This is a genomic window from Variovorax sp. PMC12, assembly GCF_003019815.1.
In the GTDB taxonomy this organism is placed as follows: Bacteria; Pseudomonadota; Gammaproteobacteria; order Burkholderiales; family Burkholderiaceae_C; genus Variovorax.
In genome coordinates, this window is record NZ_CP027774.1 from 170487 (window position 1) to 1070091 (window position 899605).

The 899605-nt window shown below is 67.9% G+C and carries 806 protein-coding genes, 7 pseudogenes and 1 other annotated feature (2 of these 814 only partly in view); of the genes and pseudogenes, 424 read left to right on the forward strand and 389 right to left on the reverse strand.

The window, feature by feature from the left end; all coding sequences use genetic code 11:
• Positions 1 to 1235, forward strand: partial view of a sensor histidine kinase gene (locus C4F17_RS28300; protein WP_234383120.1) — the 3' portion only. Its footprint begins 823 nt before the window's first position; the window shows 1235 of its 2058 coding nt (coding positions 824-2058); the start codon falls outside the window, past its left edge; the stop codon is at positions 1233 to 1235.
• A gap of 96 nt (positions 1236 to 1331) precedes the next feature.
• On the opposite strand, the gene C4F17_RS28310 is transcribed toward C4F17_RS28300, so the two are convergent.
• The 9 genes and pseudogenes from C4F17_RS28310 to C4F17_RS28345 form a co-directional block, all read right to left on the reverse strand.
• Positions 1332 to 1547, reverse strand: a complete 216-nt coding sequence (locus C4F17_RS28310) for a hypothetical protein (RefSeq protein ID WP_159053757.1) — start codon at positions 1545 to 1547, stop codon at positions 1332 to 1334.
• Between the two features lie 60 nt (positions 1548 to 1607).
• A complete protein-coding gene (locus C4F17_RS28315) occupies positions 1608 to 7301 on the reverse strand; it encodes an autotransporter outer membrane beta-barrel domain-containing protein (RefSeq protein ID WP_106937833.1) in 5694 nt (1897 codons plus the stop codon).
• Positions 7302 to 7592: 291 nt separating this feature from the next.
• On the reverse strand, positions 7593 to 7913 hold the full coding sequence (locus C4F17_RS28320) for a type II toxin-antitoxin system RelE/ParE family toxin (RefSeq protein ID WP_106937834.1): 321 nt from the start codon (positions 7911 to 7913) through the stop codon (positions 7593 to 7595).
• Positions 7913 to 8191, reverse strand: a complete 279-nt coding sequence (locus tag C4F17_RS28325; protein WP_106937835.1) for a type II toxin-antitoxin system Phd/YefM family antitoxin — start codon at positions 8189 to 8191, stop codon at positions 7913 to 7915. The genes C4F17_RS28320 and C4F17_RS28325 overlap by 1 nt, the downstream gene beginning before the upstream one ends.
• 160 nt (positions 8192 to 8351) lie before the next feature.
• Positions 8352 to 8569, reverse strand: a pseudogene (locus C4F17_RS32990) (IS3 family transposase); the annotation flags it as partial.
• Positions 8570 to 8690: 121 nt separating this feature from the next.
• Positions 8691 to 10100, reverse strand: a complete 1410-nt coding sequence (locus tag C4F17_RS28330) for an efflux transporter outer membrane subunit (RefSeq protein WP_106937836.1) — start codon at positions 10098 to 10100, stop codon at positions 8691 to 8693.
• 4 nt (positions 10101 to 10104) lie between these two features.
• A complete protein-coding gene (locus C4F17_RS28335; RefSeq protein WP_106938487.1) occupies positions 10105 to 13248 on the reverse strand; it encodes a multidrug efflux RND transporter permease subunit in 3144 nt (1047 codons plus the stop codon).
• 10 nt (positions 13249 to 13258) lie between these two features.
• Positions 13259 to 14446, reverse strand: a complete 1188-nt coding sequence (locus tag C4F17_RS28340) for an efflux RND transporter periplasmic adaptor subunit (protein ID WP_106937837.1) — start codon at positions 14444 to 14446, stop codon at positions 13259 to 13261.
• A gap of 364 nt (positions 14447 to 14810) precedes the next feature.
• Entirely contained in the window at positions 14811 to 15332 is a 522-nt protein-coding gene (locus C4F17_RS28345; protein ID WP_234383175.1) for a helix-turn-helix domain-containing protein, read from the reverse strand.
• 307 nt (positions 15333 to 15639) lie between these two features.
• Between C4F17_RS28345 and C4F17_RS28350 the strand changes: the two genes are divergently transcribed.
• Positions 15640 to 15912, forward strand: coding sequence for a helix-turn-helix domain-containing protein (locus C4F17_RS28350; RefSeq protein ID WP_106937839.1), 273 nt, complete (start codon positions 15640 to 15642; stop codon positions 15910 to 15912).
• Positions 15913 to 16174: 262 nt separating this feature from the next.
• Here C4F17_RS28350 and C4F17_RS28355 read toward each other — a convergent pair whose 3' ends face one another.
• Together C4F17_RS28355 and C4F17_RS28360 are read right to left on the reverse strand one after the other, a co-directional pair.
• Complete coding sequence (locus C4F17_RS28355; protein WP_106938488.1) at positions 16175 to 16369, reverse strand: YqaE/Pmp3 family membrane protein; 195 nt, start codon at positions 16367 to 16369, stop codon at positions 16175 to 16177.
• Positions 16370 to 16561: 192 nt separating this feature from the next.
• Positions 16562 to 17083: a helix-turn-helix domain-containing protein gene (locus C4F17_RS28360; protein ID WP_234383121.1), complete on the reverse strand. Its 522-nt coding sequence runs from the start codon at positions 17081 to 17083 to the stop codon at positions 16562 to 16564.
• Between the two features lie 25 nt (positions 17084 to 17108).
• Between C4F17_RS28360 and C4F17_RS33780 the strand changes: the two genes are divergently transcribed.
• The 4 genes and pseudogenes from C4F17_RS33780 (at position 17109) to istB (ending at position 20793) form a co-directional block, all read left to right on the forward strand.
• A complete protein-coding gene (locus C4F17_RS33780; protein ID WP_325003167.1) occupies positions 17109 to 17651 on the forward strand; it encodes a helix-turn-helix domain-containing protein in 543 nt (180 codons plus the stop codon).
• 149 nt (positions 17652 to 17800) lie between these two features.
• Positions 17801 to 18336, forward strand: a pseudogene (locus tag C4F17_RS28370) (transposase); the annotation flags it as partial.
• Positions 18079 to 18195 (forward strand) — a sequence feature (AL1L pseudoknot). It overlaps the preceding pseudogene by 117 nt.
• A gap of 106 nt (positions 18337 to 18442) precedes the next feature.
• A pseudogene (gene istA, locus C4F17_RS28375) lies at positions 18443 to 19997 on the forward strand (IS21 family transposase).
• Positions 19987 to 20793, forward strand: coding sequence for an IS21-like element helper ATPase IstB (gene istB / locus C4F17_RS28380; RefSeq protein WP_106937841.1), 807 nt, complete (start codon positions 19987 to 19989; stop codon positions 20791 to 20793). The pseudogene istA and the gene istB overlap by 11 nt, the downstream one beginning before the upstream one ends.
• 67 nt (positions 20794 to 20860) lie before the next feature.
• Here the strand turns inward: istB and C4F17_RS32995 are convergent, their stop codons facing one another.
• From C4F17_RS32995 to C4F17_RS28395, 3 genes are read right to left on the reverse strand one after another with little or no spacing between them, the layout of a single operon-like run.
• Positions 20861 to 22111, reverse strand: coding sequence for a hypothetical protein (locus C4F17_RS32995; RefSeq protein WP_159053759.1), 1251 nt, complete (start codon positions 22109 to 22111; stop codon positions 20861 to 20863).
• Positions 22108 to 22410, reverse strand: coding sequence for a hypothetical protein (locus C4F17_RS28390; RefSeq protein WP_106937843.1), 303 nt, complete (start codon positions 22408 to 22410; stop codon positions 22108 to 22110). The genes C4F17_RS32995 and C4F17_RS28390 overlap by 4 nt, the downstream gene beginning before the upstream one ends.
• Positions 22407 to 24503, reverse strand: a complete 2097-nt coding sequence (locus C4F17_RS28395) for a LysM peptidoglycan-binding domain-containing protein (protein WP_159053760.1) — start codon at positions 24501 to 24503, stop codon at positions 22407 to 22409. The genes C4F17_RS28390 and C4F17_RS28395 overlap by 4 nt, the downstream gene beginning before the upstream one ends.
• Between C4F17_RS28395 and C4F17_RS28400 the strand changes: the two genes are divergently transcribed.
• The 4 genes from C4F17_RS28400 (at position 24480) to C4F17_RS28415 (ending at position 29144) form a co-directional block, all read left to right on the forward strand.
• Entirely contained in the window at positions 24480 to 26291 is a 1812-nt protein-coding gene (locus C4F17_RS28400; RefSeq protein ID WP_159053761.1) for an ATP-binding protein, read from the forward strand. The genes C4F17_RS28395 and C4F17_RS28400 overlap by 24 nt on opposite strands.
• Positions 26292 to 26416: 125 nt before the next feature.
• On the forward strand, positions 26417 to 27238 hold the full coding sequence (locus C4F17_RS28405) for an alpha/beta fold hydrolase (protein WP_106937846.1): 822 nt from the start codon (positions 26417 to 26419) through the stop codon (positions 27236 to 27238).
• Between the two features lie 224 nt (positions 27239 to 27462).
• Positions 27463 to 28170, forward strand: coding sequence for a VOC family protein (locus C4F17_RS28410; protein WP_159053762.1), 708 nt, complete (start codon positions 27463 to 27465; stop codon positions 28168 to 28170).
• A complete protein-coding gene (locus C4F17_RS28415; protein ID WP_106937848.1) occupies positions 28167 to 29144 on the forward strand; it encodes a Bug family tripartite tricarboxylate transporter substrate binding protein in 978 nt (325 codons plus the stop codon). Before C4F17_RS28410 ends, C4F17_RS28415 begins: the two co-directional genes overlap by 4 nt.
• Before the next feature lie 38 nt (positions 29145 to 29182).
• Here C4F17_RS28415 and C4F17_RS28420 read toward each other — a convergent pair whose 3' ends face one another.
• Positions 29183 to 30532 carry an amidohydrolase family protein gene (locus C4F17_RS28420; RefSeq protein ID WP_106937849.1) on the reverse strand — a complete coding sequence of 450 codons (1350 nt, stop codon included), beginning with the start codon at positions 30530 to 30532 and terminating at the stop codon, positions 29183 to 29185.
• A gap of 125 nt (positions 30533 to 30657) precedes the next feature.
• Here C4F17_RS28420 and C4F17_RS28425 point away from each other — a divergent pair, with 125 nt between their 5' ends.
• Positions 30658 to 31332, forward strand: a complete 675-nt coding sequence (locus tag C4F17_RS28425) for a TetR/AcrR family transcriptional regulator (RefSeq protein ID WP_106937850.1) — start codon at positions 30658 to 30660, stop codon at positions 31330 to 31332.
• A 36-nt stretch (positions 31333 to 31368) separates the two neighbouring features.
• Here C4F17_RS28425 and C4F17_RS28430 read toward each other — a convergent pair whose 3' ends face one another.
• Both C4F17_RS28430 and C4F17_RS28435 read right to left on the reverse strand, forming a co-directional pair.
• Positions 31369 to 32337: a LysR family transcriptional regulator gene (locus C4F17_RS28430; RefSeq protein WP_159053763.1), complete on the reverse strand. Its 969-nt coding sequence runs from the start codon at positions 32335 to 32337 to the stop codon at positions 31369 to 31371.
• Between the two features lie 73 nt (positions 32338 to 32410).
• Positions 32411 to 33391 (reverse strand): LysR family transcriptional regulator, encoded by a 981-nt coding sequence (locus C4F17_RS28435; RefSeq protein ID WP_106937852.1) that lies wholly within the window; start codon positions 33389 to 33391, stop codon positions 32411 to 32413.
• A 111-nt stretch (positions 33392 to 33502) separates the two neighbouring features.
• Between C4F17_RS28435 and C4F17_RS28440 the strand changes: the two genes are divergently transcribed.
• A complete protein-coding gene (locus tag C4F17_RS28440; protein ID WP_081270939.1) occupies positions 33503 to 34723 on the forward strand; it encodes an MFS transporter in 1221 nt (406 codons plus the stop codon).
• An 11-nt stretch (positions 34724 to 34734) separates the two neighbouring features.
• Here C4F17_RS28440 and C4F17_RS28445 read toward each other — a convergent pair whose 3' ends face one another.
• Positions 34735 to 36075, reverse strand: coding sequence for an MFS transporter (locus C4F17_RS28445; RefSeq protein ID WP_159053764.1), 1341 nt, complete (start codon positions 36073 to 36075; stop codon positions 34735 to 34737).
• Positions 36076 to 36487: 412 nt separating this feature from the next.
• Here C4F17_RS28445 and C4F17_RS28450 point away from each other — a divergent pair, with 412 nt between their 5' ends.
• From C4F17_RS28450 to C4F17_RS28505, 12 genes are all read left to right on the forward strand, one after another.
• Positions 36488 to 37738: an ABC transporter substrate-binding protein gene (locus C4F17_RS28450; protein WP_106937854.1), complete on the forward strand. Its 1251-nt coding sequence runs from the start codon at positions 36488 to 36490 to the stop codon at positions 37736 to 37738.
• 33 nt (positions 37739 to 37771) lie between these two features.
• Positions 37772 to 38632, forward strand: a complete 861-nt coding sequence (locus C4F17_RS28455; protein ID WP_081270942.1) for a branched-chain amino acid ABC transporter permease — start codon at positions 37772 to 37774, stop codon at positions 38630 to 38632.
• On the forward strand, positions 38629 to 39564 hold the full coding sequence (locus C4F17_RS28460; RefSeq protein WP_106937855.1) for a branched-chain amino acid ABC transporter permease: 936 nt from the start codon (positions 38629 to 38631) through the stop codon (positions 39562 to 39564). Before C4F17_RS28455 ends, C4F17_RS28460 begins: the two co-directional genes overlap by 4 nt.
• The gene (locus C4F17_RS28465; RefSeq protein ID WP_106937856.1) at positions 39561 to 40301 is read left to right on the forward strand and encodes an ABC transporter ATP-binding protein; all 741 of its coding nucleotides are present in this window, start codon (positions 39561 to 39563) and stop codon (positions 40299 to 40301) included. Before C4F17_RS28460 ends, C4F17_RS28465 begins: the two co-directional genes overlap by 4 nt.
• A complete protein-coding gene (locus C4F17_RS28470; RefSeq protein ID WP_199852018.1) occupies positions 40291 to 41016 on the forward strand; it encodes an ABC transporter ATP-binding protein in 726 nt (241 codons plus the stop codon). Before C4F17_RS28465 ends, C4F17_RS28470 begins: the two co-directional genes overlap by 11 nt.
• A 40-nt stretch (positions 41017 to 41056) precedes the next feature.
• Complete coding sequence (locus tag C4F17_RS28475) at positions 41057 to 42199, forward strand: amidohydrolase family protein (protein WP_081270946.1); 1143 nt, start codon at positions 41057 to 41059, stop codon at positions 42197 to 42199.
• A 22-nt stretch (positions 42200 to 42221) separates the two neighbouring features.
• Positions 42222 to 43334, forward strand: coding sequence for an NADH:flavin oxidoreductase/NADH oxidase (locus tag C4F17_RS28480; protein ID WP_106937858.1), 1113 nt, complete (start codon positions 42222 to 42224; stop codon positions 43332 to 43334).
• Between the two features lie 35 nt (positions 43335 to 43369).
• Positions 43370 to 43852, forward strand: a complete 483-nt coding sequence (locus tag C4F17_RS28485) for a (2Fe-2S)-binding protein (protein WP_106937859.1) — start codon at positions 43370 to 43372, stop codon at positions 43850 to 43852.
• Positions 43849 to 45963, forward strand: a complete 2115-nt coding sequence (locus tag C4F17_RS28490; protein ID WP_106937860.1) for a xanthine dehydrogenase family protein molybdopterin-binding subunit — start codon at positions 43849 to 43851, stop codon at positions 45961 to 45963. The genes C4F17_RS28485 and C4F17_RS28490 overlap by 4 nt, the downstream gene beginning before the upstream one ends.
• A 53-nt stretch (positions 45964 to 46016) precedes the next feature.
• Entirely contained in the window at positions 46017 to 46487 is a 471-nt protein-coding gene (locus C4F17_RS28495; protein ID WP_081270950.1) for a VOC family protein, read from the forward strand.
• Positions 46484 to 47734, forward strand: a complete 1251-nt coding sequence (locus C4F17_RS28500; protein WP_106937861.1) for an FAD binding domain-containing protein — start codon at positions 46484 to 46486, stop codon at positions 47732 to 47734. The genes C4F17_RS28495 and C4F17_RS28500 overlap by 4 nt, the downstream gene beginning before the upstream one ends.
• A 127-nt stretch (positions 47735 to 47861) precedes the next feature.
• A complete protein-coding gene (locus C4F17_RS28505; protein WP_106937862.1) occupies positions 47862 to 48191 on the forward strand; it encodes a cell envelope biogenesis protein TolA in 330 nt (109 codons plus the stop codon).
• Between the two features lie 15 nt (positions 48192 to 48206).
• On the opposite strand, the gene C4F17_RS28510 is transcribed toward C4F17_RS28505, so the two are convergent.
• Positions 48207 to 49136, reverse strand: a complete 930-nt coding sequence (locus C4F17_RS28510; RefSeq protein ID WP_106937863.1) for a LysR family transcriptional regulator — start codon at positions 49134 to 49136, stop codon at positions 48207 to 48209.
• Positions 49137 to 49227: 91 nt separating this feature from the next.
• Here C4F17_RS28510 and C4F17_RS28515 point away from each other — a divergent pair, with 91 nt between their 5' ends.
• The 7 genes from C4F17_RS28515 to C4F17_RS28545 all read left to right on the forward strand — a co-directional run bounded on the left by C4F17_RS28515 (position 49228) and on the right by C4F17_RS28545 (position 56907).
• On the forward strand, positions 49228 to 50685 hold the full coding sequence (locus C4F17_RS28515) for an NAD-dependent succinate-semialdehyde dehydrogenase (protein WP_106937864.1): 1458 nt from the start codon (positions 49228 to 49230) through the stop codon (positions 50683 to 50685).
• Between the two features lie 33 nt (positions 50686 to 50718).
• Entirely contained in the window at positions 50719 to 51714 is a 996-nt protein-coding gene (locus C4F17_RS28520; protein WP_081270955.1) for a Bug family tripartite tricarboxylate transporter substrate binding protein, read from the forward strand.
• Positions 51715 to 51728: 14 nt separating this feature from the next.
• Entirely contained in the window at positions 51729 to 52715 is a 987-nt protein-coding gene (locus C4F17_RS28525; RefSeq protein ID WP_106938489.1) for an NAD(P)H-quinone oxidoreductase, read from the forward strand.
• Between the two features lie 156 nt (positions 52716 to 52871).
• The gene (locus C4F17_RS28530; RefSeq protein WP_106937865.1) at positions 52872 to 53432 is read left to right on the forward strand and encodes a hypothetical protein; all 561 of its coding nucleotides are present in this window, start codon (positions 52872 to 52874) and stop codon (positions 53430 to 53432) included.
• Positions 53433 to 53520: 88 nt separating this feature from the next.
• Positions 53521 to 53862, forward strand: a complete 342-nt coding sequence (locus tag C4F17_RS28535) for a carboxymuconolactone decarboxylase family protein (RefSeq protein WP_081270958.1) — start codon at positions 53521 to 53523, stop codon at positions 53860 to 53862.
• Positions 53863 to 53873: 11 nt separating this feature from the next.
• Complete coding sequence (locus C4F17_RS28540; RefSeq protein WP_159053765.1) at positions 53874 to 55934, forward strand: FUSC family protein; 2061 nt, start codon at positions 53874 to 53876, stop codon at positions 55932 to 55934.
• A 274-nt stretch (positions 55935 to 56208) separates the two neighbouring features.
• Complete coding sequence (locus C4F17_RS28545; protein ID WP_106937867.1) at positions 56209 to 56907, forward strand: HAD-IA family hydrolase; 699 nt, start codon at positions 56209 to 56211, stop codon at positions 56905 to 56907.
• A 36-nt stretch (positions 56908 to 56943) separates the two neighbouring features.
• On the opposite strand, the gene C4F17_RS28550 is transcribed toward C4F17_RS28545, so the two are convergent.
• The 4 genes from C4F17_RS28550 to C4F17_RS28565 form a co-directional block, all read right to left on the reverse strand.
• Positions 56944 to 57438, reverse strand: a complete 495-nt coding sequence (locus tag C4F17_RS28550; protein WP_007828485.1) for an Lrp/AsnC family transcriptional regulator — start codon at positions 57436 to 57438, stop codon at positions 56944 to 56946.
• 67 nt (positions 57439 to 57505) lie between these two features.
• Positions 57506 to 58909 (reverse strand): aspartate aminotransferase family protein, encoded by a 1404-nt coding sequence (locus tag C4F17_RS28555; protein WP_106937868.1) that lies wholly within the window; start codon positions 58907 to 58909, stop codon positions 57506 to 57508.
• Between the two features lie 157 nt (positions 58910 to 59066).
• Positions 59067 to 59999, reverse strand: coding sequence for a 2-hydroxyacid dehydrogenase (locus tag C4F17_RS28560; protein WP_106937869.1), 933 nt, complete (start codon positions 59997 to 59999; stop codon positions 59067 to 59069).
• Between the two features lie 59 nt (positions 60000 to 60058).
• Complete coding sequence (locus tag C4F17_RS28565; RefSeq protein WP_106937870.1) at positions 60059 to 60937, reverse strand: GNAT family N-acetyltransferase; 879 nt, start codon at positions 60935 to 60937, stop codon at positions 60059 to 60061.
• Positions 60938 to 61158: 221 nt separating this feature from the next.
• On the opposite strand from C4F17_RS28565, the gene C4F17_RS33000 reads away from it, so the two are divergent.
• The 11 genes from C4F17_RS33000 to C4F17_RS28615 all read left to right on the forward strand — a co-directional run bounded on the left by C4F17_RS33000 (position 61159) and on the right by C4F17_RS28615 (position 74277).
• Positions 61159 to 61365: a hypothetical protein gene (locus C4F17_RS33000; protein ID WP_159053766.1), complete on the forward strand. Its 207-nt coding sequence runs from the start codon at positions 61159 to 61161 to the stop codon at positions 61363 to 61365.
• Between the two features lie 87 nt (positions 61366 to 61452).
• Complete coding sequence (locus C4F17_RS28570; protein WP_081270965.1) at positions 61453 to 62118, forward strand: haloacid dehalogenase type II; 666 nt, start codon at positions 61453 to 61455, stop codon at positions 62116 to 62118.
• 31 nt (positions 62119 to 62149) lie between these two features.
• Positions 62150 to 63442 carry an NAD(P)/FAD-dependent oxidoreductase gene (locus C4F17_RS28575; RefSeq protein ID WP_081270966.1) on the forward strand — a complete coding sequence of 431 codons (1293 nt, stop codon included), beginning with the start codon at positions 62150 to 62152 and terminating at the stop codon, positions 63440 to 63442.
• 72 nt (positions 63443 to 63514) lie between these two features.
• Positions 63515 to 65137 (forward strand): ABC transporter substrate-binding protein, encoded by a 1623-nt coding sequence (locus tag C4F17_RS28580; RefSeq protein ID WP_106937871.1) that lies wholly within the window; start codon positions 63515 to 63517, stop codon positions 65135 to 65137.
• 161 nt (positions 65138 to 65298) lie between these two features.
• Positions 65299 to 66255, forward strand: a complete 957-nt coding sequence (locus tag C4F17_RS28585) for an ABC transporter permease (RefSeq protein WP_081270968.1) — start codon at positions 65299 to 65301, stop codon at positions 66253 to 66255.
• 10 nt (positions 66256 to 66265) lie between these two features.
• Complete coding sequence (locus C4F17_RS28590) at positions 66266 to 67171, forward strand: ABC transporter permease (protein WP_106937872.1); 906 nt, start codon at positions 66266 to 66268, stop codon at positions 67169 to 67171.
• On the forward strand, positions 67171 to 68808 hold the full coding sequence (locus C4F17_RS28595; RefSeq protein ID WP_106937873.1) for an ABC transporter ATP-binding protein: 1638 nt from the start codon (positions 67171 to 67173) through the stop codon (positions 68806 to 68808). The genes C4F17_RS28590 and C4F17_RS28595 overlap by 1 nt, the downstream gene beginning before the upstream one ends.
• 11 nt (positions 68809 to 68819) lie before the next feature.
• Positions 68820 to 69908, forward strand: a complete 1089-nt coding sequence (locus tag C4F17_RS28600) for a tartrate dehydrogenase (protein ID WP_106937874.1) — start codon at positions 68820 to 68822, stop codon at positions 69906 to 69908.
• A gap of 22 nt (positions 69909 to 69930) precedes the next feature.
• Positions 69931 to 71436, forward strand: coding sequence for an NAD-dependent succinate-semialdehyde dehydrogenase (locus C4F17_RS28605; protein ID WP_106937875.1), 1506 nt, complete (start codon positions 69931 to 69933; stop codon positions 71434 to 71436).
• A complete protein-coding gene (locus C4F17_RS28610; RefSeq protein WP_106937876.1) occupies positions 71433 to 72875 on the forward strand; it encodes an aldehyde dehydrogenase family protein in 1443 nt (480 codons plus the stop codon). Before C4F17_RS28605 ends, C4F17_RS28610 begins: the two co-directional genes overlap by 4 nt.
• A gap of 76 nt (positions 72876 to 72951) precedes the next feature.
• A complete protein-coding gene (locus tag C4F17_RS28615; protein WP_106937877.1) occupies positions 72952 to 74277 on the forward strand; it encodes an NAD(P)/FAD-dependent oxidoreductase in 1326 nt (441 codons plus the stop codon).
• A gap of 42 nt (positions 74278 to 74319) precedes the next feature.
• Here C4F17_RS28615 and C4F17_RS28620 read toward each other — a convergent pair whose 3' ends face one another.
• The 4 genes from C4F17_RS28620 to C4F17_RS28635 are packed head-to-tail and all read right to left on the reverse strand — an operon-like array spanning position 74320 to position 79598.
• Entirely contained in the window at positions 74320 to 75657 is a 1338-nt protein-coding gene (locus tag C4F17_RS28620; RefSeq protein WP_106937878.1) for an MmgE/PrpD family protein, read from the reverse strand.
• 56 nt (positions 75658 to 75713) lie between these two features.
• Positions 75714 to 77813, reverse strand: a complete 2100-nt coding sequence (locus tag C4F17_RS28625; RefSeq protein ID WP_106937879.1) for an acetate--CoA ligase family protein — start codon at positions 77811 to 77813, stop codon at positions 75714 to 75716.
• A gap of 4 nt (positions 77814 to 77817) precedes the next feature.
• On the reverse strand, positions 77818 to 78609 hold the full coding sequence (locus C4F17_RS28630) for an enoyl-CoA hydratase/isomerase family protein (protein ID WP_106937880.1): 792 nt from the start codon (positions 78607 to 78609) through the stop codon (positions 77818 to 77820).
• Between the two features lie 32 nt (positions 78610 to 78641).
• Positions 78642 to 79598, reverse strand: a complete 957-nt coding sequence (locus C4F17_RS28635) for a tripartite tricarboxylate transporter substrate binding protein (protein WP_442805207.1) — start codon at positions 79596 to 79598, stop codon at positions 78642 to 78644.
• Positions 79599 to 79791: 193 nt separating this feature from the next.
• On the opposite strand from C4F17_RS28635, the gene C4F17_RS28640 reads away from it, so the two are divergent.
• On the forward strand, positions 79792 to 80592 hold the full coding sequence (locus C4F17_RS28640) for an IclR family transcriptional regulator (protein WP_106937881.1): 801 nt from the start codon (positions 79792 to 79794) through the stop codon (positions 80590 to 80592).
• A 46-nt stretch (positions 80593 to 80638) separates the two neighbouring features.
• On the opposite strand, the gene C4F17_RS28645 is transcribed toward C4F17_RS28640, so the two are convergent.
• Entirely contained in the window at positions 80639 to 81583 is a 945-nt protein-coding gene (locus tag C4F17_RS28645; RefSeq protein ID WP_106937882.1) for a LysR family transcriptional regulator, read from the reverse strand.
• A gap of 102 nt (positions 81584 to 81685) precedes the next feature.
• On the opposite strand from C4F17_RS28645, the gene C4F17_RS28650 reads away from it, so the two are divergent.
• From C4F17_RS28650 to aroQ, 6 genes are read left to right on the forward strand one after another with little or no spacing between them, the layout of a single operon-like run.
• Positions 81686 to 82615, forward strand: a complete 930-nt coding sequence (locus C4F17_RS28650; protein ID WP_106937883.1) for a ketopantoate reductase family protein — start codon at positions 81686 to 81688, stop codon at positions 82613 to 82615.
• Positions 82612 to 82995: a VOC family protein gene (locus C4F17_RS28655; RefSeq protein ID WP_081270979.1), complete on the forward strand. Its 384-nt coding sequence runs from the start codon at positions 82612 to 82614 to the stop codon at positions 82993 to 82995. Before C4F17_RS28650 ends, C4F17_RS28655 begins: the two co-directional genes overlap by 4 nt.
• A 43-nt stretch (positions 82996 to 83038) precedes the next feature.
• On the forward strand, positions 83039 to 83491 hold the full coding sequence (locus tag C4F17_RS28660; protein ID WP_081271075.1) for a MaoC family dehydratase: 453 nt from the start codon (positions 83039 to 83041) through the stop codon (positions 83489 to 83491).
• Positions 83488 to 84717: a CaiB/BaiF CoA transferase family protein gene (locus C4F17_RS28665; protein WP_081270980.1), complete on the forward strand. Its 1230-nt coding sequence runs from the start codon at positions 83488 to 83490 to the stop codon at positions 84715 to 84717. Before C4F17_RS28660 ends, C4F17_RS28665 begins: the two co-directional genes overlap by 4 nt.
• Positions 84718 to 84727: 10 nt before the next feature.
• The gene (gene aroE, locus C4F17_RS28670) at positions 84728 to 85549 is read left to right on the forward strand and encodes a shikimate dehydrogenase (protein ID WP_106937884.1); all 822 of its coding nucleotides are present in this window, start codon (positions 84728 to 84730) and stop codon (positions 85547 to 85549) included.
• A gap of 23 nt (positions 85550 to 85572) precedes the next feature.
• Positions 85573 to 86016 (forward strand): type II 3-dehydroquinate dehydratase, encoded by a 444-nt coding sequence (gene aroQ / locus C4F17_RS28675; protein ID WP_081270982.1) that lies wholly within the window; start codon positions 85573 to 85575, stop codon positions 86014 to 86016.
• Between the two features lie 15 nt (positions 86017 to 86031).
• On the opposite strand, the gene C4F17_RS28680 is transcribed toward aroQ, so the two are convergent.
• From C4F17_RS28680 to C4F17_RS28700, 5 genes are read right to left on the reverse strand one after another with little or no spacing between them, the layout of a single operon-like run.
• A complete protein-coding gene (locus tag C4F17_RS28680) occupies positions 86032 to 86847 on the reverse strand; it encodes an SDR family NAD(P)-dependent oxidoreductase (RefSeq protein WP_106937885.1) in 816 nt (271 codons plus the stop codon).
• A 44-nt stretch (positions 86848 to 86891) separates the two neighbouring features.
• Complete coding sequence (locus C4F17_RS28685) at positions 86892 to 87710, reverse strand: enoyl-CoA hydratase/isomerase family protein (RefSeq protein ID WP_234383122.1); 819 nt, start codon at positions 87708 to 87710, stop codon at positions 86892 to 86894.
• Between the two features lie 17 nt (positions 87711 to 87727).
• Positions 87728 to 88882 (reverse strand): thiolase family protein, encoded by a 1155-nt coding sequence (locus C4F17_RS28690; protein ID WP_106937886.1) that lies wholly within the window; start codon positions 88880 to 88882, stop codon positions 87728 to 87730.
• Positions 88879 to 89307, reverse strand: coding sequence for a Zn-ribbon domain-containing OB-fold protein (locus C4F17_RS28695; protein ID WP_106937887.1), 429 nt, complete (start codon positions 89305 to 89307; stop codon positions 88879 to 88881). Before C4F17_RS28695 ends, C4F17_RS28690 begins: the two co-directional genes overlap by 4 nt.
• Before the next feature lie 50 nt (positions 89308 to 89357).
• Positions 89358 to 90344 (reverse strand): Bug family tripartite tricarboxylate transporter substrate binding protein, encoded by a 987-nt coding sequence (locus C4F17_RS28700; RefSeq protein WP_106937888.1) that lies wholly within the window; start codon positions 90342 to 90344, stop codon positions 89358 to 89360.
• Positions 90345 to 90534: 190 nt separating this feature from the next.
• Here C4F17_RS28700 and C4F17_RS28705 point away from each other — a divergent pair, with 190 nt between their 5' ends.
• From C4F17_RS28705 to C4F17_RS28730, 6 genes are all read left to right on the forward strand, one after another.
• Positions 90535 to 91359, forward strand: coding sequence for an IclR family transcriptional regulator (locus C4F17_RS28705; RefSeq protein WP_106937889.1), 825 nt, complete (start codon positions 90535 to 90537; stop codon positions 91357 to 91359).
• Between the two features lie 65 nt (positions 91360 to 91424).
• The gene (locus tag C4F17_RS28710; protein WP_081271077.1) at positions 91425 to 92543 is read left to right on the forward strand and encodes an acyl-CoA dehydrogenase family protein; all 1119 of its coding nucleotides are present in this window, start codon (positions 91425 to 91427) and stop codon (positions 92541 to 92543) included.
• Between the two features lie 21 nt (positions 92544 to 92564).
• Positions 92565 to 94691: an acetate--CoA ligase family protein gene (locus C4F17_RS28715; RefSeq protein WP_106937890.1), complete on the forward strand. Its 2127-nt coding sequence runs from the start codon at positions 92565 to 92567 to the stop codon at positions 94689 to 94691.
• Positions 94688 to 95791 carry a CaiB/BaiF CoA transferase family protein gene (locus C4F17_RS28720; RefSeq protein ID WP_106937891.1) on the forward strand — a complete coding sequence of 368 codons (1104 nt, stop codon included), beginning with the start codon at positions 94688 to 94690 and terminating at the stop codon, positions 95789 to 95791. Before C4F17_RS28715 ends, C4F17_RS28720 begins: the two co-directional genes overlap by 4 nt.
• The gene (locus C4F17_RS28725; RefSeq protein WP_106937892.1) at positions 95788 to 96792 is read left to right on the forward strand and encodes an NAD(P)H-dependent flavin oxidoreductase; all 1005 of its coding nucleotides are present in this window, start codon (positions 95788 to 95790) and stop codon (positions 96790 to 96792) included. Before C4F17_RS28720 ends, C4F17_RS28725 begins: the two co-directional genes overlap by 4 nt.
• Positions 96789 to 97739, forward strand: coding sequence for an NAD(P)H-dependent flavin oxidoreductase (locus C4F17_RS28730; RefSeq protein ID WP_081270991.1), 951 nt, complete (start codon positions 96789 to 96791; stop codon positions 97737 to 97739). Before C4F17_RS28725 ends, C4F17_RS28730 begins: the two co-directional genes overlap by 4 nt.
• Before the next feature lie 20 nt (positions 97740 to 97759).
• Here C4F17_RS28730 and C4F17_RS28735 read toward each other — a convergent pair whose 3' ends face one another.
• A complete protein-coding gene (locus C4F17_RS28735) occupies positions 97760 to 98785 on the reverse strand; it encodes a substrate-binding domain-containing protein (protein ID WP_106937893.1) in 1026 nt (341 codons plus the stop codon).
• Positions 98786 to 98917: 132 nt separating this feature from the next.
• On the opposite strand from C4F17_RS28735, the gene C4F17_RS28740 reads away from it, so the two are divergent.
• The 9 genes from C4F17_RS28740 (at position 98918) to C4F17_RS28780 (ending at position 105769) form a co-directional block, all read left to right on the forward strand.
• Positions 98918 to 99775 (forward strand): SDR family NAD(P)-dependent oxidoreductase, encoded by an 858-nt coding sequence (locus tag C4F17_RS28740; protein ID WP_081271078.1) that lies wholly within the window; start codon positions 98918 to 98920, stop codon positions 99773 to 99775.
• Positions 99776 to 99783: 8 nt separating this feature from the next.
• Positions 99784 to 100776 carry a Bug family tripartite tricarboxylate transporter substrate binding protein gene (locus C4F17_RS28745; RefSeq protein WP_106938492.1) on the forward strand — a complete coding sequence of 331 codons (993 nt, stop codon included), beginning with the start codon at positions 99784 to 99786 and terminating at the stop codon, positions 100774 to 100776.
• A gap of 7 nt (positions 100777 to 100783) precedes the next feature.
• Positions 100784 to 101356, forward strand: coding sequence for a carboxymuconolactone decarboxylase family protein (locus C4F17_RS28750; RefSeq protein WP_106937894.1), 573 nt, complete (start codon positions 100784 to 100786; stop codon positions 101354 to 101356).
• A gap of 18 nt (positions 101357 to 101374) precedes the next feature.
• Positions 101375 to 102349, forward strand: coding sequence for a Bug family tripartite tricarboxylate transporter substrate binding protein (locus C4F17_RS28755; protein ID WP_106937895.1), 975 nt, complete (start codon positions 101375 to 101377; stop codon positions 102347 to 102349).
• The gene (locus tag C4F17_RS28760) at positions 102346 to 103176 is read left to right on the forward strand and encodes an SDR family NAD(P)-dependent oxidoreductase (RefSeq protein WP_106937896.1); all 831 of its coding nucleotides are present in this window, start codon (positions 102346 to 102348) and stop codon (positions 103174 to 103176) included. The genes C4F17_RS28755 and C4F17_RS28760 overlap by 4 nt, the downstream gene beginning before the upstream one ends.
• 65 nt (positions 103177 to 103241) lie before the next feature.
• On the forward strand, positions 103242 to 103748 hold the full coding sequence (locus C4F17_RS28765; RefSeq protein ID WP_081270996.1) for a nuclear transport factor 2 family protein: 507 nt from the start codon (positions 103242 to 103244) through the stop codon (positions 103746 to 103748).
• Entirely contained in the window at positions 103745 to 104536 is a 792-nt protein-coding gene (locus C4F17_RS28770; RefSeq protein ID WP_106937897.1) for an SDR family NAD(P)-dependent oxidoreductase, read from the forward strand. The genes C4F17_RS28765 and C4F17_RS28770 overlap by 4 nt, the downstream gene beginning before the upstream one ends.
• 166 nt (positions 104537 to 104702) lie before the next feature.
• A complete protein-coding gene (locus C4F17_RS28775; protein ID WP_106937898.1) occupies positions 104703 to 105422 on the forward strand; it encodes a cupin domain-containing protein in 720 nt (239 codons plus the stop codon).
• Between the two features lie 20 nt (positions 105423 to 105442).
• Entirely contained in the window at positions 105443 to 105769 is a 327-nt protein-coding gene (locus C4F17_RS28780; protein ID WP_081270999.1) for a hypothetical protein, read from the forward strand.
• A 43-nt stretch (positions 105770 to 105812) separates the two neighbouring features.
• Here the strand turns inward: C4F17_RS28780 and C4F17_RS28785 are convergent, their stop codons facing one another.
• From C4F17_RS28785 to C4F17_RS28795, 3 genes and pseudogenes are all read right to left on the reverse strand, one after another.
• Positions 105813 to 107945 carry a putative bifunctional diguanylate cyclase/phosphodiesterase gene (locus C4F17_RS28785; RefSeq protein ID WP_106937899.1) on the reverse strand — a complete coding sequence of 711 codons (2133 nt, stop codon included), beginning with the start codon at positions 107943 to 107945 and terminating at the stop codon, positions 105813 to 105815.
• Between the two features lie 63 nt (positions 107946 to 108008).
• A pseudogene (locus C4F17_RS28790) lies at positions 108009 to 109482 on the reverse strand (aminotransferase-like domain-containing protein).
• Positions 109483 to 109803: 321 nt separating this feature from the next.
• Entirely contained in the window at positions 109804 to 110772 is a 969-nt protein-coding gene (locus C4F17_RS28795; protein WP_106937900.1) for a LysR family transcriptional regulator, read from the reverse strand.
• 102 nt (positions 110773 to 110874) lie between these two features.
• On the opposite strand from C4F17_RS28795, the gene C4F17_RS28800 reads away from it, so the two are divergent.
• Entirely contained in the window at positions 110875 to 111861 is a 987-nt protein-coding gene (locus C4F17_RS28800) for a Bug family tripartite tricarboxylate transporter substrate binding protein (RefSeq protein WP_106937901.1), read from the forward strand.
• Between the two features lie 17 nt (positions 111862 to 111878).
• The gene (gene ggt / locus C4F17_RS28805) at positions 111879 to 113495 is read left to right on the forward strand and encodes a gamma-glutamyltransferase (RefSeq protein ID WP_106937902.1); all 1617 of its coding nucleotides are present in this window, start codon (positions 111879 to 111881) and stop codon (positions 113493 to 113495) included.
• 7 nt (positions 113496 to 113502) lie between these two features.
• On the opposite strand, the gene C4F17_RS33785 is transcribed toward ggt, so the two are convergent.
• From C4F17_RS33785 to glgX, 7 genes are all read right to left on the reverse strand, one after another.
• Positions 113503 to 114840, reverse strand: a complete 1338-nt coding sequence (locus tag C4F17_RS33785; RefSeq protein WP_106937903.1) for a methyl-accepting chemotaxis protein — start codon at positions 114838 to 114840, stop codon at positions 113503 to 113505.
• 106 nt (positions 114841 to 114946) lie between these two features.
• Entirely contained in the window at positions 114947 to 116422 is a 1476-nt protein-coding gene (locus C4F17_RS28815; protein ID WP_106937904.1) for a helix-turn-helix transcriptional regulator, read from the reverse strand.
• Positions 116423 to 116506: 84 nt separating this feature from the next.
• The gene (locus tag C4F17_RS28820; protein ID WP_106937905.1) at positions 116507 to 117487 is read right to left on the reverse strand and encodes a hypothetical protein; all 981 of its coding nucleotides are present in this window, start codon (positions 117485 to 117487) and stop codon (positions 116507 to 116509) included.
• Between the two features lie 29 nt (positions 117488 to 117516).
• Positions 117517 to 117765, reverse strand: coding sequence for a CsbD family protein (locus C4F17_RS28825; RefSeq protein ID WP_081271008.1), 249 nt, complete (start codon positions 117763 to 117765; stop codon positions 117517 to 117519).
• 54 nt (positions 117766 to 117819) lie between these two features.
• The gene (locus C4F17_RS28830; protein ID WP_081271009.1) at positions 117820 to 118011 is read right to left on the reverse strand and encodes a CsbD family protein; all 192 of its coding nucleotides are present in this window, start codon (positions 118009 to 118011) and stop codon (positions 117820 to 117822) included.
• Between the two features lie 217 nt (positions 118012 to 118228).
• Positions 118229 to 119920 (reverse strand): lactonase family protein, encoded by a 1692-nt coding sequence (locus tag C4F17_RS28835; RefSeq protein ID WP_106937906.1) that lies wholly within the window; start codon positions 119918 to 119920, stop codon positions 118229 to 118231.
• A gap of 204 nt (positions 119921 to 120124) precedes the next feature.
• Positions 120125 to 122269: a glycogen debranching protein GlgX gene (gene glgX, locus C4F17_RS28840; RefSeq protein WP_106937907.1), complete on the reverse strand. Its 2145-nt coding sequence runs from the start codon at positions 122267 to 122269 to the stop codon at positions 120125 to 120127.
• A gap of 192 nt (positions 122270 to 122461) precedes the next feature.
• On the opposite strand from glgX, the gene C4F17_RS28845 reads away from it, so the two are divergent.
• Genes C4F17_RS28845 through C4F17_RS28855 form a run of 3 tightly spaced genes read left to right on the forward strand, consistent with a single transcriptional unit; the run spans position 122462 to position 125777 of the window.
• Positions 122462 to 124180 (forward strand): molecular chaperone HscC, encoded by a 1719-nt coding sequence (locus tag C4F17_RS28845; protein WP_106937908.1) that lies wholly within the window; start codon positions 122462 to 122464, stop codon positions 124178 to 124180.
• A 5-nt stretch (positions 124181 to 124185) separates the two neighbouring features.
• Positions 124186 to 125514 carry a J domain-containing protein gene (locus tag C4F17_RS28850; protein ID WP_159053767.1) on the forward strand — a complete coding sequence of 443 codons (1329 nt, stop codon included), beginning with the start codon at positions 124186 to 124188 and terminating at the stop codon, positions 125512 to 125514.
• A complete protein-coding gene (locus C4F17_RS28855) occupies positions 125511 to 125777 on the forward strand; it encodes a hypothetical protein (RefSeq protein WP_106937910.1) in 267 nt (88 codons plus the stop codon). The genes C4F17_RS28850 and C4F17_RS28855 overlap by 4 nt, the downstream gene beginning before the upstream one ends.
• Positions 125778 to 125790: 13 nt before the next feature.
• Here the strand turns inward: C4F17_RS28855 and C4F17_RS28860 are convergent, their stop codons facing one another.
• Entirely contained in the window at positions 125791 to 128229 is a 2439-nt protein-coding gene (locus C4F17_RS28860) for a catalase (protein ID WP_106937911.1), read from the reverse strand.
• Positions 128230 to 128354: 125 nt separating this feature from the next.
• Here C4F17_RS28860 and C4F17_RS28865 point away from each other — a divergent pair, with 125 nt between their 5' ends.
• From C4F17_RS28865 to C4F17_RS28880, 4 genes are all read left to right on the forward strand, one after another.
• Positions 128355 to 129527, forward strand: a complete 1173-nt coding sequence (locus C4F17_RS28865) for a PAS domain-containing sensor histidine kinase (protein WP_106937912.1) — start codon at positions 128355 to 128357, stop codon at positions 129525 to 129527.
• 182 nt (positions 129528 to 129709) lie between these two features.
• The gene (locus C4F17_RS33005; RefSeq protein WP_159053768.1) at positions 129710 to 130156 is read left to right on the forward strand and encodes a DUF2934 domain-containing protein; all 447 of its coding nucleotides are present in this window, start codon (positions 129710 to 129712) and stop codon (positions 130154 to 130156) included.
• A 2-nt stretch (positions 130157 to 130158) separates the two neighbouring features.
• On the forward strand, positions 130159 to 130491 hold the full coding sequence (locus C4F17_RS28875; protein WP_081271019.1) for a hypothetical protein: 333 nt from the start codon (positions 130159 to 130161) through the stop codon (positions 130489 to 130491).
• Positions 130491 to 132236 carry a RecQ family ATP-dependent DNA helicase gene (locus C4F17_RS28880; RefSeq protein ID WP_106937913.1) on the forward strand — a complete coding sequence of 582 codons (1746 nt, stop codon included), beginning with the start codon at positions 130491 to 130493 and terminating at the stop codon, positions 132234 to 132236. The genes C4F17_RS28875 and C4F17_RS28880 overlap by 1 nt, the downstream gene beginning before the upstream one ends.
• A gap of 9 nt (positions 132237 to 132245) precedes the next feature.
• On the opposite strand, the gene C4F17_RS28885 is transcribed toward C4F17_RS28880, so the two are convergent.
• Both C4F17_RS28885 and C4F17_RS28890 read right to left on the reverse strand, forming a co-directional pair.
• Positions 132246 to 132953 (reverse strand): NAD(P)-dependent oxidoreductase, encoded by a 708-nt coding sequence (locus C4F17_RS28885; protein WP_106937914.1) that lies wholly within the window; start codon positions 132951 to 132953, stop codon positions 132246 to 132248.
• A 41-nt stretch (positions 132954 to 132994) separates the two neighbouring features.
• Positions 132995 to 133861 (reverse strand): SDR family oxidoreductase, encoded by an 867-nt coding sequence (locus tag C4F17_RS28890; protein WP_106937915.1) that lies wholly within the window; start codon positions 133859 to 133861, stop codon positions 132995 to 132997.
• A gap of 99 nt (positions 133862 to 133960) precedes the next feature.
• On the opposite strand from C4F17_RS28890, the gene C4F17_RS28895 reads away from it, so the two are divergent.
• Positions 133961 to 134857, forward strand: a complete 897-nt coding sequence (locus C4F17_RS28895) for a LysR family transcriptional regulator (protein ID WP_106938493.1) — start codon at positions 133961 to 133963, stop codon at positions 134855 to 134857.
• 37 nt (positions 134858 to 134894) lie between these two features.
• On the opposite strand, the gene C4F17_RS28900 is transcribed toward C4F17_RS28895, so the two are convergent.
• Positions 134895 to 135209 carry a hypothetical protein gene (locus C4F17_RS28900; protein WP_172839955.1) on the reverse strand — a complete coding sequence of 105 codons (315 nt, stop codon included), beginning with the start codon at positions 135207 to 135209 and terminating at the stop codon, positions 134895 to 134897.
• A 251-nt stretch (positions 135210 to 135460) separates the two neighbouring features.
• Between C4F17_RS28900 and C4F17_RS28905 the strand changes: the two genes are divergently transcribed.
• From C4F17_RS28905 to C4F17_RS28925, 5 genes are all read left to right on the forward strand, one after another.
• Positions 135461 to 136177 carry a glycosyltransferase gene (locus C4F17_RS28905; RefSeq protein ID WP_106937916.1) on the forward strand — a complete coding sequence of 239 codons (717 nt, stop codon included), beginning with the start codon at positions 135461 to 135463 and terminating at the stop codon, positions 136175 to 136177.
• A gap of 22 nt (positions 136178 to 136199) precedes the next feature.
• Complete coding sequence (locus tag C4F17_RS28910; RefSeq protein ID WP_106937917.1) at positions 136200 to 136574, forward strand: response regulator; 375 nt, start codon at positions 136200 to 136202, stop codon at positions 136572 to 136574.
• A gap of 54 nt (positions 136575 to 136628) precedes the next feature.
• Complete coding sequence (locus C4F17_RS28915; RefSeq protein ID WP_106938494.1) at positions 136629 to 137045, forward strand: hypothetical protein; 417 nt, start codon at positions 136629 to 136631, stop codon at positions 137043 to 137045.
• A 69-nt stretch (positions 137046 to 137114) separates the two neighbouring features.
• A complete protein-coding gene (locus tag C4F17_RS28920; RefSeq protein ID WP_106937918.1) occupies positions 137115 to 137540 on the forward strand; it encodes a CopG family transcriptional regulator in 426 nt (141 codons plus the stop codon).
• 28 nt (positions 137541 to 137568) lie between these two features.
• Complete coding sequence (locus C4F17_RS28925; protein WP_106937919.1) at positions 137569 to 138642, forward strand: extracellular catalytic domain type 1 short-chain-length polyhydroxyalkanoate depolymerase; 1074 nt, start codon at positions 137569 to 137571, stop codon at positions 138640 to 138642.
• A 133-nt stretch (positions 138643 to 138775) separates the two neighbouring features.
• On the opposite strand, the gene C4F17_RS28930 is transcribed toward C4F17_RS28925, so the two are convergent.
• From C4F17_RS28930 to C4F17_RS28960, 7 genes are all read right to left on the reverse strand, one after another.
• Positions 138776 to 139186 carry a hypothetical protein gene (locus C4F17_RS28930; RefSeq protein ID WP_081271026.1) on the reverse strand — a complete coding sequence of 137 codons (411 nt, stop codon included), beginning with the start codon at positions 139184 to 139186 and terminating at the stop codon, positions 138776 to 138778.
• Positions 139187 to 139365: 179 nt separating this feature from the next.
• Complete coding sequence (locus C4F17_RS28935) at positions 139366 to 140238, reverse strand: glucose 1-dehydrogenase (RefSeq protein ID WP_106937920.1); 873 nt, start codon at positions 140236 to 140238, stop codon at positions 139366 to 139368.
• 115 nt (positions 140239 to 140353) lie between these two features.
• Positions 140354 to 142966 (reverse strand): excinuclease ABC subunit UvrA, encoded by a 2613-nt coding sequence (locus C4F17_RS28940; RefSeq protein WP_106937921.1) that lies wholly within the window; start codon positions 142964 to 142966, stop codon positions 140354 to 140356.
• A gap of 9 nt (positions 142967 to 142975) precedes the next feature.
• A complete protein-coding gene (locus C4F17_RS28945; protein WP_106937922.1) occupies positions 142976 to 143377 on the reverse strand; it encodes a response regulator in 402 nt (133 codons plus the stop codon).
• Complete coding sequence (locus tag C4F17_RS28950; protein WP_106938495.1) at positions 143374 to 143883, reverse strand: low affinity iron permease family protein; 510 nt, start codon at positions 143881 to 143883, stop codon at positions 143374 to 143376. Before C4F17_RS28950 ends, C4F17_RS28945 begins: the two co-directional genes overlap by 4 nt.
• 98 nt (positions 143884 to 143981) lie before the next feature.
• Positions 143982 to 144470 carry a hemerythrin domain-containing protein gene (locus C4F17_RS28955; RefSeq protein ID WP_106937923.1) on the reverse strand — a complete coding sequence of 163 codons (489 nt, stop codon included), beginning with the start codon at positions 144468 to 144470 and terminating at the stop codon, positions 143982 to 143984.
• Between the two features lie 131 nt (positions 144471 to 144601).
• Positions 144602 to 146905: an FdhF/YdeP family oxidoreductase gene (locus C4F17_RS28960; protein ID WP_106937924.1), complete on the reverse strand. Its 2304-nt coding sequence runs from the start codon at positions 146903 to 146905 to the stop codon at positions 144602 to 144604.
• Positions 146906 to 147122: 217 nt separating this feature from the next.
• Here C4F17_RS28960 and C4F17_RS28965 point away from each other — a divergent pair, with 217 nt between their 5' ends.
• The 6 genes from C4F17_RS28965 (at position 147123) to C4F17_RS28990 (ending at position 153692) form a co-directional block, all read left to right on the forward strand.
• On the forward strand, positions 147123 to 147905 hold the full coding sequence (locus tag C4F17_RS28965; protein WP_081271033.1) for an exodeoxyribonuclease III: 783 nt from the start codon (positions 147123 to 147125) through the stop codon (positions 147903 to 147905).
• A 154-nt stretch (positions 147906 to 148059) separates the two neighbouring features.
• Entirely contained in the window at positions 148060 to 148566 is a 507-nt protein-coding gene (locus tag C4F17_RS28970) for a 2Fe-2S iron-sulfur cluster-binding protein (protein ID WP_081271034.1), read from the forward strand.
• Complete coding sequence (locus C4F17_RS28975; protein WP_081271035.1) at positions 148563 to 149552, forward strand: FAD binding domain-containing protein; 990 nt, start codon at positions 148563 to 148565, stop codon at positions 149550 to 149552. The genes C4F17_RS28970 and C4F17_RS28975 overlap by 4 nt, the downstream gene beginning before the upstream one ends.
• A complete protein-coding gene (locus tag C4F17_RS28980; RefSeq protein ID WP_199852019.1) occupies positions 149549 to 151864 on the forward strand; it encodes a xanthine dehydrogenase family protein molybdopterin-binding subunit in 2316 nt (771 codons plus the stop codon). Before C4F17_RS28975 ends, C4F17_RS28980 begins: the two co-directional genes overlap by 4 nt.
• Before the next feature lie 34 nt (positions 151865 to 151898).
• Positions 151899 to 153197, forward strand: coding sequence for a cation:proton antiporter (locus tag C4F17_RS28985; RefSeq protein WP_106937925.1), 1299 nt, complete (start codon positions 151899 to 151901; stop codon positions 153195 to 153197).
• Positions 153198 to 153356: 159 nt separating this feature from the next.
• Positions 153357 to 153692, forward strand: a complete 336-nt coding sequence (locus C4F17_RS28990; RefSeq protein WP_106937926.1) for a hypothetical protein — start codon at positions 153357 to 153359, stop codon at positions 153690 to 153692.
• Positions 153693 to 153702: 10 nt separating this feature from the next.
• Here C4F17_RS28990 and C4F17_RS28995 read toward each other — a convergent pair whose 3' ends face one another.
• Both C4F17_RS28995 and C4F17_RS29000 read right to left on the reverse strand, forming a co-directional pair.
• Entirely contained in the window at positions 153703 to 156906 is a 3204-nt protein-coding gene (locus C4F17_RS28995; RefSeq protein ID WP_106937927.1) for an EAL domain-containing protein, read from the reverse strand.
• Positions 156907 to 157021: 115 nt separating this feature from the next.
• Positions 157022 to 157198, reverse strand: a complete 177-nt coding sequence (locus tag C4F17_RS29000) for a hypothetical protein (RefSeq protein WP_199852020.1) — start codon at positions 157196 to 157198, stop codon at positions 157022 to 157024.
• Between the two features lie 256 nt (positions 157199 to 157454).
• Between C4F17_RS29000 and C4F17_RS29005 the strand changes: the two genes are divergently transcribed.
• The 4 genes from C4F17_RS29005 to C4F17_RS29020 all read left to right on the forward strand — a co-directional run bounded on the left by C4F17_RS29005 (position 157455) and on the right by C4F17_RS29020 (position 161360).
• Positions 157455 to 157775: a hypothetical protein gene (locus C4F17_RS29005; protein WP_155742661.1), complete on the forward strand. Its 321-nt coding sequence runs from the start codon at positions 157455 to 157457 to the stop codon at positions 157773 to 157775.
• Between the two features lie 62 nt (positions 157776 to 157837).
• Positions 157838 to 158266 (forward strand): universal stress protein, encoded by a 429-nt coding sequence (locus tag C4F17_RS29010; RefSeq protein WP_081271040.1) that lies wholly within the window; start codon positions 157838 to 157840, stop codon positions 158264 to 158266.
• Positions 158266 to 160842, forward strand: coding sequence for a cation-translocating P-type ATPase (locus C4F17_RS29015; RefSeq protein ID WP_106937929.1), 2577 nt, complete (start codon positions 158266 to 158268; stop codon positions 160840 to 160842). The genes C4F17_RS29010 and C4F17_RS29015 overlap by 1 nt, the downstream gene beginning before the upstream one ends.
• A gap of 89 nt (positions 160843 to 160931) precedes the next feature.
• Positions 160932 to 161360: a universal stress protein gene (locus tag C4F17_RS29020; RefSeq protein ID WP_106937930.1), complete on the forward strand. Its 429-nt coding sequence runs from the start codon at positions 160932 to 160934 to the stop codon at positions 161358 to 161360.
• 62 nt (positions 161361 to 161422) lie between these two features.
• Here C4F17_RS29020 and C4F17_RS29025 read toward each other — a convergent pair whose 3' ends face one another.
• The 6 genes from C4F17_RS29025 to C4F17_RS29050 all read right to left on the reverse strand — a co-directional run bounded on the left by C4F17_RS29025 (position 161423) and on the right by C4F17_RS29050 (position 168822).
• Positions 161423 to 162829, reverse strand: coding sequence for an ABC transporter ATP-binding protein (locus C4F17_RS29025; protein ID WP_106937931.1), 1407 nt, complete (start codon positions 162827 to 162829; stop codon positions 161423 to 161425).
• A complete protein-coding gene (locus C4F17_RS29030) occupies positions 162826 to 163662 on the reverse strand; it encodes an ABC transporter permease (RefSeq protein WP_106937932.1) in 837 nt (278 codons plus the stop codon). Before C4F17_RS29030 ends, C4F17_RS29025 begins: the two co-directional genes overlap by 4 nt.
• Complete coding sequence (locus C4F17_RS29035) at positions 163659 to 164624, reverse strand: ABC transporter permease (RefSeq protein WP_106938497.1); 966 nt, start codon at positions 164622 to 164624, stop codon at positions 163659 to 163661. Before C4F17_RS29035 ends, C4F17_RS29030 begins: the two co-directional genes overlap by 4 nt.
• Positions 164621 to 166177, reverse strand: coding sequence for an ABC transporter substrate-binding protein (locus C4F17_RS29040; RefSeq protein WP_106937933.1), 1557 nt, complete (start codon positions 166175 to 166177; stop codon positions 164621 to 164623). Before C4F17_RS29040 ends, C4F17_RS29035 begins: the two co-directional genes overlap by 4 nt.
• Position 166178: 1 nt before the next feature.
• Positions 166179 to 168347, reverse strand: a complete 2169-nt coding sequence (locus C4F17_RS29045) for a TonB-dependent siderophore receptor (RefSeq protein ID WP_106937934.1) — start codon at positions 168345 to 168347, stop codon at positions 166179 to 166181.
• 103 nt (positions 168348 to 168450) lie between these two features.
• The gene (locus tag C4F17_RS29050) at positions 168451 to 168822 is read right to left on the reverse strand and encodes a DUF2946 family protein (RefSeq protein ID WP_106937935.1); all 372 of its coding nucleotides are present in this window, start codon (positions 168820 to 168822) and stop codon (positions 168451 to 168453) included.
• Between the two features lie 71 nt (positions 168823 to 168893).
• On the opposite strand from C4F17_RS29050, the gene C4F17_RS29055 reads away from it, so the two are divergent.
• The gene (locus C4F17_RS29055; RefSeq protein ID WP_106937936.1) at positions 168894 to 169253 is read left to right on the forward strand and encodes a DUF2946 family protein; all 360 of its coding nucleotides are present in this window, start codon (positions 168894 to 168896) and stop codon (positions 169251 to 169253) included.
• A 123-nt stretch (positions 169254 to 169376) separates the two neighbouring features.
• The gene (locus C4F17_RS29060; RefSeq protein ID WP_106937937.1) at positions 169377 to 171710 is read left to right on the forward strand and encodes a TonB-dependent receptor; all 2334 of its coding nucleotides are present in this window, start codon (positions 169377 to 169379) and stop codon (positions 171708 to 171710) included.
• A gap of 22 nt (positions 171711 to 171732) precedes the next feature.
• On the opposite strand, the gene C4F17_RS29065 is transcribed toward C4F17_RS29060, so the two are convergent.
• The 9 genes from C4F17_RS29065 to C4F17_RS29100 all read right to left on the reverse strand — a co-directional run bounded on the left by C4F17_RS29065 (position 171733) and on the right by C4F17_RS29100 (position 183638).
• Positions 171733 to 173094: an ABC transporter ATP-binding protein gene (locus tag C4F17_RS29065; protein WP_106937938.1), complete on the reverse strand. Its 1362-nt coding sequence runs from the start codon at positions 173092 to 173094 to the stop codon at positions 171733 to 171735.
• A gap of 2 nt (positions 173095 to 173096) precedes the next feature.
• Positions 173097 to 174839 (reverse strand): ABC transporter permease, encoded by a 1743-nt coding sequence (locus tag C4F17_RS29070; protein ID WP_081271051.1) that lies wholly within the window; start codon positions 174837 to 174839, stop codon positions 173097 to 173099.
• Positions 174840 to 174953: 114 nt separating this feature from the next.
• The gene (locus C4F17_RS33235) at positions 174954 to 175115 is read right to left on the reverse strand and encodes an HHHH-motif protein (RefSeq protein WP_172839956.1); all 162 of its coding nucleotides are present in this window, start codon (positions 175113 to 175115) and stop codon (positions 174954 to 174956) included.
• Positions 175116 to 175254: 139 nt separating this feature from the next.
• Positions 175255 to 175599, reverse strand: coding sequence for a chorismate mutase family protein (locus C4F17_RS29075; protein ID WP_081271052.1), 345 nt, complete (start codon positions 175597 to 175599; stop codon positions 175255 to 175257).
• Between the two features lie 11 nt (positions 175600 to 175610).
• A complete protein-coding gene (locus tag C4F17_RS29080; RefSeq protein ID WP_106937939.1) occupies positions 175611 to 176660 on the reverse strand; it encodes a Bug family tripartite tricarboxylate transporter substrate binding protein in 1050 nt (349 codons plus the stop codon).
• Positions 176661 to 176937: 277 nt separating this feature from the next.
• A complete protein-coding gene (locus C4F17_RS29085; protein ID WP_106937940.1) occupies positions 176938 to 178785 on the reverse strand; it encodes a phage integrase family protein in 1848 nt (615 codons plus the stop codon).
• A 47-nt stretch (positions 178786 to 178832) separates the two neighbouring features.
• Positions 178833 to 179099 carry a hypothetical protein gene (locus C4F17_RS29090; RefSeq protein ID WP_106937941.1) on the reverse strand — a complete coding sequence of 89 codons (267 nt, stop codon included), beginning with the start codon at positions 179097 to 179099 and terminating at the stop codon, positions 178833 to 178835.
• 1980 nt (positions 179100 to 181079) lie between these two features.
• Positions 181080 to 182165 carry a ParB/RepB/Spo0J family partition protein gene (locus tag C4F17_RS29095; RefSeq protein WP_106937942.1) on the reverse strand — a complete coding sequence of 362 codons (1086 nt, stop codon included), beginning with the start codon at positions 182163 to 182165 and terminating at the stop codon, positions 181080 to 181082.
• A gap of 318 nt (positions 182166 to 182483) precedes the next feature.
• Complete coding sequence (locus C4F17_RS29100; protein ID WP_234383125.1) at positions 182484 to 183638, reverse strand: AAA family ATPase; 1155 nt, start codon at positions 183636 to 183638, stop codon at positions 182484 to 182486.
• 635 nt (positions 183639 to 184273) lie between these two features.
• Between C4F17_RS29100 and C4F17_RS29105 the strand changes: the two genes are divergently transcribed.
• From C4F17_RS29105 to C4F17_RS29125, 5 genes are all read left to right on the forward strand, one after another.
• Positions 184274 to 185644: a replication initiation protein gene (locus C4F17_RS29105; protein WP_081271059.1), complete on the forward strand. Its 1371-nt coding sequence runs from the start codon at positions 184274 to 184276 to the stop codon at positions 185642 to 185644.
• Positions 185645 to 185872: 228 nt separating this feature from the next.
• Positions 185873 to 186208 carry a hypothetical protein gene (locus tag C4F17_RS29110; protein ID WP_234383127.1) on the forward strand — a complete coding sequence of 112 codons (336 nt, stop codon included), beginning with the start codon at positions 185873 to 185875 and terminating at the stop codon, positions 186206 to 186208.
• Between the two features lie 117 nt (positions 186209 to 186325).
• Positions 186326 to 186766 (forward strand): Hsp20/alpha crystallin family protein, encoded by a 441-nt coding sequence (locus C4F17_RS29115; RefSeq protein ID WP_081271060.1) that lies wholly within the window; start codon positions 186326 to 186328, stop codon positions 186764 to 186766.
• 13 nt (positions 186767 to 186779) lie between these two features.
• A complete protein-coding gene (locus C4F17_RS29120) occupies positions 186780 to 187187 on the forward strand; it encodes an Hsp20/alpha crystallin family protein (protein ID WP_106937944.1) in 408 nt (135 codons plus the stop codon).
• Positions 187188 to 187448: 261 nt separating this feature from the next.
• Positions 187449 to 188321, forward strand: a complete 873-nt coding sequence (locus C4F17_RS29125) for an IclR family transcriptional regulator (RefSeq protein WP_234383129.1) — start codon at positions 187449 to 187451, stop codon at positions 188319 to 188321.
• A gap of 32 nt (positions 188322 to 188353) precedes the next feature.
• Here the strand turns inward: C4F17_RS29125 and C4F17_RS29130 are convergent, their stop codons facing one another.
• From C4F17_RS29130 to C4F17_RS29150, 5 genes are read right to left on the reverse strand one after another with little or no spacing between them, the layout of a single operon-like run.
• Positions 188354 to 189358 (reverse strand): Bug family tripartite tricarboxylate transporter substrate binding protein, encoded by a 1005-nt coding sequence (locus C4F17_RS29130; RefSeq protein ID WP_106937945.1) that lies wholly within the window; start codon positions 189356 to 189358, stop codon positions 188354 to 188356.
• A gap of 37 nt (positions 189359 to 189395) precedes the next feature.
• The gene (locus C4F17_RS29135) at positions 189396 to 190379 is read right to left on the reverse strand and encodes a Bug family tripartite tricarboxylate transporter substrate binding protein (protein ID WP_106937946.1); all 984 of its coding nucleotides are present in this window, start codon (positions 190377 to 190379) and stop codon (positions 189396 to 189398) included.
• Between the two features lie 37 nt (positions 190380 to 190416).
• Positions 190417 to 191385: a Bug family tripartite tricarboxylate transporter substrate binding protein gene (locus tag C4F17_RS29140; protein ID WP_106937947.1), complete on the reverse strand. Its 969-nt coding sequence runs from the start codon at positions 191383 to 191385 to the stop codon at positions 190417 to 190419.
• Between the two features lie 35 nt (positions 191386 to 191420).
• The gene (gene gstA, locus C4F17_RS29145; RefSeq protein WP_106937948.1) at positions 191421 to 192068 is read right to left on the reverse strand and encodes a glutathione transferase GstA; all 648 of its coding nucleotides are present in this window, start codon (positions 192066 to 192068) and stop codon (positions 191421 to 191423) included.
• Between the two features lie 28 nt (positions 192069 to 192096).
• Entirely contained in the window at positions 192097 to 192711 is a 615-nt protein-coding gene (locus C4F17_RS29150) for a glutathione binding-like protein (protein ID WP_234383131.1), read from the reverse strand.
• Between the two features lie 514 nt (positions 192712 to 193225).
• On the opposite strand from C4F17_RS29150, the gene C4F17_RS29155 reads away from it, so the two are divergent.
• The 12 genes from C4F17_RS29155 to C4F17_RS29210 all read left to right on the forward strand — a co-directional run bounded on the left by C4F17_RS29155 (position 193226) and on the right by C4F17_RS29210 (position 205445).
• On the forward strand, positions 193226 to 194212 hold the full coding sequence (locus C4F17_RS29155) for a Bug family tripartite tricarboxylate transporter substrate binding protein (protein WP_106937950.1): 987 nt from the start codon (positions 193226 to 193228) through the stop codon (positions 194210 to 194212).
• 49 nt (positions 194213 to 194261) lie between these two features.
• Positions 194262 to 195821 carry an acetolactate synthase large subunit gene (locus C4F17_RS29160; RefSeq protein WP_106937951.1) on the forward strand — a complete coding sequence of 520 codons (1560 nt, stop codon included), beginning with the start codon at positions 194262 to 194264 and terminating at the stop codon, positions 195819 to 195821.
• Positions 195822 to 195862: 41 nt separating this feature from the next.
• Positions 195863 to 196657: an SDR family NAD(P)-dependent oxidoreductase gene (locus C4F17_RS29165; RefSeq protein WP_106937952.1), complete on the forward strand. Its 795-nt coding sequence runs from the start codon at positions 195863 to 195865 to the stop codon at positions 196655 to 196657.
• A gap of 25 nt (positions 196658 to 196682) precedes the next feature.
• Positions 196683 to 197720, forward strand: coding sequence for a glycosyl hydrolase (locus C4F17_RS29170; RefSeq protein ID WP_106937953.1), 1038 nt, complete (start codon positions 196683 to 196685; stop codon positions 197718 to 197720).
• Between the two features lie 16 nt (positions 197721 to 197736).
• Positions 197737 to 198246 carry a VOC family protein gene (locus tag C4F17_RS29175; RefSeq protein WP_106937954.1) on the forward strand — a complete coding sequence of 170 codons (510 nt, stop codon included), beginning with the start codon at positions 197737 to 197739 and terminating at the stop codon, positions 198244 to 198246.
• A gap of 55 nt (positions 198247 to 198301) precedes the next feature.
• Positions 198302 to 198904 carry an amino acid synthesis family protein gene (locus C4F17_RS29180; RefSeq protein ID WP_106937955.1) on the forward strand — a complete coding sequence of 201 codons (603 nt, stop codon included), beginning with the start codon at positions 198302 to 198304 and terminating at the stop codon, positions 198902 to 198904.
• 20 nt (positions 198905 to 198924) lie between these two features.
• Positions 198925 to 199797 carry an alpha/beta fold hydrolase gene (locus C4F17_RS29185; RefSeq protein WP_106937956.1) on the forward strand — a complete coding sequence of 291 codons (873 nt, stop codon included), beginning with the start codon at positions 198925 to 198927 and terminating at the stop codon, positions 199795 to 199797.
• A complete protein-coding gene (locus C4F17_RS29190) occupies positions 199794 to 200090 on the forward strand; it encodes an NIPSNAP family protein (RefSeq protein WP_106937957.1) in 297 nt (98 codons plus the stop codon). The genes C4F17_RS29185 and C4F17_RS29190 overlap by 4 nt, the downstream gene beginning before the upstream one ends.
• A gap of 47 nt (positions 200091 to 200137) precedes the next feature.
• The gene (locus C4F17_RS29195) at positions 200138 to 201820 is read left to right on the forward strand and encodes a bifunctional 3-(3-hydroxy-phenyl)propionate/3-hydroxycinnamic acid hydroxylase (RefSeq protein ID WP_106937958.1); all 1683 of its coding nucleotides are present in this window, start codon (positions 200138 to 200140) and stop codon (positions 201818 to 201820) included.
• 63 nt (positions 201821 to 201883) lie between these two features.
• On the forward strand, positions 201884 to 203311 hold the full coding sequence (locus C4F17_RS29200; protein ID WP_106937959.1) for an NAD-dependent succinate-semialdehyde dehydrogenase: 1428 nt from the start codon (positions 201884 to 201886) through the stop codon (positions 203309 to 203311).
• An 11-nt stretch (positions 203312 to 203322) separates the two neighbouring features.
• Entirely contained in the window at positions 203323 to 204774 is a 1452-nt protein-coding gene (locus tag C4F17_RS29205) for an NAD-dependent succinate-semialdehyde dehydrogenase (RefSeq protein WP_106937960.1), read from the forward strand.
• Positions 204775 to 204854: 80 nt separating this feature from the next.
• On the forward strand, positions 204855 to 205445 hold the full coding sequence (locus C4F17_RS29210) for a nitroreductase family protein (RefSeq protein ID WP_106937961.1): 591 nt from the start codon (positions 204855 to 204857) through the stop codon (positions 205443 to 205445).
• Positions 205446 to 205471: 26 nt separating this feature from the next.
• On the opposite strand, the gene C4F17_RS29215 is transcribed toward C4F17_RS29210, so the two are convergent.
• The 6 genes from C4F17_RS29215 to C4F17_RS29240 all read right to left on the reverse strand — a co-directional run bounded on the left by C4F17_RS29215 (position 205472) and on the right by C4F17_RS29240 (position 214405).
• Positions 205472 to 206500: a WD40/YVTN/BNR-like repeat-containing protein gene (locus C4F17_RS29215; protein ID WP_106937962.1), complete on the reverse strand. Its 1029-nt coding sequence runs from the start codon at positions 206498 to 206500 to the stop codon at positions 205472 to 205474.
• Between the two features lie 20 nt (positions 206501 to 206520).
• Entirely contained in the window at positions 206521 to 208917 is a 2397-nt protein-coding gene (locus C4F17_RS29220; RefSeq protein ID WP_106937963.1) for an efflux RND transporter permease subunit, read from the reverse strand.
• A gap of 28 nt (positions 208918 to 208945) precedes the next feature.
• On the reverse strand, positions 208946 to 210610 hold the full coding sequence (locus tag C4F17_RS29225; RefSeq protein WP_106937964.1) for a DUF1302 domain-containing protein: 1665 nt from the start codon (positions 210608 to 210610) through the stop codon (positions 208946 to 208948).
• A gap of 53 nt (positions 210611 to 210663) precedes the next feature.
• Entirely contained in the window at positions 210664 to 212064 is a 1401-nt protein-coding gene (locus C4F17_RS29230; RefSeq protein ID WP_106937965.1) for a DUF1329 domain-containing protein, read from the reverse strand.
• A gap of 213 nt (positions 212065 to 212277) precedes the next feature.
• Positions 212278 to 212907 carry a cytochrome b gene (locus C4F17_RS29235; protein ID WP_106937966.1) on the reverse strand — a complete coding sequence of 210 codons (630 nt, stop codon included), beginning with the start codon at positions 212905 to 212907 and terminating at the stop codon, positions 212278 to 212280.
• 43 nt (positions 212908 to 212950) lie between these two features.
• A complete protein-coding gene (locus C4F17_RS29240; RefSeq protein ID WP_106937967.1) occupies positions 212951 to 214405 on the reverse strand; it encodes an aldehyde dehydrogenase family protein in 1455 nt (484 codons plus the stop codon).
• A 362-nt stretch (positions 214406 to 214767) separates the two neighbouring features.
• Here C4F17_RS29240 and C4F17_RS29245 point away from each other — a divergent pair, with 362 nt between their 5' ends.
• On the forward strand, positions 214768 to 215727 hold the full coding sequence (locus C4F17_RS29245) for a helix-turn-helix domain-containing protein (protein WP_106937968.1): 960 nt from the start codon (positions 214768 to 214770) through the stop codon (positions 215725 to 215727).
• 150 nt (positions 215728 to 215877) lie between these two features.
• Entirely contained in the window at positions 215878 to 217350 is a 1473-nt protein-coding gene (locus tag C4F17_RS29250; protein ID WP_106937969.1) for an APC family permease, read from the forward strand.
• A gap of 16 nt (positions 217351 to 217366) precedes the next feature.
• On the opposite strand, the gene C4F17_RS29255 is transcribed toward C4F17_RS29250, so the two are convergent.
• On the reverse strand, positions 217367 to 217915 hold the full coding sequence (locus C4F17_RS29255) for a GNAT family N-acetyltransferase (RefSeq protein ID WP_106937970.1): 549 nt from the start codon (positions 217913 to 217915) through the stop codon (positions 217367 to 217369).
• A gap of 164 nt (positions 217916 to 218079) precedes the next feature.
• Between C4F17_RS29255 and C4F17_RS29260 the strand changes: the two genes are divergently transcribed.
• Positions 218080 to 218820 carry an IclR family transcriptional regulator gene (locus C4F17_RS29260; protein WP_106937971.1) on the forward strand — a complete coding sequence of 247 codons (741 nt, stop codon included), beginning with the start codon at positions 218080 to 218082 and terminating at the stop codon, positions 218818 to 218820.
• A 34-nt stretch (positions 218821 to 218854) separates the two neighbouring features.
• Here the strand turns inward: C4F17_RS29260 and C4F17_RS29265 are convergent, their stop codons facing one another.
• The 7 genes from C4F17_RS29265 to C4F17_RS29300 form a co-directional block, all read right to left on the reverse strand.
• Positions 218855 to 220231: an aspartate aminotransferase family protein gene (locus tag C4F17_RS29265; RefSeq protein WP_234383133.1), complete on the reverse strand. Its 1377-nt coding sequence runs from the start codon at positions 220229 to 220231 to the stop codon at positions 218855 to 218857.
• A gap of 225 nt (positions 220232 to 220456) precedes the next feature.
• Complete coding sequence (locus tag C4F17_RS29270; RefSeq protein ID WP_159053769.1) at positions 220457 to 220654, reverse strand: hypothetical protein; 198 nt, start codon at positions 220652 to 220654, stop codon at positions 220457 to 220459.
• A gap of 371 nt (positions 220655 to 221025) precedes the next feature.
• Positions 221026 to 222219, reverse strand: a complete 1194-nt coding sequence (locus C4F17_RS29275) for a sensor histidine kinase (protein WP_106937973.1) — start codon at positions 222217 to 222219, stop codon at positions 221026 to 221028.
• Complete coding sequence (locus C4F17_RS29280; protein WP_106938500.1) at positions 222216 to 222911, reverse strand: response regulator; 696 nt, start codon at positions 222909 to 222911, stop codon at positions 222216 to 222218. The genes C4F17_RS29275 and C4F17_RS29280 overlap by 4 nt, the downstream gene beginning before the upstream one ends.
• A 921-nt stretch (positions 222912 to 223832) precedes the next feature.
• Entirely contained in the window at positions 223833 to 224810 is a 978-nt protein-coding gene (locus C4F17_RS29290) for a ChbG/HpnK family deacetylase (protein ID WP_106937975.1), read from the reverse strand.
• 4 nt (positions 224811 to 224814) lie between these two features.
• Positions 224815 to 225987, reverse strand: a complete 1173-nt coding sequence (locus tag C4F17_RS29295; RefSeq protein WP_234383142.1) for a glycosyltransferase family 2 protein — start codon at positions 225985 to 225987, stop codon at positions 224815 to 224817.
• Complete coding sequence (locus tag C4F17_RS29300) at positions 225974 to 227377, reverse strand: glycosyltransferase family 39 protein (protein ID WP_325003251.1); 1404 nt, start codon at positions 227375 to 227377, stop codon at positions 225974 to 225976. Before C4F17_RS29300 ends, C4F17_RS29295 begins: the two co-directional genes overlap by 14 nt.
• Positions 227378 to 227909: 532 nt before the next feature.
• Between C4F17_RS29300 and C4F17_RS29305 the strand changes: the two genes are divergently transcribed.
• From C4F17_RS29305 to C4F17_RS29335, 7 genes are all read left to right on the forward strand, one after another.
• Positions 227910 to 229094 (forward strand): efflux RND transporter periplasmic adaptor subunit, encoded by a 1185-nt coding sequence (locus C4F17_RS29305; protein ID WP_199852021.1) that lies wholly within the window; start codon positions 227910 to 227912, stop codon positions 229092 to 229094.
• A complete protein-coding gene (locus C4F17_RS29310; RefSeq protein WP_106937978.1) occupies positions 229088 to 231049 on the forward strand; it encodes a MacB family efflux pump subunit in 1962 nt (653 codons plus the stop codon). The genes C4F17_RS29305 and C4F17_RS29310 overlap by 7 nt, the downstream gene beginning before the upstream one ends.
• Positions 231050 to 231107: 58 nt before the next feature.
• Positions 231108 to 232454 carry an efflux transporter outer membrane subunit gene (locus C4F17_RS29315; RefSeq protein ID WP_234383144.1) on the forward strand — a complete coding sequence of 449 codons (1347 nt, stop codon included), beginning with the start codon at positions 231108 to 231110 and terminating at the stop codon, positions 232452 to 232454.
• Positions 232455 to 232577: 123 nt separating this feature from the next.
• A complete protein-coding gene (locus C4F17_RS29320; protein WP_159053770.1) occupies positions 232578 to 233312 on the forward strand; it encodes an alpha/beta hydrolase family protein in 735 nt (244 codons plus the stop codon).
• 247 nt (positions 233313 to 233559) lie between these two features.
• On the forward strand, positions 233560 to 235257 hold the full coding sequence (locus tag C4F17_RS29325; RefSeq protein ID WP_106937981.1) for an EAL domain-containing protein: 1698 nt from the start codon (positions 233560 to 233562) through the stop codon (positions 235255 to 235257).
• 83 nt (positions 235258 to 235340) lie between these two features.
• Entirely contained in the window at positions 235341 to 236063 is a 723-nt protein-coding gene (locus C4F17_RS29330; protein WP_159053771.1) for a winged helix-turn-helix domain-containing protein, read from the forward strand.
• A 296-nt stretch (positions 236064 to 236359) separates the two neighbouring features.
• Positions 236360 to 237601, forward strand: coding sequence for a D-alanyl-D-alanine carboxypeptidase family protein (locus C4F17_RS29335; protein WP_081269193.1), 1242 nt, complete (start codon positions 236360 to 236362; stop codon positions 237599 to 237601).
• Positions 237602 to 237671: 70 nt separating this feature from the next.
• Here C4F17_RS29335 and C4F17_RS29340 read toward each other — a convergent pair whose 3' ends face one another.
• The 10 genes from C4F17_RS29340 to C4F17_RS29385 form a co-directional block, all read right to left on the reverse strand.
• Positions 237672 to 238145 (reverse strand): VOC family protein, encoded by a 474-nt coding sequence (locus C4F17_RS29340; protein WP_106937983.1) that lies wholly within the window; start codon positions 238143 to 238145, stop codon positions 237672 to 237674.
• A 39-nt stretch (positions 238146 to 238184) separates the two neighbouring features.
• On the reverse strand, positions 238185 to 239066 hold the full coding sequence (locus tag C4F17_RS29345) for a DMT family transporter (RefSeq protein ID WP_106937984.1): 882 nt from the start codon (positions 239064 to 239066) through the stop codon (positions 238185 to 238187).
• 26 nt (positions 239067 to 239092) lie between these two features.
• Positions 239093 to 240118 carry a phosphotransferase enzyme family protein gene (locus C4F17_RS29350; RefSeq protein ID WP_106937985.1) on the reverse strand — a complete coding sequence of 342 codons (1026 nt, stop codon included), beginning with the start codon at positions 240116 to 240118 and terminating at the stop codon, positions 239093 to 239095.
• A 54-nt stretch (positions 240119 to 240172) separates the two neighbouring features.
• The gene (locus C4F17_RS29355; protein WP_106937986.1) at positions 240173 to 240637 is read right to left on the reverse strand and encodes a hypothetical protein; all 465 of its coding nucleotides are present in this window, start codon (positions 240635 to 240637) and stop codon (positions 240173 to 240175) included.
• A 116-nt stretch (positions 240638 to 240753) separates the two neighbouring features.
• Positions 240754 to 242127, reverse strand: coding sequence for an FAD-dependent oxidoreductase (locus C4F17_RS29360; protein WP_234383181.1), 1374 nt, complete (start codon positions 242125 to 242127; stop codon positions 240754 to 240756).
• A 32-nt stretch (positions 242128 to 242159) separates the two neighbouring features.
• Positions 242160 to 242609, reverse strand: a complete 450-nt coding sequence (locus tag C4F17_RS29365) for a GNAT family N-acetyltransferase (RefSeq protein WP_106937987.1) — start codon at positions 242607 to 242609, stop codon at positions 242160 to 242162.
• Complete coding sequence (locus tag C4F17_RS29370; RefSeq protein ID WP_106937988.1) at positions 242606 to 243172, reverse strand: phosphonate degradation HD-domain oxygenase; 567 nt, start codon at positions 243170 to 243172, stop codon at positions 242606 to 242608. The genes C4F17_RS29365 and C4F17_RS29370 overlap by 4 nt, the downstream gene beginning before the upstream one ends.
• 6 nt (positions 243173 to 243178) lie before the next feature.
• Positions 243179 to 244627 carry a phosphonoacetaldehyde dehydrogenase gene (gene phnY, locus C4F17_RS29375; RefSeq protein WP_106937989.1) on the reverse strand — a complete coding sequence of 483 codons (1449 nt, stop codon included), beginning with the start codon at positions 244625 to 244627 and terminating at the stop codon, positions 243179 to 243181.
• A 14-nt stretch (positions 244628 to 244641) separates the two neighbouring features.
• Entirely contained in the window at positions 244642 to 245868 is a 1227-nt protein-coding gene (phnA, locus tag C4F17_RS29380; protein WP_106937990.1) for a phosphonoacetate hydrolase, read from the reverse strand.
• A gap of 1 nt (position 245869) precedes the next feature.
• Complete coding sequence (locus C4F17_RS29385; protein ID WP_106937991.1) at positions 245870 to 246598, reverse strand: phosphonate utilization associated transcriptional regulator; 729 nt, start codon at positions 246596 to 246598, stop codon at positions 245870 to 245872.
• A 160-nt stretch (positions 246599 to 246758) separates the two neighbouring features.
• On the opposite strand from C4F17_RS29385, the gene C4F17_RS29390 reads away from it, so the two are divergent.
• From C4F17_RS29390 to C4F17_RS29415, 6 genes are all read left to right on the forward strand, one after another.
• The gene (locus C4F17_RS29390) at positions 246759 to 247799 is read left to right on the forward strand and encodes a putative 2-aminoethylphosphonate ABC transporter substrate-binding protein (protein ID WP_106937992.1); all 1041 of its coding nucleotides are present in this window, start codon (positions 246759 to 246761) and stop codon (positions 247797 to 247799) included.
• Between the two features lie 127 nt (positions 247800 to 247926).
• Positions 247927 to 249069: a putative 2-aminoethylphosphonate ABC transporter ATP-binding protein gene (locus tag C4F17_RS29395; protein WP_106937993.1), complete on the forward strand. Its 1143-nt coding sequence runs from the start codon at positions 247927 to 247929 to the stop codon at positions 249067 to 249069.
• The gene (locus tag C4F17_RS29400; RefSeq protein WP_106937994.1) at positions 249066 to 250820 is read left to right on the forward strand and encodes a putative 2-aminoethylphosphonate ABC transporter permease subunit; all 1755 of its coding nucleotides are present in this window, start codon (positions 249066 to 249068) and stop codon (positions 250818 to 250820) included. The genes C4F17_RS29395 and C4F17_RS29400 overlap by 4 nt, the downstream gene beginning before the upstream one ends.
• 52 nt (positions 250821 to 250872) lie before the next feature.
• On the forward strand, positions 250873 to 252003 hold the full coding sequence (locus C4F17_RS29405; RefSeq protein ID WP_106937995.1) for a 2-aminoethylphosphonate--pyruvate transaminase: 1131 nt from the start codon (positions 250873 to 250875) through the stop codon (positions 252001 to 252003).
• A 132-nt stretch (positions 252004 to 252135) separates the two neighbouring features.
• A complete protein-coding gene (locus C4F17_RS29410) occupies positions 252136 to 254517 on the forward strand; it encodes a DNA polymerase II (RefSeq protein ID WP_106937996.1) in 2382 nt (793 codons plus the stop codon).
• Between the two features lie 78 nt (positions 254518 to 254595).
• Positions 254596 to 255813, forward strand: coding sequence for an acetate/propionate family kinase (locus tag C4F17_RS29415; protein WP_106937997.1), 1218 nt, complete (start codon positions 254596 to 254598; stop codon positions 255811 to 255813).
• A 94-nt stretch (positions 255814 to 255907) separates the two neighbouring features.
• Here the strand turns inward: C4F17_RS29415 and mrdA are convergent, their stop codons facing one another.
• Together mrdA and C4F17_RS29425 are read right to left on the reverse strand one after the other, a co-directional pair.
• Positions 255908 to 257896: a penicillin-binding protein 2 gene (gene mrdA / locus C4F17_RS29420; RefSeq protein ID WP_106937998.1), complete on the reverse strand. Its 1989-nt coding sequence runs from the start codon at positions 257894 to 257896 to the stop codon at positions 255908 to 255910.
• An 81-nt stretch (positions 257897 to 257977) separates the two neighbouring features.
• Positions 257978 to 259189 (reverse strand): MFS transporter, encoded by a 1212-nt coding sequence (locus C4F17_RS29425; RefSeq protein ID WP_234383146.1) that lies wholly within the window; start codon positions 259187 to 259189, stop codon positions 257978 to 257980.
• 104 nt (positions 259190 to 259293) lie between these two features.
• Here C4F17_RS29425 and C4F17_RS29430 point away from each other — a divergent pair, with 104 nt between their 5' ends.
• Positions 259294 to 259809, forward strand: coding sequence for a winged helix-turn-helix transcriptional regulator (locus C4F17_RS29430; RefSeq protein WP_106938502.1), 516 nt, complete (start codon positions 259294 to 259296; stop codon positions 259807 to 259809).
• On the opposite strand, the gene C4F17_RS29435 is transcribed toward C4F17_RS29430, so the two are convergent.
• Together C4F17_RS29435 and C4F17_RS29440 are read right to left on the reverse strand one after the other, a co-directional pair.
• On the reverse strand, positions 259742 to 260533 hold the full coding sequence (locus C4F17_RS29435) for a YoaK family protein (protein WP_081269201.1): 792 nt from the start codon (positions 260531 to 260533) through the stop codon (positions 259742 to 259744). The two genes, C4F17_RS29430 and C4F17_RS29435, sit on opposite strands and share 68 nt — an antisense overlap.
• Positions 260534 to 260616: 83 nt before the next feature.
• Positions 260617 to 261144, reverse strand: coding sequence for a hypothetical protein (locus tag C4F17_RS29440; protein ID WP_106937999.1), 528 nt, complete (start codon positions 261142 to 261144; stop codon positions 260617 to 260619).
• Between the two features lie 294 nt (positions 261145 to 261438).
• On the opposite strand from C4F17_RS29440, the gene C4F17_RS29445 reads away from it, so the two are divergent.
• Positions 261439 to 261636 carry a hypothetical protein gene (locus tag C4F17_RS29445; RefSeq protein ID WP_081269203.1) on the forward strand — a complete coding sequence of 66 codons (198 nt, stop codon included), beginning with the start codon at positions 261439 to 261441 and terminating at the stop codon, positions 261634 to 261636.
• A gap of 39 nt (positions 261637 to 261675) precedes the next feature.
• On the opposite strand, the gene C4F17_RS29450 is transcribed toward C4F17_RS29445, so the two are convergent.
• Positions 261676 to 262800 carry a sigma-54 interaction domain-containing protein gene (locus C4F17_RS29450; RefSeq protein WP_106938000.1) on the reverse strand — a complete coding sequence of 375 codons (1125 nt, stop codon included), beginning with the start codon at positions 262798 to 262800 and terminating at the stop codon, positions 261676 to 261678.
• Positions 262797 to 263972 (reverse strand): acyl-CoA dehydrogenase family protein, encoded by a 1176-nt coding sequence (locus tag C4F17_RS29455; protein ID WP_199852029.1) that lies wholly within the window; start codon positions 263970 to 263972, stop codon positions 262797 to 262799. Before C4F17_RS29455 ends, C4F17_RS29450 begins: the two co-directional genes overlap by 4 nt.
• A 305-nt stretch (positions 263973 to 264277) precedes the next feature.
• On the opposite strand from C4F17_RS29455, the gene ssuD reads away from it, so the two are divergent.
• From ssuD to C4F17_RS29515, 12 genes are all read left to right on the forward strand, one after another.
• Positions 264278 to 265450, forward strand: coding sequence for an FMNH2-dependent alkanesulfonate monooxygenase (gene ssuD / locus C4F17_RS29460; RefSeq protein WP_106938001.1), 1173 nt, complete (start codon positions 264278 to 264280; stop codon positions 265448 to 265450).
• Positions 265447 to 266637, forward strand: a complete 1191-nt coding sequence (locus C4F17_RS29465) for an acyl-CoA dehydrogenase family protein (RefSeq protein ID WP_106938002.1) — start codon at positions 265447 to 265449, stop codon at positions 266635 to 266637. Before ssuD ends, C4F17_RS29465 begins: the two co-directional genes overlap by 4 nt.
• Before the next feature lie 346 nt (positions 266638 to 266983).
• The gene (msuE, locus tag C4F17_RS29470; RefSeq protein WP_081269206.1) at positions 266984 to 267586 is read left to right on the forward strand and encodes an FMN reductase; all 603 of its coding nucleotides are present in this window, start codon (positions 266984 to 266986) and stop codon (positions 267584 to 267586) included.
• 32 nt (positions 267587 to 267618) lie between these two features.
• Positions 267619 to 268755, forward strand: a complete 1137-nt coding sequence (gene sfnG, locus C4F17_RS29475; protein ID WP_081269207.1) for a dimethylsulfone monooxygenase SfnG — start codon at positions 267619 to 267621, stop codon at positions 268753 to 268755.
• 59 nt (positions 268756 to 268814) lie between these two features.
• Entirely contained in the window at positions 268815 to 269654 is an 840-nt protein-coding gene (locus C4F17_RS29480) for an ABC transporter ATP-binding protein (protein WP_234383184.1), read from the forward strand.
• 14 nt (positions 269655 to 269668) lie between these two features.
• Positions 269669 to 270550, forward strand: coding sequence for a branched-chain amino acid ABC transporter permease (locus C4F17_RS29485; RefSeq protein ID WP_199852030.1), 882 nt, complete (start codon positions 269669 to 269671; stop codon positions 270548 to 270550).
• A gap of 3 nt (positions 270551 to 270553) precedes the next feature.
• Complete coding sequence (locus C4F17_RS29490) at positions 270554 to 271558, forward strand: branched-chain amino acid ABC transporter permease (RefSeq protein WP_106938004.1); 1005 nt, start codon at positions 270554 to 270556, stop codon at positions 271556 to 271558.
• Positions 271559 to 271608: 50 nt separating this feature from the next.
• The gene (locus C4F17_RS29495) at positions 271609 to 272931 is read left to right on the forward strand and encodes an ABC transporter substrate-binding protein (protein WP_106938005.1); all 1323 of its coding nucleotides are present in this window, start codon (positions 271609 to 271611) and stop codon (positions 272929 to 272931) included.
• 31 nt (positions 272932 to 272962) lie between these two features.
• Positions 272963 to 274222 carry an SfnB family sulfur acquisition oxidoreductase gene (locus C4F17_RS29500; RefSeq protein WP_106938006.1) on the forward strand — a complete coding sequence of 420 codons (1260 nt, stop codon included), beginning with the start codon at positions 272963 to 272965 and terminating at the stop codon, positions 274220 to 274222.
• On the forward strand, positions 274209 to 275003 hold the full coding sequence (locus C4F17_RS29505; protein ID WP_106938007.1) for an ABC transporter ATP-binding protein: 795 nt from the start codon (positions 274209 to 274211) through the stop codon (positions 275001 to 275003). Before C4F17_RS29500 ends, C4F17_RS29505 begins: the two co-directional genes overlap by 14 nt.
• Before the next feature lie 198 nt (positions 275004 to 275201).
• A complete protein-coding gene (locus C4F17_RS29510; protein ID WP_081269213.1) occupies positions 275202 to 275363 on the forward strand; it encodes a DUF2256 domain-containing protein in 162 nt (53 codons plus the stop codon).
• A gap of 94 nt (positions 275364 to 275457) precedes the next feature.
• Positions 275458 to 276999, forward strand: a complete 1542-nt coding sequence (locus tag C4F17_RS29515; RefSeq protein ID WP_106938008.1) for a cryptochrome/photolyase family protein — start codon at positions 275458 to 275460, stop codon at positions 276997 to 276999.
• A gap of 23 nt (positions 277000 to 277022) precedes the next feature.
• Here the strand turns inward: C4F17_RS29515 and C4F17_RS29520 are convergent, their stop codons facing one another.
• Complete coding sequence (locus C4F17_RS29520) at positions 277023 to 277943, reverse strand: LysR family transcriptional regulator (RefSeq protein ID WP_106938009.1); 921 nt, start codon at positions 277941 to 277943, stop codon at positions 277023 to 277025.
• 140 nt (positions 277944 to 278083) lie between these two features.
• On the opposite strand from C4F17_RS29520, the gene C4F17_RS29525 reads away from it, so the two are divergent.
• Together C4F17_RS29525 and C4F17_RS29530 are read left to right on the forward strand one after the other, a co-directional pair.
• Positions 278084 to 279526 carry an MFS transporter gene (locus tag C4F17_RS29525; protein WP_106938010.1) on the forward strand — a complete coding sequence of 481 codons (1443 nt, stop codon included), beginning with the start codon at positions 278084 to 278086 and terminating at the stop codon, positions 279524 to 279526.
• 173 nt (positions 279527 to 279699) lie between these two features.
• Positions 279700 to 279969 carry a hypothetical protein gene (locus C4F17_RS29530; protein ID WP_172839882.1) on the forward strand — a complete coding sequence of 90 codons (270 nt, stop codon included), beginning with the start codon at positions 279700 to 279702 and terminating at the stop codon, positions 279967 to 279969.
• Between the two features lie 28 nt (positions 279970 to 279997).
• Here the strand turns inward: C4F17_RS29530 and C4F17_RS29535 are convergent, their stop codons facing one another.
• The 3 genes from C4F17_RS29535 to C4F17_RS29545 form a co-directional block, all read right to left on the reverse strand.
• A complete protein-coding gene (locus tag C4F17_RS29535) occupies positions 279998 to 280636 on the reverse strand; it encodes a phosphatase PAP2 family protein (RefSeq protein ID WP_106938011.1) in 639 nt (212 codons plus the stop codon).
• Positions 280637 to 280702: 66 nt separating this feature from the next.
• Positions 280703 to 281221, reverse strand: coding sequence for an H-NS family nucleoid-associated regulatory protein (locus C4F17_RS33580; protein WP_234383147.1), 519 nt, complete (start codon positions 281219 to 281221; stop codon positions 280703 to 280705).
• A 145-nt stretch (positions 281222 to 281366) separates the two neighbouring features.
• On the reverse strand, positions 281367 to 282311 hold the full coding sequence (locus tag C4F17_RS29545; protein WP_106938012.1) for a LysR family transcriptional regulator: 945 nt from the start codon (positions 282309 to 282311) through the stop codon (positions 281367 to 281369).
• Positions 282312 to 282406: 95 nt separating this feature from the next.
• On the opposite strand from C4F17_RS29545, the gene C4F17_RS29550 reads away from it, so the two are divergent.
• Entirely contained in the window at positions 282407 to 282931 is a 525-nt protein-coding gene (locus C4F17_RS29550) for a carboxymuconolactone decarboxylase family protein (RefSeq protein ID WP_106938013.1), read from the forward strand.
• A gap of 31 nt (positions 282932 to 282962) precedes the next feature.
• Positions 282963 to 283922 (forward strand): Bug family tripartite tricarboxylate transporter substrate binding protein, encoded by a 960-nt coding sequence (locus C4F17_RS29555; protein ID WP_106938014.1) that lies wholly within the window; start codon positions 282963 to 282965, stop codon positions 283920 to 283922.
• A 94-nt stretch (positions 283923 to 284016) separates the two neighbouring features.
• Here C4F17_RS29555 and C4F17_RS29560 read toward each other — a convergent pair whose 3' ends face one another.
• The 3 genes from C4F17_RS29560 to C4F17_RS29575 all read right to left on the reverse strand — a co-directional run bounded on the left by C4F17_RS29560 (position 284017) and on the right by C4F17_RS29575 (position 286331).
• Complete coding sequence (locus tag C4F17_RS29560; RefSeq protein WP_106938015.1) at positions 284017 to 284421, reverse strand: hypothetical protein; 405 nt, start codon at positions 284419 to 284421, stop codon at positions 284017 to 284019.
• Positions 284406 to 284663: a hypothetical protein gene (locus C4F17_RS29565; RefSeq protein WP_106938016.1), complete on the reverse strand. Its 258-nt coding sequence runs from the start codon at positions 284661 to 284663 to the stop codon at positions 284406 to 284408. The genes C4F17_RS29560 and C4F17_RS29565 overlap by 16 nt, the downstream gene beginning before the upstream one ends.
• Before the next feature lie 540 nt (positions 284664 to 285203).
• The gene (locus C4F17_RS29575) at positions 285204 to 286331 is read right to left on the reverse strand and encodes a branched-chain amino acid ABC transporter substrate-binding protein (RefSeq protein WP_106938017.1); all 1128 of its coding nucleotides are present in this window, start codon (positions 286329 to 286331) and stop codon (positions 285204 to 285206) included.
• 133 nt (positions 286332 to 286464) lie between these two features.
• Here C4F17_RS29575 and C4F17_RS29580 point away from each other — a divergent pair, with 133 nt between their 5' ends.
• Positions 286465 to 287109, forward strand: a complete 645-nt coding sequence (locus C4F17_RS29580; protein ID WP_234383148.1) for a TetR/AcrR family transcriptional regulator — start codon at positions 286465 to 286467, stop codon at positions 287107 to 287109.
• Between the two features lie 166 nt (positions 287110 to 287275).
• Here the strand turns inward: C4F17_RS29580 and C4F17_RS33010 are convergent, their stop codons facing one another.
• A complete protein-coding gene (locus C4F17_RS33010; protein WP_159053772.1) occupies positions 287276 to 287575 on the reverse strand; it encodes a hypothetical protein in 300 nt (99 codons plus the stop codon).
• A gap of 28 nt (positions 287576 to 287603) precedes the next feature.
• Between C4F17_RS33010 and C4F17_RS29585 the strand changes: the two genes are divergently transcribed.
• The 13 genes from C4F17_RS29585 (at position 287604) to C4F17_RS29645 (ending at position 301976) form a co-directional block, all read left to right on the forward strand.
• Complete coding sequence (locus C4F17_RS29585; protein ID WP_234383149.1) at positions 287604 to 288086, forward strand: MaoC/PaaZ C-terminal domain-containing protein; 483 nt, start codon at positions 287604 to 287606, stop codon at positions 288084 to 288086.
• Positions 288083 to 288865 carry an enoyl-CoA hydratase/isomerase family protein gene (locus C4F17_RS29590; protein ID WP_106938020.1) on the forward strand — a complete coding sequence of 261 codons (783 nt, stop codon included), beginning with the start codon at positions 288083 to 288085 and terminating at the stop codon, positions 288863 to 288865. The genes C4F17_RS29585 and C4F17_RS29590 overlap by 4 nt, the downstream gene beginning before the upstream one ends.
• Before the next feature lie 9 nt (positions 288866 to 288874).
• On the forward strand, positions 288875 to 289252 hold the full coding sequence (locus tag C4F17_RS29595; protein WP_205368046.1) for a Zn-ribbon domain-containing OB-fold protein: 378 nt from the start codon (positions 288875 to 288877) through the stop codon (positions 289250 to 289252).
• Positions 289252 to 290406, forward strand: a complete 1155-nt coding sequence (locus tag C4F17_RS29600; RefSeq protein WP_106938022.1) for an acetyl-CoA acetyltransferase — start codon at positions 289252 to 289254, stop codon at positions 290404 to 290406. The genes C4F17_RS29595 and C4F17_RS29600 overlap by 1 nt, the downstream gene beginning before the upstream one ends.
• A 7-nt stretch (positions 290407 to 290413) precedes the next feature.
• Positions 290414 to 292066 (forward strand): phenylacetic acid degradation protein PaaN, encoded by a 1653-nt coding sequence (paaN, locus tag C4F17_RS29605; RefSeq protein WP_159053773.1) that lies wholly within the window; start codon positions 290414 to 290416, stop codon positions 292064 to 292066.
• Between the two features lie 34 nt (positions 292067 to 292100).
• Positions 292101 to 293462: a phenylacetate--CoA ligase family protein gene (locus C4F17_RS29610; protein WP_106938024.1), complete on the forward strand. Its 1362-nt coding sequence runs from the start codon at positions 292101 to 292103 to the stop codon at positions 293460 to 293462.
• 141 nt (positions 293463 to 293603) lie between these two features.
• Positions 293604 to 294701, forward strand: coding sequence for a hypothetical protein (locus C4F17_RS29615; RefSeq protein WP_234383150.1), 1098 nt, complete (start codon positions 293604 to 293606; stop codon positions 294699 to 294701).
• 20 nt (positions 294702 to 294721) lie between these two features.
• Entirely contained in the window at positions 294722 to 295735 is a 1014-nt protein-coding gene (locus tag C4F17_RS29620; protein ID WP_106938506.1) for a 2Fe-2S iron-sulfur cluster binding domain-containing protein, read from the forward strand.
• Between the two features lie 48 nt (positions 295736 to 295783).
• Positions 295784 to 296950, forward strand: coding sequence for an ABC transporter substrate-binding protein (locus C4F17_RS29625; protein WP_106938025.1), 1167 nt, complete (start codon positions 295784 to 295786; stop codon positions 296948 to 296950).
• A 22-nt stretch (positions 296951 to 296972) separates the two neighbouring features.
• A complete protein-coding gene (locus C4F17_RS29630) occupies positions 296973 to 298010 on the forward strand; it encodes a branched-chain amino acid ABC transporter permease (protein ID WP_106938026.1) in 1038 nt (345 codons plus the stop codon).
• Positions 298007 to 299794, forward strand: a complete 1788-nt coding sequence (locus C4F17_RS29635; protein ID WP_106938027.1) for a branched-chain amino acid ABC transporter ATP-binding protein/permease — start codon at positions 298007 to 298009, stop codon at positions 299792 to 299794. The genes C4F17_RS29630 and C4F17_RS29635 overlap by 4 nt, the downstream gene beginning before the upstream one ends.
• Positions 299791 to 300555, forward strand: a complete 765-nt coding sequence (locus C4F17_RS29640) for an ABC transporter ATP-binding protein (RefSeq protein WP_106938028.1) — start codon at positions 299791 to 299793, stop codon at positions 300553 to 300555. The genes C4F17_RS29635 and C4F17_RS29640 overlap by 4 nt, the downstream gene beginning before the upstream one ends.
• 11 nt (positions 300556 to 300566) lie before the next feature.
• Entirely contained in the window at positions 300567 to 301976 is a 1410-nt protein-coding gene (locus C4F17_RS29645) for an FAD-binding oxidoreductase (protein WP_106938029.1), read from the forward strand.
• Between the two features lie 9 nt (positions 301977 to 301985).
• On the opposite strand, the gene C4F17_RS29650 is transcribed toward C4F17_RS29645, so the two are convergent.
• The gene (locus C4F17_RS29650) at positions 301986 to 302480 is read right to left on the reverse strand and encodes an Lrp/AsnC family transcriptional regulator (RefSeq protein ID WP_106938030.1); all 495 of its coding nucleotides are present in this window, start codon (positions 302478 to 302480) and stop codon (positions 301986 to 301988) included.
• Positions 302481 to 302598: 118 nt separating this feature from the next.
• Between C4F17_RS29650 and C4F17_RS29655 the strand changes: the two genes are divergently transcribed.
• The 5 genes from C4F17_RS29655 to C4F17_RS29675 all read left to right on the forward strand — a co-directional run bounded on the left by C4F17_RS29655 (position 302599) and on the right by C4F17_RS29675 (position 309449).
• The gene (locus C4F17_RS29655; protein ID WP_106938031.1) at positions 302599 to 306105 is read left to right on the forward strand and encodes an indolepyruvate ferredoxin oxidoreductase family protein; all 3507 of its coding nucleotides are present in this window, start codon (positions 302599 to 302601) and stop codon (positions 306103 to 306105) included.
• 15 nt (positions 306106 to 306120) lie between these two features.
• Positions 306121 to 306459: a YciI family protein gene (locus C4F17_RS29660; protein ID WP_106938032.1), complete on the forward strand. Its 339-nt coding sequence runs from the start codon at positions 306121 to 306123 to the stop codon at positions 306457 to 306459.
• 125 nt (positions 306460 to 306584) lie between these two features.
• Complete coding sequence (locus C4F17_RS33585) at positions 306585 to 306983, forward strand: Rid family hydrolase (protein WP_234383151.1); 399 nt, start codon at positions 306585 to 306587, stop codon at positions 306981 to 306983.
• Positions 306984 to 307006: 23 nt separating this feature from the next.
• Positions 307007 to 308311: an MFS transporter gene (locus C4F17_RS29670; RefSeq protein WP_106938033.1), complete on the forward strand. Its 1305-nt coding sequence runs from the start codon at positions 307007 to 307009 to the stop codon at positions 308309 to 308311.
• Between the two features lie 28 nt (positions 308312 to 308339).
• A complete protein-coding gene (locus C4F17_RS29675; protein ID WP_106938034.1) occupies positions 308340 to 309449 on the forward strand; it encodes a M14 family metallopeptidase in 1110 nt (369 codons plus the stop codon).
• 348 nt (positions 309450 to 309797) lie between these two features.
• Here the strand turns inward: C4F17_RS29675 and C4F17_RS29680 are convergent, their stop codons facing one another.
• Positions 309798 to 310352 (reverse strand): DUF427 domain-containing protein, encoded by a 555-nt coding sequence (locus tag C4F17_RS29680; protein ID WP_106938035.1) that lies wholly within the window; start codon positions 310350 to 310352, stop codon positions 309798 to 309800.
• Positions 310353 to 310775: 423 nt separating this feature from the next.
• On the opposite strand from C4F17_RS29680, the gene C4F17_RS33015 reads away from it, so the two are divergent.
• Both C4F17_RS33015 and C4F17_RS29690 read left to right on the forward strand, forming a co-directional pair.
• Positions 310776 to 311183, forward strand: a complete 408-nt coding sequence (locus tag C4F17_RS33015; protein ID WP_159053774.1) for a hypothetical protein — start codon at positions 310776 to 310778, stop codon at positions 311181 to 311183.
• A gap of 444 nt (positions 311184 to 311627) precedes the next feature.
• On the forward strand, positions 311628 to 311957 hold the full coding sequence (locus C4F17_RS29690; RefSeq protein ID WP_106938037.1) for a hypothetical protein: 330 nt from the start codon (positions 311628 to 311630) through the stop codon (positions 311955 to 311957).
• A gap of 705 nt (positions 311958 to 312662) precedes the next feature.
• Here the strand turns inward: C4F17_RS29690 and C4F17_RS33020 are convergent.
• The 4 genes from C4F17_RS33020 to C4F17_RS29710 form a co-directional block, all read right to left on the reverse strand.
• Entirely contained in the window at positions 312663 to 313208 is a 546-nt protein-coding gene (locus tag C4F17_RS33020; protein WP_159053775.1) for a hypothetical protein, read from the reverse strand.
• 100 nt (positions 313209 to 313308) lie between these two features.
• Positions 313309 to 313818 carry a hypothetical protein gene (locus C4F17_RS29700; protein ID WP_159053776.1) on the reverse strand — a complete coding sequence of 170 codons (510 nt, stop codon included), beginning with the start codon at positions 313816 to 313818 and terminating at the stop codon, positions 313309 to 313311.
• A 158-nt stretch (positions 313819 to 313976) separates the two neighbouring features.
• Entirely contained in the window at positions 313977 to 314312 is a 336-nt protein-coding gene (locus C4F17_RS29705; RefSeq protein ID WP_106938040.1) for an SMI1/KNR4 family protein, read from the reverse strand.
• A gap of 108 nt (positions 314313 to 314420) precedes the next feature.
• The gene (locus tag C4F17_RS29710) at positions 314421 to 315581 is read right to left on the reverse strand and encodes an IS30 family transposase (RefSeq protein WP_106938508.1); all 1161 of its coding nucleotides are present in this window, start codon (positions 315579 to 315581) and stop codon (positions 314421 to 314423) included.
• Positions 315582 to 316023: 442 nt separating this feature from the next.
• Here C4F17_RS29710 and C4F17_RS29715 point away from each other — a divergent pair, with 442 nt between their 5' ends.
• Genes C4F17_RS29715 through C4F17_RS29745 form a run of 7 tightly spaced genes read left to right on the forward strand, consistent with a single transcriptional unit; the run spans position 316024 to position 323863 of the window.
• The gene (locus C4F17_RS29715; protein ID WP_106938041.1) at positions 316024 to 317394 is read left to right on the forward strand and encodes an aromatic ring-hydroxylating dioxygenase subunit alpha; all 1371 of its coding nucleotides are present in this window, start codon (positions 316024 to 316026) and stop codon (positions 317392 to 317394) included.
• Positions 317395 to 317425: 31 nt separating this feature from the next.
• Positions 317426 to 318064, forward strand: coding sequence for a hypothetical protein (locus C4F17_RS29720; protein WP_106938042.1), 639 nt, complete (start codon positions 317426 to 317428; stop codon positions 318062 to 318064).
• On the forward strand, positions 318061 to 318930 hold the full coding sequence (locus C4F17_RS29725; RefSeq protein WP_106938043.1) for a branched-chain amino acid ABC transporter permease: 870 nt from the start codon (positions 318061 to 318063) through the stop codon (positions 318928 to 318930). The genes C4F17_RS29720 and C4F17_RS29725 overlap by 4 nt, the downstream gene beginning before the upstream one ends.
• Positions 318927 to 319886, forward strand: coding sequence for a branched-chain amino acid ABC transporter permease (locus C4F17_RS29730; protein WP_106938044.1), 960 nt, complete (start codon positions 318927 to 318929; stop codon positions 319884 to 319886). Before C4F17_RS29725 ends, C4F17_RS29730 begins: the two co-directional genes overlap by 4 nt.
• A complete protein-coding gene (locus C4F17_RS29735; RefSeq protein ID WP_106938045.1) occupies positions 319883 to 321499 on the forward strand; it encodes an ATP-binding cassette domain-containing protein in 1617 nt (538 codons plus the stop codon). Before C4F17_RS29730 ends, C4F17_RS29735 begins: the two co-directional genes overlap by 4 nt.
• Entirely contained in the window at positions 321496 to 322704 is a 1209-nt protein-coding gene (locus C4F17_RS29740; RefSeq protein ID WP_106938046.1) for a DUF1116 domain-containing protein, read from the forward strand. The genes C4F17_RS29735 and C4F17_RS29740 overlap by 4 nt, the downstream gene beginning before the upstream one ends.
• Positions 322705 to 322723: 19 nt before the next feature.
• Positions 322724 to 323863, forward strand: coding sequence for an ABC transporter substrate-binding protein (locus C4F17_RS29745; protein WP_106938047.1), 1140 nt, complete (start codon positions 322724 to 322726; stop codon positions 323861 to 323863).
• Positions 323864 to 323889: 26 nt separating this feature from the next.
• On the opposite strand, the gene C4F17_RS29750 is transcribed toward C4F17_RS29745, so the two are convergent.
• The gene (locus tag C4F17_RS29750) at positions 323890 to 324837 is read right to left on the reverse strand and encodes a LysR family transcriptional regulator (RefSeq protein ID WP_234383153.1); all 948 of its coding nucleotides are present in this window, start codon (positions 324835 to 324837) and stop codon (positions 323890 to 323892) included.
• A gap of 44 nt (positions 324838 to 324881) precedes the next feature.
• Here C4F17_RS29750 and C4F17_RS29755 point away from each other — a divergent pair, with 44 nt between their 5' ends.
• Genes C4F17_RS29755 through C4F17_RS29770 form a run of 4 tightly spaced genes read left to right on the forward strand, consistent with a single transcriptional unit; the run spans position 324882 to position 328505 of the window.
• Positions 324882 to 325649 carry a class II aldolase/adducin family protein gene (locus C4F17_RS29755; RefSeq protein ID WP_106938048.1) on the forward strand — a complete coding sequence of 256 codons (768 nt, stop codon included), beginning with the start codon at positions 324882 to 324884 and terminating at the stop codon, positions 325647 to 325649.
• Positions 325646 to 326260, forward strand: a complete 615-nt coding sequence (locus C4F17_RS29760; protein ID WP_106938049.1) for a zinc-binding dehydrogenase — start codon at positions 325646 to 325648, stop codon at positions 326258 to 326260. Before C4F17_RS29755 ends, C4F17_RS29760 begins: the two co-directional genes overlap by 4 nt.
• The gene (locus tag C4F17_RS29765) at positions 326257 to 327567 is read left to right on the forward strand and encodes an amidase (protein ID WP_234383155.1); all 1311 of its coding nucleotides are present in this window, start codon (positions 326257 to 326259) and stop codon (positions 327565 to 327567) included. The genes C4F17_RS29760 and C4F17_RS29765 overlap by 4 nt, the downstream gene beginning before the upstream one ends.
• Entirely contained in the window at positions 327564 to 328505 is a 942-nt protein-coding gene (locus C4F17_RS29770; protein WP_106938051.1) for a PDR/VanB family oxidoreductase, read from the forward strand. The genes C4F17_RS29765 and C4F17_RS29770 overlap by 4 nt, the downstream gene beginning before the upstream one ends.
• 87 nt (positions 328506 to 328592) lie before the next feature.
• On the opposite strand, the gene C4F17_RS29775 is transcribed toward C4F17_RS29770, so the two are convergent.
• The 7 genes from C4F17_RS29775 to C4F17_RS29800 all read right to left on the reverse strand — a co-directional run bounded on the left by C4F17_RS29775 (position 328593) and on the right by C4F17_RS29800 (position 335118).
• Positions 328593 to 329357, reverse strand: coding sequence for an SDR family oxidoreductase (locus tag C4F17_RS29775; RefSeq protein ID WP_106938052.1), 765 nt, complete (start codon positions 329355 to 329357; stop codon positions 328593 to 328595).
• Between the two features lie 66 nt (positions 329358 to 329423).
• A complete protein-coding gene (locus C4F17_RS29780; protein ID WP_106938053.1) occupies positions 329424 to 331148 on the reverse strand; it encodes a cytochrome c biogenesis protein DipZ in 1725 nt (574 codons plus the stop codon).
• 25 nt (positions 331149 to 331173) lie between these two features.
• Positions 331174 to 332211 carry an alpha/beta fold hydrolase gene (locus C4F17_RS29785; RefSeq protein WP_106938054.1) on the reverse strand — a complete coding sequence of 346 codons (1038 nt, stop codon included), beginning with the start codon at positions 332209 to 332211 and terminating at the stop codon, positions 331174 to 331176.
• A 252-nt stretch (positions 332212 to 332463) separates the two neighbouring features.
• Positions 332464 to 332595 (reverse strand): hypothetical protein, encoded by a 132-nt coding sequence (locus tag C4F17_RS33680; protein WP_267898749.1) that lies wholly within the window; start codon positions 332593 to 332595, stop codon positions 332464 to 332466.
• Positions 332596 to 332599: 4 nt separating this feature from the next.
• Positions 332600 to 333349: a response regulator gene (locus tag C4F17_RS29790; RefSeq protein ID WP_106938055.1), complete on the reverse strand. Its 750-nt coding sequence runs from the start codon at positions 333347 to 333349 to the stop codon at positions 332600 to 332602.
• Positions 333346 to 334674, reverse strand: coding sequence for an ATP-binding protein (locus C4F17_RS29795; protein ID WP_106938056.1), 1329 nt, complete (start codon positions 334672 to 334674; stop codon positions 333346 to 333348). Before C4F17_RS29795 ends, C4F17_RS29790 begins: the two co-directional genes overlap by 4 nt.
• Positions 334675 to 334695: 21 nt before the next feature.
• A complete protein-coding gene (locus C4F17_RS29800) occupies positions 334696 to 335118 on the reverse strand; it encodes an organic hydroperoxide resistance protein (RefSeq protein ID WP_106938057.1) in 423 nt (140 codons plus the stop codon).
• 250 nt (positions 335119 to 335368) lie between these two features.
• Here C4F17_RS29800 and C4F17_RS29805 point away from each other — a divergent pair, with 250 nt between their 5' ends.
• Positions 335369 to 336211 carry a dienelactone hydrolase family protein gene (locus tag C4F17_RS29805; protein ID WP_106938058.1) on the forward strand — a complete coding sequence of 281 codons (843 nt, stop codon included), beginning with the start codon at positions 335369 to 335371 and terminating at the stop codon, positions 336209 to 336211.
• Here C4F17_RS29805 and C4F17_RS29810 read toward each other — a convergent pair whose 3' ends face one another.
• Complete coding sequence (locus C4F17_RS29810; protein ID WP_234383157.1) at positions 336212 to 337384, reverse strand: PQQ-dependent sugar dehydrogenase; 1173 nt, start codon at positions 337382 to 337384, stop codon at positions 336212 to 336214.
• Positions 337385 to 337446: 62 nt separating this feature from the next.
• Positions 337447 to 338103 carry a dihydrofolate reductase family protein gene (locus C4F17_RS29815; protein WP_081269270.1) on the reverse strand — a complete coding sequence of 219 codons (657 nt, stop codon included), beginning with the start codon at positions 338101 to 338103 and terminating at the stop codon, positions 337447 to 337449.
• A gap of 199 nt (positions 338104 to 338302) precedes the next feature.
• On the opposite strand from C4F17_RS29815, the gene C4F17_RS29820 reads away from it, so the two are divergent.
• Together C4F17_RS29820 and C4F17_RS29825 are read left to right on the forward strand one after the other, a co-directional pair.
• Positions 338303 to 338590, forward strand: coding sequence for an HU family DNA-binding protein (locus tag C4F17_RS29820; RefSeq protein ID WP_081269271.1), 288 nt, complete (start codon positions 338303 to 338305; stop codon positions 338588 to 338590).
• A 186-nt stretch (positions 338591 to 338776) separates the two neighbouring features.
• On the forward strand, positions 338777 to 339277 hold the full coding sequence (locus tag C4F17_RS29825; RefSeq protein WP_234383158.1) for a C40 family peptidase: 501 nt from the start codon (positions 338777 to 338779) through the stop codon (positions 339275 to 339277).
• Positions 339278 to 339304: 27 nt separating this feature from the next.
• Here the strand turns inward: C4F17_RS29825 and C4F17_RS29830 are convergent, their stop codons facing one another.
• From C4F17_RS29830 to C4F17_RS29835, 3 genes are all read right to left on the reverse strand, one after another.
• Positions 339305 to 339664, reverse strand: a complete 360-nt coding sequence (locus C4F17_RS29830) for a hypothetical protein (protein ID WP_106938060.1) — start codon at positions 339662 to 339664, stop codon at positions 339305 to 339307.
• A 1-nt stretch (position 339665) separates the two neighbouring features.
• Positions 339666 to 339794 (reverse strand): hypothetical protein, encoded by a 129-nt coding sequence (locus C4F17_RS33685; protein WP_267898750.1) that lies wholly within the window; start codon positions 339792 to 339794, stop codon positions 339666 to 339668.
• An 85-nt stretch (positions 339795 to 339879) separates the two neighbouring features.
• A complete protein-coding gene (locus tag C4F17_RS29835; RefSeq protein WP_234383159.1) occupies positions 339880 to 341178 on the reverse strand; it encodes an FAD-dependent oxidoreductase in 1299 nt (432 codons plus the stop codon).
• A gap of 212 nt (positions 341179 to 341390) precedes the next feature.
• On the opposite strand from C4F17_RS29835, the gene C4F17_RS29840 reads away from it, so the two are divergent.
• The 10 genes from C4F17_RS29840 (at position 341391) to C4F17_RS29885 (ending at position 352572) form a co-directional block, all read left to right on the forward strand.
• Positions 341391 to 343457, forward strand: coding sequence for a carbon starvation CstA family protein (locus tag C4F17_RS29840; RefSeq protein ID WP_106938062.1), 2067 nt, complete (start codon positions 341391 to 341393; stop codon positions 343455 to 343457).
• Between the two features lie 4 nt (positions 343458 to 343461).
• Entirely contained in the window at positions 343462 to 343668 is a 207-nt protein-coding gene (locus tag C4F17_RS29845; protein WP_081269276.1) for a YbdD/YjiX family protein, read from the forward strand.
• 126 nt (positions 343669 to 343794) lie between these two features.
• Positions 343795 to 345075, forward strand: a complete 1281-nt coding sequence (locus C4F17_RS29850) for a M20/M25/M40 family metallo-hydrolase (RefSeq protein WP_234383160.1) — start codon at positions 343795 to 343797, stop codon at positions 345073 to 345075.
• Between the two features lie 139 nt (positions 345076 to 345214).
• A complete protein-coding gene (locus tag C4F17_RS29855) occupies positions 345215 to 345634 on the forward strand; it encodes a sel1 repeat family protein (RefSeq protein WP_106938063.1) in 420 nt (139 codons plus the stop codon).
• Between the two features lie 46 nt (positions 345635 to 345680).
• Positions 345681 to 346700, forward strand: a complete 1020-nt coding sequence (locus C4F17_RS29860) for a LysR family transcriptional regulator (RefSeq protein WP_106938064.1) — start codon at positions 345681 to 345683, stop codon at positions 346698 to 346700.
• A 124-nt stretch (positions 346701 to 346824) separates the two neighbouring features.
• Positions 346825 to 348414: an AMP-binding protein gene (locus C4F17_RS29865; RefSeq protein ID WP_106938065.1), complete on the forward strand. Its 1590-nt coding sequence runs from the start codon at positions 346825 to 346827 to the stop codon at positions 348412 to 348414.
• A gap of 17 nt (positions 348415 to 348431) precedes the next feature.
• Positions 348432 to 349667 carry an acyl-CoA dehydrogenase family protein gene (locus C4F17_RS29870; RefSeq protein WP_106938066.1) on the forward strand — a complete coding sequence of 412 codons (1236 nt, stop codon included), beginning with the start codon at positions 348432 to 348434 and terminating at the stop codon, positions 349665 to 349667.
• Between the two features lie 35 nt (positions 349668 to 349702).
• Positions 349703 to 350701 carry a Bug family tripartite tricarboxylate transporter substrate binding protein gene (locus C4F17_RS29875; RefSeq protein ID WP_199852023.1) on the forward strand — a complete coding sequence of 333 codons (999 nt, stop codon included), beginning with the start codon at positions 349703 to 349705 and terminating at the stop codon, positions 350699 to 350701.
• 99 nt (positions 350702 to 350800) lie between these two features.
• Positions 350801 to 351898, forward strand: a complete 1098-nt coding sequence (locus C4F17_RS29880) for an alpha/beta hydrolase (RefSeq protein WP_106938067.1) — start codon at positions 350801 to 350803, stop codon at positions 351896 to 351898.
• Positions 351899 to 351987: 89 nt separating this feature from the next.
• Positions 351988 to 352572 carry a lipocalin family protein gene (locus tag C4F17_RS29885; RefSeq protein WP_106938068.1) on the forward strand — a complete coding sequence of 195 codons (585 nt, stop codon included), beginning with the start codon at positions 351988 to 351990 and terminating at the stop codon, positions 352570 to 352572.
• A 15-nt stretch (positions 352573 to 352587) separates the two neighbouring features.
• Here C4F17_RS29885 and metC read toward each other — a convergent pair whose 3' ends face one another.
• The 4 genes from metC to C4F17_RS29905 all read right to left on the reverse strand — a co-directional run bounded on the left by metC (position 352588) and on the right by C4F17_RS29905 (position 357203).
• Positions 352588 to 353802, reverse strand: coding sequence for a cystathionine beta-lyase (gene metC / locus C4F17_RS29890; RefSeq protein ID WP_106938069.1), 1215 nt, complete (start codon positions 353800 to 353802; stop codon positions 352588 to 352590).
• 44 nt (positions 353803 to 353846) lie between these two features.
• On the reverse strand, positions 353847 to 354872 hold the full coding sequence (locus C4F17_RS29895) for a Bug family tripartite tricarboxylate transporter substrate binding protein (protein ID WP_081269285.1): 1026 nt from the start codon (positions 354870 to 354872) through the stop codon (positions 353847 to 353849).
• Positions 354873 to 354936: 64 nt separating this feature from the next.
• On the reverse strand, positions 354937 to 356526 hold the full coding sequence (locus C4F17_RS29900) for a rhodanese-like domain-containing protein (protein ID WP_106938070.1): 1590 nt from the start codon (positions 356524 to 356526) through the stop codon (positions 354937 to 354939).
• A gap of 86 nt (positions 356527 to 356612) precedes the next feature.
• A complete protein-coding gene (locus tag C4F17_RS29905; protein WP_106938071.1) occupies positions 356613 to 357203 on the reverse strand; it encodes a cysteine dioxygenase family protein in 591 nt (196 codons plus the stop codon).
• A gap of 106 nt (positions 357204 to 357309) precedes the next feature.
• Between C4F17_RS29905 and C4F17_RS29910 the strand changes: the two genes are divergently transcribed.
• Complete coding sequence (locus tag C4F17_RS29910; protein ID WP_106938072.1) at positions 357310 to 358203, forward strand: LysR substrate-binding domain-containing protein; 894 nt, start codon at positions 357310 to 357312, stop codon at positions 358201 to 358203.
• Positions 358204 to 358249: 46 nt separating this feature from the next.
• Entirely contained in the window at positions 358250 to 360349 is a 2100-nt protein-coding gene (locus tag C4F17_RS29915; protein WP_106938073.1) for a TonB-dependent receptor, read from the forward strand.
• On the opposite strand, the gene C4F17_RS29920 is transcribed toward C4F17_RS29915, so the two are convergent.
• From C4F17_RS29920 to C4F17_RS29940, 5 genes are all read right to left on the reverse strand, one after another.
• Positions 360337 to 361923 (reverse strand): GGDEF domain-containing protein, encoded by a 1587-nt coding sequence (locus tag C4F17_RS29920; protein ID WP_234383161.1) that lies wholly within the window; start codon positions 361921 to 361923, stop codon positions 360337 to 360339. The two genes, C4F17_RS29915 and C4F17_RS29920, sit on opposite strands and share 13 nt — an antisense overlap.
• A gap of 118 nt (positions 361924 to 362041) precedes the next feature.
• On the reverse strand, positions 362042 to 362899 hold the full coding sequence (locus C4F17_RS29925) for a fumarylacetoacetate hydrolase family protein (protein WP_106938075.1): 858 nt from the start codon (positions 362897 to 362899) through the stop codon (positions 362042 to 362044).
• 49 nt (positions 362900 to 362948) lie between these two features.
• The gene (locus C4F17_RS29930; protein WP_234383163.1) at positions 362949 to 363701 is read right to left on the reverse strand and encodes an IclR family transcriptional regulator; all 753 of its coding nucleotides are present in this window, start codon (positions 363699 to 363701) and stop codon (positions 362949 to 362951) included.
• 18 nt (positions 363702 to 363719) lie between these two features.
• A complete protein-coding gene (mhpA, locus tag C4F17_RS29935) occupies positions 363720 to 365201 on the reverse strand; it encodes a bifunctional 3-(3-hydroxy-phenyl)propionate/3-hydroxycinnamic acid hydroxylase MhpA (RefSeq protein ID WP_234383165.1) in 1482 nt (493 codons plus the stop codon).
• A gap of 10 nt (positions 365202 to 365211) precedes the next feature.
• Positions 365212 to 365769 (reverse strand): VOC family protein, encoded by a 558-nt coding sequence (locus C4F17_RS29940; protein ID WP_275892593.1) that lies wholly within the window; start codon positions 365767 to 365769, stop codon positions 365212 to 365214.
• Positions 365770 to 365917: 148 nt separating this feature from the next.
• On the opposite strand from C4F17_RS29940, the gene C4F17_RS29945 reads away from it, so the two are divergent.
• Complete coding sequence (locus tag C4F17_RS29945) at positions 365918 to 366907, forward strand: Bug family tripartite tricarboxylate transporter substrate binding protein (RefSeq protein ID WP_106938077.1); 990 nt, start codon at positions 365918 to 365920, stop codon at positions 366905 to 366907.
• Positions 366908 to 366959: 52 nt separating this feature from the next.
• Here C4F17_RS29945 and lplT read toward each other — a convergent pair whose 3' ends face one another.
• The 12 genes from lplT to C4F17_RS30005 form a co-directional block, all read right to left on the reverse strand.
• Positions 366960 to 368165: a lysophospholipid transporter LplT gene (lplT, locus tag C4F17_RS29950; RefSeq protein ID WP_159053777.1), complete on the reverse strand. Its 1206-nt coding sequence runs from the start codon at positions 368163 to 368165 to the stop codon at positions 366960 to 366962.
• Positions 368162 to 369004 (reverse strand): GNAT family N-acetyltransferase, encoded by an 843-nt coding sequence (locus C4F17_RS29955; protein WP_106938079.1) that lies wholly within the window; start codon positions 369002 to 369004, stop codon positions 368162 to 368164. Before C4F17_RS29955 ends, lplT begins: the two co-directional genes overlap by 4 nt.
• Before the next feature lie 9 nt (positions 369005 to 369013).
• On the reverse strand, positions 369014 to 370108 hold the full coding sequence (locus tag C4F17_RS29960; protein ID WP_106938080.1) for a hypothetical protein: 1095 nt from the start codon (positions 370106 to 370108) through the stop codon (positions 369014 to 369016).
• Positions 370108 to 371058: a methyltransferase gene (locus C4F17_RS29965; RefSeq protein ID WP_106938081.1), complete on the reverse strand. Its 951-nt coding sequence runs from the start codon at positions 371056 to 371058 to the stop codon at positions 370108 to 370110. Before C4F17_RS29965 ends, C4F17_RS29960 begins: the two co-directional genes overlap by 1 nt.
• Positions 371052 to 371948, reverse strand: coding sequence for an iron-containing redox enzyme family protein (locus C4F17_RS29970; protein WP_081269299.1), 897 nt, complete (start codon positions 371946 to 371948; stop codon positions 371052 to 371054). The genes C4F17_RS29965 and C4F17_RS29970 overlap by 7 nt, the downstream gene beginning before the upstream one ends.
• 116 nt (positions 371949 to 372064) lie before the next feature.
• A complete protein-coding gene (locus C4F17_RS29975; protein ID WP_234383167.1) occupies positions 372065 to 373258 on the reverse strand; it encodes a HupE/UreJ family protein in 1194 nt (397 codons plus the stop codon).
• On the reverse strand, positions 373245 to 374426 hold the full coding sequence (locus C4F17_RS29980) for a hypothetical protein (protein WP_106938083.1): 1182 nt from the start codon (positions 374424 to 374426) through the stop codon (positions 373245 to 373247). Before C4F17_RS29980 ends, C4F17_RS29975 begins: the two co-directional genes overlap by 14 nt.
• A 5-nt stretch (positions 374427 to 374431) precedes the next feature.
• Positions 374432 to 374719 (reverse strand): hypothetical protein, encoded by a 288-nt coding sequence (locus C4F17_RS29985; RefSeq protein ID WP_106938084.1) that lies wholly within the window; start codon positions 374717 to 374719, stop codon positions 374432 to 374434.
• A 13-nt stretch (positions 374720 to 374732) separates the two neighbouring features.
• The gene (locus C4F17_RS29990) at positions 374733 to 376244 is read right to left on the reverse strand and encodes a DUF4331 domain-containing protein (RefSeq protein ID WP_106938085.1); all 1512 of its coding nucleotides are present in this window, start codon (positions 376242 to 376244) and stop codon (positions 374733 to 374735) included.
• Positions 376245 to 376448: 204 nt separating this feature from the next.
• Positions 376449 to 377279, reverse strand: a complete 831-nt coding sequence (locus tag C4F17_RS29995) for an urease accessory protein UreD (RefSeq protein WP_106938086.1) — start codon at positions 377277 to 377279, stop codon at positions 376449 to 376451.
• Positions 377280 to 377303: 24 nt separating this feature from the next.
• Complete coding sequence (locus C4F17_RS30000; RefSeq protein WP_081269304.1) at positions 377304 to 377834, reverse strand: nucleoside deaminase; 531 nt, start codon at positions 377832 to 377834, stop codon at positions 377304 to 377306.
• The gene (locus tag C4F17_RS30005; protein WP_106938087.1) at positions 377831 to 378868 is read right to left on the reverse strand and encodes an ABC transporter substrate-binding protein; all 1038 of its coding nucleotides are present in this window, start codon (positions 378866 to 378868) and stop codon (positions 377831 to 377833) included. Before C4F17_RS30005 ends, C4F17_RS30000 begins: the two co-directional genes overlap by 4 nt.
• Before the next feature lie 336 nt (positions 378869 to 379204).
• Between C4F17_RS30005 and C4F17_RS30010 the strand changes: the two genes are divergently transcribed.
• The gene (locus C4F17_RS30010; protein WP_106938088.1) at positions 379205 to 380284 is read left to right on the forward strand and encodes an aromatic ring-hydroxylating dioxygenase subunit alpha; all 1080 of its coding nucleotides are present in this window, start codon (positions 379205 to 379207) and stop codon (positions 380282 to 380284) included.
• Here the strand turns inward: C4F17_RS30010 and C4F17_RS30015 are convergent.
• Together C4F17_RS30015 and C4F17_RS30020 are read right to left on the reverse strand one after the other, a co-directional pair.
• Positions 380259 to 381545: a diguanylate phosphodiesterase gene (locus C4F17_RS30015; RefSeq protein WP_106938089.1), complete on the reverse strand. Its 1287-nt coding sequence runs from the start codon at positions 381543 to 381545 to the stop codon at positions 380259 to 380261. The two genes, C4F17_RS30010 and C4F17_RS30015, sit on opposite strands and share 26 nt — an antisense overlap.
• 117 nt (positions 381546 to 381662) lie before the next feature.
• On the reverse strand, positions 381663 to 382964 hold the full coding sequence (locus C4F17_RS30020) for a D-amino acid dehydrogenase (RefSeq protein ID WP_106938090.1): 1302 nt from the start codon (positions 382962 to 382964) through the stop codon (positions 381663 to 381665).
• A gap of 128 nt (positions 382965 to 383092) precedes the next feature.
• On the opposite strand from C4F17_RS30020, the gene C4F17_RS30025 reads away from it, so the two are divergent.
• The 3 genes from C4F17_RS30025 to C4F17_RS30035 are packed head-to-tail and all read left to right on the forward strand — an operon-like array spanning position 383093 to position 384517.
• On the forward strand, positions 383093 to 383560 hold the full coding sequence (locus C4F17_RS30025) for a winged helix-turn-helix transcriptional regulator (protein ID WP_081269309.1): 468 nt from the start codon (positions 383093 to 383095) through the stop codon (positions 383558 to 383560).
• A gap of 32 nt (positions 383561 to 383592) precedes the next feature.
• Positions 383593 to 384087, forward strand: coding sequence for a GNAT family N-acetyltransferase (locus C4F17_RS30030; RefSeq protein ID WP_081269310.1), 495 nt, complete (start codon positions 383593 to 383595; stop codon positions 384085 to 384087).
• 28 nt (positions 384088 to 384115) lie between these two features.
• On the forward strand, positions 384116 to 384517 hold the full coding sequence (locus C4F17_RS30035; protein ID WP_106938091.1) for an OsmC family protein: 402 nt from the start codon (positions 384116 to 384118) through the stop codon (positions 384515 to 384517).
• 23 nt (positions 384518 to 384540) lie between these two features.
• On the opposite strand, the gene C4F17_RS30040 is transcribed toward C4F17_RS30035, so the two are convergent.
• From C4F17_RS30040 to C4F17_RS30050, 3 genes are read right to left on the reverse strand one after another with little or no spacing between them, the layout of a single operon-like run.
• Complete coding sequence (locus C4F17_RS30040) at positions 384541 to 385722, reverse strand: serine hydrolase domain-containing protein (RefSeq protein WP_106938092.1); 1182 nt, start codon at positions 385720 to 385722, stop codon at positions 384541 to 384543.
• Between the two features lie 21 nt (positions 385723 to 385743).
• The gene (locus C4F17_RS30045; RefSeq protein WP_081269313.1) at positions 385744 to 386103 is read right to left on the reverse strand and encodes a winged helix-turn-helix transcriptional regulator; all 360 of its coding nucleotides are present in this window, start codon (positions 386101 to 386103) and stop codon (positions 385744 to 385746) included.
• Positions 386104 to 386132: 29 nt separating this feature from the next.
• On the reverse strand, positions 386133 to 387260 hold the full coding sequence (locus C4F17_RS30050) for an alpha/beta fold hydrolase (protein ID WP_155742569.1): 1128 nt from the start codon (positions 387258 to 387260) through the stop codon (positions 386133 to 386135).
• Positions 387261 to 387418: 158 nt separating this feature from the next.
• Here C4F17_RS30050 and C4F17_RS30055 point away from each other — a divergent pair, with 158 nt between their 5' ends.
• The 3 genes from C4F17_RS30055 (at position 387419) to lpxO (ending at position 390522) form a co-directional block, all read left to right on the forward strand.
• A complete protein-coding gene (locus C4F17_RS30055) occupies positions 387419 to 388102 on the forward strand; it encodes a response regulator (protein ID WP_081269315.1) in 684 nt (227 codons plus the stop codon).
• On the forward strand, positions 388099 to 389526 hold the full coding sequence (locus C4F17_RS30060; protein WP_081269316.1) for a sensor histidine kinase: 1428 nt from the start codon (positions 388099 to 388101) through the stop codon (positions 389524 to 389526). The genes C4F17_RS30055 and C4F17_RS30060 overlap by 4 nt, the downstream gene beginning before the upstream one ends.
• A 99-nt stretch (positions 389527 to 389625) precedes the next feature.
• A complete protein-coding gene (gene lpxO, locus C4F17_RS30065) occupies positions 389626 to 390522 on the forward strand; it encodes a lipid A hydroxylase LpxO (RefSeq protein WP_081269317.1) in 897 nt (298 codons plus the stop codon).
• Positions 390523 to 390526: 4 nt separating this feature from the next.
• Here the strand turns inward: lpxO and C4F17_RS30070 are convergent, their stop codons facing one another.
• Positions 390527 to 391216, reverse strand: coding sequence for a phosphatase PAP2 family protein (locus tag C4F17_RS30070; RefSeq protein WP_234383168.1), 690 nt, complete (start codon positions 391214 to 391216; stop codon positions 390527 to 390529).
• Positions 391217 to 391326: 110 nt separating this feature from the next.
• On the opposite strand from C4F17_RS30070, the gene C4F17_RS30075 reads away from it, so the two are divergent.
• From C4F17_RS30075 to C4F17_RS30085, 3 genes are read left to right on the forward strand one after another with little or no spacing between them, the layout of a single operon-like run.
• The gene (locus C4F17_RS30075; RefSeq protein WP_106938093.1) at positions 391327 to 392016 is read left to right on the forward strand and encodes a response regulator; all 690 of its coding nucleotides are present in this window, start codon (positions 391327 to 391329) and stop codon (positions 392014 to 392016) included.
• Positions 392013 to 393365 carry a sensor histidine kinase gene (locus C4F17_RS30080; protein WP_081269319.1) on the forward strand — a complete coding sequence of 451 codons (1353 nt, stop codon included), beginning with the start codon at positions 392013 to 392015 and terminating at the stop codon, positions 393363 to 393365. Before C4F17_RS30075 ends, C4F17_RS30080 begins: the two co-directional genes overlap by 4 nt.
• A gap of 13 nt (positions 393366 to 393378) precedes the next feature.
• Positions 393379 to 393600 carry an oxidoreductase-like domain-containing protein gene (locus C4F17_RS30085; protein ID WP_081269320.1) on the forward strand — a complete coding sequence of 74 codons (222 nt, stop codon included), beginning with the start codon at positions 393379 to 393381 and terminating at the stop codon, positions 393598 to 393600.
• Between the two features lie 49 nt (positions 393601 to 393649).
• Here the strand turns inward: C4F17_RS30085 and C4F17_RS30090 are convergent, their stop codons facing one another.
• The 4 genes from C4F17_RS30090 to C4F17_RS30105 form a co-directional block, all read right to left on the reverse strand.
• Positions 393650 to 394420 carry an ABC transporter permease gene (locus C4F17_RS30090; RefSeq protein WP_081269321.1) on the reverse strand — a complete coding sequence of 257 codons (771 nt, stop codon included), beginning with the start codon at positions 394418 to 394420 and terminating at the stop codon, positions 393650 to 393652.
• A 13-nt stretch (positions 394421 to 394433) separates the two neighbouring features.
• Positions 394434 to 395297, reverse strand: coding sequence for an ABC transporter ATP-binding protein (locus C4F17_RS30095; protein WP_081269322.1), 864 nt, complete (start codon positions 395295 to 395297; stop codon positions 394434 to 394436).
• A complete protein-coding gene (locus C4F17_RS30100; protein WP_106938094.1) occupies positions 395297 to 396331 on the reverse strand; it encodes an ABC transporter substrate-binding protein in 1035 nt (344 codons plus the stop codon). The genes C4F17_RS30095 and C4F17_RS30100 overlap by 1 nt, the downstream gene beginning before the upstream one ends.
• A gap of 269 nt (positions 396332 to 396600) precedes the next feature.
• Complete coding sequence (locus C4F17_RS30105; RefSeq protein WP_106938095.1) at positions 396601 to 398904, reverse strand: NADP-dependent malic enzyme; 2304 nt, start codon at positions 398902 to 398904, stop codon at positions 396601 to 396603.
• A 188-nt stretch (positions 398905 to 399092) separates the two neighbouring features.
• On the opposite strand from C4F17_RS30105, the gene C4F17_RS30110 reads away from it, so the two are divergent.
• A complete protein-coding gene (locus tag C4F17_RS30110) occupies positions 399093 to 400430 on the forward strand; it encodes an NAD(P)/FAD-dependent oxidoreductase (protein WP_106938096.1) in 1338 nt (445 codons plus the stop codon).
• A gap of 304 nt (positions 400431 to 400734) precedes the next feature.
• Here C4F17_RS30110 and C4F17_RS30115 read toward each other — a convergent pair whose 3' ends face one another.
• The 3 genes from C4F17_RS30115 to gcl are packed head-to-tail and all read right to left on the reverse strand — an operon-like array spanning position 400735 to position 404263.
• Positions 400735 to 401643, reverse strand: coding sequence for a 2-hydroxy-3-oxopropionate reductase (locus C4F17_RS30115; protein ID WP_106938097.1), 909 nt, complete (start codon positions 401641 to 401643; stop codon positions 400735 to 400737).
• 27 nt (positions 401644 to 401670) lie between these two features.
• Positions 401671 to 402456: a hydroxypyruvate isomerase gene (hyi, locus tag C4F17_RS30120; protein WP_106938098.1), complete on the reverse strand. Its 786-nt coding sequence runs from the start codon at positions 402454 to 402456 to the stop codon at positions 401671 to 401673.
• Between the two features lie 13 nt (positions 402457 to 402469).
• Positions 402470 to 404263: a glyoxylate carboligase gene (gcl, locus tag C4F17_RS30125; protein WP_106938099.1), complete on the reverse strand. Its 1794-nt coding sequence runs from the start codon at positions 404261 to 404263 to the stop codon at positions 402470 to 402472.
• A gap of 111 nt (positions 404264 to 404374) precedes the next feature.
• On the opposite strand from gcl, the gene C4F17_RS30130 reads away from it, so the two are divergent.
• Positions 404375 to 405277 carry a LysR family transcriptional regulator gene (locus C4F17_RS30130; RefSeq protein ID WP_106938100.1) on the forward strand — a complete coding sequence of 301 codons (903 nt, stop codon included), beginning with the start codon at positions 404375 to 404377 and terminating at the stop codon, positions 405275 to 405277.
• A gap of 91 nt (positions 405278 to 405368) precedes the next feature.
• Here the strand turns inward: C4F17_RS30130 and C4F17_RS30135 are convergent, their stop codons facing one another.
• From C4F17_RS30135 to C4F17_RS30155, 5 genes are all read right to left on the reverse strand, one after another.
• On the reverse strand, positions 405369 to 406865 hold the full coding sequence (locus C4F17_RS30135; protein ID WP_106938101.1) for a carotenoid oxygenase family protein: 1497 nt from the start codon (positions 406863 to 406865) through the stop codon (positions 405369 to 405371).
• A gap of 10 nt (positions 406866 to 406875) precedes the next feature.
• Complete coding sequence (locus C4F17_RS30140) at positions 406876 to 407313, reverse strand: DUF2141 domain-containing protein (RefSeq protein WP_106938102.1); 438 nt, start codon at positions 407311 to 407313, stop codon at positions 406876 to 406878.
• 132 nt (positions 407314 to 407445) lie between these two features.
• Positions 407446 to 408573: an AI-2E family transporter gene (locus tag C4F17_RS30145; RefSeq protein WP_081269332.1), complete on the reverse strand. Its 1128-nt coding sequence runs from the start codon at positions 408571 to 408573 to the stop codon at positions 407446 to 407448.
• 161 nt (positions 408574 to 408734) lie between these two features.
• Positions 408735 to 409439 (reverse strand): GntR family transcriptional regulator, encoded by a 705-nt coding sequence (locus tag C4F17_RS30150; RefSeq protein ID WP_106938513.1) that lies wholly within the window; start codon positions 409437 to 409439, stop codon positions 408735 to 408737.
• Positions 409440 to 409448: 9 nt separating this feature from the next.
• Positions 409449 to 410795 carry a C4-dicarboxylate transporter DctA gene (locus C4F17_RS30155; RefSeq protein WP_106938103.1) on the reverse strand — a complete coding sequence of 449 codons (1347 nt, stop codon included), beginning with the start codon at positions 410793 to 410795 and terminating at the stop codon, positions 409449 to 409451.
• A 235-nt stretch (positions 410796 to 411030) separates the two neighbouring features.
• Between C4F17_RS30155 and C4F17_RS33025 the strand changes: the two genes are divergently transcribed.
• Positions 411031 to 411537 (forward strand): hypothetical protein, encoded by a 507-nt coding sequence (locus C4F17_RS33025; RefSeq protein WP_234383032.1) that lies wholly within the window; start codon positions 411031 to 411033, stop codon positions 411535 to 411537.
• Between the two features lie 1241 nt (positions 411538 to 412778).
• Here C4F17_RS33025 and C4F17_RS30160 read toward each other — a convergent pair.
• A complete protein-coding gene (locus C4F17_RS30160) occupies positions 412779 to 414473 on the reverse strand; it encodes an S-layer protein (RefSeq protein ID WP_106938104.1) in 1695 nt (564 codons plus the stop codon).
• A gap of 187 nt (positions 414474 to 414660) precedes the next feature.
• Between C4F17_RS30160 and C4F17_RS30165 the strand changes: the two genes are divergently transcribed.
• A complete protein-coding gene (locus C4F17_RS30165; RefSeq protein WP_106938105.1) occupies positions 414661 to 416712 on the forward strand; it encodes a putative bifunctional diguanylate cyclase/phosphodiesterase in 2052 nt (683 codons plus the stop codon).
• A 26-nt stretch (positions 416713 to 416738) separates the two neighbouring features.
• On the opposite strand, the gene C4F17_RS30170 is transcribed toward C4F17_RS30165, so the two are convergent.
• Genes C4F17_RS30170 through C4F17_RS30185 form a run of 4 tightly spaced genes read right to left on the reverse strand, consistent with a single transcriptional unit; the run spans position 416739 to position 421402 of the window.
• A complete protein-coding gene (locus C4F17_RS30170; RefSeq protein WP_106938106.1) occupies positions 416739 to 417965 on the reverse strand; it encodes a M20 family metallopeptidase in 1227 nt (408 codons plus the stop codon).
• Between the two features lie 17 nt (positions 417966 to 417982).
• Positions 417983 to 419761, reverse strand: coding sequence for a 2-oxo-4-hydroxy-4-carboxy-5-ureidoimidazoline decarboxylase (gene uraD, locus C4F17_RS30175; RefSeq protein WP_106938107.1), 1779 nt, complete (start codon positions 419759 to 419761; stop codon positions 417983 to 417985).
• The gene (gene puuE / locus C4F17_RS30180; RefSeq protein ID WP_106938108.1) at positions 419758 to 420720 is read right to left on the reverse strand and encodes an allantoinase PuuE; all 963 of its coding nucleotides are present in this window, start codon (positions 420718 to 420720) and stop codon (positions 419758 to 419760) included. The genes uraD and puuE overlap by 4 nt, the downstream gene beginning before the upstream one ends.
• A 7-nt stretch (positions 420721 to 420727) precedes the next feature.
• Positions 420728 to 421402: a GntR family transcriptional regulator gene (locus C4F17_RS30185; protein WP_106938109.1), complete on the reverse strand. Its 675-nt coding sequence runs from the start codon at positions 421400 to 421402 to the stop codon at positions 420728 to 420730.
• A gap of 92 nt (positions 421403 to 421494) precedes the next feature.
• Here C4F17_RS30185 and uraH point away from each other — a divergent pair, with 92 nt between their 5' ends.
• The gene (gene uraH / locus C4F17_RS30190) at positions 421495 to 421845 is read left to right on the forward strand and encodes a hydroxyisourate hydrolase (RefSeq protein WP_106938110.1); all 351 of its coding nucleotides are present in this window, start codon (positions 421495 to 421497) and stop codon (positions 421843 to 421845) included.
• 133 nt (positions 421846 to 421978) lie between these two features.
• On the opposite strand, the gene C4F17_RS30195 is transcribed toward uraH, so the two are convergent.
• Positions 421979 to 422476, reverse strand: a complete 498-nt coding sequence (locus C4F17_RS30195; RefSeq protein WP_081269341.1) for a hypothetical protein — start codon at positions 422474 to 422476, stop codon at positions 421979 to 421981.
• A 56-nt stretch (positions 422477 to 422532) separates the two neighbouring features.
• Here C4F17_RS30195 and xdhC point away from each other — a divergent pair, with 56 nt between their 5' ends.
• From xdhC to C4F17_RS30215, 4 genes are all read left to right on the forward strand, one after another.
• Positions 422533 to 423342, forward strand: a complete 810-nt coding sequence (gene xdhC / locus C4F17_RS30200) for a xanthine dehydrogenase accessory protein XdhC (RefSeq protein ID WP_106938111.1) — start codon at positions 422533 to 422535, stop codon at positions 423340 to 423342.
• 215 nt (positions 423343 to 423557) lie between these two features.
• The gene (locus C4F17_RS30205) at positions 423558 to 424766 is read left to right on the forward strand and encodes a urate hydroxylase PuuD (protein ID WP_081269343.1); all 1209 of its coding nucleotides are present in this window, start codon (positions 423558 to 423560) and stop codon (positions 424764 to 424766) included.
• Between the two features lie 72 nt (positions 424767 to 424838).
• On the forward strand, positions 424839 to 426179 hold the full coding sequence (locus C4F17_RS30210; protein WP_106938112.1) for a glycerate kinase type-2 family protein: 1341 nt from the start codon (positions 424839 to 424841) through the stop codon (positions 426177 to 426179).
• 162 nt (positions 426180 to 426341) lie between these two features.
• Entirely contained in the window at positions 426342 to 427784 is a 1443-nt protein-coding gene (locus C4F17_RS30215) for an NAD-dependent succinate-semialdehyde dehydrogenase (protein WP_081269345.1), read from the forward strand.
• A gap of 15 nt (positions 427785 to 427799) precedes the next feature.
• Here the strand turns inward: C4F17_RS30215 and C4F17_RS30220 are convergent, their stop codons facing one another.
• From C4F17_RS30220 to C4F17_RS33590, 5 genes are all read right to left on the reverse strand, one after another.
• On the reverse strand, positions 427800 to 428516 hold the full coding sequence (locus C4F17_RS30220; RefSeq protein WP_106938113.1) for an MgtC/SapB family protein: 717 nt from the start codon (positions 428514 to 428516) through the stop codon (positions 427800 to 427802).
• Between the two features lie 421 nt (positions 428517 to 428937).
• A complete protein-coding gene (gene mgtA, locus C4F17_RS30225) occupies positions 428938 to 431703 on the reverse strand; it encodes a magnesium-translocating P-type ATPase (RefSeq protein ID WP_106938114.1) in 2766 nt (921 codons plus the stop codon).
• Between the two features lie 224 nt (positions 431704 to 431927).
• Positions 431928 to 432131, reverse strand: coding sequence for a hypothetical protein (locus tag C4F17_RS30230; protein WP_106938115.1), 204 nt, complete (start codon positions 432129 to 432131; stop codon positions 431928 to 431930).
• 369 nt (positions 432132 to 432500) lie between these two features.
• Positions 432501 to 432953: a hypothetical protein gene (locus C4F17_RS30235; RefSeq protein ID WP_199851999.1), complete on the reverse strand. Its 453-nt coding sequence runs from the start codon at positions 432951 to 432953 to the stop codon at positions 432501 to 432503.
• Positions 432954 to 433043: 90 nt separating this feature from the next.
• The gene (locus C4F17_RS33590) at positions 433044 to 433598 is read right to left on the reverse strand and encodes a hypothetical protein (protein ID WP_234383034.1); all 555 of its coding nucleotides are present in this window, start codon (positions 433596 to 433598) and stop codon (positions 433044 to 433046) included.
• Positions 433599 to 433787: 189 nt separating this feature from the next.
• Between C4F17_RS33590 and C4F17_RS30245 the strand changes: the two genes are divergently transcribed.
• Complete coding sequence (locus C4F17_RS30245; protein ID WP_234383036.1) at positions 433788 to 434207, forward strand: low molecular weight protein-tyrosine-phosphatase; 420 nt, start codon at positions 433788 to 433790, stop codon at positions 434205 to 434207.
• Between the two features lie 28 nt (positions 434208 to 434235).
• Here C4F17_RS30245 and C4F17_RS30250 read toward each other — a convergent pair whose 3' ends face one another.
• The 8 genes from C4F17_RS30250 to C4F17_RS30290 all read right to left on the reverse strand — a co-directional run bounded on the left by C4F17_RS30250 (position 434236) and on the right by C4F17_RS30290 (position 443870).
• Positions 434236 to 434934, reverse strand: coding sequence for a hypothetical protein (locus C4F17_RS30250; RefSeq protein ID WP_106938117.1), 699 nt, complete (start codon positions 434932 to 434934; stop codon positions 434236 to 434238).
• A 552-nt stretch (positions 434935 to 435486) separates the two neighbouring features.
• Positions 435487 to 435915, reverse strand: coding sequence for an acyl-CoA thioesterase (locus C4F17_RS30260; RefSeq protein ID WP_106938119.1), 429 nt, complete (start codon positions 435913 to 435915; stop codon positions 435487 to 435489).
• Positions 435915 to 437216: a TRAP transporter large permease gene (locus C4F17_RS30265; RefSeq protein ID WP_106938120.1), complete on the reverse strand. Its 1302-nt coding sequence runs from the start codon at positions 437214 to 437216 to the stop codon at positions 435915 to 435917. The genes C4F17_RS30260 and C4F17_RS30265 overlap by 1 nt, the downstream gene beginning before the upstream one ends.
• A complete protein-coding gene (locus C4F17_RS30270) occupies positions 437213 to 437737 on the reverse strand; it encodes a TRAP transporter small permease (protein WP_234383038.1) in 525 nt (174 codons plus the stop codon). Before C4F17_RS30270 ends, C4F17_RS30265 begins: the two co-directional genes overlap by 4 nt.
• 3 nt (positions 437738 to 437740) lie before the next feature.
• Positions 437741 to 438790, reverse strand: coding sequence for a TRAP transporter substrate-binding protein (locus C4F17_RS30275; RefSeq protein ID WP_106938515.1), 1050 nt, complete (start codon positions 438788 to 438790; stop codon positions 437741 to 437743).
• Positions 438791 to 438827: 37 nt separating this feature from the next.
• Positions 438828 to 440069 carry an alpha-hydroxy acid oxidase gene (locus tag C4F17_RS30280; RefSeq protein ID WP_106938121.1) on the reverse strand — a complete coding sequence of 414 codons (1242 nt, stop codon included), beginning with the start codon at positions 440067 to 440069 and terminating at the stop codon, positions 438828 to 438830.
• Positions 440070 to 440082: 13 nt separating this feature from the next.
• The gene (locus C4F17_RS30285) at positions 440083 to 441699 is read right to left on the reverse strand and encodes an indolepyruvate oxidoreductase subunit beta family protein (RefSeq protein ID WP_106938122.1); all 1617 of its coding nucleotides are present in this window, start codon (positions 441697 to 441699) and stop codon (positions 440083 to 440085) included.
• Between the two features lie 11 nt (positions 441700 to 441710).
• Positions 441711 to 443870 (reverse strand): thiamine pyrophosphate-dependent enzyme, encoded by a 2160-nt coding sequence (locus C4F17_RS30290; protein WP_106938123.1) that lies wholly within the window; start codon positions 443868 to 443870, stop codon positions 441711 to 441713.
• A 77-nt stretch (positions 443871 to 443947) separates the two neighbouring features.
• On the opposite strand from C4F17_RS30290, the gene C4F17_RS30295 reads away from it, so the two are divergent.
• From C4F17_RS30295 to C4F17_RS30385, 19 genes are all read left to right on the forward strand, one after another.
• Positions 443948 to 444862: a LysR family transcriptional regulator gene (locus C4F17_RS30295; RefSeq protein WP_106938124.1), complete on the forward strand. Its 915-nt coding sequence runs from the start codon at positions 443948 to 443950 to the stop codon at positions 444860 to 444862.
• A gap of 79 nt (positions 444863 to 444941) precedes the next feature.
• Positions 444942 to 446195 carry an NRAMP family divalent metal transporter gene (locus C4F17_RS30300; protein ID WP_081268965.1) on the forward strand — a complete coding sequence of 418 codons (1254 nt, stop codon included), beginning with the start codon at positions 444942 to 444944 and terminating at the stop codon, positions 446193 to 446195.
• Between the two features lie 22 nt (positions 446196 to 446217).
• Positions 446218 to 446997, forward strand: coding sequence for a sulfite exporter TauE/SafE family protein (locus tag C4F17_RS30305; protein ID WP_081268964.1), 780 nt, complete (start codon positions 446218 to 446220; stop codon positions 446995 to 446997).
• A 174-nt stretch (positions 446998 to 447171) separates the two neighbouring features.
• On the forward strand, positions 447172 to 448794 hold the full coding sequence (gene xdhA / locus C4F17_RS30310; protein WP_106938125.1) for a xanthine dehydrogenase small subunit: 1623 nt from the start codon (positions 447172 to 447174) through the stop codon (positions 448792 to 448794).
• Between the two features lie 2 nt (positions 448795 to 448796).
• A complete protein-coding gene (gene xdhB, locus C4F17_RS30315) occupies positions 448797 to 451247 on the forward strand; it encodes a xanthine dehydrogenase molybdopterin binding subunit (protein WP_106938126.1) in 2451 nt (816 codons plus the stop codon).
• Positions 451248 to 451409: 162 nt separating this feature from the next.
• Positions 451410 to 452390 (forward strand): LysR family transcriptional regulator, encoded by a 981-nt coding sequence (locus tag C4F17_RS30320; protein WP_081268961.1) that lies wholly within the window; start codon positions 451410 to 451412, stop codon positions 452388 to 452390.
• 75 nt (positions 452391 to 452465) lie between these two features.
• Positions 452466 to 453866: an NCS2 family permease gene (locus C4F17_RS30325; protein WP_081268960.1), complete on the forward strand. Its 1401-nt coding sequence runs from the start codon at positions 452466 to 452468 to the stop codon at positions 453864 to 453866.
• A 114-nt stretch (positions 453867 to 453980) separates the two neighbouring features.
• Positions 453981 to 455507, forward strand: a complete 1527-nt coding sequence (locus C4F17_RS30330; RefSeq protein WP_106938127.1) for an ABC transporter ATP-binding protein — start codon at positions 453981 to 453983, stop codon at positions 455505 to 455507.
• A complete protein-coding gene (locus C4F17_RS30335) occupies positions 455500 to 456648 on the forward strand; it encodes an ABC transporter permease (RefSeq protein WP_106938128.1) in 1149 nt (382 codons plus the stop codon). Before C4F17_RS30330 ends, C4F17_RS30335 begins: the two co-directional genes overlap by 8 nt.
• A gap of 1 nt (position 456649) precedes the next feature.
• Positions 456650 to 457570: an ABC transporter permease gene (locus C4F17_RS30340; RefSeq protein WP_081268957.1), complete on the forward strand. Its 921-nt coding sequence runs from the start codon at positions 456650 to 456652 to the stop codon at positions 457568 to 457570.
• A 49-nt stretch (positions 457571 to 457619) separates the two neighbouring features.
• Entirely contained in the window at positions 457620 to 458795 is a 1176-nt protein-coding gene (locus tag C4F17_RS30345) for a BMP family ABC transporter substrate-binding protein (protein WP_081268956.1), read from the forward strand.
• Positions 458796 to 459140: 345 nt separating this feature from the next.
• A complete protein-coding gene (locus tag C4F17_RS30350) occupies positions 459141 to 463181 on the forward strand; it encodes a TOMM system kinase/cyclase fusion protein (protein WP_106938129.1) in 4041 nt (1346 codons plus the stop codon).
• A gap of 20 nt (positions 463182 to 463201) precedes the next feature.
• A complete protein-coding gene (locus C4F17_RS30355) occupies positions 463202 to 463993 on the forward strand; it encodes a BMA_0021/BMA_0022 family TOMM bacteriocin (protein WP_081268954.1) in 792 nt (263 codons plus the stop codon).
• A gap of 16 nt (positions 463994 to 464009) precedes the next feature.
• Positions 464010 to 464858 (forward strand): class I SAM-dependent methyltransferase, encoded by an 849-nt coding sequence (locus C4F17_RS30360; RefSeq protein WP_234383040.1) that lies wholly within the window; start codon positions 464010 to 464012, stop codon positions 464856 to 464858.
• Complete coding sequence (locus C4F17_RS30365; RefSeq protein ID WP_106938130.1) at positions 464851 to 467070, forward strand: TOMM precursor leader peptide-binding protein; 2220 nt, start codon at positions 464851 to 464853, stop codon at positions 467068 to 467070. The genes C4F17_RS30360 and C4F17_RS30365 overlap by 8 nt, the downstream gene beginning before the upstream one ends.
• Before the next feature lie 23 nt (positions 467071 to 467093).
• Positions 467094 to 468032, forward strand: a complete 939-nt coding sequence (locus tag C4F17_RS30370; protein ID WP_106938131.1) for an FHA domain-containing protein — start codon at positions 467094 to 467096, stop codon at positions 468030 to 468032.
• Between the two features lie 104 nt (positions 468033 to 468136).
• Positions 468137 to 468796 (forward strand): hypothetical protein, encoded by a 660-nt coding sequence (locus C4F17_RS30375; protein WP_081268951.1) that lies wholly within the window; start codon positions 468137 to 468139, stop codon positions 468794 to 468796.
• A 17-nt stretch (positions 468797 to 468813) separates the two neighbouring features.
• A complete protein-coding gene (locus C4F17_RS30380) occupies positions 468814 to 469305 on the forward strand; it encodes a hypothetical protein (RefSeq protein WP_234383041.1) in 492 nt (163 codons plus the stop codon).
• 125 nt (positions 469306 to 469430) lie between these two features.
• Entirely contained in the window at positions 469431 to 470498 is a 1068-nt protein-coding gene (locus tag C4F17_RS30385) for a hypothetical protein (RefSeq protein ID WP_159053779.1), read from the forward strand.
• Positions 470499 to 470516: 18 nt separating this feature from the next.
• Here C4F17_RS30385 and C4F17_RS30390 read toward each other — a convergent pair whose 3' ends face one another.
• From C4F17_RS30390 to C4F17_RS30410, 5 genes are all read right to left on the reverse strand, one after another.
• Positions 470517 to 470909, reverse strand: coding sequence for a nuclear transport factor 2 family protein (locus C4F17_RS30390; protein WP_081268949.1), 393 nt, complete (start codon positions 470907 to 470909; stop codon positions 470517 to 470519).
• A gap of 92 nt (positions 470910 to 471001) precedes the next feature.
• Entirely contained in the window at positions 471002 to 472282 is a 1281-nt protein-coding gene (locus C4F17_RS30395; protein WP_106938133.1) for an NAD(P)/FAD-dependent oxidoreductase, read from the reverse strand.
• A complete protein-coding gene (locus tag C4F17_RS30400) occupies positions 472279 to 473040 on the reverse strand; it encodes an amino acid ABC transporter ATP-binding protein (RefSeq protein WP_106938134.1) in 762 nt (253 codons plus the stop codon). The genes C4F17_RS30395 and C4F17_RS30400 overlap by 4 nt, the downstream gene beginning before the upstream one ends.
• Complete coding sequence (gene ehuD, locus C4F17_RS30405; protein WP_081268946.1) at positions 473037 to 473708, reverse strand: ectoine/hydroxyectoine ABC transporter permease subunit EhuD; 672 nt, start codon at positions 473706 to 473708, stop codon at positions 473037 to 473039. The genes C4F17_RS30400 and ehuD overlap by 4 nt, the downstream gene beginning before the upstream one ends.
• 14 nt (positions 473709 to 473722) lie before the next feature.
• Positions 473723 to 474490: an ABC transporter substrate-binding protein gene (locus C4F17_RS30410; protein ID WP_106938135.1), complete on the reverse strand. Its 768-nt coding sequence runs from the start codon at positions 474488 to 474490 to the stop codon at positions 473723 to 473725.
• 182 nt (positions 474491 to 474672) lie between these two features.
• Between C4F17_RS30410 and C4F17_RS30415 the strand changes: the two genes are divergently transcribed.
• Together C4F17_RS30415 and C4F17_RS30420 are read left to right on the forward strand one after the other, a co-directional pair.
• On the forward strand, positions 474673 to 475476 hold the full coding sequence (locus C4F17_RS30415; RefSeq protein WP_106938136.1) for an IclR family transcriptional regulator: 804 nt from the start codon (positions 474673 to 474675) through the stop codon (positions 475474 to 475476).
• Between the two features lie 82 nt (positions 475477 to 475558).
• Positions 475559 to 476620: an adenosine deaminase gene (locus C4F17_RS30420; RefSeq protein WP_199852000.1), complete on the forward strand. Its 1062-nt coding sequence runs from the start codon at positions 475559 to 475561 to the stop codon at positions 476618 to 476620.
• Here C4F17_RS30420 and C4F17_RS30425 read toward each other — a convergent pair.
• Positions 476581 to 477891 carry an MFS transporter gene (locus tag C4F17_RS30425; RefSeq protein WP_106938138.1) on the reverse strand — a complete coding sequence of 437 codons (1311 nt, stop codon included), beginning with the start codon at positions 477889 to 477891 and terminating at the stop codon, positions 476581 to 476583. The two genes, C4F17_RS30420 and C4F17_RS30425, sit on opposite strands and share 40 nt — an antisense overlap.
• Positions 477892 to 477998: 107 nt before the next feature.
• On the opposite strand from C4F17_RS30425, the gene C4F17_RS30430 reads away from it, so the two are divergent.
• Together C4F17_RS30430 and C4F17_RS30435 are read left to right on the forward strand one after the other, a co-directional pair.
• Positions 477999 to 478952 (forward strand): LysR substrate-binding domain-containing protein, encoded by a 954-nt coding sequence (locus C4F17_RS30430; protein ID WP_106938139.1) that lies wholly within the window; start codon positions 477999 to 478001, stop codon positions 478950 to 478952.
• A 95-nt stretch (positions 478953 to 479047) separates the two neighbouring features.
• Positions 479048 to 479839, forward strand: a complete 792-nt coding sequence (locus C4F17_RS30435; protein ID WP_106938140.1) for a helix-turn-helix domain-containing protein — start codon at positions 479048 to 479050, stop codon at positions 479837 to 479839.
• A 158-nt stretch (positions 479840 to 479997) separates the two neighbouring features.
• On the opposite strand, the gene C4F17_RS30440 is transcribed toward C4F17_RS30435, so the two are convergent.
• On the reverse strand, positions 479998 to 480579 hold the full coding sequence (locus C4F17_RS30440; RefSeq protein WP_106938141.1) for a TetR/AcrR family transcriptional regulator: 582 nt from the start codon (positions 480577 to 480579) through the stop codon (positions 479998 to 480000).
• Between the two features lie 96 nt (positions 480580 to 480675).
• On the opposite strand from C4F17_RS30440, the gene C4F17_RS30445 reads away from it, so the two are divergent.
• Positions 480676 to 482085, forward strand: coding sequence for an amidase (locus tag C4F17_RS30445; RefSeq protein WP_106938142.1), 1410 nt, complete (start codon positions 480676 to 480678; stop codon positions 482083 to 482085).
• A 491-nt stretch (positions 482086 to 482576) separates the two neighbouring features.
• Here the strand turns inward: C4F17_RS30445 and C4F17_RS30450 are convergent, their stop codons facing one another.
• The 3 genes and pseudogenes from C4F17_RS30450 to C4F17_RS33595 all read right to left on the reverse strand — a co-directional run.
• Entirely contained in the window at positions 482577 to 483818 is a 1242-nt protein-coding gene (locus C4F17_RS30450; RefSeq protein WP_106938143.1) for a cation:proton antiporter, read from the reverse strand.
• A 5-nt stretch (positions 483819 to 483823) separates the two neighbouring features.
• A complete protein-coding gene (locus C4F17_RS30455) occupies positions 483824 to 485155 on the reverse strand; it encodes a DUF2254 domain-containing protein (protein ID WP_159053811.1) in 1332 nt (443 codons plus the stop codon).
• 24 nt (positions 485156 to 485179) lie between these two features.
• Positions 485180 to 485505 (reverse strand): annotated as a pseudogene (locus C4F17_RS33595) (transposase); the annotation flags it as partial.
• Positions 485506 to 485728: 223 nt separating this feature from the next.
• Here C4F17_RS33595 and C4F17_RS33035 point away from each other — a divergent pair.
• Together C4F17_RS33035 and C4F17_RS30460 are read left to right on the forward strand one after the other, a co-directional pair.
• A complete protein-coding gene (locus tag C4F17_RS33035) occupies positions 485729 to 486025 on the forward strand; it encodes a proteophosphoglycan ppg4 (RefSeq protein ID WP_159053780.1) in 297 nt (98 codons plus the stop codon).
• 14 nt (positions 486026 to 486039) lie between these two features.
• Positions 486040 to 486750, forward strand: coding sequence for a L,D-transpeptidase (locus C4F17_RS30460; RefSeq protein ID WP_234383043.1), 711 nt, complete (start codon positions 486040 to 486042; stop codon positions 486748 to 486750).
• A gap of 537 nt (positions 486751 to 487287) precedes the next feature.
• Here the strand turns inward: C4F17_RS30460 and C4F17_RS30465 are convergent.
• A complete protein-coding gene (locus tag C4F17_RS30465; protein WP_106938146.1) occupies positions 487288 to 487704 on the reverse strand; it encodes a MarR family winged helix-turn-helix transcriptional regulator in 417 nt (138 codons plus the stop codon).
• Positions 487705 to 487930: 226 nt separating this feature from the next.
• On the opposite strand from C4F17_RS30465, the gene C4F17_RS30470 reads away from it, so the two are divergent.
• From C4F17_RS30470 to C4F17_RS30485, 4 genes are all read left to right on the forward strand, one after another.
• A complete protein-coding gene (locus tag C4F17_RS30470) occupies positions 487931 to 488419 on the forward strand; it encodes a tripartite tricarboxylate transporter TctB family protein (RefSeq protein WP_106938147.1) in 489 nt (162 codons plus the stop codon).
• A gap of 10 nt (positions 488420 to 488429) precedes the next feature.
• A complete protein-coding gene (locus C4F17_RS30475) occupies positions 488430 to 489944 on the forward strand; it encodes a tripartite tricarboxylate transporter permease (protein WP_106938148.1) in 1515 nt (504 codons plus the stop codon).
• A gap of 2 nt (positions 489945 to 489946) precedes the next feature.
• Complete coding sequence (locus C4F17_RS30480; protein ID WP_106938149.1) at positions 489947 to 490474, forward strand: murein hydrolase activator EnvC family protein; 528 nt, start codon at positions 489947 to 489949, stop codon at positions 490472 to 490474.
• Between the two features lie 325 nt (positions 490475 to 490799).
• Entirely contained in the window at positions 490800 to 492674 is a 1875-nt protein-coding gene (locus C4F17_RS30485) for a WD40/YVTN/BNR-like repeat-containing protein (protein WP_106938150.1), read from the forward strand.
• Positions 492675 to 492796: 122 nt separating this feature from the next.
• On the opposite strand, the gene C4F17_RS30490 is transcribed toward C4F17_RS30485, so the two are convergent.
• The gene (locus C4F17_RS30490) at positions 492797 to 494143 is read right to left on the reverse strand and encodes an MFS family transporter (RefSeq protein WP_234383046.1); all 1347 of its coding nucleotides are present in this window, start codon (positions 494141 to 494143) and stop codon (positions 492797 to 492799) included.
• Between the two features lie 253 nt (positions 494144 to 494396).
• Here C4F17_RS30490 and C4F17_RS30495 point away from each other — a divergent pair, with 253 nt between their 5' ends.
• The 7 genes from C4F17_RS30495 to fusA all read left to right on the forward strand — a co-directional run bounded on the left by C4F17_RS30495 (position 494397) and on the right by fusA (position 503654).
• Positions 494397 to 496196 carry an FAD-dependent oxidoreductase gene (locus tag C4F17_RS30495; protein ID WP_106938151.1) on the forward strand — a complete coding sequence of 600 codons (1800 nt, stop codon included), beginning with the start codon at positions 494397 to 494399 and terminating at the stop codon, positions 496194 to 496196.
• Positions 496193 to 498019, forward strand: coding sequence for a 2-oxoacid:acceptor oxidoreductase subunit alpha (locus tag C4F17_RS30500; protein WP_106938152.1), 1827 nt, complete (start codon positions 496193 to 496195; stop codon positions 498017 to 498019). Before C4F17_RS30495 ends, C4F17_RS30500 begins: the two co-directional genes overlap by 4 nt.
• Positions 498016 to 499071: a 2-oxoacid:ferredoxin oxidoreductase subunit beta gene (locus tag C4F17_RS30505; RefSeq protein ID WP_081268932.1), complete on the forward strand. Its 1056-nt coding sequence runs from the start codon at positions 498016 to 498018 to the stop codon at positions 499069 to 499071. Before C4F17_RS30500 ends, C4F17_RS30505 begins: the two co-directional genes overlap by 4 nt.
• A gap of 45 nt (positions 499072 to 499116) precedes the next feature.
• Entirely contained in the window at positions 499117 to 499554 is a 438-nt protein-coding gene (locus C4F17_RS30510) for a CBS domain-containing protein (RefSeq protein ID WP_106938153.1), read from the forward strand.
• 11 nt (positions 499555 to 499565) lie between these two features.
• Positions 499566 to 500087 carry a gluconokinase gene (locus C4F17_RS30515; protein WP_081268930.1) on the forward strand — a complete coding sequence of 174 codons (522 nt, stop codon included), beginning with the start codon at positions 499566 to 499568 and terminating at the stop codon, positions 500085 to 500087.
• The gene (locus tag C4F17_RS30520; protein ID WP_106938154.1) at positions 500088 to 501470 is read left to right on the forward strand and encodes a GntT/GntP/DsdX family permease; all 1383 of its coding nucleotides are present in this window, start codon (positions 500088 to 500090) and stop codon (positions 501468 to 501470) included.
• A 123-nt stretch (positions 501471 to 501593) separates the two neighbouring features.
• Positions 501594 to 503654, forward strand: coding sequence for an elongation factor G (fusA, locus tag C4F17_RS30525; protein WP_106938155.1), 2061 nt, complete (start codon positions 501594 to 501596; stop codon positions 503652 to 503654).
• A gap of 21 nt (positions 503655 to 503675) precedes the next feature.
• On the opposite strand, the gene C4F17_RS30530 is transcribed toward fusA, so the two are convergent.
• Positions 503676 to 505112, reverse strand: a complete 1437-nt coding sequence (locus tag C4F17_RS30530; protein WP_106938518.1) for an aminotransferase-like domain-containing protein — start codon at positions 505110 to 505112, stop codon at positions 503676 to 503678.
• Here C4F17_RS30530 and C4F17_RS30535 point away from each other — a divergent pair.
• The 4 genes from C4F17_RS30535 to C4F17_RS30550 all read left to right on the forward strand — a co-directional run bounded on the left by C4F17_RS30535 (position 505111) and on the right by C4F17_RS30550 (position 509632).
• On the forward strand, positions 505111 to 506466 hold the full coding sequence (locus C4F17_RS30535) for a pyridoxal phosphate-dependent aminotransferase (RefSeq protein WP_234383048.1): 1356 nt from the start codon (positions 505111 to 505113) through the stop codon (positions 506464 to 506466). The two genes, C4F17_RS30530 and C4F17_RS30535, sit on opposite strands and share 2 nt — an antisense overlap.
• A gap of 389 nt (positions 506467 to 506855) precedes the next feature.
• Positions 506856 to 507449 (forward strand): hypothetical protein, encoded by a 594-nt coding sequence (locus C4F17_RS33040; protein WP_159053781.1) that lies wholly within the window; start codon positions 506856 to 506858, stop codon positions 507447 to 507449.
• 87 nt (positions 507450 to 507536) lie between these two features.
• On the forward strand, positions 507537 to 507827 hold the full coding sequence (locus C4F17_RS30545) for a hypothetical protein (RefSeq protein WP_106938158.1): 291 nt from the start codon (positions 507537 to 507539) through the stop codon (positions 507825 to 507827).
• A 464-nt stretch (positions 507828 to 508291) separates the two neighbouring features.
• Positions 508292 to 509632, forward strand: coding sequence for a serine hydrolase domain-containing protein (locus C4F17_RS30550; RefSeq protein ID WP_106938159.1), 1341 nt, complete (start codon positions 508292 to 508294; stop codon positions 509630 to 509632).
• Between the two features lie 122 nt (positions 509633 to 509754).
• Here the strand turns inward: C4F17_RS30550 and C4F17_RS30555 are convergent, their stop codons facing one another.
• Positions 509755 to 510528, reverse strand: coding sequence for an SDR family oxidoreductase (locus tag C4F17_RS30555; protein WP_081268917.1), 774 nt, complete (start codon positions 510526 to 510528; stop codon positions 509755 to 509757).
• 219 nt (positions 510529 to 510747) lie between these two features.
• Between C4F17_RS30555 and C4F17_RS30560 the strand changes: the two genes are divergently transcribed.
• Positions 510748 to 511629, forward strand: coding sequence for a LysR family transcriptional regulator (locus C4F17_RS30560; protein WP_106938160.1), 882 nt, complete (start codon positions 510748 to 510750; stop codon positions 511627 to 511629).
• Between the two features lie 942 nt (positions 511630 to 512571).
• Here C4F17_RS30560 and C4F17_RS30570 read toward each other — a convergent pair.
• The 5 genes from C4F17_RS30570 to C4F17_RS30595 form a co-directional block, all read right to left on the reverse strand.
• Positions 512572 to 512955, reverse strand: coding sequence for a nuclear transport factor 2 family protein (locus tag C4F17_RS30570; RefSeq protein WP_106938519.1), 384 nt, complete (start codon positions 512953 to 512955; stop codon positions 512572 to 512574).
• Between the two features lie 30 nt (positions 512956 to 512985).
• Positions 512986 to 513414 (reverse strand): hypothetical protein, encoded by a 429-nt coding sequence (locus C4F17_RS30575; RefSeq protein ID WP_081268914.1) that lies wholly within the window; start codon positions 513412 to 513414, stop codon positions 512986 to 512988.
• Position 513415: 1 nt separating this feature from the next.
• Positions 513416 to 514030: a response regulator transcription factor gene (locus tag C4F17_RS30580; protein WP_081268913.1), complete on the reverse strand. Its 615-nt coding sequence runs from the start codon at positions 514028 to 514030 to the stop codon at positions 513416 to 513418.
• Positions 514027 to 516210, reverse strand: coding sequence for a sensor histidine kinase (locus C4F17_RS30585; RefSeq protein WP_106938161.1), 2184 nt, complete (start codon positions 516208 to 516210; stop codon positions 514027 to 514029). Before C4F17_RS30585 ends, C4F17_RS30580 begins: the two co-directional genes overlap by 4 nt.
• 98 nt (positions 516211 to 516308) lie before the next feature.
• The gene (locus tag C4F17_RS30595) at positions 516309 to 519851 is read right to left on the reverse strand and encodes an indolepyruvate ferredoxin oxidoreductase family protein (protein WP_106938162.1); all 3543 of its coding nucleotides are present in this window, start codon (positions 519849 to 519851) and stop codon (positions 516309 to 516311) included.
• A 279-nt stretch (positions 519852 to 520130) separates the two neighbouring features.
• Between C4F17_RS30595 and C4F17_RS30600 the strand changes: the two genes are divergently transcribed.
• Entirely contained in the window at positions 520131 to 521018 is an 888-nt protein-coding gene (locus C4F17_RS30600; RefSeq protein WP_081268972.1) for a LysR family transcriptional regulator, read from the forward strand.
• A gap of 10 nt (positions 521019 to 521028) precedes the next feature.
• On the opposite strand, the gene C4F17_RS30605 is transcribed toward C4F17_RS30600, so the two are convergent.
• The 4 genes from C4F17_RS30605 to C4F17_RS30620 form a co-directional block, all read right to left on the reverse strand.
• On the reverse strand, positions 521029 to 522279 hold the full coding sequence (locus tag C4F17_RS30605) for an MFS transporter (RefSeq protein ID WP_106938163.1): 1251 nt from the start codon (positions 522277 to 522279) through the stop codon (positions 521029 to 521031).
• 103 nt (positions 522280 to 522382) lie between these two features.
• Positions 522383 to 523132, reverse strand: coding sequence for a hypothetical protein (locus C4F17_RS30610; protein WP_106938164.1), 750 nt, complete (start codon positions 523130 to 523132; stop codon positions 522383 to 522385).
• A 21-nt stretch (positions 523133 to 523153) separates the two neighbouring features.
• Positions 523154 to 523933: a hypothetical protein gene (locus C4F17_RS30615; RefSeq protein ID WP_106938165.1), complete on the reverse strand. Its 780-nt coding sequence runs from the start codon at positions 523931 to 523933 to the stop codon at positions 523154 to 523156.
• Between the two features lie 237 nt (positions 523934 to 524170).
• Positions 524171 to 525424, reverse strand: a complete 1254-nt coding sequence (locus tag C4F17_RS30620; protein WP_106938166.1) for an MFS transporter — start codon at positions 525422 to 525424, stop codon at positions 524171 to 524173.
• Between the two features lie 105 nt (positions 525425 to 525529).
• On the opposite strand from C4F17_RS30620, the gene C4F17_RS30625 reads away from it, so the two are divergent.
• Positions 525530 to 526189, forward strand: a complete 660-nt coding sequence (locus C4F17_RS30625; RefSeq protein WP_106938167.1) for a hypothetical protein — start codon at positions 525530 to 525532, stop codon at positions 526187 to 526189.
• A gap of 17 nt (positions 526190 to 526206) precedes the next feature.
• Here the strand turns inward: C4F17_RS30625 and C4F17_RS30630 are convergent, their stop codons facing one another.
• Entirely contained in the window at positions 526207 to 526461 is a 255-nt protein-coding gene (locus tag C4F17_RS30630) for a hypothetical protein (protein ID WP_106938168.1), read from the reverse strand.
• Between the two features lie 218 nt (positions 526462 to 526679).
• Here C4F17_RS30630 and C4F17_RS30635 point away from each other — a divergent pair, with 218 nt between their 5' ends.
• Positions 526680 to 527792 (forward strand): BMP family ABC transporter substrate-binding protein, encoded by a 1113-nt coding sequence (locus C4F17_RS30635; RefSeq protein ID WP_106938169.1) that lies wholly within the window; start codon positions 526680 to 526682, stop codon positions 527790 to 527792.
• A gap of 55 nt (positions 527793 to 527847) precedes the next feature.
• Here the strand turns inward: C4F17_RS30635 and C4F17_RS30640 are convergent, their stop codons facing one another.
• The 8 genes from C4F17_RS30640 to C4F17_RS30675 are packed head-to-tail and all read right to left on the reverse strand — an operon-like array spanning position 527848 to position 535925.
• A complete protein-coding gene (locus C4F17_RS30640) occupies positions 527848 to 528930 on the reverse strand; it encodes a CaiB/BaiF CoA transferase family protein (RefSeq protein ID WP_106938170.1) in 1083 nt (360 codons plus the stop codon).
• Positions 528927 to 529388, reverse strand: coding sequence for a Zn-ribbon domain-containing OB-fold protein (locus C4F17_RS30645; RefSeq protein WP_106938171.1), 462 nt, complete (start codon positions 529386 to 529388; stop codon positions 528927 to 528929). The genes C4F17_RS30640 and C4F17_RS30645 overlap by 4 nt, the downstream gene beginning before the upstream one ends.
• Positions 529385 to 530566: a thiolase C-terminal domain-containing protein gene (locus C4F17_RS30650; RefSeq protein WP_106938172.1), complete on the reverse strand. Its 1182-nt coding sequence runs from the start codon at positions 530564 to 530566 to the stop codon at positions 529385 to 529387. The genes C4F17_RS30645 and C4F17_RS30650 overlap by 4 nt, the downstream gene beginning before the upstream one ends.
• A complete protein-coding gene (locus C4F17_RS30655) occupies positions 530563 to 531855 on the reverse strand; it encodes a CaiB/BaiF CoA transferase family protein (protein WP_106938173.1) in 1293 nt (430 codons plus the stop codon). Before C4F17_RS30655 ends, C4F17_RS30650 begins: the two co-directional genes overlap by 4 nt.
• 11 nt (positions 531856 to 531866) lie before the next feature.
• Entirely contained in the window at positions 531867 to 532847 is a 981-nt protein-coding gene (locus C4F17_RS30660) for a Bug family tripartite tricarboxylate transporter substrate binding protein (protein ID WP_106938174.1), read from the reverse strand.
• Between the two features lie 53 nt (positions 532848 to 532900).
• Positions 532901 to 533635, reverse strand: coding sequence for a FadR/GntR family transcriptional regulator (locus C4F17_RS30665; protein WP_106938175.1), 735 nt, complete (start codon positions 533633 to 533635; stop codon positions 532901 to 532903).
• Between the two features lie 14 nt (positions 533636 to 533649).
• Entirely contained in the window at positions 533650 to 534609 is a 960-nt protein-coding gene (locus tag C4F17_RS30670; protein ID WP_106938176.1) for a PDR/VanB family oxidoreductase, read from the reverse strand.
• Positions 534606 to 535925, reverse strand: a complete 1320-nt coding sequence (locus C4F17_RS30675; protein WP_106938177.1) for a Rieske 2Fe-2S domain-containing protein — start codon at positions 535923 to 535925, stop codon at positions 534606 to 534608. Before C4F17_RS30675 ends, C4F17_RS30670 begins: the two co-directional genes overlap by 4 nt.
• 170 nt (positions 535926 to 536095) lie before the next feature.
• On the opposite strand from C4F17_RS30675, the gene C4F17_RS30680 reads away from it, so the two are divergent.
• Positions 536096 to 536806: a nitroreductase gene (locus tag C4F17_RS30680; RefSeq protein ID WP_106938178.1), complete on the forward strand. Its 711-nt coding sequence runs from the start codon at positions 536096 to 536098 to the stop codon at positions 536804 to 536806.
• Between the two features lie 31 nt (positions 536807 to 536837).
• Here C4F17_RS30680 and C4F17_RS30685 read toward each other — a convergent pair whose 3' ends face one another.
• The gene (locus C4F17_RS30685) at positions 536838 to 537809 is read right to left on the reverse strand and encodes a Bug family tripartite tricarboxylate transporter substrate binding protein (RefSeq protein ID WP_159053782.1); all 972 of its coding nucleotides are present in this window, start codon (positions 537807 to 537809) and stop codon (positions 536838 to 536840) included.
• 148 nt (positions 537810 to 537957) lie between these two features.
• Here C4F17_RS30685 and C4F17_RS30690 point away from each other — a divergent pair, with 148 nt between their 5' ends.
• Positions 537958 to 538686, forward strand: a complete 729-nt coding sequence (locus C4F17_RS30690) for a FadR/GntR family transcriptional regulator (RefSeq protein ID WP_106938179.1) — start codon at positions 537958 to 537960, stop codon at positions 538684 to 538686.
• A gap of 6 nt (positions 538687 to 538692) precedes the next feature.
• Here the strand turns inward: C4F17_RS30690 and C4F17_RS30695 are convergent, their stop codons facing one another.
• Entirely contained in the window at positions 538693 to 540945 is a 2253-nt protein-coding gene (locus C4F17_RS30695) for an acyl-CoA dehydrogenase (protein ID WP_106938180.1), read from the reverse strand.
• Positions 540946 to 541086: 141 nt separating this feature from the next.
• Between C4F17_RS30695 and C4F17_RS30700 the strand changes: the two genes are divergently transcribed.
• From C4F17_RS30700 to C4F17_RS30720, 5 genes are all read left to right on the forward strand, one after another.
• Positions 541087 to 541971, forward strand: a complete 885-nt coding sequence (locus C4F17_RS30700; RefSeq protein WP_106938181.1) for a FadR/GntR family transcriptional regulator — start codon at positions 541087 to 541089, stop codon at positions 541969 to 541971.
• 134 nt (positions 541972 to 542105) lie between these two features.
• Entirely contained in the window at positions 542106 to 542903 is a 798-nt protein-coding gene (locus tag C4F17_RS30705; protein WP_106938182.1) for a CoA-transferase subunit beta, read from the forward strand.
• A gap of 11 nt (positions 542904 to 542914) precedes the next feature.
• Positions 542915 to 543805 (forward strand): CoA transferase subunit A, encoded by an 891-nt coding sequence (locus C4F17_RS30710; protein ID WP_106938183.1) that lies wholly within the window; start codon positions 542915 to 542917, stop codon positions 543803 to 543805.
• Positions 543806 to 543815: 10 nt separating this feature from the next.
• A complete protein-coding gene (locus C4F17_RS30715; protein WP_106938184.1) occupies positions 543816 to 545015 on the forward strand; it encodes a CaiB/BaiF CoA transferase family protein in 1200 nt (399 codons plus the stop codon).
• Between the two features lie 38 nt (positions 545016 to 545053).
• Positions 545054 to 546082, forward strand: coding sequence for a Bug family tripartite tricarboxylate transporter substrate binding protein (locus C4F17_RS30720; RefSeq protein ID WP_081268889.1), 1029 nt, complete (start codon positions 545054 to 545056; stop codon positions 546080 to 546082).
• Between the two features lie 71 nt (positions 546083 to 546153).
• On the opposite strand, the gene C4F17_RS30725 is transcribed toward C4F17_RS30720, so the two are convergent.
• Together C4F17_RS30725 and C4F17_RS30730 are read right to left on the reverse strand one after the other, a co-directional pair.
• Positions 546154 to 546552, reverse strand: a complete 399-nt coding sequence (locus C4F17_RS30725; protein WP_106938185.1) for a Zn-ribbon domain-containing OB-fold protein — start codon at positions 546550 to 546552, stop codon at positions 546154 to 546156.
• A 1-nt stretch (position 546553) separates the two neighbouring features.
• The gene (locus C4F17_RS30730; protein WP_106938186.1) at positions 546554 to 547723 is read right to left on the reverse strand and encodes a thiolase domain-containing protein; all 1170 of its coding nucleotides are present in this window, start codon (positions 547721 to 547723) and stop codon (positions 546554 to 546556) included.
• A gap of 136 nt (positions 547724 to 547859) precedes the next feature.
• Between C4F17_RS30730 and C4F17_RS30735 the strand changes: the two genes are divergently transcribed.
• From C4F17_RS30735 to C4F17_RS30775, 9 genes are all read left to right on the forward strand, one after another.
• Positions 547860 to 549434, forward strand: coding sequence for an AMP-binding protein (locus C4F17_RS30735; protein ID WP_106938187.1), 1575 nt, complete (start codon positions 547860 to 547862; stop codon positions 549432 to 549434).
• Positions 549421 to 551064 (forward strand): long-chain-fatty-acid--CoA ligase, encoded by a 1644-nt coding sequence (locus tag C4F17_RS30740; protein ID WP_106938188.1) that lies wholly within the window; start codon positions 549421 to 549423, stop codon positions 551062 to 551064. The genes C4F17_RS30735 and C4F17_RS30740 overlap by 14 nt, the downstream gene beginning before the upstream one ends.
• Positions 551065 to 551121: 57 nt before the next feature.
• Entirely contained in the window at positions 551122 to 551895 is a 774-nt protein-coding gene (locus C4F17_RS30745; protein WP_106938189.1) for an SDR family NAD(P)-dependent oxidoreductase, read from the forward strand.
• 10 nt (positions 551896 to 551905) lie between these two features.
• Positions 551906 to 552874: an NAD(P)H-dependent flavin oxidoreductase gene (locus C4F17_RS30750; protein ID WP_106938190.1), complete on the forward strand. Its 969-nt coding sequence runs from the start codon at positions 551906 to 551908 to the stop codon at positions 552872 to 552874.
• A 121-nt stretch (positions 552875 to 552995) separates the two neighbouring features.
• Positions 552996 to 554033 carry a DUF7064 domain-containing protein gene (locus C4F17_RS30755; RefSeq protein WP_106938191.1) on the forward strand — a complete coding sequence of 346 codons (1038 nt, stop codon included), beginning with the start codon at positions 552996 to 552998 and terminating at the stop codon, positions 554031 to 554033.
• Positions 554030 to 554824 (forward strand): enoyl-CoA hydratase/isomerase family protein, encoded by a 795-nt coding sequence (locus tag C4F17_RS30760; protein ID WP_106938192.1) that lies wholly within the window; start codon positions 554030 to 554032, stop codon positions 554822 to 554824. Before C4F17_RS30755 ends, C4F17_RS30760 begins: the two co-directional genes overlap by 4 nt.
• A 39-nt stretch (positions 554825 to 554863) precedes the next feature.
• Entirely contained in the window at positions 554864 to 555742 is an 879-nt protein-coding gene (locus tag C4F17_RS30765; protein WP_106938193.1) for a MaoC family dehydratase, read from the forward strand.
• The gene (locus C4F17_RS30770; RefSeq protein WP_159053783.1) at positions 555739 to 556707 is read left to right on the forward strand and encodes an NADPH:quinone oxidoreductase family protein; all 969 of its coding nucleotides are present in this window, start codon (positions 555739 to 555741) and stop codon (positions 556705 to 556707) included. Before C4F17_RS30765 ends, C4F17_RS30770 begins: the two co-directional genes overlap by 4 nt.
• Before the next feature lie 57 nt (positions 556708 to 556764).
• Entirely contained in the window at positions 556765 to 557901 is a 1137-nt protein-coding gene (locus C4F17_RS30775) for an acyl-CoA dehydrogenase family protein (protein WP_106938195.1), read from the forward strand.
• A gap of 50 nt (positions 557902 to 557951) precedes the next feature.
• Here C4F17_RS30775 and C4F17_RS30780 read toward each other — a convergent pair whose 3' ends face one another.
• Genes C4F17_RS30780 through C4F17_RS30795 form a run of 4 tightly spaced genes read right to left on the reverse strand, consistent with a single transcriptional unit; the run spans position 557952 to position 561951 of the window.
• Positions 557952 to 559091 (reverse strand): acyl-CoA dehydrogenase family protein, encoded by a 1140-nt coding sequence (locus C4F17_RS30780; protein WP_106938196.1) that lies wholly within the window; start codon positions 559089 to 559091, stop codon positions 557952 to 557954.
• Positions 559088 to 559411 carry a DUF6285 domain-containing protein gene (locus C4F17_RS30785; protein ID WP_106938197.1) on the reverse strand — a complete coding sequence of 108 codons (324 nt, stop codon included), beginning with the start codon at positions 559409 to 559411 and terminating at the stop codon, positions 559088 to 559090. Before C4F17_RS30785 ends, C4F17_RS30780 begins: the two co-directional genes overlap by 4 nt.
• Before the next feature lie 7 nt (positions 559412 to 559418).
• Positions 559419 to 560426 carry a phosphotransferase family protein gene (locus C4F17_RS30790; RefSeq protein WP_234383050.1) on the reverse strand — a complete coding sequence of 336 codons (1008 nt, stop codon included), beginning with the start codon at positions 560424 to 560426 and terminating at the stop codon, positions 559419 to 559421.
• A gap of 1 nt (position 560427) precedes the next feature.
• On the reverse strand, positions 560428 to 561951 hold the full coding sequence (locus tag C4F17_RS30795; protein WP_199852001.1) for an acyl-CoA synthetase: 1524 nt from the start codon (positions 561949 to 561951) through the stop codon (positions 560428 to 560430).
• A gap of 216 nt (positions 561952 to 562167) precedes the next feature.
• Here C4F17_RS30795 and C4F17_RS30800 point away from each other — a divergent pair, with 216 nt between their 5' ends.
• The 9 genes from C4F17_RS30800 (at position 562168) to C4F17_RS30840 (ending at position 572135) form a co-directional block, all read left to right on the forward strand.
• Entirely contained in the window at positions 562168 to 563325 is a 1158-nt protein-coding gene (locus C4F17_RS30800) for an acyl-CoA dehydrogenase family protein (protein WP_106938199.1), read from the forward strand.
• 25 nt (positions 563326 to 563350) lie between these two features.
• A complete protein-coding gene (locus C4F17_RS30805) occupies positions 563351 to 564172 on the forward strand; it encodes an SDR family oxidoreductase (protein WP_106938522.1) in 822 nt (273 codons plus the stop codon).
• An 83-nt stretch (positions 564173 to 564255) separates the two neighbouring features.
• Complete coding sequence (locus C4F17_RS30810; RefSeq protein WP_159053784.1) at positions 564256 to 565371, forward strand: AraC family transcriptional regulator; 1116 nt, start codon at positions 564256 to 564258, stop codon at positions 565369 to 565371.
• 40 nt (positions 565372 to 565411) lie between these two features.
• Entirely contained in the window at positions 565412 to 566956 is a 1545-nt protein-coding gene (locus tag C4F17_RS30815; RefSeq protein ID WP_106938201.1) for an acyl-CoA synthetase, read from the forward strand.
• Positions 566957 to 566981: 25 nt separating this feature from the next.
• Positions 566982 to 567725, forward strand: coding sequence for an SDR family NAD(P)-dependent oxidoreductase (locus C4F17_RS30820; protein WP_106938202.1), 744 nt, complete (start codon positions 566982 to 566984; stop codon positions 567723 to 567725).
• A 29-nt stretch (positions 567726 to 567754) separates the two neighbouring features.
• The gene (locus C4F17_RS30825) at positions 567755 to 569050 is read left to right on the forward strand and encodes an acyl-CoA dehydrogenase family protein (RefSeq protein ID WP_106938203.1); all 1296 of its coding nucleotides are present in this window, start codon (positions 567755 to 567757) and stop codon (positions 569048 to 569050) included.
• A 5-nt stretch (positions 569051 to 569055) separates the two neighbouring features.
• Positions 569056 to 570129, forward strand: a complete 1074-nt coding sequence (locus tag C4F17_RS30830; RefSeq protein ID WP_106938204.1) for a phosphotransferase family protein — start codon at positions 569056 to 569058, stop codon at positions 570127 to 570129.
• 99 nt (positions 570130 to 570228) lie between these two features.
• Entirely contained in the window at positions 570229 to 571383 is a 1155-nt protein-coding gene (locus C4F17_RS30835) for a CaiB/BaiF CoA transferase family protein (RefSeq protein ID WP_106938523.1), read from the forward strand.
• Complete coding sequence (locus C4F17_RS30840) at positions 571380 to 572135, forward strand: SDR family NAD(P)-dependent oxidoreductase (protein ID WP_106938205.1); 756 nt, start codon at positions 571380 to 571382, stop codon at positions 572133 to 572135. Before C4F17_RS30835 ends, C4F17_RS30840 begins: the two co-directional genes overlap by 4 nt.
• Here the strand turns inward: C4F17_RS30840 and C4F17_RS30845 are convergent, their stop codons facing one another.
• Both C4F17_RS30845 and C4F17_RS30850 read right to left on the reverse strand, forming a co-directional pair.
• Positions 572136 to 572468: a hypothetical protein gene (locus C4F17_RS30845; RefSeq protein WP_234383051.1), complete on the reverse strand. Its 333-nt coding sequence runs from the start codon at positions 572466 to 572468 to the stop codon at positions 572136 to 572138. It lies immediately after the preceding gene.
• 10 nt (positions 572469 to 572478) lie between these two features.
• Positions 572479 to 573264 carry an enoyl-CoA hydratase-related protein gene (locus tag C4F17_RS30850; RefSeq protein ID WP_106938206.1) on the reverse strand — a complete coding sequence of 262 codons (786 nt, stop codon included), beginning with the start codon at positions 573262 to 573264 and terminating at the stop codon, positions 572479 to 572481.
• Between the two features lie 178 nt (positions 573265 to 573442).
• Here C4F17_RS30850 and C4F17_RS30855 point away from each other — a divergent pair, with 178 nt between their 5' ends.
• The gene (locus C4F17_RS30855) at positions 573443 to 574423 is read left to right on the forward strand and encodes a Bug family tripartite tricarboxylate transporter substrate binding protein (RefSeq protein ID WP_106938207.1); all 981 of its coding nucleotides are present in this window, start codon (positions 573443 to 573445) and stop codon (positions 574421 to 574423) included.
• An 88-nt stretch (positions 574424 to 574511) separates the two neighbouring features.
• Here C4F17_RS30855 and C4F17_RS30860 read toward each other — a convergent pair whose 3' ends face one another.
• The 4 genes from C4F17_RS30860 to C4F17_RS30875 all read right to left on the reverse strand — a co-directional run bounded on the left by C4F17_RS30860 (position 574512) and on the right by C4F17_RS30875 (position 580041).
• Positions 574512 to 576656, reverse strand: a complete 2145-nt coding sequence (locus C4F17_RS30860; RefSeq protein WP_106938208.1) for a 3-hydroxyacyl-CoA dehydrogenase NAD-binding domain-containing protein — start codon at positions 576654 to 576656, stop codon at positions 574512 to 574514.
• A 10-nt stretch (positions 576657 to 576666) separates the two neighbouring features.
• Positions 576667 to 577872, reverse strand: coding sequence for an acetyl-CoA C-acetyltransferase (locus C4F17_RS30865; protein WP_106938209.1), 1206 nt, complete (start codon positions 577870 to 577872; stop codon positions 576667 to 576669).
• Positions 577873 to 578044: 172 nt separating this feature from the next.
• Entirely contained in the window at positions 578045 to 579040 is a 996-nt protein-coding gene (locus tag C4F17_RS30870) for an NADPH:quinone oxidoreductase family protein (RefSeq protein ID WP_106938210.1), read from the reverse strand.
• Between the two features lie 26 nt (positions 579041 to 579066).
• The gene (locus tag C4F17_RS30875) at positions 579067 to 580041 is read right to left on the reverse strand and encodes a tripartite tricarboxylate transporter substrate binding protein (RefSeq protein WP_106938211.1); all 975 of its coding nucleotides are present in this window, start codon (positions 580039 to 580041) and stop codon (positions 579067 to 579069) included.
• A 266-nt stretch (positions 580042 to 580307) separates the two neighbouring features.
• On the opposite strand from C4F17_RS30875, the gene C4F17_RS30880 reads away from it, so the two are divergent.
• Genes C4F17_RS30880 through C4F17_RS30895 form a run of 4 tightly spaced genes read left to right on the forward strand, consistent with a single transcriptional unit; the run spans position 580308 to position 584955 of the window.
• On the forward strand, positions 580308 to 581333 hold the full coding sequence (locus tag C4F17_RS30880) for a PDR/VanB family oxidoreductase (RefSeq protein ID WP_106938212.1): 1026 nt from the start codon (positions 580308 to 580310) through the stop codon (positions 581331 to 581333).
• Positions 581334 to 581371: 38 nt separating this feature from the next.
• The gene (locus tag C4F17_RS30885; protein WP_106938213.1) at positions 581372 to 582667 is read left to right on the forward strand and encodes a cytochrome P450; all 1296 of its coding nucleotides are present in this window, start codon (positions 581372 to 581374) and stop codon (positions 582665 to 582667) included.
• Positions 582664 to 584103 (forward strand): aldehyde dehydrogenase family protein, encoded by a 1440-nt coding sequence (locus tag C4F17_RS30890; RefSeq protein ID WP_199852002.1) that lies wholly within the window; start codon positions 582664 to 582666, stop codon positions 584101 to 584103. The genes C4F17_RS30885 and C4F17_RS30890 overlap by 4 nt, the downstream gene beginning before the upstream one ends.
• A 45-nt stretch (positions 584104 to 584148) precedes the next feature.
• Positions 584149 to 584955 carry an SDR family NAD(P)-dependent oxidoreductase gene (locus C4F17_RS30895; protein ID WP_106938214.1) on the forward strand — a complete coding sequence of 269 codons (807 nt, stop codon included), beginning with the start codon at positions 584149 to 584151 and terminating at the stop codon, positions 584953 to 584955.
• On the opposite strand, the gene C4F17_RS30900 is transcribed toward C4F17_RS30895, so the two are convergent.
• From C4F17_RS30900 to C4F17_RS30915, 4 genes are read right to left on the reverse strand one after another with little or no spacing between them, the layout of a single operon-like run.
• Positions 584948 to 585991 carry an AraC family transcriptional regulator gene (locus C4F17_RS30900; RefSeq protein ID WP_106938215.1) on the reverse strand — a complete coding sequence of 348 codons (1044 nt, stop codon included), beginning with the start codon at positions 585989 to 585991 and terminating at the stop codon, positions 584948 to 584950. The two genes, C4F17_RS30895 and C4F17_RS30900, sit on opposite strands and share 8 nt — an antisense overlap.
• A complete protein-coding gene (locus C4F17_RS30905; RefSeq protein ID WP_106938216.1) occupies positions 585964 to 586839 on the reverse strand; it encodes an enoyl-CoA hydratase-related protein in 876 nt (291 codons plus the stop codon). The genes C4F17_RS30900 and C4F17_RS30905 overlap by 28 nt, the downstream gene beginning before the upstream one ends.
• The gene (locus C4F17_RS30910) at positions 586836 to 587969 is read right to left on the reverse strand and encodes an acyl-CoA dehydrogenase family protein (protein ID WP_106938217.1); all 1134 of its coding nucleotides are present in this window, start codon (positions 587967 to 587969) and stop codon (positions 586836 to 586838) included. The genes C4F17_RS30905 and C4F17_RS30910 overlap by 4 nt, the downstream gene beginning before the upstream one ends.
• 6 nt (positions 587970 to 587975) lie before the next feature.
• Positions 587976 to 589148, reverse strand: coding sequence for an acyl-CoA dehydrogenase family protein (locus C4F17_RS30915; protein WP_081268872.1), 1173 nt, complete (start codon positions 589146 to 589148; stop codon positions 587976 to 587978).
• Between the two features lie 192 nt (positions 589149 to 589340).
• Here C4F17_RS30915 and guaD point away from each other — a divergent pair, with 192 nt between their 5' ends.
• The 4 genes from guaD to C4F17_RS30940 all read left to right on the forward strand — a co-directional run bounded on the left by guaD (position 589341) and on the right by C4F17_RS30940 (position 593954).
• Positions 589341 to 590627 carry a guanine deaminase gene (gene guaD / locus C4F17_RS30920; protein WP_106938218.1) on the forward strand — a complete coding sequence of 429 codons (1287 nt, stop codon included), beginning with the start codon at positions 589341 to 589343 and terminating at the stop codon, positions 590625 to 590627.
• 163 nt (positions 590628 to 590790) lie between these two features.
• Positions 590791 to 591357, forward strand: a complete 567-nt coding sequence (gene dcd, locus C4F17_RS30930; RefSeq protein ID WP_056519644.1) for a dCTP deaminase — start codon at positions 590791 to 590793, stop codon at positions 591355 to 591357.
• A gap of 111 nt (positions 591358 to 591468) precedes the next feature.
• On the forward strand, positions 591469 to 592356 hold the full coding sequence (gene ypfJ / locus C4F17_RS30935; RefSeq protein ID WP_081268870.1) for a KPN_02809 family neutral zinc metallopeptidase: 888 nt from the start codon (positions 591469 to 591471) through the stop codon (positions 592354 to 592356).
• A 131-nt stretch (positions 592357 to 592487) separates the two neighbouring features.
• The gene (locus C4F17_RS30940; RefSeq protein WP_081268869.1) at positions 592488 to 593954 is read left to right on the forward strand and encodes a DEAD/DEAH box helicase; all 1467 of its coding nucleotides are present in this window, start codon (positions 592488 to 592490) and stop codon (positions 593952 to 593954) included.
• A 59-nt stretch (positions 593955 to 594013) separates the two neighbouring features.
• Here the strand turns inward: C4F17_RS30940 and C4F17_RS30945 are convergent, their stop codons facing one another.
• The 5 genes from C4F17_RS30945 to C4F17_RS30965 all read right to left on the reverse strand — a co-directional run bounded on the left by C4F17_RS30945 (position 594014) and on the right by C4F17_RS30965 (position 598831).
• Positions 594014 to 594238 carry a hypothetical protein gene (locus C4F17_RS30945; RefSeq protein ID WP_081268868.1) on the reverse strand — a complete coding sequence of 75 codons (225 nt, stop codon included), beginning with the start codon at positions 594236 to 594238 and terminating at the stop codon, positions 594014 to 594016.
• 123 nt (positions 594239 to 594361) lie between these two features.
• Positions 594362 to 596005, reverse strand: coding sequence for a rhodanese-related sulfurtransferase (locus C4F17_RS30950; protein ID WP_106938219.1), 1644 nt, complete (start codon positions 596003 to 596005; stop codon positions 594362 to 594364).
• A complete protein-coding gene (locus C4F17_RS30955; RefSeq protein ID WP_106938220.1) occupies positions 596002 to 596607 on the reverse strand; it encodes a cysteine dioxygenase in 606 nt (201 codons plus the stop codon). The genes C4F17_RS30950 and C4F17_RS30955 overlap by 4 nt, the downstream gene beginning before the upstream one ends.
• Positions 596604 to 597590 (reverse strand): ABC transporter substrate-binding protein, encoded by a 987-nt coding sequence (locus C4F17_RS30960; protein WP_106938221.1) that lies wholly within the window; start codon positions 597588 to 597590, stop codon positions 596604 to 596606. The genes C4F17_RS30955 and C4F17_RS30960 overlap by 4 nt, the downstream gene beginning before the upstream one ends.
• The gene (locus C4F17_RS30965; protein WP_106938222.1) at positions 597587 to 598831 is read right to left on the reverse strand and encodes an acyl-CoA dehydrogenase family protein; all 1245 of its coding nucleotides are present in this window, start codon (positions 598829 to 598831) and stop codon (positions 597587 to 597589) included. Before C4F17_RS30965 ends, C4F17_RS30960 begins: the two co-directional genes overlap by 4 nt.
• Positions 598832 to 598940: 109 nt before the next feature.
• Here C4F17_RS30965 and C4F17_RS30970 point away from each other — a divergent pair, with 109 nt between their 5' ends.
• From C4F17_RS30970 to C4F17_RS30990, 5 genes are all read left to right on the forward strand, one after another.
• The gene (locus tag C4F17_RS30970) at positions 598941 to 599942 is read left to right on the forward strand and encodes an ABC transporter substrate-binding protein (protein ID WP_081267550.1); all 1002 of its coding nucleotides are present in this window, start codon (positions 598941 to 598943) and stop codon (positions 599940 to 599942) included.
• Between the two features lie 33 nt (positions 599943 to 599975).
• Positions 599976 to 601097, forward strand: a complete 1122-nt coding sequence (locus tag C4F17_RS30975) for an LLM class flavin-dependent oxidoreductase (RefSeq protein ID WP_081267551.1) — start codon at positions 599976 to 599978, stop codon at positions 601095 to 601097.
• Positions 601098 to 601242: 145 nt separating this feature from the next.
• Positions 601243 to 602067 carry a class II aldolase/adducin family protein gene (locus tag C4F17_RS30980; protein ID WP_081267552.1) on the forward strand — a complete coding sequence of 275 codons (825 nt, stop codon included), beginning with the start codon at positions 601243 to 601245 and terminating at the stop codon, positions 602065 to 602067.
• 29 nt (positions 602068 to 602096) lie between these two features.
• Positions 602097 to 603071, forward strand: coding sequence for an ABC transporter substrate-binding protein (locus C4F17_RS30985; RefSeq protein ID WP_081267553.1), 975 nt, complete (start codon positions 602097 to 602099; stop codon positions 603069 to 603071).
• A 17-nt stretch (positions 603072 to 603088) separates the two neighbouring features.
• Positions 603089 to 604048 carry an ABC transporter substrate-binding protein gene (locus tag C4F17_RS30990; protein ID WP_106938525.1) on the forward strand — a complete coding sequence of 320 codons (960 nt, stop codon included), beginning with the start codon at positions 603089 to 603091 and terminating at the stop codon, positions 604046 to 604048.
• Here the strand turns inward: C4F17_RS30990 and C4F17_RS30995 are convergent.
• A complete protein-coding gene (locus C4F17_RS30995; RefSeq protein ID WP_234383052.1) occupies positions 603990 to 604565 on the reverse strand; it encodes a glycine-rich domain-containing protein in 576 nt (191 codons plus the stop codon). The two genes, C4F17_RS30990 and C4F17_RS30995, sit on opposite strands and share 59 nt — an antisense overlap.
• A 72-nt stretch (positions 604566 to 604637) precedes the next feature.
• Positions 604638 to 607958: a bifunctional diguanylate cyclase/phosphodiesterase gene (locus C4F17_RS31000; RefSeq protein ID WP_106938223.1), complete on the reverse strand. Its 3321-nt coding sequence runs from the start codon at positions 607956 to 607958 to the stop codon at positions 604638 to 604640.
• 260 nt (positions 607959 to 608218) lie between these two features.
• Between C4F17_RS31000 and C4F17_RS31005 the strand changes: the two genes are divergently transcribed.
• Entirely contained in the window at positions 608219 to 608923 is a 705-nt protein-coding gene (locus C4F17_RS31005) for a fumarylacetoacetate hydrolase family protein (RefSeq protein WP_106938224.1), read from the forward strand.
• Positions 608924 to 609000: 77 nt separating this feature from the next.
• Entirely contained in the window at positions 609001 to 609915 is a 915-nt protein-coding gene (locus C4F17_RS31010; protein ID WP_106938225.1) for a helix-turn-helix transcriptional regulator, read from the forward strand.
• On the opposite strand, the gene pdxR (C4F17_RS31015) is transcribed toward C4F17_RS31010, so the two are convergent.
• Positions 609912 to 611405 (reverse strand): MocR-like pyridoxine biosynthesis transcription factor PdxR, encoded by a 1494-nt coding sequence (gene pdxR, locus C4F17_RS31015; RefSeq protein ID WP_106938226.1) that lies wholly within the window; start codon positions 611403 to 611405, stop codon positions 609912 to 609914. The two genes, C4F17_RS31010 and pdxR (C4F17_RS31015), sit on opposite strands and share 4 nt — an antisense overlap.
• A 99-nt stretch (positions 611406 to 611504) precedes the next feature.
• Here pdxR (C4F17_RS31015) and C4F17_RS31020 point away from each other — a divergent pair, with 99 nt between their 5' ends.
• A complete protein-coding gene (locus tag C4F17_RS31020; RefSeq protein WP_106938227.1) occupies positions 611505 to 612218 on the forward strand; it encodes a GNAT family N-acetyltransferase in 714 nt (237 codons plus the stop codon).
• Positions 612219 to 612242: 24 nt separating this feature from the next.
• On the opposite strand, the gene C4F17_RS31025 is transcribed toward C4F17_RS31020, so the two are convergent.
• Entirely contained in the window at positions 612243 to 613088 is an 846-nt protein-coding gene (locus C4F17_RS31025; RefSeq protein ID WP_106938228.1) for a symmetrical bis(5'-nucleosyl)-tetraphosphatase, read from the reverse strand.
• 23 nt (positions 613089 to 613111) lie between these two features.
• Between C4F17_RS31025 and C4F17_RS31030 the strand changes: the two genes are divergently transcribed.
• The 7 genes from C4F17_RS31030 to C4F17_RS31060 all read left to right on the forward strand — a co-directional run bounded on the left by C4F17_RS31030 (position 613112) and on the right by C4F17_RS31060 (position 619853).
• The gene (locus C4F17_RS31030; protein ID WP_106938229.1) at positions 613112 to 614425 is read left to right on the forward strand and encodes a hemolysin family protein; all 1314 of its coding nucleotides are present in this window, start codon (positions 613112 to 613114) and stop codon (positions 614423 to 614425) included.
• A 10-nt stretch (positions 614426 to 614435) separates the two neighbouring features.
• Positions 614436 to 615422 carry a serine/threonine-protein kinase gene (locus C4F17_RS31035; RefSeq protein ID WP_106938230.1) on the forward strand — a complete coding sequence of 329 codons (987 nt, stop codon included), beginning with the start codon at positions 614436 to 614438 and terminating at the stop codon, positions 615420 to 615422.
• Between the two features lie 36 nt (positions 615423 to 615458).
• The gene (locus C4F17_RS31040) at positions 615459 to 616439 is read left to right on the forward strand and encodes a hypothetical protein (RefSeq protein WP_081267564.1); all 981 of its coding nucleotides are present in this window, start codon (positions 615459 to 615461) and stop codon (positions 616437 to 616439) included.
• Between the two features lie 7 nt (positions 616440 to 616446).
• A complete protein-coding gene (locus tag C4F17_RS31045) occupies positions 616447 to 617790 on the forward strand; it encodes an adenylosuccinate synthetase (protein ID WP_106938231.1) in 1344 nt (447 codons plus the stop codon).
• A gap of 136 nt (positions 617791 to 617926) precedes the next feature.
• The gene (locus tag C4F17_RS33825; RefSeq protein ID WP_275892602.1) at positions 617927 to 618238 is read left to right on the forward strand and encodes a diguanylate cyclase domain-containing protein; all 312 of its coding nucleotides are present in this window, start codon (positions 617927 to 617929) and stop codon (positions 618236 to 618238) included.
• Entirely contained in the window at positions 618210 to 619139 is a 930-nt protein-coding gene (locus tag C4F17_RS31055; RefSeq protein WP_159053785.1) for a hypothetical protein, read from the forward strand. Before C4F17_RS33825 ends, C4F17_RS31055 begins: the two co-directional genes overlap by 29 nt.
• Positions 619140 to 619196: 57 nt before the next feature.
• A complete protein-coding gene (locus tag C4F17_RS31060) occupies positions 619197 to 619853 on the forward strand; it encodes a restriction endonuclease (protein ID WP_106938234.1) in 657 nt (218 codons plus the stop codon).
• 337 nt (positions 619854 to 620190) lie between these two features.
• On the opposite strand, the gene C4F17_RS31065 is transcribed toward C4F17_RS31060, so the two are convergent.
• Both C4F17_RS31065 and C4F17_RS31070 read right to left on the reverse strand, forming a co-directional pair.
• The gene (locus C4F17_RS31065) at positions 620191 to 621399 is read right to left on the reverse strand and encodes an amylo-alpha-1,6-glucosidase (RefSeq protein WP_106938235.1); all 1209 of its coding nucleotides are present in this window, start codon (positions 621397 to 621399) and stop codon (positions 620191 to 620193) included.
• A complete protein-coding gene (locus C4F17_RS31070; protein WP_106938236.1) occupies positions 621396 to 622301 on the reverse strand; it encodes a LysR family transcriptional regulator in 906 nt (301 codons plus the stop codon). The genes C4F17_RS31065 and C4F17_RS31070 overlap by 4 nt, the downstream gene beginning before the upstream one ends.
• A gap of 221 nt (positions 622302 to 622522) precedes the next feature.
• Between C4F17_RS31070 and C4F17_RS31075 the strand changes: the two genes are divergently transcribed.
• The 3 genes from C4F17_RS31075 to C4F17_RS31085 all read left to right on the forward strand — a co-directional run bounded on the left by C4F17_RS31075 (position 622523) and on the right by C4F17_RS31085 (position 624177).
• Positions 622523 to 623131 (forward strand): FMN-dependent NADH-azoreductase, encoded by a 609-nt coding sequence (locus tag C4F17_RS31075; protein ID WP_106938237.1) that lies wholly within the window; start codon positions 622523 to 622525, stop codon positions 623129 to 623131.
• Between the two features lie 34 nt (positions 623132 to 623165).
• Positions 623166 to 623750, forward strand: coding sequence for an NADPH-dependent F420 reductase (locus C4F17_RS31080; protein ID WP_106938238.1), 585 nt, complete (start codon positions 623166 to 623168; stop codon positions 623748 to 623750).
• Between the two features lie 79 nt (positions 623751 to 623829).
• Positions 623830 to 624177, forward strand: a complete 348-nt coding sequence (locus C4F17_RS31085) for a hypothetical protein (protein ID WP_081267792.1) — start codon at positions 623830 to 623832, stop codon at positions 624175 to 624177.
• Positions 624178 to 624189: 12 nt separating this feature from the next.
• Here C4F17_RS31085 and C4F17_RS31090 read toward each other — a convergent pair whose 3' ends face one another.
• The 10 genes from C4F17_RS31090 to C4F17_RS31135 form a co-directional block, all read right to left on the reverse strand.
• Entirely contained in the window at positions 624190 to 624657 is a 468-nt protein-coding gene (locus C4F17_RS31090; protein ID WP_106938239.1) for a GNAT family N-acetyltransferase, read from the reverse strand.
• A 63-nt stretch (positions 624658 to 624720) separates the two neighbouring features.
• A complete protein-coding gene (locus C4F17_RS31095; RefSeq protein WP_106938240.1) occupies positions 624721 to 625698 on the reverse strand; it encodes a CobW family GTP-binding protein in 978 nt (325 codons plus the stop codon).
• 7 nt (positions 625699 to 625705) lie between these two features.
• Complete coding sequence (locus C4F17_RS31100; protein WP_106938241.1) at positions 625706 to 627385, reverse strand: amidohydrolase; 1680 nt, start codon at positions 627383 to 627385, stop codon at positions 625706 to 625708.
• Positions 627382 to 628419: an ABC transporter ATP-binding protein gene (locus C4F17_RS31105; RefSeq protein WP_106938242.1), complete on the reverse strand. Its 1038-nt coding sequence runs from the start codon at positions 628417 to 628419 to the stop codon at positions 627382 to 627384. Before C4F17_RS31105 ends, C4F17_RS31100 begins: the two co-directional genes overlap by 4 nt.
• Complete coding sequence (locus C4F17_RS31110; protein ID WP_081267576.1) at positions 628416 to 629465, reverse strand: ABC transporter ATP-binding protein; 1050 nt, start codon at positions 629463 to 629465, stop codon at positions 628416 to 628418. Before C4F17_RS31110 ends, C4F17_RS31105 begins: the two co-directional genes overlap by 4 nt.
• Positions 629465 to 630358, reverse strand: coding sequence for an ABC transporter permease (locus C4F17_RS31115; RefSeq protein WP_234383191.1), 894 nt, complete (start codon positions 630356 to 630358; stop codon positions 629465 to 629467). Before C4F17_RS31115 ends, C4F17_RS31110 begins: the two co-directional genes overlap by 1 nt.
• Before the next feature lie 14 nt (positions 630359 to 630372).
• Positions 630373 to 631350 (reverse strand): ABC transporter permease, encoded by a 978-nt coding sequence (locus C4F17_RS31120; protein WP_409196881.1) that lies wholly within the window; start codon positions 631348 to 631350, stop codon positions 630373 to 630375.
• Positions 631351 to 631371: 21 nt separating this feature from the next.
• A complete protein-coding gene (locus C4F17_RS31125) occupies positions 631372 to 632985 on the reverse strand; it encodes an ABC transporter substrate-binding protein (RefSeq protein ID WP_106938244.1) in 1614 nt (537 codons plus the stop codon).
• A gap of 204 nt (positions 632986 to 633189) precedes the next feature.
• Positions 633190 to 634674 carry an NAD(P)/FAD-dependent oxidoreductase gene (locus tag C4F17_RS31130; RefSeq protein ID WP_081267579.1) on the reverse strand — a complete coding sequence of 495 codons (1485 nt, stop codon included), beginning with the start codon at positions 634672 to 634674 and terminating at the stop codon, positions 633190 to 633192.
• Positions 634675 to 634705: 31 nt separating this feature from the next.
• Entirely contained in the window at positions 634706 to 635119 is a 414-nt protein-coding gene (locus C4F17_RS31135; protein WP_106938245.1) for a nuclear transport factor 2 family protein, read from the reverse strand.
• Between the two features lie 139 nt (positions 635120 to 635258).
• On the opposite strand from C4F17_RS31135, the gene pdxR (C4F17_RS31140) reads away from it, so the two are divergent.
• The 4 genes from pdxR (C4F17_RS31140) (at position 635259) to C4F17_RS31155 (ending at position 639958) form a co-directional block, all read left to right on the forward strand.
• The gene (pdxR, locus tag C4F17_RS31140) at positions 635259 to 636794 is read left to right on the forward strand and encodes a MocR-like pyridoxine biosynthesis transcription factor PdxR (protein WP_106938246.1); all 1536 of its coding nucleotides are present in this window, start codon (positions 635259 to 635261) and stop codon (positions 636792 to 636794) included.
• Positions 636795 to 636962: 168 nt separating this feature from the next.
• Complete coding sequence (gene tauA / locus C4F17_RS31145) at positions 636963 to 637973, forward strand: taurine ABC transporter substrate-binding protein (RefSeq protein ID WP_081267582.1); 1011 nt, start codon at positions 636963 to 636965, stop codon at positions 637971 to 637973.
• 307 nt (positions 637974 to 638280) lie between these two features.
• Positions 638281 to 639069 (forward strand): taurine ABC transporter ATP-binding protein, encoded by a 789-nt coding sequence (locus tag C4F17_RS31150; protein WP_081267583.1) that lies wholly within the window; start codon positions 638281 to 638283, stop codon positions 639067 to 639069.
• A gap of 31 nt (positions 639070 to 639100) precedes the next feature.
• The gene (locus C4F17_RS31155; protein WP_081267794.1) at positions 639101 to 639958 is read left to right on the forward strand and encodes an ABC transporter permease subunit; all 858 of its coding nucleotides are present in this window, start codon (positions 639101 to 639103) and stop codon (positions 639956 to 639958) included.
• Here C4F17_RS31155 and C4F17_RS31160 read toward each other — a convergent pair.
• Together C4F17_RS31160 and C4F17_RS31165 are read right to left on the reverse strand one after the other, a co-directional pair.
• Positions 639876 to 640892, reverse strand: a complete 1017-nt coding sequence (locus C4F17_RS31160; protein ID WP_106938248.1) for a LysR family transcriptional regulator — start codon at positions 640890 to 640892, stop codon at positions 639876 to 639878. The two genes, C4F17_RS31155 and C4F17_RS31160, sit on opposite strands and share 83 nt — an antisense overlap.
• 170 nt (positions 640893 to 641062) lie before the next feature.
• On the reverse strand, positions 641063 to 641956 hold the full coding sequence (locus tag C4F17_RS31165) for a LysR family transcriptional regulator (RefSeq protein WP_106938249.1): 894 nt from the start codon (positions 641954 to 641956) through the stop codon (positions 641063 to 641065).
• A 120-nt stretch (positions 641957 to 642076) separates the two neighbouring features.
• Between C4F17_RS31165 and C4F17_RS31170 the strand changes: the two genes are divergently transcribed.
• From C4F17_RS31170 to C4F17_RS31180, 3 genes are all read left to right on the forward strand, one after another.
• On the forward strand, positions 642077 to 643024 hold the full coding sequence (locus C4F17_RS31170; RefSeq protein ID WP_106938250.1) for an alpha/beta fold hydrolase: 948 nt from the start codon (positions 642077 to 642079) through the stop codon (positions 643022 to 643024).
• 63 nt (positions 643025 to 643087) lie between these two features.
• Positions 643088 to 643879 carry an SDR family NAD(P)-dependent oxidoreductase gene (locus tag C4F17_RS31175; protein ID WP_081267585.1) on the forward strand — a complete coding sequence of 264 codons (792 nt, stop codon included), beginning with the start codon at positions 643088 to 643090 and terminating at the stop codon, positions 643877 to 643879.
• Between the two features lie 271 nt (positions 643880 to 644150).
• Positions 644151 to 644507: a hypothetical protein gene (locus C4F17_RS31180; protein WP_106938251.1), complete on the forward strand. Its 357-nt coding sequence runs from the start codon at positions 644151 to 644153 to the stop codon at positions 644505 to 644507.
• 31 nt (positions 644508 to 644538) lie between these two features.
• Here the strand turns inward: C4F17_RS31180 and C4F17_RS31185 are convergent, their stop codons facing one another.
• From C4F17_RS31185 to C4F17_RS31210, 6 genes are all read right to left on the reverse strand, one after another.
• On the reverse strand, positions 644539 to 646452 hold the full coding sequence (locus C4F17_RS31185) for a CHASE2 domain-containing protein (RefSeq protein WP_159053786.1): 1914 nt from the start codon (positions 646450 to 646452) through the stop codon (positions 644539 to 644541).
• A 53-nt stretch (positions 646453 to 646505) separates the two neighbouring features.
• Positions 646506 to 647828 carry a FecR domain-containing protein gene (locus C4F17_RS31190; RefSeq protein ID WP_159053787.1) on the reverse strand — a complete coding sequence of 441 codons (1323 nt, stop codon included), beginning with the start codon at positions 647826 to 647828 and terminating at the stop codon, positions 646506 to 646508.
• Between the two features lie 17 nt (positions 647829 to 647845).
• Complete coding sequence (locus C4F17_RS31195) at positions 647846 to 648589, reverse strand: response regulator transcription factor (protein ID WP_159053788.1); 744 nt, start codon at positions 648587 to 648589, stop codon at positions 647846 to 647848.
• A gap of 23 nt (positions 648590 to 648612) precedes the next feature.
• Entirely contained in the window at positions 648613 to 649416 is an 804-nt protein-coding gene (locus tag C4F17_RS31200; protein ID WP_234383053.1) for an OmpA family protein, read from the reverse strand.
• A gap of 69 nt (positions 649417 to 649485) precedes the next feature.
• Positions 649486 to 651651, reverse strand: coding sequence for a YadA family autotransporter adhesin (locus C4F17_RS31205; protein WP_234383056.1), 2166 nt, complete (start codon positions 651649 to 651651; stop codon positions 649486 to 649488).
• Positions 651652 to 651972: 321 nt separating this feature from the next.
• Positions 651973 to 652863, reverse strand: a complete 891-nt coding sequence (locus C4F17_RS31210) for a LysR family transcriptional regulator (RefSeq protein WP_106938257.1) — start codon at positions 652861 to 652863, stop codon at positions 651973 to 651975.
• A gap of 82 nt (positions 652864 to 652945) precedes the next feature.
• Between C4F17_RS31210 and argC the strand changes: the two genes are divergently transcribed.
• Complete coding sequence (gene argC / locus C4F17_RS31215; protein ID WP_106938258.1) at positions 652946 to 653872, forward strand: N-acetyl-gamma-glutamyl-phosphate reductase; 927 nt, start codon at positions 652946 to 652948, stop codon at positions 653870 to 653872.
• On the opposite strand, the gene C4F17_RS31220 is transcribed toward argC, so the two are convergent.
• The 4 genes from C4F17_RS31220 to C4F17_RS31235 all read right to left on the reverse strand — a co-directional run bounded on the left by C4F17_RS31220 (position 653856) and on the right by C4F17_RS31235 (position 656653).
• Complete coding sequence (locus C4F17_RS31220; protein ID WP_081267589.1) at positions 653856 to 654146, reverse strand: DUF1330 domain-containing protein; 291 nt, start codon at positions 654144 to 654146, stop codon at positions 653856 to 653858. The genes argC and C4F17_RS31220 overlap by 17 nt on opposite strands.
• Positions 654147 to 654217: 71 nt before the next feature.
• The gene (locus tag C4F17_RS31225) at positions 654218 to 655222 is read right to left on the reverse strand and encodes a DUF2891 domain-containing protein (protein ID WP_106938259.1); all 1005 of its coding nucleotides are present in this window, start codon (positions 655220 to 655222) and stop codon (positions 654218 to 654220) included.
• Positions 655223 to 655329: 107 nt separating this feature from the next.
• Positions 655330 to 655875 (reverse strand): hypothetical protein, encoded by a 546-nt coding sequence (locus C4F17_RS31230; RefSeq protein WP_155742465.1) that lies wholly within the window; start codon positions 655873 to 655875, stop codon positions 655330 to 655332.
• Positions 655876 to 656023: 148 nt separating this feature from the next.
• A complete protein-coding gene (locus C4F17_RS31235; RefSeq protein WP_106938260.1) occupies positions 656024 to 656653 on the reverse strand; it encodes a carbonic anhydrase in 630 nt (209 codons plus the stop codon).
• A gap of 229 nt (positions 656654 to 656882) precedes the next feature.
• Here C4F17_RS31235 and C4F17_RS31240 point away from each other — a divergent pair, with 229 nt between their 5' ends.
• From C4F17_RS31240 to C4F17_RS31260, 5 genes are all read left to right on the forward strand, one after another.
• Positions 656883 to 657827 carry a class I SAM-dependent methyltransferase gene (locus C4F17_RS31240; RefSeq protein WP_106938261.1) on the forward strand — a complete coding sequence of 315 codons (945 nt, stop codon included), beginning with the start codon at positions 656883 to 656885 and terminating at the stop codon, positions 657825 to 657827.
• Between the two features lie 234 nt (positions 657828 to 658061).
• Positions 658062 to 659021: a Bug family tripartite tricarboxylate transporter substrate binding protein gene (locus tag C4F17_RS31245; RefSeq protein ID WP_106938262.1), complete on the forward strand. Its 960-nt coding sequence runs from the start codon at positions 658062 to 658064 to the stop codon at positions 659019 to 659021.
• Positions 659022 to 659780: an SDR family NAD(P)-dependent oxidoreductase gene (locus C4F17_RS31250; RefSeq protein WP_106938263.1), complete on the forward strand. Its 759-nt coding sequence runs from the start codon at positions 659022 to 659024 to the stop codon at positions 659778 to 659780.
• Between the two features lie 23 nt (positions 659781 to 659803).
• Positions 659804 to 660970: an acyl-CoA dehydrogenase family protein gene (locus C4F17_RS31255; protein ID WP_106938264.1), complete on the forward strand. Its 1167-nt coding sequence runs from the start codon at positions 659804 to 659806 to the stop codon at positions 660968 to 660970.
• Positions 660971 to 661009: 39 nt separating this feature from the next.
• Positions 661010 to 662221, forward strand: coding sequence for a CaiB/BaiF CoA transferase family protein (locus C4F17_RS31260; RefSeq protein WP_106938265.1), 1212 nt, complete (start codon positions 661010 to 661012; stop codon positions 662219 to 662221).
• A gap of 27 nt (positions 662222 to 662248) precedes the next feature.
• Here the strand turns inward: C4F17_RS31260 and C4F17_RS31265 are convergent, their stop codons facing one another.
• Positions 662249 to 663205 (reverse strand): Bug family tripartite tricarboxylate transporter substrate binding protein, encoded by a 957-nt coding sequence (locus C4F17_RS31265; RefSeq protein ID WP_106938266.1) that lies wholly within the window; start codon positions 663203 to 663205, stop codon positions 662249 to 662251.
• A 138-nt stretch (positions 663206 to 663343) separates the two neighbouring features.
• Here C4F17_RS31265 and C4F17_RS31270 point away from each other — a divergent pair, with 138 nt between their 5' ends.
• Positions 663344 to 664225 (forward strand): SMP-30/gluconolactonase/LRE family protein, encoded by an 882-nt coding sequence (locus tag C4F17_RS31270; RefSeq protein ID WP_106938267.1) that lies wholly within the window; start codon positions 663344 to 663346, stop codon positions 664223 to 664225.
• On the opposite strand, the gene C4F17_RS31275 is transcribed toward C4F17_RS31270, so the two are convergent.
• Entirely contained in the window at positions 664222 to 665157 is a 936-nt protein-coding gene (locus C4F17_RS31275; protein ID WP_234383057.1) for a LysR family transcriptional regulator, read from the reverse strand. The genes C4F17_RS31270 and C4F17_RS31275 overlap by 4 nt on opposite strands.
• A 75-nt stretch (positions 665158 to 665232) precedes the next feature.
• Here C4F17_RS31275 and C4F17_RS31280 point away from each other — a divergent pair, with 75 nt between their 5' ends.
• From C4F17_RS31280 to C4F17_RS31330, 11 genes are read left to right on the forward strand one after another with little or no spacing between them, the layout of a single operon-like run.
• Positions 665233 to 666324, forward strand: coding sequence for an LLM class flavin-dependent oxidoreductase (locus tag C4F17_RS31280; RefSeq protein WP_081267615.1), 1092 nt, complete (start codon positions 665233 to 665235; stop codon positions 666322 to 666324).
• Between the two features lie 21 nt (positions 666325 to 666345).
• Entirely contained in the window at positions 666346 to 667281 is a 936-nt protein-coding gene (locus C4F17_RS31285; RefSeq protein WP_081267616.1) for a flavin reductase family protein, read from the forward strand.
• A gap of 28 nt (positions 667282 to 667309) precedes the next feature.
• Positions 667310 to 668470, forward strand: a complete 1161-nt coding sequence (locus C4F17_RS31290) for an acyl-CoA dehydrogenase family protein (RefSeq protein WP_081267617.1) — start codon at positions 667310 to 667312, stop codon at positions 668468 to 668470.
• A 3-nt stretch (positions 668471 to 668473) separates the two neighbouring features.
• Entirely contained in the window at positions 668474 to 669586 is a 1113-nt protein-coding gene (locus tag C4F17_RS31295; protein WP_106938268.1) for an acyl-CoA dehydrogenase family protein, read from the forward strand.
• Entirely contained in the window at positions 669583 to 670344 is a 762-nt protein-coding gene (locus C4F17_RS31300; protein WP_081267619.1) for an enoyl-CoA hydratase/isomerase family protein, read from the forward strand. Before C4F17_RS31295 ends, C4F17_RS31300 begins: the two co-directional genes overlap by 4 nt.
• A gap of 1 nt (position 670345) precedes the next feature.
• The gene (locus tag C4F17_RS31305) at positions 670346 to 672478 is read left to right on the forward strand and encodes an acetate--CoA ligase family protein (RefSeq protein ID WP_106938269.1); all 2133 of its coding nucleotides are present in this window, start codon (positions 670346 to 670348) and stop codon (positions 672476 to 672478) included.
• Positions 672475 to 673233, forward strand: a complete 759-nt coding sequence (locus tag C4F17_RS31310; RefSeq protein ID WP_081267621.1) for an SDR family NAD(P)-dependent oxidoreductase — start codon at positions 672475 to 672477, stop codon at positions 673231 to 673233. The genes C4F17_RS31305 and C4F17_RS31310 overlap by 4 nt, the downstream gene beginning before the upstream one ends.
• On the forward strand, positions 673230 to 673610 hold the full coding sequence (locus tag C4F17_RS31315) for a VOC family protein (protein WP_106938270.1): 381 nt from the start codon (positions 673230 to 673232) through the stop codon (positions 673608 to 673610). Before C4F17_RS31310 ends, C4F17_RS31315 begins: the two co-directional genes overlap by 4 nt.
• Complete coding sequence (locus C4F17_RS31320; RefSeq protein WP_106938271.1) at positions 673607 to 674152, forward strand: nuclear transport factor 2 family protein; 546 nt, start codon at positions 673607 to 673609, stop codon at positions 674150 to 674152. The genes C4F17_RS31315 and C4F17_RS31320 overlap by 4 nt, the downstream gene beginning before the upstream one ends.
• Complete coding sequence (locus C4F17_RS31325) at positions 674152 to 675420, forward strand: SDR family oxidoreductase (protein WP_106938272.1); 1269 nt, start codon at positions 674152 to 674154, stop codon at positions 675418 to 675420. The genes C4F17_RS31320 and C4F17_RS31325 overlap by 1 nt, the downstream gene beginning before the upstream one ends.
• Positions 675417 to 676406 carry a Bug family tripartite tricarboxylate transporter substrate binding protein gene (locus C4F17_RS31330; RefSeq protein ID WP_199852003.1) on the forward strand — a complete coding sequence of 330 codons (990 nt, stop codon included), beginning with the start codon at positions 675417 to 675419 and terminating at the stop codon, positions 676404 to 676406. The genes C4F17_RS31325 and C4F17_RS31330 overlap by 4 nt, the downstream gene beginning before the upstream one ends.
• An 11-nt stretch (positions 676407 to 676417) precedes the next feature.
• Here the strand turns inward: C4F17_RS31330 and C4F17_RS31335 are convergent, their stop codons facing one another.
• Positions 676418 to 677389 (reverse strand): LysR family transcriptional regulator, encoded by a 972-nt coding sequence (locus C4F17_RS31335; RefSeq protein ID WP_159053789.1) that lies wholly within the window; start codon positions 677387 to 677389, stop codon positions 676418 to 676420.
• A 75-nt stretch (positions 677390 to 677464) separates the two neighbouring features.
• On the opposite strand from C4F17_RS31335, the gene C4F17_RS31340 reads away from it, so the two are divergent.
• The 7 genes from C4F17_RS31340 to C4F17_RS31365 are packed head-to-tail and all read left to right on the forward strand — an operon-like array spanning position 677465 to position 683226.
• Positions 677465 to 678019, forward strand: coding sequence for a GAF domain-containing protein (locus tag C4F17_RS31340; RefSeq protein WP_106938274.1), 555 nt, complete (start codon positions 677465 to 677467; stop codon positions 678017 to 678019).
• The gene (locus tag C4F17_RS33045) at positions 678010 to 678426 is read left to right on the forward strand and encodes a VOC family protein (protein ID WP_159053790.1); all 417 of its coding nucleotides are present in this window, start codon (positions 678010 to 678012) and stop codon (positions 678424 to 678426) included. The genes C4F17_RS31340 and C4F17_RS33045 overlap by 10 nt, the downstream gene beginning before the upstream one ends.
• Positions 678423 to 679214, forward strand: coding sequence for an alpha/beta fold hydrolase (locus C4F17_RS31345; RefSeq protein WP_159053791.1), 792 nt, complete (start codon positions 678423 to 678425; stop codon positions 679212 to 679214). The genes C4F17_RS33045 and C4F17_RS31345 overlap by 4 nt, the downstream gene beginning before the upstream one ends.
• Positions 679211 to 680020: an ABC transporter ATP-binding protein gene (locus tag C4F17_RS31350; protein ID WP_234383058.1), complete on the forward strand. Its 810-nt coding sequence runs from the start codon at positions 679211 to 679213 to the stop codon at positions 680018 to 680020. The genes C4F17_RS31345 and C4F17_RS31350 overlap by 4 nt, the downstream gene beginning before the upstream one ends.
• Positions 680021 to 680033: 13 nt before the next feature.
• Positions 680034 to 680936, forward strand: coding sequence for an ABC transporter permease (locus C4F17_RS31355; RefSeq protein ID WP_106938277.1), 903 nt, complete (start codon positions 680034 to 680036; stop codon positions 680934 to 680936).
• Between the two features lie 43 nt (positions 680937 to 680979).
• Positions 680980 to 682077, forward strand: a complete 1098-nt coding sequence (locus C4F17_RS31360; protein WP_106938278.1) for an ABC transporter substrate-binding protein — start codon at positions 680980 to 680982, stop codon at positions 682075 to 682077.
• An 18-nt stretch (positions 682078 to 682095) separates the two neighbouring features.
• Complete coding sequence (locus C4F17_RS31365) at positions 682096 to 683226, forward strand: FAD-dependent monooxygenase (RefSeq protein ID WP_106938279.1); 1131 nt, start codon at positions 682096 to 682098, stop codon at positions 683224 to 683226.
• Between the two features lie 113 nt (positions 683227 to 683339).
• Here C4F17_RS31365 and C4F17_RS33050 read toward each other — a convergent pair whose 3' ends face one another.
• Positions 683340 to 684296, reverse strand: a complete 957-nt coding sequence (locus C4F17_RS33050; protein WP_159053792.1) for a hypothetical protein — start codon at positions 684294 to 684296, stop codon at positions 683340 to 683342.
• 611 nt (positions 684297 to 684907) lie between these two features.
• On the opposite strand from C4F17_RS33050, the gene C4F17_RS31385 reads away from it, so the two are divergent.
• The 5 genes from C4F17_RS31385 (at position 684908) to C4F17_RS31405 (ending at position 691135) form a co-directional block, all read left to right on the forward strand.
• Positions 684908 to 687361 (forward strand): phosphoesterase, encoded by a 2454-nt coding sequence (locus C4F17_RS31385; RefSeq protein ID WP_106938283.1) that lies wholly within the window; start codon positions 684908 to 684910, stop codon positions 687359 to 687361.
• A gap of 111 nt (positions 687362 to 687472) precedes the next feature.
• Positions 687473 to 688870, forward strand: a complete 1398-nt coding sequence (locus C4F17_RS31390; RefSeq protein ID WP_106938284.1) for a cytochrome-c peroxidase — start codon at positions 687473 to 687475, stop codon at positions 688868 to 688870.
• An 18-nt stretch (positions 688871 to 688888) separates the two neighbouring features.
• On the forward strand, positions 688889 to 689539 hold the full coding sequence (locus tag C4F17_RS31395; RefSeq protein ID WP_081267629.1) for a hypothetical protein: 651 nt from the start codon (positions 688889 to 688891) through the stop codon (positions 689537 to 689539).
• A gap of 41 nt (positions 689540 to 689580) precedes the next feature.
• Entirely contained in the window at positions 689581 to 690252 is a 672-nt protein-coding gene (locus tag C4F17_RS31400; RefSeq protein WP_106938285.1) for a hypothetical protein, read from the forward strand.
• A 4-nt stretch (positions 690253 to 690256) separates the two neighbouring features.
• Positions 690257 to 691135 (forward strand): 2OG-Fe(II) oxygenase, encoded by an 879-nt coding sequence (locus C4F17_RS31405; RefSeq protein ID WP_106938286.1) that lies wholly within the window; start codon positions 690257 to 690259, stop codon positions 691133 to 691135.
• On the opposite strand, the gene C4F17_RS31410 is transcribed toward C4F17_RS31405, so the two are convergent.
• From C4F17_RS31410 to C4F17_RS31420, 3 genes are read right to left on the reverse strand one after another with little or no spacing between them, the layout of a single operon-like run.
• Entirely contained in the window at positions 691128 to 692852 is a 1725-nt protein-coding gene (locus C4F17_RS31410) for an OPT/YSL family transporter (protein ID WP_106938287.1), read from the reverse strand. The two genes, C4F17_RS31405 and C4F17_RS31410, sit on opposite strands and share 8 nt — an antisense overlap.
• Positions 692852 to 695878, reverse strand: a complete 3027-nt coding sequence (locus tag C4F17_RS31415) for a bifunctional diguanylate cyclase/phosphodiesterase (protein ID WP_234383059.1) — start codon at positions 695876 to 695878, stop codon at positions 692852 to 692854. Before C4F17_RS31415 ends, C4F17_RS31410 begins: the two co-directional genes overlap by 1 nt.
• The gene (locus C4F17_RS31420; RefSeq protein WP_106938529.1) at positions 695875 to 696894 is read right to left on the reverse strand and encodes a TRAP transporter substrate-binding protein; all 1020 of its coding nucleotides are present in this window, start codon (positions 696892 to 696894) and stop codon (positions 695875 to 695877) included. Before C4F17_RS31420 ends, C4F17_RS31415 begins: the two co-directional genes overlap by 4 nt.
• A gap of 189 nt (positions 696895 to 697083) precedes the next feature.
• Here C4F17_RS31420 and C4F17_RS31425 point away from each other — a divergent pair, with 189 nt between their 5' ends.
• The gene (locus C4F17_RS31425) at positions 697084 to 698295 is read left to right on the forward strand and encodes a serine hydrolase domain-containing protein (RefSeq protein WP_106938288.1); all 1212 of its coding nucleotides are present in this window, start codon (positions 697084 to 697086) and stop codon (positions 698293 to 698295) included.
• A 79-nt stretch (positions 698296 to 698374) separates the two neighbouring features.
• Entirely contained in the window at positions 698375 to 699394 is a 1020-nt protein-coding gene (locus C4F17_RS31430; RefSeq protein ID WP_106938289.1) for a hypothetical protein, read from the forward strand.
• A 76-nt stretch (positions 699395 to 699470) separates the two neighbouring features.
• On the opposite strand, the gene C4F17_RS31435 is transcribed toward C4F17_RS31430, so the two are convergent.
• A complete protein-coding gene (locus C4F17_RS31435; RefSeq protein ID WP_234383060.1) occupies positions 699471 to 700127 on the reverse strand; it encodes an O-methyltransferase in 657 nt (218 codons plus the stop codon).
• 82 nt (positions 700128 to 700209) lie between these two features.
• Between C4F17_RS31435 and C4F17_RS31440 the strand changes: the two genes are divergently transcribed.
• Both C4F17_RS31440 and C4F17_RS31445 read left to right on the forward strand, forming a co-directional pair.
• Positions 700210 to 700842 (forward strand): TetR family transcriptional regulator, encoded by a 633-nt coding sequence (locus C4F17_RS31440; protein ID WP_106938290.1) that lies wholly within the window; start codon positions 700210 to 700212, stop codon positions 700840 to 700842.
• Between the two features lie 114 nt (positions 700843 to 700956).
• Positions 700957 to 702414, forward strand: a complete 1458-nt coding sequence (locus C4F17_RS31445; RefSeq protein WP_106938291.1) for a lactonase family protein — start codon at positions 700957 to 700959, stop codon at positions 702412 to 702414.
• Between the two features lie 24 nt (positions 702415 to 702438).
• Here C4F17_RS31445 and C4F17_RS31450 read toward each other — a convergent pair whose 3' ends face one another.
• Entirely contained in the window at positions 702439 to 703422 is a 984-nt protein-coding gene (locus C4F17_RS31450) for a GlxA family transcriptional regulator (RefSeq protein WP_106938292.1), read from the reverse strand.
• Between the two features lie 83 nt (positions 703423 to 703505).
• Here C4F17_RS31450 and C4F17_RS31455 point away from each other — a divergent pair, with 83 nt between their 5' ends.
• Positions 703506 to 704732: an MFS transporter gene (locus C4F17_RS31455; protein ID WP_106938293.1), complete on the forward strand. Its 1227-nt coding sequence runs from the start codon at positions 703506 to 703508 to the stop codon at positions 704730 to 704732.
• A 487-nt stretch (positions 704733 to 705219) separates the two neighbouring features.
• Here C4F17_RS31455 and C4F17_RS31460 read toward each other — a convergent pair whose 3' ends face one another.
• The 15 genes from C4F17_RS31460 to C4F17_RS31530 form a co-directional block, all read right to left on the reverse strand.
• Entirely contained in the window at positions 705220 to 706182 is a 963-nt protein-coding gene (locus C4F17_RS31460; RefSeq protein ID WP_199852004.1) for a 5'-nucleotidase, read from the reverse strand.
• Positions 706183 to 706330: 148 nt separating this feature from the next.
• Positions 706331 to 706834, reverse strand: a complete 504-nt coding sequence (locus tag C4F17_RS31465) for a YbaB/EbfC family DNA-binding protein (RefSeq protein ID WP_159053793.1) — start codon at positions 706832 to 706834, stop codon at positions 706331 to 706333.
• A 52-nt stretch (positions 706835 to 706886) separates the two neighbouring features.
• On the reverse strand, positions 706887 to 707138 hold the full coding sequence (locus C4F17_RS31470; protein WP_159053794.1) for a hypothetical protein: 252 nt from the start codon (positions 707136 to 707138) through the stop codon (positions 706887 to 706889).
• Positions 707139 to 707164: 26 nt separating this feature from the next.
• Positions 707165 to 707710, reverse strand: a complete 546-nt coding sequence (locus C4F17_RS31475) for a YbjN domain-containing protein (RefSeq protein WP_199852005.1) — start codon at positions 707708 to 707710, stop codon at positions 707165 to 707167.
• Positions 707711 to 707741: 31 nt separating this feature from the next.
• Positions 707742 to 708674, reverse strand: coding sequence for a peptidylprolyl isomerase (locus C4F17_RS31480; RefSeq protein ID WP_106938297.1), 933 nt, complete (start codon positions 708672 to 708674; stop codon positions 707742 to 707744).
• Positions 708671 to 709408, reverse strand: coding sequence for a hypothetical protein (locus tag C4F17_RS31485; RefSeq protein ID WP_199852006.1), 738 nt, complete (start codon positions 709406 to 709408; stop codon positions 708671 to 708673). The genes C4F17_RS31480 and C4F17_RS31485 overlap by 4 nt, the downstream gene beginning before the upstream one ends.
• A 10-nt stretch (positions 709409 to 709418) precedes the next feature.
• On the reverse strand, positions 709419 to 711203 hold the full coding sequence (locus C4F17_RS31490; RefSeq protein ID WP_106938531.1) for a putative porin: 1785 nt from the start codon (positions 711201 to 711203) through the stop codon (positions 709419 to 709421).
• A 56-nt stretch (positions 711204 to 711259) separates the two neighbouring features.
• On the reverse strand, positions 711260 to 711979 hold the full coding sequence (locus tag C4F17_RS31495; RefSeq protein WP_234383061.1) for an energy transducer TonB: 720 nt from the start codon (positions 711977 to 711979) through the stop codon (positions 711260 to 711262).
• 10 nt (positions 711980 to 711989) lie between these two features.
• On the reverse strand, positions 711990 to 712400 hold the full coding sequence (locus C4F17_RS31500) for an ExbD/TolR family protein (RefSeq protein WP_056575445.1): 411 nt from the start codon (positions 712398 to 712400) through the stop codon (positions 711990 to 711992).
• A 13-nt stretch (positions 712401 to 712413) separates the two neighbouring features.
• Positions 712414 to 714219 (reverse strand): DUF2341 domain-containing protein, encoded by a 1806-nt coding sequence (locus tag C4F17_RS31505; RefSeq protein ID WP_106938298.1) that lies wholly within the window; start codon positions 714217 to 714219, stop codon positions 712414 to 712416.
• 65 nt (positions 714220 to 714284) lie between these two features.
• Complete coding sequence (locus C4F17_RS31510; protein ID WP_234383063.1) at positions 714285 to 715943, reverse strand: ShlB/FhaC/HecB family hemolysin secretion/activation protein; 1659 nt, start codon at positions 715941 to 715943, stop codon at positions 714285 to 714287.
• A 248-nt stretch (positions 715944 to 716191) separates the two neighbouring features.
• Positions 716192 to 729913, reverse strand: a complete 13722-nt coding sequence (locus tag C4F17_RS31515; protein WP_234383065.1) for a filamentous haemagglutinin family protein — start codon at positions 729911 to 729913, stop codon at positions 716192 to 716194.
• A gap of 147 nt (positions 729914 to 730060) precedes the next feature.
• Entirely contained in the window at positions 730061 to 731050 is a 990-nt protein-coding gene (locus tag C4F17_RS31520; RefSeq protein ID WP_106938301.1) for a FecR family protein, read from the reverse strand.
• On the reverse strand, positions 731040 to 731600 hold the full coding sequence (locus C4F17_RS31525; RefSeq protein WP_106938302.1) for an RNA polymerase sigma factor: 561 nt from the start codon (positions 731598 to 731600) through the stop codon (positions 731040 to 731042). The genes C4F17_RS31520 and C4F17_RS31525 overlap by 11 nt, the downstream gene beginning before the upstream one ends.
• Positions 731601 to 731618: 18 nt before the next feature.
• Positions 731619 to 732356 (reverse strand): TonB family protein, encoded by a 738-nt coding sequence (locus C4F17_RS31530; protein ID WP_159053795.1) that lies wholly within the window; start codon positions 732354 to 732356, stop codon positions 731619 to 731621.
• A 182-nt stretch (positions 732357 to 732538) separates the two neighbouring features.
• Between C4F17_RS31530 and C4F17_RS31535 the strand changes: the two genes are divergently transcribed.
• Positions 732539 to 732916 carry a hypothetical protein gene (locus C4F17_RS31535; protein ID WP_106938304.1) on the forward strand — a complete coding sequence of 126 codons (378 nt, stop codon included), beginning with the start codon at positions 732539 to 732541 and terminating at the stop codon, positions 732914 to 732916.
• A gap of 62 nt (positions 732917 to 732978) precedes the next feature.
• Here the strand turns inward: C4F17_RS31535 and C4F17_RS31540 are convergent, their stop codons facing one another.
• The 5 genes from C4F17_RS31540 to C4F17_RS31560 form a co-directional block, all read right to left on the reverse strand.
• Entirely contained in the window at positions 732979 to 733179 is a 201-nt protein-coding gene (locus tag C4F17_RS31540) for a hypothetical protein (RefSeq protein WP_234383066.1), read from the reverse strand.
• A gap of 63 nt (positions 733180 to 733242) precedes the next feature.
• Positions 733243 to 733629: an RNA polymerase sigma factor gene (locus C4F17_RS31545; protein WP_106938306.1), complete on the reverse strand. Its 387-nt coding sequence runs from the start codon at positions 733627 to 733629 to the stop codon at positions 733243 to 733245.
• An 86-nt stretch (positions 733630 to 733715) separates the two neighbouring features.
• Positions 733716 to 736445 carry a filamentous haemagglutinin family protein gene (locus C4F17_RS33605; protein WP_159053796.1) on the reverse strand — a complete coding sequence of 910 codons (2730 nt, stop codon included), beginning with the start codon at positions 736443 to 736445 and terminating at the stop codon, positions 733716 to 733718.
• Complete coding sequence (locus C4F17_RS31555; RefSeq protein WP_106938308.1) at positions 736343 to 737401, reverse strand: hypothetical protein; 1059 nt, start codon at positions 737399 to 737401, stop codon at positions 736343 to 736345. Before C4F17_RS31555 ends, C4F17_RS33605 begins: the two co-directional genes overlap by 103 nt.
• Positions 737402 to 737846: 445 nt before the next feature.
• Positions 737847 to 738080, reverse strand: coding sequence for a hypothetical protein (locus C4F17_RS31560; RefSeq protein WP_106938309.1), 234 nt, complete (start codon positions 738078 to 738080; stop codon positions 737847 to 737849).
• A 146-nt stretch (positions 738081 to 738226) separates the two neighbouring features.
• On the opposite strand from C4F17_RS31560, the gene C4F17_RS31565 reads away from it, so the two are divergent.
• Entirely contained in the window at positions 738227 to 739663 is a 1437-nt protein-coding gene (locus tag C4F17_RS31565) for an aminotransferase-like domain-containing protein (protein WP_106938533.1), read from the forward strand.
• A gap of 22 nt (positions 739664 to 739685) precedes the next feature.
• On the opposite strand, the gene C4F17_RS31570 is transcribed toward C4F17_RS31565, so the two are convergent.
• Genes C4F17_RS31570 through C4F17_RS31580 form a run of 3 tightly spaced genes read right to left on the reverse strand, consistent with a single transcriptional unit; the run spans position 739686 to position 744680 of the window.
• Positions 739686 to 740420, reverse strand: coding sequence for an amino acid ABC transporter ATP-binding protein (locus C4F17_RS31570; RefSeq protein ID WP_081267644.1), 735 nt, complete (start codon positions 740418 to 740420; stop codon positions 739686 to 739688).
• A gap of 19 nt (positions 740421 to 740439) precedes the next feature.
• Positions 740440 to 741699, reverse strand: coding sequence for a M20/M25/M40 family metallo-hydrolase (locus tag C4F17_RS31575; protein WP_106938534.1), 1260 nt, complete (start codon positions 741697 to 741699; stop codon positions 740440 to 740442).
• A 14-nt stretch (positions 741700 to 741713) separates the two neighbouring features.
• The gene (locus C4F17_RS31580; protein ID WP_106938310.1) at positions 741714 to 744680 is read right to left on the reverse strand and encodes an FAD-dependent oxidoreductase; all 2967 of its coding nucleotides are present in this window, start codon (positions 744678 to 744680) and stop codon (positions 741714 to 741716) included.
• 105 nt (positions 744681 to 744785) lie between these two features.
• On the opposite strand from C4F17_RS31580, the gene C4F17_RS31585 reads away from it, so the two are divergent.
• The 5 genes from C4F17_RS31585 to C4F17_RS31605 all read left to right on the forward strand — a co-directional run bounded on the left by C4F17_RS31585 (position 744786) and on the right by C4F17_RS31605 (position 749597).
• Positions 744786 to 745682: a dihydrodipicolinate synthase family protein gene (locus C4F17_RS31585; RefSeq protein WP_106938311.1), complete on the forward strand. Its 897-nt coding sequence runs from the start codon at positions 744786 to 744788 to the stop codon at positions 745680 to 745682.
• Positions 745683 to 745744: 62 nt separating this feature from the next.
• Positions 745745 to 746575 (forward strand): ABC transporter substrate-binding protein, encoded by an 831-nt coding sequence (locus tag C4F17_RS31590; protein ID WP_081267647.1) that lies wholly within the window; start codon positions 745745 to 745747, stop codon positions 746573 to 746575.
• A 40-nt stretch (positions 746576 to 746615) separates the two neighbouring features.
• Positions 746616 to 747335: an amino acid ABC transporter permease gene (locus C4F17_RS31595; RefSeq protein WP_081267648.1), complete on the forward strand. Its 720-nt coding sequence runs from the start codon at positions 746616 to 746618 to the stop codon at positions 747333 to 747335.
• Positions 747336 to 747360: 25 nt separating this feature from the next.
• On the forward strand, positions 747361 to 748815 hold the full coding sequence (gene hydA, locus C4F17_RS31600) for a dihydropyrimidinase (protein ID WP_106938312.1): 1455 nt from the start codon (positions 747361 to 747363) through the stop codon (positions 748813 to 748815).
• 95 nt (positions 748816 to 748910) lie between these two features.
• Positions 748911 to 749597, forward strand: coding sequence for a GntR family transcriptional regulator (locus tag C4F17_RS31605; RefSeq protein ID WP_081267650.1), 687 nt, complete (start codon positions 748911 to 748913; stop codon positions 749595 to 749597).
• Between the two features lie 21 nt (positions 749598 to 749618).
• Here the strand turns inward: C4F17_RS31605 and C4F17_RS31610 are convergent, their stop codons facing one another.
• Both C4F17_RS31610 and C4F17_RS31615 read right to left on the reverse strand, forming a co-directional pair.
• Positions 749619 to 749834: a DUF3606 domain-containing protein gene (locus C4F17_RS31610; RefSeq protein ID WP_106938313.1), complete on the reverse strand. Its 216-nt coding sequence runs from the start codon at positions 749832 to 749834 to the stop codon at positions 749619 to 749621.
• A 180-nt stretch (positions 749835 to 750014) separates the two neighbouring features.
• On the reverse strand, positions 750015 to 750848 hold the full coding sequence (locus C4F17_RS31615; RefSeq protein ID WP_106938314.1) for an IclR family transcriptional regulator: 834 nt from the start codon (positions 750846 to 750848) through the stop codon (positions 750015 to 750017).
• A 160-nt stretch (positions 750849 to 751008) separates the two neighbouring features.
• Between C4F17_RS31615 and C4F17_RS31620 the strand changes: the two genes are divergently transcribed.
• The 8 genes from C4F17_RS31620 to C4F17_RS31655 are packed head-to-tail and all read left to right on the forward strand — an operon-like array spanning position 751009 to position 758471.
• Positions 751009 to 752307 (forward strand): 3-isopropylmalate dehydratase large subunit, encoded by a 1299-nt coding sequence (locus C4F17_RS31620; RefSeq protein WP_081267803.1) that lies wholly within the window; start codon positions 751009 to 751011, stop codon positions 752305 to 752307.
• The gene (locus C4F17_RS31625; RefSeq protein ID WP_106938315.1) at positions 752304 to 752837 is read left to right on the forward strand and encodes a 3-isopropylmalate dehydratase; all 534 of its coding nucleotides are present in this window, start codon (positions 752304 to 752306) and stop codon (positions 752835 to 752837) included. The genes C4F17_RS31620 and C4F17_RS31625 overlap by 4 nt, the downstream gene beginning before the upstream one ends.
• 16 nt (positions 752838 to 752853) lie before the next feature.
• Complete coding sequence (locus tag C4F17_RS31630) at positions 752854 to 753717, forward strand: branched-chain amino acid ABC transporter permease (protein ID WP_106938316.1); 864 nt, start codon at positions 752854 to 752856, stop codon at positions 753715 to 753717.
• A gap of 13 nt (positions 753718 to 753730) precedes the next feature.
• Positions 753731 to 754705: a branched-chain amino acid ABC transporter permease gene (locus C4F17_RS31635; protein WP_106938317.1), complete on the forward strand. Its 975-nt coding sequence runs from the start codon at positions 753731 to 753733 to the stop codon at positions 754703 to 754705.
• A complete protein-coding gene (locus tag C4F17_RS31640; protein ID WP_106938318.1) occupies positions 754702 to 755553 on the forward strand; it encodes an ABC transporter ATP-binding protein in 852 nt (283 codons plus the stop codon). Before C4F17_RS31635 ends, C4F17_RS31640 begins: the two co-directional genes overlap by 4 nt.
• The gene (locus C4F17_RS31645; RefSeq protein WP_106938319.1) at positions 755537 to 756280 is read left to right on the forward strand and encodes an ABC transporter ATP-binding protein; all 744 of its coding nucleotides are present in this window, start codon (positions 755537 to 755539) and stop codon (positions 756278 to 756280) included. Before C4F17_RS31640 ends, C4F17_RS31645 begins: the two co-directional genes overlap by 17 nt.
• 42 nt (positions 756281 to 756322) lie before the next feature.
• The gene (locus tag C4F17_RS31650) at positions 756323 to 757537 is read left to right on the forward strand and encodes an ABC transporter substrate-binding protein (RefSeq protein ID WP_106938320.1); all 1215 of its coding nucleotides are present in this window, start codon (positions 756323 to 756325) and stop codon (positions 757535 to 757537) included.
• 37 nt (positions 757538 to 757574) lie between these two features.
• Positions 757575 to 758471: an isocitrate lyase/PEP mutase family protein gene (locus C4F17_RS31655; RefSeq protein ID WP_106938321.1), complete on the forward strand. Its 897-nt coding sequence runs from the start codon at positions 757575 to 757577 to the stop codon at positions 758469 to 758471.
• Positions 758472 to 758496: 25 nt separating this feature from the next.
• Here the strand turns inward: C4F17_RS31655 and C4F17_RS31660 are convergent, their stop codons facing one another.
• On the reverse strand, positions 758497 to 759405 hold the full coding sequence (locus C4F17_RS31660; RefSeq protein WP_106938322.1) for a LysR family transcriptional regulator: 909 nt from the start codon (positions 759403 to 759405) through the stop codon (positions 758497 to 758499).
• Between the two features lie 171 nt (positions 759406 to 759576).
• Between C4F17_RS31660 and C4F17_RS31665 the strand changes: the two genes are divergently transcribed.
• Positions 759577 to 760785 (forward strand): CaiB/BaiF CoA transferase family protein, encoded by a 1209-nt coding sequence (locus tag C4F17_RS31665; protein WP_106938323.1) that lies wholly within the window; start codon positions 759577 to 759579, stop codon positions 760783 to 760785.
• Positions 760786 to 760837: 52 nt separating this feature from the next.
• Positions 760838 to 761842: a Bug family tripartite tricarboxylate transporter substrate binding protein gene (locus C4F17_RS31670; protein ID WP_106938324.1), complete on the forward strand. Its 1005-nt coding sequence runs from the start codon at positions 760838 to 760840 to the stop codon at positions 761840 to 761842.
• 80 nt (positions 761843 to 761922) lie between these two features.
• Here the strand turns inward: C4F17_RS31670 and C4F17_RS31675 are convergent, their stop codons facing one another.
• Genes C4F17_RS31675 through C4F17_RS31710 form a run of 8 tightly spaced genes read right to left on the reverse strand, consistent with a single transcriptional unit; the run spans position 761923 to position 770376 of the window.
• Positions 761923 to 762774 carry an alpha/beta fold hydrolase gene (locus tag C4F17_RS31675; RefSeq protein ID WP_106938325.1) on the reverse strand — a complete coding sequence of 284 codons (852 nt, stop codon included), beginning with the start codon at positions 762772 to 762774 and terminating at the stop codon, positions 761923 to 761925.
• A gap of 34 nt (positions 762775 to 762808) precedes the next feature.
• Positions 762809 to 764761, reverse strand: coding sequence for a TRAP transporter large permease (locus tag C4F17_RS31680; RefSeq protein ID WP_106938326.1), 1953 nt, complete (start codon positions 764759 to 764761; stop codon positions 762809 to 762811).
• Complete coding sequence (locus C4F17_RS31685) at positions 764758 to 765771, reverse strand: TRAP transporter substrate-binding protein (protein WP_106938327.1); 1014 nt, start codon at positions 765769 to 765771, stop codon at positions 764758 to 764760. The genes C4F17_RS31680 and C4F17_RS31685 overlap by 4 nt, the downstream gene beginning before the upstream one ends.
• Before the next feature lie 59 nt (positions 765772 to 765830).
• Positions 765831 to 767420 (reverse strand): acyl-CoA synthetase, encoded by a 1590-nt coding sequence (locus C4F17_RS31690; RefSeq protein ID WP_106938328.1) that lies wholly within the window; start codon positions 767418 to 767420, stop codon positions 765831 to 765833.
• Positions 767417 to 768586 (reverse strand): acetyl-CoA acetyltransferase, encoded by a 1170-nt coding sequence (locus C4F17_RS31695; protein ID WP_106938329.1) that lies wholly within the window; start codon positions 768584 to 768586, stop codon positions 767417 to 767419. The genes C4F17_RS31690 and C4F17_RS31695 overlap by 4 nt, the downstream gene beginning before the upstream one ends.
• 12 nt (positions 768587 to 768598) lie before the next feature.
• The gene (locus C4F17_RS31700; protein WP_106938330.1) at positions 768599 to 769408 is read right to left on the reverse strand and encodes an SDR family NAD(P)-dependent oxidoreductase; all 810 of its coding nucleotides are present in this window, start codon (positions 769406 to 769408) and stop codon (positions 768599 to 768601) included.
• 22 nt (positions 769409 to 769430) lie between these two features.
• Positions 769431 to 769829 carry a PPC domain-containing DNA-binding protein gene (locus C4F17_RS31705; protein WP_081267669.1) on the reverse strand — a complete coding sequence of 133 codons (399 nt, stop codon included), beginning with the start codon at positions 769827 to 769829 and terminating at the stop codon, positions 769431 to 769433.
• Positions 769822 to 770376 carry a PCC domain-containing protein gene (locus C4F17_RS31710; protein WP_106938331.1) on the reverse strand — a complete coding sequence of 185 codons (555 nt, stop codon included), beginning with the start codon at positions 770374 to 770376 and terminating at the stop codon, positions 769822 to 769824. Before C4F17_RS31710 ends, C4F17_RS31705 begins: the two co-directional genes overlap by 8 nt.
• Positions 770377 to 770496: 120 nt before the next feature.
• Here C4F17_RS31710 and C4F17_RS31715 point away from each other — a divergent pair, with 120 nt between their 5' ends.
• On the forward strand, positions 770497 to 771423 hold the full coding sequence (locus C4F17_RS31715; protein WP_081267671.1) for a LysR family transcriptional regulator: 927 nt from the start codon (positions 770497 to 770499) through the stop codon (positions 771421 to 771423).
• Between the two features lie 74 nt (positions 771424 to 771497).
• On the opposite strand, the gene C4F17_RS31720 is transcribed toward C4F17_RS31715, so the two are convergent.
• The 6 genes from C4F17_RS31720 to C4F17_RS31745 form a co-directional block, all read right to left on the reverse strand.
• Entirely contained in the window at positions 771498 to 772076 is a 579-nt protein-coding gene (locus C4F17_RS31720) for a VOC family protein (RefSeq protein WP_106938535.1), read from the reverse strand.
• Positions 772077 to 772114: 38 nt separating this feature from the next.
• Positions 772115 to 773119 carry a zinc-dependent alcohol dehydrogenase family protein gene (locus C4F17_RS31725; protein WP_106938332.1) on the reverse strand — a complete coding sequence of 335 codons (1005 nt, stop codon included), beginning with the start codon at positions 773117 to 773119 and terminating at the stop codon, positions 772115 to 772117.
• Positions 773120 to 773121: 2 nt separating this feature from the next.
• Complete coding sequence (locus C4F17_RS31730) at positions 773122 to 773700, reverse strand: amino acid synthesis family protein (RefSeq protein ID WP_081267673.1); 579 nt, start codon at positions 773698 to 773700, stop codon at positions 773122 to 773124.
• Positions 773701 to 773721: 21 nt separating this feature from the next.
• Complete coding sequence (locus tag C4F17_RS31735; RefSeq protein WP_081267674.1) at positions 773722 to 774693, reverse strand: tripartite tricarboxylate transporter substrate binding protein; 972 nt, start codon at positions 774691 to 774693, stop codon at positions 773722 to 773724.
• Positions 774694 to 774784: 91 nt separating this feature from the next.
• Positions 774785 to 775645, reverse strand: coding sequence for a fumarylacetoacetate hydrolase family protein (locus tag C4F17_RS31740; RefSeq protein WP_106938333.1), 861 nt, complete (start codon positions 775643 to 775645; stop codon positions 774785 to 774787).
• A 310-nt stretch (positions 775646 to 775955) separates the two neighbouring features.
• Positions 775956 to 776678, reverse strand: coding sequence for a GntR family transcriptional regulator (locus C4F17_RS31745; protein WP_081267675.1), 723 nt, complete (start codon positions 776676 to 776678; stop codon positions 775956 to 775958).
• 36 nt (positions 776679 to 776714) lie between these two features.
• Between C4F17_RS31745 and C4F17_RS31750 the strand changes: the two genes are divergently transcribed.
• Entirely contained in the window at positions 776715 to 777293 is a 579-nt protein-coding gene (locus tag C4F17_RS31750) for an NADPH-dependent FMN reductase (protein ID WP_234383067.1), read from the forward strand.
• A gap of 174 nt (positions 777294 to 777467) precedes the next feature.
• Positions 777468 to 778994, forward strand: a complete 1527-nt coding sequence (locus tag C4F17_RS31755; protein ID WP_106938335.1) for a GGDEF domain-containing protein — start codon at positions 777468 to 777470, stop codon at positions 778992 to 778994.
• Positions 778995 to 779009: 15 nt separating this feature from the next.
• Here C4F17_RS31755 and C4F17_RS31760 read toward each other — a convergent pair whose 3' ends face one another.
• Entirely contained in the window at positions 779010 to 779816 is an 807-nt protein-coding gene (locus tag C4F17_RS31760) for an IclR family transcriptional regulator (protein WP_199852008.1), read from the reverse strand.
• Between the two features lie 131 nt (positions 779817 to 779947).
• Between C4F17_RS31760 and C4F17_RS31765 the strand changes: the two genes are divergently transcribed.
• The 9 genes from C4F17_RS31765 to C4F17_RS31805 are packed head-to-tail and all read left to right on the forward strand — an operon-like array spanning position 779948 to position 788401.
• The gene (locus C4F17_RS31765) at positions 779948 to 780934 is read left to right on the forward strand and encodes a Bug family tripartite tricarboxylate transporter substrate binding protein (RefSeq protein ID WP_081267807.1); all 987 of its coding nucleotides are present in this window, start codon (positions 779948 to 779950) and stop codon (positions 780932 to 780934) included.
• Positions 780935 to 780940: 6 nt separating this feature from the next.
• Entirely contained in the window at positions 780941 to 781861 is a 921-nt protein-coding gene (locus tag C4F17_RS31770) for an amidohydrolase family protein (protein ID WP_106938336.1), read from the forward strand.
• Positions 781858 to 782844 carry a Bug family tripartite tricarboxylate transporter substrate binding protein gene (locus C4F17_RS31775; RefSeq protein ID WP_106938337.1) on the forward strand — a complete coding sequence of 329 codons (987 nt, stop codon included), beginning with the start codon at positions 781858 to 781860 and terminating at the stop codon, positions 782842 to 782844. Before C4F17_RS31770 ends, C4F17_RS31775 begins: the two co-directional genes overlap by 4 nt.
• 41 nt (positions 782845 to 782885) lie before the next feature.
• A complete protein-coding gene (locus C4F17_RS31780) occupies positions 782886 to 783575 on the forward strand; it encodes an RraA family protein (protein WP_081267680.1) in 690 nt (229 codons plus the stop codon).
• Positions 783572 to 784513, forward strand: a complete 942-nt coding sequence (locus C4F17_RS31785) for an NAD(P)-dependent oxidoreductase (protein ID WP_106938338.1) — start codon at positions 783572 to 783574, stop codon at positions 784511 to 784513. Before C4F17_RS31780 ends, C4F17_RS31785 begins: the two co-directional genes overlap by 4 nt.
• 37 nt (positions 784514 to 784550) lie before the next feature.
• On the forward strand, positions 784551 to 785531 hold the full coding sequence (locus C4F17_RS31790; protein ID WP_106938339.1) for a Bug family tripartite tricarboxylate transporter substrate binding protein: 981 nt from the start codon (positions 784551 to 784553) through the stop codon (positions 785529 to 785531).
• A gap of 46 nt (positions 785532 to 785577) precedes the next feature.
• On the forward strand, positions 785578 to 786534 hold the full coding sequence (locus tag C4F17_RS31795) for a tripartite tricarboxylate transporter substrate binding protein (protein ID WP_106938340.1): 957 nt from the start codon (positions 785578 to 785580) through the stop codon (positions 786532 to 786534).
• 7 nt (positions 786535 to 786541) lie between these two features.
• Entirely contained in the window at positions 786542 to 787429 is an 888-nt protein-coding gene (locus C4F17_RS31800) for an amidohydrolase family protein (protein ID WP_106938341.1), read from the forward strand.
• A gap of 30 nt (positions 787430 to 787459) precedes the next feature.
• Entirely contained in the window at positions 787460 to 788401 is a 942-nt protein-coding gene (locus tag C4F17_RS31805) for an SMP-30/gluconolactonase/LRE family protein (RefSeq protein WP_106938342.1), read from the forward strand.
• A gap of 12 nt (positions 788402 to 788413) precedes the next feature.
• Here C4F17_RS31805 and C4F17_RS31810 read toward each other — a convergent pair whose 3' ends face one another.
• Both C4F17_RS31810 and C4F17_RS31815 read right to left on the reverse strand, forming a co-directional pair.
• A complete protein-coding gene (locus C4F17_RS31810) occupies positions 788414 to 790408 on the reverse strand; it encodes a phosphatase PAP2 family protein (protein ID WP_106938536.1) in 1995 nt (664 codons plus the stop codon).
• 250 nt (positions 790409 to 790658) lie between these two features.
• Positions 790659 to 791282 carry a TetR/AcrR family transcriptional regulator gene (locus C4F17_RS31815; protein WP_106938343.1) on the reverse strand — a complete coding sequence of 208 codons (624 nt, stop codon included), beginning with the start codon at positions 791280 to 791282 and terminating at the stop codon, positions 790659 to 790661.
• A 144-nt stretch (positions 791283 to 791426) separates the two neighbouring features.
• On the opposite strand from C4F17_RS31815, the gene C4F17_RS31820 reads away from it, so the two are divergent.
• From C4F17_RS31820 to C4F17_RS31835, 4 genes are all read left to right on the forward strand, one after another.
• Positions 791427 to 792635, forward strand: coding sequence for an efflux RND transporter periplasmic adaptor subunit (locus C4F17_RS31820; RefSeq protein WP_106938344.1), 1209 nt, complete (start codon positions 791427 to 791429; stop codon positions 792633 to 792635).
• 15 nt (positions 792636 to 792650) lie between these two features.
• Positions 792651 to 795812 carry an efflux RND transporter permease subunit gene (locus C4F17_RS31825; protein ID WP_106938345.1) on the forward strand — a complete coding sequence of 1054 codons (3162 nt, stop codon included), beginning with the start codon at positions 792651 to 792653 and terminating at the stop codon, positions 795810 to 795812.
• Between the two features lie 10 nt (positions 795813 to 795822).
• Positions 795823 to 797283, forward strand: coding sequence for an AdeC/AdeK/OprM family multidrug efflux complex outer membrane factor (gene adeC / locus C4F17_RS31830; protein ID WP_106938346.1), 1461 nt, complete (start codon positions 795823 to 795825; stop codon positions 797281 to 797283).
• 190 nt (positions 797284 to 797473) lie between these two features.
• Positions 797474 to 798118, forward strand: a complete 645-nt coding sequence (locus C4F17_RS31835; protein WP_159053797.1) for an SGNH/GDSL hydrolase family protein — start codon at positions 797474 to 797476, stop codon at positions 798116 to 798118.
• Positions 798119 to 798133: 15 nt separating this feature from the next.
• On the opposite strand, the gene C4F17_RS31840 is transcribed toward C4F17_RS31835, so the two are convergent.
• Together C4F17_RS31840 and C4F17_RS31845 are read right to left on the reverse strand one after the other, a co-directional pair.
• On the reverse strand, positions 798134 to 799165 hold the full coding sequence (locus tag C4F17_RS31840; RefSeq protein ID WP_106938348.1) for a HAMP domain-containing sensor histidine kinase: 1032 nt from the start codon (positions 799163 to 799165) through the stop codon (positions 798134 to 798136).
• Positions 799166 to 799171: 6 nt separating this feature from the next.
• Positions 799172 to 799867 carry a response regulator transcription factor gene (locus C4F17_RS31845; protein WP_106938349.1) on the reverse strand — a complete coding sequence of 232 codons (696 nt, stop codon included), beginning with the start codon at positions 799865 to 799867 and terminating at the stop codon, positions 799172 to 799174.
• Positions 799868 to 799991: 124 nt separating this feature from the next.
• Here C4F17_RS31845 and C4F17_RS31850 point away from each other — a divergent pair, with 124 nt between their 5' ends.
• The 3 genes from C4F17_RS31850 to C4F17_RS31860 are packed head-to-tail and all read left to right on the forward strand — an operon-like array spanning position 799992 to position 805626.
• Positions 799992 to 801440 (forward strand): efflux transporter outer membrane subunit, encoded by a 1449-nt coding sequence (locus C4F17_RS31850; RefSeq protein WP_106938350.1) that lies wholly within the window; start codon positions 799992 to 799994, stop codon positions 801438 to 801440.
• Positions 801437 to 802555, forward strand: a complete 1119-nt coding sequence (locus tag C4F17_RS31855) for an efflux RND transporter periplasmic adaptor subunit (RefSeq protein WP_106938351.1) — start codon at positions 801437 to 801439, stop codon at positions 802553 to 802555. Before C4F17_RS31850 ends, C4F17_RS31855 begins: the two co-directional genes overlap by 4 nt.
• Complete coding sequence (locus C4F17_RS31860; RefSeq protein WP_106938352.1) at positions 802552 to 805626, forward strand: efflux RND transporter permease subunit; 3075 nt, start codon at positions 802552 to 802554, stop codon at positions 805624 to 805626. The genes C4F17_RS31855 and C4F17_RS31860 overlap by 4 nt, the downstream gene beginning before the upstream one ends.
• A gap of 36 nt (positions 805627 to 805662) precedes the next feature.
• On the opposite strand, the gene C4F17_RS33245 is transcribed toward C4F17_RS31860, so the two are convergent.
• From C4F17_RS33245 to C4F17_RS31895, 9 genes and pseudogenes are all read right to left on the reverse strand, one after another.
• On the reverse strand, positions 805663 to 806835 hold the full coding sequence (locus C4F17_RS33245; RefSeq protein ID WP_199852009.1) for a CMD domain-containing protein: 1173 nt from the start codon (positions 806833 to 806835) through the stop codon (positions 805663 to 805665).
• Positions 806828 to 808147: an acyl-CoA thioesterase/bile acid-CoA:amino acid N-acyltransferase family protein gene (locus C4F17_RS33250; protein ID WP_199852010.1), complete on the reverse strand. Its 1320-nt coding sequence runs from the start codon at positions 808145 to 808147 to the stop codon at positions 806828 to 806830. The genes C4F17_RS33245 and C4F17_RS33250 overlap by 8 nt, the downstream gene beginning before the upstream one ends.
• Positions 808148 to 808157: 10 nt before the next feature.
• A complete protein-coding gene (locus C4F17_RS31870) occupies positions 808158 to 809735 on the reverse strand; it encodes an ABC transporter substrate-binding protein (RefSeq protein WP_106938353.1) in 1578 nt (525 codons plus the stop codon).
• A gap of 34 nt (positions 809736 to 809769) precedes the next feature.
• Positions 809770 to 810768, reverse strand: a complete 999-nt coding sequence (locus tag C4F17_RS33255; RefSeq protein ID WP_234383194.1) for an ABC transporter ATP-binding protein — start codon at positions 810766 to 810768, stop codon at positions 809770 to 809772.
• A 75-nt stretch (positions 810769 to 810843) separates the two neighbouring features.
• Positions 810844 to 811833, reverse strand: a pseudogene (locus tag C4F17_RS33260) (ABC transporter ATP-binding protein); the annotation flags it as partial.
• Positions 811830 to 812729: an ABC transporter permease gene (locus tag C4F17_RS31880; RefSeq protein ID WP_106938355.1), complete on the reverse strand. Its 900-nt coding sequence runs from the start codon at positions 812727 to 812729 to the stop codon at positions 811830 to 811832. The pseudogene C4F17_RS33260 and the gene C4F17_RS31880, both read right to left, overlap by 4 nt.
• Positions 812726 to 813700, reverse strand: coding sequence for an ABC transporter permease (locus C4F17_RS31885; RefSeq protein ID WP_106938356.1), 975 nt, complete (start codon positions 813698 to 813700; stop codon positions 812726 to 812728). Before C4F17_RS31885 ends, C4F17_RS31880 begins: the two co-directional genes overlap by 4 nt.
• Positions 813697 to 815190, reverse strand: coding sequence for a SidA/IucD/PvdA family monooxygenase (locus C4F17_RS31890; protein ID WP_106938357.1), 1494 nt, complete (start codon positions 815188 to 815190; stop codon positions 813697 to 813699). Before C4F17_RS31890 ends, C4F17_RS31885 begins: the two co-directional genes overlap by 4 nt.
• On the reverse strand, positions 815187 to 816176 hold the full coding sequence (locus C4F17_RS31895; RefSeq protein ID WP_106938358.1) for a LysR family transcriptional regulator: 990 nt from the start codon (positions 816174 to 816176) through the stop codon (positions 815187 to 815189). Before C4F17_RS31895 ends, C4F17_RS31890 begins: the two co-directional genes overlap by 4 nt.
• A gap of 147 nt (positions 816177 to 816323) precedes the next feature.
• Between C4F17_RS31895 and C4F17_RS31900 the strand changes: the two genes are divergently transcribed.
• Positions 816324 to 816593: a type II toxin-antitoxin system prevent-host-death family antitoxin gene (locus C4F17_RS31900; protein ID WP_106938359.1), complete on the forward strand. Its 270-nt coding sequence runs from the start codon at positions 816324 to 816326 to the stop codon at positions 816591 to 816593.
• Between the two features lie 12 nt (positions 816594 to 816605).
• Positions 816606 to 816923, forward strand: a complete 318-nt coding sequence (locus C4F17_RS31905; RefSeq protein WP_106938360.1) for a CcdB family protein — start codon at positions 816606 to 816608, stop codon at positions 816921 to 816923.
• A gap of 126 nt (positions 816924 to 817049) precedes the next feature.
• Here C4F17_RS31905 and C4F17_RS31910 read toward each other — a convergent pair whose 3' ends face one another.
• From C4F17_RS31910 to C4F17_RS33690, 3 genes are read right to left on the reverse strand one after another with little or no spacing between them, the layout of a single operon-like run.
• Positions 817050 to 817328, reverse strand: coding sequence for a hypothetical protein (locus tag C4F17_RS31910; protein WP_159053798.1), 279 nt, complete (start codon positions 817326 to 817328; stop codon positions 817050 to 817052).
• An 11-nt stretch (positions 817329 to 817339) separates the two neighbouring features.
• Complete coding sequence (ftsH, locus tag C4F17_RS31915) at positions 817340 to 819196, reverse strand: ATP-dependent zinc metalloprotease FtsH (protein ID WP_106938362.1); 1857 nt, start codon at positions 819194 to 819196, stop codon at positions 817340 to 817342.
• A 4-nt stretch (positions 819197 to 819200) separates the two neighbouring features.
• Entirely contained in the window at positions 819201 to 819323 is a 123-nt protein-coding gene (locus C4F17_RS33690) for a hypothetical protein (RefSeq protein ID WP_267898745.1), read from the reverse strand.
• Positions 819324 to 819548: 225 nt separating this feature from the next.
• On the opposite strand from C4F17_RS33690, the gene C4F17_RS31920 reads away from it, so the two are divergent.
• Complete coding sequence (locus C4F17_RS31920) at positions 819549 to 820268, forward strand: sensor histidine kinase (RefSeq protein WP_106938363.1); 720 nt, start codon at positions 819549 to 819551, stop codon at positions 820266 to 820268.
• Between the two features lie 59 nt (positions 820269 to 820327).
• Here C4F17_RS31920 and C4F17_RS31925 read toward each other — a convergent pair whose 3' ends face one another.
• Genes C4F17_RS31925 through C4F17_RS31940 form a run of 4 tightly spaced genes read right to left on the reverse strand, consistent with a single transcriptional unit; the run spans position 820328 to position 826789 of the window.
• Complete coding sequence (locus tag C4F17_RS31925) at positions 820328 to 821458, reverse strand: ABC transporter permease (protein WP_106938364.1); 1131 nt, start codon at positions 821456 to 821458, stop codon at positions 820328 to 820330.
• Positions 821459 to 821466: 8 nt separating this feature from the next.
• Positions 821467 to 824247, reverse strand: coding sequence for a ribosome-associated ATPase/putative transporter RbbA (gene rbbA / locus C4F17_RS31930; protein ID WP_234383069.1), 2781 nt, complete (start codon positions 824245 to 824247; stop codon positions 821467 to 821469).
• Positions 824244 to 825314 (reverse strand): HlyD family secretion protein, encoded by a 1071-nt coding sequence (locus C4F17_RS31935; protein WP_106938366.1) that lies wholly within the window; start codon positions 825312 to 825314, stop codon positions 824244 to 824246. The genes rbbA and C4F17_RS31935 overlap by 4 nt, the downstream gene beginning before the upstream one ends.
• Positions 825311 to 826789, reverse strand: coding sequence for an efflux transporter outer membrane subunit (locus C4F17_RS31940; protein ID WP_106938367.1), 1479 nt, complete (start codon positions 826787 to 826789; stop codon positions 825311 to 825313). Before C4F17_RS31940 ends, C4F17_RS31935 begins: the two co-directional genes overlap by 4 nt.
• 143 nt (positions 826790 to 826932) lie before the next feature.
• Between C4F17_RS31940 and C4F17_RS31945 the strand changes: the two genes are divergently transcribed.
• Positions 826933 to 827424 carry a CDP-archaeol synthase gene (locus C4F17_RS31945; protein ID WP_106938368.1) on the forward strand — a complete coding sequence of 164 codons (492 nt, stop codon included), beginning with the start codon at positions 826933 to 826935 and terminating at the stop codon, positions 827422 to 827424.
• A 64-nt stretch (positions 827425 to 827488) separates the two neighbouring features.
• Here the strand turns inward: C4F17_RS31945 and C4F17_RS31950 are convergent, their stop codons facing one another.
• The 6 genes from C4F17_RS31950 to C4F17_RS31975 form a co-directional block, all read right to left on the reverse strand.
• Positions 827489 to 828088 carry a nitroreductase family protein gene (locus tag C4F17_RS31950; RefSeq protein ID WP_106938369.1) on the reverse strand — a complete coding sequence of 200 codons (600 nt, stop codon included), beginning with the start codon at positions 828086 to 828088 and terminating at the stop codon, positions 827489 to 827491.
• Positions 828089 to 828097: 9 nt separating this feature from the next.
• On the reverse strand, positions 828098 to 828346 hold the full coding sequence (locus C4F17_RS31955; protein ID WP_159053799.1) for a biotin/lipoyl-containing protein: 249 nt from the start codon (positions 828344 to 828346) through the stop codon (positions 828098 to 828100).
• Between the two features lie 69 nt (positions 828347 to 828415).
• The gene (locus C4F17_RS31960; protein WP_106938371.1) at positions 828416 to 829990 is read right to left on the reverse strand and encodes a thymidine phosphorylase family protein; all 1575 of its coding nucleotides are present in this window, start codon (positions 829988 to 829990) and stop codon (positions 828416 to 828418) included.
• 2 nt (positions 829991 to 829992) lie between these two features.
• The gene (locus C4F17_RS31965) at positions 829993 to 830511 is read right to left on the reverse strand and encodes a bacteriohemerythrin (RefSeq protein ID WP_234383072.1); all 519 of its coding nucleotides are present in this window, start codon (positions 830509 to 830511) and stop codon (positions 829993 to 829995) included.
• A gap of 134 nt (positions 830512 to 830645) precedes the next feature.
• A complete protein-coding gene (locus C4F17_RS31970; protein WP_106938372.1) occupies positions 830646 to 831068 on the reverse strand; it encodes a hypothetical protein in 423 nt (140 codons plus the stop codon).
• A gap of 37 nt (positions 831069 to 831105) precedes the next feature.
• Positions 831106 to 831420: a BON domain-containing protein gene (locus C4F17_RS31975; protein ID WP_106938538.1), complete on the reverse strand. Its 315-nt coding sequence runs from the start codon at positions 831418 to 831420 to the stop codon at positions 831106 to 831108.
• 318 nt (positions 831421 to 831738) lie between these two features.
• Between C4F17_RS31975 and C4F17_RS31980 the strand changes: the two genes are divergently transcribed.
• The gene (locus C4F17_RS31980; RefSeq protein WP_106938373.1) at positions 831739 to 832389 is read left to right on the forward strand and encodes a BON domain-containing protein; all 651 of its coding nucleotides are present in this window, start codon (positions 831739 to 831741) and stop codon (positions 832387 to 832389) included.
• Positions 832390 to 832439: 50 nt separating this feature from the next.
• Entirely contained in the window at positions 832440 to 832949 is a 510-nt protein-coding gene (locus C4F17_RS31985) for a CBS domain-containing protein (RefSeq protein WP_159053800.1), read from the forward strand.
• Between the two features lie 27 nt (positions 832950 to 832976).
• Here C4F17_RS31985 and C4F17_RS31990 read toward each other — a convergent pair whose 3' ends face one another.
• From C4F17_RS31990 to C4F17_RS32010, 5 genes are all read right to left on the reverse strand, one after another.
• Positions 832977 to 834338: an FAD-binding oxidoreductase gene (locus tag C4F17_RS31990; protein WP_106938375.1), complete on the reverse strand. Its 1362-nt coding sequence runs from the start codon at positions 834336 to 834338 to the stop codon at positions 832977 to 832979.
• Complete coding sequence (locus C4F17_RS31995) at positions 834322 to 835548, reverse strand: SAM-dependent methyltransferase (protein WP_234383073.1); 1227 nt, start codon at positions 835546 to 835548, stop codon at positions 834322 to 834324. Before C4F17_RS31995 ends, C4F17_RS31990 begins: the two co-directional genes overlap by 17 nt.
• A gap of 27 nt (positions 835549 to 835575) precedes the next feature.
• Positions 835576 to 835806 (reverse strand): hypothetical protein, encoded by a 231-nt coding sequence (locus C4F17_RS32000; protein ID WP_106938376.1) that lies wholly within the window; start codon positions 835804 to 835806, stop codon positions 835576 to 835578.
• Between the two features lie 85 nt (positions 835807 to 835891).
• Positions 835892 to 836395, reverse strand: a complete 504-nt coding sequence (locus C4F17_RS32005) for a hypothetical protein (protein WP_106938377.1) — start codon at positions 836393 to 836395, stop codon at positions 835892 to 835894.
• Positions 836396 to 836399: 4 nt separating this feature from the next.
• Positions 836400 to 836987 (reverse strand): NAD(P)H-dependent oxidoreductase, encoded by a 588-nt coding sequence (locus C4F17_RS32010; RefSeq protein WP_106938540.1) that lies wholly within the window; start codon positions 836985 to 836987, stop codon positions 836400 to 836402.
• Between the two features lie 137 nt (positions 836988 to 837124).
• Here C4F17_RS32010 and C4F17_RS32015 point away from each other — a divergent pair, with 137 nt between their 5' ends.
• Complete coding sequence (locus tag C4F17_RS32015) at positions 837125 to 838384, forward strand: MgtC/SapB family protein (RefSeq protein WP_106938378.1); 1260 nt, start codon at positions 837125 to 837127, stop codon at positions 838382 to 838384.
• A 65-nt stretch (positions 838385 to 838449) separates the two neighbouring features.
• On the opposite strand, the pseudogene C4F17_RS32020 reads toward C4F17_RS32015, so the two are convergent.
• Positions 838450 to 840249, reverse strand: a pseudogene (locus C4F17_RS32020) (adenosylcobalamin-dependent ribonucleoside-diphosphate reductase); the annotation flags it as partial.
• Between the two features lie 180 nt (positions 840250 to 840429).
• Between C4F17_RS32020 and C4F17_RS33055 the strand changes: the two are divergent.
• Positions 840430 to 840693 carry a hypothetical protein gene (locus C4F17_RS33055; protein ID WP_159053801.1) on the forward strand — a complete coding sequence of 88 codons (264 nt, stop codon included), beginning with the start codon at positions 840430 to 840432 and terminating at the stop codon, positions 840691 to 840693.
• Between the two features lies 1 nt (position 840694).
• A complete protein-coding gene (locus C4F17_RS32025) occupies positions 840695 to 841528 on the forward strand; it encodes a universal stress protein (RefSeq protein ID WP_106938380.1) in 834 nt (277 codons plus the stop codon).
• A 19-nt stretch (positions 841529 to 841547) separates the two neighbouring features.
• On the opposite strand, the gene C4F17_RS32030 is transcribed toward C4F17_RS32025, so the two are convergent.
• Positions 841548 to 842963, reverse strand: coding sequence for a phenylacetate--CoA ligase family protein (locus C4F17_RS32030; RefSeq protein ID WP_159053802.1), 1416 nt, complete (start codon positions 842961 to 842963; stop codon positions 841548 to 841550).
• Between the two features lie 112 nt (positions 842964 to 843075).
• Between C4F17_RS32030 and C4F17_RS32035 the strand changes: the two genes are divergently transcribed.
• The gene (locus C4F17_RS32035) at positions 843076 to 845766 is read left to right on the forward strand and encodes a bifunctional acetate--CoA ligase family protein/GNAT family N-acetyltransferase (protein ID WP_106938382.1); all 2691 of its coding nucleotides are present in this window, start codon (positions 843076 to 843078) and stop codon (positions 845764 to 845766) included.
• Here C4F17_RS32035 and C4F17_RS32040 read toward each other — a convergent pair.
• Entirely contained in the window at positions 845672 to 846079 is a 408-nt protein-coding gene (locus tag C4F17_RS32040; RefSeq protein WP_199852011.1) for a c-type cytochrome, read from the reverse strand. The two genes, C4F17_RS32035 and C4F17_RS32040, sit on opposite strands and share 95 nt — an antisense overlap.
• 140 nt (positions 846080 to 846219) lie before the next feature.
• Between C4F17_RS32040 and C4F17_RS32045 the strand changes: the two genes are divergently transcribed.
• Together C4F17_RS32045 and C4F17_RS32050 are read left to right on the forward strand one after the other, a co-directional pair.
• On the forward strand, positions 846220 to 846645 hold the full coding sequence (locus tag C4F17_RS32045) for an Hsp20/alpha crystallin family protein (protein ID WP_106938383.1): 426 nt from the start codon (positions 846220 to 846222) through the stop codon (positions 846643 to 846645).
• 70 nt (positions 846646 to 846715) lie between these two features.
• Positions 846716 to 847642, forward strand: coding sequence for a histone deacetylase family protein (locus tag C4F17_RS32050; RefSeq protein WP_106938384.1), 927 nt, complete (start codon positions 846716 to 846718; stop codon positions 847640 to 847642).
• Positions 847643 to 847684: 42 nt separating this feature from the next.
• On the opposite strand, the gene C4F17_RS32055 is transcribed toward C4F17_RS32050, so the two are convergent.
• Both C4F17_RS32055 and C4F17_RS32060 read right to left on the reverse strand, forming a co-directional pair.
• Positions 847685 to 849412, reverse strand: coding sequence for a cation acetate symporter (locus C4F17_RS32055; protein ID WP_199852012.1), 1728 nt, complete (start codon positions 849410 to 849412; stop codon positions 847685 to 847687).
• A complete protein-coding gene (locus C4F17_RS32060) occupies positions 849409 to 849741 on the reverse strand; it encodes a DUF485 domain-containing protein (RefSeq protein ID WP_106938386.1) in 333 nt (110 codons plus the stop codon). Before C4F17_RS32060 ends, C4F17_RS32055 begins: the two co-directional genes overlap by 4 nt.
• A 173-nt stretch (positions 849742 to 849914) precedes the next feature.
• Here C4F17_RS32060 and acs point away from each other — a divergent pair, with 173 nt between their 5' ends.
• The 4 genes from acs (at position 849915) to C4F17_RS32085 (ending at position 856084) form a co-directional block, all read left to right on the forward strand.
• Positions 849915 to 851891, forward strand: a complete 1977-nt coding sequence (gene acs / locus C4F17_RS32065; protein ID WP_106938387.1) for an acetate--CoA ligase — start codon at positions 849915 to 849917, stop codon at positions 851889 to 851891.
• A 103-nt stretch (positions 851892 to 851994) separates the two neighbouring features.
• The gene (locus tag C4F17_RS32070; RefSeq protein ID WP_106938388.1) at positions 851995 to 852444 is read left to right on the forward strand and encodes a host attachment protein; all 450 of its coding nucleotides are present in this window, start codon (positions 851995 to 851997) and stop codon (positions 852442 to 852444) included.
• Between the two features lie 254 nt (positions 852445 to 852698).
• Positions 852699 to 853763 carry a hypothetical protein gene (locus tag C4F17_RS32080; RefSeq protein WP_159053803.1) on the forward strand — a complete coding sequence of 355 codons (1065 nt, stop codon included), beginning with the start codon at positions 852699 to 852701 and terminating at the stop codon, positions 853761 to 853763.
• A gap of 29 nt (positions 853764 to 853792) precedes the next feature.
• A complete protein-coding gene (locus tag C4F17_RS32085) occupies positions 853793 to 856084 on the forward strand; it encodes an FAD-dependent oxidoreductase (RefSeq protein WP_106938391.1) in 2292 nt (763 codons plus the stop codon).
• Here C4F17_RS32085 and C4F17_RS32090 read toward each other — a convergent pair.
• The 5 genes from C4F17_RS32090 to C4F17_RS32105 form a co-directional block, all read right to left on the reverse strand.
• A complete protein-coding gene (locus tag C4F17_RS32090; RefSeq protein WP_159053804.1) occupies positions 856076 to 857212 on the reverse strand; it encodes a hypothetical protein in 1137 nt (378 codons plus the stop codon). The genes C4F17_RS32085 and C4F17_RS32090 overlap by 9 nt on opposite strands.
• A 50-nt stretch (positions 857213 to 857262) precedes the next feature.
• Positions 857263 to 857514, reverse strand: coding sequence for a high-potential iron-sulfur protein (locus C4F17_RS32095; RefSeq protein ID WP_234383074.1), 252 nt, complete (start codon positions 857512 to 857514; stop codon positions 857263 to 857265).
• Between the two features lie 87 nt (positions 857515 to 857601).
• A complete protein-coding gene (locus C4F17_RS33060; RefSeq protein WP_159053805.1) occupies positions 857602 to 857775 on the reverse strand; it encodes a hypothetical protein in 174 nt (57 codons plus the stop codon).
• A 52-nt stretch (positions 857776 to 857827) separates the two neighbouring features.
• On the reverse strand, positions 857828 to 858331 hold the full coding sequence (locus C4F17_RS32100) for an NUDIX hydrolase (RefSeq protein ID WP_106938394.1): 504 nt from the start codon (positions 858329 to 858331) through the stop codon (positions 857828 to 857830).
• Between the two features lie 9 nt (positions 858332 to 858340).
• Positions 858341 to 859819: a trypsin-like peptidase domain-containing protein gene (locus C4F17_RS32105; protein WP_234383077.1), complete on the reverse strand. Its 1479-nt coding sequence runs from the start codon at positions 859817 to 859819 to the stop codon at positions 858341 to 858343.
• A gap of 137 nt (positions 859820 to 859956) precedes the next feature.
• On the opposite strand from C4F17_RS32105, the gene C4F17_RS32110 reads away from it, so the two are divergent.
• The 4 genes from C4F17_RS32110 to C4F17_RS32120 all read left to right on the forward strand — a co-directional run bounded on the left by C4F17_RS32110 (position 859957) and on the right by C4F17_RS32120 (position 862378).
• Positions 859957 to 860484, forward strand: coding sequence for a flavodoxin family protein (locus C4F17_RS32110; RefSeq protein ID WP_106938395.1), 528 nt, complete (start codon positions 859957 to 859959; stop codon positions 860482 to 860484).
• Positions 860485 to 860646: 162 nt separating this feature from the next.
• Positions 860647 to 861789 carry a trypsin-like peptidase domain-containing protein gene (locus C4F17_RS32115; protein ID WP_234383078.1) on the forward strand — a complete coding sequence of 381 codons (1143 nt, stop codon included), beginning with the start codon at positions 860647 to 860649 and terminating at the stop codon, positions 861787 to 861789.
• A complete protein-coding gene (locus tag C4F17_RS33610; protein WP_234383079.1) occupies positions 861786 to 861947 on the forward strand; it encodes a hypothetical protein in 162 nt (53 codons plus the stop codon). Before C4F17_RS32115 ends, C4F17_RS33610 begins: the two co-directional genes overlap by 4 nt.
• Positions 861948 to 862003: 56 nt before the next feature.
• A complete protein-coding gene (locus tag C4F17_RS32120) occupies positions 862004 to 862378 on the forward strand; it encodes a TraR/DksA family transcriptional regulator (RefSeq protein WP_106938396.1) in 375 nt (124 codons plus the stop codon).
• A gap of 16 nt (positions 862379 to 862394) precedes the next feature.
• On the opposite strand, the gene C4F17_RS32125 is transcribed toward C4F17_RS32120, so the two are convergent.
• Complete coding sequence (locus C4F17_RS32125; RefSeq protein WP_106938397.1) at positions 862395 to 862868, reverse strand: hypothetical protein; 474 nt, start codon at positions 862866 to 862868, stop codon at positions 862395 to 862397.
• 223 nt (positions 862869 to 863091) lie between these two features.
• On the opposite strand from C4F17_RS32125, the gene C4F17_RS32130 reads away from it, so the two are divergent.
• Positions 863092 to 864690 (forward strand): PHA/PHB synthase family protein, encoded by a 1599-nt coding sequence (locus C4F17_RS32130; RefSeq protein WP_234383196.1) that lies wholly within the window; start codon positions 863092 to 863094, stop codon positions 864688 to 864690.
• Positions 864691 to 864727: 37 nt separating this feature from the next.
• Here C4F17_RS32130 and C4F17_RS32135 read toward each other — a convergent pair whose 3' ends face one another.
• Entirely contained in the window at positions 864728 to 865447 is a 720-nt protein-coding gene (locus tag C4F17_RS32135; protein ID WP_106938399.1) for a Crp/Fnr family transcriptional regulator, read from the reverse strand.
• A gap of 85 nt (positions 865448 to 865532) precedes the next feature.
• The gene (locus C4F17_RS32140) at positions 865533 to 866117 is read right to left on the reverse strand and encodes a hemerythrin domain-containing protein (protein ID WP_081267712.1); all 585 of its coding nucleotides are present in this window, start codon (positions 866115 to 866117) and stop codon (positions 865533 to 865535) included.
• Positions 866118 to 866282: 165 nt separating this feature from the next.
• On the opposite strand from C4F17_RS32140, the gene C4F17_RS32145 reads away from it, so the two are divergent.
• Positions 866283 to 866789 (forward strand): universal stress protein, encoded by a 507-nt coding sequence (locus C4F17_RS32145; RefSeq protein ID WP_106938400.1) that lies wholly within the window; start codon positions 866283 to 866285, stop codon positions 866787 to 866789.
• Positions 866790 to 866796: 7 nt separating this feature from the next.
• On the opposite strand, the gene C4F17_RS32150 is transcribed toward C4F17_RS32145, so the two are convergent.
• The 13 genes from C4F17_RS32150 to C4F17_RS32210 form a co-directional block, all read right to left on the reverse strand.
• Entirely contained in the window at positions 866797 to 868320 is a 1524-nt protein-coding gene (locus C4F17_RS32150) for a bifunctional aminoglycoside phosphotransferase/ATP-binding protein (protein WP_106938401.1), read from the reverse strand.
• Positions 868321 to 868368: 48 nt separating this feature from the next.
• Entirely contained in the window at positions 868369 to 869211 is an 843-nt protein-coding gene (locus C4F17_RS32155; protein ID WP_106938402.1) for a universal stress protein, read from the reverse strand.
• 146 nt (positions 869212 to 869357) lie between these two features.
• Positions 869358 to 870065: a VIT1/CCC1 transporter family protein gene (locus C4F17_RS32160; protein WP_106938403.1), complete on the reverse strand. Its 708-nt coding sequence runs from the start codon at positions 870063 to 870065 to the stop codon at positions 869358 to 869360.
• A gap of 13 nt (positions 870066 to 870078) precedes the next feature.
• The gene (locus C4F17_RS32165; RefSeq protein WP_106938542.1) at positions 870079 to 870636 is read right to left on the reverse strand and encodes a cytochrome b; all 558 of its coding nucleotides are present in this window, start codon (positions 870634 to 870636) and stop codon (positions 870079 to 870081) included.
• Between the two features lie 11 nt (positions 870637 to 870647).
• A complete protein-coding gene (locus C4F17_RS32170) occupies positions 870648 to 871436 on the reverse strand; it encodes a hypothetical protein (RefSeq protein WP_106938404.1) in 789 nt (262 codons plus the stop codon).
• 79 nt (positions 871437 to 871515) lie between these two features.
• Entirely contained in the window at positions 871516 to 871971 is a 456-nt protein-coding gene (locus tag C4F17_RS32175) for a hypothetical protein (protein WP_234383080.1), read from the reverse strand.
• 202 nt (positions 871972 to 872173) lie between these two features.
• Entirely contained in the window at positions 872174 to 872554 is a 381-nt protein-coding gene (locus C4F17_RS32180; RefSeq protein WP_106938405.1) for a hypothetical protein, read from the reverse strand.
• Between the two features lie 58 nt (positions 872555 to 872612).
• On the reverse strand, positions 872613 to 873650 hold the full coding sequence (locus C4F17_RS32185; protein WP_106938406.1) for a zinc-dependent alcohol dehydrogenase family protein: 1038 nt from the start codon (positions 873648 to 873650) through the stop codon (positions 872613 to 872615).
• A gap of 58 nt (positions 873651 to 873708) precedes the next feature.
• The gene (locus tag C4F17_RS32190; protein ID WP_159053806.1) at positions 873709 to 873975 is read right to left on the reverse strand and encodes a hypothetical protein; all 267 of its coding nucleotides are present in this window, start codon (positions 873973 to 873975) and stop codon (positions 873709 to 873711) included.
• Between the two features lie 125 nt (positions 873976 to 874100).
• Positions 874101 to 875057: a hypothetical protein gene (locus C4F17_RS32195; RefSeq protein WP_106938408.1), complete on the reverse strand. Its 957-nt coding sequence runs from the start codon at positions 875055 to 875057 to the stop codon at positions 874101 to 874103.
• 23 nt (positions 875058 to 875080) lie between these two features.
• Positions 875081 to 875398 (reverse strand): RT0821/Lpp0805 family surface protein, encoded by a 318-nt coding sequence (locus tag C4F17_RS32200; RefSeq protein WP_234383081.1) that lies wholly within the window; start codon positions 875396 to 875398, stop codon positions 875081 to 875083.
• A gap of 95 nt (positions 875399 to 875493) precedes the next feature.
• Positions 875494 to 876678 carry a DesA family fatty acid desaturase gene (locus C4F17_RS32205; protein WP_106938410.1) on the reverse strand — a complete coding sequence of 395 codons (1185 nt, stop codon included), beginning with the start codon at positions 876676 to 876678 and terminating at the stop codon, positions 875494 to 875496.
• 63 nt (positions 876679 to 876741) lie between these two features.
• On the reverse strand, positions 876742 to 877617 hold the full coding sequence (locus tag C4F17_RS32210; protein ID WP_106938411.1) for an MBL fold metallo-hydrolase: 876 nt from the start codon (positions 877615 to 877617) through the stop codon (positions 876742 to 876744).
• Between the two features lie 86 nt (positions 877618 to 877703).
• Here C4F17_RS32210 and C4F17_RS32215 point away from each other — a divergent pair, with 86 nt between their 5' ends.
• Genes C4F17_RS32215 through C4F17_RS32225 form a run of 3 tightly spaced genes read left to right on the forward strand, consistent with a single transcriptional unit; the run spans position 877704 to position 878912 of the window.
• On the forward strand, positions 877704 to 878030 hold the full coding sequence (locus C4F17_RS32215) for an ArsR/SmtB family transcription factor (RefSeq protein WP_106938412.1): 327 nt from the start codon (positions 877704 to 877706) through the stop codon (positions 878028 to 878030).
• Positions 878030 to 878464, forward strand: a complete 435-nt coding sequence (locus C4F17_RS32220) for a YeeE/YedE family protein (protein ID WP_106938544.1) — start codon at positions 878030 to 878032, stop codon at positions 878462 to 878464. The genes C4F17_RS32215 and C4F17_RS32220 overlap by 1 nt, the downstream gene beginning before the upstream one ends.
• Positions 878465 to 878474: 10 nt before the next feature.
• Positions 878475 to 878912, forward strand: a complete 438-nt coding sequence (locus C4F17_RS32225) for a YeeE/YedE family protein (RefSeq protein ID WP_106938413.1) — start codon at positions 878475 to 878477, stop codon at positions 878910 to 878912.
• Between the two features lie 29 nt (positions 878913 to 878941).
• On the opposite strand, the gene C4F17_RS32230 is transcribed toward C4F17_RS32225, so the two are convergent.
• Positions 878942 to 879436: a universal stress protein gene (locus tag C4F17_RS32230; RefSeq protein WP_106938414.1), complete on the reverse strand. Its 495-nt coding sequence runs from the start codon at positions 879434 to 879436 to the stop codon at positions 878942 to 878944.
• A gap of 221 nt (positions 879437 to 879657) precedes the next feature.
• Here C4F17_RS32230 and C4F17_RS32235 point away from each other — a divergent pair, with 221 nt between their 5' ends.
• The 4 genes from C4F17_RS32235 to C4F17_RS32250 all read left to right on the forward strand — a co-directional run bounded on the left by C4F17_RS32235 (position 879658) and on the right by C4F17_RS32250 (position 881932).
• Positions 879658 to 880116 (forward strand): universal stress protein, encoded by a 459-nt coding sequence (locus C4F17_RS32235; RefSeq protein WP_106938415.1) that lies wholly within the window; start codon positions 879658 to 879660, stop codon positions 880114 to 880116.
• Positions 880117 to 880164: 48 nt separating this feature from the next.
• Positions 880165 to 880782: a hypothetical protein gene (locus tag C4F17_RS32240; protein WP_106938416.1), complete on the forward strand. Its 618-nt coding sequence runs from the start codon at positions 880165 to 880167 to the stop codon at positions 880780 to 880782.
• Positions 880783 to 880815: 33 nt separating this feature from the next.
• Entirely contained in the window at positions 880816 to 881067 is a 252-nt protein-coding gene (locus C4F17_RS32245) for a BON domain-containing protein (protein WP_081267811.1), read from the forward strand.
• A 217-nt stretch (positions 881068 to 881284) separates the two neighbouring features.
• Positions 881285 to 881932 carry a response regulator gene (locus C4F17_RS32250; protein ID WP_234383083.1) on the forward strand — a complete coding sequence of 216 codons (648 nt, stop codon included), beginning with the start codon at positions 881285 to 881287 and terminating at the stop codon, positions 881930 to 881932.
• A 12-nt stretch (positions 881933 to 881944) separates the two neighbouring features.
• Here the strand turns inward: C4F17_RS32250 and C4F17_RS32255 are convergent, their stop codons facing one another.
• Positions 881945 to 882784 carry a universal stress protein gene (locus tag C4F17_RS32255; RefSeq protein WP_106938417.1) on the reverse strand — a complete coding sequence of 280 codons (840 nt, stop codon included), beginning with the start codon at positions 882782 to 882784 and terminating at the stop codon, positions 881945 to 881947.
• Positions 882781 to 883191, reverse strand: a complete 411-nt coding sequence (locus tag C4F17_RS32260) for a hypothetical protein (RefSeq protein ID WP_106938418.1) — start codon at positions 883189 to 883191, stop codon at positions 882781 to 882783. The genes C4F17_RS32255 and C4F17_RS32260 overlap by 4 nt, the downstream gene beginning before the upstream one ends.
• Before the next feature lie 151 nt (positions 883192 to 883342).
• Between C4F17_RS32260 and C4F17_RS32265 the strand changes: the two genes are divergently transcribed.
• On the forward strand, positions 883343 to 885712 hold the full coding sequence (locus C4F17_RS32265) for a phosphoketolase family protein (RefSeq protein WP_106938419.1): 2370 nt from the start codon (positions 883343 to 883345) through the stop codon (positions 885710 to 885712).
• Between the two features lie 21 nt (positions 885713 to 885733).
• On the opposite strand, the gene C4F17_RS32270 is transcribed toward C4F17_RS32265, so the two are convergent.
• Entirely contained in the window at positions 885734 to 887713 is a 1980-nt protein-coding gene (locus tag C4F17_RS32270) for a YadA family autotransporter adhesin (RefSeq protein ID WP_106938420.1), read from the reverse strand.
• A 137-nt stretch (positions 887714 to 887850) separates the two neighbouring features.
• Between C4F17_RS32270 and C4F17_RS32275 the strand changes: the two genes are divergently transcribed.
• The 3 genes from C4F17_RS32275 to C4F17_RS32285 all read left to right on the forward strand — a co-directional run bounded on the left by C4F17_RS32275 (position 887851) and on the right by C4F17_RS32285 (position 891798).
• Positions 887851 to 888852: a helix-turn-helix transcriptional regulator gene (locus C4F17_RS32275; RefSeq protein ID WP_159053807.1), complete on the forward strand. Its 1002-nt coding sequence runs from the start codon at positions 887851 to 887853 to the stop codon at positions 888850 to 888852.
• Positions 888853 to 888953: 101 nt separating this feature from the next.
• The gene (locus C4F17_RS32280; RefSeq protein WP_106938422.1) at positions 888954 to 889685 is read left to right on the forward strand and encodes a winged helix-turn-helix domain-containing protein; all 732 of its coding nucleotides are present in this window, start codon (positions 888954 to 888956) and stop codon (positions 889683 to 889685) included.
• Entirely contained in the window at positions 889678 to 891798 is a 2121-nt protein-coding gene (locus C4F17_RS32285; protein ID WP_106938423.1) for a PAS domain S-box protein, read from the forward strand. The genes C4F17_RS32280 and C4F17_RS32285 overlap by 8 nt, the downstream gene beginning before the upstream one ends.
• Before the next feature lie 19 nt (positions 891799 to 891817).
• On the opposite strand, the gene C4F17_RS32290 is transcribed toward C4F17_RS32285, so the two are convergent.
• Positions 891818 to 892612: a Crp/Fnr family transcriptional regulator gene (locus C4F17_RS32290; RefSeq protein WP_234383085.1), complete on the reverse strand. Its 795-nt coding sequence runs from the start codon at positions 892610 to 892612 to the stop codon at positions 891818 to 891820.
• A 235-nt stretch (positions 892613 to 892847) separates the two neighbouring features.
• Between C4F17_RS32290 and C4F17_RS32295 the strand changes: the two genes are divergently transcribed.
• The 5 genes from C4F17_RS32295 to C4F17_RS32315 all read left to right on the forward strand — a co-directional run bounded on the left by C4F17_RS32295 (position 892848) and on the right by C4F17_RS32315 (position 896951).
• Positions 892848 to 893345 carry an ornithine carbamoyltransferase gene (locus C4F17_RS32295; protein WP_106938424.1) on the forward strand — a complete coding sequence of 166 codons (498 nt, stop codon included), beginning with the start codon at positions 892848 to 892850 and terminating at the stop codon, positions 893343 to 893345.
• Between the two features lie 137 nt (positions 893346 to 893482).
• Positions 893483 to 894136 (forward strand): BON domain-containing protein, encoded by a 654-nt coding sequence (locus C4F17_RS32300; protein ID WP_106938425.1) that lies wholly within the window; start codon positions 893483 to 893485, stop codon positions 894134 to 894136.
• Positions 894137 to 894138: 2 nt separating this feature from the next.
• Positions 894139 to 894858, forward strand: coding sequence for an acetoacetyl-CoA reductase (gene phbB, locus C4F17_RS32305; RefSeq protein WP_106938426.1), 720 nt, complete (start codon positions 894139 to 894141; stop codon positions 894856 to 894858).
• Between the two features lie 60 nt (positions 894859 to 894918).
• The gene (gene adhP, locus C4F17_RS32310; RefSeq protein WP_106938427.1) at positions 894919 to 895950 is read left to right on the forward strand and encodes an alcohol dehydrogenase AdhP; all 1032 of its coding nucleotides are present in this window, start codon (positions 894919 to 894921) and stop codon (positions 895948 to 895950) included.
• A gap of 5 nt (positions 895951 to 895955) precedes the next feature.
• A complete protein-coding gene (locus tag C4F17_RS32315; RefSeq protein WP_106938428.1) occupies positions 895956 to 896951 on the forward strand; it encodes a zinc-dependent alcohol dehydrogenase family protein in 996 nt (331 codons plus the stop codon).
• Between the two features lie 16 nt (positions 896952 to 896967).
• Here the strand turns inward: C4F17_RS32315 and C4F17_RS32320 are convergent, their stop codons facing one another.
• Entirely contained in the window at positions 896968 to 898320 is a 1353-nt protein-coding gene (locus C4F17_RS32320; RefSeq protein ID WP_106938429.1) for an MBL fold metallo-hydrolase RNA specificity domain-containing protein, read from the reverse strand.
• 10 nt (positions 898321 to 898330) lie between these two features.
• A complete protein-coding gene (locus tag C4F17_RS32325; protein ID WP_106938430.1) occupies positions 898331 to 899155 on the reverse strand; it encodes a universal stress protein in 825 nt (274 codons plus the stop codon).
• A gap of 235 nt (positions 899156 to 899390) precedes the next feature.
• Between C4F17_RS32325 and C4F17_RS32330 the strand changes: the two genes are divergently transcribed.
• Positions 899391 to 899605 carry the 5' portion of an oleate hydratase gene (locus C4F17_RS32330; RefSeq protein WP_234383087.1) on the forward strand. It continues 1366 nt past the right edge of the window, so 215 of the gene's 1581 nt are visible here — the first part of the coding sequence; it begins with the start codon at positions 899391 to 899393; its stop codon lies off the right edge, out of view.

Here is an 899605-nt window from a genome sequence, read left to right on the forward strand (position 1 = left end):
TCCGGCAGCACTGGAAACCCGCGGCCATCTTCTTCGATGGCGTGGCTGCGTTCAACCTGCTGGCGTGCTTCGTCGCGCTGACGAGCCACCACCCGGCGGCCGCACCCTGGGTGAGCGCAGGCAGCGTGTTGTCCACCAGCTTCGGCGGCGTGTTCGTGGCCTACCTGCTGATCGTGCGCCGCCAGTGGCAGTACCTGTTGCCTGCTTCGGCGTTCGCCGTCGGCACCATCCTCGGCATCTATGGCCTGCTGAAACTATGGCTTGGCGACTGGCTGCCGGGCGCGCAACCCGAACGGCTGTACGTGGTAGGAAGCATGATGCATCTCGTGCTGCTGAACGCCGCCGTGGCCAACCGGACCCGACGCGCGGAGATCGACGTGCGCGTCGAGCGCGACAAGGTGCTGTCGGTGCGGCTGGAGGCCGAGCGTCAGCTCGAATCGACCGTCGTGCGGCGCACCGCCGAACTGGCCAGCGCCAATGCCATGCTCCATGAAGAGATCGCGGTGCGGGCGCGCCTGGAGAACCAACTCACGCAGGCGCTGCAGGTCGAGCGCGAGGCGATCGCGCAGCAGCGGGAGTTCGTCGCCATGGTCTCGCACGAGTTCCGCACGCCGCTGACCGCCATCGATGCCGCAGCCCAGTCGCTCGAGATTTCGCGGTTGGGCGCGCAGCCTGCCGTGCGGTCGCGCACCGAGCGGATCCGGCGCGCCGTGCAGCGCCTGACGATGCTGATCGAGAACGTCATGCTCGCGGACCGCCTGCAGTCGGCCAGCCACTCCATGCGGCTGGAAACCCTCGACATCGTGGCACTGGCGCAAGGCCTGTGCGACAGCTTCCACTTCCAGAGCCCTTCACGCATCCGGCTGGAAGTGCACGCTGCGGCCGAGGTCTGGGTCCGTGCGGATCGCGCATTGCTCGACATCGCGCTGCGCAACCTGGTCCACAACGCGCTGAAGTACTCCGCCGCCGATCGGCCAGTCATTGTTGCGCTGAAGACGGTCGCGGGCAGCGTCCGCATCGACGTGACGGACCAGGGCGACGGCATCGCGCCGCATGATGCGCCGCGCATCTTCGAGAAGTACTTCCGCGCCGAGAGCGCGTCCAGAGTCCCGGGCACCGGACTGGGCTTGCACCTGTCTCGCGACATCGCCCGGCTCCACGGCGGCGACGTCGAGCTCGTTGCAACGTCCGAGGCCGGCTCCGTGTTCAGGCTGCGGCTGCCGCTCAGCGCTTGAAGAGCGCGAGCAGGTCGGGGTTGACGACGTCCGCATGCGTGGCCACCATACCTTGCGGAGGGCCCTTGTAGACCTTGAGCGCGCCCATCTTCAGGGTCACTTCCGGGCTGCCTCGCGATCCCGTTCGGCGGCGAGATGGGCTTCTTTGCGCAGGTCACCGGATGCATCGAGATCGACCCTGCGAGGTTCGGCAACCAGACCAGCCAGGATTTCCGCATCGGGCTGGCGAAGATCAAGCTGTACCCCACCAACGGCGAGATGCAGGCCGCGGTCCTGGCCGCGCCGGACCTGCGCAAGGAGATCGCCGATCATGTCCCCAGAGGGACCCACGTAAGCAGTGTCGCGCCAGGACCTCGATTCAGTCCTGGCCGCTTACCACTTCACGCGCACGCCGATCGATCCGTTGATGCCGCTCCTGACCCTGGCGTCGCCGCCGGATGACCACAGTTTGCCGATCTCGCCGTAGAGGCTGGTCGAGGAGCCCAAGGCAAGCGTGAAGCCGCCCGCAAGCTCGGTGCTCGTGCCGCCGGTCGGCGCTGCGATGTCGGTCGTGGTCGCACCGTTCACGAAACGCGCGATGTCCGCGCCGCTCGATGTCCGGTAGACGTTGAAGCGGCCGTACGGCTGCAGCGTGCCGAGCCCCGTGGCGATCTCGCCCTTGACCCGCACGCCCGCGCGCGCGATCCAGCCGCTGTCGGCCTGCGGCTGGACGATGGCGCCCGCGATCGCGGAGTTCCCCAGGTCCATGTGCTGGTGGATCAGCTGCAGCTGCGGCTCGATGCGCCAGCCACTGCCGCCCAGCGCGAGGGACTGCCCCACCTCGATGGAGCCCAGCAGGCTGTTGCCCTTGCCGCCCACGCCCAGGCTGGCCAGCGGCTCGACGATGTAGCGATGGCGGCCCGACTGCACCACGGCGTCGGCATAGAAGCCGCTGTCGGTGGTGTAGGTGCCGTACACGCCCACGTACTGGCTGCGCAGGTCGTTGCGGCCCACGCCGAGGTTCTGGATGCCGCTGGCGAAGCCGCGCACGCTGGCGTCGCCGTCGAGCTGGCCGACGTAGAGGCCTGCGCGCCAGTTCGGCGTGGCCAGCAGGTCGGTGCCGGCCTGGAACCCGGTGAGGCGGCCCTTGCTGGATGGCGATACCGTGCCGCCCTGCTGGATGTCGATGTCGGTGGAGAGCACGCGGGCCCAGGCGCGGCGATCGGAGCCGGCAGGGTTGGTCGAGGTGCCCTTCACCTCATCGTCGCCTACGCGCTTGCGCAGGTCGCCGAGCATTGCGAGGTTGCCCTGGCGCAGCTGGCCGGGGAGCGCGGAATAGAGCGAGGCCTCGGCGCGGTAGGTGATGATGGGCGCCGCAGGCGCCTGCGGCACGCTCGCCGGCAGGCTGGAGCGCAGGTACCAGTTCTCGCCTGCGCCGTTGGCGTCGGCCGCGTACAGCCGGTACTCGTAGGCGCCGGCATTGACCTGCCCGCCCGCGAGCATGAAGGCATCCTTGGTGGTCTGGGCCGTCGTGGTGGCGCCGTTCTTCGCGGTGATCACCTCGATGCCGTTGCCGCTGGTGAGTGCACCCAGGCCGCCGAGGTTGGCGAACTGCACGCTGGTGCGCCCGCTGGCCGCGCCGCTGTCGATCACCAGGCGGTCCGAAGGGCCCGTGGCATTCAGCGCGGTACCGAGCTTCAGCACGCCGTTGTTGCCCACGTAGTTGCCGTTGACGGTGACCGTCGTGCCGGGCGTGGCGCCGGCAAGCGAGACGACGCCGCTGTTGGCGAGCGAGGCCACTGTCTGGCTGAAGCCCGCGAGGTCCAGCGTGGCGCCTGAGGCCACGCTGTGCGCCGACGCCGCACTGAGGGTGTTGGCCGCGCCCGCCTTCAGCGTGCCCTGCGCCACGTTGGTCGCGCCCGTGTAGGTGTTGGCGCCCATTAGCGTCAGGGTGCCCGTGCCTTGCTTGGTGACGAAGCCGCCGCCACTGATGCTGCCGCTCAGCGTGCCGTTGAACGCACCGGTGTCGATGACGGGGTCGTTCTTGCCGGTGAGTTGGATCGCGTTGGCGATCGTGAGCCCATCGGCGGCGAACCCCAGCGTGGTGTCGTCGTCCATCGTCAGCGCGCCGGTGCCCAGCGCCTGCGCATGCCCGACGTTCAACCGGCCCTGGCGCAGCGCCGTGCCGCCGGTGTAGGTGTTGGCGCCCGAGAGGGTGAGCGCGCCGGTGCCGATCTTCACGAGCGAGCCGTTCGTGCCGGAGATCACGCCGGAGACTTCCGTATCGGCATTCAGCCCGCCGGTGGTCAGCGCCTTCGCGCCGAGGATCACGTTGCCTGCGCCGCCGAGCGAGCCGATGCCGATGCCACCGCCTGTGAGCGAGCTGATGCGCAGCCGACCGCCGGCTTCGTTCACCACGGTGGCCTGGTCGGCGGTGGCGTTGTCGAACACGTCGATCAGGCCGCCGCTCTTGTTGACGAAGGTCGCCTGCCCCGCACTGGCGTTGTCCAGCAGGTTGATCTGGCCGCCGGCGTAATTGGTGATCGTGGACTTGCCGGCGGTGGCATTGGCCATGAAGTTGCTCAGGCCGCCGTGGTTGTCGATGACCGCGGTGCCCGCGCTGGCGCTGTCGCGGAACTCGGCCGATGCACCGCTGTTCATCACGAGGTGTGCGCTGCCCGCCGACGCGCTGTCGCGGAACTGCACGAAGCCTGCGTTGGCGCTCGGCGATGCGCGCTCGGCTGCGGTGATGGTCTGGGAACCGCTCTGCGCGCTGCCGCTGAAGACGAGCACCGCGTTGCTGGCGACGGAGGCGGCGCCGCTGCCCAGTGCACCGGTCGCGGCAGCTTCGAGCGTGCCCTCGTTGACGGCCGTGCCGCCCTTATGGGCGTTGGCCGCACCGAGCACGAGCGTGCCGGCGCCGGTCTTCACGAGCGCGCCATCGCCGGAGATCGCACCGTCCAGGCGCAGCGTCTGGATCGGGGCGACGTCGATGCCGCCGCCGCCCGAGCCGAGCGACACCGTGCGGTCGGTGGTGAATCCCGTGGTCGCCCGCAGCGTGCCGCCGTCGAGCGTAAGGTTGCCGCCAGCCGCGCCCAGGTTGTTGTCAGCCGCCACCTCCAGCGTGCCGGCCCGCACCGTGGTGCCGCCGCTGTAGGTGTTCGCGCCGCTGAGCACCAGCGTGCCCACACCGGTCTTTGCCAGGCCGTCGGAGCCCGCGATGACGCCCGAGATGGTGGCCTTCCAGGCTGCGGCACCCGCGCTGCCATCGCCCACGCGCACTTCCACCGGCGCGGGATGGCCGGCGTCGGCCACCAGCGTGAGGGTGCCGCCCGAGAGGCGGTAGCCGTCGCTCGCGAACTGCAGGCCGCTGGCGAGCACCGCACCCGCGGTGTTGCTCACCGCCACGTTTCCGGCCGCGCCGCCGAAGATCGCGAAGCTCGGCGATGGCTGCAAGGGACCGCTCGCGACGCCGCTTTCATCGGCCCAATTGGGCGAGTTCGCCGACCAGGTGCCGTCGCCGCCGCCCATCTGCGTCGGGCTCGCGAGGCCGTTGCCGTTCCAGAAGTTGAGCGTGTAGCCTGCAGTGGTGATGAGGTTGATCTGCTTGCTGGCCACCAGCGTCTGCAGCGTCATGCCGGGCGGCGGCGCGAAGCCGCCGGCGTAGACCACCAGCGCATCGCCCCACTTGAAGAGGTTGTACAGGCCCGGGCCCATGCTGCCCGTGTTGCGCACGTTCAGCACGGCCGAACGGATCGTCAGGACACCGCCGACCTCCACGTTGTCGCTCTGGCCCGGCACCGACGCGAGGCCGCTGGGCGCACCGAAGTCGAAGTCGAGCTGGCTGCCGTCTTGCAAGGTCAGGTTGCGGTCGAAGCGCAGCGTGCCGATGCCGGAGCCGGCGGCCGGGTCGCCCGGCGCGAGATGCGAGCCATTGTTGATGGTCGCGTCGCCGCCGATCGTGCCGAAGCCGCTGAGCGTGGCGGCCGAAGCCAGGGCCACCGAACCCGCGATGCGCGCACCGCTGGCGGCTGCAGTGCCGCCCACCGCCAGCTGCCCCGACTGCACCGTGGTCGCGCCGCCGTAGGTGTTGACGCCATCCAGGGACAGCGTGCCGCTGCCGCGCTTGATCAGGCCGCCATTGGCGCCTTCGATGACGCCGCTGAAGACGCTGTCGGCCACGTCGCCGGTTGAGAGCACCTTGTCACCGAGCACCACACGGCCGCTGCCCGCGAGCGTACCGATGGCGGTGACAGCGCCATTCAGGCCCGAGATGTCGAAGGTGCCCGCGCTCGTGACGTTCACCGCCCCGAGGCCGGAGAGGGAGCCCCCGTCTTCCAGCGCCAGTGTTCCGCCGGACACCGTCGTACCTCCCTGGTACGCGTTGGGGCCCGCGAAGATCTGCTTGCCGGTGCCTGTCTTGTTCAGCCCTGCGCTGCCGCTGAGGTTGCCGTTGAAGAAGCCATTGCCGGAGCCGCTCAGGGTGAGTGACTTCGCGCCCATCACCACCGAGCCACCGCCGATCAGCACCCCGAGGTTCACGTCGGCAGCGTTGATGCCGGACGCATCGAAGGTCGCGCCGGTGCTCACGTTCAGCGCGGTGCCGCCGGGAAGCGCACCGTTGCCCGCCAGGGCGAGCGTTCCCGCGCCGACGACCGTCGGCCCCAGGTAGCTGGCGGGCGCGCGCAGCGTGAAGGTGCCCGGGCCGGATTTCGACAGCCGGCCGGCGCCCGTGATCGACCCCGAGAAGTCGCCCGCCTGCACGCCTATCGTGGACACATCGACCGTGCCGGTGTTCACCGTGCCAGCGCCTTGCAGGTTGCGGATCGACACCGGGTACGCCATGCGATCGTTGAAGTCCAGCGTGGCGCCGGCCGCCACGGTGGTGGCAGGCGCGGTCTCCACCATGCGCGCGAGCATCTGTCCGTCCGAGCGAAGGCTGCCGTAGTTGACGTTGATGTTGCCGCCCGTGAGCGCACCCGTGTCGCTTGCGATCTCCACGGTGCCCGCGTGCCCGGCCTCTCCGACGTTCAGGTCAGCATTGAATCCGATCGTGCCCGTCAAGCGCAGCGTGGTGCCCGTGCCCGCGGAAATCGTCGCTGGCCCGTTGAGATTGACTGCGTTGCCCAGCGTCGTGGTGGCGATGCCGCGAAGCGCTGCATTGGCGATGGATAGAGGGCCGCCTCCGAGCGCCGAGCCACTGGCGATGGCAAGCACCCCCTGACCGACGTTCGTGCCACCGCCGTAGGTGTTGGCACCCGCGAGCGTGAGCGTTCCGGAACCCGTCTTGTTGAGCGCGCCGCCGCCTGACAGCGTGCCCGAGAACGTCGCATCGAAGCCGTTGGTGTCGAGCGTGGAAGTAGAACCCGTGAGGGTGGCGGGCATTGCGGTGGCCAGGCTGCTGTCGATCACCCGCAGCGTGCCGCCCGACCAGTTGAAGACACCGCTGCCTCCATTCGGGGGGATGATGCCGCCAACCGCGCCGCCGACCTCGACCGTGCCGCCGGCATTCAGGTTGAGCGTGCCCACACCGCCGGCCAATGAACCGAACTCGATGTTCACGGCCGAGAGCTTGCCTCCGTTGCCGACGGTCAAGGTGGCAGGCCCCGAGTAGCCTAGGAGCATGCGCCCGGCATTGAACACCGAGTTCGCCCCGTCGATCTGTATCGTCGCCGCGCCGTTGAGACCCAGGGCCGAGCGCGCGACCGTCAGTGTTGCCCCATTGGTCACCGCAACATGCGCCTCGGTGCTGTTCTGGGCCATGGTGAAGAAATTGGCTTGGGCGTTCGCGCCGCCGCCAGAGACTTGCGCTTCGCCCGGTCCGTCGATGAAAACGTCGTGGGCCGCCGTGGGCACGGCGCCGATGCTCCAGTTGGCTCCTACCAACCAATCGCCCGCCACAGGTGACGCCCACAGCGCCTGCGATTGCGCATGTGCTGGCGAAGCGGCCGCAGTGAGCAGCGCCGCTGCGATGGTCAGCGCACAGCCGACGCCTGAGCGCCCTCCTCTTGAGGACTTCGCGGCTTCGGAAACAGCCTGGCAGGTGCCTGTGCGGCGATTGATGACGATGCGATGGGTACGGTTCATGGCAAGGCCCCCGGGCGCAAGCCCGGGCCTGAAGGATGGGAAACACGCAAGTGGTTGGCGCCGGCGCGGTGGTTCGTGGGGCGCGTCTCCTCGAAGCAATCTCTCTTTTTTTTGACCTGATTGTTACGTATCGTCACGACTTCTGCAAACGGAGGCGCCGTGTGATCCAGGCGGGCCGCTTGCTGCATGCGCACGTGGCATGCAAGGCCATTCGGCCCCACAAACCATCAAGAACGTGCCCGACGTCTCAGGCCATCGGCCCTAATGCGCAGACAGGTCGCCCCCATCCCATCAGATTCGCAGAAGACGCTTCATCAAAAGCGTGGGGTAGTCCTGCCGATGGCCAGCCACGGCGTAAACGAATGTGTCATCGCCAATACGTCGGTAGACCAGCTTGTGGTGTGAGGTGAAAACGCTGTGGTACTCAAAGATGCCAACGGATACGAGCTCCGATACGGGTGCCCCCATCAAGAAACCTGTGTCGACCAGGGCCAGCTTCTCGAAAATCTCGTCCTCGGCCCGGAGCCAGTCGGACTCGCTCCACCTGTCGAGCATGTACTCCTGAAGGGAAAGCAAGTCTTCCTGGGCATCGGGAAGAATGCGGACGGCCATTACTTGCGACGTTGGCGCGCCGCGGCCAGTTGCGCGCGGGATTCGGCAGCGGATATACCCTGACCCTGCGCGCGATCCTTCTCACCCAACGCGATAACCTTCAAAGCGGCGATCAGTGACTCTTTTTCCTGAAACTGGCTGACACTCTCGATCACCATGCTCGCCTCTCCGTTCTGGGTGATGAAGAACGGCGTGCCGTTCATCTCCAAGTCTTCGGCAATCTGGGCGGCATGGCTTTTCAGATAGGAGATGGACTTGATGTTGGAGGCGGATGGCATGGCAGCTTGCGAAGTGGATCGGTCTAAATTTAGTATCGAATTCAGTCGACGTCAAGGCTTGGCACACGACACGGGGGTGCGCGCTGGGGGCGCGTGCAAGCACTCGGCGCAGATCGCACGCCCGTTGATTTCCATGGGATCCTGACGCACCTCAATGCGACTAAAACTTGCTCACCCGATATTCGACGGGGCTGAGTGGGCTGCTGCCGGTCTCATAGACGCCGACCTGAGCTTTTTGAGCTTTCTCGAACTCTAGCGGACTGACGTAGCCGAGCGTCGAATGACGGCGCGTCGGGTTGTAGAACCGCCCGATGTAATCGAACACATCGGCGCGGGCGTGTCTCTGGACCGGTACGCCTTTCTGGCTGTGCGCTCAGTGGGTCACTGCTGGATGGAAATCAACAGCCTCGACACCGGCATGCCCGGACGTCCATGAGGGCGTTTGCCAAGGCGATCCAAGGCGCAGCCGCCACCGTGACTCCCCGCGCCGCGCACGAATTCAGGGCCCGGCATCCGCGTCCCTCAGGCCGCCGCCCAAGGCCTTGTACAGCGCCACCGCACTGCCGAACGCACTGCGCCGCAGATCCAGCTGCGCCTGCCTGGCGGCATAGAGCTGGCGTTGTGCATCGAGCAGTTCGAGGCGTCCCTCCGTTCCCGCACGGTAACGCAGGCTGGACAGGGCCGAACGGCGTTCTGCGCTCGCCACCGCGCGCGCTTGGGCTTCCAGTTGCACGGCGAAGGTCTGGCGCCCCGCCAGACCGTCGACCACCTCTCGGAAGGCTGTCTCGATGGCCTGCTCGTAAGCCACCACCGCGCTGGACTTGCGCACCTCGGCCAGGCGCAACTCGCCGCGCAGCCGGCCGGCCGAGAACAATGGGAAGGAGAGCTGTGGCGCAAAGCTCCACGCACGCTGCGCGCCATCGAACAGGCTGCCCATGGCCGGGCTGGTGTAGCCCAGGGATGCCGTCAGCGAGAGCCGAGGGAAGAAAGCCGCCCGCGCAGCGCCGATGTCCGCGTTCGCCGCGATGAGCGCCTGCTCGGCCTGCTGGATGTCCGGCCGCCGGTACAGCAGGTCCGAAGGCAACCCCGCCGGCAGCTGGCTCACCACCGGCTGATCCTGCAGCGGCAGCCCATCCGGCAAGCCGGCCGGAATCTCCGCACCCACCAGCAGCCGCAGTGCATGACCGGCCTGCGCCATGGCGCGCCTTCGCGCCTGCACATCCGCCTCGGCAGTTGCCACCTGCCCCTCGGCCTGGGCAACCTCCAGCCCGCTGCTCTGGCGGGCGGCCTTCAACCGGCGCGCCAAGTCCAGCGATTGGCGCCAGTCGGCGAGCGTGCGCTCGGACAACTGCAGCTGCTCCTGCGCCAGGCGCTCGGCGAAGTAGGCATCGGCCACCGCGCCGACCAAGGCGATCTGCGCGGCCCGCCGTCCGTGATCGCTTGCCAGGTAGCGCGCCAACGATGCGTCCGACAGGGCGCGCACGCGGCCAAAGAGGTCGATCTCGAACGCGCTCGAGCCCACGCTCACACCGAACTGATTCTGAACGGCAGCGGGAACCGCGGGGTTCAATTCGTCATTGGCTGCGGTCCGCTGGCGCGTCGCGTTGCCGGTCGCATCGACCCCGGGCCACCGCGCCGCGCGCTGGATGCCGTACTGAGCCTGCGCCGCCTCGACGTTCAAGACGGCGATGCGCAGGTCGCGATTGTTCTCAAGCGCCAGTGCGATCAATCGCTGCAGCCGCCTGTCGCCGAACATGCTGCGCCAGCCGAGGTCTGCGCCGTGCGCCGTGGCATCGGCCGGTACCTGGCCCGGATACATCTCGGGGATCGGCGTCGCGGGTTTGACCAGCCCGGGCGTCAGCGAGCAGGCGGACAGCGCCATGACGACAGGAAGAAGGAGGATCCGCATCGCGTCACCCCCCCTGCTCATTGCCATGCTCGAGATGCGGGCGGCGGGTGGCACGCGAAGCCGCCGCGCGCTCCTGCAACCCGATCACGAACACGAAGAAGGCGGGCACGAAGAAGATGGCCAGGGCGGTGGCCGTCACGATCCCGCCGAACACACCGGTGCCGATGGCACGCTGTGTCTCGGCGCTGGCGCCCGAGGAGACGATCAGCGGCACCACTCCCATGCCGAAAGCGAGCGATGTCATCAGGATGGGGCGCAGCCGAAGGCGCGCCGCCTCGACCGCCGATTCGATCAGCCCCTTGCCCTCCTCGCGCAACTGCTTGGCGAACTCCACGATCAGGATTGCATTCTTTGCCGACAAGCCGATGACGGTGATCATCCCGACCTTGAAGAACACGTCATTGGGCATGCCGCGCAGCAGGACGGCCGCCACCGCGCCCAGCAGGCCCAAGGGGACGACCAGCATCACAGACAGCGGGATGGCCCAGCTCTCGTAAAGCGCCGCCAGCACGAGGAACACCACCAGCATGGACAGCGCCATCAGCATCGGTGCCTGGGCGGCGGACTGCCGCTCCTGCAACGACTGGCCTGTCCATTCGAGGGCGAAGCCGGCCGGCAGCTGCCGAGCCAGCCGCTCCATCTCCGCCATCGCCGCTCCGCTGGAAGCACCCGGTGCCGCGTTGCCTGAAATGCGCGTGGCGGGGAAACCCTGGTAGCGCACCAGCTGCAGCGGCGTGTCCGTCCACACAGGCGTGACCACCTCCTTCAACGCCACCATGCCTGCGCTGCTGTTGCGCACGTGCAGACGCAGCACGTCGTCGATCTGCATGCGTGCGGGCGCATCGGCCTGGATGACGACCTGCTGCATTCGCCCGGCATTGGGAAAGTCGTTCACGTAGGCCGAGCCCATCGCGGCGGACAGCGTTTCGCTGATGTTGGAGAAGGACACGCCCAACGCTTCGGCTTTCTGGCGGTCGACATCCAGACGGATGCTGGTGCCCTGCGGCAGCCCATCAGGGTAGACGCCGGTCACGACCTTGCTTTGAGCGGCCAGCGCAAGCAGCTTGGCCTCGGCGGACTTGAGCGCGGCATGGCCCTGATTGGCACGGTCCTGCAGCCGCAGGGCGAAGCCCGAACTGTTGCCCAATTCGTCGATCGCGGGCGGCATGAGGCTCATGACGGTCCCCTCGGTGGTTCCCGCCATGGCCAGCTGCGCCAGAGCCACCTCGCCACTGGCGGTCGCGCCGTGGCGCTGGTCCCAATCGCTGAGCATGGTGAAGGCCATGGCCGCGTTCGAACCCGAGCCGGAGAAGCCAAAGCCGACAACGGTCATGTTGGACTGGATCGAAGGGCGGCTCGCCGTGTGCGCCTCGAACTTCTTGACGACGTCCAGCGTGCGCTCCATGGTGGCCTCGGCGGGCAACTGCACCACCGTCATGAAGTAGCCCTGGTCCTCTTCCGGCAGGAAGGCCGAGGGCAGTTGCCGGAACGCGAGGACCAACAGGACACAGAGCGCCACGAACACCAGCATGACGCGACCGGCGCGCGCGGCTATCTGGCCGACGCGCGAGGCGTAGCGCGCATTCATGGCATCGAAGCGCCGGTTGAACCCGCCGAAGAAACCCCGCTTCTCGTGGTGTCCCTGCGCCACCGGCTTCAGCAGCGTCGCGCACAGCGCGGGCGTGAGCGTCAGCGCCAGGAAGGCGGAGAACAGGATCGCCACGGCCATCGACAGCGCGAACTGCTGGTAGATCACGCCCACGGAGCCGCTGGCGAAGGCCATGGGAATGAACACCGCCGTCAGCACCAGCGTGATGCCGACGACCGCACCGGTGATCTCCCGCATGGCTTTCATCGTCGCTTCGCGTGGCGCGAGGCCTTCCTTCGCCATGATGCGCTCGACGTTCTCCACGACGACGATCGCGTCGTCGACGATGATGCCGATGGCCAGCACCATGCCGAACATGGTGAGCACGTTGACCGAGAACCCCGACACCAGCATCACGGCGAAGGTTCCGAGCAAGGCGATCGGCGCCACGATGGCCGGGATCAGCGTATAGCGGATGTTCTGCAGGAACAGGAACATCACAAGGAACACCAGCGCCATGGCTTCGATCAAGGTGTGGATCACCTTCTCGATGGAGATCTTCACGAAGGGCGCGGTGTCGAACGGGACCGAGTAGTCCATGCCCGACGGCATGGTGCGCCTGAGCTCCTTGAGCCTGTCGCGCACGCCTTGCGCGGTGCGCACGGCATTGGCGCCCGGAGACAGCTGCACGGCCGCCGCTGTGGCGACCTTCCCGTTCTCCCGGTTGATGAAGCCATAGGACTGCGCACCCAGTTCGACCCGTGCCACGTCGCCCATCGTCACCTTGGAGCCGTCGGCGCTGGCGCGCAGCACGATCGCCGCGAACTGCTCGGGCGTGCTCAGCTGGCCCTGCACCGTCAGCGGCACGGTCACGCGCTGCCCTGGCAGCGATGGCGAAGCGCCGATGGCGCCCGGCGCGATCTGCGCGTTCTGCTGGATGACTGCAGCCGACAGGTCGTTCATCGACAGGCCGTACGAAATCAGCTTGGCAGGGTCCACCCAGATGCGCAGGGCCTGCTCGGCGCCAAACATCTGCACTTTGCCCACGCCCTGGATGCGGCGCAGTTCCTCGACGATGTTGCGGGCCATGTAGTCGCTCAACGCCGTTTCTGAAAAGCGCCCGTCCTTCGAGCTCAGCCCGATGATCATCAGGAAGCCCGATGCGGCGGATTCCACCGCCAGGCCATTCTGGCGCACGGCCTGCGGCAGCCGCGGCTCGATGGCCTTGAGCTTGTTCTGCACGTCGACCTGGGCCATGGCAGGATCCGTGCCCGGCTTGAACGTGGCCACGATGGAGGCCGACCCGGAGGCGTCGGCGGAGGACTCGAAGTAGAGCAGGTTCTTGACGCTGGACAGCTCTCGCTCGATGAGGCTGACGACCCCGTCGTTCATGGTCTGCGCCGACGCCCCCGGGTAAGTCGCGGTGATGCTGACGGTGGGAGGCGCCACGGCGGGATAGCGGGCAATCGGCAGCATCGGGATCGCAATGACCCCGAACAGGATGATGAACAGGGCGACGACCCAGGCGAAGACCGGGCGTTGGATGAAGAACTGCGGCATGGCGGCGTTCTCAGCGGGCGGCCGCGGCGTCGGCGGCGTCGGCTGCCGCCGTGGCCACATCCGCCGGCTTCCAGTCCCGGGACGTCACGGATGCGCCCTCGGACAGGCGCTCCATGCCTTCGACGACGACCCTCTGGCCAGCATTGAGCCCGGAACGCACGCGGTAGCTGCGCCCGACCAACTCACCCAGGTCGACCGCCTTGCGGTGCGCCTGTCCTTGGTCGCTGAGCACCCACAGCTGGGGCTGGCCCGCCACGTGAACCACCGCCTGCTGCGGCACCATGAGGGCCTGGGCATGGCTGGCTTGCGGTACCCGCGCCCGAACGAACATGCCGGGCAGGAGCTCGCGCAAAGGGTTGTCCACGAGCACGCGCAGCAGCACGGCGCCGGTTCCGGCGTCGACGTTCATACCGGAGAACAGGATGCGCCCCTTGGCTGTGTAGGGCTCGCCATGGCTTCGCAGCAGGGTCACCGCCAGACCGTCCCGGGAGCCCGGCTGATGCGTTGAAAGCGCATCACGCAGCGCGTCGAGCGACCCGGCCGGCTGGCGCAGGTCCACGTAGACCTGGTCGATCTGCTGGATGCGCGCCATCGGATGGGTGTCGCCGCTGCCGACGAGGGCGCCCTCGGTGACCAGGGCCTGGTCGATGCGCCCGGAGATCGGCGCCTCCACCCGCGCGAACTGGAGGTCGAGCTGTCGTCGCGCCAGGGTCGCGCGGGCCTGTTTCAGGTCGGCGGCAGCCTGTTCGCGCTGCGAGACCGCGTCGTCGTAGGCCTGGCCGCTGACCGCATCGGCCTCGACCAGGGGCTGGAGACGGGTCGCCTGCGTCCGTGCGCGTGCCAGCGCGGCCTCGGCACGCTGCACGCTTGCCGCCGCCGTCTCCACTTCCGCCTTGAACGCAGCCGGATCGATCTGGAACAGGCCCTGGCCTGCGCGCACCTCCGTGCCCTGCTCGAACAGCCGACGCTGGACGATGCCGCTGACCTGTGGACGGATTTCAGCGACGCGCACGGCCGCCACGCGACCTGGCAGGTCCTGCGTCAGCGCCAGCCGGGTGGCACGCACCGTCATGACCGAGACGATGGGCGCGGGCGGCGCAGCCTGCCCGGTTTCGGTCTCCGCGCCGCCGCAGCCAGCGATCAGGACCAATGCCAGGGCGAACATGCCGCCCTGGCGGAGCAGAAAATCGATCTTCATGAGTGTCTTTGAGAAGCTGGCGGACCTCCGCGAGCAGCAACAAAAGACGATTGTTCAAGGACAGCGTTGGGGCTCGGATGAGGCCGTGTCGAGATTTGATGGAGAACTTCAGGGCGAGACGTTCGCCGCAGGCCGACCATGCCCGCCGCCGCAGGGGACCTCACCGGTGTCCAAGCCGTCCTCGCCCTTTTCATCGAAGGGGAGAGCCCATTTTCGACTGCTGGCCAAAGCTCCTTCGGTGTTCGGCATGCCGGACACCGAAGCCAAGCGAAGTAAAAAAGAACAGGTGTGGGCGAATGCCCGAGCGACGAGCCTGATCGGCAGCCCCCTCGATCAACAGGCTGACGGTGTCGCCGCGAGCCGTTCAATCGCGCAGCGTGAAAACCACCGAGAGGTACGACACCGGTCCCGAATGGATCGCATCGATACCGTGCAGCGCCGTCGCATCGAACAGCAGCGTGTCCCCTGCACCGACCTCCACCGATTTCGCGCCATACCGGTAGGTCACCGCCCCCGACAGGAAGTGCAGGACTTTGAGCCCCGGATGCTGGAAGGTCACGTACGGCCCTGCCTGCGGCAGCAGCGTCACCAAATAGGGCTCCACGAACAGGTTGCCCGACAGCGAATGCCCCAAAAGCTCGTACCGGTAGCCCTCCACGGCGCCGATACGGTCGACCACGAGCCCCTGCCCTGCCCTCACATAGCAGAAATCCGTGCGCCGGGCCTGATCCCCGAAGAAGCGTGACACCGGCACGTGCAGCCCCTGCGCAAGCCGCTCCAAGGTCTCCACCGAGGGCGACACGAGCCCCCGTTCGATCCGCGAGAGCATCGACGCCGAGATCTCCGACGCCAAGGCGAGTTGCCCGGCCGATAGCCCCGCCGCCATGCGCAGTGCCTTGACCTGCATGCCGATGCGCGACATGGAGGGGTTGCGCGGCGCCGGCGCCGGCCCCTTCGGCCGGACACGCGTGACCGAGGCCGGCAGACGCAGCGGTCGTGCGGTAGGAAGGGGCGAGGTGATTTGGCGACGCGTCATCTGGATTTCGTGCCCGCAAGGAAGGCCTGAATCGAAGAGTTCTGGCCGAGTTCTCCGGCGCCACCCTCGATCCAAATTCGATACGAGGACGTCGCAGCTGACGTTTTGTACCATACAAGCGGGTGCATAAAGAAGACCATGCGATGAGAGTCATCGCATGCGATCGACGCAGGATCCCGCACTGCTGAAGGCCTTTGCAGCCGAGCTCAAAGCTCGGCGAGCGGTGCGCGGCTTCAATCAGGAGGAGCTTGGATTTGCGTCGGGACTCAATCGCACGTTCATCGCCAAACTGGAGACGGGCACCTCGAGTCCCTCGCTGACCAGCCTCGTCCTACTGTGCAACGGGCTAGAAGCAGATCCCGCAGAGCTCATGCAATCCCTCATGAAACGCTACAAGAAGGAACTCCGAGCCAATTCGGCATCGGGATAGATCTTCGGAAAGCTGCGACTTTCGACAGGCGGAGTCGGATTCGCGCGCGCGGTCGCCGCCTGTTCGGCATGCCAAACTTCAGAAAGGACGGGAGGGGACGCACTGCACGGCGGAACCAAGGGGACGCCATCGACATGCCGCGCGCAATGGCACAGGAGGATGAGGTCCGCTTTTTTTCAGGCCGGGGCAAGCTGCCGAATCACCTCAGCCAGATGCACGGCCAGATTGAGAAGCGCGGGTTGGCTACCAGCGCCATCGGCCCTCACGTCATCTGGCTGAGCGCCTTTTCGATCTTCCTGTCGGTCTTGTACTGCCCCAGCCCGTACACCGCCCAGATGGTTGCCGGCAACCAGCCGATGATCGTGAGCTGGAGAACGAGACAGATCACTCCGGCAATCGGCCTGCCGATGGTGAAGAACGTCAGCCAGGGCAGAATCAAAGCAATCAGCAAGCGCACTTTTCTCTCCAAGATCGTCGGGCGGTCATTCAACCCGCTGGAACAAGTCCGCCTCTGTCAGTTGACGCCAATTATCCTCCCCATAAATTTTGAGCAGCGATGAACCTGCTTATCGAACCAGAGAGCAGCGGCGGAAGCACGATCTCACCACATTGATGAGAATCGATGTTGAGGTAGCGTCAACTTTTAGGGTCAATCGCGCAGCGTGAAGACCACCGAGAGGTACGACACCGGCCCCGAATGGATCGCCTCGATCCCATGCAGCGCCGTCGCATCAAACAGCAGCGTGTCCCCTGCCCCGACCTCTACTGCCTTCGCTCCATAGCGGTAAGTCACCACCCCCGACAGAAAGTGCAGGACTTTGAGCCCCGGATGCTGGAAGGTCACGTACGGTCCCGCCTCCGGCAAAAGCGTTACCAGGTAGGGCTCCACGAACAGGTTGCCCGACAGCGAATGCCCCAGCAGCTCGTACCGGTAGCCTTCCACCGCGCCGATGCGGTCGACCACCAGCCCCTGCCCTGCCCTCACATGGCAGAAGTCCGTGCGCCGCGCCTGGTCCCCGAAGAAGCGAGACACCGGCACATGCAGCCCCTGCGCAAGCCGCTCCAAGGTCTCCACCGAGGGCGAGACGAGCCCCCGTTCGATCCGCGAAAGCATCGAGGCCGAGATATCCGACGCCAGCGCGAGCTGGCCCGCAGACCGTCCCGAGGCCATACGCAGCGCCCTTACCTGCGCACCGATGCGTGCAGCAGACAGGCTCCGCACAACAGATGCAAGCGGCCGAGACCGCCCGCGCGTCACCGAGACCGGCAAGCGCAGCGGTCGGGCCGTCGGCAAAGGAGATGCAAGCGTTCGATTGGTCACGAGTAGCAGCCTGGCGCGATCCGATATGCATCGATTCTACGATAAACGTAGAGACTTTGGCGACCGGCATTACGAGTATCGTAGGGTGAAAAACAGCCCCTCTCCATCTCGTTCGGTCTTCGGCGCTCGGTTGCGACTTGCCAGACTGGCGGCCGGGCTGCCGCAAGACAAACTCGGCGTCAAGGCAGGACTGGACGAAGGAACCGCAAGCGCTCGCATCTCTCGGTACGAGAGCGGAATACACGAGCCCAACGTTGCATTTGCGAATCGCCTTGCAGAGGAGCTTCGTGTCCCACTTGCTTATTTCTATTCAGCCGATGACGACCTGGCCAAGCTGATCCTTTGGTTCGGTCAGTTGGATATGAAGCAGCGAAAGCTACTCCTCGAATACGCCAGCCGGCTCAAGGCTACCGATTGAGTGCTGATTGGGAGAAAGCTCTTTGGTCTGAACCACCGGCTCTAACTGTTACTGATCCGGCGTCTGGGTCTCTAACCAGGAAAAGGTCAAGTCATCGAGTGAATCGCCCCGGGTTTCGCGGAGGCTCAACACTCTGAGAGGATTGAGCCATGAGCAAGTCGAACAAGTTCTCACCCGAGGTGCGTGAGCGCGCAGTGAGGATGGTGCAGGAGCACCGTGGGGAGTACCCGTCGCTGTGGGCGGCCATCGAGTCCATCGCGCCGAAGATTGGATGTGTGCCGCAAACCTTGAACGAATCGGTCAAGCGTGCCGAAGTTGACACTGGCGTGCGCGAAGGCATCACGACCAGTGAGGCCCAGCGGATGAAGGAAGTGGAGCGCGAGGTCAAGGAGCTGCGCCGGGCCAACGAGATATTGAAGCTGGCCAGCGCGTTTTTCGCCCAGGCGGAGCTCGACCGCCGGCTCAAGTCCTGAAGGGCTTCATCGACAAGCATCGCGATGCCTTCTGGGTCGAGCCGCTCTGCAAAGTCTTGCAGGTCGCCCCGTCGGCATATCGAAGGCATGCGGCGCTCCTGCGCGAGCCCCACAAGCGCTGCACCCGGGCTCATCGCGATGAGATGTTGATGCCACAGATTGAACGTGTCTGGCAGGCCAACATGCAGGTCTACGGCGCCGACAAGGTGTGGCTGTTGATTTCCATCCAGAACTGACCCACTAAGCCCGGCGATTTCCATCCAAAACTGACCCACGTAGGAACCCTAACCTGCTGCTTTTAGCGGCAGGAGCACAGGAGTGATTGACGTGGCGACACTGAGTGTCATCAGACGTTGGGCATTGCGTGAGCAACTGTCCATCCGGGAGATAGCTCGACGCACGGGCCTGTCTCGCAACACCATCCGCAAGTACCTGCGCGACGGCGAAGCGACGCCCAGCTATGCGAAGCGGGTCAGCCCGAGCAAGCTCGACGCGTATGCCGAGAAGCTCGGCGCGTGGCTCAAGAGCGAGGCATCCAGGCCGCGCAAGCAGCGGCGCACCCTCAAGCAGATGCACGCCGACCTGGTCGCGCTCGGCTACCAAGCGCGTGGCCGCCTTCGCACGGGCGTGGCATGCGCGCCGTCACGAGGCTCAGCAGACCACCGGGCGAGGCACCTTCGTACCCTTGGTCTTCGGCCCGGGCGAGGCGTTCCAATTCGACTGGAGCGAGGACTGGGCGGTCATCGGCGGGGAGCGCACTAAGCTGCAGGTCGCGCACTTCAAGCTCAGCTACAGCCGTGCCTTCTTCGTGCGGGCGTACCCGCTGCAGACCCACGAGATGCTGTTCGACGCGCACAACCGCGCCTTCGAGGTGTTGGGCGGCGTGCTGCGACGCGGCATCTACGACAACATGAAGACAGCCGTGGATCGCGTGCGCCGAGGCAAGGAGCGCGACGTCAACGCACGCTTCAGCGCCATGGTCAGCCACTACCTGTTCGAGGCCGAGTTCTGCAACCCGGCTTCGGGCTGGGAGAAGGGTCAGGTGGAGAAGAACGTGCGCGATGCGCGTCACCGGTTGTGGCAGCCCGTGCCTGCGTTCGCGACGCTGCCGCTGCTCAACGACTGGCTCGAGCACCGCTGCAAGGCGCTGTGGAGCGAGATCGCCCACGGCAAGCTGCCCGGCACCCTGGCCGACGTGTGGGCCCAGGAGCGACCGCTGCTGATGCCCGTGCCTCGTCCCTTCGACGGCTTCGTCGAGCACACCAAGCGCGTCTCACCGACCTGTCTGGTGCACTTCGAGCGCAACCGCTACAGCGTGCCCGCGTCGTATGCGAACCGCCCGGTGAGCCTGCGGGTCTATGCGGACCGCCTGGTCGTGGCGGCCGAGGGGCAGCTCCTGTGCGAGCACACGCGGATCATCGACCGCCGCCACGACACGGCCGGCCAGACCGTCTACGACTGGCGTCACTACCTCGCGGTGCTGCAGCGCAAGCCCGGGACGCTCAGGAACGGCGCACCCTTCAGTGAGCTGCCGCAAGGCTTCCGACGGTTGCAGACCGTCCTGCTCAAGCAACCGGGTGGCGACCGGGAGATGGTGGAGATCCTCGCACTCGTCCTTCACCACGACGAGCAGGCCGTGCTGACCGCGGTCGAGCTGGCCCTGGAAGCCGGCGTAGCGAGCAAGACGCATGTGCTCAACGTGCTGCACCGGCTGCTCGATGGCAACCCGGTCGCACCCGCACCAGTCACCGCCCCTCAGGCGTTGCGCTTGGCGAACGAGCCCCAAGCCAACGTGTTGCGCTATGACTCCCTCAGAGGACGCGTGACTGCAGTCGATCCGATCATCATCCAGGAGGTGCGCCATGCGCCATGACCCCGCCAGTGCAGCCATCGTGATCATGCTGCGTGAACTCAAGATGCACGGCATGGCGCATGCCGTGGCCGAGCTTGCCGAGCAGGGCTCGCCGGCGTTCGAGGCCGCACAGCCAATGCTCTCGCAGTTGCTCAAGGCCGAGACGGCCGAACGCGAGGTGCGCTCGGTGGCCTACCAGTTGAAGCTGGCACGCTTCCCGGCCTACCGCGACCTCACAGGCTTCGACTTCGCGCACAGCGAGGTCAACGAAGCCTTGGTGCGGCAGTTGCACCGATGCGAGTTCATGGAGGACGCCCAGAACGTGGTGCTCGTCGGTGGCCCGGGCACGGGCAAGACCCACATCGCCACGGCGCTGGGTGTGCAGGCCATCGAGCATCACCACCGGCATGTGAGGTTCTTCTCCACGGTCGAACTGGTCAACGCGCTCGAGGAGGAGAAGGCCAGCGGCAACCCGGGGCACATCGCGCATCGGCTGATGTACGCGGACATGGTGATCCTCGACGAGCTCGGCTACCTACCGTTCAGCGCCTCGGGCGGGGCGCTGTTGTTCCATCTGCTCTCGAAGCTCTACGAGCGCACGAGCGTGGTGATCAGCACGAACCTGAGCTTCAGCGAGTGGGCCAGCGTGTTCGGCGATGCGAAGATGACGACGGCGCTACTGGACCGGCTCACGCATCATTGCCACATCCTGGAGACCGGCAACGACAGCTTCCGCTTCAAGCACAGCTCGGCTCAACCCGTTCAGGCAGACCAACCCAGAAAGAAGGAGAAGACCAAAAACTTATCCACACCGTGAGCCACAGGGCTCACAAAGAGGGTGGGTCAATATTGGATGGAAATGCCGGGTCAGGATTGCATGGAACTCAACAGTCCATCGTCCTGAGGTCAGAGAACACTTGGCTATAGGCAGCCGCATTGGCCTGCCTCGGAACGTTGTAGAACGCATCGTCTCCAAAGCGCACGATGGCTGCACCGCCGCGCGTGGTCTGTACCAAACTCGCGCCTTCGGGCAATGCCGTCAAAATGTCCTGACGGATCGCGTTACCACTATAGACACGAACAGCGGCTAAGGCCTCTGCGCCTGGAATGGCACCATTCAACGCCCCACGAGGCGCCATTCCAACAAACGCAACTTCATCAAGGAACCCTTGTGCGGCACGCGCTCCTGTCACTACGCCCGCGATCTCCAAGCCCGCCTGTGCTGAAGCACTCAGGAAGGCTGTTGGTCCAATGCCAATCTTGCTCTCCGAGTACGCCAAGACCGGATTGACGATATTGCCCTGCACCCACTGACCCACTGGCTGCATGGCTTGACCAAAGGCGCGCGCGCCCTCGCTCTTGAGTTCAGCGCCGAAGCGCTCCTTGAAACCTTCCTGTACAGCGACGGCCGCATCCACCGAGTCCAGCAGATACGGAATTGACGCAACGCCGCCGGCCAATCGAACGCCATAGTTGTAGGCTCCCTTCAGCACCATTTCAGTCGCACCAACGGCACCAACCCAGACTGCTCGACCGACGTTGCTCATCTGCTCGGCGTAGCTCATCGTTGGCTGGTCTGGTACTGGGCTTTGCGGGAACGAAAAGCCTCCACCAAGCGCACTTCCCCAATCAATCCCGCCATCATTTGGCTGCTGCCCATAAGGCGAAGGCAGATTTCCAGCGCTTGGCAGTTGAGCTACCCAGCTGTCGTATCCCTGCGGCGCAATCGCATCCGTCCGCGTGCCTTCTGCATTCCAGATGTAGTACGGCTGACCCAAATCATTGATACCGCCTGAGATCGGCCGCATCGGGCCATAGGTGCTCGTTGCACCTGCGCTTGCTAGACCCGCAGAGCGGGCCATCGCATCACCAGCGGCCATGCCGGCGTTGAGCATCGATGTGCCGAGAGAAACCTGTGGCAGTGGTGTCAAAGCAGGCCCGCCGCCGACTGGACTGTAATAGTCCTGCTCTGCGGACTGACCAGCCAGCGCCATCATCCTGTTTTCGTTATCGCTGCGCCAAGTGTCGTCGTAAGGATTTGTCTGGCGGCCGCCAGCGCTGCGGCCTTGCCCGTTGGCCGCCGCCAGACTGTCCCCCAGCGCATTGCCAAACACATTTGGCGCGCCAAAGCTCACAGGAACAATATTGCCGCCCAGCCCACTCCAAACATTGCGAAGAACGCGTATATAGAGCGGTAGAGAATAGGATTTTCAGCCAGCGAGACGGAAGAACCGTCTCTGACCTGAATTGGTTTCCGGTCGATATAACACTGCGCCAAGAACGAAAAATAAGCAATCGCCAAGCCGCCCTTGAATGTTCCCATCAGCTGAGGCATCTCAAAAAACCAAAGCCCCACCAGAGATAGTAGCGCGACTGTCGACGCGAGCAACCCGATTGCAAACACCGGGCGGCTAAGGACATGACCAAATTTCATGGCTTTCTCGCTCCAGTAATGGGCTGTGGATTAAGATTTCCCAACATGTCGCCGATAGTTCTGCTCGTATACGTGGTGGAGGTAGTCACCCCCACCCCAGCTGCTGCTCCGTATCCCACCCCAGGAATAATTCGCACTGGAATTCCTGCAGTTCCCCCGCTAATTTTTGCATTGTCGTCGATGGTGCCACCAAACCCTCCCGAGACACCCATGCCTGCATCCGCTTCAAAGTACCCCGCTGTCGACGTGCTCCAGCCTCTTGCAGGTGGCCCGTCAGAACGAGATATTCCGGGGGCAAGGCCAATACCAGCGTAGGCCCCAACCCCGACCATCCCATTGGCTTGAACTTGCCCGAAGAAAGATGTCCCGCGCAAGCTTCCATCTGTCGAAACACCGATTCCCGCTCCACCCCCGATGCCTACTGCGGGGACACCGAGCGGCGTCAATGGCACAAACACGGTCCCTGAGACACCAATCGAATATTGAGTTTCAGAGGAACCACCAGATAAAGGGACCTGTGGCGCATAAGGAGACGGCAGCGGGCCCATAGTCGACACCGGCGTGCCGGACGCCACGCCCCTCGGCACCTCGAAGGTCTGCGCAGAACTGCTCCAGTCGCCGTAACGAAGTCCTCGTGAATCGACCCCACCGCCGACCAACTGGGGTTCGGGGAACATCGACGGCATCGCTGAACTTCCATTGGACGACGCGGACGCTGGAGAAATGTCTGCCTGCGCCCGCATGCGCGCCAAACTTTCATCGCGCCATGTGTCGTCAAAGCTTTCAGGATTGGCACCCGAGGCGACTTGGCTGTACCCGCTGGCACTACCAGTCCCGGTGATACCTGCGCCAGAGCCCTGATACCCGTACGGATTGGCCGGGTCGATGCCTTGCCTCAGCGCGGCACCACCGCTGACGCTGCCTCTTGCCAGGCTGTCCCCGATGACATTGCCAAAAGCGTCTGATGCCAGCGTTGCCGCATTGGCCCTACCACCGCGCACCACCTGCCCCACCAAGCTACCGCCCAGCCCTGAAATCAAGCTCTTGCCCAAGTCGAACTGGACTCCCAACTGCCCAGGGTAGTAGTCCATGGCGGCATTCAGCCCCTGGCTGACCCCCGCACTTACCGCGCTGGCAGCCACCGACTTCCAACTGAACTTGTCCTGCAACCCGGTGACCACGGCGATGCCTTGAGTGGTCGCATTCGAGAGCGCCAGCGTGACGACCCTGCCCAGAAGAGGCGTGCTCCCGTTAGACACAGCGTTTTCCAAGCCGGTAGCGCCGATGCCGGCGCTGACGGCGCCTCCCAACGCCCCCAATGCCACGCCTTTCCAACTGAAGGAGTCCTGGGCTCCGATGGCGATCCCGACTGCTTGGCTCGCAATGGAACCTACGGCGCCGCCGATCGCACCTGCTGCCACGAGGGTACCCGTGCTTGCAGTCCCGACGGTAGCTCCCATCGCTGAAAGCGCTGCTCCTCCGGTATAGACCGCGACGACGACCGCCACCACCGCCACGATCACCTGACCGACCCCGCCGCAGCCCTTTTCATCCTGCGGCCGCGCCAGCATCGTTGGCGTATCGTTCGCAATCTTGCTAGGGTCGTAAGGCTTGAACGTGTTGACGTTGTTCGCGCTCGTCACCCGCGTGGGGATGGTGAGCACCTGGCCCGCGCGCAGATCCGCATTGCTCATCAGCCCGTTCGCATCCGCGATCAGGTACCAGAGGTTGCCGTCCCCATACGCGCCCTTGGCAATGCTTTGCAGGGTGTCGTTGACCTGCACCGCATACACGCCAGGGCTGCCCGCAGGATAGTTGCCGTCGATCGGCTGGTACCCGAAGCTGAAACTCACCTCGGGCTTGATCACATCGGCGCCCGGAATGAACGGATTGCCTTGGGGATAGCGCTGGTCGATCGTCTGCCCATAGCGCCCGAGCACCTCCCCGTTCACCACCATCTGGCGCTGGCCGTTGTAGGCGGTGTTCGGGTCGGTCGCGCTCGTATAGTCCGCGTACAGCACGGTGCCATTGGCATCGTTGACGAAGCGGTGCTGCGGCAGCAGGTTGTCGTGCGCATCAATCGTCCGCAACATGTGGCCGTTGACCAGGGCCGGCAGCGGCACCGCTCGCGCGTCACGGGCGAGCCGCTGGCCGACGTCTCGGACCGGCCGTACTTCCAGCATCAGCGCCAGGGCTCCGCGGACGGCCTGTTCATCAACGAGCCGGTCGTCACGCGCACCGACGGGCGCCCCGCCCTGGTGGTGTCACGCCGGCTCACGGCGCCGGGGGGTGGCTTCGACGGGGTCGTCACCGCCATCGTCACCTTGCAGGAACTGCAGGCCGCCTATTCGGCCCTGGCGCTGGGGGAAGGCAGCGCGCTGCTGCTCACGCTGGACGACGGCACGCTGGTGGTGCGCCAGCCGGAGGAGCCCGGCATGCCCAGCGGCCAGCGCTTTCCGGAACTCACGGCGCTGCGGGGCGCCCCGCTGATCGACCGCTCGGTGAGCCCCGTCGACGGCAGGGCCAAGCTGGTCGCCGCCGTGGGCCTGGGCAAGCGGCCGCTGACCCTGACCATCACGCGCGACGAACACCATGCGCTGCGCCCCTGGCACGACGAGATGCGAAGCGCCATCGTGCGCACGCTGCTGCTCGCGACGCTGGTGGTGCTCACGATCGCCGGGCTGTTGCGCCAACTGCGGCGCCTGGAAGCCGGCGAGGCCGAGAAGGCGGCACTGCAGGCGCGGCTGCAGAAGGCCCAGCGGCTGGAGTCGCTGGGCACGCTGGCCGGTGGCATCGCCCACGACTTCAACAACATCCTGGGCGCGATCCTCGGTTTCGGCGAGATGGCCCAGCAGCATGCCGAGCCCGGCAGCGACATGCGCCGCTACATCGACCGCGTGATGCAGGCCGGCGCGCGCGCGCGCGTTCTGGTGCGCCGCATTCTCGAGTTCAGCCGCAGCGGCGTGGCCGAGCGCCTGCCGGTGAACATCCAGGCCGTGGTGGAAGAGGCCCTGGCGATGCTGCGCCCGATATTGCCCGAGGCCATTCGCATCGACACGCGGCTGGAGGCCGGCACGGCCGCCGTGCTGGGCGACGGCACGCAACTGCACCAGGTGGTGATGAATCTGTGCACCAACGCCGCCCAGGCGCTGGGCGACGCCGGCAGCATCGCGGTCGGGCTGGATCGCGCCACCTCGAGCGTGGCGCAGCCGATGCTGCATGGCGAACTGGCTCCCGGCACCTATGTGCGGCTGGTGGTCGCCGACACCGGCGCAGGCATGCCGCCCGAGGTGCTGCAGCGCGCCTTCGATCCCTTCTTCACCACCAAGAAGCTGGGCGAAGGCACGGGCCTGGGGCTGTCGATGGTGCACGGCATCGTCACCGACCTGGGCGGCGCCATCGACATCGAGTCTGAGCCCGGCCACGGCACGCGCGTGACGGTGTGGCTGCCCGTGTGCGGCGAGTCCGAGGCGCCGCCCGCGCGCCCCGACCCGGCCTGGCCGCGCGGCAACGGGCAGGTCGTGATGGTGGTGGACGACGAGCGGCCGCTGGTCGAGCTGGCCGAGGAACTGCTGGCCGAGCTGGGCTACGAGCCGGTCGGCTTCGATTCGAGCGAACGCGCGCTGGAGGCCTTCCTGGCCGACCCGCAGCGCTTCGATGCGGTGCTCACCGACGAGATGCTCCCCGGCATGGCAGGCAGCGAGCTCGCCGCCAGGGTGCTCGCCCTGCGCCCCGGCCTGCCGGTGATCCTGGCCAGCGGCAATGTCGGTGCGGCGCTCGAGCAGCGTGCGCGCGACGCCGGCGTGGTCGCGCTGCTGCGCAAGCCGCTGGGGTTGCAGGAGCTCGCGGAAAGCCTGGCGCACGCGCTGGACGCACGCTGAAGGCGCGCGAGGGACTGAGAGCTTGCAGGGCGCATTACGGCTGAAACAGGCACACCGCCCGCTGCAATGCCCGCGCAACACGCGGCGTCGACAGTGAGGGCTCCATTCACCCACAGGAGTTCTTCATGAGCAGCATCACCACCACCGACGGCACCGAGATCTACTACAAGGACTGGGGCAGTGGCCAGCCCGTCGTGTTCAGCCACGGCTGGCCCTTGTCTTCCGACGCCTTCGAGGACCAGATGTTCGCGCTGGCCTCGCAAGGCTTTCGCTGCATCGCGCACGACCGCCGCGGCCACGGCCGTTCCAGCCAGCCCTGGCAGGGCAACGACATGGACACGTACGCCGACGACCTGGCCGAACTGGTGAAGAAGCTCGACCTCAGGGACGCCATTCACGTCGGCCACTCGACTGGCGGTGGCGAGGTCGCGCGCTACATCGGCCGCCACGGCACCGCGCGCGTGGCCAAGGCCGTGCTCATCGGCGCCGTGCCGCCGCTGATGGTCAAGACGCCCGCCAACCCGGGCGGCACACCGCTGGCGGCCTTCGACCAGATCCGCACCGCCGTGCTGGCCGACCGCTCGCAGTTCTGGAAGGACCTGAGCATGCCCTTCTACGGCTTCAACCGCGCGGGCGCCAAGGTGTCCGAAGGGGTGCGCGAATCGTTCTGGCAGCAGGGCATGGCCGCAGGCATGCCGGCCTCGTATTTCTGCGTGAAAGCTTTCTCGGAAACCGACCTCAGCGAGGACCTGAAGAAGTTCGATGTGCCGACCCTCATCCTCCACGGCGACGACGACCAGATCGTGCCCATCGCCGACTCGGCGCTGCTGTCGGCGAATCTGGTGAAGGGTGCGGTGCTGAAGGTCTACCAGGGCGCGCCGCACGGCATGTGCACCACGCGCAAGGACGACGTCAACAGCGATCTGCTGGCGTTCGCGCAGTGCTGAACGCGGCGCGAGGTGGCCGCAGGGGCATCCCGTCGCGGGCGCTGCCCCACGTCCTGGCAGCAGCTGCGGCGCGGCATGGATGACCTGCAATGTCATGAATACTGATAAATATTGTCCTTTCTAGACATGGTGAAGACGCCGAAGATTCGGTCGAACGCGTACCGGAGCTCTCCGGCGCAAGCACCCGCATCCAACGATCGCCGCCATTCTGGAAGGACCTCGAATTGATCCATTTCGACCATCTTTGCCTCGCAACGCCCAACGTCTACGAATCCACCTTCAGGCTCAGCCAGGAGACGGGCCTGGGCAACTACGACGGGGGCTTTTTTCCGCTCTACGGCGTCGGCCATCGCGTGGTGCCGTTGGCGCCGGACGTGTACATCGAGCTTGAAAGCATCGTGGACCAGCGGAAGCTGCGAGACGGCGTTCCCTTCACGGCCTTCATGGCGCGCCAGACGCAGGCGGGCGAACGCTTCATCGGCTGGTGCCTTCGCGCGGACACCCGCGAAGAACTCGACGCGTTCGCCGCGCACCATCGCACCACGGTGGACGAGCGCACGACCGGCAAGGACGCCGGGCGCCAGATGATGAACGGGACGCGCGGCTTCGCGCTGCAGACACCCAGCGCGCTCACGGCATGGCCGTCGGGCAAGCCCAACCTGTATTTCAAGCCCGACGCGGGCACGCATGCGGCGAGCCTGCCGGTCGTCCCGGGATCGGGTACCACCCACGGGCGCGGCATCGCGTGGATCGAGATCGGCGAGTCCGAGACGGCGCTGGCCGCCTGGCTGGGCGATGTGGCCTCGCCGCGCGGCTTTCCCTTCGAGATCCGCTACAACGGCGGCCCCGCGGGCTTCTACGCCGTCGGCGTGGACACGGACCAAGGCGTCAAGGAAATCCGGCGCGCCGCCGTGCAACTGGAGGCCCCATGAAGACGCTGCTTCGCGCCCGCGGCGTGCTGGCGCTGGCGGCGGCGCTGTTCGCGGCGGGCCTCGCACAGGCCCAGGTGGCCTACCCGAGCCGTCCCGTCTCGATCGTCATCGGCTACCCGGCGGGCGGCAGCGTCGACGCCGTGGGGCGCGCCGTGGCCGATGGCCTCGCCAGGCAGCTCGCCGCCCCCGTCGTGGTCGAGAACCTGGGCGGCGCCGCCGGGGCCATCGGCGTGCAGCGCGTTGTCAACGCCGCGCCCGACGGCCACACGCTGGTCTTCGGCTCCAGCAGCGAATTCGTCGCCACGCAGCTGCTCAATCCGGCCCAGAAATACGACGCCTCGAAAGACCTGGTGCCCGTGGGCTACGTGGGTGCCATTCCGCTGGTGCTGGTCGCATCCACGCAAAGCGGCGTGAAGACGCTCGAGCAGTTCGTCTCGGCCGTGAAGGCGAACCCGGGCAAGTACAGCTACGGGACCTCGGGCATCGGCTCGATGCTGCACTTCTCGGGCGAGCTTGTGAAGAAGCAGGCAGGGCTGTCGATCACGCACATTCCCTATCGCGGTGCGAGCAACATCGGCAGCGACCTGGCCGGCGGCTCGATCGAGTTCGCATTCCTCGGGCCCGGGGCCGCCAAGCCCTTCATCGACAGCGGTCGCATCGTGCCGGTCGCGGTGACCAGCGCGCAGCGCATCGCCCTGCTGCCCGCCGTGCCCGCGCTGGGCGAGCATCCCGCGCTCAAGGGCTACGACCTGGTGGCCTGGTATGCACTGATGGCGCCGCGCAAGACACCGCCGGACATCGTCGCCAAGCTCCAGGCCGCCTTGAAGGACACCTTGCGCGAACCGGCCGTGCGCCAGCGCCTGGAGCTGATCGGCGTCGTGGTCGGCCGCGGCGACGAGAACCTTGCGCAGATCATGACGAAAGACGCGGGCCAGTATCGGCGCATCGTCGAGTTCGCGGGCATGCGCCAGTAGGACGCGGGCCTCGCGCGGCTCGAGCCCCGCGCCACGCTTCAAGCGCCGTTGCGCGCAGCAGCGAAGATGGCCGCCCTCGACTGCGAGACCCTCTGCGCGGTGCGGCCCGCGTCATGGTTCAGCAGCCGCCCGCCGGACAGCAGCGCCTGTCCGTCCACGAACACCGTGTCGATCTCCCGCGCGCTGGTCTGCAGCAGGAGGTGGGCGCACAGATCGTCCGCGATCGAGTCGCCGAACAGGCCCTTTCGAACGAGCACGATGTCCGCGCGCTTGCCTGCCTTGAGCGAGCCGATCCGGTCGGCCATGCCCAGGACCTGCGCACAGCCGATGGTCGCGCGGCGGATCAGGTCGGCGGGCCGCAGCAGGGGCATGCCGGGACGCACAGCAGGCCTCCGGCCGGTGACTTCCTCGCGGGCACGCGCCGTCAGGCCGTCGATGAAACCCTGCACGGCGTACATCACGCGCAGCTGCATCAAGGGGTCCGACGCCACGTGGCATGGGACGTCGCAGCCGAACACCACCGGCACACCGTGCTCGGCGGCGCGTCGCACCACGTCGGCGGGCGTGCCCTGCACGTCCGCCGAAGGCGTGAAGCACAGCGGCATCGCGCTGCGCGCCATGCGCCGCAGCTCCTCGTCGGTGAGCAGGTTGCCGTGGATGCCCAGCAGATCGGGCCCCAGCAGGCCCTGATCGTCCAGCGCCGCGACGTCGCCCCGGGCGTTCAGGTGAATGCAGCTCGCAGCGCCCAGCGCGCGAGCGAACGCAAGCTGGCCGGCCACGTTCGCCGTCCCGATCGATTCGATGCCGAAGTTCACCGTGGTGCGGCTGCCCGGATCGTCGAAGCGCTCGAACACCCGCCGCGCATCCGCGAAGCGCGCGGCCTCGCTGTCGAAGGCGTCGGGCAATTCGCTCATGAACGAGTAGGTGAAGACGTGCCGGATGCCGGACTCGCGCAGCCCCTCGATCGCAGCGTCGGCATAGCCGGGCGCGCGGATGTTGTGGCAGTAGTCGACCACCGTCGTCGTGCCATAGGAAAGCATCTCGTGGCCGCCGACACAGCCTGAATTGAAGTTGTCGACCGGCTGAAAGTAACGTCGCAGCGGCAACAGCCGGGTGAAGTAGTTGCCCGTCCACAGGTCGGGCACATAGCCGCGAAGCACCGTCTGCCATATGCAGTTGTGCGCATCGATGAGGCCCGGCAGCGCGATCATGCCGCTCGCGTCCACCACCGCCGCGCCCTCGCAGCTCGGCCCATGGCTGGACGCGATGTCCGGCGCGACCCGCACGATGGCGCCGTTGTCGATCAGGATGTCGCATCCCCGGATCTCGCCGCACGCATCTTCCATGGTGATGACGTCGGCGTTGCGGATCAAGGTCCTCTGGTTCATGGGATCATTTCCGTCGCGTGGCGCTCGCCTTGACGCGTCAGGCGCCTTTGTTTATCGTCCGATCACTTTGAAGCGGGCGAGCTAATTTGTCAATCGATCAATAAACCAGGGACATCCCGACCCACATGGCCACCAGCAAGCCCCCCGGGGTCCAAGACAGCGCGGCGCCGCCGGCGCGAAGGCGCCTCGCGCCAGAGGACCGCGAACACCAGATCGTGCAGGCGGCGACCGCGTTCTTCGCGCGCAAGGGCTTCGATGCCAGCACCCGCGAACTGGCCGGCGAGCTCGGCATCACGCAGCCCCTGCTCTACCGCTACTTTCCCACCAAGGAGGCGCTGGTCGACCGCGTCTACGAGGACGTGTTCGTGCGGCGCTGGAACCCGGAATGGGAAGAATGGCTGGCGGACCGCTCGGTGCCGCTGCCCGAGCGGCTCAAGCGCTACCTGAAGGACTACGCGCGCTTCGTGCTGCGCGGGGAATGGGTGCGCATCTTCATCTACGCGGGCCTCAGCCGCGGCGGCATCAACCAGAAATACCTCGCGCGCCTGCGCGAGCGGCACTTCGTGGTGATTGCCCGCGAGCTGCGTCACAGCCACGGCATTCCCGAACCGCGCAACGCCCAGGAAGAAGACGAGGAGGTCGAGCTCGTCTGGGCCATGCATTCGAGCGTCTTCTACATCGGCGTGCGCAAGTGGATCTACGAATTGCCCACGCCCAGGAATCTCGAGCGGCTCATCGACATGCGTGTCGATGCCTTCATTGCCGGCGTGCCGGTGGTGCTGAAGGCGCAACGGTCCTGAGCGTGACTGCAGGCCGTGCGGCCGCGCACCGCGCGCTCAGCGTTTGGAGGCACGGCCTCGCGCGCCCTCGCCGCGCCCGCGCACCGGCCGCGCCACGCTGTGCTTCGGCGGCGCCGCGCGGCGCACGCGCGCAGGGTGCGGCACGTGCGGCAGCGCATCGAGAAAGCGCTGCGCCGCGGGCGACACGGCCTCCGGCCGCCAGACGATCCGGTACTCGGTCTGCATCTCCAGCAGCGGCAGCGGCCGCGCGACGATCATTTCGCCGGCGAACTGCACCAGGCTTTCCTGCGCCGCGCACAGCCCGAACTCGTTGGCCACCAGCGCGAGCGCCGAGACGATGTCGCCCGCCACGCAAGCCACGCGCGGCTCGAATCCCAGCCGGCGGCAGGCCGTCATGAATTTCGCGCGCAGCGAGGGCCCGCTGCGTTCGGGCGTCACCACCCACTGGGCGTCGACGAGCATCTGCAAGGGGATATCGGCCACCGCGACGAGCGGGTGCCGCTTGGGCATGAGCAGCACGTAGTTCTCGGTGCTGTACAGGCGCGACGCCAGCGAGGGATCGGTCACCTCCTGCGTCTGCACGGCGAAGTCGAGCCGGCCGCGGCGCAGTGCCTCGAGCTGCTGAAGCTCCTCCGCGCCCTCGAACTGGAAGGCGATTGAGGGATGGGCGAGCTGCACCTGCCGCGCCGTGCCGGGGATGATGCCGTTGTAGAGCGCGCCGGCCATGTGGCCGATCACCACCGTGCCGCCGATGCCGTCGGCCCTGCGCTGCAGGTCGCGCATCAGGGTCTCGTTGCTTCGCAGCAGCTCGCGCGCATTCGCCAGCAGCTCGCGACCGGCGTTGTTCAGGCGCAGCGAGCGGCCCACCCGTTCGAACAGCGCGAAGCCCACGCGCGCCTCGAGCTGCAGGATGGTGCGGCTCAGGGGCGACGCCGAAATGTGCAGGGCCTCGGCCGCACGGGAGATGCTTTCGTGCTCGGCCACGCTGACGAATTGGCGGAGCATCCGAAGTTCGATCAGATGCATAGGGGTGGTCTTGGGGCGGTCCAGCGGGAAGGCCGAATTCTAGGCACAGGTCTCATGTTCCGCCCGTGGCGGGGGTGATGGGAGCGACGGGTGCGGCGGTGTCCAGCGCCACGGGCACCGACTGGCGAACGAGCTCGAGGAACTGGCGCAGCTTGGCGGGATAGAAGCGTGCGGGCGGGTATGTGAGAAACACGGGCAGCGGCGGCGCCTGCCAGTCGGGCACCACCTCGACGAGCTCGCCGCGCGCCAGGTCGTCCTTGAAGAGCCAGCTGGACCCGACGCACACGCCCAGGCCGTTGAGTGCCGCGCTGCGCAGCGCGAACAGGCTGTCGGTGATCATGCGCGGGGCGATCGCCAGCTGCTGCCGCTCGCCGGTGGACGTGTGCACCAGCATCAGCTCATTGCGGTAGAAGGTGCGCAGCGCCAGCCAGGGCCAGTCCGCCAGCATGCCGGCGTGCGTGGGGGTGGGCCGCCCGGCCAGCACGCTCGGGGCCGCCACTGCGATGCGCGGGACTTCGGAGAGCTTGCGCGCCACCACCATCGGATCAGTCACCTCCCCGACATGGATGGCGCAATCGACGCCCTCGGCAACGAAGTCGGGCTGCCTGTCGTGGAGCAGCCATTCCACGGACACCCGCGGGTAGCGGCGCAGGTATTCGGCCAGCGGACGCACCAGCAGCGCCTGTCCGAAGGCGTGCGGCACGACCACGCGCAAAGTCCCTTCGGGTTCGTTGTCGACGCCGCGCATTTCGGCGTCGAACGCATGCCAGTCGGCCAACATCGCCTTGGCCCGCTCGAAACACCGCTCGCCGTCTTCGGTGAGTTTCATCGCGTGGGTCGACCGCTGCAGCAGCTTCACGCCGAGCCAGAGTTCCAGGGCCTGCAGCCGGCGGCTCACCGTCGGCTGGGTCGAGCCCAGCTGCACGGCCGCCGCGGAAAGGCTGCCAGCCTGCACGATGTGGACGAAGGTCTGCAGCAGCTCCACGCGGTCGCTGCTGGAAGCGGTGATGTGATCGGGCCGCGTGGATGCCATGAATCCCTCTTCTATACGGCGCGCGAATAAACGTTGTTCGCTCCACGATGCTACCAATCGCCTGCAAGCGGCGTCAGACTTGCTGCATCGAAACGTTTAAGGGTTAACACCATGTCCCATATTCAAGATGTGCATGCATCGGCCGCTCCGGGGGTCCGGCCGGCCGAACCGGCAGGACTCGCGCCCTCGCTCACCTGGATGCTGGCGGCCGGCGCCGGCCTGTCGGTGGCGTCGCTCTACTACAGCCAACCCATGCTGGGCGTGCTGGGCGCGGACATCGGCGCCTCGACGCAGGCCGTGGGCCTGCTGCCGACGCTCACCCAGTTCGGCTACGCGATGGGCATCCTGCTGCTGGCGCCGCTGGGCGACCGCCGCGACAGGCGCACCATCATCCTGATCAAGGCCGCCGTGCTCTGCGCCGCGCTGTTCATGGCCGCGCTCTCGCCTTCCATCTCCACGCTCTTCGTCGCCAGCCTGGTGATCGGCCTGGCCGCCACGATGGCGCAGGACATCGTGCCGGCAGCGGCCACGCTCGCGCCGGAAACGCATCGCGGCAAGGTCGTCGGCACGGTCATGACAGGGCTGCTGTCCGGCATCCTGCTCTCGCGCGTGGTCAGCGGGTTCGTCGCCGAGCACTGGGGATGGCGCGCGATGTTCGCGGTGGCCGGCGTGAGCATCGCCGTGGTCGGCCTGGTCGCCTGGAACCGGCTTCCGCGCTTCAAGGCGACCACGCACCTGTCGTACCTCGCCCTGCTGCGCTCGCTCGGCGCGCTGTGGCACCGGCATGCCGAACTGCGTCGTGCGACCTGGTCGCAAGGCCTGCTGTCCGTCGGGTTCAGCGCCTTCTGGTCGACCTTGGCAGTCATGCTGCACGCGGCGCCCTTCAACCTCGGCGCCGCAGCAGCGGGCGCTTTCGGCCTGGCGGGTGCCGCCGGCGCGCTGATCGCACCGGTGGCAGGGCGCGTCGCGGACCGCCGCGGTCCGGCACTCGTCACCCGGCTGGGCGCAGCGCTGGTCGTCGGGTCGTTCGCGGTCATGGGACTGTCGTTGTTCATGGCGCCGGGTGCGCAGCTCTGGGTGCTCGTCGCGAGCACCGTCGGCTTCGACCTCGGCATCCAGGCCGTGTTGATCGCCCACCAGTCGATCGTCTACGGCATCGATCCCGGCGCACGGAGCCGGCTCAACGCGGTGCTGTTCACCGGCATGTTCATCGGCATGGCCATCGGATCCGCGCTGGCGGCGGTGCTGTTCGCGCATTTCGGGTGGATGGCGGTCACGGCCCTGGCCACGGCCTCCGCACTCGCGGCCCTCGTCCTGCGCATGGCGCGCTGAGGGCTCGCATGTCAGGCCCGCTCGATGCGCACGGCGGCGCGCCGGTCGCTGGCGCCCAGCAACCCCGCGCGCCGCATCCCGCGACTCGCGACAAAGACCAGCGCGGCGCCCAGCAGTGCCGCGATGGCGAGGAACAGCAGCCCCGCGTCGTAGGAACCCGTGCGGTCCTTGAGGTAGCCGATGAAGTAGGGGCTGAACATGGAGCCGACGATGCCGAAGGAGTTGACGTAGGCGAAGACGACGGCCGCCGTCTTGCCCCTGACACCGATCGCGGTCAGCTGCCAGATGCAGATCGGGCCGCTGACCAGGCCGGCCGTCAGCAGCGACAGGCCGAGGATCGACGCGTAGAGATTGCGCACGCTCACAAGGACGGCAATGCCCACCGCGGCCGTGACGAAAGAGGCAATCGCGTGCCAGACGCGTTCGTTCGTCTTGTCGGAGTGCGCGACCCAGAACCAGTACAGCGTCATCCCGATGATGCTCGGTATGGCGGACAGCAAGCCGACCTGCACGGTCGACAGCGTGGTGCCGAAGAGGCGCCCGAATTCCTGCACGATCTGCGGCGTGAAGATCAGGCTTGCGTAGAAGCCCATCTGCGCCGTCGCATAGGCGAGCGACAGCAGGACGAGGTGCGGTTGCAGCAGCGTTGCGCGCAAGGGCTTGTCGGCATGCGCAGACACGGCGACGCCATCGGACTCCCTGGCCGCGATGACCTCGCGCTTTTCCGCGTCCGTGAGCCAGTCCGCATCTTCGGGCCTGGAGGTCAGGTAGCGGGCGGAGTAAAAGCCCAGCAGCACGGGCAGCAGACCCTCGACGAACAGCATGATCCGCCAGCCCGAGAAGCCCATGAGGCCGTCAGCGTACTGCACGATGGCCGCCGACATCGGCGTGCCGACGATCACCGCCCAGGGCAGGACCAGGATCACGAGCATGCGCCCGCGCATGCTCGGCGGAAACCACAGTGCCAGGCAATAGATCAGCCCCGGGAAAAGTCCCGCCTCCGCGAAGCCCAGGAGCATGCGCACCGCGACGAGTTGCCAGCCGTTCTGCACGAAGGCGGTGCAGGCCGAGATCAGCCCCCAGGTGACCATGATCCGCGTGAGCCAGACGCGCGCGCCGATCCTGTGCAGGATGATGTTGCTGGGAATCTCCAGCAGCAGGTAGCCGATGAAGAACAGGCCGGCGGCCAGGCCGAAGACCTGCTGGGAGATGCCCAGCTCCGCATTCATGCGCAGGGCGGCCGTGCCGATGTTGATGCGGTCCAGGTAGGCCATGGTGTACATCAGCATCAGGATCGGGACGATGCGCCGGATCACCTTTCGCTGGACGGACGCGGAAAGAGTAGCAGTCATTTCGTAAGCCAATAACGTCGGGAAGTTGGCGAGCGAGGCTCGCATTCGAGGTCCGCCGGTCCTGTCCGAAGCGCGGCGTTGATCAAATGATCAATGTCACCTTGACGTCCGAAAAGGACAATATTTCTCTGCATGTCGGACTTTCCAGGTCTGATCAGAGCGCCCTCCGAATCCGGGCACATCCGTGCGCGCTGAGCCTCCGCTCCCTAGGCACAGCCACGCGGCGCAAGCTATCGACCGATCACCAAGGAAGCGCGGACCACGCACCGCCGATCCGGGAAAACCCGTCCTCTCCCGCCTCGATTCGGTCTTGCCGCGGCGCTTTCCAGCGAATACTATTGATCAATCGATCATTAACAAGACGCTGACGATCGACACCGGACGAGTTCCACCCCCACAGATCGGAGACACCATGACCATCGACCGCAGGCGCTTCATCGCCACCGCCGCCACTGCCGGCGCCACGCTCGGCCTGCCCGTGCTGGCGCGCGCCCAGGGCGCAGCCGAACCCTTGCGCCTGGGGCTGCTGACGGCCAAGACCGGCCCGTTCGCCTCGGGCGGCCTCGACATGGAGCGCGGGCTGCAGGCCTACCTCGCCGCCAACGGGCAGATGCTGGGCGGGCGCAAGGTCGAGCTGATCGTCGCCGACACCGGCGGCGTGCCGTCGACGGCACGCACCAAGACACAGGAACTCGTCGAGCGCGAACGCGCGCAGGTGTTGATGGGCCCGCTGGCCGCGTTCGAGGCGCTGGCCACCGACGACTACATGCGCGCCCGCAAGATCCCGGTGTTCCCGGTGGCCGCGGCCGAAGACATGACGCAGCGCAAGGCCAGCCCCTGGCTGTTTCGTGCAAGCTCGACGTCGGCGCAATGCGCCCATCCGCTGGCCGACTACTGCGCGAAGAAGCTCAAGTACAAGCGCATGGTGCTCGTGGCGGACGACATCGCGTACGGACACGAGATGACCGCGGGTTTTCAGCGGGTCTTCGAGGAGGCGGGCGGCAAGGTCGTGCAGAAGCTCTTCCCGCCCCTGACCGCGCCCGACTACGGCACCTTCCTCGCGCAGCTCAGCCGCGAGGCCGACGCGGTGTTCCTCGGCTTCGCCGGCTCCAACGGGTTTCGCTTCATCCGGCAGTTCAACGAGTACGGCCTGCGGGGCAAGCTTGCGCTGGTCGGCGGCATGACCGCACTCGACGAGGCCGTGCTTCGCAACATGGGCGACGAGGCCCTGGGCATCGTCACGGTGAACTGGTACTCGGCCGAACTCGCCAACCCGGTCAACGCTGCGTTCGTCGCGTCCTTCCGCAAGGCCTACAGCTACGACCCCGGTTTCTATGCGGCCTGCACACACGTCAGCGCCTCGGTGCTCGATGCGGCACTGGCGCCCATGAAGGGCAAGGCCTTCGACAAGGAGCAGCTGCGCGCGTCGCTGCAGCAGACCCAGGCGATGACGGCACGCGGCCCGGTGAAGTTCGACAGCTACGGCAACGTGGTGGGCAACGTCTATGTGCGAAAGGTCGAGCGCAAGGAAGGCCGGCTGGTCAACAGCATCGTCGATACCTACGACAACGTGAGCCAGTTCTGGACCTACGACCCGAAGAAGTTCCTGGCCGAACCGGTCTATTCGCGCGACTGGCCGCCTGCGCGCAATCTGGTCGGCTGAACGCGCCGAAGCACCCAGCGTACCGGCAGAACCATGCAATTCTGGTTGACCCAAACACTCAACAGCCTCGCCCTCGGCGGCCTGCTGCTGTTGCTCTCGTCGGGCTTCGCGCTCATCTTCGGATTGATGCGCATCGCCAATCTCACCCACGGCGCACTGTTCATGATGGGCGCCTACGTCGCGGCCCAGGTGGCGCGCGCAGGCTGGGGGTTCGCCGCCGCGGTGGTGGCCGCGGCGCTCGCCACCGCGGCCATCGGCGGCCTCATCGAGCGGCTGGTGCTGCGCCGCCTGACCGGCAATTCGCAGGCGCAGGTGCTTGCCACGCTGGGGCTGTCGTTCATCGCGGCGGACCTGTGCCTGGTGCTGTGGGGCGGCGACCCGATACCGGTCGCGCCGCCCTCCCTGCTGGCAGGGCCCGCCAGTGTCCTCGGCTTCAGCTTTCCGAGCTACCGGCTGGCGGTCATCGTCGTCGCGGTCATTGCGGCGGCCGTGCTGTTCCTGCTGCTCGAGCGCACCCGGCTGGGCGCGCGCATCCGCGCCGGCGTCGACGACATGCCGATGGCGCGCGCCGTGGGCATCCGGGCCTCGGCGCTCTTCACGAGCGTGTTCTGCCTCGGCGCGGCGCTTGCCGGACTGGGCGGGGCCGTGGGCGGACCAATGCTCTCGGCCTATCCGGGCCTGGACGCGGACATGCTGCCGCTGGCGTTGATCGTCGTCATCCTGGGCGGCGTCGGCAGCCTCGTGGGCACCTTCATCGCGAGCTTCATCATCGGGTTCATCTACACCTTCGGCACCGCGCTGGTTCCCGACCTGGCGTATGTGATCCTCTTCCTGCCGATGATCGTCGTGCTGGCCTTCCGCCCTGCCGGCCTGCTGGGGAGTGCACGCGCATGAAGAAGCTTGCATGTCTCCTGCTGCTGGCACTGCTGGCGCTGCTGCCGGCGGTGCTCGGCGAGTACTACGTCAACCTCGGCAGCCAGATCCTGATCGCCGTGATCTTCGCCACCAGCCTCAACCTGCTGGTCGGCTATGCCGGCCTCACCTCGCTGGGTCATGCGGCCTACCTCGGCCTGTCGGCGTACATCGCCGGCTGGCTGGCGCTGCACCTCGGCCTCGGGCATGCCATGGCGGCACCGCTCACGCTGCTGGCCACCACCGCCATCGGCGGCGTGTTCGGCTGGATCGCGCTGCGCGCCTCGGGCCTGAGTTTCCTGATGCTGACCCTGGCGCTGTCGCAGGTCGTCTGGGGCGTGGCCTACCGGTGGACCGCCGTCACCAACGGCGACAACGGACTGTCCGGCCTCACGCGCCCCATGCCGTTGGGCATCGACATGGAGAACAGCAACGCCTACTACTGGTTCGTTCTCCTGATCACGGCCCTGGTGCTGGTGGTGGTCGCACGCCTGGTCGACTCTCCCTTCGGCGCGTCGCTGCGCGGCACGCGGGACCAGGCGCGGCGCATGAGCTCGCTCGGATACAACGTCTGGGCGATCCGCTGGTGCGCCTTCGTGGGGGCCAGCTTCCTGGGCGCGGTGGCCGGCCTGCTGTACGTCTACTTCCACAAGTACGTGCATCCCAGCGTGCTGTCGGTCACCGCCTCGGCGGAGGTGCTGCTCAGCGTGATCGCGGGCGGCGCGGGCACGCTGGCCGGACCGGCCATCGGGGCGCTGCTGGTCGTGCTGCTGAAGAACTATGCCTCGGGCTATGTCGAGCGCTGGAACATGCTGCTGGGCGCGGTGTTCGTCTTCATCGTGCTGGTGATGCCGCACGGCATCGTGCCCGGGGTGCGCGCGCTGTTTGCCCGAGCCAAGGGAGACCGCGCATGACCGCCGCGCTCGAAGTCCGGGGACTGAAGAAGTCCTTCGGCGGCATTGCCGTGACCCAGAACGTCTCGCTGACCATGCAGCCGGGCGAGCGGCGGCTGATCATCGGACCCAACGGCGCGGGCAAGACCACGCTGTTCGGGTTGATCGCCGGCGAGATCCGGCCCGACGCGGGCTCGATCCGCATCTTCGGCACCGACGTGACACGCCTGCCGGTGCCGGCGCGCGCGCGTTGCGGGCTGTCGCGCACCTACCAGATCATCACGCTGTTTCCCAGGGACACGCTCGCGCACAACGTGGTGCTGGGCTTGCTGGCACCGATGGCACTGCGGCACAACGCGGCCGTCGACCTGTCGAAGCGCACCGACCTGCACGACCACGCGGTCGAACTGCTCGAAGGCGTGGGCCTCGGGGCCAAGGCGCTGCAGCGGGCATGCGACGTGTCGTACGGCGAGCAGCGCCGGGTCGAGCTCGCCCTGGGCCTGGCGCAGCGCCCGCGCCTGCTGCTGCTCGACGAGCCGCTGGCGGGCCTTTCGCAGGACGAGCGCACCGTGGTGCAACGGCTCATCGCGAAGGTGTCGCGCGAGACCGCCATCCTGATGATCGAGCACGACATGGATGTCGCGCTCGAGTTCGCCGAACAGATCACCGTGCTGCACTACGGGCAGGTGATCGTCGAAGGGGACCGCCAGACGGTCGTGAACCATCCGAGAACCAAGGAGATCTATCTTGGTCACTGAAGCATTGCACGTGAACAAGCTCGACGTGTGCTACGGGCAGAGCCAGGTGGTGCACGGGCTGTCCCTGTCGCTGGGCGAAGGCCGGGTGCTGGCGCTGCTGGGGCGCAACGGCGCCGGCAAGAGCACGTCGCTGAACGCCTTCGCGGGGCTGCTGTCGCCGCGGGCCGGGACCATCCGGCTCGGCGGCATGGCCGTGGAGCGCATGTCGCCCGAAGGCATCGCGCGCGCCGGCATGCGGCTGGTGCCCCAGGGGCGGCGGATCTTTCCGAGCCTCACGGTGCTCGAGAACCTGCAGGTTGCGCAACAGGCCGCCCCGCGCGCCACGCCGTGCGCGCAGGCCTGGACGCTCGAGCGTGTATACGCCACCTTCGCCCGCCTGCGGGAGCGCTCGCGCCAGCGGGCGGGCACCCTGTCGGGCGGCGAGCAGCAGATGCTCGCGATCGGCCGCGCGCTGATGGGCAACCCCCGCGTGCTCCTGCTCGACGAGCCCTCCGAAGGGCTGGCGCCCATGATCGTCGCGGAGGTGGCGCAGGCCATCAAGACGCTGAAAGCCGACCGGCTCTCGATCGTGCTGGTGGAGCAGAACTTCCACCTGGCGCTCGACGTCGCCGACGACGTGGTCGTGCTCAACACCGGCCGAGTCGTGCACGCCGGCACGGCCGAGGCGGTGCGGGCCGAGCCGACGCTGGCCACGCGCCACCTCGGCGTGTTCTGAATTTCTCACACCTCTTTCTTCGCTATCCACGGAACACCCCATGCTCTACACCTGTTCGCCCCATTGCACCGACCCGACCCATGCGCACGGTGCCACCAACGCGCCGAGGCGTCGCGCGTCGGCGCTCTCCGCGCCGCGCGCGGCCAGTGCCTCCACGCCCGCGCGCGGCCAGCGCAACCCGGTGGTCGATGTCCATTGCCACTACCTCAACCCCGACGTGGTGAAGGCCAGCGCAGACCTCGACGTCGGCGCGCACGACCCCAGCGTGATCTACGCCAACGAGCTGACGCGGCAGACGAACGTCGCACAGATGCGCGACCGCGCCCCCAAGCTCACGGGCATCGACCAGCGGCTCGAAGACATGGACCGCATGGGCATCGACATCCAGGCGGTCAGCCCGGCACCGTTCCACTACTTCTACTTTGCGCCGCCCGAGCGCGGCGCCAAACTGGCCCGCCAGGTGAACGAGGGCATCGCCGCGCTGGTGGCCGCCACGCCCGAGCGCTTCGTCGGCCTCGGTTCGGTGCCCCTGCAGAATGCCGAGCTCGCGATCCAGGAGCTGGACCACGCCGTCGGCACCCTCGGCCTGCGCGGCATCGAGATCAACACCAACGTGAACGGACGCAACCTCACGGACGCGTCGCTCGGCCTGGAACCCTTCTTCGCGCGCGCCGACCAGCTCGGCGCCGTGCTGTTCCTGCACCCTGTCGGGTACTCCGACGGTGCGCGGCTGACCAACCACTACTTCAACAACGTCATCGGCAACCCACTGGACACCACGGTGGCCGTGAGCCATCTGATCTTCGACGGGGTGGTGGCCCGCTATCCGAACATCAAGTTCATCGCGGCGCACGGCGGCGGCTACGTGGCGCACTACTGGGCGCGCATGGACCACGCATGGCGCGCGCGCCCCGACTGCCGCACCGTGATCGACCGGGCGCCGTCGAGCTACCTCAAGACCTTCTACGTCGACACGATGGTCTTCGACCCCGAGATGCTGCGGCACCTGGTCGACACCTTCGGCGCCGACCGCGTCCTCATGGGCACCGACTACCCCTACGACATGGGCGAGGAGCATCCGCGCGAACTCATCGCGCAGGTGAAGGACCTGAGTGCCGACGAGGTCGCCCGCATCGAGGGGCTGAATGCGGTGAAGCTGCTGAACATCACGCCAGTGCGTTGAGCACCCCGCGGAGCACACCCCCATGTCCCCTCTGTTCGAAGCGCTGCGCATCGGCGATGTGCATTTCCCCAACCGCATCGTCGTCTCGCCGATGTGCCAGTACTCGGCCATCGACGGCATGGCGAACACCTGGCATCTGCAGCACCTGATGCAGCTCGCCATGTCGGGCGCCGGCCTGGTCATGGTCGAAGCCACGGCGGTCGAAGCGCGCGGGCGCATCACCCACGGCTGCCTCGGCCTGTACAGCGACGAGGCGGAAGCGGCGTTGGGCCGGGTGCTGGATGCGGCACGCGCCGTGTCGGCGCCGGGCACGCGCTTCGGCATTCAGCTCGGGCATGCGGGCCGCAAGGGGTCGGCCCATGCGCCGTGGGAAGGCGGCGGGCCGCTGCGGCCGACGACCTCGCAGGCGCTCCCGTGGCAGTGCGCCGCACCGTCCGCCGTGCCCTTCGCCGAAGGATGGGACACGCCGCAGGCGCTCGACGAGGCGGGCATCGACCGCCTCGTCGAGGCCTATGCCGACGCCGCGCGGCGGGCCGTGCGGCTGGGCTTCGACGTCATCGAGCTCCACTGTGCCCACGGCTACCTGCTGCACCAGTTCCAGTCGCCGCTGTCCAACCGCCGCAGCGACGCGCGGGGCGCCGATCAGGCGGGTCGTGACCGCCTGGCGCTGCGCATCGCACAGCGGCTGCGCAGTCTTGCACCGGCGGGCCGCGTGCTCGGCGCGCGCATCACCGGCACAGACTGGGATGCGGGCGGGCTCGGCATCGACGATGCCGTGCGCCTCGCGCAGTCGCTGCAGGCCATCGGCTTCGGCTACGTGTGCGTCTCCAGCGGCTTCGTGGTGCCGGGCGCGCGCATTCCGTTCGGCCCGGGCTTCCAGGTGGGGCTGGCCCACGAGGTGCGCAAGCGCACCGGGATCGTCACGCGGGCGGTCGGCGGCATCGCCGAGCCCGCCCAGGCCGCCGCGATCATCGCGCAGGGCCAGGCCGACCAGGTCGCCCTGGCACGCCCCTTCCTGGCCGACCCGCGCTGGGTATGGCGCGCGGCGGAGACGCTGGGTGTCGAACCCTTCTATCCGCCGCCCTACCGGCGCGCGGCCGGCTTGCGCAAGCCGCCGGCGATGCCTGCGGCTTGACGCATGCCCGCTCCTTCCAACGCTCGAGTCCACCCATGACCCCTTCCATCGAACTCCAAGTGAACGGCGTGAGCCACCGCGTGCAGGCCGGCGACAACGACCTGCTCCTCTACGTGCTGCGCAACGACCTGGACTGCAAGGGCGTTCGCTTCGGCTGCGGCGCCGGCAACTGCGGGGCCTGCACGGTGTTGATGGACGGGCGGGCCGTGCAGTCGTGCGACATGCCGATGTGGGGCGTGGCCGGACGCTCGCTCTCGACCCCCGAACAGCTGGCCGGCGACCCGGTCGGCGCCGTGGTACTCGACGCATTCCTGGAATTGCAGGCGGCCCAGTGCGGCTACTGCATCAACGGCATCATGATGTCGGTCACGGCACTGCTTCACCGCACCACCTCGCCCACGCCGGCGCAGCTGCAGGACACGCTGCACCGCCATCTTTGCCGCTGCGGCGCGCATGCGCGGATCCTGCGGGCCATCGAGGCCGCGGCCGCCCGCCTGCGTGCGGAGGCCTCGGCATGAGCCCCGGAGAGACCCCGCCACCCGCCATCCAGGCGCACCCGCTGCTGAACCAGTGGGTGTGGGTGGGGCCGGGACAACAGCTCACCGTGTTCACGGGCAAGGTCGAACTGGGCCAAGGCATCGCGACGGCCCTGGTCCAGATCGCCTGCGACGCGCTGGGCCTGGCACCGGCGCAGGTCGCGCTGGTGGCAGGCGACACCCAACTGTCGCCCGACGAGGGCTACACGGCCGGCAGCCTGTCGGTGCAGTACGGCGGGGCCGCCGTGCGCTGGGCCTGCGCGCACGCCTTTGCCCTGTTCCGCGCAGAGGCTGCAAGACGCTGGCACGTCGCGCCCGCGCAGGTCCATGCCGAAGCCGGATGCTTTCGCGATGCGGGCGGCGGCCGACAGACGAGCTACTGGGCCCTCAGCGATGGCGTCAGCCTGGACGTGGGCATCCTGGCGCCGCCGCCGGCTCATCGCCGCACCGGGACGCCCTACGCCGGGCGGTCGCTGCCGCGGCTGGATTTCGCCGCCAAGCTCACCGGCGCGGCCTATCTGCAGGACCTCGTGATTCCGGGCATGCAGCATGCGCGCATGCTGCGCGGACGGCATCCCGCCCAACGCCTGAAGTCGCTGCCGTTGGCGCAGCTCCAGGCGCTCGACGGTGTCGCGCAGGTGGTGCGCTGCGGCGATTTCCTGGCCCTGGTGGGGCCCCATGAAGGCGCGCTGGTCCGTGCGTTGCCCAAGGCCAGAAAGCTGCTCGAATTCACCGACGTGCCGCTGCCGCACGCCAGCGAGGACACCGTGTCGCTGCTGCAGCACATGCCCAGCCAAGCGCAACGGGTGCATGAAGAGGGTTCGCCTGCCGCCTCCCGCCCAACCCACACCGCCACCTATTCGCGGCCGTATCTGGCCCATGCGTCGATCGGCCCGTCGTGCGCGGTGGCCGACCCGCGCGGCGACGTGCTGCGCGTCTGGTCGCACACGCAGGGCGTCTTTCCGCTGCGCGGCCAGATCGCCCGCGCGCTGGGGCGCGACGCCGGCACCGTCGAAGTCATCCATGCGCCGGGCGCGGGCTGCTATGGACACAACGGCGCCGACGACGTGGCCTTCGACGCGGCCTTCATCGCTACGCGCACCGGCCTGCCGGTGAGGGTGCAGTGGATGCGGGAAGACGAGATGTCCGTAGCACCTTTCGGCTCGGCGAGCGCGGTGCGGCTGCAAGCGGGCCTGGACGACACGGGGCGCATCGAGCGCTGGGAGATGGCCATCTGGAGCCACACCCACATGAACCGCCCCGGCTGGGGAGAAGGCGTCAACCTCCTGGGCGCCTGGGCGCTCGAGCCGCCACAACACCCGTCCGTGCCGCGCGACATGCCGCTGCCGATGGGCGGCGGCCACCGCAACGCGATCGCCATCTACGACCTGCCGCACCAGCAGGTCGACCATCACTTCATTGCGGAATCGCCCATGCGGGTCTCCGCGCTGCGCTCGCTCGGCTCCTACGCCAATCTGTTCGCGATCGAGTGCTTCATGGACGAACTGGCCGCGCTGCGCGACGAAGACCCCGTCGCCTTCAGGCTGCGCCATCTGTCCGATCCCCGCGCCAGGGAAGTGCTGCAGGCAGTGGCCGACATGGCCGGATGGTCGCAGCGCACCGAGGCGGGCTCGGGCAGCGGCCTGGGCATCGCGCTGGGGCGCTACAAGAACCACGCCGCCTACTGCGCCGTGGTGACGCAGGTCAGCGTCGAGGAAAAGATCCGGGTCGAGAAGGCCTGGGTCGCCGTCGATGCGGGCGCGGCGATCAACCCCGACGGCCTCGTCAACCAGATCGAAGGCGGACTCATCCAGTCGCTGAGCTGGACGCTCAAGGAAAGCGTGACGTGGGACGCCACGGGCATCACGTCCTGCGACTGGGACCACTACCCGATCCTGGGTTTCGACGAGATCCCCGAATTCGCCGTGCATGTCATCGACAGACCACACGAACCGAGCCTCGGCGTGGGCGAAGCGGCCGCCGGCCCGGCAGCCGCTTCGGTGGCCAATGCCGTGGCCCACGCGCTGGGCCTGCGTGCCCGGGACCTCCCGCTCACGGCCGAACGCCTGGCAGCGCTCATCTCCGCGGGCTGAGGCGCGCGGTTCTCTTCTTTTTTCCCGTTCGTCTTCATTGCCCAAAGGACACAATGACCATCCAGACCCTCGCGCACTATTCGGTTCGCACGACAAATCTCGACGCGTCGCGCCGCTTCTATGTCGACGTGCTCGGCCTGCAGGAAGGGTTTCGCCCGCCCTTCGACTTTCCGGGGCTGTGGCTCTACAAGGGGGGCGACGAGGCGCAGTTCGGTGTGGTGCACATCATCGGCATCGATGCCAGTTCGCCCGAAGGCCTGATCGCCTACCTCGGCGACAAGGCGCAGGCATCGCTGCATGGCAGTGCCGCTGTCGACCACCTGGCATTCCTGGCCAGCGATCTGCCGGATGTGCACCAGCGTCTGCGCGACGCCGGCCTGGCGTTTCGCGAACGCACCGTTCCCAGCCTGGGGCTGCACCAGGTGTTCGTGGAAGACCCCTCGGGCGTGACGATCGAACTGAATTTCGCTGCGGAAGAGGCGCGGGCGCTCGCCGCGGGCACTGCGCCCGGAGCTGCGGCATGAGCGCGTCGTCTGCACCGGCTCGCAAGGCCCTGGTCATCGGCGGATCGCTCGGCGGCCTGTTCGCGGCCAACCTGCTGCTGCGCAGCGGCTGGGATGTGCATGTGTACGAACGCGTGGCCGACGATCTCGAGAGCCGCGGTGCGGGCGTCGTGACGCATCCGGAGCTCATGGAGGTGCTGACGGCGGCCGGTGTCGACGTCGCGGACGGCATCGGCGTCGAGGTGCGCGAGCGGATCACGCTTGCGCGCGACGGCACGCGCGAGGATTCCAGGCCGCTGCCGCAGACGCTCACTGCCTGGGGGCGCCTCTACCAGGTGCTGCGCCGGGCCTTTCCGTCGGAGCGCTACCACAACGACAAGCAGCTGGTGTCGTTCGAGCAGCATGCGCAGGGCGTGCGCGTCGTGTTCTCCGACGGCAAGGTCGAGCGCGGCGATCTGCTGGTGGCCGCCGACGGCCTGCGCTCCACGGTTCGCAAGGTCCTGCTGCCGCAGGCGATGCCTCAGTACGCAGGCTACGTGGCGTGGCGCGGCCTGGTCGAAGAAGCCAGCCTCTCGCCCCGCACGCTGGAGGAACTCTTCCCGTTCTTCGCCTTCGGCCTGCCGCCACGCGAACAGATGATCGCCTACCCGGTCGCGGGGCACGGCAACAGCGTGGCGCCGGGCAAACGTCGCTACAACTTCGTCTGGTACCGGCCCGCCGACCAGGCCACCACGCTGCGCGAGATGCTGACCGACGCGTCCGGCAAGACGTGGCCCGACGGCATTCCGCCGCCCTTGATTCGCCCCGAGGTCCTGGCCGCGGCAAGACAGGCCGCCCAGGACGTGCTCGCACCGCAGTTCGCCGAGGTCGTCGAAAAAACCGACAACCTCTTCTTCCAGCCCATTTTCGACCTGGAAAGCGAGCGCCTGGCCTTCGGGCGCGTCGCGCTCCTGGGCGATGCGGCATTCGTCGCCCGGCCCCATTGCGGCATGGGCGTCACCAAGGCCGGCAGCGATGCGGCCATGCTGGTGCGCGCACTCGACAGCCATGTGGATATTGCCGACGCGTTGAAGGCCTACGAACGAAGCCGCCGGGAGGCGGGCAGCTTCATCGTGCACCACGCGCGCGCACTCGGCGCCTACATGCAGGCACAGCTCAGCACGCCGACCGAGCGCGCCATGGCCGAACGCTATCGCTCGACCGAAGCGGTGATGCGCGAGACCGCGGTCCCGCCGCTGCGGCCGCAAGGCACGGTACCGGCCGGCTGAGTTACACACGTAATCCGCGACCCCTGGCCTGAAATGAATGCGAAGCCGCGCGCTTGAAGAATCACGGCGTGGTGAGCGAACAGCGCATCACACATCCATTCACCGACAAGCACACAGAGGTCTCCAGATGAAAGCTTTCTACACGCTCGCAGCCTTCGCACTCGCAGCCACGGCCGGCCTGGCCCACGCCCAGGCCGGCGGCGACGCATCGTCCACGCGTTCGCCGATCCTCGACAGCAAGCCGCAACTGCGCGCCGAAGCGAAGAAGGACGCGAGGACGCCCGGCAAGGTCAAGGCCGTGGGCGGCGACGAACTCAAGACGGCCGAGGACGACAGCATCGGCAGCGACAAGTCCGCCAAGTCGGGCCAGACGCGCGTCGCATCGCGCGAAGCGCGCCACCCGGACCGCAAGCCCGCACAGCAGGGCGGCACGCCGGACCTGCCCGGCGCGAAGTAAGCAGGGCCTGCGTCCTCAGGCGCCCTGTGCCATCGCGCGCTGCCAGCTCGCCGGGCGGCCGACGAAGTCGGTCAATGCCGTGGCGAAGGCTTTCAAGCGGGCACTGGGGCGTGGCAGCGCCCGCACCAGGTGGATGCCGGTCACCTCGGCCGGCGGCAAGCCCTGCGGTTGCAGCGCCACCAGCGCCCCGCGGCCGATGTCGTGCCCGACCACCCAGTCCGGCAGGCGGACGATGCCGACGCCATCGACGGCCGCGTGTCGTTGGGCGTCGTAGTCGTCCGCTTCGAAGACGCAACAGCCGTGCTGCGGCAGGTCGTCACCCAACACTTCGCGCCAGCCGAGCTGGCTCTGGCTGCGGCGCTTGTCGATCAACCGGTGCGTGCCCAGGGCGTCGAGCGACTGCAGCGGGCCGTGGCGCCGCAGGTAGTCCGGCGCGGCGCACACCACGTAGGTCTGGTCGGCGAGCTTGGTGCTCACGAGCGCGCTGTCGGGCAGATGGCCGAAGCGGATGGCCAGATCCAGCCGTTCGGTGGTCGGGTCGGCGATGCGCTCGGTCAGGTCGAGCTCCACGCTCAACCCCGGGTGGGCCTCGAACAGCCTGGCAAGGCAAGGAACCACATAGCGCCGCCCGAAGGTGGGCAGGCAGCTCACGCGCAGAACGCCCTCGACCGCGGCCTCGACCGAGCTCACCTCGCTGCGGGCATCGGCCAGGTCGCTGAGGATCTGCACGGCGCGACGAAAGAGCAGCTCTCCCGCGTCCGTGGGGCGCATGGCCCGTGTGGAGCGCGTGAACAGCGACGCCTTCAGTTCCTGTTCCAGCGCGTCGATCTGCCGCGCCACCGACGACACGGCCACACCCCTGCGCCGCGCCACGGCGGAGAAGGAGCCGGCACGCACCGTGTCGACGAAGACTTCCAGGTTTTCCATGGTTCGAGCCTGGCTCACATTTGCGCTCCTTGCAAAGATGTTTCGCGGGGCGGGTGATTGTTCGCTGGCAGGTGCCTGCCTACGATTCCCCCACTTCAGCGATTTAAGCATGCAAAGCAAAGGAGACCCCGTGACCGAGCCCTACGACGAGTTGTTTCTGTTTATCGACGGCGAGTGGATCGAAGGCACCGGCCGCGACACGTCGGCGGTGTTCAACCCGGCCACGGGCGATGTGATCGGCCACGTGCCGCATGCACGCCAGGCCGACCTGGATCGCGCCCTGGAGGCCGCGGATCGCGGCTTCGCGCTGTGGCGCCGCACGCCGGCCTACGACAGGGCCCAGGTGCTGCGCCGCGCGGCCGCGCTGTTGCGCGAACGCGCCGAGCCCATCGCCCGGCAGCTGACGCTGGAGCAGGGCAAGGCCTTGCATGAAGCTCGGTACGAGCTGGCGAGTTCGGCGGACTATTTCGAGTGGTTTGCCGAAGAGGGCCGCCGCGTCTACGGCCGCACCGTCCCCTCGCGGCGCCCCGAGGTGCACCAGCGCGTGCACAAGGAACCGATCGGCCCGGTCGCGGCCTTCGCACCCTGGAACTTTCCGGCCATCACGCCCAGCCGCAAGATCGCGGCCGCGCTGGCCGCCGGCTGCTCGGTCGTCATCAAGCCGGGCGAGGAGTGCCCCGCGACGGCCCTGGCCATCGCGCGCGCGCTGGACGACGCGGGCCTGCCCAAGGGCGTGCTCAACGTGGTGTTCGGCGTGCCCGAGCTGATCTCGCGGCATCTCATCGAATCGCCCGTGATCCGCAAGGTCTCGTTCACCGGCTCGGTGCCGGTCGGACGCTTGCTGGCCGCCCAGGCCGGCCAGGCGCTCAAGCCCATCACGCTGGAACTGGGTGGGCATGCGCCGGTGCTGGTGTTCGCCGACGCGGACATCGACGCGGCGGCCCGGCTGCTGGCGGCCAACAAGTTCCGCGGCACCGGGCAGATCTGCCTGTCGCCCACGCGCATCCTGGTGCAGCGCACGGTGTACGAGCCGTTCCTGAGCAGATTCGTCGCCGAGACGCAGGCCTTGAAGCTCGGCGACGGCCTCGATCCACAAACGCAGGTGGGTCCGGTGTCGAACGCAAGGCGCATCGAGGCCATCGCGGCGCTCGTGGCCGACGCCCGCGCTTGCGGCGCCACGGTGCGCGCCGGCGGCGAGCGCATCGACCGTCCCGGGCTGTTCTGGCAGCCCACCATCCTCACCGACGTGCCGGCGCATGCCAAGGTCATGCACGAGGAGCCCTTCGGTCCGCTGGCCGTGGTGCGCCCGTTCGACACGATTGACGAAGCCCTCGCCGAAGCGAACCGGCTGCCGTACGGGCTGGCGGCCTACGCATTCACCGAGTCGGCGCGTACCGCGCTGCGCGTGGGTGACGAGCTGGAGGCCGGAATGATCGGCATCAACCACGCGCAGATGATTGTTTGCGAGCTGCCGTTCGGCGGCATCAAGGACAGCGGCCATGGCTCGGAGGGTGGTGCCGAAGGCATCCAGAGCTACCTCCACACGAAATTCATCAGCCAGGTCTGATACGCAGGCACAGAAAAAACAGGAGACATCACCATGAAGCTCACCACGCGAGGCATTCGCACCAGCGCTATCGTGGCGCTTGCCATTGCATTCGGACCACTCTGCGGCCACGCTCTCGCGCAAGACACCTACCCCAGCCGCCCGATCACGCTGGTCGTCCCGTTTCCGGCGGGCGGCGTGACCGACGTGGTGGCGCGTGAACTTGCACATCGCATGGCAACGGCGCTCGGACAACCGGTCGTGGTGGACAACCGCGCAGGCGCTGGAGGCAACATCGGGACGCAGGCCGTGGCAAGGGCGGCGCCAGACGGCTACACCCTGGGCGTGCTGACCGTCAGCGCGCTGTCGATCGGTCCCCACCTGAGCCGCAAGCTGCCGTTCGACCCGGCGCGCGACTTCACGCCGATCACCAACCTGGTCAACACCCCGGGCGCCGTCATCGCCGGGCCCGGCGCGCCGTTCAACACCTTCGCCGAGTTCGTCAGGTACGCAAAGGCGAATCCCGGCAAGGTCACCTATGCGAGCGTGGGTCCGGGTTCGATCCCGCACCTGAGCGCCGAGATCCTGGCGAAGGCGACCAGGGTCGACATGGTCCACGTCCCCTACAAGGGTGCCGCGCCCGCGATGCAGGACCTGCTCGCCAACCATATCGACCTGTCCTTCGAGACATCGCTGGCCACCACCATGACGTACCACGCGAACAAGCGCATCAAGGTCCTGGCGATCACCGGCCCGAGCCGCGTCTCCGTGCTGCCCGACGTGCCCACCGTGGCCGAGTCGGGCTATCCGGGTTTCGGCGTGCAGGGCTGGTTCGGTTTCTTCGGCCCCCGGGGACTGTCTCCCGCCAACGTGGAAAAGCTCAACAAGGCCGCCGCGCAGGCCTTCGCCGATCCCGCGTTGCGCCAGCGCCTGGAGCAACTCGGAATGCAGCCCGACACGGGAAGCGCCCAGCAGTTCCGGCAATTCCTTGCGCAGCAAGACAAGGTCTGGGCCGAAGCGGTCAAGGGCCTTCACATCGTTCTGGAATGAAAGAGAAACAAGCCATGCAAGCCATCGTTTTCGACGAGTTCGGCGGACCCGAAGTGCTCACGACCCGCGAGGTTGCCCGCCCGGAGGTTCGGCCCCATGACCTGCTGGTGGCCAATGCCTCGATCGGCGTCAACCGCGCCGACATGTCGCATCGCAAAGGGGCCTACGGGCGCGCCAACTTCGGTGACTCGGACATCATGGGCCTGGAAATCGCCGGAACGGTGGTGGACATGGGGTCGCAGGTGCAGGGTTACGCCATCGGGGACCGTGTCATGGGCATCGTGGGCGGGGGCGCCTATGCCGAACTGTCGCGCATCGATCACCGCATGGCCATGCACGTCCCGCCCGGCCTCGCGCTGCGCGAGGCCGGCGCGGTGGCCGAGGTGTTCGTGACGGCGCACGAGGCGCTGTTCCATCTGGCCCGCCTGCAAGCCGGCGAATCGGTGCTGATCCATGCAGCGGCGGGCGGGGTCGGGTCCGCCGCGGTACAGCTTGCACACGCCGCCGGCGCGCGCGTGTTCGCCACCGCGGGCGGCGACAAGCGCGGTGCCGTCGAGCGTTTCGGCGCCGACGAGGTGATCGACTACCGCACCGACGACTTCCAGTCCGTGGTGGCCCGCAAGACGCACGGCCAAGGCGTGGACGTCGTGATCGACTTCGTCGGCCCCTCTTACCTGGAGCGCAACGTGCGTTCGCTGGCAGTGGGCGGGCGTTTGGTGGTCGTCGGCCTGCTCGGAGGCACCGAGGGCGCCGTGCTGCCGATGGACGTGCTGCTGTACCGCCACCTGCAGATCTTCGGCACGGTGATGAAGTCCCGTCCGCCCGAGGTCAAGCAGGCCATGGTCCAGCGCTTCGCGCAGCGTTGGCTCGATGCGTTGGCGGGCGGCGTGATCCGTCCGGTGATCGACAGCACCTATGCGCTCTGCGAGGCGGCACAGGCCCATCGGCGCATGGAATCGGGCGAGAGCGTCGGGAAGATCCTCCTGCTGCCCGGTGGTTGATTGCCCGGGCGATTACAGCTGAAACGCTCGACGGCGCGGCTGGAATCCCGCCGCAACACGGGCTTGAGACATTGGATCCCGGCAACAGCGCCGCGCGCAGTTTCCAACAACGGCTGGCACTTTCGCCTCCATCCAATGTCCTTTCAAGGAGTTCTCATGACCGACATCATCCGCAGCGACCTCGTCCTCTCCCAATCGGCCTTCAGCCACATCATCGACGTCCCCATCGAGCAGATCGACATCGGCAAATGGCTCTTCGGCCTGGCCGAAGCCGAGTACCAGCGGTGCGCGCCGCCGGACCACATCTCGTGCGGCACGACCCGCACCGACGATGGTCGTCCGATGTCCATCAATGTGGAGCAGATCGGCACCGGTCTGGTCATCCAGCACTACGTGGGTGAAGTCGTCGGAAAGCGCCGCTGTCTCATGGTCTCCACCTCGGATGTCTTCACACCGGCGGGCCGCACGCGGGTGCAGGTCATCTGGGAGCTCAGCGCCAAGGGCCTGAGCGACGGACGCACCGAGTACACGAACTCGGTGGTGTCCCACCCGACGGAGGACTTCCTGAATTTCATCGCAAGCCACGGGGTGAGCTTCGAGCAGGCATCGCACGATCGTCAGGTGGCCTCCGGGGACCACAACAGCCGCGAAACGCCTTTGTTCGCACAGAGCATCGCCCGTGCGGCGCTGGCCAACGCCACGGCTGTCGCCGCATAAGAAAAAGCGTCGGCGGCGACACCGCGCGGTGTCGCTGCTTCCGCGTCCGACGTCTCGGCCGCGCGCACAACACCCTTCATGCAAGCTCATGAAAAGCGACAACCACAACCAGTCGCCGCGCGAGACGGCACGCGCCTTCACGCCTGAACTTTCGGCGCTCGTCGAAGATCCACTGTTCTCGCAAGTGTGGGCGGATGATCGCCTTTCTGCGAGAGAGCGCAGTCTCGCGACGCTCGCCGCACTGATCGTTCTGCACCGGCCGGAGGAACTGCCGGCACATCTGCGGCGCGCCATCGACAACGGGTTGGAGAAGCCACAGATATCGGCGCTCATCACACACCTGGCCTTCTACGGAGGATTCCCCTCGGCCATCAGCGCCTCCGCCATTGCAGCCGAAGTGCTTGGCGCGTTGAACGCCGGCTCAAGGTGACGAGGCCGATCATGAGCGCTGTCCCCGCTTCCGCGCCCCGCGCACGTCGCATTCATCTTCCGCTTCGGGCGTTACTCCGGATGCCGGCCTGGGTGGTCAACGGCTTGACTGTCGCATCAGGGCTGATGCTCGTGCAAGGCTCCATACTGCTGATGGCAGGTGCCCATGCGGCGCAAGCCGCGATTGCAACGGGCGTCTGTGCCAGCCTGGCCGACGTCGTGACCACCACGGACCGCGTGGCACGGCGCGTGCTGGCGGCAGTCATCGCCAGTACCGTCTGCGCAACGTTGTTCCTGGCAGTCAGGCCCTGCGAAGCGATCGTGATCCCGACCGTCGTTCTGATCGTGTTCGCTGCCATGCTCCTCCAAGCCTGGGGACCGAAGGCCGGGACGGTTTCTTTTGCGACCACCATGTCACTCGTCTTCGCGATGTCCGTTCCCGCGTCGCAAGGCCTGACGTTCGATTCCGCCGCCTGGGGGCTGGTCGGCGCCATAGGCTATTGGATCTGGGCTGTCCTCACCGCGCATCTCCTGCAACCGACCTGGCGAAGACTGGCGCTGGCGTCCGTCGTGCAGGACATGGCCGGTCTTCTTCGTGCACTCGCGGCGCGCACGCGCGATCCCGCCGATCTGCAGGTGCAGGAACAGGTCGTGCGCCAGGAAGCGAAGCTTGCCGAGCAGATGCAAGCCGCGCGGGATCTGATCTTCGCGAACACCGACGGGCCTGCGGCGCACCTGCAAACCTGCGTTCTTCTGCGATTGACGGACCTGCGCGATCTCGCCATTGCCGGAAAGATCGACACGGCGCTTGTCCGGCATGGCGCCGCCTCGTTGCAGGAGCGACTGATTTTTGCCGACGTGCTCCAGCACATGGCGCTTGCTATGGATGGTGTCGCGCAGCATGTCCGAACCGCCAGGCTGCAGCCGCTCGACGCGACGGTGGAACGACAGATCGGGCGCCTTCTCGATGCGCTGGAGGCGCGAGCCCGCGATGGACGCGATGACGCGCGACGGGTCGTCGCCGAGATCCTTCGAAGCCAGTTCGCCCACGTTCGGGCGATACAGGCAATGCACACCGCCATCGAGCAGCCCCGGCTGCCGTGTCGGCGCTCGGACCTTCGCCGCTACATCGCGCCTGACGCGTGGCGATGGGCTGCCATCTGGACGCAACTGCGGCCCGACTCTCCCACGTTCAGGTACGCGGTGAGGACCGCCTTGGCTGCCGGATCGGCCTACGCCATCTGCCGGCTCCTGCCCTGGACTGCGCATCCGCAGTGGGTACTTCTGAGTGTCACGGTCGTGATGCAAGGCAGTCTGGCGCAGACGCTCGTGCGACGCAATGCCCGCGTGTGGGGTACGTTGTCGGGGTGTGTGGTGGTGGCGCTTCTGGCGTGGAGCTCCTCGACGCTCTTTCTGACCTTGTGCTTTCTGGTCGCTGCGGGTGTTGCCCACGCATACCTGGGTGTGCGCTACTCGGTCACCGCCGCCGCGGCCGCCGTGATGGCGGTCCTGCAGGCGCATCTCGTCGCGCACGGCACCGACTTCAGCATCCTGGAGCGGGTCGCCGACAGCGTGATCGGCGCCCTCGTCGGATGGGCCGCGAGCTACGCATTGCCCAGCTGGGAGAGACGCCGCCTGTCGAACGATCTACGCCAGGCACATGAGGCCATCCGCGCCTACGCCTCGGAGATCCTGAAGCTGGACGAAGCATCTCCAGGCTTGCCAAGATTCACCCGGCAACGCGCATACGACGCGATCCGCGCGATCGGGGCAACCCAGTCGCGAACCCTGGCGGAACCGGCTTCCGTTCGGCTCCCCGCCGCGGAACTGACACTGTGGCTGGCAGCGGCCTACGACCTGATGTCGCATCTCTCGAACGCGCGGCTTTCACTCACATTGCATGGGCGAGCGCCGGCCCCGCGCCACTCGGCAACGCTCTGGCGCAAGTCGTCTGCGAGCTCGATCACGCATTGCGGCCAAGCACGCTGGAGCGCAGTTCGGTGCTTGAGCCGGCCGCCCGATCTGCGCTCGGTTCCGTTCCCGATCTGCTGCCCAGGCTTCAGGATGCATTGAAGGACGCCGCCAACGTCGGAATGGCATCGTGCAAGCTTCGTTCGATGCTCGCTCGTCGGGCAAATGGCGGGCTGCCTCGCGATCCCGAGGCCGGTTGATTGCGACTGCCCCGAGGCGGCAGGCCGCCGGGCCATTCACCCTTTGCGCAAGAAGATGCTGGAGGGCCGCCGACAACGACATCCTGTGCCGCGGCGCAACCCCAGTTCAGGACCGTGCTCCCGGTGGCGGACCTATGCTCGACGAAGCCATCCCACTTCCTTCCTGGAGCTGTTCCATGTCCCTGAAAGATTTCAAGGTCCTCACCTTCGACGTCGTCGGCACGCTGATCGATTTCGAGGGCGGCATGCTCGCCTATCTGCGCAGCGTGGTGCCCGATGCCCGGGTGAGCGACGACGACTTCCTCGCCGCCTACCGGCGCGCACGCGCCGACGGCAACGCCGGCTGGTATCCCGACGACCTGGCGCGCTGCTGGCACGCCGTTGCCCCCGCGCTGGGCCTGCCCGATGACGACGCCATTGCCCAGGGCCTGCGCGAGTCGGTCTCGCAATGGCCGGCCTTCCCCGATGCGGTGGAAGCGCTGAAGCGGCTCGGCAAGCGCTTCAAGCTGGTGACGATGACCAATGCGCAGGCCTGGGCACTGGCGCATTTCGACAAGACGCTGGGCTCGCCCTTCGACATGCTGCTGAGCTGCGACGACGCGCTGTGCGAGAAGCCCGATGCGCGCTATTTCGCCTATGCACGCGGCCGCTTCGAAGGCGCCTGGGGCTTCAGGCAGGCCGACAACCTGCACGTGGCACAGAGCCAGTACCACGACATCGGCATTTCAAAGCAATTGGGCATCACGACCTGCTGGATCGAGCGCCGTCATGCGCAGAAAGGTTCGGGCGGCACCATCGAGTCGAAGCACACCGTGCCCGACTACCACTTCCACACGCTGGCCGAACTGGCCGATGCGGTCGAAGCCGGGCATTGAGCACCACGGCCGTCGCCTGCATCGCGCAGGCGCTGGTCAGCGCTCGTGGGGAAAGAGCCGTTCGATCGGACAGTGCGTCTTGATGAACGGCGACTTGATGACGATGTAGCTGAAGTACTTCGCGATACCGATGTTGCGTTCGAGCAGCCCCTCGATCACTTCCTGGTAGTGGTTCACACCACGGGTGAGGAAGCGCAGCAGGTAGTCGTAGCCGCCACTGACCAGATGGCATTCGAGCACCTCGTCGACCTCGCGGATCGCGGCCTCGAAGCGCACGAAATCCTCGCGGTGGTGGTCCGACAGGGTGACCTCGGTGAACACGGTCAGCGTGTCGCCGAGTTTTTCGAGCCGCAGGTGCGCGCCGTAGCCAGCGATGTAGCCGGCCTGCTCCAGTCGCTTCACCCGGATCAGGCAGGGGCTGGGCGACAACCCCACCGCGTCGGCCAGGTCGACGTTGGTCATGCGCCCGTTCTTCTGCAACTGGGCCAGGATGCGCAGGTCAAGTCGGTCGATCTTGAAAGCTTCAGACATGGCAATCCTGAAAAAAGCGAAAGAGGCCTCGATTCTGCTTCGTCGGCGCGATGCCGGGGCACTCCTTTCAAGTCGCCAGCGCAGCGCGGACGTCGGGCGCGTCGAGCACGTCGTCGAGCGTCTTCTTCAGGCGCGCGAACAGCTGCGCGAACTCGTCCTGCGTGAAGGTGAGCGCGGGCGCAAAGCCGAGGATGTGATCGCCGAAGGAGCGGAACACCAGCCCGTTGCGATAGCCGGCTGCGAAGATGCGGTCGGACAACCCGAGCGCCGCATCGAAGCCGCGCTTGCTGGCCTTGTCGCTCACCAGCTCCAGCGCGCCCAGCAGGCCGCGGTGGCGTGCGTCGCCCACCAGCGGATGCGCGCGCAGCGCGTCGAGCCCGGCCGAGAAATGCGCCGCGCCGCGCTGGCCGTTGGCCAGGATGCCGCCTTCCTCGTAGAGCCGCAGCACCTCGAGCGCGACAGCGGCGCCGACCGGGTGCGCCGAATAGGTCGCGCCGTGGCCGATGGATGCGCCCGCAGGCGCGCCGTCGGCGATGCCGGCGTAGACCTTCTCGGACATCATGGTCGCGCCCATCGGCACGTAGCCGGCCGTCAGGCCCTTGGCCATGGTCATCAGGTCGGGCTCCACGCCTTCGGCCTCGCAGGCGAACATGGGGCCGGTGCGGCCGAAGCCGGTGATCACCTCGTCGACCACGAAGAGGATGTCCAGCTCGCGCGCGGCCTCGCGCATGGCCTTGAGCCAGCCCTTGGGCGGCACGATGACGCCGCCCGAGCCCTGGATGGGCTCGCAGAAGAAGGCCGCCACGTTGTCCGCGCCCAGCTCGGCCACCTTGGCGCGCAGCGCCGCGACCGACGAGGCAATCAGTGCCTGCGGATCGGCGCCGTCGGCATGGCGGTAGGCATAGGGCGACGCGATGTAGTGCTGCGTGGGCAGCGGCAGGTCGAAGCCGCGATGGAAGGCCGGCAGCGCCGTGAGGCCTGCGCCGGTGGACGACGAGCCGTGGTAGCCGCGCTCCAGCGAAATGAAATGCTTCTTCGACGGCCGGCCGGTCGCGTTGTAGTACTGCACGATGAAGCGCACCGCGGCATCGACCGCCTCGGAGCCGCCCAGCGTGAGGTACACGCGGGTCAGCGACGCGGGCGTGATCTGCACCAGCTTCTGCGCCAGGCGGATGGCCGGCTCGCTGCTGAAGTGGAAGTAGCCGGTCGCGTACGGCAGCTTGCGCATCTGCTCGGTGGCGGCCTGCACCACGCTCTCCTGCCCGTAGCCCACGTTCACGCACCACAGGCCGGCGAAGGCGTCGAGCAGTTGGTGGCCGTTGCCGTCGGTGAGCCAGGCGCCCTGGCCCGAGGCCAGCACGGTGGGCCCGCGCTGCTCGTGCACGCGCCAGGGCGAGACGGGGTGGATGAGGTGCGCGCGGTCGACGGCGTCGAGCGCGGCTTGTGGGGGCAGTGCGGTGGGGTGCGTCATGGGCTGTGAAGGAGCGAGAGCGGAGGAAGCTTTCGATGCCCTCAGCTTAGGCGGCACGCCCTGCAAGGTGGTGCTGCTTTGGGGGTGCCGCACGCAGCAGCCTGCGGTTGTGCATGCGGCATGCAGCAGATCGTGCGGCGGCCTGCGATTCCTCCGCTCAGTACCCGCGCGCGCGGTCGACCAGCCCGACCATCGGCTTGCCTGCCTCGAAGCGCGCAAGGTTGTCGAGCACCACTTCGGCCGCGCTCAATGGCTGCGTCATGCTCGCGATGTGGGGCGTGAGCTGGATGCGCGGATGGCGCCAGAAGTCGTGCTCCGGCGGCAGCGGCTCGGGATCGGTCACGTCGAGCACCGCATCGCCGATCTGTCCGCTGGCGAGTGCGCCCAGGAGGTCGGCATCCACGAGTTGCGGCCCGCGCCCCGCATGCACCAGTCCGGCGCCCGGTGGCAGCAACGAGAACAGCCGCGCATCGAGAAAACCGCGCGTCGAATCGGTCAGCGGCAGCAGGCACACGAGGATGTCGGTGCGCGCGAGGAAGGCCGGCAGTTCGTCCGCGCCGGCATGGCATTGCACGCCGTCGACGGCATGGCGCGAACGGCTCCAGCCCGCGCAGTCGAAGCCCAGCGCCACGAGCTGTGCCAGCACGGCCTGCCCGAGCGAGCCCAGCCCGAGCACGCCGATGCGGCGTTCGCTCGCAGGGCGCACCGTCAGCGGCTTCCAGAGGCCCTCCTGCTGCTGGCGCCGGTATTGCGGCATGTCGCGGTGCAGGCCGAGCACCGCATGCGTCACGTACTCGACCATGCCGCGCACGATGCCGGGCTCGACCATGCGCACCACGGGCAGCGCAGGTGGCAGCGACGCGAAGTCGAACTGGTCGACGCCCGCGCCCGAAGAAAACAGCACCTGCAGATCGGGGAAGCGCGTCGCCAGGTCGTCCGGCGGCTCCCACGCCGCGAGAAAGCGCACGTGTGCCGGATCGCCGATGTCGGGCCAGATGCGGAAGTCGATGTCGGGCGCGCGTCGGCGGAACACGTCGGCCCACAGGCGGCCTCTTGCCGGGTCGGATTTGTAGAGGAAGGTGGTTTTCATGAGGAGATCAGCTCAGGCTGGTACCCGGTCGGCGCGCTCGCGCCCTGAACAGCACGCGCTCATCCCACGGCCTGGGTCACGACGGCGAAGAGCGAGGGCCCGCCGGGCGGCGTCACGAGAGGCGCACCACGCACCATCGTCGTGGGCGCATCCACGCGCAGCAGCCCGATGCTCTCCAGGCATTCGGCCAGCCCGCTGTCGAAGTCGATGTCGATGCGCGTGAAGTGCCCGGCATTCACGCTGGCGAGGTGCGCGATCAGCGCCTTGGCGCCATCGAGATCGGGCGCGACCACCGGCCCGATCGAATGACCGCGCCCGAAGCGGCGCAGCATCGCGAAGCCGCGCGGTTCGTTGTCGTGGTCGAGCACCACGCAGGCGTCGGCGCTGGCCAGCAGATCCTTGATCAGTGCATCGCGCGGCATGCCGCGCGCCGCGGCGTCCAGGGCCTGCAATGCGGCGGCCTCGTGGACACCGGCGGGCCGCAGTCGCCAGCCGGGCTGCAGGGCCACCAGCGGCGCGGGCTGCGCGAGGCCCTGGTGCTGGCGCAGCTCGCCCGTGCGCACGAAGCCCAGGCGCTCGTAGAGGCCGCGCCCCTCGGCGGTGGCGTGCAGCAGCACCGTGCGGTCTTCCAGGCCGTCGAGCACCGCGCTCATCAGGCGATGCCCGATGCGGCGGCCCTGGCAGGCCGGCGTCACGACCACGAGGCCCAGGCTTGCGTGGCGCTCGCCCCAGAGCCAGCGCAGCGCGCAACCGACGATCTCGCCGTCACGCTCGGCCACCACGCCTTGCGCATGCGCGAACACCTGCTCCCAGTCCGCCAGCCGGTGCGGCCAGCGCAACTGGTCGGTCAGCGCCTGCGCGGACGGCAGGTCGGAGGGGGTCATCGGTCTGAGCACCACGCCGTCGCCGGCGGGTGCATTCGGGGTCTGGTCAGGCATTGAAGGGTCTCGCAGCAAAGGGATTTCCCTTCCATCTTGGACGACATCGGCGCGCGTTGCCAGACCGGAAGCGACCCGCGACGCAACTTGCAAGCTTCGGCTGCCGAGCGCCCGGGTTTTGCAATTCGCTGCGGTGGGGCGCCGCTGTACGCATACAAATGCTGCGCCAACCTGCCTAGCATGGACCGCCGCTCTTGCGCAGTCCCACCGATCACACGCCCATGCAAGCCTTCCAGACGCGACAGATCTTCCCGGCCGATGCCGGCCGCATCGTCGTGCATCAGCGGCGCACCGAGGTGCACGCCGCACCTGCGCAGGGCAGACCGCATGGCATGCCGTCGCCGGCCCTCCAAACCGCAGCTTCATCGCGGCGGGCAACGTATTTCCGTACAACTGCTGCCTGGCTGCGTGCTGCAATCAATCCGTAATTTGCTTGTCGCAATTGCCGTCTGAAGAAGTGGCCGGCGACCGGTTCCAACAGGCCGACGAACTAACGACACACAGGACCAGAGACCATGACCTTCAAACCCAAGTACGTGACTTTCGACTGCTACGGAACGCTGACCCGCTTCCGCATGGCGGAGATGTCCCACGAGCTCTTTGCCGACCGCGTTCCGGCCGAGCGCATGGCGCAGTTCATTGCCGACTTCGCGGCCTACCGCTTCGACGAGGTGCTCGGTGCCTGGCAGCCCTACGAGGTGGTTCTGAAGAACGCCGTGCGGCGCCTGTGCCGCAAATGGAAGATCCAGTACTTCGACATCGACGCGCAGAAGATCTACGACGCGGTGCCCACCTGGGGCCCGCACGACGACGTGCCCGCCGGCTTGGCCAAGGTGGCCAAGGAAATTCCGCTGGTGATCCTGTCGAACGCGTCGGACGACCAGATCCAGAAGAACGTCGCGACGCTGGGCGCGCCCTTCCACCGCGTCTACACCGCGCAGCAGGCACAGGCCTACAAGCCGCGCCTGACGGCCTTCGAGTACATGCTCGACTCGCTGGGCTGCAACCCTGAAGACGTGCTGCACGTCTCGTCCAGCCTGCGCTACGACCTGATGTCGGCGGACGACCTGGGCATCGTCAACAAGGTGTTCGTCAACCGCGGCCACGGGCCCGGCAATCCGGCGTACCGCTACACGGAAATCAAGGACATCGGCGGCCTGCCAGGCGTCGTGGGTCTCTGATCTTTCTTCTGCACCGCACCAGCCCCCAGCCATGAAGCTCGACTCTTACTGGACCGATTCGGCACCTGCCTTCGTGCCCGAGGCGCGAGAGCTCCCGGCGCAGGTCGACGTCGCCATCGTCGGCGGCGGCTTCACCGGCCTGTCGGCGGCGCTGGCGCTGGCCAGGCGGGGCGCGCGCGTCGCGGTGCTCGAGGCCGGCACGCGGGTGGCGGCCGAAGCGTCGGGGCGCAACGGCGGGCACGTCAACAACGGGCTGGCGGTCGACTACGCCGATGTGGCCGCCAAGGTGGGCGTCGAACGCGCACGCGGCTGGTACCACGCGTACGACGCTGCGGTCGACACCGTGGCGCGGCTGGTGCGCGAGGAAGCCATCGACTGCGACTTCATGCGCCACGGCAAGCTCAAGCTCGCCACGCGGGCGAACCAGATGAGCGCGCTCGCGCACAGCGCGCGGCGCCTGCTCGACGATGGCGTGGACAACGATATCGAGATCCTGGACGCGGCACGCGTGCGCGCCGAAGTGCAGAGCGATCGCTTCCACGGCGGCCTGCTCTACAAGCGCAGCGGCCAGATGCACATGGGCCGCTTCGCGCACGGGCTGGCCACCGCAGCGCAGCGCTGCGGCGCGCAGATCCACACCGGCACCGAAGTGCGCCGCATCGAACGGGTGGGCCAGGGCCACGCCCACCGGCTGCACACAGCGCGCGGCACGGTCGCCGCCGAGCAGGTGCTGCTGGCCACGGGCGCGACGCGCCATGGCGGCTACGGCAGCTTCGGCTGGCTGCGCCGGCGCATCGTGCCGATCGGCAGCTTCATCGTCGTCACCGAGCCGCTGGGCGCGGAGCGCGCGCAGGCACTGCTCGCGGGACAGCGCACCTACACGACCATCGCGAACATCCACCACTACTTCCGGCTCACGGCGGACCACCGGCTGGTGTTCGGCGGGCGCGCACGCTTCGCGGTCTCCAGCCCTCAGTCGGACGCCGCCAGCGGAGAGATCCTGCGCGCAGGGCTGGCCCAGACCTTTCCACAGCTCGGCGAGGTGCGGCTCGACTATTGCTGGGGCGGACTGGTCGACATGACGCAGGACCGCCTGCCGCACGCCGGCGAACGCGACGGCCTCTACTACGCCATGGGCTACAGCGGCCACGGCACGCAGATGTCGGTGCACATGGGCGATCGCATGGCCGCCGTGATGAACGGCGATGCGGGCGCCAACCCGTGGCAGGGCCGCGACTGGCCCGCCATTCCCGGCCACTTCGGCCCGCCGTGGTTCCTTCCGGCGGTGGGCCTCTACTACCGGCTCAAGGACAGGCTGGCCTGAGGCTTGCCTTCGCCCCCTTCTTTCTTTCGTTTCCGCTTTTCTTCCACCCAAGGCCTCCCAGGAGCACCCACCATGAGCGACAGCAGCAACAAGAGCTTCGAAAACCTCGTCGGCCCCGATGAAAGCCTTCGTGTCATGGCATCGCTCAAGCGCGGTGCCTCCCGGCGCGACATCCTGGCGATGCTGATGGCCGGCGGCATGCAGGCCACGCTGGCCGGCAGCCTCGCGGGCATGGCGGTGTCGGCGCACGCGCAGACGCCGCGGCGCGGCGGCCGCATCCGGGTGGCGGGCGCCACGGCCGCCGCGACCGACACGCTCGACCCCGCCAAGCAGTCGAACCAGACCGACTACTCGCGCTGCAACATGCTCTACAACGGCCTGACTTCGCTGGACGGCAGCCTCGCGCCGCAGCCCGCGCTGGCCGAATCCTTCACCACGAAGGACGCGAAGACCTGGGTGTTCACGCTGCGCAAGGGTGTCGCCTTCCACGACGGCAAGGCGCTCGCGCCCGCCGACGTGGTCTTCTCGGTGATGCGCCACAAGGAGCCCGCCGTCGCCTCCAAGGCCAAGGTGCTGGCCGACCAGATCGAGAGCGTGAAGGCCACGGGCGCGAATGAAGTGACGATCGTGCTGAGCGCGCCCAACGCCGACCTGCCGGTGATCCTGGGCACCTTCCACTTCCAGATCGTCAAGGACGGCACCACCGACTTCAACGCCGGCATCGGCACCGGCCCCTACAAGCTCAAGGAGTTCAAGCCCGGCATCCGCTCGCTGGTGGTGCGCAACGAGGCCTACTGGAAGACCGGCAAGCCGTACCTCGACGAGATCGAGTTCGTCGGCATCGGCGACGAGAGCGCGCGCGTCAATGCGCTGCTGTCGGGCGGCATGGACCTGGTGGCCTCGGTCAATCCGCGCTCGGTGGAGCGCGTCAAGGGCACGCCCGGCTTCGGCATCTTCGTGACCCAGTCCGGCCAGTATTCCGATCTGGTGATGCGCAAGGACGTGGGCCCCGGCGCCAACCCCGATTTCGTGCTCGGCATGAAGCACCTGTTCGACCGCGAACAGATGAAGAAGACCATCGCGCTCGACTACGCGGTGGTCGGCAACGACCAGCCGATCGACCCGACCAACCGCTTCCACTTCGCCGGCCTGCCGCAGCGCCCCTTCGACCTCGACAAGGCCAGGTTCCACCTGCAGAAATCGGGTGTCACCGGCAAGGTGTCGATGGTGGCCTCGCCCGCCGCGCTGTACTCGGTGGAAATGTCCTTGCTGCTGCAGCAGACCGCCCAGCGCGCCGGCCTGGAGATCGACATCAAGCGCATGCCGGCGGACGGCTACTGGTCGAACCACTGGCTCAACAGCCAGGTGGGCTTCGGCAACGTCAACCCGCGCCCGAGTGCGGACGTGCTGCTCACGCAGTTCTTCCAGTCGGGCGCTGCCTGGAACGAGTCGCGCTGGAAGAGCGACAAATTCGACCAGCTGCTGCTGGCCGCGCGCGCCGAGACCGACCTGGCCAAGCGCAAGCAGATGTACGCCGACATGCAGACCATGATCCACCAGGACGCGGGCATCGGCATTCCGCTGTTCCTCGCGAGCATCGACGGGCACAGCGCCAAGCTCAAGGGGCTGTCGCCGATTCCGCTGGGCGGCCTCATGGGCTACAACTTCGCCGAGAACGTCTGGCTTGAATCATGACTCGCCCCCAGGCTTCGCGCACTTCGTGTCGCTTCGCCAACCCCCTTCCGGGGGCAACACCTGCGGCCCGGCAAAGCCGGTTGCGCGGTGTTTCCCGAAGGGGCCTGGCTCCGCAGGCCGCGTCGGTGCGCTACTGCCTCCAGTGAAATGGGATTGCTGAGATGAATCGACTGATCCTCAAGCTCTTGGTGCAGCGCGTTGCGCTGGCGCTGCTGTCGCTTCTGGCGGTGTCGGTGATCGTGTTCTCGATCACGGCGGTGCTGCCGGGCGACGCGGCCGAGGAGCAACTCGGGCAGGACGCCACGCCGGAAGCCCTCGCCGCGCTGCGCGTGCAGATGGGCCTGGACGTTCCCGCGCCCAGGCGCTATGCGCAATGGCTGCTCGGCATGGCAAAGGGCGACCTGGGCCGCTCGGCGACCACGCAGATGCCGGTGTCGCAACTGGTGGCCAGCCGCCTGCCCAACTCGCTGCTGCTGGCCGCCGTCACCGCGCTGTTCTCGGTGCCCATCGCGCTCGCGCTGGGCATCGCCTCGGCGGTATGGCGCGGCTCGTGGTTCGACCGCGCGGCCTCCACCTCGGCGGTGGCGGTGGTGTCGGTGCCGGAGTTCCTGGTCGCCACGCTGGCGGTGCTGGTGTTCGCGGTGAAGCTGCGCTGGCTGCCGGCGCTGTCCTTCGTCAGCGACATCGATTCGCTCGGCCAGATGCTGCAGGCCTTCGCGATGCCGGTGCTCGTGCTGTGCTGCGTGATCGTCGCGCAGATGATGCGCATGACGCGCGCCGCCGTGATCGACCAGCTCGAGGCGCCCTACATCGAGATGGTGCGGCTCAAGGGCGCCTCGCCGATGCGCACGGTGCTGGCGCACGCGCTGCCGAACGCCGTGGGGCCGATCGCCAATGCGGTGGCGCTGAGCCTGTCGTACCTGCTGGGCGGCGTGATCATCGTCGAGACCATCTTCAACTACCCGGGCATCGCCAAGCTGATGGTGGACGGCGTCTCGCAGCGCGACATGCCGCTGGTGCAGACCTGCGCCATGATCTTCTGCAGCGCCTACCTGATCCTGGTGACCGCCGCCGACATCTGCGGCATCGTCGCCAACCCGCGGCTGCGGCACCGCTGAAGGAAGCGTCATGGAAACGTCCACAACTTCCAACGCCGTGAACGCCACGGCCTCCCTGGCGCCGGTGGCGCAAGAAAGCCGGGGCGGCCCGAGGCGCTGGCTCGGCGCCTTTGGCGCCTCCGGCCTGCTCGGCCTCGCGGTGCTGCTGTTCTGGGTGTTCGCGGCGGCCTTCGGCCCCTGGCTGCTTTCGTTCGGCACGCAGGCCACGGGCACCTCGAACGTGTTCATGCCGATCAGCGCGGCGCATTGGCTCGGCACCGACTACCTCGGCCGCGACATGCTGGCGCTCGTGGTCCAGGGCGCGCGCTACACGGTCGGCGTGGCGCTGCTCGCCACGCTCGTGGCGAGCGGCATCGGCACCACGCTGGCGCTGCTGGCCGCCGCCAGCGGCCGCTGGCTCGACGCGACGCTCAGCCGCGGCCTGGACACGCTGACCGCGATCCCGAGCAAGATGTTCGCGCTCATCATGGTGGCGGGCTTCGGCTCCTCGGTGCCGATGCTGGTCGCCACCGCGGCCATCATCTACGTGCCGGGCGCCTTCCGCATCGCGCGCTCGCTGGCCGTCAACATCAACGCGCTCGACTACGTGACGGTGGCGCGCGCACGCGGCGAGGGCACGCTCTACATCATGCTGCGCGAGATCCTGCCCAACATCGTCGGCCCGATGCTGGCCGACCTGGGCCTGCGCTTCGTCTACATCGTGCTGCTGCTGGCGAGCCTGAGCTTCCTCGGCCTGGGCATCCAGCCGCCGGCGGCCGACTGGGGCTCGCTGGTGCGCGAGAACATCGGCGCGCTGGCCATGGGCGGGGCCTCGGTCATCGTGCCGGCGCTGGCCATCGCGAGCCTGACCATTTCGGTCAACCTGGTGATCGACAACCTGCCCGGCCGTGCCGCGCGCGAAATGGGGAAACGCTGATGGGAGCACCACTCACCGTCGAGGGCCTGAGCATCCGCGCGGGCACGAGCACACTGGTCGACGACCTGAGCTTCTCGGTACAGCCCGGCGAGGTGCTGGCGCTGATCGGCGAGTCGGGTTCGGGCAAGACCACCACCGCGCTGGCGCTGATGGGCCATGCACGCCAGGGCTGCAGCATCTCGGCCGGCCGGGTGCGCATCGGCGACACGGAAGTGCTGTCGCTCGATGCCCGCGCGCAGCGCGCGCTGCGCGGGCGTACCGTCTCCTACATTGCGCAGAGCGCGGCCGCATCGTTCAACCCCTCGCGCACGATCATGGACCAGGTGATCGAGCCCACCGTGATCCACGGCCTGTGCAAGCGGGCCGAGGCGCAGGCCAAGGCCGTGGCGCTGTTCCGCGAGCTGGCGTTGCCCGACCCGGAAGGCATCGGCGCGCGCTATCCGCACCAGGTCTCGGGCGGCCAGCTGCAGCGGCTGATGGCTGCGATGGCGCTGATCGGCGACCCCGATCTCGTGATCCTCGACGAGCCGACCACGGCGCTGGACGTGACCACGCAGATCGAGGTGCTGCGCGCCTTCCGCCGCGTGGTGCGCGAGCGCCGCGCCACCGCCGTCTACGTGAGCCACGACCTGGCTGTGGTGGCGCAGATGGCCGACCACATCCTGGTGCTGCGCAACGGCCGCATGCGCGAGATGAACGCGACGGGGCAGATCCTCGCCGCGCCGGCCGACGACTACACGCGCAGCCTGCTGGCCGCGGCACGCCCGCAGACGCGCGCTGCGGCCGGTGCCACGGACGACGGCCGCGAACTGCTGCTCGAGGTGCGCCAGCTCTCGGCCGGCTACGGCCCGGCCGACGCGCAGGGCCGCCCGGCCAAGCCGATCCTGCAGGACATCGACCTGAAGCTCTACCGCGGCCAGGCGATCGGCGTGATCGGCGAATCGGGCTCGGGCAAGACCACGCTGGCACGCGCGGTGGCGGGCCTGCTGAAACCCAGCAGCGGCAGCGTGCTCTTCCACGGCCGCGAACTGAAGCCGACGCTGCAGCAGCGCGAACGCGACGAGCTGCGCCGCATCCAGATCGTGTTCCAGATGGCCGACACGGCGCTGAACCCGTCGCAGACCATCGAGCGCATCCTGGCGCGGCCGCTGGAGTTCTACAAGGGCCTGCGCGGGGAGCCGCTGCGCCGGCGCATCCGTGAACTGCTCGACCTGGTGAAGCTGCCGCAGACCGTCGCCGGGCGCCTGCCCGGCGGCCTCTCGGGCGGGCAGAAGCAGCGCGTGAACCTCGCGCGCGCACTGGCGGCCGAGCCCGACCTGATCCTCTGCGACGAAGTGACCTCCGCGCTCGACACGGTGGTCGGCGCCGCGGTGCTCGACCTGATCGCGGAGCTCAGGCGCGAGCTCGGCGTGTCCTATCTCTTCATCAGCCACGACCTGCACACGGTGCGCGCCGTGTGCGACGAGATCGTCGTGATGCAGCACGGCCGCAAGCTCGCGCAGGTGGCGCGCGCCGACTACGACCGCGGCCCGCACCACCCTTACTACGAGGTGCTGGCGCGCTCGGTGCCGGAGTTGCGCCAGGGCTGGCTCGACGACATGGACCGCATGGACCGCCCCCATGCCATCGCATCATGAGCAGGACCGAAATGACGCCCACCTTCCGCATCGCGGTGATCGCCGGCGACGGCATCGGCAAGGAAGTGATGCCCGAGGGCCTGCGCGTGGTGCAGGCCGCCGCGGAGCGCTTCGGCTTCGAACTCGACTGCCGCACCATCGACTGGGCGAGCGCCGACCACTACGCGGCGCACGGCCAGATGATGCCGGACGACTGGAAGGAGCAACTCAAGGGGGTGGACGCGCTGTACTTCGGCGCCGTCGGCTGGCCCGCGACGGTGCCCGACCATGTGTCGCTCTGGGGGTCGCTGCTGAAGTTCCGCCGCGAATTCGACCAGTACATCAACCTGCGTCCGGTGCGCCTCTTCGAGGGCGTGCCCTGCCCCCTGGCCGGCCGCAAGCCCGGCGACATCGACTACCTCGTGGTGCGCGAGAACACCGAGGGCGAGTACACCTCGCTCGGCGGCGTCATGTACGAAGGCACCGAGCGCGAGATCGTGATCCAGGAGTCGGTGTTCTCCCGGCACGGCACCGACCGCGTGCTGCGCTTTGCCTGCGAGACGGCGCGCGCGCGCCGGCGCAAGCACCTGACGGTGGCCACCAAGAGCAACGGCATCGCCATCAGCATGCCGTGGTGGGACAAGCGCGCCGATGCGGTCGGCCTCGACTACCCCGAGCTGACGATCGACAAGCAGCACATCGACATCCTGTCGGCGCGCTTCGTGCTGCAGCCCACGCGCTTCGACGTGGTGGTGGCGAGCAACCTGTTCGGCGACATCCTCTCCGACCTCGGGCCCGCGACCACCGGCACCATCGGCCTTGCGCCTTCGGCCAACCTGAATCCGGAGCGCAGGTTCCCGTCGCTGTTCGAGCCGGTGCACGGCTCCGCGCCCGACATCTACGGCCAGAACATCGCCAACCCGATCGCGATGATCTGGTCCGGCGCGCTGATGCTGGACTTCCTCACACAGGGCCAAGGCGCGGGGCGGGCCGCGCACGACGCGATCCTGGAAGCCATCGAGGCGGTGCTGCGCGACGGCCCGCGCACGCGCGATCTCGGCGGTTCCGCGAGCACGACCGAAGTGGGCCTTGCGATCGCCGAGCGCGTCGCGGCGGCCTGAAACCAGGAAAGACTTTTCAACCATGACCACCGAACTCCAACCTGCAGACCTGATGCCCGGGCGGCATCTCATCGGCGCCGAGTGGCGTGAAGCCAGCGACGCGCGCCGCCTCGACGTCACCGACCCCGCGACCGACGGCGTCTTCGCAAGCGTGCCCGACGGCACGCCCGCCGATGCACGCGCGGCGGTCGATGCCGCGCATGCGGCCTTCCCCGCATGGCGCGCCGTGCCCGCGAAGCAGCGCGCACAGATCCTCAAGCGCTGGAACGACCTCGTGATGGCCCGCCAGGAAGACCTGGGACGGCTGATCTCGCGCGAACAGGGCAAGCCGCTGGCCGAGGGCCGCGGCGAGGTGGCCTATGCGGCCAGCTACATCGAATGGTTCGCCGAAGAAGCGACGCGCGCCAACGGCGAGGTGATCCCGGCGCCGGTGACGGCCCGCCGCATGCTCGCGCTGAGGGAGCCCGTGGGCGTGGTCGCCGCGATCACGCCGTGGAACTTTCCGGCGGCCATGATCGCGCGCAAGATCGCGCCGGCACTCGCCGCCGGGTGCACCGTGGTGTGCAAGCCGGCCGAAGACACGCCCCTGACCTCGCTCGCGCTCGTGAAGCTGGCACAGGAAGCGGGCGTGCCGCCGGGCGTGCTCAACATCGTGACCGCCTCGCGCGAACGCACGCCGGAAGTCGTCGATGCCTGGCTCGACGACTCGCGCGTGCGCAAGATCACGTTCACCGGCTCGACGCCCGTGGGCAAGCACCTCGCCCGCCGGTCGGCCGACACGCTGAAGAAACTGTCCCTCGAGCTCGGCGGCAACGCCCCCTTCATCGTGTTCGAAGACGCCGACCTCGACGCCGCGGTGGAAGGCCTGATGGCCGCGAAGTTCCGCAATGGCGGCCAGACCTGCGTGTGCCCGAACCGCGTGTTCGTGCAGGCTGCCGTGCACGATGCGTTCGTGGACAAGCTGGCGGCACGGGTCGGCGCGCTGCGCGTCGGGCCTGCCAGCGACGAGTCCTCGCAGATCGGTCCGATGATCAACGCGCGCGCCGTCGAGAAGATCGAGCGCCACGTGCACGATGCCGTCTCGCGGGGCGCGCGCGTCGTCGTCGGCGGCAAGCGGCTGCGCGATGCGCGACGCGACGGCCCCAACTACTACGCGCCCACGGTGCTGGTGAATGCCGACGCGACGATGGAGTGCAGCTGCGAGGAAACCTTCGGGCCCGTGGTGCCGGTCACGCGCTTCGAGAGCGAGGCCGACGTGATCGCCGCCGCCAACGACACGCCCTTCGGCCTCGCGGCGTACTTCTATTCGACCGACGTGCGGCGCATCTGGCGCGTGGCCGATGCGCTGGAGTCGGGCATCGTCGGCATCAACGAAGGCGCCCTGGCCGCCGAGGCGGCGCCCTTCGGCGGCGTGAAGGAATCGGGCTACGGCCGCGAGGGCTCGGTGCATGGCCTGGAGGACTACATGCACATCAAGTACGTATGCCAGGGGCAGCTGTCGAGCTACCCGTGGAGTGAAGCTCGATGACGGCATCCGACGACCGCAGCGGGGACGACGCCCGGTTCTATGTCGACGGACGCTGGGAAGAACGCAGCCACGCCGCGAGGATCGCGGTCGTCAATCCCTTTTCCGAAGAGATCGTCGGGCATGTCGCGGCCGGCTCGACGGCGGATGTGGACCTTGCCGTCGCTGCAGCCCGGCGCGCTTTCGAAACCTTCTCGCGAAGCACGGTCGACGAACGGCTGGCGCTGCTGGGCCACGTCCTGGCGCTGCTGGAAGAGCGCGCGGAGTTGTTCGCGCAGGCCATCGTGACGGAGATGGGCGCGCCCATCGGATTCGCGCGGTCCGCCCATGTGCCGTTCGCGATCGCGCATGTGCGCACCCAGATGGAAGTGCTGCGGCGCTACAAGTTTCTTTCCATCGAGGACGGCTTCGCCATCTCGAAGGAGCCGATCGGGGTGTGCGCGCTGATCACGCCCTGGAACTGGCCGCTGTACCAGATCACCGCCAAGGTCGCGCCCGCGATTGCCGCGGGGTGCACGGTGGTCCTGAAGCCCAGCGAGCTGTCGCCCTACAGCGCCCAGCTCTTTGCGCAGGTGATGCACGACGCCGGCGCGCCGGCCGGGGTCTTCAACCTGGTCGGCGGCACGGGGGAAGTGGTCGGCGCGGCCTTGGCGGCGCACCCCGACGTCGACATGATCTCCATCACCGGCTCGACGCGCGCCGGCGTCCTCGTGGCGCAGGCGGCCGCGGTGACGGTCAAGCGCGTGGTGCAGGAACTGGGCGGCAAATCGCCGAACCTCTTTCTCGACGACGCCGATTTCGAGCAGGGCGTCGCGAAGGGCGTACTGGCGGGCATGCGCAACGCAGGCCAGTCGTGCAGCGCGCCCACACGCATGCTGGTGCCCGAATCGAGGCTCGCCGAAGTGGAAGCCCTGGCACATGCGGCGGTGTCCGCCATCACGCTCGGCGATCCGCGCAACGAAAAGACCTCGATGGGGCCGATTGCCAATGCGGCGCAATACGCCAGGGTCCAGGCAATGATCACCAGCGGCATCGAGGACGGCGCCAGGCTGGTCTGCGGCGGTCCGGGCAGGCCCGATGGGCTGGGCCGGGGCTATTTCGCGCGCCCGACGGTGTTCTCCGATGTCACGCCCGCCATGCGCGTGGCGAGCGAAGAAATCTTCGGCCCAGTGCTGGTGGTCATGCCCTACCGCGACGAGGCGCAGGCCATCGCCATTGCCAACGACACCGTCTACGGGCTCGGTGCGAGCGTGCAGTCCGGCGACCGCGACCGCGCGCGCCGCGTGGCGGCCCGGCTGCGCGCGGGCCAGGTGCATATCAACTATCCGGCCTGGAACGGCCACGCGCCTTTCGGCGGCTACAAAAGGTCCGGCAACGGCCGCGAATACGGCGTCCACGGATTCGAGGAATACCTCGAGACCAAGGCTGTCGTCGGCTATTGATCCCGTCTTCAGCATCCGGCGACGAACGGCAAGCATGCCTGCAGTCTTTCACTGACCGCTCACGAATATTCCGAGAATGCCCGCACCACTATCTTCCGTAGCCTCCAGCCCGGACCTGCCGACGCACGCGGATGTCGTCGTGATCGGCGGCGGCATCATCGGCGTTTTCGCCGCCTACTACATGGCCAGGCGCGGCATGAAGGTCGCGCTGGTGGAAAAGGGCCGCGTCGGCGCCGAACAGTCGAGCCGCAACTGGGGCTGGTGCCGCCAGCAGAACCGGGACGCCCGCGAGTTGCCGATGGCCACCAAGAGCCTGGACCTGTGGGAGCAATTCACGGCGCAGACCGGTGAGGTCACCGGCTTTCAGCGATGCGGTCTGCTCTATCTGAGCAACAGCGAGCAGGAGCTGGCTGGCTGGGCCCGCTGGGGCGAGTTCGCGCGCACGGTCGACGTGAAGACCCAGATGCTGAGTGCGCAAGAAGCGGCGCAGCGCGGCCGCGCCACCGGCAAGCCTTGGAAGGGCGGCGTCTTTGCTCCCACCGACGGCACCGCGGACCCTTCGCGCGCGGCCCCGGCGGTGGCCCGGGCGCTCCTGAAACTCGGCGCAACGGTGCACCAGGGCTGCGCGGCGCGGGGCGTGGAGACAGAGGGCGGGCGGGTCTCGGCAGTGGTCACGGAGCACGGATCGATCCGCACACAGGTCGCGGTACTCGCCGGAGGTGCCTGGGCATCCTCGTTCTGCCGCCAGTACGGCATCCGGTTTCCCCAGGCTGCGATCCGGCAGACGGCGCTGTCGGTGGCCACGGGCGAAAAAGACATACCGGCCGCACTCCACACAAGCGGCGTTTCCATGACACGGCGCGTCGACGGGGGCTATACGCTGGCCGTCAGCGGCCGAGGACGGGTGGACCCGACACCGCAGCTTCTGCGTTTCGCACCGCAGTTCCTGCCCATGTTCCAGCGAAGGTGGCGCAACCTCGCGCCCGGCGGACTGGAGGGCGTGCGCTCGGGCCATGAAGGCTGGTCCCGCTGGCGGCTCGACAAGCCGACCCCGATGGAGCGGATGCGCATTCTGGATCCGAAGGCGGACGCGGCGGCGGTCGAGCTGACGTACAGGCGCGCGGTGGAACTCGTGCCGGCACTGGAGGGCAGTCCTGTCACGGCCGCCTGGGCGGGCTATGTGGACAGCACGCCTGACGGTGTCCCGGGAATCGGCGAGATGTCGAGCCTGCGCGGACTGGTGCTGGCGGCCGGCTTCAGCGGCCATGGCTTCGGCATCGGGCCCGGGGCGGGCCATCTGATCGCCGACATCGTCAGCGGCGCCGCGCCCCTCGTCGACCCACGGCCCTATCACCCGGACCGATTCCTGTCGTCGGCGTGGGGCAAGGTCGCGGACTTCTAGGGACGGCCATGACGCCCGAGCGCCGCGGCGGCCCGCGCGACGTCAGCCGGCCAGCCCCTGCAGGTCGCCCGCCCGATCCAGCGACCAGATGTTGCGCAGCAGCGTGCGCGCGCGCTCGGTGCCGATCACCGGCGCCGCCAGTTCCAGCAGCTTGTCTTCCAGTTCCGCGTCCGACAGCGGCAGCTCGGGGTCGCCCTTGCGGTCGGGTTGCAGCCAGGCGTGGCGCTGGCCGTCGATCGTCTCGATCTCCACCCGGGCCGAGCGTCGGCCCGGGAAGGCGGCGTCGATCTCAGGATCGACCACGGCCGTGATGCGCGCCATCATCGCGCGCGTGTCGGCATCCGCCAGCCGCTCGGGCGTGTACGCCGAGAGCCGCACGCTGCCATGCACCAGCGCCGTGGCCACCACGAAGCGCAGGCTGAAGCGCGCCTCGTTCTCGGTGCGCGGATCTTCATGGCAGGCGATGTCCAGCGCGGGACCATAGGTGGCCACGTGCACGCCGCGGACGTCCGCGGCCCGCAGGCCGTGCCGGCGCGCCAGTTCCAGGGCACCGTCGATGGCAGCGAAGGTATGGCCGCAGCCGATGTGGTTCTTGAAGGTCAGCCGGGCGATGTGGAAGTCGCGCCCCAGCGTGTCGCCCACCGCCGACCAGTCCGGCGCGTCGCTCATGGCACGGCCGAAGCCCGCTTCGCCCTCGAGCACGTCCAGCGAGCCCGTCACACCCTGCGCGGCCAGTTGCGCCGCGAGCACGCCGCCTTCGGCGGCACGCCCTGCATGCAGCGGCTTGGACATCGAATCCATTCGAAAGGCCTGCTGCAGCCCCGCCGCGAAGGTGGCGGCCGTGGCCAGCGCATGGGCGAAAGGCGCGCCGTGCAACCCCAGCAGGCCGGCAGCGGCGGAGGCCGCGCCGAAGGTGCCTACCGTGCCCGTGTTGTGCCAATGGCGATAGTGCGCCCGCCCCATCGCCACGCCGATGCGCGTCGAGACCTCATAGCCGAGCACCACGCCGCGCAGGAAATCCAGGCCGCTGGCGCCCCGGTCCTGTGCGATGGCCAGCGCGGCCGCCACGGTGGCCGCGCCGGGGTGGTACATGGCATCGCGGAAGCTGTCGTCCACCTCGGCCGCATGGGCCGCCGTGCCGTTGAGCAGGGCCGCCGCACGCGCCGGCGCCAGGCGGCCATCGGGCAGGCGCGCACGGCCACGGTCGAGGTCGTCGGCAAGCAGCGCGCGAAGCTGCGGCATGGGCGCAACGTCCAGGCCGGGAAACAGCGCGGCATGCCAGTCGATCACGGCGCGCTTGGCATGGTGCAGCACCTCGTCGTCCAGCCGGGCCTGGCGGAATTCGGTGGCGTAGCGGGCGAATACTTCGGTGGCGTACACGGGATGTCCGATCGGTTCGGGAACAGGAGAGAAAGAAGAAGAACCAGACCTGTCGCTCAGGCCAGCACGACGACGCCGTCGGCGGCGCGCACGCCCTGCCCCTGCGGCAGCACGAAGACGGGATTGATCTCGGCCTCGACCAGGCGCTCGCCAAGCTGCGCCGCCATCCTCGAGAAAGCGACGATCGCGTCGACCAAGGCCTCGACGTCGGCCTTGGGCCGCCCACGGAACCCGTCCAGCAGCGGCCAGGTCTTGAGATCGCGCGCCATGGACAGCGCCTCGGTCCGGCCGAGCGGCTTCAGGCCCTGTGCGTCCTGCGCGAGCAGCCGCATGGAGGTGTCCTTGAAGAGCTCCGCCGTCACGCCGCCCATGCCCAGCAGGATGGCCGTGCCCAGCGCATCGCGGTGCATGCCCAGGATCAGCTCCGTGCCGCCCGCAACCATCTCCTGCACGAGAAAGTGCTGCGGATGCACGCCGGTGCGGGCCTTCACCTCGGCCGCCATGCGGCCGATGCGCTCGCCGATGGTGTCGCCGTCCAAGCCGACCGCAACGCCGCCCACGTCGCTCTTGTGCGTGATCTCGGACGACAGGATCTTGAGCACGACGCGCCCACCCAGCTCGCGCGCGGCGGCTTCGGCCTCGGCCGGCGAAGCGACCACGCGTTCCGAGGCGCAGGGCACGCCGAAGCGCGCGAACAGCTGCTTGGCCTTTGCCTCGTCGAGCGAGCCGGAGGGAAAGTCGCAGGCCTCGACCGGCGGCAGCGCCGCGTCGTCTTGTGCAGGCGCCATGAAGCGCTGCACGCGCAGCATGCCGGCCAGCGCGGCGGTGCAGCTCTCGGCGGCGGTGAAGGCCGGCACGCCGCGCCGCGTGAGCAGTGCGCCCACTTCGGGCGCATGCGGGCTCACGTAGGCCATCACCGGCTTGTCGGAGTTCGGCAGGCATTCCTGGATGGCGCCGGCCAGCAGCTCGGGCATGGCCAGGCTGGAGGAGCCGACGATGATCACCAGCGCGTCGTAGCTCGGGCTCGCCAGCAGCGCGTTGATGGCGCCGCGCAGCAGGTCGGGGCGCAGGCCCGCGAGCGTCACGTCGATGGGGTTGCGGTCGAGCACGGCCTCGCTGCCGCTCTGCAGCGCGCGCAGTGCATTGGCGGTGGCCTCGTCGGGCGCGGGCGTATCGAAGCCCGCCACGCCCAGGTCGTCCGACACCAGCGTGCCGGCGCCGCCCGTGGAGGTGAGGATGGCGACGCGCCCGCCGCGCAGCCTGCGGCCCGTGGACAGCGCCACGGGAATGTCCAGCAGATCCGAGAAACTCTGCGCCCGGATCACGCCGACCTGCCTGAACAGCGCGTCGTACACGCTGTCGGCACCCGCCATGGCACCGGTGTGCGACACGGCGGCCTTCGCGCCCGCCTCCGAGCGGCCGATCTTGAAGGCAACGACCGGCTTGCCCAGGCGTGCGGCCTTCAGGCAGGCCGCACGGAACTTCGCGGGGTCGCGCACGGTTTCGACGTACAGCGCAATCACCTTGGTGGCGGGGTCGTCGGCCAGATGGTCGATGAAGTCGGCCAGTTCCAGGTCGACCTCGTTGCTCGTGGAGATCAGCTTCGACAGGCCGATGCCGCGCGCCGCGGCGCGCGACAGCAGCGAGCCCAGGATGCCCCCGCTCTGCGAGACCACGCCGATGCCGCCGGCCTGGAACTCGTCCATCTCCAGCGCACCGGACGGCGACAGGACGATGTTGTCCGTGAGGTTGACGAGCCCGATGGTGTTGGGGCCCAGGATGCGCATCGTCCCTGCTGCCTCCACCAGCTGCTGCTGGCGCCGCGCACCCTCCTCGCCGGTTTCGGTGTAGCCGCTGGCCAGCACGATGGCGGCGGCGCAACCGCGCTGCGACAGCTCCTTCACGGCCAGGTGCGCACGCTCGGCGCCCAACAGCACGACGGCGACGTCGGGCACTTCGGGCAGCGAGGCGATGTCGGGGTAGCACGGCAGCTCGCCGATGCGCTCGACCTTCGGGTTCACCGGCAGGATGCGCCCGGAGAAGCCGTGCTTCTGCAGGTAGGCGACGGGCCGGCCGGTGGTTTTCTTCGGGTCTGCCGAGGCACCGATGACGGCGACGCTGCGTGGCGACAGCAGCTTGGCGATGGCGTCGTTCATGGGGTCAATCCTTCGCGGCCGTCTTGGCCAGGAACGCTTCGACCGACGCGCGGTGCTCGCTGCTGGTGTAGCAGATGCCCTGCGCCTGGCTGCCCTGCGCGAACACGTCGTGCGAGGTCAGCTCGAAACTCTGGTTGAGGATGGTCTTGGTCAGCGCGAGCGCAGTGGAAGACACGGACGACAGTTCGGCAGCCCACGCCTGGGCGTCGGCCAGCAAGGTCGCGGCGCTCGTCTTGCGGTCGACGATGCCCAGCGCAAGGGCTTCTTCCACCTTGACCTGGCGGCCGGTGAAGATCAGCTCCTTGGCCTTCGGCAGGCCCACGCGGCGCGGCAGGAAGTACATGCCGCCGCCATCGGGAATGATGCCGCGCAGCACATAGCTCCAGGCAAAGCTGGCCCACTCGCTGGCGATGATGAAGTCGCAGGCCATCGCGGTGTCCGCCCCCAGCCCGGAGGCGGCCCCGTTGACCGCCGCGATCACCGGCTTGGGCATGGTGTGCAGCAAGGCCTGCACATGGTGCACGCGCTGCTGGCGATGCCAGCCGTTGAAGCCGACCTCGCCTGCCGGTGCGTTCATGCGCTTCTGCATTCCGCTGATGTCCCCGCCGGCGCAGAAGCCCTTGCCCGCACCGGTCAGCACCATGGCCCTGATGGCCTTGTCCGCCGCCACGTGCTCCAGCACGTCGATGAATTCCGTGCGCATGTCGTCGCTCATGGCGTTGCGCTTGTCGGGGCGGTTGAATGTCACGGTCGCGATGGCGTCCGTCACCTGAAACTCGATGAGGGTGTATGTCATGTGCTTTTTCCTGGGCGGTCGATGGCCGCCGTTCAATCGGCCTTGATGCCGTTTTCCTTGATGACGCGCGCCCAGCGTTCTTCTTCGGCCCGGACGTAGCTGTCGAGCTCCGCCGGCGGCCCGGCGTTGATGGCCAGCCCTTCGTGCTCGATCTTCCGCACGAAGTCGGGTGCACGGGCGGCCTTGCGGCCGGCGGCGTTGAGGCGCTCGATGACTGCGGGCGGCGTGCCGGCCGGCACGTACAGGCCGTACCAGCTCTCCACCAGATAGCCCGGCACGCTGGCGGCGATGGCCGGCACGCCCTTGAATGCCGGCGAGGGCTCGGCCGTGGTCACGCCCAGCGCGCGCAGCTTGCCGCCGTCGACGAAGTTGGACACCGCCGCCGCGGTGGCGAACATCATGTCGACCTGGCCGCCCAGCAGATCGGTCAGCGCGGGCCCTGCGCCCCGGTAGGGAATGTGCGTGAGCTTGACCTTCGCGAGGTTGGCGAGCATCTCGCCGGCCAGGTGGGCGGAGGTGCCCGCGCCTTGCGACGCATAGGTCAGCTTGCCCGGGTTGGCCTTCGCGGCGGCGAGCAGGTCGGCCACGGACTTGTAGGGGCTGTCGGGGCGCACCACCAGCACGTTGGGTCCGCGACCGATAAGAAGGACAGGCGCGAAAGCCTTGTTGCTGCCGTAGGGAAGCTTGGGCTGCAGTGCAGGGTTGACGGCATGGGCGAACGAGGCGACCACGACGCTGTAGCCGTCAGGCGCGCTCTTGGCCACGTTGTCCGTGCCGATCAGCGTTCCCGCGCCCGGCTTGTTGTCGACGATGACGGGTTGTCCGAGATCCTTGGACATCTCCGCGCCCAGCGTGCGGGCGATCAGGTCGGTGCCCCCGCCCGGAGCGAAGGGCACGACGAACCGGATCGGTTTGTCTGGATACGCGAATGCCGCGCCGAAGGCCGCAAGACCCATGAAGAGGAAGAAAAGCGCGCGCAGTCGGCGCATGCAATGAACAGCCATGATCTGATGTCTCCAGAACCAAGTGTTGAATCCCTTTGTGCTCGCGAACGTTCTTGGCTACGCCGCGGATGGGTTGCGCGGACTTTAGGAGCAAGTGATCGAATCCGGGGATGCCAATTCCATTGATTGGAATTTCCCTATGATGATTCGCTCTCCGCAAGACCCCGCAGCCCACGCCATGACCGATCAAGCCCGCTTCTTCCTCGACCACAAGCCCGGTCGATCGCCCGCGAACCGCTCGCTGGAACGGGGGATCGAGATCCTTCGCGCGTTTCGTCCCGGCTCGGAGCTGCTGGGCAATGGCGAACTGGCCGAGCGCACAGGCCTCTCCAAAGCCACGGTGAGCAGGCTCGCGCAGACGCTCGTCGGCACCGGCATGCTGCAGCTCGACAAGGCCGAGCGCGCCTACCGGCTGGCGCCCGGGGTCCTGAGCCTTTCCCATGCGATGCGAACCGCGTCGCGGGTCTTGCAGGCAGCGGCTCCGCGCATGCTGGAGCTGGCCAGGAAGCGCCACATCAACGTGGGGCTGGCCGCGCCCGACCGGGAAGAGATGGTCTACCTGGAGTCCATCCGGTACGCCAGGCGCGCGGCGCTGCGCCACGTGGTCTCCGGCCAGCGCGTGCCGATGGAACTCACTTCGCTCGGCCGTGCGTACCTGGCCGCGCTCGCGCCGCGTCCCCGGGCCCAGCTGATGCAGCTTCTTTCACGACGCCGCCTGCACTGGAAGGGCATTCAGGCCGAGATCAGGCAGGCATGCGCCGATGTGCAGGAAAGAGGTTTTTGCGCCGCGGCCTGGCAGCCTGAAGTGGTTGCCCTGGCCACGCCGCTGGAAGTCGAAGGCGCGGTCTACGCATTGAATGTGAGCCTCTCGACACGCGAGTCGATCGCCGAGATCGCGCGCGAGCTGGGACCGTCGCTTCTCGCCCTGGCCCAGGCCGTTCGCCATGACCTGGTGCTGCAGGAGCCGAGGTTCGTTTGATTCGCACGCCCTGGCACGGGGCCACCCATCGCCGCAGAGCATCAGGCTAGCCGCGCGCTTTCGATTTCCTGGCAAAGAGCCCCTCGCACAGGCCGCGCAGCCAGCGGTTCGCGGGGTCCTGGTTGTAGCGCGCATGCCAGTGCTGCTTGACGGTGAAGGGCGGCACCGGCACCGGGCAATCGAACACCGCGAGCCCGTTGGAGCGGGCCAGCGTCTCGCCGATCTGGCGGGGCACGGTGGCCACGAGGTCGGTGGTCGAGACGATGGCGGCCAGGCCCAGGAAGCCTGGCAGCTCCAGCAGGATGCGGCGCGCCACACGGTGCCGAAGCAGCGCCGCCTCCAGCAACTGCACGCCCGTGCCGCCGACGATGCCGATGTGCGCCTCGGCCTTGTAGTCGCGCAGGCCCATGCCCTTGGCGCCGACGCGCGGATGCCGTGCATTCACCAGGCACACCCAATCCTGCGGATAGAGCACCTGTTGGTAGAAGCCTGATTCGAGCCATGGCACCAGTCCGATCGCAAGGTCGGCCTGGCCGGACTGCAGCGCCTGCCCGGTCTGCTCGTCGATGCGCGCGGCCTCCAGGCGAATGCCCGGGCCCACGGCGCGCACATGGGCCAGCAGTTGCGGCAGCAGCGTGATGTGGCTGGCATCGGTCATGCAGATGCGAAAGCGCCGCGTCGCACTCGACGGATCGAACACTTCCTGCGGCGCGGCCACGCGGCGCAGCGCCGCCAGTGCCTCGCGCGCCGGAACGATCAGCTCGTCCGCACGCGGCGTGGGCTGCATGCCCGCCGCGGTGCGCACGAACAGCTCGTCGCCCAGGTGCCGGCGCAGCCGGCCCAGCCAGTTGCTCACCGTCGGCTGGCTCTGGCCGAGCTGGTCGGCCGCGCGCGTCACGCTCTGCGTGGTGTAGATCAAGTCGAACAGGCGCAGCAGCTTGAGGCTGAGCAGGCCCGTGCCCGCATCGAGGTTGTCGTCGTCGGCGTTCATTTCAAAACGGAATGTAGACCATTCGTCCCATGTCATGGACGAGATGTTGCTCGCAACCTATCTTCAGCGCATTCCTTCGAGATATTCCTAGTGGAGACAGGCATGAAGATCTATTTCATGGGCGCTGGCGCGCTCGGCTGCGCCATCGGCGGCACGCTCGCCGCCGGCGGGTCGGACGTCACGCTCATCGATCCTTTCCAGGCGCACGTCGACGCCATCAACCGCGACGGTCTCCTCATGAAGGAAGGCGACTCGGAACGCCGGGTCACGGTGCGCGCGGCGAACAGCGTCGAGGGCCTGCCGCCGGCTGACCTGGTGATCGTGCTGGTCAAGTCCTTTCACACGCGCTCGGCCATCGAAGGCGCGCTGTCGATCGTCGGCCCCGGCACCGCGCTGATGTCGCTGCAGAACGGCATGGGCCACGAGGAGATCCTGGCCGACGTCGCCGGCCGCGCGCACGTGCTGGCCGGCAAGACCTACGTCGGCGGCGTTCTGCTCGGCCCGGGCAGCGTCATTGCCGGCACGCGCGGCAAGCGCACGGTGATCGGCGAACTCGACGGCAGCGTGAGCGAACGCGCCAGGGCCATCGCCGCCGAATTCGAGCGCGCCGCACTCCCCTGCGAGGTCAGCGACAACATCCTGGGCGTGATGTGGGACAAGCTGCTCATCAATGTCTCGACCGGCGCGCTCAGCGGCATCACGGGCCAGGTGTACGGCAGCCTCTACGCGGTGCCCGAGATCGAGGCCACGGCCGTCGCCGCGGTGGCCGAGGCCATGGCCGTCGCGCGGGCCAGCGGCGTGAAGCTGTCGATCCAGTCGCCGCGCGATGCATGGGTCATGGCCGCCGAAGGCCTGCCCTACGAATTCAAGACCTCGATGCTGCAGAGCCTGGAGAAAGGCTCCATCACCGAGATCGACTTCATCAACGGCGCGGTGGTGCGCGGCGGGCTGCAGCATGACGTGCCGACGCCGGTCAACCAGACGCTGGTTGCGGCCATCAAGGGCATCGAACGCCGGCTGGAGGCGAAATGAGCACGCCGCGCGCCTATGTGGAGCACGTCGCCATCTGGGTGAAGGACATCCACTGGCACATCAGGTTCTTCCACGACGTCTGCGGCATGACGATGCGCGAAGTACAGGGCACGCTCGAAGAGCCGGTGCAGTACTGGACCCTCGGCGGCCTGCAATTCATGGCCAAGCCGGACTACGCAGGGCCTGAAGGCCGCCTCGGCCATCTGGGGGTGATGTGCGAAGACCTCGAAGCCGCACTCGCCGCCGCGCAGGCCTTCGGCGTGACCGAAATGCCGCAGGGCCGCAACTGGCTGCGCCTGCCGGACGGCCTGGCCGTCGAGTTCATCCAGGCCAGCGCCGGCGCCGTGGCGCGCGTGCTCGCCATCGATCCCCGCGCCTGACGACCCGCCACCCATACAGAGAGAGACACACACCATGAGCGCCTTGACCATCGAAGACAAATACTGGGACGACGCCGTCGTCGGCCAGGAATGCATCAGCCCGCCCTATGAAGTGACGGAGGCGCGCGTGATGGCGTATGCCGACCTCACCGGCGACCACACCCCCGTTCACACCGACGAAGCCTATGCGCGCACCACGCCCTTCGGCACCCGCGTGGCGCACGGGCTGTTCGGCCTGTCGGTGGCCGACGGGCTCAAGACGAAGAGCGACATGCGCTTCATGCCGGGCATGTCGCTCGGCTGGGAATGGCGCTTCGTGGCCCCCATCAAGCTCGGCGACACGGTGCGCGTGAAATTCCACGTCGGCAGCAAGCGCGAATCGGCGAGCAAGCCGGGCTGGGGCATCCTCGTGCTGCCGTCCGAACTCATCAACCAGCGCGACGAGGTCGTGCAAAAGGGCGAGCACCGCGTGATGGTGCCGAGGAAGCCGGCATGAGCGCGTCACCGAAACAGGCGCTGCCGCTGGCCGGCCTGCGCGTCATCGACTACAGCCACTTCCTGGCCGGTCCCTATGTCGGGCGCTGCCTTGCCGCGCTCGGTGCGGAAGTCATCAAGGTCGAGCGTCCCGGCACGGGCGACGCGGGGCGCCAGCATGCGTGGTTCGTCGGCGAACACAGCGGCTATTTCCTGCAGCAGAACATGGGCAAGAAGGGCCTCAGCGTGAACACGAAGGACCCACGCGGCCGGGCGCTGATGAAGAAGCTGGTCGACAGCGCCGACGTATTCGTCGAGAACTACCGCCCCGGCGCGCTCGACAAGCTGGGCCTGGGCTATGCCGAACTCGCCGAGACCAACCCCGGCCTGGTGTACTGCTCGATCTCGGCCTACGGCCACACCGGCCCCGACGCGCACCGCGCGGGCTTCGGCCTCATCGCGGAGGCCAAGAGCGGCATCATGCAGATGGTCGGCAATCCGGGCGAAGCGCCGCCGCTGCTGCGCATCTCGCTGGGCGACATGTACACCGGCATCCACGCTGTCGCCGCAATCAACGCCGCGCTGCTGGGGCGCGTGAAGTCCGGCCGCGGGCAGCACATCGACATGGCGCTGTACGACACGCTGGTGTCGATGCACGAGTACGCGGTGCAGTGCTACACGCTCTCCAATGGCCAGGAGGTGCCGGTGCAGACCGGGCACGACATGCCCAATTCCACGCTCTACGGCGTGTTCCGCGCGCAGGACGGCGATCTCGTGATCGCCGCGCAGGTGGACGACGCCTGGAAGCGCTTTGCCGCGCTGGTCGAGCAGAACGGCGGCCCCGCGGGTTTCGGCAGCGACACGCGGCTGCACGCGTCGGCCGGGCGCAATGCCCATCGCACGGAAATTCTTGACGTGGTGAAGCCGTGGGTGGCGGCGCGGCCGGTCGCGCAGGTGCTGAAGCTGCTGGACGGCATCGACGTGCCGGCCGCCAAGGTCCAGCGCATCGACGAAGTGCTGGCCGATCCGCAGATCCATGCGCGCGGCATGGTGGTCGAGCAGGAGCATCCGGTGCTCGGAAAAATCCGCCTGCCAAACCTGCCCTTCCACATGTCGGGTTGCGACACCTCGATCACGCAGGTGGCCCCCGAGCTGGGCGAGCACAACGCGGAGATCGCGGCGAGCCTCGGCTTCGATGCCGCGCAGATCGCCGACATGCAGGCCGACGGCGTGCTCTACAGCAAGTAAGGAAACAGCCATGACCGACAAGTACGCCGTGATCGGCAACCCGATAGGACACACCAAGTCGCCGATGATCCATGGCAGCTTCGCGCAGGCGACCGGCCAGGACATCGACTACAGCGCGATCGAAGGCTCGCTGGAGCGCTTCGCCGACGACGTGCACGCATTCCGCAAGGCAGGCGGGCGCGGAATGAACGTCACGGCCCCCTTCAAGCTGCAGGCCTTCGCACTGGCCACCGAGCGGCTCGAACGCGCCGAGCTCGCCGGCGCCACCAACGCGCTGAAGTTCGAAGGCGAACGCATCCTTGCCGACAACTTCGACGGCGTGGGCCTGACCAACGACATCCAGTGCAACCTGGGCTTTCCGCTCGAGGGCGCGCGCATGCTGGTGCTCGGCGCGGGCGGCGCGGTGCGTGGCGCACTGCAGCCGTTCCTGGCGCAACAACCGGGCGTGGTGGTGCTGGCGAACCGCGCGCAGGCCAAGGCCGTCGATCTCGCGAAACAGTTTGCCGGGCATGGCCGCGTGCAAGGCTGCGGCTACGGCGATCTGGCGGGCGAGCGCTTCGACATCGTCATCAACGGCACCTCCGCCAGCCTCCGGGCCGAACTGCCGCCCCTGCCCGCACAGGCGCTGCAGGGCGCGAAGCTCGCCTACGAGCTCGCCTACGGCAAGGGCCTGACGCCCTTCCTGCGCCTGGCGCAGAACGCCGGCGTGCCGGAGCTGGCCGACGGCGTCGGCATGCTGGTGGAACAGGCGGCGGAAGCCTTCCTGTGGTGGCGCGGCGTGCGGCCCGACACGCGCAGCCTCATCGACCGCATGACCATTCCCCTGGTCTGAACCGACGACCTGGAGACGACCCCATGAAGATCCTCATGCTGCACGGCATCAACCACGACATGTTCGGCAAGCGCGACCCGAAGCAGTACGGCACGGTGACGCTGGCCGAGATCGACGCGCAACTGCAGGCACTCGGCAAGGAGCTCGGCACCGAGGTCGAGAGCTTCCAGACCAATTGCGAAGGCGCGATGTGCGAGCGCATCCATCGCGCCTTCACCGAGGGCGTGGACGCGGTGCTCATCAACGCCGGTGCCTGGACGCACTACAGCTACGGCATTCGCGATGCGCTGGCGATCCTCACCGTGCCGGTCGTCGAGTTGCACATGTCGAACATCCATGCGCGCGAGACGTTTCGCCATCACTCGGTGTTCGCCGAGATCGTGAAGGGACAGATCTGCGGCTTCGGCGTGGACAGCTACCTGCTCGGCCTGCGTGCCGCGGCATCGGCCGCGGTGCGGGCGCACTGAGACCGCGCTGGTGCGTCAGATCATCGCGAAGCCGCCCGACGCTCCGACGGTCTGGCCCGTGATGAACAGCGCCCGGTCGGACGCGAGAAACGCCACCAGGCCAGACACGTCCTGCGGCCTGGACAGCCGCCCGACGCCCTTGGAGATCGGATAGATGTTCACCATCTTGGCGAGCAGTTCGTTGTTCTGCGGCGTCGCGTCGATGTGCAGCGGGCCGTCCTTGATGCCTTCATGCGACACCGCACCCAGCGCGATGGAATTGACGGTGATCGCATGGCGACCGTGTTCGCGCGCCAGTGCCTTGGCGAAGCCGGCAATCGCGGCCTTGGCGCCGGAGTAGACGGCCATGTTGGCTTCCCCGATCCGGCCCGCCTCCGAGATGATGTTGACGATGCGTCCGCGCCTGGCCGCCACCATGCCGGGCAGCACCGCATGGCAGCAGTGGAAGGTGCCGTAGACGTTGAGATTGACGATCTTGGCCCAATCGGCCACGGGCATGTCGACGAAGGCCGGTGTGCGCCCTCCCTTTTCGCGCCGCTCGGGAATGATGCCTGCGTTGTTCACCAGGATCTGCACGGGCGCATCGAAATGCCGGAGCGCGGCGTCCACCATGCCTTGCACCTGATCGGCCTGCGTGATGTCCGCGGGCGCGGCCAGCGCTTGGCCTCCCTCGCTCTCGATCTCGCGCGCAACGGCCTGTGCGCGCTCGGCAAACAGGTCGTTGACGACCACGCGCGCGCCTTCGCGGGCGAGCTCGATGCAGATCTGGCGTCCGACGCCCTGCCCGCCTCCGGTCACCAGGGCCACCTGGGATTCCAAACCGAGTTTCATGTGTACTTTCCTTGCTGTTGGATGAATGAAGATGCGGGCGGCGCTCAGCGGCCCTGGAACACTGGCTTTCGCTTCTCGACGAAGGCCCGCATGCCCTCCTTGCGGTCTTCGCTGTCCACCAGGAGGGCCGCGGCATAGCGCTCGTACTCGAGGCCGCTGTCCAGGTCGGTCTGCATGCCGCGGTTGACCGCTCGCTTGACGAAGCGCACGGCCAGCGGCGGCATCTCGCCGATCTGCCGCGCCAGCGCGAGGGCGCCGGACATCAGTTCGGCGCCCGGCATCACCTGGGTGACCAGCCCGTAGTCCAGCGCGCGAGCCGCATCGATCTGTTCGGCCGTCAGCATCAGCGCCTTGGCGCGCGCCTCGCCGATCAGACGCGGCAGCCGCTGCGTGCCACCGGCCGCGGGAATGACGCCCAGGCGGACTTCGGGAAGCCCCAGGCGGGCATGGTCCGCCGCGATCCGGATGTCGCAGCACAGCGCAAGCTCCAGCCCGCCGCCGAGTGCCACCCCGTTGATCGCCGCGATGGTGGGCTTCTCGAACTCCTCGATGCCGCGGAACAGGTCGTGCGTGGCCTTCTGCGCGACGAAGAAGTCGGTCGCGCAGATCTGATGGTCCGCGCGCTCCTTGATGTCGGCACCCGCGCAGAACGCGCGCTCGCCGGCGCCGGTGAGCACCACCGCGCGCACGCGCGCATCCGCGCGCGCCAGTTCGAAGAACGCGCGCGCGAGGTCCGGTTTCATCGTTCCGCCGAGCGTGTTCATGCGATCGGGCCGGTTGAGCGTCACGACGGCCACGTGGCCGTGGACGGCGTAGTCCAGCGTCGGGAGCTCGACGCGGTCAGGATGCGTGTTGTCGGTCATGGGTGTCTCCATTTCGTTCAGGCGGTGCCGCGCGAGAGCACGTGCGCGATCGCGACGGATCCCAGGCCGATCATGTGGGCCATGCCCCAGTTGGCGCCCTCGTGCTGCCGTCCGCTGGCTTCACCGCGAAGCTGCCGGGTGATTTCCGCAATCTGGCCGATGCCGGTGGGCCCCAGCGGATGCCCCATGCCGATCAGGCCGCCCGACGCATTGATCGCGCAGCGCCCGCCGATCTGCGAGTCGCCGCGCTGCAGGAAGGCCGCGCCCTCGCCCGGCTCGCAGACACCCACGGCCTCGCTGTAGAGCAACTCTTCCACCGAGAAGGCGTCATGCAGTTCCAGCAGATCCAGGCGTGACGCGGGAATGGCCGCCTGCGCAAGCGCGGCGCCTGCGCTGGCGCGCACCAGGTCGACGGCGGCGGCGCCGTAGCTGGTTTCCGGCGTCTCGCTGCACGCTGCCGAGGCGCGCACGCGCACACAGCGAGCGGCATCCAGGCCCAGGCGGCGCAGCGCGCGGCCCGACACCAGGATCGCGGCGGCCGCGCCTTCGCCGCGCGGGCAGCATTGCTGGACCGTCAGATCCCCCGCCACGCGCGGCGAGCCGAGCACCTGCTCGAGGGTGCGCGGCTTGCGGAACTGCGCATACGGATTGCGCGAGGCATTGCCATGGTTCTTGACGGCGACCTTGGCCATCGCCTGCGCGTCGGCGCCACGCTCCCTCAGGTAGGTGCGCGCCATCATGGCGAACTTCACGGCGGGCACCGTGGCGGTGTCGCTCAGCCTTGCCAACCCTTCCTTGTCGGCTGCGCGCCGGCCGTCCCCGTGCTTGTCCACGCCGACGGCCAGCACCACGTCGCTCACGCCGCGCGCCACCTCCATGCATGCCTGGCGGAACGCGAACGACCCCGATGCGGACGCGTTCTCGACCTGCGTGACCGCCAGCCCCGTGGCGCCGAGGTGCCGGAACATCACGCGCCCCGCGGCCATGCCGATGGACGTGGTTCCGACATAGGCGCTCTGGACCTGCGGCCACGCCAGGCCCGCGTCTGCCAGCGCGCCCCGCACTGCGGCGAGCCCCAGGTGCGTGTAGGGCGTGTCGCTCGGGAACTGGTACGCATGCATGCCGATGCCGGCCACGTACACGCCGTCGTTGTCGTCGATCCAGTTGCTCATCGCGCCGCTCCTTCGGCCGGCACGAAGCGGCATGCAAAAGTCTCTCCGCCGGGCAACGCAACGGCGACGGCGCGAAGCGCCATGCCGACCTGCAGGCACGACTCGTCCGATCCGGCCATCACGCCCTCTTCGATGATTCCGTCCTCGATGAGGATGTCCGCCGCAATGCGCGGCACCTCCATGCCGGGCAGCAGCGGCACGTGCAGCGTCACGAACTCCAGCAGCTTGCCGCCGCCTGGTCGCGCGACCTTCCCGGCGTTGCTCAGCGGGTCGCCGCAATGGCTGCAGCCGGGCACGTTGGCGGGGAAGACGAGCTTCCCGCAGGCCGGGCATTGCGCGAAGAGGAACTCCAGCGACGCACCGTCGGGCGCGAGCTGGTAGAGCGTTGGATGCTGTGGCTGAAGGCCACGCAATTCATTGGTCATGGAACTGGTTTCCTGGTTTTGCAAAAAGGCGGGGGGCGGGCAGCGCGTGGCTACTCCAGCTTGGCGCCGGAGCTCTGCACCACGTCGCGCCAGCGCGTCATTTCCGACTTGACGAAAGCGTCCAGCTTCTCGCCGCGCATGCCGCGCATCGGCACGCTGCCGAACTTCTCGGTGGCGGCCAGCAGCTCTGGATTCACGATGGCTTCGGCCATGGCGTCGGCAAGGCGCTTGACGATGGGCGCCGGCGTCTTCGACGAGACGAACATCGCGCCCCACGCGCTCGACGCAGCGCCGGGATAGCCCAGTTCGCCCACGGTCGGCAGGTCGGGCGCGCTGGACAGCCGCGACTTGCCGGTGACCGCCAGCGCCTTCAGCTTGCCCGACTGCACGAAGGGCAGCACCACGGCTGCGTAGTCGAAGGCGAGGTCGAGGTTGCCGGCGATCAGGTCGGTCAACGCGGGGCTGCTGCCCTTGTAGGGCACGTGCGTCATCCGGATGCCCGCGGTCGTCTGGAAGAGCTCCGCCGTCAGGTGCGTGGCCGTGCCCGCGCCCGCCGAGCCGAAGTTGAGCTTGCCGGGGTTCTTCTTGGCGTACTCCACCAGCTCGGGCACCGTCTTGAACGGCTTGTTCGGATTGATGACCAGGATCAGCGGCGACTCCGACATGCCGTGCACGGCGGTGAAGTCCTTGACCGGGTCGTAGCGCACGTTCTTGTAGAGCGCCAGGTTGGCGGCGTGCGTGCCCTGGGTGCCGTAGATCAGGGTGTAGCCGTCTGCCGGCTGCCGCGCCGCGGAGTCCACCCCGATCGAGCCGCCCGCGCCGGGCCGGTTTTCCACGACCACGGGCTGCCCGAGCTTCTCGCCGAGCTTCTGCGCCAGCAGGCGCGAGGTGTTGTCGGTGATGCCTCCGGGCGGGAACGGCACGACGAAGGTCAGCGGCCTGGACGGCCAGCCGTCGGCCTCGCTGGCGGCGTGCCCGGGGGCGGAAAGAAGAAGTGCGCAGCCGAGAGCGGCAATGGCTTTGAGGAAGGTTTTCAAGGTTGTCTCCTGGTTTTGGAATTCGATTCGTTTGTGTTTTTTCTACGAATGGACGTAGACTACTTCAACCCTTCGTTGTTTGACAACCGTGTTTTCTGACTTTTTTGATCGCCGCCCAGGATGGAAACTCCGTGAAAGTCGGGAATGTCGTCGCTATGATCGACAACTTCTACGACCTATCGGAGGATTCATGCCCACCATCGTTCCTGCGGCCACCCGCACGATGACCCTGCTCGAAGTCTTTGCGCGAGAAAAGCGCGAGCTGTCTAACTCGGACCTGGCCCGGCTCATGGACCTGCCCGAGAGCAGTTGCTCCGACCTGCTGCACACGCTGCACGAGTTGGGCTATCTGCTGCGCACCGCGCGCAGCCGGCGCTTCTATCCAACCGCGCGCCTGTTGACGGTGGCCAAGGAAATCTCGGCAAGCGACCCGCTCTACGCCGTGGGTGCCGAGGCGTGCGAACTGCTGCGCGACCGCACCGGCGAGACCGGGCTGTGCGGCAGGCTGGAGAGCGGCGTCGTGAAAGTCATCGCGCTGAGCGAGGGCCGCCATGCGCTGCGCTACATGCAGCACGTGGGCGACAAGCTGGCGCTGCACGTCTCCGCGCTGGGCAAGGCGATCCTCGCGATCGGCACGCCCGAAGAAGCGGCGCGCCAGTTGCGGCTGAAGCCGCTGCGCTCGCTGGCCTCCGGAACGATCACCGACCTGTCCGAGCTGGAGGCGCAGGTGGCGCGCGCGCGCGAACAGGGCTGGATCTGGGTCGAGAACGAAGGCAGCGAAGGCCTGACCGCCGTGGCGGTGGCCGGCCAGATCGGCGGCGAGACCCTGGCCCTGTCGGTGGCCGGCCTGACCCACCGCATGCGCGACCAGCGCGAGCGCTGCATCGAGGCGCTGCAGGAGGTCAAGGCCGTCGTCTTCCGGGAGCAGCAGCCGGTGTCGTCGCCTGCCTCCTCCTCTTCTTCTTCCAAATCTTCCCGCCGCGGCACCAAGGCCCCGCCTCCCGACGAGCCTTGAGCGCCGCTCAACTTCACCTTCAAAAACCAGGAGACCCCGTGTACACCCAGACTGCAGAACAAACCATGCTGCGCGACAGCATCCGCCGCTTCATGAAGAGCGAAGTCGCACCCGTCGTTGCCCGCCACGACCAGGAGCGCACCTTCCCCTTCGAGCTGCTCAAGCCCCTGGCGGAGTTCGGCTACCTGGGCGGCCGGCTGGCGGAAGAGGAAGGCGGCATGGGCCTGGACCAGCTCACCTGGGCCATGCTGATGGAGGAGGCAGGCTACGCATGGCTGTCCCTGCGCACGATGCTCAACATCACCAACGCGGCGATCAACAAGCTCGCGGCCGAAGCCACGCCCGCGCAGAAGGAGCGCTTCCTGCAGCCCCTGCTGGCCAACGAGCGCCGCTGCTTCAGCGCCATCAGCGAGCCCGGCACGGGCTCCAACATCGCGCAGGTGCAGACCCGCGCGGACCTGCAGGGCGACCACTACGTGCTCAACGGCCGCAAGCTGTGGATCACGAACGGCGCCTTCGGCGATTTCGGCATCGTCGTGGCGCGCACCTTCAGCCCGGACTGCCAGGGCCAGCTCTCCACGTTCCTCGTGGAGCGCGACGTGTCGCCCTACGAAATGCGCCGCGTGGACACCATGGTCCTGCGCAGCACGGGCACGGCGGAACTGGGCTTCGACAACGTCAAGGTGCCCAGGGAGAACCTGCTGGGCGAGGAAGGCGGCGCACTCAAGAAGATGCTGATCGGGCTGGACAGCGCGCGCGTGAACATCGCCATGGGTGCCGTGGGCGCCGCGCAGTCGGCGCTCGATCTTTCCATCGACTACGCGCGCACGCGCACGCAGTTCGGCAAGCCCATCGGCAGCTTCCAGCTGGTGCAGAAACTGATCGTCGACATGACGATCCGCGTCGAAGCCGCGCGGGCGCTGGGCCTGCGCGCGGCCGCCGCGCTGGACTCCGGCAGCGGCGCACGAACCGCCGCGTCGATCGCCAAGCTCTACGCCACCGAGGCCGCTCACGAAGTGGCCAGCATGGCCTTGCAGGTGCACGGTGGCCTGGGCTACGCCACGGACTACCCGATCGAGCGGATTTTCCGCGACACCCGCGGCGGCACCATCCCGGAAGGCACGACCGAAGTGCAGACCTTGATCGTCGGGCGCGAGATCCTGGGCATCTCCGCCATTGCCTGAACGTCGCCGGAGTTGCACAGCATGACCCATCCGACCTTCAGCACCGACCTGTCGCGCCTCATCCATCCACGCTCCATCGCCCTGGTCGGGGCGTCCGATCGGCCACAGAGCATCGGCGGGCGTACCCTCAGCAACCTGCTGGACCATTCGCAGATCGACGGCGAGCTCTACCTGGTCAATCCGACCAAGGCCGAATTGCGCGGCCGGCGCTGCTGGCCCAGCGTCGCGTCGCTGCCGCAGACGCCCGACGTCGCCGTCATCGCGGTGCCCGCATCGGGCGTGCTTGCCGTGATGGAGGAATGCGCGGCCAGGCGCGTGCCGTTCGCCATCATCCTCACCTCCGGCTTCGGCGAAGCCGGCGCCGAGGGAGAGCGGGCGCAGGCCCGCCTCAAGGAAATCGCCGATCAGGCCGGCATGCGCATCTACGGCCCCAACTGCCCCGGCCTCACCAACGTCAACCAGCGCCTGGGCATGACCTTCTCGCCCTCTTTTCCGCATGACCTGGTCAAGGGCCCGATCGGCCTGGCCACGCAGGGCGGCGGACTGGGCCGCAACGTGATGCAGGCCATGGAGCGCGGCATCGGCATCGGGCTGTGGGCGTCCACCGGCAACGAGGTGGACCTGCAGGTGGCGGACTTCATCCAATACATGGCAACCGCGCCGGACATCAAGGTGATCGTGACCTTGCTGGAAGGCATCAAGGACGGCCCGCGTTTCCTGGCCGCGCTCCAGTGCGCCGCCGACAACGGCAAGCCGGTCATCGCGCTGAAGGTCGGCAAGTCCGCGTATGGCCAGCGCGCCGCGCAGTCGCACACTGCTTCGCTGACGGGCTCGGCCGAAGTCAACAGCGCGGTGTTCCGCCAGTACGGCGTGATCGAGGTGGACGACATCGACGAACTGGTGGACACCGCCTGGCTTTTCGCGCGCGCCATGCCGAGCGAGCGCGAGGCGATCGGCGTCTATTGCTCGTCCGGCGGCACCACCGCCCTGACCGCCGACGCGGTGGGACTGGCGGGGCTGACCCTGGCGGAGTTCGCACCGCACACCACGGAGCTGCTTCGCAGCAAGCTGCCCGACTATGCGGCGGTCAACAACCCCGTCGACACGACAGCGGCCGTGCTCAGCGACGCCGACCTGATCGAAAGCACGCTGGGCGCAGTCGCCGCGGATCCCAACCTGGGCTGCGTGATTGCGCCCATTGCGCTGGACTACGGCGAAACCACCATCCGCATGGCGCAGACCATCATCGCCGCGCAGGCACGTGTGCAAAGTCCCATCGTCCCGATCTGGATGAGCGACCGGCTGGGCGAGGGCTACCGCATGCTGGTGGCGGCAGGCTTCGCGCCGCCGCGCTCGGTCGGCAAGGCGATCAGCGCCATCAAGCGTTGGACGCAATGGGGCCAGCGGCACCGCAGCATGGCAGGTCCATCCGATCGCCGTCGCCCCGCTTCCATGCCCCTGACATCAGCGCTCGCCGTTCGCAACCTGTCGGAACTGGAAGCCAAGACGCTGCTCGGGCAGGCCGGCATCCCGCTGCTGCCGGTTGCCGTGGCCCGCACCCGGGCCGAGGCGCGCCTGCTGGCCGATGGCATGGGCTACCCCGTGGTCGCGAAGATCGCCAGCCCCGACATCCTGCACAAGTCGGACATCGGCGGCGTCAAGGTCGGCATTTCGCATGGCCTGCAGGTGGAACTGGCATGGGACGACATCATGGCCTCGGCCAGGCATCACAAGCCCGATGCCGCCATCGACGGGCTGCTGATCGAGAAAATGGCGCCAAGCGGCGGCGTCGAGCTGATGGCGGGCGTGACGCGCGACCCGGTGTTCGGGCATGTGATGACCTTCGGCCTGGGCGGGGTCTATGTGGAAATCCTGCGCGATGTCACCCGCCGCCTGCTGCCGCTGAGCGCCGCCGACGCCGCGTCCATGGTGCGCGAAATGCGCTGCTTCCCCGTGCTCGCCGGCGCGCGCGGGCGGCCGGTGGCCGATGTTGCCGCACTGGAACGCTTGCTGATGGGCGTGTCCGAGTTCGTGATGGCCAACGCCGAACGCATCGAAGAGATGGACCTCAACCCGATCTGGGTCGGCGCCGAGGGCGAGGGCGCGCTGCCGCTGGATGCGGTGGTCGTCGAAAGGAGCGTGGCATGAGTGCCCCCGGCCCGCTCGCGGGCATCACCGTCCTCGACTTCAGCGAACTGCTGCCCGGACCGTTCTTCACGCAGAACCTGGCGCAGATGGGTACGCGCGTCATCAAGATCGAGCGGCCGCCCGGCGGCGACAACGCGCGGCGCATGGGACCGGGCGGCTTCGAAGCCGTCAACCGCGGCAAGCTCAGCCTGCTGGTGGACCTGAAGGACGAGGCCCAGCGCGCCCGCGTGCGCGAGCTGGTGGCTCAGGCCGATGTGCTGGTGGAGTCCTACCGCCCCGGCGTGATGGCGCGCCTGGGCCTGGACTACGCCAGCTTGCGCGAGAGCTTCCCGCGCCTGGTCTACGTGTCGCTCAGCGGCTATGGGCAGGATGGCCCCTGGGCTCATCTGCCCGGCCACGACATCAACTACCTGGCCGCGGCGGGGGCGCTGGCGGTCTCGGGCGAGCCCGGCGGGCCGCCGACGCAGAACTTCGGCCTGCCGGTGGCGGACCTGTGCGGCTCGATGTATGCGCTCTCGTCCACGCTGGCGGCGCTGCTGCAGCGCGACCGCACGGGCCGGGGCCAGCACCTGGACGTGGCGCTCGCCGACTGCGTGCTGCACTGGATGAACCCGCGCCTGGGCGCCTACCGCGCGGACGGCGCGACCAGCCTCGAAAGCCAGCGCGCCGCCACGCAGGTCAAGCCCGCGTACGGCAGCTTCCGTTGCCGTGACGGACAGTTCCTGAGCGTCGCGGCGCTGGAAGACCACTTCTGGACACGCCTTTGCGGCGTGCTGGACATGGGCGACTTCGCGAACGAGGGCTGCCGGACGCTGGGTGCGCGCAAGAAGCAGGCGCAGGCCATCAACGAGCGCATCGCGCAGCAGCTCGCGCAGCGCGATTCGGCGGAGGCCTTCGAGACACTGGCGCGCAGCGACCTGCCCGTGGCACCGGTGGTGGCCCCCGGCGCGCTGGCCGCCTTGCCGCAGTTCGCGGGGCGCGGCCTGTTCAACGGCACGCAAGCGCTGTCGCTGGTGCGCTTTCCGGTGCCGCTGGCAGGCGTCGATCCGGCGGCGCTGGCCGATGCGCCGGCCCTGGACAACGCACGGCAGCAGCTGTGAGCCAGCCGCCGCTGTCCACCCGCCTGACGCGGCTCTTCGGGCTCGCCTACCCGATCCTCGGCGGCGGGTTGATGTGGCTCTCGGACGCCCGCTACGTCGGCGCGCTGACCAACGCGGGGTGCATGGGCTTCATCACGCCACGCTCCTTCGACGGCGAGGATGCGCTGCGCGACCAGCTGCGGCGCTGCAGCGACCTGACGGAGGGTCGCCCCTACGGCGTCAACCTCACGCTGTCGGCGCGCCCGCAAGCCAACACCGGCGTGCACCGCGCGCTGGAGATCGCGCTGGCCCACGGCGTGCGCCACTTCGAGACCGCCGGCCATGCGCCGGATGCGCTGATCCCGGCCATCCACGCGGGCGGCGGCGTGGTGATTCACAAGGCATCGAGCGTGCGGCATGCCCTCGCCGCGCAGGCCGCCGGGGCCGACGCGGTGGCGCTGGTGGGCATGGAGGAAGGCGGGCATCCCGGTGCCAACGAGCTGCCCACCATGCTGATGGGCGCGCTGGCCACGGCACGCCAGCAGTTCCATGTGCCGCTGGTCCTGGGCGGCGGCATCGGCCATGGCGCCCAGCTGGCCGCTGCCCTGGCGCTGGGGGCCGACGGGGTGTTGATGGGCAGCCGCTTCCTCGTGAGCGAGGAGGTGTCCGCCCACGCCGCCTACAAGCAGCACCTGCTGGGCTGCGACGAACACAGCACCATGCGCCTGCTGCACACGCTGGGCAACACCTGGCGTGTGCTGCGCAACGACACGGCCCTCCAGGTCGACGCGATCGAGCGCGCCGGCGCGGCCGACCACGCCGCATTCGGCGACCTGCTCGACAGCCGCGTGGCGCGCGAACGCTGCTACGGCGGCGGCGACTGGCACAGCGGCATGCTCTCCCTCGGGCCGGCCATCGGCTTTGCCACGCGCATACAGCCGCTGTCGGCGATCGTGGAAGAACTCATCCAGCAAACACGCGCCGCCCTGGCGCACCTGAGCGCATCGACTGCACTGCCATGACCCACGCCCTTTCCTTCCTCGACCGGCTGGCCCTGCCCCTCATCGCGGCGCCCATGCTGCGGGTCTCCGGCATCGAACTGGTGTCCGCCGCTTGCGCCGCCGGCGTGATTGGCGCCTTTCCGACAGCCAACTGCCAGACGCTCGATGAGTTCGACGCCTGGCTCGCCCGCCTGGACGACGAGGCCGCCGGCGCGCCGGCACGCACGGCGCCCTATTGCCCCAACCTCATCATGCGGCGCGACCCTGCCAGGGTGATGGCCGAGGTCGAGCTGATCGCCAGGCACCGCGCGCAAATGGTCATCACCAGCGTCGGCTCGCCCGCTGCCGTGGTGCCGCGCCTGCACGAGGCCGGCTGCCGCGTCTTCGCCGACGTGGCCTCGCTGCACCATGCCGTGCGCGCCATCGAGTCGGGCGTGGACGGACTGGTGCTGCTCACCGCGGGTGCCGGCGGACACACCGGTTGGGCCAACCCCTTCGCCTTCGTGCGCGCGGTCCGCGACGTGTTCGACGGCCCGATCGTGCTGGCCGGCGGCCTGTCGGACGGCGTGGCCCTGCGGGCCGCGAAGACGCTCGGCTGCGACCTCGGCATCATGGGCACCCGCTTCATTGCCACGCGGGAGAGCCTGGCGAGCGGGGAGTACCGTCAGATGCTGGTCGACAGTTCGATCGACGACGTGCTGCTCACGCGCGGCTTCACCGGCTTGCCCGCCAGCTTTCTCGCGCCGTCGGCGCGCAGGCTGGGCATCGATGTCTCCGCGCTCGACGAGAGCATCTCGGTGGAAGAAGCGAGGAGACGCTACGGCGGTGGCGCCAACGCGGCGCCGAGCCAGCGCTGGACCGACATCTGGAGCGCGGGCCATTCGGTGTCCGGCGTGCGCGCCGTGCCGACGGTCGCCGAACTGGTGGATGCGCTGGGCCGGGAATACCGCGGCAGCGCGCCGGCGTGACGGGCTCCTGAGGCCCGGCCTCAGCGCGAGGCTCGCGCGGGGGGCGCCACCGAATCGCGCTCCACGTACCGCAGCGCGATGCGGGCCTTGCGCTGGGGCAGCCCGTTCTCGGCGATACGGGTGAGCAGCAGGTCGACCAGGCAACGCGCGGTTTCGGCCTGGTCGATGTCGAGCACGCTCACCGCGGGTTCGTGCTCGGCCGCGAAGGGCGTGTCGCCGATGGCGACCACCGAGATGTCGCGCGGCACCTGCAGGCCCCGGGCGGAGATGGCCCGCAGCGCACTGTTGAGCATGTGCGTGCCCTGCACGATGAGCGCGCTCGGTCGGTCGGGGCGACCGAGCAGTTCGGTGACCTCCGCGTTGACCGAGGCCGTGACGCTGCGCGCCTGCACCAGCAGGTCGGGCACCGGTAGGCCCGCAGCCTGGAACGCGGTGCGAAAGCCCTGCACGCGGCGCCGCACGGGCCGCGTGTCACCCTGCCAGAGAACGAGTGCGATGTCCCGGTGCCCCAGGCCCAGCAAGCGCTCGACCACGCGCCGCACACCGCCCGCGTGATCGATGAGCACGGCGTCGTGTGAGCCGCTGACTTCCCGGTCGAACACGACGGCCGGCATGGGCAGCAGCCGCAAGGCCTCCACCAGTTGCGCGTTGCGCTCGTTGCCGGGCGCGAGGATCACGCCGTCCATGCCGCGCTGCGTGAACGTTCCCAGTGCCTTCACTTCGCGCTCGGCGTCGTTGGCGCCGTTGGCCAGCAGCAGCAGGTAGTCGTGCCGAAGGAATTCGTCCTCCAGGGCGCGAAACACCTGTGCGTACAGCGGGTTCGAGATGTCGGGCAACAGGCAGCCGACGGTTCGGCTGAGCCGCGAACGCAGCACCCGCGCCGCATGGTTGGGACGGTAGCCCAGTGCCGCCGCGGCCTGGCTGACCTTTTCCTGCGTGGCCGCCGACGCACCCGCGCCGTTCATCGCCCGAGACGCACTGCCCAGCGACACCCCCGCCAGCCGAGCCACGTCGCGCAGATCGATCTTCTGTTTTCCTGCATTCATTCGGAGGGACTTTCCCTTTGGGGCAAGAGCATGGTGTGCATCTTAGGTGACAGCCTGCAAGGGTTTCCACCATTTCGGAAACGTTTCCAAAAATCAACCATGGGCGCACCCAACGCGCAAAAGGAAACATGCATGACCTCGCCAGCCATCCAGCCCGGGCTCCAGCTCTTCGCAGAAGCACTCGGTGACCTCCGCCCCTCGGCCGGACGCCTCGAGCAACGCCGGATCCTCGTGGTGGGCGCGGGCCAACGCGACATCGACGACCCCGATCCGCCCGTGGGCAACGGACGTGCGATTTCCCTGCTGTTCGCCCACGAGGGCGCAACGCTGACCTGTGTGGACATCAATCCCGAGTCGCTGCAGCGCACCTGCGATCTGGTGCGCGCATCGGGCGCGACCGCCCATGCCGAGGTGGCCGACGTCGCGCAGCCGGATGCCGCCGCGTCGACCGTGGAGCGCGCGGTGCACAAGATGGGCGGGCTGGACGGCCTGGTGATGGTGGTGGGCGTGGCGAGCGGACTCTCCCTGGACAACCAGAGCGCCGAAGCCTGGGACCGCGAACACGCGACCAACGTGCGCTCCTGCATGCTGTTCGGGCAGCAGGCATTGCGGCACATGGCGCCCGGAGGCTCCATCGTGCTGCTGTCGTCGATCGCCGCGCTGCGCAATTCCAGCTTCAACCCGGCCTACGAAACGACCAAGGCCGCCCAGGTGTCGCTGGCGCGCTCGATCGCGATGGCGGGGCAGGCCAAGGGCGTGCGCTGCAACAGCATCCTGCCCGGCCTGATGGACACGCCCATCGGTCGTGCGGCGACGCGCCGCAGGTCCGACCGCCTCGCGATGCCGTTGCCTTTCGGGCGCCAGGGCACAGGCTGGGAAGTGGCCTATGCGGCGTTGTTCCTGATGTCGCACGAGGCCTCCTACGTGAACGGCCATGCACTCGTCGTGGACGGCGGCCTGACCGGCGGCATCGCCGCGCCGCGCGCCTGATGGCAGCCATGCAGACGCTCCAACGACGTCGCATCCTCCAGGCGGCCGCCTGCGCTGTCGCGGCGCCGCACCTTGGCTTCGCCGTCGCGGGCCAGGCCGATGCCTATCCCGGCCGGCCCGTGCGCCTGGTCGTGGGCTTCCCGGCGGGCGGCTCGGCCGACCAGTCCTCGCGTCGACTGGCCGAGCAGCTGGCACGCCAGCTGGGCCAGCCGGTGGTCGTCGACAACAAGCCCGGCGCCTCCGGGAACATCGCGGCCGCGGTCGCGGCGCGCAGTGCGCCCGACGGCTACACGCTCTTCTACGGCACCAACGCGACCCACGCGATGAACGTCAGCCTGTATCCGAAACTGGACTACGACCCGGTGAAGGATTTCGCGCCCATTGCGCTCGAAGGCAAGGTCTACAACGTGCTCTGCGTCAACCCGGCCTTCGAAGCGCGGGACCTGAAGAGCTTTCTCGCGCTGGCCCGCTCGGCCCCCGACCGGGTCGCCGTGGCCACGCCCGGAAACGCCACCAGCGGCCATCTGTCGCTGGTGCTGCTCAATCGCGCGGCCAAGGTGCAGCTCGCGCACATTCCGTACAAGGGCAGCGCGCCGGCCATCACCGATGTGATGGGCGGGCAGTTGCCGGCGATCTTCGACAACGTGGCGGGCAACCTTGCGTACATCCGCAGCGAGAAGATTCGCCCGCTGGCCGTGACGTCGCGCAGCCGGCTGCCGCTGCTTGCGCAGGTGCCGACCTTCGAGGAGCTGGGCCTGCCAGATTGCGAGCTCGCGGCCTGGGGCGGCCTGTGGGCGCCCAGCGGCACGCCGGCGCCGATCATCGAAAGGCTCAACCACGAAGTGAACCGGGCGCTGCAGACCGCGGCGGTGGCCGATCGCATGCGCGAACTGACGATCGAGCCCCAGGGCGGCACGCCCCAGGCCCTGGCCGAGTTCGCACGCAATGAAACCGCCAGGTGGCGCGAGGTGATTCGCACCGCCGGCATCCGACTGGATTGAAAAACCCATGGCTCGCATTCCCTACTTCGACCTGGCCGAGGCACCGGCGGAACTCCACGCGCTGCTGGACGGGCGCCCTCCGCTCAACATCTACCGCATGGTCGCCCACGGCGGCGCCACCGCGCAGGGCTTCCTCGGCCTGGGCTCCAGCATCCTGCGGCATTCCTCGCTGCCCGCGAGGCTGCGCGAGCTGGTGATCCTGCGGGTCGGCGCGCTGTGCGGCTCCACTTATGAAGTGACCCAGCATCGGCGCGTGGCCGCGCAGGCGGGCGTGCCCGCCGCGCAGGTCGAAGCGGTGCTCGGCCATCCGCAAGGCAGCGCCGACAGGGAGCCATTCGACAGTCTCGAGCACCGCGTGCTCGACTTCACCGACGCCGTGGTGCGCCAGGTCAAGGCGCCGCCCGAGATGTTCGACGCGCTGGCCGCCCTGCTGCCGCCGCAGCAGCTGATGGAGGTCGTGATGACGATCGGCTACTACATGCTGGTGTGCCGGGTGCTGGAGAACTTCGAGGTCGAGCTGGAAGACGGCAACGTGCTCGACAGCCACGGCCGGTGGTCCGAAATACTGGGCAAGAACTGATCCGCCGGAGACACACGGATGACCATCAATCGCCGCCAATTTTCCGCCGCCGCCGGCCTGCTTTCCCTGTCGCCGATGCTGCGCGCGCAGGAGGCCTATCCGGCCAGGCCCATCACCCTTGTGGTGCCCTTCTCGGCGGGCAGCGTCGTCGACCAGCAGACACGGGTGATCGCGCGCGTGTTGAGCACCCGGCTCGGCCAGCCTTTCGTGATCGACAACAAGGTCGGCGTGAGCGGCTCGATCGGTGCCGAGTTCGTGTCCCGCGCCGCGCCCGATGGCTACACGCTGCTGGTGGGTACGCAGGGCACCCAGGGCACCAACAGCGCGCTCTACAAGACCATCCGCTACGACCCCGTGAAGGACTTCGTGGCCATTCATGGCCTGTCCGGCAATGCCAACGTGCTGGTGGTGAGCCCGCATCTGGGCATCGGCACGGTGGCCGAACTGGTGGCGTACGCCAGGACGAACCCGGGCAAGCTCAACTTCGGATCCGGCGGCAACGGCACGTCCGGGCACCTGTGTCTCGAACTCCTGCAGAACCGCACCGGCACGCGGTTCACCCACGTTCCGTACAAGGCGAGTTCGGCCGCGCTGGTGGATCTCATCTCGGGCAACGTCGACGCGATGTTCGACTTCGTCCAGACCTCCGCGCCCCATATTCGCAACGGCAAGATCCGGGCGCTGGCCGTGACGCGCGGCCAGCGCATGCCGATGCTGCCTGACGTCCCGACCATGGCCGAAGCGGGTTACCCCGGCATCGAAGCCCTCAGCTGGGGCGGTCTCTTCGCGCCGGCGAAGACGCCGGAGGCCATCGTCAAGCGCCTGTCCGCCGAGGTGACCGAGACGCTCAGGTCGCCCGAAATCAAGAGCTCGCTGGATGCGGTGGGCAGCTTCATCATCGACATGCCCCACCCGGAGTTCCAGGCGTACGTGGCACACGAGGCCGCCAAGTGGACCGAAGTGCTGCGCACCGCCGGGGTGTCGCTCCAATGACCGGCCATCGCGTTGCCGCGATCACGGGCGCGGGCAGTGGCATCGGACGGGAACTGGCGCTGGCCTGTGCGCGCGAAGGCATGGCCCTCGCGCTGGCCGACATCGATATCGAGGGCCTCGCGGCCACCGAAGCGCTCGCGCGCACGCTGGGCGTGCCGACGTTCGCGCAGAAGTGCGACGTCGCTCGCGCCGGCGACGTCGAGGCTTTCGCCGCTTCCTGCGAGAAGGCCCTTGGTGGGGTCGACTGGCTGTTCAACAACGCGGGGGTGGCGGTGCTCGGGCCCGCCTGGACGGCCACCGACGCCGACTGGGAGTGGGTGCTGGGCGTGAACCTGCGCGGCGTCGCCAACGGCGTGCGCAGCTTCGTTCCTCGCATGCGGGCCCGCGGTGTTGCGGCCCATGTGATCAACACCGCATCGGCCGCCGGCCTGGCCACGCTCGCGGGCTCCGCCGTGTATTGCGCCAGCAAGCACGCTGTCGTCGCCTTTTCCGAATGCCTGGCGCGCGACCTCGAGCAGGCGGGCGATCCGATCGGCGTTTCCGTGCTGTGTCCTTCGCTGGTACCCACGCAGATTCATCAGGCGCAGCGCAGCCGGCCGGCTCATCTTTCAGACACCGTCGAACCCGCCGCTGCATACAACGACCGGGTGCGCCTCGGAATGGCTGCGTCGCCCATCGACGCGGCCGACGTTGCCGCGGCCACGCTTGCAGCGGTTCACGCGGGACGCTTCTATGTGATCCCGCACGTTCAGACCGGCGGTTCGATCCGCCGGCGCATGGACGCGATGCTCGGTGACTTCGATGCGCAACACCCCGGTGTGCCATGACACGCGCGCGGTCTGCCCGTCCACACGCCGCCTTCCCTGCCGGCACCTCTCCCGGAGCAACTTGAATGAATCCTGAGATCCAACTTTTCGCGCAACTCGAGGACCGGCTGGCGAGACTGCAAGCGCGGGTCGACGAAATGGAAAGCCGCGACGCGATACGCACGCTGCGCGCCCGCTATCACGTCTTTGTCAACGAAGACGAAGGCCAGCGGCTCCACGAGCTGTTTTCGGAGGACGCAAGCGTGATCTACAACGGTCGCCCGGAGGTGTTCGGGCGCGAGGCGATCCGCGCCTTCTTTGCGAACTTCCCGGTGCAGTACGCGCGGCAGTTCATCCACCAGCACGAGGTCGAGGTGCGTGGAGACACCGCGATCGGCCACTGCTACCTGGACGGACGCCCCGTGCACGGGGACCGCAGCATGTACGTGGTCGGTCGTTTTGATGACGAGTACGTTCGCGTCGATGGCCGGTGGATGTTCAAGAAGGTCGTGCTCACCGTCCACTACATGGTGGAAGCGGCCGAGCACTGGGAGTCGAGCCTGCCCATGAAGAAGGCGAGGCAGCCCGCATGAGCGTTCACCAACTTTTCGATCTCGGCGGACAGACCGCCCTGGTCACGGGCGCCGCCAGCGGGCTTGGCTCGGCGATTGCCGAGGCTCTTCTCGCTGCGGGCGCGCGCACGCTGATGACCGACGTGGACGAAGACGCGCTGAACGCGCGCGTCGCGCTGCTGCGCAAGCACCATTCCCTGGCCGAAGGGGCGGTGCTGGATGTTGCCGACCCCGATGCGGTGGATGCGGTGGTGGATGACGCGGTGCGCCGCTACGGCCAGCTCGATTGCGTCTTCGCCAATGCCGGCATCAGCGCGGGCCGCGGCTTCGCGGTGGAGGCGGGCCAGCTCGAACACGTCGAGCGCCCTGCCTGGGACCGCGTCATGCGCATCAACCTGGACGGTGTCCTGGCAACGCTTCGCGCCTCGGTACGGCACATGAAGCCGCGGCGCCAGGGGCGAATCATCGTCACCTCATCCATTGCCGGCATCCGCGCGGAGCCGCTTTCGGGCTACGCCTACGTCGCATCCAAAGCGGCGGTGAACAACCTGGTTCGCCAGGCCGCGGTCGAGCTGGCACCCTTCAACGTGCTGGTCAACGCGATCGCGCCGGGCCCGTTCGCAACCGAGATCAACGGCGGACGCCTGAAGCTGCCCGAGTCCGCCGAACGCATGCGAACCTACATTCCGCTCGGGCGCGTCGCGCAACCGCACGAAATCCAGGGCCTGGCGCTGCTCCTTGCATCGCCCGCTTCGAGCTACATCACGGGTGCGGTCATTCCCATCGACGGCGGTGCTTCCGCCCGCTGAGGTCACGCAGGCCCGACCGTCCGGCCGACGGCAGGATCTGCCGTAGCGGCCCGCACAACGGCAGCCTGCCCTGCGCAGGACCCTCATTGAAGCACCGGCACCAGCGGCTCGCAGCCTAAGCTCTGGGCTCACGGCTTTCAATGACGACATCGCGCAGGAACAATCAATGACCCAGGCCCTGGTACTGCATCACGCCGACGGCGCGCCCGTTTCAACCGCCTTCCGCAGGGCCGCCTTCGGCAAGGACGATCCTTTTGCACGGCATCGCGAGATCGCGTGGGAAGGCCCGGGCGCGATGAGCGCGGGCCGCACCAGCTTCATCGGCGAGCTCGACATTGCAAGCTATCCCCACATCGAAACCATCGTCGTGGTCGAGGGGGAACTGACGCTGACAGCGGACGGCGCGGCCCCGGTGGTGGTCGGCCCCCAGGCGGGCGCCGTCATCGGATGCGGTACCTCGCTGCGCGTGCAGGCCGGGTCCCGCGTGCGATTCGTGTTCTGCGCCGCCGCTTGCGAGAAGCCGACCCGGCGCGGCCTTTTTCCCCTGAGCGCCGACGCCGACTTCAAGCCCTCCGCCACGCTGCCCGCGGACGTGCTGCTGGGCCCTTCGCCGGCGTGCCGCAGCGACAACGTCTTCATCGACGACGGTGCGCAGTACAGCGCCGGCACGTGGGACTCGACGCCCTACCACCGGATCGTTCGCCCGCATCGCGTGAACGAGTTCATGCATGTCCTGGCAGGCAGCGTGCGCTTCGCAGCCCCTGACGGCAGCGTGCTGTCGGTGGACACGGGCGATGCGCTGTTCGTGCCCCAGGGTGCACCCATCGGATGGGAAAGCAGCGACTGCGTGGCGAAGTTCTACGTGGTCCAGAGCGTCCAGGGCTGAGGCGCCGCGCGCGCTGCGTCATGCTGCTTCCGCCGGACCGCATCGGCGCGGACGCGATCGGTGCCTCGCTGCGCCTGGTCGCGCAGGGCCAGTTGCAGACGCATGCGCTTTGGAAGCCCGGGCCCGCCGGTGCTCGAGCCACGGCGCGGATGGTGCCGCTGGAGCAGCGCAATGCCACGCGCCTGAAATGGCCCGACGCGGTTGCTCTGCCCATGATCGACGAGCCCGCGGCCCCGTCGCCCGGGCGACGGCTGGCGCAGGTTGCCGTGCAGTTCCGCCTGAGCCCGACCGAACTGAAGCCCACGCAAGCACTGGTGCAGGGCGAGGCGCAAGACCGAGCGGCATAGTGCAGAACGGCCGATCGGCCGCAGGAGGCGTGCGTGTCGCCAACTAGCGCCACAAGAGAAGCGCTGGATCGATCTTGCGATCTTCGCGAAGCAACGTTTCGATTGCCGCTGCAGGAAGCGCCGCGCTGAACCAGTAACCCTGCATCTGATCGCATTGATGCGCCGCCAGCAGGGCCGCCTGGCCTTCGCTTTCGACGCCCTCGGCAAGCACCTTCATCTGCAGCTGGTGTGCCATCGTGATGATGGCGCGGGTGATCGACGCATCTTCTGCCAGCGCGGTGACGTCGGGTACCAGCGAACGGTCGATCTTGACGACGTCCACCGGCAGCCGGCGCAGGTAGCTCAGGCTCGAGTAGCCGGTGCCGAAGTCGTCGAGCGAGACTTCGACGCCCAGCGCGCGCAGCGCTTGCAGGTGCTGCACCGCCTGGTCGAAGTTGCCGATCAGCATGCTCTCGGTGACCTCGACGCCGAACAGCCGCGGATCGAGGCCCGCCGAGGCGAGCAGGCCTTCGATGCGGCGTGCCAGATCCGGATGCAGCAACTGGCGCGCCGACAGGTTGACCGCCATGCGCAGCGGCGGCAGCCCGGCCTCCTGCCAGGCCGCGGCCTGCTCGATGGCGCGGCGCAGCACCCAGTCGCCGATGGCGACGATCAGGCCGGTCTCCTCGGCGATGGGGATGAAGCGATCCGGCGCGACGCGGCCCAGCATCGGGTGCTGCCAGCGCAGCAATGCCTCCACGCCCACGATGCCGCCATGCGCAAGATCGACTTGCGGCTGGTAGTGCAGATCGAGCTGCTCGTCGCGCAGCGCCTTGCGCAGCGCTGTCTCCAGCGCCAGCCGATCGGGGTCGTCGTCGTGCGGTGCACCGGCGTAGATGCTGGCCTGGTTGCGTCCCAGCATCTTGGCCTGGTGCAGTGCGGCGCTGGCGCGGCGCAACAAGGTGTCCGCGTGGTCACCGTCGGCAGGTGCCGTGGCGATGCCGATGCTGCAGGTCATATGAACCTCCTGCCCCGCGATCGGCATCGGACGGGCAATGCTGTCGAGCAACGCCTGCGCCGTGTGCAGCACCGGCACGGATGGCGCCGGCATCACGATCACGAACTCGTCCCCGCCGCGGCGCGCCACCAGATCGCCGCTGCGCACGGTGGCGCTGAGGCGCTGCGCCACTTCGCGCAGCACTGCGTCGCCGATGTCTGCGCCGAGACCGTCGTTGATACGCTTGAAACGGTCGAGCTCCAGCACCAGCACCACGGTCTGGAGGCTGGTCTGCACCGTCGCGTTCAAGCGCTCCAGGAGCAGCTGGCGATTCGGCAGCCCGGTCAGTTCGTCGAACTGCAGCAGTTGCAGGATGCGCCGCTCGGTGGCACGGCGTTCGCGCAGGTCGTCGATGCAGACATGGGCGAAGGACGCCTGGCCGCTGGTCACCAGGCTGACGGAGACGTCGACCGGAATCTCATGCCCCGCCTGGTGGCGCACGGTGGTCTCGAAACGCAGCGAACCCCGGTCGCACAAGTCGCGCCAGCGCCGCGGCCACTGCGCCACATCGATCTGGGTTTCGATGTCGGGCACACGCAGCCGCAGCAGTTGCTCGCGGTCCAGGCCCAGCAGCCGGCAGGCCGCTGCGTTGGCATCGCGATAGGCACCATCGGGCCCGACCTGCAACAGCGCGTCGTTGGCCTGTTCGACGGCTTGTCGCGTGAGCTGCAACTGGTGCTGCGCCTGCTCACGTTCGCTCACGTCGCGCGCAGACGGGATCAACCACACCACGCGGCCAGCCTGGTCGTAAAGCGGCAGCAGCGAGAAGTCCATCGACAAGGTGGCGCCGCCGCTCGTGGCCACTCGCACGTCGAAGCGCGAGGCCTCGCCGCGCACCGCGCCGGCCAGCGCTTGCTGGAGCCGCTGTCGCGAGACCTCGCAGGCTTGCCACCAGGGGGTGGCGTCGAAACGCTGGCCGAGCACCTGCTCCGGCGCGCTGCCGATGGCCTGCAATGCCGCCTGGTTGGCATAGCGCAGCACGCCGTCGGGGTCGAGCAGCCCGGCGAAGATGGAGGGGCCCAGACGGTCCAGCACCTCCTGCAGGGTCATCTGCGGGCCCGCCGATGTGGGACTGGCCGCCATGCGCGTGAGCGCTGCACCGCGGCGCGGATCACCCCGCAGGGCGTGTTTCTTGGGCATGGCACCAGTTTGTCCCGCAGCCACTGCTGGCGGCGTGTGCAGCTGCGGGCCCGAACGACCGGATCAGATCGACGGTCGAGAAGCCGTCGCGTCGCGCGGTGCGTCGTCGACCAGCCTTGCCAGCGTGCGCATGGCGCGTTCCAGCGTTTCATTCCAGGGCTGGCCGCAGGTCAACCGGATGTGGTGCCGGAACTCCGCCCGCGCAGAGAACATCGGCCCCGGGGCCAGGCTGATGTGCTGCGCCAGCGCGGCGCCGTGCAAGGCGATCGCGTCGACGCCGCTGGGCAGCTCGACCCACACGAAATAGCCGCCCGCCGGCCGCACGACCCGCGTTCCGTCCGGAAAAAGCCGGTTCACGGCGTCGAACAGGCTGTTGCGCTGCGCCTGCAACGACATTCGCAGGCCTCGCAAGTGCCGGTCGTAGCCACCTTCCTGGAGGTACGCTGCCAGCGCCGCCTGCACCGGGATCGAACCCGACAGGCTCGTCGACAACTTCAGCCGTTCGACCTCGCGTGTGAAACGGCCGGGCGCGGCCCAGCCCACGCGGTAGCCTGGAGCCAGGCACTTGGAAAACGACGAGCAGTGCAGCACCAGGCCGCGCCGGTCGAAGGCCTTGGCCGGCAGCGGGGCGACCTTGCCTTCGTAAAGCTCGGCATAGACGTCGTCTTCGATCAACGGCACATCGTGCCGGGCGAGCAGCGCGACGAGGTCGCGCTTCTTCGCTTCGGGCATCAGGCTGCCCAGGGGGTTCTGAAAGGTCGTCATCAGCCAGCAGGCCTTCGGACTGTGGAGCGCCATCACCTGCGCCAGACGACCGAGATCGATGCCCTCGCGCACATGGGTCGGCACTTCGATGGCGCGCAGGCCCAGCCGCTGCAGCGCCTGCAAGGCCACGTAGAAGGTGGGGGACTCCACCACCACAGCGTCGCCGGGCCGCGCCACCGCATTGAGGCACAGGTTCAATGCGTCCATCGCTCCGTGGGTGAGCACGATCTCGTCGGTGGCCACGGCAAAGCCTTGGCGCAGATAGCGTTTCGCGATCTCGCGTTTGAGCTGCTGATTGCCGGGCGGCAGGTCTTCGACCATGCGCCAGGGGTCGAGCCGCCGCATGCTGGTGACCAGGGCGCGCCGCAACCTGTCCAGCGGAAACAGCGTCGGGCTGAGGAACGCAGAACCCAGAGGCACGATGTTGCGCGCGCGCGCGCGCGGAGCCGAGGCACGCGTAGATCAGGTCGTTGATCTCGACAGGCTGCGATCCGGATCGCGGTTGCGAGATTTCCGGTTCCCGCAGCGACGTGCCGTCGGCGCGAGCCGTGACGAAGTAGCCCGACCGTGGCACCGCACGCACCAGGCCGCGCGATTCGAGCAGATAGTAGGCCTGGAACACCGTGCTCGCGCTCAAGCCCCGGCTGGAACAGGCCTGGCGCACGGAAGGCAGGCGGTCGCCAGGGCGCAGCACGCCACCGGCAATCTGCTGCTCGAGCTCCAGAGCCAGAAGTTCGTACCGCGTCGAAGCAGCGTCCGGACGATGGGGCATGGTGTGGGCACCGCGCCTCGGTCGACTGCCGGCTGGGTGGGTGGGTTTCTGGCAGTCTATCGATTGCGCCCTGCGATGCAAGCAGCGTTCACGATGCCAGGCATCCAACGGCGCGGTGGCAAGCTCGCGTCTGCCGCGATCAACGCCCGGCAGCCAGCCGGTACTCAAGCCGCTGAATCAGCCGGCCCAGCTCCGCCATGTCCGTGCCGTTGAGCGCCGGACCCGGCCGACGCACATAGGCCGATCGGATCGCGCCTGCGTTCGAACGTACCGGGCCGTGACGCACCGCAAGCCGCGCGCTCGAGGAGAGTGGCGTGGGCGCTAAGCGCCAGGCGGCGCCTGCACCGGCACACCAGGCACGCCCCGCGCATGCGCCTTCAGGCAGGCGACGAAGTCCATGAGGGTGGCCGAGGCGTGCTCGCGGTTCCAGACCACGGTGATGGGGCCGAACCGGATGTTCGAATCGACCGCGACTTTCCTGAACAGCCCCAGCGAGGCCATGTAGTCCGCCATGGATTCCGAACACGCGCCCACGTAGTCACCCTTTTGCAGCAGCGCCTGCATCATGGCCAGCGAGGCGGTTTCCGCCTTGGGCACCAGCCACGATGCCTGTTGCTCGATGAGGTAGGCATCCATCTGGATGCGCGTGAGGGTGCCGACGGGCGGCATCACCCACTTCTCGCGCAGCACGTCGGCGAAGTCCAGCACCCGGTTGCTGCCCCAGTGCCTGCTGCCCTGCCCGATGACGATGCTCACCCGGTCGTCGAACAGCACCTGGTGTGCCAGCTGCGGCTGGTGCGCCCGCGCATCCAGGACACCGATGACGGCATCCATGGCACGCGTCTCCAGGCCCTTGAGCAGGTTGTCGAACGGCCCGTCGTGGATGGACACGGCCACGTCGGCGTGCCGCTGCTGGAAAGCGGCCACAGCCTCGGGCAGGCCGCCGGCGATGCCTGCCCAGACGCTGCCTACGTTCAGGCGCGGCACGCGCCCCGCCGCCACCGCATGCATCTCGCGGCCCGTGCGGGCGACGTCGCCCAGCACCGTGAGCGCCAGCCGCCTGAGCAGGTGCCCGGCCGGCGTGAGCTGCACCTTGCGCCCGCGCACCACCAGCGGCGTGCCCGCCACGCGTTCCAGCTCGGCCAGCCAGTGCGACATGGCCGACTGCGTCATGTGCAGCCGCGCCGCCGCCTCGGTCAGCGTGCCCGCTTCGTCCAGCACCAGGAACGACTCCAGGTGCCGCACCTTGATGCTTCGCGCCCAGGACGCGCCGTCCGATCGATCAATCATGAGTAAACCTTCATGCACACATTGTGCATTTTCACTAGGAGAGCGACAGGGTCGTCATGAAAATACCTTCATCTTTCATGACAGCCCTCTGAGGAAGCCCCCGTGCCCCAACCCATCACGCACATCTCCAGGATCCTGATCGGTGCCGCGCTCGCGGCCGTCGCGGCCGCCACCGCGTACGCGCAGGCAAGCTACCCCAGCCGGCCGGTGCGCCTGGTCGTATCGCAAGCCCCGGGCGGCAGCAGCGACACCATCGCGCGCTTGTGGGCCGAACACGCCGGCAAGGCCATCGGCGCCACCATCGTGGTGGAGAACAAGCCCGGTGCGGGCGGCCTCATCGCCGCGCAGAACGCGCTGAATGCGCCCGCCGACGGCTACACCCTGCTGCTGGGCAGCGTCTCGCTGATGGTGCTCAACCAGTTCACCTACAAGCCGCTGCCTTACAACCCCGAGAAGGACTTCGTGGGCGTGTCCATGCTGACCACCGTGCCCTTCGTGCTGTCGGCCAACCCGGCCACGGGCATCAAGACGCTCAAGGATCTGACGGAAAAAGCCAAGGCGGCGCCCGGCAAGCTGAACTTCGCCTCCGCCGGCCTGGGCAACTCCACGCACCTGGCCGTCGAACTGGTGGACAACGCCCTGGGCATTTCGATGACCCACATCCCCTACAAGGGCGAGGCCGACGGCGTGCTGGCCACCATCGGCGGGCAGACGGAGGTGATGGCGCCGGTGTATGGCACGGCCTTGCCCCACATCAAGAACCACAAGCTCAATCCGCTGGCCGTGCTGGCACCGCAGCGCACCCCTGAGCTGCCCGATGTGCCCACGCTGGGCGAACTGGGCGTGAAGGGTTTCGACAACATGGGCTGGAGCGCCGTGGTGGCGCGCGCCGGCACGCCGGCCGACATCGTGGAAAAGCTCAACAAGGCCACGCAGGCCTTCCACAAGAGCCCCGACGTGCAGGCCAAGCTCAAGAGCATGGGCGTGATCCCCCTGTCAGGCCCTTCGGCGCTGGTGATGGAGACGACGGTGCGTGACGCCAAGGCCTGGGGCCCCACGCTCGAAGCGCTGAACCTCAGCGCCAAATGAACCGGCAAGCAACGCCCATGAACAAAGAAGCCATGGTGGTCTGCCCGCAGCCGGAGGCCGCCGAATCGGGCATCGACATCCTGCGCGCGGGCGGAAACGCGGTCGATGCCGCCGTGGCCACCGCGCTGGCCCAGACGGTGGTCGATCCGCTGATGTGCGGCATCGCGGGTTTCGGTACCGCCGCCGTCTACCTGCCCGGCGCCCAGGTGCATGAATATTTCGACTTCCACTCGCCCGCGCCGCTGGCCGCCAGGGAGGACATGTGGGAGCACCTGCTGGAGGGCGAGACGCGGGACGGCTTCGGCTTCATCCTCCAGGGCCGTGTCAACGACATCGGCCCCCAGTCCATCGGCACGCCGGCCACGCTCAAGGGCCTGGAGGCGATGCACCAGGCGCACGGCCGCCTGCCGTGGCGCCAGGTGGTGGAGCCGGCGATCCGCTGGGCGGCGGACGGCTACTTCGTGCGCCCCGGCATGCACGCCTTCTGGATCGACGAGCCGGCCATGGGCCGCGTCGGCAACCTCGAACGCCTGCAATACAGCGACGAGGGCCGCCAGCTCTACTGCCGCCCCGACGGGCGCCCCAAGCCCATCGGCGCGCCGCTGCGCAACGACGGCATGGCCGCCGTGCTGCGCCAGATTGCCGAGGAAGGCGCGCGGCCGTTCTACGAAGGCGACCTGGCGCAGCGGATGGTGGCGCACCTGCAGTCGCTGGGCGCGCTGCTCACGCTCGACGACCTGGCCCGGTACCAAGTGCAGCGCAACCCGCCGCTGGTGGGCCGCTACCGCGACCGCACCGTCACCACCAACCAGCCGCCGGGCGGCGGCGCCATGCTGCTGGAGATGCTCAACATCCTCGAGCACTTCGACCTGGCGGGCATGGAGCACAACAGCCCCGGCTACCTGCAGCGGGTGTGCGAGGCCATGAAGAAGGCGACCATCGACAAGGACCGCTGCATCGGGGATCCGAAGTTCTTCGACGTGCCGCTGGAACAGCTGCTGTCCAAGGACATGGCGCGCGAAGTGGCTGAGCAGATCCGCACGGGCCACCGCTTCAACGTGGAGCGCGTGAACCCCGGCGCGCCGGTGCCCCGCGACACCACCCACCTGAGCGTGGTGGACGCCGACGGCAATGCGGTCTCGCTGACCCACTCGCTGGCCATGCCCTCGGGCATCATCACCCCGGGCATGGGCTTCCTGTACAACGGCTGCATGGGCGTGTTCGACCCGCGCCCGGGCCGCGCCGGCAGCATCCGGCCGGGCAAGAGCCGCTTCACATCGTCGTGCCCCACCATGACCTTCAAGGACGGCGCGCTCGACGTGGTGCTCGGCGCCCCCGGCGGCACGCAGATCGCCATGGGCGTGCTGCAGGTGCTGCTCAACGTGATCGACCACGGCATGGAGATGCAGGCCGCCGTGTCGGCGCCGCGCTTCTCGTCCACCAGCAATGCCATCGACGTGTGCAACCGCATTCCGCGTTCCACCACGCGCGCGCTCGAAACACAGGGCTACACGATCGGCCGCAACCCGTACAACTACACGATCGGCTGGGTGCACGGCGTGCAGGTGCAGGCCGACGGCCTGCATGGCGGCGCGGACCCCGGCCGCGACGGCGTGGCGTACCGGCTGCGCTGACGCCCGTTCAGGCCCGGCTGCCCGCGGCCTCCAGCCGAGCCATCGCCTCGTGGACCGCGCCCAGGCGCACATCCTGGCTGCGCGAGGCGTCGACGATCGCCTCCATGATCCGGGAAGCTTGCTGAGCCGATTGCTGGATCTCCCGTATCACGCGGCCCGACGCCTGCACCTTCTCGTTGCCGGCCTGCACGCGGGCCGTCGAGGCGGAGACCAGCCCGCCGATCTCTCGCGCGGCGGCGGCGCTGCGGTGCGCGAGGCTGCGCACCTCGCCCGCGACCACGGCAAACCCGCGGCCCTGTTCGCCCGCGCGCGCGGCCTCCACCGCCGCGTTGAGCGCGAGCATGTTGGTCTGGAAGGCGATGCCGTCGATCAGGCCCACGATATCGGCGATGCGCTTGGAGTCGGCCTGGATCTGCTGCATGGCCGCCATGGCGTCCGCCGAGGCATCCGCGCCATCGAGCGCGACGCTGGCCACCTGGCGGGTGTGCGAATGGGCGTCGCCCGCCTGGCTGGCGCTGTGCCTGACCAGCTGCTTCAGTTCCTCGAACGCGCCTTGCACCATGCGCGTCGCTTCGAAGCGGGCGGTGATGTCGGTGGCGTACTTGACCACCTTGAACGGCTGGCCGGCCTGGTCGAGCACCGGGTTGTAGTTGGCCTCGATCCACACCGTGTTGCCCTCGCGGCCGACACGCTCGAACTGGCCCTGGTGGAACTGCCCGCGCGCCAGGTGCTGCCAGAAGGCCTTGTACGCGGCGCCCTGGCGTTCGTCGGGGCGCACGAACATGCTGTGGTGCCGGCCGACGACATCGCTTTCGTGGCGGTAGCCCATCGCATCCAGGAAGTTGCGGTTGGCACGCAGGATGCGGCCCTGGAGGTCGAATTCGATCACGGCCTGCGCGCGCCCGACCGCGGCCAGCTGGCTTTGCGATTCCGCGTCGCGCAGCACCTGCCCGGAGATGTCCATGGCGTACTTGACGACCCGCACCACCTTGCCTGCGCCATCGAGCACGGGGCTGTAGTTGGCCTGCAACCAGACCTCGCCGCCGTTGCCGGCGATGCGCCTGCAGCGCCCGACGAAGGGCTCGCCGCGCCGCAGCCGGTTCCAGAACTGTGCGTAGTCGCCGGAATGCCGCTCGGCCGGGTCGACGAACATGCTGTGGTGCCGGCCCTTGATTGCGTCGAGCGAATAGCCCATCAGCGCCAGGAAGGGCTCATTGGCGAACACCACGTCACCCTGCGGCGTGAACTCGATCACGGCCTGGTTGCGGTAGAGCGACTGGAGCTGGCGCCGTGCGGAAACACGCCGGCCCGAAAGGAACGAAACCAGGGAGCGGAAGGAAGTCATGGTCGATCTGAGTACGATTTGATTAATCTACTCATCGACGGTTGGCCTGGGTGTAGGAAACGAGCGCAAAGGCTCGCGCCGCCCCCACGGCGGGCGCTCCTCGGGCCTAGCTCTGCGCCTGCTTCGACGCCACGAAGCATCCATGGTCGCGCGCCCAGAGCAGCGCTTCGCCCCGGCTGTGGACATCCAGCTTGGCGTAGATGGTCGCGACGTGATTGCGCACGGTGCTCAGCGCCACGCCGAGTTCTTTCGCGATCTCCTTGTCCGAATGCCCCCGGCACAGCGAATCGAAGACGTCGCGTTCACGCTTCGTGAGATCCCCGAGTTCTGCAGAGTTGCCGGCGCGCTTCACATTCGCCAGCTTCTCGATGAGCGATCGGCTGAACCAGGAGGCGTCCTGCATCACCGTCTCGATGGCGCTGACCAGTTCGAGTTCGGAGCGCTTGCGATCGGTGATGTCCAGCCACGCGAGAAGCACGCAATCCTGGCCGTTGATGGTGACCGTCTCGGCCGACACCAGCGCGTCGATCGCATCGCCCTCCTTGCGGCCGATCCTGAAATCGGCGTTCCTCACGCTGCCGCCCGGGGCGAGCCGCTGCGCGATCTTCGATGGGACTTCGCCCGGCCAGACCCCGGCCTCCTCGCCGGCCCGTCCCACGACGTCCTCGCTCGCGTAGCCTGTGGCGGCGCTGAACGCCTCGTTGATGTCCAGGAAGACCAGGTCCTCCGCCCTGAGCACCGCGCTGGGCACGGGCAGCATGCGAAACGCCTTCTGGAACCGTTCCTCGCTCTGGCGCAGGGTGCTCTCGGCCTTGCGCCGCGGTTCCAGGTCCATGAAGGTGAAGAGCATGCAGGCCTCTTCACCGATGTCGATCGGCTGGCCCGCCACCACCACCGGCTTGTGGCCGCCATCGGGCAGCCGAAGCTCGGCCTCCATCTGCGGGATGGTGCCGCCTTCACCGAGCCGCTCCACTGCCAGGTCGCGCCTGTCGGCGTTCTCGAAAACATCGAGCTGGTACACCGAGCGCCCGATGACCTGCTCGCGCACGTAGCCGGTCATCTCCAGGAAGCCCTGGTTGACCTTGATGTAGCGCTGGTCGCTCAGCCGGCAGATCACGGCCGGCGCCGGGTTGGCATTGAAGGTCTTCTCGAAGCGGTTCTCGGCGCTGGCCCACTCGCTGGCGTCGTGCAGGATCAGCGCCAGGCAGTCGGGCTCGCCGTCGCTGTTGGTCAGGACCAGGCTGCGCACGCGGTGCACCCAGTTGACGTTGTCGTCGTGCGCCGGAAACACCTCCACGATCACGTCGCTGAAGCATTCGCCGGCGATCACCCGCTCGATGGGGTACTGGCCTTCCTGCAGCGGATGGTTGTTGCGATATCGCAGGCGAAACCGCTCGCGGTACTGCGTGACGTCGGCGCCCAGTTCGGCCACCTTGTCCACGCCGTGCATCTTCAGGGCGGCCTCGTTGGCCCAGACGATGCGCTGATCGGGCTCGATCAGCATCACACCCTCGGTGAGCCCGGTGATGATCTGCTGGAGCTGGCGCCTGTCGGTCTGGGTCTGTAGAACGCGATCGTTCATGGTGTAGGTCTTGATCGGCGGAAGTCCCGCATGCGCGCCATTACAACCCGGCTCGCGATGCGGGAGCTTGCGTTGCCTCGTGCGTCAGTCGCGCACGCTGCGCCGGCCCAGGAAGCCCGCGCCGCCCGACACCAGGACACCCAGCAACAGCGCGATCACGCCGGCCCAGGCCGCATGGCTCACGCCCTTGGCCGCGGCATCACCGGCCTCGCGGGCCTTCTGCTCGGCTTGCTGCTTGAAGGCGTCGTACTTCGCCACCGCCTGGTTGAAGCTCTGCTCGTAGTTGTCGGCGATCTGCTGGGCTTCGGCGCGGCTCTTGCCGGTGCGCGCCGCAATGATGTTCACCAGCGCGTCCTTGTCCGCCGCATCGAGGCCGGGCTGCGCCTTCTGGCGCAGGCGATCGAAGAAGGCCGCGAGGTCGTCCGCCGATGTCTGCGGCGCGGTGGCCGCGTCGGCGGCGGTCGCCTTGCCGTCGCTGGCCGCCGCGCGGGCGTCGGCCTTCAGCTTGTCAGGGTCCAGCGCGGGCTTGCCGGTCTGGCGCAGCAGGGTTTCCAGCTGGGCGCGGGCGTCCGACATGTCGAAGCTGATCCCGTTCTTCTGCAGCTGGTCCTTCACGCCCGAAGCCAGCGTGGGCGCGGCGGCCGCCACGCCCTGGCCGGCGAGCGACAGGCCGGTGCCCGCCACACCCGAGGCCGCACCGATGACGCCGCCTGCGAGCATCGAGAGGGCATAGACCGTGACCAGCGTCGTCACCGCCCAGCACAGCACGCCATGCAGGATGCCCTTGCCCGGTGCCGAGCGCCCTGCGAAGAAGGCGCCCACGGCCAGCGCGATGAGCGTGGAGGCGCCGACCCACAGGCCGGTTCCCATGCCGAAGCCCGCGAGCGGATTGCGCTCGCGCAGCGCGTCGATGGAGCCGGTGCCCACGGCCGTGCCAAGCACGCCCAGGAACAGGTAAGTCGCCAGCGCAAGGAACAGGCCGACGAAGACCGCGCCCCAGGACACGCGCCCCCGATAGACCTCGGCGGAATGCGGCAGGAGCACCGTTGCAGTTGTGGTTGTCATGTTCTTCTCTCCCGTGGAATGCACGCGTCTCAGCGCTTGGCCCAGAGGGCGCCCAGGACGAAGCTCACGCTGGCCACCACCGCGAGGGTCGCGACGGGGTTGACCACCGCCGACTCACGCACCTGGTCGAGCACGGCGCCATAGCCCTGTTGTGCCTTGCCGGCCACCTGCCTGGCCTTGCCTTCCAACTGGGTCGCGGTGTCGCCGGTGGCGGCGCCGAATGCGTCCTGGACGCGGCCTGCGATGTTCTGCATCGTTCCTTCAGCTTTTTCAAACATGTCTATTTCCTTCGTGGTGAGTTGATGTGGATGGGATATCGGCGAGCCACCGAACTACTTGCGCAGCTTGTCGGCGGCGTCCTTGGCCGCTTCCTGCGTCTTGCCGACGCCTTCCTGGGCCTTGCCGGCCAGCTTCTCGGCCGCGCCTTCGACTTCGAGGCGCTTGTTGCCGGTGACCTTGCCCAGCGCTTCCTTGACCGATCCCTTGACCTGCTTGAGATTGCCGTCGACCGTGTCCTTGTTCATCTCGTGATCTCCAAAGGTTGCCCGTGCGGAATTGCCCGAGGCGTTCGCATCAGCAGCGAATGAGGAAATCGTAGATTCGCGAAGGGCTTCGAAACACAGACAGATGCACTAGAAGACGTAGTGCATTTGCCCCGATTCGGGACGTGATTCTTCAGGGAGCGTAGGACGACCGGCAGCCCATGCGTGGGAGCCACGCCCACGGCCGGTTTTGATGGCCCTACTTCGTGAGCGCGACGTATTGGGGACTGGTGCCGCCCGACGGAAACTGGACCGGGCTCGACAAGGCGCCGGTGACCGGATCGATGTCGAAGACCGAGACCGTGCTGGATATCTGGTTGGCGGTGTAGACACGGCGGCCGGTGCGGTCCACGCTGATCGACGTCGGCCCCGACCCTCCGGTCGCGAAGGGACTGCCGGCCAGCGGCGTCGGCACGCCGGTGCGTGCGTCGATGGCGAACGCCGACACGTTCGCAGCGTTGACGTTGGCGACGTAGACGAATCGCCCTGTCGGATCGATGCCGAGGCCGCGTCCGGCCATTCCGGTGTCGACCGAGGCAACCTGCGTCAGCGTGCCCGCCCGCGGATCGATGGCATACGCGATGAGCCTGGAAGGCGCAGGGTTGGGGGCTATTGCCGCCACGTAGGCAAACCGTCCGGAGGGTTCCAGCGCAACGTTGAATGCCTGCAGTCCGACCGGCAGGACAACGCTCTGCACGGGCCCGCTCAATGCGCCGGAGGTCGCATCGATGGCGAGCACGTCGACGCTGCCATCGAGGTGCGGAAGGTACGCGAACCGGCTAGCGCCATCGATGGCCATCCAGAAGTCGTTGGGCGAGCCACCGGTGGCGAAGGAAGTTGCCGCGCCAAGCTGCCCCGTGGCGCTGTCGATCGCGAACTGCACGACACTGCGGTTGCCCAGCACATAGGCGAAACGGCCCTGCGGTTCGATGGCAATGAACCTGGCGCTGTTGACGAAGACAGTCTGCACAAGCAGCAGCGCGCCAGTGCCCGGGTCGATCGAGAACACGAAGACGGTGCTGCTCAGCAAGCCGGCGACATACGCGTAGCGCCCCGAGGGGTCCACCGTCATGTGCTGCGGCGAGCTGCCTGCGGCCACCGTCGTGGGCGCCGGCAGCGAGCCGCCAGCGCCGATCTCGAATGCGCTCGCGTTGTTCGAGCCTTCGTTGGGCGTGTAGGCGAAACGCGAAAGGCCGACGTCCGTGCAACGCACTTCGACGGACGTGACGTCGGACGCGCCCACGGTACCGAACGCACCGTGCGCCACGCACGTCTGCGCCGCCGCGGGCTGCGTCTTCACGGTGACGCCATAACCGGCACCGCTGGCCACCGGCGTGGCGAAGCTGAAAGTGCCGTTGGCCGTGACCGTCAAGTCGTCGCCCGCATTGTTCTGCAGCACCACCCGGTCGCCGCCCGCAAGCTTCGTGACCTTGACACTCACATTGAACGCGGCAGCCGAGCACACGACCGCGATGTCGCCCACGTCGGCCTCGCCCACCGTGCCCGCGCCGCGGTTGACCGTGCAAGTCTGTGGCGGGTTGGCGGGCTGCTGCTTCACCGTGACTGCGTAGCTGGCGCCCTTGGCACGACGGTCCCCGAAAACGAAGCGGCCGTCCGCCGCGACCGCCACGTCGGCCGAGCCGGCCTGCTGCAGCACCAGCCCGCTGCCCACGAGGCCGCTGACGCTGCCGCCCACGGCGTACGTGGACGCCTGCACCGCGGGCGTGCCGCCACTGCCAGCGCCCCCGATCGGCAGCGGGAAGGCCGAAAACCCGGACCCTCCGCCACCACCGCCGCCGCACGAGAGCACGGCGAGCGGCAACAGCAGCAGCGATGCCTTTTGCAAAAGACGCAAAGAGGTGGCGGCGCGGATGCTGCTGGTCAAAGGCATGTCGACTTACTCTAAGAAACAATTGGCGCAACAATGTTACTTGAGTCCGCCGGCGCGCAGGCGCTGCGTCAGCCGGGTAAGGTGGTCGATGACGAACCGATGGTCCGGATGCTGGTCACCGAGGTGCTCCAGGATGACCAAGCCCTTTCCGGCCGAAGCCTTGGCGGCGCGGGTGCAGGAGATGCCGGCGCAGCCCTGAGGCGATCACTCGGACGCGCGCGGCGCGCTCAGGAAAACCAGGACCGAACGGCCGGTCGCAAGATATTCCTCGAAGGTCTCGTTCGATGAACCGTTCGCGTCGTTGTTCGTTTCCATGGCCAGCGTCCAGGGCTCGCCGGGTGCGGGGGGAAGCTTGAAAGGCACCGCGTCCTGCCAGCCGTTGAAGATGACGAGCGCGCTGGTGTCGTGCGCGGGCCGGTCGACCGCCGACACGGGCGCTCTGCCATCCAGAAGCAGCGCGAACGACCGCGTCTGCGTGTCCTCCCAGTGCGCGGGCGTCATCTCGTTGCCGTCGGGAGCGAACCAGGCGGCGTCCTTGGCGCCGCCCTCTCCTCCGAATGTCGCTCCCGTCAGGAAGCGATTGCGGCGCAGCACGGGGGTCTGCCTGCGAAGCGCCAGCAGCTTCTGCGTGAAGCCGCGCAATGCGCGTGCAGCGTCCGTGCCTGCAGCCTCCCAGTCCACCCACGAAATATCGTCGTCCTGGCAGTACGCGTTGTTGTTGCCCTTTTGAGTTCGCCCGAACTCATCGCCGGCCAGCAGCATCGGCGTGCCTTGGGACAGGAACAGCGTGGCCAGCTGGTTTCGCTGCTGCCGCGCGCGCAGTGCAAGGATCTGGGGGTCGTCGGTAGGACCTTCGGCGCCGCAGTTCCAGCTGCGGTTGTCCGAATGGCCATCGCGGTTGTCTTCGCCGTTGGCTTCGTTGTGCCGCTCGTTGTAGCTCACGGTATCGGCCAGCGTGAACCCGTCGTGCGCGCTGATGAAGTTCACCGACGCCCAGGGGCGGCGGCCGCGGTTGTTGAAGCGGTCGGCACTGGCCGTGACGCAGGAAGCCAGTTTGGGCGCCATGGCTTCATCGCCTTTCCAGAATGCACGCACCGTGTCGCGGAACTGGTCGTTCCACTCGGCCCATCCCGGCGGAAAGCCGCCGACCTGGTAGCCGCCCGGGCCGATGTCCCACGGCTCCGCGATGAGCTTCACGCTGGAGAGCACCGGATCCTGCCGGCAGCTCTTCAGGAAGCCGCCGCCTTCGTCGAAGCCGTGCGGCTCGCGCGCCAGGATCGTGGCCAGGTCGAAGCGAAAGCCGTCCACGCGCATTTCGGTCACCCAGTACCGCAGGCTGTCCGTGACCATCTGGAGCACACGCGGATGGCTCAGGTTGACGGTGTTGCCGGTGCCCGTGTCGTTGATGTAGTAGCGCGGCTCGTTCGGCATCAGGCGGTAGTAGCTCGCGTTGTCGATGCCCTTGAAGGAAATGGTCGGGCCCAGTTCGTTGCCCTCGGGCGTGTGGTTGTAGACCACGTCGAGGATCACCTCGAGCCCCTGGCTGTGGAAACGGTCCACCATGTGCTTGAACTCGTCGATGTGCGGACCGTCCATGTAGCGCTGGTCCAGCGCGAAGAAGCCGATCGTGTCGTAGCCCCAGAAGTTGGTCAGTCCCTTGTCCGTCAGGAACGGCTGGTTCAGAAAATACTGGATCGGCAGCAGCTCGACGCTGGTAACGCCCAGCTCACGCATCCCGGCGATCACCGCATCCTGCGCCATGCCCGCGAAGGTGCCTCTGAGGTTCTCGGGCACGCCCGGGTGGCGCATCGTGAAGCCGCGAACATGGGTTTCATAGAACACCGTGTCGCTCCAGGGCACCATCGGTCCCTGGGGCTGCGACCACGCGAACTTCGAATCCACGACCACGCATTTCGGCATGAAGGGCGCGCTGTCGCGCTCGTCGAAGCTCAGGTCGCCATCCGGGTGGCCCACGGTGTAGCCGAACAGCTCGGGTCCCCATTTGAGCTCGCCCATGTGGGCCTTGGCATAGGGATCGAGCAGGAGCTTGTGGTGATTGAAGCGGTGGCCCTTCTCCGGCTCATAGGGGCCATGAACACGCAGGCCATAGCGAGCGCCGGGCTGCAGGCCCGGGATGAAGCCGTGCCACACCTCGTCGGTGTATTCCGGCAGGGTGACACAGCCCAGTTCCTTTTCACCGGCCTCGTCGTAGATGCAGACGTCGACCCGGGTCGCATGCGCCGAAAAGACGGCGAAGTTGACCCCGTCGTCTCGATACGTGGCCCCAAGCGGATAAGCATGGCCCTCCTCCGCAGAATATTTGGCGTTGGCGTCGGAAGCAGTGGACATGTCGGCGTACCCGAGTTTCAGAGGGTGAGAGCGTCACCGTACGGCCCGGCAACGAACATCGGATAGACCGCTGAGCAAACGTAGGACCACATGGATGCGCTCCAGTCTTTGCGAACACGCGCACCGGAACAGCACGCGCGTACGGCATCATGGCGGCCTCGCGCCACCCTGAAGCAGAAGAGGACCTCGTTGATGATCATCGGTATCGACCTGGGCACCACCCACAGCCTGGCCGCCGTCTGGAAGGACGGCCGCCCTCACCTCGTGGTGAACGCGCTGGGCGCCTACCTGACGCCCTCTTGCGTGAGCATCGACGCCGACGGCAGCGTGCTGGTGGGCCAGGCCGCGCGCGACCGGCTTCAGACGCACCCCGCGGTGACGGCGTCGCTCTTCAAGCGCTACATGGGCAGCGACAAGACCTTCCAGCTCGGCGCACGGAGCTTTCGCGCCGAGGAGCTGTCGTCGCTGGTGCTGCGCTCGCTGAAGGCCGACGCCGAGGCCATGCTGGGCGAGCCGGTGACCGAGGCGGTGATCACCGTGCCGGCCTACTTCTCCGACAGCCAGCGCAAGGCCACGCGCATCGCAGGCCAGCTCGCGGGGCTGCAGGTGGAGCGGCTGGTCAACGAGCCCACCGCTGCCGCGCTGGCCTACGGGCTGCACCAGGACGAAGACGCGACCCAGTTCCTGGTCTTCGACCTGGGCGGCGGCACCTTCGACGTGTCGATCCTCGAAATGTTCGAGGGCGTGATGGAAGTGCGTGCCACGGCCGGCGACAACTTCCTCGGCGGCGAAGACTTCGTCAACGAGATCGTGCAGCTGTTCTTCGCCGACACCGGCCTGCCCGAGGCCGCGCGCGCCGACGGCGGGTTCATGCAGCAGCTGGTGGCGCGCGCCGAGCTGGCCAAGCGTGCGCTGTCGGAGAGCGAGAGCGCCATGCTCACGCTCCACTGGCAAGACCGCGAGCACACGCTGGCCCTCACGCAGGAGCGCTTTCGCGCCATCAGCGAACCGCTGCTGGCGCGGCTGCGCGGCCCGGTCGAACGCGCGCTGCGCGACGCCAGCATCCGCGCGGGCGAGATCGACAACGTGGTGCTCGCCGGCGGCGCGACACGCTCGCCCGTGGTGCGGCAGATGGTCACGCGCATGTTCGGCCGCTTTCCCGCGATGGACATCAACCCCGACGAGGTGGTGGCGCTCGGCGCCGCCGTGATGGCCGGCCTGAAGGCGCGCGACCTGGCGCTCAAGGAAGTGGTGATGACCGACGTGTGCCCCTACACGCTGGGCGTGGAGACCGTGCACCGCATGCCTGGCGGCGGCGAGGTCGACGGCTATTTCTCGCCCATCATCGAGCGCAACACCGTGGTGCCGGCAAGCCGCGTCAAGAGCTACGTTCCGGTGCGCGAAGGGCAGCGCCTGCTCGCGCTGGAGATCTTCCAGGGCGAGGCGCGGCTGGTGCGCGACAACATCAGGCTCGGCGTGCTCGAAGTGCCGCTGCCGCCCGGCCCGCGCGCCGAAGCCAGCGTCGAGGTGCGCTTCACCTACGACGTGAATGGCCTGCTGGAGGTCGAGGCGACCGTCGTGTCCACGAAGGAAGTGCACCGGCTGGTGATTCAGGGCAACAGCGGCGTGCTCAGCGAACTGGAGATCGCCGCGCGCCTGAGCCAGCTGGCCGAACTCAAGATCCACCCGCGCGACAAGGCCGAGAACCGTGCGCTGGTGGCGCAGGCCGAGCGCGTGTTCCAGCAGTTGCGCGGAGACGCCCGTGAACGGCTGGGCGACGATATCTCGCGTTTCGAACTCACGCTCGAATCCCAGGACGAGCGGCAGATCCGTTCGGCGCGCGAGCGGCTGCGCAAGGCCGTGGGCTTCTTCGAGCGCGACAGCCACTTCGATCCGGACTTCGTGTTTTGAGCGCCGTGACAGCCGCTTTCGAGCGCCTCGGCCTGGCGCCGACGCGCGACGCCAAGGCCATCAAGCGCGCCTATGCGGCGGCGCTGAAGGCCATCGACCAAGGCAGCGAGCGCGAGGCCTTCGAGCGGCTGCGCCAGGCTTACGAGCAGGCGCTGGCCTGGGCCGCGCAGGCGGACGACGAGCAGGAAAGTGAGGACGAGCCTGACATCTCTCCGCATTCCACGCCCGTTGCGCCGCCGGCCGATCCGCCCCGCATGGATGAGCCCTTGCCTGCCGCGACCGTCTCGCCCACGCCCGACGAAGCAAGGCAAGCGCTGCGCCACTGGACCGAGCAGTTGCGCGATGCGCCCCCCGAGGCCGTCGCGGACGTTTTCGAAGCGGCGCTGGCCGACCCGCGGCTGCTGCATCTGGACAGCCACGCGCAGCTCGAGGCCCGCATCGCCGATCTGCTGCACGACGATCCCGCCGGGCGGGCCGCGCTGTTCGACACCGCGGCGCTGCGCTTTCACTGGGCCGATCGCAACGCCCGGCCGATTGCCAGCACTGCGGCCGCGCACTGGATTTCGCGCGTGATCAACCAGGGCCTGCAGTGGCAAGCACAGGCGCCGGCCGTGACTGACCTGCAAAAGCAGGCGCTCGATGCGGCTGCGCGCGTGGCCTCGCCCGGGCCTGCGCAGGCGCGCCTTGCGCCGGCGCTCGACGACATGGCGCGCGACTTTCCCGACTGGTTCGCGCTGCACCTCGCCGCGCAGGGCCACGCCCATCTGCCGGCATGGCTGGCGTTGCACGCCAGGCTCGCATCGCGGTGGGCCGGACAGATCGAGCGGCAGCAACGCTATTTCGGCACGCGCGGCAAGACCGTGCGCACGCTGCTGGGCGGATTCTTCGTGCTGCTGCTGGCCGCGGCCGTACTTTCCGGCGTGATGAGCCGCATGACCGGCGGCCCTGCGCCCGCGGTCGTGGCCGTCCCCACGAGCGCACTTTCCGCCACGCCCGAAGCGGTGCTGGCCTACGAGATCACCGGCGCCGTGACGCGCGACAGCTGCGAGAGCACCGAGGAATTCGTGCACGAGTCCAACTGGCTTCAGGTCGGCGACAGTGACGCGGTCGCGCTGCTGGCCACGCGCGCCATGCGCTGCCAGGACAAGGGCCTGTGGTCGCGCAAGGACGACGCGCTGATGGCCTGCCTGCGCGCCGAGCGTGCCGCGGCGCTGGCAGCGGGCCGCGTCGAGGACGCACCGCGCTGCCTGCCGTCCGGGCCCCGGGTAGCCGGCGAAAAGCCCGAGCCGGCACGCCCCGAAAATCAAGGTTCTCGACAAAAGGAAAGTCGATGAACAAGCCCGCCCGAATGCTCATGCTTGCTGGCGTTGTCGCGCTGTTGATTGGCGCTTTCCTCGCCTTTGCCGGCGGGCCGCCGGAAGCAGCCTTCGCCACCGCGATGACCGCGACCGACGCCAACGCGGCAGCCAGGGCGATCAGCGCGGCCAACAACAGCGAGATCGGCGGCAACGCCTTGGCCATGTTCCTCATGGGCTTTGGCGTCGTGCTGCTGGTCGGGTTCGCGAAGGCGCGAAAGGGCCAGGACCGGCTTTCCTGATCGCCCGCGCCGATCAGGCCCGTGGCGGGTCGTTCTCGCGTCCGAACTGGCGTGGGCCGCCCACGGCCGTGATGAAAGCGGTGATGGCGTCGTCCACACTGGCGGCGTCGGCCAGGATCAGCCCCGGATCTGGCTCCCCCTCGGGCATCGTCAGCGGGATCTGTGCTTGAGCGAGCAGAGCTTCCGACGCGCCGAGCGCCAGGATGGTCTTGCAGTGCCAGTACTGGTCGCGCAGGAATTCGAGCGTGTGCGCGTCGGCATCGAGCGCCTCCACGGCCTGCGCGCCATCGGGCAGCACGAGCGCGTCGAAGAGGAAGCCTGGGGAGTTTTCCATGGTCGCATCGACCGCGAACTTCTGTCCGCCGGCGCCCACGCAGGTGCCAAGCCGCGCACCCACGAGCCGCGGCACCGCACCCTCGGCCACCAGCGCTGCAATCACGTTCTCCAGCGACGCGCCTTCCACGCCGTTGGCCACCAGCACCGCCACCTTGCGCGTGCGGATGCCGCCGTCACCCGGGCGTGCCGTCAGCGACAGCGCGGGCGACTGTTCCACCTCAGGCGTGGCGGGCGTTTCCAGCGCCTTCGGCATCGGTGCCGGAAGCTCCATGCCGAGGTCCTGCGCCAGGCGCTGCGCCAGGTCGGGCGCGGCGTTCATCAGCATGGAGACCACCCGCTCACGAATGGCGGGCACCGTGACCTTCGACAGCTCGAAGCGGAACGCATTGCCGATGTGGGCCTGCTCCACTTCGGTCTGGCTCTCGAAGAACAGCCGCGCCTGCGTGTAGTGGTCCGCGAACTTCTCGGGCTTGATGCGTACCTTGTCCGCGCTCTCCTTGGCGTCGACACGCCGTGCCACGCTCATGAAGCCCTGCGCCGCGCCGGCCTGGAACGGGCAGCCGCCGGCCAGCGAGTTGGGCTCGTAGGCCACGCGCCCGCGATGGATGGCCTGGCGGTGCATGCCGTCGCGCTGGTTGTTGTGCACCTGCGCGATCGGCGCATTGATCGGCAGCTCGTGGAAATTCGGGCCGCCCAGGCGGCTGATCTGCGTGTCCACGTAAGAGTGGATGCGCCCCGCCAGCAGCGGGTCGTTCGTGAAGTCGATGCCGGGGACGACGTGCGCCGTGCAGAAAGCCACCTGCTCGGTCTCCGCGAAGAAGTTGTCGGGGTTCCGGTTGAGCACCAGGCGCCCGACGATCTGCACCGGCACGAGCTCTTCGGGGATCAGCTTGGTGGCATCCAGGATGTCGAAGCTGAACTGCTCGGCCTGCTCCTCGGTGAAGATCTGCAGGCCGAGCTCCCACTCGGGGTATTCACCTGCGTCGATGGCCTCCCACAGGTCGCGCCGATGAAAGTCGGGATCGGCGCCGGAGATCTTTACGGCCTCCTCCCACACCAGCGAGTGCGTGCCCAGCTTGGGCTGCCAGTGGAACTTCACCAGCACGCTCTCGCCGGCGTCGTTGACGAGGCGGAAGGTGTGCACCCCGAAGCCCTGCATCATGCGGTAGCTGCGCGGAATGGCGCGGTCGCTCATCTGCCACATGAGCATGTGAGTCGACTCGGGCATCAGCGAGACGAAGTCCCAGAAGGTGTCGTGCGCGCTCGCGGCCTGCGGCATCTGGTGGTGCGGCTCCGGCTTCACCGCGTGCACGAGGTCGGGGAACTTCATCGCGTCCTGGATGAAGAACACCGGCATGTTGTTGCCGACCAGGTCCCAGTTGCCCTCGTCGGTGTAGAACTTCACGGCGAAGCCGCGCACGTCGCGCGCGGTGTCCTTGGAGCCGCGCTCGCCGGCCACCGTCGAGAAGCGCACGAACACCGGCGTGACCTTGCCCGCCTCCTTGAAGGGCGCGGCCTTGGTGTACTGCGTGAGCGGCTCGTAGCACTCGAAGAAGCCGTGCGCGCCGGAACCGCGCGCATGCACGATGCGCTCGGGAATGCGTTCGTGATCGAAGTGCGTGAGCTTCTCGCGCAGGATGAAGTCTTCGAGCAGCACCGGCCCGCGCGCACCCGCCTTGAGCGAGTTCTGGTTGTCCGCGATGTGCACGCCCTGGTTGGTCGTGAGCACCTGGCCGCTCGAATCGACGCGCACGCGATCGAGCGTGCCGATGGTCGCGTTGAGCGCCTCCAGCGCGACGGCGCCGATCTTGTCCGACGCATTGGCTTCGGACAGCGTGCTGGCGCCAGGCAGGCGCGAAGGCGGCGCCACTGTCACGCCTGCCGGTGTCGACTGCGCGTTGGCCTCGCCGTGCTCGAGCGGCTTGTTGACGTTCGCGGTCATGCCGCTGGCCAGCGCCTGCGTGTCGATTGCGCGCTGCGCGGGCGCATCGCCCTTGCCGGCGGCTGCGGGCGCCGGGCTCGCGGGCCCGCCGTCGGTGTTGCGTGCCGCGGCGCGCGCCGCGAGGATTTCGGCTGCGCTCGAGGCTGCCGCTTTGACTGGGGGCTTTTTGGACATGATTGGCTCGTGAAGTGAGCGGGCGATGCTGGGCGTGCATCCGAAGCCTCCATGTAGGAGGCCGCCGCACGGCGCGCGGTAAGCGCGCTGACGCGGGGCGCACGCGCCGTGTCTACGATGGGTCGATGACCACGCCCGACGAGGAAGCACCTCACACCCCCCCTGCGAACGGTGCGCGGGCCACCGCGACGCCCGTCGACCCTGCACGGGCTGCGGTCCTTCTCTGGCAGCAGTCGCCGGACATCGCGTTCGCCGTGCTCGACACGGCGGGCACGATCACCGCCTGGCGAGGTGCCGCTGCGGCGCTCTTCGGCTATGCCGAAGACGACATCGTGGGGCAGCCCATCGATGTGTTGTTCGTGGCCGAGGACCGCGCCCTGGGCCTGCCCGCGCTCGAGCGCCAGGTCGCGGTTTCCGCGAACCGCTCGGAAGACGACCGTTGGCATCTGCGCAAGGACGGGGCGCGCATCTGGGTCACCGGCAGCATGGTCGCGCTGCGGGAACAGGGCGTGCATGTCGGGTTCGTGAAGGTGATGGCGGACCGCACCAACCTGCGCGCGCAGATCGAGACCACGGAGAACCGGCTGCAGGGCGCGCACGATGCGATCCACGGGCGCGACGCATTCTTCGGCCGGCTGGTGCACGAAGTGCGCAACGCCCTCGGGCCGATGGGCATGGCCGCCGAGATCATGGCCAGGAAGGGGCTGGTGACCGATGAACTGGCCGGCCCGGCAGGCGTGGTCAATCACCAGATCATCCTGCTGGAGCGGATGATGAAAGACCTGGCCGAGGTGGTGCGCTTCGGCGCAGGCAAGCTCAGCCTGAGCAAGACGCGCTTCGACCTCGGGGCGGAGATCGAGAAGATCGCGGCCGTCGTGCTCTCGGAGGCGAACAAGAAGCAGCACGTGGTCTCGGTGCTGGTGCCGCCCGTGCCCGTGCCGGTGGTGGCGGACCGGCAGCGGGTTCACCAGATCGTGTTCAACCTGCTTCACAACGCCATCAAGTACACCCCGCCGGGCGGCAGCATCTGGCTGCGCTGCACGGTCGAGATCGACCACGCGGTGATCAGGGTGGAGGACACCGGCATCGGCATCGATCCGTCCCTGCTGCCGGTGATCTTCGAGCTGTTCACCCAGGAGAATCCGCAGAACTCCGAAGGCGGCTTCGGCGTCGGGCTGTCGCTGGTCAGGGATCTGGTCCACGCGCACGGCGGCTTCGTGGATGTGCGCTGCGACGGCAAGGGCCATGGCAGCGAGTTCAGCGTTCGCCTTCCGCTGAACCCGGGCGACGACGCCTGATCATCGGGTGTCCCGGGCCGTGCGGCACGTGCGGTCGGCGGCGCAACGAACTCCAATCTCATACAGCCAGTGCTGAAGTGCGCCTACGCCGGGGCATCCCCGTGCGCTCGAATCTTCAGACGTGCACGGCCCTCGACGGCCCTTGGCCGGCACCTCTGAACACCAGCACACAGGAGAACGACATGAGCGATACCCTCGTCAGCGGTTCCGGCGACGGAACCCGCCCCGCCACCAGCGGCGGCGTCGACAACATGGGAGCGGGCAAGAGCTTCACCGGCAGGAAGACCGCCGCGGGCGAGGACGTGTCCGGTCCCGGTCCGACCGAGCGCATGCAGGACAAGCGCAAAAACGTGGCCGCCACGAAGCAGGACGACTCCGCGGCGTTCGGCCTGACCGAGGACCTGACGCCGGCGCCCAATCGCGAGCCCGGTGCAGGCCAAGGCAACGCGCCGGATGACGCGCCCGGCGAAGTCTCGCGCGAGGAAGCGATCCGGCGCGCCGCCTACGACGCCTACCAGCGGCGTGAGCGAGAAGGCGGCGGCGCCGGCAGCGAAGAGCAGGACTGGCTGCAGGCCGAGCAGGAAATCGACCGGAAGGCGAACGCCTCCAACCCGACGCGAGGAACCTGACCATGGCGACCAGCAGCATCCTGGGCGGCGAACGCCCGCCCCTCGACCCCAAGGGAACCGACGAAGAAAGCCTGGGCCCCAGCGACTCGAGCGACAGCGGCAGCGATGCCCTGGGCACGGGCGACCACGCGGCCAACGAAGGTGGCGAGGCCGGCTTCGAGGAAGCCACCAACGCGGACATCCTGCCCGACCGGGTGGGCGTCTTTCCCGATGACGCCTTCGAAGCGTCGACCTCCATCGACGACCCCGATGCGGCACGCGCCGACGAGCTTGCGGCCGAAGGCGAGCAGGACGCAGGGGATGAGGGGGACGACAGCGACGCCGAGGAAATCTGATGGCAGGCCATACGAAGGCGAAGGGCATCCACGGCAGCGTGCGGCAGGTATTGCACGGCGTCTTCGGCCACCGGCATCTGCGCCGCGGCCAGGCCGAGGTGATCGAGCGCGTCATGGCAGGCTTGCCGACACTCGCCGTGATGCCCACGGGCGCGGGCAAGTCGCTGTGCTACCAATTGCCCGCGCTGCTGCTCGAGGGCAAGACAGTGGTGGTGTCGCCGCTCATCGCGCTCATGAAAGACCAGTGCGACCGGATGCGGCAGCTGGGCATCCACGCGGTGCAGGTCAACAGCGCGCTCGGCGCCGAGGAAGTTGCGCAGGCCGAGCGCGACATCGCCGACGGCAGCGCGCGGATCGTGCTGACGACGCCCGAGCGGCTGGCGGAGCCCGATTTTCTCCGGCGCTTGGGTGCGCATCCGACGGCGCTGGTCGTCGTGGACGAGGCGCATTGCATTTCGCAATGGGGGCACGATTTTCGCCCCGCCTTCCTGGAGATCGGACCGTCCATCAAGGCGCTGCGCAGCCCGGCCGTGCTGGCGCTGACGGCCACGGCCGGCGAAGAGGTGGTTGCCGACGTGATGAAGCAGCTGGGCATTCCCCGCACGGGCCTGGTCGATACGGGCGCCTACCGCGACAACCTGCAGTTTGCGGTCGAGCAGCTGGCCGACGAGGACGAGCGTTTGCGCCGCACCGTCGAGCTGGTGGCGCAGGAGACAGGCAGCGGCATCGTGTATGCGGCGACGGTGAAGGCCGCCGAGCGCATCTTCGATGCGCTGAAGGCACGCGACGTGGCCGCGGCGCTCTATCACGGCAAGCTCGGTTCGCGCGAGCGCACCGCTGCGCAGGAGGCCTTCATGGCGGGCGAGGTGCGGGTCATGGTGGCCACCAATGCGTTCGGCATGGGCATCGACAAGCCCGACATCCGCTTCGTGCTGCATGGCCAGATGCCCTCGAGCCTGCACGCGTACTACCAGGAAGCCGGACGCGCCGGGCGCGACGGCGAGCGCGCGCGCTGCACCCTGCTCTTCCACGCCAAGGACCGGACGGTGCAGCAGTTCTTTCTTGCCGGCAAGTATCCGCAGCTCGAGGACCTCGACGCGATCCACCGGCAATTGCTGGCGTCACCGCCCGATCCCGCGGGCTGGACGGCCGCCCGCCTGCTCGACGCGCTGGAGCAGCCACGCACCCGGCTGCAGGCCGGCATCGCGCTGCTCAAGCAGGCACAGGTGCTCAGGGCCGACCGGCGCGCACGCCTGTCGGTGCGCAAGACCGAGATCACCGACGCCGACCTGCGCGCCTTGCTCGAGACCTACACGCAGCGGCGCGCGCAGGACCGCGAGACGCTCGAACGCATGGTGGCGTACGCGCAGTCCGGCCAGTGCCGATGGCAGATGCTGCTGGGCGATCTGGACGAGTCCGCGCGCATGCGGCGCTGCGGCACGTGCGACAACTGCCGGCGCATTGCGGCGCATGAGGCGGCCATGGCCCAACCCATCGTCGTGAGCGCCGGCAACGCGCAACAGGCCTCGCCGGCGCTGTCGGCCTTTTGCGCCGGCGACGCCGTGAAGGTCCGGCGCTTCGGCCGGGGCACGGTGGTGGCGTCGGACGGCAGCTCGGTCACGGTGGGGTTCGACGATGGAAGCGAACGCTGCTTTCATCCGGACTATGTGACGGCGCTGCGCCGGTCGATGGCGCGCGCCGCCGCCGTGCGGAAGTCGCTGCCGGCATGCGCGCAGGCGGCCTGACGCCGGCCTTCACCAGGAGATCAGGGGTGAACGGTGCAGCCAGGCGTCGCTGTTTACCTGGTCCAGCACGAAGCGCGCGGCGTCCGCCCTTGCGATGGTTCCCCCATGGAAGCCGGAGAGATCCGTGAAGGCACGGACCACCGGTCCGGAGGCCTTGTCGTTGAGCACCGACGGCCGCACCAGCACCCAGTCCAGCCCGCTCTGCCGCACCAGCGCTTCCTGCCGGTTCTTGTCGTCGTAGACCTTGCGCAGCAGCGCGGGAAAGATCAGCCGGTCGAAGAAGAAGCCGCCGTGCCCGGCGCTGTCCCCGGCACCCATGCCGGTGATGCAGACAAGCCGCCTGACGCTTTCCGCGCGCATGGCGCCGACGAGGGCACGCGTCGCGGCGGAGAGCAGGGTCACCTCCCACAACGGGCTGGCCGGCGTGCCCAGCGCACTGACGACGGCATCCCTGCCCTCGAGGGCGGTGCGCAACGCCCGTTCGTCGCGGGCGTCCCCGAAAGTGAGCGTTGCGCCCTCCAGCCCGGTCGCCTTCTCGGGCGAGCGCACCAGCGCGTGGACGTCATGCCCGCGTGCCAGCGCCTGCTGGACGATCAGCCGGCCCGTGCCGCCGGTGGCGCCGAGCACCAGGACGCTCCGGCGGCGGCCCTGGTCCGCGGCGTCGCGCATCGCCTGCTCGCGGCCAGGCACCTTCTCGGTGGCGGATGGATAGATCATGGTGGGATCCTTTCGTGTGCGTGGCTGGGCCGGCGCGGCGCTCAGGCCGCCGCGCAGACCTCGGAAGCGAAATCGCGGTACGAGCGCAGGGGACGCCCCAGCAGCGCGGTGAGGCGCTCCACGTCGCCGGCCTCGGGGATCATTCCCTCCGACAGGAAGCGTTCGCTCATGAGGCGCATGTCGTAGGCCATCCAGCCCGGCATGAAGTTCAGCAGGCTCTTCTCGAAGGCGGCCGTGTCGTCGCCGCCGTACGCAATCGGGCGACCCGACGCGGCCGACCACAGGCCGGCGACGTCGGCGCCCGTCAGCGTGTCGGGGCCCACCAGGTTGATGCGCTGCAGCGGCAGCGGTTGCGACGCGTCGCGCCGCAGCAGTTCGATGGCGGCGATCTGCGCGATGTCGCGCGTGTCGATCATCGCGAGACCCTTGCCGCCGACCGGCATCGGATAGACGCCATGCCCGAGCACGACATCCTTGACCGTGAGGTCGTTCTGCATGAAGTAAGCCGGGCGCAGGATGGTGGCGCCGAAGCCCATCTGCTCGAGCATGCGCTCCACGCCGAACTTGCCCGCGAAATGGGGAACGTTGAGGTACTTGTCGCTGTGGATCACCGACAGGTAGACGACGCGCGCGATCCCCGCCTCGCGCGCCAGGTTGAGCGTGACGAGTGCCTGCGTGAATTCGTCGGGCACGACGCCGTTGAGCAGGAACAGAGTCGACACCCCCGCCAGGGCTCGGCGCGTTGCCTGCACGTCCAGCAGGTCGCCCTGCACGACCTCCACGCCGGCCGGGAACGCGACCTTGGAAGGATCGCGCACGAGCGCACGCACCGCGGCACCGCGGTCGACGAGATGTTGAACGACCTGGCGGCCGATGGCGCCGCTGGCGCCAGTGATGAGGATGGTCATGGAAGAACTCCGGTTCGTTGAAGGAGCCTCGATCTTCAAAGTTCCATCGATGGACCGATAGCCCATATATTTGGACACCTCGTCTCACTTATGGAACACATGGACTTCCTCGCCCTCACCGACTTCAACCTGGTGGCGCGTCACGGCGGTTTCGGGCGCGCGGCCCGGGAATCCGGGCGGCCCAAGGCGACCCTTTCGCGCCGCGTCGCCGACCTGGAAAGCGCGCTCGACCTGCGGCTGTTCGAGAGGGGCGCCCGCACCCTGAAGCTCACCGAAGAAGGCCGCGCCCTCTACGAGCGGACATCGGTATTGCTGACCGAACTCGACGAAACCGCGGCGCAGATCGCCTCTGGCGGCGGAGCGCCGCGCGGCAGGCTGAGGGTGAGCGCGCCGCTGCTGTTCTCGCAAGCCGCGATGGGCAAGCTCGCCGCCGGCTTCGCCCTGAAACACAGGGACGTGCACCTGGAGGTCACCACCGAGGACCGGCCGGTCGACATGGTGGAAGAGGGTTACGACCTGGTGATCCGCGTGAACCCGGACCCCGACGCGCGGCTGGTGGGCCGAATCTTCCTGCGTGACCGGCTCGTGGTGGTGGCGAGCCCGGCGCTCGCCCGCCCGAAGGGCACCGCGGCCGCCCCGGCCGTGGTGCGCGCGGGCGGGGCGGCGGCCTCGCATCCGAGCTGGGAGGTGGCCGCCGCGTCCGGCAGGCGGCGCATCGCCGTGGAACCTGTGCTGCGCCTGTCCTCGTTGTTCATGGTTCGCGACGCTGTCAGGGCGGGCGTGGGAACGGCGCAGCTGCCGCTGTCGCTGGTCGCTCACGACCTGAGCGCCGGCAGACTGGTGCACTGGGGCGATGTCGAAGGGCCCGAAATCGCACTGTGGGTGCTCTATCCGTCGCGCAGGCTGCTGAGCTCCCGCGTTTCAGCATTCCTGGACTTCCTGAAAGAGGCATTTCCCGCCGGCACGCCCGGCGAGCTGGCGTCCTTCATCGATTGAGGCCCGGGCACGGCGGCGTCGCGGCGCGACGAGAGGGTCAGACCTCCTTCAGCGACGAAAGCTTCACCGGTCCGTCCTGGCTGGCGAAGGTCGGAGCGCCGCCTTCGGCGTTCTGTTGCTGCTGGCTCACGCCGGTGATGCGGTGCCCTTCCGTGTCGTACTGCCTGACGGTGCCATTCTGTTTCACGACCAGCCGCCGCTGCTGCGCGAAGAAGGCGTAGCTCACGCCGTTCTGGCTGCCGGTGCTCGAGGGGTCGGACAGGCCGCCGGGCCACCAGCTGCTGTCCGGCGGCTCCATCGGCTTCATGGGGGCCATGTTCTTCATGGGCTTCATGGGCTTCATCGGTTCCATTTCGCTCTCCTGCTTCATGTCGACAACTTGTCGAGATGCCATTGGGCAGTTCGCGGCTCGCACCGTGTGTCGGGGCGCATGTGGAACGCCTGTAGGTGGGCCCGCTTCGGCGCCTCTTGCGGGCGGGCTTCATGAAGGCCGCCTACAGCCCCGCCGCTTGTCGCCTGACGCGGCCCCCTTGACCGTGAATCTATCTTGCGGATTCACATCGTCGATTCCACCAAAACAGCAACACCATTGAGGGCCCCACCATGATCGGCATCGTCATCCCGGCGCACAACGAAGAGCAGGTCATTCGCGATTGCCTGGCGGCCACGCGGCTGGCCGCGCGACATCCGGCACTCATGGGCGAGCCGGTGGAAACGATCGTGGTGCTCGACGACTGCACCGACGCGACCGGCGTGCTGGCCGCGAACGCCGGTGCCGCGACCGTGAGCGTGCGAGCGCGCAATGTGGGCCTGGCCCGCGCCGTGGGCGCGCAGGTCATGCTGTCGCGCGCGGCGAGATGGCTGGCCTTCACCGACGCGGACACCCTGGTTTCCGAAGAGTGGCTGGCCAGCCAGCTGTCGTTGCAGGCCGACGTGGTCTGCGGCACGGTGTGCGTGCAGGACTGGTCTCCCCACGGGTGCCATGCCGATCTGCTGCAGGCGCACTTCCAGCAGACGTATTTCGATCGCGAGGACCACCGCCATGTGCACGGCGCGAACCTCGGCGTGTCTGCCGAGGCCTACCGCAGCGTGGGCGGCTTCAGGCACCTGGCATGCAGCGAAGATACCGAGCTCGTCGATGCGCTGGTCAAGGCGGGTCGGCGCGTCGCATGGAGTTCGCGGCCCCGCGTGGTGACCAGCGCGCGCACCGATGCGCGGGCGCCGGGCGGATTCGCGGGCGCGTTGCTGAATGCCGTGGCGCAGCGCATCGCCGAGGTCACGGCGGCGCCGCTGCTGGCGCCGCCTGCCGCGACCGTCTGAACGGCATCGTTGCGCACGGACCATGCCTGTCACTGCGTTCCTCGTCGAGGACAACCAAGTCATTCGAGACAACCTCATTCCGACCATCGAGAGCCTGTCCGCAGCGCGTGTGGGCGGCTTCGCGGAGACCGAAGCCGAAGCCATGGCGTGGCTCGACGCACACGATGCCCACTGGGACGTCGCCGTCGTCGACCTCTTCCTGCGTGAAGGCTCGGGCCTCAACGTCGTCGACCGCTGCCGGGCGCGGCTGCCGCACCAGCGGGTCGTCATCTTCTCGAACTATGCGACCGAGGAAGTTCGTCGCCGCGCGTTGCTGCTGGGAGCAGATGCGGTCTTCGACAAATCGACCGAGATCGACGGACTGCTGGATTTTCTCGAGCAGTTGAACAGGCTCTAGCGCTCGGCGCCCTCGCGCCGTTGCCGGCCCTGACCGATGGCATGCTCGCTGCCCATGAGCCATACGGATCGAATTCTTTGCGCTTTGTTGGCTGTGTGCGCGCTGTCGGGCTGCGACGTGTCTACGGCACCGGCCGCACCGCCGGCGCTGAGCCCCGAAGCCGTCTTCACGCGTGACGCGCCCGCCGGGCAGGTGTTCCAAGGCCGCCTCGCCGGCGCGCCCGCGCATTTCCTGGTCCATGACTGCGAGGTGTTCCAGGTCGAATACCTCGCGGGCCGCGAGGTCCGTTGGACAAGCGTCCTCAAGCCCGACCCCTATCCGTTCTGGACCTCCTGCGAACGGCAGTCGCTGTCTTTCGATGGCACCGCATTGACCGCGACGCTCGGGCGCCGGGCCTTCGGTGCCGGTGGCTGCTGCGCCACAGGCGGCACCTATCGCACGGTCGACGGCCGCAGCTGGAGGAAAGTCTGAGCCGGAACGCCGTTGCACCATCCCAAAAACATCCATAGACCATCCATATGGATGGCGCTAGAATGGCGCATGTCACCGACAACCTCGCCCAAACTCCCTCTCGCCAAAGCCCCCGAGTCCGAGAAGATCACCATCAACATGGGCTTCGTGGACCTCGGCCACATCGACCTGCTGGTGGCCGAGGGCTTCTACTCGAATCGCACGGATTTCATCCGCACGGCGATCCGCACCCACTTGGCTTCGCATGCCGACGCGCTGCGCCAGGCGGTGTCGAGAAAGACGCTGGTGCTGGGCTTGCAGAGCTTCTCGGCGGTGGATCTCGAGGCCGTGCGCGCCGCGGGCGAGATGCTGCAGATCCGCGTGCTCGGCCTGGCCGTGATCGCGCCCGACGTAACCCCCGCACTGGCCCTGGCGACCATCGAATCGCTGACCGTGCTCGGCGCATTCCACGCTCCACCCGCGGTGAAAGCCGCGCTGGCGGGACGTGTCCATTGACCTCACCGGTACCTCACGGGCCCATACCATGAATCCACTTTTCTCCGGCCTGATGAACGAAGCCGCCGAGCTCACGCGCACCGGGCAGCTGGCCAAGGCCACGGAAGCCATCCAGCGCGCGCTGCGCGGGGAAGCGAACGCGCGACCCGCAGCGCCAGCGACGGGGCCCGACGACACCGACGTGATCGATGTCGAGGCGCGAGTGATCGAGCGCGAGCGGCCTGCACACACCCCGCCGCCGCGCGAGGAGCAAGGCGAAGCGGACGTATGGACCCGAGCCTCTTTCGCACACAAGGGCCGAAGCATCGACTACATGCTCTTCGTGCCGAAGCGCGCCGCCGGCGAAGCCGCCACGCCACGCCCGGTGGTGCTGATGCTGCATGGCTGCACGCAGTCGGCGGCCGACTTCGCAGCCGGCACGCGAATGAACGAGCACGCACGCGGCAGCGGCGCGATCGTGGTCTACGCCGAGCAGACGCAACGCGCGCACGGCCAGAAGTGCTGGAAGTGGTTCAAGACACCGCACCAGCAGCGCGGGCGCGGCGAGCCGGAGCTGCTGGCCGCGCTCACGCAGCACATCGTCGCGCAGCAGGACGCGGACCGCCTGCGCGTGTACGTCGCCGGCCTGTCGGCGGGCGGTGCCATGGCCGACATCCTCGGGCATTGCTACCCGGACATCTATGCGGCGATCGGCGTGCACTCGGGCCTGCCGCATGGCGCGGCGCACGACATGATGAGCGCGCTGAACGCCATGCGCTCGGGGCCCGCGGCCAGCGGGTCCGGTCCCGACATGTCCTCGCCGCCCACCATTGTTTTTCATGGCGACGCCGACACCACGGTGCATGCGAGCAACGGCCTGGCCATCGTCGCGGGCGCGGCACCCGGGGCGGTCGACGAAGGCCGTTCACCGGCAGGCAGGCGCTACACCCGCACGCGCTACGCCGCATCGCCCGGTCGCGGACAGGCGGAGCATTGGCGCCTGCACGGCGCGGGCCACGCCTGGTCGGGGGGCAGTGCGCAAGGCAGCTACACGCAGCCCGACGGCGTCGATGCAAGCCGGGAGATGCTGCGCTTCTTCCTCGGCCAGCGGCTGGCGCGGTAAAAGCCACGGCAGAAAGACGCCGGACTGCCCATGAAAAATGCCCTCCGGGCTCAAGCCGGGAGGGCATTTTTTGGGGACCGCTACAGGCTATTTACACAGCGTGCAGGCGAATCCCCGATGTCGCTGAATCTAATCAGCTCTTCATGGCCTTGATGTCGGCCTTGGCCTTGTCGTGATCGGCCTTCGCCTGGTTCACGCAGGCGCTCTTGGCATCGCCGGACTGGTCGTCGCACTTTTCCTTGGCCACTTCGTAGTTCATGGTGGCGGTCTCTTCGGCGACCTTCTTGGCGTGGCTGGCGCTCGGCTTGTAGTCCTGCTCCAGTTGGGCCTTGGCGACGTTTTCAGTGCCCTTGGCTTCCTTCATGCACACGTCCTTGGCGTTGTCCTTCAACGCGTCGCACTTGGCCTTGGCCACCTTGTAGTCGGCCGAGATCTTTTCCTTGGCGACCTTGTATTGATCCTTCGTCATGCCGTCGGCTGCGTTGGCAGCGGTCATGGCGAAGCAGGAAGAAGCGATGGCGAGAACGAGAAGATGTTTTTTCATGGGAATGTCCCTCACGGAGTTGATTGATCTGCGGAGTGCACTGTGCGTCTCCGGTGAAATCAATGTAGGAAATCGGAGAGACCTTCCGGGTAGGACGACGCCTTCAAGCGGGCTAGGTCGTTGCCATTCGCGCGCGCAGGCAGGAAGTGCACATGGGCCTGCCGCCATCTCCCGAAGCCTCAGATGAACGGCACGCCGCCTGTGACCGGTATGGTCGCGCCCGAGATGTAGCTCGCCTGGTCGGAGGCCAGCAGCACATACACGGCCTGCAGCTCCGCCGGCTGGCCGGGACGCTTCATCGGCGTCTGCTTGCCGAACTCCTTGACCTTCTCCGGCGGCATGGTGGAGGGAATCAGCGGCGTCCAGAAGGGCCCCGGCGCCACGCAATTCACGCGGATGCCTTTCTCCGCGAGCAACTGCGCCATGCCGCCCGACATGTTCTGGATGGCGCCCTTGGTCGCGGCGTAGGCCACGAGCGTGGCATTGGGCTTGTCCGCGTTGACCGACGCGGTGCTGATGATCGCGCTGCCCGGCCGCATGTGCGCCGAGGCAGCCTTGCAAAGGAAGAAGTTGGCGTAGACGTTGGTGCGGAAGGTGCGGTCGAACTCTTCGGCCGTGATCTCGCCCAGGTCCTTGTGGCTCATCTGGAACGCGGCGTTGTTCACGAGCACGTCGAGCTTGCCGAAGCGCTCGATGGCGGTCGCGACAAGCCGGTTGCAATGCGCCTCCTCGCAGATGTCGCCGGGCACGGCCACGCACACCCGGCCTTCGCGCTCGATAAGCTGCTTGCACACCTGCGCGTCGGATTCTTCGTCGGCCAGGTAAGAGATCAGCACGTCGGCGCCCTCCCGCGCGAAGGCAAGCGCCACGGCACGGCCGATGCCGCTGTCACCACCGGTGATCAGCGCAGCCTTGCCCTGGAGCTTGCCGCTGCCGACATAGGAAGACTCGCCGAAGTCGGGCCGCGGCTCCATCTTCGACTCGAGTCCGGGCGGAGATTGTTCGGGTGTGTGGAAAGGCGGTCGGGGACCGGCGTGCAGTGGATCCGTCATGGTGTGCTCCTTCAGGGGGTGTGAATCAGGCGTGTCTGCCGTTCAAATTACCCGCCGAGGAACACGCTGCCGTCGGACAAGCGCCCGACCTGATGCGCTCGATTCCGAGCGCCCGTCAGCCGCGCCCGGATGCGGTCCAGCGCGCCAGATAGGGGGCGGTGCGGCCCTGCGTGCTCTTTGCAACGTCGCCTGGCGTTCCGCTGGCGACGATGCGCCCCCCTTCCCCGCCGGCCCCGGGCCCCATGTCGATCACCCAGTCGCAGCCCGCGACCAGGCGCATCTCGTGCTCGATCACGATCACGGTGTTGCCCGCATCCACGAGGCTGTTGAGCTGCGCGGTCAGCTTGTCGACGTCGGCGGGATGCAAGCCCGTGGTCGGCTCGTCCAGCACATAGAGCGCGTCGCCACGTTGCGCCCGCTGCAGTTCGGTGGCGAGCTTGATGCGCTGCGCCTCGCCGCCCGACAATTCCGTGGCGGGCTGCCCCAGCCGCAGGTAGCCCAGTCCGATGGACCTCAGCAATTGCAGCGGCCGCTCGATGGCCGCGTCGGCTTCGAAGAAGGCGTGTGCCTCGTCCACCGTCATCGCCAGCACATCGGCGATGGTGCGCCCGCGCAGGCGCACGCTCAATGTCTGCGCGTTGAAGCGCGAGCCGTGGCAGGCCGGGCAAGGCGCGTACACGCTGGGCATGAACAGCAGTTCGACGCTGACGAAGCCCTCGCCCTCGCAGGTCGGGCATCGGCCCTTGGCCACGTTGAACGAAAACCGCCCGGCGTCGAAACGACGCGCCTTCGCGGCGCGGGTGGCGGCAAACAGCTTGCGCACATGGTCGAAGAGCCCGGTGTAGGTCGCCAGGTTGGAACGCGGCGTGCGGCCGATGGGTTTCTGGTCGACGCGCACCAGCCGCCGGATTCCCTCCATGCCCTGCACGATGCGTCCACCCGTGCGGCCCGCGACCGCTGGCTCGTCCCCCTGCTCTTCCTCTGCCGGCGGCGGCTCATGGCCCAAATGCGCGGCCACCAGTTCGACCAGCGCCTGGCTGACCAGGCTGGATTTGCCGGAGCCCGACACGCCGGTCACGGCGCTCAGCACACCGAGCGGGAACGCAGCCGCCACGCCCGACAGGTTGTTGCGCGTGACGCCCTCCAGCTTCAGCCATCCCTTCGGCGTGCGCGACGCCCGGGCGGGCGCCGACTGCGCCGAGAACAGGTAACGGGCCGTGTGCGATTGCGCCACATGGCGAAGGCCCTCGGGCGGCCCGCTGTAGAGCACGACGCCGCCCTCTTCTCCCGCGCCCGGCCCCACATCCACCAGCCAGTCGGCGCGCCGCATCAGGTCGAGGTCGTGCTCGACCACGAAGAGCGAATTGCCCGATCGCTTGAGCGTTTCGAGCGCGAGCACCAGCGCCTCGCCGTCCGCGGGATGCAGGCCGGCCGAGGGCTCGTCGAGCACATACACGACGCCGAAGAGGTTGGAGCGGATCTGCGTGGCCAGCCGAAGGCGCTGCAGTTCGCCGGGCGAGAGCGTCGGCGTGCTGCGGTCGAGCGACAGGTAGCCCAGCCCCAGCTCGAGCAACGTGGTCACGCGCTCGAGCATCTCGTGGGCGATGCGCTGTGCGGCCATGCGCTTTTCCTGCGACTGGTTGGGCGTGCGCCGCACGTCGGGTGCGCTCGCATGGCTGCCCGCGCCCGCACCGGCCGTGCGAAGCGCGGCGCGCCGGACCGGCCCCGGAGCCGCAGCGCCGGCGGCGTCGCCGAGTGCCACGGGCCGCAGCACATCCGCGAACCGATGCAGCGGCATGCGCGCGATCTCGCCGATGTCATGGCCCGCGAAGCGTACCGACAGGGCCTCCGGCTTGAGCCGCTTGCCATGGCACTGGGGGCAATCACCACCCACCATGAAGCGCGCGACGCGGTTCTTCATCAACGCGCTGTGGGTGGTCGCGAAGGTGTGCAGCACATACTTTCGCGCCCCCATGAAGGTGCCCTGGTAGCTCGGCTCCATCTTGCTGCGCAGGGCGGCGCGCGTCTCGGCCGGCGTGAAGCCCGCATACACCGGCACCGTGGGCTGCTCCTCGGTGAAGAGGATCCAGTCGCGCGTCTTTTTCGGCAGCTCGCGCCATGGCTTGTCGACGTCGATGCCCATCGTCACCAGAATGTCGCGCAGGTTCTGCCCGTGCCACGCGGGCGGCCAGGCGGCGATCGCGCGTTCGCGGATGGTGAGCGTGTCGTCGGGCACCATCGACTGCTCGGTGACCTCGAAGACACGGCCCAGGCCGTGGCAGGTCGGGCAGGCGCCTTGCGGCGTGTTCGGGGAGAAATCTTCCGCGTACAGCATGGGTTGCCGCGCGGGGTAGTCGCCCGCCCGCGAATAGAGCATGCGCAGCAGGCTCGACAGCGTCGTGACGCTGCCCACCGACGAACGGGCGCCCGGCGTGCCGCGCTGCTGCTGCAGGGCCACCGCCGGCGGCAGGCCGTCGATGGCATCGACCGCGGGCACGCCCACCTGGTCGATCAGCCGGCGCGCATACGGTGCGACCGATTCGAAATAGCGCCGCTGCGCTTCGGCATAGAGCGTGCCAAAGGCGAGCGACGACTTGCCCGAGCCCGAGATGCCGCTGAAGACCACCAGCGCGTCGCGCGGGATGTCGACATCCACGTTGCGCAGATTGTGTTCACGCGCGCCGCGCACGCGAACGAAGCGCTCAGGGGCGAATTCGGGATCAGGCATGGGTGCGCTTCAGGGCAGGCTGCGCGCCTGGCCCGGATGCCGCTTCGCGGCAGCCTCGCAGTAGCTCAGGAACTCGTTGATCTCGGCGGCCTTGTCGAAGACCGCGTCCGCACCGAGCCGCAGGCAGGCGGTGCGGTTGCCAGGCGACGCCGCATTGGTCAATGCCACCACCGCGCCCCTTCGCGCGCACTGCGCCAGTGCGGCGAGCACGCCGAGCCCCGATCCCTGCGTGAGGAACAGATCCACCACCAGCAGGTGCCAGCCGCCTTCGTTCGCCTGGAGCCAGGCCACGGCTTCGGCTTCGGAACGCGCCGCGCCGATGACCTCCGCGCGCAGGAAACCCTCGATCACGACCTTGAGGCTTTCCTGAATGACAGGCTCGTCCTCCACCAGGAAAACGGCGAACTTCATGATCGCTGCTCCGCAAGATTCTGCTCGTCGATCGAGTGGCACTCCTTGCAGGCGACAGAGTTGCGCGCACGTGCTGCAAGCCGCACGTAGAACTCCGCGACCTCGCGCAGATCCTGCTCGTCCAGGTCTTCGATGCCGATCATGCGATTGCTCGCGACCTTGCTCGCTGCCAGCAGTTCATTGAGCTTGAGATGCAGCGCGACGCTGTCCTTGTTCTGGCTCTGCTGAATGAGGAAGACCATCAGGAAGGTCACGATGGTCGTGCCCGTGTTGATCACCAACTGCCAGTTCTCCGAAAAGTGGAACAGCGGGCCGACGAGTGCCCACAACAGCACCGCCAAGAGCGCCATGCAGAACGCCAGCGGCGTGCCCGCCCAGCGCGTCACCCGGCTGGCGAAGTGGTCGAAGGCGGACAGCACGCGCGACCGATGGGCATACGAAGCGCTGGCGGTGTCGGGCATCGAGCCGACGGGATCGTCGGCGGACTGCCAATCTGATGAGGTCATGTCGGGCATACGGTCGGGCTCCGGTCAACATGCGACAAAGCCGCCCGGAGGGCGGCTCGCTTTGCCGGCAAGGGAAGCGGGCAGGAAAAAGACGTCCCTCAGGCCATGACCGACATCTCGGCCATCAATTCCTCCTTGCGGGCGGCGAGTTCGTCGCGCATCGCCACCAGGTCGAGTTTGCGCGCCGCCCTCGCTTTCGGGAAGAGTTCGTTGCGTTCCTCCTTCACATGGTGGTCGATGTACTCGCCCAGGACCTTGACCTTCGCGTCGAACATGTCGTCCACCTCGCCTGCTTCCTGGATCTGGGCGATCAGGTCTTTCGCACCCGCGTGCTCGACCTCCGCTTCATCCAGAAGATCCGTCTCCTTGATCGCCGCGCGAGCCGCGGGATAGAAGATTTCTTCCTCGATCTGCGCATGCACCGTGAGCTCCATGCAGATCTGCATTGCGAGGTCGCGGCGCTTGTCGCGCGCGGAAGCGGCTCTTGACTTGGTGAGCTCCTCATAGGCGGCGAACATCTTCTTGACGTTCTTGTGGTCTGCATCGAGCAGGGAGCATGCATCGGGTTGGGCGCGCTTGGTGGTCATCGGGGGTCTCCGTGGGTTGGTTCATCGAACGATCGCGATGCGTTGAAAGCAGGCTCGTAGGACCTCTTCCCGATCCGGAGTCGGTCCCGCCGGAACTGTGTGCAGCAAATCCGCGAGCGGCTGCGCCTTCGTTAGGCATTCGCAGACGGGCTCAGCCGGATCGGAATGGCCTTGGAAGCGGGCACCTTGCTGTGCTCGGCGTGGTGCGCCAGCGGCACGAGCGGATTGCATTCGGGGTAGTAGCCGCCCGCGCAGCCCGCCGGGATGTCGTAGGGCGTGACGCGCAGCCCCCGGACGCTTCGCGCATGGCCGTCGTCGACGGCCGTGTGCACGTCCACGCTGTCGCCTTCCGCGAAGCCGAGCCGCCGGATGTCGTCGTGGTTCATCAGCAGCACGCGGCGCGTGCCGTAGACGCCGCGGAAACGGTCGTCCAGGCTGTAGATCGTGGTGTTGAACTGGTCGTCGCTGCGCAGCGTCATGAGCCGCAGCACCTCGGGGCCGGTCTCGGGCGTGTCCGGATCGGCGCGCAGGTTGCCATAGCCCTTGAAGCAGGCCTTGCGGTTGGGTGTCTTCCACACGCGCTCCTTGGCGGGCAGCGGCCGACGGAAGCCCCCGGGCGCCTTCAGGCGCTCGTTGAAGTCGTGAAAGATCTCCGGGAAAGCCTGCGCGATGTGGTCGCGCACCAGGGCATAGTCCGCCACCCAGCCGTCCCACGGGACCTTCGGGTTCGGTGGCAGGCTGGCCTTGGCAATGCCGGCGACGATGGCGGGTTCCGACAGCAGCGTGGCCGCCGCCGGCTCCGCAACGCCCCGGGAAGCGTGCATCACGCCGGTCGAATCCTCCATCGCCACGGTCTGCTCGCCGCTTTGCTGGCGGTCGACCTCGATGCGGCCCCGGCAAGGCAGGAGGTACGACACCTTCCCATGCACCAGGTGGCTGCGGTTGAGCTTGGTGGCCACCTGCACGGTCAGCTGCAGGTTGCACCATGCCGGCTCCAGCCGGTCGGAATCGGGCACCGCGCGCACGAAGTTGCCTCCCAGCCCGATGAAGGCGCGAACCTGTCCCTTGAACACGCCCTCGCAGGTCTCGACCGTGTTCAGACCCTTTTCGCGCGGCGGTTCGAAGCCGTACATCGTCGCCAGCCTGTCCAGGGGGGCCAGTTCCGGCTTCTCGGTGATGCCCACGGTCCTCTGCCCCTGCACGTTCGAATGGCCGCGCACGGGACAGATGCCTGCGCCCAGCCGACCGATGTGTCCGCCAAGCAGCAGCAGGTTGGAAACCATCTGCACGTTCTCCACGCCCTTGCGGTGCTGCGTGAGGCCCATGCCGTAGATGCCGATCACCGCCTTCGCGCCGGCGAAGGTGGCGGCCGCGGCTTCGAGCGCTTCGCGCGACAGCCCGGACTCCGACTCGATGTCGTCCCAGGACGCTTCGCGCAGGAAGGCCGCGAAGGTGTCGAAGCCGTCGGTGTGCTCGGCGATGAACGTCGCGTCCAGCACGCGCGCCCGGCCCGACGCCAGGGCGTCGTCGTCGGCCGCGACCAGCGCCTTGCACATGCCGGTGAGCGCGGCGAGATCGCCGCCGTTCTTCACCTGCAGGTATTGGGTGCTGATCTGGGTGTTCGCCGGTGTGAGCATCTCGGTGGGCGACTGCGGGTTCACGAACTCCACGAGCCCCCGCTCGCGCAGCGGATTGAACGTGACGATCGGCACGCCGCGCTTGCGCGCGTCCTGCAGCTGGTGGAGCATGCGCGGACTGCTCACGCCCGTGTTGTGGCCGAAGATGAAGATCGCATCGCACAGCTCGAAGTCGTCCAGCCGGACCGTGCCCACGGGCACGCCGATGGTCGCGGGCAAGGCCACCGAGGTGCTCTCATGGCACATGTTCGAGCTGTCGGGCAGGTTGTTGTTGCCGTACAGGCGCGCTAGCAATTGATACATGTAGCTGGCCTCCAGCGAGGCCCGGCCCGAGGCATAGAAAACCACCGATGCGGGATCCTGTGCATGCAGGGCACGCATCTCGGCGCCGATGCCTTCGAAGGCCTCCTGCCAGCCGATCTCCAGGTACCGGTCGGAGTCGGCATCCCATTTCATCGGCACCGTCAGGCGGCCCTGCGCTTCCAGGTCGTGGTCGCTCCATGCCAGGAGGCTGCTTACCGTGTGCTCGAGGAAGAACGATGCGGGCGCACGCTTGGCGGTGAGCTCCCACGCCGTGGCCTTGGCACCGTTCTCGCAGAATTCCGCCGCACGCGGATGCTCGGGCTTGGCCCACGCGCAACTCACGCAGGCGAACCCGCCGGGCTTGTTCTGCTTCCAGAGCGCTTCCGCGCCGACGATGGGAATTCGCTCGCGCAGCAGGTAGGTGCTCACGGCCTTCAGGGAACCCCAGCCGCCCGCTGAGTGGGTATAGGGTTCGAATCGCGTGCTGTCTGTCACTGGCGGTCCCGAGAACAAGAGTGCCGCAACCGTATACCGTTGTCGGCTGCTGCCTGTAGGCCGCCGCCGAGCGCGACTGTGCGTCTAAAGGGGGTGTCGGCCAGCCCGCAAGTCCGCGCTGCAAGCGTTGTCACCGCCCGGGAGGATGCCTTGTCCCACGCACGTGCAACCGGCGCGGGATGAAGATCCGCTTTTTCTTCCCTGGGGGAGCGCCACGATGAAGATCGCCACTTTCAACGTCAACGGCATCGGAAGCCGCCTGGAACGCCTTCTGGAGTGGCTGGCGCAATCCCGGCCCGACGTCGCCTGCCTGCAGGAGCTCAAGTCGCCGAACGAGAAGCTGCCGCTGGAGGCGATCCGCAGCGCAGGCTACGGCGTGGTCGCCCATGGGCAGCGTGCGTGGAACGGCGTGGCCATCCTCGCGCGCGGATGCGAGCCGATCGAAACGGGACGCGGCCTGCCGGGCATGGACGACGATCCGCAAAGCCGCTATGTCGAAGCGGTGGTCCACGGCGTGGTGGTGGGCTGCCTCTACCTGCCCAATGGCAACCCGCAGCCCGGGCCGAAGTTCGACTACAAGCTGCAGTGGTTCGAGGCGTTCAACCGGCATGCGAAGAAGCTTTTCTCCAGCGGCATGCCCGTCGTGCTGGCGGGCGACTACAACGTGGTGCCCACCGATGCCGACATCTACAACCCCGCGTCCTGGCGCGAGGACGCGCTGCTGCAGCCGGAGAGCCGGCTGGCTTTCGCGCGGCTGATGAAGCAGGGATGGACGGACGCCATCCGCGCCTGCCACCCCGACCGCGTGCCCTACACGTTCTGGACGTACTGGCGCAACCGCTACCCAAGGGATGCCGGTCTGCGCATCGACCACCTGCTGCTGAACGCGGAACTGGCGCCCATGCTGCGCGCGGCCGGGGTCGACCGCGACGTGCGGGGACGTCCCGGCGCGAGCGACCACGCGCCCGCCTGGATCGAGCTCGACCTGCCTGCGGCCTGACTGCCGGGCCGAGGGCGCTGCGCCCCGGCGTGCTGAAGGAAATGGCTGACGCCACCGCCGGCTTGCGCGTGTTAAGAAATCAGTTCCCGCATCCGACGCGCGTCGTGCGCGTCGCGACAACTGTTTACAACACCTCTTCCCCACGAGGACGCACATGCCAATCACCATCAACGGGTCGACAGCCGAGTTGCCCGACGACCCACGGGTCTCGCTGCTGGATTTCCTGCGCGAGCACCAACATCTGTTCGGCGCCAAGAAGGGCTGCGACCAGGGTGCCTGCGGCGCCTGCACCGTGCTCGTCGACGGCGAACGCGTGCTGTCATGCCTGACGCTGGCGGTGCAGTGCCAGGGCAAGTCCGTCACCACCATCGAGGGCCTCGCGCCGCACGCAGGCATGCATCCGTTGCAGGAGGCCTTCGTCGCGCATGACGGCTTCCAGTGCGGCTACTGCACGCCCGGGCAGATCTGCTCGGCCGTGGGCATGGTGCAGGAACTCCGCCGCGGCGTTCCCAGCCACGTGACCGCCGATCTGCGCACGCCGGCCATTGCGCTCACCCACGACGAACTGCGCGAGCGCATGAGCGGCAACCTCTGCCGCTGTGGCGCGTACAACGGCATCGCCGCGGCGATCGCCGAAGAATTCGAGAGGGCGCCCACATGACCCCCTTCACCTATGGCCGGGCGCAGAACGTGGACGATGCGCTCGAGCTCGGCGCCCGGCCCGGCGCCAAGTACCTCGGCGGCGGCACGAACCTGGTCGACCTGATGCGCGAGACCATCGAGCGCCCCGTCGCGCTGGTCGATGTGACGCAGCTCGATCACGAGATCGAAGAGCGCGCCGACGGCAGCCTGCTGATCGGCGCAGCCACCCGCAACACCGCCCTCGCCTCGCACCCGGCGGTGAGAGCGCGCTACCCGGTGCTGGCACGGGCCATCACCGCCGGCGCATCCGCGCAGATCCGCAACATGGCGACGGTAGGCGGCAACATGCTGCAGCGCACGCGCTGCGCGTACTTCTACGACGACGACGGCGGCTCGCGCTGCAACAAGCGCCACCCCGGGCAGGGGTGCGACGCGGCGGAGGGCATCAACCGCTATCACGCCATCCTGGGAGCCTCGCCGAGCTGCGTCGCCACGCATCCGTCCGACATGTGCGTGGCGCTCGCAGCGCTGGGTGCCGTGGTGCACCTGCGCAACGCCGAAGGCGAACGCGCGCTGCCATTCACCGACCTGCATCGCCTGCCCGGCGACCAGCCCGAGCTCGAAACGCAGCTCTGGCCCGGTGAACTCATCACCGCCGTGGAGCTGCCCGCGCTGGCTTTCGGCGCTCGCTCGACCTACCGCAAGGTGCGCGACCGCGCCAGCTATGCCTTTGCGCTGGTGTCGGTGGCGGCAGCCCTGGAACTGGACGGCGACACCGTCAAGGACGTGCGCATCGCCCTCGGCGGTGTCGCGCACAAACCCTGGCGCGCCTGGAAGGCGGAAGACGCGCTGCGCGGGCAGCCAGCGACCGCCGAGGCATTCCGAGCCGCCGCGCAGGCGGAACTCGCCCAGGCGCAGCCCCTGCGCCACAACGGATTCAAGGTCGAACTCGCCCGGCGAACGATCGCGGCAGTGCTTGCCGAACTCAAGGAGATGAAAGCATGAGCATCATCCAGGAGACCGTCCAGGCGGTCATGAAGAAAGCCATCGAGGCCGCGCCCGACGCGTGGATGCCCGGCGGCACGCCGGACCCGCTGATCGCGCGCGCGCAAGGCCTGGTCGGTGCGCCGGTCTCGCGCCTGGACGGGCCGCTCAAGGTGCAGGGACAGGCGCGGTTCGCGGCCGAGTTCCCTCTGGAAGGGATGCTCTACGCCGCGCTGGTCCACAGCACGGTCGCGCGCGGGCGCATTGCCACGCTCGACACGGCCGCCGCCGAGGCGTCGCCCGGCGTGGAGCTCGTCATGAGCCACGGGAACGCACCGCGCATGAAGCCCATGCCGCTGTTCATGTCCAAGGACAAGGCCGCCGGCGGCGACGACCTGCCCATCCTGCAGGACGATCAGGTCCACTGGAACGGCCAGCCCATCGCCGTCGTGCTCGCCCGGACGCAGGAGCAAGCCGATCACGCCGCGTCGCTGGTGCACGTGGTCTATGACCGCGAGCCGGCCACGACCACGTTCGCGGCTGCGAAGGCCAAGGGGACGAAGCCCGGCACCTTCCAGGGCGAGCCGCTGAAGATGGAGATCGGCGACGCCGAGGCGGCGCTGGCTGCCGCCGCGCACCGGGTCGACGTCACGTACGCCACGCCGCGCCACAACCACAACGCCATCGAGCTGCACGCGGCGACCGTCGCCTGGAAGGGCGACGAACTGTTCATCCATGACGCGTCGCAGGCCGTGGCGCACATGGCGTGGTCCATGGCGGAGATCTTCGGGATCGACGAGAAGCAGGTGCACGTGACCTCGCAGTTCGTGGGCGGCGGCTTCGGCGGCAAGACCCTCTGGCGCCACCAGGTGCTGGCGGCGGCGGCTTCGAAGCTCGCCGGGCGGCCGGTGCGCATCATGCTCTCGCGCGAAGGGGTCTATCGCGTCGTGGGCGGGCGAACCAACACCGAGCAGCGCGTGGCCATCGGCGCACAGGCGGACGGACGCTTCGACGCGCTGATCCACACCGGCGTCGTGACCATGACCGAGCACAACAACATGCCGGAGCCGTTCGTGCTGCCGGCACGCTCGGCCTACGCGGCGGGCAGCTTTAAGCTCGACGTCGAGGTGGCCACGCTCGACATGCTGGCCAACACCTTCATGCGCGCGCCCGGCGAGGCGGTGGGCACCTTCGCGCTGGAAAGCGCCATCGACGAGCTGGCCCACGCCATGAAGATGGACCCGATCGAGCTGCGCATCCGCAACGAGCCCGAGAAGGATCCGACCACGGGCGTTCCCTTCTCGTCCCGGCACATCGTCGAGGCCTACCGCGCGGGCGCGCAGCGCTTCGGCTGGAACCGGCGCAACGCGACGCCGGCGGCACGCCGCGACGGCGAGTGGCTGATCGGCATGGGCTGCGCCACCGCCACGTATCCGTACTACCGCATGCCGGGCGGCGCGGCCCGCATCACGCTCTCGCGCGACGGCCACGCGACGGTGGAGATCGCCGCGCATGAAATGGGCATGGGCACCGCCACGGCGCAGACGCAGGTCACCGCCGAGCGGCTCGGGCTGTCCATGGATCAGGTCCGGTTCTGCCACGGCGACTCGGCCTTCCCCGGGGTGGTGCTTGCGGGCGGTTCGCAGCAGACCGCGTCGATCGGCAGCGCCGTCATGGCGGCGCAGCACGAACTGTTCGCCGCGCTGCTGAAGCTCTGCGGCAAGGAATCGCCCCTGCACGGCCTGCAGCCGGACGAGGTCATCGGGCGCGACGGGGGCCTGGCAAAGGCCGACGACCCTGCCCGGTTCGAGCGCTATGCGGCCATCCTGGCGCGCGCCGGCCGCGACACGCTGGCGGTCGAGGCCGACGCGCCCAGGCCGTTGGAGGTGCAGCACTGGTCGATGCATTCACACGGCGCCATGTTCTGCGAAGTGCGGGTGAACGAGGTGACGGGCGAGACGCGCGTGTCCCGCTTCCTGGGCTCGTTCGACTGCGGCCGCATCGTCAACGCCAAGACCGCGGCCAGCCAGTTCCGCGGCGGCATCGTCATGGGTCTGGGACTCGCGCTGATGGAAGAGACCCAGTTCGACGAACGCAACGGCCGCATCATGAATCCCAGCCTCAGCGACTACCACGTGCCGGTGCACATGGACGTGCCGCAGATCGATGTGATGTGGACCGACATCCCTGACCCGCACTCGCCCATGGGCGCGCGCGGCGTCGGCGAGATCGGCATCACCGGGGTCGGCGCCGCCGTGGCCAACGCGGTGTTCAACGCGTGCGGCAAGCGTGTCCGCACCCTGCCCATCACCCTGGACAAGCTGATGGGCTGAGGGTGCCAGCCCGCCCCGCCGAGAAGCCCCGCTCATGACCGCGGCGACCTGGGACCTGCTGGTCGGCGCCTTGCTGATCCTGATGGCGCTGTCCGGCACCTTGCTCAAGACGCTGCCCATCAGCGCGGCCGCGCTCTACATGGGCCTGGGCTTTGCGGTGGGGCCCGGCGGCTTCGACCTTTTGAAGCTGGGCATCAGGGCGGATGCGGCGCTGATCGAAACCATCACCGAAGTCGCGGTGCTGGTTTCGCTCTTCGCAGTCGGCCTTCGGCTGCGCATCCGCCTGCGGTTGTCGAGCTGGGTCCAGCCGGTCCTGCTCGCCAGCGTGGGCATGGTCGTCACGATCATGCTGATGACGCTCGCTGGGCTGGCACTGAAGCTGTCGCTGGGCGCCGCGCTGCTGCTCGCGGCCATCCTGGCTCCCACGGACCCGGTGCTGGCGTCCGACGTGCAGGTCAGGCATGAGAACGACCGGGACGACCTGCGATTCGGGCTCACCGCCGAAGGCGGCCTGAACGACGGCGCGGCCTTTCCGTTCGTGATGCTCGCGCTGGGGCTGAGCGGCGCGCACGACCTGGGAACTGCGGGGCTGCGCTGGCTCGGGCTGGATGTCCTGTGGGCGATCGGCGGGGGCCTGGCGCTGGGATGGACCTGCGGCGCCGCGTTCACCCGGCTCGTGCTGTTCCTCCAGACGGAAAAAAAGCAGGCGCTCGGCATGGAGAGCTTTCTTGCGCTGGGCCTCATCGCGCTGACCTACGGCATCGCCCTGCACGCCGCGGTCTACGGCTTCCTGGCCGTCTTCGTTGCCGGCCTGAGCATGCGCAATGTCGAGCGCCAGGTGGAAAGCGAGGCCGCGCTTGCCAGCCGGTCGAAGGCGCGTCCCCAGGAGAAGGTGGAAGCCGTCGCGCAGGCCAGGACGGCGGACGACATGACGCGCGACGTGCTCGAGTTCGCCAAGGAACTGGAGAAATTCGTGGAGCTCGCGGCCATGCTGGTGATCGGATGCCTGCTGCGGGTCGAGATGCTGACGGCGAGGAACCTGCTGATTGCCGGTGTGCTGATCGCGGTGGCCCGCCCGGTCGCCATCTACATCTCCACGGCCAAAGGCAGCTGGACGGCGTCGCAGCGACGGCTGGGCGCATGGTTCGGCATCCGCGGGGTGGGCTCCATCTATTACCTCGCCTATGCGTCGACGCACGGCGCACGCCTGTCGGAAATCGGCGCCATCGGCGAAGCCGTGCTGGTCACCGTGGCCGTGTCCGTGATCGTGCACGGCATATCGGCCACGCCGCTCATGAACCTCTATCAGGCGGCGACGCAACGCAGAGGCTGAGACGGCGACGTGCGGCACGCCATCTCGGCATCCCATCTCGGCATGTCTTCCGACAGAACTTGCGCGGGAGCGGATCTAAATTCTTCGCCGTTGCGTCGCCGTGCCTTGCGCCCGGACGAGCACGCCAGGACAGACGCAGGCCCGACCACAGACACATCCATGATTTCCGCCTATTTCCCGCCGCCCCCGACACGACCCGCGCTTCGCGCACACCGCGACAACGCCGCACCGCGCACGGCCGCCGCTACCGACGCGGCGTGCGCCGGTTCATTCAGCGAGTCGGAGCGCCACCCCGGCGGGTGGGAGTTCCGCTACCAGCTGGTGCCGTCGCTCGAGAAATTCACGGGCTCGGCGCAGATCCACTGCCAGGGCCAGTCGCATGGCGAACTCGCCATCTTCGAGCCCCAGGCCAACGCGCTCGCCTCGATGGACCTGCTGCGCGAGCAATGCCTGGCCTGGATCGAGGCTCGCGCAGCGGGCACCGCCGACCGCTAGGCGCCGGGCGCTACGCCGGGGCGCCATCGAAGGCCCCGTGCGCGTGCCACGCCGGCGGTGACGCCTGTTCGATCCAGCCCCCCAGCTTGCCAGGCGGCATCGGCCGGGCGATGAGAAAGCCCTGCAGCTCGTCGCAACGCGCGGCGCGCAGGCTGTCCGCTTCCTCGCGCCGCTCCACGCCCTCGGCCACGACGCGCAGTCCCAGGGCATGGCCCAGGCCGATGATCGCTCGCGCGATGGCCATGTCGGTGGGGTCGCCCAGCATCCTGTGGATGAAGGAGCGGTCGATCTTCAGCTTGTCGATGGGAAAGCGGTTGAGGTAGTTCAGGCTCGAATAGCCGGTGCCGAAGTCGTCGATCGACAACATCACGCCGAGCGACTTCAGCGCCTGCAGCTGCGACAGGGACTGCTCGGCCGCATCCATCAGCGTCGACTCGGTGAGCTCCAGCTCCAGATCGCCGGGCGACACGCCGTGCAGCGCGATGGCGCCGCGCAGCACCTCCAGCAAGCCGCCGTCGCGCAACTGCAGCGCCGACATGTTGATCGCCACCCGGATCGCGCCCAGCCCCTCGCGGCGCCAGGCGGCGTGCTGCGCGCAGGCCTGCTCGATCACCCAGGCGCCGATGGCCACGATCTGCCCCGACTCCTCGGCGATCGGGATGAACTGCGCAGGGGGCACCTGCCCCAGCTCCGCGCTCTGCCAGCGCAGCAGCGCCTCCACGCAGATCAGCGCGCCGGTGTGCGCATCGATGCGCGGCTGGTAGTGCAGGCTCAGCTCGCCGCGCTCGATCGCATGGCGCAGGCTCGACTCCAGCTGCAGGCGCTGCTGGGCGCGCTCGTTCATCTCGGGGGTGAAGAAGCGCGCGGTGTCGCGCCCGCTCGCCTTGCTCTGGTACATGGCGACGTCGGCATGGCGCATGAGCGCGTCGATGTCCTGCGCGTCGTCGGGGTACACCGCGATGCCCACGCTGCACGACACATGGATCTCGGCGCCGTCGATGTCGTGGGGCTGGCGGATCAGCGCGATGAGCCGGCGCTCGACCAGCGACAGGATCTCCTGGCCGTCGGCCACGTTGTTCAGCACCACGACGAACTCGTCGCCGCCCAGGCGGCTCACCGTGTCGCCGGGCCGCACGGCCTGGCTCATGCGCGCGGCCACCGAGCGCAGCAGCGCGTCGCCCACGTGGTGGCCCAGCGAGTCGTTGATGTTCTTGAAGCGGTCCAGGTCGATGAACAGCACCCCCACGCGCTGCCCCTTGCGCCGGGCCTGCTGCAACGCCAGCCCCAGGCGCTCGATGCACAGCGACCGGTTGGGCAGCTCGGTCAGCACGTCGTGATGGGCCAGGAAGCGGATGCGCGCCTCGCTGCGCTTGCGGTCGCTCACGTCGATGGACGTGAAGATGTAGTGCGAGATGCGATCCGGTCCGTCGCGCACCACGCTGGCGACCAGCCAGGCGGGGTAGCTGTCGCCGTTGCGCCGGCGCACGCTGACCTCGCCCTGCCAGGTGCCGCGCTGGTCGAGCACCGGCCACAGGTCGGCGAAATGCGCCGTGTCGTCGCGCATGAGCTGTTCGGGCGGCTCGCCCACCAGATCGCTCAGGTCGTGGCCGGTGAGGCGGCACAGCGCCCGGTTCGCCGTGAGGATGCGATGCTGCCCGTCGATGATCAGGATGCCCTCGGACGAGGCCTCGAACACCTTGGCCCAGAGCATCAGCCGCTGCTCCATCAGTTTGAGGTGGTTGATGGGCGTGAAGGCGGTGAGCAGCGCGTCCTGCCCCTGGTAGACCAGCCGCCGCGCCGACAGCACCGCCCACGACGGCTCGGCGCCCCCGAGCCAGCGCACCTCGAATTCGTCGACGGCGCCGCGGTCGGCCAGCTGCTGGAAGAAGCGCGAGCGCACGCCGGGCGCCAATCCCAGCGCCCACGGGTCGCGCGTGCCCCCGCCAAGCCACGCCAGCGCGCTGGGGTTGGCGTTGAGCACTTCGTGGTTCGGAATGGCCGTGACCATCAGCGGGATCGGAATGGCCGCGACCAGGTCGCGCTGCGCTTCGGCCGCGCGGGCGCTGGCCGCGAGCTCCTGCTGCGCCTGCCGCTGGCGGTCGAGCTGCGCGAGCATGTCGTTGAAGCCCAGCACCAGCAGGCCGATCTCGTCGCCGCTGTCCCAGTGCGCGCGCAGGCTGTGGTCGCCGGTGCGGCGCACGGTGTCGACCACGCCGGACAGCCGGCGCAGCGGCAGCGAGATCTGGCGCGCCACGTAGAACACCGCCGTGAGGATCATCAGCAGCAGGAACAATGCCGTGCCCAGGTGCATCCACATGCGTGCGAAGAAGCCGTGCTCGCGCGAGGTGAGCATGGCGTCGAGCTCGCCGATGGCGCCCGACCACGCGCCGTCGAGCTCGGCAAACAGCGTCTGCTGGGCCGCGTCGAACGCCGCGAGACCGCGGTGGCTCGCGCCGGCGTCGGTGCTGTCGCTCGATTCCAGCACGCTGCGCGAAGCACGCCTGAACCCCTCGATGCTGGCCAGCAGGCGCGCACGCGACGGATCGAGCCGCGCCTGCAACGGCCCCTTGGCGGCGGCGAAAGCCTCCGCATAGTCGCTGCGGATGCTGGCCGCGATGGCATCGATGCGCCCTTCGAGGATGAAGTACTGCGTGCGCGCCTCGGTCGCGGCGAGCCCGCTGGCACCAGGGGCGTGCAGCCGCGCGGCCATGTCGGCGCCGAGTTCGAGCAACTCCGGAAAGCGCAGCAGCACCAGCGACATCGTGTAGTAGCTGTCGAGGTCGGGGTCGAGGATCAGGTTCGACTGGTTGCCGATGCGCGTCACCAGTGCGCGCCCCTGCTCGAGCGCCGCGCGCCTGGCCGTCTCGCGCCCGGCGGGGCCGGCCTGGGCGGCGGACGCCAGCGCCTCGCGGAACCGCTGGCTGACCTCGGCGCTCTGCAAGCCCTCGCCGTACTGCTGCTCGAGCCGCTCGAGCGCCAGCGGCGGCGCAGGCTCGGCGCCGTGCCAGCCGGCGGCGGCCAGCAGCGACGGGCGCATGCGGTCGATGTAGGCCGCGCCCGCCATCTCCTTGCGGCCGAAATCGATCGCGATGAACTTCTCGTTGATGAGGATGCCGCTGATGAAGATGACCGCGCTCAGGTCGAGCAGGTAGATGACCAGCAGTTTGCGGCCAACGCTGAGCCGGCTGAGGCGACGCGTAATGAAATGCACCATATCCCTCCAGGGTCTGGTGCATGTATGCAATCTTTAGGCCTCGTTGGGTCGAACGACGAAAGATCGCTCGAAGAAGCGCCGCACCGGGCGCGCCGCCGCGGCGGCAAGGCGTCGCTCAGGACTCCGCGGTGAAACCGATCTTCTTGACCAAGGGGCCCCAGCGCTCGGTCTGCGCGCGCTGCGATTCCGCCATTTTCGCGGGCGAGGAGGGCGATGCGACGAGACCCGGTGTCGCCAGCGAGTCGCTCACGTCCTTGTACTGCGGCAGCAGATCCCCCGTGCTCGTGAACATCACAGGGGTCGGTCACCGTCCTGACCAACGCTGGCACCATCGGGCCGGTGTGCACAGCAGCGTCTGGCCGTCGGGGTACGGGCAGGCCACTGGCGGGCGAAGCTGATATGCAAGACAGCGTCGACCGCGTCGATGCGGGATTGACACGGATCAAGCCTGGACGGGGCCGATGTGCGAATACTGGCGCCTGCCAACGCAATTCCCTGACACGCACGATCCGCCGGATGCATTTGCATTCGCGACCATGGAGGAAGCCATGCAAAGCATAGACAGCCTTGTTGAGCAACATATCCGCGAATCGGAGTGCCACCTTCGACACATCGACGAGTTGATGGCCAAGGCCAGCCAACCTCCCATCGAAGCGTCGGCAGCGCCTGAACTCCGGACGCTGCTGAGCCAGGTAAGGAAAAGCCGCGCGCAACTGGCGCAAGAACTCGACGAACTGCGCCGAGGTTTGGTGGACGGAGATGGGCCGAGCAAAGTTCAGCGCGGTGAAGGCCTGAATTCGGCCTTGCAGGCGGTGGGCCTGCAACTCGAACAAGCACTCACGGCAATTCTCGACTTCCGTGGGCTGTAGCTGGCGATCCGGCCGTTCGAATTCGAGATCGGCCGCTTCAGTAAGCAAAAAGGTGTGGCCGCATGAAAATCCTTGTAGCAACCGATGGTTCGAAATACGCGCTACGCGCCGTCAAGTACGCGGCCAAGCTGATCGCATTGCTGCAGCCAGCCTCTCATTCGATCACGCTCATCAGCGTGCACGACAACACGGGCATGCGCATCGCGAATTCGATCCTGGGCTCGGAAGACGTGATCGCCTACCTGCATGAGCGAAGCACCGCGGAGCTCAAGGCGGCCATGACCTTTCTCAAGTCGGCGGGCATCGACCACAAATCGGTGATCCGTACGGGACACATCGCACAGGAGATCGTCAAGTTCGCCAAGGAGGGGAAGTTCGACCTGGTCGTACTGGGATCCAAGGGCCGAAGCGCCATCGTCGATATTCTGGTGGGCTCGGTTGCCCAACGCGTGTTGGCGACTGCCCTGCAGCCTGTCGTACTGGTCAAGTAGTGCGAGTCGCTCCCCACGCGCTCGAAGAGAAGGAAACGGCTCGCTCCGAGCCCGCCACGGCAACGACTGGCGGTCTGACCGAAGCCGCGGCGCGACAGCGCCTGGCGTTGGACGGGCCGAATGAAGTTGCGGTCTCGCAGCCGCACGGCATGCTGCGCCTGGTGCGCAAGGTAGCGTTGGAGCCGATGTTTCTGTTGCTCGTGGCCTGCGCAGCCATCTACATGCTGTTGGGCGATGCACAGGAAGCGCTCATGCTGCTGTGCTTCGTCTTCGTCGTCATGGGCATCAGCTTTGTCCAGCAGCGGCGCAGCGAGCGCTCCCTGGAGGCATTGCGCGATCTGTCCAGTCCGCAAGCGTTGGTCCGGCGCGACGGTGCAATCCGACGCATTGCCGCACGCGAACTGGTCGTTGGCGATACGGTGCTGCTGGCAGAAGGAGATTGCGTGCCTGCGGACATGTCTCTCGCCGAAGCATCGAACCTCGCCATCGACGAATCGTTGCTGACCGGGGAGTCTGTGCCGGTCACCAAGCAGGCCGTGGCCGGCGAGGAAGCCAGGGCTGCGGATGCCGGCACGGCATTTTCTGGCACGCTCGTGACGCAAGGGACTGGGCGTGGGCGGGTGACGGCCACCGGCGCGCACAGCGCACTCGGACGCATCGGAATTTCATTGGCCGCGATCGGCATGCAGGCCACGCCGATCCAGCGGGAGACGCGAAGCGTCGTCAAGTGGGTGGCCATTGTGGGGTTGGCGCTTGCCGCCGCACTCGCGTCAGCCTACGGCATGCTTCGCGGTGACTGGCTGCAGGGTTTGTTGGCCGGGCTGACGTTCGCGATGGCTGTCATCCCCGAGGAATTGCCGGTGGTGCTCACACTGTTCCTCGGCCTGGGCGCCTGGCGGCTGGCGCGCGAGAAGGTGTTGGCCCGGAGCATTCCGGCCGTCGAGTTGCTCGGGGCGACCACTGTGCTGTGCGTCGACAAGACCGGCACGCTGACGGCCAATCGCATGACAGTGCGGCGGCTCTGGTCCGGCGGCGCGAGGTACGACGCCCTGGAGGCACGGGGCGCCGCCCTGCAGGAAGAACTGCACGCGCTGCTGGAGTATGCGGTGCTGGCCAGCCATCGCCGTGCATTCGACCCGATGGAATCCGCCATCGTCGACATCGCGGGACAACTGCTCGCCGGCACGGAGCATCTGCATTCGGACTGGACGCTGATCGACGACTACCCGTTGTCGCCGCAGATGCTGGCGATGTCGCGCGTATGGCGCTCACCCGACGAGCGCGCGTTCCTCATTGCCGCCAAGGGGGCCCCCGAGGCCATCGTCGATCTGTGCCACCTGGATGCGGACCACGCCGATCGCATCGCCAGCCAGGTCCTGGCGATGGCGGCCGACGGCCTGCGCGTCCTCGGCGTTGCGTCGGCCACCTTCGATGCCGACGTCCTGCCCGGACTGCAGCACGACTTCGATTTCCGCTTCCTCGGCCTGGTCGGCCTCGAAGATCCGGTGCGGGCCGACGTGCCACAGGCCATCGCTGAATGCCGCGCTGCCGGCATCCGGGTCGTGATGATGACGGGAGACCATCCAGCCACCGCGATCGCGGTCGCGCGACAGGCCGGGCTGAGCATCGACGCGCCTGTCATGACCGGCGTCGAGCTGGCCTTGCTGACCGACGGCGCGCTCACCGCACGGTTGGCCGCAACGACCATCTTCTGCCGGGTGCAGCCCGAGCAGAAGCTTCGTTTGGTGCGGGCTTTCCGTGCACGCGGCGATGTGGTCGCGATGACCGGCGACGGCGTCAACGATGCACCGGCCCTCAAAGCCGCGGACATCGGTGTGGCGATGGGCGCGCGAGGAACCGAGGTCGCCCGCGAGGCGGCTGCACTGGTCCTGCTGAACGACGACTTTGCCTCGCTGGTGACGGCGATCCGCTACGGACGCCGGGTGTTCGCCAACCTTCGAAAGGCGATTGTCTTTGTGGTGGCGGTCCACGTGCCGATCGTGGGGCTGTCGATCCTGCCGGTGGTCTTCGGCTGGCCCATGCTTCTGATGCCGGTGCACATCCTGTTCCTGCAATTGATCATCGACCCTGCCTGCTCGGTGGTGTTCGAGGCAGAGCCTCTTGAAGAGGACGCCATGCAAGTCCCGCCGCGTCGCCCGGACCAGCGACTGTTCGATTCATCGGTCCTCATCAGAGGCCTGTGCCAGGGCATGGGATTGCTGGGGCTGCTTGTGCTGACCCATGCGGGCGCGCGTTGGTTTTCGGTGCCGGACGACACGGCACGGGCGCTGACTTTCGTGGCGCTGGTGCTGTCCAACCTGGGCTTGATCCAAAGCAACCGCTCCCGGGGCCGCATGGCCTTGCACGGCACCAGCGCATCCAACCGCCAGTTCGGCTGGATCGCTGCGGGAAGCGTTGCCGTTCTTTGCGTCGCGCTCGCGGTACCCGCCATGGGTCGTCTGTTCTCGTTTGTGACGCCGTCACCGCTGCTGTTGGCGACCGGCCTGGGAATGGCGGTGCTGAGTGTGCTCTGGTTCGAGTTCACCAAATGGATGCTTCGTCGGTCGATCGCTTGATCTGCGTCAAGTAAGGCACGGAGCGCGGTGCCGCGAGCGGGCGCGCACGCGATAGGCTCCTTGAACCCAAAATCAATTGAGCCCAAACCATGAAGCTACTCGTCGCGGTCGACGGATCCAAGAACTCGCTTCGCGCGGTGAAATACGCGGCCAAGCTTGCGCACCTGCTGCGCACCAGTTCGAACAAGATCACGCTGGTCAGCGTGCATGACGACACCGGCCTGCGCCATGCCAGGGCTTTCGTCGGGAAGGCGGAAGTCGCGGACTATCTGCGCGAACTCAGCGAAAAGGAACTCAGGCCTGCCCGCAAGCTGCTGAAGGACGACGGCATCGGCTACGACATGGAGATCCGCACCGGCCACGTGGCCCAGGAGATCATCGACTGCGCGACCGCCGGCGGCTTCGACATGATCGTGCTGGGCTCGAAGGGCCGTGGCGCGCTGGCGGATCTGCTGCTTGGCTCCGTGGCGCAGCGCGTGCTCGCGAACGCAAAGCAGCCCGTCGTGATCGTGAAGTGACGGCGGCCTGCTCCACATGACCCGGGACAGGTCGACTCGTCGCTTTTTTTTCGGCCAGGGACTCAGGTCTGCACGAATCTCCACCGGGTCGTTCCCACGGCATCCGCAATGTCTTCGTCGTGCGTCACCAGCATCAACGCGGCGCCGCGCTCGTCCAGCGCATCGAGGAGCACGTCCATGGCCTCCTGCTGCGACAAAGGATCCAGCCGTGAGGTCGGTTCATCAGCAAACACCAGGGCGGGCCGCACCGTGAGTACGCGTGCAAGCGCGACGCGCTGCAGTTCGCCGCCGGACACCTCCGCGGGCCGACGCCCCAGCAAATCCGCGGGTACGCCCAGCCGTTCGAGCTGCTGCAGCACACCCGGCCAGGCGCAGCGATGGCGCGCGGCCACATCCCGCAGCGAACTCTCCAGGCTGACGCTGGGCGCGAAAGACCCGACCGGGTCCTGGTAGAGCTTCTGGAAGGCGGTCGAGGACAGGCCTTCGGCACGCCGCACCACGCCCCGATCGGCCGGCAGCAGGCCCAGCAGCACATTGCCCAGCGTGCTCTTTCCCGTGCCGCTGGGGCCCTGCAACACGAAGCGGTCACCGGCATGGATCTGCAGGTCGAGCCCGTCGAACAGCGGCTTGCCGCCAAAGCCCTTCGACAGGCCTTGCGCGCTCAGCACCGGTGCACCTGTCGCGACCGTCGCCCTCCGTGGCCAATGGGCCGGCTCGGCCGCAACGAGCCGCCGCGTGTACGCATGCCGCGGGCTCGCGAGGACAGTTTGGGCGTCGCCCTGTTCGACCACTTCGCCCGCGCGCAGCACGATCAGCTGTCCGCCCAGCGCCCGCGCAACGCGCAGGTCATGCGTGATGACCACGACGCAGCCGCCGCTGCGCTGCACCGACTGAAGCATCGCCACAGTATGGTCGCGCCAATGCGCATCCAGACCCTTGGTGGGTTCGTCCGCCAGGAGTACGCGTGCGCCGCCAGCACAGGCAACGGTTGCGGCGGCGCGCTGCGCCATGCCGCCGGACAACTCCCACGCATAGCGCCGCGCCGAGGCGGCCAGACCCGCGGCATCGAGGTCTCTCGCGGCCGCCGCCTCGGCCTCCTCGAAGGCGGCGCCACGAACCAGTTCGTGCGTTTCGGACAACTGGGGCGCGATGCGCATCAGCGGATCCAGCGCCAGAGCGGGCTCCTGCGGCAGCAATGCGAGCGTGCGTCCCCAAAGCGACCGACGCGCCCTGACCTCCTCGGCACGGCTTTCGACGCCGTCCAGCAAGACCCTGCCTCCAGCGCGCAACGCCGCGGGAAGGTTTCCCATCACGGCCTGAGCCAGCAGCGATTTGCCGGCACCGCTTTCACCGAGCAGCGTGAGCACTTCGCCGGGGCGCAGGCTGAAGGACACGTCGCGCAGCAGCGGCCTGGCGCCGGCGTGCACACCAAGATTCTCGACAGCGAGCAGGACGGAAGAAGTGGTCATGCCGGTTCCCCCTCCGAAACGAGCAGCATCATCCCGAACACCAGCAGCATCAACAGCGCCACCGGCGCCGCGATGAGCCATGGCGCTTCCTCGTAGTGGGGAAGGAATTCAATCATCATCAGTCCCAGTTCAGGCGTCGGTGGCTGCAGCCCCACGCCGATGAAGCCCAACGCGGCCAGCGCCAGCACGGCCTGTGCGGCGCTGAAGGCCAGCAAGGTGCCCAACACCGGTGCGAGTGCCGGCAGCAGATGCCTGCGCAGGACATAGCCCGGCCCGAAGCCCAACAGGCGCGAAGCCTGCACCGCATCACCCGCGAGCACCGGCCGGCTCGCCGCGCGAGCGACGCGAAAGTACTCGACCCACAGCGACAGCGAGAGGCCGATGTAGAGCGCCCAGTAGCGTCCCGGCGCCAGTGCGGCGAACAGCAGCACCAGCAGCAGGCCTGGCACCGAGAGCACCGCATCGGCCAGCATGACCAGCCCGCGTTCGATGCGCCCGCGGCGCCAGCTGGCAACAACGCCCAGCAGCACGCCGGGAATGGCCGCGGTCACTGCGGCCAGCAATGCGAGACCGAGTGAGAGCCGGGCCGCGTGTGCCAGGCGCGCAAGCACGCTGCGGCCCAGCACGTCGGTGCCCAGCCAGTGGGCCGCGCCCGGCGGCAGCAGCGTGTCGGCGAGCGTCTGGCGGGCCGGGTCGATGCCGATCACGGCCGGCCCGAACAGCGAAAACACCGCCACCGATGCGAGGATGCAGAAGCCCGTGCGACGGCGCGTCGCCGCGCGCCGCGACCTCCGCCCGGTGAGCGCGGATGCGTCGAGCAGACTGCCGTTCATGCCGCCTCCCCCCTGCGCCGGCGCGGATCAAGCGCGAGGCAACCCGCATCCACCAGCAGGTTGAACACCACGAACAGCAGGCCCATGCACAGCGCAGCCCCCTGGATCATCGGCACGTCGCGACCGAACACCGCATGCACCAGTGCATGACCGATCCCGGGCCAGGCGAACAAGGTCTCGACCACGACGGCGCCTTCGACCAGGAACACAGCGTGCACACCGAGATAGGCCACCACCGGCGCGGCGGCCTGGCGCAGGCCGTGGCGCACCAGCGCCTGCCGGTCCGACAGCCCCTTGGTGCGGGCGAACTCGAAGGATGGAGAAGCGGCCGCCTCGCGCATCGCGGCCCGGGTCACGCGAGCAAGCCCCGCGGCCAGGCCCAGGCCCAACGTGAGCGCCGGCAGGAGCACGCTGCCCACGTGGTGGTCGCCCGCCACCGGCAACGCCCCGAGCCGCACCGCGACCAGCACCATCAGCAACACGGCGAGCAGGAAGGGCGGCACCGCGCGCAGCACCACCGCCAGCGCCAGCGTGAGCCGGTCGATACAGCCGCCCGCATGCAGTCCGGACCAGGTGCCCAGCGGCAAGCCGACGACGACCGCGACGGCCAAGGAAGCGACCGCCAGGTCGATGGTGGCGCCCAGTTGATGCACCACTTCACTCCAGACCGAATTGCCGGTGACCAGCGAAGTGCCGAGATCGAGGCGTGCGATTTCTCCCCACCACTGCAGCAGCGCGAGCCACAAGGGCCGGTCGAGCCCGAGCTCGATGCGCACGGCATCGGCCGCCGCGTTGCTCACGAGGTCGTAGCCGTAGCGTCCCGCCGCGATGCGGGTGGCCATGTCGCCCGGCAGCGAACGTGCCATGAAGAAGCACACCGTGCCCACCAGCAGGCCCAGCGCGACGATCTGAACGGCACGGCGCAGCAGGATGCCCCCCCAGGCTGTGCGTTTCCCGCTCATGCGCTCCACCTCATCGCGCTGAGCCGGTAGGAACGCTCCAACGGATCGAGGCTGACGCCGGTGACACGCCCGCTGACCGCGACCTGCTGGCGATACCAGGTGACCGGGATCACCGGCAACTCGGCTTGGAGCACCGCTGTGACCCGAGCACGCAGCGCGGCCGCGCGCTCTGCCGACGACGTGCTGCGCGACAGCTCGGACAGCGCCTGGACCAGCGCATCGCTGCGCCAGCCCATCGCGCCCCAGTCGCCGCCAGCGGCGGTGAAATCCTGCATCAGCGTCCCTGTCGGGTCGGGCACGGTGCAGTAGTTGCGCGCGGCCAGGCCCAATTGCAGGCTGCCGTCGCGGTGGCCCAGCGGAATGTCGCCCGAATTGCCGACATTGACCTGAACCGCGATGCCGGCCTGGCGCCACTGCTCCTGCAGCGCCGAAGCGATGACAGGGAGCTCGGGTCGGTCGGGAAAGGTTCGCAGCGACAGTTGCAATGGCCGGCCCGAAGCGTCGCGCAGTCCGTCGGCCGCCCGGCGCCAGCCGGCCTCGGCCAGAAGTCTCGCGGCGGAGCCCGGGTCATGAATCAGCGGCGGCAGCGTGGGGTCGTGCCACGCCTTGAGCGTGGGCGGAAAGAGCTGCGTTGCCGAGAGCTCAGGGTCGCGCAGCAATGCCTTCGCAATCCCGGCCCGATCGATGCACAGGCTCAGCGCCTGACGCACGCGTCGATCCTTCAACGCCGGGAGGCCCGCGTTGACCTTGAGGATCGCGGTGCGCGGCAGCGTGACCGTATCGACGCGCACCCGGCCGCGCTTGCGCAGGCGCACGAGGCTGGCCGGGTCAAGGCCATAGGCCAGGTCGGCCTGCCCACCCTCGGCCATCAGCGCGCGGGTTTCGGAGCGACCGACCGTCAGGTAGCGCACGCGCTCCACGGCAGGTCTGGCGCCGTCATAGCCTTCGAACACGGCCGCCTCCACTTGCTGCGGGGGTGCGAGCGACACCACGCGGTAGGGGCCGCTGCCGAGGACGGCCTTGACCTCGCCGCCGGAGCCGTAGCTCGAGGGCGCGAGCACCATCGTGCTGCTGTGTGCCAGCAGCGCAGGCAATCCGCCATGAGGCGATGCGAGCCTGACCACGACGACGCCAGAGCCATCGGCCTCGAGGGATCTGATCGGCGCCAGGCTCAACAGCGCCGGCGCCACGCGCGCCGCCTGCAGGCAGCGCACGACCGCGGCCGCCGTGACTGGCGTGCCGTCATGAAAGCGCGCCGCGGAACGCAGTGTGAAATGCCACACTAGGCCGTCGGCCGACACGCGCCAGCGCTCGGCCAGGCCCGGCAGCGGGGTGCCGTCGTCGCCGGCCTCCATCAGCGTCTCGGTGATCTGCATGCGGGTGAAGACGTAACCGCTGTTGGCGGGCGCAAGACCGCCTATTTCCCAGGGACCGACGATCTGCAGCGGCGCTCGGGCCGGTTGTGCCTGCAACGCGGTCGATGCGGCGACGGCCGGGCCGACCGCACCTAGCTGGAGCGCCCGGCGGCGCGTCAAAACGAATGGCTGTGTCATCTCAGAACTTGGCCTGCAGGCCGACGGTGATGGTGCGCGATATGCCTGGCGTGACCCAGACGCGGCTGTACGAACTGGCGTAGTAGGTCCTGTCGAACAGGTTGTCGACATCGAGCGTCACGCGCAGCGTGGGGTTGAGGCGCCAGTACGCAACCAGCTTGGCGGTGGTGTAGGCCGGCAGGTCGAACGCGGGCGGTCCCGCATTCGCCTCAGCCTGCGTGCGAGCCTGGCCCAGCCGCTTGCCCATGTGGGTGAAGCCGCCGCCGATGCCATAGCGTTGGCCGTTGGAGAAGCCGTCCTCGTAGACCGCGAGCACGCTGCCGTTGACCCGCGGGACATTGAGCAGCCGGCCGCCGACTTCCAGCGTGTTGTCCTTCGTGATCTCCACGTCGTTGAGTACCAGGCTGGCATTGACGCGCCAGTTCCTCGCGACCTGGCCCGAGAAGTCGAACTCCAGGCCCCGGCTGCGGATTTCTCCCGCCGCCACCGAATAGCCGGTGTTCACCGGATCGGAGGTCAGCACGTTGCGCTTGCGGATGTCGAAGAGCGCCGCGGTGGCGCCCATGCGCTGGTCCGCACTCTCCCACTTGGTGCCGAGCTCCAGCGCGCGGCCCGTCTCGGGCACAAAGCCGTTCGAGGCGAAATCGGAGCCTGTGTTCGGCCTGAACGAACGGCCCGCGTTGGCGTAGAAAGTCCACTGCGGCGTCGGCAGCCAGCTCACACCGATGCGCGGCGAGGTCGACGAAGGTCCCTGGCTGGCCGTGGTGCCGTTTCTGCGATCGAGCAGCGACTGGCGGTAGTTGTCGGCGCGCACGCCCGCGACGAGCCGCCATTCCGGCGAAAGCTTGATCGCGTCCTGCACATAGAACGCGTTGCTGTTCTGGTGTTCCAGCGTGTCGGTGTTGGCCGTGGGCACCGGCTGGAACTGGCCGTAGACGGGGTTGTAGATGTTGATCGCGTACGGCCGGGCAGTGCTCGGATTCACGCGCAGCATCAGGGCGTCCATGTCGAAGCGGAAGCTCTCCACGCCGAACAGGAGCTCGTGCTCGATGGCGCCGGTCTTCACGTTGCCCTGAAGTTCGGCCTGCAGTGCGATGTCGTTCGAGCTGTAGTCGCGGTAGCGGCGCTGCCGTGCGAGGTTGCCGTTGGCCAGCAGCGCAGTCGGCTCGGTGGAGAAGCCCTCGAGCGAAGTCTCGCGGTACGACAGGCCCACCCGGCTGCGCCACGTCGAGTTCCATTCATGGGACAGGATGAACTGGTGCGTCTGGTTCTTGACGGTCATGTCGCCATCGGCCGGTTCGCCGAGGAAGCGGCTGCGTGGAATGGCGCCCAGGCGGTTGTCGACCGCCACCACGCCGCGGTCCAGCGGCGTGGCATGCCGCAGGTATTCGCCCGCGTATTCCAGCACCGTGTCGCGTCCGAGCTTCCAGGTGAAGGCTGGCGCGACGACTTCGCGTTTGGCGCTGACGAAGTCGCGGAAGCTGTTGCGGTCTTCCACCGCCACGTTGAGCCGGTAGGCGAAGTTCTTGCCGATCGGGCCGGTGCTGTCGAAGGCGCCACGCCTGAGGCCGTGGCTCCCGGCGTAGGCCTCGACCGAATTCGCGGCCGTCCACAACGGACGCTTGGACACGATGTTCAGCGTGCCGCCGGGTTCGCTGCTGCCGTAAAGCGCAGCCGCGGTGCCTTTGAGGAACTCGATGCGCTCCACACCCGCCAGATCGCGCGGCGCGTTGAACCCCCGGTTCGCGGAAAAGCCGTTGAGCAGCGTCGCCATCCCGGTGCTCTCATTGCCGGGCAGACCGCGGATGGCGATGTTGTCCCAGAGGCCGCCGTAGTTGTTCTGGCGCGAGACGCCGCCGACGTAGTCCAGCACGTCATCGAGCTTGGTGGCACCCAGGTCGTCGATGGTCTGGCGCGTGACGATGCGCACCGATTGCGGCAGCTCGCGCAGCGGCAGGTCCGTCTTGGCCCCGGCGGCTTCTTCGGCCTGGTGTGTGCCCGACTCGCCGCGGCCGACCACTTCGATGGGTTTCAGCTGGCCCTCGACAGCGGCATCGGAAGACTGGGCGATGGCCGGTCCGGCAAACAGCGCCGAGACGGACAGCGCAAGAGGAAGGCGGCGGAACAGGGGAACGCGTTTGCGCGCGCGTTCGCAAAGAATGACGATCATGAGTGGCACTCGACGAGACAGTGCCGCCGCGCCTTCGACGGGCCCGGCAGCAAGATAAAGAAATGAACGCGTCACAGCCCCGCTGGGGCGGTGCGGCGGAATGTCAGGTCGATGTGTACGGAGGATCGCGCGAGGCGAAGGGCCAGCGGCCCGGATCGGGCACGAAGGCCAGCGCGGGCGGCGCACGTGGAAGTGCCAAGGCAAACGCCACTTCGAGCGCGGCCAGCCGCTGAGCGGGCGCAGTGGCGTGGTGCACATGGGCAAGGCACCACTCGCACAGGCCGTGAGCTTCTTCGGTGTGCCCGAGAGACTCGGCATCCGCGCGGGCTTCGAGCGCGGCTTCCTGCTCCACACCTGCCATTGCCTGGCGCAGATGCCCGGCTTCGTGCAACGGCATGCCGATGGCCGCGTTGAAGAACACGGCCAGCAACAGAAGCCGAAGGAGGCGTTGGAGATGGAGAGGACGAAGCTGCATGGCGAGGCGGGGGGATCATACCGGTGAGAGCCGGTGGCGCGGACCAGGGGCAGTGCGCACATAATCGCCCCATGCCCGCCCTGCGCCATGCCCGCCAACTCGTCCGCTTCGTGCTGGCGTGGTTCGTGCTGTCGCTGGGGGTGGCGATCGCGTCGCCGATGGTCCAGCCACAGTCGATGCAGCTCGTGTGTTCGGCGGCCGGCGCCATCAAGGTGATCGTGCAGACCGACGACGGCGCGCGCGAACTCGGCGCCAGCCATCTGGACTGCCCGATGTGCATGCTGACCGGTGCGCCTCCGCCCGCGGCGCAGCCCATCGACCTCCCCCGCATTCTGCCGCTGGGCCATGCCGTGCAGTCGATCCCGGCCGCGCGCATTGCCGCAGCCACTGCCGCGCCCTTGCCCGCGCGCGGGCCTCCTTCGCTCTCCTGACTCGTTTTCGGTTCCGTCGCACGTGACGCTGTCCATGGCCTTGGCCTTGCGCAGTCGTCGCTCGCTGCAACGCATTTCCCTGCAATGAGTCGGCGCCTTCATGGCGCCGAAAGAGAGCTTTCCATGAACAAGACCCTTTTGTCGCTCGCGCTCGGCGCGGCATTCCCCTGGCTGGCCGTGCCCGCCTTCGCGCAAGGCGCCGCGGCCGCCGAAGCCGCCGCGGACAACGTGGACAACACCCCCGAGCGCACCAAGTCGCTCGGCGTCGTCACCGTCACCGGCGGCCAGCCGACCTCGCTGCCCACGCAGATTCCCACCACCATCGAGGGCGTCACGCGTGAGGAGATCGAGACCCGCATCAACGCCACCGACAGCGAGGACGCGCTCAAGTACCTGCCGAGCCTGCTGGTGCGCAAGCGCTACATCGGCGACTACAACCACGCCATCCTGTCCACCCGCGCCTCGGGCACGGGCAACAGCGCGCGCTCGGCGGTCTACGCCGACGGCATCCTGCTGTCGAACTACCTGGGCAACGGCATCGCCAACGGCACCAACTTCGCGCCGCGCTGGGGCCTGGTCACGCCCGAGGAGATCGAGCGCGTCGACGTGATGTACGGCCCCTTCTCGGCGGCCTACCCCGGCAACTCGGCCGGCGCGGTGGTCGACTACGTCACCCGCATGCCGACGCAGCTGGAGGCGCACGTGAAGGTCGGCTACTCGTCGCAGCCCAACAACCTCTACAGCACCCGCCAGACCTTCAACAGCTGGCAGACCAGTGCGTCGCTGGGCAGCAGGAGCGGCGACTGGTCCTGGTGGATCGACATCAACCGCACCGACAGCGAAGGCCAGCCGCTGACCTTCACCACCGCCACCCTCGCCTCCGGCACGCCCGGGCGCGCGGGCACGCCGGTGTACGGCGCGCTCGGCGGCCTCAACACCACCAACACGCCCTGGTACATCCTGGGCACGGGCACGCAGTACCACACGCTGCAGGACCACGCCAAGCTCAAGCTGGCCTACGACTTCTCGCCCACGGTGCGCGCCACCTACACGCTCGGCTGGTGGCAGAACACCGCGAACGGGCAGTCCGCCAGCTACCTCACGAATGCGCAGGGCCAGCCTGTGTACAGCGGCCCGGTGAACATCAACGGGCGCAGCTTCAACCTGGCCCCCACCGCCTTCCCCCTCACCGCGGACAGCGCCACGCACTACATGCACGGCCTCTCGGTCAAGAGCAACACCCAGGGCGTGTTCGACTGGGAGCTGGCCGCGAGCCTCTACGACTATTCGAAGGACACGCAGCGCGCGCCCACCACTGCGCTGCCGCTGGCGGCCTACGGCGGCGCGGGCACGCTACAGGACCAGGGCGGCACCGGGTGGAACACCCTGGCGGCCAAGGGCTCCTGGCGCCCGCAGGGCGCAGGCGGCGCGCACATCGTCGACTTCGGCGTGGGGCGCGATGCGTACAAGCTCGGCATCGTGAAGACCAATGTGCTGGGCAACTGGCAGGACGGCGCGGCGTTCACGCCCGTGAGCAACGTGGGCGGCCGCACGGAAACCTACAGCGCCTGGGCGCAGGACGCCTGGTCGTTCGCGCCGAAATGGAAGGCCGTGCTGGGCCTGCGCTACGAGCACTGGGAGGCCAAGGACGGCTTCACGGCCACGGCGGCCACTGCGCAGTCGTACGCCTCGCGCAGCGAATCCGACGTGTCGCCCAAGGCCGCGCTGGCCTACCAGTTGACCAAGGACACGGTGCTCAAGGCCTCCGTGGGCCGCGCCGTGCGCTACCCCACAGTCGGCGAGCTCTACGGCGCCACCTCGGGCGGCGCGCTCTCCTTCATCAACGACCCCACGCTGAAGCCCGAGAAGTCATGGACCGGCGAACTGTCGGCCGAGAAGGACCTGGGCAATGGCCTGCTGCGCGCCACGCTGTTCCACGAGACCACGAAGAACGCGCTGTACAGCCAGCTGATTCCCAACTCCACCGTCTCGCGCGTGCAGAACATCGACAAGGTGCGCACCACCGGCGTGGAGATCGCCTACACCGGGCAGAACGTGCTCATCAAGGGCCTCGACCTGGGCGCCAGCCTGACCTATGCCGACTCGAAGACGGTGGCGGACGCCGCGTTTCCGGCCGCCGTGGGCAAGTGGCAGCCGCGCGTGCCGCGCTGGCGCTCGACCGTCTACGCCACGTACAAGCCCGATGCGCGCTGGTCGTTCACGGCCGCGGCGCGCTACAGCGGCCGGCAGTACTCCAACCTGGACAACAGCGACGTGAACGCCTTCGCCTACTTCGGCGCGAGCAAGTACTTCACGGTCGACTTCCGCGTGCGCTACCAGATCGACAAGCAGTGGTCGGCCGCCTTCGGCATCGACAACGCCAACAACTACCAGTACTGGAACTTCCACCCGTATCCGCAGCGCACCTACACGGCCGAGCTGCGGTTCGACCTGTGAGGCCGGACGAATAGAGGGCCGTTCAGTTCACGCCGTGCAGGTGGGCGTCGTCGCTCGAATCATCGTTCTGCGGGACGAACACCATGCCGGTCTTCGCGTTGTAGTCCATCAGGCCCGCGTAGCGGCCCCAGGCGATCATGGTCTCGAAGGTCTTCTCGGGATTGTCGTAAGGCAAGGCGCTGCCGATGTCCTTGATCACGCGCTCGGCCTCGACTTCCTCGTACTCCTTGAGCAGCGCGATGATGATGTGGAAGAGCCGCAGCTTGAAGACCTGCTCCTCGAAGATCGCGCGCTTGCCGAGGCGGTCCGCGGCCACGAACTTGCGGCCCAGTTCCGTGAAACGCACTTCCTGGCGGGGCGTGTCGATGAGGTCGAGGATCTCGGCCGCCTTGAGGATCGCGATCGTCTCGCCGAACTCCTTGCCGATCTCGTCCGAGATGTCGTAGATGTTGGACAGGTCCGGCGAGTCGCTGAGGATGCTCATCAACCCGAGGATCTGGCCCACCGGCACCAGCGGAATGGACTCCATGCGCGTGCGGGCGCGCGAGATCGGCTGGCCCTTCTCGCTCGCCTCGGGCGGCAGGTCGGGCAGCGTCATCGTGGTGATGGACTCGTGGATCACGCTGACCAGCCGCTGGAATTCGGGGTGCTTGGTGTCCCGCGGGTACGGCAGCTTGTTCTCCAGCACGAGCCCGACACGCCCCGGCCGGGGGAACACGACCACGATACGCGTGGCCATCTCCACGGCCTCCTCGATGTTGTGCGTGACCATGAAGACCGAGCTGAGGTCGCCGTTCGGGCCGCGCCACAGGCTGATCAGCTCCTGGCGCAGGTTCTCCGCGGTCAGCACGTCCAGCGCGCTGAAGGCCTCGTCCAGGCACAGCAGCCTGGGCCGGGACACCAGCGCCCGCGCGATGCCCACCCGCTGGCGCATGCCGCCCGACAGCTCGCGGGGGAAGGCCGCGTGGTAGTTGCCCAGGCCGATCAGTTCGATCGCGCGGTTGACCGCGGCGTCGCGCTCGGTGCGGCCGATCTTTTTCGACATGAGGCCCACCGCAACGTTCTGCTCCACGGTCAGCCACGGGTAGAGCGCGAAGGTCTGGAAGACGACCGAGGCATCGGGATTCACGCCGTCGAGCGATCTGCCGCCGGCCAGCGCGCGGCCCGAGGTCGGCGCGATCAGGCCGGTGAGGCAGCGCAGGATGGTCGACTTGCCCGAACCGGACTGCCCCAGCAGCGCCAGGAACTCGCCTTCGTGGACGGCGAGGTCGATGTTGTCGAGCACCTTGAGTTCGTGGTTGCCGGCGGTCCTGAACGTCTTGGTGACGGCGCACAGCTCGGCCACCGGCTTGGCCGGCGCGGGGGAACGGGAGGTTGTGTTCATTTTCAATCCAGCTTGAATCGGCGCTCGGCGAAGGCGTACAGGCGGCGCCAGATGAGCTTGTTCATCAGCACGACGAAGATGGACATCACGCCGATGCTCGCGATGATCAGCGCCGTGTCTCCTTCCCGGGTGACGGTGGCGATGTAGGCGCCCAGGCCCTGGGCCTTCAGGGTGGTGCTGCCCCAGGTGGCGAGTTCAGCCACGATGCTCGCGTTCCACGCCCCGCCGGCGGCCGTGCAGGCGCCCGTGACCCAGTACGGAAAGATCGCCGGCAGGATCAGCGTGCGCCACAGGTTCCAGTCGCGCAGGCCGTAGACCCGTGCCGCTTCCTTGAGGTCGTTGGGGATGGCCATGGCGCCCGCGATCACGTTGAACAGGATGTACCACTGCGTGCCCATCGCGATGAGCAGGATGCTGCCCCAGTCGAGCGTGACGTGGGCGGCCACGAAGAAGCCCACGACGATCGGGAAGGTCATGTTCACCGGGAACGACGCGCCGATCTGCGCCAGCGGCTGGGCGAACCGCGCCACGCGCGGCTGCGAGCCGATCCACACGCCGACCGGCACCCAGATCAGCGTGGCCAGCACCGTCATGGCGGCGACGCGCAGGGCCGTCAGCGCGCCGAGCCAGACGATGTGTCCGAAGGCGGCCAGCGTCAGCGCGCCGTGCAGCGCCGCCACGGCGGCCGCCAGAGCCCTGAGGATCTCGAAGCCGATCCACACGGCGAGCACGATGCCGGCCGCGCGCCAGAGCAGCTTCTGCCCGCCGGCCCCGAGCCGCACCGGAACCCGCGCGGCCGGATTGGGCACCCGCGACACCCGGTCCTTCAGCGGCAGCCAGAGCCGCTCGCCGATCCAGGTGAACAGGTAGGCGCCGCGCAGCAGGTTGTAGACCCATGAGGTTGCCGGCGTCGCCGATTCGGTCAGTTCGATCTTGAACTTGTCGGCCCACGCCAGCAGCGGGCGCCAGACCAGCTGGTCGCTCACGAGGATCAGCAAGATCATGGCCACCACGGCCCAGAGGGCGGCCGTGTTGTTGCCCTGCGCGATGGCCTGCGCCATGTAGGAACCCAGGCCCGGCAGCTTGATGTCCTTGTTCATCACGCTGATGGCCTCGCTCTGCGCCACGAAGAACCAGCCACCGCCGAAGGACATCATGGAGTTCCATATCAGGCTGTGAGCCGAAGCCGGCAGCTCGACGGTGCGAAAGCGCTGCGCGCGCGTGAGCCCGTAGGTCGACGCCGCCTCCTGCATGTCGTTGGGAATGGTCACCATCGAGTGATAGAACCCGAACGCCATGTTCCAGACCTGTCCCGTGAAGATGGCGAAGATGGCAGCGCACTCGACGCCCAGCAGGCTGCCGGGGAACAGCGCCATGAAACCCGCCACGGTGGCAGACAGGAAGCCCAGCACCGGCACCGACTGCAGCACATCGAGGGCCGGCAGGATGAAGGCGCGCGCCGTGCGGTTCTTTGCCGCCAGGTAGCCGGTGGCAATGGCGAAGAACAGCGAGAAGCCGAACGCGATCCACATGCGCATCAGCGTGCGGCCCGCGTAATAGGGAATCTGGCTCGGCGAGCTGTCGATCTGCGGCACCGCCGCCGGATCGAAGTGCACGAGCATGCCCTTGCCGAAGTGCAGCGCGCTCCACAGGAGGCCCAGCAGGATCAGCAGGAACAGCGCATCGATCCAGCCGAGCGTGCGCCGCTCTTCCACGATCGCAAGCTGGGGGGCGGTACTTTTCATGCGGGCTTGCAGTTCTTTGCTTCGACGATAGCCGCAGCTCTTTTCGACTGAATGAAAAAATGCCCCGCTTCGCGAGGCATCCTGAGTTTGGCGGGGCGGGCTTTTCCTGGTGGATCAGCGAACCCAGTGGCACACACGGTGGTGATGGCGCGCGTCCCACTTGCACACCTTGTGCTTGGGATGGTGGCGGGGCGCGGCGGAGGCGATGCCTGGGGCCAACAAGGCCATGCCGGCAAATGCGAGGATGCCGGCGGAGATGAACTGCTTGGTTTTCATGGTGGTCTTTCTAAGCAATGGCATCGAAGAATGCGTCATATATCAGGTGCCATCCCTCAACGATCCGAGCGCACGCTCGGATGACATTTGACAACCACCCTGGATCGACGTTCGCCTTTCCGGGCCGCGCCTCGCGACGTCAGGCTGATGCGGCGGGCGCGCCGATGATCTCATCCTCCAGCCGACAGGTTTCGGTGATGATCAGCTCGAAAAGCGCGCGCAGGAACGCAGGGCTCATGCCGTGCTCCGCGGCAAAGGCCGCCGCGCGTTGCTGCACCACGCCGATGCGGTGGGGCTGCATCATCGGAATCGCGTGGGTTCGCTTGTGCAGGCCGATCCTGCAGCAGCAGGCCAGCCTTTGCCGAAGGGTCTCGAGCAGGGCAGCGTCCAGGTTGTCGAGCTCGTCGCGCAGCGACTGCAGGATCTGCTGGGCTTCTTCGTCAGCCGGACCGCGCTGTTGCGTGACTGAGGTGGCTGAATTCATGCCGGTTCTCCTTACTCGAGTTTGATGCCCTGGCTCGCGATGATCTGGCTCAGTGCTGCCGTGTCCGCGCGCACCCGCCGCACCAGCGTCTCGCCCGAGATGCCGACCGCCTCATAACCATGCTGGAAGAGCTTCTGGCGAACCTCCGGCAATCGGATGACTTCGGACAGGACCTGATTCAGGCGCTGGACAATCGGAGCAGGTAGGCTGGCAGGGGCTGCCGCTGCAGTCCAGATCTCGAGCTCGAAATCCTGCAGTCCCGCTTCCTGCAGACTCGGATAGTCCGGTACGAGCGGCGAGCGGCGCGCAGAGGTCACACCGATCGCGCGCAGCTTTCCGGCCTTGATCTGTTCGTCGGCGAGGCCCGGTGGGAGCAGCGCCAGCTGCAGCTGCCCCCCGATCAAGCCAGTGATGACCTGCGGATTGCCCTGGTAGGGCACGTGCACGGCGGCGATGCCGGTGCGGGACTTGAGGAGTTCCATACCGAGATGGCCGATCGTGCCGATGCCGGGCGAGCCATAGCTCCAGCTGCCGCCGGCCACACGCGCCGCGTCGAGGAAACCGCGGGCATCAGCCTTCGAGACCTGCGCTGTCGTGGCGAGCACGAGGGGCGCCGTGCAGATGATGCTCAGCGGCACCAGGTCCTTCTGCGGATCGTAAGGCGTCGACGGGTTGAGGATCCTGGCAATGGTCATGTTGCCGTTGATGAGGATGCCGACCGTGTGCCGGTCGGTGGACTTAGCGACGATGTCCGCGGCGATGTTGCCGCTGGCGCCGGCATGGTTTTCGACGATCACCGGCTGGCCCAGCGCTTTCGCCATGGGCGTGGCCAGCACGCGAGCCACAAAATCCGGAGACGAGCCGCCACCAAAACCGACGACGAGGCGCAGTGGCCGGGTCGGCCAGTTCACGTCCGCTGCGCGGATGCCCGACGTGCCCGTCGGGGGAGGCTCGGCGCGCACCGCGCCGCTCGGTTGCGCAAGGACGCCGCCGGCGCAGGCGAACGTTCCAACAAGGCACAGCAGGCGCACGGCCAGCGATCGAAGAAGGAAGAATGACATGGCAATGGAAGTTGGAAATCGGACGCTCAGTCTTTCTTCACGAACGCGACGAATCAACTGCTGCTTCACGTGCAAGAAGCCGCATGCGGTGGCGGCGTGACGCGGTCCAGGCCTGTCCCCCGAAGGGGGGCGGGCGGGATTCGTCGTCCTTGCATGCCGCGCAACATGGCGGCTCGAAGATGTCTGCAGGGCGCCGTGGGCCCGGGGCCTTAAGACACTGAAGATGTGCCGTGCCCGGCGTCGGGCGCCTTCGTCGCCGCTGCACGAACGACCCGGCCTAGGCGGGTCGCCGCTTCGCGGCATACATCCGGGTCGTGCTGGGCAACGCGTGACCCAGGTTGTTCTGCACCACCGCCAGTGGCAACGGTGCTTGCCCCGCCCTGCCCTGCAAGGCGTGCGCGCCGTGGGTATGGCGCAGCCAGTGCGTGCTGGCCTTTCGCAGGTGTTCGGCGTCGGAGGCATTGAGATCCTGTGCGACGCGCGCCAGGAACGCCTTGATGGCCTGGTAGAGCCCCGAGGACGACCAGGCGGCCGGATGCTCGGCCCCCGTGTCGAAACGCGCCAGCACGGGGACGTCGCGATTGGCGGGTGCGTCGACCCGTCGATCGAAGCCGTGGCGCGCCAGTTCTTCCTCCAGGTCCTCGATCAGCGCCAGCGCCACCGGAACCTCGCGGCGCCCCCCTGCTCTGCCGGTCACCGTCAGCAGCCAGACGGGCGGCACCGAACCGTCGCCCGGCGTCGCGTCCTGTCGTAGGCGCAGATCCCCGCAGCAGGCGCCAGCGATCTCGGCCAAGCGCAGCCCGGTCGCATACAGCCAGTGCATGCCGCGGCGCAACCGTCGACCGGCCTCGGTGTCCCCATGTGAGCGCAACCGCGCATCGATGTGGTCCCACTGCGCGAAGCTCAGGGTGCGGTTGGTGCCCAGCGGCTGCCCGGCCTGCGAGGGCAAAAGCGTCTCGTCGAAGGGATTGCCCGTCACATAGCCCTGGGACGTGAGGAAGGCGAACAGGCTGCGGAGAATGACCAGCGCCTGGCGCAGCGCCACCGGCGTCAGCGGGCCCTCAAGCGGCCGCCACATCGGGGACCAGCGCTGGTGATGTCGCGGTCCGCACCAGGCAACGGGCGGCCGGGCAAGGAAGGCACGATAGGCGGCCGCGTCTTCGCGGGTGAGCGAGGACATGGCTTTGCCGCGCTCCAGCACCGCCCAGAGCAGCAGCCGCTCGGCCTCCTTGCGGTACGAGCGCTGCGTGGCCGACAAGGGCTCCTTCGCGACGCCGCCACCCTTCGCGAGCAGCCACGCGCCGATCGCCTCGTGGTCATTGGCCGCAGAGAGTCGGCACGCCTGCCTCGGCGCGCGGGCGCTCCCGGCACGGCCGTCCAGCCCAGGCGGCAGCACGAATTTCTCGTAGGGCACCAGCGCCGTGGCGGGCGGAACCACCTCGGTCAGCGCGGCGGGGCCGAGCTGCGCGCGCCGGCGCGCCGCATGCACGCCGATGCGCAGCCCCAGCACCTGCTCATTGGCGTGAAGCCAGTCGAGGATGCGCGCGGCCTTGTGTTCGCCCACGCCTGGGACGTTCGCCCACCAGCGCGCGCCGGCGTCGTTGATGTGCAGCACCAGCGCGGAAAGCGTCGCAAGGCCCGCGCGTTCGAGCCTCTCGGCCAGCGCCGGATGCAGCCAGGCGGCCACGCTGTCGCCCGGGCGTGGATCCTGTGCGACGAGGCTCTCGAGCCAGTGCAGCGCCTCCAGTTGGCGCTCGATGACGCGTGCGCGGCGCGAAGGCTGAGCGCCTCCCCGCGCGCGCGCCGGTCCCGCGGCGCCGCCGCCCTGTGGAAAGGCGGCTTCATACGCCTCGATCTGTTCGGCCTCCGAGAAGTCCTCCATGCCCTGGGCCTGGGCAAACTCGGCCAAGCTCGGCAGCGCCGGTGTCGCGGTGAAGCGCTCGGCGTCAAGCAGGATCAGGCGCGCGGTGCCGGGCTTCTGTTCACGGCGCGCGGCGGCGGCGAACGCGTCCCGGATCCAGGCCACGGTGCGGCGCACCGTGCGCAGGTCGACGTGCTCGCCCTCCAGGCGCAGGTAGCGATCCCAGGCAGCGCGCTCCTCGACCCCTTGAGCGAGCGCGCGCATGAACGCGAAGTGGCCCCGATGGAGCTTGCGCGGGGGTGTCGTTTTTTTCACGGGGAGCGCGGCACACCGGGTGCCCGTCGTGCTTGCCAGAACTGCCACCACGGCCGCGGGGCGCTCGCGGGGGGCGGCGGCTGCTGCTCGGCCCGCCTGCCGCGAACGCGGCGTCGCAGTTCGACCTCCAGCATGTGGGCGACCCCGTAGGCCTGCTTTTCGCCGCGCGATGCACTCGCACGCCAGTCGAGCGCCAGGCGCTCAAGCACGCCGTCTTCCAACTGAGCCAGTTCCGCGGCACTCGGCGCGTCATGGCGGGTCATCGCCCCGCTCCCTGCATTTTGGCGCCGCCGGCTGCTCGTGCAATGCGCGCTCGGCCCCAGGCCGACGGTGGTCTCGAGGACATCCGTGTTCGGGCCGTCGAGCGCACGGCCGCACGCTGTTGCAAAGGTTGGTCCGGAGGACTGGTGGAGGCTGACGCGCCGCGGCTGCGGCAGCAGGCGTGCGTCATCTTCTTTGCGCCACCCGGGCTTCGGCGGCTTGGCCAGCTGTCTAGATTCTGCATAATCATCAACGTCAATTTTAGGTGATCCTTAGCCATTTCGAAGAAACGAATGTCGAGGTATGCGCTAAGTCTTTGATTCAATTGCTATTTTTTCCGATGCCGCAATCCACTTAAGCGCATTGCATCGAGGTAGTTAGGCGTATGGTGAGGCACTGCATGTGCTTCCACTCCTAAGTGGGTGCTTGCATTAAGGATTTACGAGGGGGCCCTCGGCGTGCCACCGTGCCCCCTTAAATGCGCGGTGTGCCGAGGGGGGAAGCACGTGATGCCAGAGTCAGGGTTCGCCGCCCTGCGCGGGACGTTGGGCAGCGCCGGTCGCCGAGCGTGCTGTTCCTGCAAGCCGTGAGGGTTGCGCTCAGCCTCTTTGTCGCGGGGCAATGTGAGAGGTATTGGGCAAGCGCGCCAAGGGCACGTCCTCATCGCCCGGTTGTCTCCACTGTTCCCTTTTGTGAGTACTTTTGGGATTTGGCGGGCGAACGAGCCTTTGTGCGGAAGCGGGCTGTCTTGCCAAGTTAACCCGCACTGTTAAAAGTTAGCTTGCGCACACTTATCGAATTGGGGCGAGTAGTGGGTAGGGCAGCGGGCCACGTGCATCGCACGTCTCCATTCCTTTAGCACGGACCAAGAGGGGTGTGCTGCGGACGCGTGGCCGCCTCCACAACAGGGAGGCGGCGCGCCGCCAGGGTAAAAGCTACGTCGCAAGCAACTGGGCCGAAGACAAGCGGCCCGCGCATCTCGGGCCGCGGTGCACCACGACAGCGGGCGGCCGGCGCTTTCGGGCTGACGGGCAGCTTCGCAAACGAGCCGCTGAAGGCTGCTGTCTTGTGTCCGTTCCAGAGCACTTCATCAGCGCATGCGCAGGTCCTTGGCGCGGATGGCCCTGGGCGTTGTGACGCACTACGCGCTCAAATCCCAATGATGCTCACATCACGGCCAGTCGGGTCTGACCGGCATTTCACCAGAACGTCTGCCGGCGGGCGGAAAGGAATGCGGCAACGTTCAGACTCCCGCGCCACCCGCGACCGATGGCTGCCACAAACGTGATTCCACAACCCGGCACGGAACGGAACGTACCCTCCCAGTTTGAGCAAGGCGCTGCAAGCGCCTTGAAAAAAGCCCGAACCGGGCAAGCCAGTCGGCCTGGGCGCTCGATGCACCTTTAGCATGGGCCGGAAGGTTCCAGTCGACGCCCGGCAAAGCCGCGTGGGGTGTCCGAGACGTCACGCAGATGGCCCCCGAATCCAAATGACATGCATGCGCGGAGGTGATCCACCGGGAGTGCTTCTGCGCGGCGCTCGACCTCGTCAGCTTGATCACGGTCCAAACAACGGGGCGCACACACGACGGCAGTTTGACAGTTGCTTCGGGCGCTGCGCATGCGGTCGCCGACAGTGTGAACGCGCGTAGCTCCGAGCGCGCTCGCCGGTGGACGCGGACAGGCCGCCTACTTGGGGCTGAGTGGCGCGGGGTATTCGTGAGCCCTCATGACGAGGCCAGGCTCGTCCACGAAGAGGAACAGGCCGGCGATGCGGGTTTGGGGGGCGGCGCCTCTGTGCGTTCGATGCAGACCGGTGATTCACCATACCGGGCGAGACGTCCGGCCTGTCTGCATCCCGCCGACTCAAGAGTTTGGGAAAGCTCTGCCAGTAGAGAACCTCGGCTGAATGGGGGGACGGCTACATTCAGTAGCCCCGGAGCTTCTCTCCCCTCCCCCCGGTTCCTCGTCGCGCCTTCGCAATCAGCCGAGCAGCCGGACCTTCTGCAGTGTCTCGCCCACGGACTTCAGCAAGATGTCCGGTGTCAGGCCGGACACGGCGCCGGGCGTCAGTGTCAGCGTGACCGTGCCGTCAGGCGCACGCAGGCACGAACCAACCGTCTTTCCGTCGTTCGTGATGGCCAGCTTCTCCGCCTTCGCCACCGACTCCAACCCTTGCAGTCTGGCGACCACGGCGGCGGGGGCGAGCTTCATGCCGCGCACCTTCTCGGCGCGCTTCAGCACGCTGCGACGATCCTTGTCGAGCGCCGCATTGAGTTGCTCCGCGTGCCGATGCTGCACTTCCAGCGGGCTGCGGAAGCATTCCAGTACCGCCGAAGGCAGCTGCGCCACCATCAGTGCCTTGCGGATCCAGGTATGGCTCACACCAAGCTTCTCGGCCAGCTGGCGCTGGGTCGGGAACAACTGCTCCTCGAGGGCGCGCTGGTACATCACGCCTTGTTCATAAGGTGAGAGGTCTGCACGCTCCCGGTTCTCACGATCCATCGCGGCAAAGAGTTCGGCATCGCCGAGCTCATCGAGCCAGATGGCCGCCAGCACCGGAATCCCCAGTTCCAGACATGCCCGGTGGCGCCGGTGGCCGAACACCAGTTCGTACTGCCCCGGCTCATCCACCAGCGGACGCACCAGGATCGGCTGCACATTGCCGCCAGCCAGTTCGATGTCGGCCTTGAGCCCGGCGAACTCGGCGCTCTCGAACGAAGCCGGGTGGCGGTTGGCCCAGCGCGAGGGCCGGACGGTCGCGGGGTCGATCTTGCGCGTGGGAGTCGAACCATCGTGCTGGCGAAGCCGTTCGCGCAGCGCAGCCAGTTCACCTTCCACAGCTTGCATCTGGCCGCGGAAGGCCAGCATCTGCCCGGGGCCGGTGCGGGGGGCGGGCTGACCCGTTTGTGCGGGTGGAAACCTGGTTTCCAGCGCAACGGGGGCTGCGCCCGGCAGTGCAGGCGGGGCCGGGGTCGTCGACACGGAGACCGGCGCCGCGGCGGGAACCGGCTCTGGAATCGACAGGCCGGCCGTCAATGCTTCGAGACGCTTGCGGGTGCTAGCCATTGAAACCTCCTGTGCAATGGAAACCTGGTTTCCACGCAAGACGCGTGGGACGGAAACGGACGGCAACGGACGCAAAAGACGTCCGGGCCCGGACGTCTGGAAACCTGGTTTCCAAACGGTACGTCGCGACCGTCGTGTGGAAACCCGGTTTCCACGCAGGGCGCGCACTGAGCCAACCGCGACAGACGCGCGGCTCCCGGCCTACGCTTTCAGCACGGAACGCCCCCCAGCGGCGCGCGACGAGCGGCTGCGGCGCCGCGGTGGAAACCGGGTTTCCAGGCCGCTCCGCCGCCCTCTTCGGTTCGTGAAGCCAGGCTCTCATTGCACCTGCGCCTTGTCCGACCAACTGCTGACCACCGACTGCTCGACCAAGTCGACGAAGGCGTCATATGCGTCGGCTGCGCGCTTGTAGGTCTTCGCTGCGCCTTCATACTTCTGCACGTCGTAGACGGTCGCGAACTCGGCCGCCTTGTTGCTGGTGACGCTGGTCTTGGGGATCTCTACCGGCAGCGTGTACTCACCGTAAGTGGCCTGGATCCATTGCCGGACCGCCGGGGTGGCGGGATCGCTGGGGTCGACTCGGCTGAGCAGTACATGCAGAAACTCGAAAGCCTTGCGAGCGAGGTCGCCGCCCTGTGCGTCGAGGTTTCCCCCCAGATCGGCGAGCAGCGACCAGAACTGTGCAGACGACGCGAAGTCGAGGCCTGAGGGCGGCACCGGCACGATGATCCCGTTGGCCGCCCACAGCGCGTTGATCGTCACGTAGGACAGCGAGGGCGGAGTATCGATGACGATCACGTCGTAAAGATCACGCACGCTCTCCAGCCCCGCGTTGAGCACATCCCAGAAGCGCGCGCCGGGCTCTTGCATCTGGCGCGCCGGCAGGGCGAACTCGGCCGAGAACAGAAAAGGCGCCGCCGCCACCAGGTCCAGGCCGTCCCAGTAAGTAGATCGAATCGCATAGCGGATGTCGGACTGGCTGCCGTCGCACAGCGGGGCAATGGTCATGTCCTCGCTGATCTCTGCTTCGGGCAACAGACCGTGCAAGGTGGTGAGCGAGCCTTGCGGATCGGTGTCGATGGCCAGCACGCGATGGCCGCGCAGGCTCAGTCCCTGTGCCAGCACCATGGCTGTCGTCGTCTTGGCCACGCCGCCCTTGAAGTTCCCCACGGCGATCGTGAACGCCTTCTTGCCGGCAGGACGCATCTTCTCGGCGCGGTAGGTGCGCGTCCAGGCACGCAACTCATTCAGCTCGAAGCTGCGCTTGCCGCCGGCCGGCGTCAGCCGGCCACTGGGAAGATCTTCCTTCGTGATGCGATAGGCCACATGCGCCTTGTCGACACCGCACAAGGCGGCCAGTTGCGCAGTGGAGTAGATCGGTGCAACCTTGCGGGCTTCCGGTGCCAGCAACCGCCCTCGGATCTGCTCGACCATCGAGCCTGCGCGCACGGCCAATGCCGCGATGCGCTGCATGTCAATGCGTGCACGAGGCGGGGAGGGGTTGGAGGGAGCGCGCGTGGAAACCTGGTTTCCAGCGCCGGCGGGAGCGGGCAACGCCATAAAGAAGGGCCTTATTCAACAGAATTCAGCCATTCTATGAGAATCCGTCGAATGAACAAGATATGCAAACAGAATCGCCAACCGCGGCTCTCTATTGTGAGAAGGGTTGGGGACCAAGGTGAGATCCATTGGGATTGCCTCTCCTGATGAGCCTCCAGGTGGTGCAGATTCCGAAGGATCCGGGCATCCATGAGGCGATCGACGCCCTGGCGCAGCGGCATTCAGCGCCCGTGAGTCCTGACGGACGCCCGGTTCATGCGTCGAAGCCCTTGTCCACTCACGCCAAATCCCAAGCAATCACACATTGGCGCGGTCCAAATCCCATTCGACCTCACAACCGATCCCAAATGTTCTCACATGAAATCCCAGCGTTACTCACACAAACCCTTCCAAGTACATGTCAGGATTGAAGAAACTGCACCTTCAATTCTTCAATCTCTCCAAGTGTTTCTTTTTCAAAGTATCAAGAACGCGCGTTCGAACTGTAAATTGACCGAATCACAAAACCTCGGCATGATGTGAACCCGTTGATCACCTGAAAGAAGTCCATGGAAGAGGGCGAAGTTCCACGACCACCGCCCAAGCCATCCCCCACGCCGGACGAACAGAGCGTTGCCAAGGCCAACGAGGCCATCGCGATCCGGCCCAAGCGGGGGCGTCTGACACTTCTTTCGAGGCGCATCTACAACGCGCTGCTCTATCACTCGCAGCGTCAGGGCGTCGACGAACCGGTTTACAAGCTGGCCCTGAGCGAGCTGATCGGCGATGCCCGTTTCAACTCCAACAACACCGAACTGCTCAAGTCTCATCTGCGGGACATGCAAGCAACCACCATCGAATGGTCAACCAGCGGCACCGGGCTCAAGCGCTGGGTGTCGTCGCAGTTGCTCGGGACGGTCACCATCGAGGAACAGGGTCGGGGACGTCCCTGCACCATCACATGGCGCTACCCAGAAGAGATACGTGAGCGGCTGGTCAGACCCCATCAATACACGCGCGTCCTGCTGGAGATCAGCGGCCAGATGCGAAGCTACCCCGCAGCCGTGCTCTACGAGATCGGTGCGCGCTACCTCACGTCGCCGAGCCGTCTGTCGATGCGCGAGGACGTGCTGTGGTGGGCGGCAGTGCTCACCGGGCGCAGCGACATCACCGAGGTCGACTATCGCTTCCTCAAGCGCGACGTGATCAGCAAGGCGCTGGCCGAGATCGAGGCATTGTGCGAAGACTTCAGCCTTGAGCTCATCGAGCACAAGCGGGGGCGCCGCATCGAGGAAATCCAGTTCAGGGTGGTGCCCAAGCTGCAGCAGCGCCTGGGCGCAGCCGACGATCCCGCGCGCAATGTCTTCGACCTGGAGCTGGTTGGAAAGCTGATCGCGCTGGGCCTCAAGCAGGACGAGGCCCAGGATCTGTATGCGACCACCGACGAAGGGCAACTGCGCGGCACGATCGAGCATGTCGAGCAGCGCCTGCGCAGCCAGACGCTGCCGGCACTGAAGTCGGCCGCTGCCTATTTCAAGGATGCCCTGAAGAAGGGCTACGCCGGCGTGAAGGGGGAGGAGGCCGCCGCGCCCCCGTCGTTGCCTTCGCCGTCAAGAGGCAAACAGGCAGCCGCCCCCGCTGGCGAGGACCGCATGCACCGGATCCGCGAGCTGTGGGAAAACGACCGCATGCAGAAAGCCAAGTCCCTCTACCTGGAAATGCCCGAGGCAATGCAGGCCGAGATGCGCTCACGCTTCGAGGCCGAGCGGCTCGCGCAGATCGCCGCCCCGATCGCCCGCGCATGGCGCCGTGACGGGCCCGCCAGCCGCATCGCGGCCACCACCTTCCATCGCTGGCTGGCACAGGTCACCTGGCCCGAGGCGCCCTCGGACCGGGTGCTGCTCGATTTCGCGCTGGCCCAGGGCGTTGCGGGCATGTAGGCGCCGCGCAGGATTGGAAATTGTCCGACACGCCATGCGCGGGCTAAGTCTTAGATTTTCTCGCCCGCACCCCAGGTGCGGGCCTTGCTGTAAACCTCGACCCGGCCCGCAAGGCCGGGTCTTTTTTGCCAGCAGCAGGCGTCGCATCTTTTCCTCTTGAAATTTGCGACGCAGGGTCCTATGTTGCCTATCGTCAAAAGATTGGTCGACCGAAAAGGAGGTACTGAAATGACCATGAACTTGCTCAGGCAGATTGCCGGCTCCCGTTTGCCGATCTCGTTCTATCGAGCCGAAGACATCGACCGGGTCAAGGTGCTCAGAGCCGCCGGGCTCGTCGTTGCACTGGTTCCGTCGCCCGCGAATCCCCTGGCGCTGTCGGGCGCCGCCGCTGCAGCCCAGGTGCTGGCTGTGACGCAGAAGGGGCGGGAAGAACTCGCAAGGTTCAACTATCCGGAATCGCGCCCGCCGCGCTGGCGAATGCGCATGCCAAGAATCAAGACGGCCACGCCTGTGCACTCAGGCGGATCTGCGCCAGTCCACCGGGAGCCCGCGCGGCCGCAGTAGCAGGCCCGCGAGCCAGACGCCGAAGCCGTCTGACTTCATTTCTTGTTCGCCATTTCCCCGACCGAGTCCCGTGGCGCATGCCCGGCGCTCCGGTCGGTCCTGCAAGGAGGTTTTGCCATGTATCGATCTCTGTTTCCTCGCGACATCTTCGCGGAGATGGATCGCCTGCAGCGCGATGTGCAGCAGGCCTTCGACCTGTCTCCCACCATCCGCGGCGTCGCGCGCAACGGATTTCCCGCGCTCAACGTCGGAAGCACGCCGCAAGCGCTGGAGATCTTCGCCTTCGCGCCGGGTGTGGATCCCTCGACCCTCGAGGTGAATCTGGAGCGCGGCCTGCTGACGATCTCGGGCGAGCGCAAGAACGCGCTGCCGGGTGCGCTGGACAAGTCCGCCACCGTTCACATCAACGAGCGCTTCGAAGGGACCTTCCGCCGGGCGATGACCCTGCCCGACGACGCGGACCCCGACGCGGTCGAAGCCAGGCTTCGAGACGGTGTGCTGCACATCAGCGTGAAGCGCCGCGCATCCGCCCAACCGCGTCGCATCGAAATCCAGTGACAAGGAGCAGACCATGAGCAACAGCATCCAGGCCCCCGCGAACGCCGCCGCCGGCGAGCATGTGCAGAGGGAACATTCCAGCTACAGCGACGCAGCCCTGACACCGCCCGTCGACGTGGTCGAGGACGCCAACGGCATCACGCTCTACGCCGACCTTCCCGGGGTCAGCCGCGACAAGCTGAACCTCCATGTCGAGGCGTCGACGCTGACCATCGACGCCGAGTCCGATCTGCAGGTGCCGCAAGACCTGCAGACCAGCCACACGGAGGTCGGCCTCGGCCGCTTCCGGCGCGTGTTCACCTTGAGCAAGGAGCTGGACACGCAAGGTGTCACGGCAGAGCTCGCGCAAGGCGTTCTGAAGCTGCGCATTCCCAAGGCTGCGCATGCACAGCCGCGACGCGTGCAGGTCCAGGTGAGGTAGAGCCCGCGCAGGGGTGCGTGCCGCCGGGCGTGGCGGTACGCACCCGGGCGTTCCAGCGCCCTGGCGCGCGATGGCAAAGGGCATGCGCGTGCTCGAGCTCTTCAACGAGCACGTCACGCCCCGTCAAAGCCGGCTTGAGCGGCATCACCGGTTCTCACAGAAAACCGTCTCACCGAACATCGCCGGGTGGCCGGCCGCCGATGTGAGCTGCTTCGCATGGCGAGGCGCGCCCCGCGGACCGCATCCACTAAGATCGGCCCGATGAAGCAAGAGGGCGGGCGCGAGGCGCGCCGTGAAGAGAGTACGGGTGGCCGCGTTCCCGCGCACGCACGCGCGCCGCGGGTGTCCGGCGTGACCGATGGGCAACTCGATGCGCCATCGCGCGGCGCGGCGGAGTCGAGCCTGTCGCGCCTTCTTGGGACGCTGGGCCTGTTCTCCACCGACAGCCCCTCCCTCACGGTGGAAGAGATCGCCTCCCGCCTCAAGGTGCCCAAGAGCACGGCCTACCGCTATATCCAGGAACTGTCGAAGGTGGGCCTGCTGGTGCGGCTGGACCGCAGCATCACGCTGGGCCCGCGCATCATCGAGCTGGACCGCAGCATCCGCGAGTCCGACCCCGTGATCCGCGCGGCCGCGCCGCCCATGCGGGAACTGGCGGAGCAGACGGGACTGGACGTGTTCCTGTCCAAGCTGTACGGCCATTCCATCATCACGGTACACACCGAATTCAACGACCCCCTGCCGCACTTGCGCTATGGCCGGGGCCGGCCGGTGCCGGTGTTGCGCGGCGCGAGCGCGAAGGCCTTGGTGGCCTTCCTGCCGGCGGCGCGGCTGCGCCGGCTGCACCAGGAACTGGCCAGCGAGGCATCCGACACCGCGCCATGGGAGGTGTTCTACGAGGAAGCGCAGCGCATCCGCCGCGAGGGCTACTGCCGGACCTCGGGCGAACTCAACGAGGGCAAGACCGGCGTGTCGGCGCCGATCTTCGGGCGTGGGCGCCTGGTGGTGGCCAGCGTCACCGCGTTGGGCAGCGATGCGCGACTGGCGCTTTTCGACGCAGAGGCCATCGCCGAACTGGTCAAGCGCACCGCGCACATGATCAGCGTGAGGCTGTCGGCCGACGGGCACTTGTAGACACCTGCGACGTGCCCGTGCGGCCAGCTCGTTCAGAACACGATGTTGGCCTTCTTGACGACAGGTGCCGCCGAGGCCAGCGAGCGGCGCCAGGTCTGCAGCGCCTGTGCCGGCGTGCTCACCACCGGTTCCAGGCCCAGCGCGACCATGCGCGCCTGCACTTCGGCATCGCCCGCGATGGCCTGCAGCGCGGTGGCCAGCCTGGTGACGACCGGCTCGGGGGTGCCGGCCGGCGCGAATACCGCGAACCAGCCGGCGTTGCCCATGTCGCGCACGCCCAGCTCCTCGAAGGTCGGCACCGCGGGCAGCGAACGCACGCGGCGCAGGCCGGTCACCGCCAGCGGGCGCACCGAGCCCGCCGTCACCATGGCCTCGACGGCGGCGACGGTCAGGAACACGGCATCCACCTGGCCGCCCATCAGGTCGGTGACGGCGGGCGATGAGCCCTTGTAGGGCACGTGCAGCAGTTCGACGCCGGCCGATTCGGCCAGCACCTCGCCCATCACGTGGGCCGACGAGCCGGCCCCGAAGCTGCCATAGCTGAGCTTGCCGGTCTTGGCCTGCTGCAGGAAGGCGCGCAGGTCCCTGGCCGGGCTGTCGGCGCGCACGGCCAGCACCAGCGGTGCATTGGCCATCACGCTGACGATGGTGAAGGCCTCCTGCATGCTCTTGCCCGGCGCCACTAGCTGCTTGGAGGCGAGCGCGGCGATCACATGCGTGGAGTTGCTGCCGAACATCAGCATGTGGCCGTCGGCCGGTGGCTGGAGCACGGCCCGCGCGGCGATCAGGCCGTTGGCACCAGGCTTGTTGTCGATCACGACCGTGCCGCCCAGCGCGGCCTGCAGCTTCTGACCGATAAGCCGGGCCACGGTGTCGGTGCCGCCGCCGGCGGCGAAGGGCACCACAAGGTTGATCGGCCGTTGCGGCCAGCCGGCAGCGCGCGCCAGGCCGCTGCCGCAGGCGGCGAGCGCGGCGAGCGCGCCGAGGGCCCTGCGGCGCCGGCGAAGAAGTAGGGGACGGGATGGGGTCGCAGTCATGGGATTGGAGCGGAGCAAAGGAAAAAGAAGCCGACCGTCAGTCGACGCGGATCTGCCGCGTCCTGACGATGCGGTCATAAGTGGCGCGGCCCTCGGCGATGCGGGCCGCCATCTGGCCGGGCGTGCTGTAGACGGTGGTGAAACCCAGGTTGCCGAAGGCCTTGGCCACAGCCTCCGATGCCAGTGCGGCACGCATGGCCTCGTTGAGCCGCGCCACGATTTCCGGTGGCGTGCCGGCGGGCGCGAGCAGGCCGAAGAAGCCCTGGATGGTCATCTCCGGCAGGCCGGCCTCGGCGGCGGTGGGAATGGCGGGGAAGGCCGGGTCGCGCCGCTCGCCGGTCATGAACAGCGGCACCAGTTGGCCGGCGCGCAGAGCGCCGATCAGGGGCGAGCTGACTTCGTCCATCAGCTGCGCCTCGCCACGGATCACCGCGTCCTTGGCCATCACGGCGCCCTTGTAGGGCACATGCACCACCGGCGCGCCGGTGGCGGCCAGGAATATCTCGCCCAGCAGGTGGTTGCTGGAGCCCATGCCGGCCGAGGCGAAGTTGAGCTTGCCGGGCTGGCGCTTTGCCAGCGCCACGAACTCCTGCACCGTGCGCACCCCCAGGCCCGGATTCGTGACGAAGACGAAGGATTGCGTGGCGCCCAGGCTCACCGGCACCAGCGTGGCGACATGCTCCTGGTTGGGATAGATCGCCGGCGCCGCCGTCAGGCTGCTGCCGCTGCCCCACAACAGCGTGTAGCCGTCGGGCCTGGCCAGGGCGGCCGCCTTGGTGCCGATGCGCCCGCCCGCGCCCGCGCGGTTCTCGACCACCACGGCCTGCTTCAGCTCCACCGACAGCGCCTGCGCGACGGCCCGGGCCGAGATGTCGGTCGAGCCACCCGGCTCGAAGGAGACGACGAGCGTGATCGGGCGCGAAGGCCATGTTTCGGCACGCGCGGCGGTGCTGCCGAGCAGACAGGCCGCGGCCAGCAGGAAGAGGGCGGTGCGGCGGCGGGCGCAGGAAAGGGTCGGCATGGCGGGCTTTCTGAAAAAAGAAGACGCGACGGCGTCGTCAGTCCAGCGACACGTTGGCCTCGCGGGCCACGCGCCGCCACTTGTCCAGCTCGGCCTGCAGCTTGGCGCGGAACTGCGGCCCGGCCGCCGCCGTCACGGCCACGCCGCGGGCGCCGAGCCGGGACTCCATCTCGGGCGTGCGGATCACCTTGTCCAGCGCGGTGCCCAGGGTCGTCACCACGGCAGGCGGCGTCCCGGCAGGCGCGAACACGCCCATCCAGCCCTCGGCCACCAGCCCGCAGTAGCCCAGCTCCTGCAGCGTGGGAACGTCGGGCAGGCCCGGCAGCCGCCTCGGAGATGGCGTGGCCAGCGCGCGCAGCTTGCCGGCCTGGATCTGCGGCAGCACCACGGCGGTGGTGTCGAAGGTGAAGTCGACGTCACCCGCCAGCAGCGAGGTCATGGCCTGCTGGCTGCCCTGGAAAGGCACGTGCGTGGCCCGGATGCCGGTGGCATGGAGGAAGAGCTCGCCGATCAGGTGATTGGTCGAGCCCATGCCGAAGGACGAGTAGTTGAGCTTGCCCGGCTGCGCCTTCGCGGTGGCGATGAGTTCGCGCACGTTCTGCGCCGGCGAGCCCGCGGGCACGGCGAGCACGAAGCTCACGATGCCGACCTCGGTGATGGGCACGAAGTCCTTGAGCAGGTCGTAGGGCGCGGCCTTGCGCGTGACGGGGTTGATCAGCAGTTCGGCGCCGGTGCCGAAGAACAGCGTGTGGCCGTCGGGCTTGGCGCGCGCGACCGACTGTGCGCCGATCGTGCCGCCGGCGCCCGCGCGGTTGTCCACCACGATCGACTGCCCCAGCGCCGGTGCCAGTTTCTCGGCGATCAGCCGGGCCGCGCCGTCGGTGCCGCCGCCGGGCGGAAAGCCGACCACCAGGTGGATGGGCGCCGTGGGAGAGGCCTGGGCACAGGCCAGCGCCGGCACCAGGGCGGTCAGGCAGGTCAGCAGGAAGCGTCGGAGCATGGGCATGGTCGGTCCTTGCGCAAGAGTGGCGAAGACGGGGGTCAGTGCGCGGCGGCGGTTGCCGCGGCTGCACGTTCGCGCTCGCCCTGGGCGGCTGCCGCGGCCTCGGCCGCGCGCACGCTGGGGCGTGCGCCGCAGCGTGCGAGGTACGCCTCCAGGTGCGGCCAGTCCCGCGTGTCGATGGCATGCGCGCGGGTCCACATGGCGATCGTGTAGCAGTGCGCGTCGGCGATGGTGAAGGCCTCGCCCGTGAGGAAGCTGCGGCCGGCCAGCTGCTCGTTCACCCACTGCAGCTTGGACTCGACGATGCGGCGGGCGATGGCCTTGTACTCGGGCGGCGTCACGGCCTTGAACAGCGGCATGAAGCCACCCTTGTGCAGGTCGGCGGCGATGAAGCTCATCCACTCCAGCACGCGGTAGCGCGGCAGGCCCGCACCCGGCAGCAGCGTGTTGCCGGGGCGCAGGTCGGCCAAGTACTGCATGACGATGCAGCCCTCGCTGAGGTGCTGGCCGTCGGGCAGCTCCAGCGTGGGCACGGTGCCCTTGGAGTTGACGGCGAAGTAGTCGCGGCCATCTTCGAGGCGCTTGGTTTTCATGTCCACCCACGCCAGGGTCAGCGGCAGCTGCAGTTCGCGCGCGACGATATCCACCGCGAGCGAGCAGCCGCGGACTTCGTGATAAAGCTTCATGGGGTTCTCCGGGTAAGGGGCATGGCGTTCAGGCTGCCGCACGGCGGGCGAGTTCGGCGCGTTCGGCGGCCCGCGCCGCCTGCACGCTGGGTCGCGACTCGATGCGCTGCACGTAGGCGTGCAGGCGGGGCCATTGCGCGAGGTCGATGGCTTGGAGCTCGGCCCACATCACGATGGCGTGGCAGTGGGCGTCGGCCGCGGTGAAGCGCTCGCCGTGAAGGTAGTTGCGCGTGGCCAGCACCTCGTCGAGCCAGGCAAGGCGCCGCTGCACGTTGCCGATGGCGATGCTGCGGTAGTCCGGCGGCGTGTTGGCACGGAACAGCGGCGTGAAGCTCTTGTGCAGTTCCGAGCCCAGGAAGTTCATCCACTCGAGCACGCGGTAGCGGTCCATGTCCAGGCTGCGCGGCAGCAAGCCGTCCGCGCCGTGGCGGTCGCAGAGGTACTGAATGATCACGGCGGCCTCCGTGAGGACCTGGCCGTCGTCCGTCTCCAGCGCCGGCACCTGGCCCTTGGGGTTGATGCGGTGCAGGTCGCTGCCGTCGTGGAGCTTCTTCGCCCGCACGTCGACCCAGACGCGCTGGGGCGCGATGCCGATCTCGCGCGCCACGACATCCACCGCCAGCGCGCAGGTGTGTGGGGTCATGTAGAGCTTCATCGAACGGCGCTCCTCGCGTGGTGCGCGTGCCGCCTCGTGGTGCGGCTGTGCACCGATTGGTTGCAAATCATTGAAGTTGAGGTCATAAAATTACTGCTATGCGATAAATATGCCATCGATGAGTGTGATGTGTGTTGGTGGAACTACCCAGATGTGAGCCGGAAAGGCCGCGTGTTTCGCGACGGGAAACTGGACGCAGGCTTCCTCTTGCAGATCTATCGTGCTGTGAGATTTACTGCATTGCGAGAATACGGTTGCGCTGGCTCGATGTGTTGGCTGGAACGGTCCTTGCGTGCATACATTCCGAATGGATGAAAAGTTGCATTTGAAGAAGTGAATGATGCAAATAAAAAATGCATGATTTCGCTTATTCGATAAAAAAGCATATGATTGCCACAACGACGAGGCGATCGGTGCTGCCAGTTGTCCATTGCCGCCCAGGAGCATTCCCCCGGTTCCTGGTGCCGGCCCCGTCTTCACAGGGGTGCCAAGGAAACGTGCAATGAGAAGAAAGTTCGTTCTGCGGGCCTGCGGTGCCATCGCGCTGGCTGCGGCATCGTGGCTGGTGCCGCTGCAGGCATCGGCCCAAGGCAACTGGCCCTCGCGGCCCATCCGCATCGTGGTGCCGTACCCGCCGGGCACCGGTCCGGACGTCATGGCCCGCCTCGTGGGCGAGGGGCTGGGCAAGGAGCTCAAGGCGACCGTCGTGGTGGAGAACAAGGCCGGGGCCAACGGCATCATCGGCACGGCCGAGGTGGTGAAGGCGCCTGCCGACGGCTACACCTACCTGCTGGTCGACCGGCTCACGCTCACGGTCAACCCGCTGCTCTACCAGCCGCCCTACGATCCCCGGAAGGACCTTGTCTCCGTCAGCAACATCGCCGACGTGAACCTGTACCTGGTCACCAGCGCGCAGCTGCCGGTGACCGACTTCAAGTCCTTCGTGGCCTATGCCAAGGCCCACCCGGACAAGGTCACCTTCGGCACCGGCGGCGTGGGCAGCGTGATGCACCTGAACATGGAGCTCCTCGAATCGGGCACGGGCGTCAAGTTCCTGCACGTGCCCTACAAGGCGCTGGCAGAGGTGATCCCGGCCATGCTGGGCGGCCAGGTCGAGGTCACTTCCGGCGGCGTCGAGGCCATGCTGCCCTATGTGCAGAAGGGCAGCTTCAGGCTTCTGGCCGTGGGTGCGCCCCAACGGCAGGCCATCGTGCCCAACGTGCCCACCATCACCGAGGCGGGCGGCGCGGACATGCTGCTGTCCACCTCCTACTCCTTCCATGCGAAGAGCGGCGTGCCGCCCGAGATCCTGGCGCGCATGAACGCCGCGCTGGCCAAGGTGCTGTCGCAGCCCGAACTCAAGCGCTGGGCGGCCGAGCGCGGCCTGGGCGCGGGAGCTTCCACGCCGGCCGACCTGGACGCGCGCATCGCCGTGGACAACGACCGCATCGGCCGCTTGGTGCGCGAGCGCGGCATCAAGGTGCAGTGACGACCGCAGCGGCCCTTCCCTGAAAAGACACAACGAGAGGACATCGGCGATGACTGAGCAGACTGGCGCCCAGGCCCTGTGGGCGGCGCTCTCCGGCGAAGGGGTGGACACCTGCTTCGCCAACCCCGGCACGACGGAACTGGACCTGGTGCGCGCCCTGGAGGGCCAGGATTCGATCCGCTGCGTGATAGGCCTGCAGGAGAACGTCTGCACTGGCGCGGCCGACGGCTACGGACGCATGCTCGGGCGGCCCGCCGCCACGCTGCTGCACCTGGGCCCGGGCTTTGCCAACGGCATCGCCAACCTGCACAACGCGCGGCGCGCGCGCACGCCGATCGTCAACCTGATCGGCGACCACACCAGCTGGCACCTGCCCTTCGATGCGCCGCTGACCTCGGACATCGAATCGCTGGCGCGGCCGGTGTCGGGCTGGGTGCACCGCATCGCCAGCACGGCCGATGCGCCGCGCGCCGCCGCCGAATCGGTGCGCCAGTCGCTCGCCAACGGCGGGCAGGGGGCGACGCTGATCTTTCCGGCGGATTTCCAGGCCGAGCCGCTGCGCGGCGCGTCCAACGACGCCGACGCCCCGGCGCCAGCCGCAGCCCGTGCCGCGGCCATCGGCATCGCCGCCTGCGCACAGCGCCTGCGCACGGCGCGCCGCATCGTCTTCCTGCTGGGTGGCGGGGGCGAGCTCGGCGGCCTGGGCGTACGGGCGCAACATGCCGCGGCGCGGCTGTGCGCAGCGCTGGGCGCCACGGCCTATGCCGAAACGTTCCCGGCCCGCGCGGAGCGTGGCCAGGGCCTGCCGGCCTTCGACCGCTTGCCCTATTTTCCCGAGCCGGCACGCGCCGTGCTCGATCCGGCCGACCTGGTGGTGCTGGCCGGCGCGCTGCCGCCCGTCACCTACTTCGGCTACGCGGGCCACCCCAGCCTGCTGGTCGAGGCCGATCGCCTGCTGACCGTGGGCGAGCCCGGCCATCCGGTGGCCGAGGCGCTGGAGCAGCTGGCCGATGCGCTGCAGGCTCCGGCCTGCGAAGCGCCCGTGCATCCGCTGCCGGCCGAACCCACCGGCGCGCTCACGCCCGCGGCCATCGGCGCGGTGCTCACGCGCACGCTGCCCGAAGGCGCCATCGTCTCGGTCGAGGGCGGCACCTGCGGCTACCCCTTCTATGCCGCATCGGCCGCCGCGGCGCCGCACACGACGCTGACCAACACCGGCGGCGCCATCGGCCAGGGCCTGCCCGTGGCGGTGGGCGCGGCCATCGCCTGCCCCGGGCGGCGGGTGGTGGGACTGCTGTCCGACGGCAGCACGCAGTACACGATCCAGGCGCTGTGGACGATGGCGCACGAGCAGCTCGACGTGGTCGTGCTCATCGCCGCCAACCATCAGTACGCCATCCTGCGCAACGAACTGCGCCGCGGCGGCGCTGCACTGGGCGCGCGCGCCGAGGCGCTCACCGCGCTCGACTCGCCGCGCATCGACTGGGTGGGGCTGGCGCAGTCCTATGGCGTGCCGGCCACCCGCGCCGCCACGGCCGAAGAACTCACGGTCCAGCTGCGCGCCGCCTTCGGGCGCCGCGGCCCGGCCCTCATCGAAATGGCCCTCTGAACTCAGCGGCGGGCCGCAACGCATTCAAGGAGCAATCGAAGATGGATCTCAGACTCAAGGGCAAGGTGGCCGTGGTCACGGGCGGCAGCCTGGGCATCGGCCGGGCAGTGGCGGAAGCCTTCGCGGCCGAAGGCGTGCGCGTGGCCATCGTGGCGCGCAGCCGGGACGCGCTCGAGCAGGCCGCACGGGAAATCACCGCGAAGACCGGCGTGGAGGTGCTGGCCACGCCCGCCGACGTGAGCGACACCGCGCAGGTGCAAGCCGCCGTCGACAAGGCGGCGGCGCACTTCGGGCGCATCGACATCCTGGTCAACGGCGCGGCCCATCCGGGCGGGCTGGTGCGCAGCGAGATCGAGAACGCCGATCCCGAAGGCCTGCTGCAGGACATCGACATCAAGGTCGTGGGCTACATGCGCTTCGCCAAGGCCTGCGCGGCGCACATGCGAAAGGGCGGCTGGGGCCGCATCATCAACATCGGCGGCCTGACCGGACGCGGCAGCAAGCAGCTCTCAGGCCTGCGCAACGTGGCCGTGGCGCACATGACCAAGACGCTGTCGGACCAGCTCGGCCCCTCGGGCATCACGGTCAACGTGATCCACCCCGGCGTGGTGGAGACGCCGCACATCCACGAGCTCTACGCGAAGGAAGCCAGGCTGCAGGGCCTCACGCCCGCGCAGGTCGAGGCGAACTACGCCAAGGCCACGCCCATCCGCCGCGTGCTGCAGGTCGGCGAGATCGCCGACGTGGTGCTCTTCCTCGCTTCGGACCGCGCGGCGGCCATCACCGGCGAATCCATCGCGGTCGACGGCGGCATCACGCGCGGCATCTTCCTCTGAGCCATCCATCCAAGGAGTCACAGACATGAACGGAACCATTCTCGTGGGCACGGCAGGGCAGGGCATCCTGCGCAGCGCGGACGACGGCGCCACCTGGCACCGCCTGGGCCTGAAGGAGGCCATCGAGTTCGACGGCACGGTGCGCGCGCTGGCCGTGGACCCGGCCGACCCCAGCCGGGTGCTGGCCGGCGCGGACGTGGGCATCTGCCTGTCGATCGACGGCGGCGCGCATTTCCAGCGCATGGCCTCGCCGGCCGACGGCCAGACCGTCTGGGCGCTCGCCTTCAGCCCGCTGGACCCGAAGCTGGTGCTGGCCGGCACCGGCGCGCCGTCGCGCTCGCGCATGCACCGCTCGCGCGACGGCGGCCTGAGCTGGGAGCTGCTCGACGTCGAGCTGCCCGAGTTCTGCTCCGGCGTGCACCGCCCGCGCATCCTGACCATTGCCTTCCATCCGCAGCGCGCCGGCGAAGCATGGTTCGGCGTGGAGGAGGGCGGCGCCTGGCGCACGCGCGATGCGGGCGACAGCTGGGAGCGCATCGACACGCCCGGGCGTGGCATCAACAACTCCGACATCCATGCCATCTCGGTGCTGCCGGCCACCCGGGATGCGCCGGCCAAGCACATCGTGGTGACCGTCAATTCGGTGTGCGAGAGCGTCGACGATGCCGAGAGCTTCGTGTGCCACCCGTCCAAGGACCGCTTCGACGGCCTGTACTACACCCGCACGGTGCAGCCGCTGGACGCCGAGGGCCGCGAGCTGCTGCTGGCCATCGGCGACGGCACGCCGGGTTCGCGCACCCGCATCTATCGCTCGGGCGACCGCGGCCAGACCTGGGCACAGACGCTGCTGAACACCGCGCCCAATTCCACCGTGTGGACCTTCGGGGCCCATGCGAGCGACCGCGGCCTGCTGTTCGCCGGCACCAAGTACGGCCACCTGCTGCGCTCCACCAACGGCGGGCGCAGCTGGTTCAAGGAATGGCGCGACTTCAGCGAGATCACCTCGGTGGCCTGGACGCCTTTCGTGGCGCCGGTGCATGCGCATCCGCAGTCCATCCACTGACGCGAGGAGGCCGGCCATGAACACCCGCAACCCCGTGCCCACCGACGGCACCGGCAGCACTGTCGAGGAGGTCCGTCCGCGCATCCGCCGCACGCACCTGGCGCTGTTCGTGAAGGACCCCTTCGCGTCCGCACCCTGGTACGAGGAAGTGCTGGGGATGCAGGTCACGGCGCGCGGGGCGCGATGGGTGTTCCTCTCCTTCGGGCAGAAGCACCACGACATCGCGCTCATCCAGGTGGACGAGCCCGAGGCCGCCAGCCGCGGCACGGTGAACATGCAGCACTACGGCCTGGAGATCGAGGGCGGCCTGGACGACCTGCGCCGGCTCTACGGCATGCTGCTGCGCAAGAACGTGGAGGTGGTCAAGACCACCGACCACAAGGTGGGCTACGGCCTGTACTTCCACGACCCCGATGGCCACCGCTTCGAATTCTTCCTCGAACTCGTCCACGACGACGAGGAAGCCAAGCGCCTGCTGGGCGAATACAACGCGCCCAGCAACGCCTTGGACCTGCAGCCGCTGTAAGCGACTGCCTGCTGCACCTCCACTCCATCCATTCCCATTCCTGGACACGATCAACATGAGCACCCCCGACCTCAGCGCCTTCCACATCCGCAAGTGGTACCTCCAGATCGAGGACACCCTGGCCGGCGAGACCGGCGCACCCGCCGACGGCGAGCCGCTGCGCAAGATCGTCATCGCCGCCTGCCTTCGCAACCCCTTCGCGGGCCGCTACGTCGAAGACCTGTCGTCCTGGATCGCGCCCTCGCCCGAGCTCGGAAGGGAGTTCGGCCGCCGCATCCGCGAGGCCGCGGGCGGCCAGGCCATCGAGAGTTACGGCAAGGCCTGCCTGGTGGGCATCGACGGCGAATACGAGCACGGCAACGCGCTGCTGACCAACCCCGCCGCCAACCCGGTGCGTGAAGGCGTGGGCGGCGGCAAGTCGTGGGTGCCGTCCACCGGCAAGCGCGGCGGGCCCGGCACCGTCATCGACATTCCGCTGGCGCACAAGGACGCGCTGTACGTTCGCTCGCACTACGACACCGTCTCGGCGATGTTCGGCGACGGCCCCAACCGCGACGAAGTGGTGCTGATCTGGGCCTTCGCCACGCGCGGACGGCTCAACGCGCGCCTGGGCGGCCTGAAGGCCTCGGAAATCAAGGGCGAGGACGGCCTCGTCTGAGCGCCGCCGGAGAGCCGCACATGCAACGCCGCGACCACCGCCTGAGCCACGATGGCCTGGGCTTCCACATCACCGAATGGGGCGAGCCCGACGCCTGGCCCGTGCTGATGCTCCACGGCATCCGCGGCTATGCCGAGACCTTCGCGGGCGTGGCGGGCGCACTGCAGCCCGGGTTCCGCGTGATCGCCTTCGACCAGCGCGGCCGCGGCGAGACCGACTGGGACCCGGGGCACGGCTACTACACCGACACCTACGTCGCCGACGTCGAGGCGCTGGTGGCGCAACTGGGCCTGCAGCGCTTCGACCTGCTCGGCCATTCGATGGGCGGCATCAACGCCATCGTGTATGCCGCGCGACATCCCGGCAAGGTGCGCCGCCTGGTCATCGAGGATGCCGGCCCCGGCGCCTTCGACGCGAGCGACGGTGCCACCCGCATCCGCAAGGAACTGGCGAGCACGCCCACCGCCTTTGCTTCCTGGGACGAAGCCGCCACGTTCATGCGCGCACTGCGCCCCACGGTGACGGAGGAGGCGCGCCAGCAGCGGCTGCACAGCATGCTCAAGCCGGTGGGTGGCGGCGGCTTCACCTGGCGCTACGACCATGCGGGCATCGCCGCCACGCGCCTGAACCCCGACCCCGCGCGCCAGGTGGACCTTGCCGCATGCGTGAAGCAGCTGCAGTGCGACACGCTCGTGGTGCGCGGCGGCCGCTCCGACTACCTGCAGCCGGCCATGGCCGAGCGCATGCGAACCCTCAACCCGCGCATCTCCACGCTCGAGATTCCCGATGCGGGCCACTATGTCCACGACGACCAGCCGGCGCTCTTCGCGACGGCCGTCACTGCCTTCCTGAAGCGGCCCGAGGCGGCCGCCTCGGGCCGACCCCACCCATGATCCACGAACTCAGAACCTACACCCTGGTGCCCGGCGGCGTGCGCGACTACCTGCGCATCTACAACGAGTGTGGCCGCGAGCTGCAGACCCGCACGCTCGGACAACTGGTCGCGTTGATGACGCCGGAAAGCGGCGACATCAACCAGCTGGTCTTCCACTGGGCCTTCGACAGCCTCGACGACCGCGCACGTCGCCGTGCCGCACTGATGGCCGACCCGGCCTTCGCGGAATTCCGCAAGCAGGTGCGCCACCTGCTGCTGCGCCAGGAGAGCCGGCTGCTCTCGCCCGCCTGAGGCCCTCGCACAGGCCGCCGTTCCCGTCCAAGTCCCAAGGAGTTCCCATGAGCGCTTCCGTGGAAGCCCCCGTCCTCATCATCGGTGCCGGCCCTGTCGGCGTCACGCTGGCGAACCTGCTGGGCACCTATGGCGTGCACACGCTGGTGGTCGAGCGCAGCACCGCGGTGTTCGACTTTCCGCGCGCGGTGGGGCTGGACGACGAGGCCCTGCGCACCTTCCAGTCCACCGGCCTGGCCGAGGAGATGCTGCGCGACATGATCCAGAACGTGCCCATGCGCATGTACACCGCGCGCAAGCAATGCTTCGCCGAGATCCTGCCCAGCACGCGCGAGTTCGGCTGGTTCCGCCGCAACCTGTTCTCGCAGCCCCTGGGCGAGAGGACGCTGCGCCGCGGGCTCGCGCGCTTCGACCATGTGCAGTTGCGGCTCGGCCTGGAGCTGGTGGACCTGGCGCAGGACGAGGCGGGCGTGAGCGCCACCCTGCGCGACGAGGCCGGCGCCGAGCACCAGGTGCGCGCCGCCTACGCGGTCGCCTGCGACGGCGGTCGAAGCACCGTGCGCGAGATGCTCGGGCTGCCCTACGAGGGCCGCACACACCCGGCCAAGTGGGTGGTCATCGAATGCGACCAGGATCCGCTGGACGCACCCTACACCGCGCTGCACTGCGAACCCGGGCGTCCCTATGTCTGCCTGCGCCTGCCCTACGGATTGCGGCGCTGGGAGTTCATGCTCTTTCCCGGTGAGGACGGCGAGCAGATGCTCGCGCCCGGCAAGGTGCGCGAGCTGCTGGGCCGGCATGTGGCCGACCCGGCGGCGCTGAACGTCATCCGGGCGCGCGTGTACACCCACAACTCGCGCGTGGCGGGCAGCTTCGTCGCGGGCCGCGTCTGCCTGGCCGGCGATGCCGCGCACATCACGCCGCCGTGGATCGGCCAGGGCCTCAATGCCGGGCTGCGCGATGCCTTCAACCTGGGCTGGAAGCTGGCCTGGATCCTCCAGGGCCGCCTGCGGCCCGAGTTGCTGGCCAGCTACCACGAGGAACGCCACGCCCATGCCAAGGCCATGATCGACCTGGCCGACACCTTCGGCGCCGTGCTGTCGCAGCGCAACCCTCTGCTGGCCTGGGCGCGCGATTGCTTCTTCATGGCGATCCGGGGCATTCCGAAGGTGCGGGACTACGTGCTGCAGATGAAGTTCAAGCCGATGCCACGTTTCGTGAAGGGCATCGTGCGCAACAGCGGCGTGGCCGGGCGCGACGCCCTGGTGGGCCGCATGTTCATCCAGCCCAACGTGGAGCGCGAGCGCGGACGGCCGCAGAAGCTCGACGACGTGGTCGGCGCGCGCTTTGCCCTCTTGAGCTGGCGCTGCGACGCACTGGAAGGCGCGCCCGCCGTGCTGCACGCGCAGCTCGCCCGGCTGGGCTGCGACCACTATGTGGCCGTGCGCTCGCGCAGCATGGGCAACGAGGCGGGCTCGCCGATGCCTGGGCAGCTCTCGGGCACGGTGATCGAGGACCTGGAGAACACGCTGCATTTCTGGTTCCAGGGCAAGGACGTGGACTGGGTGCTGATCCGCCCGGACCGCTTCGTCGCCGCCGTGGGCCGCCGGGCCGACGCCGTGGCCGAACTGGGCCGCTTCTGCGAGGCCGTGCTGGGCCCCGACGACACGGCACGGCCGCAGGCCGCAGCCAATCAATCCCTCGCGCAGGCCGAGGCCCTGGCGGCCTGAAGCCTCGCGCCAACCGCGCCCAACTGCCCGCGCCAACCTGCCCGCGCCGCGGGCCTTCTCACCATGTACCCAGAACTCTCGCTCTACATCGCCGGCCGCTTCATCGACGCGCAGGGCCGGCGCACTCAGGCCGTGCACGATCCCGCCACGCTGCAGCCGCTGGGTTTGCTGCCGTGGGCCGAGGCCGAAGACGTCGAGGCCGCCGTGCAGGCCGCCCATGCAGCCTTCGCCGGTTGGCGGCGCGTGTCGCCGCTGGAGCGCTCGGACCTGCTGCGCCGCGTGGCCGCGCTGGCGCGCGAGCGCGCGCCGGAGATCGGCCGCGCCATGACGCTGGACAACGGCAAGCCGTTGGCCGACGCCGTGGCCGAGGTGCTGAACGCCGCGGAGCACGTCGATTGGCATGCGGAGGAGGGCCGCCGCGTCTACGGCCGCGTGGTGCCCGCGCGCCAGCCAGGCGTGCGCCAGCTGGTGGTGCGCGAGCCGGTGGGCGTGTGCGCCGCCTTCAGCCCGTGGAACTTTCCTTTCGGCCAGGCCATGAAGAAGGCCGCCGCCGCCATCGCGGCCGGCTGCCCCATCGTGCTCAAGGGGCCGGAGGAGTCGCCCAGCGCGCTGGTGGCCATGGCACGCCTGTTCCACGATGCGGGCCTGCCGCCGGGCGTGTTCAACCTGCTGTGGGGCGTGCCCGCGGACATCTCGCGCCAGCTCATCGAGTCGCCGCTGGTGCGCGTGGTCTCCTTCACCGGCTCGGTTCCGGTGGGCCGCCAGCTGGCCGCGCTGGCCGGCCTGCACATGAAGCGCATGACCATGGAGCTGGGCGGCCATGCGCCCGTGCTGGTGTTCGACGACGCCGACGTCGACGCCGCCGTCGCTTTGCTGGCGCGGCTGAAAACGCGCAACGCCGGCCAGGTCTGCGTGTCGCCGACGCGCTTCCACGTGCAGTCGGGCATCCATGACCGCTTCGCCGCCGCCTTCGCCGACGCGCTGGCCGCCGTGAAGGTGGGCCACGGCCTGGAGGATGGCGTGCAGATGGGCCCGCTGATCCATGAGCGCCGTTTCCAGGCCGTGCAGGCGCTGGTGGAGGACGCCCGCGCGATGGGCGCCGAATTGCTGACGGGTGGCCGCCGCATCGGGACGCACGGCCACTTCCACGCACCGACGCTGCTTGCCAACGTGCCCCGGCGTGCCCGCGTACTGCATGAAGAGCCGTTCGGCCCTGTGGCGGCGATGTCGCGCTTCGACACCGTGGACGAGGCGCTGCATCAGGCCAATGCGTTGCCCTTCGGCCTCGCGAGCTATGTCTTCACCCGCTCGCTGCAGACCGCGACCCGCGTGGGCGACGGCCTCGAGGCCGGCATGGTGAACATCAACCACTCGGGCATGGCGCATCCGGAGCTGCCGTTCGGCGGCGTGAAGGACAGCGGCTTCGGCAGCGAAGGCGGCACCGAGTCCTTCGACAGTTTTCTCAGTACCAAGCTCATCACCCAGATCTGAATTCGATCCTCATGCTGAAACTCGACGACCCCTTGCTGCTGCGCGAGCAATGCCTGGTGGCGGGCGAATGGATATCCGCCGACCAGACCATCGCTGTCACCAACCCCGCCACCGGTGCGCTGATCGCCCACGTGCCACGGCTGGACGCCGCCGCCGCGCGGCGCGCCATCGGGGCGGCCGAAGCCGCCTGGCCGCAGTGGCGGCGGCGCACCGCGCACGAACGCTCGGCCATCCTTGCGCGCTGGCATGCGCTCATCCTGCAGCACCAGGAAGACCTGGCCCGCATCATGACGGCCGAGCAGGGCAAGCCGCTGGCGGAGGCGCGCGGAGAAATCGGCTATGCGGCCTCCTTCATCCAGTGGTTCGGCGAGGAGGCCAAGCGCGTGTATGGCGAGACCATTCCTTCACCCGTGGCCTCGCAGCGCATCGTGGTCGTGCGCGAGCCGGTGGGTGTGTGCGCGGCCATCACGCCGTGGAACTTCCCCGCGGCCATGATCACGCGCAAGGCCGGGCCGGCGCTCGCGGCCGGCTGCACGATGGTGGTCAAGCCCGCGAGCCAGACGCCGCTCACGGCGCTGGCGCTGGCGGTGCTGGCCGAGCGCGCCGGCGTGCCCGCGGGCGTGCTGTCGGTGCTGACCGGATCCGCCGGCGACATCGGCACCGAACTGGCCACCAACCCCGTGGTGCGCAAGCTCAGCTTCACCGGCTCCACCGAAGTGGGCCGGCTGCTGATGCAGCAGACGGCGGCCACGGTCAAGAAGGTGTCGATGGAACTGGGCGGCAATGCGCCCTTCATCGTCTTCGAGGACGCGGACCTGGACGCGGCGGTCGAAGGCGCGCTGGTGGCCAAGTTCCGCAACGCGGGGCAGACCTGCGTGTGCGCCAACAGGCTGTACGTGCACGAGCGCGTCTACGATGCCTTCGCGCAGAAGCTGGCCGAGGCACTGCGCGCGCTCAAGGTGGGGCCCGGCGACGAAGAGGGCGTGCGCATCGGCCCGCTGATCGACGAGGCCGCCGTGCGCAAGGTGGAGGAGCAGCTGGCCGATGCGGTGGCAAAGGGCGCACAGGTGCTCAGCGGCGGGCACCGCCATCCGCTGGGCGGCAGCTTCTTCGAGCCCACCGTGCTGACCGGCGTGACGCAGGCGATGACGGTGGCGCGCGAGGAAACCTTCGGCCCGCTTGCGCCGCTCTTCCGCTTCCGCGACGAAGCCGAGGTCGTGCGCATGGCCAACGACACCGAGTTCGGCCTCGCGAGCTACTTCTATGCCCGCGACCTGGGCCGCGTGTGGCGCGTGGCCGAGCAGCTGGAGTACGGCATGGTCGGCGTCAACACCGGTCTCATCAGCAACGAGGTCGCGCCCTTCGGTGGCGTCAAGCAGTCGGGCCTGGGCCGCGAGGGCTCGCGCCACGGCATCGAGGACTACCTGGTCGTCAAGTACATCAACATGGCCGGCATCGCCTGACGGCCGGCTCAAGCGCATTCGCTTTTCCCGCGCGGCACCGCCGTGCCGCATCTTCTTTCCATCGTTCCCTGGAGTCTTCAATGAGCAATCCCCGCCAATCCGCCCATCCCATCGACCCGCTGTTCACCAACCGGTGGTCGCCGCGCGCCTTCGCCGAAGAGAGCATCGCCGAGCCGGCGCTCATGAGCCTGCTCGAAGCGGCCCGCTGGGCGCCCTCGGCGTACAACGTGCAGCCCTGGCGCTTCATCTACGCACGACGCGACACACCCGCCTGGCAACCCATCTTCGACAGCCTCGTCGAGTTCAACCAGATGTGGACGAAGCGAGCCGCCGCGCTGGTGGTGGTGGTCTCGCAGCGCGAGGCCCTGTTCCCGGGCCGCACCGAGGCGGCTCCCAACCAGTGGCATTCCTTCGATGCCGGCGCCGCCTGGGCCAGCCTCGCGTTCCAGGCCACGCTGTCGGGCTGGTCGGCGCATGCGATGGCCGGCTTCGACGCCGAGAAGCTGCGCGAGGCCATCCAGCTGCCGCAGGGCTATGCGATCGAGACGGTCGTGGCTGTCGGCAGGAAGGGCGATCCGGCCGTGCTGCCCGATGGCGTGCGCAAGCTTGAGACGCCCAACGATCGACGGGCGCTCGCCGAGACGGCCGCCGAGGGTGTGTTCCGCCAGTAGCCCGCGTCCTCCCGGGTCCGGGGCGTTCAGCGCGCCGACGGATCCTTGGCGCCGGCGGCTGCCACCACGCCCTGGCGCGAATACATCGCCGCGCGGCCCTTACCGTCCAGCACCACGCTGGTCAGGGGCAGGCGGTCTTCGCGCGTGCTGGCGGTGAAGTTCGCGCCGCCGTCCTCGCTGTCCAGCACCAGTCCGTCGAGCCCGACACCGACGATCTTCGAGCCGGCGCCGGCGAGCGCGGTGATGGACGACTCCGTGTGCGTATCCACGCGCTGCCAACTGCCGCCGTCGTCGAGGCTGCGGTACATCGAGCCGCGAAGCCCGGCCACCAGCAAGGTGCCGCCGGGGCCCGCGATGCCGCTCCAGAAAGAGCCCGCATAGCCGGTCGGCATGTAGCTCCAGCTGCGGCCCTTGTCGCCCGAGCGCAGCACCATGCCGCGCTCCCCCGGCGCGAACAGCCGGCCGCGCGCGTCGGCGAACAGCCCGAACAGGTTGAGGTCGGCGCGCTTGCCGCCCGGCGGCGGCGCCAGTTCGACGGGCTCCCAGTGGGCGCCGCCGTCCTCGGTGCGCAACACCAGCGACCACAGGCCCGCGGCCACGCCTTGCCTGTCGTCGAAGAAGTGCACGGCGAAGAGCGGCCTGTCCTGCGCCGCGTCGCTGCGCTGCACCTGCCAGGTCTCGCCGCCGTCGGTGGTGTGCAGGATCACGCCCCAGTGGCCCGCGGCCCAGCCGCGCCGGGCATCAATGAAGGAGACCGAGGTCAGCGCCACGTCCACCGGCACCTGGCGTGCCTGGCGGTGGCTGCGGCCGCCGTCGTCCGACAGCAGCACCACGCCGTGATCGCCCACCGCGACGATGCGCTCGCCCGCGAGGGTACTGGCAAGCATCGTGGCATGGGCGGCATGCGCGGCGCGCAGCGCGGGAACCAGCACGGGTGCGCCATCGTTGGCGGCGGTGGCTTCCTTTGCCTGAGGTGCCTGCGCCGCGCAGGCCAGCGGGAGGGCAACGAGGGCGCTGGCCAGGACCGCGCGCGCGAGGAGAAAAGTCGGTTTCATCTTCGATCGTGGGATGGGGTTCAGTGGTGCTGCAGCCCGGTCGCCCGCACCAGTTTGCGGCGCGGGAAGAGCCTTTCGAGCCATACCGCCAGGGCGGGCAGGGCGGTCATCGCCATCACCATGTTCACCATGAACATGAAGGCCAGCAGCTTGCCCATGTCGGCCTGGAACTTCAGCTGCGAGAAGGACCAGGTCGCCACGCCCACGGCCAGCGTGATGGCGGTGAAGATGGTGGCCGTGCCCACTTCCAGGATGGCGTGCTCGATGGCCTTGACGATGGACTGGCCCGCGGCCATGTGCATCAGCAGGCGGTTGTAGATGTAGAAGGCGTAGTCCACGCCGATGCCCACCGCCAGCACCATCACCGGCAGGGTCGCCACCGTGAGGCCGATCTGCAGCTCCTTCATGAACCAGTAGCCGATGAAGGTGCCCACCGTGAGCGGCAGGCAGCAGGCCGCCACGGCGCGCAGGTCGCGGTAGACCAGGAAGACCAGCACCACGATCGCCGCGTACACGTACAGCATCATGGGCAGCTCGCTCTTCTCGACCTCGTCGTCGATGGCCGCCAGCACGCCCGCGTTGCCCGCGGCCAGGCGGATGTTCACGCCGGGCATGGGATGGCCGTCGCGGAAGGCTTTCACCGCATCGATCACGCGCTGGATGGTGGTGGCCTTGTGATCTGTCAGGAAAAGGTTCACCGCCGTCATGCTGCAGTCCTTGCGCATGGTGCCGCGGATGCGGGCGATCTCGGTGGACAGGGCGGCGTAGTTGGCCGCATCGATGGGCACCACGGACATCTTGGGGTTGCCTTCGTTGTAGCCCTCGTTGTAGAGCCGCAGCTGCCCGGCGTACGACGAGATCGAGAGCACCCCCTCGACCGGCTGCATCGCCCAGACGAAACGGTCCTGGTAGAGCCCGATGTTCACGTTCGCGCAGCTCTCGGGCGGCGCCTCGAAGACCACGGTCAACCAGTCCAGGCCCGTGTCGAAATTGCGTGCGATGGACGCGGCGTCGCGGTTGAAGCGGGCGTCCTCGCGCAGCTCCGGCGCGCCGGGCTGCAAGGTGCCGACCACGCGGTCGCGGCTTTGCCACACGGCGGCGCCGAACACCACCGCGGTGACCAGCAGCATTGCGGCCGCCGGGCGCGGCTGGGCAAGCCGGGCCAGCACGCGCAGCCAGCCCGAGCGGCGCTCGCGCTGCAGCAGGGCCCGGTCGGCGAAGTCGCGGCTCACCTCGAAGAAGGAGGCCGCCACTGGCAGCATGACGAGGTTGGTCACGATCTTGTAGGCCACGCCCAGGGAGGCCGCGATGGCGAGCTCGCGCACCATCGGGATCGGGATCATCAGCAGCGTGACGAAGGAGACGAGGGCCGTCACCAGCGCCAGCGTGCCGGGGATCAGCAGGCCGCCGAAGCTGTCGCGGCAGGCCTCGTAGGTCGTGTGGCCCTGAGAGATGCGCCGCACGATGTAGTTGATCTGCTGCACGCCGTGCGACACGCCGATCGCGAACACGAGGAAAGGCACCAGCACCGCCAGCGGATCGAGCCCGAAGCCCAGCAGCCGCAGCGTGCCGAACTGCCACACCAGCGAGGCGAGCGAGCAGGCGATGGGCAGCAGCGTGAAGCGCACCGAGCGGCAGTACCAGTACACCGCGCCGGCGGTGAGCAGCAGCGCGACCAGGCAGAACTTGACCACCGACTGCGCGCCATCGGCGATGTCGCCGATCTGCTTGGCGAAGCCGATGATCTGGACCTCGAAGTCGCCGTCCTCGAACCGCGCGCGGATCTTCTCTTCGAGCAGGTGGTTGTAGGCCACGTAGTCCAGCTTGCGTCCCTGTGCGTCGTACTCGGCCAGCTCGGCCGTGACCATGGCGCTGGTCTGGTCGCGCGACACCAGGGTGCCGATGAAGCCGCCCTGCGCCGCCGCGCGCCGGATGCCGGCGATGGTCTCGGGCGTGAGCCGATCCGGCGTGATGGTCGCGTCGATCAGCGGGTCGGCGCGAAACCCTTCCTCGGTGATCTCGTTGACGAAGCTGTTGGGTGTCCACATCGACTGCACGCCCAGCCGCTCGATACCCGGCAGGTAGGTGACGGCCTGCGTCACCTCGTACAGGCGCTTGAGGGCCGGCGCGGTCCAGATGGTGCCGTGGCGGGCCCTGACCACGACGTTGAGCCGGTTGGCCCCCAGCACGTCCTCGCGGTAGGTCTGGAAGGTCCGGATGTACTCGTGGCCCGAGGGCATCTGCTTGTCGAAGCCGGCGTCCATGCGCAGCTGCGCGGCGAACCACGCCATGGCCAGCGTGAAAAGGACCAGCGCGACGAGGATGCCTCGGCGATGGGAGAAGCAGAACGCTTCCAGGCGCTGCACGTTGCGCTGCAGCGTGGAAGCGGGGGCGAGGGAGTGGTCGGGATCGGACACGGAGTGCTTTCAGCAGGCGCGCGCGGGGTCAGAAGTTGCGCGACAGGGTCAGGCCCACGAAGTTGCGGTCGCGGTAAGGCTGGTCGAACACGCGCCTGCCGCCGAAGAAGGCTGCGTAGTTGATCGAGGCCTGCCACTTCGCCGGGTTCTGCACGAAGGTCACGACGAGGTTGACCGACTTGGCTCCCTCCATCAACTGGCCCGCGCCGTTGGGCGTGCGGCCCTTCACGGCCTGGAAGTAGTACACCTCGGGGATCACCTGCCAGCCCGGGATCAGCGTGCCGTCGTAGACCCAGCTGAAGTCCAGGTTGTAGCCCCACGCCGTCTTGGACCCCACAGGCTGCGGTGTGCCCGCGGCGCTGAACTCCTGGCCCCAGCCCCACGCACCCGCGGCGATCGGATCGGACCCGTAGTACGGCTTGAGGTTGGGATAGCGCACCACCACGGTTTCGGCCATCAGCGTCGCGGTGTCAGCGCCCAGGAAGCGCAGCACGCCGCCCGCGTTGTTCGGCGTGAGGCTGAGCATGCCGGTCAGGTGCCACTGCAGCTTCTTCTCGTCGACCCAGCAGTTGCCGTGGTTGAACGAGCAGCCGCTCGCCGCCGGGTTCAGCGCCACGGCGTCGCGCGGACGGTACGACAGCTCGGTGCCCACCGACCAGTCGCCCACCGGCATGTTGGCGCTCAGGCCGTAGAGGCGCCGGTTCTCCGGGTAGGCCCAGCCCGGGCGGCCGGTGCCGCCCGCGTTGGTGCTGAAGTTCAGCGACTTGTCGTTGTAGTTCATCACGTAGGCGCCCAAGTTCAGCTGCGTGCCCTCGGGCTGCCATTTCAGCGCGGTGCCCCACTGCCCGCCGTTCTTCGGCTTCGTCTGGATCAGCCCGTAGGCGTCGTGGCCCTTGCCCATGCCGTTGGCCACCGACCAGTAGGAGCCGGTGGGCGGCATGTAGTTGCCGTTCCACCGCGACTGCACGTAGGCCTCGAAGTTGAGGCCATGGCCCAGGCCCGTGGCAAAGCTGGCGATGGGCGCGGGCAGCACCGCCTCCTTCAGCTGCGTGCCCGGTTGCGACAGCCGCATGATGTCCAGTGCGTTGGTTGCGTTGATGCCGCCGGGCAGGAAGAGGCTTTCTCCCCAGCTGATCACCTGGTTGCCCACGCGCACGCGGGCCGTCTCGCCGCCGAGCTGGAAGGTCTTGCTCACCCAGAAGTCCAGCAGCCGGGCCTTGAAGCGCAGGTCGCTGCGCGCGTCGCTGGCCAGGCCGCCGGGCAGGTACTGCGGCGCGGCGGCGCTGGTGTAGCCGGTGGTCTGGGTGGCCGTAAGGTCGCGAACCCAGTTCACCCGCCCGAGGAAGGTGATGTCGTCGGGCATCTTCAGGAGCAGCTCGTGGCTGCCCTTGACGTAGGTGGTGAAGGCATCGCCCTTGCGGTAGTTCAGGTTGCCCTGGTCGCCCAGCGAAGAAGTCGGCGCCAGGCAGCCGGCGGGTGCGCCGACGCCCACCGCGCCCTGGATGACGAGCGTGCAGGAGGGGTCCTTGGCGCGGATGCCGGTGCCGATGGTGATGGTGGAGTCGAAGCTCCCTCGCACGTTGTCGGTCTCGAAGGTGAAGGCATGGGCGGCCCCCGTCGCGGCGAGCAGGCAGGCGGCGGGCACGGCGCCCAGCCGGGCGAAGGTGCTGGCGTGGCGGGCGGTGAAGTTCATCGGGTCTTCTCCTCGGGGCTTGTTGTCGTGGTTCGAAGTTCGAAGCGCGGCGCTCAGCGCTCGCTGATGGCGCGCAGGTTGTCGGCCGTGAAGAAGCCCGAACGCATGCGCGGACCGGTCGGCTCGGTGAACCAGCGGATGTCCTTGCCGACGCCCACCGTGTGCGTGTCGAAGACGTAGCGGCCCTCGGCCAGGTTGTTCTGCACCATGGCCATCGCGTCGCACGAGCCGGTCTCGTACACCGGGATGAGGAAACCCTCGCGCATCTTGGCGAGCTTGTTCTGCCCGTCGAAGTCGTCCATCAACAGCGGCGCCCAGCTGTCTTCGTCGAGGTAGACGGTGCGCTTGGGCGCCGAATGGCGCATGCCGGCCTTGACGGTGGCCTCCACCACCCACACACGGTGCAGTTCGTAGCGGCGATGCGACTGCGCGATGAAGTCGTCGCGCGCCACGTCCTCGAACTTGGCCTTGAAGTCGTAGGCGCCGAAGGCGTTGTAGGGAACGTAGATCTCCTTCTTGCCCACCAGCTTCCAGTCGAAGCGGTCGAGCGCGCCGTTGAAGACCTGCGGTTCGTCCAGCGTGTACTGGTTCTCCATGCCGATCTGCGGGGAGTCGTGCGAGTAGGTCGGCATGCGGCGCACGCGGCGCTGGCCGGGGAAGTAGTAGAAGGTCTCGTTCTCGGCCTGGTTCATGTACTGGGTGATCGCCAGGGCCTGCCCGGCCAGCGCGGCGGGCGAGGTGTAGCCGAAGTACACGTAGAACTCCACCGGCGGCAGCGACGACAGCTGCTGCGAGCCCTTGGCGCCCGAGGGAATGAACACCGTCTGCTCCGAATCGGCGCGGATCCACTCGGTGCTGCCGCGGCGCGGCGAGACGGCGGTGATGGTGCCCTTGTAGTCGACGCCCACGCCGCGGTAGCGCATCTTGGAGTTCCACATCGCCTCCACGCCGTTGGAAGGAAGGGGGAACGGATAGCCCGGCACGGTCGCTTCCTTCAGGCTCCAGCCGTCGTCGTTGAGCTGGGCGGTGCCCACGTTCTTGCGCGTGTTGGCCGCAACGAAATCCGGCACGCCGCAGGTGCGGTGCGACGGATAGACGTCCATGCGGTAGTCCTTGCGCTGCTTGAGCATGGCGACCTGGCCGGCCGAGAGCTTGTCGGCGTACTTGTCGACGTTGGCCGCATCGATGGTGAACAGCGGCTTCTCGTCCTTGTGCTTCCAGAAGTCGCGCCGCAGCTTGCCCCATTCCCAGCCTGCCAGCGGCGGCTCCGCGCCTTGCCAGGCGGGAATGCTGCCGTCGGCGTTGCCCTCGCGCTGCGCGCCCGAGGGCGTGAGCTTGTCGAGCTGGGCCGCGTCGGGCGCTGCCATGGCGGAGAAACCGGGGCAGAGAAGGCCGGCGGCGACGGCCACCGCCAGGGCGAGAGGGCGAAGGGTTCTTGCACAGTGCTGGGTCATGGGAACTCCTGAAAGATGAAGAGGCGAGGTGTGTGGATCCGGATCGCCCGGACCGTGCCCGGGCTGCGCCGATGCCCGCTTTACCAACCGGCAGTGGGGTCTTTGGACTATCGGAGGGAGGCGGTGCCGGCCGTTATCCGAGATCGGCATCTGCTTGCGGCCACGCGACCGCACCGCTCCGGGCGTTGTGCGGGCCGTGTGGCGGAGGGGGGATCAGCCGGTGCTGCGACGCAGCGGCAGCATGCGCCGCAGCACGGCGTCCTTGCGCACGAAGTGGTGCAGCAGCGCGGCCCCGACGTGCAGCACCAGCAGCGGCCAGGCCAGCCAGGCACCGATGAAGCTGTGCACCGCCCAGGCCGCATCTTCCAGCTGCGCAACGGAGAGACCGAAGGTGTCGCGTATCGCGGCTGCGATGGCGGTGTCGCGGCAGGCAGGGATCGCGAACAGCCCGAAGTCGGTCGGGTCGTAGGTCGTCATGTAGCCCGACAGCGGCATCAGGATCAGGATGGCGTAGAGCGCCCAGTGCGCCGCGTCGGCCGACAGACGCTCCAGGCGCGAGCCGGCGACATGCCGCGGCACGCCGCCGGCGATGCGCCACAGGAGCCTGGGCAGCGTGAGGAAGCCGATGGACAGGCCCAGCACCCAATGGATGTTGAGCAGCGGCACCACCCGCTCGGCATCGGGCGTGGTGCCGAACAGCCCCGGCTTGATGCTGGTCTGCGGATCGACGAACCAGATCACGTAGTACACGACCACGTAGGCCGTGATGAAGGCTGCGGCCGTGGCCCAGTGGAAGAGCATCGAGGCCCGCCCCCAGGCGTCGATCGTGTTGCGCCAACCCATTTCAGATTTCCTTGTGCGGTGCGTTGCGATGCAGGCCCGGGGCTCAGGCCGGCAGCAGGACGGTGACGACCTTTTCCTCGGTGTACGCCAGCGCGCCGGGCAGGCCGCCTTCGCGGCCGATGCCGCTGGTCTTGAGGCCGCCCCATGGCAGGTTGGCGTCCAGCGGGCTCCAGCAGTTCACGCCCACGGCCCCGGCCTTGACGCGCGCGGCCACGCGGTGCGCCCGCGCGAGCTGCGTGGTCCACACCGTGGCCGCCAGTCCGTAGGACGAATCGTTGGCCAGTGCGACGGCCTCCTCCTCGGTCTCGAAGGGGATCACGGTGCCCACCGGGCCGAAAATCTCTTCGCGGGCGATGGTCATCTGGTTGGTGGCCCCGGCGAAGATGGTGGGCTGCACGAACCAGCCCTTCTCGGGCCGGGAGACGCCGCCTGCCAGCAGCACCGCGCCTTCGTCCAGGCCGAGCTGGATGTAGCGGTTGACGCGTTCGAACTGCGCCTTCTTGGCCACCGGCCCCATCTGCACGCCGGCCTGGCGCGGGTCGCCGACAGTGACCGCCCGGGCCGCCTGCGCCAGCGCCTGCGCGAACGGCTCGGCGAGGCTGCGCTGCACCAGGATGCGCGAACCGGCAGCGCACACCTGCCCCTGGTTGACGAACAGGCCCATGGCGCAGCCACGCAGCGCGTCGTCGAACGAGGCATCGTCGAACACGATCTGCGGGCTCTTGCCACCGAGCTCCAGCGTCACGCGCTTGAACAGTGGTGCGGCAATGCGCTGTATGGCGCGGCCCGCCTCGGGGCTGCCGGTGAAGCTGATCTTGGCAACCAGCGGGTGCTCGCACAGCGCGCGGCCCACCACGTCGCCGAAGCCGGTCAGCACGTTGATGACGCCGTCGGGAAAGCCTGCTTCCTGCGCCAGCCGCGCCAGGTGCAGCGCGGACTGGGGCGTTTCCTCGGCGGGCTTGACCACCACGGTGCACCCGGCGGCCAGCAGGGCGGCGAGCTTCCACACGGTGATCATCAGCGGCGAGTTCCACGGCACGATGGCCGCGACCACGCCCACGGGCTCGCGCAGCGTGTACGACAGCGTGGGCGTGCCCATGTAGCCCCCGGTGGGCACCGTGCGGCCTTCGAGCTGCTGGGTCCAGCCGGCGGCCGCGCGCAGGTTGGCGACGGCGTTGGGCACGTCCATCATGCGCGGCTCCATCGGCGAGCGGCCGATGGCGTTGGCGTCCATGTCGGCCAGCAGGGCCGTGTCGCGCTCGACCAGGTCGGCGAGGCCAAGCAGCAGCTGGGCGCGCTGGCCGGCGTGCAGCCGGCTCCAGGCGCCGCCCTCGAGCTGGGCATGGGCCGCGGCCACGGCGCGGTCGACGTCTTCGGCGGTGCCGCGGGCGGCGCTGCCGTATTCCTGTTCGTCCACGGGGCTGACGAGCCGCATGCGCGCGCCGTCGGAGGCTTCGGCGTGGGCGCCTTCGATGAAATGCTTGAGGTTCTGGGTCATGGTGTCTGCGGATGTTCGAGCGGCCGCAGTGTCCGGGGAGGGCACCGCGCTGCGTTAGCCCAAATCAGCAACGCGCATGCACGCTGGCGAGGGCGCCACGGCTGCCATGCGCGGCGCACCGCCACAGTGCGAGGGATCGCACTCGGTCTTGCACGTTTATTGCTTTGTCGAAATCGAGCATCTCAGAAGGTTGGCCGTCACAGGACTGCCGCTGCTTGAGATGGCCCTACCCCTTTCGCGTTTCCGCCATCGGGTTTCCTCTGTCTGACACCGAACTCAATATATGCAAAATTTCTTCTATTCGATAAATGTGCATTTATTTGGAGCGCAACCGAGCTTCTTCTGAGCAAGGATTCCACGCCATGATCCGAAGCATCCGCCATTTCCAGGACGTCCATGCCCATGCCGCATCGGTGGCCCATTGGAGCCAGCTCTACAGCCAGCTGACGGCCGGTGCGCTCGAGAGTTCGCTGCAGCAGCTGTCCAGCGACCGCTGTCACGTCTTTCGCGAACGCATCAACCAGCGCGTGGTCCAGCAAGGCGAGGCGCCCGGCCAGCGCGTGTGCTTCGCAGTTCCAATCGCCATTCCGGGCACCGCCCGCATGCAGGGACGCGACGCGGACGACAACAGTCTGTTTTTTCTGCGCGGCGGCGAGGAGTTCATGTTCCACATGCCCACGGGCATGGACCTGCTGTCCATCACCTTCGAGCGTGCCTTCTTCGACGCTGCGCTCCTGGAAATCCCCTTTGCCGAAGAGATCGCCCGGCTGCTGCGCCAGCCCGTCATCAAGGTGCCGGCGCAGCGCTTCGCCGAATGCCGCCAGCGCCTGATGGCGATGTTCTCCGAAGCGCTGGTCAACGACGAACTCAGCGGCACCCCCGCGCGGCAGGACGAACTGGAACAGGCGCTGCTGGGCGAGCTCGTGCAACTGGTGATCGACCCGGCCTGCGACCGGCATCAACGCAGCGGCAGTTCCACCCAGGATTTCATCGTCGAGAAGTGCCACCGCATGGCCATGGCCGAGACCATGAGCGCACCGAGCGTGATGGAGTTGTGCGAGCGTCTGCAGGTCAGCCGGCGCACGGTGCAGAACAGCTTTCGCACGGTGGCGGATACGACGCCGCTGAGCTACCTGCGCTCGGTGCGCCTGAACGGTGTGCGCCGCGCCCTGATGGGCAGCCGCGCCGGCGACCTGACCGTGGGCGACGCGGCGGGGCAGTGGGGGTTCTTCCACCTGAGCCATTTCGCGGCGGAGTACCAGGAGCTTTTCGGCGAACTGCCGTCGCAGACGCCGCGGGCGGCCAGGTGGCATGACGCCTGAAGCGCGCGCGCGTTCCCGGATTGCCGATCCGGGATACCGCTGCCCGGGCATGCCTTTCTAGACTGCCTCTCTCGGCGGCCGGCACTGCGGTGCATGGCCTTCCCTCCCCACGCTGCACGCGTTTGCGCGCGGCATGCATTGCGACGCACCATGGAAACGCTGACTCCCGCGATGACACCTGCCCAGGAAACGCGCCACCCCCACGCCACCAGCCTTCGCCGCGGCACGCTGAGTGCCGGCTTCATCACGCTGCTGGTCATCTCGGCCGCGAGTCCGCTGAGCGTGGTCGCGGGCGGCTTCCCGATCGGGATGATGCTGGGCAACGGCGCCGGCACGCCGGTGCTGGTGCTGGTGGCACTCGGGCTGCTGCTGATGTTCGCGACCGGCTACACCGCCATGGCCACCTGCGTGACCAGTGCCGGGGGCTTCTATGCGATGGTGGCACGCGGCCTGGGCGGCAGGGCGGGCGGGGCGGCCGCCATGGTGGCGGTGTTCGGCTACGTGACGCTGCAGTTCGGGCTCTACGGCCTGCTCGGCGCGGTGGCGTCCGAGACGCTTCAGACGCAGTTCGGCCTGGCGGTGCCGTGGTGGGCCTTCGCCTTCGCCGCGATGGCCAGCGTGGCGGTCTTCGGCTACCGGCAGATCGACTTCTCGGCGCGGGTGCTCGCGGTCTTCGTGGTGGCCGAGTATCTGGCGGTGCTGGCCCTGGACGTGCTGATCCTGTCCAGGGGCGGTGCGCACGGCATCGACGCGCACTCCTTCTCGCCGGAGGCCTTCACCAGCGGCAACCCCTTCATCGGCCTGCTGTTCTGCTTCGCGGCCTTCATCGGTTTCGAGGCGACCACCATCTACAGCGAAGAGGCCAAGGATCCGAAGCGCAGCATTCCCATCGCCACCTATGCGGCGCTGCTGCTGGTGGGGGGCTTCTATTCCTTCTCGCTGTGGTGCCTGGTGCTCGGCGCGGGCAGCGACCAGGTGGTGGCCACCATCACGGCACTGGCCGATCCGACCAACCTGCTGTACCTGCTGTCGGACACCTATGCGGGCCATGGCCTGACGGTGCTGCTGCGCCTGATGTTCATCGCCAGCATCTATGCGGGGCTGATCGCCTTCCACAACTCCAGCGCGCGCTATTTCTACGCCATGGGCCGCGAGGGCCTGATGCCCGCTCGCCTGGGCTGGACGCATGCACGCCACCGCAGCCCGCACGTGGCCTCGTTGCTGCAGACGGCGCTCAGCGCCGTGGCGGTCGGGCTGTTCGCGCTGCTGGGCGCCGACCCGGTGCTCACCCAGTTTGCCTGGCTCAGCAACCTCGCCACGCTGTGCCTGCTGGTGCTGATGATCGCGACGGCCGTGGCGGTGGTGCGTTTCTTCAGGGCAGAGTCGCACGGCTATGGCCAGATGCGTATCCGCGTGCTGCCGCTGCTGGCTTGCGCGGGCTTGCTGGTGGTGCTGGTGCTGGCGGTGGGCAACTTCCATGTGCTCACGGGTGCGAGCCGGGGTATCTCGGGGGGCCTGGTGGTCACCGTGCCTCTCGCCGCGGCCGCCGGATGGCTGGCCGCATCGCGGCTGGCGAAACGCGATCCGCCGCGCTTTGCCGCACTCGGCAAGGACCGCGGCTGAGCCCGGTGTGTCCCTGTCAAGCCGATGAAGCGCGCAGCCATTCCTTGCGAAGGATCGCGTACTGCATGGTGTTCTCGTAGACGGGCTTGCCCTGGGCGTCGTTCCTGAACGAGATGAACTCCAGGAACAGCCCTTCGGCGCGCATGCCCAGCTTCTCGCACAGTCGCCGGGAGGCGCCGTTGTGGTCTTCCACATAGGCATAGAGCCGGCGCGCGGCCCGGGCGGTGAAGAGATGGGCGAACAGCGCCGCGGCGGCCTCGTGGGCGTAGCCCGTGCCGCCGAAACGCGGGTTGAAGTTCCAGCCGACCGAGAAGGTGTCGTCCTCCTGCATGGCGAACAAGTCACCGATGAGCTGTCCCGATTCCTGAAGGCACACGGCCACATGCTCGCCGTCGGTGCTGCGTCGCCGAGCCTCGGCCCGAGCGTCTTCGACGTTAGCGAGTGCAAGCGACAGGAAGCAGCTCGCGGTCGGGGCATGCAGGTAGTCGAACAGGTCCGTAGCGTCCTGCTCGCAAAAGCGCCGAAGGACGAGCCGCGGGGTGTGGATGGGTTGCTCGAGGGCCATGGTCTTTGCTTGCTTCGTGTTGTGCGTATCTGTTTCTGTATCTCGTGGATCCGGGACCGCCGCGGCTCCCGATCAGGTCCGCGGATGGTGCCCGACAATAAAGGGCACCGCGCGCTTGCGCGCCCGTACGATTTCTTGTTTCACGACCGCAGACTTCCCAGACGATGAACAGCCTTCGCCGCATGCTCGATGTCCTCGATCTCTTTCGGCCCGACCAGCCGGTCATCGACGTCGAGATCATCTGCAACCAGCTCGGCTACACGCCCGCCAGCGCCTACCGCTACCTGCGCGAGCTCGGCGATGCCGGCCTCCTGGTGCGCCTGCCACGCGGCTATGCGCTGGGGCCGCGCATCATCGCGCTGGAGCACCAGATGACCGACTACGACCCGGTCCTGGTGCGCAGCCGCGACCTGGTCGAGAAGCTGGTGGCGGAGACGGGCCTGGATGCCGTGATCAGCGAGTGGTACGGCGACTCGGTGGTCAACGTGCTGATCCGCCGCGGCCCCGACCCCGGGCCTGTGGGCGGAGGCCGCGGCCGCCCCATCGACCTGTTCCACAGTGCGACCTCGCGCGTGGTGCTGGCCTACCTGCTGCCGCGGCAGATCCGCCGTGTCTTCGATGCCCATGCCAGCACGCCCGAGGGGCAGCAGCAGGGGCTGGAGTGGAAGTCCTTCTCCAAGGGCCTGCTGGCGATCCGCAAGCAGGGCTACTGCATCAGCGAAAGCGAGCTTCACCCAGGCCGCACGGGCGTCGCCGCGCCGATCTTCGACGAGAAGCAGCGCGTGCTCGGCAGCATGACGCTGGTGGGACGCAACGAGCGCTTCCGGGCCTTCCAGGAAAGCTACCTGTGCACGCTGATCACCACCGCCGCGTCGGAGCTCACGGCCCGCATCGCCCAGCAGTAGGCGAGGCGGCCGTGCCGTGCGCGTCACGGCCGGTTCAGAGCGAGGCCAGCGCCTCGCCAAAGACATCCAGCGCGCGGTGCAGCAGCCGCTTCGAGATGGTCAGCGACGGCATCACGCGCATCACGTTGCCATAGCGCCCGCAGGGCACCATCAGCACGCCGTGGCCGAGCACGTATTCCATGATCTGGCCGACCTTCTGCGGCGCCAGCGGCTCCTTGGTGGCCTTGTCCTCGACGAGCTCGATGCCGATCATCAAGCCCTTGCCGCGCACCTCGCCCACATAGGGGCTCTGGAAGCCGCGCACCCGTTCCTGGACTTCCTGGCCCAGCAGCTCCGCGCGCGGCATCAGCCCCAGCGCGGGGTCGTGCAGGATCTCGAGGTTGGCGAGGGCCACCGCAGCAGACAGCGAGTTCGCAGCGAAGGTGTTGGGGACCGAGCCGTCGGGAATGCGCGCGGCCAGCTCGCTGCGCATGGCGATGCCGGCCATGGGCACGTCACCGCCGATGCCCTTGCCGAAGGTCAGCATGTCGGGTTTCACACCCGTGTGCTCCACCGCCCACATGCGGCCCGTGCGGCCGGCGCCGCACTGCACCTCGTCCACGATCAGCAGCGTGCCGCTGCGGTCGCAGGCCTTGCGCAGCAACTGCAGGAACTCGGGTGAAGGCGGGACGTACCCGCCTTCACCCTGCACCGGCTCCACGATCACGGCGGCCACGTCGTCGGCGGCCGTGTAGGGCGTGTTCAGCAGGTAGTCGACGTATTCGCCGGCGATCTGCTCGGCCGATTTGTGGGTGGTGTCGAACGGGAAGCGATAGGCGTACGGGTAGGGCGCATGGATCACGCCGCCCATGAACGGTCCGTAGCCCTTGCGGTAGGCCGTGCCCGTGGTCAGTGCGTTCGACGCATGCCACACGCCGTGATAGCCGCCGTGGAAGGCGATGATCTGGTGGCGGCCCGTCACGCGCCGCGCGAACTTCACAGCCGCTTCGAGCGCATCGCTTCCGCTCTGCGCGAAAAATGTGATGCAGTCGTTGCGCAGGCCTTCGGGCATCAGGGCCGACAGGCGTGCGGCCAGCTCGGTGCGGCGGGTGCTGTTGACCTCCATCGCATGCATGAGCTGCTGCGACTGCTCGACGATCGCTTTCTGCACCTTCGGATGGCAGCGGCCCACGCTGCTCACGCCGACGCCGGCCGACAGGTCGATGAAGGTGCTGCCGTCCGGGTCCTTGAAGGTGGCGCCGAAGGCGCGGTCCATGACGACCGGCATGCGGCCGCCGCCGCGCGCCATGGATTCGGTGCGAGCCGACAGCGCCAGGGCTTCGGCCGCGCGCGGTCCGGGATAGGGGCCCGCGGCCATCTTGGGTGCGTCGGGGAAATGCAGGTTTTCGAGAAGGGATTCGATGTCGTTCACAACATACCTCGGTGAGTCTCTGGGTGCTTGAGTGCAGGCGCGTTCAGCACGCCAGCCGCAGTCATGGTTCCATTGATCACCGCAGTCCGTTAGCCCGAATCGGCAAGTCCGCTGCCCTGGCGGTCGACCGAAACGCGGCGCGAGCGACGACCCGCGGTTAGACAATGACTTCAGGGTAGGCGCGTTTCGCACGGCACCTCACGCCGCGTCGCGCATCGGCGAGCGTTAGTCGTCGTCGCAGTCGTCGTCGTGCCTGTGGTGGTAGTAGGGGTCAGAGTCACGGTCGATGTGCAGGGCGACGGACGGCGGCTGATAGACCGCCGGCGGAGCAACAACGACCTGCGGTGGGGCCGCATACACGGGCGCCGGTATCACATAGCTCGGCGCGGCTTCGTAGACCACCGCCGGCGGTCGAGGCACCACGACCATATTCGGAGAACTGATGCCGATGGACCAGCTCACGCCGGCGGTCGCGCACCCCGCTGCCAGCAGCAAGAGCGCAGCCAGTGCGAATGGACATAGTTTTTTGTGTAGAGGGCTCTTCATGAAAGCTCCTTGCATTGAAGTTCTTGATGTGTGATGGAATGGCCTGCCCTGCGCTTGCGGCAACAGCGACGACATGCGGCTCTCGGGGCACTGGAAATGAGTGATGCGCAATGGTGCCGATGCTTCATTGAAGATCGGTGCGCACGGCATCAAGGATTGGTCAAGCGGATTTCTTTCAGGAGGCCCCAAGCGCGACGTGGCGCGCCAGGCAGGCGAATCCCGCGCTCCTCCTTCCAGGGAAGAAACGCTTAACAGCCGATCGCTCTGCGAAGCCCTTGATCGCGGGGCAGGCTGATCCGGATCTCCAGCCCGCCTCCAGGCCGCACAGCAGCTTTGGCCTCACCGCCATGGGCCTTGCAGATCGCCTGCACGACGGAAAGTCCCAGGCCGGTACCGCCGGCGTAGCGGGAGCGTGATCGTTCGCTGCGCCAGAAGCGTTCGAAGAAGCGCGAAACGTCGTCCACCGAAGCGCTCTTGCCTCGATCCCGCACGATCAGTTCGAGGGTGGAGGCATCTGCGCGGCAGTCGATCTCCACCAGGCCGCCATCGCTCGCATAGCGCACCGCGTTGTCGATCAGCGCCGAAAGGACCTGGCCCAGCCTTCCCCTGTCGGCGCGCGCGGTCTCCTTGGTGTCCACATGGTTGGCCGCCGTCATGCCGCGTTTCTGAAGGGAGGGCAGCGCCCATGAGAGGCGCTCATCGACGAATCCGTGCAGGTTGAACTCCGTCATTTCCAGCTGCAGGCGGCCACCCTGAGCCAATGACAGAACCTGGAGGTCGCCGATGATGCGGTTGATCTGTCCCAGTTGATCGAGCACGGTCCGGATTTGCTTCTCATCGAGCGGGAAAACCTCGTCGACGATGCCCTGCAGCCGCCCCATTGCGGCAGTGAGCGGCGTGCGAAGCTCGTGGGCGATCGCGGCGCTGGAGTCCTGCAATTCGCGATCGTAGGCCTCCAGACGCTCGGCCATCGCGTTGAAGTGATTGGCCAGCCGCTGGAGTTCGGCCGGTGCGGAGTCGAGCACCGGTGCGCGGGCGGAGAAACGCCCCATCGAAACCGATTCCGCTGCCGTCGCGACGTCCGAGACGGGCTCGACGATGCGGCGCGCCAGGAGCAATCCGAACCCCGCCACGAAGGGTGTGATGGAAAGGCTCAGCAGCATCTGGATGAGCAAGTCGTCCGAATCCGACGGCATTGCGAAGCGGTCGCCGTACTGGGTATAGAGCTCGACCAGGCGCTTCGAGGCCTCCTCGCTCTTGGGCGCGCTCTCGAGGTGCCTGATCTCCTCGGCGACGCCGGGCGGCAGCTGGGCCTCGTTCTTCGATTCCCAGTAGCCGTAGCGAACCCACATGCCCGCCTGCACGGCCGCCGCCGCGGCAATCGCCAGCGCGATCATCCGCCACGTGAGCCACGCCCACAGCGAACGGCGCGATGGCTTCATCTGGAATCGCCAAGGCGATAGCCGACGCCCCGCACAGCCGTCGGGGTGCCTTGGACGCCTTGTTCTTCCAGCTTTCGCCGCAGGTTGTGCACATGCGTGTCGACCACCCGCTCGAGCGCATCGCTCTCGGGCAGGCATGCCTCCAGCAATTCAAGGCGGCTGAAGGCCTTGCGCGGATTGCGCATCAAGGTCGCTAGGAGCTTGAACTCGGTGATGGTCAGGTCGAGAGCCTCGGGCTTGTCCGCGACACGTGCCATCACGGCGTCAAGATCGAGCTGCAGCGGACCCCACGCGAGGTGAGACTGGGCGCTCTGTTGAGAGCTGTTCCGGACGCGCTTCAGGATGACCTGCACGCGCGCGACCACCTCCTTGGGGTTGAAGGGCTTCACGACATAGTCGTCCGCACCGTAGCGAAGCGCGCCCAGCTTCTCCACTTCTCCGTCCACGGCCGTGACCATGATGACGGGTACATCGCCGGTCCTGCGAATGGCGCCGAGGATCTCGTTCCCATTGACCCGCGGGAGCATGTAGTCGAGGAGCACGAGGTCCGGCTGCCATTGCCGGAACATCTGCATGGCTTCGCCGCCATCGCTGCAAATGGACGTGAGGTAGCCGTCTCGCTGCAGATAGGCAGCCAGCACCTCGGCGATCTGGGAATCGTCTTCGACAATCAGGATGCGCTCGTTAGCCATGGAAATCATGCTTCTTTCTGAAGGGGGCATCACATTGATTTGCGATGGGGTTGCAGATGCGCAAGAGCGGAATCTTTCCACGGGGAGCATGCGGGGCAGCACCTTCGCGAGCAACCCCGACATTATCCGACGCGCTCCTGAGCGCACAGTGACGCGGGGGCGCGACCTCCTGCGTCCTGGCTGCTCCAGAAGAGACATCGGTGGCTCGGCCAGGTTGCAAAGAGGTATGGGGTGGCCCATGAAGCCAGGCGCCAGATCGATGAGACCGAAACGCGCATGAGTGGGACGGCAACGCAAGCACCGTGCACAGCGAACAGGGATGCAGTCGATTGTCAGCTGCGTCTGTCAACCGTCGAACCACCATTTGTCAAGATCTGATCAAGACCCGCCCTCGCCGCAACTGCGCAGGCTCGGCCGAAGCGAATCACATCCGAATCCGTGCATGGACAGCCTCTTGAAAGAAACCACATGAACACTCGATCGCAAGTCCATCGCGCCACGACAGCATCGGCTTGTGTCGTCATCAAGGGCAAGTCATGGGTTTTCAGTTCGAGCCGTCGCGTTCTCGTGCCTTGCGCCGGCACCCGGCTGTTGAAAGGCGGACAACCGAATTTGCAATGTGGCCGATGCGCCGGCTCCGGTTTCCCAGGCGGCGCAAAGTGTTCTCCACGCCGGACTCCGCAGACGCGCGCAGAACGCATAGCTCGACCATCTCGGCATGGGTGTCTGCCAGGGCCGACAAGTTGCTCCTGGTGGTGGTGCTCGCTGCGGTGGCTGTGTGGTTGTTCTACTGGTTCGGTCCGTGAGCTGCTGCGCACGCGTGCGACGGCGCCGGCAGTACATCCAGCTCGAAGCCGCCGAAATCTGCCTCCAGCGAGCAGATGAAGCTCCCGCCAAAGACTGTGCGTCGATCCACGATCTTCACGCCGTCGCCGCCCGCAGAACCGACATGGGCGCGATGCGGATGCCCAGTTCTCGCAGAAGGAGGGGAAGATGAGGGTCGGACCACACAGCGAACTCGACGCAGCGCCCACGACTGATGACGTCGCCCGCCGCCGAACTCCCAGGGTGGCACATCAGCAGATCTCCGCTGCGAGCCTGCCTCAGCCATCGCCGCAACAAGGAGCCATACCCGGTTTCAGTGGCATCGAAACCGTACGCGCCCAGCAAACGGCGATTCGCGCCGAATCCCAGCGAGCGGGCACGACGGCGGAAATGCTCCGCGCCCACCAGCCGATCTATGAGCCATGCCTTGCGTTCATCGGCGCTTCGAAAAGATCCGGCCAGCGAGGTAGCCGGCGCGGCGCTCACGCGCACCCACGGCAACGCGCTGCCGTATCGCCTGAGCAGCACATCGAGCACGACATCCCGTATCACCGGCAGGTGATGCACATGTTCGTGGCTGTCCACATGGGCGGGGGCCCGGAACATCTCTTCCTCGAATGCGTCGAGCTGGCGCAACAGGGCTTCGCGCACATGGCGCTTTGGCAGCAGCCGAAGATGCGTGGCCGCGATCAAGGTCTGCACAGATCCCAACGCGGGCGCTCCGCGGAACGACTGCGTGAGGTTGAAATGCAGGCCGACGTCGATCCGTCGGTTGTCCAGGCGTCGTGCCCGCGCTGCGCCGTCTTCCCACGCCGGCGCCTGGGTCATCGCGCTCAGCGCACTCACGCGGCGCATCTCCGACAGGTGCAGTGCGGCTGCGTTGACACCGGTATTCAGGCCGAAATCGTCCACGCAAACTGCGATGGTGCGTTCCGGGCATGAGGGCAGCCCATTGGTGAAGACCTGGACCTGCTGGGCACATGGCCTGGATGTGACTGTCGGGTTGGCGGCGCCGGCCGGGATGTTGCGAACTTGCGCAGCGAAGCATGTGGATTGCCTGTTCATCTGCGTCATTCCCTCAACGCCCTGCTTCCGGCCTGCCGGCCTTCGACACGAGTCCGGGGACTCGCACGGTGGGGCTTTCCCGCGGATCGACGCCACCGTCGGGGCCGGCGCCTCTCAGCCCGGCGCCCAGGGATCTGCGAACCAGGTACAACGGGCGTCCCTTCACTTCATCGAAGACCCGCGCCAAGTACTCTCCGATCACTCCGAGCGACACCAGCTGCACCCCCGCCAGCAGGAACATGGCGACGACGATCGTGGTCCAGCCCGACACTTCATTGCCCCACAGCATGTACGACAAGCACAGCATGCCGCCGTAGCCGAACGCGGCGATGGCGAGCAGCCCACCAAGCACGCTGGCCGCGCGCAGGGGCCAGCTGGTGAACATGGTGATCCCGGTCAGCGACAGGCTGCAAAGTGCCTGCAGGCTGTAGTGGCTGCGGCCGTGGGGCCTCGGAGGCGGCACGTAGGCCATCTGCTCCACGTGGAAACCGACCCACGCGAACAACCCCTTCATGAAGCGGCTGCGTTCCGGAAGCGCGCGCAACGCGTCGGCCACCGCGCGGTCCAGCAGCCGGAAGTCGCCTGCGTCGGCGGGTACCCGAAAGCGCCGGTCACAGTCGAGAAGCTTGTAGAAGATCCGTGTTCCCACGCGCTTGACCCAGCGCTCTGAATCGCGATTCGCGCGCCTCGCGCAGACCATGTCTGCGCCCTGGGTCCAGCGGGCGATCATCTCGGAAATCAGTTCGGGCGGGTGCTGGCCGTCTCCGTCCATCAGGAGGACCAGATCACCGCGCGCCGCGTCCAGGCCCGCACTGAGCGCGGCTTCCTTGCCGAAGTTGCGCGAGAGCTCCAGCAGCCGAACGCCCTGGTCTTGCCAACGCAGCGCCGACTCGCAGGTGGTGTCGGTACTTCCATCGTCGACGACGATCACTTCCCAATCCCGCTTCAGTGTGACCAGTACCGTGATCAGGCGCGGCAGCAGCAGTTCGAGGTTCCTGGCTTCGTTTCGGCAGGGAATGACGCAGCTGATGGAAGCGCGTTGGTCTCTTTGCATGGGTTGTGTCGCTTGCGCCGGCGCCAGAGGTGCATCGTGCGCCGGCCGCTCGGCCGACGTGAAGTCATCGAGGTGCAAGCGCATGTGGGCATCAAGCAGGGCCTTACGGGTGAGCGGGTCAATTTGCTGCATGCGCGCTCCATGTGCAGGAGATGGACGGCGAGCGAGGGACGACCGTTCGCCAGTACAGGCCGGGGAATTTTTCGCCTGCTGGGCGATATCCGGGGTTTGATGCCGTCTTGCTCAGTTCCAGGACGCCGCACTCGTCGGCCAGGTCTTTTTTCACCCAGGGGCTAATGTCGAAGCGGCCATCGATCAGTACAAGGGGCCGCTCACCGAGCTGAAGCGCCAGCGCGCCTGCTTCGGCGGGAGGTCCCGCAATCACGCGGACCGGTCCGCCAAGTTGGGCGCGTGCTGCCGGCGCCACCGCGTCGGCCAGGGCTTTCGCATCGAAATTCCGCCAGTGATGACGCTGCAGCCGAAACTCTCCGTTGGCAGAAATCATCTGTCCCCAGGCAAGCAGCACGAGTTGGACGAGAAGGAAGCTTTTGAGGGCCGATTTCAATGAGACCCGGTACCAGGCTTCTTTCCAGCGACCCAGTTCCATGAAGGCCGGAACGGCGAGCAGCAGGAACGGAGCGCCCCAATGCAACTGCAGGTCCGCCCCCACCGCCAGGCCCAGCACGAAAGTGAAGACCAGCGGCGTGAGCCCGAAGCACAGCAGGAGCCTCCGGCTCATTACCGCATCGCCGGGTTGTGGCTCATGCGGCGCGCTCGACGGCGCGTGGGCATCCGTGCGTGCGCGGGCCGCGAACATGAGCAGCGACAGAAGAAAGAGCCACGCAGGCAGCGCCCGGTTCAGTAGCTGATCGGACAGCCAGCGTACGCAGACGCCCAGCCTCCGCATCCCATGGAGATCGAGGCCCAGCGACGACTCCATCGCATAGCGGATGGGCCCGAGGTCGTGCGTCCAGAGCCAGTACAGATGCGGAGCCATCACGGCCAGGGAAACGACGGCGGCCAGTGCAAGGCCTCGCCGATGATCCGCATCCCGCCAGCCTCCCTGCCACGCCCAGAACACCGCCACGGCCACGGCCATCACAGCGATGTGATATTTAGCGAGCCCCCCGACGCCGAGACAGACCCCCAGCCACAGCCACCAGCGTCGCTGCCTCGATACGAATGCTCTCCAGGTGAGAGCAGCGCTTGCCACCGCGAACGGGATCAGCACCACTTCGTGGTTGTAGTAGTAGAGACGACCGTTGTAGTAAGTGATGCACAGGGCCGCGAGCAGCGCCACCGTGGCATGCACGCAACCGCGAAGGGCCGAGAGAAGCCGCCAGAAGAGGCCCATTGCGACCAGCACGAAGGTCGCGCCGAGCACATAGGTGACAGCTCCCGACAAACCCATCAACTGCACGGGAAGCCAAAGCACCCACGTGGGCAGCGGAGGATGCTTGTAGTAGCCCCACTCAAGGCTGCGCACCCAGGTGAGCTGCTCGATGTTGTCCGTGGGCGGCACGAGACTCGATTGCGCAAGATGCGGCAACCAGATGGCGGCAAACAGGGCAAGCAGCGCGATGACCCAGGCTCCGCTAGACCGGCGAGGCGAGGTACCGCACGACTCCGCTGACCGCGGTGACTGCCGGATCCGAACGGGCCGCGATACGGGGCCGCTGGGTACGGCCTCGGCGGGGTCGACCACTGTCGATGTAGAAGGGACGGAATTGAAATCTGCAAGCGGAGAGTGCATTCGAAGGCGCGCGAGCCCAGGTGAGTTTCAGGGTGGACGGTGACGAAATGCTCTCTTCGCACGATGCAGAAGCATTGGGGGTTTCATCAACGTTCAATCAAGGCGAATGGAACTGCCTCGAGGGCGTGGCCGAGCGCAGCAGCTCTCGACCAGATCTGGATCGTGCGCCGGCGCGTTCTCGATGCGCTCTCACAAGAATCCCTTCCAGTTCCCTCAATGGGACGGATTCCTCGTTGCCGCACGGATGGTCGCTTCTCGCGGCCCGGCACAGGGCCATGAAACCAACCTTGAAAGCGATGCATTGAAGACAGCTCGGAAATGGGCACTCGCGGTCGGCACCGTCGTCTTTGCCAGTGCCGCCGCGGTCGTGCTTGTGGAAATGAATGCAGGCTCGCCCGATCTGGCCACCGCGCCGGTGGAGCGCGGCACTCTGACCAAGGACGTACGGGCTGTAGGCCGGGTCCGTCCCAAGGAGTTGGTCGCTGTCGGCGCACAGGTGTCGGGTCGGGTCGAACGCCTGCACGTGAGCCTGGGGCAGCGAGTAGGCAAGGGACAGTTGATTGCCGAGGTCGATGCTCAGCCTCAGCAGATCGCGCTGCGCAGTGCCGAGGCGGCAGTCGACGCGCTGCGTGCGCAGCTCAACGCGCGGCGCGTGGCAATGGCGCAGGCCCGAGTGCTGCTGCGCCGCCAGCAGACGCTGGCGGTGGCCGAGGCGACCGCGCAGGCCGATCTGGAGGCGGCGCAGGCGGCGGTGGATACGCAGCGTGCCGACATCGACTCGCTGCAGGCCCAGGTCGTGCAGGCGCGCACGCAGGTCGACACGGCGCGCACGCAGCTCGGCTACACGCGCATCGTGGCGCCGATGGATGGCGTCGTGGTGGCGGTTGTCACCCGGCAGGGGCAGACGCTCAATGCCTTCCAGAGCACGCCCACCATCGTCATGCTGGCGAAGCTGGACGTGATGACCGTGCGCGCGGAAATCTCGGAGGCCGACGTGAACTTGGTGGCGGTGGGCATGGCGGCGAGCTTCGTCGTGCCGGGCAGCCGCACCGATCGCTATCAGGCACGCATTGCCCTGATAGAGCCGGCTCCCGATTCCATCGCCAACGAGGCTGCGGCGGCTGGAAGCGCCTCGTCCACAGCCGCCGCGGCCAAGGCTGTCTACTACAACGCCCTGTTCGACGTGCCCAACGAGCACGGCATGCTGCGGCCCTCCATGACGGTCCAGGTCTCCGTGCATGTGAAGACGGTCGAGAACGCATTGCTCATTCCCGCCGTGGCGCTGGGACCGGGTGCGCAGGCCGGACACGGAACGGTGCGCGTGCTGCAACCCGACGGGGACGTAACCGAGCGCCAGGTGCAGACCGGCCTGCGCACACCGCTGCAGGTGCAGGTACTCGGCGGCCTGGCCATCGGGGAGCGCGTCGTGGTCGGCGAACCGGTCGCGGCCGATGCCGCAGTGTCTCAAGGACCGGCCCTATGGTAAGCACGTCCAGGGCATTGCTGGAAACACGCGGCCTGCGCCGCGAGTTCGTGGCAGGGGAGGGCACTCTCACCGTGCTGGACGGCATCGACCTGCGGATCGACGCGGGTGAGATGGTGGCCATCGTGGGTGCCTCGGGCTCCGGCAAGTCGACCCTCATGAACATCCTCGGCGCACTGGATCGGCCGACTTCGGGCAGCTACCGCGTGGCCGGCCAGGAGGTCGCGGATCTGGACGCGGATGGACTGGCGAAGCTGCGGCGAGAGCACTTCGGCTTTGTCTTCCAGCGCTACCAACTACTGGGGGAGTTGACTGCGCTGGACAATGCGGTACTACCCGCCATCTACGCGGGTTGCGATGCGCAGCAGCGCCAGGCCCGTGCGCGGCTGCTCCTGGAGCGCCTGGGCCTGGGCGAGCGTGCAGACCATCGGCCCAACCAGCTCTCGGGTGGGCAGCAACAACGGGTCTCGATCGCGCGCGCGCTGATGAACGGCGGCAGCGTGATATTGGCCGACGAGCCGACAGGTGCCCTGGACACCTCCAGCGGTGAGGAAGTGCTTCGCCTGCTCGCCGAACTGAATGGGCAGGGGCACACGGTGATCATCGTCACGCACGATGCCCAGGTGGCCCGCCGCGCGTCGCGCGTGATCGAGATCAGCGACGGCCGCATCGTCTCCGATCGCCGCAGTGAGGCCGCGACGGTGCCGGGCGCGGCTGAGTTGCCGGCGCCGCCGGAAGGCGAGAGCCGACATGAAGGCAGAGCCGCGCCTGCACGCTTGGCGCAGACGCTGAGCATGGCGACTTTCGCCCTGCGTGCGCACCGGCTGCGCGCGCTGCTGACGATGCTGGGTATCGTCATCGGCATTGCAGCGCTCGTGTGCGTGGTTGCGCTGGGGCGCGGCGCGCAGGAGCAAGTCATGGCCCAGATCCGCGAACTGGGCACCAACACGCTGGAGATCTTTCCCGGCCGCGACTTCGGCGACCTCAGAGCGAGTGCGATCGAGAACCTGTCGGTGGCCGACGCTGAGGCGCTGGCGCAGCAGTTCTACGTGGACAGTGCCTCGCCCAACATCTCGGTGTCGGTGACGGCACTGCGCGACTCCGCGGCGGCATCGGCCCAGGTCAACGGCGTGGGGGCGGGACTGTTCCGCGTGCGCGGCCTTTCATTGGCCGCGGGCCGCTTCTTCGACGCCCGCGATCAAGAAGCGCGCGCACAGGTGGCCGTGATCGATCAACGCGCGGCCACGGCGCTCTTCGGTAGCTCATCGCCCTTGGGGCAGACCGTGCTTCTCGGCGAGATGCCGGTGCAGGTGGTCGGCGTGCTGCGCCCGATGCAGAGCAGCTTCGCGTCGAGCACGCCGGGCTTCTTCGTGCCCTACACGACGGTGGCGACCCGACTCGCGGGAAGGCAATTCCTCGAAAGCATCACCTTGCGCATCAAGGACGAAATCTCCAGCCGTGCAGCGCAAGGCGCCGTCGCTTCGGTGCTGCGCGACCGCCACGGCAGCCAGGACTTCTTCATCATGAATTCGGACCAGGTCCGGCAGGCCGCCACGCGCACCAGTCGCACCCTGGCCCTGCTGATCTCCGGCGTGGCGACCCTGTCGCTGATGGTGGGCGGAATCGGCGTGATGAACATCATGTTGGTTTCGGTGACCGAGCGCACGCGAGAAATCGGCGTGCGAATGGCCGTGGGCGCGCGGCGCGCCGACATCGTGGCTCAGTTCCTCATGGAAGCCGTGCTGATCTGCCTGATCGGCGGCGCAGCCGGCGTGTTGCTGGCCTTCGGCCTGGGCGCGCTCATCGCTTTGCTGATGCCGCAGTTGCCGATGTCCTTTTCCGCGCTCTCGGTGGTACTGGCCGTGGTCAGCTCCTGTCTGGTCGGCGTGGCTTTCGGTTACCTGCCCGCAAGAAACGCCGCACGGCTCGAGCCGGTGCAGGCCCTCGCGAGGGATTGACATGACGCGATCCCTACCTTCCGCTCCTCTTCGCCCGGGGGCGTCCTTGCCCCGAGCCGTGTTCGCCACGCTGCTGGCCTGCGCGGCGGTGGGATGCGCCACGCTTGAGCCCCCCAGGCCGATGCCAGTGCTGCCACCCGCGTATACCCATGCCGAGACCGGGCCCGCGGCCCGTGCTGGCGACAGGGGGCTGGCCTGGTGGCGCGCGGGCGAACTGCCCGTGCTCGACACCTGGATAAACGCCGCCCTTGCACGCAATGCCGACCTTGCCATGGCGGGCGTCCGGTTGCGCCGCGCGATGCTGGAGGCCCGCCTCGCGGGCACCCAGTTGACGCCGACGGTGTCGGGCGCCTTGAACACCAGCGTCGCGCGAGGGCTGGGCAGCGCACAACCAGATCCAGGCTCCAGCAGCACCGGGCAGATCGCGGTGAGCTGGGAGCTCGATCTTTTCGGGCGTCTTGGTGCGCTGCGGGACGCCGCCGGCTTCGAGGCGCAGGCGAGCAAGCAGGACAGGCAGGCCGTGCGGCAGGTGCTGGTCGCCAGCGTCATCGACCTGTATTTCCAGCTCGCCTACGCCAACGACCGCGTGGCGATGGCCGAAGCCAGCGAACGCGACGCCCAACGCATTGTGGCCCTTGTCCAGGCCCGCTTCCAGGCGGGGGCCGAAGGTCGGCTGGCCCTGCACGAGGCGCTGCAAGTGCGCGAGGAACGCACCGCCGACCTGGCGGCCCAGCGCCAGGCAGCCGTGGTGCTACGCGAGCGCGTGCGCGTGCTGCTCGATGGCGCTTCCGTACCGCAACCCGAGCCCCGGGCATTGCCTGAGGTCGCCTTGCCGCCGGTCCAGCCAGGCCTTCCGGCCCATCTTCTCGGCCGCAGGCCCGACCTGCGCGCTGCCCAGTGGCGCCTTCAGGCCGCGGGCGCTCGCACTGACGCCGCAGCGGCCAGCTACTACCCTGGCATCGCACTTACCGGTGCGCTGGGCAGTTCCAGCAAAGCCCTCCTCGACGTACTTGCCAATCCGGTCGCCACCTTTGGTGTCGGCATGACGTTGCCCTTTCTGCGGGCGCGCATGCTGGGTATCGAGCTGGACATCGCACGGACTCGCTACGAAGAGGCCGCAATCGGTTTTCGCAAAGCGCTGTACACCGCACTCGGCGAAGTGGAGCAGGCGCTCTCCGCCCGCACTCGACTCGCCGAGCAGGACGTGGCGTTACGCAGGGCGCAGCTCCAGGCGGCAGAAGCGGCGCGGATCTACGAGGCCCGCTTCCGGGTCGGGCTGCTGCCATTGAGAAGCTGGCTGGATGCGCAGGAACGTCTGCGTGCGGCAGAGGTCGCCCATGCCGCCACGCGACTTGCCCAACTGCAAAACCGGATCCTGCTTTGTCAGGTGTTGGGAGACGGGTGAAGTTGCCGCTTCTGGAGGAAAGCTTTTCGGCTGCTGTCACGCTCTTTTTCTGCACGAGACCGGCGTTCGTCGGCACGGCAGAATGCGGGCCTGGACGGGGCAAGAACTTGATGAAACTGCATCGTGCAAAACGCGATCGAGCCCACACATGACAGGGAGTTGCTTTCAATGCTGACGCAGACGCTGCAAGACGGAGTTGATTCATTCAAGGTGTCGGTGCAGGAAGCGGCCGCCGGCGCTCCCGTGGTTCTTTTCGCGGTGGGCACGGGCGGCCAGCCAGAGCGTCACGCGACTCTCCTCGGTGCCTTGGCCGGTTCTGGCTGCAAGATCGTGGCGCCGCATTTCGAGCGGCTTGCTTCGACCACCCCGAGCGAGGACGAACTGACTCTCCGCGCAAGGCGTCTTTCCCTCGCACTCGACGCATTCACTGAGCCATCGGCGAAGGTGGTGGGAGTGGGGCATTCGATTGGCGCGGCCACCCTCGTTGCCATGGCGGGAGCTCAAATGTGGTTAGCGCCAGGTCGACGCGTCTTTATTGCACCGGACGGTCGCTTGACTCGTCTGGCTCTCTTGGCTCCCCCTACCGGATTCTTCCGCGCGCCCGCAGCGCTTGATGCGGTGCGAGTTCCAGTCCTGACGTGGGTGGGTTCGGCGGACAGCATCACTCCGCCAGTCCAAACCGAATGGATGGCGAGTGCCATGCGCGCTTCGATTGCCGTGGACGTCCGCGTCACGGAAGGAGCAGGTCACTTTTCATTCATGGACATTCCCCCGCCGCATACCACGGAGCCACTGCCCGACAAGAATGCGTTTCTCCAGGCGTATTCGCGCGAGATTTGCAAGTTCGTGATCGGCTGAAGCGCGGAAAAAAAGCGCGCGGCAACTTTGGTGCGAGGGAACAATGGTCGCCACGGGGCGGCCATCTCGGTCGTGGAACCTGATATCTGGAGTGACCCCCGTCTTCTGCAGCTTGTGATTCGAATCACACTTCGGAGTCGATAGAGGTCCGCAGCCGCTGCTTTACTTCCTCACCTCCGTCATATTTCGCCCAAGCGGGCGTGAATGCAATATCGTTCGGGCTTTACCCGCGAATGAAAGTTGCGTGATGTTCCGTGCCGACTTTCATCCAGGCAAATCAACCATATCTCGGCGCGACAATGACCCCGATGCGTCAGTGCTGGGTCAGATGGCGTCCAACAGACAGCGCATCATCGTGTGGTCCACGTTCGGCGTTGTGGCCACGCTCGCGGTGCTATGCGCATTTCTGATTGCCGACGAACAACGCACGATACGCGCGGCCGCGGCGGCCGTCATCTCCAAACCGCTGGAGCGGGTTGCCGAAGTCAATGCGGCGTTCGCGGAACTGCGCGCCCTGGATGCCCAACCATGCTCCGCGACGCATCTTGAAGCACTGCGGTCCATCGCCTTTCGATCCGCGATCATTCGCGACGTCGTCTACCAGGGCGATAATGCCGGCCCGCGGTGCAACGGCAACATTGGCGCCGCCGCTTCCAGCCTTCCTTCCGACAGTCCCGATTTCACGACCGAGACAGGTCGCCGGATATGGCGCAATGTCGACCTGCCGCTCTCGCCCGGCGTCAAATCCACCCTCGTCAAGGAAGGCGCCTACGAGCTCCTCGTCGCGCCGGAGAAACAGCCGGCGACGGTGGAGGATGGCCGCTACGCGTTGAGTGTTGTCTTGTTGAACAGCGCAACCGGCACGATGCTCGTCGTGCGTGGCGCAGATCCAGGCATCGCGCAACCGTTGTTCATCTCGGGCTCCACGTACTGGCTTCGGGGTGACATCATTTCAGTCGCGTGCCTGCCTGGGCAGGTCACCTGCTATGTGCTGAAGGCGCGCGGGTTGGCTGTCCTGATGAGCAACCTGATGCTGCTCATCTTCACAGGAATTCTTGCCGGCATCGGTGTGGCGCTCGGCATCGCATCCTGGTCCGCTCGCGGATACAGAATGCGCACCATCGACGCGCTGCTGCGCGAGGCGGTTGCCAAGAAGGAGCTGTTCATGCACTACCAGCCGATCGTGGACAACCGGACCGGCGAGACGGTGTCTGCCGAGGCGTTGATGCGATGGACCCTGAAGAGCGGGGAAAGCGTCCCACCTGCGGTGTTCATCCCCATCGCCGAAGCGAATGACCTGATCGGAAAGTTGACTCTGCTGGCGCTCCAGCGGGTCTCCGAGGACTTCGGCGATTTCCTTCGCACCCACAAGAACTTCAAGATCAGCGTGAACGTCGTTCCCGCGGACATGATGGACAGCAGCTTCCATCAGTCGCTGCAGCATCACTTTGTAGAAGCCGGCATCGCGCCGACGCAATTGGCCTTTGAACTCACAGAGCGGACTTCCGCAAGGCTCGAATCCGCAGTGACCGTGATGCTGGAGCTGGGCGGTCGGGGCCACGAAATCTACATCGATGATTTCGGCACGGGATACGCCAACCTGTCCTACCTCAGCGACCTGAAGGTCGACAAGATCAAGCTGGACAAGAAATTCACCGACACCGTGGGCACGGGCACGTTGAGGGAGCGAATCGTCCCATCCGTGATTGAGCTGGCCAGAGAACTGGGTGTGGAAATCATCGTCGAGGGCGTCGAAAGCAACGCACAGGTCGAGTACTTCCGAGACCGCGGCGTGCACCTGATGCAGGGCTGGTTTTACGGCCGCCCGCTGGCTGCGGAGGCGCTTATTCGCACGCTGGAGGCCGCCCAGGCGCATAGCAATGCTTCGCCATGGGCTGGACAATTCAGAAGATTCGCCGAGGTGTGTTGTGGAGAGGAATCTTGAAGACAATCAGGGCAGCGCTTGTTGATCGAGACCCGAGTCGCAGACATCAACTGAGTTCGCTTCTTCGGCGGATCGGTCCCTCCGTGCATGAGTTTCAGGATCCCAACGAATTCCTGGAGCGGCTCGCGGAAAATCACGAGTTCGATGTGCTGGTGATGACTGTCAAGCGCCATTCGGAGTGGCTCGGCGTCTCGGGCATTTGTAGGGCAAAGGATGTTCCGGTCCTCCTCTGCCTGGATGAAATGCAATGGCGATCGCTCCCGCGCAACGCCGATTTCTTCGGGGCCAGCGTCATCGGCATCGCGAGGTTGAGCGGGGAAGAGCTTGAATGGAGGATTGAAGCACTCCTGCACCGGTCCGGTTTTCGTGCAGTGCGCAGCGATGCCGAGCGGGAAGTCAGTTGGGGCGACTATCGCTTTGTGATGGACGGCCGCCATGTGGTGATTCACAAGAACCTTGAAATTCAGCTTCAACCGCTTCAGTTCGACCTGGCCATGGCTCTCTTCGGCAACATCGGCCACGTGGTGTCGCGGGAACTGCTCATGGGCTCGTTGTGGAATGGTTCCACGCAAAGCAGCCGCTCCCGGGCGCTGGATGTATGTGTCGCGAGGTTGCGAACCCGCCTGGCCTTGCGCAAGGAAAACGGATTCTTGCTGGTACCGGTTTACGGACGTGGCTACCAGCTGCTGGCCGCCGCGTCCGCGGATGCGGTTTCCGCCGAGGCCGGTCCGCAGGCTCTTGTGCATGGAAACGCAGTCGCGGAATCCGACGCCCCGGTCATGCAAGCAGTGAATGGCGGCTCCTAGGGGGCGTTTGCCGCTGCGGGTGCCGGCGGCTCCTGGCGGTGTACAGTTGGCCCCGGCCGCCACTTGCGCAGTTCTTCGAGGTTGCGCCTGGCGGCGAGCCCGACCGAACCCCGTCTCCAGCAGGCTTGAGCGGCGGGCATGCGGTAACGGCAGGAAACGCCACCGCGGACCGCGTGCGGATCGGGTAGCGTCCGGGGTGTTCCACCGGTTGGCGAACTTGCGCGGCGATTCCTGGTCTGCCAAGCACCCCCGAATCGCCACATCCGCCAGAATCGCCGTTCAGCTCCTACACGCACATGCAATTCAAGACTCCTTCCGTCCTCCCGCTCGCCTTCGCAATCGCCACGGGCGCCCTGATTTCCGCCGCACCCGCTTTCGCGGCCTCCCATGCCGCCAAGCCTGCAGCCCAGAAGAAGCCCGCTGCCACCGCGCCCGCCGCCGCACCGGCGGCCGGTCAAACGGCCGTTGCCGGCGGCCCGCCGGCGCTGCCGGCCAAGGCGTGGTTGCTGATGGACTTCGATTCCGGCGAGGTGCTGGCCTCGGCCAACCCCGACGAGCCGCTGCCGCCGGCGTCGCTGACCAAGATGATGACCAGCTTCCTGGTCGAACAGGCACTCCGGTCCGGCAAGCTCAAGAAGGACGATCTGGTGTCGGTCAGCCAGAACGCCTGGTGCCGCGGCTCGAGCACCGAGTCCTGCATGTACCTGCCGCTGAACAGCCAGGCCACCGTGATCGACATCCTGCGCGGCATCATCGTGCAGTCTGGCAATGACGCGTCCAAGGCGATCGCCGAGCACATGGCCGGCACCGAGGAGGGCTTTGCCAAACTCATGAATGCGGAAGCCCAGCGCCTGGGCATGACGCACACGCATTTCGTGAACTCCACGGGCCTGCCCGATCCCGATCACAAGTCGTCCGCGCGCGACCTTGCGATCCTGGCGCGCGCGATCATCCGCGACAGCTCGGAGTACTACCCGATCTACGCGGAGCGCGAGTTCAAGTACAACGGCATCAAGCAGGGCAACCGCAATGCGCTGCTCTATACCGACCCCACGGTCGACGGCCTGAAGACCGGGCACACCCAGGAGGCGGGCTACTGCCTCGTGACTTCCTCCAAGCGCAATGGCATGCGCCTGATCACCGTGATCCTCAACACCAACAGCGCGCAGGCACGTGCCGACGAAACCCGCGCGCTGCTCGGATGGGGATACGGCAACTTCGAGAAGGCCACCCCCATCCAGCCCAACGCCGTGGTCACGACGACCAACGTCCGCTTCGGCAAGGCCGATACGGTTGCCGCGGGGCTAGGAGCACCCTGGACGGTGACGGTGCCGCGCGGCCAGAAAGTGAACACCTCCGTGCAGATCAACCCGAAGCTGGAGGCACCGGTGGCCAAGGGCGCGGTGATCGGCAAGGTCGTCGCGGAGTCGAACGGCAAGGCGGTGGGCGAGGCGCCGCTGGTCGCGCAGGCCGACGTGGAGCGCGCGGGCTTCATGTTGCGCACGTGGCAGCGTGTGGCCGGGTTATTCGGCAAGTGACGTTCGGATGCTGCGTGCCGTCGAACTGGGCACGCACCGCATCCGCTGCGCCAAAGCGCGGCTACGGTATTCAGCGTTTCGGTGAAGGCTGGTCCGCTGAAGCAGGCTCCTGGCCGAGCTGTTCTGCGAGCCCGACGATGATGCCCTCGGGCCCGCGAACATAGGCGAGCCGGTACGACTCCTCGTACTGCATCCGGCCGATGAGTCCCGCGCCTTGGGCTTGCATCCGCGCAACGACACCGTCGAGGTCATCGACGGCAAACATGATGCGGCGCAGACCCAGCGCGTTCACCGGTGCGTCCACCGGCCCGAACCTGACCGCGGCTGGCGTGTGGAACTTGTCCAGCTCGATGCGCTGGCCGTCCGGCGTCCGCAGCATCGCGAGCGTGGCTCGGACGTCTCCGAGCCCTATGAGGCTCCCGACAGCGGGCCCTTCGACCGTTGTCTGGCCCTCGAATTCGAGTCCCAGTTCGACAAAGAACGCCTTCACCGCTTCGAGATCGTCGACGACGATCAGGATGTTGTCCATTCGCTTAATTGACATGTCCTTCGGCTCCTCGTTGATATCAGGCCGAGCAGCAGATCAGCTCCGGGCCGGCCGCTTTGCTGCCTCGCTGCGCGCCAGCCACAAGCCGCTCGCAATGATCAATGCGCCGCCGCCCAGCGTCCATGCGTCGGGCGCGGCCTGCCAGAACAGCCAGTCCAGCATCAACCCCCAGGCGAGGGCGCTGTATTCGAAGGGCGCGATGGCGGCGGCCTGGCCGTGGCGGAAGGCCTCGGCGATGGCCAGCTGGCCCAGGAAGCCGCTGATGGCCAGACCCGCCAGCACCCACGCGTGCCCGGCCTGGATGGGCACCCATTGCGGTGCGGACAAAAGGCTGCCGCCCACGGTCATGCCTGCCGTGGCCCAGAAGACCAGCGCGGCGCTCGACTCGGTACGGCTAACGAGCCGGCCCAGCATGTTCGACAGCGCATAGCAGACGGCGGCCACCAGCACCGCCAGGGCGCCCGTCGAGAGAAACGCGCCCTGCTCGGGGCGCAGCGCGATCACGACACCGACGAAGCCCAGCCCGATGGCGGTCCAGTGCCGCGGCTGCACCGACTCGCCCAGCATCGGCACGGCGATGAGCACCATCAGCAGCGGAGCGATGAAGGTGAGCGTGTAGGCCTCGGCCAGGCCCAGCGTCTTCAGCCCGTGGACGAAGAGCACGAGCATCGCCATGTTCAGCACGGTGCGCAGCAGGTGCAGGCGCCAACGCAGCCGGCGGTTGAAGACGCCGGCCGCCTCGCGCCGCCACGCGATGTACAGGCACACCAGGGGCAGGGCCGTGAGACCGCGCAGCGCCATCACCTGCACTGGCGGGTAGTGGCCGGCGAGGTTCTTCAGCAGCGCGTCCATGCAGGCAAAGAAGGCGCAAGCCAGCAGCATCGCGGCGATGCCGCGCAGGGTTCCGGTCGGGTACATGGTCGGGTTGTCGTGCGGCAGCGGTGTCAGACCCGCAGGTCCAGCCCTTTCCACGCCTCGAACACCTCCATTTGCTTTTGCAGCCAATCCACGGGCACCGAGTTCGTTCCCCAGTGGTTGAGCCGCCCGGCCGCCTCGCCAAGGTTCCACAGGTGGCGAAGCTGCATAAACAGCGGCAATGCCGCCAGGTCGCGGTCGCTGACTTCGCCGCCGCCCGCGCGGTATCCGCGCAGGTAGTGCATCCAGCGCTCGCGCAGCACGTCGTCCGGTGCCTTGAGGTTCTTGCGAAACAGATACGACCAGGGCAGCACGCACAGGTCGTAGGCCAGGAAGCCCGGGCCGGCATCGTCGAAATCGAAGAACACCGTCCTGCGGATGCCGTCCGCGTCGGTGTTCACATGGTTGTTGAAGCCGTGCGTGTCGCCGTGGCAGACGACGCGCGTCAGCCCGGGCTCGACCTCGGCCAGTTCTTCAAGCAGGCGCTGCACCAGGAGGCGGTAAGCCTGCAGCAGCTGCGCGCCGATCTCCGGATACACCTGCAGGTAGCCCAGGGTCCGCCCGGCCAGGTGGTGGCCGTCCAGCGTGTAGCGGCTGGGTGGCCCGGCGTAGTCGCGTGCCGCCCCGTGGATGCGGGCCAGCATGCACCCGGTCAGCTCGATTTCTTCCAGCGTCTCGGGGATCGCGCCTTCGGCATTCCGGAACAGGGCCAGCGCACGCGGTCCTTCGGGGAACTGCAGCGGTACGCAGGCGCGCCCGTCCGCCGCCGGCACGGCTGCGGCAACCTCGACCCCTTTGGACTGCAGGTGTGCCAGCAGCGCAATTTCGAAATGCGCATTGAAGCCGCCGCGCGGGCGGATCGAGTACAGGCGCGCCACGTAACGGATGCCGTCCGCCGAAAGCAGCGCGTAGTTGTCATTCAGGCCGCGGCGAATCAGGTGGCACTGCTGCACCGGGATGCCGTGGTGGTGCGAGACCCAGTGTGCGACGGACGATGGGGCCGCGGTCGTGTGAGTAGGAACGAGAGCGGGGTCGTGGGGGCAGGCATCGTGCATGAGCCATTTTCCGCCAAGGGCACGCTCGCCCGGGCGGCGGATCCGGACGAGGCGCTAGCCGGCATGCTGCTTGAGCACGCGCGGGTCGGTCGGAGGCGCCTGCCACAGCTGCACCAGATAGCGGTCCTGCCCCTGCAGCCCATCCTCCGACAGGGAATTCAGGCCTGAACACGACAGCCTCACCCGGTAGGTGCCGGGCTCGATGTCGAACCGGGCCGCGTCCGGAAGATAGTCCGTGCAGCCCGCCACGACCAATGGGCCGGTCTCCATCACCAGCGAACCTTCGGCCACATGATCGAACGGGGCGAGGTCACCCGCAGGCTCCGCGTCCAGGAACTCGAGCGTCACCGGCACACGCATGTTGCGGACGGTGCCAAGGCCGACCATGCCCGATGAGGTGGCGAGCATGCGCTCCACGGCCGGGTCATCCCAGGCATCCGACAGATCGCCCTGCGCCGTCTCGTCCTGCAGGTAGAACTGAAAGTAGTCCGCGAAGATTTCGAGCTGGTGGGATTGCATGCTGTTGTTCCGGAGTTGAGGGCGCGAAGTGCGTCTGCCTGACTGCACCGGAAGCGTACGCCACAACCGGGGGCTGCGGCCGTCCACGGGCATCGCGCCGAAGTGCCGCAGTTGGCTCAGGCTTTGTCCGACTTGCCCGCCGCATTGGCGAACTTGCTGAGCAGGCGGTCGCCCATCCGCGGACGGGCGTCCCGGTCTTCCGCCGCTTCCTTGCGGCGGATCGCGTCGCGCACGACGATGGAGCCGATGTAGCGGATCGGCTCCGGCGGAAACAGCCCGAGCGGTCCCCGCAACAGCGGGCTCCGCGTCCAGGCGTTGTCCTCGTCCAGCAGCAGCGACGACAGGATCTGCCCGCCCATGTAGGTGGGCCCTACGCCGTTGCCTGAATAGCCGAAGCCGTAGTAGATGTGCGGCGTGCCATTGAGCCTGCCGAAGAAAGGAAAGCCGGTCACCGAACGGTCCGAGGGGCCGTTCCAGCTGGCGGTCACGGGCACCTGGCGCAGCGAGGGAAAGAAGTCGCCCAGCGCGCGCGTCAGGTCGGCCTCGTAAGGCGAGCGCTGGTCGAACACCGGCGCGATGCGCCCGCCCCAGGCGAAGGTGTTGCCGCCCTTGCCCAGCATCAGCCGCCCATCGACGGTGGTGCGGTAGTAGTAGACGAAGGTGCGCGAGTCGAGCACCGACACACCGTCGACGAGGCCGGTCGCGCGAAGCAGGTCGGGGCATTTCTCGGTGATGACCATGTCGCTCGAGACGATGGCGATGCTGCGTTCGAAGCAGGGCAGGGCACTGGCCATCCAGGCATTCATCGCGAGCACCAGCTTCGGCGCTTCGATGCTGCCGGCAGGTGTGCGCACCGTGACCGGATGGCCCTGCGTGAAGTCGACCATCGGGCTGCGCTCGTAGATGCGGATGCCCATGCGCAGCGCCACGCGGCGCAGCCCGCGCACCAGCTTTCCCGGATGCACGGTCGCCGCGATGGGCGAGAACACGCCGGCGAGGTTGCGTGCGGAGCCCGAGCGGCGCGCCACCTCTTCCGGCGGCAGGTGGTGGTAGGAGTGGATGCCGCAGTCCTCCAGCCCCTTCATCACCGGGTCGAGCGCGCCGACCTGGGCCTGCGAGGTGGCGGTGTAGAGCGTGCCGTCCTGCCGCAACTCGGCATCGATGCCCTGTGCGCGGCAGAAGTCCGCGATGTGCTGCACCGCGGCTTCCGAGGCCCTCACGAGGCGGATCGCCTCGGCTTCGCCGAACAGCAGGCGCAGCGTGAAGAACTTGGCCGACCAGGTGAGCAGGCAGCCACCGTTGCGGCCGCTGGCGCCCGAGCCGCAGAGGTCGCTCTCGACGATCGCGATGTCCAGTGCGGGGTTGCGCTGCTTTGCCTGGATGGCGGTCCACAGGCCCGTGAAGCCGCCGCCGACGATGCACACGTCGGCGCGCTGCATGCCCTGCAGCGCGGGGGCGAGATCACCGTCGTTGAAAAGGGCCTGTTCGATTCAGAAGGGGCGCATGTCGGCCTCGCAGGTTGTCAGGGCTTGCGCCGCATTTCGTAGGAAAACTCGGACTCGCGCTCGACGACGAACCCGAAGCGCTCGTAGAGCGACTTCGCGGGATTCACCTTCAGCACGCTGAGCGTGAGGTCGACGCCGGCGCTTGAGGCCTGGTCGACGACCTCCGCCAGCAGCCCGGTGCCGATGCCGCCACCCTGGCAGACGGGCGCCAGCTGGATCTGGATGACGACCCACTCATGCGGATCGCGCGACACCTTGAGCAGGCCGACCGGCATCCCCTCGTGCAGCAGGACCTCGGCGTACTCGAAGCGATGCATCAGCCGCGCCATGTGATGCGCGTCGCTGACCTCGGCACCGGAAGCAATGACGTGGCCGTTCATCGTCTGCTGCCGCAGCGCGAGCAAAAAGGGAATGTCCTGCGTCGTGGCCCGGCGCCTGGTCAGGGCGACCGTTGGCGCCGCGCTCATGCCTGTGCCGCGGCAACGTGTTTGGACGCGATCGCCAGGTGACCCGCGTAGTACGCCAGGTCTGGTGTCCTCGCATCGGCGCACTTGGCCTGGTCGTCCCAGCGCCGGAGGCGGACCGCATCCATTGCATGCGGCAGGGCCTCGAAAGCGCTGGCTTGCGCCGAGTCGAACACGCCGCCCTGCAACTGCAGGCTGCGTTTCGAATCGGGCGACAGCGCTTCGAGGTAGCCGGGCTCCCTGGCGCAGAGGAAGCGCTTGGCATCCACATGCAGGCGGATCGGCTCCAGCGTGGCCGGGCCGAACAACGCGCGAAGAAATGGCAGGCAGCGGTACTGGTGCAGGTCGTCCAGTCCCTGCTGCGTCGGCGTGCCGCCGAAGTCGTGCAGCAGATGCCCCAGGTCATGCAGCAGCGAGGCAGCGATCAGCTCGCTGCCGGCGCCCGCCTGCTCAGCCAGGTGCGCCGACTGCAGCGCATGCTCCAGTTGCGTGACCGGCTCGCCGTCGTACTGCGCGCCGCCCTTGCTTTCGAACAGGCCGACGATGTCGGGAATGCTCAGGCTCATCGTGGTCTACCAGGGCAGCGAATAGGTCTTGCAGTTGGTGAAGCTTTTCATGGCCTCGAGGACGCCTTCCTTGTAGCCCAGGCCCGAGTCCTTGATGCCGCCGAAGGGTGTGAGCTCCAGCCGGTAGCCCGGCACCTCGCGCACATTGACGCTGCCCACGTTCAGCTCGCGGATGAAGCGCGTGATGTAGTCCATGCGGTTGGTGCACACCGCCGAGGACAGGCCGTAGGCCGTGCCGTTGGAGATGCGGATCGCCTCCTCGATGTTCTTGAACCGGATCACCGGCGACACCGGCCCGAAGGTCTCGTGCTTGGCCACCGTCATCTGCGGGTCCACATGGTCGAGCACCGTGGGCGAGTAGAGCGCGCCGCGGCGCTCGTTGCCGCACAGCAGCCTCGCCCCCGCCTTGATGGCCTCGTTGACCACCGACTCGAACTGGATCGCTGCCGCCTCGTCGATCACCGTGCCCATGTCGGTGGCCGGATCCATCGGGTCGCCGTACTTCAGGGCCCTGGTCTTGGCCACCAGCAGTTCGACGAACCGGTCGGCCACCGCCTCATGCACCAGCATGCGCTTGATGGCGGTGCAGCGCTGGCCCGAATTCTTGTAGGAGCCGCTGGCCGCCAGCGTCGCGGCCTCCTCGATGTCGGCGTCTTCCATCACGATGATCGGATCGTTGCCGCCCAGCTCCAGGATCTGCCGCTTGTAGACCGCCTTGCCCGCGATGTACTTGCCGATGGCCACGCCGCCGGTGAAGGTGACGAGGTCGACGTCGGCGCTCGTGAGCATCTCGTCGGCGATCTCGCGCGGGTCGCCGGTGATCACCGACAGCATCTGCGGCGGCAGTCCCGCCTCGTACAGGATGTCGGCCAGGATGAAGGCGGTGAGCGGGGTCTTCTCGCTGGGCTTGAGCACCATGCGGTTGTTGGTAGCGACGGACGGCGCCACCTTGTGGATCACCTGGTTCAACGGATGGTTGAACGGCGTGATGGCGGTGATCGCGCCCTGCAGCGGCTCACGCAGCGTGTAGACCTTGCGGCTCTTGCCGTGGTGTGTGAGGTCGCAGGAGAACACCTGGCCGTCGTCCACCAGGGCCTGGTTGGCCGCGAACAGCAGCACATCGGAGGCACGTCCCACCTCGTACAGCGAGTCCTTGCGGCACAGGCCTGACTCCATGGTGATGACGCGCGAGATCTCATCCAGGCGCGAGGCGATGATCTCCCCCGCGCGCATCAGGATCTTGTAGCGCTCGTAGCGCGTGAGGGTGGGCTTGTAGTCGCGCGCGATCTTGTAGGCCACCCGCAGGTCCTCGAGCGAGGCCTTGGGCACGGTGGCGATCACTTCGCCGGTGTAGGGGTAGGTGACTTCGATCGTGCAATCGCGATAGACCTTTTCCCCGGCGATGCGCAGCGCTTCCTTGTGGACGGTGCCTGGCTTCAGCATGGCTTGGCTCATGAGGTTCTCCGCAGTTACTGAGCGTGGTTCAAGGCGAGGTCGAGCGCGTCGAAGTTGCGCAGTCGGCGCCCGGCGGCGATCCCGGTGACCGGTCGGTTGCAGATGAGCGGCACGCGCTGCTCCGAGACGCCGCCGTGCGAGCGCAGCGGCACTTCGAGGGCCGACAGGTCGTGCCGGCTGGCCGAGGTGCCGATGACCGTGCTCTGCTCGCTGACGACCACGATGTCGCCGATGCGGTCCGGCGGCAGCTCGAATCGCTCGGCGGCTTCCTTGCGCGAGAGCACCAGCTCCATGCCGGGAATGCCCTTGATGCGCTCGATCCAGCCTGGCACGCTTGCCTGCGCGGGCACATACACGGTGGCGAAGGAGCCGAGGGCACCGTGGTGCACCACGTACGGGTCGGTGATCGGCAGGATGACCCTTGCCTCGTCCTGGCCGTACCAGCCGTCGAGCACGTCCTGCAGGTAGATGACCTTGGGCGCGCCTTGCGCGTCGTGCTTGTCGTTCATGCCGTGGTCGGCGGTGACGACGATGGTGGCGCCCAGGGCGTCGAGCTGCGACAGGTAGCCGTCCATCATGGCGTAGAAGGCATTGGCCGCCGGGCTGCCCGGTGCGGCCTTGTGCTGCACGTAGTCGGTGGTCGAGAGGTACATCAGGTCGGGGCGACGCGACGCCATCAGCTTCACGCCGGCGGCGAACACGAACTCCGACAGTTCGGCGCTGTAGACCGAGGGCACGGGCATGCCGACCATGTCGAGCACGTTGTCGATGCCGTTCTCCTCCATCGTGACCTGGTCGGACTTCTCGGAGGAAAAGCAGATGCCCTTCATGCGGTGGCCCAGGAGCTTGCGCAGCTTATCCTTGGCGGTGACCACGGCGACCTTGGCGCCTGCGTCGGCAAAGGCGGCGAGCACGGTGCCCGCGCGCAGGTACTTGGGGTCATTCATCATGACTTCCTGGCCGAGTTCGCGGTCGAAGAAGTAGTTGCCGCAGATGCCGTGCACCGCCGGCGGCGCGCCGGTCACGATGGACAGGTTGTTCGGGTTGGTGAACGAGGGCACCACGCAGTCGGCCAGCAGGTCGGCACCGGACTTCCTCATGCGGTCGAAATACGGGGCCACGCCTGCGGCGATGGCTGCGTCCAGGTACGCCGGCTCGCAGCCGTCCACGCACACCACGACGACCGGGCGCGACATCCAGCGGTAGCTGCGGGCGTTGACTTCGAGTGTCTCCTGTGTCATTTCAGACTTCCTTTTGGGGTGGGTTGTTCGGGGCTGCAATGGGAGCGGGATCGGCGCGGCCGAAGGCCTTGTGCATGCGTGCGCGGCTGCCGGCGACGTGCTGGCGCAGCGCCTGTCCGGCGACGTCGGGGTTGCCGCTGGCAATGGCGTCGACGATGGCGCGATGCTCGTCGGCCGAGACCCGCAGGCCGCCGCCGCTGTCGAGCGCGCGCATTCTGAAAAGGTGGAGTTCCTTGACCAGGCGCTTGTAGGTTTCGGTCAGCTTCTTGCTGCCCGCGGTGTCGAGCAGGATCTCGTGGAACTGCAGGTTGAGTTGCGCGTACTGCTCCACGTCCTGTGCATGGGCGGCCGATCGCATCGCGTCGAGCATGGCGCGCAGGCGCTCGATGCCATCGGGCTTGATGGCGAGCGCCACGCGCCGGCCGATGACTTCTTCCAGGGCCTCGCGCAATTCATAGATTTCGTCGGCTTCCTCGAATGCGATCTCGCGCACGAAGACGCCGCGGTTCTTTTCGTTGCGCACCAGGCCGGCTTCTTCCAGCGCGCGCAGCGCTTCGCGGATGGGGCCGCGGCTGGTATTGAAGCGCTGCGAGAGCTCGCTTTCGTTGATGCGGCTGCCGACGGGGAGCTCGCCCGTCATGATCAAACGCTCGATCTCCTCCTGCATCAGCATCGGCAGCGAGCTGGACTGGAGGAAGGCGAGGGCGGCGGAGTGATTGCTGGTGACCATGGGGCGTATTTTCCCGATGGATTGAAAACTGTCAACAATTTTTTATTGACAGTCTTCAATCACCAATCTACATTTTGCCCACCGGCGCTTGGTACAGCCCTTGCCGGAGCCCGCCACTCACTCACCTCTTCCAGTGACAGCAAGCCCTCAGGAGAAACAGATGACGATGAAACAAAGCACGCGCCGTCTCACGGCGGTTCTGTGTGCGGCGGCGCTAGGCCTTGCGGCCAGCGGCGCCGCATGGGCGCAAAAGACCTCGCTCCTGGTCTACACGGCGCTCGAAACCGACGCGATGAAGCTCTACAAGGACGCCTTCGAAAAAGCCAATCCCGACATCGAGGTGAAATGGGTGCGCGATTCCACCGGCATCGTCACTGCCAAGCTGCTGGCCGAAAAGGCCAACCCGCAGGCCGACGTGGTCGCCGGCCTGGCCGCCAGCAGCCTCGCGCTGCTGGCCCAGGAGGGCATGCTCCAGGCCTATGAGCCCAAGGGCTTCAATGCGCTCAATCCCGCGTACTCGGACAGCGCCCGCCCGCCGTCCTGGGTCGGCATGGACGTGTGGGCCGCCACCATCTGCTTCAACCGCGTGGAGGCCAAGAAGCTGGGCCTGCCCAAGCCCGAGAGCTGGCAGGACCTGGCCAAGCCCGTCTACAAGGGCGCCATCACCATGCCCCACCCCGCCTCCAGCGGCACCGGCTACCTCGACGTGTCCTCCTGGCTGCAGAACATGGGCGATGCCGAGGGCTGGAAGTACATGGACGCGCTGCACCAGAACATCGCCCAGTACGTGCACTCGGGCTCCAAGCCCTGCAAACAGGCGGGCGCGGGTGAGTTTCCCATCGGCATCTCGTTCGAATTCCGTGCGCACCAGGTCAAGAAGTCCGGTGCGCCCGTGGACCTGATCTTCCCGAAGGAAGGCCTGGGCTGGGACATCGAGGCCACCAGCATCATGAAGACGAGCAAGAAGATGGACCAGGCCAAGCGCTTCGCCGACTGGATGGCCAGCAAGGAGGCCAACCAGATCACCTCCACATGGTGGGCGGTGGTGGCCTACCCCGGTGTGGCATCGAAGCTCGAAGGCATTCCCGACAACTACGAGAAGCTGCTGGCCAGGAACGACCTGAACTGGGCGGCCAAGAACCGCGAGCGAATCCTCGCGGAGTGGAGCAAGCGCTACGAAGGCAAGGCCGAACCGAAATAGGGCCCGCCCCCGGGGCTGCGCGCATCTTCTGTCGCGTCAACCGCCCCCTGCCGGGGCGACACCCGCAGCCCTTCTCACAACCCGCGGCGCCCATCCCTGCGGCGTACGCCAACGACGAGTGCGAAAAATGGATATGACCGATACCAAGTTCATTGCCAGCCCGGTGCCCGCGGGCGCTTGCGCCGCGCTGGAGATCGCGGGCGTTCGCAAGGACTTCGAGTCCTTCAGCGCGCTGCGCGACATCCACCTGCGCGTGAACCCGGGCGAGATGCTGTGCTTTCTCGGGCCCTCGGGCTGCGGCAAGACCACGCTGCTGCGGATCATCGCGGGGCTGGAGACGCAGACCTCGGGGCAGATCCTGCAGAACGGCAAAGACGTCTCGTGGCTGCCGACCGAGCGGCGCGACTACGGCATCGTGTTCCAGTCTTACGCCCTCTTTCCCAACCTCACTATCGCCGACAACGTGGGCTACGGGCTGGTCAATTCGCGCGCGCGCAGAGCACAGATCAAGGCGCGCGTCAGTGAATTGCTCACGCTGGTCGGCCTGCCGACCTCCGCGCACAAGTACCCCAGCCAGCTCTCGGGCGGCCAGCAGCAGCGCGTGGCCCTGGCGCGCGCGCTGGCCACGCGGCCGGGTCTGCTGCTGCTGGACGAGCCGCTGTCGGCGCTCGACGCGCTGGAGCGCATCCGCCTGCGTGGCGAGATCCGCCGGCTGCAGAAGCAGGTGGGCATCACCACCATCATGGTCACGCACGACCAGGAAGAGGCGCTCTCGATGGCCGACCGCATCGTGGTCATGAACCACGGCGTGATCGAGCAGGTCGGCACGCCGATGGAAATCTACGAGCAGCCGGCCACGCCCTTCGTGGCCGACTTCGTGGGCAAGGTCAACGTGCTGCGCGCGGTGGCGCTGGGCCAGCAGCGCTTCAAGGTCGGCGACCTGGAGCTGCAGTGCGATGCCTGCGACGGTGCCTTCGCGCCGGGCGACGCGGTCAACCTCTATCTGAGGCCCGAAGACCGCATGGCGGAGAACCTGCGAGAAGACACCGCCAACCGCATGAGCGTGCTGGTGAGCAAGGTCGAGTTCCTGGGCGGCCTGTGCATCGCGGAAGTCACGGCGCAGGCGCTGCACGGCCAGACGCTGGGGCTGCACTTCTCGCTCAACCAGCTGCACGACCTCGACATCCGCGAGGGCAACACCATCGAGATCGCGCTGCGGGCCAACCGCATCCGCGCCTTCGCGGCACCGGCCGCCCGGACGGTCGCATGAACACGCTGGCGCACACTCCACCCGCGCCCGGCGCGCCCGCCATGACACCGCCCGCAGCCTACCGTCGCACCGGCATGCGCTGGAGCCGTGACGAGATCATCGCGCGCGGCGTGCTGCTTGCGGTGATGGCCATGCTGTTCGTGTTCCTGGTCGCGCCGCTGGTGACCATCCTGGCGCACGCGGTGCAGGACAAGGACGGCCGCTTCGTCGGCCTCGCGCATTTCATCACCTACTTCCAGACGCCCAGCCTGCTGCGCGCGGTCTGGAACTCGGTGTGGGTCGCGGCCGCGGTCGTCGCGATCTCGGTGCCCGCGGCCTTCGTATTTGCCTACGCGCTCACGCGCAGTTGCATGCCGGCCGGGCTCAAGGCCGTTTTCCGGCTGATCGCGCTCATCCCGCTGCTGGCGCCGTCGCTGCTGTCGGCCATCTCGTTCGTGCAGTGGTTCGGCAATCAGGGCGCGCTCAAGTTCCTGCTCGGCGGCGTCTCGATCTACGGGGCGCCCGGCATCATCCTGTCCGAGGTCTACAACACCTTTCCGCACGCGCTGATGATCCTCGTGACCGCCATGTCGCTCACCGACGGTCGGCTGTACGAGGCGGCCAAGGCGCTGCGCACCAGGCCGATGCGCCAGTTCATGACGATCACGCTGCCTTCCTGCAAGTACGGCCTGATCAGCGCGTCGACGGTGGTCTTTACCTACGTGGTGAGCGACTTTGGCGCGCCCAAGGTGATCGGCGGCAATTTCAACGTGCTGTCGGTCGACGTGTTCAAGCAGGTGGTGGGTCAGCACAACTTCTCGATCGGCGCGGTGGTCGGGATGCTGCTGCTGGTGCCTTCAATCGTCTCCTTCGTGATCGACTACGTGGTGCGCCGCAAGCTCAAGGCACAGCTCACTGCCCGCTCGGTGCCCTACAGCCCGAAACCGCGCAAGGTGGCCGACACGCTGCTGCTCATGTTCTGCGCGACGGTATGCGCGCTGTTGCTGGCGATCATCGGCATGGCGGTCTACACCTCCCTGATCACGCTCTGGCCCTACGACCTTTCTTTCACGCTGAAGCACTATCGCTTCGCGCTGCTCGAAAGCGACATGGCGGCCGCCTACACCAACAGCCTCGCCGTCGCCGCGGTCACGGCCGTGGCCGGTTCCTTCATCGTTTTCGTGGGGGCCTATCTGATCGAGAAGACGCGCAATCTGGGAATGATGCGGCCCACGATGCACATGATGGCGGTGCTGTCGATGGCGGTGCCGGGGCTGGTGCTCGGCCTGGGCTATGTGATGTTCTTCAACCATCCGGCCAACCCGCTGGGCTTTCTCTATCAGACGATGACGATCCTGGTCGTCTCGATGATCGTGCACTACTACACCTCGAGCCATCTCACGGCCGTTACCGCGCTCAAGCAGATCGACAACGAATTCGAGGCCGTGTCGGCCTCGCTCAAGGTCCCGTTCATCAAGACCTTCTTCCGCGTGACGGTGCCGGTGTGCCTGCCCGCGATCCTGGACATCGGGCGCTACTTCTTCGTGGTGTCGATGGCGAGCCTGTCTTGCGCCATCTTCCTCTACACGCCCGACACCATCCTGGCTTCGGTCGCGATCATGCACATGGACGACGCGGGGGACATCGGCCCCGCGGCCGCCCTGGCCAGCCTGATCGTCGTCACCTCCGTCGTCGTGTGCATCGTTTATTCGCTGCTCACGCGCGTGCTGCTGACGCGCACGCAGGCCTGGCGCCTGCTGGGGCGCACCTGAGATCGCGTTCCCCCTCGACCTTCCCGCTCTTTACCTGTACGGAGATATCACGATGAGTTCGATCACCAGCCCCATCCTTCTCACGCCGGGCCCGCTCACCACCTCGGACCGCACCCGCAACGCCATGCTGCGCGACTGGGGATCGTGGGACAGCGACTTCAACAAGATCACCGCGCGCATCCGCGAGCGAGTGCTCGACATCGTGCACGGCAAGGGCACGCACGAATGCGTTCCGATGCAGGGCAGCGGCACCTTCTCGGTCGAGGCGGCCGTCGGCACGCTGGTGCCGCGCGATGGGCATGTGCTGGTTCCGAGCAACGGCGCCTACTGCCAGCGCCTTGCCCGGATCTGCCGGGTGCTCGGGCGCAAGGTCACGACCATCGACTACACCGAGGACCGGCAGGTGCAGCCCGACGACGTGGAGCGCGCCCTTGCCGCCGACCCGAGCATCACGCACGTGGCGGTGGTGCACTGCGAGACAGGGGCCGGCGTGCTCAATCCGCTGCATGAAATCGCGCTCATGGCGGCCAGGCACGGGTGCGGCCTGATCATCGACGCCATGAGCTCCTTCGGTGCCATCGAGATCGATGCGCGCAAGACGCCTTTCGATGCGGTGATCGCGGCCTCCGGCAAGTGCCTGGAAGGTGTTCCGGGCATGGGCTTCGTGGTCGTCAGGCGCAGCACGCTCGAGAAGTGCGAAGGCAACTGCCACTCGCTGAGCATGGACCTGTACGACCAGTGGGTGTACATGGAGAAGACCACGCAGTGGCGCTTCACGCCGCCCACGCACGTGGTCGCCGCGCTCGACGAAGCGATCGCGCAGTACATCGAGGAGGGCGGCCTCGCGGCCCGGGGCGGGCGCTACGCGCGAAATTGCAAGGCGCTGGTCGACGGCCTGGCCGCGCTCGGGCTGCGCAGTTTTCTCGATCAATCGATCCAGGCGCCGATCATCGTCACGTTCCATGCGCCCGACGACGCGAACTACGACTTCAAGACCTTCTACCAGGAGGTGAAGAAGCGCGGCTACATCCTCTACCCGGGCAAGCTGACCCAGGTCGAGACCTTCCGCGTCGGCTGCATGGGCCACTTCGGCGAAGCGGGCATTCCGGGTGCGGTGGAAGCGATCGGGCAGACGCTCAAGGCGATGGGCATCCGGCAAGGCGAGGGCGTGGTGGCGGCGTGAGCGAGCAGACGCCGCGCAGCGCGGCGACGCGTTGCACGACCGCTTCGCGCGGCGGGCCGGGACCGGGGAGAATCGGGCGTGCCCAAGCCTGCCGTTCCGATCCACCCGACTCACCCGATACCCCTGACCCCCGTGGCGTCCACCGGACTCACGGGCTTCATCCTCACCCGCCACTGGCGAGACACCCCGGGCGGCACGGAGATCGAGTACTGGCTGGCAACGGATGCAGGACCGAGGAAAGTGGTCCTGACCTCCCAGACCTCGGTCGCGTTCGTCGAGACGCGGCACAGGGCCGCGGTGGAAGCGCAGCTTGCGGCCTTGCCGGGACTGCAGCTGCGTGAACTGGAGCTGAAGACCTTCGATCGGAACCCCGTATTCGGCGTCTATGCGAAGCACTTCCGCCAGTTGGGCCGCATGGCGCGCGCCCTGCAGGCGCAGGGCGTGCGGGTGTTCGAAGCCGACGTGCGCCCGCACGACCGCTACCTGATGGAGCGGTTCATCACCGCCGGCGTCCTGGTGGAGGAGGGCCGGGCAGACCGCGCCACCATTTACGACGGCAGGCTCAAGCCCGCGCCTGAATTCCGGCCGATGCTGAAGATGGTGTCGCTGGACATCGAGACGAGCCAGGACGAGGCGCTCTATTCCATCGCGCTGGACGGCACGCAGGAGCGCGTGGTCTTCATGCTGGGCGAGCCGCCGCCGCAGCAGCAGCCGTCGGGTGAGCCCATGAACTTCGCGCTTGTCTATTGCCCGACCCGCAAGGCCATGCTGGAGAAGTTCAATGAATGGCTCGAGCGCAACGACCCGGACGTCGTGATCGGCTGGAACGTCATTCAGTTCGACCTGCGGGTGCTCCAGAAGACCGCCAACGACTGCGGGACGCAGCTCCTGCTGGGGCGGGAGCGTCGGCCCATCGACTGGCGCACCCATCCGGGCAAGCAGGGCTACCTGTTCGCGCCCACGCCCGGGCGGGTGATCATCGATGGCATCGACGCGCTGAAGGCGGCGATGTGGAGCTTTCCGTCCTTCAGCCTCGAGAGCGTCTCGCAGGCGATGCTGGGGGAGGGCAAGGCCATCGGCGACGAATACGACAAGATGGCGGAGATCGAGCGGCGCTATCAGCAAGACAAGCCCGCGCTCGCGCGCTACAACATCCGGGACTGCGAGCTGGTGCTGCGCATCTTCGACAAGGCGAAGCTGCTGCAGTTCGTGATGGAGCGGGCGCACACCACGGGCCTGCAGGCCGATCACTTCGGCGGCTCCATTGCCGCGTTCAGCCACCATTACCTTCCAAGGATGCATCGCCTGGGCTATGTGGCACCGAACTTGGGCGAGATCCCGAGCAAGGCTTTCCCCGGTGGCTACGTGATGGACTCCAAGCCCGGGTTCTACGACTCCGTCGTGGTCCTGGACTACAAGAGCCTCTACCCCTCGATCATCCGGACCTTCCTGGTCGATCCGGTGGGGCTCGTGGAAGGCGCCAATGCCGGCGACCCGGCGATGGTCGTCAAGGGTCCGCAGGGAACCGCCTTCTCGCGTGAGAGGCACTGCCTGCCGGAAATCGTGACCACGCTCTGGCGTGCGCGCGACGAGGCCAAGCGCGCGAGGAACGAGCCGCTGTCCCAGGCGCTGAAGCTGCTCATGAACTCCTTCGCCGGTGTGCTCGGCGCGGCCGACTGCCGCTTCTTCAATCCCAAGCTCGTTTCCGCCGTCACCCTGCGCGGCCACGAGATGATGAAGCTCACGCGCGACTTCGTGGAGCGCCGGGGCTACGAGGCCATCTACGGCGACACCGATTCCATCTTCATCTGGCTCAGGCGCACCCACAGCAACGAGGAAGCGCATGCGGTCGCGGCGGGCCTGGCGCGCGACATCAACGACTGGTGGACGCGCACGCTTCGCGAGGGGCAGGGGCTGGAGAACTTCCTCGAAATCGAATTCGACACCCACTACCGGAAGTTCTTCATGCCCACCATTCGCGGCTCGGAGGTGGGCAGCAAGAAGCGTTATGCCGGCCTCGCCGTGGACGCCGACGGCAAGGAGGAAATGGTCTACCGCGGGCTGGAGATGGCCCGCAGCGACTGGACGCCGCTGGCGCGCCAGTTCCAGGAGGGCCTGCTGTCGCGCATCTTCCAGGGCGAGCCCTACAAGGCGTTCGTGACCGCCTATGCGCAGTCGATGCTCGCCGGCGAGAAGGACGACCTGCTCATCTACAGGAAGCGCCTGCGCCATCGCCTCGACGCCTATCAGGTCAACGTGCCGCCGCAGGTTCGCGCCGCTCGCACAGCGGACGAATACAACGCCCGCATCGGAAGGCCCAGGCAGTATCAGAACGGCGGCTGGATCCGCTATGTCATGACCCGCAACGGGCCGGAGCCGCTGGAAACGCGCCATTCCCGCATCGACTACGAGCACTACCTGAGCAAGCAGCTCCAGCCGATTGCCGACGCCATCCTGCAGCCGTTGGGCGACAGCTTCGCGGCCCTGACGAGCCTGCAGCAGGGCTTGTTCTGACGACTAGGTGCATGTGGTCGCGAATGTTCGCTACCGCACAGACGGACTTTTGCCAGGGACCAGAAACTGCGGCCACTCATGAAGCCCGCGCGCCCTCTCATCCTGGCCTTGAACGGCGGCTCCTCCAGCATCCGGTTCGGTGTGTACCGGATGGGCGGGAGGCCGGCGTGCCAGCTTCAGGGCAAGCTGGACCGCATCGGCGTGGGCGGCTCCACCCTGCGCTTCGCGGGGGCGGACGGCGTGGCGCACGAAGTTGCGCTCAGGGCTGTCAGGGACTACAGCTCGGCCACCAAGGCCGTGCTCGACTGGCTGAGCGCGCGCAAGGTTTTCGACACGCTCGCCGCCGTCGGCTACCGCCTGGTGCACGGCATGGGCCACACCGACCCCGAACTCGTCACGCCCGACCTGCTGGATGACCTGCGCCGCATCCAGTGGGTCGACCCCGACCACCTGCCGGACGAGATCGAGTTGATCGAGGCCGTTCGAAAGCACGTGCCGTCACTGCCGCACGTTGCTTGCTTCGACACGGCCTTCCACAGCCACATGCCGCTCGTGGCCAGGATGCTGGCCATTCCCCGGCGCCTGGGCGAGAAGGGCGTGCGCCGCTACGGTTTTCATGGCTTGTCGTACGCCTATCTGATGCTGGCGCTGGCGCGCGCTGCCGGTCCGGCTGCCGCGAAGGGGCGGGTGGTTCTCGCGCACTTGGGCAGCGGGGCCAGTCTGGCGGCGGTGAAGGACGGCACGGGCATCGACACCAGCATGGGTTTCACGCCCGCCAGCGGCATGCCCATGGGCACGCGCTCCGGCGACATCGATCCCGGTCTGGCGCTCTATCTTGAAAGAACCGAGCACATGACGCCCGTGCAGTTCGACGCCATGACCAAGGATGCATCGGGGCTGCTCGGCGTCTCGGGGACCAGCTCCGACATTCGCGACCTGCTTGCGCGCGAAGCGGTCGATGCCAGGGCCGCGGATGCGGTGGCCTTGTTCTGCTACCAAGCGAAGAAGTGGGTCGGCGCCTACGCGGCCGCGCTGGGCGGGCTCGACACGCTGGTGTTCTCAGGCGGCATCGGCGAGAACTGCGCGGCGGTTCGGGCGCGCATCTGCGAGGGGCTCGAGTTTCTCGGCGTGCGCCTCGATGCGTCGCGCAACGCCGCCAATGCCGACGTGATTTCCGTTGCCCGCAGCCGCGTCACCGTGCGTGTCATTCGGACGAACGAGGAGTGGATGGTCGCGAGGCTGACCGCCGCCCGCGTGTTCGCAGACTGCCCGCCGAAGGGCGAAACGCCGGAATGATCGGCTCCGCGAGCCTCGCGCGGATCGGCCTCCACAATGCGCCACCAGGGGATCGGTGTCCGCTCGCTGGCGTGTGAAGACGCCCTGGGCGGTCTCAGAGCGCCGAGGGTTCCTCGCCGCCTTCTTCCGCCTCCGCCAGATCCTCGAGAGCCTGCATCTCGCTCGCCGACAGAGGCTTGCCGATCGGCGCCGCGGCCTTCCCGATCCGGACCGCGGCCATGTCGGCCTCGTTCGGGTATTGCCCGGAAATCCAGTAGTCGAACACCCGGCGCACGATGGGTGCGGCGTGGGCCGCACCGAAGCCTGCGTTCTCGACGATGGCCGCCACCGCAATGGTCGGCGCCTCCGCCGGCGCAAAGGCCATGTAGAGCGCGTGATCGCGTTGTCGCTCTTCGAGCGCCTTGCCGCTGGCGCGCGCCTTCGGCCCGAGGCCGACCGCCTGCGCCGTGCCCGTCTTGCCGGCCGAGGTGTAGGCGGCCCCGGCGAACACGCGGGTACCCGTGCCGCCCTTCGTGACGGCCACCATGGCGTTGCGCACCACTTCGACGTGCTTTTGCGCGTAGCCCAGATCTCGGGCCTGGGGCTGCACCTGCTCCACCACCTCTTCGGTGACGGTGTCCTTGATGGCGCGCACCAGGTGCGGCCGATAGTGCATGCCACCGTTTGCCAGCGTGGCGTTGGCGGATGCGAGCTGCAGCATCGTGAAGCTGTTGTAGCCCTGTCCGATGCCCAGCGAGATGGTTTCGCCGGCGTGCCAGGTCTTCATGTCGGGGCGCCGATAAGCGGCACGCTTCCACGCCTTGCTCGGCAGCACGCCACGTGACTCGCCAAGCAGGTCGATGCCGGTGAACTGCCCGAAGCCCAGTGGCGCCATGAACTCGTGGATCAGGTCGACGCCCATTTCGTTGGCCAGCGAGTAGAAATAGGTGTTGCTCGAAAACTGGATGGCGCGGTGCATGTCCACCCCGCCCAGCCCGCCCCGATGACTGAGGAAGGTGCGCCCGCCGAAGCTGTAGGAGCCGGGGTCGTTTTCGACCTTGTCCGCGGCACGCGTGCCGGTCTCCAGCGCTGCCAGTGCCATGAAGGGCTTGTAGGTGGAGCCCGGCGGGTAGGTGCCGCGCAGGGCACGGTTGAGCAGCGGCTTGTCGATGGACTCGATGAGCGCGGTCCAGCTTTCGTGGTCGATGCCCTCGACGAAGAGATTGGGGTCGAAGGTGGGCTTGCTCACGAAGGCGAGGATCTCGCCCGTGTTGGGGTCGATGGCCACCAGCGCGCCGCGGCGCTCGCCGTACATGTCCTCCACCAGTTTCTGCAGCTTGATGTCCAGCGACAGCATCACGGTGTTGCCCGGCGTGGCGGGATGGCGGGCCAAACGGCGCACCGCGTGCCCGCCGGCGGAGGTTTCCATCTGCTCGACGCCGGTCTGGCCGTGCAGTGTTTTCTCGTAGCTCTGCTCGATGCCGAGCTTGCCGATGTAGTCGGTGCCCCTGTAGTTGGCCTGCTCTTCGTCGTCCCAGTCCTCCATGGCGGTCTTCTCGCGCTGGTTGATGCGGCCGATGTAGCCGATGACGTGCGATGCCACCTCGCCATGCGGGTAGGTGCGAAACAGACGCGCCTTGATCTCGACGCCCGGGAAGCGGTAGCGCTGGGCCGCGAAGCGCGCGACTTCCTCGTCGCTCAGGCGGGTGCGGATGGGGATGGAGTCGAAGCTGCGCGCGTCTTCGCGCAGGCGCTTGAAGCGGCGCCGGTCGCTCGGCGTGATCTCGACGATGGCCTCCAACTCATCCAGGGCCGAGCCGAGGTCCCCCACTTTGGAGGGCGTGATTTCCAGGGTGTAGGCCGCATGGTTCGAAGCCAGCACGACGCCATTGCGATCGAGGATCTGACCCCGGTTGGGCACCACCGGCACGACGGCGGTGCGGTTGCTTTCCGCCCGGTCGGCCAGTTCTTCGTGGCGCACGACCTGCAGGAAAGCCAGGCGCGCGCCGATCAATCCGAAACCGAACAGCACCACACAGCCGACCACCACCACACGGCGGCGAAAACGGGAAAGCTCGGCGGCGGCATTGCGGATTTCATTCATCTGGGAAGAGAAAAACTGGGTAAGAGGCCCGGGTCTTCTGGAGGTTCCGCTTATGCAGGTCGACAACAAAAAATCAGTTCTTCACGGCTGCACGCATGGCGCGCCGAGGCGAGGACGCTCCCAGGTGGAAGCCCAGAAGACGAGCGCGAGCGCGCTCACGGATGCGCCCAGCACGCACACGCCAAGCCATCCAAGGTGCGCGTACACCGTCGTCGATGCAATGGCCCCCGCACCGCTGCCCGCCGCGTAGAACAGCATGTAGCACCCGATGAGGCGGCCATGCGACTCGGCCGGCCCTCGCAGGATCATCGCCTGGTTGGTGACATGCAGGGCCTGGCAGCCCACGTCGAGCATCAGGATGCCGAGCGCCAGCCACCACAACGACGACTGCGTGAAGCCGAGAGGTATCCATGCCAGGAGCAGAAGGACCAGCGCGGCCACGCTCGTGCGCTGGCCCCACCCCTGGTCGGCCCAACGTCCTGCCCGCCCCGCGAAGAACGCGCCGGCGGCACCAATCAGCCCGAAGGCCCCGACCGCTGAATGCGACAGCGACAGGGGTGGCGCGGTAAGCGGCAAGGCGAGCGCGCTCCAGAAGATGCTGAAGACGGCGAACATCAGCAACGCCAGGGTGCCGCGCGTTCGAAGCTCCCGGTCTGTCAGCAAGAGGCCCAGCGTCGAGCGCACGAGCTGGATGTATGGCAGACGCGATACCGCAGCCGGCTGTGCGGGCAGCTGCCGCCAGACAAGCGCCCCAAGCACCACCATGACCGCTGCGGAACCGACATAGACGCCGCGCCAGCCGAGCAGGTCGGCAACGACACCCGACCAGACCCTCGCGAGCAGCAGTCCGACGACCACTCCGGCCTGCGCAGCTCCGACGACGCGCCCACGTTCATGAGAAGCCGCGGCGCTCGCTGCGTAGGCAATCATCCCCTGCGTCATGGCAGTGCCCAAAAGGCCGACCGCCAGCATGCCCGCCATCAGGGCGACGGCGCTTCGAGCCATGGCCACGCCGCCGAGGGCGAGGATGAGGCCCATCAACTGAAGGCGGGCGAGCCGTCGGCGGTCGTACTGGTCGCCCAGAGGAACGAGCAGCAGCAAGGCCAGCACCGACCCGGCCTGGGTGGCCGTCACGACGCCGCCGATAGCGGCAGGCGCGACGCCGAAGTCCATCGCCAGGCTGTCGAGCAGAGGCTGTGCGAAGTACACGTTTGCGACGCTCACGCCGCTCGTGCAGGCAAACAGGGCGACCAGCCTCCTCGGCATGGTCGGAGGGTTGCTCGCGGTATCCATGGGAATTCATCTCCATCCGGTTTCATTTTAAAACTGGATGGAGCATAGCTTGTTGGTTTTAAAATGCAACCAGAAGGCGGCGCTTACGCTGCGCGGAGATGTCGATGGCTGAACGAAAGCGAATGAACACGGCGAGTTGCCCGGTGGCGCGAGCGCTCGACGTCATCGGCGACCGCTGGTCGCTGCTGATCGTGCGGGACGCGTTCGACGGGGTCAGCCGATTCGGCGACTTCCAGGCGAGCCTGGGCGTCGCGCGCAACATCCTGGCAAGCAGGCTCAAGGCGCTTGTGGAGGAAGGGGTGCTGGAGGTTCAGCCGGCTTCGGACGGCACGGCGTACCAGCAATATGTTCTGACGCCAAAGGGGCAAGCGCTCTTCCCTGTGGTCGTCGGCTTGCGGCAGTGGGGCGAAGACAACCTCTTTCGCCGTGGCGAACACCATTCACGGCTCGTGGAAAGAAAAAGCGGCAAACCGGTCGCACCCCTGAAGGTCTCCGGGCCCGATGGGCGCGCCTTGGCTTTCGGCGATGCGGTGGTGATCGAAAAGCAGGCCCCTATCCACCCTGGTGCTGGCCCTTCGCGAACCGCGGCAGCAGCCCGGAGCGCGGCAGGTCGCGCATGAACGGCGGCACCGACAGCGCCAGCAGCAATGCCGCGAGCGGCACCACGCACACGAACCCCACGTATTTGAAGCCGAGCGCACCCACGACACCGCCGAGCACGAACATGCCGATCAGCCCGGCGGCCCTGCGCATGCGGGTGCGGTCGTGGCGCACGGCGGGAGCGGGGGAGGCCGGGGCCTGCGCCGACTTCCTGTTCCAGTAGAGCAGCTTGCCGATCTCCATCCCCAGGTCGGTGATGTTGCCGGTCATGTGCGTGGTCCGGATGCTGCCACCCGAAGTCTTGGAGGCGATCGCGTTCTGCAGACCCATGATGAAGGACAGCAGCAGCACCGTGAGCGGCACGGCGAAAGGCGTGGCCCAGGTGAGTGTCACGGCACCCATCAGCCCGAACGGAAACATGAGCGCGGCCTCGAGCAGCAGCGGCAGCGCATAGACGCTGCGCAGGCGATGCTGCCGGCCCCAGTTCACCAGCACCGCGCACACGGCCGCGCCCGAGGTGAACGCCAGCACGGCCCCGAGCGCGTTCAGCAGCAGCCTGGTGTTGCCCAGCACCAGGCCGTCGGCCAACTGGGACGCGAACCCCGTCATGTGCGAGGTGTACATGTGAAGCACCAGGAAGCCGCCCGCATTCACCGCGCCGGCATTGAAGGCCAGCAGCAGGCCCAGCACCCAGTTCGTCGAGGGCGCACGGTGTCGGCTGGTCAGAAAGCGCAGTCTGCGCATGGGTAGGGCTGTCCTTTGGAGCGTCGCCCATTCTCGCGCACAAGCCGTGGGCGGAACCGTTTGCCGGCCTGGGCCGGTGCGGATCAGGCATCCAAGCTGTACGGATAGCGCTGCGACAGGCCCTCGGACAGCCGATTCATCTCCCGGGTAATTTTCTCAACATTCGCGAGGCCTGACGCGCATTGCTCCACGTGCTCCACCTGCGCCATCAGGTCGGCCAACTGGAGCCATTGCTTGAAGTCCAGGCACATTTCGATCGACAGCGCGTCGGTGCCCTGATCGTGGTCGAGAAAGGCCACCTGATCGCCGTGTTCGGTTGGGCCCAGCAGCCACGCGTCTCCCGTGCCGGAGGTGCCGAAGACCCACCACTGCGTGCCCAGCGCAATCAAGGGATGGTCCCTGTCGGCTGTCTCGCGCAGCAGTTGTGCCAGGTTCAGCAGCATGAAGTCGCCGGCGATCTCCTGCCCGCCGATTTCATCGACCAGCGAAAGGAAGCCTGCAGGCAGGCTTGCCGCGAGCGCCTCGCGCGCGGTCACGGAAATCGCCGTGGGTTCGCGACGTCGCGTGCTCAGTTCCGCCACGATCTGCCCCACGGGGCGAAGTGCCAGCATGCTTCCAGAACCTCCATAGTCATCCCACAAGCCCCTGATGATGCCGTCATTTGCGGTCGGTCCCCGAGTCCACATAAGCGAGCGCGTTTGCCCGCGGCTCGAGGATCGGGTGCGGGCGAGCAGGTAGCGTATTTGCCGTCGGCTGGAATGGTCCTAGGGCAGGCGCCGCGCTCGGCCTACGCGCCGCGTCATCCTGCCCGCTACAACTGGTTTCAACGCCGTCCGACAGCGCCGACTTCGGGCCCGGCGCATCCTTTGCGCCATCAACAGGAGCCATGAGAGAGAGAGAAGACGATGTCGAAAAAGCGTGACCGCAAACCCACTGCCAGCTCGCTGAGCGGCGAGTTCTGGCTTCTGATTGCCGTATTCACCTGTATCGCCACGCTGGCGCTGCTGCAGGTTGCGGTGGAGCGCGAGCGATCGCTGATCAAGGGTGGCGGCAAGGCCGAAGCCGTGCTGCTGTCGAGTTCGCCGGGCTTCTACGCGCGCTAGCAGCCCACGGCAGCCGCCCGCTGACCAGGCGAGGCGGCTTCACTTCAACGCGGAGATCTCCCGGCTCTTGATCAGCCGCGAGCGCAGCACGTTGCGGCTGATGCCCAGCAGTTTGGCCGCCTGCACCTGGTTGCGGTGGCAGAACTCGAAAGCGGTGCGCATCACCGTCTCTTCGATCTTCTCGAACATCAGTTCGTCGGGCTCGTTGAAGAGTTCGCGCAGCACGCCCTCCAGCGCCTGCTGGGGCGTGGTTCCGGCGGGGGGCTCGCTCTCCGGCGCGCGTCGCTGGATGTGGAGCGACGACAGGTGCAGGTGCTCCTCGCCGAGCACGTTGTGCTGGCAGATCAGCAGCGCATGGTGGATGACGTTCTCCAGCTCGCGGATGTTGCCCGGCCAGCTGTGCTCGCCGAGCTTGCGCTCGGCGCCGGCGTCGAGCCGCACCGCACCATAGCCCAGCCGCTGACGGTATTCCTCGATGAAGTGGCGCGCCAGCGGCAGGATGTCGCCGGGGCGCTCGCGCAGCGTGGGCAGGGCCAGGTGCACCACGTGCAGCCGGTAGAACAGGTCTTCGCGGAAATGGCCGGCGGCCACCGCGTCCTGCAGCCGCACGTTGGTGGCCGCGACCACCCGCACGTCGATGGGAACGCTCTTGCGCGAGCCCAGCCGCACCACCTCGCGTTCCTGCAGCACGCGCAGCAGCTTCACCTGGATGGACAGCGGAAGGTCGCCGATCTCGTCGAGGAACAGCGTGCCGCCATTGGCGGCCTCGAACCACCCGGTCTTGGCAGAGAACGCGCCGGTGAAGGCGCCCTTCTCGTGGCCGAAGAGCTCGCTTTCGACCAGGCTCTCGGAAAATGCGCCGCAGTTCACCGCCACGAAAGGTTTGCCGCTGCGCCGGCTCAGGTCGTGCACATGGCGCGCGATCAACTCCTTGCCGGTGCCGGTCTCCCCGATGATGAGCACGTTGGCGTCGCTGGGCGCCACCATGCGGATGCGCTCGAGCAGCGCGACCGAGCGCGGGTCCTGGAACACCTGCGCGGTGGCGCGGATCGAGGTGGTGAGCTTGCGCGGGTTGGGCAGCGTCAGCAGCGTGGGCGCGTCCCAATCCGGCTCGGAAGCATCGGCCGGCGGCAGCACGTCGAGGGGGCGGGTGAAGGCGTTCATGAGTAGAAGGTCGGTACGGGATAGTGCTGCTGGAGGGCCCATTCGCCGAGCTCGCGCACCTTGTAGGCCACGGGGTCGTGCAGGCTCTGGGTGCGCAGGTTGCGCCAGTGGCGGTCCAGGCGCAGGCCGCCGTGCGTGGCGCGTGCGCCGGCCACGTCGAACATGCGCGTACAGATGTCCAGCCCGGTGCTGGTGGCCGCCACCTTGGCCGTGGCCACGGCCACGGCGACCTCGCCGCGTTCGTCTTCGCTCAAGGCTGTGCCGCGCCGCCAGGCGGCGTCGAGCCGGTCGGCCGCGCGGTCGGCCAGCACGCGCACGCTTTCCAGGCCGACCCAGAACTCGCCGTACTGGCTCAGCACGTACGGGTCGTCCTGCATCTGCGCCACCTTGGACGCATGCCAGGGCCGCGACTCGTGCAGCGTGTAGTGGCGCGCATCGTGGAACGCGGCCTCCGCGATGCCCAGGTAGATGTTGGCCAGCACCAGCTGCGATATCAGCGGGCGCAGGCAGGCGAAGGGCGTGGACAGCGGGCCGGGGTCGGCCAGCACCTCGTGCTGCTCCACGCGCACCTTCTCGAAGGTGACGCTGCCGCTGTCGGTCTGGCGCTGGCCGATGTTGTTCCAGTCGGGCGCCACGAAGATGCCCGATCGGCCCGTGGGCACGGCCGCGACGATGAAGGCGCCGTTGCCTTCCTCGCGTGCCGAGGCGATGAGCATCTCGGAGTCCAGCGCACCCGAGCAGAAGCTCTTCTGCCCGGTGAACTCCCGCCAGCCCGGGTGCGCGCTGGAGACCGTGCGGTCGTCCAGCGGATTGAGCGCGTTGCCCCAGAACCACCGGCGCCGCGCGGTCTGCTCGAACCAGGGCTGCCACTGCGCGGGCTGCGCGAACAGTCGCACCGTTGCGAGCATCAGGTGATGGAAGCCGAAGACGTGCGCGACGGAGCTGTCGGCCTGTGCCAGCAGCCGCACCACGTCGAGCGTCTCGCGCCAGTCGGCGCCCCCGCCGCCGAACTCGGCGGGAATGCTCAGCGCCAGCAGCCCGCTGGCACGCAGCGCATCGCGCTCGGCCTTGGGCGTGCCGCCGCGCTCGTCGCGTTCCACGGCGGTTGCGGCAAGCCTGCGCGTCAGCTCCTGTGCGACGTCGCGCGTCGAGGCGGCAGGCGGGGGGGACAGGACGGAACTCACAGGACTCACACAGGGCCTCGCTGATGGACATTCGCGCGCGGCAAGTGCTGCGCCAGCAGCATGTTGACGGCGCGCCATCGCCGATCCAACGATGCGATCGGCATATCGATCCTCGATTTGCTTCCATGGCAGCAGCGCGGGCGCTGCCGTGCGCGGCATGCAGCACGGTTGATGATGGACTGCTGCTGGAGCAGCAGAAATCACATGCGATGTGCCGTTCACAGGGGCGGATCCACTGGCACGCTAACTGCTGGATCGTGCGTTCGACGACAGGCAATTGCCAAGGGCGCTCCATGCAACTTTTCTGGTTTCTTCCCACGCACGGCGACAGCCGCTATCTCGGCACCTCGCGCGGCGCGCGCACCGTGAGCCACCGCTACCTGCGCCAGGTGGCGCAGGCCGCCGACGAGCTGGGCTACGAGGGCGTGCTGATTCCCACCGGCCGTTCGTGCGAGGACTCGTGGGTGGTCGCGTCGTCGCTCGCGGCGCAGACCGAGCGCCTCAAGTTCCTGGTCGCGATCCGCCCCGGGATCATCTCGCCGACCGTGTCGGCGCGGCAGGCCGCCACGCTCGACCGGTTCAGCGACGGGCGCCTGCTGATCAACGTGGTCACCGGCGGCGACCCCGACGAGCAGCACGGCGATGGCAGCTTCCTCACGCACGCCGAGCGCTACGAGGTGACCGACGAGTTCCTGCGCATCTGGCGCGGCGTGGCGGGCGGCGAGACGGTCAACTTCTCGGGCAAGCACCTGCGCGTGGAGAACGCCAAGACCTTGTACCCGCCGGTGCAGAAGCCGTATCCGCCGCTGTGGTTCGGCGGATCTTCCGAGGCGGCCATCGCGCTGGCGGGCGAACAGGTGGATGTGTATCTCACCTGGGGCGAGCCGCCTGCCGACGTGGCCGACAAGATCGCGAAGGCGCGCGCCGCCGCGGCGACGCATGGCCGCACGCTGCGCTTCGGCATCCGGCTGCATGTGATCGTGCGCGAGACCAGCGAGGCGGCCTGGCGCGCGGCGGACGAACTCATGTCCTACGTGACCGACGACACCATCGCCGCCGCGCAGAAAGCCTTCTCGCGCTTCGACTCCGTGGGCCAGCAGCGCATGGCCGCATTGCACGGCGGGCGGCGCGACAGGCTGGAGGTGTCGCCCAACCTCTGGGCCGGCGTGGGGCTGGTGCGCGGCGGCGCGGGCACGGCGCTGGTGGGCAGCCCCGAGGAGGTGGCGGCGCGCATCAAGGAATACGCGGCACTCGGCGTGGAGACTTTCATCTTCTCGGGCTATCCGCATCTCGAGGAGGCGTATCGCGTGGCCGAGCTGCTGTTTCCGCTGCTGCCGCTCGACCATGTGCGCCCGGCGGGGCAAGCCAACATCACCGGCCCTTTCGGCGAGGTCATCGCCAACGACATCGTTCCGCCCTGTTCGCAAGTCGCGCAGCCGGCGTCGCGCGACAGGGTCGCCGCATGAAGCACTTCGGCGCGGAGGCCGGCGACGAGGCCGTGCCGTGGCAGGCGGCGGCGCAACGCGTGACGCAGGCCCTGGCGGAAACCGCCGTCGAACGCGACCGGCGCGGCGGCACGCCGAAGGTCGAGCGCGACCTGTTGCGCGACAGCGGCCTGCTGATGCTGAGCGTCCCGCGCGAGCTTGGCGGCCTGGGCGCGAATTGGCGCCAGACGCTCGACGTGGTGCGCGGCCTGGCGCGCGTGGACAGTTCGGTGGCCCACCTGTTCGCCTTTCACCACCTGCTGCTGGCGACCGTGCAGCTGTTCGGGCAGCCCGCCCAGTGGCGCCCGTGGATCGAGCAGACGCGCGCGCAGCACTGGTTCTGGGGCAATGCGCTGAACCCGCTGGACAAGTCCACGCGCGCGCAAGCGGACGGCCCTGACCATGTGTTTTCCGGGCGCAAGAGCTTCTGCTCCGGCGCCAGCGATTCCGACATGCTGGTGGCCTCGGCGCTGGACGCCGACGACCGCCTGCTGATCGGCGTGGTGCCCACGCGCCGAGAGGGCATCACCGTGCTCGATGACTGGGACAACATGGGCCAGCGACAGACCGACAGCGGCAGCGTGCTGTTCGAGGGCGTGCGCGTCCATGCGAACGAACTGCTGCTCGACCCCGGTCCGCTGTCCACGCCGTTCGCCTGCCTGCGCCCGCTGCTCGCGCAGCTGATCCTCGCGAACATCTACCTGGGGCTTGGCGAAGGCGCCCTGGCGCAAGCCAAGGCCTTCACCCTGGGGCAGGGGCGTCCCTGGCTCTTCTCGGATGCGACGGCTGCGAACGAAGACCCCTATGTGCTCGCGCACTACGGCGACTTCTGGCTCGCGCTGGAGGGTGCGCGCAGCCTGCTCGACAGCGCCGCAGTCGCCTTCGACCAGGCCTGGCTGCGCGGCACGTCGCTCGACGAACGGGAACGCGGGCAGGTTGCCATCGCGGTGGCCGCGGCCAAGGTCGCGAGCACGCGAGCCGGCCTCGAGGTGGCGCATCGCATGTTCGAGGTGACCGGCGCGCGCGCGACCACCGCCGCGCTGCGGCTGGACCGCTACTGGCGCAACCTGCGCGTGCACACGCTGCATGACCCGGTCGACTACAAGGTGCGCGAACTCGGCAACTGGGCGCTCAACGACCGGCTGCCGCCGCCGAGCTTCTATTCCTGAGCGCCGTGCTTCGTCGAAGAAAGAGGGCCTGTGGCGTGATGCCGCAGGCCCTTTTCCTTTTTGCGCGGCGACAGCGAGGCCTGCTGCCCGGGAAGCAGTTTCCAAGGCGGATTGCTGCGTGGCGTTCATTCGTTGCGCGCATACCGATGTACCCCGAACGACTAAGCCGCAATAGCTGCTTCTGCATCAGCAGTCGAGCCGCAGCCTGCTGGCGGCACAGCACGCGCGAAACCAGGCTTTTCTCGCTAACTCGTTGATTCAAAAGAGAAAAAAAGGTGGCACGCCATTCGCATATATCCAGCGTGCCGCGAATTGCTTGCGGCTTCTGAACTGAGGTCATATCAACATGAGTCGAAAACTGAAAGTCGTTGCCGTGTCCGGCAGCTTGCAACGTCCCTCGCGCACCCTGGTGCTGGTCGATCGGCTGCTGGCCGCGCTCGGCGACGAAGTGGCCATCGATGCCCGCGTGATCTCGCTCGGCGAGATCGGCTCGCAGTTCGCCGGCGTGCTCTATCGCAACCAGCTGCCCGCGGCGGTCGAGGAAAGCATCGCGGCCATCGAGTCGGCCGACCTGCTGCTGGTGGCCAGCCCGGTGTACCGCGGCTCCTACACGGGCCTGTTCAAGCACCTGTTCGACTTCGTGCACCACGAGGCGCTGACCGACAAGCCGGTGCTGCTCGCAGCCACGGGCGGCAGCGACCGGCACGCGCTGGTCATCGACCATCAGCTGCGTCCGCTCTTTGCCTTCTTTCAGGCGCGCACGCTGCCCATCGGCGTCTATGCGGTCGAGAAGGACTTCGAAGGCTACGAGATCGCCAACCCCGCGCTGCGCGAGCGCATCGCGCTGGCGGTGGCGCGCGCCGTGCCGCAACTGCGCGACGCCGCACCGGCGGCGGCCGCACGCAGCCCCGTTTCCCGCAAGCCGGCGCCCGTCGCGCTGCCGGTCTGAAACCCGTTCGTTCGATCCCCAAGGAGCCCCCCATGAGCCAAGCGTCTTCCTCTCCCGCCCCCGTCAAGTTCGCCTACTGGGTGCCCAACGTCAGCGGCGGCCTGGTCGTGAGCACCATCGAGCAGCGCACCGACTGGAGCCTGGAGTACAACCAGCGGCTCGCCGTGGCGGCGGAGAAGGCGGGCTTCGAGTACGCGCTGAGCCAGATCCGCTTCACGGCGGGCTACGGCGCGGAATACCAGCATGAATCGGTGTCGTTCAGCCAGGCGCTGCTGCATGCGACCACCAAGCTGAAGGTGCTGGCCGCGATCCTGCCCGGCCCGTGGAATCCGGCGGTGGTGGCCAAGCAGATCGCCACCATCGACCACATCTCCAGCGGACGCATCGCCATCAACGTGGTGAGCGGCTGGTTCAAGGGCGAGTTCCAGGCCATCGGCGAGCCGTGGCTGGAGCACGACGAGCGCTACCGCCGCTCGAACGAATTCATTCGTGCGCTCAAGGGCATCTGGACGCAGGACAACTTCACCTTCAAGGGCGACTTCTATCGCTTCAGCGACTACACGCTGAGCCCGAAGCCGGTGCAAAAGCCACACCCCGAGATCTTCCAGGGCGGCAGCTCGCGCGCCGCGCGCGACAACGCGGCCAGCGTGTCGGACTGGTACTTCACCAACGGCAACACGCCCGAGGGCCTGAAGGCCCAGATCGACGACATCCAGGCCAAGGCCGCGCAGAACGGCCACACGGTGCGCATCGGCGTGAACGCGTTCGTCATCGCACGCGACACCGAGGAAGAAGCCAAGGCCGTGCTGGCCGACATCATCGAGCACGCGCACGTGGAAGCGGTGCATGCCTTCGGTGATGCGGTCAAGCAGGCCGGCAAGGCGTCGCCCGAAGGCGAAGGCAACTGGGCCAAGTCCACCTTCGAAGACCTCGTTCAATACAACGACGGCTTCCGCACCAACCTCATCGGAACGCCGCAGCAGATTGCCGAGCGCATCGTGGCGCTCAAGGCCATCGGGGTCGACCTCATCCTCACGGGCTTCCTGCACTTCATCGAAGAGGTGGAGTATTTCGGCGAGAAGGTGCTGCCGCTGGTGCGCAAGCTCGAAGCGCAGCAGGCCGCCCGCGGAGAAAAGCCGGGCCAGGCGGCACTGGAAGCCGTGGCGTGAGCCTCGTGGTGCCCGATCTTTTCTTCGACGCGGGGCCTGTCTCGCTCGGTGTCGATCCGGTGGCCTTCGTGCCGGCGGGTCGTGCGGCTGCGGCGGGGGAAGACACCGCGACCGCGGCCGTGCTGAGGCTGGAGGGCATCGACCTGTCCTTCGGCGGCGTCACCGCGCTGTCGGGCGTGGATCTGTTGATAGCGAAGGGAGAGATACGCGCCGTGATCGGCCCCAACGGCGCCGGCAAGAGTTCGCTGGTCAACGTCATCAGCGGGCTGTACCGGCCCGAGCGCGGGCGCGTATGGATCGGCGCACGCGGCTTCGGCCATGTACCGACGGCGCGGCTGGCGCGGCTGGGCATCGCCCGCACCTTCCAGAATCTTGCGCTGTTCAAGGGCCTGAGCGTTCGCGACAACATCGTGCTCGGCCGCGTCGATGCGGCGCGCTCCACCTTCATCGAGCAACTGACCGGACTGGGCCGCGCGCGTCGTGAACGCGAAGATGCGCGCGCCAGGGCCGACGCGATCATCTGCTTTCTCGGCCTGGGCGCCGTGCGCGATCGGCTGGCCGGCACGCTGGCCTATGGCCTGCAGAAGCGCGTCGAACTGGCGCGCGCGCTGGTCGCTTCGCCTCGACTCTTGCTGCTCGACGAGCCGATGGCCGGGATGACCGTCACCGAGAAGCGGGAGATGGCGCATTTCGTGCGCGCCGCGCGCGACGAGTTCGGCACCAGCATCCTGCTGATCGAGCATGACATCGGCGTGGTGCTTGGCCTGTCGGACCGCGTGGCGGTGCTCGACCATGGCCGCAAGATCGCCGACGGCACGCCGGCGCAGGTGCGCAGCGACCCGGCCGTGATCGACGCCTACCTGGGCGTGGCCCACGACACGCACGAGGGGCAGGCCTGATGGACGCCGGCGACCTGAGCTTCTTCGCCGAAGTGCTCATCGGCGGCCTGCTGTCTGGCGTGATGTATTCGCTGGTGGGCATCGGCTTCGTGCTGATCTACAAGACATCGGGCGTGCTCAACTTCGCGCAGGGCGCGCAGCTGCTGTTCGCCGCGCTCACTTTTGTGAGCCTGGTCGAGCGCGGCGTGCCCTTCGCGTTCGCCCTGGCGCTGACCTTTGCATTGATGGTGCTGCTGGGCCTGACCATCGAGCGCGCCGTGCTGCGCCCGCTGGTGAACCAGCCGCCGATCACGCTGTTCATGGCGACGCTGGGCCTGTCGTATGTGATCGAGGGCGTGGCGCAGCTGGTGTGGGGCACGCAGGTACACGCGCTGGAGCTGGGCATCGCGGACGAGCCGCTGCAGTTCCTGGGCATCATGGTCTCGACCTTCGACCTGTTCGCGGCCGCGACGGCCGGCGTGATGGTCGCACTGCTGTCGGTCTTCTTCCGCTACACCCGCGTGGGGCTGGCGTTTCGCGCGGTGGCGGACGACACCTACGCGGCCATCGCGGTGGGCCTGCGCCTGCCGCGCATCTGGGCGACGGTGTGGGCCGCGGCCGGCGTCATCGCGCTGGTGGCCGGGCTGCTGTGGGGCGCCCGCCTGGGCGTGCAGTTCTCGCTCTCGCTCGTGGTGCTGAAGGCGCTGCCGGTGCTGGTGCTGGGCGGTTTCGATTCGATCCTCGGCGCGATCGTCGGCGGGCTGGTGATCGGCGCGCTGGAGAAACTGGCCGAGGTGTACATCGGGCCGTTCGTGGGCGGTGGCATCGAGAGCTGGTTCGCCTATGTCGCGGCGCTGGCCTTCCTGCTGATCCGCCCGAGCGGTCTCTTCGGGCAGAAACTGGTGGAGCGTGCCTGAGCCATGCGTACCCTTTCCTTGCCCCCATGGACCTGGCCGCTGGCGGTGCTGGTCATCGCCTTCGGCGTGGTGCCGTTCATCGCGTCCGGCTATGTGTTCGACGCGCTGCTGATTCCGTTCCTGGCGCTGTCGCTCGCGGCCGTAGGCCTCAACCTGCTGACCGGCTACGCGGGCCAGCTGTCGCTGGGCACCGCGGCCTTCATGGCGGTGGGCGCCTTCGCCGCCTACAACTTCAACCTGCGCGTGGAGGGGCTGCCGCTGCTCGTGAGCATCGGCCTCGCGGGGCTGGCCGCCACGGCCGTCGGCCTGGTGTTCGGCCTGCCGAGCCTGCGGCTGCGCGGTTTCTACCTTGCGGTGTCGACGTTGGCCGCGCAGTTCTTCGTGCAATGGGCGCTCACCAAGTTCGGCTGGTTCAGCAACGACAGCGCTTCCGGCGTGATCGATGCGCCGGCGCTCGAGGTGGCGGGCATCGTGTTCGACACGCCGGTGGGCCGCTACATCTTCTCGCTGAGCATCGTCACGGTGCTCACGCTGCTGGCATGGCGCCTCGTGCGCACCCAGGCCGGCCACCACTTCATCGCGGTGCGCGACAACGAGCTGGCCGCGCGCGTCATCGGGGTGCCGGTGCTGCGCACCAAGCTGCTGGCCTTCGCGGTGTCTTCGTTCATCGTCGGCGTTGCGGGCGTGCTGTGGGGCTTCGTGTATCTGCGCACGGTGGAGCCGGCGGGCTTCAACCTCGACCGCTCGTTCCAGATCCTCTTCATCGTGATCATCGGCGGCTTGGCGACCATCCGCGGCGCTTTCCTCGGCGCGGCGCTGATCGTGGTGTTCCCGCTGCTGCTCTCGCGCGCGGGCGGTTTCCTGTTCGGCGGGCGCTTCGACTCGGGCGTGCTCGACATGAGCCAGCGCATCGTGCTGGGCGCCTTGATCATTTTCTTCCTGGCCGTGGAGCCACGGGGGCTCGCCGCCCTCTGGGACCGCGCGCGCAGGCGGGTCTCGCCGGCCTGAGCCCGGAACGCTTTTCCTTTTCCCATCGCATCCTCAAAGTCTTCGCCACCATGTCCTTCATCAAGCACCTGAAAACCGCGGCCCTGGCCGTCACCCTGGCCGCAAGCGGCCTGCAGGCGGCGCATGCCGACGCCAACGAACAGTTCTTTCCGCTGCAGAGCTACCGCGTCGGCCCCTACGCGGCCGGCGGCACCGGCTTCTTCGGCGGCTTCATCGACTACCTCAACCTCGTCAACACGCGCGACGGCGGCGTGGGCGGCGTCAAGCTGACCTGGGAGGAGGGCGAGACGCAGTACGAGGTGGAACGCGGTGTGGAGGTGTACGAGCGCCTCAAGCAGCGCCCCGGCATCGCGACCTGGAACCCGCTGTCGGTCGGCATCGCGTATGCGCTGATCGACCGCGTGACGGCCGACAAGGTGCCGCTGCTCACGATCAACCACGGGCGCACCGACACCACCGACGGGCGCGTTTTCAAGTACATCTTTCCGCTGCTGCTCAATCCGTACAGCGAAACCTCGGGCATCGTGAACTACATCGCGGGCAAGGAAGGCGGTGCCGACAAGCTCAAGGGCAAGAAGATCGTGGTGCTGTACCACGGCTCGCCCTACGGCAAGGAGACCATCCCGATCTATGAACTGCTCGCCAAAAAGTACGGCTTCACGCTGCAGCAGATCGAGGTGCCGCACCCGGGCAACGAGCAGCAGTCGCAGTGGCTCGCCATCCGCCGCGCGAAACCCGACTACGTGGTGCTGCGCGGATGGGGCGTGATGAACCCGGTGGCGCTCAAGACCGCGCAGAAGACGGGCTTTCCGGTCGATCACATCGTGGGCAACGTCTGGTCGAACTCCGAGGAAGACGTGATCCCCGCGGGCGACGCCGCCAAGGGCTACGTGGCTATCACCACCGTGGCAGCGGGCGCGCAGTACCCGGTGCTGCAGGAGATCACCAAGACCGTGTACGGCGCGGGCAAGGGCAACCTGCAGGATCCGAAGCGCATCGGCAGCGTCTATCACAACCTGGGCGTGCTCAACGGCATCCTGAACGTGGAGGCCATCCGCATCGCGCAGGCCAGGTTCGGCAAGCGCACGCTCACCGGCGACGAGGTCCGCTGGGGCCTGGAGAACCTGAAGATCGACGAGGCGCGCGCCGCCGCGCTCGGCGCCAAGGGCCTGTTCCATTCGATCAACGTCACCTGGGACAACCACGAGGGCGACGGCCGCGTGGCCTTCCAGCAGTGGGACGGCAGCAAGTGGAACGTGGTCTCGGACTGGATCGCACCGGACTGGAAGCTGCTGCGCCCGATCATCGAGAAGTCTTCGCTGGCCTATGCCAAGGAAAAGAACCTCAAGGTGCGCAAGAGCATCGACGACTGAGCCCCTACGCACATTCCTGAAAGGCAAACCGATGTCCGCTGTTCTCCAACCCTCCGCATCCGCACCTGCCGCAGCCAACGACCCGGTGCCCGGGCTGCCGCTTTCCGACACGCCCGCGCTTGTGATCCGCGACGACGCCGAAGCCATTGCCGTGGCGCATGCGATCGCCGCGAAGCTGCTCGTGGGCGCCTCCGAGCGCGACCGCCTGCGGCGCTGGCCGGTCGAGGAGATCGACGCGTATTCGCAAAGCGGCCTCTGGGCCATCAACGTGCCCCGGGCCTTCGGTGGTGCCGAGGTCTCGTATGCCACGCTGGCCGAGGTGATCGCGATCATCTCGGCGGCCGATCCGTCGCTCGGACAGATCACGCAGAACCACCTGGGCTTCGTCGCCGCGGTGCGCACGGTGTCGGACGCGGCGCAGCAGAAGCTGTTCTTCGCCGACTTCCTGCGCGGCGTGCGATGGGGCAATGCCTTCTCCGAATCCGGCTCCAAGCGCGCGGCGGACTTCGAGACGCGCTTCACCGACGCGGGCGACCATGTGGTGGTGACCGGCAAGAAGTTCTATTCGACCGGCGCGCTGCTCGCGCACTACGTGCCCATCGTGGCCAACGACGAGCAGGGCAACACCTGGTACGTGGTGGCCGAGCGCAACGCGCCGGGCCTCACGGTGATCGACGACTGGTCCGCCTTCGGCCAGAGCACCACGCTCAGCGGCACGGTGCTCATCGACCAGGTGAAGGTGCCGAAGACGCACCTGATTCCGGCGTACAAGGGCTATGACGCGCCCTCGGCCGACGGCGCGATCTTCCAGATCATCCAGGCAGCAGTCGACGTGGGCATTGCGCGCGGCACCATCGCGGAGACGGTCGATTTCATCCGCACCAAGACGCGGCCGTGGATCGACAGCCAGCGCGACCATGCATGGGAAGACCCGTACTCGATCCAGGCGGTCGGCGACTTGCAGATCCGGCTGCATGCCAGCGAGGCCCTGCTGGAGCGCGCCGGGCGCGCCATCGACCGCGCGGTGGCGGCTCCGGACGCCGACAGCGTGGCGGCGGCACAGGTCGCGACGGCGGAGGCCAAAGTGCTGTCCACGGAGATCGCGATCCTTGCGACCAACAAGCTGTTCGAACTCGCGGGCACCCGCTCCACGCTGGGCCAGTACAACCTCGACCGGCACTGGCGCAATGCGCGCACGCACACGCTGCACGATCCGGTGCGCTGGAAGTACGCGATCGTGGGGAACTACTTCCTCAACGGCGTGAAGCCGCCGTTCCATGCCTGGAGCTGAAGTGGAAGCCGCCCTGTTGCGCATCGAGGCCGTCGAGGCGGCGTACCAGCGCTCCATCGTGGCGCTGCACGGCGTGAGCCTGTCGGTGCGCCCAGGCGAGATCCATGCGCTGCTGGGTGCCAACGGGGCGGGCAAGTCGACGACGCTGAAGGCGGTGTCGAACCTGCTGCCGGCCGAGCGCGGACAGGTCACCGCCGGGCGCATCGTGTTCGACGGGCACGACGTGGGCCGCACCGCCACGGCCGACCTTGTTCGGCTGGGCCTGGTGCAGGTGCTCGAAGGCCGCCACTGCTTCCGCTCGCTCACGGTGGAGGAGAACCTGCTGACCGGCGCGCTCGGGCGCAGCGCACGGCGCGCCGAAGCCGCCGACGACCTGGCGCGCGTCTACGAGATCTTTCCGCGCCTGAAGGCGAAGCGCCGCGTGCTCGCCGGACTGAGCTCCGGCGGCGAACAGCAGATGACCGCCATCGGCCGCGCGCTGATGTCGAGGCCGCGACTGCTGGTGCTCGACGAGCCATCGATGGGGCTGGCGCCGCTCGTAGTGCGCGACATCTTCGAGCAGCTGCGCAGGCTCAACCGCGAGCAGGGCCTATCGATCCTGGTGGCCGAGCAGAACTCGACCGTGGCGTTGCAGTACGCCGATCGCGCCACCGTGCTCGACGCGGGGGTGGCGGTGCTCGACGGCGAGGCGCAGGCCCTGCGCCGGCGCGCCGACATCCAGTCCTTCTATTTCGGCGATGGCGTGGCGGGCAACGACGCCGTGGCCGAGGCCGCTGCCTGAGGCAATTCGTCTCTTTTCAACAGCGGAGTCGGTCGAGCCAGCGCTGGGCAAAGCTGGGACAAGGCCTGCAAGGGCATCCGCGCCGATGCCCACGATCAGGCTCCTGCCCGCGGCACGCTGCTACAGTTCCCCAGGCTGCAGCCAGGACACCAACAGGCCGCACCCGACCTCCGACAGCAGAGCCTGAATTCATGAGCCATGCATCGCAAACCGCATCTGCCCCAAAAACTCTGCCTGTGCTGCGGCCGGCCCTTTGCCTGGCGTAAAAAGTGGGCCGAGGTGTGGGACGAAGTCAAGTACTGCTCCGAGCGCTGCCGCCGCAACCGCGCAAGCCCGCAACCGCAGGGCACGCCGCCATGAGCACCGCCACCGGCCATCTGAGCGTCCGACTGCGCCAAGTGCTCGCGAACTGCTTGGCTCACGACAAAGCCTGCCAACGCCTGTGGGGCAACGCATGAACGGTCCCACCCATACCATGCGCCTGGTGCTGGGCGACCAGCTCAACGCCGGGCACAGCTGGTTTGCCCAACGAGATCCGCAGGTGGTCTACGTGCTGATGGAGGTGCGCCAGGAAACCGACTACGTGCTCCACCATGCCCAGAAGATCCTGGCCATATTCGCCGCCATGCGCGACTTCGCGCGCCAGCTGCGCGCCGCCGGGCACCGCGTGCGCTATGTGGCGCTGGACGACGCGAGCAACCGGCAGTCCATTCCTGCCAACCTGGCGGCGCTGGCCGCGCACTACGGCGCCCAGAAGGTCCAGTGGCAACAACCCGACGAATGGCGGCTGGATGCGCAATTGCTGGAATGGGCCGCTACACAGCCCCAGACCTGGGAAGTGGTCGACAGCGAGCATTTCCTGACACAGCGCGGCGAGCTCGCAGCGCTGATGCGCGGCCGCAAGCAATGGCTCATGGAGCACTTCTACCGCCATATGCGGCGTCGCTGGCAGGTGCTGCTGGATGCCGGCGGCGAACCCGAAGGCGGGCAATGGAACTTTGACCACGACAACCGCAAGCGCTGGCCCGGCACGCCGCCCGAGCCCGCCGATTGGCGCCCCCAGCACGACCACAGCGTCCTGTGGGACATGGTTCAACGCGCGGGTGTCGCGAGTTTTGGCGACCCGCAGGCCGCTGTCCTGCGCTGGCCCCTGAACCGCGATGAAGCCCTGGCCTGCCTGGATGCCTTCATAGCCACGGCACTGCCGCATTTCGGGGAATACGAGGACGCTCTCGCCAGCAGCGCACCGCGCTTGTTCCATTCGCTGCTGTCGTTCGCACTGAACGTGAAGATGCTGCATCCGCTGGAAGTGGTGAAGCGCGCCGAGAGCGCCTGGCGCGCTGGCCAGGCGCCGTTGGCGGCCGTGGAGGGGTTCGTGCGCCAGATCCTGGGTTGGCGCGAATACGTGCGCGGCATCTACTGGGCACACATGCCGGGGTACGAGGAGCACAACGCACTGGCGCATCGCGCACCGCTGCCGCAGTGGTTCTGGAGCGGCGACACGCGCATGCGCTGCCTGCACCTGGCCATCACCCAGTCGCTGCAGACCGCCCATGCCCACCATATCCAGCGCCTGATGGTGATCGGCAATTTCGCGCTGCTCGCCGGATTGGAGCCGCAGGCGCTGCACCGCTGGTACCTGGGCATCTACATCGACGCCTTCGAGTGGGTGGAGCTGCCCAACACGCTGGGCATGAGCCAGCGCGCCGATGGCGGCCTGATCGCCACCAAGCCCTATGTGAGCAGCGCCGCCTACTTGCAGCGCATGGGCGACTACTGCAAGGGTTGCGCTTACGACCCGGCCCGGAAAACCGGCGAACGTGCCTGCCCCTTCAACGCGCTGTACTGGGACTTTTTCGAGCGCCACGCCCCCGCGCTGGAAGGCAACCCGCGCCTTGCCCTCGTCTACCGCCAACTGCAAAAGATGCCCGACACGCAGCGCGAGGCCTTGCGCACGCAGGCTGGGCAGCTGCGCGAGCGGCTGGATGCGTTGTAGCTAACGGGCGATGTACATGTTGTCTACTTGGGTGGCTCATCGAGCGGCCGGCAGACTTCCAGCACCAGTCCGCGCAGCCACCGATGCGCAGGATCGCGGTCAAGACGCGGATGCCACATCTGCGAGACGGTGATCTGCTGCGTGGGTACCGGCAGCGGGAACGAGCACAGCGTGCCCCGCGTCCTCAGGTGTTCAAAGTACGAAGACGGTATCAATGCAACCAGGTCGGTCTCGGCCGCGATCGACAGGGCTGTGCTGAAGCTCGGCACTACTACCGCGGTATTGCGAACCAGGCCCATCGCTGCAAGCGCGTTGTCCACCGGTCCCTCGGTCCGGCCGTGGCGCGAAGTGACCACGTGGTCGCAGGCGGCGTAGCGTTCTGCAGTTATCTCGGGTTCGGCGAGCAGAGGGTGGCCTTGGCGCACCACCGCGACGAATCGGTCGCGAAAGAGCGCCTGCACGCGTACCTCCGGACCCGAATCGCCGAGAACGCCGACATCCAGATCGAGCAGTCCCTCGCGCAGCGGGCGAACGTCCTTGTCGGGCTTGGGCGCGAAGCGCAGGCGAACGCCGGGCGCATCGTGTGCGGCGCGAGCCACCAACCGATGCGCGAAGGCCTCGATGAAGCCGTCGTTGGCCCGTATGGTGAACAGGCGCCGGAGCGTGCGGGGATCCATGCTCGCGCCAGCGGTCTGAAGCACCGCGCGCGACTCCTGCACCAAGTCCCTGACGCGGTCGCGAAGCGTCAGCGCATGCGGCGTGAGCACCATTGCGCGGCCCGCGCGCACGAGGAGCTGGTCCCCGGTCGATTCCCGCAACCGCGCGAGTGCGCGGCTCATTGCCGACTCGCTCAGGCCCAGGCGCTCGGCGGCTTTCGCGACGCTGCCCTCGGAAAGAAGTGCGTTCAACGCAAACAGCAGGTTCAGGTCGGCTTCTGTCGGCATGCCCGAACCTAGCACGGCCGCGAGGATTTCGACAGGCGCCCCATGCAGGGACAAGCTGCGCGCCGCGCGCTGTGCAAGCCGTGCGTGCAGTCCTAAGCTGGCCTGGCGCAATAGAGCGTGACCCTTCCAGTTGTCCAATCATGTTGTCACCCACGCTTCGACCGAACCCTTCCTCCACCATCGCTAGCGCCGTCGAAGGCCGGGAGGCGAACGACCTGAATGCCGTGCACGATGCCGATGGCCTGCCTCTGCCGCGGCGCTACGCAGCCGTCGCCGCGATCCTGGGCGCAGGCGTGCTGGTGGTGCTCGATGGCGCAATCGCCAACATCGCGCTGCCAAGCATTGCGCAGCAATTGCAGGCGACACCCGCCGATGCCGTCTGGATCATCACGGCCTACCAGCTGGCCGTGGTCATGTTCCTGTTGCCGGCTTCCGCTGTCGGGGAGCGGTTCGGATATAGGCGGGTCTTTGCCGGTGGTGTGGCGCTGTTCACCGCGGCGTCGGTGTTGTGCGCGGTGGCGCCGTCGTTGCCTTGGCTCGTGGCCGCGAGGTGCCTCCAGGGTTTGGGCAGTGCAGCCGTGATGCCCCTCGGGCTGGCGCTTTTGCGCTTCACCTATCCGCATCGATTGCTGGCGCGCTCGATCGCCTGGAATGCACTCGCAGTCGCGGCCGCTTCCGCATCGGGGCCTACCCTGGGCGCCTTCATACTCTCCGCGGCAAGCTGGCCTTGGTTCTTTGCCGTGAATCTGCCGATCGGCCTCGTTGTGCTCGCAGCCTGCGCGGGCTTGCCGAGCCCGCCGCGCTCGGTGCGTCGCATCGACGTGTGGAGCATTGCGCTCAACGCGGTCATGTTCGCCTCCTTCGTGCTGGGGAGTGACCGGCTGGTGGTGCATCCGTTGCACGGCGGCGCGTTGCTTGCCATGTCGGCCCTTTGCATGGTCCTGCTGGTACGGCGCGAGATGCCGAAGGCGGCGCCGCTGGTTCCGTTGGACCTGCTGCGCGTGCATTCCTTCCGGATCTCGGTGATTGCCTCCGTCTGCTGCTTTACAGGCCAGATGGCCAGCCTCGTGGCGCTGCCGTTCTATATCCAGCACGAACTGGGTCAGAGCGCGGTGACCGCCGGGCTCTTGATGACCCCGTGGCCCCTGGCGGTGATGCTGGCCGCGCCGCTGTCGGCACGCCTGGCCCAGCGCGTGCCGACTGCATGGCTGTGCGCGGCCGGAAGCGCGTGCTTCGCAAGCGGCCTGGCCCTGTGTGCCCTGTGGCCGCTGCACGGAAACCCGGTCCTGCCGATCGCCGTGTTCACGAGCCTCGCCGGCCTGGGTTTCGGCTTCTTTCAGACACCGAACAACCAGAACATGTTGCTCTCGGCACCCAAGGATCGCAGCGGCGCGGCCGGTGGCGCGCAAGGCACCGCACGGCTCACGGGGTTGACGCTCGGCAGCTTGCTGATGAGCTTGATGTTCGGGATGCTGCCGTCCCACGGCGCAGTGCACTGGGGCCTGGCGATTGCGGCTCTGGCTGCGTTGATGGGGAGTGCGGCGAGCCTGCTCAGAAGCCCAGCAAGGGCTCGCGCCACGTGATCGGAGAAGCGCGATCTGTCAGTCGATGGATTCGGCCACGCGCCGCCGTAAAGCCAACTCCGCGGGTAAGCCGAAACTGGCCTACAGATGGATGCCGCCGCCGCGTACGCTGCAAGCGTCGGAAGCAGCTAGTGTGAGTGGTTCCTAAACCATCAACAACACAAGGACCTGTCATGAAGACTTCATTCGCTTTGATTGCGGCGACGACCGCCGTTGCATTGCTCACCATGGCCGGCACCGCAGACGCCAAAGGCTGCATCAAGGGTGCGGTGGTAGGCGGCGTGGGCGGCCATGTTGCGGGGCATCACGGTCTTCTTGGCGCTGCTGGCGGCTGCGTGGTCGGGCGGCATATGGCCAACAAGAAGGAAAAAGAAGCCGAAGCGGCGGCCGCCGCGCAGAGGGCTCCAGCAGACTCCTCATCCAATAGTCAAGTCAAGCAGTAGGCCCGTACTGCGCTGCCTGCATGACGCATCAGCCCGGTGAGGCCGGGGAGTTGGCCAGCATGTCATGCCGGGTGTAGGGACGCTCCCGGTTTGCCAGCTTGGCCGCAATCACCTCGAGAGCGTCCTGGGTCGGCGCCGGACGCCCCTGCAAAAGCAGGGCAATCAGCAAGACCATGGCAATCAGCGGCCACTGCCTGCCTCGAGGAAGAGAAACCAGCCGGCTGTGGCACCACAAAAAGCCGGCGCTGACAATGGTGCCCAGCGCGGCACCCGCGATGACCTCCGAATTCGAATGCACCTCCAGCGCCAGGCGCGAGATGCCAATGCTGATGGCCAAGCACCAGCCCAGCGCTGCGGCGATCAGTCGCCGCCGTTGCGTCATGTGCGGCACAGCCATCCACAGCAGTACAGGCCATACGCTCGTGGACAGCGCAGTGTGGCCGCTGAAGCCGGTGAAGTTGAACTTTGCGCTGCCGATGCCCCAGCCCATGAAGGCGAGTTTCGACAGCATGACGATGAGCCCGCAGGCGCCAAACATCAGGACCCAGTGCAGGGCAGCCGTACGCGAGCCTTTGCCAAGGAAGAGCCACAGCGCCATCAGCAGCCCGACAGGCAAGAGAAATCCGCTGTCACCCAACGAGGTGAACGCCTGCCAGAAGCTGTGCATGTGGTTGGGGGCGCGATACAAGAGGCTACGACAGCGTCGGCCTGCTTCTTCGCTCCCGAGCTCGCGTCACGCGCCCATTGCGGCCAATTGCTCCAATGTCTTCCCGGCCGCCAGTGCTTCTTTCAGCCAGCGGGGCTTGGGGCCGAAGCCGGACCACGTGTTTCCAGCTTCATCGCGATATGCCGTGGCGCTGCGCTTTTTGGCAGGCGCGCCTTTGGCCTTCCTGGGTGTCTTCACTGCTTTTGCAGGCGCAGCCCCGCTGGGCGACGCGAAGTCCTGGAGTGACTTGCCGGCAGCCAGCGCCGCCTTCAACCATTGTGGGCGTGGGCCGCGGCCGCCCCAGGTGTTGCCGAGGCCGTCCGAATAGGCCGGAGCATCGGCGGAGCCCGCATTGCGCGCGTCACCCTTTTTTGCCTTTCGCGGTGTGTCGCCATAGCCGAGTTGCCTAGCAGTCAACCCGTAATGGGCAATGGCCTCTTTGATACGGGCGACGACGCCCTCGATCTCCTGGGCTCGAAGCTCGTCGGCTTGCCGTTGCAGTGCCTCGATCTGCTTCTGAATTTGCGCGTAGCTTTTCTGAGCCATGGGTATACCTAATTTATGTGAGTCCAGGGCGCGACTTTAATCCTATTTGCAAGTGTTGCTGTTAGTCGACTCTGAGTGGAGCCGGCATGCGATATCGGGAGAAGCTCTACATAAACCAGTGCTTCATGCGCCCGATCGGCACTAATCAAGAATTTGCCCGGCGCGTGGATTTTGTAGGTGCAAGCAGCCGTTCCGGGTTTTGCAGGACCAGTTCCTCGAATGTTCGGCGAACCTCCGCCATGGCATCGACTGCGATCGTCGTCGGGTTGCCCAAGCGTCGCGTGACGATTCCGATCGAACGCAGGGGCCCATCCTCGATGTCGACCTTCTGTAGTCGGAGCAACGGCATGGCCGCCAAATAGGGAAGCACCGCGACTCCCAAACCTTCAGTCACGAACGCGGCCACGGTACCCAGTTGATCGAATTGCATCTTCGGTCGGAATTCAATGCCGCGCTGCAGATAGGCGGCGCTGATGTAGCGCATTGCCGTGCTGTTGTCCGTCATTGTGATGAGCGGCAGCGAAATCATTTCCTCCAGGCACACGACAGGATTCAACTTCCGCCTCCACCGTCGGCCGGCCAGCAGGACAAAACGGTCCCGGACCACTTCCTCGTAGTGAAGGTCTGGATGAGAGGGCGCGATCGAAGCCAGCGCAAAGTCCACCTGGTAGCGCAGCACTTGTCCCACAGCTGTGGTGTTGCTGCAGTCATTGACGGTGATGCGGGACGCGGCGTGGCGTGCTTCCAGCGCGGCGCACACCTGGGGTAGAAGCACGCTGGCCAGAGAGGGAAACGCCGCGATCGACAGGTGTCGTGCCTCGCTCTCCGCCGAGGATTGCAGTCGCTTGAGACCGGCGTCGTACTCGCCCACCACACTGCGCGCCACCGCCACGAGCTGCGCGCCGCCCGCTGTCAGCCGAACATGGCGCGTGGTGCGCTCGAACAGCGGTAGCCCCAAGGACTCCTCCAAGTCCCGAACAGCCTTGCTCAAACTGGGTTGCGTCATGAACAACTGTTCCGCCGCCTTGCTGAAGTTCAGCGACTCCGCCAAGGCCAAAAACATGCGCAGGTGTCGAGGGGAAACATTCATTCCAGAATTCTATATATCAATAGAAATATGGAACTTCACCGATAGATCGCCGATGGATAGCATTGCCGCCATTCAAGAATCACGACAACTCATACATGGCCCGCATTCCCTACGCCGACACGCAGACTGGCGCCGTGCGTCCGTTGGTGGACAAGATGATCGCCCAACGCGGCAGCGTCCTTCACCTGTACCAGATGCTTCTGCACAGCCCTGCAGTTGCCGATGGTTGGCTCGCATATCTCACCTCCATTCGACAGAAATCAAGCCTGGACGGAGCCTTGCGCGAGCTGGTCATCATGCGCGTTGCATTGCTGAATCGCGCACCTTACGAGGCCGACCAGCATGCGCCGATCGCCTTGAGCGAAGGGGTCTCGGAGGGAAAGCTGGCAGTCTTGGCCGACTGGCCCCATTGCCCGCTGTTCGAACCGATCGAGAGAGCGGTGCTGGCGTATGTGGATGCGATGACACGACAGGTGCAGGTCGACGATGAAGTTTTCGCGGCCGTCGCGGCGCACTTCGCACCACAGCAACTTGTCGAACTCACAGCCACGATTGCCGCCTACAACATGGTGTCGCGGTTTCTCGAAGCGCTGCAGATTCATTCCCACGACACGCGCTGAAATCACTGACCGAATCACTGGAGACAAAACCATGAGAAGACTCACTCTGCTCGCCGCGATGCTGCTGCCGATCGCAGTCATGGCGCAAGGAAAATGGCCGGAGAAAGCCATTACCTTTGTCGTCCCCTTTCCGCCTGGTGGGCCGACGGACATCATGGCGAGGCTGATTGCCACGCCCCTGTCGAAGCGCTTGAACGTGCCCGTCATCGTGGACAACAAGGCTGGCGCCAGCGGCAACATCGGAACCTTGCAGGTCGTCCGGGCGAAGCCCGATGGTTACACCATCTTGCTGGCCGCCAGCGGAAACCTTTCGGTCAACCAGTATCTCTACAAGAATCTGGGCTTCGACCCGATCAAGGACCTGACTCCGATCGTCCAAATCTCGAAGTTTCCCCTGGTACTGGAGGTATCGGCATCGAGCTCTCTCAAGTCCTTCGAGGACTATGTGGAGTACGCCAGGAAGCCGGCCAACCGAGTCACGTTTGCTTCGGCGGGCAATGGAACTCCGCAGCACCTCGGCGGAGAACTGTTCAAGGACGGTGTCAAGGTCGATATCACGCACATTCCGTACAAAGGCGCGGCGCCCGCTATCGTGGATTTGATAGGTGGCCAGGTCACCAGCATGTTCGACATTCTTGGCAGCTCGATGCCGCACATCAGGTCTGGCAAGCTCCGCGCGCTTGCCGTGACCACCAGGAGCCGTTCCGAACAACTGCCGGACATTCCGTCGGTCAGCGAACTTGGCTACCCGAATTTCGACTACTACGCATGGCACGGCATCTCGACCACAGCCGGCACGCCGAAACCAGTCATCGACCGGCTGAACGCCGAGATCCGGGGAATCTTTCAGGATTCGGCATTCAGGGCGCAGTGGAAGGAGATCGGTTCGGACATCGTCGTAGGCACGCCAGAGCAGTTCGGGGAGGTCACCCGCAGCGAGGCTCGAAAGATGGAGGCCCTCATCAAGAGCCTGAAGATTCAGTTGGACTGAACCTGGATTCCCTGATGACAGACAACGGCTCTGGACGGGCCTTCCTCCAAGAGGAGGTCACGCAGCCAAGAGGTCCTTGCCGGCGGACGGTGCGTCATTCCTGGCGCAAGCGCAGCTTGGTGGCGCGGGCCCCCTCGGGGCAAGGGCCGTCGGAGTATTCAGACTCGCCCGAAAGCGTGACGCACTTGCTCACCTCGACCGTCTTGACAGTCTTTGCGACCACCGGCTGCTGCGGGGCGTCGGCCACTGCCAGCGCGTAGGTCCTCACGGGCCGCGGCGCCTGCGGCGCACGCTCGGCCATCCCGGGCGGCGGCCGCACGTCCACCTGCGCGGGCATCACGGCAACCGGCACCGGTGCCCGCGCGGCGCTTTCGCGGACCAAGTCCTGCAGCGCCACGTAGAAGAGGAACATGGCAAGCAGCGCCACGGCCAGACACGGCGCCCAGAAGCGCTCGGGCCCGGCAACCGGACGGGCACGAGGTGTCAGCGACGCGGCCATGCCCGGCCTCCCGTCTGCAAGGCACCCGCCAGCTTCGCAATGCCGCCGGTTCGGCTGGCTGCGCGCCCGATCAGCGCACCGCCCGCCGCACCTGCCACGATGCGCGCCAGGAACGAGCGGCTGCGGCCTGCCGCCAGCAGCAGCAACACGCCCGCGCCGAGCACCACCAGGTGCTCGCCGGGGTAGTTTGCGCGCGCGGCGTCCACTTTCTTGAACTCGTTGATCGTCGATTCGAGGCTCATGGCTGAAGCTCCTTTTTCTGTGTTCCTCCGTTCGTATCCTCCGGGGCGACGCGTCGCTGTAGGCCTGCGCCATGCACGCTCGCGGGATCGCACCCGAAAACATGGCGGACTGCGCCGCAGGGGTCCCGTGTAGCCGCCCCGGGCAGGGCCTCCTCGGCCTCCTTCGACTACAGTCGGCAGCGTATTCAACCGGCCGATGCAACACATTCGCTGAACATTTCAGCAGGTGTATGGAGTCCGCGGAAGAAGTGGCGTGCATGGTTTACTTGCTCGAAGGTCCGAAGCCGGCTTCTTCACGGGGGCGATACACACGATCGATGGTGCGTTCGGGGCTTGAACCGGTTTGGATCACGCATCCAATTCGATGCGGTCACCGTGAAAGCAGCTCGATCACCTCAGTCGTCAAGGTGACCGAGCGCGCCGAGTGGCTTGCGGTGCGAATCCATCGGCGCGCGTGTCCAACTTGTCTGCAGCTTTTCGCTTGGCTTCGAATTCAAGCGACGTCCCGGTAGTTGCGAATTTGAGCCACGTGCAGAATTGCTATGGTGCCGGCACCAACTTGCCCGCGCGCACCTGATATATCGTCACCGTACCGCGGAGATTGTCTCCGCGTGCATCGAAGGCGATCGGACCGATCAGGCCGGTGAGCTTTACGCTCGTCAGCTTCGGCCCGTAGACCAAGGGATCAGTGGAGCCGCCTTGCTTCATCGCTTCCACCAGCACCATGACCGCATCGTAGGCATAGGGCGCGAACACAATCACGTCGGCGCCGAAGCGCGCCTTATATCGCTGGTTGAAGTCCGCAAAGGCGACCATGGCCTCGCGCGGCGCGCCGGCCTGCGAGCAGTAGGCACCCTCGTTGGTGCCGGCTGCAAGCTTGCTCCATTCGCTGGTGCACACGCCATCGCCCGCGATGAAGGAGGCTGTCAATCCAAGTTGCTTCATCTGCCGGTTGACCAGCGCGGCCTGCGCGTCGGCACCGGCGTAGACGATCACATCGGGCTTGAGCCCGCGCAGGGTGGTGAGAATGGCCGAAAAGTCTGTCGAGCGGTCTGTGCCGAACTCGCGTTTGATGATTTTCACCCCTGCCTTGCCGAGGTCCGTGATCACTTGGTCGGCCAGGCCTTGCCCGTACGCGGTGCGGTCGTCGATGACCGCTGCGGTCTTTGCCTTGAGTGTGCGTGCGATGTAGCCGGCGATGCCGTCGGCTTGCTGCACATCGGTGGCCATGAGCCGCGCGGCGAACTTGTACCCAGCGCGCGTGTATTGGGGGTTGGTCGCGGCTGGCGCGACCTGCGGGATGCCGGCGTCGTTGTAGACGCGAGCCGCAGGGATGGTCGTGCCCGAGTTGAGATGGCCGACGATGCCATTCACCCGCATGTCGGCGAGCTTCTGCGCCACCGTGGTGGCACTGGCGGGATCCGCCCGGTCGTCCTCGACCACCGCCTCGAATCGCAGCCTGCGGCCGCCAATTGCGAGGCTCTGCGCATTGAGGTCCTCGATGGCGAGCCTCGCGCCGTTCTCCATGTCCTTTCCTAGGTGGGCGATGGCGCCGGTCAGCGGCGCGGCGACGCCGATGCGTACAGGCGCGTCCTGTGCCTGCGCCTGTGTGCCGGCGAGGGTAGCGATGACGAGCAAGGCGAGGACGTGGCGTTTCGACGGGTTCATGCGCAACTCCGTGGTTCGGGTGGATCGTGATTCGGGCCGGCTCAGCGCCGCAAGGCCTGGGTTAGAGTAGGCCGTCCAGATGGAATAAATTTCGCTGTTTTACCCAAGTGCGTGGAGCGCGGGCGGACGAAACGTGCGCAATACGCGCGTGCATCGAACGAAGCATTTTTCTTTTGCGGGCAATGCCGACATGGCCAGAACCAAATCCGACAACTTTGACGACATCCGGGCCACCATCCTCGACGCGGCCGCGGCGCTCTTTGCCAAGAACGGCTTTCGCAACACGAACATCATCGACATTGGCGCCGCCTGCAATGCGTCGAAGTCGCGCATGTATCACTACTTCCCCTCGAAGGAAGCAATGCTTGCGGAGATGCTTGGTAACCATGTGAGCGCCTTGGTGGCGATCGCGTCGGACTTGGTGTCTGCTCCAATCGATCCGCGTACACGGCTGCGCAACTACTTTCTCGCGCACCTCAAGTACTACTACGAGCAGCGCGACCGGCACACGGTGCTGATCGAGGATGTCTATCACCTGCCGGATGAACTGCGCGCGCAGGTGAATGCCAACGAGCAGAAGCTGGTGAACTTTCTGTGTGCGCTGCTGCGCGAGATCAACGCCCAGAAATTCAAGGACCGTCAGGCGGCGACCACGCATGCAATGCTGATGTATGGCATGCTGAACTGGACCTACACCTGGTATCAACCTACAGGGCGTCTTAGCCTTGATTCATTGGCCGATCAGGCGACCGACATGTGTTTGCATGGAATTGTGTAGCGTCTTCGTTGGAACACATCTTCGCAGCGGCGACGACGTAGAAGCCGGGGGCCTCCTCCCGCCCACCGAGCCAACTTTCGAGTGGGGAGACGCGCACCCCTCGTCTCCATTGCGGTCCTCGCCTACCGAGAACTGCCATCGCTGCTTTGCAGCACAGCAAGTGGATTTACGCGTTCAGCCCGCGGGGCTTGAGCAGACCGCGCAGCCCGGCGTACCACCGGCGGCACGCATTCGGGCTTGGCGGCTGGTTCAAGCCCTCGTTCGGCTTCAAGCGAAACGAGAGCTTGCTTGATGCGACGAGCATGGCGTCACGCACGTCTGAATCCTTAGCCGCCTGGCGGTACGGCCACCGGCGCAACGCTGAAAAGTCGTCAAGCGACGAATAGCGCGAGGCGCATTGCTTCCTGCTCGGCGGCGTTGCCCGGCTGCGGGTAAGCCCTAGCTGCCACAAAATGTTGTCCTTCATTTATATTCCGTCTGGAAGGATAAAGAAATTGCAAACGACCGATATCACCAGTACCTGCGCATTTCTCGAGCAGTACTTCGACCAGATCGAGGAGGGTGCCAGCTTCCGTTCGCGCGGACGCACCCTCACAGAGGCCGACATACTTCAGTGGTGCGCGCTGACCGGGGACTGGTACGTGCTGCACACCGACGCGCACCATGCGGCGCGCACGCGCTTTGGCCAACGCATCGCGCCCGGCCTGATGTTGCTGGCCTATGCGGCCGGCCTCGGCATTCCGCCCGCTGCGCCGGCGATCGTCGCGAACTACGGCAGCGACGCGCTGCGATTCACGGCGCCGGCGTTCATCGGCGACACCATTCATCTCGAGGCCGCAGTGCTCGAGAAGACGGTGAAGCGCCCCGCCACCGACGGGGTGCTGCGGCTGCAGTGGAACGTTCACAACCAAAACGGGCTGCTGCTGATGGCCAGCGAACTGCGCATCCTGATGGCTTTCCAGGGAGCTGCGCGATGAGCGGCGGGATCTCTACCGAAGCGGTGCGCCTGACGCTGGAACTGCCGCTCGCAGTCGTCGCGATCGACCGACCCGCTGCGAAGAACAGCCTGCGTCTCGACGAGATGACGGCGATCGCCGACGCAATCGGCGAAGCGGTGTCCGCTGGTGCGCGCGCGGTGCTGGTGCGCGGCACACGCCATGCCTTCTGCGCCGGACGCGACCTCAAGGACACGCATCCCGAGACCGACGACACGCTCGCGATCCTGCGCGAGCGGATCAACCCGGTCCTTGCCGCCGTGCGTGACTGCCCGGTGCCGACGATCGCAGCGGTGCAGGGCCCCGCGCTGGGCTTCGGCTTCGGGCTGGCGCTGGCCTGCGACATCGCGCTCGTTGCCGACGATGCGCTGCTAGGCAGTCCGTTCCGCAACATCGGCGCGGTGCTCGACTCAGGCGGTCATCATCACCTGCGCGAACGCGTCGGGCAGCATCGTGCAGCCGAGCTGATATTCCTGGGGCGGCTGATCTCGGGGCGTGAAGCCGCAGCGATGGGGCTCGTCAACCGAAGCGTGGCGGCCGAAGCGCTGGACGAGATCGCTCTGCAGATGGCGCGCGAGATCGCGGGTGGTCCAACTGCCGCCTTTGTTGCGTCGAAGCGAATCCTGTCGCGCGCGCTTTCTTTCGAAGAGACGCTCGAGCTCGAGGCGATCGCGCAAACCGAGGCGTTGGGAGGACCCGATGGCATCGAAGGCATCGGCGCTTTCCAGCAAAAGCGCAAGCCGCGCTTCATCGGACGCTAGGCGATGGCTATGACCCCCGCTCCTGATACAGCGCGTTCGCCGCGCGCCCACTTCCTTGCCGCGTTGGCCGAAGGCCGGCTGGTCTACCAGTTCGACCACGGCGCGGGTCGCGCGGTCTTTCCGCCGCAGGCCGTGGGACCGGGTGGACGACCCGGCGATCTCGAATGGCGCACCAGCCGTGGCAAGGGTACGGTCCATGCGTGCACCGAGGTGCAGCGGCGCGACGGCTCGTTCAACATCGCGCTGGTCGATCTCGACGAGGGATTCCGCATGATGGCCACGGTGGTCGATGCGTCCCCCGGCTCACTGCGCATCGGGCTGCGCGTGGCCGCGCGCATCGAGCTCTGGAACGATGTGCACCGCGTGGTCTTCGGAGCGCTCGCATGATGGCAACGAACCTGCGCGGCGCGACCGCGATCGCTGGCATCGGCAGCACCGGCTTCGCGACGATGCCGGTACTTTCATCGCCTCTCGACGCGATGTCGTTGGCCTCGGTGCGCGCGCTCGACGACGCGGGGCTCTCGTTGGCCGATGTCGATGGCGTGTTCGCGGCCGGGCTTCAGCTCTTCATGCCCACGCTCAGCTTGTGCGAGTACCTGGGCCTGCGCCCACGCTACACCGACTCAACCCAGGTCGGCGGCGGTGCCTTCCTCGCTCACTTGAATCACGCGCGAGCCGCGATCGCGGCCGGACTCTGCTCGGTCGCGTTGATCGCCTATGGCAGCACGCAGAAGTCCGCGGGCGGACAGTTCGCGACCCATTCCGAACCCAACCCCTACGAAGTGCCCTATGGCTACCCGGGCCCGCTCGCGGCCTACGCGATGGTCGCGCAGCGCCACATGCATGAGTTCGGCACCTCGCGCGAGCAGATCGCGCAGGTGGCGGTGAGCGCGCGCGACTGGGCGCGGCTGGACACCGACGCGCCAGATCCGGGGCCGCTGTGCATCGAGGATGTGATCGCGGCGCGGCCGGTGGCGCATCCGTTAACCGTGCGCGATTGCTGCCTCGTGACCGACGGCGGCGGCGCGCTGGTCGTGGTCTCGGCCGATCGCGCCGCACAGCTTCGACGCGAGCCGGTATATCTTCTCGGCGTGGGCGAAGCCGCCACGCACCGCAGCATCGCGCAGATGCCGGACCTGGTGCGCACCGCAGCCGCAACATCCTCGGCCACGGCCTATGCACAGGCCGGCTTCGGGCCGAAGGACATCGACGTGGTGCAGTTCTACGACGCCTTCACGATCATGCCGATCGTCTTCGCCGAGGACACGGGCTTTTGCGCCAAGGGAGAGGGCGGTGCCTTCCTCGACGGCGGTCGCACCTCGCCGGGCGGCGATTTCCCGATGAACACCAACGGCGGTGGGCTCTCACTCGGCCATCCAGGCATGTTCGGCATCTACACCGCGATCGAATCCGTGGTGCAGTTGCGCGGCGATGCCGGTGCGCGCCAGGTGGCCGGCGCCGAACTCGCGCTGGCCCACGCGCCGGGCGGCTACATGTCGAGCCAATGCACTGCAATCTTCGGCACCGCCGCCACGCTCTGAACCCACCATGAAACTCCAAGCCCTCCAACAGAAACACGCCGGCCGCCTGGCCGATGCCATCGCCGCCGTGGCCCGCCGCGGCTACCACAGCGCCTATCCCGAGGATCCGGCGCATCCCGTCTATGCCGATGGCTCGCGCGAAGCCGGCGAGGCGGTTGTGCGCGCGCGCTGGATGCAGCGCGATGGCGCGATCCGCGGTGAGGAACGCAGCGCCTTCGGCGCGCCGTTCGACACGGCCTACGCCGACGAGCCGGTAGACGCCGTGCTCGCACGCGCCGAAGCCGTGGCGCCGGCATGGGCCGCGCTCGACCCGGCCGAGCGCGCCGCGGTGGCGCTCGAGATCCTCGAGGCGCTGCAGCAGCGCGCTTTCGAGATGGCTTTCGCCTGCACGCACGCCTGCGGCCAGCCGTTCGCGATGGCCTTCCAGGCCGGCACGGCGCATGCACTGGACCGCGCGCTCGAGGCCGTGGCCATCGCCGTGCGCGAGATGGGCGCCTATCCGGCGCGCGTGCTCTGGGAGAAGCCCGATGCGCGCCGGCCGCTGCGCGTGGAGAAGACTTTCGAGATCCTGCCGCGCGGCATCGCAGCCGTGATCGGCTGCGCTACCTTCCCGACCTGGAATTCCTATCCGGGCCTGTTCGCAAGCCTGGTCACGGGAAACCCGGTGATCGTGAAGCCGCATCCCACAGCCGTGCTGCCGCTCGCGCTGTGCGTTGATACGGCGCGCACCGTGCTCGCGCGCCTGGGTCTCGACGCCGATGTGGTGCAACTGCTGGTCGACACGCGCGTTGCGCCCAAGACCAAGGCGCTTGCGCTCGATGCGCGCGTGAAGCTGATCGACTTCACGGGCGGTCCCGAATTTGGCGAGTGGCTCGAGACTCACGCGCGCCAGGCCCATGTCTTCACCGAGAAGGCCGGCGTCAATGCGGTGCTGATCGAGAGCACCGGCGACTACCCGGGCCTGATACGCAACCTTGCGCTCACGCTGAGCCTCTACAGCGCCCAGATGTGCACCACGCCTCAGAGCCTGTACCTGCCGCGCACGGGCATCCGACTGCAGGACGGCATGGCGAAGACGGTCGAGGATTTCAAGGCCGACCTCGCCGCAGCCGTGGGCAAGCTGGTCGCCGATCCGGTACGCGCCGTCGAATTGCTGGGCGCGATCCAAAGTGATGCCACCGAGGCGCGCGCCGTCGAGGCCACGTCGATCGGCGAGCCGGCGTTCGTCTCGCGCCGGCTCGCGCATCCCGAGATGCCCGATGCGGTGCTGCGCACGCCGGCCCTGTACACAGTGCCGCCCGAAGCCCTCGACACCATCGCGCGCGAGCACTTCGGCCCGATCAGCCTGCTGATCGTGACCGAGGACGCGGACGCAGCGCTGCGGCATGCGCACGAGGTCACGCGCTTGCGCGGTGCGATCACCTGGTCGGTGTACTCGCGCGACGAGGCCTTCGTGGGCCGCGTGAAGCACGCGGCCGCCGACGCTGGCGTGCACCTCACGCTCGACATGACCGGCCCGGTGCTCGTGAACCAGTCCGCGGCCTTCAGCGACCTGCACGTGAGCGGCCACAACGCGGCCGGCAATGCGGCGCTGTGCGACACGGCCTTCGTGCTCCCGCGCTTCCGCGTGCTGCAGACGCGCCGCTACCTCGCCGCCTGAGGCGCGGCCACTGCCACGAACCAAGGAGACGCCCATGACCGAATCCCGCAATGCGAAGGCCGCAGCCGATGCCGCCGACGATTTCCTGTCGCTCGACGAACTGCAGTCGCGCCAGGACGCCAAGCTCGCCGCGCTTGGCCGCCGGCTCGCCGACTCGCCGCAGTGGCGGGCGCATTTAGCGGCCGCCGGTGCCTCCCCACTCGACCTGAAGGACCGTGCCGCGCTACAGGCGCTGCCGTTGCTCGAGAAGAGCCACCTGCGTGAGCTCTATCCGTATCCGCTGCTCACGGTGCCGCTCGAGCAGGTGGTGCGCTTTTGCGCGACCTCGGGAACCACGGGCCTGCCGGTGCTGTTCGGCTTCACGCGCAAGGACTGGGAAGACACGCTGGTGCGCCAGCTTGCACGTATTTACCGCACGGTGGGCGTTCGCGCGGGTGACCGCGTCTACCAGGGCTATGGCTACGGGCTGTGGATCGGCGGCAGCTCGATGGACGAGGCGCTCAAGGCCTATGGCGCGGTCAACTTTCCTGTCGGCCCCGGCCGTGGCGAACTGATGGTCCAGTGGCTGCGCGACCACCGCCACACGGTCACGACCATGTCGCCGCTGTGGCTGATGACGTTGATCCAGCAGGCGCACAAGGCCGGCATCGATCCGCGCCGCGACTGGTCACTGCGCGTGGGGCTGTTCGGCGGGCAGTCGGTCTCAGCCACCTTCCGCAGCGAAATGGAGGCGTTGATGCCCGAGGGTTTTCTGGCGCACAACATCTACGGCACCACGGAGGCCGGCGGGCCGGTGCTCGGCGTCTCCTGCGCGCATTCGCACGGTGACGACGAGATGCATCTGGTCAATGACGACAGCGTGCTCAGCGAGATCCTCGATCCGCAGACCCTGCGCCCAGTGGCGCCGGGCGAGGTTGGCGAGATCGTCTTCACCACCCTCGACAAAGAGGCCTCCCCGGTGCTGCGCTGGCGCACGCGCGACCTGGTTCGCCGCTCCGCCCAGCCCTACCGTTGCGCCTGCGGCCGCCATGCCTATGCGCGCATAGGCCGCATCATTGGCCGCTCGGACGACATGCTCAAGGTGCGCGGCGTGCTGGTCTATCCTTCGCAGATAGAGGACGTGATCGCCGGAGTCGAGGGCTTGGCCAAGGACGCCTGGCAGATCTACATAGACAGCGAGCGCAGCGTGCTCGACCACATGGAAGTGGCCGTGGAGCGCGTGCCTGGCGCTGCCTGCGCGGGCGACGAACTGGCGCGCGAGGTGCGCGCTCGGCTCAAGGCCCGGCTGGGCCTCACGTGCGAAGTGCGTTGCCACGACGAGGGCGCACTGCCGCGCTACGAAGCCAAGGCCACGCGCGTGCTGAGGCGCAGCGCCGCAGAAGCTAATCCGGCATGACGCACCGCACACAACCATGCGGACCATCCGCGCGGATGTCTTTGCGGACACGTCCTTTCTTTACCAATTGATAAGCCGTCTGGAAGGCGAATCAATGACCAACCCCCTGAAAACTGAACACATGACAAGGAGAGATTCCCGATGAACCCGTCCCCCGCTTCCCAGGACACCGCCGCGCTCGCGCGCGCGCTGATCCCGCCGCCCGAACAGGTGCTCACCATGCCCGATCCGCAGACGCTGCTCGCCAAGATCGAGACCGCGCCCGGCATCGACGGGGCGAACATCTTTCCCCTCGAGTGGCACGTGCAGACACCCAAGCTCTACGACATCTACGACGCCGCGCGCGATCCGGGCTGGTCGCCGCACACGCTGGCCTGGGACACGCTGCGCGCGGAGGACTACAGCCTCGACCAGCGCTACGCCATGGCCTACTGGTTCTCGCTACTCGCCGTGTTCGACGGCTCGGGGCCCTCGGTGTTTGCGCGCGCCATGATCCACACCTACGAGAGCAAGGAAGAGGACCCCGTGCGCAAGTGCTTCTTCTCGGTCGTGCGCGACGAGATGAACCACGAGGAAGTCTGCGGGCGCGCCATCAAGCGCCTCACACCCGGCGGCCCGCTCGGCTATGTCCCCGAGACGCCGCTCGGGCATCTGGCGCGCAACAACATCGAGTGGCTCTACTACAACGGCTCGCGCTACTGGACCGGCTTCAAGAACGGCGTCGACAAATACCCACTCGCGATTCTGTTCACCTCTTTCCTGTTCGGCGAGGTGGCCTCGAGCACGCTGTTCCACGGGATGTACCAGCGCACCACTATCCCGGTTTTCAAGGAAGCATTCAAGCGCATCGGGCAGGACGAGGGACGCCACCTGGGCATCTGCCTCGCGGTGCTGCAGAAACTGCTGCCGGTGCTCACCGAAGACGACAAGCAGATGATCAGCATCCAGCTGCGCGCAGGTTTCGTGTTCCTCTCAGGCATTCTGTATGAGCCGCCCGAGCAGTTCTGGAAGCTGCCGCCCACCTTCATCCCCGCGCAGCGTCATATCGACGAGGTCGCGCGCAGCGCCGGCTTGGGCATCCTCACGCTCGACGAGCGCAAGGCCAATTGGAAAACGGCCGTACTGCGGATGAAGGCCAACCTCGATCCCTACGGCATCGAATTCCCCGCGCTGCCCGAAGTCGGCATCGAGGGCAAGGAAGTGGTGTTCGATCCCGAGAAGGTGATCCCGATCTTCTAGGCCGAATGAAATTCATGAACATGAGCAGAACGATCGTCGTCAACGAGGCCCTGCGCTTCGGTGTGCCCGAGGGCGAGATCATCCTGGACGCCGCGCTGTCGCAGGGCGTGATCCTGCCGCACCAGTGTCGGGGCGCTTCCTGCGGCATGTGCAAGGCGCGTGTCACGCAGGGCACGGTCGACAACGGCTGGTCGCTGGGCCTCGCGATCTCCGACCAGGAGATTGCCGACGGCTTTTGTCTGATGTGCCAGGCGCGGCCGTCGAGCGCCGAGGTGCATCTGAGCACGGTGCAGCCGATCCCGGGCGGCGAGGGCTCGGCCGTGCAGAGCTTTGAGGCGCGCGTGCTGTGCAACACACCGCTCACGCCGCGCGTGCGGCGGCTGGTGTTGCAGGCGTGCGAGCCGGCGCGTTTCGAAGCGCAGGCCGGCACCTATGTGGAGCTCGCGCTGCCGGGACTCTCGCCGCACCGACGCTACAGCCTCGCGACCGTGCCTTCAAGCGATGGCCTGATAGAGCTGCTGGTGGCGCGCCATCCGGGCGGAGCGGCCAGCGGCCACGTCCACGACCTGCTGCAGCTCGGCGACATTATCGGTGTGACCGGGCCGTACGGTACCTGCCGATTGCCCGAGGGTGAGGGCCCGGTGCTCGGGCTCGCGGGTGGCACCGGCCTGGCACCCGTGCTCTCGATCATGGAGGATGCGCTCGGGCAAGGTGACACGAGCCCGATGACGCTGCTGTTCTCGGTTCGCGACGACACCGAATTGATGCTGCTGGACCGCCTCGCGGGGCTGGCGCACGCGCATCCGAACTTCCGCTATGCGCTGCTGGTGACCGAGGCACGCAGCCGCTTCTCCACGAAGCAGCAGTACGCGCCCTCGTGGCTGCGCGAGAACCACGAGTCGCTGGCCGGCGCTCGCGCGGTGATCGGCGGCTCGCCGGGCTTCGTCGCGGCCTGCTCCGACACCTGCATCGCGCTAGGCATGGGGAGCGAGGCGATCTCAGCCGACAGCTTCACGCCGGTGGCGCAGACCTAGCTTTTCCGATTTCTTCCCGGCACGACAGACATATAAAAGGAGACAACGATGATTGAGATTGCAAAGGCCCATTTCCGGGCTGCCGCCTTCGGCGCGTCACTGTGCTTCGCGGCGCTCACGGGCGCGCGGGCCGACATCAACGTGGGCGTGGTGGTCTCGGCCACCGGGCCCGCCGCCTCGGTCGGCGTGACCCAGCAGCGCACGGTGTCGGTGCTGCCCGCCAGTGCGGGTAGTGAGAAGATCAACTACATCCTGCTCGACGACGCGTCCGACACCTCGACCACGGTCAAGAACGTGCGCAAGCTGATCTCCGAGTCGGCAATTGACCTGCTGATCGGGCCGAGCCTCACCCCCAACTCGCTGGCCGTGCTTGACGTCCTGGTGGAAAGCGGTACGCCGATGATCAGCCTCGCGGGCTCGGGCGCCATCGTCGAGCCGGTGGACGAACGCAGGCGCTGGGCCTTCAAGACACCGCAGAGCGACACTCACATGGCGACTGCGATCATCAAGCACATGGCCGACAACGGCGTGAAGCGCGTGGCTTTCATTGGCTTCAACGATGCTTACGGCGAAGGTTGGTGGCGTGAGTTCAACAAGCTCGCGGAGCTGCGCAAGATCGAGGTGGTGGCCAACGAGCGCTACACGCGCACCGATGCTTCGGTTACCGGGCAGGTACTCAAGCTGCTGGCCTCGCAGCCCGATGCGGTGTTCATCGCGGCCTCGGGCACGCCGGCGGTGCTGCCGCAGGCCACGCTGTTCGACCGCGGCTACCGCGGCAAGGTCTACCAGACGCATGGCGTGGCAAACAACGACTTCCTCCGAGTGGGAGGCGCCAAGCTCGAGGGCACCTTCGTGCCGGCTGGCCCCGTGCTGGTGGCCGAGCAACTGCCCGACAGCCATCCGGCGAAAAAGCCCTCGCTCGAATTCATCCGCAAGTATGAGGCGCTGCCGAACGCGGGCCAACGTTCCACCTTCGCCGCCTACCTCTGGGATGCGGCGCTGATCCTGCAGGACGCGGCGCCGCGCGCGCTCAAGGGCGCCAAGCCCGGCACGCCCGAATTCCGCAAGGCGCTGCGCGACGCGATAGAGGCCACGCAGGACCTGCATGCCACCAACGGCGTCTACAGCCTCGGGCCCAAGGACCACATCGGCCTGGACCAGCGCAGCCGGGTGATGGTGCGCATCGAGAAGGGCAGCTGGAAGTACATCCCCTGACGCACGCCGGACACGACAGATCATGGATATGCAGATCTTCGGCCTGCTGGTGCAGGACGGCCTTGCGAGCGGCGCGGTCTACGTGCTGCTGGCGCTGGCGCTCGTGATGGTCTTCACCGTCACGCGCATCGTGTTCGTCCCGCAGGGCGAATTCGTCAGTTGCAGCGTGCTGACCATTGCGGCGTTCCAGCAGGGCCATGCGCCGGGACTGGCGGTGCCGGTCGCGGCGGTGGCCCTGCTGGCCTGCGGCATGGAAACCGCCGAGCGTGTGCGGCAGCGCAATCTCGCGGGGCTCGGTGCACGGATCGCGCTGCTCGGCGCGCTGCCGATGGCGGCCTGCGCCTTCGCGTGGTTCGGCGTCGACGCGCGCTCGCCGGCCTGGATGCAGACGGCCGCGGCGGTGGCGCTGGTCACGGCGATGGGGCCGCTGATCTACCGCACGGTGTTCCGGCCGATGGGCAATGCCACGCCGCTGGTGCTGCTGGTGGCGGCGATCGCGCTGCACTTCGTGCTGGTGGCGCTGGGCCTGTACGTGTTCGGGCCCGAGGGCTCGCGGCTGCCGGGCTTTGAACTGCCGGCCGGCCTGCTCGCGGTACTGCCGGTGGCGCCCCAGACGCTGGCTGTGGTGATGGCGAGTGCCGTGCTTGTGGCCGTTTTCTTCGCTTTCTTCGGCCACACGCTGAGCGGCAAGGCGCTGCGCGCCACCGCGGTGTGCCGCGATGGCGCGCGGCTGGTTGGTATTTCGCCTGACCACTCGGGCGAGTTGGCGCTGACCATCGCCGCCTTCATCGGCGCCGTCTCGGGCGTGCTGATCGGCCCCTTCACCACCATCTACTACGACTCGGGGTTCCTGCTTGCGCTCAAGGGCTTTGTAGGTGCGATTGTCGGCGGCCTCTCGGGCTACGTCCTTGCCGCTGGAGGCTCGCTCGTAGTGGGCCTGCTCGAGGCCTTCTCGTCTTACGGTGCGAGCGCTGCCAAGGAGATCATCGTGTTCGCATTGATCGTGCCGCTGCTGCTGTGGCGGTCGTTGGCCGACCCGCATTCGCAGGAGGCTTCATGACGTTTCGTTCCTGGGTGCTCGCGGCCTTCGCCGTGGCGGCCATTTCTGGCGTCGTGCTGTTCGCCTCAAGCTACTACGTCACGCTTGCGAGCTTCGTGCTGCTCTACGCCACGGTGGCGCTCGGGCTCACCTTGATGACCGGTTTCGCCGGGCTGATCTCCTTCGGGCAGGCGGCCTTCGTCGGCATGGGCGCCTACGCGGCCGGCTACCTCGCGGTGGCACACGGCGTGCCCGGCTGGGCCACGCTGCTGGCCGGGGTCGCGCTCGCAACGCTCGCGGCCGCGGGGATCGGCGCATTGACGCTCTCGATGGGCGGCCACTACCTCTCGCTGGCCACGCTGGCATGGGGCGTGGTCGTCTACTACGGGCTGGGCATTGTCGAGCCGCTGGGCGGCTTCAACGGCCTGTCGGGCATTCCCGCGCTGACCCTCTTCGGTCTCGACTTCGCCTCCGAGCGGTCGATGTTCTGCCTGATCGCGCTGGGCTTCGCGCTCGCCTTCTGTCTGGTGCGCAACCTGCTCGACTCTCGGTTGGGGCGCGCCGTGCGTGCGCTGCGCGCCGGTGCCGACCTGCCCGAGGCGTTTGGTGCGCATGCGTTCCGGCTCAAGGTCGCGGTGTTCTGCACCGCCGCGGGCTTGGCCGGCATGGCGGGCTGGCTCTACGTCTACATGCAGCGCTTCCTCAACCCCACGCCCTTCGGGTTGCAGATGAGCATCGAATACCTGTTCATGGCCGTGATGGGCGGCGTGGGTGCGCTGTGGGGTGCGCTGGTAGGCGCTGGCGTCGTGGTGGTGCTCAAGCAGGTGCTCCAGGATGTGCTGCCGGCACTGCTCGGCCGCTCGGGCAACTTCGAAATGGCGGTGTTCGGCGTGCTGATGCTGCTGATCCTCGCGCGCGCCAATGCGGGACTGTGGCCACTGCTGGCGCGCTGGACGCGCGCCGCGCCCGCGGCGGCACCGCGGCCCGTGGCGAGCGGCGAACCGGCCGTGCTGCAAATGCCAGCGCAGCGCGCGCCCGCCGCGGCAGGTGAGGTGCTTCTGTGCGTCGACGAGGCCGAGAAGCGCTTCGGTGGGCTGGTCGCGGTCAACCGCGTCTCCTTCGAGGTGCGCGACGGGGAGATCGTTGCGTTGCTGGGTCCCAACGGCGCGGGCAAGAGCACGCTGTTCAACCTGATCACCGGCCTCTTGCCCGCCAGCGCCGGCGCGATCACGCTGCGCGGCCAGCGCATTGATGCGCTCGGCGCGCGCCACGTGGCCGCGCGTGGCGTGGCGCGCACCTTCCAGCATGTGAAGCTGGTGGCCGATATGAGCGTGCGAGACAACGCGGCGCTCGGCTGCCATCTGCTCGGGCGAGACGGCTGGCTGCGCGCGATGCTTCGGCTGGACCGTCGTGAGGAGGCCGAGATCCAGGCCATGGCGCTGGCTCAGCTGAGGCGCTGCGGCCTCGAGGACCTTGCGGACGCGCCTGCCGCCAGCCTGCCGCTGGGCAAGCAGCGCATTCTGGAGATCGCGCGCGCCCTGTGCGCCCGCCCTCAGCTGCTGCTGCTCGACGAGCCCGCTGCTGGCCTGCGGCACCAGGAAAAAAGAAACCTGGCCGTGCTGCTCAAGCAGCTGCGCAGCGAGGGCGTGACCGTGCTCATCGTGGATCACGACATGGAATTCATCATGGACATCGCCGACCGACTGGTCGTGATGCAGTTCGGCCAAAAGATTGCAGAGGGCGAGGCGCAGGCAGTGCGCGACGACCCGCGCGTGCAGCAAGCCTACTTGGGGAGTGCGGCATGACGCTGGAAGCCCGCGCCCTGTGCGCGTTCCACGGCCGCATCCCGGCGCTGCACGAAGTCGACGTGGCGGTGCCGCCCTCGGGCATCGTCACCGTGGTCGGACCCAATGGCGCAGGCAAGTCCACGCTGCTGGCCGCGCTCATGGGTCGGCTGCCGATGAGCGGCGAAGTCCGGCTTGACGGCACCGACCTGCGCTTCGTCTCGCCCGAGCGCCGCGTGGCGATGGGCCTTTCACTGGTGCCCGAGCAGCGCGACCTTTTCGGGACCATGAGCGTGGCCGACAACCTTGAGCTCGGCGCCTTCTGCTGGCGCCGCGCGGGGCGGCGTGCCATCGCCGCCGAGATGGAGCGCGTGTACGCGCTGTTCCCGCGCCTGGGCGAGCGGCATGCCCAACTGGCGCACACGCTCTCAGGCGGCGAACGGCAGATGCTCGCTTTGGGCCGTGCGTTGATGGCGCGACCGCGCATTCTCCTGCTCGACGAGCCGAGCCTGGGGCTCGCGCCGCTGGTGGTGCGTGACATCTTCGCGACCGTGCGGCGGCTCCAGGCGCAGGGCGTGGCGATTTTGCTGGTCGAGCAGAACGCGCGCGCCGCCTTCGAGGTGGCCGACCATGCTTACGTGCTCGAGATGGGCCGCGTGAGCCTGCAGGGGCCGGCCACCGATGTCGCGCGCGATGCGCGAGTCGCCGACAGCTACTTGGGGCGCGCCGCAGCGGCGTCGGCCCCCATCGAATTGATACCGCCCGTCGTGCTGGCGGCCTGAAGGACATACGCATGAATGAGAAATCCCTTGCGCTGCACGAGCGCCCAGTAGCCGCGGTGATTCGGCAATTGCGCGAATGTTTTGGCGATCGCTGCACGATCGGCCAGGCGGTGCGCGACCAGCACGGCAAGGACGTATCCTTCCATCCGCTGCATGCCCCAGACGCGGTGGTGTTCGCCGAATCGACTGGCGAGGTGGCCACGGTCGCGCGGCTTTGCCACGCGGCCTCGGTGCCGATGATCCCCTTCGGCACCGGAACCTCGTGCGAAGGCGGCGTCGCGGCGCTGCACGGTGGCATCTGCATCGACCTTTCGCGCATGAATGCCGTGCTCGAGATCCACGAGGCTGACTTCGACTGCCGCGTGCAAGCCGGCGTGACGCGCAAGCAGCTCAACGCGGCGCTGCACGGCAGCGGTCTGCATTTCCCGATTGACCCCGGCGCCGATGCCTCGATCGGAGGCATGGTGTCGACGCGCGCCTCGGGCACCAACGCCGTCCGCTACGGGACCATGCGCGAGAGCGTGATGTCGCTCGAGGTGGTGCTGCCCGACGGAGAGGTGGTGCGCACCGGGGGGCGCGCCCGGAAGTCGGCCGCGGGTTACGACCTCACGCACCTGTTCACCGGCGCGGAGGGCACGCTAGGCATCGTCACCGAGGTGGGCCTGCGATTGCATCCGCTACCCGAGCAGATCGCGGCCGCGCGTTGCGCTTTTCCTCATTTGCGCGCGGCCATCGACGCGGTCACTTCGATCATGCAGACCGGTGTGCCGGTGGGCCGCATCGAGTTTCTCGATGCGCAGCAGATCGAGGCCTGCAACCGCTACGCGAAACTCGGGCTGCCGGTCATGCCCACGCTGTTCCTCGAATTCCACGGTGCGCCCGAAAGCGTGGCACAGCAGGTGCGCGTGGCCGAGGAACTCGCAGGCGAGAATTGCGGCGTTGGATTCGCGTGGGCCGACACGCCCGAGGAGCGCAGCCGCCTCTGGCAGGCACGCCACGACGTGTGGTGGGCAGCGCTAGCACTGCGCCCCGGCTGCCAGGGCATGCCCACCGATGCCTGCGTGCCGATCTCGCGCTTGAGCGAAGCGGTGCTGGCAGCGCGCGCCGACGTCGAAGAACTGGGGCTCACCGCCCCCATGTGCGGTCACGTGGGCGACGGCAACTTCCACCTGTGCGTGGTGGTCGACCCCGCCGATGCCGACGAGATGGCGCGTGCCGAGACGCTGAACGCGCGCTTGATGCGCCGCGCCATCGCGATGGGCGGCACCTGCACCGGCGAGCACGGCATCGGCTACGGCAAGCTCGACTTCCTCGAACTCGAGCGCGGTGCCTCGATGCGCGTGATGGCGGCGATCAAGCAGGCGCTCGATCCACGCGGAGTGATGAACCCGGGTAAGGTGCTGCGGCAACCCAGCGTGTGAACCGCTCCGTCAGAACGACACCCGCGTCAGGTCGAGCCGGGTGTCGTTCTTAACCTCGCGCAGCGCGACCGAGGTCTTGATCTGCCGGATGCCCTCGAGCTTCAGCATGAAGCGGTGAAGGAAGCGGTCGAAGGCCAGCGCGTCAGGTACCACGATCTTGAGGATGTAGTCGCTGTCGCCGGTGGTGACCCAGCACTCGAGGATTTCGGGCGTGGCCTGCACCGCGCGCTCGAAGGCCGCCACCACCGTTTCCGAATGCCGCTCCAGGCTGATCTGCGTGAACATGCAGCCATGCAGGCCGACCTTGTTGCGATCGACCAGTGCGACGAAGCGGCGGATGATGCCGCTGTCCTCGAGGTCGCGAAGCCGGCGCCAGCAGGGCGCTGAAGACAGGCCCACCTCGTCGGCCAGTGCCTGCACCGTCATGCGGCCGTCGGCCTGGAGCAGGTCGAGGATGCGGCGAGTAGGTGCGTCGGACAGCGGCGTCGAATCAGTCTTTCCCATGGTGGCAATCTCCGGAATGAAACATGCCGGGTTGTCACCAACACCGCACGGATCGCAATTATATATGCTGTCCAGACGGATTAATATTTGATCTTCCCCCGATGGACGGATCCACACCATGCAGACACAAGAAGCAGCGCTCGCGCTGGAGACAGGCTACCGGCTCGGAGACAACCGCACCGCGCGCGCAGGCCGCGTGTTCCTTACCGGCACGCAAGCACTGGTGCGGCTGTTGTTCCGCCAGCAGCAGGAGGACAAGGCCCGCGGCTGGAACACCGCCGGCTATGTGAGCGGATACCGTGGCTCCCCGCTCGCGGGCGTTGACACTGAGTTGTGGCGAGCCAAGTCAGATCTGGCCGAACACGGCATCCGCTTTCTGCCGGCCATCAACGAGGACCTTGCCGCCACCGCGGTGATGGGCACGCAGCAGGTTGGCCTGGACCCCGAGCGCGAGGTCGACGGCGTGTTCGCCATGTGGTACGGCAAGGGGCCGGGCGTGGACCGCGCGGGCGATGCGATCCGCCACGGCAACGCGGCCGGCACGTCACGCCGCGGCGGCGTGCTGATGGTGGTGGGCGACGACCATGCCGCCACGTCTTCGTCGATCCCGAACGCCAGCGACCTGTCGCTGATGGGCTGGGGAATTCCGATCGTGCATCCGGCCTCGGTCGACGAGTACGAAGCCTTCGGCCTCTGGGGCTGGGCCGCGTCGCGCCATGCCAGCACCTGGGTCGCGTTCAAGGCGATCTCGGAGACGGTCGAGAGCGCGCGCTCGGTCGATGCTTCTATCGATGCGGCGTTCGCATTGCCCGAGCCCTCCGAATTGGCCGATACCTCAGCGCTCGAATACCGCACGAGCGACTTCCTCACGGCGGCCGTCGAAATACGGCTGGCCGCCAAGCTCGAAGCCTTCAGCGCTTTCGCGCGCGGCAACCCGCTCGACCGCCTGGTGGTGGCCGCGCCCGAGGCCACGACCGGCATCGTGGCGGTCGGCAAGTCCTTCCACGACCTGATGGAAGTGCTGCAGCGCTGCGGCTTCGGCGCCGACGACCTTCCGGCGCTCGGGCTGCGGCTTTACAAGCCCGGCCTGGTGTTCCCGCTCGATAACGAGGGCGCCGACCGCTTCTGCGAGGGGTTGTCTCATGTGCTGGTGATCGAGGAGAAGGCATCGGTGGTCGAGCAGCAACTCAAGGACCGCGTGTTCAACCGCGCGCGCCGGCCCACGGTCTGTGGCAAGCAGGACCTTGAAGGCCATCCGCTGCTGGTCTGGACCGGCCAGCTCTCGCCAGCGAGCATCGCTGCCGCGCTGCTGACGTGGCTGCGCGCCATCGGGCATCCGCTGGCTGCGCGCATCGACACCGCGCGTTTCGCCCCGCGCGCAGCGCTGTCGAACGAGGCCGACGGCATGCGGCGGCTACCGTACTTCTGCTCGGGCTGCCCGCACAACAGCTCGACCAAGGTGCCCGAGGGCAGCCAGGCACAAGCCGGCGTGGGCTGCCACTACATGGCGAGCTGGATGGACCGCGACACGGGCGGCCTCACGCAGATGGGCGGCGAGGGCGCCGACTGGCTCGGGCGCGGCGCCTTCACGCGCGTGCCGCACGTCTTCCAGAACATGGGGGAGGGCACCTACTTCCACTCGGGCTACCTCGCCATCCGTCAGGCGGTCGCAGGCGGCGCCAACATCACCTACAAGATCCTGTTCAACGACGCGGTGGCCATGACCGGCGGCCAACCCGTCGACGGCCAGACCAGCGTGCCGCAGATATGCACCCAGGTCGCAAGCGAGGGCGCGCGCAAGGTGGTCGTCGTGACCGACGAGCCACAGCGCTACCAGGGCGTGACCTTGGCCGCGGGCGTGCAGGTGCGGCATCGCCGCGAGCTCGACTTGGTGCAGCGCGAGTTGCGCGAGATCTCCGGCGTCACGGTGCTGGTCTACGACCAGACCTGCGCGGCCGAGAAGCGCCGCCGTCGCAAGCGCAAGAGCTATCCCGATCCGGCGCGGCGGGTACTTATCAACCCCGAGGTCTGCGAAGGCTGCGGCGACTGCGGCACGCAGTCGAACTGCCTGTCGGTCGCGCCGCTGGAGACCTCGTTCGGCCGCAAACGCCAGATCGACCAGTCGAGCTGCAACAAGGACTTTTCGTGTGCTGAAGGCTTCTGCCCCAGCTTCGTGAGCGTGCTCGGCGGCAGCTTGCGCAAGGGCACGGTGGCGGCGCCCGCTCAGGATCCCGAGGCGCTGGCTGCAGCGCTTGCGCTGCCTGCGCTGCCTTCGCTCGCGCACCCCTTCGACCTGATGATCGCGGGCGTCGGCGGTACCGGCGTCATCACGCTCGGCGCGCTGATCGCGATGGCTGCGCACCTCGAGGGCAAGGGCATCTCGGTGCTCGACTTCACCGCGCTCGCGCAGAAAGGCGGCTCGGTCGTGAGCCACGTGCGCCTGGCCGACACGCCCGATCGCCTGCATGCGGTGCGCCTGCTGCCGGGCACCGCGCGCACCCTGATCGCCGCCGACTTGGTGGTGGGTGTACTGCCCGACGTGCTGGGCGTGATCGGCGAGGGCCGCACGCGCGTGGTGGTCAACACGCATCTGCAGACCCTGGCCGAGTTCACGCGCCAGCCCGACCTGCCCTACCGCGAGGACGCGCTGCTGGCGAAGATCGAGGCCGCCGCGGGTGTCGCGCAGGTCGAGCGCATCGACGCGAACGCCACCGCCAAGGCGCTGCTGGGCGACGCCATCGGCGCCAACATGCTGATGCTCGGCCATGCCTGGCAGCAGGGCGGCGTGCCGGTGAGCCTGGCGGCGCTGATGCGCGCGATCGAGCTCAACGGCGTGGCCGTGGCAGCCAACAAGCGTGCCTTCGCGGCTGGCCGCCTCACCGCCGCCGATCCGCAATGGCGCCAGACCCTGATGGGTGACCGGCGCAGCGTCGTCACACTGAACCTGCCACAGTCTTTCGAGAAGCTGCTTGAGGAACGCGTGCGCTTCCTCACCGACTATCAAAACGCGCGCTATGCGCGTCGCTACCTCGACACCGTGCGCCGCGTGGAGGCCGCTGAGCGAGGCATCGCACCTGGAGCGCGGCGGCCGCGGCTGGCGGACGCGGTGGCACGTTCGCTGTTCAAGCTGATGGCCTACAAAGACGAGTACGAGGTCGCGCGGCTGCATGCGCGGCCCGAGTTCCTTCAGAACCTGCGCAGTCAATTCGAGGGCAACTTCAAACTGCAATTCCACTTGGCGCCGCCGATCTTCGAGAAACGCGGCGCTGACGGCAAGGTGCTCAAGCGCAGCTTTGGCGCTTGGATGTTGCCGGTGTTCCGCGGGCTCGCGGCGATGCGCGGCCTGCGCGGCACGCCGATCGATCCCTTCGGCTGGCTGGCCGAGCGGCGCGAGGAACGCGCGCTGCTGGTCGAATACGAAGGGCTCGTCGAGCGCCTGCTTGACGGACTGACCAACGAGCGCATCGGAAGCGCGGTAGCGGTTGCCGCGCTGCCCGAGAAAATCCGTGGCTATGGGCATGTGAAGGCGCGCGCCATCGCTGAGTACCGCCGCAATCTGGCCACGCTGCTGGCTGCGCACGACGCACCGCCTGCCGTGCAGTCGCCCGCGCTGAAGACTGCCTGATCGAGGAACGCCGCCATGCCCATCGCCCTCGATTGCCGTTACCGCCCCGGTGGCGCGCAGGACCGCCTGCCGATCCGCGCGGCCCACCTCGACTACATGATCGCTAACCAGGGGCGCGTGCTGCACGGCGGCCCGTCGCTGGTCGACGGGGAGCTGGTCGGCATGTACCTGCTGCTGGCCACCGACGACCCTGGGCAGGCTGACGACTTCCTGGCCGGCGAGCCCTATGCGCGAGCCGGGCTCTTCGCCGAAGTGCAGCGGACGCTCTTCACGGGCTACCTGCCCGAACCGCGACGGGGCTTCCTGGCGGAACTGCGGCGCGATGCATCGCGCTGCGTCGCGGCCGCGGACTGAGCAAGCGCGGCACCCACGGGGGCCCGCGCACAAAGTCCTCGGCCATGTCGTCCCAGGAAGAGCGCTTTTTGACGCCGAGGGTGTCTATAAATATGCCGTCTAGACGGCTCAATATGTTATCGAACATGTCCCACTATCTAGACGCGCACTGCATTGACGACTTTCGCGAACTGCCACGACGCGCGCTGCCGCGCACGGTGTTCGATTTCATTGACGGTGGCGCGGGCTCTGAGTCGAGCGCGCTCGGCAGCAGCTTCGGCATTCCTCCCGTGATGGGAACGGCCGCGAACCTCGATTTCGCGGCGCTGGAGGTGACCGTGGGCGAACAAATGGCACGCGTCCTGTGGCGCATCGACGCGCTGCTGGCGCAGGCGGGGTCGGACAAGTCGAGACTGCTGAAAGCCACCATCTGGCTCGCCGAGATCGACGACTTTCCCGAGATGAACCGTGTGTGGACCGGCTGGCCAGCGCTGCCCACGCTCCTGGTCGAGGTGGCGGTGATCGCTGCGACCGGTGCCCACTGACATTCTTGCCTACCTCGACGCTCATGAACCCCACCCCCGCGCACACCGCCATCAGCCGGCGACAGACCATCGTCGCCACGACCATTGGCAACGGCCTCGAGATCTTCGACTTCACCGTCTATGGTTTTCTCGCACTGGTAATCGGCAAGCTGTTCTTTCCAACCTTCAGCGGCTACGGCCAACTGCTGCTCACGGTAGCGACCTTTGGCGTCGGCTTCATCATGCGGCCACTGGGTGGCATTGTGATTGGTGCCTACGCCGACCGCGCGGGCCGCAAGAAGGCCATGACCCTGACCATCTTCTTGATGGCGCTTGGCTGCGCGGTGATCGCATTCACGCCCACCTACGCCACCATCGGCGTCGCGGCGCCGGTGCTGGTCGTGCTGGCGCGGTTGATCCAGGGCTTCTCGGCCGGTGGCGAAGTCGGTGCGTCCACCACGCTGCTGGTGGAACATGCCACGCCGCAGAACCGTGGCTACATGGCGAGCTGGCAGTTCGCGAGTCAGGGCCTGGGCGTGATGCTCGGTGCGGTCGTGGTGGGCATGCTGACCTTCACGCTGTCGCCGCAATCCATGGAAAGTTGGGGCTGGCGCGTGCCCTTCTTCATCGGCATGCTGATCGCGCCGGTGGGCATCTACATCCGCCGCCACCTCAACGAGTCGCTGGAAATCACGCCCGATCAAGGCGCGAAGCCGCGCGAAAGCAGCTTGCGGATCGTGTGCACGCAGCATGGCGGCACAGTACTTGCGGCCATCCTCACCATGGTAGGCGGCACCACGGCTGCCTACGTGATCACCTTCTACATGCCGACCTACGCGGTGCGCGAGCTGGGGCTCGCCCCATCGGTCGCGCTGTTCGGCGCGGCGATCACAGGGCTGATCCTGTTTCTGGCTTCGCCGCTGGTCGGTGCATTGTCTGACCGCGTGGGGCGCAAGCCGCTGATCTTCTGGAGTCGCGTCTTCCTCGTGCTGCTGATCTACCCCGGCTTTTTCTGGCTCAATGCCTCGCCCACGCCCGTGGTGCTGTTCGTGGTGCTCGGCGTACTGAGTTTGGGATTGGTGGGTCAGACCGCGCCGAGCATCACAATGCTGCCCGAGATGTTCCCGAAGGCGGTGCGCGCCAGTGGCATGTCACTGGTATACAGCGTGGGCGTCGCGCTGTTCGGCGGCTTCGCGCCCTTCATCAGCACCTGGCTGCTCAATGCCACCGGCAGCAAGCTCGCGCCAGCCTGGTACCTGGTCGCGATGACCGCGGTCTCGTTGCTGGGCTTGATCTGGTTGCGCGACCATACAGGCCGCGACATCGACGCGGCGGGTTCGCACGCCTGAAACGCTCGCCTCTACTTCGAAGCTTTCAATGACAACCTCCACCTACAGCAGCGCCGTCACGCGGCATTTCTCGGGCACGTACGCCGAGGCCCGCGCCAAGTTCCTCGAGGCCGCGAGCGGCCGCGGCGCTTTGATCGAGTCCTTCGTCAACAAGGGCCACCGGGGCGCGCTCGGCGAGGAACTCGCGACCGACGTCGCGTTGCTCGGCGCCGTCGATGCGAAGAAGCTGCTGCTCGTGACCTCGGGCACACACGGGCCCGAAGGCTTCTGCGGCTCGGGCGCGCAGGTCGCAACCCTGCATGACGAGGATCTGCTCTCGCGCCTGCAGCAGGCCGGCGTGGCGCTGCTTCTGGTGCATGGCGTCAACCCGTACGGCTTCTCGCATCTGCACCGCACCAACGAGGACAACATCGACCTCAACCGCAACCACATTGACTTTAGCGCTCCGCTGCCGGTGAATGCCGAGTACGCCAATGTCGAGCCGCTGGCGCTGCCCGCGAATTGGCCGCCGACGCCAGCCGACCAAGCGGCCGTGGATGCTTACATCGAAAAGCATGGCATGCGCGCCTTCCGGACCGCCCTCACAAAAGGCCAGTACGGCTCGCCCGACGGCCTGTTCTACGGTGGCACCGAACCGACGTGGAGCAACAAGACCATCCGCGCCATCCTGCGCAAGTACGCGGCCTCGGCCACTCACCTGGGTTGGATCGACGTGCACACGGGGCTGGGCCCTTATGGACACGGCGAGAAGGTGTATCCGGGCCGCAACACGCCTGAAGATCTCGCGCTCGCCCGAGCTTGGTGGGGTGCCGACGTTTTCGCGCTGTTCAGTCAGGACTCCGTGTCCGCGCATGTGTCGGGGCCGGTTGTCTCGGCCGCATACGACGAATGCCCGCAAGCACGGATCGCACTGATGGGCCTCGAGTTCGGCACCATTCCCGACCACGAGATGCTGTTTCGTCTGAGCGCCGACACGTGGCTGCGCCGTCATGGCGAGGCGCCCGAGTCGCAGCGAAGAGAGATTCGCCAGCAGTTGCGCGATGCTTTTTACTGTGACAACGACGAGTGGAAGGGCATGGTGCTGGGCCAGACGCGCGTGGTGCTTCTGCAGACGCTATTGGGCTTGCGCGCGACTTAACGTTGCCACGCAGCTCCAACGGGACTGGTTTCGCTGCGGCTGACATCGAAGGTGAGTTGCTGCGCTGGACCATATGCTTGGTTATCCGACGGCGAAGCGCCATCTCGATGTTGAAGCGCAGTGAATTGCTGCGGCGTGACGACCAGCCCACTCATCCCGACAGCGGATGAGTCGAGAAATGTGCAGCGCAGATGCGCACAGCTTTGCAAGCGTGTGCAAATGGTGTTCCAGGATCCGTTCCGCTCGTTCAATCCGCGCCGCAGGGGGGCCGCACGTTGGCAGAGGGACTGATGAATTTCGGCGTCATTGCGAGCGAGGTGCATGCCCGGATGCTGAAGATGCGACTGGCTACCAACCTTCGCTACCGGGTTCGCCTTTGAAGGGGCCGACCAGATCAGGAGTAATCCAGCCCCCATAGAAGGGGCCCGCCTGTGGCTGGGCCTTCGATCCGCCGACACGGCAGTCAAGATCGTGGGCATAGAAGGCTACACAGCCGGCCAGCGGCTCGGCGCCAGACAAGGGATGGGGGTAGCTCCAGGCGACCTGGTCCAAGCGGCGCGCGCCGTCGACCAGATTCCAATAGCGCGCCGGTCCCTTCCACTCACAGAACGAGCCGTTGCCAGCGGGCTGCAACAGTCCAGGCCGTACGTCGGCCAGCGGCAGGTAGAAGGTAGGGGGGTGGGCCGTTTCGCGGACTGCCCAGGCGGCGCGGGTGCGCGCTACCTCGAGATTGCCCCAGAGCACGACGATCTCACGGGCTTCGCGTACGAGCTCTGGCGGCCTCGGGAAATCCCAAACCGAAACCTGCCCCGGCGCAGGGACATCGGCGAACGGGGGGCGCTTCTGCCCTCGCCAAAGCCACTGCGCGCGGGCGCTATCAAGCCAGTTGGAATCGCCGCTCATGATGGGCTGGAAGATACACGACGATGCCAAGTGCCGGTCGAACGCCGAGAACCAGGGCGGTTCGCAACAATGAGCTTTCGGCAGAGACCGTGATGCCGATGATGTGCACCTGCGGCCAGAACATTTTCCTTCAGCGCTTGGCCGGATGGCTGCTAGTCAGGCGTGCGCAGTGGCGCTACCGCTGCAAAGCTGACGTGTGCTTCCCCAAGCCGTATGACTGCAATGGGTTCGATGCAACCCTTTGTGCGGCAGGTCGACCGGCCGCTCTGCAGCGGTTGCCGACATCCCTCGGCCTCACGCGAGTGGGTACTATCGGCCAGAACCGGTCTTTCGCCTAGCTCGGCAAAATCCGACAACAACCCGGACCGCCGCCAAGATTTAGTCCCGGCTACAGCCGGCAACAACGACGTATCTGGATGCGCAATGTCTTGGGATGTTTCACTATTCAAGTTCAGCCGACGGTACAGCTCTGTATCCGAAATTGCCAGCGATGAAAGCCTTGTGAGCCTAGGCTCACTTACTGCTGTTCAGACAGTTGTGACATCGATTTTTCCTGACACGGACTGGAGTGATCCGCATTGGGGCATCTTCTCCAGCAAGATTGGTTCGATTGAGTTCAACGTGGGAAAGACAGACCCCGTTCAAAGCATCGGACTGCATGTGCGTGCCGGTGACGAAATTGTTCATGGCATCCTGCTGCTCTGCGGCAATCTCGAATGCCAAGCGATAGACCTGAGCGACGGTAGTTTTCTTGAGCAGTCCAATGATCCCGCGCGCAACCTGAAAAGATGGCGTGAGTACCGAGATCAGATCGTTGGCGACCGCACGTGACCAGTGTGGTGCCCGAGAACGGCCATAACCAGACCTTCGCCATGACGCCAGAAAATTACCCAGTGGTTGGCAGATTCAAGAACGAAACCGTTTTCGCTATGACGCTGTATCTTGAGATGCTCCCTGAAGAGGTAATCCTGGAGCCTGGCGATGAAGTGGAACTGCGCTACCCACTGACAACCTGCTGCCTCTCGACGTAGCCCCCGTGGAGGGCGGTCTCCACATACACGCACACAAAGAGTGGGACCCGGATTGGCACGTAAGATTCAGAGGCAAAGTTATCAAGGCCGGCAATCCAACCCGTCTTTCTGACTACCGCTGAAGCCAACATCTGAGATGCTTGCATCGAGACCGCCAGGCGACCGGCCAATGTCGGCCGCATGCGCCTGCTCAACGCGGGCTACTCTTAGCGTAGTCGAGAAAAATCACTTCGCACAATATCCTATGAAACGAATTCCCAATCGCCACGCGCCAGACGACTGGACTGAAGAAGGAGCCAAGATTCTGTCTGAGGCAAGCCTTGCGAAGATAAAGAATGCGTTGGCCAGAGGTCCCGTCATTGTTCAGCATTGGTTCTATCGAGGAGCCAGTTCGCCACGTGTCATCTCCTTCGAGGACATCGAGGAATTCGAGGCCCACTTGGAGCAGCATGCGATTCCGGGTGACGCCTTTGATATCTGGAGCTTCAACGAGGTCTGCAAGATGGAAAACGTCCTCACTGAAGGCAAGCTGCACGACACGGATGGCTGTGTGCCCAGGGGCGGCGCCTATTGAAGAGCGCCGCGTGCTGCTTCAGTCGGCCAGCAGTGAACCTTCACAAACCACGTTCCAAGGAATCAAATGAGTGCCCTGCAGTACGAGCGTGCGTTGGCCTTGCTCGAAGCACCCGAGACTTACCCGGCCCTCGCTCACAGGAAGTGCACAAGGCTGTTGCGAGTGTGGGTGTACCCGTCATTTAAGCCGTCTGCGTCTTGGTCCGTCATCCAAGAGGGCAGCAAATTCTTCATTCGCCGGGTCGTATGGGACCAGGTCCAAACCGTCGATTCAGAGCCAGTCACCTACGGCGCGGAATCTCCCATAGAGGAAGAAGGCTTGCGAGACTTGCTGTCCGAGCTTCGGGCCATGCACGTCACCCCGTTTGCCTTGGCTTCAACTATGGGAATTGACGGCACCTCGTGCGGCATAGAAGTGGGCGGATTCTGTATCTCGGGTCGGATGAGCTGGTGGGGAAAGCCGCCGATCGAGTGGGTACCCCTTCAGGAGTGGCAGGCGCGAGCTATAGAGCTTTTCGAGTTATTGCTGCCTGCGAGCATCAGTGAAGTGCCTCGTTCCGAGAGTCCGCTTTCGAGCGGCGCGTAGGGCCGCTTCGGGCCCGAAGCGGCTATACAGGATTCTCTGAAGCAGACGCAAAGAGGTGCGTGGGCACAGCATGACCATGAACAGCACCCCAAGCTTGTGGCAGGTGATTTCTATGATTTATTACCGCAACCGGCGCAATTGAGCGAACTCTTCGTACCGTAGCAAGCCATCGAAAACTACCTCATATGTCGCTTGGATGTTGTCCGTCGTGTGACCCCAATATTGACCGAAGTCAAAAGCCGTAGCTTGTGCTGATTCAAGCTGCTCTGCTGCGAGTGAAAGCCACTCTGGGCACGGCGGAAGTGAACCCAACATTTGTTCGTCATCTGCCCAGGCTGTACCAACGTAGTGGTCAGCCAGGGCCAAGCGCCAAAAACTGATTGGTCCAACGTTCTCATCGATACAGCGCAGAAATTCGGCAGCTATGCTGCCCGGTCCGGCCAGCCACCCAAGCGCTGCGTCACGGTGCCAACGCAGCATATGCGCATCGTCCGGAAATTTTCGAGTTGCTACCAAAGCTGTCGTGAAAGCTTCTTCGCGTGCTCCAACTGCGTTGTAACTTCGAAACAGGCTCAAGAACTCGGCTTGAGTGAGTTCCTCAAGGGTACGGCTTTCAAGCAAGTGGAGCTCCACTCGAGAAATAAAGTGCTTATGTCGGGAATTCATTCGGCTGGTCAGTCAGTACCACTCTTCGGCCGCATGACGACCCGAGCGGAGCCATTGTTTCAAACGTTGGCTCGTGGCCGTCTGCTGCCGGTCTGTTCGGCTACGGCAGTTTCGGCCGAAAGCCATTCATGGCAGTGTTGAAAAGACGCGCCGCCTCTTCCCGGCCGGGGTTGCACACCATCAGCAGATTGAGCACCTTCCGGCGCGTGACGTAGCCAACGTAGAGAAATACGTTTTCACCTGAGACTTCCGCCGCGTAACTCATCTCGAGTCCGATGCCGCCAGAATGTGGTTTGACAGACCGGCGCAAGACCTCAACGCGGCCTGGCGACTGCTGCTCATGCGCCGCGATTCGGCTATTCACGTTGACGTCCGCAAACTCCGCAGCCTTTTCCGCGGGAACCTCGAAGAACTGAACGCTGAGAATGATGGCTGTGCCTTCCTTTTCTGAATGCAAATTCAGCGTATTGGAATCCGGCCCGGGATATGACTTCCAATGGTCGGGAAGGTCGAGCATGAACTCGTTGTAGGTGTGCTGCACGACCCCAGCCAGACGAACTTCCTTTGGCGGATTTGGGGGATTCACGGAGAACGTGTAGTTCAGTTTCAAGCTGCCCTCGAAAGAAATTGTTCTTTGCCCCGCCTGTAAAGTTCGCGGCGCTCGCCGCAACTTTAGCCGCGCCGCAAAGGTCAGCGTCTACTCACCTAGCGCCGAAACTGAGGGGGCGTAACGAATCTCCGCTGCTGGCCGTATGCAGCGTTCACGGGTCACTTTCCCGACGACACTGTCCGCTGAAAACGCCGCGCAAACTCGAGAAAGTCGTCAGCCACCTTGATTGCTGCTGCTGGCTCCATGCCGATCATCGGAAGCATGAAGACAGCGCCCCCCGCGTCGAAGGCATAGATTTCACCACCGCCGTTCCCAGCGAAGGCCACGAAACCTGGCGCGTACACATCCACGTCCATCTCTGAATTGGCGGTAGCGACCTCATCTTCGCCCCAGAGGATCACGTAGTGTTCGTCACCCGACAAGTCCGCGAAGCCCTCAAACAGACCGTTCGTGTCGATGAAAACGCGGTAGACAGCAGGCAGCTGGATGGTCATTGGGAATGTCTGGTTGTGGCCGACTGTAGCCGCTCACGCTGCCGTCGCGAAGGGGCCCGTTGCTAACGTTCACGCCGTCGCGCTGAGCGACAGCTCTGCAGGGCGGATTCAACCGGTCGATGCAACACATTCGCTGAACATTTCAGCAGGTGTATGGAAGCCGAGCGTCTTGCGCGGTCTCTCGTTCAATTGTCTCGCGATCGCGTTGAGTTGAAGCTGTGAGAACCCTGAGATGTCCATGCCCTTCGGCATGTACTGCCTGAGCAACCCATTGGTGTTCTCGTTGCTGCCGCGCTGCCAGGGGCTCTGGGGATCACAGAAGTAGACCTGGATGTCGGTGGCCATCGTGAATCGCTTGTGACCGTGCATCTCCGTGCCTCGATCCCAGGTCAATGACTTGTAGAGCTCCTGCGGCAACTTGCGCGCGTTCTTTATCAGCGCGTTGACCACCGACTGCGAGTCCTTGCCTTCGAGCTTCACCAACATCACATATCTCGTTTGCCGCTCGACCAACGTGGCGATCTGGCTGTTCCCGCTGCCGAACACCAAGTCACCTTCCCAATGACCAGGCACCGCCCGATCCTCGACAGCTGCGGGGCGCTCGCTGATCGACACGGCATCGGCAATCTGCCCATGGATCGCAGTCTTCTGCGTATAGGAACGAGAGCGTCGCATGCCGTGCGTGCGTCTGAGGTGCTCCAGCAGCTCCTTCTTCAATGCGCCGCGCGCTTGAATGAACAGGCTGCGGTAGATGGTCTCGTGTGACACATGAAGGCTCGGGTCGTTCGGATAAGTATGCTTGAGCCAGCCGGCGATCTGCTCCGGCGACCACAGCATTCGAAGCAGGTCCGCCACGACGCCAGCCAGCGCCCGGTTCTTGACCAACTTGCATCGCTTCGGCCGCAGGGCACGGTTCCAGGCAGCTTCGTCGGCGACGCTCGCCCGATAGCCGCCTGGCCCTGCGTTGCGCCCGATCTCTCGGCTGATGGTCGACGGTGCCCTGCCAAGTCGGGCGGCTACCGAACGCATCGATTCACCAACCATCAGAGCGCGAGAGATCTCTTCCCTCTCTGCCAGGGTTAGCGCATTGGCGCCACGCCGTCGTTCCGGAGGTCGAATGCCACCGGTCTTGGACAAGATGTTCTGGATGGATGTGTGAGGTCGGTCAAACAGCTTGCCAATCTGGTGAAGGGTCCAACCCTCCCTCCACCGCTCCCACATCAATGCCTTCTGGGTACTCGTGTAGTAGGTCCGTGTCCGGTACTTCATCTGCAACACTCCTTCTGCCTACGCAGTTATAAGTGTGTTGCATCGACCGGTTGAATCCGCCAGCGGTTGCTGTCGGTCGCGTTGCCCTAGGGACTGGCTGCTATTGCCACCTTCTTGGCAATAGGGGAGTCGCTCATGTCTGCAGGAAGACCTGCGCGCTTGAACATTCCATCGACGTTTACCGGCCCAGCCGCCTGGACCCGCCCAGACGTCGGGCATGGCCGCCGGCATCAAGCAGCGACGCAAAACTTGCCGTTGCACGGTTGTGGAGCATGTTGTCCCTCACCGGCACCAGGATCACCGGTATGGTGCAGCGCCGCCATCGACTTCGGAAAAACCGAAGTCGTACAGGCTTCGTTGTGAATTGTTGATCTGGATCAAGCTTTCTAGCATTCATCGCATGCCGCAGGCCCCTGGCGGCGCCCCCCACACGGAGCGATGAATGACGACGAAGAAGACCATCCTGATCAAGCCGTACTCCGCCTACGAGCGCGAGCAGTCCACGTCGGAAGACGCGGAGCTGACGCACGTCGAAGGCAACGCGCCGGCCGGCGAGTACCTGCGGCGCTTCTGGCAGCCCATCGCGCTGTCGTCCGAACTCGGTGAGCTGCCCAAGAAGGTCCGGATGTTCGGCGAGCCCCTGGTGCTGTTCCGCACCAAGAGCGGCACGCCGGGCCTGCTGGAACTGCACTGCAGCCATCGCGGCACCTCGCTCGAGTTCGGCATCTGCGAGGACGAAGGCCTGCGCTGCTGCTACCACGGCTGGCTGTTCGGCGTGGACGGCACGATCCTCGAAACCCCCGGCGACCCGCCGGAGTCGACGCTGCGCCACAACGTGTGCCATGGCGCATACCCGGTCATCGAATACAAGGGCCTGATCTTCGGCTACTTCGGCCCGCCGGAGCTCAAGCCCGAGTTCCCTGTCTACGACTCGTACGAGCGCGAGGGCGACCGGCTGGTGCCGTACGTCATCACGTATCCGTGCAACTGGCTGCAGGTGCATGAGAACGTCATGGACCCGGCGCACGCTGTGTTCCTGCACACGCGCATCAGCTTCACGCAGTTCGCGGAAGTGTGGGGCGAGCTGCCGGAGATGGACTTCGTGCCGACGCCGGCTGGCATGGTCTACGTCACCACGCGCCGCTGGGGCGACAACGTGTGGGTGCGCTCCAACGACATCCTTCTGCCGAACCTGGCACAGGTCGGCCACATCTGGGAAGACGGTGCCGAGCCCAAGGCGTTCAGCCGCGTGGCCATCACCCGATGGACCACGCCGGTGGACAACACCACCTGCCGCATCATCGGCTGGCGCCACTTCCATCCCGAGGCGGACCCGCGCGGCATCGCCGACGAAAGCCTCTGCGGCGTCGAGTCGGTCGACTTCTTCGGCCAGAACGGCGACCGCCCATACGAAGACCGCCAGCGGATGCCGGGCGACTTCGACGCGCAGGTTTCGCAGCGCCCCATCGCGGTCCACCAGATGGAGAACCTGACGCGCTGCGACCGGGGCGTGGCCATGCTCCGCCAACTGCTGCGCCGCCAGATCAAGCGCGTGGCCGAGGGGCAGGCGCCGACGCTCTCGCCGGTGCGTTCCGGCGGGCTCGTGCCGACCTACGCGCACGACACCGTCGTCCAGATCCCGGCCGCCGAGTCCGCCGACCCGCAGGCCGATGCCGAGCGGCTGCGCGAGATCGCCAAGGCCATCACGAACATCGTGGTGAAGGGCGCGCACCACGAGGCCGCCGACCGCGACGCGCAGGTGCATGCGCTCATCCGCGCCTATGTCGACGCGCAGCGCGAAACCGTTTCCTGATTTCCAACGCCTTCCAGAAAGAGCCTCACCGATGACCCACGCTCCATCCCCCATCCATCCGGGCCGCGTCGACTGGACCGGCGACAACCCGGGCATCTACCTGAAGGACACGCAGGACGGCCCGTGGACCGGGCTGGCCACCTTCTTCCGCATCGTCTACTCGCCGTACGGCATGGGCAGCGGGGTGCTGCTGCTCGACCAGCCCGACGTGGCCCAGGGCCTGCCGGCGGTGCAGAACTTCTGCATCAGCGACAACGAGACGCTGGCGCGCTTTCTGGTCGACAGGTTCTTCTCGAAGTTCGCATCGTTCAGGGTCTCGAGCGGGCTCGGTGCCATCAGCTACCTGCAGGCCACCGAGATCAGCCGGGCCGGCGACACGCGCTCGCGCTACCAGGAGATCGTGAAGTCCAACGACTTCGAGGTCGTGATGACCTGGGAAGGCCTCGGCGCGCCCTATGCGGTCGACATGCCGGTGGAAGCCGGGCCTACCAAGGAGCACCAGATGTACAGCCTGTTCCTGGATGCCGAGGACGCGCATGTCACGGTCAACGGCCGGCGCCTGAACGGCCGGGTGGTGCAGCGCGACTTTGCCGGCACCCGCAAGAGCACGGCCTTCCTCGCCTTCTCCGAGACCTGGATGCAGGGCCAGGCACCCGGGCGCGCGCTGTGACCGAGTTCCTCCAGTACCTGGCGTCCGGCCTGGTCGTCGGATGCATCTACGGCCTGGTCGCCGTGGGCTTCACGGCGGTCTACAACGTGACCGGCATCGTCAACTTCTCGCAGGGCGACATGTCGATGCTCGGCGCGCTCGGCGCCGTCGGGCTCATCGGCCTGGGCCTGCCGATGCCGGTCGCGCTGCTGGTTTCGGTGCTGGTCGTCGGCCTGCTCGGCATCGCCGTCGAACGCATCGCCATCCGCCCCGCGGGCTCGGACGTATTGCGCGGGATCATCATCACGATCGGCATCGGCGTGGCGCTGCAGGGCATCGCGGTGATCGTGTGGGGAACCGACGCGCAACCGCTGCCCGCGTTCTCCGGCGAGACACCGATCGACATGGGCGGTGTCACCGTGCCGCCGCAGGCGCTGTGGGTGCTGGGCTGCGCCGCCGCGCTGATGCTCGCCCTCTACGTCTTCTACACCAAGACCTACATCGGCAAGGCGTTCCGCGCCTGCGCCATGAACCCGAAGGCCGCGGGGCTGATGGGCATCCCGAACACCGCGATGCGCGCCATCGGCTTCTTCCTGTCGAGCCTGGTGGGCGCCATCGCCGGTGTGATCGTGGCGCCGGTGGCGCTCATGCAGTACGACACCGGCGTGTTCCTCGGCATCAAGGGCTTCGTGGCCTGCATCATCGGCGGCTTCGGCAATCCGATCGGCGCGGCACTCGGCGGGCTCGTGCTCGGCAGCCTCGAGTCGCTGTCCACGGGCTACCTGAGCTCGGGCTTCAAGAACGCCATCGCGTTCGTGGTGCTGCTCGGCTTCCTCTTTCTTCGGCCCGGCGGGATCCTGGGGGAAATGGACACGGTGAAGCGATGAAAAAGCAGTTCGTCATCCCCGCCATCGTCGTCCTGCTGGCGCTGGTCCTGGCCTCGGGCAATGCCTACCTCATCAACCTGTGCGTCGTCGCCGCGATGACGACGCTGCCCGCGGTCGGCCTGTCGCTGCTGATGGGCTACACCGGGCAGATTTCGCTGGGCCACGCCGCCTTCGTCGGGCTCGGCGCCTACGCCTCGGCATTGCTGTGCAAGTCGCTGGGCCTGAACCCCTGGCTCGCTATCCCGCTGGCGACCGCGCTGTCGGCCGTCGCGGCCTGGTGCATCGGCTGGCTGGTGTTCCGCCTGCGCGGCCACCACCTGGCGATGGCCACGCTCGCCTTCGGCATCATCATCCATGTCGCCATGGTCGAGTGGCGCGGCCTCTCCGGTGGGCAGGACGGCCTGGCGGACGTGCCGTCGCTGCAGGTGCTGGGTTTCGACCTGCGCTCCGATGCCGCCATGTTCTGCATCGCCTGGGCCGCCTGCCTGCTGGCCATCGTGCTGGCGGGCAACCTGGTGCGCTCGCCCTTCGGCTTCGCCATGCGCACGGTCGCCGAGAACGAGGCCGTTGCCGGCTCCATCGGCATCGCCAGTGCGAGCCTCAAGCGCAAGGTGATGGCGCTGGGCGGCGCCTATGCGGGCTTCGGCGGCGCGCTGTATGCGCACTGGCTGGGCTACATCAGCCCGGGGCCGTTCGACGTCGGATATTCGGTGCGACTGCTGCTCATCGTGGCGCTCGGCGGCTTCTCCGGCCTGTGGAGCGTGGTGTTCGGCGTGTTCTTCGTCGTCATCACGAGCGAGGCCCTCAAGCCCTTCGGGCGCTTCGACGTGGTCATCTACGGCGTGCTGCTGGTCTTTGTCATGGTGCGATGCCCGCAAGGCCTGCTTGCCGGTCTCCATCAGCTGTTCGACAGGCTGTCCGGCGGCGCGCGCCGCCGGGCCGGGAGCGACGCATGAACAACGCAAACATCCTGCTCGACGTGCAGGGCGTGAGCCGCCGCTTCGGCGGGCTGCAGGCGCTCGGTGACGTGTCCTTCGACGTGCGGCGCGGCGAGATCCTCGCACTCATCGGCCCCAACGGGGCGGGCAAGTCGACGCTGCTGGGCGTGGTGTCGGGCTCGATCGCGGCGGACACGGGCACCGTCAGCTTCAAGGGCGAACGCATCGACGGGCTCGCCGCCGAACAGGTCAACCGGCGTGGGCTGGTGCGCACCTTCCAGGGCGCCGAGGTGCTGCGGCAGATGACGGTGCTGGAGAACGTCATGGCGGCGGGCGTGGCCCATGCGCAGTCGGGCATCCTCTCCGGGCTGCTGGGGTTCGGCCGCGCCGCGGAGGTCGGCCGGCAGCTGCGGTCCACGGGCATGGAGAAGCTGCAGGTCGTGGCCCTGGAGCGCCTTGCGAACACCAATGCCGCGCTGCTCACGGCGGGCCAGCAGCGACTGCTGTCGATCGCCCGTGCGCTGGCGACCGGCGCCGAACTGCTGATCCTCGACGAGCCCGCGGCCGGCCTCAACACGCTGGAGAAGCGCGTGCTGGCCGACGTGATCTCGCGCATCCGTGCCAAGGGCACCACCGTCGTCTTCGTGGAGCACGACCTGGCCTTCGTCAGCCGGCTGGCCGAGCGCATGGTGGTGCTCAACCACGGGCGGGTCATCGCCAAGGGCGCGCCCGAAGACGTGCGCAAGGACCCGGCCGTGGTCGAGGCCTACCTGGGCAACACCGACCTGAGCGGTGCCCGGGCCGCCACCGGCCCCGTATGGGTACGGCCCGTGGTGCTGGCCGTCGACGGGCTGCGCCTGCGCTACGGCGGCCTGACCGCGCTCGACGGCGTGGACCTCGAGGTGCGCGAAGGCGAGATCGTCGCGCTCATCGGCGCGAACGGCGCTGGCAAGTCCACCTTGCTCAATGCCATCGCGGGCACCGAGACGCCCGACGGCGGCACGCTCCGGTTCGAAGGCAAGGACCTGGCGCCGTTGAAGAAGGAACAGCGCACCGGTGCCGGCATCAGCCTGGCCCCTGAAGGGCGCGCGTTGTTCCCGGCGCTTACCGTGCACGACAACCTGTTGATGGGACGCTATGCACGGATGCGGCTGTCGGGTCTCACGCAGTTGCTCTGGCCGCGCGGCACCGCCCGCGGCGAGATGGATGCGGTGATGGAAGAGGTGCTGGATTTCTTTCCGCGCCTGCGCGAGCGCCTGCACCAGCAGGCCGGCACGCTCTCCGGCGGCGAGCAGCAGATGCTGGCCATCGGCCGCGCGTTGATGAACCGGCCCAAGCTGCTGATGCTCGACGAACCCTCGTTCGGCCTGGCGCCGCAGGTCTCGCGCGAGATCCTCGAATCGCTGGTGCGCCTTGCGGCGCGCGGCATGACGGTGCTGCTGGTCGAGCAAAACGCGCGGTCGGCGCTGCAGGTGGCGGACCGCGCCTACATCCTCGTCAACGGCCGCATCGTGGCGAACGGCGCGAGCCAGGAGCTGCTGAACCGCCCCGACATCACGCAGGCCTATCTCGGCTGGGAGTCGGAGCCGGCCGGCGCGGAAGACGACACGCCGATGAAGGTGGCGGCATGAGCATTCGTCACCATCACCCGGCGGATGCCGCGGGCTTCGATGCGCTGGTGCAGGTGGTGCCGGTCCTGGTCGACCTGGTGCCGGCCGGCGATGCCTTCGACTTCCCCGCCCGCACGCTGCTGCATGCCGGTCCGCCGTTCGATGCCCTGGCATCGGTGCCGGCCGCCGTCTTCAACTCGGCCGCGGCTGCGGCGGTGTTCGAGGGCTGGGCCGTGGACCGCGAGGACGCCTTGGTGCGCCTGCGCTCGGGCGACCTCACGCTCGCGGCGGCGCAGGACTATCGCTGCGCGGTCCCGCTGGCCTCCGTGCTGTCGCCAAGCCAGTTCGTGCAGGTCGTCCACGACGCGAACCGTCCGGACCGCCGAGCCTTCTCGTCGCTCAACGGCGGGAACGGGCCGGCGCTGCGGCTTGGGCTGCCCACGCCGAACGTGGTTGACCACCTGCGGTGGTTGAACGGCGCGTTCGCGAATGCCATCCGGCCCGGCTGCCGACGCGGGACGGCGCTCATCCCGATCGCGGACTTCGCGCTGACGATGGGCGACGACCTCCACGGACGCACCGCGGCAGCCACCGCGCGGCTCGTCGAAACGCTGTCATCGGGCAATGCCTGGCCGAGCATGGCCACGGATTTCCTCGACGCATCGCCGAGCTTCTTCCTCAACCTCTGGATGGCCGCGACGAAGTGCATTCTTTCCGGCGCCGAGGGCATGCAGGACTGCAGCCTGGTGAGCGCGCTCGGCGCCAACGGGCACCAGGTCGGCATTCAGCTGGCGGGCCGCCCGGGCCACTGGGTGAGGTCGCCGTCGAGCCCGCCGCGCGGGCGGCTCGATGCGGGCATCACGCCGCAAGAGCGGCTGCCGGCCATCGGCGACAGCGCGCTCATCGAGGCCTCGGGCCTGGGCGCGATGGGCTTCGAGCATTCGCCGCCGCAGCGTGAGAGCTTCGCCGACTTCATGTCGCATCCGCCGGCCGAACTGGCGCGCGCGCTGCTGATGGCGCCGCACCCGGCCTTCGCGCGTTCCAAGGCCCGATTCGGCCTCGCGGCGCGGCAGGCGGTGGCGTCCGGCCATGACCTGATCGTCGCGCTCGGAATCATCGACATCGAAGGGCGCCGCGGCCGCATCGGCGGCGGCCTCTGGTCCTCGACACCCGAACTCTTCCAGCGTGCGCTGGAAGGCCTGCATCCCACACCTGTTCACCCTTGATCCACCACGAAAGAAACCCATGAAGCACATCGTCGCGCTCGCCGCCGCCTTGCTCACCGCCGCCGTCGTCCATGCGCAGGACATCAGGATCGGAGGGCTGCTGGAGACCTCCGGCTTCGCCGCTTCCCTCGGCAAGCCCGGGCTGGAAGGCGCGCAGCTCGCCATCGACCAGGTGAACGCCCAGGGCGGCATCAACGGCCGCAAGGTGCAGCTGATCAACGTCAACTCCGAGAGCGACAACACCAGGACGGTGTCCGGCGTCAAACGGCTCATCGAACAGGAAAAGGTGACGGCCATCATCGGCCCGATGAGCAGCGGCTCGGCCTTCGCCATCGTCGACACGGTGGAAAAATCGAAGATCGCCATGGTCGCCAACGCGGCCACGCGCGCCGTGGTGCTGCCGCCGGAACAGAAGACCTTCTCGTTCCTCGCACCGCTCACCGATGCGGTCGTGCAGGTCGCGCTGCTCAAGGACTTGCAGGCACGAGGCATCACGAAGATCGCGGTGCTCCATTCCGACGTGGCCTTCGGCACCAGCGGGCGCGACTCGCTCGTGAAGCTCGCGCCCGACTACAAGATCGAGATCGTCAACAAGGAAACCTTCGGCAACGCGGACACCGACATCACGCCACAGCTCACGAAGATCCGGGCGTCGGACGCGCAGGCCATCGTCGTCTGGGCCACCGGCCCCGGCCTGGCGATCGCGACCAAGAACCATCGCTCGCTGGGCATCAAGACGCCTCTGTACATGGCGCATTCGGCCAACGACTTCAACTACCTGCGGCTCGCCGGCGAGTCGGCCAACGGCATCTTCGTGCCGTCCACCAAGCTCTACGTGACCGCCTCGCTCGCGCCGAGCGACCCGCAGAAGGCCGTCGTCTCGCGCTTCGTGAGCGAGTACGAGGCCAAGTTCGGCCAGCCGCCGGCGACCTTCGCCGGCAACGGGTACGACGCCGCCATGCTGATCGTGAACGCCATCCGCAAGGCCGGCACCGACCCGGTGGCCGTGCGTGACGCCATCGAGGCGACCAAGGACTACGCCGGCGTGACCGCGGTCTACAGCTATGGCCCGCAGGACCACTTCGGCACCCGCCCCGAAAGCGTGGTGATGCTGACCGTCAAGGCGGGCAAGTTCGAACTGGCCGGCGCGGCGAAGTAAGTCCGCCGCCCGTCCCCGCAACCTCTTCAATCGGCCCGGAACGCCAAATGCTCTGCAATCGTCGTCACCATCTCGGAGATGGATGTGGATGCGCGCGTGAACCGGTAGCTGTGCGAATGCGCGAGCACCAGGTTCGGCGCGCGCAGCGAGGACTTCAGCTCGACCGAATGCGTGTTCGGCGGGCAGAAGTTCAGCAGGGAGAAGCCCTGGCCGTTGTTGACCAGGCCCAGGAGCATGGTCATTGTGTTCACGCGGTGCGCGATGCGCGGCGCGACGCCATCCGCACTGAAGGCCGAGAGCATGTAGTTGCGGGTGCGCGGCGTGTCCAGCAGGATGAGCGGCTCGGTGGCCAGGTCGCGCACCGACACATGCAGCCGGCGCAGGAACGGGTGGCCGGGCGGCAGCACGGCCTGCAGCGGTGCCGGCCGGATGACGATGCATTCGATGCCGGAAGGGATCTCGAAGTCGTACGTCAGCGCCAGGTCGAAGGCGCCGGTCTGCAGCCCTTCGAGCAGGTATTCGTGGTGGCCTTCGTTCCAGTGCAGCCGCGCCTTCGGCAGGTTCTCGGCGGCCATTCGCATCAGCGGCGGCAGGACGTAGGGCGCAAAGGAAAAGAGGCAGGCCAGGTGCACCTGCCCCTGGACGTGCCGGGTGTCGGCCAGGCGGCCGGAGCCCAGTTCCCACGACTGCAGCAACAGGTTGCGGCATTCGACGGCGAAGGCGCTGCCGACATCCGTCAGCACCAGCCCGCGCGCGTGCCGGCGCAGGAAGAGCTGCACGCCGAGCACCTCTTCGAGATGCGCAATGGCCGCAGACACGGCAGGTGCCGAGACGTGCAGCGAGTCGGCCGCCTTCTGCAGCGACTGATGCCGGGCGACGGCAACGAAGTACGAGAGTTGGCGCAGAGAGAAGTCGGGCGCTCTCAGCTCCGCGCTGCTTTCGCTGGTGGTTTTTTGGGCCGGTTCTTGGCTCATGGGCGGGAGTATGTCGGAATGGTGACAGGCTGCAAGGACGGGCCATGACGGAATCGGTCAACCCTTTCAAATTCCAGGCCAGCCGGGTGCCGCCCCCGCTCGGGGCCACCGAGGAAGCGCGCCGCTACGTCAAGGTGCGGCTCGCCGCTGCCTTCCGGCTGCTGGGCGCCCTGGGGCTCAACACCGGCGTGGCGGGCCATCTGAGCGTTCGCGACCCGATGCTGTCGGACCATTTCTGGGTGAATGCCTTCGGGCTGCCGTATGCATCGATGCGTCCGGAAGACCTGACGCTGGTCCGGCATTCGGGCGAGGTGGTGCAGGGTGGCCCCATCAATGCGGCCGCCTTCGCCATTCACGCGGAGATCCACCGTGCCCGCCCCGATGTGCATTGCGTTGTGCACGGACACCCGCCGTACGGCACGGCCTGGGCCGCGCTCGGCCGTTGCCTTCTGCCGATCAACCAGGACGTGTGCGCCGTATCGGAAGACCACGTGCTGCACGGCGAGGGAAGCGGACTGGTGGTGGGCCTCGACGAAGGCCGTCGCATCGCGCAGAGCCTGGGCACTCACAAGCTGGCCATCCTGCTGAATCACGGGCTGCTCACCGTCGGCCAGACGGTGGACGAGGCCGTGTGGTGGTTCGTCCTGACGGAGCGCAGCTGCCAGATCCAGTTGCTGGCGGAGGCGGCGGGCGTCCCCAAGGTGCTCCCGGCCGACGTGGCACGCGGCATCGCCGAGGAGATCGGGACGCCGGTGTTCGGCTGGTTCCAGTGCCAGCCGCTCATCGCGCCCTACGTGGCGCAGTTGCAATGAGCGCAACGACCGGGATGCCGACCTCGGCGCCGCCTTCCGCGCTGGCGCGCGACTGGCCCGCGGCATGGTTCGCGCTGCACCATCGGGCGAAGCTGCAGGCCCGCGAATCCGTGTTGGTCCTCGATGCGGCCAGCCCGGTCGGCGTGGCATGCATCAAGCTCGCGAAGGCGGCGCAGGCGCACGTCGTCGCGCTCACGCAGACGCGCTCGCAATTCGACGCCGTGCGGCGCGCCGGTGCCGACGACGTCGTCAGTCTGCAGGAAAGCCAGTGGGTCGAAATCGTCCGCGAGCACGGCGGCGCCGACGTGATCGCCGGCATCGCCGACGCCGACCTGCTCACGCGCAGCATGCGCGCTCTCGCACGCCACGGACGCCTGCTCGTGATGGCACCACCCGATGCCCTGGCGGCCGAGCTGCCGCTGAAGCCACTGCTGCTTCGCAGCGGCACCCTGCACGGCGCCTTCTGGTCGCCAGACCATGCGTTCCGGATGGCCGAACCAATCCTGGCGGCGTTGACCGCGCTGTGGGCACAAGGCGCCATCCGGCTCGATTCCACCGGGCCGGGCGTCGACCCGGCCCGCCCCCACATGCCAGGAACCTCCAAACCATGACCGCCTCTTCAAGCCCGGCCCTGCCGATGAATGCCACACGCATCCGCGAGCAACTCGCAGGCCGTTCGACCAGCGCGCGTGCCGTGCTCGAGCAATCGCTCGATGTCGTCGCCGCGCGCGAGCCCACGGTGCACGCGTGGAAAGTGCTCGGCGACGCATCCGCTCGACGGTGGGCGGACGCCCTCGACGAAGACCTCGATCGACGTGACGGAGGGCTGCTCGCCGGCATCCCGGTCGCGGTGAAGGACCTGATGGACACCGCCGACATGCCCACCGGCTACGGGTCTGCGATCTACGCCGGCCATCAGCCGGCGCGCGACGCGGCATGCGTGACCCGGCTGCGCGAGACCGGTGCCACCATCCTGGGCAAGACCGTCACCACGGAATTCGCCTACTTCGCGCCCGGCGAGACGACCAACCCCTGGGACGCATCGCGCACGCCGGGCGGCTCGTCGAGCGGCTCGGCCGCGGCCGTCGCCTCCGGCATGGTCCCGTTGGCGCTCGGGAGCCAGACCGCCGGTTCGCTGATCCGGCCCGCGTCGTACTGCGGCGTGTTCGCGCTCAAGCCGACGCACGGCGTGTTCGACCTGCGCGGCGTCAAGGGCCTGTCGCCGTCGCTCGACACGCTCGGATGGCTGGCCCGGACCGCGGACGACCTTGAGCTCATGCGCTGTGCGTTGCTCGGAGACGCCTACGCGCCACTGGACCGGTTGCGGGCCTCCACCTGCCGCATCGGCTTCCTGCGCACGCACGAGTGGTCCAACGCGCAGCCCGACGGCCGGGCGGCCTTCGACGAGGCGATACGGCGCCTGCAGGCCGGCGGCATGCAGCTCATTGAAAAACGCCTCCCCGACGAACAGGCCACTCTCGCCGACGACCAGAAGCAGGTGATGGCGTACGAGGCAGTACGCGAGCTGGCGTTCGAGTTGCAGCACCACGCCGCGGCCTTGAGCCGACCCCTGCGTGAACTGCTCGAGAAGGGCCAGGCCGTGACCGAGGCCGAGTACCTGGCGTCGCAATCGCGCGCGGCCACGGGCCGGCGCGTGGCGCGAGAGCTGATGGCCGACGTCGATGCCCTGCTGGTGCCGGCAGCGCCGGGGGAGGCGCCTCAGGGCCTGGACGCGACCGGCGACCCGGTGTTCAGCCGGGTCTGGACCCTGCTCGGCGTGCCCTGCGTCAACGTGCCCGGCCTCCGGGGCCCCCACGGCATGCCCATCGGCGTGCAACTGGTCGGCCAACAGCATCAGGAGCGGGCGCTGCTGGCGCTCGCCGCCAGCGTTCACACCGTGCTCGACACACACTCATGAAACTCATCGTACAGACCACAGATCTCGTCGCGGAGGGAGTGCGTCGCCTTCGCCTCGCCGCCGCGGACGGCCATCCGCTGCCGCCGTGCAACGCCGGCGCGCATCTCAAGTTCACGCTGCCCGTCGAGGCAGGCGGCTCGCGTGAATACTCCATCGTTGGCCGCGGCGCCGAAGGCGACTGCTACGAAGTGGCGGTGCTGCTGGACCCGTGCGGCCGCGGAGGCTCCCGTGCGATGCACGCCCTGGCGGCCGGCGACGCGGTCGAGGCCGAAGGCCCGTTCAACGAATTCGCGCTCAGCGACAGCGCCGCGAGCCACGTGCTCATCGCCGGCGGCATCGGCATCACGCCGATCCTGTCGATGGCGCGGGAACTCGGCGCAGCCGGGCGCCCCTTCGAGTTGCACTATGCCGCGAAGTCGCGCCGCCGCATGGCGTTCCAGGACGAGGTCGCGGCGCTGCCCGGCGCCGTGCTGTACTGCAGCGACGAGGGCGCGGACGCCCGCATGCCCATCGCTGCCATCCTTGCCGGTCCTGCGCCGGGCCGGCACGTCCATGTCTGCGGCCCGCGCTCGCTCATCGCCGAGGTCATCGACACGGCGCGGCGCCTGGGATGGGCAGACGGCCAGGTCCACTTCGAGACCTTCAACGGGGCCGTTGCTCTCAAGGGCGACCAGCCCATCCGTCTCGAGCTTCGCGCCAGCGGGCGGACGATCGTGGTCCGGGCGCAGGAGTCCATCCTCGACGCCATGCTCGCCGCCGGCATGGACCCGCTCTACGACTGCCGTCGCGGCGAGTGCGGGATGTGCATGACGCCGGTGATCGAAGGCGTGCCCGACCACCGCGACCATGCGCTCACCGCCGCGGAGAAGGCGGGCGGAAAGGTGATCTGTACCTGCGTTTCGCGCGCGTTGACGGCCGACCTGGCGCTCGACTTCTAGGGGTGCAGAACACCAGCAATGCAGTTGATTGAATGCTCAAGCTGTGAGGCTTGGCACCGCCCGGAGCGCCGCCTCTCCCGAGAACAACTACAGAGTCAGACCTCCGTCGATGGTCAGGCTCGCGCCTGTCATGTACCCTGACTCTTCGCGCGCAAGGTAGGAGACCAGGGCCCCGATCTCCTGGGGCTTGCCGACGCGCTTCAAGGGGCTTCGCTGCGCCAGTGCCTCGGTCCAGTCCGCCGTCAGGTCGGTCTCGACCGGGCCCGGCTGGATGTTGTTGACCGTGATGCCTCGCGGCGCCAGGTCCAGCGCCGCGCCCTTGACCAGGCCGGCGACCGCGGTCTTCGTGAGCTGGTAGACGCTGGAGCCGGCCTGGCCGGTGCGCAGCGCCACGTTGCTGCCGATGGTGATGATTCGCCCGCCATCCAGCACATGCGGCACGCTCGCCTGCACTGCCAGGAACACGCCACGCACGTTGATCGCCAGCATCTGGTCCAGGTCGGCCAGCGGCACCGCGTCGATGCTGCCCGCCTTGTAGATGCCGGCATTGACGACCACGACCTGCAGGGCGCCGAAGCGCTCCACGGCCAGGGCGACTGCGCTGCGAATGGCCTGGGCATCGGCGCTGTCGGCCGCGATGGCGTGGGCACGGCCGCCGGCCTGCACGATCTGCGCGACCAGTGCCTGTGCGCTGTCGGGCCGCGACACGTAGGTGAACGCGACCGCGTAACCGTCGGCCGCCAGTCGCTGCACGGCGGCGGCGCCGATGCCGCGTGATCCGCCGAACACCAGGGCGGCGCCGCGGGGCGTTGTTGCGTCTTTTCTCACTGCATTTTCCTTTCCGGACGCCATGGTCCGTCACTCACCGAACACCTGCACGCACGCAGGACCAGAAATCAGGGGGCACGTGCCGCGGCATCAGCCGAACGTGAATGCGTAGCCGCGCGCCCCGGAATCAAGAAAGCGGATTTCCACTGTGCGGGCCTTCACCGCGCCGCTCTGGCGCACGAGCTGGTACAGGCGGGTGGCGTCCACCACGCCGTTGCCATCGGCATCCACGTCCGTGCCGTGGTGCCGCCCGGGGGGCTGGCCGTCCAGCGTCAGTCGAAAGCGCACCGGGCCGCTGGCGCCCGCGCCGAGCACCAGGTTGGCGTCGCGGGCCTCGAAGCGCATTGCAAGGCCGCCACCCGCATCGGCCCCTTCCACGAACTCGGGCTTCAGCGTCCAGGTGCCGGACAGCGACCAGGTGTTGGACTGCAGCGCGGCGGGCGTGTAGTGCGCCGGCTTGTCGGGCACGACCTTGCCGGCGACGCGTGGGCTGCTCCCCTTCTCGTAGCCAAGATAGGTCTCCGGGCTGCGCAGGGTGTCGGCGTCGGCGGCCAGGCCGGGGCCGCGCAGGTCCGGCGCCACGTTCGGCGCCGGCACAGGCTGCGCATCGCCCGTGCCGGGCGCACCGGCCTCGCGCAGCAGCTCCTCGATCACGCGCTCGGAAGCCGCGTACCCGCCCTCGCCGAACTGGTGGTGCCGCACGCGGCCCTGTGCATCGACGAAGTACAGGGCCGGCCAGTAATGGTTGTCGAACCCGCGCCAGATGCGGAAGTCGTTGTCCTGCACCACCGGGTAGGCGATCTGCAGATCCTGCAATGCGCGCCTGACATTGCCGGGGTCTTTCTCGAAGGCGAACTCGGGCGTGTGCACGCCCACCACCACGAGACCACGGCCGGCGTATTTCTGCGCCCAGGCTTTCACATAGGGCAATGTGCGCAGGCAGTTGATGCAGGAATAGGTCCAGAAGTTGACCAGCACGACCTTCCCTTGCAATGCGGCGATCGACTGTGGGGCGGCGTTGAGCCACTGCGTGCCGCCTTCCAGGCTGGCCCGCGCTGATTCCAGCGGCAGCCGGGCGGGCTGCGGCGCGGCCGCAAGCGCGGCGGGAATCAGGCGTTGCAGCAGGCCGGCTTCGAGCCCGCTGTCGCCCAGGCCGCCGAACTGGGCCAGCAGGCGCGTGTCGATGCCGGTGCCCACGGCCACCACACCGGCCAGCATGGCGACGCCCGCGATGCGGCGGCCAGCGATGCCGGGCAGCAGCCTGGCCTTCAAGGCGGCCAGCGGCCTGGCGCCGACCCGCAGCGCCACCCACAGCGCCACGCCGGCACCGGCGCCGTACGACAGCAGCAACAGCAAGGTGTGGGCACCCGGCCCCGTCAGCGCGGCCGTGGCGAGCACCAGGCCCAGCACCGGGCCTGCGCACGGCGTCCAGATCAGCCCCGTGGCCGCGCCCAGCAGCGCGGCGCTGCGCCAGCCGCCGCGCTGCTGCTTGTGCGCCAGGCGCTCACCGGCCCGCACCAGCGGCGCACTCCACCACGCGGCCAGGCGCGGCGAGAGCAGCGATGCCCCGAACAGGGCCAGCGCCGCCAATGCGGCCCAGCGGCCGATCTGGTTCAGCTGCACGGCCCATGCGCCCGCCACGGCGCCGAGGGAGGCCACGGCCGCGAAACCAGCGACCATGCCGGCGAGCAGCGGCAGGTTGCCCTGCGCGAAGGGCCGGTCATGGCGCGCGAAAACGAAGGGCAGCACCGGCAGGATGCAAGGGCTGAGCACGGTCAGCATGCCGGCGACAAAAGCGGCGATGGCAAGGGTCATGGCAGATCCGAAGCGGTGGTGCGGCTCAGAGCCGCGTGACGTCGATCACCGCCTGCGCAAACGCGGCGGGCGCCTCCTGCGGCAGGTTGTGGCCGATTCCGCCGTCCAGCTGGCGGTGCTGGTACTTGCCGCTGAACTTCTTCGCATAAGCGGCCGGATCGGGATGCGGCGCGCCGTTGGCATCGCCTTCCATCGTGATCGTGGGGACGGCGATGACGGGGGCCGTGGCCAGCCGCTGCTCCAGCGCGTCGAAGCGCGGCTCGCCGGCCGCCAGGCCGATGCGCCAGCGGTAGTTGTGGACCACGATGGCCACGTGGTCCGGGTTGTCGAAGGACTGCGCGCTGCGCTGGTAGGTGGCCTCGTCGAAGCGCCAGCGCGGCGAAGCCTGCTGCCAGATGAAGCGGTTGAATGCCGCCGGGTTGGCGGCATACCCGTCGCGGCCGCGGTCGGTCGCGAAGTACGACTGGTACCACCAGGCGAACTCCGCGGCCGGCGGCAGCGGCTTGGCGTTGGCTTGCGGGTTGCCGATCAGGTAGCCGCTCACCGACACCAGGCCGGCCACGCGCTCGGGCCAGATCGCGGCCAGGATGCATGCCGTGCGCGCGCCCCAGTCGAAGGCGCCCAGCACGGCCTGGCGGATGCCCAGCGCGTCCATCAGCGCCACGATGTCCTGCGCCACCGCGCCCTGCTGGCCGTTGCGGGGCGTGGCGTCGGACAGGAAGCGCGTGTCGCCGTAGCCGCGCAGGGAAGGCACGATCACGCGATAGCCCGCCGCCGCCAGACGCGGCGCCACGTCGACGAAGGCATGGATGTCATACGGCCAGCCGTGCAGCAGGATGGCCACGGGGCCATCGGCCGGGCCGGCCTCGGCATAGGCCACGCGCAGGTCGCCGGCGGCGATGGTCTTGAGCGATGCGAAGCCGGTGGCGCCGGTGCCCGTGGCGGCCCGCGCCGGGGAGGCGAGCAGGTTGGCAATGGGCGCGGCGGCGAGGCCCAGGGCCGCGCTGGCGAGGAAGTCGCGGCGGCGGGTGGTCGTTGCGGTTGTCGTGTGGGCGGTGTGCATGGAATGGCCTTTGGCTGCGGTTGGGACGGTGCCGGCGCGGTCTGCGTCGGCTGGCCCCTAGTACATCGCCCAGATGTATGTGGCATGTGTCGTGGGCACTCCCCAATTGCATGGCCATGTCGCGGCGGCGGGGCCGGATACACAGCCATACAAACTCGCCATCGACTGGCGCATCGCGGATGGGATGCCCTGAAACGACACCGCCACCCGGAGGTGGCGGCTGGAGGCAAAAGGGTGGAAGCAGGCCTGCGCTCAGGAACGCCGCCTCCGCAGCGGCGGTGCAGCGCTGGCCGAAGGCATGGCACACGGCCGCCCCGCAGACTGGCTGATTTCGGACGCGAAACCGCCGACGAGGAAGAACAGCGAGAACAGCAGCTTGCGCATTTCTCTATGCGTCTTGCGCTTCGACCTGCGCGGCGAACACGTAGCCCTCGCTACGCACGGTCTTGATGTAGCGCGGCTCGCGGGCGTCGTCGCCCAGGCACTTGCGCAGTCGGCTGATCATCAGGTCGATGGAGCGCTCGAACAGCTCGGCCTCGCGGCCCTGCGTGATCGAAAGGATCTGGTCGCGCGTGAGCACCTTCTGCGGATGGTCCACCAGCACGCGCAAGAGCCGGTATTCCGCGCCGCTGAGCGACACCACCGTGCCTTCGTGGTCCAGCAGCATGCGCTCCACCGTGTCCAGCCGCCAGTCGCCGAAGGCCAGGTAGCGCGCCTCGTCGGTGATGCGCATGTTGGGCGGCAGCATGCGCGTGCGGCGCAGTACCGACTTGATGCGGGCCAGCAGCTCGCGCGCGGCGAAGGGCTTGGCGAGGTAATCGTCGGCGCCCATCTCAAGGCCCAGTATGCGGTCGGCCTCGTCGCCGCGCGCGGTGAGCATGAGGATGGGCAGCGCCTTGTGCTTGCCGCCGCGCAGGTCGCGGCACAGCGTCAGGCCGTCCTCGCCGGGCAGCATCAGGTCGAGGATCACGAGGTCGAAGGGTCCGGCGGTCTCCAGGATCTGGCGCATGTGGCGGCCGGTGGGCGCGGTGGTCACGCGCAGACCGTTCTTCTGCAGGTAGGCGCCGACAAGCTCGCGGATCTCGCGGTCGTCGTCGACCAGAAGGATGTGGTCGGCGGCAGGCGTGGTGGTGTTCATCGGATGTCCTGATTCGTGGCGGCGGGCAGGCGCAGGCTCGCGCGCAGGCCGCCTTCGGGCCGGTTGTGCAGGGCCAGCTCGCCACCGAGCGACAGTGCCAGCTGGTGCGCGATGGCCAGGCCCAGCCCGGTGCCGCCGGTCTCGCGGTTGCGTGAGCTTTCCAGCCGGTAGAAGGGCTGCAGCACGGCGGCGAGCTGGTCCTCGGGAATGCCGGGGCCATGGTCGCAGACCTCGACCAGCACGGCACCGTCCTGAAGCCGCACGCCGACCTCGGCGCGCTCGCCGTATTTGAGCGCGTTGTCGACGAGGTTGGTGAGGATTCGGCGCAACGCGTGCGGCCGGGTGCTGAGCGACACGTCGGCCTCGTGCACGAGCGTGACCGGGCGACCGGTGTCGGCGTAGTCGTTGACGATGCTGTGCACCAACGCGTCCAGCTTCACGCGGCGCGGCGTCTCGTCGGAGCCCTGCAAGGTCTTGGCGTAGCCCACGCCCTCGTGCACCAGCGTGCGCATGGATTCGAGGTCCTGGCGGAACTTGTCGGCCTCGGGCATGTTGTCCGCCAGGTCCACGCGCAGGCGCATTCGCGTGATGGGCGTCTGCAGGTCGTGCGAGATGGCGGCGAGGATCTGCATGCGCTCCTGCACGGTGCCTGCAATGCGCCGCTGCATCGCGTTGAAGGCGCGCGCGGCCTGCGCCACCTCGGCCGGCCCGGCCTCGGCCACGGGCGCGGGCCGCAGGTCGGGGCCGAGCCGGTCGGCGGCCCGGGCCAGCTGCGCCAGCGGCCGTGTGACCAGCCGCATGCCGGCCCAGGCGCAGGCCGCGAGCACCAGCAGCTGCGCGAGCAACAGCCAGGTCACCCAGTCGGCCACCGGCATCGGCACGCGGCGCGCCAGCACATACAGCGAGGAGCCGTCGTTCAGCCGCACCTGCATGCACGCCGTCTCGGGCTGCTGCGGAAGCTGGCCCACAGCGACCACGGGAAAGGGCCGCAGCGCGTTGGTCACGATATCGGCGAAGCGCGCCAGGGCGGGCGAGGAGGGCGGCGCCATGTCCCCCACGCCCTCCAGGGAGAAGCGGTAGTTGGGCCGCTCCAGGCGCTGGAACCATCCGGCGCGCTCGGCGGCGGGCAGGCGGTCGAGGATGGCCACGGAACTCGCGATGTCGCGCTCCACGCCGCTGACCATCAGGTTCATCAGCGTCTGCCCGCGTTCGTAGCGGATCGCCGTGTAGGTCAGCACCTGGGCCAGCGCCATACCCACCACCACCAGCAGCGTGACGCGCGCCAGCAGGGTGCTTGGCCACAGCCTTCGGAGGAATGCGGGCATGGGTGGGGGCCGGTGCGTGGGTCAGGCCACCGACAGCGCGACCTCGATGTTGCCGCGCGTGGCCTTGGAATAAGGGCACAGCTGGTGCGCGCCTTCGACGATGGCCAGGGCGGTGTCGTGCGGCACGCCGGGCACGAGGACCTGCAGCCGCGCCGCCAGCCTGAAGCCGTCGGCACCTTCGACCAGGTCGACCTCGGCATTGACGGCCAGCCCTTCCGGCAGGCGCACGCCCTGGGCCTGGGCCGCGCGGGCCATGGCGCCCATGAAGCAAGCCGACCATCCGGCTGCGAACAGCTGTTCGGGGTTGGTGCCAGGACCCACGGTACCGAAGCGCGTGAGCGTGACGTCGAGCCGGCCGTCGTCGCTGCGCGCGGCGCCGCCGCGTCCGCCGGTGGTCTGGGTACGGCCGGTGTAGAGAACCTTGTCTTGGGTGGTGGTGTTCATGGTCGTTGTCCGTCAGAGGGAGTTGTGGAAATGGAGGCGCGATTGTTAGGGCGCGCAGCGCTTTCTCCGAGGGTGTTCTTGACCTTGTGTACGAGCCGCTCATGCAGGCTACAAAACTATACAAAAGTCGCCCATCCAGCAGCGCGAGGCGACTCCGCCGCCGTGCTTCATGGAAAGCCCGCCCGCTTGCTGGCTGTCCCGATTCGTGGCAAAAGCTGGCGTGTTCCCATCCTTATGAGGTAAATCAACCGTGTGTGATCTGAACGACCAGGAAGAACTCAAGAAGTACACCCGCCGCGACTTCGCTACGTGGGCCGCATCCGCCGGCGTACTGACGGCGTTGCCCAGCGTGGCCAACGCCGTCGCCGTTGCCGAGCGCGAGGTGACCATCGCCACTGCGGATGGCAACTGCGACGCTTACTTTGTCGCACCCACCTCGGGGCCTGCACCCGGCGTGCTGGTGTGGCCCGACGTGTTCGGTCTTCGCCCGGCCTTCAGGCAAATGGGTCGGCGGCTGGCCGAGTCGGGCTACAGCGTGCTGGTGGTGAATCCCTTCTACCGGCAGAAGAAAGCGCCCACTGCCGCGCAGGGTGGCCAGACGCCGATCGCCGAAGTGATGCCGCTGATGCAGGCGCTGACGCCCGCCATGCATCTGAGCGACGGCAAGGCCTTTGTGGCGTGGCTCGATGCCCAACGCGAGGTGGACAAGGCGCGCAAGCTGGGCACCACCGGCTATTGCATGGGCGGCCCGATCGCGGTGCGCACTGCCACCGTGGCCCCCGGCCGCGTAGGTGCTGTCGGAACCTTCCATGGCGCCGCCATGGTGACCGCGGCGCCCGACAGCCCCCATCGCCTGGTGGCCCAGACGCAGGCGCGCTACCTGATTGCAGTGGCCCAGAACGACGACGCCAAAGATCCCGAAGCCAAGGTCACGCTGCGCACTGCGCTCGAAAGCGCGAAGCTGCCAGCCGAGGTGGAGGTGTACCCGGCGGCCCACGGCTGGTGCCCGCCCGATACCCAGGTCTACGACGCCGCCCAGTCCGAGCGCGCCTGGACGCGCCTGCTGGCCACGTTCAGCACGGCACTGGCCTGATCATTTCGGCGTGAGCCGATACAGGCCGCCCTCGCGGTCGTCCTCGATCAGCCACAGCGCGCCATCGGGCGCCTGCTCGACGGCGCGGACGCGAAAGCCGACCGTCCAGTGCTCCGCCGGTTTCGCGATCGCGCCGTTGACCTCGATCCGGTGCAGGGCACGGCTGACGAGGCCGGGCGCGAACGCCGAGCCCTTCCATTTCGGAAACATCGCGCCGCTGTAGAACATCAGGTTGCCGGGCGCCAGCACAGGCGTCCAGTAGATCGCGGGCTTGGCGAGGTCGGCGCGCGTGTCGGGGCTGGCAATGGGCACGCCGTCGTAGTTCACCGCATAGGAAACGAGCGGCCAACCGTAGTTCTTGCCCGGCTCGATGAGGTTGAGTTCATCGCCGCCGCGCGGGCCGTGCTCGAGCTCCCAAAGGCGGCCATCCGGCGCGAATGCGAGGCCGTAGGGCGTGCGATGCCCCGAACTCCATGTCTCGGACGGCGTCAGATTGGGGCCATCGAAGACATGGGTGCGCACGACCGGCGCGGTCTTCGCGGCCTCCGTGTCTCTCGGCGGATCGATCACGGGGACCGACTGCGCACCCGTCTTGCCTTCCATGGGGTTGCCGGGTGCGGGCTTTCCGTCCAGGGTCAGTCGCAGGATCTTGCCGGCCGGTTGGTTCGGGTCTTGCGCGGGGGTGAAGCGCTGCCGATCGCCGACCGTGAGAAAAAGAAACTTCTGGTCCGGCGAAAAGGCCACGGCGGCGCCGACTTGGCCTCCCTTGCCCTTGATCGGGTCACGCCAGACGACCTTCAGGTCCTCCAGCGAGGCGGTGCCGGTGCCGATCCTGAGCGTCGCGCGGGCGAGCGCCAGGCTCGAGGTACCCGTGACTTGTCCGGGCTCCGAATAGGTCAGGTAGATCGCCGCATCGCTCGCAAAGGACGGGGCCAGGTACACGCCGAGCAGGCCGTTCTGGCTTTGGTAGAGCACTGGCGGCACGCCGGTGACTTCGAGCTTCTGCCCGGACTGGGTCGTGAGGTAGAGCTTGCCGATCTTCTCGGTGACCAGCATGCGCCCATCCGGCAGGAAGGCGATGCGCCATGGCAGGTCGAACTGCGCGACCTTCGTGAGCTTGAACGGGGGCGACGGGGTGGGGGGCAGAGTGCCGGCGTTGATCTGCGCGAACACGGTTGTTGCACTGAAGAGCAACAAGGATAGGCTTACGGACTTCATGGATGGCATGCCCCGCGTCAGGGCGCATTGCGGCGCAGGAACACATGCGTGGCGCGCTCGCCTGCCACCTGCCGCTCGCAGCTGTAGCCCAGGGCCGGCAGGTCCAGGCCGGCGAAAAGCGCCTCGCCCTTGCCCAGCAGCACCGGCCGCACGGCCAGGTGCAGTTCGTCGATCAGCCCGGCCTTCAGGTATTCGCGCACGGTGGCCACGCCGCCACCCACACGCACGTCGCGCGTGCCTGCGGCCGCCCGTGCCAATGCCAGTGCCTCATGGATGCCGCCGGTGACGAAGTGGAAGGTGGTGCCGCCTTGCATCGTCAGTGGCGCGCGGGCATGGTGGGTCAGCACGAAGACCGGCACATGGTAGGGCGGCTCGTCGCCCCACCAGCCTTTCCAGCTCTCGTCGGGCCACGGACCGCGCACCGGTCCGAACATGTTTCGCCCCAGGATCCACGCGCCCATCTCGGCGAAGCCCTGCTCGGCGATCCCGTTGTCGATGCCGGTCTCGCCGTTGGCCTCGCCCGTGCTGTGCATCTGCTGCCAGACGCGCGTGGGAAAGAACCAGTTCATGAGTTCGGGGCCGCGAACGCCCAGCGGATGCTCCAGGCTCTGGTCCGGGCCGGCAGCGAAGCCGTCGAGCGAAACGCCGAAACTGCGTACTAGCAATCGGGTCATGGCGGGGTCTCCTGGAAGAACGAAGCGGCAGTCTAGCGTGGGCGGTGCCTCGCGGAGGTCCCGCTTCGACCAGATGTTTCACTCTTGAAACGCATGCGCCCGGCCATCCGCCGCCGGGGCGTTTAAAGTTCGGTCCCCGGTAGCGCTTTCTCGCTACCGTTTTTTTCCAACCGCTTGATTGAAGAAAGAGCATCCCGTTTTGAACAAGACCGAACTCATCGCCGCCATCGCCACGGACACGAACCTCAGCAAGGCCGATGCCGGCCGCGCGCTCGACGCCGCGATCGAAAACCTGTCGCGCGCGTTGGCCGCCGGCGACACGGTGCAACTGATCGGCTTCGGCACCTTCGCCGTGGCAAGCCGCCCTGAGCGCACGGGCCGCAACCCGTCGACCGGCGAGCCGATGACCATCAAGGCCAGCAAGGCGCCCAAGTTCACCGCCGGCAAGGCGCTGAAGGACGCGGTCAACGCCGTTGCCGCCAAGTAAGCGGCACGCCTCGCGTCAATTTCTTTTGCATCTTCTCCCTCCGCGGCGCCGGCGCAGCAGCGCAGACCCCGGAGGGCGTGGCCTCTTCTTCAGGAAGCGGACGCGTTCCGCGCTAGAGTGCGTGCACGTTCACAAGCTCAGCCATCCGACATGTCCGACGCACCTGTGTCAACGCCACGTTCCCGCATGCCCGCGCCACCTCGGCTGCTTCAAATTCTCGTCATCGCTGCCTGCCTCCTGATGGCGGGCTGCGCAAGCCCTCCGGGCCCGCGCCAGGGACGAGGCCCCGCACCGTCGATCACCAGCACGCCGCTCACGGACGAGCAGTCGAACAGCATCGCCATCCACGCGCTGGGGCTGGTCGGCACGCCATACCGCTATGGCGGCAACACGCCGGACGGCGGCTTCGACTGCAGCGGGCTCATCGGCTATGTCTATCTCAACAGCGTGGGGCAATCGCCGCCGCGCACGGTGGCGCGCATGTCGGACTTCGGTCAAGCCGTGGCGATGTCGCAGCTTCGCACGGGCGACCTGGTGCTCTTCGGTTCGTCCACGCCCACGCATGCCGGCATCTATGTGGGCGGCGGCCGCTTCGTGCATGCGCCGTCCACGGGCGGCGAGGTGCGGCTCGACCGGCTCGACGGCGTGTACTGGTCGCGCCAGCCGACGCAGGCACGGCGGCCCTGAGCGTCGAGCCCGGGGCGCATCGACCGGTCAGTCTTCCGCGTCGCGCTGTTTTCTTCGTCGCCAGCCGGCCCGCTCGTCCATGCGTGCCCAGGCGTTGAGCAGTGCGGCGCGCGTGATGTCGCCGGCCATGCGGATGGCGATGGTGTCGTCGGCGTTCAGCGGGCGCCAGTCGGTCGGATCTTCCGCGCGCGAGATGCTCATCCACCGGGCGCCGCAATGGCTGCACGATGCCACGAGGACGTTGCCCGTCTCGACGTGGCCGAGCATGGTCTGTTCGTCGAGTGCCGGCGTGCCGCAGCATGACCAGTAGAGCGTCATGTCGGGCCGTGCCTGTGCCTGCCGGGCCCAGGCGGCCGCGTGATGCCAGAGCGTCGCGTGCAGTGCCATGTCACGCCCTCTCAGGCGGCATGCGCGGCATGCGCCGCCTGCGCGGCTTGTCGAGCCGATAAAGCCTCACCAGCGTCTCTGCCGAGACGACCCACACGGCCGCGACGGCGGCCAACCAGACGATGTCCATTGCTCACTCTTGTTCGGGAGTGGATGGAGTATCGAAAGACGCGCATAAAAACGGCATCGAATGCCGGTGGCCGCGCGTAAAAATTTCATAAAGACCGGTGCGGCGAGGTCACGTGCTCCGGCCGCACGCCCAGCCCCACCGCCCGTGCCGGCAGCCTGCGAAGCACGGGCCAGCGCGAGAGCAGCCGCAGCGGCCACGGCACGTGGCCCGCCACCGCCGTCATCTTGCCGCCGAGCACCGGCACCAGCACGCGGTCCTGCACCATGCGCTGCGCCGCCTGCGTCACGCGCACCGGCCATTCCCTTCGCCGCTGCAGCTGCGGCAACATGTCGTCGATCTGCTTGTCGGTGGCCGTGCCGGCCAGCATCGGGGCCAGCAGGTTGGCCGCGGCCACCGCGTCCTGCACGGCCAGATTGATGCCGACGCCGCCCACGGGCGACATGGCATGCGCCGCGTCGCCAATGCACAGCATGCCCTTGCACGACCACGACTCGAGCCGGTCGACCGTCACTTCGAGCAGCTTCACCGCGTTCCAGTCGGGCAGTGCCGTCGCGAGCCGGTCGGCGAAGAAAGGCGCGATCTTGCCGATCTCGGCGTGGAAGGCGTCGATGCCCCGGGCCTGCAGCGCGGCGTGCCCGCCCTTGGGAATCACGAACGCGCACTGCCAGTAGTCGCCGCGGTTCAGCGTCACCAGCAAGTGCCCGGCAGCGATGTGGCCCGCGGTGGCCTCCGGGTCGCCGCTTTCCCTGGGAATGCGCATCCACAGCACGTCGATCGGCGCGCCGTAGCTGATGTGCGGCAGCGCGGCGGCATCGCGCAGCGCGGAGTGGCGGCCGTCGCTCGCGACCACCAGCGAGGCGTGCAGCTCCACGTCCTGCGGCTTCCCGGCCCGGCGCCCGCGCCGCACCTTCACGCCGTTGACGCGCCCCTTGTCCTGCAGCAGGCCGACGGCCTCGGCGTCGGTCCACAGCTCGAAGCCCGGATAGCGCCGCGCCTCGTCGCACATGAAGTCCAGGAACTCCCACTGCGGCATCAGCACCAGGAACTTGCTGTGCGAAGGCAGGTGGGTGAAGTCGGCCACGGGAAAGTTCCGGCCCTCGAAGCTCGCGCACAGCTGCTCGATGCGGTCGTGCGGGCGCTGCAGGAAAGCCTCGAGCAGGCCCAGTTCGTGCAGCACCTCCAGCGTCGACGGATGCACGGTGTCGCCGCGGAAGTCGCGCAGGAAGTCAACGTGCTTTTCCAGCACCACGACGGGGACGCCGGCCCGCGCGAGCAGCAATCCGAGCACCATGCCGGCGGGGCCGCCGCCCGCGATGCAGCAGCGCACCTGCGCCTGGCTTGCCTGGGTCGCCTGGGTTGAAGTAGGGGGAGCGGTGTCGGTCAATCGGCTGGCTCGCTTGTTGAAGACAGACCCCTATTGTTCCGGCTTGGTCCGGTTCGTGCGTGTAGGCCCGCAGGCATTGAACTGCGGGCCTCGGGCATGGGCATGCGGGTTTTCCATTACGCAAAGCCACGCGCCCGGCCCGCGCGGTCCGACGGATGCGCCGCGGCGCCCGCGCGGCAAAACTCCCGGGGTTCAATCCTGGAGACATCCCAATGCAAAGCATCCGACGCCACCTGGTGTGGCTGGTCGTGGCCGTGGCCGGCGCGTTTTCGCTCGCCACCGTGGCCCTGACCCGAGGTGAGAGCGTCAACGCCCTCTGGGTGGTGGCCGCCGCGATCTGCACCTACCTGATCGCCTACCGCTACTACAGCCTCTTCATCGCCGACAAGGTGCTGGGCCTGGACGGCAACCGCAAGACGCCCGCGCACCGCCACAACGACGGCCTGGACTACGTGCCGACCGACAAGAACGTGCTGTTCGGCCACCACTTCGCGGCCATTGCCGGCGCGGGCCCGCTGGTGGGCCCGGTGCTCGCGGCGCAGATGGGCTACCTGCCCGGCCTGCTGTGGGTGCTGGCCGGCGTGGTGTTCGCCGGCGCGGTGCAGGACTTCATCATTCTCTTCATCTCCACGCGGCGCGACGGCCGCTCGCTGGGCGACCTCGTGAAGCAGGAGATGGGCGTGGTGCCCGGCATGATTGCCCTGTTCGGCACCTTCATGATCATGATCATCATCCTGGCGGTGCTGGCGCTGATCGTGGTGAAGGCGCTGGCCGAGTCGCCGTGGGGCACCTTCACGGTGGCGGCCACGGTGCCGGTGGCGCTCTTCATGGGCGTGTACCTGCGCTACCTCCGCCCGGGCCGCATCGGCGAGGTGTCGCTGATCGGCTTCGTGCTGCTGATGCTGGCCATCTTCGGCGGCCAGGCCGTGAGCCAGAGCCCCGAATGGGCGCCGCTCTTCACCTTCGACGGCAAGGCGCTCACCTGGATGCTGGTGGGCTACGGCTTCGTCGCCGCGAGCCTGCCGGTGTGGCTGCTGCTGGCGCCGCGCGACTACCTGTCGACCTTCCTGAAGATCGGCACCATCATCGCGCTGGCCATCGGCATTGTGTTCGTGATGCCCACGCTGCAGATGCCGGCCGTCACGCAGTTCGCGCAGGGCAACGGCCCGGTGTGGTCGGGCAGCCTGTTCCCGTTCCTGTTCATCACCATCGCCTGCGGCGCCGTCTCGGGCTTCCATGCGCTCATCTCTTCGGGCACCACGCCCAAGATGCTCGACAACGAGCGCCATGCGCGCTTCATCGGCTATGGCGGCATGCTGGCCGAATCCTTCGTCGCCGTGATGGCGCTGGTGGCGGCCTCGTGCATCGAGCCGGGCATCTACTTCGCAATGAACAGCCCGGCCGCGCTGGTGGGCAGCACCGCGCAGCAGGCGGCGCAGACCATCTCGAGCTGGGGCTTCGTGATCACACCCGAAATGCTGGTGCAGACCGCCAGGGACGTGGGCGAGACCACCATCCTGGGCCGCGCAGGCGGCGCGCCGACGCTGGCGGTGGGCATGGCCCACATCCTGCACCAGGTGATCGGCGGCCAGGCCATGATGGCCTTCTGGTACCACTTCGCGATTCTGTTCGAGGCGCTGTTTATCCTCACGGCGGTGGACGCCGGCACCCGCGCCGGCCGCTTCATGCTGCAGGACCTGTTGGGCAGCTTCGTGCCGGCGCTCAAGCGCACCGACTCGCTGCCGGCCAACCTCGTGGCCACGGCACTGTGCGTGGCGGCCTGGGGCTACTTCCTGTACCAGGGCGTGGTCGATCCGCTGGGCGGCATCAACACGCTGTGGCCGCTGTTCGGCATCTCCAACCAGATGCTGGCCGCCGTGGCGCTGATGCTGGGCGTGGTGGTGCTGTTCCGCATGAAGCGCGAGCGCTACGCCTGGGTGGCCGCCGCGCCGGCCGCATGGCTGCTGGCCTGCACGCTCACCGCGGGCTGGCAGAAGATCTTCTCGGCCGACCCGAAGATCGGCTTCCTGTCGCATGCCGCCAGGTACACCGAGGGCATCGCCAACGGCGTGCTCGTGGCGCCGGCCAAGACGCCCGAGGCCATGTCGCGCATCGTGTTCAACGACCGGCTGGATGCGGCGCTGTGCGCGCTCTTCATGTTCGTGGTGCTCAGCGTGCTGGTCTACAGCATCAAGGCCTGCCTGGCGGCACGCGCGGCCAACCGGCCGACCACGCAGGAGACGCCGTTCGAGCCGCTGGCCGCATCGGCCGCGCGCTGAAGCCATGGGCCTCGCATTGCCCGAAGCCGGGCGCTACTTCGCGCGCTCGCTCAAGCAGTCGCTGCGGCTCATGGTCGGCATGCCCGACTACGACGCTTACCTGACCCACATGGCAGCCACCCACCCGGACCGCCCGCCCATGAGCTACGAAGCCTTCTTCCGCGAACGGCTGGAGGCGCGCTACGGGGCAGGCAAGGGGCGCTGCTGCTAGCCAGCGCTTCGTCTGGCGTTGTTCGTGTTCGCTTGACCCGCGCAGAATGCGGGTGATAGCCTGCCCTCGCCTCGCGAGGGGCAGGCTTTTCTTCGTCGAACACCAGCGAACAACACAACGCAACCCATGATTTCTTCCAAGCGCTCATCCGCCACCAAGCTCACCAACAAACCGGCGCCGCTGCGCTCCGTCTGCCACGGGGTGGTGCTTGCATGCGCGCTGCTGGCCGGCGGCAACGCCCTGGCCCAGAAGCCGCACCAGGGCGCGCTCGATGCGGCCACGCAATACAAGGACGAGGCGCTCCAGATGCTCGAGCGCATGGTCAACATCGACTCGGGGTCGGCCAACACCGAAGGGCTCGACAAGGTGCGAGAGATGGCGGTGGGCGAACTGCGCAAGCTCGGCGCGCGCATCGAGACCTTCCCCGCCGACCCGCACCCCGGCACCAACGTGGTGGCCACGTTCACGGGGCAGGGCAAGAAGAAGATCCTGATCCTCGCCCACATGGACACCGTGTTCAAGGACGGCACGGCCGCCGCCAAGCCCTTCTACGTCAAGGACGGCCGCGCCTACGGCCCCGGCGTGATGGACGACAAGGGCGGCGTGGTCGCGGGCCTCTATGCGCTGAAGATCCTGCAGCAGATCGGTTTCAAGGACTATGGGCAGATCACCTTCCTGCTCGACACCAACGAGGAGACGGGCTCCGTCGGCACCAGCGCGCTGATCGAGCGCGTGGCCAAGGAGCATGACGTGGCGCTGAACCTGGAGCCGGGCCGCCCGGCCGACGGCCTCGTGGTCGAGCGCAAGGGCTCGGCCACCGCGCTGGTCGAGGTGAAGGGCGTGGCCGCGCACGCGGGCGTGGCGCCCGAGGCCGGCCGCAATGCCGCAATGGAAGTCGCGCACCAGGTGCTGCAGCTGTCGAAGACGGCCGACCCGGTGAAGAAGACCACGGTCAACTTCACCGTGATCACCGCCAACGGGCCGACCAACGTGATTCCCGCCACCGCGAGCGCCAAGGGCGACGTGCGCGCGGCCACGCCGGAAGAGTTCGACCGTGTCGAGAAAGACCTGGTGCGCATCGCGCAGAACAAGCTGATTCCCGAGATCGAGGTGCGCGTGCGCCTGGTGCGCGGCCTGCCGCCGATGCCGCGCCTGCCCGCATCGGAGAAGCTGGTGAAGATGGCCGAGGGCATCTACGCCGAGATCGGCAAGAAGCTCACCATCGAGAGCAGTGGCGGCGCGGCCGACGCGAGCCTGGTGGCGGGCGTGGGCGTGCCGGTGCTCGACGGCTTCGGCATCGTGGGTGGCGGCATCCACACGCCCGAGGAGTATGCCGAGGTCGAGAGCGTGGTGCCGCGCCTCTACCTGCTGTCGCGCATGCTGATGGACCTGAGCGCGAACAACTGACCCGGTGCAGGCTGCCTTCCTCGCGGCGTTGCGAGGCCGCAGGCTCAGGCGAAGGCTGAGGCCGCCTGAGCCAATTCCAGCTTTTCCCATCGGCGCCGCGAAGAGACGATGCATGCCATCTCATTCGCGGAGCTTGCCGATGTCATCCGAACTCAACCAGATCGCCAGCTGGTCCTTGCGCTGGCGCATTGCCTTGTCGGGCGCGCTGTGCGTCGCGGCCGCGTTGTGCGCCGCGCAGCCGACCGATGCCGGCGCCCAGCTGCATGCCGAGCAGCGCTTCCAGCTGGCCCTCGAAGCGCAGTCGGACCGCGACTACGCCACCATGCTCGACATGCTGCGGCAGGCCGCCGACGAAGGCCATGCCCAGGCGCAGGAGATGCTGGGCATGGTGCTGCTGACCGGCCCGAGCCTCTATGGCGCCGCCGTGAAGGCCGACCGCTGCGAGGCGCGCGCATGGATGCATCGCGCGGCGGCGCAGGGCAGCGAGAGCGCGCGGGCGCAGCTGGTGTTCCTGAACCGGCTGCGCGGCTCGCCCGAAGGGCGCGGCGCCTGCGGCTGAAGCCCGCGCCGCGGGCGGCTGGCCTTCAGGTCAGAATCGGGAGTTGATGGAACTCCGATCCCTGCGCTACTTCATCGCCGTGCTCGAGGCGGGCAGTCTCTCGCGCGCCGCCGTGGCGCTGTATGTTGCGCAGCCCGCGCTGACGGCGCAGATCAAGAAGCTGGAGCTCGAACTCGGCACGCAGCTGTTCGAACGCTCGCACGCGGGCGTCACGCCCACGGCCGCCGGCCTGCAGCTCTACCAGGATGCGCGCAAGCTGCTGTCGGATGCGAGCGCGATGCGCGATCGCCTGCAGCGTCCGCCCGAGGGGCCGGAGGGCTCGGTCACTGTCGCGGTGCCGTTTCTGCTGTCGTCGCTGCTGCTCGGCCCCGTGCTGGCGCGGCTCAAGCGCACGCATCCGCGCATCCGCGTGTTCGTCATCGACGACCTGAGCCTGATGGTGCGCAAGGCCATGGTCGACCGTCGCGCGGACATCGGCCTGCTGGTCGATACCGAGTACCTCAACGGGCTGGACGTGACGCCCTTCGTGCGCGAGCCGATGTTCATCTGCGGCTACGACCCCGGCGGCGACGTGGCCGCGATGACGCTGCCCTCACCGGGCGGGAAGAAGCAGGGGCGGGGCAAGGCCGCCACGTCGCGGCGCCCCATGCTGCCGTTCGCGCGCGCTGCCGGGCTGCCGCTCGTGCTGCAGTCGCGCCGCTTCAGCATCCGCGCGAGCGTGGAGGCGGCGGCGAACGACCTGGGGCTGGAGCTCAACATCGTGCACGAGCACGATTCGGCCCGCGTCATCCGCTCGCTGTACCTCGCGGGCGCGGGCTTCACCTTCTCGCCGGCCTGCGCGATGGCCGACGCGCCGCCTGCCGGCGGCGGCTGGTTCGCCGCGCGCGTGGTGCAGCCGGATCTGGCGCGCACCTACTACCTCGCGACCTCCTCGGCGCGCGAGCCCGACCCCGCGACGCGCGCCGTGATGCAGGTGCTGGTCGACGAGACCCGCGCGCTGATCGACGCCGGCCGCTGGGAGGCCGAGTTCCTGCCAGGCCGGCGCGGCAAGACGGCCGGGCCATAGCCGCGAGCGCAGGGGCTCGGGCTGGCCATCATCTTTTTTGATGGCCGCGCATCAGCAATCGGTATTTGTTGTCCGGCGCCGTCTGCGGCGAAAGTTGCCCGTACCGCGTGCTTGTGGCACGCGCATGAAGGAGACAACCTTGCTGCCCCCAGCCGCCCATGAGATCGCCAATGTCGGCGCGCTCGTATCCCGCGCCGCGCGCATCCACGCCCGGCGCCTTGCCGTCACGAGCGCGTCGCGCGCCGTCACCTACCAACAGCTCGAGCAGCGCTCCAACCGGCTGGCCAACGCGCTGTGCGGCCTGGGCCTGCAGCGCGGCGATCGCGTGGGTGTCTACTTGCCCAACTGCATCGAGATCGTCGAGCTGGAGCTGGCCTGCTACAAGGCGGCGCTGGTGAAGGCCCCGATGAATGCACGGCTCGCGCCCGTCGAGGTGGCCGAGGTCATCGCCAACAGCGAGGCTGCGCTGGTCGTCACCACCGCCGAGCGGGCCGAGAGCTTCCTGCCGCACCTCAAGGGCGCCGCGCCGCGCCTGCTGCTGCTCGACGCCGCCCAGGACACGCCCGCCTCCTACGAGGGCCGCATGGCACTGGCCAGCGACAGCTTCGCCGCCGCGCGCGTGCATGCGGACGAACTCGCGGTGCTGCACTACACCTCGGGCTCCAGCGGCGTGCTCAAGGCGGCCATGCAGACCTTCGGCAACCGGCTCGCGCAATTGCGCAAGTTCTTGATGCGCGCCGACAACCCGCGTCCCGGCGATCTGCTGGGGCTGGTCGGGCCGATCACGCATGCGTCGGGCATGCAGCTGGTGCCGGCCCTGTGCAGCGGCGCGACGATCCGCCTGTTCGCCGGCTTCGAGCCTGCGCGCTTCATCGCCGAGATGAAGCGCGAGCGCGTGACCCACACCTTCATGGTGCCCACCATGATCAACATGCTGCTGGCCGAAGTGCAGGGCCAGTACCGTCCGCTGCCCGACCTGCACCGGCTGGGCTACGGCGCGGCGCCCATGGCGCCGGCGCGCATCATGCAGGCGATGGACGTGTTCGGCCCGGTGCTCTCGCAGGGCTACGGCGCGGGCGAGACCACCTCCGGCGTGTGCGGCCTGAGCGTGGACGACCACCTGTTCGCGCGCGCCGCGATGCCCGAGCGGCTGGCCTCGTGCGGGCGCCCCTTCCTGGAATCGCAGGTCGACATCTGCGACGACGAAGGCCGGCCCGTGGCGGCGGGCGAGATCGGCGAGATCGTGGTGGGCGGGGCCGACGTGTTCGCGGGGTACTGGCGCGCGCCCGAACTCACGGCCGAGGTGCTCAAGAACGGCCGCTACCACACCGGCGACCTCGCGCGCGCCGACGACGAGGGCTACATCTACATCGTCGACCGCAAGAAGGACATGGTGATCAGCGGCGGCTTCAACGTCTACCCCTCGGAGGTCGAGGCCGTGCTCTACCAGCACGCGGCGGTCGACGAGGCCTGCGTGTTCAGCGTGCCCGACGACAAATGGGGCGAGGCCGTGGCGGCGCACATCGTGCGCAAGCCCGGCGCCGTGCTCGACGCCGCCGCGCTCGATGCCTTCTGCGCCGAACGGCTTGCCGGCTTCAAGCGGCCCCGGCGCATCGAGTTCGTCGACGCGCTGCAGAAGAACGCCAACGGAAAGATCGCGCGCAAGGCCATCCAGACGCCGTACTGGGCCGGGCACGACCGCCGCGTGAACTGAGGAGCAGCCAGAACACCATGAATGCCGAAACCATGACCCCCGGGCCCACCTTGGCGGCCGACGTGCGCGCACCGCTCTTCGACGGCCCCTTCGAAGGCTCGCCGCGCGCGGCCGAACTGATCGCCCGCATCGGCGACTTCCTGAACGGCGAGCTTGCCGCGCTGGTGCATGAGAAGGGCATCGACCACGAGCACAGCCCCGACAAGGCGACGCTGCAGCGCGTATGGCGCCGCTCGCACGAACTCGGCTTCTACGGCATGACGCTGCCCGCGCAGATGGGCGGGCTCGGGCTCTCGCTGCTCGACCATGTGCTGATCAAGGAGTCGATCTATTCGAGCGGCTCACCGCTCGCGCCCCATGTGTTCGGCGAGCTCAGCGGGCCGCCGCGCGTGGGTGCGCTCGCGCGCTTCGCCTCGCCCATGCAGCTCGCGAAGTTCATCCTTCCCGTGGCGCAGGCCGAAAAGGCCATCTGCTTCGCGCTGACCGAAGCCGAGGCCGGCTCCGACGCCGGCGCCGTGCAGACGCAGGCGCGGCGCGAGGGCGACGTCTTCGTGCTCAACGGCCGCAAGCGCTTCATCTCGGGTTCGCCCTTCGCGGACTACGCGGTGCTGATGGCCTCCACCTCCGATAGCCCGGAGCGCCGCGATGTCTCGGCGTTCTTCGTCGACCTGGGGCAGCCCGGCGTGGAGGTGCAGTCGGGTTACAAGACGATGGCCGGCCAGTCGACCACCGGCGACATCGTGCTGACCGATTGCCGCGTGCCGGCCACCCACCTCATCGGCGAGACCGGCCGGGGGCTTGCGCTGGCGCTGGGCCGCATTGCCGTCAACCGGCTGCTGCATTGCCCCGGCATGGTGGGCCTTGCCACCGTGGCGCTGAAGGACGCGCGCGACTACGCCCGCACGCGCCGCCAGTTCGGCCGCCCGATCGCGGAGTTCCAGGCCATCCAGCATTCGCTGGCCGACATGGCCACGCAGCTGGCCGCGGCACGCGCGCTGATGATCTCGACAGCGCGCCAGCTCGACGCCGGCGGCGACGCGCGTGCCGATGCCTCGATGGCCAAGCTGTTCTGCTCCGAAGCCGCGTTCCGCATTGCCGATGCGGCGGTGCAGATCCACGGTGGCGAAGGCATCGTGCAGGGGCGCCGCGTGGAGTTCCTGTTTCGCATGCTGCGCATGTACCGGGTGCTGACCGGCACCAGCGAGATCCAGAAGAACATCATCGCGCGCGAACTCATCGGCGAGGCGAAGTAGCCGCCGCACAAAAAAATCCCAGGAGACAAAAGACCGTGCAAAACCATCTCACGCGGCGCGCGCTGTGTCGCGCGCTTGCGACCTCGCCTTTCATCCCCCTGCTGCCGCTGGCCGCCACGGCCGCGAACGCGGCCGACCACTGGCCGAGCCGGCCCATCAAGTGGGTCGTGCCCTACCTGGCCGGCACCGGCCCCGACATCGGCGCGCGCATCCTGGCGGAGGCGGCCGGGCCGTTGCTGGGCCAGCCGATCATCATCGAGAACAAGGGCGGCGCAGCCGGCAACATCGGCGCGCGGCAGGTGGCGCGCGCCGCGCCCGACGGCTACACCTGGATCTACTCGGCCGGGCCCATGGCCGCCAACGTCCGGATGTACAAGAGCCCGGGCTACGACGTGATGAAGGACTTTCGCCACGTCATGCGCATCACCACGTCCGACGTGCTGCTGGTCGTGGGCGAGTCGTCGGGCATCGGGTCGGTGCAGGAGCTGATCGACAAGGCGCGCGCCAACCCAGGCAAGCTCGACTACGCATCGGGCGGCGTGGGTACGCCCTCGCACCTGGGCGTGGAGCTGTTCCTCCATGCGGCGGGCATCACCGCCACGCATGTGCCGTACAAGGGCGCGTCGGAACTGGTGAACGCGGTGCTGGGCAACCAGGTGAGCTTCGGCATGCCCATCTTCGCGGTGGCGTATCCGCACGTCAAAGGCGGCAAGCTCAAGGCGCTGGGCGTGGCGGGCGCGAAGCGCAACCCCGCGCTGCCCGAGGTGCGCACGCTCGCCGAGCAGGGGCTGCAGGGCGTCGAGCTCACGTCGTGGGGCGGCCTCTCGCTGCCGGCCGGCACGCCCGACGCGATCGCGAACCGCATCTACGAAGTGTTCAGCGGCCTGCTCAGGGAGCCGAAGGTGATCGCCGCGCTGACGGAGCTGGGCAGCCAGGTCATGCCGTCGACGCCGCAGGACTACCTGCAGGTGATCCGCAGCGAGATCGACCTGACCGGGCGGATGATGAAGAGTGCCGGGATTTCGCCGCTGTAGCACGCTTGTCTCCTGTGCGTACGCACAGGCGGGTTTCAACGGAGGCCGGTGGCGCAAGGGCGGTGAGAGCATGGCGCGACAACACAGGAGCCCAAACCGATGAACGTCGCCATTCCACGTGTCGCAGCGCTGCTCGCGGCCCTCGTGCTCGCCGCGTGCGCGCAAACCCCGCAGACCTATGCCGACAAGGCCACCGCGCAGGCCGCCGCCAACGCGCAGCCCGGTGCGCGGCGCTCGCCGGCGCAGGTCAGCCCGGTGCCGGTCAACGAGGTCAGCCCGCAGATGCAGGCGCTGATCGCGGGTCCGTATCCGTCGCACTTCAATGCGGCGCCGCGCAACGCGGCCGAGTGGAAGGAGCTGGTCAACCGCCGTGCCGCGCCGGTGATCGCCGCGATTCCGGCTTTGAAGGAAAGGCTCGGCGTGTCCGTGCAGTCCGTGAAGATCGCGGGCGTGAACGCCTTCGTCGTCACGCCCAACAGGATCGCGCCGGGCAACGAGAAGCGGCTGCTGATGCATGTGCATGGCGGCGGCTATGTGTTCGGCCCCGGCGAATCCGCGCTGCCCGAGGCGATGCTGCTGGCCGGCTTCGGCGGCTACAAGGTGGTCTCGGTCGATTACCGCATGCCGCCGGACTATCCCTACCCCGCGGCCATGGACGACGCCATGGCCGTCTGGAAGGAACTGCTCAAGACCAACAAGCCGCAGAACATGGCGGTGTTCGGCACGTCGACCGGCGGCGCGATGACGCTCGCGCTGGTGCTGCGCGCCAAGGCCGAGCGCGTGCCGCTGCCCGGCGCCATCGCGCCGGGCACGCCCTGGTCCGACATCGCGAAGATCGGCGACACCTACCAGACCAACGAATGGATCGACAACATCCTCGTCACCTGGGACGGATGGCTCGGCCGTGCCGCGCTGCTCTACGCCAACGGCCGCGACCTGAAAGACCCGCAGCTTTCGCCCATCTACGGTGACTTCAAGGGCTTTCCGCCGGCGATCCTGACCACCGGCACGCGCGACCTGTTCCTGTCGAACACCGTGCGCACGCACCGCAAGCTGCGGCGCGCCGGTGTCGAGGCCGAGCTCAACGTGTACGAAGGGCAGTCGCACGCGCAATACGGCATCGATGCGAACGCGCCGGAAACGCGCGAGGCGTTCGGCGACATCGCACGCTTCTTCGACAGGCACCTGGGGCGCTAAGTAGGCAGGTCAGGCAAGGCGCCGTCCGACGCGAGATGCCCCACGGGGCCGGTACGCTTCGCGCTCCGATTTCCCCCTGTGGAGGCACGATGAAGCGATCCCTGCGAACTTTCCTGGCCAGCCCGCCGGTTCTCATTGCCGCGGGCGCGGCGGTGGCCTTGCTCATTGCGGGCTGCGCGGTCTCGCCGCCCACGATCCCGCCGGTCAAGCAGGTCGACCTGCAGCGCTTCATGGGCGACTGGTACGTGATCGGCAACATCCCGACGCGGCCGGAGCGCAATGCCTTCAACGCGGTGGAGTCGTACACGCTGCAGCCGGACGGGCGCATCGACACGCGTTTTCGCTACCGCGAAGGCGCGTTCGACGGCCCGCTGAAGACGATGAACCCGGTCGGCAGCGTGGTGCCGGGCACCGGCAATGCGGTGTGGGGCATGCAGTTCATCTGGCCGGTGAAGGCCGAGTACGTGATCGTCGATGTCGACAGGGACTACCAGCTCACGATCATCGGCAGGAGCGATCGCGACTACGCCTGGATCATGGCGCGCACGCCGACCATTCCCGAGCCGGTGTACGAGGCGGCGGTCTCGCGGCTGAAGACGCTGGGCTATTCGACGGACAACCTGCGCCGGGTGCCGCAGCGCTGGCCCGAAGACGCCGCGGCGGCTGCAAAGTAGCCGCGCAACGGGCGTTCAGCCGGGGGCTTGCGCGTTCAGCGCCGCGAAGCCGCGCGCCAGGTCGGCCGTGAGGTCGGCCGGCGACTCCAGCCCGATGTGCAGCCGCACGACCGCGCCGCGCCCGCTCCAGTCGGTCACGCTGCGTGCCGCCCGCATGTTGGTCCAGGCCACGAGGCTCTCGTAGCCGCCCCATGAAGAGCCGCGCCCGAAGAGCGTGAGCGCGTCGACGAAGCGCTCGACCGCCGCGTTGCCGATGCCCGGCTGCAGTTCGATCGACAGCAGCCCGTTGGTGCCCTTGCAGTCGCGCTTCCAGAGGTGGTGCCCCGGGTGCTGCGGCAGCGCGGGGCAGAACACCGTCGCCACCTCGGGCCTGGCCTCGAGCCAGTGCGCCACGTCGAGCGCATGGCGCTCGTGCACCTGCAGCCGCGCCGACAGGGTGCGCATGCCGCGCAGCACCAGCCAGGCGTCGTCGGGGCTCACGGTCATGCCGAAGGCGTCGCAGCGCTCATTGAGCGGGCGCCATGCGGCCTCGGTGGTCGCGACCGTGCCCATCATCACGTCGGAGTGGCCGCCGAGGTACTTGGTCGCGGCCATCGTCGAGATGTCCGCGCCCAGCGCGAGCGGGCGGTACTGCAGGCCCGACCCCCAGGTGTTGTCCGCCGCCAGCAGCGCGCCGCGCGCATGGGCCAGCGCCGCGAGCCGGGGCAGGTCGCACATCTCGTAGACCAGCGAGCCGGGGCATTCGGCGTACACCAGCCGGGTATCGGCTTCGAACAGTTCCTCGATGCCGCTGCCGTCCGCCGCGAAGAAGCTGCTGCGGATGCCGTAGGGCGCGAGGAACGAAGTCACGAGGTTGCGCGTGGGTTCGTACACGCTGTCCGACATGAGCACGTGGTCGCCCGGCTTCAGGTATGACAGCAGCACCATGCCGATGGCGGCGAGGCCCGTGGGAAAGAGCCGCGTGCGGTAGGCGCCTTCGAGTTCGCTCACCGCGTCTTCGAGCGCGAAGGTGGTGGGGGTGCCGCGCGCGCCGTAGCTGAAGACGCGTTCCTCGTCGCGCCGCGCGCGGGCGTCGCGCATCGCGCCCACGCTGTCGAACAGCACGGTGCTGGCGCGCACCAGCGGCGTGTTGACGGGGGCGCCGCCGGCATACGAAGGCGTCTTGCCGGTGCGCGTGAGCCGGGTGTCGAGGGACTGGCCGGCGGGGTCGTCGTGGTGCGAAGCGGACATGGTTCGATGAAGGGCGAAAGTGGGCGGCAGGCCGCTATGTTGCGTCAATCCGCCTTGGCACCGGAAAGCTTGACGATGCGCGACCAGCGTTCGATGTCCTGGCGCAGCTGCGCCGCGAAGGCTTCGGGCGTGCTGGCCACCACCTCGCTGCCGCCGTCGGTGACGAGCTTGGCCACTTCGGGCAGGTGCAGGGTGCGCACGATGGCTTCGTTCAGGTAGGCCACGCGTTCGGGCGGTGTGCCGGCCGGGGCGAAGAAGCCGTACCAGTCCTCGAAGCGCGCGCCGGCGTAGCCCAGTTCTTCCAGCGTCGGCGCCTTGGCGAACACGCCGATGCGGCGCGGGCTGGTGACGGCCAGCACGCGCAGCTTGCCGTTCTGCACCATCCCCGCCACCGACGAGGTGGAGGTGACCAGGATGTCGACCTGTCCGCCGAGCAGGTCGGTCAGGGCCGGGCCGGCGCCCTTGTAGGGCACGTGGGTCATGGCGATGCCGTTGTCCTTCGACAGCACCACGCCGACGAGGTGCGACAGGGTGCCGTTGCCGGGCGTGGCGTAGGTCACCTTGCCGGGGCTGGCCTTGGCCTTGGCGGCGAGGTCTGCAAAGCTCTTGAGCGGCGAGTTGGCGTCCACCACGAGCGCGAGCGGCGCGGCGTTGATCTGCGTGATCGGGATGAAGTTCTTGACCGGGTCGAAGCCGGGCGATGCGTAGAGCGAGGGGTTCACCGCCATGATCGACACCTGCGAGGTGAGCACGGTGTAGCCGTCGGGCCTGGCCTCGGCGACGGCCTTGGCGCCGATGTTGCCGCCCGCGCCGCCGCGGTTGTCGACCACCGCGGCCTGGCCCATGACTTCCGGCAGGCGCGTGGTCACCAGGCGCGCCGTCGCGTCGTTGCCGCCGCCGGGCGGGAAGGGCGACACGAAGCGGATCGTCTGCGACGGAAATCCGTTGCGCGGCGCCAGCGTTTCGGCTGCGGCGGCAGCGGGCTGCAGGGCGGATGCCGCGAGCCAGGCGGCAAGCGCCGTGACACCGGCGAGACGGACAAGATGCGGGATGCGGCTGGCGAACGACATGACAGGACTCCTGGAATAGGAACGGACAAGGACGAACAGAAAGGGCGGCGGGGAAAGGCGGGCGTCAGCCCTGGGCGTGCGGCGCGGCGGCGGGTGGCAGCCGGAAGGCGGCGCGCTCCTGCGCATCGAGCTGCGCGACGAGGCCGGTCTCCCATGCGAGGTAGCGGCGCGCGGCTTCCTTGTTGCCGTCGTGGCGGTCGTGCACGAAGAACAGGTAGTCGATGCAGTCCGCGTCGGCGGGCAGCGCGGGCGTGGCCTCGACCGGCAGGCCGGCGGCGCGCCATGCGGCCATCCCGCCTGCGAGCAGCAGCGGCGCGGGAGCGCGGCCCGCGAGTTCGGATGCGGCGGCCCAGGCCGCGAGCGATGCGTCGTCGGCCACCAGCACGAGCTGGCGCGGCTCGTGCTGGAGGTCGCGGGCCAGGCGCGGGCGGATCGACCAGCGCGCCTGCGGGATGTGGCCGGCGCGAAACTGCATGCTGCCGCGCAGGTCGACCAGCGCGACGTCGTCTTGCTCGAGCCGCGCGGCGAGCGTCCGCGCGTCGATGGCGGCCAGCACAGGCGCGGCCGGCGCGTCGGCGGGTGCCAGCGACAGTCCGCTTGCCAGCCCGCCTTCGAGCACGCTCGCGTCATGCCCCATCTGGCGCAGCCAGCTCGCGACGGTCGGCGCGCGCACGCCGTCGTCGTCGAACAGCACGAGGCGCGCGTTGCGCACGCCGAAATACTGGTCGCCGGCCTGCATCAGCTGGCCGCCGGGCGTGTGCTGCGCGCCGGGCAGGCTGCCGGCCGCGAATTCCTCGGGCGTGCGCACGTCGCACAGGAACAGGCTGCGCTGCGCATCGCCGGCCCACTCGCGCACGGTCTGCGCATTCACGGTGGGCACGCCGAAGCGGGCGGCCAGCGCCTGGGCCGCGGGGCGCAGGTCGGTGTTGCCGCTGTCGTCGGCATAGCGGCGCGTGCCGCCGTGCTCCAGCACATGGTCGCCGAGGTACCAGCCCTGCGTGCCGTTCTCCAGCGCGTAGACCGGGTTCGGCAGGCCCAGGTTGATGAGCGTCTGCGCGCCGATGATGCTGCGGGTGCGGCCCGCGCAGTTGATGACGATGGGCGTGGTGGTGTCGGGCACCAGCTGGCGCACGCGATAGGCCAGCTCGCCGTTGGGGCAGCAGGTGGCGCCGGGGATGTTCATCTTGTGGAACTCGCTGACGGGGCGGCCGTCGAGCACCACCACCTTGTCCTTGCGCGCCAGCATCTCGGCGAGCTGGCCGGCGCTGACGCGCGGCGTGTGATAGGCCTCCTCGGCCAGTTCGCCGAAGGTCTTGGAGGGCAGGTTGACGCCCGCGAAGAGCACATGGCCCGCGGCCTTCCAGGCACGGGCGCCACCCTGCAGCACATGCACGGCGCCGTAGCCGAGCGCGGCCAGTCGCGCGGCGGCGCGCTCGGCCACGTCGGTGTCGCCTTCGTCGTAGACCACCACGCGGACGCCGCGGCGCGGCACCAGGCGCGGCGCGTCGAGTTCCAGCCGGCTGAAGGGCAGGGGAATGCCGTAGAACAGGTGCGCCTCGCCGTACTGGCCGTGCTCGCGCACGTCGAGCAGCGCGATCTCGCGGCCGTCGTGCAGCCAGGTCTTGAGGGTCTTCGGGTCGATGAAGGAGGTCATGGGGGCAAGTCGTTGGGACGAACGAGGTCCTGCGAGGCCGCTGTGCGCGGCCCGCATGAAGAAAAAAGAAGGTTGGAGGGGGCGCCTCAGCGGCGCGTCTGCACGCCGATGCCCATGGTCTGGTACGTGCCCGCCGCCAGGTCGTAGGCGGTGCGGCTGTTCAGCGTTTCCAGTGCGCGGCCGTACATGTGCAGGTGGCGGATCACCTGCTCGCCCTGGATCTCCACCGAATGGATGTCCTCGGGCATCAGCGCGATGCCCCGGCCCGGCGCGACCACCACGAGCGCGGTTTCCTCGAGCTTGCCCACGCCGGGCACGCTGCCGTCGTCGGTGCGCGCGTACACGCGGTTGTGCTCGGTGCCTTCCACGGCCGCGATGCAGGCCCAGGTCGTGTGGTTGTGCGGCACGATCTTCTTGCCCGGGCGCATGACGTTCAGGTAGAGCGCATAGCTATGGTCCGGGTCTTCGGCAATGAGGTAGCGCGCCTGGTGCTCGCCGGCCTCGGGCGCCGGAAAGTCGGCGGCGCCCCAGTACTCGGTATGCGCGGCCAGGTCCTGCAGGGAGGCGAGCACCGTGTCGAGCGTTTCCCGGGTCGCTTCAGCGCCGCCAATGGCTTTCTTCATGGTGGCGATGGACGCGGCGACGGCCTGCTTGCGTTGCTCGGACGGGGTGCTCATTCGGTTTCTCCAGTGGGGTTGCCTGTTTGGTGTGCATTCACTGTAGTGACGGCGGCGTGACGCAACAATCCAGGCGGCGCAAGAAACACATTAATAAAATTGATGCATGCCCACGCTTGACCTTGAACTCCTGCGCTCCTTCGCCGCCGTGGTCAGCCACCACAGCTTCGCGGCGGCGGCCGTCCACCTGGAGCGCACGCAGTCGGCCGTGACGCAGCAGATGCAGCGGCTGGAAGAGCAGATCGGCCATCCGCTGTTCGTGAAGCAGGGGCGCCAGAAGCGGCTGACGGGGCACGGCGAGCGGCTGCTCACCTACGCGCACCACATGCTGGCGCTGAACGACGAAGCGCTGCGCAGCCTGCGCCAGGGCCAGCTGGAAGGCAACCTGCGCATCGGCGCGCCGCACGACGTGGCCGAGACCATGCTGCCGCTGCTGCTGACCGAGGTGGCGCGCACCTCGCCGCTGCTGCAGCTGGACATCCACATCGGCCGCAGCCCCTACCTGATGACCTCGCTCAAGAGCGGCGAGGTCGACATGATCATCTCCAACCGCGCGGACGAGCAGTCGCAGTTCGAAGGCGTGGTGCTGCGCAACTCGCCCACCGTGTGGCTGTGCGCCGCGAGCTACGTGCACGACCCGGCGAAGCCGGTGCCGCTCATCATGGCCGACGGACCCAGCATCTTCCGGCGCATCGGCCACGAGGCGCTCGACGCGGCGGGCGTGGCCTGGACGCCGCGCTACACCTCGTCGAGCCTGATCGGCATCAAGGCCGCGCTGCGCGCGGGGCTGGGGGTGACGGCACGCGGCGTGGAGCAGCTCGACGCGGGCCTGCGCGTGCTGGGCGCGGGCGACGGCATGCCGCGCCTGCCCGACCTGGCCTACCACCTCTACGTGCGCAGCCACGTGGTGAACCCGGTCACGCGGCAGGTGTTCGAGACGCTGAAGAAACACCTGCGGCTGCCGCCCGCCGACGAATCCAGCAAGGGTTTCGCCGCGTAACCGATGTGCTTGCGTGCAACAACATCGGTCGGAGACAAGGGCATTCATGAACTTCTCATCTCGCGCGGCTTCGCGCCTCCCGCGGCCGTGGCTGCTCGGTGCGCTGTTCGGCAGCGCGGCGGCCTGCGCGCAGCAGCAGAGCCATCTGCCGGAAATCCAGATCGTCGGCCCGCGCGATGCGGCCATCGGCACGGCCGACAGCGCGAGCGAGGGCGCGGTCGAGCGCGAGTCGTTCCAGTCCAGGCCCAAGCTGCGGCCCGGCGACATCGTCGAGGCGGTGCCCGGCGTGGTCGCCACGCAGCATTCGGGTGACGGCAAGGCCAACCAGTACTTCCTGCGCGGCTTCAACCTCGACCACGGCACCGACTTTGCGGTGACGGTCGACGGCATGCCGGTGAACATGCCCACGCACGGCCATGGCCAGGGGTATGCCGACCTCAACTTCCTGATGCCCGAGCTGGTGTCGGGCGTGCGCTACCGCAAGGGGCCCTACTTCGCGCAGAGCGGCGACTTCTCGCTCGCGGGCAGCGCGTCGCTCGACTATTTCAGCGCGCTCGAGTCGCCCTTTGCCGAAGTGACAGTGGGCTCGCACGGCTTTCGCCGCCTGCTGGCCGCGGGCTCGCGCACCGTGCAGGACCAGACCTGGCTCGGCGCCATCGAACTCGAAGGCAACAACGGCCCCTGGAACGTGCCCGAGAACCTCAGGAAGACCAACGCCGTGCTGCGCTATTCGCAGGGCTCGCAGACGCGCGGCTTCAGCGTTACCGCCATGGCCTACAAGAGCCAATGGACCTCGACCGACCAGGTGCCCGAGCGGCTGATCGACAGCGGCGAGCTGCCGCGCTTCGGCAGCCTGAACCCGACCGACGGCGGCAAGACCCAGCGCATCAGCCTGTCGGGCAAGTGGTTCGACAAAGGCCCGGGCGGCGACACCGAGTTCAGCGCCTACGCCATCGACTACCGCTTCGACCTGTTTTCCGATTTCACCTACTTCCTCAACAACCCGGTCAACGGCGACCAGTTCGAGCAGACCGACCGCCGCCGCATCTTCGGCGCGCAGGGCTCGCACGCGATGGCCAACAAGATCGCCGGGCTCGACGGACTGCTGAGCTTCGGCGCGCAGTGGCGCGGCGACCGCATCGGCGAGGTCGGCCTCTACGACACCGAGGCGCGCCAGCGCCTGGGCACCGTGCGCAACGACAAGGTCTCGCAGGACCTGTTCTCCGTGTATGGGCAGCAGCTCGTCAACTTCAGCGACCGGTGGCGCGGCTACGTGGGCCTGCGCGGCGACGCGCTGCGCTACAACGTGCAGGGCCGAGAGCCGGTGTATGGCCCGCTCAACAGCGGCAAGGGCCACGATTCGCAGCTGAGCCCCAAGTTCGGCCTGGCCTTCTCGCCCACGCCGGCGCACGAGTTCTATCTGAACGCGGGCGTGGGCTTCCACAGCAACGACGTGCGCGGCGCCGTCATCGCCGCCGACCCGCGCAGCGGCCTGCCGGCCGACCGCGTGCCCGCGCTGGTGAAGGGCCGCGGCGCGGAAATCGGCTGGCGCTTCCAGCCCGACGAAGACCTCACCGCCACGGTGGCGCTGTGGAAGCTCGGCCTGGCTTCGGAGCTGGTCTATGTCGGCGACGCGGGCACCACCGAGCCGGGGCGCGCGAGCACGCGGCGCGGGCTCGAAGCCACGCTGCGCTGGAAGTTCGACCGCGCCTGGCGCCTGGAGGTGGACGCCGCCGTGTCGCGCGCCCGCTTCAAGGGCGCGGCGCCCGAAGGCGAGGGCAACTACATCGACAACGCCGTCGAGCGCGTGCTGGCGGCCGGCATCACCTACGCCGAAGGCCCCTGGACCGCATCGCTGCGGCTGCGCTACATGGGGCCGCGCGCGCTCGACACGCTGAACAGCGTGCGCTCGCGCGCGGCCACGCTGCTGAACTTCGGCGCGCGCTATGCGGTCGACAAGCGCCTGACGCTGGGGCTCGACGTGTTCAACCTGGCGGGCCGCAAGGGCAACGACATCGAGTACTACTACGCCTCGTGCACCGCGGGCGAGGTGGCGGGCGGCACCTGCGGCGGCGGCGTCAACGACCGGCACATCCACCCGATGGAGCCGCGCAGCGTGCGGGTCAGCGCGCGCTACACGTTCTGAGCGGCCGCGACACAGTGGCCGCGCCCGTTCTGCTTGGCCCGGTACATCGCCTTGTCGGCGGTGGACAGCAGGTCCTGCGGGGTTTCACCGCCGCTGCCCAGGGCGATGCCGACCGACGCGCCGATCACGATCGGTGACCGCGCCAACTGCAGCGGCCGGGCGATCGCCTCGACGCATCGCCGCGCCAGCGCCAGGGCGTTCTGGTCCGCGGGCCCTTCGATGTCGGCGGCCAGCAGCACGAATTCGTCGCCGCCGATGCGCGCCACCGTGTCGGTCTGACGCACCAGCGCCTGCAGCCGGCGCGCGATTTCCCGGAGGGCCTGGTCGCCCGCCTCGTGGCCGAGGGTGTCGTTGAGCATCTTGAAGCCGTCGAGATCGAGATAGAGCACGGCCACCCGGTGCGAATGCCGCCTGGCGCGCGCCAGCGCCTGCAGGAGCCGGTCGTCCAGCAGCTTGCGGTTGGGCAGGCCGGTCAGCGTGTCGTGATGGGCCAGGCGGGCCAGCGCCTCCTGGTTGTCCTGCAGCTTGGCCAGCAGCCGGTTGAATGCCTGGGTCAGGTGGCCGATCTCGTCGTTGCGCACCACCCGCAGCGGTGCGAGCGCGAGTTCGCCGCGCGTCATCCGGTCGGCCTGGTCGGCGGCGCGCAGCAGCGGGCGCAGCAGCCAGGCCATGATCAGGCCGATCACGACCAGCACCGCCGCCACCGCGGGCGCGCGCTGCTGCAGGATGAAGGTCTGCATGCGCCCCACCGGCGCCAATGCCTGCGCCACCGGCAGCCGCGCCACCACGAACCAGCCGCTGGTCGGCACCGACGCGATGGCGGAGATTTCCTCGATGCCCCTGGCGTTGCGGGTCGTTCCGCTGCCGCGGTAGCCGGCCATGGCCCGGTCGTGCAGGGGATTCACGCCCTCGGGCGGGGTGGGCGTGAGCGACATGCCGACGTCCGTGGAGGCCACGAAGATCCGGTCGCGCGGCGACACCACCAGGATGCCCCCGTCCTGGCCCACGCGCCCGCGCTGCAGGTGGTCGAGCAGGCCGTCGGCCGAGAGGTCCGCGGTGCCCAGCAGCACGGCGCTCACCCGGCCGGCGGCGTCACGCAGCGGGACGGCCATGGGCAGCACCGAGTGCCCGGAGGCGGCTGCCCGGGCCCGGCCCAGCGCCGGCTGCCCGTGGCGCGCGGCCTCGAATTCCGGATCGTCCGTTGTGAGTTGGCCCGCGCCATCGAGACGCCTGCCGGTGGCGTCGGCAACCTTCAGGCCGATCGGGAAGAGGGCGCTGAGGGTGCTGCGTTCTTCCAGCCAGGCCCGCAGCCGCTCGGGCCGGGCCAGGAGCTCGGGCGGCAGCGTGGCCGCCAGGCGCTCGAGGAACGAGAGGCGCTCGCCCAGGTAGTTGTCGACATCGCGTGCCACGTAATCGGCTAGGGCCGTCTGCTGCACCGCCACCGACCGGGTGAGGTCTTCCCGCAGGAAGCGGGTGAGCTGGGTGTAACTGGCGGCGGTCCCCAGCATGGCCATCAGCAGACCCATCACGAGCAGGCGAACAACCAGACTGTTGGCAGATTTTCTGAGGTTCACTCGGGCGGTGGCGTCGTGGAGCGGATGTTGCGGACTGTAAACGAATTACTTCATCTTTTACCCGAACCTTCTGCGCCGCCGCGACCGATCGGCCCGGGCTCCTGCCCGGCGAGGCGTGTCACTCCATGCGCACACCGTTGCGCAAGACGCCGATCGCGTCGACCTCCACCTCGACACTGTCTCCCGCCTTCATCCACACGGGTGGCGTGCGCTTGGCGCCCACGCCGCCGGGCGTGCCGGTGACGATCACGTCGCCCGCGGCCAGCGGCATGAAGGCGGAGATGTGCGCAATCTGCCGGGGAATGCCGTGGATCAGCTTGTCGGTGGTGGTGCGTTGCATCTCCTGGCCGTTGAGCCGCGTGACCAGCGTCATGACCTGGCCGTCGGCGATCTCGTCGCGCGTGACCATCCACGGACCGAAACCACCGGTGCGCCAGAAGTTCTTGCCGGCCGTCCACTGCGGGGTCGCGGTCTGCCAGTCTCGGATGCTGCCGTCGTTGTAGCAGGCGTAGCCGGCGATGTGGTTCCACGCATCGGCCTCGGCGATGCGCCGTCCGCCCCGGCCGATGACGATGGCGATCTCGCCCTCGTAGTCGAGCTTGCTCGACTCGGGCGGCAGCACGATATCTTCGCCGTGCGCCACCTGCGACTCGGCCACGCGCAGGAAGAGCGTGGGCTTCTCGGTGATCTCGCGGCCGGTCTCGCGCACGTGCTCGCCGTAGTTGAGTCCCACGCAAACGATCTTGCCGGGGTTGGGGATCACGGGCAGCAACTGCACCTCGCTCAGCGGGAGCGTGGCGTCGGCCTTGGCGATGGCGGCGGCGGCTTCGTCCAGCAGGCCGGCGGCGATCAGCGCCTTCAGGTCCGTCGCGCGGCTGCCGAAGATGCCGCGCAGGTCGGCAACGCGGTCCGCGCGCTCCCCTGTCACCGCACCGTAGCTGTCGATGCCGTTGTGTTGGTAGCTGATGAGTTTCATGGTCTGTCCGTGAGGCCCGCGAGGGCACGTGGTGGTTGTGGAAACGGATTTACGCCAGGCGACCTCCAATGCGCGAAGCGCCCTCGGTGATCAGGTGAACCATCTTGTCGAGATCGACGATCGACAGGCGCGAGGTGTCGAAGACCAGCGAGATGGCGCCCCACGCGCCTCCATCGGCCTTCAGGATCGGCGCGGCGACGGCCGCGAGCTGCGGCTCGAGCTCGCCGATCGAGATGTAGTGGCCCGCCTTGCGGATCGCCGCGTAGTAGCGGCGGAACTCGCTCCACTCGGCGGGCAGCCCGCAGCGCACCAGCTCGTCGTGGCGGGCGTCGAAGACCTTGCGCAACTGCGCCGGCGCGAACGTGGCCAGCAGCACCTTGGGCGCGCCGCCCTGGAACAGCGGACGCGGCCTGCCGCGTCCGTAGGCCAGCGCGGGCGGCGCACCGCCCATCTCGCGGTGCGTGTCGAGCACCTGCATGCCGAACAGGCCCGAAGCGACGCAGTCGAAGCCGGTGGCCGCCACCAGCTCGCGCATCACCGGAATGCCTTCGCGCAGCACCGGGTCCGCCTTGCGGATGTAGTGGTCGAGCAGGATGATGCGCGGCCCCAGCGCGTAGTGCGAATCCTCCACGCGCTGCAGCAGGCCGGCCTCCAGCAGCAGCCGCACGTAGCGGTAGCCCGTGGGCAGCGACACGTCGAGCGCGGCCGAGATGTCGTCCGCCGTGCGTGTCAGGTGCGTGTCGTCGAACAGGTCGAGAACGCCCAGCATGCGGCCCAGGCTGGACAGGGATTTTTCCGGCACGCGATTTCCTCCAGGATGTCATGGCGCGACGGGGAGGTGTTGCGAGATGCGATCCAGATCGAGCCCCGTGCGCGCGACGCCGACGATATATCGGTCGGGCCGCAGTATCACCGCTTGCGCTTCCTGCGCGTCGAGCCAGTCGCGCAGCGGCGCGTCGGGCTGGTCGATGACCATCGCGTCGGCGCGTCGCCAACGCTCGACGGTGGCGGGAGCGGCGGCCGCGAGCGCGGCGGGTTGGCCGATGACCGCGCTGCGGCGACCCAGCAGGTCGTCGAGCAGCCGTCCGTCGCAAAGGCGCGGCTGCGGAAACGGCCGGCCCGCGGGCGAGCCGGGCTGCGCGTCGAAGGCGCCTTCGCCCAGCACCTGCGGCGGCAGCTCGAAGATCTCCGGGCGGCCTGCGCGGAACCTCGCGTCGCGCTCGGCGGCCAGCGCCGGGTCGGTGGTCTGGATGATGTTGCCCAGCCGCACCGCCAGCTCGATGAGCGCGCGCACATGCGGTGCGCGTTCCGACTCGTACGTGTCGAGCAGCGCATCGGGGGCCTGACGCGCCAGCACCGCTTCGAGTTTCCATGCGAGGTTGGCCGCGTCGCGGATGCCCGCGCACATGCCCTGGCCGAGGAAGGGCGGCGTCTGGTGGCAGGCATCGCCCGCCAGCAGCAGCCGGCCGCGGCGCCAGCCCTGCGCAATGACGGAATGGAAGGTGTAGATGGCCGCGCGTTCCAGCCACGCCTGGTCGGGCCGCACCCACGGCGCAACCAGCCGCCACAACGATGCGGGCTGCACCAGCGCTTCGCGGTCGTCGCCGGGCAGCACCATGATCTCCCAGCGCCGACGGTCGCCGACCACGTTGCAATAGGTCATGGGTCGTGCCGGGTCGCAGTGCTGCACCGTGTGCGTGGGCAGGTCGACCGGCTGGGTGAGCACCACGTCGAACACCAGCCACGGCTGGCGCAGCCCGAGGTCGAGCATCGCGCTGCCCATGTGCCGTCGCACCGGCGAGCGCGCGCCGTCGCAGCCGATGACGTAGCGCGCGCGCACGGCGGACGCCCGGCCGCTGCCGGTTTCGCGCACGGCCAGGGTGGCGCCGTCCGCGTCCTGCGAGACGCCGGTCACCTCGCTGCACAGCCGCACCTGCACATTGCGAAAGCGCGCCAGGCCTTCGCGCAACACGGCCTCGAGCTCGGGTTGGTGAAAGTAGTAGTTGTTGGCGCAGCCGTGCGGCCCGAGCGCGGCGCTGCCGCCGCGTATCAGCATGGTCTCGCCCGCGCCGTTGACGAAGTGCATGCCCTGCTCACCGGGGCGCGCGATGGCCAGGGCCTGCTCGCGCAGTCCCGCGCCCTGCAGGATGCGCAGCACCTCGCCGTCGAAGTGGATCGCGCGCGGCAGCGGGAACACGCCGGCTTCCCGCTCGAGCACCACCACCGACAGCCCCGCCGCGCCCAGCAGGTTGGCCAGCGTGGCGCCGGTGGGGCCGAGTCCGACGATCGCGACGTCGTGCATGTGCCGCGGCTCAGCCACGCTGGTCTTCTTCCATGCGGCGCGCCACCTCGGCCTGCCACTCGGCGCGGCTCATGAACTTCGGAAACCGCCTGGCGATGGCTTCCGCACGCCCAAGGATGACCTCGTCGGACTGGGACAGGTCGACCGGTTCGCGCAGCGGCTGCTCGCAGTACCAGGGCGTGTCCATGAAGAGCTCGAGCCGGTTGCCCTCGGGATCGCGGCAATACACCGACACCGCGTTGCCGTGCGTCACCGGGTGCATGTCGCTCGCGCCCTCGGCCAGCAGCCGGTCGTGGAACTGGCGCAGCGTGGCGATGTCGGGCACCCGGAAGGAGATCTGGTTGACCACGTTGAAGCCCGCATCGGCCGGCCGGCCGGTGGCGAGCACCAACTGGTGGTGCTCACGCGGGTCCCGGCTCAGGAACACCAGCTGCACCGCACCCAGGTCGCCCGCGTCGGTCTGCGTGAAGCGCAGGGCCTGGCGGTAGAAGCGCGCCATGCGCGGGAGGTCGCTCACGTACAGGCCGATGTGGCTGAACTGCAGGTTCGATGGGCTGCTTTCGGTCAATTCAATGTCTCCTGGCGATAAAGCGGGCCGGTATCCGGCTCTGCGTTGAAGAAATGATATTGAGATTATCGTATTTTGACAATACAACTTATTTATCTATCATTCGACCTCGTGCAAACGGCACGCAAGATCAACAGGAGACAAACCGATGAGAGTTCTGAAGATGACGGTCCGCCGCTGGATGGCCCTCGGCGTGATGGCCTCGGCCGGCGCAGTGGCCGGCGGCGCGGCGGCGCAGGCGGATTACCCGAGCAAGGCGGTGCGCATCATTGCCCCCTTTCCCGCGGGCAGCGGGCCCGACGCGAATGCGCGCGAGATCGCCGCCGAGCTCACGAAGATCCTGGGCCAGACCTTCTTCGTGGAAAACCGGCCTGGTGCCTCGAACATCATCGGCACCGAAGTGGCCGCCAAGGCGCCGGCCGATGGCTACTCGCTGTACATCGGCACGACCAGTTCGCTGTCGGTGGTGCCGCACCTGTACGCGAAGCTGCCGTTCAACGCCGAGAAGGATTTCGCGCCCGTCAGCCTGCTGGGCGTGCTGAACACCGGCCTCATCGCCACGCCCGGCGTCGAGGCGAAGGATGCGCGCGCGCTCATCGCGGCACTCAAGGCCAGGCCCGATTCAGTGGCGGTCGCGACGGCGGGCATCGGCAGCTATTCGCACCTGTCGGCCGTGTGGTTCAACAACGTCGCGGGCGTGAAGACCAACCTCGTGCCCTACAACAGCACCAGCCCCTACACCGATCTGATCGCCGGACAGGTGCAGGCCATGTTCGACGGCCTGCCCGCTGCGGCCGGAAGCATCCGCGCCGGCCGGCTGAAGCTGCTGGCCATCACAGGCAGCAAGCGGCATCCGAGCTTCCCCGAAGTGCCGACCTTCGCCGAGGCGGGCCTGCCGGACTACGCGCCCATCGCCTGGCAGGGCATCCTCGCGCCGGCCGGCACGCCCAAGCCCATCCTGGAGAAGCTCAGCGCCGCCATGCAGAAGGCCTGTCAGTCCGAAGAACTGGCGAAGAAGTGGCGCGACTACGGCGGTGAGCTGCGCTGCAACTCACAGGCGGAGTTCGCCGCGTTCATCCATGACGATCGCCAGATGTGGGGCCAGGTGATCAGGCAGGCCAACATCAAGCTCGACTGACGCGCGGCCGGCCATCGAACGAGGAGGCACCTCCGGGTGCCCTCTTCGCGGGCTATACGTTCTGCGCCGCCAGCGCATCGCTCGCCGGCCCCAGTCGGCACGACCAGACGGTGATGCCGGCCATGGCCAGCACCAGGAAGCCGCCGAACCCCGCCAGCGTGGGCAGCAGCGGCGCATCGAAGTAGAGCAGCGCGCCGTAGACCCCCAGCATGGCCAGGGAGGCCAGGCTTTCGTTGAAGTTCTGCACCGCGATCGACTGGCCCGGGTTCATGCGCAGCAGGCCGCGGCTTTGCAGCAGCGCGTTCATCGGCACCAGCAGCAGGCCCGCGAGCGCGCCGATCGCCACCAGCAGCACGGCCGCGACGATGGGTTGCGTGACCAGGGTCATCAGCAGCACCGTGGCACCGAGCACCACGCCCAGCGGCAGCGCGCGCCGGGCGCGCGGCAGTGGAAACCAGCGCGATGCGCCCAGCGCACCCAGTGCCATGCCGATGGCCACCGCGATCTGCAGCAGCGCCCCTTGCGACAGCTTCAGCCCCAGCCGTTCGGCGGCGAAGCGCAGCACCATGAACTGCAGCGTGGCGGAGGCGGCCCAGAACAGGCTGGTGACTGCCAGCGAGATGCGTGCGTCGGGGTCGCGCCACAGCAGCCCCAGCGAATGCCTGAAGTCCCGCAGCAGGAGGCCCGGATGCGCCAGCGCCGCGCGATCGCGTGCCGGGTTGTGCGGAATCGCCAGCGTGCACGCCGCGGCCAGCAGGTACACCGCGCCAATGGCCACCAGCGCCTGGCTGCTGCCGACCAGCGAGCTGCCGAGCGCCACGCCGAACAGGATCGACAGCACCGTGGTCGCCTCGATCCAGCCGTTGGCGCCCACCAGCGCATCCTGCGGCAGCAGCTCCGGCAGGATGCCGTACTTGGCCGGCGAATAGGCGGCCGCGCCCAGGCCGACCAGCGCATAGGCCACCAGCGGCTGCACGTGCCACAGCAGCAGGCCGCAGCCGCCGAGCTTGACGAGGTTGGTGGCCATCAGCACCCGGTCCTTGGGCGCGGCATCGGCGACCGCGCCCGCGAAGGCGGCCAGCAGCACGTAAGAGACGTAGAAGAACACCCGCAGCGCCGGCGTCATCCAGCCCGGCGCGTGCTGCTGCATGAGCAGGTCGATGGCGACGATCAGCAGTGCGTTGTCGGCCAGCGAGCTCAGGAACTGCGCCCCCACCACGGAGGCTAGCGCGCGCCGCGGGCGTGCGGCCAGCCTCACGTGGACACGCCGCAAGGCACGCCGGAAGTCACGCCAAAGAAGTGCTGGCGGTAGCGCGGCGCGATGTCGTCCAGCCGCAGCATCAGCGGGAGGTCGGCGGTGTTGAAGGCCGCGTCGAGCGCGGGCGGCCCGAGCAGGCGGGCACCGCAGCGCAGGTAGCCCTTGATGAGCGGCGGCGCGGCGGGCGCGGCGGCGTCGCTGCGGGCATCGGCCTCCAGGTCGGTGTCCAGCGGCAGCGCGATGCGCGGCTCGACACGCCAGCGCTGTTCGACCAGGTGCGTGCGGCACAGCCGGTGCCACAGCCGCGCGGCGGCCAGGCCGTGGTCTTCCATGCCGATGCTGGCGCAGCCGATCATGGTGTCGAGCCGGTGCTCGACCATGTACTGCCCGAGTGCCGTCCACAGCGCCATGATGACGCTGCCCGAGCGCCACTCGGCATCCACGCACGAGCGGCCCAGCTCCAGCGCGCGGCCGCGCAGCGGCATGAGCGGGGTCAGGTCGAACTCCGTGTCGGTGTAGAAGCCGCCCGCGCGCCGCGCCGCATCGGGCGTCAGCACGCGGTAGGTGCCGATGAGCGGGCCGGGGCCGTGCTCCGGGTCGATGGCGCGCACCAGCAGGTGGTCGCAGAAGGGATCGAAGCGGTCGGCGTCCAGCCCGGGGGGCGTGCCTTCGGGCGGTGCCAGGTGCGCGCCCATTTCCTGCGCGAACACGCGAAAGCGAAGCCGCTGGGCGTCGCGCAGGTCTTCCTCGCAGTCGGCCCAGCGCGTTTCCAGCACGGGTGCGTGCGCGGCGGGCCGGTGGATCTGAAAAGCGTGCGGGGCGATGGTTTCCGTCTGCATGCTGATCTCTCAGTTGGAAGGCGGGTACCGCTCGACCAGGCGGTTCTGCCGCCGGTTGAGCCGTGCCAGCGCCAGCAGCCCGATGGGCCGCACGCCGTTCCTGCGCTGCGCGGCGCCGATGGCGAACAGCAGCCGCTGCTTCGCGAAGACCATGCGAAAGCCCTGCAGCACGCCGATGTCGGGGTCCCAGGCCTCGATGGCTTCGGAGCCCGCGCCGTTGATCTCCATGATGGTGAAGCCGCGACCGGCGGCCAGCTCGCGCAGGCTGTCGAAGCGCACGTCGAAGCGGCCGAAGTGAAATGCGGGCATGTCGCGCGCGATGGCATCGACGGCGCGCGCGAGCTCCGGCGTGGCCAGCGCCGCGCCGTTGCGGTAAAGCCCGCCGACGCGGGTCGAGCCGATGGTGGCCAGCCGCACGTGCTGCCCGGCGGCGGGCACGCTCGCAAGCGGCACGCGGCATTCGTGGCGCGGCGAACGCGCGATGCGGCGCGCGCGCGTGTCGGCCGCGATGAGCTCGCCCACGGTGCTGCGGCCGTCGCCGGTCACGCGCGGGAAGTAGCGCAGCGCCAGGCCGATGATGCGGCCCTCTTCCGTCACCGGATCGCGCGCGTAGAAGATGCCGGCTTCGCCCTCCTGCGGCAGGTAGCGCTGCAGTACCACCGTCTCGTCGCGCGGGAACACCGCGAGGTAGGCCCGCAGCGCGGCCATGTCGTGCAGCAGGCGCACGCCGTAGCCGCACAGGCCGAGGTTGGGCTTGACGACCACCGGGAAACCGAAGCCGGCGCGTTCCATGGCCTGGCGCAGCGCGGGCTCGGTGGCGGTGTCGTCGTTGCGCACGGCGCAGTGGTCGGCGGTGAAGGAGCGCGCGAGCGGGCCCATGCCGTCGAAGTACTCGAGCTTGCCTTCGCCCACCAGGCCGCCCGACGTGAGATGGGGGTTGGCCGCCGACGGCACGGTGACGCCGCCGTGGCGCACCGACAGCCACAGCCACTGCACGACCAGCGGCACGCAGATGAGCCACTTGGGCATGCGTTCGAGCAAACTGCATTCGCGCACCTGCGACAGGCGGCGCGCGTCGGGGCCGATGTCGAGTTCGGCGGCCACTACCCGTCTCCCAGCGGACGGCGGGCGACGAGGCCGACCGCGGCGATGCGGTCGATGTGCGCGTACACCGGCCGCTCCAGTTCCTCTCCGAACACGTCGGGGTCGATCTCCGCATACGACCACTCGAAGCCCGAGGCCGCGAGCAGCGGTTGCAGCTCGCGCAGGAAGGGATCTTCGCCGTCCACCATGGCCACGCCGGTGTACAGCAGCAGCCGGCCGCCCGGCGCAAGACGCTTCAGCGACTCTGCCGCGATGCGCACGCCCAGGGCTCGCCCGAGCCGCGCGCCGCCGTGCCGGTAGGCACGCTGCGCGGCGTCGTCGAGGTAGGGCGGGTTGGAGATGATGAGGTCGAACGTGCCCTGCACCGCCGAGAGTGCATCGCCCTGCGCCAGCGCCACGGGAATGCCGGCCACCTCCGCGTTGACGGCGGTGTATTGAAGCGCAAGTGGGTTGATGTCGTTCATGACCACCGTCGCCGCCGCGCCGGCTTCGGCCAGCGCGCGCGCCGCGACGATGCCGCCCGCACCGCTGCCGCAGCCGATGTCCAGCACGCGCAGCGGGACTGCGCCCCGGGGCTTGAGCGCTTGCAGGGCATGGCCGATGAAGCGCGCGAAGCGGCTGGTGTCGGGGCCGAAGAACACGGCGTTCTCTTCGACCGTGGGGTATGCCGAGTGGAAGAACAGGTCGTCGCCGAGGCTGGCGATTCGCACGGTGCTGCGCAGCAGCGAACCATCGCGCCGCACGATGCCGGCCTGCTCCATGCCGGCCAGCAGCGCGGGCGGCAACGCACCCGCTTCGAACGGGAGGTTCCAGCCGAAGACGTCGCGCAACGTCGAGCCCGGCTCACGACCGCGTCGCGCGAGCACGCGCTGGTGGGTGAGGGGGGTGACGGTGGTGAAGCGATAGCCCGTGGCCGCCACCTGGCGCAATACGCCGGCGGCATTCAGCATGCGGCGGCCTCCTCGATCTGCAGTTCCGCCGCATAGCGCGCGAAGCAACGCGCCCCGCAGGCCAGCCGCATCAACGCGCCCTCGGCGATGAACTGCCCGCAGGCCGGGTCTTCCGCGACCAGCGGGCGGATCACTTCGCGCAGCCAGGCGCGTGCATGCGACACGTCGAGCGCCGCATGCAGGTCGAAATAGGCCCGCGCGCGGCCGCTCAGGCCCAGGCGGCGCATGCCGGCCGCCACCTTCTTCACACGGCCCGGCGCGGTGAGCTCGATCACGCCGAGCGCGCCCACGGCGTGGTACGCATAGCGCCGCGAGGTCGCAAGACCCACCATGGTGTTGGCCAGCGCGAGCGACTCCCACGCCGTGGTGTCGATGGCCGGATGCAGGTCAAGTTCGCGCACCATCTGCTCGAGCATCTGGCCGTGCATGGCGCCTTGCTTGCCGTGGCCCATCTCGTCCCAGAAGTTGCGCGCGCACTCGAGCTTGGGCTGCGGCGGCAGCTTGACCTGGGTAAAGGCCAGCAGGTCTTCGAAGCCCGCCTCGCCCGCGGCCTCCTGCGTGAGGAACCAGCGCATCTGCGCCAGCTTGGCTTCTTCCGCCAGCCAGTCGAACAGCGGGTGGTGCTGGCCGGGGCCGGTGCGCTCCAGCGTCTCGAACCAGCTCGCGAAGTGGTCCGCATTGCCGGCCGCGGCGGACGCCGCCACCTGCACCTGGCTGCGCAGGGCCTCGAGGAAGTCGCCTTCCAGCAGCCGGTGTTCGTGCTCGCGCGCGAGGTCTTCGCGCCACTGCGGGGAAGGAGTGCCCGGCTTCAGCCGGGCGGCGTTGAAACGGGCGAGGCGCCGGTGCAGCAGCCGTTGCGCGGCCGGGTCCGTGATGTCGTCTGCGGACATGGGCGATCCTTCTCGGGCGGTGGAGGAAAGGGGCCAGCGTGCGCTCTTGCGGGGAGGCTGTCCGTCAGACGGGGTCTACACATGCGTTCCCGCGATGGGGCATGCGGATGGGTGCGCTATGAAAAAGGAAGCACCTTGACGTCGAACACACGCTCGCCGAGCCAGATGGCCGCCACCAGCACCGCCAGCGCCGAGCCGCCGCGCAGCACCAGCGGCGGATAGCGCTGCCAGTTGCGCAGCGCCAGCAACGCGACGAGCACCACGGCCACCACCATCAGCTGTCCGGCCTCCACGCCCAGGTTGAACTGCAGCAATGCGATCACGAAGTCGCGCAGCGGCAGGTCGAGCTCGGCCAGCGCGCCCGCGAAGCCGAAGCCGTGGATCAGCCCGAACAGGAAGCTGAAGAGCTTGCGGCGCCCGCGCAGCACCGGGTAGATGTTGTCGACGGCCGCCAGCATGATGGTGATGGCGATGCCGGGCTCGATGATGCGCGGCGAGATGGTCACGATCTTCAGCCCCGCGAGCGCCAGCGTGATCGAGTGTGCGATGGTGAACATGGTGACGATGCCCAGCATCGGCCACACCGCTTCGCGCCATGCGAGCACCGGCTCCCAGCCGTCCGCACGCCGGCGCAGCACGGCGGGCAGCAGCAGGCAGATCAGGAACAGGATGTGGTCGTAGCCGATCAGGATGTGGTGGATGCCGTCGCGAAAGAAACCGCCGTCGGCCTGCGCCGCCGCATCGGTGCCCGCAGCGCCGGCCTCACCGGCATTCCCGGGCCACGGCAGCGAAACCGGCCCGGCCGACGGGTCGAGCGAGCGCACCGTGGGCTGTGCGCTGGCGGCGTCTTCCGCTTCCATGCGCAACAGGCCGCGGTGCGTGGGATCGACCTCGCGGAACAGGCGGTAGTCGATGTCGAGCGCGGCGCCCGCCTTGCATGGCGCCTGCAGCCGCAGCACGAGGTAGGCGCCGTCGATGCGCTCTTCGACGGCCGGCGGCTGCGCTTCGGCCAGCACGCATCGGCCCTGCTGCAGGCGCAGGCGCGCCAGCGCATAGGCGCGGATGTCCGCAAGGCGCGTGCGCACCTCGCCCCAGCTGAGCTTGCGGTCGGCGTTGGTGTCCAGGTCGAGCATCGCGTCGAGGTCGCGCAGCGCGATGTCCCAGCGCAGGTCGATCGTGTCGCCCTTGCGCTGCAACTGCAGGTAGGCATCGCTCGCCTTGTGCGCGTGGGCCGGCGCCGCGCCGAGGAGCAGACCGACCAGCATCAGCATGGCGAGCGCGGCCAGCCCGGCGCGTTCAAGGCGTTGCATCGACACGCGCATCCTTCAGTCCGATCTGTTGCATCAGCGCCTTCACTTCGTCGCGCGCGGTGGTGTCGTTGGCGGCCGAGGCGGCTCGCGCGAACACCAGGAAGTCGATGGGCTCGCGCTGCAGCCTGAGGTTCAGGCGCGCGAGTTCGAGCGCGCGCTTCGGGTCGTTCTGCACGTCGAGCGCGAACATGGCTTCCTCGCGCGCATGCAGCGCGGTGGTGCCGGGGCGAAGCGCGGCGGCCTCGAAGCGCTGGCGCAGTTCGTCGGCTTCGGCCTGGGCGCGCTTGTCGCGCGCTGCGGCGCCGGCAATGGCCAGCCGCAGCAGCACCGCGTCGCTGCGCGCCTCGTTGGCCAGCAGCCTCGGGATTTCGGCATGGCGCCCGGCGCGCTGCAGATAGTCGCTGTAGGCCAGCAGCAGGTAGCCCGAGCGTTGCGCCGCCACGGCCTTGCGATAGGCGGCGTCGGCTTCGGCCTGGCGGCCCGCCAGTTCCTCCACCTCGGCGACGCTGGTCAGCAGCCACTGCCGCGTGCCGGCCTTGTCTGCGTCGCGCAGCGCGGGGTCTGCCAGCAGGGCCTGCAAGGCTTGGCGGGCGTCGGCGTGGTTGCCGCGCAGCCCGGCGTTTTCCGCGAGGCAGGCCACGCCGTAGAAGGCGGGGCCCGATCGTCCGAGCGAGCGGCAGGCGGCGTCCGATTCGTTGTAGCGCCCGCGCACGCGAAGAATGGTGGCCAGCGTGATCCACGCCTGCGCATCGTTGGGGCGTCTGGCGAGCGCCATCCGCAGGGTGGCTTCGGCACCGTCGAAGTCATGCAGGAACTGCGCGACCGTGGCGCGCATGACCAGCACCGCGGGTGGGATCTGGGCCGGCGGCGTGGCTTCCCAGGCCTGCAGCGCGCCCATGGCGTAGCCGGCGTAGCGCGCGTCGCCCTGTTCGCGGGCGAGGTCGAGGTAGGTGGAGGCCGCCGCGATGGCCGTGGCCTCGTCGTTCGGCCGCTGCGCCAGTTCACGGCGCAGCCGGCGTTGTTCGCCCGACCAGCCGGCGACGACGGGCAGTGTCTCCACCACTTCGTCGTCGCTGGCGGGCACGCGCGGCACCGCGTGCGTTGCAAAGGCGGCCAGCGCGAGCACGGCGCCTGCCACCCATGCTGTCGCGGATGCGGTGCGGCGCATGTCGGCTACTGCGTGGCGACCGGCTCTTTGGTCTCCGACGTCGGCGGCGGGTCGAAGACCGCCACGTTCGCCGGTTCGCTCGTGTCGAGCATGGTGGCGACCATCGCCTGCACATAGGCGATGAACTGGTCGTAGGGATCGGCCTGTGCGGGCGGCGGATTCTGCGGCGGGTTGTTTCCGCCGATCGGGAACGGGTAGAACCCGCCCCCGCCGCCACCTCCGCCTCCGCCGCAGCCGGCAAGGGCGGTGGCCAGCAGCAGGGCGGCGCCGATGCGATGGATGTTCCGGTTCATGCCGTGCTCCCGTTCATGGTGCCGCTGCGGCGTTGACGGCGCCGGGCAGCGGGGTGTTCAGGTAGGGGAACGCAGCCGGGAACTGCGACGGGCTCTGCAGCGCGCCGTCGGTGATGGCCGCGCCGCCGGCCGGCGCATCGGCGGGCTTGCACCCGACCTTGAGCGCGTCGTTGGCACCCGTCAGCACGCACAGGGCGCCCATGGCCACGCGCAGCTCGATGTCCACCACGTCGTCGCCCGGGCGTCGCCCGTTCGGGAAGCCCGCGTTGTCGCCGCCGGCCACGCCGAGGTTGCTCTGGCTCGCCATCGCCGTGGGCGCGATGCTGGTGTTCAGGCGCAGCATTTCCGAGGCCTTGACGTTGGCGGGCTTGTTCAGGCCGTCGATGCCCGTCAGGAAGGCCGCGACGAGGTCGGTGCGCGGGAAGTTCGTGGGCGCCGGTGCGCTGGGGTACAGCGACTGGATCAGCGCGGGCAGCGTCGGGTTGGTCACGTAGGTGGCGAACTGGCCGTCGTCCATCGGCTTGGAGCTGTTGAACGCGTCCTTGTCCTTCAGGCCGATGACCACTTCGTTGACCAGCGGCATGCCCAGGCGGGAGACCTGCGCCCATGCGCCGCCGTTGAGCGTCGTGGTGCCGTGGCCGCTCTTGGGCGGGCTGGCGATCAGGCGGCCCTGGCGCGCGCTGGCCGTGGTCCAGCCGCCGATGATCGGGCCGGTTCCGCCCGCGGTGAGGCAGGAGATCGGCACCTCGAGCGCCAGCGTGCTGACGTTGCGCGTGGCGAGCGTGCCCGCGCCGTAGGCGCTGGTCGAGCCGAGCGGGTTGAGGTTGATCAGGTCGAACACCTGGCCCAGCGCGACCGCGAACGGGTCCTGGCGCTGGCCCGCGAACACGCGGCCCCCCGCGGCGCAGCCGGGGATGTTGATGTTGTAGATCTGCTGGGCCGCATAGGCGGCATAGCCGTTCGGGCCGCCGAAGGTTTTCTCGCCGATGTTGTCGGTCGGCCGGTCGAACACGGTGTTGCCGTTGGCGGCATTGGTGACGGCGGCGGCCTGGCCCTTGCGGCGGTCGCCGCGCACGATGGTGAGCGTGAACGTCTCGCGCAGGTTGCTCGTGGCCTGGTTGGGCGCCGAGATCTGGCCGGCCTGCACCAGCGGAATCGAGACCTGCTTGCCCGAGATCGGCAGCTGGATGTCGCGCAGCGTGTTGGTGAAGCGGAACTGGAAGGTCAGCGCTTCCATCGCGCTGCCGGTGTTGTCGATGTGGATCTCGTACAGCCCGTTCGGATCCATCGAGTAGTAGTTGGGGCCGCCGTACGCGCCCTGGTCGGGCTGGTAGTTGGCGATCAGCGTCACGTAGTCCTGGCGGTTGGGCTCGTAGCTGCGGAACATGTAGAAGTCTGTGCCGTCGAGCTTGGGCATCCCCGCGATCGAGGGCGCCTCGCGGTGGCTGGAGGCGAATGCGCTCACGGCGGCGAGCGCACTGAGCGCGAGAACACAGGCCTGGACAGGCGTTTTGGACAATCTCATCGACGTCACCTCGGTAGTGAAAGTGTTGGAATGGGCACGGACGACTTGCGCGGCCGCGGGCCGGCGCTGTCTGAGTACGGCCAACAAGTTCAGCTGGATGCGTCGAAGCGGCTAGGTGCTTGCTCGCTTGCCAAGCCCGCCGTTGTGGTGCAGACGCACGCGGGCGCGGTCAGGAAGGAGCGCGGTCAGGTGCGCCGTCGGCGCTCAGGTCGCCCAGATGCGCGGCGTGGCGCTCGGCAACTGCCACAGTTCGCCGCGCCATGCCTGCCACACCTGGCGCAGCAGCTGCATCGCGGGTTCGACCACTGGCGCCAGCACCCGCAGCACGACCACCTCGGCATGCGGGCTGGTGGCGCCGGCGCTGCCGTGCAGCGGGCCGGCTTCCAGCAGGCCGCGCGCATGCGCCAGCAGCGCGTCGCGGCGCGCGCGCGCCAGCGGTGAACCTGCCACGAAGAACAGCGAGGCCATGCAGCGGTGGCCGCCCAGGCCCAGCGGGCTTTGCAGCAGCCGATGGTCGGCCGCGTCGATGCGGCCACGCTCCAGCCACACGCCCGGCACTTCGATGTGCTGAAGGTAGGTGCCGCGCTCGAAGGGCTGGCCGGCGTTGGGCAGGCCGAGCGCGGTGACGTCCCAGCCGATCAGCTCGGCGCCGGGCGCCACTTCGATGCTCAGGCGGTTCTCGGCCCGGCAGCCGCTGTAGCAGATGGCTTCGAGCGGCAGCCATTCGAGCCGCGCACCGGCCGCCAGGCGAATGCGGGTGCGCTGCAGCGCCAGTTCGCCTTCGGAGCGGTAGAACCGCGAGGCACCGGGCGTGGTGATCAGGCCATGGCTGCCGTCGGCAGCCTCGATGTCGATGTCGAGCGTGTCGCCGCCCACCAGCCCGCCCGGCGGGTGCACCAGCACGTTGTGACAGACGGCGTCGCCCTCGGGGTAGAGGCTCTGCAGGATGCGCAGCGGGCCGTCATGGCGAAAGCGGGCGACGGTGCGGGCGGCTTCTTGTGTGTAGGCGAGATGGAGACGGGCGTGCCAGGGCATGCGGCGAGTCTAGTGCGCCCGCTTTCAGGTCTTCCAGGCGCCGTCGTGCGCGGCGCTGGCTTCGTCGACGAGAGCGGGGCCGATGCACTCGATCGGATGCGGCGAGGCGCGGAACACGTCGCGGCACGACAGCTCAGCGTCGCGCTGGTCCTGCCGCTCGCCGCGGAACACGCGCAGGCGCTCGGCGTCGATGCCGAACACCACCCGGCCGATGTTCGACCAGAAGATCGCGCCCGCGCACATCACGCAGGGCTCGCCCGAGGCGTAGAGCGTGGCACCTGCCAGCTCTTCGCGCGAGATGTTGCGCCCTGCCAGCGCGCGCAATGCGTTGACCTCCGCATGGGCGGTGCAGTCGCCGGTCTCGGTGTTGCTGTTGCCGGCCTCGGCCAGTACCTCGCCGGCGGCCGAGACGATGACCGAGCCGAAGGGGCGGTTGCCCCGTCGACGCGCCGCGTGCGACCACACGATGGCCTTGCGCAGGTAGCGGCCGTCGCGCTCGTCGAGCGTCGTTTCGGCGGGGTAGGCGGTGTTGTTGTTGCTGCTGAGGATGTTCATGCCTTGGGGAGGGAGCGTTCGCTGCGCGATGGGAGCATTGAAGTGTTGAAGATGGCGTCGGACGCGGGCTTGACCTTGAGGCCGAAGACATCGGCCACTTCGTCGACCTGCTGCTCGAGCGTGAGTTTCTTTATATCGCCAAGCCCGTGGCCGCGCGTGTCCGCCGCGCCCACGTACTGCGCCGTGATGCCCCAGCGCTCGAGTTCGATCTTCTCGTCGAGGATGGGTTCGCGCTGGCGCATGGCCGCGATGCTCGGCGCCGGGTTGGCAAAGGTCTCGACGATGGCGCGGTTGCTCGCGCGCAGGAAGGCGGCCACCACCTTCGGGTTCTGCGCCACGAGGTTGCTGCTGGCGAGGATCGCGTTGCCGTACAGGTTGACGCCGGCGTCCGCGTACTTGAGCACCGACAGCTCCTCCGGCTTCATGCGTGCGAACAGCGACACGGCCGAGTCGTGGAAATAGGTGGCGGCATCGACATCGCCGCGCACCATCACGTTGTCGCGCGCGCTGAAGTCGGTGGTCTGCCACTGGAAGGCATCGGCGCGCATGCCCTGCTTGCGCGCCACCATCGGCCAGGCGCGCCGTGTCGACTCGACGGCCGCGGCGGCCACCTTCTTGCCCGCGAGGCTCCTGAAATCTGCGCTGACGCCACGGTCCTTGCGGCCGATGATCACGAATGGTGCGCGGTTGTAGTACTGGTAGACGGCCTGCACCATCGGTGTGCCCGGGTTCTGCGCGTTGAACTCGACCAGCGAGCTGATGTCGCCCAGGCCCAGTTGGTACACGCCGCTGGCAATGCGCGTGATCGAGGCGACCGAGCCCGCGCCGGTGTCGATGCTCACATCGAGCCCCTCGTCCCTGTAGTAGCCCTTGGCCAGTGCAAGGAAGAAGGGCGCGGTCTGCCCGTTGATGCGGAAGTCGAGCGTGAACTTGAGCGGGGTGAGCTTGCCGGTGCTGCCCTGGGCGAACACGGACGGCGCGGCGATGGGGGCAAGGGCGGCGGTGCCGGCCGCAAGAAAGAATCGACGTTGCATGTGGGGCCTCGGAGTCTTCGGGTCTTGAATCCCTCCGCCGCAAGGCAGAAGGCGTTTCAAGAGCAATTTCCGGGCGGGCGCACGTGGATGGTGCGTGCGCTGCTGAACGCTTCTACTCTTGCACTGGTCGATGCACGAGGCATGCCAAGGCTTTTGCTCGGGCATTGCGAAAGAAAGCGTGCATCGCGGAAAAAGCGGAGCCACAATCCGGGCGCGCAATTTGCAAGGCAGCTTGCGCAGAGTAGAAGCGTTCAGCCACGCGGCGGGCATCGTCCGTCCCTGGCAGGAAATTGCTCTTTCAGTTCGTCCCCACACGACCACAGAAGGAGTCCGCGCATGCTCGTTACCCAACAACCCGTCTTCCGCAAGTTCTGGCATGCCGTCATGCCGCTCACCGAACTCGCCCACGGCCCGAAGCCTTTCAAGCTGCTGGGAGAGGACATCGTTCTCTTCATCGATTCGCACGGCCAGCCTGCCGCGCTGCGCGATCGCTGCTGCCACCGCACCGCGAAGCTGTCAAAAGGCTGGTGCGTGGACAGCGAAGGCCAGGCCTGCGGCACCGGTGCCATCCAGTGCGGCTACCACGGCTGGACCTACGACCGCAGCGGCCAAGTGGTGCGCATTCCGCAGTACGACGCCGACCGCAAGATCTCGCCCGAGTACCGCACCACCGCCTACCACTGCACCGCGCGCTACGGCTATGCCTGGGTGGCGCTGGAAGATCCGATCGCCGACATCCCCGTCATTCCCGAGTTCGACGACCCGGGCTACCGCACCATCTTCCAGTTCTACGAGAAGTGGCAGACCAGCCCGATGCGCGCGCTGGAAAACTCGTTCGACAACTCGCACTTCAGCTTCGTGCATCGCGCCACCTTCGGCGTGGCCGCGAGCCCCAAGCCGAGCAAGTACGAACTGGTGGAAAACGAGACGGGCTTCTATGCCGAGACGGTCATCGAGGCCACGAACCCGGTGAAGTTCCACGCGATCAGCGGCGTGACCGACCCGATCACCACGCGCCACATGCGCAACGCATACTTCCTGCCGTTCTCGCGGCGGCTCGACATCGAGTATCCGAGCGGTGTGCGCCACATCATCATCAACTGCTTCACCCCCATCGACGACGGGCGCATGCAGCTGTGCCAATGGCTGTTCCGCAACGACACCGAGGCCGACTGCGCGGCGCAGATGCTGATCGACTTCGACGATGCGGTGACGCGCGAGGACAAGGACATCCTCGAGTCGACCGATCCGGACGCGCTGGTCGACACGCGCCGGCGCGGTGTGGAGTATTCGATGGAGTCGGACAAGCCGGGCATGCTGATCCGCAAGCACCTGATGCAGTTGCTGGCGAAGCATGGCGAAGCCGAGGTCCACCGCAGCATGGGCGCCGTCATTCCTGTTGCGAAGGCCGCGTAAGGGTCTGGGCCTGGGTCTGGGACGGCTGCATCTGGCGAGGCTGGGGAAACGCGGGCATCGGCAGGCACTCGAAGCCCGGCTTCGCGAAGAGGTAGCCCTGGAACAGGTGCACGCCTTCGTCTTCCAGCCAGCGCAGCTGGTCCGTCGACTCGATGCCTTCGGCGATCACGTCGATGCACAGCTCGCGGCACAGGCCGACGATCGCCCGCACGATCGACTGGCGCGGCCCGTTGACCTGAATCTGGCGCACCAGGGCGATATCCACCTTGATCTGGTCGGGCTGGAATTCGGCGAGCAGATTCAGCCCCGAGTAACCGGCCCCGAAGTCGTCGATGGCCACCTTCAACCCCTGGCGCCGGTACACGTCGATCGACTCCGAGAAGCCGCGATGGTCCTGGATGGCCTCGGTCTCCGTGATCTCGATGACGATGCGGTCGAGCCCGATACCGCATCGCCGGGCCGCGGCCACGGTGCTGTCCAGAACGCGCGGGGACGCGACGGCGCTCTGCGGCATGAAGTTCAGGTTCAGGTCGCAGGCGATCCCCAGGCGCGCCGCTTGAGCGATGGCTTCGGTTCGGCCTTCGGCGTCGAAGCCGTGGAGCTGCGCGGCAGGCACCGCCCCCAGCACCTGGAAGGCCGATTCGCCGCGGGCTCCGCGAACGAGGGCCTCATAGGACACGACCTTCAGTGCCGCCGTGTCGACGATCGGCTGATAGGCATAGCTGCGGCCGTACGCCGACGCCCAGGCCGCCGATGCGGGCGCGGTCAAGTCCGGCGCGTCGGTGGCCGCGCCGGGGACGGTCGCCCTTCCTTGCGATGCGCGCCCGACGATGTTCTGCCGCCAGCGTCCGTCGGCAAAGGCGGCAATCACCCGGCGCGCCTGTGCCGGATTCAACTGCGTGAACGTGGCGTCTGCGTCGAAGACGTCTTGCAGCCCGTCGATGGCGCGGAGTTCGCCCGGCGCCATGGCCATGAACGACATGGACCATTCGTCGAACTGGCGCGCGGGAAGGGGCTCGTTCAGGATGCGGACGATCTCGCCATGCCGCGCGTCGGCGACGATCTTCTGGAAGGTCTCGTCGACAACGGCCGGCGGACCTTCCAGCAACTGAAAGAAATGGCGGTTGTCGTAGAGCAGAAAGCCCGTGAGTCCGCGGCGTTCATTGGCGCTGCTTGCGCTCTGCATCAGCTGCGCCAGGGCGCCGGGGTCGAAGGCTTGTGTCGCTTTGCTCGCGTAGGCGATGTGAATGAGGGGTTGCATGAGTTGGATCCGTCCCCTCGAGGGTAGCGGCGGAAACCAACCGTGCAACCGCGAGGTTGCGGCGATCCTGTAGGCCAATGTGCCGTGACGGCGTGGCCCAAGCCTTCGTCAGGTGCGTCAGGCGGGTGCGGCAGCGGTGCTGGGGCGCGTTGCGCGCGGCGCGCCCTGTTCGTAGCGGTCCATCGCGAGTCCGTCGGTACGGATCTCGGGGCGCTGGCCCATCACCATGTCGGAGATGAGCTTGCCCGAGCCGCAGGCCATGGTCCAGCCCAGCGTGCCGTGGCCGGTGTTGAGGAACAGGTTGGCGTAGCGTGTGCCGCCGACGATGGGCGTGCTGTCGGGCGTCATCGGGCGCAGGCCGGTCCAGAACGTGGCGCGCGGCACGTCGCCGCCGGGGAACAGGTCGGTCACCACCTTTTCGAGCGTGGCGCGGCGCGCCGGGTTCAGGCGCAGGTCGAAGCCGCCCAGCTCGGCCATGCCGCCCACGCGGATGCGGTTGTCGAAGCGGGTGACGGCCACCTTGTAGGTCTCGTCGAGCACCGTCGATTGCGGGGCCAGCGATTCGTCCAGCAGCGGCACGGTCAGCGAATAGCCCTTGACCGGGTAGACCGGGATGTCCAGGCCCAGCGAGGCGATGGCCGCGCGCGAATAGCTCCCGAAGGCCATCACGTAGCGGTCGGCGGTGAGGATCTTGCCGGTGGTGGTGCGCACGCCGGTGATGCGGCTGCCGTCGGTTTCCAGGCCGGCGATGGTCTGGCCGAAGCGGAAGTCCACGCCCAGGCCGCGCGCGATTTCCGCGAGGCCGCGGGTGAAGAGGTGGCAGTCGCCGGTTTCGTCGTTGGGCAGGCGCAGGCCGCCGGTGAGGCGGTCGCGTGCGCCGGCCAGCGCGGGCTCCACGCTCGCCAGCGAATCGCGGTCGAGCAGTTCGTATGGCACGCCGCACTCTTCGAGCACCGCGATGTCGCGCTGCACCGCGTCGAGCTGGGCCTGCGTGCGGAACAGCTGCAGGGTGCCGCCGGTGCGCTGCTCGTACTGCAGGCCGGTGTCGGCACGCAGCTGCTGCAGGCAGCCGCGGCTGTATTCGGCCACGCGCATCATGCGCTCCTTGTTCACGGCGTACGCCTCGGGCGAGCAGTTGCGCAGCATGGCGGCCATCCAGCGCAGCTGGAACATCGTGCCGTCGGGGCGGATCGACAGCGGCGCATGCTTCTTGAACATCCACTTGATGGCCTTCAGCGGAATGCCCGGCGCTGCCCACGGCGTGGAGTAGCCGGGCGACACCTGGCCGGCGTTGCCGAAGCTGGTTTCCTCGGCCGGACCGTCCTGCCGGTCGAGCAGGGTGACCTCCGCGCCGGAGCGGGCGAGGTAGTAGGCCGTGGTGGTACCGATCACGCCGCCGCCGAGAACAATGACTTTCATGGTGTATCCGCCGATTCGAATGGAATGAAAGGAATTTAAGATGCACAATCCAGTGGATTCCATTGTTTTTTGAGATTCGGCAGTGAAATCCGCTGCTGGAAATCACCCAAGGCCGCCTGCGAAGTGAAATGCCCGAACTCGACCGAATCGACCGCCGGATCCTCGATGCCTTGCAGCGCCAGGGCCGCATTTCCATGACCGAACTGGCCGAGCACATCGGCCTGTCGGCGTCGCCCTGCGCGGAGCGGGTGAAGCGCATGGAGCGCGACGGCGTCATCACCGGCTATCACGCGCGGGTGTCCCCCGAGGCACTGGGCAAGACGCTGCTGGTGTTCGTCGAGATCAAGCTGTCGGCCAAGTCAGGCGACGTGTTCGACAAGGTCAAGCAGGAGCTGCTGCACATGCCCGAGGTGCTCGAATGCCACCTGGTGTCGGGCAGCTTCGACTACCTGGTGAAGGCGCGGCTCAGCGGCATGAGCGAATACCGCCACCTGCTGGGCGACATCCTCAAGAAGCTGCCGGTGGCGGCCGAGTCGCACAGCTACGTGGTGATGGAGGAAATCAAGGAAACCCTGACGCTGGCCGTGGACCGCTGAACAGACCGCTGAACAGACCGCTGGACACAACGATGAGCACGGACCGCGACATTCCCGGCATCACCATCCGCCCCTGGCGGCTGGACGACTTCGACGCCGTCAAGGCCATCCTCGACGACACCTTCGCGAGCACCTGGCTGCCGCAACTCAGCCCGGAGGCGTTGCGCACCTACCGCGAGAGTGGCGAGCCCGTGGGCTACATCGACGAGATGGGTCCGGCCTTCTTCGTTGCCGAGATCGAAGGCGAGGTGGTCGGCATGGTCCATTGGGAGCATGACTTCGTGCATGCGCTGCACGTGCCGGCCGCGCAGCAGCGCCGCGGTATCGCACGCGCGTTGATGGCCTTCGCGGAAGACGGCATGCGCGCCAGCGGTGTGACGCTCGCGCGGCTGGAGACCGACACCTTCAACACGCAGAGCCAGGGCTTCTACCTCGCGCTCGGCTACCGCGAAGCCGACCGCTACCCCGATCTCGAATGGCACAGCGGCTTCACGACCATCCTGTACGTGAAGCCGCTTGCATCCTGAACAGCAACCTCCCACCAAGGACATCCGCATGACCATCTCGATCCGCCGCGACGGCACCACCGGCACGCGCCACATCCTGAAGATCCGCAACCACGAGATCCCGGTCGATGCCTCGCCGGCCGGCGGAGGCAGCGACGCCGGCCCCGAGCCGCACGACCTGTACGACGCGTCGCTCGCGGCCTGCAAGGCGCTCACCGTGCTGATCTACGCGCGCCGCAAGGGCATTCCGGTGGAAGACATCGAGGTGGTGGTCGACCGCGACGACAGCGAGGAGCGCAAGGGCGTCTACCGCCTGAAGTCCGGCCTGCGCGTGAGCGGCGACCTGAGCGAGGCGCAGCGCGACGAACTGCTGCGCGTGGCGGGCAAGTGCCCGGTGCACAAGCTCATGACCGAGGTGAAGACCGAGATCGAGACCGGCTGGGCCGACTGAGCCAGCGCGGCATCCGTTCGCGCTCAGTTCAGCACGCGGTACGCCCGCAAGGCGCGCAGCAGCGCCCACAGGCCCGCCTCGGCCGGCACGCTTTTCTCGTTGAACGACACGGCGATGTACACGTCGTCGGCCGGCACATAGGCCACGACGCTGGTGAAGCCCTCGATGCCGCCGCTGTGGCCCAGCATCAGGCCGGGGCCGTCGGGCACGTCGTAGAGCTGCACGCCCATGCCGTAGAACGAATTGCTCCCCGCGTAGGGCCCGAGCATGGCGGGCATCGCGGTGAACATGCGGTGCACCGAGGCCTCGGGCAGCACTTGGCCGGCCAGCAGCGCGTGCCAGAAGCGCACCAGGTCGCCGCCCGTGGAGGCCAGCGCGCCGGCCGCATAGGGCGTGGCGTACTGGTCGGGGGCATCGACCGGCCGGCCGGCCGCGTGCCCGGTGGCCACGGGCAGCTCGACGCCCGGCCTGCGCATGACCGTGTGCGTGAGCGACAGCGGCCGGATGAGCCGCTTCGCGAGCACGTCCGCCAGCGGCGCGCCTTCGACCTTCTCGATGATCACGCCGAGCATCGCGTAGCCGGTGTTGGTGTAGCTCCAGTTGGTCCCGGGGCAGAACTGCGGCTTCTGCGCAGTGCCGAGCGCGATGATCTCCGCCGGCGTCCGATAGGCCGTTCCGAACGTGGGCAGCGCGTTGAAGCTCACGATGCCGCTGGTGTGGCGCAGCAGCTGCTCGATGGTGATGAGCCCTGCGTTGGGTGCATCGGGAAACCACCTGTCGATGGTGTCGCCGAGCGCGAGCTTGCGCTCTTCCACCAGCTGCAGCACGACTGCGGCCGTGAGCGTCTTGGCGGTGCTCGCCACTTGGAAGGGCTGCTCGGGTGCCACGGGTTGCGGCGGCTCCTTGCGCGCCAGCCCGCGCGTGGCCGACCAGGTGCCTTCGCCCGGAATCGCGACCGCCGCGCTGGCGGCGGGCACGTGCTGCAGCATCTTGTCGAGCGCATTGCCGAGCGAGGCCTGCAGCCCGGCGGGAAGCTCCCCGTCGATGGAGCGCCTGAAGTCTTTCTGCCAGACCGCATCGGGCGCTGAACGCATGGGCGGCCCGGCGTAGACGGGCGACGGCGCACACGCCGGCTGCGCTTGCGCCAGGCCCCACGACACAGAGGTGGCGAGCAGCACCGCCGACGAAATTTTCAGCAACGACATTCGGGATTCCGGTTCACGAGGCTACGGCTGCCTGGCCGCCTGCGCCTTGGCGCGCGCGGTCTGTACGCGCTTGGCGTTGCGGTCGCCCCAATCCGCCAGCGGGCCGAGTGCCTCGTTGAGCGATGCGCCCAGCTTGGTCGCGGAGTATTCCACGCGCGGCGGCACTTCATGGAACACCTCGCGGTGGACGATGCCGTCGGCTTCGAGCTCGCGCAGCTGCTGGATCAGCATCTTCTCGCTGATGCCGGGCAGCTGCCGCTTGAGTTCGCCGAATCGGAAGGACTGCGCGTCGAGTTCGCGCAGGATCACGGCCTTCCATTTGCCGCCGATGACGTCGAACGCGGCGGCGATGCCGGCGTTGCCGGGTTTCTTTGATTTCATTGTGGGCCTGGAGGATTGCACCGTCGGGCTCACGCCCATGTCATGAACTGGATCGCGCGCAGCACTTCGGCTTCGCGCTCCATGAAGAAGTCGGTGTGGTTGCTGTTGTCGAGGGTCAGGCGATTGGGCGTGTCGAGCGCTTCCACCAGGCGGTTGGAGTCCGCGATGCGTGCGCGCCGGAAGATGCGCAGCATGTCGGCTGCGTCCTTTTCAGTCCTGGCGTCCAACGGCTGTTCGAGCCACGGGAACAGGTCGCGGTTGTCGGCCGGCAGGGCCGTGACCACCAGCGACGGCACGCGCACGGCCTTGTAGTCGGGCGAGAAGTTGTGCGCGGCGGTGTCCATGGCGGTCTCCACGTCGTCGGGCGTGTTCATGCGCACGCTGCCGTCGGTGCCCACCTCGACGGCGTCGCGCAGGTTGGCCTCCAGGACTGGCCACCAGTTTTTGGTCTTGCGCCGGTTGAAGGCGATGGCGGCCTGCAACGAGCAGTGGTCCGCGGCCGTCGCCCGGGGCTCGTCGAGCCTGCTGTTCATCGGCAGTTCTTCGCCGCCGCGTTCACCGTCCTTCGTGTAGTCGAAGGTGGTGTCGAGGTAGATGAGCCCGCGCAGGCGCTCGGGGTGGCGGCCGGCGAAGTGGGTGAGCTCGTTGCCGGCGATCGAATGGCCGCCAAGCACCACGCGCAGCAGGCCCAGGTCGTCGAGCACGGCTTTCAGGTCGCTGCCGAGGGTCTCCACCTCGTAGTGCTGGGTGGCGCTCTTCACCGGCAGAGGCTTGTCGGACAGGCCATAGCCGCGCCGGCTGATCGCCACCACGCGCGAGCGGGCGGCCAGCGCGGGCGCGAGGCTGTCGAAGCAGCGCGCATTGCCGCCCAGCCCGGCCAGCAGCACGATGGTGGGACCGGTGGTGCCGGCGCGCTGCCAGTCGCGCACCTGCAGCGAAACCTGCGGCGAGGCCGAGACCTTCACGCGGCGGTCGATGACGCGAACCGGACCGGTGCCGCTCGCCGAGCCCGTACCTGTTGCCGCGGCGCTCCCCGCGCGCGCGCCGCTGCCTCCTCCGCAGGCCGCGAGCCCGGCGGCGCCGGTGAGGGCCAGGGCGCGCAGAAGGCCGCGGCGCTGGGGTTGGAAGCGGTTCGGTGGGACAGGTGATGAATTCACGTCGATGTTCCGTTTGCAAGGGGTCGCTCGAGTGTGGTTTTCGTACCTGAAGGCCCGCTTGGGCGTTCATGAAGATTTCCTGAAGCACCCCGCAGCCGCTTGTCTGATACTTCGGCCTCGTTCCCGCCACCGGGCGGGGTTCGTTCGCATGGAGGCCCATGAATCTTTTGCTTGTTGAGGACGACCTTGATCTGGGCAACGGCGTGCGCATCGCGCTGGCCAATCAAGGCATGGATGTGGTGTGGGTCCGCAGACTCGACGACGCCCTGCGCACCCTCGACGGCGGCACATTCGACATGGTGTTGCTCGACCTCGGCCTGCCGGACGGCGATGGGCTCGACCTGCTGTTCCGCCTGCGCCGCGACCGCCAGATATTGCCGGTGCTGGTGCTGAGCGCGCGCGACGCGCTCAACGACCGGCTGCGCAGCCTGGACGACGGTGCCGACGACTACCTGGTCAAGCCTTTTGCGCTGGCCGAGCTGCTGTCGCGGGTGCGTGCGCTCGCGCGCCGCAGCTACGGCTTCAACGACGAGACCATCCGCATGCGCGGGCTGGCGCTGCACGAACCCACGCGGGGCGTGCTCGTCGACGGCGAGCCGGTCGAGCTGTCGCGCTGCGAGTTCGACCTGCTGGCGCTGCTGCTCAAGCGCACCGGCCGCGTGGTCACGCGCCGCGTGATGGAAGAGCAGGTGCTGCCCGGCGGACAGGCCAACGGCAGCAACTCGCTCGAGGTGCATATCTCCAACCTGCGCCGCAAGATCGGCCAGGGCTACATCCGCACGGTGCGCGGCATCGGCTACGTGATCGACGTGCAATCGCTGGTGCGGAGCACGACGAAATGATGCAGGCGCTGGCGCAGCGCTGGAAGAACTGGAAACAACCTTCCCTCATGCGGCGCCTGCTGCTGGCGCAGATGGGCGTGGTGGCCTTGCTATGGACCATGGCCGTCGCGCTGCTGCTGTACGACTCGTACGAAGACCCGGAACTGCTGAAGTACGACAAGATCTTCCAGACCGTGCTGGCGATCTCGCAGAACACGGCCGACCATCCCGACAAGCAGCAGGAAACGCTGGCAGCCTTCGACGCGGCGCTGCTCGAGACGGTGGGCGACGGCGACGCCGCGTCCGATTCCGCCCCGGTCATGCAGGTGTGGCAGGGCGACAGGCTGATCTACAGGTCGACCGCGGCGGTGCCCGTGATCCTCAACTCGGTGCCGAACCGCATCGAGACAGTGAAGGCCGGCAACCGCGAATGGCGCGCGCGCACGCTGGTGTCGCCCACCACGGACACCCGCGTCATGCTGGCCGAACCCAGCGTGTGGCGCCTGACCGTGACCGTGATGTACCGGGGCTACTACCTGCTGCCGCTGGTCATCAGCCTGCCGTTCCTGGTGTTCCCGGCGTGGCTGTCGGTGCGGCTTGCGCTGAGGCCCTGGCGCCAGGTGAGCAAGGAAACCGCCGAGCGGGGTCCCGCCGACCTCACGCCGCTGTCGTACACGCCGCCGCACAAGGAGCTGCAGCCGCTGGTGCAGAGCATCAACAGCCTGCTGCAGCGGGTGCGCGACAGCACCTCGCGCGAGCGCAGCCTGATCGCCGATGCGGCGCACGAACTGCGAACGCCGCTGGCCGCCATGCGCGTGAACGTCGAGGCCCTGAAGGAGCAGAGCACCGACGAGGGCCAGCGCGAGCTCATGGGCAACCTGTTGCGCAGCAACGACCGCGCGGCCCGGCTGGTGGGGCAGCTGCTGCAGCTCATGCGCAGCGATGCGGTCCCGGACAACGCGCTGCCGGTGATGCTGTCGCTCGACGCGCTGGTGCAGGACCGCCTCGCCATGATCGAGGGCCTGGCCAGCGCCCGGGGCATCGAGCTGGAGCTGGTGTGCGAAGACAACGTGCCGGTGCTGGGCGAACGCGAGAGCCTGGTCTCGATGATCGACAACCTCGTCAACAACGCCATCAAGTACAGCCCCGCGGGCGGCACGGTGATGGTCCACGTGGCGCACGAGGGCCCGCATGCGCTGCTGACGGTGTCCGACCAGGGACCGGGCATTCCGGCGGCGCTGCGCGAGCGGGTGTTCGACCGCTTCTTCCGCAACCCCGACCAGACCCAGAGCGGCAGCGGGCTGGGCCTGGCCATCGTGAAGTCGGTGGTCGACCGGCACGGCGGCGAGGTGACGCTCGGCGAAACCGCCGAAGGCGGCCTGCTGGCGACGGTGCGGCTGCCGCTGGCGATGGCCGAGGCGCCGCAGCCCATGCTCTGCAGCTGACACCGCCCCCGGGGCGGCCCAAAGGGCAATCGGCCCGAGTCAGGTCCGTTTCGGGGCGACGATTTACACTACCCGGCGCCGTTTACAGGACACTTTCCAATGAAGTGGGTCATTCTTGCCATCTTCGCGCTCAGCGCGCTCTACGTTCATTTCCGCGGCCAGGTACGGCATCGTTTCTTCAGACAGCTCTCTGATCACTCGACCTTCCTCGCCCCGCTGAACGTCTTCATGTACCTTTTCTCGAAGGTACCCGGTACGCCGTACCTGTCGCCCGCGCAGTTCCCCGAGATGCGCATCCTCGAGGAGAACTGGGAAGTCATCCGCGAGGAAGCCCTGGCCATGCGCAACGGCGGCAGCATCAAGGCCTCGAGCCAGTTCAACGACGTGGGCTTCAACTCGTTCTTCAAGAGCGGCTGGAAGCGCTTCTACCTCAAGTGGTACGACGAGGCGCATCCCTCGGCCGCCGTGTTGTGCCCGCGCACGACCGAGCTGCTCAAGGGCATCGGCACCATCAAGGCCGCGATGTTCGCGGAGCTGCCCCCGGGCAGCCGCCTGGTGCGCCACCGCGATCCGTTCGCGGGCTCGCTGCGCTACCACCTGGGCCTGTGGACGCCGGGCGTCGAGGGCTGCTACATCGACGTGGACGGCCAGCGCTACCACTGGCGCGACGGCGAGGCGGTGGTGTTCGACGAGACCTTCATCCACTACGCCGAGAACACGACCGACCACGATCGCGTGATCCTGTTCTGCGACATCGAGCGCCCGTTGAAGTACCGCTGGGCCAGTGCGGTGAACCGCTGGTTCGCCAAGAACCTGCTTGCCGCGGCCAGTTCGCCCAACGACGCGGGCGACAAGACCGGCGGCATCAACCGCGCATTCAAGTACATCTACCAGATCCGCGTGGTCGGCAAGCGCCTGAAGGCATGGGACAAGCGGGTGTACTACCTCGTGAAGTGGGCCATCTTCGGCGGCCTGGCCCTCTGGATCTTCTGGTAAGCCTTCAGGCCCCGGCCGGCACCAGCTCGCCGCGCGGGCTGCCTGCCCGGCACACGACGGCAGCAAGCAACGTGCCGCCCAGCACGTCGAGCAGCACATGCTGCCGCGTCGCCAGCGTCGAGTAGACGATGCCAAGCGCCCACAGCATGTTCAGTGCCTGCACCCACGCCGGTGCCTGCACGCTGCGCAGCTGACGCCGCAGCAGCACCGCGGTGAACACCGCGAACGCGACATGCAGCGACGGGAACGCATTGCCGCCCACGTCTGTGGCTTTCAGGAACTGCAGCGCCGGATATTGCGACCAGTCGACCGGGAACACCGGCACTGTCGTGGGAAAGAACCAGAACACCATGAGGCCGATGGCCGCCATGATGGCGGCGTCACGCGCGCAGGCTTGGAGTTGCGCCTTGTCCTTCGCGAAGGCTGGCGCCAGCGAGATGTAGAACCACAGCGAGCCGTAGAGCACCATCGCGTCGCCGCTCACGCCCACCCAGTGGTCGAGGCGCGTGAGCGGCATCACCGTCGGCGCCGAAGGCGGGTGGTGCATCACCCAGAAGTACACGACGAAGAAGCCCGAGATGCCGACGGTGGTGCCGATCATCTTCACCAGCCAGAGCGTGGCGATCCGATGGCCCAACGCCAGGTACCAGGGCCGCGAAGGCAGAGGGGAGGAAGTCGCCGGGCGGGAGGTCATGGAGCGCCCCAGCTTATGCCGCTGCATTGCGTGAACATTGCGTCGCGTCAAAAGCCCTCTCCTAGAATGGCCCGCCTCTTTTCCCGCATCCAGCCCCTGCCGCATCCCTCATGAGAATCCTGCTCGTCGAAGACGAAGTCGACCTCGCGCAAGCCCTGGCCTCGGCCCTGCGGCAGAACCAGGCGGTGGTCGACGTGGCGGGCTCGCTGCGCGAGGCCGAGGAAGCGGTGCTGAGCGCGCCGCACGACGTGATCGTGCTCGACCGGGGCCTGCCCGACGGCGACGGACTGTCGCTGGTGCGCTTCCTGCGGCACAACGAGATTTCCACCGCCGTGCTGGTGCTCACGGCCATGACCGATGTCGCCGAGCGGGTGCTGAGCCTCGATGGCGGCGCCGACGACTACCTGGCCAAGCCCTTTTCGATGGACGAGCTGATGGCCCGCGTGCGCGCGCTGGCCAGGCGCCCCGCGGTGCGCGCCAACTTCACCATGACGCTGGGGCAGCTGAGCTTCGACCACCACATGCGGCAGGCCCACGTCGGTGACCTGAACCTCACGCTGCCGCGCCGCGAACTGCTGGTGCTCGAGACGCTGCTCGAGCACCGCGGCCGCACCGTGCTGCGCGAGACCATGCAGGACCGCGTCTACGGCGACAAGGACGAGATCCAGTCGAACGCGCTCGACACCCACGTGTCGCGGCTGCGCTCCAAGCTCGACAAGGCCGGCGCGCAGGTCGAGATCCATGCGATACGCGGCGTGGGCTACCTGATCTGCGCGGCTACGCCGCCGAACATCGGATGAGCCTGAGCCTGCTCTCGCTGCGCTGGCGGCTGATCTGGAGCCTGATCCTGCTGCAGGTGGTGGTGGGTTCGCTGGTGCTGGGCGGCTTCATCGGCCTGGCGTGGGTGGCCGGCCGCATCGTCGACGAGACCGGGCAGGAGACCATCGCGGTGATCCAGCGCGCGCTCACGCGCGACGCCGAAGGTCGGCTCGCCGTTGCGCCGACCCCCGAAATCCGGCGCCTGGACGAGGCCGACTCTTCGTTCTGGTTCATCGCGCGCGACGCCGCGGGCTCCGAAGTGCGCCACGGCGATGTACCCGCGAAGTACGCCGGCCTGGCGACCACGCTCGACGGCATGGAGCGCCTGACCATCGACCCGTCGAAGGACAACACCCAGCCCAAGGCCCGCTTCGAACGCGTGGAAACCGACGCGACGGGCCCCGTCAACGTGGTGGCCCAGACCGGCGCGCCGCTCACCGTCAAGACCACGCTCAAGGGCACGGGCCTGGTGTTTCTCTTTCTGGTGGCGCCGATGGCGCTGGTGACCTGCCTTGGCGTGATCCTGGCCACGCCCTTCGTGGTCAAGCGCGGGCTCAAGGGCGTGGTGGCCACCGCCGAGCATGCGGAGAGCATCGACGTGCACGAGCGCACCACGCGGCTGCCGCTGGCCAACGTGGCAAGCGAGATCCGCCCGCTGGTCAACGCCGTGAACCGGGCCTTCGACCGGCTCAACGAAGGCTACGACCGGCAGGAGCGCTTCCTGGCCGATGCCGCGCACGAGCTGCGCACGCCCATCACCACCCTGCAGATCCACCTGGAGCGGCTGCCCCACGATCCGCTCAAGGTGAAGCTCAGGCAGGCCTCCGCGCGGCTGGCCACGCTGGCCGAGCAACTGCTCGATTTGCAGCGGCTGGACCGCATCGCCTCGCACGACGCGCAGGTCGATCTGAAGCCGCTGTGCGAGCGCGTGGCGGCCGACATCGCGCCGCTGGCGATCATGAACCGCTGCACGCTGTCGGTCGATGCGCCCCGGGCGCTGCTGGTGCGCGGCGACGCGCCCTCGCTCGAACGCGCGCTCACCAACCTGATCCAGAACGCCATCGAGCACGGCGGGCAGGGCTGCGACATCCAGGTGCGGCTGTGGGAGCCCTCAGGCTTCGAGGTGCTCGACTCCGGGCCGGGCATTCCGGAGGCCGACCGCGAGCGCGTGGTGGCGCCGTTCCACCGGCTGGTGCCGCGCGGGCGCGGCGCGGGGCTCGGCCTGCACCTGGTGGCCGAGGTCGCGCGGCTGCACGGCGGCCAGCTCACGATCGGCTCGAGCGAATCGGGAGGTGCAAGGATGCGGCTCGAACTGAACCTGGCGGCCTGAGGACCTTGATGCCATGAACCCCATCGACCGGCTGCCGGAACCCACCAACCTCGCCGAAGCGCAAGCGCTGATCGTGTGCGTGCAGGCGCTGCTCGACGCGCAAGGCGTCGTCCTGCGCCCACCGCCGCCCGAGCCCACCACCTGCTGCGGGCGGGGCTGCAACGGCTGCGTGTGGGAGGGCTGGCTCGCGGCGGTGAACTACTGGCGGGACGAGGCTTCGCTGTTGCTGGGGTGAGTGGGGGGCCGGGGCCGGCAACCGACCTGCCAGCTTCGCGGGCTGCAGCCTACTGGTTCTGCGAGCCGCGGTGCGCCCACCCCGTGGTGTGCTTCTCGATCACGCTGAAGAGTTCGTACATCAGCATCGCCATCGCACCCACCACCATCAGGCCCGCGAAAGCCAGGCCCATCTGCATGGCGGAGCCGGCGGAGATCAGCAGGTAGCCGATGCCTTCGTTGGCCGCCGTCATCTCGCTCACCGTGGTGCCGACGAAGGCCAGCGTGATCGCGACCTTCAGCGAGCCGAAGAAGTAGGGCATGGAGCGCGGCAGGCCGATCTTCATGAGTACGTCCCAGCGCTTGGCGCCGAGCACGCGCAGCACGTCTTCGAGTTCGGGCTCCAGCGTCGCGAGGCCGGTCGCGATGTTGACCATGATCGGGAAGAAGCTGATCAGGAAGGCCGTGAGGATCGCCGGGCCCACGCCGATGCCGAACCACACCACCAGGATCGGCACGAAGGCCGCCTTGGGCAGTGCGTTGAATGCCGTCATGAGCGGGTAGATCGCCGCATACGCGATGCGCGAGCTGCCGATGACGAAGCCCATCAGCACGCCCACCACGATCGCCAGGCCGAAGCCCGCCATCGTGACCCAGAAGGTGCGCCACGCGTGGCCCGCGATGATTTCCTTGAACTCCCAGAACTGGTTCCAGATGCGCAGGGGGCTGGGGAAGATGAAGTCGGAGACCTCGAAGCCCGCGCAGATGACCTGCCACAGCAGGAGCACCGCCACGAGCAGCAGCCACGGCGACCAGCGTTCGATTTGCTTGGTGTTCTTCATGGTGATGCGCGGCTCAGTGGGACACGGCGGCGGCGGTCTGCGCCGCGCTGATGCCGGTGTTGCGGATGGCGCCGATGTGCCCGCGCAGCTCCAGCACGATGTCGGTGAACTCCTTGGTGTAGGTCAGCTCCAGTTCGCGCGGGCGCGGCAGCTCGATCTCTCGCTTGACCACGAAGCGCCCCGGGCTCTTGCTCATCACGTACACCGTGTCGGCCAGGAACACCGATTCGCGCAGGTCGTGCGTGACCAGGATCACGTTGAACTGCTGCTCGGTCCACAGGTCGCGCAGGATGCACCACAGCTCTTCGCGCGTGAAAGCGTCGAGCGCGCCGAAGGGCTCGTCGAGCAGCAGCATCTTGGGCTCGTGGATGAGCGCGCGGCAGATGCTCGCGCGCTGCTGCATGCCGCCCGAGAGCTGCCACGGGAACTTGTCTTCATAGCCGCCGAGGCCCACCTTCTGCAGCAGCCGGCGGGCACGCTCCTCGTATTCCTTGCGTTTCGACTTGAAGTTGGAGCGGTAGGGTTCGACGATCTCCAGCGGCAGCAGCACGTTGTCGACGGTGGTGCGCCACGGCAGCAGCGACGGCGCCTGGAAGGCCATGCCCGAGATCTTGAGCGGCCCGGTCACGGGCTGGCCGTCGATGCGGATCTTGCCCATCGACGGCATCTTCAGCCCGGTGGTGAGCTTCATGAAGGTCGACTTGCCGCAGCCCGAGGGGCCGACGATGGCGATGAACTCGCCGCGCCTGACCTTCAGGTCGATGGCCTCGACCGCGAAGTGGTTGGCGCGAAGCAGCTCCTCGTTGTAGGCGAGCCAGACGTCCTGGAAGTCGACGAAGGGGGCGGCCGTATTTGTTGCGAGCGATGCGTCCGCCATCACTTCTTCGTCAGGACGTTGAGTTCGGCCGCCGGCGGCAGCATGGCCGAGGTCCACACGGCGTCGGGGTTCACGCGCGTCTTGGTGGCGAAGGCGTCGGACACCTGCGAGGCCATGAGCGACATGCGGCCCGAGTTCACCGCGCCGAAGCCCTCGGCGCGCGCATCGGCGCTGTTGATGACGGTGTCGATCGCCAGCTGCAGCCGGCGGGTTTCGAGCTTGCTGTCGATGATGCCGTCGCGCGCCTTCACCGACTCGATGGCCACGGCCGGGTTGGCGATGACTTCCTTCGCGCCCTTGGCAAAGGCCGAGAGGAATTTCTTCACCGCCGCCGGGTTCTCCTTGATGAGCTTGGGCGAGGCGATGATGACGTTGCCGTACAGCTTCACGCCGTAGTCGGGGTAGGGCAGGATCACCACGTCGGCCGCCTTGGCGCCGCGCGCCTCGAGGTTGAGCAGCGAGGTGAAGGTGAAGCCGGTGATGGCGTCGATGTCGCCGCGCATCAGCATGGTCTCGCGCAGCGTCGGGTCCATCGCGGTCCAGTTGACGGCGCCGATGTTGTTGGCCTTGGCGAAGATGGGGAACGCGCGGCGGCCCGCGTCGAACACCGGCGCGCCCAGCTTCTTGCCGGTGAGGTCGCCCGGCTTGGTGATGCCGCTCTTCTTGAGCGCCATGACCGAGGCCGGCGTGTTGTTGTAGACCATCATCACCGCGACCGGCTTGTTGGGGCTGTCGGGGTTGTTGGCGTGGAACTCCATCAGCGCCGCGAGGTCGGCGAAACCCATGTCGTAGGCGCCCGAGGCCACGCGCGTGACGGTGCCGCCCGAGCCGTTGCCCGCGTCGATGGTCACGTCGAGGCCGGCGGCCTTGAAGTAGCCCTTGGCGGCGGGATGCAGGAACAACGCGGCCGGCCCTTCGAAGCGCCAGTCGAGCTGGAACTTGATCGGCGTCGAGGTCTGCGCGAAGGCCGGAGCAAGGCCGAAGCTGAGCGCCGAGGCGGCGAGGAAGGACTGGAGCAGGTGGCGCTTGTTCATGCGGGATCGTTCCGTGAAAGGTGAATGCAAGGTGTTGCCGGCATTCAAGCAAAAACGGTGCCCGCACGTGATTGGTGCGAACCCTCCCCGTGGATCAGAGTGGTGCGTAGCCCCTGGAATCTGCACCTTCGACGGGAAATCCCTTCGATTTCAGGGGGCGCTTGCACCGAATGCGAGCCAACATGGGTCGTCCACGCCCGATCGGGGCCAAGAAAAACGCCCCGCTGCGAGTGCCGCAGCGGGGCGTTTTCATGGGTGGGAAAACCGTCTTACTTCAGCGCGGTCGTTGCGTTCGCCACCGCCAGCGCCGTCATGTTGACGATGCGCCGCACGGTCGACGTGGGCGTCAGCACATGCGCCGAACCCGCCGCGCCCAGCAGGATCGGGCCGACAGTGATGCCGTTGGCGCCCGTCATCTTCAGCACGTTGTAGAGGATGTGCGCCGAGTCCAGGTTCGGGCACACCAGCAGGTTGGCTTCGCCGGTGAGCGTGGTCTCGGGCAGGGCGGTGCGGCGGATTTCTTCCGACAGTGCCGAGTCGCCGTGCATCTCGCCGTCGCACTCGATGTCGGGCGCCATCTGCGCGAACAGGTCGCGCGCCAGGCGCATCTTGCGTGCCGAGCCGCGGCTGGAGGTGCCGTAGTTCGAGTGCGAGAGGAAGGCCACCTTCGGCGGCAGCCCGAAGCGGCGCACTTCCTCGGCGGCCATCATGGCGATGCTGGCCAGCAGCTCGGCGCTCGGGTCTTCGTTCACGTTGGTGTCGGTGATGAAGACGGTGCGCTTTTCCAGCGTGAGCGCGTTCAGCGTCGCGAAGCCGGGCGCGCCGCGCTTCAGGCCGATCAGGTTGCGGATGTGCTCCAGATGCACGTCGAAGCGCCCGACGAGGCCGCAGATCATGGCGTCGGCGTCACCCAGGTGCAGCATCAGCGCGGCGATGATGGTGTTGGAGCGGCGCACCATGGTCTTGGCGGCCTCGGGCGTGACGCCGCGGCGGCCCATGAGCTTGTGGAAGCTCTCCCAGTAGATGCGAAAGCGCGGATCGTCCTCGGGGTCGACGACTTCCACGTCCGTGCCGACTCGGATGTGCAGGCCGGCCTTCTTGATGCGCGCCTCGATCACGGCGGGGCGGCCGACCAGGATCGGCTGTGCCAGGCCTTCGTCGACGGCCAGTTGGGCGGCGCGCAGCACGCGCTCGTCCTCGCCCTCGGCGTACGCCACGCGCTTGGCGGCGGCGATCTTGGCGGCGCTGAAGACCGGGCGCATGAACATGCCGGTCTGGTAGACGAAGCGCGTCAGGTGCTGGCGGTAGGCCTCCATGTCCTCGATCGGTCGCGAGGCCACGCCCGAAGCCGCGGCCGCCTTGGCCACCGCCGGCGCGATGCGCAGGATCAGGCGCGAGTCGAAGGGCTTGGGAATGATGTAGTCGGGGCCGAAGGCCAGCTCCTGGCCGGCGTAGGCGGTGGCCACCTCCTCGCTGATGTCGGCCTTGGTGAGGTCGGCGATCTCGCGCACGCAGGCCAGCTTCATTTCTTCCGTGATCTTGCTGGCGCCGCAATCGAGCGCGCCGCGGAAGATGTAGGGGAAGCACAGCACGTTGTTGACCTGGTTCGGATAGTCCGAACGGCCGGTGGCGATGATGCAGTCCGGCCGAACGGCCTTGGCCAGTTCGGGGCGAATTTCAGGCTCGGGGTTGGCCAGCGCCAGGATGATGGGTTGCGTGCCCATGGTCTTGACCATCTCTGCCGTCATCACGCCCGGGGCCGAGCAGCCCAGGAACACATCGGCGTCCTTCACCACGTCGGCAAGGGTGCGGGCGCCGGTGTCTTTCTGGGCGTAGCGTGCCTTGGATTCGTCGAAACCGCCCGCGCGGCCCATGTAGATCAGGCCCTTGGAGTCGCAGGCGTAGATGTTGGCGGGCTTGGCGCCCAGGCCGACCATCACGTCGAGGCAGGCGATGGCGGCGGCGCCGGCGCCGGAGACCGCGATCTTCACTTCCTCGATCTTCTTGCCGACCAGTTCCAGGCCGTTGAGGAGGGCCGCGGCCGAGATGATGGCCGTGCCGTGCTGGTCGTCATGGAACACCGGGATGTTCATGCGCTCGCGCAGCTTCTTCTCGATGTAGAAGCACTCGGGCGCCTTGATGTCTTCCAGGTTGATGCCGCCCAGCGTGGGCTCCAGCGCCGCGATGATGTCGACCAGCTTGTCGGGGTCGTTCTCGGCCAGCTCGATGTCGAACACGTCGATGCCGGCGAATTTCTTGAACAGGCAGCCCTTGCCTTCCATCACCGGCTTGGACGCCAGCGGGCCGATGTTGCCCAGGCCCAGCACGGCCGTGCCGTTGGTGATGACACCCACCAGGTTGCCACGGGCGGTGAATTCGGCCGCCAGCGACGGGTCGGCCGCGATGTCGAGACAGGGATAGGCCACGCCCGGCGAATACGCCAGCGACAGGTCGCGCTGGTTCAGCAGGGGCTTGGTCGGGGTGATCGAGATCTTGCCCTTGACGGGCGAGCGGTGGTACTCGCGCGCTGCCTCGCGAAGTGCTTCTTCTGCAGGGGAAAGGGGTGCAGCCATGAAAGTCTCCTTGTTTCTGACGGGCAACGAGGCTACCGCAAAAGGGCGGCTTGTTCTTACAGGGGGAATGCCGAAAACGCCTGGATCCATATCTTCCGGCGGATAAGGCGGGGCGGTCGCTTCGCTAAACTGCGCAACTGTTAATTAGCGTTAACCAGCAGCACAACCACAACGAGGGACAAGAGCGTATGACACCCGGACCTTTCACAAGCACCGACCCTGACGTCGTCGTCATCGGCGGCGGCCCTTCGGGTTCGACCGTGGCGGCCCTGCTGGCCGACAAGGGCCACGACGTGGTGCTGATCGAGAAAGCCCAGCACCCGCGCTTCCACATCGGCGAGTCGCTGCTGCCGATGAACATGCCGCTGTTCGACCGCCTGGGGGTGCGCACCGAGGTCGAGGCCATCGGCCTGCGCAAGCACGGCGCCGAGTTCGTCTCGCCCTGGCACGACCACAGCAGCCATTTCGACTTCGGACAGGCGATGGACAAGAGTTTTCCCTACGCCGTGCACGTGCGCCGTTCGGAATTCGACGAGCTGCTGTTCCGCCATGCCGGCAAACGGGGCGCGCGCACCTTCGAGGGGCAGCGCGTCATGGGCGTGGACATGGATGCGGGCAAGGGCACGCCCGACAACCGGCCGCTGGTGAAGGTCAAGGCCGACGACGGCGCCGAGACCAGCTGGCGCCCGCGCTTCGTGATCGATGCGAGCGGGCGCGACACACTGCTGTCGAACCAGTTCGACGCCAAGCAGCGCAACCGAAAGCATGCGAGCGCCGCGCTCTACGGGCACTTTGCCAACGCCGAGCGCCGGCCCGGCCGCTTCGAGGGCAACATCTCGCTGTTCTGGTTCGACCATGGCTGGTTCTGGTACATCCCGCTGAAGGACGGCACGGTGAGCGTGGGCGCGGTGGCGTCGCCGGCCTACTTCAAGCGCCGCAAGGGTTCGCTCGAGGAGTTCCTGATGGAGACCATCGCGCTGGCGCCCAAGCTGGCGGCGCGGCTGAAGAACGCCACGCTGATGGAAGGCGCCACCTCCACCGGCAACTACGCCTACGACTCGAAGTTCTGCCGCGGCGACCGCTTCATGATGGTCGGCGACGCCTATGCCTTCGTCGATCCGATGTTCTCGTCGGGCGTGTACTTGGCGATGAACAGCGGCTTCGAGGCCGCCACCGCGGCCGACCACTGGCTCAAGGGCGAGGCGAGGGAAGCCGAGCGCGCCTTCCGCCACTACGAGAAGGTCATGAAGCGCGGGCCGAAGATGTTCTCGTGGTTCATCTACCGCATCACCTCGCCGGCCATCCGCCGGCTGTTCATGGCGCCGCGCAACATCTGGCGCATGCAGGAGGCGTTGCTGTCCATCCTGGCGGGCGACCTGTTCCGCGACACGCCCATCGGGCCGCGCTTCTGGGGCTTCAAGGTGACGTACTACGCGTCATGCCTCGGCATCCTGCCGCAGGCCGTGAAGACCTGGGCGTGGCGCCGGCGCAATCTGAAAGAGTCTCTCGACGCGGTGAAGACCTGATCTCTTTTCAGGCACTGCGGGGGTATTCGGGGCTCGCTCACGCCGACGGGGTACCTTGCTCCGCGAATGTCCTCCGGCCTGCGGCCTACCCCTTTATTTCGCTGCGCAAGGCACCCCGCCGTCGTGATCGTTCAGCGCACTTGTTGATCAGCCAGCGCAAGAGCAGCGCTCGTTGTGCACAGGGCGCCGGGTGCTCCCCGCAGCGAAATAAAGGAGGAGCCGAAGGCGGGGGACATTCGCGGAGGGGAGTACCCGGTGCCCTGTGCACATACCCCGAATGACCCCTCGGGATCCCGGCAGCCCCTCAGTCCGGCGAAACAGTGTGCTGAGCAAGCGCCTCGAGCGCCTTGACCAGCGCCGAGTGGTCCAGCTGGCCATAGCCCAGCGCCGCGCATGCGTTCATGAGTTGCGCCGCATTGGCCGTCTGCGGCAGCGACACGCCCAGCGTGCGCGCGCTCTGCATCGCCAGGTTCAGGTCCTTCTGGTGCAGCGAGATGCGGAACCCCGGCGCGAAGGTGCGCTTGATCATCCGCTCGCCGTGCACTTCGAGAATGCGCGAGCTGGCAAAGCCGCCCATCAGCGCCTGCCGCACCTTGGCGGGATCGGCGCCGGCCTTCGAGGCGAACACCAGCGCTTCGCTCACGGCTGCGATGTTCAGCGCCACGATGATCTGGTTGGCCACCTTGCAGACCTGGCCGTCACCCGCGCCGCCCACCAGCGTCACGTTCTTGCCCATCCTGTCGAGCAGCGGCTTCACGCGGCCGAAGGTGCCTTCGTCGCCGCCGCACATGATGGTGAGGCTCGCGGCCTTGGCGCCCACTTCGCCGCCGGAGACCGGCGCGTCGATGTAGCCGGCGCCCAGCGACGTGATGCGGCGCGCGAAGTCTTTCGTCGCGATCGGGTCGATGGAGCTGCAGTCCACCACGATCTTGCCGTGCGAGTCCTTCAGGCCGGCGGCCACGCCTTCCTTGCCGGGTTCGCCGAACAGCACCTTCTCCACGTCGGGCGTGTCCGGAACCATGATGAAGATGATGTCGGCCTGCCGCGCCACCTCGGCGCCCGAGGCGCAGATGGTGGCCTTCGACACGAAGGGCTCCGGCGTGTTGCCGTGCGTGTTCACGAACAGCTGGTGGCCGGCGTCGAGCAGGTGGCCCGCCATGGGCGCGCCCATGATGCCGAGGCCGATGAATCCGATTTTTTGCTGGGTTGCCATGTCTGTGTTTCCTTGTCTGTCCGGTGCTTATTGCTGTTGCGTGAGTGACTCGCGCCAGCCGAGGCCGTTGACGGTGTCGGTGCGCGGCTTGTATTCGCAGCCGATCCAGCCGTCGTAGCCGAGCGAATCGATGTGCCGGAACAGCCACGGGTAGTTGATCTCGCCCGTACCCGGCTCGCCGCGTCCGGGGTTGTCGGCCAGCTGGATGTGGCCGATCTGCGCCAGGTGCTTCGAGAGCGTGTTGCCGAGTTCGCCCTCCATGCGCTGCGCGTGATAGATGTCGTACTGCACCCGCAGGTTGGACGAGCCGACCGCCTCGATCAGCGCCAGCGCCTGGTCGGTGCGCGTGAGGAAGAAGCCCGGAATGTCGAAGCTGTTGATCGGCTCGATCAGCAGGCGCAGGCCCGCGGCCTCCAGTTCGCGCGCGGCCAGGCGCAGGTTGTCGATCACCGTGCGGTTGACAACGTTGATGTCGGCGCCCGGCGGCACCTTGCCGATCAGGCAGTTGACCTGCGGGCAGCCGAGTGCGCTCGCGTAGTCGATGGCCATCGCGATGCCTTCGGCAAACTCGCCGGTGCGCTCCGGATGGCAGGCGATGCCGCGCTCGCCCTTGTCCCAGTCGCCGGCCGGCAGGTTGTGCAGCACCTGCTGCAGGCCGTTGGCGCGCAAGGCGGCTGCGAGCTCCTTCTTCTCGAAGGCATAGGGGAACAGGTACTCCACGCCCTTGAAGCCCGCCTCGGCGGCGGCTTCGAAGCGTTGCATGAAGGGCAGCTCGGTGAAGAGCATCGTGAGGTTGGCTGCGAATTTGGGCATGTGCAAGGTCTCCTCAATCCAGCATTGCCACGGCAAGGGCCGTGGGTGCGTCGGCCGTGCTCTCGGCCAGCGGTTCGAATTCGTTGATGGCGTCGATCTCGGTGCCCATCGCGATGTTGGTCACGCGCTCCAGCATCACCTCGATCACCACGGGCACCTGGAACTCGGCCATGAGCGCTTCGGCGCGCTCGATGGCGGGTGCCATCTCTTCCTGTTTGCGCACGCGGATCGCCTTGCATCCCAGGCCCTCGACCACCTTCATGTGGTCCACGCCGTAGCCGCGCTCGATGCCGCTGTCGGCCGATGCGTTGATGTTGTCGAACGCGAGCTGCACGCAGTAGTCCATCTCGAAGCCGCGCTGCGCCTGGCGGATCAGCCCGAGGTAGGAGTTGTTGACCACGATGTGCAGGTACGGCAGCTTGAACTGCGCCCCCACGGCCAGCTCTTCGATCATGAACTGGAAGTCGTAGTCGCCCGAGAGCGCGACGATCTTGCGCGTGGGGTCGGCGGCGCGCACGCCCAGCGCGGCGGGAATGGTCCAGCCTAGCGGGCCGGCCTGGCCGCAGTTGATCCAGTGGCGCGGGTTGTACACGTGCAGGAACTGCGCGGCCGCGATCTGCGACAGGCCGATGGTGCTCACGTAGCAGGTGTCGCGGTCCAGGTGGTTGTTCATGCACTGGTACACGCGCTGCGGCTTCATCGGCACGTCGTCGAAATTGGTCTTGCGCAGCATCGTCCTCTTGCGCTCGCGGCATTCGCCGGCCCAGGTGACGCGGCTCGGCAGCTTGCCCGCGGCCTTCATCTCCTCGGCCACCTGCACGAAGAGCTCGAGCGCCGCCTTGGCGTCCGACACGATGCCGAAGTCGGGCGTGAACACGCGGCCGATCTGCGTGGGCTCGATGTCCACGTGCACGAAGGTGCGGCCCCTGGTGTAGACGTCGACCGAGCCGGTGTGCCGGTTGGCCCAGCGGTTGCCGATGCCCAGCACGAAGTCGCTGGCGAGCATGGTCGCGTTGCCGTAGCGGTGGCTGGTCTGCAGGCCGCACATGCCGGCCATCAGCGGATGGTCGTCGGCGATGGCGCCCCATGCCATCAGCGTGGGAATCACCGGCACGCCGGTGGCCTCGGCAAAGCGCACCAGCAGGTCGGCCGCATCGGCATTGATGACGCCGCCGCCGGCCACGATCAGCGGGCGCTCGGCCGCGTTCAGCATGCCGATGGCCTTCTCGATCTGCGCGCGCGTGGCGGCGGGCTTGTACGGTGTGAGCGGCTGGTAGGCGTCGATGTCGAATTCGATCTTCGCCATCTGCACGTCGAACGGCAAGTCGATCAGCACCGGCCCGGGGCGGCCCGAGCGCATCAGATGGAAGGCCTGCTGGAAGACCTGCGGCACCTGGCCGGGCTCGCGCACCGTGACCGACCACTTGGTGACGGGCTTGGAGATCGACTCGATGTCCACCGCCTGGAAGTCCTCCTTGTAGAGCCGCGCGCGCGGCGCCTGGCCGGTGATGCAAAGAATGGGAATGGAGTCGGCCCACGCCGAGTACAGGCCCGTGATCATGTCGGTGCCCGCCGGGCCCGAAGTGCCGATGCACACGCCGATGTTGCCGGCCACCGCGCGGGTGTAGCCCTCGGCCATGTGCGAGGCGCCCTCCACGTGGCGCGCCAGGATGTGCGCGATGCTGCCGCGCTGGCGCAGCGCCGAGTACAGCGGGTTGATTGCCGCGCCCGGCACGCCGAAGGCCTGCGTCACGCCTTCCTTTTCCATCACCAGAACCGCGGCCTGGACCGCTGTCATCTTTGCCATTTGCATGTCTCCTTGAGGTGGTCCCACTGTAGGAAGCGGGGCGCATTCGAAGAAGACGGCTGGAGGCCATAAAACCTATTCCGCCATGGAATAAGTGGCTACCATCCGGCCATGGACAGATTGCTGGCAATGGAAATGTTCGTGCGCGTGGTCGAGACCGGCAGCTTCTCGAAGGCGGCGCGCGAGTTCAACACGACGCAGCCCACCGTGACCAAGCAGGTCGCGGCCACCGAGGCGCGGCTGAAGGTGCGGCTGCTCAACCGCAACACGCGCGGCGTGAGCCTCACCGAGCCCGGTGCGCTGTATTACGAGAAGTGCAAGACCATCGTGCGCGAGGCGGAGGAGGCCGAGAGCATCGTGCAGTTGCGGCAGAACCAGGCGCAGGGGCTTCTGCGGGTGGGCACTTCGGTGGCCTTCGGGCGGCGGGTGGTGGTGCCGCTGGCGCTCGAATACATGCGCCGCCATCCGCAGGTGCAGCTCGACCTGAGCTTCGAGGACCGCTACGTGGACCTGATCGCGCAGGGCATCGACGTGGCCATCCGCATGGGCAAGCTGGCCGATTCGTCGCTGGGTGCGCGCTACCTCGGCGCCAACCCCTGGGTCATGGTCGCGTCACCGGCCTACCTGAAGAAGCATGGCACGCCCAGGCGTGCACAGGACCTGAGTGGGCATGTGGCGCTGATCTACAGCAGCGTGGTGGGGGACGAGTTCTGGCGCATGCACACGCCCCGGGGCGAGCCTGTCACGGTGCCGGTGTCGGGGCGCTTTCGCTCGAACAACCTCTCTGCCGTGCTGGCCGCCGCGAGAGACGGGCTCGGCATCGCGCTGATGCCGCGCTATGTGGCGAGCGAGTCGCTGGCCACCGGCAAGGTGCGCGAGGTGCTCGGCGACCATGCCTTGCCCGAGCAGGAGATACATGCCGTGTTTCCTTCGCCTAAGCTGGTGCCGGGCAAGGTGTCGGGCTTCGTGGCTTTCCTCCAGGGGCGTTTTGACGAAGGCTGGTGGGCGGGGTGAGAGGTTATCCGGGGCGTGTGCACAGGCCACCGGGTACTCCCCTCCGCGAATGTCCCCCATCGGCGTGAGCGAGCCCTTAACAGTGCCCTCCTCAAGCCTGCACGAAGACCCCGTGAAGGCCCAGCGGAAGCGCATAAGGCAGCGTCGCCTGCGCCACCGGACCCGCCGCCAGGTGATCGGCCGCGAAGCACGACAGCACCGTCTTGCGCCGACCGAAGTCGAGCACCGTGCCCAGCACCCAGCCCGGCTTCGAGCCATCCGGTACGAAGACATGTTCTTCCACCATGGCCTGCGCGCCGTAGCTGAAGCGCTGGCTGCCGCCGGTCTCGACGTTGGTGCGCGCGACTGCGCCGAAGCCCGGCAGGTCGGGCCGGATCTGCGTGGCGTGCACCACCTGGCGGTGGCGCAGGCCGACGCGGCGCGGGTCGACGCGCGGGAACTCGGCCTCCTGCGCCAGCGCCGCCTGCGTGGCCTTGCCGGTGCCCAGGTTCAGGGTGGCCACGGTCAGGTGCGGATCGGGGCCTCGCACGCGGCGCGCGCGCATCACCTCGCGGTTGGTGGTGAACACCGAGTCGGCGTTGTCCGAGCGCACGTAGTCGACGTGGATCAGCGTGCCGCGCGGCGTGTCTTCCTCCCAGGCATTGCCCACGTGGAAGAGGAAGCCGGCCGGCAGCTCGAGCATCTGCCGCCGTTCCCAATCCCGCTTGTCGACGACCAGCGCGCGCATGCCCAGTTCGGGGCGCCAGACGTGGGCATCGAGAAAGGTCGCGCCGGCATCCTTGCGCTTGCCGTCGTACACCAGCGGCGGCAACAGGAACACGAGATGCCGCTCGGTCACCGCGAAGTCGTGGACCATCGGCATGTCGGCGACCGGCACCACGGCAGCGCGGCGCAGCGAGCCTTCGGGCGCGATCTCGTACAGCGCCAGCAGGCCCTGGCCGGAGCTGACGCCGAAGTTCCACACCGTGCCGTCCGGGTCCACCTTGGGATGCGCCGAGAACGGCATGCCCGCGAGGTCGGCGCGCCAGGTCTTCACACCCAGCGTGTCCAGCGTGCGCGCGTCGATGCGCGTGGCCGAGCCGCCCTCCCACAGCGCCAGCACTTCGCCCTGCAGCGGCAGCACGCTGGTGTTGGCGACGTTGATGCTGTCGGGCGACGTCGGCGGCTCCCCGCCCGGCGGCATGGTGCCGAAGGCCTCGTACAGGCGACGGCCGGCCCGCGCCTCGGCGACGCGCTTGGGCGTGGCAACGTAGCGGCCCTGGTGGCGCACGTCGGTCCCATCGATCACGAAACGATGCACCATGCCGTCGCCGTCGAACCAGTGGTGATAGCGCTCACCGCCCATGTCGTGGCCGGCCGGGCCGATGCGAAACAGCGTGCCCGCAACCGCATCGGGAAAGCGCCCGCGCACCGTGGCGCGGGCGAGCGGCAGGTCGTCCGGGGGCGTGGCAAAGCCGATCTTCCAGGGCGCCCCGTCGGCCTCGAACTGGGCCTGCCAGCTGTCGGTGCCGGCGGCGCGCGCCAATGGCGCGAGGAGGGGCAGGGCGCCGGCCGATGCCAGCAGGCGCAGGAGTTCGCGTCGTTCCATGGCGGGCACCTCAGCGCAGATGAATGACGGTCTGCAGGTCGGCGTCGACGCGGATCGCTGCCGCCTCGAAGTCGGGTGCCGCGCGGTTGCCCTTGGCGTCGTTCGAGAAGCCGTAGCGTTCCGTCGGCATGCCCATGAGGTTGGTGTCGAGCTTGCCGTTGCCGTTCTCGTCGGCAAATGCGCGCAGCGCGTAGCGCCCCGGGGCAAGGCCCGGGAACACGAGCCGGGCCTTGCCCTCGCGCATCGGCGTGGTCTGCGAAGCCACCGGCTTGCTGTCGGCGTAGCCGGCGGCGTCGCTGTACAGCGCGACGTAGAGCGTCGCGTCGGCCGCCGGGCCGTCGGCGACGCCCAGGCTGAGGTCGGCGGCCAGTGCGCCGGCGGGCACGAGGATGGCGGCGGCGCAAAGTGCGCGCACGATCGGGCGGGACAGGAGGGCGGGAAGTTGCATGAGGGGCCTCGTCGGAAGTTGAGGCCCCGACGATCTCTCAGGCCCCGCGCGGTGCCCAGCGCCATGCGACGGAATGCCGCACAGCGTGCGCGAAATGCGCGCGGCGCGGCATGGAGCGGGTGAGCCCGCGCCTCAGCTCCGCTTCTTGTGTTCGGTGTCTTGGGTGGTTTGGACGGCCTGTGTGCCTTCGGCCGGCTCGTCGTGCCCCGTTCCCACATGCCCCGAGTCCGCGAACAGGCTCCACGCCGCCATGAACAGCGCCGCGATCACCGGCCCGATCACGAAGCCGTTGATGCCGAAGAGCGCCATGCCGCCGATGGTCGACATCAACACGATGTAGTCGGGCATCTGCGTGTCCTTGCCCACCAGCAGCGGGCGCAGGATGTTGTCGACCAGGCCGATCACGAACACGCCCACGAAGATCAGCACGCCGCCCTGCCAGAAATGCCCCGTGGCCAGGAAGTAGATGGCCACCGGGCCCCAGATCAGCGCGGCGCCCACCGCCGGCAGCAGCGACAGGAAGGCCATCAGCACCGCCCACAGCAGCGCACCCTGCACGCCGAGGAACCAGAAGGCCAGCCCGCCGAGCGTGCCCTGCGCGATGGCCACGGCCACGTTGCCCTTGACGGTCGCGCGGATGACGGTGGTGAACTTGTTCAGCAGGTAGTGCGTGTGGGGCTTGGCCAGCGGCACGGCGTCGCGCATGCGCTTGGATAGTGCCGCGCCGTCGCGCAGCAGGAAGTACAGCAGGTACAGCATGACGAAGAAGCTGACCACGAAGTCGAAGGTGTTCTGGCCGATGGCCAGCGCCTGGCTCGCGATGATCTGGCTCGCCTGGCCGGCGGCGGCCGAGATGCGCGCCTGCCACGCCGCCATGTCGCCGAGGTTGAAGCGTTCGACCAGGTTCAGCAGCCACTGCGGCGAGGCGTCCAGGATCTGCTGGAAGTAGGCCGCGAAGTTGATCTGCCCCGAGCGGATGTTCTGCGTGACCAGCGCCACTTCCTGCACCAGCGACACGCCGACCATGGCCAGCGGAAGAATCACGATGAACAAGCAGATGGCCAGCGTCAGCAAGGCGGCGGCGTTGAGCTTGCCTGGCATCTTCCTGAGCAGCCAGCGGAACAGCGGCGTGAACAGGATCGCCAGTGCCACGCCCCAGAGCACCGCGCCGAAAAACGGCAGCAGCACCCAGATGAAGGCAGCGGTGACAGCGGCGAGAAGGGCGAGGAACACGCCGCGCTGGAGTTGGGGTGAGTTCATAAGTGTCTCGGACTGTAGCCGAGCCGGAACCCGCACCTGTGTCAGCGGGCGCGCCCTCGTATCGGCCGAGGGGATTCATAGGGGAAACTGCCGGGAGTCGCTGCGCGGCTGGGGATCGCTGCTATCGAACCGATAGCAGTCGCCGGTGCTAGTACACAGCTTCAGCGCCTGGCGCGCGGCAATGCTACGGGGGCCAGCGTAGCCTTCAGCCTGCTCGTCGCATCCGGCTCCGCCGCAGCGTCGACTTCCAGCGCCCGCTCGACATTGCCGATGTGGTCGAGCATCAAGCGGCGCGCCTGGTCCGTATCGCCCGCTTCGAGCGCCGCGACGATCGCGCCATGCTCCGCGCACGACTGCCCCGCCTCGTGCTTCGACTGGTAGAGCGTGGCCGCAAGGGTGGTACGCGCCGTGAGGTCGCGCAGCACGTCGACCAGCAACTGATGTCCCATCTGCTCGGCCAGGCACACGTGGAAGTCGGCCAGCAGGAAGGCGCGGGTGGCAGCGTCGGCGCCTTCGATGGCGCGCTGCTCGTCGGCGATGTGGTCGCGCAGTTTCCGGATCACCTTGCCCAATGGGCGGCCCTCGCTCGCGGCCAGGATGCCGGCCTCGACGATGCGGCGTGCCGAGAAGGCGTCGCGCGCCTCTTCGGCCGAAGGCTCCACCACATACCAGCCGCGGCGCGACTGCACCTCGACGAAGCCGCGCGCCTGCAGCTGCATCAGCGCCTCGCGCACCATGGTGCGGCTCACCGAGAAGTTTTCGGCCAGAGCCTGCTCGCCCAGCCGCTCGCCCGGCGCGAGCTTCTGCGCGAGGATGGCCTCGACCACGCGCTCGGCGATGGCGGTGGGGCTGACGTCGGTGGGCATGTGGCTCACTCAGTGTGCGGGGGTGGTGGTGGCGGTGCCTGTGTTTGCCACGGGCGCGGCCTCTGCCAGCGGCTCGCCATCCAGGGCTTCGGGGGCGTAGTTGCCGTCGAGCACCGCGTGCGCGCGTTCGCGGTCGATGTCGCCTTCCCAGGCCGCGATGGCCACCGTTGCCACGCAGTTGCCGATCAGGTTGCCCAGCGCGCGGGCAATGCCCATGAACCAGTCCACCGACAGCACCAGCACCAGGCCGATGGCGGGAATGGCCGGGATCGCATGCAGCGTGGCGGCCAGCACCACGATGGCCGAGCCTGGCACGCCGTGCGCGCCCTTCGACGTGACCAACGCAATTGCCAGGATCGTCATCAGGTCGGCCATCGAGATCGGCGTGTTGGTGGCCTGCGCGATGAACACCGCGGCCAGCGTGATATAGATCGAGAAGGCATCGAGGTTGAACGAATAGCCGGTGGGAATCACCAGCCCGACCGTCGAATCGCGGATGCCCATGCGGCGCAGCTTGGCCATGACCTGCGGCAGCACGCTGTCCGACGAGGTGGTGGCGAACACGATGGTGAGCTCTTCGCGCAGGTAGCGCAGCAGCTTGATCAGGCTGAAGCCAGACATGCGCATCACCAGCCCGAGCACCACGAACACGAAGACCAGCACTGCGCCGTAGAAAAGAGCCACCAGCATGCCGAGCTGCTTGAGCGAGCCGATGCCGTACTGTCCCACCGTGAACGCGATGGCACCCAGCACGCCCAGCGGCGCCAGCTTGATGATGATTCCCATGATCTTGAACAGCACCAGCGAGAGCGCATCGACTACCACCGCCACCGGCTTGCCGCGATCGCCCAGCAGCGTGAGCGCGCATCCGAACAGCACCGCGAACAGCAGCACCTGCAGCACGTCGCCGGTGGCGAAGGCGTTGACCACCGTGGTCGGAATGAGCTTCATCAGGAACTCGACCGTGCCGCCGCTCGTGAGCTTGTCGGCGTTCGAGGCGTAGGCGCTCATGGCGGCCGGGTCGAGTTTCGACGGGTCGACGTTCATGCCGGCGCCCGGCTGGAACACGAAAGCCAGCACCAGGCCCATCGCCAGCGCGATGGTGGTCAGCACTTCGAAGTAGATGAGCGACTTCACGCCCACCCGGCCCACGCGCTTGAGGTCTCCCGCGCCGGCAATGCCATGCACCACCACGCAGAACACCAGCACCGGGATGATCATCTTGATCAGCTTGATGAACCCGTCACCCAGCGGCTTGAGCTTGACGGCGTACTCCGGGGCAAGGAGCCCCGCGAGCACGCCAAGAACCAGCGCGATGACCACCTGACCGAAAAGCGATTTGGCGAAGCGAGGCATGGAGTCTCCTGTCTGTCTTGTCGAGGTTTTGCATGCAAATAATGCCTTTTCTTGCATACAAGAAATGTAGGCAAGAAGACTTTAGGAGGGTCAGAGGGTTATCCCGGGAGGGGTGTTGCTGGCGTGTCGCGCTTCGGGCACGGGCGGTCGGTTGCCGCCGCAACCCTCGAATTCAGCGGTGCGGTGCCTCGGCTTGGCAGGCCAGCTTCGCTCGATGCAGCGCACAATGCCTCTTGTGCAAACCGGTATTGGAAACATCAAGGGAGCTTCGACAGTCGCCCTGCTGCTCCTGGCATTTGGGGGTATTGCGAGCATGACTGTCTGGCAGCAGGACGTCCCTCGTCCGGAAAAACTTACAAGTGAAAAGGGGACGCTGGTCGGTTTCGAGACAAAGCACAGCCGCTATTCAAGCTATGAGTACTTGCTGATGCGAATCAACGGTCGCGATGAGCGATTGCGTCTCTGGGCCTGTGTATCCGAGCTGAAGCGCTTGCCGCTTGAAACTGAGATCGACGTGCTGCGCATGGACGAGACGTTGTTCGAATTGGCTCAAGCTGGCAATGTAGCTTGCTCATATACGGACTCTGCTCGAGCGCTCGGAAAATTTCAGGCTGGCAACAGATTCTTCGTCGGGCTGGCACTGGCAGCTGCGACCTGTTTGGTCGCTCTTCTGGCCTGGACGAATTGGCGTACCCGTCGTCATCTCGACAAGCTGGCATCGGCGCGCCGATCGCTCGGCTGATTCAGGATCTCTGCTCGATAGGGCGCTCGACTCACCACGAGAAAGTGCTGCGGGTCCTGCGATCAGGAAGTTCAGGAGCGGCACGTTAGATCGGGCGCGTCGTTCGGTTGCCTCATTCGCTTGATTCGCGGCTCCAGTCGATTCAGTACCTCTTCGGTGACGAACATCCGCGCGTCCGTTGTCTTGGCATCGCGGCGCAACTCGACGAGTATCGACCGCTCGGGTTGTGCGGGCCCTGTTGCACTCGAAGGTATGTAGATGAACAAAGGAACCTGACTCTTGACCGCTATCGGCGCGGGCGGAGCTCGAAACACGAGCATCGCAACGGCGGTGCGCTGCACGAACGCATCGGCCCAACGCGACGGCGTGCGAGACGAGCCCAGGCATCGATCATTTTGTTCAGAAAAATGCCGACGCTAGAGTCGCTCAAAGAAATAGTCAGAAAATACGAACACCCCAATAGTCACAAAAATAGAAATTACAAAAATCCAATAAACTGCTTTCTGCCTGAGTGGCAGCTCTTGATATATCTGACCCCTGGTTTTAGCCAGACTTCTTTTTACATTCCGCTCAAAGGCGTCTTCCATTTTTTCCATCTGAAATTAACTTTTTTGCCTTGACGCGCGATAGGTGGCGGCGAGACTGAATAGTCTGGGAGTGCCAATGCCTATTTCTCTTGTAGTTGCAACAAGTTCGCCCTACATATCCTGCCAGTAACTCGATCCGTCATATAAATTAATTGCAAATCTGCCGGAGGGTACGTAGAAATTTCCTTGAGCCGGAATGTAATCCGGTTGTTTATGCAAGCCATTTGGAGACATGCCCACCGCACACAAAGCTGTTGCGCACTGAGGTGATCTGGCGTTTGGCTTGGCCCGTACAACATACCGGTGGTGTCGAAAACGTAGGGTGACCTCGCTCCACCAGTGCCCTGAAAGATGAAGTTCATCAGTTCTAGGCGGGGGGCTCTGGGCGATGCTTCTTGGAGGGCGTACCCATTTGCTGCAACCCTCAGGCCGGGGTCATAGGTCATGTCACCAACCAGCCACCGTCCGGGTCGGTGACTGCGAGCCGTAGGCCTGCCCGGTCGCTGAATCATAGGACTGCCAACTGCCCGACGGATTGACGACGTTGCCTGCTGCGTCACGCAGACCGCATCCGTCAAACATTGACGGCAACTGAAGCTCCCACGCCTGCAGTGCCAAAGCGCCCCAGGGGAGCCCGGGGCGCATTCGCCATGCCTACTGCGCCGCCACCTTCACGAACACCGGGTTCGAGTAGAACCACAGATCCGCGTAGTTGCGTGCATTGATGGCGTTGAAGCGCGCGACGTTGTCGGTCACCACCACCTTGGCGTCGGGCAGCGGTTCGCCTGCGGCCGTCTCGCCCGGCACGTCGGTGCCCAGGTTGGTGCCGCGCAGGCGGAAGTACTGGTTGTTGCCGGCTTTCACGGTGTAGCTCACGGCGAAATAGCCGTCGGCGTCCAGCTTCCAGTCGTTGCGGGTGAAGCGCTTGAGCACGCGGGTCGACGTGTTGGTGTCGCGCGAGTAGCCCGGCGTGCCCGGCTTCTCCAGCCCGGTCACGTCGCCGGCGATCAGGTCGATGTGGTCGACCGCCGGCTTCACGTTGGCGAAGACGCCGCTGCCGAGCTGGTATTCGAAGTTGTTGCGCTCGGGGCTCTTGAAGCGGATGGTGATCTTCAAATCTTCGCCGGCCTTGGCCGCCACTTCGGAGCCCATCTCGCCAGCGCCCTTGGCGCTCTGCACCTTGAAGTCGAGCGCGTTGATGAGGTCGCCGTTCACCGCGAAGAGCTTGCCCGAGCGCATGGCCGCGAGCAGCGACTTCGGGTCCTTGATGTCGCCCCACAGGTGGTTCTTGGCGTATTCGCCCGGCGCGTAGCCGCTGCTGTACTGGCCCTGGGAGATCGTGAAGTGGTAGTCGGAATCCGCCACGTTCCAGATGTGGCGGCCTTCGGACAGCAGCGCGTCCCAGGTGCCGCCGAGCTTGGCGACGAGGTAGTCGACACCGCCGTAGACGCGCGATGGCAGATTGGCCGGAATGTAGTCGCTGGTATAGCCGCCGCGGTCGGGCTCCATCTGGTTGCCGACCATGCCTTCGAGCGAGAACACGATGTTCGGCGCGAGGTCGTTCATTTCACGCAGCTGCGCGATCGTGTATTTGCCGGGATTGCGCGACGGATGGTTGATCTGCAGGTAGCTGGTGTCGGGGTAGTTGCTCTTCAGCCACGCGATGGCGGCCAGCGTCTCCGCGTGGGTGTTGTAGCCGGTGCCGGCCTTCGGACCCCAGGCCGCCACGTCTTCCGGCGCGAAGGCCGAGGCGGGGCGGTTGGTGAAGAGGTACTCGAACTGGTTCGCGGCCTTCAGTGCCGTGGCCGACATCGGGTTGTCCGTCAGCAGCCCGACGTTGCCGTGGTCGTGCGAGGGCATGTCCCACTCGAAGGACGCGAAGATCGTCTTGTCCGCGTACTTGCCTGCGGCCTGCAATGCCTTGATGCGCGGCACCTGGTACTTGGCCATGCCCTCCGAGAACGGGATCGCCGTCGCCAGCTTGTTGCCGTCGTTGTCGTAGGAAGACATGCGCAAGTGGTCGGACAGCGCAGCCCAGTCGAGCCCGAAGCGGTCGAATGCCTGGGCGAGGACCTGGTCGAGCTTGTTGACCTGCTGTGCGTCGTCCGACTGCATCGTGTGGATGTGCAGGTCGCCGATGGTCCAGCGGCCCGTGGGGCCGGCTGCCGGGGCTGGGGCCGGTGCAGGGGCGGGGGAGGGCGCCGGAGCCGGCGCGGTGGCCGTCGGCAGCGGCACGAAACCCGGAGCATCGGAGCCGCCGCCGCAGCCGGCCAGCATCAGCGTGCCAATGGCGAGGGTGGAAAAGAGCGTGCGGCGGAAGGGGGGAGCAATCGAAAAACGGTAGGACATGGCGTTCTGAAAAGATGACAGGCGTGTTGAACACGTGGACCCAAAAAGGGCTACGGAGTCTCGGAGGCAGCCATGACGCCTCGATGAAAGAGAAACGAAAGTTCGTTGTTCCCGCACCCCAAATTCGCGAGAACAAGGCCTTCGCTGGCCGCACGGTCGTTCGCGCTCTATAAACTCGACCCCTTCCATGAATCTCAGCGCGCCTCTCCCCACGCTCACCGCTTCCGTCGATGCTGAGTTGCTCTCGCGCATGGTGCGGGCCGACCAGCTGGTGATGGTGCGCCGCAGCGTGCTCGCCGCGATTCCGATCAACATCGTGCTGAGCTTCACCGCGACCCTGGTGGCACTCAACTCCGGCCGCGCGTTCGAGGGGCTGTGCTGGCTGATGCTGTCGCTCGCGGTGAACGGGCTGCGCAGCTATGTCAGCCGCTGGCCGTTCGCGCTGTCGCGCGGCGTGCTGCTGGACGGCAGCGTGGCGACCTCGCCCAAGGGGCGACCTGTCGAATGGCACCTGCGGCTGGCCGCGGTGCTGGCCGGGGTCTCGGGCCTGGTCTGGGCGCTCATTCCGCTGCTGTGCAACGGCTACTCATCGCCGCAGGCGGTGTTCTATCTGACGGTGGTGTGCGGCATCTGCGCGGGCTCCGTGACCTACGGCACGGCCTTCGCGTTCGTGCCGATCAGCTTCATCACGCCGGCGTTGCTGTCGGTGGCGGGGTGCCTGGTGTACTGGGGCGGCTTCGACAACTTGAGCCTGGCCGCGATGGTGCTGCTGTACCTCGGGGCGCTGGTGCGCAGCGCGGTGCACAGCGAACGCACCTTCCGCGAGGGCAGCCGGCTGCGCAACGAGGCCACCGCGATGGCGGAGCAGCTGCGCCAGGTGCATGCGCTGTCGATGGACGCGACGCAGCAGCTCTCGTTCCGCGCCTCGCACGACTCGCTGACCGGGCTGCTCAACCGCGAAGGCTTCACCGAGGCGGCGACGCTGCACATCGTCTCGTCCCGCGGCCAGCAGCACTGCCTGTTGCTGCTCGACCTGGACGGCTTCAAGGCGGTCAACGACGCCTTCGGCCACAAGGTCGGCGACCGCGTGCTGCAGGACGTGGCCGGCTGGCTGCAGCGCGAGCTCACCGACCTGCGCGCGGTGCTGAGCCGCTGGGGCGGCGACGAGTTCGCGGTGCTCTACAGCCTCCAGGGCACCCGCCAGGCGCCCGCCGCCATCGCGCAGGCGCTGATCCGCTCGATATCGTTCGCCACCGCGCACTACGGCGGCCACCTGGGCGTGAGCATCGGCATCTCGGTGTCGGGCGACGCCGAAATCGCCGACATGATCAGCTTTGCCGACGAGGCGCTCTACGAGGCCAAGCGCACCGGGCGCAACCGCTACCAGTTCTTCGACGCCCCCCTCAACCTGCGGCTGGGCACGCGCAGGGACGTGGAGCGCGACCTGCTCAACGCCATCGAAGCGCGCGCCATCGGCGTGTGGTACCAGCCGATCATGGGCTGCGACGGCAAGCACATCCACAGCCTGGAGGCGCTGATGCGCTGGCACCATCCGCGCCACGGCCACATCGCGCCGGAGGAAGTGATCTTCGCCGCCGCCAACACCGGCGTCGCGGAGCCGCTGCTGCGCCACCTGGTCGACGAGGTCTGCCGGGCGATGCGCCAGCTCGAGGCCTCGGGCTCGGTGCTGGCGAACGTGCCGATCGCCATCAACGTGTCGCCGCGCGAGATGGCGCAGCTCGCGGTCGACGACATCGTGCTCGGCATGCTGAAGACGCGCGGCATCGCGCCGACACGGCTGCAGATCGAGATCACCGAAGAGGTGGCGCTCGACACCCACGCGACGCGCAGCCGCCTCAGCGCCCTGTCGGCCGCCGGCGTGGCGATCGTGGTGGACGACTTCGGCGTGGGCTATTCATCGCTGGCATCGCTGCGCAGCGAATACGTGCGGCAGGTCAAGATCGACCGCAGCTTCATCCTGGGGCTGGCGGCGTCGCCGGGCAACGTGGTGCTGGTCGATTCCATCGTGCAGCTGGGCCGCTCGCTGAACATCCAGGTCGTGGCCGAGGGCGTGGAAACGCAGGAAGAACTCGATGTCCTGCGCACGCTGGGCTGCACGCTGGTGCAGGGCTACCACCTGGCACGGCCGGCGCCCCTGCCCAACATGACGGCGTGGGCCGAGGCCCGGACCAGGGCGGCCGCGGTGATCTCCCCCATGTCGGGCGCCAGGCCGGCCTGAGCAGGCAGGCCGCGCGCCCGGAGCGCTCAGGCCAGCAGGTCGCTGAGCGTGCGTGCGATCACCTTGGTGGCGCGGCGCAGGTCTTCGAGCACCACGCGCTCGTCGCTGCGCTTGGCGTGCGACTCGAGCACGGTGCGCGGCCCGGCCCCGTAGATCACGCCCGGAATGCCGGCCTCGACGTACAGGCGCACGTCGGTGTACAGCGGCGTACCCATGGCCTTGATCGGCTCGCCGAACACGTCCTGGCCGTGCTTCTGGATGGCGTCGACCAGCGGCTTGTTGCCGGCCAGCGGCTTCATCGAGTTGGCCAGCAGCAGTCGCTTGATCTCGACCGTGATGCCGGCGCTCTCGGCCGCGGCATCGGCGATCACCTTGCGGATGGTGGCTTCGACCTCGGCCGGGTTCTCCTCGGGGATCATGCGGCGGTCGAGCTTGAACACCACCTTGCCGGGCACGACGTTGGTGTTGGTGCCGCCTTCGATGCGGCCTACGTTCAGGTACGGGTGCGTGATGCCCTCGACCTTCGACGTGACCTGCTGGTAGAGCGTGTTCTGCGCATACAGCGCGTTGAGGATCTTCACCGCGCCCTGCAGCGCGTCGATGCCGGTGGCCGGCACGGCGGCGTGGGCCATCTTGCCGTGCACCGTCACTTCCATCTGCAGGCAGCCGTTGTGGGCGGTGACCACCTCGTAGCTGAAGCCGGCCGCGATCATCAGGTCGGGCTTGGTCAGGCCCTTGTCGAGCAGCCAGCCCGGGCCGAGGATGCCGCCGAATTCCTCGTCGTAGGTGAAGTGCAGCTCGACGCTGCCCTTGGCGGGCCTGGCGACGGCTTCGAGCGCGCGCAGCGCGAAGGTGAAGCTCGCGAAATCGCTCTTGCTGACGGCGGCGGCGCGGCCGTAGAGGCTGCCGTCGACGATCTCGCCGCCGTACGGGTCGTGCGTCCAGCCTTCGCCCGGGGGCACCACGTCGCCGTGGGCATTGAGCGCGACCGTCAGGCCGTCGTTGCCGTACTTGCGGCGCACGATCAGGTTGGTGATCGATTCGAGGCCGTAGTCCTTCACGTCCTGCGCGGGCACGGCGTGCTTCTCGGCGTCGAGGCCGAAGTCCTTCAGCAGCTCGGCGGTGCGGTCGGCGTGCGGCGCGTTGTTGCCCGGCGGCGTGTCGGTGGGCACCTGCACCAGTTGCTGCAGGAACTTCACTTCCTCGTCGAAGTGGGCGTCGATCCAGGCGTCGAGCTTTGCGTAGTCGGTCATGGTTGTTCTTCTGTGAATCAGTGGGCTTGTTCGGCGGCCAGGTTGTCCAGCAGCAGCTGGAAGGCTTGCACCGCGAGCTGGATGTCGTCGTTGGTGCTCGATTCGAGCGGGTTGTGGCTGATGCCCGAGTTGATGCCGCGCACGAAGAGCATGGCCTGCGGCATCACCTCGTGCAGCTTCATGGCGTCGTGGCCGGCGCCGCTGGGCATGCGAAAGAGCGGAATGCCGAGTGCGTCGACCGCCTTTTCCCAACGCTGCTGCCAGGCCGGCGCGCTGGGGGCGGCGGCGGCGCGCATCGTCTCTTCGAGCTCGAAGCGCACGCCGCGTCGCTCGCAGATGTCTTTCAGCGCGTTGACCACGTTGGTGGCCAATGCATCGCGCTGTTCGTTGTTGGGCGCGCGCAGGTCGAGGCTGAACTTGCAGCGGCCCGGCACCACGTTGATGGAGCCGCTCGGCACTTCGAGCATGCCGACGGTGCCGACCGAGTCGCCATCTTTGGCGGCGCGCTGCTCGGTGTAGAGGATCAGCTCGGCCACGGCGGCCGCGGCGTCTCGGCGGCGGTCCATGGGCGTGGTGCCGGCGTGGCTGGCCATGCCGATGACCTCGCCCACGTAGCGCACGCTGCCGTTGATGGAGGTGACGATGCCCAGCGGCAGGTCGAGCTCGGTGAGCACCGGGCCCTGTTCGATGTGCACCTCGACGAAGCCGAGGTAGCGCGCCGGGTCGCGCTGGATCTTCGGGATGTCTTCCTGCTTCAGGCCCGCGTGCTGCATGGCTTCGCGCATGGTGACGCCGTCGGCGTCCTTCTGGTCGAGCCAGCGCGGGTCGAAGTGGCCGATGAGCGCGCCCGAGCCCAGGAAGGTCGCCTTGTAGCGCTGGCCCTCCTCTTCGGCGAAGCCCACCACCTCGAAGGCGAAGGGCAGGCGCTTGTTCTGCCGCTTGAGTTCGCGAACGCAGGCGATCGGCACGAAGATGCCGAGGCGGCCGTCGTACTTGCCGCCGTTGCGCACGGTGTCGTAGTGCGAGCCGGTGAGCAGCGTCTTTGCGTCGGGCGTCGTACCTTCATAGCGGCCCACCACGTTGCCTACGGCATCGATGTGCACCGAATCGAAACCCACGTCGCGCATCAGCGCGCTGATCTGCGCGGCGCAGGCGCGGTGCGCGTCGGTCAGGTAGGTGACGGTGAGCTGGCCCTTCTCGGCGTAGCCGGGGTCGGTGTGCACCGAGAGCTGCTCCTGCCAGTCCCACACGTCGTTGCCGAGCGTGACGTCGGCGGCAAACTTGTCGTTCAGGCGGATCTCGGCGATGCGGTGGATGTTGCGCAGCGCCTCGCCCAGTTCGAACGACGGGTGGTTGTGCAGCCGGCGCTCGAAGGTCTCGATGATCTCGCGCTTGGCCAGCCCGGTGCCGCGCGGTCCGCGCACGGCCAGGATGAACGGGAAGCCGAACTTGGCGTTGTAGTCGGCGTTGAGCTGCTGGATCTTCGCGAACTCCTCGGGCGTGCAGTCGGTCAGGCCGGCCTTGCTCTGCTCGTTGGTCGACTCGGCCGTCAGCGTCTTGCTGACCATGGCCTTGCCCGCCAGCTCCGGGTGGGCGCGGATCAGGCCGATCTGTTCGTCGGCCGACGATTCGGCCAGCGCGCGCACCAGCGCATGCTTGAGGTGCGCGAGCGAGCGGAAGGGGCGGGCGGCCAGCGCGCGCTGCGCGATCCAGGGCGAATGCTCGTAGATGCCGTCGAGCAGCGCGACGGCTGCGGCCGGCACCGCGGCATTGAGTTGGGCGATGGTGAGGCTCACGATGCGGCTCCTGCTTCGAAGGGGTGCGCCTGCTTCCAATGGCGCGCGATGTCGACGCGGCGGCAGACCCACACCTTGTCGTGCCGTGCGATGTGGTCCAGGAAGCGCTGAAGCGCGGTGATGCGCCCGGGCCGACCGAGCAGGCGGCAGTGCATGCCGATGCTCATCATCTTCGGGCTGTTGTCGCCGGCGGGGTCGCCCTCGGCGTAGAGCGCGTCGAAGGTGTCCTTCATGTACTGGAAGAACGGATCGGCATGCGAGTAGCCCTGCGGCAGCGCGAAGCGCATGTCGTTGCAGTCGAGCGTGTAGGGCACGATGAGCTGCGGCACCACCGTGCCGTCGGTCTTGCGCACTTTCATCCAGAAGGGCAGGTCGTCGCCGTAGTAGTCGCTGTCGTACTCGAAGCCGCCGTAGTCGGCCACGAGGCGGCGCGTGCGCGGGCTGTCGCGGCCGGTGTACCAGCCCAGGGCGCGTTCGCCGGTGAGCTTCTCGATGGCTTCCATGCCCAGGCGCATGTGTTCGCGCTCGGTGGCTTCGTCGAGGTTCTGGTAGTGGATCCAGCGCCAGCCGTGGCAGGCGATTTCATGGCCCAGTTCCTTGAAGGCGGCCGTCAGCTCCGGGTAGCGCTCGAGCGCCATGCCCACGCCGAACACGGTGAGCGGCAGGCCGCGCTTCTCGAACTCGCGCAGGATGCGCCAGACGCCGGCGCGCGAGCCGTATTCGTAGATGCCCTCCATGCTGATGTGCCGGTCGGGAAAGCTCGCCGGGTTGAACATCTCGGAGAGGAATTGCTCGGAGCCCGCGTCGCCGTGCAGTGTGGCGTTCTCGCCGCCTTCTTCGTAGTTCAGCACGAACTGCACCGCGACGCGCGCGCCGCCGGGCCACTGCGCGTGGGGCGGGTTGCGGCCGTAGCCGACGAGGTCGCGGGGGTAGGGCAGGGTGGAGTCGTAGACGGTCATAGGCTTTTCAGGACAGCGCCAGCGAGATGTCGTTGGTCGGGACCTTGCGGTCGAAGGTCAGGTTGGCCTCGACGTGCTCGAGGTGTTCGGTCATGAGGCGCACGGCCCGTTCCTCATCGCGCGAGGCCAGTGCCTTCACGATGTCGGCGTGCTCGTCGTTGGAGTGCTCGGCCGCGCTGGTGCTCTGGTACATCAGCGTGATGAGGGCGCAGCGCGAGATCAGCTCGCCGAGGATCTGCGCCAGCACTTGGTTGCCCATGAGCTCGGCCATGCGCACGTGGAAGTCGCCGAGCAGCTCGGTGCGCCCGGAGATGTCTTCGCCCGATACCGCGGATTTCTCGAGCGCCACATGCTCCTTCAGCGCCTTGATCTTGGCGGGCGTGACGGTGCGCACGAACTCGCGCGTCATCTCGGCCTCGAGCATGCGGCGCACGGCGAACACCTGCTTGGCTTCGTCGACGGCGGGCGCGGCCACGAAGGCGCCCCGCGCGGGCTCCAGGCGGATGAGCTTGTTCTGCGACAGCTGGAACAGGGCCTGCCGCACCAGCGTGCGCGACACGCCGAAGTGATCGGCCAGCTTCTGCTCGGCCAGCTTGGTGCCGGGCTGAAGCCGGTGCTCGACGATGGCCTTGGTGAGCGCATCGACGATCGAACGGGTGGTGGAGGACTCCATGTTTTTCATGATAGACCCAAAGCCGCGAACTGTATACACTTTTGTCCACCGGAATATCCCGCACCCACCGATCCAACCTTCGGACTTTCAAGGAGCGCCCCATGGGCCTGAGCACTCACGTACTGGACACGATGCATGGCGGCCCCGCAGCGGGCATGGAGGTGGTGCTGTACACCACCGACGGCGACGCCGCCACGCTGGTCAAGCGCTTCACGCTGAATTCGGACGGCCGCAGCGACGGGCCGCTGTACGACAACAACTCGTTGAAGGCCGGCACTTACCGGCTGGTGTTCGACGTGGCGGGCTACTTCAAGGCCCGCGGCGTCAAGCTGCCGGAGCCCAATTTCCTGAACAAGGTGTCGCTGGACTTCGGCGTGGCGCACACCGACCAGCACTACCACGTGCCCCTGCTCGTGAGCCCGTGGAGCTACTCCACGTACCGCGGCTCCTGATGCTCGCCCCCAGGCTCCGCGCACTTCGTGTCGCTTCTCCTACCCCCTACCGGGGGCGGGCCGGCCGCTTCGGGCGGCCGTGCGCGGCGACCCCCACGCGAATGTCCGGCGTTTTCCCCGATCCGACGGATCGTCAATCCCCTTGCTGCTGGCCTTCGGTCAAGGTGTCGAGTTGAAAGCGGCCGCTTTCGTCCCACAGCCAGGTGTCCGTCCATGTGACGGTGCCCAGGCGGGTGGCCGGCGGGAAGGGCGAGGCCTTGAGCACCGTGCGCTCGATCTCGGCGATCACCTCCGGCGCGTGCTTGGGCGCGCGCAGCCAGCGCATCGAACGCACCTTGCCGCCCGTGTCGAGGTTCACTTCCAGCGTGCCCACGGCATAGAGCACCGGCGGCAACTGGCCCTTGTAGATGCGCGAGCGGTTGGCGTCGTAGATGTGGCGCGCGGCGTCGCGGCGGTAGTCGCGCGCGCTGGCCGCGTTCGATGCGCGCGGCACGGGGCCGGAACCCACGTCGCCGCTGGCGCCGCTCAACTGGCCGGGCACCGACCCGGTGGAGCCGCAGCCGGCGAGCCAGAGGGCCGAAAGAAGGGAGGCTGCGAGCGCGAGGCGTCGGGGCGTAAGCTGGCGATTCATCGCCGGGTTTATACCGTGACTCTCCACGGGCCGGGCAACCGGAGGTATCAATCACCATGAGCGGTGCGGTCGACCAATTGCTGGCGCGTCTTCGCCAGGAAGACGGCGTGCTGGTGCGCGTCGAGTCCACGCAGGGCTCGGCGCCGCGCGAGGCCGGCACCTGGATGGCGGTGTGGGCCGACGGGCTCACGGCCACCATCGGCGGCGGCCAGCTTGAATTCCAGGCCACGAAAGAAGCGCGCGAGTTGCTCGCGGGCCTGCGCGCGCCGTTCGAAGGCATCCAGCGCTACCCGCTGGGTCCCAGCCTGGGGCAGTGCTGCGGCGGCGTGATGTTCCTGTCGTACCGGCGAATCACCGCGGCCGATGCGCCCGTGCTGCAGCGCGAACTGGTCGCGCAGCTCAAGCCCGTGGCGCTGTTCGGCGGCGGGCACGTCGGCGCCGCCCTGGCGCGCCTGCTGGCCGCACTGCCGTTTTCGGTGCGCTGGATCGACAGCCGCGACGGCGTGTTCCCGGACGAACTCCCCGCGCAGATCGACACCGAGCATTCCGAGCCGGTGCAGGACGCCGTGGCAGCGATCGCGCCGGGCAGCCGCGTGCTGATCATGAGCTTCAGCCATGCCGAAGACCTTGACATCGTCATCGCCTGCCTCAAGCGCCTGCGCGAGCGCGACGACCTGCCTTACATCGGCCTGATCGGCAGCAAGACCAAGTGGGCCACCTTCAGCCACCGGCTCGAAGCGCGCGGCTTCACGGCGCAAGAGCTGGCCCGCATCACCTGCCCCATCGGCGTGCCCGGCATCACCGGCAAGGAGCCCGAGGTGATCGCCGTGGCGGTGGCGGCACAGTTGTTGCAATCGCTGGACTGAACAGGGTTTTCCCGGCGGTGGCGCCCCAAAAAAAGCATCCCGCCCTTTGCCAAAACTGTATACACTTTCGGTCGACAACAAGCCGCAGCGGAGCGAGGCCCATTCCATGGAGCCTGCGTTCGCGGCACTTTCTCTGCTTACAGCGCCCGCGGTGGTGAGCAGGCTGAAACCCCTTTGCGGCGTCCCCACGCGCGCACAGGGTTGAGAGAGAGCACATGGAAAGCTACTACCTCGACTGGGCCAACCTGCTGCTGCGCTGGGTCCACGTCATCACTGCCATCGCCTGGATCGGCGCCTCCTTCTACTTCGTGATGCTGGACAACAGCCTCGAGAAGCCGCAAGACCAGGAATCGCTCGACAAGGGCGTGGGCGGTGAACAGTGGGCGGTGCACGGCGGCGGCTTCTACAACATGCAGAAGTACGCGCTGGCGCCCAAGAAGCTGCCGGACCACCTGCACTGGTCGTACTGGGAGAGCTATTCGACCTGGATCACGGGTTTCTCGCTGTTCACCATGTCGTACCTGTGGAACGCGAGCACCTATCTCATCGACAAGTCGAAGATGGACTGGCAGCCCGGTGCCGCCATTGCCGTGGCGCTGGCCTTCTTCGTCGTGTTCTGGATGGTCTACGACGGCATCTGCCAGATCTTCGGACGCCGCAAGCACGGCGACACCATCGTCGGCGTGCTGATCGCCATCTTCATCGCCTTCGCGACCTGGCTGGCGTGCCACTGGTTCGCGGGCCGCGCGGCCTTCCTGCTGGTGGGCGCTATGATGGCCACGACCATGAGCGGCAACGTGTTCTTCTGGATCATTCCCGGCCAGCGCAAGAACGTGGCGGCTCTGCGCGAAGGCAAGCCGGTGGACCCGGTGCACGGCCAGCGCGGCAAGCAGCGCAGCGTGCACAACACCTACTTCACGCTGCCGGTGCTGTTCGCGATGCTGAGCAACCACTACAGCTTCACCTACACGCACAAGTACAACTGGATCGTGCTGCTGCTCATCATGCTGGGCGGCGCGGCGATTCGCCAGTTCTTCGTGGTGCGCCACCGCTTCAAGCTGGGCAATGCGGGCAACCCGCTGCCCTATGCCATGGTCGGCATCGTGGTGCTGGGCCTGACCATCGTCTGGATGAAGCCGGAGCCGGTGGCTGCGCCGGTCGTCTCCGCCGCGGCGCCCGCCGTGCCTTTCTCCGACGTGCAGAAGGTGCTGGAGCAGCGCTGCTTCATGTGCCACGGCCCTGCCGTGCAGATGAAGAACGTGCGGGTCGACTCCCCCGAGCAGGTGGCCGCGCACGCGCAGGCCATCTACCAGCAGGTGGTGGTGACCAAGATCATGCCGATGAACAACGCGACCGGCATCACCGACGAGGAACGCGCGCTCATCAGCCGGTGGTTCCAGGCCGGCGCGAAGACGACCAACTAGGCATCGAAAAAACTGACCGGCAGGGGCGGGGCCTGGTCCGCAGCACAATTGCCGGTCTGGAGACAAACCGCAATGACCGCTTCGAATCCGTCCTTGGCCCCCGCCCCCGATCCACGCAAAGACCCGCGCGCCTTTCTCGAACATCTCTACCGCGTGGCGGTGGACCGCGCGCTGCCGTTGTCCACGCTCGGCCCCCATCTGCCGCCGCCGCCCAAGGGCCGCACGCTGGTGCTGGGCTGCGGCAAGGCGGGCGGCTCGATGGTGCAGGCGCTCGAAGCCCTGTGGCCGGCCGACGCGCCGCTGTCGGGGCTGGTCGTCACGCGCTACGACCATATCCCGCCGCGGCCCGAGGGCGTGCCGCAGCGCATCGAACTGGTCGAGGCCGCGCACCCGGTGCCTGACGAGGCCGGCCTGCGGGCGGCCGAGCGCATCCTCGCGCTCACCAAGGGCCTCACGGCCGATGACCTGGTGCTGTGCCTGATCTCGGGTGGCGGCTCGTCGCTGCTGGTGCTGCCGGCCGAAGGCCTGACGCTGGCCGACAAGCAGCGCATCAACACGCAGCTGCTCGAGAGCGGCGCGAGCATCGGCGAGATGAACTGCGTGCGCAAGCACCTCTCCCGCATCAAGGGCGGCCGGCTGGCCGCGGCCTGCGCGCCTGCGCGTGTCGTCACCCTCACCATCAGCGACGTGCCCGGCGACGACCCGGCCATCATCGCCAGCGGACCGACCGTGCCCGACGCCACCACCTGTGCCGACGCACTCGCCATCCTCGAGCGCTACGCCATCGACGTGCCCGCGCCGGTGCGCGCGCAGCTCGAAAGCGGTGCGCTCGAAACGCCCAAGCCGAACGATCCGGTGTTCGAGGGCCACCAGACGCATGTGATCGCCACGCCCCAGCAGTCGCTCGAAGCGGCCGCCCGGGTGGTGCGCGCCGCCGGCCTCGAGGCGCACATCCTCAGCGACGAAATGGAAGGCGAGTCGCGCGAGGTCGGCAAGGTGCATGCCGCGCTTGCGCGCGCGGTGGCGCTTCGCGGCGAGCCCTTCGCCAGGCCCTGCGTCATCCTGTCGGGTGGCGAGACCACGGTGACGATCCGGCCCCGCAAGCCCGGCCAGGCCAAGGGCCGGGGCGGGCGCGGCGGCGAATTCTGCATGGGCCTGGCCGGCGCGCTCATGGGCCAGCCGGGCGTCTGGGCGCTGGCGGGCGACACCGACGGCATCGACGGCATGGAAGACAACGCCGGCACCTTCGTCACGCCCGACACGCTGGCGCGCGCGGCCGCCAAGGGCATGAAGCTGTCGGACCACATGGACCGCAACGACGCCTACACCTACTTCGGCGCCATCGGCGACCTGCTGATCACCGGGCCATCGCACACCAACGTCAACGACTTCCGCGCGCTGCTGGTGTTGTAACGGGGCTGTTCGCCCGGCGCGGGCGGGCTTTGTGAACTCGGGTTAATCTACGCGTTCCGGCGGCCGTTGCTGCCGTCGTCGCCAGCGCACCCTTCGGGGTGCCGCGTCGCACAGACCCGATTTCCCCTTTTCATCATCCAGTCCCCGAAGGAAAAGTTCGTCATGACCGCTACCTACACCGACACCCGCCTGCTGATCGACGGCCAATGGGTCGACGCCGCCGACGGCAAGACACTCGACGTGCTGAATCCCGCCACCGGCAAGGCCATCGGCAAGGTGGCGCATGCCGGCATCGCCGACCTCGACCGTGCCCTGGCTGCCGCGCAGCGCGGCTTCGAGGCCTGGCGCAACACGCCCGCGAACGAGCGCGCCGCCGTCATGCGCCGCGCCGCCGGCCTGATCCGCGAACGCGCCCCTGAAATCGCCAAGCTTCTCACCCAGGAGCAGGGCAAGCCGCTGGTCGAAGCCAAGGGCGAAACCCTGGCCGCCGCCGACATCATCGAATGGTTCGCCGACGAAGGCCGCCGCGTGTATGGCCGCATCGTGCCCTCGCGCAACCTGGCCGCGCAGCAGCTCGTGCTGAAGGAGCCGCTGGGCCCCGTCGCCGCGTTCACGCCGTGGAACTTCCCGATCAACCAGATCGTGCGCAAGCTCGGTGCCGCGCTCGCCACCGGCTGCTCGTTCCTGGTGAAGGCACCTGAAGAAACCCCGGCGTCGCCCGCCGCGCTGCTGCAGGCCTTCGTCGATGCCGGCATCCCGCCCGGCGTGGTGGGCCTGGTGTTCGGCAACCCCGCCGAAATCTCGAACTACCTGATCGCCCATCCGATCATCCGCAAGGTCACCTTCACCGGTTCCACCCCGGTCGGCAAGCAGCTGGCCGCGCTGGCCGGTGCGCACATGAAGCGCGTGACCATGGAACTGGGCGGCCACGCCCCGGTGATCGTGGCCGAGGACGCAGACGTGGCGCTGGCCGTCAAGGCCGCCGGTGCCGCCAAGTTCCGCAATGCCGGCCAGGTCTGCATCTCGCCGACCCGCTTCCTGGTGCACAACAGCCTGCGCGAAGAGTTCGCCCGCACGCTGGTCAAGTACACCGAAGGCCTGAAGCTCGGCGACGGCCTGGCGGAAGGCACGACCATCGGCCCTCTGGCCAATGCCCGCCGCCTCACGGCCATGGCCCATGTGCTGGAAGATGCCCGCAAGAAGGGCGCCACCGTGGCCGCCGGCGGCGAACGCGTGGGCGACACCGGCAACTTCTTCGCGCCGACCGTGCTGACTGACGTGCCGCTGGATGCCGACGTGTTCAACAATGAACCCTTCGGCCCCATCGCCGCCATCCGCGGCTTCGACACGCTCGAGGAAGCGATCGCCGAATCGAACCGCCTGCCGTTCGGCCTGGCCGGCTACGCCTTCACCAAGTCGATCAAGAGCGCGCACCTGCTGAGCCAGAAGCTCGAGCTGGGCATGCTGTGGATCAACCAGCCCGCCACCCCGTCGCCGGAAATGCCGTTCGGCGGCGTGAAGGATTCGGGCTACGGTTCGGAAGGCGGCCCGGAAGCGCTCGAGGCCTACCTGAACACCAAGGCGGTTTCGATCCTCGGCGTCTGAGCCGGCGCTTGCCGGTCACTCTTCGGCGGCGGCATTCCAGAAGGCTTGCTGCACGCCGTCGAGGGCTTCGAGATCCTCGATGACACGGTCGAGCTCCGCGGGCTCGACCGCCGTCGCATAGAGCGTCGCGCCGATCTCGGTGTCGGCCGGCCCGAAGGGGTGCTGGTCGACATCGCGCACCGGATAGTTCGCGGCCTCGAGCAGCAGCAGCAACTGGTCCATCACCTCGGGCCGCGCCGCGCGCGTGCAGATCACGCGCACTACATAGGTCGCTTCGCTCGCGCCCTCGCTGATCGGCTGCCGGTTGATGCGGTTCACCACCGGCCGCAGCAGCGTGTTGCTGGCCAGCACGAACAGCGCCGCGATCAGCGCTTCGCCCAGCAGGTCCGCCCCCGCGCAGGCGCCCACCGCCGCCGACCCCCACAGCGTTGCCGCCGTGTTGAGCCCCGTGACGTTGGCGCCTTCCTTCATGATCGCGCCGGCACCCAGGAAGCCGATGCCCGACACCACATAAGCCACCACCCGCACCGCGCCGCCGCTGCCGTCGAGCCGGTAGGCCATGTCGACGAACACCGCCGCTCCCACGGCCACCAGCGTGTTGGTGCGCAGGCCGGCCGTGCGCTGGCGTATCTGGCGCTCCAGGCCGATCACCGAGCCGAGGATGAAGGCGGCCGCGACGCTGACGAAGGTGTCGAGCAGCGAGTTCAGGTTGATGTTTTGAATAGCTTGCATCGAGAGTTCTCCTTGTTGTTTGTTCTGATGCCGATGGTCGATGGAGTAACAGCTTTCCTCTGATCGAGGCTGGCAGTTTGCTGGGCCAGGGTGTCATATGCGTGTCAAAGAGCCCGAGGCGCATTTGATTTCAGGTGGGCGCGCTCACGCCGACGGGGTACCTTGCTCCGCGAATGTCCTCCGGCCTGCGGCCTCCCCCTTTATTTCGCTGCGCAAGGCACCCCGCCGTCGTGATCGTTCAGAGCACTTGTTGATCAGCCGGCACAAGAGCGGCGCTCGTCGTGCGCAGGGCGCCGGGTGCTCCCCGCAGCGAAATAAAGGAGGAGGGGCGCAGCCCCGGGGGACATTCGCGGAGGGGAGTACCCGTTGGCCTGTGCACGCACCCTGAACCTGAACAATGCCCCTCGAGACTCGACAAGAGTCACTGCCACCCATACCGCCGCCCATACCACCCCTTCACCGTCTGCGTCAGCACCGCATAGCCGACCAGCATCGCCACCAGCCACGGGAAATACGCAAGCGGAAGCGCCTGCAGCTTGAAGTAGTGCGCCAGCGGCCCCATCGGCAGCCAGATGCCCACCGCGGCAATGGCCGCGCCCATTGCCAGCAGCGGCCACGACGCGCGGCTTTGCAGGAACGGGATCTTGCGGGTGCGGATCAGGTGCACGATCAGCGTCTGCGACAGCAGGCCCTCGACGAACCAGCCTGACTGGAACAGCGTCTGGTGATCCACCGAGTTGGCGGCGAACACGAACCACAGCACGGTGAACGTCAGGATGTCGAACACCGAACTCAGCGGCCCGAAGAACACCATGAAGCGGCCCAGGTCGGCCGGGTTCCAACGCTGCGGGTTCTTCAGGAACTCGTCGTCCACGTTGTCGAACGGGATCGCGATCTGCGACACGTCGTACAGCAGGTTCTGCACCAGCAGGTGCAGCGGCAGCATCGGCAGGAACGGCAGGAACGCGCTGGCCACCAGCACCGAGAACACGTTGCCGAAGTTCGAGCTTGCCGTGATCTTGATGTACTTGAGCATGTTCGCGAAAGTGCGGCGCCCCTCGATCACGCCTTGCTCCAGCACCATCAGGCTCTTCTCCAGCAGGATGATGTCGGCCGATTCCTTCGCCACGTCCACCGCGCCGTCCACCGAAATGCCGATGTCCGCGGCACGCAGCGCCGGTGCGTCGTTGATGCCGTCGCCCATGAAACCGACCACGTGCCCGTTGGCGTGCAGCGCGTGCACGATGCGCTCCTTGTGCGCCGGCGTGAGCTTGGCGAACACCTGGTGCCGTTCGACCAGCACGCGCAGGTCGGCGTCGCTCATGTCCTCGATCTCGCGGCCGAGCACCATGCGGCCGGCCTCGATGCCCACGTCGCCGCAGACCTTGCGCGTCACCAGCTCGTTGTCGCCCGTCAGCACCTTCACCGCCACGCCATGCTCGGCCAGCGCGCGCAGCGCGGGCGCGGTCGATTCCTTCGGCGGGTCGAGGAACGCCACATAGCCCAGCAGCGTGAGGCCCGACTCGTCGGCCACGCCGTATGCCGGCTTCTGCGCCTCGAGCTTCAGCGCGCGGCTTGCCACCGCCACCACGCGCAGGCCCTGCGCGTTGAGTTCCGACGCCACGCGATGGATGCGCGCGAGCACCTCTTCATCGAGCGCCAGCACCTCGGCGCCGCGTTCCACCGACGTGCACACCGACAGGATCTCTTCCAGCGCACCCTTGCAGACCAGCAGGTGCTCGCTGCCGCCGTTGGCCACCACCACCGACATGCGGCGGCGCGAGAAGTCGAAGGGCACCTCGTCGATCTTGCGGTAGCCGGTCTGAAGGCGCGTCTCGAGCTGCATCTCTGCATGGCTCAGCACGGCCTTGTCGAGCAGGTTCTTCAGGCCCGTCTGGTGAAAGCTGTTGAGATAGGCGAGCTGCAGCACGTGGTCCGAGCCTTCGCCCCAGGCATTGGTGTGGCGCTCGAGCACGATGCGGTCCTGCGTCAGCGTGCCGGTCTTGTCGGTGCACAGCACGTCCATTGCGCCGAAGTTGTGGATGGCCTCGAGCCTTTTGACGATCACCTTCTGGCGCGACATCACGACCGCGCCCTTGGCCAGCGTGGCGGTCACGATCATCGGCAGCATCTCGGGCGTGAGGCCGACCGCGATCGACAGCGCGAACAGCGCCGCCTCCCACCAGTCGCCCTTGGCCACGCCGTTTATCACCAGCACCAGCGGCGCCATCACCAGCATGAAGCGGATCAGCACCCAGCTCACGCGGTTGATGCCGGCCTGGAACGCACTGGTGCCGCGGTCGGTGGCGGTCACGCGTTGCGCGAGTGCGCCGAAGAAGGTGCGGTCGCCCGTGTGCACGATCAACGCGGTGGCGGTACCGCTGATCACGTTGGTGCCCATGAAGAGCAGGTTCTCGCGTTCGAGCACGCCGGCGTCGTGCGCGCCGCAGTCGGCGACGAACTTCTCGACCGGCATGGCCTCGCCCGTGAGCGCGGACTGGCTGATGAACAGGTCCTTGGCGGTGAGCAGGCGGCAGTCGGCCGGGATCATGTCGCCGGCCGACAGCGCAATCACGTCGCCCGGCACCAGGTCGCGCATCGGCACCTCGACGCGCAGCGTGCCGGCGTGCGTGGCATCGAAGCCTTCGTCGCCGGCCGATCCTGCCTTCTGGCCCGGCGCGGGCCGCAGCACCGTCGCGGTGTTGCTCACCATCGCCTTGAGGCGCTCGGCCGCCTTGTTGGAGCGCGATTCCTGCAGGAAGCGCAGCACCGTCGACAGCACCACCATGCTGCCGATGACGAGCGCGGCCTTCATGTCGTCGGTGGCGTAGGAGATCAGCGCCAGCACCGTCAACAGCAGGTTGAACGGATTGCGGTAGCACTGCCACAGGTGCTGCCACCAGGGCAGCGGCTGCTCGTGGCGGACCTCGTTGCTGCCCAGGCGCTTGCGCAGCACCTGCGCATGGCCTTCACTGAGGCCGCGCGGCGAACTGTGGAGCCTGACCAGCATTTCGCCGGCGTCGGTGCGCGAGGCGGCGCTCAGAGCCTTGGCGATGTCGGCCGGCATGCTGGCCGAGCCGGCGGCGGCGGGTTTCGAGCCCAGCAGCGTCTGCCAGCGCTCGAAGTGATGCAGCATGTGGCGGCTGCGCAGGAAGCTCTCGAAAAAGGACTTCAGGACGTTTTTCATTTTTTCTCTCCTTCACGGCGGCAGCGCGGGCCGTGAAGGAAAGAAAAGCGCACGCCTCGGTCAATCAGGCGTGACTATTCCTTCGCAGCAAGGCGCGCTGCACTCTCTCTGGCTGGCAATCGATCGGAACAATGGACGGGGCGCGCAGGGGCGCAAATGAGGGGCTGGGTCCATGGGGGCCTCCTTCGTCTGCGTGCGTGAATGGGGCGGGGTGCGCGCGGGCTTCAGCGGTGCGCCGGGCGAGCGGATGGATCGAGCAGCACCAGGCAGCTGCGGATGCGGCGGGTGGTCCAGAGCGCGGCGGCCTGGTCCAGCGTGTCGTCGATGCGAGGCGCGGTGGCACTCGCAGGCGTGCCGCCGCTGTGCTGCGTCCGCGGCTGCGCCTGCTGCTGTTGCAGCGGCTGCTGACGAAGTTCGAGATGACGCATGACAAGGCTCCTTCGCGTTGAAGGGCCTCGCGCACGGACGCACGCAAGCTGACTGAAAAAGCCAGTGACGAGAGGGGCGGGTATCGGGAGGAGAGAACCGCTTGCCGCGAGGGCAAGGGGGTCACGCTGCGTGCACGGCGGCCACAGCGCGGTAAGCCTGCGCTAGAGAGCCTGGAGTGTCACGCCTGCCGAGGCACGCGTCTTGTCACTGATCCAACTGGCACTGTCCACGCACGGGGCTCCGAAATGAAGATTTCACGATTGTTGCACCGCATCATGGATGCGTCAACCTTCGGGATTGGCTTCACGCAATGCGCAAGGGGCTTCTCTCGATCGGGTGGCGATCCGCACAGGGCCCTCCGGGCACCTCTATGCCGTCGCCGCTCGCCTTCTCCATGCCAGACCGCCCGCCACCGCCAAGACGAGCCCCAGGCCCAGCAGGAACATGCCGAGGGCATTGCCTCCGATCTCGCTGTTGTTGCTCGCGCTGATGGCACGGGCCGCGGCATTGGCATCGGTCGCCGTCATGGCCGTAGCGAATGCCGACTCCTTGCATCGCCCGAGCATCTCCGCGCCCTGATCTTTCATGCGCTCCTGGCATTTCGCCACCGTCGCGGCATCAGCCGCTGGCGCCGTGCCCCCGAAAGTAAGCATCGCACCTGCAATCAGAAGGATCACGCCGACCACAAGCAGTACCAAAGGGTTTTTCCTCACCTGACCTCCAAAGAGTTGTTTCGCGCTCTGTACGTCGTTGGCTGGAGCGCGCGGCCTCAGCATATCCAGCGCGCGCCGTTCGACGCGGCCCGGAATGAAGGCCGGCAACCTGTGCGCTTGTAGTCTTCTGGCGTCCGCTGCGCGCACCTGGACGCTATCGATCTCTGCGCAGCTTGGCGGATGCCTCGCGGCAGGGTGCTAAGGACTTTGAGGTCGCAGATAACCCGCGTAGCACTCGGGACTCTTCTCGCTGCCCTGTGCGCAGTCGGAGTGTCGATACAGCGCATCGATCTCCATCACGGGAACCGGCTTGTCCAGAAGCACCTGTTGCCCGCTCACACGGCCTTCGAGGCTCACCAGCGTGAACTGGGCCACCAGTTCCCGGTCATAACGTCCCGGGCCGCAGGCGACGAAATTCTGCGCATCGCGCGGCCACTGCAGCACGCCTTGTGCATCGAAAGTGGCATGCAGCAGGGTGAAGCACTGGCGAGCGCCTTCACGCGACTCGATGGCGCTGATTCCGCCGCTCCAGCGTACCCGGGCACCCTGCGCCTCAGGGGCCAGCGCCTGGGCCGGCGAGAGGTCTGCGACCGGGGCCCTGGACGCCAGCGCAGCTCCACCGCCTTCGCGATCCGTGGCGGCCATGGCATGCCGTGCGGTTGCTGCGCCGCGATCTGCTGGGGTCGCACAGGCCGCCAGAAGGGCGGCGGTGCAGAACAGGGCGGCGATGTGCAGGGGGCGATGCAGGGGCATCGTTCCATCCTACTGCGGCGACGCAGATCGCGAGGGCGGTCGCGGGTCCCGTCGGGCGCTGGAGGTGCTCTTTCCCCGTGGGACGAAAATGCGGTTCCACCGACCTTCTTGCCCCAATTGAAAAATCCTTCGATTCTGTTCGTCTGTACCGGCAACATCTGCCGCTCCCCCACGGCCCACGTACTCCTCATGCACAAGGCCCGCGCGGCCGGCTTCGATGTCGATGTCGACAGCGCCGCCATCTCCGACGAGGAGCGCGGCAACCCGCCCGACCCGCGCTCGGTGGCCGAGGCCAGGCGCCGCGGCATCGAGATGCATGCGCACCGCGCGCGTCAGGTGCGCAAGGCCGACTTCGAGCGCTTCGACCTGATCATTGGCATGACGGCCCAGCATTGCGCCGCGCTGCGCAGGCTCGCGCCTGCGGGCACGGAGGGCAAGATCCATCTGTTCACGGAGTTCGCTGACGGCGTCGATGGCGACGTGCCCGACCCCTGGTACGGCGGGCAGAAAGACTTCGTCGAAGTCTTCGACCTGATCGACCATGGCGTCGATGGCCTGCTCGCAAAGCTGCGGGCCGAAGTGCCAGCTCGCTCACCTGCCGTCGGCTAGGAAACGTCTCCGAGACCCAGCAACGCGCTCATGCAAACAACCTCGCTAGTCCATAAGCGTCGTATTCCTCCTCGGCATATTCCATCTCTTGGTGGCCTCCAGTATTGATGGTGAAGATGATCTTGGAATGTGGCGCCTTATGGACCCATGCGCCAGTCATGGGATCCCTGGTCTCCTTGCGGCCTGCTGCATTGATCGTGAAAGTGAAAGTGCGGGCGTGGACCCTGCATCGCAATCCGCGCTTTTGGAAAAGCGCTCGTTGAAAGCGCTGTGCATAGGAACCCGCCCCGACAGCTGCGGCGGTGTTTGCATGCACCGCAGTGTCGGCAACATTCGGCCCGCGGGCGAGGCTACAGCCCGTCATGTCGATTGTTATATCTTTGTTCAAACCCATGTCGATAAGAAAATCGGCGAAGCATTCAGGGCCCATGGTTCCATAGGACTTCAATCCCCCGTGCCCTCGAGTGATGAGCTTTCCAGCTTCGTCCGCCATCAGTATTGGTATGTACAGCTTGAGCCAATACAAATCGTCTCTTTTACCGATCATGGGCTTATAGAGGTCATAGCGATGGCTTAGCATGAGCTCGAGAAATCCCCCGGTAATGTTGACACGGCATTCATAGTTGACATGCGTTACCGCACGATGCTTGACCATCAGGCGAACTTGGTTGTCCCAAATCGCTGTGTCATGTTGTTCAATGAGAACCAGGTAAAGACGCGTTGACATGAATTACCTCTCAAAGGACAAAGGTCCTGCTTCTGATCGCTGGATTGCTCTGTATGTTTTGGAGCTTACGTATGGCTGAGCGCTGGTAAATAACCGAAAACAAGTAAACCCAACGCGCAAGTACAAGTTTTCGCTTTGCCTGAGGAGCTGATCAGTCAGGCTTTGTCCTTGATCATTGGCGTCGTGCTGCCGGTTGCAAGCCGGATGCGCGTGCGCTTGAGCAGGTGGCTTGCGGGCGCATTGCCATCACTGCCTCAAAGGCTGCTGGCGTGACGGTAAACGCTTCCAGCGGCGTGCCCGTCGTAGGGTCCGGCAGGTCACGGATCGCGCCGCACTGGAAGGCGGGCAGGTCGCCCGTGATCGCCACCACGTCGGCATCAGGCCCACTGTGGCCTGAGTACCCTCTTTGTGGTGTGGCGCATCCGCACACCAATGCCGCCGTCGCGGTCGGTAGAGAACGGTTTTGATCGACATGTGTCCTCGCTCCATTGGGGAGCCCCAAAGTTTCACTGGTTTTCGCCAGCTTCCCTCTGCGGCTCTATCAGGCGAGGCCTATTCGCAGAGCACCCGGATCGAGGGCGGAATCTGCACCGCCCGGATCCCGCCGCCTTCACGCTTCGCCGCGAAGATCCTTACCTCCTCGCACTCGAGGATCAGGTCGTCGCCGCGCGTGACGCGATAGGTCTGCACGAAGCTCTTCTCGCGCCATTCCTTGATGCGCACCGCGATCTGCAGCGTGTCGCCGTAGCTTGCGGCCTTGACGAAGCGCGTGTGCGTGTCGACCAGCGGCGTGCCGATCACGCCCAGCGTCTGCGTGGTTTCTTCCCAGCGCGGCACGCCGCACTCGGCGAAGAAGTGCCGCGAGGCCGCGTCGATCCAGCGGAAGAAGTTGGGAAACCAGACGATGCCGGCGGGGTCGCAGTCGCCGAACTCGACGCGCGCGGTGTAGACGACTTCCTTGAGGTTGTTGCTGTTGCTCATCAGCCCATTCTCGTCGGGAGCCACAAGGCAATGATCGGGAACGCGATCAGGATCACCAGGCGCACGATGTCGGTCACGATGAACGGCAGCACGCCCTTGAAGATGGTGGTGAAGCTCACGTCCTTCACCACGCTCTTGATGACGAACACGTTCATGCCCACCGGTGGATGGATCAGCCCCAGCTCCACCGTCATCACGATGATCACGCCGAACCAGATGGGGTCGAAGCCCAGGTGCACGATCACCGGGTAGATGATGGGCACGGTCAGGATGATCATCGCCATCGCGTCCATCAGGCAGCCGAGCACCAGGTACATCAGCATGATGAGTGCGAGCACGCCGTAGCGGCCGATGCCCAGGCCGGTGAGGAACTCGGTGAGCTTCTGCGGGCTTTGCGTGATGGTGAGGAAGTAGCCGAACAGCAGCGCGCCGATCAGCACAGTGAACACCGCCGCAGCCGTGCGCGTGGCCGACAGCAGCGCCTCGCGGATCTTCGGGCCGTCGAGCTTGCGCCGAACCAGCCCGAGGATGAACGCACCGCTCGCACCCACGCCGCCCGCCTCGGTCGGCGTGAAGAAGCCGCCGTACAGGCCGCCGATCACGAACACGAACAGCACCAGCGGCGCCCACACATTCTTCAGGTCCTTCACGCGTTCCGACCACGGCTTGACCTCGCCGCCGGGCAGCCAGTCGGGCCGCAGCTTGACGATGATCGCGATGGTCAGCACGTACATCGCCATCGCCAGGATGCCGGGCACGATGCCCGCCATGAACAGCTTGCCGATGTCCTGCTGCGTGAGGATGGCGTACACGGCCAGCACGGTCGATGGCGGCAGGATCGCGCCCAGCGTGCCGCCCGCGGCAATCACGCCGGTGGAGAACGACTGCGGGTAGTTGAAGCGCCGCATCTCCGGATACGCCACCGCGGAGAAGGTGGCGGCCGTGGCCACCGACGAGCCGCAGATGGCCGCGAAGCCGCCGCATGCCACCACGGTGGCCACGCCGAGGCCGCCGCGCAGGTGGCCGATCATCGAGTTGGCGGCCTTGAAGAGCTCGCGGCTCACGCCCGACACCGACACCAGCGCGCCCATCAGCATGAACATCGGGATCACGCCGAAGGTGTAGTCGGTCACGGTGCGCATCGAGGTCTGGCCGACCAGCTTCAGCGCCGGCCCGGGGCCCACGAGGTAGCTGTAGCCGGTCACGCCCACCAGGCCCATCGCCATGCCCACCGGCACGCGCAACAACATCAATACGAACAGGGCGACGAAGCCCAGCACTGCCACTGCATCGGGGCTCATTCGTCCGCCTTCTGTTCTGCGTGAACTTCTTCGAGTTGCTCGGGGTGAAATATCAGCCGGTAGGTGCGGATCGCGATCAGCAGCACCGCGCACACGTCGCCGGCCCAGGCCACGGCATAGAACGGCCAGGTCGGAATGTTCAGGTCATAGGTCTGCACGTTGTCGACGTAGGTGCCGCGCACCTTGTCGAACAGCATGGCGGTCTGCACCGCCACCACGAACAGCAGCACCAGCGTGGCGAACACGTCGATCGCGCGCTTCATGCGCGGGCCCGCCGCCGTCCACACGAGGTCGACCGTGATGTGGCCGCCGCGGTAGCTGGTGGCCGCGATGCCCCAGAAGATCAGGATCCCCAGCAGCATGCGGCCGAAGTCGTAGGCGTCGGGGATCGAGGTGTCGAAGAACTTGCGCAGCACCACGGCCACGAAGATGTTGAGCGCGACGATCCCTACAAAAACGGCGGCGAGCCATTCAATCGTATTGATCGCGCGGTCCATGTAGCTGGCGGACCGGGTAGCCATCGCTCAGAGCGCCGACTTGTACTTGGCAAGGCTGGCCTTCAACGCATCCATCACCGCCTTCGGGTCTTCGCCGACCTTCTTCACGCTCTCGGCCCACTGCGCTTCCGAGGGCGCCGCGGCCTTGCGCCATGCGTCGAGCTGCTCCGGCGTGAGCTTGTAGATCTCGTGGCCCGAAAGCGCCGCCATCTTGGCGTGGCCGGCGAACTCGAAGTCGGCCCAAGGCCCGGCCACCTTCTGCGCCCATTCGCTGGTGCAGTGGTCGTCGATCACCTTCTTCTGCGCGGTGGACATGGCGTCGTACTTGCCTTTGTTCATGACCCACACGAAGGGGGTGACGTACAGCGGCGCATCCATGTGGTACTTCACGACCTTGTCGATGCCGAACAGGCCGATGGAGCCCCACGGGAAGGTGATGGCGTCGGCCACGCCGCGCTCCAGCATGTCGCGCGACTCGGGCGCCGAGGCCTGCACGTTGGTGCCGCCCAGCGAGGTGATGAGCTGGCCCACGGTGCTGGTGGCCGGGCGCACCTTCAGGCCCTTGACGTCGCCGGGCACGGTGATCTTCTTGCGCGAATGGAAGGTGCCGGGGTCATGCACGAAGGCGAAGCAGTACTTCACGTCCTTCATTTCCTTGGCCGCGTAGTTGCGGTACCAGGCGTCGATGGCGGCCGAGCCTTCCTTGCCGTTGGCGAACAGGAAGGGCAGCGACGCGCCGGCCATCACCGGAAACCGGCCGGGCTGGTAGCCGGGGTTCACGTAGGAGAAGTCGGCGATGCCGTCGCGCGCCATGTCGTAGTGGTCGAAGGCCTTGCCGAGCTGCTCCGACGGAAACAGGATCGCGGTGATGGTGCCGCCGGACTCCTTCTTGATGTCGTCGGCCCACGCCTGCAGCGCGGGGTTGAGCGGATGCTGCGCGGGCACCCAGCTCGACAGCTTGAGCTGCACGGGTTTGTCCTGTGCCTGCGCGGCGGGCGTGCAGAGCGCAAGGGCGGCGGCGATGGCGACGGCGGCCGGGGCCAGTGCCGTGCGGTGGGGGCGGTGGGCGATTGTCATGGTCTCCTTCGTTATGTGTTCGTCTGGGTTGAGCAATCTAGGCAGTCGCGCGCGCGGGGTAAATGGAGGGTTTCCCGTGCGTGTTTTCCTTGGGTCGCGTTGGCACGCCTTCCTGTTCGTCGGGCGAACGCGGCGAAGGCCTGTCCACGTGATGCGGGCCGAGCTCGCGCACCTGCGTGGCGCCCAGCAGGGTCATCGTGCGTTCGGTCTCCTGGATGAGCATCTGCAGCACCGACAGCGCACCGCGCCCGCCGTCGCACGCCAGTCCGTAGACCGGGGCGCGCCCGACCAGCACTCCGCGCGCGCCGAGCGCGAGCGCCTTCACGATGTCGCTTCCGCGCCGGATGCCCCCGTCCATGAGCACGGGGATCCGCCCGTTCACGGCGTCGACCATCGCGGGCAGGGCGGCGATGCTGGCTGGCGCGGCGTCGAGCTGGCGTCCGCCGTGGTTGGAGACCACGATGCCGTCGGCGCCGTGGCGCACGGCACGCCGTGCGTCTTCCGCGCCCAGCAGGCCCTTGACGAGCAACGGGCCGTCCCAGAGCTTGCGCAGCCAGCCCAGGCTTTCCCAGGTGAGCGCGCGGTCCATGGTGCGCGAGAGCAGCGCGGCCTGCGTCTGCGCGGAGACGGGTGCGCCGTCTTCATCGGGCAGCAGGTTCTCGAAGCGCGGCATGCCGTGGCGCGCAAGCCGCAGCAGCCAGGCCGGGTGCCGCGCCATGTCGAACAGTGTGCCGGGCGTGAGCCGCATCGGCACGCGAAAGCCGTGTCGCAGGTCGCGTTCGCGCAGGCCGCTCACCGGCACGTCCACCGTGAGCACCAGCGCCTCGAAGCCCGCGGCGCGCGCGCGGCGCACGATGCGTTCGGCAATGGCGCGCTCGCCCATCACGTAGAGCTGCATCCACAGCGTGGCGTCGGGCGCGGCGGTGCGCACGTCCTCGATGCGGGTGTTCGATGCGGTCGAGAGGATGAAGGGCACGCGCGCAGCCTGCGCGGCTCCGGCCAGCAAGGCGTCGGCGCGCGGCCGTACCAGCCCGGCCAGCCCGATGGGCGCGACCGCGAACGGCGCGCGCCAGCGGCGCCCGAACAGTTCGATGCCGGTGTCCACCGTGGTGGTGTCGCGCAGGCATTCCGGAATGAGCGGCAGCGCTTCGATTGCGTCGCGGTTGCGCTGCAGGCAGCGTTCGTCTTCCGCGCCGCCGTCGACATAGTCGAACACCAGGCGCGGCAGCACACGGCGCGCACGGCGCCGGTGGTCGTCCACGTTGAGCAGCAAGGTCATCGGTCGGCTCGCCTCAAGCCTTCGCGGGCGGTGGCCGCTTCATCCAGCGGATGGGCTGCGCCTGCACTGGCCGGGGTGCCGCGCCGTGCGCCGCCAGCGCGGCGTCGAGCGCCTTGCCGCCTTCGTCCGCCAGCGCCGCCTCGCGGGCCGCGGCGATCGCGGCGGCCCGCGCCGTTGCCGGCAGGGCCGTGCGGCCGGCCAGCGCGTCGATGACGTGCAGCAGGTTGTGCTTGCCGCGCTCGTTGGTGCTGCCGTAACCCTTGATGAGCCGCCCGCACAGCGCCAGTTCGTGCCCCAGCGCCCAGGCCTCGCAGGTGCCGGCTTCCACCGCCGCGAGCCAGCGCTCGATCAGCGCCTGTTCCTCGGCGAAGCGGCTGCCCCGGCGGCGCAGCCAGCGCAGCGACGCCAGCAGCCGCAGCGAGGCCATGCCGAACACCGAGTGGCTGCCCACCTTCAGCGGCAGCGCCCACGGCTCCCGGCCGCGCGCCTGGCGGGCCCGGTCCCAGGCCGTGACGCGGCGCGAGAGCGAAGGCGGCAGCAGCGCCGCGAATTCCGCCGCGCCGGGCTTGAAGTGGTCGTAGACCTTCACGATGTCGTCGTCGCCGGCGCGCACCTCCTGCCGCACGCGCTGCGCGCGGCTTGCGCGGCCCTTGAGCGCGGCGACCCGCACGATGTCGTCGAAGGCCATCCACAGCGCGAGCCAGCGCGCCATCTCCCGCGTGATGGCAAAGCCCTGTGCGCCGGCCGGGTCGGCGGTGCGCTCGGCATCGAGCACGCGGCCCAGCCGGTCGGCGTAGAGCGCGGCATACGCCGCGTCCTGGTAGTCGAGCACGCGAGCATGGCCGAGCGCGAGCATGTCGTGCACCGCGGGTGGAAAGCGCCGGGCGAGTTCGGCCGGCAGGGCGCTGGCCGGAGGCGGCGCGTCGCTCGTGTCGCTGGCCAGCACGCTGCTCACGAAGGCGGCCTGCGCGCGCGGAGCGTTCACCGCATCGAAGGCGGCGGCAAAGCCGCGCAGGCTGGCGGCGGCCATCTTGTTCAGCTTCTCCGGGGCGCTGGTGTCCCCGCCGCGCACCACATGCTCGTAGGCCTCGCGCGGGAACGGGAACAGCCCGCTGCCCGCGATGGCGCCGAGCATCACCGCGCTGACCACCGTGCCGCTGTCGCGCGCGATGGCGTTCATGTCGAACACATGATGCTCGCGGCTGAAGGCCTTGACCACGTCGAGCAGCCGCTGCGCGTCGGCGCGCCCGTCACCCGGCTCCATGCGCTCGGCCGTGGTGAAGATGCGCGCCGACGAGCTGATGACCAGCGTGCGCAGCGGCGCGCTCATGCCGTTGCCGATCTGGCGCGCGGTTTCCAGCAGCTCCGACGACACGATGGCGTCGAGCGCGCCCGGCACCGGGCTCAGGCTGAACACGGGGCGCTTGCCGGCGAGCCGGGCGAGCGGCACGGGGAACACTTCGATGTAGTAGGTGGTGGCCCCGGTGCGCTGCGCCACGCCGGGGATCGACGTGCTCTGCGCGGCGTAGCCGGCATGGCGCGCGGTGTCGACCAGCCATTCGGTGAGCACGCCGCCGCCTTCGCCGCCGAGGGCGCAGACGAGCAGGGTGAGGGGGCGGTTCTGTTCCATGTGCTTGTCCCTCACGCCGGCTGCAGCGCGCGCACGACCGCACCGCGCAGGCCGTGCAGCAGCCGTTCATGCCACTTGGGGTTCTGCACCACCTCGGCCCGGTAGAAGCTCGGGCACAGCGTGGCCGCATGCGCGTTGGCGCCGCACAGGCCGCAGCCCACGCAGCCGTCGATCACGGTGGCCACCGGGTCCACCTTCAGCGGATCGGGGTTGTCCTTGAGCGTGAGCGTGGGGCAGCCCGACAGGCGGATGCAGGCGTGGTCGCCGTTGCACACGTCCTCGTCGACGCCGTACTTCACCCGCACCACGCGCTCGCCCTTGCGCAGCAGGCCCGCGATCCAGGGCTTGATGCGCCGCTGGCGCTCGAGCTGGCATTCGCCTTCGGCAATCACCACCTTCAGGCCGTTGAAGTCGCTGGTGAGCGCCTCGGTCAGCGTCCTGCGCATGCGCTCCACGTCGTAGGTGGTCACGGTGCGCATCCACTGCACGCCCAGGCCCTTCAGCGTGGCCTCGATGGTCTGGTTCTTGTCGACCAGGCTCTGCTGCTTGTCGACGGCGCGCTCCTTGATCTCGTCGTCGGGCGTCGAGATGATGTCCTGCGTGCCGGTGGCCGAGGTATAGCCGTTCTTGAAGATCAGCAGCACCGCGTCGTCGCCGTTGAACAGCGCGCTCTGCACGCCGGTGAGCAGCCCGTTGTGCCAGAAGCCGCCGTCGCCCATGATCGACAGGGTGCGCCGGTTCATCATCGGCGCCACGCCCGCGCGGCTCGCCAGGCTCATGCCGTAGCCCAGGATCGAGTGGCCCATCGAGAACGGCTCGAAGGTGCCGAAGGCGTGGCAGCCGATGTCGGCCGCGATGTGCACCGGCCCGGTTTCCTGCTGCGCGAGCTTGAGGGCCGAGAACACCGGCCGCTCCGGGCAGCCGATGCAGAAGCTCGGCGGCCGGTTGGGCAGCGGCGCGCTCAGGCGGCGCGCCACGGCCTCGCGGCGCTCGCGGTTGCCGGCCAGCCAGGCCTGCGCGGAGGACGAGGCTTCGCTCGCCCCGGTGTACTTCGCGGCAAAGGCGCCGATGCCGCCCGACAGCACCTCCACGCCGTACTCGCCCGCCGGCGGCAGCATGTCCTTGCCGTGCAGCGGCGTCTGGATGTCGCGCCGGCGCAGCAGCGTGGCGATGTCCTGCTCGATGTATTCGGGCTGGCCTTCCTCCACCACCAGCACCGCGCGCTTGCCCACGCAGAAGTCGGCCACCTGCTCGGGCACCAGCGGATAGGTCACGTTCAGCACGAGGATCGGGATGTCGGTCTCGCCGAAGGCATCGGCCAGCCCCTGCTGCTGCAGGCTGCGGATCAGCGCGTTGTACAGGCCGCCCTGCACCACGATGCCGAGGTCGGCGTGGCGTTGCCCGGGCATCAGCTCGTTCAGGCCATGCTCGACGATGTAGCGCCGCGCCGCCGGAATGCGCTCCTCGCCCTTGAGCTTCTCGTGGCGGAAGGTGACGGGCGGATGCGCGAGCTTCATGTAGTTGAAGCCGGCCGGCTCGGTCATCAGCGCGCGGGTGGAGACGGCAGGCGCCACGTTGTCCTTGCACTCGAAGCTGCCGCGCACGTGGCAGGTGCGGATGCGCAGCTCCATCAGGCATGGCATGTTGGAGCTCTCCGACAGGCGAAAGCCTTCCTCCACCATGCGCACCATCACGCCGAGGTCGGGGCGCGGGTCGAGCAGGCACATGCTCGACTTCAGCGCATAGGCGTGCGTGCGCTCCTGGATCACGCTGGCGCCCTCGCCGTAGTCCGCGCCCACCACGATCAGCACGCCGCCCGTGACGCCCGGCGACGACAGGTTCGACAGCGCATCGGCCGCCACGTTGGTGCCGACGATGGATTTCCAGGTGACCGCGCCGCGCAGCGGGTAGTGGATGGAGGCGCCGAGCATCGCGGCGGCCGAGGCCTCGTTGGAGCAGGCCTCCACGTGCACGCCCAGCTCGTCCATGTAGGCCTTGCCCTGGACCATCACGTCCAGCAGGTGCGACACCGGCGCGCCCTGGTAGCCGCCGACATAGGCCACGCCCGACTGCAGCAGGCCCTTGGTGATCGCGAGGATGCCCTCGCCGTGAAAGGTGTCGCCGGCGCCGAGACGCAGCATCTCGACTTCCTTGCTGAATGAAACTTCCATCGTGTCTCTTTTTTATGGTGTGCCGCAGTGTGGTCGGGGTGCCGCCATACTTCAATAAAATAAGCCAGCTATCCAATATGAATCCAGTGCATATCGACGCGGTCGACCTGAACCTGCTGCGGCTCTTCGATGCGGTGTACAGATCCCGCAGCGTGAGCCGCGCGGCCGAGGCCCTGGGCCTGACGCAGCCGGCGGCCAGCCACGGCCTGACCCGGCTGCGGCTGCTGCTGGGCGACGCGCTGTTCACCCGCACTCCGGGCGGCGTGGCGCCGACGCCGCGTGCCGAGCGGCTCGCGGTGTCAGTGCAGTCCGCGCTGGCCACGCTGCAGCAGGCGCTGGCCGAGCCGGAGCGCTTCGATCCGGCGGCTTCGCGCAAGCTGTTTCGCATCCACATGAGCGACATCGGTGAGGGGCGCTTCCTGCCGGCGCTGATGGCGCGGCTGCGCGAGCTGTCGCCGGGCGTGCGCGTCGAGACCATGCCGCTGGCGGCGGGCGAGATCGCCACCGCGCTCGACAGCGGCAAGGTCGATTTCGCCTTCGGCTTCCTGCCGCGCGTGAAGGACACCCAGCGCGCCCAGCTGCTGCGCGACCGCTACATCGTGCTGCTGCGCCGCGACCATCCTTTCCTGAAGCGCCGGCGCAGCGGGCAGGCGCTGCTCGAGGCCCTGCAGGAGCTCGACTACGTGACGGTGCGCACGCATGCCGACACCCTGCGCATCCTGCAGTTGCTGAACCTGGAGGACCGGGTTCGCCTGACCACCGAGCACTTCATGGTGCTGCCGGCCATCGTGCGCGCCACCGACCTGGCGGTGGTGATGCCGCGCAACATTGCGCGCGGCTTTGCGGAAGAAGGCGGCTACGCCATCGTCGAGCCCTCGTTTCCGCTGCGCGACTTCACGGTGTCGCTGCACTGGAGCAAGCGCTTCGAGGCCGATCCCGGCAACCGCTGGCTGCGCCAGGTCATCGTGGCGCTGTTCTCCGAGCGGTCATGAGCCGCCTTCGCCTCTTTTTGCTCCTTGCCGCCGGACATTCATCCGGTGGTCAGGCTCGCCGTGCCACCATGGGCCTGACATGAAGAAACGCATTCCCTCATTCCTGCGCCACGTCGGCCCCGGCGTCGTCACCGGCGCGGCCGACGACGACCCGTCCGGCATCGCGACCTACACCCAGGCTGGGGCGCAGTTCGGCACCGGGCTGCTGTGGACCGTGTTCCTGTCGCTGCCCTTCATGGTGGCGATCCAGCTCGTGTCGGCGCGCATCGGCCGGGTCACCGGCAAGGGCGTGGCGGCCAACCTGCGCGAGCACATGCCGCGCGGCTTCCTGATCGTGCTGGTGTCGCTGCTGGTGGTGGCCAACACCATCAACATCGCGGCCGACATCGCCGCCATGGGCGAGGCGTTGCAGCTGGTGGTGGGCGGCGGCGCGCACTTCCATTCGCTGGTCTTCGGGGTGGTGACGGTGCTGCTGCAGGTGTTCGTGCCCTACCGCAAGCTGGCCCACATCCTCAAGTGGCTGACGCTCACGCTGTTCGCGTACGTGGCGGCGGTGTTCGTGGTGCAGGTGCACTGGGCGCAGGTGTTGCACGACCTGGTGGTGCCCAAGCTGCAGTGGCGCGGCGATTACTGGATGATGATCGTGGCGCTGCTGGGCACCACCATTTCCCCGTACCTGTTCTTCTGGCAGGCATCGCAGGAGGTCGAGGAACTGCGGCTCAAGGGCGGCCGCAAGGGCACCGACCAGGAAGTGCGGCGCGACCTCAAGCGCGTGCGGCTGGACACCTGGCTGGGCATGACCTTCTCGAACCTCATCGCCTTCTTCGTGATGGTCGTGGGCGCGGCGGTGCTGTATGCGGCCGGCGTGCATGACGTGACCTCCGCCGCGCAGGCCGCCGAGGCGCTGCGCCCGCTGGCCGGCGACTTCGCCTTCTGGCTGTTCGCCGGCGGCATCATCGCCACCGGGCTGCTGGCCGTTCCCGTGCTGGCTTCTTCGGCGGCCTACGCGGTGGCCGAGGCCTTCGGCTGGGAAGAGGGCCTGGAGCGGCACTGGCGCGAAGCCAAGGAGTTCTACGGGATCATCGCGGTGGCCACGCTGGTCGGCACGGCGCTCGATTTCACGCCCATCGACCCCATGAAGGCGCTCTACTGGAGCGCGGTGATCAACGGCGTGGTCGCGGTGCCGATCATGGCGGCGATGATGATCCTCGTGACGCGCGAGAATGTGATGGGTGTGTTCACCTCCGGGCGCCGCATCCGCTGGCTGGGGTGGGGCGGCACCGCCTTGATGGGATTCGCGGCCTTGATGATGGGTTGGGACCTGGTGCGCTGAGACCGAGATCGAGACCGAGTTTGTGCAATTGATTCTTTCCGGGGCCGGCCCCGTGCTGGTCTTCATGGCCTGCGTCGCGCTCGCCACTTACGCGCAGAACCTCACGGGTTTTGCATTCAGCCTGATCCTGCTGGGCCTGGTGTCGGTGTTCCACGTCGCCAGCGTGAGCGACACGGCCAACGCCGCGACGGTGCTGAGCCTCCTGAACGCATGGACCTATTTCCGTGCCCGGCCTGGCGTGGTGCCGTGGCGGCTCATGAAGCCGGCGCTCAACGGCAGCACGGTGGGCGTGATCGTGGGTCTCATGCTGCTGACCTGGCTCAGCGGCGGCGCGGTCAACTGGCTGCGCGGGCTGCTGGGGGTGTCGATCCTGGGCTGCGCCGTGCTGCTGGTGATGCAGGGCCGGCCGCTGCCGGCGGTGTCGGGCCCGCGCAGCTTTGCCGTGATCGGCGGGCTGTCGGGCGTGCTGGGCGGACTGTTCTCCAGCTCCGGGCCGCCCATCGTGTTCCACATGTACCGCCAGCCGCTGGACCGCGAGCTGGTGCGCCGCGCGCTGCTGCTGATGTTCGGGTTCAACTCGCTCGTGCGGCTGGTGATCGTGGTGCCGACGGGGCATTTCTCCTGGTATTCCGCGCTCTTGGCCGGCTGCGCGATGCCGGTGGTCTACGGCGCGACGCGCCTGCACCATCGCCTGCCCAACAAGCTCAAGCCGCGCACGCTCAAGTGGCTGGTCGGCGGCCTGCTCGCGGCGGCGGGCTCGACGCTGATCGCCACCGCCTGGGCGGCCATTGCGCGGGGCTGAGCGCAGCCCGGGCCGTGCTTGGCCCGGGAATTGCAGCTCCCGCGCCAGGGTTTCCCCGTACGTGGCATACCGGCCCCCACATACGCGTTATGGGGCTGCCCGTATGCAAGACCCCCGACAAGCCGCTAACGTCCATGACTGACCCCTGACGGGTCCCCCACGAGCCCCAAAAGCATGAGCACCGACAGCAGCAAGATTCAACCGATCCGCTTCTTCCATCGCGGAAAGATCGTCGACGTCACCGGCGTCCACCCGACCCGTTCCGTGCTCGACTGGCTGCGCGAGGACGCCCGCTGCACCGGCACCAAGGAAGGCTGCAACGAAGGTGACTGCGGTGCCTGCACCGTCGTCATCGGAGAACTGGCCACCGATCCCCAGGCGCCGGGCGCGGTGGACGGCCTGAGCCTGCAGACCGTCAACGCATGCATCCAGTTCCTGCCCACCCTGCACGGCAAGGCCCTGTTCACGGTCGAGGACCTCAAGGCCCAGTGCCAGGCCGCGCCCCACAGGACCGAGAAGGCCAAGGACGGCAAGCACGCGGTGCACACGCTGCACCCGGTGCAGCAGGCCATGGTCGACTGCCACGGCTCCCAGTGCGGCTTCTGCACGCCCGGCTTCGTGATGTCGCTGTGGGCCACCTACGAACACCACCAGGCCGGGGGCACGCAGCCCACCCGCCAGCAGCTGGCCGACGACCTGTCGGGCAACCTGTGCCGCTGCACCGGCTACCGCCCGATCCTGGACGCCGGCCAGCGCATGTTCGACCTGCCTTCGGTGCGCCTGGACACCAGGCCCGTGGTGGCTGCGCTCACCGCCTTGCGCGACGACGGCGCGGCGCTGAGCTACGCCGCCCCGCTCGGCGCGCGCATGGACCACTTCCACGCCCCCAGGACCCTGGCCCAGCTGGCCGCCCTGCGCGAGCGGAAGCCCCGCGCCCAGCTGCTGGCCGGCTCGACCGATGTCGGCTTGTGGGTCAACAAGCAGTTCCGCGACCTCGGCGACATCATCTACGTGGGCGACGTGGCCGAGATGAAGGCCATCGAGGACCGCCCTGACAACGGCGGCGAGCTCTACATCGGCGCCGGCGCCTCGCTGGAGGCGGCCTTCGGCGCGCTGGTCGAGCGCGTGCCCAGCCTGGCCGAGGTGTGGCTGCGCTTCGCCTCGCCGCCCATCCGCCATGCCGGCACCATGGGCGGCAACGTGGCCAACGGCTCGCCCATCGGCGATTCGCCGCCGGTGCTGATGTCGCTCGATGCGCAGATCGAGCTGCGCCGCGGCGACGTGGTGCGCCGCATGCCGCTGCCCGACTTCTATCTGGACTACATGAAGAACCAGCTGCAGCCGGGCGAGTTCGTGCAGGGGCTGGCCGTTCCGCACGCCGCCATGAAGCGCCAGGTGCGCGCCTACAAGATCAGCAAGCGCTTCGACTGCGACATCTCCGCGCTGTGCGCGGGCTTCGCCATCGAACTCGAAGCCGGCGGCGACACGGTGAAGGCCGTGCGCCTGGCCTTCGGCGGCATGGCCGCGACCGTCAAGCGCGCCACGAACGCCGAGGCCGCGCTGCTCGGCAAGCCGTGGACGCAGGCCAGCGTCGCCACCGCCAAGCTCGCGCTCGCGCAGGATTTCAAGCCGCTGTCGGACATGCGCGCCTCGGCCGACTACCGGCTGCAGGTCGCCCAGAACCTCATTCAACGCCTCTGGCTCGAAACCCGCGCCGAAGACGCCCTGTCGCTGGAAGAAACCAGCGTCTGGAGCGTGATGCCCCACGCGACCCCCGCCACCGCCGCAGGAGTCTGACCATGAACAAACCCATCGACGCCCGCCTGCTGCAACCCGCCGAGGCCTTTGCCGACTACCTGACCAACACCGCCGCGCGCATCGACGTGGGCGCCGAAGCGCTGGCGCACGAGCGCGGCATGCGCGTGGGCATCAGCCGCCCGCACGAGTCGGCGCACCTGCACGTGGCCGGCGAGGCCACCTACATCGACGACATTCCCGAGCTCGCCGGCACGCTGCACTGCGCGCTGGGCCTGTCGCCGGCGGCCAACGGCCGCGTCACCGCGCTGTCGCTGGATGCCATCCGCGCCATGCCGGGCGTGGTCGCGGTCATCACGGCCGACGACATTCCGGGCACCAACGACTGCGGCTCGATCATTCACGACGACCCGATCCTGCTGCCCGTGAACGACGGCGGCGAGATCCGCTACCTCGGCCAGCCCGTGTTCGCGGTGATCGCAGAGACCCGCGACGCCGCGCGCCGCGCCGCCGCCAAGGCCAAGGACGCGCTGACTATCGAGGCGCAGCCGCCCGTGCTCACGCCGCAGGCCGCCCACGAGCGTGGCCAGTACGTGGTGCCGCCGATGCACATCGTGCGCAGCGGCGGCGGTGCCAACGAAGGCGACGAGGCCGCCGTGCGCGCCGCCATCGCGAAGGCGCCGCGCCGCCACAAGTCCACGCTCGACGTGGGCGGGCAGGAGCAGTTCTATCTCGAGGGGCAGATCAGCTACGCCATTCCCAAGGAAGGCGGCGCGCTGCAAATCCACTGCTCGACGCAGCACCCCAGCGAAATGCAGCACCTGGTGGCGCATGCGCTGCACCTGCAGTCGAACGAAGTGCATGTCGAATGCCGGCGCATGGGCGGCGGCTTCGGCGGCAAGGAATCGCAGTCGGCGCTGTTCGCCTGCGTGGCGGCCATCGCGGCGCGCCAGCTGCAGCGCCCGGTGAAGCTGCGGCTGGACCGCGACGACGACTTCATGGTCACCGGCCGTCGCCACTGCTTCTGGTACGAATACGAGGTGGGCTACGACGACGAGGGCCGCATCCTCGGCGCCGAGATCACCATGGTCTCGCGCGCCGGCCACTCGGCCGACCTGTCGGGCCCCGTGATGACGCGTGCGCTGTGCCACTTCGACAATGCCTACTGGCTGCCCAACGTGGCCATGCACGGCTTCTCGGGCAAGACCAACACGCAGAGCAACACCGCGTTTCGCGGCTTCGGCGGCCCGCAGGGCGCCATTGCCATCGAGAACATCCTGGATTCGGTGGCCCGCGAGCTCCAGCGCGATCCGCTGGACGTGCGGCGCGTCAACTTCTACGGCAAGACGGAGAACAACGTCACCCCGTACCGCCAGACAGTGACCGACAACATCGTCCACGAACTCGTGGCCGAACTCGAAGCCAGCAGCGACTACCGCGCGCGGCGCGAGGACATCGCGGCCTTCAACAAGAAGAGCGTGGTGCTCAAGCGCGGGCTGGCGCTGGCGCCGCTGAAGTTCGGCATCTCGTTCAACGTGAAGCACTTCAACCAGGCCGGCGCGCTGGTGCATGTATACACCGACGGCTCGATCCTCGTGAACCACGGCGGGACCGAGATGGGGCAGGGCCTGAACACCAAGGTGGCGCAGGTGGTGGCGCACGAGCTGGGCGTGAGCTTCGAGCGCGTACGCGTCACCGCGACCGACACCACCAAGGTGGCCAACACCTCGGCCACGGCCGCATCGACCGGTGCCGACCTGAACGGCAAGGCCGCGCAGGACGCGGCGCGCCAGATCCGCGAGCGCCTGGCCGACTGCGCGGCCGAGCGCCACGGCGGCACGGCCGCCGAGGTGCGCTTCGCGAACGACAAGGTCGAGGTCAACGGCAAGACGCTGGCCTTCAGCACCGTGGTGGGCGAGGCCTACCTCGACCGCAAGCAGCTGTGGTCCGACGGCTTCTACGCCACCCCCGGCCTGAGCTGGGACAAGGACAAGATGCAGGGCCGCCCGTTCTACTACTACGCCTACGGCGCGGCGGTGAGCGAGGTGATCGTCGACACGCTCACCGGCGAATGGAAGCTGCTGCGCGCCGACATCCTGCACGACGCGGGCAAGTCGCTGAACCCGGCGGTGGACATCGGCCAGGTCGAGGGCGCCTTCATCCAGGGGATGGGCTGGCTCACCACCGAGGAGCTGGTATGGCATCCGCAAAGCGGCAAGCTCACCACGCACGCGCCCAGTACCTACAAGATCCCGACCGCCAACGACTGCCCGCCCGTGTTCAACGTGCGCCTGTTCGAAGGCCAGAACTTCGAGGACTCGATCCACCGCAGCAAGGCCGTGGGCGAGCCGCCCCTCCTGCTGCCGTTCTCGGTGTTCTTCGCGATCCGCGACGCGGTGTCGGCCGCGGGTGACCACAAGGTCGATCCGCCGCTGAAGGCGCCGGCGACCAGCGAGTCGATTCTTCGCGCCGTCACCGCTGTCCAGTCCGCATAGTCACTCGTAGACTTTGGCGCATGTCCAAAGTCCTCCCCATGCCACACGTCCCGATTCCATTCGCGAAACTCCGCGGAACCGGCTTTGCCGAGCCGCGGGTGTCGCCCCCGGCAGGGGGTGGGCGAAGCGACACGAAGTGCGCGAACACCGGGGGCGAGTGCCATGCGTGACCAGGCGCTTTTCGACAAGATCGATCTGCACCTCATCCGGGTGCTTCACACCGTGCTGACCGACCGCAGCGTCTCGCGCGCCGCCATTCGGCTGGGCATGTACCAGCCGGCCGTCTCGGCCGCGCTCAAGCGCCTGCGCGAGCTGTCGGGCGATCCGCTGCTGGTGCGCTCGGGCTCGGGCATGGTACCGACCGATGCGGGGCTGCGCATGATCGAGCCTGCGGCCAGCATCCTGCGCGCGGCCGAGATGCTGTTCTCCGACGCGCGCGGCTTCGATCCGCAGTCGGCCGCCACCACCTTCCGCATCGCCGCCAGCGACTACATGGACCCGCTGTTCCTGCCGATGCTGGTGGCGCAGGTCAAACGCGACGCACCGCTGTGCCAGATCGAGATCCATGCGCTCACGCCCGACTCGGACTACCACGGCCACCTGGCGCTCGGCCAGGTCGACCTGGTGATCGGCAACTGGCTCAAGCCGCCGGAAGACCTGCACATGGCGCGGCTGTTCGGCGACGAGGTGGTGTCGCTGGTCAACAAGGACCATCCGGCGGTGCGCCGCGGCTGGGACCTGGAGACCTGGCTGGCGGCGGAACACATCGCGCCCACGCCCATGCACCCGGGCGGGCGCGGCATCATCGACCAGATGCTCGACGAGCTGGGCCGGCAGCGCAACATCACGGCGCGCTGCGCGCACTTCGGGCTCATTCCCGACATGGTGGCCTCCAGCCTGCTGGTGCTGACCACCGGGCGACAGTACTGCGAGCGCTTCGCGGCGCGGCTGCCGCTGGCGATCCTCGAATGCCCGGTGGCGCTGCCGCGCCTCATGTACTACCAGCTCTGGCACGAACGCACCCATTCGTCGAGTTCGGCGCGTTGGCTGCGCGAATGCATCAAGGACGTGGCGGCGTCGCTGCGCCCGCCACCCTCCATGGCCGCGCGGCCGCCCGCCGCCCCCGAGACATCCGATCCCTGAGAGATCCCCGTTCGCGCTGGCGTCGTGAGCGGGGCAACGATGAAAACCGCCACTACAACAGCTGGAGACAAGCAAATGAGTTCGTTTGAACAGGCGCCCAAAGGCGCCGAGCCCCGCGCGCCGGGGCATGTCGAGTCCGCGCGTCCGCGCGCGGCTGTGGGCAGCGCAAGCGGCTCGGGCCTGCTTGAACGGGTGTTCAAGCTCAGCGCGCACAACACCACCGTGCGCACCGAGGTCATCGCGGGGCTCACCACCTTCCTGACGATGGCCTACATCATCTTCGTGAACCCCTCGATCCTGGGGGACGCGGGCATGCCCAAGGGTGCGGTGTTCGTGGCCACCTGCCTGATCGCGGCGCTGGGCACGCTCATCATGGGCCTGTATGCCAACTACCCGATCGCGATGGCGCCGGGCATGGGCCTGAACGCCTATTTCGCCTACGTGGTGGTGCTGGGCATGGGCTACACGTGGCAGGTCGCGCTGGGCGCGGTGTTCATCTCGGGCTGCCTGTTCCTGATCGTGACGGTCACCGGATTGCGGGAGCTTTTCATACAGGGCATACCGCAGTCCTTGCGAACGGCGATCACCGTGGGCATCGGCATGTTCCTGGCGCTCATCGCGCTCAAGAGCGCCGGCGTGGTCGCGGCGTCGCCGGCCACCTTCGTCACGCTGGGCGACCTGCACTCGGCGCCGGTGATCCTGGCCACGCTGGGCTTCCTGATCATCGTGGCGCTGGACAAGCTCAAGGTGCGCGGCGCGATCCTGATCGGCATCGTCACGGTGACGGTGCTGTCGTTCTTCTTCGGCGGCAACAAGTTCCACGGCGTGTTCGACGCGCCGCCTTCGATCGCGCCCACCTTCATGCAGCTGGACATCATGGGCGCGCTCAAGGGCGGCATCCTGAACGTGGTGCTGGTTTTCTTCCTGGTCGAGATGTTCGACGCGACCGGCACGCTGATGGGCGTGGCCAAGCGCGCCGGCCTGCTGGTGCCGGGCAAGATGGAGCGCATGAATAAGGCGCTGCTGGCCGACAGCGGCGCGATCTTCGCGGGCTCGCTGCTCGGCACCTCGAGCACCACGGCCTACGTGGAAAGCGCGGCGGGGGTGCAGGCCGGTGGGCGTACCGGCCTCACGGCCGTGGTGGTGGCGCTGCTGTTCCTCGCCTGCCTGATGATCTCGCCGCTGGCGGGCTCGGTGCCGGCGTATGCCACGGCACCGGCGCTGCTCTTCGTGGGCTGCCTGATGCTGCGCGACCTGGTCGAGCTCGACTGGGAAGACACCACCGAGGTGATCCCGGCCGCCGTCACCGCGCTGACGATGCCCTTCACCTACTCGATCGCCAACGGCCTGGCCTTCGGCTTCATCACCTATGCCGTGCTGAAGCTGTGCACCGGCCGGGCACGGGAAGTGCATGCGATGGTCTGGGTCATCGCCGCCGTGTTCCTGTTCAAGTTCGCCTATATCGGCGGGCATTGACGCCGTGAACTGAGCAAAGCGCCGTCGGGCGCCGATGGTCGCGGGAGCCGCTATTAAACTTATAGCTGCTTCCGCTTTGTTGCTGTTGAACGAGACAAACCCACGAAACCCGGCATGACAACCCCCAGACTCCAGCTCGCGCACATCACCAAGCGGTATCCCGCGGTGGTGGCCAACAGCGACATCACCCTGGCCGTGCAGCCCGGCGAAATCCACGCCGTGCTCGGCGAGAACGGCGCCGGCAAGTCGACCCTGATGAAGATCATCTACGGGTCGGTCAAGCCCGACGAAGGCACCGTCACCTTCGACGGCCAGGCCGTCAACCTGCGCAACCCCCAGCAGGCGAGGGCGCTGGGCATCAGCATGGTGTTCCAGCATTTCAGCCTGTTCGACACGCTCACCGTGGCCGAGAACGTCTGGCTGGGGCTGGACAAGTCGCTGCAGCTGGCCGAGGTGGCGCGCAGCATCACGGCCAAGGCGAGCGAGTACGGCCTGGACATCGACCCCTCGCGACCGGTGCACACGCTGTCGGTGGGCGAGATGCAGCGGGTGGAGATCATCCGCGCGCTGCTCACCAACCCCAAGCTGCTGATCCTCGACGAGCCGACATCGGTGCTCACGCCGCAGGCCGTGCTCAAGCTGTTCCAGGTGCTCAAGAAGCTGTCGTCGGAGGGCTGCAGCATTCTCTATATCAGCCACAAGCTGCACGAGATCCGCGAGCTGTGCACCGCCTGCACCGTGCTGCGCGGCGGCAAGGTGACGGGGGTGTGCAACCCGCAGAACGAGAGCAACGAGTCGCTCTCGCGGCTGATGATCGGCAGCGAGCCGCCGCCGCTGAAGCACCGGCCGGTGCACGCGGGCGCCGTGGCGCTGCGCGTCGAGCGGCTGTCGCTGGCGCGCGAGGACCAGTTCGGCGTGGACCTCGACGGCATTTCCTTCGAAGTGCGCGCGGGCGAAGTGGTCGGCATCGCGGGCGTCTCGGGCAACGGGCAAAAGGAACTGCTCTACACCTTGTCGGGCGAGGACGTGCGCGCCGAGGCCGCGATGGTCCGCGTGTTCGACAAGCCGGCGGGCAGGCTGCGACCGCGCGCGCGGCGCGCCCTGGGCCTGCATTTCGTGCCCGAGGAACGGCTGGGCCGCGGCGCGGTGCCCACGCTGGGGCTCGCGCACAACCTCCTGCTCACGCGCAGCAATGCGGTCGGGCGGGGCGGCTGGATCCGCACCGGCGCGCTCGAGCGCCATGCGCGCTCGATCATCGAGCGTTTCAACGTCAAGGCGGGCGGCCCGCATGCGGCGGCGCGCTCGCTGTCGGGCGGCAACCTGCAGAAATTCATCGTTGGCCGCGAGATCGACGCCAATCCCAGGCTCTTCATCGTCTCGCAGCCGACCTGGGGCGTGGACGTGGGCGCCGCCGCGCTGATCCGCGGCGAGATCCTCGCGCTGCGCGATGCCGGCTGCGCCGTGCTGGTGGTCAGCGAGGAACTCGACGAGCTGTTCGAGATCAGCGACCGGCTGCACGTGATCGCCAAGGGGCGGCTGTCGCCGTCCGTCGACCGCGCGGCGGCCACGCTGCCGCAGATCGGCGAATGGATGAGCGGCCTGTGGCAAGGGCACAAGGACACGGAGGCAGCCCATGCTTAAGCTCGAACCCCGCCCGGAGCTGTCGCGCTTCTGGAGCTATGCCTCGCCGATCCTGGCGCTGCTGATCACCGTGCTGATCGGCGTGGCGCTGTTCGCCGCACTCGGCAAGGACCCGGTCAAGGGCCTGCTGGTGTTCTTCTACGAGCCCATCAAGAACGGCTACGCCATCGGCGAGCTGATGGTCAAGGCCACGCCGCTGCTCATCATCGCGCTGGGGCTGGCCGTGTGCTTCCGCTCGAACGTGTGGAACATCGGCGCCGAAGGGCAGTTCGTGTTCGGCGCCATCGCGGCGGGCGGCGTCGCGCTGCTGGCCGACAAGACCACCGGACAGTGGATCGTGGTGGCCATCCTGGCCGCGGGCATCCTCGGCGGCATGGTGTGGGCGGGCATCGTCGCGTTGCTGCGCGACAAGTGCAACGCCAACGAGATCCTGGTGAGCCTGATGCTGGTCTACGTGGCCACGCTGCTGCTGGGCTACATGGTCTTCGGCCCGTGGAAAGACCCGAACGGCTACAACTTTCCGCAGACCAAGACCTTCGAGGCGGTCACGCAGATCCCGCGCCTGTTCAAGGGCTCGCGCGTGAGCATCGGGCTGGTCATCGCGCTGGTCGGGGCTGGGGCGCTGTGGGTGTTCCTGTTCCGCACGCGCGCGGGCTTTGCGCAGCAGGTCGGCGGTCTGGCGCCGGCGGCCTCGCGCTACGCGGGCTTCTCGGCCCGCCGCGCGGTGTGGATCGCGCTGCTGACCTCGGGCGGCGCGGCCGGCCTGGCCGGCGCGCTCGAAGTGGCCGGCCCGCTCGGGCAGCTCACGCCGTACGTGCCGGCGGGCTACGGCTTCGCGGCCATCATCGTGGCCTTCGTCGGGCGGCTGCATCCGGTGGGCATGATCTTCTCGGCCATCCTCATGAGCATGTTCTACATCGGCGGCGAACTGGCGCAGTCGCGCCTGGGCCTGCCGAAGTCGCTCACCGGCGTGTTCCAGGGCCTGCTGCTGTTCACGCTGCTGGCCTGCGACACGCTCATCGCCTACCGCATCCGCCGCAAGGCGGCCGCCAAGGCCGCCTCCGGCATGACCACCGCCTCGCTGCAGGCCAGCACACCCATCACCGCGCCCGTCGCGCGCCCGAACGAGGGAGCCCTCTGACATGGAAAGCTACGCACTCCTGCTCGGCTCGACGCTGAGCGCCGGTACGGTGCTCGCCATCGCGGCGCTGGGCCTGCTCATCAACGAGAAGGCCGGCATCGTCAACCTCGGTGCCGAGGGCATGATGCTGTGCGCCGCCATCGCGGGCTTCGCGACGGTCGTCACCACGCACAACCCGTGGCTCGGCTTTCTGGCCGGCATGGCGGCGGGGGCCCTGCTTGCCGCCTTCTTCGGCGTGCTGGTGATCTGGCTCAACACCAACCAGTACGCGACCGGGCTCGCGCTGAGCCTGTTCGGCGTGGGCTTCTCGGCCTTCGCCGGCATCAACTTCGTGCAGGCCAAGCTGCCGGAAAGCGCGTCCTACGCGATTCCCGTGCTGGGCGACCTTCCCCTCGTCGGCCCGGCGCTGTTTCGCCATCACCCGATGGTGTATGCCGCGATGGCGCTGACCGCCGGGCTGATCTGGTTCCTGTACCGCACGCGCGCCGGCCTGGTGCTGCGCTCGGTCGGCGAATCGCCAGAGTCGGCGCATGCGCTGGGCTACCCGGTGCGGCGCATCCGCTTCCTGGCGGTGATCGCGGGCGGTGCGCTGTGCGGGCTGGCGGGCGCGTACCTCTCGACGGTGTACACGCCGCTGTGGGTCGAGGGCATGGTGGCGGGCCGCGGCTGGATCGCGCTGGCGCTCACCACCTTCGCGACCTGGCGGCCGGTTCGCGTGCTGCTGGGCGCTTACCTGTTCGGCGGCGTCTCGATGCTGGGCTTCCACCTGCAGAGCAGCGGTGTCGACGTGCCCGCGCAGTTCCTCAGCATGCTGCAGTACATCGCGCCGATCGTGGTGCTGGCGCTGATCTCGCGCAACCCCGCGTTCATCCGCGCCAACATGCCGGCGTCCATCGGGAAACCGTTCTACCCCGGCTCATAATCGCGTTTTCGTTTTCCCGCCAACCCGTCCTTTTTGAGGATTTCCGACAATGAATGATCTGAACAAGCGCTCCCTGCTCAAGCTGGCTGCCTTCACCGCGGTCGCTTCGGCCGCCCTGATCGGCTGCGGCAAGAAAGAAGAAGCCGCAGCACCGGCCGCCGCACCCGCGGCCCCGGCTCCCGTGGCGGCCGCCCCGGCGCCGGCACCGGCAGCGCCGCTGAACATCGCGTTCGCCTATGTCGGTCCGGTGGGCGACGGCGGCTGGTCGTTCGCGCACGACAACGCCCGCAAGGCGCTCGAAAAGGAATTCGGCGACAAGATCAAGACCACCTTCGTTGAAAGCGTGCCCGAAGGCGCGGACGCCGAGCGCGTGTTCCGCGACTTCGTGAGCCAGGGCAACAAACTGATCTTCGGCACCACCTTCGGCTACATGGAGCCCATGCTCAAGGTCGCGGCCGACAGCAAGGACGTGAAGTTCGAGCACGCCACCGGCTACAAGACGTCGGAAAACATGCGCACCTACGACAGCCGCACGTACGAAGGCGCGTACATGGCCGGCGTCATCGCCGGTGCCATGACCAAGAGCAACACCCTGGGCGTGGTCGGCTCGGTGCCGATCCCCGAAGTGCTGCGCAACATCAACAGCTTCACGCTGGGCGCGCAGTCGGTGAACCCGAAGATCACGACCAAGGTCGTGTGGGTGAACGAGTGGTTCAGCCCGCCGAAGGAAACCGAAGCCGCCACCGCGCTGATCAACGGCGGCGCCGACGTGCTGTTCCAGAACACCGACTCGCCGGCCGTGCTCAAGACCGCGCAGGAAAAGGGCAAGCGCGCGTTCGGCTGGGACTCCGACATGACCGCCTACGGTCCCAAGGCCCACCTGGCCTCCGCCGTCATCAACTGGACCCCGTACTACGTGAAGGCCACCCAGGAAGCGCTGGACGGCAAGTGGACCACCGGCCAGTCGTGGTGGGGCGTGAAGGAAGGCGCCATCGACCTCGTGTCGATCGCCGAGGACGTGCCGGCCGAAGCCAAGGCCAAGGTCGATGAAGTCAAGAAGGGCCTGAAGGACGGCAGCTTCGTGATCTGGAAGGGGCCGATCCTCGGCCAGGACGGCAAGGAACTGGTCGCCAAGGACGCCGTGGCCGACGACAAATTCCTCTCTGGCATCAACTTCTACGTCAAGGGCGTGGAAGGCAAGGTGCCGGGCGGCGACAAGAAGTAACGCAGCAGCGCGCTGACGGATTCACGGGCCACCCCTAGAAAAGGGTGGCCCGTTGTCGTATGTGGACCGGCTCGGCGGGGGACGACTCGCTCGAACAGCAATGCCGCCGGCAAATAAAAAGTAAATCCGTTAAGAAGTGAGCGCTTATGTGTTACAAAATGAGACTTAACTCCTGAATTGTTATCTGCCTGCCACTGCCCGGATCTTCTTTCACGCCATTCCGTGAGGAAAATCCTTGCCTTCAGCTAGAGTAACAATCGGTGTCGCAGCACCGGTCTGCTGAAAGGTGGATCGGGCGCCAAGCGCCTTCAGGAGGACCGCCAAAGATCCACAGACGAGGCTGAAATGCAGGATGCCGTCACCAACCCCACTCAAGCAGCAGCGTCCCAACCCGCGCCGATCCCGCTGGACATTCCCGGCTATGAACTTCTGGAGGCACTGGGCGCCGGCGGCTACGGCACGGTGTACCGCGCGCGCCAGCAGAGCACGGGCGCACAGGTCGCGATCAAGGTCGTGAAGCTGCAGGCGGGCAACCGGCGCGTGGCCCGCTTCCATCGCGAGACGCGGCTGTGCGCCGCGCTGCATCACCCGCACATCGTCCAGTTGCTCGACAAGGGCGAGCAGGGCGATTGCGTCTACGGCGTCTTCGAATACGTGCCGGGCGAAACGCTCACCAGCCTCATTCGCCGCCAGGGCGCGCTGACGGCCTCCGAGACCGGCCGCCTCATGGCCGAGGTGCTGGACGCACTCGACTGCGCGCATGCGGCCGGCATCGTCCACCGCGACCTCAAGCCCGACAACGTGATGGTGACCCTCACCGGCGCCGTGCCGCACGCGAAGGTGCTCGACTTCGGCATCGGCACCGTCATTCCCCAGCGCACCGGCCTGCAGTTCCCCGCGCTCACGATGACGGAGGAGAGCCTGGGAACGCCGGCCTACAGCGCGCCCGAGCAACTGCGCGGCGAGCCGCCGAGCATCCGCACCGACCTCTACGCCTGGGGCCTGATGTTCCTCGAATGCCTGACCGGCGCACCCGCCGTGCAGGGGGCGTCGGCGGCGGAAATCCTGCACCGGCAATTGAGCCCGCAGGAAATTCCGCTGCCCCCCGAGATCGTGGAGCACCCGGTGGCAGCGCTGCTGCGCAAGGCGCTCAGGAAGAAGGCCGCGGAGCGCGCCGATTCCGCTGCCACGCTGCTGGCCGAACTCACGCGCCTGCGGCTCGAGGACCTCGTGGGCGTGCTGCGCTCGACCCGGCAGGCGCAGCATGAAACGCTCACGCGCACCGTGGCCACCACCCGCGTGTTCTCCGAGAAGCGGCAGCTCACCGTGCTGTGCTGCAGCGTCTCGGTGTGGCCCGACACCGATGCGGACGGCGCCGAGACGCACGACGCGCTGCCCTCCGACATCGAGGACATCGAACTGCTGCAGCGCGACGAGCTCGCGCTGTTCGCGGAGACCGCCACCCGCCGCGGCGGCCTGCTCGCCGGCACGCTCGGCGACCGCATGATCGTGCTGTTCGGCTATCCGCATGCCAGCGACACCGACGCACGGCAGGCCAGCATGACGGCGTTGGAGCTGATGGCGCTGAGCCGCCGCCGCGCCGCCGCCGTCGCGCAGGCGCACGGCGTGCACCTGGGCATCCGCATGGGCATGCACACCGGCATGGCCGTGGTGGCCAACGGCGAAGTGCCTTCAGGCCATGCCGTCAACGTGGCGATGCGGCTCGAAGCCGTGGCCGAGACGGGCACCCTGCTCGCGAGCGAAAGCAGCCACCGCCTGCTGGGCCGCTACGCGCACTTCGACAAGGTCGCCAACGTGAGCCTGCCGGGCCAGTCCGCGGGCATCCAGACCTACCAGCTCAATGTCGACCGGCAGGCGCCGCTGCTGCCAGACCCGTCGCCGGACGCCGCGGCGCAGGCCGTGTGCGTCGGCCGCGAGGCCGAACTGGAGCGCCTGCGCGCCGCATGGACCCGGGCGCGGCAGGACCACGGCAGCGCCGTGTGGATTCGCGGCGAGCCGGGCATCGGCAAGTCCTGCCTGGCCGACACCTTGCGCGCGCATGTGCTGGCCGAAGGGCTGCGCACCGTCGGCGCGCAGTGCCAGCCGGAGAACCGCAACAACGCGCTCACGCCATTCCTGAACCTGCTGCGCCAGCGGCTCGACGCGGCCCCCGACACCTCGCCGGACGGCCGCCGCGAATGGCTGCGCGAGATCCTGCGCGGCGCCGGCTGCGACGAGGACGCGGTGCTGCCCATCTTCTGCGCGTGGCTCTCGCTGCCGCTGGGCAACTGCGAGCCCAGCCGCATTTCTCCCCCGATGCAGAAGGCGCTGCTGCTGTCGTCGATGGCGCAGTGGCTGCTGCACATGGCCGAGTCCGCGCCGCTGCTGCTCGTGCTCGAGGACGTGCACTGGGCCGACCCCACGAGCATCGAGTTCGTCGAACAGCTCAGCGCGCAGCTGCCGCACCGCCGCGTGCTGCTGGTGCTCACGGCGCGGCCCGAATGGACGCCGCCGCAGGCGCTCGAGGCCGAGTGCATCGACGTGCGCCGGCTCGAGGACGCGCAGGCCGCGGAGCTGGCGCGGCGGGCACTGGCGCCGCGCGTGGTCACCGCCGGCGTGATCCGCAACGTGGTGGAGCGCACCGATGGCGTGCCGCTGTTCGTGCAGGAAATGGCGCGCATGCTGCTCGACGCCTACCTGGTCGAGAGTGACGGCGTCTGGGGCTTTCGCGACACGATGCAGCCGGCCGCGATTCCGGTCACGCTGCGCGACTCGCTGGTCAGCCGCTTCGACCGGCTCGGCCCGCTCAAGAACCTGCTGCAGCTCGCGGCCACCATCGGGCGCCAGTTCGAGATCGACCTGCTGTGCGCCTGCTCGGGCCGCGCGCGCGACGCGGTGGATGCCGACATGGCCGTGCTGCGCGAGGCGGAGCTGGTCATGCCCGACGACCGCGCGGGCGCGGGCGCCTACATGTTCCGCCACGCGTTGATCCGCGACACGGCCTACGAATGCATGCTGGTGGCGCAGCGCCGCCAGCAGCACCGCGACGTGGCGCAGACGCTGATGCAGCGCTATCCGCAGCGCGTGGCCGCCGAGCCCGGCGGCGTGGCGCAGCACTGGGCCGATGCCGGCGACCATGCGCAGGCCATCGTGCATGCGGTGCAGCAACTGCGCATCACCCAAGTGCGCTCGCTGAACGATGAAACCATCGCCTACGCCCGGCACATCGACAGCTGGATGGCGCAGCTCGGCGGCACCGCCCAGCGCGAGGCCCGGCTCGACGTGAACAGCTACGTCACGCAGGCGATGATGAACAAGTACGGCTGGGCCCATGAGCAGGTGGTGGAGCGCATCGCGCTGTCGCAGGACCTGCTGGACGACACCGTCGCGCGCGACAAGCAGGTGCAGCACCTGTGGGCCCTCATCACCTACCACCACGTCGCGAGCAACCGCGGCGAAGTGCACCGCCTGAGCCACCGGCTGCTCGACCATGCGACGCAGCAGCAGGACCAGGGCGTGCTCGTCGCGGCGCAGACCTACCTCGGGCTATCGCACTATTCCGAAGGTCGCTTCGACCTGGCCGAACAGGCGCTGAGCGATGCCATCGATCGCTACGACCCCGTCGCCCACGCGCACCACGCGGCCGAGTTCGGTTTCGACACGCGGGTGTGGGCCACCACCGGGCGCGCGCTGGTGCGCTGGTTCGCGGGCCACGACGAGGCCGCGCGCAACGACGCGACCACCGCCGTGCGCCTGGCGCGCGAGATGTCGCACATTCCTTCGCTGAGCATGGCGCTGCTCTACCAGAGCCTGGGCCACCAGGCCCGCGGCGACCGGGCCCGGGCGCTCGCGAGCACCGGCGAGCTGCTCGACATCACGGCGCGCTACGGCCTGCCGGCGTTCACCGGCTACGCGGAAATCATCCGCTGCTGGGCCAGCGGCGAGGCGAGCGACATCGCGCGCGCCGATGGCGCCGTGGAGGCGCTGTGGGGCATGGGCTGCCGCTATTGCCAGAGCTATTACCGCGCCTTCGCCGCGGAGACGCTGGCGGCCAACCAGCGCTGGGCCGAGGCGGCCGAGCGCATCGACGAGTGCCTGCGCCTGGTGGACGTGCTCGAAGAGCGGCTCTACAGCGCCGAACTGCACCTGAAGAAAGCCCGCTACCTGCAGGCCGCGGGTGCCGACAGCGCCACCGTGCAGGCGTGTTTCTCGCAGGCGGCGCTGGTCGCGCGCGTGAGCGGGAAACACCGAACCGAAGCCGAAGCCCTGGTGGCGTTGCAGGCACTGGCACCCGCCGTGCACGACGTTGCCGGACGCTTGAAGGAGCTGGCCGCCCTGCGGCCGGAACTGTCCGTGCGCACGCCCGTGCATGCGCACATCACTTGAACCCAAGGATTGAAGCCACCATGACCCTCCAGCGCCAGAACGCCGACCCGTTGCTCGAATTCCGCCTCGCCTACCTGCGCGGCATCGCCCGATCGTGGCAGGACGACGCCTACCGCCGCGAACTGCTCGAGCAGCGCGACATCCAGCCGCTGCTGCACCGCGATTTCGGCCTGCCGACGCTGTGGCCGCAGCTCGACATCTCGCTCTACCAGAGCGCCGACCCGCACCAGCGCGCCGAGTGGAAGCCCATGCTCACGGCCGGCTGGATCGGCCCCGACGACGCCTTCGTCATCGTGCTGCCGCAGGCGCCGGCGTCGAACGCCTCCGAGGCCCTGGCTGCCTACTACCAGCAGTTCCCCAACTTCATGGGCTCCTCCGCCCAGTTCGAAGCGTCCGAAGTGACACCGGGCCTGCTCGGCGGCGGCCTGCCCACGGGCCTGGGCATTCCCGGCGGCGGCCCCGATTCGCTGCTGGCCTTCGGCGGCGTGGTGCTGCGCGCCATCGCGCTCGCATGGCAGTCGCCCGAGTTCCACGCGGAACTCACCCGCGACGACGGCGCCGACAAGGCCAATGTGCTGAGCCAATGGCTGGGCTACAACAACCCGTTCAACTTCGAGATCCGCTTCGCGACCAACTCGGCGTTCACCTGGGACGCCGCCGCCGGCCAGTGGAACCAGACGAACCCGGACGGCTCGCCCATCAAGAACAGCATCCGGCTGAACTACCCGAGCGCGCCCGAAGAAAAGGACATGTGGGCGATCGCGCTGACCTCGTACAACAACACGGGCAGCGCCTATCCGTTCACCTGCTGAGCTTGCCGTCGCGCCGGTGCAGACGCAACCGCCGACCCAGGCGCTGCAGGGCGCCACGGCCACGCTGCTGCTGACGCTGGCCGCGCGTGCGCGCGCCGGCGGCATGGCGGACATGCCGGCGTTCGACGATCCGCAGGCGCGCCGCATTGCGGCGGCGCTGCCCCTCGACCTGTCGGGCTACGCGGCGGACGCCGCCTTCGTGCGCGGCGTGGTGGTGCGCGCGCTGCTGTTCGACCGGTACGCGGCGGAGTTTCTCGCGGCCCATCCGACGGGCCTGTGCATCTCGCTGGGCGCGGGCCTGTGCACGCGCCGCAGCCGGCTGGCCGCGGGTGCCGGCGCTGCAGCGGCCGGCGCGCGCTGGCTGAACGTCGACCTGCCTGATGCCATTTCCCTGCGCGAGCAATGCATGCCCCGCGCCGAGGAAGAAGACAACCTGGCCTGCTCGCTCCTCGATGCCGCGTGGCTCGACACTGCAGGCCTGCCGGGCGACCGGCCGGTGCTGGTGATGCTGGAGGGCGTCTGCCCCTACCTGCCGCAGGCGCCGCTGGAGGCCGTGCTGCGCCGGTTGGCCGAGCGGTTCGCGCGCGGCGGCCCGCCGTGCTTCGTCGTGCTCGACCACGTGCATCCGGCGCTCGCGCGGCTTCCGATGCAGGTGGGCGGCATGCAGCTGCCGGTGGTGTCGGGCTTCGAGGACGCAGCCGGACTCGCGCGCATTCATCCGTCGATCCGGGTGATGTCCGAGGAACATCCTTATGCGCAGTTCTCGCAGCAGCACTTGCTGTTCGAGACCGCGTTCCATGCCACCACGGGCGCGCGGCCCTACGCCGTCGTCCGCCTCGCATTGGGCTCGCAAGACGATGCGTGACGCCGCCGCGCCCGACCTGTTCGGTGACGTCTTCCAGTGGCACGAGAAATACCTGCCGCCGGCGGTGCTGCGCGACCGCCTGCTGCTGCTGAGCGAGAACGAGCTGCTGGTGCTCGGCTCTCCCGGTGTCATGGCGCTCGAGCGCGTGCTGCGCGAAGGCGTGAGCCTGGCGACGCACTGCAGGGACGCGGGTGCCGGCGCGCTGCTCGCCGAGATGCTGCATGCGCTTGGCGCCTTGCTGCGGCAGGGCCTGGTGCGCCCGGTGATGCTGCGCGGCGGCGAGGCCTACCTGCTGCCCGATTTCTCGGCGCCGCACACGCCCATGGCGGTCACGGTCCGTGTCGAGGCCATCTCGCTGACGGACGCGGTGGGCCGCGGCGCGGCGATGCGCTGGGGCCAGGCGCTGGCCGAGGCGCTCGATGGCGCGGAATATGGGGCGGGCGATGGCCCCGGCCTCACGATCGTGTACTGCGACGACTACCTGGACCCCCGGCTGGGCGCCATCGATGCCCGGCAGCGCGCAAAGGGACAGCCGTGGTTGCTGGTGAAGCCGGCGGGCGAGCAGGCCATGGTCGGCCCGCTGTTCACGCCGCGTGCCGGCGGAAGCGAAGGCGAGGCGCCGGCCTGCTGGCATTGCCTTGCGCACCGCTGGCTGCGCAACCGGCCGGCGCGCGCCTGGTGGCGGGCGCGGCATGGCGACCTGGACAGCGGGCCGCCGGTGCGCGCGGGCGCCAGCCTGGTGGCCGAACGGCTGGACGGGCTGCTCGTCAAGGCGCGGCAGATGCTGGTCGCACCGCCCGGCGAGGCGCAGGCGGTATGGACGCTCGATCCGCTCGAAAGAAACCCCGTGGCCGCGCGCCCTCAATGCCCGCAGTGCGGAAACCCGGGGCTCATGGCGCTGCTGCAGCGCGAGCGCATCGCGCCGGCGCCCGGCGGACCTGTCGCCGGCGCCGACGGCGGCTGGCGCACCGTGCCGGCTTCGGCCACGGTCGAGCGCCTGTCGCGCCATGTCGGGCCCCTGTGCGGCGTGATCGCGCGGGTTAGGTCCCTGAATGCAGAGTCCGACGACATGCTGACGGTCTACCGCAGCGAGATCTTCAAGACCCCGCAGACACTCGGCGACCCGGCCCCCGGCGCCTGGGTGCAGACCTGCCTGGGCAAGGGCATGTCGGCGGCGCAGTCACGTGCCAGCGCGATGTGCGAGGCGGTGGAGCGCTACGCCGCTTTCTACCAGGGCGACGAAGCCACGGTCATCGCGCCCGCCGCGGACCTGGACGCGCGCTGCATTCCGCCGACCGCGCTGGCGCACTTCAGCGAGTACCAGAAGTCGCAATTCGGCACCGAGAAGCCGCCGCACGCCGTGGCTGCGGCCGACGCCGGACCGGAGCCGGCCTGGTGGGTGCCCGCGTGGTCGCTGACCGCCGATGCGCGCTGCTATCTGCCGCTGGCCTTCTGCCACGCCCATGCGCCCGCCGAAAGCCAGTACCACGTCACCTGGACATCGAACGGCTGCGCTGCCGGGAACACGCTCGAGGAGGCCATCCTGCAGGGCTTCCTCGAACTGGTGGAGCGCGATGCCGCCGCCATCTGGTGGTACGACCGGGTCCGCCGGCCTGCCATCGACCTGGACGGCATGCCGGTCGCCACCCGCCTGCGCCTGTCGCGCACATGGGGGCTGCAGTGGGCGCACTGGGTGCTCGACATCACGCACGACTTCGGCATTCCGGTGGTCGCGGCGGTGGGGCGGCACCGGCAGACCGGCGAATGGGCCGTCGGCTTCGGCTGCAGTCCGGACCGCATGCTGGCCTGCGAGCGCGCGCTCACCGAAATGAGCCAGCTGATCGCGGCGGGCAAGACCTTCCCGGTGCCCGGCGCCGACGGCGCGCACGAGGCGCCGGCATTCCTCGTGCCGATGGAAGAGGGCGGCGCCATACCGCTGCATCCGTCGCCCGACGCCGGTGCGCGGCGCGACATCGCCGGGGAGATTGCGCGGTGCGTGGGCATCGCCACCGGCCTGGGCCTGGAGACGATCGTGCTCGACCACTCGCGCCCGGACATTCCGCTGCGCACGGTCAAGGTCGTGGTGCCGGGCCTGTGCCACATCTGGCCCGAGCTGGGCAACCAGCGTCTCTACGGCGTGCCCGTGGCGATGGGGTGGCGCAACGCGCCCCTGCAGGAAGCCGATCTCAACCCCCAGGCGCTGTACGTCTGAGCGGGCGAGCGAAAATACAGGGTATGGCTCTCTTCAGGAACAAGCGAGACGGCCGCTCCATCGTGCTGCGCCCCGTCCATGCGTTCGGCCGCCGTCCGTCGGCCTGCCAGACCGTGCTCAAGGCGCCCGATGTGTCGCAGGTCCATGCATTGGTCCGCTGGAACAGCCTGGCCTGGGAAATCGTCGACCAGAGCCGCAACGGCACCACCCTGGACGGGGTACGCCTGCCGAACGGCCGCTGGACCGCCCTGAGCGTGGGCGCCGAGGTGCGCATGGGCCTGGGCGACGAATCGGCCTGGATCGTGCAGGACCTGGCGCCGCCCGTCACCTGCCTGTTCCCGGGCCAGGGACACGGTTCGCCCGTGGCGCTCAACCCGCGCGAAACCCTGTTGCCCGACGCCCAGCAGCCCGAGGTGAACGTGTATTTCCACGAGGGGCGCTGGATGCTCGAGCACATCGACGGCATCGAGCACCTGAACGACGGCGCCATGGTCAGCACCTCGCGCGGCGCGTGGGAGTTCGTGCTGTGCGACGACCTGGAGTCGACATCGGAGAACGTCGTCGCCTCGTCGGCGCCGAAGACGGCGGATGTCGCGCTGCATTTCGACGTCAGCCAGGATGAGGAGCACACCAGCCTCAGCCTGCTGGCCGACGGCAAGTCGGTGTCGCTGGGCGAGCGCATCCACCACTACACCTTGGTCACGCTCGCGCGGGTGCGCCAGCAGGACGCGCAACGCGGCGTTCCACCGCAAAGCCAGGGCTGGATCGGGCTGGACGACCTCTCGCGCATGCTGGGCGTGGAGCCTTCTTACGTGAACATCCAGATCTTCCGCGCCAAGCACCAGATCCTCAATGCGCTGCCGGCCAGCCTGGGCGAGCCGCCACTGGTCGAGCGGCGGCGCGGCAACGTGCGCCTGGGCGACTACCCCTTCGAGATCCGGGGCGGCGCGCACCCCATGTAATCGGTTGTAATTTCATTTCTCTCCCGCTCTCCCTAGAGTGACTTCCAGTGCAATGCCGCCCCTGCGGCGCGCATTGGCTGATTCAGTCACTTCTTCAGAGAGTCATGGGCAAGATCTATTCCGTCACGGTCGACAACCACGCAAGCCATTCGGCTTACTTCATGGTGTTCCAGAGCGACCCGACCCAGTGGGCGCCCAACGCCTTGTCGCTCGCCTGGTTCGCCAAGTATTCGAACCCCGGGCAGAACGCGCGTACCCGCTTCGAATGGACGACCGACACCGGTTTCTCCTGGGCTGAAACCGGCGAGCTGCAGCCCGGCATCCAGTTCGCTCCGGCCGAAACCTGCGAGCCGAGCGGCGGCAGCAACAGGATCTCGCTGGACTGCGAAGACGGCATCTACCGGTTCGCCAACCCCAGCTGGGGCGCCGATCCCGCGCGCTTCTACCTGGCCGAGACCGCCAACATCCCGGCCCGGTCGCAGGCCTGCGTCGGCGTGACCATGTCCGGCAGCACGGTCTATGCGGTGCAGGCCCGCCCGAACCAGAACCTGGCCTTCTCGCCACGCCCCCGGTACTTCATTGCTTACGGCGACTACCAGCAAGGCGACGTCATCGATGTCAGCACGGTCAACAACCCGCTGGAGCTGTCGTTCCCGGCCGGCGTCCATGCGCTGACGACCACGCTGCATGCCGACGGCAGCTGGACCCGGCCGATCTCCCTTGCCCGGGCCAACGAGCAGCGCCTGCGGCTGCTGTCCATTTGAGTGAGGAGGAAAGCGAAATGCATATCGCCAGCGCCAATGTTTCGAGGCCGACACCGGATTTCGCGGAGGACGACCGTGAAAAGAACACCGCGTTCTTCAATGCGCGGCGCCACGCCGACGACCCGCCTGCCCGGCGCGCCGGCGAGGGCGCGATGAGCATGGACGTGCGGCGCGTGCTGCTCGTGCCCCCGGGCGCCCGCCTCGAGGATCCGCGGGTGACCTGCCTGCCGATGGAAGAGCGCGTCTGGGAGAGCGGCTACACGCTGGTCATCGACGAAGTCAAGCGCGGGCTGCTGCAGGACTTCTGGAAGCACTACTACGGCTCGTCCGCCGAGATGGACGTCTCGGGCGTGCAGCTGATGGAGTTCCGCAAGGACATCATGGCGGTGACGCCGGAGTGCGTGGGCCAGCCGGCGGTGCTGCGCTTTCTCGTCGAACTGGGGCGGATGTGCGTGCAGGCCTACCGCCAGGACGCCAGCCTGCGCGTGGTGACCAACCACGCGGCCTGAGATCCGATTGCTGCTGGAGGACATATTCGATGGGATGCCTGGCTCCTCAGAACATGAGGCAAATTTTCCCGAGGTGCCCCGGGCCCAGGGACCTGTACAGCCCTGATGCCACGACCGGGCAGGCCATGGCACCCGTTTGCCCCTGGTGCCGCAAGGAGGATCGCAACACGCATTTCGATCCCGCCCGGCTTCAGGTGCGCGCCGTCCAGTTGGAATCGCACAGTCCGGTATTGCAGCGCCCGGAAACCGCGGAGCCTGCCCAGGCGCGGTCGGTGATGACCCGGTGGTTCCTGGCCTCGCTTTATGTCGACGCGATCGGCAGGCCGCCTAGCCCGGATTCACTCGCGTTCTGCGTGGCCGGTTCCCTGGCCCGCCTGGATGCGGCCCCGGTGTCCGACATCGAATGCTTCGTCATCCTGAAGGACCCGTCCGCCGCCGTGCGGATGAAGGCTGTGGGGAGGGTGTTCAGGAAAAAGCTGCTGGCCACTGCGCCGCACGATCCGGCGGGGAGGGCGGGCGATCCCGCCGGCATCGACCCGGTCACGCTCTGCGATGGACCCGCGGAGATCCGCAACCTCATCGTGCAGAGGAACATGGACCGGCTGATTCATCCGCTGCTGAATGCGCAGGTGGCTTTCGGCAATCGCGAACTCCTCGCGGAGCTGTGCGATCTCCTGAGGAACGCGGTGTCACCGGACCTCAGAGCCCAGGGCCTGTCGGACCTGAAGGCGTGTTTTCATGACTGCCAGCCCTCGAGGCTGCCGGGAAGCTTCGGCGGCCTGGTGGCGATGGACCTCGAAAGAGACCTCGCCCGGCCGCTGGCGCTGTGCGTGAACGGCCTTGCCAGATACAACGGCATCGATGCCATTGGCGTGCGCGCCCAGGCTCACGAACTCCGGACGGCCAAGGTCATATCCGCCCCTGTGCACGAGATGATCATTGCCTGCTCAGAGGCGCTGGACCGAATCTGCGCGGCCTCGCAGCTGGCATGCCTGGGCCATCACGCGGACACGCTCGACGTCAGCAGCGAGGCCGCGGTACCCGGCGAGTTGATGAAGGTCGCCGCTCAGGTCAATTGCCTGCAGCACATCGCGTCCAGATACCTGGAATGGCTCGACTCCGGCACGCCGGTCATCTTCGGCAACGAGAGCCCCTTCCTGAGCAAGTCTCCCGCGACCTACTACGGGGTGTGACCGGCGCGGCCGGTTCGTTCAGGCCTGCGCCGCCTGCAGCTGCGCGCCCATCTTCTGGTGGATCAGGTTCACCGCCTTCAGCGGTCGCAGCATCACCTTGAACTCGGTGATCCGGCCGGCGTCGTTCCACTTGATCATGTCGACGCCGTTGATCTGGATGCCGTCCAGCTCCAGCGTGAACTCGAGCACCGCGTCGTTCGCGGACTGGAGCTCGCGCACGTAGCGGAAGCTCTCGTTGAAGAACACCTGGAACGCCGCGGCCAGGTATTTCTGCGTGATGGCCTTGCCCACCTGGGGCTTGTGCACCACCGGCGAATGAAAGACGGCCTCGTCGTCGAGCAGGGCGTCGAGCCCCGCCGCGTCGCGTTCCTTGACGAGGCGGTGCCAGGTGGCGAGTGTGTCGATCGGCATGTGTCTCCTGGGGCTGTTGTGGTTGACGCCCGCCATTTGACGCACGCACGCGCCGCATGGCAAGGCGGCACGCGCGCGTAGGCGACTCGCCTTCAGGCCAGCCGGTCGAGCAGGCTGTACCAGGCCACCCCGCCCGCCACGTAGAAGCGTTGCAGGCCGTGCAGCGGAATCGGCCGGATCGGCGTCACCGGGTACGGAAAGTCCGCACCCGGGTCGATGAGCCGGGCGGCCAGGTGCTTGCCCATGCTCGTGGCCAGTGCGATGCCCCGCCCGTTGTAGCCCAGCGCGATCGTCACGCCCGGCGCCGGGGTGTGCACATGCGGCATGAAGTCGCGTGTGACCGCGATGCGCCCCGCCCAGCGATACTCGTAGCGCAGCGGCCCCAGTTGGGGAAACAGCAGTTCGAGCGAACGTTCGAGGTGCGCGAAATCCGCGGGTCCGGCCGGGTCGGCGAAGTGGCCGCGGCCGCCCATGAGCAGGCGGCCCTGTGCGTCCTTGCGGAAGTAGAGCAGCAGGCGCTGCGAGGTCGATGCGGTTTCGCCGCCGGGCAGGATGGCGTCGGCCGCGGCGCCCTTGAGCGGTTCGGTGGCAACGATGAAGCTGTTGGCGGCCAGCACGGTGCGCGACAGCTTCGGCCACAGCGCGCCGGTGTAGCCATTGGTGGCCATCAGCACCTGGTCGGCGGTGATGCTGGCGCCGGTCGACGTGCTCGCATGCCAGTGCGTACCGCGGCGCTCCAGCGCCGTGACCTCAGTGCCGCCGTGCACGGAAGCACCTGCGGCCTGCGCGGCACGCACCAGCCCGCGCGTGTACGCCAGCGGCTGGATGCTGCCGGCGCGGCCGTCGAGCCAGCCGCCCGCAAAGGCTTTGGTGCCGAGCCGCGCGCTGACGGCGGCGCGGTCGAGCTGCTGGGTGTTGACGCCGCGGCTGGCCCACTGCGCGGCGCGCGCATGCAGCGCGGCCACGTCCTTCTGCGCGTACGCCACCTGCAGCCAGCCGTTGCGCACCGGCTGGCAGTCGATGCCGTGGCGTGCGATGAGGTCGAACACGAGGTCAGCCGATGACGAGACCGCATCGATCAGCCGTGCGGCGCGCTCCTGCCCATGAATGCGCACCAGCTCGTCGGGGTCGTGCTTGAGCGAAGGATTGACCTGCCCGCCGTTGCGCCCCGACGCACCCCAGCCGGGCTCGTGCGCCTCGAGCACGCAGGCCTGCACGCCGGCCTCGGCCAGGTGCAGCGCGGCCGAGAGGCCGGTGAAGCCGCCGCCGACGATCAGCACGTCGGTCTTGCGCGATTCGGCCAGCGGCGGCGTCGGCGCAGCGGGCGGCGCGGTGTCGGCCCAGAGTGAAGGAGGCAACGCGCGAGCGCTCATGCGCGCACCTCGGTGGCCCCGATGGCACCAGACGGATGCAGCACGCGGCGCAGGAAGTCTTGCGTGCGCGCCTGGCGCGGCGCGCCCAGCACCTGCGCGGACGGGCCCTCCTCGACGATGCTGCCGCTGTGCAGGAAGCACACGCGGTCGGCCACTTCGCGCGCAAAGCCCATCTCGTGCGTGACCACGATCATCGTCATGCCCTCGTCGGCCAGCGCGCGCATCACGCCGAGCACGTCGCCGACCAGCTCGGGGTCGAGCGCGGACGTGGGCTCGTCGAACAGCATGGCCTCGGGCTTCATGGCCAGTGCGCGGGCGATGGCCACGCGCTGCTGCTGGCCGCCCGAGAGCTGCGCCGGATACGCCTGCGCCTTCTCGGCCAGCCCCACCTTGGCCAGCAGCGCCAGCGCTTCGTCGCGCGCCTGCGCAGCGTTCTGGCGCAGCACGTGGACCGGGCCTTCCATCACGTTCTCCAGCACCGTGCGGTGCGGGAACAGGTTGAAGCGCTGGAACACCATGCCCATGCGGCTGCGCAGCCGGTGGATGGTGGGCGCGGTGCGGTCCACGCGCTCGCCGAAGGCGCGCACCACGCCGCCCTCGTAGGACTCGAGGCCGTTGATGCAGCGAAGCACGGTCGACTTGCCCGAGCCCGAAGGGCCAATGAGGCAGACCACCTCGCCCTTGTCCACATGCAGGCTCACGCCCCGCAGCACCCGGTGCGTGCCGAAGCGTTTTTCCAGTCCCTCGACGTGGATCATGGTTGTTTTCTCCCGGCGGCGAAGCGCTTCTCGAGCCGGCGCAGGCCGTACACCAGCGGCAGGCTCATGAGCAGGTAGAGCAGGGCGACCAGCGTGTAGACCGTCATGTTCTGGAAGGTCGACGAAGCGATGAGCTGGCCGGCGCGCGTCATCTCGGCCACCGTGATGGTCGAGACCAGCGAGGAGTCCTTGAGCATCATCACCAGCGTGTTGCCGTAGGGCGGCAGCGCGATGCGAAAGGCCTGCGGCAATATCACGCGCCGCATGATCAGCGCCGAGCGCATGCCCATGGCCTGCGCGGCCTCGCGCTGCCCGGGGTCGACCGCCTCGATGCCGGCGCGGAAGTTCTCGGCCTGGTAGGCCGAGTAGGCGATGCCCAGGCCGATCACGCCGGCCTGGAAGGCCGTGAGCTGCACGCCGAACTCCGGCAGCACGAAGTAGATGTAGAAGAGCTGCACGATGATCGGCAGCCCGCGGATCACGTTGACGATCACCGAGCCCGCCCAGGAGAGCGCGCGCACCGGCGACAACTTCATCAGCGCGAGCGCAAGGCCGAGCGCGCTGCTCAGCAGGAAGGCCAGCACCGTGACTTGCACGGTGACCACGGCGCCCTGCAGCAGGATCGGCAGGAAGTCCTGCGCGTTCTGGAGAAAGGTGGGAGCAGCCATGGGTCAGCGCGCTCTCAGATGCCCCACTTCTGGACGATCCTGGCGAGCGTGCCGTCGGCCTTCACGGCGGCAATGGCCTTGTTGAGGCGGGCCAGCGTCTCGGTGTCGCCCTTGCGCACCACCAGGCACACGTCACCCACGTTCACCGGCTTGTAGCTCTCGACCAGCCTCACACCGGGAAAGGTGTTCTGGCGGATCTGGTAGGCCATGATGGGTTGGTCGCCCAGCCCGGCCTTGATGCGGCCGAGGGAGAGGTCGCGCGTCATGTCGGCCACCGAGTCGTAGCTGCGCACCTCCTTGAAGATGCCCTTCTTGTTCAGCATGTCGAGAAAGACGGTGCCGACCTGCGCGCCCACCACCTCGCCCTTGAGCTCGTCGAGCGAGACATACGCACGGGCGTCGTCGGCCTTGACGATCAGGCCCTCGCCGTACGAGTACACCGGATCGCTGAAGTCGACCACCTCCTGGCGCGCCGGCGTCTTCAGCATGGCGGCCGAGACGATGTCGATCTTGCGGGCGGTGAGCGAGGGGATCAGCGCCGAGAACACCGTCTGCTGCACGTTGACGTTGAAGCCGCCGGCCTTGCCCACGGCGGTGACGGTGTCGACCATCATTCCCTGGATGCTGTTGGTTTTCACGTCCAGGAAGGTGAAGGGCACGCCGGTGGCGGTGGCGCCCACGTTGTAGGTCGGCGCGGCGCCCTGCGCCACGGCCAGCGAGGCGCCGCCCGCGATGCAGAGACCCAGGGCCAGGCGGTGAAGGCGGCGAACGATGCGATTCATGGATGCGCTCCTTGAAGGACAGAAGTTGGAAAAGTGGACGGAAAGGATGGGTGCCTTTCGCGATGCAACATGCGTGCCAATAATCGATTCTTTTGAATCTCTTATCAATAAATGAAAACCACTAGTCGATCCTTTAGTATCGATATTCGATATTTAGGGCGAGCGTGGATATACTCGAATCCATGGAAGCCACACCCGACGCAGCCCCCGAAGACGGCCAGAGCCTGCTTTTCAACCACTCGCTGGAGAAGGGCCTGGCCGTGCTGCGCGCCTTCAGCGCCCGGCGCCGCACCATGACGCTGGCGGACGTGGCCGCGGCCACCGACATCACCAAGAGTTCCGCCCAGCGCATGGTCTTCACGCTCGAGAAGCTGGGCTACGTGCGCAAGCACGCGAAGACACGGCGCTACCAGCTCACGCCGCGCGTGATGGAAATCGGCTTCAACTACCTCGCGGCCAATTCGCTGATCGACGTGGCCAATCCCTTCCTGTCGGAGCTGACCAAGGTGACGACGGAAACCTCCTGCCTCACCGAGCCGGACGGACTCGACATGGTCTACGTGGCGCGTTTCGTCAGCGCGCAGTTCGTGCCGGTGCACATGCCCATCGGCAGCCGCATCCCGATGTATTGCACGGCCTCGGGCCGCGCCTTCCTGAGCGCCTTGCCGGAAGACGAGGCGCGCGCGCTCATCGAGGCGTCCGACCGCACGGCCCACACCATGCACACGCTGACCGACGTCGACGGCATCCTCGACGCCCTGCGGCAGGCGCGGCTGCAGGGCTTTGCCACCAATGCCGAGGAGCTGTTCCTCGGCGACATGACGATCGCCGCGCCCGTGCTGGGCAGCCAGGGGCGGCCGGTCGCGTCGGTGCACGTGGTGGCGCCGACCAGCCGCTGGACCATCGACGAAGCCGTGCGCAAGCTGGCGCCCACGCTGCTGCTGTGCGCACGCTCGCTGACGAGTTCCGCACGCAGCATCGACTGACGCCCATACGGTTTCGGGCATCGCCCGGGCGGCGGCTGGCTTTATGCTTTGCAGGATCACAACGCAGCAGCAGTCCCCCACCATGACCGATTTCCGCCCCGCCTACGACCAGAACTTCGACCGCATCGGCACCGACCGCCTGCCAGAGCTGCTGCGCGCCATGCCCAAGGCCGAGCTGCACATGCACATCGAAGGCTCGCTCGAGCCTGAGCTCATCTTCGCGCTCGCGCAGCGCAACGGCGTGTCCATTCCCTACGCCAGCGTGGAAGAGCTGCGCCGCGCCTATGCCTTCACCAACCTGCAGAGCTTCCTGGACATCTACTACGCCGGCGCCAGCGTGCTGCTGAAGGAGCAGGACTTCTACGACATGGCCTGGGCCTACCTGGAGCGGGCCGCCGCCGACAACGTGGTGCACACCGAAATGTTCTTCGACCCGCAGACGCACACCGCGCGCGGCGTGCGGATGGAAACGGTGGTCAACGGCCTGCACCGCGCCTGCGTCGATGCCCAGGCCAAGCTGGGCGTGAGCGCGCTGCTCATCATGTGCTTCCTGCGTCACCTGAGCGAGGAAGACGCCTTCGAGACGCTGGAGCAGGCGCTGCCGTATCGCGACAAGTTCGTCGGCGTCGGCCTGGACTCGAGCGAAGTGGGCTATCCGCCCGAGAAGTTCGCGCGCGTGTTCGCACGCTGCCGCGAGCTGGGCCTGCACCTCGTCGCGCATGCCGGCGAAGAAGGCCCGCCGGCTTACGTGTGGAGCGCGCTCGACGTGCTGAAGGTGGAACGCGTCGACCACGGCGTGCAAAGCGCCAAGGACCCGGCGCTGATGCAGCGGCTCGCGCAGGACCGCATTCCGCTGACCGTGTGCCCGCTGTCGAACCTCAAGCTCTGCGTGTTCCCCGACCTTGCGCAGCACAACCTGGGCACGCTGTTGGACGCGGGGCTCGTGGCGACTGTCAATTCCGACGACCCGGCCTACTTCGGCGGCTACATGAACCAGAACTTCACGCAGACCTTCGAGGCCACGGGGCTCGGCGTGCGCCACGCCTGGCAGCTCGCGGCCAACAGCTTCGAGGGCAGCTTCATCGATGACGCGGCCAAGCGCGCCTACGTCGACCGGCTGAACGCGGTCTTCGCGGCGTTCTGATCCGGCGCCGCACCGGTCACGGTCCGCGGCACCAGGAGCGGCATCGCCACCAGCGCGCAGGCGCTCGCGGCCAGCCACACCAGCGGCCAGCCCTGCAGCGCCATCAGGTGCGGAATGGAGAAGGGCGTGACGAAGCACACCAGGAACACGCTGGTGTTGGCCATGCCCAGGGCCGTGCCCGCGCGCGCCGCGCCGGCCAGCGTGGCCAGTTCGGTGTAGGCCACGCCGTGCCAGGCCGAGACGCACACGCCGCTCGCGGCCAGCAGCACGACCAGCGCGACGCGCAGCGCGGATGAATCCGCGGCATGCGCGCCGCCGAGCAGCACCAGCAGCGCCAAGCCGGCGAACAACAGTACGCTGAGGCCGCTGCAGGCGCGCAGGTAGGCCGGGCGATTGCGGCGGCGATCTGTCCAGCGGCCGCTCCACACGCGCATCACCATCGCGCCGATCTGCACGAACACCATGGTGGCGGTGATCGCCGCGAAGCTGGCATGGCCGAAGTCGTGCAGGAACACGGTGCCGAAGGAAAGCACCGCGAACTGCGGCGCGCAGAGGATGCCGATGCCCGCCACGATGCGCCACACGCGCGCGTCGCGCAGCGGACCGCTCCGGGGCGCGGGCGGCTCGGAAGCGCCCGGCTTGCCGCGCGGCGCAACGGGCGGCTCGTGCACCCAGGCCCAGCTCATCGCGGCGCTCAGTGCGCACAGCAGGGCCAGCAGACCGTACAGCGCGGCGAAGCCGAAATGCAGCGCCACGAAGGGCAGCACCAGCGCGCCGATGCCGCCGTCCAGCGGCACGGCGGTCTGCCGGATGCTCATCGCCAGCCCGCGCTCGCCGGCGCTGAACCATGTCATCACCGCGCGGCCGCTGGCGCCGTTCACGCTGCCGCCGAGCAGCCCGACCAGCAGCAGCCCGGCGCCGAGCCAGCCCAGGCCGGGCACGTGGCCCCCGGCAGGCGCGCCCCACAGCGCCATCGCCACCAGCGCGAGGGCGGTGCTGCCCAGGCCCGTGAGCAGCACCGGGCGGTCGCCCCAGCGGTCGGTCAACAGGCCCCAGGGCAGCTCGCTCACGGCGATGCCCAGCCCCATGAGGCCGAGCACCAGCCCGAGCGTGGCGTTGTCGAGCCGGTAGCCGGTGCGCATGAGCACCGCGGTCATCGGGATGCCGCTGAAAGCGACCGAGAAGGCCGCGTTGGCGGCCACGCCGGCGGCCAGCACTTTCCAGCGGTGGCGGGGCGGGAATGCGGGGGAGGAGGAAGTCGTGGGGCTCATGTCGCGGTGCAGTGTCCGCCGTTGCCAAGGTTTTGAAAATCAGAAAATAATTGGCTAATCGTCCTAAAAAACAGGATGATTGAAATCGCAGGAAAAAAGGAAAACCCATGGCCCAGGTGATGTTCGATCTCGACGTGCTGCGCAGCTTCTCCACCGGCGTCGCGCTCGGCAGCTACGCACGCGCGGCCGAGAAGCTGGGGCGCTCGACCTCGGCCGTGAGCGCGCAGCTCAAGAAGCTGGAGGCGCAGGCGGGCACCGTGCTTTTCCGCAAGGTGGGGCGCGGGCTCGAGCTCACCGATGCCGGCGAGACGCTGCTCGCTTATGCCCACCGCATGCTCGAGCTCAATGACGAAGCCAGCGCCGCCATGCGCGGCGTCGACCTGCAGGGCGCGGTGCGGCTGGGCCTGCAGGAAGACTTCGGCGAGACGCTGCTGCCCGCCGTGCTGGGACGCTTCGCGCGGGCCCATCCCAAGGTGCGCATCGAGGCCTGCGTGGCTCGCAGCGCCGACCTGCGCGAGCGGCTCGAACTCGGCCAGCTCGACCTGGCGCTGGCGTGGGACGCGGGCGACCAGCCCCTGTCGCCCTATGCCGAGCGCGTGGCGCGGCTGCCGCTGCTGTGGATCGGCCCCAGGTCGCCCGACCGGATCGACGCCGCCTGGTGGACCGAGCGCGAGCGCCGCGGCCCGGGCGCGCGCAAGAGCCGGGAGCCGTTGCCGCTGATCATGCTCGACGCGCCGTGCCCGTTGCGCGAGATCGTCATCGCCGCGCTCGACCGCGCCGGCGTGCCGTGGCGCCGCGCGTTCGCCAGTGCCAGCCTGTCGGCGCTGTGGGCTGCCGCTTCGGCCGGGCTGGGCCTCACGGTGCGCACCCCGTTCGGGCTGCCCGCGCATGTGCGCACCATCGACCGGGCGGTGCTGTCGCTGCCGGCACTGCCGCAGATATCGCTGGTGCTCTACCGCGCGCAGGCCCGGGCCGAGGCACCGGCGAGCCGGCTCGCTTCGCTGCTGCTCGAGGCGGTGCGCCAGCATGTGCAGACCGATGCATCGTCCGCCGCACACTGAAGGAATGCCGCCGGCGGCTGGGCACGATGCCTCGCCGGGCCGCCGTGGCAATGCGTGAGAATCCGCCGCTGGAGACAAACCAGAAGTAAGACGGCATGGCCTCGCAGAATTTCTTGCACCTGTGGGATGACAGGTTCCTCTACATCACGCCCGCCATCCAGTCGGGCCTCACGGCCCGCTCTTCGGCCACGCTGCTGGCGTCGGTCAGCGGTCATCCCTTCACGCTGGAGGCGGTAGACGGCACCCGCACGCGCTGCACCGCCGCGCTGATCGCGCCGCACGTCGCGCGGCGGCTCGACGTCGACGGCTGCGGGCTGCTGTCGCTCAACCTCGACCCCGCTTCCAGCGCCTACCGCATGCTTGCCAAGCGCATGGGAGGCCACGGCATCGTGCCGATCGACGCACGCCGCTTCGGCCGCCTGCGCGACGACTTCGACCCCGCCCAGCGCGGCGAGCTCTGCAAGGAACGGCTGCAGGCGCTCAGCGTGAAGCTGGTCGAGGCCATCACTGAAGTCCCCGAGATCGGGGTGACCATCGATCGCCGCATCGACCGCGTGCTGCAGGCCATCCGGGCGCATGCCGGGAAGATCCAGCTGCGCGAGCTTTCGGCCGTGGCCTGCCTGTCGCCCGACCGCCTCACGCACCTGTTCGCCGAGCAGGTGGGCGTGTCGGTCAAGCGCTATGCGCTGTGGACCAAGGTGCGCCGCACGGTGCAGCAATTCACCGCGCAGCGGCCGCTGACCGACGTGGCGCTGGTCAGCGGCTTCACCGACGCGGCCCACATGAGCCGAACCTTCCAGCGCTACTTCGGCCTGCCGCCATCGTTCCTGGCGAGCCAGGTGAGGGTGACGGCGGACGAGCAGGCGTCGCACGCCTGGGGGCATTAGGGGGCGCAGACAAGGTGCGCTGGGCATCGCGCCGTTGAACATTCGCAAATTTCGATTTGCCGCCATTGGATCCGCGCGTATGCGCCGCTCTCGCACCGATCTGGGCTCGCGAACGGGTGCTTTGGTAGAAATCCAATGTTTGAATGGACCCGTTGCGATCAGACCGGGAGCAGCCCGGCGCTTCTGTAGCCTTCCATGAGCGCATCGAAGAGCGCGATGTCAGAGCGGCTCCGGGCCATTAGCTGAGCGCCCGCGACGGCGGCATAAATGGATTTGGCGCGCTGCTCGCTGGTTTCAGGGGGCAGCCCCATCGCCACCAGCACCTTCGTCAGCCAAGCCACGTTGACTTCAGCGAAGGCCTGAACCTCAGTCTTCACTTCTTCGGGCAGTTCGTCGTACTCCGCGGACATGAAGCTGACCAGGCACAGGCGGTTTTCGTTTTCAAGCGACTTTCGGAAGATGCCCGGGTAGTTGTGGAGCGCGACTCGGCTGTCGCCGGCCTCCGCGAGCATCGCGTCTAGCACCGCAGCGGTGTCTTGCCAGTAGCGCTTCGCAACAGCGGCGGCAAGGTCGCCCTTGGATGCGAAGTGGTAGTACAGGCTCGTGTGCTTGACGCCCACTGTCTCAGCCAACTCGCGGAAATTCAAGCCCGCGTATCCGCGCGATTGCGCAGCCAGCCTGGCGGCTTCGAGGATGGATTCGCGGGCGTTGTTCGGGTCTGGCTTGCGTCCCACGTTCATCTCCCCTTCAACAAGAAAGCATTTGAAACGGCCAAATTCTAACCTTTATGGTTCAACTACCAAGTGGTTGGTAATCAAATCTTAAGGACGTTCATCATGGCTAAAGACCTCACTTTCCTCGACGCCACCAAGCTGGCCGATCTCATCCGTACGCGCGAAATTTCCTCCGTGGAAGTCGTGACGGCTCACCTCGACCGCATCAAGGCGGTAGACCCCAAAGTGAACGCCATCGTGACGCTCGCAGACGGCGCGCTTGATGCGGCCAAGAAGGCGGACGCAGAGGTCAAGGACGGCAAGCCGCTCGGCCCGCTGCACGGCGTTCCGTTCACGGTGAAGGACTCCATCGACACTGCGGGCGTGCTCACACAGCGGGGCTCCCCCATCTTCAAGGGGCGTCAGCCCGATGTCGACGCGGAGAGCGTGGCACGCATGAAGAAGGCGGGGGGCATCCTGCTGGCCAAGACGAATCTTCCGGAGTTCTCCTACTGGATCGAAAGCGACAACCTGCTGTCGGGACGCTCGAACAACCCGTGGGACCTCTCCAAGACGCCCGGGGGTTCCAGCGGCGGTGAATCTGCGGCCATCGCTGCGGGCATGTCCCCTATCGGCCTGGGCACTGATCTGGCGATCTCCGTGCGCGGCCCGGCCGCGCAGACCGGCATCGTGTCGCTGAAGGCCACACACGGTCGAGTGCCGATGACTGGCATCTGGCCCCGCGTTCCGCGCCGCTTCTGGCACGTCGGCCCGATGGCGCGCAGCATTCGCGACCTGGCGCTTGCGTTCTCGCAGCTCGCCGGCCCCGATGGCAAGGACGCATTCGCCACCAGCACGGCGCAGTTTGATGCCGGCATCGGACGCCAGCAGTATCGACAACTGCGTGTTGGCTGGATGACCGGCCCCGGCTTCGGCCCGGTCGACCCGGAAGTGCGCGCAACCGTCTCCGCCGCCGCGGACGCGCTCAAGGGCCTGGGCATCCACGTCGAGGAAGTAGGTATCCCTGCCCTGGAGAAAGACTTTGCCCTCGATGTCTTCAACCGTTTGCACGTGATGGAGATGAAGGCCGCGTTCGCAGAGGCCACCGCCGGCCGCCGCGACGATGAGCTCTACAAGATGGCCAAGACGATGCTCGGTCTGCCCGAGACATCGATGAAGGATTTCATCGATGCCGAGCAAGGCGCGGAGCGCATCCGGGACGGCTACGCGGAGTATTTCAAGAACTTCGACGTCTTGCTTACCCATGTGCTTCCCATTCCTGCTCACAAGCACGGAGTCAGTGAGTTCCTCATCGACGGGCAGAAGGTTGATGCGACCTATCTGCAGGGCGCGACCGTACCCTTGAACGTCACGGGTCTGCCGGGCATCTCGATGCGATTCGGTACGGGCAAGGAAGGCATGCCCATCAACGTGCAATTGGTGGGCAGTTGGCTGGCAGAGTCCACCATCTTGCACGTCGCCTCGCTGCTTGAGGGTGTGAGCCGCGTTCGTGACCTGCATCCTGTGCTCTGACCGCCTGATCTTCGTGCTGGGTGAACTGCCCAGCGCAGGCGTAGTCGTGACATCGGCCAAAAGCTACGCGGCCTTCGGTGGAGTCAGACCGAAGGCCGCCCACGCGAGAACGCCATGGACAATTCATTCGAATCGCACGCGCATGCGTCCAAGGCGTACTTGACGCGACCAGTTTGCAAAGCGTCGACCCCACGGCGAACGAGGGTTGGCTCAACCACTTCGGCGGAGTTGCTCACCCCAATAAGAAACAACTGGCCGCTCAAATGCCCATGGCGAAGCCATAGATTTGCTATCGCATCACCGAAAACTGCCTGTAGCTCATGGTGCGCGGTGCGCTTCGCGGCAAGGACGCACCAGATTCGCGATGCAGGGACTGCATAGCAAGTGCCGGCCAACCCGTCGTAGCGCTGCAGACATGGGCGTTTCGATCGTATCGGCCACCCGCGAAATCGTCGGCCTTCCTCCCTTGGAAATCAAACGATAGTCACGCGTCAGCGCGGTGGTCCGACAGCGGCCCGCACGACGCGGCCGATTGTCAGCCCCTGTACCAGGATCGAGAAAACGACCACGGAGTAGGTGAGCGCGAGGATGATCTCGCGTTCGGCGCCCAGCGGCAACGACAGCGCCAGCGCGACGGAAATGCCTCCGCGCAGGCCGCCCCAGGCGAGAACGCGGGAGGAACCCGGCGGAAGCTTGAACAGGCTGCTCGCCACTACGACGGGCAACCCGACCGTGAGCCAGCGCGAGGCCAGCGTCACCACGATTGCCGCGGCCCCCGCGACCAGTACCGGTGCGGTGAAGGCGACCAACAGAACCTCGAGTCCGATGAGAACGAACAATACGGCGTTGAGAATTTCGTCGAGCAACTCCCAGAACATGTCGATGTAGCGACGCGTGTGGTCGGACATGGCCAGCGCGCGGCCACCGTTGCCGATCATGAGGCCGCAGACCACCATGGCCAACGGGCCGGACACGTGGAGGTGGCTCGCCAAGGCGTAGCCGCCCATCACCGCGGCCAGGGTCAGCAGTACCTCGACTTGGTACTGATCGATGCTGCGCAGCAGATGAAAGGTCACAAATCCCAGGACGAGACCGAACGCAATGCCGCCGCCGGCTTCGCGCAGCAGCAGTTCGCCCGCGACAGCCATCGTCGGCGCACTGCCGCTGGACAAAACGCCCAGAAGCAGCGCAAACACCACCACGCCGACGCCGTCGTTGAAAAGCGATTCGCCCGCGATCACCAGTTCGAGGTTCTTCGGGGCACCTGCGGAGTTGAGAATGCCCATGACCGCGATCGGATCGGTCGGCGAGATCAGTGCCCCGAAAAGCAGGCAATAGAGAAACGGCAACTGCACACCCACCTGCGGCAGCACGACCCACATACCGGCGCCGACAGCCAGGGTCGATGCCAGTGTTCCGACCAGTGCCAGAGCCGCGACTTGCCATCGATACTTCCGCAGCGCTCGCAGATCGACATGCAACGCACCAGCGAACAGCAGGAACGACAACATGCCCTGCATCAGCACGTCAGAGAAATCGATCGAGCGCAGAAACGACTCTTCGTACTGGCGCAGGCCGTGGTCCAGTCCGAGTGCATCGAGAGCAAGCAGGACGAGAGAGATGCCCAGGGCGATCGCCATCACGCCGATGGTTGTGGGCAACCGGACGAACCGGTGGTTCAGGTAGGCAAGCAGCGCGGTGACAACGAGGCAGATGGCGGCGATGTCGAGCATGCGATTCAGCCGTTGGTCTGGTGTGTCAGCGCGCCGATCGCGCCGAGCACACCGTGCGCAAGGGTGAGTCGCAACGTGGCGTGGCGTTGGCCGACATCAAAGAGGTCGTCTTCGTTGCCGATGTCTCGTCGTGCATCGGACCAGACCAGATCCGCGTGGCGCGCCAGCACCTCCCTGCGCGCGGGATCGGTCTCGCAGCTGATGACGGCTGTGAGCACGTCCAGCAACCGGATCATCACGGCCGTACTGCCGGCGGCATTTTGGCGAATCATGTGGAACATGACATCCGCAAGACTGCGATAGCTCACGCTCGGCACCACGAGCGCGACCACCCCGTCACGCAACGTGACACCGCTGGGCAGGTGAGTGCCGGCAAGGTCGCACAGCGCCGCACCCAGCCGGTTGAGCACGCTCATGGCCGTGTGCGGATCGTTGATTCCTGGCGACAGCGCGCGCACTGCCACCTCGACCAGTTGTCGGACGGCGTGTTCGGCATTTCCGGTGCCGCCGCGCGTAGGGCCCAGGGCCGTGGCGTTGCGCACGGCTTCCTCCGCCTCCGGTACCTGAACGGACATCACGGCAATGGGCGCGCCCGGAAAGACATAGTCGCCTTTGCGGGCGAGCAGCCGGATGGCCGTGCCGTTCTTAGCCGCCCAGTCGGCGAGGCCCTGTTCGTCGAGCTGCTGAAGGTACCCGCGTCTCGCATCGACGATGACGGTTGAGCCGGACCAGAACGTGGCAGGGGGCGGTTCTGCTTGAAGTTTGTCGGTCACCGTGGACTGAATTGCACTGCGAATGTCATCGCTGACAAGTTCGACCACGGTGTCGACATTGATCCGATTGGCCATATGGGCCACAAAATAGACGAGCGTCGCAACGCAGGCAAAAGCGAGCAAGATCCCGAAGCTCAATGCAAGGTGCGGCGTGAAAGATCCCTCCTCCTGGGTTCTGACGCTCCGTAGCACCATCAAAGCATAGGAAAACGTGCCAAGGAACGCACCCAACGTCATCTGCACACCGCGGTCGCGCGTGAAATTTCGCAGCAGGCGCGGCCCCATTTGCCCGGCGGCGAGGGACAGTGCAGCGATGGTGATTGAGAACACCGTGCCCGCGACACCGATCGTCGAAGACGCAATCGCACCCAGCAACGTCCGTGCGCCCGTCCCGCCTCCGTTGTAGAACCATTTGCTCTCGGTCAGCCATGCGGGCAAATTCCCGCTTCGGTCAATGCCCAGCAATGTGATCGCGAGCAGGATGCCCGCCAGCACCATGGCGCCAGGAACGAGCCAGAAGGTTTCGCTGAGTTGGCTGAGAAATTTTCGTATTCGAGCGTTCATGGCGATCAGCGGTGTTGCCTCCCAGCTTAACCAGATCGGCCTGAAGGATGCATCGTCACAGGTGAAGTGCCCACGCGACTTGATGAGCTTGAGCAGTCGTGCGTTGATGCTCTCGATCGCATTGGCGGTATGAATCATCCGCCGGGTGGATGGCGGAAACGCAAAGAAGGGAACTTCCCGGTCCCACGCTCGCCGCCCGGCAGCCCCCGCAGCGGGGAACTTGATACCTCAGGGACCTTGCGCAAAAAGCGCCCAGTACCGCCTTAGCGGCCTCGGTGCTGAAAGCCGTGTAACTTGGCTCGACGGGCTGCCGCCAGCAGCGTGTAGTCTGGTGAGTTGTGCATCAAGTGCGCGTTGGCGGCGCTGTAGCGGGGTACGCCGCGGCCTGCCCAGCCTGCGACCGCTATCAATTCATGGCACTACAAACCAGCCTCATGTTGCGTAGACCCACTCATCTGGGCCGGGCTTCTCCCCTACATCGGTAGTCGCGCCTTGCTTACTTTCGGAAGCAACTCGGGCTATACCTTGTGATCGCCAGCAATAAAGCGGGCATTCTCAAACTCAGGAAACATCATGACTCATTTCTCCGCCAAGACCCTGCTTGCAACTGCTGCGTTTGTTGTAGCTGGTGGGGCTCTCGCTCAGGGCACTCAGCCCAACCCCAATGTGGCCAACCCAGCGACGGGCGCCGGCCAGCAATCGCAACAGGGCACTCCGATGGGCACTACCGGCGTTTTGCCCGCCAACAACGGCGCTACTGCGATGCCGAACAATTCGATGAACGCGGCGCCTGCTGCGCGGATGGCAAATGACAGTGCCGACATGGCACCGCAGCGTCGCATGCGTGCCGCACGCGCAGACCGCAACTGATTCAGTGGGACAAAGTGTTCGAGCTTGAAAAAGCGACTGCGCCGGTTCCGCCCCGCCGCGTGGCGGCGGGGCTTATCTGCGCAGCGATGCTGTCAGTCACTCAATCACTGGCTGCTGCGCCGCTGAACAGTGGTCAGAATGCCTCTGACAACAATAGCAAAAGAGAGCGGCGCGCCACGCAATCGACCGAAGTGGCGCAGCTGCTGGATCGCATCCTTCAGAAAAGAGACAACCACGGGAAACCGTTTGCGATTGTCGACAAGAAGAACGCTCGTGTGGACGTATTTGCTTCCGATGGAACACGCCAGGGGTCCTCAGCGGTTTTGCTCGGGCTCGCGAAAGGCGACGATTCGGTTCCTGGTATCGGCGAGCGAAAGATGGCGGACATCAAGCCGTCAGAGCGAACCACGCCGGCCGGGAGGTTCGAGGTCGAGCCTGGTCGCAATACGCAAGGCGAAGACATCATCTGGATCGACTACGACGCAGCCGTGTCGATGCATCGTGTTCGCACTGCAAACAAGGCGGACAGGCGACTGGAGCGCCTTGCCACGCCAAGCGTGGCGGACAATCGGATCTCGTATGGCTGCATCAACGTGCCATCGGCGTTTTACAACGCGGTCCTGCGCGACGCGCTAGGCTCAATTGGCGGGGTTGTGTACGTGCTTCCCGAGACGCGGACGCTACAGTCCCAATTTGTCGGTTTGATGGAATTGAAAAAGCCGTAGTGGGTTGCCGTCACTTCACGACTAGTCTCCATTTAGCTTAGGCCGAAGCGGCCAACGTCGAAGGCATGCGTTGGCAGACGATGCCCCCGGACGCTCCGGTTGCGGTTGCAAGTCATCGGCCGGAGTTGACGGACTCGGTTTGTCCGGGCATCCAGGCCGGATTCTTCATTTTGAGAGTTCCGCCTCGTGCGCGTATTGACTGCGTGCTGCTGCTGTAGTGGAGCCCCTCGCGTTGACTACCTTGCATGGCTGCCGACCAGCTTAGGGCGCATCCTGGTGGATGGGCCTGACTATTGGGCACGTGATCAAGCAAAACCTTGCAACGGGTTCGGCCCGCAAATAACGGCCTCTTCGTGCTGACGAACATCGCGTTGCCGGATCGCCCGCTCCAGAACATCAAGCATGAGCCCAAGCCGCCCGCCGCGATCTGCATGAAAGCGATTCGCCTTCGGGTTTGCCTTCCGCCCTAGGGGGAAAGCAGTCTGGCCAGCATCTGGTTATCGCGGCGAGAGGGCCTGAAGCCCGCCGCGTCCTGGCTCAGTCCGCGCGGTGGCTGGCCAGCCGCACGACCTCCGCGAGCTCAGAGAGTTGGTCGGCGTGTTGCGCCGCCAAGCGCGCCAACTTTTTTCGACCAGCGGCAAGCAGATGCACCTCGACTTGTCGGCGATCGACAAGGCTCGGCTTTCGCTTTACGAGTCCCGCCTCTTCGCAGCGCGAGACCAGCGCGACCACGCCATGCGGCTGTGCTTGCAGGCGCTCGGCAAGCTCCCCGATGGTGGCCCATTGGCGACCGGGAAATCCCTGGGTGTGGAGCATTAGTTGGTACTGCAGCACTGTGATGCCTTCGGTTCTGGCCGCGTCTTCACTGAATCGCAAAAAGCTGCGCAGCCTGAAGCGGAATTCGGAGAGTGTCTCGAAGCGCTGCTTTTCGATGGCGCCCTGATCGTTCGACATGTCGTTTCTTGTAAGTGACCGCCGAATGTATCAGCCCGATGGCAGAAGGCACAGGGTTATTACTCACGGTATGACATAAATAATCTCATACCATGACATATCTGATCGGAAGCTGACCGAGCACGGCGCGTCGGCACTTCTCATCTGCACATTTTGCTGCAAGCGACTGAGCATCCGGCTTTGTCGAAGCCGTGCGTTTTCTTTGTCCGAACCTTCCCACCATTCCATGAAGATCAAGAGTCAGAAGGACTTCCTTTCCGGTGTCATGTTCGTTTGCGTCGGCCTCGCATTCGCGATCGGCGCCACGAACTACACGATAGGCTCCGGTGCCCGAATGGGCCCCGGCTACTTTCCGTTGGTACTCGGCGTCCTGCTGGCGATAGGAGGAGCGATCGTCATCTTTGGCGCGCTTAGCTTCAATACATCAGGCGGTGATCCGATCGGCCGCATCGCCTGGAAGCCTCTGGTGCTGATCATCGGCGCCAACCTTGTGTTCGGGCTGCTCCTTGGAGGGCTGCCGACGTTCGGCGTCCCCGCCATGGGCCTGTTGATCGCGATCTACGCGCTGGTCGTGATCGCCGGCATTGCCGGACCCAGGTTCTCTTTGAGGACGTCGTTGATTCTCGCGACGATTCTGGCGATCGGGAGTTACCTCACATTCATCGTTGGCCTGAGTCTGCAGTTTCAGGTCTGGCCCACTTTCATCACGGGCTGAGGACTATTGCATGGAACTGATCAACAACCTGTCCATTGGCTTTGAAGCGGCGTTCACGCTGCAGAACCTGGTCTATGCATTCATCGGCTGCTTGCTCGGAACGCTGATCGGCGTGTTGCCGGGCATCGGCCCTGTCGCAACGATCGCCATGCTGCTGCCGGCAACTTACGCGCTTCCGCCGGTGGCGGCGCTGATAATGCTGGCTGGCATCTACTATGGCTCCCAATACGGCGGGTCAACCACGGCAATTCTGGTCAACCTGCCCGGAGAATCCTCATCGGTGGTGACCGTGATTGACGGCCACCAGATGGCCAAGCAGGGGCGTGGAGGGCCTGCGCTCGCGGCAGCAGGCCTTGGGTCCTTCTTCGCCGGTTGCGTCGGCACGCTCATCCTTGCGGCGTTCGCGCCGCCGCTGACGGAGCTGGCCTTCAAGTTCGGTCCCGCCGAGTACTTCTCCTTGATGGTGCTGGGCCTGATCGGTGCAGTGGTCCTGGCATCCGGTTCGCTGATCAAGGCCATCTGCATGATCATGCTGGGTCTGTTGCTGGGATTGGTCGGCACAGACGTGAATTCGGGCGTGGCTCGATACAGCTTCGACATCCCGGAGCTCACCGACGGCATCAGCTTCATCGCGATCGCAATGGGTATCTTTGGCTACGGCGAGATCATCGCAAACCTTTCCCAGAGCGAAGACGAGCGCCAGGTATTCACTGCCAAGCTACAGGGCCTCATGCCGACGAAGGAAGACTTCAAGAACATGTTCCCCGCGGTGCTGCGTGGCACTGCGCTCGGATGTACGCTCGGAATTCTTCCGGGGGGAGGCTCGCTGCTGTCGGCGTTCGCCTCTTACACGCTGGAAAAAAAGCTCAAACTGAAATCTGGAGAGATCCCCTTCGGTAAGGGAAACATCCGCGGGGTGGCAGGACCGGAATCGGCAAACAATGCGGGGGCGCAGACCTCGTTCATTCCGCTCCTTACCCTCGGAATTCCGGGCAACCCCGTGATGGCATTGATGGTCGGAGCCATGACCATCCATAACATCCAGCCGGGCCCTCAGGTCATGACGAGCAATCCGGAACTCTTCTGGGGCCTGATCGCATCGATGTGGATCGGAAACCTGATGCTGATCGTTCTGAATCTGCCGCTGATCGGCATCTGGATCAAGCTGCTGTCCATTCCCTATCGATGGCTATTCCCCGCCATCGTCCTGTTCTGCGCCATTGGCGTGTATTCGACGAACAACAACACCTTCGATGTTTGGATGGTTGGCTTCTTCGGTGTTGTCGGCTATGCGTTCATAAAACTGGGCTGCGAGCCTGCCCCCTTGTTGCTGGGACTGATCCTGGGGCCGATGATGGAAGAAAACCTTCGTCGTGCCTTGCTGCTCTCAAGAGGCGATTGGAGCGTTCTCGTGACGCGACCGATCTCGGCGAGTCTGCTGGTCTGCGCGATGCTGTTGCTGGTCATCGTCCTCTTGCCCGCTGTCAGGTCCAAACGCGAGGAAGCGTTTGTCGAGGAAGGCTGACTATGACGTTGACCCGCTGGAGCGGGAGAAGGCTTTGCAGATTCGCGATCATGTTGCTGTCTGCGGGGCTGACTGCCTGTGGAGCTCCTGTGCCTTCGTCGCGAGCCGATTCAGCGCCCGTTGCAGCCGCCCCTGTCGAAGCGCCAGCTACCGTGTCCGTGCCGAGCAGAGAGCCAGAATTTGCATGGCCCGCGAAAGGCGCGATCGTCGGCCTCTTCGACGGTCAAGCGAACCGTGGAGTGGACATCGCAGGCAAGGCGGGCGATGCTGTTGTGGCTGCACGGGACGGCCGCGTGGTGCTCGTCAGCAATGCGCTTGCCGCATATGGAACCATGATCGTGCTGATGCACGACGAGACTCTGCTGACCGCCTACGCCCTTCTCGACAAGACGCACGTGAAAGAGGGTGAGATGGTGCGCAAGGGCCAGAAAATCGCCGACATGGGCCACGGTGCGGCTGGTGGCGGCGTGCTGCACTTTGAAATCCGCGAGCGAGGGACGCCCGTCGATCCATTGCTGTATCTGCGCTGATGGCCTATTGAGCGCTTCCGTCTCCGCACACAGGGCTTGCATGGTTTGCTCAAGACCTCTCAATAACGCCGCAGTACCCGGCTCCTCGCAGTGAACTGTGAATAGTTGAGAAACCTCTTCGCGCAACTGAGGCATCAATTCGATCGGCACTGAATCACCACCATGCGTGCCGCTGTACGGAACATGCCCCACCGAAATAGTGAAGGTCTTTCCCCTGCTTGCCTTCTGGGATTCCATTTTCCGGCAGCAATTTTTACAATCGGTTGCGTTCCGTTTCACCTGCGCGGCGCCATGGCGCGTCTTCGTCCATTCATCGCCTCTGCCTATGTCTTCGTCCACACTCGCCTACCGCCGCATCTTTCGCAATGCCCGTCTCGCCGCAGCGCTGGCCGGGTCTCTCGCACTGTTCGCCTGCGGCGGAGGCGGAGGTGGCTCGGGCAACGTTGCGAACCTCTTCCCCGCCGCGCAGCAGCCCGCCGCGCCTGCGCCCGCCGGCACATCCGGCGAATCCACGGTGCTGATGCGCGTCAAGCCGGAGGCGGTCGGCGTCAACTGCACCTTGGGCGGCGCACGCGTCGAGGCCGGCCTGGACGCGGACAGCAATCGCGTGCTCGCTGACAGCGAAGTCACGTCCACGCAGTACATCTGCAACGCCACCGCCGGGGTGGATGGCCTCAGCACGCTGGTGCGCATGCGGGCCGAGCCCCCCGGAAGCCACTGCGCGCAGGGCGGCTCGCAGGTGCTGGCCGGCAAGGACCTGAACCGCAATGACGTGCTCGAGGACGCGGAGGTGACCAGCTCGGCCTACGTCTGCGGCGGCGCGCCGGGCGCGACGGGCGCTGCGGGGTCGAGTGGCCGCGACAGCCTGCTCGCATTCGCCGCCGAAGCACCGGGCGGCACCTGCGCCTATGGCGGTCAACGCGTGCAGTCCGGGCTGGACCTGAACGCCAACGGCGTGCTCGACGCCGCAGAGGTCACGGCCACGGCCTTCGTGTGCGCGGCCGCGCCGGCCGACACGCGCTGGGTCAACGTCACGGCCTCGAGTGTCCAGACCGAGTCGAACACCGGCTATCAGGCGAATTCGACCACCGGCGTCACGCTCACCTTGCCCGCCGCGCCCACGGTGGGCGATTGGATCAAGGTAGTGGGGGTGGGCAGCGGCGGGTGGACCATCGCGCAGAACGCGGGGCAGCGCATCGACACGCGCGGCCTGCCCGGCGGAACGGACTTCGACTGGCGCTCGGTGGCGCCCAGCAGCAACTGGAGCAGCCTGGCCTCGTCCGCTGATGCCACCCGCCTGGCGGCGGCAGCCGGCAGCGGCGATCTGTACACATCGAGCGATTCCGGTGCGACCTGGAGCCTGCGCCTCACGGGACAGACCTGGAGCGGCGTCGCTTCTTCCAGCGATGGCCTCGCGCTGCTCGCCTCGACCAACGGCGGTGCGCTTTTCCGCTCGACCGACGGCGGCAACTCGTGGTCCAACGACGGATCGTCCCGAGCCTGGAGCGCGGTGGCCAGTTCCGCCGACGGCTCGCGCCTGGTCGCGACCGCCTACCTGGGGCAGATCTGGACCTCCTCGGACGGCGGCACCAGCTGGACGGCGCGTGAGTCGGACCGGGCCTGGCGCGCCGTGGCCTCTTCGGCCGATGGCCGGGTCCTGGTGGCGGCCACCAATGGCGCCCAGCTGTATGTCTCGACCGACTACGGCGTGAGCTGGACCGCGCGCGCGAGCAGCCAGTTCTGGTGGTCGGCGGCGGCGTCTGCCGACGGCAGCATCCTGTATGCCACCGTGGACACGGGCGCCGTCTGGGTGTCCACCGATTCGGGGACCACGTGGGATGCGCAGACCGTCAGCCGGGACTGGCGAGGCATCGCCACGTCCGCCGACGGCCGCTATGCCGTGGCCGCGACCAGCGGCGGCCGCATCTACGAGTCCAGCGACATCGGCCGGACCTGGCGTGTGACCAGCGACGCCGGTGCCTGGACCGCGGTCGCGAGCAGCGCCGACGGCATGAAGGTGGCCGCCGCCAAGTCGGGCTCGACCATCCAGCTCGGCACGCGTCGCGCTTCGACCACCCTCGGCACTGCCGGGTCGGTTTCCGGGGGGCAACAGGACGCGCTGGAGCTGCAATACGCGGGAGGAGGGGTGTTCATGCCCGTCGGCTACGTGTTGGCCAACCTGGCGTTCGTCATTCGCTGAATCCGCTTCGCGGCAAGCCAGCACCTGCAGGCCGGAACGTGTGAGAGGACAGCCAGACGCCGGTCGAGGCGGCCTCGCCCCCTCCAACCGGCCTGCCGGGCCTCGAAGCGGCGCCCGTCAACCTACTTGTCGTTGTGCAGGTAGGTCGCCTGCTTCGGCAGCAGCAGGCTCACCAGGAATGCCAGGGCCATCATGCCGGTCACGTACCAGTAGAAGTACGACTCGTGGCCGATCGACTTCAGTCCGAGCGCCACGTATTCGGCGCTGCCGCCGAAGATGGCATTGCCCACGGCGTACGACAGGCCCACGCCCAGCGCGCGCACTTCGGGCGGGAACATCTCGGCCTTCACGATGCCGCTGATCGAGGTGTAGAAGCTCACCACCGCCAGCGCCAGGGTAATGAGCACGCCGGCCATCAGCGGGCTGCTCACGCTCTGCAGGGTGGTCAGCACCGGCACCGTCATCAGCACGCCCAGGGCGCCGAACAGCAGCATGTTGCTGCGGCGCCCGATGCGGTCCGACAGCGCGCCGAACAGCGGCTGCATGCACATGTAGATGAACAGGCAGGCCGTCATGATGTTGCTGGCGGTCTTGATCGACATGCCGGCCGAGTTCACCAGGTACTTCTGCATGTAGGTGGTGAAGGTGTAGAAGATCAGCGAGCCGCCGGCCGTGTAGCCCAGCACCACGAAGAAGGCGCGCTTGTGGTGCTTGAACAGTTCGGCCATGCTGCCGGCGCCCTTGGCGGCGCGGGTCTTGGTGCTGGCGGTCTCGGTCAGCGTGCGGCGCAGCATCAGGGCCACGATGGCGGCCACGGCGCCGAGCACGAAGGGAATGCGCCAGCCCCAGCTGCGCAGTTCGGCCTCGTCCAGCACCTGCTGCAGCACCACGACCACGACCACGGCCAGCAACTGGCCGCCGATCAGCGTGACGTACTGGAAGGACGAGAAGAAGCCGCGCTGCCCGCGCATCGCCACTTCGCTCATGTAGGTGGCAGTGGTGCCGTACTCGCCGCCGACCGACAGGCCCTGCAGCAGCCGCGCGAGGAGCAGCAGCGCGGGCGCCGCGGCGCCGATCTGCGCGTAGGTCGGCAGGCAGGCGATCACCAGCGAGCCCACACACATCATGACCACCGAGGTCACCATCGAGGTCTTGCGGCCCTTGCGGTCGGCCAGCCGGCCGAACAGCCAGCCGCCGATCGGGCGCATCAGGAAGCCGGCGGCGAACACGCCGGCCGTGTTCAGCAGCTGCACCGTCGGGTCGGACTTGGGGAAGAAGGCCGGCGCGAAATAGATGGCGCAGAAGGCGTAGACGTAGAAGTCGAACCACTCCACCAGGTTGCCGGACGAGGCGGCGAAGATGGCGAAGATGCGCTTGCGCTTTTCTTCGAAGGTGTAGGGGGTGTTGTTGTCGGCGATGGCGTCGGGGCTGGAGGCGCCGGCGGTCGCGCTGCTTGCGAAGGCGGTCATGGAAAGGGGTCCTTGTCTCTGGCTGCGGCCCGCCGCGAAGCCGCGCGAGGCCGTTGCGGCGAGTCTGTCCGGCCGCCGCGGCGCTGTCGTCCGTAGCCGCCCGGCGGGTGTCTACGTATCGGTACGCAAGGGTAAGTACCTAGATTGCTGCGGGATTCCACCAAGCCCGCGCGTGCGCAGGCGCGGCGCATACTCGCGAAAAAGCCACTCGCCGGCTCCTCCGGGGCTCCAGGCGACAGCCAGGAGATATGCGTTGCAGCGAACGAATATTGCGGACCCGACCTATTTCCACAAAGTCGTCGATTGCCAGTACGCCTGCCCGGCGCACACGCCTGTCCCCGAATACATACGCATGATCGCGCAGCGCCGCTACGGCGACGCCTACATGATCAACTGGGCCTCCAACGTCTTTCCCGGCATCCTGGGGCGCACCTGCGACCGGCCCTGCGAGCCGGCTTGCCGGCGCGGCAGGGTGGAAGAAAGCAACGCCGAGGCGCCGGAGCCGGTCGCGATCTGCCGGCTCAAGCGCGTGGCGGCCGACATGAAGGACGACGTGCGCGCGCGCATGCCCCAGCCCGTGCCGAAGAACGGCAAGCGTGTCGCCTGCATCGGCGCCGGGCCGGCCTCGCTCACGGTCGCGCGCGACCTGGCGCCGCTGGGCTACGAGGTGACGGTGTTCGACGGCGAGGCCAAGGCCGGCGGCTTCATCCGCACGCAGATTCCGCGCTTTCGCCTGCCCGAGTCGGTCATCGACGAAGAGACGGGCTACGTGCTGGACCTGGGCGTGGAATTCCGCGGCGGCGAGCGCATCGCGTCGTTGAAGGCGCTGATGGCGCAGGACTGGGATGCGATCTTCGTCGGCTGCGGCGCCCCGCGCGGGCGCGACCTCGACGTGCCGGGGCGGCAGGAGGCCGCGGCCGGCATCCACATCGGCATCGACTGGCTGAACTCCGTGTCCTTCGGCCACGTCAGCAGCATCGGCCGGCGCGTGATCGTGCTGGGCGGCGGCAACACGGCCATGGACTGCTGCCGGTCGGCGCGCCGCCTGGGCGGCACCGACGTGAAGGTCATCGTGCGCAGCGGCTTCGACGAGATGAAGGCCTCGCCCTGGGAGAAGGAAGACGCCGCGCACGAGGGCATCCCGATCATCAACTTCCATGTGCCGAAGGCCTTCGTGCACGAGGACGGCAAGCTCGTGGGCATGCGCTTCGAGATCGTGCGCGCCGAGTACGACGCCGAGGGCCGGCGCTCGCTGGTGCCCACCGGCGAGCCGGAGGCGTACTTCGAATGCGACGACGTGCTGGTGGCGGTGGGGCAGGAAAACGCATTTCCCTGGATCGAGCGCGATTGCGGCATCGACTTCGACAAGTGGGGCCTGCCGGTGCTCGACAAGAACACCTTCCAGTCCTCGGTGCCGAACGTGTTCTTCGGCGGCGATGCGGCCTTCGGGCCGAAGAACATCATCACGGCCGTCGCCCACGGCCACGAGGCGGCGGTTTCCATCGACAAGCTGCTGCGCGCCGAGCCGGTCTACGTGCGGCCGGCACCCATGACCAACCTGGTGTCGCAGAAGATGGGCATCCACGAGTGGAGCTACGACAACGACACCTCCAACGACCTGCGCTACAAGGTGCCGTGGGCCAAGGCCGAGACGGCGCTGGCCAGCATCCGCGTGGAAGTGGAACTGGGCTTCGACGCCGCCACCGCCTTCAAGGAGGCCGAGCGCTGCCTGAACTGCGACGTGCAGACCGTGTTCACCGAGGCTGCCTGCATCGAGTGCGACGCCTGCGTCGACATCTGCCCGATGGACTGCATCAACTTCGTCGACAACGCGGAAGAAGACGAACTCAGGCCCCGGCTCAAGGCGCCGGCGCTGAACCTGGCGCAGGACCTGTACGTCTCGGGCGGGCTCAAGACGGGGCGCGTCATGGTCAAGGACGAAGACGTCTGCCTGCATTGCGGCCTGTGCGCCGAGCGCTGCCCGACGGGCGCCTGGGACATGCAGAAATTCCTGCTGAAGATGACGCCGGCGGGGCAGGGGGTGGCCGCATGACGCAACAGCAGATCGAGGCGGTCAACGACTTCGTCATCAAGTTCGCCAACGTCAACGGCTCGGGCTCGGCTTCGGCCAACGAGCTGTTCGCCAAGGCCATCCTGCGCATGGGCGTGCCGGTGAGCCCGCGCAACATCTTCCCGAGCAACATCCAGGGCCTGCCGACCTGGTACGAGGTGCGCGTGACCGAAGACGGGCACCTGGGTCGGCGCGGCGGCACGGACATGATGGTGGCGATGAACCCGCAGACCTGGGACGCCGACGTGGCCGAGCTGGCGCCGGGCGGCTATCTTTTCTACGACAGCACCCGGCCGCTGCCGCCTTCCAGGTTTCGCGACGACATCCGCGTGATCGGCATGCCGCTCACCGAAATCTGCAACGCCGTCTATCAAGACCCGCGCCAGCGGCAGCTGTTCAAGAACATCGTCTACGTGGGCGCCCTGGCCGTCCTGCTGGGCATCGAGCCCGAGGTGGTCGAGAAGCTGTTCGGCGAGCAGTACAAGGGCAAGGAAAAGCTGCTGGCCTCCAACGTGCAGGCGCTGCACCTGGGCTGCGACTTCGCGCGGGAGAACCTGCGCGAGCCGGTGGGGCTGCAGGTGCGGCGCGCCGACCGGGTGGGCGGGCGCATCTTCGTGGACGGCAACAGCGCCGCGGCGCTGGGCTGCGTGTATGGCGGCGCCACGGTCGCGGCCTGGTACCCGATCACGCCGTCGTCGTCGGTGGCCGAGGCCTTCCAGAAGTACTGCAGCAAGTTCCGGGTGGACCCGGCCACCGGCCAGCACCGCTTCGCCATCGTGCAGGCGGAGGACGAGCTGGCCTCGATCGGCATGGTGGTCGGCGCGGGCTGGAACGGCGCGCGCGCCTTCACCGCGACCTCGGGGCCCGGCATTTCGCTGATGGCCGAATTCATCGGCCTGGCCTACTTCGCGGAGATTCCGATCACCTTGATCAACGTGCAGCGCGGCGGGCCCTCCACCGGCATGCCCACGCGCACGCAGCAGGCCGACATCCTGGCCTGCGCCTATGCCTCGCACGGCGACACCAAGCACGTGCTGCTGTTTCCCGAGGACCCGCACGAGTGCTTCGCACACGCGGCGGCGGCGCTGGACCTGGCCGACCGGCTGCAGACGCCCGTGTTCCTGATGACCGACCTGGACATCGGCATGAACCAGCGGCTGTGCGAGCCCTTTGCCTGGGACGACAGCCAGGCCTACGACCGCGGCAAGGTCATGAGCGCCGATGAGCTGGAGGCGGGCCGCGATTTCGGCCGCTACAAGGACGTGGACGGCGACGGCATTCCCTGGCGCACGCTGCCAGGCACGCACCCGACCAAGGGCAGCTACTTCACGCGCGGCACCACGCGCGACGCCTATGCCCGGTATTCGGAGCGCGGGCCGGACTACATCTACAACATGGAGCGGCTGCTGAAGAAGTTCGCGACCGCGGCCACGCTGGTGCCGCAGCCGGTGCTGCGGCCCGCAGCCCGCAAGACCGCGCTGGGCGTGATCTATTTCGGCTCGACCAGCCCGTCGATGCACGAGGCGCTGGATGCGCTCGAAGCGCAGGGCATCCACCTCAACGCCATGCGGCTGCGCGCCTTTCCCTTTCCCGAGAGCGTGGCGCAGTTCGTGGCGCAGCACGAGCAGGTTTTCGTGGTCGAGCAGAACCGCGACGCGCAGATGCGCAGCCTGCTGGTCAACGAGCTAAATGCCGATCCGGCACGGCTGATCCGGGTGCTGCATTTCGACGGCACGCCGATCACCGCGCGCTTCATCGTGCAGGCCATCGCCACGCATGTTCATCCGACGAAGGAGGCGGCATGACCTACCTCGCCAAGCCCAGGCTGCGCCATCCGACGCTGGCCGTCAACAAGGTGGGCTACACGCGGCGCGACTACGAAGGAAAGATCTCCACGCTGTGCGCCGGCTGCGGCCACGACTCGATCTCGGCCGCCATCATCGAGGCCTGCTGGGAGCTGGACATCGAGCCGCATCGCGTGGCCAAGCTCTCGGGCATCGGCTGCAGTTCCAAGACGCCGGACTACTTCCTGGGGGCCTCGCACGGCTTCAACACCGTGCACGGCCGCATGCCCAGCGTGCTGACCGGCGCCAACCTCGCCAACCGCGACCTGCTGTACCTGGGCGTTTCCGGAGACGGCGACTCGGCCTCCATCGGCCTGGGCCAGTTCGCCCACGCCATGCGGCGCGGCGTGCGCATGGCCTACATCGTGGAGAACAACGGCGTCTACGGCCTGACCAAGGGCCAGTTCTCGGCCACGGCCGACCAGGGCTCCAAGAGCAAGAAGGGCGTGGTCAACACCGACAGCCCGGTCGACCTGGTGGCCATGGCGCTGCAGCTGGGCGCCAGCTACGTGGGGCGCGGCTTCTCGGGCAACAAGGCGCAGCTGGTACCGCTCATCAAGGGCGCGATCAGCCACGGCGGTTCGGCGTTCATCGACGTGATCAGTCCGTGCGTGGCCTTCAACAACCATCCCGGCAGCACCAAGAGCTACGACTACGTGCGCGAGCACAACGAAGCGGTGAGCCGCATCGACTTCATCAGCGGGCGGGACGAGATTTCCGTCGACATCGAGCCGGGCGAGGTAATGGACGTGCGCCAGCACGACGGCACGCTGCTGCGCCTGCGCAGCCTGCACCCCGACTACACGCTCGGCGACCGCCACGCCGCCATGGCCTACATGCAGCGCCACCAGGAAATGGGCGAGGTGGTCACCGGCCTGCTGTACGTCGATCCGCTGGCCACCGACCTGCACACCGCCCTCAACACCAGCGGCCGCCCGCTCAATGCGCTGGGGCCGGCCGAACTGTGCCCGGGCGCCTCGGCGCTCGAGCGGCTGAACGCCTCCTTGCGCTGATCGGCGGCCCGGGGCACCATTGACCCTCTTTCAGGAGGGCGCACCATGGCCGAGCGCACCGTTTTCCAATCCATCTCCCGCACGCACCTGATCAGCCTTGCTCCGCAGGGCAGCGTGCGCGACGCCGCCTGCGTGATGACGCGCGCCAACTGCGGAAGCGTGCTCGTCATGGAGCTGCCGGACGTCCTGGTGGGCATCCTGACCGAGCGCGACCTGATGACCCGCGTGCTGGCGCGGGGGCTCGACCCCGATCGCACGCCGGTGCGCGAAGTCATGACGCCCAACCCGATCTGCGTGCCGCCGGAGACGCCGGTGTCCGACGCGGTGGTGCTCATGCTCGAACGGGGCTTTCGCCATCTGCCGCTGGTGGCGGGCAGGAAGGTCGTCGGCGTGTTCTCGGTGCGCGATGCGCTGCCGCGCGAGATCGGCGCGGCCGTGAGCCTGACCGAATTCCGCGAACGACTGAACGACGCGCTGGGCTGACAAGGAAACCAATGCCTCTTCCCACTCAAAAACCGCAGGTGCTGGTGCTCATGGGCGTCTCGGGCTGCGGCAAGACGACCGTGGCCGCCATCCTCGCTGGCCGCCTGTCCTGGCCCTTCGAGGAAGGCGATGCACTCCATCCGCCTGCGAACATTGCCAAGATGGAAGCGGGACATCCGCTCACCGACGAAGACCGCGCACCCTGGCTGCGCAAGGTGGCGGACTGGGTGGACGAGCGCATCGCTGCCGGCGAGCATGGGCTCATCACCTGCTCGGCGCTCAAGCGCTCCTACCGCGAGGTGATCAACCGGCGCGGCGCGGGCGTGGTGTTCGTCTACCTCCACGGCTCGCGCGAGACCATCGCCTCGCGCCTGATGGCCCGCCACGGCCACTTCATGCCGCCCAGCCTGCTCGACAGCCAGTTCGCCGACCTGGAAGAGCCCGCGGCGGACGAGCCCGCGATTCGCGTCGACATCGGCCCGGCGCCCTCCGCGCTGGCCCAGACCATCATCGAAACCCTGGGCCTGAAATAAATGGACGCTTCCACCGCGCTGAACGCGCACGACATCCAGGTGCTGGCCGTCGCGGCCATCGGCATCGCGCTGCTGGTCGTGCTGATCGTGTGGCTGAAGCTGCATGCCTTCCTGGCCCTGACCATCGGCGCGCTCTTCGTCGGCGTCGGTTCGGGCATTCCGCTCGACAAGGTGACGGCGTCCTATGAAAACGGCGTCGGCGGCGTGCTGGGCTACGTGGGCGTGCTCATCGCACTGGGCGCGATGCTGGGCAAGCTGCTGGCGGATTCCGGCGGCGCCGACAGGCTGGTCGAGACGCTGCTGCGCGGGCGCCCCGCCACGCTGCCCTGGAAGATGGCGCTGGTCGCCAGCATCATCGGCATACCGATGTTCTTCGAGATCGGGCTCGTGCTGCTGATTCCCGTGGTCATGCTCGCGGTACACCGCTCCAAGGGCCCCGCCATGCGGCTCGGCATTCCGGCGCTGGCCGGCCTGTCGGTGCTGCACGGGTTCATTCCACCGCATCCGGGGCCGCTCGCCGCCATTGCCATCCTGCATGCGAACGTCGGCGTGACCCTGGCGCTCGGGCTGCTGATCGCGATTCCGACGGTGGCCGTGGCCGGGCCGCTCTTCGGCCTGCTGGCGGCCCGGCTGGTTCCGATCGGCGCGGCCGGCGCGGGGCTGGCGGTCACGGCCTCGGGGTCGGCTGGCAATGCGGTCGACCAGAAGCCGAGCGCAAGCCCCACCTTCGCATGGACCCTGGTCACCCTGCTGTCTCCCCTGGTGCTGATGCTGCTGAAGGCGGCGGCCGACATCTGGCTGGACAAGTCGGCCCCGCTGCGGCCGGTGCTCGACTTCATCGGCGACCCCGTCTTCGCCTTGCTGGTGGCCGTGTTGCTGGCCATGGTGACCTTCGGCACCGCCGTGGGCTTCACGCTGCCCGTGCTGGCCAGGAAGATCGCCGACAGCCTGCTGCCGGTGGTGGGCGTCATGCTCATCGTGGGTGCGGGCGGCGGGTTCAAGCAGGCGCTCGTCGATGGCGGTACCGGCAATGCCATCGCCAAGATCGCGCTCGCGGCGGGCCTGTCGACGCTGGTGCTGGGCTGGATCGTGGCGGTGCTGATTCGCCTGGCGACCGGCTCCGCGACGGTGGCGACCGTCACCGCGGCGGGCATCATCGCGCCGCTGGCCGGCGGGCTGTCGACCAACCACCTGTCGCTCGTGGTGCTGGCCATCGGCGCCGGCTCGCTGTTCTTCTCCCATGTGAACGACGCCGGCTTCTGGCTGGTGAAGGAATACTTCGGCCTCACGGTGGGGCAGACGATCAAGACCTGGTCGGTGATGGAGACGGTGATCTCCGTGATGGGGCTGCTGCTGACGCTCGCGCTGTCGGCCGTTTTCTGAGGGCGGGCGCCCGACGGCTTGCGCCGGCCCGGCCGATCCCGTACGCTGGCCTGGCGTCCGTGCGCAGCACCCGAGCCCCTGCGGGCCGCCGGGTCGGCCTTCCGGATGCGAAGGAGTGCAGCCATGCCAAGCCGATCGAACGGCCTCGCGGCCGAAATGGGAGCGGTGCGAACACTGGCGCTCGTCGGCGCCGCCGCCGCCGGCAAGACCTCCCTCGCCGAGGCCCTGTTGTTCAAGGCGGGTGCCATCAAGGCCTGCGGCAGCGTCGAGCGCGGCAGCACCGTCAGCGACCATGACCCCCTGGAGCGCCGCCTGCAGCACTCGCTCAATGCATCAGTGCTGCACCTCACGCATGCCGGCACGCGCATCCACTTCATCGACACGCCCGGCGGCCCCGACTTCCTCGGCCAGAGCCTGCCGGCGCTGGAGGCGGTCGAAACGGTGGCGGTGGTCATCAACGCCGCCACCGGCATCGAGCCGATGACGGTGCGCATGATGGCGTACGCGGCCTCGCGCCATCTCGCGCGCATGATCATCGTCAACAAGATCGACTCGCAGGGCATCTCGCTGGCGGGCCTGCTGGCCGACATCCAGGCCACCTTCGGCCGCGAATGCCTGCCGCTGAACCTGCCCGACGGGGTCGGCAGGCAGGTGGTGGACTGCTTCTTCAACCGCTTCGGGCAGTCCGACTTCGGCCCCGTCGAGGCGGCGCACCGCGCGCTGGTGGAACAGGTGGTCGAGGTCGACGCGGCCTTCGTCGAGCGCTACCTCGAGGAGGGCGACGTGAATCCGGCCGAGCTGCACGCGCCGCTCGAGCAGGCGCTGCGCGAAGGCCACCTGATTCCGGTGTGCTTCGTCTCGTCGCGCAGCGGCGCCGGCGTGGCCGAACTGCTGGACGTGATCGTCAAGCTACTGCCCGACCCGAGCGAGGCCAACCCGCCTGACTTCATCGTCGGCGAGGGCGCCCAGGCCAAGCCCATGCAGGCCAGGCCCGACCCGTCGCTGCACGTGCTGGCGCATGTGTTCAAGGTCACCATCGACCCCTACGTCGGCAAGATGGGTATCTTTCGCGTGCACCAAGGCACGCTCACGCGCGACAGCCAACTCTACATCGGCGATGGCCGCAAACCCTTCAAGGTGGGGCACCTGTTCATGCTGCAGGGCAAGGACCATGTCGAGGTGTCGCACGCGGTGCCGGGCGACATCGTGGCGGTGGCCAAGGTCGACGAGATCCACTTCGATGCCGTGCTGCACGATGCGGCCGAGGACAGCCATGTGCATCTCGCGCCGCTGGCGTTTCCGGTGCCGGTGCACGGCCTGGCCGTGGAGCCCAAGCGCCATGGCGACGAGCAGCGCGCCTGGGAGATCCTTGGCAAGCTCGCGGCCGAGGACCCCTGCCTGCGCATCGAGCACGTGATGGCGACCAACGAGACGGTGCTCTACGGCCTGAGCGAGCTTCACCTGCGCATCGTGCTCGACCGCCTGCGCGAGGTGTACCGCTTCGAGGTGCAGACGCGGCCGCCGCGCATCGCCTACCGCGAGACCGTGACCGCGCCGGCCGAGGGCCATCACCGCCACAAGAAGCAGACCGGCGGCTCCGGCCAGTTCGGTGAAGTCTTCCTGCGCATCGAGCCGCTGGCGCGCGGCGGCGGCTTCGAGTTTGCAGACGAGGTGCGCGGCGGTGCGATTCCGGGGCATTTCATCCCCGCGGTCGAGAAAGGCGTGCGCGAGGTGCTGGCGTGCGGTGCGATCGCCGGCTATCCGGTGGTCGACGTGCGCGTGGTGGTGTACGACGGCAAGCACCACAGCGTTGACAGCAAGGACATCGCCTTCGCCACCGCCGGCCGCAAGGCCTTCATGGCGGCCATCCGCGAGGCCCGGCCGGTGGTGCTCGAGCCGATCGTCGAGATCGAGATCGCCGTGCCGGAGCCGTCGGTCGGCGACGTCACCGGCGATCTTTCAACCCGCCGGGGCCTGGTCACAGGCACGTCGGCCGCAGGCGCGGGCACCGCGGTCGTTCGCGGCCAGGTGCCGATGGCCGAACTGGCCAGCTACCAGTCGCGCCTCAATGCGATGACCAGCGGGCAGGGGCGCTACACCATCGCGCTGTCGCACTACGAGGCGGTGCCACCGGCGACGCAGCAGATGCTGATGGGGCAGTACCGGGGGCATGAGGAAGACTGAGACTGCGGGGTTTGTGGCGGCCTACCGATTCAGCTGTGCGCACGCCAGGCGGCCCAGGCGACGCACGCCGGCTTCGATGTGGTCGTCCCATGTGTGGCCGGCGCTCAGGCGCAGGCAGTTGCCATAGCGGCGGCTTGCCGAGAACACGTTTCCTGGCGCGAAGCAGATGCCGTGCTCGAGCGCTTCGTCGAACAATGCGCGCGAGTCGAAATGCTTGGGAAGCTCCAGCCAGAGCATGAAGCCGCCTGCGGGGCGACTCACCTTCGTCTCGGCGGGAAAGCTGGCTTCGATGGCCCGGACCATGCGTGTCAGGTTCTCCTCCAGCACGCGCCGAATGCGGCGCAGGTGCACTTCATAGGCGTTGCCCTCGAGGAACTCCGCGATCGCGAGTTGTGGCAGCACCGGACTGCTCAGGCTGAATGCCAGCTTGCGCTCCATCACGCGCTGCGCGTATGCGCCCGGCGCGATCCACCCGATGCGGTACCCGGGTGCAAGGCTCTTCGAGAAGGAGCTGCAGTAGATGATCTTGTTCTCTCCCCGGTCCAGCGCAATGAATGGCTTGGGACGCTCGCGGCCGAAGTGGATGTCGCCATACACGTCGTCTTCAATCAGCGGTATGGCGTGCTTCGAAAGGAGCGCGAGAAGCGATCTTTTATCGCTCTCGGTCATCACGTATCCCAGCGGGTTGCTGAAGCCGGACGAGAGCACGCACGCCGCTATCGGTTCCTTGTCGAGCAGGCGCGCCAGCGCGGCGACATCGACGCCGCGCACGAGGTCGGTGGCAAGTTCCAGGGCCTTCAGTCCCAGCACCTCCAGTGTGTGCAGCAGACCGAAGTAGGTGGGGGACTCGACCGCGATGGTGTCGCCGGGCCTGGCCACCGCGCCCAGCGCGAGCGTCAGCGCTTCGGTGCAGCCGCTGGTGATGAGGATGTCGTCAGGCGACAGGGCATGGCCCGTGCGTATCGACCGCCTGGCGATCTCGCGGCGCAGGGCCGCCTCGCCCCGTGGGGGGCTGTAGACGTTGTGACGGGCACCGTGCTGGCGCGCCACGCGTGCGAGCATGAGATCGAGCCGCTTCGACTGCAGCAGCCCCACATCGGGCACCGCGCATCCCAGCGGGACCAGGGACATGTTCGACGCATGCTCGAGCAACGCGGCGACGGCGCCGCTGATCGACACGGTCGAAGCCTTCGTGCGAGGACGGGAGGTGGAAGGAAGCGCAAACGTCCCATGGCGGGCGTTCGAGACATAGAAGCCCGACTGCGGCCTGGACACGAGGACTCCGCGATCCTCCAGCATGCGGTAGGCCTGCAGCGCTGTCGCGATGCTGAGCTGATGCTGCTCGCTCACGGCACGCACCGACGGAACGCGCATGCCCGGGGACAAGGCACCCTTGTCGATCATGCCGATGATGAGGTCGGCCAGCTGTTCGTATCGATAGGGTGCGTGCGCTTCCATGATGGCGCTCACTCTCGGCCAGCCAGGCGCGGCGCGACAAACAAACTGTGATGGTCGAAAAATCGAAAAACTGTGGCTGTTGCGGTTTGCTCCCGCTCGCTACGATGCCTCGGCTGAACTACTGAACCGGCAGGTTCGAGGCGAAACGATGAGAGCTATTCAAGAGATTCCTTCCCCGGAAAGAAGCGACGACGTGCGCGATGCGGCCTCCCCGCAGTGGCGCGGAAGGTTTCCCTACAACGAGATCATTTCGCTTCTCGATGTGAGCCGGCCGTTCAACCTGGCGGAGAGCACCTCGCAGGATCTGACGCTCGGCGAGCTTCTCGATTTTCCGGACCTGGAGAACATCCGCGATCTGAAGCTGGGCTACGGCAAGTCCGCCGGCTCGCTCGTGCTGCGGCAGGCGATTGCGGATGCCTGCAAGGTCCCGCCTCAATACGTCCTCACGACGCAGGGCACGGCATTGGGTCTCTTCCTTCTGGCTTTCGAGGTTTGCCGCGCGGGCGACGAAGCCGTTCTTGCGACGCCGTGCTTCCCACCGAGCCGTGACAGCCTCCTGGGAGCAGGTGCGAGCGTGCGGGAGGTCAAGCTCTCCTTCGAGAACGGCTATGCCCTGGATTTCGGACAGTTCGAGGCATGCCTCAACTCGAAGACGAAGCTGGTGAGCATCGCTTCGCCGCAGAACCCCAGCGGCGTCCGCACCTCGCGCGCCGACATCGAGAGGCTGCTCGAACTGATGGGCAGGCTGTCGCCTGGTGCGCTGCTCTTCGTCGACGAGACCTACCGCGAGGCTTCCTACGGAGATGACCCGATGGTCGAGAGCTTTGCAAGCCTCGATCCACGCATCGTCACGGGTGCATCCGTCTCCAAGGCATTGGGCGCACCGGGGCTGCGAACCGGTTGGCTCACGGTGCCGGACGCGGACCTCCGCTCGCGGCTCACGGTGGCGAAGATGAACACCGTGATCTCCGGCTCGGTGCTCGACGAAACGCTGGCCGCGGCACTGTTGCGCAACAGCGAGCGGGTGTTGGGGCCTCGGCGCCGTCTGCTTGCGGCTGCCCTGCAGGAACTGTCGGACTGGTGCGATGCCGAGCGCGGCCGCATCGAATGGATCAGGCCCGATGGCGGTGCCCTGAGTTGCCTGCGGCTGCGCGCCGATGTGTTCGACGATGCCGCGGTCTCTCGCTTCTGGGCTCTGTTGCCGGACCATGACCTGCAGCTCGCATCGGGGCGGTGGTTCGGCGAGTCCGACCGCGTGTTCAGGCTCGGCTTCGGATACCTGCCGGCGGCAAAGCTGAAGCCTGCGCTGGCTGCTCTTTCGGCCAGCCTGGACAGGTCACTGTCGCCGCGTTGACGGCGATAGCCCACTTGTCGAGACGGTCATGCGCATCCGGGAGGTGAGTTCGTCGACATGCTGTCGAGATTCACGAGGCGCGGAATCCTCATCCCATTTGGAGTCAACCACTTACGGGCGGATCAATCATTGAGGATGGAACCGCTGTTTCACTAAAGATGGAATTCCTGGTGTTTTGTCTCACCAACTTTGGAATTTAGCGGCTAAATTGCGGCGTTAGATGGCGCGCGTCGTTGCCGCGCGGCGGCGAATGGCCGCCATCGGTGGCGGATTCAACCGGTCGTTCGACGCGAGTGATGACCCACGCGCTCAGAATGGTGCCTTCAAACGGGTGGGGATGGAACGGAATTCGGCTAGGAGGTCGTCGCTAGCATTAAAGGGCTTAGGTCATGGTGTTTGGTTGGTTCAAGAAAGAAAGGCGCCCCGGCCCGCATACCCCGGCACTCGTTGACCCAGCCGTACAGGCAACCGTCCAATGGGTCGCCGAAGTGATCGGCGATCACACGGAGTTCCAACGACGTGCACAAACGGCGGCGAGCACGTTCGACGAGGCTCGCATACCAGAATTGCCGCACTATTTCCATGGCGACTCGATGCCTCCGTCGGAACTTGCTGACAGGTTTCCGGGGCTAGGCCAATGGATGGCAGTGCGCCAATTGGCCATTTTTGAGATTCTCTATTTCATCGGCTCGCCGGCTCTGCCGCTGCTGAAGAGAGTCGCACACGGCGCCTACGATTGGACTCAGGACAACGCAATTGAAGTTCTCTGTCGGCTCGCCGCCTATGATGTGGAACGCGAGACGACGATTCAGGACCTACGGATGTTGATTCCCAAACTGCGCTATGAGGCGGTGATCTATGCTGCCGAGCCCTTAGTTCAGCAAGCCCGATCGGACACGGCCATTGCCGCGATCATCCAAGACTTGCTCACTGTTCCGGAATTCGCTGAAGTCCACGCGGAAATCGTCCAGTCCGCCATGTGATGGTGGCGGGTTTGAAATCCGCCCCCTCTCCGATTGCCATAGCGGCTCAAGGCCATCACCGGTCCTTTATTCAAAATACTCGAACTCATGCAGTCGATCCGAAAGTACTATCGAACGTACAACGAGAGTCATGAGGGGACTTCTGGACTCTTCTATTGCGAAGTCACTGACGGCATGATCACCCGGATGATCAACAGCTTTGAGCATGAGCTGTGGTGGGCAACCCCTAGCGCTCATAACAACGAGCAGTATGACTTCACGACACGTCCCGAATTTCCAGAGGCCGGTATAGAAAATCTGAAAAGGGATGCAGCCCTCACCGAACTGTCCCTCGCAGAGTTCGAGGACTTATGGCGCCGTGCGACGCGGGAGGCTTAAGGCTCTTTAGAGGCCAGCAATTTCCCTTGCCCCGACACTCGGTCGACCAAGCGAGAGACCGCTTTGAAGCGAATCGAACTTCGGATTCGGGCCGAGGCTGTGTAGAAACGCGCGATGCCGTCATGCGAACGACGACGTGCAGAGATCAGCGAGCTTCATTCGGTGCCGATATGCGCCTGAGATCGACTACGAGGCCTTCACGGCACCTCATCGAAGTGCGAATGAGAGCCTAAAGAGGCTCACGCCCCCGCCAGCCGCATCGCTTTCATCGTTTTCGCAATCCCCAACACGCTCATCACCCGCTTGAGGTTGTACGCAAGCACGTGAAGACTCATCGTAAGCGCGTGGCCGCTCCACCTTGACAAGCAAGGCGGCGGCTTTCGACGGCGGAGGCTAGACTTCGGTTATCGCCGCCCCTGCCATTGAAGTTGGATGCCCACACCAGCGCACAACGCAGTGCTTTCATGACGCAATCCGGTCCATCGCGCCGCACGGTACTGCTTGGTCTGGCCGCGTGCTCGGCGCTGCGGCCGACGACAAGCAGTGCCCGTTCACTCTGTGACGGCCCCACCGGTGACAACGGCCCCACTTTCTCGCCGACGGGGCCTCGTGCAGCAGCGTTCGGTATCAATGATGGCTTTCCTGCCACAGACCCCTTGCTGCGTGGTGAGCCGGGCGAGCCTCTGGACATGAAGTACCGCGTCGGAGCTTTCAGTCACTTCGAAGACCAGTACCGCACCCGCCGGATCGCTCGCGCAGCATCCCCGTGGTGCTTTACCTATGCGGTCACCGATGTCCGCTATCGCTATCAGGGCGCCGACCAGACCATCGAGGACTATCTGGCACGGCAGCCGGTCACCGGTTTGCTGATCGCCAAGGACAGAACGATCCTGCAGGAGCGCTATCAGTACGGCCGATCGGACCGCGATCGCCTGTTCTCAGGTTCGATGGCAAAGAGCATCACCGGCCTGCTGGTTGGCCTCGCCATTGCGGACGGGTCGATCAGGTCGGTGGACGACGCGGTGCAGGGCTATGTGCCGGAACTCCAGGACACGGAGTACGGCAGGACTTCCCTGCGCGATCTCCTGCACATGTCCTCGGGTGTGAAGTTCGGCGAAGAGGCCAACGGCGACCAGGATCTCGAACGATTGTGGGGCGGGATGGTCCTCGGCCACCGCTCATGGATGGACAGAGTGCTCGGCCGTGGCGCACCGCAGCGCAGCACGATCGACACGATCTCTGCCTTCAACCAACGCATCGCCCCGGCCGGGACCGAGTTCCACTACGCCAGCATCGAACCCGCAGTGCTCGGCCTTGTCGTGGAGCGTGCGACCGGTCGAACCCTGTCCGACTACCTGCACGAGAAAGTCTGGTCCCGGATAGGCGCCGAGGCCGACGGCACCTGGCTCGTGAACGCGCAAGGCGGTGAAGTCGCCTGGACGTTCTTCGGTGCAGTCCTGCGGGACTATGCACGGCTGGGACGACTGCTCGCGCATGACGGCCAGTGGCAAGGCAGCCAGATCATTCCGGCCCGATGGATGATGGAGGCAACGACAACGCGCTCGTCGGATCGCTACCTGTCTCCCGGAGCATCCGGTCCTCAAACCCTTGGCTATGGCTACCTGATGTGGCTGCTGCCCGGTCCAAGACGTCAGTTCGTTCTTCTTGGCGGATACGGCCAGCGCATCTTCATCGACCCTGCCGCCAAGCTGATCATGGTGCAGACCGGTGTCGACATCTCGATAGATCGGAGTGATGAACCTGGTCGCCTCTGGGCGGCGGTAGTGAGCAAGTTCGGCCGCTGAAGTGATGCGTGGAGCGTTCGGTCGTCGGCCTGGGCCAGGAAGGAGCGGCGGCCCGTTCACCACCCGCCGGCGCCGCGCAGGGAAAGATCGAGTTCAGTCATGTCGTACCTCTCGTCGGTGGTTCAGGAAACGCTGGCGACCAGGTTCTCGCCGCCGGCCACCTCGAGCACTGTGCCGGTCACGTACGGATTGGTCATGAGGAAGACGGCGGCATGGCCCACGTCCTCAGGCTTGCCGGCGCGCCGTGCGGGGAAGGTCTCTTCCACCTTCTTGCGCAGGCCGTCGCGATGTTCAGCCGGCAGGAAGGCCCACATGTCGGTGTCGATGAAGCCGGGGCGGATCGTGTTCACGCGGGTGGGTGCGAGCTCGATCGCGAGCGAGGCCGACAGAGCCTCCACCGCGGCGAACGCCGAGGTGACGGCGGTGAAGCCGACCTTCGGCCGCACGGCCATGCCGCCGGTCAGGAATGTGATCGTGCCGCCGGCGTTCAGGTGCGGCGAGCCATGGCGGGCGCAGGCCCAACTGCCCAGGTACTTGCCTTCCATGTAGTTGCGCGCGCCGCTCATGTCCGCGTCCATGAACGCGCCCCAGGTGCCGAGATCGGGCGCGGCGGTGACGACCAGGTGGTCGAACGCGCCGATGGTGTCGAACGCCGCTCGCACGGTCGACTCGTCGCGGATGTCCAGGCTCACCTGCTGGAAGCCGGCGAGATCCGGACGCTCCTGCGGCGACGAGAGGCGGCGGCTGGCGACGACCACCGTCGCGCCCGCCTCCCGCGCGGCCTGCGCTACGCCCAGGCCGATGCCGGTCTTGCCGCCGATGACGACGACCTTCTTGCCTGCTAGGGAGGTGGATGCGGCGGGTGCCGCGGATTGCACGTCGGTTATTGAAGTCATGTTGAATTCCTTGGTTCGCTGATCACGGGGTGGGCCGGCGCCGTGGCGTCGGCCTTCACGGTTAATGCCATTCAGAGGCATTGCAGTCATGCTAATTAGCGTCCAGTTCGGTGATAATCCGGCTCTTCGTGATTACACCTAGTCCGATTTAGAATAAATCCGGCGCCGAGCGTCGGCAACGGCTGCCACCTCCCGGCCGCGCGCAACAGAGCACACCCCATGGATAGATTCCAGGAGCTGACCGCTTTCGCGGCGGTCGTCGAGGCCGGCGGTTTCTCGGCCGCCGCCCGCCGCATCGGCGAATCGCAGTCGGCGGTCAGCAAGTCCGTCGGCGCGCTGGAGCGGCGGCTTGGCGTGCAGCTGCTCAACCGCACCACGCGCAGCGTGACCCCGACGGAGGCCGGGCGGCGGTACCACGAGCGCATCAAGCCGCTGCTGGACGAGATGTCGCAGGTGGACGGCGAGCTCATGAGCAGCACGGGGGAGCTTTCGGGGCTGGTGCGTATCGCGGCGTCGACCACCTTCGGCCGCCTCCACGTGCTGCCCATCGTTCCGCGACTGCTGGCGCTGCATCCGAAGCTCAGCCTGGAGCTCAGACTCACGGATGGCGTGCAGGACCTGCTGACCGAGGGCATCGACCTGGCCATCCGCATCAGCCCGCTGCGCAGCCCCGATGCCGTGGTCAAGCGCGTGGCCACCACGTCGCTGGTCTGCGCGGGGTCGCGCCACTACTTCGAGCGGCACGGGGTGCCGGAGACGCCCGAAGACCTCGTGCACCACAACTGCATCGTCTACAACGGCATCGACCAGTGGACGTTCAGCCGGCCCGACGGCCCGTTCAGCGTGCGCGTAGGTGGAAACCTCGCCTCCAACACCGTCGACACGATCCTGTCGGCGGTGCAGGCCGGCGTTGGCATCGGGATGTTCTACCGAGCGTCGTTCACCGAGGAACTGCGCGCGGCCGGCGTCGTGACGGTGCTAGATCAGTTCATCGGCGAAACCCGGGATGTCAGCCTCATCTGGCCCAACCGAAAGTTCATTCCGGCACGCGTGCGCCAGGTGACCGACTACTTCGCGGCCGGCCTGGCGGAACGCGTCTGAAGGGCGCTCGACAGTCGACGTCCGGTCGTGAGCGCTGCGGCTCGAGACGGGGCAAACCAACGGCGCGGCGGGAAGCTTGGCGACTCGATGGCTGTTGGACGTCATTCGCGCAGCGCGCGCGGTGGCCTCTAACGCGTCGAGCGCGATCGCCAGCGTGCCGCGTCCGTGTGTGCGCGGGCCAGAGGATTTCCCAACGTGGCCGGTGGCCGACAGCGTCGCAATGACTGTCTCGAACGTCACGCTGGGGCTGGCCGGCGCCGCCTGGAACTTGTGTCACCGCACGGCGTCCCGCAGGCGCAGCACGAGATGGACGGCGCCGTCGCCGCCCTGCAGGACAGACGCCGGCGAATCGCGGACGCTAGCGCCCGGCCGTGGTCGAGTGCGCGGCGATCAAGCGTTCACACATGTGGCCGCCGAACCTGTACAAGCATTGATTTTGGATCGAGGCGCCGAATTTGGCTGCGCTGAAGGGGCCGTTGACGGGAGTCTGCTCCTGGCCGAGTGCGGCCCTCGGAGAGCATTCTGCCCCGCTCGAGCCGGGCCCGGTCTGGCTCGTCTGCCCCAGCCTGGCAAACACCCGACGATTGCAACTTGCAACTGGAATGCGCACCTTCTGCAGGGCTTCAAGCTACGCCTTGCGATCCGGCGGGGAAGTGGAGTGCCGCTATGGATCACGATGAGCGCAGGTAGCGACGCGCGACGCTGGCGCCCTTGCGCGCGCCGACATGGCCCGCCGAGCAAATCCTGACGCTAGGGGTCAAATTTGGGGAGCTGGGCGGCGGCCGGGACCGAAACACACCTCTAAGTCGTTGATTTCAAGGAAATCACGGTTCCATTCCCAGTGAAAAAAATCCATCCTCAATGGAGACCGACACATGCTGTGGACATGAATAGGTCGAACAGACAAGAACACCTGCTGCATGCCGTTGACCGCCATGTTGATCATGCGAGCCCTTCGACCCACTGCGCGCGCCAGGCCGGAGCTTCGAAAGGGTCTGCAAAGTACTGGGTCTCGCGCGCGACCTTTCCGTCCCGGAATTCCATGATGCTCACCGTGAAGGCGCTCTTGCCTTCGTAGTCGATCGCATATTCGGTCACCCAGAGATTTCCCTCTCCGACGATCCGCCGGACAACGAACCCCGATGGCTTGCCTGGGTGATGGCTTCGAAGCGCTTGCAGGTTCTGTCGCCCGCGGATGACCTCGCCCGACTGCGGGTAGATGCACACGGCGTCGTCGTGATAGATCTCGTGCTCAGCGACCTGGTCGCCCGCAGCGGATGCAGCCCAGTGTCGATCGATAGCCGCTCGAACCGTCTGTTCTTCCATCATCGATCTCCATTCGGGTTGGCCTGGTTCCTACCAGACACGCCACCACGGCTTGCTCCGGGCATCTTTCGCCACTGGTGCTTCCTCAAGCAGCATCTGGCCGTCCGCGCCGTAGAGCTCCGACTCTTCTCCCTGCACCTTGGCCGAAACGGCCTGGGCCAGTCGCCACATCTTGCGCCGGATTTCTTCGTCGGGGTTCTTCGCGACGATGTTGCCTCGGTGATGCCAGATCCAGGCCATGTTCCCGCCGACGCCATGCTGGGAGTATTCGAGCCATACGGCCATGCTCTGGTCATTGACGTGAAGCACGTCGCCTTCGGTGGTTGTTGCTTCGGCGTATCCGTCGAGCCGCATTTCCTTGTCGGCATGAACGAGGTCGATCCACTCCTGCAGGGAGATCTCAGGGCCGTCTTCGCTGAACCAGTCTTCGCGGCGCGTGATGTAGATGTTGTAGCTCATGTCAAAGCGCATGCTCCCGCAGAAACCGATCGAGCTGGTGACTGTTCGACAACCCCAGCTTCGCAAACACATGCGCGCGGTGTGTCTCCACCGTGCGCTGCTCCAGCGGGGCGAGTTCCAGCGCGATCTGCTTGTTGGGCTTGCCTTCGGCCACGAGGCGGGCCACCTGCATCTCGCGCGGCGTGAGCTTGTCCCACAGCGCCTGCGCTGCTTGCCGTGCCTGCCGGCGCACGGCGTTCTCGCCGGCCTGCCGCAGCGCGCGGGCGATGTTGTCGAGCAGTTGTTCGTCGCTGCAGGGTTTCTCCAGCCAGCCGAAGGCGCCGTTCTGCACGGCCTCCACCGCCATGGGGATGTCGCCGTGGCCGGACAGGAAGATCACCACCAGCGGGCTTTCCTGTGCACGCAGCGCGTCGAACACCTGCAGGCCGCTCATGCCTTCCATGCGCAGGTCCAGGATGGCGCAGCCCGCGCGCTGAAGGTCGGCGCCTTCGAGGAAAGCCTCGCCGGAGGCGAAGGTCTGCACCGCATAGCCGCGCGACAGCAGCAGCAGGCCCAGCGAGCGGCGCACGGCCTCGTCGTCGTCCACGATGCACAGGTTGTTGGCAAGAGCGTTCATGGCGGTGAGATTTCCAGCGCAAGGGTAAAGACTGTGCCACCGCCGGGCCGGTCGGCAAAGGAGAGGCGGCCCCGGTGGGCTTCGACGATGGTGCGGCAGATGTTGAGCCCCAGGCCCAGGCCGCCGGCCTTGGTGGTGAAGAAGGGCGCGAACACCTGTTCGGCCAGGCTGGCATCGATGCCCGGGCCGTGGTCGGCGATGCGGATGCGCATGCGCCCGTCGAGCACCTCGGCGTCGATTTCCACCACGCGTTGGTCCTGCGGCGTGGCCTGCATGGCCTGCAGGCTGTTGGAGAGCAGGTTGAGCAGCACCTGCTCGAGCAGCACGCGGTCGCCGCGCACCGGGGGCAGCGTGGCGGGCACGCGCACTTCGGCGCGCACCTGGCGTTGGCGCATCTCGCCCTGCAGCAGCGCGAGCACGTTGGTCACCAGCGCCGCCACGGCGCAGTCTTCGGTGCCGACGGTGCGCTGGCGCACGAAGCCGCGGATGCGCCGCACGATCTCGGCGCTGCGCTGGGCCTGCGCCATGGTCTCGTCGAGGCTGCTCACCAGCAGCGCCTGGTTGCCCTGCTCGGCAAAGGCCTTGGCCGCGCTCGCGAAGTTGCTCAGCGCCATCAGCGGCTGGTTGAGCTCGTGGGCCAGGGTGGATGCCATTTCGCCGAGGCTGGCAAGGCGCTGGGCGTGCTGCAGCTGCTCGTCGTTCTGGCGCTGGCGCAGCTCGGCGCGCTTCTGCTCGGTGATGTCGACCACGGAGCTCATCCACCCGCTGTGCCGGCCGTCGGCGTCGATCAGCGGCGCGGTGTAGACCATGGTGATCACCTCGCGCCCGTCGCGGTGCCGCAGGCGCGACTCGAAGCCCGAGCGCGCGGGCTGGCCGCTCATCATGGCGTCGTAGTGGTGCCAGTGCCGGGGCACGTCGTCGGGGTGCCAGTACGGGTAGGGCGGCAGCCGGCCGAGCAGCTCGTCGGCGCCATAGCCCGTCATTTCGCAGAAGGCCGGATTGACGTAGGTGATTCGGCCTTCGAGGTCGCGCGCGCGCATGCCGACCAGCAGCGAGTCTTCCATTGCCTTGCGGAAGGCGTGGGCTTCGTCCAGTGCGTGGGTGCGTTCGCGCACGCGCAGCTCCAGGTCGCGGCGTGCGTCGCGCTGCTCTGCGAAGCGGCGTTCGCGCAGCTGCCAGTACAGGCCGCCGAGCAGCAGCACGCCCGCGACCAGCAGGCCCAGCATCCAGGTGCGTTCGCGCGCGCGGTCGACTTCGGCGTGGTCGCCCATCACCGTCAGCGTCCAGCCAAGGTCGGGCAGGGGCTCGTCGACCGCGAGAAAGCGGCGTGTCTTGCCGCCGATGCTGGTGCGCACCAGGTAGCCGGGCTGGTCGCCGCCGCGCTCGAGCTGCCACGGCAGCAGCGGGAAATCGGTGCGCCCGCCGTACTGCTGGTCGCGCCGAATGCCTTCCACGTCGGTGGGTGACAAGGCGCGCGTGGCCCGGTACATCCACGTCGGCACCGAGCTCAGGAACACGATGCCGCGCGCGTCGGTCAGCAGGATCGGGTCGCGCACGAAGGTCCAGGCCTCCTGCAGCTGGCGCAGGCTGACCTTGACCGTCACCACGCCCAGCACCGCGCCGCCGTCCGGGCGCACCGGTGCCGAGATGAACAGGCCGGGTTCGCCGGTCGTCTGGCCGAGGCCGTAGAACAGGCCGCTGCGGCCGGCGCGCGCATCGCGGAAGTAGGGCCGGTTGGCATAGGACTCGCCGACGAAGCTCTGCGGCGTGTTCCAGTTGCTCGCGGCCAGCGTGAGGCCTTGCAGGTCGCTCAGGTACAGCGCGTCGGAGCCGGCCTGGCGGTTCACTTCCTCGATGTAGAGATTGGCGCGCTGCTTCACGGCGGCGTCCTGCGGGTGGGCGAGCGCGGCCAGCACTTCGGGGTGCAGGCCGGTGGTGAAGGGCAGGTAGCTGTATTTGCCGGCGGAGTCGCGCAGGCCGAGCACATGCACTTCCATGGCGCGGCGGATCGAGTCGGCCTGGAAGTTCGCCTCGCGCACGGCGGCCCATTGGCCGGCCAGGCCGATCAGCAGCAGCGCGAGCGCGCAGGCGGCCGTCCATGCGGCCACGCTGCGGTAGCGCAGACGCGGGCGAGGCGGGGGCGCGGACGGTTCTGGCGGTTCGGGCGTGGTGGGCGGCATGGAGAAAAACGGCGCCGGCCGGCGCGGCGACCGGAATTTTGCCCTGATCGGCACGGGAGGCAGGATCCTGGCTGCCGGCCGCCGTTACCGCCCTGTCGTCATGAGGCGGCGGCACTGAGCAGCTGCCGCTGCGGCGTGCCGCGCTCCAGCTGCCCGGCCAGCGCCTGCCAGCGCACCCGCGCGGCCACCACGCTCTCTTCCTTCACATGCCCGAAGCCGCGAATCTGCTCCGGCAGCCGCGCCAGCGCGAGCGCGCTGTCGAAGTCGATGCGGTCGAAGCGCTCCAGAATGTCTTCGACCATGGCCCGGTAGTCCTCGATCAGCTGGCGCTCCATGCGCCGCTCGGCCGTGCGGCCGAACACGTCGAACGCCGTGCCGCGCAGCCCGCGCAGCTTCGCGAGCACGCGGAACGCGCGCATCATCCATGGCCCGAAACTGGTCTTCACCGCACGGCCTTCGGCATCGCGGCGGCCGAGCACCGGCGGGGCAAGGTTGAAGCGCAGCACGGGCTTGCCTTCTAACTGCTCGTTGAGCTTCTCCATGAAGCGAGGGTCGGTGTAAAGCCGCGCGACCTCGTACTCGTCCTTGTAGGCCATGAGCTTGAACAGCCCCGACGCCACGGCCTTTGCCAGAACGGTGCCGCCGCGCTCGCGCTGTTCGAGCACGCGCACGCGCTCGACCAGTTCCGCATAGCGCTGCGCATAGGCGGCGTTCTGGTACGACGCGAGAAATGCGGTGCGATCCTTCACCAGCGCCTCGAAGCTCTGCGGCCGCTGCAGCGCCACGACCTTCTGCGGCGAGGCCTCGCGCGCCACCGCCGCGAGGTCGAGCGCCGCCTTGCGGCCCCAGCGGAATGCCGCCTGGTTCGCCTTCACGGCCACGCCGTTGATCTCGATGGCCTTGTCCAGCGCCTGCGCCGACAGCGGCACGAAGCCCTTCTGGAACGCGAAGCCCAGCAGGAACAGGTTGGCCGCGATGGCATCGCCCATGAGCCGCGTCGCCAGTTGCGTCGCGTCGACGAAGTCGGCGCGGCCTTCCACCGACTCCTCGATGAGTGCGCGCACCTGCGCGGCCGGAAACTGCCAGTCGGGCTGCTGCGCGAAGTGCCCGGTCGGCTGCTCGAAGGTGTTGACCAGCGCATAGGTGCGCCCCGGCCGCATGCGCGCGATGGCGTCGGGCGCGCCGGCCGTGAGCATGTCGCAACCCAGGATCAGGTCAGCTTCGCCGGTGGGGATGCGCTGCGCCTTCAGTTGCGCCGCGTCGCGCGCGATGCGCACGTGCGAGGTCACCGAGCCGTTCTTCTGCGACATGCCCGTCATGTCGAGCACGCTCACGCCTTTGCCCTCGAGGTGCGCCGCCATGCCGATCAGCGCGCCGATGGTGATGACGCCCGTGCCGCCGATGCCGGTGATCAGGATGTTGTGCATGCCGTCTAGCGCGGCCTGCTTCGGCTCTGGCAGCGGTGCTTCCTCGGCCGCGGCCTTCGCGGCCACGGGCGCCTGCTTGCGCGGCTTCACGCCTTCCACGGTCACGAAGCTCGGGCAGAAGCCCTTGATGCACGATTCGTCGGCATTGCACGCGCTCTGGTCCACGCTGCGCTTGAGGCCCAGGTCGGTCTGCTTCGGCAGCAGCGCAGTGCAGTTCGACTGCTCACCGCAGTCGCCGCAGCCTTCGCACACCGCGTCGTTGATGAACACGCGGCGCGCGGCCTGCGGGAACTCGCCCTTCTTGCGCCGGCGGCGCTTCTCGGCCGCGCAGACCTGGTCGTAGATGAGTACCGACACGCCCTCGAACTCGCGCAGCTCGCGCTGCACCGTGTCCATCTGGTCGCGGTGGTGCACGGTGAGCACGAAGCCGTCGCGCTCCGGCGGCAGCACGCTGCGATCGGCCCAGCGTGTCGGGTCCTCGGCCACCAGCGCCAGGCGCTTCACGCCCTCGGCCGCCATCTGGTGCGCGATGCGCGGCACGGTGATCGGGCCGTCGACCGGCTGGCCGCCCGTCATGGCCACCGCGTCGTTGTAGAGGATCTTGTAGGTGATGTTCACGCCCGCCGCCACAGCCGCGCGGATGGCGAGCGAGCCGGAGTGGTAGTAGGTGCCGTCGCCGAGGTTCGCGAACACGTGCTTGCGCTTCGAGAACCATGCCTGGCCCAGCCATGGCGCACCTTCGCCGCCCATGTGCGTGGTGGTCTTGTTGTGCTCGGGGTAGATGGCGGTGGCCATCACATGGCAGCCGATGCCCGCGAGCGCGAGGCTGCCCTCGGGCACCTTGGTCGATGTGTTGTGCGGGCAGCCCGAGCAGTACCAGGCTGGTCGCGAAGGCGTGGCCACGGCCTTGCCGAGCACCACGTCCTTCGCGTCGAGGATGGCCAGCCGCATGCGGATGCGGTCGCTGGTGTGGAAGCGCGCCACGCGAGCGGCAATGACGCGCGCGATCTGCGCCACCGAGAAGTCGGCCGTGGCCGGCAGTAGCCACTTGCCGCGTGGATGCGCGCCCCATTCGCCCTGTTCGTCGAACTTGCCGATCACGCGCGGGCGCACGTTTTCCCGCCAGTTGTAGAGATGCTCCTTGAGCTGGTATTCGACGATCTGGCGCTTTTCCTCCACCACCAGGATCTCTTCGAGCCCGTCGGCAAACTCGCGGATCGAATCGGGCTCCAGCGGCCAGGGCATCGACACCTTGAAGAGGCGAATGCCGATGCGCGCGGCTTCGTCCGCGTCGATGCCCAGCTCTTCCAGCGCCTCCAGCACGTCGCGGTACGACTTGCCCGAGGCCACGATGCCCAGGCGTGCCTTGGGCGAATCGATGGTCACGCGGTTCAGCCGGTTCTCGCGCGCATAGGCGATGGCGGCGTAGATCTTGTAGTCCTGCATCAGCTCTTCCTGCTTGCGCGCCTGCACGCCGAGCGTGTCGGTCGACAGGCGCGCATGCACGCCGCCGGGCGGAAAGACGAAGTCCGAGGGCAGCCGCGTGTGCACGTCGAGCGCACCGGCGGCGATGGAGCCCGACGACTCGACCGTGTCCGCCAGCGCCTTGAAGCCGACCGGCAGGCCGGCGAAGCGCGACATCGCAAAGCCGTGCAGGCCGAGTTCGATGTATTCCTCCACGCTCTGCGGATAGAGCAGCGGGATCATCGAGGCCGCGAACAGGTGGTCGCTCTGGTTGGGCAGCGTGGAGGAAGAAGCGCCGTGGTCGTCGCCCGCCACCAGCAGGACGCCGCCGTTGGGCGAGGTGCCCGCGTGGCTCATGTGCTTGAACACGTCGCCGCAGCGGTCGACGCCGGGCGCCTTGCCGTACCACATGGCGAATACGCCGTCGACCGCCGCTTCGCCGGTCAGGTGCACCTGCTGCGTGCCCCAGACGGCGGTGGCGGCCAGCTCCTCGTTCACGCCCGGCAGGAACTTCACCGCGTTGGCTTCCAGCTGCGGCTGTGCCTTCCAGAGCGCCTCGTCCAGGCCGCCGAGCGGCGAGCCGCGGTAGCCGGAGACGAAGCCCGCGGTGTTCAGTCCCGCCTTCCGGTCGCGCCATTTCTGCACGAGCATGAGGCGCACCAGTGCCTGGATGCCGCTGAGGTAGATCCGGCCTTCGGTGGCCGTGTATTTGTCGTCCAGCGCAACGCTGGCCAGTTCGTGGGATGCCATGACAGAAAAAGACTCCGGGTAGGACTCGTGGAATGCGGGCATGGCCCCGGTAGGGTGCCGGCCTGCGAAACGCCCCGCCGGGGTAGGCGGCGAGGCAGCAACGATTCTTCCGCCGTGCGCGCGGAAAGTGCTTCTTCGTTTTGGCCGGCTGGCGGGGTTTGCAGAAGATCTGTCTTTTTCTACGGCATCCGGCCGAAAGGATTTCGTCGGCGCTCCGGTGCCGCGCCGGCCGCACAAGCCGGCCGCACAATGGCGGCCCCGCAGAACGACGAGAACCCGATGAGACCCGACCTCGATTCGCTGGCGCTTTTCCTGCGCGCCATTGAGCACGGCAGCCTGTCGAAGGCCGCCGCCGAGAGCCACATGGTGCTGTCGGCCGCGAGCCGCCGCCTGGCCATTCTCGAGGGGCACCTGGGCGTGGCGCTGCTGAACCGCACGTCGAAGGGCGTGACGCCCACCGGCGCTGGCGAGTCGCTGGCCATGCATGCGCGCCAGATCCTGCGCGACGTCGATCGCATGCGCGCCGACCTGTCCGACTACGCGCAGGGCGCCACCGGCCGCGTGCGCCTGCATGCCAATGCCTCGGCCATGGGCCAGTTCCTGCCCGACGACGTGGCGAGCTTCCGCGTGCGCTACCCCGAGATCCGCGTGAGCGTGGAGGAGCACCGCAGCGTCTACATCGTGCAGGCCATCCGCGACCGGCAGGCCGACGTGGGCGTCATCACCAGCGAGGCGGTCGACCCCGCGCTCAACTTCATTCCCTACCGCACCGACCGGCTGGTGGCCATCGTGCGGCAGAAGCATCCGTGGCGCGGGCGCGAGGTGTCCTTCGAGGAACTGCTCGACTTCGATTTCGTCGGGCTGGAGGACGACTCGGCCATCTCCCGCACGATGGAAGACGCCGCCATGAGCGCGCGCAAGGTACTGCGACTGCGTGTGCGGGTGAAGAGCTTCGAGGCCGTGTGCCGGATGATCGAGGCGGGCATGGGCGTGGGCATCCTGCCCGAGGGCGCCGCCGTGGCCTATCGCAAGGAGATGAAGCTGCGCTTCATCAATCTCAGCGACGCGTGGGCCTCGCGCCGCATGTACCTGTGCACGCGGCAGGAGGCGCTGACGTTTCCGCAGCGCCGCCTGGTCGATCACCTGCTGGCGCGCGGAATTCCCTAGCGCACGGCGGTCAGCCCGGCGGCTGCCGGCGCTTCGCGAGCCAGTTCCATCCGGCGCCCGCGGCCATCAGCACACAGGTGCCGAGGAACACGGCGCGCATGCCCACGTGCCCGCCCACGAAGCCGCCGAGCAGCGGCCCCGCGACCTGGCCGGTGTACTGCGCCGAGGTCGAGTAGCCGAGCATGTTGCCGGCCACGCGCTCGGGCACGTTGTGGCGGATCACGCTCGCGATGCACGGCAGCAGCCCGCCGAGCGACAGCCCCATCAGGAAGCGCAGCACCACCAGCTGCCAGCCCGAGGTGACGAAGGCCTGCGGCACCAGCAGCACCGCCGACGCCGCGAGGCAGCCGACGATCACGTTCCAGTGGCCCACCCGGTCGGCCAGCTTGCCGAGGCGCGAGGCCGAGAGGATGCTGCCCAGCGCGGCCGCGGACATCACGAGGCCGGCGACCGTCGTCACGCGGTTCGGGTCCTCGACCAGCGTGGCCACGTACACCGTGATGATCGGCTCGATCGACATGTTCGCCAGCATCAGCAGCATGCCGGTGAAGAGCATCGCGACCAGCGGCCGCTTGTCGGGCACCGCGGCCCAGCCGGCTTCGGCCGCGCCGCGCTGCTTCGACGCGGCGGGAGTTCTCCTTTCCTCGCGGATCAGGAAGGCGGTGGCCAGGAAAGCCACGAAGATCATCGCGCCCGCCGCGAAGAAGGTCGCGCGGATGCCGATCAGCGGCGGCAGCAAGCCGCCCACCAGCGGGCCCACGAGGTTGCCCGCCATGATGGCCGACGACATGGTGCCCAGCGCCCAGCCGGTGCGCGCCTTGGGCGTCTGCGTGGCCACGAGCACCATCGAGCCCGAGGCATAGCCGCCCAGCAGACCGGCCAGCAGCCGCAGGCCGACGAGCTGCCATACGTTGCCCGCGATGCCGATGAGCGCCATCGCCACCGACATGCCCAGGCTCGCGCGGATCAGCATCGGCTTGCGGCCATAGCGGTCGGCCAGCCGGCCCCACAGCGGCGCCACCAGCGCAGCGCTGAAGAAGGTCGCGCCATAGGCCGCGCCCGACCACTGCACGATGGCCGCATGGTCCTTCACGCCCAGCTGCTCGACGTACAGCGGCAGGAACGGCAGCAGCAGCGTCATCGCGATGATGGTGGTGAAGGAGCCGAACATGCACACGGCGAGGTTGCGCTGCCAGTGGGTGTCGGTGGCGGTGTCCGCTGCTTCTGTTGCGGCGGCGTCTGTGGTCGTCGGATTCGTCATGGGGCGGGCCCATTGTGTGACGGCGCGGGCGATGGCGCGCCTGCCGATTGGCGGCGGGGCCCATCGCCGTGCGGGAAGGGCGCGCAGCGGCGGCCCGCTCAGGTCAAAGCGGCCGGACCTGCCATGCCGAGTCCGGCCCGAACAGTGCCTGGCACTTGGGGCATTCCTCGGAGAAGAACGGAATCGTCGCCTTGCACGATGGGCACACGCCCATGCGCACGGGGGCCTCGAAATCGCCTGCCATGGCCGTGCCGGCGAACGGGCCGGACGGTGCCGGTGATGGTGCGACCGGCACCAGGGAAGTGAGCAGTCGTTCCTTCAGCGCGGTGCGCGTCTGCTCGTCGAGCCCCTCGCGATCGACGTATGCATCGACGGACTTGCGCCGCTTCTCGAGCCAGTCCGGCTGGTTCTGGCGCCAGACGGTGAACGCCTCCGCCAGCAACATGCGCAACACGGCCGGCGACAGGCCCGTGAAGAGCAGGTGCAGCTCGCCGACGTGCGTGACCAGCGAGATGAAGGTCTGGGCGCTCGGCTGCGTGGTCGAGCTGGTGACCTCCTTGTTGGTGGAGCCGCCGGACAGCAGGCCACCGAACAGGCCGAAGTCCGGGTAGGTGTGCCCCGTCGTCGTGATCGCGTGATTGCCGAGCGAGAGTTCGGCCAGCTCGAAGTAGGGCACCGCCACGGGCTCCCGGCCTTCCACTGCCACGGCCACGCAGGTCGTGCCGAAGGCCAGCGCGACGTTCTCGTCTCTGAAGAAGGCATAGCCTGCCGCGCTCACGACCGTGCATTTCGGCAGCGTGGGCGTGTTCGGCAGCGGCGCGAAATCGAAATCGAGGCGCAGGGGTGACGTCATGGCGGCTGTGGCCGGGGATTTTCAGCGGGTCTTGACTTGCGAGCGCACGAACTCGAACACCGAAGTCTTCTCGCTCGCCGTCACCTCGAGGCGGATCACGTCGTCGGGCCGGGGGTTCGGGTCGCAGCAGTTCTTCAAGACCAGGTCGCCCGTCACCATCTGCAGCGGCTCCACCGTGTTCAGCTGCAGGATCGAGTTGGCCGACTGCTCCTGGCTCTCCGCGTTGTATTCGATCTGCCGGATGCCCAGCACCGTGGCGCCGCCCACGGCCGCGCCGGCCAGCATGCCGGCCACGGGGTCGTAGACGCGCACCGTGTTCGTGCCGGCGAAGCTCGTGATGCCGTGGCGGCCGACCACCGAGCCTGAGTAGTTCTGGCGGTAGGTCTGGCGCGAGGCACCATAGGCCGCCGCGCCGGCGGCCAGTCCGCCGATGATGGCCAGCGCCACCTGCTTGGCCTGTTTCTCCGACTGGATCTCGGCAATGCGCTCGCTGTAGGTGTAGATCTGCACCGGCGCCCCGCGGAAATAGGCCTTGACGTTGTCGGTGCTGAAGTTCACGGGCGCGGCCGTGTTGTTCGCGTAACCCAGCGTGAAAGTCGGCTGGGTCGGGCCCTGCATCTTGAAGCGCGAGTAGACGAAGAGCTCGCGCGATTCGTCCTTCTCGGTCAGCGTACCCACCCCGTCGGTGTACTTGATTGTCTGCGCGGTGTCCTGGCTGGGGCGCGGTGTGTAGGTGATGTTGGCCGTGGCGCAGCCGCTGACGAACACCGAGATGGCAACGACGCAGCAGAGGGTACGCATGGAAGAGCCGCTGCGGGACTCCAGCCGGACAGGAGAGGGTTCGAATTTGCGCTGCAATGCGCCGCTGACAGCAATCACCGGGACTCCGTTCGTTGTGCTGGGGTAAGACTTGGCCCGGTGGCCGAACTGACCAGGGCCTGACCGCACAATCGTAACTTAACGTATCTAAATGTCAGAGGATCGTTACTGACAGCAGTGTGGCTGCGCAGGCCAAGGTGGGAGCTTCTGTGAATTTGTTCACGAATTGCCGACGTCAGGGTGCCACAGGCTGCCCCATGCGCCGACCAGCGCGATGAGCCCGCCTGCCATGACCACTGTGACAGCCGCGCCGAGCCCGCCGAACAGCAGCGCGCCGAGCCCCGCGCCGGCCATCATGGCCGCGGCCGTCAGCGCGAGGCGCAGGCGGATGATGCTGGCGAGTTCGGCGCCTTCGAGCCGTGTCTGCAGGAAGGTCATCATGGGGATGAAGAACATCGGCCCGCCCAGGCCCGACACGAAGGCCGCGGCCATCATCGACGGCAGCCATGCGGCCTGCGGCAGCAGCCAGAACGGCAGTGGCACCAGCGCCAGCGCACCGCCGAGGACGACGTAGCCGTTGAACATGAAGCGGCCGAGCCGCGCCGGCCGGTGGGCAGCCACCCAGAAGTTCGACAGGAAGTCGCCCGCGCCGTATGCGGCCACAAGGGCCGCCACCGCGCCGAGGCCGCTCAGGCCAAGGCCCGACAACCCTGTCTGCGCGACCAGGAACGGAAGGCCGAGGCTCACGCCGATGGTCCAGGCTGCAAGCACTGCGGTGTTGGCCAGCAGCAGGAGGCGGATGTCCTTGTGCCGGACCATGAGCGTGGCACCCTGCATCAGGCGCCGGGAGACCGGCACCGGCGGGGCGGGCGCGGCGGGCCTCTCTCCGAGCTTGCCGAGCTTGCCCATCGCGGCCACGGCCCATGCGGAAGCGAGAAAGCTCACGGCGTTCACGGTCAGGAAGTGCAGCACCGGCAGCACCGCGGCCAGCAGGCCGGCGGCGAAGGGGCCGGTCAGCCGCGACAGCCGCGTCGTGGCGTCCAGCAACGCATTGACGCCCTGGACCCGCTCCTTCGTTCCCACCACATGTGGAATGCTGGACAGCAGCGCCGGCTGGAACAGCGCGCTTAACGCCGCCAGCGCCATCGCCGACGCGACGAGGCTCCAGAGCGTCAGCCCGTAGATGCCCGCGAGCACCACGGGCAGCACCGCGACGAGCGCCGACACCAGGTCGGTGCCGATCATCGTGGCCCTTGGCGAGAGGCGGTGCGCGAAGAGCCCGGCACCCAGGCTCACAACCAGCACCACCGCGTGCTGTGCCAGCGGCAGGAGGCTGGCGCTGGAGCCGGCAACTTCGATGGCGAGCCACAGCACGGCCATGCGGTTGAGCTCGCTGCCGAAGCCGGAGAAGGCGAGGCCGGCCCACAGGCATGCGGTGCGGCGTTCGCGCAGCAGTTCGATGAACGGGTGCATGGCGCGATTGTGCGCATTCGGCCCGCCAGCAATCTCGCCACCTGGTTGCCGCCCCGCAGGATGGCCACGGCCTGTATGGCGGCGGTCGTATGATCATCCGGCACCATGCGCAACTCACTCGACTTCAGTTCCTGGCAGGGCCTTCTGACAACGCTGCTGGGCCTCGTTGTGGTGTCCCTGGTGGCGGTGGGCATCCGCCTCGTCGTGATGCACGGCGTGCAGCAGCGGCGCGAGCGGCAGAACCGCCAGATCAACGAACGGCTCAAGACGCTGATCGCAGCCTACAAGGTGCTTGGCGGTTCTTTCACGGGAGACCTGTCGGTGGATCCCAGCCATCTGCGCGAACTGCGCGCGCGTGAAGGCGTGGAGACGTCAGCGCTCACCGCCTCCGATCGGCGCCGGCGCATCCGCGATGCGGTGGAGGCTGCGCTGTCGGACGTCATCCTGCTGGGCACCGAAGAACAGGTGCGCCTCGCGGCGCAGGCTGCCAACGACATGGTGGCAGGGCGGCCGGTGGAAACGGCGGAATTGGTGGTGTCGCTGCGGCTTTTCATCCGCGACGTGCTCGACCTCGATCCGATTCCGCCGCATCTCGGCATCCCCAAGCAAGGCCCGGTGCGGGCCAAGGGTGCTGGCCCGCGCGAGGGCGGAGGAGGGAAGGGCAGTGGGGGTTCAGGAAGAGGCAGTGGCGCGGGGGGCGGCGGTGGCCTGGGCCTTGGCGCAGGCCCGCCCGGCGAGACCGCGCACGACCCCGCCTCGTCCTAGCGCAATCCTCGTTGCGGTCAGATGCGGTGCGAGCGGCGGGCGTACAACATCGCCAGCGCCAGCCCCGTGACAGCCGCGCCGCCCCAGGCAAAGGCCGGGCTGCGCAACGCGCGTTGCAGGCGTGCGCGGCGACCCTGCTCTTGGGCTACGCCGGTTGCGGCCTGCTCCTTGGGCGTGAGCGGGCGCGCGACGTTCGGGTTTTCTTCGCCCTCCAGCACTGCTTGCGAAATATCGAGCGGGGTCAGCGAGTCGTTGACGGTGGATGCGGTCATGGTGGCTGGCCTTTCTTTCTTCTCTCGGTGATGAAACTGTGGCCCTAGGCTCGCGCAGCCCGGCGCCGCGGCCCTAAGGCGAAGCGCCGACATTGAAGTAGGCCAATGCCCCGGCCGCGTCGTGGGCGGCGCCCCGGCTTAAAATGCCGCTCCCTCGCAGCCGGGCGTCCCGGCCGGCTGCGGGGTTTTGCATTTCCGGGGCCATGTAGAGGAACACCATGTACAAAAACCTCGCGGGCCGCGCCGTTCTGGCGTGGGCAGCCGCCTGTTTTTTATCTCCCGCCTTTTCGCAGCCGCAGCCGCAGCAGCAGGCCCCCAAGGCACCGCTGAAGATCGGCTTCGTCTATGTCACGCCGGTCACCGACGCCGGCTGGGTGCGCCAGCATGAAGAGGGCCGCAGGGCCGTCGAGGCGGCGCTCGGCGACAAGGTCAGGACCACTTATGTCGAGAACGTGGCCGAAGGCGCCGATGCCGAGCGCGTGATCCGCGACCTCGCGCAGCAGGGCAACCGGCTCATCTTCACGCCGAGCTTCGGCTACATGGAGCCGACGCTGAAGGTGGCGAAGGACTTCCCTGACGTGAAGTTCGAGTCCATCACCGGCTACAAGGCCGCGACCAACGTGGCGACGGCCAACGCGCGCTACTACGAGGGGCGCTACCTCGCGGGCATCGCGGCCGGCCGCATGACGAAGACCAACGTGGCAGGCTACGTCGCGGGCTTTCCGATTCCCGAGGTGCTGCAGGGCATCAACGCCTTCACGCTCGGCATGCGCTCGGTGAACCCGGGTGCCAAGGTGCACGTCGTGTGGCTCAACGAGTGGTTCGATCCGCCGAAGGAGCGCGACGCGGCGATGGCGCTGTTCAACCAGAACGCCGACGTGGTGGCCTTCCACACGGGCTCCACGGCCGTGATGTCCGCGGCGCAGGAGCGCGGCAAGCTGGCCATTGCGTACCACTCCGACATGCGCAAGATCGCGCCCGACGCGCAGATCGTCGCGGTCACGCACCAGTGGGGCGGCTACTACACGCAGCGTGCGAAAGCCGTGCTCGACGGCAACTGGAAAAGCGGCAACCTCTGGGGCGGCGTGAAGGAAGGAATGATCCGCGTGGGCGACTTCGGCACCAAGGTGTCCAAGTCCGTGCAGGACGAAGTACTGGCGCGCCAGAACGACATCGCCGCCGGCAGGCTGCAGCCGTTCCGTGCAGTGGCGGCCGATGTGCGCGACAACGATGGCCACGTCGTGATCGCCAAGGGGGCCCAGCTGGGCGACGAGCAGATCCTGAAGATGAACTGGCTGGTGGAGGGCGTGCAGGGGCGGGTGGGGCGCTGAAACACGTGGGCCCGGTGGCGCGACCACCGGTGGCCGCCGGTGCTGGATCGCACCATCATTCCCAACGGCGCAGCACCTGCTCCAGGCCTTGGGCCTGCGACGGCGCCGCTCCTTGAATGTTCGATGGTGTCCGCGAAAAACGCGGCGCTGGTGCGGGGTGTGTCACACCCTCCACATCGACGAACGCATCGCGCGCGACCTGATGCGGGTGAGCGCGCGCCTCGCCGAGTGCGAGCACCGGCGCGAAGCAGGCGTCGCTTCCTTCCAGCAACGCAGTCCATTCGTCGCGCGTGCGGATCAGGAAGATGCGCTCCAGCTCCGCGCGCAATGCGGGCCAGCGCGCCCGGTCGTTCTGCGCATCGCGCAGGGCGGGGTCCACGCCGAGGCGTTCGCACAGGTCCGCAAAGAACTGGGGCTCGATGGGGCCTATGCACACATGCTGCGCGTCGGCCGTCGCGTAGGTGCCGTAGTACGGTGCCCCGCCGTCCAGCGTGTTGCGGCCGCGCTGCTCGACGAAGGTTCCGCGCAGTGCGCTGCTGGCGAACAGGCTCATCAGCGAATTCACTCCGTCGGTGATGGCCGCATCTACCACCTGCCCCCGTCCCGAGCGCTTCGTCTCGTGCAGCGCCGCCAGGATGCCCACGACCAGGTACAGGCTGCCGCCCCCGTAGTCCCCGACCAGATTGAGCGGCGGCACCGGCGCGCCACCCAGGGCGCCGATGGCGTGCAGGGCTCCGGTCAGCGCGATGTAGTTGATGTCGTGGCCGGCCGACTGCGCCAGCGGTCCGTATTGGCCCCAGCCGGTCATGCGGCCGTAGACCAGGCGCGGGTTGCGTGCCGCGATCACGTCGGGTCCCAGGCCCAGGCGCTCCATCACCCCGGGGCGAAAGCCTTCGACCAGCACGTCCGCGCGGTCCACGAGTTGCAGCACCTGCGCGCGCGCCTCCGGGCTCTTCAGGTCGGCGAGCACCACGCTGCGGCCCCGGCCGGTGATGTCGCTGCGGTCGCCGAGCTTGCGGCCCGGCCGGTCGATGGTGACCACGTCGGCGCCCATGTCGCTCAGCAGCATGCAAGCGAAAGGACCGGGTCCGAGCCCTGCGAACTCGACCACCTTCAAGCCTTCGAGAGGCCCGCTCATGACGCACCCCTCAGTCGCCATTGGAGCAGCGAGAACGCCGGTTGCGCTTGCGGGTGATGTTCGTACACACCCTCGACCTCGGCGCCCATGGCCACTGTCTGCATCGGGTCGCCCAGCAGGTTGCCGACCATTCGCACATGGCCGGCGTCGAGCAGCTCGACGAGCACCACGAGGTAGGCGCCCCGCCCTTTCAGGGCCGCATGCGCCGGGTGCCATACACGCTCCCAGCTGAAGATGCGCCCGCGCGGCGCCACCTCTTCCCAGGCCGGGTCGAATGCGTGGCAGCGGTGGCACAGCCACTCGGGGCCGAATTGCCAGGTGCCGCATGCGACGCAATGCTGCACGCGCAACCGGCCCTCGCGAAGGCCCGACCAATAAGGCGCCGAGAGGCCGTCGGGCTCCGGCACCGGAACCGGCAAGCCGGGCGGCAGGTAGTGCGTGGTCGTCGTGTCGTTCACAGCACGTTCTCCGATGCCAGCAGCAGGTCGCTCACGGGGGTGACCATCGGCCCGCCGATCACCAGCGCCACGTCGCTGCGGCGGGCCTGGCTGGTGGAGGTGCCGCGCACCTGGCGCACGGCCTCCAGCACCAGCTCGAAGCCGTGCATGTAGCACTCCGCCAGGTTGCCGCCGCTGGTGTTCAGCGGCAGCCGGCCCGCGGGCGCGAGCAGGTTGTCGAGCGTGAGGAATTCGTTCGCCTCGTCGGGGCGGAAGAATCCGTGTTCGGCCAGCGCCATCGCCACGCCGCCGGTGAAGTTCTCGTAGCTTTGCACCACGCCGACATCGGCGGGCGTGATGCCGGCCATGGCGTACAGCTCGGGTGCCACCGTGGTGAAGCTCGCGCTCGCGTAGTCCGGCGCATTGTGGGGAATGGCGCCTGCGCGGTAGCCCGAGCCGGTCGCCGCGCCGAGCAGGTAGGCAGGCTTGCACGCGAAGTCTTTTGCGCGCTCGGCGGCCACCAGCACGATGGCCGCGGCGCCGTCGTTTTCCATGCAGCAGTCGTACAGGTGGAAGGGCTCGCAGATCCAGCGGGAGGCGTCGTAGGTGGCTGCGTCCAGCGGCTTGCCGTGCATCACGGCACGTGGGTTCGCTTGCGCATGATGGTAGGAGGCCATGGCGATGGCGCGCATCGCTTCCTGCCGCACACCGTGCTCGTGCATGAAGCGTTGCACGCGCATGGCGAAGCGTTGCGGCGGCGAGAGCATGCCGTAGGGCATCAGGTAGGCCTTCTCGCCGGAGATGGTGTCCACGCCCTGCACCTGGCCGAAGCGGCCGTTCTGCCCTTGTGCCAGCGCGCGGAACACCACCACGCAATCGGCCAGCCCGGCGGCAATGGCTGCCGCGCCGTTGGCCACGGCCGCGCAGCACCCGCCGCCGCCGCCGCCCCATTGCATGGTCGCGCTGCGCAGGCGGTGTGTGCCCAGCGCTGCCGCCAGGCGCGATGCGTCGCTGCGGTCGTCGCTGTACGAGGCGAAGCCGTCAATGTCCCTCGGGTCGATGCCCGCGTCCGCGCAGGCCGCGATGATCGCCTTCAGCGCGAGCTTGAACTCGGCGTCGGGCGACTGCCCGTGCTTGTAGTACGGCGTCTCGCCGATGCCGACGATGGCGACACGGCCGCGCAGCGACCTTGGCGTCATGCTGGCGCGCCAGCGGTCTCGTGCCGCACGGCCGGTGGACCGAAGGCGCCGGCCTGGGCCAGCCCTGCCAGCCGGGCATCGTCGTAGCCGAGCGCCTCGCGCAGCACCTCGTGCGTGTGCTGCCCGACGGTGGGAGCAGCCACCGGGTCGGCGATGGGCGTGTGGCCAAAGCGAATGGGCAGCGCCATGTTGGGCACCCAGCCGACGCCCGGATGCGGAATGCGCGTGACCAGCCGCCGCTCGCGCGCCTCCGGAGAGCGAATCGCCTCGCCCACCGAGCGCACCTCTCCGCACGGCACGCCGGCCGCGCGCATGCGCGCCTGCCAGTGCGACCACGGCTGCAGCGCAAAGGCTTCGCCCAGGAGCGCAAAAAGTTCTTCGCGCCGCGCGGAGCGCTCGCGTCCGTTGGCGAAGCGCGGGTCGTCGGCCACGTCCGGCCGCTCGATCACCTGTGTCATCAGCCGCTGGAAGATCTTGTTGTTGCCGCAGTTGATGTAGAACGAACGGTCTTGCGCTTCGAACACGCCCGAAGGGCAGGTGTCGGGGCTGGTGTTGCCATGGCGCTGGGGCTCGGCGCCGCTGAACACATGCTGCAGCGTGGCGTAGCCCGTCATCAGCACGGCGTTGTCGAACAGCGCGACTTCCATCGACTGGCCGTGTCCGGTGCGCTCGCGCGCCACCAGTGCGCCGAGTATGGCGTTGGACGCCATCATCGCGGTGCTGATGTCCATCACCGGTGACAACGCGCGCACGCCCTGCCGGTCGGCATAGCCGTTCATCGACACGAAGCCGCTCTCGGCCTGGGCAATGGGGTCGAAGCCCAGGCGGTCGGCAAATGCACCTTCGCGTCCATAGGCCGAGACCGAGCAATAGACCACCTCCGGGTTGGTCCTGCGGATGCTTTCGTAGTCCAGGCCGAAGCGCTCCATCACACCGGTGGAGAAATTCTCGACCACCACGTCGGCCGTGGCCACCAGCGCGCGCGCCACTTCCAGCCCTTCGGGTGTCTTCAGGTCGAGCGCCACGCTGCGCTTGTTGCGGTTCGACCAGAGAAAGGGCGCGCCCTGGGCGAGCTCGGGGTGTACCGGCGGGTATTGGCGAAAGTCGTCGCCCCGCCCGGGGGCCTCGATCTTCAACACGTCCGCGCCCATGTCGGCCAGCATCATGGTGGCGAACGGGCCCGCGATGAAGTGCGTGAAGTCGACCACCTTGATGCCTTCGAGCGCCTGCGGCGCGCCCGCGGGGCGGGGCGTGTGTTCGGGGAAATCGGTTTCGAGGTTTTCAAGCATGAAGGTGGTTCTCACATCTGTATGTTGGCTTTGCGCACGACCGGGCCCCACTGCGCCATTTCGTCGCGGATGAGCTTCTCGAGTTCCTGCGGCGTGCTGCTGCGCGCCTCGACGTTGCGCTCGGAGAACATCTTTCGCACTTCGGGTCGCGCGACAGCGGTGCTTACCGCGGCCTGCAGCCTGGCGATGACGTCCTGGGGAGTGTCCTTGGGCGCGAGCACGCCGAACCATGCCGAGCTCCTGAAGCCTGGCAGGTCGTCCGCGATGGCCGGCAGGCCCGGCACCGTTTCGGTGGGCTTGAGCGTGCCCACCGCGAGGTAGCGCACCTTGCCCGAATTGACGAGCGTGGCGCCGTCCAGGCCGGTGACGAAGGCGGCCTGCAGCTGGCCGCCGGCAAAGGCCGTCATCATCGGCGCGCCGCCGTTGTACGGAATGTGCTGCAGCTTCAGGCCCGCGGCCTCGTTGAAGTATTCGGCCGTGAGGTGCGACAGCGAACCGTTGCCGACGGAGCCGATGTTCAAGGACGTGCCGTTCTTCTTCGCGTACGCGAGGAACTCCTTCATCGTCCTGGCGGGGCTGTCGGCGGGCACGGCCAGGATCATCGGCGTGATGGCCACGGTGGAGACGGGCCGCAGGTCTTTCAGCTCGTCGTACGGCACCTTGCGCATCAGCCCGACCACGGCGTTGGGGCCGGTGTTGCCGAACACCAGCGTGTAGCCGTCGGCCGGGGCCTTCGCGACGTAGTCCACCCCGATGGTGCCCCCCGCCCCGGGTTTGTTCTCGACGATGACGGTCTGGCCCAGCGTCTCGCTCAGCGATTGCTGGATGGCGCGCGCGAGCTGGTCGGTGCTGCCACCGGCGGCATACGGCACGATCATGCGAATCGGCTTGCTCGGGTAGTTGCCTTGGGCGAATGCGGGCGACACGCCGGCCGCGAGCCACATGCACGCGGTGCACAGCAGGGTGCGTCGGGGGAGGAATGCGGGTTTCATGGTGAGGTCTCCTTGTTTTCGTGAATGCGTGGGCCGGTTCGGGTCGGATCGATTCAGTTGCCGAGCACGGTCGACCAGTAGCTGCGGGCGCGGTCCATGTGCTGCAGGATGAGCAGCTGCGCCTTGGCCGAATCTCTTGCGCGGATGTGTTCGAACAGCCGGCGGTGGTCGCGCAGCGAGGCCTTGCCTTGTGCCGTGTCCTCGAACATGGCCTGGCGGCGCTCGCCCGTGAACCGGTAGAAGGCATGCAGCACGCGCACCAGCACCGAGTTGTGCGTGGCGTCGACCAGCGCGATATGGAACTCGGTGTCGGCGGCGGCGATGTTTCCGTGTTGCAACAGCACTTCTTCGGTACGCCGCAGCACGGCTTCCATGCACTCCAGGTCGGCGTCGGTGCGGCGCTGGCAGGCGAGGCCGGCGGCCAGCACTTCCAGGTGACCGCGCACTTCCATCGTCTCCGCCACCTCCACCGGCGTGGGCGTGCCGCCCATGTCGGTGAGCATCACGAGCGCCTCGAAGCTGGATTCGCGCTCCACGTGCCGCAGATAGATGCCCGAGTTGGGCCGCGACTCGACGATGCGCAGCGTGACCAGCGTGGCGAGCGCCTCGCGCACGGCGTTGCGGCCCACGCCCAGGCGCTCGGCCAGGTCGCGCTCCGAGGGCAGCCGGTCGCCGGGTTGCAGGCGGCGGTCGCGCAGGTACGCCAGGATGCCGGCAATGGCGCCCTGGCCGGCGTGGCTGCCGGCAGGTTCCTGCGCCTCGGCGGAGGGGGCGAGCTTGGTGGCCATGGTGTGCCTGCCGCTCAAAGGTCGAGCACCAGCGTCTTCGAGCGCGCGCCGGAGCAGCAGATCATGATGCTGTCGTTGGCCTGCTTTTCCTCGGCGCTCAGGAAGTCGTCGCGATGGTCGGGCTCGCCCGCGATCACCTTGGTGCGGCAGGTGCCGCACACGCCGGCAGTGCAGGCGTACGTAACGTCGACGGCGTGGTCGAGCAGCGTGTCGAGAATGGTCTTGCCCGGCGCCACGGCAAGGCGCTGGCCGCTGCGCTCCAGCACCACGTCGTAGCCGCCTTCGGTGGCCGCCTCGCTGGCGGCGGCGAAGCGCTCGAAGTGCACCGTGGCCGCGGGCCGCGGACTACAGGCTGCGAGGAAGGCGTCGATCATGCGCGCCGGGCCGCAACAGTACAGGTGCGTGCCCTGTGGCGCCTCGCGCACGATGGCGGCGATGTCGAGCCGGTCGGTGCGCGAAGAGCCGAAGCAGAAATCGACCTCGCGCCCGTCGCCCGCCATGGCGCGCAGTGCGTCGGCGTAGGCGGTCTCGCGCGGCGAGCGGCTCGCGTAGTGCAGGCGCCACGGCCGGCCGAGCTCGCGCAGCCGGCGCAGCATCGACATGATCGGGGTGATGCCGATGCCGCCCGCGATGAACACGGAATGCGCCGCGTCTTCCACCAGGGCGAAGTCGTTGCTCGGTGGCGTGGCGCGCAGGCGGTCGCCCACGCGCGGCGTGGCGTGCATCCACGCAGAGCCGCCCTGGCCTTCGGCGTCGCGCTGCACCGCCACCACGTAGCGGCCGCCGTCGGAGGGTGCGTTGACCAGCGAATAGCTGCGCACCATGCCGTGCGGCAGGTGCAGGTCGATGTGCGCGCCGGCGGTGAAGGCGGGCAGCGCGCAGTCGTCGGCCGAAACGAACTCGTACGACGCGATGCCCTCCGCCTCCAGCCGGATCTGGCGCAGGCGCAGGTCGATGGGAGCGGGCATGTTCATGGCGTGTAGCCGAAGTCGGCGCCCAGCCGCGCGGTCATTGCCTCGCGCCCCGAATCGTTCCACGACTCGCTGGCAGGCAGTGTGAGAGACACCGCGCGCACCATCGGCAGGTCGGGGTCTTCGATGCGCGGCGGGCGCTGCTGGCGCACCGAGAGGTTGCGCACGGTTTCCAGCAGCAGCCGGCGCGTCATGGCGATGCCGGTGTCGCTCATGCCCAGGTGCTCTTTCGATCGGTCGTAGATCGGCGCGACGCCCGACTGGCAGGCCGCGTCCTGCACCCACAACCCGGGCAGGCCGGAGAACCACGTCTTGGTCTGCGCGTCGTAGTTGAAGAGGAACGCGCTCTGCAGGTTGAACCTGGTCCAGTACTTCGCGTAGGGCTCGGTGGGCGGGCGCGGCGCATAGGCGTTGACGCTCGGGTGGCCGGTCTCCCGGCCCGCGTGGCCGTTGTCGAAGATCTTGCGGGTCTTCTCGTAGAACGGCTGCGTCGGGTGGTACGAGAACATGATGCACAGCGTGTGGTAATCGTCCAGCGGCACCCAGGCGTGGCCGCTGAGCTCGGGGTACTGCGACTGCGGCGGTACCAGCGTGTAGAAGGGCAGAAGGAACTGGTTCACGCGCCAGTAGTGCGTGCGCTCGTCGAGCACGCGCTTCGAAGCCACGCTCATGCCGAAGTCCTGCCGCTTGCATTCGAAGGTGGGACGCAGGTCTTTCTTGGCGGTCCAGTCGCTGATGGCGCCCTGCTGGTCGATGCGCCCGTGCAGGATGGGGGCGTGCGCCGAGTCGATCTCGCCTTCCACCGCCTGCAGCCAGTTGCACTCCTGCACGCGGAAGCTCACGTACACGTTCTCCTCAGGCACCAGGTTCCACTCCAGGTTGGGCAGCGGCGGCAGGTTGTCGCGGTCGGGCCCCATGTAGGTCCAGGCGATGCCGTTGCGCTCGCGGCAGGGGTAGTTCTTGATCTGGACCGTGTCCTTCAACCGGCTCTGCGCGGGCTCGGCCGGCGTATCGAGCACATGGCCGTCCACGCCGAACTTCCAGCCGTGGTAGATGCAGCGCACGCCGCAGTCTTCGTTGCGCCCGAAGACCAGCGGCGCGCCGCGGTGCGGGCAGGCATGGTCGATCAGGCCGACGCGGCCTTCGCTGTCGCGAAACGCCAGCAGCTCTTCGCCCAGCAGGCGCACGCGCTGGGGCTGCCCGTCGGCCTGGAGATCGCGGCTGGGCAGGAAGGGAATCCAGTAGAGGCGCATCAGTTGCCCCATCGGGGTGCCGGCGCCGACGCGGACCAGGGTTTCGTTGTCTTCGTGGGAGAGCATGGAAGCAGATTCCTTATGGAGCAGGTGCGGGGCGGACACGGGCCCTGGTTCTGGTGTGTCCACTTTGGAGAACCAAATTGGTAGAACCAATGCTAGCTTTCGGCAACCGGGCCTGTAAAGCTGGAAGATCAATAACCTTTAGAATGGATCAACCATAGGAGTTTTTATCGATGGACCCTGAGACAAGGAATGCGCACGACGCCGCCAATGCCGCGCAGGCCGCCGCCTTCGACGCCGTGCTCGACGCCCGCTACAGCTGCCGCGGCTATCTCGCGGAGCCTGTGCCGCGCGAGGTGATCGACGCCATCCTGCGGGCCGCGCAGCGCACTGCCTCGTGGTGCAACTCGCAGCCATGGCAGATCGCGGTGACCAGCGCGGCCGCCACCGAGCGCTTGCGCCTGGCCATGGCCACCCCGGAGGCATCGGCCGACCCGTCCTTCGACATCGCGCCCCCCGCCGAATACCGCGGCGTGTACCGCGACCGGCGGCGGGAATGCGGCTTCCAGCTGTACGAAAGCGTGGGCATCGCGCATGGCGACCGCGAGGCCTCGGCACGGCAGGCTGCGTTGAACTTCGGCTTCTTCGGTGCGCCGCACATGGCGCTGGTCACCACCGAGGCGGTGCTGGGCACCTACGGCGTGCTCGACTGCGGCGCATACGTGAGCAACTTCATGCTGGCAGCCCGCGCGCGGGGCGTCGCGAGCATTGCGCAGGCGGCCATCGCTTCGCGCGCGAAGTTCCTGCACCGCTGGTTCGACGTTCCGGAAGATCGCCAGGTGGTCTGCGGAATTTCTTTCGGCTACGAAGACGCGGCGCACCCCGCGAACCAGTTCCGCACCACGCGCGCCACCCTCGGCGAAGCGAGCCGCTGGATCGACTGAGCGAGGCGGTGGTCCGGGCTCCGAGTGACGCTCAGAGCTTGATGCGACCGGAAGCCACCAGCTTCTTGGTCAGCTCCAGCTGCTCGGCGAGAAAGGCCGAGAGCTTGGCCGGGCCCCATCCTGCGGGCTCGAAGCCCAGTTCGAGCAGCTTGGGAGCCACGTCAGGCAATTTGACGATGCGCGCCATCTCGGTCGAGAGCTTGTCGATGATCGCCTTAGGTGTGCCGGCCGGTGCAAACAGCGCACCGAAACCCGGCATCACGACTTCGGGGTATCCGGCCTCAGCGAAGGTCGGCACGTCGGGATACAGCGGAAACCGGCTCGGGCTTGCGACTGCCAGCGCACGGATTTTTCCGGGGTAGCGGGAAACGCCCCCCAGCGACACGACTGCCGTGTCGATCTGGCCGCCGATGAGGTCCTGCAGCGCGGGTGCTTCACCCTTGTAGGGCACATGCACAGTCTCGATGCCCGCCGTCATGTTGAGCAACTCGCCGACGAAGTTGCCGCCCGATCCGGGCCCGTACGAGCCGTAGGAAATCTTGCCGGGCTTGCTCTTGGCGAGGTCCACCAGTTGCTTCAGCGTCTTGATGTTCAGCGATTCGCGCACGCCGATGGCAATGGGCGTGAGCGCCAGCATGCTGATGGGCGCGAGCTCCGACATTTTGTAGGTCTGGGTGGGTTGGAGCACCAGGTTGCTGATCAGCGCGCTGTAGTTGACCAGCAGCGTGTAGCCGTCGGGTGTGGCACGTGCCACGGTGGCGGCCGCGATGGCACCGCTCGCGCCGGCCCTCGATTCGACGATGCTCGGCTGGCCCCAGGCCTCGGTGAGCTTCTGTCCGATGACCCGCATCATGGTGTCGTGCCCCCCGCCGGCCGCCGTCGGGATGATGAACTTGATGACGTTGTTCGGATAGGCCGGGTCGGCCCAGGCGAACGAGGGCAGGGAGGCGGCCCCCGCGATGGCGAGGCCGGTGGCGAGGGTATGGCGGCGCGCTGGGTTCATCGGATGTCTCCTGGTTCGTCTTTGATTTGCATTGGTTGAACCATAGTTAGTTCTGCCACAATGGTCAATCCGCATCTGCCCGGGCAGGCACACTGTCGGCTCCGAGCCCAGCGCTTCCATCGTTCGTGACCTAGAGGAGGAAAAAGCCATGTCGGAAACCACCCCCGTTTTTGCGCCCGTGCGCATGCGCCGCGCATTCGAAGCCATCTGCGACCAGATCCGCCAGCAGCTGGCGGACGGCCAGCTCGCCGCGGGTGACAGGCTGCCCAGCGAAAAGGAACTGTCGGAGCAGTTCGGCGTGAGCCGCAGCGGCGTGCGCGAGGCATTGCGAAGCCTCGAGATGGCCGGCATGGTGGAGGCGCTGACCGGCATCAACGGCGGCTTCTACATCAAGCAATCGCATCCCGACGGCATCACGCAGGCGGTGCGCGACATGGTGGCCCTCAACCAGGTTCCGGTGTCCGACGTGACCGAGGCGCGCATCCTGCTGTGCGACCTGGCGATCAAGCTGGCCTGCGAGCGCGCCACCGACGAAGACTTCGCGGCCATCGAGGCCGACATCGACCGCTTCGCGGAGCTGGTCAGGCAAGGCAAGCCGGTGCGCGACAGCGCGCTGATCACCGAGTTCTACCGGCTCATCGGCCGCGCGACGCACAACGAGGTGATCGTGATGCTGATCGACGCGCTGTCGGAGATATTGCGCGGGCTCATCGCGCAGCTGCAGGCGCCGCACAGCAACGTGGTGCAGGTGCGCCGCAAGGTGCTGCGCCTCATGCGCGATCGCGATGCGGCCAAGGCCAGCGCGGCGTTGGCCAAGCACCTGACTGCGCTGCACCTCCTGCTGGAAGACATGGAGCGCAAGAAGGCGCAGCGCTGAGCCGGTTCAGCGGGGCAGGCCGAGCCCGCGCTGGGCGATCAAGGTTCGCTGGATCTCGTTGGTGCCGATGCTGATCACCCACATCAGCGAATGGCGCAGGTTCTGCTCGATGCGGCCCTGGAGCAGGGCGCCGGGACTGCCTTCCGACAAGGTGCCTTCCATGCCGAGAATGTCGAGTGCCACCTCGCCGAAGCGCTCCATCAGTTCACCCGAGTACACCTTGCTGGCGGCCGCGTCGTGCAACGGTGTTTCGCCGGCGTCCACACGCTCGGCGCAATGCATCATCATCTGGCGCCCCACCTCGATCTGCGACGCCAGTTTGCCGATCTGTTCCCGTACCAGCGGATCCAGCCGCATCGCACGCCCATCCAGCTGCGCGCCGCGGATGTAGTCGCACAGCAGCTCGAAGGCGTGCGCAACCTTCATTACGATGCCCCCGCCGATGAAGCCGCGCTCCGTGGCCAGAGCACCCACCAGCACCTTCCAGCCGCCGTTCAGCTCGCCGACCATCGCGTCGGCGGGAACGCGCACGTTGTCGTAGAACACGTTGGCGAAACTGCCGCCGTACATGGTGGTCGAGGTCTTGACGGTGATGCCGGGCGTGTCCATCGGCACGATGAACAGGCTCAGCCCGGCGTGCGGGGGGCTGGCGTCGGGGTCGGTGCGGGTGGCCAGCAGCATGTATTCGCCCCAATAGGTGGTGGTCCAGATCTTCTGGCCATTGATGACGTAGTGATCGCCGTCGCGCACGGCGCGCGTGCGCATGGAGGCAAGGTCGGAGCCTGAGTCGGGTTCGCTGTATCCCATGCCGTAGATGGCCTCGCCGCGCAGGATCTGCGGGAGGTAGCGCTCCTGCTGCGCCGGCGTGCCGTGCACCTGCAGCATGGCCGCCTGCACGGGGGCGCCGGCACGCGGCGCTTCGGCGCGCTCCATTTCCTCGACGAACGCGAGCTGTTCGAACGCACCCCGCGCCTGGCCGCCGAAGCGCTCGGGCCAGCCCAGTCCGATCCAGCCGGTCTTCCCCAGGTCGCGCGCGAAGTCGCGGTCGTACTCTCGCTGCTTGAATCCCAGGCGGTCGTGCGCTGCCTTGCGTTCACCCGACCAGTGCACCTTCAGCCATGCGCGCACCTCTTCGCGGAAGGCGTTGCCCTGGGCCCCGAGATCGTATTCGGGCAGCGCGTGGGGCACCTCGCCCAGGAAGTAGTCGGCAAGGTCCTCCTTGGCACGGCGCATGCCGCCGTGGCGCAGGACGTCGAGATGGACCTGCTTGAAATGCCGCGGCGCTTCGTGCTCTTCGCTGTAGCCGATGGCTCCGAAAGTGTGCTGGGTCTCGAGCGCCACCTGGCGAAGGGCGTCGCCGGCGACGGCGCAGGCGGCGTGCGCGAAGACGCGCCAGTTGCCGGTGCCCAGATCGTGCTGCCGCGCGGCATTGGCCAGCGTGAGCTGCGCGCCCATCAGCGCGATCTGGTTGTTCGCGAGCTTGTGCTGGATGGCCTGGAAGCTCCCGATCGGGCGGCCGAACTGCTTGCGCTCGCCGGCGTACGCGACCGCCATCTCGAAGGCACGCGCGGCGGCGCCCTCGGCGCGCGCGCACAGCGCCAGGCGGCTCATGAGCTGGAGGTCGTCCAGCGCCTGGGCCGATACGGCGAGCAGCGTGGCCGGCACGTCGAGCAGCGTGACGCGGCACATGCCGCTGGCGCCCATGGCCGGCGTGGCGTCGATTCGCACGCCAGGGGCGCCGGCGTCGACCAGCGCGAGGCCCGTGACGGCCGCCGTGCCCGTGACAGCGACTGCGAAATGGGTCGCGCTGTCCGCCGCCTCCAGGAAAGAAAGCTCACCGGTCACGCTGCTGCCGGCCAGGGTGGCGCCGCCCGCGCTGCGGTCGCCGTCGAAGGCGCCGAGTGCCAGTACCACGCGCGCCTCCCCGGTGCGCGCCGCTTCGAGCAGCGCGTGCTCGTCGCCAGCCGCGGTGCGCAGGGCGGCCAGATGGAGCAGTGCGATGTGATGCAGCGGCACCGGGCAGGCGGCGCGGCCCATCTCCTCCATCGTGATCACGATCTCCCGCAGGCCGCCCTCGCTGCGATCGCTGCCGAGCGCGGTCAGGCCCTGGTCGGCGAGCTGGCGCCACGCCTCTTTCACGCGGCCGGGGTCCCTCGCCCATTCCACGGCGTTGGCGCAGGGCCAGTGCCTGGACAGGAAGCCTCGCACCGAATCGCGCAGCATGGCGCGTTCTTCGTCACTGGGCATGTCGTGCTGCATCGTCGGATTCTCCTGAAATTCATCAATGGTACAACCATTGTGAATAAATAGGACGGGGGAGTAGACGCTCGGCGGTGCGAGGCCGCGCATTTATCATTGGCTCAAAGGTCCAACTTTTATGGGTTCTCCGGGAGAAACAACATGAACGCCAAAGAATCGCAAACCACGCAGCCGCAGGCCGCCGCGCCGGTGTCGGCCGCGAGGTTCCAGGTCATCCGCTCGGCGCGAGCCTTCGAGGAAATAGCCCAGCAGATACGCACCGAGCTGGCGCAGGGGCGGCTCAAGGTCGGCACTCGGCTGCCGTCGGAGCGCGCGCTGTCCGAGCAGTTCGGCGTGTCGCGCAACACGCTGCGCGAGGCGCTTCGCTCGCTGGAGCACGCCGGGCTCATCCGGCTGCAGAAGGGGGCTACGGGCGGCGCCTTCATCAGCGGGCGCAGTGGCGACGCGATCGCCACGGGCCTGATGGACATGTATCACATGGGGGCCATCCAGCCCGAGCAACTGACCGAGGCGCGCATCTGGCTCGAGTCGATCCTGGTGCGCGAGGCCTGCGCGCGTGCCACGCCGGCCGACATCGAGGCGCTGAGCAGCAACATCGACGCGGCCGAGGAGGCCACGCGCAACGACGACTTTCCCGCGCGCGCCGCCACCAACCTCGAGTTCCACCGCATCCTGGCGCGAATGACGGGCAACCCGATCATGGTGATCGTGATGAACGGCGTGCTCAACGTGCTGGCGGAGTTCATCGGCCAGGTCGGCCACTACGAGAACGCCTACGTGCTGCCGTCTCGCCGCCGTTTCCTGAAGCACCTCGCCGCACGGGATTCGGACGCCGCGGTGGCGGAGATGGAATCCATCCTCAAGCGACTGCAGCGCAGCTACCTGTCGAAGATCGAGGGCGGCGATGCGCAGGAGGCCGAGGCAGCTTCGGCCGCCGCGAAGACGCGCGCCAAGCCGGCCGCCAAATCCACCGCCAAGCCGGCATCCAAGCCCGCAGCTAAGCCAGCCACGAAGACGCCGCGCTAGCTGTTCCAGCAGCCCATCGCCAACCGCTCGCCGAAATGCGAGCGGTTTTTTTTTCCGACCCGAGGCCAATCCCGCTTGACAGCGCGCAGTCGAATTTCTAGCATTTAGCAATGGTTCAACCAAAAATGGGTTCTATGACGCAAGACAACGACAAGCCTTCGACGGGAGAGTTGCTCGCCGTGTTGCTGGCGCGTGATTTCGAGGACGGCGAAAAAGTCATCATCGGAACCAACTCCGATATCCAGCTGGCCGCCTGCAACCTCGCGCGAAAAATGCAGGCGCCGCGGCTGTGGTGGATATCAGGCCCCGGCGGCATGGTCAACCCGGTGCGCAACCACCTGCTGTCCACCGCCGACTCGGAGAACATCGAGTCTTCGGAGGCCTGGATGGACCTTCCGAACATGATCGACTTCATCGACTGGAAGATCCACTTCTTCGACTTCGCGATCCTGTCGGCGCTGCAGGTCGACCGTTTTGGCAACATCAACACGGTGGTGGTCGGTGACCAGGCAAAGCCGAAAGTGCGCGGCCCCGGCACGGTCGGCATCAGCGCACTGTGCGGGCTGGCCAAGCGCTTCTACGTGGCGCTCACGCGCCATGACAAGAGCGCCTTCGTGCCCCGCGTGGACTTTCTCTGCGGCCCCGGTCACATGGAAGGCGGCAACTCCCGCGAAGAGGCCGGCCTGCCCGCGGGCGGCCCGAAGCTGGTGGTGTCGCCGCTGGGCGTGTTCGACTTCGAGCCGGTTTCCAAGGCCATGCGCGTGCGCTCGGTGCATCCGGGCGTGACGCTCGAACAGATCCATGCCGCCACCGGTTTCGAGATGCGGGTCGACGGCACGCCGCTCGTCACCGCGATGCCATCCGCAGAAGAGCTGCATCTCCTGCGCACCCACGTCGACACCCGCGGCACCCTTCGCCGCAAATTTCCCTGACAAGGCGCCTCATGAGCAACAAGAACAAACTGATTTCGCTGGACGAGGCCGTGGCGGTCGTCAAGGACGGGGACCGGGTGGGCCTGGGCGGCTGGATCTTCAATGCACAGCCGATGGCGCTGGTGCGTGCACTCATCCGCAAGGGCGTGCGCAACCTCGACCTGGTCCCCGCGCCCGGCTCCATCGCCCCCGACATGCTGATTGGCGCCGGTTGCGCGCGCAGCACCGCCTGCGTGTTCATCAGCTTCGAGCAGTTCGGCCTGGCCCCGCACTTTCGCCGCCAGGCCGAGGCCGGCACGCTGAAGGTGTACGAACTCGACGGCCCTGGCATCGCCGGCGGCCTGCGCGCCGGCATCTGCGACATGCCGTGGACCGCCATTCCGGACCTGGGCACCGACCTGCCGCGCCACACGCCCGAGCACTATTGGCCCCTGCCGTCGAAGCCCGGCGAGCGCAGGATGCTGGCCGCCGCCGCCATCAAGCCGGACGTGTGCCTGCTGCATGCCCAGCAGGCCGACGAATACGGCAACGTGCAGTACCTGGCGACGCCGTTCTTCGACGCCATGCTCGCGCAGGCTTCGCGCCACGTGATCGTCTCGGTCGACCGCATCGTGTCGAGCGACACCATCCGCCGCTCGAACCACCTGACCAAGCTGCCGAGCGTGATGGTCGATGCCGTGGTGGAGGCGCCCTACGGCGCGCACCCCACGTCGTCGCCCTCGCTGTATCGCGCGGACGAGCGCCACCTGAAGGAGTACGTGAAGGCCAGCGTGAGCGACGAAGCCTTCGCCGCGTACCTGAAGCGATACGCCCGCGATGCGGGCACCCACGGTGACTACCTCGATACGCTCGGCGCGTCCCGCCTCGCGGGGCTTGCCGTGTCCGAGTCGAACCTCGCCTGAAAGCCACCCGATGAGCAACACCCCAGCCGCCAAGCCCGGCATCCTGGACGGCGTGCGCGTCCTCGACTTCACCGCGATGATGTCCGGCCCGTACTGCACGCGGCTCATGGCCGACCTCGGTGCCGAGGTCATCAAGGTCGAGCCGCCCGAGGGCGACTACATCCGCCTGCGTGCCCCGCGCCGGGAAGGCCGAAGCACCTACTTCGCGCAACTCAACGCCGGCAAGAAGAGCCTGGCGCTCGACCTCAAGAAGCCCGAAGCCATCGCGCTGATCCGCGAGATGGTGTCGAAGTGCGACGTGGTCGTCGAGAACTACCGTCCCGGCGTCATGAAGCGGCTCGGGCTCGACTACACGTCGCTCTCCGCGCTGAACCCGAAGCTGGTGTACTGCTCGATCTCGGGCTTTGGCCAGGAAGGCGACTGGGCTGGCCGAAGCGCCTACGCGCCGGTGTTGCATGCGGCCAGCGGCTACGACATGGCCAACCTCGACTACCAGGAAGGCGATGTGGAGCGGCCGTTGAAGAACGGCATCTTCGTGGCCGACGTGCTGGGTGGCTCGCTGGCGTTCGGTGCAGTGCAGAGCGCGCTGTTTCGCGCCGCGCGCACGGGCGAGGGCGACCACGTCGACCTGTCGCTGATGGATGCGATGCTCGGCATGCTGGTGTACGAATGCCAGGAGGCGCAGTTTCCGGCCGAGCGGCGCCGGCCGCTCTACCGCCCCACGAAGGCCAGGGACGGTTTCCTGCTGATCGCGCCCGTGAGCCAGAACAACTTCGAGGCGCTCGCGCGCGGCACCGGGCACCCGGAGTGGATCACCGATCCGCGCTTCGCCATCAGCCAGGACCGCGAGCACCACTGGGGCGAGCTGATGCAGTTGCTGGACGACTGGGCCGGCCCGCAAAGCGCGGCCGAATGCGAGGCGGCCATGAACGCGGCCGGCGTGCCATGTTCGCGCTACTTCACCGTGCGCGAGGCGATGCAACTGCCGCCGCTGCAGGAGCGGCAGGCGTTCCAGACCATCGACGACGGCTCGGGGCCTTTCCAGGTTCCGAACCCCGCCTTTCGCTTTGCCCGGACCGCCGCGCATGCGCGCAACAGCGTGCCGGCGCTGGGCGGCGACGGCCCCGCGTTGCTCGGCAGCCTGCTGGGCCTGAGCGACGAACGCGTTGCCGCATTGCGGGAAAGCCGCACGCTGCACGTGCATGGGTGACAGAGGGCTTTTTTCGTGCACAAGAACAGGAGACAAGCATGCCGACGATCGAATGGAAGCGTCTTTTCAGACCAAGGGTGAACGCAAAGGCGAAGGCCAGGCTGCTGTGGACCGCGCTGCTGGCCGCGGGCGCGATGGCATTGCCGCAGGCCGGCATCGCGCAAGCGTCGAGCTTTCCCAACAAGCCGATCACCATCATCGTGCCGTACCCGCCGGGCGGCACCACCGACGTGCTGGCGCGGGTGCTGCAGGAGCCGATGCAGCGCTTCCTCAAGCAGCCGGTGATCATCGAGAACAAGGCGGGCGCTTCCGCGGTGCTGGGCACCAAGTTCGTGGCGAAGTCGCCACCCAATGGCTACACGCTGCTGTTCCCCAACAACGGCCTCGTGATCTCGCCGCAGGTGTCGAAGGACGCCGACTATGCGCCGCTGAAAGACTTCGCGCCCATCTCGCTGGTCTCGCTGCAGCCGATGATCCTGGTGGTGAACCCGGCGGTGCCCGCCAAGTCGGTGCAGGAGCTCATCGACTACGCCAAGGCCAACCCCGGAAAGCTCGACTTCGCAACCGCCGGGCCGGCCTCGTTCGGCCACCTGGCGACCGAACTGTTCAGCCGCAGGGCCGGCATCCGGATGACGCACATCCCCTACAAGGGGCAGGCGCCGACCACGCAGGCGATCCTCACCGGCGAGTCGAAGGTGCTGCTGAGCACGAGTTCGTCGCAGATGAATGCGTTCATCAAGGACGGCAAGGTGCGGCTGCTCGGTGTTTCTTCACTGCAGCCGTCGCCGTTGGCGCCGGGCGCGCCGCCCATTGCGAACACGCTGGCCGGCTTCAATCCCGAAGTGTGGTTTGGGCTGTTCGCACCCGCCGGTACGCCGCGCGATGTGGTGGCCAAGCTCAACGAGGCCATCGTCAAGTCGCTGGCATTGCCTGAAGTCAAGGAGAAGTTCGAAACCGCCGGCGCCTTTGCCACCGGCAGCACGCCCGAGCAGCTCGGCGCGCGCATCGCCGAGGAATACGGCACCTGGACGACGGTGATACGCGAGGCGGACATCAAGTCCGAATAGGCACCTCGCTTCTTGCACCGGCAAGCAAAAAGGGCCGCGACAATCGCGGCCCTTTTGTCGTCCGCGCCCGCTCAGGCAGGCTTGAACATCGGGATCGCGAAGCCGCCTTCTGCCGGCTTGAAGCTGACCTCGACCCGGTCACCGATGCGCAGCGCATCGAGGTCGCAGTCGACGATGTTGGTGAGCATGGTCAGGCCCTCGTCCAGCGTCACGTAGGCGAGCGCATAGGGAATGGGCCCCGCCCGCCGCGTCACGCTCACGCTGTAGATCATGCCCTTGCCCGACGCGTCCACCCATTCGGTGTCGCCCAGGCAGTAGGGGCACAGCGCGCGCGGATACCAGTGCAGCTTCGCACAGGCGGTGCAGCGCTTGATGCGCAGCACGCCTTCCTTCGCGGCACTCCAGTAGGCCTCGGTGGCCGCATCGACAATCGGCGCGCCCAACGGGCGCTCTTGGTACATCGTGGTCATTTCAGCTTCTCTCCATGATCAATGTGGCGCTGCCGTGGCGTGAGCCCAGCAGGCCGCCGGTGCCTTGGGCCAGCGCAAGGCGGCAGTCGGGCACCTGCACCTTGGGGTGCGCTTCGCCGCGCAACTGGCGAACCGCCTCGATCACCTTGGTGATGCCGCCGCGGTTGGCCGGATGGTTGTTGCACAGGCCGCCGCCGTCGGTGTTGAACGGGAGCTTGCCGATGCCGGAGATGAGGTTGCCGTCCATCACGAACCTGCCGCCTTCGCCTTTCCTGCAGAAGCCCAGGTCTTCCAGCTGCATCAGCACGGTGATGGTGAAGCTGTCGTAGATCGACGCGTATTGAATGTCCGCCGGCGTCACGCCCGCCTCCGCGAATGCGATGGGGCCCGACACGGCCGCGCCCGAGTAGGTGAGGTCGACCTGCCCGTTGGCCTGGCCCTTCACGGTTTCGCCCGCGCCGAGCACGGTGACGATGGGGCGCTTCAGCGCGCGCGCGATTTCGGGGCGCACCACCAGCAGTGCGCCGCCTCCGTCGCTCACCACGCAGCAGTCGAGCTTGTGCAGCGGGTCGGAGATCATGGGCGAAGCCAGCACCTCTTCCACCGTGACCGGTTCGCGCAGCATCGCATGCGGGTTGTGCTGCGCATGCGCCGCGGCCGCGACCTTGATCCATGCGAGCTGCTCGCTGGTGGTGCCGAACTCGTGCATGTGGCGCGCCGCGGCCAGCGCGTACATGTTGACGGTGACGGGCGCGTAGGGCATCTCCCAGGGCACGTCCGGTGTGGCTGCGGTCACGTTGCGCGGACCCGTGCCCACGGTGCTGGCCTCGCTGCGCGGGCGGCCGGCCAGCGTGATCAGCGCTACGTTGCACTTGCCCGCGGCAATCGCCTGCGCCGCGTGGGAGACCTGGATCAGGTAGGCGGAGCCGCCCGTGTCGGTGGTGTCGACATGGCGCACCTTCAGCCCGAGGTAGTCGACCATGCTGAGCGGCCCGAGGCCGGGCGCGTCGCCGGCGCAGAAGTAGCCGTCGACGTCCTGCAGCGACAGGCCGGCGTCGGCCAGCGCGCCGCGTGCGCATTCGGCGTGCAGCTGCGCCACGGTCTTGTCGGGCGCCTTGCGCGTGGGGTGTTCGAAAGCGCCCGCGATGCAGGCCTGTCGTTTGATGCTCATTGATTGCTCCGTGTTCTTGCCCGTGCGGGGCCATGAAATCGACCGGATCCAGCGTCTCGCAAGGCTTGACGGTGTTTCGGTCTCATCATTATCATTGGTTCAACCAAAATAAATCAATACGCAAACGCGTTCAGCGATGAACCAGAACCTCTACGCTCAGTTCGAGCAGCGCTTTCCGCACGACGACGGTGCGCCCGCCATGGTGTTGCCGGGCGGGCGGCTCTACACCTACGGCCACTTGAAGAGCGAAAGCGCGCGCTACGCGCGGCTGCTCACGTCGCTGGGCGCGCAGCCCGGCGACCGCATCGCGGTGCAGGTGGAAAAGTCGGCTTCGGCCGTCTTCCTGTACCTGGGCGCGCTGCGCGCCGGTTGCGTCTTCGTGCCGATGAATCCCGCCTACCAAAGCGGTGAACTGGCCCACTTGCTGGGGGACGCGCGGCCGCATGTGTTCGTGGTCCGCCCGCAGGCCGCGGCCCAGGGGCGTGTGCTGGCCGCGGCGGCCGGCGTGCCCCATGTACTTGTACTGGGCGATGACGGGGAAGGCGAAATTGCGCAGGCGGCGGCCCGGCAGGTGCCGCGCTCGGCCATCGCGCAGCGCAGCGCCGACGACCTTGCGGCAATCCTGTACACGTCCGGCACGACGGGGCGGCCCAAGGGCGCGATGCTGACACACCGCAACCTGGGCGTGGGCGTGAGCACGCTGCATCGGTTCTGGGCGTTCGAGCCCGGCGACGTGCTGCTGCACATCCTGCCGATCTATCACTTCCACGGCCTGTTCGTTGCCTTGCACTGTGCACTGTGGAACGGCAGCGCGATGCGGTTCGAGCCGCGATTCGATGCCGCGCGCGCCGTCGCGCTGCTCTCGTCGAGCACCGTGTGCATGGGCGTGCCGACGCATTACGTCCGCATGCTCGGCGAACCCGGGCTCGACGTCGCCGCATGCCGCGGCATGCGGCTGTTCGTCTCGGGCTCGGCTCCCTTGCTGGCGGACACCTTCAACGCGTTCCGGCGACGCAGCGGCCACGCCATCCTCGAGCGCTACGGCATGACGGAGGGCGGCATGTTCGCGTCCAACCCCTACCTCGGGGAGCGCCGCTGCGGCACGGTGGGCCGTGCGCTGCCCGGTGTATCTCTGCGCGTGGTCGATGCCGGGGGCGCGTCGGCTGCGCCGGGAGAGACGGGGCAGATCCAGGTGAGGGGCGCCAACGTCTTCGCCGGTTATTGGCGGCTGCCGGAGAAGACCTCCGAAGAGCACACGGTCGACGGCTTCTTCAAGACCGGCGACCTGGGCCGGTTGAGCGAAGACGGCTACCTCACCATCGTGGGGCGCGACAAGGACCTCGTCATTTCGGGCGGACTCAACGTCTACCCCAAGGAAATCGAGGAGGTCATCGACGCGTTACCGGGCGTGCGAGAGTCGGCCGTCATCGGGCTGGCGCATCCGGACTTCGGCGAAGCGGTGGTTGCCGTGGTGGTGCGCGATACGTCGATCGACTGCACCGCGGTCCCGCAGGCCGCGGACGTTGTCGGTGCGGTGAAGGCCAGCCTGGCGGCGTTCAAGGTGCCCAAGACCGTTCATTTCGTCGAGGAACTGCCCCGCAACACGATGGGCAAGGTGCAGAAGAACCTGCTGCGCGAACGCTTTGCTCCCGGCCCGGGTGCAAGTGCAGCAAAGAACACCAGAAAGAAGAGACAACATGACCCCGCATGAGCTCAGCACGTGGCCGCACAGCTTGCCGCGCGACATCGATATCCCACCCACCAACCTGTGTGCCAACCTCCTGGTGTCGGCCATGCGCTACCCCGACAGGGCCGTGCTGGTCGACGACTTCGGCAGCCTCGGCTACGCCGAGCTGGTCGATCAGGTCGAGCGCATCGCAGCCTTCCTGCAGAACGAACTGGGTGTGCAGCGCGGCGACCGGGTGCTGATCTACCTGCAGAACGGACGCGGCTGGATCGCGGCCTACTTCGCCATCCTGCGCATCAATGCGGTCGTGGTGCCGGTGAATCCGATGAACAGGCGCGACGAGCTACCGCACTACCTCAGCGACACGGGCGCGGTGGCTGCCTTCTGCAGCGCAGACAACGTGGCGGAACTGCTTGCCGCGCCCGCGGCCCAGCAGCTGCGCCGCGTGATCGTGGTGGGCAACCCGGGGCCGGCCGAGATGCAGCCCGAATCCGCGCAAGGTCCGTCGCGCACGACAGGCCTGCGCCGCGTGCTCGCCGCGGCCTCCGGCGCGTTGCAGCCGCTGGAGCATCTGCCGGACGCGCTGGCCCTCATTCTCTACAGCTCGGGCTCCACCGGTGCGCCCAAGGGCTGCATGCACACCCACCGCACGCTCATGGCCAGCACCGTGATCGTCGCGCACTGGATGGGGCTGGTGCCGCACTCGGTCCAGCTGGTGGCGCTGCCTTACTTCCACATCACGGGCATGCAGAACCTGATGAACGCGCCCATCTACGGCGGCGGCACGCTGGTGTTGATGAAGCGCTGGAACCGCGACGAAGCCGCGGAGCTCATCGCGCGCCACCGCGTGAGCCATTGGACGGCGATGCCGACGATGGTGATCGACTTTCTCTCGAGCCCGCACCTTGCGGAATACGACCTGAGCTCCGTGCGGCGCATCGGCGGCGGCGGAGCAGGCATGCCCGAGGCGGTGGGCGAACGCCTGAAGGCGCTGACGGGGCTGGACTTCCTGGAAGGCTACGGCCTCTCGGAGACCGCGCACGTGTCGGGCAATCCGCCTGCCGCGTTCAAACGGCAGTGCCTGGGCGTGCCGCTGTTCAACACGGACCTGCGCATCGTCGACCCCGACACGCTGGCCGAGCTGCCGCCCGGCGAGGTGGGTGAGATCGTGATGGCGGGGCCGCAGGTGTTCGTCGGCTACTGGCGCAACGAGGAGGCCACGCGCACCGCCACGCTGGAGATGAACGGCAAGCGCTTCGTGCGCAGCGGTGACCTCGGCCGGCGCGACGAGGAGGGCTACTTCTTCATCGTCGACCGCCTCAAGCGCATGGTCAACGCGTCGGGCTACAAGGTCTGGCCGGCGGAGGTGGAGGCGATGCTTCACGAGCACCCGGCCATCGCCGAGGCATGCGTGATAGCGGCCGTCGACGCCTACCGCGGGGAGACGGTGAAGGCGGTGGTCGTGTTGCGCGATGCGCAGGCCGGCGTGCGAGAGGCCGACATCATCGAGTGGGCCCGCAACAAGATGGCCGCCTACAAGTACCCGCGCCTGGTCGAGTTCGTCGCGGAACTGCCGAAGTCGCCTACCGGAAAGATCGCCTGGCGCCAGCTGCAGGACGCCGAGCGCGCGAAAACCCTGCGTGCCGCGGCTTGATGCCGGCGCGCAATCCAAATCTCATTGGTTCAACCAAACTAAAGCAACAGGATTTTCATGCAGAATCTAGTCACTCTGGAAGGCCGCACGATCGTCGTCACCGGCGCGGGGCAGGGCATTGGCAAGGCCATTGCTGAGCTGGTCGTCGACCTGGGCGGCAACGTGGTTGCCGTCGACCTGAATCCCGATACGCTCAAGTCCGCGATGGCAGAGCTTCCTTCGGCGCGCGTGCAGCAGGTGGTCGGCAGCGTCACCGACGCGGCGCTGGCGGCCAGCGCGGTCGAGGAAGCGGTGGCCCGCTTCGGCGGCGTGCACGGCCTTGTCAACAACGCGGGCATCACACGCCCCGCCATGATCGAGAAGATGACGGCCCAGCAGTGGCAGGACGTGATCGATGTGCACCTGACCGGCACCTTCTTCTGGCTCCAGGCCGTGGGCCGCCACATGGTGTCGCGGGCCAAGAGCGGAGACACCAGCGGTGGCGCCATCGTCAACATTTCCTCGGACGCGGGCCGCAAGGGCTCCATCGGCCAGGTCAACTACGCCGCCGCCAAGGCGGGCATGCTCGGCGTCACCATGACGGCGGCGCGCGAATGGGGAAAGTACAACATACGCACCAACTCGATCTGCTTCGGCGTGGTCGAGACGCCAATGACCGAGGTGGTGCGCGGCGAGAAATTCCGTGACGGCATGCTGGCGCAGATTCCACTGGGTCGCTGGTCGACGCCGCAGGAAGTGGTGAAGACGGTGTGCTTCCTGATGTCCGATGCCGCCTCGTACATCACCGGGCAGCACCTGGGGGTGAACGGCGGCTTCCACATCAGCCTGTAGGCGCCCGACCGTGAAGACGCGCCTCACCGAACTGCTCGGTATACGCTATCCGATCGTGCAGGGCGGCATGCAGTGGGTCGGCCGCGCCGAGATGGCCTCGGCCGTATCGAACGCTGGCGGCCTGGGCATGCTCACGGCGCTCACGCAGCCCACGCCCGAGGACCTGGCGCGCGAAATAGAGCGCTGCCGCGGCATGACGGACAAGCCCTTCGGCGTGAACGTGACCATGCTGCGCAGCGTGAATCCTCCTCCCTACGAGCGCATCTTCGCCACCATCGTCGAGAGCGGCGTGAAGGTCGTCGAGACCGCAGGCAACGTGCCCGCCGAGGTGGTCGCCCTGCTCAAGCGCAGCGGCATCGCCGTGCTGCACAAGTGCACCTCGGTGCGCCACGCGGTGGCCGCGGAAAAGCGCGGCGTGGATGTCATCAGCATCGACGGCTTCGAATGTGCCGGCCATCCGGGCGAGGACGATGTGCCCGGGCTGGTGCTGATCCCCGCCGCCACGCGTGCGCTTGAAATCCCCGTCATCGCCTCGGGCGGCATTGCCGATGGACGCGGCATGGCCGCCGCGCTGGTGCTGGGCGCCGAGGGCGTGAACATGGGCACGCGCTTCGTCTGCACGCAGGAGGCGCCTGTGCACGACGCCATCAAGCAGGCGCTGGTGAATGGCAGCGAGCGCGACACGCGTCTGATTTTCCGCAGCATGGGCAACACCGCGCGCGTGTTCGCGAATGCAGTTGCGAACGAGGTCATCGCCACCGAGCGGCGCCCCGGCGGCTGCGCCTTCGAAGACGTTCGCGCGCTGGTGTCCGGCGCGCGCGGCAAGGCTGCGCTCGAATCCGGCGAAGTGGACGCCGGTCCCGTCTGGGCTGGCCAGGTGATCGGATTGATCGACGACGTGCCGACGTGCGCAGCCTTGCTGGAGCGCATGGTGGCCGAGTGCCGCCAGCAACTGGCACGCGCGGCTGCATTCTTCTAGGGCCGCCGACTCGCATGCGAGATCGTGGCACCGAAGCGCTTGCAGGCTTCATCCGCGCGCACGGCCGACGTTCACAGGGGCGGTGCCGTGCCCGGATTCATTTCTCTCCAAGGACCAGACCATGTTCATGCCCCCCGACAGCAGACTGCATCTCGATCCGCAGGACGAGTACACCCACACGCCCGAAGCGGCCGGCAACTACAACGAGAGCATGTACTTCAACGCCTTCGACACGGCGCGAGGCATCGGCGCGTGGATGCGCCTGGGCAACCGGCCCAACGAAGGCCATGCCGAGATGACATGCTGCGTGTACCTGCCCGACGGACGCGTCGGCTTCATGTACGGGCGCCCGCCCATCTCCCACAACGAGGCCATGGACGCGGGAGGCCTGCGCTTCGAGGTGCTGGAGCCCTTCAAGCGCCTGCGCGTGAGCTACGAGGGCGAGCTGTTGATCATGGACGACCCGCATGCCATGGCCGACCCCGGCAGTGCCTTCAAACGGTATCCGAAGCGGCGCGCCGCCATCTCGCTCGACTACGAGGGCATCTCGCCGATGCACGGTGGGGAAATCGTGGCGCTCGACGGCAGCCGGTTCGAGCTCGATCCCGAGCACTCGGTCTACCGCGGCCATACCGAGCAGAACATGGCGGTGCGCGGCCACATCACCGTGGACGGCGTGCGCCACGAGATCGACGGCTTCGGGTACCGCGACAAGTCGTGGGGGCCGCGCCACTGGCACAGCTTCTATTGGTACAAGTGGCTCCCCGTCACATTCGATCGCGGTTTCGGCGTGCTGCTGTCCGTCAAGGGACGCAAGGGCGGCCTGCCCAACAACGTGAGCGGCAACGTGCTGCGCAACGGCCGCTACGAACCGGTGCTCGAAGGCCGCATCGCGACCGTCTACGACGACAAGTACTACCCGGTGCGCTTCACCGCGCTGGTTCGCACCGCGGAGCGCAGCTACACGCTCGAAGGCGAGGTCGGCGCGCTGGTGCCGCTGCGCCACAAGAGCGCCAGCGGGGAGCCGGGCGCCTACACCCGCATCACCGAAGGCATCACCACCTACCGGTGCGAGGGGCGCACCGCGCTGAGCATGTCGGAGTATTGCGACGTGATGGTCAATGGCACGCCGGTCTCGGTGCTGGAGGAGCCCGCATGAACACGCTGGTCTACGCTGTGGAAGACGGCGTCGCGACGCTGACGCTGAACCGGCCCGAATCGAAGAACGCGATCAGCCCCGAGATGGCCGACGAATTGGGCGAGCTGCTGGCGCGCATTCGTGCGGACGATGCGGTGCGTGTGCTCGTCGTCACGGGTGCGGGCGGCGCCTTCTGCGCCGGTGGCGACGTCAAGGCGATGGGCGAGGGTGGCCCGCGCACGCCCGAGCAGCGGCGTGCCGGCATGGCGCGCTATACGCGCATCTGCACCGAGCTGATGGCGCTCGACCGGCCGGTGATCGCGGCGGTCGACGGCGTGGCCTTCGGCGCGGGTTTCAGCATCGCGCTGATGTGCGACATCGTGCTGCTGAGCGATCGCGCGCGGCTGTGCATGGTGTTCCAGCGCATCGGCCTGGTGCCGGACATGGGGGCCTACTACACGCTGCCGCGCGTGGTGGGCCTGCAGCGTGCGAAGGAGCTGATTTTCTCCGCGCGGGAGATCGACGCGGCCGAGGCGCGGCAGCTGGGCATCGCGATGGAGGTGCTGCCCGCCGAGAACCTGATGCCGCGCGCACTTGCCATTGCGCGCAGCTTTGCCGGGGCCTCGCCCGTGGCCATGAGCGTCTCCAAGCGGGCGCTCCAAAGCTCGCTCGGCAGCGACCTGCCGACCATGCTGGAGATCGAAGCCGCGGGCCAGGCGCTGGCTTCCAACAGCGAGTACGCCAAGGAAGCGGTGCGCCGCTTTGCCTCGCGCGAGCCCGCCCAGTTCCGCTGGCCGGCGGCAGGCTCGTGAACATCACATCGCTCCACACTGAAACACAAGGAACAGCAGATGCTCGACTATCGCAAGGCACGTGACTGGCACTCAGGCGACGTGCAGCACGTGTACACCCCCAAGGACACGATGCTCTACGCGCTGGGGCTCGGCCTGGGCGCCGACCCGCTCGACGAGAGGCAGCTGCGCTTCGTCTACGAAAAGGAGCTGGTGGCGCTGCCGACCATGGCTGCCGTGCTGGCCTCGCCAGGTTTCTGGATGCGCGAGCGCAAGGAGATCGGCATCGACTTCATGAAGCTCGTGCACGGCGAGCAGTCGGTGCGCCTGCATGCGCCGCTGCCGCCGTCAGGCACGGTGGTCGGGCGCACGCTCGTGACTCGGGTGGTCGACAAGGGCGAAGGCAAGGGTGCGATCCTGCATGTGGAAAAGGAACTCGTCGGTGCCGCGCAACAGCCGTTGGCCACGGTCGAGAGCGTCTACTTCCTGCGCGGCGACGGCGGCTTCTCCAGTGCGGACGGCCAGGCCGACGAGCCCGCGCCCGCTGCGGCAGCCATGCCCGAGTCGGCGCCCGAACTCGTGCTCGACCTGCCCACGCGTGCTGACCAGGCCTTGCTCTACCGCCTGTCGGGCGACATCAACCCGCTGCATGCCGAGCCTGCCTTCGCGGCCAAGGCCGGTTTTGCACGGCCCATTCTTCACGGGCTTGCGACCTGGGGCATCGCCGGGCGCGGGTTGATCGCCGCGTTCGCGGATTTCGATGCGACGCGCCTGTCGGCCATGCGCGCGCGGCTGTCGGCACCGGTCTATCCCGGCGAAACCATCCGTCTGGAAGGCTGGCGCGACGGCGGCGAAATCGCCTTCCGCGCGCGGGTGGTGGAGCGCGACGTGCTGGTGCTCACGAACGGCCGGGCCGAACTGCGAGGCACGTCGCGTTGAGAGCCTGGCAGGTCGAAGCACTGAGCGATCCGGGCCGGATGCGGCTGGCCGAGCTGCCGGTGCCCACGCCGGCGCATGACCAGTACTTGGTGAAAGTGGAAGCAGCGGGCCTCAATTTTCTGGACACGCTTGCCATCAAGGGCCGGTACCAGACCAAGCCGGCCCTGCCGTTCACGCCCGGCGTGGAGGTGGTGGGCACCATCGTCAGCGGCGAAGGTGCCGGCACGCGCGTGGCCTGCGCCACGCCGGCCGGCAGGTTCGGCGGCTTCGCTGAATATGCGCTGGTGCCGCGTGCCGAGGCGATGCCCATCGCGTCCGACCTGCCGCCCGGTGCCGCCCTGGCGCTGCGCGGCAACTACCCGACCTCGCTCTACGCCCTGCGGCATGCCGGGCGCCTGCAAGCAGGGGAAACCTTGCTGGTGCACGCTGGCGCCGGCGGTGTCGGCAGCGCGGCTGTGCAACTCGGCAAGCTGATGGGCGCGTGCGTGATCGCCACCGCGGGCAGTGCCGCCAAGCGCGACGCCTGCCTGGCGCTCGGCGCGGACGCGACCATCGACTACACCGACGCGAAGTGGGTCGACGAGGTGCGCAAGCTTGCGCCGCAGGGTGTGGACGTGATCTACGACCCGGTCGGCGGCGACATCGGCGCGCAAAGCGTGCGCTGCCTGGCCTTTGGCGCGCGGCTGCTGGTGATCGGCTTCGCCAGCGGCGCGTTGACGCCGTTGCCCGCCAACCGCCTGCTGCTGGCCAATGCCTCGGCCGTCGGTGTGTTGTGGGGCGAGGTGCGCAAGCGCGAACCGGCGCTGGCGCGGCAACTGGGCGAAGAGATCCAGGGCTGGTACCTGTCGGGGCGGATTCGGCCGCTCGAGGCCTCGGTGTTCGACTTCGAGGATGCGCCGGCGGCGCTCGCGGCGCTGGAACGGCGGCAGACCTCGGGAAAGGCGATTCTTCTGTTGCGCCGTTGAGGCGTGCGTTCCCGCCGCGCCTGCGTCATAATCAATGGTTCTACCAAAGGAGATATCATGGATTTTGACCTGCCCCCCGAAGCGGAAGAAATGCGCGTTGCCACGCGCGACGCCGTCGATGCGTTGCTCAAGCTCGAAACGCGCTACCAGGAAACCGGCGAAGTGCCTGAGCAGGTGGAGGCCACCCTGCGCGAGATGGGCTTCTACGGCATGTCGATTCCAGAGCCCTATGGCGGCATGCCTGTCGACCACCTCACCAGCGTGGCGGTGCAGCTCGAGCTGGCGCGGCTGCCGCCGCAGTTCTGGCCCTTCGTGCGCTCCGCGCTCGGGCCGGGCGTGCACATCATCGTGGACCATGGCTCGGAAGCCATCAAGAAGAAGTGGCTGCCCGAGATTGCATCGGGACGTTCGCGCAACTGCATTGCCATCACCGAGCCGCACGCCGGCTCCGACGCCGCGAAGATGACGACCACGGCGCGCCGCGACGGCGACCACTACGTGCTCGACGGCGTGAAGACCTTCATCTCGAACGCCAACCATGCGCATTCGATCACCGTGCTCGCCTCCACCGACCGTTCGGCCGGCAAGAAGGGCATTTCGGCCTTTCTGCTGGACACGACCACGCCCGGCTTCAAGGTCACGCGGACCATGCCCACCATGGGCTGGATGGACGACAGCCTGTGTGAGATTTCCTTCACCGACTGCCGCGTCCCGGTGGAGAACCTGCTGGGCGAAGAGGGGCGCGGTCTTTCGTATGCGATGTCGGGGCTCAACGAAGGCCGGCTGAATGTGGGTTGCCAGGCGCTCGGGCCGGCACAGATTGCGCTCGACGAAACCATCGAGCATGCCAAGACGCGTGTCACCTTCGGCCAGGCGCTGGGTGAGCACCAGGCCATTCAGCACATGATCGCCGACATGGCCATGGACCTGCATGCGGCGCGCATGGTGCTGTTCGAGGCCGTGTGGCGCGCCGCGCGCGGCGAAGACGCACGAATGAAGGCGTCGATGGTGAAGGTGATCTGCACCGAGGCCGCATGCCGCATAGCCGACAAGGCGCTGCAGATCTTCGGCGGTTCGGGCTATTGCCGCGGCACCATCGTGGAGCGGGTATACCGCGACCTGCGCGTGCTGCGCATCTATGAGGGCGCGTCGGAAATCCACCGCAACATGATCGCCAGGCAGCTGCTCGCCTGAACGTGGCGCCGTCCGTGCCCGGCGCGCTGCCGGGCACGGGCCTCAAGCCGTCAACGCATCAGCTCGCGTGCGATCACCACGCGCTGGATCTGGTTCGTGCCCTCGAAGATCTGGTTGAGCTTGGCGTCGCGCATCATCTTTTCCACGGGGTAGTCCTTCACGTAGCCGTAGCCGCCGAAGACCTGCACCGCGTCGGTGGTCACCTTCATCGCCACGTCGCTCGCGAAGCACTTGGCCATGCTCGCGAACTTGGGCAATTGGCTCCAGTCGCCGATGTCGGCGAGCCGCGCGGTTTCGTACACCAGGCAGCGCGCGGCCTCGATCTGCATGGCCATGTCCGCCAGCATGAACTGGATGCCCTGGAACTCGATGATCGCCCGCTTGAACTGCTTGCGCTGTCTGGCGTAGCCCAGCGCCGCATCGAGCGCGCCCTGGGCCAGGCCGACCGACGCGGCGGCGATGGCGGGGCGATTGAGGTCCAGCGCGCGCATGGCCGAGCGGAAGCCCTTGCCTTCCTCGCCCAGGCGGTTTTCCGTCGGCACGCGCACGTTGTCCAGGTACACCGGCACGTTGATCGTGCCCTTCATTCCCATCTTGCGTTCGTTGCGGCCGAAGGTGAGGCCCTTGCTGTTCTTCACGTCCACGATGAAGGGGCTGATATCGTCGGCGCCGCCGCGCTCACCGGTCTTGGCGAACACCAGGATGTAGTCGGCGCGGCTGCCGAAGGTGCACCACTGCTTCTGCCCGGAGAGCACGTAGCTCTCGCCGTCGCGCACGGCGCGCGTGCGCATGCCGCCGACGTCGCTGCCGCAGTCGGGCTCCGAGATGGCGATGGCGGTCACGGTGCGGCCTTCGGCCAGCAACGGCAGAAAGCGCTGCTTCTGATCCTCGGTGCCGAAGTGCATGATCGGCAGCGCGAACATGGTGTTCATGCCCGCCATGAGTGCGCACGACTCCGAAACTCGTGAGATTTCTTCCCGCGCGATGCACACCATCGTCAGGTTCGCGCCCGGGCCGCCGTATTCCTCCGGCACCCAGAGCTGCAGCAGGCCCATGTCGCCGTAGACCGGAATCAGCTCCTCGGGAAAACGGTCGTTCTCGTCGATCTCCGCGGCGATGGGCGCGACGTGGCGCTCGACCATGCGGCGCACGCCGTCGCGGAATGAAATCTGTTCTTCGGTGAAGTTCATGCGGGTCTTTCGGTATGTGGCCACTTCGGGTTGTTGATGGCGAGCGCCTCGCCCAGGCCTTGGCGCAGCTGCGCGGCCAGGTCGGCGTCGATGGGTATCTCGCCTGCGCGGATGGCGTCGGCCAGCTCGCGGCTCACGGCCTTGGAGGCTTCATCGTGCGGCTGGCCGAGGCGCAGTTCGCGCTCCACGATGCGCAGCACGTTCGCCGTCACGCGCGCCTGGAAGCGGTGGTAGCCGTCCAGCGTGGGCAGCAGTTCGTCTTCGAGGTAGCGGGCGGCGGCCAGCAGCAGGGTGCCGGCGGGAGGGACGGAGTTCGGCATGATGGGGTCAGGCCTCGATGAGTTGGAAGAAGTCCCACAGCGGCTCTTCCATGCGCCGGCCGACCGCGCACAGTTCCAGGCTTGCGGGGCTGCCGTCGGCTCGCACCGAAAGCCCGCGCCGCACGCAGCCGATGGCCCACTTGAGGTTGGAAAAGGCCTCCCAGAAGCGCACGCGCAGCGGGTCCACCGGCCTGCCGCTCGCGCGCTCGTAGGCCGCGTACAGGTCTTCGCGCGCCCCGAAACCGCCCGCCTCGCCCGCGCCGCCGAAGCGCCAGGTGCGCATGCACAGCACGCCCAGGTCCTGCATCGGGTCGCCGACCCGGGCAATCTCCCAGTCGAGCACGCAGCGGATGCCTTCGGTGCCGACGATTAGGTTGCCCGTGCGAAAGTCGGAATGCACGAGTGTGTCGGGCCAATCGACCGGCAGGTTCTTGCGCACCCATTGCACCGCGTACTCGAGCGCCGGATGGCTGAAGCCCGTTCGCGCCAGCAGGCCGGCGTACACCTCGAGCTCCCGCGCGGGCGAGAGCCGCTGCAGAAAGGGAAGCTCGGCGACCGGCATCGAGTGGATCGCCGCGAGGATGGTCCCGGCCTGGGCGGCCATCGCGCGACGGGCCCCGGCATAGGCCGGGTCGGACACGAGCTTTCGCCCCAGCGTCTCGCCCTCGACGCGTTCGGTGACGTAGCCGCGCTCGAGGCCGTCGTGCACGTCGAGCACGGCGAGCACCGCGGGTGCCGGCACGCCGTGCGCGCGCGCCGCGATCATCACGCGCGCGTCTTCGGCCGCGTCGAGCTTGGGCGCGGCGAGGCCGGGGGATGCCGATGCCGACGCGGTCATTGTGGGCATCTGCTGCAGGATCATCGGGCGGCGCCCGTCAACCGTGAGCAGGTCGAACGACCAGGTCGTCTTGGTCGCGCCGCCGGTGAGCCGGCGCAAGTCCTCGACGCTGCCATGCAGGCCCGCATGGCGCTGAAGCGCGAGGGCGAGGCGGCGCGCGATGTGCGGGGCGTCCACGTCAGATCTTCCGGCCCGCGGCCTGCCAGAACGGGTCGCGCAGCCGGCGCTTGAAGATCTTGCCGCTGTCCTCTCGCGGCAGCGCGGCATGGAAGTCGAAGCGGCGCGGCACCTTGTACCTGGCGATGCGGTCCTCCAGAAAGGCGCGCAGCGCATCGGCGTCGGGTGCGGTGCCGGGCATCGGCTCGACGGCCGCGGCCAGCGATTCGCCCATTTCCTCGTCGGGTATGCCGAAGACGGCGCAGTCGCGCACGAGCGGACACTGCAGCAACACGGCCTCGATCTCGGCCGGATAGATGTTCACGCCGGCCGAAATCACCATGTCGGAGCGGCGGTCGCACAGGTAGAGGTGGTCGTCCTTCACGTAGCCGACGTCGCCGCAGCTGATGAGGCCGTCGCGCTCCACCTCTTTCCGCTTTTCGGGATGGTTGTGGTACGTGAAGTCGGCGTAGGCCGGCACGCGCACGAAGATCTCGCCGACCTCGCCGGGCGCCACCGGCTGGCCGTCTTCTCCGTAGAGCACCATGCGCGCATCGGGGTTGAGCCGGCCCACGCTGCCGGGGAAGGCGAGCCAGTCTTCGGGCGTGCTGAGCGTGGCGGTGCCGACCTCGGTGCCGCCGTAGGTCTCGTAGACCACCGGGCCCCACCAGTCCATGAGGGCGCACTTGGTCTCGGCCGAGCAGGGCGCGCCGGTGTGTGTCACCCACTTCAGGGAACTCAAGTCGTAGCGCTCGCGCACGTCTTCGGGCAGCTTGAGCATGCGCACGAACATGGTTGGCACGGCCACCATGTGGCTGATGCGGTGCCGCTCGATGGCGGCGAGCACGGCCTCGGCGTCGAACCGGGTCTGCATCACCAGCAGGTCGCAGATCGGCAAGGCCTGGCGTGCGTAGGCGTTGGGCGAGGAGTGGTACAGCGGGCCGCCGATGAGCGCCCGCACGCCCGGCTGCAGGCCGTAAACGCGGCGCATCAGCTGCACGTACGCGGCAGCCTGTTCCGGCGTGGCCGCGTCGCGTTTCACGCCCTTGGCCCGGCCGGTGGTGCCCGAGGTGTAGATCATGGTCGCGCGGCTGCGCCGCGGCGGGCCGTCCCATGGCGCGAAGGCTCCGAGCCAGGCGTTCCATTCCGCCGCATCGGCCGGCACCTGCGTCGCGGCTTCGGCCAGCGAGAAGGCGCGGACCGCCTCGGGCGGCGTGGGCACGGTGATGACCACGGTGCCAGCGGGAATGTGTTCGCGCACCGGCGCGAGAAGGTCGGCATGCCCGACCACCACCTTCGGCGCCACATCGTTCAGTATGTAGAGCACCTCTTCGGGTTTGCCGTGCCAGTTGATGGGCACCGCGTAGGCGCCGAGCGCGGCGGCCGCCTGCTGCGCTTCGAAGAAGGCGAAGTCGTTGCGCAGCAGCAGCGCGATGGCATCGCCTTCTCGCACGCCCGCCGTATCGAAGCCGCGCGCGGCGCGCAGCGCGCGCTGCATCAGGGCGTCGCGCGCCATGCTGCGCTGGTCGAGGAACACCTGGCTCATGTCTTCGTGTCTCCGTGGTCTGCGATCAAGAGCCAGGCTCTTGCAGAAAGGCCAGGTTCCGTCAATGGTTCAACATATGATAAATCTTGCTTCGCCGTGGTGGCAAGGGGGCGATCCCGATGCAGGCGCCAACGATCAAGGCGCGCAGTAAGGCCAATCGGGTTGTGAGGTTGCGCCATTGAGCGCAGCCTTCCGGGCCGGGACACTGACTGCATCATGAGCCAATCACCCTGGATGACCCCGGAACTCGAAAACTTCCGCGCCAACGTACGGCGCTTCTACGACAAGGAACTGGTGCCTAACGAAGAGCGCTGGGGCCGCCAGCAGCATGTGGACCGCGAGGTCTGGCGCAAGGCCGGCGCTGCCGGCCTGCTTTGCGTGGGCATCTCGGAGGAATATGGCGGCGGCGGCGGCAACTTCATGCACGAGGCCATCCTGTTCTACGAGCAGACCCTGGCCATCGTGCCCGGCCTGGGCAACGGCGTGCACACCGGCATCGTCGCGCACTACTTGGAGAATTTCGGCACCGAAGCGCAGAAGCAGCAATGGCTGCCGCGCATGGCGAGCGGTGACCTCGTGGGAGCGCTGGCCATCAGCGAGCCCGGCGCGGGCTCCGACGTGCAAGCCATCCAGACCCGCGCGGTGCGCCAGGACGACCACTATGTGGTGAACGGCGCCAAGACCTTCATCAGCAACGGCCAACTGGCCGACCTGGTGTGCGTGGTGGTGAAGACCGACCCCTCTGCGGGCTCGCGCGGCATCTCGCTGCTGATGGTGGAGACTGCGAAGGTCCAGGGCTTTCGCCGCGGCCGTGTGCTCGACAAGATCGGCATGCATGCGCAGGACACCTCGGAGCTGTTCTTCGACGACATGCGCGTTCCCTGCGCCAACCTGCTGGGCCCTGAAGAGGGGCAAGGCTTTCGCCAGCTCATGAAGGAACTGCCGCGCGAGCGCGTGGTGACCGCGATGAGCGCGCAGGGCTCCATGGACCGGGCCATTGCGGAAACGCTGGCCTACGCGCGCCAGCGCAAGCTGTTCGGCGACACGTTGTTCGACTTCCAGAACACCCGCTTCAAGCTTGCCGAATGCCAGACCAAGGCCACCGTGTCGCGCGCCTTCATCGACCGCTGCATCGACCAGCTCGCGCGCGGGGAACTCGACGCCACCACAGCCGCCATGGCCAAGTGGTGGTGCACCCAGACCTGCGGCGAGATCGTCGACGAGTGCCTGCAGCTGCACGGCGGCTACGGCTACATGACCGAGTACCCGATTGCGCGCATCTACCAGAACGTGCGCATCGGCCGCATCCTGGCGGGCAGCAACGAAGTGATGAAGGAACTCGTGGCACGCGACATGCGGCGCGCCTCGGAATGAGTGCCGCCGGCAAATGAATGACGACATGAACGACGCATTCCGCCCCCGCATCCTCGAGGGCAAGGTCGCGGTGGTTGCCGGTGCGTCCGGCGGCATCAATCTTGGCATCGCGCAGCATCTGTGCCGCGCGGGGGCCAGGGTGGCCATTCTGAGCCGCAGCGCGGAGCGCATTGAGGCGGCTGCGCGCGCTGTCTCGCCCGACCCTGCCGAGGCCATCGGCTTTGCCGCGGACGTGCGCGACTACGACGCCGTGTCGGGCGTCTTCTCCAGGACCGCGTTGCGCTTCGGGCCGATCGACATCGTTGTCTCCGGGGCTGCAGGCAACTTCCACGCGCCGGCTGCGCAGCTGTCGTCGAACGGGTTCCGCACGGTTATCGAAATCGACCTGATCGGCACTTTCAACGTGCTGCGCGCGAGCTTCGAGCACTTGCGCCGGCCCGGCGCTTCCCTCATGTCGATCACCGCGCCGGGCGGTAGCCATCCCTCGATGTTCCAGTCCCATGCCAATTCGGCCAAGGCCGGCATCAACATGCTCACCAAATGCCTGGCCATGGAGTGGGGGCCGGGTGGTGTCAGGGTGAACGCGATCTCGCCGGGGCCCATCGCGGGCACCGAGGGCATGGCGCGACTGGCGGCCACGCCGGAACGCGAAGCGCTCCTCAAGGGCCGGCTCGCGCTGCGCGATTACGGCAGCAAGCGCGACATCGCCGATGTGGCGCTCTTCCTGTGCAGCGACAACTCGCGCTACATCACCGGGACGGTGATCGACTGCGACGGTGGCAGCGCGCTGGGCGATGCCTCGGGCGACGCCTTGGCGCCGCCCGCCCGTGCCGCTGGCAAGCCCTGATTGACACCGATATGGCCAGCTCACTAGCATTGGATCAACCATTAAAAAGAGTGCTTCGGCTCGTCCGCACTCAAGGAGACTCCATGCCGTCAGCTGCTTCCGCCACGCCAGCCGCGTATGCCCGGCCCTTGCTCGACAAGGCGCATACCGAGGACAGCCCGCCCCGAGGTCTTCATCACACGATCCCCATGTGCTACGTGCTTTCCTTCCTCGGCGGCGCGCAGGACCGTGGCATGGATGTGCCCGCGCTGCTGGCGCGCCACGGCATCTCTCCCGCGATGATTGATTCGCCGCTCTCGCGCGTTTCGGTGGCGCAGTTTGCCGCGCTGCTCAAGCACCTGCGCTGGCGCATGCGCGACGAACTGCTCGGCTTCGGAAGCCGACCCGTGAAGCTCGGCACCTTCGTGCTCGCAACGCGCCAGATGATGCGCTGCGCCACGCTGGGCGAGGCCTTGCGCGTGGGCTTCGGCATCTACCGCCTCGCCATCGACGAATTCAGCGCCCACCTGCGAATCGAAGGTGCGATGGCGCGCGTGGTCATCGGCGAGACTGCCGAGGGTCGGCGGCCCGGGTTCATCCAGTCGGCATTTCTGTACTGGGTGCTGGGGCTGTCGTCATGGCTGGTGCAGCAACGCATCGCGCTGCGCGAGGCCGCGCTCAGTCGCGATCTGCCGTCCGAGTCGTACCGGGAGAGCGGCCATCTGTTCAATGTTCCGATGCGCTTCGGCGCTCCCACCTCGAGCATCGCGTTCGATGCAAGCTGGCTCGCCGAGCCGGTCATGGCCGACCCCCTGCACCTTCAGGCGTTGTCCCGCGAACTGCCGGGTGCGCTGCTGGTGCGCTTTCGCGACCACTCGAGCCTGACCGAGCGCGTGCGCCTGCGGCTGCAGCACCAGCTTGCGGCGGGCCTGCCATCGCTCGAGCAGACTGCCTGGCACCTGAAGATGACGCCGCATTCGCTGCGGCGTCGCCTGGCCGAGCACGGCACCAGCTTCCAGGGCATCAAGAATGCGCTGCGCCGCGACGCGGCCATCGAGCTGCTGACGCGCTCCAGCCTGCCCTTGAGCGACATCTCGCAACAACTCGCCTTCTCGGAGCCCAGCACGTTCCATCGCAGCTTCAAGCTGTGGACCGGCGTGGCGCCGGGCGAGTACCGCCGCGTGCACGGCACCGCTCAGGCGGGCCCGGAGTGCGCCTGAATCCTCCCAGTCTTCCGACCCATCCAAGAAAAAGCCGGCCATGAACCATCCGTCGATCATCGCGCGCTCGCATCCCGACAAGACCGCTGCCCTCATGGCGCAATCGGGAGAACGCCTGTCCTACGCCCAGCTCGAGGCGCGCTCCAATCAGGGCGCTCACTTCTTGAGAGCGCTCGGGCTGAAGGCCGGCGACCATGTCGCGGTGATGCTGGAAAACCACCTGCGCTTCTTCGAGGTGTATTGGGCCGCGCAGCGCACTGGCCTCTACTTCACGCCCGTGAGCACGCACCTCAGCGCGCAGGAGGCTGCTTATATCGTGAACGACTGCGGCGCGCGCCTCGTGGTGTCTTCCGCGGCGATGGCCGACAAGGCGCTTGAACTCAAGGCGCTTTGCCCCGGGGTCGAGCATTTCGTCTGCGCCCACGGCCGCATCCCGGGCTACGCCTCGTGGGAGGAGCACACGGTCATGCAGCCCGAATCCCCGGTCTGCGACGAGGTGGGGGGGCACAACATGATGTATTCGTCGGGAACCACCGGCAAGCCCAAGGGCATCAAGGTGCCCTTCGCGAACAACCCGATCGGCGCAATCGTGCCGATCATGCAAGTGTTCGCACGCAGCTTCGGCTACGGCCTGGACACGGTCTATCTCTCGCCAGCGCCCCTCTATCACTCGGCACCGCTGGGCTTCTGCGCGACGGTGCAACGGCTGGGCGGCACCGTGGTCGTGATGGAGAAGTTCGAGCCCGAGGCTTTCCTGGCCAACGTGCAGGAGCACAGGGTCACGCACACCCAGGTCGTGCCGACCATGTTCGTACGGCTGCTGAAGCTGCCAGCGGAGGTGCGCGCCCGCTACGACGTGTCTTCGCTCGTGTGCGCGCTGCATGCCGCCGCTCCCTGCCCCGTGGAGGTGAAGCAACAGATGATCGACTGGTGGGGCCCCTGCATCTTCGAGCAGTACAGCGGCTCCGAAGGCATCGGCTGCACCATGATTTCCGCGCCCGAATGGCTGGCGCACAAGGGTTCGGTGGGCCGCGCGCTGATGGGAGACGTGCGCATCGTCGCGGAAGATGGCAGCCTTCAGCCGACCGGCACGGCGGGCGCGGTGTACTTCGCCAACAGCCGCCGCTTCGTCTATCACAACGACCCCGGCAAGACAGCGCAGGCCTTCAACGAACAAGGCTGGTCGACGCTCGGCGACGTGGGCTATCTCGACGAGGACGGCTACCTCTACCTGACCGACCGCAAGGCGTACATGATCATTTCGGGCGGGGTCAACATCTACCCGCAGGAAGCAGAGAACGCCCTGGCCCTTCACCCCGATGTGGCCGACGTGGCGGTGTTCGGCGTGCCCAACGCGGAGTTTGGCGAAGAGGTCAAGGCGGTGGTGCAGCCGGCCGACTTCGCGCGCGCAGGCCCGGCGCTGGAGGCCGAACTGATCGCCTATTGCCGCGAGCGCCTCGCTTCGATCAAGTGCCCGCGCAGCATCGACTTCGAGGCGCAGCTGCCGCGCCAGGACAACGGCAAGCTCTTCAAGCGCCTGCTGCGCGACCGCTACTGGGCCGGACACGCGAGCCGCGTGATCTGAGCCACCCACCTGCACGGAGGCCTCGATGCAACACGACACGGCGTTCGACTTCGCCGGCAAGACCACGCTCGTCGTCGGCGGCACCAGCGGCATCGGCAACGGCATCGCGCAGGCCTTTCGGGCCGCGGGATCGGCGGTGCATGTATGGGGAACGCGCGCTGCCCCCGGTGACTACCGCACCGACGAGGGCAGCGATCTGCGTGGCCTGCATTTCTCGCGTGTCGACGTCTCGGACGCGGCCGCCGTCCATGCCTTCGCGCCCCCGTTCGATCGGCTCGACGTGCTGGTGCTCGCGCAGGGCGCTGTCGAGTACCGCCGCGCCGAGTTCGAGGACGCGACCTTCCGCCGCGTGGTCGACGTCAACCTCAATAGCGTGATGGCCTGCGCGAGCGTGTTCCACCCGCTGCTCAAGGCGGCGGGTGGCGCGGTGATCGTGGTGAGCTCCATCTCGGCCTACCGCGCCGCGCTCGGCACACCGGCCTATGCGGCGTCGAAAGCCGCGGCGTTGTCGCTCACGCGCTCACTCGGCGCGGCCTGGGCCACGGACGGCATTCGCGTGAACGGCATCGCGCCCGGGCTGGTCGCCACCAAGATGACCCGCGTCACCACGGACAACCCGCAGCGGCTCGCGGCGACCGTCGCGCGCATTCCGGCCGGACGCGTCGGCACGCCCGCCGACATGGCCGGCGTGGCGCTGTTCCTTGCTTCTCCGCTCGCGCGGTACGTGATCGGCCACACCATCCCCGTCGACGGCGGGCTCAGCGCCTGAGGGCGTTGCACAACACCAGGAGACAACACATGAGCTGGGGATTCGAGACCGACGAGGCGTTCCAGAAGGAACTCGACTGGATAGACGACTTCGTGCGCAACGAGGTGGAGCCGCTGGACCTGCTGCTGGACAGCCCCTACAACGTGGCCGACCCGGCCCGCAACCGGCTGGTGCGCCCTCTGCAGCAGAAGGTGCGCGAGCGCAAGCTCTGGGCTTGCCACCTCGGCCCCGAACTGGGCGGGCAGGGCTACGGGCAGGTGAAGCTGGCGCTGATGAACGAGATCCTCGGGCGCTCGGGCTTCGCGCCCACGGTGTTCGGCTGCCAGGCACCGGACTCGGGCAACGCGGAAATCCTGGCGCACTATGGCACCGAGGCGCAGAAGAAGCGCTACCTGCATCCGCTGCTGGCCAACGAAATCGTCTCCTGCTTTGCCATGACCGAGCCGCAGGGCGGCTCCGACCCGCAGGTCTTCACCACGCGTGCCGAACGCGATGGCGACGACTGGCTCATCAGCGGACAGAAGTGGTTCGCATCGAACGCCAACTACGCCTCCTTCTTCATCACGATGGCGGTGACCGACCCGGACGTTTCGGCCTACAAGGGCATGTCGATGTTCATCGTGCCGGCCGGCACGCCCGGCCTGAAGATCGTGCGCGACGTGCACCTGGCCGGCCGCAAGGCCCACGGGCATGGCCACGGCTACCTGGATCTCGACCATGTGCGGGTGCCGTCCGACCACATGCTCGGCGGGCCGGGACAGGCCTTCGCGGTCGCGCAGACGCGCCTGGGCGGCGGGCGCATCCACCATGCGATGCGCACCATCGGGGAGGCGCGCAAGGCTTTCGACATGCTGTGCGAGCGCGCCGTGTCGCGGCGCACGCAGCACGGCAGGCTGGCGGACAAGCAGCTGGTGCAGGCGATGGTGGCCGACTCCTGGATCGAGCTGGAGCAGTTTCGCCTGCTGGTGCTGCGCACCGCGTGGCTGATCGACAAGCACAACGACTACCAACTGGTGCGCAAGGACATCTCGGCCGTGAAGGCGGCCATGCCCAAGGTGCTGCACGACATCGTGGCGCGCGCGATCCAGGTGCATGGATCGCTGGGACTGACCGACGAGATGCCGCTGGTCGAGCAGATGGTGTCGTCCCTCATCATGGGCCTGGCCGACGGACCGACCGAGGTGCACAAGATCACGCTTGCACGCGAGTTGCTCAAGCAGGTGGCGCCGTCCACTGCACTGTTCCCCAGCTACCACCTGCCGCGTGCGCGCGAACGCGCAATGGCCCTGTACGGCGCGGCGCTCGAAGGCGCCGACGGGCTTTGAGCGGGATGCAGGCCGCGGCCGACGCGCAGGCGTGGCATGAGCTGGTCGACCCGGCGGCGCTGGCCGCGTGGATGGACACGCAGGGCCTGCGCGGGCGCGAGGGTGGCGATATCACCCACGCCACCTTGCTGGCCGGCGGCACCCAGAATGTTCTGCTGAAATTCGAGCGGGGCGCGCGCAGCTTCGTGCTGCGCCGCCCGTCGCGCCACCTGCGGGCCAACAGCAACGAAACCATGGGGCGCGAGGCCCGCGTGCTGGCCGCGCTTGCGGGCAGTGCCGTGCCGCACCCCGTCTTCATTGCAGCCTGCGCCGATACCGCGGTGATCGGCGCGGCTTTCTATCTGATGGAGCCCGTGGACGGTTTCAACGCCGCCCACGCCGGCTTGCCGGCGCTGCATGCGTCCGATCCTCTGTTGCGCAGGCGCATGGGTTTTTCGATGGTCGATGCCATTGCCGCGCTCGCGGCGGTCGATGTGGCGGCCGTCGGCTTGTCCGACTTCGGCCGCGCCGAGGGTTTTCTCGAGCGGCAGGTTCCACGGTGGCGCAAGCAGCTAGAAGGCTATGCCGCATGCGAAGGCTGGCCCGGTCCGCAGTCGTTGCCCGAGGTGCGCCAGGTTGGCGACTGGCTCGACGCGCATCGACCGGCTGCATTCACGCCTGGCCTGCTGCATGGGGACTTCCACATTGCCAACGTGATGTTCCGCCACGACGGGCCCGAGCTCGCGGCCGTGGTCGACTGGGAACTCGCGACGGTGGGCGACCCGTTGCTCGACCTGGGCTGGCTGCTGGCGACATGGCCGCGCCCTGACGGCTCTCACCACACGCTGAACCGGATTCGGCCGTGGAACGGATTCCCGCTGGGGCTGGAACTGGTGGAGCGCTATGCGCAACGCAGTCAGCGCGACCTTTCGGCCATCCGCTGGTATGCGGTGCTCGCCTGCTACAAGCTGGCGATCATCCTCGAGGGCAGCCACGCCCGTGCCTGCGCGGGCCAGGCGCCGCGCGACACCGGCGAGCGGCTGCACGGCGCCGCACGCGGCCAGTTGCGGCGCGCCGTGGACTGGATCGAGCACCCATGAACCGGCGCGCGCGTGGTCGGCGAGGTGTTCGGCGCCTGCCTGTTCGCGACGAACGACTTCGGCCGCATCAAACGATCAACCCAAACGAAAGACACGTACATGCCAGGACCGCTTGCAGGTATCAGGGTGCTCGAAGTCGCGAGCATCGGCCCCGGGCCCTTCTGCGCCATGATGCTCGCTGACATGGGGGCCGAGGTGATCCGCATCGACCGCCGTGCCGACGTCGGCCGCACGCCCTGGGTGCCGCCGCGCGCCGACATACTGTCGCGCGGGCGGCGCTCGCTGGCGCTCGACCTCAAGCAGCCCGAAGGCGCGCAGGTGCTGCTCGACATGGCCGCGCAGGCCGACCTGCTGGTCGAGGGCTTTCGCCCCGGCGTGATGGAGCGGCTGGGCGTGGGGCCCGAAGCCTGCCTCGCGCGCAACCCGAAGCTGGTGTACGGCCGCATGACCGGTTGGGGCCAGAGCGGGCCGCTCGCACAGGCGGCCGGCCACGACATCAACTACATCGCCCTCAGCGGCGCATTGCACGGCATCGGTCATCCCGACACGGGTCCTGTGCCGCCGCTCAACCTCGTGGGCGATTTCGGCGGCGGCGGCGCGATGCTGGCCTTCGGCCTGGCTTGCGCGCTCATCGAGGCACGCGGATCGGGGCGCGGCCAGGTGGTCGATGCGGCGATGACGGAAGGCTCGGCGCTGCTGATGTCGATGTTCTACAGCACCCATGCGGCCGGCCGCTGGCATCGGCTGGGCGAGAACATGCTCGATGGCGCGGCGCATTTCTACGGGACATACCGCTGCGCCGACGGCCGGTGGCTTGCGCTGGGCTCGGTCGAGCCGCAGTTCTACGCGCTGCTGCTCGACACGCTGGGCATCGGGAACGCCGCCGAGTGGCCGCAGCACGAGCGCGCCCGCTGGCCCGAGCTCAAGCGCAAGCTGGCCGAGCGCTTCGCCACGCGTACCCGGGACGACTGGTGCGCGCTGATGGAGGGCACCGACATCTGCTTTGCGCCTGTGCTCGATCTCGACGAAGCGCCGCGCCACCCGCACGCGGTGGCGCGCGGCAGCTTCGTGAGCGTCGATGGCACGGTGCAGCCCGCACCGGTGCCGCGCTTCAGCCGCAGCCAGCCGGCGACGCCGCACGGCGCACCGGTCGTCGGCGCGCACAGCGAGGCCTTGCTGGCGGCCTTCGGCTTCGACGCCTCGCGCGTCGAGGCGCTGCGCGCCGCCGGCGTGTTCGCGCAGGCCGCGTCATGAAGCGCCTGGCGGGCCGCTCGGCCATCGTGACCGGCGCGGCGTCGGGCATCGGCGCGGCCACGGCAAGGCTGTTCGAGGAGGAGGGCGCGCGCGTGCTCGCGGTCGACCGCGATGCGGCACTGCTGGCCGAAACGCATGCGGGGCGGGACGGCATTCGCACGCTGGCGCAGGACCTGACCGGCGAAGATGCGCCGCGTGCCGTGGTGACAGGGGCGCTCGCCGCATTCGGCGCCATCGACATCCTGTTCAACAACGCCGGCACCAGTGCCAACAGCCTGGCCGAGGCCATGACCGACGCGCAGTGGGACAACGTGCTCGACGTGAACCTGCGATCGATGTTCCGGCTCACGCGCGAGGCCATCCCGGCGCTGAAGCAGCAGGCCGCGAAGACGGGCCGGGCGCGCATCCTGAACACGTCGTCGGTGATGGCGCGCGACACCGACATCGGTCTGTCGGCCTACGCCGCCTCCAAGCACGGCGTGGCGGGTTTGACGAAGACGCTGGCGCTGGAGCTCGGCAAGTTCGGCATCACGGCCAACCACATCCTGCCGGGCGCCATCGTCACCGGGTTGACGCGGCGCAGCTTCGAGCAGGCGCACATCAGCGCGGTGTGGGAGAAAAAGGCCGCGCTGCGCCGGCTGGGCCAGCCTGGCGATATCGCGCGCGCCGCGCTGCTGCTGGCGAGCGACGAGGCCGACTTCATCACCGGCCACGGGCTGGTGGTGGACGGCGGGCTCACGCTGCGGGCCTGATCAGCCGCTTGAGCCGGTCAACGATGAACAGGTAGCCCTCGGCGTCGCGGTGCACGAGGTCGCCGGTGCGCAGGAAGCGACGGCCGTCGATCTCGCGGAAAGCCTCTGCGTCCGCCTGCGGTTGCAGACGGCCATCGATGCGGTCTCGGTCATGCCCCAGCCCTCGAGGTAGCGCACGCCCAGTTCGTCGGACAGGCGCAGGCTCACCGCTTCGGGCAGGCCCGTGCCCCCGCCCGTGATGGTGCCGAGGCTCGCGATGTCGAACGCGCCCTTGGGCCAGAACGGCGAAGGGGCGCCTCGAAGCGGGGCGAGGGCATCGGCGATGGTCGGCATGGTGCGGCTTTCAGTGTCCGGTCCAGCGCGGGGCGCGGCGCTCGGCGAAGGCCCGCGGGCCTTCGAGGTAGTCATCGGTCTTCACAAGGCGCGCGATGGCGTCACGTGCCAGCGCCTGGAGCGCCGCCTCGTCCAGGTCGGGCACGCGGCGCGCGACGGCCAGGCTCTCGGCCACCGCGAAGGGCGCGTTGGCGCAGACGCGCCCTGCCAGTTGCAGCGCGCTGTGCAGCACCTCGCCGGGCGCGACCACGCGATTGACGAGGCCCAGCGCCAGCGCCCTGTGCGCATCGATGGGGTCGCCGGTTGCGATCATCTCCAGCGCAATGGCTCGCGGCAGCGAGCGCGGCAGGCGGTAGATGCCCCCAGCCGCGGCGATGAGCCCGCGTTGAACCTCGGGCAGGCCGAAGATGGCGTGCTCCGAGGCCACTACCAGATCGCAGGCGAGCATGAGCTCCAGGCCGCCGGCCACCGCCGCGCCATTCACCGCGGCGATCCAGAGCTTGCGCCGCCGTGCGTTCACGAAGCCTGCAAAGCCGCCGTCGGGCGTGGAGCGTGCGCTGGGCGCGCTGCCCCCGGCCAGCTCCTTGAGGTCGGCACCGGCGCAGAAGGCTTGGCCGCCGGCGCCGGTGAGGATGGCCACGCGAATCTCCGCATCGGCCTCGACGGCCTGTACATGCTGCTCCAGCGCCCGTGCGAGCGCGGCATTGACCGCGTTGCGTGCCTGCGGGCGGTTGAGCGTCAGCACCGCGATGTGCACGCCGGCCCGGTGAAATTGGACGACATCTTCAGGGTTCATGAGGTTCCTTCTGCGGTGATGCAGCCACGCAGCGATGCAGCGGTGCATCCGGTAGGGCCGGGTCGGCGATTCGGCCAACGCAACTGCGCGACTGCGCCATTGCGGGACGGGGCGGGCACTTTCCATACTGGCCGCAGGCGGACATCGATCCGCCGTACAACCACCCTGGAGACAAGACATGCATCCTCGATCCCGTTGCGCGCGGCTGTCGCGCCTCGCTGTCGGTGTCGCGTTGCTGGCCGCGGCGCTGGCGTCGCATGCGCAGGACTACCCCACGCGCGCCATTGCTCTGGTCGTGCCCTTTCCCGCCGGCTCGCCGACCGACGCCATGGCGCGAGAGATCGGGGCCGACCTGCGCGCGACGCTCGGCCAGCCGGTGGTGGTGGAAAACCGCCCCGGCGCCAGTTCGCTCACCGGCACGCAGTACGTTGCACGCGCCGCGCCCGACGGCTACACGCTGCTGCTCATGACGACCAGCCATCTCATCAACGCGCAGCTGCAGCCCAAGCCGGGCTACGACCCGTTCGACAGCTTCGTGCCGGTGACGGAGCTCATCAAGTCGCCGGTGGTGTTCGTGGTGCGCTCGACGTTGCCGGCGACGAACATGGCGCAATTCGCCAACTACGCCAGGGGCCGTTCGGTGTCCTACGCCACCTGGGGCATAGGCTCCAACACCGACATCTACGGCGCGATGATTTCCGACGCGATCAAGGCCGGACTGCTGCGCGTGCCTTACAAGGGCGAAGCGCCGCTGGCCAACGACCTGCTCGGCGGCCAGGTCGACAGCGCGATGATGACCGTCGGCATGTACAAGGCCCAATCGAAGACCGGCAAGCTGCGCGCGCTGGCGGTCAACGGCCCGAAGCGGCTGGACGCGTTTCCAGAGCTGCCCACGCTGCTGGAGTCGGGTGTTCCGGGGCCCAGCGTGGCCGGGTTCGCGGGCATCCTGGTGCCGGCGGGCACGCCGGCGGCCATCGCGGACAAGCTGGCCACGCACATCCAGCAATACATCCAGAAGCCCGAGGTCGCGGCGCGCTGGAACGAGCAATGGGGTTTCCAGGTGTCCCCGGTTCATCGCGCGGCGTTCGGCGAGCTGATGCGCAAGGATGCCGTGCGCTGGAGCGAGGCCATCAAGTCGGCCGGCATCAAGCTGGACTGATCGAAGCGCGGTGCGCCGCATGGGCTGTGTCGGTCCATCGCGCTTCGTTCCGCGCACCTGCACGTAGAAGCTTTCGAAGCCCCTTGCCTCACTCGAAACGCTCGTTTGCCGCAGCCTTTTCCTGCAGCAGGGGCGGCGGCGCGAAGCGGCTTCCGTAGCGCTCTGCCAGCACGGTGGCACGCTCGACGAAGCGCGGCAGCCCGTAGGCATTGATGTATTGCACCGTGCCCCCGGTCCAGCGCGGGTAGCCGACGCCGAGGATGGAGCCGACGTTGGCGTCGCGCGCCGAGGCGAGCACGCCTTCTTCGATGCAGCGCACGGCCTCTATCGCCTGCACGAACAGGAAGCGCTCCTTCAGGTCGTCGAAGGGCACCGCCTTGCCGGAGGGCGGATAGTGCTTGGCCAGGTCTGGCCACAGCGTCTTCGGCTCGCCGGGCGGGTAGTCGTAGAAACCTCCACCGCCCGCACGGCCGGGGCGGCCCAAGTCGGCGACCATTTTCTCGAGCACCGCCCATGCCGGGTGATGCGGCAGCGGCTTGCCTTCGGCGGCAAGGTCGGCGGCCGCCTGCTTTCGCACGGAAAGCGTGAGGCTCATGGCCACCTCGTCCATCACCGCAAGCGGGCCGACCGGCATTCCAGCCTGCAGCGCCGCGTTCTCGATGGTCGCGGCATCGACGCCTTCGGCCAGCATGGCGGCGCCTTCACGGGTGAAGGTGCCGAACACGCGGCTGGTGTAGAAGCCGCGGCTGTCGTTCACGACGATCGGCGTCTTGCCGATCTGCTTGACGAAGTCGTAGGCGCGCGCGAGCGTCTCGTCCGATGTATGCTTGCCCTTGATGATCTCCACCAGCGGCATGCGGTCCACCGGCGAGAAGAAATGCAGGCCGATGAAGTTCTCTTGCCGCTCGTACGCTGTCGCCAGTCCGGTGATGGGCAACGTCGACGTGTTGGAGGCCATGACGCCGCCGGGAGCCAGGTGCGGCGCGGCTTCGCGCACCACCTGTGCCTTGAGTTCGCGGTTCTCGAACACCGCCTCGATCACCAGGTCGCAGCCGGCCAGGTCGGCGGGGTCGGCGGTGGGCGTGATGCGCTGCAGCGCGGCCTGCATGCGCTCTTCGGTCATCGCGCCCTTGGCCACTTGCCTGGCGAATACTTTTTCGCTGTAGGCCTTTCCCGCCTCCGCCTTCTGCACCGTCGTGTCTTTCAATACGCAGGCTACGCCGCGCGTGGCGCAGGCGTGGGCGATGCCCGCGCCCATCATGCCGGCGCCCAGGATGCCAACTTTCGAGAAGGTCGCGCGCGGCACGCCTTCGGGGCGGCCCTTGCCGGACTTGATCTCGTTCATCTGGAAGAAGAAGGTCGTGATCAGGTTCTTTGCGACCTGCCCGGTCACGAGTTGAACGAAGTGACGCGTCTCGATGCGCAGCGCGGTATCGAAGTCGACGCTGGTGCCTTCGACGGCGGCCGAAAAAATCGCCTCGGGCGCCGGGTAGCAACCCTTGTGTTTGCGGATCAGGGTGACGGGCACCGTCTTCAGCCATGCAAGCGGTGCCGGTGCGCCCGCGGTGGCGCCCGGCAGCCGGTAGCCCTTGCGGTCCCAGGGCTGGGTGGCGTCGGCGTGGCTGGCGATCCATTCGCGTGCGAGCGCCAGCAACGCGGGCATGTCGCCGGCCACGCCGTCGACCAGGCCGAGGGCCTGCGCCTTGGCAGGCGAGAACGACGTGCCGTCCAGCAGGAATGGCATGGCCTTCTCGAGCCCGAGGTGGCGCACCATGCGCACGATGCCGCCGCCGCCCGGCAACAGCCCGAGGCCCACCTCGGGCAGGCCCAGGTCGAGCTTGGGGTCGTCCAGCGCAAAGCGCGCATGGCAGGCCAGCGCCAGCTCGAAACCGCCGCCCAGCGCCGTGCCGTTGAGGGCCGCCACCACGGGCCGGCCCAGCTTCTCGAGCCGCCGCATCGTCGCCTTCATCGCCATCGCGCGGTCGAACACGGCCTGGCCGTCATCCGGCCCCACGGCCAGCAGGTCGTTCAGGTCGCCGCCGGCGAAGAACGTCTTCTTGCCCGAGGTGAGGATGACGCCGGCGATGCCCTCGCGCTCGGTCTCCAGCCGCTCGACCGCGTCGGCCAATGCCTGGCGGAACACGCCGTTCATGGTGTTGGCGGCCTGGCCGGGCATGTCGATGGTCAGGGTGACGACGCCCGTGGCGTCCTTGTCGAAAGTGATCGCTGTCATGGGATGTTGCTCAGAGTCGTTCGATGATGGTGGCGATGCCCATGCCGCCGGCCACGCACAGCGTGACCAGGCCGCGCTTGAGCTGCCGGCGCTCCAGTTCGTCGAGCAGGGTGCCCAGCAGCATGCAGCCGGTGGCGCCCAGCGGGTGTCCCAATGCGATGGCACCGCCGTTCACGTTCACCTTCTCGGGCGGCACCTGCATGTCGCTCATGAAGCGCAGCACCACCGATGCGAAAGCCTCGTTGACTTCGAACAGGTCGATGTCGTCCACGGTGAGGCCGGCCTTGCGCAGCGCGATGCGGCTGGCGGGCGCGGGTCCGGCCAGCATGATGGTGGGCTCGGCACCGACCACGCCAACTGACAGGACGCGCGCGCGCGGCACGAGGCCCAGTTCGCGGCCCTTGGCCTCGGTGCCGATCAGCATCAGCGAAGCGCCGTCCACGATGCCCGACGAATTGCCGGCCGTATGCACGTGGCGGATGCGGTCGACCTGCGGGTACTTGAACTGCGCGATGGCATCGAAGCCGAACTCGCCCTGCTGGGCGAACGCCGGCTTGAGGCGGCCGAGCGAGTCGGCGGTGGTGTCGGGGCGGATGTACTCGTCCTGCGCGAGCACGGCAAGGCCGTTCGCGTCCGTCACCGGCACGACCGAGCGGTCGAACCAGCCCTGGCTGCGCGCGTTCGCGGCCTTGCGCTGGGAGGCGGCGGCGAAGGCATCGACATCGTCGCGGCTGTGGCCGTCCAGCGTGGCGATCAGGTCGGCGCCGATGCCCTGTGGCACCGGCTGCAGCCGGAAGTTGAGCGGCGGGTAGGTGTCGCGCGCATTGGGTGCGCCCCCCATTGCAATGCGCGACATCGACTCCACGCCACCCGCGACCACCAGGTCTTCCCAGCCCGATCGCACTTTCTGCGCCGCGATGTTGACGGCCTCCAGGCCCGAGCCGCAGTAGCGGTCGAGCTGCACGCCCGGCACGCGCCAGTCCCAGCCCGCATAGAGCGCCGCGGTCTTGCCGATGCACATGCTTTGCTCGCCGTAGGGCTGCACGCAGCCGATGAGGGTGTCCTCGATCTGGGCGGTGTCGAGGTCGTTGCGGCGCTGCAGCGCCCGCATCAGCCCGCCAAGCAGCGCGACGGGGTTGACTTCGTACAGGCTGCCATCGGCCTTGCCCTTGCCGCGTGGTGTGCGCAGTGCATCGAAGATCATTGCTTCCTGCATGTATTTTTCCTTCTTTCGGTAGACGTGTCGGGGGCGTTGCGAGTGGCTTCGCCCGTGCTGCACCCAGTGTGTGTGGGCAGTGCGGCAAGCTCAATGACGGATGAGCGCAATGTCGTTGGCGGGAATGAGCAAGCAACGCATCCGCTGCAATCAGCAAACCGCACGCGCTGGTTCAGGCGTCCTGCCGCGCGCCATCGTCGAAGGTGAAGACCACGCGGCCGAAGCCGGCGCGGTCGTTGGTCTTTTCGGCCGCCTCGTCGAAGCGCTCGACCGGCAGCACATGGCTCACCAGCGGTCGAATGCGGCCTTGCCCATGGAGCGCCAGCACCTCGGTGCGCAGCGCATGCATCAGCGCCGGTGTGCGTTCGCCCGCCTGCCGCGCGTCCACGCCCACCAGCGAAGCGCCCTTGACGATGCTCAGGTTCGACTTCAGCACGCCGATCTCCCCGCCCGCGAAGCCCACCATCAGGTGGCGTCCGCCCCAGGCGAGGGTGCGAAACGCCGCATCTGTCGCATCGCCCCCGATCGGGTCGTACACGACGTCCACGCCGCCTGGGGCGGTCAGCGCCTTGACGGCGGCTTTCCAGTCGCCGGTGGTGTCCACCACCGCATCGGCTCCGGCGGCCAGTGCCGAGCTGCGCTTCGTATCGGTCGATGCGGCGGCGATCACGCGGGCGCCGAGAATCTTGCCGAGCTGCACCGCGGCATGCCCCACGCTGCCGGCCGCTCCCAGCACGAGCAGGGTTTCGCCGGGGGAGAGCTGGGCGCGCGATTGCAGCGCGTACAGCGACGTGAGGTAGGGCGCGAGAAGCACCGAGGCTTCTATCAAGTCCGCCTGCGGCGGCAGCCCGAACGCCAGCGATTGGGGAATGCAGATGTATTCGGACCACGCCCCCATGCGCGTGCCGCAGACGCGGTCGCCCAACCGCAGCCGGCCGTCGGCACCGTCACCCAGGGCATCCACCACACCGCTGAATTCGCTGCCCGGGACAAAGGGCGTGGGAGGTCTGACCTGGTACCCACCCCGTGCAAGCAACAGGTCGACGAAGGAGATGCCGCAGGCGCGGACCCTGACGCGCACCTGGCCTGCGGAAGGTTCGGGGATGGCCGCGTCTTCGAGCCGGATTCTGTCTTCGGGGCCGTATCCGCGCACCAGCAGCGTTTTCATTCAGGCGTGTCTCCGGTGGCGTTCGCTTACTCGATGCGGATCGAGCTGTCCTTCTTGATGGCGATCCATTGCTGCCTGGCTTTTCTCATGACGTCGCCGAAGGCCGCGGGCGAGAGCGGCGCGGCGACTTCCAGCGCGTTGTTCGCCATGTCCTGGCCGAACTCCGGCGTGGCCATGATCTTGTAGATGACGGCGCTCAGCCGGTCGACCACCGGCTGCGGCGTGCGCGCGGGGGCGAAGATGCCGCAGAAGGTTTCGGTGCTGATGCCCGGAACGCCGAGCTCCTCGAAGGTGGGGATGTCCGGGAGGCCCTTCCAGCGCGTGCGCCCGGAGGCGGCCAGCGCGCGAATGCGGCCATCGCGCCCGTACTGCACCGCGGTCGTGCTGGAGACGACGGCGGCATTCAGGCGGTCGCCCAGCAGGTCGGGAAGCATGGGGGCCTCTCCCTTGTAGGGAATGTGGTTCATCGTGATGCCCGCGCTGCGCGCCAGCATCTCGCCGAAGAAGTGCGAGCTGGAGGCATGCCCGGTGGTGCCGAAGCTCAACGGCGCCTTGGCGGCCTTGGCCTGCTGGATGAAGCTCTCCAGCGTCCTGGCGCCTTGCGGCGGCACGGCCCAGATGGCCGCGTTCTCATACAGCCGGGCGACCGGCGCGAAGTCTTTCAGTGCGTCGTAGTTGACGTTGGGCAGCACGATGGGGTTGCTGACCAGCGCGGTCATGTTCATCAGCAGCGTGTAGCCATCGGCCGGCGCGCGCGCGACCAGGCTGGAGCCGATCAGGGAGTTGGCGCCGGGCCGGTTGTCCACGATGACCGGCTGCCCCAGTTCTGCCTCCATGCGGCGGCCCAAGGACCGGGCGATGGCGTCCGTCTGCCCGCCCGCGGGAAAGGGCAGCACGATGGTGATGGCCTTCGACGGCCAGGGGGCGTCCTGTGCGACGGCTGCATTCAGCGCGGGCAAGGAAGCCGCCAGCGCCAGCACCTGGCGGCGGTTGAGTGTCATGGTGTCTCCGTTTTTCTGGGGAAAGGCCGCGGACCCATGCGGTGCGGCCCTGTCATGCCGAACCCAGCGGTGCGCAATGGCCAGTGTGGGCCTGCGCCGCAGCTGGCTCAATGACCGTTGCGCGCAAAGTCGTTGGCTGGAATGCGCAGCCACCATGGCTCGTGCGGCGGGGCATTTCGGCCTGTTTGGCGGGCGCTTGCGGTCATGGTCCGCGAGGCTTGCGCGATCTAACCTGCGCCGCAACGACATCGAGAACGGAGACAAGCATGCGCGCAGACCAAGACACAGCCCTTGCGCCCGGTACCGTGGCGGACACCGACGACCCGGCGTCGCGCATCGCGCTGCGGGTCGCGGCACGGCGCGACGAGGCGCAGGGCATCGTTTCATTCGAGCTGAGACATCCCGAAGGCCTGGCGCTGCCGCCGTTCGACCCCGGCGCCCATCTGCTCGTGGAAGCCGCGCCCGGCATGACGCGCGCCTATTCGCTGTGCAACGACCCGGGCGAGCGCGACCGTTACCTGATCGCGGTGCTGCACGGTGCGGACCCGCATGGTGGTTCGGCCGCACTGCACCGGCACCTGGTGCCCGGCATGACCCTGCGCGCCAGCAAGCCGCGCAATGCGTTCGCCATGAGTCCGGCCGCGCGGCGGAGCATCCTGCTCGGTGGCGGCATAGGCATCACGCCGCTATTGGCGATGGCCGAGCTGCTGGCGTCGCGCCAGGCGGATTTCAGCTTGCACTATTGCACGCGCGACGCGGCCCGCACGGCGTTCGCGCAACGCATCGCCAGCTCGCGCTTCGCGGCGAACACGCAGCTTCACCATGATGACGGACCCGCATCGCAGCGCTTCGACGCAGAGCGCGTGCTGGCGCGCCCGGATGCGCACACCCATGTCTACGTGTGCGGGCCGGCGGGCTTCATTGCGCATGCGATGTCGACCGCGCAGCGCCTGGGCTGGGCCGAGAGCCAGTTGCACCGCGAGTACTTCGCCGCGCCCGCGATCGCAAAAGGGACTGTCGCCGACGGCGTCTTCGACCTGGTTCTGGCGTCGAGCGGCCGCCGCATCGCGGTGAACGCGGGCCAGAGCGCGGCCCAGGCATTGCAGGAAGCGGGCGTGCCGCTGGTGATGTCGTGCGAGCAGGGCGTTTGCGGCACCTGCGTGACCACGGTGCTGCGCGGCACGCCCGACCACAGGGACCACTACCTCACGCAAGAGGACCGGCAGCGCAACGACTGCTTCATGCCGTGCTGTTCGCGCGCGTTCGGCGGCGAACTGGTCCTCGACCTCTGACAGTTCACGCATTTCGACAACCCTAGGAGACAGACCCGATGAGCATTTCCGACATCGACGGTGAAATAGCCAGCCACCAGCTCTACGCAGATCCGCTGCGCATGCATGCAGTGTTCGACAGGCTGCGCCGCGAAGACCCGCTGCACTGGACACAGGCGCCCGGCCATCCGCCGTTCTGGGCCGTGAGCAAGCACGCCGACGTGGTCGAGGTCGGCAGGCACCCCGACGTGTTCGTCGCCGCGCCCAAGACCTTCCTGCTGGACGACGAGGACCTGCGCGTGCGCATCGCCGAGACGGCGGCCACGGGCGGCAAGCTGGTGCGCACCATGATCCACATGGACGACCCGGACCACAGGAAATACCGCGGGCTGACGCAGTCGTTCTTCATGCCCGCCAACATCAAGCGGCTGGAGACCATCATCCAGGACCGCGCGCGGGCGTTGGTCGGGCGGATGCTCGAACGCGCCGACGGATGCGAGTTCTGCAACGAGATCGCGGTCTGGTTCCCGCTTCAGATCATCATGACCCTGCTCGCGGTGCCCGAGAAAGTCCACGCCTACCTGCTGAAGCTCACGCAGCAGTTTCTGGCGCCCAAGGACGCGACCCTCAAGCGCGACGGCCCCGAGGCCCAGGGCAAGGGCGCGGTGGCGCGGGAGTATTTCACCTACTTCGGCAAGATGCTGGCAGAACGCCGCGCAGCGCCCCTCGCAGACGACCTGGGCTCGCTGATCGCCCATGCACAGGTCGACGGCAAGCCGCTGGAGACGATGGAAGCGGTGTCGTACTACGTCATCCTGGCGACCGCCGGGCATGACACCACCAGTTCCTCGATGGGCAGCGGCCTGTACAACCTGTTGCGCCAACCCGGTGAGCTGGAGCGCCTGCGCGCGCGGCCGGAGCTGATGGCGTCGGCGGTGGAAGAGATGTTTCGCCATGGCAGCCCGGTGAAGCATTTCGTGCGTACGGCCACGCGCGACTACGAACTGCGCGGCAAGACCATCCGCGCCGGCGACGAAGTGGCATTGATGTATCACTGCGCCAACTTCGACGAGGAGGTGTTCGACGACCCCAGGGCCTTTCGCGTCGACCGCGCGCCCAATCGGCAGATCGCGTTCGGGTTCAGCGTGCATGCATGCCTCGGGCAGAACCTGGCGCGCAGCAGCATGCGGGCGTTCTTCACGGAGCTGCTCGCGCGCACCGCGCACATCGAACTGATGGGCGAGCCGGCTTTCATCGCGAGCAACCAGGTCGGTGGGTTGAAGGCGCTGCAGGTGCGCACCACCCCCCTGGCGGCGAGCGCGACGGATGCGCAGCCGGCGGGAGCGGCCGCATGACGATCCGACCCGAAACGCAGGTCCTGCCGGCACCGGCCATGACCATCGGCGGTCGCGCGGTGCGGGCCACACAGACATTCGACGTGGTCGACCCTGCCATCGGCCAGGTGTTCGCGCAGGCGCCCGATGCGAGCGATGCGCAGCTCGATGCCGCCGTGCAGGCGGCACGCGATGCCTTTCCCGCCTGGGCGGCACTGCCCTGGGGCGAGCGCCAGGCCATGCTGGCCCGTGTGGCGGGCATCTACATGGCCAACCAGGAAGAACTGGCGAGGCTCCTGACGCGCGAACAGGGAAAGCCGCTGGCGCGTGCCCGCTCCGAGGTTGCGGTGGCCGCGCACTGGTATGCCGAGTTTGCGAAGATGGCGCTGCCGGAGCTGGTACTGCAGGACACCGCGCAAGCCCACGTGGCGGTGCGCCGCGTACCGGTGGGAGTGGTGGGGGCCATGGTGCCGTGGAACTACCCGGTGGTGCTTGCCGCCTGGAAGATTGCGCCGGGCCTGCTCGCCGGCAACACGATGGTGCTGAAGCCCTCGCCGTTTACGCCGCTCGTCACGCTGCGCCTGGGTGAGTTGCTGCGCGAGGTCCTGCCGCCCGGCGTGCTCAACATCGTCAGCGGAGGCGAATCGCTCGGCCCGCGAATGTCGGCGCACCACGGCTTCGACAAGCTCTCGTTCACCGGGTCGTCAGCCACGGGCCGCGCCGTGATGCGTAGCGCCTCCGGCACGCTCAAGCGCCTGACGCTGGAGCTGGGCGGCAACGACGCCGCCATCGTGATGCCCGACGTCGATGTCGACGCGGTGGCCAAGGAATTGTTCTGGGGCGCCTTCGTCAACAGCGGGCAGATCTGCATCGCCGCCAAGCGCCTCTACATCCATGAGGCGATCTATGCGCGCATGGCGAAGGCGCTGGTGGCACTGGCTGAAGCCACCCGCATGGCGCCAGGCGACGCGGAGGGCGCGGAACTGGGGCCCGTGCAGAACCGCCGGCAGTTCGACCGGCTGCGCGAGCTGCTGGCCGACTGCCGCCAGCGCGGTTTGCGGCTGCTCAGCGGCGGCGAGCCCGCGTCCGGACCCGGCTATTTCTTTCCGGTGACGCTGGTCGACAACCCGCCGGACGACGCCCGCGTCGTGCGGGAAGAGCCTTTCGGACCGATCCTGCCGCTGCTGAAGTTCCGCGACGTGGACGAGGTGGTCGCGCGTGCGAATGCGTCGGAGTATGGGTTGGCAGGCTCGGTCTGGTGCCGCGACGAAGCGCAGGCGCTGGCCATCGCGCGGCGGCTGGAAACCGGGACGGTCTGGATCAACGAGATCCAGACCGCTTCGCCGCACAAGCCCATGGCGGGCCACAAGCAGTCGGGGCTGGGGGTCGAGAACGGCCTGGAGGGTTTGATGACCTACACCCAGCCGCAGACGATTTCGCTCAGGCGGGCCGCCTGAGCGCTGCTGAAGCCCAACACAACCACACGCACAAGAGAACCCATCATGCAACTCAAAGACAAAGTCATCCTCGTCACCGGCGCGGCCAGCGGCATCGGGCGCCAGGCCTGCCTGACCCTGGCGGGCGGTGGCGCGCGCATTTTCGCGAGCGACCTCGACGGCGCCGGCGCTGCCGAGACGGCAGGCCGTATCGAGGCCGAAGGCGGCAGGGCCGCGAGCTTTGCGCATGACGTGACCGATGCCGCCGCGTGGACACGCGTGATCGGCGAAATCGAGCGGCAGGCCGGACGGCTTGACGGACTGGTCAACAGCGCCGGCCTGATGGTCGTGCGGCCATTCAAGGAAACGGACTTCGCGCTCTACCGCCGGCAGCAATCGGTGAACGTCGACAGCGTGTGGCTCGGATGCCAGGCGGCACAGGCGCTGCTGGCAAGCACGGCTCGAGAAGGCAAGGACCGTGGCACGACGGCCTCCATCGTCAACATCTCGTCCATCCTCGGACAGAAGGGCGGGAGCATGCATTCGGCCTATTGCACCTCGAAGGGCGCGGTGCGGCTCATGACGAAGGCCCTGGCCGTCGAGTTGGGGCGGCTGCAGATCCGGGTGAACTCGGTGCATCCGGGCCTGGTCGAAACGCCGCTGGGCATCGGCTCGATGCAGGACATGATCAGCCACGGCGTGCCGCTGCCCTCGATCGAGGCCGCGGTCGGCATGGTGGCGCAGCGCACACCGCTCGGGCGCATGGCGCAGCCTGCGGACGTGGCCAACGTGATCGCGTTCCTCTGCGCCGACGAGTCGGCCTACGTCACCGGCACCGAACTGACGGTGGACGGTGGCTACAGCATCAACTGAGTGCCGGGCCGGTGCGCAGGCGCCGGTACGCGAGCGGCGTCATGCCCGTGGCGCGCTTGAAGGCGCGATGGAACGCGCTGGGCTCCGAGAAGCCCAGGCGGTAGCCCACCTCGGCCACGCTCAGCTGTGGCTGGTTCAGCAGCCGCATGGCGGTGTCGCGCCGCAGCGAGTCCACGATGGCGCGATAGCTCTGGCCTTCCTCGTGCAACCTGCGGCGCAGCACCTTGGCCGTCTGGCCCATGGTCGCGGCGAGCGCGTTGAGGCCTGGCAACTGGGCAATGTCCCAGCGCCGCAGGCAGCGGCGCACTTGCAATGCAAGGGGAACATCCTCGCTGTAGGGCGCCACGCGCCGCAGCGGCCAATGGAGGATGAAGATCTTCAAGCCTTGCATGTCGGCGACCAATCGGGCTTCGAGCCAGCGCGCGTCAAACGCGATGCGGCTCGGTGTGCCCCGGCGAAGCGGCGCCTCGAACAAGGTGTCGGCCGGTGCAAGGTCGGGGTAGGACACGGGCAGCGTCACCTCGCGCAGTGCGATTGGCCGCTGCACCATCCACGACATGAGACCGATCGCTCCATACAGCAACACCAGGTGGCCGGTCGCGCGGTACCGGTCGGGCGGCGTGAGGTCCACGATTTCCAGCGTTGCGGTGTCGCCCTCCACGCGCAGCCTCGGCGCAAAGTCGTCCAGTACGAGGCGGTACAGGCTGCAGCCCAGTCGCATCGCCTCGCCGAGGTTGGCGCAACGCAGCATCTGCCGGGCAACGAGCAGGAAGGTGCCCACGCGCACCGGCCGTGTGGCGAGGCCCATCATCTCGTCGCGCAATGCGCGCTGCATGCCGCGCAGGGCGCGCGCGAATTGCACCAGCGTGACCACGTGCGAAGGGTTGTCGAGCTGCGCGGGCGTCAAGTGGCAGCGGCGCAGCAGTTCTTCGGTGTCGCAGCCCCTGGCCTGCGCGGGCGCGAGCAGCAGGCGCAGGTAGCGCAGGGCAAGGCCGTCGCCGCCGCCTTTCAAGTGAACGCGGGGTCGGTCCACCACGGATAGAAGTCGGGCATGCCGGTGCTCACCTTGTCCGGGAACCTGGCGGGCCGCTTCTCCTTGAACGAGGTCACGCCCTCCGCGCTGTCGGCGGAGCCGCCGCGCGATTCGAGCGCCGCGCTCTCCAGCCGGTGCGCTTCCATGGGGTGGCTGGCGCCCAGCATGCGCCACATCAGTTGCCGCGTGAGGGCCACGGACACCGGCGCGGCGTTCTCCGCGATGTCCAGTGCCTTTGCCTGCGCGCGCGCAAGCAGTTCGCCCGGTTCGCACACCTGGCTCACGAGCCCGCCGGCCAGTGCCTCGGCCGCATCGAACACCGTGCCGCCCAGACTCCATTCGAGCGCCTTCGAAATGCCCGCCACGCGCGGCAGGAACCAGCTGGCGCATGCGTCGGGCACGACGCCCCGGCGCGCGAACACGAAGCCGAAGCGCGCGTCGCTGGACGCGATACGCACGTCCATCGGCAGCAGCATCGACGCGCCGATGCCCACGGCCGCGCCGTTGATCGCACCGATCAGCGGCTTGGTGCAGGCAAACAGGCGCAGCGCGAGCACGCCGCCGCCGTCGCGGCCGGGCTCCTCCCCCGGCTCGGGCGCGCGTGCCGGCGACGACGTATCGAAAGCCCGCGCGCCTTCCGACAGGTCGAACCCCGCGCAGAAGGCGCGGCCCGCGCCGGTGACGACGATGGCGCGCACGGCGTCGTCGGCGTCGGCCAGGTCGAGCGCCCGGCATAACTCGCGACGCATCAGGCGCGTCATGGCGTTGAGCTTCTCGGGGCGGTACAGCGTGAGCGTGAGGACCGGCCCGGAAAGATCCCAGCGGATGGTTTCGAACACTGCCTCGCTCATTGCATCTCCGCCAGCCGCGTCGCCTGGGCCTCGACGTCGCCGAAGAGCTGGTCGATCAGCGTCAAGCGGCGCAGGCAGTGGCCCACGGCGTATTCCTCGGTCATGCCGATGCCGCCGTGAAGCTGGATGGCTGCGTGGCAGAGGCTGCGGCCATGCCGGCCGATCATCAGCTTGGCGCGCGCGAGGTCGGCGCGAGCATCGTGCGCATCGAGGCCGTCCGCTGCAATGGCCGCGGCGATCGCCATGCTGCGGCACATCTCGAGGCTGACCAGCATCTCCGCCGCCCGGTGGCGCAGCGCCTGGTTTTCGCCGATCAGGCGGCCGAACTGCTTGCGTGTGTTCAGGTAGTCGATGGCGAGCCGGTAGGCCGATTCCATGGCGCCCACGGCATCGGCGCAAACCGCCGCGGTGCCAGCCGCCAGGGTGCCCTCGATGGCCTTCAGCGCAGTGGCGCCGTCGCGCGGATCGCCGAGCGGCAAGGCCGCCGCCGCGCTGAAATGGAGTTCACCGCCCGGCGTGTCGTCCACCATGCGGTGGGGGCGGCAACCCACGCCTTGGGCGGAGGCGTCGACCAGGAAGAGGGCGAGGCCGTTCGCATCGCCCGGGGCGCCCGCGGTGCGCGCGCTGACCACGAACCGGTGCGCGGCCGTGGCGTGCAACACATTGCACTTGGCGCCGTCGAGGCGCCATTGGCCGCCGTCCTGCCGTGCCGTGGTCTCCACCCACAGTGCAGCCGGGTGCCCGCCGGCTTCGTCGTGCGCCCAGGCCAGGCGAATTTCGCCGCTGGCCACATCGGGCAGCAACTGCGCCTGCACGGCGTCGTTTCCGGCCAGCCGCAGTGCGGTGCCGCCGAGCACGATCGATGCGAGAAAGGGCTCCAGCGACAGCGCGCGGCCCAGCTCCTGCATCACCGGCAGCAGGTCGACCGCGCCGCCGCCGAAGCCGCCGTGTGCCTGCGGCAACGGAAGCGCGGTGAGCCCGAGCTCGCCGAGTTGCCGCCACACGGGCTGGCTCCAGCCGGCGGGCGTGGCGGCGATGGCGCGGCGCTGCTCGAAACCGTAGACGTCGCCCAGCAGGCGGGCCAGGCTGCCCTGCAGCGCTTGCTGCTCTTCGTTGAGTTCGAAGTTCATCGTGACCTACCCCAGGATCGTCTTGGAAAGAATGTCCTTCTGGACCTCGCTCGTACCGCCGTAGATGCTGGCCGCGCGGCTGTAGAAATAGCGCATGGCCAGCGGGCCCGCCCAATGCCCGGCGCCCTCGCCGTCGTGCGGGCGGCGCTCCATGGCCGCGGGCCCCGCGATGCGTTGCAGCAGCTGGGCGATGTCCTGCTGCAGCTCGGTGCCCTTCAGCTTCAGCACGGAAGCGAAGCCGGGTACCTTCTGCGCGGTGTCGGGCGACAGCAGAAAGCGCCAGTTGGTGATTTCGAGCGCGCGGATCTCGGCGTCGAGCATGGCGATTTCGCTGCGCAGCCTGGGGCTGTCGAGCAGCGGCTTGCCGGCCTGGGTGCGCTTGCCGGCGAGTTCGCGGGCATAGTCCAGCCGCTCCCGGCACAGACCCACGTTGGCGATGCCCGTGCGCTCGTTCATCAGCAGGTATTTGGCGCAGTCCCAGCCGCGGCCTTCCTCGCCGACCAGGTGGTCGAGCGGCACGCGAACCTCGTCGAAGAAGACCTCGTTCAGGTGATGCTGGCCGTCGATCGACGTGATCGGGCGAATGGTGATTCCCGGCGTGCGCAGGTCGATCAGCAGGAACGAGATGCCGTGCTGCTTCTTGCCCTCGCTGTCCGTGCGCACCAGCGCGAACACCCAGTCGGCCAGGTGCGCCGTGGTGGTCCAAATCTTCTGGCCGTTGACGACGTACTCGTTGCCTTCGCGCCTGGCGGAGGTGCGCAGCGAGGCCAGGTCGGAGCCCGAGCCCGGCTCGGAGAAGCCCTGGCAGAACCAGATGTCGAGGTTCGCGAGCTTCGGCATGAAGAAGCGCTTCTGCGCCTCGGTGCCGAACTTCAGCAGCACCGGCCCGAGCATGCCGACATTGAACACCTGCGGCAATGGCGCGGGTGCGCGAAACAGCTCGTCGAGCAGGATCAGCCGCTCGGCCTGGCCGAGCTCGGCGCCGCCGAACTCGCGCGGCCAATGCGGCGCCGCCCAGCCTTTCTCGTTGAGGATGCGCTGCCAGGTCACGGTGTCCTGTTTGCGCGGCGGATGGCCCAGGCGCAGGCGCTCGCGAATGTCTGCGGGGAGCCGGTCTTTCACGAACTGGCGTACTTCGTCGCGGAACGCGGCTTGGTCGGGGGTGAGGTCTAGATCCATCGAGCGGGTGGCTGTGCCTGAGAGTTGCCTCGAAGGATCATAGCCGATGACTCGTCATTGGATCAACCATTTGAGGATGTGGTGGCGGATGGGCTCCGCATTCGGCAATGCCGGGAGTGCGTTCGGCATATAGCACTCATATGCGCATGGAAATTGCGGTTGTCCGGGGCTCGATTACCCTCCGCATCCACGATGAAAAAAGCCTACCGCGCCTCCCTCCTGCGATTCGACGCCCACGGCCAGCCTGTTTTCGATGAAGACGGCCTGCTGGTCGTCGCCCCCGACAGCACCGGCCGCCAGCGCGTGCTCGATGCGGGCAGCCATGCCGCCGTCGCGCCGCGCCACCCGGACGCCCACACGACCCACCTGCCCGGGCGCATCCTCGCGCCGGGCTTCGTGGACATGCACATCCATTTCCCGCAGACGGACATCATCGGCTCGCCCTCGCCGGGGCTGCTGCCTTGGCTCGAGAACTACACCTTCCCCGAGGAAAGCCGGTTCGCCGACCCCGCGCACTCGAACGAAGTGGCCGACGTGTTCTTCGACGAGCTGCTGCGCAACGGCGTCACCACCTCGCTGACCTTCGCGACCTCGCACGTGGCCTCGGTGGATGCCTTCTTCGAGGGCGCCCGGCGCCGCGGCCTGCGCATGATCACGGGCAAGGTGCTGCAGGACCGCAACTCGCCCGACGGCGTGCGCGACCAGACCGAGCAGAGCCTGATCGACAGCGAGGCGCTGATCCGCAAGTGGCACAACACCGACCGGCTGGGCTATGCCATCACGCCGCGTTTCGCGCCCGCGAGCACCGATGCGCAGATGCGCGGCGCGGGCGAACTGGCGGCCAGGTACGCCGACACCTGGATCCAGTCGCACGTGGCGGAGAACCGCGACGAAGTGAGCTGGGTGCGCGAGCTCTACCCGAAGGCGCGCTCCTACCTCGACGTGTACGCCGGCTTCGGCCTGATGCGCGAGCGTGCGGTGTACGCGCACTGCATCTACCTCGACGACACCGACCGCGCCTTGCTGCGTGACACGAAGACCGCCGCCGCGGTGAGCCCGACCAGCAACCTGTTCCTGGGCAGCGGCTTCTTCGACTTTGGCGCGGCCGACCGCGTGGGCTATCCCTACGGACTGGCCAGCGACGTGGGCGGCGGCACCAGCTTTAGCCCGTTCCACACGATGATGGCCGCCTACTACGTGGGCCGCGAGGGCCAGACCAAGACCGGCCTGAGCATCGCGCCATCGGAGCTCTGGTGGCGCCACACCGGCGGCGCCGCGCGCGCGCTGGGGCTCGACGGCGTCATCGGCAACCTGCAGCCCGGCTGCGAAGCCGACTTCCTGGTGCTCGACCCGGCGGCCACGCCGCTGCTGGCGCGCAAGACGAAACGCGCCGACACCTTGGAGGAAATGCTCTTCGCGATGATCGTGCTCGGCGACGACCGGGTGGTCGAGCGCACGGTGATCTCGCAGGCTGGCTGAGGCTCGAGAGGGCGAGCCCACCCATGCCACAATCGCCGACCCAGCGAGCGCGGCGAAACCTCTTCCAGGAACACCGCGGAACCGGCTTTGCCGGGCCGCTGGTGTTGCCCCTTGAGGGGTTGGCGTAGCGACACGAAGTGCGCGAAGACTGGGGTGTTTTTCAATGTCTATCAAGAGCGACAAATGGATCCGGCGCATGGCCGAGAACGAGGGAATGATCGAGCCCTTCGAACCGGGCCAGGTGCGTGAGTCCTCTGGCCACAAGATCATCAGCTACGGCACCTCGAGCTACGGCTACGACATCCGGTGCGCGCCCGAGTTCAAGGTCTTCACCAACATCCACAGCACCGTGGTCGACCCCAAGAATTTCGACGAGAAGAGCTTCGTCGACATGCATGGCGACTACTGCATCATCCCGCCCAACAGCTTCGCGCTGGCGCGCACCGTCGAGTACTTCCGCATCCCGCGCAACGTGCTCACCATCTGCCTGGGCAAGAGCACCTATGCGCGCTGCGGCATCATCGTCAACGTCACGCCCTTCGAGCCTGAATGGGAAGGCTACGTGACGCTCGAATTCAGCAACACCACGCCGCTGCCCGCGAAGATCTACGCAGGCGAAGGCTGCGCGCAGGTGCTGTTCTTCGAGAGTGACGAGGTCTGCGAGACCAGCTACAAGGACCGCGGCGGCAAGTACCAGGGCCAGCGCGGCGTGACTCTGCCGAAAACCTGACCCGCCGCCGCGCCTTTCGCTGACGGCCGGTTACCCCGGTGGCCGCCGGGACAAGTACCATCCTCCGGTCACCGGCGACAACTCCTGCAAAAGGCCGGTAAGGAGCGTGCGATGAGATGGGAAGGCAACGAACAATCGGACAACGTCGAGGACCGCCGCGGTGAAGGCGGCGGCGGTGGCGGCGGCTTCATCGGCGGGCGCAGCATCGGCATCGGCACCGTCGCGGTCGCGCTGATCGCCGGCTGGGTCTTCGGCATCAACCCGCTCACCGTGCTGAGCCTGCTCAGCGGCGGTGGAGGGCCTGCGCAGGTGCAGCAGCAGCCCCAGCAGGGGCCGGCACCCAAGCCGCCGGCGAACGACCGCGAAGCGGCCTTCGTCTCGACCGTGCTGCGCAACACCGAGGTGGTCTGGACCGACATCTTCAAGCAGAACGGCGGCACGTACCACGCGCCACGCCTCGTGCTGTTCCGCAATGCCACGCCCACGGCCTGCGGCACGGGCCAGTCGGCCATGGGGCCGTTCTACTGCCCCGGCGACCAGAAGGTCTACATCGACCTCGGTTTCTACGACACCCTGAAGAACCAGCTCGGCGCACCGGGCGAGTTCGCGCAGGCCTACGTCATCGCGCACGAGGTCGGCCACCACGTGCAGGACGAACTCGGCATCACCGCCAAGGTCGACGGCATGCGCAATCGCCTGAGCCAGACCCAGAACAACGCCATGAGCGTGCGCGTGGAGCTGCAGGCCGACTGCTTCGCGGGCGTGTGGGCCCACCATTCGCAGGAGTCGAAGAAGTGGCTCGACCCGGGCGACATCGAATCCGCCATGAACGCCGCGCAGAAGATCGGCGACGACGCCCTGCAGCGCTCCGCGGGCCGTGCGGTGGTGCCCGACAGCTTCACCCACGGCACCAGCGCACAGCGCCAAAGGTGGTTCGGCGCGGGCTACCAGAGCGGCGACATCAAGGCCTGCGACACCTTCAACGCGCGCAGCCTTTGAGATCGAAGGGCCCGCAGGGCCCGCGCCTGCTGCCTTGCATGCTATTAAATAAATAGCAATTCCGCCGGCACGGACGTTGTCACGGCGCGGTCACTGCTGTTTTTTGCGGCAGTGCGACAATAGAGGGCTCAATGACAAGTTCCTTCTCCAATCTATCGCTGGCGGAACCGCTGGCGCGCGCCGTGGCCGAAATGGGCTACGAGACCATGACACCGATCCAGGAGCAGGCCATTCCGGTCGTGCTTTCCGGGCAGGATGTGATGGGCGCCGCCCAGACCGGCACCGGCAAGACCGCGGCGTTCTCGCTGCCGTTGCTGCAGCGCATGCTCAAGCATGAAAACGCCTCGACCTCGCCCGCGCGGCATCCGGTCCGGGCCCTGGTGCTGCTGCCCACGCGCGAACTGGCCGACCAGGTCGCGCAACAGGTCAAGCTGTACGCCAAGTACACCAACCTGCGCAGCACGGTCGTATTCGGCGGCATCGACATGAAGCCGCAGACGCTGGAGCTGAAGAAGGGCGTCGAAGTCCTGGTGGCCACGCCGGGCCGGCTGCTCGATCACATCGAGGCCAAGAACGCGGTGCTCAACCAGGTCGAATACGTGGTCCTCGACGAAGCCGACCGCATGCTCGACATCGGCTTCCTGCCCGACCTGCAGCGCATCCTGAGCTACCTGCCCAAGCAGCGCACCACGCTGCTGTTCTCGGCCACGTTCTCCCCCGAAATCAAGCGGCTGGCCGGCAGCTACCTGCAGAACCCGGTCACCATCGAGGTGGCGCGCCCCAACGAGACAGCTTCCACCGTCGAGCAGCACTTCTACAGCGTGAGCGACGACGACAAGCGCCGCGCGCTCAAGCAGATCGTGCGCCAGCGCGGCATCACGCAGGCCTTCGTGTTCGTCAACAGCAAGCTCGGTTGCGCGCGCCTCGCACGCTCGCTGGAGCGCGACGGTCTGCGCACCACCGCGCTGCACGGCGACAAGAGCCAGGACGAACGCCTGAAGGCCCTGGCCTCGTTCAAGGCCGGCGAGGTCGACCTGCTGGTGTGCACCGACGTCGCGGCCCGCGGTCTCGACATCAAGGACGTGCCCGCCGTCTTCAACTTCGACATTCCGTTCAACGCCGAAGACTACGTGCACCGCATCGGCCGCACGGGCCGCGCCGGCGCCTCGGGGCTGGCCGTGAGCTTTGCCAGCGGCGGCAACGACGTGCGCCTGGTGGCCGACATCGAGAAGCTGATCAAGAAGAAGATCGATCTCGAGCCCGTCGAGTTCGAGGAAGACCGCCCGCGCGGCCGCATCAACGACGGACGCCGCCACTGGCGCGAGGAAGGCGAAGCGGGCGACGCACGCGACGTGCTCGACCAGCCGCGCGAACGCGCCAGCCTGGGCGGCGATGCTCGCCGCGGCGGCGGACGCCCGCACCGCGCGCCCGCGGCGCCGCGTGACCCGTTCTTCGACAAGCCCTACGAGCCGGGCGAACCCGACGCGACGCCGGCCTGGGAAGCCGCTGCCAAGGCCACTCCCGCGCGCGGCATCTCGAGCAACATCAAGAGCAAGCGCAAGGTTGCTGCGCTGTTCAAGAGCGCCGAGCCGAGCTGACCGGGCGGGTTCCACGTAAAAAAAAAGCGGCGCTCTCGAGCGCCGCTTTGCATTTCGGCTCAGCGCCAGCCGCGGTGCCAGCCGTACTGCGGGTGGTGCCAGCCCCAGCCGTAGCGCGGGTGATAGGCCCAGACAAAGCCGACACCCGGCGAGACATATGTCGGCGCCACGTAGGCCACGCCCGGAGGCGCCGAGTAGACGGGGGCGGCCGGGGCGACCACGCAGCCGGTCAGGACTGCTGCGGCCAGCGTGGCGGCGGACAGGGCAAGGATCGGGACTCTCATGGCGAAGCTCCTTTGATGAGTTGTTGTGCGCTATGCACAACCAACGCTTCGGCCTTTTGCCGGATGACGGCCCTGGCCGCCTTTACCCGGCCTACACAGTGTCACCGCCGTGTTGTGATCCTTTCAAAACGCTTGCACTTCGAGCACGCTGAAATGATGGGTTCCATCGCTTTCCAGCTGCGCCACCAGGCCGTACTCCCAATCGAGATAGGCCTGCATCGCCTCCGCGGGCGCATCGGTGCCTTCGTAGGGCCGGCGGTAGCGGTCGGTGCGCGGTGTCGCAAGGCGCGTCTCGCCGCTCTCGGCTTCGAGGCCCGCGGCAAACCAGGCGGCGTTGCCGCCCGCCAGCACCAGCACTTCGACATCGGCCTTGCCCCGGGCATCGAGCAGCGCGCGCACGTCGGCCGCCGCATAGCGCGCGAGCAGGCTGCTGCCGCAGGTCAGCACGTAGCGGCGCGACGCGGGAATGACCGCGTCCAGCGCATGCGCCAGCTGCGCACGAATCGCGTACCACGCGCCCGGGATGTGGCGCCGGACATAGTTGGCGCTCGTGGTCACGTCGATCACGGCGGTGCCGGACGACGGCTGCCCAAGCAGCGCGGCGAGTTCGCCAGGCGTGATCTCCGCCACCACGGCCGCGACGGGCGGGTAGGCGGGCGCGGGGGGCTCCTTCTCGCTGAATGCCGCGGCCTCAGGCACGGCGTGCGGCACATAGGCCTCCCATCCCATCTGTGCGAGCCAGGAGGCGCTCATCGATGCGCGCACTCCGTCGTCGTCCACCAGCACGATGCGCGCGCCGCGCACCGGCACCTGGTGATCGGTCTCCTGCACCAGCTGGCCGCCGGGCGCGTTCGCAAAGCCCGGCAGATGGCCCGCGGCGTATTCCTCGGGCGTGCGCACGTCGAAGCGGTACACGGTGCGTCCTGGCGCCTCCAGTGTCTGCAGCGCGGCCAGGTCGATGCGCCGCACGCCGGCCGCGTCGGCCACGCGGCGCGCATCGGCCTGCGCCTGTGCGCGATGCGCGTCGGACACCGCGGCGGGCGCCTGCCGGCCGGCGCCGTGGTCCAGCACCTGGCCCGCCAGCTTCCAGCCGATCGTGCCGTTGCGCAGCGCCGCCACCGGGTTCGGAATGCCGGCGTTCACCAGCGACTGCGTGCCGATGATGCTGCGCGTGCGGCCCGCGCAATTCACGATCACCCGAGTGGCCGGGTCGGGCGCTAGCTCGCGCACCCGCAGCACCAGTTCCGCCCCGGGCACGCTGGTGGCCGACGGAATGCTCATCGTCTGGTATTCGTCGAAGCGGCGCGCGTCGAGCACCACCACGTCGGCCCGGGCATCGATCAACGCCTTCACCTCGGGGGCCGACAGGGACGGCGTCTGCCGCTCGTGCTCGACCAGTTCGCCGAAGGACTTGCTCGGCACGTTCACGTCGCGGAACAGTTCGCCGCCCGCCTTGCGCCAGCCCTCGAGGCCGCCGTCGAGCAGATGGACGTGGGTGTAGCCCAGCGCGGCGAATGCCTTGGCGGCCAGCGGCGCGAGGTCGGTGCCGCCGTGTTCGCCGTACAGCACGATCAGCGTGTCGCGCCGCGGAATGCGTCGCCATGCTTCGATCTCGATGCGCGAGAGCGGCAGGTTCGCGGCCCACAGCGGGTGTTCCTGCGCGAACGGGTCTTCCTCGCGCACGTCGAGCAGCGCGGTTTCTTCGCGGGACAGCAGGCGCTCGCGCACGGCGGCGAAGGACAGGAGGGGAAAGGAAGCAGTCGTCATGCGGCGGTCGGCGAAGATCTGAGTTCGGCGCTGCGGTCCCACAGGTTGGGCAGCAGCGTGTTGGAGTATCCGGAGACGAAGGGCTTGCGTCCGCCCTCCGGCGGGTAAGTATGACGCCGCACGGCGCCGATGTTCGCGCCGTAGACGTGGATGCTGATCGACACCCGGTCCGCATGCGCGTTGTGCACGCGGTGCAGGTCGCCGACGGTGGGCGACACCGCTTCCACGTCGCCGGCATCGAGCCGCACCGCCTCGCCCTTCGGCTGTGCACGGCCTTGCGCATCGAGCGCATGGCCCTGGCTGTACTCGGCACCGCGCAGCATGCCGATCAGTCCCCACACCGTGTGATCGTGCACGGGCGTGGCCTGCCCCGGCCCCCACACGAAGCTCACGACCGAGAAGCGCTCGGTGCTGTCCGCATGCAGCAGGAACTGCTGGTAGCGCGTCGGGTCGGGTTGCGCGAAGGCCTCGGGCAGCCAGTCGTCGCGCGCCACCAGCGTGCGCAGCAGCGCGCCGCCCTCCGAAAGAATGCGGGGCTCGTCGGGTGCGCCGTCGAGCAGCCGGCCGAAGGCGCCGACAAATTCGCGAAGCGGCGCGATCATGCGGCGCGCTTCCAGAGCTGCGTGTCGGTGATCGCGCGCACGTCCACCCGCACCGGCAGGATGCCGTCGCGCGCCGAGCGGTCGGCCACGACCTGCAGCGCGGCGATGTCCGCCTCGCTCACCGGCCGCCCCGCCACCGACGCCCGCGCGGTGATGATGCGGGAAGCCTCGATCGGCAGCCGCGTGAGCTGGCTGTATGCCTGTGCATAGGCCTCGGGGTTGGCCAGCGCCCAGTCGCCCGCGCGGCCGAGCCGGTCGAGGAACTGCACGATGGCCGCGCGCCGGGCCGGGTCGGCCAGCGAATGTTCGCTCGCGGTGATGAAGCCCAGCGCGGTGTTGATGCCGCGCCCGTCGCGCAGGATGCGCCCGCCCTGCTGCACCGCGATGGTGTAGTACGGATCGAAGATGGCCCAGGCGTCGATCTGCCTCGATGCGAAGGCGGCGGCGGCATCGGTCGGCAGCACGAACTTCACCGTCACCTCGTCGCGCTTCACGCCGGCCTCCTCGAGCGCGCCGTACAACTGGTACTGCGAGATGCTGCCGCGCGCCGACGACACGATCACCGTCTTGCCGCGCAGGTCTGCCACGCTGCGCAGCGGCGAATCGTGCTGCACCACGATGCCCAGCGAATCGGCCTTGCCGACGCGGGTGGCGACGATCTTCAGCGGCGTCTTGCCGACGGCGGCGGCCAGCACCGGCAGGTCGCCGGCCATGGCCGTGTCGACCGCCGCGCCGCGCTGCGCCTCGAACAGCGGCGCGGCGCCCTGGAAGTTGGCCCAGCGATAGGCGAACGGCGCGCCTTCGAGCGCGCGCGAGGCCTCGAACAGCGAGCGCAGGCCGCCGGCCTGGTCGCCCAGCACCAGCGTGGCCTGCGGCGGCGTTTGCGCAAATGCACGCAGCGAACCGGTGGCGGCCAGCGACAGCGCGGCGCCTTGCTTGAGCCAGCCGCGGCGCGAGGCGCTGGAGAAGAGCAGGGACGTCATGCGGCGTCTCCCGAAGGCAGCAGTGCGCGCTTGCCCGCTGCAATCAGGATCGCGTCGTTCTGCGGCGTATGGATGCGGCTGCACAGCACGTCGCGGTAGTGCCGCTCCAGCGGGTTGTGCCTTGTCAGGCCGTGGTTGCCGCTGAGCTGCAGCGCGAGTTCGACCGCACGCACCGCATTGCCCGTCACCGTGTATTTCAGCAGGCCGCTGTCGGCCGCGGGTTGCGCCTGGCCGTCGTCGACGGCGGCGGTGGCGTCGTCGAGCAGCACGCGGTTGGTTCGCAGCAGCGCTTCGATCTCGCCCACGTGCTCCTGCACGCGCGGCAGGCTCGCCAGCGGCGCGCCGAGACTGCCGGGCGCGCGCTCGTTCAGGAAGCCGACCAGCCAGTCGCGCGCGGCCGTGGCCACGCCGTCGTAGAGGGTGCCGAGCAGCACGGTCATCCAGGCCTGCTGCGTGGCGTGGGCGTCGATGTCGGTCTGGCTGCCGGCATCGGGCGCCCAGTCGGACGGCGCGCGCAGGTCGACCGCGTGGTCCGCGCCGACGGCGACGTTCTCGAACACCACCTCGTGGCTGCCCGAGGCCCGCAGGCCCAGGTGGTCCCAGCTGGCGATCACGCGCACGCCGGGGGCCTGGCGCGGCACCAGGAACACGCCGGTGCGCGGGGCGGGCTCGTCGGTGCGGGCCCACACCGCGAGCCACGAGAGGCCCTCGATGCCGGTGGTGTAGAGCTTGTGGCCGTCGATCTTCCAGCCGTCGGCATCGCGCCGCGCCACAGTGGCCGGCAGGCCGCCACGCGCGGGGGAGCCCAGCGCGGGCTCCACGCGCAGCGCGTTGATCAGCGCGCCGTGCTCCACCGCGTCGCGCGCCACGCGTTCGCGCAGGTGCGGCGGCCAGCGGCTGTCGCCGCGCGTCAGCGCGTGGTGCTGCAGATAGGTCATGGTGAGGATCAGCGCGGTGGCCGGCTCGCCGCGCGACACGGCCGCGATCACGCGCCGGGCCGTGGCCAGCGTGGCGCCGCCGCCACCGTAGGCGGCGGGCGCCACCAGGCCGATCAGGCCGTGCGCCTGCAGCGCGTCGAAGTTCTCGCGCGGGAAAGCGCCGCTGTGGTCGTGATCGGCCGCGGTGGCGGCGAATCGGGCCGACAGCTGCGCCAGCAGCGCGGGCGCGGCCAGGCCGCCCGGGGGCGTGGATGGATGTTCCCCGGCCGTGGCCGAGGGGCGTCGCAAAGGGAGTGCACTCATGGTTGCGCACGGTAGCCGGCCGGCCGGCGCCGTAAAACGATGCATCCCGCATATGCAAACTCGTTTTTCTGTGTTTGCATCCGTGCCGCCTCTGGGTACGGTCCGGTGCATGAAACCAGATCTCTCGTTGGAACGGCGCCGCCTGCTGCAGGCAGCCGCCGCATGGGGCGCGGCGGCTTCGGCCGGCTGGGCCCGGGCCGCCGCGCCGTCGGCCGACCTGTCGGGCGTCACGCTGCGCGTGGGCACGTACAAGGGGCTCTGGCGGCCGCTGCTGGCGGCATCCGGCCAGGCCAACACGCCCTACAGGATCGACTGGCGCGAGCTCAACAACGGCGTGCTGCACATCGAGGCCATCAACGGCGACGCGCTCGACCTGGGCTCGGGCAGCGAGATCCCGCCGGTGTTCGCGGCGCGGCAGAAGTCCAGCGTGCGGCTGGTGGCCGTGACGCACGAAGACCTGAACAACCAGGCCACGCTGGCGCGCAAGGACGCGCCGATCCGCACCATCGCAGATTTCAAGGGCAAGCGCGTGGGCTATGTGCGCGCCACCACCTCGCACTACTACCTGGCCAAGCAGTTGGCCGAGGCGGGCCTGTCGTTCAGCGACATCCAGGCCGTGAGCCTCACGCCGTCGGACGGCCTCTCGGCCTTCGCGCGGGGCGATCTGGATGCCTGGGCCATCTACGGCTACAACGGCCAGCTTGCGCGCACGCAGTACGGCGCGCGCACCATCAAGACCGGCGTGGGATACCTGTCGGGCAACTTTCCCATCTACGCCAACCCGCGCGCGCTGGACGACGCACCGCGCCGTGCCGCGCTGGCCGACCTGCTGCAGCGCCTGCAGCGCGCCTTCGCGTGGAGCAACGGCAACTTCCTGGCGTACGCCCGCGCGCAGTCGGCCGAGACGCGCGTGCCGGTGGGCGACATCGTCGAGCTCTTCAACGGCCGCAGCGGCGACTACAGCCTGGGCCCCGTCAGCGACGCCGTGGTGCGCAGCCACCAGGACGTGGCCGACACCTTCCTGAAGATCGGCGTGCTCGACGGCCCGGCCGACGTGAAGCCCTTGTGGGACCGCAGCTTCGAGAACCTGCTGCGCCTGCCCGCCGCCTGATTTCCCTCTCCCAACCCAGACAAGGACAACGACATGAGCCAGCCACAGCAAGACGGTGCCGTCGAATTCATCGGCATGATCCAGGGCCAGAAGGTCTCTGAAATCCACGCGGCAAAGGGCCCGGCGCTCGACCGCGACTACGTGCGCGCCTTCGCGCAGGCGCACGAGACCGCCGGCTTCGACCGCGTGCTGGTGCCGCATCACTCGACCAGCCCCGACGCCACGCTCACGGTGGCGCATGCCGCATCGGTGACCGAGCGCATCCACTTCATGCTCGCGCATCGCCCCGGCTTCGTCGCGCCCACGCTGGCGGCGCGGCAGTTCGCCTCGCTCGACCAGTTCAGCGGCGGCCGGCTCGGCGTGCACTACATCTCCGGCGGCTCCGACGAGGAACAGCGCCGGGACGGCGACTGGCTCGACCACGACCAGCGCTATGCCCGCACCGACGAATACCTCGAAGTGCTGCACAAGGTGTGGACGGCCGAGAAGCCCTTCGACCACGAAGGCGCGCACTACCGCTTCCAGAACGCGTTCTCCGAAGTCAAGCCGCTGCAGACGCGCAACGGCAAGCCGCACGTGCCGGTGTATTTCGGCGGGGCCTCGGAGGCCGCGATTCCGGTGGCGGGCAAGTACGCCGACGTGTATGCGCTGTGGGGCGAGTCGCTCGACCAGGCGCGCGAGCTGACCACGCGCGTGCGCGCCGAAGCGGCGAAGCACGGTCGCAGCGTGCGTTTCTCGGTGTCGTTCCGCCCGATCCTGGCGCAGACCGAAGAGGCTGCATGGGCCCGCGCGGAGAACATCCTGGCCGAGACCAGGCGCCTGCGCGTGGTGCAGGGCTACAACCGCGGCGGCCCGCAGCAAAGCGAAGGCGCCAGGCGCCTGCTGGCCGCGGCCGAGAAGGGTTCCCGGCTCGACAAGCGCCTGTGGACGGCCGTGGCGCAGGAGATCGGCGGGCGCTCGAACAGCACCGCGCTGGTCGGCACGCCCGAGCAGGTGGCCGATGCGCTGCTCGACTACTACGACCTGGGCGTGACGACCTTCCTGATCCGCGGCTTCGATCCGCTCGAGGATGCGCTGGACTACGGGCGCGAGCTGATCCCGCGCACGCGCGAACTGGTGGCGCAGCGCGCCGCGTCCATCCGCAAAGCCGCCTGATCTGACTTTCTCCCTCCCCCTCTGGGGGAGGGCAAGGGTGGGGGCAGGCGGCGTCGAACGCCGTCATGGCGTTGAAGCTGTCGAGCCCCCATCCCAACCTTCCCCCAGAGGGGGAAGGAGCCAGAACCGAACACCTAGGAAACCCATGAGCGCCGTTCTTTCCATCGACCGCAATGCCCCCCAGCCGCTGAAGCTCAACCCGAACCCGCAGCAGAAGTACTGGTTCGACCCCGTGCCCCCGCGTCCCACCGTGCAGGCCGAGCGCCGCCATCGGCAGGAGCGCCTGGCCGGTGCCTTCCGCCTGTTCGCGCGCTTCGGCTTCGCGCAGGGGCTGGCCGGCCACATCACCGCGCGCGACCCCGAGTTGACCGACCACTTCTGGGTCAACCCGCTGGGCATCCATTTCTCGCGCATCCGGGTGTCCGACCTGCTGCTCGTCAATTCGAAGGGCGAGACCGTCATCGGCGATCGCCCGCTCAACAAGGCTGCCTTCGCCATCCATGCGGCCATTCACGAGCACAACCCGAAGATCATCGCCGCGGCCCACACCCACTCGACCTACGGCAAGGCCTGGTCCACGCTGGGCCGCAAGCTCGACACCCTCACGCAGGACAGCTGCGTGTTCCACGACGACGTGGCGCTGTTCGACGACTTCACCGGCATGGTGGTCGACACCAGCGAGGGCGAGCGCATCGCGCATGCGCTGGGCGACCGGAAGGGCGCGATCCTCAAGAACCACGGCATCCTGACGGCCGGCCCCACGGTGGAGGCCGCCGCGTGGTGGTACATCGCGCTGGACAACGCCTGCCACACGCAACTGCTGGCCGAGGCCGCCGGCAAGCCGCAGCCCATCGACGAGGCGACCGCGCGCCACACGCACAGCCAGATCGGCGGCCCCGAAGGCGCGATCCACTCCTTCGACAGCCTCTACGAAGGCCTGGTCGAGGCCGAGCCGGAGCTGCTGCTGTGAAGACGAACGCCACCCTTTCCCGCCGCGGCATGCTGCGCGCCGGCGGTGCGGCCGCGGTGGTCGCATCGGGCGGCCTGATCGCCTCGCAGGCCTTCTCGCAGTCGTCGCGCAAGCTGACCTTCGCATGGAACGCTGCCGCTTTCTGCCTGTCGCCCGTGGTCGTGGCGCAGGAGCGCGGCTACTTCGAGCGCAACGGCCTGCAGGTCGAGCTCATCAACTACACGGGCTCCACCGACCAGTTGCTGGAGTCGCTGGCCACCGCCAAGGCCGACGCGGCCGTGGGCATGATCCACCGCTGGCTCAAGCCGCTCGAGGCGGGCTTCGACGTGAAGATCGTCGGCAGCTCCCACGGCGGCTGCGTGCGGCTGGTGGGCGCGAAGAGCGCGGGCGTCACCAACCTTGCGAGCCTCAAGGGCAAGGTCATCGGCGTGTCCGACATCGCGAGCCCGGGCAAGAACTTCTTCTCGATCCTGCTCACCAAGAACGGCATCGATGCCGACAAGGACGTCACCTGGCGCCAGTACCCGGCCGACCTGCTCGATGTGGCGGTGAAGAAGGGCGAGATCCAGGCCATTGCCGACGGCGACCCCAACATCTACCTGATCGAGAAGCGCAACCAGGGCGCCTACGTCGAGGTGGCGAGCAATCTTTCGGGCGAGTACAAGGACAAGGTGTGCTGCATCGTCGGCGCGCGCGGCGAGCTCGTGCGCAAGGACAAGGCGACCGTCGCCTCGCTGGTGCGCGCCATCGCCCAGGCTTCCGACTACGTGGCCGAGAACCCGAACGAGTCGGCCAGGCTCTTCGCCAAGTACTCGCCCAACGTGGCGGTGGAAGACCTGCGTGCGCTGCTGGGCACGCTCACGCACCAGCACCATCCGCTGGGCCGCAAGCTGCGCGACGAGGTCGAGTTCTACGCGCGCGATTTCCGCGGCGTGGGTGTGCTCAAGAAGAGCACGGACCCGGTGCGCTTTGCCGACCATGTTTCCTTCGATCCGCTCGCATGAGCAACCACAGCACGTTCATGACTCTCCATAGTTCACGCCGCCGGTTTCTCGTCCAGGGCGCATCGGTGGCCGCCGCCGTCGCCGCTGTGCCCGCCCTGGTTCACGCACAGGGCCAGCCGGTGCTCAAGGCCGGCGACCAGAAGGGCGGCCTGCGCGCGTTGCTCGAAGCGGCGGGCGGGCTGGAAGGGCTGGGCTACGACATCCAGTGGTCGGAGTTCCCGGCGGCCGCGCCGCTGGCCGAGGCGCTCAATGCGGCCGCGGTCGATTCGGGCCCCATCGGCGACGCACCGCTGATCTTCGCGCTGGCAGCCGGCACGCGCGTGAAGGCCATCGGTGCGAACCGCTCCGACTCCTACGGCACGGCGGTGCTGGTGCGCCCCGATTCGCCGCTGAAGACCGCCGCCGACCTCAAGAGCAGGAGCGTCGCGACCAACCGCGGCTCCATCGGCCACTACGTCACGCTCAAGGCCATCACTTCGGCCGGGCTGAAGCCCGAGGACGTGAACATCCGTTTCCTCGCGCCCGCCGACGCGAAGCTTGCGCTGACGCAGGGCTCGGTCGATGCCTGGGCCACCTGGGAGCCGTACACGGCGCTGGCCGAGGTCAGCAACCATGCGCGGGTGCTCGTCAGCGGGCGCGGGCTGCTGCCGGGCCTGAGCTATCTCGCAGCCACCGACGGCGCCATCGCCGCCAAGCGCCCGGTGCTGCAGGACTTCCTGCAGCGCGTGGTGAAGGCACAGCTCTGGTCGTACCGCAACGTCGACGCCTACTCGGCCGCGCTGGCGCGGATCATCGGCATTCCGCCCGAGGCGGCGAAGCTGCAGTTCGAACGCCGCCAGCAGAAGTGGGTGGCCATCGACGCGCAGGTCATTGCGGACCAGCAGGGGACGGCGGACTTCTACCGGCGGGTCGGCCTCATCAAGCAGCCGCTTGATGTGAAGGGGACGTTCGATACAGGCTTCGGGGTGGCTGGCTAGCTTGCTGCCCCGCGTCGAGCGAGCACCAAGCGGGCCCCGTCTTGTCCGCTTCGAGCGAACACCACGCCGCCGCGGGCTTGCCCGCCTCCAGGGAGCACCACGCGGCCGCGTTCGTGGCCGCCGGCTCGCCGAATTCCTCGACGCACAGGCGCTGCATCTCCTGGTAGGCCGCCTGCAGGGCCTTGGCGTCTTCCTCTCCGCGCAGGCCAAGGTACGGGAAGTGGTGCAGGAAGTAGCCGAAGGTGGCCTCGCAGTCGGCCGCGTACTTTCTCGTGTCGAGAATGTGCATGTGCCAGAACCGGTCCACGTCCTGCTCCGGCGCGAGCGTCAGTTCGGGGTGCCTGGCGTGCAGCATCAGGTAGCGCTTATAGGCCACCTCCATCCGGTCCGCGTAAGCCGCCGGCCAGCCGTAGCCGTCTTCCTTGCGGCAGGCCTTGAACTTGATCAGCGTGAGGTCGAGCGCCTCAATCGCGGCGATCGTCTGCGCCAGGGTCCTGGCTTGGGTGGAATGAGGCATGAATGCTCCTGTTGAGTGACTGGAAGGTCCGGGCGAACGTGCCCGGGGACGATTGCTCCGAAGATCCGGCCGTCAGGCCGCCACCGACGGAACAAACTGGTTGCGCAGGTGACGCGCCATGAAATCGCGCACCTCGTCGCAGGTCACGGGCTTGCACAGCCAGTAGCCCTGGGCCTCGTCGCATTCGTGGCTGCGCAGGTAGTCGAGCTGGGCCATGGTCTCGATGCCCTCGGCCACCACCTTCATCCGCAAGCCGTGGGCCAGGGTGATGATGCCGTCGATGAGCGCTCGCGCGTCGGCGTCGCGCGTCAGGTCGTTGATGAAGGAGCGATCGATCTTCACCGTCGACAGCGGGAAGTGCTTCAGGTAGGAAAGCGAGGAGTAGCCCGTTCCGAAATCGTCGATGGCCAGGCCGATGCCCATGTCCCGGATGGTGCGCAGCAGCTTCGTCGCATGCTCGGGGTTCGCCATCACCGCGCCTTCGGTGATCTCCAGCTCCAGCAGCGCTGGCTCCAGGCCCGAGGCTTCCAGGGCGGCCCGTATGTCGGCGATGAGCGTGCGGCTTTCGAATTGGCGCGGCGACAGATTGACGCTCACGAGCACCGCAGGCAAGCCGAATTGCTGCCACGAACGCGAATCGGCGCATGCCTGCTCCAGCGCCCACTTCCCCATGGACACGATCAGGCCGGTCTCTTCGGCGATCGGGATGAACTGTGTCGGCGAAATCGTGCCCAGAAGCGGGTGTTGCCAGCGCATCAGGGCCTCGACACCGGAGATGTGCTGGCTCTGCAGGTTCATCTTCGGCTGGTAGTACATCTCCAGCTCGCCACGCTCCTGGGCATGGCGCAGCGCGCTTTCGAGCATCAGCTGTTCGGTGCTCCGTGCATTCATCTTCGCCGCGTAGAACCGGTAGGTGTTGCGGCCCTTTTCCTTGGCGCGGTACATCGCGGTGTCGGCGTTTTTCAGCAGCGCCTCGGCGTCGTTGCCGTTCTCCGGATAGAGACTCACACCGACGCTGGCACTGACGTGCAGTTCGCGTCCCTCGATGACGAACGGCGCTGCGCAGCAGGCCAGCACTTTCTCGGCAAGCACCTCGGCATCCTTCGTGGCGGACAGGTTCTCCAGCAGCAGCACGAATTCGTCGCCGCCAAAACGCGCCACGACGTCGGTGTCGCGCAGCAGCGCCGTCAGGCGCTCGCCGCAGATCCTGATCATCTGGTCGCCCACGCCGTGGCCCAGCGTGTCGTTGATGTGCTTGAAGCGATCCAGATCGACGAACATCACCGCGAACGGCTTCTGCTGGCGGTTGCTGCGCCTGATGGCGTGGGCGAGCTCGTGCTGCAGCGCGGCGCGATTGAGCAGCCCGGTCAGCTCGTCGTGGCTGGCGATGAAGCGAAGGCTCCGCTCGGCCAGCTTGCGCTGCTTGTACTGGGCGATCTGCAAGGTGATCACGCGCAGGGATTCCAGCGTCTCGGCGTCGGCCACCTGCGGATTGGAGCCGAAGAGCTCCAGCGCCGCGGTTGTGTCGGCGGTGGTGATCGGCACGATGAGGCCGGCGGCCAGTCCGGCCTGGCGGGCCATTGCATCGCGCGCGAAATGGCCCGGAGCCGCCAGCGTGTCGATGCGCACGACGCCGCCGATTCCCCATGCGCGACCCAGCGAACCTTCGCTTGGCCGGTAGGTGAGCGTGCGGCTGGCGTCGACGAATTGCCGCAGCGCCGGGTCGTCGCCGGCGTGCCAGGCTGCCGCACAGCGAGCTTGGCCGTCTTCGCCGACGCTCCACAACGCGCCGCAGTCCCAGCGCAGGTCGGTGCATACCGCCTCCAGCGCCAGCGCGATCACCGTCTCGGTCCTGCCGTCGCCGGCGAGCAGCCGTGCGATCCTGTACTCGAGCTTCTGGCGCAATGCGTCCTTGCGCAGCCGCGTGGCGTCGCGCACGGTGCCGCGCACCCATCGCCTGCCTTCATCTTCGGCCGACTGGGCGATGACATGGAGCCAGCGTTCGGTGCCGTCGGGCAGGCACAGGCGGTGCTCGAATTCGCTGCGTTCCGTGGACTGGGAGGCCCAGGCGATCCGCTGTTCCACCTCGGGGCGTTCCGTGGCTGGAACGCGCGAGAGCAGCGCTTGAAGGTCCGGCTGCGAGGCTTCGGTCTCGAAGCCCAGGATGCGCCGGGCTTCTTCGGAGCACTGCAGGGCTCCGGTCTCGGGATCGAGGATCCAGCTTCCCAAGCTTGCCAGGTGCTGGGCTTCCTCCAGCTGCCGCTCGCTCCTGCGAAGGTGGTGGGTCATCTCGTTCGCCAGGACCTGGGCCCGGCTGCGCGAGGCGGTCAGCGAGAGGACGATGCCGGCAAGCAGCATGCTGGTGGCCAGGCCGCCGAGGACGATGAGCCACGGAATGGCCTTGTCGAGCGGGCCGAAGACCTGGGTCTCGTCCTGCTCGACTTCCACCAGCCAGGAGCGGCCGCCCAGCTCGAAGCCGAGCATCCGCTCGAGGCCGCGCTCCGCAGCGGCGGCGGGCTTCGCCGAGGCCGCGCTGTCGAACAGCAGTTGCCGCTCGCCGAACGAGGTCGGCGTCACGAACCGGGTCTCGACGCGCGTTCCGATCGCACCCCGGCCCGGCCCGGCATCGATCAGGCGCAGCCGGGGCGCCGTGGCGGGGTCGGCCCCGGCCACGTCGCCCAGCATTCCCGCGACGCTGAAACCCGCGCCGACCGAACCGGCATAGGCACTGCGCCGCTGCTCGAGCGTGTCGAGCGGTCGGCCTGCGCGATAGACCGGCAGCCGCATCGCCAGTCCGATGTCGGACTCGCGGCCCGGGATGCGCACCTTGCGGCCCGACATGACGAGCCCGCCGGTGTCGCGCCCCTGCTCGAGTGCGTCTCCCCTGTCGGGCATCGCACCCAGGTCGTTGCCGAGCAGCTTCTCGTTGCCGGCCTGCGGCTCGATGTAGATCAGCGGGTAGTAGGTGGCGCGCTCTCCGGGCGGCTTGATGGCGAAGCCGGCGGCCACGCCGGTGTCCAGGCTCGCATCGCCGCGGACCTGTTCCTCGAAGGACTGCCTTTCGCCGGCCGCGACCAGCGGCGCGTAGTTGACAGCCTGGAAGCCGGGGTAGGCGCGCGACAGGTTCAACCCCGCGACGTAGTCCCTGAAGTCGCTCCGGGTCACGGGATCGGAGGTATTGAACCGCGCGCGCAGGCCGATCAGGACGGCGATGTAGTCATCGAAGCGGGCTTCGACCTTGCGTGCCAGATCGAGGGCGGCGGCATCGAAGTGCGCCTGCGCGCTGCGCGCGATTTCCTGGCGGGCGGACACGCCGAGGGCGATCGAGAGCGCCGTGCCGACCACGAAGATCGATACCGGCAAACGGATCCTGACCCACACGGACAATGACATCGGACTTGATCCTGTCGTTGACACAAGCCGCTCAGCTCCGCGTGCAGCAGCGTGCATCGTTGGCGCAATGTATCTGGCTGGCGCAAGAGCGTCACGCTATTTGTCTCGGCGCAAGCCGGGCCGTGCACCGGCGGCATATTTGAATGCTTAAGAATTAATTGTGTTGCGCAGACTTGCGTCGAGCGACGAAACGTAGCCAAGTCCAAGACTCGCGTAGATGCGTCCCCCGGAGGCGCGCTGCCGCTGGATAGAGTCGTTGCATGACTTCCGCCACCGACACCCTCTACGCCATCGCCCCCGCGCCCGTCCACTCGCTGCCCATCCAGGGCGAGCGCGCGCGCTTCCCGGTCAACCGCATCTTCTGCGTGGGCCGCAACTACTCCGAACATGCCCGCGAGATGGGCCACAACCCCGACCGCGAGCCGCCGTTCTTCTTCATGAAGCCGGCCAGCGCCATCGTCGCGGACGGCGGCGAGTTCGCCTACCCCACGCTGTCGAAGGACGTGCACCACGAGATCGAACTGGTGGTCGCGCTCAAGACCGGTGGATCGGACATCGCCGCTTCGGACGCGCTCGCCCACGTGTACGGCTATGCCGTCGGCCTCGACATGACCCGCCGCGACCTGCAGTCCGAGGCCAAGAAAATGGGCCGCCCGTGGGACACCGGCAAGGCCTTCGACGGCTCCGCGCCCTGCGGCGAACTGGTGCCCGTGGCCCGGGCCGGCCATCCCGCGGCGGGCGAGATCCGCCTCGAAGTGAACGGCGCCCAGCGCCAGGTCGGCGACCTGGGCGACATGATCTGGAACGTGCCCGACACCATCGCCTACCTGTCGACCCTGTTCACACTGCAGCCCGGCGACCTGATCTTCACCGGCACGCCCGCCGGCGTGGCGGCCGTGCAGCGCGGCGACCGCATGCGCGGCACCGTGGCGGGCGTCGGCGCGCTGGAGGTCGTGGTCGTCTGAGCCTGAAGGCGGCCCGCGCGCCGGGCTGGAAGTTGGCGTACCCTCGCGGCCAGAAGCCTGCCGCCACGCCAGCCCCGATGCGCCCCTCTCATCCCACGTCCGTACGCACCTACGGCATGCACGAGCGTGCCGACCACCTCGACTTCGACATCCGCTTCCAGGGCGCGCGCAACGAACTCACGCTGCCGCACCGGCATGCGTACTTCCAGATCCAGATCGGCATCGAAGGGCATTCGCGGCAGGCCATCGGCGGCGAGGTGCGCCCCTTCGGACCGCGCCACCTGAGCTTCGTGCTGCCGTACCGCGTGCACGTGATTCCGCATCCGCCCGAGGCGCTGTACTGCATCGTCAACTTCGACCAGCGCTTCCTGTGGCCCGAGCTCGACGTCGATGCGCTCGACCTCGACGACGTGCCGCTCTCGCGCTACCCCGACCTCGCGCCCTTCTTGTTCCAGGAGTACGTCGACTTCGCCTTCGATGAGGCCGACTTCGCACGCATCCGCGGCTGGCTCGACGAGCTGCATGCGCTGAACGCGGGCCGCAGCTTCGGCGCCAAGATCGCCATGCGCGGCATCGTGCAGCAGATCATCGCGCTGGCCTGCATGCGGCAGGAGCAGGCGCTGATGCGGCTCTCGCTGCAACATGACGGCAAGACCTCGCAGCACGACGCATTGCAGCGCGTGGTGCGCTACGTGCGCGACAACCTCGACAAGCCCCTCTCGCTCACCGATGCGGCCGCGGCGGCATTCCTGTCGCCCAACTACCTGGCCAACCTGCTGCGCAAGGAGACCGACCGCACCTTCACCGACCTGGTGACCGAGCGGCGCATCGAGCGCGCGAAGGAACTGCTGTCGTCCACCTCGCTGCTGGTGCGGGAGATCGCGCACCAGTGCGGCTTCGCGGACGAGGCGTACTTCAACCGGCGCTTCCGGCAGTGGGTGGGCGTCACGCCGCGCAGTTTCCGGCGCGAGCATGTGGTGAACGCGCGCTAGCTGGCTTTCTGGCGGGCGACATCCGCCGCCCGCGCCAGCATCGACAACCGCTTGACCAGCGGTTCGAACAATTCCGCCGGCGTATTGCCATACCCCAGCACCAGCCCGTTGTCCGAAGGCTGCGGCTGCATGGCAAAGGCCGACAGCGGGGAGGGCGCGATGCGCTGCCGCACCGCCTCGGCGGCGATCCTGCGGTCTTCGAAGCGTGCCGGCAGCCGCACCGTGAGATGCAGGCCGCAGTAGCCGCCCTCGATCTCGTGGGGCACCTGCAGGTGCCTTTGCAGCGCGAGTCGCAGCGCCTGTTTCCTGTCGCGGTACAGCCGGCGCATGCGGCCGAGGTGCCGGCTGAACTGTCCGCTCTCGATGAAGTCGGCCATGGCCAGCTGCTCGTGGCGATGGCCGCCGCGCAGCATTTCTTCCATGGACGCCTGCACGGCCGGCATCAGTCGTGTCGGCACGACCAGGAAGCCGAGCCGCAGCGACGGGAACATGGTCTTGCTGAAGGTGCCGACGTAGAGCACGGGCGCCTCTTCCACCAGCCCCTGCATCGCGCCGATGGGTTCGCCGGTATGGCGGAACTCGCTGTCGTAGTCGTCCTCGATGATCCAGGCGCCGTGCGCGCGTGCCTGCGCAATCAGCGCGAGCCGGCGCGAGATGCCGAGCACCGCGCCGCCGGGATACTGGTGCGAAGGCGTGGTGTAGATCAGCCGGGGCGGGTGTCTCACCCAGTCGCGCTCGCTCACGCACAGGCCCTCGGAATCGACCCGCAGCGGCACGATGCGCATGTCGCCCGCGTGCATGGCTGCTTTCACGCCGCGGTAGCCGGGGTCTTCGACCCAGCCGGTCTCGCCGGGGTTCGACAGCAGCCGCACGCACAGCGAGATGGCCTCCTGCGCGCCTTCGCAGATGACCACCTGGTGCGGCTCGCAGCGCACGCCGCGCGCGATCGACAGGTGCCGCGCGATGGCCGCGCGCAGCGGCGGCTCGCCCAGCGGGTCCCCATAGCCCAGGGCCGCGGGGCCGGCGGCGCGGATCGCGCGGTCGAGCGCGCGCCGCCATGCAGCCGCCGGAAAGTGCGACAGCGCGGGCACGCCCGGCCGCAGTGCCATGTCGGCGTCGGCGCGCGAGACGGCAGGCTTGATCTTCGACAGGCGCAACGCGGTTCCCGGCACGGCGCCTGCCTTGCCGGCGCGCCTGGGCGGCAGGGCCGGCGAGGAGAGCTCGATCACTCGCGTGCCCTGGCGGTCGGGCTGCACATAGCCTTCGGCGGCAAGGTGCTCGTAGGTCGCGGTGACGGTGTTGCGCGAAATCGCGAGGGACTCGGCCAAGGCGCGCGAGCCGGGCAGCCGGCTGCCGGGTGCGAGGCTGCCGTCGAGGATGGCGCGCTTGAGCCGGTCGTACAGCTGGCGCTGCATCGAACCCGCCTCGCGGTCCTTGGCGAGCGGGGTGTCCAGCAGGGCAGCAGGTGAGAGAGAAGGCCGTGGCACCATGAAATGATATGAACGTGGAGCTTTTGCTGGAGCCAGCATGCGGGTACTTTACATACCCCGACCCGGTGGTCGTTCCTGTTTTTTTCCGAAAGACGCCTCATGCTTGCCCGCCACAACGACTTCGGCCAGTCCATCGGCCCCGAACTGCCCGGCTGGACGCCACGTCCCCTGCCGCCGCGCCGCGCCCTCGAGGGCCGCTTCTGCACGCTCGAGCCGCTCGATGCCGCCAGGCATGCCGACGACCTGCACGCGGCCTACGCGCTGGCGCCCGACGGCCGCGACTGGACCTACCTGGGCATCGAGCGCCCCGCCGACGTCGGCACCACCCGGGCCTACGTCGAGCGCATTGCCAGCAGGACCGACCCGATGCATTTCGCCGTGATCGACAGGCAAAGCGGCCGTGCCGTCGGTTCGCTGGCGCTGATGCGCATCGACCCCGCCAATGGCGCCATCGAGGTCGGCACGGTCAACTTCTCGCCGTTGCTCAAGCAGACGCCGATGTCCACCGAGGCCCAGTACCTGCTGATGAAGCTCGTCTTCGATGAACTCGGCTATCGGCGCCACGAATGGAAGTGCGACGACTTCAACGAACCCTCGAAGCGCGCGGCCTTGCGGCTGGGCTTCCAGTACGAAGGCCGTTTCCGCCAAGCGGTGGTCTACAAGGGCCGCGGCCGCGACACGGCCTGGTTCTCGATCATCGACAGCGAATGGCCGGCGCTGCGCACCGCGTTCGAGCGCTGGCTCGCGCCCGGGAACTTCGACGCGCAGGGACGCCAGCGCATGTCGCTCGACAGGTTCCGGCTGCCTTCCTGAGTTTCAGGATGTGCAGGCCGGGCGCTATTTGCCCGGCTTCTGCGACTGCTCGCAATCGACCTGGATCAGCTCGCGCTCGTCCAGCGTCGCGCCGATGCGCACCGCGCTCAGGCAGCCGCCCCACACGCAGCCGGTGTCGGTCGAGAGCAGGTCGGGACGCGAGAGCCAGCCCAGCGTCGACCAGTGGCCGAAGGCGATCGTGGCCCTGGCGGTCTTGCGGCCGGGCACGTCGAACCACGGCATGTAGCCTTCGGGCGCGGTGGCGGCACTGTCCTTGGCCTCGAACTCCATCACGCCGTCGGCCGTGCAGAAGCGCAGCCGCGTCAGCGCATTGACGATGGCGCGCAGGCGGGCGCTGCCGGTGAGCGTGTCTTGCCATTGCGCCGGCTCGTTGCCGTACATCGACAGCAGGAATTCGCCCAGCGCCGGGCCGCGCAGCACCGATTCCACCTCCGCGGCCAGCGCCAGCGTTTCGCCCACTGTCCATTGCGGCAGTACGCCCGCATGCACCATCAGCAGGTCGCCGCCGCCGATGCGCATGTGCAGCGCCATGTGCTGGCGGCGCACCCAGTCGAGCAGCGCTTCGCTGTCGGGTGCGGCCAGCAGTTCGGCCAGGGTGTCCTTGCGGCCGGCCTTGCGCGCACCGTGCGACACGCCCAGCAGGTGCAGGTCGTGGTTGCCCAGCAGGCTCAGCGCCGAGGCCCCGTAGCCCTGCACGCGGCGCAGCACGGCGAGCGAGTCGGGCCCCCGGTTCACCAGGTCGCCGAGCAGCACGATGGTGTCGCGGCTCGGGGAGAAATCGATCTTCTGCAGCAGCCGCCCGAGGGGGGCGTCGCAGCCTTGCAGGTCGCCAATCAAGTAAAGTGACATTCCCTCATTCTCCCCCTCAGTTCATGGATGTCTTCCTGCTGGCCTTGCTGACGACGCTCAACGCGGCGTTCGCAATGTCCGAAATGGCCCTTTCCACCAGCCGCCGCGCACGCCTCGCGGCCTTGGCCGAAACGGGAGACGCCGGCGCCGAGGCGGCGCTCAAGCTGATGGAGTCGCCGACGCAGTTCCTGTCCACGGTGCAGATCGGCATCACCTCAATCGGCATGCTGAGCGGTATCGTCGGCGAGGCGGCCTTCGCGGCGCCGCTCGCGGTGTGGATGGAATCGGTCGGCATGGGCGCCGGCACCGCCAGCGTGGTGTCCACCGCGGTGGTCGTCACCTGCATCACCTTCTTCACCATCATCTTCGGCGAGCTGGTGCCCAAGCGCATCGGCCAGCTCTACCCCGAGCCGGTAGCGCGCTTCGTGGCGCGCCCCATGCGCGGGCTGGCCAAGGCGGCCAAGCCCTTCGTGTGGCTGCTGGCCGGCGCTACGGCCGCCACGCTGAGGCTGCTGCGCATCGACGCCAATGCGGCCCGCTCGGTGACCGAGGAAGAAATCTCGGCCAGCCTCGAAGAGGGCGTGGACGCCGGCGTCATCGAGCAGCATGAGCACCAGATGGTGCGCAATGTGTTTCACCTCGATGACAGGCGCCTGTCGTCGCTCATGATTCCGCGCGCCGACATCGAATGGCTCGATGCCTCGTTCACCGTGCGGCAGGCGCTGCAGAAGGTGGCGGACGCGGCGGCGCTCAACCTCGTGCATTCCTGGTATCCGGTGTGCCGCAATTCGCTCGACGACGTGGTCGGCGTGATCAGCGTGGCCCACCTGCTGCGGCTGGGCGCCGCGCATACCGGCGTGCTGGGCCAGGAAGCGACGCCCGCGGTGTTCGTGCCCGAGACCCTCACCGGCATGGAACTGCTCGAGCAGTTCCGCGAGCGCGCCGGGCGCCTCGTGTTCGTGGTCGACGAGTACGGCGTGGTGCAGGGCCTCATGACCCCGCGCGATCTGCTCGAAGCCATCACCGGCGAACTGCAGCCCGGGATGCAGACCGACGCATGGGCGCGCGAGCGGCCCGACGGCGTGTGGGAACTCGACGGCCTCATGCCGGTGTCCGAATTGCGCGCGCGCCTTGGCATCCGCGAGCTGCCCGATGAAGAGCGGGGCCGCTACAACACCGTGGCCGGCCTGCTCATGTCCGTGTCCGGCCACCTGCCGGCGGTCGGCGAGCACATCGATTGCGCCGGCTGGTGCTTCCAGATCGTCGCGCTCGAAGGCCGCCGTATCGATCGCGTGCTGGCATCGCCCGATCCGGCGGTGGCGCCCGAGGCCGAGTAGGGCGCGGCTCATGCTGTCGCTGCTTGCTCTCAGCTGTCCGCAATGCTCTGCGCCGCTGCCGCGGGCTGCCCGCTGGCGCACCGTCGACTGCAGCTATTGCGGCGCCACCATCGTGCGCGGCGAGGAAATCGTCGAACGCGAGAGCTTCCGCGCCGCATGGCGCAGGGCGAATGCCGATGTGCCCGGCGGGCGCGTTCTCGCATGGCGCGGCGCGCGCTTCCGCGTGCTAGCCCCGCTCGCCACCGGGGAGCACAGCGAGGTGCTGCTCGCGGAGCGCCTGGGCGCGCTGCCCGAACGCGTGACCATGAAATTGGCCCGCGACAGCGCAGCCAACGGCGTGCTGCTGCGCGAAGCCTCGGTGCTCCAGGCCTTGCAGGACCTGTCGGTTCCGGGCGCCGCCTACTTCACGCGCCGGCTGCCGCAACCGGTGGGCACGGGCGTCGCCGAAGGGCTGGGTGACGGCGCCCGCCAGGCGCTGGTGCTGCGCCATCCGACCGGCTTCTGGGGCAGCCTGCAGGACGTGGCGCGTGCCAACCCGCAAGGCATCGACCCGCGCCATGCCGTGTGGATCTGGCGTCGCATGCTGGAGGTGCTGTCCTTCGTGCACGACGCCGGCTGGACGCATCGCGGCCTGTCACCCGCGCATGCGCTCGTGCATCCGCGCGACCACGGCGTGCTGCTCATCGGCTGGTCGCGCGCACAGCATGCCGCCGGCGCGGCCCATGCCGCCGCCGCCGCGCGAGACCTCATGCAGGCTGCGTGGGCCGTGCGTGCCTTGCTGCATGGCGGCGCGGGTGACGAGGCGGACGCCCCGGGCTTCGGCGCGCACACTCCCGCGCCGCTCGCCGCGCTGTTGCGCCAGTGCAGCGAAGACGCCAACGCCTGCGAACGGCTCGGCGCGCAAGGCATCGAGCAAGCCCTCTCCGCGGCCTCGCGCGAAGCGTTCGGTGCGCCGCAGTTCGTCCATTTCGATCCCGCGCCGCGCCGCGGCGCCTGACCCCCTCAATTTCCTTCCGCATCAAGGAGTCACTACATGGGCTACGGAAACTACTCGCATGCCGCCCACACGGCACTCATCGCCGACCGCGCCGCCAAGCCCGGCGCCGAGGTCTTCACCCAGCGCTCCACCCATCCGCTGATGAACCCGCAGGGGCTCAAGGTGCGCGAGTCGCGCGACAACGCCGACCACCCCAACTCGCTGGGTATCGTCTTCGCGCTCGACGTCACCGGTTCCATGGGCGACATCCCGCAGACCCTGGCGCGCAAGGAGCTGCCCACCTTCATGAAGCTGCTCACCGACTGCGGCGTGGCCGACCCCCAGCTCATGTTCATGGCCATCGGCGACGCCACCTCGGACCATGCGCCGCTGCAGGTGGGGCAGTTCGAATCGACCGCCAACCTCATGGACCAGTGGCTCACCTGGAGCTACCTCGAAGGCGGCGGGGGCGGCTCCGGCGAGGAGAGCTACGAGCTGGCCTTCTATGTCATGGCCCAGCACACCGACATGGACTGCTGGGTCAAGCGCAAGAAGCGCGGCTATCTGTTCGTCACCGGCGACGAGCTGCCGTACCCCGCCGTGTCGCGCCATCAGGTGGAAGGGCTGATCGGCGAGAAGCTCGACGAGGACATCCCCATCGAGGAGGTCATTGCCGCAGCGGCCGAGACCACGAACCTGTTCTTCCTCATTCCCGATGCGCAGCGCCGCCGCCGCTGCGAAGGCCGCTGGCGCGAGCTGCTGGGCGATCACGTCATCTGCATGGATTCGCCCGACGACGCCTGCGCCGTGGCCGCCGGCATTGTCGCGCTCACCGAAAAGGCCGTGCCCAGCCTCGAGGCACTGGCCGGCGTCATGAGCGGCACTGGCATGGCCAAGGAACGCGTGGGCGGCGTGCTGCACGCACTCGACGGCTACGCCGCGCTGCTCGATCCGGCGGCATCGCGCCGCGCGCCACCGGCCGTGGCCACCGCCGCGGCCGGCCCGCGCTCGTCGTGGTGGAAGCGGCTCTTCGGCTGACCGCAGGGTGAGCGCCGCAGCAGTCACGGCCACGCGCTACGTCTCGCTGCTCGGCCTCGGCTTCGGAGACTGCGGCAAGGGGCTGTTCACCGATCATCTGAGCGGCGCGCTGGGGGCGCACACGGTCGTGCGGTTCAACGGCGGCGCGCAGGCGGGCCACAACGTGGTGCTGGCCGACGGACGCCACCACACCTTCTCCCAGTTCGGCGCCGGCAGCTTTCATGCGGGAGTCGGCACGTTGCTGGCGAGCCCGGTGGTCGTACACCCGACGGCGCTGCGTGTCGAGGAAGAGGCGCTGCGGCGCGCGGGCGTGAACGACGCCTTCTCGCGCCTGCTGGTCGATGCGCGTTGCCGCGTGACGACGCCGTTCCACCAGGCGGCCGGGCGGCTGCGTGAATGGGCGCGCGGGTCGGATGCGCACGGCAGTTGCGGCGTGGGGGTCGGTGAAACCGTTCGGCATGCGCTGGCCGCGCCGGACGAGGCCTTGCGCTACGGCGACCTGCCGTTCCCGGCCCGCGCGCTCGAAAAGCTGCAGGCCTCGCGCACCACGCTGCTTCGCGAATTCACGCACACGGCCTTCTCGCATGCCGGCGCCGCGCAGGAACTGTCTGTGCTGCAGGATGAATCGCTGGCACGGCGCTGGCTCGATGCCGTTGCGCCGTGCCTGGCGCATTCACCCCCCGCCAGCGCGGACCGCATCGCCGAGCGCCTCGCGCGGGCCGGCACCGTGATCTTCGAAGGCGCGCAGGGCGTGCTGCTCGACGAGTGGCGCGGTTTCCATCCGCACACCACCTGGAGCACGATCTCCGCGGCGGCGGTCGAGGCCGTGTTGCGCGACGCGGGCATCGACGCACCGGTGCAGCACCTGGGCGTGCTGCGCAGCTATCTCACGCGGCACGGCCCGGGCCCGCTGCCGACACACGACCGCGCGCTCGACGCGCGCCTGCGTGAGCCGCACAACGCGGATGAAGGCTGGCAGGGCGTGTTCCGCAGGGGCCATCCCGATGCGGTGCTGCTGCGCTACGCCCTCGATGCAGTCGGCGCGCTCGATGGTCTGGTGGTGAGCCACCTCGACGCCGTCGATGGTGCCGGACTGCGCTGGTGCGCCGGCTACCGCACGGAAGACGCGGGCCGCCTCACCGCGCTGCCGGCCGGCGGAGTGCGGGACCTTGCGCATCAGCACGCCTTGACGCGGTTGCTGCAGGGCGCCGAACCCATCTACGAACCACACCCCATCGCCACGGCGCACGCATGGGTCGCGCATGCCGAGGCGCTGAGCGGCTTGCCCGTGCGCTTCGGCGCTTTCGGCCCGACGCGCGAGACCGTGCGCGACCGCAAGCATCTTCCTTGATCAGAGCCTTCGTGAGCGAGTGGAACATTCCACTTGTCGTCGGTGCCGGTCTGAGCGCCATCGCGGCACTGCTGCTGCCGGACCTGGATCATTCAAGCGGGTCAATGATTTGCATGGCCATCATGGCGGCGACCTGGTGCTGCAGGCTTTTGCAAAGCGAGTGCAGGCGAGGCTCCGATCGGCGGACGTGTTCGCCCGATTGGGCGGCGAGGAATTCGCGGTGCTGCTGCCAGACACCGATGTACATGCGTGCAGATCAGGCGCTCTACTAGGCCAAGCGGCAAGGCCGCAATCGGGTGGTGGCATGGGGGAGCGAAAAATCGGCACGGGCAGAAGCCGCCGCCGCGTGACCAATTCATGGGAGGCGAAAAGTATTCATTCGACGCAAACTCGCCGCCTCCAGTTTCAAGGTGGCGCACATGCCGAAGTTGTCCGAATACATCCGTGAGAAGTTTCCCGTCGACCTCGTCCTGGGCAAGGTCCGCCATGCGATCCAGTTTGCCGAGGGCGGCGGCATCAAGGCCCTGGGCCTGGACATGACGGCCCAGGAATGCCAGGCGATGGTCGACAAAGTGGTGCTGACCCCCGCTGCCGGCAATCACCGCCATGTGCGCTTCATCGGATTCGACCAGGAGCGCGTCAACGAGCTGGGCGCCGGGCTCGACATCGCGCTGCGGATGCTCGAGGAAGCCAAGCGCAATGTCGGCCTTCACACATGGCCGGGCAAGACGCACTACGAAAGCATCTTCGGCTCGCGTGCATGGCATGGCAGCAGCGCCACCCGCAAGGCGGGGGCGGCCGCCGGCAACGCCAACGCCGAATCCGGGTTCGCGTCGCGCGCGAGCTATGTGCGCGCCAAGATCGACCAGATGATGGACGACCTGCGCGATCCGCGCTGGATTCTGTACAAGAGCAACGAAGCGGGCGATGCCGCGGCCCTGAAGGGCGGCCGGGGCGGCTATCTCATGGCGATCGGCCCGGCATTTCCGCGCGGCGCGGTCGGGCACTTCCATGCCGGCGTGCTGATCCACGAGGTGGGCCACAACCTCGGTCTCGCCGATGTCTGCGGCGAATGCCAGCAGCATCGCCAACTGCTCGACGCCGCCCACTATGCGCCCCGGTCGGACGCCAACATCCCGCAGTGCACCGGCAACACCCCTCACGGCGCGATGGCCGCCTCGGGGAAGGGCCATTTCATCGGCTCGAAGCAGGTGAAGCGTCTGGCGGACGCGCACAAGAACGCCACCATCTACAACACCGACTCCTACCGCTGGTACTGCTATGCCTTCTTCAAGAACGAGGTGGATGCGGGCATCTCGGCGCACAAGGCGTTGTTGCAGCCGGCTTGAGCAGAGCCTCTGAAGATCTGAGGCATAGAGTTACATTTGTCTCCCAGGAGGCACGACATGACTGGATTCTGGCGGAGGAGCAAGGCTGATTCGGAAGAGGAGAAGCGGGCGATAACTGAAGTACTTGGCCGAGGCGGAGCAAAGCCAGAGCCCCAGGCAAAGTGGTCGCCCGGAGTATTCGACGACATCGAGTGGCGTCGCTTCGAGGCTTTATGTGAAGCTCTATTCGCGCAAGCAGGCGTTCGTACCGAAAGCCAGTCACACGGGGCCGACGGCGGAATCGACATCTGGCTTTATTCGGCCAATAGCCCGAAACCGATGATCGTGCAATGCAAGCACTGGAGAAGCAAGCCCGTGGGTGTGCAACAGATGCGTGAATTTTTCGGAGTTCTCAAGGCACACGATCTGCGATACGGCACATTCGCGACCAGCTCGACATTTACCTCCGACGCACTGGAATTCGCTAGGAGCAATGGCATAAATGCACAAGACCGCGCGGGGTTGCTGCAACTGATTTCGCGACGCACAGCCGATCAACAAGCTTCACTTTTGAAGGTTGCCTACGATGGCGAGTTCTGGCGACCAACCTGCGTCAAGTGCGGAGTGAAGATGGTGGAACGCCAGCCCAAAGACGGGGGAGTCCCGTTCTGGGGCTGCGCCAACTTCGCAAAGCTGCGCTGCATGAACAGAATGCAAATGGCGGGCAAGCGCTGATTGCCGCTATCCGCGGTTGCCGCGAGCCGCGGCAATCAACCTGCATTTTTGTGCCGCCTGCCCTGCGTTGAGCTGTGACAGCCCATGAATCAACTGACGCCTTATGCCGTGGTGCGCGTCAAATGTCTTGTGGCAACGGGCAATGACTACGACGGCTGGTGCGTGAACAAACGCCCGCCTGCGATAGGTGATGTCGGGACATTGCTCGACGTCCTTGCAGCGCCGGACCTGCCCTATAGATACGTGGTGGAAAGCTGCGCCGCTGATGGCATGACGGTCTGGCCGGGAGACTTCCTCGCAGAAGAATTGGAGCCTTTCGAAGGTCAGCGGCGCCCGCTCACCAGGCCACCCCATCCCCCAGCAGTTCCCGCCGCGCCAGCAGGAACGCGGCCGCATTCCAGCTCTGTCCCGCCATTCCCATCGGCGCCAGCGTGCGCCCGTGAAACCACTCGGTGAATCGCCAGTCGTCCTGCGCGTTGGCCTGTGCCAGCCGCGCGAGTTCGGTCCATGCCTGCTCATGCAGCCCCAGCCGTGCCAGCGCCATCACCCAGAAGCCGCCGACGAACGGCCAGATGCCTCCGTTGTGGTACTGGTGCACGATGTTCTGCTGGTGCCGGCCCATGTATGCCCGCCACAACTCATGCTGCTGAGACAGCGGATGCAGCACCACGCGCACCGGGTACGGCTGCGATGCGTTCGCCGCCTCGATGGTCTGCACGATGCGCTGCGCCATCGCGGCGTCGGCCAGGCCGCTCTGAATGGCCAGCACGTTGCCGAACACGTCGCCTTCGTCCCCGACGACCGCGAGATTGACGAAGCTCAGGTACAGGCCCGGATCGCGCCGGCCACGCCGCGCGTAGTGGCGCAGCAGCCTTGCGCGGTGGTACTCGGGCAGGTCTCGCTGGAACGGATTGAACAGGTGGTTGAAGTGGTGCCGGGTTTCTTCCGCATGCTCCAGCGCGAAACGGCGCTTGACGTCGAACCACAGCGCGTTGGTGTAGAGCACATAGCCGGAGCGCGGCATGATGTCGGCCCAGTCGCTGGCCTCGTTCTGCTGCAGCAGGCGGAAGTGCTGGTGCTCCTGCGCGAGCAGCCACTGGATCGCGCGTTCCACCTCGGCCTGCCAATGCGTGGCTTCCACGTTGCCATGCCTGCGCACGTGGTCCACCGCTATGAGCCACCACAGGGTGGCGTCGATGCAGCCCAGGTACCAGAAGTCGGCGTCCTGGCCCTCGGGGTCGACGTACTTGGGAATCTGCCCGTTCGCAGCCTGTTGCGAAGCGAGCGCGTCGAGGCTGGCCACGGCGCCCTGTTCCAGCGCCGCTACGCCGGTGCCGCACATGGCCATGACGCAGATGGCGGCGTCGCGGCCGAAGATGCGCGTGTAGCGCCGCGCCACGGCGGCCTCGGTGCGGCTGGCGGCGAGGATGCCGTGCGGCGTGAGGTTGTCCTGCAGCAGTTCGAGGGAAGCCCGTGCGCAGGTGTCGATGAGCGCGAGCGCGGGAGCGTCGAGGTTGTGGGCGGGGGTGGTCGTCGATGCGGTCACGAGTGGTCGGCACACTGCCGTTTCAGATGGTCAATCAGCCATCGCCCTGCGGGGCCTGGCGGTTGGGCGGCGGGATAGACGGCGGAGGTCGTCAGCGGAAAGCCCCCGGGCGGGATCTCGTCGACATCGAGCACGACGAGTGAGCCTCGCGCGATGTCCCTGTCCACCATGTGCCGTGGCATGCTGCCATAGCCCATGCCGTCCTTCAGGAATGCGTACTTGGTCGACAGATCGCCCAGGCGCCAGGTCGTGGGCGATATCACACCGTAGTCGCGCCCCGTCATCAGCTCGGAGCGGTCCGTGAGGACCAGTTGCACGTGCTTGCCGAGTTCGCGCCTGGAAATTCGGCGATCGAAGCTCGCGAGTGGATGCTCGGCCGCAGCCACCATCACCAGGGAAATCTCGTTGAGGCGCTCTGTGACCAGGGAGGGGAATTCCATGGGTAGCGCGCCCAGGATGCCCATGCTGCAGCGCCCGTCGAGTATGGGTTGGTAGGCCGCGCCGAGTGCCTCGACAAAGAGCCTCAGCGGCGTGAACGGAAATCGGCTGGCAAAAGCCTTGATCGCTGCGCTGATGACGTCGGTGGGGAAGAACACGTCCACGACGACCGAAAGCTCGGCTTCCAGCCCCGAGGACATGAGCTTTGCCCTGGCCTTGAGGGTATCAACGCCCGAGACCACGTTGCGCGCATCAGCCAGCAGAAGGACGCCCTCCGGCGTGAGCTTGGGGAAACGCCCGGACCGGTCGAAGAGCACCACGCCCACCTGATCTTCGAGCGAGGCGATCCAGCCGCTCACTGCGGACTGCACGCGGTTGAGCTTTCTCGCTGCCGCGGAAAAGCTGCCTTCGTCGACCGCCGCGATGAAGGTTCTGAGTTGGTCGAGTGAGACGCCGTCGAGCATGACGCGCAGAGTATCTCAAATTCAGATGCTTTGCATCTCAATAAATCGTCTATTCAGATTGGTGGGGGAGCAGCATCATTCCTCCCATCAAACATCTCCATGAAAGATACATCATGACTTCATCCATCTCCGAGCTCCTCCGTGCCACAGCGGCGCGGGTCAGTTCGCCCCTGACCCGTTCCGGCCTCCCTTCCGACTGTGCCACCCACAAGGAAAACCCCATGCAGCTCCTTCATCTCGACTCCAGCGTTCTCGGCACCGCCTCGGCGAGCCGACTTCTTTCGGCTCGCATCGTTGAGCGCCATCGCGCGCTGCACCCCACGGCACACGTCGTGTACCGGGATCTGGCGGCTGATCCAGCGCTGCATCTGTCCGGCACGCACATGGCTGCGTGGCAGGGCATGCCGAGCGACGACGCGACCCTGAACGCCGACCTGCTCAAGGGCAATACCTACATGGAAGAACTCTTTGCTGCGGACGTACTTGTGATTGGCGCGCCGATGTACAACCTTTCGATTCCCACGCCCCTGAAGGCCTGGATCGACCGCATCGCCGTGGCGGGCAAGACGTTTCGCTACACCGCGAACGGACCGGAAGGCCTGCTCAAGAACAAGAAGGCATTCATCGCGTCTTCGCGCGGCGGCGTGTATTCCGCGGGCAGCCCCGCGGCGGCTCTCGAGCACCAGGAAAGCTACCTCATCGGCCTCGTTGGCTTCCTGGGCGTGACCGACGTCACCGTGGTGCGCGCCGAGGGTCTTGCCATCAGTGCGCAAGCCAAGGAAGCCGCCATGCAAAAGGCGCTGAACGACATCGGCGCGATCTCCGCGTAGTCCGCATCCCATCAATCATCACAAGGAAATCACCATGACCTATTCCATCATTGGCGCCGGCAACGTCGGCACGGCCCTCGCTCGTCAATTCGCCCGCAGCGGCATTGCCGTGAATATCGCGAACACCCGCGGCGTCGACTCGCTCGCCGAGCTTGCCAAAGAACTGGGCGACCATGTCACTCCCGTGGCGCTGGAGGACGCGCTCAAAGCAGAGGTCGTCATTCTTGCCGTGCCGTTTCGCTCGCATGCCAGCGTCGCGGCCGCTCTGCCGGACTGGTCCGGCAAGATCGTCGTCGACGCCATGAACACCTATGGCATTTCGCCCGATGAACTGAAGGGCCAGGCGTCCAGCCATGTCGTTGCAGCCGCCTTTGCGGGCGCGGATGTGGTCAAGACATTCAACCAGCTGCCGGCCAAGCTGCTTGCGATGAACCCGGCCGCTCAAGGCGGCCGGAGAGTCATGTTCGTTGCCGGCGACTCGCAAGCCGCCTCCGGCGCAATTGCAAAGCTGGTGGACGATCTCGGCTTTGCTGCTCTCGTGCTGGGGAAGATCGCCGAAGGCGGTTTGCTGCTGGGTATGGGCGGCCCGCTGATTCTGCAGAACCTGATCAAGTACTGAGAAGGTCCGCGCGCCCCCCGGCCGGTGACTTTCCTCTCGTCCTACAGACCGGCCGCGAGCCATGGGCCAGCATCCGCGCATGAAGAGCAAACCGATCCTTGCAGGCCTCGCCGCGGCCGTTTGCTTCGCGGCTGGCCTGGCTGCCGCCGAACCCGTGAAGCTGCCCGTGGACAACGACGACAAGGGTACCGTGTATGTGGCGCCCAACGTCAACCCCACCGAAACCTCGGCCTACACCACCGGTGCGACCGTGGGCGTCGAGCGGCGCGACGGCAGCGGCGCCTACATCGGCACCGACACCTCCACGCCCCGGCCGACCTATTCGCTCGGCGCGAGCACCGGCGGCAATGTGTCGCTCACCGGCGGTGTTTCGTCGGACGGCAAGGCCAACAACGGCGTGAAGGCCGGCGTCACCATCAAGTACTGAGCGGCAGCAACGTCAGACAAGCGTGCCGTAGACGATGAACCCGTCGTGCGACGCGACCTTGTCGTACAGCGTGCGGCCTGCGGTGTTCGTCACATGCGTCTGCCAGTACACCCGGTGTCCGCCTGCCTGCTTCACACGTTCATACACGCCTTGAATCAGCTGGCGCCCGACGCCGCGGCCGCGCTCCGATGGCAGCGTGAACAGGTCCTGCAGGTAGCAGGTCGGCTCGATGCGGGTGGTGCTGCGGTGAAACAGGTAGTGCGTGAGGCCGACGAGCTGGCCGTCACGCTCCGCGACCAGCGCATGCACCGGCTCGTAGGCGTCGAAGAAGCGCTGCCACGTCAGCTGCGTGATCTCGTCGGCCAGGGCCGTGGGGCCCTCGCGTCCGTAGAAGGCGTTGTAGCCGTCCCACAGCGGCTTCCACGCCGAATAATCTTCCGCCACGGGAGGACGGATCAGGAGAGAAGAAGAGCTTGTCATGAGGCTGCGGCTGCCTTGCCTTGGTGGAAAACGGACAAGCCCGCGATTGAAACATGACTGGGCTCAGGGCAGGAAAAAAGCCTTGAGCAATTCTTCAGGCAACTGGCCGCGCAGGCCGATGGCGACGACCCCCGCGCGCGCTTCACCGGCCGGTGGCGCGGCCTTGCGCAGCGTGCCGTGGCGGCCGGCGAACTGCACCTCCGACCATTCATCGCCCGCGTCCCCTAGGCCGGTGCGCAGCACGCCCTTCAGGCGCAGCACGCCGGGCGGCATGTCGCGCAGCCAGGCACGCAGCCTGGCGACGGGAATCACTGCTTCGGGCTGTGCATTCCACGTCTGGAACAACCCACCGTGATCGGGTGCGCCCTGCGCATGATGATGGTCGTGGCAGCCAGGCCCGCAGGCATGGGGCAGCGTGTGCGCCGCATGCGGCAACCCCGACAGCAGCACCAGCGGCACGGCCGACTCCACGGTCTGGATGCACGGGGTGCCTGGCGCGGTCGCCGCGACCCAGGCATTGGCGCCTGCCAGCGCATCGGCGGATGCGATGTCCGCCTTGTTCACCGCCACCAGGTCGGCCGACTTCACCTGCCGTGCCAGCGTGTCCGCCAGCAGCGGGTCGCGAGACTGCTGTGCCGCCGCGCTCGCGTCGACCAGCACGATGACGCTCTCCAGGCTCAGCTCCGGCGCCGCCATGCCGATCTGCGCGATGCGCCACGGGTCCGACACGCCGCTGGCCTCGATCACCACCGCATCGAACGGCGTCCGGGCCTCGATCACTTCCACCAATGCCCGCCCCAGGTCGTCGCCGATCTGGCAGCACACGCAGCCGTTGGTCAGCGCGGTGGTGTCGCCGTGCGTGGCGGCGATGAGATCGGCGTCGATGTTGAGCGCGCCGAAGTCGTTCACCAGCACCGCCAGGCGCAGTCCATTCGCCTCGCGCAGCCAGCGGTTGAGCAGCGTGGTCTTGCCCGCGCCCAGGAAGCCGCCAATGACCGTGAGCGGCAGGCGCTTCCGTTTCGGGTTTGTCGATGCGGTCACGCCGTCTTCAGCCCCGCTGCGCCTGGAACACGCGTCCAGAAAGCACGGTGCCCCAGACGCGCGCGTCCTTCAGCGCCATCGGGTCCATCTCCAGCGGGTCGTCTTCCAGCACGCAGAAGTCGGCGCGCTTGCCGCATTCGATGCTGCCGATCTCGCCGTCGAGCTTGAGCGTCCAGGCCGCGCCGAGCGTGATGGCGCGCAGCGCCTGCGGCACGGTGATGCGCTCGGCCTCGCCCAGCAGGCGGCCCTTGGGCGTGATGCGGTTCACGGCGCACCACGCGGTGAACAGCGGGCCCAGCGGCGTGACCGGCGCGTCGGAGTGGATGGCCAGCGGCACGCCCGCGGCGAGCGCGCTGCCGCAGGCATCGAGGCGGTTGGCGCGGTCGGGGCCCATGGTCATTTCATAGTGCTGGTCGCCCCAGTACCAGATGTGGTTGGCGAACAGGTTGGCGCACAGGCCCAACGAGGCCATGCGGCGGAACAGCGGCGCGTCGATCATCTGGCCGTGCTGCAGCGTGTGGCGGTGGTCGGGACGCGGCGCGCGCGTGAGCACGCGGCCGATGGCGTCGATGGCCACCTCGCTGGCCTCGTCGCCGTTGGTGTGCGTGTGGATGGTGAGGCCGGCGCGGTGGTAGGTCTCGAAGTCGGCCTCGTACTGCGCGGGCGCCGTCACCCAGATGCCGTTGGGCGCGCCGTTGAAATGCCCCGGCCAGCGCAGCCGTGCGGAGAAGCCCTGGATCGAGCCGTCCAGCATCATCTTCACCAGCCCGTAGCGCAGGCGGTCGGTGTTACGCGGCACCAGCGACTTCACATGTTCCGCGCCCTGTGCGGCGCCGTGCGTGCCATGGAAGGCCTGGAATGCGGGCAGGATGCGCACCGCGAAGTCCTCGTCCCGCGTCACTTTCTCGAGCACGCCGCAGTCGTCCGCGGCGAGCTTGTTGACCAGGTCGGTCGCGGTGGTCACGCCCTGCAGGCATGCCAGCCTGGCGAACGAGCGCACGCCGGCCTCGGTCATCGGCGCGAGCAGGCCGGCGTTGCCGATCTTGCGCAACACCTGGAACATCGCGGCCGGCTCCTGCAGCTCGCCCGTGGGTTCGCCTTCGTCCGCGCCTTCGGCGAACTTGACCACGCCCTCGACCTCGTTGTCGCGCGTGATCTCGGCAATGCGCAGCATGGCACTGTTGACGTTCATCAGGTGCCCGTTGGCATGGCCGATGACGATGGGCCGCGTGGCGCTCGCGCGGTCGACGTGATGCACCGTCATGCGTTCTCCGCCGAAGTAGATGGGGTCGAAGCCCCAGGCAACCAGCGGCTCGGTGTCGGGCACGCCGTCCGCCGTCATCTTCGCGGCGACCTCCGCCAGGCGCGAGACCACCTCGTCCATCGAGCGCAGGCCGCTCCAGACCTTGCCTTCGGGGTCCCGGCGGTCGAACCAGCCCAGGTACGTCCAGTCCCACATGCTGCCTTCCTTGAGGTGGCAGTGGCCTTCGACGAGGCCGGGCATCAGCACCTTGGCCGCGAAGCGCTCGTCCAGCGTGAAGGTGCCCCATGCCTGCATGTCCGCCAGCGAGCCGACGGCCAGCACGCGGCCGTCGCGCACCGCCACGTGGGTGGCATGCGGCTGCATGGGGTTCATGGTGATGATCTTGCGGGCGGGGTAGACGGTGGTTGTCGTTGCTTGGCTCATGGCGACTCTGGAATCGAAAGAGGAGGGTGCGGCAGGCCGTCGACGACGTCGACACGCCGGCAGCGTACCCAGTGATCGGGCGCGACTTCGCGCAAGGGCGGCAGCTCGGCCGCGCAGGCCGGCTCCGCCACCGGGCAGCGCCCGGCGAAGCGGCAGCCGGCGGGCGGGTTGATGGGGCTCGGCGGATCGCCGCTCAGCTTGATGCGGTGGGCCGCGCGCCGGCGCCCGCCGCTCACCGTGGGCACCGCCGACATCAGCGCCGCGCTGTACGGATGCAACAGCCGCGCGAAGAAGCTGCGCCGCGGCGCGCGCTCGACGATCTGGCCGAGGTACATCACGGCGATGTCGTCGCAGATGTGCTCCACCACCGCCATGTCGTGCGAGATGAAGAGGTAGGTCAGCCCCAGCTCGCGCTGCAGCCGCGACAGCAGGTTCAGTATCTGCGCGCGGATCGCGATGTCCAGCGCCGACACCGGCTCGTCGCACACCACCAGTTCCGGGTTGGTGGCCAGCGCCCGCGCGATGTTGATGCGCTGGCGCTGCCCGCCCGAGAACTGGTGCGGAAACAGGTGCTGCTGCTCGGGCCGCAGGCCGACCGCCTCGAACAGCTCCGCCACGCGGCGCGTGCGCTCTTCAGGCGTGCCGACCCGCATCAGGTCCAGCGGCGCGCGCACCGCGGCGCCCGCGCGCTCGCGCGGGTTCAGCGAGGAAAACGGGTCCTGGAAGATGATCTGCATGCGCGTGCGCGCCTGCCGCAGCGCCTCGCCGCGCAGGGCGGCCAGGTCGGTGTCGCCGAGCTGCATGCGCCCCGAAGTGACGGGCGACAGCCGCATCACCGCGAGCGCGGTCGTGGTCTTGCCGGAACCCGATTCGCCCACCACCGCGAGCGTGGTGCCGCGCCGGATCTCGAAGGACACGCCGTCCACCGCCTTCACCACCTCGGGCGCGCGGCCCCAGCCGGCCTTGCCGCGCGGAAAGTGCACCTTCAGGTCATCGACCGAAAGCAGCGTGTCGGTCTTGCCGATGAATGTCATGCGGCCTCCCGTTGGCGCTGGTCGAGGGTCTGCGCATGCAGCCAGCAGGCCGCGCCGTGCGGGATGCCGGGCGCGATGTCGCCGTGCACCGCGAACATGGGCGGCACTTCCGTCGCGCAGCGCGCCAGCGCGCGGGGGCAGCGTTCGCGGAAGGCGCAGCCCGTGCCCAGCTCCCAGATCGACGGCACCACGCCCGCGATCTCGGCCAGGTCCTCGCGTGCGCCGTCGCCGTATGCCGCGCTGCTGCCGAGCTCCGGCAGGCAGTCGATCAGCCCGCGCGTGTAAGGGTGGCCGGGCTCCGACAGCACCTGTTCGGTCGTGCCCTGTTCGATGACGCGGCCGGCGTACATCACCATCACGCGGTCGGCCATCTCGGCCACCGCGCCCATGTCGTGGGTGATGAGCATGATGGCCGTGCCCTTGTCGCGCTGCAGCTCGCGCAGCAGGTCGAAGATCTGCGCCTGCACCGTCACGTCGAGCGCGGTGGTCGGCTCGTCGGCGATGAGGATGTCGGGCCGGCAGGCCAGCGCCATCGCGATCATCACGCGCTGGCGCATGCCGCCGGAGAGCTGGTGCGGGTACTCGTCCACGCGCCGCTCCGGCGCTGGAATGCCCACCTGCCGCAGCATCTCGATGGCACGCTCGCGCGCCGCGTGCGCATTCATGCCCGCGTGCAGCCGCAGCGATTCGCCGATCTGGTCGCCCACGCTGAACACCGGGTTCAGCGAGGTCATGGGCTCTTGGAAGATCATCGAGATGCGGTTGCCCCGCACTTCGCGCATGCGGGCATCGCTGGCCTGCACCAGGTCTTCGCCCTGGAACAGCACCTGCCCGCTGCGGATGCGCCCGGGCGGCGAAGGAATGAGCCGCAGCAGTGCCAGCGCCGTCATGCTCTTGCCGCAGCCCGACTCGCCGACCACGCACAGCGTTTCGCCGGCGCGGATCTCGAAGTCGACCCCGTTGAGCACCAGCGCCTGGCCGCGGCGGGTCTTGAACTCGACGTGCAGGTCCTGCACGCGCAGCAGTGCGTTGTCTTGCGTGGCCATCAGCGTTCCCTCAGCTTGGGGTTGAGGGCGTCGTTCAGGCCGTCGCCAATGAGGCTCACGGCCAGCACGGTGATGAAGATCGCAGCGCCGGGGAAGGCCACGGCCCACCAGCAGGACAGAACATACTGCCGGCTGGAGCCGATCATCAGCCCCCAGCTCATCTGGTTGGGGTCGCCCAATCCGAGGAAGGAAAGGCCCGCCTCGAACAGGATGGCGGCGCCGATCGCCAGCGTGGCCGACACCACCAGCGGCGGCAGCGCGTTGGGAAGAATCACCTTCCAGATGATGCGCGCGTCGCCGGCGCCGATGGCCCTTTCGGCCCGCACGAACTCCAGTCCGCGGTACTTCATGAACTCGGCGCGTGTGAGCCGCGCCGTGCCGGTCCAGCTCACGATGCCGATAGCCAGCGTCACCGTCACCAGCGTGGGCGAGAACAGCGTGACCACCACCATCGCGAACAGCAGCGCGGGCAGCACCTGGAAGAACTCGGTGAGCTTCATCAGCGCGGCATCGATCTTGCCGCCGTAGTAGCCGGCAAAGGCGCCGAGCGTGATGCCGATCAGCACCGACAGCAGCGCGGCCACCGCGCCCACCAGCAGCGTGGCGCGCCCGCCGTAGATCAGCGCAGTGAGCACGTCGCGGCCCAGGTAGTCGCTGCCGAGCCAGGCGTCCTCGCTGAACGGCGGTGTGAGCGGCGCGGCCCTGATCTCGAACGGGTCGGCCGGGTAGAGCCACGGCCCGGCGACGGCCACCACCAACACGATCAGCAACATGGCCATGCCGGCAATGGCGGCGGGGTTGCGCAGGAACATGCGCATCGCCTCCATGCCGGGGTGTTCTACGCGCACTGGCGGCCTGGCGGCGGGTTGGGAAGCGGAAGCAACAGGAGGCATCGCGATGACCTTGCTCATGAGGTCTTGATCCGTGGGTCGATGAAGCGGTAGCACAGGTCGGTGAGCTGGTTCATCACCACCACCACGACGGAAGAGAACAGCAGCACGCCCAGGATGGTCGGGTAGTCGCGCCGCAGCACCGACTCGAAGGCCAGCCGGCCGAGGCCCGGCCAGTTGAACACCGTCTCCACCAGGATGGCTCCGGCCAGCACGTTGCCGAACTGCAGCCCCAGCACCGTGACCACCGGCAGCAGCGCATTGCGCAGCGCATGCTTGTAGAGCACCACGCGGTCGGCCAGCCCCTTGGCGCGGGCGGTGCGAATGAAGTCCGAGCCCAGCACGTCGAGCATCGACGAGCGCGCGAGCCGGCTGTACTGCGCGAGATACACCAGGCTCAACGTGAGCGTGGGCAACACCAGGTGCTGCGCCACGTCGAGCATGTCCGCGAAGCCGCCGGTGCCCGTCGAGTCGATGGACCGCATGCCCGCGACAGGAAGAATCGGAAACACCGAGGCCAGCAGGATCACCAGCATGATCCCCAGCCAGAACACCGGCGCCGCAAAGCCCACCAGCGACAGCACGGTGATGAACTGCGACAGCCACCCGTTGGGCTTGCGTGACGAAAGCACGCCGAGCGCGGTGCCCGCGAAGAACGCCAGCAGCACAGAACTCAGCACCAGCAGGAGGGTGGCGGGAACGCGCTCGGCGATCATCTGCGTGACCGGCAGGTTGAAGAAGTACGAGTAGCCCAGGTCACCGCGCGCCACCTTGCCCAGGTACACGGCCAGCTGCACCGGCAGCGACTTGTCGAGCCCGTACTGCGTGCGCAGCTGCGCCATCAGCTCGGGCGACATGCCGCCGCTGGCGCCGGCAATGGTTTCCACCGGGTCGCCCGGCGCGGCGTGCACCAGCACGAAGTTGAGCACCACCACCGCGATCACCAGGCCCAGGGCCTGGAGAAGTCGCGAGGCGGCATGGCGCAGAAACGGCAGCATGCCCATGACTCGTCCGCCTTACTTGAAGTACACCTCGTCCAGCGGCGACAACGGCCCCCAGATGGTGACCGGCACGTTGCCCAACTTCCTGCTGGCGACGGTGTGATACGGCACCTGGTTGATGAATTCGATCGGCAATTCGTCGGTCACGATCTTCTGGAAGGTGGCGTAGTAGGCCTTGCGCTGCGTCGGGTCGATCAGGCCGCCGGCGGTGTTGAGCAGCTCGTCGACCTTCGGGTTGGCATACGACTGGGTGTTGGTCCAGACGATGGGCTTGATGTTGGTCGAGAGGTAGGTGCGGTGCACGCCGATGATCGGGTCGCCCCAGTTGAACACCGTGTCCATCGACATGTCGAAGTCGTGCGAGGCCAGCCGCTTGGCCCAGGCCGGGAAGTCGGCCGAGGCGCGCACCTCCACCGTGATGCCCACCTTCTTGAGCTGGCCGCGGATGTATTCGGCCACGTTCTTCTGCTGGTCGTCCACGCCGGGCAGGTAGTCGATGGTGAGCTTGAAGCGCTCGCCGCCCGCGCCCGCCTTGTAGCCCGCGGCGTCGAGCATCTCGCCGGCCTTCTTCAGGTCGAGCGGGTAGCGCACCAGGTCGGGCACGGCGAACGGGCTGCTGGCCACCAGCGGGCCGTCGGACACGGTGGCAAAGCCGCCCATCAGCGCCTTGGTGATGAAGTTCTTGTCGATGGCGGTGGCGATGGCCTTGCGCACCTGCACGTCCGACAGCGGCTTCTTCGCCGTGTTGAATGCCAGCCAGTTGAGCGCGCCGATGCCGTCGTAGCCCTTGGGCGTGAGCGACATCTTCGGGTCGTTGGCCAGGCGCTTCAGGTCGGTGGGCAGCGTGGCGAAGGGCACCATCTGGATGTCGCCGCGCTCCAGGCCGAGCATCAGGCTCGCCGAGTCGGGCGTGATGTTGATGATGACCTTGTCGAGGTAGGGACGCCCGGGGATGAAGAACTTGTCGAAGCGTTCCAGCACCACCCGCTGGGCAGGCTTGAACTCGGCCACGCGGAAAGGGCCGGAGCCGATCACGTCGGTGGTGTTGCGCGGGTGGTTCTTCAGGTCTTGTCCGTCGCCGTAGATGTGCTTCGGAAGAATCGGGCACAGCGCGGGCGACATCGCCAGCACGATGGCGGGGTGCGGCACGCTCATGCGCACGACGGCGGTGTAGGGGTCGGGCGTGTCCACCTTCTCGACCGGGCCCATCATGGTGGTGAAGGGGTGGTTGGCCTTGATGGCCAGGATGGAGAAGGCCACGTCGGCTGATGTAACGGGCTTGCCGTCGTGGAACAGCGCGTCCTTGCGCAGCTTGAGCGTGAGCGACTTGCCGTCGTCCGCCAGCTTCCATGACTCGGCCAAATAGGGCTGCGGGGCCCACTTGTCGTCGAAGCGCAGCGGGCTGGCAAAGATCTGCGTCGACGGCATGGCGGTGGCGATGCCCGACTGCACCGCGCCGTTCAGGTGCCGGGGCGTCTGCGTGCTGCCGATCACCAGCGTGCCGCCGCGCCTGGGCTCGTCGGCCGCGAAGACGGACAGCGGCAGCAGGGTGCCTGCCGCCGCGAGGCTGGCGGACAGCAGGGTGGCTCGGCGCGAGAAAACTGGAAGCTCGGGATTGGGGATCGGCATGACAGGACCTCAGGGGAGTTCGACACAGGCAATCGGATTCGGCCCCGGTAAAGCGAAGGCCTTGGTGTCGAAGATAGGCGCTCGCCGCGTGACGGCGAAGAGCCAACGCGGCGCGACTCGCAGGGCCAGAAGGGGCGGGTTTGCCCCGTTGTGCGGCAGGCTGGTGCATCGGCCTGCGCCACTTCGGGGAATGCGCGCCTGCGCCTACTTCTCGTCGCGCAGCCAGTACCACTTGTAGAGCATGCGCTGCCCGATGCGCCGGAACGGCGCGAACGCGCGCGACTCGACCAGCCCCAGCACATTGGGAAAGGGCAGCGGCGAGCGGTAGATGGGCAGCTCGAACACTTCCTTGCCCGTGTCCTTGCCCGCGACGCGCTCGGCCAGCCGCTTGCCGGCCCAGGTCGAGAAGGAAACGCCGTTGCCGCCGTAGCCCACCGCGTACCAGATCTTCTTGCCGGCGTCGGGCTGCGTGATGCGCGGCATCATGTCGTGGCTCATGTCGACCCAGCCCCACCACGAGTAGTCGATGCGGATGCCCGCCAGCGGCGGGAACTTGCGCGCGATGGCGTCGGTGAGCAGCTTCAGGTGCACCGGGTGTTCGGCGTCGGCGCCGCTCACTGAACTGCGGCTGCCGATCTGCAACCGGTTGCCCTTGAGCAGTCGGTAGTAGAAGCGCAGCGTGCGCGTGTCGGTCAGGAAGGTCTGCGACCTGAAGTTGGTGGCCTGCAGTTCGGCGTCGGTGAGGGGGCGCGTGACCACCGAGTTCGACAGGATCGGCATGATCCGGTTCTTCAGCATCGGGTTCAGCGCCTGCCCGGTATAGCCGCCGGTGCACACCGCCACGCGGCGCGCGCGCACCACGCCCGCGGGCGTGCGCAGGTGGTGCACGCCGTCGACGGTGTGCCAGCCCTGCACCGGGCTCGAGGTGTGCACCGTCACGCCCAGCGCGCGAGCCCGCTGCATCAGTCCGAAGGTGAACTTCAAGGGGTGGATGCCGATGCCCTCGGCCTCATACATCGCACCGACCGTCTCGCGTTCGTCACAGTAGTCGCGGCGCACTTCCTCGGCGCTCATCATGCGGGTGGCGTAGCCGAACTGCTCGCGCATCAGGCGCGCCTCGGCGTCCAGGATCGGCAGCTTCTCGGGCCGGTGCGCCAGGTAGAGGTGGCCGCCGTCGAAGGCGTCGCAGTCGATCTGCGTGGTGAGATGGCGGAAGTTCTCGAAGCCGCCGCGGATCTCGGCGTCCAGCCGCCTGGCGGTGTCGATGCCCCAGCGCGCGATCCACTGCGAGCGCTTGAGGCGGCCGCTCGCGTTCTGGCCCTGGCCGCCGCTGCGGCTGGAGCAGCCCCACGCGGCCTGGTTGGCTTCGAGCACGGTGGCGCGAATACCGTGCTCCTGTGCGAGGTAGAGCGCGGTCGACATGCCGGTGGCGCCCGAGCCGATGATGGCCACGTCGACATCGATGTCGCGCACCAGCGGTCCGTCGTCTTCGGGCGGCGTGCCGGCGCTGGCCACCCACCAGGTCGGCGCGTAGGCGCGGCCGGCGCCGGGGTCGGGCGCGTGCAGCGGGTCGTACTGCGGGTCGTAGGGGCGAAACGGTGCCTGCGTCGGCTGCTGTTGCTGCTCGGGCGATGCGCCGTCGACGGTGGCGCTGGCGGTGGCGAACTGCGCCGTGCCTGTCATGGTCATGAAGGGCTCCAGTAAGAGGAGGAAGGTCGGCTCACTTCGCGGCGGGCAGGTTGGGGCGGGCCTTGCGGAACACGTTCTTCAGGTGGATCTTTCCGTTCCTGAATGTGAAGACGTCGATGCCGTCGGTCTCGATGCGGCTGCCGTCGGCGGCGGTGCCGGTGAAGGTCCACTGCGAGGTGCCGAAGTCGCCGTGCACGAAGTGCTGGCCGTTGATCCATTGCGCGTCGGGCACGGTTGCCCAGGCGGCGGCGAAGGCCTTGCGCACCGCCTCGGTGCCCGTGTGGCGCGTGCCGCAGGCGTCGGGGCCGGCGGCGGTCTGGAAGATGCAGTCGGGCGTCATGAAGCCCATCAGCGCGTCGATGTCGTGGCGGTTCCAGGCGTCGCTAAATGCGGCGAGGGTGTCGGTGGTCACGTGGGAAGAAGAGGAAGAAGGCTGGGCAGTCACGCGGGAACTCCGGAAATTGATGCGGCAAGCGTAGGCAGCCGCCTGGCGCCGCGATAGGGCCAGTTCCGGGGATTCGACCGAGCCAGAACGCCGCCGGGGTGCCGCAAATTGCGGCGGCTGCCCTAAACTGCGGCGCACCATGCCCAACCCGCGAGCCACCCAGTGGGCGCAGCTATTCGCGCTGCCCGACCAGCCGGCATTGCCCCTGCAGGCCCGCTTGCGGGCCGCCGTGGTGCAGGCCATTCTTGAAGAGCATCTGAGCCCCGGCGCGCCGCTGCCGTCGTCGCGCGAGCTGGCCGCGCTGCTGGGGCTGAGCCGCAACACCGTCACGTCGGCGTACCTGCAGCTGATCGACGAAGGCTTCCTGGAAGCGCGTCCGCGCAGCGGCGTGTTCGTGGCGCGCAACGCGCGGCCGCTGTCCGCCGCGCACGCGGAGCCGCTGGTGGGCCGCAGCGGGCAGGCCAGCCAGCCGCCGGACTGGCAGGGGCGCGTGCTGCGCTCGCTGGTCGACAAGCCCACGCTGTCGAAGCCCGACCGCTGGCGCGACTACCCGTATCCCTTCGTCTACGGCAACTACGACCCGCAGCTGTTTCCCACCGAGGACTTCCGCGAATGCTGCGCGCGCAGCCTGGCGCGTTCACAGCTGCCGCACTGGACGCCGGACTTCGAGACCGACGACGTGCCCGACCTCATCGAGCAGATCCGCACGCGACTGTTACCCAAGCGCGGCGTGTTCGCGCTGAAGGAAGAGATCCTGGTCACCATGGGCGCCCAGCATGCCTACTACCTGCTGGCCGAGGCGCTGTTCGACGAGCAGACGCGCGTGGGGCTCGAGGAGCCCGGCCATCCGCATGCACGCAACAGCTTTTCGTTGCGGCAGCCCAAGTGGGTGGAGGTCGATGTCGACGAGGACGGGCTGGTCGTCGATGCGCTGCCCGCGGCCGACTACCTTTTCGTCACACCCTCGCACCAGAGCCCGACGACCGCGACCCTGAGCCTGGAGCGGCGCCAGTGGCTGCTGCGAAAGGCGGAGCTGCAGGACTTCGTGATCATCGAGGACGACTACGAGGCGGAGAACCTGTACGAAGGCACGCCGATGCCCGCGCTCAAGAGCCTGGACAAGACAGGCCGGGTGATCTACGTGGGCTCTGTGTCCAAGAGCCTGTCGCCCGCGCTGCGGCTGGGGTTCATCGTGGCGCCGCGGGCGCTCATCAAGGAACTGCGGGTGATACGCCATGCGATGGTGCGGCATCCGAGTGCGTTCCTGCAGCATGCGTATGCGCTGTTTCTTTCGCTGGGGCACCACGAGTCGCATGCGCGGCGGGTCAACCACGCGATGCAGGAGCGGCTCGCTCTGGCCGCCCAGGCGCTGCGCGACCATCTGCCCGATTTCGAGTTCCGGCTGCCTTCGGGTGGGGCCTCGATCTGGGTGCAGGCACCGACCTGGGTGGATGCCACGGAGCTGTCGCTGATGGCGCGCAACCACGGCGTGCTGATCGAGGCCGGCGATGTGTTCTTCGCGCGGCCGCCGTATCCGTGTCCGTTCTTCCGGCTGAGGCTTTCGTCCATTGCGGCCTCGCAGATTCCGGCGGGCATCCGGGCCTTGGGGATGGCCGTGGAGGAACTGGCTCTGGCGCGAGGCGAGAAGAGGCCTGCCGGCGGGCGGACGCACTGAGCCCTTGTCGATGGGGCGCAGGCTCGCGCGCACCGGTGGCGTGCGCGGCGCACCAGAACGAGGGTAAGTCCTGATCCACTGGCTCTATGCCGACAGCGGCGCTGGTACTTCCTGGCGGCGGGCGATCGGTGCAAAGTCCGCTTCGATTCACCTTCAGGAGAAACAGAGATGACCTTGTCCCGACGTCTTTCCCTCCAGTGCGCAGCGGCCCTCGCGACCGCGTTCACGCTCAGCGGCGCGGTGTTCGCGCAAACCAAGGAAGTCACCTTCGCCCACCAGGACATGCTGGTGCCGCTGCGGCTGGTGATGGAATCCGGCGAGGTCGAGAAGGCCACGGGCTACAAGATCAACTGGCGCATGTTCGCGGGCGGCGGCGACGTGATCCGCGCGATGGCTTCGGGCGACGTGCAGATGGGCGAAACCGGCTCCAGCCCGCTCACGGCGGCGGCCAGCCAGGGCCAGGACATCAAGCTGTTCTGGATCTCCGCCGACATCGCGAATGCGGAAGCATTGGTGGCACGCAACGGCACCAACATCAACAGCATCAAGGACCTGGCCGGCAAGAAGGTGGCCACGCCCTTCGTGTCGACGGCGCACTACCAGCTCATGGCCGGCATGAAGATGGACGGCGTCGACGCCAAGAGCGTGAACGTGATGAACATGCGCCCGCCCGAGATCGCGGCGGCCTGGGAGCGCGGCGACATCGACGCGACCTTCATCTGGGACCCGGTGCTGTCGAAGATCAAGGCCAACGGCAAGACCATCGCCACGTCGGGCAGCATCGGCAAGCGCGGCGCGCCGACCTTCGAGGGCATCGTGGTCAACGCCAAGTGGGCAGCGGCCAACGAGCCTTTCATGGTGGCCTTCGTGAAGGCGCTGAACCGCGCGAACGAGGAGTACAAGGCCACCGGCAAGAGCTGGACGCCCGATTCTCCGCAGACCAAGGCCATGGCCAAGTGGACCAAGGCCGACCCGAAGGATGTGGGGGCTGCGATGGCGCTGTACACCTTCCCGACGATGGCGGAGCAGGTTTCTCCGACCTGGCTGGGCGGTGGTGCCGCGAAGGCGATGGCCAACACGGCGGCCTTCCTGAAGGAGCAGGGGCGGGTGCAGGAGGTGAAGCCGGACTACAGCGCGTTCGTGACCACTGCCTATGTCGACAAGGCGATGGGGAAGTAGTTTTTTGGGGCGCGCTCACGCCGACGGGGTACCTTGCTCCGCGAATGTCCCCCGGGGCTTCGCCCCTCCTCCTTTATTTCGCTGCGCAAGGCACCCCATCGGCGTGATCGTTCAGAGCACTGGCTGATCGACCGCAGACCAGCAGCGTGCCCAGTGCACAGGGCACCGCGTGCTCCCCGCAGCGAAATAAAGGAGGAGCCCGAAGGGCGGGGGACATTCGCGAGGGGAGTACCCGGTGGCCTGTGCACACGCCCCGAATGAGCAACGACAGCAAGCAATCAGACAGCAACCCGCATTGGAGAACTGAATGCCCACGCTAGACATCCGCGACCTCACGGTCAACTACGCCGTCAAGGGCGGCACGCTGCAGGCGCTGGCCCCCGTCAACCTCACGATGCACGACGGCGACTTCGTCGTCGCGCTCGGTGCATCGGGCTGCGGCAAGACCACGCTGCTCAACAGCATCGCGGGCTTTCTGCCGCCTTCCACCGGCGAGATCCTGCTCGACGGCAAACCCGTGGCCGGCCCCGGTGCCGACCGTGGCGTGGTGTTCCAGAAACATGCGCTGATGCCCTGGCTCAACGTGCGCGACAACGTGGCGCTCGGCCTTCGCCTGAGCGGTGTGGGAAAGGCCGAACGCGACCGCATCGCCGAAGAAAAACTCGGCCTCGTCGGCCTGCAGAAATACGCCGACCGCGCCGTGTATGAACTGTCGGGTGGCATGCAGCAGCGCGTGGGCATTGCGCGTGCACTGGCCAGCGACCCGGCCGTGCTGCTCATGGACGAGCCCATGGGTGCGCTCGATGCGTTCACGCGCGAGCAGGTACAGGAGATTCTTCTGCAGGCCTGGTCCAAGTCGAACAAGATGGTTTTCTTCATCACCCACTCGGTGGAAGAGGCACTGTTCCTGGCCACGCGGCTCATCGTGATGAGCCCGAGCCCGGGGCGCATCTCGCACGTCTACGACGACGTGCCGTTCTCACGCCAGTACCTGTCGCACGGCGATTCGCGCAAGGTGAAGTCGGAGCCCGAGTTCATCCGCATGCGCGAGGAAGTGCTGTCCATCATCCATCACCGCGAGGCCGCCCATGCATGAGGTCGTCACCGTTGCATCGCCCAGCGCCGTCATGACGCAACCGCCACCGTCCAAGCTTGCCGCGCCGCCCGCTCCCGCGGCAGCAGGCGCCAAGCTCAAGACCAGCGCCTTCAAGGTGCCGGGCGAGGGCTCGAGCGTGACCATCAGCGTGGTCACGGTCGTGGCGCTGGTGGCGCTGTGGTTCATCGTCACCAACATGGGCTGGGTCAAGCCGCTCTTCCTGCCCACGCCGCAGGCCGTGTTCCAGCAGTTCTACGAATACCTCACCGGACAGGCCAACGACAAGCCGCTGTGGCAGCACTTCCTGGCGAGCATGTTCCGCGTGTTCTCGGCCTTCTTCCTGGCCTGCGCCACGGCCATTCCGGTGGGCATCGCGATGGGCATGAGCCGCTTCTGGCGCGGCATCTTCGATCCCCCGCTGGAGTTCTACAGGCCGTTGCCGCCGCTGGCCTACCTGCCGCTCATCATCATCTGGTTCGGTATCGACGAGCTGCCGAAGGTGCTGCTGATCTTCCTGAGCTGCTTCGCGCCGCTCGCGCTGGCCGCGCGCTCGGGCATGCGCAGCGCCTCGCAGGAACAGATCAACGCCGCGTACTCGATGGGTGCGAGCTACATGCAGGTCATCCGCCACGTCATCTTGCCCTCGGCGCTGCCCGACATCCTGGTGGGCATGCGCATTGCCATCGGCTTCGGCTGGACGACGCTGGTGGCGGCCGAGATGGTGGCCGCCAACATGGGGCTGGGTCAGATGGTGCTGAACGCGTCGAACTTCCTGCGCACCGACATCGTCATCATGGGCATCATCGTCATCGGCGTGGTGGCCTATCTGTTCGACTTGCTGATGCGGTGGCTCGAGCGACGCCTTGTGCCCTGGAAAGGGCGCATGTAGGCGGCGACACCGGCGATGGCGCGGGCATGGGCGGCAGCACCGGGTCACTGTCTTCAATGACCATCGACTGTTCGAGGAAATCCAGCATCGCCCGCATCGCCGCGCTGTTGTGGCGGCGCTGCGAATACGCCGCGTACAGCCAGTGATCGCGCGGCATGTGCTCGCGCAGCACCGGCACCAGCGCACCGCGCTCCAGGTGCGACTGCGCCAGCGGCTCCGGCACGTAGGCCACGCCCACGCCGCGCAACGCCAGCTCGATCAGCGCCACGGCATCGTTGGCCTCCATGCGGCTGTGCACCGCCACCTCGTGCGCCTTCCCGCCGGTCTCGAAGGGCAGGTGCGTGGTCGGCATCGAGGCATAGCTCAGCACGTCGTGCCGGCCCATGTCTTCCGGCACCTGGGGAATTCCGCGCTGTGCCCAGTAGGCGGGCGAGGCGCACACCACCATGTCGAACTGCACCAGCCGGCGGACGATGAGGTTCATGTCGTCGATGCGCCCGCCGGTCAAGTGAATGTCGATGCCTTCGCCGATCAGGTCGACCTCGCCGTTGGTGAAGACCAGGCTCACATACACATCGGGGTAGAGCTTGATGAACTCGGCGATTACGTCGGACATCCACCCCGCGATCAGCCCGTGCGGCGCGCTCATGCGCAGCCTTCCGCGCGGATGCGAGCCGTGCGCCTGCAGGTCGTTGAGCGTGTTCTCGGCCATCGTCACCAGTTCGGTGCTGCGGTCGAGCAACACCTGGCCGGCGTCGGTGAGGCTCAGGGAGCGGGTGGAGCGGTTCAGCAGGCGCACGCCGCTGCGGGTTTCGAGTTCCGCGACGTAGCGGCTGACCGTGGCTTTCGACATGCCCAGAGAAATCGCCGCGCGGGAAAAGCTGCGCCGAAACGCAACTTCGCGAAATGTTTTGATGAGATCGAGACCGTCCATGGTGGCCGGATTGTTCCAGCTTCCTGATCCGGGGTTTTTCGCGGGGGCATCGTCTGGCTGGGGCTCGCGGCGGCGCTTGTCTGCCTGCGCCATGGATGCGCCTGCCATGTGCGTCTTGTGGTCCGGAGCTTCCTGAATCAGCTGCCAACCGCCGCCAATTCGCCTTCCCCCTACGGCGAATCTTGAAATGCATTGACCAGAAAGTCGACCATCACCCGCACCTTTGCACTGAGGTGTCGGCGGCTTGCGTAGATCGCCAGGATGTCGATGGGTGGCATGCGATAACCGGGCATGACCTCGACCAATCGTCCGGCCTGCACATCGTGGCCCACCACGAAGCTCGGCTGCCATATGACGCCGACGCCTGCGAGTGCCGCGGCTCGAGCAGTATGGCCGTTGTTGGCCCGCAAGGCCCAGCGCACGCGCACGGATTCCAGTGTTCCGCCGGGGCCGGCGAACTGCCACTCATCGGATGTCGCGCCGTACGTGTAGCCCAGGCACAGGTGCCGCGAAAGGTCCGCCGGGACCTTGGGCATGCCATGGGTCGCGAGGTATTCGGGCGAGGCGCAGACCAGGTTCTGCGAGCGGCCGAGGCGCCGTGCGATATGGTTTCCCGACGTGGTCCGCGAGATGCGTATCGCCAGGTCGTAGCCCTCTTCGACGATGTCGACCACGCGGTCGATGAGCGCGATGTCCAGCTCGACATCGGGATACTTCGCCATGAACTGCGGCCACAGGGGCGCCAGCACGAGGCTGCCGAAACTCAGCGGCGCGTTGATGCGCAGGCGCCCACGCGGCTGGAGCGACGCGGTGGTGGCCAGCGCTTCGGTCTCCGCCACTTCTTCCAGAATCGACTTCGCCCGGTCGAACAATGCTTCACCCCCTTCGGTGAGCGACAGGCGGCGCGACGTGCGGTTGATCAGCCGTGTGCGCAAGTGGGCTTCCAACTCGTTGACGTAGCGCGTCACGTTGGCCGGGGAGGTGTCCAGCGCGTCGGCCGCCTTGGTGAAACTGCCCCGCGCGACCACCGTGACGAACACCTCGTAAGCACGCAATCGGTCCATGGGCGTCGGTTCCAATCATTCATGAAAGCTGAATGAGTAAACCACTTTTGGGGCCTTTGTGGAAGTGAAGCTGAATCATAAATTCTCCTCACCCCAGACACCGACAGAAAGGATCTCAGCATGACCGATACCCATCCCATCCCCACCCGCCGCGCGCTGCTCGCTGGAGCAATGGCGGCTGGTGCCGCGCTGACCATGGGCGCCACGGCGCACGCCGCACCTGTCGTCGACGCGGTGCCAGGCTTCCGCGCAGGCACGGCAGAGGTGAACGGCACCCGCATCCACTACCGCATTGGCGGGATCGGGCCGGCCGTGGTGCTGCTGCACGGCTACGCCGAGACCGGGCACATGTGGAACCCGCTGATGCCGCTGCTGGCGAAAACGCACACCGTGGTCGTGCCCGACCTCCGGGGCGCCGGCAGTTCGTCGAAGCCCGAGACGGGGTACGGCAAGAAGAACATGGCGGTCGACATCCACGAGCTCGTCCGGTCGCTCGGCATTCGAAGCGCCAGCATCGTCGGCCACGACATCGGCCTGATGGTGGCCTACGCGTATGCCGCGCAGTTTCCTTCCGAGACCGACAAGGTGGTGCTCATGGACGCGTTCCTGCCCGGCATCGGCGAATGGCAGAAGGTCTGGCTCCTGCGCGACCTCTGGCATTTCCATTTCCACGGCAAGACGCCGCTGGCGCTTGTGAGCGGGCGAGAACGCATCTACTTCGAGCATTTCTGGAACGACTTTGCGGCCGACCCGAATCACTCGGTGCCGGAAGCCGATCGCCGGTTCTATGCCAAGGCCTACGCGCAGCCGGGCGGCATGCGTGCCGGATTCGAATACTTCAAGGCCTTCGAGCAGGACGCCGCCGAGTTTGCGGAAATGGGCAAGACGCCGCTGCCCATGCCGATGCTGGTCCTCTCCGGCGAAAAGGCCGGCGGGACTTTTCTTATCGAACAGGGCAAGATGGTCGCAACCAACGTGCAGGGCGTGATCGTCAAAGGGTCCGGGCACTGGCTCATGGAAGAGGCGCCGGACCAGGTCATACCGGCATTGATCACCTTCCTCGGCTAGCCTGAGGGCTCGAACAGTGGAACTCAACGGGCACAAACGTCGAATCGACAAAGGAGAATCAACATGGACCTTCAACTCAACGGCAAGCTCGCGCTGGTGAGTGGCAGCACCGCCGGAATCGGTTACGCCATCGCGCGCACGCTGGCCCAGGAGGGCGCAAGCGTGATCGTGAACGGCAGATCGCAGGCGGCGGTCGACGAAGCGGTGGAGCGCATCCGCTCGGAAACGCAAGGCACGGTGCTCGGCCATGCCGGCGACCTCAGCCGGGCCGACGCCGCCGAGGAGGCGGTGCGCCGTCACCCCGGCATCGGCATCCTCGTCAACAACCTGGGCATCTTCGAGGCCAAGGCCTTCGAAGATATTCCGGATGAAGATTGGCAGCGCTTCTTCGACGTGAACGTGCTGAGCGGCGTGCGCCTTGCGCGCCTGGTGCTGCCGGAGATGAAGCGAGCGAACTGGGGAAGGATCATCTTCATCTCGAGCGAGAGCGCAGTGCAGATACCCACCGAGATGATCCATTACGGCATGACCAAGACCGCGCAGCTTGCGGTTTCGCGTGGGCTTGCGGAATCGGTCGCCGGCACGAACATCACGGTCAACAGCGTGCTTCCGGGCCCGACGAAATCGCGCGGCGTCGGCGACTTCGTGGAAGGCATGGCGCGATCGAGCGACAAGAGCTTCGAGCAGGTCGAAGCGGAGTTCTTCGATCACGTCCGCCCGACATCGCTGATCAAGCGCTTCGCTTCGCCGCAGGAGGTGGCCTCGCTGGTGGCCTACGTGGCAAGCCCGCTCGCTTCAGCAACCACGGGCGCGGCACTTCGCGTCGACGGCGGTGTGGTCAAGAGTGCCTTCTGACCCGAGGCATTTGCGACGGCGATCGGAATCTGTCCGAGCTTGGTGCGCAACAGGCACACACTGAAGATGCCGCCGGGAACATTCAACGTTTGCAAGCTTTTGAAGCTGACCTGTTCGCCCAAGTAGTATCGGAGGCTGGTCTCCAGCGAGCGCCTGATCTGACCGCAGCCAGGCTTGGCAACAAGCCTGCGCGACAGGCCCCGTGCGCTCTCGGGAGGATTGCCGATCCGTTCCCCGAGGGGAGAGCGTCAGTCATGGCGCAACCGACGAAATGCGACAAGTCATCTACTACTCGCTGATGCTCCTGCTGGGCTTCTTCTGGTACCGGTATGGGCAGAAGCTTCTTCGCCAGGGGCCTCGAGACGAGAACGACGAACTCGCCAAGGGGCCATTGGGTCCCGTGGGCCTGCTGATGTCCGCCGGCATTGCCTGCACCCTGTTTTTCTTCATGATGCGCGGATTGATCCGCCGCGAGATCCCGTGTGTTGGAAAAGGCTGCCAGAGCCAGCTTTACACCCTGGCTGCGAATGCGGCCGACTACTGGGCCAACATGTTCTTCCTGCTTTGGATGGTGCTCGGCCTCGGCTATGCGGTGTACGTGACGCTCAGGATCTGGTTGCGGCCGTAGCGCCGTTTCGACCAGGACTTCGCAGGCCATGTCATGCCCTGGCGATCGGCAACGTCACGGTGAATACACTGCCATGCCCCTGCGTGCTGCTGACTGCAACGGTGCCACCGTGCCGCTCCACGACCGTCTTGACCAGGCGCAACCCCAGCCCGTGCCCTCTTGCGGCGTCTGATTTCGTATCGCTTGTGCCGAACTGGCTGTAGCGGTCGAACAGATAGGGCAGCGCCGAAGACGGAATGCCTCCGCCCTGGTCGCTGACCGTCACCACGGCCGCGGCATCCCCTGCGGTACAGGCCAGGCCGAGCTCGGTCCGGCTGCCGGCCGCGCTGTACTTGATGGCGTTTTCCATCAGATTGAAGAACGCCCGTCCCAGCAGGCGCGGCTCCATGAGGAGCCAGCATGCGGAGTCTTCGCTCGCGTCGTTGTCGGGCAGGCTCAGCCGCAGTTCGATGCCGCGGTCTTTTGCAAGCGGCCACGCGCGTTCGAAAACTTCGATCAGCAGTTGCGCCAGGTCGACCTCTTCGCAGACATAGCGCTCGCCCTCCGCGCGCAGCTGCAGCACGAAGTCGTCTGCCAGCCAGAGCGTGGTCTGCACCTGAAGCTCGATGCGCTCGTACAGCATCGCGCTGGCGGGCGTGAGCGGCGGCTGCGTGCGCAGCAAGGCCAACACGGCGGACTGCGGCGCTCGCAGGTCGTGCGACAGCAACTGCAGGGCCTCGGTGCGTTGGCGCTGGGCCTGCTTCTCCGCCTGGAAGCCGCGGTCCAGCGCATCGACCACGTTCTGCCATCCATCGCGCGACGGCTTGGACGGCGCCGGTTGCATCGCGTCGGCGCGCTTGTACAAATCCGCCAGCAGCACCATCAGGCGTCGCCAGCTCCAGAGCACATAGCCGAGCAGCGAACCCGCCAGGCAGATGCTTACCGGAAACCACAGATGACCGCCCAACTGCAGGGCGGTCGTGGTCGCGAGGCTTGCCAGCAAAAACACCGGAAGGCCCAGCAGGGATGTCTGCGGCCCCGAGCGCCAGAGCCACGTCATCCAGCCGAGCAGTGCCAGCGCCGTGACGAGGGTCTGAACCCGAACGCTGACCGGCGCAATCAGCTGTCCGCGCAGAAGGCCGTCCAGTGCGGCAGCACCTATTTCCACGCCCGGCATGAGTCCGGAGCCGCCGGAGACGGTGGTCGGGTGCTGGTCTCCGAGGCCGGTTGCGGTCAACCCGACCAGGATGGTCTTTCCCCGGAGCATGGCATCGGGCACCTCGCCGCTCAGCACGCTGGCGTAAGGCACCGACCGGTAGTGCCCCGGTGGGCCCGAGAACGGAATCAGCATGCGAGAAGTGCGCGACCAGCCCGTGCCGTCCGGCGGTGCGTCGACGCCGCTTTTCGGCACGTCGACGCCGCTGGCCCGCGCGAGCGCGACGGATAGCGAAGGCCAGCGTTGCTCGCGGATGCCTTCCTGCATGTAGAGACTTCGCACCACGTTGTCGCGGTCCACCTCCACGTGGATGTGGCCCAGCCCGGTCACCGCGCTCTCGATCAGGGGCAAGGGGTACAGCACCTCGGGCGCGCGCCCTTTCACCAGTGGCGAATGAAGGCTCACCGGAAGGAACACCGGGCACACGTCGCGCAGCGCTGAAAACGCACGCGCGAGCCCGGCGTCGGATGCAGGACTGCGGGCGGGCTCGCTGAAGATGATGTCGAACGCCACCGCACGCGGCCTGGCCGCGGCCAGCCGCTGCAAGAGCCTGGTGTGCACATCGCGGGGCCAGGGCCAGCGGCCCAGTGCCCGCAGGCTGGCGTTGTCGATCGCAATGATCAGGATGTCGTCGCGCGTGGGTTGTATGTCGGCGCGCACCAGCGCGTCATAGAGCATCAGGTCGAAGCGCTCCAGCATGTTGGTGCGCTGCATGAGCAGCGCAAAGCCCAGCACCACGATCAAGCACATGAGCCACTCCTGGCGCAGGCGACGCAATGTGGAACGTGCGGCCGCTGCAGGCATCAGCGTGCGCCCTCCACCCACAAGGGCAGTGTCGGCCCGAAGCTCACGCTGCGCTGGCCCTGCGCGACGACTGCGGCGCAGGCGCGCCAGTAGTACTGGCCCGGCGGCAGCGCGGCCACGCGCACGGCGTGGGCCTGGAGACCATCGGCTCTGACGATCATGCGCGAAAAGGCCGGGTCCTCGGCAATCTCCAAGCAGTGCAAGGCACGGGGTACCGGCTCCCATTCGAATTCGATGGCGCCGGCCCTGGCCAGCCAGCGAGCGCTGCCGCCGGCCGGCGACTGTGGTGCGACACCCCTGGAGAAGCTGCCGACGGCCGCGCGTCCCTCGACGCCGTCAGAGTTCACGGCTGCGACGCGCGAGAAGTAGCTGCCCGGCGCGATGCCTTCGAACAGCGCAAGTTCACGCCCGCCCGTACGCGCGGTGCGCTGTTCGGCCACGAGGTCCAGGAAGAGCGCGTCGCGCGCGATCTGGGCGCGATAGCCGCTGGCTCCGTCCACCTCGTGCCAGGCGAGCAGCACGCCCGGCTGGTTCTGCGGTTCCCCCGCGCCGGACAACTCTGGCGCCGGCAGGAGCGGCGTGGCGGCCGCGGTCGGGCGATGGCCTCCCACTACCGCGCCTTCGAGTTCGGAAACGAAGATCTCCGGAAGGCCGCCGGTCTGCACCACCACGCGGCTTTCGAGCACGCTTACAGCCACCTCGTCTTTTTCTGTCACGCTAACGCGGAAACGGGTGCCCCGGACACCCACGGTTGCGATGCGCGTGCGCACTTGGAACACGTCGCGGCCCGAGGGGTGGGCCTGTGGCGGCACGCGTGACTCGACTTCGCCTGCCTGCAGGTCCAGCAGGGCGCCCCGCTGGCCTGATGGCATCGCAAAGCGCAGCAGCCTTACCGACGAATTCGATGGCAGCGTGCAGAGCGAACCGTCGGGCAGGCGCAGCGTGACGAAGCCGTCCGGGCCCGTAGTCACCAGCGCGCCTTTGGCGACGCGCATCGCGGCCATGGCGTCGCCTGTGCCTCTTTCGCCGCCGTGTTCCGACACCCGCACATCGCCGCTCGCCGCGACCACCACGGCATCCGCGCCACCCTCGGCAAATTGCAGCACCGTGCCGATCTGCAATTGCCGCGGCTCGCCCACGCCGTTGCTGTCCCGCACCGCGGGCCAGAGTTGCGCGCGGCCCAGGTGCGTGCGCGCAATCTCCCAGAGCGTTTCGCCAGCACGCACCACATGCGGCGCCAGCCGGGGCGCTGCATCTAGCCCGGCATCAGGCGCCGGAGGCTCGGCCTGCGCCGACAGCGTGCCCGCAAGCCCTGCGAGCAACCACCACCAGCGCGCCGTCATTCGAGGCGATCCAGACGGTAGCCGAATCCATAGAGCGCCTGCAACTGGAAGCCCTTGGCGATCGTCAGGCCCAGGCGGGTCCTGACGCGCGATACGTGCGTGTCGATGGTGCGCGAAGCGGCCTGGCCCGACCACAGCAACTGATTCAGATGCTCGCGCGACAGCGGTTCGCCCAGATGGCGAAACAGCAGCCGCGCGACTTCGAACTCCCTGAGCGGCACGCGGAACTCTTCGCTGCCGTTGCGAATGATCTGGCCCGCCGAGCTGAAATGCCAGCCCTCGATTTCCTCACCGTCGAACTCGATCGTGCGCGGCTTCGCGTTGCGCAGAAGCACCTGGATGCGCGCGAGCAGCTCGAAGGGACGCCAGGGCTTCACCAGGTAGTCGTTGGCGCCGCCGTTGAGCGCCTGAACGATTTCGAACTCCCCGTCGCGCGCCGTCAGCATCAGCACCGGCACGCTCAGGCGCAGGTCGTCGCGGATGCGCCGGAGCACTGTGTAGCCGGGCAGGTCGGGCACGTTCCAGTCGAGGATGAAGATGTCCACGCTCTCGCGGCGAAGCATTTCCAGGAATGCTTCGCCGCGCTTCTGGTGGATGACGTCATGGCCATTGTTCTTCAGCAGTTCGATGACGGCCTGCGCCTCGGCCGGCGAGTCTTCGAGCAGCGCGATGCGCGCGCACACGGCAGACACCTTGCTCGACGTGTACGTCACGGCCGGGCCGCGAATCAGCCCGCTCATGTCAGGTTGCATCTTCTGGACACCTACTGCTCGCCTGCAATTTCAAGTTCGACACGCCGGTTGGGCTGCAGGCACGCAACCAGCTCGCTTCGCGGCAGGCTGTCAGCACACTGCTTCACCGGCTGCGTCTTGCCGACACCGAAGGAACGCAGCGCATTTTGCGGCAAGCCGCGCGCCACCAGGTAGTCACGCACCGTGGCCGCGCGGGCGATGGACAGCGCCTGGTTGTAGGCATCGCCGCCCAGGCGATCCGTGTGGCCGATGACAGTGACGGTGTCGAAGCGCTTGTATTGTCCTTTCAGTTGCTCTGCCAGCGCGTCGAGTTGCCTGCGGCCTTCGGGCAGGATGTCGTTGGCGCCCGATCTGTCGAAGGCGAACAGGGCATCGGCCGCGAGCTTGAAGCGCTGCGTGGCGGTCGCGGGAGCGGGGCGCACCACTTCGGTGACGCGGGGCGCCAGATAGTCGGCGCAGGCAGGATCCTTCCAGTACATCGCGTTGGATACGCCGTCCTTGAAGACCACCTTGTACTGGCAGGTGGCGAACTCGTCGCCCCTGCCGGTGCGCAGGTTGAACACGTAGTCCCACGCGTTTGGCCCGAACAGCCCTTCGGAGAAGTGCGGATAGCTGATGAGTTCGCGGACCTGGTTTTTCGTCATGCCACGGCCGATGCGACGCAACTGCTCCACGTCGACGAAAGTGCCGCCCTTGAGCCATGCGCTGTCCACGGCGGGGAAACTGACCTGCTCTTTGTCAGGCGAGCCGGCCTGCGCCTGATTGGCCGCCTCGACGGTGGAACCTGTGGCTGCACAACCGGTGAGTGCAAGCACGACGCAGGCCAGCGCGAGAGAAGCGAAGGAGGTTTGGTTTTTCATTTGGGTTTTCCAGTCGCGAAGCGGTCAGTCGAAGGAGAAGCCGAAGCCCACGCGCACGATGGCCTTGCCGCCGCCGCTGCCCCAGCCCACACCGGCATGCAGCGTGGTCTGGCCGTTGTCGGAGCGCTTGAGAATGTTGAAGCCGATACCGCTTTCGCCGTTGTAGCCGGCGACCGCGCCACTCACGTGGTAACGCCCGGGCTCCACCGGCGTGACGACCGCCATGGCGGCTGAGGCCGCGATGCCGCCCGAAAGCATTTTTGTGTTCCTGTTGACCTGGTCGCTCAGCGCGTTCACGCGGTTGTTGATGCCAGCCGCCGTGCTGTTGAGTTGCTGCACATTGACCGCGTCGTTGGGCGCCACGCCATTGGCCACGTTGTGAACCGCCACGGGGGCCGTGGTGTTGCTGCCGCCCATGGTCACGCTGTTGTAGTTGGTGGAGCCGTCCGCGTTGGTGTCGTACTTGACGGTCGACTGGTCGATGACGGCCACGGTCCCCTGCACCGCCTTGAGTTGCGACACGTTCACCGCGTCGCTGTTGGCGGTGCCGGCCGCCACGCCCGTGATCTGGCGGTACTGGCCGCCGGCGGCATCGCCGACCGACACGGCTGCCTGCGTGCTGGTGGTGGCGCCGATGGCCGCGCGCTGCGCGTCGGTGGCCGTGGCGGGCACATAACCGGTCAGCCCGGCCGCGGTCGATGCCGTGGAGCCTGCGCCGAGGGCAACGCCGCCCGGCTGGGCCACGCTGCTGCCCGTGCCGATGGCCACGCCGCCCGTCGCGCTTTGCTGCACGACTGCGCCGTTGCCGATGCCGACACCGCTGTCGCCGTTGACGACGGTCCGGGGTCCCACCGCCACCGACTCGGCACCGACGGCCAGCGAATCGGCCGCGCTCGATTTGGCGTGGAAGTACTGGATCGGCGTGACGGCGAAAGACTGCAGCGCGCCCGTGAGCTGGCGCACCGTGACGGCGTCCTGCGCCTGCGTGCCGTCGGCCACGTTGGTGATCTGGCGGTAGCTCGTGGCGTTGCCCACCGAGACAGCGCCGAGCAGGGTGCGGTCGGTCGTGTTGTAGCTGACCAGCGCGCTGCCGGCCGGAATGCTGCCGGTGGTGGGCGCGACGGCGCGGTCCGCCGTGCTGCCCGAGCCCAGTGCCACCGACCCGTCCGTGCTCGCGGAACTCAGCGAACCCAGCGCCAGGCTCCGGCTGCCGGCCGAAACAGCGCCGGAGCCGTAGGCCGCGGAAAGCAGGCCCGTGGCCTGTGTGTCGAGCGTCGTCGTGGTTGCGGAAGGGAAACCGATACCGGGGACATACGCGTCTTCGCGCGGAACCCCGTCGACCAGATAGACGCGGCTGCCGGTGGCCGTGGCGTAGTTGCCCGTTGCCGCCGAATTGCTGCCGATGGCTGTGGCGGCGGTGCCGGAGGCCGTCGAATTGGCACCCAGCGAAGTCGTGCGGACATTGCCCGCATTCGCCTGGCGGCCCATGCTGATGGCGTAGTCGTTGGTGGCCACCGCGCTCTGGCCCAAGGCCACGGTCGAGAAAGCGCTGGAGGTCGTGGCATCGCCGATGGCCACGGCACCGTTACCCGCGGAATTCGATGCGAAGCCGATGGCGATGCCAAGCCGCACCGATGCGGTGCCGCCGATGGCAATGGTGTTCTGCGCCAAAGATTGCGCGCCCATGCCGATGGCCACGAGCCCGCCGTTGCTGGCGTTTGCACCCTGGCCCACAGCCACGCTGTTGTTACTCGCGGCGTTCGCGCCGAGGCCGACTGCAACCGCGCTGGCGCCGGAAGCCGCTGCGTTGGGGCCGACCGCAATGGCGTTCGCGCCCGTTGCACCCGAGTTCGACAACGTCGAGTTGCCGACCAACGTGGAATTGGTGTGGAAATACGGCGTTTCGTCCGCACTGACCCACTGGCCGCCCTTCCAGACCGCCAAGCCCTGCTGGAGACCGTTGACTCCGTTGCCGGCCGTGGTGTTGAAGACCACCATGCCATCGACCGGTTGGTTGCCGCTCAGGCCCCAGACGGTGCGGTCGGTGAGTGCGATGCGGGTTACCAGGAGGCCGCGGTTGGTGCTCTCGAGTTCCAGCACCGAGCCTGGATTGATCGAGACCGGGTTTTCGCCAATCTTGACCTGGGCGTGCGCCGCACATGCTGTCCCCAGCAGCAGCAGAACCGACATCCGGACCGCCGTGAGCCTTGCGGGCCGGCTGCTTTGTGGGCGGAAACTCCTTCGTTTGGCGGGCGGGACTTGTACGGCAACGGACTCCGCGGGCCGGTCGGAAATGCGCATGACTGCTTCCTCAAAATGTAAAAAAAGGTGAAAAGAGATTTTTTCGGTTCACCTTGTTTCACGACAGTCACGTACACAGTTGTTAACTTTTTATTGATAACTAATGCTCAAAATTTGAGCTGCCGCTATATAAAAAGCATTGGTCTTCTCGAAGTTATTTGTCCTTTGGTACTAATAAATGCATTGCCCGCCCTGCAGGCCGCGAAAGCTTCAACAGCCCGAATTCTTCGCAGGCAGCAACGCCTCCAGCACGAAACGCGTCGGGCCGCTGGTGTCCCTTTCACTGACTGCCAGGCCCAGTTGCCGCCACAGCGCCCGGCTCAGCGGGCGAACGGTGATGCGCGGATCACGCGCGGGCTCGTGTGATTCCTCGGGCAGCAAGGCCGCCCCGTAGCCGGCGGCGACCAGTGTCCTGATCGCGTCGTTGTAGTTGAGCTCGATGCGCGGGCGGCAGTGGACGCCGGCCGCGGAGAACCATTCCGCGGTCAGGCGGTAGAGGCGCGTGGAGGCGTCGTTCATGATCAGCGGACGCTGGGCCAGCCACCGCGGTGTCAGCCGCCTGGGTGCTTTCCAATCCGCCGGCAGAAAGGCGACCACGGCCTCGCGCCGCAGAGGCGTGACATGAACACCGCGCACGGGCGGCTGGGGCAGGGCCACGACCGCCAGGTCCAGGCTGCCCGCGGCGAGCCGGGCCATGCTGTCATTGGAAGTCAGCACCTGGACGTTCACTTCGATGCCCGGATGGTTGCGCGCAAGACGTTCGAGCGCGGGCGGCAGCAGGTGCGCGATGGCACCGGTCGAAGCGCCTACGCGCACGCGGCCGGTCTGGCCGGCGAGCTGGCGTCGAACGTCTTCCACCGCATCGTCCGCGTCCGCCAGAAGCCTTCGGGCGCGCGCAATGAACCGCTCCCCCAAAGCGGTCGCTTGCGCAGGCCCGCGCCCGCGAACGAGCAATTGGCCACCCAGGCGCGATTCCAGCTCCGCGATCTGCACGGTGACGGTGGGGGCCGCCAGGTGCAGTGCGCGGGCGGCATTGGCCAGGGATCCGAGGTCGGCAATGGCGACCAGGGTACGCAGGTGGTCAAGGCTCAGTTCCCGCATGTTGCAGATTCAACTTTTCTTAATTTGGGGTTGCATATATTTAGCTGGAGCTATCTTGGACGCCTATCTACGATCGCGCTCCATGGACCTCAATATTTTCATCGACGGCGATCAAGGCACCACTGGCCTCGATCTGCAGAACCGGCTCCGGGGTGGGGAATTTCTCATCCGCACACTGCCGACGGACTTGCGCAAGGATGCAGCGGCGCGCAGGGCTGCGCTCAACGAGTGCGACATCGCGATCCTCTGCCTGCCCGATGCCGCGGCCCGGGATGCGGTGGCGATGATCGACAACCCGGCAGTGCGTGTCATCGACGCCAGCTCGGCGCACCGCACCAGCCCGGGTTGGGTCTACGGCCTTCCGGAGCTCGATGCGGGGCAAGGCGAACGCATCGCGTCGACATCGCGGGTCACAAATCCGGGCTGCTATCCCACCGCCGCAGTCGCGCTGCTGCGGCCGTTGACGGATGCGGGTCTGCTGCCGGCCGACTATCCGCTCGTCATCCACGCCGTGTCAGGCTATTCGGGCCAGGGGCGGGCGGGCGCGGAAGCGTACGAGGCCGGGACGGGTGCGCATTCGTTGAAGGTCTACGGGCTTGGCTTGGAGCACAAGCATGTGCCGGAGATCGAGACCTATGCCGGCTTGGCGCAGCGGCCCATCTTCGTGCCGGCCTATAGCAGCTACCGGCAGGGCATCGTGCTCACCATCGGACTGCACACGCGGATGCTTGCCGCAGACGCCTCCGGCGCGCGCATCCACGAATGCCTGATGGAGCGATACCACGATGCGGCGCATGTGCGTGTGCTGCCGATGTCTCCGGACGCGCCAATGACGGAGCTGGACCCGCAAGTCCACAACGGCACGAACGACATGAGCCTGGCGGTTGCCTGCAATGAACGCATGGGACAGATTGTCTTGAGCGCGGTTCTCGACAACCTGGGCAAGGGCGCGGCAGGCGCGGCCGTGCAGAACCTGCGCCTGATGGCTGGGGTCAGACCCCTTCGATGATCCGCAGATCGCGCTCGACGCCGTCTCCCAGCGCGTCAAGCGCGGCCTTGTATTCGGGGCTGTCGTGCGTGGCCGTCGCCTGTTCCAGGCTGTCGAACTCGATCAGCACGGTGCGCTCGGACAAGCCGTGTTCGTAGACCTTTGCGGGAAGGCCGCGCGCCAGGAATCGCCCGCCGCCGGCGGAGATCGCAGGACCTGCCAGCTTCGCGTAGGCCGCGAGCTTGTCGGCGTCCTTGACGGCACGGTATGCACTGACCCAATAGGCTTTTGCCATGGTGATTGCTCTTTGGTTGACCAGCCGGAAATATAGCGTGGCGGCGCGGGCGATGCAGGCGCACCCGGTGCTCAGGCCTCCAGCGCCAGCACGGCAAAGCTGGCCAGCCAGTGTTCGCCCATGTAGTCGCCGGCCACATGGGGCAGGCCCAGTGCGAGATGTTCGTCGGCGGCCTGCAGCGCGGCAATGCGGCGCGCATCGCCCTCGGGCAGCGAAGAGGCGATGCTGCGCCAGCACCAGGCGCGGCTGAGGTTCAGGCCGTCGAGGTGTGCGATCTTGCCGTCGGTGCGGTCCGATACCGACGCCGGGCGAAACAGCGTGGCCGGTTCGCGCGATGCGATGCGCGGCAGGAAACGATCGAGCCACGACACGAACGCGTCTGGCGGCAGCAGGCGCCGCATGCATTCGGCTTCGATCAGCGCGGAAGACTGGAAGTCGTCGCCGCTGGGTTCGCCCCAGGCCGGGCAGTCGGTGTCGTCGCCGTACCAGCGGCTGGCCGTGGAAAGCAGCAACTCGGCCAGCGCGGTGTCCGATGTCGCCTGTGCATAGTCGGCTGCCATCCGGAGGCCGAAAGCCGTATTGAAATGGGTGCCGACGCGCACGGGGTAGGTGGCCAGCGGAAGGAAGTCGCGGTAGCGCTGCGCGAAGGTTTCGGCAAGCGGTGCCATCGCGTTCGACCAGCGTGCGTCACTGTGCTGCGCGAGCTCCGACGCCAGCTTGAGCAGCCAGCCCCAGCCGTACGGCCGCTTGAAGCCCCGGGCGGTGGGTTGTGCGAGGTAGGCGCATTCGGCGGTGATCTTCGCCGTCACGTAGTGTTCGTCGAAGAGCTGTTCGATCCTCGCGGCCGGCGCGATGCCGGGGAAACGGCGCAGCAGGTACGCCAGCATCCAGTGGCTGTGCACGCAGGAGTGCCAGTCGTAGCTGCCGTAGAACACCGGATGCAACTCGCTCGGCGTGCGTGCGTCCTGCGGGCCGGCCAGCACGTGGTCGGGCTTGTTGGGGTATTCGCGCGTGACATGGCCCAGTGCGATGTCGGCAAAGCGCGCGGCCAGATCTTCGGTGAGGGTCGGTTGCATCCGCGGATGTTGGCATATCGCTCGTTGCGAACGAAGAAGAAGCCGCGCGCTATGCGGTCCGGATGGGCAACTGCTACCAGTTCAGTCCACAGGCCTGCGGCAGCAGGTCATTGGGGATCGACGACATCGAACTCGAACTGCACCGGCGCGGAGTCTTCGACGTAAGCGGTGATCAGGTAGTGGCCGGCAGGATCGCCCTGGGCCACGTCCCAAGACTTCGAAATGGTGCCGTCGTAGACGTTCAGCGTCACGTCCATCGAGATGGTCTTGCGATCCGCCGACATGCCGTGGGGCTGGCCACCGGTACCCCATATCTTCGGGGTTTCCGGCAATGACATGCGTTCGAGAACGCGGACCTTGCCGGACTTCTGGTTGAGTTTCAGGATCCAGCCGTAGTTCTGGTTGACCGTTCGAGGAACGGTGTTCGAAGCCCTGAATTCCAGCACGTCGTTGTCGGGTGCGAGCTTGAAGAGGCCGAAGACCGCATCGAGGGGACACGCGCCGTTCGTTTTCGGCGCGGCGGCGCAGGCTTTGAACACGGCGGCATTGGATTCGGCCATGGACGCATGCGACGTTGTGCCTATCGTTTGAGCGCCGATGTGTATCGACGTGAGCGCGGCGGAAAGAACAACAAGGTGGCGGAAATGGTTCATGGCAAATCAAGTTCCTCGAGCGGCTGTCGAACGGCCAATCCTAAGCGTCCGCTTTCGAGAACCTCTGATGGCCGATTCGGGGCTGGTCTTGTAGGCGGTGCTTCGACCAAAGCTGACCAACGGCCGTCGTTGGCGAGAGACTTGCGACTTAGACCGCCGCCGGGTGGTCCTCAAGCGGCACGAAGGAATTGCCGGAGGGTGCCAGGGCCACGATGGAGCCGGACTCGATGTCATACACCCATCCGTGTAGCGTCAGCTTTCCTTGCGCCAGCGCGAGCGCCACGGAAGGATGGGTGCGCAGGTTGTTCAACTGTGCGATGACGTTCTCACGCACCATGCTGTCGATGCGCGCTCGCGCGGTGTCGTGGTGCTTCGATTCGTTGATCATGCGGGCTGCGTCCGCATAGCGAAGCCAGTTCTTCACCGCCGGCATGTGGTCCAGGCACGCGCAGGTGGCAACGGCAGTCATCGCACCGCAGTCGGAGTGGCCGCATATGACGATGTCCGTGACCTTCAAGGCGGCGACCGCGTATTCGACCGTTGCCGACACGCCCCCAGGTTCAGGACCGAAGGAGGGAACGATGTTGCCGGCGTTGCGGATGACGAACAAGTCGCCGGGCTCGCGCTGCGTCACCAGCTCAGGGACCATGCGGCTGTCCGAGCAGGAAATGAACAGCGTCGTCGGCTCCTGCTTGGTCGCGAGCTTCTGGAAAAGTTCTCTGCGAGTGGGAAACACCTCTCGCTGGAACCGCAGGAATCCGTCTACAACGTCACGCATCGAGTCTCCAACTGATGGTGAATTTTACCAAGGAGCGGGTGCGGCCCGGCAAGGCGCTGTTTCAGGGAGACCGGGCAGGCTCCTTCGCGATGAAATCGACTGGTTGGATTTCGTCGCCGGAGCAGGTGTGCCCGTGGCCAGCATGCTTCTCGTGCGTCCGGCCTCTTCCAAGTCTTGGCCTCGGGACCACCGCGCCATCCGGTCAGAATGGGAGACTATGCCGATGCCTATGCAGCCCCTGTTCGACGCAATCGCTTCAATGTCCGCACCGGTGGATGCGCAGCGCATCTTCCACGGGCGCGGCGGGCTTCATCCCGAGTGCGCTCACTTGTCGCTGGACTTCTTCCCGCCGGTTTGGCTGTTGACCAGCTTCAAGCCCGCGACGGGCGACGAACTGGCTGCAATCGGCGCCGCGCTGGAGCGCCGCTGGTCGCAGTTGGCACCGGGTGAAACGCTGCAATGGGTGTTTCAGTGCCGGCATGAAGGCCAGAGCAGCACGCAACTCATGAGCGGCTCGCTGCCCGACCCGCATTGGGTCACCGAGGAGGGTGTTCGCTATCGCGTCAACGTGGCCCGGGGCCAGAACCACGGGCTGTTTCTCGACATGGCCGAAGGACGGCGCTGGGTTCGTGCATTTGTGAAGGCGCGCCCCGACGCCCGGTCGCGCGTCAAGGTGCTCAACCTGTTTGCCTACACCTGCGCGTTCTCGGTGGTCGCATTGCAGGCAGGAGCCCGCCACGTCACCAACCTGGACATGAGCAAGGGCGCACTGGCCGTGGGGCAGCAGAACCACCGCGCCAACGGCGTGCTCGAAGGCGCGAGCTTCCTCCCCCATGACCTTTTCAGTTCGTGGGGAAAAATCACGCGCGCAGGCCCTTACGGGCTGGTCATCGTCGACCCACCGAGCTATCAAAAGGGAAGTTTCGTTGCGACCAAGGACTACGCCCGGCTGATCAAGCGCTTGCCTGACCTGCTCGCGCCCGATGGCCATGTCCTGCTATGCCTCAATGCGCCAGAACTGGGACCCAAATTCCTGCAGGAGCAAATGAGCGAACTGGCGCCGGAACTGGATTTCGTGGAGAGACTGGCGAATCCGAGCACCTTTCCCGACGTGTCCGACGAGCGGTCGCTGAAGGTGCTGGTGTACCGGGCGCCGCCGGATGTCCGGACCTGAGGTCTGAAGCGACCGGCCTGCTTTTCCTTCCCTTTCTTCCCTCGCTCGTAGTGCCACTTGATGGCGATGAACATGCCCGTGCCGAACACGATCGCACTGGTGCGAACCGGCGTCGCTGCTCGGCGGTGATGCACTGGAAATTACAAAGCACCTTTTCATGCCTTGATGCATGCCGCGAAGCGTGCGCTCCTAAACTGGGAAAAAGCATTCCGCATCCCATTCAGGAGACATCCCATGCCAGTCCGGAAGCGCCTTGGCGGCTTTCTGCTCGGTCTCGTCCTCGCCGTCGGTGCGGCGCAGGCCCAACAACCCTTGCGTATCGTCGTTCCCTTCGCGGCCGGCGGCGGAACCGATCAGTACGCGCGGCTGCTGGCCTCCGAACTCACCAGCCGCGGCACCCAGACGATCGTGGAGAACAAGCCGGGCGCCAGCGGCATCGTGGCGGCGGACAACGTGGCGCGTTCCAAGCCCGACGGCACCACGTTGCTGATGAGTTCGCTGAGCATCCTGGCCAGCAACACCGTGATGTACGACAAGCTGCCCTACGACCCGGTGACCAGCTTCACGCCGGTCACGCAGATCGCCTACCAGCCGACCATCATCGTGGGCCGCACCGACCTGCCCTACAAGAACATCAAGGAAATGGTGGCCTATGCCAAGGCGCATCCGGACAAGATCAATCGCGGCTCGCCGGGCGCATCCATCCTGACCAACCTGGCGCCCCTGGCCTTCGAGAGCATGGCGGGCATCCGCACGATGCACATTCCCTTCAATGGCGATTCGCCCGGCCTGCAGGCCATGCTCGGCAGCCAGATCGACATCCAGGGAACCTCCATCACCGGCCCGCTGCAGCATGTCAAGGCGGGCAAGATGCGCGTGCTGGGCGTGATGGACGTCAAGCGTCTGCCCCAGGTGCCCGATGCGCCCACCTTCAAGGAGCAGGGCTACGACATCGAGGCGCTGCTGTGGTACGCGCTTTCCGCACCCGCCGCCACGCCCAAGGACATCGTCGACAAGCTCAACCGCGCGGTCAACCAGGTGCTGGTCGATCCCGCCTTCATCGCGCGCGCCCAGGCCATAGGGATGGAGCCGCGAGGCGGCACGCCGCAGGCGCTGGCCGACTACGTGAAGGCCGAGACGCAGCGCTGGATCCCGCTGCTGCAGCGCCTGGACCTGCCCAAGCAGGGGCACTGAATGAGCCCCTTGTTCGACGACACCGTGGCCCTGGTCAGCGGTGCGAGCCAGGGCATCGGCTTCGCGATTGCCACCCGCCTGCTCGAGGCGGGCTGCCGCGTGGCACTGACAGACCTCGACGCCGACAGCACCCGGGAAGCGGCCCGTCGCACAGGCCACGCGGCGGACCGCGTCCGGCCCTATGCGCTGGACGTGCGCGATGCCGCGCAATGCGAAGCCGTGGTCTCTGATCTGCAGGAAGCCTGGGGCCCCGTGGGCGTGCTCGTGAACAACGCGGGGGTGAGCGGCCGCAGCGCCGTGTTCGAGGCACAGGCACTCTCGCAGGACATCGACCACGTGATGGCGGTGAACGTCAAGGGCGTGCTCAACCTGTCCGTGGCCTGCACCCGGGGCCTGCACCGGACCCGTGGCGCCATCGTCAACGTGGCCTCCATCACTTCGCTGGTGGCGACCTCGGCGCACATCGCCTACGGCGCCTCCAAGGGGGCCGTCGCCCAGCTGACCAAGTTCCTGGCGCGAGACTTCGGGCCGCACGGCGTGCGCGTCAACGCCGTCGCACCCGGACTGGTGATGACGCCCATGACCGCCCACATCGCGGATGACGCCGAACGCTGCGAGCGGATGGTGCGTCGTACGTATCTGCGCCGCGCGGCGGATCCGCAGGACATCGCGGGGCCCGTGGTGTTCCTGGCTTCGGAGCAGGCGCGCTACGTCACCGGCACCATCCTGCCGGTGGATGGCGGCTACACAGCCAACTGATGCCTTCATTGCGGGAAGAACACATGATCCGGGATCCCTCTGCATTCGACGAAACCCTGGCCGCCTTGCGGCGCTATGTGCGGGAGCAGCTGATTCCACGCGAGGCGGAGGTCGAGCAGCGGGACGAGGTTCCGGCCGACCTCGTCGACGACATGGCGGCGCGCGGCTTCTTCGGCTGGTCCATTCCGCAGGAATGGAACGGCGCCGGAATGACGACCGAAGAACTGGTGCTTGCCGCGATGGAGCTGTCCCAGGCCTCGGTCGCGTTCCGGGCGCGGGTGGGCACGAACACCGGCATCGGCTCCGAGGCGCTGGTGGCCGACGGCACGCCGCAGCAGAAGGCACGCTACCTGCCGCTGCTGGCCAGCGGCGCCTTGACCGGCGCGTTCGCATTGACGGAGCCCGATGCCGGCTCGGATGCGACCGCGCTGAAGACGAGCGCCACACGCGACGGCGAGCACTACGTGCTCAACGGAACCAAGTGCTTCATCACCAATGCGCCGATCGCGGGGCTGTTCACCGTGCTGGCGCGCACCGATCCGCAAGACCGCTCCGCCCGTGGCATCTCGGCCTTCCTGGTCGAGCGCGGGACGCCCGGGCTTTCGACGGGAGAGGCCTACCGCAAGATGGGGCAGGCCGGATCGCCCGTGTCCGAGGTGCTTCTGAGCGACTGCCGCGTGCCGGCCGACAGCCTCATCGGCGGCGTGGAGGGCATGGGTTTCAAGACGGCGATGAAGGTGCTCAACAAGCAGCGCATCCACCTGGCGGCGCTGTGCACGGGACCTGCCATACGCATGCTGGATGAAGCCGTCGCGTGGACCTGCGAGCGCCGCCAGTTCGGCCAGCCGGTGGCCGGCTTCCAACTGGTGCAGGCCCTGATCGCCGACTGCCAGACCGAAATCCAGGCGGCGCGCGCGCTGATCCTGCAGACCGCGCGCCAGCGCGACGCCGGCGAGGACGTGACCATGCAGGCGTCGATCTGCAAGTACTTCGCCTCGGAGATGTGCGGGCGCGTGGCGGACCGCTGCGTGCAGATGCTGGGCGGCACGGGCTTCATCCAGGGCCATCCGGTCGAGCGCTTCTACCGCGACGTCCGGCTGTTCCGCCTCTACGAAGGCACGAGCCAGATCCATCAACTGAACATTGCCAGGCGCACCATCGCGGCGGCGGGCTACCGGCTGGGCGACTGAGCGAGCGGTATCAAAGAAAGCAAGATCCGGGAATATCGAATGAACCACTCTTCTTCCATGCAGCCGCTTGCCGGCGTGCGTGTGCTGGACCTCTCCAGGGTCATGGCGGGCCCGCTGTGCGGCATGGCGCTGGCCGACCTGGGCGCCGACGTGATCAAGGTCGAGCACCCGGAGCGCGGCGACGACACGCGGGACTGGGGCGTGCGCATCGGCAGCCACAACACGTCCTACTTCAACAGCTGCAACCGCAACAAGCGCTCGATCTGCGTGGACCTGCAGGACAAGGACGGCCAGGAACTCGTGCGCAAGCTCGCGGCGCAATGCGACGTGGTGATCCAGAACTTCAAGTACGGCGGCGCGCAGAAGATGGGGCTGGGCTATGAAGACCTGCGCAGCATCAACCCGGAGATCATCTACTGCTCGATCTCGGGCTATTCGGTGCTGAGCGACGAGAAGGCGCGGCCGGGCTACGACCTCGTGATCCAGGGCGAGACCGGCTTGATGGCCATGAATGGCGAAGAAGGGCAGGGGCCGCTGAAGTTCGGCATTGCCGCGGTCGACATGTTCACCGGCATGTACTCGGCCCAGGCCATCCTGGCTGTGCTGTACGAGCGCACGCGCACCGGCGAAGGCCGCCACATCCAGATGTCGCTGTACGACAGCGGGATGATGATCACGTCCTACTACGGGCTGACCGCCTGGCTCAACCGGGGGGATCCGGCGAAGTTCGGCAACTCGCATCCGTCGATCGTGCCGTACGGCGTGTTCGAGGCCGCGGACGGACCGCTGGTGATAGCGGTCGGAAACAACGGCCAGTTCAAAAGGTTCTGCGACGAGGTGATCTTCTGCCCGGAACTGCCTGTCGATCCGAAGTTCGCCACCAACACCGAACGCTCCAGGCACCGGCACGAACTGCTGCCCATACTGCTCGGCAAAGTCGGCCAGTTCTCGCGCGCCGATCTCATCGGCCGCATGAACAAGGCCGGCATTCCCTGCGGCGAGGTGCTCGGCCTCTACGAGGCGCTGCAGTCGGAGCGCACGGCGCAGACGCAGGTCTGGCACCGCTTCGAGGACACGCAGGCGGGAGCGCAGGCCGTCCACGCGCCGCCCTACATCATCGACGGCGCGCGCGCCGGTGTGCGCCATCCGCCGCCGCACCTGGGGGAGCACACGGCCGAAGTGCTGCGCGAGCTGCTCGACATGGGCGAGGCGCAGCTCGAAGCCCTGGGCAGCAGGAGCATCATCAAGTAAGCGGGCAGGGCCCGAGGGCCCTGCCGCTTACTGCGCCTGCTTGGGCAGGTTGAGGCTTTGCAGCAGCGGAACCCAGCGGTCCGCCTCGGCCTTGATGAACTTGCCCAGTTCTTCGGGCGTGCCGCCCTGGGGCTCCATGCCGATCGCGTGGGCCCGGGCCACGAACTCGGGGTCGGCGATCACCTTGTTCACGGCCTTGTTCAGGCGGTCGATCGCCGGCTTGGGCGTGCCGGCAGGCACCGAAAGGGAATACCAGAGCCTGGCTTCCATGTCGAAGCCCTGCTCCTTGAAGGTGGGCGCATCGGGCACCTGCGGCAGGCGCTGAGAGTCCATCACGCCCAGCACGCGCAACTTGCCCGACTTCACATAGGGCAGCGATCCGGTGATGGATGTGCCGTGGATGTCGATCTGGTTGCCCAGCAGGGCCTGGAGCGCAGGGGCGTCGCCGTTGAAAGGAATGTGCAGCGTGCTGAAGCCCTGTTCCTTCTCGAAGGCGAGGGGAGCCAGGTTCGTCAGGATCGCCGCCCCCGGCGAACCGCGGTTGATCTTGCCCGGGTTCTGCTTGGCGTAGGCCACCATTTCCTTGATGTTCTTGTACGGCAGGTCGGTGCGGCCCACGACGATGGCGGGTTGGTAGGCGATCTGCGTGACCGGCGAGAAATCCTTCGCGGGGTCGTAGGGCAGCTTGTCGTAGAGAACGCTGTTGTTCGCGAGCGTGCCGAGCGAGGACACGAGCACCGTCTGTCCGTCCGGCTTCGCGCGGGCGACGTAGTCGGCCGCGAGGATGCCGCTGGCGCCGGGCTTGTTCTCGATGATGACGTTGAGCCCCTGCTTGTTGAGCTCCTGGGCCAGGATGCGGCAGTACTGGTCGGTGCCGCCGCCGGCCGCGAAGGGCACGACGATGCGGGTCACCTGCTGTGCGAGGGTGGGGGCGATGGCGCAGGCACACAGTGCCAGCCCCATGACGAGTTTGCGATAGCTCATTTTGTCTCCAGCTTCGGTCCGGATCCGGACTCTCGAATCAGTCTAGATGGCCGCCCGGCGTGTGGATCGGCAGGGAATGAAAAGCAGCTTTGCGTGATCCGCAGCCGGGAGCCACCGGCCCGCCCACACACTTGGCCGATGACCGTGAAGATCACCAGAGTCGGGACGACCAAGGATCAATTGGGCGAGAGCCCCTGCTGGGATGCCGACGCCCAGGCCCTGACCTGGATCGACGCACTGCCCGGCACGCTCTGGAGGCTGCCCCTGGATGCCGTGCAGGCCGAACGCCACCAGCTGCCCGCGCCCGTGGGCTCGATCGCGCCCTGCCGCAGCGCGGCCGTCGTGGTGGCGCTGCGCAACAGCTTCGCGCGCTATGACTTCGCCACGCGCAGGCTGGAGCATCTGGCCGGCATTCCCGTGGACCATCCGAGGGTTCGCTTCAACGACGGCAAATGCGATGCGGCCGGCAACTTCCTGGCGGGCACCATGCACATCGACCGCCAGGCCGGCGAGCCCGTGATGGGCGGGCTCTACCGGCTGCGCACCGACTGCCGGGTGGAACAACTGGCCGACGACATCGGCTTTGCCAATGGGCCTTGCTTCAGCCCCGACGGCGCCGTGCTGTACCTGGCCGATAGCCTGGAGCGGATCATCTGGGCCTACGACTACGACCCGGACGGTCCCCTGCGCAACAAGCGCGTCTTTGCTCGCACGCAGGCCCTCGACTCCGGTCCCGACGGCGCAACGACCGATTCGCAAGGGTTTCTCTGGACCGTGCTGACCCGCGCCGCCAGGCTGGCGCGCTATGCGCCGGACGGCGAACTGGACCGCGTGATCGAGCTGCCGGTGAGCTATCCGACGAGCATCTGCTTTGGCGGGCCGCGCCTTGAACACCTGTACCTCACGAGCATTTCGCGCAGCACGCGGCTGGAGGGCACGCTGGCGCAGGACGGCGGCCTGTTCCAGCTCGAGGGACTTCCCGCGGCGGGACGACTGCCCCATCATTTCGGAGATTGCTAGCCGGTCTCGCTTCTCATCGCGTCCGCCACGTAGTCCACGAAGGCCCGCACCTTCAGCGGAAGCACACGGCTTTGCCGGAAGACGGCGAAGATGCCGTTCGAGAAGGCCCGCACCGCGAATCGGTATTCGGGCAGCAGCCGCACCAGGGCGCCTTCGCGCAAGTCGTCGCGAACGGTGGCCTCGGACAGCAGCGCCACGCCCATGCCGCCGATGGCGGCCAGCCGCAGCACCTCGCCGTTGTTGGCGCTCAGCACGCCCTGGATGAGCAGCTCCTGCTGCTCTCCGGCCTGGTCGATGTACTTCCAGGTGGTGATCTCGCGGTCGCGCCGATAGGTGAGGCAGCGCACCTGCGGCAAGTCGGAGGGATGCCGGATGCGGGAGTAGGTCTTCAGGAAGGCCGGGCTGGCCACCAGCACCTCGTCGCTCGACAGCAGCCGCTTGATGACGAAGCCCGAGTCGTTGGACTCACCGGTGCGGATGTCGACATCGAAGTCCTGGTCCACCAGGTTGATCGGATGCTCCGAGAGTTCCAGCTCGACGCGGATGTCCGGATAGAGCTCCGCGAAACGCGGCAGCAGCGGTGCCAGCACCCGCAGGGCGATGTGTGTCCGGGAGTGCACGCGCAGGCGGCCTTCCGGCCGTTCGCGCGCGCTGTGCACGGCCTGCTCGGCCTCGTTCATGAGCTCCAGCATCGCCTCGGCCCGCTCCAGGAAGGCCTGGCCCGCTTCGGTCACCTTGAGGTTGCGGCTGGTGCGGTCCACCAGTTGCACGCCCAGTTCTTCTTCCATCGCACTGATGCGCCGGGAGATGGTCGCCGGCGAAAGACTGAGGCTGCGGGCCGCGGCCGAGAGGCTCCCCTTGCGCTGGGTGGCGACAAAGATGCGCAGCGAATCGAGCGCTTTCATTTCGAAAGACGCAAAGAAGCTGTGCATGCGCTGGTGATCCAGCGAGGGCTTGAGTTCCTACGATTGGCCTCGATCAGAACCAGCCAACCAGGAGCAACAGCGATGGACTTCGGAATCTTCATTTTGATGCAGCAACGGAACAAGCATAAGACGTCCCACCAGATTCTGCGCGACGCCGTCGAGCAGACGCGCCTGGCGGACGAACTGGGCTTCGGTGCCGCGTGGTACGCCGAGCACCACTTCAGCAACTACGGCATGTGCTCGTCGCCGCTGACCATGATCGCGCACTGCGCCGCGGTCACGCGCAACATCCGCCTGGGGACGGGCATTGTCGTCGCTCCGCTGTACACGCCGGCGCGCCTGATCGCGGACGTGGCGATGGTCGACCAGCTGTCCAACGGACGCCTGAACCTGGGCATCGGCTCTGGCTACCAGCACTTCGAGTTCGAGCGCTTCGGCGTGTCGCTGGAGTCGGCCAAGGGCCGCACCTTCGAGATGCTCGACATGCTCGAGGCCGGCCTGCGGCAGCCCAAGTTCAGCTATGACGGCGAGTACTACCAGCAGCCCATGAGCGCGATCAGCCAACGCGCGGTGCAGCGGCCGATGCCGCCGATGTGGATCACCAGCGTCGACCCGGCCTTCCTGTCGCGCGCAGTGAAGTCCGGTCACCACGTGTTCGTCTCCGGCGGCGACGGCGGGCTGGAGAAGCTGGCGAGCACCCGTGGCCTCATCGACAAGGTGGCCGCGGCCGAGGGCAAGGACCCCGCGGGCGTGCAGGTCGGCCTGCTGCGCGCGGCCTTTGCGAGCAACGACAAGGCCGAGGTGGAAAGCTACCTCGAGTGCGCGCGCTACCAGCGCCGCATCGCCGTCAGCCTGAAGCGCCGCACCGCGCAGATCGCCGACGACTACCAGGTCGAGGAAGGCATCGTCGAAGGCGAACCCTCGCTGGACGAGATGCGCGCGCTGCTGCCCGTGGGCGACATCGACACCGTGATCGAACGCGTGGTCAACGAGATCCGCACGCTCAAGCCGGTGCACTATTGCTTCCAGACCCAGATGGGCGACTTCGACCACCCGACCATGCTGCGCCAGCTCGAGGTGTGGGGCAAGGTCATCATTCCGACGGTGCAGCAGGAGATCGCCAACGATCCGCCGCACCGGCCGGCGGCCAAGGCCGAACTCGCCGCGGCCTGAGCCCGGGTGCCTGGAGACGCCATGTCCGAAGCCGCCGAAGGCATCCGCTCGCTCATCGAGCCTGCCCAGTTCCGCCAGCTGCTCGGTTGCTTTCCGACCGGCGTGGCCGTCATCACCACGCGCGCACCCGACGGGCAGCCCGCGGGCCTGACCTGCAACTCGTTCAGCTCGGTGTCGCTGGATCCGCCGCTGGTGCTGTTCAGCCTGCGCAATGCCAGCCGCCTGCTGTCCACCTTCCAGGCAGCGGACGGCTTTGCCATCAACATCCTGTCCGAGCAGCAGGACGCGCTGTCGGGCCGCTTCGCGTCGAGCAAGATCGAGGACAAGTTCGACGGCGTGCCCTGGCGCGCCGGCTCGCTGGGCATGCCGTTGATCGACGACTGCCTGGTGGGCTTCGAGTGCAGCGTGCATGCCGCGCACGAGGCGGGCGACCACACCATCTTCATCGGCGAGGTGCGCCACCTGAGCGCCGGGGCGTCCGAGCAGGCGCTGGTGTTCTACAAGGGCGCCTACATGAAGCTGGCCGAGTCGCTGCGCAAGCTGGTCGTGGAAGGGCGGCTGGGAGACGCCGACATCGACGAGGCCTATCGCACGCTCTACGGCACGCTGCTGCGCCTGGCCAGCGAACGCGCCACCGAGGCCGAGCTGGACGCGGTGCACGAGGCCGCCGACACCATCGAGGCGCACCCCGACGACGCACCGCTGAAGGAGCGCATTGCCTCCGCCAGCGCGTTCTTCGCCTCGATCGCGGCCGCAGGCCACAACGAGGCGCTGACGCTGATGGCGCAGACCATGACCAGCGTGCTGCGCGAGCGCATGACGCACGTGCTCTCGGTGCGTCCGCGACCCGACCTTTTTCCGCTGCGCCGCAAGGTGGCGCACAACCTGCGCCGGCGCGATGCCGACGGCGCCGCGGCCGCCCTGGACGAGCTGATCACGCAGTTGCGCAGGGGCTGAGCCTTTCCGTCATTCCACAGGAGACAAGATGTCCATCGACTACGCCGGCTTCCGGCGCGAACTCGAATCGTTCGCGCGCGATGCCTGCCCACCCGAGATCCGCGCCGTCGTCGCGGCCGGGCAGAAGATCACCAAGCGCGAGTACCAGGCCTGGCAGAAGATCCTCGCCACCCGTGGCTGGGGCGCGCCGAGCTGGCCGGTCGAAGCCGGCGGCACCGGATGGGACATCCGCCAGCGCCTCATCTTCGAGGAGGTGATGGCCGAGAACGACTGTCCGCCTCTCTATCACCACGGCCTGGGCCACATCGGCCCGGTGATCATCCGTTTCGGCACGCCCGAGCAGAAAGCCCGGTTCCTGCCGCGCATCCTCGACGGCTCGGACTGGTGGTGCCAGGGCTATTCGGAGCCGGGCTCGGGCTCCGACCTGGCCTCGCTGTCGACCAGTGCGCGGCTCGACGGCGGCGAGTGGGTCGTCAACGGCCAGAAGATCTGGACCTCGCATGCGCACGAGGCCAGCATGATCTACATGCTGGTTCGCACCTCGAAGGAGGCGAAGAAGCAGGAAGGCATCTCGCTGCTGCTGGTGCCCATGGACAGCCCGGGCATCACCGTGCGCCCCATCAAGACCATCGACGGCTGGCACCACCTGAACGAGGTGTTCTTCGACGAAGTGCGCGTGCGCGCCGACAACCTCGTGGGCGAGGTCGGCAAGGGCTGGACCTGCGCGAAGTTCCTGCTCGAGCGCGAACGCCTGCCGCCGGCCAACGTGGCGCGGCTGGAGCTCATGCGCCGCCAGGTCACGCAACTGGTCGAGGAGGCGAGCCGCGCCGCCGCGGGCCGGCGCGACTTCGGCGGGCTGCACCACAAGCTGTTGCTGTGCGAGGCCGACGTGAAAGGCGCCCGCGTGATGATGGCGCAGGCCACCGACGACCTGATCCACCAGCGCCCGCTGGGGGTGCAGCCCTCCGTCATCAAGATGACCTGCGCCGACGTCGCGCAGCGCCTGACGACCATCGCGCTGGACGCGGTCGGCCCCGATGCGGCCCATCGCTTCCTTGCCGATGCGGGGGATGACGTGCCCGACGCCACCTGGATACAGAACTACATGTTCACGCGCGCCCGCACCATCGCCGGCGGCACCTCCGAGGTGCAGCGCAACGTCGTCGCCAACGAACTGCTGGGAGCCTGAGCCATGTCCACATCTTTCCCATCGCTCTTTCCCGGCATGCTGCTGGATTCGGCGAGCCGTTACGCCCAGGACCACGCGGACCGGGCGCTGCAGGGCGACCCCGTGCGCGAACTGGGCTGGACGGCCACCCTCGTGCCCGAGGAGGCCGGCGGCGTCGGCGGCAGCCTGAGCGATCTCGCGTCCATCGTCGAGGGGCTGGCCACGCATGGCCTGCAGCTTCCGGTGGTTGAGACCTGCGCCGTCGTGCCGCTGCTGTTGCAGGCCGCGGGTGCAGAGACGGCCGGGCGCTGGCTGGAGGCCGTGGCCGAGGGCAGCGCGCAGGTGGCGCCGCTGACCGCGCTGTCCGGCATGCCCGACGACACCGCCCTGGCGGCCCGGCACCTGGACATCGGCTACGAGCTGGGCGGCAAGGTGCAGGGCGTCGACGTCACGCTGCCTGCCTCGCACTACCTGGTGCCCGCGCGGGTCGATGGCGAGGACGCCATCTTTCTGGTCGACGCCGAGCGCGTCGGCGCACCGAAGGCCCGCTACAGGACCACGGAGGGCCGCGAGGGCGCGGACTTCGTGCTGCAGGGGCTCGCCGTGCCCGAGGGCGCGTGCATCGCGCGTGGCGCTGCCGCCCGCGAGGCGCTGGAGAAAGCCACCGATGCTGCCTTGCTGCTGACCGCCGCCGACACGGTGGCCGCGATGGCCACGCTCATCCGCCAGACCGTCAGTCACCTGAAGGAGCGGCGCCAGTTCGGCGTGGCGCTTTCCACTTTCCAGGTGCTGCGCCATCGCGTGGCCGACATGTACGTGAAGTACCTGGGCGCCAAGGGCCTGGTGATCCATTGCTTCCACGAACACGAGCAGCACGCGGCCGGCCTGCGCCGCACGCTGCGCCTGGCCAAGGTGTCGCTGGCCGAGTCGGCGCGCGCCTGCGCCGAATCGGCCATCCAGATGCACGGCGGCATGGGCGTGAGCGAGGAGGTGCTTGCCACCCGCACCGCGCAGCGCCTCATCGCCTCGGAGTTCCGCTACGGCGACCGGCTACTGCATGTCGCCCGGTTGCTGGCGCCGCAGGCGTGCGCCACGCCGATTCCTTCTCTTTCCAACCAAACCGGGAGTGTGCGATGAGCATCAATCTGGAAGTTTCCGACCACATCGCCGTCATCCGGCTGGACAAGCCGCCGGTCAATGCGCTCGACCGCGCCACCCGCCGCCGCCTGATCGAGATCTTCGACGAGGTGTCCGAGCGCGCCGACGTGCGCGTGGCGATCCTCACGGGCACCGGCAAGTTCTTCTGCTCCGGCGCGGACCTCAAGGACCGCCCCGACGCCGGGAAGGCGGGCGACTTTCTCGACCACAACCGCTGGACGCGCGAGACCGGCAACGCCATCCGCGAATGCGCCAAGCCGGTGATCGCCGCGGTCAACGGTCCCGCGCTGGGGGCGGGCTTCGGCCTCATGGCCGCCTGCGACATCTTCCTGGCGAGCGACGACGCCACTTTCGCCATGCCGGAGATCAACGTGGGGCTCGCGGGCGGTGTCTCGATGCTCAGGACCATGTTCGGGCGTTCGTTCACGCGCCGCATGTTCTTCACCGGCATGAAGGTGTCCGCGGCCGAGCTGTACCGCCGCGGCGTGCTCGACGAGGTGGTGCCTGCCGGGGAGCTGATGCCGCTGGCCATGGAGATCGCGCAGGAGATCGCCTCCAAGGCACCGATGGCCGTGGCCTATGCCAAGCAGGCCGCCAACATGATGGACCTGATGCCGCAGCGCGACGGCTACCGCTTCGAGCAGAACATCACCATGGCCCTGTCGCGGACCGAGGATGCGCAGGAGGCCCGCAAGGCCTTCCTGGAGAAGCGCAAGCCTGTCTACAAGGGGCGCTGAGATGCAGGCCGTGGAAGTGGGGCGCGGCATGGACGCGCTGTTCAGCCCGCGCTCGATCGCCATCTTCGGTGCGTCGGACGACGTCACCAAGATCGGCGGCCGTCCGCTGCAGTTCCTGCAGAAGTATGGCTACGCGGGCGGCATCTACCCGATCAACCGCAAGGGCGGCCTGGTGCAGTCCCTGCCGGCCTATGCGAGCGTGGACGACGTGCCTGAAGTACCCGAGCTGGCCGTGGTCGCCGTGCCGCCCGCGGGCGTGCTCGACGTGGTGCGCGGGTGTGCCCGGCGCGGCGTGAAGGCCGCGGTGATCCTGTCCGCCGGATTCTCCGAGATGGGAGACGAGGGCCGCCAGCTGCAGGAGCAGATCGGCGAGGTGGCCCGCGCCACCGGCATGCGCGTGGTCGGCCCGAACTGCCTGGGCGCGATCGGCGTGCCCGACAGGAGCATCGCCACCTTCTCGGTGGCGCTGGAGTCGTCGTTTCCCGTGGCCGGCTCCGTGGGCATCGTCTCGCAGAGCGGCAACCTGGGCAGCTTCACGCTGCGCCTGGCCGGCGAGCGCGGCCTGGGCGTCAGCCGCATGCTGACCACGGGCAACGAATGCGACGTGGACATCGCCGACGCCATCGCGTCTCTGGCGGGCGACCCCGGCACCCGCGTGATCCTGTGCTGCATGGAAACCTGCCGCGACGGCGACAAGCTGCTCCGGGCCATGGCCATGGCCCGCGAGGCCGGCAAGCCGCTGGTGGTGCTGAAGGTCGGGGTCTCCGAGGCAGGCAGCGAGGCCGCGGCCTCGCACACCGGCGCGCTGGCCTGCTCCGACGCCGTGTTCGACGCCGTGCTGCGCAAGGGCGGCGCCATTCGCGTGCCCAGCATCGAGCAGTTGCTCGAAGTGGGCCACGCGCTGTCCGTCGTCGGCCCGGCGCATGTGCCGGGCGGCAACCGCGTGGCCGTGCTCACAGCCTCGGGCGGCTTCGGCGTGCTGCTGGCCGATGCGGCCAGCGCGCAGGGCCTGGCTTTGCCCAAGCTGGCCGCGCACACGCAGGAGCGCATCCTGTCGGTGGTGCCCTTCGCCTCGCCCTCCAATCCGGTGGACATGACGGCGCAGGTGTCGAGCCGGCCCGAAGTCCTGGCGCAGATGCTCGATGCCGTCGCGCGGGATGCCAGTTGCGACGCGCTGATCCTGCAGTCGGCCAACGCCTTCCACCTGCCCCGTCTGCGCGATGTGTTTCTTTCCGCGCTGGAACAGTTGCGCAAGGACCATCCCTCGCGCCTGATCCTGCTGTGTGCCCGCGCGCCCCACGAGGTGCGGGCCACGCTCAACGGCATGGGCTTCCCGGTGGTGGAGGGCATCGATGCCGCTTGCGCGACCCTGGCCGCGCTGTTGCGCTTCGGCGCGCGAGGCACCACGGAGACCGCCGCGGCGGCCATCGAGCGCATGCCGCTGGCGGCGGAAGCCTTCGCCACCGAGGCAAGCGCCAAGGCCGTGCTGTCGCAAGCCGGCCTGCCCGTGCCGCAGGAGGTGATCGCAGCCAACCGTGACGAGGCGCTGGCTGCGGCTCGTGCGCTGGGCTTTCCCCTGGTGCTGAAGATCGTCTCGCCCGACATCGCCCACAAGACCGAGGTCGGCGGCGTGTTCGTCGGCGTGCAGTCCGAGGCGCAGCTGCTCGAGGAATACGCGAACCTGCTGGCGCGCGTGGCGCAGAAGGCGCCCGAAGCCCGCATCGCCGGCGTGCTGGTCGCGCAGATGGTGCAGGGGGGTGTCGAGCTGATCCTGGGCACCAAGAAAGACCCGGTGTTCGGTCCGATGGTGATGGTCGGGCTGGGCGGCATCTTCGCCGAGATCTTCAAGGACGTGGCGTTGCAGCCGGCGCCCGTCGACGAGGCGCAGGCCACCGCCATGCTGCGCTCGCTCAAGGCCTTCGCGCTGCTCGACGGCGCGCGCGGGCGGCCCCGGGCCGACGTGCAGTCGGCCGCCAAGGCGGTCGCGGCGCTGTCGCGATTCGCCATGCGCCATGCCCAGGACGTGTCGGAGATCGATATCAACCCCTTGATGGTGCTGGAGCAGGGGCGCGGCGCCCATGCGCTGGATGCGCTGCTCGTGCCCGAGGAACAAACCACGAAAGCCAAGCCATGAACATGTCTCTTTCAGGCCGTGCGGCCTTCATCAGCGGCGCCGGCCACGGCATCGGCCGCGCCACCGCGCGCGCCATGGCGCGCCTGGGCGCGACCGTCGGCATCAACGACCTGAAGCCGGAATTCGTAGAAGAGGCCGTGGCCGAGATCCGCGCCCTGGGCGGCCAGGCCATCGGGCTGCCGTGCGACGTGTCGACGCGCGAAGGGATGCGCGAGGCGGTGGCGCAGTTCGCCAGCGACGCCGGACGGCTGGACATCATGGTCAACAACGCGGCCTGGGTGCGCTACCAGCCGCTTGCCGAAATCACCCCGGAGGTGATGGACCGCATGGTGGAGATCGGCTTCAAGTCGGTGATCTGGGGCATCCAGGCCGCGGCGGAGGCGATGGACCCGCAGCGCGGCGGCTCCATCGTCAACGTGGCATCCATCGCGGCCTTCAAGTCGCCCATGCGCTCGGTGGTCTACAGCGGCATCAAGGCCGGCGTCCTGGGCATTACCCGGGCTTCGGCCGCCGATCTGGGCGCCCGCAACATCCGCGTGAACGCGGTGGCGCCCGGCGCCATCCCCACCGAGGGCACGGCCAAGCATCGCAATGCGGAGCTCGACGCCAAGCGCATCGGCCGCACGCCGCTGGGCCGCCTGGGCACGGTGGAAGACATTGCGGACGCCATCTGCTTCCTGGCCGGCGACGAATCGCGCTTCTTCAATGCGGACGTGCTGCGCCTGGACGGCGGCGCCTCGGAGACCTCGCTGTGAGCGGCGTGGTGCGACCGCCCAAGCGGGTGCAGAACGTGTTCGTCGCGGCAAGGGATCCCGCCAGCCTGCACGGCTTCTATGAAGGCGCGCTCGGCCTGCCGCTGAAGTTCCGCGATGGCGACCGCTGGATCCAGTACGGCGCGGGCAATACCAACGTGGCGCTGGCCTCCCTCGAGGAGGCCGCGCCTGCCGCGAGCGGGCTGGTGATGGTGCTGGAGGTGGACGACTTCGAGGGCGCGCCGGAGCGCATTGCGGCCGCCGGCGGCCAGGTGCTGGGCCTGCGCGACATGGGCGCCCACGGCGCCGTGCTGTCGCTGCGCGACCCGGAAGGCAACCTGCTGCAGCTGTTCCGGCGCGCCGCGCCCGCCGCCGCATGAGCGAGCCGCAGACCGTGCCGGCAGCCTTGCAGTCGTTGCTGGACCGCGAAGCGATCCGCGACTGCCTGCTGCGCTATTGCCGGGGCATCGACCGCTGCGACGAGGACGCCTTGCGTTCGGCCTACTGGGAGGACGCCACCGATTGCCACGGGGCCTGGAACGGCAGCGCCGCCGGCTTCATCGCGCAGGCGCTGCCCAGGCTGCGGCAGGGCGGGCGCCGCGTCCACCAGATCACCAATGTGCTGATCGAATTGCACGGCGACGTGGCCGCCGTGGAAAGCACCTTTCTTGCATTGCAGTCCACGGCCGCGCAGCCGGATCGCGAGACCTTTCTTTGCGGCCGCTATGCGGATCGCTTCGAGCGTCGCGGCGGCGAGTGGCGCGTGGCCGCGCGAACCGTGGTCTATGACTGGATCGAGGAGCGCACGCGACCTGAACTGGCGCAGGACGACGCGGCCCTGTTCGGCGCGCGCCAGCCCGTCGGCGGCCGTGCACCGCACGATGCGGTGTATGCGCTGCTGCACAACGTGCGAGGCGGCTGATGGCTGGATCTCGCAGCGTGCTGATCACCGGCGCAGGCGCCGGCATCGGCCGCGCCGCGGCGCTGGGCCTGGCGCGCGCGGGATGGCGCTGCGTGCTGGTCGACGCCGACGCGGCCGCATTGGAACGCACCGAAGCGCTCTGGCCGGCCGGAGCCCAGAGGCCGCTGGGCCTGGTGGCAGACCTGACGGACGCGGCCCGCATCGAACGCCTGCGCCTGGAGGTTCCGCCGCTCGATGCGCTGGTCAACAACGCGGGCATGTCGGCCGGCGGCGCCGAGGCGACGTCCGGCCATGACGACGGCGGCGCGGCGCGCCTGCTGGCGCTCAACCTGGCGGCACCGGCGCGCGTGGTGCAGGCGTGCGCCCCGCATTTGCGGCCGGGGGCGCGCATCGTCAACGTGGCTTCCGGGGCGGGCCTGAGGGCCATTCCCTGGCGCGGCCTCTACAGCCCGAGCAAGGCCGGATTGATCGGGCAGGGCCGCGCGCTGGCGCACGCCAGGCCCGACTGGACGGTGACCACGCTCGCACCGGGTTTCGTGAGAACCGAACTCGTGCAACGCCTGATCGACGGTGGGCGGCTGGACCCCACGCAGGCGGCGTCGAAGATTCCCATGGGCCGCATGGCCGAGCCCGAGGAGATGGCCGACGCCTTGTGCTTCCTGGCCAGTCCGGGCGCGCGTGTGCTCACCGGCCGGCTGCTGGTGCTCGACGGCGGCTCGTCTGTTTGCGGAGGCAGCCAGCCGTTGCCGCCTTGCGAACGTCCGCCCCTGGCGTTCGATGCGCCCTTGCGCCCGAGCTGCGAGGCGGTGCGCGAACCGATGTGGCGCGCCGCCCTGGACAAATGGGTTCGCTCGCATTCGAGCCATTCGGGCTCCACGGGCTACGCGGGTGTTGCCGATGCGCGCGCGCTGGATGCGCCGCCGGGCTCTCGGCTCGATGCGGTGCTCGATGCGGCGCGCTGCTTCCGCACGCGCCATGCAGCGCACGCCAGCCTCACGCTGCTGATGCCTGCGCCCGAACCGGGGCTCGACTGGCAGATGGCCGGCGATGCCGATGCGGCACGGATGCTGGTCGCCACGCTGGCCGCCGAATGGGGCTCGCACGCGCTGCGCATCAACGCGCTGGAGCTGCCGCGCGATCTCGCACCCGACGCCTGCCTGCCGCTGCTCGACTACATGGCCGGCCCCCGGGCGCAGTTCCTGACCGGCCAGGTGCTTCGCCTCGGCGCCGCCGCGGCCCGAGATCACAACAAGGAGACTCCAGCATGATTCCACCGACCATTTCACGCCGCCGCCTGCTGGCGGGCGCGGGGCTGCTCGCCCTTCAGGGCCAAACATGGGCCAGCGAAGCCGGCGCCTGGCCGGCGCGCCCGATCCGCCTGGTGGTGCCCGGCCCTCCGGGTGCCGGCTCGGACATCTTCGCGCGCTTGCTGTCCGTGCCGCTGCAGCAGGCCCTCGGGCAGCCGGTGGTCGTGGACAACAAGCCCGGCGCGAACGGCCTGATCGGCAATGACACCGTCGCCAAGGCGGCGCCCGATGGCTACACCATCCTGCTGTCGCCGTCCTCGGCGATTGCGATCAACCCGGTCATCCAGCCGAAGATGCCCTACGACACGCAGAAAGACCTTCTGCCCATCGCGCAGGTCGGCGCCGCCGGCATTCTGCTGGTGGCGAACCCGGCGACGGGTATCCGCTCGCTGGCAGACCTGGTTCGCCAGGCCAGGGCCAACCCCGACAAGCTGGCCTGCGGCTCCTGGGGCAACGGCTCGACCGGCCACCTGGTGCTGGAGGGCATCAAGGCCCAGTACGGCATCAGCATCGCGCATGTGCCCTACAAGGGCGTCTCGCCGCTGGTGACCGACCTGCTGGGCAACATCATCGGCGTGGGCTTCGTCGACATCGCATCGCCGGTTCCGCACATCCGCAGCGGCAGGCTGATCGCACTCGGCAGCACCGGCTCCGCCCGCGGACCCGCGCTGCCGGAAGTGCCCACGCTGACCGAGCAGGGCTACCGCTCCGACGTGGACGGCTGGTACGGCATCTTTGCGCCGGCGGCCACGCCGCGCGAGGTGGTCGCGCGCCTGAACCAGGAGATCAACCGCATCCTGTCGACCGAAGAGATCATCCAGAAGTTCGCCGCGCAGAACATGCCGCGCCCGCCGATCAAGAACGCGGAGCAGTTCGGCGCCACCGTCCACCGGGACCTCGCGGTCTGGCAGTCGCTGGCGAAAGTCGCCAGGTTGCGGGTGGACTGACCTGGGCCGGCTCAGCCTGCCGGGCGCTTCATGCGCAGCGCGGTCTGGACCACCGCGCCGCGCAGCGATTGCACCGTGGGGTGCGCTTCGAGCTCTTTCAGCGTGAAGAAGCTCACCGGCGGCAGGTTCCAGCTCAGCCGGTAGGGCAGCGCGGCGCAGTGGCCCGCGTCCTCCATGCCGGCTAGCACGTCGCGCGCGAAGATGGTGATGACGTTGGGCTCCTGGCGCAGCACGGTCTGGATGCTCCGGATCGCGGTGGTCTCCAGGATGGGCAGCGGCGGCTGGACGCCGGCGCCGACGAAGATGGCGTTGTAGGTCCTGCGCATGGGTGTGTTGGGCGGCGGCAGGATCCAGTCAAGCTGGGCGAGCCGGGCCCAGTCCAGCGGCCCTCGCGACAGCCGCTCGACGTTCTTCGCACCTACCACGAGGCAGGGCTCCTGCTCGTGGATGGCCTCCTGCACCAGCCCGCTCGCGTCGCCGTCGTAGGAGCGGCCGATGGCGCAGTCGAGCTCGCGCGCGACGAGGCCGGCGACCAGTTCGTCCGTGGTGCCTTCGCGCACCATCACCGAAATGCGCGGCGAACGGTCGAGCAGATGCGTCAACGCGGCCGACATGAGCTGCTGCGGCACCTGCTGCGTGAAGCCCAGCCGCAGGCGGCCGCTGCGGCCCGCCTCCAGCGAGGTGAGCACGCGCGTGGTCGCCTCGAGCTCGGCAAGCCAGCGCCGCGCGTAGTGCAGCACCGCGTCACCCGCGGCGGTGGGCACCAGCCCTCTGCTGGAGCGCTCGAAAAGCGTGCTGCCGAAGATGTCCTCGACCTCGTGCAGCGCCTTGGTGATCGCTGGCTGGCTGAGCTGCATTTCGGCGGCGACGCGGCTGAGGGTGCGATGCCGGTCGATGGCCTGCAGCAGCGAGAGTTGCCGCAGCTTGAGGCGTGAGAGCAGTGTGCGGTGCAACTCGGCGGCGGGGTCTCGGGCGGTGGGCAAGGCCATAACTCCTGGGTTATCGAGCTATCAGAAATTATTTCACTTTGGTGAATTGCTGGTCCTAGACTTTTCCCCATGGACACGCCCACTGCACCGAAGACCACCGCCATCACCGCCGGATTTCTGGACTCGCTGGCCGAGGCGCCGAACGCTGTCGAGGCGCTGCGCCGCATCGACAGCCGTCGTTTGCTGATCGCCCCGGGCAGCATCTTCAGCATCCAGCAGAACGTGACGACCGGGCACGATGCGGCCGGCCAGGTCCTGTTGCGTCGCTTCTATTCGTCGGAGGCGTCGAGCTTTCCCGTGAACGGCGCCAAGCGAAAGACCATGACGCGCTGGACCGAATGCCTCTTCGTGCAGGGGCGTGTGTTCGTCGGCGAGGGCGAGCATGTGCTTGCGCAGACCTTCGACGATTTCGAGCAGATGCAGGCCTACGCGTTGCGCAGCGTGATCAACGTGCCGCTGATGCAGGGGACGCTCTGCTACGCCACCTTCAACGTCTTCGGCACCCGCACCCGCTGGCAGCCGGAGGAGGTGCTTGGCATCCGCTTGCTGGCGCTGGCCGCCGCGCGCTGGGTGCCTTCCGTGCCCGGGCTCGCCTACAGCTTCGAGGAAACGCCATGCCTGTGACTGCCTTGCACCACTTCACCATCCGCTGCACGCCGGACGAACTGCCGCCGCTGGTGGACTTCTACACCCGGGTGATGCGACTCACGGTCGGCGCGCGGCCGGAGATCCCGGCGCCCGGCGCATGGCTGTATGCCGACGGCCAGCCCATCGTGCACCTGTACGCGCACCTGTCGGCGCCGGACCGGCCGGGCGAGCCGGGCGGCCCTGTCACGGGCCACGTCGACCACATCTCGTTCCGCTCACGCGGCCTGGCCGAAATGCGCGCGCACCTTCGCGCACTGGGCGTTCCCTTCGTGGAGGCGCCGATCCCGGGCTGGGCGATTCACCAGCTCTTCCTGCAGGATCCTCGTGGTCTCAAGATCGAGATGACGTTCTGGATGGATCAGGAAGAAGGAGGCGTCGCATGACGGACTTCGTCCAGGTCGGCGACCAGCGCATCGCCTTCGACCGTGAAGGCGAAGGCCCGCCGCTGGTGCTGATGCACGGCGCGGAGGCGTCGCGGCAGATGTTCGCGGCGCTGGTGCCGCGGCTGTCGGGGCAGTTCACAGTGATCGCCTATGACCAGCGCGACTGCGGCGAGACCGAGGGGCCCGAGCACGCCTCGACGCTCGCGGACCTGGCGGACGATGCGCAGCAGTTCATCAAGGCCCTCGGCTTCAAGCGCGCCCATGTCTTTGGCTCGTCCTTCGGCGGGCGGGTTGCGCAGGCGCTGGCGGTGCTGCACCCGCGCTCGGTCGACCAGCTCGTGCTGGGCAGTACCTGGCCGCTGCCCAGGCCCTACGAGGAGCTCTGTCCGGATGCACGGCGCCTGGCTGAATTGCGACGCGGCCTGCCCGGCACCGCACAGGAGCTGGCGACCTGGTTCTTCCCCGAGGCCTTTCTCGATCAGCACCCGGATCTGCGTCGCATGTTCGCGAAGGCGCGGCCGGAGTCGCCACGGTCCGCGCGGCGCGCAGCGACCGTGCAGACCGCGCTCGAGCGAGGCGTGGCAGACATCGTCGCGCCCACGCTGGTGCTGGCCGGCGAGCTCGACCGCGTGGTGCCGCCGAGCGTGACGCTGTCGATGGCCGGCCGCATTCGCGGCGCCGATGCGGTGCTGCTGCCCGGCATCGGCCATGTCACCGCGATGCAGGCGCCGCAGGTCCTGGCGCATCACATCGTCCGTTTCCTGAGTCCCGAAGGAGCCAAGCCATGAGCATGAGCAGCACGAAGCATCAGCGCGCGCGCGGGCGCCCCGACTACATCCGCATCGAAGGGCTTTCGAAGCACTTCGGCGATGGCGGCGAAGGCGTGCTCGCGCTGAAGGACATCGACTGCGCCATCGAGGAGGGCAGCTTCGTGACCATCGTGGGCCCCAGCGGCTGCGGCAAGAGCACGCTGCTGCGCATCCTCGCGGGGCTGCTCGACTACGGCACCGGCCGCGTGGTGCTCGACGGGCAGCCGATTCAGGGCACGCGGCGCGATGTGGGCGTGGTGTTCCAGAGCTCCATCCTGCTGCCCTGGCGCACCATCCTCGAGAACGTCATGCTGCCGGCCGAGGTGCTGGGCATTCCGGCGAAGCAGGCGCGCGAGCGCGCCATGCAGCTGCTGCACATGGTCCGGCTCGACGGCTTCGAGCACAAGCTGCCGCGCCAGCTGAGCGGCGGCATGCAGCAGCGTGCCTCGATCGCGCGGGCGCTGCTGCACGACCCGAAGATCCTGCTGATGGATGAGCCCTTCGGTGCGCTCGATGCGATGACGCGCGAGCGCATGAACCTTGAACTGCAGCGCATCTGGATGGAAAGCGGCAAGACGGTGGTGCTGATCACGCACTCGATTCCGGAGGCGGTGTTCCTCGGCGACAGGGTGTTCGTGATGTCGCCACGCCCCGGCACGCTCGAACGCGTGCTGCCCATCGACCTGCCGCGTCCGCGGGCCATGGACGTGATGTCGCACCCCGCTTTCGCCGCCGCGTCGCTCTCTATCCGCGAACGCTTCTCGCACGCCGCCTCGTTCGACTGACAGGAAGTTCCAGATGACCACCGCCATGCTCGCCAAGACCGATTCCGTTGCATCGCCCGACGACCGCGCCCCGCTTGCCGCCACTGCGGCGATCAAGGCGAACCCGAAGCGCCGTGCGAACCCGCTCGCCTCGACGCGGGTGCAGTCGATCCTTCTGCTGGCTGCGCTGCTCGGCGCTTGGGAGGCGGGCGTGCGCCTGTTCAAGGTGCCGCAGCACCTCGTGCCGCCGGTGAGCGACATCGCGGTCGCGCTGTGGCGTGGCCTGGCCACCGGGCCGCTCGCGAAGGACGGCTTCTGGTACCACGGCGGCGTGACGGTGACCGAGATCCTGCTGGGGTTCCTCATCGGCAGCGGCATCGGCCTTGCGATCGGCATCGTGGTGTCGCAGATGCCGAAGGTCGAAGCGCTGCTGGCGCCCTACGTCGCCGCGTTGCAGAGCGTGCCCAAGGTGGCGGTCGCGCCGATCATCGTCGTGTGGCTGGGCTTCGGCATCGGCTCGAAGGTGATGATCATCTGCCTGCTGACCTTCTTCCCCGTGCTGGTGACCAGCATCGCGGGCTTCAAGGCGGTGGACCCGGACCGCATCGATCTGCTGCGTTCGCTCTCCGCCACGCAGTGGCAGATCTTCCGCAAGGCCAAGTTCCCGAGCGCGCTGCCCTATATCTTCGCGGGGCTGAATATGGCCGCGGCCTTCAGCGTGGTCGGCGCGGTGGTGGGCGAGTTCGTCGGCGCGCAGGCCGGGTTGGGTGTGCTCATCCTGCAGATGGAGGCCCAGGCCGACACCGGCGGCAGCTTCGCGGTGTGCGTGGTGCTCTCGGTGATCGGCATCGTGCTGAGCGACCTGCTGCGCCGCATACAGCGCCGCGTGCTGCACTGGATGCCGGCCGACGCCTCGCAGCGGACGGTGAACGCCTGAGCCCCTGCATCCCCGCATTTTTTTCCGTCTGAAGGAGTGAGCGATGTTGACGCGACGTGATTTCGGGCTGGGCCTCGGTGCCCTGGGTTTCGCTGCAAGCCTGCCGGCACTGGCGCAGGGCGTGCGGGTGATGAAGGTGGCGAACACCGCGGCGGTGAACGATCCGCAGCAGTGCTTCGCCACCGCGGGCCAGCATCCCAGGCTCGACTTCTACAAGCCCAGGGGCGTGGATATCGAATACGTCAACATGTCGAGCATGACGCAGGCGCTGCAGAGCCTGCGCGCCGGGCACGTGGACTTCGGGCCGGCGGTGCCGGCCATCCTGCTGCCTGCGATGGCGAAGGATCCGTCGCTCGACCTGGTGAGCGTCTACAAGTGGCTGCCGCGCAATGCCAACGTGATCGTGGTCAAGCCCGGCAGCCCGATCAAGTCGGCCGCGGACCTTGCGGGCAAGCGCATCGGCGTGCGCAGCCAGGGCGACACCGGCATCGTCATCACCAGGATCATGCTGACCGAACTGGGCCTGAAGGACGACGGGTGCGAGTACATCGCGATCGGCGACGGCGCGCCGGCCGGCGCGGCGATCGACAACGACCGCGTGGACGCGATGGTGGCCTTCGACACCGCCGCCGCGCGCATCGAGCTGGTGGGGACCAGGCTGCGCTATGTGCCGCTCACTCCCAAATTCGCGCAGCTCGGCTCGGGCTGGATGTGCGTGCAGCGGAAGCTGCTGAAGGATGAGCGCAAGGCGCTGGTGGCGCTTTTCCAGGGCATCGCGAAGTCGACCATCTTCTCGAACGCCAACCTCGATGCGGCCATCGACCTGCACTGGGCCACGTACCCCGAGAGCCGGCCCAAGGGCCGCAGCGAGGACGAGGCCCGCAAGGAACTGGCCTTCATCCTCAAGGACCGCAAGAACAGCTGGATGCGCCGCAGCGACGATCCGGACCAGCGCATGGGGGCATCGTCGCTGGCCGAGTGGCAGGCGAACATCGAGATGAGCGCACAGAGCAGCAAGAACCCGAAGCTGGCCAGCGAGCTCGGCGACCCGAACCGGCTGTTCACCAACGAGCTGATCGACGACATCAACGCCTTCGACAAGCAGGCGGTGGTGCGCATGGCCAGGGAATTCAAGCTGTAGTCGGCGAAGGAGAAGCCCATGGACGTACTCATTTCCGGCGCCAGCATGGCCGGCCTCTCGGCCGCCCACTGGTTCGCCCGCCTCGGCCACCGGGTGACCGTCGTCGAGCGCGCCGACGGCCTGCGTCCCGGCGGCGCGCCCATCGACGTACGCGGGCGCGCGCTCGCCACCGCGCGGCGCATGGGCGTCCTGGCGAGGATCGATGACGAGAAGGTACGGTTCTTCGACCCGGCACCGGTGCTCGACGGGACGGGGGCGCAGGTCGCGACCCTCGACCTGCGATGGTTTGCCAACGAGACCGACGAGGACGTCGAGATCACGCGCGACCGCCTCAACCGGATCCTGATGAGCGCCATACCCGACGGGGTCGAGTTTCGCTTCAAGGCTTCCATCGCATCGATCGCCGATGGCGCGGGCGGAGTGGAAGTCGGCTTCGCGGACGGCTTGCAGGGCCGCTACGACCTGGTGGTCGGCGCCGACGGCCTTCATTCCAACGTGCGCAGGCTCGCCTTCGGACCCGAGAAGGAATATGTCCGTCACTTCGGCCACTACGTCGCGCTCGTCGATCTTCCTGCCGACCGGCACTGGCACCGCGCCATGCTCAGCGTGCCAGGCCTGACGATCGCCGTGCGTGACGCGGGCGATGGTCCGCAGGGCCTGATGCTCGCCGCCAGCCCCGAGATTGGCTATGACTACCGCGACTTGGATGCCCAGCGCGCACTCATCGATCGGCTGCTGTCCCGTGTCGATGCGTGGCAGGTTCCTGCGATGCGCGCGGCGTTCGCCGACCCTGCGGCCAAGGGCTTCTACTTCGACTCGGTGAGCCAGACCCACATGCCGAGCTGGATACGCGGCAACGTCGCGGTCATCGGCGACGCGGGCCACTGCGCTGCACTGCTGTCGGGCATGGGGACGACCCTGGCGATGGTGTCCGCGGAGATCCTGGCGAACACATGGACCGAGCATGGCGGACGCATGGAGGCGGCGTCCGCGGCCTACCACGCGCAGCTGCGCCCTTATGTGGCGCAGTGCCAGGCCTTTGCAGCGGAAGGGGCACCGATCATGGTGCCGCCGACGCAGGAGGCGCTCGAAGAGCGCAATGCGATGTTCCGCGCCTATGCGGCCAGATTCGCGGAAACCGGCGCCTAGTGAAAGAACAGGGCGATCAGGATGATGACCGGGATCGGCACGCCGAGAAACAAGAGCAGAAGCGAACGCATGATGAGGATCTCCTAGGAAGTGTGTTCACGCAGGCCGGTCGCTCAGAGGTCGCGCCGGCGCCCGCCGTAGGTCGCGGCGAAGCTGGCGACGAAGGCGCCGATCAGCATCGAGACCACCAGCCACAAGGCGGCATACGCCGATGCCTTGCGGGCCGCGTCGGCGGCTTCCCGGGCCTTGGCCTGCGCGTCGCGCAGCGCGGCCTGTGCCTTTGCATAGGTGTCGTTCACGCGCTGCTCGGCGTCCTGCTGGCTCAACCCCGTGCGCTGCGCCACGACCTGGCCGACATACCGCGCATCCTCCGGCGGCAGCGCACCGGTGCGGATGCTGTTCAGGAAGATGCGGCTGACTTCGGCGTTGGCCGCGGCCGTGCCGCGTTCCGGCATGGCGGGCTGTCCGGTGCCCGCGTCGCCGGTCGCGGCGGCAGGAGCGCTGGCGTCGCGACGGAACAGTGAGTCGATGAAGTAGTTCATCGGGCCGGTGCCGTCGTCCTGTGCCGACTGCGATGCTGCAGCGCCTGCGCCAGCCCCCGCCATGCCCACGGCCGTGGCCGCGCCGCTCGCGACAGTGGCACCAGCCTGCGCACCCGCGCCCACGATCGAACCCACCACGGAACTGAGCAGCGCGGCGGTCAGCAACGTCGCGACAGACCAGGCCAGGAAGCCATGGGCCGTGTCGCGGAAGTAGACCTCGTCCGTATGCACGCCGGCCCACTTGGTACGCAGCCGGCCTGCCAGATAACCGCCCATGCCAGACGCGGCGATCTGGGTGAAGCTCAGCCACAGGATCGTCGCGACGCCGATGGCGCCCGCACTGGCGCCCTGATGGGTCCACGGGCTGACGGAGGACATGCCGAGGCCGGTGCCCAGCATCAGCAGGATCAGCGACAAGGATGCGGCGCCGGCCGCGCCCGCGAAGATCGCGCCCCATGAGACACCGCTTCGGCTGCCCTCCGCGGCGAGCACGCCGGAGGGTGGTGTATTGACGCCATATGAGCTCATGGTCGCTCCTTGTCTGCTTGTTGTGGAGCTCGCACTTTTTGGCTTGCGCCGCGGCGCTTCGGTCGGTGGCCGGCGCTAGCGGGGGTAGGCAATGAGCCCGAGCGGGGCATCGCTTTGCCGCAGCAATGCGCGGCCGTCAATTCAAGAGCTGATTGATTTGCGAATCAATTTGTGGAAATTTTGATCGCGTGGCGGGCTTGGCAATTGACTAAATAAAGAATTGGAGATCTGGTGATTTTACAAATCGTGATGCCCAGACGAATTGGTTTTTTGCCTGGATCAATTGATTTTTGGATTGCGATGTCCGGCTCGGGAAGCGCTGCGTTGCATGCCGGGCGGCCTCTACGCGTCGCCCTTGTAATCCACGTCTAACTAATTGCTAACTCTCACCTAAGTTTTAAGTCAGCTCCTGGTCAGTCGATAGCGCCGCCGGAAATTCGGATGAAAAAACGCGCGTGAGATTCGACGATGTATTGCGGTTTGACACACAAATGTCACCCGCGATTTCTACATTTCTCCTCGATGCGGCATTTGTTAATACAAAAGCAGATGCCTCTGTTGCCGCTTGCAGGCCGCAAAAACCATCCATAACTCTCAGCCCCAAGATTCATATGAACATTCTCAATAGAAAAGCCCTGTTCACGTCCTTGACGACGGTCGCGGCTTGCGTGCTCGCCGCCTGCGGGGGAGGAAACGGCGGGCCCGGCGCCATCGTCTTCCCGGTCGGAACGACGCCCGCCGCCAGCCCCACCACCTACAGCGGCGTGGTTGCCGCCAGCGGCTTCGTGCCGGGAAGCGCCACGGGCAACCCGACCCTCAAGGCCGGCTACTACCAGAAGGCCACGGTCTTCGTCGACACCAATGGCAACGGCGTGCTCGACAGCGGCGAAGTGTCGGCCGTCACGGACGCCAGCGGCAAGTTCACGCTGACCACGACCCAGACCGGCCCGCTGGTGGCGGACATCGGCACGGGTGCGATCAACACCGCCACCGGCACCGCGGTGGCCAGCCACCTGATCCTGCGCGCTTCCGCCGCCCAGATCGCGGACCAGGGCGCGGGCAAGGTCGTCATCAGCCCGCTGTCTAGCGAAGCGCAACGCCTGGTGGAAGCCAACGGCAGCAGCTACGCGGCAGAGAAAGCCAACCTCGTCGCGCGCCTCAACGGACCGGCGTTCAATCTCGGCACGGCCACGGTCGCCGACCCGCTGGCGGACGTCAACACACTGAGCGGCGCCAGCCAGTACGCGGTGCTGTACGAAGACAACCAGCTGACCAACCGCTACACCTATGCGACGACCAAGCTCGACCGCAAGGACATGTTCCCCGACAACCTGGCCGTCGCGGGCGGCGACCCGCGCCTGGTCGGGCTGTCGAGCGTGACCATCACCAACAGGGACGGCAGCAAGGTCACGCCGTCGGTGCCGACGCAGAAGCAGGCGCCCATCACCTTCGCGCAGGCGCAGCAGGCGGCCTTCAACGTGGAAGGCGTGCCGGCCTACGACAACATCTTCGTGGTCGTCGAGGAGAACAAGTCGACCGACGTGATCGTCGGCAACTCGCGGGCCGTGAACATCAACTACATCCTGAACAAGTACAACCAGCTGACGACGTACTACTCGACCGGCAATCCGTCCGAGCCGAACTACACCGCACTCGGCGGCGGCGACGACTTCGGCATCAACGACGACAACTGGTTCGGATGCGGCGTGATCGCCGGCAGCGCCAACGCCATCACCGACGTCGCATTCACCGGCGGCACGGCTTCCGACGGCCAGCCGCTGCCGGGTCAAGGCCCGCTGCCTCCCGCCGGCAGCGCCACGCGCGCCGGCTACAGCGCGGCCAGCACCACCTGCGGCGACAACCCGACCAGCGGCACCGTGCACAACGTCCTCGGCGACAACCTGTTCACGCTGATGTCCAGGACGGGCCGCACCATCCGCACCTACAGCGAATCGATGAACCCCGGCCAGGACGTTCGCGCCGACAGCATCGCCGACGCGTCCGTCACCGCCACCTACGACGCAGGCAACCGCCTGAACGGCTTCACCAACCTCGACGGTTCCACCCCCAGCCTTACCGGCACCGCCAACTTCGGCGTGGTGAACGGCCTGTACAAGGTCAAGCACGGCCCGTCGATCGCCTACCAGAGCGCGCGCAACCTGCCCGAGTTCGTGGCCACCAACCGCACCATCTTCGGCACCCAGTACCAGGAAGCGGATTGGCTCAAGTCCTCGGCCTACCCGATTCCGAACGGCTGGGTCTATGACCAGTTCAGCAAGGACCTGGCCACGGGCGACGTGGGCAACATCAACTTCATCGTTCCGGACCAGTGCGACGACATGCACGGCGTCGGCAGCGACACGAGCTGCGTGAGCAACAACAACGGCCAGGCCAACGGCGTCATGCGCGCCGACATCTACCTCGGCATGGTGGTGAAGAAGATCCAGAACTCCGCGCTGTGGAAGAACCCGCAGAAGCGCGTCGCGATCGTCGTGATGTACGACGAAGGCGAAGGCGGCAGCAACGGCTCGTGCTGCGGCTGGAACGCCGGCGGCAAGAACTCGGGCGCCGCACCGGTGACCGTGGATGCGAACGGCAAGGCGACGGCCACCACCGCACCGGTCAACTACAGCTCGGGCAACTTCGGCCACGGCAACTCGATCTTCGGGATCATCTCCAACCAGCAGGACGTGGGCACGGCGAAGAAGAAGATCGCGGACAGCGACTCCTACAGCCACTTCTCGTTCGTGCGCACGCTGCAGGACATGTTCCAGATCGCCGACCCGGCCGTGGATGCGACTTACCTGAACCGCGCCAAGTACACCGAAGCCTTCATCACGGCCAACATCACGGCGCTGCCGGAATTCGCGGGCAGCGTGGACACGCACTTCGACTCGGTGCGGCCCATCAACCATGCCTACGTGATCCCGGGCAACTACACGCAGAAGCTGTATGCGGCCGACATCGTCGGCCAGGTCGACACGCTCACGGGCAAGCTGGAAGGCCAGATCACCCCGCAAACGGGCCCCGACGCAAGCCAGACCAACGTCTGGGCAATCAAGTAAGCCGAAGGCCGCCCCGGGGAAACGGGGCGGTGTTCCAGGCGGAACTCCTTGCGGGGCCGCCTGGAACAGCTTTTTCCGGCCTTCGAGCAACGGTGAATGATGAATCTGGCAATGGAAAAGACGCTCCCCCTCGTCGTGGCGCTCTCGGTGGCGCTTCTGGCTTTGGCGGGCTGCGATGGCAAGGGCACGGCGATGGCGGCAAGCGCCGGCCCGCGCGCGCCGGCCCTGAGCCCGGGCGCGCAGGTCGGGCAGATGTTGTTCTTCGACAAGAACCTGTCGAGCGGAAAGAACATGTCGTGCGCGAGCTGCCATGACCCGCAATACGCCTACGGGCCGCCGAACAGCATCTCGGTGCAACTGGGCTCCGACATCACGCAGGCCGGCGCGCGCGCCGTGCCCTCGCTGCGCTACAAGGAATCGACACCCGCCTTCGACGACGACGCGCCGAACCCGGACGGCGTGACCTCCAACTCGCCCGGCGGCGGCTTCATGGCGGATGGCCGCGCGGCGACGCTGGCGGCGCAGGCCGCGCTGCCGCTGCTCAATCCGCTGGAGATGAACAACCCCTCGAAGGAAGCGGTCGTGAAGGCGGTGCGCAACGCCGCCTATGCCGGCCTGTTCAGGCAAGCCTTCGGCGCCGACGTCTTCAACGACACCGACAAGGCCTTCGACGCCGTCGGCACCGCGATCCAGGCGCTGGAGACGGAGGACCTGAGCTTCCACCCGTACAGCAGCAAGTACGACCTCTACGTCTTCAACAAGGCAGGCGGCACGCTGACGCCGGCCGAACGGCGCGGCGAGGTCGTGTTCCACAGCAGCGGTGTTGCCAACTGCTCCGGCTGCCACTACACGGGCGCCAACTTCAACGGCAACTCCGGCCTGATGACGGACTTCACCTACCAGGCCCTGGGCGCGCCGCGCAACGACAGGTCGATCCCGAACAATCCGGATCCGATTCCCGCCAACGACGATCCGAAGTACTTCGACATGGGGCTGTGCGGCCCCTACCGCACCGACCACATGCCCGCCACGCCGCAGACCCCCAACCCCTACTGCGGCATGTTCAAGGTTCCGGTGCTGCGCAACGTGGCGACGCGAGGCGCCTTCTTCCACAACGGCGTGCTCCATTCTCTGGAGCAGGTCGTCAACTTTTACAACACGCGCGACACCAACCCGGAGTACTGGTATCCGGCCGACAAGGACGGCACCGGCGCGCCGCAGGCCAACCCGGCCTGGGCGCTGCAACCCACCCATGTGCCGGGGGCGACGGTCCGCAAGTACAACGACCTGCCGCCTGCGCAGCAGGGCAGCATCGACGAGGAAGTGCCGATGGGCACGGGCGAGGGCGGCGACAAGACGCTGGCCAGCGGCACCAGGCCGCGCGCGCCCGGCTCCCCCCCGGCCATGACGCCGCAGCAGGTCGCCGACCTGGTCTGCTTCCTGGGCGTCCTGAGCGACGGCTACCAGCCTGCCGCCAAGCCACCGGCCACCGGCAAATGCGTGAACTGAAGACGGCTCGTTGATTCGATGACGCAAACAACCTCATTCCTCGCACGCCGCGTCGGCGGCGTCGGCTTTCTTCTGGCGCTGCTGGCCTTGCTGGCCGGCTGCGACAACGAACAGGCGCGCTTTCCGGACCGCGACAACTTCACGGCGACGGTCAATGACTATCTCGCGCAGCGCGGCCATGTCTGCCTGGCCAAGTACACATGGCCGATCACGGTGGCGGCCGGATCACACGAACCCGATGCGCAGCAGATGCCGTTGCTCGAGAAGCTGGGCCTGGTGACGGGCAGGGATGTCGCGGCCAGCCAAGCGAACGCGCCGGCCCGCGAATACGCGCTGACCGACGCGGGCCGCAAGTACTACCTGCAGGTGCCCGTGGTGATTCGCACCACGACGCAGACCGTGACACACCCGGGCGACTTCTGCGCGGCCACCCTGAGCCTGGACCGCCTGGTCGGCTGGGATCCGCCGCAGACGCGCGACGGCCGCACCGCGACCTCCTTGCTTTTCACCTACCGCATCGCGCCCGACCAGTGGGCCGGCACACCTGAAGTGCAACAGGCCTTTCCGCTGCTGGCGCGCGCCATCCAGCGCGAAGGAACCATGCAGGTGCGCCTGGGCGTGCACCTCACGCGGCGCGGCTGGGTCGCGGACGAGCTGGACATGCACTGAGTCCGCGATCGCCCTTGCTCCTGAAAACAACCACAGACCCCATGAATCTCTTTTCCATCTGCCCGAGCCGGGGCCCCCGGGCCTCGATCAAGACTCTGACGGGCATTGCGCTGATCTGCGCACTGGCCGCATGCAGCGCGAGCCACGACCCCAAGGCCCCCACCGCGGAGAACCTCGCGCCCGCACTGGATGAGCATCTGGCCCAGCGCGGCGACATCTGCCTGGCCATGTTCGACTGGCCCATCGATCTGACCGAGGCCGAGGCCGGCTCCGGCGCGCGCCATGCCATCCAGTTCCCGGTGATGGAACAGCTGGGCCTGGTGCACAGCACCATCGTGTCCGTGCCGAAGAGCAGCGAGAACCCGGACGGCGCCGTCAAGCGGTTCGAGCTGACGGATGCCGGGCGCAAGTTCTACAAGCCGCATCCCTACGTCACCCGTGGCGCCGAGCACGCCAACGATTTTTGCGTGGCGCATCTCAAGCGCGAGAAGATCGTCGACGTCAAGGTCGACACCTCCGACGCGAAGCATCCGATGGCGGTGGTGAGCTACACCTACCAGATCGACACGGCGCCGTGGATGCAGAACGCCGACGCGCAGCGCGTGTTCCCGATGATCACGCGCATCGCCAACGGCGCGGGCGGGCAGCTGCAGCTGCGCCAGGGCTTCACGCTCGGCGACAAGGGCTGGGTCGCGCGGCTGGGGCCCGTGTGAACCCATGAGCACCGTCGTCCGCTTCTCGCCCGATCTGGGCCGCTGGCTCACACACAATCTGAATGCCGGGCGGGCGCCGCAGGCACTGGTCTCCACCATGCTCGGGCAGGGGATGAACGAGCGCTCGGCGCGGGCCATCGTGTCGGCCTACGTCGATGCACGGCAGCGCGGTACCGCGATGCCTGCCGATGCCATCGAAATACCGGAAGAGTCCCCCGGCAGGCCCGTGGCGCGGCTCGCATCGGGCACGCGTATCCCGACCACCGATCGCGAGGTCGTCGTGCATTCGCGCGGCGACGATCCGGTCTACGCCGCGCTCGGCAATGTCGTAGATGCGCACGAGTGCAAGGCCGTGATCGAGATGGCGCGTCCGCGCCTGAAGCCTTCCACGCTGGTCGATCCGATGAGCGGGCGCGACGTGGTGAGCGACAAGCGCACCAGCTGGGGCATGTTCTTTCGCCCGGGCGAGAACGAGCTGATCGCGCGTCTCGACCGGCGCCTGTCCGCGCTGATGAACCTGCCACCGGAAAACGGCGAGGGGCTGCAGGTGCTGCACTACCCCACCGGCGCGGGCAGCGAGCCTCACCACGACTACCTGGCGCCCACCAACGCCGCCAACCGCGAATCCATCGCGCGAAGCGGACAGCGCGTGAGCACCCTGGTGACCTATCTCAACGACGTGCCGGACGGCGGGCAGACCGTCTTCCCGCAACTCGGCCTGGCGTTCTCGCCGATCCGGGGCAACGCCTGCTACTTCGAATATGGCGACGACGGAGGGCGCGTCGATGCGCGCTGCCTGCACGCCAGCGCGACCGTGGACCGCGGCGAGAAGTGGGTCATGACCAAGTGGATGCGCGAGCGCCGGTTCGTGGCGGCTAGGTGACGGCAGCGAGCAGGCTGGCCACGCCCAGTCCCACCGCGGCCAACGCGTCGCCGGCGATCAGGCCGCCGCCGAACAGGGAGGCGCTGCTCATGTCCTGTGGCGCGTCCCCGCGCGCGGGTGCGCGGGCGGCCCACAGGCTGCCGGCCACGCCCCCCGCAGCAAACCACAGCGACGCCGACAGCGGCACGAAGCCGCCGAACGACAGCGCATACGGCGACGGCAGCACGATCGCGTCGAGCACGAAGCCGCGCGGCCGGATCCACTTGCGCAGGCCCTCGATCACGAGGCCCGCGGCGATTCCGATGCCGATCGCCGTGCGCTGGTAAGGCACGTCGTCGGTGAGGCTGCGCAGCACGCCGACGAACTTGTAGGTCATGGCCGAGGTCCAGCCGCCCGGCTGCTGATCGGCCTTCAGCACCGTCTGGTCCTGCAGCAGAACCGGGTAGGCCGCCATGAACAGGCCCGCGAACACCACCGCGAGCACGGCGCCCACCACGATGCCCATCACCTGGTAGCGGAACTGCAGCGTGCGCGAGCTGCCGAGCCTCCAGCCCGTGGAGCGGTCCTGCTGCATGTCGCAGGCCACGCCCGTGGCCATGAGCAGCACCGCGCCGGCCATCAGCCCCACCGTGGGGTCGCGCAGTCCGAGCGCGGCGAGGATGACGACGGTCACGACGAATGCCGACGAGATCGGATTTGAATCGCTCACGCCCACCGAGATCCCGTTGACCAGCGCGAAGACGAACACCAGCGCCACGGCCACCACCAGATAGAACACCGGCTGCGCCAGCAGCCAATGCCCGCAGGCCACGGTGGCGGCGCCCCAGAACAGCACCCAGAGCGCGAGACCGCGCGTGACCCCGGGCCTGGGCATCTCGTCAGGCGCTGCGGCCTGCCGCCGTGCGCCCGGCAGTGCCCGCCGGAAGATCAGCGCCATGTCCAGGATCGCCGCGCCCATGATCGTGCCCAGCGCGATGAGGAACATGACCTTGCGCGGCGCGTCGTCCGCCTGCAGCCAGCCGGCCGAGACGAACCACGGCTTGAGCGCCAGTCCGATGAGGCCTCCGGTCAGCGCCGGGACGCCGATGCGCGCGCCCACCACCAGCCCCGCGCCCAGGGTCGATGCCGACATGCCGATGGCGCCCAGCACCGCCAGCCGCGCGGTGGCCAGCCCCGCCACCAGCCCGATGCCCATGCCGCCGCCGAGCTGCTTGACCGAGCGCCGCAGCAACGCCGGATCGGTCAGCGCGCGCAGGATGTTGGCCACGGCCAGCCCCGACGGATAGGTCAGCCGCATGCGTTCCACCAGCACCGGCGTGTAGAGCATGCCCACGCCCGCGCCCAGCATGCCGATGCAGCCCAGGTACAGCATCAGCTGCCATGCCGGCGGCTGCGGCATGCCCATCCATGCCATGGCCTGCAGCAGCACGCCCAGTCCGCTCATGGCGGCCACCGAGGCGGCCGCCGTCTGGATGTAGTTGGCGCCGTGCCGTCCGCTCGCGCCGTAGCCCGCCGTCACGGCCGAGCCCAGCAGGCCGGCGAGCACCTGGCCGCCGACGAAAAAGCCGAGCGAGAAGTTCATGTAGGCCGCCGTCACGCCGGCCAGCGGCCCCAGCACGAGGGCACCCGCGGCCACCAGCAGCAGGTGGTAGCGCCAGCTGCCCTCGGCCGGCAACCAGCGCCGGCGGGCTCGCGGGGAGGCTTGCGAGGGCGGCATCAGGCGGCCGTGTCGAATTCGAGTTCGCGTTCGTAGAGGTGCAGCGGCTGGGGCCGTCCGAACAGGTAGCCCTGGCACACGCGGCAGCCGTGGCGCTCGAGGAAGTCGCGCTGCGCCTGTGTTTCCACGCCCTCGGCCACGATCTGGAGCTCGAGGTTGCGCGCCATGCCGATGATCGTCTGGATGATCAGCTCCACCTTCGGGTTCAGGCCGATGCTGTGCACGAAGAACTTGTCGATCTTGATCTGGCTCAGCGGCAGCTGCGTCATGTACGACAGCGACGAATAGCCCGTGCCGAAATCGTCCATCGAGAACTGGATGCCGAGCGCCGCCAGGGCGTTCATCTTGCCGATGGCGTCGACCACTTTTTCGTGCAGCAGGCTTTCGGTGAGCTCCAGCTTGAGCTTGCGCGGGTCGGCGCCGGTGCGCTGCAGCACCCGGCTCACCTGGTCGACGAAGTCCGCCTCGCGGAATTGCCGCGCGCTCACGTTCACCGACAGCTGCAGGTGGCCCAGGCGCGGGTCGTCCCGCCAGGCCACCAGCTGCATGCAGGCGGCCTCCAGCACCCACAGGCCGAGCGGGATGATGAGCCCCGTGTCTTCCGCCACGTCGATGAATTCGTGCGGCAGCAGCAGGCCGCGCACCGGGTGGCGCCAGCGCACCAGCACCTCCGCGCCCGTGACCTTGTTCTCGTCGGTGACCTGGCTCTGGTAGTAAAGAACGAACTGCCGGGCGGCGATGGCCGCGTGCAGCTCGCTCTCCAGCGTGGCGCGCGCGGTGATGGTGGTCTGCATGCCTGCCTCGAAGAAGCGCAGCGCGTTGCCGCCGTCGGTCTTGGCGTAGTACATCGCGATGTCCGCCTGCTTGAGCACTTCCTCCATCGATGCGTTCCCCGCATCGAAAAGCGCGGCGCCGATGCTGCAGGTGCTGTGGTGCTGCTGCAGGCCGAGCTGGTAGGGCTGGCTCAGCCGCGCGAGGATGGCCGCGCCCATGGTCTCGGTCTGCGAGGTGGCGACGACGTTCTGCGTGTCCAGGTCTTCGAGGATCACGACGAACTCGTCGCCGCCCAGGCGTGCCACCATGTCGCCTTCGCGCAGGCATTCCTTCAGCCGCTGCGCCACCTGCTTGAGCATGACGTCGCCGATGTCGTGGCCGAGCGCGTCGTTCAGCGTCTTGAAGTTGTCGAGGTCGAGAAACAGCAGCGCGCAACGGCGCGAGCCCCGCGCATTGGAGCCCATGGCCCGCTTGAGCCGGTCCAGCAGCAGGCGGCGATTGGGCAGGCCGGTGAGCGTGTCGTAGAAGGCAAGGTGCTCGATCTCCCGCGCGGCGCGCTTGCTCTCGGTGATGTTGCGCAGGATGACGATGAAGCGCGCGTCCCGGCCGTCGCCTATCGATTTGCGCGAGGCCGAGATCTCGAACCAGTCCTTGTCCCCCGCGTGGCGCAGCTCGAACTGCCGGCCGGCCGAATGGCCCTTGGCGTCGGCGTCGTGCAGCGCGCCCATGACTTCGGCGGTCGCCTCGGCGGGCAGCAGTTCGGACAGCAGGTGGCCGACCGGGTCCGCGATCTCGATGGCCGGGAACGGCACGCGCGGCGAGTGGCAGCCGTGGCAGCGGCCGTCCAGGCCGACCTCCAGCAGCAGGTCGGGCAGCGCATCCAGCGTGGCCTGCAGCTGTGCCTTGCTCTCGATGATGGCGGCCATGTGGCGGCGCTTCTCGGTGATGTCCTGGTAGACGCAGACGATGCCGCCGTCGGGCGTGCGGCTGCGCGCCGCGCGGATCACCTGGCCGCTCTCCAGCAGCGCCTCCTGCTCGGAGTAAGGCTGATCCATCTGCGGCGTGTTCAGCGCCGTCCAGCCGGCCGGCCCCTGGTCGTGCACCACATGCCGGGCGGTCTCGTCCATGATCTGGCGAAACGGCAGCTGGGGCGCGATCATCGGCGCGACCCACGGGAACATCGCGACGAAGCCCCGGTTCCAGGTGAGCACGCGGTTGTCCGAGTCGAGCAGGATGAAGCCGTCGATCATCGACTCCAGGGCCTGGTCGAGCGTGAACTTGGAGCGCAGCAGCTCCATCTGCGCGAGCCACTGCCTTCGCAGCTGGATGTGCGTGAAGCAGGCCACCGCCAGGATCATCAGCCCGATGGCGACGGCCGTCCAGGCGATCAGGTCGCGCTCGCGGCGCCACTCGCGCAGCGCCGCGGTCAGGGGAATGCTCGCGACGATCAGCAGGTTGCGATGCAGGGTCGGGCGGGCCACCACGATGGCCGGCAGCCCGCTCAGGCGCGCCGCCATGCGCGAGGGCTTGCCGTCGCTGGTCCTCTCGTGCAGGGCGGGCTCGATCTGCCGGCCGTCGAGATCGTCGCGCGGCGGCAGGCTCGCCAGCAGCGGGCCGCCGTCGCGCTCCAGCGTGACTTCGAGCCCGTAGATGCCGGCGCCCTGGGTCATGATGGTGGCCAGCAGCGAGAGCTGCACCTCGGCCACCGCCACCATGCGCGAGCCGTCGGCCAGCGTCGTGGCGCGCGCGAAGAACAACACCCTCTGCGAGGTGACCAGGCTGGTGGCCGGCTGGCTGATGGCCAGGGTGGACACCGGGTTGGCCAGCACGCTGTCGATGAAGCCGGCGGGCAACACCAGCGGCAGCTGTGCGCCGCGCCGGTCGGAGGATGCCACCACGGCGCCGCGTGCGTCGACGAAGGCGACGTGGCGCACCAGCAGGTTCTGCCGCACCACGGTGTCCAGCAGCCGGTGGTCCTCGAAGCGGCCCATGTCGTTGCCGGCGCTGCCGACGGTGGAGCTGCGCAGCAGTTCGTTGGCGCCCGCCAGCAGCATGTCGACGCTCAGCAGCGAGCGGTTGAGCGCCGCCTCGGAGCCGCTGACGAATCGCACGGCCAGGTTCTCGTGGTCGCTGATCGCCTTCTGGCGCCCATCCCAGACGATGAGGCTGGCCATGGTCACCACCGTGGCGAGGAAAAGCACGGCCACGCCGAAGACGATGGCGGTGACGCGGCGCGGGAAATGCGGCTTCACTGAACTGAAGGAGCGCGCAGCCCCACCACCGGCGCCAGCGTGTCGTTCCAGGCCTTGGCGCACTCCGGGCCGCAACGCCGCACCCAACCGGGCAGCACGCGGTTCGCGAAGATCTCACGGCGGCGCGCTTCGTCCTGCGGCGACGGCCGGACGGCCGTCATGCGGCCCTTGGTGGGCTTGGTGCAACCCGCCGCACCGGTGTTGCAGGCGATGCCCTCGTCGGTTTCCCGCTCCGACTGGGTCCATACCGCGTTTTCGAGCTTGGGCAGTTCCTTGCGCAGCAATGCCTGAAGATCGGCCGGCAGCGCGTTGAAACTCTCGCGGTTGGCCGCGAACACCGCGACGCCCCAGCTCAGCGGCAAGGTGTAGATGGTGCTGGTCACCTCGTACAGGCCCAGCGTGTGGCCCGACATGGTGCCGGTGACCGCGCAGTCGGTGTTGCCGGACCTCATGTTCGCCATGATCTGCGAGAACTCGGTGTAGACCGGCGTGCCGCCCACCGCGGCGATGAAATCCGCCTGCGTCGAACTCGACACCCGCGTGCGTCGGCCCGCCAGGTCCGACAGCTGCTGCAGCGGCTTGTTGCAGAACACCTCCTGGGCCGGGTAGATGTACACGGCCAGCAGTTCGGCACCATAGCGTTCGCGCAGCGCGGCGGCCAGGTACGGGCGAAATGCGCCGACCGTGCGCCGCAACGTGGACACGTCGGGGTTCAGCCCCGCCATGTCGGCGGCGCCCAGCTCCGGATACTGCGTCGATACCTGGCTCAGCAGCGCCGTGCCGAAAGGCACCACGCCCAGCTGCATGAGGTTGAGCATCTCCTGTCCCGGCACGCCGGCACGGTCGAAGGGCACGATGCTGGCGGTGTAGCGGCCGCCCGACAGCGTGGCCAGATCCCGGGTCCAGAACTGCTCTTCGTGGCCGGTGTACTGCGTGACTCCTCCCAGGCCGCCGACGATGCGCAGCCGTTGCTCGGGCGCCGTCTGCGCGTGGCAGAGCAGCGAGGCGAAAAACATCAGGAGTCCGGCGAGGTAAACCAACATAGGCCCTAAGCGAGAAGGGTTTCAAATCATTACACAGGTTTCACGGACGGCGATGAGTGAACGCCCTCGGATGTTGTAACGGGCTCGGCGCCGGACGGGACGGCTTGGTGTCCAATGCGCTGCACATCGTCACTCATCACCGTCTCGCATGGAATTCTCAGCATGAAGCTTGGCAAGATCGTTCTCGGGGGGCTCGCCGTGCTGGCCATCGCCGGGGCGGCGGGCTGGTACAGCCTGGACAAGGAAACGCGCGGGCTGCTCTCCACGCTGCCCACCAACAGCGATGTGCTGTTCTGGAGCCAGCGCCAGCGCGACGCTGGCTTCCGGGCCCTCGACCGCTTGCCGGTGCTGGCCAAGGCGCACGTCGTGGCCGCTGGTGCCGCGCCGTCGGCCTTGCCGCCGGGGCCGCCGTTGGCGCTGTCCCTGGACGTCGATGCATACATGGCGCAGCAGCGCAGCGCCGCGCTCGTGATCCTGCAAGACGGGAAGCTGCGCCTGGAGCGCTACGGCCTGGGCTTCGACCGCGAAGGGCGCTGGACCAGCTTCTCGGTGGCGAAATCCATCACTTCCACCTTGCTCGGTGCGGCCGTGCGGGACGGCCACATTCGCAGCCTCGACGACAAGGTCAGCGACTACATCGTGGAGATGAAGGGCTCGGCATATGACGCTGTCAGCATCCGCCAGCTCCTGACGATGACCTCCGGCGTGCGCTGGAACGAAAACTACGGCGATCCGCAGTCGGACGTGGCGCGCTTCAACAACCATCGGCCGGAGCCGGGTGCCGACGCGCTGGTGAGCTACCTGCGCCAGCTCCCCCGGGCGGCACCGGCGGGCACCCGCTGGAACTACAGCACGGGCGAGACCAATCTAGTGGGGGTGCTGGTGGCACGGGCGACGGGCAAGCCGCTGGCTACCTATCTGTCGGAGAAGATCTGGCGGCCCGCGGGCATGGAGCAGCAGGCCACCTGGATCCTGAACCGCTCGGGGCAGGAGATCAGCGGTTGCTGCATCCAGGCGGCCACGCGCGACTTTGCCCGCTTCGGGCAGTTCGTGCTCGACGGCGCACGCATCGGCGGCCAGCCGATCGTGCCGGACGGCTGGCTGGCCGAGGCCACCACGCGGCGCACGGACATCGGCCAGCCGGGCCGCGGCTACGGCTATCAATGGTGGACCTACGACGACGGCAGCTTCGCGGCGCGCGGCATCTTCGGCCAGGGCATCTTCATCGACCCGAAGCGCAGGCTGGTCATCGCCTCGAACGGCAACTGGGCGGGTGGGGCGTCGAACCGCGCCGACAGCGCGGCGCGGGAGAGTTTCTACAGGGCGGTGCAAAAGGCCATCGACGACGAAGGCGTGGGGAAGCCCGGCGGCTAGCGGCGGCTGTGCGCCCGACCCGGCATGGCTGCGCGACCCTGTATCCTGCTGGCGCCTTGAACAACCACGAGACCTTTGCATGACGAGACTCGCATCGGCGGCCGAACTGCGCAGCGAACACCTGATCCCCGATCAATTTCCGGACAAGTGCCTGTTTCTCGTGCACGACGGTGACCTCGAACTGGACAGCGACCTCTCTCTCGACTGGGCGCGCTGGCAGGATGGCTTGGCGGGCGGCCTCGAGCATCTGCAGGAAATGCCGCGGGACTTGCCCGCCGACCTTGGCGGCTTTCTGGTGACCGGGTCGCTTCGCCTTTCCGGCGCGCTGCTCAATGCATCAGCGGAATCCGGCGTCGCGCTGATCGTGCGCGGCGACATGAACTTACGGCAGGCGAGTTGTGGCGGCGCATACATCCGCATCGACGGCCGACTCTGCGCACAGGAGGTGATCTACGCCCATTACAACGATGGAGAGCTTCATCTGCGCGGCGGCCTGTGTGCCAAGGCCCTGATCCGGGACGATCACTTCGTCGACCTCCAAGGCCCGACCCAGGGGCATCCCTCCGGCCCGCTGACGGTGATCGATCTGCGCGAGCAACGCGATCCGGATGACGACGAACGTCTGCCCAAGGCCCTGAAGAAGCTGCTCGGCAACTCGACACTGAGCCTTTCGTCGGTGCGCGATGGACTGCGCCAGTGCGTGCCGCCGGCCGGCCTCTCGCGTCCCGAGACGCCGCAGCAGTGGCGCGACGCGGTATGGAAAGACCATGCTGCTGTGCGCAAGCTGCCCAAGCCGCTGCGTACCGAGTCGACTTATCTGCTGATGCTGGACCCGGCCTGTCCGCTCCGGGGTGCCGAGATCGCGGACCTGGTTGCGAGCATCCCGAACGCGGCGCTCACCGAGCGTGTGCGGCTCGCCGCTTTCATGTGCTCGCCCAAGAGCCTGCTGCGCCTGCCCGTAGCGTTCGACCTCCAAACGGAGTACGCACGCTGCCTGGCCGCCGTGGCGGACCCAGCTCTGTATTTGAATGAAGTGCCGGAGAGTTTCCGGCCCGCGACGATGCAAGGCGCCGACCAGCGGATTGCAGCGCTGGGGTGACAACATGGTGGCGGCCCGCGTTCGCTGCTTCCGTGCACGGCTGCCGGTCCTTGCGAGCACAAGTAAAGCTCTGGTCTCAGCCCACCCGCATTGACAGTTCCACGTCGGCGGCGAAGGGGACCGACAGGTATCCGCCGTCGGACGCACGCACGCGTGCGAGGTACTCCGGGCTGTGGTCGGCGTTGTCCGCCACGATCAGCGCACCCGGCCGCAGGCGGCTCTCGACCAGCGCCAGGATGTCGGGGTAGAGCGCCTTCGCGCCGTCCAGCAGCACCAGGTCGATGGTCTGGGGCAGGTCGACGGCCAGCGTCTTCAGCGCGTCACCTTCGCGGATTTCGACCAGGTCGCTCACGCCCCCTTCAGTCAAGTGCTCGCGGGCCTTGGCGATCTTCGATGGCTCGAACTCGCTGCTGATGAGCCTGCCGCCGCCGTTGTCGCGCAGCGCGGCGGCCATGTAGAGCGTCGACAGGCCGAACGAAGTGCCGAACTCCACGATGTTGCGCGCGTTCATGCTGCGTGCCAGCTGGTAGAGCAGCACGCCGGTCTCGCGCGACACCGGCAGCCAAAGATCCTTCATCCGGCCATAGAGGTCGAGGTACTCGGTCTTGCTGTGCATCAGCCGTTCGCGTTCCTCGCGGCTGATGCTGGCAATGGCAGGGCTGGTTGCCGCGGCGGCCTGCAGGAACAGGCGGTCGAGCAAAGGGGCGAGGGGAGGGGAGGTCAGGGTCGTCACCGGGTTCTTTCGTGTGAAAAAGCAGATGCGAAATAATATGAAGAACCCTTCACGTTTTCCATTCGCGTTACGGATCCTGCCCATGACCGACCGCCCGAGTGCGTCCATCTCCTCTCGCCGAAAGCCCAAGCAGGCGCGCTCGGCCGACCTTCTCCAGGCCATTCTTCAGGCAGCTATTCAGGTTTTGGCGAAGGAAGGGGTGGGCCGTTTCACCACCACGCGCGTTGCCGAGCGGGCCGGGGTGAGCGTCGGTTCGGTCTATCAGTACTTTCCGAACAAGGCGTCGATCCTGTTTCGTCTGCAGAGCGACGAATGGCAGCAGACCACGGAAATGATGCGCGGCATTCTGGGGGACATGCAGCGGCCCGTGCTCGAACGCCTGCGCATGCTCACGCACGCCTTCATTCGCTCGGAGTGCGACGAGGCGCAGGTGCGAACGGCGCTCGGCGACGCCGCGCCGTTCTACCGTGACGCGCCCGAGGCCCGGGAAGTGCGCGCCGCCGGCGGCGAGATCGTGCGGGTGTTCATGAAGCAAGCCCTGCCCGTGGCTTCCGATGCCACGCGTGAAATGGCGGGCGACCTGATCGTGAGGACGCTCAGCACGGTGGGCAAGGATTTTTCGGAGAGCCCCCGGACCGCCGCCGAGATCGAGGCCTGGGCGGACGCGATGGCCGACATGCTCTGCGCCTACCTGGAGAGCCTCGCATCGCGCTGACCCGGGCGCCCGGAATCCACACCGTTCTACCTGTTCTCGGGGATGGCTTCGGAAAGGCTCCTTCGATAGCCTGCGCGTTCGTCCAAAAAAACGCCTCACTCGCCGACCATCCCGATGACGCTGCATTCCGCCTTTTCGCGCCGCGCTGGCTACGCCCTTGCCACGGCACTCACCCTCGTGCTTGTTGCCTGCGGCGGAGGAGGAGGGGGCGGGGAGGGCGGCTTCTTCCCGGTCATCCCTGCTTCTTCATCGACGCCACCCGCATCGACGCCACCCGCGTCGACGCCTGAGCCCTCGCCGCCGCCGGCTGCACCGACTTACGCCGTGAGCGGCACGGTCACCGGGCTGCTGGGCACGGGCCTCGTGTTGCAGAACAACGCCGGCGACGACCTGCCCATCACCGCCAACGGCCGCTTCAGTTTTGCGACACCGCTTGCCGGCGGTACGCGCTATGCGGTGTCGATCAAGTCGCAGTCCAAGATCCTCACGCGCGTATGCACCGTCGCCAACGGCAGCGGAACCATCGCGGCGGCCGCGGTGGACGACGTGCAGGTCGTCTGCGCCGAGCCTCCTTCGCGCTTTGCCTATGTGTCGAACGGCGACAGCAACAGCGTGTCTGCCTACACCGTCGATGCGTCGACAGGAGCGCTGCGCGCTGCGACGACGCTGTCGGTGCCGAGTCCGTACGCGCTGACCGTCGATCCCTCGGGCCGCTTCGTCTACGTTTCGAGCACGTCGGGCGCCGGCGTGTCGGCGTATTCCATCGACCGTGCGACAGGTGACTTGACTGCCATCGGCGCGCCATCCGTGGCAGTTGGTGCTATCTCGGCAGGGATGGCGGTGGACCCCACCGGCCGCTTCGCCTACTTCGTGAACCTGGCGGGCGACCGCGTGCTGGCTTTCGACGTCGATGCGAATACGGGCGCGCTGAGTTCGATGGCGGTGTCGTCCGTGGAGACCGGCGGATCGCCTTACGGTATAGCGGTGGACCCCACGGGCCGCTTCGCCTATGTGGCGAACACCGGCGACGGTACCGTGTCGGCCTACAACATCGATGCCACGTCCGGAGCGTTGAGCCCGATGACGATTCCCACCGTGACGGCCGGATCCGGAGCCCGCGACATTGCCGTGGATCCCTCGGGCCGCTTCGCCTATGTTTTGAACCAGGGCGACAGGACCGTCATGGCCTATTCCATTAACCCGGTGTCGGGCGTGCTGACGCCGCTTGCAGCAACGCCGCCCGCGACAGGTGGCGGTCCATTCAGCATCACCGTGGACCCGAAGGGACGCTTTGCCTACGTGGCAAACCTGGACAGCCACAACGTGTCGGCCTACACCTTGAACGCCTCGACCGGCGTGCCGACGCCTGCGGTGACGCCGACGATTTCCACCGGCAATCGTCCCGCCTCCGTGGCGATAGACGCGAGCGGCAAGTTCGCCTACGTGGCGGACAACACGGACGGCAAGGTGTCGATCTACACCATCGATGCGGCGTCGGGTGTACTGAATCCGCAAGCGGCGCCGACGGTTACGGCTGGACAGGCGCCGAACAGGATTGCCTTGTCGAGGTGAACTAGGGTCCGCACCCGGTGAGGCTCAGGCACGAAGCGCCCCGGCTGGCGCCGCCGCTCGCGCCATGCGCCGCAAGGCCTGCGGCGGTTGGCCATACACGCGCACGAACGCGCGCCGCATGCGCTCCGGGTCCTCGAAACCGGTGAGCCGCGCAACCGCTTCGATGCTGCTGTCGCCGCCTTCGATGTGCGTGCGTGCAACTTCGGCACGGATGCGCTCCACGGCCTTGGCGGGCGTCTGTCCCGTCTCTGCCTTGAAGGTGCGCATGAACTGGCGCGGGCTCACGCAGGCCACTTCGGCGAGCCGGTCGATGTCGAGGTCGGCCGTGAGGTTCTCGCCGATGTGTGCGAGCACGGCGCGCATGCGTTCGCTCTGCGGCGCGAGGTCCTGCAGCGCGGAGAACTGCGACTGGCCGCCCGTGCGCCGGTGGTAGACGACCATCTCGCGCGCCACCGCGCCCGCGATGTCGGCGCCGAGATCCGCCTCGACGAGCGCCAGTGCGAGATCGATGCCGGCCGCGATGCCCGCCGAACTCCACACATGGCCGTCGCGCACGAAGATCCGATCGGCATCGACGGTGATGGCGGGATAGTTGCGTTGCAGCAGCGCGGCCTGGCGCCAGTGCGTGGTGGCACGGCGCCCGTCTAGCAGGCCCGCCTCGGCCAGCAGGAACGCGCCGGTGCACACGCTGGCCACGCGCCGCTTCGCCGCCAGCGCGGCGCGCAGGTATTGCACCAGCGCGGGCGTGGCCGCGCCGGGCTTTCGTGCGCCCTGGCCGCCAGGAACGATGACGGTGCCGGCCTGCGAATCGCGCCACGAGCGCGTCTGCATTTCGAGTCCGGCCGAACACGCCACGCGACCCCCGCGTTCGGAAAGCACCGCTATTTCGTAGGCCGGGCCACGCCGGCTGCGTCCGATTTCGGCGGCCACCTGAAACACCGACAGCGGGCCCGCCATGTCGAACAGTTGGAACTCCGGAACGAGCAAGAAGGAGACGGAGCGGGTCATGTCGTTTAACGAGGGAAGTATGTCATTCGTGCCGGAGTGTCGTTGCCTAGAGTTCAGGCTGTCAAACCCGCTCTTTCGCTTTCATGACCGACACCGCCACCATCTCCACCGGCCGCCGCGATGCGCGGGTGCTCGCGATCTGCCAGGGTCTCTACACGGCGGCCGTTTCGATCGACCTCACGCTCACCGCGCTCACGGGCCACATGCTTGCGCCCGACAAGTCGCTGGCGACGCTGCCCTTTGCGCTCATCACGGTAGCGGGGGCGGTGGTGACGTGGTTCGCGTCGCTGCTGATGCAGCGCATCGGGCGGCGTGGCGGGTTCGCACTGGGCGCGCTCGCGGGCACGGCGGGCGGCCTCGTGTCGGTGTGGGCTGTCTTTCACGGCAGCTTCTGGGTGTTCTGCGCCGGCACGGCATTGGTGGGCGTCTACCAGGCCTTCGCGCAGTTCTACCGGCTGGCCGCGGCCGACGGCGTGGCGGTCGCCGACAAGAGCCGCGCCGTGTCGACGGTGCTGGCCGGCGGCGTGATCGCGGCTGTCGCGGGGCCGGCGCTCGCGGCCTGGAGCAAGGACCTCTTTCCGCCAGCTCTGTTCGCGGGGGCCTACCTGATGGTGGCGGTGCTGGGTGCAATCTCGGTCGTCTTGATCGTGGCTCTTTACCGCGACACGCAGATGCAGGCCGCGGCGAGCGGGCCTGTCGACACTCGGCCAGCCCGCCCGCTGGGCGAGATCGCAAGGCAGCCCATCTTCATCGCCGCGCTGGCCAACAACGTGGTGGGTTCGGTGTCGATGATGTTCGTGATGACGGCCGCGCCGCTCGCGGCCGTGGCCTGCAACCACTCCATCGACGACGGCGCGGGGATCATGCAGTGGCACCTGGTGGGCATGTATGCGCCGGCGCTGTTCGCGGGCGCGCTCATCCAGCGCTGGGGCTTGCCGCGTGTGGTGAGCCTGGGCATGGTGCTCAATGTCGTGTGTTCGGTCGTCGCGATGAGTTCGACCACGCTGCCTGCCTTCTACGCGGCACTGTTCTGCCTGGGCGTGGGCTGGAACTTCATGTTCGTCGGCGGCACCACGCTGCTGGCGCAGTCATATCGCCCGCAGGAGCGCGGCCGTGCGCAGGGCGCCGCCGAGTTGCTGCGCAACGTGTGCACGGCTTTTGCGACGCTCGCCGCCGGCCCCGCGCTCGATCACTTCGGCTGGGCGCCGCTCAATGCAGCGATGCTGCCGGTGGTGCTGCTCGCTGCAGCCATGACGTTCGTCTGGGCGCGTTCCACGCGCGCTGAACGGCTACCGAGCCTTCGCGGGTGAGCCGTTTCCATGGCGTTAGGGCGATCGGCGAGGTCAAAAAATCCATGCAATATATCTTATGTTAACTTAAACCGCTCGCAACGGAGAGTTGCGGTTGGAAGCGAAGCACGAATTACGAATTTCCCTGCGTACACCTGCGCGGACAATATTCCGCTAACACTTTGAGCGATAAAGTGCTTCCAAGTGGACCAAAAACGCAAGATTGGCGCGAAAATTTGGACAACAAATGCGAGACACGCGCGGACGCGCCCTGACGCCGGACGCACGCTCAGCCCAGTGGCGCCTATCCTGCGGCGACGAAAAAGTCGCTGACGGTTTGACGAAAAACTGAGGCCGGCTGGAGAACAAACCGTGCAACTCGAGGACGTTTGCTTTTTCGGACGGCACCTCCCGAATCAATGGCAGCAAGTGATCGCAGCCATCCCGTTCGCCCCACCGAACGCTATGCGGCCCTGCCTCCCGCGCTTCGCGTGGGATCACCGCGGCTTCAATCCGCACCCGACAACGGGCTCGGTGCCTTTTCCTGATTGGTGACTCCGAACGGGATGTGCACAGATGGCACCACCGTGCTCGCCGATTGGAGGTGGCCCGATTGATCGTCAAAGAAAATGTGCGGCTTCAACACGGCGAGGACGCGCCCCTTTTCGATGCCGCCAAGAAAAAAAGCGTCGTTCGCCATTACGCCCCAGCTTTTCAGAGTCTTGAGCGCGCGCTCGTGAGACGGCGCATTGCGCGCGGTGACAATCGAGACGCGGATCCGGTTCTCGTAAGCTGGATTTTGTCGCTTGTGATGCTCTTCCGCGGACTGGATCTTGGCGACCCGAACTAGGAATTCCTTGAGCGGGCCCGGATGGTGCGGCTGCATGACATTCTTGACTTCGTGCGCATGGAACGCGCTCAGGCCGGACGCCTGCATCACCGACTCCGATTCATCGCCCGCCAGAACGCCGTCGAAGTCAAAAGCGATTCGAAGGGAGTTGTCGTCCTCGTCGTCATCGAACTTGGAGTCGAGCGCTTGTCCAGCCGGATGGTCCGCCTTGATCGCGGCATCCACGTCCGACTTGTTACCCGAGAGAAAAAGGGCGATGTTGAGCGCCGGAATGTATTCGTAGGGCGACCTCCCCTGCATGAATATCGCGCGTGTCATACCCAGTTTGTAGTGTTCGATGGTTTTCATCACCCGCAGCCCGGTGTCGGGGTCGTTTCTGGAAAGAAGCACCACTTCGACAAAGGGATCGTCGGCGTCCGCGCGAAGGTCGTTCAGTGCGAGCAGGCGCTTGATGAACGGAAAGGCGATGCCCTTGGGAAGCGGGTTGTAGAGGTTCTCCTCTTGGAACTTGCGGTATTCCTCTTCGCCGTGGCTCTTGAAAATGGCGTCCGAGTCGGTGAGATCGAACACCGCGCTCGACGCAACGCCGATCACGAGGCGGTTCTCCAGTTCGTAAGGCAACTCGGTACTCCATGTCGATAGAAAAAGGATCGGTAATGCGCAGTCGGTTCTGACTTATTACGCGCACACTTCGACGGATCGTCCCTCATCCTGAGGCCATCAGATGCGGGCTCCAGGCGCCGCGAATCGTGCAATCGACGGGACGCCCTCAATTCGCGCCGCGCCAGTGTATGTGCACAAAGTCACTCGGGATGACGGAGCTCAGCGTGAGCTGCAGCACCATCGGCTGGCGCATGTTGCGTGGTGGCGGATCGGCCAGCGGACGGGCGGTGAGCAGCGCGCGCAGGTCGGCGTCGGCCTGCGCATCGCCGAGCGAGTCGAAAGCCACGCGCTCGACCCTGCCGCTGGAGGCAACCCACACGCGCACCACCACCACGGACGCGGGCGGGCCCGCTCGTCCGTCCTGGCGCATGCGCGATTGCATCGAGGCGTGCAAGCGCACCACGGTGTCGTTGGTGGGGTCGCCGAGCGAGGCCTGCAACTGGCTGCTCGCCAGGGTGGCGTAGCTGATCCAGTGCTGCGGCACCTGCTGACGCGGCTGCGCCGCCGCGGCCATAGGCAAAGTGGCGCTCGCAAGGCCCATGCCCCACCAGCCGAAGGCCAGTCGCAGGCGTGTCCAGCGAGGTGCGGGTCTGGCGGAAGAATCGTTCATGGCGGTCTTTCTGGATGGGGGACACAGGCCCCGCCGGCGAGCGGCACGCGGATCACTCTGTCGCGCCGGTCTCGTTCCGGCTGCGCACGTCGAGCGCACGCCGCGCCGCATTGAGCTCCGACATCGAGATGTGCATCTCGGCCATGGTCTGCGCCAGCAGATCGAGCAGCGCAGCGCGCTGCCGCTGGCGTGCGGTCTCGGCACGCCGCGCGCGCTGCGCCTGCCGTTCCGTGGCATGGATGGCACGGGCCGTCGGCAGGTCGTGGTCGTCGATCGACGGCACGGATCGGAGGCTGGAAGGCATCGCGCTTCGATGCATTCGGTGCACGCTCAGGCGGCCGCGGGCTCGCCCTGCGCGGCCACCGCGCCGGCCTCGGTGTTCGCTGCATCGCCGCGGGTTTCGGCGGCCGGCCCGTAGTTGCGCAGGTGCAGGAAGAACTCGCCCATCATCTGCATCCACAGCCGCATGGCGAACGCGAGGTACGCAGGGCTCACGCCGCCTGCGACGACCACGTCCATTTCGAGCACGACGAAGTCGCCGTGCTGCGCCACGCGGGCGAAGCGCTTGGTGCGGTGCCACGATGCCAGCACGGCATCGGGCAGCGTGCCGCCCTGCACGCGCAATGGGCAGCTCAGCGTGAAGTCGGTGAACTGGGTGGTCGTGACCGGGTTGCCCCACAGCACCTGGAATCCGATGCCATGGCTTGCGCTGTGCAAGCGCACAACGCCATCCTGTTCGATGGCCGTGACCGCGGCGCCCGCGGTCTTGATGGCGTCCGACACCTGTTCGGGCGTGACGGCGTCCAGCAGGTCGAGGTGCGGCGCCTCGATGGCGACGTCGTTGGCTTGGGTGTTTGTTGTCGATGTGTTGTTCATGCGCATGCCCCTGTTGTGGGAAAAGAATGGTTCAGTTCGTCTTCTGGATCGCCGCATCCAGCGCGGCGCTGTCAATGCTCAGTTGGGTCGGTGGCGCCAGCTGCGCCAGGTAGGCCTGCACGAGCTGTTGCTGGCGCTGCTGGCGCAATGCGGCGTGCAGCTGCGGCCGCATCTCGTCGAGCGTGGCGGTGCGCGCGGGCTGCACGTCGATCAGCTTCACGACATGGAAGCCCGCCTCCGCCTGCACCGGCTCGCTGACCTGGCCCGGCTTCAGCCGGGCCACCGTGTCGCGCAGTTCGGGGAGCATGCGCGCCAGCGGCAAGGTCGCGACCTCGCCGCCACGCTCCGCCGTGCCCTTGTCCTGCGAGTTGGCGCGCGCCCCGGCTGCGAAGTCGCCGGCGCGGGCCTGGCGGGCCAGCCTGCTCGCCTCCTCGCGCACCTTGGCGATGGCGACCGCATCGCGCCCGGGCGTGGCCAGGAAGATCTGCGCCACGCGATAGCCGGCGGGCAGATTGAAATTGGCCTTGCCCTGCTCATACGCGGCATTGAGTTCCGCGTCCGACGGAAAATCCGGCGGCACCTGGCTTACCGATTCGAGATAGCTGGCAGAAACGATGCGCGCGCCGACCTCGCGCACTGCCGCATCGACCTTCGCCTTCACCTCGGCCCGCTCGGCCCAGCCCTTGATGCGGGCATCGCGCAACAATGCTTCGCTCAGCAGCCGCTGGCGCAGCCAGCCGTCGAGGCTCGCGCGGTTGGCCTTCACCGCGGCGCGTTCCGCGTCGGGCAACGCCCGCAGCAATTTCTCGACCTCGTCCTGCCCGATCGAGATCTCGCCCATCCGGGCCACGACGGCATTGCCAGCGGCGGGTGCCTGCGCGGCGGCCATGCCAGCCGACGAGGCCAGCAGCACGCCCACAAGGGCAATCGCGGGCGACGGCAATGGGTACTTCATGCGCTTCATTGCTTCTCTCCTTGTGCGGGAGCGGCCGGGGCCGCGGCGGCAGGCGCCGGTGCATTCACCGCGCGCACGTCGAACTTGCCTTCGTAAAGCTTGTCGCCGTACTGCTGTGCGATCTGCTCGAACTTGACGCGGCTCTGCGCGGCAAAAGGCTGGCGCGATGCCAGCACGCTGCCCAGGTCCACCGTCTCGTAGGCGCGCAGGATCTCCTGGCCCACGGCATAGAGCTGTGCGTTCTTGGCCTCGCACTGCGTGAGCGCGGTGCGTTGCGTCGTCGCCTCGGCCGCGAACCGCTGGCGCTCGGCCTCGGAGGCGCGCGCCAGCTTGAGCAGATCGTCGTAGGCTCCACGGTACTGCGCGACCTGCGCGCCGGCCTTCTCGGCCGTGGCCTGCGCCTGCTGGCGCAGCTGTTCGCTGCCCGCACTCGCCTGTCCACGCGCATGGCGCTCTGCGGCGAGTTGCTGCTGGCTCTGTGCGAGCTCCCTCTTCAGCGCCTCGAGTTCGGACTTGCCGGCCGGCGCAGCGGCCGCGGAACCTGAGACCGCTGCGCCGTTGGGCTGCTGCCCGGCCTTGAGCGCGGCCAGCTCGTTCTGCGCCTGCTGAAGCTGCGAGGTCGTCACGCGCAATTGCGCGCGCAGCCGCTCTTCCATGCTCTGGCCCTGCTGCTGCGCGTGCGTCACGCCAGCCGTGGCGGCCAGCGCTGCCAGCACCAGCGCCGGGATGATTTTTGAGGGCACGACAAGCTCCTTAGAAACGCGCATTGAATTCGAGCTGCAGGGTGTCGATCGACAGCGGCGGGCCATAGACCTCCTTGGCGGAGATCCAGCGGGCGGTGAACCACATGTTCTTGTCGATCGCGTACGAACCGCCCAGGAAGTAGCCGCGCGCATTGGTGCCGCCGCCGTGGAAGGTTGAGTCGTTGTAGCCGTCGGGCATCGCATCGGGCTCGATCCGCTTGTAGCCCGCGAGCACGTTCCAGTCGCCGCGCGCCGCCGGCGCCGGCTTGCCGTAGGTAGCCTGGATCTGGTAGGCATTGCCGCCGCTCTTGAAATCGGACTGGCTGGTGCCGCCGCCGGGTCCGAAGTTGTTGACGATGGCGCCGCGCGTGCCGGCACGGTTCCAGATGTCCTTGGCGTCGTACGCAGTGTTCTTCACGAAGTTGGCGTCCAGGCGCAGGTTGTTGCCCGCCACCGCGGTGTCCCAGCGCAAGTTCAGGTCGATCAGGCGAAACTTCGAGGCCAGCCCCACGTACTGCGGCTGCGGCGTGCCAGCCGGGTTGAGCGGGTCCAGCGAGATGTCGCGCAGCAGCATGAGCGTGTTGCCCTTCTGCATGAAAGCCGGACGCGACCAGTCGGTGCTGCAGCCGTCGGCGCCAGCATAGAGCGCGCAGGGCTGCGAGACCTGGCCGGAGATGTTGCGGAAGTTGTAGTACGCGAGCGCGCCGCGCACGCGGTTGTCGTCGTTGATCTTCCAGTCGGCGCCGATCTGCGCGCCGAAGAGCCACTTGTTCTCGCTCTTCATCTTGTCCTGGCTGCGGCTGGGCGAATTGTCGGACGAGTACTCCAGCGGAATCAGGCCCAGCGTGCCGAACAGCGACAGGTCCTTGTTGCCCAGCTTCTTGTCGAACTGGGCGGCGATGCCGTCGAAGTTCAGGTCGTTGGAGAAAAGCACGTCGCTCGACATGAATGGGTTGCCGAAGCGGCCGGCCGTCACGGTGAGCCAGTCGACCGGCTTGTGCGATATCCACATCTGGTCGAGCCACACGCTCTTCTTGCTCAGGCCCCCGCCCAGCGTCTGGGTGGTCGACACCGGGCTCTCGTCGCTGCCCGAGGCCAGGCGCACGCCGGCCTTGGTGTTCTCGGAGAGGTCGGCGAACACGCCCAGCCGGGCGCGCGCGCGGAACAGATTGCGCCGGTCCTTTTGCGTGTTGAGGATCGAGGGCAGAGAGAGGTTGGTGTTGGGATTGACGTCGTAGCCGCTGCCCTTGTTGAGCTCGGACCAGTTGACCTCGATGTTGCTGTTGTTGCTTGCGTAGCCGCGCGATTCGTTGCGCACGCGCACATCGCCTTCCACGCGGATGCGCTTGCTCCACTCGGGCGTTTCGTTGGGCGCGGCCCAGCCTTCGTCCTTGGCCTGGGCCATGACCTGCGCCTTGACCTCGTCGCGGATCTGATCGCGCACGGTCTGCGAGATGTAGGGCACGCGCACATCGCCCGCTTCCAGGCGCAATCCGCCGGCCGTGGCAGCCGATGCCGCGGTGGCCGAAGCCGCCATGCGCTGCGTCTGCTGCGCCGCGAGCGCCTCGGTCTGGGCCTGGGCCAGCAGGGCCTCGCCCACGTCTTTGGCGAGGGTGCCACTCTGGATCAGGCCCCGGATCAGCTTGACCATGGCGGTCTCGGCGGGTGCTCCGCCCGTCTGGGCCGCGGCACCCGTGGCCGCGAAGACGAACGCGGAGGCCACGGCCGCCGCGAGCGCGCATTTGCGCAGGGTCGGCAAGGCGCCCCGGCTCGGAATGTTTTGAAGATGGTTCATCGCTTCGTTCACAAGATTGAATGGGACAGACAGGGCTGGGGGCACGGTCGCGGTCGTCATGGCCGGCGCCCCTTCATGGACACGCGCATCGGAAAACGCAGCGAGGCCGGCGGTTTCTCGTCGATGCGGTCGAGCCCGCGCACCATGGCGAGCACCGCTTCGTCGATGTCGCTCGTGCCGGTGCCGCGCACCAACTGCGCACGCGTGGTCTTGCCGTCGGGACCGAGCCACAGGTCGACCTGGATGTCGTCGAACACCAGTTGGCGCGTGCGCGGGTCGCGCGACAGCGCCTGCTGCAACATGCTCGAGACGTACCGCGCATACGAACCGCTGCCCAGGCCGCCGCCGGCACCAGTGCCGCTCATGCCGCCGCCGCTGCCGGCCTGGATGCCGAAGGCGTCGTTGCCGGCCTGCGCGGCGCTGTCCATGGTCACCGGGTCGCCCAGGTCCTTCGACGGGCTTGGCGGCGTGTCGTCCTTCGGCGGCTCCAGCGGTTCGACCGGCTTGGGCTCTTTTTCGACCACTTCGGGCTTGACCTTTTCGGGCTGGGGTTCCGGCGGTTTCTCGGGTTCGGGCGGCGGCGGGGGTGGCGGCGGAAGCATCAGCATCGGCGCATCGGCCACCACGCGCCGGGTGCTCGCGGTGTCGGCGAGCAGATGCCAGACCAGGGCCACCAGCGCGGCGAAGATCGCCACGCCGATGGCCACACCGCCCCAGCGGCGCCACAGCCCGCCCGCGCGCTGCGTGGGCGGAGAAGTCGGATCGCGAGGTTTCACGCTCCGCCCCTCACTTCTGCTTGCCGGTCACGAGGCCGATCTGATTCAGCTCGATGCGGCGCAGCAGATCCAGAACGTCGATCACCTTCGCGTACTGCACGCTGGAGTCGCCGCGCACGATCACGGGAAAGTCCGGCGACAGCGCCTTCTCGGTACGCAGGCGCTCCTCCAGCTCCGGCAGCGTGACCGGGTACGCATCGAGGAACACGTTGCCCGCGTTGTCGATGGTGATGGCCTTGGTCTTGGGCTTCTCCAGCGCCACCGAGGCACTGGCCTTGGGCAGGTCGACCTTGATACCGGGGATGCTGGCGTTGCTGGTGAGGATGAAAATCACCAGCACGACCAGCAGCACGTCGACGAAGGGCGTGATGTTGATGCCGCCGGTGCGCCTGCGCGCCGTGAACTTGGCTGGGGTTGCCATGGCGGTTCGCTCCTCAGGCCCGGGCCGACGGCAGCGAGCGGCCTTCGCCCTGCTCTTCGGCCAGGCGCGTGACGAACTCATCGACGAACACGGCCATGTCGGCCGTGATGGCGTCCGAGCGCGAGGCGAGCCAGTTGTAGCCGAACAGCGCGGGAATCGCGACGCCCAGGCCGGCGGCGGTACACAGCAGCGCGGCCGCCATGCCCGGGGCCACCGAGTTGATGTCCACCGCGCCGGCCATGGCCGCCACGACGAACACCAGCATGATCCCGATCACCGTGCCGAACAAGCCCACATAAGGCGCGCCTTCGATGGTGGTCGAGAGCCAGTTCATGCGCTTGGACATGCGCTCGATCTCGCGCACCATCACGCCGTCCATGGCCGCGCGGATGGCACCGATGGTGGCAGCCGACACGGCGCTCAGGTCATAGCCGCGGTCATGGCGGCGGCGCATCTCGCCGATGGCCACCTCATAGAGGCGCCAGAGCGACGAATCGGCACGCACGTCTTGCGGCACCGTGTTGCTCGTGGCCAGGCGGTCCAGCGGTGCACCGGCGGCTTCGCGGAAATGCTCGATGAAGGCTTCGTTGGCGCGCGAGGTGGCGCCATAGTGGCGGCCCTTCGCAATCATGATGGCCCACGAGACGACCATCATCAGGCCCAGCAGGCCCACCACGATCCACGCGTCCAGCGGCATCGCGGCCAGGATGAAGCCGAAGTGGCTCTTGCCGGCCTGCTGCTCGTCGGCACCGAACACCGTGAGGCGCGACTCCGCGCCCTGCGAGACGGCATCGGCCAGCAGCAGCGCATCGGCGCGCGCCACCTTGGACAGGCGCACTTCGTCGATGGCGCCGGTGAACGGTGCGAAGGCTGCGGCAGGCTGTGCGCCCGGTGCGGCCGATGCGCCGGGTGTGGCGGCCGGCGCATCGGCGCCGAGCGCCGCCGCCGTGTTCAACGCCGGCAGCTTGCCCGCCAGCGACACCGTGGGACGTCCGCCCACATACAGCGCCACGCTCTCACCCTCGGCCTTCACCGCCAGGTGCGACCACTGGCCGGCCTGGATCGGCTGACCGGGCGTGCTGCGCTGGCCGTTGACCTGCACGAAGGGCACGCCCTGGTCGATGCCGATCACCAGTTCGCCGGCACCGTCGCGGCGCGCATAGATCGCCTGGCGCGCGCCGAGCTGGTCGGGCTTCACCCAGGCCGAGAAGGTCAGCGTGCCGCCGGCCTGCACGGCGAGCGACGGCGTGGCGGGCAGCATCAGCGCACCGGTGCCGAGCTGAGCACCCTTGCCGATGACGGTGCCTTCGACCGGCACGGCCGGCGTCTGGCCGTTGTTGCCGTAGGCCGTGGTGTCGCGCGGGGGCACCGCGCCTTCGGCGAAGTGATAGACCAGCGTGTAGTCGGGGTCGAAGCTGCGCTGGCCGTTGCCGGACGCGGGCGCCTTCGGGTTGCCGTAGTACATCCACAGCTTCTGCGGCGTGCCAGCCGACACGTTGGGCACGTCGACCCAGATCAGCGCCATGCCCAGCAGCGGATCGAACTGCTCGATCTGGTGGTTCAGCACGGTCTTGTCGTCGGCCGCGACGAAGCGCAGGTCGGCGCCGGTCTCGCTCACGCCTTCGAACTTGAAGTTTCCCGTGTGAAGGCGCACCAGCACCGGCACGCGCCCGGCATCGCTGCCGATGGCACCGGCCTGCGGGCCGCCGTCGACGGTGACGGGCTTGCGGTAGGACCACTCGGCTTGCCACCAGGCGTGGGCCATGCCGGGCAAGAGCGTGCTCAGCAGCGTGAGCACGATGAAAAGAATTCGTCGCATGACAGGTCTCCGGAAAACTCGTAGAGAGAGAAAAAAGTGAATGAAAAAAGGGGATGCCGCGCGAATCAGTAGTTCGCGGTGAGACTGAAATTCACCCGCGGGTCGTGCTTCTTCGTGCGCGGACCGTCGATGAGCGGATAGCCGATGTCGACGCGGCCCGCGAGGTACTGGCCGACCTTGAAGGTGGTGCCCACGCCCACCGAATACAGAGAGAAGCGGTCGTCCTGTTCGGGCAGCGGGCTCTTCAGCCGCAGCCGCGCGGCGTCGGCGAAGGCATAGACGCGCCAGTTCTCCACCGTGCTGCCCAGAAATGTGAGTGGCTTGCTGCGCAGCTCGACCGAGCCGACCACGCCGTAGTCGCCGGTCGCCTCGGCCGAGAGATAGCCGCGCACCGAATTCATGCCGCCGCCTGCGATCTGCTCGCTGGAAACCAGCGGCGAATCGGTCATCTGCCCATTGAAGCGGAAGGACAGCTGCGAGCCGCCGTCGAAGGTGTGCGTGCCGTTGAGGTCGGTCTTCAGCACCATGAAACTGGGCGAGGACTTGTAGCGCTTGTAGTCGAACTCGGCCTCGTTGCTGCCGTACTTGAAGGAGCTGCTGGTGCCCACGACCAGCGATATGCCTACGCCGTACTGGCCCTTGTCCGACTGGCGAAAGCCCGTGTACGACAGCGTGATCGGCGCGTACTTCAACGGCACGGTGTCGCCGCTGCCCTTGAGCGTCAGCGCTTCCTTGTTGTTCTTGAAGTCGATGCCCACGTTGAACGCGTGCCACCAATCGCCGGCATTCGGCACGGTGTAGGTCGCCTTCAGGCCGATCGAGTGGCCCTTGCCCAGCACGTCGGTGCCACCCACGGTGGCCACGTTGCTGTCGGACACGAAGGCGTTGGCCTCCACGCTCCAACTGGAGCCCGGGATCGGCGCGGCGTACGAGGCGGAGATCACCTTGGTCTGGCTCAGGTCCTGCGGCGCGCCGAAGAAGCTGATGGACGCGCTGTGGCCCAGTTGCCAGAGGTTGTCGTGCCCCAGCGAGGCGCTGGCGCGCAGCTTGCGCGTGTCGGCGCTGTAGTCGTTGTTCAGGCCGACGCTCGCGCGCCACGGACTCTGGTCCTCGACCTTGAGGTCCACGTCCATGGTGCCCGGCATGCTGCCCTGGCGCACCAGCGGCATCACCTGGCGCTTGGGGCCGCGGTTGAGCGCGCTGAGCTGGGTCTGCGCCTTGTTGAAATCGGGCACGACGCCTTCCTTGAGCGCCGGCACCTGGTCGCGCACGTCCAGCGGCGAGTTGTACTCGGCGCCCACCACGCGCACGCGGCCCACGCGGGTCTCGTTGACCTGCAGGAACACGATGCCCTGCGTCACCTGCTGTTCGGGCAGGTCGACATAGACCGACTGGTAGCCCGCCGCCTGGTAGGCCGCGAGCAATGCGTCGCGCGCAGCCTCCACGTCCTTGAGCGTACGTTCGGGACCGAGAAAGGGCGTGACGGCCCTCTCAATCGCACGCGCATCGAGCACGGTGTTGCCGCGCACGATGTACTCGGCAATGTCGACCTTCCGGGCGGGCTCGGCCGGTGCCGCCGGTGCGGAGGCACTCGCGGGCACAGCGGGTGCAGCGGACGGGGCCGCGGGCGTCGGCGCCTGTGCGATAGCCGCTCCCTGCGCGGCCATCGCCATCGTTGCCAGCCACACCGCTCTCCAGCGGGTCGGTGGGCCGTTCTTCTTCATTTCATGCATTTGCAGCTCGGTTCTCAAAGATGAAGCTCGCGTGGCAGCGAGTTCATGATGGAGAGCCTTCATGTCGCTGCTGCGTACCTGTATCTAGACGGGCAGCGCGCGCGGCGACTGTCGTTTGTCACGAAAACTTCATCAAGAAATCAGGCAGCGGTCCTGTTCGGCCGGTTCTGCGCACATAAGAAGAAGGGCCTCCGCGCGGGAGGCCCTTCTTCTTTCGGATGACGCGCGAGGTCAGTCGTTCATTGCTTCAGGCCGCGCTGCTCGCGCGGCGTCAGCGACTGCATCTGCGCTGTGGTGAGCGCGCCGGCACCAAGCACCTGCACCACGCCCTTGGGATCGTAGGCCGCGCCACTGTGCTCGCGCCGCGTGCCGCTGTCGCTGCTGCCCGCATCGCCCGCGCCTTCGTTGCCGAAGCCGAGCACGCGCACCGTGAACACCGACGGCAGCGCCTGACGCTGCGCCGCGCGGTCGCGCTGCACCGCGTCCTGCGCGGCGGTGGCCGCCTGCGACGCCGCGGCGCTGGCGTTGGTGAGCGCGCCGACGTTCACCGCCGCGATCACCGGAATGCCCACCGACTGACCCTTCACCTGGATATTTTCCGCATTCACCACGCGCAGCGCCGCCAGATTCACGTTGCCCGACACGCGGATGCCGGCCTCACCTGCGTCGCTGGTGCCCAGCGGTGCGATCAGGTCAATGTCGCCTGGCGGCACTTCGGGTAGCGGGTTGAGCGTGGCGATGCCCGCGCCGGTGTTGGGCGCGGTCGGCGACAGGCTCACCAAGCCCACGTCGTCGTAGGCGCGCCGCTGCGGCGTGTACACCACGGTCGACTTGGAGCCCCGGCCCGCGTTGATGTCGCCCTGGGCCGACCAAGCAAGGATGTTGCCGCCGAAGGTGGTGAAGATGCGGCTTTGGCCCAGGAGGATGCTGCCGTTCGAGAAGATCTCGATCTCGCCCGCGCCCTGCGTGAGCACGCCCGAGCCTTCGCCCGGCACGAAACCGCCGTCCACGCCGACCAGCGTGCGCCCGCCCGGCACCATGAGGCGGATGTCGCCGCCGAAGTCGGTGTGGATGCCCGCGTCCTGCACCTCGTAATGCGGCACGTCGTAGCCCGGGCTGCCGATGGCGATCCACTCAGCCTTGGTGAGGTACTTCACGCCGGGCTTGGGCCGCGTCGTCGGGATGCCGTTGACCACGGTCTCGTAGTACAGCGCGCTGCTGAACATGGTCAGGTCGCCCTGGCGCTCGATCGCCTTGCCCTGCGCGTCGTGCGTGGGGAACAGCGTGGCGATGGCTTCGCGCCCGCGCAGATAGCTGCCCTCTCGCGGGCCGCCCGCGGCGTTGTACTCGCGGCCCGCGGCCTTGAGCTCGGCGTAATACACGGGCCGCAGGAAGGCGCGCTGCTGCTCGGCCGGCAGCGCAGCGAAGAAGGCGCGCGCATCCGTGGACGCGGCGTCGAAGCGCAGGCCCAGGCCGTTGCGCTTGCCGTCGCCGAAGCGCTCTTCCAACCAGTTGACCAGATGCAGCTGGCTGGTCAGACCGTACTCGCGCTGCAGGTCGCGGTTCGGCGCACCGCCGCTGGCACCGCCCGCCGACTGCTGGTAGGCACTGTCGATCTCGGCCTGCTTGCTCGCGAGGTAGGCCGGCGCGCCGGCCTCGTCACCGCCGTAACCGAATTGCGCCTGCAACCAGCGCGCCAGCGTGAGCCGGTCGCCATACACCACCACGGCCTTGCCCGGTTGATCGGCCAGCGGCTGACCGGCGGCAGCGAGGTTGGCCGGATCGAGGTAGCGGGCGGCAAAGGCCGAAAAGTCAGGCCCGTTGCGCCCCACGCCTGCGGCCACCGCGATGCCCGCGCCGCTGCTGCGATCGCCAGGCTTGATGTTCGCGACCGCGCCGATGCTCTTGAGCTCGCCCTTGTCGGCCATGTACACGTCGCGCCCCGCGGTCACTTCGAGCAGGCCGGGGCCCGCCACGTAGAAGCTGCTGTAGCGCACGTCGCGCCCGGCGGACACCACGGACACGTCGTCGGGGTTGTTGTGCACGATCAGGTTGCCGCGCGCGCTGCCGGACTCCATCGCGATGGGCTTGAGCGGCGCGCTCGCATCGGCGCGGTTGACCTGCGTGGTCCATCCGAGCGCTTCGACGGGCGCCATCTCGTACTCGCCCAGGCCGGTGCCCGAATTGACGATGTCGCGTCCCGCGCGCAGCGCCACCGGCCCGCCGCCTTCGTACCAGGTGGGCAGTGCGCCGGGAATGCCGCCGTTGCTGCCCGCGCCGCGGTACACGATGGCGCCGGTGCGCACGCCGATCACGTCGCCCTCCACCGCATAGAAACGCGCCGGCTGCTGGCCCGGCACGCTGTCGCCCGAAGCGCTCGGCGACTCGAGGCTGAACAGCGGATACCGCTGGTTGCCCTCGCCTGGCCTGTAGGTATCGAGGAAGACGCTGGGTGCCAGTGCGTCGGGGCTGACGTTGCTGAGCTTGCGCGGGCCGAACCAGGTGCGCTCCAGGCTGCCGCTGAAGCCCGGGTTGAACGGTGTCGGCAAGCCGGCAGGGTCGGCGCCCGACTGCGTGAACGCGTAACCGCCCGCATAGATCGAATCGCCCGCCATCAGCTCCAGCTGGCCCGCGCCCGCATGGGTGAACTGCGGCCCCACGGGCGAAGGCGCCAGCATGACGCCGACTGGCGACTGCACGGCCTTGTTGCTGCCGTCGACGGCGCCGCTGATCGAGTTGCCGTAGTACAGGCTGCCGCTGGCCGCGACCGCGCGGAACATCGAAGGCACCATGTAGCGGCCGTCCGTGGCCTGGCCGTCGGCGCGACTGCGTTCGCCGACGATGGCGGTCGACGGCGCAAGGTTGCCGCCGGCGCTGAACAAGTCGATGCCGCTGGCCGGGGTCCACAGCGAGAACCAGCTGAAGCCCTCGCCCGCGCGCTGCACGCCCTCGCCCACGAACGGCGTACCGTTGTTGACCTGCGCAACCCGGCCCGGGTCACCCACGCTGCCGAGCACGAGGTCGCCGCGCGCATCGATGCGCACGGCCGCGTCGCCGGGCACCAGCAAGGGCCCGCCACCCGCGATGGACGAAGTGGCGGTGTAGACCTGGTAGGCGCGCGACTCCTCGGGGTCGGCGCGGTCGAAACGCAGCTCGATGCCGCCGACCGCGCCGGCCTGCACGCGCAGCGCGCCGCGCAGGTTGACGAAGGTGCTGTTGAGGTCGGGGCGGGCGCCCTGGTAAATGGTCTGAGGCGTGGGGTCGTTGGTGTTCGGGAACGAGCGTAGCTCGGCCACCGGGTTGAGCCGGCCGCCGATGCGCACGTCGAGGTCACCGCCGCCGGCCAGGGTCAGCTGCTGCCCGTCTGCCGACACGCGGCCGGTGCCGCCCACCACCAGGTTCAGGCCGGTGCTGCGTGACACGAAGCTGCCGGCCAGGTCCATGCGCCGGGTCAGCATGCCGGCGTCGCCGCCCGCCTCCAGCACGAGGTTGCCGCCGCCGAGCGTGCCGATGCCGGTGAAGCCCGTCATGAACGGCGCCGTGCCGAACAGGTCGTAGGCGCTGCTCGGGCCGGACACATAGCTGCCGAAGTTGATCCACCACGCGGTGGGCACGCCCTCGCTGCCGGACACCGCGCTGCCGGTGCCCTGGCGCCACAGCCAGTTGCCGACGTCGGCGCTCGCAGGCATGGGCCTGATGTTGCCGATGGCATCGTTGCGGAACTGGCTGCCTCGCTGACCGATCAGGTCGCCGCGCACGTCGCCCTGCGCGCGCACCAGCACATTGCCGCCGTGCTCCGGGTACCAGGCGCGGTACAGGCTCTGTGCGCCGCCGTCGACGAAGGGCTCGTAGGCCGCGCCGTCGGCGCCGAGCACCGTGCCGTCGATCCGGGAGCGCGGCAGGTTGTAGGCCGCGGCAACGCCACGGGCCTGCGTGCCGGCGGTGTACACCCCGTACGGCGAGCTCATGGTGAAGTCGCCGCCCGAAAGCAGGTCGAGGTCGCCGGTGCCGGTGCGCAGCACGCTGAAGAGCTGCTGCGTGGCCGGCACCGGCACGGTCTTGGGCATCGACCCGAGGGGCGCCCAGGTCACGAGATTGCCCAGGCCCATGTCGTTGAGGGCCCACAACGCGTCTTCGCCGCCCCAGTCGTCGGGGTTGGCGAGCGTGCCAGGCGCGGCGCCGATCTGGTTGAGCGAGTCGCCCATCCAGTAGTACTGGCCCGCAACGCCCGCTACCGGCGCCTGCAGCGCCAGGCCGCTGCCCATGCCGTAGTGCGTGTCGGCCATCAGCAACTGGCCCTGGAAGCTGCCTGCGCGGCGCGGGCGCAGCGCGCGGCTGTCGGCGGCCTGCGTGTCGGCGCCGGCCACCAGCCGCATCGACCACGACTGCGAGCCCTCGGCCAGCATCGGCGCCAGGGCGAGGTTGCGCCCCTGGTTGCCGTTGGCGTCGGCCGGGCGAAGGTTCACGAAGACCGCGTCGTCGGGCAGCTTGACCAGTGTTTCGGCCGGCACCACGGCGCCCTTGGCCAGCTTGAGCGAGCCGGCCAGGATCACGCCGTTGGCGGGAACGTCGGGCAGGCCGTCGCCGTTGTAGTCGGGGCTGGGTGTATCGTTGACCGCGCCGACCGGGAACGGCAGCGGCACGCCGGCCGGCCAGGTCATGGCCGCCACGCGCGCATCGCCCGGCAGGCGGTTGCCGGCGTCGAGCTTCATGCCGGCACGCAGTGTGACGGCCTGCGCCAGCACTGTGCCGGCCGCGTGCAGCACGTTGCCCGCCGCATCGCGCACCGCGCCGCCGAGCACCGTGCCCGCGGGCAGCACGAAGTCGTCGGAGAGCGTGGCGGCAGCCGCCAGCACGGTGCCTGCACGCAGGCTCATGGCCTGCATCGGCAAGGCGTAGTTGAGCGTGCGGCCCGACTGGAAGAACGTGCCCTCGGCCAGTTCGGCCATGCCGCCGTGCGGCACGACCACGTCGCCGCCCCACGGCACGCGGCCCCTGACGAGCACCCAGCCGTTGTCGCTCGGCGTGGGCTGCAGCACGGAGGTGTCGAAGCCGTCGGCGATGCTGCCGTACACGTTCAGGTTGCCGCCCGCGCGCAGCACCAGTGCGCCGGACTCGCCCGAGCCGTAGGTGCCGGTCTGCTGCGTGCGCGGGTTGACGCTCGCATAGCGGTAGCCCGACAGGTCGATGTCGCCGTCGACGTGCAGGTCGCCGTCGGGCGTGGCGCTGACCACGGCCACGCCGGGGCGCAAATGGAAGGCGTCGCCGTAGGCGCGCAGGCCCGCCAGGCGGTTGTTCACGAGGTCGCCGTTGGCCAGCACGTTGCCCATGAAGGCAACGCTGTCCGCATGCTTGGCGTCCAGGTAGGCCTGGTCCACCACCTGGTAGGGGCGCCCGTCGGCCGCGGCGTCGGTGCCGACGGCGGCGTCCTTGTAGGTCCAGAAGCCGTTCACGGTGACGTTGCGCGCACCGTCGATGCGCACCTGCCCGCTCGCGTCGATGGCAATGTCGTTGCCGCGCGCGCCACCCAGGCGCTGCGCACTGAGCTCCACCGTGCCCAGCGATTGCGCCGCGCCGTCGGTGCCCGCGCGCACGTCCATGCGCGCGCCGTTCTCCAGCACCAAGCGCCCGCTTCCCGCGTCGATCTCGATGACGGCGCGGTTGGGCGCCTCGATCGGCTGGCCGTAGCTGTCCACGCGCAGCACGCGGCTGTGGGCGTCGAGCACGGCCGCGCCGCCGATGGTCACGCCGTCGCGCGCGGCCAGGCGGATGCTGCCCGCCTGCTCGTCGCTGGCGTCGATCGTTCCGTTGACGGCCAGCCGGCCGCCGTCGACCGACACGCTGACTTCGCGCGCCTTGAGTTCGTCGCCCACCGCAAGGTCGCCCTGCTTGAACTGGAAACTGCGGCTGCCGAAGACGCCGCCTTCGGTGAGGCGGCGGTTCAGGCCCACGAAGTCGTCGATGTGCTGGCCGCGGATGTCGGCGCCGCCGGCCGCGTACGGCACCCGCGTGCCGCCCGCGTCGTAGCCGCCGCTGCTCGCGCCCGCGATGGCGCCGTTCAGCGCGACCGTGCCGGCGCCTTCGCCCAGCGCCAGCACCGTGAGCTTGCCAGCGCGGTTCTGCTCGGCCGAGATGTCGATGCGCGAGCCGGCCGACTGGCGCACGTCGCCGGCGCGGCTTTCGAGCACCACGTCGCCGCCCCAGCTGTACTTGGGCACGTCGAAGAAGTCGATGCGGCGGCCCGCGAGGTCGAGCTGCGCGCCGTCGTCCAGCCGCAGGTGGCGTCCGGCCGAGGCCGTGAGCTTGCCGCTGGGCAGCGCGATGCGGCTGGCCAGCGTGAGGTTGCCGCCGGCGTCCAAGCCGATTTCGGCGCCGAGCGCCTGGGCCAGCGCCTGGCCCGAGAGCGCGGGCGCCACCGCGCCCGCCGGGGCGCCCAGCACGATGTCGCCGCCCGCCTTGAGCTTGTTGACCGAGCCGGCCTGGCCGGTGAGCAGCGGTGTCTGGATGCGCAGGTTGCCGCCGGTGAACGCGTAGCCTTTCAGCGCGTCGTCCCACGCGCCCTGCGACTGGTAGACCGACAGCGACCCGGTGTGGTTGGCCGTGATGCGCTCGCTGGCGTTGAGCGCCACCTCGCCGAAACCGAGCACCAGCCGGTCCATGCCGTGCAGGGTGTCGGGCCGGCTGCCGGGGCCGTAGCCGAACTCGATCTGGTTGGCGTCGATCTGCAGGCGGCCACTGCCGCTGCCCGCCCCGCCCGCGGCCACCAGGCCCGGCGACGTGGCGGCGCCGTTCCACACCAGGATGCCGGTGTGGATGCGCGCGAGCGCATCCGCACCGCCCGCGCCGTAGATGGCCGGCGTGCCGAGCACCAGCCGCTCGAGCGACGAGCGGCCGGTGGCGGGGTCGATGGTCGAGAGCTCGACCGAGTCGTGGAAGTTGACGGCGTCGCGCGCGGTCAGCACGAGGTTCTCCAGCGCGGGCGCGCCGCTCGAGGGGTCGCCGCGCAGCAGCCGGTCCAGGATGCCCTGGTTCAGCGTGAGGCCCGGCGGCAGGGCGTTGCGCGCGGCGGCGGCGGCCAGCGCGGCCTCGCTGCCGACGTTGATGCCACCCACCGACAGCACGAGGTTGCGCGTGCCGTAGCGCGAGGCGTCGCGCAGTTCGAAGCTCTGGTCGGTCGAGGCCGCGATGGTGCCCTCGGAGTAGAGCTGCGTGATGCCATGGCACAGCGAGCCGCTCGCGCAGCCACCGATGTCGATGCGGCCGGCGCCGGCGTCGGGCGAATTGCTGAAGCCCGGCGCCAACAGGTCGAGCCAGCCGTTGGACACCGCCAGCACGCTGGATGTGCCCGGCGCGTAGACGAAGCCGTCGCGCGAGTCCCAGGCCGCGCGGCCGCGGCCCAGCGTGTTGATGCCCGCGCCCTGCTCGATCACGATGCCGCCGGCCTTGGTGTTGGTGACGAAGAAGACTTCGCCGGCACGCAGCACGGCGCCTTCGCGCAGCACGATGTCGGCCGCGCCGGTGAGGAAGCTCGCGATGTTGGCGCGCTGCGAGGTGCCCGTGTAGTCCACGTAGCTCACGCTCGGCAGCCCGCCGATGCCCAGCCGCGGCGCGGCGATGGCGTTGAGCGCGCCGGCATGGACCGAGACGCCCTTGAAGTCCGGCGTGGGCGCGGCGCCATCGGCCAGCACTTCGTAGCGCTTGCCGTAACCGCCGACCAGCAGCGCGCTGCCGCCGAAGCCGCCCGCACCCGGCGTGTAGTCGACCTGGCCGGCAAAGCGCAGCGCCGGGGCGTCGCTGGTCGCGCCGGCACTGGCAGGCGCGGCCAGGTCCAGGCGCAGCATCTTGGCATCGCGCTCCAGCAGCGGGCGCGGCACGCCGTCGCGCTGTGCCCGCGCGATCGCGAAGTCGGCGTAGGAGGTCTCGTTGTACTGGGAGTAGCTGCGCAGCGTGTCGGCCGGCGTCACGAACACCTGCGTGGGCAGCGTGTCGCGGATGGCGGTGTTGGCCGTGCCGAGCTGCGCCGCGGCGGCGTAGGAGCCGTTGCGCATGGGCACCGTCACGCCCGAGGGCGGCAGGTTCGGCGCCAAGCCGTTGAGCTCGACGCGGAACGCGCCGGGCAGCAGCGCGAAGGTCGAGGGCAGCAGCGTGTAGGTGCCGGCGGGCAGGCCGGGCACGCCTGCGGCGACGGTGATCTGGCGGCCCAGCGCGGGGTCGCCCGCGCCATGCTCGGCGACCAGCGGCGCATAACCGGCCTGCGCCCCCGGGACGATGGCGTACACCGGGTTGGTGGCCAGGCCAGGCAGGGTGAAGGTGCCGCGCGCGGTGGTCTGCACCAGCGGGTTCATGCGCGCGTCGGTCGAGCCGCCGCGCCCTGCGAGAAACGCCGCACCGGTGAGCTCGCCGCCGCCGCTCAGGTCGAGCACGGCGCCTTCGCGCACGCTCACCGCGTGCGCGGCCAGCGTGACCGAGGGGTCGTTGCCCACGCCCTTCCACACCACGTCCTTGCCATCGTGCATGTAGCTCAGGCCGTCGAGCGTGCCGCCATAAGGCATCGTGAGGCCGTTGGCACTGACCGAGGTGACGCTGCCGGGCAGCAGGTTGACCTCGCCGGTGAGCGAGCTTCCCCCGATCGCGCCCAGCGTGATCTCGCCCAGCGGCGCACGCACCACGCCGCCCTGGTTCACGGTGGCCGCGGCGAACCTCAGGCTGCCGAACACCGAGTAAGGCTGCGCGGGTAGCGGTGCCGAGGGATCGATGCGCTCGATGGTCAGGCTGCGCGCCGGATCGAACTCGCGAACCAGCGTGCCGTATGCATCGACCCCGCCGCGCTCGCCCACGAAGAAGCTGCCGCTGTCGTTCATTGCGGGGTAGATCTGCGAAGCCGCCAGCGTCAGGTTGCCGGGCGTGTAGAAGGTGGCCGCCTGCGACAGGCGAACGTCGCCGCCGCTTCGCATCGCGATCTGGTCGAAGGCCTTGCGTTCGACCACCAGCGGCTCGGCCGCGTTCTGGACGATGGTGCCGCGCGCGCCGGTGTTGACCACCCCGACGATGTCGATCAGCTGCGCGTCCAGCGACAGGCGCGAGCCTTCGGCCACCAGCGGCAGGCCGAGCGCGCCGCCGCCGGTGCCACCGTTCTTCGAGCCGCGCACCGGGTTCGGCATGATGTAGTTGTCGGCCTGCGTGCGCGTGCTGCCGGCCAGGCGGATGTAAGGCGCGGCCAGGTTGACCTGCGCGCCGGGAGCGGCGCCTTCGGCCAAGTCGATCGCGCTGGCCGTCAGGCGCAGGCTCTGGCCCAGGCGCAGGTCGATGTTGCCGTCGAAGCTCGCGAGGCCGTTGGCCATCAGCGAGAGGTTGTCAAAGCCGCCCGCGGCGATGCGGTCCACGCCGATGCGGGCGTGGCCGTAGGCCAGCGCTGCCTCGCGCTCGCCCGCCTTCAGGCCGGCCGAAAGACCGCTGTCGCCTTGCGACTGCGCCAGCACCAGCTCGCGCGGCACGCGCACCGCGTCGTCGACGTTGATGCCCTTCAGGTCCTGGCTGCCGACCACGCCGTAGTTGGGCGTCTCCAGGCTCAGCGCCAGCGTGCCGCCGGCCGCACCCGCGCCGCCGGCGGCCGCGCGCAGGCTCCCGTCCAGGAACATGCCGCGGTACGAGGCCAGTGAGATCACCCCGCCGTCGCTGGTCACCTCCACCGTGCCGCGCCCCGGCAGGTCCAGCCGCGCCGCGGCACCCGATGCATCGAGCCGCGCGCCGGGCCGCAGCACCACGAAGGCGTCGGCCGCGTCCACCAGGCGCGCGTCGGCGCTGTAGGCCGCGCCGATCTCGATGCGTCCGCCCTTGCCCACCCGGCCGTACACGCGGCCCTTCGAGTCGACCGCAGTGTCGGCGCGGCCGGCGGCGTCGAGCACCGCGTGGTCGCCGATCCAGATCGAGGTGGCATTGGCCGCGCCGGACGGCCGGTTCACGTCGTTGCCAGTGCCAAAGGCGCCCGGCAGCACGCCGATGCGGCCGCCCCATGCGTTGAGCGTGCCGTCGATGGTGATCTGCCCGTTGCCCGTGAGCGTGAGCGCGCGGCCCGGATCGACCGAGATTGCACTGCCCTGGCCCACCGCCAATGGCGCCTGGCTGTAGACAGAGCCCGCGTTCAGCGCCAGATCGGCGCCGGCGCGCTGCGTGAGCACGCCCTTGAGCGGATCTTCCTGCCACAGCGGCGGCAGCCAGCGCTGCAGCACCGCCGATGGATCGGCGCCGGTGGCCGTGGCGCGCGCCGCGGCCACGTCGGCGCGCAGCACGGGCATGGCCACGTCGATCCGCGCGCCGCCGGCCACCTGCACGCCCTGCTGGGCGCTCACGCTGTAGCGCGAGAAGCCGCTTTGGAAAAGGCCGTCGTCGAGCACCAGCAGCGGCTTGACCGCCACGTCGACCGGGAGCCGGTTGCCGGCCATCAGCAGCGCGCCCGCGCCCAGCACCACATCGCGCGCGAACGGCGTGCCCGCAGCCACGGTGGCGGTGTAGTCGGGCACCGGCATGCCGTTGGGGAACGCGGCGGCGGGCACCACGTAGCCCGGCGCCATCTTGCCGGAGATGTTGACCAGCTCGGTGCCTGCAGGCACCGTGCCGCCGCTCGTGTAGATGTTGCCGGCCTTGCTGTAGACGACCACGTACTCCCAGGCCACGGTCGCGGCGGGCACCACCCAGTCGGCGGGCAGCGTGTAGGCGCGGGTGGGCGAGAACACCGGCATGACCTTCAGCGCCTCGCCCGGCGCGACGGTGTTCGCGACGTAGCTGAAGTCCTGCGGCAGCACGGTGCCCGCGGGAATGGTGAAGGCTTGCGCCAGCGTGAGGTGCACCGGCACCGCTTCGCCCGCCGACAGCCGGCCCGGGTTGGCGAGCACGCCGCCGCCGATGGCCACGCCGATGCCGGTGTCGATGCTCAGCGTGCCGCCACCCTTGACGCCGTGGCCGCGCAGCTCGCCGTCGAGCAGCAGCGCGCCTGCGCCGCGGCCGGTGGCGTCGTACTGGTTCGACTTGAGCGTGATGTCACCGCCGCGCCCGCCCTGCAGCGACGCATCTGCCATCATGGCGGCGCCCGAGGAGGTGTCGATCACCGTGCCGGCGTGCAGCCGCACGTCGCCCGTGCTGCTGATGGAAACGCTGCCGCCGTTCACGTACGGCAGGCCACCGATGTCGGCGGCGTTGCTGCGCAGGTTGGTCCAGAGGCCGCGCGTATCGAGCACCACGCCGCCGGCCACGTCCACGCCCGGCGTGTAGCCCTTGGGCGGCTCGGCGGCAATCGGCTGGTCGAGCCAGCTGGTCGTGCTGCCGGACTGCAGCCGCCCGACCATGTTGCCCAGCGCGATGCTGCCGCCGCGCGCAGTGAGGTTCGCCTTGACGTCGACCTGCGTCGCGTGCAGCGCGATGCTCCCGCCGCTGCCCACCGCCACGTCGGCGTCGACCGTGATGCCGCCGGTGGCATAGGCCTTGAAGCCGCCGAGCGCCAGGCCGTTGAGCCAGCCGGCGTCGATCTTCAGCTTGCCGTTCAGTTCGTCGGGCAGCGCGTCTTCCAGCCGCAGGCTGTTGGCGATGCGCGGCGCCGCGCCGATGTCGATGCGTTCGGCCGCGGCCTGCGGGCTGTCCCGCAGCATGCCGGTGCCGGTGTCGAACACCGGGCGCAGCTGGCCGATGACGAGCTGGCCCGCGCGCGGTGCCGCCGTCTGCAACTGCCGGTAGCCGTCGAGCGCCGCGTCGGGCGCATTGCGCTGGCGGTCGCCCTGGAACACGGTGGCCTCGACGTCGCCTTCCAGCACCGCCGACGTCGTGCCCACGATCACGCGGCCCGCATCGCGGCCCACGGTGTAGCCGTTCTCCAGCAGCTCGCGCGCGCCGATCAACGGGTTGTAGAAGAACTCGGTGGTGTTCTTGCCCCAGCGCGCGTGCGGGTTTTCGAAGCCACGGTACACACCGGTGTAGAGCATGTCGCCGGGCGCGTTCGACAGGTTGTAGAGCCGGCCGTCCTTGCCCATGAGCCAGCTCTGCTTGAGCATGCCGGTCTGCACGTCGAGCGAGCCGCCCGACACGTTGATGGCCGAGCCGGCGCGTGTCACGAGCTCGCCGCCGCCGAAGGCCACGGTGCCGCCGGACGCGGCCCACTCGCCGATGCCGTGGCCGCCAGTGTTCAGGTAGCCGCTCACCTCGAGCAGCCCGCCGCCGGTGTACCAGCGCTCGGTGGCGTAGCCGTTGGTGCCCGCGGGCACGCGCACCAGGTAGCGGCGGTCGATCCAGAGGTTGGCGTTGTTCAGGTTCTTGCTGTCGCGATTGCCCGGTGCATCGCGCTGCTCGTTGCCCTGGACGTTCACCTCGATGTTGTTCGACGCCATGGCCACGCGCACGCCCACCGCACCCGCGACGTCGATGGCCGCGCGCTCGGCCAGATGGACGCGGCGCGTTGCATTCACGTTGACCTGGCCGCCGGTGGCCAGCGTCATCGAGTCGGACTGGAACTCCACGTTGCCGCTGGACGCGATCTGCACCAGCGACAGGTCACGCCGGTTGTACGCGCCGTCCGAGAGGTTGGCCGATTCCTTGATGAGCGCATCGCGCTGCACGTCGAGCGCGGTGGCCTTGCTGTCGTCCAGCAGCACGGCACTGACGCTGCCGGGTGCGAGCGTGACGCGCGCATCGGCCTCGCCCGCATTGCCCGTGGCGTTCAGGTGCAGCGTGCCCCGCGTGGTGACGCTGGTGCTGGACAGCAGCACGCCCGATTGCTCGACCGTGCGGCCAGTCAGCGTGATGTCGCCGGTCAGCGCTTGGATCAGGCCCGAGTTGGAGACGCTGCCGGCGGTGCTGTCCTTGTTGCGCGCGGGGGTGACCTCGTTGCCGCGCGTGCTCGACTGCTGGTTGCTGTCGGTGCCCAGGCCCTTGCGGATCACGAAGCTGTCGCCGGCGGCGAGTGTGGTCTGCCCGCCCGGCGTGAGGATGGTGCCGCGGTTGTGCGCCTCGCGTCCGGCCAGCAGCACGTAACCCCCGCCCTCGGTCACGGTCTGCGGCTGGCGCGTGGAAATGCGCGCACCGGGTTCCACGATCACATCGCCCGTGGCGTTGCCGCTGGCGACGGCGGTGGCGCTCGCGGTCAGATCGTTGGCCAGCGTCGGCACGAAACCGGTGCCGAGTGCCTCGCTGTAGATGCCGCGCTTGAACTGCGCATCGGTCATGCCCACGGCGGAGGCCAGCAGGTTGCGCGTGTCGACCTGGCTGCTGCCGCTGAACACGATGCCGTTGCGGTTGACCACCATCACCGTACCGTCGGCCTGGATCTGCCCCTGGATCTGCGAGGGGCGTGCCTTCGGGTCGTTCACGCGGTTGAGCACGGCCCAACTGGGCTGCTGCTCGAACCGGAGCGTGGTGTTGCGTCCGACGTTGAAGGTCTCCCAGTTCAGGATCGCGCGCTCACCGGTCTGCGTGACGGTGACCTGCGTACGGCCGCCGTTCTGCGTCTGCACCGGCGCATTGGCATTGGCCCAGCCGGCCGTGAGGCTGGCGGTGTCCACGCGCAGGCCCCCTTCGGCCAGGCCGTCGGGCACGCTGGTGCCGGTCTCGAGCGCCGCACGCCGCGCGGCTTCCTGCGCGGCCTGCTGCGCCGCGATTCCGCGCGCGGCGATGTTGAGGTTGCCGATGGAACGCTGCAGCTGCTCGCTTGCACGCTGCTGCTGTGCCTGCGGACTGGTGAGCGTCGATGCGGGCATGCCGTTGGGCAGCCGGCCGGTAGCCACGGCGGCGTCCTGCGCCATGTTTTTCTGCGCCATCCACGCGCTGCTGAATGCACGCTGTGCGTGCGCGCTTTCTGCTGCGGCGGTGGCGGCGAGCATCGCCAGGATGGCGTGGACCAGCGGCGTGAGACGGGCCCTGGGAAAGAAGGGAGAGAAAGAATTCGTGTTGCGCCGGGACACCGTGCTGCTGCGTTGCATGCGGACTTCCATGGGTTCGTGTTTCATTGCTCGTTCGATGCCACGGAGCGGGCTGCGAAAGCCTGCGGCCCGTGGTCTACCGAGCTATGACAGCGAAGGTGCAGCGCGACTGCACCATGTCACGAAATCTTCATGAAGCCTTGGCACTCAGGCCTTGGCCTGCCCCAGCAGCACGATGCCGCCGGGCAGTTGCGTGAGCTCTGCGCCGTACACCTCGCGCACCAGCGAGGCCACGTCGTCGAGCCGGTCGATCGAAAAGCTCGCCTGCACCAGGCTGCGGCCCAGCGCCTCGCTGGTGAGAACGAGCCGGCCGCGCCGGTAGCGATTGACCTCGGCCACCACCTGCGCGAGCGGCACCTGGTCGAACACCAGTTGCCGGCGGCGCCAGGCCGTGACCGGGCCGATGTCCACCGGCATGACGGCGCCCAGGCCCGCGGCGCCGTAGCGCAGTTGCCGTCCCTCGTCGAGCGGCAAGCGCTGCGCGCCACGGGCCACCTCGACCTGGCCCGCGATGCAAGTGACACACACCTCGCCGTCGGTATTGCGGATGTTGAAGCGCGCGCGCACCGCGGAGACCACGCCGTCCGCAGCCGAAACGGTGACGCGCGCCGAGGCCTGCGTCGCGATCTCGGCTTCGCCGGCCAGCAGCTCGATGCCCTCACCGCTCTCGCTGCCGCGCAGCACATTGACGCGGGTCTGCGTGTTCATCTGCAGCACCACGCCATCGGCCATGGCCACCTCGCGCTGCTCTCCGGTGGCGGTGCGGTAGTCCGCGCCCCACTCGGTGACGGAGGGCCAGAGCTCCAGCGGCGGCCGCACCGCCAGATAAGCCACCGAGGCGGCCACCGCGCCGCCCAGGAACGCACGCCGTCCCGCCACCGGCATGCGGGTGCGCGCATTGCGTTCGTCTTGCCGGCGTACCTGCAGCGCGGCCGACGCCATGGCCCGCCACACCTCACGCGCCTGCACGAACGCATTGGCATGGCTGCGGCTCTGCGCGCACCACCGCTTGAAGGCCTGTGCGTCCTCGTCCGTCACCTGGTGCGAGCCGAGCCGCACAACCCAGGCCTGGGCTTCGCGTTGCAGGAGCTCCATCGCCTGGCCGTCTCCGGTTTGTTCGGATTCTTCAGCTGTCATGAGGCTTAGACTGTTTTCCGGCACCGGGACCGAAGCGCTGGACGAAATCTCTTCCCAATCGCTCGCAGCAATGCTCCAGGCCCGCGCGCAGTTCCTTCTCGACGGTGCGCGCCGACACGCCGTAGCGCGCGGCTATTTCCTTGTGCGGCATCTCGTCCACGCGTGCGGCCAGCACGATGGCACGGCGGCGCCGCGGCAGCTCGGCCAATGCGCGCTCCAGTGCCTCCAGCTCGTTGCGGGCCTCGGCACCGCGCGCCGGGTCGGCCATCTCGTCGGCCATGTCGTAGAGCGCCTCGACCTCGCCCACGCTCAGCAGCCGAGAGTTGCTCTTGCGCTGGTCTTCCGCCACATTGAGCGCGATGCGGAACAGGTAGGCCGAGGGATAGCGCACCGGGCTGCGCACGTTGGCGCTCTCCATGCGCAGGTAGGTCTCCTGCAGCGCGTCGTTGGCCAAATCTTCCGAGCCGAGGCGAATCTGCAGGTGCTTCCTGAACTGGGCGTAGCGCGCGAGGAACAGCGCGCGCAACGCGGCCTTGATCGAATCGGGCATGCCTGCGGTCCCCGGCGCTCAGCCGGCACGCGCGCCACGCGCGGTGCTGTAGGGCCGGCAGTCGCGCGCTGGATCGGCGCGCGGCGTGAGAAGGATGGTGACGGGCTGCGCCATGCCAGGCGGGGGTGGTGCATCCATCTCCAGCGAGCGCAGGATGGCGAGCACCGCCGCATCGCGCTGCGCAAGGCCACTGCCTTCGAGCAGGCGGGCTTCGCTCACGAGCCCCGTGGGGTCGATCCATAGCCGCAGGCCCAGGCGGTAGCGGCCGAAGGCATCGGGCTGCGCGATGCAGAGCACGCGCGTGATCGATGCCTGGAGCACGGCTGCATAGCCGGCCTGCGCCCGCGTGGCCTCCGCCGCCTCGGGGTCACCCTTCGTTGCGCGCCCGTCGGCCAGGCTTTTCTCGGACGGCTCCACTGGGACCGGCACGAGCGTGAAAGCATTGGCGCTGGTGTAGCGTGCAACGAGCCCGCTGCCTGCAAGCAGGCGGTGCAATGCTTCGCGCGGCGCGAAGTCGCCCCGGACCGCGGCAGCCTCGCGGCCGGCCGTGAGGCTGCTGGCCACCAGCACCGAATGCCCGGTGATGCGGCCGAAGACGGCGAGGGAAATTTCCAGCGACTGGGCCGGCAGGTCGAACCGCACGACCTCGCCATCGGCGGCGGCCTGTGCGGCGGCGAGCCGCGCGCCCATCATCAACGCCATGACGAGGCACCAGGACAGTGTCAGGGCACCGCCCGATGCGGAAGTACGTGTCATGTGGCGGGGGGTCGACAACGGAAAAGCGTTCTGAAGAGATGGGGTACGAAGCGGCGAGGCTATCCGGCGCGAATGACTGACATGTGACGTTTGGTATGCATGCCACGCAGCCGTCTTCTCTCTGACTTGCATGCGACCTAGACTGCCGCGTTCGAGGCGGCACACAGAAGGACGACAGGCGCATGAAATTCTTGCACGGCATGGCGGCCTTGCTGGTGGGCGGAGTCTGCGGGGTTTGCGGCGACGCAGCCGCGCAGGACACGGCAAAGGCGACGAACGCCGGCGTGGACAGCTGCGCGGAGGTCACCGTCAACGGCGAACGCACACCCTCCTACGAGTGCCTCACGCAGAAGCTGCAGCCCAAGGCCCCGGCGCCCGGACGCGAGGGCGCGGCACCCGGCATGGCATCGGAAGCCATCGTGCAGAAGCCCTCGAACCAGCTCGGTCTGTTCAACCGCGCGGCGATCGGACACCGCATGGGCAACACCTTCGGCACCTCGGTCCACCCGCAACGCCCGCCGCCCGTCGCACCGTCTTCGCCGCTGATGCCGCGGCCCTGAGCCTCGCGGCAGGCGTTGCTGATCGGTGTCGATGGGCAAGGCGATGTCGGGTCACAGGAACTTCATCGAATCGCCGCAGAAGACGCCCTCGTTGCCACGGGGTTGCGGCCCCTTCTCACCCCGCCCTGCACCGACCGGCCGGCGAGCTCGGCGCAGTGCTCCAGTGCCTGGCGCAGCACGGTGTCCACGCGGCGCAAGGTCAGATCGAAGCGGGTGGCGACCTCCTCGCGCGTGGCGTCCTCGATGCGCAGGGCGGCCAGCACGGACCGGTGGCGTCGTGGCAGCCGATGCAGGGCACGCTCCACCGCGGCGAGTTCGGAGCGCGCCTATGCGCTGAGGTCCGGGCCGGGGCCGAGATCCGCGAGGTAGTCGAGGTCGGTATCGGCACCCTCCGCGTATTGCCAATTACGGTTGCTGCGCATGCGGTCCATCGCCGCGTTGCAGGCCGTGCGATAGACATAGGCTTCAGGGCTGTGCACGGACGCGAAGACCGCCAGATCGTCCAGGCGAAGCCAGGCGTCGTGCAGGCACTCGCTGGCCAGGTCGGGGCAGCCCAGATGCCGGGTCAGGCGCTGCTGCAGCCGGACGTAGTTGGCGACGAGAAAGTCGCGCAGCAAGACGCGTGGAGGTCCGCTCCTGCTTCTTTCTCCAACCGCCTCGTCATCCGCGCCTGCGGAAGCCACTGCGCAGACCCAGGTGCTCATGTCCAACATGGAACCCTCCGTATCGAAAACGCTGGGCAAATCCGTGCCCGTCCGGTTTCTCCAGCGAGAAACCGTGCGGGAACGAAGTCGGGGAATTACCTGGCCTTTCGCAGCTCGCGCTGCTCGGCTTCGGAAAGTTTTGACATCACGGCGGGATCGAACTGGTCTCCGTGCGCGGCGACCTGAACGAGGTTGTGCGCGTCGTAGGGAACACGCGTGCTGCTCTGCAAGCCGCTCTTCGCGGGCTGCGAAGGAGCCTGCTCGCCACCCTGCGGCTCGTTGCCGAACCCCATCACCCGCACGGTGAAGACCGAAGGCAGGTTCTGGCGGGCCGCTGCGCGCTCCCGCTGCATCACATCCTGCGCGGCGGCGGTGGCCGAACTCGCTGCCGCGCTGGCGTTCGTCAACGCGCCCACATTCACCGCCGCAACCACCGGCAGCCCCGTGGACTTTCCCTGCACCTGGATGTTCTCGGCGTTCACCACATGCAGGGCCGCGATGTTGACGTTGCCCGACACCCGGATGCCGGCCTCGCCCGCGTCGATGGTGCCCAGGGGCGCGATCAGATCGACGTCGCCGGCGGGCACTTCGGGCAGCGGGTTGAGCGTGGCGATGCCGGCGCCCGTGCTGGGCACGTCGGGCGAGATCTTCATGTTGCCGACGTCGTCGTACACCTGCCGCGGCGGCGTGTAGACCACCGTGGTCTTGGAGCCGCGGCCGGCATTGATGTCGCCCTGGGCCGACCAGGCCAGGATGCTGCCGCCGAAGGTGGTCATGATGCGGCTCTGGCCCAGCAGGATGCTGTCCAGCGCATAGAGCTGGATGTCGCCCTTGCCGCGGGTGATGAGGCCCGCGGTGCAAGGCGGCGCGGCGCCTTCCACGCCGTAGGTCTGTGCGCCACCCGGCGTCAGCACCTGAATATCGCCACCAAGATCGGTATGGATGCCCGATCCGCCATAGATCAGCAGGTCACCTTGATGGGCGCCGCCGTTGCCCCCGGCATCCCTGCCCGGGAATAGCGCCGCAATGGCATTGCGCCCACGCAGGTAGCTGCCGGTGCGCGGGCCATCGACCGCGTTGTACTCGCGCCCGCCCTCACGCAGTTCGGTGAAGAAGACCTGGCGCGCAAAGATGCGCTGCTGCTCGGGCGCCAGCGCATTAAAGTACGCCAGCGCCTGCCCGCTCGTGCCCTCGAAGCCATACCGTTCGGACAGCCATGCGGCCAGTTCGGCACCGTAGGTCCTGGCGACCTTGCCGGCTTGATCGGCCAGCGGCGTGCCGGTCGCGGCCTGATTCGCCGGATCGAGATACCGGCTCAGAAGCCCCGTGTAGCTGGCGCCACGGGGTCCAAGGCCCGCCTGCACCACGATGCCCGCGCCGGGACGGCTGTCGCCGGGGACCACGGGCCCGATGCTCGTGAGGTTGGCCCGGTCGTTCTGGATGACGTTGCGGCCGGCGGAGATTTCCAGGGTGCCGGAGCCGGCCATGTCGAAGTTGGCGTAGAGGATGTCGCGGCCGGCCTCGATCACCGAGGCGTCGTTCCTTTGCGTATGAACGATCAGATTGCCGGAAGCCTTCGCACTGGAAGCGTCGCTCGTGAAGTCGCCGATGTCGGGCAGGGCGTCGTTGATGCGCGTCCCCGAATAGACGATGTCTCGCCCGGCCTTCACGGCAATCGGTCCGGCGGCCACGTAGTCGACCTCGTTGGCACGAACGCCGGAAGCAGCAAACTTCACCACAGAGCCCGTTCGCAGGCCGACGATGTCGCCGTTGGTTGCGTAGAAGCGGGACGGACTCGATGCACTCTCTGACACGCCAACCCGGTCGCTCACGCTGTTCGCACCAAAGGCCATCAGAGGAAAGCGCCCGATATCCGCCACGGGGCCACTGGCACTGACATTGCTGACCACACGGGCATTCGCCGCGTCGAATCCGGCAAAGGCCGGCTGCAGGATCGTCGCCATGACCGATGCATCCGCACCGGACGAACTGATGGCATAGCCGCCGCCATAGAGCGAATCGCCGGCCAGCAGTTCGATGCGGCGACTGCCCAGCGGCGCAAGCAGCAGGCCGCCGGTATTCCACTGGTTCGCGCTGCCGAAAGTGTTGAGGTATGCGGCCGATTGGCCGTAGTAGATGCTGCCCGTGTTCGCGACGGCGCTGACATTGCCGGGCAGCAGGAACCAGCCGCCGTTGCTGGTGTAGTCCCAGTTCGCCACCAAGGGGTTGGCGATGCTTTCGCTGGCGCGGGTATCGAAGGCCAGGTTGCCGCCGGCTGCCGACAGATGGACGGCTGTCCTGTCCGTCCAGAGACTGAACCAGCTCTGCCCCATCTGTCCGTTGCCTGCGGTGGACGTGAATGCCGTTCCATTGGGTGTCCCCACCAGGCCCGGATCTCCCGTGCCTCCCAGCACCAGGTCGCCGCGGCTGGCGATGGTGGTGCCGGCGTCGCCGCCCATCAGCATCAGGCCTCCGGTGGCCCGGGAGATGCTCGACGTATAGGGGTTCGATGCCCGAACCTCCTTGCCGTCCTGCGTCGCGCCGTAGAACAGCTCCATCGTGCCGATCTGGCCCGCGCTCATGGCGATCGCGCCGCGCAGGTTGACGAGGCCGCCATACAGCTCCTGCGTCTGCGCAACGTCCACGCCGCTGGTTGTCAAGCGGCCCGCCATGCTGCTGTTCCAGCCGCCCCCGATGCGCACGTCCAGATCCCCGCCCCCCGTCAGGGCCAGGCCGCCATCCGCAAGAACCCGGCCGGTACCGCCAACAGCGAGCACCACCCCCTGGCTGCGCGCCGATTTGCTGCTCGAGGCGTTGACGCCCACGAGGTCCGTCGAACGCCTGGTGATGACACCCGCATCGCCACCGACACGGATCGTGGGTCGCCCCCGCCCAGCGTGCCTATCCCGGTAAAGCCGGCGACGGTTGGCCAGTACAGCGGGTTCTCGGCGCCGTCCTTGCGCTCCTTGTAGGCATAGGTGCCGAAGTTGATCCACCACGCGGTGGACACATCGTCGACGCCCGCGGTCTTACCCGTCCCCTGTCGCCACAGCCAGTTGCCGACGCCGGCGCTGGCCCAGGGCAACTCCCCGCTGGCACTCCACGAATCGCCGGTGAGATTCCCGCCGACATCCATCCGCAGGCTGCCGCCACGGTCCGGATACCACGCCTGGTACAAGCTGGCCGGTCCGCTGACCAGCCTCTCGTATTCGGCGGCAGCGTCGCCTGCGACGGTCCCGAGCACGAAGTTGCCCGCCAGCAGGCCGCGTGCCTGGTTGTAGCGGGCATCGAGCGCGGTATTGCCCAGGCTGGTCGGTGTCCCGGCCGTGTACACGCCATAGGGCGACAGCATCGAGAAGTTGCCGCCCGCCGAGATGTCCAGATCGCCCGTGCCGGTGCGCAGCACGCTGAAGATGGGAGCCTTGACGGTGCGGGTCAGCGGCAGATTGACCGTGGCGCCGTTGCCGGCCGGGAGTTCCCAGAAATTGCCGGGCAGACCGAAGTCCTCCCACGAGAAGGCCTGGTAGAGGGTGACGATCTGAGGCTCGGTCTTGCCCACCAGTTCGCTCTTGTCGCCCATGCCGGGCGGAAGGCCGCCGGCCACGTTCACCACCGCGTCCACCCCTTGCAGCGTGAGCCCCAGCAGGATGTTGCCGTTCGAGGCGCTCCAGAAGTCGGCGGGAAGGCCGAAGTCCTCCCATGAGAACGCCTGATAGAGGGCAATGATCTGGGCCTCCGTCTTGCCCACCAGTTCGCTCTTGCCGGGCAGGCCGCCGGGCACGGCAGGTAGGTAATCATGCAATGGGCGAATTCAGCAAAGCGTGTTTCCGCAGCCCGATACGCGCCCTGAAGTCCGCTGTTCGAGCTGCAGCGGAAAAAATGGCTTACGGATGGAGAGCAATGCTTTGCTACCCGCCCGGCCGCGCGAGTCTTGAAAATATGCTCACGCTCGCGCGAGTCTCGACAATTTGGTGACTGATTCGCGCGAGTCTTTAAATTGTGGGCACAAAAGTGAGCTTTCAATAAACCGATGACACCGGATAAAACCCATGAAAAATCAACCACTTACCTCAGAAGAGATGTTAGGTGAATCATGTCAACGCAGGGTACAAGAAAATTCGTATGGTTGGAAAACGTAGCGTGCAAATCGCGACGAGGTTCGTGTCTTAAAGGGGCGTTCCGTCAGCCGAACCGTATCCGGACTATTGATCGAAAACGTCCAATCACTACATGGTCAGGTCCAGACCCATCCTTTTGCAAAATTCAAGGGTAAGGAACAACATAAGGAAAGACGAAGCAACGAATGCCGCTCCCACCTTGATGGACGTGAGCAACACTGCAGCCGTCTTTTGATTCTTGTCTTTCTGTCCTCGAACGTAATGCCACTTCACGGCCAAATACATGCCGACGCTGAGCACGAGGATCTTGAAAATAACAAAAGAAACAGGAATCGAATTCATGATTTAAACGAAATGAAAAGCCAATTTGGTAAAGCTACCGACTGGCACCACAGAAGCACTTTCAACGTGTTGTCGAGTGTTCACTTTTCAGACTGATACGTACAGAATCAGATCAGCTCAAGATTTGCATATCAGATGGAATGCCCATGAACCGCTACGAGAAGCTCGCCGACAACATCGCTCAGCGCATTCGCGCCGGCAGGCTGAAGGCGAACGATCGCCTTCCCTCGGTGCGCGAACTGAAGTCGCAGATGGGCATCAGTGCGTCTACCGTGTTCTCTGCTTACTACCTGCTGGAGGCGCAAGGGCTCGTCGAAGCGCGGCAGCGGTCGGGATACTTCGTTCGAGCGGGCGCGGAAACGACGGCCAACGAACTCGCCGCCAGCGCGCCTGTCCTCCGGTCCATGTCAGTGGACGTCTCGTCGCTTGTCTTTCAGGTCCTTGCACAGGCGCGCGAGCGCGACATGGTCCCGCTCGGCTCCGCCTTTCCGTCGCCAGAGCTGTTTCCCTTCGAGCAACTCGCCGCCGGCCTGACGCGAGCGCTCAAGCGGATGGATCCTTGGCAGACCGTCGAGGATCTGTCACCAGGAAACGCGCTTCTACGCCATCAGATCTCCCTGCGTTACGGCAGCGTCGGAATGGATGTTCCCGCGTCGGAACTGGTCATCACCAGCGGAGCGATGGAAGCACTCAATCTCGCGCTCGAATCGGTGACTCAGCCGGGCGACGTCGTGGCCATCGAAACACCGACCTTCTATGGTGCGTTGCAGGCACTGGAGCGGCGCGGTCTTCGCGCGGTCGAGGTCGAGACCCACCCGCGTACAGGCGTAGATCTCGACTCTCTCGCGCGCGTGATCGACCAGCATCCGGTGAAGGCCTGCTGGTTCATGCCGACCTTCCAGAATCCGATGGGCTGCACCATGAGCGACGCGGCCAAGGAGCAACTGGTCGGCATGCTCGCCACCCGTTCCATACCGCTGATCGAAGACGACGTGTACGGCGAGCTCGCGCATGGCGCCCGCAGACCGCCACCAGCCAAGGCCTGGGACCGGGACGGCTGGGTGCTGCACTGCAGTTCTTTCTCGAAATCCCTGGCACCCGGATATCGCATCGGTTGGGTGGCGGGTGGCCGCTTTGCAGCCACTTTGAGCCGGAACAAGTTGATGAGCTCGCTGGCGACGGCCCTCCCCTCCCAACTGGCGTTGCAGGAGTACCTGCAACACAAGAGTTTCGATCGTCACCTGCGCGTGCTGCGGCATTCGCTCAGCCGCCAGCAGGCTGAATGCTTGCGACTTGTCGATCGATACTTTCCGGCTGGCACGCGGGTCACGCGCCCCGAGGGCGGCTATTTCCTGTGGCTCGCGCTGCCGGAAGGTGTCGACTCGCTCACGCTGCACCAGGACGCTCTTCGGCTCGGCATAGGCGTAGCGCCGGGGCATTTGTTTTCAGCCGACCGCCGGTACACCCGGCACCTGCGCATCAACTACGGGTATCCCAGCGATCCGCGCCTGGAAGGGGCGATCAGGAGTCTTGGAGATCTCGCCAATGCGCAGCTCGAATCTAAAACCGGAAAATCGGGGTGATCAGGCTCGGCAACCGCCGGTGTCAGTGCTGGAGGATCTTCGAGAGAAACTGCTGCGCCCGGTCGGAGCGGGCCGACGGGTCGCCGAAGAACTCGTCCTTGGCGCAGTCTTCCACGATGCGGCCGCGGTCCATGAAGATCACCCGGTTCGCCACTTTGCGCGCGAACCCCATCTCGTGCGTGACGCACATCATGGTCATGCCCTCGCGGGCCAGGCCGACCATCACGTCGAGCACTTCGTTGACCATCTCGGGGTCGAGCGCCGAAGTGGGCTCGTCGAACAGCATGGCGATGGGGTCCATGGCCAGCGCGCGTGCAATGGCCACGCGCTGCTGCTGCCCGCCCGACAGCTGGCTCGGGAACTTGTGCGCATGCGCACGCATGCCCACGCGCTGCAGCAGCGCCATGGAAGCGGCGCGGGCTTCGGAAGCCGAGCGCTTGAGCACCTTGACCTGCGCGATCGACAGGTTGTCCTCGATCGACAGATGGGGAAACAGCTCGAAGTGCTGGAACACCATGCCGACGCGCGCGCGAAGCTTGTTCAGGTCGGTCTTGGGGTCGCCGACGGACACGCCGTCGACCGTGATGCGCCCCTGCTGGAAAGGCTCCAGCGCGTTGACGCACTTGATGAGCGTGGACTTGCCCGAGCCCGAGGGCCCGCAGACCACCACCACTTCGCCCTTGCGAATGTGGGCGGTGCAGTCGGTCAGCACCTGGAAGGCGCCGTAGCTTTTGTTGACGTGGCTGATTTCGATCATGGCTCGGCTCCTTGGCGCTTCAGCGCGTCAACAGGTGGTGCAGCGTGTTGGCGACCACGCGGGTGGCCTTGCGCAGTTCGTCCAGCGGCACACGCTCGTCGGCACGGTGGCCGTTGGCTTCGAGCAGCGATTCCGGGCCCGCGCCATACATCACGGTGGGAATGCCCGCTTCGCTGTACAGGCGCGCGTCGGTGTAGAGCGGCACGCCGATGGGCGTGACCGGCTTGCCCATGACATCGCTGGCCTCGCGGCACACCAGGGCGGCCAATTCGTCGGCCCCCGGCGCCGGCGCGAACGGGCGTGCCAGCAGGATCTGGCGGATCTCCACCGAAATGCCGGGCAGCGCGCGGCAGGCGGATTCGATCACTTCGCGCAACTCGGCCTCCACCGCTTCGGGCGATTCCTCGGGCACGATGCGCCGATCGATTCGCAGGCTCAGTGCATCGGCCACCACGTTGGTGTTGATGCCGCCGGCAATGAGGCCGACCACCATGGTCGGATGGGTGATGCCTGGGGTGCGCGAGGGCCGGTCGGCCAGGCCGTCGCGGTAGCGGTACAGCGCAGGCAGCAACGTGGCGGCGGCCTCGATCGCGTCATGGCCGGTGTCGGGCCGTGCTGCGTGTGCCGAGGTCCCGCGCACTGACACCTCCAGGTGCAGGCAGCCGTTGTGCGCGACCACCACGTGGTGCGAGAACGCGGCGGAGAGCACGAAGTCGGGCCGGCTCAGGCCCTTCGACAGGATCCATCCGGGGCCGGTCACGCCGCCGGTTTCCTCGTCGTAGGTCAGGTGCAGCTCGACCGTGCCGGCCAGCGGCGTGCCCGATGCGGCCAGGTGCTTGAGCGCGCGCATCGCGAACGCGTAGGTCGTGAAGTCGGATTTCGACACCGCGGCGCCGCGGCCGTACAGCCAGCCGTCGCGCACTTCGCCGCCATAAGGGTCGACGCTCCAGCCGGCGCCCGGCGGCACCACGTCGCCGTGGGCGTTGAGCGCGATGACAGGGCCTTCGCCGAAGCGCTCGCGAACGATCAGGTTGGTCACGCTGCGCATGCCGTGCGCGGCGGCGTACTCGGGAGGCACTGCATGGCGCTCGACCTCGAAGCCCATGGCTTCGAGCAGGCGGGCGGTGAGTTCGGCGTGCGGCGCGCAGTCCCCGGGCGGGTTGTCGGAGGGGCAGCGCACCAGTTCGGCGAGCGTGCTCACCTGCTCGTCGAAGTGGGCGTCGATGAACTGGCGCAGCGAATCGCGCGCAAGGGTGAATGCAGGGGCGTGGTCGGTCATGTCGATCATGGCGGTCAGAGAAAGCGTTCGATGCGAAAAGGCGTGATGTCGAAGTCGGTGCGCCCGCGCACGATCAGCTCGGTGACGAGTTGTGCGGTGACGGGCGCGAGCGTGTAGCCGTTGGAAGTCACGGCGTTGAAGAAGCCAGGGCATCCCGGCACCTCGCCGAGGATCGGAGCGCCGTCGATGTTGACGTTCATGCCCGCCCAGCAGCGCACCATGTGCAGGCCGCGCACCGCGGGCAGCACGCGGCGCGCGACCCACAGGTTGCCCTCGATGCTGTCGCGCACGGCGCGGTTCAGGCGCATGTCTTCGTTGAAGGCGGCGGTCCAGCCGCCGCCGACGATGAGCCCGCCGCTGGCCGCCTGCTTCAGGCTCAGGTGCCGGTCGGCATGCGCGACCAGGTGATTGACCAGCGGCGGCGCGGGCTCGGTCACGATCATCTGCAGCGGCGCGCCCTTCACCGGGATGGTGACGCCCAGCATGCGGCCGATGGCGCTCGACCAGGCGCCGCTTGCGTTGACCACGCGCCCCGCATGGATGACGCCGCGCGACGTGCGCACGACGTAGCCGGCGCCGTCGCCCGGCAGCCGCTCGATGGCCTGCACGTCGCAACCGCGCAGCACGTGCGCGCCCTGCTGCTGCGCGCGCCGTGCCACGGCGTAGGTCGCCCGCAGCGGGTTGATCTTGCCTTCCATCGGGCACAGCTCGGCGCCGAGCAGTTCGCCCGAGAGCGCCGGCGACAGGCGGCGCAGGTCGGCGCCGTCGATCACCTGCGCGTCGATGCCGTGGCGCCGCTCCAGCGCGGCCTTGGCCTCGAGGAAGCGCATGCCGTCTTCGCTGTCGGCGACCATGAGGCCGCCGGTGATCTTGATCTCGAGGTCTTCGCCGCAGTCGGACTCGATCTCCTGCCACAGGCGCACCGACATCGGCCCCAGCGGCAGCGTGGCCGCGGCGGGGCCACCGCCCTCCTGGGCCTTGGCACCGAAGTCGAAGGACAGCAACTGCACGTGCAGGCTGCCCGCATTGGCGCCCGAGGCCTGCAGGTTGAGGTCGTCGCGGTCCACCACCGTGACGTCCCGGCCCGCCTTCGACAGGAAGTAGCCCAGGCATGCGCCGAGCACGCCGGCGCCGATGACCAGCACGTCGGTGCGCAGCGGCTCGAAGGGCGCGTGTTCGACCGGCCGTGCGAGGTTGGGCGTGATGGCGGGCTTGTGGCCGCCCCATTCGGGCTTCTCGAAACCGAGCGCGCCGGCGGGCACCGGCTTGGCGGGCGGACGCGGCGCGAAGTACTGCTCGACTTCCGGCGGCCGGCCGGTGAGCTCGGCCACCAGCCGCCCGGCGGTGACGGCGCAATAGCGTGCCTGGCAGCGCCCCATGCCAAGGCGCGTGTTTCGCTTGATGGCGGCCAGGGTGTCGGCACCGGCACGGATCTGCTCGCGCACCGAGCCGAAGCTGACTTCCTCGCAGCGGCACAGCAGGGTGTCGTCGGGCACAGCGGCCAGCGTGACGGGCGGCGGGGTGTAGATCGACCACAGAGCCTGCTGGAAGCACTCGGCGCGGTGCAGGCGGGCCGGTGCGTCGGCCAGCGTCGCCGACGCTTTCGCCTGCAGGCCCAGGTTGTGCGCGGCCGCGGCGCCGGCCAGCGTGCCGCGCGCCAACGCCACGCGTGAGCCGCCCAGGTCGGCACCGTCGCCCACCACGTAGACACCGGGCACGCTGGTGGCGCCGTCTTCCTGTGTGATGGTGGCCAGGTGTCCCAAGTGCCGGTCGGCGAGCCGGTGCGCGCAGCCGAGCATGCGCGCGAGCTCGGTCGAGGGGATGAAGCCATAGCCCAGGCAGAGCGTGTCAGCCTCCAGCGTGCGCCGGGTTCCCGGCAGCGCGCGGCCTTGGGCGTCCACGCGCGCGATCTCCACGCGGCGCAGGCCGCTCGTGGCGTGGGCATCGCCCTGCGCCTCGACCACGGCGTGCCCCCACAGCACCGGTACGCCGGCGGCGCGCAGCCGCCGCAGATAGCGCCAGCCGTCGACCACCAGGTCGGGCGCGGTGCGGGCGGCGGCCAGCAACTGGCGCCAGTGGCGCAGCGACGGGCGCGGGGCCGACTCCAGCACGGCAACCACTTCAGCGCCGCCAGCCAGCAACTCCGCGGCCAGTTGAAGGTTGAGCGGGCCGTTGCCCGCGATGACCACCCGGCGACCCGGCGAGACACGGTAGGCGCGAGCCAGCGTCTGGCCCGCGCCGGTCGTCATCACGCCGGGCAAGGTCCAGCCGGGGAACGGCACCGGACGCTCATAGGCGCCGGGCGCGATCACGAGCTGGCGGCATTCGATGACCGTGGCGCGCCCGTCGATGAGCGCCGCGACCTCCGTCGGCGAGAAGGCGGCCCAGACCTGGGCGCCCTGGATGACCGTGACGCCGGCGGCGCGCACGTCCTGCGCCAGCGCCAGCCCCTGGGCGAACTGGCGGTCTGCCGGCGTGGCTGCGCGATGGGACGGTGCGAGCGGTTTGTAGAACTGCCCGCCTGATTCCAGGCGCTCGTCGAGCACGAGGACCTCGGCGCCGGGCTGGCGCGCGGCCAGCGCCGCCGAGAGCCCGGCCGGGCCGGCGCCCACCACCAGTACATCGACCTGCCGCCGGGCGGGCTCGGCGCCGGCCTCGGGCGTGAGCGGCTGCAGCGGGTCGTCTGGCGTGCCGGCCGGCAAGGTGGAGCGCACTTGCTGGCCATCGGCCACCTTGGTCAGGCAGGCGCGCTGACTCGCCTCGCCATCCACCGTGACCAGGCAATCGAAACACGCGCCCATGCCGCAGTAAAGGCCGCGGCGCTCGCCGCCGCGGGTATGCCGCATTGCCTTGATGCCACTGGCCGCGAGCGAGGCCGCGATGGTCTCGCCTTCGAGGCCGTCCACCGGCTGGCCGTCGTACCAGAAGCGCACGGGACGTCCGGCCGTGGCGATCGAGGGGTGGTTCAGTCTGGCGCTCATGGGCAGGTGCGAGGAAAAAACGGAATCCGCGTTGACGCGTTTAAATGTATACGTATACTACACGTATACGTATACTTCGTCATCCGATTTTCCAAGGACTGCCCCATGACAGCGTTCCGCGGCACCTATACGGTGCTCATCACCCCCATGACCGACGACGGCCTGCACGTGGACGTGCCGGCACTGAAGAAGCTGGTCAATTGGCAAATCGAGGAGGGAATCCACGGGCTGATCCCCTTGGGCAGCACCGGAGAGTTCCTGTCGCTGACGCCCGATGAGCGCCAGCTGGTGATCGAAACCTGCGTGAGCACTGCAGCAAAACGCGTGCCGGTGCTGATCGGCACCGGCGCGGAGTGGACCGACGAATGCGTGCGGCTGAGCCGCGAGGCGCAGAGCATGGGTGCCGACGGCGTCATGATCATTCCGCCCTTCTACAGCACGCCCACCGACGACGAGTTGTTCGCGCACTACCGCAAGGTGGGCGAGTCGATCGACATTCCGATCATGGTCTACAACAACCCGGCCACCGCCAACGTCGACCTCAAGCCGGAACTGGTGGCCCGCCTCTCGCGCATCGACAACTGCAAATACATCAAGGAGTCGACCCTCGAGGTGACCCGTGTGCGCGACATCATCGAGCTGTGCGGCGACCGCATGACCGTGTTCGCCGGCATCCTCGGCTACGAGTCGTTCTGGCTCGGCGCGCAGGGCTGGGTGGCCGTGTGTTCCAACCTGATCCCGAAGATGTCCGCGCGCCTGTTCGAGCTGGTGGCCGACGAACGCGACATGCCTGCCGCACTCGCCCTCTACAAGCAGATGCTGCCCATCGTGCGCTGGGTGGGCGGCCACCGGTACGTCGCCGCCTCCAAGGACGGGCTCACGATGATGGGCCTGCCGGTCGGCAAGCCGCGCGCGCCCCGCCTGCCCCTGCCCGAGGCCGACGCCGCCGACTTGCGCAGCGCCCTCGCGCGCCTCGACCTGCTGGACTCGATCCACGCCTGAGCGCCCGCCCTCTTACCAGTTCACCTCGTCGCCTCGTTCGTTCATTCCTCAAGGACACTCCCATGAAACTGCTCTCCGCTCTCGCGTCGGCAACGGCACTCTTCGTCTTCTGCGCGGGCGCTGCGAACGCGCAGGCCTGCAAGTCGCCCGTGCCCGACTCGGCGCTCGTCAAGAAGGGCACGCTGACCATGTCGGTTAACCCCACCCTGCCGCCGATGCAGTTCGTCGACCAGACGGGCGCGCTCAAGGGCATGCGCGTGGAACTCGGCGAGGCCATCGCCAAGCGCCTGTGCCTCACGCCCGAATACGTCCGCATCGAGTTCTCCGCCATGATCCCGGGCCTGCAGGCGGGCCGCTGGGACGTCATCAACACCGGCATCTTCTACACGGAAGAGCGCGCCAAGCTGATGCAGATGCTCATCTACGAAGACCAGGCCATCAGCATCAGCACCGCCAAGGGCAACCCGCTGAAGATCACCAAGCCGGACGACCTGTCGGGCAAGAGCATCGGCGTGGAGCTCGGCGGCTTCGAGGAGCGCAAGGCGCGCGAGCTCGACAAGCAGCTCACCGACAAGGGCATGAAGGGCATGACCATCCGCACCTTCGAGAACTTCGCCATGGCGTTCCAGGCGCTGCGCGCGGGCCAGGTCGAGGTGGCCCTGTCGATCGACTCGACGGGCGCCGAGTACCAGAAGCGCGGCGACTTCGAACGCGTGCTGCATGGCCTGTTCCCCACGCCGGTCGCGCTGGCCGCGCGCAACAAGGACCTGGCCGCCGCGATGGCCAAGGTCATGAACGACATGAAGGCCGACGGCAGCTTCCAGAAGCTGTTCGACCAGTACGGCGTCAAGGCCGTCGACGGCGCGGTGAGCGTCAAGGGGCCGGCGGGCTGAGCCCCGCCACCATCGCCATCGAGCACACCAAGGAACACTCATGGGACAAGGCTGGAGCTGGTCGGGGTTCGTCGACTACCTGTTCAATCCGTACATCCTCAGCGGCGCGGTGACCACGCTGTGGCTCACGCTCGCGGCCATCGCGGGCGGGCTGGTCGTGGGCTGCGCGCTCGCGCTGGCCCGGCTGTCGAGCCGCCGGTGGATCGCGGGGCCCGCGCACTTCTACATCTGGGTGTTCCGCGGCACGCCGCTGCTGGTGCAGCTGATCATCATCTACACCGGGCTGCCGCAGCTGGGTCTGAAACTGTCGGTCATCGAGTCGGCGCTGCTGGGGTTAATCCTGAACGAGGCGGCCTACCTGGCGGAGATCGTGCGCGGCGGCATCCAGTCGATTTCCGCCGGCCAGACGAACGCCGCGCGCGCGGTCGGCTTCAGCAGCGCGCAGACCATGCGCTACATCGTGATGCCGCAGGCCATGCGCCTGATCGTGCCGACGCTGGGCAACAGCATCAACGGCCTGCTCAAGACCACCTCGATCACCTCCGTGATCTCCATGGAAGAGCTGCTGCGCCGCACGCAGGTGCTGATCCAGGAGAAGTTCATGGTGCTGGAGCTGTTCGTGGTCGCGGCCATCTACTACCTGCTGATGACCACCGCGTGGGACTTCGTCCAGCGGCGCATCGAGCGCCACTACGGCCGTGCCTACGGCAACGCGAGCGCGCCGGCGGTGCCCGCCGAACCGGCGCTCGAGCAGCGCTAGAAAGAAAGCCTCCGGAGCACGCCTCATGACCACTTACGACCTGATCCTGCGCAACGCCGACATCGCCACCGCGGGCGACCGCTACACCGCCGACATCGGCGTGCGCGACGGGCGCATCTGCGCCATTGCGCAAGGCCTCGACGCACGCGCCGGCCACGAGATCGACGCGCGCGGCCGGCTGGTGACGCCCGGCGGCGTGGACGGCCACTGCCACTTCGACCAGCCGACCAGCGACGGCTCGCGCTTCGCGGACGACTTTCTCACCGGCACGCGTTCCGCGGCCTGCGGCGGCACCACCACCGTGCTGCCCTTCGCCGCGCAGCAGAAGGGCCACAGCATCCAGGAGGCGGTGGACGACTACCACCGCCGCGCCGAAGGCAAGGCCGTGATCGACTACGCCTTCCACCTGATCGTGGCCGACGCCACGCGCGACGTGACGCAGCGCGAGCTGCCCGCATTGATCGAGAAGGGCTACACCTCCTTCAAGATCTACATGACCTACGACGACCTCAAGCTGGACGACCGCCAGATCATCGAAGTGCTGGCCACCGCGCGAAAGCACGGCGCCATGACCATGATCCACGCGGAGAACAGCGACTGCATCGCCTGGCTCACCGAGCAGCTGCTCGACGCGGGGCTAACCGCGCCGCGCTACCACAGCAGCTCGCGCCCCATGGCGGTGGAGCGCGAGGCCACGCACCGCGCCATCGCACTGGCCGAGCTGGTCGACACGCCGATCCTGATCGTGCACGTGTCCGGCCGCGAGGCGGTCGAGCAGATCCACTGGGCGCGCGGACGCGGCCTGCCGATCCATGCGGAGACCTGCCCGCAGTACCTGTTCCTGAGCGCCGAGGACCTGGGCATCGACCCCGACGATCCGATGCATGGCGCGCGCTGCATCTGCAGCCCGCCGCCGCGCGACAAGGCCAACCAGCAGTTCATCTGGAACGGGTTGTCGAGCGGGCTGTTCACCATCTTCTCGTCCGACCACGCGCCTTTCAACATGGGCGGCAGCGACGGCAAGCGCGTGGCCGGCGACGACGCCTCCTTCGACCGCATTCCCAACGGCATTCCGGGCGTGGAAACCCGCTTGCCGCTGCTGATGAGCGAGGGCGTGCTCAAGGGGCGCATCGACATTCACCGCTTCGTGGAACTCACGGCCACCAATCCGGCGCGGCTGTACGGCCTCTACCCCCGCAAGGGCACCATCGCCGTCGGCAGCGACGCCGATTTCGTCGTGTGGGACGTGTTCGCCCAGGGGCAGGAGAAGCTGCTCACCAACAGCATGCTCCACCACGCGGTCGACTACACGCCCTATGAAGGCATGCAGCTTCGGGCGTGGCCGGGCGTCACCGTCTCGCGCGGACGCGTGGTGTGGCAGGACGGCGAGTTCCTGGCCGAACCGGGGTCGGGGCAGTTCCTGCCCTGCCTGCGGCCGCGCGTGCCGAACGACGGCAATCCGCTGGACAAATGGCTTTGACGCAACCGGGCCGCACCGCGATGCGGCCCTGCTAAGCTCTCCCGCCCCCACCGGCCTGCTTCGCGGCCTCCCTCGTGGCCTTTGTTCCTTTTCGCATGCCCAGCCTTCCAAGCCCCACGCAGCCTGCCACCATCACGATCGCTCCGCTGGAGGTGCGGTCCGCCAGCCTTGCCGAGCAGGCGTACGAGCGGCTGCGCACGCTCATCCTGGACCGCCAGATCTCCGCCGGCAGCCCGTTGCAGGAAGCCCGGCTCGCGGAAGACCTGCGCATCTCGCGCACGCCGATGCGCGAGGCGCTCGTGCGGCTGGCGGGCGAGGGTTTGCTGGTGCGGCGCGACGCACGCTCCTATGCGGTGCGCGCACTGGGCACCAAGGAATACTTCGACTGCATGCGTGCGCGCGAAGTCATCGAAGGCGAAGCGATCGCCATGGCAGTCGGCAAGATCACCGACGCGGAGATCGATGCGCTGGAAGCCGACATCCAGTCGCTGAACGCCGGCGAACACAGCGAGACCGAGCACTGGCATTTCGATGACCGGTTCCACCTGCTCATCGCCAGGGCCAGCGGCAACGTGGTGTTTCCGCGCCTGGTGGAAGAGCTGCGCGTCAACGCCCGGCTGTTCCGCTTGCACAGCCCGCTGCACAGGCAGCCGGAAAACCACGACGAGCACGGCGCGATCATCCGTGCCTTGCGCGCAAGGGATCCGGAAAGCGCGCGCGTGGCCATGCGCGATCACCTGCGAAGCCTGCAGGAAGACGTCAAGCGTGCGCTGACCGAGTAGGCCAGGGTAACGGCGCGCCTTCTATTTCCCCTTTCCAGCCGCGCTCGCGGTGTCCGCGTTCGTCGAGCTGCGGCTGCCCTTGAGATAGAGCTCCACATCGGCCGCCTTGTCGCCGACCTTGGCAATGGCCTGGGCCAGCTGTTCGTCGGTCACGTCGAATTCGCGCGTCCAGCGCGCGACCTGCGCGGCGTCGCTCTTGTCGATGCGGGGTGTCGTGGAATCGCCTGGATTGGCCATGAGATGTCCTGTGCGAAGTGGGTGGGTTGATTGAGAGAAATCCGTTTGAAGCGGCTGACCAAAAATTAGGCCGCGTGCCCTGCCCTTCTTGTAGGAGCACAAGCCCTCGCCTTGCGCGTGCGTGCCGTGGACCGGGCTTCGACCGCGCGGAGGATCCGAGGCGGCTGCCCGAGCCCCCCTTCAGTCCCCTTCCACGCCCTCGTCCGAGGCCGCCGTGGCCGAGCCTGCGGTGCCCAGCATGGACGCCTCGATCTTGCGCACCTCGCGTCGCAGCTCTCGCGCCATGTCCTCGCGACGATCCGCGCCCAGCCGCCCGGAGATGGCCGCGATGCTGATCGCGCCGACGGGGTTGCCCTTCGGGAACGCCATGCCGATGGCGCCGGTGCCCGGTGTCACCGCGCTGTCAAGGAACGCGTAGCCCTGTGCCCTGCCCCGTGCCACCGCCTCGCGCAGGAAGTCCGCGGTGAACGATGCGAACTTCTCGTAGCGGTGGCCGTTGGCCTGGATGATGGCCTCCGCCTCCGCCTCGGGCATGGCGCACAGCATCGACAGGCCGCCCGCGCCCACACCCAGCGGCCGGCGGATGCCGATGTCCAGCGGCATCGCCTTGATGGGAAAGTCGCCAAGCGCGCGGTTGGTGCACACGGCCTCCATGCCGCTGCGTTCGCTGAGATAGAGCGTGTCCTGCGTGACGTCGGCCAGCCGGTGCAGTGCACCGTCGCACAGGTCGCTCAGCCGGTAGCGCGGCCGCGCGAGCAGGCCCAGCTCATGCAGCAGCGGACCAAGAAAGTATTTGCGCGTGGCCACGTCGCGGTCGACCAGGCCTTCGATCTCCAGCCGCGCCAGCATGCGCGCGCAGGTCGATTGCGGCAGGCCGCTGGTGGCCGCGATCTCGCCGATGCGCATGCCGCGCCGCCCGCGCGACGCCACAACGCGGAGCATGCCGACCACGCGCTCGATGCTCTGCGTGCCGGTGCGAGTGCTCTCACCTTGTGGCGATTGTTTGTCCGCCATGTCTGGCCTCCTGCTTTTGTCACCTGGGTGTCGCTTTATATTGCATCCACATTGTGGATATTTAAGGGTTAACCTCATCCGGAGCCATACCGCTGCTCATCTGTAATTCATGGAAGACGGCAATACATGCCGCCACATTGTGGATATCCAAGGAATGCAGATGCCCCAGACGATGACCGAAAAGATCCTGGCCCGCGCGGCCGGGCTTGCCAGCGTTCGCGCCGGCGACGAAGTGCTGGCCCGCCCCGACTTCGTGATCGCCTACGACTTCCCCGGCTACACCGACGTGTTCTTCAAGGAGGCGCGTGAAGAGTTCGGCGTGGACAAGGTGCCCAGCCCCGAACGCTTCGTGCTCTTCATCGACCACATGGTCCCGGCCACCGCGCCCAAGGAAGAAGAGCTGCACAAGGTCACGCGCGCCTGGGGCAAGGAACAGGGCGTGCCGGTGCACGAGCGCGAAGGCATCGGCCACCAGGTGTCGGCCGAGCTCGGCTACGCCACGCCAGGCGCCTTCGCTGTGCACTTCGACGGCCACGTGAGCCAGCTCGGCGCCTTCGGCACGCTCGCGATGGGCGCGCGCAAGAGCGTGCTTGAAACCTTCGTGAGCGAGACCATGGCGCTGACCGTGCCCGGCACGGTGAAGATCGAAATCACGGGCACGCTGCAGCCCGGCGTGATGGCGCGCGACGTGTTCCACCACATGGTGCGCGTGCTCGGCCCGTCGTCCTGCCGCTTCAAGGTGGTGGAGCTGTGCGGCCCGGTGATCGACGCGATGAGCATCGAGGGCCGCCAGACCATCTGCGGCCAGGCCATGTTCCTCGGCGCGACCACCATGCTGATCGCGCCCGACGCGAAGACGCTGGCCTACGCCGAGGGCCGCTCGAAGATCGCGCTCGCGCCGGTGTACCCGGACGCCGGCGCCGTGTACGACCGCGAGGTCAGCATCGACGTGAGCGACCTCACGCCCATCGTGGTGGCGCCGCCGAGCCCCGCGAACACGCGCGACCTGAGCGAGTACGCGGGCCTGGAGGTGCACACGGGCTACCTCGGCTCCTGCGCCAGCGGCCGGCTGGAGGACCTGCGCGCCGCGGCCGACGTGCTGCGCGGGCGCCGCATCAAGCCCGGCTTCCAGCTGCACGTGGTTCCGACGTCGCAGGCGATCATGTCGCAGGCCGCCAGGGAGGGGCTCATCGCGACGCTGGTGGATGCCGGCGCGTTCATCAGCTCGTCGAGCTGCGACTACTGCTACGGCCGCATCGCGACCATGACCGACGGCCAGCGGGCGGTTTCCACCGGCACGCTCAACACGCCCGGGCGCATGGGCAGCGCCGACTCGGAGATCTTCATCTGCAACGCGGCGGTGGTCGCGGCCTCGGCGCTCGAAGGCTGCATCGCCGACCCCCGGCCCTACCTGGCGCAGGCTGCGCAGGCCCGCGCCCTCGAAGGGAGCGCCGCATGAGCATGCCGAACCTGCAAGGCCGCGCGGCCTGGATCTTCGAGGAAGACGACTTCGACATCGACCTGATCGTCGGCATCAAGAACATCAAGATCACCGACATCCACGAGCTCGCCGCCGTCACCATGACGAGCTACGACCCCGCCTTTGCCGCCTCGGTGAAGAAGGGCGACCTGCTGGTGGGCGGCCACAACTTCGGCTACGGCCATCCCCACTATCCGGCGATGCGCGCGATGCGCCACCTGGGCGTGGCGGGCGTGATTGCCGAGTCTTTCTCGCCGGGTTTCTTCCGCGGCGAGATCAGCATGGGTTTTCCGCTCGTCACCTGCCCCGGGATCCGCGAGATCACCAGCCGCTGGGATGAACTGAAGGTCGACTGGGAGGCCAGCACGGTGACCCATGTGGCCAGCGGCAGGTCGCTGCCCTTCGAGCGGCTGTCCTCCGTGGAGCGCGGCACGCTCGAAGCCGGCGGCTTCATCCCGTACCTGAAGGCACGGCTCGCGCGGCAGGGCGAGACCCCTGCCGCCGCCTGAGCCCGGAGCGCAACGCATGCTGCAGATGATCGTGAGCGGCGTCGCCCTGGGCGCCATCTACGGGCTCATCGCCCTGGGCATCGTGATGGTGTTCAAGGCGACGGGCATCCTCAACTTCGCGCACGGCGAGGCGGCCATGCTGTCGGCGTTCACCGCGTACACGCTGGTGCGGCTGGGCCTGCCGATGTGGGCCGTGGTGCCCATCGTGCTGCTGTTCGGCGCGGCACTGGGCATGCTGATCGAGCGCTTCATCATCCGGCGCTTCATCGGCAAGGCGCTGCTGTCGTCGGCCATCTGCACGCTGGGCCTGTTCCTGATCTTCGGTGACCTCGCCATCTGGATCTGGGGCAAGGACACGCAGGAGCTGCCGAGCGTGTTTCCCGCCGCGCCCATCGACGTGGGCGGCGTGATCGTCTCGGGCATCGACCTGGGCATCGTGGGCGTGTGCGCCGCGCTGGCCGCAGCGCTGTTCGCGTTCTTCCGCTTCACGCGGCTGGGCATCGCGATGCAGGCGACCATGGAGAACCCGACGGCCGCGCGGCTCATGGGCATTCCCATCAAGCGCATCTACTCGCTGGCCTGGGCGCTGTCGCACATGATCGCGGCGGCCGCCGGGCTGCTGATCGCGCCGCTGACCTTCGTTCATTTCTCGATGATGCAGAGCGCCCTGCACTTCGCCTTTGCAGCGGCCGTGCTCGGCGGCATCGGCAGCATGCCGGGCGCGCTGCTGGGCGGCGTGATCATCGGCGTGACTTCCAACCTCACCGGCGCCTACCTGTCCTCCGAATGGAAGGACGCGGTGCCCTTCATCGTGATGCTGGCCATCCTGATCCTGCGCCCGCACGGGCTGCTGGCGCGGCGCCAGGTCAAGAAAGTCTGAGCAGGCACATCCCATGACACGCATCTTCGACTCGCGGCCCTGGCTGGCACCGCTGGTGTTCATCGCGCTCTTCGTGCTCGCGCCGCTCATCCCCGGCGGCTATGTGCTCTACATCTTCACGCTGGTGCTGATCTACACGCTCGCGTCCTTCGGCACCAACATCCTCACCGGCTACACCAACCTGATCTCGATGGCCGGCGCGGTGTTCTTCGGCATCGGTGCCTATGGCAGCGCCATTCTCACGACCCACTTCGGCGTGCCGCTGGTGCTGTCGATGCTCATCGCCGCGGCGATCGCCACCGTGGTGGGCGTGTTGCTGGCGCTACCGGTGCTGCGCCTGGAAGAGGTGTTCCTGGCGATCGCGACGCTGGGCTTCGTGATGATCTCGGTGGAGATCGCCAAGTCCGGCGGCGAGCTCACGGGTGGCGAGAACGGCATGGGCGCGCCCGGGCCGACGCTTTTCGGCTTCGCGCTGGGCGAGCGGGCCTACCACCTGTTCGTGGCGGTGGTGCTGGGCGCGGCGCTGTGGGTGGCGCGCAACCTGTCGCAGAGCCATTTCGGACGCGGCTTTCTCGCGCTCAAGGGCAGCGAAACGGCTTCGCGCGCGCTAGGGCTCAACGCGACCAGGCTCAAGCTCATCGCCTTCGGCGTGTGCGCCTTCTACACGGGACTTTCGGGCGCGCTGTATGCGCCGGTGGTGCGCTTCATCGACCCGTCGCTGTTCAACATCATGGTGTCGATCAGCTTCGTGTCGATGGTGATCGTGGGCGGGCTGGGCTCGATCATGGGCTCGGTGCTGGGGGCGGTGTTCGTCATCGGCGCGCCGCAGCTGCTCACCTATTTCGGCTTCGACCAGTTCCAGCGCGCGCTGTATGGCGTGGCGATGATCCTGGCGCTGATGTTCCTGCCCGACGGGCTGGCCAGCCTGCTCAAGCGCAGGAAGCTGCCGGGCGCGGACGCGCCCGCAGGTGCGGAGGTGCCGCGATGAGGGCACTGATCGAAGGCACGCCCGTCGCGACCCGGACCCGGCTTGTCCCCGGCACCGCGCCCCTGCTGCGCCTGTCCGACGTGCGCATGAGCTTCGGCGGCATCGTCGCCGTGCAGGATGTCGGCTTCGACGTGATGCCCGGCACCGTGCATGCGCTGATCGGCCCGAACGGCGCCGGCAAGACCACGATGCTCAACTGCATCAGCCGCTTCTACACCCCGCAGAAGGGCACGATGCGCCTGCGCACGCCCACCGGCGAACACGACCTGCTCAAGTGCAAGGCACACCAGATCTCGCGCCTGGGCATCGCGCGCACCTTCCAGAACCTGGAGCTGTTCTCGGAACTCACGGTGTTCGACAACGTGCTCATCGCGCGCTCGGGCGCCATGCGCTGCACGCTGGCTGAGGCGCTGCTGCGGCTGCCGCGCCAGCGCCGCGAGGAGCGCGAGCAACGCGAACGCACGCAGCAGATCATCGACAGCCTGGCATTGGGCGCTCACGCCCACACGCTGGTGCGCGACCTGCCCTACGGCACGCAGAAGCTGGTGGAGCTGGCACGCGCCATGGCGCTGGAGCCGGTGCTGATGCTGCTCGACGAACCGGCCGCCGGCATGAACAACCGCGAGATCGATGCGCTGGGCGACACGCTGCGCCGGCTGCAGCAGGCCACGGGCGCGACGCTGCTGCTCATCGAGCACAGCATGCCGCTGGTGATGTCGATCTCCGACACCATCACCGTGATGCACAACGGCGCCTTCCTGGCGCAGGGCTCGCCGCGCGAGATCGAGCAGAACCCGGCCGTGGTCGAGGCCTATCTCGGAGGAGGCAAGAGTGGCAAGCGCCGTTGAATCCACCAAGCGCGCAGGCATGCTGCTGCGCGTGGACAACCTGAGCGCCGCCTACGGCAAGATCCGCGCGCTGCACGGCGTGTCGATCGATGTGCCGGCCGCGGGCATCGTGTGCGTGCTGGGTGCCAATGGCGCGGGCAAGACCACGCTGATGCGTGCGCTCTCCGGCCTGCTGCCGGTGGCCGGCGGCACCGCTGTGTTCGACGGACAAAGCATCGCCAACGTGCCGGCGGAACAGCTGGTGCGCCGCGGCGTGGTGCACGTGCCGCAGGGCCGCATGGTGTTCGCGCAGCTGTCGGTGAAGGAAAACCTGGTGCTCGGCGGCTACACCCGCCCGGCCGCCGAGGTGCGCGAGGACATCGACCGCGTGCTTGGCTACTTCCCGCGTCTGAAGGAGCGCATCACCTCGCGCGCGGGCACGCTGTCGGGCGGCGAGCAGCAGATGCTGGCCATTGCGCGCGGCCTGCTGGCCAAGCCGCGCCTCCTGATGCTCGACGAGCCCTCGATGGGCGTGGCGCCCATCATGAAGGACGCCATCTTCTCCACGCTGCGCGACATCCGCGATCGCGAGCGGCTCACGCTGCTGATCGTGGAGCAGGACGCCGACATCGCGCTGGACATATCCGACGAAGGCTACGCGATCGAGACCGGCCGCGTCGTCATGTACGGGCCGGCGGCCGAGCTGGCCGGCAACGAGGACATCCGCCGCGCCTATCTGGGCGGCTGAGACGCACCTATTTCCCCCTATCAACGACAGGAGACACACCCGATGAAACACATTGCTTCGCGCCGCACGGTGCTCGCCACCACCGCCGCGCTGCTGGGCGTCGCCGCGCTGCCCACGCTCGCCCTTGCGTTCGAGAACAAGGCCGAAGGCGTGCTCGACAAGGAGATCGTGCTGGGCTCGTCGCAGCCGATGTCGGGCACGCTGGCCTACATGGGCAAGGCGGTAGACGAAGGCATCCGCACCTACTTCGACATGGTGAACGAGCAAGGCGGCGTGAACGGCCGCAAGATCAAGCTCATCACCTACGACGACGAGCTCAAGCCCGCGAAGTCGGTGGCCAACGCCAAGCTCCTGGTCGAGCGCGACAACGTGCTTGCGATGGTGGGCAACATCGGCCACGCCACCAACATCAGCGCCTACGAATACAGCTCTACGCGCAAGGTGCCGACCATCGGCGCGCTGAGCATCTCGGACCTCACGAGCACGCCGCCGCGCGAATTGCTCTACGTGCTGCCTTCGCCGCAATCGACGGAGACCGCTGCCTACATCGACTACGCGGTGGAGAAGCTGAAGGCGAAGAAGATCGCGATGCTCTACCAGAACGACGGCTGGGGCAAGCCGGCCTACGACATCGCCATCAAGCAGCTCGACAAGCATGGCCTGAAGCTGGTGGAGGCGCAAAGCTTCGAGCGCTTCGCCACCGACATCACCTCGCAGGTGTTCAAGCTCAAGCAGGCCGAGCCCGACGTGGTGATCGTCTATGCGCTGGGCCAGGAGGCGGTGCTGTTCTTCCGCGGTGCCGAAAAGCTCGGCTGGAAGCCGACCGTGTTCGGCGCGGGCGGGCTGAACGACCCCAAGTTCGTCGAGCTGCTGGGCAAGAGCCCGGCCAAGCTGTACGTGGCCTCCTACTACGACGCCGTGGAAGGCGACAACCCGGCCATCAAGGACTTCTTTGCGCGCTACACCAAGCTGTATCCGAAGTCGGCCCCCTCCTCCACGGCGCTGATGGGCTACTCGGCCGCGGCCGTGACCGTCGAGGCGCTCAAGCGCGCGGGCAACGAGCCCAGCCGCGCCAAGGTGGTGGCTGCGCTGGACGGGCTGTCGGGCTTCGACCAGAAGATCGGGCCGAAGATTTCCTTCCAGCCCATCAGCGCTGGCGGCTATGCGCGGCGCGGCCAGACCGGCGTGGCGCTGATGGAGCTCAAGGACCAGAAATTCGTTTCGCTCGGCGGCTACATCGATCCCGTCAAGCGTTGATTCCCGCCCGCAACACCCGCAAGGAGCGACTCTTCCAATGACCTCAGTTCGCAAGACGATGCGTGCGCGCATCACCTCCGGCCCCACGTTCTGGATGGCCGGCGCGCAGGACGCGCTGTCGGCCCTGCTCGTCGACCAGTCGGGCTTCGACGGCATCTTCACCACCGGCTTCGGTATCTCGGCGTCGCTGCTGGGCCAGCCCGATGTCGAGCTTTACACGCTCACCGAGAACGTGGGCGTGGTCAACCGCATCGCGAACATCGTGCGCAAGCCGATATTCGCCGACGCCGACACCGGCTACGGCAACGTGATCAACGTGGCGCGCACGGTGCGCGAGTTCGAGAAGACGGGCGTGGTGGCCATCTCCATCGAAGACCAGTTCAGCCCCAAGCGCTGCCCCGCGGCGGCCAGCACCATGCCGCTGGTGCCGGTGCGCGACGCGGTGGCGAAGATCCGCGCGGCGGTGGACGCGCGCCAGGACCCCGACTTCCTGATCGTGGCGCGCACCGACGCCATCGACCCGGCGGAGGCGACCGACCGTGCCTGCCAGTACGCCGAAGCCGGCGCCGACCTGATCCAGCCGATCTCGCGCACCTTCAAGGGCTTCGACGACTTGGTGAAACTCAAGGAGGCCACCGGCCGGCGCCTCTCGCTGCAGCTGATGCAGGGCCTGTGGATGGCCAGCCTGAGCCGCGCGCAAATCGAGTCGGTGGCCGCCTTCGCGACCTATCCCATCGTCACGCTCATGAGCACGGTGCATGCGCTGCAGGCCAACCTGGAGGTGCTGTCGCAGCGCCGCACCGGCGACGTCGATGGCCTGCCCGGCGGCCAGACGACGATGCCGGCGTTCAAGGAAATCATCGGCTGGAACGCGGTGGAGGAACGCCAGGCGTACTACGAGGTGGATGCGCCGGCGCACAAGCGCGCGGCCTGAGGCTCGCCGTGCGGGCTCGCGCGCGTCAGTCCATGCGCGGGCGCGATCCCTGTTCCCTTTCCACGAGAAAGTCGATCAGCGTCCGCACGGCCTGCGTCTGGTACCTGCTCGGCACGTAGAGCAGGAATTTCTGCGTCGACAGGAAGTCCAGGTCTTCTTCCTGCAACGCCAGCGCCTGCATTTCTCTGCGCGCAATGGGCGCCTGCACCATGTAGTCCGGCAGCAGCCCCACACCCAGGCCCTGCGCGATCGCGTCGCACAGAAAATGAAAGTTTGCCGAAATCAGCCGAGGCCGTGTCTGCAATGAACGGTGGCCGCCGGCCTGTCCGCCGGCCATGCTCAGGCGCTCGCTGGTCTGCTGCGAGGTGATGAGCGGCAGCCGCTTGAGTTCTTCCAGGCTCGTCGGCATTCCCTGCCGTGCGATGAACGACGCGGTCGCACACGCCACATACCGCACGCGCCCCAGCTCGCGGGCGATCAGCTGCGCCGGTGGCTCGGCCATGACGCGCACCGCGAAATCGACCGAGCCCTTCACCAGTTCCTCGATGTCGTTGTCGAAGATCACGTGAAGCGTGATCTCCGGATGCCGCTCCATGAACTCCGCCAGCCAGCCCGACATGCGCAGCTGCCCGTAGCCGCTGGGCACGCTCAGGCGGATCATTCCCTGCAGGCCCTTGCCGAGGCTGCTCACGGCTTCGGCCGCGGCCTTGACCTCGTGCCGTACGGCACGCCCGTGCTCGTACAGCTTCATGCCCAGTTCGGTGGGTTCCAGCTGGCGCGTGGTCCGTCGCAGCAACTGCGCACCGAGTTCACGCTCGAAGCGATTGATCCGCTGGCTCACGTTGGCCCGGCTCATGCCCAGCATCGTGGCGGCCTTGCTCAGGTTGCCGGCTTCGATGATGTCGACCAGCAGGCCCAGGGCTTGAACATCCATTGTCAATTTCAGATTTACATCAACGTCAAAAAACTGAACGATTGTAAATTCTCAGGCGGCGGCAAATAATCCGTGCATCCCCTGCCAGCCGCCCGCACGCATCGCAAGGCCCGTCCTGCGGTTGCCGTCCGTCTTCGCTCGTTCTCGTTCGCCTTCGCCCGTCCGTCCCCCATGCCTCAAGCCGCTCCCGTCCAGCCCCTGGCTGGCCTACGTGTTCTCGACCTGTCCCGCGTGCTCGCGGGCCCGATGTGCGCGATGGCGCTGGCCGACCTGGGCGCCGACGTCATCAAGGTCGAGCACCCCAGCCGCGGCGACGACACGCGCGACTGGGGCGTTCGCGTGGGCACCCGCAACACCTCGTATTTCAACAGCGCCAACCGCAACAAGCGCTCCGTCACCATCGACCTGCAGTCCGCCGCGGGCGTGCAGATCGCGCGCGAACTCGCCGCGAAATCTGACGTGGTGATCGAGAACTTCAAGGTCGGCGGCGCCGACAAGCTGGGCCTGGGCTACGAGCAGCTCAGCGCGTCGAACCCGCGCCTGGTCTACTGCTCCATCTCCGGCTATGCGCGAAGCACCTCGGAGGCACAGCGCCCGGGCTACGACCTGCTGGTGCAGGGCGAGGCCGGCATCATGGCCATGAACGGCGAAGCGGGCCAGGGGCCGCTGAAGTTCGGCGTCGCCGCGGTCGACATGTTCACCGGCATGTACGCGGGCCAGGCCATCCTCGCGGCGCTGTACGAGCGGCACGCCACGGGACGCGGGCGCCATGTGCAGATGGCGCTCTACGACTGCGGCCTGATGATCACCTCTTACTACGGCATGGAGGCCATGCTGAAGGCGGGCGACCCGCCCAAGTTCGGCAACGCGCATCCTTCGATCGTTCCCTACGGCGTCTTCGATGCCGCGGACGGCCCGGTGGTCATCACCGTGGGCAACAACGGCCAGTTCGTGCGCTTCTGCGAGCAGGTCGTCGGCCGGCCCGAGTGGGCCGCCGACCCCCGCTTCGCCACCAACACCGAGCGCTCGGCCAACCGCGAGATCCTGCTGCCGCTGGTGCGCGAAGCCCTGCGCGGGTTGAGCCGCCGCGAGTTGCTCGCCAGCCTGGCGGCGGCCGGCATCCCCTGCGGCGAAGTGCTGGGCATGTACGAGGCGCTGACCTCGCCGCGCACCGCCCAGGCCAACCTGCTGCACCACTTCGACGACGCGGAGGCCGGGCCGCAGAGCGTGCTCGCGCCTCCCTACGTGATGGACGGCGAGCGCACGTCCGTGCGTCGGCCACCGCCCCACCTGGGTCAGCACACCGACGAGGTGCTTCGCGAAGTGCTGGCCATGGACGACCAGGCCATTGCCGCGGCGCGCGCGCAGCAGGCGATCTGACCCGCCGCGGCCGCACGCCAGGACACCCTTTCATCTTTCAGAAAGAACAGACATGAACCAAGCTCACATCATCAGCCGCCGCCACCTGCTGGCCACCGGCGCCGCAGGCGCACTTTCCACCCTGGGCCTGCCTGCCTTCGCGGCAGACGCCGAATGGCCGGGCAAGATCGTCAAGATGGTCGTGGCCTTCCCCGCTGGCGGCCCGACCGACACCGCCGCGCGCATCACTTCGCAGAAGCTCGGCGAACGCCTGGGCACCTCGATCATGGTGGACAACCGCCCCGGCGCGTCCGGCTCCATCGGCACGGCCCAGTTCATCAAGTCGCCGGCCGACGGCAACACGCTGTCGATGTTCGGCATGCCGGCACTGCTGGCACCGCTGCTGTACAAGAACGGCGCCTACGACGTGGAGAAGGACTTCATGTGCGTGGCGACCGTGTACGACCTGCCCATGGCCATCGTCGTCAACCCGACGCTGATGCCGGGCGTGGACTCGCTGCAAAGCCTCATCGCCCATGCCAAGGCCGCGAAGACGCCGCTGAACTACACCAGCTCGGGCGCGGGCAGCTTCGGCCACCTGGCCATGGAGCAGCTGAAGGACCTGGGCGGCTTCGACATGCAGCACGTGCCCTACCGCGGCAGCGCGCCGGCCGTGACAGACCTGCTGGGCGGCCAGCTCGGCGTGATGTTCGCGGACGTGGTCGCGGCCCTGCCGCACATCAAGTCGGGCAAGCTGCGCGCCGTCGCCGTGAGCTCGCCGCGCGGCAACGTGTTGCTGCCCGGCGTGAAGACGGTCTCGGCCCAGGGCTTCCCCAACTTCGACTTCGATTCGTGGGGCGGCCTCATCGCACCGCTGGGCACGCCCGCATCGGTGGTGGCACGCATCAACAAGGAGCTCTCCGACATCCTGTCCAAGGACAAGGACGTGCAGGACAAGCTGGTCCACGCCGGCGCCATCGCCGCGTACCAACCCGCCGCGGCCATGCGCAAGCGGCTGTCCGCGGATGCCGCGCGCTGGACCAAGGTGGCCAAGGACAAGAATATCAGCGCCGTCTGAGTCTTCGCGGCCCGGCCAAGCTTCCCGAAATGCCGGAGGCCGTGTCCGGCATCCGCTTTTCGGGGGCCTCGCACCAGGCATCAACCGGCGAATCCCGCGAGCAGCGCATTGAACTTCCCCGCGTTCTCGATGAACATGAAGTGCGAGCCCGCTTCCCCTTCCTCGAAGATCTCCACCCTGGCGCCGGGCACCTGGGTCGCCTCCCACCGCATGCAGCTGTGTGGCACCAGGCTGCCCTCGCCGCCGATGAAGAGCGTCGGCCGGTCGATGCGCGGTAGCACCTCGCGCCAGTCCTGGTGGCAGTGGTTGTAGAGCAGGTCGGCCGCCGCGGCGCGTGGCATCTTCAAGTTCATGTCGACGATCCACTGGAAGGCCTCGGCGGGCATGTCGGCCGTGACCATGGAGCGCAGGAAGCCGACCGTGGCCTCCACCCCGCCCGCGCCTCGCAGTGCATTGGCGGTCTCGACCACGCTTTCGGCCGTGAAGATGGGGCCGTAGTCAGCGACCTGCTGGTCGGTCCACTCGGGGTTGCGCGTGAGGCATGTCGCCTGGTCGCAGAACACGTACCGGCCTATACGCCCGGCTGCGAACAGGTCGAAGTGGCACCAGAGCACCGAGCAGCCCATCGAGTGGCCGACGATGGTCACGTCCCGCAGGTCGAGCGCGACCAGCGCATTCTGCAGGTCGGCCGCAAGGCGCGGGATGCGGTAGCCTCGCCCCGGCTTGTCCGAATCGCCATGGCCGCGCAGGTCGAACGCGATCACGCGATACCGGTCCGCCAGGCCTTCGAGTTGGTACCTGTACTGTTCGGCCGTTTGCGACCAGCCAGGGATGAGCACCAGGGGAGCCCCGTTGCCGGCCTCCAGGTAGCTCAACCGGACGTCGCCGTCCACGGCGACGGTCTTGCGGGCGATGCCTGTCTTGGTTTCCATGCTTTTCTCCTTGGTGTGCGCAAACAGTTGAATCTCAGAGGAACCCGATGGAAAGCCACGGAATGGCCGCCACGGCCGTGGTGCCGACGAGCAGGGCCAGCATGTAGCCGACGATGGGCCTGATGCCCTCGTCGGGCCGCACGCGGCCGATGGCGCAGGCAGCGTAGTAGCCCACGCCCAGGGGCGGCGCGAACAGGCCCAGCCCCATCGACAACACAACGACCATGGCGTAGTGCACTTCGTGGATGCCCAACTGCCGCGCGATCGGAAACAGCAGCGGGCCGAACAGCACGATGGCCGGTATGCCCTCGAGCACGGAGCCCAGCACCACGAAGGCGACGAGCGATACCGCCAGGAACATCGGCGCGCCGCCGGGCAGGCTGCCCATGACCTCCGCCAGCCAGCGCGAGAAGCCCGATTGCGTCAGCCCCCAGGCCATGGCGGTGGCCGTGCCGATGATCAGCAGGATCGCGCCCGACAGCGAGGCGGTTGCCACGAGCATCGGGCCCAGCCGCCGCCAGTCGAACTGCCGGTACACCACGAGCCCGGCGACGACGGCATAGACGATGCCGATGGTCGACACCTCGGTCGCTGTGGCCACGCCCTCGACGACCGCCGCACGGATCACGAACGGCAATGCCAGTGCGGGCAGCGCCACCAGGCCCAGCTTCAGCACCTGCCGCACCTCGGGCCGCGCGATACCGCTCAGGTCGTCGTGCCGATTGCGCACGTACACCACCACGCACAGCATCAGGCCCAGGACGACGGCCGGCAGCAGCCCGCCCGTGAACAGCGCCGCGATCGACACGCCCGTGACCGAGCCGATGGTGATGAGCACGAGGCTGGGCGGAACGGTCTCGGTTTGCGCGCCGGTGGCCGCGAGCAGCGCCACCAGTTCGCCCTCGGCGGCGCCGCGTTTCTTCATCTCGGGGAACAGCGCGGGCGCGATGGCCGCCATGTCGGCCGCCTTGGAGCCCGAAATGCCCGACACCAGGTACATCGCCCCCACCAGCACATAGGAAAGGCCTCCCCTCACATGGCCCAGCAGGCTGGCAAGGAACGAGACCATCGCCTTCGCCATGCCCGTCATCTCGATGAGCAGGCCCAGAAAGACGAACAACGGCACCGCCAGCAGAATGAGGTGCGACATGCCTTCGTCCATGCGCCCGACGATCACGGGCAGCGCGGTGTCGGTGGTCAGCGCGAGGTAGCCGAAGGTGCCGAGGCCGAAAGCGAACGCGATAGGGATGCCGCAAAGCACGCAGGCCAGCACCACGCCGACGAAGAAAACCAGCAGGTTGAGCCGGCCCAGGTCTTCGAACACCGCGCGGCCCAGGGTGAATGCCGCGATGAGCGTCACGACGATCGCCAAGGCCTGGAACGACGTCTTCCAGTCGAAGTCGCGCAACAGCCGCAGCGCCGCGAACATGGCCATGAGCGCCACGCCCACCGGCAGCGCGGCGGCGCGCCAGGCGTTGGAGATGTCCAGCGCCGGCGTGGTGATGAAGCGCTCTTCCGACGCGTATTCCCACGCAGGCCACACCACCATCGCCAGGAAAGCGAGGGCTGCGTAGAGCGACACGGCCTCGGCGAAGCGGCGGCGCGTCGGCGGCAATTTCGACACCAGCGCGGTCATGCGCATGTGCTCGCCGCGCCGCAGCGCCACCACCGCGCCCAGCATGGCAAGCCAGATGAAGAGCATCGAAGCGAGTTCGTCCGACCAGATCAGCGGCTGGTGCAGTACGAAGCGCGCGACCACGCCCGCCAGCAGCACCACCACGTCGGCCAGCACCAGGGCGCCGGCCGCGCCGTCCACCAGCGCGCCAAGCAGCCGCTCGATGCGCGAGGTCAACGAGGTGAACGAGCTCGGGTTGGCCTCGTTGGCCGCGTCGCCGTGGCCGTGGCCGTGCGCGCCGGCCGGGTCTTCCACGGTCGGGGAACCCGCGTGATGCTCGGGCGGCCGCGCCGCCGGGCGCGGCGCGTTCATGCGAGCTTGCCCGCGCTGCGCTCCAGCAGCGCCCATGCTTCGTCGCCGTACTTGGCTTTCCACTCCGCATAGAAGCCGGCCTTGCGCAGCTGGTCGCGGAAGGCGCCGGGGTCGGGCTGGCTGACCTGCATGCCCTTGGCCGCGAGCTCCTTCTGCAGGTTGGCGTTGAGCTCGGCGACGTCGGTTCGCTCCTTCAGCGCCGCCGCGTTGATGTGCTTCGCGACGATGGCCTGCAGCGCGGGCGGCAGCTTGTCCCATGCACGCTTGTTGGCCAGGAACCAGAAGCCGTCCCACATGTGGTTGCTCATCGAGCAGAACTTCTGCACTTCGTAGAGCTTGGCGGTCGAGATGATGGCAAGCGGGTTCTCCTGCCCGTCGACGATCTTCGTCTGCAGCGCGGAATACACCTCGGCGAAGTTGATCGACGTGGGCGCGGCGTCCAGCGCCTTGAACATCGAGGTCCACAGCGGCGACACCGGCACGCGGATCTTGAAACCCTTCAGGTCGGCCGGCGACGCAATGGCCTTGTTCGACGACGTGATCTGCCTGAACCCGTTGTCCCAGATCCTGTCCATGGCCACGATGTTGGACTTGGCGATCTGCATGCGGATATGGCTGCCCAGGTCCCCGTCCATGGCCTTCCATACGCTCGCGTAGTCGGGAAATGCAAAGCCCACGCCGCTGATGGAGGCTGCGGGCACCAGCGTCGACAGGATGAGTCCCGACAGCGTGAAGAACTCGACGCCGCCCGCGCGCAACTGGCTCAGCACGTCGGTGTCCGAGCCCAGCTGGTTGTTCGGGAAGATCTGGATGTCGACCTGGCCGCTGGTCTCCGCGCGGATCGCGTCGGCCATCTCCTTGGCCCGGATGTTCATCGGGTGCGAGACCGGCAGGTTGTTGGCGTACTTGTAGTTGAAGACGTTCTTCTGCGCGAAGGCGTGGCGCAGGGGCATGGCGAGGGTGGAAGCAGCGGCGGCGGTGCGCAGCACGGTACGGCGGTTGATGTTCATCTGTTGTCTCTATGTTCTGGTTTGTCTTGAATCCGATCGTCCGGGAAGAAAAGGCAGGCTCAGTGGGTGGTGGCCTCCCCGATCTCTCCGCGCTCCGAAAGGAGCCGGCGTATCTCGTTCTTGGTGACCTTGCCGTAGCCTGACTTGGGCAGCGACTCCCAGAAGAAGACGCGCCGCGGCCAGCGGTACCTGGCGCAGCGGCCGTCGAGGTGGCCCAGGATGTCTTCGGTCGTCACGCCTTCGCGATCGCACACGAGCACGGCCACGCCCACCTCGCCCCACTTGGCGTCGGGCAGGCCCAGCACGGCGGCCTCGCGCACGGCGGGGTGCGTCAGCAGGATCTCCTCGACCTCGCGCGGGTAGACGTTGGAGCCGCCCGAGATGTACATGTCCGACTCTCGGCCCGTGATGTAGAGCAGGCCCTGCGCGTCCATGCGCCCCAGGTCGCCCGTGTGGAACCAGCCGCCGCGCACGGCCTTGGCCGTGGCCTCCGGGTTGTTGAAATATCCCGCGAACACGGCCGGTCCCCGGCAGCAGATTTCTCCGACGGCGCCGGCCGGCAGCCTTTGCATCTGCTCGTCGAGGATCGCGACTTCCATGCCGGTGCGCGGCCGCCCGCATGAGCCGATGTGCGCGTTGGCATCCGCGTCGTCGGCCGAGTGCATCGTCGGCGGCAGCACCGTGATGCAACCCGTCACCTCGCCGAGGCCGAAGTACTGCACGAGCACCGGCCCCAGCTTCTGCAACGCGCGCTTCTGGTCGGCGCGGTACATCGGGGCGCCGGCGTAGATCACGTAGCGCAGCGAGCGGTGGTCGAACTCGTCGACCGACGGGTCTTCGACCAGCATCTTGACGATGGTCGGCACTGTGAAGAGGTTGCTGACCTTGTGGCGCTCGACCAGCGACCAGAACGCGCGCGGCTCCAGCCGGTCCGACGACGGCAGCACCGTGGCCGCGCCGCGCGCGACGTTCAGCAGCGCATGAATGCCCGCGCCGTGCGACAGGGGCGCCACGGCGATGGAGCAGTCGTTTTCGGTCGTGCCGGGAATCAGGTCGGCGAGATGATTGGCGACGACGAAGGCGAGCTGGCCGTGCGTCAGCACGGCCGCTTTCGGTTTGCCGGTCGTGCCCGAGGTGTAGAAGTACCACAGCGGTGTGCCGGCCTCGACATCGGCAACAAACTTTTGCGCCCCGGCATTGGCGGCGATCAGCGCCTCGTAGCCCTGTTCGCCCTGGCGCGGCGCCCCGATGGTGACGACGTGGCGCAAATGCGCGCTGGCACCGCGCACTGCGTCGACGTGCGCGGCAAAGCCGTCTTCGGCCAGCATCACCGTCGCCTCGCTCGAGCTGCCCAGATACGCCACTTCGGGCGGCGTGAGCCGGAAGTTGACCGGCACCCACACCGCACCCATGCGAAATGCGGCCCAGCAACTCTCGAACAGCGCGAGGTTGTTGCGCGACTGCACGAGCAACTTGTGGCCGGGCTGCATGCCCAGCGCGCGCAGCCCCTGCACGAGCGCATCGACGCGCGAGTCGATCTCGTGCCAGGTCCAGCTGCGGTCCTCGAGGATCAGGCCGGCACGCGCAGGAAACAGCGCCGCCGTCTGCGACAGCAGCACCGACAGGTTCGCGGCCTGCGCCTGGCTCATGCCGCCTCCAGCACGCTGAGGTAGTTGGCGACGGCGGCGCCGCCCATGTTGAACACGGCGCCGGGCTTGCCCGTGTCCACCTGCATGTCGCCGGCCGTGCCGGTCAGTTGCATCGCGGCCATCACATGCTGCGACACGCCCGTCGCGCCGATGGGGTGGCCGCGCGACTTCAGGCCGCCAGAGGGGTTCACGGGCAGCCGGCCGTCCTTGCGCGTCACGCCGTCGAGAATCGCGCGTGCGCCCTGCCCGTGCGGCGCCAGGCCCATGGCCTCGTACTCCAGCAATTCGGCGATCGTGAAGCAGTCGTGCGTCTCGACGAAGCCCAGATCGTCGAGCGTGAGCCGTGCCGTTTCCAGGCCGCGCCGCCACGCCAACGCCGCACCTTCGAAGCGCGTCGGGTCGCGCCGCGACAGCGGCAGGTAGTCGTTGACCTGCGTGTGCGAGCGCCAGCGCACCGCCGGCACCTTGGCCGACCCGACGCGCGTCGACGAAATGACCAGCGCCGCCGCGCCGTCGGACACCAGCGAACAGTCCGAGCGCTTGAGCGGTCCCGCGACGAAGGGGTTCTTGTCAGACGGATTGCGGCAGAAGTCGAACCCCAGGTCACGCCGCATGTGCGCATGGGGGTTGTGCACACCGTTGGCGTGGTTCTTGGCCGCGATGGCCGCGAGCGCATCGCTCTGGTCGCCGAAGCGCTCGAAGTAGCCGCCCGCGATGCGGCCGAACACGCCCGCGAAGCCCGCCGGCGTCGTGCCTTCCTCCTTCACATAGGAGCAGCGCAGCAGCGTCTGCGCGATGACCGGGCCGGGCACCGCGTTCATGATCTCGAAACCCACCACCAGCGCGTGGCGCACGCGGCCGCTCTTCACTGCGTCCAGCGCGGCCCAGATGGCGGCCGAACCCGTGGCGCATGCGTTCTCCAGCCGCACGGCCGGCACGTGGCGCAGGCCGGGCACGGCCAGCGCGACCAGCGACGCGCTGAAGTCCTGCGGCACGAAGCCGCTGTTGAAGTGGCCGACGAAGATGCCGTCGATGTCCGCGGCCTCGAGCCCGGCTGTCTGCAGCGCGGGCTCGACGGCGTCGCGGATCAGTTGCTCGCCGTCGGCCGCGTCGAGCTTGCCGAAGGGCGTGTGGCCCCAGCCGATGATGTAGCTGTCGTTGCTCATGGGATTCGCTCCTCAGGCGTGGTCGGCCTGCGCGGTGGCCGCGCCCCGGCGCAGCGTCGGCAGGCCGACGCCGGCGGCATCGAAGCCGCCGTCCACCGCAATCACCTGGCCATTGATGAAGCTCGCCGCATCGCTGCACAGGAAGCCCACCGCGTTGGACATTTCCTCGACGCTGCCGTAGCGGCCCAGGGGAATGGCGTCGACGTAGTCGGAGCGGATCGCCACGCTGTGCACCAGCTTGGCCATTTCGGTCTCGACCGGGCCGGGCGCGATCACATTCACGCGCACGCCCGCATTGCCCAGCTCCACCGCGTACTGCTTCGTGAGGTGGATGAGCGCCGCCTTGCTGGTGCCATAGGCCACGCGCAGCGTGCTGGCGCGCAAGCCCGAGATCGACGCCACGTTCACCACCGCACCCTTGCCGGCTTCGACCATCGAAGGGCTGAATGCCTGCGTGCAGAGGAAGGCGCCATCGAGGTTCGTGCCCATCACCGAACGCCAGTCGGCGAAAGAGGTGTCCGCGATGCGCTTGAACACCGCGACGCCAGCGTTGTTGACCAGCGCATCGACGCGGCCGAAGCGGCCGGCGACGGCCTTGGCCGCGGCGGCTACCTGCGCCGCGTCGGACACGTCGCAGTGCACGCCCAGCACGCGATCGGGCAAGGCGAGTTCGGCGACGGTCGCATCGAGCGTGGCGTGGTCGTTGTCGAGCAGCGCGACGTGGTAGCCGTGGGCCAGGAACCACTGTCCGATGGCAAGGCCGATGCCGCGCGCGCCTCCGGTGACGACGGCGACGCGGGGAAGGAAGGGGGTGTCTGTCATGGTTACCTTGGGGTTTTCGAAATCAGGAATCTTCGGAAGGAAGCCACTCTTCGAGCGTGATCTCGAAGGTGACGCAAACAGCGTTGGCGCCGGCCACGAACGGACCGCCATGGACCCGGCCTTCGGTGTCGGCGACCACGCCCGTGAGGGCCGCGCGCAGCGTGCCGTCGGGCTGCAGGCGCACCTCGCCGGCCAGGCTCACGATTTCCACGGCGGGGCCGCGGACCACCTGGCACGCGCCGTCGGGCCGCTCCAGGCATGCGTCGATCAGGCTGCCGAGCGCACCGCGCACGAAGGCATGGCGCATGCCCTGGGCCACGCAGAGTTTTTCCACGCTCTGAACCAGGTCTTCATTGGGGCCGATGCGCGCGTAGGCCACGCGGCCCATGCGGCCGCGCTCCACCAGGCGAACGTCAGCCATGGGCCTCCGCCCGCGCCTGGGGGCGCATCAGCGGCATGCGCGTTTCTTCGTCGTAGGCCACGCGCAACTCGAAGCTGTCCAGCGCGGTCACCACCACGGTGACGGCACTCCGGCCGACCAACGTGCGTTCGGCCAGGATGTGCCCGCCGCGCACGCGCCCGTCGACTTCGCGGAACACACCATGGCAATGGACGATGGGGCCGCCGTCGGCGCGACGGCCCATCGTGGCGTTGCCGAAGATCAGGCGCGCTCCGCGCAGCGCCTCCGGGGCGCCGTAGGTCGCGAGCACACGGCCGGCGGGATCGGGCAGCGCCGTGCAGAAGCTCAGGTGTTCGAGTTCGCCGTCGATGAGCGTCATCGAAGCGCTGGCCACGTCTTCGGCGGCCAGCGCCTGCACCAGGCTGTCGTGCAGCGTGCGTCCCGCGGGGAGCGACAGCCGGAAGTGCCTGCCCTTGTCGGCATGCATGTGGGCGATCCGCACAGGACCGTAGGGGCCAGGGTGAACCACGGTCCGTGCTCGTGGCAGGGCCGTCGCTTTTTCGGTCATCTCTTTGTCTCCTTGGGGTCCGGCAGCGGGTAGCGCCGGCGTCCTCGGAGCAAAGTCTAGGATCGGACATCCATAGCAACAAATCTACAATTCATATCGATCAATACAGGATTCAGATCGATGGAACTGCGTCACCTCCGCTGCCTCGTCGCTGTGGCCGAAGAGCTTCACTTCGGCCGTGCCGCGCAACGCCTGCACCTGTCGCAGCCGCCGGTGAGTCTGGCCATCAAGGAGCTGGAAGACGAACTGGGCGTGGCGCTTTTCGAGCGCACGTCGCGTCGCATCGCGATCACGCGTGCGGGCGAAGACGCACTGCACGACGCGCGCGCCGTTCTCGCGGGCATGGAAACCATGCGCCGCCGCGCGCAGGACGGCGCGGCCGGCATCATGGGCTCGATCGCCGTGGGCTTCATCAGCCTTCCCGCCTATTCGTTCCTGCCGCCGACGCTGCGGCGTTTCAACGAGGCGCACCCCCGGGCCAGTGTGGCGCTGCGCGAAGGCATCACCGAGCAGATCGTCTCGGACGTCGAGGCCGGCCACCTCGACGTCGGCATGGTGCTGCAGCCGTCCGACATGCCGGCCACGCTCGGCTCGCGGCTGGTGCAGAAGGACACGTTGATCCTAGCCCTGCCCGAAGCCCACCCGCTCGCGGGCACGGGGCCGGTGGCCCTGGAGAAGTTCTCGAGCGAACGCTTCCTGGGCTTCGAGCGCCACATCGGCCCGCAGATGTTCGATGCCATCGTCGCGACTTGCATGCGCCGCGGCTTCAGCCCGCTGATGTTCCCTGCGCGGCAGATGAATACCATCGTGAGCCTGGTGTCGGGCGGCGTCGGCATTGCGCTGGTGCCGGCATGCGTGAAGGCGCTGCACCGTGAAGGCGTGGTGTACCGGTCGCTCAAGGGCGAGAAAACCTACGTCGACACGCTGGTGGTCTGGCGCAAGTCGGACGAGTCGCCGTTGGTGAAAGCCTTGCTCGCCTTGCTGCCGGACGAAGGCGCCAGCCGGCGCGCAAGGGCGGTTCCTGCGGAGACGAAAGGCAGGCTCTGAACATCGCCAGGGGCGTCATCCTTGTCCAGGAGCCCTGTCGCCCGGCTCGCCGGTTACCGCTGGACCGGCGCCGGCTAACGCTGACGCTCGCCGTCGGCCTTCGATGCGCGCAGTGCCGCGCTTCGCTGCGCGAACAAGGCGGCCCATTCCTGTGCGGGCATGAAGCTCGGGTCCGAGCGCACCACGCGCTCGGTCTGCGCCCAGATCGCTTCGTCGGTCTCGTCGAGGTCCAACGGATCGCCATGCGGCTGGCTGACGTACCACGGTGTGTCGAGGTAGACCTCGACCGTGTTGTCCTCCGGGTCCATGCAGTAGATGGACAGCGCGTTGCCGTGGTTGAGGCCGCGCATCTTCGTCGCGCCCAGCGACAGCGCGCGCCGGCGCGCTTCGCGCAGGTGGTCGATGGTGTGGATCTTGAACGAGAGCTGCATCACGGTGCTCGGCGCATCCGCGCCGCGGCCGCCCGCCAGCACCAGCTGGTGGTGCTGGTCGTCGCGTCCGCTGAGGAACACCAGCTCGTAGCGGAAGGTGCCGCCGACACCGCGGTCGGTCTCCTGCATGTCGAACACGCCGGTGTAGAAGCGCTTCATCACCGCGAGGTCGCGGCAGAAGATGCCGCAGTGCGACAGGTTGGGAATGTAGGGTGTGCTCAAGACGGTCTCCGCCGGTTTCGGGTTCGTCGGTTGGGGGTTCACGGAACGAGGACAAGCTTGCCGAGCGCGCCGCCGCGGTCGAGCAGCTCGTGCGCATGCCGCGCCTCGGCCAATGGCAGGCGGGTGGCGCGCGGCGCGCGCACCCGGCCCGCGGCCATCAGCGCGATGGCCTCCTCCATCAGGCCACGCCGATGCGCGATGTCGCTGTCGACGGTGTGGATGGAGAAGGTGCGGATCGCCAGGCTCTTGCCGAGCAGCTTGCGCAGTTCGTCGAACACATCGCCCGCGGGCGGGCCCGCGAGGATGTTGTAGGAGACCGCCATGCCGAAAGGCGCGAGGGAGCGAAGGCAGGCGATGAAGAGCGCGCCGCCCACGTGGTCGAAGGCCAGGTCGGCGCCGCGCCCGCCGGTGAGCGCCATCACGCGTTCGGGCAGCGTGGCAGGGTCGCCGTCGATGACCTCGCTGGCGCCGTTGTCCAGCGCGAAGGCGCGCTTCTCGTCGGACGAGGCGGTGCCGATCACGCGCAGACCGCGCGCACAGGCCACCTGCGCCACCGCGGTGGCCACGCCGCCCGCAGCCCCTGGCAGCAGCACGGTCTGCGCGGGCAGGTTGCCGTTGCTCGCCAGCAAGGCGATGGCCAGCTGGAAGTTGCCCAGGCTCACGGCGTCGTCGAAGCCCAGCGCCGGCGGCAGCACGAAGGGCGCAGCCTCGCTCACGCAGATGCATTCGGCGTAGCAGCCGCCGCGCTGCGCGAGTTCGCGCGCGCTCACGAGCACGCGCTGGCCCACCGACAGCCGCGTGACGCCGGCGCCGACCGCGTCGACCGTGCCCGCCATCTCGTTGCCCGGAATGGCCGGCAGCGGCGGCATCCACTTGTAGGTGCCGTTGCGGATGAGCACGTCGGGCCCGCCCGCGCCGATGGCGGCCGCCCGAACCCGCACTTGCCCCGGGCTGGGCTCGGGCAGCGGCAGGTCCACCAGCCGCAGGACTTCGGGGCCGCCCGTCTCGGACAACTGCACGGCGCGCATGGTTTGCGTCGCCATGCTCAGCGCTGCCCGTCGTTCACGCTGACCTGCTCCTTGGCGAGGCCGCCCAGGCGCGAATGGATGCGCCCGCCGTCGGCCATCACCAGCGCGAAGAGGATCTCGTCGGGCCGGGGAGCGTCCTGGATGCCGACCTCGACCGTGTTGAAGTGGCTGCGCACGTAGGCTGCGTGGATGTAGTGCAGCGGCACCATCAGCCGGTAGCCGGTGGCGGCTACCGCCTTGGCCGCGGGCACGATGGCCTTGGGCTCGCCCAGCACCTGGCGCATGGCCCAGCCGCCGGCCTCGTGCCAGACAGCGCCGTGCTCGAGTTCCCCGTTGACGCCGACGATGGCCGCCTTGCTGTAGGCCTCGACGTTCTCCTTGCCCAGCGTGGCCACCAGCTCTTCGGCCAGCGCGGTGCCAAGGCTGCGCAGTTCCGCCATGAAGGGCAGCAGGTCGGGCTCGTAGCGGCCGGCATAGGGGTTGCGGATGACGGCGCACGCGGCGGCGATACGCAGCGGTTTATCGGGCGGCGGCCCGCCTTCATGGAAAACGGTCTCGACGGTGAGGCTTCGCTTGCGCAGCGCGATCAGTGACATGGCATTGCTCTTTCGTTCATTTCATTGCCTGGGAATCTTTGCATCGGCGACCACCTGGGTCCACTTCTCGAGTTCTCGCGCGACCAGCGCCTTCATTTCCTCGGGCGTGCTGCCGCGTGCCTCGCCGCCCATGTCTTCCAGGCGCTGGCGCACCGACGCGGCCTGCAGCGCATGCAAGGTCTCGGCGTTGAGCCGGTCGACGATGGGGCGCGGCGTGCCCGCGGGCGCCAGCACGCCGGCCCACGAACGCACGTCATACCCCGGCACGCCCTGCTCCGCAACCGTCGGCACCTTGGGCAGGCCCGGCCAGCGTTGCGGCCCGGTGGCGGCCACCGCGCGCAGCCTGCCGGCCTGGATGTTGGGAACCACCGCCGTCGGCGGCGCGATGATGAACGGCACCTCGCCGCCGAGCAGCGCGGTGACCGCGGCCGCGTCGCCGCGGTAGGGCACGTGCATCATCGACACGCCGGCCATCTTGGTGAGCAGCTCGCCCGCCAGGTGGTGCGTCGAGCCGATGCCGGCGGTGCCGTAGGCGACCGTGCCCGGCGCGGCCTTGGCCGACGCGAGGATCTCCGCGAGGCTCTGCACCTTGGAGCTGGCGTTGACCACGATCAGGAACGGAAAGTAGGTGACGGTGGACACCGCCTCGAAGTCGGCCACTGTCTTGTAGGGCAGCGTGTTGTACAGCGCCCCCGCCACCGCGTGGCCGCCGGTGGCCAGCAGCAGCGTGTAGCCGTCGGGCCTGGCGCGCGCCACGGTGGCCGCGGCGATGGTGCCGCCCGCGCCGGCCTGGGCCTCGACCACCACCGGCTGGCCGAGGGTCTTGCCCATCTCGACGCCGATGGCCCGGGCGATCGCGTCGGCGTTGCCGCCCGGCGCGAAGCCCTGGTAGAGCTTCACTGGACGTTCCGGGTAGCCTTGCGCGAAGGCACGGGCGGCCGGCCATGCGGCGGCCGTCGCCGCGCACGCGGCGAGAAGGGTTCTTCGTTTCAAGTGTGTCTCCTGAGGCGGCGCCCTTTGCGGGCGTCTCGCACGATTGCGGTGGGGCGTTGCGCGGCGATGCGGCCGTTGCAGGCGGGTTGCGTCAGTCCTGCGCGACCACGGGGTTGCGCAGGAGGCCCACGGCCTCGATCTCGACTTCGACCACGTCGCCCGGCTTCATGAAGCGCGGCGGCTTCTTGCTCCAGCCTACGCCGGCCGGCGTGCCGGTGATGAGGACGTCGCCGGGCACCAGCGTGAAGATGGTCGACGCATAGGCGATGAGCCGCGGAATCGAGAAGATCATGTGGCCCGTGTGGCTGGACTGAACGACCTCGCCGTTGAGGCGCGTCTCGAGCCTGAGCTCGCGCCCCGGCGCAATCTCGTCGGCCGTCACCATCCACGGACCGAAGCCGCCGGTGGACTCGAAGTTCTTGCCCGAGGCAATCTGCTTGGCGTGGAACTGCCACTCGCGCACGCTCCCGTCGTTGTAGCAGCTGTAGCCGGCCACGTGCTTCCACGCGTCGGCCTCGGCGATGTCGCGTCCGCCCTCGCCGATGATCACCGCGAGCTCCCCTTCCCAGTCGAGCGACTCGGACACGCGCGGACGCACGATCGGACCTTCGTGCGGTGTCTGCGAGCGCCAGACGCGCAGGAAGATCGGCGGCTGCTCCGACAGCTCGCGCTGCATGCCGGCGGCCAGCACCTCCTGGTGGTGGTCCATGTAGTTGCGCACGGCGCACACGATCTTCTCGGGCTTGGGAATCACCGGCAGGTAGCGCACGTCGGACAGCGGCGTGTCGGCCGCGAGCCCCTCGACCAGCGCGTCCCGGCGCGCGAAGTCGGCGCTGGCGATGAAGTCGGCCAGCGTCGCGTGGCCGGTACGCGCGGCCAGATCGACCACGCCGCCTTCGACGACGGCGCCCCAGGTTTCGCGGCCCGCGAGCGAGTAGGACATCAGTTTCATGCGTTGCTTCTTTCGGATAGGTACGTTGCACATCGGGCCGCCGTCGACCCGTCGAATGCACAGATTAATGCATGAAGGTATTTTTGTGCATAAAAATAGATTGATGCATAGTGGTTTTTACCGACGGCCTGGCGAGCGCGCGCGGCTTCGCGCCGCGTGTCGGGAACGCGGGGCGCGAGGCTGAAAAAAAGGAAAGAAGCAGATTCCGGGATGGCGTCAAGCCACCGGCGAACGCGCGCGCCGCACGGGGGCGTCGCGTTCTCTCCGCGTGCAGGCGGCTGCACGCGGACGATCCTGGCGCGGCGGCGCGCTAGTTCTTGTCGGCGCGCTCGGCGGCGCCCAGCACCGCCATCACATTGCGCTCGGTGCTGAGGATGTGTTCTTCGAGCAGTGCGCAGGCCGTCTTGGCGTCACGGCGCAAGGTGGCGTCCATGATCTTGCGGTGCTCGTTCGACTTGCGCCGCGCCGTCTTGCGAAAGCGCGCGGAATAGCGGCGGTAGCGCTCCGCCTGGTCGAACAGACTCGCGCTCCAGGTGCGCAAGCGCTCCGAAGGGCAGGCCGCCAGCAGCGCGGCGTGGAAGGCCGAGTGCAGCTGGGTCCAGTCGTCGTCCAGCACCACGGGCCCGTCGCCGAGGCGGCCTTCGATCTTCTCGAGCCGGTGGTAGGCACCGACCACCGACGCCTCCCATGCGTCGTCGCCGTTCGCGATGGACTCGCGCAGTGCCTGCACGTCGAGCATGACGCGCATGCGGGTGATGTCCGCGAGGTCTTCGGGCGAGATGTCGGCCACGCGGAAGCCGCGGCGTTCGTCGGCACGGATCAGCCCCTCCTGCGCCAGCCGGCTGAGCGCCTCGCGCAGCGGGCTGCTCGAAAAGCCGTAGGCCGTCTGCAGCTCGTCGAGCTTGAGCTTCGCCCCGGCGCCGTAGGTGCCCGAGAGCACGTCCTGGCGCAGCCGGATGAAGGCCTGGTCGACGAGCGGGAGCGCGCGCTCGGCGGTCGATTCTTTTTTGTACATGTTTTCAATTTTATGCATAAACTCGCGCCGCTTGAAACAGAGGAACACCCCGCTTTGAACGACACCACCCACTCCACCACGCGACTCGTCGCCATCTCCGGCAGCATTCGCCGGGCCTCGAACTGCACGGCCGTGCTGCGCAGCCTGCAGCCGCTGCTGCCACCGCATGTGGCGCTGGAGATCGTGCCGCTGGACGACATTCCCATCTACAACGCCGACCTCGACGGCGACACGCCGCCCGCACCCGTGGCACGCCTGAAGAGCGCCATTGCGGGCGCCGACGGGCTCGTGCTGTGCTCGCCCGAATACAACTACGGCATGCCGGGCGTGCTGAAGAACGCCATCGACTGGGCCTCGCGACCCGGCTTCGCGTCACCTCTGAAAGGCAAGCCGGCGCTGGTGATGACGGCGTCGCCCGGTACCGCCGGCGGCGTGCGCGCGCAGGCGCAGATCCGCGATGCGCTGGCCGCCACGCTGGCCCGCCCGCTGGTGCGCCCGCACGTGGCCATTGCCAATGTGGCCTCGCGCATCCAGGACGGCCGGCTGGTCGACGCGGCCACGCTGGACTTCATCGGGGCGGCGCTGGCCGAGCTGCTCGAGGAGATCGCGCTGCTCGCCGGCGCACGCCGATAGTCACGCCGGCTCCTGCCCGGGCGCGCTTCCGGTCAGGTAGTAGATTTGATCAACAACCTGTCCGCGACATATAAACGCGCGATGGCGCCCCCTGTGGCGCCAGTCTCCCTGGTCAGGCATCGCCGCGCATTTCCGCCAAGGTCCTGCACGGCAGCCATCGACAACAAAAGCGTCATGCCCCCGCGTCCCTGCTCACAGAGACTTGCCACGTTGGCAGGTCATCACCCTTTGATCGTCGGTGGGCTGGGGACGCTCCTGACACTTGTCGTGCTGTCCATCAGCGTCCTCACGCTGTGGGCGGACCGGGAAACGGCCGTCGAACATGCGCACGGGATGTCGAAGAACGTCGCAGCCGTTCTGGCGAGCAACATCTCGCGGACCGTCGAATCGGCGGATCAGTCGCTGCTCATGCTGATCGCCTCCTTGGACAAACCCATTGTGCGAAGCCTGAGTCCGGAGGTGCGGCACGAATTGCTGTTCGGCTCGACCGTCTCCGCCCGCTATGTCACCGGCATGGGCGTCACGGACGACAAGGGCCAGCTCATCGACGGTTGCTGCTCCAGCACGCATCGTTGGGATTTCAGCGACCGCGACTACTTCACCGCGCATCGCGATGCCACGAACCTCGGCCTCTATGTCTCGTCGGCCTATCGGGCACGCGCGCGCGAAGGCGTTGAGGCCATCGCGCTGAGCCGAAGAATCAACCGCCCGGACGGGACTTTCGGGGGCACCGCGCTCGTCGCCATCGACCTCGACTACTTCAAGCACTTGCTGGACGACCTGGAAATCGGCCCGCGCGGCGTGGCGGCGATCGTTCGCACGGATGGCACCCTGGTTGCAAGAAACCCCGCTCCGGGCAAGGCGCTCACCCACGACCTGAAAGGGTCGCCGACGTTTCCGCGCATGGTGAATCGGGAGTCCGGCTTCTATGCGGCGTCCTCGGTCATCGATGGAACGATTCGCCTGTACACCTTCCAGCGCGTGCCCGGAACGCCGTTCATTGCGGTGATTGCCCCGGCCTTGGACGATGCCCTGGCGTCCTGGAAACGGCTGTCGTGGATCGTCGGTCTTTCGTCGCTGCTGGTCAGCAGTGCCTTCTGCGCCGGCGTGTGGCTGCTCGCGTTCGCGCTGCGAGGCCGGGTGATCGCGGAGCAGCACCTGAGGGAGCTGACCCAGACCGATTCCCTCACGGGCCTGAAGAACCGGCGCGCGCTCGACCTGGCGCTGGAGAGCGAATGGGACCGCCTGCAGCGCGGCGACGGTTGCCTGTCCGTGCTCTTCGTGGATGCGGACAATTTCAAACGCTACAACGACGAGCATGGGCATGCCCATGGCGACGTCGCGCTCCAGCATCTTGCCAACTGCATCGCAAGGCACGTGCGGCGACGCGGCGATGTTGCGGCACGGTATGGCGGAGAGGAGTTCATGGCCGTTCTGCCCGACACGGACGAAACAGGGGCCATGCGGGTCGCCGAGGCCATACGCGCCGAAGCCGAGGGCTCCCGCCCCAACGATGGCGCGCAGGACCTAGCGCCTCTCACCGTGAGCGTCGGTTGTGCCACGGCACGGCGATCGAACTCCGCGTCGCTCGATGCATTGACGAAAGCAGCGGACACCGCGCTCTACCAAGCCAAGCGAAGCGGCAAGAACTGCATCGTCTGGACGTCGGTCGAGGCGACATCCCCGACTCGCACAAAGTGATGGAGATGGCGCGGCCTACGGATGCCAGGTCGAGACGACGGCCGGCGTCTGCGCCGTGGGGCGGCCGGCCAACGCATAGGACAACTCGTTCGCCGCTTTCATGATCGTCTTCGCGTGGCCGATGAGCTTGGCTTTCGGCAAGCGGTCCGCCGGCCCGGAAATGCATACCGACCCGAGCAAGGCCCAGCGCAGGCCGAAGACCGGCGCCGACACCGTCGCCACGTTCTTCTCGCGCTCGCCGATGGAAAAGTGATAGCCCTTCTTGCGGATGTCCTCGTACAGCTTTCCCTGCTCCCCGGAAAACGCGAGGATCACCCGCCCCGGCGACCCCAGCTCCAGCGGAAGCATCGCGCCCATGCGCGCGTGATGGCGGATCGGCTGCGGTCCCTCCACGCGCGCGAGGCAGGTGCGCGAATTGCCTTCGCGCACGTAGAAGGCCGCGCTCTCGCCCGTGGCCTGCGATAGCGCAAGGAGCATCGGCTCCACCACGTTGTTGGCGTCGAAGCTGGCCTGGTAGCGGGCACCGAGCCAGCCCGCGGCAGGCCCGAGCCGCCATTCGCCGTCGTCGCGCTGCACCACGTAGCCGGCCAGCGCCAGCGTGCGAAGCAGCCGCAGGATGGTGGTCTTGTGCATGCCGGTGCGCCGTGTCAGCTCGGCCAGCGAAAGCCGTTCGTCCTGCATGCCGAAGGTGTCGAGCAGTTGCAGGGCGCGGGTGACCGCGGTCACGCCGCCTGTCGTTTCGAGATCGGCTTCGCGCGGGACCTCGACGACTTCGGTCGGTCGCCTGCGCCTTGTCGTCCCGGCACTTTCCTCAACAGTCATTTTGTTTCACTGGATGGTTCATGGTCCGCCTCATGAACCACCATTGTATGGCGCGAAACGCAAAACCAAAATCGCTGCATGCCCTGGAGCCCGTCTGCCAGGCACTCATCGAACGATTCGGAGACACCTACATGCGTAACTCGAGCCACAGCTCAATTTCCCGCCGTGCAGCGCTCGGCGCCGCCCTCCTGCTCACCTGCGGCATGGCCCTGGCGCAGGCCTATCCCTCGCGTCCGATCCGCCTGATCGTGCCCTTCCCGCCCGGCGGCGGCACGGACATCATTGCCCGCGAAGTCGCCAACAAGGTCGCGACATCCGAAGGCTGGACCATCGTCATCGACAACAAGCCGGGCTCCGGCGGCAACATCGGCGTCGATGCCGCGGTCAAGGCCAGCCCGGACGGCTACACGCTGGTGCTGGGCCAGACCAGCAACCTCGCGATCAACCCGTCGCTGTACGCGAAGCTGCCGTACGACCCGGTGAAGGACCTGGCGGCGGTGGGGCTTGTCGCGTCGGCGCCCCTGGTCGTGGTGGTGTCCGCCGCATCGCCCTACAAGAAGCTCGCGGACGTGGTTGCCGCCGCCAAGGCCAAGCCCACTTCGCTCAACTATGCGAGCTCGGGCAACGGCACCGTGGCCCACCTGGCCACGGAGCAGTTCCAGAAGGCCGCCGGCGTGCAGTTCACGCACGTCCCGTACAAGGGCGCCTCGCAGGGCCTGACGGACCTCGTCGGCGGCCAGATCCAGATGTACGTCTCGTCGGTGCCGACACTGATCGCCCAGATCAAGAGCGGCCAGCTGCGCGCACTGGCGGTGACCTCGCTGCAGCGCAACAGCGACCTGCCCGACGTGCCCACCGTTGCCGAGTCGGGCTACAAGGACTTCGAGGCCGTGACGTGGTTCGGCGTCGCCGGCCCTGCCGCCATGCCGAAGGACGCCATCGCCAAGCTGAACGCCGCATTCAACAAGGCCCTGGCGACTGACGAGGTGAAGAAGAAGCTGGTCGCGCAAGGCGCGGAAGTGATGACCGGCACGCCCGAGAAGTTCGCCTCGCTGATCCGCACCGACGGCGTGCGCTGGAGCGCGATCGTCAAGTCGTCCGGCGCCAAGATGGATTGACTCCGCATGGCCGCGATCGATGCTTCGTGCGCGAATGCGCTCATCGCTCCGTTCTCCGCGGGGCGCGGCCGCACGCCCGTCGACGTTCCGCCCGGTGCCTGCGACTGCCACGTGCATCTGTACGACGCGCGCTATCCCGCGGCGCCCGCTGCCACGCTGCGGCCGCCGGACGCCAGCGCGGCGGACTACCGCCGGCTGCAGCGGCGCACGGGAACGCAGCGGGTCGTGTTCGTGACGCCTTCGACCTACGGCACCGACAACGGGCCGCTGTGCGACGCACTTGCCGCCTTTGGAACGCAGGCGCGCGGCGTGGCCGTGGTCGACGAACGGGTCAGCGATTCCGAACTGGAGGCGCTGCACGCCCGCGGGGTGCGGGGCATCCGCCTGAATCTGTCGCTGGGTGTCGTGAATTCGGCCTCGCAGATCGAACCGCTCGCGCGCCGTGTCGCGCCACTGGGCTGGCACCTGCAGCTGCTTGCACCCGCGCACGCGTGGAGTGACCTCGCAAGCGTGCTGGGCGATCTGCCGGTGCCGGTCGTGTTCGACCATTTCGGCCGGCTCGCGCCCGCCATGGCAGGCGTGCACCCGTCGCATGCGCTGATCCTTCGCTTGCTCGAGGAGCGCCGCGCCTGGGTCAAGCTGTCCGGCGCCTACATCGTCAGCGAGCGGGGCGCGCCGGGGTACGAAGACGTGGCCGCACTGGCACGCGGCTTCCTGGAAGCCGCGCCGGATCGCGTGCTCTGGGGCAGCGACTGGCCGCACGCATCCGCCAGCGCCGGCCACCAGGCCATGCCGGACGACGCACAGCTGATGGCGCTGCTCGCCGGCTGGACCGGCACACGCCGGGCGCTGCACCGCGTGCTCGTCGACAACCCGGTCGCGCTCTACGGCTTCGACCGCCCCACCACAACTCTGGAGACTCCATGATCCGCATTCATCGGCGCCGATTCGGCGCGCTGGGCCTGGCCGCGCTCGCCGCCGTGTCGTTGCCCGTTCTCGCTCAAGGCCAGTGGCCCACCGGCAAGCCCATCACCTGGGTGGTGCCGTACCCGCCGGGCGGCACCACCGACATCCTCGGGCGTGCCATCGCGCTGCGCCTGGGTACGTCCCTGGGCGCCACGGTGATCGTGGACAACAAGGCAGGCGCCACCGGCACGATCGGCTCCGCCTTCGTCGCGCGTGCGGCACCCGATGGCTACACGCTGCTGGGCACATCGATCGGCCCGCAGGCGATCGTGCCCAACCTGCTGCCGAAGATGCAGTACGACCCGGTCAAGGCCTTCGCGCCGGTGTCGCTCATCGGCACCATCCCGCATGTGCTCGTCGTCGGTGCGAACCAGCCGTTCCGGACGGTCGCGGACCTTGTCGCGCAGGCGAAGGCGCGCCCCGACGAGATCTCCTTCGCCTCCGGCGGCAACGGCACGGTGCTGCAGATGCAGGGCGAACTGCTGCGGCTGCAGACGGGCGCGAAGCTGACGCACGTTCCGTACAAGGGCGACACGCCGGCCATCCAGGACGTCCTGGCAGGCCATGCCACCTTCATGTTCGCGCCGGTGGCCGCCGCGCTGCCGCACATCCAGAGCGGCCACCTCAAGGCGCTGGCCGTCACTTCGGCGGCACGCCTGAAGGCCCTGCCCGATGTACCGACCATGGGGCAGGCCGGCTTCAAGGACTTCGTGGTGGAGCAGTGGCAGGCCGTCTACGCGCCGGCCGGCACACCCGCGCCGGTGGTCCAGCGCCTGCACGACGAAATCGTTCGCCAGCTGAAGGACCCCGAGATCGTCGCGATGGCCGACAAGCTCGGCGTCACGCTGGTGGGCAGCACGCCGCAGCAGCTCGCCGACACCCAGAAAGCCGACCTGTCCAAGTGGGCCAAGGTCATCAAGGACGCCGGCGTCAAGCCCGACTGAACTTCATTCCATTTCCTCTTCCTTTCCCTGAAAGCACTCCCATGTCCTCGACCCTTCCCGACATCATTCGCAACTTCGAGCGCGTGCCCGCGAACATCGTGGCGCAGGCCGCAGAGTTCCAGCCGGCCATCCTCGCCGACGTGGCCGGCCGCCGCGGCGCGCTCGACGGGCGCATCAAGGCCCTGCGCCCACGCATGAAGTTGGCCGGCACCGCCCTCACGGTGGAAGTGCGCCCCGGCGACAACCTCATGATCCATGCAGCCATCGCCATGGCAAAGCCCGGCGACGTGCTCGTGATCGACGGCAAGGGCGACCTGACCTCGGCGCTGATGGGCACGATCATGATGACGGCCTGCAAGAAGCTCGGCATTGCCGGCGTGGTGATGGACGGGGCCTGCCGCGACAGCCTCGAGATCGACGAGATGGACTTCCCCGTCTTCAGCGTGGGCACCAATCCGAACGGTCCGACGAAGAACATCGGCGGGCGCATCGGGCACCCGGTGTCCATCGGCGGCGTGACGGTGCGTCCCGGCGACTTCGTGATCGGCGACGGCGACGGCGTGGTGGTGGTCGAGCGCGAGAAGATCGAATCGCTGCTGCCGCTGGCTGCCAAGAAGGTCCGCGACGAGGCCGCGCGCATCGCCGCCATCAAGGAAGGCGACACCGCGGCCAAGTGGCTGGACTCCGCTCTGCGCGCGGCCGGCGTGCTGAAGGAAGGCGAGACGCTGTGACCGCGACCAACGCAAGCTCCATCCTCGTGACCGGTGCCGACCTGGCGCAGCAGGCACTCGCGCTGCTCGAAGGCCATGAGATCGTCTACGCCGGCAAGACGCCGACCGAGGACGACCTGGTCGCCCTTTGCCGCGCGCATGATCCCGTGGCCATCATCGTGCGCTACGGCAAGGTGGGCGCGGCCGTGATGGACGCGGCACCTTCGCTGAAGGTGATCTCCAAGCACGGCAGCGGAACCGACACGATCGACAAGACCGCGGCGCAGCAGCGCGGCATCGAGGTGGTGGCGGCCGTGGGCGCCAATGCGGCCGCGGTGGCCGAGCAGGCGCTCGCCCTGCTGCTGGCCTGCGCCAAATCAGTGGTGGCGCTCGACGCGCGCATGCATGCCGGCCACTGGGACAAGGCGACGCACAAGAGCCTGGAGCTCGGCGGGCGTACCATCGGCCTCATCGGCCTGGGCGCCATCGGCCTTCGCTTCGCGCGCATGGCCGACGCGCTGGGCATGCGGGTGCTGGGCTACGACCCCTACGCCAAGAACCTTCCGGCTTACGTGCAACCCGCGGACCTGGCGACCCTCTGGGCCGAGTCCGACGCCGTGTCGCTGCACTGCCCGCTGACCGACGACAACCGCGGGCTGCTCAATGCCCGCACACTGGCGCAATGCAAGCGCGGCGTGATCATCGTCAACACGGCCCGTGGCGGGCTGATCGACGAAGACGCGTTGCTGGCGGCCGTGCGTTCGGGCCAGGTCGCCATGGCCGGGCTGGACAGCTTCGCGGTCGAGCCGATGACGCCCGGCCATCCGTTCCAGGGCGAAAAAAACATCGTGCTCAGCCCCCACATCGGCGGCGTGACCAGCGATGCTTACGTGAACATGGGCGTCGGTGCGGCAAGGAACCTGCTGCAGGTGCTTTCGCGCCAGGCGGCGACCGCCTGAAGCATGGCCGCCGCCGCTCGAAAAAAAGGAGACAGAAATGAAGAGGAACAGAAGCATCCGCGGCGTTGCGGCTGCCTTGGGGCTGCTGACGGTGCTGGCTGCACAGGTGCACGCACAGGCATGGCCCGCCAAGCCGGTGCGTGTGCTCGTGGGCTTTTCCGCGGGCGGCCCGACCGATGTGGTGGCGCGTGCCTTCGCCGACCACGCATCGCGTGCGCTGGGCCAGCCGTTCATCGTGGACAACAAGCCCGGCGCGAACACGATCCTGGCGGCCGAGGCCGTCGCGGCGGCGCCGGCGGACGGCTACACGCTGCTGCTGGGTGCGACCAACCACACGATGATTCCCGCGCTCTACAGCCAGCGGGTCAAGTTCGATGCGGTGCGCTCGTTCGCGCCGGTGTGTTCGCTCGCCGTGAGCCCCACGGTGCTGGTCGTCGGCCCGTCGATGCCGGTCACCTCCTTCGGGGCGTTCCTGCAGGCGGTGAAGGCGGAACCCGGCAAGCGCACGTATGCCACGCCGGGCTCCGGCAGCTCCGGGCATTTCGCGAGCGCGCACTTCACGCAGCTCACGGGCACGTCGATGAACCACATACCGTACAAGGGTGCGGCGCAGGCGACCACCGACCTCATGGGCGGGCAGGTCGACAGCTCCTTCGCCACGCTGGGTTCGGTGCTCACGCAGGTGCAGTCCGGCAAGCTGACGGCCCTGGCCGTGGCGTCGCCCAAGCGCTCGGCGCTGCTGCCGAACGTGCCGACCTTCGAGGAAGTGGGCGTCAAGGGCTACGCGGCCGACGCCTGGTACGGCCTGCTGGCGCCCGCGAAGACGCCGCCGGAGGTGCTGGCCGTCCTGCGCCGTGTCGCCACCGAATTCGCACAGTCGCCGGCCACGCGGGAGAAATTGCGCTCGCTCGGCATGGAGGCGCAGAACACCTGCGGCGATGCCTTCGGCGCGCAACTGGCGCGCGAGGTCAAGCTGTACGGCGAACTGGCCCGCTCGCTCGACCTCAAGACCGAATGAAAACGCTGCGCCCTGCCCGCAGCCGCCACCACACATCGGAGACAACATGAAATTTCTCGTCCGGGGCGTGTTCGCCCTGTGCCTGTGCGCCGCCGCGCTCGCCCACGCCGCCTATCCCGAGCGCCCCATCACCCTCGTCGTGCCGTATGCGCCCGGCGGCTCGGCCGATGCGCTGGCCCGTGTGCTCGCGGTGCGCGTCGGCCAGAAGCTCGGCACCAGCGTGATCGTCGACAACCGGCCCGGCGCCAGCGGCACCATCGGCGCGGCCTTTGCCGCCAAGGCCACGCCCGACGGCTACACCGTGCTGTACGACGCCACGCCGTACTCGATCAACCCGCACCTGTTCCCCCGCATGCCGTATGCGAGCAATGCGCTGCAGCCCCTGGCGCTCGTGGCACTGGCGCCGAACATCGTGATCGTGCGCGCGGAGTCGCCGCTCAAGAGCATCAAGGATCTCGTGGACAAGGCCAAGGCCGAGCCGGGCAAGATGAACTACGCATCGGGCGGCAGCGGCACCGTGCAGCGGCTGGCGGCGGAGCTGCTGCGCCAGCGGCTGGGCCTGGACATGGTCCACGTCGGCTACAAGAGCGGCGGCCCCGCCATCGTCGACGTGATGGGCGGCCAGGTCGACTTCATGTTCAGCACCATCGCCGCCTCGTACCCGCTGGTGTCGTCGGGCAAGCTGCGCGCGCTGGCGGTGTCGTCGCCGCAGCGCTCGGCGCGCCTGCCGGAGGTGCCGACCCTGGGCGAGACGGTGGTCCCCGGCTACGAGGCGTATGAATGGAACGGCCTGCTGCTGCCCGCCGGCACGCCCGCCTCCATTGCAGACAAGCTCCACAAGACGGTCGTCGAAGTGCTGAAGGAAGACGATGTGAAGCGCCGCTTCGTGGACGTCGGCGTGCAACCGGTGGGCTCGACGCCGGCCGAGTTCGCCGACTTCCTGAAGAAGGAAGATGCGAAATGGGCGGACGTGATCCGCAAGGGCAACATCAAGCTCGACTGAAAACGCCATGAACAACGTGCCGGACTCTCGACCGGTTCCTCATTCCGTCGGCATCGACCGGCCCGCGCATGACTTGCCGCCGGATGCCTGCGACAGCCACATGCACATCTTCGATCCGCGGTTCGCGCCGTCGCCGCACTGGACGCGCCAGCCGCCGCACGCCGATGTGGCGGCCTATCGCCGGTTGCAGCAGCGGCTGGGGACCTCGCGCACGGTGGTGGTCAATCCCTCGACGTACGGCACGGACAACGCCTGCACGCTCGACGCACTCGCGCAACTGGGCGAGCGTGCACGCGGCGTGGCCGTCGTCGGCCATCAGGTGGCCGACAGCGAGCTCGATGCGCTCGCGGCGCAGCGCGTGTGCGGCCTGCGCGTGAACTTCGTCACTCCGCAGTCCTGGGGAACGACCACGCCGGAGATGCTGACCACGCTGGCCCGCAAGGTGGCCCGCCTGGGCTGGCACGTCCAGGTCTTCGTTCAGCCGGAGCAGCTGGTGGCGCTGGCCCCGGTGCTCGCCGCACTCCCGGTGCCGCTGGTCATCGACCACATGGCCCGCATCGATCCGGCGGAAGGCGTCAAGGGCGAGGCCTATGCGGTCGCGCGCCGGCTGCTGGACGGCGGCAACACATGGATGAAGCTGTCGGGCGTGTACATGCGATCGCGCGACGGGGCGCCCGCCTACGGCGACGCATTCGAGCTCGGCCGCGCGCTGGTCACCGCCGCGCCGGAGCGCCTGGTGTGGGGCAGCGACTGGCCCCACACCACCGAGGCGCCGGACACCGTCAACGATGCCGACCTGGCCGACGTTCTCGCGGCCTGGTGCGACAGTACCGCGGTGCGCGACCGCATCCTGGTGGACAACCCGGCGAAGCTCTACGGCTTTGCGGCCGCTTGAGCCGCAGCACCGCCTTCCCAGGAGACCGATATGTACTTTCTGCAAGCGCCCCAGGTGCTGGAACTGCAGACCTTCACGACCATGCCCGCGTCGCTGCGCCGGCCGCAGCGCAGTGTCTGGGCCGACGCCAACCGCGGCGGGCAGCCGACCGACTCGTTCCTTGAAGGGCCGGTGTTCGACGACGCCGGCAACCTCTACGTCTGCGACATTCCCTTCGGCCGGATCTTCCGGATCGACCCGGCCGGCGCATGGACGCAGGTGGCCGAGTACGACGGCGAACCCAACGGCATGAAGTTCATCGACGCCCACACCCTGCTCGTCACCGACTACAAGAACGGCCTGATGCGCGTGGACGTGCAGACCGGGCAGATCACGCCGCACCTGCAGCGGCGCAACACCGAGAGCTTCAAGGGCGTGAACGACCTCGTGCTCGACGCCCAGGGCAACATCTACTTCACGGACCAGGGGCAAAGCGGGCTGCACGATCCATCGGGCCGGCTCTACCGGCTGCGCCCGAACGGCCAGCTCGACCTGCTCCTGTCGAATGTGCCCAGCCCCAACGGCGTGGCCCTTTCGCCGGACGGCAAGGTGCTCTACCTGGCGGTGACGCGGGGCAACTGCGTCTGGCGCGTGCCGCTGCTGGCCGACGGGAGCGTGGCCAAGGTGAGCCAGTTCTTCACTTCGTACGGGCCCAGCGGCCCCGACGGGCTCGCGGTCGACACGCAGGGCCGAGTGCTGGTTGCGAACCCCGGGCTGGGCTACGTCTGGGTGCTCAACACGCGCGCGGAACCCGTCATGGTGCTGCGCGGTCCTGCCGGTGCCTCGACCACCAACATCGCCTTCGGCGGTCCGAACCGGTCCACGCTGTTCGTGACCGACTCCACGCATGGGAATGTGCTGACGCATTCCCTCGACACCCCGGGCGTCGAGCTGCACCCTTCCCGCTTGAAGAAGAGGCAGTCTGTCGACTAGATCAACGGGAGGTCATGCGTCGAAGCGCACGACGAGCTGCGTGCCCGTGTAGGTCGGCGTGACCTTGAAGCCCGGTGCGTTGATGGCCGAGAAGCGGCCGGTCAGGGTACCGCTGCTGATGACGGTGAGCGTGTCGCCCGCGCTGGGCGCAAAGCCTGGCTTGAAGCTCAGGTTCAGCGTTCCGTCGAGGGCGGCCACACCCGCCACGCTCAGGCGGCCCGCGCCGTTGCCGCCCAGGTTCAGCTGCAGCGTCGTGCCCGCCAGCTGCGTGTAGGCGCCCGCCATCGTGACCGTCGAAGCGGCGTTGCAGACGAGCGTGCCGCCACCGACGTAGACGTTGCCCTTGCCGAAAGCCGCAGCCGCGTCTGCCTGCAGCGAGCCTTCCATCAGCTGCGTGCCGCCCGTGTAGCTGTTGCTGCCACCGAGCGCGAGCGCGCCGCTGCCCTTCTTGGTGAGCTTGCCGGCGCCGGAGATGTTGTTGCGCCAGCTGTCCAGCGCATTGAAGCCGCCGCGGCTGGCGTCCATGGTCACGACCACGTCGCCGTTGAAGACGCCGTAGCCGTCGGCCGCGTCGAACAGGTTGAGGCGGCCCCAGCCTTCGGGGTCGTCCATCACCGGGTAGCCGGAGGCCACGGCCGTGGTCTTGAGCACCACGCGGCGCTGCGTGGCATCGAGGTACGGCAGGCGCGTTTCGAGCAGCACTTCGGCGCCCTTGGGCACCACTGCGGGCTTGGTCGTATCTGCCACCGGCTTGAAGCCGAAGGTCAGGCGGCGCAGGTAGTCGGCCTTGCTCGCGGCATGGTCGGCAAAGCGGTCGGCCGCGGCGCCCTGCGAATGGGCGAAGCTGTTGAAGGCGGCGGCATCGCTGGCGCCCACCGCGGTCATCAGCACGCTCTGCGCCTGGGCATAGGTCGCGCTCTTGCGCGCGGCGTTGGCGCCGGTGGCCAGGCTCGCGGCCGCCACGGCCTGGCCGTGCAGTCGTCCGCCGACCACGTCCAGCGGCGAATGCATGCCGGCCAGGATGCGGTTCTCGCCGAGTTCGAGGCCGCGCGCCACCATTTCCTGGAAGCGCTGCGGCACGACGTAGGCGGAGGCGATGGCATCGCGCACCGCCTCGGCCGTGTGGCCGCTCACGAAGCCGCCGTCGGTGGCGGGCGTGCCGCTCTTGGCGGGTTCCAGCGCGGGCACCACCTTCACGCTGCTGCTCCAGCGCCAGGGACGTGCGTACTTGTAGAAGCGCTTGGCGGGCTCGGTGGAACCGTTCTCGCCGATGTTCTTGAGCAGGTCGACCACCGTGCCGAAGGCCGGGTTCGCGGCACCGCCCACGCCCACGTCGTTGCCGCCGTCGTTGTAGAGCACCGTGGTGGCGTCCGGTGCGATGCCGGTGATGGTGGTGACCTGCTGCGTGGCCGCGCGCCAGGCGCTGGTGAGCGGGCCCATGCCGTCGCTGATGCTGTAGCCCTTGCCGCGGCGGTCGTCCAGGTAGGCGGCCAGCTCCTGCGCGCTGGTGCGTGCGTTGGTGGCGTCGACGACGTACTGGATGTTGCTGTTCAGCACCCCGCTGTTGAGGATCTTGCCGTCGGAGGCGTCGCCCGGAATGCCGCTCCACGTCGACTGAACGACCGCCGGAAAGCTTCCCTGCGCCGGCGCCGACACGCCCGCGTCGACCAGCAGCGTGCTGGGCTGCCAGAAGTCGAGGAAGCCGGCCACCACGCGCACGCCGGCATTGGTTTCCTTGGTCGCGTAGCGCGCATCGCCACGCTGGTTGGTCGCGACGTTGTCGACGAAGGGCGGAATCGCGGCCGTGTCGGGCACGGGCGCGGTGTCCGTGAAGCCCAGGTCCTTCGGAGGCCCGGCCACCACGACGGCGGTCGGATTCGTGGTGGCCGGCGTGCCCGAGATGGGAAACGAGACACCGTCGTTGCTGCCGCCGCCGCAGGCCGAGAGGCACAGGGCCGCGACGAGGGTGATGGCGAAGGGGCGGGCGTAGGGAAAGAGATGCGGCATGAGGAAGTGGATGGAGGAAATGAAGGCGCGGGGCTCGGCATGTCGGCCCTCTGCGGCCACGCGCAATCTAGGGGGGCAAGAAGTCATTGCCGTGAACGGCAGGCCCATATCGCACGGCTGTGATGAAGCTGCGACAGCCCCTCGATCCGGACGGCCGTCGGGTCAGGCGCCGGTCAGGGTCGCTTCCTGCCATCAATTGGCAGTTGAATTGAAACAAGCGCTTGCCAGGAGGCGTGCCTGCCTGCCGTCCTCACTCGGCAGGCCGGCCCTCCGCGGCGTATCCGCCAAGAAACACCTGCACGGCGCGCCGCGTCGCCTCGCGAAGCTCCTTGCGTGTCAGCGGTCCCTGGATGCCGATCAGGCTCGGCTTGACGGTCTCCGAATCCAGAAGGCTCATCAGGTGGTGTGCCGCCACGACAGGGTCGGCCGTTCGCAGCCGGCCCTTTTGCATCTGCTGGCCCAGGAAGTCCGCCATTGCGGTCACGCCCTTCCTGGGCCCGCCTTCATAGAAGAGCCGGCCTATGTCGCTGCGGCCGGATTCGGCGATCACCGCCCTCTGCGCCTGGATGACCTCTTGCGAGCACACCACGGCCAGGATCTTCTCGCCGAACCGCTGCAGCACCTGGGCGAGGTCGTCCTCGCCCTCCTGCGCCAGCGCCGTGAAGATCGGATCGAAGTGCTTGCTTGCGGAGGCGTGGATCACCGCAACGAACAGTTCTTCCTTCGAGCTGAAGTAGCCGTACAGGGTCGCTCTGGAGCCCCCCACGCGGGCAGCGATCTCCACCATCGAGGCGCCCTCGAACCCCAGCTCCCTGAAAACTTCCGATGCCACCTGGACGATGGCGTCGCGCTTGGCTTCTGTCTTGACCCGCATACCGTGTGCCTCCTTATTTTTGTACACGTCTGACTATTTTAATTGACACCCTCCTGAAGTCAAAATACATTTCAGTACAGCACTGTCTATTTATGAGTCGGCGAGACAAAGCAACGTCCCGTCGTTTTTCCCAGGAGAATCGCGATGCGCCCCCCTCTGACCTACGGCCTGACATTCCTCACGGCCGTCATGTCCACCTGCATGCTCGTGGCCTGCGGCAAGCCGCCGGGCGGCCCGCCTCCGGCGGCCGACACCCCTGAAGTCGGCGTGGTCACGGTGCAGCCGCAGCGCGTGGCCATCACGACCGAGCTGCCAGGGCGCACCGTGCCCTTTCTCATCGCCGACGTGCGCCCGCAGGTCGGCGGCATCGTCAAGACCCGCCAGTTCCGCGAGGGCAGCGACGTGAAGGCCGGCGAGGCGCTCTACCAGATCGATCCCGCCACCTACAAGGCGACCTACGACAGCAATCTCGCCGCGCTCGCCAAGGCGCAGGCCAGCCTGGTGACCACGCGGCTCAAGGCCGAGCGCTACAAGGAGCTGGTGGCCATCAAGGCCGTGAGCCAGCAGGACTACGACGACGCCGCCGCTTCGCTGCAGCAAGGCGAGGCCGACGTCGCCTCGGCCAAGGCCAATGTCGAAACGAGCCGCATCAACCTCGCCTACGCACGCATCGACGCGCCGATCTCGGGGCGCATCGGCAAGTCGTCGGTCACGCCGGGCGCATTGGTCACGGCCAGCCAATCGACCGCGCTGGCCACCATCCAGCAGCTCGACCCGATCTACGTCGACGTGACCCAGCCCAGCGCCGCGATGCTTCAGCTCAAGCAGGCGATGGCGCGCGGCGACCTGCAGAAGAGCGGCGCCAATGCCGCGAAAGTGCGGCTGCTGCTGGAAGACGGCAGCACCTACCCGCTCGAGGGCAAGCTCGAGTTCTCCGACGTCACCGTGGACCAGAACACAGGCGCGATCACGCTGCGCGCGGTGTTCCCCAACCCCGACGCGGATCTGCTGCCCGGCATGTACGTGCGCGCGGTGCTGCAGGAAGGCGTGAAGGATCAGGCGCTCATGGTGCCGCAGCAGGCGGTGTCGCGCGACGGTGCCGGCAAGCCCGTGGCCTATGTGGTGGACGCCCAGCACAAGCTGCAGCGGCGCGCACTCGAGACCGAGCGCGCCATCGGCGACCAGTGGCTGGTGCGCAGCGGCCTGAAGGCCGGCGACCAGCTGGTGGTGGACGGCCAGCAGCGCGCGGCGCCGGGCGTCGAGGTGAAGACGGTGCAATGGAACCCCAAGTCCGTGCCAGGCACCGAGACCGCCAAGGCAGCTCCGTCCGAGCCTGCCGGCGCGGCCAACTGATCGCGAAAGACCGTCATGGCACGTTTTTTCATCGACCGGCCCATCTTCGCGTGGGTGCTCGCCATCATCGTGATGCTGGGCGGCGCAATGGCAATCGCCACACTGCCGATCGCGCAGTACCCCAGCATCGCGCCGCCCGCCGTCGCCATCACCGCCAACTACCCCGGCGCTTCCGCCAAGACGCTGGAGGACACCGTCACCCAGGTCATCGAACAGAAGATGAAGGGGCTGGACCGGCTCAGCTACATGGCGTCGACCAGCGAATCGTCCGGCTCGGTCACCATCACCCTCACCTTCGAGAACGGCACCGACCCCGACACCGCGCAGGTGCAGGTGCAGAACAAGCTCTCGCTGGCCACGCCGCTGCTGCCGCAGGAGGTGCAACAGCAGGGCGTGACCGTCACCAAGTCGGCCACCAACTTCCTGAACGTGCTGGCCTTCACCTCCGAAGACGGCAGCATGAACGGCTCCGACCTGTCGGACTACGTGGCCGCGAACGTGCAGGAAGCACTCAGCCGCGTGGAGGGTGTCGGCGACACCACGCTCTTCGGCTCGCAGTACGCCATGCGCATCTGGCTCGACCCGAACAAGCTCGCCAACTTCAGCCTCACGCCGCTGGACGTGAAGACCGCGATCCAGGCGCAGAACGCGCAGGTGTCGGCCGGCCAGCTCGGCGGCATGCCGGCAGCCGCCAACCAGCAGATCAACGCGACTATCACCTCGCAGACGCGCCTGAAGACCGCGCAGGAGTTCGAGGACATACTGCTGCGCACGCAGACCAACGGCGCCCAGGTGCGCCTGCGCGACGTCGCCCGCATCGAGCTCGGCAGCGAGTCGTACAACACGGTCGGGCGCTACAACGGCAAGCCGGCCGCCGGCCTGGCCATCAAGCTGGCCGCGGGCGCCAATGCACTCGATACGGTCAAGGCCATCGACGCGCGGGTGGCGGAGCTCGAGAAGTTCTTTCCGCAGGGCATGAAGGTGCAGAAGCCCTACGACACCACGCCCTTCGTGCGGATCTCCATCGAGGAGGTCATCAAGACGCTGGTCGAGGCCGTGGTGCTGGTGTTCCTGGTGATGTACCTGTTCCTGCAGAACTTCCGCGCCACGCTGATCCCGACCATCGCGGTTCCGGTGGTGCTGCTGGGCACCTTCGGCGTGCTCGCGGCCTTCGGCTTCACCATCAACACGCTGACGATGTTCGCGATGGTGCTGGCCATCGGCCTGCTGGTGGACGATGCGATCGTGGTGGTCGAGAACGTCGAGCGCGTGATGACCGAAGAGGGCCTGTCGCCCAAGGAGGCCACGCGCAAGTCCATGGGTCAGATCACCGGCGCGCTGGTGGGCGTGGCCCTGGTGCTGGCGGCGGTGTTCGTGCCGATGGCCTTCTTCGGCGGCTCCACGGGCGTGATCTACCGGCAGTTCTCGATCACCATCGTCTCGGCGATGACGCTGTCGGTGCTGGTGGCGATGGTGCTCACGCCGGCCTTGTGCGCAACGCTGCTCAAGCCGGTGCACAAGGGCCACGCGATGGCGACCACCGGATTCTTCGGCTGGTTCAACCGCAGCTTCGACCGCGGCAACGGGCGCTACCAGGGCATCGTGCGGCACATGGTGGCCAAGGGCTGGCGCTACATGGCGGTGTACGCGGTGCTGCTGGCGGTGGTGGTGGTCGGCTTCATGAAGCTGCCGGTGGGCTTCCTGCCCGACGAGGACCAGGGCACGATGTTCGCGCTGGTGCAATTGCCGCCGGGCGCGACCAACGCGCGCACGGAAGAAGTGATCCGCCAGGTGGAGCATCACTTCCTGGTCGACCAGAAAGATGTCGTCTCGGGCATCTTCACCGTGGCCGGCTTCAGCTTTGCGGGCAGCGGCCAGAACACCGGCTTCGCATTCATCAAGCTCAAGCCCTGGGACGAGCGCAAGGGCGAGGCCCTGAGCGTGACCGGCGTGGCGGCCAAGGCCGGTGCCTTCTTCAACACGATCCGCGACGCCAAGGTGTTTGCCTTCGCGCCGCCGGCCGTGGCCGAGCTCGGCAACGCGACCGGCTTCGACCTGATGCTGCAGGACCGCGCCAACCTTGGGCACGCGGCCCTGATGCAGGCGCGCAACCAGCTGCTCGGCACGCTGTCCAAGGACAAGCGCCTGGTGGCCGTGCGCCCCAACGGCCTGGAGGACACACCCGAATTCAGGCTCGAAATCGATCCGCACAAGGCGCAGGCCCAGGGCCTTTCGATGTCGGACATCAACGACACCTTCTCGGCCGCCTGGGGCAGCAGCTACGTCAACGACTTCATCGACAAGGGACGCGTGAAGAAGGTGATGCTGCAGGCCGATGCCCGCTATCGCATGCTCCCTGAGGACATCGACCGCTGGTACGTGCGCAACAGCGCCGGAACGATGGTGCCCTTCACTTCCTTCGCCAAGGCCGGCTGGAGCTCGGGTTCGCCGCGCCTGGAGCGCTACAACGGGGTGCCCTCGGTCGAAATTTTGGGCATGGCGATGCCGGGGAGCGCATCGAGCGGCGAGGCGCTCGCCATCGTGGAAGCGGCGGTCGCGCAGCTGCCGGCGGGCATCGGCTACGAATGGACCGGTCTGTCGCGCCAGGAGAAGGCATCGAGCGGCCAGACCGGCCTGCTGTACGGGCTGTCGATCCTGATCGTGTTCCTCTGCCTTGCCGCGCTCTACGAGAGCTGGTCCATCCCGTTCTCGGTGATCCTGGTGGTGCCGCTCGGTGTGCTGGGCGCACTGGTCGGAGCGATCCTGACCTGGAAGATGAACGACGTGTACTTCCAGGTGGGCCTGCTCACCACGATCGGGCTCGCTTCGAAGAACGCCATCCTGATCGTCGAGTTCGCGAAAGACCTGCATGCGCAGGGCAAGGGACTGGTGGAGTCGGCGCTGGAGGCGGCACGCCTGCGCCTGCGGCCCATCCTGATGACTTCGCTGGCCTTCATTCTCGGCGTGCTGCCGCTGGTGCTGGGCAGCGGCGCCGGGGCCGGCGCACAGCACGCGCTGGGCACGGCGGTGATCGGCGGCATGCTGTCCGGCACGCTGCTCGCGATCTTCTTCGTGCCGCTTTTCTTCGTGCTGGTGCGCGGTCTCTTCAAGGGCGCTTCGGCCACTCCCGCTGCCCCCACCGCCCCCCACGTACAACCGGCCGCGGCCGCATCCTGAGGCATCCGCCATGAAACCATTCCGTCTTGCGCCCCTCGCGCTCGCAGTCCTGATGGCCGGCTGCAGCCTGATGCCGGCCTACCAGCAGCCCGCCGCCCCCGTGGCCGGCAAGTTCGCCGGCGACACGGGTCCCGCCGACCCGGCATCCACGCCAGTGTCGGATCTCGGCTGGCGCGACGTCTTCACCGATCCATCGCTGCAGCGCGTGATCGAGATGAGCCTCGCCAACAACCGCGACCTGCGCGTGGCGGTGCTGAACATCGAGAAGGCGCGTGCGCAGTACCGCGTGCAGGACGCGGCGCTCTTTCCCACCGTCAATGCCAGCGCCGGCGGCATCGGCAGCCGCACCCCTGCCGACCTGTCGTCCACCGGCGAGGCGCTCACAGCGCGCCAGTACAGCGCGTCGCTCGGATTCAGCGCCTATGAGATCGACCTCTTCGGTCGTGTGCGCAGCCTGAGCGCGCAGGCGCTGCAGCAGTTCCTCTCCACGGCCGAAGCGCGCCGCAGCACGCAGATCAGCCTGGTGGCCGAGGTGGCGACCGCCTATCTCACCCTCGCCGCCGATCAGGACCGGCTGGCACTCGCGCGCGACACGCTGCGCAGCCAGGGCGACTCCTACCGGCTCAACCAGCGCAGCTTCGAACTGGGTGCGGCTTCGGCCCTCACGCTGAGCCAGGCACAGACCAGCGTGGACAGCGCGCGCGTGGATGTCGAGCGCTACACCTCGCAGGTTGCGCAGGACCGCAATGCACTGGTGCTGCTCGTGGGCGCCGAAGTGCCCGACGAACTCCTGCCGCGCGTGCTCCCCGACGGGGCGGCGGCCGAGGCCAGCCCGCTGGCCTCCATCCCGCCGGGGCTGCCCTCGGACCTGCTGCAGCGCCGCCCCGACATCCTGCAGGCCGAGCGCGACCTCAAGGCGGCCAATGCCTACATCGGCGCGGCGCGCGCAGCCTTCTATCCGCGCATCAGCCTCACGGCGTCGGCGGGCACGTCGAGCAGCGAGCTATCGGGCCTGTTCAAGGGCGGCTCGGGCAGCTGGAGCTTCGCGCCGCAGATCACGCTGCCGATCTTCGACGGCGGCACCAACCGCGCCAACCTCAAGATCGCGACGGTGAGCCGCGACATCTCTGTGGCGCAATACGAGAAGGCGATCCAGACCGCATTCCGCGAAGTGTCGGACGCGCTGGCGCAACGCAACACGCTCGGGCGCCAGCTCGATGCACAGCAGTCGCTGGTGAACGCGACGGCGGACAGCTACCGCCTGTCGCAGGCGCGCTTCAGCCGCGGCGTGGACAGTTACCTGAGCGTGCTCGACTCGCAGCGCTCGCTCTACACCGCCCAGCAGGACCTGATCGGCACGCGCCTGTCGCGCTTCACCAACCTGGTGACGTTCTACAAGACGCTGGGCGGTGGATGGGTCGAGATCACGAACACGCCCGTGGCCGCGAAGCCTTCGGACAACGCCTCCTGAATCGACGCGCCTGGAATCTCCGCGCATCCATCGCATGGCGCGGCACATCCCCTGCCGCTTCAGCTGCTGACCGGCACGAAGTCTCCATTTTTTCTCCTTCTTTGCCCTCTAGCCTGAGGGAATGCCTGATCTCATCCGCGTTCCACCTCGGCGAGCCGGTCGGTTCGGAACGATCGCCCGCATCTTGAGCATGGCGCTGGCCACCGGCTGCGCGCAAACCTCCGTCGCCCCCTCGGAAGACCACGTAAAGAGCACCGGAGTGTCGCTTGCAAGCCGCTCCGGCGATCGTGCCGCGAAGCCCAAAGGTGCCTGCAGCGTGGAGCTCTATGGCGACTCCATCCTTCATGGCGGTTACCTGGGCGACCGGCGGCTCGATGAAAGCCCGGCGGCCGCTCTGCGCCGGATGCGTCCCAGATACCGGGTGATCGATCATTCCGTGAGCGGGGAAACAGCCAGCGCACGGTCGGCGGCATTCGCGAGTGAAGCACGTTCGAGCCGCATCGTGGTCATCCAGCATGGGCTCAATGACGCGATGCAGAACTTGCCGCTGGAGCCGGCTTTGCGCTCCATGGTCACGCAAACCAGGGCGGAGGGCCGCGACGTGGTCTTGACGGGCCTGTCGCAAACGCTCGCCGGTGCCGACGTGCGTGCACGAGGCGACGCGACGGTTCGGCGACTGGCGGGGGATCTCGCAGTGCCGTTTGCCGACTGGGGCAGCGTGCCGATGCGTCGCGGCGAGATGGCGGACATTCTCCATCCCTCGCAGATCTACTCGACTCGACTCGTCGAGCGCCTGGTCAAGGTGCTGGACCACCTGGCTCCCGAATGCGTGTGAGGCGCCACGCGCACTTCAGCGCGGCAGTTCGATCCTGATGCGCAGGCCGCCGTTGTCGGCGAGCGATGCCTCGATCGTGCCGTCATGGGCCAGCACCGCGCTGCGCGCGATGGCCAGGCCCAGCCCGACACCACGATCGACCTCGCGGCGGTCGATCCGCACGAAAGGCACGAAGATCGCTTCGAGCATGTGCGGCGGCACGCCCGGCCCGTGGTCGCTGATCACCACCTCCAGCAAGCTGCCCTCCGTGCGCAGGCTCGCGCGCACCTCCACCGTGCTTCCCTGCGCCGTGTACTTCACGGCGTTGCGAATCACGTTCTCGAAGGCGCGGTAGATCAGCTCGCCGTCCACCTGGGCGACGAAGTGCTCGGGCGCCTCGATGCTCACCGAGCGGTTCGTCGCGCGCCCCTCGAAGTCTGCGTCGGCCACGATGTCGTGCAGCAGCTCGATCACATCGACCGCGCTGCGCGAGACAGGGACCGATGCCGTCAGCCGGTGCAGCGTGAGCATTTCGTCGATCAGCGCGTCCAGGCGCCGGGTCTCGCGCTCGACGCGTTCGACCATGGCACCCACCTGCGAGGAATCCTGCTCGAGCAGCCCGATGGCCGCCTGGATGCGCGACAGCGGTGAACGCAGCTCATGCGAGATGTCGTGCAGCAGGCGGTCGCGCGCGGCGATCAGCGCCTGCAGCTGCGCCGCCATGCCGTCGATGTCGTGCGCCAGATCGGTGATCTCGTCGCGGCGCCCTTTCATGAGCGGTTCGACGCGCGTATCGAGATGCCCTTGCGCCATGCGCTGGAGCCCCCAGCGCAGGTGCTGGAGCGGCCGGGAGAGATACCAGGCCAGGAAGCCGCCGAAGACCAGGCTGGCCAGCACGGCGATCATCGCGGGAACGACGGGAATCCCGCTCACCTTGGGCACCGGATCGCTGGGCGGCGGCACCGCTCCGATGAGCCACAGATAGAGCGCCGTCAACCCGATGCTCGAGATCATGCAGCTCGACAGCACAAGCAGGAGCTTGCGGAACAGGCGCGTGGGCCGGGCCATGGCCCTTCAGTCCTTGAGCAGCTGGTAGCCGAGGCCGCGCACGCTCTGTATCCACGAACGGCCGTCGTCGCGCGTGCCCATCTTCTGGCGGATGCTGCTGATGTGCACGTCGATGCGGCGATCGAAGCGCGTGAGCGGCCGGTCGAAGGCGGCCAGGGCGATGTCCTGCTTGCTGATCAGCTGCCCCGCATGGCGCACCAGTACTTCCAGCAGGTTGAATTCGGTGCCCGTCAGCTCCAGCGGCGCACCCTGCCAGGCGGCCTGGCGCGTGCCGGGCCAGAGCGTGAGTGCGCCGGCCGTCAGCGTCAGCGCGGCGTTCGCGCCCTCGGGCCGGTTGCGGCTTTCGGTGCGCCGCAGGATCGCGTGGATGCGCGCCACCAGTTCGCCGGGCGTGCATGGCTTGGGAACGTAGTCGTCCGCGCCCATGTTGAGGCCGACGATCTTGTCGACGTTGTCGCCGCGCGCCGTGAGCATGAGCACCGGCACGTTGCTCGTGGAGCGGATCCGGCGCAGCGCTTCGATGCCGGACAGGCGCGGCATCATGATGTCCAGCACCACGAGCGCATAGCTGCCGCGCAACGCCTCGCTCACGCCCGCCTCGCCGTCATGGACCACACGCACATCGAAACCCTCGCGGGAGATGTAGAGCGACAACATCGATGTGAGGTCGACGTCGTCGTCGACAAGCAGAACCCTGTGCATGGGCGGAGTATGGCGCCGATCCGGCAGAGGCTCGTCAGGCAGGCGCCGATATTTACCCAGCTTAACGCTGGTTGACCGCAGCCAACAGGGGACGCTTCTAACCTCGGTGGAGGAAGAAGATCGGATGACCACACCGCTGCGCTCCCTGTTCGCCACCCCGCTGGCCGTCTGCCTGGCCTGGGGCCTGGCCGCCTGCGCCACAGGCCATCCCGAAGGTCCGCCACAACCGCAGGCACCGCCTTCATGGCAGTCCGAATTGCCGCACGGCGGGCGCACCGGCGACCTGCGGCAATGGTGGCAGCAGTTCGACGACACACGTGTCGCCCGCCTGGTCGAGATGGCCGAGCGAGACAGTCCCTCCCTCACGAGGGCCTGGGCCAGCATAGAGAAGGCACGCGCCACCCTGCGCAGCACGCGCGCGCAGGCCCGGCCCAGCGTGACTGGCAGCGCATCGGCTTCGCGCAGCAACCAGCTGCAGTCGGGCGAGTCCACGGCCACCGGCATCTCCCGCAGCGCCGGCTTCGATGCCTCGTGGGAGCTGGACCTGTTCAGCAAGGTCCGCCGCAACACGGAAGCGTCCGAGGCGCGCGTCGAGGCACGCGCCGCCGACTGGCACGATGCGCGTGTCTCGCTCGCGGCGGAAGTGGCCGATACCTATGTGCAGTACCGCGCATGCGTGTTGCTGGCGGATGCGTACCAGCGCGAGGCGGCCTCGACGGCCGCCACCGAGAAGGCGACGGAGGTCGCCGTGCAGGCCGGCTTCACCGCACCGTCTGACGGCGCCCTGGCACGCGCGAGCCTTGCAAGCGCGCAGTCGAGCCTAGTGCAGCAGCGCACGCAATGCGACATCCTCGTCAAGTCGCTGGTGTATCTCACCGGCAGCGACGAGCCGTCGCTGCGGCGGCTGATCACAGGCGGGGACGACCCGGTGCCGCGGCCGGCCGACCTGCAGGTGCAGGCGGTGCCCGCGCAGGTGCTGCGGCAGCGCCCCGACCTGGCCTCGCTCGAGCGCGAGGTGGTCGCCACCGGCGCGGAGATCGGCGCGGCGCAGGCGGATCTGTATCCGAGCCTGTCGCTCAGCGGATCGGTCAGCGTGTCGGCAAGCAGCCTGGCCTCGCCGGCCACGCTCTGGTCGTTCGGGCCGTCGCTTTCGATACCGCTGTTCGACGGCGGCAAGCTCGATGCCGCAGTCGATACGGCGCGCGCCAGCTATACGTCGGCAATCGCCGCCTATCGGCAAGGTGTGCGCACCGTGGTGCGGGACGTGGAAGAAGCCCTCACGAACCTCGAAGGCGCCGCCCTGCGGGCGGAGCAGGCGGAGAAGGCCGCGCGCGAGTACCGCAGCTACTTCCTGTCTTCCGAGACCAACTGGCGCGCGGGGCGCACCAGCCTTCTCTCGCTGGAGGAGGCCCGGCGCTCGGCGCTGTCGGCGGAGATCACCGAGATCACGCTGCAGCAGAACCGCGTCCAGTACTGGATCGCCCTCTACAAGGCCGTCGGCGGCGGATGGCAGCCCGGCACGCCGGCCGTGTCGCCCGAAGCGCTGGCCGATGAAAAAACGAGAACGCCATGAACATCACATCGAAACCCAAGCTTCGCCGCGGCGCCGCCGTCGCCGTGGTCCTTCTCCTGGCTGTCGGCGGCGCGATGCTGCTTCTGCGGCCGCCGACCCGGGCGCTTGCGCCGAGCGCGCCGGCCAGCGCGATGACGGTCGAGGTCGTGACGCCCGACAACCGGGACTGGCCCCGGACCCTGCAAGGCAGCGGCCCCGTGACGGCATGGCAGGAGATCATCGTGAGCCCCGAGACCGGCGGCTACCGCATCGCCGAGTTGATGGTGGATGTCGGTGCCACCGTCCGGCGCGGCCAGGTGCTCGCGCGTCTGGCGGACGAAGGCCTGCGGGTCGACCTGCGCAAGCAGGAAGCGGTGGTCGCGCAGTCGCGCAGCAGCCTCGAGCAAGCCAGCGCGAATGTGCGGCGGGCGAAGGTCGTCGGCACGACGGGGTCGCTGTCCGCGCAGCAGATCGAGGAGTACCGCATCACGGAGGACTCGGCGCGCGCGACCCTTCAGTCCTCCCAGGCAGACCTGGACAGCGTGAAGCTCAAGCTCGCGCAGACGCGCGTGCTGGCTGCCGATGACGGCGTGGTGTCGTCGAAAACCGGCGTGGTCGGCAATGTGGTGAGCGCCGGCACCGAGCTCTTCCGCCTTGTGCGGCAGGGCCGGCTCGAGTGGCGGCCAGAGTTCGATGCCCGCGAGCTCGCCTCGGTGAAACCCGGCCAGAAGGCGGAGCTGACGCTGCTCAACGCAGAGCGCGTCGAGGGCACCGTGCGCATGGCGGCGCCCACCTTGTCGACGACCACCGGGCGCGCCACGGTGTACGTCAGCCTGAACGGCGGCAGCACTGCGCGCGCAGGCATGTTCGCCAGCGGCCTGGTCAGGCTGGGCAATGCGCCGGCCGTGACGCTTCCGCAATCGGCGATCGTGATGCGCGACGGTCGCGCCTATGTCTATCTCGTGGATGGGAGCAGCAAGGTCTCCGCGCAGGCCGTGACGACGGGCCGCCGCCAGGATGACCGGGTCGAGCTGCTGTCGAAACTGCCGGCCGACGCGCTGGTCGTTGCCAGCGGCGGCGCATTCCTGTCCGACGGTGTGCAGGTCACGGTGAAGCAACCGGAGGCCAAGCGATGAATATCTCGTCCTGGTCCATCCGCAATCCGGTCCCCGCGATCCTGACCTTCATCCTGCTCACGGTGCTGGGGCTGATCGGCTTCAGGACGCTGCAGATCCAGGATTTTCCCGACACCGACCTGCCGACCATCCAGGTCTCCGCTTCGCTCGAAGGCGCCGCGCCGGCACAGCTCGAGACGGAGGTTGCGCGCAAGATCGAGGACAAGCTCGCGTCGCTGAGCCGGCTTGACCACATCACCACGACCATCACCGACGGCCTGGTGAGCATCAGCGTCAGCTTCGAGATCGACAAGAACTCGGAGGAAGCGCTCAATGAAGTCCGCAACGCGGTCGACAGCGCCAAGGCCGACCTTCCGGCCAGCATGGCGTCGCCGACGGTCTCCAAGCTGACCACGGCCAGCAGCGCGCTGCTCACCTACACCATCGAATCGAAGACGATGGATGAGAAAGACCTGTCCTGGTTCGTCGACAACCAGGTCACCAAGAGCCTGCTGGCCGTCAAGGGCGTCGGTTCCGTGTCGCGAGTGGGGGGCGTCAGCCGCGAAGTCCACGTCGATCTCGATGCGCGGTTGATGGCGGGCATGGGCGTCACGCCTTCCGATGTGTCCACGAGACTCAAGGCGACGCAGAAGGAAGCCTCGGGCGGGGAAACCTTCGTGGGCGGCCAGAAGCAGTCGAGCCGCACCCTTGCCACGGTGGGGTCGGCCGCCGAAGTCGCGGCCATCACGCTGTCGCTGGGCGACGGCCGCTATGTGCGGCTCGACCAGATTGCGCGCATCAGCGATGCGAATGCCGAGCGCACGACCATGGCGTTTCGCGACGGCAAGAAGGTGATCGGGTTCCAGGTCACGCGTTCCCGGGGATTCTCGGACGTCGGCGTCGCCAACGATATCCGCGAGGCGCTGAAGAAGTTTTCCGCCGCGCATCCCGAGGCAAGGGTCGTCGAGGCCAGCAATACCGTCACGCCGATCCAGGAGAACTACCAGGGCTCCATGGAGCTGCTGCTCGAAGGCGCCGTGCTCGCGGTTCTGGTGGTGGGATGGTTCCTGCGCGACATGCGCGCGACCTGGATCGCGGCGGCCGCGCTTCCGTTGTCCATCGCACCGGCCTTCGCTTTCATGGCGCTGGCGGGATATTCGCTGAACACGGTCACCCTTCTCTCGCTTTCCCTGGTCATCGGCGTGCTGGTGGACGATGCGATCGTGGAAATCGAGAACATCGAGCGGCATCTGCTGATGGGCAAGACGCCCTACCAGGCGGCGATGGAGGCCGCGGACGAGATCGGCCTGGCCGTGATCGCCACGACGTTCACGCTGGTGGCGGTGTTCCTGCCGACGGCCTTCATGGGCGGCATTCCGGGCAAGTTCTTCCGGCAGTTCGGCGTGACCGCCTCGGTCGCGGTGCTCGCATCGCTGCTGGTGGCGCGCCTGCTCACGCCGATGATGGCCGCCTACCTGCTCAAGCCCAAGGCCGCCCATCTGCACAACGCATCGGCGGACGGCCCCACGATGACGCGCTACCTGGCGTGGGTGCGCGGCGTGCTCCGGCATCGCAAGTCCACCGCCGCGGCCGCGCTGCTCTTCCTGGTGCTTTCGATCGGGCTGGCGCTGTCGATCCCGACCGCCTTCATGCCCGCGCAAGACAAGGCGCAGAGCACGGTGACACTCAAGCTCGGCCCCGACGCCACGCTGGAGCAGACCGTCGCCGTCAGCCGGCAGGCGCAGCAGATGCTCGGCGAGATACCCGAGGTGCGCTCCGTCTTCGTCGCCGCCGGCACGGCCAGCACCGGAAGCGGCATGGGCGCGACGGCCACGACCGACGTCACCAGTTCCACGCTCACGGTGGACCTGGTGGACCGCGGGGACCGCACGCTCAAGCAGTCCCAGGTCGAGTCGAAGATCCGCGACCGGTTGAAGACCATTCCCGGCGTGCGTGTGACCGTCAGCGGCAGCAGCAACGGATCGACGCTGGAGATCACGCTCGCTGGCGACGATGCCGACACGCTCGACAAGGCCGCCAAGCAGGCGGAGCAGCAGCTCCGTACCCTGAGGAATGTCGGCAACGTGACGTCGAGCGCGGCGTTGCAGCGCCCGGAGGTTCAGGTGCGCCCGGACTACGCGCGCGCCGCCGCCCTGGGCGTCACATCCGAGGCGCTCGCGGACGCCGTGCGGCTGGCGACCTACGGCGACTACTCGACGGCGCTGCCCAAGCTGAATCTGCCCGAGCGCCAGATCGCGATTCGCGTGCGCATGGATGCCTCGGTGCGCGCCGACATGGATGCGATCGCCCAGCTGCGCGTCAAGGGAGATGACGGCGCGGTCAGCCTCGGCTCGGTGGCGGACGTGTCCATGGGCAGCGGCCCTTCGCAGATCGACCGCCTGGACCGTTCCCGCAACGTGACCCTGAGCGTGGAGCTCAACGGGCGTGCGCTCGGCGAAGTGCAGCAAGAGGCCATGGCCCTGCCGGCCTTCAAGTCGCTGCCCGCGGGCGTGCGCGTCGTGGAGCAAGGCGAGTTGCAGCGCATGGCCGAGCTGTTCACGAGCTTCGGCACGGCGATGGCGATCGGGGTCTTCTGCATCTATGCGGTGCTCGTGCTGCTGTTTCACGACTTCATGCAACCCGCCACCATTCTTTGCGCGCTGCCGCTCGCCCTGGGCGGCGCGTTCGGCGCGCTGTGGCTCACGAACCAGTCGTTCTCGATGCCGGTGGTCATCGGCGTGCTGATGCTCATGGGCATCGTGACCAAGAACTCGATCCTGCTGGTCGAGTACGCGATCCTCGCGAGGCGGCAACGCGGAATGACACGGCTGGAGGCGGTGATCGACGCTTGCCACAAGCGGGCGCGTCCGATCGTCATGACGACCATCGCCATGGGCGCCGGCATGCTGCCCAACGCCCTCGGCCTCGGCGCGGAGCCCAGCTTCCGGCAGCCGATGGCGATCGTGGTCATCGGCGGGCTGATCACCTCGACCGTGCTGAGCCTTCTGGTGGTCCCCGTGGTGTTCACCTATGTGGACGACCTGCTGCAGTCGCTGCGCCGTTGGCTGCCGCAAAGGCAATCGGCCGCGTAGACCACCGATGAGCGATGCGCCCTGGCCGCGCGCGTGTCAGTCGCGCGGTGGAAACACCGGCTCGCCGAGGTTGAGCATCAGCCGGTTGGCCCACGCGAAGATCGCCACCGCGTGGATGGTGTCCAGGATCTCGAGATCGGTGAGGCCGGCGGCGCGCACGGCGCGCAGTTGCTGCGCACCGAAGCCGGCCGGGCTGCGCGTGAGCTCGATCGACAGGTTCACGATGGCGCGCTCGCGCGGCGTGGTGCCCGCGCCTTGCGGGTCGGTGAAGACCTGTGCGATCACGTCGTTGCGCTTGGCCAGCTGCTCGAAGCGCTGCGCGTGCACCGAGGCGCAGTACACGCAGCCGTTGATGCGCGACACCACCGCGCTCGCCAGTTCGCGCTCCGCGCGCGACAGGCCGCCGGGCGCGTACATGATGGCGTTGAACACCGTGGCGCGCTCCTGCAGGATGCGCGGCTGGTGCACCAGCAGCAGGTAGTAGTCGGAGCTGCGCGCCTTCGGGTGGCTGGCGTCCAGCACCTGCACCTGTTCGGCGGAGGCCTGGGTCAGGTCGATCACCGGCAGCCAGGCCTTCCAGCCCAGTGTCTCGCTGGTGTAGCCGTTGATGCGCAGCGGCTCGCCCGGCGGCGGCAGGTTGGCCGGGTGGACGAAGGGGGCCGTGTTCTCTTCCACGGCCGCTGCGGCGCTGTCGCCGCCGAGCGCGGCCAGCGCCTGCAGGCCGGCGACCACGCGCACCTGGTAGGCGACGAAGGCGATCAGCTGCGCCAGCGCCACGACCTCGGGCGTCGCCAAGCCGGCGGCCGGCAGCTTGAGCAGGGCCTCGCGATCGCCCTCGACCGGACGATCGGTCAGCGTGCGCGTGAACGCGAGCACGGCCTGCAGCCGCGCATCCGCGCCGAGCGATTCGACCGGGGCGCCGTCGGCGGCTGCCTGCTGCGTCGCGCTCAGCGGCGCCAGCGCATCGAGCCGCGCGCGGTAGTGCGCCTGCAGCGCGACGCTGCCCGCGCTGCGCGCGATGGCATGGGCCGCAAGCAGCCGCTCGACCAGCGGCGGGCCCGACAGTGCCGGATCGAACAGGGCCTCATAGCTTCCCTGCGTGGCGGCGGCCACCTTGTCGCGCTGGTGGCGCACCGCATGCACGGCGCTGCCCTCGGCGAGCGGCACGCAAGCGTCGACGAGGTCGGGGGAAATCTGTGAATCAGTCATGGGTGGTGTCTCCGGAAGATGTGGTGTGCGCGGCCACGGCCTGCTGCAGGAAGCGCAGCACGCCCTGCCAGGAAGCCTCGTCCGCATGCGCGTTGTTCGCAGGCGTGCCGCCCGAGGTGCTGCGCCGGCCCGACACCGGATGCGCATAGCCGAGCTGCGTGGTCGGCACATAGGGGAACAGGATCGAATGGCCCGCGCCTTCGAAATCGAGATGAGCCACCGCGTGCGGATGCCCGAACTGCGCGAGGCGCTCGGTCACCATGCGGCTGTAGAGGCTGGACGGCCAGGAGCCGTCGTCCGTCGCGGACAGCAGCATCACCGGGCCGCGGATGCGCTCGACCCGGATGCGCGCGCGCTCGACCGCCTCGGGGTCTTGCAGCGCGGTCAGCAGCGCGTCGGCATGGCGGCGCGGCTCGGGGCCTTCGTCCCAGGGCGCCCAGGTCGCGGTGCGGTTGTTTTCCCACACATGCGGCAGCGGCTGCCCGCGCAGGAGCCATGCGGGCCCTTCGCGTCCGAGCGAGGGATCGCAAGCGTTCTGCGCGCAGTGCACCACGGCGCCGGGCACATAGCCGATCACCGCCGAGACCGATTCGGGAAACAGCGTGCCCAGCAGCAGCACCAGTTCTCCGCCGCGCGACTGGCCGCTGAGCGCGACGAAGCCGTGCGCCGGGCGCACCGTGCGGTGCAGCCAGGCCAGCGCTTGCTCGAAGTATTCGAGCCGGGTGTTCGAGATGTAGTCCGAGAGGCCCGGCGCCTTGAAGTAGGCGAGCGCGAAGGCCGCGTAGCCGTGCGATGCGTACAGCGCTGCGCGCGGCTCGTTGATGCCGCCGCCGGAGCCGTTGAGGATCATCACGGCCGGATGCGGACCCGGACCGGCGGGCATGTAGAGTGTGCCGACCAGGCCCTCTTCGCGCACATCGCGGCGCGTCACGCCCTCGCCGGCCAGGCGCTGCACGAAGCTGCCATGCAGCTCGGCCGCATCGCCGCCCCGGCGCACGCCGATGTCGGCGCGCAGCGCCGCGCCCGGCACGGCGCCGAACTGCTCGCGCGCACCTGGCGTGTCCGGCACCTGGGACCAGACCAGGCCCATCGCCGACACGCCTTCGTAGCTGCTGCCGGCGATCGGCGCGTCGCGCTGCAGGTCGACCGTGCCCGCGGCGTCGGCCACGAAGCGCGCCGACGCGCGCCACGGCACGCCGGCCCCGCGCTGCGTGCAGCTGGCGATCTCGATCTGCTCGCCCGGCGCCAGGCCATCGACCGCGATGCGCCGGGACACGTCGATGAGCGCGTCCTCGGGCGTGATGCTCAACATGCGCGCGCCCTCACTTGACCGGCGTGACCTGCATCGCCGTCGTGCGGTCGCTCAGCAGCGGCACCACCTTCAGGCCCTTCTTCGCGGCCCAGATGTTCTGGTAGTGGTAGAGCGGGATCTGGCCCACGTCGTCGGTCACCAGCTTGGCGGCGTGGCGGAAGATGGCTTCGCGGCGCTTGGCATCGAACTCGACGGTGGCGGCGTCCAGCGCCTTGTCGACCGACTCGTTGCTGTAGCGGCCCCAGTTGTTGGAGCCGCGTCCGCGCTTGGCGTCGGGCGTGGTCAGCGTCTGCAGCAGGCCGTAGCCGGCTTCGCCCGTGCCGTTGCCCCAGGCGATCACGCTGACCGCATATTCGTTCTTGTTGGCGCGGCTCGAGTACACGGCCCACGGCACCACCTCGACCTTGGTCTTCACGCCGATGCGGCTCCAGAACTGCGCCACGGCCTGCACCGTCTCGGGCGCCTGCGGGTAGCGGTCGCCGGGCACGTGGATCGCGATCTGGAAGCCCTGCGGGAAGCCGGCCTCGGCCAGCAGCTTCTTCGCCTGCTCGGGGTTGTAGGCGATGTCCCTGACTTCGGGGTTGTAGCCGAAGCTGCCCTTGGGCATCCACTGGTTGGCCTCGGTCACGGTGCCCTGCAGCACGCGGTCGACGATGGCCTTGCGGTTGATCGAGAGCGACAGCGCCTGGCGCACCTTCACGTCGAGCAGCGGGTTCTTCTCGAGCGGCTTGCCCGCGTTGTCGGTGATGAACTCGTTCGGGCCGGCCTTGAAGGTCGGCTGCAGCAGTAGCACGCGCAGGCCCGGGTAGGTGTACACGCTGACCTTCGGGTCCTTGCGCAGCTTTTCCACGTCGGTCACGGCGACCTTGTCGATCACGTCCACGTCGCCGGCCAGCAGCGCGGCCGTGCGCGCCGCGCCGTTGTTGATGAAGCGGTAGTTGACCTTCTCCCACAGCGGCTTCGGACCGTAGTAGCCGGGGTTGCGCTCGAACACCGTGCGGTCTCCCGGCACGTAGGAGATGAACTTGTAGGGACCGGTGCCGACCACGGCGCGGCCCGCGTTGTAGTCCTCGGTCTTCGACTTCTCGCCGACGTGCTTGCTCACGATGTAGATCGATGCGATCTCCAGCGGCAGCATCGGGTTGGGCGTGGTGGTCTTGACGATCAGCGTGGCCGGGTCCTTGGCGGTGGCGGACTCCACCGAGCGCAGCGCGCCCGAATACGAGGCCACGCTGCCCGGCACGTTGCGCGCGCGCTGGAAGGAGAACACGATGTCGTCGGCCGTGAAGGGCGTGCCGTCCTGCCACTTGATGTCGGTGCGCAGCTTGAATTCCCAGGTCTTGTCATCCAGCGTCTTCCAGCTCGACGCGAGCGCGGGCTCCAGCTTGCCGCCGTCGCGCGAATTGATGATCGAGTCCCAGAAATGCAGCGCCAGCGATCGGTCGCCCGCATGGTTGTTGAGCTCGGGGTCGACCGAGGAGATCGGGTCGGCGAAGCCGATGGAAAGCGACTGGGCGGCTGCCGATACGGACGCAAGCGCGCCGGCGGCGAGCAGTGCGGCGGCGGCGATGGGGAGCAGGCGGTTCATGAAGATCCTTTGGCGAAGACAGTGAATCGGGAGGTCAGTTGGTGTCGTAGAGGTGGCAGGCCGTGGCATGCCGGATCGCGATGCCGCGCAGCTGCGGCACCTCGGTGCGGCAGTGCGGCATCGCCTTGGGACACCGCGGATGAAAGTGGCAGCCCGAGGGCGGCGCGATCGGGCTCGGGATTTCGCCGCGGATCGCGCTGAAGGTGGTGCGCCGCGCGTCGATGCTCGGAATCTCGGCCAGCAGCGCCTGCGTGTACGGATGGGCCGGCCGCGCGAACAGCTCGGCCACCGGCGCGCTTTCGACCACGCGGCCGAGGTACATCACGACCACGCGGTCGCACAGATGCTCGATCACGCCCAGGTCGTGGCTGATGAAGAGGTACGCCAGCCCGAGCTGGTCGCGCAGGTCCATGAAGAGGTTGAGGATCTGCGCCTGGATCGACACGTCCAGCGCCGCCACTGCCTCGTCGCACACCAGCATCGAAGGCTGCACCGCAAGCGCCCGCGCAATGCCGATGCGCTGGCGCTGGCCGCCGCTGAACTGGTGCGGGTAGCGATGGCGCAGCGCGGGGTCGAGCCCGGCGCGTTGCAGCTGGGCGCTCACGTAGTCGTCCTGCCCCGCCGCATCGGTCAGCCCGTGGAGCAGCGCCGCCTCGCCCACGATGCGCGAGACGCGCAGGCGCGGGTTCAGGCTCGCATACGGGTCCTGGAACACCATCTGGATGCGCAGGCGCGCCGCCAGCTGCTCTTCGGCCGAAAGGCGCGCCACGGGCTTGCCGCCGACGATCACTTCACCCTCCGTCGGTGTCAGCAGGCCCGCGGCGATGCGGCCCAGCGTCGACTTGCCGCAGCCGGATTCACCGACCAGGCCGACCACCTCGCCGGGCCGCACGGACAGGTCGACTACATCGACCGCGTGCGTGACCACCGGCGGCTTGCTCATGCCGACGCTGCGCAACGCACGGCCGACAGCGCCGGGCGGCGGCGCGACGCCGAAACGCTGCGCGACCTGGCGCAGTTCGACCAGCGGCACGTCGTTGTCCTGCACGGGGGCGCGCGCCGCGGCGGGCACCGCGGCCGGCGACGTGCGCACGGGCTTGTCGCGCTGCGGATGAAAGCAGCGCACCTCGTGCCAGGGCGCGTCGTGCCGCGGGCGCGAAACCCCGGGGCGCGCTTCGCAGGCCGCATCCGCATGCGGGCAGCGCGGCGCGAAGGCGCAGCCGGCCGGCATGTCGAGCAGGCTCGGCGTCATGCCCGGGATCTGGCGCAGCCGCGCGCCGCACTCGTTGGCGCTCGGCAGGCTGTCGATCAGCCCGCGCGTGTACGGATGCTGCGGATGGTCGAGCACGTCGGCCACCGTGCCGTGCTCGACGATGCGACCGGCATACATCACGGCGATCTCGTCGGCCAGGCTCGCCACCACCGAGAGGTCGTGGCTGATCCAGATGAGCGAGGTGCCGGTGTCGCGCACCAGCTTCTGCACTTCGGAAAGGATCTGCGCCTGGATCGTCACGTCCAGCGCGGTGGTCGGCTCGTCCGCGATGATCAGGTCGGGGCCGTGCAGCATCGCGATGGCGATCGCCACGCGCTGGCGCATGCCGCCCGAGAGCTGGTGAGGGTAGGCGCGCAGGCGCTCCTCGGGGCTCGGAATGCCCATCAGCCCCAGCGTGTCGCGCGCATGGCGGCGTGCCTCTTCGGTGGAGACGCGCTTGTGCGCCTTCACCGCCTCGATCATCTGCGTGTCGACCCGCAGCACCGGGTTGAGCGTGGCCATCGGATCCTGGAAGATCATCGCGATGCGGTTGCCGCGCAGCTCGCGCCGCTCGGTCGCCGGCAGCTGCGTGAGTTCGCGGCCCTGGAACAGCACCTGCCCGCCCTCGACTTTCCCCGGCGGGTCGACCAGGCCCATGATGGAGAAGCCGGTGACCGACTTGCCCGAGCCCGACTCGCCCACCAGGCCCAGCACCTTGCCGCGCCCGAGTGTGAAAGACACGCCGTCGACCACCGGCAGCACGCCGGCGCGCGTGTGGAAGCGCGTCTGCAGGTTGCGTACCTCGAGCGTCGGCACCTCGAGGTCTTGCACGGGAACGGCGCTCATTTCTGCAGCCTCGGGTTGAGCACGTCGCGCAGCTGGTCACCGACTAGGTTGATCGCGACGATGGCGGCCAGCAAGGCGACGCCGGGGAAGAAGCTGATCCAGTATTCGTTGGACAGCAGGTATTGGTAGCCGTTGGAGATCAGCAGCCCCAGCGACGGCTCGGTGATCGGCACGCCCAGCCCCAGGAAGGACAGCGTGGCCTCCAGCGTGATGGCACGCGCGATCTGCAGCGCGCCGATGACCAGCAGCGGCGGCAGGCAGTTCGGCAGGATGTGGCCGGTGACGATGCGCCAGCGCGGAATGCCCTGCCCCTGCGCCGCGTCCACGTACTCGCGCCGCGCCTCGACCAGCGCCTGGCCGCGGGCGGTGCGCGCGTAGTAGGCCCACTCCAGCAGCACCAGCGTGAGCATCACGTTGCCCACGCCCTTGCCGACGTAGGCCAGGATCATCAGCGCCATCAGGATGGTCGGGAAGGACAGCAGCAGGTCGACCAGCCGCATCAGCAGCGCGTCGACCTTGCCGCCGGCATAGGCGGCAATGAGGCCGACCAGCGTGCCGACCACCGCGGCGATCAGCGCCGAGCCCACGCCCACCGTCAGGCTGATGCGCAGCCCGTAGACGATGGCCGAGTACAGGTCGCGGCCCTGTCCGTCGGTGCCGAGCCAGTAGGTGTAGCCGCCTTCGCTGCTGTGCGAGCCCGGCGGCAGGCGCGCGTCGAGCACGTCGAGCTGCAGCAGGTCGTAGGGGTTCTGCGGCGTGATCCACGGCGCGAGCAGCGCGGCCAGCACCACGATGCCCAGCACCACCAGCCCGCCGACGGCGATGCGCGAATGCAGGAAGTCGGCGGTCACGCGCCACCAGATGGAGCGCTCGTCGTAGCTTTTCACTGCGCTCATTTCGCGCCTTCCAGCCGCACGCGCGGGTCGAGGAGTTTGTAGAGCAGGTCGACGATGAGGTTCAGCGTCACGAAGATCACGACCACCACCATCAGGTAGGCCACCACCACCGGCCGGTCGAGCGAGTTGATGCTGTCGAGGATCAGCTTGCCGGCGCCCGGCCAGGCGAAGATGCTCTCGGTGACCACCGCATAGGCGATGGTCGCGCCCAGTTCCAGCCCGAGCACCGTGACCAGCGGGATCATGGTGTTGCGCATCACATGCATCAGCACCACGCGCGTGGGCGTGAGGCCCTTGGCGCGCGCGAACTTCACGTAGTCCTGCGGCAGCACCTCGCGCACGCCGGCGCGCGTGAGCCGCAGCACCAGCGAGATCTTGAACAGCGCCAGGTTGAAGGCCGGCAGCAGCAGGTGCTGCCAGCCGTCGAGCGTGAGCCAGGACCATTGCACGCCGAACAGCTCGCGCGTGGCGCCGCGTCCGCTCGCGGGCAGCCAGCCGAGCTGCACGCTGAACACCATGATCAGCATCAGCGCGACCCAGAAGGCCGGCAGCGAGAAGCCGACGATGCTGGTGGCCATCAGCGTGCGCGACACCGGATGCTCGGGCTTCATGCCCGCGAACAGCCCCAGCGGCACGCCCACCACGATGGCCATGAGCAGCGCGGCGAAGGCCAGCTCCATGGTGGCCGGCAGGCGCTGCAGGATCAGGCGAACGGCGTCTTCCTGGTAGACGAAGCTGCGCCCCAGGCTGCCGTGCAGCGCGCCGTCGACGAAGGCCAGGTACTGGCGCCACAGCGGCTGGTCGAGCCCGAGCCGCGCGATGGCGGCCAGGCGCTCCTGCTGGTTCATGTCCTCGCCGATGAGGATGTCGATCGGGTTGCCGATGGCATGCAGGCCGATGAAGACGATCACCGTCATCGCCACCACGACGCCCAGCGCCTGCAGTACGCGGCGCAGGAGCCAGCCAGTCATGGCGACACCTCGCGGTCGCCGGCTTCGACGTACGGCGGCAGCTCCGAGGGGGTCCATTCGTCGCCGTCGAGCTCGGGCTCGGCGTAGCGCTGCATGGCGGCGAAGTGCTGGCCGGCGTCCTCGCCCAGCAGCCTTGCCGCGAGGCCGCGTGCCAGGCGCTGGGCGCCGTCGGTGATCTGCGGGATGTCGCCGGCCGCGGCGCCGTGCGAGAGCGAGGCGGCATAGTTGAAGCAGTGCACGCGCTCCAGCCCGGGGCAGGCGCCGGGCGTCTTCTGCTGGAACTCGAACAGCGGCCCGAGGTCGGGGGATTCGGCGAGCTCGCTGTCGGCCATGCCTTCGGGCGGCGCGAAGCGGTCCTGCCAGACGCGCACCTGCGAAGAGAACGCGGCGAACTCGGGCCGCAGCGCCCAGTCGGTGCGAAAGCCCGTGCTGAACACGACGAAGTCGGCCGCCAGCGGGCCCTTGGCCGTGTCCAGCCGCAGCGCGCCGTCGGGCCGCTGCGCGGCACCGAGTACCGGCGTGCCGAGCTGGAAATGCGCGTTCGCATGGCGCGACACGCGCAGCGTGCTGCCGTGCGGCGGCGGCACCTGCTGCACGTTGATGTAGTGGCGGATGCGCCACTTCCATTCGTCGGGCAGTTGCCAGAAGCCGTGGACCATGCCCGGGCTGCCCGCGCCCTTGCCCTTGTTGACGCGCGGCAGGTCGGCGCGGCGGATCAGCAGGTCGACGCGCGCGGCACCGGCCTCGAGCGCGCTCGCGGCGGCGTCCATCGCCGAGGCGCCGCCGCCGACCACGGCCACACGCTTGCCGCGCAGGCTTTCGGCGTCCCAGCGTTCGGACGAATGGGCCCAGCGATCGCGCGGCAGCGAAGCCGCCCAGTCGGGCACCCAGGCACCGCCGAGGCCGTCGCGGCCGGTCGCGAGCACGACGTGGCGCGCCTGCACGCTGTAGTGCCCGCCGCCCGCGGCGAGATCGGCCAGGTCGAGCTGCACCACGCCGTCGGCGCGCGGCAGCACCGCCCTCACCTGCTGCTCGTTGCGCACGTCGAGCTCGAGCACGCGGCGGTACCAGCGCAGGTACTCGGCCCATTGCAGGCGCGGGATCTTGTCGAGCGCGTCCCAGGCCGCCAGGCCCCACTGCGCCTCGAACCAGGCGCGGAAGGTCAGCGCCGGCAGGCCCAGCGCGGGGCCGGTGAGCTCCTTGGGCGAGCGCAGCGTTTCCATGCGCGCGGTGGTGGCCCAGGGGCCTTCGAATCCGGCCGGCGAGCGGTCGTAGATGCGGGCGTGCACGCCCAGGTGCTTGAGCGTCGCGAGCAGCGCGAGGCCCGCCATGCCGCCGCCGACGATGGCGACGTCCAGCAGCGCATCGCCGTGCGCCGGGTTGGGGGGCACCCAGCGTTTTGCGGGCAGGCCGAGCCACGACAGGTCTTGCCGCAGGCGCGCTTCGAGCGCGGGAAGGCCGAGGGGTACGTTCGTCACAGGGGCTTTCAGGAAATGCTTTCTTCGTCCGCGGCGGCATCGCCGCCGCCGTACAGGGTGCGCAGCAGCGCCGCGTGCGCCGACACGTCGTGCTGCACGAAATGCGGCAGCTCGCTGGCGGCGGCCAGCAGGGCATCGATCAGCGCGCGCACCGGCGCCGTGATCGGCTTGGCCTGCGGCGTGACCACGCCAAAGACGAAGGGAATGTCGGTATCCAGCGGCCGCACGGCCAGGCCTTCGAGCGGCGCGCCGCAGGCGGTCAGCGGCTCCAGCACGGCCACGCCGAGCCCGGCGCGGGCCAGCGCCTGGGCGTTGACCGAAGAATTGGTCTCGATCAGCGCGTCGCGCCGCGCCGGCGAATGGCCGGCGCGCGCCAGCGTGGCGTCGAGCCGGTGGCGCAGGCGGAACGGGTTGCTCATCGTGATGATGCGGCGCTGCGCCAGCGCCTCCAGCGGCACGACCTCGAGCGCCGCCAGCGGATCGTCCTGCGGCAGCACGGCCACGCAGGGCATCTGTCCGATCCAGTGCACTTCGAGCCCGCGGTGCTCCAGCGGCAGGCTGCTCGCGCCGAGCTGCGCCGCGCCGCTGAGCACCGCGTGCACGACCTGTTCGGCCGAGGCACTGCGCAGCTGGATGGGCATGGTGCCGGCCTGCGCCTCCATTTGCCGCAATGCCCGCGGCAGCAGCCCGAGCGCCAGCGCGGAGGTGGCGGCCAGCAGCAGCGGCTGGGCATTGCCGCGCGCGATCTCGGCCGCGCGCAAGTGGATCTGCTGCAGGCTGCCGAGGGCGCGGTCTACATCTTCATAGAGCAGGAAACCCTGCTCCGTCGGCGTCACCCGGGGTCCGTGGCGGGTGAACAACGCATAGCCGATCTCGGCTTCGAGTTCCTGCACCAGGCGCGACACCGCCGGCTGCGAGCGCGCCAGCAGCCGGGCGGCGCCCGTGACGCTGCCGGTCGACATGACGGCGGCGAAGGCTTCAAGCTGCCGGAGTTCCATGGGATTCAGTATCCATTTTCATCATCATGAAGCATTTAGCATGTGAATTGCAAATACTTCATCCGCATGAGCTTAGATGCGGGGTTTCTAAGCGCGCTGCTTTCGGAGAATGGCTAAAATGGCTAATCCTCCCATTCAAGCCCAATCATGCAAGTCAGTGCTACGGATGCCAAAAACCGTTTTGGCTACTACCTGAGTCAGGCAGAGTGCGAGCCCGTGCAGGTGATGAAGAACGACCGCGTCGCAGTCGTGATGGTCTCGGCCGCCCGTTATGCCGAACTCGAGGCGCTGGAACGGACGAAGACGCTCGGCCAGCGAAAGCGCGAATTCAATGAAACCTATGCGGAATGGATTGCCGCCCAGAACGGACTCATTGATCGCGTGGGCGTTTTCGGCGAGGACTACCGTCCCTGGTGAGGGGATCGCGCGATGGCCCAGTTCGACGTCTATGCCAATCCGTCCAAGACCCAGCGTGGCGAAATTCCCTGGATGGTGGACATCCAGAGCGACATCCTCGACAAGCTCCCGACTCGCCTCGTGATACCGCTGGCACTGCGTGCCCACATGCCGGAGGCGATACCGCGGTCTCTTTGCCCGATCATTGGCTGGAACGGATCGACGCTGGTGGCATTGCCGCATCTGGCTGCACCCTTTCGGGTCAAGGATCTGGGTCCCGTCCAGGGCAGCTTGCGGCCGCAGGCGAACGATTTCGTGGCCGCGCTAGGTGCGGTAATCAGCGGCATCTGAGTCGACTCTGCGGCACGACACCGCGAGCGCGCGAAAAAGCTTCCAGCCGCGCATGGCGGCGGCAGTCGCCCGCCGCTCCGAGAGGACGGCGGGCCTTCTTCTTCGCGGGGCAGACCTGCATCGAGCTCAGGATGACGATTGGATGTGCCGTTCCTTTCCGTTGCCGGCGCCGCTCGTCATTCGCTTCTGCTTCTTCGCCTCTCGGATCTCTTCGCTTATGCGGTGAAGCAGATAGCTCCCGCAGCACAGATGGCCAATGGTCACGAAGATCGCGATCACGGCAAACACCGGGTCCTGATTGATGCCCGACTTCGGGTCCAGCAGCGTCAGACACAGCGCCAACAGGATGAAGACCCAGGCGATCGAGGCGACGCCGGCGTGGATGCAGGTCCAGAGTTTTTTCATGGCGGCCACTTTCAGGCGATTGCCCGCGAGCCGGGCGAGGCGGCGGTACGGGAGGCCTCCGGGCTTTCGACCAGAGCCAGCAGTTCGGCCTCGTCGAGCGTCTCCTTGCTCATCAATGCGCGCACGCACCGCTCCAGGATCTCGCGCCGCTCACGCAGCAGCTGGGTTGCGCGTTTCGTCTCTTGCTCGATCAGGCCCCGGACCGCGTCGTCGATGCGCTGGGCGGTTTTTTCGCCGGCGGCCGAAGACGTGGCGGCAAAAGCCGCATCGGTCGGCGAGTCCATGAAGCGGGATCGCTGCTCCAGATAGACCACGGCACCCAGGCCGCTGTCCATGCCGTAGCGCAGCACCATGTCGCGCGCTAGGTTCGTCGCCTTGACCAGGTCGTCCGCCGCCCCGGTTGTGGGCTCGCCGAACACGAGCTGTTCGGCTGCCCGGCCGCCGAGGAGCACGGCAAGCCTGTCCAGCAGCTCCCCTCGCCGCAGCAGATGCCGGTCTTCCGAGGGACGCTGCAGCGTGTAGCCCAGCGCGCCGATGCCGTGCGGCACGATCGACACCTTGTGGACCTTGTCGGCCCCCGGCAGGGCCAGTGCGGTCAGCGCGTGGCCGAGTTCGTGGGTGGCCGCGAGCTCGCGCTCGTGCGGCCCCAGGATGCGGGTCTTTCTTTCGATGCCGGCGACGATGCGCTCGATCGCCTGCGTGAAGTCCGGCATTGCCACTGCGTCGGCGTTGCGCCGCGTGGCAATCAAGGCAGCCTCGTTGACCAGGTTCGCGAGGTCCGCACCGGCGAATCCCACGGTGATGGCGGCGACCTGGTCGAGGTCGACGTGCGCGTCGAGCCGCACCTTGCGCACGTGCACCTTCAGTATCTCCGCCCGCCCGATCCGATCCGGCCTGTCGACCAGCACCTGGCGGTCGAATCGCCCCGCGCGAAGCAGCGCCGGATCCAGCGTCTCCGGACGGTTCGTGGCGGCGAGCAGGACGACGCCAACGCTCGGATCGAATCCATCGAGCTCCACCAGCAGTTGATTGAGCGTCTGCTCGCGCTCGTCCTGTCCGCCGGCCATCGGGAAGGCCGTGCGGGCCCTTCCGAGCGCGTCCAGTTCATCGATGAAGATGATCGCGGGCGCATTCGCGCGGGCCTGCTCGAAGAGATCGCGCACCCGCGCCGCGCCCACCCCGACGAACATCTCGATGAACTCGGAACCGCTGATCGAGAAGAAGGACACTTGCGCCTCGCCCGCCACGGCGCGCGCCAGCAAGGTCTTGCCGGTGCCGGTCGGCCCCATCAGGAGCACGCCCCTGGGCATGCGTGCACCCAGCCGGGCGTGCTCCTTCGGGTTCTTGAGGAAATCGACGATCTCCTGCAGCTCGAACTTCGCCTCGTCGACCCCGGCCACGTCGTCGAAGCGCACGCCCGTGCTCTTCTCCATGTAGATTCTTGCCTTGCTCTTCCCTATGCCCAGCAGCCCCCCGCCGAGCCCTCCGCCCGTTCGCCGCAGCATGAAGCTCCATATGCCAAGGAGGAGGAGCGCTGGAAGAATCCAGGAGAACAGACTCTGAAGCCAGCTTGCGCTGCGCACCCGCTCGTAGGGAACGCCGAAAGCTGCGAGGCGCTGCGCCGTTTGCGGCTCCACCATGGTCGCCATGACCGTGTCTTTGCCCTTGTCGGGAATCTTCAGCCGTCCGGTGATGATCGAATCGCCGAGCGCGACTTCCGCGATTCGCCCTTCCTTCAACAGCTCCTCGAAGGCGCTGTAGGGGACCATCTCCACGCTGCGGCTCTGGCTCCAGTAGTCCCATGCGAGCGCAATCAGCCAGATCGCGACAAGCACGGTTGCCAGGTTGAGGTGTTTCCGGTTCTTCATTTCGCTATGGGCTGCGCGGACGCAGATTCTTCAGGCTGGCGTCGGCGTCGTTGGCCTGCGACGATGGAAGCCCAGCATCGCGCAATGCCTGGCGCCGCGCCTTGATGCAGCGCAATGCGCCAGGCATGTCGCCGTTCCAGGATGGTCCGGACGCCGCCTGCGCACGCTCGAACCTGTGAAGGTGACTTGAAGAATGCTCTTTGCCAATCGTCTCGACGCGGATACAACTTGGCTCAACTATTTTCCATTCTGAAGACTAGATTCATTCTTTCGGGGAGAAATCGGCCACGCGGCTACGGCATATGAGCGGTATCGATCGCAGCAGCGCTTGGTTTGTAGTGGAAGGTTCTCCATGGAACTCCAGGCAAGCAGTTCTGACCGGGAGTTGGCTGGCGAGGCCAGCAGGGTGCTTGAAGAGTTCGCTGCCGGCATGCGCGGCGTGCTGCAACGGCTGCAGGCCGCAGCGAACTCCGGGCAACACGAGGATCAGGAATTCTTCGTGCTTCGACTGAAAGGGATGGTCCACCATGGCGAGCGCCTGGCCAGGCATCTGCAGGCCTACGCGGGCCTGCAGCCGCTGACTCCCACCAGGCTGGAAACCCTCCCCTTCCTGTGCGACCTGGCGCACATGCTTCGTCGAGTGCTCGACGATCGCATCAGCGTTTCTGTCGTGGTCGGCCATGACTGCCCGTCTTGCCATGCCGACGGCGACGCACTCGAAGAGGCGCTGATGCACCTCGTGGTCAACGCCTGCGAAGCCATGCCCAAGGGCGGACGGTTGCTGCTGTCCGCCAGGGCGGACACGGCGCCGGATGGCCGCCCCGCGGTGGCCGTGTCCGTCTCGGACAACGGCATAGGCATGTCGCCGGACTTCGCACGACGCGCCGTCCAGCCGTTCGTCACCACCAAGAGCGGCCGGGCGGATGCCGGAATGGGCCTGGCGGCCGTCGATGGCTTCGCTCGGCAATCGGGTGGTCATCTGACGCTTTTTTCCCAGGTAGGCACCGGCGTGACCGCCACCCTGAGCCTGCCGCGTTGCATGCCGGATTACTCGCCGCCGTTCGACGTTTGATGTCTCCGGTCCCGCGCGCGGTGGCGCGGCAGACGATGCGCCCTATCTCGGCGCAGCGGTCATGCCATGAGGCTGATGGACTTGCGAAAGCGCAGCAGCGCCGCGCTGAACATCAGGCCGCCGAAGACGGCCAGCATGGCGAACTGCGGCCACACCACGGCCAGGCCCGCGCCGCGAAAGAGGATCGCCTGACCCGCCAGCACGAAGTGCGTGGTCGGCGCGGCCAGCATCACTTCCTGGACGAACCGCGGCATGCTCTCGCGCGGCGTGCTCCCTCCGGAAAGCATCTCCAGCGGCACCAGGACCAGCACCACCAGCATGCCGAACCGCGGCATCGACCGGGCCACGGTGGCCAGGAAGATTCCCATCGAGGTGGTCGCGAACAGAAGCAGTGCCGTGGCCGCCATGAACAACGCCACCGAGCCTTCGATCGGCACGTGCAGCGCCCCCCGCACGACGACCGCCAGTGCAACGCCCACCGCGATCATCACCACCAGCCCCATCGACCAGACTTTGGCCAGCATGATTTCGGCAGGGGTGACAGGCATGACCAGCAGGTGCTCGATGGTCCCATGCTCACGCTCACGGATCAGGGCGGCACCGGTCAGGATGATCGAAAGCATCGTGATGTTGTTGATGAGTTCCGAGAGCGAGCCGAACCAGGCTTCCTCGAGGTTCGGGTTGAACCGCATGCGCATGGCGAGTTCGACCGGCGCCGCCGTGTCGCCGCGAAAGCGCTGCACGAATTCCGCGACCTCCGCGGCCGTGATCTGCTGGATGTAGGTGCTGCCGGTGAATGCCTGGCTCATCCGCGTCGCGTCCACGTTCAGCTGGGCCACCGGTGACCGGCCGGCCAGCACGTCGGCCTGGAAACCGGGTGGAATGTCGAGCACGAAGGTCTGCCGGCCGCTGTCCATCACTGCGTCCACCTCGGCCAGCGAGATCAGCGTGGGCGTCTTGAAATGCGGTGGATAGAAAGCCGCGATGATGCGCGCCGACAGCGGGGATGCATCCTCGTCCACGATGGCGATGGCCGCATGGTGCAGGCTCTCGGGCATCGCCGTGGCTGCGATATAGATGGCCGCGGTGAACGAGTAGATGATCAGAACCAGCATCGTGGGGTCGCGCAGCAGGCTCCACAGCTCCTTCACGCCGAGGCGAAGCACGTTCGAGGGCGATGGCAGTCTCATGGCACGGCCTAGCTCTGCTGCTTCTTCAGCAGCGCGATCGACAGGCCGAGAATGACCGGCACGGCCGCCAGCATCGCCAGAAACTGGGGCACGAGGTCGGGCAGCGACAGCGCCTTGCCGAAGACACCGCGGCTGATCGTGAGAAAGTGCGCCGCCGGATAGATCCGGCCGACGAACGCCCCGATGCCCTCCAGCGAAGAGACCGGATCGAGCAGCCCGGCGAACTTGACGCACGGGACGATGGTGCCGATCAGCGTCACGAAGATCGCGGCGATCTGCGTTCGCGTGAACGTGGAGCACAGCAGGCCGAAGCCCGTGGAGAACGTCGTGAACACGAGCGCGCCGAGCGCGAGCGTGAAGAAGCTGCCCTTGATCGGCACGCCGAAGACCGTCACCGCGAGTGCGGACATCGTCAGGAAATTGAGCACCCCCAGCCCGATGTAGGGCAGCTGCTTGCCCAGCAGGAACTCGGCGCGCGTGACCGGCGTGACGTAGAGATTGACGATCGAGCCCAGCTCCTTCTCGCGCACGACGGAAAGCGCGGCGAGCATCGACGGGATCATCATCAGCAGCAGAGGGATGACGGCCGGCACCATCGCCGGCAGGCTGCGGACGTCGGGGTTGTAGCGAAAGCGGATCTCGATGGTGCTCGGCGCGCGCGCCCGCGTGCCGAGCCGGCGCTCGGCGACGCCGCTCAACCATGTCTGGTGCATGGCCTGCACGTAGCCGCGCACGGTTTCCGCGCGCGCGGGCATGGCGCCGTCGATCCACGCACCGATCTGCGCCGGGGTGCCGCGCTGCACGTCCCGCGAGAAGCCCGGCGGAATCTCGATGGCCAGCGCCAGCTCGCCGCTGCGCATGCGCTGGTCGAGCTGCGCGTAGTCGGTGATGGGTGGCTTCTCCACGAAGTAGCGCGATCCGGACAGGTCGAGCGCGTAGTTGCGGCTGAGCTCGCTCTGGTCGCGGTCGAGCACCGCATAGCTGAGGTTTTCGACGTCCAGGCTGATGCCGTAGCCGATGATGAACATGAGGATCACCGTGCCCAGGAGCGCCAGCGTGGCGCGCACCGGGTCGCGGCGCAGCTCCAGCGCCTCGCGCCGCGTGAAGCTCCAGGCGCGCGCGACGCTGAACCAGCGCGTGCCAGCCGCGTGGCTCGGACGGTCCGCCTTGCTCGCCGGGCTCGGCGCGGGTGCGGCGGCAACGGGCTCGCCAGCGCCCACGGCCTGCTGCAGTTGCGCGACGAAGGCCTGTTCCAGCGTGGCTTTGCCGCTGCGCTGCACGATGGCCGCCGGGCTGTCCGTCACCAGCACGCGGCCGGCGTGCATCAGCGAAATGCGGTCGCAGCGCGCGGCCTCGTTCATGAAGTGGGTCGATATGAAGATGGTGACCCCGTCCTTGCGCGCCAGGTCGATCATGAGGCGCCAGAACATGTCGCGCGCCACCGGGTCGACGCCGGAGGTCGGCTCGTCCAGGATCAGCATTTCCGGGCGATGCACCATCGCCACGGCCAGCGACAGCCGCTGGCGCATGCCCAGGGGCAGGCTGTCAGGCAGGCGGCCGAGCGCGTCCTCCAGCCCGAAGCGCGCGGCCAACTCCGCCACGCGTGCAGGCACGTCCGCCTCCGGCAACCGGAACAGGCGTGCGTGCAGCACGATGTTCTGCCGCACCGTGAGCTCGCCGTAGAGCGAGAACGATTGAGACATGTAGCCCACGCGGCGCCGCGCGTCGAGGTCGTCGGCCGAGACCTTTCGCCCGAACAGCCGTGCCTCGCCCGCGCTAACGGGCAGCAGCCCGGTCAGCATCTTCATCGTGGTCGTCTTGCCGCAGCCATTCGAGCCGAGGAAGCCGAAGATTTCTCCGCGACGAATCCGGAAGTCGACGCGGTCCACCGCCACGAAGTCGCCAAAGCGCATCGAGAGGCCCTTCGCCTCGATGGCGACGTCGTCGCCGGCCGTGGCAGGCAACGCGGGCACCACCAGTTCGCGGGCATCGCCGCGCTTGCCCTCGGGCAGCAGCCTGATGAAGGCCTGCTCGAGGGATGCCGCGCCGGTGCGGGCGCGCAACTCGGCGGGCGTCCCGGTGGCGAGCACCGCGCCGGCATCCATGGCAACCAGCCAGTCGAAGGCATCGGCCTCCTCCATGTACGCGGTCGCGACGATCACGCTCAGGGGCCGGCCCGCGGCGTCGCGTTGACGCCGGATGGCGTCGATGAGGGCCCAGAACTGTCCGCGCGACAACGGGTCCACACCGGTCGTCGGTTCGTCGAGGATCAGCAGGTCGGGCTCGTGGATCAACGCGCAGCACAGGCCAAGCTTCTGCTTCATGCCGCCCGACAGCTGTCCCACCGGACGCTCCAGGAATTGGCTCAGGCCCATGGTGCCGGCCAGCGCATCGATACGCTGGCGCCGCTCGCTCGGCCCGTGACCGAACAGGCGCCCGAAGAACTGCAGGTTCTCTTCTATCGACAACGTCGGATAGAGGTTCCTGCCCAGCCCCTGGGGCATGTACGCGATGCGCGGGCAGACGCCGCGGCGGTGCCGGGCATCGGCCATGTCGCCACCCAGCACCTCCACGCGGCCCTGCCCGAGCGCCTGCGCGCCGGCCAGCAACGCCAGCAAGCTCGACTTGCCCACGCCGTCGGGCCCGATGAGCCCGACCATCCGTTCGGCCGCAATGCCGAGGCTGATGTCGTCGAGGGCCGTCGTGCGCCCGCGCCGGAGCACCACGTGCGCGAGGCGGGCGACCTCGCGCGGCGTCGGCGCAACGCCCCTGTCGGCCGGCGCGGTCACGGCACCTTCAGTGCCAGCCCGTCGGGCCAGTCGGCCGCCGGGTCCAGCTTCACCCAGGCGACGCCCGGCAGCCCGGTCTTCACATGCGCGAGGTGCTTGCGCAGCAGATCCCTGTCGATGCGTGCCTTGACGCGGAACATGAGCTTCTGCCGCTCGCTCGCCGTCTCGACGGTCTTGGGCGTGAACTGCGCCGTGCTGGCGACGAAGGAGACCCGCGCCGGAAAGACGTATTCGGGCGCCGCATCGAGCACGATGTGCACCTCGGCGCCCTGCGCGAGCCGGCCCGCCACCACCTCGGGCACGAAGAACGTCATGTACACGTCCGACAGATCCACCAGGCTGAGCACCTTGCCGCCGGGACCGAGCACTTCGCCCGGCTGGGCGATCCGGTACTGGACGCGTCCGTCCCGGGGCGCGACCAGCACGTTGTCGTCCAGGTCGGCCTCGATGCGGGCGACGGTGGCGTCGGCCGCGGAAACCATCGAGCGAGCGGCGTCGACCTCCGCGCGCGCGGCGAGCACGCCCGCCTTCGCGGCTTGCACCTGCGCGCGCGTCGCGGCCAGTGCGGCCTGGGCGCCCAGAACGCGGGCGCGGTCGTCATCCACCTCCTGCGCCGATGCGGCACCCTCGCGCACCAGCGTCTCGGAGCGCCGCAGCCGCCGCCGCGCGGCATCGACCTCGCTTTCGCGCTGTGCCACGAGTGCGATGGCCGCATCGCGTTCGTTCTCGCGCACCTTGACCTGCGCCTCGGCGCTGCCCACGCCGACGCCGGCCTGGACCTGCCGTGCGCGCGCCTCGTCGCGTTGCGCCTCGAGGGTCTGCACCTGCATGTGGGCGAGCACCTGGCCGGCGGCAACGACATCGCCCTCCTCGACCTCGATGTCGCGCACCCGGCCGCCCAGCTTGCTCGCGATGTCGAACTCCGTGGCCTCGATCCGGCCGTTGCCGCCGATGAACGCGTCTCCCGGGCCGCCGCGGTGCAGGCGCGCCCAGAGGTAGGCGCCGCCGAGCGCGATTGCGGCGATGAGCAGCACGAGCGCCGCCAGCTTGCGCGCCCCGCTGCTCATGGCGACACCGAAGGAGACGCGGCGAGCGACCCGCCGCCCAGCGCTGCGTACACCGCGACGCGGCTGGACAGCGCGAGCCTGCGCGCCTGCACCAGTTGCTGGCCCGCGGTCAGCAGGTCACGCTGGGCATCCAGCACTTCGAGGTAGGCGGCGGCCCCGTTGTCGTAGCGCAGCTGCGCCAGGCGTGCGCGTTCGGTCTGCACGGCGAGCGCGCCCTGCGCGATGGCTGCCTGCTCCGCGGACCAGCGACGCGCCGAGAGGGCATCCGCGACGTCGCGAAAGGCGCCCTGCACGGTCTTCTCGTAGTTGTCGATGGCCTGCTGCCGGCGCGCTTGCGCCAGCGCGAGTCCGGCACGCCGGCGCCCGCCATCGAACAACGGCAGCGATACGGCCGGCGAAAACACCCAGGCTCCGCTGCCGGGCGCGAACAGGCCTTCGAGCTCGGCGCTGGCCGTGCCGGCCGAGGCCGTGAGGACAACGCGCGGAAAGAACGCGGCGCGCGCGGCGCCGACGTTGGCATTCTCGGCGCGCAGCTGGTGTTCCGCGGCCACGATATCGGGACGCGCGGCGAGCAGGTCCGATGGCAGCCCGGGATTCGCGTCGCCCACCAGTTCCTCCTGCGTGCGAAGCGCTGCGACCGGCGCCAGGTTGACAGGCGCGCCGACCAGCAGCGTGAGCGCATGGGCCTGCGCCTGCCGCGACTGCTCCAGTTGCGCGGCGAGGGCACGCGCCTGCATCAGCAGCGTCTCGACCTGCGCCACATTCAGCCGCGAGGTGGCGCCCTCTTCCATCCTGCGAACGAAGATGCGCAGGCTCTGGGCCCGGCTGTCGGTGAACTGGTGCGCCAGCGCCAGGCGCTCGTCCGTTTCGCACAGCTGGAGATACCCGTTGGCGACTTCGCTCACAAGGTTGACAACGACCGCGCGCCTGCCCGCCTCGGTGGCTAGGAAGATCTCCAATGCCGCGTCCTGCAGGTCTCGCAGGCGCCCCCACATGTCGAGCTCCCAGCTCGCCACGCCGATGCCGACGCTGAACTGGCTGCCGGTGACGGGCCTGCCCGTGAGATTCAGGTCGCCCGGCACGCGCGACCGGTCCACCCCCGCGGAAAGACCGACGACGGGAAAGCGCTCGGCGCGTTGCGCGGCAAGCACCGCGCGCGCCTGGGCGACGCGATGCACGGCGATGCGGAGGTCCCGGTTCTCGTCGAGCGCCCGTGCGATCAGGCTTCTGAGGCTTGCATCGACGAAGTACTCGTGCCATGCAATACGCGAAGTGTCCGCGCCTTGCGGCAGCTCTTGCGCAGGGAAGAGCGCCGCTACCGCGGGTGGTGGCAGGTCATTCCTCGCCAGCGACGCGCAACCCGCCAGCGCGCACAGCGTGGCGGCAATGGCGATGGCCTTTTCGGCGCGCCGCGTCACCGGAACCTGCGAACCACGGCAGCCTCGCCGTTCTTGCGTTGCGCGTTTGCTTTCCATCCGGCGATGGTCGCGGAGCCGCCACGACCTTTCGTTGATCCAACGCAAAAGTCCGGCGAGCTGCGCCTGCGGTGCGCTCCCCGGCCGAAAGACCTTTGCGCAGGCTCAAGTGCTGGTCGCCATGCAAGCCATATGGTTCGTGCATGCACCACTTTTGGCTCGGGCTCGAACTGCTCCTGTTGCTCGCAGTTGCCAACAATGCGCCCATCGCAACCAAGCTGCTGCTGGGCAACCGTTGGTCCTGGCCATTGGACGGGGGCATCAGGCTTGGTGACGGCCGGCCGCTTCTGGGGCCGTCCAAGACAGCGAGAGGCGTGGTTGCGTCCGTTGCCGCATGCGTGCTGTGCGCACCGCTCGTGGGCTTGTCGCCGGGCATCGGCGCCGCCATCGGTGCGGCCGCCATGGCCGCAGACGCGCTCTCCAGCTTCATCAAGCGGCGACTGGCCATCGAGCCGAGCGGACGGGCCTTCGGGCTGGACCAGATTCCGGAATCGCTGCTGCCCTTGCTGGCGGTCCAGGTCCCGCTGAAGCTGTCGCTTCTGGATGTGGCCGCGATCACGGCGGCCTTCGTGCTGCTCGAGGTTCCGCTGGCACGGATCGCGCATCGCGTCGGCTTTCGCGACCGGCCCTACTGAAAAGCGATGTGCGGTGGCTGTGCTGCATCCAGCTCCCTTATCCGGCTCTTGCATCAACCCGCATCTACGGCTTCGGGTATCCCACGGTCTGTGCCAGCGTGATGCGCTGTGTCGTTCGAAGGCCGAGTCCCTGGGCGAGCGCGCGCCTGTCTATGGAAGCGCGAACCACCGTCACAAGGCCTGCCGCTGCGCAATGCAGATACACGTTTTGCGCGATGCATCCCGCATCGGCTCCCGCGAGAAAGGGGCGGTCGCGCTCGTTGACTTCGGCCATCCGGTCGAAGTCGGCCACGTAGACCAGATTGACCGGTGCGGTCGCCACGAAATCCTGCAGGCCCGTCAGCGCGCGCATGTCCGCTCTCTTGACCAGATAGAGGCGATGCGTGCGAGCCTCGTAGCGATAGGCGCCTGCTGCCAGCACCGCATAGACGTCGATCTCCTTCCAGTCATGTGCCGAAGGTGCCGTGCGTCCGCCTTGTTGCTCTCGATTGACGCCGAAGGCCGCCCACAGCAGTGAGGAAAGTGCCTGAAGCGAAAACGTATCGGGCAGAAACTCCCGCGTGCTTCGTCGCCGCTGGAGGGCCTTGTCAAGGGGCATCGACGCGGGGGTCGGCGTGGGCAGGGGCGTCGATTCGACTGCCGCCTCGATGTGGATGGGGCTCATGGCCGCAGTTCAGAAGTCGACGATGCGGGCTAGCACGTCGCCACGCCCGAATGCGTCGCCGCCGGCGACGCAGATCTGCTCGAGCACGCCGTCGTGCGGCGCCTCGATGTCCACGTTCTGCTGAACCAGCATGGCCCTGCCGATGACCTGCCCGGCGTGGACGCGATCGCCTTCGCATGCGAGCCAGTCCTCGACGAAGGCGGCATCGCCGGCCTCCATCGATTCCCAGCGCGCGGGATCCAGGATGACTTCGCTCATTGCACTCGCTCCCGTGAAATGATGAACCGCAAGCATCGCGCGACATCGCCACACCGGCCTTGACCTGGCTCAAGAGTCACGCGAGCGGGTGCCGCCTTGATGAATGCCGCGGTGGTCGGACGACGGCGCGCCCGCGGCCTCGCCGCCGGCCTCGATGCGCACGATCGGGAGCTGCGAGCGCACGAAACTCAGGGCGTACTGAAGCTCGCCGAGGCTCTCGGCGTGAAGCGTGAACAGCGCATCGCCGCGCTTGACGCGGTCCTGGACCCGCACGTGCACCGAGGCGCCCGCGGCCGGATCGCGTGGCGCGCCCGCCAGCTTGGCGGTGCGCGCCACCAGCCGCGTGTCGATGGCCGACACAACCCCGTCGGCAGGCGCATGCACCTGGTGCGTGTGGGATGCCTTGGGCGGCACGCGCAAGCCACCCTGCGCCTCGCAGATCGCAATGAACTTGGCCAGTGCACGCCCGTCGTCGAGCACCTCGCGCGCCAGCGACCTGCCCTTGCCCGGCGCGGCCTTGTCCGCCATTTCGAGGATCAGTCCGGCCAGCTCGAGCGCGCGTTCGCGCAGGTCCTGCGGGGCGTCGGCCGTGCGCTCGAGCACGGCCATCACGTCCATCGCCTCGAGCGCCGGGCCCACGCCCCGGCCCACGGGCTGGCTGCCGTCGGTGAACACCGTCTGCACCTGCAGGCCCAGCGCCGCGCCCACCGCGACGAGGCTGCGCGAAAGCTGCCCGGCGGCGGCCTGGCTGCGCACCTTGGTGAGCGCGCCGACCGGAATGTCGATCAGCACGCGCTGCGAACCCATGGCAGCCTTCTTCGACAGGATGGAGGCCACCATGAGGCCTTCGCTGTCGATGCTCAACGGCCGCTCCACGCGAATCAGCATGTCGTCGGCGGGGCTGATGCGCATGGCATTGCCCCACGCGATGCAGCCTCCTTCGCGCTCGACGATGCGGCGCATCTGCGCCAGGCTCAGGTCCACCGGCGCCAGGGTTTCCATCACGTCGGCGGTGCCGGCCGCCGATGTGATGGCGCGCGACGAGGTCTTGGGCATCACCACGCCGCATGCGGCGACGATCGGGACCACGATCAGTGTGGTCCGGTTGCCGGGCAGTCCGCCGATGCAGTGCTTGTCCACCACGGGCGAGGTTCCCCAGTCGAGGCGCTCGCCCACGTCGACCATCGCGCGCGTCAGCGCCACCGTCTCGTCGAGATCGAGGCCGTTGCCGGCGCACACCGTCACGAAGGACGCGAGATGAATGTCGGGAACGCGCCCGCGGCTCACGTCTTCCATCAACGCGCGCAGCGCCGCATAGTCCATCCGGACGCCATGGAGCTTGCTGCGCAGATGCGTCAGCGAAGCGAGGACGGGCGGATGCCGCACCACCAGTTCGTCGCCGTCCGCCGCGCCCATGAGGTTCCACGCGGATTCGGACAGCGCGATCTCGTCAGTGCGAAGCCAGCTGCTCCTGACCTGGTGCAGGATCGCAAGCAGGTGCCGTTCGTTGGATATCACTTCCACCTGGGCCTGCGACTGGAACCCCTCGGCCTTGCAGACGTCGCAGTCGGCGTGCATGTAGACGACAGGCTGCTGGTAGGTATCGATGCCGGCACGGCGGGCCAGCAGGCGGTTCGCCAGCATGGTTACCCGGCGAACAATCTTTTCAGCCAGCCGTGCCTGGTGCGGGCACCGGGGCTGCCTTGGGCCAACTTGCCGACCTGCGCCCTGACGATCTTTTCCGCCGATGAGGCCGTGGCGTGCAGATGCGCCTTCACGGTATGCACATATGCGCCGTCTTCGTGACGGATGTGGTTGAACAGCCAGCGCGAGAGCATGCCGTGGAGCTCGGCCAGCACATCCTCCCCACGCTCGAAGCGGGTCCGGAAATCAACCACGCGGCGCACGAAGATCTCGTGAACCTTCCTGTGGGGACCCACGAAGGAATAGCCCGCATCCTCGATCATGGCTTCCTCGAATGCGAAGTGCGACGCCGTGTAGTCGACCGTTTCGTCGATGATCCCGCCGACGGCAGCCTGGTCGTTCGTCTGCCTCGCATCGCCCAGTGCATTGATGTAGTGAACAATCCGTCGATGCTGGGTGTCGATCTCGTGAATTCCAGTGTCGAGTTCGGTCTTCCATACGAGATGCGCCATGACTTCCATGATGAGATTGGTAACTGGTCAGTATTCATGGAGACGGGCTTCATGGGCTTGATCTGCATCAATCTTCCCTGCGCAGGTCGAGGGCTTCTGCCCCCATGTTCGGGGTCGTTGGATGCAGGGCGTCCTCGCGCGGCTCAAGGCCAATACAAGGTGTCCTCGAATGGCGTTGCGCCGATGCGGATCGTCTTTGTTCGAACAACGCCCTCGTACGTGGCGCTCACCCGATAAAGTCCCGGATCCAGCCGCACGAATAGCAGCGGACCGCAGTCTTTATAGGGGCCGAACGCGAGCCTCCTGTCGAGCCTTTCGATCGCGACGTCCAGGCCGGCGACATATTCGCCCGTGCGGGAGCGTGCGAACGTGAGCCGCAGGTTGTAAGGAGCCTTTCGCTCCCGCAGGGATTGCTGCTCTTCGTCGCCGACGCCACCGTTCAGATATGACCCGGCGGGAGGTGCGGGCACGCGCTCGCTGGTAGCAGCGGCCACGCTGAACACACCGGCAAATGCCAGCAGCGCGGCCGCCCGCGCGGCATGTCGGAGATGCGCATATGGTTTCATGGAATTCTTTCGCTGAGGCGCGGCGCTCTCGGGCCTGTCACCGGATCAGGATGTCGTTGACGACCTCGTTCACGCCCTTGACCGATCGGGCGATCTCTCCGGCCCTGCGTTTCTGGTCGGGCGTCTTCACGAAGCCGCTCAGTTGAACGCGTCCCTTGAACGTCTCGACATTGACCTCCGCGGCACTCACGTCTCTGTGAGCGAGCAGGTCGGCCTTCACGCGTGTCGTGATGCTGGTGTCGTCGAAGTACTCGCCGGTGCTCTCGCGGCTTGGGGTCGCTGCGCAACCCGCGAGTGCAATGACGAGACAACCCGTGGCAACGATGCGTAGTTTTGCAGGCAGATATGGCATGTCAGGTCCTTTGAGGATGTTGGAAGCGGACAGGCTAGCGGCGCGAAAGCGCATGCATGTTGATGAATCTCAAGCATCTCCACCCGGCCCGACGGGCAGCATTCGGCCAGTGCCTCGGAAGCGGATCGATACGTTTCGTAAGAAGCGCATGCGCGCGTATCGGCCGCCGACGAGCTTGCGCTTGCGCAAGCGGCAACGTGGAGCGTCGCCCGAGGATTGGCGGCTCGGGCAGGCCTGAGCACGCGGCCGCCCGGTCTCTGCGGGCACGACTCGCGTGCCCGCATTTGTTCATGCGTGCGCATAACCGAAAGGACGATCATGAAGACAGATGCACAGTTGAAAAGCGATGTGACCCGCGAACTCGAGTGGGACCCCTCGGTCAATGCGACCAGCGTTGGCGTCGCGGTCAAGAACGGCGTTGTCACGCTGACGGGTCACCTGGAAACCTATGCGGAGAAGTTCGCGGTGGAGCGCATCGTGCAGCGCGTGCAAGGTGTCCAGGCTCTTGCCGTGGAGCTCGACGTGAAGCTCTCGCCCGGCCACAAGCGCAGCGACTCCGAGATCGCCGAGGCCGCCGAGGCGGCGCTGAAATGGCACTCGGAAGTGCCGAAGGACCGCATCCAGGTGCGGGTCGAGAAAGGGTGGGTCACGCTCAAGGGCGAGGTCGACTGGGACTTCCAGCGCCGGGCTGCCGCACGCGCGGTGCAGCCGCTGATCGGCGTCGTGGGTGTCGCCAACAACATCGCGCTGAAGGTGCATGCGACGCCGGCGGACATCGCGACGCGCATCCGTGAAGCGCTGGCGCGCTGTGCGTTGGATGAGTCCAAGCGCATCGTGGTCGATGTGAACGGCTCGAAGGTCACCTTGCGCGGCACCGTCCACTCGTGGGCGGAACGCGCCGCGGCCCAGGGTGCTGCATGGTCGGCGCCGGGTATCGTGAGCGTGGAAAACGACCTGAAGGTGGCCTGAGGGTTTTTCGCCGCCTGGTGTCGCCGTGCGGCTTCTTCTGGAGAGCAATCATGACCATCCAATCACTCTGCCGGCGCGAGGTCGTCGGCATCTCCGCCAACGCCGGATTGCGCGAGGCGGCCGACCTGATGTGCGAGCAGCATGTGGGTTCGCTGGTCGTCGTGACCAACGACACCCCGCCGAAGGTGGTCGGGATCGTGACGGACCGGGACCTTGCGCTCGATGGCCTGGGCCGCGAGCAGCCACGATCCGATCAGCCCGTGGGCGAACTCGTGCGCGGGCGCCCGTTGGCCGTGTCCGCCAGTGCCGACTTGCGGCAAGCCGCCGAGGCCATGGAGACCGCGGGCGTTCGTCGACTGCTGGTCGTGGACGATGACGGCGGTGTGGTGGGCATCGTCTCCGCCGACGATCTGCTCGAGGCGATGGCGCAAGACTTGGCGAAGCTCGCGCAGGCGTTGCGCCGGAATGTCTCTCGCGAGACGTCCGAGCGCGGCGTATTTGCCGCGGCGTCGAGGCCGCGCGTCACGTATCCCGCGTTCGGTACCGTCGCATCGCAGTGATGGCCGCCCTGGAACGGCAGGGGGACGTCAACGCTTCAGGACGCATTTGTCGTACAGGTCGGGCGCGCGTCCCTCGGGGTCGTAGCGGCGCTTGAGCATGGTGTAGGTGTCCATGCCGTAAGCGCGGCCGAACTCCTCGCGCGTGAAGAAGCTGTCGGAGTAGAGCGACTTGATGCCGCCCATGCGCAGCACCTCCTGCTCGACCAGGCGGTTGAAGTGCCCGGGCTCATGCGCTTCGTGGCGCTCGATGACGTCCCAGAAGCCGAAGTTGACGTGCAGCGTGCCCGCTTCGAGCGGGTACAGCGCGAAGCAGGCGCTCGGGTCGGGCACATGCACCGGACAGATCCAGACCGGCAGGATGCCGATCTCGCGCTGCAGGAAATCGAGGAAAGCCGGCGCCGAGCGGATGGGGATGTCGACGTCCTGGATCACGGATTCGCCATGTGCGCCCCTGAATGCCGCCAGGCGCCTTGTCATGCCCCAGCGCGCATTCATGCGCATGAGCCTTGTGTACGTGCGCGAGTTCAGGTGTTTGCGGCCCAGGAGGCGGCGTATCAGAGGGATCTGCGCGCCGAAGTTGCGCGAACACCAGAACCAGTCCGTGTCCCAGCGCCAGAGGTAGTCGTGCACGCTCAGGTGGTCGACCGGCATCTCCAGCAGCGAGCGGTAGTAGATGCGCTCGAACTCGTAGTTGCTTTGCCAAGGCGCGTCGGCCTCGAAGCGCGCGATGTTCAGCACCATCGATCGTGGCCCGAACACCACGCCGTCGACGAAGTCGGCGTCGCTTTCGCAGGCTTCCGAGATTGCCTGGAAGAACTCCCCGGCGTGTTGGCAGGCGATGTGTTCCACGCGAACGCAGGGCTGCACGGGCAGCGTCCGCAACACCAGCCGCAGTGCGTAGCCGAGCGTCCCGTAGGAGTTCGGGAAGCCGAAGAACAGGTCTCGATGCGCGTTGTCCGGCGTGCAGTGAACAATGACTCCATGCGGCAGAAGCACATCGAGTTCCAGCATCGTGTGGTGGACCAACCCCTGGCGCATCGACGTCGCCTCGATGCCCACGCCCGCCACTGCGCCTCCGGCGGTGATGGTCTTGAGCTGAGGGACCACCGCCGGCATCATGCCGTGCCGTAGCGTGGCTGCCACCAGGTGCTCGTAAGTGGCCAGCCCTTCGACTTCGACCGTGTTGCGGGAGGTGTCGATGCCGATCACGTGATCGAACTCGCCGAGGTTGATGCGCTGCCTCGGCCCGGTCTCGCGGTCGCGAAACAGGTTCGACGTGTGCTTGGCGAGCGCGACGGGCGCCGGCGGGACCTCGCGCCCGTGCTGCATCGTCGCCAGGAGGCGGTTCTTGCGCGCCTCGTGAGCAGCCGTCTCAGCGTCGGGGCTCATACAGGTGCTCCCGGCTCATCGGGTAGCTGCGCGGCGTCACGTTGCCCTTGCTGAAGACGATCTGGAACAGGTGCGTGTAGCCCGCGGGCGAACGGAACATCTCGGCGCAGCCCATCAGGTAGGTCCGCCAGATGCGCCGGAAGCGTTCGTCGAAGCGGTGCGGATCCAGCATCTGGATGGCCGGCCAGTGCTTTTCGAAGCGCTCGGCCCAGGCGTCGAGCGTGGGCGCGTAGTGCCTACGAAGGTTCTCGATGTCCAGCACCTCCAGCCCGCTGCTTTCCATTTCGACCATGACGTCTGCCAGGCTCGGGATCCAGCCGCCGGGGAACACGTGCTTGCGGATGAACAGCTCCGTCTCGAAGCGCCCCACGTGACCGATGAAGTGCAGGATCCCGAGCCCACCGGGTTTGAGGAATTGCGCGTGCGCGCGGACCACCTCGGGCAACTGGTCGCGGCCTGCATGCTCCAGCGTCCCGATCGAGACCACCTTGTCGTACTGCTCGTCGACGTCGCGGAAGTCCGCTTCCCGCACCCGCAGCGAGGCCTCCAGACCGCGCCGCTCGATCTCGTCGCGAAGCCATTCGACCTGCTCCGTGGCGGTGTTGAGCCCGACGCCGGTGGCGCCTGTCTTTTCCTGCGCGCGAAACATGAAACCGCCGAAGCCGCAGCCGATGTCGATGAAGCGGTCTTCGGGCTTCAACACGAGCTTGCGGCACACGTGGTCGATCTTGTGGCGCTGCGCTTCCTCCAGGCTTCGCGTTCCCTCGGGCCAGTAGCCGCAGGTGTACATCATCAGGGGATCGTCGAGCCATCGCCTGTAGAAGCCGGTGCCCAACCCGTAGTGCGCGCGTGCGTTGGCCTTGGCGTGGGCCGGGTCGCGGTTGGAGTGTCGCAACTCGTGCAGTCCGTTCTCGATGCCGTTGAGGGTTCCTGCATGCCGGTCGAAACCCGCAGCCATGCCCGCGGCGAGAGCGGCGCCGAAATCGCCTTCGACATCCACCTGCTGATCGAAATAGGCCTCCATCAATCCGATGTGACCGCGTGTGGCTGTGGCAAACACCGCCGCGTCGGTGTGGAAGCTGATGGTGAAGACCGGAGAGCCCTCGCCCACCGGAATGCGGCTGCCGTCGGGCAAGACGACGCAGAAGCAGGTCGCGGCCCGCCGGCCGATGTCGGCGAGCATGTTGCGCAGCGGCAGAGACGGCATCATGGAGCGCGCCAGGTCCGCGGCAGCTGCCTAGCCGTCGATCGGCACGCCCCCGCCGAAGCGGCAGATCCACTGGTCCATGACCTCGCGCTGCGCAGCGCCGATCGCGCGCTGCCAGCCCACCAGCATTTCCCACTGTTCTCGCTGCGCCAGCAGCATGCTTTTGCCCACAGCCAGCTGCCAGTTCATGATGGATTGGAAATAGTCGCCGCCGGAGGTCGCGGAAGCAGCAGGGGTCGTCGAGAAAGCATTGCTGGGCATGTGGTGTCTCCAAGAGCCAGAGGACATCCTAGGAACTCACCGGCAGGCACCGCTTGATGCGCATCAAGCCATGCGCAGGTGCCCTTCAACTGCCGGCATCGCGCATCGCGGCGCGCAGGCGGGCGGCAGCCCGGCGGACTTCAGCCTCCGCGGCCTGCCATTGCGCAGCGTCGGCGGCATCCATCTCGGCCATCCTGTCTTTTACCTCCTTCTGGCTCTGCCTCAGCACGAGGATCCGCCTCTCCAGGTCCGCCCCGGCCTGCCCTGTGCCTGGTGCGCCCATGCGCTCGAGCCGGGCGACAGCCTGTTGCGCCCGGTCGACATCGCGCTGCGCGCGCTCGACGATGGAACTTTGCGTGCGGGTGATCGGCGCATGGACGAAGGCGGGCTGCAGGCCGAGCGTCCGGCGGTCGGTATCGGGCAGCACGAGACGGCCTGCGCGCACCTGCAGCTGCGCTACCGGCACCGCGACGACGTTCACTGTCGTCGCGGTGTCGTCCATCCGCACGGCACCGGCCACCTGCGCAACGGCGTTCTGGGCAACTGAGATTCCGAGCGCAAGGCCGACGATCAGCGGGCGGGCTTTCATGCCTTCACGCGCCCTCGCTTCCCAGCGTGGCCAACTTGCGCAGCCATTGCTCGCGCTGGATGTCGCCCATGCCTTCGACCTGTCCGATCAGGGTCTCGTGAACCGGTGCGATGCCCACGAGGCCGAGGATGTTCCGCTCCAGAGCTTTGAGGCTGTGCGCGCGAAAGTACCAGCGGTACACCAGCGCCGGCATGCCCATGGTCACGACGATGCGCGCCGAGCGACCCTTGAGCAGCTTGGTGCCGATGCCGCCTTGCTCGGACTTCCCGAGCGCGAACCCGGGCCGTAGCACCTGTTCCAGGAAACCTTTCGTCATGGCGGGCATGCCGCCGAGCCACAGCGGGAAGAACAGCACGATGTGCCCGGCCCACAGGATGCCCTCCTGCGCCGGCTGCAGCACAGGCGGCAGTGCTCCGGACTCCCACATCGCCTTGCTGCGCAGCAACGGAAGCTCCAGTTCCGCGATCCGGATGGTCCGGACGTCGTGGCCGGACGCTTGCGCCGCGTGCGCATAGGCATCGGCAAGCGAATGGCCGAAATGCATGCCCGACGCATCGGGATGCCCCTGCAGCAGGAGAATGTTCTTTGGCATGGGATTCGAAAAGGAAGGATTCATCCTCTCGTCCGGCGCGGCCCCCGGACTTGCGAAAAATCAATCCCGCGCGATCTAACGCCATGCCGATGACCGACATGCCTTGACGCGATGCCGTCCCCGAGGACACTGGGCGCATGAACACCTTCAGCCCATCGGATGCGATCGTCGGGCTGGCCGTGGCACTGGGCATCGGTCTCATGGTCGGGATCGAGCGCGAGCGCAGAAAGGGCGATGGCGACCGGCGCGCGGCCGCAGGGTTGCGCACCTTCGCCATCGCGGCGTTGACGGGGGCGGTTGCGCAAATCCTGCCCGTACCGGCGCTCGTTCCCATCGGGGGAGCGTTCGTCGCGCTGCTGGGGGCCGTGTCGCACTGGCAGAGCCGATCGCGAGACCCCGGCATGACCACCGAACTCGCTCTGTTCACCACTTATCTCGTCGGCGTGCTGTGCGTCATCGAACCATCGTTGGGAGCGGCCTGCGGCACCGGCCTGACCCTGCTGCTGGCGACGCGCCGCCGGCTGCACCGCTTCGCCACGCAGTTGCTCAGCGAACAGGAATTGCACGACGGCACCCTGCTCGCCGCGCTCGCCCTGATCGCGCTGCCGCTCATTCCGTCCGGCCCCATCGAGATGCTTGGCGGCATCGCGCCGCGGCCGCTGGCCGCGATGGTGTTGCTCATCATGGGGATACAGGCGGCGGGACAGGCGGCGGTGCGTTGGCTGGGCATGCGCAGCGGCCTGCTGGGCGCGGGCCTGGCCTCCGGCTTCGTGTCGAGCACGGCCACCATTGTTGCGTTCGGCAACCGCGCACGCGAGCAGCCGCTGAACACCGGCCTGCTGGCCAGCGCCGCAGCCCTGTCGGCCGTGGCCACCTGGGTGCTGGCGCTGGCGATGACGACAGCCTTGTCTCCGCAGGCGGCAGTCGCGCTGCTGCCTGTGGCATTGGCCGGTGCGGGGGGCGCGGCGGCGGTGGGTCTGTTGCCGCTTCTGTCGCACCCGCCAGCCGTCGCGCCGGAGGCGCCCGCCAGTGCCCGCAGCGCCTTGCATCCGCGCGAAGCGCTCATGGTGGCACTTGCCCTGGCGCTCGTCGCGCTGCTGGTGGGCACGGCGCAGCGGCGGTTCGGCGACACGGGGCTGCAGATCAGCATCGCGCTCGCTGCACTGCTCGATGCGCATGCGCCCATCGCCTCGCTCGCCTCGCTGCAAGCGGCCGGTACGCTGTCGACCGAGCATTTCATCCGGGGAGTGCTCGTGGCGGTCGCAACCAATACGCTCACGCGCTGCGTGGTGGCCGTGGCGGCCGGCGGCAGGCGCTACGCCTTGCGCGTGGCCGTCGCGCTCGCGGTAAGCCTGGCCTTCGCATGCGTCGCCGCTGTCTGGCGCGGGGACGTTTGAGTGCCCCCGGCACGATGGCTGCGCGTGCCTCAGGCCTGTGCGACCGGCGTCGCACACCCCCCGCATGCCGGGCGCGGGTGGGCCTCCATCACCGCGCCCAGCAACGGGTTCGGCCGGTAGGTCGCCAGGCCCTTGAGCCCTAGTCGCCAGGCCTGCATGTACAGGTCCTTGAAATCCTCGTATGCACAGCCGGCAGGGACGTTGACGGTCTTCGAGATGGCCGCGTCGATGTAAGGCGCCACGGCCGCCACCATCTCCACATGCGCCAGCGTGCTCATCTGCAATGCGGTGACGAAGGCCGGCCCGAGCGCCGCATCCATGCCCTTGCGCTGGCGAAACAGGCGCAGCGCATGGTCCTCTACCGCGTACTCTTCGACCCCGCCCGCGGGCAGCCGCCTGCGCCGCGCGAAGGCCCAGCCGTAGGCCGGCTCGATGCCGTTGCTCGCATTGTCCGAGAACGCGAGGCTGATGGTGCCGGTCGGCGCGATCGACAACAGGTGCGAGTTGCGCACGCCGTGCGCACGGATCCGCGCCTTCATGGGCTCCGGGAGCCGGGACGCGAAGGTGTGGCCGCCCAGGTAGCGATCGGCGTCGAACAGCGGGAAGGCACCGCGCTCCACGGCGAGTGCGCACGACGCGCCGTAGGCCGCATCCCGCATGGCCCGGGCGATGCGCCTCGCGGCGTCGCGGCCTTCCGGGGCGTCGTAGCGCAGGTTGAGCATCACCAGCGCATCGCCCAGCCCCATGAAACCGAGGCCGACGCGCCGTTTGCCGAGCGCCTCCTGTCGCTGGCGCTCCAGTGGCCAGGCAGTGATGTCCAGCACGTTGTCGAGCATGCGCACGGCGATGCCGGCAAGGTGCGAAAAGCCTTCTTCGTCGAAGCGCGCCTCAGGCTCGAACGGGTCTTTGACGAAGCGCGTCAGGTCGATCGATCCGAGGCAGCATCCCCCGTAGGGTGGCAAGGGCTGCTCGCCGCAAGGATTGGTGGCCGAGAGCGTCTCGCAATAGGAGAGGTTGTTCTCGGCATTGATGCGGTCCAGGAACATGGCGCCGGGCTCGGCATGCGTGTAGGCCGATCGCATGATCCGCTCCCACAAGGCTCGAGCGGGCCGCGTGCCGTACACCCACATTCCATCGCCACGCCGATGATGGAGGCTGCAGCGGATGCGAGGCCCGGGTTCGGCCCGGTGCACCAGTTCGATGGTCGCGTCGTCGCTCACGGCCTGCATGAAGGCATCGGTCAGCCCCACCGACAGGTTGAAGTTGGTCAGCTCGCCGTGATCCTTCGCACCGATGAAATCCTCGATGTCGGGATGGTCGCAGCGCAGCACGCCCATCTGGGCGCCTCGCCGCGCGCCGGCGGACTCCACGGTCTCGCACGAACGGTCGAAGACGCGCATGAACGAGACCGGCCCCGACGCGCTGGATTGCGTTGCGGCCACCCAGGCCCCGCGCGGGCGGATGCGCGAGAAGTCGTAGCCGACGCCGCCGCCCCGGCGCATGGTCTCGGCCGCTTCTGCCAGTGCGATGTAGATGCCCGGGTGTCCCTCGTCCTCAGCGGTGATCGAATCGCCGACGGGCTGCACGAAGCAGTTGATCAGGGTGGCCGCCAGCGTCGTGCCGGCGGCCGACTGGATGCGCCCCGCGGGTACGAATCCATCCTGCATCGCGCGCAGGAAGCGAGAGGCCCAGACTTCGCGGTCCCAGGGCTTTTCGGCCTGTGCCAGGGCTTGCGCCACGCGGTGTTGAATGTCTTCGATGCACCGCTCGCTTGCGCGGGCGTATTTCTCCATCAGCACGTCGCGGCTGATCGGTTGCATCGGCAGTGCGGGAAAGGACGGGTCGTCGACGATAGCGCTCGCCATGTGCATCACCGGGAATCCAGGCAGGGACGCCCATGATTGGCGGGCGACGCTCGCCACGCCTTGATCCAGCGCAAGTCGCCGGTCCGGGCGCCCTCCTAGAGTGCACCCGAATCCATCGCATCGCGCGGAACGAGACCGGCATGACCGGCACGACCGGCGGGCACCTACATGAGGAAAACCATGGCACGTCACTTCCGGATCCCCGACATCACCGTGCGAATTCCCTTCGGAACCACGGAATCGGAACGCATCGCCCTGTTGCGCGCAGCTGGTGTTCCGTTGGACGCGCAGGGTGATATTGCCTGGGGCTTCCTGCACGAGCGCGGGCCCTTGCGTTTTGGCGGCGACACCATCTGCCGCTGGCTCTGCGCCGGTGATGCGATGCCCCCAGGATCCGAAGCCGGAGGCCAGCCCGGACCCACCTCCGCCTCCCAGGGAGCCTGAGATGAACGCGATCCGTTCGATCCTCGTCCATCTGGACGGCACCGACCGCGCCGAGGTGCGTCTGCGGCTCGCGCACCGGCTTGCGGCCATGCACGAGTCGTCGCTGACCGCGCTTTTCGCGGTGTCCCCCAGCGTGCTGGCGGTGCTGCCGATGATGGGCGGCATGCCTCCCATGCCGATGGCCGGCGAGGTGGACGCCGACCACCGCGCCCACGCCGCGGCCACGTTCGAGCGCCTTCTGCAGGACAACGCGAGTCGCAGCGACTGGCGCGAGCTGCGCGGTGAACCGGTCATCGAGAGCTTCGTGCGAAGCGCACTCACCTGCGACCTCATGGTGCTCGGGCAACGCAATCCCAGGGACACGGCCGGCTTCGACGTGCCCGGCGACTTCGTCGAGTCCGTCCTGCTCGGCAGCGGCAAGCCGGCGCTGGTCGTCCCCCTCGCCGGGCGGGTCTCGCCGGCGCCCGAAAGGGTGCTGGTCGCCTGGCGCCCGACACGCGAGTCCGCCCATGCGCTCACCACTGCCCTGCCCCTGCTGCGGACGGCGAAGGAGGTCCACCTGGTGGCCTCGGTGGACGACGATGATCCCGTGTCGCCGATATCCCGGCTGCGGGACTATCTGCGCCTTCACGGCATCGGGCAGACGCAAGGCCATCGGCCCCTGGAAGACAACAGGCACACCGGTGAGGCGCTGCTGTCCCTGGCGGCGCAGATCGGCGCGGGGCTGGTCGTCATGGGCGCCTACGGGCACAGCCGCGCACGCGAACTCGTGCTCGGTGGCGCCACCCGCACGGTGCTGGAATCGGCCTCGATTCCGGTCTGGATGGCGCACTGAGTGGGAGGGCCACCGGCATTCAGAGCGAGATCACCCGCCGGGTCTTGCCGCTGCGCCCGCAATGCGCACCTTCGCCGCTGCGGCAATGGATGCGGATGCCCCGGGCGCCTTGCGCCTCGAGAAAGGCCCCGAGCACTTCGCGCCCCTTGCGCAGGGTCTGCGCGGCCTGCGCATCCTTGGCGCAGGACTTCAGCAGGAGCTCGCGCGGCCCCTGCTGCACCAGTTGGAAGTCGAACAGGCCGGCCTCTTCCTCGAGCACCGTGGTCACCGCCAACGGCAGTACCTTCACCGACGGCATGCCGTGGGCGCCGTCCAGGCGCAGCGTGTCGTCGTCGCGCCCCTGCACGTCGAGGGCCGGCAGGTGCGAGCCGCATTGGCAGTCCGCGTCCCGCAGCGTGACCCGGTCGCCCAGGTCGTAGCGTATCAACGGCTGCAGGTGATTTGCCAGGTTGGTGAGCAAGGTGGTGGTGCCGGCATGGCCTCGGGGCACCGCGCGGCCGTGCGCATCGACGGGCTCCAGGATCGCCCAGTCGCTGTTGAGATGCAACACGCCGAGCGGACATTCGAAAGCGAGCGAGAGGAACTCCGAGGCGCCATAGCTGTTGGCCACAGGGCACCCGAATGCGCTGCGCACGAACGCACGGCCGGCGGCCGACAGCGTCTCGCCGCCCGTCCAGACTTCGCGCGGCGCCGCCTCGAGCCGGCCGGCGCGCCGCTCCTGCGCGAGCAGCACCGCGGCGCTCGGATAGGTCGCCACCACCGTGGGGGCGAAGGCATCGAGTTCGGCGCACAGCCTGTCCAGCGGCTGCAGGAAGGAGATGCCGCGCAGACGCTGCGACAGGCCCGGCTGCAGGCGCCGCAGCCGCTCGACGGATACCGTGCTTGCAAAATGCCCTTCGGTCGCGCCGACGAAGGCGATGCGTTCGGTCAGGCTCCACGGATCGAGCAGGCGGTCCAGTGGCCGCAGCAGCGGACGGCGCAGCGCCTCGAGCGCGTCATACACCGCCATGGCGTGCGCATCTTGCACGAAGATCGCGGGCTCTCCCGTGCTGCCCGAGCTCTCCCACACCGTGTAGCGGCCCATGAAGGCCATCGCGATCTTCGCGGGGTCGGCGACGAAGCCGCGCAGTGTCTGCAACGAAAGCGCCGGATCGGCCACCCAGCCTTCGAAATCGGTCATCAGCTGCGCCTTGTGCGACACCGGCAGGTCTTCGAGCCGCACGGTGGCCGGATCGCACCCTGCCAGCAGACGCCGGTACCGGGGCGAGTTCGCGGCCGCACTCGCCAGGAGCGCCGCAAGCCGCTGCGCGCCCAGCGCGGCAAGCGATTCGGCAGAGGCCTGCGTGGCCATCGACACCTCGGCCGCGACCACGTATGCCTGCCATGGGTCGAACGTCGGCGGCTTGGGCGCGGCTTCAGGGTAGTGGCGGTGCATGACGGCTCCTTCGGACTCGCAGCTTGCGCCCGCACAGGCACGGCGGCTTGACATGCATCAACCCACGGACCTGCTGCGCCCCGCACCATGGCCGACCACTCCGGAGCCTTCCTTGAGCATTCGCCATCTCGACCGCCTGCTGTCGCCGGCCTCCGTCGCCGTGATCGGCGCCTCCAGCCGGCCCGGCAGCGTCGGCGCCACGGTCTGGCGCAACTTGCGCGGAGGCAGCTTCGCCGGGCCGGTGTACGGCGTGAATCCCAAGCACGCGTCGCTGGACGGCGTGCCGATCTTTCCCGATACCGCGCACCTGCCCGCCGCGCCGGACCTCGCGCTGGTCTGCACGCCGCCGGCCACCGTGGCGCCGCTGGTCGCCGAGCTGGGCGCTTCAGGCACGCGCGCGGTGGTGATCGTCACGGCGGGCTTGAGCGCGCAGCACAAGCAAGCCGCGCTGGAGGCGGCACGCCCCTTCACGCTGCGGCTGCTCGGCCCGAACTGCCTGGGGCTCCTGAGCCCCCACATTGGCCTGAACGCCAGTTTTGCGCACACCGATGCGCTGGCGGGCGACGTGGCCTTCGTCTCGCAGTCGGGTGCGCTGGTCACGGCCGTGCTCGACTGGACACGCAGTCGCGGCGTCGGGCTGTCGCACCTGATCTCGCTGGGCGACCACTGCGACGTCGATTTCGGCGACCTGCTCGACCACCTGGCCAGCGATGCGCGCACGCGCTCGATCCTGTTGTACGTGGAGTCCATCGAATCGCCGCGCAAGTTCATGTCGGCCGCACGCGCGGCCGCGCGCAACAAGCCGGTGATCGTGGTGAAGGCCGGGCGCGCGGGCAACGGGGTGAAGGCGGCCACTTCGCACACGGGCGCACTGGCCGGTTCTGACACGGTCTACGACGCGGCCATCCGCCGCGCCGGCATGCTGCGCGTCGACACACTGCAGGAGCTGTTCATCGCAGCTGAAACGCTTTCGTGCTTTCGTGGCAACAGGCACGGCACGCTCACGATCATGACGAACGGCGGCGGCGCCGGGGTGATGGCCGCCGACGCGGCTGCCCGCGAGGGCGTCTTGCTGGCCGAGCCCGGTGCGCAACTGCTGGCTCGCCTCGATGCACTGCTGCCCGCGAACTGGTCGCACGCCAACCCGGTGGACATCATCGGTGACGCGCCGGTCGAACGCTATGCCGAGACGCTCTCGGCGCTGCTGGCCGCCGACTCGGCGGGCGCGGTGCTCTTCATGCACGCGCCGACAGCCATCGTGCGCAGCGAGGACATCGCGCGTGCCTGCCTGCCGCTGGTGCGCAGCCACACTTCGCGCGTGATGAGCGCCTGGCTCGGCGACGACGGGGTCGCGCAGGCGCGCAAGCTCTTCGAGGACGCCGGCGTGGCGGACTACGCGACACCGGAAGAGGCGGTGCACGCCTTCGCGATGCTGCAGACCTACCGGCGCAACCAGGACATCCTCATGGAGACGCCAGGCGCCAGCCGCAATCCGGTGCCCGACGTCCTCACGGTCCGCACGCCGCTGGACACCGCACTGGCCGAGGGGCGCGAATGGCTGGGCGAGCAGGAAGCCAAGGCGCTGCTGCAGGCCTACGGCATCGAGACCGTGCCCACGCTGGCGGTGGCCGCGACAGTGCAGGCGGCCATCGAGGCGGCGGGCAGGGTCGGCTACCCGGTGGCGCTCAAGATACTGTCGCGCGACATCACCCACAAATCGGACGTCGGCGGGGTGCGGCTCGGTCTTTGCGATGAATCCGCCCTGGCGCAGGCTGCGCGCGAGATGCTCGATGCGGTGCGAAACGCCCGGCCGCTGGCGCGGATCGACGGCTTCACCGTGCAGCGCACTGTGCACCGCCCGCATGCGCAGGAGATCATCGTCGGCGCCAGCATCGACCGGGTCTTCGGACCGGTGGTCCTCTGCGGCCAGGGCGGCACCGCGGTCGAGGTCATCGGCGACACGGCCATCGCGCTGCCGCCGCTGAACCGCGCGCTGGCGCATGAACTGGTGTCGCGCACACGCGTGGCCCGCCTTCTGGGCGGCTTTCGCGACCATCCGCCGGCCCGGCTCGATGCGTTGTACGACGTGCTCGTTGCGGTGTCTCAGATGCTCGCCGACCTTCCGCAGCTGGCCGAGCTGGACATCAACCCGCTGTGGGTCGACGAGAACGGTGCGCTGGCGCTGGACGCCCGCGTGCGGCTGTCGCGCACGCCGGTGGGTGGCGCCGAGCGTTTCGCGATCCTTCCCTACCCCGCGCAGTGGGTACGCGCGCAGACCTGGAACGCCCGCGCCATCGTGGTCCGGCCGATACGCCCCGAGGATGAAGCGCAGCACCGGCGCTTTCTCGATTCGCTGGATGCGGAAGACACCCGCATGCGCTTCTTCTCCGTGCGCAAGGAATTGCCGCGCAGCGAGCTCGCCCGTCTGACCCAGATCGACTACGACCGCGAAATGGCTTTCATCGCCGAGGCCACGGACGCGCAGGGCAATGCCGAGACACTGGGCGTCGCCCGCACCGTGAGCGACCCCGACAACGTGGAGGCCGAGTTCGCGATCATCGTGCGCTCCGATCTCAAGGGCCAGGGGCTCGGCGCGCTGCTCTTCGAGCGCCTGATCGAACATGCGCGCCACCGGGGCCTCGAACGCCTGGTCGGCTTCGTATTGCGCGAGAACAGCCGCATGCTCAAGCTGTCGGCCGCGATGGGTTTCAAGGCCGATCCGGCAGAGCCGCCCACGTCCGGGCTGAAGCGGATGGTGCTGGAGCTGAAGACTTCAGCAGGCCCGTCGTATTCCTCGGCGTGAAGCCATAGAAGCGGTCGTTGAGGTAGCGCGAGACCTCCATGATGTCTTCATCGCCCCAACCCAGCGAGGACGCCTGCTGCCAGCGCCGTACCTGCTCTGCGAGGCTTTCCCAGTCGTTGACGAGTTTTCGGCCCCGCCAGTGCATCTTTTCGTTGTGGCACGCCACGCAGTTCGCGTTGTAGAGCAGTTCCCCGCGGGACGGCGACCCGGTCTGGGCTCGCAGTGGACTGCCGTGCAGGACCGCGACAGCCGCGAGCACGGCCAGGCCCGTCATGCGGCGGCCACCGGACGATGAGAAGTGCATGGAACGCATGGGACTCTCCTGTTGGATGACGGAGGAAGAAGGCGCCATGGTCTCGCGGTAACAGAACGCACCCTTGATCCAGCGCAACGCAGCATGCGATGCGACTGCCTAGAGTGAAATTCCCTCAACTCATTCATGGAGCATCGCGCATGAACACCGCACTGTCCCGCCTGGACCGCATCGAGAACCTCTTTCCCGACATGCTGCGCCGCTGGGCCCGTCCGCTGCAGATGATGGACGAAACCGAACTGCCGGCCGACATCCGTGTCGACGTCACCGAGAACGACAAGGAATACCTCGTCACCGCCGAGCTCCCCGGCGCGAAAAAGGAAGACGTGCGCGTGTCGATCGACGGCAGCTATGTCTCGATCTCCGCCGAGATCAAGAAGGACGAGGAGAAGAAGCACGGCCGCTCCATCGTCCGCGAGACCTACCACGGCAGCGTTTCGCGCGGTTTCTCGCTGGCCACCGAAGTCGACGAAAAGACTGCCGTGGCGAAGCTGGAGAACGGCGTGCTGCGCCTGACGCTGCCCAAGCGTGCGAACGGCACTCACAACGTCCTGAAGATCCAGTAGCCACGGCCCGACTGGCGGCGCCGACTGCGGGCTTGCCGCGCGGACCGAACCGGTCTTCGAGGCAAACCGCATGCTCAGCGCCTACATCACCCATCCCGACTGCGCCCGGCATGACATGGGCGCGGGCCATCCGGAGTGCCCCGAGCGGCTTTCCGCGATCCATGACCGCCTCCTGATCGCGGGCCTGCTCGACTACATGGCGCCGCACGACGCGCCGCTCGCCACGCGCTCCCAGCTCGCACGCGCTCACACGATGTCGTACGTGCGAGAACTCATCGCCGACGCCCCCAGCGAAGGCATGCGCTTCGTCGATCCCGACACCCTCATGAACCCACACACCGTGCGGGCCGCGCTGCGCGCCGCGGGCGCCGCCGTGCTGGCCACCGACCTGGTGCTGACGGGCAAGGTGCCCACGGCCTTCTGCAACGTGCGTCCGCCCGGCCACCACGCCACGCGCGGCGCGGCCATGGGCTTTTGCTTTTTCAACAACGTGGCGGTGGGCATCCGGCATGCGCTGGACGTGCACGGCCTGCAGCGCGTGGCCCTGATCGATTTCGACGTGCACCACGGCAACGGCAGCGCGGACATCTTCCGGGGCGACGACCGCGTCCTCATGTGCTCCATCTTCGAGAAGGGGATCTACCCCTTTTCGGGCGAGGACGACAACGGTGCGCATATGGTGAACGTGGGCCTGCCCGCGCGATCGGGCGGCGACGCGTTCCGCGCGGCCGTCACCGGGCGCTGGCTGCCGGCGCTCGATGCCTTCGCACCGCAGCTTGTCTATGTTTCCGCGGGCTTCGACGGCCACCGGGAGGACGACATGGGCAATCTCGGCCTGGTGGAGAAGGACTATGCCTGGGTCACGCGGCAGATCATGGACGTGGCGCAGCGTCATTGCCACGGCCGCGTCATCTCCTGCCTGGAGGGCGGCTATGCGCTCAGCGCCCTCGCCCGCAGCGCCGCGGCGCACGTGAAGGTGCTGATAGGCGCGGACTGACCACGGCGCAAGGCCGTGGCCGGCGGACTCGTTTCTTTTCGCTCAGTGCCCGCTCGCGCCATGCGCCCCGATGCCGGTTTCCGAGCGCACCTGCTGGGCGAGGAAGCCACCCCTGTCGACCTGGGCGCGCGCGCTGCGGTCCAGCACCGAGAACAGCCAGATGCCCGCGAACGCGATGCCCATCGAGAACAGGCACGGCGAGGTGTAGGGGAAAGGCGCCGATCCCGCCGGGTAGCCGAAGGTGGCCTCCCAGACCGAGGGCGACACCACCGTCAACGCCACCGAAGACACCAGCCCGAGGAAGCCGCCGATCACCGCGCCGCGTGTGGTGCAGCCCTTCCAGAGCACGGACATGAACAGCACCGGGAAGTTGGCCGAAGCCGCGATGGCGAAGGCCAGCGAGACCATGAAGGCGATGTTCTGCTTCTCGAACACGATGCCCAGCAGCACCGCCAGCACGCCGAGCGCCAGCGTCGTGATCTTGGAGACCCGCAGTTCGGCCGCGCTGCCCGCATCGCCCTTCTTGATGACGGTGGCGTACAGGTCGTGCGACACGGCGGAGGCGCCCGAGAGCGTGAGGCCCGCCACCACCGCGAGGATGGTCGCGAACGCCACCGCCGAGATGAAGCCCAGGAACACGTTGCCGCCCACGGCATTGGCCAGGTGGACCGCCGCCATGTTGCCGCCGCCCCGCAGCACGCCCTTGGCGTCGAGGAACTCGGGGTTGGTCAGCACGAAGGTGATGGCGCCGAAGCCGATGATGAAGGTCAGGAGGTAGAAGTAGCCGATCCAGCCCGTGGCCCACATGACCGACTTGCGCGCCTCCTTGGCGCTGGGCACGGTGAAGAAGCGCATCAGGATGTGCGGCAGCCCGGCCGTGCCGAACATCAGCGCCATGCCGAAGGAGATGGCCGAGATCGGGTCCTTCACGAAGTTGCCAGGCCCCATGATCGACTGTCCGATGCTCGCAGCCACCTGGGCGGTCTTGCCGTCCTTGAGCGCGAGGTCGGTCTTGACCTTTACCGCGCCGGCGAACATCGCCTCGGGGCTGAAGCCGAAGTGCCACAGCACCGACACCGCCATGAAGCTTGCGCCGCCCAGCAGCAGCCCGGCCTTGATGATCTGCACCCAGGTGGTGGCCGTCATTCCGCCGAAAAGCACATAGACCATCATGAGTGAGCCCACGATGACCACGGCGATCCAGTAATCGAGGCCGAACAGCAGCTTGATGAGCTGCCCGGCGCCCACCATCTGCGCGATCAGATAGAACGCCACCACCACCAGGGTGCCCGAGGCCGCGAAGATGCGCACCGGGGTCTGCTTGAAGCGGAAGGCCGCCACGTCGGCGAAGGTGAACTTGCCGAGGTTGCGCAGCCGCTCGGCCATGAGGAAGGTGATGACCGGCCAGCCGACGAGAAAGCCGATGGAGTAGATCAGCCCGTCGTAGCCCGTGGCCATCACCGCGGCCGAGATGCCCAGGAAGGACGCCGCCGACATGTAGTCGCCGGCAATCGCGAGCCCGTTCTGGAAACCCGTGATGCCACCGCCGGCCGTGTAGAAATCGGATGCCGAGCGGGTGCGCGCCGCGGCCCACTTGGTGATGAACAGCGTACCCACCACGAAGAACGCGAACATGCCGATCGCGGTCCAGTTGGTGGCCTGCTGCTGGAGCTGCCCCAGGTCTGCACCGGCGGCGAAGGCGCTCAGCGAGGCGGCGCACAGCGCCAGGAGGGCGGCGGCCGAGCGCGCACGCAAGACACTGGATTTCATTTCTTCACTCCCCTGTTCACGTCTTTTTGCACCGCCTTGACCACGGTGTCGGACAGCACGTCGAACTCGGCGTTGGCGCGCCGGACGTAGTAGGCGGTGATCGCCACGGTGAAGACGATCACGCCCAAGCCGATCGGCATGCCCAGCGTCATCACGCCGTCGCCCATGCGCCGGGCCAGGAACTCCTTGTCGAACGCCACGAGCAGGACGAAGCCGTAGTACACGATGAGCATCAGCAACGCCAGCGTCCAGCCGAAACGGTCGCGCCGATGCTTGAGCTGGAGGTATTGGGGATGCGCGGCGATGCGCGCGACGAGGTCGTCTTCCATGGTGTCTCCTTGGTGCGGGTGAGCGCATTAGGGAGCAGGGAAAGCGTTCGAAGCTTGCGCTGGCGCAAGCTTTGATCTTCGGGCGCGGGTCACGATGCAGGCACCCTTTTCATGCCGGATCACGCCCCTGGCGTGCCGGCGTGATGTCGCCAACCCCACGAAAGACACGAGACATGAACGCTTCCGATCTCCCGTCCCGCCTTCCGACCTATGCTCCGCCGGAAGCACTCGCCCGCACCGCCTACATCGCCGGCCGTGCGGCCTACGATGCGCTGGTGGCCGAGGCCGACGCCGACCACGAGGGTTACTGGGGCCGTCTGGCGCGCGAATTCATAGGCTGGAAGACACCGTTCACCAAGACGCTCGACGCCAGCGATGCGCCCTACTACCGCTGGTTCGAGGACGGCACTCTCAACGCGTCGTGGAACTGCCTGGACCGCCAGGTGGCGACCGGCAAGGGCGACAAGGTGGCGATCGTCTTCGAGTCGGACGATGGCACGGTCACCCGGACCACCTATGCGCAACTGCTCGCGCAGACCTGCCGCATGGCCAATGCGCTGAAGGCGCGCGGCGTGAAGAAGGGCGACCGCGTCGTCATCTACATGCCGATGTCGGTCGAAGGCGTGGTGGCGATGCAGGCCTGCGCGCGGCTGGGTGCCGTGCACTCCGTGGTGTTCGGCGGTTTCTCGGCGCATGCGCTGCGCGACCGTATCGCGGACACCGGCGCGACAGTGGTCATCACCGCCGACCAGCAGGTGCGCGCCGGCAAGCAGTTGCCCCTGAAGGCGCTGGTGGACGAGGCGCTTGCGCTGGGCGGCTGCGAGGCGGTGAGATCGGTGATCGTCTACCGCCGCACCGGCGGGCCCATCGCATGGACGCCGCGCGATCTCTGGATGCACGAGATCACCGAGGCACAGGCCGACAGTTGCGAGCCCGAATGGGTGGGAGCCGAACACCCGCTCTTCCTGCTCTACACCTCGGGCTCCACCGGCAAGCCCAAGGGCGTGCAGCACAGCACGGGCGGCTACCTGCTGCACGCGGCGCTCACGACGAAGTGGACCTTCGACATGCACGACGACGACGTGTTCTGGTGCACCGCCGACATCGGCTGGGTCACGGGCCACACCTACATCGCCTACGGGCCCCTGGCCATCGGCGCCACGGAGGTCGTGTTCGAGGGCGTGCCCACTTTTCCCGATGCCGGGCGCTTCTGGCAGATGATCGAGCGCCACCACGTCACGGTCTTCTACACCGCGCCGACCGCCATCCGCTCGCTCATCAAGGCCGCCGAGGGCAACCCGGCGGTGCACCCCGACCGCTACGACCTGCGCAGCCTGCGCGTGCTCGGTTCGGTCGGCGAGCCGATCAACCCGGCCGCATGGGAGTGGTACCGCAAGCACGTGGGAGGCGGCCGCTGCCCGGTGCTCGACACCTGGTGGCAGACCGAGACCGGCGGCCACATGATCACGCCGCTGCCCGGAGCGACCGACCTGGTGCCGGGTTCCTGCACGCTGCCCTTTCCGGGCATCGCCGCGGCCATCGTTGACGAGACCGGCAACGACGTGCCGAACGGAGAGGGCGGCCTGCTGGTCATCAAGAAGCCCTGGCCCAGCATGATCCGCGCAGTCTGGGGCGACGATGCGCGCTACCGCGCGAGCTACTACCCGCCGGAGCTGCGCGGCTACTACCTGGCGGGCGACGGTGCCGCGCGCGATGCGCTCACCGGCTACTTCACCATCGGCGGGCGCATCGACGACGTGCTGAACGTCAGTGGCCACCGCATGGGGACGATGGAGATCGAGTCGGCGCTCGTGGCCTGCACCGCACTGGTGGCCGAGGCTGCGGTGGTCGGCCGCCCCGATGACACCACGGGCGAGGCGATCTGCGCGTTCGTGGTGCTCAAGCAGCCGCGGCCCGTCGGTGCGGATGCAGATCGCCTGGCCACCGAGTTGCGCGCCTGGATCGGCAAGGAGATCGGCCCCATCGCCAAGCCCAAGGAAATCCGCTTCGCAGACAACCTGCCCAAGACGCGCAGCGGAAAAATCATGCGCCGCCTGCTGCGCTCGGTGGCCAAGGGCGAGGCGATCGCACAGGACGTGTCCACGCTGGAGAACCCGGCGATCCTCGAGCAGCTGAGCGAGGCGCACTGACGCAATGCGGCATCGGCACGCCGCGGGAAAGTTGATCCAGCGCAACGCGTGCCGCGAACGCACGTCCTAGGCTTCGATCTCGCCTTCACTCCAGAGAACCGCCATGAAGACCCAGTGGATCGTGATCGCCAATGCCGCATCGGCACGCATTTTTCGCCGCGACACCATCAAGGCGCCGCTCGTGCCGGTCGCGACCCTCGCGCATGAAGCAAGCCGGCTGCACGCCAGAGAGCTTGCATCCGACCGTTCCGGCAGCCAGGCCGCCGACAACAGCCAGGGCCTCAACCATTTCGAGCCGCGCAGCGACGCACGACGCCGGGAGCACCAGCGTTTCGCCAAAGAAATCGCCCAGCGCCTGGATGCAGGCCTGAAGGCCGGTGCGTACGAGTCGCTCACGCTCTTCGCCTCGAACCCCTTCATGGGAGAGCTGAAAGCCCAGTTGAGCGAAGCGGTCACCCAGCGGCTGAAGGCCACGCTGAACATCGATCTGTCCCACGTAGGCATCGCGGAACTGGAAAGCCGCATCGCGGGCTCGTGGTCCGCAGTGCTCTGACGCCATGGACGCCGACACGACCCGGACGTTCGAGGTGGGCGGCTGGCGTTGCGAGTTGGAGGCCCGTGCGGTCGGGGCTTGCTTCCAGCCCGTCGCGATCTGCCGGCCCGCACGGGGAGAACCGGTGGAACTGCCGCAAGACACCGAGCCCTACGCCACACGCGCCGAAGCACTTCGCCATGCGCAGCAGCAGGCGCTGAGGTACGTGCGCCAGCACTGAAGCTCGACTGCACGGCATTTTGCGGATGAACACGATGAGATCGCTCCCCTCCCTTCCCGACGGCGCTCTCCGGTGTCCGCCGCAGACCTTGCCCGATACGCAGGCCAGGGTGCGCTGCCTCGAGGCGGTGCTCAAGGCCGGGGCTCCCCATGTGCCGGTCCGGCGCATCGAGACCCATATGTCATGGGTGCTCGTGGGACAGACGCAGGTGCTGAAGCTCAAGAAGCCCATCCTGTGCCCGCCGGTGGACTACACCACCGTGGACGCGCGCGAGCGCAACGCAAGGCGCGAACTGCGGCAAAACCGCCGGCTGGCACCGGGTGCCTACCTCGGCCTGCTGGCTCTTCAATGGAACGAGGGCGTGCTTCGCGCCGTTCCCGAAGGCTACTGCTCACCGACGCAGGCAACGCTGGACTGGGCGGTGGTCATGCGGCGGCTTCCGCAGGACCGCATGCTCGACGAGCTGATCCGGCGCGGCCGGCTTACCCTTTCCGATCTTGATTCGCTGCTGGGCGCGCTGGTGCCCTTCTACCGTGACGCGGTGCGTGCGAAGGTGGACGAGAGCGAATACGTCGCGCGTATCCGCCGCGGCATCGGGCTGAGCTTCGAGGTTCTGGGCAGGCCTGTGTTTGCCCTGCCCCACCTGGGCGAACTCTTCGCGCGCATGGAGCAGGCGATGACGACTTGCGAAGGCCTGCTGCGGGCCCGGGTCGCCGAGGGACGCATCGTGGAAGGTCATGGCGACCTGCGCGCCGAGCACATCTGCCTTGTCGATCCGCCAATGGTGTTCGACGCCCTCGAGTTCGATCATTCCCTGAGCGAAGTCGACCCCTGCGACGAGCTGTGCTTCCTGGGCCTGGAGTGCGACGAAGCCGGGGACGACTCGGTCGGCCCCCTGCTGCGCGCGCGAATGAGCGCCGCCCTGGACGACCGAGCGCCGATCGCGCTGCTGCACCTCTACACGGCACGCAACGCGTTGATGCGCGCACGCCTGAGCGCGGCTCACCTGCTGGCGCCCGAAGTGCGGGAGCCCGGGCGCTGGTTGCCACAAACGCTGCGCTACCTGCAGCATGCCCGCCAGGCACTCGCCTGCGTGTGATTCGCCACGGCGCCACATCCATCGATGCGATGCACGCGTCCGCGGTCCCGAGAAAGATCGATTTCCTGCTGCTGGGCGGCGGCCTGGCCAGCGCGACTGCCGCCGAGGCGCTGCGCCTCGAGGGCGCCCAAGGCAGTATCGCCATGGTCTCGGCGGAGCCGGAGCCGCCCTACCAGCGCCCGCCGCTGTCCAAGGCACTCCTCCTGCACGGCCCCGCCAGCGAGCTGACGCCGGTACTCGATGCCGGCAGCTACCACGACCTGGGCATCGAGCTCCTTCGCGGCACCCGCGCGCTGTCGGTCGACACCCGCAGGCGCATCGTCACCACCGACCGCGCTGGCCCGCTCGCATATGGGAAGCTGCTGATTGCAACCGGTGCGCGGCCGCTGCGATTCCACATTCCGGGCAGCGGACTGCAGGGAATCCACAGCCTGCGCGACATCGGCGACGCGCTGGCGTTGCACGCCGCCGCGCAGAAAGGCGCGCGGGCGGTCGTGATCGGTGCGAGCTTCATCGGCATGGAGGTTTCCACGACCCTGCGCAGGATGGGCGTGCACGTGAGCCTGCTTGCGCAGCACGGCCGGGTCTTCGACACCTTGCAATCGGTCCCGATCAGTCGCTTCTTCAGCGAGCAATGCGCCAGCCATGGCATCGAGGTGCACGCCGGCGAACCGGTGGCCTTCGAAGGCAGCGACCGGGTCAGCGCGGTGGTCTCCACGCACGGATTGCGCCTGCCCTGCGATTTCGTGGTGATCGGCATCGGCGTCGCGCCGGAGGTGGATTTCCTCGCGGACAGCGGCATTGCGCTGGCCGACGGCGTGGTCGTCGACGAGCGGCTGCAGGCCAGTGTGCCCGGCGTCTTTGCCGCCGGTGACGTCGCATCCTTCCTCGACCCGGTGTTCAAGGCGCGGCGTCGAGGCGAGCATTGGGACAACGCCGTCAAGCAGGGAAAGCTGGCCGCCAGGAACATGCTCGGACAGGGGTTGCCCTTCGACGAGGTGTCGGCATTCTTCTGCGAGGCGCTGGGCACGAGCTTCCAGTTCGTGGGCCTGCCCGACGGCGCCCCCGACCGCCTCGAACTGGGTTCGCACGGTACGCGCAGCTGGGGCCTCGTGTACCTGCAGGGGGAAATTCCGCACGCGCTCTTCACCACCGAACGCCCGGTGGGCGAAACCCAGGCGATCCGTTCGCTCATCCGCCATCACACGCACGTGGGGCGCTTCAAGTCACGCCTCAGGCGGCCGGGTTTCTCGATGGCGTCCATTCCCAACCAGACGGTGCTGATCCTGCAGGGCGGCGGCGCGATGGGCGCGTTCGAAAGCGGCGTGGTGCGCGCGCTCGAGCAGCGCCACCTGCATGCGGACGTGGTGGCCGGCGTGTCGATCGGCGCCTTCAACGGCGCGATCGTCGCTTCGCATCCGCGCAATGCCGCCGATGCGCTCGAGGCCTTCTGGCATGACCTGGCCATGGTCACGCCGCAGCTGTCCGACGAGCCGGCGAGGCGCCTGCTGTCCTCCTCGTTGGCCATGACCGTCGGCGTACCGGCCTTCTTCCTGCCACGCTGGCTGTTGCCCCCTTCCGGGGCGCTCGGGGCCGCGTCGTGGACGTCGCTGTACGACACGACGCCGGTGCGCGACCTGCTCGCGCGGTACGTGGACTTCGAAGCGATGCGGTCAAGCCCGGTGCGCCTGCTGGTGAGTGCGGTGGACGTCGAGAGCGCGGAACTCAGGATCTTCGACAGCCACGTGGACGCACTGACCGTCGACCACATCGTCGCCAGCGGCAGCCTGCCGCCTGCGCTGCCATGGACGACCATAGACGGGCGCAACTACTGGGACGGCGCCCTCGTCAGCAACTCGCCGCTGGACCAGGTGATGGAGCGCTGCGGCGTGGCGGGCAAGCGCATTTTCATCGTCGACCTTTTCCCTTCGGCCAGGCCGCTGCCGGCCAACCTGATGGAGGTCGCGCTGCGGCGCGACGAGATCGCGTATGCGGAGCGCGTGCGCCGCACCTGCGGCGAGCAGGCGACGCTGAGCGACTTTCGCAAGCTCGTGGAAGAGATCGTCGCCCAGCTGCCCTCCGAAGCCGCCCGGAAGGTGCGCCAGCGGCCGCGCTACACCGAGCTCATGAGCCCGTCGGCCAGCCTGTCCATCACGCGCATCCTGCGCCCGGTCGGCAAGGACGAGTCGGCCTCGCGCGACTTCGATTTCTCGCTGCCCTCGATCCGCGCGAACTCACTGTCCGGCTATGAGACCGCCCTGCATGTGCTGCGCGCGATGCGAAGCGCCCAGGGGCACGAAAGACCGCCCGCTTCACCCTGAGTTGCGCGGCGCCAGTGCCACCGAGGGGGCGGGCGCTGGCCCCGGGCAGTGCGCGGTGCACTCTCGCGCCAGAAGGCTCATGCGTTTCTCGACCCACCAGGCCGGCGTATCCTGCCCGAGCAATTCGGTGTGCGACGAGATCGGGTGAAAACCCTGCGCCAGGCGCTCGACGATGCGGCCGTCCCGAAGCTGGATCTCCGCCGAAGCGCCGATCCAGTCCGCCGGCAGCGGCTGCGCGGCATGGGGGTTGTGGATGAGGACGGTGCCTTCGTTCCACGCTTCCTTGCACGCGCCGCGCCTGCCCACCTCGTAGACGTAGCCGGCAGGGGTCCAGTCACCGTGGTCGTCGCCAAGGCAGGCCCCGTGACGCAGCATCCTGGCGACATCCCCGGCGTGCCGTTCCTGTCCCAGCCGGTTGAACTTCGCGATCGTGGCGTCGTTGCAGAACAGGATGGCCGAGACATTCTCAGCCTCCTGTTCGCCGAAGAAGCCGCGCGGAAACAGGTCGTTGAGGTCTCGCGACATGTCCGAGCCGCCGAAGAGGAAATGCAACAGCGCGTCGGGCGGCGCGCCGCTCGCCATCTCGCGATGATCGAAGTCCTGGATGGCCACCACGAATGGATGGCCCGCTGCCGGAGGCTGGTGCCATTGACGGCCGTGCAGCTCGCAGAACAGACAGCCGCCGATGCCCACCGACCGCCGCCCGGCGAGTGGCGGGCGCGAAGCGTCCACCTGCGGCTCTATCCCGCTCACAGGTGTGCCAACGGTGAGCACGTCGACGGCCGCGGTCGTGCCGGCCTTGCTCAGCACGAAAGCCAGGTCGCGATGCCCGAGTTCGACGCGATGGCCTGCGGCATCGAAGAGCGCAAACAGAAAGAGCCTGAAAAGCGCCTCGTCGAAGCCGCCCGCCTGGAACGCCTCCACATAGTCGGGCTGCGCGTCCCGGAAGGCGCAGCCGTGCAGCTCGCATATCAGGCCTCGAGCCGGTGCGAGGTCGGCCCGTTGCCGGAGCATGCGAAAAAGAGGATGCAAGCGTTCCTCGGGCTTCGCCCGCACGTCGAACAGTCCCCCGGCGGTCGCAGGTCCGAGGTTGTCTGCCGATCTAAATGGATGTGACTGGAGAACCATCGAGTCGTCCTTCGCGACGCATGAGTGAAGTGCCGCCGGTCCACCCGGATTCAGGCCTTCCTGGACCAGGCGCTGCACCAGCCTTTCGCGTGGACCGGCTTGCCCGCGAACAGCGCGCAGTTGCCCACGGCGTCGGTGGGTTTGGACTGCCACAGCGCGCAGCCGTTGCAGACCTGCATGTTGTCGTGCTTGGGGTACTTCCTGGCATCGGCCTTCGTCGTGTCGGCGACGTAGCCGAGGGCCACGGCCTGCGGATCCTTTTCATCGAGCGCGGCCTGGGAGAAGGCCTCGGTGACTGACATCAGTCCACCGGTTGCGACAAGGGTCAGAAGAAAGGTGCGGCGATGTGAGGGCATTGTCGTTCTCGCATTGAAAGGAAAAAAGCGGATTTACTTCACCGCGCTGGCCAGCGCGGTCGGGCATCGCTCGATGCAGGCCGTGCGTGCGCCCTGCCCCTGCAGCGGGTCTTCCCGCATGCCTGCAAGAACCAGGGTGCCGGTCGCCGCAAGGGTGACGATCGCGAAGGCAAGGGCTTGCGAAGCCCGTTTCATCGTGGTGTTCATCGAGCATCTCCGTGGCTGAATGAGTCCGCCGCGCGGAGCGCGGTCCGTGCCTTCATTCTTGTGCGATGAAGTCCTGGTGACCTTGCGCGGGATCAACATCGGTGTGCCGCTGTTTCAGCACCTGCAGTTGCGCCAGGATCGCCTTCAGCGAGAGTGCTCGCGTCAGCACGGCGACCAGGCTTTTCGCGCACCATTGCGGCAATTCGTCGAACCCTGCCCACCGGTAGGCATCCATCTCCGGCTGCGGCCGGCCGCGGCGATCGACGAACTGGCTGGCGCATGTGCACGCATGCGCGTCGAAGTTGCCCGTCAGGACCGCGTAGAGCTGCAGGTCCTTCCCCGCTCGATAGGCGAAGCATCCCAGCGGCAGGAGGTCTTCGGGCGCCAGCCGCAGGCCGCATTCCTCGAAGGTCTCCCGCACGGCCGTCTGCCGGCCGGTTTCCGTCAGCGTGCCGCCGCCCTTGGGAATGTCCCAGTACGGGCTGCCGGTGGCGTGGCAGAGCAGCAGTTGCGCGTCGCCATTGAAGATCAGGACGCCGTGGCTGATCGATTTCATCGCCGGTTCTCAGTTGGCCGCCGCGGCCGCGGCGGCATCCAGCCGGCGCGCCGTCGACACTGCGCCCGACCTGCGCGGCGCGATGGGCACGAAGCCTCTGGCGTTGCCTCGCATGATGAGCAATGCGACGGTCTCGTCGTCGCCGATGGATTTGATCGCCGCGTCGAACTCGGCCTGTCCCGAGACGCTCACGTCGTTGACCGCGAGCACCATGTCGCCGAACCTCAGTCCCGCCCGCTGCGCCGAGCCCGAGACGGACTTGACGTAGAGCCCGGGGTCGAGCAACCCGACGCCCGGCGGACCCTTGCGCTCCGCGAGTTCGAGGCCGAACCGGACCTCGTGCATGTCGGTTCGCCGCGCGACCTGCGGCACGGCGTCCGCCACGCCTTGTGCCACCGCCACCTGCACCGGCAGCGCGGATCTGTGGCGCCAGACGTTCAATGCCAGCCGGCTGCCGGGACGGGCCGAGGACACGCGGTTCTGGATGTCTTCATAGGACATCGGCTGCGCCGCGTCGACGGAAAGGATCACATCCCCGCTGCGAAGGCCCGCGATCTCCGCCGGGCTTGCCGCATCGACACGCACGATCAGGGCCCCTGTCGCCGCCGCCAGTCCGAAGGCCGGGGCGAGTTCGTCCGTGAGCGGCTGCGTCCTGGCACCGATCTGTCCCCGTGTGACCTTCCCTGTCGCGCGAAGTTCTTCGGCGATGCGCATGACCGTATCGATCGGGAGGCTGAACGACAGGCCGATGTAGCCGCCGCCAACGGCGTAGATCATCGAGTTCATTCCCACGACCTCGCCTCGTTCGTCGAACAGCGGACCGCCCGAATTGCCCGGGTTGAGCGCGACGTCCGTCTGTATGAGCGGCACGCCGCCGCCGCCGGGCATGTAGCGCGGATTCGCGCTGACCACGCCCGCCGTCACGCTGCGCTCGAATCCGAAGGGCGCGCCCATGGCCGCGACCCATTCGCCCGGGCAGAGCTTGCCTGTCCGGTCGACGGCCACCGTCGGGAGGTTGCCGCCCGGTATCTTGAGCAGCGCGACATCGGTGCGCCGGTCGAGCCCGACGATCACGGCGTCGAAGCGATGCCTGTCGGCCGTGGACACGACGACCTGCTGGGCGCCGAGCACGGCATGCGCACTGGTGAGGACATAACCGTCGCGGCTGGTGATGAACCCCGAGGCCAGGCCACGGCCCGGGGCCTGGTCGAACGGTGCCGGCACGCGCGCCGAGGTGTCGACGGTCGGCCAGTCGTCGCGCTGCCCGATCACGCTCACCCCGACGACGGCCGGTGCCTGGCGAGCCGCCGCGGCGGCGAAGTCCACGCCCTGCGACGACGGCTGGGTCCGCTGCGCGCACGCCTGGTCTTGCGACCATGCCACATGGGGCCCGAGCAGCGCGAGCATGCCCAAAACGATTGCGGCGGCGCGGCCGGCCGGCCTGCGCTTCGCGTGGTCGCCACCATCGAAGGCAGGCGGAATCTTCATGACGGTTCTTTCGACGGGGACATTCCCGATGGCCGGATGGTCGCCGCGACGCCTTCGCACCGCCTTGCGCCACATCAAGCCGGCCACGGGCCGCGACGCCTAAATTGCCCTCCATGAATGCAGCAGCAGAGGCCAGCATGAACAACGTCCTTGTGATCGTCTATTCCTACACCGGCACCTGCCGCCGTCTTGCCCAGCTTCTTTGCAGCCAGCAGGGCTGGGAGATGGCCGAAATCCACGACCTGCACCCGAGAAGCGGCGCACTCGGCAACTGGCGCTGCCTGATCGACTCGTTCTTCCGGCGGATGCCCGCCATCCGCTACGACGGGCCGCCGCCCGGCGACTACAAGGCCGTGGTGCTGATCTCGCCGATCTGGGGCCTCCGGCTGGCCGGCCCGATGCGCACGTTCGTGGACCACAAGGGTGCCCGCCTGCCCGACGTGGCAATGATCTCCGTCATGGGCGGACGCGGCGCCCCCAACGCCGTGGCCGAAGTCGGCAAGCGGCTCGGCCGCGCGCCGATCCTGAGCACCGCATTCACCATGCACGAGGTCGACGACGGCAGTTGTGCCGCCCGGCTGCAGGCATTCGGCACCGCGGTGCAGAGCGCGGAGGATTCGCGCGCCGTGGTGCGCCCCGCCACCTTGTCGCCCCAGGCGGTCTGACGCATGCGCTCGCCCGGCGCCATCCGCACGGCGGCCCTGCTGGCCTGCGGCTGTTTCCTGAGTGCCTGCGCGAGCGGGCCGACGGTGGCGCAGCCCCATGCGTCGACAGCGATAGCGGCTGGCCCTGCCACCCCGCCGGCCGCTCTCGATTTCGCGTCCCTCGTGGCCAGTCGCAGGGCGTGGGTGGTCGACATCAGCACGCTGCGCGTCGGGCGCGACGAAAACTCGCAAGACATCGAACTCGAAATCGCCCCGGAGCGCGACTTCGCCGATCGCCTGGCCTGGCCGCTGCCGACGAGCGCCCGGATCAGCCAGATCCGCGACCTCGCCTCGGGCCTGATCATCGGCAGCGACGGGCTGATTCTCACGAGCGCCCACGTGGTCGCGAACATCGACGAGGCACAGGTCCAGCTGGATGACGGGCGCCGCTTCACGGCGAAGGTGGTCGGCGTCGACAAGCGCACCGACGTCGGGCTCCTGAAGATCGATGCGCACGCGTTGCCCGTGGCCGTGATCGGTGACTCCGCGTCGCTGGCCGCTGGCGACTGGGTCGCCGCGATCAGCTCGCCCTTCGGGTTCCACGGCAGCGTCACGGCCGGTGTCGTCAGCGCCGTGGAACGCGTCATGGGCGGCGCAGGCGAGATCCCCTTCATCCAGACCGATGTCGCCATCAATCCGGGCAGCTCGGGCAGCCCTCTGCTCAACAGCCGTGGCGAGGTGGTCGGCATCAACTCGCTGATCTACAGCGGCAGCGGCGGCTACATGGGCCTGTCCTTCGCGGTGCCGATCAACCTGGCGATGCAGGTTGCGCAGCAGTTGCGCGCGCATGGCATGGTCCGGCGTGCCTATCTGGGCGCCGAGTTCCAGGAGGTGACGCCAGCGCTGGCCCAGTCCTTCGGCCTGCCTGCGACCACCGGCGCGCTGGTGGTACGGGTCGAGAAAGGCAGCCCCGCGGACGCGTCCGGCCTCGCCCAGGGAGATGCAGTGCTGGAGTTCGACGGCAAGCCTCTGGCGCATGTCATCGACCTGCCGCAGCAGATCGCGCAACGCAAGCCGGGCAGCCGCATGCAGCTGGAGGTGTGGCGCAACGGCAAGAGCCGCCTGCTCCAGGTGTCGCTGGCGGCGCAGCCCGGGACGCCGGAGACATCCCTCACGAGCGCGGCACCCGAATGGAACGACGGATTGGGCCTGAGCCTGGGTGATCTCTCGCCTGCGCAGCGGCTGCAGCTGCGCATCGACAGCGGCCTGATCGTGAGGAGGCGGACGGCATTGCGCGCAGCGAAGGGATTCGCGGGGGCGACGTGATCGTCGCGCTGAATACCGTGAAGCTCCATCGCCTGGAGGATTTCAGGCAAGGCCTGTCGCAGCAGCCTGCCGGGGGCATGGTCGCGTTGCTGGTGCTGCGCGACCGGCGGCTCGCTTACCTGGCGGTGCGCATGCCGGCATCGCGCGGGCGCCCCTGACCCGGCCCGAGCGGAATCGCGGCGGTCTTCTCTTCACTTTTCTGCAAGGACACACCATGAGACATCTGAACGCAAGCGATCGCCTCGCGATTCGCCAGCAACTCGACCTGCTGAAGGAGCAGGTGCTCGAGGAACTCCGTGCATCGGCGCCTTCGGCGCACCTCATGCCCGCCGAGGACGCGCACGACGTGAAGACACATGCCGACGAGGCCGAAGCGGAGCGTGCCGCCGACGTGTACATGGCCGAGGTGGAGGTCGACTACGCCAGGCTCGAAGAAATCGAGCGGGCGCTCGCGCGCATGGAGGACGGTCGCTACGGCATCTGCGAGGACTGCGGCGTGGAAATTCCGCGCGCGCGATTGCTCGCGCAGCCCACCGCCGTTCGCTGCACTGCATGCCAGACGGCGGCCGAGGCGCGGCATCGGACCTGAAGGCGCAAGGCCGCCCTCATTCGTGATCGTCCTTGCGGCGGTCCTTCGCCTTCTTCGCTCTCTTTGTCTTCTTGTCCTTTTTCTTTCCGTCGGGCGCATGCACGTCGTCCGCGACCTGCTGGCGGCCGGCGCCATGGAGCAACGACTTCTTGACATTGCCTGTCGCGGCTTCGTCTCGCGCGTAGCTCACGATGCGGTACACGGAGCGGTTGGCGCCGCCGCAGCCCAGGTTGCAGATGACCGTGTCGTTCCTGCTCGCGCTGTCGTTCTCGAAATCGGGGGCCTCGTCTTCGAGCCAGCCGTGGTTCTCGATCGTCGTCTCGATGCGGCACTCGCGTGGCACCACGATGCCGAGCCTGCGCAGGAATTCGCGCGGCCGTCCCAGGTAGGCGCGGAACTCGGCGGGCGTGCAGGCCCAGAAATGCGCGTTGAAAGGTTCGGCCCGAATGACTTCGGACCGGGCGGAAAAATCGACGACTCTGGTTGGCATGGGCGGCTCCGGTGGGTGGCCTAGGGGGCGTTCGGCACAGCGTAGGGGGCAGCTGCCGGCGGCGCATTGACGCGGGTCAAGGCAATCGGCGTGTGCGCCCCGCAGACTCGGCGCCGATGCCCGCAGACCATGCGTGGCGAATTTCCCAAGGACACCAGTGATCCAGGACCACAACGAACTCGACCGGGCCCTCCACGCGGCCTGGGCCGGACTCATCGGCAGCATGTCGCCGGCGGCGCTGCTGCTGGCGTGGTCCGACTGGGCCATCCATTTCGCGACGCAGCCCGGGCGAAGCTCCGGGGTCCTCTGGCCCCGGCCCGCTCCCGGCGGGCAGCCGCCCGCGCACGATCCGCGGCTCAGCGCCGAGGACTGGACGCCATGGCCCTTCGGCACGTACCGCGAAGCCTTCGAAACCACGGGACGCCGCCTGCTCGACCTGGTCCGCGGTGTGCCGGGCGTGGACCGGCACCATGAGCAGCTGGTGGCCTTCACCGTGCGCCAGTGGCTGGAGATGATGTCGCCCGCCAACATCGCAGCGACCAATCCACAGGTGCTGCAACGAACCGCCGCCACGGGCGGCGCGAACCTGCTCGCCGGCGCCGCCCATTGGCTGGAAGACTTCGGGCGCGGCGCCCTCGGGCAACCACCGGCCGGCGCGGAGGCGTTCAGGCCCGGGCATGAGGTCGCGGTCACGCCCGGCAAGGTCATCCTGCGCAACGAACTCATCGAGCTCATCCAGTACGCGCCTGCGACAGCGACGGTGCACGCCGAGCCGGTGCTCGTCGTGAGTGCGTGGATCATGAAGTACTACGTGCTCGACCTTTCTCCGCACAACTCGCTGATCCGCTACCTGGTCGACCACGGCCACACGGTGTTCGCGGTCTCCTGGAAGAACCCGGACGCGTCGGATGCACAACTCGGCATGGCCGACTATCTCCGGCTCGGCATCCGCGCCAGTCTCGACGCCATCGAAGCCGTGCTGCCCCGGCGCCGGGTGCACGCGCTCGGTTATTGCCTGGGCGGCACGCTGATGGCCATTGCCGCGGCGGCAATGGCCCGCGACCGCAGCGACCGCCTCGCCTCGCTCACGCTGCTGGCCGCCCAGACCGATTTCACCGAGCCCGGGGAGATCGGCCTGTTCATCGACGAGAGCCAACTCGCGTTCCTAGAGGACGTCATGTCGCGCCAAGGTTTCCTGAGTTCGGCGCAGATGGCGGCCGCGTTCCAGGCGCTGCGCTCCGGCGATCTGCTCTGGGCGCCCATGGTGCGCAACCATTTGCTGGGGGAGCGCGTTCCGATGACCGACCTGATGGCATGGAACGCCGACGGCACGCGCATGCCCTACCGCATGCACGCCGACTACCTGCGCGGCCTCTTTCTGGAGAACTCGCTGGCCGAAGGCCATTACCTCGTCGACGGAAAGCCGGTGTCGCTGAACGACATCGACGTGCCGGTGTTCCTGCTCGGCACCCGCACCGACCATGTGGCGCCGTGGCGCTCGGTCTACAAGTTCAACCTGCTGTGCGATGCGGACACGAGCTTCGTCCTGACTTCGGGCGGGCACAACGCGGGCATTCTGAGCGAGCCCGGACACGCGCAGCGCAGCCATCGCATGCTGCATCGAAGGAGGAACGGTGCCTATGTTTCGCCCGACGACTTCCTTCGGGTGTCGAAGGAAATCGACGGCTCATGGTGGCCGGCCTTCCAGCAGTGGCTGGTTTCGCACTCGGGGCCGCGGCGGCGTCCGCCTGGCATGGGAGCGCCGCGGCATGGCCTGCCCCCACTGTGCGATGCACCGGGCACCTATGTCGCAGCGCGCTGACGAAGACGTTTGACGCTGGTCCGGATGTCGATTCGGCCTAGTGCTTGTGGCTGCCTGGTGGCGGCGCGGACGATGCCAGGCCTGCCCCGTCCATCAGCACGCCGAAATCGGTCACCGCCGCCTCGCCGGACACGTAGACCGCCTCGTTGTCCCGGCGCACCAGGCCCCGGCTCTCCATGTCGCGCATGGTCTTGTTGACCACCTCTCTCGAGAGGCCCGCGTAAGACGCGATCACCGACTGCGAAATCCGCTTGTCGAAGCCGCCGGTGCCGGAAAAAGGCGCCAGATCCGTGAGCTGGTGCAACACGCGGTGCACCACGGCTTCGGGCGGCAGCGAGGAGATGCGGCGCATCTGGGTGCGCAACATGCTCGTGCGCTTCATTGCCAGCCCCAGCAGACCGAAGACCACCTCGGGGTGACGTGCGCAAACTTCGCGCATCGCCGCTATCGGCACGAAGTAGACCGCCGAAGGAAGCGCGGCGACCAGCTTGTGCTTGGAGAGGTAGCTGTCCTCCCGGATCGACAGGTCGAAGAAGAAGTCCTGGCGTGCGACGAATTCGGTCGTCACATCGAAGCCATCGTCGCGTGCCGGCGTGACGACCCGCAGCAGGCCGCTTGCAACGTAATAGACCTGATCGGTCGACTCTCCCACATCCAGCAAGGTTTCGTTGCGCTTGTATTCGCGAAGCTCGCTGCACTTGATGAGCGCCTCGCGCTCTGCGGCCGGCAGGCCCGCAGTCAGGGGATTCAGGTACATGGACTGATCATGAACGCCCTGTGGCTGAACATCAATCACCCGGATATGGGATTCTCAGCGGCGCGCGCACGCGCATGTACAGGCCCTACAACTCCGGCCCCAGGCCGATGGGCGCAGGCACGATGTTCACGATGCGCGTGAAGAGCGCGTTGTATTCGAGATCCGCCACGTGCCCGGTCAGCGGATCCCGGTTCTGCGAGAAGGCCTCGTCCAGGTCGCGCCAGTCGTTCTCGGTCAGCACGCGCTCGGCCAGGGGCAGGATCTCCCGCTCCTCCAGGGCCATGTGGTTCAGGTAGAAGTCCACATAGTCGTTGACCGCGCTCTCGAAGGCCTCGCGCCGCGGCTCGCCCAGCATCTCGAACGCCAGCAGCGCATGCTCGACGTTGCGGATCCGGCGCTCGCCCCAGGCATGGTCGCTGTCGAGCCGGTCCATCAGCTCGCGCGACATCGGCGTCCTGGCGCGCAGCTTGGGGAAAAGCAGGTCGGTTTCCTTGCGGTGATGCCGCTTCTCGGGAAACTCGTCGACGTAGAAGAGCATGGCCCGCAGTGCCGCGAAATCGGGCAGTGTGCCTTTCTTGCGGTGCTGCTCGAGCAGCATGACGATGGAGCGAAGCATGGCCGCAAGCGCGGCATGCTCCTGGCGAATGATGCGGGTGGTGGCGTGGATCATGGGGGCTTCCTGTGCATGCCCGCAGGGTCGCGCGTTCGGCAGTGCGCGGGGTTGCTCCAGATCAAGGGCGGGCCCTGGGCGGGCCTCGCGCTTGATGCATGTCAATCCGCGCGGCAGCTCCGTCCGGATACTGAGCCGATCCCATCAGCCCATCGGAGTCTTGCCATGTACCAGAAAATTCTTGTTCCCATCGACGGCAGTTCCACGTCCGCCCGGGGCCTGGCCGAAGCCATCCGCCTCGCGAAGCTCACCGGCGGACGCCTGCGCCTCGTCCACGTCATCGACGAGCTGTCGTTCGCACTGGCCATGGATGCCTATTCCGGCTACGCCGGCAACTGGCTCGAGGAACTGCGCAAGGATGCCAGGAAGCTGCTCGAGGACGCGCGCGCCGAAGCCGCCGCGGCAAGCGTCGCGTCCGACGCCGTGCTGCTCGACAGCTTCAGGGGCGCCGTGCATGACCAGGTGATCGCCGAAGCGGTGTCGTCGAAGGCCGATCTGATCGTGATCGGGACACACGGCCGGCGTGGAATCGGCCGCTGGGTCATGGGCAGCAGCGCGGAACACATCCTGCGCATGTCGCCGGTGCCGGTGTTGCTGGTCCGCGCGCCCGAGAGCGCGAAGGCCGAGTCCGAGCACTTCACGCTGCCGAGCGGGATGCTTGCCAGCCAGTGATTCGTCGTCAGCGGGCCGTCGCGCGCCAACGCGCTTCGACCTGTGCGACGTCCACGGTGCCTTCCGTGGAGACTTCGATGGTCAGCGCCTGCTCGCCGGGCTCCAGCGGCTCGTGGTTTTCCAGTTGGCGCTCCAGCACCGGCAGGCCGGCTTCGGATGCGTCCAGGCGCGCCGCGTCGCGCTCGGCCACACGGCGGCGCAGCGTGGCGTGTGCGGCGCGGCAATCGAGGATCGCGAAGGGCACGTGCAGCTCCGCGGCCAGCGTCTCGAAGCTGCGGCGTTCCGCACGGCGGAGAAAGGCCGCATCGACGATCACCGGGTAGCCCGCCAGCAGTGCACCGCGCGCGCAGGCGCGCAGCCTGTCGAAGGTGAGCCGCGTTGCCTGCTCGCCGTAGATGTCGAGCCCGAGATCGGCGGAGCGCGCCAGTGGTGCCAGTCCGTGCAGCCGCTTGCGTTCCACATCCGAGCGCACGCGTACAGCCCCCGCGGCGCATAGCAGTTGCAGGGCGACGCTGGATTTGCCCGAGCCCGAGAAACCGTGCGTGATCAGCAGCCGGGCATCCCCCGGCGGCCGCGCGGCCAACTGCGCCGCGCACGCCAGATAGTCGGGCCGCACTCCGCGATCGGCCCCCTGGGGAAGGAGGCCGCAGGCCATGGCACGCACCAGCGCACGATAGACCTCGTAGAAGCGCAGCACCTGCAGGCCTTGGTAGTCACCGCTGTGCTGCAGCCATGCGTCCAGAAAGCGGTAGGCGAGATCGGGGCGCCCATGGGCCGTCAGGTCCATGGTGAGGAAGGCGATGTCGTTCATGACGTCGATGCTTCTCAATGCCGGGTCGAACTCGATGCAGTCGAAGGGCGTGAGCGCGCCGTCGACAAGGACGACATTCGCCATGTGCAGGTCGCCGTGGCATTCGCGCACCGCACCACTCTGCTGACGCACGATCCAAGCCATGCGCAATGCCTGGGTCTGCTCGCCGATCCACGCGCGCAGCGCCACGAGGCGGGGGTCCTCGCCCTGTGCCTGCAAGGCGTCGAGGATGTCGGTGGCCGCGCGCGTGATCAGCTCGGGACTGCCGAATTCGGACACCCCTGCCATCCGCGGGGCAGCCTCATGCAGACCCGCGAGCCGCTCCGCAAAGTCGTCGAGCCATTCGGGTCGGAACTCCCGGGTCGGCAGCAGGTTGCGCAACAGCGACGACTCGGGAAAGCGCCGCATCCGGACCACGTGGTCGATCGGCGTTCCATCGCCCCCGATCCGCGGCGACGTGCGCGTGCCGCAGACCGGCGCCACGTCGATGTACAGCGAGGGGGCGAAGCGCCGGTTCAGGCGAAGCTCTTCCTCGCAGAAATGCTTGCGGGCCTCGACGCTGCCGAAGTCCAGGAACGGCAGGCGAACCGGCTTCTTCAGCTTGCAGGCCAGCGTCGCAGTCAGCAGCACCCACGAGATATGCGTCTCCACGAGCGCTACCGGCTCACCGGTTTCCCGCCGGAGCGTTTCCCGCAGCGCATCGACCAGCGTGGTGTCCATGGCGCGAATTCTCGCTGCAACTGCGCCGGCAGGCCCACGCCGGGCGGTTCAATGCGCGATGAGGACCGGCACGGTCATCTGCGCGAGTATCTGCCGCGTCACGCCACCCAGCACTCGCTCGCGCAGGCGCGAATGACCGTAGCCGCCCATCACGAGCAGGTCGGCGCCCAGGTCCGAGAGCCGCGACAGGAGCGCATCGGCGATGTCGATCTCGGTCACCTCGGATTCGGCATGCGCCTGCACGCCGTGGCGCAGCAGGAACTGGATCATGTCCGGCAGCAGCAGCCGTTGCGTGTTGTCTTCGTCATGCGGGTGGCGCAGCGAAATGAGCGTGACGCGCGCCGCCTGGCGCAGCGCCGGCAACGCCGAGCGAAGCGCGACGGCGGATTCGCGCGAGCCGTCCCACGCCGCCACGATGGTCCTTGGGCGGCCTTCGAAGACACCGGCCGAAGGCACGACCAGCACCGGTCGCCCCACCTCCATCAGCACGTCCTCGGCAAGTCCGCGGGTCGTGGTGTCGCCCCGGTTCGAGGCGTCGCTTTGACCGAGCACGACCAGGTCGCTCGCGCGTCCGTACCGCACCACGGCGTCGGCCGCCACATCGTCGACCATGCGCACCTCGTACGACAGCGGTCCCGATCTGGCGATGTCCGTCCTGAATTCCCGGGCGACGGCCTCGGCGCGCCGTCGTAGATAGTCGCTCGATTCCGCGATGTAGTCGGTCATGCCGGTGGCGATGGCACCGGCGGGAATGATGCCGTCGTACAGCCCCGAAGGCAGGAGCCCGACAAGATGGCTCTCGTGCGCCCGCGCCCAACGGGCGGCCATGGCGGCGCGCACGGGACTCCTGAGCGAGTGATCCAGGTGAACGAGGATGGTCTTGTAATTCATGCATGCCCCGCGGGATGGCGCGCCGCGAGCGGCGCAGTGGATGGACGGCAGAGCTGATGTTCATGCCGTGAGAGCAACGCGGCATTGACGGCGATCAAGCCGGCGTCATCTCGGTTGCGGCTCGCGCGGCCGCGAAGCTGCGGGGCTCACGCCTGCACGCCGAACAGGGCTCCCACGCCGGCGGTGACTCCCATGGCCAGCGTGCCCCAGAAGGCCACGCGCCAGACGCTTCGCGCGATCGGCGTGCCCCCGATCCTGGCGGCCGCAGCCCCCAGCAAGGCGAGGAATGCGATCGCGGTGCACACGGTCCAGGGCAGGAGCGCGCCGGAAGGCGCACAGGCGACCACCACGAGGGGCAGCGCGGCGCCCACGGAAAAACTCGTCGCCGAGGCCAGCGCGGCCTGCAACGGCCGTGCGCTGAGCGTGTCCGAGATGCCGAGTTCGTCACGCGCGTGCGCCCCGAGCGCGTCGTGGGCCATGAGCTGCGCGGCGACCTGCTGCGCGAGTTTGTACTCGAGACCGCGCCGCACGTAGATCGCCGTGAGCTCCCGGTGCTCCGCGTCCGGCTCCGTGGCGAGTTCGATGCGCTCGCGCTCGAGGTCGGCCTTCTCGGTGTCGGCCTGCGAATGCACCGACACGAACTCGCCGGCGGCCATCGACATCGCGCCCGCGACCAGCCCCGCGATGGCGGTCGTCAGGATGACCTCGTGGCTGGCGTGGGCGGCGGTGACGCCCACGACAAGGCTGGCGGTGGAGATGATGCCGTCGTTGGCGCCCAGCACGGCGGCGCGCAGCCAGCCGATGTGTTCGGTGCGATGGCGTTCGGCGTGCGCGCGGTAGTGGAATGATTTCATGTGAGATTGGCAGTCAGCGTGAAGAGCGCCCGGGCAGCATGCGAGCGAGCGTGTTGTCGTGCGTGAGGTAGTGATGGGCCAGCGCCGCGGCGGCATGCAGCCCGATGAGGAAATAGCCGGCCGTGGCCAGCGTCTCGTGCACGTCCTTGAGCTGCTCCGACAGGCTGTCGTTTGCCCCCAGCAGCGAAGGCACGGACAGGCCGAACAGCACGATGGGCTTGCCCTCGGCGCTGAGCGTGAGCCAGCCCAGCAAGGGCGTGGCGATCATGAAGGCGTACAGCGCCAGGTGCATGAGCTGCGACAGCCTGCGCTGCCATGCCGGCGGTGCAGGCGCGATCTCGGGCGCCGCCCCCGTGCTCCAGCGCACGGCGATCCGCGCGGCCACCAACGCCAGCACACACAGGCCCAGCAGGAAATGCAGAGGTTTCAAGGCGCCGCGCAGGTCACTGCCCCTGGGCGCAAGCCCGCGCAGTTCCATGCAGGCATAGACAGCGGCAAGCAGCAGCAACATCGCCCAATGCAGAGCGATGACGGGGGTGCCGTAGCGGGAGGTCGAATTTTTCCAGGCCATGTCGAGCGCCTTCAAAAGTGCGTACCGACGATGAACTTCAGCAGCCAGCGGTCGGCCTCGCTGGTCAGGCCCTTGCCGATGCCGACGTTCACGTCGAAGCGATCGAATTCGTGGTCCAGCGCCACGAACAGCGTCTTGCTGTTCTTGCGCAGCGCATCGAGATGCGAGAGCGGACCGAGTTCGTTGTAGGTTTCCAGGCCGATCTGGGTCTTGTCGTCCAGGGCATAGGCGATCCTGGCGTCCAGGTCGAGCGTGACGGGTCCGCCGTGCCGCGCCAGGCTCCAGTCGATGTTCGGATTCACCGCCAGCGTCCAGGGGCCGGTGCGGTATCCAAGAATGCCCTTGAGCTCGGCGTTCCATGCGGTGGGAGATACGCGAAGACTGGTCTTGCCGATCTCCAGGTTCGCGCCCCAGAACATGCCCTGCGTCTTGTCGTGCGGTGCGATGTATTTGATGCGGACCTTGGCGCCATCCACCTTGGTATCGGCATTGGGGGCGCGGCTCGAGAGCACGTAGAGCCCGAGTTCCAGCGTGTCGCTGACGCCGTAGTAGAACTCCGGCGTGAGGCGATAGACATGCCGCGGCGGCTGTTCGCCAGCGTAGCCCGGCGTGGACGCGCCGGAGAAGACGTAGTTGTTGTGGACATCGACACCGAATTGCCCCGGGGCACTCATGTCGTCAAGATAGACCTGGATTTCCTCGGGGGCGGCCGAGGCCGGCGGCGCAACGGACATTGCGCCGGCGAGAAGCAGGATGCCGATGGCGGCATGGACGCGCGCGCGGCTTGAAGATGAATTCACGATAGAACCTTTCGACACTGAACAAGATCGCTGCGCGAGCGCGCGCAGCAGGGTCGACATCGCGTGGCGACGTCGCTGCTCAGGTCGACGCAGGAGGTGCGGTCTTGGGCGGAAGGCGGCGCCATATGGCGGTGGGCGGAGGCGCTCGGCAACGTGCATGCGGACGCCCGCTCGGGCCGCGCGAGGACAGCGGCCGAGGCACGGGCAGGCGCACGATCAACGGCAGCAAGGCCAGGACCAGGGCCATGAGGCCGGCCAGCCCGTCTTGGAATGCACCGGGCTGGTCGATGCTGGCGCCCGAGGGCACGAACACCGTGGTCTCGGGCCTGGCCACGTGGCCGGGCCGCTCGTCGGGCTCGAACTGGACGGTGGCACTGACCGCGCGTATGCGAAAGCCGGGCTCGTCCTCCCAGCCGTCATCGCGGAAATGGATGGCAATGAAAGGCTGCAGGGCAACCAGCATCATGGCGAACAGCAGCCACCACGCGGTGGATTCCGGGCGTTGGCGCTGATGCCGATGCGGCTGCAGTTTCATGCGGTCTCGAACACTGGTCGGAAGGCGGCTGTGCCAGGACAGGATGGTCCGTGTGCACAAGCCCGAATGCGCCAAGGGTAAGCAGGTTGAGCGCCGGCGCAAAGAAGCGCGCCGCAATGTGCCCGGGATGCCAAAGAGAATCAGTCTTCTTACTACCTCCCACCAGCACCACCAGCAGCGACGTCCTCCTTGGCGGCCGGCCTCATCCGGCCTTCATCGGCGTTGCCATGCCAGCATGCACCGAGAAGTAGCGCCGCGCCAGGGCCACGAGTTCGCCGTTGCCCAGATGCCCCACCGTCTCCCATCCGACGATGCGACCCGCCACCTCGGGGCGATGCTTCTCGACGTAGTGGCGGAAATCGGCCTGTGCGGTGTGGGAGCCGGCGACGAGCACTTTGGTGATCCCCGCCATCGCATCGCATACCTCGCCGAAGAATTCATGCTCGCTGCGAACACTGCTGCCATGCTGGCGCGTGTAGTGGACATGTGCCCTGACCTGCTGCGCGATGACCTGAGAAGCGTCGAACTGGAGGATTTGCGCCGAGTGGTGATCGACCCAAGCGACGGCATGGAAAAGCGACATGGAGGAACCCGCTGGAAAAAAAAGTGGAAGGGAAAGACCGTCCGGCAGCCGCGAGGGCCTACGCCTCGATGATCACCTTCAGCGCATGCGTTTCGGCCGCGCGACCGAAGGTGTCGTAGGCCTCCAGGACCTGGTCGAGCCTGAACCTGTGGGTGATCAGCAACTTCGGATCCACCTTGCGCGACTGCACCGTCTTCAGCAGCATCGGTGTCGACACCGTGTCGACCAGCCGCGTGGTGATCGCGATGTTCTGCGACCACAGCCGCTCCAGATGAAGTTCCGCCGGATGCCCGTGAACACCGATATTCGCGATGGTGCCGCCGGGCGCCACGATGTCCTGGCAAAGCACGAAGGTGGCCGGTATGCCAACCGCCTCGATCGACACGTCGACGCCACGCCCGCCCGTGAGCGCGAGCACGGCCTTGGCCGCCATGCCGTCGGCGCTGTTGATCGTGTGCGTCGCGCCGAAGCGGCGCGCGACCTCGAGACGGCCGTCGTCCAGGTCGATCAGGATGAGCTGCGAAGGCGAATAGAACCGGGCGGTGAGCAGCGTGGCCAGCCCGATCGGGCCCGCCCCCACGATCGCCACCGTGCTGCCGGGCGCGACCTTGCCGTTGAGCACGCCGCACTCGAAGCCGGTCGGCAGGATGTCGCTGAGCATCACCAGCGCCTCCTCGTCCGCGCCCGGCGGTATCGGATAGAGGCTGGTGTCCGCATGCGGGATGCGCACGTACTCGGCCTGCGTGCCGTCGATGGTATTGCCCAGGATCCAGCCGCCGGTGGCGCAGTGCGAATACATGCCGCGCCGGCAGTACTCGCACTTGCCGCACGACGAGATGCACGAGATCAGCACGTGATCGCCCGGATGGAAGGCCGTCACGCCGTCGCCGACGGCCTCTACGACACCCACCCCCTCGTGCCCGAGGATGCGGCCCGGCGTGCAGGTCGCCACGTCACCCTTGAGGATGTGCAGGTCGGTGCCGCAGATGGTCGTCTTGAGAATGCGCACGATGGCGTCGCCCGCTGCCTGGATCTGCGGCTTGGGACGGTCTTCGAGCGACTTGAGGCCGGGGCCTTGGTAGACGAGTGCTTTCATGGCCCTACGTTAGGTGCATCCGAGCGCGCATTCCTTGAGATAGCGCAAGGAAAGCCGTTCACGGCCCGTCGACCAGACCGCGACCTCGCCTGCGCGAGTTTTCCGAATTCGAACCGCGTCCGAGGATCGACCACCCCTGCGGCGTGATGCCGAGAACGGTCGCCGGATCCTGACGCATGCAGTCGTCGCAATCGACGTGCGGAGGCGGAATGAAGGCGCGAACGTATCCCGCCGCATCTAGCTTCCTGAGGTTCTCGATCTGCCGCTGGTCCGCCACGTTGACCGGAAACCTTGTAAGGGACAGCCGATAGAGTGTTTCAAACATGGTGGATGCCTCCATGGAGCGTGCCTGCCGGAAAGTGAGCGATCCTGCGGCGGCCCGAGCCAGACACTCATCGTAGGCATGCCGCTAAGCCGGTGCGTTGCGCTGCATCAAGCGGAAGTTCGGGGCTAGGCCCAGGACGCGTTGGCGAATGCCTCGACGAAGCGCTGCAGATCGGCGTGCGGCAGCCGGTCGATGCCGGCGGCGCGCGAACGGCCCGCGCCCCCGAAGCGGCTGCACAACGAATGCGCGCCGCGCGGAAGCGACAGGGGCGCGCGCACGCTGACAACATAGCTGTCGCCCTGCGCCTTCAGCACCGCGTGCGCGAGGTCGGGCTCGCTGTTGGCCAGCGTGTTGGCGAGGCAGCCGATCACACGCCGGCTCCACGGCGCATCGGGCAGCATGCGCACGCTGCCCCCGGGCCCCTGCCAGAACGGTACCGCGCCGGCAGCCTGCCGCAGGTCGTTGCGGCGTACTGCCTCGATGTCGTCGACGACGGCTTCGCGCGCCAGCATGTCGCGCGGGTCCGGGTGGCGTGCCATCATGGGAAACAGCAGGCGGGGCGCGATGCAAACGTCGCGCTCATCCTCGCCATAGGCGTTGTAGTTGATCAACTCGCCCAGCCGGCGCAGCGCCGCGCAATCGCCGGGCTCGAAATCACGCTGGAGTGCCAGCCTGTCGGCCACCGCGCCGAGGTTGTCGCCGTAGATGCCGACCAGGGCCCAGGCACGATATGCGCCGCCCAAGTGGCGATCGACGAGCAGGCTGGTGCAGACGGCGCTGGCTTCGTCAATGTGCGTTTCGAGGCCCGGATGCACCGGCACCTCGCCGGCCGCGTGATGGTCGAAGTAGCGCACCCGCACACCATCGCCGAGCAAGCGCAGCAGATCGTCGCGGTTGCGCTGCATCGAGATGTCGAACACGTTGACTTCGTCGCCTGCCCGACCCGGGACGCGGCCAAGCAGCGCGATGTCGCGCTTCAGGCCGGTCACCAGTTCGGCGGCCATGGGCTCGTGCAGCCGCCATTGAACGGCGGCACACAGGCCGTCGGCGTCGCCGTTGCAGACATCGAACCGCCGGACCATGTCTAGGACTCGCGGGCCCTGCTTCAGCCCGGGACGCGCCAGGTGCCGTCGTCCTGCCGGCATGCGCTGCCGCCGATACCGTCGGGCCGGCCGCCCACCACGACCTCGAGCCTGAAGTCGCGGCATCGCGCGCCGCGTTGCTGGAAACTGCGTGTGGGCGTGAACACGAAGCTGTCGCCGGTCTCGCCGTTGCGCCAGGCCGAGGATTGGCGATCGGGCAAGGTTTCCAGCGCGCTCGCCGCGCGGCGACGGTCGCTGTCGTCCATGGCCCTGGCAGCCACACTGCCTGGGGTCGCGCCGGCCAGCGAGCCGACCAGCAAGCCGCCCGCGGACGCACGCATGGACTGGCTGCCACAGCCGGCCAATGCCATCGCGGTGCACAGGGCGCAGAGCAACGGCACAGGCTTCATTCGCACGTCCCGGGATTCAGCTTCGTTCAGGCATAGGAGCGCAGGCGTCGGGAGAAGTCCGCCAGGGGGGCGATGCCGCTCGCCTCAGCGCGCTGGCACCAGTCCTGCAGTTGCCTTGCGAGCTGTTCGCCGGTGGCTGTGGATCGGCTCCACAAGGCGGTCAACTCCCCGCGCATCGCATACATCGTAGCCAGCACCTGCGATGCGCTCAACGCCTGCATCACCTGCTGTTGCCGTGACGGGCCCAGCACCCCCTGGTCCTTGCCGAGCAGCGGCTTGACCGTCTTCAGGGCGCGCGCGGCCTCCGGCGACATGCGGCGCAGGCGCTCGAGTTCGGCGACGCAGGCCTTCTTCAGCGAGCGCGTGTAGTTCGACAGCACGTCGTAGTGGCAGCGAATGACGGCCTGCACGGTGGCAAGGTCGATGTCGGCCTTGGGCGCCACGAGGCGCGGGCTCGGCGCCACATGTTTCACCTTCGCCAGGCCCAGGGCCTGCAGCACGCGGATGTAGAGCCAGCCGATGTCGAACTCGAACCACTTGCTCGACAGCTTGGCCGAGGAAGGAAAGGCATGGTGGTTGTTGTGCAGTTCCTCCCCGCCGATCAGGATGCCGATCGGCGAGATGTTGGTGCTGGCGTCCGTCGCCGGCCAGTTGCGGTAGCCCCAGTAGTGGCCGATGCCGTTGACCACGCCGGCCGCCCAGAAAGGGATCCACGCGATCTGCGTGAGCAGAATGAGGGCGCCCGGCACCGCGCCGAACAGCGCCATGTCCACTATACCCATCAGCACGATGCCGAGGATCTTGTATCTCGAATAGAGGCGCCGTTCGATCCAGTCGTCGGGCGTGCCGTGCCCATAGCGCTCCAGCGTTTCGGCATGCGCCGCCTCGCGCACATAGAGGAATACACCGCCCCACAGCACCCGGTTGAGGCCGTACACCTGCGGACTGTGCGGGTCGTCGGGGGTCTCGCACTTGGCGTGGTGCTTGCGGTGCACCGCGGCCCATTCCTTGGTCAGCATGCCGGTGGTCAGCCACAGCCAGAAGCGGAAGAAGTGGCTGGCCACGGGGTGCAGCTCGAGCGCGCGATGCGCCTGGTGGCGGTGCAGGAAGATGGTGACCGACGCGATGGTGACGTGGGTGAGCGCCAGCGCGACCAGCACCGCACCCCACCAGGGAAGATCAAACACGCCGGAATAGAGCAAGGATTGCATTCGTACCTCATGGACAGTGCGCAGCATTCTGCGGACCGCGCCCGGCCGGGACCTTGACGCAGGTCAAGGCAGCGGGAGTGCATTCAATGGGATGCGAAGGTAGGAGACGCCGTTGTCGTCGGCGGGAGGAAAGCGCCCGCCGCGCACATTCACCTGGATCGACGGAAGAATGAGCGTCGGCACCTCCAGAGTCGCATCGCGGGCCTTGCGCATCGCCACGAACTCGTCGACATCGATGCCGTCGCGCACGTGGATGTTGTGCGCGCGCTGCTGCGCCACCGTGGTCTGCCAGCAGGCCTGCCGCGACGCGGGCGGGTAGTCGTGGCAGACGTACATGACGGTGTCGGGCGGCAGGTCCAGCAGCCTGCGCATCGACGCGTGGAGCTGCCGGGCGTCACCGCCGGGAAAGTCGGCGCGGGCGCTGCCGACATCGGGCATGAAAAGCGTGTCGCCGACGAAGACGGCACCGTCCACCAGATACGCCATGTCGGCCGGCGTGTGGCCCGGCACCGCCAGCGCGGTGATCTCGACCTCGCCGATGCTGAAGACCTCGCCGTCCTTGAACAGGTGATCGAACTGGCTGCCGTCCGGCAAGAACCCCTGCTCGAAGTTGAAGAGCTTCTTGAAGGTCGACTGGACGACACGGATGTTCTCGCCGATGGCGATTCGTCCTCCCACCTGCGCCTGGACGTGGCGGGCGCCGGACAGGTGATCGGCGTGTGCATGGGTCTCCAGGATCCAGTCGACCTGCAGGCCATGGTCCCTGACGTGGGCGAGCAGCCTGTCGGCCGACACCGTGCGCGTGTGACCGGACTTGAAGTCGTAGTCCAGCACCGGGTCGATGACGGCGGCGTGCCTCGTTGCGTGTTCCCACACGACATAGGAAATCGTCCATGTCGCGGGATCGAAGAAACCTTGGGTCGTCGTGCGGGTTGTCATGGCGCTCCATCCATGGATGTCCGGTGGGGTCGAAAACAATATATATTTAAATATAATATATCGGCAGAAAGCGAAATCGGAAAGCCATGAATTCTTCCTCCCCCATGACCATCGATCCCGAAGCGCTGCGCGGTGCCGCCGGCCGTGCGGTCGCAGCGCTCAAGCTCCTGGCCAACGAAGACCGCCTGCTGCTGCTGTGCCAGCTGTCCCAGGGCGAGATGTGCGTGAGCGACCTGGAGCAGAAGCTGGGCATCCACCAGCCCACGCTGTCGCAGCAGCTGGGCGTGCTGCGCAACGAAGGCGTGGTCGACACACGTCGCGAGGGCAAGAACATCTTCTACAGCGTGGCCGACCCGGCGATGCTGGAAATCCTTGCGGTTCTCTACCGCCTCTACTGTCCCAAGGAGGAATGATGTCCATCGACTGGGCCCATTTCACGCCGCTCGCCGCGCTTGCCGGGGGCGCTCTCATCGGCCTCGCCGCGGCGATGTTCGTGCTTCTGAACGGGCGCATCGCCGGTATCAGCGGCGTGCTTGGCGGCCTGCTCAGGCCGTCCCGTGGCGACGTCGCCTGGCGTGTCGCCTTCTTGCTCGGACTGGTCGGCGCGCCGTGCGTCCATCTGCTTTTCGCGGCGCTGCCGAGTGTTCGCATCGATGCGGACTACGGCGCTTTGATCCTGGCCGGACTGCTGGTGGGCGTGGGCACCCGCTACGGGGCGGGCTGCACCAGCGGCCACGGGGTCTGCGGGCTGTCCCGCCTGTCGCCTCGCTCGCTCGTGGCCACGGCGGCGTTCATGGGCGCCGGCTTTGCGACGGTGTTCGTGGTGCGCCATCTGTTCGGCGTCTGAGGGGATTGCCATGATCGCTCTCGCTTCGTTGCTCGCCGGGCTGGTCTTCGGCCTCGGGCTGATCGTCTCCGGGATGGCCAATCCGGCCAAGGTGCTGGGCTTCCTCGACCTGGCCGGCGCATGGGATCCCTCGCTGGCCTTCGTGATGGCCGGTGCCATCGCCGTCGCCATGGTCGGCTTCCTGGCGGCCAGGCGCCGCACGCTGTCGATCCTGGGCGCGCAGATGCGCCTGCCCTCCGCGCGGCGCATCGATCGCCGCCTTGTCCTGGGGAGCCTGCTCTTCGGCGTGGGCTGGGGCGTCGCCGGCTTCTGCCCCGGGCCCGGGCTTGTCGCCCTCGGAATGGGCGAGCCCAAGGCCCTGGTCTTCGTGGCCGCGATGCTGGCCGGCATGGGCATCTTCGAACTGCTCGAGCGTCGGGTGCAGCAGACAGGATCGCACAGCACCTGAATCGGGCTGCCCCAGCGGCTTGCGACGGCTCAGGCCTTGGCCGCGACGCGGGAGGCCGCCGGTGCGACGGCTCCCGCGCGCGGCGCATGCACCAGCAGCACGGGTGCCGGGGCGCTGCGCAGGATCTGTTCGGCGTCGCTGCCCAACAGCGCGCGCCCGACGCCGCCGCGCCCGTGCGAGCCGAGCACGATCAATCCGGCGTTCCAGGCCTTTGCCTGCTCGATGACGATGTCGCAGACGCGCCCGCCCAGCGCGGTGACAAGCACTGTCTCGCAGCGGACCGCGGCAGCCTGCGCTTGCTCACGGCCTTGCTGCAGGATCTGCTCGCCGGCCTCCTGCATCAGCGGGATCAGATCGCTGCCGCAGCCCGCGAGGCTGTCAAAGCTCCAGGCGTACTTCAGTTCGTCCACGACGTGCAGCAGCCGAAGCGTCGATTCCTCGATCCGGGCCAGGCGGATGGCCTCGTCCAGCCCTGCCAGCGAGGTCGGACTGCCGTCCAGGGGAACAAGAATGCGTGAATACATGGCGGGCTCCAGTCGTGGCTCCGATCGGATCGAATCGGTGTGCATCCACTGTGTCGCGCACCCTTTCGCGCCCGCTTGACGCGCATCAAGCCGCCGGTGAGTTCGAGCGATGTTGACGTGGCGCAAGCCCGCTTTGCCCGCGCGGCCGAAGAATGCACCTGCCCGTCGCGCCAGGGCCGGCGGCAGGCAAGTGTTCCACGCGGCCCCAAGGAGAAAACGCCATGTCCCTGTACGCGCACATCCTGGTCCCGGTGGACGGAAGCCCCACGGCCGACCGCGGCCTGCGGGAGGCCATCCGCCTGGCTTCCGCGCTCGGGAGCAAGCTGCGCCTGCTGCATGTCATCGACGACTTCCCGATGCTCGTGGAGCTGTCGACGATCTCCAGCTTCGAGGCCGGCATGCAGCAGATGCGCCAGTACGGCGAATCGGTGCTGACGAAAGCCTTGTCGGAGGCCACGGCGGCCGATGTGCAGGCGCAGACCGTGCTGCGCGAGATCACGCAGGGCCGCGTGGCCGATGCCGTGATCGACGAGGCCGCCAAGACCGCCTGCGACCTGATCGTGATGGGCACCCATGGCCGCCGTGGCCTGGGCCGGCTGGCGCTGGGCAGCGACGCGGAGCGCGTCGTCAGGGGCAGTGCCGTGCCGGTGCTGCTGGTGCGCATGGAAGCGGCCGATTGAGCATTCCCCGGACCGCTCCCCTCCAACCTTCATTCAAGCGAGACCCCCATGACAAGCACCCACCCGCTTCGCACCTTGCTGGCGCCGATCGCCATCGCGCTCAGCGCCACGGCTTTCGCAGCCGACTACACGGCCCCCGCCCAACTGACTCCGCCCGAAAGCGCGATGCAGAAAAAGACCCGTGATGCCGCCCACAGGGCCGCACAGGATGCGGAACGGGCGGCCCGCAAGGCCGCCGACGCCGCCAGGGACGCGGCGGAGAAAGGCAAGGTCGGTGCGGGCAAGGTGTCGCGTGCCGTGGCCGAGGGCATCCGCCGCGCCGCGCAAAAGGCCGCGCAGGCCGCCACCCGGGTGGAGGAAAAGACCGCCGCCGCGAGCGCCCGCGCGCTCGATGAAAGCAAGGACGCCGCGCGCGCCGCCCAGGAAGAAGGCCGCAAGGCCGCCGCCGCGACCAGTGAAGCGCTTGCCAGGGCCGAGGAGTCGGTCGCACGCTCCGCGCAGGCGAGCAAGGAAGAGGCCGAGAAGGCCGCGCGTGCGACGCGCGAGGCGCTCGACAAGGCCGAGGAAGCCACCCGCGCCGCCGCCAAGGCCGCTGCGGACGCCTCTGCCCGCACGCTCGAAGCCATGAAGCGTGCCACCCGCCCCGCGGGTGCCGACAAGACCTGATCTCGTTCGCCTGCTTTTTCCGAAAGGATCGCCATGAACCCGGACATTCAACTCAGGCACGACGTCTTCGCCCAGCTCAACTGGGACCCTGCCGTCAACGCATGCGACGTCGACGTGTGCGTGGAGAACGGCGTCGTGACCTTGCGCGGCGAGGTCGCAGACGAAGCCCAGCGGCAGGCCGCCGAACGTGCCGCGCGCCGCACCGAGGGCCTGACCACGCTGCAAAACAGGCTCATCGTGCGTGACTCCGCTGGCCTGCACACGCTGACTCAACGCACCGCTTGACGCGGGTCAAGGCGCGTCCGAAGGCACGCCCGAAGAATGAAATCCGCAGCAAGACAGAGGGAGGTTGATCTTGGATGCGTTCCAGTCCGGCACATCACCGCTGACGCGCGGATCCCCGCCATGGCTTTCAAGGCTCGAGAAGGCTTCCGCCAACGCAGGCAACAGGCCATCGCCAAGCCCATGGCCGAGTTTTCTGGCCGGCCAGGCAGAAAAGCCGGTGCGGGTGTTGCTGGTCGACGAGGACGCCGGCGCGCGGCGCGCGATCGCTCACGAACTGGTGATGGATCCGCGCGTGTGTGTCGTCGGTGAGGCGGGCAGCATGCTGGAATGCAAGCGGCTGTTGGCGCAGCTCGAGTTCGACGTGCTCATCCTCGACGTGCGCCTGGGGGGAGGCAAGGGTTTCGACCTGATCGAGAGCGCCAAGCGCCATTGCAGCGCGGCGGAGATCATCGTGCACTCGGCGCTGGAGGACGAGGCCCATGTGCGCCGTGCGTTCGCGGCGGGCGCCTCGGGCTATCTGCTCAAGAACTCGTGGTTCCAGAACTTCACGCAAGCGGTGCTGCTGGTCGTCAATGGCGGCGCGGCCGTATCGCCGAACGTGGTGCGGCACTTTCTCATGCGGCTGCGGCGATCCATGCCCGATGAGATGAGCCAGGCCGGCAGCACGCCTCCAAAGGCCCTGTCGATGCGCGAGCGCGAAGTGCTGCTGCTCGTCGCCAAGGGCCGCCTCACGCGCGACATCGCGACGGAGCTTTCGATCAGCGCGCAAACCGTATGCGCGCATGTGAAGAGCATCTGCCACAAGCTGCAGGTGCGCACGCGCGCGCATGCGGTGACCGCCGCCGTCAGCCGCGGCTTGATCTAGGGCCCGTTCGCCTCAGTGGGCGATCAGGACAGGCACCGTGGCACGCGCCAGCAGGTCGCGTGTCACGCCGCCCAGCATGCGCTCGCGCATCCGGGCGTGACCGTAGCCGCCCATCACGAGCAGGTCGCTTTCCAGCGCGGCGGCGCTGTCCAGCAGGGCATCGGAGAAATGCCAGGAGGTCTCGACCTGCTCGATGTCTGCCTGGATGCCGTGCCGCAGCAGCCAGTTGTTCATCTCGCCGGGGCACAGCGCGCGCTCGGCACTGGCGTCGCCTTCCCGAAGAAACGAAATCAGGGTGACCTTGGCTGCCTTGCGCAGCAGCGGCAGTGCATGGTGCACGGAGATCGCGGCCTCCCTGCTTCCGTCCCAGGCCACCAGGACCCTGTCCAGCGCACCGTCGAAGCGGCCGGCGCGCGGAACGATGAGCACGGGCCGTCCCGCCTGCAGCATCACCTCTTCGGGGAGCTGACGCACCGCGTCATCGACAACTGCGCATCCGTCGGCCTGGCCCACGACGACGAGGTCGCTGGCGCGGCCAAGGCCGATCACGGCGCCCACAGGCTCGCCATCGACCAGCCGGGTGTCGAAGGACGCCAGTGTCGGCTCCGCGATGCGGCAGCGGAACACATGCGCGACGGTTTCGGCCCTCCTGCGCAGGTGAAGCGACGCGCCGGCGATGCAGACCTCCAGCTCGGCGTGCGCCGGCATGGGTGCCGGGATGCCCTCGATGCCGGTGGTGACGATGCCCACGAGATGGCTGGAATGCCGCCTGGCGAGCCGTGCCGCCAGAAGGGTGCGGACCTCGCAACGCTCGGTGTGGTCCAGGTGAACGGCGATGGTCGGGAGCGTCATGCCTTTTCTCGCGCCATGGCCACCGGGGCCTTGGGCCTGGATCGGCGCGGCGCCGATCCAGCAGCCAGCGCCGTGTGAAGGGTGCACAGCGCGTCGTGCACCACGTCGTTACGGGAGGCCGGGGCATCTGCCGCGTGCGCCTGAGCGCCCTTGCTTTTTGGCGCTGCGCTCAAGACCCGTTCCTGCCGTGTTCCGACGGCGGCATCGGGCCAGAACGCGTGCAGCGGCGCCAGGGCCAGCGCTTGCCAGTCCTCGGCGCGCATGACCGCATCCGTCCCGGCGCGGGTCTCCTCGATGCCACGCTGCAGCGCGCTGGAACCGATGGTCTCCAGCATTTCGAGCGCATGCAGCCAGATGCTCCACTGCGCCTTGCACAGTGCAAGCGGAAATGTGATCTCGGTGCTCATGGTGTGTCCTCTCGGCCAAGGCCTGCAGGAACGAATGCTGAAGCCGCGGCGACGCGCCGGGCTTGCGCGGGATCAACATTGACCGAGCGCAAGCCGATGCACGGCCGGCTCCGCATACTGTGGCGCTCTTCCATCAAGAAAGCGGCCCGACATGGTCTCCTCATCCACACCGGCGGTCCCGAGCGAATTCCGGCTGCTCGATGCCTGGTGGCGCGCCGCCAACTACCTCTCGGCCGGCCAGATCTACCTCATGGACAACCCGCTGCTGCGCGAGAAGCTCACGCTCTCGCACATCAAGCCGCGCCTGCTGGGGCACTGGGGCACCACCCCTGGCCTGAACTTCATCTACGCGCACATGAACCGCGCCATCAATGCCCGGGATCTCGACGCGATCTTCATCGCGGGCCCGGGCCATGGCGGACCGGGCGTGGTCGCCAACACCTACCTCGAGGGCACCTACAGCGAGGTGTATCCGGCCATCGGGCAGGACGCCATCGGCCTGCGCCGGCTGTTCACCCAGTTCTCCTTTCCGGGCGGCATTCCGAGCCATGTCTCGCCGGAAACACCCGGTTCGATCCACGAAGGCGGGGAGCTGGGCTATTCGCTGCTTCACGCCTATGGCGCGGTCTTCGACAACCCCTCGCTGCTGGCCTGCTGCGTGATCGGCGACGGCGAGGCCGAGACCGGCGCGCTCGCGGCGAGCTGGCACTCCAACAAGTTCCTGAACCCAGCGCGCGACGGCGCGGTGCTGCCGATCCTGCACCTCAACGGCTACAAGATCGCCGGCCCCACGGTGCTTGCGCGCATCGGCGACGAGGAGCTGGTCCAGCTGCTGCGCGGCTACGGACACGAGCCGTACTTCGTAGTGGGCGACGATCCAGCGCTGATGCATCCGCTGATGGCGCAGGTGCTCGACAGCGCGCTTGACCGGATCCGGTCGATCCAGGCGCAGGCGCGCGAGAGCGGCTTCCGCGAGCGGCCGCGCTGGCCGATGATCGTGCTGCGCTCGCCCAAGGGGTGGAGCGGACCGCGCCGGGTCGACGGCCTGCAGATCGAAGGCACTTTCCGCGCGCACCAGGTGCCGCTGGCCGATTTCCGCGGCAAGCCCGAGCACATCGGCCTGCTGGAGGACTGGCTGCGCAGCTACCGCCCCGAGGAACTGTTCGACGCGGCCGGTACCCTGCGTGCGGAGATCGCCGCACTCGCGCCGCGGGGCGCCCGCCGCATGAGCGCCAACCCGCACGCCAACGGCGGCCTGCTGCTGAAGGATCTGGCGATGCCGCCTTACCGCGCGCATGCCGTGGCGCTCGATGCACCCGGCGCCACCGACGCCGAGGCCACGCGCGTGGCCGGCGAGTTCCTGCGCGAGGTGATGCGGCTGAACGCGGATGCGGGCAACTTCCGGGTCATGGGGCCGGACGAAACCGCATCGAACCGGCTCGGCGCGCTGTTCGAGGTGACGCAGCGCACCACCAGCGCGCAGATTCTTCCGGCAGACGACCATCTCTCGCCCGACGGCCGCGTGATGGAGGTGCTGAGCGAACATCTCTGCCAAGGCTGGCTCGAAGGCTACCTGCTAACCGGCCGGCACGGCTTCTTCTCCTGCTACGAGGCCTTCATCCACATCATCGACTCGATGTTCAACCAGCATGCCAAGTGGCTGAAGGTGTCGCGCGGCATCGGCTGGCGCCGGCCCATCGCCTCGCTGAACTACCTGCTGACCAGCCACGTCTGGCGGCAGGACCACAACGGCTTCAGCCACCAGGACCCGGGCTTCCTGGACCACGTGGTCAGCAAGAAGGCCGAGGTCGTGCGCGTGTACCTGCCGCCGGACGCCAACACCCTGCTCTCGGTGACCGACCACTGCCTGCGCAGCCGCGACTACGTGAATGTGATCGTGGCCGGCAAGCAGCCTTCGCCGCAGTGGCTGGACATCGACGCCGCGACGCGCCACTGCGCCGCGGGCCTCGGCATCTGGGACTGGGCGAGCAACGACGAAGGTGGCACGCCCGACGTGGTGATGGCCTGCGCCGGCGACGTGCCCACGCTGGAGACGATGGCGGCCGTCGACCTGCTGCGCGACGAAGTGCCGCAGTTGAAGGTGCGGGTGGTGAACGTGGTCGACCTGATGGCGCTGCAGTCGCCCTCGGCGCATCCCCACGGCATCGCGGACGAGGAGTTCGACGCCATCTTCACCACCGACAGGCCCGTGATCTTCGCGTTCCACGGCTACCCTGCGCTGGTCCACCGGCTGATCTACAAGCGGCGCAACCACCCCGGCTTCCACGTTCACGGCTATTGCGAGGAAGGCACCACCACCACGCCCTTCGACATGACGGTGCTCAACCGGCTGGACCGGTTCCACCTGGCGGCCGATGCCATCTCGCGCACGCCCAGGCTTTGCGACAGCACGGGTCATGTGCAGCAGCACCTGCGCGACAGGCTTCTGGAGCACCGGGCCTACATCACCCGCCATGGCCGCGACATGCCCGAGATCGAGACGTGGCGCTGGAAGGGCTAGCCGGCGCCCGGCCCGCCACTGCTACCACTGATAGCCGGCTTGCACCCGTCCCCCGACCTGCGCGCCGGAGCCGGTGGCGACGGACAGGCCGCCGCCGATCTGCCAGTGCTCGTCGAACTGGTACGCGAAGCCCACACCGACCGCGCTCTGGCCCGCGTAGTTCGCGGCCGCCGCACCCACCCACCGGCGGCCGGCCTGCAGCATCGGCACCGAGGGCATGGCCATGGCCTGCGCGATGCCGCGCGCCGCGAACTCGCGCACGGACTGCACCTGGGCGCCGAGCTGTGCGCTCGAGCGTTCCAGCTGCGAGAGGTTGACGGCGTCCGTGGGCAGGGTGCCCGGGGCCACGTTGGCGACCTGGCGCGGCGCGCCCGCGCTGCCCACGCTTACTGTGGAGGGCCGGTCGGCCACCGAGCCCTGGCCGAGCGCCACCGACTCGGGCGCCAGTGCCTGCGCGTTCGCGCCCAGCGCCACCGCGTTGACCCCGTTGGCCAGCGAACCCGAGCCGACGGCGACGGTCGGGTCGGCCAGCGCCCGCGCGCCGTCGCCGATGGCCAGCGAACCCGCATGGAGCGCCTGCGCATTGCGCCCGATCGCTTGCGCCCCGTCGCCCTGCGCCGAGGCACCGATGCCCACCGCGACGGCGCCCATCCCGGTGGCGGTGGCAGCGGCCTGCCCGGCCACCGAACAGCGCAGCGCGCCACCGTCCACGGTGCACACGCCCAGCTGGCCGTTCACCACTGCCTGCAGCTGCACCGACTGCGCCTGGATCTGCGTGGTGTGCGCCTGCAGCTGCTGCGTCATGTCGATCACCTGCGAGCCCTGCGTGGTCGCGAGGGTCAGGGCCTGTTCGGCAGTGGTGCGCACGCCATGGAGCTGAGCGCCGTTGACGGCATCGGTGGATGTGGCGCTGACATCGCCCGCGGTGACGCCGCCGATGCGCCCTGCATTGGCGATGCCCGCGCCGCGGTTGTCGATGCCGCCCTGGGTGACCAGCCGCCCGCTCACCACCGCGCCCCCGCTGACGGACAGCGAGCCGGCGCTGACCTGGCCGCTGGCCTCGACGCCCGCGACGTTGGTCAGCGTGCGCCCGCTGCCCGGGCTGCCGAACGACACCACGTCGCTGCGGCCGCCGTCGCTGCTCTGGGCGCCGATGGCCACCGAGTTCTGCCCCCGCGCCTCGCTGAGCGCCCCCAGGGCCATGGAACCCAGGCCGCTGGCCAATGCACTGCGGCCCATCGCCAGCGCGCCGTCGGCATTGGCGAAACTGGCATAGCCCAGCGCCAGGGCGCCGTAGCCGGACGCGCGCGCCGCCGAACCCAGCACCGCGCTGCCGTAGCCGCTGGCATCGCTGTCGGCGCCGACGGCCACGCTGCGTTCGTCGCGGGCCTTGCTGTTGACGCCCAAGGCGCTGGCGCGAACGCCGCTCGCCTGGCTGTCGTTGCCCACCGCGACCGCCCTCTCCGCGCTGGCCGCGCTGTCCGCGCCGATCGACACCGCCTCCACGGTCGACGCCGCGCTGCGGTAGCCCAGGGCGACCGATGACTCCCCGCTGGCCTTGGCGACGTTGCCCACCGCCAGGGCCGAGCCGGCACTGGCCTCGGTGAAGGAGCCGATCGCAGTGGCCGAATTCGCGCTGGCTTTGCTGGAGAGGCCTATCGCAGTGGCGCCGTTGGCCGCCGCCTGGGCACGGAGCCCGTAGGCCGAAGCCGAGCCGCCGCTGGCCGTGGCCGATCGCCCGATCGCCGTGTTGCCCGACGTCAGGTCGATGCCGGCCTGCGACTCGGCGCCGCCGGCGATGTTGCTCTGGCAGTCGGCTTGCACCACGTCGCGGGCCGTGCTGAAGCCGGAGTAGGCGCCTTCGTCGCGGCTGCTGTAGAGCGTGCCGCCCGGGCACACGTTGGGATTGAGCACCTGCGCCTGCGCGTGCGGCGTGCAAAGGTGCAGTGCGCATAGCGCCGAGGCCGCAGTCAGCAGGCGCGGTGATGGATGACGTTGCATGATGGTTTCTCCTCGCTGAAGCGGCTCCGTGGGCCAACACGGCGATGCTGCGTGCGCGAAGCGCCTGGCCCCTACCACGCTTTGTGGTAGCCTGCGGCGCCCCCGCCTGCCCGGCCCTTGTGCACAGCCCGCGCGCCATGCCTCCACGGACGTCACCCTCCGATCCAGCCGCCCTGACCTCTTCCGGCGCCGAGCCGCTGCCGCTGCTGCGGCTGGCCCGCACCACCGGCAGCGAACGCTTCCAGCATGAGCTGCTGCGCTGCCTGCTGGATGAATTCCGTGCCGACCACGGCGCCATCAACACCTGGCATCCGCGCAGCTTCGTCTCGTCGGTGGGCATCGGCTACGACCTGGCCGCGATGAGCGAGCAATGGAACCGCATCAACGGTGCGGAGCTGGACTTCATCACCTTCGCCATGCGCGCGCAGCCCGAGCAGGCCGCATTCGCCAACGACGACGACCCGCGCTGGAAGCAGACGCCGCCGGCATGGCGCGAATTCCTGTCGCGCCACGGCATCGTCCACCAGATGGGCGTGGCGATTCCCTTCGAGGGCAGCGACACCTTCGTGCACCTCTACCTCAACCGTGGCCCGGGTTCACCGGCGCACACCGAGCGCGATGCGCGCGCGCTGACCGCACTCACACCGCAGATCCGCGAGGCCATGCTGGTCAACCGGCTGTACGCGCATGCCCGCCAGGGCCTGGACGAGGAGGCGCAGCCGCTGGCCCTCACCGACTCGCAGGGCTGGGTGCTGTTCGCCAACCGCGCCTTCTGCGCAGCCTGGCCTGCGCTCGCGGAATTGGCAGGCGCGACCTCGCCGCGCCTGCCCGATGCCTGGCTGTCGGGCAGGCGCGGGGCGCTGCGGCGGCTGGAGGCCGCCGGCTGGTCGATCGAGGTCGGCCGCGACGACAGCGGCCTGCGCGTGGCCTTGCGCCGTCGCCCCTCGCGCGATGGCGTCGCCACCCTCACGCCGCGGCAGGCCGAGATCGCGCGGCTGTATTGCGCGGGCCATTCCAGCAAGGATGTGGCCCTGCGGCTCGGCCTGTCGCCTGCCACGGTGCGGGTGCACCTGCGCAACGCCTACGACCGCGCGGGCGTCGGCAGCCGCGCGGCGCTGCGGGCCTGGCTGGCCGTCTGAGGTACCCATCCCGGGGGATGCCGCGGCGCGGCTTGCGTGCTACGCTCCCGGCGATACAGGATGCCCACTGCATCCGCATTCCATTTCCCTGCTGCCATCGCATGAAACAAGCCTCACACATCGCGGTGCTCGACGATGAAGTCGACATCACGCTGCTGCTGGCCAACTACCTTCAAGGCCACGGCTTCCGGGTCACCCAGGTCCACGACGGCCGCTCGCTGACGACGCTCATGGGCACGGACCCGGCGGACCTCGTGCTGCTCGACCTGGGCCTGCCCGGCGAAGACGGCTTCTCCATTGCCCGCCGCATCCGCGAAAACTGGAGCTGCGGCCTCGTCATCGTCACAGGCCGCGGCGACGCCGTGGACAAGATCGTGGGCCTGGAAGTCGGGGCGGACGACTACGTCACCAAGCCCTTCGACCTGCGCGAACTGGTCGCGCGGGTCAAGGCGGTGCTGCGGCGCCTGACGCCGGATGCGCCCGCCGCGCCGGCCGCGGCCGCCACCGCCTCCCCCGACCGGTTGCGCTTCGCCGGCTGGCGGCTGGACACCGCCGCGCGCAGCCTGCACAGCCCGCAGGGCGAAGAGGTGCCGCTCACGGGCGGCGAGTTCGATCTCCTTTGCGCCTTCGCCCGGCACCCCGGCCGCGTGCTGTCGCGCGATTTCCTGCTCGAGCAGACACGCGGCCGCGAGGCCGCTCCCTTCGACCGCACGATCGACGTGCAGGTCGGCCGGCTGCGCAAGAAGATCGAGGCCGATGTGGACGACCCGCAGCTCATCAAGTCGGTGCGCGGCGCGGGCTACATCCTGGTACCGCCCGTTTCCAATGACTGATTCCGGAAACACGCCGCCTCTGCGGCCCGGCCGGCTGCCCATCCCGGGTCTGCCGTCGGGCATCGAGGAAGGCAGCGTGTTCCGCTCGCTCTTCATCGCCTATCCGGATTCGCTGCTGCTGGTGGACCAGTCGGGCCACATCATGCTGGCCAACCCCTCGGCCGCCGCGCTGATGGGCTACACCGTCGACGAACTGGTCGGGCTGAACGTGGACGTGCTGGTGCCCGACAGCATCCGTCCGCGACATGCGTCCTACCGTGAGGCGTATGGCCGCGCACCGCGGCCGCGTCCCATGGGCACGCACATGGAGCTGGTGGCCAAGCGCAAGGACGGCAGCGAGGTCATGGTCGAGATCGCGCTGAGTCCGCTGCAGGACCACGGGCTGCCTTTCGTGGTGGCGGCCATCCGCGACATCGGCGCCTATCCCCGCGTGAAGCAGGCACTGCAGCGCGCCCGATACAGCGAGCATCTCGCCCAGTTGGGGCGCCTTGCCGTCGACACGCGCGACTTGCAGGTGGTGCTCAAGCATGTGCCGGAGATCATCACCACGGCGCTGCAGGTCGAAGTGGCGGTGGTCTGGCTGCTCGACAACAACCGTCTTGAATTCCGCGTGGCCAGCGGCGTCGGCCTGATCGCCGGCGAGGAGGTCGGGATGCGGCTGGCCAACCGGCCCGACACGCCCCCTGGCTTCGTGCTCTCACAGGGCCGGCCCGTCGTGGTACCCGACTACCGCACCGAGCAGCGCTTCGCGGTGCCCCAGGCGTACCTCGACGCCAGCCTGACCAGCGCGCTGGCGGTGCCGTTGTCCGATCGGGGACGAGTGATTGGCATGCTGTCGGTGCGCTCGAAGGAGGCCAAGCGCTTCGGCGACGAGGAGCTGCGCTTCCTGGAGTCGCTGTCCAGCCTGCTCGCCACCAGCCTGCAGCGCGTGCAGACCGAGGAGGCACTCAACCATGCGCAGCGGCTCGAAAGCGTCGGCCAGCTCACCGGCGGCATCGCGCACGACTTCAACAATCTGCTGACCGTGATCCAGGGCAACCTGCAGGTGCTGGGGGAACTGCCCGCGCTGGCGCAGGACGCTTACGCGCAGCAATTGGTGAACGCCGCCACGCGCGCCTCGCGGCGCGGCGCCGAACTCACGGGCAAGCTGCTGGCGTTTTCCAGGCGGCAGGTGCTGCAGCCGATGGCGGTGGACACCCATGCGTTGCTGCATTCGCTGGCCGACATGCTGCGCCGCACGCTCGATCAGCGCATCGGGATCGAGATCGATACCGCCCCCGGCTGCCCGCCGGTGCTTGCGGACCCCGGACAACTGGAGTCGGCGCTGCTGAACATTGCGATCAATGCGCGCGACGCCATGCCTGAAGGCGGCATCCTCCGGTTCCGTACCGAGATGTGCGATGCGCTCCCGGCCGTCCTGCACAGCCCTCACAGCGACTTGCAAAACCCTGCCCACGGCCGCTTCGTGGCGATATCCGTCGCCGACAACGGCACCGGCATGGACGAAGAAGTGAAGGAGCGCGCCTTCGAGCCCTTCTTCACCACCAAGGAGGCCGGACGCGGCACGGGCCTGGGCCTGAGCACGGTCTATGGCTTCGTCAAGCAGTCCAGGGGAGGAATCGTCATCGACAGCAAGCCGGGCCAGGGCACGACGGTGAGGCTGTATCTGCCGCTGCTCGAAGCGGCCGACCCGCCCGGCGTCGAGGATGAGGAGCGCCCCGACGAGACCATCCCGCCAGGCCTGCGCGTGATGCTGGTGGAGGACGACGCCGAGGTCCGCAACGTGGTGCACACCTTCCTGACAACGCTGGGCTGCGAAATCACCACGGCCGCCACGGGCGAGCAGGCACTCATGGCGATGGACGCCGGCGGCGTCGCCTTCGACCTGCTCCTGAGCGACATCGCGCTCGGCCCGGGCATGCGCGGCACGCGGCTGGGCGCCGAGGCACGACAGCGCTTTCCACAGATGGCGGTGCTGCTGATGTCGGGCTTTTCGTCCGAGTTGCTGGATGCGGACCGTGAGGTCCCGCAGGATTGGGAGTTGCTGCGCAAGCCCTACACGCGCTCCGAACTCGCGCGGGCGATTTGCAGGGTGATGGCCGGCCGCGCCTGAGCGCGGCGGCTGCGCCCGTTCATTGCAGCATCGCGGGTGCCGGCGCCAGGCAGCGCTGTACGAAGGCCGACAGCGCCCCCACGTCGGGAATCTGCACGTCGCGGCGGCCCTTCTCGGCAAAGCCGATGACGTTGTCGCGCGCCAGCCGCGACAGTGCCCGGCTCACGGTTTCCAGCGTCATGCCCAGGTAGTTGCCGATCTCGGCGCGGGTCATGCGCAAGGTGATCTGGTCGGTGCGCATGCCGCGCTCAGCCAGCGATTCGGCCCAATAACGCAGGAAGTCGGCCACGCGCGCATCGGCCGGCAGTGTGCAGACCGACATCAGCGAATCGCGGTCGTGGGCGATCTCGCGGCTCATCGCTGTGTGCAGCACCTGCAGCAAGGCAGGATGCGAGACGCAGGCGCGCATCAGTGCTTCGTAGGAAACCATCCAGATCTCGCCCGTGTCCATCGCCACCGCGTCGCAGGAATAGCTGCCATCGGCGATGCCGTCGAAGCCGAGCCAGTCGCCGCGGAACTTCAGGCCGACCACCTGTTCGCGGCCGTCCGCCGTGAGGTTCACGATCTTGAAGAAACCCGAGTTCAGGATGTAGAGATTGCCGAAGCGCTCGCCGGCCTGGTAGATCACATCGCCCGTATGCACGACACGGCGCTGCGGCTTCAGTTGCTCGTCCAGCAGCCTGAGGGTGTCGGACGTCTGCTGGCCCGTTCGCTCGCAAGCACGCGGGCTCTTCTTTGCGAATGCGGCGGTGCCGGTGGCCATCAGGCCGGTCATGGCCGTTGCTGTCTTCTCGGTGGTGGCAATCGTGAGCATCTGGAACTCCTGGGTTGTCTTTCGCGTGTCGATGGAGGGATGCTAGGAAGCCGACGGCAATACAGAGACAACGGTCGGAATCGGTGCGTAACGCTCGGTGAACCGAATGTGTCCGGCGTGTATCAGCGGCCCGCCCCGTGCAGCAAGTCACGCGGCGTCGCAGTGCGACTTGACCTGCGTCAAGGTCCGCGCAAGCAGCCTGACTAGCCTCGCACGTGACATACCGATCATTTCCATGCGCCTTTCGAACCGACTCCGCGAGCCCGAGCCCCAGCTCTCTCCACTGGACGTGGCGAGCCTGCTGAGCCGGGCGCGCATGCTCCAACGCACCGCATCGGACGGAACCACGCCCAGGCTGCTGCGCGGCAAGAACCTGGGGCTGCTGTACGAAACTACCTGCGATGCGGCGCAGGCGCTGTTCTGCGAAGCCGCGGAGCGGTTGGGAGCGCGCGTCGCCACGATGCGCTCGAGCCTGTCGCTCGACACACCGCCGCAGGAGGTACGGCACACCGCCCGCATGCTCGGGCGCCTCTACGAGGCCGTGGAGTGCCAGGACATGGACCCTGCCCTGGTGCGGCAGATCGGCGAGCACGCGGGCATTCCGGTGTTCGACGGCGCCGCCATGGAAGACCATCCGGCCGTCCGGCTTGCCGAACTGCTCGGCGACGGGACCTCCCTGGCCGACAACCGGCGCTTCATGGTGCAGGCCCTGCTGCTGGAGCACATCGGCTGAGCCGCCTGGCGCATTCCGCGCCGGCCTTGATCCAGCGCAATGCACCCGGGCGGGCTGCTTCCTACAGTGGATTGCACGGCCGTTTCGATGACAGCGCGACGCGCCGACTTTCCAACCACTGATCGCAAGGAATTCCCATGAAGACCGATACCCAATTGCGCGACGATGTCCAGGCCGAACTGAGCTGGGACCCGGCTTTCAAGGCCTCCGACATCGGCGTGATCGTCAAGGACGGCGTGGTGACCCTCACCGGCCACCTCTCCAGCCACGCGGAGAAGTACGCCGCGGAGCGCGCCGTGCAGCGCGTGCACGGCGTGAAGGCGGTGGCCGTCGAGATGACGGTGAAGCTGCCGTTCGGCAATGAGCGCACCGACGCCGACATCGCCATGGCGGCCGAGCGCGCGCTCGAATGGAACGTGCTGGTGCCGGACGGCAAGATCCGCCCCATGGTCGAAAAGGGCTGGCTCACGCTTCAGGGCGAAGTCGAGTGGGGCTACCAGCGCAGCGCCGCCGAAGGCGCGGTGCGCGACCTCATGGGCGTGACCGGCGTGTCCAATCTCGTGAAGGTCAAGCCGAAGCTGAGCCCCGCCGACGTGGAAAAGAAGATCCACGACGCGCTTTCCCGCCAGGCCGACCGCGAGGCCCGCCGGCTCTCCATCAGCGTCGACGGTTCGCAGGTCACGCTGCGCGGCGTCGTGCATTCCTGGGCCGAGCGCGACGCGGTGCAAGGCGCCGCGTGGGCCACGCCCGGCGTCTCGGTCGTGGTGAACGACCTGCTCGTGGACGCCTGAGCATGCGCGTCGCGCTCGTCACCGGCGGGACCTCGGGGATCGGGGCGGCCACGGCGCAGGCCCTCCAGGCCTCGGGCTACCGCGTGGCGGCGAGCTTTGCAAGCCGCACCGAGGCGGCGCAGGCCTTTCAGGCGCGCACCGGCATTCCGGTCTTCGACTGGAACGTGGCGGACCTCGCCGCGTGCCAGGCCGGCGTCGCGCGTGTCGAGGCGGCCCTCGGGCCGGTGGAGGTATTGGTCAACAACGCCGGCATCACGCGCGACGGCATGCTGCACAAGATGAGTGCCGAGCATTGGCGCGAGGTGATCGACGTCAACCTGGGCGGCTGCTTCAACATGAGTCGCGCCGTCATCGGCGGCATGCGCGAGCGCGGCTTCGGCCGGATCGTGAACATGGGTTCGGTCAACGGCCAGTCCGGGCAGATCGGCCAGACCAACTACGCGGCGACGAAGGCGGGCCTGATCGGCTTCACGAAGTCGCTCGCGCTCGAAGGCGCCGCGCGCGGCATCACGGTCAACCTGGTGGCGCCGGGCTACACGGACACAGCCATGGTGGGGGCGGTCGCCCCCGAGGTGATGGCGCGCATTCTCGCGGCCATTCCCGCGGGCCGCCTGGCCACACCCGCAGAGATCGCGCGCGCGGTGGTGTTCCTGGTCGCCGACGAGTCCGGGTTCATCAACGGTGCCACGCTGTCCATCAACGGCGGCAAATACATGGCCTGAGGCGCCCGCCTGTTTGGCGCGTGCCGGGCTTCCTTCGTTCCCGTGCCAGAAAGGTCCGCCATGCCCATGATGAAAGCCGCCGTGGTCCGCGCGTTCGGACAACCCCTGCAGATCGAGGAGGTGCCGATACCCGGCGTGCCGCCTGGACAGGTGCTGGTGAAGGTCGCTTCCTCCGGTGTGTGCCACACCGATCTCCATGCCGCCGATGGCGACTGGCCCGTGAAACCGCCCCTGCCCTTCATTCCCGGGCACGAGGGCGTGGGCCACGTGGCGGCGGTGGGCGCCGGCGTGAAGCATGTCAAGGAAGGCGACCGCGTGGGCGTGCCGTGGCTTCATACGGCCTGCGGCCACTGCGAGTTCTGCCTCACCGGCTGGGAGACGCTGTGCGACCACCAACAGATGACCGGCTACTCCGTGGACGGCGCCTATGCCGAGTACGTGCAGGCCGACGCGGGCTACGTGGGTTACCTGCCCGCCAAGGTGGGTTTCAGCGAAATCGCACCGGTACTCTGCGCGGGCGTCACGGTCTACAAGGGCCTGAAAGTGCTCGACTGCAAGCCGGGCGACTGGATCGCGATCTCGGGCCTCGGTGGTCTGGGCCACCTGGCGGTGCAGTACGCCAAGGCGATGGGCTTCCACGTGGTGGGCGTCGACATCGACGAGGCCAAGCTCGACATGGCCAGGGCGCTCGGCGCCGACCTGGTCGTCAACGCCGCGACGCACGACCCGGCGCAGGAAATGCAGCGCGCCATGCATGGCGTGCACGGTGCACTGGTGACAGCCGTCTCGCGCAGCGCGTTCGCGCAGGCGCTGGGCATGCTGCACAAGCGCGGCACCATGGCGCTGGTGGGGCTTCCGCCGGGCGATTTCGCGCTGCCGATCTTCGACGTGGTGCTCAATGCCAAGACGGTGCGCGGCTCCATCGTGGGCACGCGCAAGGACCTGCAGGAGGCGCTCGACTTTGCCGGCGAAGGCAAGGTGCACGCCATCTTCAGCACCGACCGCCTCGAGAACATCAACGGCGTGCTCGAACGCATGCGCCAGGGTCGCATCGAGGGCCGCGTGGTCCTGAGCCTCACCGACGAGATCTGAATATCATGCGTGCAATGGTGCTCGGCGCGGCGTGGCTTCCCCTCGAACTGGAGTGCCGCGCGACTCCGCAGCCCGGTCCCGGCGAATTGCGCCTGCGCGTGCTGGCCTGCGCGGTCTGCCGTACCGACCTGCACATCGTCGACGGCGAATTGCCGCTGCCCGTGCTGCCGATCGTGCCGGGGCATGAAATCGTCGGGGTGGTGGATGCGCTCGGAGCGGGCGTCGAGGGCTTTGCCATCGGCGAGCGGGTGGGTGTGCCCTGGCTGGGCCACAGCTGCGGCTGCTGCGCCTTCTGCCTGGACGCGCACGAGAACCTGTGCGATGCGCCGCGCTTCACCGGCTACCACCGCGACGGCGGCTTCGCGAGCCACGTGATCGCGGAGGCGGCGTTCTGCCTGCCGCTGAAGCTGCCTGAAACCGACGCAGCGCGCATCGCTCCCCTGCTTTGCGCGGGCCTGATCGGCTGGCGCAGCCTCAAGGCCGCGGGCGAGGTCGCGCATGCGCGCCGGCTGGGCCTCTACGGATTCGGCGCCGCCGCGCATCTCATGACGCAGGTGGCCGTCGCCCAGGGGCGCGAGGTGTACGCCTTCTCGCGGCCCGGCGACCATGCCACCCAGGCCTTTGCGCGCAGCCTGGGTGCGGCATGGGCTAGCGGTTCGGACCAGCGCCCGCCCGAACCGCTGGATGCGGCCATCCTGTTCGCGCCTGCCGGCGAGCTCGTGCCGGCCGCATTGCGCGCCGTGCGCAAGGGCGGCCGGGTCGTCTGCGGCGGCATCCACATGAGCGACATCCCGTCCTTCGCCTACCGCTTGCTCTGGGAAGAGCGCAGCGTGGTCTCCGTGGCGAACCTCACGCGAGCCGATGCACGCGAGTTCCTGGATTTCGCCCAGTCCCACCCGCTGCGCGTGCACGTGAAGACCTATGCGCTCACCCAGGCCAACGAGGCCCTGGCCGATCTGCGCGCGGGGCGGATCGAGGGCGCGGCGGTGCTGGTGCCGTGAGCCGGCACGGCGGCTCTCAAAGTTCCCGCGACTCCCTGTAGTCGGGCACGGTGCACGCCCAGCCGTGCCGCTCCTCGATGGCCAGGCGCAGCGCGTCGGCGGCCACGGGCTCGCCGTGGGTGACAAACACGCGGCGCGGCGCGCGCTGGACATCGAGCCAGTCGAGCAACTGGTCGCGGTCGGCGTGGGCCGAGAGCGTCTCGATGCTCGCGACCTCCGCGCGCACGGGCACGTAGGCACCGTGGATCTTGACCGCGTCGGCCCCCGCCACCATGGAAGCACCGCGCGTGCCGGCGGCCTGGAAACCTGCAAACAGGATGGTGTTCCTCGCATCGGGCGCGTAGGCCTTCAGGTGATGCAGCACCCGCCCGCCGGTGGCCATGCCGCTGGCGGACACGATGATCGAAGGAAAGCCCAGCGTGTTCAGTCGCCTGGACTCCTCCTCGGTATTGACGATGATGGTCTGCCGCTGCATGGCGGCGCACTCCTGTGCGCTCAGCCGGTGCTCGTCGGCGTGGCGCTGGTACAGGCGTGTCGCGTCCGCCGCCATGGGGCTGTTCAGGTACACGGGCATGTCGGGAATGCGCCGCGCCTGCTTGAGCAGCTGAATCGCATGCAGCAGCGTCTGGGCCCGGCCCACGGCGAAGGCCGGCACCACCACGATGCCGCCGCGCGCCGCCGTCCTGTTGATGACGCCGGCGAGCGTGGTCAGGGTGTCCCCCTCGGGGTGCCGGCGATTGCCGTAGGTCGACTCGATCACCACGTAGTCGGCCGGTTCGGCGACCTCGGGCGGGCGCATCAGCAGGTCGTCGGTGCGCCCGACGTCGCCCGAGAACAGCAAGCTTGCGCCTTCCCAGCCGATCCGTACGCTGGCGGCGCCGAGTATGTGCCCCGCGCGGCGCAATCGCCAGGACCAACCAGGCCAAGGCGCGCATTCCGCGCCGAAGGGGACAACCTCGAAGCGCCTGAGCGCCGTGCGCGCATCCTGCTCCGTGTACAGCGGCAGCGCCGGCTTGTGCTTCGAATGGCCGTGGCGGTTGGCAAAGGCGGCCTCCTCTTCCTGCAACCGGCCCGAGTCGGGCAACAGCAGTTCGCAGAGTTCGCGCGTGGCCGCCGTGGCATACACCTTGCCCTTGAATCCGAGCTGGACGAGTCGCGGCACGAAACCGCTGTGGTCCATGTGCGCATGCGTCAGCAGCACCGCATCGATGCTCGCCACATCGACGGCCAGCGGCTCCCAGTTGCGCAAGCGCAATTGCTTGAGCCCCTGGAAGAGCCCGCAGTCGACCAGCAGGCGCCGGCCCTGATGCGTCAGCAGGTATTTCGAGCCCGTGACGGTGCCGGTGGCGCCGAGGAAATCGATGCGCATGGGGTCCGGCTCAATGCGACATCAGCACCGGCAGCGTCATCCACTGAAGGATCGACAGCGTCGCCCCGCCCATCACCCATTCGCGTGCCCGGCTGTGGCCGTAGCAGCCCATGACCAGCAGGTCCGCGCTCAGGTCGGCCGCGAAGGACAGCAGCTTGTTGCCGGCGTCGTCCTCCTTGTTGCCGCCCGGGTGCAGGGTGGCATTGGCGACACCCTGGGCCCGCAGGTACTCCTGCAGGCGCTGCAGGGCGCCCTCGGCGTCCTCGCCATAGGTGACCACGTGCACGCGAGCTGCGGTGCGCAGCCATGGCAGCGCCGCGGTCACCGCGCGCGCGGCTTCGCGGGTCTCCTTCCATGCCACCAGCACGTTGCGGCCGATGGGGCCGATGGGCCCCGCATAGGGCAACACCAGCGCCGGCCGGCCGCTTTGCACCAGCACGCTGGGCAGGAAGTCGCCGGGCAGCTCGCCGTCCATCGGGTCGTCGCGGTCGCGCTGGCCCAGGATCATCAGGTCGGCATAGAGCGCACGCCGCGCGAACCCCCAGGGCCCATCGCTTTCGGGCTCCGCCCAATGAAGGCGCTGCGAGCCCGCAGTGTTGGCCATGAAGGTGGCGTGCATCTTGTCGCGCGCCGCCTTGTCGATCTCCTGCATGATCGCGACGGCTTCGGCCGCACCCTCGATGGCGTACGGATAGCGCATGAGCGCGGACAGGGTGCACGGGCGGGCCGTGACCTCGGCATCGAAGGTCTCGGCCAGCTGGCGCGCCAGCTTGATGCGCTCCACCGTGCGGGCGGAGCCGTCGAGGTGAAGCAGGATGGATCCGGGCGTTTGCATGAAAGCTCCTTTGGTCGGCGGCCTGTGATGCGCAGACCTTAGGCCGTGGCTCGCGGTGCGGCATTGCGCTGCATCAACCGCGCGCTCCGGCGTGACCGCGGTGATGCTTGATCGGGCGCAAACCCGCACCGTGGACTCCAGCCTAGCCTCGGGCGAGTGCCCGGCTTGGCCTCGAAGCCGCTTCCGGACATCGCGCTTGCCGTGGAGCCGCCGGTATCACCAAAGGAACGACGAAATGACCTCCTTCCAACAAGCCTGCATCGTGGGTAGCGGCATCGGCGCGCTGTCCGCTGCGGTCCTGCTGATCCGCGATGCCGGCATGCCGGGCTCGCACATCCGCATCCTCGAGGAGTCCACGCTGCCCGGTGGCGCGCTCGACGGCGGCGGCGATGCGCGCCAGGGTTACGTGACGCGCGGCGGGCGCATGTTCACCGACGAGACCTACACCTG

What these genes read in the sequence shown, in the direction of transcription:
- C4F17_RS30730 (WP_106938186.1), bottom strand. Translation starts at nt 547,723, where the DNA reads ATGAGCATCAAACGACAGGCCTGCATCGCGGGCGCTTTCGAACACCCC.
- C4F17_RS31975 (WP_106938538.1), bottom strand. Translation starts at nt 831,420, where the DNA reads ATGCCATATCTGCCTGCAAAACTACGCATCGTTGCCACGGGTTGTCTC.
- C4F17_RS31205 (WP_234383056.1), bottom strand. Translation starts at nt 651,651, where the DNA reads ATGTCGGTTCTGCTGCTGCTGGGGACAGCATGTGCGGCGCACGCCCAG.
- C4F17_RS33050 (WP_159053792.1), bottom strand. Translation starts at nt 684,296, where the DNA reads ATGAGCTCATATGGCGTCAATACACCACCCTCCGGCGTGCTCGCCGCG.
- C4F17_RS32175 (WP_234383080.1), bottom strand. Translation starts at nt 871,971, where the DNA reads ATGAAACTGCAGCCGCATCGGCATCAGCGCCAACGCCCGGAATCCACC.
- paaN (WP_159053773.1), top strand. Translation starts at nt 290,414, where the DNA reads ATGAAACTCCAAGCCCTCCAACAGAAACACGCCGGCCGCCTGGCCGAT.
- C4F17_RS28330 (WP_106937836.1), bottom strand. Translation starts at nt 10,100, where the DNA reads ATGCGGATCCTCCTTCTTCCTGTCGTCATGGCGCTGTCCGCCTGCTCG.
- C4F17_RS28740 (WP_081271078.1), top strand. Translation starts at nt 98,918, where the DNA reads ATGACCTCGCCAGCCATCCAGCCCGGGCTCCAGCTCTTCGCAGAAGCA.
- C4F17_RS29080 (WP_106937939.1), bottom strand. Translation starts at nt 176,660, where the DNA reads ATGTCATTCTTCCTTCTTCGATCGCTGGCCGTGCGCCTGCTGTGCCTT.
- C4F17_RS30230 (WP_106938115.1), bottom strand. Translation starts at nt 432,131, where the DNA reads ATGCGTCATCTCGAACTTCGTCAGCAGCCGCTGCAACAGCAGCAGGCG.
- C4F17_RS29035 (WP_106938497.1), bottom strand. Translation starts at nt 164,624, where the DNA reads ATGAGCGGGAAACGCACAGCCTGGGGGGGCATCCTGCTGCGCCGTGCC.
- C4F17_RS31575 (WP_106938534.1), bottom strand. Translation starts at nt 741,699, where the DNA reads ATGACCGACCACGCCCCTGCATTCACCCTTGCGCGCGATTCGCTGCGC.
- C4F17_RS29765 (WP_234383155.1), top strand. Translation starts at nt 326,257, where the DNA reads ATGACCGCCTCTTCAAGCCCGGCCCTGCCGATGAATGCCACACGCATC.
- C4F17_RS31450 (WP_106938292.1), bottom strand. Translation starts at nt 703,422, where the DNA reads ATGACCCGCTCCGTCTCCTTCTTGCTCGTTCCGGAGTTCCAACTGTTC.
- C4F17_RS29855 (WP_106938063.1), top strand. Translation starts at nt 345,215, where the DNA reads ATGTCATCCGAACTCAACCAGATCGCCAGCTGGTCCTTGCGCTGGCGC.
- C4F17_RS31455 (WP_106938293.1), top strand. Translation starts at nt 703,506, where the DNA reads ATGACCGACACCGCCACCATCTCCACCGGCCGCCGCGATGCGCGGGTG.
- C4F17_RS28580 (WP_106937871.1), top strand. Translation starts at nt 63,515, where the DNA reads ATGAGCGACAGCAGCAACAAGAGCTTCGAAAACCTCGTCGGCCCCGAT.
- C4F17_RS29250 (WP_106937969.1), top strand. Translation starts at nt 215,878, where the DNA reads ATGGAAACGCTGACTCCCGCGATGACACCTGCCCAGGAAACGCGCCAC.
- C4F17_RS30745 (WP_106938189.1), top strand. Translation starts at nt 551,122, where the DNA reads ATGCAGAATCTAGTCACTCTGGAAGGCCGCACGATCGTCGTCACCGGC.
- C4F17_RS32105 (WP_234383077.1), bottom strand. Translation starts at nt 859,819, where the DNA reads ATGAAGATTCCGCCTGCCTTCGATGGTGGCGACCACGCGAAGCGCAGG.
- C4F17_RS30880 (WP_106938212.1), top strand. Translation starts at nt 580,308, where the DNA reads ATGCGCGCAGACCAAGACACAGCCCTTGCGCCCGGTACCGTGGCGGAC.
- C4F17_RS30685 (WP_159053782.1), bottom strand. Translation starts at nt 537,809, where the DNA reads ATGAACCCAGCGCGCCGCCATACCCTCGCCACCGGCCTCGCCATCGCG.
- C4F17_RS30585 (WP_106938161.1), bottom strand. Translation starts at nt 516,210, where the DNA reads ATGCCGCCCACCACGCCCGAACCGCCAGAACCGTCCGCGCCCCCGCCT.
- C4F17_RS31935 (WP_106938366.1), bottom strand. Translation starts at nt 825,314, where the DNA reads ATGAGCAGCGGGGCGCGCAAGCTGGCGGCGCTCGTGCTGCTCATCGCC.
- C4F17_RS30470 (WP_106938147.1), top strand. Translation starts at nt 487,931, where the DNA reads ATGAAGATCAAGAGTCAGAAGGACTTCCTTTCCGGTGTCATGTTCGTT.
- C4F17_RS30395 (WP_106938133.1), bottom strand. Translation starts at nt 472,282, where the DNA reads ATGAGCGCTCGCGCGTTGCCTCCTTCACTCTGGGCCGACACCGCGCCG.
- C4F17_RS31810 (WP_106938536.1), bottom strand. Translation starts at nt 790,408, where the DNA reads ATGCCGCATCTCTTTCCCTACGCCCGCCCCTTCGCCATCACCCTCGTC.
- C4F17_RS28985 (WP_106937925.1), top strand. Translation starts at nt 151,899, where the DNA reads ATGACCGCGGCGACCTGGGACCTGCTGGTCGGCGCCTTGCTGATCCTG.
- C4F17_RS28820 (WP_106937905.1), bottom strand. Translation starts at nt 117,487, where the DNA reads ATGACAACCACAACTGCAACGGTGCTCCTGCCGCATTCCGCCGAGGTC.
- C4F17_RS28500 (WP_106937861.1), top strand. Translation starts at nt 46,484, where the DNA reads ATGAGCGCGTCGTCTGCACCGGCTCGCAAGGCCCTGGTCATCGGCGGA.
- C4F17_RS30970 (WP_081267550.1), top strand. Translation starts at nt 598,941, where the DNA reads ATGAAACCAGATCTCTCGTTGGAACGGCGCCGCCTGCTGCAGGCAGCC.
- C4F17_RS30010 (WP_106938088.1), top strand. Translation starts at nt 379,205, where the DNA reads ATGCTCGTTACCCAACAACCCGTCTTCCGCAAGTTCTGGCATGCCGTC.
- C4F17_RS30760 (WP_106938192.1), top strand. Translation starts at nt 554,030, where the DNA reads ATGAACACGCTGGTCTACGCTGTGGAAGACGGCGTCGCGACGCTGACG.
- C4F17_RS32000 (WP_106938376.1), bottom strand. Translation starts at nt 835,806, where the DNA reads ATGCCCAGCAATGCTTTCTCGACGACCCCTGCTGCTTCCGCGACCTCC.
- C4F17_RS29215 (WP_106937962.1), bottom strand. Translation starts at nt 206,500, where the DNA reads ATGAAACCGACTTTTCTCCTCGCGCGCGCGGTCCTGGCCAGCGCCCTC.
- C4F17_RS30245 (WP_234383036.1), top strand. Translation starts at nt 433,788, where the DNA reads ATGCACAAGGCCCGCGCGGCCGGCTTCGATGTCGATGTCGACAGCGCC.
- C4F17_RS28350 (WP_106937839.1), top strand. Translation starts at nt 15,640, where the DNA reads ATGCGATCGACGCAGGATCCCGCACTGCTGAAGGCCTTTGCAGCCGAG.
- C4F17_RS29385 (WP_106937991.1), bottom strand. Translation starts at nt 246,598, where the DNA reads ATGGTCACCAGCAATCACTCCGCCGCCCTCGCCTTCCTCCAGTCCAGC.
- C4F17_RS30260 (WP_106938119.1), bottom strand. Translation starts at nt 435,915, where the DNA reads ATGAGCAACAGCAACAACCTCAAGGAAGTCGTCTACACCGCGCGCGTC.
- C4F17_RS31695 (WP_106938329.1), bottom strand. Translation starts at nt 768,586, where the DNA reads ATGAGCAACGACAGCTACATCATCGGCTGGGGCCACACGCCCTTCGGC.
- C4F17_RS31755 (WP_106938335.1), top strand. Translation starts at nt 777,468, where the DNA reads ATGCCCCCGCGTCCCTGCTCACAGAGACTTGCCACGTTGGCAGGTCAT.
- C4F17_RS31055 (WP_159053785.1), top strand. Translation starts at nt 618,210, where the DNA reads ATGCCGAAGTTGTCCGAATACATCCGTGAGAAGTTTCCCGTCGACCTC.
- C4F17_RS32155 (WP_106938402.1), bottom strand. Translation starts at nt 869,211, where the DNA reads ATGAATTACAAGACCATCCTCGTTCACCTGGATCACTCGCTCAGGAGT.
- C4F17_RS29160 (WP_106937951.1), top strand. Translation starts at nt 194,262, where the DNA reads ATGACTGAGCAGACTGGCGCCCAGGCCCTGTGGGCGGCGCTCTCCGGC.
- C4F17_RS29025 (WP_106937931.1), bottom strand. Translation starts at nt 162,829, where the DNA reads ATGACCACTTCTTCCGTCCTGCTCGCTGTCGAGAATCTTGGTGTGCAC.
- ggt (WP_106937902.1), top strand. Translation starts at nt 111,879, where the DNA reads ATGAACAAAGAAGCCATGGTGGTCTGCCCGCAGCCGGAGGCCGCCGAA.
- C4F17_RS30720 (WP_081268889.1), top strand. Translation starts at nt 545,054, where the DNA reads ATGCCGACGATCGAATGGAAGCGTCTTTTCAGACCAAGGGTGAACGCA.
- C4F17_RS30415 (WP_106938136.1), top strand. Translation starts at nt 474,673, where the DNA reads ATGGAAGCCACACCCGACGCAGCCCCCGAAGACGGCCAGAGCCTGCTT.
- C4F17_RS28455 (WP_081270942.1), top strand. Translation starts at nt 37,772, where the DNA reads ATGCAATTCTGGTTGACCCAAACACTCAACAGCCTCGCCCTCGGCGGC.
- C4F17_RS29815 (WP_081269270.1), bottom strand. Translation starts at nt 338,103, where the DNA reads ATGACCCGATTGCTAGTACGCAGTTTCGGCGTTTCGCTCGACGGCTTC.
- C4F17_RS33010 (WP_159053772.1), bottom strand. Translation starts at nt 287,575, where the DNA reads ATGAAGGACAACATTTTGTGGCAGCTAGGGCTTACCCGCAGCCGGGCA.
- C4F17_RS31745 (WP_081267675.1), bottom strand. Translation starts at nt 776,678, where the DNA reads ATGCATAAAATTGAAAACATGTACAAAAAAGAATCGACCGCCGAGCGC.
- C4F17_RS31670 (WP_106938324.1), top strand. Translation starts at nt 760,838, where the DNA reads ATGAACCAAGCTCACATCATCAGCCGCCGCCACCTGCTGGCCACCGGC.
- C4F17_RS28335 (WP_106938487.1), bottom strand. Translation starts at nt 13,248, where the DNA reads ATGCCGCAGTTCTTCATCCAACGCCCGGTCTTCGCCTGGGTCGTCGCC.
- C4F17_RS30290 (WP_106938123.1), bottom strand. Translation starts at nt 443,870, where the DNA reads ATGGAAGTTTCATTCAGCAAGGAAGTCGAGATGCTGCGTCTCGGCGCC.
- C4F17_RS29150 (WP_234383131.1), bottom strand. Translation starts at nt 192,711, where the DNA reads ATGACCCCACACACCTGCGCGCTGGCGGTGGATGTCGTGGCGCGCGAG.
- lpxO (WP_081269317.1), top strand. Translation starts at nt 389,626, where the DNA reads ATGAAGTGGGTCATTCTTGCCATCTTCGCGCTCAGCGCGCTCTACGTT.
- C4F17_RS33780 (WP_325003167.1), top strand. Translation starts at nt 17,109, where the DNA reads ATGCGTGCAGCAGACAGGCTCCGCACAACAGATGCAAGCGGCCGAGAC.
- msuE (WP_081269206.1), top strand. Translation starts at nt 266,984, where the DNA reads ATGAGTCGAAAACTGAAAGTCGTTGCCGTGTCCGGCAGCTTGCAACGT.
- C4F17_RS28640 (WP_106937881.1), top strand. Translation starts at nt 79,792, where the DNA reads ATGACCGATCAAGCCCGCTTCTTCCTCGACCACAAGCCCGGTCGATCG.
- C4F17_RS29115 (WP_081271060.1), top strand. Translation starts at nt 186,326, where the DNA reads ATGTATCGATCTCTGTTTCCTCGCGACATCTTCGCGGAGATGGATCGC.
- C4F17_RS33005 (WP_159053768.1), top strand. Translation starts at nt 129,710, where the DNA reads ATGAGCGATACCCTCGTCAGCGGTTCCGGCGACGGAACCCGCCCCGCC.
- C4F17_RS31245 (WP_106938262.1), top strand. Translation starts at nt 658,062, where the DNA reads ATGCCAGTCCGGAAGCGCCTTGGCGGCTTTCTGCTCGGTCTCGTCCTC.
- C4F17_RS31515 (WP_234383065.1), bottom strand. Translation starts at nt 729,913, where the DNA reads ATGCAACGCAGCAGCACGGTGTCCCGGCGCAACACGAATTCTTTCTCT.
- C4F17_RS28545 (WP_106937867.1), top strand. Translation starts at nt 56,209, where the DNA reads ATGTCCCTGAAAGATTTCAAGGTCCTCACCTTCGACGTCGTCGGCACG.
- C4F17_RS31405 (WP_106938286.1), top strand. Translation starts at nt 690,257, where the DNA reads ATGAGCACCGTCGTCCGCTTCTCGCCCGATCTGGGCCGCTGGCTCACA.
- C4F17_RS29130 (WP_106937945.1), bottom strand. Translation starts at nt 189,358, where the DNA reads ATGACTGCGACCCCATCCCGTCCCCTACTTCTTCGCCGGCGCCGCAGG.
- C4F17_RS31060 (WP_106938234.1), top strand. Translation starts at nt 619,197, where the DNA reads ATGACTGGATTCTGGCGGAGGAGCAAGGCTGATTCGGAAGAGGAGAAG.
- C4F17_RS28715 (WP_106937890.1), top strand. Translation starts at nt 92,565, where the DNA reads ATGACCCATCCGACCTTCAGCACCGACCTGTCGCGCCTCATCCATCCA.
- mhpA (WP_234383165.1), bottom strand. Translation starts at nt 365,201, where the DNA reads ATGCACGACGTCGCGATCGTCGGACTCGGCCCCACCGGCGCCACGCTG.
- C4F17_RS30550 (WP_106938159.1), top strand. Translation starts at nt 508,292, where the DNA reads ATGACGCAATCCGGTCCATCGCGCCGCACGGTACTGCTTGGTCTGGCC.
- C4F17_RS30000 (WP_081269304.1), bottom strand. Translation starts at nt 377,834, where the DNA reads ATGAACATCCTCAGCAGCAACAACAACACCGCCTACCCCGCCGAAACG.
- C4F17_RS31350 (WP_234383058.1), top strand. Translation starts at nt 679,211, where the DNA reads ATGAGCATGAGCAGCACGAAGCATCAGCGCGCGCGCGGGCGCCCCGAC.
- C4F17_RS31940 (WP_106938367.1), bottom strand. Translation starts at nt 826,789, where the DNA reads ATGGAAAGCAAACGCGCAACGCAAGAACGGCGAGGCTGCCGTGGTTCG.
- C4F17_RS31595 (WP_081267648.1), top strand. Translation starts at nt 746,616, where the DNA reads ATGGGACAAGGCTGGAGCTGGTCGGGGTTCGTCGACTACCTGTTCAAT.
- C4F17_RS30710 (WP_106938183.1), top strand. Translation starts at nt 542,915, where the DNA reads ATGAGCAACAAGAACAAACTGATTTCGCTGGACGAGGCCGTGGCGGTC.
- sfnG (WP_081269207.1), top strand. Translation starts at nt 267,619, where the DNA reads ATGAGCCAAGCGTCTTCCTCTCCCGCCCCCGTCAAGTTCGCCTACTGG.
- xdhB (WP_106938126.1), top strand. Translation starts at nt 448,797, where the DNA reads ATGAACAAACCCATCGACGCCCGCCTGCTGCAACCCGCCGAGGCCTTT.
- C4F17_RS32185 (WP_106938406.1), bottom strand. Translation starts at nt 873,650, where the DNA reads ATGAAAGCACTCGTCTACCAAGGCCCCGGCCTCAAGTCGCTCGAAGAC.
- C4F17_RS29915 (WP_106938073.1), top strand. Translation starts at nt 358,250, where the DNA reads ATGAACTTCTCATCTCGCGCGGCTTCGCGCCTCCCGCGGCCGTGGCTG.
- C4F17_RS31945 (WP_106938368.1), top strand. Translation starts at nt 826,933, where the DNA reads ATGCACCACTTTTGGCTCGGGCTCGAACTGCTCCTGTTGCTCGCAGTT.
- C4F17_RS30545 (WP_106938158.1), top strand. Translation starts at nt 507,537, where the DNA reads ATGCAGTCGATCCGAAAGTACTATCGAACGTACAACGAGAGTCATGAG.
- C4F17_RS29370 (WP_106937988.1), bottom strand. Translation starts at nt 243,172, where the DNA reads ATGAGCCTGAGCATTCCCGACATCGTCGGCCTGTTCGAAAGCAAGGGC.
- C4F17_RS30005 (WP_106938087.1), bottom strand. Translation starts at nt 378,868, where the DNA reads ATGCAACGTCGATTCTTTCTTGCGGCCGGCACCGCCGCCCTTGCCCCC.
- hydA (WP_106938312.1), top strand. Translation starts at nt 747,361, where the DNA reads ATGACCACTTACGACCTGATCCTGCGCAACGCCGACATCGCCACCGCG.
- C4F17_RS29415 (WP_106937997.1), top strand. Translation starts at nt 254,596, where the DNA reads ATGAAGCCCGCGCGCCCTCTCATCCTGGCCTTGAACGGCGGCTCCTCC.
- C4F17_RS29275 (WP_106937973.1), bottom strand. Translation starts at nt 222,219, where the DNA reads ATGAAGCCATCGCGCCGTTCGCTGTGGGCGTGGCTCACGTGGCGGATG.
- C4F17_RS29390 (WP_106937992.1), top strand. Translation starts at nt 246,759, where the DNA reads ATGACGATGAAACAAAGCACGCGCCGTCTCACGGCGGTTCTGTGTGCG.
- C4F17_RS29625 (WP_106938025.1), top strand. Translation starts at nt 295,784, where the DNA reads ATGATTGAGATTGCAAAGGCCCATTTCCGGGCTGCCGCCTTCGGCGCG.
- C4F17_RS28795 (WP_106937900.1), bottom strand. Translation starts at nt 110,772, where the DNA reads ATGATTGATCGATCGGACGGCGCGTCCTGGGCGCGAAGCATCAAGGTG.
- C4F17_RS29165 (WP_106937952.1), top strand. Translation starts at nt 195,863, where the DNA reads ATGGATCTCAGACTCAAGGGCAAGGTGGCCGTGGTCACGGGCGGCAGC.
- C4F17_RS30830 (WP_106938204.1), top strand. Translation starts at nt 569,056, where the DNA reads ATGCAGGCCGCGGCCGACGCGCAGGCGTGGCATGAGCTGGTCGACCCG.
- C4F17_RS28940 (WP_106937921.1), bottom strand. Translation starts at nt 142,966, where the DNA reads ATGCCTGATCCCGAATTCGCCCCTGAGCGCTTCGTTCGCGTGCGCGGC.
- adeC (WP_106938346.1), top strand. Translation starts at nt 795,823, where the DNA reads ATGAAACCATTCCGTCTTGCGCCCCTCGCGCTCGCAGTCCTGATGGCC.
- C4F17_RS29635 (WP_106938027.1), top strand. Translation starts at nt 298,007, where the DNA reads ATGACGTTTCGTTCCTGGGTGCTCGCGGCCTTCGCCGTGGCGGCCATT.
- C4F17_RS30515 (WP_081268930.1), top strand. Translation starts at nt 499,566, where the DNA reads ATGCCTCTTCCCACTCAAAAACCGCAGGTGCTGGTGCTCATGGGCGTC.
- C4F17_RS30420 (WP_199852000.1), top strand. Translation starts at nt 475,559, where the DNA reads ATGACCGATTTCCGCCCCGCCTACGACCAGAACTTCGACCGCATCGGC.
- C4F17_RS29595 (WP_205368046.1), top strand. Translation starts at nt 288,875, where the DNA reads ATGACCCCCGCTCCTGATACAGCGCGTTCGCCGCGCGCCCACTTCCTT.
- C4F17_RS30015 (WP_106938089.1), bottom strand. Translation starts at nt 381,545, where the DNA reads ATGCAACCCCTCATTCACATCGCCTACGCGAGCAAAGCGACACAAGCC.
- C4F17_RS28325 (WP_106937835.1), bottom strand. Translation starts at nt 8,191, where the DNA reads ATGCCATCCGCCTCCAACATCAAGTCCATCTCCTATCTGAAAAGCCAT.
- C4F17_RS30145 (WP_081269332.1), bottom strand. Translation starts at nt 408,573, where the DNA reads ATGAACTCACCCCAACTCCAGCGCGGCGTGTTCCTCGCCCTTCTCGCC.
- C4F17_RS30530 (WP_106938518.1), bottom strand. Translation starts at nt 505,112, where the DNA reads ATGGAAGCGCACGCACCCTATCGATACGAACAGCTGGCCGACCTCATC.
- C4F17_RS33060 (WP_159053805.1), bottom strand. Translation starts at nt 857,775, where the DNA reads ATGAACACCACGATGAAACGGGCTTCGCAAGCCCTTGCCTTCGCGATC.
- C4F17_RS33690 (WP_267898745.1), bottom strand. Translation starts at nt 819,323, where the DNA reads ATGCCTGGCGCATTGCGCTGCATCAAGGCGCGGCGCCAGGCATTGCGC.
- C4F17_RS29610 (WP_106938024.1), top strand. Translation starts at nt 292,101, where the DNA reads ATGACCGAATCCCGCAATGCGAAGGCCGCAGCCGATGCCGCCGACGAT.
- C4F17_RS29535 (WP_106938011.1), bottom strand. Translation starts at nt 280,636, where the DNA reads ATGCACAGCTTCTGGCAGGCGTTCACCTCGTTGGGTGACAGCGGATTT.
- C4F17_RS31270 (WP_106938267.1), top strand. Translation starts at nt 663,344, where the DNA reads ATGACCGTGAAGATCACCAGAGTCGGGACGACCAAGGATCAATTGGGC.
- C4F17_RS29965 (WP_106938081.1), bottom strand. Translation starts at nt 371,058, where the DNA reads ATGCTGAATGCCGCCGGCGTATTGCGCCAGGTGGCGGCCACGGGCTAT.
- istB (WP_106937841.1), top strand. Translation starts at nt 19,987, where the DNA reads ATGCGCCATGACCCCGCCAGTGCAGCCATCGTGATCATGCTGCGTGAA.
- C4F17_RS28490 (WP_106937860.1), top strand. Translation starts at nt 43,849, where the DNA reads ATGAGCCCCGGAGAGACCCCGCCACCCGCCATCCAGGCGCACCCGCTG.
- xdhA (WP_106938125.1), top strand. Translation starts at nt 447,172, where the DNA reads ATGAGCACCGACAGCAGCAAGATTCAACCGATCCGCTTCTTCCATCGC.
- C4F17_RS30980 (WP_081267552.1), top strand. Translation starts at nt 601,243, where the DNA reads ATGAGCGCCGTTCTTTCCATCGACCGCAATGCCCCCCAGCCGCTGAAG.
- C4F17_RS30265 (WP_106938120.1), bottom strand. Translation starts at nt 437,216, where the DNA reads ATGAGCCCCGATGCAGTGGCAGTGCTGGGCTTCGTCGCCCTGTTCGTA.
- C4F17_RS31980 (WP_106938373.1), top strand. Translation starts at nt 831,739, where the DNA reads ATGAAGACAGATGCACAGTTGAAAAGCGATGTGACCCGCGAACTCGAG.
- C4F17_RS31070 (WP_106938236.1), bottom strand. Translation starts at nt 622,301, where the DNA reads ATGCTCGACGGCGTCTCACTCGACCAACTCAGAACCTTCATCGCGGCG.
- C4F17_RS29240 (WP_106937967.1), bottom strand. Translation starts at nt 214,405, where the DNA reads ATGACCCAGAACCTCAAGCATTTCATCGAAGGCGCCCACGCCGAAGCC.
- C4F17_RS31240 (WP_106938261.1), top strand. Translation starts at nt 656,883, where the DNA reads ATGCAGCCCCTGTTCGACGCAATCGCTTCAATGTCCGCACCGGTGGAT.
- C4F17_RS29995 (WP_106938086.1), bottom strand. Translation starts at nt 377,279, where the DNA reads ATGCCCTGGCACGCCCGTCTCCATCTCGCCTACACACAAGAAGCCGCC.
- C4F17_RS29010 (WP_081271040.1), top strand. Translation starts at nt 157,838, where the DNA reads ATGAAAATCCTTGTAGCAACCGATGGTTCGAAATACGCGCTACGCGCC.
- C4F17_RS29085 (WP_106937940.1), bottom strand. Translation starts at nt 178,785, where the DNA reads ATGCGCGCGCTCGCTCAAGGGGTCGAGGAGCGCGCTGCCTGGGATCGC.
- C4F17_RS31250 (WP_106938263.1), top strand. Translation starts at nt 659,022, where the DNA reads ATGAGCCCCTTGTTCGACGACACCGTGGCCCTGGTCAGCGGTGCGAGC.
- C4F17_RS32050 (WP_106938384.1), top strand. Translation starts at nt 846,716, where the DNA reads ATGCTCAGCGCCTACATCACCCATCCCGACTGCGCCCGGCATGACATG.
- C4F17_RS29770 (WP_106938051.1), top strand. Translation starts at nt 327,564, where the DNA reads ATGAAACTCATCGTACAGACCACAGATCTCGTCGCGGAGGGAGTGCGT.
- C4F17_RS30850 (WP_106938206.1), bottom strand. Translation starts at nt 573,264, where the DNA reads ATGAACCCTGAAGATGTCGTCCAATTTCACCGGGCCGGCGTGCACATC.
- C4F17_RS28890 (WP_106937915.1), bottom strand. Translation starts at nt 133,861, where the DNA reads ATGACCATCCTCATCACTGGCGCCAGCGGCGCCATCGGCCGCCAGGTC.
- C4F17_RS29970 (WP_081269299.1), bottom strand. Translation starts at nt 371,948, where the DNA reads ATGTCCGCAGACGACATCACGGACCCGGCCGCGCAACGGCTGCTGCAC.
- C4F17_RS31805 (WP_106938342.1), top strand. Translation starts at nt 787,460, where the DNA reads ATGTACTTTCTGCAAGCGCCCCAGGTGCTGGAACTGCAGACCTTCACG.
- C4F17_RS30070 (WP_234383168.1), bottom strand. Translation starts at nt 391,216, where the DNA reads ATGACCTCCCGCCCGGCGACTTCCTCCCCTCTGCCTTCGCGGCCCTGG.
- C4F17_RS28865 (WP_106937912.1), top strand. Translation starts at nt 128,355, where the DNA reads ATGACCACGCCCGACGAGGAAGCACCTCACACCCCCCCTGCGAACGGT.
- C4F17_RS30205 (WP_081269343.1), top strand. Translation starts at nt 423,558, where the DNA reads ATGGAAAGCTACTACCTCGACTGGGCCAACCTGCTGCTGCGCTGGGTC.
- C4F17_RS28895 (WP_106938493.1), top strand. Translation starts at nt 133,961, where the DNA reads ATGGACTTCCTCGCCCTCACCGACTTCAACCTGGTGGCGCGTCACGGC.
- C4F17_RS32045 (WP_106938383.1), top strand. Translation starts at nt 846,220, where the DNA reads ATGAACACCGCACTGTCCCGCCTGGACCGCATCGAGAACCTCTTTCCC.
- C4F17_RS28860 (WP_106937911.1), bottom strand. Translation starts at nt 128,229, where the DNA reads ATGTCCAAAAAGCCCCCAGTCAAAGCGGCAGCCTCGAGCGCAGCCGAA.
- C4F17_RS30990 (WP_106938525.1), top strand. Translation starts at nt 603,089, where the DNA reads ATGACTCTCCATAGTTCACGCCGCCGGTTTCTCGTCCAGGGCGCATCG.
- C4F17_RS31895 (WP_106938358.1), bottom strand. Translation starts at nt 816,176, where the DNA reads ATGGAACTCCGGCAGCTTGAAGCCTTCGCCGCCGTCATGTCGACCGGC.
- C4F17_RS29600 (WP_106938022.1), top strand. Translation starts at nt 289,252, where the DNA reads ATGGCAACGAACCTGCGCGGCGCGACCGCGATCGCTGGCATCGGCAGC.
- C4F17_RS29640 (WP_106938028.1), top strand. Translation starts at nt 299,791, where the DNA reads ATGACGCTGGAAGCCCGCGCCCTGTGCGCGTTCCACGGCCGCATCCCG.
- C4F17_RS30130 (WP_106938100.1), top strand. Translation starts at nt 404,375, where the DNA reads ATGGACAGATTGCTGGCAATGGAAATGTTCGTGCGCGTGGTCGAGACC.
- C4F17_RS29440 (WP_106937999.1), bottom strand. Translation starts at nt 261,144, where the DNA reads ATGCTGGCACTTCGCCCCGTGGGGCAGATCGTGGCGGAACTGAGCACG.
- C4F17_RS28635 (WP_442805207.1), bottom strand. Translation starts at nt 79,598, where the DNA reads ATGCGCCGACTGCGCGCGCTTTTCTTCCTCTTCATGGGTCTTGCGGCC.
- C4F17_RS29990 (WP_106938085.1), bottom strand. Translation starts at nt 376,244, where the DNA reads ATGAGATTGTCCAAAACGCCTGTCCAGGCCTGTGTTCTCGCGCTCAGT.
- C4F17_RS29825 (WP_234383158.1), top strand. Translation starts at nt 338,777, where the DNA reads ATGCCCGCGCCACCTCGGCTGCTTCAAATTCTCGTCATCGCTGCCTGC.
- C4F17_RS31530 (WP_159053795.1), bottom strand. Translation starts at nt 732,356, where the DNA reads ATGACACGTACTTCCGCATCGGGCGGTGCCCTGACACTGTCCTGGTGC.
- C4F17_RS31685 (WP_106938327.1), bottom strand. Translation starts at nt 765,771, where the DNA reads ATGAACATCAACCGCCGTACCGTGCTGCGCACCGCCGCCGCTGCTTCC.
- C4F17_RS32015 (WP_106938378.1), top strand. Translation starts at nt 837,125, where the DNA reads ATGAACACCTTCAGCCCATCGGATGCGATCGTCGGGCTGGCCGTGGCA.
- C4F17_RS28405 (WP_106937846.1), top strand. Translation starts at nt 26,417, where the DNA reads ATGAGCAGCATCACCACCACCGACGGCACCGAGATCTACTACAAGGAC.
- C4F17_RS30505 (WP_081268932.1), top strand. Translation starts at nt 498,016, where the DNA reads ATGACCTACCTCGCCAAGCCCAGGCTGCGCCATCCGACGCTGGCCGTC.
- C4F17_RS29425 (WP_234383146.1), bottom strand. Translation starts at nt 259,189, where the DNA reads ATGGATACCGCGAGCAACCCTCCGACCATGCCGAGGAGGCTGGTCGCC.
- C4F17_RS28780 (WP_081270999.1), top strand. Translation starts at nt 105,443, where the DNA reads ATGCTGCTTCCGCCGGACCGCATCGGCGCGGACGCGATCGGTGCCTCG.
- C4F17_RS31470 (WP_159053794.1), bottom strand. Translation starts at nt 707,138, where the DNA reads ATGCCTTCCAGCCTCCGATCCGTGCCGTCGATCGACGACCACGACCTG.
- C4F17_RS30110 (WP_106938096.1), top strand. Translation starts at nt 399,093, where the DNA reads ATGACACCCGGACCTTTCACAAGCACCGACCCTGACGTCGTCGTCATC.
- C4F17_RS31970 (WP_106938372.1), bottom strand. Translation starts at nt 831,068, where the DNA reads ATGAAACCATATGCGCATCTCCGACATGCCGCGCGGGCGGCCGCGCTG.
- C4F17_RS30695 (WP_106938180.1), bottom strand. Translation starts at nt 540,945, where the DNA reads ATGCAGCACGACATGCCCAGTGACGAAGAACGCGCCATGCTGCGCGAT.
- C4F17_RS33685 (WP_267898750.1), bottom strand. Translation starts at nt 339,794, where the DNA reads ATGGACATCGTCTGGTTGGCCGCCGTCGCGGCCGTGTGGGTCGTCTCG.
- C4F17_RS32320 (WP_106938429.1), bottom strand. Translation starts at nt 898,320, where the DNA reads ATGCGCATCGATTTCCTCGGCGCCACCGGCACCGTCACGGGCTCGAAA.
- C4F17_RS32195 (WP_106938408.1), bottom strand. Translation starts at nt 875,057, where the DNA reads ATGGTCCGGCGGTTCGATGTCTGCAACGGCGACGCCGACGGCCTGTGT.
- C4F17_RS31625 (WP_106938315.1), top strand. Translation starts at nt 752,304, where the DNA reads ATGAGCATGCCGAACCTGCAAGGCCGCGCGGCCTGGATCTTCGAGGAA.
- C4F17_RS30215 (WP_081269345.1), top strand. Translation starts at nt 426,342, where the DNA reads ATGACCGCTACCTACACCGACACCCGCCTGCTGATCGACGGCCAATGG.
- C4F17_RS31605 (WP_081267650.1), top strand. Translation starts at nt 748,911, where the DNA reads ATGCCCAGCCTTCCAAGCCCCACGCAGCCTGCCACCATCACGATCGCT.
- C4F17_RS31445 (WP_106938291.1), top strand. Translation starts at nt 700,957, where the DNA reads ATGACGCTGCATTCCGCCTTTTCGCGCCGCGCTGGCTACGCCCTTGCC.
- C4F17_RS28390 (WP_106937843.1), bottom strand. Translation starts at nt 22,410, where the DNA reads ATGAAATTTGGTCATGTCCTTAGCCGCCCGGTGTTTGCAATCGGGTTG.
- gcl (WP_106938099.1), bottom strand. Translation starts at nt 404,263, where the DNA reads ATGGCAAAGATGACAGCGGTCCAGGCCGCGGTTCTGGTGATGGAAAAG.
- C4F17_RS30055 (WP_081269315.1), top strand. Translation starts at nt 387,419, where the DNA reads ATGAATCTTTTGCTTGTTGAGGACGACCTTGATCTGGGCAACGGCGTG.
- C4F17_RS28650 (WP_106937883.1), top strand. Translation starts at nt 81,686, where the DNA reads ATGAAGATCTATTTCATGGGCGCTGGCGCGCTCGGCTGCGCCATCGGC.
- C4F17_RS31780 (WP_081267680.1), top strand. Translation starts at nt 782,886, where the DNA reads ATGTCCTCGACCCTTCCCGACATCATTCGCAACTTCGAGCGCGTGCCC.
- C4F17_RS29860 (WP_106938064.1), top strand. Translation starts at nt 345,681, where the DNA reads ATGGAACTCCGATCCCTGCGCTACTTCATCGCCGTGCTCGAGGCGGGC.
- C4F17_RS30035 (WP_106938091.1), top strand. Translation starts at nt 384,116, where the DNA reads ATGACCATCTCGATCCGCCGCGACGGCACCACCGGCACGCGCCACATC.
- C4F17_RS28735 (WP_106937893.1), bottom strand. Translation starts at nt 98,785, where the DNA reads ATGAATGCAGGAAAACAGAAGATCGATCTGCGCGACGTGGCTCGGCTG.
- C4F17_RS32130 (WP_234383196.1), top strand. Translation starts at nt 863,092, where the DNA reads ATGTCGCCGGCGGCGCTGCTGCTGGCGTGGTCCGACTGGGCCATCCAT.
- C4F17_RS31040 (WP_081267564.1), top strand. Translation starts at nt 615,459, where the DNA reads ATGGGCTACGGAAACTACTCGCATGCCGCCCACACGGCACTCATCGCC.
- C4F17_RS28435 (WP_106937852.1), bottom strand. Translation starts at nt 33,391, where the DNA reads ATGGCATCCACGCGGCCCGATCACATCACCGCTTCCAGCAGCGACCGC.
- C4F17_RS31655 (WP_106938321.1), top strand. Translation starts at nt 757,575, where the DNA reads ATGACCTCAGTTCGCAAGACGATGCGTGCGCGCATCACCTCCGGCCCC.
- C4F17_RS28905 (WP_106937916.1), top strand. Translation starts at nt 135,461, where the DNA reads ATGATCGGCATCGTCATCCCGGCGCACAACGAAGAGCAGGTCATTCGC.
- C4F17_RS29405 (WP_106937995.1), top strand. Translation starts at nt 250,873, where the DNA reads ATGAGTTCGATCACCAGCCCCATCCTTCTCACGCCGGGCCCGCTCACC.
- C4F17_RS29760 (WP_106938049.1), top strand. Translation starts at nt 325,646, where the DNA reads ATGAGCGCAACGACCGGGATGCCGACCTCGGCGCCGCCTTCCGCGCTG.
- C4F17_RS29870 (WP_106938066.1), top strand. Translation starts at nt 348,432, where the DNA reads ATGAATGCCGAAACCATGACCCCCGGGCCCACCTTGGCGGCCGACGTG.
- C4F17_RS31565 (WP_106938533.1), top strand. Translation starts at nt 738,227, where the DNA reads ATGAACCGCTACGAGAAGCTCGCCGACAACATCGCTCAGCGCATTCGC.
- C4F17_RS29795 (WP_106938056.1), bottom strand. Translation starts at nt 334,674, where the DNA reads ATGCCCGCATTCCTCCGAAGGCTGTGGCCAAGCACCCTGCTGGCGCGC.
- C4F17_RS30090 (WP_081269321.1), bottom strand. Translation starts at nt 394,420, where the DNA reads ATGAAGAACACCAAGCAAATCGAACGCTGGTCGCCGTGGCTGCTGCTC.
- C4F17_RS30650 (WP_106938172.1), bottom strand. Translation starts at nt 530,566, where the DNA reads ATGACGCCAAGGTCGCTGCGCGGCCGTGTCGCCATCGTCGGCATCGGC.
- ehuD (WP_081268946.1), bottom strand. Translation starts at nt 473,708, where the DNA reads ATGGCTGCTCCCACCTTTCTCCAGAACGCGCAGGACTTCCTGCCGATC.
- C4F17_RS30635 (WP_106938169.1), top strand. Translation starts at nt 526,680, where the DNA reads ATGTACAAAAACCTCGCGGGCCGCGCCGTTCTGGCGTGGGCAGCCGCC.
- C4F17_RS31990 (WP_106938375.1), bottom strand. Translation starts at nt 834,338, where the DNA reads ATGAGCCCCGACGCTGAGACGGCTGCTCACGAGGCGCGCAAGAACCGC.
- C4F17_RS30660 (WP_106938174.1), bottom strand. Translation starts at nt 532,847, where the DNA reads ATGAAACCCGCATTCCTCCCCCGACGCACCCTGCTGTGCACCGCGTGC.
- C4F17_RS29280 (WP_106938500.1), bottom strand. Translation starts at nt 222,911, where the DNA reads ATGGCTAACGAGCGCATCCTGATTGTCGAAGACGATTCCCAGATCGCC.
- C4F17_RS30390 (WP_081268949.1), bottom strand. Translation starts at nt 470,909, where the DNA reads ATGCCGATCGACACACTCGCCACCTGGCACCGCCTCGTCAAGGAACGC.
- C4F17_RS31160 (WP_106938248.1), bottom strand. Translation starts at nt 640,892, where the DNA reads ATGGACGGTCTCGATCTCATCAAAACATTTCGCGAAGTTGCGTTTCGG.
- C4F17_RS30440 (WP_106938141.1), bottom strand. Translation starts at nt 480,579, where the DNA reads ATGAACGTGGGACGCAAGCCAGACCCGAACAACGCCCGCGAATCCATC.
- C4F17_RS30705 (WP_106938182.1), top strand. Translation starts at nt 542,106, where the DNA reads ATGACGCAAGACAACGACAAGCCTTCGACGGGAGAGTTGCTCGCCGTG.
- C4F17_RS29905 (WP_106938071.1), bottom strand. Translation starts at nt 357,203, where the DNA reads ATGAGCACCCCGTCCGAGCAACGCAAGCAGGCCGTCGCCGCGTCCATC.
- C4F17_RS30910 (WP_106938217.1), bottom strand. Translation starts at nt 587,969, where the DNA reads ATGAACTTCGAACTCAACGAAGAGCAGCAAGCGCTGCAGGGCAGCCTG.
- C4F17_RS30640 (WP_106938170.1), bottom strand. Translation starts at nt 528,930, where the DNA reads ATGAGCGGGCCTCTCGAAGGCTTGAAGGTGGTCGAGTTCGCAGGGCTC.
- C4F17_RS31725 (WP_106938332.1), bottom strand. Translation starts at nt 773,119, where the DNA reads ATGGCGACGCAAACCATGCGCGCCGTGCAGTTGTCCGAGACGGGCGGC.
- C4F17_RS29575 (WP_106938017.1), bottom strand. Translation starts at nt 286,331, where the DNA reads ATGAACCCGTCGAAACGCCACGTCCTCGCCTTGCTCGTCATCGCTACC.
- C4F17_RS29740 (WP_106938046.1), top strand. Translation starts at nt 321,496, where the DNA reads ATGAGCATTCGTCACCATCACCCGGCGGATGCCGCGGGCTTCGATGCG.
- C4F17_RS30355 (WP_081268954.1), top strand. Translation starts at nt 463,202, where the DNA reads ATGACCCTCCAGCGCCAGAACGCCGACCCGTTGCTCGAATTCCGCCTC.
- ftsH (WP_106938362.1), bottom strand. Translation starts at nt 819,196, where the DNA reads ATGAAGAACCGGAAACACCTCAACCTGGCAACCGTGCTTGTCGCGATC.
- phnA (WP_106937990.1), bottom strand. Translation starts at nt 245,868, where the DNA reads ATGACACAGGAGACACTCGAAGTCAACGCCCGCAGCTACCGCTGGATG.
- C4F17_RS31635 (WP_106938317.1), top strand. Translation starts at nt 753,731, where the DNA reads ATGACACGCATCTTCGACTCGCGGCCCTGGCTGGCACCGCTGGTGTTC.
- C4F17_RS29845 (WP_081269276.1), top strand. Translation starts at nt 343,462, where the DNA reads ATGGGCCTCGCATTGCCCGAAGCCGGGCGCTACTTCGCGCGCTCGCTC.
- C4F17_RS30095 (WP_081269322.1), bottom strand. Translation starts at nt 395,297, where the DNA reads ATGGCGGACGCATCGCTCGCAACAAATACGGCCGCCCCCTTCGTCGAC.
- C4F17_RS32280 (WP_106938422.1), top strand. Translation starts at nt 888,954, where the DNA reads ATGAAACAAGCCTCACACATCGCGGTGCTCGACGATGAAGTCGACATC.
- C4F17_RS29230 (WP_106937965.1), bottom strand. Translation starts at nt 212,064, where the DNA reads ATGACCCAGCACTGTGCAAGAACCCTTCGCCCTCTCGCCCTGGCGGTG.
- C4F17_RS29185 (WP_106937956.1), top strand. Translation starts at nt 198,925, where the DNA reads ATGCAACGCCGCGACCACCGCCTGAGCCACGATGGCCTGGGCTTCCAC.
- C4F17_RS32055 (WP_199852012.1), bottom strand. Translation starts at nt 849,412, where the DNA reads ATGAAATCCAGTGTCTTGCGTGCGCGCTCGGCCGCCGCCCTCCTGGCG.
- C4F17_RS29235 (WP_106937966.1), bottom strand. Translation starts at nt 212,907, where the DNA reads ATGGGTTGGCGCAACACGATCGACGCCTGGGGGCGGGCCTCGATGCTC.
- C4F17_RS30965 (WP_106938222.1), bottom strand. Translation starts at nt 598,831, where the DNA reads ATGAGTGCACTCCCTTTGCGACGCCCCTCGGCCACGGCCGGGGAACAT.
- C4F17_RS29980 (WP_106938083.1), bottom strand. Translation starts at nt 374,426, where the DNA reads ATGCGCCGCACCGCATCCGCGACAGCATGGGTGGCAGGCGCCGTGCTC.
- C4F17_RS28760 (WP_106937896.1), top strand. Translation starts at nt 102,346, where the DNA reads ATGACCGGCCATCGCGTTGCCGCGATCACGGGCGCGGGCAGTGGCATC.
- C4F17_RS29850 (WP_234383160.1), top strand. Translation starts at nt 343,795, where the DNA reads ATGATTTCTTCCAAGCGCTCATCCGCCACCAAGCTCACCAACAAACCG.
- C4F17_RS28415 (WP_106937848.1), top strand. Translation starts at nt 28,167, where the DNA reads ATGAAGACGCTGCTTCGCGCCCGCGGCGTGCTGGCGCTGGCGGCGGCG.
- C4F17_RS33035 (WP_159053780.1), top strand. Translation starts at nt 485,729, where the DNA reads ATGACTCATTTCTCCGCCAAGACCCTGCTTGCAACTGCTGCGTTTGTT.
- C4F17_RS29020 (WP_106937930.1), top strand. Translation starts at nt 160,932, where the DNA reads ATGAAGCTACTCGTCGCGGTCGACGGATCCAAGAACTCGCTTCGCGCG.
- C4F17_RS28835 (WP_106937906.1), bottom strand. Translation starts at nt 119,920, where the DNA reads ATGCCTTTGACCAGCAGCATCCGCGCCGCCACCTCTTTGCGTCTTTTG.
- C4F17_RS28475 (WP_081270946.1), top strand. Translation starts at nt 41,057, where the DNA reads ATGCTCTACACCTGTTCGCCCCATTGCACCGACCCGACCCATGCGCAC.
- C4F17_RS33000 (WP_159053766.1), top strand. Translation starts at nt 61,159, where the DNA reads ATGCAAGCCTTCCAGACGCGACAGATCTTCCCGGCCGATGCCGGCCGC.
- C4F17_RS29195 (WP_106937958.1), top strand. Translation starts at nt 200,138, where the DNA reads ATGAGCGCTTCCGTGGAAGCCCCCGTCCTCATCATCGGTGCCGGCCCT.
- C4F17_RS29645 (WP_106938029.1), top strand. Translation starts at nt 300,567, where the DNA reads ATGAATGAGAAATCCCTTGCGCTGCACGAGCGCCCAGTAGCCGCGGTG.
- pdxR (WP_106938246.1), top strand. Translation starts at nt 635,259, where the DNA reads ATGCCCAACCCGCGAGCCACCCAGTGGGCGCAGCTATTCGCGCTGCCC.
- C4F17_RS33680 (WP_267898749.1), bottom strand. Translation starts at nt 332,595, where the DNA reads ATGCGCAAGCTGCTGTTCTCGCTGTTCTTCCTCGTCGGCGGTTTCGCG.
- C4F17_RS29590 (WP_106938020.1), top strand. Translation starts at nt 288,083, where the DNA reads ATGAGCGGCGGGATCTCTACCGAAGCGGTGCGCCTGACGCTGGAACTG.
- C4F17_RS28685 (WP_234383122.1), bottom strand. Translation starts at nt 87,710, where the DNA reads ATGACCGACAACACGCATCCTGACCGCGTCGAGCTCCCGACGCTGGAC.
- C4F17_RS31700 (WP_106938330.1), bottom strand. Translation starts at nt 769,408, where the DNA reads ATGACAGACACCCCCTTCCTTCCCCGCGTCGCCGTCGTCACCGGAGGC.
- C4F17_RS30270 (WP_234383038.1), bottom strand. Translation starts at nt 437,737, where the DNA reads ATGGCTACCCGGTCCGCCAGCTACATGGACCGCGCGATCAATACGATT.
- C4F17_RS29650 (WP_106938030.1), bottom strand. Translation starts at nt 302,480, where the DNA reads ATGGGAAAGACTGATTCGACGCCGCTGTCCGACGCACCTACTCGCCGC.
- C4F17_RS28655 (WP_081270979.1), top strand. Translation starts at nt 82,612, where the DNA reads ATGAGCACGCCGCGCGCCTATGTGGAGCACGTCGCCATCTGGGTGAAG.
- C4F17_RS28880 (WP_106937913.1), top strand. Translation starts at nt 130,491, where the DNA reads ATGGCAGGCCATACGAAGGCGAAGGGCATCCACGGCAGCGTGCGGCAG.
- C4F17_RS32100 (WP_106938394.1), bottom strand. Translation starts at nt 858,331, where the DNA reads ATGAAATCGATCAGCCACGGCGTCCTGATCTTCAATGGCGACGCGCAA.
- C4F17_RS32005 (WP_106938377.1), bottom strand. Translation starts at nt 836,395, where the DNA reads ATGAAAGCCCGCCCGCTGATCGTCGGCCTTGCGCTCGGAATCTCAGTT.
- C4F17_RS31985 (WP_159053800.1), top strand. Translation starts at nt 832,440, where the DNA reads ATGACCATCCAATCACTCTGCCGGCGCGAGGTCGTCGGCATCTCCGCC.
- C4F17_RS32165 (WP_106938542.1), bottom strand. Translation starts at nt 870,636, where the DNA reads ATGGCCTGGAAAAATTCGACCTCCCGCTACGGCACCCCCGTCATCGCT.
- C4F17_RS31520 (WP_106938301.1), bottom strand. Translation starts at nt 731,050, where the DNA reads ATGACAGCTGAAGAATCCGAACAAACCGGAGACGGCCAGGCGATGGAG.
- C4F17_RS31630 (WP_106938316.1), top strand. Translation starts at nt 752,854, where the DNA reads ATGCTGCAGATGATCGTGAGCGGCGTCGCCCTGGGCGCCATCTACGGG.
- C4F17_RS31130 (WP_081267579.1), bottom strand. Translation starts at nt 634,674, where the DNA reads ATGACCATGACAGGCACGGCGCAGTTCGCCACCGCCAGCGCCACCGTC.
- C4F17_RS29355 (WP_106937986.1), bottom strand. Translation starts at nt 240,637, where the DNA reads ATGCAATCCCACCAGCTCGAAATCTTCGCGGACTACTTTCAGTTCTAC.
- C4F17_RS29350 (WP_106937985.1), bottom strand. Translation starts at nt 240,118, where the DNA reads ATGCACGATGCCTGCCCCCACGACCCCGCTCTCGTTCCTACTCACACG.
- C4F17_RS32140 (WP_081267712.1), bottom strand. Translation starts at nt 866,117, where the DNA reads ATGATCCACGCCACCACCCGCATCATTCGCCAGGAGCATGCCGCGCTT.
- C4F17_RS32180 (WP_106938405.1), bottom strand. Translation starts at nt 872,554, where the DNA reads ATGTCGCTTTTCCATGCCGTCGCTTGGGTCGATCACCACTCGGCGCAA.
- C4F17_RS31500 (WP_056575445.1), bottom strand. Translation starts at nt 712,400, where the DNA reads ATGGCAACCCCAGCCAAGTTCACGGCGCGCAGGCGCACCGGCGGCATC.
- C4F17_RS30490 (WP_234383046.1), bottom strand. Translation starts at nt 494,143, where the DNA reads ATGACCGCCTTCGCAAGCAGCGCGACCGCCGGCGCCTCCAGCCCCGAC.
- C4F17_RS31340 (WP_106938274.1), top strand. Translation starts at nt 677,465, where the DNA reads ATGGACACGCCCACTGCACCGAAGACCACCGCCATCACCGCCGGATTT.
- C4F17_RS30755 (WP_106938191.1), top strand. Translation starts at nt 552,996, where the DNA reads ATGTTCATGCCCCCCGACAGCAGACTGCATCTCGATCCGCAGGACGAG.
- C4F17_RS32245 (WP_081267811.1), top strand. Translation starts at nt 880,816, where the DNA reads ATGAACCCGGACATTCAACTCAGGCACGACGTCTTCGCCCAGCTCAAC.
- C4F17_RS31395 (WP_081267629.1), top strand. Translation starts at nt 688,889, where the DNA reads ATGACGCAAACAACCTCATTCCTCGCACGCCGCGTCGGCGGCGTCGGC.
- C4F17_RS33020 (WP_159053775.1), bottom strand. Translation starts at nt 313,208, where the DNA reads ATGAATTCCCGACATAAGCACTTTATTTCTCGAGTGGAGCTCCACTTG.
- C4F17_RS29395 (WP_106937993.1), top strand. Translation starts at nt 247,927, where the DNA reads ATGGATATGACCGATACCAAGTTCATTGCCAGCCCGGTGCCCGCGGGC.
- C4F17_RS29885 (WP_106938068.1), top strand. Translation starts at nt 351,988, where the DNA reads ATGAAGCGATCCCTGCGAACTTTCCTGGCCAGCCCGCCGGTTCTCATT.
- C4F17_RS31075 (WP_106938237.1), top strand. Translation starts at nt 622,523, where the DNA reads ATGCAGCTCCTTCATCTCGACTCCAGCGTTCTCGGCACCGCCTCGGCG.
- metC (WP_106938069.1), bottom strand. Translation starts at nt 353,802, where the DNA reads ATGTCCGCTTCGCACCACGACGACCCCGCCGGCCAGTCCCTCGACACC.
- C4F17_RS28515 (WP_106937864.1), top strand. Translation starts at nt 49,228, where the DNA reads ATGCAAAGCAAAGGAGACCCCGTGACCGAGCCCTACGACGAGTTGTTT.
- C4F17_RS33015 (WP_159053774.1), top strand. Translation starts at nt 310,776, where the DNA reads ATGTCTTGGGATGTTTCACTATTCAAGTTCAGCCGACGGTACAGCTCT.
- C4F17_RS31425 (WP_106938288.1), top strand. Translation starts at nt 697,084, where the DNA reads ATGAAGCTTGGCAAGATCGTTCTCGGGGGGCTCGCCGTGCTGGCCATC.
- fusA (WP_106938155.1), top strand. Translation starts at nt 501,594, where the DNA reads ATGCCAAGCCGATCGAACGGCCTCGCGGCCGAAATGGGAGCGGTGCGA.
- C4F17_RS31560 (WP_106938309.1), bottom strand. Translation starts at nt 738,080, where the DNA reads ATGAATTCGATTCCTGTTTCTTTTGTTATTTTCAAGATCCTCGTGCTC.
- C4F17_RS31255 (WP_106938264.1), top strand. Translation starts at nt 659,804, where the DNA reads ATGATCCGGGATCCCTCTGCATTCGACGAAACCCTGGCCGCCTTGCGG.
- C4F17_RS31950 (WP_106938369.1), bottom strand. Translation starts at nt 828,088, where the DNA reads ATGAGCCCCATCCACATCGAGGCGGCAGTCGAATCGACGCCCCTGCCC.
- C4F17_RS29430 (WP_106938502.1), top strand. Translation starts at nt 259,294, where the DNA reads ATGGCTGAACGAAAGCGAATGAACACGGCGAGTTGCCCGGTGGCGCGA.
- C4F17_RS29730 (WP_106938044.1), top strand. Translation starts at nt 318,927, where the DNA reads ATGAAAAAGCAGTTCGTCATCCCCGCCATCGTCGTCCTGCTGGCGCTG.
- C4F17_RS30185 (WP_106938109.1), bottom strand. Translation starts at nt 421,402, where the DNA reads ATGAAAAACATGGAGTCCTCCACCACCCGTTCGATCGTCGATGCGCTC.
- C4F17_RS30210 (WP_106938112.1), top strand. Translation starts at nt 424,839, where the DNA reads ATGACCGCTTCGAATCCGTCCTTGGCCCCCGCCCCCGATCCACGCAAA.
- C4F17_RS29925 (WP_106938075.1), bottom strand. Translation starts at nt 362,899, where the DNA reads ATGAAACTCATCAGCTACCAACACAACGGCATCGACAGCTACGGTGCG.
- C4F17_RS28935 (WP_106937920.1), bottom strand. Translation starts at nt 140,238, where the DNA reads ATGACGGATCCACTGCACGCCGGTCCCCGACCGCCTTTCCACACACCC.
- C4F17_RS32125 (WP_106938397.1), bottom strand. Translation starts at nt 862,868, where the DNA reads ATGCCAACCAGAGTCGTCGATTTTTCCGCCCGGTCCGAAGTCATTCGG.
- C4F17_RS28680 (WP_106937885.1), bottom strand. Translation starts at nt 86,847, where the DNA reads ATGAAACTCGGTTTGGAATCCCAGGTGGCCCTGGTGACCGGAGGCGGG.
- C4F17_RS29755 (WP_106938048.1), top strand. Translation starts at nt 324,882, where the DNA reads ATGACGGAATCGGTCAACCCTTTCAAATTCCAGGCCAGCCGGGTGCCG.
- C4F17_RS29060 (WP_106937937.1), top strand. Translation starts at nt 169,377, where the DNA reads ATGAACAAGACCCTTTTGTCGCTCGCGCTCGGCGCGGCATTCCCCTGG.
- C4F17_RS28930 (WP_081271026.1), bottom strand. Translation starts at nt 139,186, where the DNA reads ATGAAAAAACATCTTCTCGTTCTCGCCATCGCTTCTTCCTGCTTCGCC.
- C4F17_RS29105 (WP_081271059.1), top strand. Translation starts at nt 184,274, where the DNA reads ATGGAAGAGGGCGAAGTTCCACGACCACCGCCCAAGCCATCCCCCACG.
- C4F17_RS29450 (WP_106938000.1), bottom strand. Translation starts at nt 262,800, where the DNA reads ATGAACGCCTTCACCCGCCCCCTCGACGTGCTGCCGCCGGCCGATGCT.
- C4F17_RS29100 (WP_234383125.1), bottom strand. Translation starts at nt 183,638, where the DNA reads ATGCAGCGCATCGCGGCATTGGCCGTGCGCGCAGGCTCGATGGTCGAG.
- C4F17_RS28345 (WP_234383175.1), bottom strand. Translation starts at nt 15,332, where the DNA reads ATGGCGGCGGGGCTATCGGCCGGGCAACTCGCCTTGGCGTCGGAGATC.
- C4F17_RS33045 (WP_159053790.1), top strand. Translation starts at nt 678,010, where the DNA reads ATGCCTGTGACTGCCTTGCACCACTTCACCATCCGCTGCACGCCGGAC.
- C4F17_RS30775 (WP_106938195.1), top strand. Translation starts at nt 556,765, where the DNA reads ATGGATTTTGACCTGCCCCCCGAAGCGGAAGAAATGCGCGTTGCCACG.
- aroE (WP_106937884.1), top strand. Translation starts at nt 84,728, where the DNA reads ATGACCGACAAGTACGCCGTGATCGGCAACCCGATAGGACACACCAAG.
- C4F17_RS31900 (WP_106938359.1), top strand. Translation starts at nt 816,324, where the DNA reads ATGCAAGTCAGTGCTACGGATGCCAAAAACCGTTTTGGCTACTACCTG.
- C4F17_RS28995 (WP_106937927.1), bottom strand. Translation starts at nt 156,906, where the DNA reads ATGGTGCATTTCATTACGCGTCGCCTCAGCCGGCTCAGCGTTGGCCGC.
- C4F17_RS30465 (WP_106938146.1), bottom strand. Translation starts at nt 487,704, where the DNA reads ATGTCGAACGATCAGGGCGCCATCGAAAAGCAGCGCTTCGAGACACTC.
- C4F17_RS29680 (WP_106938035.1), bottom strand. Translation starts at nt 310,352, where the DNA reads ATGAGCGGCGATTCCAACTGGCTTGATAGCGCCCGCGCGCAGTGGCTT.
- C4F17_RS32190 (WP_159053806.1), bottom strand. Translation starts at nt 873,975, where the DNA reads ATGTTTGAAACACTCTATCGGCTGTCCCTTACAAGGTTTCCGGTCAAC.
- C4F17_RS31770 (WP_106938336.1), top strand. Translation starts at nt 780,941, where the DNA reads ATGGCCGCGATCGATGCTTCGTGCGCGAATGCGCTCATCGCTCCGTTC.
- C4F17_RS30840 (WP_106938205.1), top strand. Translation starts at nt 571,380, where the DNA reads ATGAAGCGCCTGGCGGGCCGCTCGGCCATCGTGACCGGCGCGGCGTCG.
- C4F17_RS30950 (WP_106938219.1), bottom strand. Translation starts at nt 596,005, where the DNA reads ATGACGACTGCTTCCTTTCCCCTCCTGTCCTTCGCCGCCGTGCGCGAG.
- C4F17_RS30410 (WP_106938135.1), bottom strand. Translation starts at nt 474,490, where the DNA reads ATGAATCGCATCGTTCGCCGCCTTCACCGCCTGGCCCTGGGTCTCTGC.
- C4F17_RS30740 (WP_106938188.1), top strand. Translation starts at nt 549,421, where the DNA reads ATGACCCCGCATGAGCTCAGCACGTGGCCGCACAGCTTGCCGCGCGAC.
- C4F17_RS28465 (WP_106937856.1), top strand. Translation starts at nt 39,561, where the DNA reads ATGACCGCCGCGCTCGAAGTCCGGGGACTGAAGAAGTCCTTCGGCGGC.
- C4F17_RS33585 (WP_234383151.1), top strand. Translation starts at nt 306,585, where the DNA reads ATGTCCCACTATCTAGACGCGCACTGCATTGACGACTTTCGCGAACTG.
- C4F17_RS29400 (WP_106937994.1), top strand. Translation starts at nt 249,066, where the DNA reads ATGAACACGCTGGCGCACACTCCACCCGCGCCCGGCGCGCCCGCCATG.
- C4F17_RS30425 (WP_106938138.1), bottom strand. Translation starts at nt 477,891, where the DNA reads ATGAGCCCCACGACTTCCTCCTCCCCCGCATTCCCGCCCCGCCACCGC.
- C4F17_RS29490 (WP_106938004.1), top strand. Translation starts at nt 270,554, where the DNA reads ATGCGTACCCTTTCCTTGCCCCCATGGACCTGGCCGCTGGCGGTGCTG.
- C4F17_RS30045 (WP_081269313.1), bottom strand. Translation starts at nt 386,103, where the DNA reads ATGAAATCAAAGAAACCCGGCAACGCCGGCATCGCCGCCGCGTTCGAC.
- C4F17_RS30075 (WP_106938093.1), top strand. Translation starts at nt 391,327, where the DNA reads ATGAGAATCCTGCTCGTCGAAGACGAAGTCGACCTCGCGCAAGCCCTG.
- C4F17_RS29120 (WP_106937944.1), top strand. Translation starts at nt 186,780, where the DNA reads ATGAGCAACAGCATCCAGGCCCCCGCGAACGCCGCCGCCGGCGAGCAT.
- ssuD (WP_106938001.1), top strand. Translation starts at nt 264,278, where the DNA reads ATGCAACTTTTCTGGTTTCTTCCCACGCACGGCGACAGCCGCTATCTC.
- C4F17_RS32240 (WP_106938416.1), top strand. Translation starts at nt 880,165, where the DNA reads ATGACAAGCACCCACCCGCTTCGCACCTTGCTGGCGCCGATCGCCATC.
- C4F17_RS33785 (WP_106937903.1), bottom strand. Translation starts at nt 114,840, where the DNA reads ATGACTTCCTTCCGCTCCCTGGTTTCGTTCCTTTCGGGCCGGCGTGTT.
- C4F17_RS32040 (WP_199852011.1), bottom strand. Translation starts at nt 846,079, where the DNA reads ATGCGTTCCATGCACTTCTCATCGTCCGGTGGCCGCCGCATGACGGGC.
- mrdA (WP_106937998.1), bottom strand. Translation starts at nt 257,896, where the DNA reads ATGAATGAAATCCGCAATGCCGCCGCCGAGCTTTCCCGTTTTCGCCGC.
- C4F17_RS29210 (WP_106937961.1), top strand. Translation starts at nt 204,855, where the DNA reads ATGAGCAATCCCCGCCAATCCGCCCATCCCATCGACCCGCTGTTCACC.
- C4F17_RS29975 (WP_234383167.1), bottom strand. Translation starts at nt 373,258, where the DNA reads ATGCAACGCCTTGAACGCGCCGGGCTGGCCGCGCTCGCCATGCTGATG.
- C4F17_RS29510 (WP_081269213.1), top strand. Translation starts at nt 275,202, where the DNA reads ATGCATCGCAAACCGCATCTGCCCCAAAAACTCTGCCTGTGCTGCGGC.
- C4F17_RS30955 (WP_106938220.1), bottom strand. Translation starts at nt 596,607, where the DNA reads ATGATCGCGCCGCTTCGCGAATTTGTCGGCGCCTTCGGCCGGCTGCTC.
- C4F17_RS28980 (WP_199852019.1), top strand. Translation starts at nt 149,549, where the DNA reads ATGAGCATCATCCAGGAGACCGTCCAGGCGGTCATGAAGAAAGCCATC.
- C4F17_RS29225 (WP_106937964.1), bottom strand. Translation starts at nt 210,610, where the DNA reads ATGAACTTCACCGCCCGCCACGCCAGCACCTTCGCCCGGCTGGGCGCC.
- C4F17_RS31320 (WP_106938271.1), top strand. Translation starts at nt 673,607, where the DNA reads ATGAGCGAGCCGCAGACCGTGCCGGCAGCCTTGCAGTCGTTGCTGGAC.
- C4F17_RS31775 (WP_106938337.1), top strand. Translation starts at nt 781,858, where the DNA reads ATGATCCGCATTCATCGGCGCCGATTCGGCGCGCTGGGCCTGGCCGCG.
- C4F17_RS32230 (WP_106938414.1), bottom strand. Translation starts at nt 879,436, where the DNA reads ATGTATTCACGCATTCTTGTTCCCCTGGACGGCAGTCCGACCTCGCTG.
- C4F17_RS30335 (WP_106938128.1), top strand. Translation starts at nt 455,500, where the DNA reads ATGCTTAAGCTCGAACCCCGCCCGGAGCTGTCGCGCTTCTGGAGCTAT.
- C4F17_RS30700 (WP_106938181.1), top strand. Translation starts at nt 541,087, where the DNA reads ATGAACGCCAAAGAATCGCAAACCACGCAGCCGCAGGCCGCCGCGCCG.
- C4F17_RS30625 (WP_106938167.1), top strand. Translation starts at nt 525,530, where the DNA reads ATGCGCAACTCACTCGACTTCAGTTCCTGGCAGGGCCTTCTGACAACG.
- C4F17_RS29515 (WP_106938008.1), top strand. Translation starts at nt 275,458, where the DNA reads ATGAACGGTCCCACCCATACCATGCGCCTGGTGCTGGGCGACCAGCTC.
- C4F17_RS28925 (WP_106937919.1), top strand. Translation starts at nt 137,569, where the DNA reads ATGAATCCACTTTTCTCCGGCCTGATGAACGAAGCCGCCGAGCTCACG.
- C4F17_RS31835 (WP_159053797.1), top strand. Translation starts at nt 797,474, where the DNA reads ATGGCGCTGGCCACCGGCTGCGCGCAAACCTCCGTCGCCCCCTCGGAA.
- C4F17_RS29565 (WP_106938016.1), bottom strand. Translation starts at nt 284,663, where the DNA reads ATGAGCCTCGAATCGACGATCAACGAGTTCAAGAAAGTGGACGCCGCG.
- C4F17_RS31820 (WP_106938344.1), top strand. Translation starts at nt 791,427, where the DNA reads ATGCGCCCCCCTCTGACCTACGGCCTGACATTCCTCACGGCCGTCATG.
- C4F17_RS29325 (WP_106937981.1), top strand. Translation starts at nt 233,560, where the DNA reads ATGTTCCGTGCCGACTTTCATCCAGGCAAATCAACCATATCTCGGCGC.
- dcd (WP_056519644.1), top strand. Translation starts at nt 590,791, where the DNA reads ATGTCTATCAAGAGCGACAAATGGATCCGGCGCATGGCCGAGAACGAG.
- C4F17_RS31590 (WP_081267647.1), top strand. Translation starts at nt 745,745, where the DNA reads ATGAAACTGCTCTCCGCTCTCGCGTCGGCAACGGCACTCTTCGTCTTC.
- C4F17_RS28750 (WP_106937894.1), top strand. Translation starts at nt 100,784, where the DNA reads ATGGCTCGCATTCCCTACTTCGACCTGGCCGAGGCACCGGCGGAACTC.
- C4F17_RS28420 (WP_106937849.1), bottom strand. Translation starts at nt 30,532, where the DNA reads ATGAACCAGAGGACCTTGATCCGCAACGCCGACGTCATCACCATGGAA.
- C4F17_RS30940 (WP_081268869.1), top strand. Translation starts at nt 592,488, where the DNA reads ATGACAAGTTCCTTCTCCAATCTATCGCTGGCGGAACCGCTGGCGCGC.
- C4F17_RS31965 (WP_234383072.1), bottom strand. Translation starts at nt 830,511, where the DNA reads ATGGAAGTCATGGCGCATCTCGTATGGAAGACCGAACTCGACACTGGA.
- C4F17_RS28695 (WP_106937887.1), bottom strand. Translation starts at nt 89,307, where the DNA reads ATGACCAATGAATTGCGTGGCCTTCAGCCACAGCATCCAACGCTCTAC.
- C4F17_RS28445 (WP_159053764.1), bottom strand. Translation starts at nt 36,075, where the DNA reads ATGACTGCTACTCTTTCCGCGTCCGTCCAGCGAAAGGTGATCCGGCGC.
- C4F17_RS31490 (WP_106938531.1), bottom strand. Translation starts at nt 711,203, where the DNA reads ATGAACCATCTTCAAAACATTCCGAGCCGGGGCGCCTTGCCGACCCTG.
- C4F17_RS29040 (WP_106937933.1), bottom strand. Translation starts at nt 166,177, where the DNA reads ATGACACAGCCATTCGTTTTGACGCGCCGCCGGGCGCTCCAGCTAGGT.
- C4F17_RS30985 (WP_081267553.1), top strand. Translation starts at nt 602,097, where the DNA reads ATGCTGCGCGCCGGCGGTGCGGCCGCGGTGGTCGCATCGGGCGGCCTG.
- C4F17_RS31000 (WP_106938223.1), bottom strand. Translation starts at nt 607,958, where the DNA reads ATGTCATTGTCCGTGTGGGTCAGGATCCGTTTGCCGGTATCGATCTTC.
- C4F17_RS28505 (WP_106937862.1), top strand. Translation starts at nt 47,862, where the DNA reads ATGAAAGCTTTCTACACGCTCGCAGCCTTCGCACTCGCAGCCACGGCC.
- C4F17_RS30455 (WP_159053811.1), bottom strand. Translation starts at nt 485,155, where the DNA reads ATGAACGCTCGAATACGAAAATTTCTCAGCCAACTCAGCGAAACCTTC.
- C4F17_RS30135 (WP_106938101.1), bottom strand. Translation starts at nt 406,865, where the DNA reads ATGGAACGACGCGAACTCCTGCGCCTGCTGGCATCGGCCGGCGCCCTG.
- C4F17_RS30845 (WP_234383051.1), bottom strand. Translation starts at nt 572,468, where the DNA reads ATGCCGACCATCGCCGATGCCCTCGCCCCGCTTCGAGGCGCCCCTTCG.
- C4F17_RS29790 (WP_106938055.1), bottom strand. Translation starts at nt 333,349, where the DNA reads ATGAACACCACCACGCCTGCCGCCGACCACATCCTTCTGGTCGACGAC.
- C4F17_RS29745 (WP_106938047.1), top strand. Translation starts at nt 322,724, where the DNA reads ATGAAGCACATCGTCGCGCTCGCCGCCGCCTTGCTCACCGCCGCCGTC.
- C4F17_RS28525 (WP_106938489.1), top strand. Translation starts at nt 51,729, where the DNA reads ATGCAAGCCATCGTTTTCGACGAGTTCGGCGGACCCGAAGTGCTCACG.
- C4F17_RS32285 (WP_106938423.1), top strand. Translation starts at nt 889,678, where the DNA reads ATGACTGATTCCGGAAACACGCCGCCTCTGCGGCCCGGCCGGCTGCCC.
- C4F17_RS30330 (WP_106938127.1), top strand. Translation starts at nt 453,981, where the DNA reads ATGACAACCCCCAGACTCCAGCTCGCGCACATCACCAAGCGGTATCCC.
- C4F17_RS30300 (WP_081268965.1), top strand. Translation starts at nt 444,942, where the DNA reads ATGAAGAAACGCATTCCCTCATTCCTGCGCCACGTCGGCCCCGGCGTC.
- C4F17_RS31510 (WP_234383063.1), bottom strand. Translation starts at nt 715,943, where the DNA reads ATGAAGAAGAACGGCCCACCGACCCGCTGGAGAGCGGTGTGGCTGGCA.
- C4F17_RS29190 (WP_106937957.1), top strand. Translation starts at nt 199,794, where the DNA reads ATGATCCACGAACTCAGAACCTACACCCTGGTGCCCGGCGGCGTGCGC.
- ypfJ (WP_081268870.1), top strand. Translation starts at nt 591,469, where the DNA reads ATGAGATGGGAAGGCAACGAACAATCGGACAACGTCGAGGACCGCCGC.
- C4F17_RS28705 (WP_106937889.1), top strand. Translation starts at nt 90,535, where the DNA reads ATGCCCACCATCGTTCCTGCGGCCACCCGCACGATGACCCTGCTCGAA.
- C4F17_RS31955 (WP_159053799.1), bottom strand. Translation starts at nt 828,346, where the DNA reads ATGAGCGAAGTCATCCTGGATCCCGCGCGCTGGGAATCGATGGAGGCC.
- C4F17_RS29670 (WP_106938033.1), top strand. Translation starts at nt 307,007, where the DNA reads ATGAACCCCACCCCCGCGCACACCGCCATCAGCCGGCGACAGACCATC.
- C4F17_RS30725 (WP_106938185.1), bottom strand. Translation starts at nt 546,552, where the DNA reads ATGACCACGATGTACCAAGAGCGCCCGTTGGGCGCGCCGATTGTCGAT.
- C4F17_RS32025 (WP_106938380.1), top strand. Translation starts at nt 840,695, where the DNA reads ATGAACGCGATCCGTTCGATCCTCGTCCATCTGGACGGCACCGACCGC.
- C4F17_RS28765 (WP_081270996.1), top strand. Translation starts at nt 103,242, where the DNA reads ATGAATCCTGAGATCCAACTTTTCGCGCAACTCGAGGACCGGCTGGCG.
- C4F17_RS28310 (WP_159053757.1), bottom strand. Translation starts at nt 1,547, where the DNA reads ATGATCGGCGATCTCCTTGCGCAGGTCCGGCGCGGCCAGGACCGCGGC.
- C4F17_RS33040 (WP_159053781.1), top strand. Translation starts at nt 506,856, where the DNA reads ATGGTGTTTGGTTGGTTCAAGAAAGAAAGGCGCCCCGGCCCGCATACC.
- C4F17_RS29880 (WP_106938067.1), top strand. Translation starts at nt 350,801, where the DNA reads ATGAACGTCGCCATTCCACGTGTCGCAGCGCTGCTCGCGGCCCTCGTG.
- C4F17_RS31440 (WP_106938290.1), top strand. Translation starts at nt 700,210, where the DNA reads ATGACCGACCGCCCGAGTGCGTCCATCTCCTCTCGCCGAAAGCCCAAG.
- C4F17_RS29260 (WP_106937971.1), top strand. Translation starts at nt 218,080, where the DNA reads ATGAACAGCCTTCGCCGCATGCTCGATGTCCTCGATCTCTTTCGGCCC.
- C4F17_RS29255 (WP_106937970.1), bottom strand. Translation starts at nt 217,915, where the DNA reads ATGGCCCTCGAGCAACCCATCCACACCCCGCGGCTCGTCCTTCGGCGC.
- C4F17_RS30765 (WP_106938193.1), top strand. Translation starts at nt 554,864, where the DNA reads ATGCTCGACTATCGCAAGGCACGTGACTGGCACTCAGGCGACGTGCAG.
- C4F17_RS31180 (WP_106938251.1), top strand. Translation starts at nt 644,151, where the DNA reads ATGCGACAAGTCATCTACTACTCGCTGATGCTCCTGCTGGGCTTCTTC.
- C4F17_RS32260 (WP_106938418.1), bottom strand. Translation starts at nt 883,191, where the DNA reads ATGAGCACCGAGATCACATTTCCGCTTGCACTGTGCAAGGCGCAGTGG.
- C4F17_RS31150 (WP_081267583.1), top strand. Translation starts at nt 638,281, where the DNA reads ATGCCCACGCTAGACATCCGCGACCTCACGGTCAACTACGCCGTCAAG.
- C4F17_RS29070 (WP_081271051.1), bottom strand. Translation starts at nt 174,839, where the DNA reads ATGAAAAGTACCGCCCCCCAGCTTGCGATCGTGGAAGAGCGGCGCACG.
- C4F17_RS31710 (WP_106938331.1), bottom strand. Translation starts at nt 770,376, where the DNA reads ATGACCGAAAAAGCGACGGCCCTGCCACGAGCACGGACCGTGGTTCAC.
- C4F17_RS30040 (WP_106938092.1), bottom strand. Translation starts at nt 385,722, where the DNA reads ATGTCGTTGCTGAAAATTTCGTCGGCGGTGCTGCTCGCCACCTCTGTG.
- C4F17_RS29785 (WP_106938054.1), bottom strand. Translation starts at nt 332,211, where the DNA reads ATGCACACCGCCCACACGACAACCGCAACGACCACCCGCCGCCGCGAC.
- C4F17_RS29800 (WP_106938057.1), bottom strand. Translation starts at nt 335,118, where the DNA reads ATGAACACCACCACCCAAGACAAGGTTCTCTACACCGGCCGTACCCAG.
- C4F17_RS30020 (WP_106938090.1), bottom strand. Translation starts at nt 382,964, where the DNA reads ATGAAAGTCATTGTTCTCGGCGGCGGCGTGATCGGTACCACCACGGCC.
- C4F17_RS28605 (WP_106937875.1), top strand. Translation starts at nt 69,931, where the DNA reads ATGACCACCGAACTCCAACCTGCAGACCTGATGCCCGGGCGGCATCTC.
- C4F17_RS31345 (WP_159053791.1), top strand. Translation starts at nt 678,423, where the DNA reads ATGACGGACTTCGTCCAGGTCGGCGACCAGCGCATCGCCTTCGACCGT.
- aroQ (WP_081270982.1), top strand. Translation starts at nt 85,573, where the DNA reads ATGAAGATCCTCATGCTGCACGGCATCAACCACGACATGTTCGGCAAG.
- C4F17_RS29030 (WP_106937932.1), bottom strand. Translation starts at nt 163,662, where the DNA reads ATGAACGGCAGTCTGCTCGACGCATCCGCGCTCACCGGGCGGAGGTCG.
- C4F17_RS31225 (WP_106938259.1), bottom strand. Translation starts at nt 655,222, where the DNA reads ATGCAACCGACCCTCACCGAAGATCTGGCCGCGCGCTTTGCCGACATC.
- C4F17_RS31330 (WP_199852003.1), top strand. Translation starts at nt 675,417, where the DNA reads ATGATTCCACCGACCATTTCACGCCGCCGCCTGCTGGCGGGCGCGGGG.
- C4F17_RS31325 (WP_106938272.1), top strand. Translation starts at nt 674,152, where the DNA reads ATGGCTGGATCTCGCAGCGTGCTGATCACCGGCGCAGGCGCCGGCATC.
- C4F17_RS31570 (WP_081267644.1), bottom strand. Translation starts at nt 740,420, where the DNA reads ATGATCGAAATCAGCCACGTCAACAAAAGCTACGGCGCCTTCCAGGTG.
- C4F17_RS31505 (WP_106938298.1), bottom strand. Translation starts at nt 714,219, where the DNA reads ATGCGACGAATTCTTTTCATCGTGCTCACGCTGCTGAGCACGCTCTTG.
- C4F17_RS31125 (WP_106938244.1), bottom strand. Translation starts at nt 632,985, where the DNA reads ATGCCGATCCCCAATCCCGAGCTTCCAGTTTTCTCGCGCCGAGCCACC.
- C4F17_RS29125 (WP_234383129.1), top strand. Translation starts at nt 187,449, where the DNA reads ATGAAGCAAGAGGGCGGGCGCGAGGCGCGCCGTGAAGAGAGTACGGGT.
- C4F17_RS30870 (WP_106938210.1), bottom strand. Translation starts at nt 579,040, where the DNA reads ATGAAAACGCTGCTGGTGCGCGGATACGGCCCCGAAGACAGAATCCGG.
- C4F17_RS31280 (WP_081267615.1), top strand. Translation starts at nt 665,233, where the DNA reads ATGGACTTCGGAATCTTCATTTTGATGCAGCAACGGAACAAGCATAAG.
- C4F17_RS32300 (WP_106938425.1), top strand. Translation starts at nt 893,483, where the DNA reads ATGAAGACCGATACCCAATTGCGCGACGATGTCCAGGCCGAACTGAGC.
- C4F17_RS28540 (WP_159053765.1), top strand. Translation starts at nt 53,874, where the DNA reads ATGAGCGCTGTCCCCGCTTCCGCGCCCCGCGCACGTCGCATTCATCTT.
- C4F17_RS28570 (WP_081270965.1), top strand. Translation starts at nt 61,453, where the DNA reads ATGACCTTCAAACCCAAGTACGTGACTTTCGACTGCTACGGAACGCTG.
- C4F17_RS31535 (WP_106938304.1), top strand. Translation starts at nt 732,539, where the DNA reads ATGAAATTCTTGCACGGCATGGCGGCCTTGCTGGTGGGCGGAGTCTGC.
- C4F17_RS31795 (WP_106938340.1), top strand. Translation starts at nt 785,578, where the DNA reads ATGAAATTTCTCGTCCGGGGCGTGTTCGCCCTGTGCCTGTGCGCCGCC.
- C4F17_RS31235 (WP_106938260.1), bottom strand. Translation starts at nt 656,653, where the DNA reads ATGCGTGACGTTGTAGACGGATTCCTGCGGTTCCAGCGAGAGGTGTTT.
- C4F17_RS31850 (WP_106938350.1), top strand. Translation starts at nt 799,992, where the DNA reads ATGACCACACCGCTGCGCTCCCTGTTCGCCACCCCGCTGGCCGTCTGC.
- C4F17_RS30815 (WP_106938201.1), top strand. Translation starts at nt 565,412, where the DNA reads ATGAACCATCCGTCGATCATCGCGCGCTCGCATCCCGACAAGACCGCT.
- argC (WP_106938258.1), top strand. Translation starts at nt 652,946, where the DNA reads ATGGACCTCAATATTTTCATCGACGGCGATCAAGGCACCACTGGCCTC.
- C4F17_RS29110 (WP_234383127.1), top strand. Translation starts at nt 185,873, where the DNA reads ATGACCATGAACTTGCTCAGGCAGATTGCCGGCTCCCGTTTGCCGATC.
- C4F17_RS30895 (WP_106938214.1), top strand. Translation starts at nt 584,149, where the DNA reads ATGCAACTCAAAGACAAAGTCATCCTCGTCACCGGCGCGGCCAGCGGC.
- C4F17_RS31665 (WP_106938323.1), top strand. Translation starts at nt 759,577, where the DNA reads ATGCCTCAAGCCGCTCCCGTCCAGCCCCTGGCTGGCCTACGTGTTCTC.
- C4F17_RS30485 (WP_106938150.1), top strand. Translation starts at nt 490,800, where the DNA reads ATGTCTTCGTCCACACTCGCCTACCGCCGCATCTTTCGCAATGCCCGT.
- C4F17_RS32270 (WP_106938420.1), bottom strand. Translation starts at nt 887,713, where the DNA reads ATGCAACGTCATCCATCACCGCGCCTGCTGACTGCGGCCTCGGCGCTA.
- C4F17_RS31880 (WP_106938355.1), bottom strand. Translation starts at nt 812,729, where the DNA reads ATGAGCGCAGTGAAAAGCTACGACGAGCGCTCCATCTGGTGGCGCGTG.
- C4F17_RS29495 (WP_106938005.1), top strand. Translation starts at nt 271,609, where the DNA reads ATGTCCTTCATCAAGCACCTGAAAACCGCGGCCCTGGCCGTCACCCTG.
- C4F17_RS28530 (WP_106937865.1), top strand. Translation starts at nt 52,872, where the DNA reads ATGACCGACATCATCCGCAGCGACCTCGTCCTCTCCCAATCGGCCTTC.
- C4F17_RS31465 (WP_159053793.1), bottom strand. Translation starts at nt 706,834, where the DNA reads ATGAACGATTCTTCCGCCAGACCCGCACCTCGCTGGACACGCCTGCGA.
- C4F17_RS30025 (WP_081269309.1), top strand. Translation starts at nt 383,093, where the DNA reads ATGCCCGAACTCGACCGAATCGACCGCCGGATCCTCGATGCCTTGCAG.
- C4F17_RS30060 (WP_081269316.1), top strand. Translation starts at nt 388,099, where the DNA reads ATGATGCAGGCGCTGGCGCAGCGCTGGAAGAACTGGAAACAACCTTCC.
- C4F17_RS30975 (WP_081267551.1), top strand. Translation starts at nt 599,976, where the DNA reads ATGAGCCAGCCACAGCAAGACGGTGCCGTCGAATTCATCGGCATGATC.
- C4F17_RS29955 (WP_106938079.1), bottom strand. Translation starts at nt 369,004, where the DNA reads ATGCAGACGGAAACCATCGCCCCGCACGCTTTTCAGATCCACCGGCCC.
- C4F17_RS32110 (WP_106938395.1), top strand. Translation starts at nt 859,957, where the DNA reads ATGAACAACGTCCTTGTGATCGTCTATTCCTACACCGGCACCTGCCGC.
- C4F17_RS31170 (WP_106938250.1), top strand. Translation starts at nt 642,077, where the DNA reads ATGACCGATACCCATCCCATCCCCACCCGCCGCGCGCTGCTCGCTGGA.
- C4F17_RS31115 (WP_234383191.1), bottom strand. Translation starts at nt 630,358, where the DNA reads ATGCCTCCTGTTGCTTCCGCTTCCCAACCCGCCGCCAGGCCGCCAGTG.
- C4F17_RS32220 (WP_106938544.1), top strand. Translation starts at nt 878,030, where the DNA reads ATGTCCATCGACTGGGCCCATTTCACGCCGCTCGCCGCGCTTGCCGGG.
- C4F17_RS30160 (WP_106938104.1), bottom strand. Translation starts at nt 414,473, where the DNA reads ATGTCCTACCGTTTTTCGATTGCTCCCCCCTTCCGCCGCACGCTCTTT.
- xdhC (WP_106938111.1), top strand. Translation starts at nt 422,533, where the DNA reads ATGAGCGGTGCGGTCGACCAATTGCTGGCGCGTCTTCGCCAGGAAGAC.
- C4F17_RS29710 (WP_106938508.1), bottom strand. Translation starts at nt 315,581, where the DNA reads ATGAAGTACCGGACACGGACCTACTACACGAGTACCCAGAAGGCATTG.
- C4F17_RS30030 (WP_081269310.1), top strand. Translation starts at nt 383,593, where the DNA reads ATGAGCACGGACCGCGACATTCCCGGCATCACCATCCGCCCCTGGCGG.
- C4F17_RS31090 (WP_106938239.1), bottom strand. Translation starts at nt 624,657, where the DNA reads ATGACAAGCTCTTCTTCTCTCCTGATCCGTCCTCCCGTGGCGGAAGAT.
- C4F17_RS31920 (WP_106938363.1), top strand. Translation starts at nt 819,549, where the DNA reads ATGGAACTCCAGGCAAGCAGTTCTGACCGGGAGTTGGCTGGCGAGGCC.
- C4F17_RS31220 (WP_081267589.1), bottom strand. Translation starts at nt 654,146, where the DNA reads ATGGCAAAAGCCTATTGGGTCAGTGCATACCGTGCCGTCAAGGACGCC.
- C4F17_RS29045 (WP_106937934.1), bottom strand. Translation starts at nt 168,347, where the DNA reads ATGATCGTCATTCTTTGCGAACGCGCGCGCAAACGCGTTCCCCTGTTC.
- C4F17_RS32235 (WP_106938415.1), top strand. Translation starts at nt 879,658, where the DNA reads ATGTCCCTGTACGCGCACATCCTGGTCCCGGTGGACGGAAGCCCCACG.
- C4F17_RS30735 (WP_106938187.1), top strand. Translation starts at nt 547,860, where the DNA reads ATGAACCAGAACCTCTACGCTCAGTTCGAGCAGCGCTTTCCGCACGAC.
- C4F17_RS30715 (WP_106938184.1), top strand. Translation starts at nt 543,816, where the DNA reads ATGAGCAACACCCCAGCCGCCAAGCCCGGCATCCTGGACGGCGTGCGC.
- C4F17_RS30785 (WP_106938197.1), bottom strand. Translation starts at nt 559,411, where the DNA reads ATGCCGAACTCCGTCCCTCCCGCCGGCACCCTGCTGCTGGCCGCCGCC.
- C4F17_RS28565 (WP_106937870.1), bottom strand. Translation starts at nt 60,937, where the DNA reads ATGCCTGACCAGACCCCGAATGCACCCGCCGGCGACGGCGTGGTGCTC.
- C4F17_RS29985 (WP_106938084.1), bottom strand. Translation starts at nt 374,719, where the DNA reads ATGAACCGGAACATCCATCGCATCGGCGCCGCCCTGCTGCTGGCCACC.
- C4F17_RS30670 (WP_106938176.1), bottom strand. Translation starts at nt 534,609, where the DNA reads ATGAACATGCCCGCTCCCATCGACCTGCGCCTGCGCCAGATCCGGCTG.
- C4F17_RS30820 (WP_106938202.1), top strand. Translation starts at nt 566,982, where the DNA reads ATGCAACACGACACGGCGTTCGACTTCGCCGGCAAGACCACGCTCGTC.
- C4F17_RS28945 (WP_106937922.1), bottom strand. Translation starts at nt 143,377, where the DNA reads ATGAAGTTCGCCGTTTTCCTGGTGGAGGACGAGCCTGTCATTCAGGAA.
- C4F17_RS31730 (WP_081267673.1), bottom strand. Translation starts at nt 773,700, where the DNA reads ATGTCACTGATCGCGCTGCGCAAGCGAAGCCTCACCGTCGAGACCGTT.
- C4F17_RS30480 (WP_106938149.1), top strand. Translation starts at nt 489,947, where the DNA reads ATGACGTTGACCCGCTGGAGCGGGAGAAGGCTTTGCAGATTCGCGATC.
- C4F17_RS33055 (WP_159053801.1), top strand. Translation starts at nt 840,430, where the DNA reads ATGGCACGTCACTTCCGGATCCCCGACATCACCGTGCGAATTCCCTTC.
- C4F17_RS29560 (WP_106938015.1), bottom strand. Translation starts at nt 284,421, where the DNA reads ATGGCCGCGTCGCTGACACCTCGTGCCCGTCCGGTTGCCGGGCCCGAG.
- C4F17_RS31675 (WP_106938325.1), bottom strand. Translation starts at nt 762,774, where the DNA reads ATGGAAACCAAGACAGGCATCGCCCGCAAGACCGTCGCCGTGGACGGC.
- C4F17_RS31365 (WP_106938279.1), top strand. Translation starts at nt 682,096, where the DNA reads ATGGACGTACTCATTTCCGGCGCCAGCATGGCCGGCCTCTCGGCCGCC.
- C4F17_RS32160 (WP_106938403.1), bottom strand. Translation starts at nt 870,065, where the DNA reads ATGAAATCATTCCACTACCGCGCGCACGCCGAACGCCATCGCACCGAA.
- C4F17_RS31715 (WP_081267671.1), top strand. Translation starts at nt 770,497, where the DNA reads ATGGAACTGCGTCACCTCCGCTGCCTCGTCGCTGTGGCCGAAGAGCTT.
- C4F17_RS30380 (WP_234383041.1), top strand. Translation starts at nt 468,814, where the DNA reads ATGCATATCGCCAGCGCCAATGTTTCGAGGCCGACACCGGATTTCGCG.
- C4F17_RS28665 (WP_081270980.1), top strand. Translation starts at nt 83,488, where the DNA reads ATGAGCGCGTCACCGAAACAGGCGCTGCCGCTGGCCGGCCTGCGCGTC.
- C4F17_RS30435 (WP_106938140.1), top strand. Translation starts at nt 479,048, where the DNA reads ATGGCCTCGCAGAATTTCTTGCACCTGTGGGATGACAGGTTCCTCTAC.
- tauA (WP_081267582.1), top strand. Translation starts at nt 636,963, where the DNA reads ATGACCTTGTCCCGACGTCTTTCCCTCCAGTGCGCAGCGGCCCTCGCG.
- C4F17_RS29525 (WP_106938010.1), top strand. Translation starts at nt 278,084, where the DNA reads ATGTTGTCACCCACGCTTCGACCGAACCCTTCCTCCACCATCGCTAGC.
- C4F17_RS30325 (WP_081268960.1), top strand. Translation starts at nt 452,466, where the DNA reads ATGAGTTCGTTTGAACAGGCGCCCAAAGGCGCCGAGCCCCGCGCGCCG.
- C4F17_RS29365 (WP_106937987.1), bottom strand. Translation starts at nt 242,609, where the DNA reads ATGAGCGCGGCGCCAACGGTCGCCCTGACCAGGCGCCGGGCCACGACG.
- C4F17_RS30220 (WP_106938113.1), bottom strand. Translation starts at nt 428,516, where the DNA reads ATGCAAGCTATTCAAAACATCAACCTGAACTCGCTGCTCGACACCTTC.
- C4F17_RS31230 (WP_155742465.1), bottom strand. Translation starts at nt 655,875, where the DNA reads ATGAACCATTTCCGCCACCTTGTTGTTCTTTCCGCCGCGCTCACGTCG.
- C4F17_RS28395 (WP_159053760.1), bottom strand. Translation starts at nt 24,503, where the DNA reads ATGTTGCGGACGATTGATGCGCACGACAACCTGCTGCCGCAGCACCGC.
- C4F17_RS29090 (WP_106937941.1), bottom strand. Translation starts at nt 179,099, where the DNA reads ATGACCCGCCATGACGCGCCGAGTGCCGCGGAACTGGCTCAGTTGGAA.
- C4F17_RS29720 (WP_106938042.1), top strand. Translation starts at nt 317,426, where the DNA reads ATGACCCACGCTCCATCCCCCATCCATCCGGGCCGCGTCGACTGGACC.
- C4F17_RS30905 (WP_106938216.1), bottom strand. Translation starts at nt 586,839, where the DNA reads ATGAGCGAGGCAGTGTTCGAAACCATCCGCTGGGATCTTTCCGGGCCG.
- C4F17_RS30610 (WP_106938164.1), bottom strand. Translation starts at nt 523,132, where the DNA reads ATGACGTCACCCCTGCGCCTCGATTTCGATTTCGCGCCGCTGCCGAAC.
- C4F17_RS28915 (WP_106938494.1), top strand. Translation starts at nt 136,629, where the DNA reads ATGAGCCATACGGATCGAATTCTTTGCGCTTTGTTGGCTGTGTGCGCG.
- C4F17_RS33590 (WP_234383034.1), bottom strand. Translation starts at nt 433,598, where the DNA reads ATGCCCCTGCATCGCCCCCTGCACATCGCCGCCCTGTTCTGCACCGCC.
- C4F17_RS32060 (WP_106938386.1), bottom strand. Translation starts at nt 849,741, where the DNA reads ATGGAAGACGACCTCGTCGCGCGCATCGCCGCGCATCCCCAATACCTC.
- C4F17_RS30600 (WP_081268972.1), top strand. Translation starts at nt 520,131, where the DNA reads ATGAGACCCGACCTCGATTCGCTGGCGCTTTTCCTGCGCGCCATTGAG.
- C4F17_RS31265 (WP_106938266.1), bottom strand. Translation starts at nt 663,205, where the DNA reads ATGAGCTATCGCAAACTCGTCATGGGGCTGGCACTGTGTGCCTGCGCC.
- C4F17_RS31305 (WP_106938269.1), top strand. Translation starts at nt 670,346, where the DNA reads ATGCAGGCCGTGGAAGTGGGGCGCGGCATGGACGCGCTGTTCAGCCCG.
- C4F17_RS30370 (WP_106938131.1), top strand. Translation starts at nt 467,094, where the DNA reads ATGGCTCTCTTCAGGAACAAGCGAGACGGCCGCTCCATCGTGCTGCGC.
- C4F17_RS30140 (WP_106938102.1), bottom strand. Translation starts at nt 407,313, where the DNA reads ATGCAACTTCCCGCCCTCCTGTCCCGCCCGATCGTGCGCGCACTTTGC.
- C4F17_RS29895 (WP_081269285.1), bottom strand. Translation starts at nt 354,872, where the DNA reads ATGTCGTTCGCCAGCCGCATCCCGCATCTTGTCCGTCTCGCCGGTGTC.
- C4F17_RS28600 (WP_106937874.1), top strand. Translation starts at nt 68,820, where the DNA reads ATGACGCCCACCTTCCGCATCGCGGTGATCGCCGGCGACGGCATCGGC.
- C4F17_RS30365 (WP_106938130.1), top strand. Translation starts at nt 464,851, where the DNA reads ATGCGTGACGCCGCCGCGCCCGACCTGTTCGGTGACGTCTTCCAGTGG.
- C4F17_RS30620 (WP_106938166.1), bottom strand. Translation starts at nt 525,424, where the DNA reads ATGCACCCGTTCATCGAACTGCTGCGCGAACGCCGCACCGCATGCCTG.
- guaD (WP_106938218.1), top strand. Translation starts at nt 589,341, where the DNA reads ATGAAAAAAGCCTACCGCGCCTCCCTCCTGCGATTCGACGCCCACGGC.
- C4F17_RS31545 (WP_106938306.1), bottom strand. Translation starts at nt 733,629, where the DNA reads ATGTTGGACATGAGCACCTGGGTCTGCGCAGTGGCTTCCGCAGGCGCG.
- C4F17_RS29690 (WP_106938037.1), top strand. Translation starts at nt 311,628, where the DNA reads ATGAAACGAATTCCCAATCGCCACGCGCCAGACGACTGGACTGAAGAA.
- C4F17_RS31960 (WP_106938371.1), bottom strand. Translation starts at nt 829,990, where the DNA reads ATGCTGGCGAACCGCCTGCTGGCCCGCCGTGCCGGCATCGATACCTAC.
- C4F17_RS30675 (WP_106938177.1), bottom strand. Translation starts at nt 535,925, where the DNA reads ATGCTCTCCCACGAAGACAACGAAACCCTGGTCCGCGTCGGCGCCGGC.
- hyi (WP_106938098.1), bottom strand. Translation starts at nt 402,456, where the DNA reads ATGCCCAAATTCGCAGCCAACCTCACGATGCTCTTCACCGAGCTGCCC.
- C4F17_RS31105 (WP_106938242.1), bottom strand. Translation starts at nt 628,419, where the DNA reads ATGACATTCATCGGCAAGACCGACACGCTGCTTTCGGTCGATGACCTG.
- C4F17_RS31690 (WP_106938328.1), bottom strand. Translation starts at nt 767,420, where the DNA reads ATGAGCCAGGCGCAGGCCGCGAACCTGTCGGTGCTGCTGTCGCAGACG.
- C4F17_RS30890 (WP_199852002.1), top strand. Translation starts at nt 582,664, where the DNA reads ATGACGATCCGACCCGAAACGCAGGTCCTGCCGGCACCGGCCATGACC.
- C4F17_RS31660 (WP_106938322.1), bottom strand. Translation starts at nt 759,405, where the DNA reads ATGGATGTTCAAGCCCTGGGCCTGCTGGTCGACATCATCGAAGCCGGC.
- C4F17_RS29205 (WP_106937960.1), top strand. Translation starts at nt 203,323, where the DNA reads ATGCTGAAACTCGACGACCCCTTGCTGCTGCGCGAGCAATGCCTGGTG.
- uraH (WP_106938110.1), top strand. Translation starts at nt 421,495, where the DNA reads ATGGGCCTGAGCACTCACGTACTGGACACGATGCATGGCGGCCCCGCA.
- C4F17_RS30115 (WP_106938097.1), bottom strand. Translation starts at nt 401,643, where the DNA reads ATGGCAACCCAGCAAAAAATCGGATTCATCGGCCTCGGCATCATGGGC.
- C4F17_RS28320 (WP_106937834.1), bottom strand. Translation starts at nt 7,913, where the DNA reads ATGGCCGTCCGCATTCTTCCCGATGCCCAGGAAGACTTGCTTTCCCTT.
- C4F17_RS30510 (WP_106938153.1), top strand. Translation starts at nt 499,117, where the DNA reads ATGGCCGAGCGCACCGTTTTCCAATCCATCTCCCGCACGCACCTGATC.
- C4F17_RS30800 (WP_106938199.1), top strand. Translation starts at nt 562,168, where the DNA reads ATGAGCCAATCACCCTGGATGACCCCGGAACTCGAAAACTTCCGCGCC.
- C4F17_RS30810 (WP_159053784.1), top strand. Translation starts at nt 564,256, where the DNA reads ATGCCGTCAGCTGCTTCCGCCACGCCAGCCGCGTATGCCCGGCCCTTG.
- C4F17_RS28785 (WP_106937899.1), bottom strand. Translation starts at nt 107,945, where the DNA reads ATGCCCAAGAAACACGCCCTGCGGGGTGATCCGCGCCGCGGTGCAGCG.
- C4F17_RS30555 (WP_081268917.1), bottom strand. Translation starts at nt 510,528, where the DNA reads ATGACTTCAATAACCGACGTGCAATCCGCGGCACCCGCCGCATCCACC.
- C4F17_RS28590 (WP_106937872.1), top strand. Translation starts at nt 66,266, where the DNA reads ATGGAAACGTCCACAACTTCCAACGCCGTGAACGCCACGGCCTCCCTG.
- C4F17_RS29520 (WP_106938009.1), bottom strand. Translation starts at nt 277,943, where the DNA reads ATGCCGACAGAAGCCGACCTGAACCTGCTGTTTGCGTTGAACGCACTT.
- C4F17_RS30385 (WP_159053779.1), top strand. Translation starts at nt 469,431, where the DNA reads ATGGCACCCGTTTGCCCCTGGTGCCGCAAGGAGGATCGCAACACGCAT.
- C4F17_RS28535 (WP_081270958.1), top strand. Translation starts at nt 53,521, where the DNA reads ATGAAAAGCGACAACCACAACCAGTCGCCGCGCGAGACGGCACGCGCC.
- C4F17_RS32120 (WP_106938396.1), top strand. Translation starts at nt 862,004, where the DNA reads ATGAGACATCTGAACGCAAGCGATCGCCTCGCGATTCGCCAGCAACTC.
- C4F17_RS30475 (WP_106938148.1), top strand. Translation starts at nt 488,430, where the DNA reads ATGGAACTGATCAACAACCTGTCCATTGGCTTTGAAGCGGCGTTCACG.
- C4F17_RS28480 (WP_106937858.1), top strand. Translation starts at nt 42,222, where the DNA reads ATGTCCCCTCTGTTCGAAGCGCTGCGCATCGGCGATGTGCATTTCCCC.
- C4F17_RS32255 (WP_106938417.1), bottom strand. Translation starts at nt 882,784, where the DNA reads ATGACGCTCCCGACCATCGCCGTTCACCTGGACCACACCGAGCGTTGC.
- C4F17_RS30595 (WP_106938162.1), bottom strand. Translation starts at nt 519,851, where the DNA reads ATGGCATCCCACGAACTGGCCAGCGTTGCGCTGGACGACAAATACACG.
- C4F17_RS29660 (WP_106938032.1), top strand. Translation starts at nt 306,121, where the DNA reads ATGCCCATCGCCCTCGATTGCCGTTACCGCCCCGGTGGCGCGCAGGAC.
- C4F17_RS30150 (WP_106938513.1), bottom strand. Translation starts at nt 409,439, where the DNA reads ATGCCCACCGACGTCAGCCCCACCGCCATCGCCGAGCGCGTGGTCGAG.
- C4F17_RS32265 (WP_106938419.1), top strand. Translation starts at nt 883,343, where the DNA reads ATGGTCTCCTCATCCACACCGGCGGTCCCGAGCGAATTCCGGCTGCTC.
- C4F17_RS31085 (WP_081267792.1), top strand. Translation starts at nt 623,830, where the DNA reads ATGAAGAGCAAACCGATCCTTGCAGGCCTCGCCGCGGCCGTTTGCTTC.
- C4F17_RS31925 (WP_106938364.1), bottom strand. Translation starts at nt 821,458, where the DNA reads ATGAGACTGCCATCGCCCTCGAACGTGCTTCGCCTCGGCGTGAAGGAG.
- C4F17_RS31035 (WP_106938230.1), top strand. Translation starts at nt 614,436, where the DNA reads ATGCTGTCGCTGCTTGCTCTCAGCTGTCCGCAATGCTCTGCGCCGCTG.
- C4F17_RS32095 (WP_234383074.1), bottom strand. Translation starts at nt 857,514, where the DNA reads ATGTCAGTCACCGAGGCCTTCTCCCAGGCCGCGCTCGATGAAAAGGAT.
- C4F17_RS28360 (WP_234383121.1), bottom strand. Translation starts at nt 17,083, where the DNA reads ATGGCCTCGGGACGGTCTGCGGGCCAGCTCGCGCTGGCGTCGGATATC.
- C4F17_RS29735 (WP_106938045.1), top strand. Translation starts at nt 319,883, where the DNA reads ATGAACAACGCAAACATCCTGCTCGACGTGCAGGGCGTGAGCCGCCGC.
- C4F17_RS30250 (WP_106938117.1), bottom strand. Translation starts at nt 434,934, where the DNA reads ATGTCAACGCGTCTTTACCTGGTTCTCATTGAACAACATGACACAGCG.
- C4F17_RS29140 (WP_106937947.1), bottom strand. Translation starts at nt 191,385, where the DNA reads ATGCCCATGCTCCGACGCTTCCTGCTGACCTGCCTGACCGCCCTGGTG.
- C4F17_RS31650 (WP_106938320.1), top strand. Translation starts at nt 756,323, where the DNA reads ATGAAACACATTGCTTCGCGCCGCACGGTGCTCGCCACCACCGCCGCG.
- C4F17_RS30995 (WP_234383052.1), bottom strand. Translation starts at nt 604,565, where the DNA reads ATGCCTCATTCCACCCAAGCCAGGACCCTGGCGCAGACGATCGCCGCG.
- C4F17_RS31855 (WP_106938351.1), top strand. Translation starts at nt 801,437, where the DNA reads ATGAACATCACATCGAAACCCAAGCTTCGCCGCGGCGCCGCCGTCGCC.
- C4F17_RS30680 (WP_106938178.1), top strand. Translation starts at nt 536,096, where the DNA reads ATGGACCCTGAGACAAGGAATGCGCACGACGCCGCCAATGCCGCGCAG.
- C4F17_RS28855 (WP_106937910.1), top strand. Translation starts at nt 125,511, where the DNA reads ATGAACAAGCCCGCCCGAATGCTCATGCTTGCTGGCGTTGTCGCGCTG.
- C4F17_RS29180 (WP_106937955.1), top strand. Translation starts at nt 198,302, where the DNA reads ATGAGCACCCCCGACCTCAGCGCCTTCCACATCCGCAAGTGGTACCTC.
- C4F17_RS28885 (WP_106937914.1), bottom strand. Translation starts at nt 132,953, where the DNA reads ATGATCTATCCATCCGCCACCGAGAAGGTGCCTGGCCGCGAGCAGGCG.
- C4F17_RS30275 (WP_106938515.1), bottom strand. Translation starts at nt 438,790, where the DNA reads ATGACAATCGCCCACCGCCCCCACCGCACGGCACTGGCCCCGGCCGCC.
- C4F17_RS28720 (WP_106937891.1), top strand. Translation starts at nt 94,688, where the DNA reads ATGAGTGCCCCCGGCCCGCTCGCGGGCATCACCGTCCTCGACTTCAGC.
- C4F17_RS28965 (WP_081271033.1), top strand. Translation starts at nt 147,123, where the DNA reads ATGAAGATCGCCACTTTCAACGTCAACGGCATCGGAAGCCGCCTGGAA.
- C4F17_RS30085 (WP_081269320.1), top strand. Translation starts at nt 393,379, where the DNA reads ATGAACCCCATCGACCGGCTGCCGGAACCCACCAACCTCGCCGAAGCG.
- C4F17_RS30285 (WP_106938122.1), bottom strand. Translation starts at nt 441,699, where the DNA reads ATGGAACAGAACCGCCCCCTCACCCTGCTCGTCTGCGCCCTCGGCGGC.
- C4F17_RS31260 (WP_106938265.1), top strand. Translation starts at nt 661,010, where the DNA reads ATGAACCACTCTTCTTCCATGCAGCCGCTTGCCGGCGTGCGTGTGCTG.
- C4F17_RS31610 (WP_106938313.1), bottom strand. Translation starts at nt 749,834, where the DNA reads ATGGCCAATCCAGGCGATTCCACGACACCCCGCATCGACAAGAGCGAC.
- C4F17_RS31705 (WP_081267669.1), bottom strand. Translation starts at nt 769,829, where the DNA reads ATGGCTGACGTTCGCCTGGTGGAGCGCGGCCGCATGGGCCGCGTGGCC.
- C4F17_RS30945 (WP_081268868.1), bottom strand. Translation starts at nt 594,238, where the DNA reads ATGAGAGTCCCGATCCTTGCCCTGTCCGCCGCCACGCTGGCCGCAGCA.
- C4F17_RS31580 (WP_106938310.1), bottom strand. Translation starts at nt 744,680, where the DNA reads ATGAGCGCCAGACTGAACCACCCCTCGATCGCCACGGCCGGACGTCCC.
- C4F17_RS31210 (WP_106938257.1), bottom strand. Translation starts at nt 652,863, where the DNA reads ATGCGGGAACTGAGCCTTGACCACCTGCGTACCCTGGTCGCCATTGCC.
- C4F17_RS30500 (WP_106938152.1), top strand. Translation starts at nt 496,193, where the DNA reads ATGACGCAACAGCAGATCGAGGCGGTCAACGACTTCGTCATCAAGTTC.
- C4F17_RS28315 (WP_106937833.1), bottom strand. Translation starts at nt 7,301, where the DNA reads ATGAACCGTACCCATCGCATCGTCATCAATCGCCGCACAGGCACCTGC.
- C4F17_RS31740 (WP_106938333.1), bottom strand. Translation starts at nt 775,645, where the DNA reads ATGAAACTGATGTCCTACTCGCTCGCGGGCCGCGAAACCTGGGGCGCC.
- C4F17_RS30825 (WP_106938203.1), top strand. Translation starts at nt 567,755, where the DNA reads ATGAGCTGGGGATTCGAGACCGACGAGGCGTTCCAGAAGGAACTCGAC.
- C4F17_RS30155 (WP_106938103.1), bottom strand. Translation starts at nt 410,795, where the DNA reads ATGCCTCGCTTCGCCAAATCGCTTTTCGGTCAGGTGGTCATCGCGCTG.
- C4F17_RS28495 (WP_081270950.1), top strand. Translation starts at nt 46,017, where the DNA reads ATGACCATCCAGACCCTCGCGCACTATTCGGTTCGCACGACAAATCTC.
- C4F17_RS31195 (WP_159053788.1), bottom strand. Translation starts at nt 648,589, where the DNA reads ATGAGCGGGCTGATTCGCGGCCCGGCCGTGACGTACACGTCGAGCAAG.
- C4F17_RS29340 (WP_106937983.1), bottom strand. Translation starts at nt 238,145, where the DNA reads ATGTCAATTAAGCGAATGGACAACATCCTGATCGTCGTCGACGATCTC.
- C4F17_RS30105 (WP_106938095.1), bottom strand. Translation starts at nt 398,904, where the DNA reads ATGGCTGCACCCCTTTCCCCTGCAGAAGAAGCACTTCGCGAGGCAGCG.
- C4F17_RS29550 (WP_106938013.1), top strand. Translation starts at nt 282,407, where the DNA reads ATGGCCCGCATTCCCTACGCCGACACGCAGACTGGCGCCGTGCGTCCG.
- C4F17_RS29345 (WP_106937984.1), bottom strand. Translation starts at nt 239,066, where the DNA reads ATGTACCCGACCGGAACCCTGCGCGGCATCGCCGCGATGCTGCTGGCT.
- C4F17_RS29620 (WP_106938506.1), top strand. Translation starts at nt 294,722, where the DNA reads ATGAGCAGAACGATCGTCGTCAACGAGGCCCTGCGCTTCGGTGTGCCC.
- C4F17_RS29005 (WP_155742661.1), top strand. Translation starts at nt 157,455, where the DNA reads ATGCAAAGCATAGACAGCCTTGTTGAGCAACATATCCGCGAATCGGAG.
- C4F17_RS32070 (WP_106938388.1), top strand. Translation starts at nt 851,995, where the DNA reads ATGAAGACCCAGTGGATCGTGATCGCCAATGCCGCATCGGCACGCATT.
- C4F17_RS28910 (WP_106937917.1), top strand. Translation starts at nt 136,200, where the DNA reads ATGCCTGTCACTGCGTTCCTCGTCGAGGACAACCAAGTCATTCGAGAC.
- C4F17_RS30430 (WP_106938139.1), top strand. Translation starts at nt 477,999, where the DNA reads ATGGCCCAGGTGATGTTCGATCTCGACGTGCTGCGCAGCTTCTCCACC.
- C4F17_RS30100 (WP_106938094.1), bottom strand. Translation starts at nt 396,331, where the DNA reads ATGAACAAGCGCCACCTGCTCCAGTCCTTCCTCGCCGCCTCGGCGCTC.
- C4F17_RS31995 (WP_234383073.1), bottom strand. Translation starts at nt 835,548, where the DNA reads ATGATGCCGTCTCTGCCGCTGCGCAACATGCTCGCCGACATCGGCCGG.
- C4F17_RS32030 (WP_159053802.1), bottom strand. Translation starts at nt 842,963, where the DNA reads ATGCACCGCCACTACCCTGAAGCCGCGCCCAAGCCGCCGACGTTCGAC.
- C4F17_RS31275 (WP_234383057.1), bottom strand. Translation starts at nt 665,157, where the DNA reads ATGCACAGCTTCTTTGCGTCTTTCGAAATGAAAGCGCTCGATTCGCTG.
- C4F17_RS30780 (WP_106938196.1), bottom strand. Translation starts at nt 559,091, where the DNA reads ATGAACTTCACCGAAGAACAGATTTCATTCCGCGACGGCGTGCGCCGC.
- C4F17_RS30400 (WP_106938134.1), bottom strand. Translation starts at nt 473,040, where the DNA reads ATGATCCACGTCGAGGGACTGGAAAAACGCTTCGGCACGCACCGGGTG.
- C4F17_RS31080 (WP_106938238.1), top strand. Translation starts at nt 623,166, where the DNA reads ATGACCTATTCCATCATTGGCGCCGGCAACGTCGGCACGGCCCTCGCT.
- C4F17_RS30615 (WP_106938165.1), bottom strand. Translation starts at nt 523,933, where the DNA reads ATGCGTACCCTCTGCTGCGTCGTTGCCATCTCGGTGTTCGTCAGCGGC.
- C4F17_RS29545 (WP_106938012.1), bottom strand. Translation starts at nt 282,311, where the DNA reads ATGAATGTTTCCCCTCGACACCTGCGCATGTTTTTGGCCTTGGCGGAG.
- C4F17_RS31390 (WP_106938284.1), top strand. Translation starts at nt 687,473, where the DNA reads ATGGAAAAGACGCTCCCCCTCGTCGTGGCGCTCTCGGTGGCGCTTCTG.
- C4F17_RS31420 (WP_106938529.1), bottom strand. Translation starts at nt 696,894, where the DNA reads ATGTTTTTCGCCTCGCTGCTCTGCCACGCGCAGACGGCGCCCGAGCAA.
- C4F17_RS31845 (WP_106938349.1), bottom strand. Translation starts at nt 799,867, where the DNA reads ATGCACAGGGTTCTGCTTGTCGACGACGACGTCGACCTCACATCGATG.
- C4F17_RS28825 (WP_081271008.1), bottom strand. Translation starts at nt 117,765, where the DNA reads ATGTTTGAAAAAGCTGAAGGAACGATGCAGAACATCGCAGGCCGCGTC.
- C4F17_RS32135 (WP_106938399.1), bottom strand. Translation starts at nt 865,447, where the DNA reads ATGTACCTGAATCCCCTGACTGCGGGCCTGCCGGCCGCAGAGCGCGAG.
- C4F17_RS30080 (WP_081269319.1), top strand. Translation starts at nt 392,013, where the DNA reads ATGAGCCTGAGCCTGCTCTCGCTGCGCTGGCGGCTGATCTGGAGCCTG.
- glgX (WP_106937907.1), bottom strand. Translation starts at nt 122,269, where the DNA reads ATGTCCACTGCTTCCGACGCCAACGCCAAATATTCTGCGGAGGAGGGC.
- C4F17_RS29135 (WP_106937946.1), bottom strand. Translation starts at nt 190,379, where the DNA reads ATGCCGACCCTTTCCTGCGCCCGCCGCCGCACCGCCCTCTTCCTGCTG.
- C4F17_RS29050 (WP_106937935.1), bottom strand. Translation starts at nt 168,822, where the DNA reads ATGCAGCTTCGTCCTCTCCATCTCCAACGCCTCCTTCGGCTTCTGTTG.
- C4F17_RS32085 (WP_106938391.1), top strand. Translation starts at nt 853,793, where the DNA reads ATGCACGCGTCCGCGGTCCCGAGAAAGATCGATTTCCTGCTGCTGGGC.
- C4F17_RS28900 (WP_172839955.1), bottom strand. Translation starts at nt 135,209, where the DNA reads ATGGAACCGATGAAGCCCATGAAGCCCATGAAGAACATGGCCCCCATG.
- C4F17_RS29335 (WP_081269193.1), top strand. Translation starts at nt 236,360, where the DNA reads ATGCAATTCAAGACTCCTTCCGTCCTCCCGCTCGCCTTCGCAATCGCC.
- C4F17_RS29505 (WP_106938007.1), top strand. Translation starts at nt 274,209, where the DNA reads ATGCCTGGAGCTGAAGTGGAAGCCGCCCTGTTGCGCATCGAGGCCGTC.
- C4F17_RS31870 (WP_106938353.1), bottom strand. Translation starts at nt 809,735, where the DNA reads ATGAACCGCCTGCTCCCCATCGCCGCCGCCGCACTGCTCGCCGCCGGC.
- C4F17_RS29675 (WP_106938034.1), top strand. Translation starts at nt 308,340, where the DNA reads ATGACAACCTCCACCTACAGCAGCGCCGTCACGCGGCATTTCTCGGGC.
- C4F17_RS28595 (WP_106937873.1), top strand. Translation starts at nt 67,171, where the DNA reads ATGGGAGCACCACTCACCGTCGAGGGCCTGAGCATCCGCGCGGGCACG.
- C4F17_RS28745 (WP_106938492.1), top strand. Translation starts at nt 99,784, where the DNA reads ATGCAGACGCTCCAACGACGTCGCATCCTCCAGGCGGCCGCCTGCGCT.
- C4F17_RS32325 (WP_106938430.1), bottom strand. Translation starts at nt 899,155, where the DNA reads ATGCAAACGCCCGGATCCATCCTGCTTCACCTCGACGGCTCCGCCCGC.
- C4F17_RS31165 (WP_106938249.1), bottom strand. Translation starts at nt 641,956, where the DNA reads ATGGACCGATTGCGTGCTTACGAGGTGTTCGTCACGGTGGTCGCGCGG.
- C4F17_RS31860 (WP_106938352.1), top strand. Translation starts at nt 802,552, where the DNA reads ATGAATATCTCGTCCTGGTCCATCCGCAATCCGGTCCCCGCGATCCTG.
- C4F17_RS30605 (WP_106938163.1), bottom strand. Translation starts at nt 522,279, where the DNA reads ATGACGAATCCGACGACCACAGACGCCGCCGCAACAGAAGCAGCGGAC.
- C4F17_RS29000 (WP_199852020.1), bottom strand. Translation starts at nt 157,198, where the DNA reads ATGTTCACGAGCACGGGGGATCTGCTGCCGCAGTACAAGGACGTGAGC.
- phbB (WP_106938426.1), top strand. Translation starts at nt 894,139, where the DNA reads ATGCGCGTCGCGCTCGTCACCGGCGGGACCTCGGGGATCGGGGCGGCC.
- C4F17_RS30195 (WP_081269341.1), bottom strand. Translation starts at nt 422,476, where the DNA reads ATGAATCGCCAGCTTACGCCCCGACGCCTCGCGCTCGCAGCCTCCCTT.
- C4F17_RS29310 (WP_106937978.1), top strand. Translation starts at nt 229,088, where the DNA reads ATGGTAAGCACGTCCAGGGCATTGCTGGAAACACGCGGCCTGCGCCGC.
- C4F17_RS29780 (WP_106938053.1), bottom strand. Translation starts at nt 331,148, where the DNA reads ATGACCCTTGCCATCGCCGCTTTTGTCGCCGGCATGCTGACCGTGCTC.
- C4F17_RS31185 (WP_159053786.1), bottom strand. Translation starts at nt 646,452, where the DNA reads ATGTGCTTGATCGTGGTGCTGGGCTTTGCGCTGCTCATGCAGCGCACC.
- C4F17_RS32225 (WP_106938413.1), top strand. Translation starts at nt 878,475, where the DNA reads ATGATCGCTCTCGCTTCGTTGCTCGCCGGGCTGGTCTTCGGCCTCGGG.
- C4F17_RS31300 (WP_081267619.1), top strand. Translation starts at nt 669,583, where the DNA reads ATGAGCATCAATCTGGAAGTTTCCGACCACATCGCCGTCATCCGGCTG.
- C4F17_RS32295 (WP_106938424.1), top strand. Translation starts at nt 892,848, where the DNA reads ATGCGCCTTTCGAACCGACTCCGCGAGCCCGAGCCCCAGCTCTCTCCA.
- C4F17_RS28555 (WP_106937868.1), bottom strand. Translation starts at nt 58,909, where the DNA reads ATGACGCACCCCACCGCACTGCCCCCACAAGCCGCGCTCGACGCCGTC.
- C4F17_RS30340 (WP_081268957.1), top strand. Translation starts at nt 456,650, where the DNA reads ATGGAAAGCTACGCACTCCTGCTCGGCTCGACGCTGAGCGCCGGTACG.
- C4F17_RS29750 (WP_234383153.1), bottom strand. Translation starts at nt 324,837, where the DNA reads ATGAGCCAAGAACCGGCCCAAAAAACCACCAGCGAAAGCAGCGCGGAG.
- C4F17_RS32315 (WP_106938428.1), top strand. Translation starts at nt 895,956, where the DNA reads ATGCGTGCAATGGTGCTCGGCGCGGCGTGGCTTCCCCTCGAACTGGAG.
- C4F17_RS29095 (WP_106937942.1), bottom strand. Translation starts at nt 182,165, where the DNA reads ATGGCTAGCACCCGCAAGCGTCTCGAAGCATTGACGGCCGGCCTGTCG.
- C4F17_RS28460 (WP_106937855.1), top strand. Translation starts at nt 38,629, where the DNA reads ATGAAGAAGCTTGCATGTCTCCTGCTGCTGGCACTGCTGGCGCTGCTG.
- C4F17_RS31615 (WP_106938314.1), bottom strand. Translation starts at nt 750,848, where the DNA reads ATGGCGGACAAACAATCGCCACAAGGTGAGAGCACTCGCACCGGCACG.
- C4F17_RS29500 (WP_106938006.1), top strand. Translation starts at nt 272,963, where the DNA reads ATGTCCGCTGTTCTCCAACCCTCCGCATCCGCACCTGCCGCAGCCAAC.
- C4F17_RS30280 (WP_106938121.1), bottom strand. Translation starts at nt 440,069, where the DNA reads ATGACCTTGCTGCTCAACGTGGACGACCACCGGCGCCGTGCGCGCCGT.
- C4F17_RS31840 (WP_106938348.1), bottom strand. Translation starts at nt 799,165, where the DNA reads ATGGCCCGGCCCACGCGCCTGTTCCGCAAGCTCCTGCTTGTGCTGTCG.
- C4F17_RS31110 (WP_081267576.1), bottom strand. Translation starts at nt 629,465, where the DNA reads ATGGCCACGCAAGACAACGCACTGCTGCGCGTGCAGGACCTGCACGTC.
- C4F17_RS30375 (WP_081268951.1), top strand. Translation starts at nt 468,137, where the DNA reads ATGGGCAAGATCTATTCCGTCACGGTCGACAACCACGCAAGCCATTCG.
- C4F17_RS28450 (WP_106937854.1), top strand. Translation starts at nt 36,488, where the DNA reads ATGACCATCGACCGCAGGCGCTTCATCGCCACCGCCGCCACTGCCGGC.
- C4F17_RS30855 (WP_106938207.1), top strand. Translation starts at nt 573,443, where the DNA reads ATGCATCCTCGATCCCGTTGCGCGCGGCTGTCGCGCCTCGCTGTCGGT.
- C4F17_RS28430 (WP_159053763.1), bottom strand. Translation starts at nt 32,337, where the DNA reads ATGCTCCGCCAATTCGTCAGCGTGGCCGAGCACGAAAGCATCTCCCGT.
- C4F17_RS31285 (WP_081267616.1), top strand. Translation starts at nt 666,346, where the DNA reads ATGTCCGAAGCCGCCGAAGGCATCCGCTCGCTCATCGAGCCTGCCCAG.
- C4F17_RS30860 (WP_106938208.1), bottom strand. Translation starts at nt 576,656, where the DNA reads ATGACAGCGATCACTTTCGACAAGGACGCCACGGGCGTCGTCACCCTG.
- C4F17_RS29775 (WP_106938052.1), bottom strand. Translation starts at nt 329,357, where the DNA reads ATGGCGTCCGGAAAGGAAAATGCAGTGAGAAAAGACGCAACAACGCCC.
- C4F17_RS28920 (WP_106937918.1), top strand. Translation starts at nt 137,115, where the DNA reads ATGTCACCGACAACCTCGCCCAAACTCCCTCTCGCCAAAGCCCCCGAG.
- C4F17_RS30835 (WP_106938523.1), top strand. Translation starts at nt 570,229, where the DNA reads ATGCCAGGACCGCTTGCAGGTATCAGGGTGCTCGAAGTCGCGAGCATC.
- C4F17_RS30320 (WP_081268961.1), top strand. Translation starts at nt 451,410, where the DNA reads ATGCGTGACCAGGCGCTTTTCGACAAGATCGATCTGCACCTCATCCGG.
- C4F17_RS29555 (WP_106938014.1), top strand. Translation starts at nt 282,963, where the DNA reads ATGAGAAGACTCACTCTGCTCGCCGCGATGCTGCTGCCGATCGCAGTC.
- C4F17_RS31620 (WP_081267803.1), top strand. Translation starts at nt 751,009, where the DNA reads ATGCCCCAGACGATGACCGAAAAGATCCTGGCCCGCGCGGCCGGGCTT.
- C4F17_RS29655 (WP_106938031.1), top strand. Translation starts at nt 302,599, where the DNA reads ATGCAGACACAAGAAGCAGCGCTCGCGCTGGAGACAGGCTACCGGCTC.
- C4F17_RS28340 (WP_106937837.1), bottom strand. Translation starts at nt 14,446, where the DNA reads ATGAAGATCGATTTTCTGCTCCGCCAGGGCGGCATGTTCGCCCTGGCA.
- C4F17_RS29075 (WP_081271052.1), bottom strand. Translation starts at nt 175,599, where the DNA reads ATGAATTCAGCCACCTCAGTCACGCAACAGCGCGGTCCGGCTGACGAA.
- C4F17_RS28730 (WP_081270991.1), top strand. Translation starts at nt 96,789, where the DNA reads ATGACCCACGCCCTTTCCTTCCTCGACCGGCTGGCCCTGCCCCTCATC.
- C4F17_RS30445 (WP_106938142.1), top strand. Translation starts at nt 480,676, where the DNA reads ATGGCTAAAGACCTCACTTTCCTCGACGCCACCAAGCTGGCCGATCTC.
- C4F17_RS28630 (WP_106937880.1), bottom strand. Translation starts at nt 78,609, where the DNA reads ATGACATACACCCTCATCGAGTTTCAGGTGACGGACGCCATCGCGACC.
- C4F17_RS29055 (WP_106937936.1), top strand. Translation starts at nt 168,894, where the DNA reads ATGCCCGCCCTGCGCCATGCCCGCCAACTCGTCCGCTTCGTGCTGGCG.
- C4F17_RS30915 (WP_081268872.1), bottom strand. Translation starts at nt 589,148, where the DNA reads ATGGATCTAGACCTCACCCCCGACCAAGCCGCGTTCCGCGACGAAGTA.
- C4F17_RS32010 (WP_106938540.1), bottom strand. Translation starts at nt 836,987, where the DNA reads ATGCCAAAGAACATTCTCCTGCTGCAGGGGCATCCCGATGCGTCGGGC.
- C4F17_RS28560 (WP_106937869.1), bottom strand. Translation starts at nt 59,999, where the DNA reads ATGAAAACCACCTTCCTCTACAAATCCGACCCGGCAAGAGGCCGCCTG.
- C4F17_RS31905 (WP_106938360.1), top strand. Translation starts at nt 816,606, where the DNA reads ATGGCCCAGTTCGACGTCTATGCCAATCCGTCCAAGACCCAGCGTGGC.
- C4F17_RS30295 (WP_106938124.1), top strand. Translation starts at nt 443,948, where the DNA reads ATGAATCCAGTGCATATCGACGCGGTCGACCTGAACCTGCTGCGGCTC.
- C4F17_RS28485 (WP_106937859.1), top strand. Translation starts at nt 43,370, where the DNA reads ATGACCCCTTCCATCGAACTCCAAGTGAACGGCGTGAGCCACCGCGTG.
- C4F17_RS31910 (WP_159053798.1), bottom strand. Translation starts at nt 817,328, where the DNA reads ATGAAAAAACTCTGGACCTGCATCCACGCCGGCGTCGCCTCGATCGCC.
- C4F17_RS29945 (WP_106938077.1), top strand. Translation starts at nt 365,918, where the DNA reads ATGAGAGTTCTGAAGATGACGGTCCGCCGCTGGATGGCCCTCGGCGTG.
- C4F17_RS30630 (WP_106938168.1), bottom strand. Translation starts at nt 526,461, where the DNA reads ATGACCGCATCCACCGTCAACGACTCGCTGACCCCGCTCGATATTTCG.
- gstA (WP_106937948.1), bottom strand. Translation starts at nt 192,068, where the DNA reads ATGAAGCTTTATCACGAAGTCCGCGGCTGCTCGCTCGCGGTGGATATC.
- C4F17_RS28815 (WP_106937904.1), bottom strand. Translation starts at nt 116,422, where the DNA reads ATGAACGATCGCGTTCTACAGACCCAGACCGACAGGCGCCAGCTCCAG.
- C4F17_RS31430 (WP_106938289.1), top strand. Translation starts at nt 698,375, where the DNA reads ATGACGAGACTCGCATCGGCGGCCGAACTGCGCAGCGAACACCTGATC.
- C4F17_RS31475 (WP_199852005.1), bottom strand. Translation starts at nt 707,710, where the DNA reads ATGAACAACACATCGACAACAAACACCCAAGCCAACGACGTCGCCATC.
- C4F17_RS28550 (WP_007828485.1), bottom strand. Translation starts at nt 57,438, where the DNA reads ATGTCTGAAGCTTTCAAGATCGACCGACTTGACCTGCGCATCCTGGCC.
- C4F17_RS28845 (WP_106937908.1), top strand. Translation starts at nt 122,462, where the DNA reads ATGATCATCGGTATCGACCTGGGCACCACCCACAGCCTGGCCGCCGTC.
- C4F17_RS29865 (WP_106938065.1), top strand. Translation starts at nt 346,825, where the DNA reads ATGAAGGAGACAACCTTGCTGCCCCCAGCCGCCCATGAGATCGCCAAT.
- C4F17_RS29715 (WP_106938041.1), top strand. Translation starts at nt 316,024, where the DNA reads ATGACGACGAAGAAGACCATCCTGATCAAGCCGTACTCCGCCTACGAG.
- C4F17_RS29465 (WP_106938002.1), top strand. Translation starts at nt 265,447, where the DNA reads ATGAAGCACTTCGGCGCGGAGGCCGGCGACGAGGCCGTGCCGTGGCAG.
- C4F17_RS31175 (WP_081267585.1), top strand. Translation starts at nt 643,088, where the DNA reads ATGGACCTTCAACTCAACGGCAAGCTCGCGCTGGTGAGTGGCAGCACC.
- C4F17_RS30875 (WP_106938211.1), bottom strand. Translation starts at nt 580,041, where the DNA reads ATGACACTCAACCGCCGCCAGGTGCTGGCGCTGGCGGCTTCCTTGCCC.
- C4F17_RS31400 (WP_106938285.1), top strand. Translation starts at nt 689,581, where the DNA reads ATGAATCTCTTTTCCATCTGCCCGAGCCGGGGCCCCCGGGCCTCGATC.
- C4F17_RS31585 (WP_106938311.1), top strand. Translation starts at nt 744,786, where the DNA reads ATGACAGCGTTCCGCGGCACCTATACGGTGCTCATCACCCCCATGACC.
- C4F17_RS30805 (WP_106938522.1), top strand. Translation starts at nt 563,351, where the DNA reads ATGAACGACGCATTCCGCCCCCGCATCCTCGAGGGCAAGGTCGCGGTG.
- C4F17_RS30345 (WP_081268956.1), top strand. Translation starts at nt 457,620, where the DNA reads ATGAATGATCTGAACAAGCGCTCCCTGCTCAAGCTGGCTGCCTTCACC.
- C4F17_RS28875 (WP_081271019.1), top strand. Translation starts at nt 130,159, where the DNA reads ATGGCGACCAGCAGCATCCTGGGCGGCGAACGCCCGCCCCTCGACCCC.
- C4F17_RS32200 (WP_234383081.1), bottom strand. Translation starts at nt 875,398, where the DNA reads ATGCGTGCGTCCGCGGGCGGCTTGCTGGTCGGCTCGCTGGCCGGCGCG.
- C4F17_RS29175 (WP_106937954.1), top strand. Translation starts at nt 197,737, where the DNA reads ATGAACACCCGCAACCCCGTGCCCACCGACGGCACCGGCAGCACTGTC.
- C4F17_RS28950 (WP_106938495.1), bottom strand. Translation starts at nt 143,883, where the DNA reads ATGACCTCATCAGATTGGCAGTCCGCCGACGATCCCGTCGGCTCGATG.
- C4F17_RS30795 (WP_199852001.1), bottom strand. Translation starts at nt 561,951, where the DNA reads ATGAGCCAGGTGTTCCTCGACCAGCGCAGCATGGCGCGCGACGCCCTG.
- C4F17_RS31765 (WP_081267807.1), top strand. Translation starts at nt 779,948, where the DNA reads ATGCGTAACTCGAGCCACAGCTCAATTTCCCGCCGTGCAGCGCTCGGC.
- C4F17_RS29065 (WP_106937938.1), bottom strand. Translation starts at nt 173,094, where the DNA reads ATGAACACAACCTCCCGTTCCCCCGCGCCGGCCAAGCCGGTGGCCGAG.
- C4F17_RS30690 (WP_106938179.1), top strand. Translation starts at nt 537,958, where the DNA reads ATGTCGGAAACCACCCCCGTTTTTGCGCCCGTGCGCATGCGCCGCGCA.
- C4F17_RS29295 (WP_234383142.1), bottom strand. Translation starts at nt 225,987, where the DNA reads ATGCAGCAAATTGACCCGCTCACCCGTAAGGCCCTGCTTGATGCCCAC.
- C4F17_RS28770 (WP_106937897.1), top strand. Translation starts at nt 103,745, where the DNA reads ATGAGCGTTCACCAACTTTTCGATCTCGGCGGACAGACCGCCCTGGTC.
- adhP (WP_106938427.1), top strand. Translation starts at nt 894,919, where the DNA reads ATGCCCATGATGAAAGCCGCCGTGGTCCGCGCGTTCGGACAACCCCTG.
- C4F17_RS31640 (WP_106938318.1), top strand. Translation starts at nt 754,702, where the DNA reads ATGAGGGCACTGATCGAAGGCACGCCCGTCGCGACCCGGACCCGGCTT.
- C4F17_RS30575 (WP_081268914.1), bottom strand. Translation starts at nt 513,414, where the DNA reads ATGAGCTACAACATCTACATCACGCGCCGCGAAGACTGGTTCAGCGAA.
- C4F17_RS28645 (WP_106937882.1), bottom strand. Translation starts at nt 81,583, where the DNA reads ATGAACGCCGACGACGACAACCTCGATGCGGGCACGGGCCTGCTCAGC.
- C4F17_RS28710 (WP_081271077.1), top strand. Translation starts at nt 91,425, where the DNA reads ATGCTGCGCGACAGCATCCGCCGCTTCATGAAGAGCGAAGTCGCACCC.
- C4F17_RS28585 (WP_081270968.1), top strand. Translation starts at nt 65,299, where the DNA reads ATGAATCGACTGATCCTCAAGCTCTTGGTGCAGCGCGTTGCGCTGGCG.
- C4F17_RS31010 (WP_106938225.1), top strand. Translation starts at nt 609,001, where the DNA reads ATGCGCCCCTCTCATCCCACGTCCGTACGCACCTACGGCATGCACGAG.
- C4F17_RS33580 (WP_234383147.1), bottom strand. Translation starts at nt 281,221, where the DNA reads ATGGCTCAGAAAAGCTACGCGCAAATTCAGAAGCAGATCGAGGCACTG.
- C4F17_RS33250 (WP_199852010.1), bottom strand. Translation starts at nt 808,147, where the DNA reads ATGTTGAGCATCACGCCCGAGGACGCGCTCATCGACGTGTCCCGGCGC.
- C4F17_RS31790 (WP_106938339.1), top strand. Translation starts at nt 784,551, where the DNA reads ATGAAGAGGAACAGAAGCATCCGCGGCGTTGCGGCTGCCTTGGGGCTG.
- C4F17_RS32150 (WP_106938401.1), bottom strand. Translation starts at nt 868,320, where the DNA reads ATGGACACCACGCTGGTCGATGCGCTGCGGGAAACGCTCCGGCGGGAA.
- C4F17_RS29155 (WP_106937950.1), top strand. Translation starts at nt 193,226, where the DNA reads ATGAGAAGAAAGTTCGTTCTGCGGGCCTGCGGTGCCATCGCGCTGGCT.
- C4F17_RS31355 (WP_106938277.1), top strand. Translation starts at nt 680,034, where the DNA reads ATGACCACCGCCATGCTCGCCAAGACCGATTCCGTTGCATCGCCCGAC.
- C4F17_RS32145 (WP_106938400.1), top strand. Translation starts at nt 866,283, where the DNA reads ATGTACCAGAAAATTCTTGTTCCCATCGACGGCAGTTCCACGTCCGCC.
- C4F17_RS31360 (WP_106938278.1), top strand. Translation starts at nt 680,980, where the DNA reads ATGTTGACGCGACGTGATTTCGGGCTGGGCCTCGGTGCCCTGGGTTTC.
- C4F17_RS30535 (WP_234383048.1), top strand. Translation starts at nt 505,111, where the DNA reads ATGATGGCGCTCACTCTCGGCCAGCCAGGCGCGGCGCGACAAACAAAC.
- C4F17_RS30450 (WP_106938143.1), bottom strand. Translation starts at nt 483,818, where the DNA reads ATGCTCGACATCGCCGCCATCTGCCTCGTTGTCACCGCGCTGCTTGCC.
- C4F17_RS31310 (WP_081267621.1), top strand. Translation starts at nt 672,475, where the DNA reads ATGAACATGTCTCTTTCAGGCCGTGCGGCCTTCATCAGCGGCGCCGGC.
- C4F17_RS29840 (WP_106938062.1), top strand. Translation starts at nt 341,391, where the DNA reads ATGCAAAGCATCCGACGCCACCTGGTGTGGCTGGTCGTGGCCGTGGCC.
- C4F17_RS28610 (WP_106937876.1), top strand. Translation starts at nt 71,433, where the DNA reads ATGACGGCATCCGACGACCGCAGCGGGGACGACGCCCGGTTCTATGTC.
- C4F17_RS32210 (WP_106938411.1), bottom strand. Translation starts at nt 877,617, where the DNA reads ATGACAACCCGCACGACGACCCAAGGTTTCTTCGATCCCGCGACATGG.
- acs (WP_106938387.1), top strand. Translation starts at nt 849,915, where the DNA reads ATGAACGCTTCCGATCTCCCGTCCCGCCTTCCGACCTATGCTCCGCCG.
- C4F17_RS28775 (WP_106937898.1), top strand. Translation starts at nt 104,703, where the DNA reads ATGACCCAGGCCCTGGTACTGCATCACGCCGACGGCGCGCCCGTTTCA.
- mgtA (WP_106938114.1), bottom strand. Translation starts at nt 431,703, where the DNA reads ATGAAAAACGTCCTGAAGTCCTTTTTCGAGAGCTTCCTGCGCAGCCGC.
- C4F17_RS28975 (WP_081271035.1), top strand. Translation starts at nt 148,563, where the DNA reads ATGACCCCCTTCACCTATGGCCGGGCGCAGAACGTGGACGATGCGCTC.
- C4F17_RS29435 (WP_081269201.1), bottom strand. Translation starts at nt 260,533, where the DNA reads ATGCGCAGACTGCGCTTTCTGACCAGCCGACACCGTGCGCCCTCGACG.
- pdxR (WP_106938226.1), bottom strand. Translation starts at nt 611,405, where the DNA reads ATGGTGCCACGGCCTTCTCTCTCACCTGCTGCCCTGCTGGACACCCCG.
- C4F17_RS30665 (WP_106938175.1), bottom strand. Translation starts at nt 533,635, where the DNA reads ATGGCCACCAAGCTCGCCCCCTCCGCCGAGGCGCAGGAACCTGCCGGC.
- C4F17_RS29530 (WP_172839882.1), top strand. Translation starts at nt 279,700, where the DNA reads ATGAAGACTTCATTCGCTTTGATTGCGGCGACGACCGCCGTTGCATTG.
- C4F17_RS31005 (WP_106938224.1), top strand. Translation starts at nt 608,219, where the DNA reads ATGACTTCCGCCACCGACACCCTCTACGCCATCGCCCCCGCGCCCGTC.
- C4F17_RS31680 (WP_106938326.1), bottom strand. Translation starts at nt 764,761, where the DNA reads ATGAACGCGCCGCGCCCGGCGGCGCGGCCGCCCGAGCATCACGCGGGT.
- C4F17_RS32275 (WP_159053807.1), top strand. Translation starts at nt 887,851, where the DNA reads ATGCCTCCACGGACGTCACCCTCCGATCCAGCCGCCCTGACCTCTTCC.
- C4F17_RS31760 (WP_199852008.1), bottom strand. Translation starts at nt 779,816, where the DNA reads ATGACTGTTGAGGAAAGTGCCGGGACGACAAGGCGCAGGCGACCGACC.
- C4F17_RS33235 (WP_172839956.1), bottom strand. Translation starts at nt 175,115, where the DNA reads ATGAAAACCAAGCAGTTCATCTCCGCCGGCATCCTCGCATTTGCCGGC.
- C4F17_RS29630 (WP_106938026.1), top strand. Translation starts at nt 296,973, where the DNA reads ATGGATATGCAGATCTTCGGCCTGCTGGTGCAGGACGGCCTTGCGAGC.
- C4F17_RS31385 (WP_106938283.1), top strand. Translation starts at nt 684,908, where the DNA reads ATGAACATTCTCAATAGAAAAGCCCTGTTCACGTCCTTGACGACGGTC.
- C4F17_RS31480 (WP_106938297.1), bottom strand. Translation starts at nt 708,674, where the DNA reads ATGAAGCGCATGAAGTACCCATTGCCGTCGCCCGCGATTGCCCTTGTG.
- C4F17_RS31020 (WP_106938227.1), top strand. Translation starts at nt 611,505, where the DNA reads ATGCTTGCCCGCCACAACGACTTCGGCCAGTCCATCGGCCCCGAACTG.
- C4F17_RS28625 (WP_106937879.1), bottom strand. Translation starts at nt 77,813, where the DNA reads ATGAACGACGCCATCGCCAAGCTGCTGTCGCCACGCAGCGTCGCCGTC.
- puuE (WP_106938108.1), bottom strand. Translation starts at nt 420,720, where the DNA reads ATGACCGTCTACGACTCCACCCTGCCCTACCCCCGCGACCTCGTCGGC.
- C4F17_RS31290 (WP_081267617.1), top strand. Translation starts at nt 667,310, where the DNA reads ATGTCCATCGACTACGCCGGCTTCCGGCGCGAACTCGAATCGTTCGCG.
- C4F17_RS28575 (WP_081270966.1), top strand. Translation starts at nt 62,150, where the DNA reads ATGAAGCTCGACTCTTACTGGACCGATTCGGCACCTGCCTTCGTGCCC.
- phnY (WP_106937989.1), bottom strand. Translation starts at nt 244,627, where the DNA reads ATGAGCCAAGCCATGCTGAAGCCAGGCACCGTCCACAAGGAAGCGCTG.
- C4F17_RS32080 (WP_159053803.1), top strand. Translation starts at nt 852,699, where the DNA reads ATGAGATCGCTCCCCTCCCTTCCCGACGGCGCTCTCCGGTGTCCGCCG.
- C4F17_RS30865 (WP_106938209.1), bottom strand. Translation starts at nt 577,872, where the DNA reads ATGCAGGAAGCAATGATCTTCGATGCACTGCGCACACCACGCGGCAAG.
- C4F17_RS30520 (WP_106938154.1), top strand. Translation starts at nt 500,088, where the DNA reads ATGGACGCTTCCACCGCGCTGAACGCGCACGACATCCAGGTGCTGGCC.
- C4F17_RS28990 (WP_106937926.1), top strand. Translation starts at nt 153,357, where the DNA reads ATGATTTCCGCCTATTTCCCGCCGCCCCCGACACGACCCGCGCTTCGC.
- C4F17_RS30885 (WP_106938213.1), top strand. Translation starts at nt 581,372, where the DNA reads ATGAGCATTTCCGACATCGACGGTGAAATAGCCAGCCACCAGCTCTAC.
- C4F17_RS31800 (WP_106938341.1), top strand. Translation starts at nt 786,542, where the DNA reads ATGAACAACGTGCCGGACTCTCGACCGGTTCCTCATTCCGTCGGCATC.
- C4F17_RS30960 (WP_106938221.1), bottom strand. Translation starts at nt 597,590, where the DNA reads ATGACGTCCCTGCTCTTCTCCAGCGCCTCGCGCCGCGGCTGGCTCAAG.
- C4F17_RS28830 (WP_081271009.1), bottom strand. Translation starts at nt 118,011, where the DNA reads ATGAACAAGGACACGGTCGACGGCAATCTCAAGCAGGTCAAGGGATCG.
- C4F17_RS29445 (WP_081269203.1), top strand. Translation starts at nt 261,439, where the DNA reads ATGTCGAAAAAGCGTGACCGCAAACCCACTGCCAGCTCGCTGAGCGGC.
- C4F17_RS28755 (WP_106937895.1), top strand. Translation starts at nt 101,375, where the DNA reads ATGACCATCAATCGCCGCCAATTTTCCGCCGCCGCCGGCCTGCTTTCC.
- C4F17_RS29170 (WP_106937953.1), top strand. Translation starts at nt 196,683, where the DNA reads ATGAACGGAACCATTCTCGTGGGCACGGCAGGGCAGGGCATCCTGCGC.
- C4F17_RS32090 (WP_159053804.1), bottom strand. Translation starts at nt 857,212, where the DNA reads ATGGTTCTCCAGTCACATCCATTTAGATCGGCAGACAACCTCGGACCT.
- C4F17_RS31525 (WP_106938302.1), bottom strand. Translation starts at nt 731,600, where the DNA reads ATGCCCGATTCGATCAAGGCCGCGTTGCGCGCGCTGTTCCTCGCGCGC.
- C4F17_RS29910 (WP_106938072.1), top strand. Translation starts at nt 357,310, where the DNA reads ATGCCCACGCTTGACCTTGAACTCCTGCGCTCCTTCGCCGCCGTGGTC.
- C4F17_RS31025 (WP_106938228.1), bottom strand. Translation starts at nt 613,088, where the DNA reads ATGTCACTTTACTTGATTGGCGACCTGCAAGGCTGCGACGCCCCCCTC.
- C4F17_RS33245 (WP_199852009.1), bottom strand. Translation starts at nt 806,835, where the DNA reads ATGACTGATTCACAGATTTCCCCCGACCTCGTCGACGCTTGCGTGCCG.
- C4F17_RS28955 (WP_106937923.1), bottom strand. Translation starts at nt 144,470, where the DNA reads ATGACCACCAAGCGCGCCCAACCCGATGCATGCTCCCTGCTCGATGCA.
- C4F17_RS29900 (WP_106938070.1), bottom strand. Translation starts at nt 356,526, where the DNA reads ATGACCTCCTTCATCGACCCGAAGACCCTCAAGACCTGGCTGCACGAC.
- C4F17_RS30350 (WP_106938129.1), top strand. Translation starts at nt 459,141, where the DNA reads ATGCAGGATGCCGTCACCAACCCCACTCAAGCAGCAGCGTCCCAACCC.
- C4F17_RS31885 (WP_106938356.1), bottom strand. Translation starts at nt 813,700, where the DNA reads ATGACTGGCTGGCTCCTGCGCCGCGTACTGCAGGCGCTGGGCGTCGTG.
- C4F17_RS29245 (WP_106937968.1), top strand. Translation starts at nt 214,768, where the DNA reads ATGATCCGAAGCATCCGCCATTTCCAGGACGTCCATGCCCATGCCGCA.
- C4F17_RS30560 (WP_106938160.1), top strand. Translation starts at nt 510,748, where the DNA reads ATGGATAGATTCCAGGAGCTGACCGCTTTCGCGGCGGTCGTCGAGGCC.
- C4F17_RS30580 (WP_081268913.1), bottom strand. Translation starts at nt 514,030, where the DNA reads ATGAACGCTCTTGCCAACAACCTGTGCATCGTGGACGACGACGAGGCC.
- C4F17_RS30165 (WP_106938105.1), top strand. Translation starts at nt 414,661, where the DNA reads ATGAATCTCAGCGCGCCTCTCCCCACGCTCACCGCTTCCGTCGATGCT.
- C4F17_RS31410 (WP_106938287.1), bottom strand. Translation starts at nt 692,852, where the DNA reads ATGCCGCCCTCGCAAGCCTCCCCGCGAGCCCGCCGGCGCTGGTTGCCG.
- C4F17_RS29290 (WP_106937975.1), bottom strand. Translation starts at nt 224,810, where the DNA reads ATGACGCAGATGAACAGGCAATCCACATGCTTCGCTGCGCAAGTTCGC.
- C4F17_RS28615 (WP_106937877.1), top strand. Translation starts at nt 72,952, where the DNA reads ATGCCCGCACCACTATCTTCCGTAGCCTCCAGCCCGGACCTGCCGACG.
- C4F17_RS30655 (WP_106938173.1), bottom strand. Translation starts at nt 531,855, where the DNA reads ATGCTTGAAAACCTCGAAACCGATTTCCCCGAACACACGCCCCGCCCC.
- C4F17_RS29830 (WP_106938060.1), bottom strand. Translation starts at nt 339,664, where the DNA reads ATGGCACTGCACGCGACGCTCTGGCATCACGCGGCCGCCTGGGCCCGG.
- C4F17_RS28440 (WP_081270939.1), top strand. Translation starts at nt 33,503, where the DNA reads ATGTCCCATATTCAAGATGTGCATGCATCGGCCGCTCCGGGGGTCCGG.
- C4F17_RS31100 (WP_106938241.1), bottom strand. Translation starts at nt 627,385, where the DNA reads ATGAGCCAAGCAACGACAACCACCGTCTACCCCGCCCGCAAGATCATC.
- C4F17_RS32290 (WP_234383085.1), bottom strand. Translation starts at nt 892,612, where the DNA reads ATGCTCACGATTGCCACCACCGAGAAGACAGCAACGGCCATGACCGGC.
- C4F17_RS31155 (WP_081267794.1), top strand. Translation starts at nt 639,101, where the DNA reads ATGACGCAACCGCCACCGTCCAAGCTTGCCGCGCCGCCCGCTCCCGCG.
- C4F17_RS32205 (WP_106938410.1), bottom strand. Translation starts at nt 876,678, where the DNA reads ATGCAATCCTTGCTCTATTCCGGCGTGTTTGATCTTCCCTGGTGGGGT.
- C4F17_RS28425 (WP_106937850.1), top strand. Translation starts at nt 30,658, where the DNA reads ATGGCCACCAGCAAGCCCCCCGGGGTCCAAGACAGCGCGGCGCCGCCG.
- C4F17_RS31825 (WP_106938345.1), top strand. Translation starts at nt 792,651, where the DNA reads ATGGCACGTTTTTTCATCGACCGGCCCATCTTCGCGTGGGTGCTCGCC.
- C4F17_RS29705 (WP_106938040.1), bottom strand. Translation starts at nt 314,312, where the DNA reads ATGACCATCCAGCTGCCTGCTGTCTACCGCGTTTTCATCGACACGAAC.
- C4F17_RS28520 (WP_081270955.1), top strand. Translation starts at nt 50,719, where the DNA reads ATGAAGCTCACCACGCGAGGCATTCGCACCAGCGCTATCGTGGCGCTT.
- C4F17_RS31030 (WP_106938229.1), top strand. Translation starts at nt 613,112, where the DNA reads ATGGATGTCTTCCTGCTGGCCTTGCTGACGACGCTCAACGCGGCGTTC.
- C4F17_RS29615 (WP_234383150.1), top strand. Translation starts at nt 293,604, where the DNA reads ATGAACCCGTCCCCCGCTTCCCAGGACACCGCCGCGCTCGCGCGCGCG.
- C4F17_RS28970 (WP_081271034.1), top strand. Translation starts at nt 148,060, where the DNA reads ATGCCAATCACCATCAACGGGTCGACAGCCGAGTTGCCCGACGACCCA.
- C4F17_RS30570 (WP_106938519.1), bottom strand. Translation starts at nt 512,955, where the DNA reads ATGGAAGAACAGACGGTTCGAGCGGCTATCGATCGACACTGGGCTGCA.
- C4F17_RS29200 (WP_106937959.1), top strand. Translation starts at nt 201,884, where the DNA reads ATGTACCCAGAACTCTCGCTCTACATCGCCGGCCGCTTCATCGACGCG.
- C4F17_RS32215 (WP_106938412.1), top strand. Translation starts at nt 877,704, where the DNA reads ATGAATTCTTCCTCCCCCATGACCATCGATCCCGAAGCGCTGCGCGGT.
- C4F17_RS31815 (WP_106938343.1), bottom strand. Translation starts at nt 791,282, where the DNA reads ATGCGGGTCAAGACAGAAGCCAAGCGCGACGCCATCGTCCAGGTGGCA.
- C4F17_RS31295 (WP_106938268.1), top strand. Translation starts at nt 668,474, where the DNA reads ATGTCCACATCTTTCCCATCGCTCTTTCCCGGCATGCTGCTGGATTCG.
- C4F17_RS30170 (WP_106938106.1), bottom strand. Translation starts at nt 417,965, where the DNA reads ATGACCGACTACGCAAAGCTCGACGCCTGGATCGACGCCCACTTCGAC.
- C4F17_RS28690 (WP_106937886.1), bottom strand. Translation starts at nt 88,882, where the DNA reads ATGAGCAACTGGATCGACGACAACGACGGCGTGTACGTGGCCGGCATC.